Genomic DNA, 922,746 nt, shown 5'->3' with positions numbered 1-922,746 from the left:
ATATCAGGCTACAGTAAAGCTCCACGGGGTCTTTCCGTCCTGTCGCGGGTAACCTGCATCTTCACAGGTACTATAATTTCACCGAGTCTCTCGTTGAGACAGTGCCCAGATCGTTACGCCTTTCGTGCGGGTCGGAACTTACCCGACAAGGAATTTCGCTACCTTAGGACCGTTATAGTTACGGCCGCCGTTTACTGGGGCTTCAATTCGCAGCTTCGCTTGCGCTAACCACTCCTCTTAACCTTCCAGCACCGGGCAGGCGTCAGCCCCTATACGTCACCTTACGGTTTTGCAGAGACCTGTGTTTTTGCTAAACAGTCGCCTGGGCCTATTCACTGCGGCTCTCATGCGCTTGCACGCTCAAGAGCACCCCTTCTCCCGAAGTTACGGGGTCATTTTGCCGAGTTCCTTAACGAGAGTTCTCTCGCACACCTTAGGATTCTCTCCTCGACTACCTGTGTCGGTTTGCGGTACGGGCACCTCTCACCTCGATAGAGGCTTTTCTTGGCAGTGTGAAATCAGGAACTTCGTCCATACGGACTCGCCATCACAGCTCAACGTTACAGTGTGCGGATTTGCCTACACACACGCCTTACTGCTTGGACGCGCACAACCAACGGCGCGCTTACCCTATCCTACTGCGTCCCCCCATTTCTCAAACGGTGAGGAGGTGGTACAGGAATATCAACCTGTTGTCCATCGCCTACGCCTATCGGCCTCGGCTTAGGTCCCGACTAACCCTGAGCGGACGAGCCTTCCTCAGGAAACCTTAGTCATACGGTGGACGGGATTCTCACCCGTCTTTCGCTACTCATACCGGCATTCTCACTTCTAAGCGCTCCACCAGTCCTTCCGGTCTGACTTCAACGCACTTAGAACGCTCTCCTACCACTGACATCGTAGATGTCAATCCACAGCTTCGGTGAATCGTTTAGCCCCGATACATTTTCGGCGCAGCGTCACTCGACCAGTGAGCTATTACGCACTCTTTAAATGATGGCTGCTTCTAAGCCAACATCCTGGTTGTCTGTGCAACGCCACATCCTTTTCCACTTAACGATTACTTTGGGACCTTAGCTGGTGGTCTGGGCTGTTTCCCTTTTGACTACGGATCTTATCACTCGCAGTCTGACTCCCGTGTATAAATATCTGGCATTCGGAGTTTGTCTGAATTCGGTAAACCGGGATGGCCCCCTAGTCCAAACAGTGCTCTACCTCCAGTATTCTCATCACGAGGCTAGCCCTAAAGCTATTTCGGAGAGAACCAGCTATCTCCAAGTTCGATTGGAATTTCTCCGCTACCCACACCTCATCCCCGCACTTTTCAACGTGCGTGGGTTCGGGCCTCCAGTAAGTGTTACCTCACCTTCACCCTGGACATGGGTAGATCACCTGGTTTCGGGTCTACGACCACGTACTATTTCGCCCTATTCAGACTCGCTTTCGCTGCGGCTCCGCCTTCTAAAGCTTAACCTCGCACGTAATCGTAACTCGCCGGTTCATTCTACAAAAGGCACGCTATCACCCATTAACGGGCTCTAACTACTTGTAGGCACACGGTTTCAGGATCTCTTTCACTCCCCTTCCGGGGTGCTTTTCACCTTTCCCTCACGGTACTGGTTCACTATCGGTCACTAGGTAGTATTTAGCCTTGGGAGATGGTCCTCCCGGATTCCGACGGAATTTCACGTGTTCCGCCGTACTCAGGATCCACTCAGGAGAGAACGAACTTTCGACTACAGGGCTTTTACCTGCTCTGGCGGACCTTTCCAAGTCGCTTCATCTAACTCGCTCTTTTGTAACTCCGTATTGAGTGTCCTACAACCCCAAGAGGCAAGCCTCTTGGTTTGGGCTCTTCCCGTTTCGCTCGCCGCTACTCAGGGAATCGATTTTTCTTTCTCTTCCTCCAGGTACTTAGATGTTTCAGTTCCCTGGGTCTGCCTTCAAGACGCTATGTATTCACGTCAAGATACTACGCGATTAAACGTAGTGGGTTCCCCCATTCGGAAATCTCCGGATCAAAGCTCACTTACAGCTCCCCGAAGCATATCGGTGTTAGTGCCGTCCTTCTTCGGCTCCTAGTGCCAAGGCATTCGCCGTGCGCCCTTAATAACTTAACCAAGTTATTAAGCCTATAAAAAACTTAAAAAATAAATGTGTTTGTTACAATTTCAATGTCGTTTTATCCAGTTTTCAAAGAACAAAAAAATGGTGGAGCCTAGCGGGATCGAACCGCTGACCTCCTGCGTGCAAGGCAGGCGCTCTCCCAGCTGAGCTAAGGCCCCAAGAGGTATATATGGTGGGCCTAAATGGACTCGAACCATCGACCTCACGCTTATCAGGCGTGCGCTCTAACCAGCTGAGCTATAGGCCCTCTTGGAAGTTTTATTAAATTTCATAAACCTTCAAAACTGAACGCAAAACGTAATCTTACAAACCCAAGGTTTGTATTCCGAAAATATCCTTAGAAAGGAGGTGATCCAGCCGCACCTTCCGATACGGCTACCTTGTTACGACTTCACCCCAATCATCTATCCCACCTTCGGCGGCTGGCTCCAAAAGGTTACCTCACCGACTTCGGGTGTTACAAACTCTCGTGGTGTGACGGGCGGTGTGTACAAGGCCCGGGAACGTATTCACCGCGGCATGCTGATCCGCGATTACTAGCGATTCCGGCTTCATGTAGGCGAGTTGCAGCCTACAATCCGAACTGAGAACGACTTTATCGGATTAGCTCCCTCTCGCGAGTTGGCAACCGTTTGTATCGTCCATTGTAGCACGTGTGTAGCCCAGGTCATAAGGGGCATGATGATTTGACGTCATCCCCACCTTCCTCCGGTTTGTCACCGGCAGTCACCTTAGAGTGCCCAACTAAATGATGGCAACTAAGATCAAGGGTTGCGCTCGTTGCGGGACTTAACCCAACATCTCACGACACGAGCTGACGACAACCATGCACCACCTGTCACCGTTGCCCCCGAAGGGGAAACTATATCTCTACAGTGGTCAACGGGATGTCAAGACCTGGTAAGGTTCTTCGCGTTGCTTCGAATTAAACCACATGCTCCACCGCTTGTGCGGGCCCCCGTCAATTCCTTTGAGTTTCAGTCTTGCGACCGTACTCCCCAGGCGGAGTGCTTAATGCGTTAGCTGCAGCACTAAGGGGCGGAAACCCCCTAACACTTAGCACTCATCGTTTACGGCGTGGACTACCAGGGTATCTAATCCTGTTTGCTCCCCACGCTTTCGCGCCTCAGCGTCAGTTACAGACCAGAAAGTCGCCTTCGCCACTGGTGTTCCTCCAAATCTCTACGCATTTCACCGCTACACTTGGAATTCCACTTTCCTCTTCTGCACTCAAGTCCCCCAGTTTCCAATGACCCTCCACGGTTGAGCCGTGGGCTTTCACATCAGACTTAAAGGACCGCCTGCGCGCGCTTTACGCCCAATAATTCCGGACAACGCTTGCCACCTACGTATTACCGCGGCTGCTGGCACGTAGTTAGCCGTGGCTTTCTAATAAGGTACCGTCAAGGTACAGCCAGTTACTACTGTACTTGTTCTTCCCTTACAACAGAGTTTTACGATCCGAAAACCTTCTTCACTCACGCGGCGTTGCTCCATCAGGCTTTCGCCCATTGTGGAAGATTCCCTACTGCTGCCTCCCGTAGGAGTCTGGGCCGTGTCTCAGTCCCAGTGTGGCCGATCACCCTCTCAGGTCGGCTACGCATCGTCGCCTTGGTGAGCCGTTACCTCACCAACTAGCTAATGCGCCGCGGGCCCATCCTATAGCGACAGCCGAAACCGTCTTTCAGTCTCTTGCCATGAAGCAAAAGAGATTATTCGGTATTAGCCCCGGTTTCCCGGAGTTATCCCAAACTATAGGGTAGGTTGCCCACGTGTTACTCACCCGTCCGCCGCTAACGTCAAAGGAGCAAGCTCCTTTTCTGTTCGCTCGACTTGCATGTATTAGGCACGCCGCCAGCGTTCGTCCTGAGCCAGGATCAAACTCTCCATAAAAGAAATTTGATTAGCTCAAATTGTTTTGCTGGCATCATGTTTGATGTCCAAAATTGTGTTTCGTTCGCTAGTAAAACTAGCTACTTAAAACTTTATTGATTACGTTTTGCTTGTTCAGTTTTCAAGGTTCATGTTCTTTATTTCGTCGTCACCTCTTGGCGACTCATTTATAATATCAAGATTCAAAAACAAAGTCAACACTTTCTCCAAAAATATTTTAATACAATATATATAAATGTTTCAAAACACAATTATGGTTAAAATCCTCACTATTTAATTGATTAATATTGCGAAGTATTTCTTAAGGAAACTACTAATATCTCACCTATTTATACTAGCACTTGCGTAGAGTAAAACTCTTACCTGATAAAAAAAGGCAAACCACATAATATAGTTTGCCCCTTTATCTATAAATTAGTTATGATACGTGAAATATAGAAGCTACGATTTTTTCCTAAATCAAAAATTTCCCCTGAATGAATTAATTTAATAAATGGTCGTGTTGGGGCAAATTTATTTACATACATTACTTCCCCACGTTCTAAATTAGAAAGTTCTACAATTGTACCTATTGGAAGATCTGCAACAATATCAATTAATGCACGTACTACTTTAATATCAAATTTACCAAACTCAGATTCATTGATCATTTCTATCACTTTAAATGAAGATTGTTTTGTTCTATACACTCGTTCACATGTCATAGCATGAAAAACGTCTGCAACAGCAATGATTTGTGCAAATATAGAAATATTTGCGATCTTTTCGTTCTTCGGATATCCACTACCATTTAAACGTTCATGATGTTGGAAAATTGCTTCTTTCATCGTTTCTTTTAAAATGGTCAAATCTTTCACCATATTATGGCTATAAATGGGATGTTTATAAATCTCATCATATTCTTGCTCTGTTAATGGTGTCTTCTTATCCCTGATACGGGGATGTACTTTAGCCATACCACAATCAGCTAATAAACCACCGATGGCTACTTGAATAGTTGTCCCTCTATCATAACCAAGTTTTTGAGCAATAACTGAGGCAATTAAACCAGTTGCTACACAATGATGATACAGGTAGTCTTTTGGATTTGAGTACTCATTTAAATCAAAAATAATAGTACGATCTTCTAGTACCATCTCTACTAGAGGTAAAATAATTGTTCTGGCCTTTGCAATATCTACCTTGGCTCCCGCTTCCCAGTTTTTAAATTCTTTTTTAAACTGTTCAACAGAATGATTATAGATTTTTCTAAAAGTCGGAATTTCTTCTATTGTAACTTCGACATCGCTCTCATTCTTTTCTACACGAGTATCATTTTCACTTTTGTAAACGGGGACGGTGAAAATATTAAATGCATGAAAAACTTGTAAGTGTACATAAGAAATCATTGTATCTTTGAAAATAATCGGATACTGTGTATTAGCAAATATATCTTCAGAAATTACCTTGCCAACACCTAGCTCTGAAATTGGAACATGTATAGTTTCCACGGAATGAACACCTCTCCACTATTTTCTTGCTTCAAAATAAGGTATTTTCATTTTATCATGGAATTCAAAATAATTACTTATATTTCATTATTTACGTAAAAAAACCGATGACGACATTCAATAATGTCATCATCGGATTATATTATTCTTCGACTTCCTCTTCGTCTTCTAAAGACTCTTCTGCTTTTTCCACTTTAGCGACAGTTGCAACCAATTCGTCATCTCCTAGTCGAATTAAACGTACACCTTGCGTACTGCGCCCAATTAATGAAATATCATTCACATCCATACGGATAAGCATACCATTAATAGTTATAAGCATTAAATCCTCAGAACCATCGACGGTTTTTACAGCCACCATTGGACCATTCTTATCTGTAATCTGGATAGTTTTCAGTCCTACTCCACCACGACTTTGTAAACGATAGTCCTCTTCAGAAGTACGTTTACCGTAACCTTTTTCAGTTACTACTAAAATTTCTTGCCCCGGCTCAACAATCTCCATACCAACTACTTCGTCACCATCACGTAGCTTAATGCCTCGTACACCACCAGCTGTACGGCCCATAGATCGAATGTCGTCTTCTTGGAAACGAACGAGCATGCCATCGCGTGTACCAATAATGACTTGTTTCTCTCCATCTGTAAGACGTACAGAAATAAGATCGTCGTCTTCTCTCAAGCTGATTGCGATTAAACCATTTGTTCGGATGTTAGCAAATTGCGATACAGGAGTACGTTTTGTAATACCTGTTTTTGTGGTAAAGATAAAGTAAGCATCGTCATCAAACGACGCAACACGAATCATAGCTGTTACTTTTTCGCCTTTTTCTATATTGAGCAAGTTTACGATAGGTAACCCTTTAGCAGTACGACCGAACTCAGGAATTTCATATCCTTTTGCTCTAAATACTTTACCTTTAGACGTGAAGAATAAAATTGTATCGTGGGTAGAAGTATTCATTAGATGCTCTACAAAGTCGTCTTCATTTGTACCCATTCCTTGTACACCACGACCACCACGCTTTTGACTACGATATGTATTCGCAGCTAAACGCTTGATATAGCCATTATGTGTCAAAGTAACAACTGAGTTTTCAACAGGAATTAAATCCTCATCCTCAATCATTTCAATTCCACCTGATGTAATCTCAGTACGGCGTGTATCATTAAAACGTTCTTTCAACTCTAAGATTTCAGTACGAATAATATCTACAATTTTCTCTTCATCTGCTAAGATTTCCTTTAATTCAGCTATAAGAACTTGAAGCTCTTGATATTCTGCCTCAATTTTTTCACGTTCTAAGCCACTTAACCGAACGAGGCGCATATCTAAAATAGCTTGAGCCTGACGCTCAGATAAGCTAAAACGTTCCATTAATTGAGGTTTTGCTTCTTCACCACTACGTGAACCACGTATAATAGCGATTATTTCATCAATATGATCGAGTGCGATTCGTAAGCCCTCTAAAATGTGAGCGCGGTCTTCAGCTTTTCGAAGATCAAACTCTGTACGACGACGAATAATTACTTTTTGGTGTTCTAAATAATGGTATAGCATTTCTTTTAAGCCTAATACTTTAGGCTGACCATTTACTAAAGATAGCATATTGATACCGAAGCTAGATTGCATAGCTGTTTGTTTATATAAATTATTTAGTACAACATTAGCATTTGCATCTTTACGAACTTCAATCACTACACGCATACCACGACGGTCTGACTCATCACGTAAATTTGTGATTCCATCTATTTTTTTATCACGTACAAGCTCTGCAATTTTTTCAATGAGCTTAGCCTTATTCACTTGGTAAGGTAATTCATGAATAAGAATAGTTTCCTTACCATTTGCCTTTTGCTCAATTTCCACTTTCGCACGGATGATAATGGAACCTCGACCAGTTTCATAGGCTCTACGAATACCACTACGTCCCAAAATTAATCCACCAGTAGGAAAATCAGGGCCAGGAATGATTTCCATTAGCTCTTCAGTGGTAATGGCTGGATTTTCAGAAAGTGCTATAACAGCATCAATTGTTTCACCCAATTGATGTGGTGGAATATTTGTTGCCATACCTACAGCAATCCCTGCAGCACCGTTGACTAAAAGATTTGGATAGCGACTTGGTAACACTATTGGTTCTTTTTCTGATCCATCATAGTTATCTGTATAGTCAATTGTATCTTTATTAATATCACGGAGCATTTCCATTGCTATTTTAGACATACGTGATTCTGTATATCGCATGGCTGCTGCGCCATCACCATCAACAGAGCCGAAGTTTCCGTGACCATCAACAAGCATGTAGCGATAGCTAAAATCTTGTGCCATACGTACCATTGCATCATAGATGGAAGAGTCACCATGTGGATGGTACTTACCCATTACATCCCCAACGATACGTGCTGACTTTTTGTAGGCTTTATCTGCTGTATTACCTAATTCCTGCATCCCATATAAAATACGACGATGAACTGGTTTTAATCCATCACGTACATCAGGTAATGCACGTGATACAATTACACTCATTGCATAATCAAGAAAGGATGTTTCAATTTCTTCTGTTATATTAATTCCTTTAACACCGGAGCGTTCTTGTTCTGACAAAGTGTAGACCTCCTCTCAAGAAAAATTAGATATCTAAATTAGCGTATACGGCATTTTCCTCGATAAATTGACGACGAGGTTCAACTTCATCGCCCATTAAACGTTCAAATGCTTGGTTTGCTTTAATTGCATCATCTAATTCTACTTGTAATAATGTACGGTACTCAGGATCCATTGTTGTTTCCCAAAGCTGCTCAGCGTTCATTTCACCAAGACCTTTATAACGCTGCACATTTGGTTTTGGCATTTTTGGTAGCCGTTCTAAAATTTCTTTTAATGTCTCTTCATCATAGCAGTACTCAATATGTTTACCTTGTTTCACTTGATAAAGTGGTGGCTGTGCAATATAAATATAGCCTGCTTCTATAAGTGGTCGAAGGAAACGGAAGAAGAATGTTAAAAGTAATGTACGAATATGTGCCCCATCGACATCGGCATCTGTCATGATAATGATTTTATGATAACGAGCTTTCTCTAAATTAAACTCCTCACCAATACCAGTGCCGAATGCTGTTATCATTGCACGGATTTCCGCATTCGATAAAATTTTATCTAGTCGAGCTTTCTCAACGTTAAGGATTTTACCTCGTAAAGGTAAAATTGCTTGAAAGTGTCGATCACGTCCAGATTTAGCCGAACCACCGGCAGAATCACCCTCAACAATATAAATTTCACAATCAGCTGGGTTAGTAGAAGAACAATCAGCTAATTTACCCGGTAAGCTAGATACTTCGAGAGCATTTTTACGACGAGTAAACTCACGTGCTTTTTTCGCAGCTACACGAGCACGTGCTGCCATTAATCCTTTTTCCACAATTTTTCGTGCAACCGTTGGATTTTCTAACATAAAACGCTCAAAGCCATCTGAGAACAAAGAATTGGTAATTTGACTTACTTCTGAATTCCCTAACTTTGTTTTTGTTTGTCCTTCAAATTGAGGATCTGGATGTTTAACAGAAACTATAGCTGTTAACCCTTCTCGTACATCCTCACCTGTAAGATTAGCGTCAGATTCTTTTAGTAATCCACTTTTTCGTGCATAGTCATTAATAACGCGTGTAAGGGCTGTTTTAAACCCTGATTCATGTGTACCGCCCTCATACGTATTAATGTTATTAGCAAATGAAAAAATATTAGAAGAGAATCCAGCATTATATTGCATAGCAATTTCTACTGTGATGCCATCCTTCTCTCCAAGAACATCAATTGGATCATGGATTGGGTCTTTAGATTGATTTAAATGCTCAACATAAGAACGAATACCACCTTCATAGTGGTATGTTGTTGAGCGCATCTCTTCTTCACGTTCATCAGCAATCGTAATCTTAATACCACGATTTAAATAAGCCAATTCTCTAATACGATGAGCTAAAATATCATATTCATAAACAGTTGTTTCTTTAAATATTTCTGGGTCAGCTTTAAAACGCGTTGTTGTACCATTATGATCTGTATCACCGATAACTGTTAATTCTTGAACTGTTTTTCCACGTTCAAATTTTATTTCATGGATATGACCTTCACGGTGTACTTGGACAATTGTTTCAATAGAAAGTGCATTTACTACTGATGCTCCAACTCCATGAAGACCACCAGAAACTTTATAGCCTCCACCGCCAAATTTACCACCAGCATGTAAAACAGTCATAATAACTTCAACAGCCGGCTTACCCATTTTTTCTTGAATACTAACTGGAATACCTCGGCCGTTATCCTCTACACGAATCCAGTTTTCTTTTTCAATTGTTACTTTTATATCTGTACAAAATCCTGCAAGTGCTTCATCGATACTATTATCAACAATTTCCCATACTAAATGGTGAAGCCCTTTAGAGCTAGTTGAACCGATATACATCCCTGGTCTTTTACGTACTGCTTCTAAACCTTCTAATACCTGTATCTGATCGGCCTCATAAGCTTGGTTTTGTAAACCTTCGTTCTCTATAGCCACGGCTTTCATCTACTCCTTCATAACATCATTGTGTGTAAATGAATGAACAGTCAACCGAGCTGACTATTACCATTCTTTTTGTAATCTAAAAAACTACCCTGGCTAACTTCTTTCAATCGCACCTTGTTTCACGTGGAACAGTTGAGCCTGTTCCATCGTTTCATGATGAATTCCTTCCACACTTGTGGTTGTTACAAAGGTTTGGACTTCACCCTGAATGGTATTTAATAAATGCGATTGGCGATAATCATCGAGTTCCGATAAAACATCATCTAAAAGTAGTATGGGTGTTTCTTTTGTTTCTTGTTTAATTAATTCAATTTCAGCAAGCTTTAAAGATAATGCAGTAGTTCGCTGTTGCCCTTGTGAACCATAAGTTTGGACATCATAGCCATTGACTAAAAACTGTAAATCATCTCGGTGTGGACCAACTAGTGTCACGCCTCTATCAAATTCACGTTCTCTCGCTTCAATTAATTTTTGATGTAAAGTATTTTCAATTTCACTAGTAGAGTGCTCTTTTTCAATACCAGCTACCGTACGATATTTTATAACAAGTGTTTCCTTACCTTGCGATATACCTGCGTGTATGGGTTCCGCCCACTCCTGCAATAAATCCATAAATTGAAATCTTTTACGAATAATTTGGGTAGCAGCGTGAATATATTGTTCATTGTAGACCTCATACATCACATCATTGGACATGGACTTGCCTTGGTTCATTTTTAAAAAATGGTTACGTTGTTTTAAAACTTTTTGAAAGGTTAATAAATCATGTAAATAGACAGGCGAAATTTGCCCAATCTCCATATCAATAAAACGCCGACGTATTTGCGGACTTCCCTTTACAACGTTCAAATCCTCTGGCGCAAACATAACGACATTCATTTGACCAATATAATGACTAAGGCGACTTTGCTCTATATGATTTATCTTGCCCTTTTTACCTTTCTTTGTAATCGTAAGTTCGATCGGTAAAATACCATGCCTTTTTTTAACGGCCCCTTCTATTTTACCATAGTCTGAATCCCAACGTATCAATTCTTTATCGTTCGTTGTTCGATGGGACTTAGCCATTGCTAAAACATAGATGGACTCCATAACATTTGTTTTTCCTTGTGCATTTTCACCAATGAAAACATTAATTTTTGGAGAGAAGTTTAAAGCTAAGGCATCATAGTTACGGTAATTTGTAAGTTTTATTTGCTCAATATACATAATTTATTGTCCAGTTGGTCCTATAATTTGAAAACGACCACATCCAGGAATATTTACAATATCTCCGTTACGTAATTTTCGACCTCGACGATCGTCTACTTCTCCATTTACATATACAGCATGTTCTTGTAAAAACCACTTGGCCATTCCACCTGAACTAATGGCATCAGTAATTTTTAAAAGTTGCCCTAACGTGATGAACTCCTCATCAATTTTAATGTCCTGCATAGTGTGTTCCCCTCCGAATACAGACTGTCTATCTCTCTATCATACCTAAAATTACGCCATAAGTAAAAAAAGATAGTCACTATGAGCGACTATCTTAACAGATCTTATATTCTTTAGTAAGTTCGTACAGGTAAAATTAATTGTAAAATAGCATCATCATGAACGGAACGTAAAATAAACGGTCTCATTGCCCCGGTAAATTGAATAACTACGTCTTGTCCATCTATTGCTTTTAATGCTTCCATCATATATTTTGCACTGAATGAAATTTTCAAACCTTCCCCTTCTAATGCTTCCACAGGAATTTCTTCTTGTACTTTACCGATTTCAGGAGAGTTAGAAGAAACTTCAACTGCTTGGTTATCTAAAATTTCAAAACGGACAACATTATTACGATCGCCTCGTGCAACAAGTGATGCACGGTCAATAGCTTGTAATAAAGATTTACCATTAATTGTTACATTCGTTTGATATTCTTCAGGAATTAAACGAGTTGTGTCAGGATAATTTCCTTCCAGTAAGCGAGAGAAGAATAATACATCACCAGTTTTAAATAATACTTGCTGACTTGTAATAACGATTTGGACAAGATTTGTAGAATCTTCAAGAACTTTATTTAATTCATTCAAACTTTTCCCTGGAATTACTACACTATGTTCAACTTCTGGTAAATTTTCGAGTTGCACTTTACGTCTTGCTAAACGATGGCTATCTGTTGCAACACAGATTAATGTTTCATTTTTGATCTGCCAGTTTACACCTGTCAACACGGGTCTACTTTCTGAAGTGGCAACAGCGAATACTGTTTCACGGATAATTGTTTTTAAGAGATCAGCAGGAATAGTAAATTTTTGATCTTCTGTAAGCTCTGGTAACAAAGGATACTCTGCTGCATCTGAGCCAATTAAATGGAATTCCGATTTCCCTGAACGAATATGCGTTTGGAAACCAGGTGTTACTTGTATTTCAACATCGTTTGTTGGTAATTTACGTACGATTTCATTAAACATACGTGCTTGTACAACAATTGAACCTGTTTCTGTAATGTGAATAATTTGTTGTCCATCTTCTTCTACTGGAATAAATGTTTGAATAGTTATATCAGCATCACTACCAGTTAAGCGGATACCTTCCTCTGTTACATCAATTTTAATCCCAGTTAAAATTGGAATAGTTGTTTTTGAACTTACTGCTTTCATGACATCATTTAAACCTTCTAATAAACGGTCACGTAAAATATCAAATTTCATTCGTTTTCCCTCACATATTTATATTATTTATTTATATAAAATAAAAAGATATAGTAATAGGCCCTGTGGATTTGTGGATAAGTGTATTTATATGAATAAAATCAGTCTATCCACATGTAGATAGACTGTGTATAAGTTTGTGTTTAAATAGTTAGTTTGTCCACAGCAATTACTTGCCTAGCATACTACGAATTTGTTTAACATCTTGTTGAAGTTGCACGTCATTTTTCAACATAGAAGATATTTTTTCGTGCGCATGTATGACAGTCGTATGGTCGCGGCCGCCAAATTCTTCGCCAATTTTTGGCAGCGAAAAATCTGTCAACTCGCGTGATAAGTACATAGCGATTTGACGTGGAAAAGCAATTAATTTAGTACGTTTTTTGGCAGCGAAATCTTCCAAACGTATACTAAAATGTTCCCCTACTGCATTTTGAATGTCTAATATTGTCACTGTTCGCGGTTTTGAATTAGGAATGATATCCTTCAAGGCCTCGGCAGCTAATGTCGCAGTAATATCTTTGTTTACAAGTGATGAGTAGGCAACGACGCGAATAAGCGCACCTTCAAGCTCCCTAATATTGGAGTCGATCTGGTTCGCAATATAAAGCATTACTTCATTTGGTACCTCTAAACCGTCTGCTTTTGCTTTTTTACGCAAAATAGCGATACGAGTTTCCAAATCGGGCGGTGCAATATCAGTTATTAACCCCCATTCGAAACGTGAACGGAGCCGATCTTCTAAAGTTGGAATCTCCTTAGGAGGCCGGTCACTTGAAATAACAATTTGTTTGGATTCTTCATGTAAAGTATTAAACGTGTGGAAAAATTCTTCTTGAGTTGATTCTTTTCCAGCAAGGAATTGAATATCATCAATTAGCAGTACATCCACGTTGCGGTACTTATTGCGAAAATCAAGTGCTTTGTTATCACGAATTGAGTTAATAAATTCATTTGTAAATTTCTCGGATGATAAATACACTACTTTTGCATTTGGATTATGCTCTAGTACATAATGACCAATAGCGTGCATTAAGTGGGTTTTACCTAGCCCTACTCCCCCATAAATAAAGAATGGATTGTATGCCTTAGCAGGTGCTTCAGCTACAGCTAACGAAGCTGCATGTGCAAAGCGGTTACCAGAGCCAATAACAAACGTATCAAAAGTATATTTCGGGTTTAACATACCTGGTGAAATATCATGATGTTCATTATTTTTTGCTTGGATAATCGGCGCTGGCAAATCAAAATCGTCCGAATCCTGGTTTTTTTGAACAACAAATTTAATAAGCAAGTCTTCGCCTGTTAGCTCCGTTAATATACCTGTAATCAAATGAATATAATGATTTTCAAGCCAGTCTCGAGCAAACGAATTTGGCGCAGCAATTGTCACAGTGGACCCACTACCATTGTAAGATAGTAACTTCGTAGACTTTAGCCACGTTTCGAAGCTTGGTTTAGAAATTTTTTGTTCAACTTGAGCCAGGACATTGTTCCATAGTTCTTCTAAATGTTCCAAGCTGCTAATCTCCTTTACAGTGTTCAATACAAAAAAAAATCGCATTTATAGAATTGTAAATACGTTCATTTTATAACTCGTCCACATAATCACAAGTTGTGGATAAAAGTTAACCAAAGGCTGTGATGAAAATTATCCACAGCATATTAACAGTTGTGGATAATTAAAATGTTCGTTTTAGTTTTCAACAAAGTGAAGCACAGTAATCGTATCAGAAAAACAAAGCTATTTCAATAGTTTGTGAAACTTATCCACATAGCTTGCAGTTATGCACTTTATAGTTGTCCACAAGCACTGCTTATGTGAGAAACCTGTAGATAATTGTTGTGGATAAAAAATAATGCAAAAAATACTATACACAACTCTGTGTAAAAAAAACAAGTACTCTGTGGATAAATATTTTTATGTTTATGGAGAAAAAATATTTCTAAGTAGGGAGCCGAACACTAGAAAATTAAGAATAGAATAAATAGATAGTTCGACCGATTAAAAGAAATTTGTGAAATTCATTGACAAAATAACTAGATACTTTATATAATATTCGAGTCTGTATGTTGAAAAATTCAACTCATATCAGGAGGTGTCTATATAAATGAAACGTACTTACCAACCAAAAAAACGTAAGCACAGCAAAGTACACGGTTTCCGCGCACGTATGAGCACGAAAAACGGTCGCAAAGTTCTTGCTGCTCGTCGTCGTAAAGGAAGAAAAGTTTTATCAGCATAAAATAAGTCCACTGAGCCACATCAGTGGTCTTTTTTTTCTTTATTTTTGGTAAACCTAGAAATGAGGATCAAAAGATATTATCTAATAGCAGGTGAAAGAAATGAAAAAACGCCAACGAGTGAAGAAGAATGATGATTTTCAAAAGGTGTTTAAAAAAGGTAAATCTTTCGCTAATCGTCAGTTTGTTGTTTATTTTTTAGTAAAAGAGGGACAAACGGAATTTCGTGTAGGTTTATCAGTTAGTAAGAAGCTTGGGAATGCGGTAACACGCAACCAAGTAAAACGCTATATTCGACAAAGTATTCATGAGTTAAAAGATGATCTAAAGCCGAATATGGATTATGTTATTATCGCCAGACATCCGGCGGCCACTATGGATTTTCATGAAGTGAAACAAAGTTTGCAGCATGTACTACGAATCGCAAAGGTAATGAAAAAAGTGTAATGTATGCAACCAAGTGGTGAAATTACGCCTGTACTGTTAGCAATAGAATAGATAATATGTGATTTTTCATAAAATTATATGTAAGAGAATTATACGCACGGGGGTATTCCTGGCGAGAGTTTTCGCTTAAAAATATGTAAAATTCACAACTTATCTTAGGAATAAGCGTGTGTAGTTAGAATATTTAGTAGAGTGAATGTTATAGGCATGATAAAATAACTGATAACTTTATCTTCATCGAGGACTCTCAAAAGTGGACTGAAATAAAGATAAGGCTACTGTCATTTAACCGATTATGTGAGAGGAAACTGTCGGTACAAAAAGAAGCATATAGAATAAGAAAAAGTGAATAGGAATTGTAGGGGGAAGAAGGTTGAAAAAACAACATTGGGTAATTTTGTCACTAGTATCAGTAGCCTTACTACTTTCTGGTTGTACAGAATTCAATGAACCAATTTCCAAAGATAGCACAGGCTTCTGGAATGAATTCATTGTTTGGCCGTTGGTATCAGCAATAAAATACTTTGCTGATCTGCTAGGTACGTATGCATGGGGGATCATTGCCGTAACGATTATTATTCGTTTAGCAATTTTGCCATTGATGATCAAACAAACAAAGAGTTCTAAAAAGATGCAAGAAATTCAACCAAAATTGAAGGAACTGCAAAAGAAGTATGCTTCTAAGGATGCTCAGACACAACAACAATATCAGCAAGAAATGATGAAGTTAATGAGTGAATCTGGAGTAAATCCACTTGCAGGATGCTTACCAGTAATCATTCAAATGCCAATCTTAATTGGTTTCTATCATGCAATTAGCCGTATGAATGCAACATCAACATTTGATCTAGGGAATTTCTTTATCTTCCCGCTAGCAGATCCTGCACCTGCATTAGCTATTACAGCTGGCTTAATGCAATTTATCGTGTTACGTACAGGACCAGCAATGGATAATCCTCAAATGAAAATTATGATGTATATTATGCCATTCATGATTATTGGTTTTGGTATGGCCTTACCAGCTGCATTATCATTATACTGGGTAATCGGAAACATTATTTCGATTTTCCAAAACTTGTACATTTATAAACCCTGGAATAAAGATAAAACACAACCTGCTCAAAATGGAGGGGCTAAAAAGTGAAACAACTTACGCAAATAGGCGCAACAACACAAGAAGCGATCTCATTGGCGTTACAGAAACTTGGCAAAACCCGTGAACAAGTAGATGTTGAAGTTTTACAAGAAGGTAAAAAAGGATTTTTAGGTTTTGGTGCACGTTCTGCAGAGGTACGTGTAACAGTAAAAGAAGTTCAGGTTCCGACAATTGAAAGCGACAATGCTCAATTGCAGGTAGTAACAGTAGTAGATGATGTTGAAACACTAAGTTCACAAGTTTCTGAACAACCAAGTGAAATGGAAGAAGTTCAACAAGTCGTTAAAGAACAAGATGAGGATGGAGACTCAGCAAATCCAATTGAAGAGGCAAAGGCTTATTTAAGTAGTATCGCTGAACAATTGGCTATTCATGATCTTGAAATTGCTACGACACGCGAAGGGAAATATGTATTATTTCAACTCAAAAGTGAGAAAGCTGCCCTGCTTATAGGGAAACGAGGTCAAACATTAAATTCCTTACAGCAATTAACGCAACTCGTATTAAATAAAAGCGCAAAGCAGTTCTTAATGGTGAAACTGGATGTAGAAAATTATCGCGAGCGTCGACAAGTAGCTTTAGAATTACTTGCGGATCGAATGGCGGATAAAGCATTACGCTTAAATCAACGTGTGGCATTTGAACCAATGCCGTCTTACGAACGAAAGATAATTCATAATCAATTAGCAAATCGTCTAGATCTTGAAACGTATTCAGAAGGTACCGAGCCTAATCGTTATTTAGTAATAGAACCAGTAAAAAATAATTAAACTGTTTCACATAATCATACAGACAATATATTTTGAAAGGTCATTTTATCTTTTAGATAAAATGACCTTTTTTAATGAAACATAGCAAATTTTGTCGAAAATAGGATTAGCGAAAAATTGATTTTATCCACATTTGGAAATGATCCTTACTTTAGATTTTGTTGAAAATATGTTAGTCTAAGGTGTTAGTAAGTATTGGTCGGTTTTGATTATCCACATGTGGATAACGTTGAGGAGGTCATTAAATGGAGTTCGATACAATTGCTGCGATATCCACACCGATGGGTGAAGGTGCCATAGCCATCGTTCGTTTAAGTGGAGACGAGGCTGTGACGATTGCAGATAAAATATTCAAATCACCCGGGGGAAAAAGTTTAACAACCAAAGATTCGCACACTATTCATTATGGACATTTAGTCGATCCTAAAACTAATGAGGTAGTAGAGGAAGTAATGCTATCGCTGATGCGTGGGCCAAAAACATTCACACGTGAGGATGTAGTTGAAATAAACTGTCATGGTGGATTAGTTTCAGTCAAACGCGTGTTGCAACTTGCTTTAACAAATGGAGCAAGGCTAGCTGAGCCAGGTGAATTCACAAAACGTGCCTTTTTAAATGGACGTATTGATTTATCACAGGCTGAAGCAGTAATGGATTTGATAAGAGCTAAAACAGATCGTGCGATGAATGTGGCTCTGGGTCAAATGGATGGAAAATTATCGAGACTTATTGGTGATTTGCGCCAAGCTTTACTAGAGACATTAGCCCAAGTAGAGGTTAATATAGATTATCCAGAGTATGATGATGTAGAAGAAATGACTGTACCTGTATTAGTAGAGAAATGTACATGGGTAAAAAATGAAATTATAAAACTTTTGCAAACATCTTCTCAAGGAAAAATTTTACGTGAGGGATTATCAACAGTTATTTTAGGTCGTCCGAATGTTGGGAAATCTTCACTATTAAATAGCTTAGTACAAGAAAATAAGGCCATAGTGACAGATATTGCAGGGACTACTCGTGATATTATAGAGGAGTACGTCAATGTCCGAGGTGTTCCACTTCGTTTAGTGGATACAGCGGGTATTCGGGAAACAGAAGATATTGTTGAACGAATTGGAGTAGAACGCTCACGGGAAGCTCTTCGTGGAGCTGATTTAATTCTGTTTGTATTAAACTATGCAGATGAATTAACTGCTGAGGATGAGCGTCTATTCGAAACAATTGAAGCGATGGATTACATTGTCATTGTCAATAAAACAGATTTACCGCAAAAAATTGATTTGGCTCATGTCAAGGAATTAGCTGGTGAGCATCGCATTGTAACAACTTCTCTGCTACAAGAGGAAGGTATTACAGAGCTAGAAGAAGCCATTGCTGCATTATTCTTTGAGGGACAAATCGAAGCGGGCGATTTAACATATGTTTCAAATGCAAGACATATTGCCCTTCTGCACCAAGCGCAAGCAACGGTAGAAGATGCAATAGCAGCTGCACAGGATGGTGTACCAGTCGATATGGTACAAATTGATGTAACAAGAACATGGGAAATACTTGGCGAAATCATTGGTGATACTGTTCAAGAAAGCCTCATCAATCAACTATTTTCTCAGTTCTGTTTAGGAAAATAATTTTTAGAAAGAAAGGAAGGTACGAGCATGCCAACAAAATATGAGGCAGGCACGTTTGATGTGATTGTGATTGGTGCTGGTCATGCAGGTTCAGAAGCTGCACATGCTGCGGCTAAAATGGGCGCTAACACATTAATGCTAACAATCAATTTAGATATGATTGCATTTATGCCATGTAATCCATCTATTGGTGGTCCTGCCAAAGGAATTGTCGTACGTGAGATTGACGCTTTAGGAGGCGTCATGGGGAAAGTGATAGATAAAACGCATATTCAAATGCGAATGTTGAATACAGGGAAAGGCCCAGCTGTACGTGCATTGCGCGCACAAGCGGACAAAGTTTTGTATCAACAGGAAATGAAACGAGTATTAGAGGAAACACCAAACTTAACAATCCATCAAGGGATGGTTGAAGAGTTAATTATTGAAGATGGGGAAGTAAAAGGGGTCATTACACAAATTGGTGCCGTTTATCGTGCTAAAACAGTCGTCGTGACAACAGGTACTTTCCTACGTGGTGAAATCATAATCGGTGATATTAAATATTCAAGTGGTCCTAATAACCAGCAACCGTCAATTCGCTTAGCTGATAATTTAAAAGAGCTAGGTTTTGACCTAGTTCGATTTAAAACAGGTACACCACCACGTGTGAATAATCGTACAATAAACTATGACAAAACAGAGATTCAACCAGGAGATGATGTTCCACGTGCATTTAGTTTTGAAACGACTGAATTCATCATGGATCAGCTACCTTGCTGGTTAACATACACAAGCCCTGAAACACATGAAATTATTGAAGCAAATTTACATCTTTCACCGATGTACTCAGGGATGATTAAAGGGACAGGTCCACGTTATTGTCCATCTATTGAAGATAAAGTTGTACGTTTTAATGATAAGCCAAGACATCAAATCTTCTTAGAGCCAGAAGGCCGCAATACACGTGAGGTTTATGTTCAAGGTTTGTCAACAAGCCTACCAGAGCATGTTCAAACACGTTTACTAAAATCTATACCTGGCTTAGAGAATGCGGAAATGATGCGTGCTGGTTATGCTATTGAATACGATTCAATTGTGCCAACACAATTATGGCCAACTTTAGAAACGAAACGTATTAAAGGCTTATATACAGCAGGTCAAATTAACGGTACATCTGGCTATGAAGAAGCTGCCGCGCAAGGCTTAATGGCGGGCATGAATGCAGCTGCTAGTGTATTAGGTAAAGACGAATTAATTTTAAGCCGTTCTGATGCTTATATTGGCGTTTTGATCGATGACCTAGTGACTAAAGGAACAAATGAGCCATATCGTTTATTAACATCTCGTGCAGAGTATCGTTTACTATTACGTCACGATAATGCAGATCTACGATTAGTAGAGTTAGCTTATAACATGGGGATGATTCCACAAGAAAGATATGCTAGTTTCAATGAGAAAAAAGAGCTGATTGAAAATGAAATTGCACGTCTTCGTGAAGTCATTATTAAGCCAAATGAAGCCACACAATCTGTTATTCGTTCTGTTGGTGGTAGTGAATTAAAAGACGGTATACGTGGTGCAGATTTATTAAAACGCCCTGAAATGCATTATGAGTTAATTTCTTCTTTAATTCCGGCAGAAATTGAATTGGCGGATGAAGTAAAAGAACAAATTGAAATTCAGCTTAAATATGAAGGCTATATCGAAAAAGCATTGCAACAGGTAGAGAAACTACACAAAATGGAAAACAAAAAAATTCCTGAGAATATTGATTACGATGCTATTTCAGGTTTAGCAACAGAAGCGCGTCAAAAATTAAAACAAGTTACACCACTGTCTATTGCGCAAGCCTCTCGTATTTCTGGTGTTAATCCAGCTGATATTTCAATTCTGCTTGTTTATATTGAACAAGGTAAAATTGCGAAAGTAAGCAGCTGATCATCAACAACAGTAAAGTAAATAAGAGGCGGGCATACCATTGTGCCCGCTTCCTATTTTTAAGGCTATACTATTAGTTGGAGTTGTATAGCTAGATCAACAAAGGAGACTTTACATGAACGAACAACAATTTATTGAGGCTCTGAAAGAGAAAGGGATCGAACTTTCTGATATACAGATTGCTCAATTTAAAAAGTATTTTGAATTACTTGTTGAGTGGAATGAAAAGATGAATTTAACTGCCATTACAGATTTAGAAGGCGTGTATTTAAAGCATTTCTTCGATTCGATTAGTCCTTCATTTTACTTTGATTTTTCAAAAGTCATAACTGTTTGTGATGTTGGGGCAGGAGCTGGTTTCCCAAGTATCCCAATAAAAATCTGTTTCCCACATTTACAAGTTACAATTGTCGACTCCTTAAATAAAAGAATTACCTTTTTAAATCATTTAAGTGATGAGTTACAATTAGAGAATATGCATTTTGTACATGCTCGAGCGGAAGAGTTTGGTCAAAATTTAAAATACCGCGAACAATTTGATGTGGTAACAGCACGTGCTGTAGCTCGTTTATCAGTTCTAGCAGAGTTATGTGTACCTTTAGCGAAACAAGAGGGATATTTTGTTGCTTTAAAAGCCGCAGCTGGGGCAGAAGAATTAAAGGATGCTAAAAAAGCTTTAACAACATTAGGTGTTAAACTGAGAGAGGAATTTTCTTTCAAGCTACCTGTTGAAGAAAGTGAACGCATTTTATATATATTTGATAAAATAAAAGGAACACCGAAAAAATATCCGCGTAAGCCAGGTGTACCAAATAAAACACCGATTCAATAATTAGTGTTTCATGTGAAACTTCTCAAAGTGGAAAATATTTTTTCTATTTTGAGCATACATACTAGTTATGGATGGTTCACGCAAAAGACATCTATGAACTATATACATTTAAAGAAATATAATAAATAATAATAGAATGACACAGAGCAAGATAGTTACTTAAAGGTGGTGCCACTTGGATGAAAAGTCCTTTTTCACGTTTTTTTGGAGGCGGAAGTAAAACAGAGCCTATTGTGAAAAATAAAGTAGAACAAGCAGAGGCGGTTCATGCAGCGGAAGAAGTCATAAAGTTGCCTATTGATCAAATTGTACCTAACCGTTTTCAGCCACGTACTATTTTTGATGATGAAAAAATTGAAGAATTATCAAGAACCATTCATACACATGGTGTGATTCAGCCAATTGTTGTACGTAAAACATCAGACAATCAATATGAAATTATCGCTGGTGAGCGTCGTTATCGAGCGATGAAAAAGCTACAATGGACAGAGGTCCCTGCTATTGTACGTAATTTAACTGATAAGGAAACAGCATCTATTGCGTTAATAGAGAACTTGCAGCGTGAGGAGTTAACTGCAATTGAAGAAGCGGTAGCCTATCAAAAATTATTAGAGCTTCATGAGCTAACACAGGAAGCTCTTGCCCAAAGACTTGGAAAAGGACAATCCACTGTAGCCAACAAATTACGTTTATTAAGGCTGCCAGATGAAGTACAGCAAGCTATTTTGAAGCGAAAAATATCTGAACGACATGCACGTGCATTAATTGCTATTAAAGATCAACCATTGCAACTAGAAATTTTACAGCTAGCAATTGAAAATGATTGGAATGTGCGACAGTTAGAGGAGCAAATCCAGGCTATATTACATCCTGTAGCTGATGAGCAGGAAGAATCAATTCCAAAGAAAGCTAAACCAAAACGTAAAGCTATAAGTAAAGATGTACGTATTGCTTTGAATACCATCAAACAGTCATTAACGATGGTAACAAAAAGTGGGATTACAGTGAAAACTGAAGAAGAAGATACAGAAGAATACTATCAAATTACAGTGAAGATTCCTAAAAAGAAAAAAGTGTAATAAATTATTTTAGAAAAATAATCTGTGATCAAATTTATCACTGTACAAGGGAGATATCTCAGAAGGTTAATAGAGATATCTCCTTTTTTGTATATATTCTTAATATTTTATACAACTCTCTTCAAATTTTTTGATAGAATGAAAGTTAGATAGCGGATTAAATAGTGATTTTACAAATGATTTGTCAAAGTAAACTTTGATAGATGAAAGCAGGTGCTTTTAAATGGGTAGAATTATAGCAATCGCCAATCAAAAGGGTGGCGTAGGTAAAACAACAACTTCGGTCAATTTGAGCGCTTGCCTAGCATACTTAGGTAAGAAAGTGCTTTTAATTGATACTGATCCGCAGGGGAATACAACAAGTGGACTTGGTATTAATAAAGGAGAAATACAGGGTTGCATTTATGATGTGCTCATTGATGATGAAGATGTTCAAAATGTCATTCAAAAAACAAATGTAGAAAATTTATCTATCGTGCCAGCAACAATCTCACTTGCAGGTGCAGAAATTGAATTGGTTTCAACTATTTCCAGAGAAGTACGTTTAAAACATGCATTACAAAATGTGAAAGAGGATTTCGATTATATAATTATTGACTGTCCACCATCTTTAGGGCTTTTAACAATCAATGCGTTAACAGCTTCAGATGCGCTCATTATTCCTGTACAATGTGAATATTATGCATTGGAAGGGTTAAGTCAATTACTATCAACAGTTCGCCTCGTTCAAAAGCATTTAAATCAACAGCTTTACATCGATGGCGTTTTATTAACAATGCTAGATGCACGCACAAACTTAGGTTTGCAAGTTATTGATGAAGTGAAAAAGTATTTCCAAGATAAAGTATATAAAACAATAATTCCTCGTAATGTGCGATTAAGTGAGGCACCAAGTCATGGTCAACCAATCATCACTTATGATGCAAAATCTAGAGGTGCAGAAGTTTATTTAGAGATGGCGAGGGAAGTGATTAAAAATGGCTAAAGGTCTAGGAAAGGGTATTGGGGCATTATTTCCAGGAGAGTCTCTAGAACACAGTGGTCAAGTGGAAGAAATCCAATTAGATTTAATTGTTGCGAACCCATTTCAGCCTCGTAAAATTTTCGATGAAGAAAGTTTACAAGAATTAGCTGATTCTATTAAAGAACATGGAATTTTGCAGCCAATTGCCGTGCGTAAAAAAGCACGCAAGTTTGAAATTGTTGCGGGGGAGCGTCGTTACAGAGCTTGCCTATTAGCTGGCCTCGAGGTGATTCCTGTCATTATAAAAGAGCTATCTGATGCACAAATGATGGAGCTAGCTATTTTAGAAAACCTCCAACGTGAGGATTTAACTGTAATTGAAGAAGCAGAAGCCTACCAGAGTTTAATGGAAAACTTACATTTAACACAGGAAGAGTTATCGAAACGATTAGGAAAAAGTAGACCACATATTGCCAATCATGTTCGGCTACTGGCATTACCAGAAGATGTACGTAAATTGATGAATGATGGAACTTTATCGATGGGGCAGGGACGGGCATTACTGGGCTTGAAAAATAAAAGAAGAATATCAGAAGTGGCTAATAAGGTAATATCTCTGGGATTGAATGTACGTCAAGTTGAATTATTAGTGCAAAACTTAAATGAAGAAGTTTCACGTGAAACAATCCCACCTAAGAAAAAAGATATCTTTGTAACTGCAAAGGAGTCACAATTACGAGATTACTTTGGAACAAATGTTCAAATAAAGAAAACAAATAATAAAGGGAAAATAGAAATTGAATTTTATTCTGAAGATGATTTAGAACGTATATTGGAAATATTAAACATACAAGAAGAATAAAATAATATTTCTATAACTTAATCAGAGCGCCAAGCAATAGGCGCTCTCTATTTTTTAGAGAGAAAGAAGGCTTAAGTGTGGTATTACTAGGGGCATTGATAAATGCTGTGTTAATTATAGCAGGAGCATTAGTAGGGCGGATTTTTAAAAATATCCCTGAATCTATGAAATCTACGGTCCTTTCTATCATTGGTTTAGCCGTCACATTATTAGGGATAAAAATGGGCTTTGAAAGTGATAATTTTATTATATTGGTAGTAAGTTTAGTGGTAGGTACAGTAATAGGTGAGTGGTTAGATTTAGATAAACAAATGAATCGTCTTGGTAAATGGGTAGAGAGTTTATTTCGTACAAAACGGGATGACCAAAATCAAATTAGCATAGCAGAGGGCTTTGTAACTGCCTCACTAATTTTTGTTGTAGGATCAATGGCTGTTATAGGTGCTCTTGATAGTGGTCTTCGTAATGATCATAATGTACTCATTACAAAAGGATTAATAGATGGATTTACATCCATTATTCTAGCATCGACATTAGGTATAGGTGTACTGCTATCCGCTGTACCTGTCTTTGTTTATCAAGGATTAATAGCTCTTTTTGCAGGTGTTATAAGTTCCTTTATCCCTGATGCTGCACTGCAAATGTTCATTACAGAAATGACGGCTGTTGGCGGGGTTATGATTATGGCAATAGGGTTAAACATTGCAGGCTTAGCTAAGATCAAAGCTGCTAACTTGCTGCCAGGTATCGTCATTGTTGGTATTATGGTGGCTTTCTTCTACATTTTTTAGTGAATAACGATGAGCAGCCAGTAATAATGCTCTAGAAAGCTTTTCAGCCATTGCATAAGAGATATGAAGTCTTGTATTTTGTAAAACAAGCATTTCCATAAAGCCTCCAATATTGACGATTCCTTTCACGGAAATGTCTCCAATTGGGGGTAATTCTTTTTTTACAGCTTTTCCAGGGAAGATGGGTCCACTTTGAACTGAAATATGACCAACATTTTGCTCACTACCGAGACAGGCATCAATCGCAATAATGAATGGTTTTGTAGTATGATTGTGTAGCTGTTGCATTGTAGAATTTAGGTTTAGAGCATGTAAAGGATCTTCTAAGGAACCTACAATTTCATAAGGAAAGCTAACAGATTTTTTTAAAAAGCTACCAGTTAATGGTCCAAGTGTATCACCCGTACATCGATCACTGCCAATACAACAAAAAATTAGTCTTTCATGATGAAACGGTATATGTTCTAAAAATAATGTACTTAATTGCCAAACAGCATTTTTACTTTCATGATGAAGGGAATAAGGTAGTAACAAATTTGGTATAGTATTCATAAAAAAACTCACTTTCTTTTTATTTTTAGAAGTGCTCAATTTTTATGCAGTATACGCAAATTTTTAGCAAGTTATTCAAGAGGTGGTAATGATGGAAAAGAATAAAAAGTTAATGGAGAAATACTGGGACAAGCTCACATCTCAGGATCTTTGGGAACAAGTGATTGATGCATCTATAGAAATTTTGCTCATTCTATTAGTATCGTGGATAGCTGTAAGATTAGGTAAAAAATTTATTAAAAAAGTGTTTTTAATCCGTATGCGTTCACCATTGAGCCACTCAGAACGACGCCAACGAACAATTTCAAGATTATTACAAAGTGTGATTTCCTATGTCGTTTATTTCTCTGCAATCATTGGTATACTTTCTTCCTTAAATATAAAGGTAGCAGGTTTATTAGCGGGTGCAGGAATTGTTGGTTTAGCAATAGGTTTTGGTGCTCAAAGCTTAGTAAAGGATGTTATTACTGGATTCTTTATTATTTTTGAAGACCAGTTTGGTGTAGGCGATTATATAAAAATAAATGCAGCAGAAGGTACGGTTGTAGAAATTGGCTTACGTACAACAAAAATTAATGGTGCTACTGGTGAACAGTTCATCATTCCTAATGGTGCCATAGGCGAAGTCATCAATTATTCTGTAAACAACTCCAAAATTTTTATAGATTTACAAATGGCCACGGATGCTGATTTTGAGAAAGCAGAAGGGATTATTAATAAGTATTTAGAGACATTGCCTAAGATGCATAAAGAATTAATTGCAGCTCCAGTATTTCTAGGTGTGCAAAATGTTAAAGGGACAGAAGTAACCATTCGTATAGTTGCTGAAACATTACCGCAGCAACAATATGGAGTAGCACGTACCATACGCCGCGATATTACGAAACTCTTTGAAGAAAATAATATACCAATGGTCTATCCAAAAATGATGTTCTATGGCAAAGATGAGGGGAGAAGTGTGTAAGATGGAGGCAAAAAAATTTGGTTTAAATGATATTGTTGAAATGAAAAAACAACATCCATGCGGTACCAACAAATGGAGGATCATTCGTATGGGGGCGGATGTACGTATCAAATGCGAAGGATGTCAGCATAGTGTCATGATTCCACGTCGTGAATTTGAGAAAAAAATGAAAAAGGTTTTATTTTCTGCGGAAGAATCGTAACATCAGGCATATTAGACTTTTTCTGGGTGAATCAATATAATAGATAAGGTTATATGAGAGAAAATTTGAACTGAGTATAGAAAGGTTGTGTCCATCCATGGCATTAACAGCTGGAATCGTTGGTTTACCTAACGTGGGAAAATCAACATTATTTAACGCAATAACAAAAGCGGGCGCATTGGCTGCAAACTATCCATTCGCAACGATCGATCCAAACGTTGGTATAGTTGAAGTACCTGATGCACGTTTAGATAAATTAACAGAATTAGTGGTACCGAAAAAAACTGTGCCAACTGCATTTGAATTTACAGATATCGCTGGAATTGTTAAAGGTGCTTCCAAGGGTGAAGGATTAGGAAATAAGTTCCTAGCTCATATTCGTGAAGTAGACGCAATTTGTCAGGTAGTACGTTGTTTTGTAGACGAAAACATTACTCACGTTTCTGGTGCAGTAGATCCAATTGACGATATTGAAGTGATTAATCTAGAGCTTGCACTAGCTGACTTAGAATCTGTGGATAAACGTTTACAACGAGTTAGCAAAATGGCGAAACAAAAAGATAAAGAGGCTATGATAGAAGAGCCAGTGCTTCTAAAAATTAAAGAGCAACTAGAAAACGGTAAACCAGCTAGAGCAGCTGAGCTATCAGATGATGAATTAAAGGTAATTAAAGGTCTTCATCTGCTAACAATAAAACCAATGCTTTATGTAGCAAACGTTTCAGAAGATGAAGTAGCAGATGCAGACAACAACGAGTATGTGAAAAAAGTACGTGAATATGCATCCGCTGAAGGTGCACAGGTCATTACTATTTGTGCAAAAATCGAAGAAGAAATTTCTGAGTTAGATGATGAAGAAAAAGCTATGTTCTTAGAAGAATTAGGAATTAAAGAATCTGGTTTAGATCAACTAATTCGTACTTCTTATGACTTATTAGGACTAGCTACTTACTTCACTGCAGGTGTACAAGAGGTACGTGCCTGGACGTTCCGTAAAGGAATGAAGGCACCTCAATGTGCAGGTATTATTCATACTGACTTTGAGCGCGGCTTTATTCGTGCAGAAACAGTGGCATATGATGATCTTCTTGAGGCAGGTTCGCAAGCAGCGGCTAAGGAAGCTGGTAAAGTACGTCTTGAAGGTAAAGAATATGAAGTACAAGATGGCGATATTATGTTATTCCGCTTTAATGTATAAAAAACTTACAAGGGCAATCTAAAATGGTTGCCCTTTTTCGATTGGGTAGTTATCAGAATTTTTAATGTATGGAGGCGACTTATGAATGAATCCTGTGCAAATTAAGGAACGTGGTTTAGAGTTTGAGCAACTGGGGATGCTACCACAAGATGTCTTAGATTATATTTATGAACAACGATTATTCAAATTGTTCACTCCAAAAGAATTAGGTGGTATGGATTTAAATTTAGTTGAAGGTGTAAAGATATTTCAACAGATGTCTGCACTTGATGGCAATTTTGGATGGCTCATTACTATTGGTACAGGTGGAAACGCATTTATTCCAACATTCAGTAAAGAAATTTGTGAAAAAATCTATTCTCCTAAAGAAGCAGTTATAGCAGGTAGTGGATATCCAACAGGGATAGCTGTAAAAACAATTGGAGGCTATTATGTAACAGGGCAATGGAAGTATTGTAGTGGTTCTAATTATGCATCAACATTTACGATGAATTGTTTAATTGAAGAAGATGGTATCAAAACCGAAAAAATTATTAGCTGCTCAGTAAATCCACATGATGTAGAAATTTTGAATGATTGGTCTGCAATGGGTTTAAAGGCAACAGCTAGTCATACAATCCGTGTAAACAATGTTTGGGTACCACAGGAAGCTACTTTTCAATTAGGGGTCATCAGAAATGATTATGGCAATTCAGTACATAGCTTTCCATTTACCACTTTTGCAGAGGCTTCCTTTTTAGGCGTTTGTCTTGGGATGACAGAGAATTTTTTAGAAGAAGCTTTTGCTTTAATGAAGCAACGAAATCATGATGGAAGCAGAACTGAACGAATTGGAGCCTTCCAATTTTTATGGATGCAGCAGCATAAACGTTTCAAGCAATGCGAGGAACAGTTTTATGCAACATTATCTGTCTTTTGGCAACAGCATCAAAAAGGTGAACAATTAACGGAAGAGGAATTATCACAATTTACTCAATTGGCTAAGGATATTGCTGCTGCTTGCTTAGAGATAGCGAATAATTTAATACGCAGTCTCGGTATGGATGCTATTACAGAAACATCTATGATTAACCGTATTTGGAGAAATTTATATACAGCAGCCCAGCATGGATTTTTAACTCCTTAAAGTATAAATAGAATCTGTAGTTGTTCATTTCTAATCTACAGATTCTATTTAATTATGTAGTCTTATTTTAATGATGATCCTTTTCCCGCAATAGATAAACATACAGCTTTGGTAATTTAGGATCATCCTGTACGATAGCATTACGTGGATATTTGCGTAGCTCTTTATACATGGCAAAATCGCCTACAGCTCCAGCTATTAACACCGCCCCTATCAATATTAAAACAGTACTGTTAAGATAAAACCCAACAATGGTTGGAAGTACTCCAGTCGTCCAGAATGGCAGTAATAAAGCTTTTTTCATAGCATGGTTGGGGAGAGGTTGCTCAGTAGTTGCATAGGCAATACCTTGCTCTAAATTTATGCCATATTTTAAAGCTTTAAAGGGAACTCTGCCAAAAATCATAAAGCCAATTAAATGACAAGCCTCGTGTAGGATAATAAAAATTATATACAGCACAACAAATAGTGCTGTGCCACCAATCATCTTCCAAAAAGAAAAATGGAAATCTTTAAAGCAAATATATTGAATGGCAATAAATAATATGACAAGACCACTTGTAATCACAAAATTGTCGATCATTAACTTCTTTAAATCTAATTCGATAACGATAGGCTCCTTATCGTTGGTTAACATGAAGGCACTCCTTTCATAGATAATGAAATATACTGCCATTATATAACGAATTATTAGTTTGTGACTTGAAAGACATGTACCTATATGTTACAATTCATTGATGTGAGTAATAATTAATTACTTGCTCCTTGCTCCCTTAATTAGGAGAGCCTAAGTCCATAAGGAGGTGTAAACAGATGAGAAAATACGAATTAATGTACATCGTACGTCCGAACATTGAAGACGAAGCGAAGAAAGCTTTAGTTGAACGTTTCAACGAAATGTTAACTTCTAACGGTGCAGAAGTCATCGAATCAAAAGAGTGGGGCAAACGCCGCTTAGCTTATGAAATTCAAGACTTCCGCGAAGGTTACTACCAAATCGTAAAAGTAAACGCTACTTCAGATGCAATCAACGAGTATACACGTCTTGCTAACATCAGCGAAGACATCATTCGCCACATTGCAGTTCGCGAAGAAGCTTAATAATTAATTTTTTACAAAACGCTGAAAAGGAGGTTGTATTCTGATGATTAACCGTGTCGTATTAGTTGGAAGACTAACAAAAGATCCTGAGCTACGTTATACACCGAATGGAGTTGCGTCTACAAGATTTACAGTAGCTGTAAACCGTGCATTCTCAAATCAACAAGGTGAACGCGAAGCTGATTTCATTAGCTGTGTTGCTTGGCGTAAACAGGCTGAAAACCTAGCGAACTTCATGCGAAAAGGAAGTTTAATTGGGGTAGAAGGTCGTATCCAGACAGGCAGTTATGAAGGACAAGATGGTAAGCGAGTATACACAACAGATGTCGTGGCGGATAGCGTACAGTTTTTAGAACCCCGTAATGGTAGCGGTGCTCCTGCTCCTCAATATGGTGGACAAACTTACGGTAATAACCAACCGTCATATGGCGGTGGTCAACCACAACAACAGTTTAGTGGCGCTATGCCAGGGCAGGGTTCCTATGGCGGCGATTCGTATCAGCAAAATCAACCACCTATGAATCAGCCGAATTATACACGTGTAGATGAGGATCCATTTGCGAATAGCAAAGGGCCAATAGAAGTATCTGAGGATGATCTTCCATTTTAAAGGTCTAACTAGTGTCTAATCTTAAAATACCACTCTAATCCTTGATAAATAAGGACTTATAACAAGTTATAGGTGTCTAATCTATAGGTTGTTAAAGAGGGAAATATGAAGATTTTTGACCGGTAGATAAATGTCTAATCTTAAAATGCTCCAGTAAGGCCGTATAAATAAGGACTTATAACAAGTTATAGGTGTCTAATCTATAGGTTGTTAAAAAGGAGAAAAATTAAGATTTCGGTAAGTTAATTCAGAAAAATCTAATTTGATTATTATTGAATAAGGAGGGAAATATTAATGGCACCACGTCGCGGAGGCCGCAAACGCCGTAAAGTTTGCTACTTCACTGCTAACAACATTACGCATATTGACTACAAAGATGTAGATTTATTAAAAAAATTCATCTCTGAACGAGGTAAAATTTTACCACGTCGCGTAACTGGCACTAGCGCTAAGTACCAACGTAAATTAACTTCAGCTATTAAAGTATCTCGTATTATGGGATTACTTCCATTCGTTGCTGAAGATAAATAAAATTTATTTATTAATAAAAGCACAACAAGGTTTTCAAAACCTTAGTTGTGCTTTTTTTAATTATGCTGTTTTCTCAAAGATTGTTGCTATAAAGGAAAATTAGGGTTATTCCACAATCGCGCCCGTTTGTTGAAGATCATTTTTCAACTATTGTGCCTTTTCCGTGTGTTTCCAAACTTTCGTTAGGTAACACTTCATAAAAGTCTTTTATTCCGCAATCTGGCCCTTTATAGAGAAAGGCGCATTCCTTATTAAAGAAATGCGCCCGTTTGCGGAGGATTGTTACAATACCCTATAAAAGTAAAAACTATTATTGTTTAAATATATTTATTCACATATTGGTGACTAAGGATCTTAAACTAAACAGATTAATAATAAATTAACCTCCGAAATCTTGGTGGCTTATTTATATCAACTCAATTTTGCACTAATTTTTTCTCATGGATATTCAAATTTAAATCTGCTACATTTTTTATGAATTGTTGATCATGTGAGACAAAAAGAATCGTGCCTTCATATCCATCAATAAAAGTTTCTAATGCTTCAATGGCATAGATATCTAAGAAATTAGTTGGTTCATCTAACAATAAAATATTATATTCTCCTAAGAATAGCAGACAAAGTTGGAGTCGAATAGCCTCTCCACCACTTAGCGACTTTACAGATTTTTGTAAATCTGTACCAACAAACTGCATGGAATGCAAAACACTTCTCAAAAATGTTTCATTGTATTCAGAACGATTTTTCACAAATTGCAATACGGTTTCATCACTTGTAAATTGATAGCTCATTTGACGGAAGTAACCGATTTTTGCTTTTGGTGAAATGGTTAAACCCGTACCACCATTTGCAATATGATGAAGTAATGTACTTTTACCAACACCGTTTGCACCTGTAATGGCTATTTTTTTACCCAAGGGCAGTTGAAAGCTTACTTCATCCAATAACACTTTATTCTTAATTTGAAGAGTTAGTTGGTCTGCCATAATTGGAAACTTATTATGCAACTCCAATGCTTTCGACTGTCGGAATATGATGTGTTCTTCCTTTTGTACAGCTTCGACTTCATGAAGTTTTTTCATTCGCTGTTCAATTGCTTTGGCTGCGCGGTGTACTGCTTTTTGACTCGTACCTTTTGATTTTGTTTCAATCATTCTATTCGCCTTTGCTTTTGCTTCTTTGTTTGACATACTAGCTGCTTGTGCGATTTTTTCAGCTTTTTTCATTTTCTCTTGTGCCGCTTTTTCGAGCCGGGCCTTTTCTTTCAAGAACTGCTCATGAGCTTGCTGCTGTTGTTCACGTTCTAATTGCTTTTGAGCCACGTATTCACTGTAATTTCCTGAATAAACACGTACCTTGCCTTCATCAACTTCCCAAATAGTTGTAACTAGTTCGTCTAAAACAGCACGATCATGACTTATTAAGACAAGCGCTCCATAATAATAACGCAATTCATCAAGTAAAAATGAAATTCCCTCTTGATCCAAGTGTGTGGTCGGTTCGTCGATTAGTAATGCTTCGTAATAATTTGTAAATAATTGGGCCAATTTCAACCTTGTTTGCTCCCCGCCACTTAACTGATCCGAATCTTTTGGTACAGCTAATTTCCCCAGCAATGCTGGATCCGCCTCACTGGCAGATGGAGCTTCAAGTTGCTCAAAATAACCGCAATCGACAAACCGATGTACTTTTCCTTTTGTCGGCTGAATATCACCTGATAATAGTTTTAATAATGTACTTTTCCCTACACCATTTTTCCCGACAATACCGATGCGGTCAAATTGATGTACAGCTAACCGTTCAATATTTAATACGTCTTTATCTAAATATGTCACTTCGACACGTTCTAATTCTAATAAAATTTGTTCCATATTTGCTACCTCCCGAAATAGTTATATTTCGTATCGATAGCTAGGATCGATACGAGCTTCTACATCAAGCTCGTATCAACAAAATAATAAGAATTGCATATATTCCCCTCCTATTTTGTTTTCATTGCCACAACAGCATTCATCATGATTAAGATACCAGTTATTGAAAATAGTGCGGCTACACTTGTTAACTCAATTAATATTCCAGCTAGCGCATAACCAATAGGTGTTGCTAGTAAGGTTAGACTTGTTACAAAACTAAAAACTCTTCCAAGTAAATGTGGTTCGACTTCAGTTTGAATAAACGCATAGAACGGTGCAGACATCAATGGTCCAGACAAACCGACTAACCCAGCCAATACAACAAAAATAAAGAAAAGGGATGGTGAAAGTAAACCCGAAATGAATAATGCAACACCCATAAACATTATCCCTGTGACAAGAATTTTCACTTTATTAAAACGATCACCTATTACACCTAGTAGTGAACCTCCTGCTATTAACCCAATAGCAAAGAAAACCTCTACTATTCCTGCTTCTACGACCCCTTTTTCAAAATGATTACGCGTCATAAGTGGGAAGTAAGTGCCTAAAGGAATGTAAAGCAGAGCTCCAATCGTCGTGACAAATGTTAGTTTCAATAGAACTGGATGCTTAACAATTGCATCATATCCTTCTCTCATTTCCGTCATGAAGCTGCTAGAACCCTTTTCTTCTGTTCTTGGTACTTTTGGAATGTGAATAAATAGTAAAATACCACTAGCAATAATAGCCCCGAAAACGTCTAATAATAACACCCATTCAAGTGAGCTAACTGCCAGTAACGACATTCCAACTGCTGGTCCAGCAAGATATGAAATGGAACTAACCGTCTGCCCCCATCCTGCAACCTTTGTAAGATGTTCCTCCGGTGCAAGCAGTGGGATTGAAGCTTGCATAGCTGGCATATGCAAGGCAGTCGCAAGTGAACGAACGACTAAAACGATTAAGACAAATACGATACTTGGTTCACTAAAATACATGGATGTAAAAAGAAATAAACTTCCAAGAGCAACTGTCATATCTGCCACAATCATCATCATTTTTCGTGAATAACGATCAGTAATTGTTCCTGCAAATGGGCCTACCAATGCTTGTGGCAAAATCCCAGCCAAACCAGCTAGCGTTAACACCAGTGGCGAGCCACCTGTTGTATCAGTTAACCACCAAATAATACTAAATTGAACAGCAGCACTACTCAGTAATGAAAAGAACTGTCCTGTATATATTGCCCAAAATTTTCGTTTCCAATTATTATTTTCCATTTTATCGATACCTCCTAGAATTTGCGTATCGATTTTTATCGATACGAGATAAATAAACAAAACCTCGTATCAATAGAAAAGTATCATGCACATATAAAATTCCTCCTCTATGTTATAGAAATTAAAAAAATCACAGACAAACTGCCTGTGATTTTAGAGTAATGGGGATTAAGAATCTAGCCTTCTAGAGTAGGAAATATAAGGTAGCTTACCACCCAATAAATATACTTACGAAGTCGGAAATTAGACAAAATTAAAGAAAGGCTAAAGTCCCTGCCTTTCTTCAGATTACATAAATCTATTAAAATGAAGATTATAAAAAAGGACAGACTTATCCCGTTTACTCTGTAAATCCAAACAGAGTCTTTGACCATATTCAATTACTGGTTCAAAGTTAGGGACCATAGTCTAGGTATCATTTTTTAATAATCCTCCTTACATTTATTAAAGTACGCTATTTAGTATAAAGAGACTTTTAGAAAAAGTCAAAGGGAAATTACACTTCTTCAGTTGGCGCCGTTTTAAGTACTTTTCCTCATAATCTTCTGTACACCAACGCAATGTTATTCCAGAAAATGGCCCTATAATGAAAACGAGTGCCGATCCTTATTACAGTATTGCGCCCGATTGTTGAAGATAGCTTTTGAACAAAATGTACATTATAGCCTATTTCTTGAACTTTTAAGAATAAAAGATATAGGTTGTTTACTAAAAGATTGTTGCTATTCAACTAACGGCGCAGAATAGTTGAAGAAGAAAAATTTACTATGTATAACAATTCAAAGAATTTAACAATGGATTCATTTTCTAAAGAAGAATCCATTTTGAAAAACGATTATTCAAAATGGATTCTTTGACTCTTTTATATATTTCTTTTTGAGCGTTTATACATATTTACAGTAACCAGCCAGCTAATGACGATGATTCCCGCAAAAAGAAATAGCATATTACTGTACAAATGAGTGGATGGATCAGCGTTTATAAGTAGTAATTTCCGATCTAGCAAATTTATCGATAATAATCCACCTACAATTGCAATACCCATTCCTTCTGATAAAAAGCTTGTGAAATTAAGCAAACTCATTCCAGCACCAGCTTCCTTTTGTTCCAAACTACTTGAAACAATGGTGGATATAACTGTTTTCGTAAAAGAAAGTCCCCCAAAAACAAAAATTAATATAATTGTCATGAGCCATGGTGTTGTCTCTATAAAAAGAGCAGCTACTAAAAAGCTGATAGAAAGAAATGCAACTCCAATTGTTAACACAAATAAAGAACCTTTCTTATCAACAAGAAATCCACCAATATAACCGAAAATAATAACACTCATTGCCCCAGGAAAAATAATCCCACTTCCAATTGCGACAGTACTTAATTGATACACATCTTTCATCATATAAGGGACCATAGAAATAAATCCTGCTACAGTTCCAAATATAAGTCCGCCACAAATGATTCCAATCATAAATGAGATATTTCTTCCTAGCGCAGGATTAACAAAAGGATTAGATACTTTCCTAATATGTTTAACAAATATAAGGAAAAATATAATGCTAACGATTAGAAAGGAAATTCTATAAGATGTCGTAAACATCATAAAAAATACAATACCTACGGACATGAATATTATTCCTACAGTATCAAAAGAGCCTTTTATTACATCTTCCTGTTTCAATAATTTTGCAAGGAATGGAACAGTGATAATCGTCACAATTGGCAAAAGCAATAAATAAGACCAATGGATATATTCGGCAATCAATCCACCAATAGATGGTCCTACACCTTCTCCCATTGCTACAATGGACCCAATAAGGCCAAATGCTTTACCCCTATTTTCTTTTGGAATATAGCGCGCGACAACAACCATCACAAGTGCTGGAAATGCAGCTGCACCCGCCCCCTGAATAAACCGAGCCAAAATAAGTACGGGAAAGAAAGAATGTCCAACAAACCCGATAACTGATCCGATGCAGTTCACTATAATCCCAAATAGGAGTAGCTTTTTGATGCCTAGCTGATCCGATAGCTTTCCATATACAGCTGTTCCTATGGAAAAAGTTAACATAAACGATGTGTTTACCCAATTAATACTTGCTGGTTCCTTATCAAAATAACTGGCGATATCAGGTAATGAAACATTCAAAACCATTTCATTTAAAACGCTGAAAAAAGAAAGAACACAGAGCCATAATAATATTTGATTATGGCGTAGATTTGACTGTGAATGAGATATATTCACATTTTACCCTCCAATTAATGAGGGTCAACGTAGTTTATAGGGTTATTGATACGTTCTCCCTCTTAAAATATACCCAACTATATTTATTGCACTTCATAAAAAAAACGCCTCCTAAATTATTATTCGTATATTTTAGCATATGTAGCATAGGATACAAAACTATTCTACGTTCTGTGAGAAGCTGTGATTATAGCTTCTTTTTTATGATTGTAATGGAGCAACATTTCTGTTATGAAAAGAGATTTAGATACATCTTTTTTTATTGCAAGCCATTAAGTTTGTGAAGAAGAGACAGCGATCGCCGTCTCTTCTTACTACTTAAATGATTCAAAATGAGCTGTAACCCATTTGTTTTCGTTTTCTAAAATAAACTGTTCAGCAAGAATCAGTCTTTGGACAAGTTCTTGTTTAGGTAGTTTCCTATACTTTCTATGAAGAATATCAAGGTTACGGTCGGGTTTTAGTTTCCTGAAATCGATGTCCACATCTAAGTTGTTTAGCGGTTTATTTACTTTGCTATTTTCTTACTGTTTAAAGGTTTTACTATATTGTTTGAAATATTCATACAATTCACCATTTGACCGTATTGTATTTTGGTGAATCCCTTTACCTTCGGTATCGACTTCTGGTTTTATAGTACCTTTCTGTTCAGCATCACTAACCGGGATCACTTTATTAAGTTTTAATAAATCAGATTCAAGAACTCTCCAACCTTCTTTATCACTATTTCTATAAGCGTTAGGGAATTTGCCTGACTGTATCCAACGTTTAATAGTTTCTTCGTGTTTATCTAATAAGTCAGCCAAGTTACCAAATCGTCGTTTGGGGATATTTCTTTGCTTACCATTGTGAATCCGTATAAATCTGGCTAGACCCCTTATTCAACAATCTGGCCCTTTTGTTGAATAACACTATTTACTTAAAAAAACTTTGTTTATCAAAGGTGTATTTTCACCAAAGAATAAGGTTTGTTTAATTCAAGATAAATATTGTTATGCATAATTCTGTAAAATAGTGTATATTTTAGATAGTCTGACGGAATATATGTTCTCATTTATTTAGCTTTGAGAGAGATATTACTTTAAGGTTGAGAATACCTACCTATTTTTTAAAACGGCAAGGGGTGAATTGATTGTATATTAGAAAAACTTCTAGTGTCCCCGTATTAGTTGATACTGATATGAGGATTGTTCCAGAGGTTTTAGATTTTACGAGATATTTGGAGAGGAAAGGGTTTTCTCCAAACACTATTAATACTTATTTAGAAAAGTTATGTGTGTTCTATAAATGGATGGAAAAAGAAGGGTTGAAATCTTTTGAAGTTGAACCAAGACATATGCCTCGTTTTATAGATTATATTGATAATGCTTATGCAGAAAGATATCAAGATAAAACAAAAGTATCACCTTCTACACTTAACGGTTATTTAGCAGCATTAGGGACCTTTTATAAATACTTCAGTATGATGGGGTTCGTTGAACCTGCTACATATAAGATTGAAGATAAAAGAAAAGTAAAGCATTTGAGTTATTTGAGACATATTAATAAGAAATGGGATGCTAATGCTTTTTCTTACTTTAGTCGTAAAAAAAGTAAAGGTGTAGATAAAAAGAGACTTTTTCCTGAAGAAGCTGAATTGTTTTATAAAGCTATTGGGGAAATATCATCTAAGGATGAATCTTTAAAGGTACGAAATGAATTGATATATAAATTACTGTATGAAACAGGTATGAGGATTGGGGAACTGTTACATCTAAGGATTTCTGATTATGATCTTCCAGAACCATTTCAAAAAGTAGGTAGCATCTATTTAGTTGATAGAGGAAATCTTGATGATGAAGATAGACAGTTGAAAACAGGAGAAAGAACAATTCCTATTTCAACAGAACTGTTACAGGAAATCGATGATTATGTGATGTACCATAGACCACAAGTTGGTAATTGTGATTATCTATTTGTAAATCATATAAGAAATATTGGATTACCTCCTAGTAGAGGCACTATCGAAGAAATATTTCGAAAAGCTAACGAGGTTAGTGAGTTGAAACGAAAATATGTTACACCTCACTCTTTACGGCATACTCACGCTTCTAATATGACAGATATGGGTATAGATATAGCCGTTGTGCAAGCTCGATTAGGACATAGTGGCATTAGTACAACATTAAAGTATACGCACGTTTCTATAGAAACACTCTCCTTGTCGTATGAAAATTATTTAACGAACAAGAAAGGACGTGTTTTCTAATGGGAACTACCACTTTAGTAGATGTTAAATCTGATGTTTGGTTAATTTACGAAGAAAGGAAATCATATCCTTATTCGTTTGCATTTGATTACTTACCTAATGAATGGTTTAAGAAGAATATTAAGCAAATTACATTAGAACAACTTCAAATGGAGAAACTAGCACTTAGTACACTCCATAGATATAACGAAACGATAAAGACGTTTTTCATCTTTATTGAAGAATCAAATTATACATTGAATACATTCGCAGATGTCTCACCTAAGATAGCAGAAGAATACTTACACTATCTTTTAGTGAATATAGAAGCTAAAGCTACAAGGGCTTTGAAGTTAGCGTCCTTAAAGTATCACCTAAATCACGGTAGAATGTTAGGTTGGTCTGATTTCCCTATCAATAACCTTTTTGATGGGATGGAATACCAAGTACTTCAGACCGAAGATACGCTAAAATCGATGGTAATTGATGATAGAGTTATGAAACAAATTGATATTGCTTTAGACAGAATGCATTCTGAAGAAATGTCTTACAGTGACATTCTTATATGGGGCCTTGTAACAATAATTAAAGGTACTGGTATGCGAATTCACGAAGCTCTAGCAATTCAAGAACAACACATAGCAAAAGATTTAATGGGTAAACCGATCTTAGAAGTTCTTAGCGAAAAGACTCTAACAGACCGTTATATACCGATCAGTCACGATATTGTAAAAGCAATACGTTTCGTTTCAAAAAACACTGAGTGGGTACGTAAAAAGCTTGATACCGAATTCATATTTGTTAGACCGACCCGTGGAGAAAGAAAGTTTGAATTTCTTCAACAAAAGACGGCAAGGTATCTTTTAAAAAAATTCAGTATTAAATTCGATTTAAAGATTCCTACAGGGGAACCATTCAATCTGAATTTTCACGAATTCCGCCACACAATAGGAACTGATTTATTAAATAATGGTATGAGTATGAGAGAAGTTATGGAGTTTCTAGGTCATAATTCTAGTCATTCAACTAGGCTATATGCGAAAGTTCAAAATGAACGATTTAGTAAAACCTATAGGAAACTTGGATTCATTGGTGTTATTGAAGAGAGTGTTGATGACATCGTTGATGAAGAGAAGCAAAAGACTAATGAAGAGAAACGTCTAATGGCTCAATTGCCAGACGGTGTTTGTGCTAGACCAATAAAAGAGCAGGTTATTAATTGTAAAAAACCAAATGCCTGTCTATTCTGTCCTAAGTTTATTACGACTCCAGAATTCTTAGAAGTGCATAAGAATCACTTGGAAAGGATAAAAGCAGATAAACAAAGGTATATGGAAGAAAACTTAATCGGTACAGATTATCTCCTGTTTGAAACTGAAAAAGCACTTACTGAAATAGTTACACAACTTGAAGTTATTCAGAATGCAAAAGGAGGTAATAATTAATGGCACAAGAGTTATTTAAATACATTGACTATACCCCCTCTCATTTTGAGGATTCAAATGATGAATTTAGAGTCGGAAATTCAATGTTTAAAGATGACCTTTGGGATTTTAAACATTTGATTCCAGGCAGTGCAACTTGGCCGGAAAATAAATGTTGGTTAAAGTATGAGAGATTCAAATCCACATCCATTAAGAATACGATTAAATGGTTTATGGTAACGGAACTAATAGCAAATGGGTTCACTACTGTAAAAAGAAAACTAGCAGCTCTTCATACTTTTGATAAATTTATTCAACAAAATGAAGGTATTACTTCATTCGAGGATATTTCCAAGTATCGATTAGAAGAATTTTTTAACTTTGTTTTATCTGACACGAAAGATAATGGTGAACCGACAAGTGCAGTTAGTAAAAAGAAAGCTGCACAAGTTGTAAAAGAAATACTTGAACGTGGAGCTGTTAGAGGATGGGAAGTACCAACTAATACAAATCACGTTGAGCTTCTATACAATTCGATGATTATTGAAAATAATAATATTAAAAGTGGTACTAAATTTGGTAAATCAAATAAAGTTCTACCTGAAAAAGATATTGTTAGTCATCTAATCACAACAGCTTTAGAAGTGTTGGAAAATGGTCAAGATAGTGAGATTCTAACGGCAGCAAGTATTATCATTGCTAGTCAGATTGGCTGTAGAATTGAAGAAGTGCTTTCTATTCAAAAAGGTTGTTTATCGCTAATTAACGGAGAAATGTTTATCACCTTTGTAAGTACAAAGATTAACAATGAACCTACCGAAGTTAATAAACCTGCAAATGAAGAAGTATGTATTGCGATTCAGAAGCTAGAAGAATACGCTAAACCTTTGCGAGAAGAATCAGGATTGCCGTTTCTATTCCTTGTTAGAAATAGACGTATATCTGGCTACCCTGTTACTGTAGCAAGTAAAGGAAACTGGACTAAGAACCGACTAACTCCTTTTATTGAGAAATATGATCTTCGTGATGAAAACGGTGAACTATTAAAGTTAACCAGTCACTATTTTAGACATATCTGTGCAACATACGCTTATCAAGGTGGTTTAAAAACCCACGATGTAGCTGAACTTTTGGGGCATAAGTCAATAATGATGACTGAGACTTATAACCATACGGAAGATAAACAACAAGTTGTAAAAGATATTCTATCGGGTGATACACCTATAGCAACTACCAATAAAATCGTCTTAAAACAGCTAGAGGGAGACGAGAATCCGTTCAAAGGGAAAACCATTGAACAGATTGAAAAACTTCGTAGAGCCTTAAAAATTGAACTTCTACCTCACGGTATCTGTACTCATCACCCAATGCGTGGTGAACCCTGTGAACAAGACGGAGCTTGTCTTGGCTGTAGTAATTTCTTAGCATCATCTAAACACCTACCTGTGTACGAGAAACGCCTTGAGAGAGTTAACGAGGAACTTGAAGTAGCAGGAAATGCCAACAGCATATGGACATCTAAGTTATATTACCAACAAGGTAAACTGGAATATTATATACAGGAGTTAAGTAAGAAGATGGCTAATAAGGAATTTCAGAAAGCTATGTCGGAAGTGGTAGTGAGTAAAGATGATGAATAATAAGGATTTAGCAGAAATCAATCGTGAGAAGACCACTGTAAAGGTCGTAGAAGCCATTCAAAAGCTCAAAAGGAAGAAAATGAAGATTACCATTAGCTCGGTAGCAAATGAGGCTAATGTGACTCGTCAGACGCTTTATAATCGTCCAGATTTAAAATTAAAAATTGACGAAGCGAATTCCCTAATGAATGACAAGAAAAGAACTAAAGAAGTCGATAATAAGAATAGTGTCCAAGAAAAGCGTATAAAACGATTACAAGAAGAACTCAAACAATCAAACGAAGAGAAATTAAAACTCCTTGATCAAAATGTTTTTCTAACTGAAGAGATAATAAATCTTCAAAGAAGGATAGCTGATTTAGAAGAAAAGGTATATAAGGATAGTGTAATTAAATTAGTGCAACGCTAGATATAAAACTATTTTTGTACACTTTGTTATTTTAGATAAATAGTGTTATTCAGCAATCGGTTCATATTGTGGAATAAACTTTCATAGGAATTGGATATTAAATTCTTCGAATGTTCTGGAAGTTTAAGTGTGAAATGATTCTGATTCTTATTTTGTATAGAATAATGTGATGTTAAACTATCGGGCGCGATTACTGAAGAAAATTTACTTTTTTCTTCAGTAATGTTTTAGTGGAGTAGTACATCTAAATTTGACACTTTTTTTGTAAAACCATACTAAGAGCATAACAACAAAGAGATTTGACAATCTAACCTATCATAATTACCGTTCTAATGCTTCTATATGATAAAAAAAGATAAGGAGGAGACACACTATGGCACCACGTCGCGGAGGCCGCAAACGCCGTAAAGTTTGCTACTTCACTTCAAACAATATTACGCACATCGACTACAAAGATGTAGATTTATTAAAAAAATTCATCTCTGAGCGCGGTAAAATTTTACCACGTCGCGTAACTGGCACTAGCGCTAAGTACCAACGTAAATTAACTTCAGCTATCAAAGTATCTCGTATCATGGGATTACTTCCATTCGTAGCAGAAGATAAATAAAATTTATTTATTAATAAAAGCACAACAAGGTTTTCATAACCTTTGTGGTGCTTTTTTTTATTTATACTGTTTCTCAAATATTGTTGCTATAAAGGAAAGTTAGGATTATTCAACAATCGTGCACGATTGTTGAAGATCGTTATTGAACTAAAGCACCAGGTTAGTTCAATAAGAAAAAAAGAGCTGCATACGCAACTCAATGATTTTTATCTAATCATTAACATATATTTACCCCCTAGAATATATGTCAATTCATGCATAGATTTGTTATTTATTGTTTTCAAGATAGTTTCCTTTTTCCCTTAAACAGGCGTGTTTTTATTTCCTTATAACTCAGAAAATTCAGAATTATCGTTGACGAAAAAACCGTTATCATATATATTATAGTTGTGCAAATTACAAATTAAGGGGGAAGTGGAAATTATGTTTAAATTAAGTAAATTGGCAGCAATGATGCTTGTTGTACTTATGTTTTTTGCATCTACTAGTTCAACTAATGCCGCAGAAGTTGTTCAAAGCGAGAAATTTGAAACTAATATTGTTGGGGAAGTAAATCTATCTTTAGCAGGAGATGATTATCCAGATGACTCAATCTCTCCTTTCGGTTTCTATCTTTATAAGGACGTGGATATCCCTTCTCCTCAAACTTATTCAACTCACAGCAATGTACCAGCAACCTATTATTATGAAGCATTCAGTGGATCATATTGGTATAAGGGTTGGATAAATCTTTACAAAACAGAAAAACTTACAAATGGCACTTGGAGAGGATATTACAGGGGAACAGTTTCTGCTTGGGTTGAATAAATTATCAAATGTAAAATTATTTCAAGCTCACCTATTTGGTGGGCTTGTTTTATTTAAGAGAACGATAGATATAGCAAAGTATCAACGATAGGTACCTAAAATGACATTCTAATTACACAATATAATAAGATTAGATTCGGATAGAAGACTATTGGAAAATATTTTTCCAATTTTTTTGCATCGATTAGTTTTTAGGTAAGATTATTTTCTAAAATTATTTTATTTAAAATGTCACCAAATGGTAACTTCATGTGTGTTATAAGTGAAAGGAGTTGATGGATGTTGCAACAATTAGTTTGGTCGAACGAACTAGATATAGAACGAATTGTTGATAAATATGGAAATATGCTTTTTAGAATGTGTCTTGTTATTCTATGCAATGAGAATGATGCAGAGGATGTCGTACAAGACACTTTTATTACCTATCTAACTAAATCTCCACCATTTAACGATTCAGAACATGAGAAAGCATGGTTGATTACTATTGCTACAAATCGCTGCAAGAATATGAGAAGGTACAATATTATTCGTAAACATATGGATATCAATGATTTACAACTATATTGTAAGGATGATGAAAACTATGGTTTAATTGAACATCTTATGAGATTGCCAAATAAACATAAGATTGTCTTGTTACTTTATTATGTAGAGGGCTATAAAGTAGATGAAATAACAAAAATACTTGGCATTACTACTTCAGCAGTTAAAAAGCGATTACAACGTGGAAGAGAGCTTATTCGAGAAAAATATCGAAAGGAGAATGAATGATGAACTTTGATAAGATTAAAGAAGCTGTTAATACTATTGAAATGCCAAAAACTATGAAAAATCGTGTGAAAAAGAATTGCAATATTATAGAAAAGAAAAATTTTAAAAGGCGGATTTCTGTAGCTTGTGCATTTGGATTCCTATTGTTAATTATGATAGGTATTCCGTTTTTCAATAATAATGGAAACTTTCAAGTCGCAAATTTTACAATCACAGCTTATGCATTGAGTGATGATGGGAATCAGCCAAATACCAAACTTTCATCAGATAAAGCTACTTTTAAATTATCAACTGAAGCTAGAGGTAGTACAACTGATATAACTGGAGATGTAGGTAATTTAATCTTTACAAAGCTTATGCTAAATATAAGTGGAGAACATATCGACTCAGTCACTTATACCATTAGCAAAGGCAAGTTTATAGAGGATGTTACACTTACAGCTAAAGAATATGCAGACAAAGACTGGTTATTATCAGAAAAGATATTTATGATTGGAAGTTCGCCTGGTTCAGATATATACAACGGTACAAAGGAAATTGGAAATACCTATACAGTTGAGTATAATGAACAGGATAAATATCAATATTCAATTGCAATTCCTCATGATGGCAATTTGGTAATAGATGACGACATAATAATCAAAGTCATTGTAAAATATACAGATGGAAGCTCTGAACAACAAGATATTGCTGTAACTCAAGAATCAAATTCTTTAAAATCAAATTCTATTTCATTAAAGCTTAATTAAAATAATCGAGATGTAATACTACTGTACAAAGAACTAAGTTAACTGGAGAAAAGAAGAACTAGTAGAAAAATCTACAGGATAGATTAGAAACCAAACATTGACGAGGATACTTATTACTCTTGGTAGTATTGTTGGGTACGGAATTTATGTTGAATTTAGTTAAATTAGTTAGTATCATGGGATTACTTCCATTCGTAGCAGAAGATAAATAAGATTGATGACGTTAAGGTAACTGACCTTACATCAATTTTGAATACCAGCATATTACGATATTCGTATCGAGTATGCTGGTTTTTTGTTATGGTTAAAAAGAAAATTATCAGCTACTTAGGTAAAAGTTCGAATTAAAATTGAAAAAATAATGACAATGTACATAGTGATCTAAGTGATTTTTGTTCAATACTATGAAAAAATGGTACAATAAAGGGTAGTAAGTTTGACTGAAAAAAAGGAAGGTTTTCAATGCCGAATAATCAAACAAAAGCGCTTGTACAAGGCTCAATGATGGTTGCACTTTTTACAATCTTAATGCTAATTTCTGCATATGTACCATTCATCTTTATAGTAGCTTTATTATTCGCTCCACTACCGATTGCTTGGTATAGCGCAAATTACAAGCGTTCCACATCAATACTCGTAGCAATAGTAGGCTGTATCCTAACCACTATAACTAGCGGAATATCCATGCTGCCATTTGCCTTTATTTTAGGGTTAATAGGTGTCGTTATGGGTAACGCCATTTATTTGAAGAAGAGTAAGCTTTATTTATTTATGTCCACGGGGATTGCTAATCTCCTCTCGATGGCAATCGTTTATATTGCCTATGTAAAGCTTTCAGGAATTGACTTCATAAGCATGAGTTTAGAGATGGCACGTAAAAATTATGAGCAATCTAATGAATTTGCGAAGAATGTAACAGGTCAAGTAGCCATAAATCCAGAACAGCTTGAGGCAATGTTTAAAACAATTGAACTGACTATGCCTGCAACAATAACAATTTCAGCATTTTTTGCTGCATTTATTATTATTACAGTCAATTTACCAGCTCTAAAACGACTAGGGGTAGATGTTCCAAAATTTGCTCCGTTCCAAAATATGCGATTACCACGCTCTATTTTATGGTATTACATGATTGTGTTATGCATTAATTTATTCATGCGTCCTGAGGCTGGTTCTACGTTAGATATCATTGTATTAAATGTTTCTTATATTTTATGGTTGTTACTTATTCTACAGGGAATATCTTTTATCCATTATTTTATCTCTAGAAAAGGGATGCCAAACGGAGTTAAATGGGTAGCTACTTTGTTAGCCATTCCACTATCATCCTTTATGATCTTACTCGGTATTGTTGATTTAGGTTTTGACGTACGTTCACTTGTAAAGGGGAAGACTAAAGAATAAGGGGCTGATTGTAATGGGGACTTTTAGAAAACGACCAATTCGCTATCCGCTTTTTGTTCTTTCCATATTTGGAACTGTGACGTTCGTGCTTCTATGTATTTGGAATATCGGGATAGGTATCGGTTATGGTGTAGGTTTTGTTTTACTGATGGCCTACACATGGAAGGTAGAGAAGATAGCTTTTGAGGAAACAGAAAAGCACATTGAATCTATCTCCTTCCGTATGAAAAAAGTAGGGGAAGAGGCACTACTTGAAATGCCAATTGGGATACTGCTGGTTAATGAGCAGTACGAAATCGAATGGTCTAATCCATATATGCAAGGCATTTTAAATATGGAATCATTAGTTGGAGAAGGTATTGTAAATATATCTGATGACATCTATGTATTAATGAAGACCGAGGAGACTAATGAGGCGACGATTACACTACGTGATCGGAAATATCGTGTTTATTATAAAAAAGAGGAACGACTACTGTATTTCTTTGATATAACTGAACAGATTGCCATTGAAAAGCAATACTATGCAGACCGTACAGTAATCGCTATATTGTTTGTCGATAATTACGATGAAATCACGCAAGCCATGGACGATCAACCACGTAGTTTAACCAACACAATGGTTACTTCAATTGTCAATGAATGGGCTGCAGAGCATGGTGTATTTGTCAAAAGAATATCATCAGATCGTTTCTTAGCAGTATTAAATGAATCCATTTTAACGGAGCTAGAAAAGAAAAAATTTGCTATATTAGATACCATTCGAGAAAAAACAGCTCAAAAGAATTTATCATTAACATTAAGTATTGGTGTAGGAGCTGGATCATCCTCATTAGTGGAGCTTGGTGAGTTGGCACAATCCAGTCTTGATCTTGTATTAGGACGGGGTGGAGACCAAGTGGCGATAAAGCAACCTACTGGAAAACTTAAATTCTATGGTGGAAAAACAAATCCAGTCGAAAAACGTACACGTGTTAGAGCGCGCGTTATTTCACATGCATTACGCGATTTAATTCAAGACAGTGATCAAGTGTTTGTTATGGGACATAAAAATCCTGACATGGACTCCATTGGTGCTTCTGTAGGTGTAAGGAAAATGGCACAAATGAATGATGTAAAGGGTTATGTCATTATCAATTTTGATGAATTAAATGGTAGCGTTACACGGTTAATGAATGAAATAGAGAGTAAATCAGATTTCTATGAAAATTTCCTTACACCAGAGGAAGCCGCTGGTAAAATGACTGAGAAATCGTTGCTCGTTATTGTTGATACACACAAGCCGAATTTAGTAATTGATGCACACCTATTGAAATTAGCTGAAAAGGTGGTTGTAATCGACCATCATCGTCGAAGTGAGGACTTTATCGAGAATCCTACACTCGTTTATATGGAGCCATATGCGTCGTCCACAGCTGAGCTAGTGACAGAGTTACTAGAATATCAGCCGAAGCGTGCAAAAATTAATATGCTAGAAGCTACTGCATTACTAGCGGGTATTATCGTTGATACCAAAAGCTTTACACTTCGAACAGGAGCACGTACATTTGAAGCAGCTTCTTATTTACGAACAAATGGAGCAGATACAGTATTAGTCCAACGTCTCTTGAAGGAGGACGTGGACACATATATAGAGCGCTCCAAGATTGTGCAAACAGTTAAGTTCGTAAAACCAGGAGTAGCTGTTGCTGTAGGTGAGGAATCAAAAGTGTATGACTCTGTCTTAATTGCGCAAACTGCCGATATTTTACTAACGATGAAGGATGTTAGTGCATCCTTTGTCATTGCACATCGGGCAGATGGCAAAATTGGTATAAGTGCACGATCACTTGGCGAGGTCAATGTACAGCTAATTATGGAGAGGCTTGGCGGCGGTGGACATTTAACGAATGCTGCCTGCCAAATAGATGCTAAATCCATCGATGGTGTGAAAAAACATTTAGAAGAGGCCATAAATGAGGTCTTTGAAGGGAGTTCTGACTAATGAAAGTAGTATTTTTAAAAGACGTTAAAGGAAAAGGGAAAAAAGGTGAAATTAAAAACGTAGCTGATGGCTATGCACAAAATTTCTTAATCAAGAATGGCTATGCAGCGGAAGCAAATGCGCAAGCTTTAAGCCAAATAGAGGGGCAAAAGAAATTAGAGGCAAAAAATGCTGCTGCTGAATTAGCTGAAGCACAAGCACTAAAGGAAAAAGTAGAAGCACTAACAGTTGAGCTAAAAGCAAAATCAGGTGATGGTGGCCGCTTATTTGGCTCAGTATCTACAAAGCAAATTGCTGATGCATTACAAAAAGTGCACGGCATTAAAATTGACAAACGTAAAATGACTTTACCTGATGGGATTCGTTCACTTGGTTTTACAAATGTTCCTGTAAAACTACATCATGAAGTATCAGCAACGTTAAAAGTACATGTAACGGAAGAATAAGGAGCGACAATCCATGAGTGAACCGATGATGGACCGCGTTCCACCGCATAACCGGGAGGCGGAGCAATCGGTTATCGGTGCTATCTTCCTTGAGCCACAGGCATTAATAACAGCATCAGAAATTTTATTGGCAGATGATTTTTATTTAAATGCCCATAAGAAAATTTTCGAAACGATGTTGCGCTTAAGTGATCAAGGAAAAGCGATAGATGTTGTAACAGTTACAGAAGAATTATCAGCTAAAAAAGAGATTGAGGACGTTGGCGGGCTTTCTTATTTACTAGAGCTCGCCAATGCTGTCCCTACAGCTGCCAATGTCGCTCATTATGCCAAAATCGTTGAGGAAAAGGCCCTCTTACGTCGATTGATTCGAGTGGCTACGAAAATTGTCGAGGACGGCTATACACGTGAAGACGAAGTAGAGGCATTATTAGGCGAGGCAGAGAAGAAAATGATGGAGGTTGCCAATCGAAAGAATGCAGGTGACTTTAAGCATGTTAAAGATGTGCTAGTGGAAACTTTCGATAATATTGAGCAACTTCAATCACAAAAGGGAGAAGTAACGGGTATCCCGACTGGCTTCCGTGATTTAGATAACATTACTGCTGGCTTTCAACGCAACGATTTAATCATTGTTGCTGCTCGTCCATCTGTAGGGAAAACCGCCTTTGCATTGAATGTTGCGCAAAGTGTTGCTGTACAAGCTCGTGAAAATGTTGCAATCTTTTCTTTAGAGATGGGTGCAGAGCAACTGGTCATGCGTATGCTTTGTGCAGAAGGAAATATAGATGCACAAGTTTTACGTACAGGTGCTTTAACTACAGAAGATTGGGGTAAACTAACTATGGCAATGGGTAGTTTATCGAATTCAGGGATTTTTATTGATGATACTCCAGGTGTACGTATCAATGAAATCCGTGCGAAATGTCGTCGTTTAGCTCAGGAGAATGGACTAGGAATGATCTTAATTGATTATTTACAGTTGATTCAGGGGAGCGGCAAGCCAGGAGAAAACCGTCAGCAAGAGGTATCAGAGATTTCCCGTTCCTTAAAGGGATTAGCCCGTGAATTAAAGGTACCTGTTATTGCGTTATCACAGTTATCTCGTGGTGTTGAGCAACGACAAGATAAACGGCCAATGATGAGTGACTTACGTGAATCGGGAAGTATTGAGCAAGATGCTGATATTGTTGCGTTTTTATACCGTGATGATTATTACGATAAAGAATCTGAGAATAAAAATATGATCGAAATTATCATTGCGAAACAACGTAATGGTCCAACAGGAACCGTTACATTGGCCTTTAAAAAAGAATTCAATAAATTCATTAATGTGGATTGGTCACAAATGCCACCTCCACCGCCACGTGATTAGTCAAGTTACTCGTCATTCAGATAAGTTGCCTATTAGGAATGAAATATTACCCTTAGAATAATTTAATCTGAATGTTCGATAATATTCATACCATTCTGTTATTAAACACGAACGTTGAATCAGATTTTTTGATTTTATGTTCGTGTTTTTTCACTATTTTTTATTGACGAGTTGTTTCTATCATTGTTACAATAATTGAGGCTTGAAAATTGAGATACAAAGGTATCTAACGGAGGTGCTGATTATGACATCAGTAGTAGTTGTAGGAACACAGTGGGGAGACGAAGGAAAAGGTAAAATTACAGATTTCCTTTCGCACAAAGCCGATGCCATCGCTCGTTTTGCCGGTGGAGATAATGCAGGACATACCATTAAAATTGATGGTGAAACTTATAAATTACATTTAATTCCATCAGGGATCTTCTATAAAGATAAAACTTCAGTAATTGGTAATGGATTAGTTGTGAATCCAAAATCATTAGTAACAGAGCTTAAAGGTTTACAAGAGCGTGGTATTAATACAGATAATCTACGTATTTCTAATCGTGCGCATGTGATTTTGCCTTATCATATTAAACAAGATATTGCGGATGAAGAAAGTCGTGGAGACAATAAAATCGGCACAACTTGTAAAGGTATTGGACCTTGTTATCAAGATAAAGTAGCACGTATTGGGATTCGTATGGCTGACTTACTTGATAAGGAAATCTTTGAGGAAAAACTACGTCATAATTTAGCCATTAAAAATAAGTTATTTGAGAAATTCTATGAAGTTGAAGGCGTAACATTCGAAGAAATTTTTGAGGAATACTATGGTTATGGACAAGAAATTGCTAAGTATGTTACGGACACGTCTAAAATTTTGAACGATGTCCTTGATGAGGGCGGTAAAGTGCTATTCGAAGGTGCACAAGGAATTTTACTTGATGTCGATCAAGGTACGTATCCATATGTAACATCTTCAAATCCTGTAGCTGGAGGAGTAGCGATTGGTGCAGGTGTTGGGCCATCACGCGTAACAAGTGTTATTGGTGTATCTAAGGCCTATACATCTCGAGTAGGAGATGGACCATTCCCAACAGAATTGTTTGATGAAGTAGGTCAACAAATTCGTGAGGTTGGTCGCGAATACGGTACAACAACAGGTCGTCCACGTCGTGTAGGCTGGTTCGACACAGTCGTTGTTCGTCACTCACGCCGTGTAAGTGGCATTACTCATCTTGCTCTTAACTCTATCGATGTTTTATCGGGCTTAGAAACAGTAAAAATTTGTACAGCCTATAACTATAAAGGTGAAACAATCACAGAGTATCCAGCAAATCTTCATATTATTGAACAATGTGAGCCAATTTATGAGGAGCTTCCAGGCTGGTCTGAGGATGTAACAAGCTGCAGAACTTTAGAAGAGCTACCTGAAAATGCACGCCGCTATGTGGAGCGTATCAGCGAACTAACAGGCATTCAAATTGCTACTTTCTCTGTTGGACCTGCACGTGAGCAAACAAACGTGTTAGTGGACGTTTGGGAAGCATAATGAAATAAAATGAAAAGGGCGTGCCAAATGCGGCATGCCCTTTTTTAGTGAATATCTTTCTTCTTAAAGCGACCACCTTTTACCTCGGCGATATTGCCGATGGCTAGAAAAGCATTGTCATCTATTTCAGCGACGATTGTTTTCAATTTAGATTCTTCTAAACGAGTTATAACGGTAAATATGACTTTCTTGTCATTCCCCGTATAAGCTCCCTCTCCGTGAAGGAAAGTAACACCACGACCAAGTCGATCCATAATCGTTTGTCCAATTTCATCAATTTCATCACTTATGATATAAACAGATTTTGATTCTTCCAATCCTTGAATAACAATATCAATCATTTTATAGGCAATATAGTATGCAATGATGGAGTACATGGCTTGCTCCCAATTAAAAATAAATCCTGCCACCGTAAAAATAATGATATTGAAGAACATGATGATTTCTCCAACTGAAAAAGGTGTCTTGCTATTTGCTAAAATAGCTAGTATTTCAGTTCCATCCAATGAACCTCCATAACGAATGACAATACCGACACCAACTCCTAAAATCATTCCTCCAAAGACTGTTGCCAATAATGTGTCTTCCGTAAATTGATGGATATTATGTAAGGCAAGTGTTGAAAAAGAGAGTACGGTAATACCTAGACCTGTGGACAATGCAAAGGTTTTACCAATTTGTTTATAGCCTAAAAAAATAAAAGGTAAGTTTAAAATGAAGATGAAAATACCAAGGGGTAATTTTAATAAGTGAGATGTGATAATGGAAACACCTACGATGCCACCATCCATAATGTGGTTGGGTACTAAAAACAGTTCCAAGCCCAATGCCATTATAATCGCGCCTAGCGAAACCATAATAATTCTTGCAAAAACTTTTCGCATGCTATTTTTCTGAGATCTCAACACTTTTGTTGTGATATCAGCGGTTTGTGAATCACTCAATTTAATCGCTCCAATCAAATAGTGTACCTTCTATATATATTTTATCGGAATATTAAAAAAGTAAAAAGTATTAAGTCAAAATTCCCTTGAAAAAAATTTTAGAATAGTATAACGATGATAGTTAAATTAATTTTGAGAACCAATATATGAATAAAATTACAGTATTTATAAACTATATAAAATATATTCTATGTAACAATAAGTAGATAAATAATACATTTACATTACAAAAGAGTTAAATCGTTCAAACGTCATTTTCTTTATGGTACATTATAGGGGTGCAAAAAATCCTTGTGGGTAAATCATCCTACAGTAGGGTAAAGTTGGAAGGGGCTTTATTGATGAATTCGTTTTGGAAGAGAAAAGAAGAAAACAATAGATTCACCTACAATTTTTCTTCTTTTAAAAAGGCTTCAATCGTTGTAGTTTTAATGACAAGCCTAACGATTAACATGGGATTTGCTAAGGAATATAACAAAGAAAACTTAAATAAAATTTACCACGTCTATGTGGGGAATGAATATATTGGTGCAGTATCTGATGAGAAAGCAATTCAAGAAATAATTGCATCAAAAGAAAAAGTGGCAAGTCAGCAATTCAAAGGTTTATCCATTGATGCTAGCTCAGCTGTTAAAATAATCCCAGAACAAGTATTTACAAACGAAACAAAAGATGCAGAAACATTATCAAAACTTAAGCAATCTTTAGTGGCCAAATCAGATGCCTTTACATTATTAGTAAATCACAAACCAGTAGTATCACTAAAGAATACAGAAGCTTATGAGAAAACTGTTCAAATGTTAAAGCTACAATATGTTTCCCAGCAAGAATTAGATAACTTATCAAAACGCCAAGCTAGCAATAATCTACCAGAATTAAAAGATGGTGAGTCTAGACTTCTAAATGTTTCTTTTAAACAAGGCGTTTCAGGGTTATCACAAAAAGTGACACCCACTGATATATTATCACCTGAGCAAGCCGTGAAGTTTTTAATGACAGGTTATCTTGAGCAAGAAACATACAAAATTGAATCAGGAGATGTGTTAGGGTCAGTTGCTAAAAAACATAATTTAACAACAAGTGAACTACTAGCTCTCAATCCGGATATCACAGTAGATACAGTTTTACAAATTGGACAAGAATTAAATGTTACTGTGGCAAAGCCATTTGTGACACTTGAAGTAAAAAAGGAAAAGAAAGTTGCGGAAGTCATTCCGTTTAAAAAAGTAATTGAAGAAGATCCTACAATGTATAAAGGTGAAAAGGTCATCAAGCAAGAAGGTGTTAATGGAAAAAAAGAAACAACTTATGCATTAACATCTGAAAATGGTACACAGACATCAAAAGTTGCCTTAGAGGAAAAAATACTTCAACAACCAGTAGATGAAATTGAAGTAGTTGGTACAAAGGTTATTTCTTCACGTGGAACTGGAGAATTTGCATGGCCAGCAGTCGGGGGCTATATTTCAAGTGGTATGGGTGAACGTTGGGGAGCCTTCCATCGTGGTATTGATATCGCTCGACCAAGTAACTATAATATTTTGGCTGCTGATAATGGTGTAGTGGTTGCTGCTGGCACTTCTGGCACCTATGGTAATCGTATTGTTATTAATCATAATAATGGTTTTACAACACTTTATGGACATTTATCTTCAATTAATGTTGAAGTCGGACAAGTAGTGGAAAAAGGTTCTGTGATTGGTATTATGGGTTCCACTGGAAATTCGACAGGTACACATTTGCACTTTGAAGTTGAAAAGAACGGTTCATTAGAAAATCCGTTATCTTATGTAGGCCGATAAAACATGTTGAATAGAAGGCAGTCCGAATAATGGACTGTCTTTTTCTATTATTTCCCGAGAAATAATTGTTGAATTACATCGCTTTTTGTCACAGTATTAGAGGGATTGAATATCGATTAATGCATAGAATCCGAAAGCATGATAGAGTTAAGAGTAGTGAATTTACAAATACACATTGTTTAAGAATAGATAAGAAGCGAAAGGGAGAGTATGTATGAATAAAACAATTTTAGTTGTTGATGATGAGAAACCAATCGCAGATATTTTGCAATTTAATTTAATAAAAGAAGGCTATAAAGTTATTTGTGCTTATGATGGTGATGAGGCATTAAAGAAAGTAGAGGAAGAGCAACCAGATTTAATGCTTTTAGATATTATGCTGCCAAAGCGTGATGGCATGGAAGTTTGTAGAGAAGTACGTAAAAAATATGATTTTCCGATTATTATGCTAACAGCTAAAGGCTCTGAAATTGATAAAGTATTAGGATTAGAGATGGGTGCAGATGATTATGTCACAAAGCCATTTAGTACAAGAGAGCTGATTGCACGTGTAAAGGCCAATATGCGCCGTTTACAAGTAGTCGCTCCAGCTACAGAAGAGGCTGAGGAAGAGTCGAATGAGATTGTCGTAGGTTCGCTTGTTATTCAACCAGATGCCTATTTAGTAATGAAGCGTGATGAAGCAATTGAATTGACACATCGAGAATTTGAGTTACTTCATTATTTAGGGAAACATATTGGACAAGTAATGACACGGGAGCACCTCCTACAAACAGTATGGGGCTATGATTACTTTGGTGATGTACGAACTGTTGATGTAACAATTCGCCGTTTACGTGAAAAAATTGAGGATAATCCTAGTCATCCCGCTTGGATTGTCACGCGACGTGGTGTAGGTTATTATTTACGAAATCCTGAACAGGAGTAATAGGAATGCAGAAAGTGAGCTTCTTTAAATCCATTCATGTAAAACTAGTGCTGATTTATATTTTATTAATATTGCTTGCTTTACAAATTATCGGTATCTATTTCGCTCGTGAGTTAGAAAGAAATTTGAAGAGCAACTTCCAAGATTCCATTTTTCAGCGAGTTGACTTGATGCAATATAGTCTTCGTGAGGAAATTTTAAAGGAACGCGATGAAAGCATGCCTAAACTAGAGGAGAGCCTAAAGTCAATTGTTATGGAGTTTTCTACTGGTTTAAGGGATGTTTCAAATGGTGATATTTTAGAAATTCGTGTCATTGACAATAGACAAAGAATACTTGCAACATCTGAGCTTGAAAACCAGAATTTAATAGGTCAGCGCTCTAATACTGACCTTGTACGTCGAGCGATATCTGCCGAAACACTGTTTGATATTATTAAGCTGGACAATAAGACGAGAAATCGTGTGTGGGTTTTAGCGAATCCCATTCGTGCGGGTGCAGGACCAGACGATGAAATCATTGGTGTACTCTATATTGAAGCCAATATTGAATCAGTTTTTGAACAAATGAATGATATTAATCAAATTTTCCTTGGTGGTACCGCAATGTCCTTGGTCATTACCATCTTCTTAGGTATTCTTGTGGCAAGAACAATTACACAGCCAATTGCTGATATGCGAAAGCAGGCTCAGGCAATGGCGAAGGGGAACTATTCTCGAAAGGTACGTGTATATGGTACAGATGAAATCGGCCAGCTAGCCATCACCTTTAATCATCTAACCAACCGTTTGCAGGAAGCCCAATCGACCACAGAAGCTGAACGTCGAAAGCTAGATTCAGTTCTGAGTAATATGACAGATGGTGTAATTGCAACAGATCGTAAGGGACGTATTATTCTCATCAATGACCCTGCATTGGAATTACTGCATATTTCAAGAGATATTACATTAGGGCGTCCTATCGCCTCGGTATTGGGAATTGATCAGGAATATAGTTTTGAAGACTTAATTCATATGAATGATGCCGTGAATTTAAACTTTAGTACAGCAGATGCCCCCTATATACTTCGTGCTAATTTCTCTGTTATTCAAAAAGAAACAGGCTTTATTAATGGTCTGATTACTGTTTTGCACGATATAACAGAGCAAGAAAAGATTGAAATGGATCGTCGGGAATTCGTATCAAATGTATCACATGAGTTAAGAACGCCATTAACAACAATGCGCAGTTATTTAGAGGCACTTGCAGATGGTGCATGGAAAGATGAAAATATTGCTCCTACGTTTTTAAATGTGACACAAACCGAAACAGAGCGTATGATTCGTTTAGTAAATGATTTATTGCAGTTATCAAGAATGGATAGTTCAGATTATGAGTTAAATAAAGATATTGTCTTATTTAATTCATTCTTTAACCGCATTATTGACCGATTTGAAATGTCTAAGTCTGACAAGGTACAATTTGAACGATTATTCCCTGAAACATCCTTTTATGTAGAAATTGATACGGATAAAATCACACAAGTTATTGATAATATCATTTCCAATGCTATTAAATATTCTCCAGATGGCGGCAATATTCGCTTTGGGTTTACGGGACAGGATGACATGTTGAAAGTCATGATTTCAGATGATGGCATGGGTATTCCTAAAGAAAATGTTGGCCGTATTTTTGATCGTTTCTATCGTGTGGATCGTGCACGCGCTCGTTCTATGGGAGGAACAGGCTTGGGACTAGCTATTGCGCGGGAAATGATTGAAGCACACGGCGGTAAGATTTGGGCTGAAAGTGAAGAAGGACATGGTACAACAATTTTCTTCACATTACCATATGATGCAGATGAATTTGGTGAGGCAGGTGAGTGGGAATGAAATATATAGAGCCAGTTAAATCTGTTGTATTATTTCTACTTGTTATGCTGAGTGTGATTTTAACTTTTTTAATTTGGACCTATACACCTGATTATAAATATATTGAAAAAACAGAGGGAGAGGAAATTTTAATTAAGCCGCAAAAGGATATGGAGGATATTATTCGACCATACAAGGCTATTTTCCGTTCTGAAGAAGAGTTTACAGGCACAGTTTCTAATGCAGCTATGAAAGATATGATGAAAGTATTTAAAGGCTGGAATGTTTTAGATTTGGTGCCTGTAAACAATAATCTTTCTGCAAACTATGTGAATCAAATTATTGGCGCAGATCATCGAATGACAATTTTTTTTACGGGAGAGATTCCATTTTCAGCTTTTAACACAACCTTTCAGTTCACAGATAAGGAATTACCAGAAACAACGTTCAATCGTATGATTATAGATTGGAGTAATTACAATAGCAAAGAATTAATGTTGTATTACATTAGTGGCAATAACCAATCATTATTCCGCTCACATGTCAGTGTGCCAAACATGAATCAATTTATACAGGAAGTCATAGAGCCTGCAAAAAAATATGAGGTTTTTAAAGAAGTAGAGAGAGAAGGCTATACATCTCTTTATTTGGCGAACAGTAATATTGAATCTGTAAAATATACATATTTTATTGAGGATATTACGCCAGAATTATTTAAAAATGTGCTATTCCCAGATCCAAATATTGTGCAGCGGAATGTGGAAAGTGCATCCTCTGAAAAATATACAGATGGTATGTCGTTAATGACCTTAGAAACAAATCTTAAATCATTAAACTATGTTTATCCTGCTGCAGAAAGTAGTATTAGAGTCGAGCCATCCAAGCTTTTAAAGGATAGCTTTGAATTTATTAATGAGCATGGAGGATTTACGACAGATTTCCGCTATACTTCATCCAATACCAATAAAAATCAAATAGATTATCAAATGTATTTGCAAGGTTTCCCTGTCTATAGCAATCATGTTATTACACGAATGACAACGATTTGGGGAGATAGTCGAATTTTCCATTACAAGCGTCCATACTTCTCATTGGATATGGATATATCATTGGAGAAAGAAATCAAAGAATTAGCATCAGGTGCGGAGATCGCAGAGAGATTAAAAAGCGCTAACAGTATTCCTCTGTCTGATATCGATGAAATCGTCTTGGGCTATTATTTAACACAAAATCAAGAACAGAATATATTTATATTTGAACCTTGTTGGTTTGTTATTCGGAATGGTACATGGACTAAACTGACTCCTGAAGTATTAGGAGGTGTTAAAAATGGATTGGAATAGAACAAAATCTATTTTTATATTCGTTTTTTTAATACTGAACATCTTCTTGTATTCACTTTATGTCAATCGCTATAATGAAGCAAAAGATATTGAGGTACCGGGTGAAAGAACAATAGAAGCCCGTTTAAAGGATGATAATATTACCTATGGCACATTACCAAATAATATTGAATCTGCTTCGTATATGACAGCTCAAGTGCATAAATTCACACCAGACGAATTTAGTAATAGTAACCAGCAAGTTAAATTGAAGGATGATAATAATACAAAGGCTCGTGTTATTTTTATGAGGCCTGTTAAATTACGTAATGTAAGTGATGACGCAAGCTTTACAGATTTTGTCCTGGCAAACATCATTGAAGGTGAATCTTATGCTTTGTGGAAAGTAGACCGCGAAGAACGAGTCGCAATTTTTTTCCAAAAGACAAACAATCGAATGTTCTATTATAGTGGTTCATTAAAAATAAAATGGAATGCTAATAACGAAGTAACAATGTATGAGCAAACAATGATTGATAACATTGAAGAAATGGAACAGCAGGAAACCGTTATTCCACCACTTCAAATTATTCAAACTTTGTATGCGAAAGGACCGCTCAAGCCAGATTCTCGCATTACACAAATGAAACTAGGTTACTCAACGCTTGTTAAATTGACACGTACTCAGGTACTGGTGCCAACATGGGAAGTTCAGGTGAAATTATCTGATGGGACAAAAGAGGAGTACTTTGTGAATGCAGTAGAAGGTAAAGTCATCGAAATCCAGGAGGACAAGCAAGAGAGCGAAGAAGAAGACTGGGGAGTTGAATAATGCGATTTAGTGTTTTAGCAAGTGGCAGTACAGGGAATTCGATTTATGTAGAGAATGACGATCATGCTTTTATCGTTGATGCGGGTCTTAGTGGGAAAAAGATGGAGCAGTTATTTACAAAAATCGACCGTAATATGAAGCAACTCAGTGGTATCTTTGTTACACATGAGCATAGTGATCATATTAAAGGAATTGGTGTACTGGCACGGAAATATAATGTACCAATTTACGCAAACGCCAAAACGTGGCAGGCAATGGATGGGCTTATTGGGGACATTCCTGTAGAGCAACGTTTTGAATTTGAAATGGATACAGTGAAGCATTTTGGTTCTTTAGCTGTTGAATCCTTTGCTGTTTCACACGATGCAGCAGATCCGATGTTCTATACTTTTCATGAAAATGATCGCAAGCTTGTCATTATTACTGATACAGGCTATGTCAGTGATCGTATGAAAGGAATTATTCGAGGCGCTGATTCATTTGTCTTTGAAAGTAATCATGATGTCAATATGCTTCAAATGGGACGTTATCCTTGGTCTATTAAACGTCGCATTTTAAGTGATGTAGGACATGTATCTAATGAGGATGCAGCAATTGCAATGAGTGAGGTTGTATTTGATAAGACGACGAATATTTATCTTTCACATTTGAGTAAGGATAATAATATGAAAGAGCTAGCACGTATGAGTGTCGCACAAACCTTACAATCTTGTGGCATCCTTGTTGGTGAGCATGTTCATCTATTTGATACGGATGCAGAAGAACCGACGAAATTGGTTACGGTTTAATCAGAGGCTATTTAGACAAAATTTGAAGCTGTTCAACGCATAAAAAATGCATTGAACGGCTATTTTTTATGCCTATTTTATTTGTTTTTCATCTGATTTTAATGTTTGAATCGTAAGATTAGGGTAACAACTAATTAGATAGCACTCAAAGGAAAGGATGAGGATCATGAGCTATTTCCAAGATGATGATAAAAACAGTGATTTCCTAAAAAATGATGAGGTACCGAAATCACCTCTTCAAGAAAGACTAGAGCGTGAGGAGCAAGAAATGCAGACTAAGCGCATGAAAAAGAAAGGTGGCGGAGGTAAAGGCGGCTATTTCTTTAGTGGTTTGGTCGGTGTCATTATAGGTGCTTTACTTGTGTGGCTTATGCTACCAGGACTTGTAAGCCAAATGCCTGGAACAACAACAAGTAATACAGGAAAAAATAGCACAACAATTAATCAGGTAGCTACAGAAGTAACGACAGATGTGACAACTGCAGTTGATAAAGCCTCACAAGCAGTTGTTGGTATCACAAATATTCAAGAAGTAACAAGCGGAGGTTTTTGGAGCCCACCATCAACGACAACAAAAGAAGCAGGAAGCGGTTCAGGTGTTGTTTATAAAATTGAAGGTGATAAAGCCTTTATCATCACAAATAACCACGTTATTGAAGGGGCAAAGCAGTTAGAGGTCACAATGCCAGACGGAACAAAAGAACCGGCTCAATTAGTGGGTCACGATGTTTGGACGGACCTTGCAGTTATTTCTATTAACTCTAAAAATGTTAAAACCGTTGCGACATTCGGGAATTCAGATGTATTAAAACAAGGTGAAACAGTGATTGCCATTGGTAACCCACTTGGTTTAGACTTCTATGGTTCTGTGACAACTGGTGTTGTTTCTGGTAAAGACCGTTCTGTACCAGTAGACTTAAATGGTGATGGCACAGAAGATTGGCAACAAGAAGTATTGCAAACAGATGCTGCGATTAACCCAGGAAATAGTGGTGGAGCACTTGTGAACTTAGCTGGAGAATTAGTAGGAATTAACTCCATGAAAATTGCTGAATCCTCAGTTGAAGGTTTAGGGTTCTCTATTCCAATTAATTCAGCTATTCCAATTATCGAGGAACTAGAGAAAAATGGAGAAATGAAACGTCCAACAATGGGAGTTTCACTTGCAGATTTAACAGATGTGCCATCATTCTATCAACAACAAACATTAAAATTACCTGCAGAGGTGACAACAGGCGTTGTTGTAACAGATGTCATGAATAACTCACCAGCCTCAAAAGCAGGGGTTCAACAATACGATGTTATTGTAGAGATGGATGGTCAAAAAATTGAAACAACTATTGATTTACGCAAACATTTATATAATGACAAAAAAATTGGTGATAAGCTAACATTAAAAGTGTACCGTCAAGGTAAATTAGTCGAGCTATCACTAACATTAACAAATGGTAATACATTGTAAAGAAGATGAAAAGCGATGGAGATCTAATCAATCTCCATCGCTTTTTTTATGAGGATGGAGAAAATACTTTTATGAAATATTGTGGATAACTAGAAAATTGTGAATACTAATTCCGCACAGTAAATCGGGAGTAAAAGGCACTTCTTCCATACATGCTATTACTTTGTTACAATAGATTGTGGATAACATAGACTGATTTGTGAATAAGTTTGTGGAAATTTCGGAAAATAAGGAGACATCAAAAAATGGAAAAGTACAGCTGTGAAAGCCATATAGATCACGCTTTAGACATGTTTGTAGCAGAGCAAAAAGTGTTCCCAATTATGGATAAAATCGAAGAGGATAAAAAGTTATCCACAAAGTGTAGCTACTGTGAACAGGCAGCAGAATATATTGTATCAAGTAAATAACTTTACACAATATATAGAGAGTGCTTGTGGATATGTTGATAACTTTTGTGGATAATTTGTTTGTAAATGAATTGTAAAGGTGGATAACGTGTGAATATAACGATTGTATCAGTCGGCAAACTAAAAGAAAAGTACTTAAAAATGGGGATCGATGAGTACGTAAAACGTCTTGGCGGCTATGCAAAAATGGATTTGGTTGAAGTGCCAGACGAAAAGGCACCTGAACAGCTAAGTGAAGCTGAAATGGATATCGTCAAGAAAAAAGAGGGCGAACGCATCCTAACGAAAATCAGTCCGGATGCCTATGTAATTGTCCTAGCCATCAACGGCAAAATGAAAACCTCCGAACAAATGGCAGCCGATATTGAATCCCTCATGACCTACGGCAAAAGCAAAATTGCCTTCGTCATCGGCGGCTCCCTCGGTCTACACGAAGATGTCCTAAAACGAGCCGACGAACAGCAATCTTTTGGTAAGATGACACTTCCCCACCAGCTCATGAAGCTCGTGCTAGTCGAGCAGATTTATCGTAGTTTTAGGATTATGAAGGGTGAACCGTACCATAAGTAAGGGTGGTTTTGGAATTTTTAGGATAAAAGGACTAACTATATCATATTAGTCAACTTAGTTATGTATATGAAAAATATATTTATAATGGTACTATATGTATAAAATTGAAATTTATAAGGGGATTGATTATGGAGTATTTAAGTAACTTTCAATCAAGAGAAGATTTGGTAAATTTGTATAAAGACAATGCATTATTATTATATGCATTAGAATTGAGATTGCAAATTCAAGACATTCAAGCAGTTGCAACAGATGCTTTAACAGATGGGAACGATGATAAAAAGTGTGATTTAGTATATATATCTGAAGAAGATGGAATTGCAATTATTGCACAAGGATACATGGCTCAAAAATCCCGATACTCTGCGCCAGCTAATAAAGCGAGTGATTTAAATACTGCTATAACTTGGCTTTTAAATGAAAATATAGATAAATTACCTTTAGATATAAAAGCAGCCGCAATACAATTGAGAGAAGCTTTATCAGAAGGAAAAATACATACATTGCAAGTATGGTTTGTGCATAATTGTCCAGAATCAGAAAATGTACGTAATGAAATGAATGCAGTAAAGTTATCTTTAATTCAGGCAATAAAAGAATACGTTAAAGAGGAAAGTTCCATTAACATACTATCTTTTGAAGTAGGTAATGAAACTTTAAATAATTGGTATAAAGCATCATCTGTCCCGATTTTAGTTACAGACGAGTTTGATATTCCGATAAAAAATGGCGGATATGCTATTGAAGGGGAAAATTGGAAAAGTTATATGACCTCAATTCCTTTAATTTTCTTATATGACAATTACCAAAAATATAAAGATGATTTATTTTCATCAAATATCAGAGGGTATTTAGGGAGCCTTAATAAGAAAAATAATATTAATAATGGAATCAAAAAAACAGTAGAAAATACACCAGATAATTTTCTGATTTATAACAATGGCTTAACTATCGTTGTAAACGAATTTGTAGGAATTAACGATCAATTAATAAGAATTAAAGGTTTATCTATCGTTAATGGTGCTCAAACAACTGGGGCGGTTGGGTCTGTAATAACTAGACCTAGTAAAGATGCCTTAGTAACTGTAAGATTTATAAAATGTGACGATCAAAATATTTTAAGAAATATTATTGAATTTAATAATAAACAGAATGTTGTAGAATCTTCGGATTTTAGAAGTACAGATGAAGTTCAAGGCAATCTTAGAAAACAATTTGGTCTTATTCCTAATGTTATTTATTTAGGTGGCCGGAGAGGTGGTAGTGAAGATAAGATTAAAAGATATAGTAATTTAATTTCACATGATATAGTTGCTCAATGTTTAACAGCATATCATCAAGATCCAGGTACGGCATATAATAGAAAAAAAGAGATTTGGGAAAGTAACTCACTTTATTCAAATATTTTTAGCGAAAAAACATCAGCTAGACATATCCTTTATGTTTATTCTTTATATCAGGCTATTGAAAGTAAAAAAAATTCTTTAAAAGCTCTGCATAAAGAAGGTGCATTAGATGTTACAAGTAAAGCTATATACGAATTTTTAATTGTAAGAGGCTCTGTATGGGTACTTATTGCAGCTGTGGCTAATTGTATAGATAGTTTACTGGGTGTAACTGTAAGAGATTCATTTGACTTAAAGTTTAAAGAGGATATCAGTTTAGAAGAATCGGTTGTGTTGTGGGAACAGCAATTGAATATTATGTTACCTTTTGTAACTTCATTAATACCAGCTGTACAAAATGGTGTGAAAGCTAAGGAAATTATCAATCAATCAATTAAAGATTTTACTGAAAAGACAGCCTCTATAATAAGTGTTATGAAGATAAACCCTGGGACATCAAGTACATTAACTGAATTTGCTAGTAAAATAGATTATTAAATTGCATATTCCTACATCGCGGAAAATTATAAATAATATGAAATTATAAGCTTGGAATTCATTTTGAATTCCAAGCTTTATGTTTTCTAAACATGCAAGAGCCCTGTAGGAAATAGGCATAATACACATCCTCTTGCAGAAGAAAGGATTGACAACCTTATCAATAATTATAAAGGAGAGTTATTTTTTATAGATTCAACTTTATTAAAAGAAATCTCTGAAAGAATTAATGATTGGAAAAATTTTTTGAATGAAGATATAGGATTTATTTTTGAATCTTATGAAAAATATGGTTCCATTTATTTAGGTCCATGGCATAAAAAAATGCTGAGGGATAGAATTGATTACTAGTTTATTTTGTACGGTTTTAAAATCATGTCCCGTTTCATTTGCTATTTTCCGTAAGGAATAACCCTTCTCCTCATACAAAAATTTGATATGAAGAACTTGTATCATTGTAAGTATCCTTTCCATTCCTCCTAATCAACTTTTTTGCCAATTAGAAGGTTAGTAGATTTGAAGGGTACGGACAATGATATTTTTGTACGTTTTAAAGGACCTGTAACTGCTAGAATATCCACTTACAATCTGCTCCTTTTTTATTTTTCCCTTTCCACGTAATCAACTATATATAAATTGACCTGTAGTCATAATTAATAATCATAAAATAAATATTCTAAAATTTAATCAATAATATAATAAGATAAATATTGACCGCGAGTATAAAAAGTATTATAAATAGTTTAGAAGTTATTTCCAAAAAGGGGAAATGTGAGTTGTCTAATACACGTGTACATTTTATGGATTTTTTAAAAGTGTTTCTTTCTTGCACTGTAATTGTCCACCATGCAGGTCAACCTTATGGCGGGGCAAATGGTTTTTGGTATGTACGAGATTTGGGTGTCGATTCTGATTTGGGCGTTTTTTTTGGGATAAACTCTGCCTTTAATATGAGTCTTTATTTTTTTCTTTCTGCTTATTTTATACCTCTTGCGTATAAACACAAAGGGAGTATAGGTTTTTTGAAAGATCGGTTGAAAAGAATTGGTATACCTTTATTATTTGGATTTATAGTAATAATTCCTTTAATAATGTACTTTTATTATAATGAATTTCGTGGTTACCCTCACCTATCGTTATATGAATACTATAAAAATATTTATCTAGGATTTGGAGAAAAGCCATTGAATTGGGCAGGACCATCTTGGCCAGACCTAAATTTTGGCCATCTTTGGTTTATTGAACATCTTCTTATTTATTCACTGATATATCTAGTATTAATGAATCTTTTTAAAAAAATTAATTTACCAAAAATTTCAATTTACCCAACACATAAACATATTTTTAAATTTGTTATTATCATATCGTTAATCACTTTTTTAGTTCGAATAAGTTATTCGATTGATGAATGGATTGGTGTTCTAGGTTTTATCCAAATGGAGTATGCACACTTTCCTCAATATTTAGCATTTGTAGTTTTGGGAATAACAGCTGCTAATAATAACTGGATTTATCATATCCCTAAAAGTGTTGGTAATTTATGGTTATTTATAGGGGTTTTATTAATTGCTTTAAATGTAATTGGGTTTGTACCACATTCAAGGGGTGGATGGGATAGTAGTTCACTTATTTATGCAGTCTATGAGACCTTTTTATGTACAGGACTTTCAATTGGTTTAATTGAATTATTTCAACGTAAATTAAATAGAAAATCAAAATGGATTGAGGCTTTATCTAAAAATTCCTTTTGTGTTTATATTATTCATATTCCGGTTTTAATTGGAATTCAATATATTTTAATTAGTGTATCTGTTTCAGGCTATATAAAATTTGTATTAGCATCACTATTGGGGATCGTATTTAGCCATTTAATATCGTATTTTATTATTCGAAAATTACCGGTTATTAGTCTACTATTCTCTGGGACAAATCATAGACGTTCTCAAGGTTTAGTGAATAAATTTAATAAGAAGAGTATATATTAGTTCTCTGCTTGTCTCCAATTCTCTCTTTGACAACATCCCTGCGAGTTTTTATAACACAGGCTATTCTCGCAGGATTACTTTGGAAATCAACAGGATCTTTATGATGATATTCCTTTAAAGAAAACATCAAAACTCATCATAAGTTGTGTAATAAGATCATCCTCGCCACCACCAAGACACCAGTGGGTTAATACACCAATAAACATTTGAATAGTTAAGTCTGCCAGTGTTTCAGGGGATAATTTTTGTGTAAATTCCCCTTTTTCTTGTCCATACTTAAAAATTGGAATCAATAAAGCACGAAGATTATTCATATTATCTATGTGATTATTTAAATTATCAGCACTTGAGAGAGTTGCCATTAAAGTTGCTCTTCTTAATGACCTTGTATAGTTTAAATTATGTACGATATTAATTAACGAAGAGAGTAGTTTAGGTACTACTGGACTTGTGATATTCATTAATTTTTCAGCTTCCGAATAGATTGAAAATCTTTCAAAATCTTCTATGACTGCTTCTTTTGTCGGAAAATAATTAAAAAAAGTACCCTTAGAAACTCCAGCTAATTTCACAATATCTTCAACCCTTGTCGACTCATATCCGTTTTCCGAAAATAATTTGAAAGCAGCGTTTGTTATAGCTAATTTAGTTTGTCGTTTCTTTTCTTCCCTTCCCAACTTTATTCACTCCATTTCTTGCAATAACGTTATTATTAATTCTACTATAAATAACTGTTTAAAAAGTATTATTATGAATAACAGACAGCTATTATTGATATGCTCCCAATTAGGTAGACAGATAAAGAAATTCATCTTATCATTACATTTAAATTTATCGAATTATCCATAGGCGAAAATTCTGTAAAACGAAATTTGATGTGAAGCTTCATTTACGCCTTGCCTATATGGCAAAAAGGTATTGTTATCCGGATTAAGCCGTACTGACAAATGCCATCGAAAATGACCACCATCATTTAGGAGTATTCATTGATGACAAAGAATGCATGTACATCTTTGGCCGTGGCTACTTAGATTACGAACGGTTTAATCGAATGACAGAGGAAGGGTATTTTGCTGTTACTCGTTTGCGTTACCCGAAAATCCATCTGTTTTATCCGATCAACTGGTCGTAATTGAGACGACACAAAATCGGTCTGAAAATGTACCTTTCTTAATTAAAGTCCTCGATTCAAAAGGGAATGAACGTATTTACAAATCAGTAGTTAATTAAAAGCTGCTTTATGGAAATCTCTACGTAAAATTCAAGGAGAGAGCGTTTTATAAAGAATTAATCATCGTTGTTGCACAAGCCACAGGATATAGTAAAAAGTGGTTTGTTACTACCTTTGTTTTTAACTACTTACGCATATATTTTAACGTAATTTTCCATTTTTTATTTCCGGCTTGGAGTGTAAAAACGACCACACTGAAATGCGAAATTTGTAGAAAAAGTATCGGGCACTATTAAAAGTGCCTGATACTTTTTTGTTTTATCGGGAGTGGATGGGGTATTAACTATCTTAAGCAAGTTATATAGCAAGAGGTATTGTAGGAATAAACGAAAGAGAAAGGAGTTATAGCCAACATGTGGTTGAGTAAAAAGTTACTATTGATCTTTAGCACAATCGTAGTCTGCCTTTTATCTGGTTGTGTAGAGAAGCAGAAGCTTGAAGACGGATCTGAACTGATCAATAAAAATCAATTTGTTTTTGCTACTTCTGGTGAATTTAAGCCATTTAGTTATATAAATGACGATCTTACAATGTCGGGCTTTGATATTGAGGTTGGTGAAGCGATTGCAAAGGAAATGGGCCTAGAGCCGGTTCAAAAACGAATCAAGTTCAAAGGGATTGTGGAAGGGGTGAAAACAGGAAGAGCGGATGCAGCCGTTGCAAGTCACACGATTAACCCGCAGCGGAGTAAACATGTTTCTTTCTCTACCCCCTATTATTATTCAGGACCGAAAATTTTCACCAGACCGGATAGTAAAATTAGGACTGTTGAAGATTTAAGAGGAAAGGAAGTAGCTGTTGCAAAAGGATCAACATATGCCGATACAGCTTCCAAGTATACAGACAACATAAAAACATATGACAGCGATATTACAGCATTAAAGGCATTAAGCAGTGGACGTCATGATGCAGTAATCACAGATTTTGTTACAGGAAAAACTGCTGAAAAGGAAGGTTTTAAGATTAAAGGACAACAATTAATTAATCGCAGTGAACAAGCGATTGTGTTGCCTCAGGATAATCCAAAACTATTGAAGCGAGTAAATGAATCTTTGGAACAACTTCGGGAAAATGGAACATTGACTCAAATCAGTATCAAATATTTTGGTGAGGACATTACCAAAAAATCCGAATAAACCAATGCTATAAAAGAAAGGAAGTAGTACTTTGCCAAGTTTTTCGCATTTTTTTCAAATACTAATCGAAACAAAAGGTGTATTCTTTAAAGCTATGCTTTTAACATTAGAGCTGACGGTGGTTTCTATCTTACTGGGAATCATCATCGGACTAGTCTTTGCCTTATTAAAAATTTCTAATATAAAAATTTTAGAACTTATTTCAGATATATATGTCTATTTGGTTCGAGGAACACCACTGATTGTTCAAATATTTATCCTCTATTTCGGAATTAGCGGGATTTTCCTTCTTCCTGATTTTTGGGCTGCTTCCCTTGCTCTAGCGCTACATAATGGAGCTTATATTTCTGAAATCCTTCGAGGAGCAATTCAGTCAGTCGATAATGGCCAATTTGAAGCAGGACGCTCTTTGGGGATGACAAAGACACTGACATTAAGAAGGATTATTCTCCCACAGGCATTCCGTAGAGCGTTGCCGCCTTTAGGCAATCAATTTATCATAAGTTTAAAAGACTCTTCGTTAGCCGCATTTATCTCCATGAATGAACTGTTTAATGTGGCGACAACACTTGGGTCGAATAATTTCGATGAAATGACCTACTTACTCATTGTAGCAGTCTACTATTTATTGCTGGTAGCATTGATGACATTTGTAGTGAACCGAACTGAACTAAAATTAGCAGTAAGCGACAGATAGGAGCTGAAAAGAGTGGATACCAAGGAAATGATTAAAATAAGTCAATTGAATAAATCGTTTGGAGACTTACATGTATTGAAAAATATCGACATGACAGTCTATGAGAGCGATGTTGTTTGTCTAATAGGATCGAGCGGGTCAGGGAAAAGCACCCTTCTTCGCTGCTTGAACTTTTTAGAAAGAAAAGATAACGGCAATATTATAATTGAGGGAAATGAAGTCAATCCAAGGACAGATGACCTTAACAAGATTAGAGAAAAGGTTGGGATGGTGTTTCAAAATTTCAACTTATTCCCACATAAAACGGTTTTAGAAAATATTATTGAAGCACCTGTTATGGTAAAGGGTGTAGACAAAGAAAAAGCTATCATCAAAGCAAAACAATTACTGAAAAAAGTAGGTTTGGAGGATAAGTCGGATGTCTATCCTAGTAAACTATCAGGGGGGCAAAAGCAACGGGTGGCGATTGCTAGAGCACTTGCGATGGAACCAGACATTATGCTTTTTGATGAGCCAACATCGGCACTCGATCCTGAGCTTGTGGGAGAGGTTTTAACAACCATGAAAGATTTGGCTGAAGAAGGAATGACAATGGTTGTTGTAACCCATGAAATGGGATTCGCAAAAGAGGTAGCTGATTGGATTGTGTATATGCATGATGGGAAAATTATTGAACGCGGCACACCTGAACAATTTTTCAATCATCCGAAAGAGGATAGAACACGAGAATTTTTAACTGCAACAATGCTTAAATAAAACTAAAAGGTTCTGAACGGTAGGGTTAGAATCTCTTATGGTTTTGCATTAAATATTGGATGCCTAGATAAAGCTTGTACAGCCAACCTTATTATAAGTAAGTGAAAATAGCAAAAAGAGAAATTGCAAAGCGCAATTTCTCTTTTTACTGGAACCGTACTTATTTTAATTATAACTCAACCTCGGTAACTTCATTATTACCATTACCATTGCCGTTGCCGTTGCCCGGCTTTTCAACCGACACGTCAAATGTTAATGTGTGGTCACCATACGTTGCTGTAATTGTGGTAGTACCTTGACCTTTACCTTTTACAGCCCCTGCTTTTACAGTAGCTATTTTATCATTTGCTACTTCGTAGGTTGCAAGCGTAGTAACATCTTTTTCTGTTGTTCTACCCTCAAAAGTAGTTACCTCAGTAATCTTAACTATAACCTCTTTACCTATTCTAGTTTCAACCTGAGCTTGGTCAATTTCTAGTGTTACGATTGGTGTTTCTACAACAGGTGCTTTAACTGTAACACTTACCGTAACCTCATGATCACCATATGAAATAGTAATCGTAGTCGTGCCCTCACCTATAGCAGTTACTAATCCATTTGCTATTGTTGCAACATTTTCATCTCCCACAACATAAGTAGCTTTTGAAGTTACATCTTCCTCTGTTGCTTCACCTTCTGAAGGAGTAGATGTCTCTGTTACCGTAAGTTGTGCAGATTCCCCAGCTGTTAGGTCTAGCTCAGTTGGATTGACAGAAAGTGTCACTTTTGGTTCAACTACATCTTTTTCAAATATTAGTGCTTCACCAACATTCCCTGCAGCGTCTTCAATTTTTACTGATACAGCATTAGTTTCTGTTGTTACTGGGAATGTGAAGCTACCGTCTTGATTTAATTCAAAAGGAACAGGCGCTTGTATTTCGCCATTCACAGTCGTAATATAGGAAGCTTTTAATTTATCATTTAAATTGTAGTTTAAACCATATAAATATAACTCTTCATTGTAGTCGATATACTTATCTGTTACCTTTCCTGTAGCGACACCTTCAGCTACTGAACCAGTAATTTCTGGTTTAGTCGTTTTCACGATAATTGGTCCAACATAATCGGAAACTACCCCTGATGCCGCAAGACCAGTAAAGTCAATAGTATAAAGACCATCTGGAATTGTTGTGGCAGGTTCTGTTCCCCATGGTTTGTATTGCCCAGCAATATTCAGCGTATAAGAGCCTTTTCCTAGCGCAGTACCTGCATGTAGATAACCGATGTAGCCATCACCATATTCTCCACCTTGAGGATTCATAATATCCCATAGCTCGATATAGTTAGTTGTTACATCGCCAGTTAATGTAAATGAAAGTACAGCTGAATCTTTCACGCCATCTCCATTAAAGGAGAGGTCTGTTTCTGTAATCTTTAAATCTTTAATTTCAGTTACTGCCTCGCTTCCAAAGTCAGCTGCGAATGGCAATGAAATTTCTGTAGCACCACCGCTGATGTGAATATACCCCAGTATTTCCGAGCCGTTTGGAGCTGTAGCTTGTGAAGCAGTTAATGTAAGATTTAACACTTGCTCACCAACTAGATTAAATGTTGGCTGGTCGACTGTAACAGTTGCATCACCAAATGATTTTGTCACATCAATTGATACATTATAATTACCGCCGTGCCCCTTTATATCTTTTACTAAAACTTGTTTCGTTACGGAAATATCCTGGTCTTTAAGTGATTGTGGACCAAAAGTAACTGTCCCTTTTAAGTTTTCTGAAACAGCTCCTGTTCCATCTAAAATTGCACTATCCAATGCATAAGCAAGAATTTCTGGATGTGCTGCAGCATAAGCATTTACACGACCTGCACCTTGAGAGAACACATCGTATTTTGTTTTATCTAAAACCTTTGCTGTATTAGAAAGCGCCACTTTTATGTCGAACGCATTCCAATCAGGATTTGCTTGTTTAAGTAATGCAACAATACCTGTAATATGCGGTGTTGCCATAGAGGTTCCTGTTTTACGATCATATGCCTCTGCGTAATCAGCATCAGGGAAATCCTTTTTATACATTGGAATCGTTGACATAATGTTTGTTCCAGGTGCACTTACATCTGGTTTAATATCAAAGTTTGGCGTAGATGGTCCACGGGAGCTTGAATCGTTTACTTCATCCCCCAGTGTCTTTGTGGAAGTAAATTGACTAAAGCTAACTTTTCCAATTCCACCGGCTAATGCAGCACGAATTGCATTACCATCCGTTTGGGACATATCAAATGTTGGTAGAAAAGCAAAGGAATCACCCAGGAATGTACCTGAAATATTAGGTGCATTTGTTCCACCAGCAAAGTTATGAATAATTGTGGCGACTGCTCCATTTGCCTTTGCGTTCGCAATTTTATCAACAAATGCGATGCTGCCACGAGAGATCAATGCCACTTTACCTTTTACATCGATTCCCTCATAGTCTTTTACTTCTCCGTTTCCAGGAATAGCAACTAGGTCAAATTCTCCTTGAAGCTGTGTTGCTAAATCCCTTCCAAAAGTTGTGCCCATTAATGGGAGCTGTTTTGTTAAGTTGTAGTCACCAACTGTAACATTCACTTCACCGTTATACATTGTTTCAGGATTTGTTGTGTTACCAACAGCAATTCCTAAACGAGCGGTTGCAGGCGTGCCCATTGTTCCTCGATTTGGGCCCGAGTTCCCTGTTGCAATTACTCCGATTGTTCCAGCCATCATTGCATTATTAATAGCAAATGAACCTGCGTCCGTTTCAGAGTTAGCCCCCCCACCAAGAGAAAGGTTGATTATGTCCATTTTTTCTGTTACAGCCGTTTCAATTGCTTTAACAATACCAGATGTAGCCCCACTTCCATATGCACCAAGAACACGGTAAGCATAAAGGTCTACTTTTGGAGCAATTCCTTTAATGCCGAAATTGTTAGCTCCAATTGCTGCAATGGTTCCAGCAACATGGGTACCGTGAGAAGTATAGAACGAGCTTCCCTTTTCATTAAATTCAGGTGTTCCAGCAGGACGCTCAGAAGGCAATGTTTCCGATGCATCGTCATCTGCCCGAGGCTTTGTGTAAGTTGATGAATTTGGAATAAAGTTTTTCCCACCTTTATAAATTCCAGCGAACTCGGGGTGATCTGCATCAATACCAGTATCTAATACTGCTACCTTTATACCTTGTCCTTCAATTCCTTCATTCCAAAGCTGTTCGATGCCGAGGAAAGAAATACTTGTATTCATTTGAGCCTCTAATTGATCTTCCTTAATCAGTTCTGATGATTTCATTGTCTTATCTTCTGATGCGTAAACAATTGCATCAGGTTCAATTAATGTTATTCCTTCTATTGAAAGCAGCTTTGGGAGATCATTTGCTTTCACAGTTGCTGCAAAACCGTTTAAAACAGTATCAAATGTGTAGCCTTGAGTCATTTGAACATTTTTAGTAGCTAATTCTTTTTTAACCTGTGCTTGTTGAGATTTTACATTTGACCGAACTTCATTTGCTCGCGCATTAGAGAACTTTTGGCCTTTCACTTGGCTCATTCCTTGCTCTAGTGCCACAGGCTTTTCAGATAAATGTACGATGACTGCAACTTCTTGATTGCCTGATACATTTTGTAAGCTTTCGTGAAGAGTTGGACCATCTTTAGACAAGCTTAGCTGTTCAGCGATAGCCGCCTTTAATTGAAGTATACTTTCACTTTGGCTATCCTGCTTGAATGGTTTCGAATCTTCAGCATTAGCACTCGATAATGGAACCAATAGAAAAAGCACCATAACGAAAGCTATCATACTACTTAAAAACTTCGTAAACTTAAACTTTTTCAAATCTCATTTCTCCCTCCACTCATAATTATCACACTTTTCAGTTTAGTGTGATATTTCCAATTTATCACAGGTGAGATAATTCGAATATCGGAATATTAAAAAATCTCAAAATATTGATAATTAGTATTACTTTGTAAAAAATGAATTAATTCTATTTTCCTAGTAATTTAATAAAAAAGTAGAACTTTCAAATGAGTATTGACTTACAGTAATTCATGCTTTTTATCATTTAAGAGTTTTATAAAAAATCCAATTTGACGTTCTGTATTATTTTTTGTACGATATGGAAGAAAAGAATGCCCGGACTAGAACGGGAGAGGTTCATAGCTGATACCCTCTATAAAAAACTATGGAAACATGACAATATGCCATGTCCATATCGGACGTGGCTTTTTTTTATCTGTTTACTTATGTTTTAAATAGAATGATTGGTGATGCCTCTCTTGAAAAGTGTTGGGAAACATTTTACAAGGAGGTTTTTTTATGTCTGGCAGAAGTCATGAAGAAGGATTAAAGGATTTGACCCTATTAGGTAATCAAGGTACAAAGTATTCCTATGATTATGCACCTGAGGTATTAGAGGCAGTGGATAATCTTCATGCTAATCGAGATTATTTTGTTAAGTTTAATTGCCCAGAGTTTACTAGTTTATGTCCGCTTACAAATCAGCCGGATTTTGCAACGATGTACATTTCATATATCCCAGATAAAAAAATTGTTGAAAGTAAATCTCTAAAGTTGTATTTATTCAGTTTTAGAAATCACGGCGATTTTCATGAAGATTGCGTGAATATCATTATGAACGATTTAATTGCACTACTTGATCCAAGATATATAGAGGTTTGGGGGAAATTTACTCCACGTGGGGGTATCTCGATTGATCCATGGTGTAACTATGGGAAGCCGGGAACGAAATACGAAGAAATCGCCAATTATCGTTTAATGAACCACGATCTTAACCCAGAAAAAATTGATAATCGATAAATGAAGCAAGAAAGAGGTTTTTAGCTACCCTCTTAAAAAAACTAAGAAGAAAGCAGCACTTTTTCTTAGAGTGCTGTTTTTTCGATATAAGGGAGTCTTTATAGATGAAAAAGAAAAAAGCAATTGTAGTATTTAGTGGAGGTCAGGACAGCACAACTTGTTTGTTCTGGGCAAAAGAACGCTTTGAAGAGATTGAGGCAGTAACTTTCGATTATGGTCAAAGGCATCGTCTTGAAATTGACTGTGCGAAGGTGATAACAGAGAAGCTTGGTATCAAGCATCACATACTTGATATGTCTCTCCTGAATCAACTTGCTCCGAATGCATTGACACGACAAGAAATAAAGGTGAAGGACGGAGAAAATGGTGAGCTCCCATCGACTTTTGTGCCTGGTCGCAATCTCCTTTTTCTTTCATTTGCGGGCGTTTTAGCGAGCCAAGTAGGGGCAAAGCATATTGTAACAGGTGTTTGTGAAACTGATTTTAGTGGATATCCGGATTGCCGAGATGTCTTTATTAAATCCTTAAATGTAACGTTAAATTTATCGATGGATGATTCCTTTGTGATTGATACACCCTTGATGTGGCTGAATAAGGCACAAACATGGGAATTAGCTGATCAGCTTGGGGCACTTGAGTTTGTACGACAAAGAACGTTGACTTGCTATAACGGTGTCATAGCAGATGGCTGTGGTGAATGCCCAGCATGTAAATTGCGAAATAAAGGGCTTGATGAGTATTTAAGTTATAGGAAGGAGTCTTAAGGCATGTCAGATTTTAAAATCGTTGAGAGACTCCAGAAAATTGATGTGGATATTCAAAGAAATCAATTGAACTACCATGCAAAGCGTGTTCTCATAAGCAAAGAATTTACCTTCGATGCTGCTCATCATCTACATCATTATGAAGGGAAATGTAAAAATCTGCACGGTCATACCTATCGGGTAGTATTAGGGCTGAGTGGCTACACAGATGAACGTGGTTTGATAATTGATTTTGGCGATATAAAAGAAATATGGAAACAAAAAATAGAGATTCATTTGGATCACCGCTATTTAAATGAAACGCTTCCACCCATGAATACGACGGCAGAGAACATTGTTGTTTGGATATACGAAAAGTTGACTGAGGCCTTGCTTGATGAAGGATATAACGGTGTGCGTGTAGAGTTTATCAGGCTTTACGAAACTCCAACAAGCTATGCAGAAGCTAGACGGGAGTGGCTGGAAGTTGAGTAAAGTACCTGTTATCGAAATTTTTGGGCCAACGATTCAAGGAGAGGGTATGGTCGTTGGACAGAAGACAATGTTTGTAAGAACTGCGGGCTGCGATTATTCCTGTTCTTGGTGTGATTCATCGTTTACGTGGGATGGCAGTGGAAAGCATTTTATTGTCCAAATGACGGCGGAAGAGATTTGGGCTGAGCTGAAGCGGCTTGGAGGTAATGGTTTTTCCTTTGTCACAATTTCAGGCGGCAATCCTGCACTCAATCCGAATTTAGCAGAGCTTATTGCCATTTTAAAAGAAAATGACATAAAAATCGGGGTAGAAACACAGGGGAGTAGGTGGCAAAAGTGGATGTATGAGATTGATGAACTGACAATTTCACCAAAGCCACCTAGTTCTGGAATGACCACAGACTACTCGGTGCTCTCTTATATCTTCGAAAAACTTGAAGATCGAAACAGCAATCACCATGTATCTCTCAAAATAGTCGTTTTTAATCAAGAGGATTACGATTATGCTAAGCAAATTCACCATCTATATCCAATGATTCCTTTTTATCTTCAAGTCGGTAATGATAATCTCACGACAATTGATAATTCACAATTAATGATGCATTTATTGGATAAATATCGTGCGCTGATTGATAGAGTAATGAAGGATGAGGATTTAAGAGATGTTAAAGTACTGCCACAGTTACATGCCCTTGTGTGGGGAAATAAAAGAGGTGTATAGTGTGCCATTACAAAAATTAAATTTACTTGAGGAGTAATAGTTTGAGAATATTATTTTATTTATTATCTATTGTTATTGCTAATGTGGTAACGGCAGCATTTGCACCATTACATTTTGGTATGTTTATTGTCCCAATGGGAACGCTTTTAATTGGGGCAACCTTTATTTTTCGGGATCTAGTACAAAATAAATATGGTAGAAAAAAGACGTATTTATTTATTATTACAGCGTTAATTTTATCAGCTGAGGTGTCATTCCTACTAGGTGATACACTTTTAATTGTGGTAGCCTCAGCACTATCATTTGTTGTCGCTGAAACGGCTGATACTGAAATTTATACTCGATTAAAATTACCAATGGCTTGGCGTGTGTTCTACAGTGGTATTGTTGGAGGATTTTTAGATTCTGCAATTTTCGTAGTAATCGGCTTAAGTCCACTTGGTGCCAATATATTGCCATGGGAAGCGGTACCTGCCGCCATTTTGGGGCAAATTATTGTGAAGACAATTATACAAATGGTTGGTGCAATTATTTTAAATAAAGTTGGACCAATGAAAGATAAATATATTATTTCAGAATAAATCTTTGAAATACTCTTCCTTATTATGAAGATACGGATCACAAGAAAGCTTTTTAAAAACAGGCCCATTCGCATAAAGAAAATGGGTCTGTTTGTTTTATAGTCTTTCTAAGGTACACCTTGCATTTTTTATGCTATTTTCTTTTGTTTAAGGTCTAAATGATAACTAAAGAAAGTTAGTAGACTTGCACCGACGGCAACTATACCACCGACCCATGTGACATTCATCAAATTTCCTTGATGATATACAATGCCGCCTAATGCAGACCCAAAAGCGATGCCAACGTTACTTGCCACTGGCATAAGAGAAGCTGCAAGTCCTTTAGCATCTGGTTTGTAAATTTCGGCCAAATCTATTAAGTAAAGCTGAGTAGATGTTGTCAAGAGGATGGCCATTAGTGACATTAGTCCGATGTTCGCTAATCCTAAAATAAAATGATTTGTCGTCCAAAATAAGCTTGTCAATACAATAGCTTGGGCGAGAAAAACAAACCGAAGTCGGCCGATGGCATTGTGAGTGGCAATTTTACTGGCAAGAATGTTGCTGAAAATCGAAAGAAAGCCGTAGCCAAATAAGATTAAACTTATAGATTTATTTGGTGCACCCATCCCCTTTAAAATAGGAACAAGGTACGTAAAGACTGTATAGGTTGCACCAAACCCGAGAGCAGGAATGAAAAAGGCAATTAAAATTCGAGGCTGAATCATTAAAGAAAATTGATCCCGTATTGAGCTTCGTACTTGGCTGAGTCGAGTAGGTAAGACAAAAAAAGATGCCGCAAACGCCAACCCTCCGAGAAGAGTGGTTAACATAAAAGTGCCATTCCAGCCGTACCATTCAGCGATTACAATTCCAATGGGTACTCCCACTACATTTGCCAGTGTAAAACCACCGAAAACAAATGATATAGCAAGGCTGCGTTTATTAATCGGCATGGTTTCGCTTGCAACAATCATGGCTAGAGAGATCAATACACCTGTTACAATTGCGGTCATAACCCGAAGTATAAGGAGCATAATATAGCTCGTTGAAATTACACACAGAGCATTTAAGGCAATGAAGGAACCTATCAAAAACAACATCCATTTACGCCTTGGAAAATGGCTTGTTGCTGACATGACGAGTGGTGTAGCGATGGCAAATGTGATGGCGAACGAAGAAACGAGTGTTCCTGCTTTTGCATTTGTCATATGAAGGCTTGAAGAAATATCAGTTAAAATCCCGACAATAACAAATTCGCTTGTCCCCAGAACAAATGTTAATAATGCAAGTGTTAAGATAAGTAACCAATGTCGCTTGGATAACTGTGTATGATCCATAAATACCTCTTTCTTTGATGAATGTAACTGTGTTAATTAATAAACACACAATTTAAACATCATATCATAAAATGTTTTTATGAGAAATTAGATTAGTTTTACTATATGCCGGTGTTTGTTTCCGACTATTTTCCTCTAAAGAAGGATTTTGTAAATATTACTCGAATTTTTTATTGGAAGAGTAACTTTAAAATTTTATCTATTTTGTATGTATAAATAATAAGGGGAAAAGGGGGATTCACATGATTCAATTCCTTCAGATGGGAGCAAATACAGTTATAAGTTCCCAAAAAGGTAGTGTTACTATTAGCTACGAAATGTCTAATTCGATTGATATTTCGTTAACTGCATTCCTTTTAACGGATGCAAATAAGGTACAAGGAGATAGCGGCATTATATTTTATAATCAACCAACTAGCTTATCTGGTGCAGCTACCCTGATACCATCTGAGAATGTAGGGAATATAAAAATACATAAAATGAATTTTGACATGAGTAAAATCCCTGAAGGTATTACTAAAATAGCAATAACACTTACAGAAGATAATAGCCGAGGTTTTTCAAATGTGAAAAATTTAAAGGCAGAAATCCGTACTGATAATAATGTTATCAATTTAGCACCAGCTAATTTTGCAAATGAAAATGGAATTGTAGTATTAGAATTATATCTAAGAAATAGTCAGACAAAGGTGAGATCTATATGGCGCGGATTTGATTCTGGGTTAGAGGGGTTATGTAAAAATTATGGTGTTGAGGTTGAACCTGAAGAGCAAAACAATCTTTCTGAATCAACAACTATAAAAAAACAAATGCTGATAGAACCTGATCAATCACGAAATGTTCCAGAAAATACAAATAGACAAAGCATGTTGTCATCGATAAATCTTGAAAAGGTAAAGGGGAATGTCAGTCTCACCAAAGGTCAAAAGCCAGTTATCATTGATAAAACGCCTGAAATTACTGCTACGGTATCATGGAAAACTGGTACTGACTACGATATATATGCTTTAGTCTATACAAAGGATGGTCAGCAGATCGATGTAGCTATGTTTGGGGCGAAAAATACACCCCCACTTAGGAGTTTTCACCAAGGGGTAGTCGAACACATGGGGGATGTTGGGAGAGATGCTGGTTCAACAAAAACTGAAGTAATCAAATTGAGATTAAATAATAATGTTTTAGCTGTTGTTCCTGTGGTTTATTCCGCCCAATCAAATGGCACAGGTTCATTCTACAGATATAAGGTGTCCATGAGTATAGATAATCATAATGGAACCTCCGTTACTATTTTTGCTAAAAATGCTAATAATAATGACAGAATTTATTCCTGTGTGCCTGGAATACTTCATAATACTCCAGATGGTGTGATTATCAACCCATTAGAGCTTTATAGTGAACCGAATTCAGAACGTAGACCTAAGCTGAAGATGGGCTCTTCTAATATGGTAGAAGTTCTAATGGATAAAGGCCCAATAAATGATTACAAGTAAAAGCAAATAAAACGGAGATTGGCGATAGCCAGTCTCCTCTTTTTTGTCACAACTTAATAAAGGTTACTCCTTTTGTTCGTGGGCAATATACGCAGCTAGTAATTCACGGACTTCATCCGTAGAATTTGCATTCAGTAATTGAACTCTTAATTGACTGGCCCCTTTGAAGCCACGTATATATATTTTAAAGAAACGTTGTAATGCTTTAAATGAACGTGTTTCGAATTCCTTGGAATAATGGTCATGAAGATTAAGGTGTAGGTATAGTAAATTAAGGTATTCTTTGGCGCTATGCTCTTTAGGTTCTTTTTCAAAGGCAAATGGGTTTGAAAACACACCGCGACCAATCATTACACCATCGATACCGTATTGCTCAACTAGTTTTAGACCTGTTAAACGATCAGGAATATCACCGTTGATCGTCAGTAATGTGTGGGGAGCAACTTCATCACGTAGTTTTTTGATATCTCCAATTAATTCCCAATGTGCAGCGACCTTGCTCATCTCTTCCCGTGTACGGAGATGAATAGAAAGATTGGCGATATCCTGTTTTAAAATATGTGTAAGCCACTCACGCCATTCTGTTACATCCGTAAAGCCAAGTCTTGTTTTGACACTAACGGGTAAGCCTCCTGCTTTGGCTGCTTGAATAATATCTGCGGCTAGTTCAGGATGAAGAATTAATCCAGCTCCTTTACCTCTTTCTGCTACATTATCAACTGGGCAACCCATATTAATATCAATTCCCTTAAAGCCTAATTCCTTCATACCAATACTCATTTTACGAAAATGTTCAGGGTTGTCCCCCCAAATATGTGCAACAATAGGCTGTTCATCTTCTGTGAAAGCTAAGCGGTTTCGTACATTATCTAATCCATCTGGATGACAATAGCTCGTCGTATTGGTGAATTCTGTAAAATATACATCGGGTCTCCCAGCTTCCTGAATGACATGACGAAATACAACATCTGTCACATCCTCCATTGGAGCTAAAATGAAGAATGGCCGTGGTAAATCTAGCCAGAAATTTTTTTGATTCATTGCTAAAAATCCTCTCTTTCCAAAATACTACCTTGCAAAAAGATATCATATTTACTTTATTTCTACATAGTTAACTGGCTTAGCTTAAGGAGAGAAATGCATCCTTGTAATTAGACTTAGGTTTTTTTAGATTAGAAAGTAATCAAAAATATCCAACAAAATACTGTATTATCCATAATGATATAATATGTAATATAATGTAGAAATTTAGGGGGAGGGTTGAAATGGCAAAATATGAGTATAAAACAATTGGTATGAATGATATACCTACAATGGCTGAATTACTCGTTAATAGACAGAGCCTTGAAGGTGAAGTATATCCATTTCTAAACAACAGCTGTCTTAATGCTGAACATATAACAAATACGCTTAAAAACTTATTTGCTCATAATAATATTAAGGGGATTGGAGCATTTATTAAAGATGATCTAGTAGGATATTTAATCGGCGTCATCAAGAATGACTCTCTAAGAGGCAGACATGTATGGGTACCATATGAGGGATTGGCAATCAGAAAGGATCAATGCGCTGAGCTTATAAGAAAATTATACGCAGAGGTTTCAGTGGTATGGCTAGAGCAAGGTTGTTTTATGCATTACACGATAATCCCTCTTGGAAATGAGGCTTACTATGATGCCTACCAGCGATTAAGCTTTTCTATACAGCAAGTACATGGGGTTATGAACATTAGGGATTATAAACCATTTGAAAATAGATGTAATGCAGAGATTAGGGTTGCAAATAAAATGGATAGTGAGATGTTGGGGAAAATGTCTAGGATCATTCAATCGTATCAAAATTCCACACCTACATTTGAGCCTGTATTCCCTGAGGTTGTCATGAGCATAAAAGACTCATATAAAAGTATAGTAGAGGAGAATAATGATACATGTTTCGTTGCAGTAGTGGATGGGCAGGAATTAGGATTTCAAAAATATTATCCTATCCATTCAGATTTGATGACACCTGAGCATGCAATAGAGTTAACGATTGCAGGTACTTACTCTTCTCAAATGGGAAGAGGTGTGGGAAAAAAGCTGATGAATGAAGGCTGTAGAAGGATGAAAGAGGCGGGCTATGAGAATATCATTACAGATTGGCGAATTACTAATCTTGCTGCATCAACTTTTTGGCCTAAGTGCGGTTTTAAGCCAGTAGCCTATAGAATGGTTAGGTGCATTAACAGTGATATAGCCTGGGCAAACTTTCATAACCCAAGTATAGGATTATTGTAAATCTAGTTAAGTATTTATCGGCTAGATAGTTAAAATTTAGTTTTAGATTGCTTGTCTATATTTCGTAAATATTGACATTTATTTTTTAGACAACTAAGCTTAATGGAAAAATAGTGCTGGGGGGCTGCCAGTGGAATTTATTAAATTAAATTGTCCAAATTGTAATGGAAAAATTGAATATAAAGAAGAGCAAACATTCAAATGTCCTTTTTGTGACACGGAAATCATGTTGAAAGAGAATAAAATTTATTATGTAGATCAAACAATTAATAATTATTATGGAACAGCTTCTCCTAATACAACATCCCGTCCAAAAACAAATTTAAAGCTGCTCTTTATGATACCAATTGTCATGATATGTCTATTCCTTGGGTATTTTCTTTTAAGTAGTAATCAAACAGAGGATGGAAACCGTGAAGAACTATCCGTTCGAACAATGCCTGAAAGTGAAGTTCTTCTATTCTTTTTAAAAGATATTTTTGATAAAGGTGGGACGATGCCAACAAAAGAAGAGATTGCAAGTATTCGATATTTGGCTGCCTACTATTCTGACGATCAATGGCATTTTGATTATAGTCTAGAGGATCCTTTTACAAATAAGGAAGCTAAAATTTCTACTTATATCATTATGGATAAATTATTAAATACGCAAGAAATTGAACAAAAGGACTTTGAGGCCTTTACTGGCTTAACGGTTTTAAAGCTCATGAATGATTATGAAATATCACAAAGTGAGAAAGTAAGTTTCCAACATCTTGAAAACTTAAAAAGTTATACTGGTAGCTTTAATGAATCATTTAGTAAAATTGCGGGATATTTTAGTGAAAAATCAAATGTTAAAGAGCTTTCTATCCAAATAAGAAGTAATGATGAACTGGCTTTATTATTACAGTTCCCTAATCTTCAATCGCTTGAACTATCTTATGTGACTGAAGAGGTAACAGATTTCCAGATTCTAAACAAATTATCGCTGAAATCACTGTCCTTAAAATCGATCAATGATTTAAAGTGGCTGTCTACACTAACTAATCTAGAGTCGTTATCAATAGACATTAGTGAAGCTACAGATTTTAGCCCACTATACTCACTGACTCAATTACAAGAATTAAAACTTACCTCAGTAAGAAATTTAAAAACGCTTGATTTTATACAAAACATGCCTAAACTACAATCTTTAGATCTTGAAAACATGAATATAATCAATTTAGATAGACTTAGAAATATGTCATCTTTAACAAAGCTACGTTTAGCTTCTCCTGGTCAAGTGGAATTGTTGGATATGGTAAACAGTCTAACGTCATTGACGGAGTTATCCTTAACTGGTTATCATGGTGATATTTCATCGATTGTAGCGCCCCATTTGAAAAAAGCAGAGCTGAAGAGTTCATTTTTACCAAAGCTAGAAGCACCCGCTTTAAGAGATTTGACGGTTTCTATAAGTGGATCGGATTCGCAATTGAATGGTTCAGAACTACTGAAATACCCACAGCTAGAACAGCTTACAGTCATGGAGTATGGAACTCTTACAGGTATTCGTTCATTAAATGACCTACCTCATTTGCAAACAATCAATTTAAATGAGACTCTCTTTTATGAAACCAATGAATTATTCAATTTACAGCATGTAAAAATGTTAAACTGTCATGAATGTAATTTTCAGGTGAATAGTAAGCCATTTACAAACAACGTGCTGGAGCATTTAATTTTAAATGATGTCTCCATTCAAATTGGTAATGGGGAATGGGTGCAAGAAGTAGATAAGATCATGCCTTATTTTGCTGGCTTTACAAATTTACGTTCATTCACTTTACAAGATAGTTCACTACAATCGTTAAATTTCTTGGGAAATTGGCAACAAATAGAGGTGCTTCATTTAGAAAATAATGCCATTTCAAATGTAGAACCTTTAGTAAATTTGCCTAACTTAAAAAAACTATATATTTTAGGGAATCAGGTACAAAATCAATCTGTACTAGACAAGGGAATTATGATTTATTGAAATAATGTGAATTAATAGCAAACTACGAAATTAATATAGTAGAAATAAAAAGAGACAATGACAGGAATATTCTGTCATTGTCTCTCTTGGATTTGTCCTACAGTTTGGATAGTTTTATAATGAATTGATGCTTAACAAGAGGAGTTGAAAAGGATATGTTCGTACGTAATAAAGGTTTGTTTTTTATGCTATCTCTGCTAGCCATTATTGTTGTTTTGACAGGCTGTGGTACAGCTAAGGATAGTGAGAAAACTGAAGGAAAAACAGCTAAAGAAACACAAGAAACAATGGATTACGCGTCAAAAGTGAAGGAAAATCCAATTGTGACGATTACGATGAGCAATGATGAAAAAATTGTTATTGAATTGGAGCCTACTGTAGCACCAAATACAGTAGCTAACTTTATTGCTTTAGTAAAAGATGGATTCTATGATGGTCTTATTTTCCATCGAGTTATTCCTGATTTTATGATTCAGGGTGGAGATCCGAAAGGAAATGGTACTGGAGGGCCTGATTATTCGATTGATGGTGAGTTTACCTCAAATGGATTTGAAAATAATATGAAGCATGAACGTGGTGTTATTTCAATGGCTCGTTCGAATGATCCAAACTCAGCAGGCTCACAATTTTTCATTATGGTAAAGGAGGCCTCACATCTTGATGGGGAATATGCTGCTTTTGGCAAGGTGATTGCAGGTATGGAAACAGTTGATGCCATTGTTGGAGCAGAGCGAGATGCTACAGATAAACCACTCGAAGATCAGCAGATGAAAAAGGTAGAGGTGGATACAAAGGGCTTTGATTATCCAGCACCAAAGGTAAACAAGTAGCTTGCGTCCCAATGCTATTGGTTAAAATCTAAAAGTTAATATAAACATTAAAAAGGCTAAATCAATTGAGATTTGGCCTTTTATATTTGTTAAAAAATTGAAATTATAAATATTTTTGATTAATATGAGAAGAAATTTAAGATTGAACGATGTTATATATAAAGGATCCTTTATGTTTGTGGAAGAAAGGGTGTTTGCATGAGGGTAACAGATGAGAATTTTATAAAGCATCTTAAGAAAAAACGGGAAGAAGCACTTCAATATGTCATTGATGAATATATGGGGATTGTCAAAGCGATTATTTATAATGCTCTAAAATCCTATAATGATCCTCAAATAATAGAGGAATGTATTAGTGATACATTTTTAGGGGCTTATGAAAATGCTAAACAATTTAGAGGCGATAAAGAGGATTTTAGAAGATGGATTTGCACGATAGCAAAGTTTAAAGCCATTTCGAAACAAAGAAGATTGTCTAAAACGCCATATTTTTATGAGCTAAATGAAACAGGTGAAGCCGCAATATCGGCTGAAGAGGAATACTTAATCAAGACAACGACAGAGGAAGTGCTCATCATGATGACGCAATTAGAGCAGTTAGACCGTGATATTTTTACAATGAAATACTTTTTAAATATGAAAAACGAAGAAATTGCTATTCATTGTGGTTTAACAAAAGCTGCTATTGATAATCGATTATATCGTGGGAGAAAAAGATTACAGCAAATTCGTTTGGGGGGAAGTATGACATGAAAAAGCTATATAAACAATTTAATGATTTAAATCTTGATATAAATATAGAGCCGATGGAAGTGAGCACGCTTGAAAAAGAGAGAGTGAAAAGAAATGTCATGATGGTCAAAAAGAAAAGGCATTTCATTAAAAATTTTATTGTTGCAGCTACTTTTTTTATTGCATCCAGTATGACACTTGGTTATACATTTCCTACATTTGCTGCAAATTTACCGTTTATCGGAAGTCTATTCGAATTGTTTATTGATGATGAAAGGTATGTATTTAACAATTATGATCAGTTTTCTACAAGTGTCGGAGTGAGCCAAGAAAGTAATGAAGTTGAAGTCACTGTTAATGATGCTGTATATGATGGCGAAAATATTACTATTGCTTACACTATTAAAAGTGAAAAGGATTTAGGAGAAAGGCCAGTTTTATATGGTGACAATGGTGAATTAACTGCTGAGGAATTTGGTAATAGGTATCGATATGACGGCTATTCAACAAATTATTTGGTTCAAAAGATAAACAGCAATGAGTATGCAGTATTGTATATTTTTGAACTCATTAGAGGCTCTAAGCCCGAGGAAGTTCACATTAATTTTCAAGGAAATCAAATTGTTGATTTAAATAATGTAAATAATTCAGTAGCAGGAGACTGGTCATTTGAATTTACTTTAGAGAAGCTTGAAAGTGAAACAATAAAGGTGGAAAAAGATAGTATGAAAACAGGAGGGAAAGGTATAAAAATTGAAGCTTTTAAAATAACGAAAACACCTATCGCTACAACATTTTATCTTTCCGAAGAAGTCTTGGTGGAGAAAGAAAATGAAGCTTGGCGAGGAGTTCCCATTGACTATATTGTGACAGATGATTTAGGGAATGATTATAATGTCATGCATTTTAGAGGAACTGGTCATAGTACAGATTTCAAAGGGCGTGAAAATTTCCCTCGTATTGTTGTAAACAAATTTGATGAACAAGCTACCTCGATTATGATCACGCCTGTAGTAGGTGTATACAAAATTAAGGATAGAACAGGAGCTTTAGAACCGATAAAAGAGCCATATAAATTAAAGCCTATTGCTGTTCCAATAAAGTAAAAAATTAAAAGAGTATGTAGGAAGAACAACCTTACATACTCTTTTTACTTATCATCTTTCTTTGGGATCGAAATAAGCCATAAAAAATCATCTTCTATTAACATTTGAATGTCTTGTCCCTCACGAATTAGCTGCTCAGCTTTATGCTGCTTGGCGCTTATACCCCTACGTTTATTACCAAGAACAACGAAATCAGTATGTTGTGTAACACCTCCCTGTAAATACCCTCCATATGCTTTTACTTGTTTGGCGGCTTCGGATCGTGTCATGGTAGAAAGGGCGCCTGTGAATACAATTTGTTTGTTATAAAAGGGGTGGGTTAGATTTTCAACTGGATCAGAAAAGAAAATAATTTCTGAGTTATCCTTATTGATCATTTTCGTTACTCCTTAAAAAAATTAATCGATAAATAAATCCACAAAATTTTATATGTATGCTACATTAAAAATAAAAATATAAAGAGGTACATAGACATGAATTCGCAATTGACTGCTTTCATTACTCTTAGCTGTACTTCAGGTGTACTAAATTTGTATTTATGTTTATACGTATTTCTAAAACGCTACAATTATACAAAAATTGCTCAATTGTTTATTAGTTATACAGCACTAATCGCAGTATATTGTTTTGCCTCTGCTTTTGGTTTAATCGCTACAACATTGAGCACCATAAAGGTTTGGACAGCCATCCAATATGTAGGTATGGCTTTTTCAACGCCTCTCGGATTATTGTTTATCATGCAATACCTGGGCTTTCATCTCACAAGGAAAAAGATAATAGCTCTCCTTGCCATTCCTTTTATTAGCTTAATCATGGTTGCTACAAATGATATACACCATTTTCATTATAGAGTATTTGAAATAGATCCTGTATTAGGGGCACCTTATGTGCATCAGGAAATTGGCATATGGTATATCATTCATGGCATATTTACTTTTGTCTGTATGTTCGTATCTTTTTTATTAGTATTAATCCATTGGAAAGAGACTACTAAGGCCTATCGGCAACAATTAATTGCCTTAATGTGTGGTCAACTTATTCCTATGATAACAGCATTCATCTATTTATTGGGCTTAACACCTCAAGGGGTTGATCCTGTTCCGATGGTATTATGGGCTTCGTCATTTTTGTATTTATGGTCTATTAATTCCTCACGGTTATTTAGGGTGATGCCTGTTGCCAAGGATGCAATATTTCATAGTATCAATGATGGCGTTATTGTGTTAGATGAATCTGCCCGATTAATAGAGTTTAACCAAGCCTGCAACAAGGTATTTCCTCAGCTAACTAGATCCATGATTGGTAGGGATATTGGGAAAACATGGATTGAAGTAACTGGACAATCGATGCCATTTACATTAGAGGTAGCGGTGAATACGCAGGACATCGAGATTGTGCTTTCTGATCATACTTATCAAGTGCGTGTTACAGAGCTGCAACATGTTAATCATGGTAAGGGGTTACTACTTATTTTCACTGATATAACAGAGTTAAAGGAGCTACAAAGACAGTTAGAGCAACTGGCCTTTTATGATGAACTTACACAAATTTATAATCGTCGAGCTTTTTTTCAACAATGTAATCAGGCTTACAGTAAGGCAAGAGAATCATCAACGACTTTTACTATCATTTTAATGGACATCGATCATTTTAAAAACGTCAATGATACGTATGGGCATGCTATCGGTGATCAATTACTAGTTCATGTCGTAAAGGCTTGTCAGAGTGTGTTAAAAAAAGGAGAACTGTTTGCACGGTATGGCGGTGAGGAATTTGTTCTTGCGCTCAAGGACTATACATTATTAGAGGGGCAAGCATTAGCTAATATGCTCTGTAATAGCGTAGAATCCCAGCCACTTATGACTGCTGAGGGAGCAATTCGTGCTACCATTAGCTGTGGTGTAGCTGAAGGTACAAAGGGACAAGAGACACTGTATCAGCTTTTAAACAATGCGGACAAAGCACTGTATGCGGCAAAACAAGCAGGACGTAATCGAGTACATGTTTTTCTAGAATAAAAAAGCTAAAATATACAATCATTGAGGCAATGATGTATATTTTAGCTTTGTACTTACCAATTTGTATGGAAAACACCTTGTGCATCAACTCGTTCATACGTATGCGCACCGAAATAATCACGTTGAGCCTGTAACATATTAGCATTAGATGAACCTGTTCGATAACTATCGTAATATGTGAGAGAAGCACTTAAGCAAGGGAACGCGTTTCCTGCTTGGATGCTTTCACAAACTATTTTTCTTAATCCATTTTGATAGTCCATCGTCTTTTCTGCAAAGTATGGATCAATTAATAAATTATCTAGTGAAGGTTGATTTTGATAGGCTTCACTAATAACATTTAAAAATTCTGCTCTAATAATACAACCACTACGGAAAATTAATGCAATATCTTTTAATGGTAAATTCCATTCATAAAGCTCAGATGTCATTTTATATTGTGTAAATCCTTGCGCATAAGCACATATTTTCCCCATATAGAGGGCTTGGCGAACGTATTCAATCCAGACATCTTTCTCTAGATTTTGCTGATTGTAATTTGGTCCAGATAGTATTGCCTCTGCTCGAATTCGTTCTTCTTTTAATGATGAAATATAACGAGCGAATAAGGCCTCCGTAATAATTGATGTAGGAATACCATTATCTATGGATTGCAGGCTTGTCCATTTCCCAGTACCTTTTTGACCAGCTTTATCTAGAATCATATCAATTAGTGGTAATCCTGTTACCTCATCTTTTTTCCTTAAGATTTCAGCTGTTATTTCAATTAAATAGCTTTTCAATTCGCCCTGATTCCATGTTTCAAAAATAGTAGCAATTTCCTCAACGGATAATCCTATATTTTTTCTTAAAAACGTATAGGCTTCTGCAATGAGTTGCATATCTGCATACTCGATTCCATTGTGTACCATTTTAACGAAGTGACCTGCGCCCTTAGGACCAATATACGTACAGCATGGTGTATCATTTACCTGCGCTGCAATCTTTGTCAGTATAGGTGCTACTTTGTTATAGACCTCTTGATCACCACCAGGCATGATAGATGGGCCTGTCAATGCTCCAACTTCACCACCAGAAATACCAATCCCTAAATACCCGATTCCTAAAGCTTTAAGTTCATCGTATCTTCGCTCTGTATCTTTATAATGAGAATTGCCGCCATCCATAATGACATCGCCCTTTTCAAGGAAAGGCACTATTGACTGAATAACTGAATCTATGGCATTACCAGCTGTCACCATCAAAAAGATCTTTCTTGGTTTTTCTAAAGCTTGTACAAACTCTTCTATTTCATAGTAGGGAGAAAGCGCTTGTCCTTCGACTTTTTGTAGAAGTTTGTCGGTTAAATCCCGTGTGTAATTATAAACGGCTACTTGCTCGCCCTTATTAGCCATGTTTAAAGCAATATTACTGCCCATAACACCTAATCCAATAACGCCAATTGTGTTTAACATTGTACTTGCTCCTTTTTAAACATTTTTTAAACAAATAAACTAAGTAATAAAATAAATCCTAAGCCAGCCACAGATACAATTGTTTCTAGCAAGGTCCATGTAGCAAATGTTTCCTTCATGCTTAATCCAAAATACTCCTTAAACATCCAGAAACCAGCATCATTGACATGTGAAGCAATTAAGCTTCCTGCACCTGTTGCCAGTACGACTAAAGCAAGATTCACATCACTTTGACCTAACATTGGGATGACTAGCCCAGCTGTTGTTAAAGCAGCAACTGTAGCTGACCCTAATGAAATACGTAAAATAGCGGCAATAATCCATGCTAGTAAAATTGGCGATAAGGTAGTTCCATTGAAGAGTTCAGCTACATAATCACCAACACCACCATCAATTAATACTTGTTTGAAGGCGCCACCGCCCCCAATAATTAAGAGCATCATACCAATATGTGAGATTGCTGTCGTACATGATTCCATTACTTGCTTAATAGGAATTTTCCTTGCAATACCCATTGTATAGACAGCAACTAATAAGGAAATTAACATGGATGTACCTGCTTCACCGATGAAGCGGATACCTGCTAAGAAGCCATTATCCTCAAAGCCAATTGTTTTTTGCAACAGTGTAATAATAGTAGCAATGGACATCAAAATAACGGGTAATAGTGCAGTGAAAACACTTATTCCAAAACTCGGTGTGTCCTCTAGTTCAAATGTTTTTTGTTCACCTAGAGAGGCGATATTTCCAGTTTTGTTGAATGATTCAGGCACTAACCTTTTCGCTAATTTTGTAAATAAAGGCCCTGCTAAAATAACAGTCGGAATGGCAATGATAAAGCCGTAAAGCAATACCTCACCAATATTTGCCCCAAATTCACCAGCGATAACGGTTGGCCCTGGGTGTGGTGGCAAAAATCCATGTGTGACAGATAAGGCTGCGGTCATTGGAATTCCCAAATATAAAATAGAAACCTTTAATTGTCTTGAAATAGCGAAGACAATTGGGATTAATAGCACAAGACCTACTTCAAAGAACAGTGCGATACCGATAATAAAGGATGCTGCTACAACTGCCCATTGAATGTTCTTTTCTCCAAACTTATTCACAAGGGTCATGGCAATACGCTGTGCACCCCCAGAATCGGCAATTAATTTTCCTAGCATCGCACCAAGACCAAATATTAATGCCAAGTGGCCTAATGTTCCACCTAACCCTGCTTCAATCGTTTTTACGATGCCATCTAAAGGCATCCCAAGAGCTAATGCCACACCGAATGAAACAATGATTAATGAAATAAACGTATTTAATTTAAAGCCCATTATTAAAATTAACAGCGCGATAATACCAATACCTACAATAACTAATGGCATGTATTCTCCTCCTTTTTAGTTGGGCTTAATTAAGCTCCTTTGATACTGAGCAATTGACGAATAGTCGTCTGCTAATACTCTAGATAAACGAATGAAAATTGGGAGTAGCTGTCTATATTCTTTGGCCGCCTCTTCAATTGGCGTATGTTTATAAGTGTCTCCAACCATGTCAGCGACAACGTCAAAGGAATCGATTTGTCCAATAGCATATAAGCCTAAAATACAAGCGCCGAGACAGGAGCTTTCATAGCTTTCAGGAACTACCACTTCGGATTCAAAAATATCCGCCATCATTTGTCTCCAAATCTCAGAGCGTGAAAAACCACCTGTTGCTTGAATACGAGTGACGGGGCTTTCCATACATTCCAGTAATGCTAAATAGACAGTATATAAATTGTAGATAACCCCTTCGAGGGCAGCTCGTATCATATGCTCCTTTTTATGAGACATGGTTAAACCAAAAAATGAACCACGGACATCTGGATTCCATAAAGGCGCACGTTCACCTGATAGATAGGGATGGAATAGCAGTCCATCAGCGCCAGGTCTAACACGTTCAGCAATTTTCGTTAACACTTCATATGGATCAATACCTAATCTTTTAGCTGTTTCAATCTCTGAAGAGGCAAACTCATCGCGAATCCAGCGTAATACCATACCACCATTGTTTACGGGTCCACCAATAACCCAATGATTCTCTGTTAAGGCATAGCAAAAAATTCTACCCTTTACATCTGTTTTGGGCTTATCAATTATGGTACGGATAGCACCACTTGTCCCAATAGTGACAGCAATTTCGCCTTCTCGAATGGCGTTCACACCTAGATTAGAGAGCACGCCATCACTTGCGCCAATGACAAAAGGTGTTTGTGGGTCAATACCAATTTGTTTAGCTAAAAAGTCATTGCAATTCAAAAATAGTTGAGTTGTTGGTACAAGTGTTGATAATTGTGCTTTCGTAATACCTGCAACAGTTAAAGCTTCTTCGTCCCAATCTAAGGTATGGAGATTCATCATACCCATACACGAAGCTAATGAATAATCGACGACATATTGATCAAAAAACTTTTTAAAAATGTATTCTTTAATACCGATATATTTCTTTGTTTTGCGCGCGATTTCAGGATGTTCATGCACAAGCCAAGTAATTTTGCTTAGTGGTGACATTGGATGAATAGGTGTACCTGTTCTTTTATAAATTTCATGACCATTCCAATCAGCTTTAATTTTATGTGCCCATGCTTCACTACGATTATCTGCCCAAGTGATGACAGGTGTTAACGGTTGATCATTTTCGTCCATAGCGATCACACTATGCATAGCACTACTAAAGGAAACAAATAGTAATGGTTTATCAGAATGAACTTTCATAATGTTGGTAATGGCTTGTAGTACAGCTTGAAAGATTTCTTCTGGATTTTGTTCTGCTGTCGAAATATCCGGTGTATATAATGGATACCCAATATTTTCTTGTTGAATAACCTTCCCATGTTCACTAAATAATACGGCCTTAGTGCTAGTAGTCCCTATATCAACACCTAACATATAGTTAGTCATTTTGTGGCTCAACCCCTTTAGATAGCATCTGCTGTGACCGCCATAAATCTTCTACTTTACCTTGAACATCATCAAAATTTTCATGTAAGGACTTAATCATAAGCTCTCGATCTTTGGCTCTAATAGCATCAATATAGAGTTCATGATTTTTCACAATACGAGTAAAATCCTCATATTTCTCTTTAAAGCGCATGCGCATAGACAGCAAAATCAAGCCTTCCATTACTGGCTTTAAATTATTCCAAATCATGGTGATATAGGAATGTCCGATGGAGCGAATAATTGTCTCATGGAACATAACATCCTGATAAGAAAATTCGTCTGCATCGTTATACTTAATGGCAACCTTCATCATTTCTAATGTTTTGCTAAGTTCTAGTGCTAAGTTAGTTGTATCCATTTTTATGAGACGTTCAAACACAAAAGTTTCAATCAGCAATCGAACATCATAAATTTCTTCAATCTCTTTTTCCGATAAACCAATGACAACAGCACCCATTTTTTCCAATCGAATGATATTTTCAGAAGCTAATATTCTTAAGGCTTCACGAATGGGTGAACGACTTACTTCAAAATCAGCTGCTAGTTTGTTTTCTGAAAGAATGGTACCGCTTTCAATTAAACCTGAAATAATACGCATTCTAAGTTCATATGCTACACGATCGCCTGTTGAAGCCTTAGAAAGCCACTTTTGTGGATATAGATAATCATTATATTCGCTCATACTATCACCTTTTTTATTTTGAGTATACTTGTATACAAGTATTATAGTCAGAAAGAAAATAAGATTGCAAGCGACTTACTAGCAATCAAAAATTGAAAAGCCTCAACTCTATACTTAGCTAAAAAAATAATTAATGCACATTCTTTTTTACTGCTTGGACAAACTTTAGAATGAAAAGTTCATAAAACATATACAAGGTTTTAAAGCTTTTCAAATAATCGATGAAGGATGGTTATGTCAAATATGAATACAAATCGTAACAAATCAAATGGTACGAAAAGTGCAAATAAAACAAATCAACAGCGTCAGACACTTCATCGTGAGGAGTTTGGTGCTGAATTTGAGCTTGAATCAGCTTCAGCACAAATCAACAACTTTGCTGAAACCCAAGGAAAAACAGGTATCAAGCAACCAGTCAGTGAGAGGACTGCATGGCACTAATTTATATTTGACAACTATTCATGACATTGAGGGAGGACTAAGGCATGTGCCTTAGTTCTTTTATTATAACCTGGGAAATATTGTGTTTATTTTCTTCCATACATATTATCAGAGCATTTTATAATACTACATCTAGAGCAAAGAAAACATTGAGAAGGGAAGATATATACATTGGCTAAGCACTCCGATACAAGTTGGAAGCAGGATCATCCTAGCACATTGTTTAGTAACTCTGTGCAAAAGGCGGATCGTCTATTAAAGCATGCAAAGTCACATCCAGAGGAAATAGCAATAGAACATGCATTTAATCAGATTAAGCATGCTGAAAATGCACGTTTCAATGCAGAACAATATGGTGAACATTTGGATACTGTTCAGCAAAATAAAGAATATCTAGAGCAGATTAAACAACAATTACATGAAATGAAAAATGATACTGAATAAATAATAACAGTCAACAACGGCTTAAATTCACGTAGTGAGGTTTAAGCCGTTGTTCAAATATGATTAAATTAACACCAAACAATGATTTCATAGGGAGTGGTTTGAGCAGGAATACTCCTAGTGGTAGGGCCATAAACAACAATGAGGTTTCGATTGGCAGGACTATTGGTAAAAGGCTGCCCATTTTTAAGTGAAATAATCGTAGTAGGAGAAAGGTTTAATTGTAATTGTCCATCACTACTCAGTAATTGTTGATTAAAGAAATCTACCTTTACATTATGATAATTGCTTTCTTTAACAATAATCAAAGCACGATATTGAGGCGGGTAAATCATCGGTACAGGTGCATCCCCATCATAATAACCTGTTACCCATTCACCAGTTGTGACAATTTCACGATTAACAAAATAGGTGGAGGGAGAAATAATAAAATTGACAACTCCACCAGCACCATCTTCTAAGGTCATTATTTTATAACAACCGTTCTTATCTCCGTTTTGCCCAACAGGAAAATCACTGATTTGAGTGATAACACCTCGAAAAGATTTAAAATTAACCATACCCATTCCCTTCTTACATATTTCTCGTTTTTAGCGTATCATTTTAATTTATGTAGCATTATAAAATTAGGTGACAGACAATGAATAGAATGCTATTTGATAGCAATCAACTTATACTAAACATGCTTACTATTATGTCAGAGGAGTGGCATCTATTGAATTGGATTTCTAAAAATAAGAAAATCTTTCTATTGTTAATTTTCGTTGTTATTGTTGTCGCTGGTATACTGGATATTAAATATGAGGGATTTTTCTTTCAGCTATTACCTACATCAATACAAACATTTTTAACTAATTTATTTTGAAATGTGGAGAACCGTACCTAAAAGAGTGCGGTTTTTTCATTAGCAGAATTTTTGTCACAACATGCAACCAATTGTTTGGATTATCTACTTTATAAGTAAGAGTACATAAAAGGAGAAAATGCAAATGGACGATGAAAAAATAGTTGCTTTATATATACAACGCTCACAGCAGGCTATTTTGGAAACAAGGAAAAAATATGGAGCATACTGTAGAGTAATAGCAAGAAGAATCTTGGCAAATTTGAGGGATGTTGAAGAATGTGAGAATGATGCCTACCTAGCTGCATGGAATACAATCCCTCCACAGATACCAAGAAAACTATCTATTTTTTTAGGGAGAATCATACGTAATATTGCACTTGATAAGCATAGCTATAATACAGCCAAAAAGAGAAATAATGAGTTTGAGGTCATTCTCACAGAGCTGGAAGAATGTCTAGCTTCTTCTCATACGGTAGAAACATCCTATGAAGCGGGAGAGCTTGCTCAATACATTAGCCAATTTTTATATACCTTAGATGAACAATCTAGAAATATATTTATTCAGCGATATTGGTATTCCTATTCTATAAAAGATATTTCCTTACACTTTCAAATGAGTAGTAGTAAAGTTAAGTCCAACTTATTTAGGACACGTAAGAAACTAAGATTTTATTTGGAAGGCGAGGGGTTATATATATGAAAAAAGAGGAGTTATATCGTGAAATTGGATTTATAGAGGAAGAGTTAATTGAAGCAGCCAACTATGGAGTAAAGAAGAAAAGTTTTTCTAAAAAATGGCTTGCTGTGGTAATAAGTATGATGATCGTAAGCTCAGTTTTTACTGCCACAATAGCAGCAGCTTACTATAAACATCAAAATAATGAGCTTTATATTCGTTATTTATCAGCAGAGGATATGGAACTAATGCCAGCTACAAAATATGATGCAGATAAATTTCTAAAAGCTCTAGATAGTGACAAAGAGGAGTATATCTATATTGCAATAAATAGACTAGTAGAGAGCTATAATGATGAAAAGTTGAGGAATAAGGCGTTAAAGGCTATTCAACCATTTATAAAAAGTGATAACAAAAAAATTGCGAATGCGGCTATTTTTGCTGTCGATATTTTATCAGGAAGCTTTAAAAGTCAGCAGGTATATAAATTAGCAGATGGGAGCGTCTTCTTTACTTTATTCAATAATTATTCAGATTACGGAAGCCAAAATGTTCTTTGGCGTATAAAAGATGATGTGCTAGAGGCATATTCTAGCTTCTCCAGTCCATCAATGTATATTAAAGAAATAATCCCTTCACCTGATCAGAAATTAATTGCTATTGTCACGAACTCTAATAAAAGTGAATTTGTTGAAGTCATCAATGTGGAAGAGCGAATGGTAAGCCCAGAGTTAGTAGAATCTTCAAGAGTTAAATATGGTGCTGAGCAAGGGTTAGATACGTGGATACGAACAGATCATGAAAACTATAGCTATGTGGATCATCTTAGATGGAAGGGAGATGCTAGAATAGAATTTGAAGCTAGTCTCTCCTATGAGGATACGGCGATTATTAAAAACGTGGTAGTCACTTATGAAGTTAGCCAAAAGAAATTAACTGTTAAAGAAATTAAATAAGAAGCAGATAAAAACAGAAAACGTATTAAAGGTTTTCTGTTTTTTCAATAGTATTGTAGAAATAAATCAATTAAAAAGGGAGTGAATGATCAATGGCAAAATGGAAAATAGCCTTAGAAACGTTCCTGAAAGAATGGCAAGATAAAGAGGAAGTTATAGGAGCGCTCGTATGTGGGAGCTATATTACTGGAAATCCCTCTAAGCGCTCTGATATCGATGTTCATATTATTTTGGCGGATAATGTGGGGTGGAGGGAAAGAGGGAATCGTGTTATTGATGGTTTTTTAATTGAATACTTTGCGAATCCACCAAGTCAAATTCGTGGGTATTTCCAAGATGATTTTAAAAAAAGAAGAACCATGTCGATGGTCCAATTTAAAACAGGGAGAATTTTATTTGATTATACTGGAATAATAAATGATTTAAAATTTGAAGCAGAAGAATGGCTCAAAGAAAAATATAAAACAATGAATAAAACGGTCTTAGAAATAAAAAAATATGAACTATGGGATGCACTAGATAATTTAAAGGATTGTTATGAGCAAGATAAAATGAACTTTTCCTTTACCTACCATAACTCATTAGCCAATTTATTTTTGTTGTACTGTCAGTATTTAAATCTAGAAACGATACCCTTTTATCAAATCTATGCCTATCTTGAAGATCCAATTTACCTGCAAAAATATAGTAAGTCAGCATTTCCAGATGAGGACTTTAGAGAAATTTTTATGAGAGCAATGCATGAGGACAATGTTGAAAAGATGATGGCGTTATATGAAGCAGTAGTGGAGTATGTGTTCAGACAAATGGGCGGTTTTCATATAGATGGCTGGCATATAAAAAGCCCAATCGAAAGTTAATCTTTGGGTAAAGGAAAGTTAGTTCAGATACAAGACGAACTCCATATTTATATGTTATTATACAGATATAATAATAAAAAGAACCTATTTTTTATGAAAATGTCAACCATTTTTAGGCCGATTATTCCAATAAGCTTAAATAATTCAATTTTCATCTAGAACAAAAAGTGATTTTTTTGCTTGAATTATGATCGGAAAGTCTCGAAAAAAGCTGATAACTCTCATATAAATAGTTGATATTTTATTCTTGAACTAATTGTGATAAACTGCAATAAGGTAATAATTGATACAGAAATGGTGTGCTCCGAGGTTGCTCCATGGCTACAGTACTTCTAAAGTGGGAGTGCTTACATCCTTTCTGCAAATCTTAACATATAAGGAAGGTAAAAATGAGTAACAGACAAATTAAATCAGATGTTATCTTAATTGGTGCCGGAATCATGAGTGCAACTTTGGGAACATTACTCAAAGAATTAGCACCAGATTGGAAAATTACAGTGTTTGAAAAGCTTGAAAAAGCAGGCGAGGAAAGTTCTCACGAATTAAACAATGCGGGAACTGGACATGCTGCATTATGTGAGCTGAACTACACATCAGAGAAAAAAGACGGATCAATCGATATCAAAAAAGCGATTAATGTTAATGAACAGTTCCATGTTTCAAGACAGTTTTGGTCGTATCTTGTAAACAATAAGCTGATCAATAATCCACAAGACTTCATTATGCCTTTACCACATATGAGTTTAGTACAAGGGAAAGAAAATGTTGAGTTTCTAAAGAAACGTCATGAAACGATGACAAAAAATCCTTTATTTGAAGGAATGGAATTTTCTAATGACCCTGAAACACTAAAAAAATGGATTCCACTTATTATGGAAAATCGTCCTGCTGGTGAAGACATTGCTGCAACAAAAATTGACACTGGTACAGATGTTAACTTTGGTGCTTTAACACGTATGTTAATTGATCATTTAAAAGCAAAAGATGTAGATGTTAACTATAATCATAGTGTTGAAAGTTTAAAACAAGCTAGTGATGGTACATGGGAAGTACGTGTGCACGATTTAGACGGCTGTAAAATGGAATATCATTCAGCAAAATTTGTCTTCCTTGGAGCTGGTGGAGGAAGCCTAGAATTACTACAAAAATCAGGTATTCCTGAAGGGAAACATATTGGTGGATTCCCAATTAGCGGTTTATTCTTAGCATGTAATAATCCAGAAATAGCTGAACAACATCATGCAAAAGTATACGGAAAAGCAAAAGTTGGTGCTCCACCAATGTCGGTTCCGCATCTTGACACACGTTATATTGATAACAAGAAATCATTACTATTTGGACCATTCGCAGGTTTCTCTCCTAAGTTCTTAAAAACAGGTTCAAATATGGATTTATTTGCTTCTGTAAAACCGCATAATATCACAACTTTATTAGCTGCGGGCGTGAAAGAGATGGGCTTAACAAAGTATTTAATCCAACAGCTTATGCTTTCAAAAGAACAACGTATGGAAGAGTTACGTGATTTCATTCCAAATGCAAAAAGTGATGATTGGGATATTATCGTAGCTGGACAACGTGTACAAGTAATTAAAGATACAGAAGCTGGCGGTAAAGGAACACTTCAATTCGGTACAGAAGTTGTAAGTGCTTCTGATGGCTCGATTGCAGCTTTACTAGGAGCTTCACCAGGTGCATCTACAGCTGTACATGTTATGCTTGAGGTTCTTAATAAATGTTTCCCTCAACATATCAAGGAGTGGGAACCAAAAATTAAAGAAATGATTCCATCTTATGGTCTATCATTAGCAGAAAACCCTGAGCTTCTAAAAGAAATAAATGCAACAACAGATAAAGCACTTGGCTTAAAATAAAAGTAAGTCATGGTAAGCGTTTAAGAAATAGCTCTCAATCTATTCTGATTGAGAGCTATTTTTAATTTGAATAAATTCTTTCCTGGGAAATTATAAATCGTGTCCTGTGTTTTATGACACTATAGCTCTATGTCCCATTGTGATATAGATGGTAGTTTTCTATACTTTGTATATACATTAAGAAGGGAGCCAATCTATAGATGATTAAGCTACAAGATATTGGAACATTTCCAGAACTACCGGACCTTGCAATGTATATCTATACTGGTAATATTACGGCTTTGCAAGTTGCGAGGGATAAAGGCTGGAATATTGAAGAAGAGATATGTTTAAGTCAGCATATATCATTAAGCCCATTGGATTTAGCATTGATTGCACAAAGATTGGATGTAGTAAAATTATTAGTTGAATATGGGGTTAATTTAAATGTGGAAAAAAATCCTTCTTTTTTAAGGGCTGTTCGATATTGTAAAGAAAATATAGTACGTTACCTTGTTGAACAAGGAGCCAAATTAGATGGCTATAATCAAGTTGGATCTGGAGCCTATTCTCAGGCCTACTATGGCAATAAAAGAAATATCCCTCTTATTCATGAACTTGGACTTGATATAAAGCAGCATGGAGGTCCAGTATTGCGTCAGGCTGTGTCGAATTTTGATAAAAAAACAGTCACTTATTTACTTGATCAAGGAGTAGATATTAATTATCAAAAGCCTGATATGGTCTATCCCTATAAAGCAACACCATAAACAGTTGCAACACGAATGGGAAATATAGCTATGGTGAACTATTTGATTAAACGAGGTGCAAACGTCACTTTAGCGGAGAAAGATGGTGAGAGAGCTTATACAATTGCTGTACGTATGAAAAATATGGAACTAGCAAATTACTTAAAGGCTCTTGAACCAATAGAACTCCACACTATTGAAAACAAAAAAGAGACATTGAAAAAATACAAGTTACCAGATGAATTGATGAATTTTTTGTCAGGAGATCGACTGCATCTTGAGCTTGCACCAAATGATTTTGACATTCACTATATCGATTTTTTCAAACTAACTGATACAATTGAGATGATACTAGGTCATAGAAAGCTCCTCCTTCTTTCCGCAAATATCGACAATTACTCTGATTTGCAAATAGTCTGGAACCCAAAAGGAGAAGGCCAAATAGGGTGCTATGATGTGGAGCATGAGGAGTATGCTAATTTATGTAGTTTTAAAGAATTTATTGGTAGACCTGAAATATACCTTATCCGTTTTCTTGAAGGAGAGCTTTAGCAATGCTTAAAACTGCTGATAAAATTGTGAATCAACTTATTTAAAGTTGTTGAGAGTAAGCATATTCTATCTAAAAAATATGCTTACTTTTTTATTGCTTTATATTCGAAGATTTGACAAACAAAAAACAATAGAACGTTTAATATATGTGGCACAAAAGAACAATAGAAGAGCTACTAACAGGGCGAAGGGGATGCTGAACATAACAGGAAGGTCTACGCCATACCAAATGCCCATTTTAATTTGATCGACTCCGAATGTTCTTAAAAAACCAGCGATTATGGATAAGCCAGCGCTTAAAAGTAATCCAACGTAAAGTACAGATAATACCACTAAAGCTAATGAGCAAAAAAAAGTCTTTAGCATTTTTAGAAGTATCATTCTTTTTCCCTCCGTATAATGTGATGCACCTTTGAACTGGAAGCTATTGAATAATCATCCGTATAGTAAAGTGTCCCGATTACACTATTTTCCCCCACTTGGACGACTTCCCCTTCCACAAATTCTGCATTTGTATTAGATAATTGTAAATGCTTTCCACTAACTGTGTGACAACGTAATATTTTCTTAAATAACGGAAGAAGGGTAATCCTATCCTTTTCTATTATCACATTTTCAGCCCTTAACCTGTTAATTTCGCTTTCTCCCGATAACTTTAAATGAAAGTGATTTGCGATTATTTCCACAGCCTTGACTATTCCAATAGCATCAAATTGCTCGCTCTGTAATTTCTCTTCAACCATTAGCTTTCCAGAACTATTGATTTTTTGGATGAAACCATTACGTATTTTAATATTCCCGGCATTTGTAAGTTCTCCGATTTGGCAATAATTCTTTAGCTTACACGAGCCAGAGCTATTAAATATCTGCGCTGTAACTGGATAATAGAAGGAGCTATGACCATGAGTGGACACTTTTATTAAGTGTGCTTCTTGATGTAAAGATACAACTCCTCGAATGTTTAATTGTTCATAATCAGCATTCAAATGTTTAATTGTGCCGTTCGTTTGTGTAAGGGTACGGAGTTTTTGAAACATAAAATCACCTCATTATAATTTAATTAATATATATTTTAATTATTAAAATATATATTAATTAAATTATATGCTACTTCCATTTGTCAAGAACAAAAGCATTGCTTAAATTAAACAATAAAAAAAGGATTTCAATTTGTTGAAATCCTAAAAAATTTTATTCATTAATAGGTTTACTTCGCGTAAGATGTTGGCCATGTCTATGAGTTTATCCTGAGAAAACTTTAAAAAGATTTCTTGAACCTTCATGTCACCAATATTGGTTAAAGCCATTTTGACTACACGTCGATCATTATTTTCCCTAATTCTTTGTATGAGTTCGAGTTTTTCTAGTTTATCGCACATGGAAGTTACAGCTCCAGGTGTTACACTAAAGAATTCAGCAATTTCTGTTGCCTTCATCCCATTATTTATTTTTAGCTGTAGGAGCAATATTAATTGGTTTTGTGATAACGCTTCTCCTTCAGATAAAAGATCTACAAACATCTTCGACTTCTGCTGTATTTCCAGCATTTCTTTCATAATAATTTCTACATTGTTTAGATTTTCTGGCATATAATCACGTCCATTAAAATATTTAATAATTAAATTATATAGCAATTAAATAAATGGTACCAAGTGTAGAATTATTTTAAGAAATATTTATTTTTTAAAAGTCGTACGCATCCATTCGAAAAATCTCTCTTTTTCTTCGAACTGGGGGTAGTGAGCAGATTGTTCATATGCTATGAATTCTTTTTTCTTCGCGATAATTTGGTCGAAGTATTTTTTAGCGCTATTCGATGATGTTTGATAATCATAATCTCCCATTACAAAATAGAAAGGAAGAGTCAGTGAATTAACTTTCGCAGGAAGTGGGGACTGTAAGACTTCGTTTACTAAAACTTCTTGGGATAGGGATATCCCCTTGCTATAGCGAATAATATCTAACAAATTATATTCGGTACTAAAAAGCATCCCTAACATATTTCCATCAGGGTTAGTAATGAGTCTTGTAGCTCCACCGTATTTGCTCACTAAATGACGAGGCGTAAATGTTTTACCACTACTAATTTCCTCCATTAACCTTTGTAAATGTGCAACATCCTCTGTGTTACTCTTAAGTTGAGCCTGTTTGATCGTAAAGTGTAAACTGTCCATCTCACTTTCAATGGTATTACTCATTTGACCAATCCCTACATAGGCCTCATATTTTTCAGGAGCTTTAGCAGCTGCTTGTGTGGCAATATATGTACCGTAGGAATGACCAATTAAGATGATTTTTTCTTTATCTAGATCATTAGCAATATAGTCAGTCAGTGCTAGTAAATCCTCCACAAGCAAATCAGATGAAAGATTGGAGTAGTCCTCAAAAAAATGATAAGACTTCCCACTAGCCCTTTGATCATAATTCACCACTGTAAATTCGGTTTCCAATAAATCTTGATATTTTTTAGCGTAGGGTATTTCAGAGCAACCTGGTCCGCCATGGACAAAGAGGATTACAGGATTATTTTTGTTATGGCCCCGTATCATGATTTCATGGTCACTGCCGTTAATTTCTACCTGTTTTAGCGTACTGATGCTGTTCATGTCTTTTATAGATGATGTCCATGTTGGAAATACAAGTGCTAATAATAGTAAGGAAGTCATAATCAAGACAAGATATTTAATGAACTTTTTAATCCTTTTCATACAATACCTTCTTTACATGCGTTTCATAAAGCTAGCATGATACATTTTTCTTTTATACACATAAAAATACATACTCAGAGGCCACCAAAGGGTAACAAAAATAGGGTAAATCGCCCATATAACGCTTGGTGAAGAAACAACATTTACTGTAATGAAAAAGATACTTATTAGTATCGTAGCTGTAACGGAGAATGCTACAAAGGTTTTTCGTTGCGCATGATATAAAGCTAGAGGCCACCATATCACTAAAAAAGCAGGATAAATTGCCCAAGGGTAGTGAGGAGATACAATCATATTCAATATAGTGTAATAGATGATGGTAGAAGCACATCCAATTAGAGCTGTTTTTAACGTTTTTGCCTTTTCATCTAAGTACATGAGGATTGGCCACCAGATAATTGGATAAATCGCATAGACAAACCATAAATGATCTGGTGCGTAAATATAATTTTCAACTATTAAAAATGTAATAATTAAGGCACTACAAACAATTGAGTATTGTTTATACAATTTTTTAGCCATAAAGAATAACGTAATGGGCCAAAGTAGTAGCAATAAGCATGGATATACAAACCACATTGTTTGAGGAGATGTCGTATAATTAACAAACCCTAAAAAAATCATTGTCATCAAGCTCCCCACTATAGAAAAGTTTATAAAGTTTCTCATGTTTATTCACCCCATTTCTTACGAGACCACACGAAGTACATCGATAAAGGCCACCAAAGAATGGCGAAAATCGGATAGATTGCCCAAATAATATGTGGTGTGTAATAAAGATTAATAAAAATAAAAAATGCAATAATTAAGCCACTACCCCAAATTGAGAACTCTAAGTTTAATTTGGCCATGTTTTTCTTTGCTGGCTCTTTAACACCTAACTCTTGCTTTAAGTCTTCGATATCTCCAAATTCTACAATGGCTTTATTAATGGCATCCTCTTGTTCTTTACCCTGGTCTATCAAGTAAAATACTTTTTCTTCAAGATTTTCAATGATTTCTTGTTTAACCATTTCCGTTTCGTTATTTCGAGGAATGTCTTTAAAAAGCTCATCAATATGGTTTTTTATTCTTTTCATTCTAAGCCCTCCATAAATAAATCGATTATTTCCTTTACTTCCGACCATTCTTTCACTAGCTCATTTAAATAGGCCTTACCTAATGATGTAATACGGTAATACTTTCGTTTGCCTCCATGCGAGACATCTCCATAATAGGCTTCAATAATTTCCTTTTTTTCGAGACGTTGAAAAACTGCATACAAAGTTGCTTCCTTGATTTGAAACCGATTGTTTGTACGGAGACTTATTTCCTGAGAAATTTCGTAGCCATAACGGTCTTTTTCTGAAATTAACCGTAAAATAATCGAATCCAAATGTCCTCGGATAATATCACTGCGAACCATAAGTCACCTACTTTTTTATTGCTCTATCTGTCAGAGTAATAGTAGCAAACATTACTCTGTCTGTCAAAGTAATTTATTCCCCTTTTTTTACAATGATGATGAGACCTTCCTATAAAAAAACTCCATTCGCTAAAAAGCCCTTAAGGACAATTTCTTAGCGAATGGAGTTCGTCTACTCTTTTTACATATACAATGCAGCAAGAAAAATCCCTAAAGACTCCTCGTAAATGTCATCGAACTGACTGATTGGTAAAGGATTTGTACCACTTCCTAATTCAACAGTGAAGCCTGGTCTACGCCAATCTTGAATAAACCAATCCTTATAACCAGCATAGCTTCCAGCAGATTGAACGGGCTCATAGCCACTTACTCTACTAAATTCATTTACAAGCACCTCTGATTCGGGGGGCTCTAGATTTTCAAAGCCCCAATATATAACACGTCCCTGTGTATGAAATGCTAATACTCTTGAAAAATCACGCTGCTTGGTTAAATCAGCCATTGCAATGGCTTCAGGTTCAGATAGTGGTCTTTCACCACCATAATCTCTTGGCCCTGGTGTTGTTGGATTACGGGCACTTTCAAGCTCCCATTTGGCAGGGAATTGGTCATTCAAATCAATTCCATGAATATTTGCTTTCCAGCCAGAAAAATCAGCGTTATCATTATTCCATGCAATTAGTTGATTTCTTAATGCTTCATCATTTGGAGGGCCTTGTATTACTAAATCTACGCCATCAGGATTTACCATAGGAACGATAGAAAGGAATGTTTGCTGATAAAGAGAAGATGGAGAAATTCCACGAATACTACTATGATTGGTGAGGGCGAGCAAATAGTCATTCAAAAATGTTAGAATAATAGGTGTAGTAATCCATTCGTTTGCATGGAAGGAGCCATTATAGTGTACACGTTTTGCACCATGGCCAATTGACAGCTCAGGTAGCTCTTTCCCTAAAACGGAGCTGCCAATGTTTGAGCTTTGAAGAAAAGGATATGCGTCAAGGAGCTTTCTGAGATCGTTCATCATATGGGTATACGTGTAATTTTGCTTACCATTAACTAAACGCCATGTGATACGTTGGGGTATGCGAATCATTTGACCGATTTGTAAGCGATTTGGATTGAGATCAGGATTAACAAGCAATAGGGCGACTAGGGGAAGATTTCGGCTTTGGGCAATCTGCCAAAAAGAATCTCCTTGTTTAATTTGATAGTTGTTGGTCACAAAACCAGGAATACGAACCCGTTGTCCAACTCTTAAAAATTGAGGATTTATGTCTTCATTGGAATCTAAAATGAGTTGAAGAGGAATTTTAAATACCTCACTGAAATGCCAAAGTGAATCTCCTGGCCTTACGATAATATCCACATGTTTTCTCTCCTTAATTAGAAATGGTTCAATATAAAATGTATATGAAAAATGCATAGACTTATTAATACAAAATCAGCAAAATTTCTTTATTAAGAATCTAAAAGAGGATAAAATGAGTTATTTTTAGATGTATACTAGTAATCATAATAAAGTAAAAGAAAGGTAAGGGTAGGAAAACCAAATGTTAAATAGATTAAAAATGGGTATACGCTCAAAGATTACATTAGGTTATATCGTAATCATTCTTTGCTTACTTGCCACGGTTGTCATATTAAATAATCAAATTACATCTTTGCAGAAGGAAAGAAATTTTATTATTAAGTACGATTCCAATGTTCTAACTTTAACGAATGAAATTGAAAAATATATATTGGATATGGAATCAAGTCAACGTGCTTTCATCATTACGGGTAGGCAAAGTTATCTGGAACCCTATGATAATGCAGCTGAAAATTGGAAAATAGATTTTAATGAACTCTATCAACAAATGAAAGATAAACCAGCTCAACAGGACAAACTTAAAGAGATAGAGGAAACAATTGAACATTGGATTGCAACGTCAGGCGAACCAACTATTCAATATAAAAAGGATAATAATGTAGAAGCATTAAATGATTTTTTTAAAGTGGATAATGGTCGTCAGGATATGGAAAAAATGCGCAAATTATTCGATTCATTCCGTGCCACTGAAAATGCTTATACTCAGAAGAAGGCAAGTCAGTTAGACAAGCAAAATAGTAAATTAACTAGTGCTTTATTTGGGATCTTAATTTTAGTTTCTACAATAGCTATTGTCATCGCTAGTGGCATCTCCCGTTCAATTGTAAAAACGATAACGGAAGTAACACAAACCATTCAAGAAATAGCAGCTACAAAAGGTGATTTCACTAGAAGAATCCATGTGAATACAAATGATGAAGTGAATGAACTTGCTAATGCAACGAATACACTTTTAGAGTCAGTCGAAAAGAGAGAATGGCTACAAAGCAATGTAGCTGAAATCGTGACAAATTATCAAGGTATTTCAGCAATTACAAAATTAGCGGAGACCTTCCTATCAGAAGTAGCACAGAAAACCCAAGCATCTCTTGGAGCATTTTATGTTCGGGAAGTAACAGAGAACCAAGTACAGTTTGTGAAAAAGGCTGCTTTTGCTGACACGGATGATTGTGTTGGTATGGAGAGTTTCAAAATAGGACAAGGGTTAATCGGTCAATGTGCATTAGAAAAGAGAGTACTATTCTATGATAATATTCCGAGAGACTATCGTTTAATCAAAACTGGATTAGGTGAAATTAGACCACAAAATATTTTATTGATTCCTGTCATTTTTGAAAATGAAGTTATAGCGGTTGTTGAAATAGCAACAATGGCTAAATTCAGTAAGTTACAGCAAGAATTAGTGAGACAGGTTACTGAAACCTTTGGACTAACAGTTAATAGTGTTTTAGGGCGTATGGAAATTGTACGTCTATTGAATGAATCTAGAGCAATGACCGAGGAATTGCAGGTTCAATCAGAAGAGCTTCAGACTCAATCTGAGGAATTGCAAATGCAGACGGAAGAGCTGACAATGATTAATGAACAGCTTGAAGAACGCACGAAAGAGGCAGAATCTAAATCAAGAGAACTGGAGAAGGCGAAGAAGGAATTAGAAGAAAGTGCAGAGCAGCTTATCCTTAACTCTAATTACAAATCCGAATTTTTAGCCAATATGTCACATGAATTAAGAACACCTTTAAACAGCATATTAATATTATCGGAAATGCTAGCAGAAAATAGCCAACACAACCTAACAGACGAGGAAGCAGAGTTTGCTAAAGTTATTCATTCTTCAGGGGAGGACTTGCTTGCTCTAATCAATGACATATTAGATTTATCTAAAGTTGAGGCAGGGAAGCTTGATATTATTTTTAATGAGGTGAATATGAGCGAAGTACCTGTGCAAATAGAACACACCTTTGCACCAGTTGCGAGGAAGAAAAACGTAGCATTCCATATATCTAAGGCTGATCATGTAGTGGATGTATTCTATACAGATGAAAAGAGATTCCAGCAAATCTTAAAGAATTTATTATCGAATGCCTTTAAATTTACTGAGCAGGGATCTGTCACATTAGACATTAAACAGCTTACACCGCAACAACTAACCAATAATATGCAGGAGATAAGCAAGGATTGGTTAGAAATTACTGTTTCAGATACAGGAATAGGTATTCCAAAAGACAAACATCAGCTGATTTTTGAATCATTCCAGCAAGCAGATGGAGCTACGGTCCGAAAATATGGTGGAACGGGTCTGGGTCTTTCTATTTGTAAGGAGTTTGCTAAGTTACTTGGTGGCTGGATTACATTGCAAAGTGCTGAAGGACAAGGGAGTAGCTTTACGTTAACGCTTCCGAGCCTGCCAAATGGAATTGAAGAGGAGCATTGCCAAAAGCTTGCCATGAACGAAGTGGCTGTTACGATGGTGGAAGAGGAGCAAATAATAGAACAACCACAAGCAATGGAGGTAGCCCTTCAACAAGAGGTAGAGGTGTTTCAAGGGAAAAATATTTTAATAGTTGATGATGATAACCGTAATATTTATGCGCTAAAAACGGCTTTAGAAAAAAGAGGCATGCACATTCTAGTTGCTAAAGATGGGCTAGAATGTTTAGAGATCTTGCGAGCTAATCCAGATATCGATCTTGTACTGATGGATATAATGATGCCTAATATGGATGGCTATGAAGCGATGACTATTATTCGTCAGCAAATGAAACGTATTGATTTGCCAATCATTGCATTGACTGCTAAGGCGATGAAAAATGACCGTGATAAATCATTACAGGCAGGTGCATCTGATTATATTAGTAAGCCATTAAATTTGGATCAATTAATATCAGTTTTAAGAGTATGGTTAGTTTCTAAGGGGAGTTAATGAACATGGAACAATTTCAGCCTTTGGAGCAAAATATACAATTAAATAAGCATACAAATTTAGAAATTGATTTGTTACTAGAGGCTATTTATCGTTTATCGGGTTTTGATTTTCGGCAATATAATCGTTCATCCATTTCACGCAGAATCTACAATAGGATGGGGATAAATAACATCCCAACGATTTCACGTGTACAAGAAAAGGTCATTCATGATAAAGAATTTTTAGAGCAGATATTAAATGATTTTTCGATAAATGTAACGGAGATGTTCCGTAACCCTAGCTTTTTTAAAGCCTTTCGTGAAACGGTCATCCCTGTTTTACGAGAATATCCAGAAATCCGTATTTGGCATGCAGGGTGTGCAACAGGTGAAGAAGTATATTCGATGGCTATCTTGCTTCAGGAAGAGGGGCTAATAGAGAGATCTGTTATTTATGCAACAGATATGAACGAGCAAGTATTAGAAAAAGCTAAGAAGGGAGCCTTTCCAATTCATAAAATGCAGGCATATACAAAAAACTATATGCTTGCTGGAGGAGCCCATGCTTTTTCAGAATACTATCAAACAGATTATCAATATGCTTACTTTCATCCAACATTATTGAAAAATATTATTTTTGCTCAACATAATTTAGTAACAGATCATTCATTTAATGAATTTCATGTCGTTCTGTGCAGAAATGTTCTTATTTATTTTTCACCTAAGCTGCAGAGCCAGGTACACCAATTATTTTATGAAAGTCTAAGTGACAAAGGTTTTTTATGCTTAGGGGATAAAGAAACATTGCGATTTGAAGAGGTTATTTCCAAGTATAAGGATATTTCTGGAAGCGAAAGAATTTATCAAAAAATGTTTTAGTGAGTAAGAGGCTATCTTTAACGGATAGCCTCTGCTTTTTTATATAGTTTTAGAGCTAGCTTGAATCATTAAAACACACATGTCATCAGGCTGATTCTCTTGTTTATCCTTAGGCAAAAGGTTATCGATTAGGCATTGCGAATAATCCCATTTGGAGGATGTTAGCGTTTGCAAATGCTTTTCTGATTCTAATTCACAGGGTCCCATTGCCTCTAATACACCGTCTGTAAATAACACGATTTGAATGTCATGCTCATATTGAATATATTGCTTTTTCACTTTTATTTCATCGAAGAAACCGACTGCACAGCTACCCTGATCTAATGGAATACATGTTTTTTCATCGATTAGTGCATATCCAGGAGGATGGCCAGCATTTATGTACTCGACTGTTTTTTGCTCTGTATCAATGATTAAATAAATCGCTGTAAAATAATAAAGATTATTCTCTTTCCCATCTTGTAATAGCGTCATATACCGATTCAGTTCTTGGATGACAAGTTCAGGTTCCACCAATTGTTTAACCGCCTCTCTTAGAACAGAGGAGATGAACATACAAACCAACGCTGCAGATATACCATGACCCATCATATCCAATAATATTATGGCATAACGATGATCGTCTATTTTGTACCAATAATACATATCTCCTGCCAAATTAGAGGATGGCAAATATGAAACTTCAATACGGATGTCATTCTCATTTAACGGTGGGCTAAGAAGACTTCTTTGTACATGGGTTGCTAAATCTAGCTCATATTGTATTTTCTTTTCATGCTGTGTGTGCCAGTCTAATTCTGCCTTTAAACGTAAGGCAACACGCATTCTGGCCAGCAGCTCTGTTTTATTAATTGGTTTAGTAATATAATCTACACCACCAATGTCTAGGGCTTCTGCCAGTTTGTTTTTATCCTCGAGTGCTGTAACGAAAATGATTTGAATATCTTTCAATCTCTCATTTTGCTTAATGCGTTTGCAGGCCTCAATACCATCTACTTCCGGCATCATAATATCTAACAAAATTAAATCTACTGAATTTCCTGTCGGATTGGGTGCATCTAATTGTAAATAATCAAATAGCTCATAAGCAGATGAAAGAGAAACACAGTTATCATAACCTGCATTTTTTAGTATTTTCTCAATGACAAATAAATTGACTTGATTGTCATCTACTAGAAGAATGGTCATAGTACTTTCCCCTTACTCTGATTGAATTGTGCAGATTATTTTTCACATATATAAAATACTTTCAACTTTATCATTATACAAAACATCAGAGAATAAAGGTATTTTGGCGATTTTAATGTAAGGTTTACTAGGTATATGAAGTAGAAGGGCGTTATATTTTCGCTTTTTTAAATCCTTGGTAGATATCAAATGCATTTGCTAAAACAGCAATAATCATACTGACAAGTAGGATTTTATCAATAGTGAAGGCAACTTTAGCTGAGGTTGTGTCTGTAATAGCCGCAATATAAGGGATAGAGGCGCTGTGAATAAAATCTTGGTGTATAACTATTAAAATAAACACAATCGTTCCAACACTTTGAAGTAGTGCATTAGTGAAGGCGATAGGCATTGTCCACTGTCCTGCACGCCATTTTAATAAGGTTAAAGTGAGACTTAGGATAATACATAGTAAGACCATGGGAACAAACGATTGTAAAATATTTTGATTAAAGATAGGCATTACAAATTTTAAGCTGCCGTTGTCATTTGTTGTATAAATACCTAAAAGACGATAGGCATTCCAGTAAACAAAAGAAAAAATAAGTATCCCTAAAAGGCTAAAAATCGTATCACTTATAGGAATAATTTTATCTTTGGGAATTCTTTTAATTTGTACTAAATCATCAGGTGACCATGGCTTGGTATCTCTCAGAAAAGGGATCGAAAGCTTTTCAGCCCCAGAACGGTCCTTAATAATAAAAATAACCGTAACCCAAAACAAAACGTGAAATAACACAGCAATAATTGCAGCAATAATCCCGACAAATGCTGTAATAATGGTTGTGAGAAGTGCTTCTTCTCCAGAATAGAGAACAATTTTCTCTATTATTTGAACAATGATTGTAATAAGAATTGCCCAAGGAATAATTAGCTTGATGGTTCTTGTATATTGTTCAAAATTCTTTGGACCAATTAAAAAGTGGGGAGTATCCCGATAGCTTGCTGCAACTTCTACTGGGCTTCCAAGCTTCCTGAGTACTCCCTTCACTTCGGATTCAGAATATTGCTCTGGCAGCATATCCTCAATAGTAGCCTTTAGTTCAACCTTGATTTTCTCACGTTTATTTTTATGTAGCCTTTTAGTCACTTCGTGAATATATGAATCAATTAAAGTCATACATTTTCCTCCTTTAATCATTTTCAGTACTCATTAATTGGTCGTGGTAATATATGTTATTATGGGGTATAAAAATTAATATGAAAAATTCGTGAACAACATGCAACAATTTGAAAATGGAGGGGAAATAATGAGGGTTGTAGAGAAATTATTAAAAGAGCAAGATTTTGTAGCCTTTGTAAATATCGTTGTGGGGGCGTATCCAGGAAGATTGAATGGAACACAAACAACAAAAGAACAGCTGAAAAATCTCTTTATGCAAAATCAAAGCAATGATGAATCTCTTCATTATTATGGACTTTGGGAAAATGACAAACTCATTGGTGGTATGCGACTACATGACTTTCAAATGAATCTGTTCTCTAAAATGCTACCAATTGGTGGGGTAGGACTTGTTGCAGTTGATTTATTACATAAAAAAGAGAAGGCTGCAAAAGAATTAATCCAACATTTCTTTAACATCTTTTTAGAAAAAAATATTCATTTTGTGGCCTTGTATCCGTTTAGACCAGATTTTTATAAAAAAATGGGTTTTGGCTATGGACCGAAAATCTATCAATACTTGGTAGAGCCTTCAAGCTTCCCGAAAGGACCAACCAAAAAGCACCTTAAATATTTGACAGTTGAAGATCAACAACAGCTAGTAGATTGCTACAACAGGGTAGTAGCAAAAAAACATGGGATGTTTCTTAAAACACAATCGGAACTATCTTTTATTTTTAATAATCCAGATAACTATGTGATTGCAATGGAACAGGAAGGTACAGTTCAGGGCTATATTGCCTTTTCTTTTAATAAGCAAAGCGATAGTAATTTTATGCTCAATAATTTGGTGATTAAAGAGTGGATCTATGAAACTCCTGAGGCTTTGCTAGAGCTTAGTACATTTTTAAACAGTCAAGCGGACCAAGTAACCCGAATCGAATGGAATACACAAGAAGAAAATGTCCATTTCTTTTTAGAGGATGTAAGAAATGGTACAAATCATTTAATTCCAAGTGTCTACCACGCAAGTGCCGTTTTAGGAGTTGGTCTAATGTACCGTATCATTAATGTGAAGGGCTTTTTTGATGAGCTAATAACACGCAATTTTAACGGTGTTACTTTGACATTTAAATTGAATGTTATGGATTTGTTACTGGCAAAAAACAATCAGCAACTTATTGTTGAGGCTGTTAACGGTACAATTAAAATGATAGAAAGTGATAGCTATGATGTTGAAGTAACGATAGATGTAGCTGAGCTTTCATCACTAGTAATGGGCGTAGTAACGGTCCAAGAGCTATTTATGCTTAGTCGAATACAGATTAGCGATAATCAGTATTTACAGGCTTTACAGCAATTCTTCTATGTGTTTGAAAAGCCCACATGTATATCGGCATTTTAGAATGGGCGTGAGGGCTTTTAATCTTTTTTGATGAGAATGGAAGAACGTGTTGGCCTTTCAAGTGGCGTTATATTAATAATAAAGTAGCTTATGATTAGTATGAGGATAATTAATGAATAAATTAACGTATTTAGAGGATGATCATGCTCCACAATAATTAATCGAATCATTGCTGTGATACCTATATAGATAAAATATCGAAGTGGAAAATGGTAATCCTCCTTAAAATATTTAATTATCATTGTGATGAATTCGAAATATAAAAAGAAAATAAGTATATTGGCAAGGAATAGCTTATAATCACCATCTTCCTTAGCAAAGAGTAATATTTTAAGAAATTCAATTAGCTCCTTAAATAACAAAAAACAGAGAATCAGTGCTAATAGTACAAGGCAAACATTGAGAAATAGCTGTAGAGATTTTGGCACAGCTTTAATGAGCTGTAAATAAGTCGTATTTTTTTGATTCATCCAATTCCTCCAATCGCGTTTTGTAAATACATCATCATATGGTCGAGTAGCTGTGTATTATGATATAAATATAACAATTTGTCGTAAATCTTTTCTTTGGTTTTTGTAAAGATTTGGTATATTTTTATGAAAGAAAGTTTTCAAAATAATTTAGTGGTATGCTAAAATAGATGTGCATGAATATAAAATATAAAAGGGGTTTTTAAAATGGCAAAAGCTGCAAAAACTGATGCGAAAATTACACCAGAACGTTTAGAAGAAGCGTTAAATGTTCGTGATCGACTTATTATCGAGCTACTGGTACAAGTACTTGATGAAAAGCTAGTAATTGAGCGTCCTGTATTACGTGAACGTCTAGGAAACCTTGTAGATCTTGCTGATCACGATGCAGAGCTTAAGGAAACAATCCACGCAGTAATTAACAAACTATAATGTAAAGAGGAATGCTACGGATATGCGTAGCATTCTTTTTTTATAGTATTTTATCATGTAAAGCGTTCTACCAAGTCGTACATACGCTCTGCCTCTGTATGAAGCTCCATAGAGGAGTGCATGATAGATGTCACTGCTGACTTTTGTTCGTCAATAGAAGCGTTAATTTGTTCGGTAGCTGCGGCAGATTGTGTAGCGACACTTGCTATTTCATTGATGGCGTTCATCACGACTATTCGATTTTCCGCCATGTCATTCATTCCTTTGTCTAAAGAAACAAGGTGCTTTGTAATGTCATGAATGGAGTCTGCTAGGAAAGTAAAGGCTCCCTTTACTTCCGTAATCGACATTGCCTGATTTTGTGACAGTTGGAGCGTGTGTATCATTTTTGAATCTGAATTAGCGGTATCGACCTCAATACGCTGTAATAGGTTTCTAACCCGATTAGTGGCTTCATTCGTATCCTCAGATAAATGACGGACTTCCTCAGCTACGACAGCAAATCCTTTGCCATGTTCACCTGCACGGGCTGCTTCAATACTTGCATTTAGTGCTAATAGATTTGTTTGTTCAGAAATGGATGTAATTGTTTGTACGACTTGATGAATTTCTTTCATTTGGCTCGTCAAACTTGAGAAAGTTGTTCTTAATTCCTCAATCACTTGCGTAAACTCACTTGAATTTTGAAGTAATACATCTACTTTTTGTCTACCGTTTTCTTGAGATTGATTAATGATATTCATATTTTCTGTAATCTCACTATATTTATCTGTAGCATTTGAGATAAGTGAGGATAGTGTTTCTACTTTACTAATGGCCATTTCTGCTTCCTCAGCTTGTACTACAGCTCCCTTAGATATATCATTGATGGCTTGATGAATTTCATCAGCAGAAGCAGTCGTCTCCTCAGTAATTGCACTCAGCATTTCTGAAGAAACGCGCATTTTGGACGCACTATCCTTTGTATTGTTGACCATTTCGTGTAAGCTATGTTTCATATTATTCACGTTACTAGCTAGTATACCTAGTTCATCTTCTGTAGTAACAGGTATGTCATCACCAGTTAGCTTGCCTTTAGCAATATCAGATGTAATGACCATAATTTTTCGTATATAGGTTGTCATTCGTCCAGAGAAGAACCAGAAGAGTGATACACCAATAATCGTTGCAAGGATGGTCATGCCTAGTGTGTAGTATAAAACATTATTCGTACCTGCATTAAAGTCCATTTCGTATGTACCAGCTGCTATAATCCAGCCCCAATGCTTGTCCTTTTCTACATAAGTAATCTTAGGCGCAACTATATCAGGATTTGAGGGAAGGGCCCAATCATAACGTACATATCCTCCTCCAGCATTTGCTGCTTCAATCATTTCTCGTACAAAATAGCGCCCATCCTCTGTTTGTAAATCTGAAATATTTTGTCCTTCTAGAGATGGATGAGTTTCAACCATACCACTATCTTGGAAAGCGTAGAAATAAAAATTATCTCCATATTTAACCGGATTATCAATGGATCTTTTGTTATCTTCAATTTTATTACCAACGATCTGTGTTCTAGCACTTTCCTGAGCTTCTTCTAACGTTAATTTCCCATTTTGAACTTGAGTATCTAACTGGGCAATTAGTTCAAGTATGCCAAGTGTGCCATTTTTAAGACTATCTCGACCTACCTGATCGAGTTCTCCTTTCACCACCATATAATTGACTGTTCCAACTAGTCCTGTTGATAGTAGAATAACTATAATAGCAAGACTAACAAGTTTATTACGTACTGATTTCATAAGATACAACCCCCGTTCCTTCATTCCTTCAATATAGTTCTATTATAATATATAATTTTTTAATAAAATAGAAAATTCTGAAAATAAGTACCGTATTTTAAGTGAAATATGTCCCAAAAAAATCCCCCCAACCAAGAGAAAAAACGGCTCTTAATTGGGGGGATGTTGAAGCTTAATATAGCGATTTACATCAATTAGTACACTTTGTCTCCATTAAAAATAGAGTTCTTCACGATTACATAATCAACATTGCGAATAGCCTCTAGCTTTGTGCCACCAGCATATGAAATAGATGACTGTAAATCTTGTTGCATCTCGATTAATGTATCTTTAATGCTACCTTTATGTTCAACGTACATTTTCTTACCTTCGACGTTTTTACGTTCGCCTTTTTGGAATTCAGAAGCAGAACCGAAGTATTCCTTCACTGTTCTACCTTCGATTTCGATTGTTTCACCAGGTGACTCTTCATGACCAGCGAATAATGAACCGATCATTACCATTGAAGCACCAAAACGTACAGATTTAGCGATATCTCCATGTGTACGAATGCCACCATCAGCAATAATTGGTTTTGTAGCAGCCTTTGCGCACCAACGTAGTGCAGCTAGTTGCCAGCCGCCAGTACCAAAACCTGTTTTGATTTTAGTAATACATACTTTACCTGGTCCAATCCCAACTTTTGTTGCATCTGCACCAGCATTTTCAAGCTCACGCACCGCTTCAGGTGTCCCTACATTACCTGCAATGACAAAGCTTTTTGGTAAATGCTTTTTAATATGTTGAATCATACGAATAACAGCGTTTGAATGACCATGTGCAATATCAATTGTAATAAAATCAGGTACCAAATTAGCAGCTGCTAATTCTTCGATAAATGTATATTCCTCTTCTTTTACACCAACGCTAATAGAAGCAATTAAGCCATTTCCTTGCATTTCTAGAATAAAGTTTCGACGAGTTTCTGGTTGGAAACGGTGCATGATATAAAAGTAACCGTTTTCAGCAAGTTTCTTAGCAAGATTTTCATCGATAATTGTTTGCATATTTGCAGGTACTACTGGAAGTTTAAAAGTGTGACCACCTAAAGTAACAGAAGTATCACATTCTGAACGACTTTCTACAATACATTTTGCGGGAATTAGTTGAATATCCTCATAGTCAAATACGTTATCCATTATATACACTCCTAAAATACGAATATTTTTTAAGATTTAATTTAAATTGTTCGCCATTTGGTAATTTACATGATTTTTGAGTAAATGTCAAAGCTTTTGTGAAAATAAATAAAAAATTTAAAAAGAAAGGAGCAAACTTACTTTGAAGATGAAATATTCTAGTTATAATTTGTGTTAAGTTTTGTAATCCATGTACAATAGAATTGTTTCAATAAATGACAAAGGAGTGTTGAAAATGGCAGTAGAGGTTTATTTGAATTTTAATGGAAATTGTCGAGAGGCAGTTGCGTTTTACGAAGACGTTTTTAATACGGACAAGGCTGAAATTATGACGTTTGGAGAGACACCACAAAATCCAGACTATCCATTACCAGAAGAAGCAAAAGATCTTGTCATGCATACACGACTTATTGTATTCGGTAGCAGAATTATGTTCTCAGATACATTTCCAGGCATGCCATTTTCCACAGGGAATAATGTCACATTAGCTGTTGTCTCTGATGACGAAGAGCAAATGCGTCAAGCATTTGATAAGCTTAAAGAAGGTGGTAACGTGAGAATGGGGCTTCAAGAAACATTTTGGAGCAAATGTTACGGCTCACTTACAGACAAATTTGGCGTTGAATGGCAATTTAGCCATGAGGTAAATGAATAATTAAATAACAAGATAAAAGCACGATGATAGGGCTAAACCAAGTATCATCGTGCTTTCTTATTTAGTAATTAAAACGATCTACATAGCCTTGTAATTCATCAGCCATATCAAGCAATGTTTTAGCAGAAGAGGCGATTTCCTGCATGGAAGATAATGTTTGTTCCGTTGAAGCGGCAACCTCTTCAGATGCAGCTGCGTTTAGTTTTGCATGATCTGACAGTTCAATAGCTGTTGCGGATACCTCCTCTACAACGGCAGACATTTCTTGTGCTGAAGCTGATATATCCTCCATTTTAGGTGCAATTTCTCGAAGACTTCCAACGATACTTGTAAATTTCTTTTTCGTATCCTCGGATAGCTGTAAACCTTCTTGAACGTCTGCAGAAGCTTTCGTCATCGTTTGTACAGATTTAGCTGTATCTTGTTGTATGCCTGTAATCAGGGTAGAAATTTGCTCTGCTGATTGATGAGATTGCTCCGCTAATTTACGTACTTCATCTGCTACAACTGCAAAGCCTTTACCGTGTTCACCTGCTCGTGCTGCTTCAATAGCGGCATTAAGAGCAAGAAGGTTTGTTTGGTCTGAAATAGCGCTAATAATTTCTATAATGGAGCCAATTTCTTTTGTACGATCAAATAGGGATTTAATCATCGTATCGGATTGTGCCACAGAATCATGAATGGATACCATTTGATTAACAGTGTGCTCAACAGATTGACTACCTTCTTCCGCTAATTGGATGGCCTGGCTGGATAGGTCTGAAACTTGTAGGGCACTATCTGCTACCTCTACAACACCCTTTGCAATTTCCTCAATAGAAACAGCATTTTGATCGATTCCTGTTGTTTGTTTTTCCGTACTAATCGCTACCTGTTGCATAGCCTCTGTCACTTGCTCAGATGCGGCGATATTTTGCTCAGCATTTGCTGAAAGACCTTGTGCCGAGGTTTGAACGTGTTGTGAGCTTTGATCAACATTGCGGATCAGTCTTTTTAAGCTAACTTTCATTGAGACAAATGCCTCAGCAAGCTGTCCTATTTCATCTTTCGTATGAATATCAATATACTCTGTCAAATCACCTTCACTAATTTTCAGAGCACTTTGCTGTAGTTGTTTAATCGGATTAACAATAGATTTAATCATTGAGAGCATAAAGATAATACCAACAATAATAGAAATACCAATAATGAGTAATGTAATAGTAAAGGTTGAGGTAGCCGCGTTAGTAGCCTCTGCAATGAACATTGTACCGATTATCTTCCAACCTGTGATTTCATTTGTTTCAAAGCGTAAATGACGGTCACCTTCAGTAATTGTACCTTCCTGTTTTTCGTAAACTTTTGAAACATATTCTTCTGTTGCCTCTGTGCCACTTTCCTTATCCTTTTGAGCAATATATAACTTATTATTATCTAACAGAGAGGCAAAGCCCGTTTCTCCAATACGTGTTTGATCTGTCAGTGCACTTAGAAGAGAGATATTTAAATCTAAGGCAATTACGCCAGAATCATCAGGAAGAGCTTGCATAACTGTCACAACGATGTTATTTGTTGATTTTGAGATGTATGGAGAAGTGATGGATACATGCCCTTTATTATCAATGGCTTCTATATACCAAGGACGTTTCCGAGGATCATAATCACTTGCATAGTCATGGACAGGTTCATCAATGATTCGCCCATCAGCAGTCCCTATATATACTAGTTCTACTTCAGGGTGTGTATTTACATATTCCTGAAAAAGACCTTTTAATTCAGCTTTTTTATCATCTTGTAAATAAGATTGATTTATTTTCTTGGCAAAATATTCGATATCATGAACTCTAGGAGCAATTGTATTGGTAATATTACTATTAAGCATACGCACACTTTCCTTGGCGCTTGCTTGCTGCTCTTCTAGTATTTGATTTTTGGTACTTTTAAAGGAGGTATACCCGATTAAAAGTGCGGGAATGAGAAGTATGACTAAAAATGCAAAGATGAGTTTCTTTCTTAAACTAATTCGTTTCATATAGTATTCCTCCTTAAACGACATTATTGAAGTGTAATACAATTAACTACGTGATTGGTTTTATTACACTAGTAGTCTCCTAAGTCGTTCAAATGTTTAATCTGATTCTAAGAGGAAAATGAATAATAATCAACACAATTTTCTGAAAAATCTGGAAAATAAAGTTATGTAACGCTATTATTTGTAGAAAAATATCTTATTTTGTAATTTCCTATCTTTTTGGAATAGAAAAAATCTGAGTTCAATACTTTCTTGAACTCAGATCTAGCAGTTAAATAATTAATATTTAAAACGATTGACATAACCCTGCAATTCATCCGCCATATCAAGTAGGGTTTTGGCAGACGAAGCCATATCTTGCATAGAAGATAAAGTTTGTTCCGTGGAAGCGGCAACTTCTTCCGTAGCAGCAGCATTTAATTTTGCGTGATCGGAAAGTTCAATAGCGGTCGCTGACACTTCTTCTACAACGGCAGACATTTCTTGAGCAGATGCTGAAATATCCTCCATTTTCGGCGCAATGTTCCGAAGACTTTCAATAATGCTCTCGAATTTTCTACTTGTTTCTTCTGTCAATTGTAAGCCTTCTTGAACATCTGTCGACGCTTTGACCATTGTCTCTACAGATTTTGCCGTATCCTGCTGAATAGTAGTAATGAGCGCAGAAATTTGCTCTGCTGACTGATGTGATTGTTCTGCTAATTTGCGTACTTCATCCGCCACTACTGCGAAGCCTTTGCCATGTTCTCCTGCTCTAGCTGCTTCTATAGCAGCATTTAGTGCTAGTAAATTTGTTTGATCTGAAATAGCACTAATCATTTCTAAAATGGAGCCGATCTCTTTCGTGCGGTCATAGAGTGCTTTAATCATTGTATCTGATTGTGTTACAGAATTATGGATAGAATTCATTTGATGTACAGTTTGTTTGACAGATTGTCCACCTTCTTCTGCCAATTGGATAGCATGGCTAGAGAGGTCAGAAACCTGCATGGAACTGTCTGCCACTTCAACAACGCCTTTAGCAATCTCTTCAACTGAAATGGCATTCTGATCAATACCTGTTGTTTGTTTTTCTGTACTAATTGCCATTTGTTGTATAGCATCAGCAACTTGCTCTGAGGCAGCGATGTTTTGTTCTGCATTAGCAGATAAATTTTGAGCGGCTGTTTGGACATGTTGTGAGCTTTGATCAACATTACGAATTAATTTTTTTAAGCTTACCTTCATAGAGATAAAGGCTTCGCCAAGCTGACCAATTTCATCTTTAGAATGGATTTCAATAAACTCCGTTAAATTACCGTCACTAATTTTTAATGCGCTTTGCTTCAATTGATTAATTGGGTTAACAATAGACTTTATCATGAAGAGCATGAAAATAACGCCAACGAGAATGGAAATAATAATGATAATTAAATTAATGTTCAATGTGGATGCCGCAGCTTTTGCAGCTTCCGCAGTAAACATTGTGCCAATTACCTTCCAACCTGTTAACTCATTCGTAACAAATTGTAAGTGACGGTCTTTTTCAATGATAGTACCGCTTTCCTGCTCATAAATTTTTGTAATGTAGCTTTCCGTTGCCTCTGTACCACTTTCTTTATCTGGCTGAGCAATGTAAATTTTATTGTTATCTAAAAGAGAAGCGAAGCCCGTTTCTCCAATACGTATATTATTCGTAATGTCACTTAATGTAGAAATATTTAGATCTAATCCTAATACGCCAGAACCATCTGGTAATGCCTGAGTAATTGTAATGACAATGTCACCTGTAGATTGTGTAACATATGGTGCAGTAATTGAGGTCTTCCCATTATTAGCTAAAGCCTGCTTATACCAAGGCCTTGTCCGAGGGTCGAAGCCATCAGGATACTCTTGAACAGGCTGATCATATAGTTTGCCTTCAGCAGTCCCAATATATATCAAATCTACTTCAGGGTGCATGTTGACATATTCACTTAATAATGACTTCAGTTCTAAAATGTTATCATCTAGAAAGTAGGTTTCACTAAATTTTTGTGAAAAATATTGTACATCTTTCAATTTGGGTTCAATCATGTTTGTAATATTGGAATTTAGAATGCGTACACTTTCAGTCGCACTTGCGCGTTGTTCCTCTGAAATTTGTTGTTCAGCACTTTGGTAAGATACTATTCCAATCAATAGTGTTGGGATGAGAAGCATGGCTAAAAACGAAAAAATAAGCTTTTTTCTTAAACTTAGTTGTTTCAATTGTATTATCCTCACATAATGTTTTATTCTATACTTTTCCCTTAAAGGTAAATAATACTCATTCTATCAGAAATAAAAGAAAAGTTAAGTACTTTGAATTAATTATTTCCTAGTAATATATATCATTATCAATTGTTCGAAATTTCCCTAAATTGATGGCGTTAGAAGCTATATAAAGCCACTTTTTGATGTATACTAATGCTCAAAAGAGGAGGGAATGAAGTCATGATTCATCAAATTGGACAAGTAATGTTATATGTCAATGATCAAGATGCAATTGTAAAGTTTTGGACAGAAAAAGTGGGGTTTGTTGTCATTTCTGAACAGGAAGAGGCAGGCATGCGCTGGATTGAAATTGCACCAACTAAGGAAGCTCAAACATCCTTTGTGCTTCACAACAAAGAAATTATTGCTAAAATGCAACCTGATCTAAATTTAGGAACACCTTCTATTATGTTTTACGCTGATAAAATTGAAGAGATGTACCAAGATTTTCAGGCAAAGGGCGTTAAAGTAGGAGATCTAGTCATGATGCCAATGGGTAGGGTTTTTAACTTTGCTGACCCTGAAAATAATTACTTTGCCTTGGTTGAAAAGAAAAAGTAAAAAACGGAATCTGCTTGTTTTTTGTTAGAGTTAAGTAAAAATGAGCAGATTCCTGTTTTAGCTATATTTAATAGCTAGATTTGTCGTCTATGATAAATCCTCACCAAAAATACCAACCGTTTGTCGATCTATTATAAATTCATGACCGTTCCATTTTAAAATATTTTCTACATAGCCTAATCCATCAGCATGATATCTACCTGCAATTTCTTGATATCCTAAAATTTCATATGTTCCATCTCGGTCGTAGTCAACAGGATATAGTCCTCCAAAAGGATCTACCCAGCCTTCAATCGGTTGCTTCAAGGTGCCATCTGTATTATAAATTTCAGCTAAGTAGTCGGGTCCTTTATACTGTAAATCAATTGTGTATTTAATAGCAGGATTAAAACTCTGAACAACAGCCTTATAATGATCTACATAATTGACCTTATATTTAAGTTTATTATTAAAAGACTCTGCATCAAAGATGGAACGAACTTGATTGTTGATGGAGGAAAAAATCTCACCATTAACAATTCCACCGCTACCTCCTGTATCAGACACAACCAGAATATCCTCAATATGATTACCAGTAAAATCGCCCAAAAAAATAGTCGGATTATAGCCCATATTTTGTTTCAATGGAATTTGTTCTATTTGTCGTGTTTGACCATAAAAAATAAACAGTGTTAGATTTCTCCAGAAAGGACTATCAGGCTGTTTAGTGCCCATTAAAAAAATGGTTTCAAAAAAACCATCCCCGTTAATATCTCCAAACTTAGTTTGAATAACTTGTGGAGCCGAATGGGTTATGATTCCACCGTTTAGTGGCGAATTTAAATTATTGGTCATATATGCACCTCTTTCATTAGTCTTAGCATATGTTGTAAGAAAAGCTTGGTGCATAAATCAAAGGTAAAAGTTGAAACTTTGTAATACATATTAAACTTACAAAAAAACTTGAATTTCACCCATTGACATTTTCTAATGCGAAAAGTATTATAAGTGTCAACGAATCAGAAAATTCAGTACCAAATAGTATCTCACTACATTCATGTAGCAAGAGATTTTTTTTCATTATCAATTCTTAGTAAATTTATACGATTTATATATATTGGGAAGAAGGAGATTCATTTGAAGAATTTATTTGTAAAAACAGAGCGACAACGATATTGGCTAGATCAGCTAGCTGCTATAGCTGAGCCAATCAAGGCGGAGGCTGTTGAGGTAGATGAGCAATCTCGTTTTCCGTTCGAAGCTCATCGATTACTTTTACAAATTGGCTATCCTCAACTTACTTTACCGAAACAATATGGCGGAGAAGGGTTATCTGTCTATGATATGGTGCTTGTACAAGAGACACTAGCAAGCTATGACGAAAATGCCTCTCTTTCCCTTGGATGGACATTAGGTGTTGTTGGTGAAATTTATGAAACTAAACTATGGTCTGATGATCTATTAATAGCTTTTTCTGAAGAAATAAAGAGAGGGGCCATGATTAATAGAGCTGTTAGTGAGGCGGCAACAGGTAGCCCAACGCGAGGAGGGCGGCCAGGGACAAATGCCATTTCTACTAAAGGTGGCTGGCTAATAAATGGGCGCAAAATTTTTACGACTGCATCTCCGGTGCTCGATTATTTCCTTACCTCCGCTTGGATTGAAGAAAAGCAGCAAGTTGGTTTCTTCCTCATTCATAAGGATGCAGCAGGTCTATCCATTGAGGAGAATTGGGAGATGTCTGCAATGCGAGGAACAAGCAGCCACGACCTTGTGCTAAAAGATGTGCTTGTTGCGACAGAGCATTTAGTAGAGTTACCAAGTCATCCGAGTGGTGGCAAAATAAATGGCTGGATACTCCATATCCCAGCAACTTACTTAGGCATTGCACAAGCAGCTCGTGATTATGCTATTCATTTTGCTAATCACCATCAACCGAATAGCCTGAATGCGCCAATTAGTACGTTGCCAAATGTTCAACAGCTTCTAGGGGATATTGAATTAAAGCTCCATCAAGCACGCTTTGTCTTATATGGAGTGGCTGAGGCTTACGATGATCCTGCTAGACGTGGACTAATTACAAATGAAATGGCTGTTGCTAAACATACAGTAACAAACATGGCAATAGATATAGTCGATAAAGCGATGCGTGTAGTGGGGGCGAAAAGCTTGCAACTATCCAATCCATTACAACGTTATTACCGCAATGTTCGTGCAGGGCTTCATAATCCACCGATGGATGATATGACGATTATTAAATTAGCGACTGCCGCTATTGAACAGCAGAAATTATATGAAAATCAATCATTAAATCACGTGAAAAATAAGGAGAAATGACATATGAAGAAGAATAAGATTTTTCAATTTGCTGCAATTGGTTTGGCATCTATAGCATTATTAGCAGGTTGTAATTCAGGAGAATCTGCAGATAAAGACTCAGGTGATGGTGAAAAGGTACGTACAGTAAAAGTAGCATACGATCAAGCCTCAAAGCCTATTAGTTACATCGACGATAATGGAAACCCAACTGGTTATGATGTAGAAGTAATGAAATTAGTAGATGAATTGTTACCTGACTATCAATTTGAGTATGTAGGTACAACAAGTGATGATTTATTAATTGGGGTGGAGCAAGGGAAATATCAAGTAGGGGTTAAAAACGCATTCTTTACTCAGGAACGTACAGAGAAATTTATTTTCCCGAAGGAATTCTTAGGTTTAAGTAGCGCAGGTTTAGTTTTGCGTAAAGAGGATGAAGGCGTGAAAACATTAGCAGATTTTGCGAAAAAGGGCTATTCTTTAGCACCAATTGCTGCAAATAATGCTCAATATACAATTATCGATGAATATAATACGGCAAATCCAGATAATAAAGTAAAACTTGAGGCCGGTGACGCCTTTACTGTCGATGTAGTGCAGTGGGTTAATGAAGGTCGTGTTGATGGTGGTGTCATGATTGAAGGCCCATTTAAACAACAAGTACTTGCAGAAGATGGACCATATTATAACCTAAAAGATGACGTTGTCTATAACGAATTTGCTGTTATAAAAACATGGCCACTGTTCAATAAAAAAGAGCAAGAATTTGCTGACGCTTATGATAAAGCAATAGCCCAGGTTAAAGAACAAAAGAAAACAAATGAATTAAGTACAAAATTCTATGGCCGTGATTTATTTGAAGTACTGGAAAACGTAAATCGTTAGTTTAAAACGGAACGAATAGTAAGGCTGTTGAGTCAGTAATGCTCAGCAGTCTTTATTCATAAAAACAAAAGTTGGTGAGGAAATGGATAAATATTTTGACGCAACCTACATTTGGAACGCAATCCCAGTGTTATTGCCATTTTTAAAAATTACGTTCTTAGTTGCAGGGTCCTCCATTATCTTAGGTACCCTATTCGGCTTATTGCTGGCGGCTGCTAAGCTATCTTCAGTCAAGTGGCTAACTAAATTCGCCAATCTGTATACAACGATAATGCGTTGTACACCCTCCATTGTTTTGTTATTTCTTGTCTATTATGGCGTCCCAGCATTAGCAGAAAATGTTGGTCTTAATCTCCATTCAATTGAAACGGCCATATTTGTTGTCGTAACATTCACCTTACAATTCGCGGCAATAATGTCTGAGGTGATACGGTCTGCCTACTTAGCCATTCCAAAAGGGCAGTTTGAAGCAGCCGTTAGTGTCGGGCTAACACCATTCCAAGCCTACCGTCGAATTATTTTTCCGCAGGCATTAGTCGTCGCTTTACCGAACTTTGGCAATGGCATGATTGCTTTATTACAGGAAGGTGCACTCGCTTATACAATTGGTCTAATTGATATTGTAGGTAAGGCAAATCTAATTATTGCAAGTAACATCAATGCTCATGCCTTAGAAATTTATATTGCATTGGCTATTATCTATTGGGTGTTATCTATTATTATAGAGAAAATATTTACTATATTAGAAAAGTTATTTGGTAAGGGTAAGAAGACTCTAGAAACAACTTAAGGAGGCGTGAAGGTGAATTATCAATTTTTACTTGAAACATTTTTCGTAGCTTTGTCTGGTGTTCCTATAGCGCTCCTAGTCACAGTCGTTGCTTTGGTAATAGCTTTGCCACTGGGGTTTTTGTTAGCACTAACTAGGATTAATAAAATTCCAGTTATCCATCACCTAGCGAAGATTTATGTTTCTTTTGTTCGAGGAACGCCGATTATTATACAAATTTTTATTATCTATAGTAGTATACCTTTAATGTTAAAAATTATTTTTGAAAAATATCATATTGCGTATGATATTTATAAAATCAATCCAATTTGGTATGCGTTTATTGTATTTGCATTCAGCTCAACAGCCATTTTGATTGAGGTCTTTCGATCGGCGTTAAGTACCATTGAAAAGGGGCAACTAGAGGCTGCACACTCAGTAGGTTTGTCAACATTCCAAGCATATACTCGCATCATCATTCCACAGGCATTAGTAGTGGCATTGCCGAATATTTGCACAGCTACAGTTAATCTTATTAAAGCTACATCGCTAGGCTACGCAATGTCGCTTCCTGAAATTACGCTGAAGGCAAAAGTAGCGGCAAACGTTGGCTACAATTATGTAGAGGCCTATTTGGATATCTTTATTGTGTACTTAATTTTATGTAGTACGGTTGAATACTTGTTTAAGCGTTATGAGAAATATTTAAGCAAATACAAAATGGCAAATGTCTGAGGGGTGAATTAGCATGTTAGAAATTAAAAATATTCATAAATCATTTGGTGGCAATGAAATCTTAAAGGGTGTTGATTTAGCCATTGATAAAGGGGACGTTGTGGTTATTTTAGGTCCCAGTGGTTCAGGAAAAACAACATTATTACGTTGTATTAATTTTTTAGAGAAGGCTGATCAAGGCCATGCGACATTTGGAGATATTCAGGTTGATTTTCAACATGTAAAGAAAAAAGACGTGCATGCAATTCGCCAGCGTGTCGCATTTGTCTTTCAAAACTATAATCTATTCACTAATAAAACAGCATTAGAAAATGTAACGGAAGGGTTAATCATTGGACGTAAAATTCCTAAAGCACACGCTGTAGAAATTGGTAAAAAGGCACTTGATAAAGTAGGTTTATCAGACAAATATGATGCCTATCCTAGTCAGTTGTCAGGAGGTCAACAGCAACGTGTTGGTATTGCACGAGCAGTAGCTTTGAATCCTGATATTATTTTATTTGATGAACCAACGTCCGCACTTGACCCTGAATTGGTAGGTGAGGTTCTACAGGTTATGAAAAATATTGCAGCGGAGGGTACAACAATGCTGGTAGTAACACACGAAATGGGCTTTGCCAAAGATGTTGCCAATCGCGTAATTTTCATGGATGGAGGAGTGGTTGTAGAGGAAGGTAGCCCTCATGATATTTTCGTCAGCCCAAAAGAGGAGCGAACGAAGAAATTTTTAAAACGTGTCATTCCAGAAGACTATACGTTTTATATATAAAACAGCAATAGAACAGGAGAATCTGTTATTTACAGATTCTCCTGTTACCTATTATTGAAGGAAATACGTTAATTTATTGATGGAATAAATGTGAAGCTCATGCATAGCTCTCGTACACGCCGTATAGAAATAGTACCGTTCGCTTTCTCTTGAGTAATTAGCAGCAGATGCATTATAGATGATGACCGCATCAAATTCGATGCCTTTCGCCATATAAGCTGGAAGTATTAAAATACCCTTTTTAAACTGCTTTGTATGATGATTGATCAATTGAATATCTACTCGATTGTTTAATTGCTTGTAAACCGCTGAGCACTCGGCTGCAGTTTTACAGATGACAGCAATTGTTTCGAATTCAATAGATAAATGGTCGATGTTTTGAATAATCTGATCTATTAATTCCAATTCATTTGGCACAATAGTAATCGATGGTTCGGGGCCGGTTCGATTAAAAGCTTCTACTTTACTACCGTCATTTAAAATTTTGGAAGTGAGTTGTATGATTTGCTTTGTCGAACGATAGCTTTTTGTTAATATCATTTTTTCTGCCTGCTCACCATATAATTGAGTGTCCAGTAGAGAAGGGTTATTAAAGGTATGTGGATGAATCGTTTGATGGCCATCACCTAAAATGGTCATACGTGCTTTTGGGAATAACTGCTGTAATACAGTAAGTTGGAATGGCGAATAATCCTGTGCTTCATCAATTAATACATGACGGATCATCCTATTGGTCTGTTGTCCTTCAATTTTGTCCTGTAAGTATAAAAATGGTGCAGCATCCTCATAGGCAATCAAACGCTTTGCTAAATTAGGGAGTGTTTGTAGACAAATGTCCTCCCAATTGTCTGGCTTAAGGTGTTGTAAAACCTTGTTAATAGAATTATTCAAATCAAAGAGCTGTCGATATGTACCCAACATATGGACAAACTTTAACTGGTGAACGGAGTTACGTAATGGTTTAAAGTGTTTTTTGACAATTTGTCTTGCTAATTTATAGCGTTCTTGATCAAAATCATCAAATGAATTTTCAGTATAACGCCCCTCATATAAAAGTTCACTATATGATTTGGAGTAGTCTTCTTTATCTAATAGCTCAGTAGCTTCTTCTACCCACTCCTTTGTACGCTCAGCCTTTTCCAATTTCGTTAGCCGTTGCAATAACCATTCTTTTACTAATTGTAGACGATCTGGTATCGACATAGTAGAAGGGAAAGAATAGAAGTATTCGGAAATCTCCTGTGCAGTAATAATACGTTCACCGCGAAAAACGATATTTTTAAATAACAAGCCTTTATCAGATAAATAACGAACATACTGATCCAGCAAATGTTTAAAAGTGAGGCTCGCTTTAAATGAAATGATGCTTAATTTTGTTTGATACTGAGCATCATCTTTTTCTGTTAACAGATCTTCAAGTTGCTCATAAGGATATTCCAATTGAAACTGTTTACCTAATCGCTTTTCAGCATATTCTATAAACGTTAACTGCTGCATATTATCTTCACCTAAATCAGGTAAGACTGAATGAACATATTGATTAAAAAGTTGATTAGGTGTAATTAGCAATATTTGATCGGCTGTCATTTCATCACGATAACGGTAAAGAAGATAAGCTACCCGCTGTAAGGCTACAGCTGTTTTGCCACTACCTGCAACGCCTTCAACAATAAGATAGCGTGAATTTACATGGCGAATAATTTTATTTTGCTCTGCTTGGATTGTCGCAACAATACTACGAATATGCTCATTTGCATTTTGGGCAAGGATATCGAGCAATAGGTCATCACCAATTGTAAGGCCTGTATTAAACATGGATTGTAGTTGCCCATTTTTAATGATAAATTGCCGTTTTAACAGCATTTCTCCATGAATTTCTTCACCTAATGTTACGTAGGATGCATCACCAGGTGTGTAATCATAATACATACTCGATATAGGCGCTCGCCAATCAAAAATGACGATATTTTCATCCTGTTTATCTAATAATGTGGCTACACCGATATAAATTTTTAAAGGGTCTTGTTGCCCATCTTGTAAAAAGTCAATACGAGCAAAATAGGGTGACTGTTGTAAACGTTCATATACCTTTACATTACGAATTGCACGTTCCTGTGCAAGCTCTGAGTCAGATAAAAGCTCAGCCTGCTGCTTAATTGCAAAAAAGGTTTCGTCTACATCCTCAGCGGTATCTAGATTGACTCTCACATCGTTCCAAAAGGATTTCTTTAAGACAACAGCATTTTCTTTAAAGCCTTTTTCTTTATGCTCTAACTCTTTTATTTTATGAACAATAATGTTTAAAGAATCCTCAAGGTGATGCTTTTCTTCCAGCCATTCTTTTTGATTTTCCAACGTTTACTCACATTCCTCTCCATAGTTATTTGCTTCCTTTGACAGTAACCCTCACCTCAATAGATGATGAGAAGAAGGTAATTGTGATGCTTTTTTAATTGTTTGTCCAACCACCAATTAGAATATAGTGAAAGTATCCAAATGCAGGTGATATGGGGGATTGAAGCAGGAAATTTATCATACATCTACTTCGGAAAGAAGTATAGTCTAGAAATTATTGTAAATTTATGATACAATAAATGTGTAAGGTAATAAGATATTGATATACAGAGACTGCTCTACAAAAAGGTGGAGCCGTCTTTTTTATATGTAATATTGCTTCATATTATGACTGATTATAATAAATTGTTATTAAAAATAAGTGAATGAAATGCTATAGAGATACTAAAGAATGTGGCATGTCATACGATATAGAAACTTGAAGGGAGGTGAAAAGAATGAAGGTAATCTTTACAGTGGGGTTGCCGGGTAGTGGAAAAAGTACATTTGTGAAACAGTTAGCTAAAAATGAAAATGCAATTGTCCTATCAAGCGACGCTATACGCCAGGAGTTATTTGGAGATTCAACGAAGCAAAAATCACGTATAGTCTTTCGTACATTATATGAACGTCTTAATGATTTAGTGGCAAAAGGATTTTCTGTCATTGTGGATGCAACCAATATTGAACGAGAGCGCAGGATGTTTGCACTTCGTAAAATACCAAGTACAGTGCTAAAGGTATGTTATTACTTTGATACACCTTATTCAATCTGTGTAGCCAGAAACCAGCAAAGGAAAAGGCATGTACCATTAATCGTGATGGAAAAAATGAGAAAGCATTTAGAATTCCCAACACTAGGAGAAGGATTTAATGAATTGCATATTGTCCATGAATCAAGTCCCTATGATCTTTCTCGACAACAGTTTATTTCACTCATACAAGGCCACCCCACCTATGAAGAGCTTTTTCAAACACTTCAAGCAGTCCCACTTTTCAAAGAAATTTATCAATTCGATCAAGAAAATCCATTCCATCAATTTTTGCTATGTCAGCATACGTATTTTGTGTACGCGTATATCAATGAGTACTACTTAGAAAGCGATAAACTAGCTCTACAAATAGCTGCATTGTTTCATGATGTCGGTAAACCATTTTGTAAAAAATATAAACCTTTGCAACAGCGTTATGGTTATTATGGACATGAAAATGTATCTGCTCAACTGGTTTGCCATTTTCTATTAGAGTTGGGCTTTGAAAAGGAACTTGTATTAAAGGTTGTTCATTTAGTGCAATATCATATGTTAATCCAGTATGGGGGAGATAGAGGGGGAAGCCAAATTTATCATTTATTAGACGGTGATTTATTAACAAGGCTTTATTTTTTCCGTGAGGCAGATCAATTTGCCAAATAGACATTAGGAAAGGGAGGTGAAAATATGACGAAATTCATGAAATACCCAAGAAGTTTTCATTTACCGTGGAGCAGAGGCTACACCGATGATGATAAAGTTGCTAGAAATGTGAATCATTTTATTGGAAAAGAGGTTGTTGTCACTGAAAAGTTAGATGGAGAAGGGACAACACTTTACAGAGACTATATGCATGCTAGAAGTATTCATTCAGCCAACCATCCTACAAGACATTGGGTAAAAACATTTCACGCGAATTTTGCGTATCGGATTCCAAAGGACTGGCGCTTATGTGGTGAAAATGTTTATGCCAAGCATTCTATTTATTATCAAGGATTAACAAGCTATTTCTACTTGTTTAGTATTTGGAACGAAGAAAATATTTGTTTGAGCTGGGATGAAACCGTTGCCTTTGCTGCAGAGTTAGGTATAGAAACAGTGCCTGTTTTATACCGAGGAATTTTTGACGAAGAACAGATAAAACGTACATTCACTGGAAAATCATTCTTTGAAGGGGAACAAGAGGGGTATGTCATTAGAAATACTAGCTCATTCCATTACGAAGATTTCCGCTATAATTTAGGAAAGTTTGTGAGACCGAAACATGTTCAAACAAGTGAGCATTGGCTAAGAGAAGAAATTATTCCAAATAAATTAAAATCCTAACCAATTAAGAAAAGAAGGGACTGAGCACAATGTAATACTATAGCAAGCATTCAACAATCATCTATTACGAGGTAGGTGCATGGAGTGCATATCCCTTTCCAATGGGACTACGGGTTCGATTCCTGTTATCCTCGCCATAAAAAAATGAACTCTCTTCTTGAGGACGAGAGTTCATTTTTGTTTGTTTATTTAGTGTAATTATCGAAGTAGCCTTGAATGTAAATCATTGGTGTTCCTTTGTCACCCGAACCAGATGTAAGGTCAGATAAGGAACCGATAAGGTCTGTTAATCGACGAGGCGTTGTTCCTTGTGCAGCCATTTGACCTGTTAAATCTTCATCTTTATTTTGAATGTATTCAGAAATAGCAGCCTTTAGTTCTTCACCTCGAAGGTCTGCAAAATCATTGTCCGCTAAATATTTCAATTTAACCTCGTTCGGTGTTCCATGTAATCCAGCGGTAAATGCCGGGGATACAACAGGATCTGCAAGCTCCCAAATTTTACCCACAGGATCTTTGAATGCGCCGTCACCATAAATCATAACTTCTACTGTTTTTCCTGTAGCTTCTTTAATTTTTGCTTGGATTCCATCAACAATTGGTTGGCAAGTATGTGGGAATAATTTAACACTATCCTCTGTTGCTTTGTTCGAGCCAAGTAGACCGTACTCAGCATTGAAACCAGAGCCATTAATTGATTCAGCTAAAATATTATCAAGGCTGTAAACCTTTTCAGCACCGTTCGCTGTTAGAATACGTTTTGTGCGGAAGCGTGAATGAATATCACACGTTAAGATACTCTTTGTGTAATTTAAAATTGTTTTTGGATTATTTGAGAAGATGACCTCACACGTAGCCCCTTCTGCTTCAATTAACTCTTTATAGTATTCAATATAATCTACACCAGTAAATGTGTGTTTTTTATAGCCAAAATGCTCGCGGAATTCAACCTCATTGAGTGTATCCGTCCATGGGTTAATGCCTTTTACATCGAGCTCATCAATATCTACAAGGTGATTACCCACTTCATCAGATGGGTAGCTTAGCATTAATACTACCTTTTTTACACCTTTAGCAATGCCTCGTAAACAATTGGCGAAGCGGTTTCGACTTAATATGGGGAAAATAACCCCTACCGTATCATCACCAAACTTAGCCGCTACATCTATGGCAATATCATCAATCGTAGCATAGTTTCCTTGTGCACGTGCCACGACAGATTCAGTTACTGTCACAATATCACGATCCTCGATTGCATATCCTTCAATATGTGCTGCATTTAACACTGTATCTACAACAATTTGTTCAATATTATCGCCTTCATTAATAATAGGACCACGAAGACCTCTTACAACTGTACCGATTACACGTTCCAATTTAATCTCTCCTCATTCTATCTAGCGTAAAGTGATATAAAATCCATATGATTTTACTATAAGGCTCGTTAATGATATAAGTAAAATTAATAGTTCATATAATAGCTATAAGAGGTGCTTATATGATAGGGAAATTAGATTTATATCGTGTTTTTAGTGTTGTAGCAAAAAATAATAGCTTTTCTAGTGCAGCAAAAGATTTATATATGACACAGCCAGCTGTTAGTCAGGCAATGATGCAATTAGAAAATGAGCTTGGCACACGTCTTTTTAATCGAACACCTAAAGGTGTGACATTAACAACAGAAGGCAGCCTACTTTTTGAATATACTAATTCTGCCTTAGGACTTTTAGATGCTGGTGAAGAAAAGTTACTTGAATTCAAAAATTTAACAACAGGGCAATTAAAAATAGGGGTAGGAGATACGATCTCACGTTTCTTTTTAATGCCTTATTTAGAAGCATTCCATACAATGTATCCGAATATTAAATTGCAAATGCTAAATGGAACAACCTCTGAAATTTGTAATTTTATTAAATCAGGTGAAGTAGATATAGGATTTTGTAATTTTCCAATAGAAGATTCAACATTACAGTTAACGGTATGTACAGATATTCAGGATATTTTTGTCTGTGGGGAAAAATATAAAACACTTTCATCTAAAAGTTTAAGCTATGAGGATCTTTTAAAATTTCCACTTATCTTTCTAGAGAAAAAATCGAATTCAAGGAAGTATGTGGAAGATTATCTTTTTACAAGAGGCGTTCACATAGAGCCAGAGTTTGAGCTAGGCTCACATGATTTGGTACTCGAGTTTGCGCGTAGTAACCTTGGCATTGCATGTGTAACAAAGGAATTTTCGAAGGACTATCTTCAACGAGGTCTTCTTTATGAATTAACTTTAATGGAAAGTATTCCTACGAGAAGCATTGGTATGTGTTATTTGCAGTCAGTACCTCTTTCTAGAGCTGCAATGAAATTTGTTGAAATCATCGAAAATAAACATTTTAATACGAGAAGAACCATAAAAAGAGCTTAGCGACGAGATAAGGCCGCTATGCTTTTTTTATTAAGATATCAATCAGTATGTCGACATTGCGTTTATTTTTCATGGTTGGTGAGCAAAGATAAGAAAATGTTCGCATAAAATGCTGTCCTTCAAGGGGCAGAATAGTCATATCCCCATTTTTTAATTCACGTTCTATCACACAGGCAGACAATAAGGAAAGACCAAGTCCCTGCATAACGCTCTCCTTCACGCCCTGATTACTGCTAATAGTCAAAAGCGATTGAATCTGTAAACCATTTGCTCTGAATAAATGATCCAGATAATAACGTGTTCCAGAGCCTTCTTCACGCGCAACCCAGCTTTGTTGCTGGAGTTTATCAGCAGTCAGAGATTGTTGCTTTGTAAGAGGATGATTACTGTCGCTAACAATAAATAACTCATCTTGCATAAATGGCTTAATGACTAGTTCATTATCATGAGCCTGTCCTTCAATTAGACCAATATCGACTTGCAGTAATTTTGTATATTGAATGATTTCTTTTGTATTGCCAATAATAATTTGAAGTTCAAGTTGTGGGAATTGTTGCTGTAAGCTTGCAATGATTGGAGGTAATATATATTCGCCAATTGTAAAGCTTGCCCCAATGACTAGCGTACCTTGTACTTCTTGGTGATAGGCAGCGATATCTTCTTTTGCAGCTTCAGCTATCGCCATGATTTGCTTTGCTCGTTTATAAAGAATTTCACCAGTTGGTGTAATTTGCACCGATTTTGGGGAGCGAATAAATAAGGTTGTTTGTAATTCTTGCTCTAGATTCTTAATGTGTAAGCTAACACTTGGTTGTGAAATATGAAGTATTTCAGAGGTCTTTGTAAAATTATTGATCTCAACCAGTGTGATAAATGTTTTTAAAGCATCCAATTGCATATCTTCACCTCTATTATTAGAAATATTAATAATAATGATTATATATATGTATTTTACTAATAGTGCACTCTTTATTAAAGTAATAATCAACAAGGGAGAAAGAAGTGAACATCATGGTTAATAGACAACATAAATTAAAATCCACCCTTAATCCAAATTTCTTGAAGGGGATATTATTAACGCTTCTTATTGCTTTAGTAGCGAAATATATTGCCACATTTCCTTTCCTATCAATATTGGGACAGTTGGTTATTGCCATTATATTAGGGATGACCTGGCGAGCAGCATTTAAAGTACAAGATTCTTGGCAAGTAGGTATTTCATTTTCAAGCAAGAAGCTATTACGCTTTGGTATTATTTTATTGGGTATGCGCTTAAATTTGGCAGATATTTATCATGCGGGAGCTAACGTTTTTTTTATTGCAGTCATTAATTTGCTATTTGCATTAATTGTTGTGTACGGCCTAACAAAAATATTTAAAGTCGAACAAAAGCTAGGGATATTAACAGCTTGCGGGACTGCCATTTGCGGAGCTGCTGCAGTAGTGGCAATTGCACCTCAAATTAAAGCAAATGAAAAGGAAACGGCGGTAGGGGCAGCGATTGTTGCGTTATTGGGGACTATATTTACACTTATTTATACGGTACTCTATTCCATCATCGATTTAACACCTACTGCGTATGGTATTTTCGCAGGGGGGACATTACATGAAATTGCTCATGTAATTGCAGCTGCATCAGCTGGTGGAAATGAAGCAATTGATATAGCCGTCATTGTGAAATTAACACGTGTGGCCCTGCTCGTACCTGTAGCGATTGTTATTGGTATTTTCTATCGAAGAATGGACAAAGGTGAAGAGAAAAAAGCATTTTCTTTATCCATCATACCGTGGTTTATTTTAGGATTTTTAGCGATGAGTGCTATCAACTCCTTAGGGATTATACCAGCGAATGTATCGCAAGTATTAGTAGATACTGCTTATATCTTAATTGCTATGGCAATGGCAGGTCTAGGTCTAAATGTTGAGATGAAAACGTTTAAGGAGCTAGGTGTAAAGGCATTTATTGCAGGTTTAATTGGCTCAGTCTGTCTATCCGTGCTGGGCTATATACTAGTCATTCTTTTATATTGATTTAATCAGTGTTTGTTATACCAAGAAAAAAGACCCTGCATGATCGTTCAACATGCAGGGCTTTTTAGATAGAATCAGAAGATAATGTATAAGTAATTTAATCGTCGTTTACTAATTTAAAGCTTCAATAGAAGAAGCTAATTCCGCCACCACTATTTTGCTGCCGATAATTGGACTGTCAGCCTTTTCTCCCTCAGAACCCGAATTTGGGCGTTGATGGGCTGCAGCAAATGCATCGCTATTACGCCATGCTTGGAAATGCTCCTTAGATTCCCAATACATATTAACACTCATTTCGTCATAAGTAGGATCATCAGTTGAAATTAATACCTCTACTTTATGAAAGCCTTCAAACTGTTGCAGAGGACCTGGCTTTGTAAAATTTGGTGCCATTCTCGCAGCAAAACCGGGTTTTACTTGAATACGATTAGTTACAATAATCATGCTTTTACCCCCCTTAATTTCATTTACTAGGTTTTTGAATGAATTATCAGTGATTATCATTCGCACTCAATGATAAGTGGCTGAGGAAGACATTGTCAATAGATGTCCTTTATATAATCTGTGCTAGTAGTTAATGGGTAATGGATAGGCTGACATTTAACTGACATAATCCAGTGCTATAATGAACATAAGAGTGAACTAGTAGCGAGGTGATTGACTTTGGCAAACATTCTAGTAATAGAGGATGAATATCCAATAAGCCAGGTTTTAAAGGTGTATTTACAAAAAGTGGGTTATAGTGTGACACAATGTTTCAATGGTGGTCAAGCCTTGGTCATGTTTCGTGAAACACAGCCAGATCTAGTGTTGCTAGATATTATGTTGCCAGAAAAAAATGGTTGGTCCATTTTAAAAGAAATAAGAGAACGAAGTACTTGCCCAGTTATCATGTTAACAGCATTAGGTGAGGTTAATTACCGTCTAAAGGGGTTTGATCATGGGGCAGATGATTATATTGCCAAGCCTTTTATCGCAGATGAAGTTGTTGCAAGAGTGAGGGCTGTTTTAAGACGTGCTGTAGGTAGTCCTGAGTCAGCTACTAGTAAGCAGTATGGATCTCTAGTGATTGATTGTAAAGCGCATAAAGTGTGTTTGCATGGAGAAGAGATTGTATTAACGCCAAGAGATTTATCAGTGCTCATGTTTTTAGCTGATCACCCTAATCAAACATTTACCCGTGATCAGCTTATAGATCAAGTTTGGGGATGGGAGTATGAGGGTAGTGATCGTGCAGTAGATTTAGCTATAAAGAGGCTTAGGAAGGCTTTAAAAGAATGGGATGAGGCGGAAGGAGAAATAAAGACACTACGTGGATTGGGGTATCAGCTAAGTGTTCAAAAAAAATAAGCGAATATCCTTACTTCAATATTGGACGAGCCGATATTTACTGACACTCTTTATAGGCTTAGCTATTGTATCTTTGATCTCAGCAGCGTGGATTCGTCATACAACATTTGAAAACCGATTAGAATTAATGGAGTTTTTAGCAGACGAGACGGTCTATCGTTTAACGGATACACCAAATCCTAATAATGGACCTATAAATGGTATTCCAGGTTTCATAGGGGATCGTCAGCGTTTTAATATGAAAGAGATCGATCCGATTTTGTATGTTGTAGATACAGAGGGAAATATACTGACAAGCAACCGTCCAGTACCGCCTGATAGTGCCAAAAATGTAGCTGGCTTGTTGGATGGAAAAGAAGGTACTAAGGAAATAAAGGATGGACTTGAGCCTGAATATGTAGTGAAAAGAAAGATAGAAAATAATCATGAGTTATTGGGTTGGGCCCTGGTGATGGAGAAGAAGGAGAATTTAACAAGAGTTAATCAAGCATATGGACAGCTTGCCATATTAATTGGAGCATTAGCATTATTAGGGTGGATCGCTATTTACTTTCTGTCAAAGCGCTTGGCCCATCCCATTAAACAAGTAGCAGAGGCTGCCAAGCATGTACAAGAAGGCAATTATGCAATTGATTTGCCTCAAGATAGTAAGGAAGAGGAGGTCTATGAGCTTGTTTCCTCCTTTAAAAATATGGCAAATAAATTAGAACAGCTGGAGAAAACTCGAACGGAATTACTAGCAGGTGTCACCCATGAATTGAAAACACCTGTCACCTCTATAAGTGGTTTATTACAGGCTGTAAGAGATGGTGTTGTAACGGGACAGGATGCTATGGAATTCATTGAAATGGCTATGGTCGAAACGACAAAAATGAAAACAATGGTTGGTGACTTACTTGCCTTTAACCATTTTGCTGTCGATGCTATCCCTGTGCAGATAGAGTCAGTTGATGTTAATCAGCTACTACGAGAGGCGGTGGCACAGTGGGAAGTAATACAGGAAGATGAACATGTAAAAGTTCATTTACATTTGTTGGAACACCCTGCATTGGTACAGGTAGATATTGTTCGTATCCAACAAATCATTACAAACCTATTAACCAATGCTAAACAGGCGATGGACAAAGGAACAATAACCTTGACGGTGATAGATCAAGCGGAGACTCTGTCAGTGTTGGTGAAGGACACAGGACAAGGAATCCCTCTAGAGGATCAGGCATTTATTTTTGAGCGCTTTTATAGAGGAGAAAATAAAAAATATACTGTTCGCGGCTTGGGTTTAGGATTACCACTTAGTAAAATGATGGCCCAATCCGTGGGGGGCGATTTGCGATTAATTGAAAGCAATCCCTCTGGAACACATTTTGAATTAGTATTGCAAAAGGCTACTGCGCTATAAGAGCGCAGCAGCCTTTTTATGTTGGTTTAATCCGTCTCCCAGAAAACTGCTTTGTATTGTAAAAGAGAGTTGAAGAATTTGTAAAGCTGACATCTGCCTGACATAAAAGCCCTTTATAGTAAACGATGTAGACGGGAAATGAACATAGGGACGAGCATCATTGAAGGTTTGTCAGTCTGACACTAATACAAGTAGGGAGAGTGATGAGATGCCAATAATTACTTCATTTAATCCAAATGGTCGACAAGAAATAAAACAAGCGATCTCCTATCCAGATTATGCATTATTAAAAGCCAAGCTTCAGCATGTTATGCAGCGAGATCAACATGCTGGCTTAGACGGTAAATATTTGATTCGTAGTACGTACTTCGATAATTTTGCCAATAAAGTGTTAAATGAGAAAAAAGAGGGCTTTATTAATCGAGATAAATATCGAGTACGCATATACGGCAAATCGAGTGATGTTATTAATCTTGAGCGGAAGAGTAAACGTAACAATGTAACCTTTAAAACAAAATGTTCAATATCTCAAGCTGAGTATGAAAAACTACGTATTGGCGAGATAGCCTGGATGGAGAATGATGATCGAGCGCTAATTCGAGATTTATATCTCGAGATGAATTACAACCATTTGCGACCTACTACGGTAGTGGATTACGAACGAGAAGCCTATGTCTATCCGTTTGGCAATGTGCGTGTGACATTTGATAGTAAGGTGCAATCGAGTCTACGCAACACTGATATGTTTAATCAAAACTTGCCTATGGTCGATGTACTGGAGCCGAATCTTGTAATTTTAGAGGTAAAGTACGATGAGTATCTACCAGACATCATCAAGTATTTACTACAGTCAGTAGATACTCGTGCTGAGGCCTATTCAAAATATCAACTTAGTCGTATGTACGGCTAATAATAAAGGAGAATGAACAATGGATACAATTAAATTTAGTGATATTTTTAAATCCAACTTTTTAGAAAAAACAACCTCATTTTCATTAATCGATTCAATTATTGGTTTAGTAGTCGCGTTTTTTATTGGGCTTTTCATTTATGCTGTTTATAAGAAGACCTTTAATGGAGTCATTTACTCCCATTCATTCAATATCTCACTACTTATAATGACAATGGCAACAGCACTAGTGATTATGGGAATCAGTTCAAATGTTCTGCTGTCACTTGGTATGGTTGGTGCTTTATCTATTGTACGTTTCCGTACACCTATTAAGGATCCAATGGATTTAGTCTATATTTTCTGGGCAATTGTTTCAGGTATTTTATGTGGTGCTGGCTTTATTCCATTAGTCATTATTGGTGCTGTTTTAATCGGACTTGTATTGCTCATATTCGTTAATAAAATAACGGTAGAAAATCCGTATTTACTGATTGTAAAGTTTGAAGAAGAGTTGGCTAATGCTGAAATTGAGCGAATTATTGCTGCGCAAACAAAAAAATTCGCTCTCAAATCGAAATCCATTATGCAACAGAATGAAATCGAAACAACTTATGAAATTCGTGTAAAACAAAATGATGCAAAACTGATGGATGAACTAACAAAGGTAGCTGGTGTAAAATCAGCCATTATGCTGAGCTATGATGGGAATTTCACAGCGTAATGACCTCAATAATAAATAGAACTACGTTGAGAGGTGACGGCTATGATTAAAACCCGAATTGTCTATCTGTGCATGGCAATTTTACTCCTTCACTTTGTCGTGATATATGCTGTACTTCCGAATGTAGGCATTGAAACGAAAAAATCTGAGTTCTCATATGAGAATATAGTGTTTAATAGCAATAAAGTAACCACTGTAGATATCGAGATAGCTGAGGAAGATTGGGCAGATCTGCTGGAAAATGCTTCTGCTGAAGAATTAAAACAAGCAGATATTACAGTAAATGGAAAGAAAATTGAGAATGTTGCTATTCGTACTAAGGGCAATCTATCATTACGATCGGTTGTCAATAGTGACTCAGATCGCTATAGCTTAAAAATTGATTTTGATTATTATGATGATACACAAAGCTTATATGGCTTAAAAAAATTAAATTTAAACAATAATTATAGTGACTCTACATTAATGAGAGAGTATATCTCTTATGAATTGATGGAGCAAATGGGTTTACCAACACCGGCACACTCCTATATGTATGTGACAGTGAATGGTGAGGAGCGGGGTTTGTTTTTAGGGGTAGAAGCTGTGGATGAGACATTCCTGGCTAATTATTACGGCTCTAATGATGGCTTTTTATTTAAGCCAGATGGGATAGGCAGCGATTTAAAATATATTAGCGACGATATCGAAGACTATACAGGCATTGGATTAAAAACTAATGAAGGTAATATTGAACAATCAAAGTTTGTTGAAATGCTAGATGCTATTAATAATGGCGGAAACATAGAAAAGTATATCGATGTCGATGAAATGTTACGTTATTTTGCTGTCAACACAGCACTTGTGAATTTAGATAGTTATCAAGGGAATATGAAACATAACTATTATTTATATGAACAGAACGGTGTATTTTCTATTATTCCTTGGGATTACAACATGTCCTTTGGTGGCTTTGGGGCTGGAGGTGGTAGAATAGCAGGAGGAAACAGCGGAAATCAAGCTGACGCTACTACTAATAAGGAAAAACCAGTGGCACAAAACAATGGACAACCCGATCAAACTGTTGATGGGGATAAGCAACAACGAGATGGCGGCTTTGACATGGGAATGGGCATGTCAGGCAATTTATTAAATGATAGTGCTATTAATTTTAGTGTAACAACCCCTGTTTCCGGCACAACATTAGAGGAGCGGCCACTCCTAAATGCATTGCTTGCTAATGAAGAATACCGTGCCAAATATGAAGAGTATCTAGAAGAGCTAGCGTCGACTTATTTAACAGAAGATTATGTGCAAACTATTACTAAAAAGTTAGCTGTGCTATTAACTACTTATGTGGAGGCAGATCCAACCAAGTTCTCTACTACGGAGCAATTTTTAGAAGCAGTTGAAGGTGAAAATAGCTTGCCGGAATTTGCCAAAAGGCGCTCGGAATCTATATTAAAGCAACTGTCTGGGGAGCTTGTAGTGGAAGCATCTACGTATTCTCAGGGCAATATGGGTATGCCAATGCCAAGTGAAAATGGTGAAATGAATTCGATGCCAGATGAATTTGATCCAAGTCAGCTACCAGAGGACTTTGACCCATCAAAGAGTCCACCTTTTAATAGAGAGGGCGGAGGTCCGAGAGATGGACAAAATGGAGAACAAATGCAACCTCCTGATGGAAATGGAGCCCCAATGGGAATGCCTGGTGCGAATAGTGAAGCTGCAAATCACGGGCCTGTTATTGATAAAAATACAGTGTTTACAGCCATTACATGTCTAGTGCTGCTCCTTCTTGCACTTCTCTTTGTTGTTAAATTTAAACGTAGAGGTCGTTAGAAAATAACCATATCCAATATCTTTGGGTATGGTTTTTGCTTTTTATCTGTTAAAATAAAGCATTCTTTTCTGAGGAGTCCTTTCATATGAATGAACAGCAATTTGATAAACATTTGCATATAAACACGGTGGGAGAGCAATATGGCTTTCCTAAGCTTGCACACTATCATCGTTATGAGCCAACACCCTACAGTGGATTGGAGCAATTATTCGCTACGTATCAGATGCCTGACAATCCAGTATTTATTGATATGGGGTGCGGGAAAGGACGAGTTCCTATTTTTGTGCACCATAAGTTTCATATACCAACCATTGGGATAGAGATGGATGCGGGTTTTTATACGGAGGCTGAAGAAAATAAACGTAATTATCTTCAAAAAATGAAAGCACATGCCCCTATTAAGTTTATTCATATAATAGCCGAATCATATGAAATAAAGTCACGTGATAATGTGTTTTTCTTTTTTAATCCCTTTTCCATCCATATTTTTCGCACAGTCATTCATAATATTTGGAAATCCTATGAGCAGCGCATGCGGGATATTCATATAATTTTATATTATCCGCCTTACGATTATTTACAATTTTTACATCATGGAACACCATTTGAGTTGCTTCATGAAGTTCATTTAGAAAATGAAACAAATATTAATGAGCGCATTTGTGTGTTTGAATTAAAAAAAGCTTAGAGTATGGGGAAGCCCACTCTAAGCTTTTCCCATTTGCAGTACAGGTATCAGCAATTAGTTACTCGTAGACCCTATGATTATTTTCAGGGAAATAATTGTAATAGATGAAGGGGGTCTTTCAATCAACTAGAATTTATTTTGAAAAAACAATTTCATCTGATAGTTTTGTACTAGTATATAGTTTGAATTAAAAGATAATTCACAAATAACTAATTATACTGAAAAATCACTCTAGACTAAATATAAAGAATGTTTTACAATGAAAAAGGCTTATATGAATAATATTTTCTTTTGTTTTTAGATAGTTATAAATAATTATTTTGGCTATTGAGTAAATGAATTTAATTGTTTATAATTATCAGAAATATCTAATATTTGAGAAATTTTCAGGGGGAATTTAATTATGAGAGAGAGCAAAAAGCTTAAGAAGTTCGGTTCACTTTTAGTAGCATCTTCATTACTTGCTGGTGTTCTTGCTGGTTGCGGTAACGGAGACGATTCAAGTTCTGGCGGAGGCTCATCATCAGGCGGAGGCTCATCTGATGGCGATACAATTAAAATTGGTGCCAACTTAGAGCTTTCAGGGAATGTAGCATCTTATGGTTCCTCTATTGGGCTAGGTGCAGAACTGGCTGTAAAAGAAATTAATGATGCTGGCGGTATTGATGGTAAGAAAATTGAACTGATTAAAGTAGATAATAAATCAGAGAACTCTGAAGCAACTTCAGCTGCTATTAAACTAGCAACGCAGGATAAAGTAGTAGCAATGCTAGCACCTGCGACTTCAGGTAATACAGTAGCTACTGTTCAAATTGCAAATGATAATAAAATTCCTATTGTTACGGGTTCTGGTACAGCACCGAATATCACGGTAAATGAGGATGGCAGTGTTAATGATTATGCTTTCCGTACATGCTTTATTGACCCATTCCAGGGGATTGTAGCAGCTAATTTTGCTTCAGGTGAGCTAGATGCGAAAAATGTAGCTATTTTTGCAGATAATGCATCAGATTACGCAAAAGGTTTAGCAAAATCCTTTAAAGAAACGATTACGAAGAGTGGCGGAAAAGTTGTAAAAGAAGAAGCTTATGTAGCGAAGGATACAGACTTCCGTACACAATTAACAAATATTAAAGCAGCAAATCCAGACTTTATCTTTATCCCTGGATACTATGAAGAAGTAGGTTTGATTGTTAAACAAGCACGTGAAATGGGCATTGATGTACCTCTAATGGGTGCTGATGGTTGGGATTCTCCAACTTTAATCGAATTAGCTGGCGCGGATGCATTGAATAACACATACATCACAAACCACTACTCTGCTGAAGACCCAGATCAAAAAATTCAAGATTTCGTAAAGGCCTTTAAAGCGGCAAATGGTGACAAAGCGCCTGACGCATTCAACGCACTTGGTTATGACACAATTTACTACATTGCTGATGCAATTAAACGTGCAGGCTCTACAGATGGGGAAGCAATTAAAAATGAATTAGCTGCAACAAAAGATCTTTCTTTAGTAACAGGTACTTTCTCAGTTGACGAAAACCATAACCCAATTAAAACAGCAACAGTTCTTGAATTTAAAGACGGTAAACAAGTGTTCAACTCTAAAGTTAATCCTTAATGTTTTGTAAGCAAGGGGGAGGCGGGTAAACACGCCTTCCTTTTTTGTGTGTTAGATAACTAGAATCGTAGAGCAAAACATAACTTTTAGTATCGATCTATGTACTTATTTTTCAATTTTCAGAAAATTTAAAGGAGTGAATGCGCATGGAATGGATACAGCAACTTGTGAACGGTATTTCACTTGGAAGTATCTACGCGTTAATAGCGTTAGGGTATACGATGGTATACGGTATTATCAAGCTGATTAACTTTGCTCATGGTGATGTCTTCATGATTGGGTCATTTATTGGCTTTTACGCTATTGCTAAATGGGAGCTTGGTTTCTTCCCAGCATTATTATTGGCGATGTTAGTTTGTGCAATTTTTGGTGTATTAATTGAACGTATTGCCTATAAACGTTTACGAAATGCTACACGTATCGCAGCTTTAATTACAGCGATAGGTGTATCGCTATTAATTGAATATACAACAATTTTCTTCAGAGGTGCTCAACCGGCAGCATATCCTGAAGTTTTCAAAAATAAATCACTAGATATTTTTGGCGTTCAAATCAGCAGTACTTCCATCTTAATTTTATCAGTCGCAGTTGTACTGATGATTCTTTTACAATTCATCGTACATAAAACAAAAATCGGTAAAGCGATGCGTGCTGTTTCCCACGATGCAGATGCAGCTCGCTTAATGGGTATTAACGTTGACAATACAATCTCTGCAACGTTTGCGATTGGTTCAGCTTTAGCTGGTGCAGCAGGTGTTATCTTTGGGGTTTATTATACAAAAATTGACCCGTTAATGGGTGTTATTCCTGGGGTTAAAGCATTTATCGCAGCTGTTCTTGGTGGTATTGGTATCATCCCAGGCGCTATGGTTGGTGGTATGTTACTAGGTGTTGTAGAGTCCTTAGTAAGTGCACTTGGCTTCTCGTTATGGCGTGATGCTGCGGCATTCGTTATTTTAATTTTAATCTTAATCTTCAGACCATCGGGTATCTTTGGTAAAAACGCCCGTGAGAAAGTGTAGGTGAGCGGTTTTATGAAAAAGTCTAAAGTTTTCTGGGGCTATGCCGTAATAGCGCTAGTCATCTATGCAGTTGTACAATTGTTGATTACAACAGAAGTAATTGATTTGTACTATAAAAATATGTTGATCACAATGTGTATTAACATCATGTTGGCTGTCAGCTTGCATATTGTTATTGGTGTTACTGGACAGTTTTCAATTGGGCATGCTGGGTTCCTCGCAGTGGGAGCATATGTATCAGCTATTATTACAACAAAGCTAATGTTACCATTCCCATTGGCCATCCTATTAGGAGCTACAGCAGCAGCAGTTGCTGGTTTAATCGTAGGGATTCCAACGCTTCGTTTAAAAGGGGATTACTTAGCGATTGCTACACTAGGATTTGCAGAGATTATTCGTATTATCTTTTTAAATACGGATTATGTTGGTGGCGCAGCAGGGATGCAGGTTAAATATTTATCGAACTGGACATACGCATTCTTTGGCGTAGTGTTAACGATTCTAGTTATCTCAAACTTTACAAATTCTCGTCATGGGCGTGCGTGTATTTCCATTCGAGAAGATGAAATAGCAGCAGATGCGATGGGTATTAACACAACTTACTATAAAGTTGTTGCATTTGCGATTGGGTCTTTCTTCGCAGGTCTAGCAGGAGCCATTTTTGCACATAACTTTTACATTATTCAACCGACAACATTCGGTTTCTTAAAATCATTTGATATTTTAATTTACGTTGTACTTGGTGGTTTAGGAAGTCTTTCTGGTTCAGTGATTGCTGCGATTTTCCTAACAGTCGTGTCTACTTATCTAGCAAACTTCCCAGAAACACGTATGATTATCTACAGTTTAGTATTAATTATCGTGATGCTTTATCGTCCAACAGGCTTAATGGGAACGAAAGAGATAACACAATTATTTAAGTTTGGTAAAAAGGGAGGTACGAAATAATGACTGGAAACCTTCTTATCAATGTTGAAAATATGGGTATTCAATTTGGTGGTTTAAAGGCAGTACAGGGCGTTAATATGTACCTTAACCAAGGCGAGTTGGTAGGACTTATTGGGCCAAACGGAGCTGGGAAAACAACTAGCTTTAATATGTTAACAGGGGTATATACACCTACGGAAGGTACAATTACTTTTAATGGTCTGAAACTGAATGGACTTGCACCCTATCAGGTTACACAGAAAGGGATCAGCCGTACGTTCCAAAATATTCGATTATTTAAAGAGCTATCTGTTCTTGACAATGTAAAGGTAGCCAATCATTCACTTGCAAAGCATTCTATGTGGGCTTCTATATTTCGTTTACCTACACATTTCAAAGGTGAGGCCGAAATGGAGCAACAGTCAATTGAGTTCTTAAAAATCTTTGGCTTAGATGTTTATAAAGATGAGCTAGCTAAGAATTTGCCATACGGGATGCAACGTCGTTTAGAGATTGCTCGTGCGTTAGCGGCAAATCCCAAACTACTCTTATTGGATGAACCAGCAGCAGGGATGAACCCACAAGAAACTCACGATTTAATGGAGCTAATTGCATTTATTCGTAAAGAGTTCGGCTTAACAATATTGCTGATTGAGCATGATATGAGCTTAGTTATGGGTATTTGTGAGCGTATTTACGTACTTGATCACGGACAATTAATCGCTGACGGGACACCAGAAGAAATTCGCAACAATCCAAAGGTAATAGAAGCGTACCTTGGAGAGGAGGTTATCGGCTAATGCTAAAAGTACAAAATATCGATGTTTATTATGGCAACATCCAAGCATTAAAGGGCCTCTCTTTAGAAGTAAACGAGGGTGAAATTGTAACGTTAATCGGTGCAAACGGTGCTGGAAAAAGCACGCTCTTAAAGACATTGTCAGGTTTATTAAAGCCAAAAGGTGGCATTATTGAATACGAAGGCTTTTCGATAGCTGGGAAAGCAGCACAAACTATTGTTAAATCAGGGATTTCACACGTTCCAGAAGGACGCCGTGTTTTTGCTAATATGTCAGTTGAGGAAAACTTAGAGCTTGGTGCGTATCTGCGTAATGATAAAGCAGGTATTAAGAAAGATATGGATCATGTTTTCGAGTTATTTCCACGATTATTAGAGCGCCGAAAACAGCAGTCAGGTACATTGTCTGGTGGGGAACAGCAGATGCTGGCGATGGGGCGTGCCTTAATGGCAAAACCAAAACTGTTATTAATGGATGAGCCTTCGATGGGTCTTGCACCGTTGATGGTGAAAAATATCTTCAATATTATTGAGCAGGTTAATAAAGAAGGAACAACCGTATTACTTGTAGAGCAAAATGCTAATATGGCATTATCTGTCGCTAACCGTGCATATGTACTTGAAACAGGGCGTATTGTTTTATCTGGTTCAGCAAAAGAGCTACAAGAGAGCGAGCAAGTAAAGGCAGCTTATTTAGGCGGATTATAAAAATGTAGGACATCTCATGTTGAGATGTCCTTTTTGGCTTGCGTGATGAAGGAAAATCAGAGGTAGCATTTCCACTTTACTTTTTGGTAAGGTTGAAAAAAGGAGTGATGCTTTTTGAAGTATTCAGCACAATATTTTATTGAACATTTAAAGTTAGCCGAACATCCTGAAGGGGGCTATTACATTTCATCGTTTCGTGCATCGGACGATATAGCAGTGAGAGATGTACAGAGACCGATTTATACTAGTATATATTTCCTTCTGCGCTCACAGGATATTTCACATTTACATCGCCTACAATCGGACGAGCTATGGTATTATCACGCAGGAAGCCCACTAACAGTTCATATGATTTTCCCAGATGGGACATATGAAGCGAAGAAGCTTGGCTTGAATATAGAAGCAGGGGAAGTCCCTCAGCTTGCAGTACCAAAGCATACAATTTTCGGCTCGTCGGTGGAGGAGTCGGATACATTTAGTTTAGTCGGATGTATGGTGGCGCCAGGCTTTGACTTTGAGGATTTTGAATTGTTTACACAGGAAGAGCTTTTAGCAGATTATCCTCAGCACAAGGAAGTTATTCATAAAATGGCCTACAAAACAATTGAATAGAAAAACGGCCGTCTCAATTATTTTGAGACGGCATGATTCGTTCACCACAGTATTTCTTCAGGATAATTAAGTTGAATTTGAATATCATGTAATGCTTGTTTCGTTTCAATAGCTGCTTCCATCAGGTGGGATTTTAATGCTACATATTCATGGTCCTCTACCATTAATCGCACAGCAAATGCAGCTAAATGCGCCTGACGTTCCTCTTTACTTAATTCAATATATTCTAGATTTAGAACATCCACGTACTGTGTTGCGAAACGGAAAGTTAAGGGATTTTTAGCATGTAACATTCTTAAAAACACAACATAATCTTCGTCACTTACCTCCTGTTCTAAACATTCAGCAATAGCCGCTTGAAATTTGCGTATAATAGCTATCTCATGATTCCATATAGAAGCATTGTTTAATTTTTGGTGTAGGTCAATAAAATCATTTAATGCGATTGCACTAAAGATAATTTCTGGCCAAAGAATCTCTGTTGAAAAATAGACATTCTTATTTGGAAAGATGAGTTCATGTTGTGTTAGAACACTCTTATTAAGTCCATTACTAACAAACTCTAGGTGATGCTCACCAAGCATAGCATGTCTTAGTTTATAGCAAACGCTTAAAATACGTAGTCGAGGACCCTGATAATCATAGTATTTATTTTCATCACCAGTTACTTTATAAATAGCATTAATTAGTTCATCTAAATCCCAATAATCCGCACTAATTCGTACCCCTGTTAGTTGGTCTGTGCTTTGAATGGATATCATAGTCCTCGCCCCTCCCTTTGGATGTGTCTATTTTGGTGTGTAATTGAGTAGTTTGAATAGTTCTGCTCGTTCCTTCTCCGTTAAATCACGCCATTGCCCTACCTTTAAATTACCAAGCTTAATATTCATAATACGAATGCGTTGTAGACGCTTAACGGAATACCCTAGTGCTGAGCACATTCGACGAATTTGGCGGTTTAAGCCTTGCTCTAAAATGATTTTAAAGACTTTATCTGAAATCTTTTCCACATGGCATGGTAAGGTTGTTGTATCTAAAATATCGACACCTGCGCCCATTTTTTGGATAAATTGCGCAGTTATAGGCTTATCAACTTGAACAATATATTCTTTTTCATGATGATTTTCAGCACGTAGAATTTTATTGACAATATCGCCATCATTCGTTAACAACAATAGGCCCTCTGATTCCTTATCAAGACGTCCGATATGAAAAATACGTAGGGGATGATTGACAAAATCAACGACATTGCCTTTTATATGACGCTCTGTCGTACTTGTAATCCCGACAGGTTTATTCAGAGCAATGTAAACAAGCTGTTGTTCTTTCTTTACCTCTTTACCATCTACGCAAACAATGTCTCCTGCTTCAACTTGACTACCAACTGTTGCTAGTTCTCCGTTAATCGTTACCTTTCCTTCTGCTATCCATTTATCAGCGCCACGACGAGATATGATGCCTGTTTCACTTAAATATTTATTAATACGCATATTGTTCTCCTATATTTTATATTATTTTTAAGTATACCTTAACGTCGCACATACAGTGAATGCTAGAAGCTTTTCTAGCAAAAATAAATTAGTTGGAAAAGTTTTTGAAAAAGTTGAAATTATTTTATGTTTCTGACAATATATTAGGTGAGAGGGTTTCTATGAAAATATTGTTATTCCGATATAAAATAACGTTTTTTGTAGATAGTTCTCATTAAATTGTGTAAAGGGGAGAAGTAAAATGGTTTATGCATTTCCAAACACTGAAGGATCGGTAGTTCAATTCAAAGAGAAATATGATAATTATATCGGTGGCGAATGGACACCCCCAGTGAAGGGTCAGTACTTTGATAACGTTACTCCTGTTACTGGACAAGTTTTTACACAAATAGCACGTTCCACAGCTGAGGATATTGAACATGCATTAGATGCGGCACATGCTGCTAAGGATGCATGGGGCAAAACATCACCAACCGAACGCGCAAACATTTTACTTAAAATTGCGGACCGTATCGAGCAAAATTTAGAAAAGCTAGCCGTTGCTGAAACATGGGATAACGGTAAAGCGGTACGCGAAACATTAAATGCAGACATCCCTCTTGCAATTGATCATTTTCGTTATTTTGCTGGGGTATTACGTGCTCAAGAGGGCTCAGTAAGCCAAATTGATAACGATACAGTTGCTTATCATTTCCACGAGCCAATTGGCGTAGTCGGCCAAATCATACCTTGGAACTTCCCGTTATTAATGGCTGTATGGAAGCTTGCGCCAGCACTTGCAGCTGGAAACTGTGTCGTATTAAAACCTGCAGAACAAACACCAGCATCGATTATGGTGCTTTTAGAATTAATAGAAGATTTACTACCACCAGGTGTCATTAATGTTGTGAATGGATTTGGCTTAGAAGCAGGGAAACCGCTTGCATCAAATCCACGCATTGGTAAGATTGCCTTTACAGGTGAGACAACAACAGGGCGTTTAATTATGCAATATGCTTCTCAAAACCTTATTCCAGTAACATTAGAACTGGGTGGTAAGTCGCCAAACATATTCTTTGAAGATATTATGGATAAAGATGATGCCTTTTTAGATAAAGCTGTTGAGGGCTTTGTGCTATTCGCTCTAAATCAAGGGGAAGTATGTACTTGTCCTTCACGTGCACTAATTCAAGAATCTATTTACGATAAATTTATGGAGCGCGTATTACAGCGAGTAGAAGCCATTAAAGTTGGCAACCCACTTGATCCAAACACAATGATGGGTGCACAGGCATCTAGTGAGCAAATGGAAAAAATTCTTTCTTATTTAGATATTGGTAAGCAAGAAGGTGCAGAATGTCTAATTGGAGGAGACAAAAATAATGTAGGTGAAGGCTTCGAAAATGGCTACTACATTAAACCAACTGTTTTCAAAGGGCATAATAAAATGCGTATATTCCAAGAAGAAATTTTCGGACCAGTAGTTGCTGTCACGACATTTAAAACGAAAGAGGAAGCATTGGAAATTGCTAATGATACATTATATGGTTTAGGATCAGGTGTTTGGACGAGAGATATTAATACGGCATATCGCTTCGGTCGTGAAATTCAAGCTGGTCGTGTTTGGACAAACTGTTACCATGCATATCCTGCACATGCTGCATTCGGTGGCTACAAAATGTCTGGTGTTGGTCGTGAAAATCATAAAATGATGTTAGCGCATTACCAACAAACGAAAAACTTATTAGTTAGCTATAGCGAAAACAAACTTGGTTTCTTCTAATTCGTAGGGAGGTGCATGAGCGTGGTTGAACGTGTATTAGCTACGGAAGAAGCGCTAGCACTAATCGATCTATTAAAAGAGAAACATGGACCTGTTATGTTTCATCAATCAGGTGGATGCTGTGATGGCTCCTCACCAATGTGTTATCCAGAAGGGGATTTGCTAATAGGAGATCAGGATGTGTGCCTTGGTGAAGTGGGTGGTGCTCCTTTCTATATGCATAAAAATCAATATGATTACTGGAAGCATACACAAATCATATTGGATGTGGTGGATGGCAGAGGCGGCATGTTTTCACTCGAGGGCGTAGAAGGAAAACGTTTCCTAACAAGGTCGAGAGCCTTCACATCTGAAGAAGTGCAAGAGCTAGGGTTAATTTAACAAGTTATCTGTACAGCGGCAAAGTTTTTCTGCCGCTGTTTTTTTATCTGGAAGTAGAAAAGTTATTGTATGGAAAGGGAGGCTTTAGAACACATGACTCTTTTCTTATATTGAGTATTGATTTTGGGCGTTCAAGTGTTTCGATATTAATTTTTATGGAAAAGAGTATGTAAAGCGATATTATTGGATGAATTCCTTAGAAAAAGGAATAGATTTAATCGATCCTTTAAGGTCATGGTAAATAATAGTTTCTTTGTGGTTTTTGCTAACATCGGCCATACCTCCTTTATAGGTTGTTAATATTTTCTATTAAATCAAATAAAGTAAGTAACATACATTAAATTATGTTTACTTTTTATGTTAATTGTTACAAAGAGGGTGAATCTTTCTTACATTATGTTACGTAAAACGGGTAAAGGAGTGTGAAAAATATGGATTATGTGATGATTGAAAATGAATTTGTTAATACAGTAGAGGACGTATCAAAGGCTGCAGGCTGGACGGTGGACCGTAAAATTGTATTAGCTATTGCTAGTACATTTGTAGCGTCAGGAAAAACTTTTGATGCAACGAAGTATAAAAATGTTTTACAAGAGATGAAGAAGCAATCTTCTTGGCTGTCTCCTTTACGAACAACAGTTGGATATAGTATTGCTGCCAACCTCATGGAGCAAGGTGATGCAGAAAAGGCAGTAAAGAATTTACTTACAAATGTGAGCATCTTAAAGCAGGCGAAATTCAGAAGCGGCAATTTTAGCTATATCGGAGCACAATTTTTGACGGAGGATGAACAGGATAAAAAGACACATGCACAGGCGGCTAGAGCCTTATTTGATGCCATACGTAAACATCATCCATTTTTAACCTCATATGAGGATATTCCTTATGCCATATTATTAAGCAGTCCATCTGATGATGTTGAATTACGCGCGGATACCATGAATCGATACTATAAAGAACTAAGAACTTATAATTTTAATGCTGGCAATGAGCTCCAATGGCTTTCACAGGTATTAACATTTTTATCATCCAAATTTGATGGTCAGCTAGTACCAGATGTTGTGACACTTCGTGATGGGCTCAAAAAGCAAAACGTTAAAGTCAAGGCTATGCATTATCCTTTACTTGGCTTTTTAGCCATACTTAATCTGAATAAAGCACAACTTCAAGGGTTGATTGATTTATACCATGAATTAAAAGACATGAAGTTATTAAAATGGCATCGTGAATTTGTGCTCTTTATGGCTGTACAAATTGCTATTTATGATATGGCAAAGGTACAAAAGTCTTTGTCCATGACCATTATGTCTTCTATTGAGCTATTAATCCAAGCACAGCAAGCAGCAATGATCGCAGCGGTTAGTGCAGCTGCCATTGCATCTAGCTCAAGTTCTTCGTGATAGAATAAAGAAGAACATGATTATTTGGAGGTGCATTTGAAGGATGAAGGAAACAAAACTTTGGATTAATGGTCAGTGGATTGATGCAGAGGAAAGCTATGAGCTAGCTTCTCCATATAGCGGTGAGGTTATTGCTCATGTAGCTAAAGCATCTATTCAAGATGTAGAGAAAGCTATCGAAGGTGCGCAGCAGGCATTCCAATCGTTTAAAAAGACAACAGCCTACGAACGTGCCGAAATATTATATAAAGTCGTTGATATAATGCGACAAAGAAAAGAAGAACTAGCAGAGATTTTAGCCTTAGAGGCTGGAAAACCTATTGTTGCAGGTTTAGCTGAAATTGACCGTACAATCGCAACCTATCAATTTGCGGCTGAGGGAGCTAAACAGTCAAAAGGTGAGACTGTTCCAATGGATGCAGCCCCTGGAGCAGGAGATCGAATAGGCTGGACAAAAAGAGAACCTTTAGGTGTAATATCAGCCATTACGCCTTTTAATTTTCCATTCAATTTAGTGGCACATAAGTTAGGTCCAGCATTTGCAGTAGGCAATACAGTTGTATTAAAGCCAGCAACACAAACGCCACTAAGTGCTATCGTTATGGCTGAGATTTTCCGAGAGGCCGGATTACCGGATGGGGCATTACAAATTGTGACAGGAAGTGGAGGCGAGCTAAGTGATACACTTGTCACACATCCATACGTCAAAAAAGTAACCTTTACAGGAAGTGGTAAAGTTGGCTTGAAAATTAAAGAAAAAGTAGGCTTACGTAAAGTAACTTTAGAGCTAGGTTCTAATGCAGCAGTAATTGTCGAACCATCTACGCCAATAAATAAAATTATTGGTCGTTGTGTAAGCGGTGCTTTTAACTTTGCTGGACAAGTATGCATTTCGTTACAACGTATATATGTGCATTCTTCCATTATTGATGAATTTACTAAAGCATTTGTTGCAGAAACAGAAAGGCTTATAGTAGGAGATCCATTAGAGAAGACTACAGATGTTAGTGCCATGATAAACCCAAATGAGGTGGAACGCATCAGGGAATGGATTGAGGAGGCACAAGAGCAGGGGGCTACGATTGCAACTGGAGGCGTATTTACTGAACGTACTTTAACGCCAACAGTTATGACGAATGTGTCAGCTGATATGAAAATTGTTTGTCAGGAAACCTTCGCACCAATCGTCTCAATTGTTTCATATGAAACATTAGACGACGCAATTCGACTTGTAAATGAGTCGGACCTTGGCCTAAATGCAGGTATTTACACGAATATATTGTCAGATGCTTTATATGCAGCAGATGAATTACAGGCTGGTGCTGTCATTATAAATGATATTCCGACATTCCGAGTAGATAACATGCCATATGGTGGAGTAAAGATGAGTGGTTATGGACGTGAAGGAATTAAGTGGGCTATAGAAGAAATGACTGATATGAAATTTATTTCGATGAAAAAATCGTTCTAAATTTGCATCAGCTCTTTTTCTGCGATACGATGACGAAAGAACAACATGAGAAGGGAAGTTGCAAGAATTATGCCAAACAACGCTGTACCCATGAGCCAATCACGTACGGTTCAATCGCGTCTCGTATTACCCCCAGACACAAATAATCACAATTCTATTTTCGGTGGAAGAGTGTTAGCTTATATTGATGAAATCGCTGCTATTACAGCAATGAAACATGCTAAAGGCCTTGTAGTGACAGCTTCTATTGACTCGGTTGATTTTTTATCCGCTGCACATGTAGGAGATATTCTTGAAATTGAGAGTATTGTTTCGTCTACAGGACGTTCTTCAATGGAGGTTTATGTTCGCGTTGTTTCTCGCAATATTGAGACTGGCGAGGAAAAATTAACGACAGAATCATTTGTCACGATGGTTGCAGTAAATGAGGAAGGGAAACCCGTACCAGTTCCCTCAATCTATCCTGAAACAGATGAAGAGAAGCGTTTATTTGAAACTGGGCCAGCAAGACGAGAGCACCGTAAACAAAAACGTGCATTGCCGCATTAAGGAAAAAGGGAACTCTAAATGAGTTCCCTTTTTATTTTACATATTTAGTTCATTGACAACATTAATGAGCGAGTCGGAAGAAGAAGAGACTAGCGTAGCGCCCTGCGATAATTCAGTGATTAAATTAGAAATGGCTGAAATATCTCTAGATGTATTTACGTATTGCTGCTGAATGCCAGAAACTGCATCAGCAATATCATTAAATGACTTGGATAAGCTTTCTTGTGTATTGACACTATGTTGAATTTTTTGATCAACATTAATAACTGAATTAGCCATAGTCGTAATATTACTTTCTGTGTCCTTAATAAGATGAGAAACATTTTGGACGGCATTTTTTGTTTCCTCAGCAAGTTTACGAACTTCCTCAGCCACCACTGCAAAACCTTTCCCATGTTCTCCAGCTCGAGCAGCTTCAATAGAAGCATTTAATGCTAATAAATTGGTTTGATCAGCAATGCCTGTAACTAGCCCAACGATTTCAGAAATTTTTTGAGAAGAGGTACGTAGTTGGTTCATCGTTACTTCAAGACCATTGACACTTTGCAAAATAACTTGGATTAAATCATTTTGTTCTTTCAATTGCTGTTGGCCTCGTCTTGATTTTTCTTGTGTATCTGCTACGAAACTCAATCCTTGCTTGGTTGCTACAGCAATATCATCTGTTTGTGAGGAAATCACTAATAGTGATGCGGCTGTTTCTTCACTAATGGCATTAAGCTCCTCTGCAGTACTTTGGATCGTCGTTACAAGGGAATTTTTTGTTGCATCTGCTGCTGAGCGAATACGTTCTTCCTCTTTTTCATATGCCTCAATCACGAGTTGTTGCTCAAAATTAATGATTTTACAAAAAGCGTTTATAGCACGAATAGCATCTGTTTTGGAAATATCTACCTCGTTCACAAAGTTTGCAAAAGTAGTAGTGAGTGACTGGAATGAGGCAATATACCACTTTGATTGCAAGCCAATTCGAACGTGAGTCTCAGCAATGGCTTTTCGTTCAGCAATATATGCATCATTAATATGACTTTCAAAAATGTCACTTAAATGTTTATGTAACGTGATTTTTAAACGATCAATATGTGATGTTTTATTAATAATATCAAGTAAATCTTGGCTCAAACTAATGGCTGCATAAAATTTCTCCACCATTTCAGGAATTAAGTCTTTAGCTAAAGGCTGTAGTTGCTTAATGATAGCTAAATCCTCAAGAGTTAAATTTAAAAGTTGTAATTGTTTTTGAAGGTTGGGGTGGTTCAATACATCTAATTGTACACTGCTCTTAAAATTTTCAGGTGTTAATGTAATTGAGTAGCTAGCACTACTATTTTTTGAAAACCAACTCATTATTATTTGCTCCATTCTTAATATCCATAATAAATTGTAAGTAAATAAGCACTTTTGAAATTTGTTAGGTTTGTAAATTTAATAAATAAATGGTATTAAATCTATTTTACTATTATTTGCTGAATATTTGGTTAAAAAATTGGTTATTTCTTTATTTTTTTTACTTTATTGTTAGTCCAAATGGTGAAGCAATGTAAATTTGAATTTAAAATAGGAAACCTGTAAAATACGAACTGTTTAGCAATATAAAAATCGTACGAAAATAAAAATGGAAGGAGGGGTGGTATGGAGAAAAAACGTTTTAAATTTGTTATTCCTGTTATGGTGATTGTTGCCATTGGCTCTGTTTATATGCTACGAAACTATCATGCTGAGGTACCAGATATTGAGCAATTATTAATTACAATATGTGCAGCTTTGGGATCAGGGGTATTAGCGTACTTTTTATTTCCACAGCAAGGTGATAATAAGATTGATGACAGAGGACCATATTAATAGATTAAAAAACTGCTCGTTTTTATTAAAACGAGCAGTCTTTTTATGGTTTAAACAGTTTAAACCAGCCTTTATGTTTAAAGACGGCCAACATAAAGATAACGATAATTATCATAATCCCGAGTACAATAAAATAGCTGTATTGCCCATGTAGCTCAGGCATGTTATCGAAATTCATCCCATACACACCAGCAATGAAGGTAAGTGGTATAAAGATAGTTGATACAATTGTTAAAGTCATCATAATGCCGTTCATTCGGCTAGAACTCATAGCCATATAACTATCTCGCATATCTGCTGTAAGCTCTCGATTAGATTCAACCATCTCTGTTAGCTTAAGTAGATGGTCGTAGATATCTCCAAAATAAGCTCTCTCCGATTTTTTTAGTGAGAAACGGTAAGAATTAAGAATGCGATATAAAAGATCACGCATTGGTAAAATAGTACGTCTTAAGTCAAGCAAGTCACTACGGAACTCGAAGACAATTTTCATGGCATTTACATTACTTTGGTATGTAAGTTCACCTTCTAAAGCATTTAGATGATCTTCAATTTTGTAAACGAGTGGAAAATAACTATCAACAATTTTATCAATGGTTTGATACGTTAGGTATACAGTACCTCGCTCCCAATTCTTCGGTTGGTTTTCCAGCATTTTTTGCACCTTCTCTATCTCAGGGACAGGATTTTTATGGAAGGTTATGATGAATTTATTGGAGGCAAAAATATTAACCTCCTCCGCAGCTAACGTCTCTTCGTTTACTCGATGAATGACAAAGAAATGAAAATCATCATAGAAATCGAGCTTAGGACGCTGCAACCTCATTAAGCAATCTTCAATAGCAAGAGGGTGAAAGTGGAAAAATGTATCCAACAATAATTCTTCCTCTGTTGTAGGACAATTAAAATCAACCCAATACCATTCAAATTCTTGCTGATGAATCTCTTCTAATGGAAAATCCTTTAACAATTGTTGCTGCTTTGTAATGCCAATGGTGCTTATCACGGTTTTCACCTCAAATTATTTACTACAAAATAGTTAGCGATCCTCTTTAAAGCATACCCAACCACCGAACAAAGTAGTGGCAAAAAATCTAGAAGGTTTAGTAAAGCCCGCACTTTGTAAAAGTGTTAAAATTTCCTCTTCACTCATAAAAGAAAGGGAACGAATGGATTTTTCCATCTCTGCTACTTCGGATAAAGAAAGTCTAGTATGCTGTAGCCAATAAGAACGCCATAAATCAAATTGTAGTTCTGTTTCTAAAGATCCTAGCTGACCATATTTTGAAACAAGGACAAACGGTGCTCCAGGTTTCAAATGTCTTGCTATTGCTTTTATTGTTTCTAGCTTTTCTTTATAATCGTGAATAAAATGCAAGACGAGAACACAACTTGCTGCATCATACTGAGTAGAGGACAGCGAAGCATCTAGTATTGTAGCCTGATGGAATGACATATTATTTGGTAGAGTGAGCAAACGCTCTTTAGCTATAGTAAGCATGGATTCTGATGGATCAATGCCAGTAAATGACCAGTGAGGTCTTCCTTCTGCAAGCTGTATAATTTCATTGCCACTCCCTGCTCCCACGACTAACATGTTAGCATTTTCTGATAGCCTAGAATGATAAAAAGTTTGTATTAAACGTAGCATGGTATCATAACTAGGCAATGTACGGCGAATACCCTTTTCATATTCATTTGCTAATGTGTTGTTAAATTCCAACGCTCCTCACAGCCTTTCAAAAAAATTTTAAAAAATCCTTCTTAATGTGAAACTATTGCGGGTATAGTTTCGTAAATAGTAGTACATAAAACATAGAATAAAGTTCAAAGAAAGGGTTGATATATATGGAGTCTAAATGGTCTAAAGTAATCATACACGCAAGTGCATTTTTTGCGCCATGGTTAGTGCCCATTATTTTCTTTTTAATTAGTTCGGATGAGGAAATAAAGGCAATTTCTATTCAAGCACTGCTATTCCAAATTGTCATGGGTGTTTTAATTGCTATCTCTGTTGTTTTAAGCTTTGTCCTTATTGGCTTACCATTTTTAATCATTTTCGGCATTATGCTATTTGTGGTACCGATTATCGGTATCGTAAAAGCATTGTCTGATGAACCTTGGCGTTATCCAATTGTTGGTCGCTGGGTATAATTTTCATAGACGCAAGTATATGCTAGTTGCATATGCTTGCGTTTTTTCTATGACGAATAAGGGTACATTAGGTGTATGAGGAAATTATTAAACCGTAAACAAATGATCGAAAAGTGCCTTTTTCGGTTATTAAAAAGCCATTTTCAAGACTTTCCACTTTTCTATGGGCGAAATCATTGCAATTTTTTTCAAGCGTTTTGTATAATATACTCAAAGAAAGTCAAAGATAGTCAAAGTCAGTGAAGCAAGCGAGGTGTATTCCTAAAATGCGTAATATATCAGACATCATAGAGGGTTACTTAAAGCAAGTACTTGAATTAGGTGGGGAAGGGCATATTGAAATTAAACGTAGTGAAATTGCTGATAAATTTCAATGTGTACCATCACAAATAAATTATGTTATTAATACAAGATTTACTGCCGAGCGGGGTTACCTTGTTGAGAGCAAACGTGGTGGTGGTGGATACATTCGAATTTTACGTGTCCGCGCGAATTCACAGATTGATTTGATCGACGATGTTCTCAGGCAAATTGAAGGTGGGGCATCACAAACGATGGCAGAAGATTTGGTTTACCGACTCATTGATGAGCAGGTAATTTCCAAGCGAGAAGCGAAATTAATGTTAGCAGCAATTGATCGCTCCACGATCGACTTGCATCTCCCATTAAGAGATGTCATTCGATCAAAAATATTGCGAGCAATGCTGACAACAATAAAATATGAACAACAAAAATAGTGAGGTGATGGAAATGATATGCGAACATTGTAAACAACGTAATGCGACAGTTACAGTAACACAAGTTCAAAGTGGGCAAAAAGTAGAGCATCATTATTGTGACGTCTGCGCCTCACAATTCCATCCATTTCATGCAGAGTTTAAACAAGAGCCAGTATCTATTCAACAGTTATTGTCTAACTGGTTTGGCTCTCCTACATGGCAAAAGGTGGGGGAAAAACAACAGGTACAACCACAGCAGCAAACATGCCCACAATGTGGATTTTCGTATAAGCAATTTTTAAAAGAAGGAAAATTCGGGTGCCCAAGCTGTTATGACACATTTGGAGATCATTTGCCAAAGCTTTTTAATCGTATTCAGGCAGGTCCACAACACATTGGTAAAATGCCTGGTGCTCGCAGTAATGTGTATGTTATTAAAAAGCAAATAGAGGATATCCGCAAGCGTATGAAATCCGCCGTAGATGAAGAACAGTTTGAAGAAGCGGCGAAGCTACGTGATGAAGTCAAAGAGCTAGAGAAGCATCTACAATTTGAAGGTGGTGATGTGACATGATGATTGAATCATTTTTAGAGCGTGCGACACCAACATGGATGCATATCAAAGATGATTACTCAGATATCGTCATTAGTACACGGATCCGCCTTGCACGAAATTTAGATGGCTATCGTTTTCCATTAGCATTTTCAGAAAATGAGGCACTGCAAGTGGAACAGGCCGTTACACATGCAATCAGCGATAGCCCAACGCTTCAAAATGATTATGCTTATTTTGCTATAAAGGATTTAACCCCTTTACAGCGTCAAATTCTTGTAGAAAAGCATTTGATTAGCCCGCAACTGGCTAAAAAAGAGCAAGTGGGCTCTATACTACTCTCTGAAGATGAATCCGTTAGCATTATGGTGAATGAAGAGGATCATTTACGCATTCAATGTATGACAGCAAGTTTTCAACTTCAAAGTGCCTATGAACAAGCAAATAAGATTGATCGTATCCTAGAGAAAGTATTACCATATGCTTTTCGAGATACTTTTGGTTATTTAACAAGCTGTCCAACGAATATTGGTACGGGGCTACGAGCATCCGTCATGATGCATTTACCCGCTCTTACATTAACTGGGCAAATGAATCAAATTATAAATGCCATGACACGCTTAGGAATGACTGTAAGAGGCATATATGGTGAAGGAAGCGAAAATCTAGGGAATGTTTATCAAGTCTCTAACCAAATTACACTTGGGAAGACAGAGGAAGATATATTAGCAGATATACAAAGTGTCGCTGAAAAGATTATTCAAAAAGAGCGACATGCAAGAGGTAAATTAATGGAAAAGGCAGAGCTTGCGCTAGAAGATCGCGTCTATCGAGCTTTAGGCACACTTACACATGCAAGGATTTTAACAAGTGAGGAAGCTGCTACTTGCCTATCTAATGTTCGTTTAGGAGTAGATTTACAATTGATTGATGGTATACAAGCAACGACCTTAAATGAATGTGTTGTTAGTATGCAACCAGGTTTTTTACAGCACTATGCAGGTGAGGCATTACCACCTGCTGAACGGGATCGTGTACGAGCGGAGATGCTTCGTGAGACATTATCCCAAGAACATGCGAATAAGCCTATAAATGGGGAAAAAGGAGAGGATTTATATGATGTTTAATCGTTTTACACAACGCGCGCAAAAAGTATTACAGCTTGCTCAGGAAGAGGCTATTCGTTGGAAGCACGAATCTATCGGTACAGAGCATATTCTATTAGGGCTTATACGTGAAGGCGGCGGTATTGCTGCGAAAGCGTTAGAAGCCATTGATATTAGTCCTCAAACGATTGAAGCTGGCATTGAAGAATTAGTTGGTAAGGGCAAAGAAGATGTCGGTCCAATCGTTCATTATACGCCAAGAGCTAAAAAAGTAATTGAATTATCTGTTGATGAGTCACGTAAATTGGGTCACTCCTATATCGGTACAGAGCATTTATTATTGGCGCTTATACGTGAGGGTGAGGGCGTGGCAGCTCGCGTTTTAAACAATGCGGGAGTCGGCTTAAATAAAGCTCGCCAGCAAGTATTATTGCTATTAGGTAATAATGATAATGCACAATCTGGCCAACAAGCAGCTCAAGCTGCCAATACACCAACATTAGATAGCCTAGCACGTGATTTAACACAAATTGCACGTGAAGGTACATTAGACCCTGTCATTGGCCGAAGCAAGGAAATTACACGAGTTATTGAGGTTTTATCGCGTCGTACGAAAAATAACCCTGTATTGATTGGTGAGCCAGGTGTTGGTAAAACAGCGATTGCTGAAGGATTGGCACAGCAAATTATTAATAATGAAGTTCCAGAAATCCTTCGTGACAAACGTGTAATGACCTTAGATATGGGGACAGTTGTTGCAGGTACAAAATATCGTGGAGAATTTGAAGATCGTTTGAAAAAAGTGATGGATGAAATTCGCCAAGCAGGCAACATCATTTTATTTATTGACGAATTGCATACATTAATTGGCGCGGGTGGTGCTGAAGGTGCGATTGATGCATCAAATATCTTAAAACCATCTTTAGCACGTGGTGAACTTCAATGTATTGGTGCCACAACACTTGATGAGTACCGCAAGTACATTGAAAAGGATGCAGCCTTAGAGCGTCGTTTCCAACCAATCCAAGTGGATGAGCCGACAGTGGAAGAGGCTATTCTAATTATTCAAGGCTTACGCGATCGTTATGAAGCGCATCACCGTGTGAAAATTACAGATGAAGCGATTGAAGCAGCGGCCAAAATGAGTGATAGATATATTTCTGACCGATTCTTACCAGATAAAGCGATTGACTTAATCGATGAAGCGGGTTCTAAAGTACGCTTACGCTCATTCGCAGTGCCACCAAACTTAAAGGCGCTTGAGGATAAGCTTGAAAATGTTCGTTCTGAAAAAAATGCAGCCGTATCAGGTCAAGAATTTGAAAAGGCAGCAGCACTAAGAGATACAGAGCAAAAGCTGAAGGATGAAATTGAAGCTACCCGAAAAAATTGGAAAGAAGAGCAAGGTAAAGCCGAATCTAAAGTAACTGTGGATGATGTAGCAGCAGTTGTCTCAATGTGGACAGGAATTCCAGTAGCTAAAATTGCTTCTGAAGAATCTTCCAAGTTATTACAGCTTGAAGAAGAGTTACACAAACGTGTAGTAGGGCAAGGAGAAGCGGTAGAAGCAATTTCTCGTGCAATACGTCGTGCAAGAGCAGGCCTAAAGGATCCAAAACGACCAATTGGTTCATTTATCTTCTTAGGACCTACAGGCGTTGGTAAAACAGAGCTTGCAAGAGCACTTGCTGAAGTAATGTTTGGCGATGAGGATGCGATGATTCGTGTTGATATGTCCGAGTATATGGAGAAACATTCGACTTCTCGTCTAGTAGGTTCACCTCCAGGCTATGTAGGCTTCGATGATGGTGGCCAACTGACAGAGAAAGTTCGTCGTAAGCCATATTCAGTCGTTTTATTAGATGAAATTGAAAAGGCACACCCTGATGTATTCAATATTCTATTACAAGTGCTTGAAGATGGTCGTTTAACAGACTCTAAGGGACGTGTAGTAGACTTCCGCAATACAGTGGTCATTATGACTTCAAACGTTGGTGCGGATGCATTAAAATACCAAAAGAGCCTTGGTTTCAATGTAGGCGGTGCAGAGTCTAAGCATAAAGACATGAAGGGTACGATGTTAGAAGAATTGAAAAAAGCATTCCGTCCAGAATTCTTAAACCGTATCGATGAAATGATTGTCTTCCACGCATTAGAAAAAGAGCACTTAAAAGAAATCATTGCGATGATGGGCAATGCTTTAACAAAACGCTTGAAAGAGCAAGATATTTCGTTAGAGTTGACTGATGCAGCACTTGAAAAAATTGCTGAAGAAGGCTATGACCCTCAATATGGTGCTCGTCCACTACGTCGTGCATTACAAAAACAAGTAGAGGATCGATTATCGGAAGAATTACTAAAGGGTAATGTAGAAAAGGGTAATCAGGTTATCATTGATTACGTAAACGATGAGTTTGTTGTAAAGAAAAAAGAGGGAGTATCCATCTCTAAATAATTTCAAGGAAAGACAGTGAGGCTTTAAGTGCCAAGCTGTCTTTTTTTCTGTACAATTAAGGATAAGAACAAATATTCGAGGTGAAAGCAATTTGGCAAAGAAAAAAACGAAATTTGTATGTTCAGGCTGTGGCTATGAGTCTGCTAAATGGATGGGAAGATGCCCTGGGTGTGGTGAATGGAATAAAATGGTGGAAGAAGTAGAGATGGTTGCAAAAGGTCCACGAGGAGCATTTCAACATTCTGCTACAGTCACACAAAAGGCAATCCCGATTATCCAAGTGGAAGCTACTGAAGAATCGCGTGTAGCAACAGAAATGGGCGAACTCAATCGTGTATTAGGCGGGGGCATTGTACCTGGTTCTCTAGTATTAATTGGGGGCGATCCTGGAATAGGGAAATCAACATTACTATTACAGGTTTCCGCATTACTCTCGAATAAAGGGCATCGCGTACTTTATATTTCTGGAGAGGAATCTATTCGTCAAACGAAATTACGAGCAGAGCGTTTAGGAGTGATTTCTCAAGAGCTTTACATATACTCCGAAACAAACCTAGAGTTTTTAAACCAAACCATTGATAAAGTACAGCCTAAATTTGTTATTGTCGATTCCATACAAACGGTCTTTCATCCAGAAGTAACAAGCGCCCCTGGTAGTGTCTCACAGGTTCGTGAATGTACAGCTGAGCTGATGCGAATCGCTAAAACCAAAGGCATTGCTATTTTTCTAGTAGGGCATGTAACAAAAGAGGGGCAAATTGCTGGGCCACGTATTTTAGAGCATATGGTGGATACTGTATTGTACTTTGAAGGGGAAAGACATCATAATCATCGTATTTTACGAAGCCAAAAAAACCGCTTCGGATCTACAAATGAAATTGCTATATTTGAAATGCTTCAAGGAGGGTTAAAGGAAGTTCTAAACCCTTCGGAGTTATTTTTACAGGAGCGTTCACAAGGTGCGGCGGGGTCAACTATTGTAGCATCAATGGAGGGGACAAGGCCAATCCTTGTAGAAATTCAATCCTTAGTTACACCTACAAGCTTTAACTATCCTAAACGTATGGCCACAGGTGTCGATCAAAACCGAGTACAATTGCTAATGGCTGTACTAGAAAAGCGTATGGGTCTCATGCTACAAGCTCAGGATGCATATATTAAAGTTGCTGGTGGTGTCAAGCTGGATGAGCCAGCAATAGATTTAGCAGTGTTGACAAGCATTGTATCTAGTTTTAAGGATCAGGCAGTGCGTGCAACGGATTGTTTTATTGGTGAGGTCGGACTAACAGGTGAGGTCCGTCGGGTATCACGTATAGAACAGCGGGTCATTGAAGCGGCGAAGCTTGGATTTAAAAGAGCCTTCATTCCTTCTTCCAATATTGGTGGTTGGGAATTTCCGCAGGGAATTGAAATTGTTGGTGTAGAAACGATAAAAGATGCACTAAATGCATGCTTTAGAGAGTTATAAAGGAAAATGTGCATGTTGGATATTAATCTGACATGCATTTTCCTTCAATTTTTGATGCGAATATCGGAAACTCAAATAAAAGAATAATCGTCCTAAATAATAGCTGATGAATGAATAAAGGATTGTCATCTATTACGAACAAAAATAGAAATTTGTAAAATTTTGTCTAACTAACTTATCCTTGTTACACAACATCAAAAATAATGAGAATTTGACTGAGCTCATGAAAGATTTTCTGCCATAAACTATGTATAATCTTAACTAACAATTAGGAGGTGACAGCTTGTGAAAAAATTTGTTCAAATTGCGTTTTTACTGATTGGAGGAGCATTGGGCCTTGTTTTCTTACCGCCATTATACGAATTGCTTCATTTATCATCTAATCCTTGGCTAGATAATCCTTATGTATCAGTAGCTCTAGGCGCACTTTTACTGTTTACACTATCTTTTGCATTTTCCGATTACTTTGTAAGGCTCATTAGCTGGATGGAAGAAGTTCTGTTTAAGGTTCCTATCGGAGATTTATTATTTGGTACGTTTGGTTTAATAATTGGGTTGATTGTCGCTTACTTTTTAGGCTTTGCCATTGATAGTGTACAATTCCCTGTTATCACAGAAGTACTCCCTATCATCCTGTCATTTGTATTAGGGTATTTAGGGTTCCGACTAGGTTTTAGAAAAAGAGATGAGCTCATACAGCTTTTTACATTACGTAGTACCAATACGAAGAAAAAAGCTGCTGAAGGTGCTGAAGCTCAGGAGGTTCGTGGAAGCTACAAACTGCTAGATACAAGTGTAATTATCGATGGTCGTATTGCTGATATTTCTGAAACAGGCTTCATTGAAGGTATATTAGTTGTACCTCAATTTGTGCTCACAGAGCTTCAGCATATAGCTGATTCTTCTGATACCTTAAAGCGCACAAGAGGTCGGCGTGGTTTAGATATTTTAAAAAAATTACAAGATGAGCGTAAGACAAAAGTTGAAATTACGGATGAGGATTTTGAAGATGTACAAGAGGTAGATTTAAAGCTTGTCCGTCTTGCAAAAAAAATGGGCAACGATACATGCATCGTTACGAATGATTTTAACCTGAATAAAGTCTGTGAGCTCCATCATGTAAAAGTCTTAAATATCAATGATTTAGCGAATGCAGTGAAACCTGTAGTCATACCAGGTGAAGATATGCAGGTTGTGGTTATAAAGGATGGTAAAGAGCATAACCAAGGAGTTGCCTATTTAGATGATGGTACGATGATTGTGGTTGAAGGTGGTCGTAGTTATATCGGACAGGCAATTACAGTTACAGTTACTAGTGTGCTGCAAACATCGGCAGGTCGTATGATATTTGCTAAGCCGAAGGACGATTAGGATGTGGGAAAATGCAATATGAAGTGGTTCTACCTGCTGCTGGAAGTGGTAAGCGTATGGGAGCAGGGCAAAATAAATTATTTTTAAAGCTTTTAGAGAAACCTATTCTGGTACACACACTAGAAGTGTTTCAACAAGATCCCGCTTGCACAGGTATTTGGCTCGCTGTAAAACCAGAAGAACGTGGATTTGTTCAAAAAATGCTAGAGGACTATAGGATTACCAAAGTGAAGGGTTTACCTGATGGGGGTGCTGAGCGACAGCATTCGGTCCATTCGTGCATGAAAGAGATGCAACAGGTAGATATTGTGCTTGTCCATGACGCAGCACGCCCGTTTATTACGCATGATATCATTGCAAAGCTTGTACAGAACGCGCATAATCACGGTGCAGCAATAGCAGGGGTTCGTGCGAAAGATACGATGAAAAAAGTATCACAGAATGGCATTATAGAGGAAACAGTTGATCGAGAAAGCCTTTGGATGGTGCAAACTCCACAAGCATTTCGTTTTGAATTAATTATGGAAGCGGAGGACGTAGCTGAAAAGGTAGGTTTTCTTGGGACAGATGAGTCAATGCTAATGGAGCGTCTCGGACATCAGGTACACATCGTAGAAAGTAGTTATGAAAATGTAAAAATGACAACACAAGAAGACTTAGTATTTGGTGAGGCAATCTTGCGTAAGCGTGGATCATACAATCATTAAGAAATATTATTTATAGAGGCTATTCATTCGTAGTTTTTTGAGGATGGATAGTCTTTTTTATTTGTTTTGGTTGGGGAAAATTGTATGGTCAGAATGCCTTATTGCTTAGTAATCTGTTCATCTATATATGTATGATAATAATGACATTTTGCTAGTCGAATTAGATGCGAAGGCGTAGGAAGAGAATAAAAAGTTGGAATAGCTCAAATAAAGTGGTTTTATCCATTTGTGATCGTTTTACGTGTAAAATGAAATAGTGGATATATGATTAATAAGGTAATAGAATAGATGAAAAGATGTGAGGGGTGTTTATTGTGTCATTAAATGATTGGTTAAATCAAAAGGTTCCAGAAATTACAGGTTCATTAACTAGTATAAATAAACAGTACATCGACGTTGACAACTCAATAGGCTTTGATGGACGGGATCGGGTTATAAAAATAATTGATAATTTCCATGAGGTGCTGTTCCCTGGTATTTATATGACAAGACCTATTGATGAAACAAGGGTGAATGTAGTTTGCAGTAATAAGCTACGTGAAACAGCATTAGATTTGCGGGATATTATCGAAAAAGTATTATTTTATAATATGGAGGACAGTGATCCTGCCAATTGCGAGAAGTATTGCCGTGAACAAGCAGACAAAATTGTTATGAATTTGATTAATCGATTTCCTGCCATTCGCCAAGTGTTACAAACAGATATTCAAGCGGCATATAATGGTGACCCTGCAGCTCTTTCCACAGAGGAGATTTTGCTAAGTTATCCATCTATTGTGGCTGTTTATATTCACCGCATCGCACATGAGTTATACGAAATGGGCGTACAAATTGTGCCTCGTATTATGTCAGAATATGCACACCGATTAACAGGTATCGATATTCATCCAGGGGCTACCATAGGAGAATCTTTCTTTATTGACCATGGAACAGGTGTCGTTATCGGTGAAACTTGTACTATCGGTAAGAATGTAAAAATTTATCAAGGTGTAACATTAGGTGCACTAAGCTTCCCGTTGGATGAAAATGGTAATCCGATTAAGGGCATTAAGCGTCATCCGAATATTGCTGACAATGTTGTCATTTATGCTGGTGCTACTATTTTAGGGGGCGAGACGACGATTGGGCATGATTCCGTCTTAGGGAGTAATATTTGGCTAACACACTCCGTTCCCCCTTATTCACGTGTCTATAATTCACAGCCATCTCCGAATATTAGCAACAGTCAAATGAAAAATATAGAGTATCATATTTAAAGAATATGGGGCAGTCTAGAGAGTGTAGCTTTCTAAACTGCCCATTACTGCTATAGGAGGATAATTATTAAAGCGCTTTTCAAACAACCTAGGGCAAATTTTGATATGATAATGATAAATATTAATTAAAGGAAGATGAATATGTTTCGAATTGGACAAGGTTTTGACGTACATGCATTTGAAGAAGGTCGTCCATTAATTATTGGGGGCATTACCATTCCGCATGAAAAAGGACTCGTAGGACATTCAGATGCGGATGTTCTTTTACACACTGTCACAGATGCAGCTTTAGGAGCAATTGGAGAAGGGGATATTGGCCGTCATTTTCCAGATACAGACCCTGCATTTAAGGACGCGGATTCAGCAAAATTATTAGAGTATATTTGGAAGATTGTTGAGGACAAGGGTTATTCTCTAGGTAATGTCGATTGTACCATTATGGCACAACGTCCTAAAATGGCACCCTATATTGGGCAGATGCAACAACGTATCGCTGAATTATTACACGCAGAGCCTTCACAGGTAAATGTTAAAGCAACTACAACTGAACGATTAGGTTTTACAGGTCGCGAGGAAGGTATTGCGGCAATGGCAACGATTCTATTGATCAAGAAATAAATGTGGATGAACCCCGCTTTTATTTCCTGTAACAGAGTGGTAAAATGAACAAAGTCAATTTTTGATCGAAAATTTAGGAGGCTTTTAATTATGACGAAAGAAGTTCGCGTTCGTTACGCGCCATCTCCAACAGGTTATTTACATATCGGTGGAGCGCGTACAGCATTATTCAATTATTTATATGCAAAACATCATAACGGTAAATTCATTGTACGTATTGAAGATACGGATATTGAACGTAATGTAGAGGGCGGAGAAGCATCTCAGCTAGATAACCTAAAATGGTTAGGTATTGAATATGATGAGTCCATTGATATTGGTGGACCTTATGCGCCTTATCGTCAAATGGAACGTCTTGATATCTATAAAGAACACGCTGAAAAACTATTAGAGCAAGGTGTAGCCTACAAGTGTTTCTGTTCTTCTGAAAAGCTTGAAGCATCTCGTGAAGAACAAAAAGCAAGAGGTGTAGCTGCTCCTACTTATGATGGTACATGTCGCCACTTATCAGCAGATGAAGTTGCTGCTAAAGAAGCGGCAGGTGAGCCATACACAATCCGTATGCGTGTACCTGAAAATGTAACATACGAATTTGAAGATCTAGTTCGTGGACAAGTTACATTTGAGTCTAAAGATATTGGTGATTGGGTACTTGTAAAAGCTAATGGTATTCCAACATATAACTATGCAGTTGTTTTAGATGATCACTTTATGGAAATCTCTCACGTTTTCCGCGGTGAGGAGCATTTATCGAATACACCTAAGCAAATGATGATCTTTGATGCATTTGGTTGGGAATATCCACGCTTTGGTCATATGACATTAATTATTAACGAAAACCGTAAAAAACTATCAAAGCGTGATGAATCGATTATTCAATTTGTTACGCAATATAAAGATTTAGGTTATCTTCCTGAAGCGATGTTTAACTTCTTTGCGCTACTTGGTTGGTCTCCAGAGGGAGAAGAAGAGATTTTCTCAAAAGAAGAATTTATTAAAATTTTTGATGAAAAACGTCTTTCAAAATCACCATCTATGTTCGATAAACAAAAGCTAACATGGATGAATAATCAATATATTAAAAAGTTGTCTTTGGAAGAAGTTGTAGCATTATCTTTACCACACCTACAAAAAGCAGGCTTATTACCTGAAGAATTGACTGCAGAGCAACATGCTTGGGCGACGGATTTAATCGCGCTTTATCATGACCAAATGAGCTTTGGTGCAGAAATTGTCGAATTATCTAGCCTATTCTTTAACGACCATATTGAATATGATGAAGAAGCAAAAGAGGTTTTAGCAGGAGAGCAAGTACCTGAAGTAATGGCAGCATTTAAAGCGCAATTGGAAGAGCTAGAAGAATTTACACCAGATGCGGTAAAAGCTGCAATTAAAGCTGTACAAAAGACAACTGGTCATAAAGGTAAAAATCTGTTCATGCCAATCCGTGTTGTGACAACTGGTGAAACACATGGACCAGAGTTGCCGAACGCCATTTGTTTAATTGGTAAAGAGAAATCAATTGACCGTGTGGAGAAATTTGCACAATAAAGATAAATTTATTGACAATTCATTCTTTCGTTGTAAAATGTATTTACATTGAAAAAGCGTTGATAAGGAGAAGTAAGTGGCGCATGCTCTTAAGAGAGGACCATCATCGGCTGAAAGTGGTCTGAGCCTAGGCAAAACTGAAATGCACCTTTGAGCATAAAGCTGAACGAGAGTAGGCTTTATCGAATCATCCCCGTTAATGGATGTCCAAAGTGGAAGGCTTTTTGTCTTCAATCAGAGTGGAACCACGCAAATCGAGCGTCTCTGTCATTCCTTTTAGGAGTGATAGAGGCGCTTTTTTTATTCAACAGAAAAGGAGAGTGAAATACAATGGGTATTCAAATTTTTAACTCATTAACACGACAAAAGGAAACCTTTGTACCGTTGGAAGAGGGCAAGGTAAAAATGTATGTCTGCGGTCCTACGGTTTATAACTATATCCATATTGGGAATTCACGTCCTGTAATTGTTTATGATACAGTACGTCGTTATTTTCAGTATAAAGGCTATGATGTAAAGTTTGTTTCCAATTTTACGGATGTAGACGATAAAATTATTAAAGCTGCAAATGAGCTTGGTGAAGAAGTACATGAATTAACAGAGCGTTTTATTGCAGCCTATTTTGAAGATGTTACAGCACTGGGATGCAAAAAGGCAGATGTTCATCCACGTGTGACAGAGCATATGGACGATATCATTCAATTTATTCAAGTGCTAATTGAAAAGGGCTACGCTTATGAGTCTGCTGGAGATGTGTATTACCGTACTCGTAAATTTGATGGCTACGGTAAATTATCACACCAATCAGTTGACGATTTAAAAATCGGTGCTCGTATTGAAGCAGGCGAGAAAAAAGATGATGCGTTAGATTTTGCTTTATGGAAAGCTGCTAAGCCAGGTGAGATATTCTGGGAAAGCCCATGGGGAGATGGCCGTCCAGGGTGGCATATTGAGTGTTCTGTAATGGCTCGTGAACATTTAGGAGATACTATTGATATTCATGCTGGTGGGCAGGATTTAACTTTCCCTCACCACGAAAATGAAATTGCTCAATCAGAGGCACACAATGATAAAACATTTGCGCGTTATTGGATGCATAACGGGTATATTAATATAGATAATGAAAAGATGTCCAAATCTCTTGGGAATTTTATTCTTGTGAATGATATCCGTAAACAAATTGACCCGCAGATATTGCGTTTCTTCATGCTATCTGTCCATTATCGTCATCCAATTAACTTTGCGAAGGATCTAGTAGAAGCTGCTGCGTCAGGTTTAGAGCGCATTCGTACAGCATACAACAATGTGAAGCACCGCCTTACGACTACCGTAAGCTTAGGAGATCATTCAGAAGAATGGCTGAACAAAATTACGGAACAAAAAGCGCATTTTGAAGAGGCAATGGACGATGATTTTAATACAGCCAACGCTATTTCTGTATTATTTGAAGTAGCTCGTATTGCTAATATTTATTTAAATGAAGCCAATACTTGCAAGAAAGTATTAGAAACCTTTATTGAAACCTTTGAAGTACTAGGTGACGTCTTAGGTATTGAATTTGCAAAAGAAGAAGAACTATTAGACGAAGAAATTGAAGCATTATTACAAGAGCGCGTCGAGGCACGTAAAAATCGTGATTTTGCTCGTTCTGATGAGATCCGTGACCATTTGCAAGCCCAAGGTATCATTTTAGAAGATACACGACAAGGAACTAGATGGAAACGAGGGTAATTAAGTTGGATAAACTTCGCAATGAAGATGTTAAACAATTAAAAGCGCTGGCGTTAGCCTATATGGGTGATGCCGTATTGGAACAAAAGGTCCGAGAATATTTGCTACGCTCTGGTCGTGTTAAACCAAACACACTACATCGAGAGGCAACTCGCTACGTTTCAGCAAAAGCGCAATCTATGATCGTTCATCGCATGATAGATGAAAATTATTTAACAGAGGAGGAATTGGCTGTGTTCCGCCGTGGACGCAATGCCAAATCCGGCTCTGTACCAAAAAATACGGATGTCCAAACCTATCGTAATAGCTCAGGCTTTGAGGCGGTGCTTGGTAGTTTATATTTATTGAATGAACTAGAACGCGTCTACGAAATCATTGCATATGCTATTCAAATAATCGAGGAATCAAAAGGAGTGTCTAAATAATGGCAGAACAGAATGGTGAAATTATTGCCGGTAAAAACCCAGTGTTAGAAGCACTTCGTTCAGGCCGCGATATGAATAAAGTATGGATTGCAGAAGGAGTAAAGAAATCTGGCGTCAATGAACTGCTAGATTTAGCCCGTGAACGTGGTGTTATAGTTCAATTTGTCCCAAAAAAGAAAGTTGATCAATTATCAAGTGCTAATCATCAAGGAATCGTTGCTTCTGTTGCCGCTTATAAGTATGCTGAACTTGAGGATTTATTTGCAGCAGCGGCTAATAAACAGGAAGATCCTTTTTTCTTAATCTTAGATGAGTTAGAGGATCCTCATAATCTAGGGTCTATTATGAGAACGGCTGATGCTATAGGGGCACATGGTATTATTATTCCTAAGCGCCGTTCAGTGAGTTTAACAGCAGTAGTGGCAAAGGCATCTACAGGAGCGATTGAACACGTTCCAGTTGTACGTGTAAACAACCTTGCTCAAACAATAGATGAATTAAAAGAACGCGGTATATGGATTGCAGGGACAGATGCAAAGGGATCAGCAGATTATCGAAAAATGGATGCAACATTACCATTAGCCATCATTATCGGTAGTGAGGGCAAAGGGATGGGGCGTTTATTAAAAGAGAAATGCGATTTTTTATATCACTTACCGATGGTTGGGCATGTCACATCACTGAACGCATCAGTAGCAGCGGCTTTATTAATGTACGAAGTGTATCGTAAACGTCAAGAAGCGATTGAATAACAATGAAAAACATTTTGCTTGTTGATGGCTATAATATGATTGGATCTTGGAAAGAGCTGCGGCCATTGCGTGATACGAATTTTGAGGATGCGCGTAGAAGGTTGATAGAACTCATGGCTGAATATAAAGCAGCGATGGGTTGGCGCGTAATTATTGTTTTTGACGCACATCTTGTACCAGGAGTAGAGCAATCTTATATAGAAAATGATGTAGAAGTCATTTATACACGAAAAAATGAAACAGCAGATGAACGTATTGAAAAAATGACGCATGAATTAAAGGCTAGAAATGTACAAATTCATGTAGCAACTTCTGATATGGCAGAGCAAAGTGTTATATTTGGGAATGGTGCCTTAAGGAAATCGGCTAGAGAGCTAGAAATTGATACAAGTATTATCCAACATAAAATTACTCACGATGTGAAGCGGAAGCAAGAAAGTAAGCCGCCTTCTCGTATAGAATTAAAGCCAGATGTTGCGCTCGCGTTTGAAAAATGGCGACGAGGGTTGAAATGATTGATTGACGCATATTTTCCAATTCCGTTATACTGTTTCTAATTATCTGTTGTGGCTGAGGTGATACCATGTTTAAAAATAGCATTGTACAAGTGACACAAGATTTTGAACGATTCAATGATGAAGAGCTTATTGAAATGGTGCATCAAGGTAATACAGATGCGTTGGATTATTTGATTACGAAATACCGTTTGTTAGTAAGAGCGAAGGCAAGATCCTATTTTTTAATCGGAGCAGATAAGGAAGATATTGTACAAGAGGGCATGATAGGCTTATATAAAGCGATTCGTGATTTTAAAGGTGATAAGCTTGCATCATTCAGGGCTTTTGCAGAGTTATGCATTACAAGGCAGATTATCACAGCTATTAAAACAGCAACTAGGCAAAAGCATATACCTCTAAATTCCTATATTTCTTTGGACAAGCCTATATTCGACGAAGAGTCAGACCGAACGCTTATGGATGTACTAACGGGTGCTATTATGGATGATCCAGAAGAATTGATGATTCATAGAGAAGAGTTTGGATATTTAGAAGAAAAGATGAGTGAGATTTTAAGTGAATTAGAGCTACAAGTTTTAGCCTTATATCTAGACGGTCAGTCTTATCATGAAATTTCCGCCAAATTAAATCGTCATGTGAAATCTATCGATAATGCATTGCAGCGGGTAAAACGTAAATTAGAACGTCATTTAGTCCTTGAGGAAATGTCTTAGCCCATATAGGCTTTATTGACATTGACAAATATAGGTGTTAGTCTTAAAAAGACAAAGTGCCGAAAAAGGTGATTATATGGCAAAAAAAGTCGTGCTAAATTGTGAGAAATGTGGTTCGAGAAATTACACGTTCCCAGCTAAAGAAGGTTCAACTGTACGTCTCGAATTAAAGAAATTTTGCTCGCATTGCAATGAACATACAATGCATAAACAAACGCTATAAAATGATATGTAAATAGACAGATTTGATTGATTCGGAGGTTAAGCTAGAATGGGCAAGATCAAAAGCTTTTTCAGCGATGTAATGTCAGAAATGCGCAAAACAAGCTGGCCGAAAAGTAAAGAACTGACGAAATATACAGTCGTTGTAATTTCAACTGTTGTCATTATGGCTTTATTTTTTGTGTTAGTTGACTTAGGTATTTCATCATTATTCCGCTGGTACTTAGATTTATAATTTAGTAAATAGCATATTTTTGAAATAGCCCGTCCATTGCAATAACGGGTTTTTTCGTTTGTTTTATCTTCATTCAGCAGAAAACTCCATCTAATTGGATCGATGAGATGGGTGAAGTGAAGCGCAAAGCAGTAAAATCTCCTCATTATGATAAATACTACTAGGAGAGTATGATAGTAGCGATAGATGACTATGCTAGTTTCGGTATATATCATCGAGCTTTCGCAAGTAATTAGCGAAAGCTATATTTTTCTAATGAGATGTTTGTGAAAAGAGTAAAAATGCATTGAGCGTATCGCGATTCATTTTCACTTTTATTTGTAAGGGAGGGACGGACGAGGAGTCCTAGTAGTTATGGAGAAAAATTGGTATGTTGTTCATACGTATTCAGGGTATGAAAACCGTGTAAAAGCAAACCTAGAGAAACGTGTAGAAACAATGGGAATGCAAGATAAAATCTTCCGTGTGATTGTTCCTGAGCACGAAGAAACAGAAATGAAAGATGGAAAAAAACGTACAATGATGCGTAAAGTTTTCCCTGGTTATGTGTTAGTAGAGTTAATCATGACAGATGATTCTTGGTATGTAGTTCGAAATACGCCTGGTGTTACGGGCTTTATCGGTTCATCTGGTGGAGGAGCAAAACCAACACCGTTATTACCTGAAGAAGCCGATCGTTTACTGCAGCAAATGGGTATGACCGATAAAGTTGTAGAAGTGGACATTACTGTTGGTGAAGCAGTAGAAGTATTAGAAGGGCCGTTTGCTCATTTCCAAGGGCGTGTTGAAGAAATTGACACAGAAAAAGGTAAAATTAAAGTGACGGTTGATATGTTTGGTCGCGAAACAATTATGGAGCTAGATTTCGAACAAGTTCAAAAATTATAGTTCTAACAATAGAACACTACATGCTAATTGGTAGATGTTTCGCAGATTTTGTTAATTACTACTTGCTTAAAAAAAGTAAAAGTGGTATCATTTCATAGGTCAGACTGTCATACTTTTGTTTGACGTCTGTAATGATAATTTTAATGTTATCGGCACTTAGCTGACAGACAGATATTGAGTGGGAGGGGCAACCCAATTACCACATCACGGACTTAAGGAGGTGTGTCTCGTGGCTAAAAAAGTTATTAAAGTTGTAAAACTTCAAATCCCTGCTGGTAAAGCTAACCCAGCTCCACCGGTTGGTCCTGCATTAGGTCAAGCGGGTGTGAACATCATGGGATTCTGTAAAGAATTTAATGCGCGTACTGCTGATCAAGCTGGTCTTATTATCCCAGTTGAAATTTCAGTATTCGAGGATCGTTCTTTCACTTTCATTACAAAAACTCCACCTGCAGCAGTTCTACTTAAAGTAGCAGCTGGTATCCAATCTGGATCTGGTGAACCAAACCGTAAAAAAGTGGCAACGGTTAAACGTGATAAAGTTCGCGAAATCGCTGAAACTAAAATGCCAGACCTTAACGCTGCTTCAGTAGAAGCTGCTATGTTAATGGTTGAAGGTACTGCACGAAGCATGGGTATTGTTATCGAAGACTAATCCCATTTACTTGATGTTTTGTTTTTTGGAAGGTTGCGAAGTTTCTTTGTGAACACGCAACCTTTATTCGTGGGAGGTAAAATCCGCTATAACCACAATCAAGGAGGAAATATATAATGGCTAAAAAAGGTAAAAAACTGCAAGATGCAGCAAAATTAATTGATCGTAACGCACTATACACTGCACAAGAAGCAATCGAACTTGCTCAAAAAACTAGCACAGTAAACTTCGACGCTACTGTAGAAGTTGCTTTCCGCTTAGGTATTGATACTCGTAAGAACGACCAACAAATCCGTGGCGCAGTAGTGCTACCAAACGGTACTGGTAAAACTCAACGCGTATTAGTATTTGCAAAAGGTGAAAAGCTTAAAGAAGCTGAAGCAGCTGGTGCTGACTATGTAGGCGATGCAGAATATATCCAAAAAATCCAACAAGGTTGGTTTGACTTCGATGTAATCGTAGCAACTCCTGACATGATGGGTGAAGTTGGTAAACTTGGTCGTGTATTAGGACCTAAAGGTTTAATGCCAAACCCTAAAACTGGTACAGTTACTTTTGATGTAACAAAAGCTATCGAAGAAATCAAAGCTGGTAAAGTAGAATACCGTGCTGATAAAGCTGGTATTATCCACGCTCCTATCGGTAAAGTTTCTTTCTCAGCAGAAAAATTAGTAGAAAACTTCTTAGCTGTTTTTGATGTAGTACAAAAAGCAAAACCTGCTGCAGCTAAAGGTACTTACATGAAATCTGTAAATGTTACAACTACAATGGGTCCAGCGGTTAAAATTGACGCTTCTAACGTAGTAGTAAAATAATTTATATATATGTATTGACGATAGTGGCTATACGTGATACTATAGTTGCTGTTGTGAATTATCCATTTGTACCGTAGACAGTAGGAGTGACTTGTCACTTAATGTTCCTACCGAGGACATCGGAATTCAGATTCTTATTTAAAGATGATGACTTTCAGCCTCTGTGTCTATTTGACTCGGAGGCTTTTCTTTTGTCGGTATAAATGACCCATTCTAATAGGAGGTGTCATCATGAGCAAAGCAATCGAAAACAAACAAGTACAAGTTCAAGAGATTACTGAAAAATTCCAAGGCGCTGCTTCTGTAGTAGTTGTGGATTACCGTGGTCTTAATGTTGCACAAGTAACAGAGCTTCGTAAACAACTTCGTGAAGCTGGCGTTGAGTTCAAAGTTTACAAAAACACTTTAACTCGTCGTGCTGCTGAAGCTGCTGGCCTTGAAGGAATCAACGACGTATTAGTTGGTCCTAACGCAATTGCGTTCTCAAATGAAGATGTTGTAGCGCCTGCTAAAATCATCAACGAGTTCGCGAAGAAAAACGAAGCTTTAGAAATTAAAGCTGGTATTATTGAAGGTACTATCTCTTCTGTTGAAGATGTTAAAGCACTTGCAGAACTTCCATCACGCGAAGGTCTACTTTCTATGCTTTTATCTGTACTTCAAGCTCCAGTGCGTAACTTCGCACTTGCAACAAAAGCTGTTGCAGAACAAAAAGAAGAACAAGGCGCGTAATTTAGTACGCACTAATACTTCTGCGGCCTGATCGCAAAAAATAAAACATTATCCAATTAGGAGGAAATTATAATGAATAAAGAGCAAATCTTAGAAGCTATCAAAGCTATGACAGTTCTTGAATTAAACGATTTAGTAAAAGCTATCGAAGAAGAATTCGGTGTAACAGCTGCTGCTCCAGTAGCAGTAGTTGCTGGTGGTGCTGCTGCAGCTGAAGAAAAAACAGAATTTGACGTAGTATTAGCATCTGCTGGTGCAGAAAAAATCAAAGTAATCAAAGTGGTTCGTGAAATCACTGGTTTAGGTCTTAAAGAAGCTAAAGAAGTAGTAGATAACGCTCCTAAAGCTCTTAAAGAAGGCGTTTCTAAAGATGAAGCTGAAGAAATCAAAGCTAAACTTGAAGAAGTTGGCGCATCTGTAGAAGTTAAGTAATCTCGCGTTACTTTTTAACAAAAGGAAAGCTCGTCATTTTGGCGAGCTTTTTTCTTCATTCTGAGGAGGCGTGAAAATGTCAGATCACTATTATACAAGTAAGCCTCAAACTGAAAGTAAACCACGTCACTGGACATTCAAGTTACTAGGGCATACGTTTTCATTTGAAACGGATGCAGGTGTATTTAGTAAAAGCGAAGTAGATTTTGGATCCCGTGTTTTAATAGACGCTTTTCAAATGCCTGATATTGATGGTGCGATTTTTGATGTAGGTTGTGGATACGGGCCGATAGGGTTATCGATTGCCAAAACTAATCCAGACCGTACCGTTTTTATGATGGATATAAATGAACGTGCAGTTGCGCTTTCGCAAAAAAATGCGCAAGTGAACGGTGTTCAAAATGTGCGAATATTTGTGAGTGACGGCCTATCGATGGTTGATAACGATGTAGATGCGGCAGCAATCTTAACGAATCCACCAATTCGTGCGGGGAAGGAAACGATTTTCCGCTTTTACGATGGAGCTTACGATCGGCTAGTGTCTTCGGGTGAACTCTGGGTAGTCATTCAGAAGAAACAAGGAGCGCCATCGACAGTAAGTTACTTAGAAGAAAAGTTTTCAGAAGTCGATGTAGTAGAAAAGAAAAAAGGGTACTGGATAGTACGCGCAAAAAAATAAATGAAATATGTATAATTTATTGACTTGACAAATCGGCTATGATAATATGATACAATGCAAAAATATTATTTTGAGGTCGTATGCCCTTTTTGTATAGAATTGTTTTAATATGGGTATACTTGCCAAGATAAGTTTAGTTAACCGAAAATGAGATCTTTTTGAAGACTCGTTTTCTTTTTGTCTTTCGAAATCATACACTATTTGTATGATTTTGCAAAGACCTAATATCGCTTTATTGAGGGGTGAATGAGTTGACAGGTCAACTAGTTCAGTACGGACAACACCGCCAGCGTAGAAGCTTTGCGCGTATTAAAGAGGTGCTTGAGCTTCCAAATCTGATTGAGATTCAAACGGCGTCTTACGAGTGGTTCCTTGAAGAAGGTTTACGTGAAATGTTCCGTGACATTTCGCCGATCGAGGACTTTACAGGTAATCTTTCATTAGAATTCATCGATTATTCATTAGGTGAGCCTAAATATGATGTTGATGAGTGTAAAGAGCGAGATGTTACTTACGCAGCTCCATTACGTGTGAAAGTACGTCTTTACAACAAAGAAACAGACGAAGTGAAAGAACAAGATGTCTTCATGGGTGACTTCCCGTTAATGACAGAAACAGGTACGTTCATTATCAACGGTGCTGAACGTGTTATCGTTTCACAATTAGTTCGTTCACCAAGTGTGTATTTCCATGATAAAACTGATAAAAACGGTAAAAAAGGCTTTGGAGCTACAGTTATTCCAAACCGCGGTGCTTGGTTAGAGTATGAAACTGATGCGAAAGACGTAGTTTATGTGCGAATTGATCGTACTCGTAAGCTACCAGTAACAGTGTTACTACGTGCATTAGGTTTCGGTTCAGATCAAGAAATTATCGATATTATCGGTGATAACGAGTATCTACGTAATACGTTAGAAAAAGATAACTCTGAAAGTACAGAAAAAGCGCTTTTAGAAATCTATGAACGTTTACGTCCAGGTGAGCCACCAACAGTAGAAAGTGCGAAGAGTTTATTATACTCTCGTTTCTTCGATGCTAAACGTTATGATTTAGCGAATGTTGGTCGCTACAAAATGAATAAAAAGCTTCACATTAAAAATCGTTTATTCAATCAAACGATTGCTGAAACGCTTGTAGATCCAGAAACAGGCGAAATTTTAGTAGAAAAAGGTACAGTACTAGATCGTCGTACTTTAGATAAAATTCTACCTTACCTAGAAGATTCATCAAAAGGTATTGGTTACCGCACTTTATCACAAGTCGGTGGAGTGCTTGAAGATGATGTAACCATCCAGTCTATTAAGATTTATGCTCCAAAAGATGAAGCGCAAAAAGAAATTAATATCATTGGTAATGCGTACATTGATGAAGAAGTGAAGAATATTACACCTGCTGATGTTTTATCTTCAGTAAGCTATTTCTTTAACTTACTTTACCAAGTAGGTGCAACAGATGATATTGACCATTTGGGTAACCGTCGCCTACGTTCTGTTGGTGAGTTACTACAAAACCAATTCCGTATCGGTTTGTCTCGTATGGAACGTGTAGTACGTGAGCGTATGTCAATTAATGACACAGCTGCGATCGTACCACAACAATTAATCAATATCCGTCCAGTGATTGCGTCCATTAAAGAGTTCTTCGGAAGCTCTCAATTATCACAATTCATGGACCAAACAAACCCATTAGCAGAGTTAACGCATAAACGTCGTCTATCTGCATTAGGACCTGGTGGTTTAACGCGTGAGCGCGCTGGCTTCGAAGTACGTGACGTTCACTACTCTCACTATGGTCGTATGTGTCCAATTGAGACACCAGAGGGTCCAAACATTGGGTTAATCAACTCATTATCTTCATTTGCAAAAGTAAATAAATTTGGCTTCATTGAAACACCTTATCGTCGTATTGACCACGAAACAGGTCGAGTAACGGAGCAAATTGATTATTTAACAGCTGATGAAGAAGATAACTACTATGTAGCACAAGCAAATTCACCGTTAAATCCCGATGGTACTTTTGTAAATGATGAAGTAGTAGGTCGTTTCCGTGGTGATAACACGGTATTCAGTAAAGCGCAAATGGACTACATGGATGTATCACCTAAACAAGTTGTCTCTGCAGCGACTGCATGTATACCGTTCTTAGAAAACGATGACTCGAACCGTGCACTTATGGGTGCCAACATGCAACGTCAAGCAGTTCCACTTCTTAACCCAGAAGCACCATTCGTTGGTACTGGTATGGAGCATGTTGATGCGCGTGATTCTGGTGCAGCTGTAGTAGCGAAGTATGATGGTATTGTTGAGCACGTTGAAGCTCGCTCTATCCATGTTCGCCGCATTGAAGTTGTAGACGGCAAAGAGGTTAAAGGCGATTTAACAAAATATAAATTACAAAAGTTCATTCGTTCTAACCAAGGTACTTCTTATAACCAACGTCCACTTGTAAAAGTAGGCGAACGTGTGAAGCCTCGAGATATTTTAGCAGATGGTCCATCAATGGAAAAAGGTGAACTAGCTCTTGGACGTAACGTACTTGTTGCCTTCATGACTTGGAACGGCTTTAACTATGAGGATGCTGTTATTATGAGTGAGCGCCTTGTAAAAGACGATGTCTATACATCTGTTCATATTGAAGAATATGAATCAGAGTCTCGTGATACAAAGCTTGGGCCTGAAGAAATCACTCGTGATATTCCAAACGTCGGAGAAGATGCACTTCGTAACCTAGACGAACGTGGTATTATCCGTATTGGTGCGGAAGTACGTGACGGTGATATTCTTGTTGGGAAAGTAACGCCTAAAGGGGTTACAGAATTAACTGCTGAAGAGCGTTTATTACATGCAATCTTCGGTGAAAAAGCTCGTGAGGTTCGTGATACTTCATTACGTGTACCACACGGTGCTGGCGGTATCATTCTTGATGTTAAAGTATTTAACCGTGAAGATGGCGATGAATTACCACCAGGTGTTAACCAATTAGTTCGTGCTTATATTGTTCAAAAACGTAAAATTCGTGTTGGGGACAAAATGGCCGGACGTCATGGTAACAAAGGGGTTATCTCTCGTATCTTACCAGAAGAAGATATGCCATTCATGCCAGATGGCACGCCTGTTGATATCATGTTAAATCCACTTGGTGTACCTTCCCGTATGAATATCGGACAAGTTTTAGAGTTACACTTAGGTATGGCTTCTCGTTATCTAGGCGTTCACATGGCTACACCAGTATTTGATGGTGCTAATGAAGAAGACGTTTGGGAAACAATGGAAGAAGCTGGGATGAACCGTGACGGTAAAACAATCCTGTATGATGGACGTTCTGGTGAACCATTCGATAACCGTGTATCAGTAGGTATCATGTATATGATCAAACTTGCTCACATGGTTGATGATAAACTTCATGCACGTTCAACTGGTCCTTACTCACTTGTTACGCAACAACCACTTGGTGGTAAAGCGCAATTTGGTGGACAACGTTTTGGTGAGATGGAGGTATGGGCACTTGAAGCTTATGGTGCTGCGTATACACTTCAAGAAATCTTAACGGTTAAATCTGATGACGTTGTTGGTCGTGTGAAAACATATGAAGCCATCGTTAAAGGTGAAAGTGTACCAGAGCCAGGTGTTCCTGAGTCATTCAAAGTATTGATTAAAGAACTTCAATCTCTTGGTATGGATGTTAAGATGTTAACAGTTAATGATGAAGAAGTAGAGCTTCGCGATTTAGACGAAGAAGATGATCTTCAGCCAGCTGATGCACTTAACATTGCACCACAGCCAGATACAGAAGAAGAGCCAGTAGAGTCTTTTGAATAATGGAAAACCAAATTCACAAATGTGAATATGGTCAAACTTATTTTTCAAATTAGCCGGGCAGGATTTAACGCCCTGCCTGGCTTTTTCTTTTAATAAATCATTCTATTTCTAATCCTTTGCCAAAGAGGCAATCTTTGCAAACGATTATCGAGCTGCGTAAAAGAGTCTTTATAAAGACCTATACTAGAGGGAGGTAGGCTCCTTGATAGACGTTAATGAATTTGAATATATGAAAATTGGTTTAGCATCACCTGACAAGATTCGTTCTTGGTCATATGGAGAGGTTAAAAAACCTGAAACAATTAACTACCGTACACTAAAACCAGAAAAAGATGGTTTATTCTGTGAGCGTATTTTTGGTCCAACTAAGGACTGGGAGTGTCACTGTGGGAAATATAAACGTGTACGCTATAAAGGCGTAGTTTGTGATCGTTGTGGCGTTGAAGTAACACGTGCTAAAGTTCGTCGTGAACGTATGGGGCATATCGAATTAGCAGCACCAGTTTCTCATATCTGGTACTTCAAAGGTATTCCTAGCCGTATGGGTCTAATTTTAGATATGTCACCTCGTGCTCTTGAAGAAGTTATCTATTTCGCTTCATACGTTGTGATCGATGCAGGTGCTACTAATTTAGAAAGTAAACAATTACTTTCTGAAAAAGAGTATCGTGCATACCGTGAAAAATTCGGTAATACATTCGAAGCATCAATGGGTGCAGAAGCAATCAAAAAATTATTAGGTAAAATCGACCTAGAAGATGAAACACAATCTTTAAAAGAGGAGTTAAAATCTGCTCAAGGTCAAAGACGTACTCGTGCCATTAAACGTCTAGAAGTTGTTGAATCTTTCCGTAACTCAGGAAACTCACCTGAATGGATGATTCTGGATGTACTACCTGTTATTCCACCAGAGCTTCGTCCAATGGTGCAATTAGATGGTGGTCGTTTCGCGACTTCAGATTTAAACGATTTATACCGTCGTGTAATTAATCGTAATAACCGTTTAAAACGTTTATTAGATTTAGGTGCTCCAAGCATCATCGTACAAAATGAAAAACGTATGTTACAAGAAGCTGTTGATGCATTAATCGATAATGGTCGTCGTGGACGTCCTGTAACAGGTCCTGGTAACCGTCCATTAAAATCACTTTCACATATGTTGAAAGGTAAACAAGGTCGTTTCCGTCAAAATCTACTTGGTAAACGTGTTGACTACTCTGGTCGTTCTGTTATCGTAGTAGGTCCAAACTTAAAAATGTACCAATGTGGTTTACCAAAAGAAATGGCTATTGAATTATTCAAGCCATTCGTTATGAAAGAATTAGTAGAGCGTGGTCTTGCTCATAACATTAAATCTGCTAAACGTAAAATCGAACGTTTAAATAACGACGTATGGGACGTTTTAGAAGATGTTATCCGTGAGCATCCAGTATTACTAAACCGTGCACCAACGCTTCACCGTCTTGGAATTCAAGCATTTGAACCAACACTAGTTGAAGGTCGTGCTATTCGTCTTCACCCATTAGTATGTACAGCCTATAATGCTGACTTCGATGGTGACCAAATGGCGGTTCACGTACCATTATCAGCTGAAGCTCAAGCTGAAGCTCGTCTTCTAATGCTTGCTGCACAAAACATCCTGAATCCAAAAGACGGTAAACCAGTTGTAACACCTTCTCAAGATATGGTATTAGGAAACTACTACTTAACACTTGAACGTGAAGGCGCACGCGGTGAAGGTACTGTTTTCTATGGTCCAAATGAAGTTTTAATTGCCTATGATACAGGTCATGTACACTTGCATACACGTATCGCAATAAAAGCAAGTTCATTAAATAATCCAACATTCACTGAAGAACAAAATAATATGTTCTTATTAACAACTGTTGGTAAAGTAATCTTTAATGAAATCTTGCCGGAATCATTCCCTTATATTAATGAGCCAACTGATTTCAACTTAGAGCAAGTAACACCAGAAAAATACTTTGCTAAGTTAACAATTGATGAAGAAACACTTAAAGAGCTTGAATCAGATAATGCTTATAATAATTTAGATGAAAAAGGGAAAATTGATGCACAACGTACAGCTGTATTGCGTAAATACTTTGCATCAGTACCTGTTGTAAATCCATTCCGTAAGAAATTCTTAGGAAATATCATTGCTGAAGTATTTAAACGTTTCCACATTACGGAAACATCTAAAATGCTTGACCGTATGAAAAACCTAGGTTTCAAATATTCAACACGTGCAGGTATTACTGTAGGTGTATCTGACATCGTGGTATTACCTGATAAAGGTGAAATTTTAGCAGAAGCTCAAGAGAAAGTAGATAAAGTTCAAGCGCAATTCCGTCGTGGTTTCATTACTGAGGATGAGCGTTACGATCGCGTAATTTCAAGCTGGAGTGCTGCAAAAGATGAAATTCAAGCGAAGCTGATGAAGTCACTTGAGAAAACAAACCCAATTTTCATGATGTCTGATTCAGGTGCCCGTGGTAATGCATCTAACTTTACTCAGCTAGCTGGTATGCGTGGTCTGATGGCCAACCCAGCTGGTCGTATTATCGAACTTCCAATCAAATCTTCATTCCGTGAAGGTTTAACAGTATTAGAATACTTCATCTCAACTCACGGTGCTCGTAAAGGTCTTGCCGATACAGCCCTAAAAACTGCCGATTCAGGTTACTTAACACGTCGTCTTGTTGACGTTGCACAAGATGTTATCGTTCGTGAAGATGACTGTGGTACTGACCGTGGTTTAACGATTGGTGCATTAATGGAAGGCACAGAGTTAATTGAAGCTCTAGATGAACGTATTGTTGGTCGTCATACGAAGAAAACAATCTTCCACCCTGAAACTGGTGAAGTAATTCTTGCAAAAGACGGTTTAATCGACCAAGATATCGCTCGTGCAATTATCGAGGCGGGTATTGAAGAAGTGACAATCCGTTCAGCATTTACATGTAATACAAAACACGGCGTTTGTAAAAAATGTTACGGCATGAACTTGGCGACAGGTGAGAAGGTTGAAGTTGGGGAAGCAGTTGGTATTATTGCTGCTCAATCAATCGGTGAACCAGGTACACAGTTAACAATGCGTACATTCCATACAGGTGGGGTTGCCGGAGATGATATTACACAAGGTCTTCCACGTATCCAAGAGATCTTTGAAGCACGTAATCCAAAAGGTCAATCTGTTATTTCAGAAATCGCTGGTACGGTTTCAGATATCACAGAAATTCGTGAAGGCTTAAAAGAAATTACAATTCAAGGTGACGTAGAAACTCGTAAGTATCAAGCACCTTATAACGCACGTTTGAAAGTTATCGAAGGTGATAATGTAGAACGTGGTCAAGTTTTAACAGAAGGTTCTATCGATCCAAAACAATTGCTAAAAGTCAAAGACGTTTCAACTGTTCAAGAATATTTATTAAAAGAAGTTCAAAAAGTATACCGTATGCAAGGGGTAGAAATTGGGGATAAACACATTGAGGTAATGGTTCGCCAAATGCTTCGAAAAGTGCGTGTAATTGAAGCTGGAGATACAGAATTACTACCTGGCTCATTATTAGATATCCACCAATTCTCAGAGGCAAACGTAGACGCTGTTATGAATGGCAAAAACCCTGCAACTTGTCGTCCTGTTATCCTGGGTATTACAAAAGCTTCTCTTGAAACAGAATCATTCTTATCTGCAGCATCGTTCCAAGAAACAACACGTGTGTTAACAGATGCAGCAATTAAGGGTAAACGTGACGAGCTTCTTGGATTAAAAGAGAACGTAATTATCGGTAAACTTGTTCCTGCAGGTACTGGTATGCAACGTTATCGTCAAATCCGCATCGAAAAAGATGAGCTTGACACAGAAGTCGTTTCTGCTGAATAAACATTAAAATTAGGCCGAAGAGATGCATATTTTCATCATCTCTTCGGACTTTTTCAAGATATTAGTTGACAGTGTAAATGAGTAATGATAATATATTGAAGGTTGATAGTTAACTGTCTGTACTTCGGAGGATATGTAAATGTCTTATGATAAAGTAAGGGCTAGTCAAACAATCATAGGTACAAAGCAAGCAGTAAAAGCAATGCGAGCTGGTTCAGTGAAAGAACTATTTGTGGCACTTGATGCAGACAATTGGGTAACCGATTCGGCCATATCTTTCGCGAGAGAAATCGGTATACCAGTTATTCTTGTTGAGTCCAAAAAGGAACTGGGCAAAGCCTGTGGAATCCATGTTGGAGCTGCGGTAGTTGCGATTACTGTAGAGTAGTTTTTGTGTAAAATGCACAAAGACTTTGTTTTTACCCAAAAAATGAACCACCTGGATGTGTGGTATTAAAAAAGAAGGAATGAAGGGAGGAAAAATCGATGCCTACAATTAACCAATTGGTACGTAAGCCTCGTAAATCTAAAATCACGAAATCAAATTCACCAGCGTTAAACAAAGGATATAACTCATTTAAAAAATCTTTAACTGATGTTAAATCTCCACAAAAACGTGGTGTTTGTACTCGTGTAGGTACAATGACGCCTAAAAAACCAAACTCAGCGTTACGTAAATACGCTCGTGTACGTTTAACTAACCAAATCGAGGTTACAGCGTACATTCCTGGTGAAGGCCACAACTTACAAGAGCACAGTGTTGTTCTTATCCGTGGCGGTCGTGTAAAAGACTTACCGGGTGTTCGTTACCATATCGTTCGTGGTGCTCTTGATACTGCTGGTGTAAACGGTCGTATGCAATCACGTTCTTTATACGGTACAAAACGCCCTAAAGAAAAAAAATAATTTAAATCAAACAATATATTTACTCAATGAAAGGAGGAAAACACATGCCTCGTAAAGGTCCTGTTTCCAAACGTGACGTGTTACCAGATCCAATTTATAATTCAAAACTAGTAACTCGTTTAATCAATAAAATGATGATTGATGGTAAAAGAGGTACTTCTCAAAAGATTTTATACGGTGCGTTCGAACTAGTTAAAGAACGTTCTGGTCAAGATCCAATCGAAGTATTCGAAGCTGCTCTAAATAACGTAATGCCAGTTCTTGAAGTACGTGCTCGCCGTGTTGGTGGTTCTAACTACCAAGTACCAGTTGAAGTACGCCCAGAACGTCGTACAACTTTAGGTCTTCGTTACCTAGTTAACTATTCTCGTCTTCGTGGTGAAAAAACTATGGAAGAGCGTTTAGCTAACGAAATCCTTGATGCTTCTAACAACACTGGTGCATCAGTTAAGAAACGTGAAGATATGCACAAAATGGCAGAAGCGAACAAAGCATTCGCTCACTACCGTTGGTAATCTAAACATAGCATAAGCCCAATATGGAAGGAGAAATACCTAATGAAACGCGAATTCTCACTAGAGAATACTCGTAATATTGGGATCATGGCTCACATTGATGCTGGTAAAACAACAACAACTGAGCGTATCCTTTATTACACAGGTAAGATTCACAAAATCGGTGAAACTCATGAAGGCGCTTCTCAAATGGACTGGATGGAGCAAGAGCAAGAACGTGGTATCACAATCACTTCTGCTGCGACAACAGCTCAATGGAAAGGCAACCGCGTAAACATCATCGATACTCCTGGACACGTAGACTTCACTGTAGAAGTAGAACGTTCATTACGTGTACTTGACGGCGCAGTAACTGTACTTGATGCTCAATCTGGTGTTGAACCTCAAACAGAAACTGTATGGCGTCAAGCTACAACTTACGGTGTACCACGTATCGTATTCATTAACAAAATGGATAAAATGGGTGCAGATTTCCTATATTCTGTAGGTACTTTACATGAGCGTTTACAAGCAAATGCTCATCCAATCCAATTACCAATTGGTGCGGAAGATGAGTTCAAAGCAATTATTGACCTAGTTGAAATGGATGTAACTTACTACGATAACGAAGAAGGTACAGCATTACGTGAAGGTCAACCAATTCCTGAAGAATTCCAAGCGCAAGCTGAAGAATACCGTGAGAAGTTAATCGAAGCAATCGCTGAAGTTAACGAAGAAATCATGGAAAAATACTTTGCTGGTGAAGAAATTACAAAAGAAGAGCTTAAAGCGGCTATCCGTAAAGCGACAATCGCTGTAGAATTCTACCCAGTAATCTGTGGTACAGCATTCAAACACAAAGGTGTTCGTAAAATGCTTGACGCAGTTATCGACTACTTACCATCACCAGTTGATGTACCAGCTATTAAAGGTACAACTCCAGATGGTGATGAAACTGAACGTCCATCATCAGACGAAGCGCCATTCTCAGCTTTAGCATTTAAAGTTATGACTGACCCATTCGTAGGTAAATTAACGTTCTTCCGTGTGTACTCTGGTGTTCTTGAATCAGGTTCATACGTACAAAACTCTTCAAAAGGTAAACGTGAACGTGTAGGTCGTATCCTACAAATGCACGCTAACAGCCGTGAAGAGATTTCAAAAGTATTTGCTGGTGATATCGCAGCTGCTGTAGGTCTTAAAGATACAACAACTGGTGACACTCTTTGTGAAGAGAAAAACCTTGTTATCCTTGAGTCTATGGAGTTCCCAGAACCAGTTATCTCTCTTTCTGTAGAACCAAAATCAAAAGCTGACCAAGATAAAATGGGTCAAGCTTTACAAAAACTACAAGAAGAAGATCCAACATTCCGTGCACATACAGACCAAGAAACTGGTCAAACAATTATCTCAGGTATGGGTGAGCTTCACCTTGATATCTTAGTTGATCGTATGCGCCGTGAATTTAAAGTAGAAGCTAACGTAGGTGCTCCAATGGTATCTTACCGTGAAACATTCCGTGGCTCTGCTCAAGTTCAAGGTAAATTCACTCGTCAATCTGGTGGTCGTGGTCAATACGGTGACGTATGGATCGAATTCTCTCCAAATGAAGAGGGTAAAGGCTTTGAATTTGAAAATGCTATCGTTGGTGGTGTAGTACCACGTGAATATATTCCAGCTGTAGAAGCAGGTCTTCGTGACTCGCTTGACCGCGGTGTAATCGCTGGTTACCCATTAATCGACATCAAAGCGAAATTATTCGATGGTTCATACCATGATGTTGACTCAAACGAAATGGCATTTAAAATTGCTGCATCTATGGCACTTAAAGCTGCTGCATCAAAATGTAGTCCAGTTCTTTTAGAGCCTATGATGAAAGTTGAAGTTGTAATTCCTGAAGAATATCTTGGTGATATCATGGGTAACATCACTTCTCGCCGTGGTCGCGTAGAAGGTATGGAAGCTCGCGGTAACGCTCAAGTTGTTCGTGCGATGGTTCCACTTTCAGAAATGTTTGGATATGCAACAACTTTACGTTCTGCAACGCAAGGTCGTGGTGTATTCTCAATGGTATTCGATCATTATGAAGAAGTACCAAAATCAATCTCTGAAGATATCATCAAAAAAAATAAAGGTGAATAATTGAAATTTCATCTTGCATAAAGTATAACTAATTTGTAAGCTATGATTGCAGGATAGGGGATGGGCCCGTTCTCTATCAGCATTCATTCTATAAATTTTAAATCTAAAACATACAATTTTGAGGAGGCAATCTCTAATGGCTAAAGAAAAATTTGACCGTTCTAAAACGCATGCTAACATTGGTACAATCGGACACGTTGACCATGGTAAAACTACTTTAACTGCTGCAATCGCTACAGTTCTTTCTAAAAAAATGGGTGGTACAGCTAAATCTTACGCTGATATCGATAACGCTCCAGAAGAAAAAGAACGTGGTATCACAATCAATACTTCTCACGTAGAGTACGAAACTGAAACTCGTCACTATGCACACGTTGACTGCCCAGGACATGCTGACTATGTTAAAAACATGATCACTGGTGCTGCTCAAATGGACGGCGGTATCTTAGTAGTATCTGCTGCTGACGGCCCAATGCCACAAACACGTGAACACATCCTTTTATCTCGTCAAGTAGGTGTTCCATACTTAGTAGTATTCATGAACAAATGTGATATGGTTGATGACGAAGAATTATTAGAATTAGTAGAAATGGAAATCCGTGACCTACTATCTGAGTATGACTTCCCAGGTGACGATATTCCTGTAATCAAAGGTTCTGCTCTTAAAGCTCTTGAAGGTGAACCAGAATGGGAAGAAAAAATCGTTGAATTAATGGACGCTGTAGATTCTTACATCCCAACTCCAGAACGTCAAACTGACAAACCATTCATGATGCCTGTAGAGGACGTATTCTCTATTACTGGTCGTGGTACAGTTGCAACTGGCCGTGTTGAACGTGGTCAAGTTAAAGTTGGTGACGTAGTTGAAATCATCGGTATCGCTGAAGAAGCTAAATCTACTACTGTAACTGGTGTAGAAATGTTCCGTAAATTATTAGACTATGCTGAAGCTGGTGATAACATCGGTGCTTTACTACGTGGTGTTGCTCGTGAAGAAATCCAACGTGGTCAAGTATTAGCTAAACCAGGTTCAATTACTCCACACACTAACTTCAAAGCTGAAGTTTACGTTTTATCAAAAGAAGAGGGTGGCCGTCATACTCCATTCTTCTCTAACTACCGTCCTCAGTTCTACTTCCGTACAACTGATGTAACAGGTATCTGTAACTTACCAGAAGGCGTTGAAATGGTAATGCCTGGTGATAACATTGAAATGACAGTTGAACTTATCGCTCCAATCGCTCTTGAAGAAGGTACTAAATTCTCTATCCGTGAGGGTGGCCGTACTGTAGGCGCTGGCGTAGTTGCTTCTATCCAAAAATAATTTTAGCTTTCGCTAATTTCAAACCAATCTGTAGGGACGCCTACAGATTGGTTTTTTGTGTTAAAATAAAGAAAAATTAGAGTTTTAATTAGTGTATGTGTACATAACCACAAGCATGTCCTCTAGCGTAAATAATTAAAGGGAAAGGGGAACTGATTATGGACATGAAAATTTTGCTGATTGAAGATGATCCTTCTATCTTTGGCATGATTCAAGAACGTTTTGAACAGTGGTCGCTAAACGTGGTTGGACCTAAAAATTTTCAAAAGGTGATGGATGACTTTATAGAGGAGAAGCCACATCTCGTGCTAATTGATATTCAATTGCCTGCCTATGACGGCTTTCATTGGTGTCGTGAAATTCGTCATTTATCCAAAGTACCAATTCTTTTTCTTTCTTCTCGAGATCACCCCATGGATATGGTAATGGCCATGCAAATGGGGGCTGATGATTTTATTCAAAAGCCTTTTCATATGGAAGTTTTACTCGCAAAAGCACAGGCTATTTTACGTAGAACCTATGATTATGTTGAAGAAAAAATGGATGTTACACGTTTTAACGATGCCATAATTGATTATGCCAGAAGTGAAATTATGTATAATGGTGCCATTGCTTGCTTAACAAAAAATGAACTTTTCATTTTAAGAATATTAGTAGAACAGGCTAATCATATCGTTTCCAGAGACGAGTTAATGAGAAAACTATGGGATGACGAACGTTTCGTAAACGATAATACTTTGTCTGTAAACGTTAATCGGTTACGTACAAAGCTAGAGGATATTGGTTTACATGAGGTAATACTAACAAAAAAGGGACTTGGTTATATGGCAGTAAGCTGAGGGACGTGAGGAAAGTTGCTATTATTATTTATGAGAGAACGCTTTGCTTGGATTGGATTTTTTATTTTTACTTTGATAATTCTAAATGTGCTATTTTCTTTAGATGTTGGTTTAAATGGAATTTCTATTTGGTATGTAAACGTTAGTTTACTTGTAAGTTTTATACTCTTTTTTTGGTGTCGCTATGTCATCGAAGTTGGGAAATTAAAAGATTTCCTGGGAAATATGGATAGCCGCCTTGATGATGCACATAGAAATAGCTTAGCTTTGTCTCCTTTTCAAGAAGTATACTTTCGAAAAATGGAGGATGCCTTCTTTGAAAAGAATTTAGAGTTAAATCAAGCCAAAGTGCAGATACAGGAACATTCTGATGAGCTATTAGCTTGGGTCCATGAAGTAAAAGCACCTTTAACTGCTATTAATTTAATGTTTGAACATATTGAGGATTTACAGCTACGTCGAAAATTAGAGAATGAATGGCTAAGACTACATCTTTTGGTTGATCAACAACTGCATCAAACAAGATTATACGCTATTGAAAAAGATAATTATTTAAATGAGATTGAACTGAAGCCCATTGTTTATAAAGAAATCAGAGCTATGCAAGCATGGTGTCTTGAAAAAGGCATTGGCTTTGAAATTGGTGAACTGACAGAGACGGTTATGACAGATGGCAAGTGGCTAGCTTTTATTATTCGACAAATTCTTTCGAATGCCATCAAGTATAGCCCAGTAAATTCTGAGATAACAATCTTTACAGAACATGATTCTACAGGAGCTACATTACTACATATTAAAGATATAGGTAGGGGTATACCTTTAGACGATTTACCTAGGATTTTTCAAAAATCTTATACAGGAACAGCGGGAAGGGAATCCTCTCAATCTACAGGTATGGGTCTCTATTTAGCATCTAATGTAGCCCAAAAAATTGGTATTCGTATTAATGTTCAATCTAAAGTTGGTGAAGGCTCGCTATTTACACTACGCTTCCCCTTACAAAATGAATATGCGAAACTAACAGGTAGATGACGAAAATGTCACCTACCTTTTTATATTGTCATGTAAAACGCACGAATGATTAGGTATGACAGGGTACACTTGAACTATAGAAAGGGGCGTTATGAAGTGACAGTTTTAATAGGACGTAAAATAAAGAAAGTGTATGGGAAAAAATCAACGGCTCAAGAAGTATTAAAGGGTATTGATGTAGAGGTGAATAAAGGTGAGTTTGTAGGTATTATGGGACCTTCTGGCTCTGGTAAAACAACGCTTTTAAATGTCTTATGCTCAATTGACTTTGCGACAGAAGGTGTAATTGAGATAAACGGTCATAGTTTACGTGGTATGAAAGAAAAGGCTTTAGCAAACTTCCGACGAGAGCAGCTGGGATTTATATTTCAGGACTATAATTTATTAGATACCTTAACAGTAAAAGAAAATATTCTTCTACCGTTAGCCATCAGTAAGTTACCAAAAGCAGTTGCTGAAAGTCGAGTGAAGGAACTCACTTCTTTGCTGGGAATCTCGGAAATTTTAAATAAATACCCCAACGAAATATCTGGTGGACAAAAACAGCGTACCTCTGCTGCACGTGCACTTATTACCAATCCGTCATTGGTATTTGCAGACGAGCCCACTGGTGCACTAGATTCTAAATCAGCTACAGCCCTACTTCAAAATCTACAAAATATAAATGAAACAAAAGAGGCGACAATTATGATGGTTACACACGATGCTGTAGCTGCAAGTTTCTGTACACGTGTGTTATTTCTAAAGGATGGCCTTATCTATAGTGAACTTTATAAGGGCGATAAAACAAGGCAGGCCTTTTTCAAAGAAATCATGCATACACAAAGTGTGCTAGGCGGTGACGGGTATGAGTCTTAGTAAGTTAGTACTTCGAAGCATGAAGAAAAATATGAAACACTACTATCTATATTTCTTTGCACTTATTTTTAGTGTTACATTATACTTTTCCTTTGTCACCCTGCAAAATAATACGGAAGTGTGGGCTGCTGTTCAAATGAGTGGAACAGCTACTGCAGGATTTAAGGCAGCAACTTATATTCTTTATTTTATCGTTTTGTTCTTCGTTCTGTATGCAAACCATTTATTTATGAAGCGTCGTAGTAAGGAAATAGGTTTGTATCAACTGATTGGCATGACTAAGGGGCTAATCGTGCGTTTATTAGCGATTGAAAACATTCTGTTATTTGTTGGAGCCGTTATTATAGGTATGTTGGCAGGCTTCTTTAGCTCTCGTGTGTTTGCAATGATTTTGCTTCGTGTACTTGAAAAAGAAGCTCTCGTAACCATGACTTTTAGTACACAAGCTTTACTGCAGTCGATGATTGTGTTTACGATCTTATTGATCATCGTTCTTATACAGATGGCTTGGATGATTCATCATGTTTCATTGTTATCATTATTTAGTGCAGCAAAACAAGCAGATGAGCGTGTGAGGCGCTTTAGTGCATTACAGATGGTTATTGGCTTTTTGGGTCTTATACTGATTGCTTATGGCTACTATGCATCGACAAAGCTGTTCGATATTGAATCTGCTGGTAATTTATTTATTAATATGATTATTATTTTAGCTACTACAATCGGTGGAACATTCCTTGTTTTTCGTTTCTCTGTAGCATTTATTATGAATACTATTCGCCTAAAGAAAAAAGGGCATTTATCCATAAAGGATGTATTAGCATTAACGCCCATAATGCATCGTATGAAGAGCAATGCAAAGTCATTAACGCTAATCACCGTGTTAACAGGCGTTTCTCTAGGCGTGACGACGCTTTCCTATATCGCCTACTACTCCTCGGAAGCATCTGCATATAGCCAAGTACCTGGTGATTTCATATTGCTTGAAGAGCAAGGGGAGAGATTTTTAGAGAAGTTAGAGGAAAATAATATTGCTTATGATAAAATTGACTACCGTCTTCAGGGAGTAACCGCTGCTGTAGGTCAATTGATGTCTAAAAAACAGCAGGATAACCCTTTATATACAATGGAAGGCACAATTTATACCATACCGCTTTCAGATTATCAGCAGAGTGTTCCAGAAGCTAAGCTATCCGGGAATGAGGTTATCCTAACAAACTATGGTGGTTATATGGCTGAAATGTTCCCGTTAGAGAAAGATCATGATTTAGTAGTATCTGCAGGAGAACTTGAAGAAACTTTTCATGTCGTTGATATCCACGATAAAAGTGTGATAAGTGGTATTGTAACGGCTGGGGGTGGTGGACCTATCTTTGTTGTGACAGATGATATGTTTAAAAGTTTAACTACACAGGCAGCTCTTTATCCTTGGCATCATCAATCAACAATCACTTTAAAATCGAACGAAGATATTGCAACAGCAGAAAAATTATATATTCAATCGAATGCAGGCATTATTAAGGCTGTAGATGATAAAGGGGAGACAAAGCAATATACGCAATCATCCTATGAAGGAAAACGTAAAGACAACATTGAATCATTGGGTCTTACCATATTTACAACAGCATTTTTAGGGTTAGCGTTCTTAATGACCACAGGTAGTATTCTATACTTTAAACAAATGTCTGAGGCAGAGGAAGAACGTGATTCCTATACAATCCTACGAAAGATTGGTTTTGCTGAAAAAGATATCATGAATGGTATTTATATGAAACAGGCCTTTAATTTCGGTGTTCCATTAGTTATTGGGTTATTGCATAGCTACTTTGCTGTTAAGTCAGGATGGTTTCTATTTGGGACAGAGTTAACAGCTCCCTTGTGGATTGCAATGTGCTGTTATATAGCCCTATATACGATTTTTGCCATTCTATCGGTAGGCTATTATAAAAAGGTTGTACGTCAATCGTTGTAATATTAAATAATAAGAAACTCGGAAACAGTGTGGTGGTTATCATCACACTGTTTTTTAGTGCAAAAAAATAGAAATTACAAAAAACCTTGACTTTCAATTATCAGAATAATAAAGTTTAACATGTTAGTAATTTAGTGTATGAAAGTAGAGTGTAACAATGAATGCAGTAATTGCGGCTGTAGCCGTTATGTTAATATTAAGCTTGCTTCGCATCAATGTAGTTCTCTCGCTAGTTCTAGGAGCATTTGTAGGTGGTCTAACTAGTGGGATGGGCATTGAGTCAACTGTCCAATCATTTACGGAAGGATTAGGGGCAGGAGCAACCATTGCATTAAGTTATGGCTTACTTGGTGGTTTTGCAATCGCCATTGCCAAAACAGGAATACCCGAATTAATGATAGCGGGGATGTTAAAAATATTAAAGGGTGAAAGTAATAGAAAAGGACTGGTGAAGGTCTTAATTTTCTTCCTTATTTTTGTGATGTCTATTTTATCTCAAAATGTCATTCCTATTCATATTGCCTTCATTCCATTATTAATTCCTCCTATTTTAAAGATTTTAAATATGCTAGAAGTCGATAGACGTATAATTGCAACATTGATTGCAGTAGGCTTAATTGGTACTTATAGTTTTGTACCTGCTGGCTTTGGAGCAATCTTTCAAGATATCGTTGCTACACAAGTGTCAGAGGCAGGAATGGCTGTATCTTCACGTGATGTCCCTGCAGCAATGGGGATTCCCGTGTTAGGAATGCTAATCGGATTGATAATCGCATTTGTTGTATACCGAAAGCCAAGACATTATAAGCATAGTGAAGTGGAGACGGAATCTTTAAATGTAAACGTCAGCAAATTTATTATGTTTTCTACAGCGCTGGCACTAGTAACATCACTATGCGCTCAAGTGTTAACAGATTCAATGATTGTAGGCTCGTTTGCAGGTATTATGATTATGTATTTTACAGGTGCCCTTAAATGGCGAGAAGCCGATGATATTCTTTCTGAAGGAATGAAGATGATGGCCTTTATTGGCTTTGTTATGATTGCGGCAAATGGTTTCGCGGCGGTAATCAATGCAACAGGTGATGTGGACAGCTTAATTACAAATTCACTCACCGTATTAGAAGGAAATAGAAGTCTTGCTGTCTTCATCATGTTAGTTATAGGATTAGTTGTGACGATGGGGATTGGTTCGTCCTTCGCAACAGTGCCTATAATCGCTACACTATTTGTTCCGCTAGCACAAGGTTTTGATATGAGCCCTTTAGCGATATTATGCTTAATCGGTACAGCTGGTGCTTTAGGAGACGCAGGTTCTCCAGCATCCGATTCTACATTAGGACCAACAGCAGGCCTTAATGCTGACGGCCAGCATCATCATATTTGGGATACCTGTGTTCCTACGTTCCTTTTCATTAACATACCACTAATCCTGTTTGGTTGGATTGCCTGTGTGTTCTTTCTATAATTAAGGAGGTAGTTTCTATTTAAGTAGAAACTACTTTTCTTTTTAGAGTTATTTGAAATGTGCGAAAATGTTGATATGACAACCTTAAGTGTTGCAATATGTATAGAAATTTTATATACTAATAAACGGCTTAATAAAGCGAAGAAATAGTAGTACTAAGAATATCTGCAACATTTAAAAGAATTTAGCGAAAAGACTTGCTTATTCTTTTTTTATTGTATATAATGTTGAATGTTGGTCTTTGACTGCGATGAAGCGAGAGGTTGCCGACACACCCGGCCGCTTTGCCATGGCGGTGTGTGGGAAAATTTTCGTGGAGAATGTCTAGAAAATAGGCGAGAAGGAGGGAAAATAATGGCAAAACAAAAGATTCGTATTCGTTTAAAAGCGTATGATCACCGTATTTTAGATCAATCTGCTGAGAAAATTGTGGAAACTGCAAAACGTTCAGGTGCAAGTGTATCAGGTCCGATTCCACTTCCAACTGAGAAGTCTGTGTACACAATTCTTCGTGCTGTTCACAAGTACAAAGATTCTCGTGAACAATTCGAAATGCGTACGCATAAACGTCTGATCGATATCGTTAACCCAACACCACAAACTGTTGACGCGTTAATGAAACTTGATTTACCATCTGGCGTTGATATCGAAATCAAACTTTAATGGTAAAAACAATATAACTTTTAAAACTTACAGGAGGTGTGACAAATGGCTAAAGGAATCTTAGGTAGAAAAATTGGTATGACACAAGTTTTCGCTGAAAACGGCGATTTAATCCCGGTAACAGTTATCGAAGCTACTCCAAACGTAGTTCTTCAAAAGAAAACTGTTGAAACAGACGGCTACGAAGCAATTCAAGTTGGTTTCGAAGACAAGCGCGTTAAGCTTTCTAACAAACCAGAACAAGGTCACGTAGCAAAAGCGAACACTGCTCCTAAGCGCTTCATTCGTGAATTCCGCAACGTGAACGTGGAAGAATACGAAGTTGGTCAAGAAGTCAAAGTAGAAATTTTCGCAGAAGGCGATGTAATCGATGTAACAGGAGTTACTAAAGGTAAAGGTTTCCAAGGTGTTATCAAACGCCACGGACAATCTCGTGGTCCTATGGCCCACGGTTCTCGTTACCACCGTCGTCCTGGTTCAATGGGTCCAGTTGCTCCGAACCGCGTATTCAAACAAAAGAAATTACCTGGTCAAATGGGTGGCAATGTAGTTACAATCCAAAACTTAGAAATCGTGAAAGTTGACACAGATCGTAACTTACTACTTGTTAAAGGTAATGTTCCTGGTTCTAAAAAAGCTCTAGTTACAGTAAAAACTGCAATTAAAGCTAAGTAATCACTTAAGGAAAGGAGGAAACAGGAATGACAAAAGTATCTGTACTTAGTCAAACAGGTGCTTCAGTTGGTGAAATCGAATTAAACGATGCGATCTTCGGAATCGAGCCAAATGAAGCAGTATTATTCGACGCAGTAGTTGCTCAACGTGCTTCTCTTCGTCAAGGTAATCACAAGGTTAAAAACCGTTCTGAGGTTGCTGGTGGTGGTCGTAAACCATGGCGTCAAAAAGGAACTGGTCGTGCTCGTCAAGGTTCTATCCGTTCTCCACAATGGCGCGGCGGTGGTATCGTATTCGGTCCTACTCCACGTAGCTATTCTTATAAATTACCTAAAAAAGTTCGTCGTTTAGCTCTTAAATCTGCTTTATCAGCTAAAGTAGTAGAACAAAACTTCTTAGTTCTTGATGCTCTAACTCTAGCAGCACCAAAAACAAAAGAATTCACAAAAATCCTTAAAGATCTTTCTTTAGAGAAAAAATCTTTATTCGTAACTGCTGACCTAGATGAAAACGTAGCATTATCTGCTCGTAACATCCCAGGTGTAACAGTTTTAACTGCAAACGGAATCAACGTTCTTGATCTATTAGGTCATGATAAAGTTGTATTCACTAAGTCTGCAGTAGAAAAAGTTGAGGAGGTGCTTGGATAATGGAAGCACGTGATATTTTAAAACGTCCGGTCATTACTGAGCGTTCTTCAGAACTTATGGCAGAGAAAAAGTATACTTTCGAAGTAGACACTCGCGCTAACAAAACTCAAGTAAAAGACGCTGTAGAAGAAATCTTTGGCGTAAAAGTTGAGAAAGTAAACGTTCTTAACTACAAAGGTAAATTCAAACGCGTAGGCCGTTACGGTGGTTACACTAACAAACGTCGTAAAGCGATCGTTAAATTAACTGCTGATAGCAAAGAAATTGAATTATTCGAAATGTAATCCTAACGGATTTATGATTTGAACACTCAAGAAGGAGGGAAAACACAATGGCGATTAAAAAGTATAAACCTACCTCTAATGGTCGTCGTAACATGACGTCATTAGACTTTGCGGAAATTACAACTAACAAGCCTGAGAAATCATTGCTTGAACCAACTAAACGCAAAGCTGGTCGTAACAACCAAGGTAAAATCACTGTTCGTCATCATGGTGGTGGTCATAAGAAGCAATACCGTGTTATCGATTTCAAACGTGTTAAAGATGGCATTCCGGCAAAAGTTGCTACTATTGAATATGATCCAAACCGTTCTGCGAATATCGCATTAATCAACTACGCTGATGGAGCAAAAGCTTACATCTTAGCACCAAAAGGTCTAGAGGTTGGTCAAACAATCGTTTCTGGCCCAGATGCTGATATTAAAGTAGGTAACACATTACCATTAGCAAACATTCCAATGGGTACTACAATCCATAACATCGAGTTAAAACCTGGTAAAGGCGGACAATTAGTACGTTCAGCTGGTACTTCTGCGCAAGTACTTGGTCGTGAAGATAAGTACGTTATCGTTCGTTTACAATCTGGTGAAGTACGTTTAGTTTTAGCTACTTGCCGCGCTACAATCGGTCAAGTTGGTAACGAACAACACGAACTTGTACACATCGGTAAAGCAGGTCGTAGCCGTTGGTTAGGTAAACGCCCAGAAGTTCGTGGTTCTGTAATGAACCCTAACGATCACCCACACGGTGGTGGTGAAGGACGTTCTCCAATCGGACGTAAATCACCAATGACTCCTTGGGGTAAACCAGCACTTGGTTACAAAACTCGCAAGAAGAAAAACAAATCGGATAAATTTATCATCCGTAGTCGTAAAAAATAAAGTGGTTAAACTACGGTTCTATGTGAGAGCCGTGGTGGAATCACGGAGGGAGGTTCCTACATGGGTCGCAGCTTGAAAAAAGGACCTTTTGTCGATGACCACTTAATGAAAAAAGTGGAAGCGCAAGAGGCTTCTGAGAAAAAACAAGTTATCAAAACTTGGTCACGCCGTTCTACAATCTTCCCGAACTTCATCGGTTTAACGATTGCTGTATATGATGGACGTAAACATGTTCCTGTATACGTAACAGAAGATATGGTAGGCCATAAACTTGGTGAGTTCGCACCGACACGTACTTATAAAGGTCACGGTGCAGACGACAAGAAAACAAGACGCTAATTTTGAGAGGAGGTAAATCCTAATGACACAAGCTAAAGCTATCGCTCGTACAGTACGCATTGCTCCTCGCAAAGTACGTCTAGTTGTAGACTTAATCCGAGGTAAGCAAGTTGGTGAAGCAGTTGCAATTTTACGTCATACTCCAAAAGCGGCGTCTCCAGTCGTTGAGAAAGTATTAAAATCTGCAGTTGCTAACGCTGAGCACAACTACGATCTTGACATCAACTCTTTAGTAGTTTCTGAAGTATTCGTTGACGAAGGTCCAACTTTAAAACGTTTCCGTCCACGTGCACAAGGACGTGCAAGCGCAATTAACAAACGCACAAGCCACATTACTCTAGTGGTATCTGAGAAGAAGGAGGGTTAATCCGTGGGTCAAAAAGTACATCCAATAGGACTACGCGTTGGTATTATTCGTGACTGGGAGTCAAAATGGTACGCTGAAAAAGACTATGCAACTCTACTTCACGAAGACATCAAAGTGCGTAAATATATTGAAACGGCTCTTAAAGACGCTTCAGTTTCTAAAGTAGAAATCGAACGTGCTGCAAACCGTGTAAACATTACAATTCACACTGCGAAACCAGGTATGGTAATCGGTAAAGGTGGTACTGAAGTTGAAAACCTTCGTAAATACCTTAGCGAGTTAACTGGTAAACGTGTACACATCAACATCATTGAAATCAAACGTGCAGATCTTGACGCTCGTCTAGTAGCTGAAAACATCGCTCGTCAATTAGAAAATCGTGTATCATTCCGTCGTGCGCAAAAGCAAGCGATCCAACGCACAATCCGCGCTGGTGCAAAAGGAATTAAAACACAAGTATCTGGTCGTTTAGGTGGCGCTGATATCGCGCGTGCTGAACACTATAGTGAAGGAACTGTTCCACTTCATACTCTACGTGCTGACATCGATTATGCACACGCAGAAGCTGATACTACTTACGGTAAATTAGGCGTTAAAGTATGGATCTACCGTGGTGAAGTTCTTCCTACGAAGAAATCTGTGGAAGGAGGCAAATAATATGTTATTGCCTAAACGCGTTAAATACCGTCGTGAACACCGCGGCAACATGCGTGGCGAAGCGAAAGGCGGAAAAGAAGTAACTTTCGGCGAATGGGGCTTACAAGCTCAAACTGCTAGCTGGATTACTAACCGTCAAATCGAATCTGCTCGTATCGCGATGACTCGTTACATGAAACGTGGCGGTAAAGTTTGGATTAAAATCTTCCCACATAAACCTTACACTAAAAAACCTCTAGAAGTCCGCATGGGTTCTGGTAAAGGTTCTCCTGAAGGTTGGGTAGCAGTAGTTAAACCAGGAAAAGTAATGTTCGAAATTGCTGGCGTATCTGAAGAAGTTGCACGTGAAGCACTTCGTTTAGCATCACACAAACTTCCTGTTAAATGTAAGATCGTAAAACGTCAAGAAACTGGTGGTGAATCTAATGAAAGCTAATGAAATCCGTGACCTTGCTACTTCTGAAATAGAATTAAAAGTGAAATCACTGAAAGAAGAGCTTTTCAACCTTCGCTTCCAATTGGCGACTGGTCAATTAGAAAACACAGCTCGTATTCGTGAAGTGCGTAAAGCAATCGCGCGTATGAAAACTGTTATTCGTGAAAGAGAAATCAGTGCAAATAACTGATAAAGGAGGTTTTCAAGTATGACTGAGCGCAATCAACGCAAAGTTTACACGGGCCGCGTTGTTTCAGATAAAATGGACAAAACTGTTACTGTTTTAGTTGAAACTTACAAAAAGCACAAGCTTTATGGTAAGCGTGTAAAATACTCTAAAAAGTTTAAAGCTCATGATGAGTTAAACACAGCGAAAATCGGTGATATCGTACGTATCATGGAAACTCGCCCGCTATCAGCTACTAAACGTTTCCGTCTAGTAGAAGTTGTAGAAAAAGCGGTTATTATTTAATAACTATTTCGGAACAACCAATTTCCGAAGGGAGGTAACCTAAGTGATCCAACAAGAAAGTCGTATGAAAGTTGCTGACAACTCAGGTGCACGTGAAGTTCTTACAATTAAAGTGCTTGGTGGCTCTGGCCGTAAAACTGCTAACATCGGTGATATCGTTGTTTGTACAGTTAAGAAAGCAACACCAGGTGGCGTTGTCAAGAAGGGTGACGTTGTTAAAGCTGTTATCGTTCGTACTAAATCAGGCGTTCGTCGTAAAGACGGCACGTACATCAAATTTGATGAAAATGCTTGTGTAATTATTCGTGATGATAAATCACCACGCGGAACTCGTATTTTCGGACCTGTTGCACGTGAACTACGTGACAGCAACTTCATGAAAATCGTTTCTCTAGCTCCAGAAGTTCTTTAATTTCATGACAGTGCCAATCAAGGAGGTGCGACAGCATGCATGTAAAAAAAGGTGACAAGGTTAAGGTAATCACTGGTAAGGATAAAGGCAAAGAAGGCGTAATCCTTGCTGCTTTCCCAAAACAAGATCGCGTTCTTGTTGAAGGTGTGAATATCGTGAAAAAACACGTTAAACCTAACCAATTGAATCCACAAGGTGGTATTGTTAGCCAAGAGGCTGCAATTCACGTTTCGAACGTAATGCTAATCGATCCTAAATCTGGCGAGCCGACTCGTGTAGGTTATAAAATCGAAAACGGTAAAAAAGTTCGTGTAGCAAAAAAATCAGGTGCAGTAATCGACTAATTAGTATAAATAGAAGGGAGGTACACACATGAGCCGCCTAAAAGAAAAATATTTAAATGAAGTTTCTCCAGCTCTTATGAGCAAATTTGGATATAAATCAGTTATGCAACTACCGAAAGTTGAGAAAATCGTTATCAACATGGGTGTTGGTGATGCAGTTCAAAACTCTAAAGCGTTAGATGCAGCTGTTGAAGAATTAACAATTATCACTGGTCAAAAACCAGTAGTAACTAAAGCTAAAAAATCGATCGCAGGTTTCCGTCTTCGTGAAGGTATGCCTATCGGTGCTAAAGTTACATTACGCGGTGAGCGTATGTATGAATTCTTGGACAAATTAATTTCTATCTCACTACCTCGTGTACGTGACTTCCGTGGTGTTTCTAAAAAAGCATTCGATGGTCGCGGTAACTACACTCTAGGTGTTAAAGAACAATTAATTTTCCCAGAAATCGATTACGATAAAGTTTCAAAAGTACGCGGTATGGACATCGTGATCGTAACGACAGCGAACTCTGACGAAGAAGCTCGCGAGTTATTGACACAATTCGGTATGCCGTTCCAAAAGTAATCAAACAAGGAGGGCGAAAACGTGGCTAAAAAATCTATGATCGTTAAACAACAACGTAAGCAAAAGTTTAAAGTGCAAGAGTATACACGTTGTGAACGCTGTGGTCGTCCACATTCAGTATATCGCAAATTCAAACTTTGCCGTATTTGTTTCCGAGAACTTGCATATAAGGGACAAATTCCTGGCGTGAAAAAAGCCAGCTGGTAATCCCCTAATTTGGGAAGGAGGTAAATGTAATGACAATGACTGATCCGATTGCAGATATGCTTACTCGCATTCGTAATGCGAACATGGTTCGTCACGAGAAGTTAGAAGTACCAGCTTCCAACGTGAAAAAAGAAATCGCTGAAATTTTAAAGCGTGAAGGTTTCGTACGTGACGTAGAATACGTGGAAGACAACAAACAAGGTATCATCCGTATTTTCTTAAAATATGGAAAAGATAACGAGCGCGTTATCACTGGCTTAAAACGTATTTCTAAACCTGGTTTACGTGTATATGCTAAAACAAATGAAGTACCTAAAGTATTGAACGGTCTTGGTATCGCTTTAGTGTCAACTTCACAAGGTTTATTAACAGATAAAGAAGCTCGCGCTAAACAAGTTGGCGGAGAAATTCTAGCATACGTTTGGTAATTAGCAATAAATGAATGGAGGTGCAACTAAATGTCTCGTGTAGGTAAAAAAATTATCGAGGTACCTGCTAACGTAACTGTTACTGTTGATGCAAACAACACTGTTACTGTTAAAGGTCCTAAAGGCGAACTTGTTCGTTCTTTCCACCAAGATATGAAAATTGAGCAAGAGGGTAACGTAATCACTGTAGTACGTCCTTCTGATTCAAAAGAACACCGCACAAACCACGGTACTACTCGTGCGCTTCTTGCGAACATGGTTACTGGTGTTTCTGCAGGTTTCGAAAAAGCTTTAGAACTTATCGGTGTTGGTTACCGTGCGCAATTACAAGGTACTAAACTTGTACTTAACGTAGGTTACTCTCATCCAGTAGAGTTCACACCTGAAGATGGTCTACAAATTGAAGTTCCTTCAAACACTAAAATCATCGTTAAAGGTATTAGCAAAGAACGCGTTGGTGCTCTTGCATCTAACATCCGTGACGTTCGTCCACCAGAGCCTTATAAAGGTAAAGGTATTCGTTATGAAGGCGAATATGTTCGTCGTAAAGAAGGTAAAACAGGTAAATAATGCAGCTTAAGCATTAGAAAGGAGTGACCCTTGTGATTACGAAACAAGATAAAAATCAGGTTCGTAAAAAACGTCATGCTCGCGTACGTTCTAAAATTTCGGGTACTGCTCAGCGTCCACGCTTAAACGTATTCCGTTCTAACAAGAACATTTACGCGCAACTTATCGATGACGTAGCAGGCGTAACAATTGTTAGCGCATCTTCTCAAGAAAATGGTTTCGAAGGTGCTGGTAGCAATGTTGACGCAGCAACTAAAGTCGGTGAAACAATCGCAAAACGCGCTGCGGAAAAAAATATTACTGCTGTAGTATTTGACCGTGGTGGTTACTTATATCATGGACGTGTTAAAGCTTTAGCTGAAGCTGCACGTGAGAACGGTTTAGAATTTTAATAAGAAGGAGGGACACATTTCATGAGTCGTATTGACGCAAACAAACTTGGAGAACTTGAAGAACGCGTAGTTACTATTAACCGCGTTGCTAAAGTTGTTAAAGGTGGACGTCGCTTCCGCTTCACAGCATTAGTTGTAGTTGGCGATAGAAACGGTCATGTAGGTTTCGGAACTGGTAAAGCTCAAGAGGTGCCAGATGCTATCCGCAAAGCTGTTGAAGATGCGAAGAAAAACTTAATCGAAGTGCCACGCGTAGGTGGAACAACTCCACACTTAGTGCAAGGTCGCTTTGGTGCAGGAGAAATCCTAATCAAACCTGCTGCTCCTGGTACAGGGGTTATCGCTGGTGGTCCAGTACGTGCTGTACTAGAACTTGCTGGTATTACTGATATTCTTTCAAAATCACTTGGATCTAACACACCAATTAACATGGTGCGTGCAACAATTCAAGGTTTAACTGAATTAAAACGCGTAGAGGACGTAGCTAAATTACGTGGTAAATCAGTGGAAGAACTATTAGGATAAGGGGGGAAAGATAATGGCTAACAAATTAGAAATCACCCTTACTAAATCTGTGATTGGTACTAAACCTGCACAACGCAAAACTGTTGAAGCTTTAGGTTTACGTAAATTACACCAAACTGTAGAGAAAGCTGATAACGCAGCTACTCGCGGTATGCTTGATAAAGTAGCTCACTTAGTTACTGTAAAAGAAATTTAATTTCCAATTATTGAACAAGGAGGTGCCACCCACTATGAAACTGCATGAGTTAAAACCAGCAGAAGGTTCTCGTAAGCAACGCAACCGCGTTGGTCGTGGTATCGGTTCTGGTAACGGTAAAACAGCAGGTAAAGGTCATAAAGGTCAAAACGCTCGTTCTGGTGGCGGTGTACGCCCAGGCTTTGAAGGCGGTCAGAACCCATTATTCCGTCGTTTACCAAAACGTGGCTTTACGAACATTAACCGTAAAGAATACGCGATCGTTAACCTTGATGCTTTAAACCGTTTCGAAGACGGTGCAGAGGTAACTGCTGCATTATTACTTGAAACTGGTCTAGTGAGCAATGAAAAAGCTGGAATTAAAGTTCTAGGCAACGGAACTCTTAATAAAAAGCTTACTGTCAAAGCTCATAAATTCTCAGCTTCAGCGAAAGAAGCAATCGAGAATGCCGGCGGAACTACTGAGGTGATTTAATGTTTCAGACAATCTCTAACTTTATGCGTGTTCGAGATATAAGAAATAAAATCATTTTCACACTTTTAATGTTAATCGTTTTTCGTATTGGAACTTTCATTCCAGTACCTAACGTTGACGCTAATGTATTAAAGGCAACTGATGAGTTTAACCTCGTTGGTTTCCTGAATACTTTTGGCGGTGGTGCTTTAAAGAACTTCTCCATCTTTGCGATGGGGATTATGCCTTACATCACAGCCTCAATTATTGTTCAGTTATTGCAAATGGACGTAGTACCGAAGTTTGCTGAGTGGGCAAAGCAAGGTGAAGTCGGAAGACGTAAACTTGCGCAATTTACACGCTACTTTACTATTATTCTTGCTTTTATTCAATCATTCGCGATGTCATTTGGTTTTAATAGAATGTATGGCGGGTCATTGATTAAGGAAGAAGGGGTTTTAACATATGTTATAATCTCTATTGTATTAACAGCGGGTACAGCATTCCTAGTATGGCTTGCTGATCAAATTACTGCGCATGGCGTTGGTAATGGTATTTCTGTTGTAATCTTCGCAGGTATCGTTGCGGCATTACCTACAGGTATCAACCAAATCTATGCACAACAAATCGAGGGTGCTGGTGATAAGCTATTTATCAACCTAATTATCCTTGGTCTACTTGTTTTAATCTTGCTTGCGGTTGTTATTGGAGTTATCTACGTGCAACAAGCACTACGTAAAATTCCAATTCAATATGCAAAACGAGTTACTGGGCGAAATCAACAAACTGGTGGTCAACAAACTCATTTACCATTAAAAGTAAATGCGGCAGGGGTTATTCCTGTAATCTTTGCTTCAGCGTTTCTGATGACACCTCGTACGTTAGTTCCGTTCTTCGGTGAAAATAATGTTACAACATTCATTAATAACACGTTTGATCATACAAAACCTGTTGGAATGATTATTTATGTGGCATTAATCATCGCATTCACATATTTCTATGCATTCGTACAAGTGAATCCAGAAAATGTGGCAGATAACTTGAAAAAGCAAGGTGCTTATATTCCAGGTATTCGTCCTGGTGAAAACACTCAAACGTATTTAACAAGCGTGTTATATCGTCTGACATTTGTCGGCGCGATTTTCTTAACTGTTATTTCAGTAATGCCGGTTATATTCATAAACTTTATGAATCTACCTGCCTCAGTGCAGATCGGTGGTACTAGTATTATTATCGTAGTCGGCGTAGCGCTCGAAACGATGAAGCAGCTAGAATCTCAACTTGTTAAACGTCACTACAAAGGCTTTATGAAATAATGTTGGTTTTTAGGGAACGTTCCATCGTTTCCTTTAATCAGCAAACCTTTTGTGGGAGGAATATTTCCTAATGAATATCGTTTTAATGGGTCTGCCAGGTGCTGGTAAAGGTACTCAGGCAGATAAAATTGTTGAGAAGTACGCAATTCCTCATATTTCTACAGGCGATATGTTCCGTGCTGCAATTAAAGAAGGTACTGAACTAGGCTTACAAGCTAAGTCGTTTATGGATCAAGGTGCACTTGTACCTGATGAAGTAACTATTGGTATTGTTCGTGAGCGACTGGCTAAACCTGATTGTGAAAAAGGATTCTTATTAGATGGTTTCCCACGTACTGTTCCTCAAGCTGAAGCCTTAGATAGCATTCTTGCTGATCTAGGTAAAGCTATTGAGCATACATTAAACATTCAAGTTGAAAAGGATGAGTTAATTGCTCGTCTTTCAGGTAGACGTATTTGTAAAACTTGTGGTACATCCTATCATTTAATTTTCAATCCTCCTGCTGAGGAAGGAAAATGTGATAAAGATGGTGGCGAGCTTTATACACGTGCAGATGATAATCCTGAAACGGTTGCTAACCGTCTGGAAGTAAATATGAAACAAGCACAACCTTTACTTGATTTCTATCAAGCTAAAGGCGTGTTAACTAATATAGATGGACAGCAAGATATTAACAAAGTGTTTGCTGATCTTGATGCTCTATTACAGAGCAGCCGCAGCTGATACCCGGCTCCGGGCGCAGAGTACTGCTTCCGCGGGAGGCATGCGGGAGCAACAACGAAACATAATTTTTTTGAGAGTTGCAAAAGCATATTGTGCCCGGTATATATTTCTTCTCAAAAGTGCAACATATCTTTTGGAGGAGTATAATGGGTTTCGTGGAAGCATCTGTGTAACGGGTATGAATATCTCATCCAAGACATTCCGGTATTCGTGTAAACATGGGAGATTCAGTGCCCTTACTGGTTCTGTATATTCCGTGGATTGTGTGAAGCGAAACCAGACGAGCGTCTTTCAAACATCTCTCATACAATCCAAACATATGTTGAAACGAGGTTGCTTCTAAAGTTGCAGCAGATATCCGTTTGATGTAACGATGAGAACTTTAATTTGCATATAGAGAGGAGACAGAGTAGATGGCGAAAGATGATGTAATTGAAGTCGAAGGGACAGTTGTTGAGACTTTGCCAAACGCGATGTTTAAGGTAGAATTAGAAAATGGACATGTGATTCTAGCACACGTATCTGGTAAGATTCGTATGCACTTTATCCGTATTCTACCTGGAGATAAGGTTACTATTGAGTTATCTCCTTATGATTTAACTCGCGGTCGTATCACATACCGTTTTAAATAATCTTTTGCGCTCCGGACTACTAAGGAGGTTAGGTTAGATGAAAGTGAGACCATCTGTGAAACCGATCTGCGAAAAATGTAAAGTAATTCGCCGACGCGGTAAAGTAATGGTAATCTGTGAAAATCCTAAACATAAACAAAAACAAGGTTAATTCTAAAGGAGGTGCACAACGTACATGGCACGTATTGCTGGTGTTGATATTCCTCGCGACAAACGCGTGGTAATTTCATTAACGTACATTTTCGGTATTGGTAAAACTACAGCTCAGAAAGTACTAGCTGATGCAGGTATTTCAGAAGATACTCGCGTACGCGACTTAACTGAAGATGAGTTAAACAAAATCCGTGAACAATTAGATTCTTACAAACTTGAAGGTGACTTACGTCGCGAAACTTCATTAAATATTAAACGTCTGATGGAAATCGGTTCATTCCGTGGTATCCGTCACCGTCGTGGCTTACCTGTTCGTGGTCAAAATACGAAGAACAATGCGCGTACGCGTAAAGGTCCTCGTAAAACAGTTGCGAACAAGAAAAAATAATTGGTAAAGGAGGTTCCTTCTTAACATGGCTCGTAAACAACAAACTCGTAAACGTCGTGTGAAAAAGAATATCGAATCTGGTATCGCACACATTCGTTCTACATTTAACAATACAATCGTAACGATTACAGATATGCAAGGTAACGCTGTATCTTGGTCAAGTGCTGGTGCTCTTGGTTTCCGTGGTTCACGTAAATCTACACCATTCGCTGCTCAAATGGCTGCAGAAACTGCTGCTAAAACATCCCTTGAACATGGTCTGAAAACGTTGGAAGTAACTGTTAAAGGTCCTGGTGCTGGTCGTGAAGCTGCAATTCGTGCACTTCAAGCTGCTGGTTTAGAAGTAACTGCTATTAAAGACGTTACTCCAGTTCCTCATAATGGTTGCCGTCCGCCAAAACGTCGTCGCGTGTAATGGGTGCGTCTCATATTGTATGAGAACATCATTTTTTGTACAGACTGTCTTGTGCAGATAATAAACGATACGTCATTGACGATCGAATCTATGATGGAAAGAACCTATACATTCGATGTTTTGAAGGAGGGTAAATAAAATGATCGAAATTGAAAAACCAAAGATTGAAACGGTGGAGATCAGCGAAGATTCCAAATATGGAAAGTTTGTTGTAGAACCGCTTGAACGCGGATATGGAAACACTTTGGGTAATTCTTTACGTCGTATCCTTCTGTCTTCATTACCAGGAGCTGCTGTCACTTCAATTCAAATTGATGGTGTTCTTCACGAATTCTCAACTGTAGAAGGTGTAGTAGAAGATGTAGCTTCAATCATTTTGAACGTGAAAAAACTAGCTCTTAAAATCTACTCTGACGAAGAAAAAGTTATTGAGATTGATGTTAAAGGCGATGGTACAGTTACGGCTGCTGACATTACACATGACAGTGACGTAGAAATTTTAAACCCAGATCTATATATTGCAACAATCGCTAAAAACGGTCATTTACGTATGCGTATGTATGCACAACGCGGCCGTGGTTACACTCCTGCTGATCAAAACAAACGTGAGGATCTTCCTATCGGCGTGATCCCGATCGACTCTATTTACACTCCAGTATCACGCGTCAATTTCCAAGTGGAAAATACTCGTGTTGGTCAGTCTTCTGACTACGACAAACTTTCTCTTGATGTGTGGACAGATGGCAGCATCGGTCCGAAAGAGGCGATTTCGCTCGGAGCAAAAATTTTAACCGAGCATCTTAACATCTTCGTTGGCATGACAGATGAGGCACAAACTGCTGAAATCATGGTCGAAAAAGAAGAAGATCAAAAAGAAAAAGTTTTAGAGATGACTATCGAAGAACTTGATCTTTCTGTTCGTTCTTATAACTGTTTAAAACGCGCTGGTATTAATACAGTACTAGAACTTGCGAATAAATCAGAAGACGATATGATGAAAGTTCGTAACCTTGGACGTAAGTCATTAGAAGAAGTAAAAGCGAAGTTAGAAGAGCTTGGTTTAGGATTACGCAAAGAAGACTAAGCGATTTAAACACAACTAACAAGATCAGATTTTTTTCTATAAAGGAGGGAAACATCCATGGGTTACAGAAAACTTGGTCGTACAAGTTCTCAACGTAAAGCGATGTTACGTGACTTAGCTACTGATTTAATCATCAACGAGCGTATCGAAACTACTGAGGCTCGCGCTAAAGAAGTACGTAAAGCTGTTGAAAAAATGATTACTTTAGGTAAACGCGGAGATTTACATGCACGCCGTCAAGCAGCTGCATTCATCCGTCGTGAACTAGTAACAACGACTGATGCAGAAGGTAACGAATCAACATCATTTGCACTTCAAAAGTTATTTGATGATGTTGCGCCACGTTATGCTGAGCGTCAAGGTGGTTACACTCGTATTCTTAAAGTAGGTCAACGTCGTGGCGACGGTGCACCTGTTGTTGTGATTGAACTAGTTTAATCATAAGAGAAAACTTGTGGTGAAGAGGGTGGGAATCACCACCCTCTTTCTTTATAAATGATTTATACGACAAATAATTAAGCTGAGCGTTATGATGAGCGGACACTTATTAGTGTGGCGTCTCGTTTAGCTCTCCGCACCTCATTCAGGAGAAGTAAGGGCTTGAGCACCCATATTTCTTGTAAATGTAACGACTAGCGCATTTCTATTGAATGAGGTGCGCGCTTTTTTATTAGATTAGATGGCGCCAATTTGTGGTGCTTTTTTTAATATATGGGTGTTATTTTGTTATTTATTAAACTAATATCAATTTGAGTTGTTATTGTAGTATTTTTCTTTTACCGACATACGGATTGTAGTAGAATTCATACATAAAAAAGTGTAAGTTAATTAGTAGAGCTGAGCGTAGGAGAGGAGTTCTAGATATGTCTGAAATTTTATCTTTAAATAATGTAACTTTTTCATATACACCAGAAAATCCAAATAGTCGTAATGCTGTTGAAAATGTTAGCTTTGCGGTGGAAGAAGGTGAGTGGATTGCTATTGTAGGACATAATGGTTCTGGTAAGTCCACCATTGCCAAGCTGATGAATGGTTTATTGTTTCCTCAACAGGGAGATGTAGGAATATTGCGCGAACCCTTGAATGAAGAAAATCTTTGGGAATCTCGCTCCTTAATGGGAATGGTTTTTCAAAACCCTGACAATCAATTCGTTGGAGCAACGGTACAGGATGATGTAGCATTTGCTTTGGAAAACAACGGTATCCCTTTTGAAGAAATGGTAAAACGTGTACATGCGGCACTCGAACAGGTAAAAATGAGTGAGTTTTTAGACCATGAGCCACATCATTTATCTGGTGGACAAAAACAGCGTGTAGCCATTGCTGGGGCACTTGCATTAAAGCCGAAGCTTTTAATTTTAGATGAGGCTACATCCATGTTAGATCCTCAGGGTCGTGCAGAGGTTTTACAAACGGTTCAAACATTACGTGCAGAAACAGGATTAACAGTATTATCTATTACTCATGATTTAGAAGAGGCAATGTTAGCTGATCGTGTTCTTTTTATGAATGATGGTAAGAAATTTGCAGAAGGTACACCTGCTGAAATCTTTGCACTTGGGGACAAGCTAGTTGAATTTGGACTAGATTTGCCATTTGCCTTGAAGTTATCGAAGCTATTGCAAAAGGAAGGTGTTCCATTAATGGGGCAACATATGACAGAAGAAGAGTTGGTGAATGATTTATGGACATCAAACTTCAACAAGTAAGCTATGCCTATGCACAAGGAACACCCTTTGAAAAACGGGCATTATTCGATGTGAATTTTAACATTCCATCTCATACTTATCAAGCGATAATTGGCCATACCGGTTCTGGAAAATCTACGATTCTGCAGCATTTTAACGCGCTTCTAAGACCTACTTCAGGAGAAGTACATATAGGAGATCGTCAAATTGTAGCTGGGAAAAAGGCAAAGGACTTAAAAGCTGTAAGACAAAAGGTTGGCATTGTCTTTCAATTTCCAGAGCATCAATTATTTGAAGAAACCGTGTTGAAGGACATTATGTTTGGCCCAATGAACTTTGGTATATCAGAGGAGGAGGCTGAAGCTCGTGCAAGAGAACTTGTCAGCTTAGTTGGTTTGCCAGATAATGTTTTGGATAAATCACCGTTTGATTTATCAGGTGGTCAAATGCGTCGAGTAGCGATTGCAGGTGTTTTGGCGATGGACCCTGAGGTTATTGTCTTAGATGAACCAACAGCAGGTCTTGATCCACGAGGTCAAAAGGAAATTATGGATATGTTTTATCAGCTCCATCAAGAACGTCATCTTACAACCATTCTAGTAACCCATAGTATGGAGGATGCCGCTCGATATGCAGATAATATTGTGATCATGCATGAAGGAAAGAATGTTTTAAGTGGATCACCACGAGTTATTTTTAAAGATGTTGAAACATTAAAGAAATTCCGTTTAGAGCCACCACGTATTGTCCGCTTTCAGCAAAAGATTGAGGACATGATGGGGCATTCCTTGTCTAAGGTTTGCTTAACAGAGGAAGAGCTTGCTGCTGAAATTGCTCAAGCACTTAGAGAGGAGCGTGCAGAGTCATGATGGAAAAAATGATATTTGGGCGCTTCTTACCTGGTAATTCACCCGTACACAAACTTGATCCACGATCAAAGCTGATCTTTGTGTTCGCCTTTATTATTATTGTGTTTTTAGCCAATAATACCGTGACATATGCTATGTTACTCGCATTCACGCTACTGATTGTATTAGTATCGCGTATTCGTCTATACTTTTTAATAAATGGACTCAAACCAGTACTCTTTTTAATGGCCTTCACATTCCTGCTCCATATTTTTATGACAAAGGAAGGCGTCCCTGTGTTTGAATCTAAATTCATTACCATTTATGACGAAGGGATTAGGCGGGGAATATTTATCTCAATTCGTTTTCTAGTATTAGTATTTATGACGTCAATCTTAACGTTAACTACATCACCAATTTCCATTACGGACGGTATCGAGGTTCTACTGAATCCCTTAAAAGCAATAAAAGTACCCGTTCATGAATTGGCTTTAATGATGTCCATCTCATTACGTTTTATTCCAACCTTAATGGATGAGACGGATAAAATTATGAAGGCACAAATGGCAAGAGGCTCTGATTTATCATCTGGACCAATTAAGGACCGTATAAAGGCTGTAGTGCCATTGCTTGTGCCTCTCTTTGTCAGTGCATTTAAACGGGCTGAAGATTTAGCAACAGCGATGGAAGTAAGAGGCTATCGCGGTGGTGAAGGACGCACTAGATACCGTAGGTTAAAATGGGATATGGGGGACACATTTGCGATTGTGTTATTAGTAGCAATAGGCGTATTGCTATTCTTCTATAGAAGTTAAAGGAGTAGGCTATATGCGACGATTAAAAGTAATTATAAGCTATGATGGCACACTTTTTTCGGGCTATCAGGTACAACCAGGGGAACGCACAGTGCAGGCTGAGCTTGAACGTGTTCTAGCCATTATGCATAAGGGAGAACATGTTAAGGTAACTGCAAGTGGTCGTACAGATGCTAAAGTACATGCGACAGGGCAAACATTGCATTTCGACACACCACTTGCGATTCCAGCAGAAAAGTATCGAAAGGCTTTGAATGTGCAACTGCCAAGAGATATTCGTGTATTATTGGTAGAGGAAGTGGCACATGACTTTCATGCGCGTTACGACGTGGTTGGCAAAAGATATCGCTATATTTGGTCTTGTGAGCCTATCCAAAGTCCATTCCGCAGATATTATACAGTGGAGACAAATGGGGTCAAACCTAACGTAGAGGCGATGCAAGAGGCAGCTAAGGCTATTACTGGTACACATGACTTTTCTTGTTTTTGTGCGGCGAATACAAGCGTGAAAGATAAAGTACGCACAGTAACATTGTTGCAATTTGAATGGCATGGTGAAGAGCTACATATGGTGATTGAAGGGAATGGCTTCTTATATAATATGGTACGTATTATTGCAGGTACTCTTTGGGAGGTTGGGATAGGTCGACGTATGGTTGACAATGTGTCCCAGGTAGTTGCTTCAGGTAATCGTGATAAGGCGGGTAAAACCGCACCACCACAAGGGCTATACTTAGAAAAAGTGTTCTATTAGTGGCGTTCTACAATTCTGAACAACTTCACCAGGTGTTTAATGAAATTGCTTGACTTTAAAAGTCATTCATTATATGATAACAGATGGTATTTTCATTACCACCACAAATAAGCCCCGAAACTTATAGTGTAGTCTAATGAAAAATAACGGTAATCGAATCGATTAGGAGGATATATACATGCGTACAACATTCATGGCTAAAGGTCACGAAGTAGACCGTAAATGGTTAGTAGTTGATGCAGAAGGCCAAACTCTTGGACGTTTAGCTTCTGAAGTAGCTGCAATCTTACGTGGTAAACATAAACCAACATTCACACCAAACGTTGACACAGGTGATCACGTAATCATCATCAACGCTGACAAAATCCATTTAACTGGTAACAAATTAGAGGGTAAACTATACCGTCACCACACTCAATTTGCGGGTGGTTTAAAAACACGTACTGCTGGTGAAATGCTAGATAAGTACCCAACAAGAATGATCGAATTAGCAGTTAAAGGAATGCTTCCTAAAAACTCTTTAGGTCGCAAAATGTTCACTAAACTTAATGTTTACACTGGAACAGAGCATCCACATGCTGCACAAAAACCAGAAGCATACGAGCTTCGCGGATAATATAAATTAAGAGGAGGATATTACTTTGGCACAAGTTCAATACATCGGCACTGGTCGCCGTAAAAGCTCTGTAGCTCGCGTACGTTTAGTACCAGGTACAGGTAAAATTGTTATCAACAAACGTGAAATCGAAGAATACGTACCATTCGCTGCATTACGCGAAGTAATTAAACAACCATTAGTAGCTACTGAAACTACAGGAAGCTATGATATCCACGTAAACGTTAACGGTGGTGGATACACTGGTCAAGCTGGTGCTGTTCGTCACGGTATCGCTCGTGCTCTACTTCAAGTAGACCCAGATTTCCGTGCTGCATTAAAATCAGCTGGATTACTTACTCGTGATTCACGCATGAAAGAACGTAAAAAACCAGGTCTACGCGGCGCTCGTCGTGCACCTCAATTCTCAAAACGTTAATCAATATCTTATTGTATCAACGTTTACAAAGGTTTATTGGTTCAAGTTGGTTCAAATCGGCTTGAACTTCATAAAGAACTTAACAGATTTAAAGCATCGGCATCTTGCTGGTGCTTTTTTTCTGGCATTAATTCCAGATAATAATTTTGCGTTGTTTGAATATTGATATGACCTAGCCTTTTGGAAACATAAGCAATATCAATATCTTTGGCAAATAGAAATGATGCATGGGTATCCCTTAGACCGTGAAAAGTCGTTTTTTTAATGTTTAATTTCGTTAATAACTCTGCCAATTGTTCGGATTGTTTAAAGCCGCCGAAGCCAAAAATATAGCCATTCTCTTTAACAGGGATTTTACGAATCAGCTCATACACATCTTTGTTTATAGAAACATCACGTTTTGCATTTTGCGTTTTCAACGAAGTATCGTCAGAAGTAGGACTGATTGAATGCCTAACTTCTATTCCGTATTCAAACAGGCTTTCTGGTCTTATTGCTAGTAGTTCTCCACGTCGCATACCTGTTTCTAATGCAAGTAATACAAGTACGTTAAACTCATCTTCTGGATGATTTAAAACGTAATTGCGGAGCTTTTTAAAATCAGTGATTGATAATGCTCTGTTTCGCTTAGGTGGGTTTTCTCCACGAGTTTTTACTAATCGTGCGAAATCATTAGCAATATAACCTCGAGCATAGGCATCACGTAAAGCAGTTTTGATTTTTAATAATACTTCATGTGTTGTTTTGCGAGAATGTGTTTTTGCATATTCATCAATTTTCTTCTGGACAACAATATCATTTAAATCTTTTAATTGAATGTCCTGAAATAAGTTCCGAATAACTGCTAAAGTTCGAACGTAATTTTGAAATGTAGTTTCTTTCACGTCATTTACTTTCACAAGATAAATCCAATTATCGAAAAAGTCCGCAAACGTTGTTGTTCTGTGGGCGAGTTCTTTACCTTCTCCTTTTGCTAACTCCATTTCTAAAGTCCAAAGTTCTGCTTCCTTTTTTGTTGGAAAGGTCTTAGAAAGTTTTTTATGTTTTCCTTGTTTGTATAAAGAAACTTGCGCCCTATATGATTTTCCTCTTTTAATAATACTAGCCATGCTATCAATTCCCTTCATAAAAATAGTTGATAGATGCTAGCTGAATACAACTGTATTGTATTCTGAAACTAGCATGGTATCAACTGGAATGAATTTAGATTGAGTTATTTTCAATAAATTGTATTAAAGATTTCATGGTATACCGTTCATGTCTACCTATCATAAAGCGCTGAAGATCTTTATGAGAACGGACGTACTTATCAAATGACTTAGGGTCTATTCCTAAGAAGTTTGATGCTTGTTCTCGTGTAAGTAAGAAGGGAGCAGTTATACATTCCTTGTATTCCATAAAGTGATTCACCTTTCTTTTCTGCTTTATTAATGAAATACTTATAATAAGGCAGTTTATGAATTATTGTCCTGTGAGTTGTCATCATTATTAGACTACTTATCTTCTACTCCAGTAAAAGGTATTTTCACTATCTTATCTATACCGAATTTTTCCGTTAGTATGTTAGCAGGAGCAGTCCAATTCAGGAATTCTTCTGTCGTAAATTCCTTATGTACGCCCTGTTTTTCTATCAATAAGACCTTTTTAATACGGCGTAGAAATGCTTGCCAAACCGCCATATTTTCTGATTGTACCGTTTCGTATTGCTTTCTTAATGGTAAATTACTAATGATATAAACTTTTGTAAAGGTTGCCTGTTTGTTACTGTAGCGAGAAGGTAACTCAAGTGGATACCCGTCAAGGTAATTAAGGATATCCTGTAATTTTATAGAACTCGAAAATTCCTCGAATACAATCACGTCTTGCTGACGATAAGAGTCGAACGGATGTTTGTAGTCGGTGACTCTAAAAACGTCTGAATATCCATATTTTTCCATTACATAACGTGATTTCCCTGTACCTGTTGGACCGCAAATATAGGTTACTTCTAGTTCTCGCCAATCATTTTTGTATTTTTCTTCCAAAATGGATTTTCGAGTTCTATCAATATGTTGCAAAAGCAATATATTGTCGGGGTTCTGCTCGATAATTTCTGCATTAGTAAAACCATCTTGAATTAGCTCATACAATTCAGCGAGGTCAGTTCGGTTTCCTGCTCTTTCAATTGGGATTTCCCCCCATTCCCAATGGGTTTCCTTTAGGTTAGTTTCAGCCTTATTCGTATCAGCCCATTTCCCTTGCTTAAAGACATAATCACGGTTGTTCTCTGCTGTTCCCCGCGATTTGTCTATATGAGCTGTAGGGAAATGCTTCTTGATTTTACTGAATCGAACCACTTGAGAGAAAGCTAAGAAAATATGCTTATGATGTTGACTGGCAACTTCGTCACTCATACAGGCATACACTAAGTTCTTGAAATTATTAGCTAATATTTCTTGGATTGACTCATGTGTAATATCATGCTCAGTAGGGTTATTAATCGTAAGTAAGTATTTCCTAGATTTGGAGTCTTTCTTTGGTGTTGGTTCTTTTTCCACAAGTACTTCTTTTGTTTCATTTGAATCGTTCATTTTGATTCTCCTTTCTCTGTTGGTGGACTTACTAATTATCTGTAGATTATCAAAAGTTTTGTTGCATTTTGGGACATTTATCTATTAAATTAAATATCTTTTCAATTTGCCTCAGAAATGAAAATGCCTCATTTGGTGTGACAAGCGTTGAAGCCTGATGGTTACAGTGTTTATATGGCTGCCTCAGAGGTTAGCTAGGTAATACTAAGCTAGCTAACTGCCATCGCAAGCGATGGAGGGGTAGGCGTCTTGCTCCGCTTACGCTCGCAACGCCTACCCTCATCTTGTATGACTTACTAGCCATCCCTTTATTAACGATTCAATGCCTGCTTGATATAGTGCTCCAACTTTCCTCGATTTTTGACCTGAGGCACTTTAATGCTATAGAGTGCCACCCCATCAGTGAGGTAGCCACTACCTTGCCCATGCGTTTCTGTCATCTCGTCCTTGAAATCGTTAAACATCATGGCCTTCCCTTCTTTGGATAAATTACCCAATCCGATAACGGTTCCTAGAGAATCTCTAACACCACTGTTAAAATAGGATGAATCTGGTCTTTGTGTAGAAATAAGTAAATGACAATTCATGCTTCTGCCCATAAAAACAAGGTTGGCTATCATCATTTTCATGCTCTCTGTTACTTTTTTATCAAAGTATCCTAACATAGAACCTAATTCTTCAATTACTAGTAATTTGAAATTTCTATCAGTTTCTTGCCCTTGTTGTCGCAGTAAAAATTCCTGATAAAACTGTTCCAAACCTTCTTTTACGTTGGCAAATTCATAGAGGTTTGGGCAACTTCTTGCAAAGTGATAGTCGTCCGCTTTAAAATCGAGGAGCGTTACAGAAGCATTCGGAATTTTAAGTGCAACACGTCCTATTACCAATTTATTCAAGAACGTTTTTCCGCTCCCCGATGCACCAACAGTCAAAATATGCGGGGTTTTTCCCCAATCTATTTGATGGTAGTGGATAAACCCTCGATAAAAAAGTATTTTATCCATTACCACATTTATTTGTGTCATAATCAAAAGTCCTCATCAAAAGGTTGTTGCTTATTTGGACTTGACGGACGCCCTACCTTTTTCCGTTTCACATAGTCATAGCCAGCTTCATTTATCACATGCACTAATTGTATATGGATAAATTCACCTAAATCAGTAATATTATCGACAAATAGACAAGGTTCATCTTTGTAATACAATTGCCTATTTTCAGCTATTTCCTTTTCTTTTAATCTAGCATTTATTAACGATTGCAACATTTTTTCGCTAAATGCTAATTTATTTCCTTCAATCGGCTCAGGAGATTTTTTTAACAATCGGAAATAGAATCTATCAATTTCATTTTGCGTATCACAGTATGGTGGACATTGAATATCTTCTTGCGCTTGTGGCTGCTTTACGTCCACCCATGTGTTCATCTCTCTTAGAGAATTGAAGATGAATTTTGTGACATTTCTATAGATGACATCATTTCTGTGTCTTTGTTCCGCTATTCTTTTTTGTTTTCTCTCTGCCAATTCAGATTTGATGAGATACGCTACAAACAGAGCTCCTCCGATGGAGATAAAATATTGTGTAACTAATACGCCTAATATACTAACGATTATCAAAGGCGTTACTACTTTGAATAACCAATTTTCCAAAAAGAATGCGAATAACATACTTTTCGCTAGTTCGATTTTACTTTTATCGCCCTTTGCTGATATAATCTGCTCTTTGTAGCTATGAATCGCTGTTGTTGTTCTTTGTGGTAATTTCACTAGGAAATCAATAATCACTTCTAATATTTTTATCAATTTCATGCTACTTCCTCCTAAATATCCCACCATTCAGTTTGTTTGCTGACTGAATAGTGGAATATTATTTACTTAAGCCTTGGCGATTGTTACCTTGCTAGCTTTACAAGTTATTTCATAGCTCCTTGTACGGTCTGACATGTAGAACTTAGACTCAAATCCTTGGCACATTATATACACAGGCTCTTTTGCTTCGGAAAGCTGTTCCATTGTTAGCAGTGGTGGCTGATTCTCAACCTTAATCTGGATTTTATTAAATCCATTTTCTTCTAATAACACTTCGTATGTGAAGCCAATTTGTGCTTTAGTATTAAAATCTACTAATGGTCTGATACCAATAAGTCTGGCTCTGTCAGATTTAGCGACACCTTCAAAGGTTAAAGTCACGTTGTTTGGTTTAATAGACATATTTCTTCTACCTGCTTTCTTCAACTTGATTGTATTGATGTCCCCCCTTATTAATGGGGGGCAAGGACAATAGGCATTATAATTCCTCCTTGCTGTATGGGATTGGCTTGATCATAAAATAATTTTTGTTGCATTTTGGTGAAATAGGTCTAGGCTAATTACGGAAATAACTTTTTAACGGTATAAAAATAGAGGTATTTCCGCTGTAACCTACCTTTGTTCTAATTTTTCTGTCTGATTCATTACAGATAAGGTAATACCTTAAAATCATTCTGCAAAGACTGTTGTCAAGTACAGATATATATTTCTCAGTTCGGTCATTATCCAATTCTTTGATTTCTCGTTGTTTCCCACGTTTTGATTTCTGTTGCTTGACAAGTTTCTCTAGTATTTGTTTAGCAACCTTAACTTCTTCTAAGTCATAAAGATTTTCCAAAGGATGCTCTCTCAACCAACCATTTTTCTCACCTCTAAGACTATCATCCTTAAAAACCCCTGTTGAATTAGGGTTGAGATAGGCTTCTTCCAAAAGTTCTCTTACAACTACATCATCAATAGATTTGATATACTTTTCTAGAAGTGCCTTTTCTTTTTGCACCTTTTTTAAAGATTCTGTTAGACCCTTTTCTTTCAAATACTTTATCTCTATGTGTAGATACAACAACTGCTCCAAACGATTTTTCCATTTACTATTTTGAGCTATAGCCATTTATAATACCCCCAAATGTGATTTGGGTTATAAAGGAACTCAGGAAAAATATGTTGAAATATGTGGGGGTGGTATTGGAAAGTACGTAAATGTGTTGGAAAGTGTGTTGAGAAAATACGAATATGCTTAGAAATGATTTTTAAAATGTTGATTTAGTGTGGGATTTTAGTGGAATTAAGTACAGATGGGGGCGATAAGTATGAAATGTCTGTATTGTGGTTGCGTGGCTCATAAACATGGAAAAACACAACTAGGATTGCAGAGATATAAATGCTCGAATTTTCTGAATTGTGGTAAAACGTTTAGTGGAGATAGGAAAGTTTTTATTATTAATTGTCCAAGATGCAAAAAAGAAATAGAGGGATTTAAGTTTGGGAAAGTGTGGTATGTCGATGCAAATGGAATCAGTAAACAAAGATATCGATGTGCCCAGTGTCGTGTAGTGACAATTAATTATGTAAGGACGGAAGAAAGAGGACAAAGAGGATAATGTCTGGAATCTCCTCCATGTCTCATTAATAATATGGAAACATTTATAAGCTTTTTTGATATAATTCTGTAGTTGTCTATTTAAAAATAAAAAGAAGCTAACAGCCTATATCATAGTAGGGGGTTAGCTTCTTTAATGAACTTGAATGCGTAGCGTCAATATCCCTTGTTGACAAATATTCAGGAACACCTATTTAACAGCCTTTATAATATTGAACCAACCGAAGTAGTCAGTCGGGTTGAGAAAACTCTTAATTTGCAACACAACTCAAAATTAATTTCTTTGTATGGCTCACTTTTACTTTGAAATCTCTTCAAAAAAATTCACACTTATTCTTTGGTTAACCTAAAAATACTGGGAGTAACCAATATAAGTGTGATTTTTTATTATATTTTCTATTGGTACCTATTTATAAATTTTTAATTTTATATTCTAATATCTTCACATCACCCTAAATATGTGCAAAAATATAGTTGTATTGGTATAGTTAATTAATTTATAGAATAGGAGAAAATTAGTATGTCAAAGAAGTTTTTGAAGGCGTTTGCTATAGCGACAGCGTTTGCGGCAGGGGTATCATCCATTAATTACATCGCACCCACGCCAGTGGCAGAAGCACAACAGTCGGTAGCCAACTACACATATTCGGCACAGGTAACACAGTACCTCAAGGAACTAAACGCTATTCGTAAGGCATCAGGCGCACCTGAACTAACAATAGACGCACGTTTATCCGAATCAGCTCAGAACCATGCGGTGTATCTAAACACACATGGACACAGCTTAGGCGAGGGGCATACTCAAGATAAGAACAAGTCAGGTTTCACAGGGGTAACAGCGGAAGACCGATTTATTGCAGTTGGTGGGAATATGACAAACTATACAAGTTTATCTGAGGCAGTAGCTACTTCAGGTGCGGGATTAAAAACTGCGTTCGAGGGGTTACTGGAGTCCACTGGACACCGTAGTATCTTATTAGCAGGCACTAAAAATGTAGTAGGTGTTGGTATTAGTGGAAATAGTATGGTCTTTGTTCTTTCACGTGATACCAATACGGATGAGGTTGATTTTGGTACAGTTAAGTATCCTTATAATGGACAAACAAATGTCGATACTGCATATGACTTAGCAAATGTTTCTTCAAGCCCATTAAAGAAATATGGTGTAACAAAGGCAGGTTATATTGTATCTTTTGCACCTTATGACTCTAAGTATGGTTCAACGTATAATATTGAATTGTATGATAGTAAAAACGTAAGAGTACAAACGCTTAACCCATCAAATAAGGCAGATGGTCATGACATGTTTTTCTATATCATTCCTAAAGCAGAGTTGAAAAAGGGAGAGAAGTACACAGCTAAAGCAACATGGGTAAATAATGATGGAAAACAATTATCAGAGACATGGTCGTTCACAACTGCGGGAAAGTCAACAACTGACCCATCGAACCCCACGAATCCTTCTAAACCGCCAGTAGGAAGCATTGACGTATCAAAATTTGCTGACTACAGAGCAGACCAATATTGGGCGGAGGATTTTCAATGGGCAGTTAACAGGGGTATCATTAACGGGTATCAAAACGTATACAACCCGACAACAAAGAAATACGAAAATCTATTAAAACCATACACAAACTTAACAGAGAACCAAATGCTATCAGTGTTGCTACGCTACTTCAAACCTGATGAACTGGCTTCAACGAAACCAAAGACATCATGGGTAGCGGATGTAAACTATCAACTAGCATCAAAGTACGGTCTACCAGTGAATGGTGCAAACACGGCATCCAAGCAAGCTTTAGCAAACAAGGACATCACACGTGGTAATTTTGCCCGCATTTTAGCATCCATGCACCACGGCAGAACGGTATCACAAAAAGAAGCTATCCAGTTCTTACGTGACTACGGCTTAACAACAGCGAAAACGGACAAAGATTTCATGCCAACGTCATCCTTAACACGAGCACACGCAGTGGCATTTTTCCACCGTTATGAGCAAACATTCAATAACTAAGGAATAGCGAAAACCATAGGACATGCTCAACGTAATAGCCTAAACATCTCCGCTCTTGAACTTAAAATATAGACTAGTCACTTATTAAGACTTTCTAGCTGATAAATAGTGTTTAGGCGTTACCCTCTTATTCCTATTAAATCTAATAATGTTCAAGATAAGAACTATTATTTAAACCATCTGGAACAATTTTTAATGATATGTACATATTCTAAGTAATGCAGTTTTGTATTCAACTAACAACTATCATATTGGTTCAAATTGGTTCAAATAATATAATTTCTAATACTCTGGTATACATTTTTATCCATTTTAGATTTCACGAAACGTTGATTTAAATGGATTATGATGTATTCAATACACTTAGAACATATCTGTATATTTCTCAAAACGTTAATATTTTTATATCAACGATTTCAAGCTCTTCTCAGGTTTACCTGAGAGGAGCTTTTTTTTACGTTGATAACAAAAACAATACCCCTTGATTAAAAATCAATGTAATTTTGAAAAAGGGAAAGAGATTTGAAGCAAGAATGGATTAAAATTATTAAGAATTTCACCATTACTTTGTAGATACATGCGAGAAGCCTATGAGACATTCGCGAGGATCACTTAATGTCAAACATCATTCAAATCAGTGATAGTAATCCATACTAGACGATGCATTTACAATATAGTTTGTTCAGAATTTGTTTAACAGCCCTATGATAGGATGCGTAAGAGGACTGATATGAGAAATACAGGTGATAGTCATATTGCATAATGGATTTCATTCTGACAAATTGATAGTTTGACGTTACATATAATTGTGTTCAAGTAGGGGAGGGGTGAAAGTGAAAAAAATTATTAGCATTACTTTGACTATTATCATGCTATTTATTATCGTATATTTTATTGGCAATGGAGAGTATTTTGTTAGTAGTAGTCAGCCGATTGCGCAGAATGGGATCGTTACGATTGAAGAAAAAGAACTACAAGAAAAGACTATTTTAAAACTAGATGGAGAATGGTCTTTCTATCCAAATATCTTACTATCATCAAGTGATTCATTCAACGCGTATGAGAGTGAGAAAATACCAATTGAGGTACCAGCTACTTGGAATAGCTTTGTAGAACCAAATGAGGAAGGACTTACTGTAGGAACGTATAATGTTCAGATAAATGTCCCAGTTGAAGGGGAATATGGATTATACATTCGTTCAATTCGTCAATCTAACCGTGTTTTCATAAATGGAGAAGATGTAGGTAGTATGGGGAATCCGAGTGAAACCTTAAAGGACTTTAAGTTCGAAAATGATGATAAATATACGGTGTTTGCACACAGTGAGAATCTAATGCTTGATATAGTAATACATGTTGGAAATTATAATTATCCAAAAGCCGGTATTACTTTTCCTATTGAGTTTGGAACAAAGGATGCTATTCAAAGAGACTTTAGCATGAAAATTTTAGCAGAATCGTTTGTATGTATTGGTTATATTGTATTCGGTGCGATTTATATTATATCGTATAGTCAAAATCGGAAGCGTAAAGAAGAATTGTTTTTGGGGTTATTCACTATATTATTTGGACTGTACATGTCGTTTACTAATGAAAAAATATTTTTTCTTATTTTTACACATTTAACTATAAATGAGCAAGTACGTTTACAATTAGGGATTTTACCACTTGTTGATGTTTGTTTAGCATTATTTCTCTTTTATTTGTATCCGGAGTTTATGAGGAAAAAAGCGATTTATATTATTAGTATTTTGTTAGGTTTACTTTTTTTTATCTATGGGGTTTACAACCCGATTACAAAAAATAGTATGAATATACCAATAGAAAATCTAGTTCTATCACAAATAATCTTTGCAGTAATTTTTATTCCAGTTGGGCTTTATAATGTGTTTGTGCTATTACGTGTGCTTATGAAAGGTGTAGATGGCTCACGTTATATTCTAATTCTTTTAGTATCTCTTACTTGTTATACTTTTTTAATGGTAATGTATTACATTTTTGATATACCTATGGTTTATAGTGAACAATTATTGTTTATTTTTACACTATATAGTTTTGCATCTCTGCTTAGCTTCCGAGCAAATACATCTTTTAAGGAAGTTCAAGCGTTATCGGAAGAGCTCTTGATGCATAATCAAATGAAGGATGAGTTTTTATTGAAAACGTCTCATGAATTACGTACGCCTTTAAATGGTATTTTAAATATATCCAAATCATTAATGGAAGGTTTACAAGGACCTTTAAAGCGTGAGCAACAAGAAAATGTCATTTTAATACATAATGTCGCGCAACGTTTAGGTTATTTAGTAGAGGATTTATTGATCTCTTCGAATCATATGACCAGAGAAGTTCGTGTTACCCCTCGTGTTGTGCCGATAAGCGTAATTGATGAAGTAATTGAGGAAATTCGTAGTTTACTGTCGAGTGATACATCCATAAGGTTAATCAGTGCAGTAGATTCTAATTTACCTCATATGTATACAGATGAATTACGATTGAAACAAGTGCTTTATAATTTACTCTATAATGCTCTGCAACATACAAAGCATGGACAAATTACAGTCTTAGCTAGTGTACGTAATGATTATATGGAAATACAAGTAAGCGATACTGGAATTGGTATACCATCACAAGACTTAGATCGAATTTTTAATTCCTTTTATCAAGTAAAGAAAGATAAAAAAAGTGGGGGACTTGGGTTAGGATTGAGTATCTCAAAAAATATAGTAGAACAGTTAAATGGAGAAATTCATGTAACAAGTACATTAGGTGTTGGAACAATTTTTACTTTTACGGTGCCGCTTGCCACACTCGAAAAACTAGATATTGAAGCACAACAACAGATGGGCAATCGAGCAGATAATATACTACAGCTAGATTTACCATTATTGCATAAAGGTAATGACAAAACCATACTCATTGTTGATGATGATCATGTAAATATAAAAGTACTAGTGGACGCATTAATTCAAAAAGGCTATACCGTTATTGGGGTAGATAATGGGTTTGATGCGATGGAATATGTAAAGAAACATAAAGTAGATTGCATGTTAGTCGACTTAATGATGAATGGTATGTCAGGCTATGAATTATGCAAACAAGTACGAAAGCAATACGATATGTTGGAATTACCGATTATTGTATTAACAGCCATTATGCAGCATTCAGATTTAGTGTTATCTTTACAAGTCGGGGCAAATGATTATCTGCAAAAACCGATTGCGATGGATGAATTACTAGTGCGTATTCAATCATTACTAGCAGTTCGACAATCTTCCATTGATGCGATTGAGGATGAAATGAATTATTTATATGCGCAAGTAACTCCTCATTTTGTCTACAATACACTTAATACTATTATCGGCTTAAGCTATACAAATATAGAAAATACACGAGAGGCTTTATACAGTATAGCAACCTATTTCCGTGCCAAGCTGAATGTCCATTATCGTAACAGCATGGTTTCAATAGAAGATGAAATAGATCTTGTAAAAGCATATCTCTATATTGAAAAAATGCGCTTTGGTGATCGTCTTACAGTTGCGTATGATATAGATGAGTCCATTCAATCTTTGATTCCAGCATTATCAATTCAGCCTATAGTTGAAAATGCAGTTTTTCACGGGATTTCGAAGAAAAAAGAAGGTGGTACTATTGAGGTGAGTGTGCAACGAGAAGGTCAATTTATACGTATTAAAATTGATGATAATGGGGTCGGTATCTCAGAAGAAAAGTTGCAACGATTAGTAAATGAAGAAAACTCACGTATTGGATTTACGAATCCTTTGAAAAAATTTAAGCTTATGAGAAATGCCCGTTTTCGTATATATAGTGAAGAAGGTAAAGGAACTACTGTTATTATTCTATTACCAGAAGAGAATTCGTAACCTTTACAAATGGCGTACCGTTTAAAGATGATTTGGTCTTTACGGAGTCAGAGGCAGACAAAACATCTATCCTAAGGCTCTTTCTACTTTCGAGGAAAGGGTCTTTTTGTCATTCCATCATAAAAAGCAATCTTTGAAGTAACCTCAAAGATTGCTTAACGTTATTTCTTATGAAACTGTAGGTGAAATGGATGCAGCTGGTCAGCTAATACCGAAGTGAGGCCACCTAGAATCGTATCTTGAAGGTTACATCTCTCTAGATGATTTCTTGAATCATGAATAAACCTCCTATAGTGTTAACTGTTATTTCGTTCGCGTGCAGCTTCTTTTAAAATTTGCTCAATCTCATAAAAGCCTAGCTTTTTTGCATGCTGCAATGGTGTGACACCATCTCGATCTCCAATAGTTATATCAGCACCATGATCCACCAATAATTGCACAATTTCTTGATGTTTCTCCCCGCCATTGCCTAATATGACTGCCTCCAATAGAGCTGTCCAATGCAAATTATTAATGTGATTGACATGAATGTCTGAGTGATTAAGTAGCTCTCGGACCACCTCAACATGTCCCCGTTCGGATGCAGGGATGATGGCAATTCCACCAAAGCGATTAGTTAGCTTTGTATCTGCCCCTGAAGATATGGCAAGTTTAACGATTTCTAAATAGCCTGATGCCCCTGCATGTAAAAGTACGTTCTCAAGGTTATTATCTCTAATATTAATATCAGCACCATGTTGAATGAGCACCCTCACAGTATCCACCTGGTTATTATAAGTGGCAGCTAAGACAGGGGTTCTTCCATACTGATCCGTTGTATTAATATTGATGCCATTTTGCAGAAGTGCTAATACTTTATCAGTATCGCCGTTCGCTGCTGAAAGTATTAATTGATCAATCATTTTTCCACCTTCTTTTCTTTGGTTAAAACAGCCAAAAGACTAGTGGTATATCACTGTAGCCTACTTTTCCGTTTATAAAAATATGGTAACATGTAGCGAATTATACGAGTAATATTAAAAAGATATGCTAGGTTTAGCTTTTTCCTATAATAAATAATGTTGAGGTACGCGTTTGTGAGAAATGTCGATCACCCATAAATTAAGTTTATGTAGAAAAAATAAATAGCTTTTTTTACATAAACCTCACTATTAGTGTGCAGGTTTAATATATATTAAAAATATTTTCGTATAGGTTTATGTTTTTTTAAGAAATTATTTAGGGGGAGTTTAACATTCCACTTTAATATAGTTTTTAGAAGGTACAACAAACCTTTCATTTTTAAAAAATGGTCATGATGGGTTTGATGTAACTCAAAATATAAACGAACTGATGGAGGTAAGTAGGTATGAAAAAATTATTAATAGTATCTGTTGCAGCTATTGCATTACTGGCAGCATGTCAAGATAAGGAGCCTGCTAAAGGCAATACGACGAATAGTGAGGAAGTTAAAACAGAAAGTGCCGCAACAGTAAATACTGCCAAAGAGCAATTAACAAAGGGACAAGAAATGGCTAATATTCTAAGTGGTGCAAATTGGCAAGGAACAAAAGTTTATGATCGAGATAACAATGATTTAACTGCGGAGAACGCAAACTTCATTGGCTTAGCAAAATATGATGCTCAGACAGGTCATTATGAGTTCTTTGACGCTGCTACCGGTAATAGTCGTGATGATAAAGGGACATTCTTTATCACAAACGATGGGAAACAAAGAATATTAATTTCAGAATCAAAAAACTACCAAGCTGTTGTCGAGATCACTGAGTTAAACGATAGTATCTTTACTTATAAGAGAATGGGTAAAGATGCTGCGGGCAATGATGTAGAAATATTCGTGGAACATATTCCATATAAAGAAAAAGAACTGGCATTTACTGATTCCGATAAAACGTTAGATGCTTCAACAGGTGAAATAGTTACAGACGTTGACGGAGATAAAATTCTAGCTGATACACTATGGCATGGAACAGTTGTGTTAGATGAAGCGGGTAATGATGTAACAGAATTTAATTCAAATTTCATCAGCATTGCAAAGTATGATGCAAATACAAATAAATATGAGTTCTTTAATCCTGAAACAGGTGAAAGTCGTGGAGACTATGGTTACTTTGATGTCATTCATGATAATAAAATAAGAGCGCATGTTTCTGTCGGTGATAATAAGTATGGTGTAGCTCTTGAAATTACAGAAATCAACGATAAGAAATTCACATATAAACGAACAGGTAAAGACAAAGATGGCAATGATCTAACTGTATTTGTAGAGCATGAGCCATATACAGGTGAATTTAATCCTAATTTTACAATCCAATAAAATCCCTTAATTATAGAAGAAATTAAAACTCTCAAGTTTGTGACTTGGGAGTTTTTTTTACTTTCTGGCATAGTTCATCCACTAATTTCGTACACTAAATGTAAAAGGGTGGTGGATATGGGTGAAGCGCTGGCTTGCACTAGGAGTAATTATGCTTATGAGTATAGTGGTCGTGGCATATGAAACAAATGCTTCGGACCGTAACTTCTTCTTACCGGACCCACTTGGTGGCATAAAGATTGTCATTGATGCAGGGCATGGTGGTGAGGATGGAGGAGCTTCAAAGGGCGAAGTGATTGAAAAGGATATTACACTTGCAATTGCTCAGCATGTAGAGAAGCAATTAAAGAAAAAAGGCGCAACGGTTATAATGACACGAACAAAAAATGGGGATGTAATCGATGAGCATGCGCCATCAGAAAAATATGGAACAATGAGAGAACGGAAAAAACAAGATATCTTCCTAAGAAAGGATATCGTGGAAAAAGAAAAGCCTGATGTATTTATAACTATTCATGCAAATGCCATACCTGAAACAAAATGGCGTGGCGCACAGGTATTTTACCATAAGGAAGGACATGCTGATGGAGAGATTCTTGCCAAGAGTATTCAACAATCCATTCGCACCAATTTAAAAAATACAGATCGTGAAGCATTGTCTATTAAGCAAATCTATTTATTGAAGAAAGCGGAAGTACCTGCAGCTTTAGTGGAGACTGGTTTTATTAGTAATGATGAGGAACGAGCATTATTAGTGGACAAAAACTATCAAGAAAAAATGGCAGATGCCATAGTTGAAGGTATAGAAGACTATTTATTAGCCAAAATTGAGTAGAGCAACATCTACAACGTAAATCAAATCATTATGATATACTAATATTGAGACAATATAAGGGGAGTGTTCGTCGTGATTACTGAACAACAAGTACGAGAAATACTGGGACAACTACAAGATCCATTTTTACATAAATCGCTTGCAGAAACAGATGGTATTACGAACGTAGCAATAAAAGAAGAAAAAAATCATGTCAGTGTAAAAATTGCCATTGCCAAACTGAATACACCAGAACAATTACAACTACAAATGAAAGTTGTTGAGGTGTTGAAAGAAGCGGGTGTAAACACTGTTGGTATTCGTTTTGAAGAACTATCTACAGAGAAATTACAAAGCTTCCGTGGCACAGCAACAGAGTCGGAAGCACAAGATATTTTATCTCCATTAAGCACAGTACAAGTAATTTCAATTGCTTCTGGTAAAGGTGGAGTTGGTAAATCGACAGTATCAGTTAACTTAGCTGTAGCTTTAGCTCGTCTAGGAAAGAAAGTCGGCTTAATTGACGCAGATATTTATGGATTTAGTGTACCTGATATGATGGGTGTGACGGATATGCCTAAGGTAGTCGATAATCGTATTTTCCCAGTAGATCGCTTTGGGGTAAAAATGATTTCAATGGGCTTCTTTGTAGAAAATAATGCACCGATCGTATGGCGTGGACCAATGCTAGGTAAAGTATTAGATCAATTCTTCCGTGATGTTGAGTGGGGTGAATTAGATTATCTATTATTAGATTTACCTCCTGGCACAGGTGACGTTGCATTAGATATCCATCAAATGTTACCATCATCAAAAGAAATTGTGGTAACAACACCACACCCAACAGCAGCATTTGTTGCAGCTCGTGCAGGGGCAATGGCGCTTCAAACAGACCATGAAATTTTAGGAGTTATCGAAAACATGGCTTGGTTTGAATCTAAATCAGGTGACCGAGAATTTGTCTTTGGGCAAGGTGGAGGACCAAAGCTAGCTGACGAACTACGTACAGAGTTGCTTGGACAAATCCCGCTTGGGCAACCAGATTGGACAGATGAAGATTTTGCTCCTTCTGTATACGCTGAAAAACATACAACAGGACAAATTTATTTAGACATTGCGACGAAAATCATCGATAAATTAAATAAATAATAAAAAACGGATTTCCACCAATTTTAGGGGGAAATCCGTTTTTACATTACCAAGGTTACTCGGTACTTTTTTGTCCCTTATCCGATCCGCCACCACTATCGCCACTCGCTTCTTTCTTATCGCCACTTCCTGATGAACCGGTTTCGCCACTTTTCTTAATAAGTTCCTGCCATTTCGATTGCATTAAAGGGCTTTCGATCGTTTCCTTTACAACTTCCTCCATTTGCTTGCGCATATTGGATGATTTAAGGATAGTCTCCAACTGCTTTTGCATATCGGGTTGCCCGAAAAATGCCTCCATATCCTTTTGGAAAGTCGGATCTTTTATTAAGTTCTTCATAATATCCTGTTGCTGTTTTTGCATACTTTTCGCAACAGTTTCTTTAAACTTTGGATCTTCAAAGGTTTTTTTCCAAAAGTCTTCTGCTTCCTTGGAAAGTAAAGTTTCCTCGGTAGCCTTTTTCACTTCATCATGCTCTAAAATCAAGAGCTCACGGAAACTCGGCTCCTCTAAAAGCTGTCGCAATGCCTTTTTACCATCCTCTGTTTGTAAAGAGTCAATCATGATTTTTTTTATTTCATCATAGGACATGGTAGAGGTTTTATCTTGTGAACAGGCAGAAAGAAAAAGCATTAGAATCAATAATAAGGTGAATTTTCGCATCGACAATCAGTCCTTTCTCTAGATAGACTCTTTCAATTATTGTTCACATTTCTCAGGACTTTATGTATTCGTTAGGATGAGAAATAGCTTTTTTAACAAGGCATTGATAAAATAAGGACAGATATATTGAGAAATTGGGGGACTTTTAGTTGTGACGATACGAAATTGGGCAAAGTTTTTCTTCTTTGCAATGCTCGTTGGTGGTGCAGTCAACGGAGTTTTTAGTTTATTTATTCGCTGGGAATTCTTCCAACCATACATAGCAAACGGTCAATGGGGTGAGTTTTTCGCTGGACTTTTATGGATGGTTTTCTTAGGGTTTACAATGAGTGTTATAGCGCAAGCTGGCTTTTTTGCTTATTTAACACTTCATCAGGTAGGTGTTAATATTTTTAGAACACTGACATTATGGAATTGGGTACAGCTATTATTAATTGCCATAACGATTTTCGATATAATTTTCTTCCGCTTTATTCCTGGTGTGAAAGATGGGCAAAGCTGGTTGTTCTATGTAGGACTATTAATTGTCCTCATTTTCGGGGCCATAGCAACAGCTGTTCAAAAAGTAAAATTAACAGGGAAAAAACATGTAATGATTTCGGCACTATTCTTTATGATTGTCATCACAACGTTGGAGTGGACAATTGCATTGATGGGTCGCGATGAAAATATTAATGAGTATGTTGCGCTCTTATTATTCCCATTATTGGCGGTTAATGCGTATCAATTATTAGTATTACCTAAATATAATGCAAAATCCGATGAAGATCGTCAAAAATTAGAAGCACGACGCAAAGCTCGTCGTGAACAGGCTAAAAACGCATAAGGAAAAAATTGCCTCGCTGTAGTGGAGGCAATTTTTTTATGGCGCTTTTTTAGTTTGAACTTTATAACCAAATATATTTTCTTCAATCGACATAAACTTATGTTGTTGTATGAGAGTGTTAAGCTCTTTAAAGGATATTTGATTATTTTGATGGAGCGGGAAAAAGACAAAATCACCTTTTTGTAATTTCGGAGTTTTCTCACCTTGCCAAATAAGCGAAGGAGATAGTAAATTCATTTGTTGTTGGAATAAGGTTTTCTGTAAATCCTGTGAATATTGATGATTTCGGGTAGCAAACCATAAAGGTTTTTCTTGTAAATATTTTCCGTAAGTATCAATATCCTTTTGGATGAGCGCAATGTCAACGGGTTCTTCTATTGAATCATCTGGCCCAAGTAATCCTGTAGGCAATTTTCGTTGTTGGATAATTTTTAAATGATCGGGTGACCGTTTTATCCAATCAGCATCTAAAAGTAGAAGTGGATAAGGCTCCTGCACAGTTTGGAGCCATTCTAATAGAGAGTCATCAGAGAAAGAAATCTCTACAATAAGAGATGTGCCATAATGTCCTTTCGTGACCACTACTGGTGCATTCCCAATATTAAATACAGAAATCATCGTTGAGTTTATAGGCTTTAAAAAGGCAAAGAGCATTACAATTAAAAGCAGTGAAATCAACGTTTTACGGACCATAATGATAACCTCGTTTCTAAAATTTAAAATAAAAAATGAATCTCTTTAAAAAAACTTATGTTTTAGTGTTGACTTTCATGAATAATCGATGTTATTATGTATAAGTCGCCAAGAGGTGACAACGAAATAAAAAAACATGAACCTTGAAAACTGAACAAGCAAAACGTAATCAATAAAGTTTTAAGTAACTAGCTTCGGTTAGTGAACGAAACGCAATTTTGGACATCAAACATGATGCCAGCAAAACAATTTGAGCTAATCAAATTTCTTTTATGGAGAGTTTGATCCTGGCTCAGGACGAACGCTGGCGGCGTGCCTAATACATGCAAGTCGAGCGAACAGAAAAGGAGCTTGCTCCTTTGACGTTAGCGGCGGACGGGTGAGTAACACGTGGGCAACCTACCCTATAGTTTGGGATAACTCCGGGAAACCGGGGCTAATACCGAATAATCTCTCTTGCTTCATGGCGAGAGACTGAAAGACGGTTTCGGCTGTCGCTATAGGATGGGCCCGCGGCGCATTAGCTAGTTGGTGAGGTAACGGCTCACCAAGGCGACGATGCGTAGCCGACCTGAGAGGGTGATCGGCCACACTGGGACTGAGACACGGCCCAGACTCCTACGGGAGGCAGCAGTAGGGAATCTTCCACAATGGGCGAAAGCCTGATGGAGCAACGCCGCGTGAGTGAAGAAGGTTTTCGGATCGTAAAACTCTGTTGTAAGGGAAGAACAAGTACAGTAGTAACTGGCTGTACCTTGACGGTACCTTATTAGAAAGCCACGGCTAACTACGTGCCAGCAGCCGCGGTAATACGTAGGTGGCAAGCGTTGTCCGGAATTATTGGGCGTAAAGCGCGCGCAGGCGGTCCTTTAAGTCTGATGTGAAAGCCCACGGCTCAACCGTGGAGGGTCATTGGAAACTGGGGGACTTGAGTGCAGAAGAGGAAAGTGGAATTCCAAGTGTAGCGGTGAAATGCGTAGAGATTTGGAGGAACACCAGTGGCGAAGGCGACTTTCTGGTCTGTAACTGACGCTGAGGCGCGAAAGCGTGGGGAGCAAACAGGATTAGATACCCTGGTAGTCCACGCCGTAAACGATGAGTGCTAAGTGTTAGGGGGTTTCCGCCCCTTAGTGCTGCAGCTAACGCATTAAGCACTCCGCCTGGGGAGTACGGTCGCAAGACTGAAACTCAAAGGAATTGACGGGGGCCCGCACAAGCGGTGGAGCATGTGGTTTAATTCGAAGCAACGCGAAGAACCTTACCAGGTCTTGACATCCCGTTGACCACTGTAGAGATATAGTTTCCCCTTCGGGGGCAACGGTGACAGGTGGTGCATGGTTGTCGTCAGCTCGTGTCGTGAGATGTTGGGTTAAGTCCCGCAACGAGCGCAACCCTTGATCTTAGTTGCCATCATTTAGTTGGGCACTCTAAGGTGACTGCCGGTGACAAACCGGAGGAAGGTGGGGATGACGTCAAATCATCATGCCCCTTATGACCTGGGCTACACACGTGCTACAATGGACGATACAAACGGTTGCCAACTCGCGAGAGGGAGCTAATCCGATAAAGTCGTTCTCAGTTCGGATTGTAGGCTGCAACTCGCCTACATGAAGCCGGAATCGCTAGTAATCGCGGATCAGCATGCCGCGGTGAATACGTTCCCGGGCCTTGTACACACCGCCCGTCACACCACGAGAGTTTGTAACACCCGAAGTCGGTGAGGTAACCTTTTGGAGCCAGCCGCCGAAGGTGGGATAGATGATTGGGGTGAAGTCGTAACAAGGTAGCCGTATCGGAAGGTGCGGCTGGATCACCTCCTTTCTAAGGATTATTTCGGAATACAAACCTTGGGTTTGTACGATTACGTTTTGCGTTCAGTTTTGAAGGTTCATTCTATCTGAATGAAACACTTCAAAACTTGTTCTTTGAAAACTGGATAAAACGACATTGAAATTGTAACAAACACATTTATTTTTTAAGTTTTTTATAGGCTTAATAACTTGGTTAAGTTATTAAGGGCGCACGGCGAATGCCTTGGCACTAGGAGCCGAAGAAGGACGGCACTAACACCGATATGCTTCGGGGAGCTGTAAGTGAGCTTTGATCCGGAGATTTCCGAATGGGGGAACCCACTACGTTTAATCGCGTAGTATCTTGACGTGAATACATAGCGTCTTGAAGGCAGACCCAGGGAACTGAAACATCTAAGTACCTGGAGGAAGAGAAAGAAAAATCGATTCCCTGAGTAGCGGCGAGCGAAACGGGAAGAGCCCAAACCAAGAGGCTTGCCTCTTGGGGTTGTAGGACACTCAATACGGAGTTACAAAAGAGCGAGTTAGATGAAGCGACTTGGAAAGGTCCGCCAGAGCAGGTAAAAGCCCTGTAGTCGAAAGTTCGTTCTCTCCTGAGTGGATCCTGAGTACGGCGGAACACGTGAAATTCCGTCGGAATCCGGGAGGACCATCTCCCAAGGCTAAATACTACCTAGTGACCGATAGTGAACCAGTACCGTGAGGGAAAGGTGAAAAGCACCCCGGAAGGGGAGTGAAAGAGATCCTGAAACCGTGTGCCTACAAGTAGTTAGAGCCCGTTAATGGGTGATAGCGTGCCTTTTGTAGAATGAACCGGCGAGTTACGATTACGTGCAAGGTTAAGCTTTAGAAGGCGGAGCCGCAGCGAAAGCGAGTCTGAATAGGGCGAAATAGTACGTGGTCGTAGACCCGAAACCAGGTGATCTACCCATGTCCAGGGTGAAGGTGAGGTAACACTTACTGGAGGCCCGAACCCACGCACGTTGAAAAGTGCGGGGATGAGGTGTGGGTAGCGGAGAAATTCCAATCGAACTTGGAGATAGCTGGTTCTCTCCGAAATAGCTTTAGGGCTAGCCTCGTGATGAGAATACTGGAGGTAGAGCACTGTTTGGACTAGGGGGCCATCCCGGTTTACCGAATTCAGACAAACTCCGAATGCCAGATATTTATACACGGGAGTCAGACTGCGAGTGATAAGATCCGTAGTCAAAAGGGAAACAGCCCAGACCACCAGCTAAGGTCCCAAAGTAATCGTTAAGTGGAAAAGGATGTGGCGTTGCACAGACAACCAGGATGTTGGCTTAGAAGCAGCCATCATTTAAAGAGTGCGTAATAGCTCACTGGTCGAGTGACGCTGCGCCGAAAATGTATCGGGGCTAAACGATTCACCGAAGCTGTGGATTGACATCTACGATGTCAGTGGTAGGAGAGCGTTCTAAGTGCGTTGAAGTCAGACCGGAAGGACTGGTGGAGCGCTTAGAAGTGAGAATGCCGGTATGAGTAGCGAAAGACGGGTGAGAATCCCGTCCACCGTATGACTAAGGTTTCCTGAGGAAGGCTCGTCCGCTCAGGGTTAGTCGGGACCTAAGCCGAGGCCGATAGGCGTAGGCGATGGACAACAGGTTGATATTCCTGTACCACCTCCTCACCGTTTGAGAAATGGGGGGACGCAGTAGGATAGGGTAAGCGCGCCGTTGGTTGTGCGCGTCCAAGCAGTAAGGCGTGTGTGTAGGCAAATCCGCACACTGTAACGTTGAGCTGTGATGGCGAGTCCGTATGGACGAAGTTCCTGATTTCACACTGCCAAGAAAAGCCTCTATCGAGGTGAGAGGTGCCCGTACCGCAAACCGACACAGGTAGTCGAGGAGAGAATCCTAAGGTGTGCGAGAGAACTCTCGTTAAGGAACTCGGCAAAATGACCCCGTAACTTCGGGAGAAGGGGTGCTCTTGAGCGTGCAAGCGCATGAGAGCCGCAGTGAATAGGCCCAGGCGACTGTTTAGCAAAAACACAGGTCTCTGCAAAACCGTAAGGTGACGTATAGGGGCTGACGCCTGCCCGGTGCTGGAAGGTTAAGAGGAGTGGTTAGCGCAAGCGAAGCTGCGAATTGAAGCCCCAGTAAACGGCGGCCGTAACTATAACGGTCCTAAGGTAGCGAAATTCCTTGTCGGGTAAGTTCCGACCCGCACGAAAGGCGTAACGATCTGGGCACTGTCTCAACGAGAGACTCGGTGAAATTATAGTACCTGTGAAGATGCAGGTTACCCGCGACAGGACGGAAAGACCCCGTGGAGCTTTACTGTAGCCTGATATTGAATTTTGGTACAACTTGTACAGGATAGGTAGGAGCCAGAGATCTCGGAGCGCCAGCTTCGAAGGAGGCGTCGGTGGGATACTACCCTGGTTGTATTGAAATTCTAACCCATGCCCCTTAGCGGGGCAGGAGACAGTGTCAGGCGGACAGTTTGACTGGGGCGGTCGCCTCCTAAAAGGTAACGGAGGCGCCCAAAGGTTCCCTCAGAATGGTTGGAAATCATTCGTAGAGTGTAAAGGCACAAGGGAGCTTGACTGCGAGACCTACAAGTCGAGCAGGGTCGAAAGACGGGCTTAGTGATCCGGTGGTTCCGCATGGAAGGGCCATCGCTCAACGGATAAAAGCTACCCCGGGGATAACAGGCTTATCTCCCCCAAGAGTCCACATCGACGGGGAGGTTTGGCACCTCGATGTCGGCTCATCGCATCCTGGGGCTGTAGTCGGTCCCAAGGGTTGGGCTGTTCGCCCATTAAAGCGGTACGCGAGCTGGGTTCAGAACGTCGTGAGACAGTTCGGTCCCTATCCGTCGTGGGCGTAGGAAATTTGAGAGGAGCTGTCCTTAGTACGAGAGGACCGGGATGGACACACCGCTGGTGTACCAGTTGTCTTGCCAAAGGCATCGCTGGGTAGCTATGTGTGGCCGGGATAAGTGCTGAAAGCATCTAAGCATGAAGCCCCCTCAAGATGAGATTTCCCATTACGCAAGTAAGTAAGATCCCTCAAAGACGATGAGGTAGATAGGTTCGAGGTGGAAGTGTGGTGACACATGGAGCTGACGAATACTAATCGATCGAGGACTTAACCAAAAAAGTTTGAAACATTCAATGCACCGTTTATCCAGTTTTGAAAGAACAACTCTTTCAATAAAAAAGAGAGCTTCAAGACACAAGTAGTACAAGGAAGCAAACAAGTAATTGAAGGAGCGTACTTTTGTACGTGACTGATTGAACGAGAGCAGCTGACGCAGTAATACGCCGTGTATTGGAGGTCGAATAAGTCTAGTGATGATGGCAAAGAGGTCACACCCGTTCCCATACCGAACACGGAAGTTAAGCTCTTTAGCGCCGATGGTAGTTGGGGGCTTCCCCCTGTGAGAGTAGGACGTCGCTAGGCGCAAAAAGTCGCTGCTGATACACTCAGTAGTGGCTTTTTTTATTTGAGCCGACTATTTTTTATTCATAAATACATAAAAGAAGGTATCCTCAATGGATGCCTTCTTTTTTTGATACTTAACTTAGTGTGTATGCACTGTAGTAGCTCGAAGTTCGATACGGCGAATTTTCCCTGATGTCGTTTTTGGTAACTCATCAATAAAGACGATACTACGAGGGTATTTATAAGGGGCTGTTAACGCTTTAACATGCTCCTGTAGCTCCTTTGTTAACTCCTCTTCATTGCATTCTTTGAAACCTTCTCTTAAGATAACAAATGCCTTTACAATATGCCCCCTAATTTCATCTGGCGCAGCTACAACTGCACATTCTTGTACAGCTTCATGTTTGTTTAATGCATCTTCAACTTCAAATGGTCCGATCGTATAACCAGATGAAATAATAATGTCATCCCCACGACCTTCAAACCAGAAGTAACCGTCTTCATCACATTTTGCTTGATCACCTGTAATATACCAATCCCCACGAAATGCAGCTTGTGTGCGCTCTGGTTCTTTATAATATTCTTTAAATAAAGCTGGTGAAGATTTGTGAACAGCAATATCACCAACTTCGCCAACTGGTGCTTCATTCCCTTCATTGTCGATAATACGTACAATATTACCTGGAGTTGGAACACCCATAGAACCAGGACGTAATTCTGTGTTTTCGAGTGTACCAATTAATAATGTGTTTTCTGTTTGTCCATAGCCGTCACGTACTTTTAGTCCAAAATGATTCATAAATGTTTCGATAACTGGACGATTTAAAGGTTCACCTGCAGAAACGGCACTTCGTAGAGATGATAGATTGTAGTCTTGTAAATTATCGATTTTCGCCATAATCCGGTATTCTGTCGGTGTACAACATAGAACATTAACTTTTTCATCCTGCATTAATTGAAGATAGGTTTTTGCATCGAATCCACCATGATAGACAAAAGCAGTAGCGCCGAGCATGATTGTTGATAAAAAAGGACTCCATATCCACTTTTGCCAACCAGGAGCAGCTGTTGCCCACACGAGGTCCCCTTCACGTACACAAAGCCATTTTGAAGCTGCAGTTCTAATATGTGCATATCCCCAGCCATGTGAATGAACAACGCCTTTAGGTTTACCAGTTGTACCAGATGTATAAGAAAGGAATGCCATGTCATCACGTGTAGTAGCTACAGTTGTAAATGTAGCTGGCTGCTTGCTTGCTAATTCATCTAAAGAAGTCCAATCTCCTTTCGCAGCACCGATCACTAGTTTATTTTTCAATGCGTATACAGAAGAAATTATTTGATCAACTTCACTAGTAAAAGCCTCATAAGCAATAACTGCACTAGCAGAAGAATGTTCCATCCGATATTCTAAATCGCTTGCACGTAGCATCTCTGAACATGAAATAGGTACGATACCAGCCTTTAAGCAACCTAGAAAAACGAAATAGGCTTCAGGAAGTCGAGGAATAATAACTAATACACGATCACCTTTTTGAAGCCCCTTCTCCGTAAAAGCGTTTGCGTACTGATTCATTTTTTGGTTAAGCTCGACATAAGAAACTGTACGTCTCTCTTGTTGTGTATTTAACCAACGTATTGCTTGTCGATCACTATCTTGCGAAAATTTTTCTAATTCCTCTGTGATGTTATAAAATTCAGGTGCAATTAAATCATTTGATACCATATTGAACATCCTCCCCCAGACAATTTGATAGAAAATTCATAAAACTATTTTTATTTTAACAATTACAATAATATACAGCAAGAATATTTAGTACGTTAAATAGAAATATTAGAATTAATAGAGAACTATTATGCTTTCAGACGAATATAGGAGCAGTCTTCGACAAAAAATATAAAAATTTTAACAAAATGTGTTGCATTATTTATAATGCTTGCTATAATAATAAATGTACTTAAGAGGTTGTCTAAAACCAAAGTGAATAGCATTGTTCCGAAGTAGCTCAGTTGGTAGTAGCACCTGACTGTTAATCAGGTTGTCGCAGGTTCGAGTCCTGCCTTCGGAGCCATTTTTTTGTCCTTTTTTCATAGGCTATAATACATAAAATAATTTGTGAAAAAGCATTGCAATTATTAATTAAAAATGTTATTATAATTCTTGTCTTGTTTAAGACGTAATATTGGCCCCTTGGTCAAGTGGTTAAGACACCGCCCTTTCACGGCGGTAACACGGGTTCGAATCCCGTAGGGGTCACCATTTAAAACTTAGGCTTTATAAAGAAAATAAACTGTGATATAACACCTGTTTATATGGAGGATTAGCTCAGCTGGGAGAGCATCTGCCTTACAAGCAGAGGGTCGGCGGTTCGAGCCCGTCATCCTCCACCATTCTTATTGTGTTATTTCGGAGGGGTAGCGAAGTGGCTAAACGCGGCGGACTGTAAATCCGCTCCTTAGGGTTCGGCGGTTCGAATCCGTCCCCCTCCACCAGTTTTATAAATGATTGGGGTATAGCCAAGCGGTAAGGCAACGGATTTTGATTCCGTCATGCCTAGGTTCGAATCCTAGTACCCCAGCCATTTTTTCTTTTATGAGCCATTAGCTCAGTTGGTAGAGCATCTGACTTTTAATCAGAGGGTCGAAGGTTCGAGTCCTTCATGGCTCACTTTTTTAGAATGAAAATTATTTAAAAGTGTTATATTAACTACAGATAACTAATCTCTTGCTGAAAACAGTAGGAGATTTTTTTATGTTATTTAAATATGAATAAATATGCAAGTTTTTGTCGAGTTGAGCCAAGTGGTATGTAGGCTTTACAATAATCTTATAACTTTTAGGGGGTATAAAAACATGAATAAACTTAATATTTCTATTATTGGAGTACCAACAGATTACGGACAAACACGCCGTGGTGTAGATATGGGACCAAGTGCTATTCGATATGCAGGTATTGTTGAACGTTTAGAGGCTATCGGACACGATGTTCAGGATCAAGGGGATATTCGTGTCAGTCAAAAGCTTGCTGACGGAGCTGTGGATGAAAAATTACTAAATTTAGAGGAAGTTGTAGAAGTTAGTACTGCATTAGCAAATAGTGTACATGAAGTAGTGGAACAAAAAAAATTCCCACTTGTATTCGGTGGAGACCATAGCATTGCTATTGGAACATTAGCTGGATTAGGTGAGCATTACAAAAATCTTGGTGTTATCTGGTATGACGCACATGCAGATTTAAATACACCTGAAACAACACCTTCAGGCAATATACATGGGATGCCGTTAGCAGTTAGTATTGGGCTAGGACATGAACGTTTAGTGCAAATTCGCAACTATGCTCCAAAAATTAAGCCTGAAAACGTGATTATTATTGGAGCTCGTTCAGTAGACCCGGGAGAGCGTGAATTGATTCGTCAACAAGGAATTAAGGTATATACAATGCATGAAATTGACCGACTTGGCATGACACGTGTAATGGAAGATGCACTTGCTTATTTAAAGGAACGAAATGTTGATGGCTTACATTTATCACTTGATTTAGACGGATTAGATCCACTTTATACGCCAGGTGTGGGTACACCAGTTCCAGGCGGAATTACGTACCGAGAAAGCCATTTAGCAATGGAAATGTTACAAGAATCAGGCATGGTAACTTCAGCAGAGTTTGTAGAGGTAAATCCTATATTAGATGAAAAGAATACAACAGCAAATGTGGCTGTTGCATTAATGGGATCTTTATTTGGCGAAACACTAGTTTAAAGAAAATTTGACAAAAAATTGCCTGTTGCCACATTGCATAAAAATCTTTTGCTATAATTGAATTAAAACGAAACTTTTCTTATCGGTGCTTCGTATAGTATAAGACAGTTGTAAAGGTGGAGAAGTCAACACAATGGATGCGTTAGTAAATAAGAGAATAAAACAAGTGCTTAAAGGCGATCAAAACGCATTTGCCGATATTGTGAGTCTCTATCAGCACAAACTGTACCAAGTATGCTATCGAATGTTAGGCAACAAACAAGAGTCTGAAGACATTGCTCAAGAGGCTTTTGTGCGAGCTTATATGAACTTGCATACATTTGATCAGAAAAGAAAGTTTTCGACGTGGCTTTATCGCATAGCGACAAACCTCTGCATTGACCGTATTCGAAAAAAGAAACCGGATTATTATTTAGATGCAGAAGTAGCTGGTACAGAAGGGCTTGATATGTACTCGCAAATCGCAGCAGACGACCAGCTACCAGAGGAGCAGTTAGAACAAATGGAGCTGCAAGATCGCATTCAATATGAAATTGGACGATTGCCGGATAAATACCGTTCGGTTATAGTATTGAAATATATAGAAGAGTTATCGTTACAAGAGATTAGCGAGATTTTAGATATGCCGCTTGGAACGGTGAAAACGAGGATTCACCGCGGACGTGAGGCATTACGTAAGCAATTAAACAATCTGTAGGAGGGGGAGCGTCATGAATACTTGTCCAGAGCATATTATAGACTATATGCATGATTATTTAGACGGTGACATTAGTCGTGAGCATGAGCAAGAGTTGAAACAACACTTGCATACATGTAATGATTGTAAACAGTTGATGCAAGAATTGAGTGAAACAATCGCCTTTGTGAAGAGTGCTTCCCATATTACAGCGCCTCCGGGTTTTGAAGCAGCAGTTATGGCTCGTTTACCAAAACCAAAAAGTCGAGTAGGTATACAAAAATGGATTCGCCGGCATCCTTTCTTTGTGGCAGCAGCAGTATTTTGCCTATTCATGAGTGCTACATTATTGGGTAGCTTCATGGATGACCAGCATTTCTCAGTAACCAAACAACCTAATTTAGTTGTGGATGGTCAAACAGTGATTGTCCCTGAAGGAGAAGTGGTAAAAGGCGATATTGTTGTAAAAAATGGCGATTTGATTGTTGAAGGTGAAGTTGATGGCAACGTCACAGTAATCAACGGGCAATATATGGCATCTTCAGCGGTAGTTTCAGGGAGAATCGAAGAAATTGACGAAGTATTTGAATGGTTATGGTATACAATTAAAAATTCTGTTAAGACAGCCATGACATTTGAGGAAAAAGAAGAAACTAAATAACACTCTATACGTCCTAAAAAATAGTGCACGTGAGAGGCTGAAAGGTCTACTCTTCTGAGTAGACTTTTTATTTGAAAAAAGTTACATTTGATAAGAATGTGATATACTTGAATGTGTATGGATTCGTAATGAAAAGTGGGGGATGCCACGTGCAAATTATCGAACATTTCACGGATTTAACGCCTGTGAATATTGTTATTAACTTCATTGATGTACTGCTCGTTTGGTACGTTGTTTATAAAGTCTTAACCCTCATTAAAGGTACGAAGGCTGTCCAATTACTTAAGGGAATATTCGTCATTATTATTGCACGAATTGCAACAGACCTTTTAGGGTTACAAACACTTGGCTGGATGCTACAACAAGTTATTGAGTTTGGTTTCCTAGCGATTATTATTATTTTCCAACCTGAAATCAGACGCGGTTTAGAACAAATTGGACGAGGAAAGCTATTCCAACGCTCATCTAGTCAAGAGGAAGAAGAACAAACAAGACTTATTGAGGCAATGAAGAAGTCTGTAAGTTATATGGCTAAACGTCGAATAGGTGCGTTAATTTCTATTGAAAAAGAAACAGGCCTTAATGAATATATTGAAACGGGTATAGGGCTAAATGCTGAAATTTCATCAGAATTACTGATTAATATCTTTATACCAAATACCCCGCTACATGATGGGGCTGTTATTATGCAAAAAGATAAAGTGACGGCAGCGGCTTGTTATTTACCTTTATCTGAAAGCCCATTTATTTCAAAAGAGTTAGGGACACGCCACCGCGCTGCTCTTGGCTTAAGCGAAGTTACAGATGCTATTACAATTGTCGTTTCAGAAGAAACAGGCGCAATTAGCATAACTTTAAATGGTAATCTCCATCGAAATCTTTCTCTAGAGGAGTTCGAAACATTATTACGAAAAATGTGGTTCGGATCAGTTCAAGAATCAAATGCATCCTCTAAGTTGACTTGGAGGGGGAAAAAGAATGGATAAAATGATGGATAGCCCTTGGGTACTTAGAATCATCGCGCTATTTTTAGCATTTTTGCTTTTTTTCTCAGTGCGTACCGAGTTGTCACCTTTAAATAAGGCTACCTCAAATGAACAAACGGATGTTATTCGTGATGTTCCAGTGGATGTTTATTACGATAATGAGAATCTTATTGTGACAGGTTTACCAGAAACTGTGGATGTAACGATAGAAGGTCCGATGGCATTGGTTTTAAAAGCAAAGGGAGCTAAGGATTTTTCTATATTTGCGGATTTGAGCAATTTATTGCTGGGAGAGCATGATGTAAAACTGCAATACGAAAATATTTCAGATAAGTTAAAGGTGACATTAGACCCTGCAACTGTTCATGTAAATATTGAGGAAAAGGTCACGCAGGAGTTCCGAGTGGACCCTGAAATGAACAAACGTTTAATCGAAGAAGGTTTTATCTTAAAAGAAATGACGGCCAACCCGCCAACTGTTTATGTAACAGGTGCAAAAAGTGCTATTGAAAGCATTAGTTATGTAAAAGCAACTGTTACAGGAGAGCAGGGCTTGAAGCAATCATTCACACAGGAAGCAGCTGTAAAAGTATTAGATAGAGATTTAAATAAGTTAGATGTGACTATTGAACCTGAAATTGTGAAAGTTCAAGTAGATATAGCGGAGTATAGTCGAGAGATCCCAGTTGTCCTTAAGGAAACAGGGCAAGCTGCCGAAGACATTACCATTAACTCATTAACATTTACACCAAAAATGATCAAAGTGTATGGTAGAAAATCAATTATTGACAGTTTAACATCCATTCCAATAACAGTTGACCTGTCAAAAATTACTGAGTCCAAAACTTATGAATTTGATGTAAAATTACCAGATGGTGTGACAAAAATATCTGACAAGAAAATAAAAGTGAAGGCAGATATTACAAAGGTTGAACAAGAAGAACAGCAGAAAACACCAGCTTCTACAGAGGAATCACCACCTCCAACTGAAGAACCTGATGTGACAGATGAGAGTACTACAACTGATAAAAATACGTCAACTGAGGAATCGGAAGATATTGATTCTTAAACAATATGTGACTATAATTTTATTTTGATTCTAAATCAAAAATCCAATCAGGTTTGTAATTCAGGTTCCATCAAACAAACTGGCAGAGTGGAATATTAATAATTACCAATGAATGAACAAAAGCAGACTTTTCCAAAAGTAAGCGGACAAGTGTCTAATGTTTGATAGAAACTCACTAGGCACTGTCTTGCATTGAAGGAGAGAATAAGTAGAATGGGTAAATATTTTGGAACAGATGGCGTCCGTGGCGTCGCGAATAGTGAATTAACACCAGAATTTGCATTTAAACTTGGTCGTATAGGTGGCTATGTTTTAACAAAAGATGCAACTGACCGTCCAAAGGTTTTAATTGGTCGTGACACACGTATTTCAGGTGAGATGCTTGAAGGTGCACTTGTGGCTGGTCTTTTATCAATTGGGGTAGAGGTAATGCGTCTTGGTATTATTTCAACACCAGGTGTGGCATACCTTACTCGAATTATGAGCGCAGATGCAGGCGTCATGATTTCAGCTTCACATAACCCAGTTGCAGATAACGGTATTAAATTCTTCGGTCCTGATGGCTTTAAGCTAACAGATGCACAGGAAGCGGAAATTGAAGAGTTAATTGATGCGCAAGAGGATACATTACCACGTCCTATAGGAGCAGATTTAGGATCTGTAAGTGACTATTTCGAAGGTGGTCAAAAATATATTCAATACTTAAAGCAAACAGTGGATGAAGAATTTGATGGTATCCATGTAGCGCTTGATTGTGCACATGGTGCAACTTCATCTTTAGCTACACATTTATTTGCCGATTTAGAAGCTGACATTTCTACAATGGGTGCTTCTCCAACTGGCTTAAATATCAATGATGGTGTAGGCTCAACACATCCAGAAGGACTAGCTAAATTTGTTACTGAAAAAGGTGCAGATGTTGGTTTAGCTTTTGATGGTGATGGAGACCGTTTAATTGCTGTAGATGAAAACGGAAAAATTGTTGACGGTGACCAAATTATGTTTATCATTGGTAAGCATTTAAATGCGGTAGGGCGTTTGAAGAAGCAAACAATTGTTTCAACAGTAATGAGCAATATGGGCTTCTATAAAGCTGTGGCTGACAATGGTATGCAAAGTGTACAAACAGCTGTAGGTGATCGTTATGTTGTGGAAGAAATGCGTGCGAATGAATACAATTTAGGTGGCGAGCAATCAGGGCATATCGTCTTTCTAGATTTTAATACAACAGGTGATGGCTTACTGACAGGAATTCAGCTTGTCAACATTATGAAGGCGACGGGTAAAAAGCTTTCAGAACTAGCAGCTGAAATGAAAATCTATCCTCAGCGTCTTGTCAATGTGCGTGTAACAGATAAGCATGCTGTGACCGATAATGCAAAAGTAGCTACAGTAATTGCAGAGGTAGAAGCTGAAATGGCTGGAAATGGTCGTGTTTTAGTACGTCCATCAGGTACAGAGCCATTAGTACGTGTCATGGTGGAAGCAGCAACAGAAACGGATTGCGAGCGTTTTGTCGAGCGTATTGCAGATGTTGTACGTGTAGAAATGGGCCTAACAGAATAAGAAATAGAGTGTAAACCCGATTTCCGTAAACAGGAAATCGGGTTTACTTATTTGAAAGGAATGTTTTAAATAAGCGAGATGGGGAACAGTAATTAGGAGTCACAATAACAAGGAGTGTTTAATTGATATGGCTAAAATTGCTACAGTTATAACAGATATGTTTGAGGACATTGAGTTTACAAGCCCTAAAGAAGCTTTGGAAGCAGCTGGGCATCAGCTAGTAACAATTGATACCGAAGCGGGCAAGGAAGTTAAGGGGAAGCATGGAGAGACAGTGAAAATTGATAAAGGCATTGATGATGTAAAAGCTACAGATTACGATGCATTATTTATTCCTGGTGGTTTTTCTCCTGATATATTACGTGCGGATGATCGTATAGTAGCATTTGCAAAGTCCTTTATGGATGAAATGAAGCCTACCTTTGCCATTTGTCATGGACCACAACTTCTCATTACTGCAAAGACATTAAATGGTCGTGACGCCACAGGCTATAAATCCATTCAAGTGGATTTAGAAAATGCAGGGGCAATCTTCCATGATGAAGAAGTATTTGTCTGTCAAAAACAGCTTGTAACAAGTAGAACGCCAGATGATCTTCCTGCATTTAATAGAGAAATTGTTAAATTATTAGACAGTAAATAAAGGATAGGCACAAGCATTTTAGATGCTTGTGCCTATTTTGTATTACAATGCTTATCAAAGTGCTTATGTATCGCTTTGTCTACATATTTGTCACGAAAATGCTTTAAGACTAGGTGTTTTTTATAACGAAAATTTGACGGATAGCATATGATTGAGTATGATGGAGAAGTTGAAGATGAGGTCCGACCTTATTCTTTAACGAGCGCCTAAGGAGGGAAGAAAGCGCAAAATCGGAAAACAATTATAGCGCCTGAGCTGAAGAAATCGGACGAAAAGATCTTCAGCAGACGAGGTGGAGGTTTATCGAAAATTCGGCGGATGCCTCCCAATCGACATACCCGATTGTCATTTTCCATTTTGAAAGCATTTGAGTGATTGAATGTACAGAAAATGGAGAAGGTATTGTAAAAGCAATAGATAAATAGATGAAGCTTCACATATCGAAGATCTCTATTCAGTTGGCTGAGTAGCGTGAGTAGCTTGTGTGTATTGGAGTGCTTTATTTTTATAAAAATAAAGCATCGCTTGTACATTCAAAAAAATTCGATAGGATGAGGCCTAGTTTGTCATTGCATTAAATTGACATTATCGGAGGACGAGAATTATGTGTGGAATTGTAGGATATATCGGTGAATCAGATGCAAAGGAAATTTTATTAAAAGGCTTAGAAAAGCTAGAGTACCGTGGTTATGATTCAGCAGGTATTGCAGTACGTAACGAGGAAGGCGTAACGGTTTTCAAAGAAAAAGGGCGTATTGCAGATTTACGAGAAGCGGTAGATGAAGATGTTGCTGCGAAAATTGGTATTGGTCATACTCGATGGGCAACACATGGTGTGCCAAATCGTTTAAATGCTCACCCACATCAAAGTGCATCAGGACGCTTTACACTTGTGCATAATGGGGTTATCGAAAACTATCACTTATTGCAAAAAACATATTTAAAAGGCATTCCAATGAAATCTGATACAGATACAGAGGTTATTGTGCAATTAGTAGAGTTATTTGTGAAAGATGGTCTAAGCACTGCAGACGCTTTCCGTAAAACATTATCTCTATTACATGGCTCCTATGCACTGGCACTATTAGATGCAGAGGCAGCAGATACAATCTTTGTAGCAAAAAATAAGTCACCACTTCTAGTTGGAATTGGTGAAGGCTTCAATGTTGTTGCGTCAGATGCAATGGCGATGCTACAGGTAACAGATCAATACGTAGAGCTTCACGATAAAGAGGTAGTTATCGTACACAAAGCAAGTGTGGAAATTACAAAATTAGATGGTACTGTAGTAGAGCGTGCACCCTATACGGCTGAGCTTGATATGAGTGATATTGAAAAAGGCACATATCCACACTATATGTTAAAAGAAATGGATGAGCAGCCTACAGTTATTCGTAAAATCATTCAAGCATATGAAGGTGACAATGGTGATTTAACGATTGATGCGGAGATTTTAGAAGCATTACGAGCAGCAGATCGTTTATATATTATTGCAGCAGGCACAAGCTATCATGCGGGTCTCATTGGTAAACAATATTTCGAAAAAATGGCTGGTATCCCAGTAGAAGTGCATATCTCTAGTGAATTTGGCTATAACATGCCATTACTTTCAGAACGACCATTATTTATCTTCATTACACAATCAGGTGAAACAGCAGATAGCCGTCAAGTTCTTGTAAAAATTAAAGAGCTGGGCTATCCAACATTAACGATTACAAATGTACCTGGCTCTACGTTATCACGTGAAGCTGACCATACATTGTTATTACATGCAGGTCCAGAAATTGCTGTAGCTTCTACAAAGGCTTATGTGGCACAAGTAGCAGTACTTGCATTAGCAGCCTATGTGACAGCAAAGGCAAATGGCAAAGGCTTAGAATTTGATTTAAAACAAGAGCTTGCGATTGCCGCTAATGGCATCCAAACAATTATTGATTCAAAAGATGTGCTAGAAGACATTGCAGAAGATTACTTGAAAATTGCACGCAACGCATTCTTCATTGGCCGTAATATGGACTTCTATGTCAGCCTTGAAGGTGCCTTAAAACTAAAAGAAATTTCGTACATCCAAGCAGAAGGCTTTGCTGGTGGAGAACTGAAGCACGGAACAATTGCCTTAATCGAAGAAGGTACACCTGTGTTTGCGCTTGTCACACAAGCATCAGTAGGATTAAACATCCGTGGTAATGTCAAAGAAGTAGCGGCTCGTGGTGCATATCCATGTATTATCGCGATGGCTGGCATTGATGAAGATGGCGACCGTTTAGTCATTCCACATGTTCATGAATTACTAACACCGCTTGTATCAGTAGTACCTTTACAATTAATTAGCTACTATGCTGCACTTCACCGACGCTGTGATGTAGATAAACCACGTAACTTAGCTAAATCGGTAACTGTTGAGTAAGAACAAAAATTAGATTTAATTGTGAGTTATAACTAATACTGTCATAATATATAATTGTGTTTGTCATAAATAATATATTATGTTGTGACATCTAAATTAAGCCTTGATACAGTGGAAATATTGCTGTATCAGGGTTTTTGCTTTTTCTAAAAATGTATTTATATCTATAGATTGATTAACATATATAATTGAATACTGCAGTAGGCATTATAATTAATATTGTCAGTTGTAGATTTGAAATAAAGTTGTAATGTTTATAAAAAAGATTTGATATTTAAGTTATATCCGGTATGTCTGACTTGTGTATGCAAAATTGACAATCATTTTAAAAGTGGTCTTAGGCAATTAAAAAATTCATGAGTACCTATACTAATTTTTATAGATAGCTGGGAGGCGAAAATGAAAAAAGGGAAGTTACCAAGAGGAGCATGCTGGTTTAGATGTTGAATTAATTGGTATAAAACCATTTAACAGAAGATTCCTTTATTCATTCGGAACAAGGATTCCATTATACCAATCCACAATTCCAGAAACTTGTGAAGAAAATGGGATTAGGGCAATCCATGTCAAGCGCAGGAAACTGTTTGGACAATGCGCCACAAGAATCATTTTTGAGCATTTTAAAGACGAAATAAATATCCATAAATGTTAAACATTAGAAGTAGCAAGAAATTAAGCGTTATATTTGAGAGCAATGGCATTTGAAAAAGCTGCCACCTGCAAAGTACAGACAGTAGCTTCAACAAGTTGCCTAGCTTTTTTAAAAATGTCCTTTACAATGGGGATAGTTTAGATTTCATTCACTTATCCCCATACTGTCAAACTGGTATGTGTATCATTTTCATTAGTGATATATTTAATATTAGTGTAATGAAAATTTGTTGCACGTTCGAAAAGTTTATGAATAGTTGACTCATCTTTTGAAAAAATTGATACATAGCATGAGTCTATAATTAGAAGTGCAAGTTCACAAGTGCTTTTTAAAAAATCTTCATAACTTTTAATTTCCACTACCTCTTCCATATTTGGAAAAGCTTTTAGGTCAGTAAATACTAAATAATATTCATCAGTTGATATATATTCTAAGAATGATTGACCATTTAAAATAACACTGGGGGGAAATAATTCTGAACCTAGTGTTCCTTTTTCTTTTTTGTAAGACTCTCCAGGACCTACTGACCAATACCAAGAAGGATTAATTATATTTGATAAAATATCAGATAAAAACTTGCCATATTCATTTTTAATCTCGAAGGTTATACCTCGCATTTTAACACCCTTTCTAAAATTGTTTAGTAGCTATAATAAATTTTAGTATAAAATTCCATAAATTACAAAAATTAATGTAGTATACGTCAGCGACCAAGGAAGGGTATCTCCAATATAAATCGAATCCTTTAATTTGTGTTAAGTGTCCGAGTCTTTCACAATTTGATATTCCATTCAAGGTAGGGTATAGAAGTAGAGGATTAGAGACCGAAATCCAAGAAATGCTGTTAAACTAACATTTCTTGGTTTTTTTACTTTTAATATTGTTAATACAATTACAGGTCTTCAGCAATAGGAAGCTATTGTTGAGCAACATTGCTGGTAAATAATCAAACTTTTTTATAAAATCTCATACTTATCTAAAAAGAGTAACTCCATTTTGATCAAACTTTTTTCAAAATGGAGTTTTTGAAGTTGATATTAGATAAGGGTTGAGGGATATTTTTTAATCAATCTTTATTCCAAACCAACATATGTTGGTGATTTTAAATAAAGTCATACCGTTTGTAACAAAATTACACCATTTTACCCCTTTGGATACTATTAATCTAAAGGGGTGTTTTTATCCATAACGAAACACCCCTTGAAACCGAATAGGAGAGCAACATTTCAAATAATGTTCCTTGATATAATTCTCTATGTAATCTAACTATGTTTGAACAAGGAGATGGAAGCATGGGTAAGTTAGCAGGCAAAATCGCTTTAGTTACAGGATCAAGTCGAGGAATTGGCCGCAGTATTGCATTGCGTCTGGCACAAGAGGGAGCCTTTGTCGTCGTTCATTATGGGAAAAGACGTAATGAGGCAGAAGCAGTTGTTCACCAGATCGAACAAAGCGGAGGAAATGCTTTGGCGATTGGTGCTGACCTTAGTACTTTAGATGGTATTCAAGATTTATTTACTACCTTGGATGCTACTATTCGGGAATATACGGGCGGTGGCGGATTCGATATTCTTGTCAACAATGCTGGAATTGGTCAAATTATCAGTTTAGAAGAGACGACGGAAGAATCATTCGATGAGGTAATGAAGATAAATATTAAAGCACCACTTTTTGTTACTCAGCAAGCTTTACCACGTTTAAAAGATGGGGGACGTATTATTAATATTTCATCTTTTGTAACACGTGTAGCTTCACCAAGTGTTTTCACGTACAGTATGTCCAAAGGTGCAATCGACACATTTACGCGTATTCTAGCCAAACAATTAGGGAGCCGGAATATTACGGTAAACGCCATCCAGCCTGGAATTATTAATACAGAGATGAATGCTGAGACTTTGAAAAACCTTGATGGACAAAAATATGCAGCTGGTCTTTCAATTTTCAACAGATGGGGAGAGCCCGAAGATGTGGCAGATATTGTCGCCTTTCTTGCTTCCTCAGACAGTCGTTGGGTAACTGGTCAATTGCTAGATGCAAGTGGAGGATCTCATTTATAGAACATTAATTATCAAGCTTTGTATGGCATGGTCTTCCCCAATCAGGCACTATTGTTGTATAGGCTGTTCTGTTCTAATTGAATTCACGGAGCGGTGGATTATTAAGTTAATTAAGAACAAAGTAAAAGCGGCTCTCCACAGATATGATGTGGGAGGCCGCCTTTTTGTTATAAGCACAGTCACCATTTATTATTGGTTACATCTGATTCACTTAATTGTATAGAAACAAATTAAGAGATCTATTTAGCTTACGAAGCATTACGCAATGATTTCAGAATTACACTCAAAATGAAAACTAGTATAACTGCTCCAATAAGGGCAGGGAAGATATAGAAATCCGAAATTTTAGGACCCCAACTTCCAAGAAGCATACCACCAATCCATGCACCGATAATACCTGCAATAATATTACCAATAATTCCTCCTGGGATATCTTTACCTAAAATTATACCTGCAAGCCAACCGATAAGCCCGCCAATTATTAAAAACCAAATGAAACTCATACTATCCATCTCCTAATTTTGTATTTTAAATATTTCGTTATAGTGTTTTATAACCTTTATTGAACTCTTTCAAACTATAAGGAGGAAAAAAATAAAAATTAGGAGAAGTTTCAAAGGAGATAGCGGACATTGTCACGATACATACGCTTCATATATTGACCTTTTGTATTTACATAGCAAATAGAAAGGCAAAAACCTTTTCGTTAATGCCTTTTATTTCACTTAGCTTAAATGGATCTTTTATAAGCATTCATTGTCGAAGTGTATTGAAATATTTTGGGGTTCACTAGTCCCTCACGTAAATCCATCATCACTAATTGCCCCATTCTACTCAGTAAAGGAATCAACCAACTACCACTTGGGGCACCTTGGAGCACTTTAATTTGGTCGGGTGATAACTTTGAAATTTTACTAGCATTAATTGGTTCTTTTGCAGTTTCTATTGTTTCTTGAAAAGCTTTCAAATCAGTTTTATACATATTTACGCCAGTTTGTTCCGTAAAACCTTTATATCCGTAAGCTCCTTGAAGGATAGTTAACCTTATACTCATATCTTCCATAGAAACCATCTTTTAATACACCTCTCTCTTCATAGTATTCAAGCATCTTCATATATCTGCTCTTTTATATTATCTGTAACACACTTTTATCATCGGGTGAAAAACGAAATTTATTAACATTATTTAACAATTATTAGTTTATTTAATTAAAAGTTAAGGCTGTAACTACACATAATTAATCGGCTAAAACTTTCCTGTTAGATAAACAAAGTATCTGATTATCTAATGGGGGTTTTTATATTTTTAAGGCTTTTGAATTATAGTATAATCAAGAAATTAAGTGGATTGAAACTAGGCCTTCCTCTGTTATTTTGATAAGTTTTTATGATATTTTTAATTAAAACAATCATGCCAGTCAAATTACCATGAGTTCGCCTATACTACTTAATGAACGATAGCTATTAATTACGGCACTAAAGGTATTTAACCTTTCGATTAAGCACTTGGGAAGTTATTCTGGAATTAAAAATAAATTACTCAAATAGGAGAAAGGTGGTTTGAAATATGAAAATCCGTAAGATTGATCATGTGGGGATAATCGTCAATGATCTTCCTTCAGCTAAAGCATTTTTTCTTGACTTTGGCCTTGAGGTGATAGGGGAAGGAAAAGTGGAGGGTGAATGGGTGAAGAGGATGGAGCAGGTAATAGGGCTTCAAGATATTAAAGAGGACGCTGCAAAATTGCGAACGTCAGCTAGTGACGCAAATCTAGAAATAGTAATGTTGCGAACACCAGACGGTGAGGCGAATATTGAACTTGTAAAATTTAACGCGCCATCAAGTGAAATAGGCATCCAGCATCCTCTAGCAAATACTATGGGTATCCAGCATATTGCCTTCAATGTTGAAGATATTGAAGCCCTCGTTAACAAATTGGTAAAGACGGGCGCAGAACGTATTAGTGACATTTATAGGTACGAAAACGCCTATAAATTATGCTACGTTCGTGGGCCAGAAGGAATTATTTTAGAGCTCGCTGAAGAAATCAAATAGTATAGCTAATCAACAAGTTTGTTGATATGAAAAGAAACCACTAAAATGGTTTCTTTTTTGTTTCTATAGGGAGCTAATTTTTACGCTTAAATTTCACCATTTTCCCTCTTGAGGCTCTAACTTGATCATATAGTCGAAAACGAATGAATAATTCTTCACTAAACCTGAAGATAAAAAACCAAAAGGCTATCATAATCCTGAGTATTGACATTTATCCAAATAAATTATTGCGTTTTTTTCATTGTTTCGCCCTTTCATAAAATCTATAATAACTCTGTAAATGATAATCATTTTCAATTAAAGATAAATTAGAAAGGGGCAACAAATATGAAGAAATATATAGGAAAGCGAATTATACTATGGGGGAGTTTCCTCCTGTTGCTATTGATATTAGCGGCATGTAGTTCTAATAGCAACACATCTGAGGCGCAGGAAAAGGAAAACGAGAAAAATACTCAATCTGATGTGCAAGCAGAGGAAAGTGAGACAGCTGTTCAATATACAACGATTACAGGTGAACAGGTTGAAATACCTGCAGATCCAAAACGAGTCGTTTATATTGGTCAGACAGTTGGTGATTTCTTGGCGATGGATATTGCGATTGTTGGTAATAATCTTCCTAAAGATTCTCCTAGTTACTATGAAGGCAAACTTGAAGGGATCGTTGATATTGGTAATCCTGCTGACTTAGAGACGATTTTGACTTTAAAACCTGATCTAATTATTAATGGCTATTACAAGGCGGATCCAAATCTTAATGAAGAATTATCAAAAATTGCTACTACGATTCCCTTTAACCCTGCTCTTCCTTATACAGAACGAGTAAAAGAGATGGGGAATATCCTAGGCAAGCAGGAAGAAGTAGCTCAATTGCTTGCTAAGTTTGAAACAAAGTCTAACGAAATGTTTGACAAGTTTCTATTAACAGAAGGGGAGACTGCAACAGTTTTCTATCAGCTAGGTAAGACGCTTTATGTCATGGGTGATCGTAGCCTAGGTGCTATTATTTATGGAAAAAATGGCTTTGCTGTTCCACCAGCAGTACAGAAGAATATTATTGATGTAGAAGGGGTATCTTTCCTAGAGGTTTCCGAAGAGGTGCTTCCTGAGTTTGCTGGTGATCATTTGTTTGTCATTGTACAAGAGGATAGTGAAAGTGAAGCACAAGCTGATCGGTTGCTACAAAGCCCTATATGGGGAACTTTGCCTGCGGTCAAAGAGGGAAAAATTTATGTTGTTCCTAATGAATGGAATACAGATAATTTATTAGCTTTGGAGCAATTGTTCCAAAAGCTACCAGCGTGGATGCGCAAACAGTAAAAAATGTATCCGCCCAATCAATTTTTAAACCGCTAGTATTCTAAATAGCTCATACTCGAACAATCGTTAATAGTGGGTCATTATATGTTACAATAACGATAATGAGAATCATTTTCAATGTTTGGAGAGTTGCTTATGAATCTGTCATCCTTATATATTAGACTACAACACTATGATCGATTTCAAGTTGACCGACTAATGTCAGCTAATAGCCATAATGAGGGAATAAATAATCATGAAACAAATTTATGTACATTATTGATAGCACTCAGTCCTGACATACGACTATATGTAGACAAAATGGCAATCGATCTACGACAAGGAAGCTGCACGCTCATTTTACCTGTACAAAGCTACACGGTAGAGTCAAGAAACAAAGAGGCACAGCTTGCTCGCTTTACCTTTGAAACCTTTGAGGTAGAAGGAATGACCTTGAACCGAATTGCTCATCCACCCTTGCTTTATGGTTATCCCTATCATCTGTTATTTTCTCAAGTCAAGCAGGTATTAGGAAATGAAGCATGGATAAATAATCGATTTTGTTCCTCTCTATCCACATTAGAAATGGCCATGTTGCAAGGTAGACTTCAGCAAATTCTAGCTATGATGGTTCAGTTAGATGAACAAGCTAACCTGTTACAGAACGAAGAAAAGACAAAATTGGTTCAACAAACTGTACAGTACATAGAACAGCATTATGATGAGGACTTGACAGTTGAACAATTAGCTAACATGGCTGGAATGGTAAGATGGCAATATAGTCAAAAGTTTAAAGTATTGACCGGTAAAAAGCCGACTGATTATTTGACTTATGTACGTATAAACCAGGCAAAAAAACTTCTTAGTAATTCCACTGAGCCATTGAGAAAAATAGCTCGACAAATTGGGTTTAAGGATGAATATTATTTTAGTCGATGCTTTCATAAATTAACTGGAAACACCCCACGTGAATATGCAAACATTCACCTTTATACTCCAGAAAGAACAGTTATCGATTCATTTGGTAGAAAGATTCATGTTCCTAAAGATGCAACACGTATTGTGACTGATGGCAAATTTACACTTGGGGAATTACTTGTTCTAGGCATACCCCCTATAGGAGCGGCCATCTCAATCATGAAAGATAACGTGGTTTATCACAATAAATTAAGGAACATTCATAGTATTGGGCATTGGGTCGATCCGGATAAAATAGCTCAGCTGCAGCCAGAGTTATTATTGCTTAGCTATTTTCATCCTGAACATGATTTGCAGAAACTAGATGCGATTGCGCCTACTATTATACTGAGTAGCAAGCTTAGTCTATTTGAGCGGTTACGATATATTGCTAAACTATTTGAACGGAGTAAAGCGGCAGAGAAGTGGATTACTACATATGAGAACAAAGTAAGATTGTTACGTAGGCAATTAGCAGATGTTTATGTTGCTGGGGAGACGGCGACTGTTTATCTCAAGTTAGATACTAAATATTATGTTATGTGTCAGACTGGATTGGCTGCCAGCTTGTATGAATCTCTTGGCTTTCGTCCTACTCCTAAGGTAATGCTGCTAATCGAGCAAGGGCAAGCATGGATAGAAATTCAGCAGCATCAAATAAATCACTATGCTGGAGAGCGTAATTTTATCTTGTCTTCCCCCCAAGAATTACTAACGATTACTCACTGTCCACAAATCGCCACGTTAATCGAGCTAGCTCCAGGTAAGACTCATTTCATAGATTTTACATGGAATCATTGTGATCCCATTACACGTGAACGGTTGTTAGAGGTACTACCGTCTATTTTTAAGAAGAAAATTATTCGATAATCAAAAATTAAAACTCGATACATTAGCTGGATCGAGTTTTTGCCATTAATCGTATAATTGCTCAAAAAATAATCCTGATATAAATCTTTAAAGCCTGTATGAAATTTCTGGTATAATTACATATATCTATGTTTATTTTAAGGAGTGATTTTATGAAAAAGCTATTTATAATAACTAGTTACTTAGGGTTTTTTATAGTAGGAGGTTTGACTTTTACCTACTTTTCAACATCGGAAGCAGCAAGTGACCTGAAAAAGATTAGCGTGTCTCAGGATCCAATTAATTACTATGTAGATAAGGTTGAGAAAGTACCGCCAGAAGGTCAAGCTGGATTTAATTATCAAGGCACAATATATGTCCCAATGCGATTTATTGCTGAATCTTTAGGTGAAGAAGTAACATGGGATGGGAAAACAAAATCCGTTTATATTGGTGATGTTCCAAAATTCATCGCTTTAAAAGATGTAAAACCTATTGGAAGTGATGAAGACCACTTCTTCCACAATCCAAGCTCTGTCATTATTAGTACAGGTGAAAAATTTGAGCGATCCTATCAGCTTGGTGGTTATCATGGAGGAGGCGCAGTTCAAGACCATGCAGTGGAATACTTAGCCAATGGAAATTACAAGGGATTCGAAACCTATTTGGCACCAATTAAAAAATTAGCAGCTAATTCCTTTGGAGCAGGTTTCTTGAAAATTTACGCAGATGGTAAATTAGTTTTTGATAGTGGAGCAATCAAAGATAAGGTAAAGGTTCATGTTAATTTAGATGGAGTTTCAAAGGTGAAGTTTGAACTGGAAGGCAGTGGTTTAGGTATATTAGATCCTAAATTTATTCAATAAACCTTCTGCCTATTAAACAAAAAAGACGATGACATACTAATTTGTCATCGTCTCATTAAATTTAACCTCTTCATAACTATTTCAAAATAGAGAAATGTCAATACATATTTGTAAATATTTGCACTTTTACTTATAAAATAGTTGGATAGTATATGGTATAATTTCATACGATACTGATACATAAAATAGGAAAAGGGAGAGAAAAGAATTTGATGAAAAAGATGATGAAACGAACGAGTGCAGCGTTGCTTGGTGCCTCATTAATGCTGACGACAGTTGTCCCTGTGATTCATGCTGAAGAGCAAACAACACCCCTAGTACCGTCGATAAGCGAATGGGCAATAGAAACATTAAATGAGGGCGAAAAATACGGGATCTACTCAACTGATTGGTACTTCGATGGTTTTCTTCAGGAAATTCCAGTGGACAAAGTAAATGAACTACTAGCTTTAACAGAAAAGAAGATTGCCTCTCTAGGCTTAGCTGAAAATAAACAATACAAACCAGTAAGTGTGAAAAACGATAATACACGTGGTGATATTGTCAATCGCTTGTATAATATTGTAGCACGGTATGATTTACCTGTTGGTACAGATGCTGTTCAATTTATGAAAGAGCAAAATATATTACAAGGCTCTCCAAATGGACTGCAGCTAGAGAAAAAGGCAACGACTCAACAGGCTGTTTTACTAGCTGTTCGTTTCATTCAGAGTACATATGCACTTGCAGAGCAAGGATCTAAAGGGGTAGCCTGGGTAGTAGAGGACGAGGATACGCTTATCTACTTATTAGGTTCTATTCATTTAGGAACACCAGACTTATATCCATTCGATAAGAAATTAGTAACGGCGTTCGATGAATCGGATGCACTGCTATTAGAGGCGAATATCTTGGATACGGAAGCACTTGAATACTATTCAGAAAAAGCAATGTATACAGACGGCTCAACATTGAAAGATGCTGTAGCACCAGAAACATATGCGAAGCTTGAACAAGTGGCAAAGCTTTATGGTCTTCCAATGGACCAGCTAACAGTTCAAAAGCCGTGGATGCTTTCTAGCACATTATCGATGCTAGCTATGGACGATTCCTTTGGTATGACACCACAAGAGATGGCAATGCACGGTATCGATATATACTTTTTATTAAATGCACAGTTGCAGCAAAAGCCAGTGATTGAATTAGAAGGTACAAGAGCACAGGTTGATATGTTTGAAGGATTATCACCAGAGGCACAGGAGCAGTCATTAGTCGCTGTACTGGATAGTATCATTCATCCATCGGAAGAAAATCAATCTGAAGTACTTCAAGAGTGGTTTACAAGCTGGAAGCAAGGAAATGTTGAAGAGTTTGCAAAAAGCTTCCAAGCAATGGAAGGTACATCGTCTGAATTTAATGAAATGCTATTTGGTCTACGTGATGAACAAATGGCCAAGAAAATCATGAATGTACTGGAAGAAAAAGAAGGTAAGTACTTTGTTGTTGTTGGTTCAGGTCACTTTCTAATCGATAAAAATATTCGCTATCATTTAGAGAAAAGCGGCTACAAGGTAAAGCCATTTTATCAATAAAGAAAAAGTAAAAAGGCAACCCAAAGCTATGAACTTAGCTAAGGGTTGCTATTTTTAGTTGCACCGATATTCATCGATAGATATGATTATCTAAGGGAATACTTTTATGTCAAAAAAGACCAATCATTCATTTTGGTGATAGAAAGGGGACTTATGAGCATTGCTAGGAAGTATTGGCTCATTCTATTTGGCTTTGGTTTCTCGTATTTAGGAAATTGGGTGAATCTAGTTGCCCTCAATTTATTAGTTTGGCATTTAACAGAGTCGCCTACTGCTATGGCGAGTATATTTATTGTAGGACCGATTGCTCGAATTTTAACAAGCTTTTTTGCAGGCTCCATTATTGATCGATCGAATAAACAAAAATTAATGATCTATAGTGATATTATTCGTGGCATATTGATTTTATTGTTACCTTTTACGTCCTCTATTTGGCTCATCTATTGCGTATTATTTTTATCTAATATAGCAAGTAGCTTTTTTGGACCAAGTAGTACCTATTATATTTCAAAATATATTCCAGACGAAGATAAACAATCCTTTAATGCAATATTAGGAATGTTTAGCTCAGGCTCATTTTTAATTGGGCCAGCATTGGCTGGGTTTATCATTGCCATTTCCAATGTATACGTAGCGTTTTGGTTTAATGCATTGACGTTCTTTATCTGCGCGCTCTCTATTTTTAAGCTTCCTGCAGTAGAAGATCATCAGGCCATGCACCGAAAACCTATTACTTGGAGGATGCTAAAAGAGGATTATGGTATTGTCTACGCTTATATTAAAAAAGAGCAAGTCTTTGCCAAAGTATTTCTTTATTTTCAAGGTGCATTGATGATTGCCTTTGCATTAGACTCACAGGAAGCAACATTTATTAAACAAAACCTACAAGCTTCAGATAGTCTATACGGTGTCATCGTTAGTATCGCTGGGATTGGGGCAATAATTGGTGGAGCAATGGCTGCTCGCTATGCAAAAAGGTTTTCAACAAGACAATATATTGTTTATGGTCTGCTTTTGACCACAATTTGCTATACATTGTTTTACTCTTCACCGAATGTGATAATGGCGATTGTTAGCTTTATAGCATTAGGAATATGTATGTCATTTTGTAATGCAGGCTACAGCACCTTTTATCAAATAAGTGTACCCACATCAATTATGGGCCGTTTTGGTAGTGTTTCCACAATGGTCATTAATGTGCTACAGATTGTCTTTACGTTAGCCTTAGGATTGCTAGCGGAATGGCTCTCCCTACAAATGGTCTGCATCGCCTTTGGAATCGTAGCAATTTTCATCTCTCTAGTTTTATATGTATTTATGCATTCAAAATCTGCCTATGAAGGTTTGAAGGAAGAGATTGTCTAAAAGTCCTGTCAGGCTATTAAATGGCGAAACTTAATTGCTTCTAATGAAGGTAGAATTATTGGACAAATAGCGATTAAAGGATGTTATTTTAGTAAAAGTTAGCACTCATATAATGATAAAATCATTCCAAAATAACCTTATGTTACAATTTGAGGAGGTTAACATGGCTAATTTAAGACATCGAAAACCAGATGATCGATCTAATAATGTTGAACGCATTCGTGATATTGTTAAAAATACTGAAGAGAAAGTGCAGGAAGCAGAAATGAGTATGGAATTTGCAGATCCTCTAGAAAGTAACAGGCTAAAGGAAAAAAATAAGCGACGTAAACAGTCAATTGAAGCTTTAAAAGAGGAAATGAAAGATGAAATGACAGCACGAAAAAAAGGTGAAATTTAAAATTAGTTTCTAGAAGAATCAAATGTGATTCATGATATTGCCTACACTTACCATTCCCCAGTTGGCAAAAACAGATGGATTAGATGTTCCATAATGGACTTCTATATTGCCATCTGTTTTTATTTTGCACATGTTAACTGGATTTTTTTACATAAACACTAAATTAAAAAAGTACGTATATGAATTTCTTAAAAAAATGAACCTTTTCTAGTAATCATTTGTTTATAACGTAGAACCATCAGAAAGGAGTGCCTTGGATTGACAGAACGTGAATTATTCGATTCATACAACAAAGATGTTTACCGTACCTGTTATTACATGCTACGGAATGCCCAAGATGCGGAAGATCTCTGCCATGATGTATTTGTCACCGTCTTTCGTCAGGATTGGAGAAGTGTAGAGCATACACGTGCTTGGATTTTACGAATTGCGATGAATCAATGTTTAAATTTGCTTAAAAGAAAGCAAGCTCAGTTAAAAAAAGTGAGTCAGGTACAGTTGCTGCAGGAGCAAACTACGGCATCAGTTAAATCTGTAGATACCATTGTATTGGAGAAGGCAGCTGAGGAGGAATGGGAGGCCCTACTCAGACAGCTACCAGAAAAGTTAATGGCTGTTGTCACCCTACGCTACATTGGTGAGCTATCATTAGTGGAAATTGCGGAAACCTTAAAGATTCCAGTGGGAACAGTGAAATCGAGACTCCATAAGGCATTGAAAATCATGCGCAAAAAACTAGAACAAAATCAAAATTTATGGTTGAAGGGAGAGAATCAATTTGGAACGCATTGAAAAGAAAATGAAAAAAGAGATGAACGCAGACCATAACATAAAGTATCCTGACTTTGAACAAATGTGGAACAGTATCCAGCAGGATGAACTAAAAATGGTAGATGAACCGATCGAAGTTCTACCTCGAAAAAGAAAGAGATTTGTTTTGGTTGCAGGATTAGCCGTCGCTCTAATGGCTACACCTGTCTACGCAGCACTGAATTATGATTGGTCAACTATTCTTTCTTATAGAGCTGGTATTCAGTCTGCATTAGATCAAGGCTTAGGGCAGACGATTGAACAATCTGTTACGAAGGATGGGTTTACGCTAACTGTACATACGGCGTTTATCGATGATAACAGAACCTTTCTTTTGTATAGTCTGAAACCTGATGCCTCTTGGGATGGAGAGGATATAGGCTTTGAACATACCAGGCTGAAAGATTCAAAGGGTAACTTTATTGAAGGGAATTATACACATTCTTGGAATGAGGAGCTTGGTACCTTTCAGGGTTATTTTGAAACGGATTGGGTTGCTGAAGGACAGATGACAGATGTGGAGCTTATGATGGAGAATATTCAATTCATCAGCGATAAGAAATATTCTATCGACTATAATCCAAATGACTTAACTACGCAAGTGTTCCCTATTCAAAAGGATGGAGTTGACACGGTGTCTATTCAATCTTTTGCACAAGATGAGGGTAAAATATTGCTTAAAACGGCAGTTACACTTACAGATTTAAAAGTCCGAAATACAGGGATATTCATTGAGGCGATTAATAATACGAATCATTCAATTGAAACAGGGAAAAGATCTTTCATGGGAAAACAGGGAGCAAAAGGAGAATATTTTAGTCAGCAACTATTCGAGTCTGAAGCCTTACAAGAAGAGGGAACTAAATTCGAAATTTCTTATAATCGCATACTAGAAACAAAAGAAAGCGCTTGGAATATGCAACTAAATCTCTCTAAAAAACAACTGGAAAATACGTCATTTAAGAAAGTACTAGATATTCCAATTGACAATGTGCCTGGTGGAACTAAAATTCATGAAATGACGGTTACACCGACCCAAGTTCGATTGATTCTTACTCAAGAAAAATACGAAACTTTCCCTTATATGGATTATCAACTGGATGTAGGTGGAACTTTATTGACTGGGTATATTTCGGGTGAGGATGGAAATCCTAATGAAACAGAGCTACGCTTTGAAATAAATGGACTAAATGCAGCTTCTTTGGAAAATCAGTCTTTAACTTTCGTTGCTAAGAACCGTGTTGAAGGTTTATACGGAGACGACAATTCAATTCAATTAACAAACATATCAGCAAAGCCTCAAAGTGTAACATCTAATATAGCAGGGTACCCAATTTCATGGACTTATTATATAAAGGACAATAACCTTTATGTCGAATCATTAAGCCCGGATCCAGGATTTGCTGGAGTCAATCAAACCTATTATTTAGAGGGTAAAGAAAAAATCTATGGGACACCTGAATTTATGGGCATTCTTGAAAATAATAAAAGAATGGATGTTTATGAGAATTTTGACAAGAAGGAGCTAGAAATTCTAATTTATAAATATTTAACTAACAAGGCAAATGATGAGCTACGTATACCCCTTACATTTGGAAAATAACTAAATTAGTAATCCCATCTATTTGACTTTTACTATTCAAATAGATGGGATTTTTGCTATAAAGATTAAAGAGCTTTACATAAAAAGAAATGTATCATATAGTTTAGTTAACTTAAATAAATTAATTATTACAGGAGAAGATACATGACCTCTAACGAAAAAACACAAAAATCTTTTGCTTATAAGCTTGGATTAGGTATTATTATCTTTTCACTTTCTTTATGGTTAATCCCAATTATTACACCTTTCACACCGATACCTACAAAAGTAAAGGCAGGAATTATACCAGGAAGTATTATTTTGGCTGAAATCTTATTTTGGCTTGGTGCTTTACTTGTTGGAAAAGAAGTAGCCAACAAATTTAAAAGCTATCTAAATCCTAAAAAATGGCGAGAAAAAGGTGACACTCAAAAAAATGAAGAATAACCAGGTAGCGGAGCAAATAAATCAAACTATTGAAGATATTTGGATCATGCTTGAGAAAATGGAAAGAGCTTATACTAATTTCTCCTTAAATAATCAGCAATATGTTCTTTTAACATTAGTGATGCGTCATCCGTCCTGCTCACCTTCAGAACTAGCAGATAAAATGGCTATTACAAAAAGTGCAGTGAGTCAGCAATTAACCAAGCTTGAACAGGATGGCTTTATAGTGAAAAGGCAGCAAGAGGAGGATAAGCGTGCCTTTTCTGTTGAATTGGGTGAGAAGGGTCTATTATATAGACAGAAAGTTGATGCCTTTAATCAACAGATTACAGAAAAGTACCAGGCTAACTTAACAACTGAAGAGTTAGCTGAAATGTTAGCTACTCTAGAAAAAATGAAAAAAATACTGTATGAATTTTAGAAAAAGTTTGACATTTTATCGGGTGTGTCTTATAGTAACCCTTAATATAAAAGGGGGAATAAACATGGTCATTACTCTTGTCCAATCATTCACAATAAAACATCATCATCATCACTAGTCTTGCTATCTTTATTAAATTATTAATATTGAATAGGAAGACTATTTCTCATGTAATCGTATAAATAAAGCTGATTTGAGCTTTATCGTTATACGGTTTTTTTATTGCTCTAAAAATGAGGAGGAAATGATGATGAAAAAAATGGACTACCAAAATGTTCGAGGAACACAAGATTACTTACCAGAGCAGGAGGCTACTCGTCGTGTGATACGACGTACGTTAGAAGATACATTTATAGCCTATGGCTGCAAGCCGTTAGAAACACCTATTCTTAACTATACAGAGCTGATGGCTTCTAAATATGGTGGTGGTGCTGAGATTTTACAGGAGATGTATACATTAACAGATCGAGGTGAGCGTGATTTAGCGTTACGCTACGATTTAACAATTCCATTTGCAAAAGTTGTAGCGATGAATCCAGCGATTGCTATGCCATTTAAACGATATGAGATTGGCAAAGTGTTTCGAGATGGCCCGATTAAGGCTGGTCGTTTTCGCGAATTTACACAATGTGATGTTGATATTGTTGGAATAGAATCACAGGCTGCTGAGGCGGAGCTAATGATGATGGCGATAGATGCCTTTGATCAGCTTAAATTGAAAATTAATCTCCAATTTAATAATCGCAAGCTTTTAGTCGGTCTGCTGCAATTATTTGAGGTTGAACAGGATCAAATGAATCGCGTCATTTTAACGTTAGATAAGATTGAAAAAATAGACGAGAAAACGATGCTCATAGAATTGAAGGCATTGGGGTTATCAGATAATAGTATTCATAAAATAAAACACTTTTTAGATAGACGTCCTCAAATAAGTATGGCGTATTTTGAAGGATTCGCGACCGAGAATGTCTTTTTACAACAAGGTTTACAGGAATTAATGGAACTAACTTCTTATTTAGAGGCACTTGGAATAAGTGAGCAATGTATTTTCAATCCATTTTTAGCAAGAGGACTTGAAATTTACACAGGAACAATTTATGAAATTTTTTTAGCAGATGGAACAATCCGCTCAAGTATTGGTAGTGGGGGACGCTATGACAATGCGATTGGTGGCCTTTTAGAGACAAATCAAACCTATGCTACTGTTGGTATTTCATTTGGTTTAGATGTCATCTATACAGCATTAGAGCTATCGGGAAAAATAGAGCAAAACGCTCCTAGCGTGGATATTTATATAATTCCTCTGGGAACAGAAAAAGAGGCACTAAAGCTAGCAACTGCATTACGGCGAGAAAAATATAAAATAGAAGTTGAGCTAAGTGGGAAAAAAGTGAAAAAGGCGATGGAAAAAGCCAATCGTGAAAACACGCCAAAGGTTATTGTATTAGGGGATAACGAGGTCAATCAAAATATGTATAAAATAAAAGATATGAAAAGCGGTGAGGAAGAAATCGTTGCGTTTATCTTTTCAACACCATAGCATGGAAAAAACGGCTGATCCCACTCTATTATAGGATTTGAGCCGTTTTTTTGGTTATTTTTCCGATTTAAAAACCAGTTTCCATATCAAAATGTTGATGAAGAAAAGCACAATGAAATATATAGTAGCACCGTATGTTATCTGAGCTATCAAATAGTGAAGCCCTACAAGTAAGCCTAAAGGAATCAATAATAAAAGAATCTTCCAGCCTTGTGCATCGTTAACTTCATCATAGGGCTTGGTAAAGGGTAATTTGTTTGTCATCATGACGAAACAAAGGATGGTATATAACCAGCTTGTTATCAAAACAACTAGTAAATCAGGGATAATTCGAATACCATAAATATAGCTAAAGACTATACTTAGTACTAAAAATAACGGAGTATACAATTTAATTAAAAATGCCTTTAAGCTACCTTTTTGTAAATCTGTATAATCTTTAAGCGGGAGCGTTTTATAAATCCATGCGGTCTTATATTTAGCAGAGTGACCAAGCATAAGGACAGCGGATGGTATAATCATCATACTAAAATAGATATTTAAATAGCTTATACTACTAGCATAATCGACTTCTTCCCCTCGGCTAAAAGTAAACATAAAAATAAAGGGAATAATAAATGAAAAACCTAAAGATGGGTAGACCTTTAGCTTAAACTCTCGCTCTTGCTTCATCATCAGAGTTGCGAAGCGATAGAAAGCTCGTTCCTCGTGTGTTCTACACACAATGGTTAATAAAAACGACTTTAGTCGATTATTCTTTTCCTTTTTAGATTTACTTGTACTTAGCAGTTTTTGGAGATTACGTTCAAAGGTTGGTATGAGTTTAATATAGATCCAAATTGAAATAATAGGTACAATCACTGCTAAGATGGTATAAATGACTGTCAATAAGGATGTGTCACCATGCAGTATGAGTTCATAAGGCGCAGCAAACCACATCGGTATTAAGAAGAGGTTCCACCAATGAAACGACACTACCATATCTAAATTGACGAATTCAAAGGATCGAATAAGAACTTGATAGCCAATCATCAGCATTAGAGATAAAGCAATTTGTACATAATTAATCATATCCTTCAGCTTTTCACCATCGAAGAAGCGTAAAATGGCAATATATAAAATGGCTGTGATGGCAACTATAAATAAATTCATTAATAGAATTTCAAGACCTGTTAAAATAAAAAATACAATCCCTTGAGTAAAAAGGCTGACTATTAGAGGGATGGCTGTGAGGGCCAATGTTAAATAAGATAAATAAATAAAAATATGCATAAATTTTGCTGCATTAATTGTTTTAGCCGAAATAGGCTTAGTTGAAAGTATGCTTTTATCTCGTATATCTAAAAGCACAGAAGAAAAGTCAGAAATCAATGAAGTCATAATCAAAAAGATGATCATTGCAAAGGCAATACTCATCTGAAATAGAAAATTTTGACCAAATCCCATAAGCGGGATAAGTATAAGCCCGAATAACATATAAATCCATAGAGACTTAATGTAGCCGTACTTTTGATTGTCTTTCTTTTTGTTTTGATTAAATAGGGTAGGTACTTTCCGTTCATCCATCGTTAATTTTATATGGAGGATTTTTCTCATCATGCCATAATCAATGCCCATTTTTATAAAAAGCCATCGGAATTTATCAAGCAATCGTAGCGTTTTGAAATCTGTCATAATTGTCCCCCACGAACGACGGACACAAATTTTTCTCCGATTTCCTGATGTTCATGAAATCCTGTTAACTGGTTAAAAATCCTTTCTAATGTTCCTTCGGTATTATCTGCTTGTAATTGGGCAAATGTTCCATCCGCTGCGATTTTTCCATCATACAGCAGAATGATACGGCTACTGATTTTTTCAACGACATCCATAATGTGGGATGAGTAAAATATAGTCTTTCCGTTCGCAGCTAGTTGCGTTAAGATTTCTTTAAAAATCATGACACTGTTTGCGTCTAGGCCATTGATCGGTTCATCTAAAAATAGCAGGTCTGGATTATGTATTAGGCTTGCAATAATTAGTAGTTTTTGACGCATGCCTTTAGAATAAGAGGAAATTCTAGAATGGTACGCTTCACCAACTCCAAACAGTTCCATTAGTGATTTGGATTTGTCAGCCGCCTCCTCTAGCTCTAATCCATATAGCTGGCCGATGAAGGTTAAATACTCATAGCCTGTTAAGTTATCATAAACATCAGCGATTTCAGGAACGTAACCAATTCGCCGTTTATAATCAATTTGATCTTGCCTTATGCTTTTCCCAAAGAGCTTAATTTCGCCACCATAATCACCTTCTAGCCCTAGAATAAGTTTTACAGTTGTACTTTTACCCGCGCCATTGGGGCCAATATAACCAATGATTTCACCTCTAGCTGCATGAAGGTCAATTCCTTTCAGGATTTCCTTGTTTCCATAACTCTTCGTTAAATTCGTAATTGTTAAAATCTCTTCCATTCTATAGCCCCTTTCAGTTATTTAGAAAAATTAACCATAATTACACTATATCATATTAAAAGAGAGGATATTCTTTTTCCTGAAATGAAACCAGTTCATTCCTAGCCTTGTCTAACGTTATAAGAGGGGAGGGATCGTCATGACACCTAATGAGAAAGAAAAATTGCTTTATGAAGTAATGAATCAGCATGGAGATTATTTAAAGCGATTAATTTATACATATGTAAAAGAACCACAAAAAACAGAGGATCTTGTACAAGAGGTTTTTATTAAATTTTATAAAAGCATCGATGTCTTTGAAGGCCGTTCATCCGCTAAAACCTATTTATATCGAATAGCCGTAAATGAATGCAAAAATTATTTGAAAAGCTGGCATTATAAAAAAGTTGAAGTGACGGAGAAAATGAAAAACTGGCTAAAACGAGACTCCCTAGAACTGGATATTTTACAACAAGAGCAGAATCAGTCTATAGGGCAATTAGTCAATTCTTTACCCACTAAATATCGTGAAGTGATTTGGCTGCATTATTATGTTGAATTATCAATAGCAGAAATAGCTGAAGTGTTAAAATGCTCACCTAACACCGTAAAAACAAGGTTAGCCAGAGGACGAAAATTAGCAAAAATAACGATAGAGGAGGGTGATTTAGAATATGAATATTAAAAATGAACTTGAGAAATCTATACCTACATCTATTAAGCTATCCGAGAATGATAAAGCGAGTATTCAGGCTAAATTACACCAATCTCACAAACCTAAATATCAATGGAAGCCTTTAATGGTTTCAATATTTGCGGTTCTCCTAATTGGAATCAGTCTCATACCTACTATTCAAAATGTGGAGCAAAATATATCGCCAACGGATTCTCCCCTAGCTATTCCTGATGAGCAAGAGGATACAGTTGGAGAACCACTTCCACCGCTTACAGAAGAAATGAAAAAGCAGTACTATAAGCAATATGTAAAAATTATAGAAGAAGCGATGGAATTGAAATCAGGTTTAAACATTGCTGTTGGACCAATTGAAGACTTCGAAGATGAATATTGGATTTCACCTGAAGAATTTGAAAAGAACATTCAATCTTGGGTGAGACAACACTTAGCCACAGAAAGAGAGAGAATTAATAATTACCTGATTACACCAGAACCTGTAATTACGAGTGAAGACGGTAGTACAACTAAAAAGACCTATATGTACTTCCCTGATATTTTAAGAACTGTGGAGGTAACAGGGGATTTTGAAACACAATATAATGCATCTCGCAAACGCCAAATGTTTTCTTCTGTTGAAAATGTTTCTACAAAACTAATAAAAACGCAATCAGGAACGTGGAAGCAAACCTCCTATAAAACAGCTTTAATTGACGACGGACGAACATTTAGTATTCAAATAGAAGGGATTTTTGAATTAAATAACGCTCAATTTGAGAAGAGATTTACCATTGAATTTTACTGTGATGAAAACGGAAAAATCTATTAATATTACTTTAAAATTGAACAAGCTTCATTTTCCCTCTAATTTTTATTCTTTGCTGTCACAAAATGGTGATGAATTTAGTTATACAGATAGAGAGGAGGAAGCTTGTGACTATACCAACTAAATCCAATAAGAATATGGGCGCAGATATAAAAGCTATAGTAGAGAAAGTTCAAGCAGGGGATATCCAAGCTTATTTGCTCAAGCGGTCAATGAATATGAAACTTTGAAGGAACAGCTTACCTATCATTTCAAGGTGATCGCCTAACATATACCCTGAAAAAAGAGCCTTTCATTTAAAAGATGATTACTCAAGATAAAAATGAAGGCTATGAAAAATATTAAAAAAGCCATTCTCAACAATATAGAGAATGGCTTTCTTCTATAATATAGTAGTCTATCTAGCAAGTTCCACAACAGCATCATAAAAAATATTAGTTGCTACAACAATATCCTCATCTGAACTGTATTCTAAGGGATTGTGACTAATACCATCCTTTGAACGGACGAATAGCATCCCAATCGGTGCAATTTCAGCTATATTCATTGCATCATGCCCAGCACCACTTATGAGAGAATAAGGTCGTATACCTTGCTTTTCAATACTTGTAGTGAGTTGCTGTTGTAGCATGGCATCCGTTTTTGCTGGTTTAATACGCTGCAATACTTTTGAAGTCAATGTAACATGTCTTCGTTCAGCAATTTGTTGAAGTCGTTGCATAATTTCTTGTTCTAATGCACTTACTTTATTTTCGTCAATATCACGAACATCAATCGAGAACGTGACTTTACCTGGTATAACGTTTGTTCCATTTGGAGAGACCGTTAGCTTACCAACCGTTGCAACGGAATCTGTTGTATTGTTTAATAGTTGCTCAATAGCTAAAATCATTTCGCTTGCCGCAGTTAGAGCATCCTGACGAATAGGCATAGGTGTTGCACCAGCATGTTCACTAACCCCTGTTACGGTTACCTCTAGCCATAAAGGGGCAGCGATACCTGTGACTACACCGACTGGTAGGTCTTCATTTTCTAATACTTTTCCTTGCTCGATATGCATTTCTAAATAAGCTTTTATGTCATTGCGATGCACTTGTGTTAAAGGATAAGGTGATAAATGGAAATCCCTCATGGCTTTTTCAATAGCAATGCCAGCTTCATCTGTATGCTGTAATTGCTCCTCTGTTAAAAGACCAGCCATTGCACTACTGCCAAGGAGCCCAAAGCCAAATCTCGTGCCTTCCTCATCTTTAAAAGCGACAACTTGAATTTTTTTAGAGGGTAGCAACTGTTGCTCATGCATAGTATGTACCACTTCAATAGCTGCTAGCACCCCTAATGCTCCATCATATTTACCACCCTCTGGTACTGTATCGATGTGAGAGCCTAGCATAATGGTTTCATTTCCTTCACCATATGTACCAATAAGGTTTCCAACTGCATCGATTGTGACATTCATACCTGCTTGTTCCATATAAGCTGTGACTAACTCAATTGCCAGCTTTTCTTCTGGTGTGAACGAGAAGCGGTTAATGCCACCTGTCTTTTCATTGCGACCAATTTGACTTAAGTCTTGAAGATGCTGTACGAGCCTAACTCCGTTAATCATGACATCACTCTTTCATTTGGAATTGGAAGTGGCACTGTCCTTCACGTAAAACAAATTGATCATGTACCACCTCTAGGCTTTTATTGTACCCTTTAGCAATAGAAGGGTCGATGACTTTACAATACAGAATGCCATATTTACCCATATTATCATCTGCCCATTGTTGACCTAATGGGCAATGAGTAAACGTTTGTTCAACCTCATTTTCTTTATAAACGGTTTCGATTTCAAACAAATCACTACGACCCATATCATAGTTAGTTAAATAATGCTCCACGGAATTTTCTAGGCCGTTTGTGCGAGCACGTTGAGCAATACCTTGGCCCCGCTTATGGCCAAAACGTTCTACTGCCCGCATAATCACTTGTTCACCAGCTTCTCCATATTCGTCTACCACTGGCTTGGCAATCTGTGCAAACATTTTAGAAAATCGAGCAAACGGTGTTAAATCAGCAAATTTCTCTTCACCTACAACGATTTGAGGTAAGTATTCAAAGAAAGTATGATTTTCACCTTCTGCTGTTGCTTTTTTCGCCATGGCTTCAGCATCCTTTAAACCAAACGCCTCTAAACCTTTTTGTACTAATCTCCGACCATGCTCTCCATACTGCTCTGTAATGGAGAGATGTAATTCTGTAAACATTTTTGCGGTAATTATGTCCATAGATAAAGCCTTCATCATTAATTTTTCCTCTGCCATTTTATGAGCCCCCTCATTACAAATCATATTGATTTACTTGGATTTTATTTTTATTATAGAGGTGGCTAGTAATTTAAATCAAATGAATATTTACACAATCCAATATGAAAAAAAATCATAAAAGGAGCAGAATAGCATGGCTACATTAGCACAATATATTGCTTTCCATACACTTATCGATACAGGGAATTTTACAGAAACAGGCTTAAAGCTCAATCTCACACAGTCTTCAATCAGTCATACGATTAGTAATTTAGAGGCAGAACTAGGGCTTTCTCTAATTATTCGAAACCGCAATCATATTGTTTTAACGAGTGAGGGGAGAATTGTTTACGAACATATCTCAAAAATATTGCAGCAACAACAGCAGCTTGAAACCTCTGTAGCAAATTTAAAAAATCTCATTGGGGGGACGTTATCGGTTGGTATTCTACCAAGTGTTTCCTTGGTGTTATTACCAAAGGTTTTAGCGTATTTCGAACAACATCATCCAGACCTACAAATACGTTTGATGGAGGGAGATTATGATCAAATCGAAGAATGGCTTCATAATGGCGTTGTCGATATCGGTTTTTTAGTGCAACCAAATTCTAAATATCTTGTATTCGATGCGATTTTTAATGATGAGCTTGTTTGCATTATGGCACAGGAGCATCCATTGGCGAAGGAAGAGATGCTCTCTCTAGAGCAATTGCAGGATGAACGCTGGATTATGCCTAAACGTACGATTGATCGAGATGTATCAAAGATTTTAGCTAAACATAAAATCCATCCCAATGTAGTCTATGAACTATCAGTAGACCAAGTCATTTTGACAATGGTCAATGAAAATTTAGGCATTTCTGTTGTGCCCAACTCCCTTTTACTACATGCACCAAGTAACCTGATTAGAAAAAAATTTTATCAAGCTTATATTAGACAGGTTGGAATTGCACATAAACACAGTATTCATCTTTCTCCAGGAGCTTTGAAGTTTGTAGAAATATCGAAATACTTTGCCTCCTTTTTACAAAATTAGTTATTGACAATTAAAAAAACCCGAACTATTATCTGATAAAACCAATTGGGATTGTTTTGATTAATCAGATGGAGGACTTTGGGTATATGCATACAATTGTTTATGTTGAAATATTTGTCTATTTACTCGCTATGCTAGGAGTAGGGATTTACTTCAGTAAAAAAGATTTATCACATAATGATTACTTTCTAGGGGGAAATAAACTACCGGGCTGGGCGTTAGCCTTTTCAGAGCGTGCAACGGGTGAATCCGCCTATATGTTTTTAGGGGCAATTGGCTTTATTTATGTGGCTGGGTTGTCTGGCATTTGGATTTTATCTGGCATGCTTTTAGGCGTTGTTGTGTCATGGCTATTTTTATCAAAGCGCTTTATGACAGAGCAACAAAAATATAAGGTGAATAGCCTAACAGATTATATTGCTGTTAAATTTCCAAAGCACGCAGATATAATTCGTTGGTTAGCTTCTGCAGTATTGGTGTTATTCTTTGTTTGCTATTTAGCAGCTCAATTTTCCGGGATGGGTAAAACGATTTATTCATTTTCAGGACTCAACATCACATGGGGAACAATTATTATTGGAGCAATAATAATTGCCTATTCATGTATGGGAGGATTTATGTCCGTAGTTTGGACAGATACAATCCAAAGTTTTTTAATGCTGATCTCGTTCGTCATTGTACCAATTGCAGCTTATATGGAAATTCAACATCAAGGTTTAAGCATTTCAACAGAGCTTGCACAAATGGGCAATGGTGCGGATAGTTGGGTTGGAGGCTTAAATGGACTTGCCTTAGGGGCGATGTTATTTACAAATCTATCATGGTTCTTTGGCTGGCTTGGGGGGCAACCTCAATTGAGCTCTCGCTTTATGGCTATTACGACTGAAAAAGAGCGAATTACTGGCCGTAATATGGCGATTATTTGGACATTAATTGTCTATGTGGGTGCCTTTTTATCTGCCATTTTCGCGTCCACTTTGTATAAGCAAGGTTCTATTGAAGATCCTGAAATGATATTGCCGCATATGGTATTTGAAATTTTACCACCTTGGGTTGCAGGAATTATTGTGGCTGGTATTTTAGCAGCTATTATGTCAACGGCTTCGTCTCAATTGTTAGTCATCACAACATCGATAAGTGAGGACATCATTCATAAAACTTTACGTTGGAATATTTCTAGCAAAAAATTGGTTCACCTTTCACGTCTAGTGGCTGTTATTAGTGGGATTGTGGGTATTATCATTTCACTCAAATCAGGTTCTGTGATTTATAGCTTAGTATCCTTTGCATGGGCAGGGATTGGCAATACATTTTCGGTTGTGATCCTTTTAATCTTTTTCTGGAAACGTGTTTCAGGCATTGGGGTCATTGCTACAATTATTGTCGGTTTTATTAGTGCGATTGTATGGTCCCTGTCACCTATGGAGGCCGTTGTGTCAGCCAAGGCAGCGACATTCTTTATTTGCTTAATTGTTGGAGTTGTGCTGTCTTTAGTATGTCCTGATAAAAAGGAAAACGATCTGAATGATATTTTAAAATAATAATAAAACTCCTCTTTTGCTGATATATTTCTCAAAAGGGGAGTTTTCTTTTTATGCTTATGACCATATTGAAATATGATAGAAAGAAGAGCAACCACTCTAACAGGAAATTACATAATGTGTGGACCTTTTTGGTTAACAGGGTTTATGCAAAAATGAAGCAAGGGGGTTAGGAAGTGTTTAGTGATTTTAAGCTTATGGATGAACGACCAGTTTATGTACAATTGAAGGATTATGTTCAAGACATGATTGTCAAGGGGCATCTGTTGGAACATCAAAAACTTCCATCTACCCGTGAACTTAGTAAGTTATTAGCAATCAGTAGAAACACGGTGCTGAACGCATATGCCGAATTAGAGCTAGATGGCATCATCTATGCATTGAAAGGAAAAGGGCATTTTATCGGAAAGGTTACTACAATGAAAACTTCTTCTGTTGAAATAGATTGGAAACAAAGGCTGAGTGAAACAACTTTATTAGCTGATGAAATTGATTTAATACGACAAGATATACACTGGAAAAAAGGTATGATTTCATTTACTAGTATAGCTCCAGAAGAAAAGCTTTTTGATGTGGAAAATTTCAAAAGGGCATTTCTCACAAGGATGTCCATTGAAGGAGATATTGTCTTGAACTATGGCTATGCCAAGGGGTATAAGCCCTTAATTGACCATCTTCTTAGCTATATGGAGATGAAAGGTGTGGACATTTCGAATAAGGATATATTAATTACAAATGGTTTTACAGAAGGTCTAGATATTTTATTGTCCTCTTTAGCTAAAAAATCAGGGCGTGTACTATGTGAAAATCCTACACATCATGCAGCATTGAAGCTTTTCCGTTTGCATGGGTTAGACATACATGGCATCGATATGCAAGATGACGGGATTGACATGGAACAGGTGGAAGAAACGTTAGCAGATCAGGATTTTGATTTTGCCTATCTTATCCCGTCCTATCATAATCCAACAGGAATTGTCACTTCCTCCGAAAAAAGGAGTGCTATTTTTCAGCTTTTCTCCAAATATCAAATACCCATTGTAGAAGATGGTTTTAATGAGGAGTTAAGGTATTCAAGCTCGCATTTGGCACCACTAATCGCTTTTAGTGGTACAGGTAATAACATTGTCTATATTGGTAGCTTTTCTAAAATTCTTTTCCCTGGCTTACGTGTTGGCTGGATTTTAGCAGATAAGGAGTTAATTGATAGCTTGGAAAGTATGAAAAGAGCTCGAACAATTCATACATCAACCCTGGATCAGGCAGTGTTATATCAATATTTACAGGATGGTTACTTTGAAAAATATTTAAAGAAAGCAAGATTTGTTTACAAGAAAAAATATGAGCTTGCCCGTCAAGCCTGTATGCAATATCTTCCCTTTAGCAGGATAACAGGGGATGGGGGACTTCACCTTTTTATAGAACTAAAAGAGGATGTAGATGCACGTTTGTTGCTTGAGAAGTGCTATGACAAGGGCGTGGTATTTTATCCAGGCGATGTATTTTATACAAATGGGAGAGGTAGTAATACATTTCGTTTAGGTTTTTCTAGGTTAGCAGATGACGATATTATTCGAGGTATTCAAATCATTGGTGATACATTGAAAAACGTTATGAGGAGTTGAAAAAATGAAGGTTGGCGTAATTATGGGTGGTACTTCCTCTGAAAAGCAGGTTTCCATCATGACAGGTAAGGAAATGGTCGCTCAATTAGATAAGCAAAAATACGAAGTTGTGGCCATCACATTAGATGACAACAAAGAGGTAATTGACAAGGTGGGTGATATTGATGTGGCTTTGTTAGCACTTCACGGTAAGTTTGGGGAAGATGGTACGATTCAGGGGGTACTAGAAACGTTAGGTATTCCTTATACAGGAAGCGGTCTTCTAGCAAGTAGTTTGTGCATGGATAAAAATATGGCTAAAAAAATCCTTCGCTATGAAGGTGTCGCAACTCCAGATTGGGTGCATCTCATAAAGGGAGAGGAGTTGCCCCTACAGGATATAGAGCTTATGGGTTATCCACTTGTAGTTAAGCCAAATGCTGGTGGTTCTAGTGTGGGTGTTCAAATTGTCCATGATCGGAGTGACTTATTGGCTGCGATTACAGAGGTATTTAAGTGGGATAACGAAATCATTATTGAGCAGTATTTGATTGGTGACGAAATTACATGTCCAATACTCAATGAACAGCTATTGCCAGTCCTGTCAATCAAACATACAGCAGTATTTTTTGACTATCAGGCAAAATATGATGATGCTTCTACAGTAGAGGAACCTGTGGAACTACCACTTGCAATTCATGACCGAGTGGCAAAGGCTGCGATGATTAGTTACAAGGCTTTAAGATGCAGTGTCTATGCAAGAGTAGATATGTTAATTAAGGATGGCGTTCCTTATGTGTTAGAGGTTAATACATTGCCTGGCATGACGCAAAATAGCCTCCTACCAAAAAGTGCCCTTGCTGCGGGGATCAGCTATTCAGCACTATTAGACAGCATTATCGAAAGCTCTTTACAGATGGATAGAAATAGGTAAATAGAAAAACAAAACCGCCGATAGAATTTTTGTGAAAGGTGAAAATGGATATCCGTTGCAAGCTACTTCTAATGAGTCATTAGATCGTTACTTAGGATGAAAGATAAGAAAAAGACACCTTTGCACATATGGTTGATTGGAATGGAGCCAGCGTCACTCCTACGGGATTAAGCGACTCATCGGACGTCCCTTGGAAAGAACGCTGGCGGAACGGAAATCCCCCCTCGCTTTGCCAAAAGATCTTTTTTCTGCTAGTGACATGAATATTTTTTCAACAACATAAAACACCTTTTGTTGTTACCTACAAAAGGTGTTTTGACTGTTTTATGATTTTGCTAATTCAATAAAGCCTTCTCCGAAAACGTCCCTTACATCATGAATGGCAATAAAGGCGTCCTTGTCTACTTCTTTGACAATTTTTTTAAGCTTTACAACTTCTTGTTTACTAATAACAATATACAGGATTTCCTTTTGTTCCTTTGTATAATAACCATGACCTGATAGAACAGTTACCCCACGATTCATATAAGCAGTTACCTGTCCAGCAATGTCTTCAGGTTTTTTAGAGATAATGGTAACTGCCTTTTTAGGGTTAACCCCTTCAATAACAAACTCCATTACCTTTGTACCAACATACAGCATAACAATTGTTAGCATTAATGCCTCCGCACCAATGATAAAATAAGATGAAAATGCAACAATTAAATCGAAGAATAAAAGTCCATAGCTAATACTCCATCCAAGATATTTGTTAGTGATTCTCGCTAAAATTGTAGAACCTGCTGTTGTACCACCAACTCTGATAATCAAGCCAATACCGACTCCTGCAAATACGCCACCAAAAATTGTATTGACGATAATCTCATCTGAAGAAATAGACCACGTTTCTGTTAAATGTAAAAATAAAGAGTGGAATGAGACCGCAATGATTGTATAAATTGTTGTTTGTCTATTTAAAAATTTATAACCAACGATAAGTAAAGCTGCATTCATAGCAAAGCTGACAATACTTGGCGACCATCCGAACAGATAATAAGCAATAATGGTTAAGCCTGTTACGCCACCTTCACCTAAATCATTTGGAATAACAAATAAGTTAACTGCTAGGGCAAAAAGCAGTGATCCCAGCATAATCATTAAAATATCGATAACGTATTTCTTCATTCACATAACACCACCAAATCAAATTTTATTTTTTCTTAAATTCCATACTATATCAGGTTTTCACCAAATGATATACTTTTTGGAATGTTCATTTGTGATATATCGACAGTAATAAGTGTGTCTTTAGAGAGAACTTTGGAAACTTGACATATTATAGCCAGAATTTATAATAGTTGTAACACCGCTAGGAGGGTTATTAAAAAATGACACATGCTATGAGACTACGTTTCCCAATATTGAACCAATAACTGAATAGGGCCAAACTCTATTTTGTGACACCAGAGTAAATGGGATAGTCTGTCCTTTTTTAATCATCTTCATAATCATGAGAAAAAGAGACGCTTGTCTTACAATAAATCTCTTTTACTTTACCTCACAGGCAAATTGTCTGTGTTTTTTTATTGAATGTAGGGAGGAAAGTGAAATGTATAGTCTATTATTCTTTTGATACGAGCTTTGATTAAAAGCTCGTATCGATACCACCGCTATCGATACGGAATGATCAATTTCGGGAGGTAGCAATATGGAAAAGGTTTGCTTTGAGTTAGAAAATGTAGTCGTTACTTATTTAGATAAAGAACTTTTAAATATTGAAAAATTAGCTGTGCATCAATTTGATCGGATAGGTATCGTTGGCAAAAATGGTGCAGGTAAAAGTACGTTGATGAAGTTACTTGCTGGCAAGCTACAACCTGTAAGTGGGAAATTGAAAAGTCATGTGCATTTCGGATATTTTGAACAGATGGAGGCACCAACGTTAATAGAGGCAGATCCACAGTTATTAGGGAAATTAGCAGTACCTACTTATTCTGAAGGGTTAAGTGGTGGAGAGCAAACAAGATTAAAGCTAGCTCAATTATTTACTTCTTATGAGGAAGCTTTGCTTATTGATGAGCCGACAACACATTTGGATCAACTCGGAATCTCCTTTTTATTAGATGAATTACGTTATTATTATGGGGCACTCGTGCTCATCAGCCATGATCGTGCTGTACTAGATGAGCTGGTTACAACGATATGGGAGGTAGATGGTGGTAAGGTAACGATTTACTCAGGCAATTACAGCGATTATGTCATGCAAAAGCAATTAGAGCAAGATCAACAAAATCAGGCTCATGACCAATATTTGAAAGAAAAGAACCGACTTGAAAAAGCTGTAGATGAAAAAATGAAAAAAGCTGAAAAAATTGCTCAGGCAGGCAATATGTCTAAAAGAGAGGCTAACGCTAAACCTAATCGTATGTTTATGACAAAGTCCAAAGGCACAAGTCAAAAAGCCGTACAGCGTGCAGCAAAAGCTATCGAACATCGGATAGGGAAGCTTCAAAAAGTAGAAGCGGTGCAGGAAGAAAGAAAAATTGTTTTTCGGCAATCAAAAGCGTTGGCATTGCATAATAAGTATCCCATTATGGCAGATCGATTCACTTTATATGCTCAAGATAAGGTGCTATTACACGAGGTCAGTTTCCAAATCCCGTTAAGTAAAAAAATTGCGCTTACGGGTAACAATGGTAGTGGTAAAAGTACATTACTAAAACATATAGCCAATAATGGTGAGGGAATAACTATTTCTCCAAAGGCTAAAATAGGTTATTTTCATCAGATGGGCTACCAGTTTGCTGATGAGGAAACAGTGCTACAATTTTTAAAGAATCGCTCTGAATATGATGAAAGTTTATTACGAAGCGTACTTCATTCCATGCAGTTTGCTGGCACTGATCTACAAAAGAAAATTACCACACTTAGTGGTGGTGAGGCCATACGTCTTCAGCTTTGTCAGCTGTTTTTAGGAAATTATAATATTCTGCTGTTGGATGAACCAACTAATTTCTTAGATATTCAAGCCCTTGAAGCCCTTGAACAATTTATAGCTGCTTATGAGGGAACAATAATCTTTGTCACACATGATAAAAATTTTATCGACAATGTAGCAGATATTCAGTTTACTGTTCATAATAAAAAGATATTTTAAGTGGAAAAGGTGTGATTCTCTTAGGAGAATCGCACCTTTTTTAGTGAATTTTTATTAGGAAGGAAGGTTAATGGAAAATTTCGGCGAAGGGTAGATAGATAATATGAAAAAGGATGATGAACGATGATAAATACGGATGTGACGACGAAACTAAAAATCAATCAACCAGCCCATAAAGTATTTGAAGCCATTATTTCCCCTACTGAAATCGGGCATTATTGGTTTTCTAGCAGTTCTGAAAGATGGGGAGAAGGTAAAAGAATTACGCTTAAATATGAGGAATATCGTGCAGAGGGTGTGATCACCGTGCTTGAAATGGAGGTGAATAGAAAAATTGTGTTTGTTTGGGGAGAAGAGCATGGTGAAGTGACGATGGTTACCATCACTTTTGAAGAATCACAAAGTGAAACAATTATTACTGTTGTAGAATCAGGGTTAAATGCACATGACCCAGAAATTGTGACAAAAATGATGGGCCAAAAAGAGGGGTGGGTCTATACATTAACATGCCTCAAAGGATATTTAGAAAATGGGGTTAGCAATTTAAGAGCTTCTCTAATTCATTAAAGAGAAGGTATGTCAACGATCGATATCATCGAGCAATTGGCAGCAAGAACTTACATTACGGCTAGCAGCAATGGAGTTAGCCATGAAAAAGCTTGATGAAGAAGGACTATTCGAGGTGAATCAAGCAAGGGATTCTGTATGCATACTTGTAGAAGTGATGCCACCAGAAGAAATTAACAGAAATAGCATTACGTTTAAATAACCAGTCGTCTACAGCATTACAGCAATGGTTGTTAGAAGCAGCTGAGTGATGGAGGAATGATTATGAAAAAGTTATATTGGATGATTGGCGGTGTTCTGGTTTGTATAGGTTTTGTATGTAGCATTATTTTTTGGAAGTTTCAAAAAGAAATCAAGAAGAACGATCCTGAATATATCGTGCAATTTATCAAGGAACATAAAGAGGATAAAAATATTTCCGTAGCCATTCAATATAATCAACAACATTGGGTGGAGCTAAACACCAAGGAACAGCTACCGTTAGCAAGTACGGTTAAAATAATCGTAGCCATCGCCTATGCGCAACAAGCAGCTGATGGCCGTATTAATCCTAAAGAGCAAGTAAATCTAAAGGAGTTAGAGGCATTTTACATTCCTAAAACAGATGGTGGCGCACATAAAGCATGGTTGGCGCAGTTAAACCTTCAGGGTGCAGATAGTGTACCTTTAAGTGAAGTAGCAAATGGCATGATTGCCTATAGCTCCAATGCAAATACGGAATATTTAATGCATGTATTAGACTTTCAAATAATTAATGATGTGCTTACACAGTTAAATGTAGAGCATCATGAACCTTTGTATCCAATTGTAAGTGCACTTTATATTCCCATTCACTTGATGGAGGAAAAAAATTTAACGAAAAAAGCAACGTTAACTGCATTGCGAAAAATGGATATGGTTGAATATCGTGAACGTGCATTGGCTATTCATGCAAATTGGATAGAACATCCTTTAACAATTGAGGAGAAAACAAAAGCTCAAAAAATGCTCAATATGGATTTTCAAAAGATATGGTCTGATCGTTTAATAAGGGCCACAACAAATGATTACATCTCTATTTTAGAAAAATTAAATGGTAAAAATTTCTTAAGTCCAGAAGTACATAAATATTTAGATCCCGTGTTGGAGCAATTGATGCAGAATCCTAGAAATCAAGCATGGTTAAAACATGCTGGTCAAAAGGGAGGATCGACTGCATTTGTGTTAACATTAGCAGCCTACGCGGAAGATAAAGATGGAAATCAAACAGAGATAGCCTTTTTCGCTAACAACTTAAATACAATGGAGCAGATTAAGCTCTCCAATAGTATGAATAGTTTTCAATTGAAATTTCTTACAGATGATAAATTTCGTAAATATTTGAAAGAGAAATTTTCCGAGTTGTGAGTTGCCCATAGATAAGGCAACTCATACTATTGGCTACGCTCATCAATCAGTTTTTCAAGAAATTCTGAGAATGAAGAGGCATATTCATAGATCATGTCATTCATTAAGTCATAGCACATAACTGGAAATTCGCCGTGTTCATCTTTAGACGATCGATCAAAGAAGTACAATTCGTCAGAGTCTGGAACAAATAAATCCAATCTATTCGGATACTGTTTACACCAATCCTCATCAGCCAAGTTAAGGCGATGTATATAGAGAATATCATGATCATTGATGTCTCTGTAAGCTGGTTGACCGATTGAGAGAATAGTTCCATCATTCAGCTGTCCATTGCCATAATTTTTTAACCACCAGCAATAGGATGGTGGTAAATCGAATCCTAACTCTGCTTCACTTCTACAATCCATTCATGTTTAACAACGTGTCCAGAAAACCATTTAATCGCAGGATTACCTGCAAGTTTTTTTGTTAATCTAGTATTCATGGTACCTACCTCCAGTCTATATATAAATATTACTCAATTAAGTCACACTACATGTGAGTACCTTCTTTCATTCAATTGCATACTATAGCGTTATCATGCATGAGAGGATTGAGATAAATGTACCACCCTTATTACGGTAATTATCAATCGTATCATTACGGTTATCAACCTGTTTATTGGGCCTATCCAAATCAGGCAGAACGAGCGCCAAGAAGTAATGTCCAGAATGATTTTGGACCAACACCATTTGTTATCGACATTGAAGAGGCTACAAAGCGCAATAATAATTATCGTACCGCATTGTGGACAGGGTCAAACTTACAAGTAACGGTGATGAGTCTTAATGTCGGAGAAGATATTGGTTTAGAAGTACACCCACATGTGGACCAATTCATTTGTATTGAGGAGGGGCATGGATTAACTCAAATGGGGCCAACTAGAGATTATTTAAACTATCAGAGACATGTCGCAGAAGATACGGCTATTATGGTACCAGCAGGAACCTGGCATAATATTACGAATACAGGGGATAAACCCCTGAAGCTTTACACGATTTATGCGCCGCCAAATCATCCATTTGGGACTGTACATGTAACAAAGGCTGATGCGCTTGCTGGAGAAGCGGGTTATGGACAGCATGACTAGGGATCATAAAAGCGTGTTTTCATACAAAACATGCTTTTTTCTTCAAATATGATAGAATGTGTTTTAATTGCAGATAATAAAGATCCTGAATGAAGGGTGATGAATGATGAAGTATTCAAAAGCAACAAATTATGCTTTACATACAATGGTGTTTTTAACACGCAATCCTAAAGGGAAATCAATGAGTGTAGAGTCTTTAGCAGAAATACAAAAATTATCTCCAACCTATCTATCGAAAATATTAACAAAGCTAGTGAAAGCAGGTTTAATTGAGTCGAATCCAGGTGTTAACGGTGGTTACCGCATTTCTAAGCGCCCCCAAGAAATATCGTTTTTAGATGTGATATATGCAATTGAAGGACAAACCTCATTATTTAGTTGTTCCTCTGAACACAACGATTCCTTCCATCATCAAGGCTGTCTCATTGAACAAGTGATGGTGGATGCTGAAAATAATATGAAAGAAGAGCTTAATAAGAAATTTATTATAGATATAGCTCATAAAATGGAATTAAAAGGATAGCATCCTGAATAGGAGCTAGGGTTTCGCCCCTAGCTCCTTATTATTTTAATTGCATGAGTGCGCCAAAATATTGCTGTGCTGTCGTGAAGCAAATAAATGCTAGTAGCTCACTAATCTCCGCTTCTGTTAAATATTCTTTTAATACAGCCGTGACATTGGGGGCGGTGTGCCCCTTAGCAGCTAAGAATGCTTCCGCAAAACCTGTGCATACTGCCGTTTTCTCATCATAGTTCTGGGGATCAGGCTTGCCTTTTGCCTGACAATACTGACAGCCATTTTTTTGAGCTAAAGTTTTTCGAACCTCTTCTTTTAATGAAGCGGATAGATGCCCGTCTTTTTCGAGTACCTCCCCCAACTGCTGCCAGTGCAGCTGAATTCCCTTGTTGTAGCCTAATAATTGTTGAAAGGGTGTTAAGCCCTTGTCATATAATTGAATAAGTGTCATCAATCATTCCTCCTTCTATTAATTAGTGTAAAATGTTCATAACGAAGTTAACATATCAATTCGAAGGGAAATATGATTGTTTTCCTTCAAAAAGAAGGGGTATTTACAAAATGGATTTCATTAACGAAATGATACTTAAAGAATTAAAAGAAGATAGTCGAATTTCTATGAGCGAACTAGGGAGAAGGGTTCACTTATCTGCACCAGCAGTTCGCGAAAGAATACGGCAATTAGAGGAACAGAAGGTCATTAAGAGGTATACATTGGCTATTAATAAAAAAGCATTGGGTTATCCAATTGACGCTATTGTTGAAGCGACAATCAAAAATAACCGCTATGCAGACTTTAAAGAACATCTGAAAGTTTATACAAATATAGACTTCTGTTATCGCATTTCAGGTGAATCATGTTTTTTATTAAAGGGGCATTTTCAATCTTTTCCTGATGTAGAGCAGTTTATTGATGCATTACAACCATATGCGCATACAAAAACTAACTTTATTTTTTCAGATATATGTGAGGACGTATAGAAGATATGTATGGAAATCAAATTATTTGAAGAAGAAATTAATGATTTAGTTCATTTATTAACGCAAAATAAATGGTTGTATCACACCAATCCATACATAAAAGAAGAGGCTGTTCGCACCGCATATGCAGAGGGATACTATCAGAACAATCGTGAAACACATTGGATACTTGAAGATGGAGAAAAAGTTGGCATTATCTTTATTCATGATATAGACGATACGATCCCCCTTTTTGATCTCCGTTTAGATGCAAATTATCGAGGCAAAGGATATGGTGTCAAAGCACTTCATTGGCTACAAGAATATCTGTTTGCCGAAAGAAAGAAAATTCGTATTGAAGGCTACACAAGAGTTGATAATATAGGAATGCGAAAATGCTTTAGTAAAGCTGGCTTTGTGAAGGAAGGGTATTGAAGAAATGCTTGGGAAAATGGCGATGGTACCGTGACAGATAGTATTGTCTATGGTGCCATTAAAGATGATTGGGTAGTAGGGAAGTCGAGACCAATAAAAATAGATGAAGTCCCATTTTAAAGTATTTGAGAGGAGTTATAGCATGGAAAAAGACGTATTAAATGCCTTAAGAAAATCATGGTCCATTCAATCAAGTTCTAAATGGAGTGTGGACAACCCTGCAAAAGGACAATGTGGCGTCACTTCATTAGTTGTGCAGGATATTCTTGGCGGAGAAATTAGGAAGACATTTCTTGAGGAAGGCTGGCACTTTTATAATATTATTAATGGAGAAAGAAAGGATTTCTCCGAGGAACAATTTCCATACCTAATCGACTACCAAGATATTGATTCAAATAGGGTAGAGGCTTTTCAAGATACTAATGATAGTCAATATCGTTATCTAAAAACACAAGTTTATCAGCTTTTAGGGAAGGCAGAGAATTAATTATCTCTGCCTTTTTAATTTTCAAAACAAAGTTGTTGACGTGTATAAAAATATCGTGTTATTATTATCTCGAATTCAAGATAAATAAATTCAAGATAAATGAATTCGAACCTTTAGCTTCGTCAGGAGGTATAATTATGGGGTTTTTTAATAAATTTTTTAATACAAAAAAAGAGGAGGAACAAACAATGGCAGAATTAAATATTGGTATTATTATTGGATCAACTCGTGAGGGGCGTGTAAGCCCTCAAGTAGCACAGTGGGTAAAGGAAATTGCAGATCAACGTGGAGATGCCAATTATACAGTGATTGATATTGCTGATTATAAATTACCATTATTAGGTGAGCCAGGACAGGATGCTTCAGGAGCACAAGGTTGGTCAGAAATTATTGCTAAACAAGATGGTTTTGTATTCATCGTACAAGAATACAATCACTCTATTACAGGGGCATTAAAAAATGCACTAGACTACTTACGTGTTGAATGGAATAACAAAGCAGCTGGAATCGTATCTTATGGTTCTGTTGGCGGTGCTCGTGCAGCAGAACATTTACGTGGGATTATGGGTGAGCTTTTAATCGCAGATGTGCGTGTTCATCCAGCACTATCATTATTCACAGATTTTGAAAATGGCACAGAATTTAAACCAAAAGAAGTACAAATAGATTCAGTAAACCAAATGTTAGATCAATTGATCCCATGGTCTAAAGCGTTGTATACAATTCGCTAAGCTTTTACAGATTGAGGTAGGTATAAATAGAGCATAGTATAGGTGAGAAATATAGTCATGAAAGGGCTTGTTAACATGAAAAAACATACAGCAGGTATACACCATATCACAGCGATCGTAGGACATCCGCAAGAGAATATTGATTTTTATGCGGGAGTATTAGGCTTACGTTTAGTAAAACAAACAGTAAACTTTGATGATCCGGGCACATATCATTTATATTTCGGTGACAAAGGTGGGAAACCAGGAACAATCATTACCTTCTTCCCTTGGGCTAATACTTATCATGGACGTATTGGTGATGGTCAGGTTGGCGTTACAACGTATGTTGTACCAGAAGGAGCACTGCCATTTTGGGTTAATCGCTTAGCGAAATACTCGATTCCTTTCCAAAAAGCTGAACGTTTTGGTGAGCAAGTCATTCAATTTGATGATCCACATGGTTTGCATATTGAAATCGTGGCACGTGCGGAAGGCGGGCTCAACGAATGGTCATTTGGTGAAGTAACACCTGAGGTTGCTATCAAAGGATTTGGTGGAGCTACATTATTCTCAAGTCACCCTGAAGAAACTGCAAAAGTTTTAACAGAAGTAATGGGTCTTGAAATGGTTGGGACAGAAGATGACTATACGCGTTTTACTTCTAGTGCAGAGATCGGCAATACAGTGGATTTAAAAACAGTTGCAGGTCAACGTGGCCAAATGGGTGTAGGAACAGTGCATCATATTGCGTGGAGAGCTCAAGATAATACAGATCATTTAGAATGGCAAGAGTATGTGATGAATCATGGACAACATGTAACAGAAGTAAAAGATCGTAATTATTTTAATGCGATTTATTTCCGTGAACCTGGTGAAATTTTATTTGAAATCGCTACAGATCCTCCTGGATTTGCTCATGACGAGACACCAGAGACTATGGGTAGCCAATTAATGTTACCACCTCAGTATGAGCAGCATCGTGAACAATTGGAAAGAACATTAATTCCTATTAATGTACGTGAACTGGATTAAAGGGAGGAAGTCGCTTTATTTCGATTAATCCTAAAAGTAATTCAGAGTGAGAAACTTGTAGAGCAGATAAATGAAACAGCTGCTCCTTGCCTGTTACAGATAGCGAACTTGTACGAATAGAATTTAATCAAGCGAAAATGTTGAGTTAATAACATTTTCGCTTTTTTTATTATCAATACCATCTAAATAATACAAATTTACTTCGCTTTTACACACAAAAGACTTTAAAGAAGCGGATGTGCTTCTTGTTCCATTTCTGCCTCCCATTTAGCCACTTCTTCACGTACACGAGGAGCAACCTCTTTACCTAGTAGTTCGATAGCTTGCATTACTTGATCATGTGGCATGGTACTTAAAGGCACGTACAGCATAAATCGTGTAATTCCTACGTGCTTGCATAGGTGAATAATTTTTTTAGCAACAGTATCTGGATCACCGACATAAAGTGCTCCTTCAAAGCTTCGTGCAGCATCATAACTAGAACGGTCATAATAGGGCCAGCCTCTTTCCTTGCCTAATTTATTCATACCAGCCATTGTTGATGGGAAAAATGTGTCCGCTGCCCATTCACTACTGGGTCCAACAAAACCTATTGAATGAGTACCTACCTGAAGTTTTGATAAATCATGACCTGCATGAAGTGCTGCCTTTTTATATAACTGAACAATCGGGGCAAATTGCATTGGGCTGCCGCCGATAATTGCTAACATTAGAGGTAAACCTAAAAGCCCAGCGCGAACTGCAGATTGTTGATTTCCTCCACTAGCTACCCAGATTGGGAGATTCTTTTGAACTGGTCTAGGATACACACCTAAATGATTGATTGCTGGTCGATGTCTCCCTTCCCAAATTACTTTCTCAGACTGCCGAATGCTAAGTAGTAAGTCTAAATGTTCCTCAAAAAGTTCATCATAATCATGTAAATCGTAGCCAAATAAGCGGAAGGATTCGATAAAGGAACCACGACCTGCCATGATCTCTGCACGTCCATTTGATAGTCCATCCAATGTGGCAAAATCCTGAAAGACACGCACAGGATCTGCCGAAGAAAGGACAGTTACAGCACTTGTGAGTCGAATGTTTTTTGTTTGAGAAGCAGCAGCAGATAGCACCATTGCTGGCGAAGATGCAGCATAGTCTGCTCGATGATGCTCACCAATGCCAAAGACATCCAATCCTACTTGATCTGCAAGAATAATTTCTTCTACTACTTCACGTAAACGCTGTGCATGACTAATTACTTCACCACTGTGAACATCTGGTTTTGTTTCTACGAAAGAAGTAATTCCTATTTCCATTTGTTATCTCTCCAAGTCTAATTTTATTTAGTAAATCGTTTGGTTATTGCCCAAAAAAGAAGAGCAACCGTACTAATAGAGGCTCCGAGTAAGCAAACCCCTCCCCAACGAAAATGTGCATACATCTGAGTTGAAGCGATTGAACCGCTAGCACTACCAATAGAATAGAACACCATATAGCCTGCGGTCAGTCGACTTCGTGCTTCTATACGTAATGGGAGAATCATCGTCTGGTTCGTGACATGTACTGCCTGTACTGCCAAGTCAAGTAACACAATGCCAATAATTAATGCCAAGAATGACTTATCTAAATAATTAATAAATATCCAGGAGATAAGTAAAAGCGTTAAAGCAATACCTGTCGTTCTTTGTCCATAGCCTTGGTCAGCAAGTTTGCCCGCTTGTGCAGCAGCTAATGCCCCTGCCACACCTACAAGACCAAAAGCGCCAATTACAGTGTGTGATAGAGCCAATGGTGGTGAACTAAGTGGTAGAACAAGGGGCGTCCACAAAATACTAAAATCAGCGAAAATTAGCATGGCTAGAATAGAGCGGATACGTAATGTTCGCTCTTGAATAAACAGCGTGAACACGGATTGAATTAGCTGAGAATAGGTGAGTGATTTTACTTCACGCCCGCCCCCTGGTAAAACTTTTATAAACATACCAACCATTAGAAGCATGAAAGCGGCGGAGGCTAGATAGACAGAACGCCACCCTGCAAGATCTGTTACTAACCCAGCAAAGGTACGAGCAAGTAGTATGCCAATGACAATGCCACTTGTAACAATGCCTACGACACGACCACGTTCTGTAGAGGAAGCCATAGTTGCAGCGAACGCAACAAGGGTTTGAGTCACGACTGCAAGTAGACCAACTAAGGCCATACCCGCAAATAGCACTACAACATAGGAGGCAGTACCGACTAGAAGCAAAGCAACAGAGGACAATAGCATTTGTCCAATAATCAAGCGGCGTTGGTTTAGTAAATCTCCAAGTGGAACTAGAAGAAGTAAGCCTAGCCCATAGAAAATTTGTGTGACAGTAATAATCAAACCAATAATTGATTGATCAATAGCAAAATCATTCGATAATTCATCTAGCAGCGGCTGAGCAAAATAAATATTGGCGACAGACATTCCGCAGGCTGTAGCGAATAATAATGTTACAGCTCGGGATATAGAAGATGATTGATTTATATGAATTGCATCATCATTTGCATTGTTCACACTGTAACCTCCCTTTCTAATTGAGTTGTAATTATAACATACCGTTCGGTACAAAATAATTATTGGTAAATATATCTTAACTACATTGGATTTGTCAATATTTATTTGGTATATATTTTCTTTTTAATTCGGTTGATGAAATGAAATTGACAATAAAAAAAGCCAGATATAAAATAATTACATACTGTTTAGTATCGTAAAAGTTTAATGATTAACTTACTATTTCTTCCTAATGGGGTGTATCTATAATGGCAAGAACTCGGGAATTTGATGAGGCAAAAGTGTTAGAGGCAGCAATGCAATTATTTTGGGAGAAGGGATATGAAGCGACTTCTTTAAGTGATCTTACTGCTAGAATGGGGATTCAGCGTCCTAGTATTTATTCAACGTTTGGGGATAAAAAGGAGCTATTTGAAGCGGCACTTCGTAGATATACGACATCTCGCGCATCCGAAATACGGACTAAACTTCAAAGCAATGCCTCTGTAAAACAGGCGTTTTCTATATTTTTTGAAGATGTGATTACTGCTGAATATACAAAAGATCTTAGTAATGGCTGTTTTTGTATCAATACAATGGTTGAATTAGCTCCACATGATGAGAAGTTTGAGATTTTGACGAGAGAGCATCAACTCTATCTATCAGTAATTTTTCAGGAGACAATTGAACGGGGAATTCAATCGGGAGAATTAGAGGCGAACACGGATGCAAAGTCTTTAGCGCAAGCATTAATTGTTGCGTTAATAGGGTTAACAGTTATGCTGAAATCGCAGCCACAACGCTCGTTTGTTGATAACGCCATTGCAACGACGCTGACATTACTTAAATAATAAGGCAATACCCCTTTAGCAGTGCTAAAGGGGTATTGAAAAAATAAGAAAAAAATGCACAAATTTAGTTTATAAAACATAGGATGAATTTATAATTCCTTACAAGCCCATGCGTCAATCTCAACCTTTAAATCTGGCGTAGCGAGTGCAACGACATACATTAATGTTGTGCATGGAAGATGTTTCCCCAAGAAGTCACTGATAATTTCCTTTCGTTGAATAGCATCCATATCCCCCACTAAATAAAAGACGAGCTTTGTAATATCTTGAACCTCCATATCGGCACTATCTAGATTTCTTTTAATATTTTCAAGTGCTATCTTCAATTGAGCTATCGCATCTTCAGGTATAGATCCATCAGTTAACATGCCGATTTGTCCAGATAATGTTAACCATCTCTGAGGTCCTGTCACCTCAATTTGATGTACATAAGGAGCAACGGGTGGATGAATGTTCTGAGGGTTTCTCGCTATTTTCATAGAATCAGTCCTTGTCTCTGTTTAATTTATATCTCTAAACAAAATAGCATAAAGTAATAGTTGATAAAAGTTCTATACAAATACCATTATAAAAGAACATACAAATTGGATATGCAGGTTTAAAGGGTTATAATAGATTTATAGAATTTTGGCTAATACGCTGGTAAAGCTTTCACAAAGGATAAGAGTATCGACTTTTTAATTTGACAAGACATACAATTCACTTCAACCCCGCCTTAGGTTTTATACAGACACTTCTAAAAGAAACATACATTTCGTCTTATTTTGAAGGTAGATGGCTATACTCATTAAATGAGAGGGAAATTTTTACATAAGAATGATGCGTATTGTTATAAATCAATTTTATAGTGTAGCCCTAGGTAGCAGAGGCAGCGAGGCCGTTTTGTAGAAGGAGTGAATAAATGAATAATTTCTTTCGGAGTAATGGATTTAAGCGTTTTATTATTCTAGTTGGGATTGCTCTTGCATTATATTTAATGCGTAGTATGATCAATCTAATTTTACTTACGTTTATTATTACTTATTTGATGAACCAGCTTACTACGAAGACAACGAAAAGCATAAGAAAATATGCGCCGATGAATGAAAAAGCTGTGACGGTAACATTATACCTTTTACTTGTTGCGGGTATTGTAGCTGTTATTTACAAATATTTACCGATTGTGACCCAGCAGATCACACAGCTTTTCGACCTCATTGCAAGTTTTAATCTCGATCCAGATGATAATGAGATTGCGAGATACTTAGCACCGACTTTTGAGAAGATAGAGCTCGGGAAATATTTAGAGCAAGGTGTGGATTTAACTCTTAAAAATATTACGAATATTGGTAAAATCATTATGCAAATATTGATTTCTCTAATTTTGAGTTTATTCATCTTGTTAGAAAAGAATCGTATTATTGAGTTTACAGCTAAGTTTAAGGATAGTAAAATTGGGCCGCTTTACGATGAGCTTCATTATTTCTCAAGAATATTCATCCGCTCATTTGGTAAAGTAATTGAAGCACAATTTATTATTGCTGCTGTTAACTGTGTGTTATCCGTCATTGCCCTTTCTATTATGGGCTTCCCACATTTGATTGCCCTTGGGATTATGCTCTTTATTTTAGGCTTAGTTCCAGTCGCAGGCGTTATCATCTCATTAATACCATTAAGTATTATCGCATATAGCATCGGTGGCTTGATGTACATCGTCTATATTTTAGTTATTGTCATGGTTTTACATGCCATTGAAGCTTACTTCTTAAATCCAAAGCTTATGTCTGCCAAAACAGATTTACCGATTTTCTATACGTTTATGGTCATTCTCTTTTCTGAGCATTTCCTGGGTGTATGGGGACTAATCATAGGTATTCCACTATTTATGTTCCTGCTTGATATTCTAGGTGTAAACTCCTCGGAAGACCCTGCGAAGAAATCGGTGAAGGTACACACTGAAAAACAAATGGAATAGTTCCAAACAAAGGAATCATCTATATACATGATGATTCCTTATTTAATGCACAAGAGGTGTTTATATTGATAAAAGGTCAACAGGTCTATTTAAGAGAAATACGTGAAGATGATAGTGATAGTATTATAAGATGTTTTCAAAATGAAGAAATCATGTATATGACAGGAACACGGAGCATTTTAACAAAGGAACAAATCAAAGAGGCGATCAAACGCTTTAAAGCAGATTCTTCTCGCTATGATTTTGCTATTTGTTTAGTTGATAATGATCAGGTAATGGGCGATTTGGCGATTATGGAAGTTGATTTAGATAATAAAAAGGCAGTGTTCCGTATAGCTTTACATAATATAGAGAATTGTGGCAGAGGTATGGGTTCAGAAGCAGTTAGGCTTGCTCAAAGATTTACATTTGAGGAGCTAAATCTGAATCGCTTAGAATTACAGGTATATTCACACAATAGTAGAGCAATTAAATCCTATGAAAAGGTCGGCTTTAAAAAAGAAGGTGTTTTGAGACAGGCCTTGTTTATGAATAATACATTTTCTGATGAAATCATTATGAGTTTGTTGCGTGATGAGTATATGAAAATTAAAAAGTAGAAATTTAACCAGCACAGATTTTTGTGTTGGTTTTTTTTCTGAATACAAGTATAATTGGTAAAAATTTCTTTGTCTGTATGAAGGGAAAAAATAGTGTTGAAAGTTAAAATGCATTCTAAATCTGATGCAGCAAAACTAATTAAGAGACCCAAAATCGTCTTTGTTGTTGTAAAACAATTATTTTTTGCAGGCATAAAGGAGAGATGGTAAATGAAAATACAATATCCTACTTTAAAAACGCCTCTTACGGTTGGCGTGACAGCACCCTCTAGTGGAGTCGAACAGCATCTTCATCTATTACTAACAGAAGCTGAAAAACAATTAATACAAAGAGGCATGAAAGTTATTATTGGAAATACTACCTGGACGCAGCTTAAAGGTAGAAGTACAACAAAAGAAAAGCGAGTATCTGAACTTATGGACTATTTATTAGATGAGCGTATAGATGTCGTCATGCCACCGTGGGGAGGCAGTTTTTTAATGGAGTTATTACCTCTAATCGATTGGGACGAATTAAAAAAAGCGGGACCCAAATGGATATTAGGGTATTCAGATATTAGTACTTTATCTTTTGTATACACAACCATGACGGGGTACGCATCCGCACATGGTGTGAATTTTACTGAATTATCTGCACCTCAATGGGATGAACTTTCTTCTAAATGGATAGACGTAATTACATGTAAGTCTGGTCATTCAATAACTCAAAGCTCTTCTCACTATTTTCAATCGAGCTGGCAGCAAGTCTATAAAAATCCTGCTACAGGATTTTATTTTGACAGTGAAACAGAGTGGAAAGTTCTAAACCAAGAGCGTAGTAATCGTATGACAGGTAGGTTGATAGGTGGCTGTTTAAATACATTGCAAATTCTTATAGGTACGCCCTTCGATTACGTTCAATCCTTTATTAATGAATATTGCTCTGAGGAAGGAACAATATGGTATTTAGAAAGTGTTGGTATGGATGCAGCAAAAATCTACCGAGCTTTGTGGCAATTAAAGTATAATGGTTGGTTTAATAAATGTAATGGTGTTCTAATCGGGCGAGCAGGACTATATGAAAATCTAGGGGACTTTACATTGATGGATGCATTACGAGATATTTTTGACGAGATGGAAATACCAGTTTTCTATGAAGTAGATATTGGACATGTGCCCCCTCAATTAATTCTAGTGAATGGAGCGGTTGGGGAAGTAATCGTAGAAGAAGGAAGAGGTACGCTAAAAATGCAATTTTCTTAGGCAAACATATTAAAAGGGGACCTTGATGAGGTCCCCTCTTATTTAAGCATGGTCAGGAGATGAAAGGGTTCTTGGATTTTTCCTAATGAACAAGTAAATAAGAAAGGTTGTAATTCCTTCTGCTACTGGGAAGGTCCACCAAATAGCCTGCGAGCCAAGTACCTTGGGTAGTATGATGAGAGTAGGGATAAATAAAATAATACTACGTAGTAACATAATTGTCGTGGCAATACGGATTTTTTCAATGGATTGAAAGAATTCTGCGAACACCATGTTGATCCCTAAAAATACATAGCCAATGGCGAAATGCACAAAGCCCTGTGCTGCCATACTACGAATTTCAAATGAGCTATCTCCGAATAACGCCATTAATTGAGAAGGGAAAAGAAGAGCTATAAGAGCTGTGGTTAATCCTAAAATAAATGCGGTAGCTAAACCGATTTTTAATAAAGCTGTTAATCTTTCTAATAATCTTGCCCCGTGGTGATAGCTAACTAACGGTTGTAGAGCCATACCGACGCCAAGGAAAATAGTCAGCAAGACAGTATGGATGTAATTGACCATTGCATAGGCAGTAACGCCATTCGCACCTAAATAATGTAAAAATGTAACGTTATACAAAATAACGATAACTGCAACGGAAGCTTCAACGATAAAGCTAGGTAAACCTATAGCAAAAATTTTTTTAAAATCTGATAGATTTAAAAATGAAGTGACAAATTTTAACTCAGATTGAGGACGGAAAAAATGAAGACATAGCACGGATGTTCCTATAATTGTAGCTATTGCTGTCGCTAAGGCACAGCCAGTCACACCATAGTCTAGTACGAAGATGAAAACATAATTTAAGACTATATTCAAAACCGACGTTGTAATTAAGCCCAACATAGCTAACTTTGGATTGCCATCATTTCGAATAAAAATACTTAAAAGATTTTCAATTGTGTAAAACACCCCAAAGAGCAAAATTACATGTAAATACTCCTGTACAAAAGGATACGTATCATCGCTTGCCCCAAATATATAAGAAATATCCTTTAGATTTAACGCGAGGAATCCAATTATCGTGATGACAACCACTAGCATTGTAGAGAACGACAGTGTAAATAGTTGATGAGCACGTTGCTTATTGCTCTCCCCAAGAGAAATGGAGAAAAGAGTAGCTCCTCCCATGCCAATCCATAGAGAAATAGAAAGCAAAATAGAGAAAATAGGAACAGCTATATTAACTCCAGCTAAAGCTGTAGGTCCCACGCCATGACTAACGAAAATGCCATCTACCAATATATTGACGGACATTAAAAGCATCCCGATCATTGCAGGGAATAAGTATGATAAAAATAATGGTTTCAGTGGCTTTGTTTCAATTGGATTAATGGTTGTCATAACCATGCACCTCCAAAACCATTACTTTTTCGCCTTTATCATCTAGCTCACCATTAAATATAAAACCGAATTGTCTATACAGCTGGATAGCTACAGCGTTATTGTCATAAACACTTAAATATATCTGAAGACAGTTGAACTTTACTGTTAAATATTGAATAAGTTGCTGTAAAAAATGTTTCCCCAAACCTTGTCCTTGGTATTGTTCTGCAATTAGATAGCGATCAAGCCATACTCGTTGACTGTAATCATCATGAGGGAATAAGCCGTACATAGCGAAGCCTATAGCGGTGTTATCTTTATACAGACCTAAAGGCGTAAAGCGTCGATCCATTTCCGCCTCTGCTAAGCATTGGTCTGTAGATTCAATAAAATGTTGCTGATTGTCAGCGATGCGTAATGCTAAAATTTCTTTCTTGTTAAAAGCTGTAATGTCACGAATCTCCGTGAACATAATGTCAAAACCTTTCTATTTTTATTTTGAATAGGTACAATCTAAAGTATATAGTAACTATATAGTCAAGGGAGGGAACTCAAAAAATGCTTAATAAAAATGTAAAGTATTTTACAACTGGTGAATTTGCTAAATTATGTAAGGTGAATAAACAGACACTTATTTATTATGATCAAATTGGTTTATTATCTCCCATCATGAAGGATAGTAAGGATTATAGATATTATTCACTTGCTCAATATGATTTTTTCGGTGTTATTGAATTATTAAAGGCAGTGGGGATGTCCTTAAAGGATATTCAGCATTATATGGCAGAGAAATCACCTGAAAATTTTTTAGAATTGATGCACCAACAAAAAGAGCATGTTGCGAAGAAACGTAGAGAACTAGAAATGATTGAGAATATTATTGACGTCAAAATCAAAATGACAGAGGAAGCACTGCATCTAAACTTTAAGGACATCACGATTGAGTATTTTCCTGAAGATACATTATATTTGAGTAAAAATATTGAGAATTCTACAGAAGAGCAGTTTGTGAAGGCTGTATCTGACTTTATTGAGGAATTGGATCGCTCTCAATTAGATACGGGGTATCCCATTGGAGGGATAACAAGAAGAGAGCAAGTGTTAGCTGGAAATTACGACAACTATAGTTATCTGTATATTGAGCAACCAAATCCAAGAGAAGGGCATCCTTATTTTAAGGCGATAGAGGGTGAATTTGTGATTGGTTATCATGTAGGCCCCTCCTCAAAGCTTGGTGAGACATACACACGGCTATTTAATGTCATGCATGAAAAGGGTTATGAGCTAGGTCAGTATGTATACGAGGAATACATTTATGATGCCGTAATGAAAAATCGAGAAGAAGAGTATGTAACCAAAATTATGATGGAAGTAAAGAAAGTAAAATAATTCATTAAGACGTAATAGAAAGGAATGAATTTAGCTGAGTCATTTATCATATACGAAGGTTTAGATGGCAGTAAAATAATAGCATTTTGTCATTCTGTTTAAAGTTAGCCTAATCAGTAAATGATTTCCTGACGATAAATAAGAAGTATGACATCACATGAGCCTTATATGGAGGTTAGAGACAATGTGGATTGAGCGTTGGAATCATTTAGTAGAGCGATTGAAGCAGCAGGGAGCTTGTGTACATCCGATTGAAATGCGGCCAGTCGCTACCGAGCAAGAGTTACAGCAGGTTGAGGAAAGACTTGGAGTACAAATCCCTAATGGGTTTCGTCAACTGTTGCAAAATTGCTCAAAGCAAGTAAGTATTTATTGGTCATTACCAGATGAGGCGATACTTCCCATTGAACTGTTAGATACGCCTTCTGGTGAGTTTGGCTGGAGCCTAAAAGCTTTAGACTTTCCTTACTTTGGAGAGAATGATGAATCGTATGAACAGCAATATTTACAATTTTTTACGGCAGGTAATGGAGATGCTCTTCTGCTTAAGCTTGACGATGAAACAGTTTGGTATTGGAGCCATGAAGAAGATGAGCTTGATTTGCTTGCTGCTAGCTTTCATTCGTACGTTGATAATATGACGGCTTTAGGCTGTATTGGAGTAGACTGCGGACAACATCGTCAATTTTGTAGTGAAAATGGATTGGATATTGAATTGGCTAGTTCACAAGTATGGCTAACTTGGCTAGAACAATATTTAAGCTCTAATTTACAGCAGGCTCAATCCAGCTTAGAATCTTTACTTCATTATGTTTCCATGCATGGTGTGAAAAAAACAAGCGTACAGGAGGCATTTTTGCATTTTGATGGAGTACAGGTGTATCAGGCACTTCGACATAAGTTAGAGCGAGCTCAATCTCAATTAGAACAAAAGGCGTGGAGTGAAATTTTAGTCAAGATATGTCCGAGTGAGGCGGGAAATTGGGCGAGAGAACTTTGGCAAGGACAGAGTGACGTACCGGACTGGCTGCGTGATTATGTAACAGCACATTGTTTGCCAGTTGATGAAGGACAATCTTTCATCTTAATGGATATCGAAAAAGATAGAATTGATGCCTATACTGCCCTATATCGTCTACGCCAATTTCATCATCCGAATATTATAGACTGGATGAGATCCTATGTCACGTTTCCTATTGATGGGTGGGATACACTTTTGGCTGAGTCACAGCCAAGTGCAGAGACGTTATACGAGTGGTTAAATGGCAACGAAGTAGAGAGGCTAACATCCATCCGAGCTATTTGTCAGATGATGCAGCGGGGAATCACACCAACAACTATGATAGACGAAGAAAAATGGCGCCCTTTGCTGGCGTATTGGGTTGAACATGAGGTGCTACGGAAAAACAAACAGCTGTTTAACCAAGCGCTTAGTTGTTTGGAAAATTGGTTATTAAAATGCTATATGCGACTAAGGGGAGAGTAGATTGAACCATTTTACGATATTTGCTTCCAAAAATGATACAGATGATATTCAGGATAAACTATCCGATGTATTGGCAAAAAGCTTCATTATTGAAAAAGATGATAACGAATATTTATTAAAATCAAGAGGTTTATTTAATAAATATAGATGCTCTATAAATATTTTAACTGAAGATACGCACCCTGATTATTTTGTAAAAAATATACCTGGGATGATGGGCTTTTACGATAAAATTCCATTTAAAGATGAACAGCTAAAAGAACGCATAATGATTCAAATATCAGTGCTCAATACTGTCGTTGCAATCGAAATGAACAAAGAGATGACAGAAGACCATATGCAGCAATTTATAAAATTACTAGCAAGCATAGGGGGGATTGGTTTCCTAGCAGATGGTACTTTGCTGGATCAGAACGGTATGGTTATTGTTTATCCTAATGGAGAATCAGGTCCATCTGATTTTCAACCACATGCTTGCACAAGAAAGATACATGCACAAGAGGTCACATCAGCACAGGGAGAGGCACGAAAAAATAGAACGATAGCTTTTTTAACAGATAAGGACATACCTTATGCGTCATCGCTTCCTCAGCTACCACCAGTAGAAAATCTTCAATTTAAAAGCCAAGAGGATATTGCAAGAAGAGCGGTTGCCCTGTTGATTGTTATTCAATTCGCTTGTGATGTAGCACAGAAGGGTGATATTGAGGAGTCTAGAGAGTTCTTTACCAATATGCTACGCACATATGAGGTGCATGAATTTTTAACGGAGCATGAAAAATGCTTTCTTGAGGCTCAGCATCCTGGCGCTCAAGAAGCAGTCAATATATCATGGCAATATGAAGCCTATTGGACACTTATTTGGGCATTGGGGCTTGTGGAAGAGCTAAATTTCCCTGACGATGTATGTGATTGTGAATATGCAATTCAAGTAGTTTCTCGTTGCGAGACATTTGAGCAATTTTATGATCAAACTGTACCGCGCAGTAAGGAAGAAATAGTAGATGAGGCGGATAAAATTTACAGATTACATTGGGCTTGTGTAGATAGTCGCATCAATGGACAAGAAGCTCCTTTAACATTAAATGAAAGTGTTGTGATGGAAAGACGTAGAGGCTTATTTTGGATGATTGGATATCAAGGCGAAGAATGGGATACTATATCGATGGATACTTAAAACAATAGCAAACTAGGAAATCTAGTTTGCTATTGTTTAATAAGAGAGATTATTTGATATAAGTTGGTTTATTCACCTGGTCTATTAAAAGTAGACCATCGTATTGGTCGCGCGGAACAAGACTTTCCTGTATCATTCCCCAACTATAGGATAAGCGTGGTTCAAACATCCATGAGTTGCCTCGTTCATTTTGACGATTGCGTAAATCGATGAATGTGTAAGGTTTATTTGTCGAAGACAGAATATCTTCAATAGATCCTTTGACAGGAGGTAAGACAGGCATAGGTTCTCCCATATTATTTGCGGTCTCTCCACTAGTCATGTATAGACCTATTACATAGCTATATTTCTTATAGATATCAGGTAAACGTTCCCCCATTAATTTAACTGGGTAAGGAGACCCCATTACATCCGATTGTGCTTTACGAATATGATCGTTATGAGCCCATACAATAAACTTTTCTGTTGGGTACACCTCTTCAGCTAACCAAAGTAAGTTCTCCATCATCGCTTGATCTCGCCATTCCATAGTTTGCAAAAATGATTCTATATTATTTTGTTCAATGTCGATATTGGACTGAATTGTTAACTCTATATATTCGTCTGCTAGTCGAATGCGATCTGCTAGAGTGCGATCCATTAGTTTTACAATATGAGGCTCTTTTGGATAAGCTGCCTGTAGCTCTTTTTCTTTGATTTGTATTTGTGATTTTACCTGTTTATACACATCAATTATAGTAGCTTTTACTTTTTGATAGCCCTTCAAATCTTTTCCCGAGCTCCATTCAGCAAGTTCCTTCTCAGCTTCATTGAATTGCTGAGCCAACTTGGGGTTATGCAGCCAATCTCCGTTCGTAAATGCCCCTTGCTGTTGAATATCGAAGCCAGTAAGTACAAGAGGTTGCTCTGTTGCTTGAGTCAATTTTGCATAGTCAAACAGAGGCTAAGTTTCTTTTGTCCACCAAACGCCGAAAATGGCATCCTTCATTGTTTGTAGAGCTGCTTGTTTATCAATTTGTCCTTGAGCGTTCATTACATTGCCCATACCACTTTCAAAGGCAAGGACATTATAGCCCATATCTTGATGTAAAAATTGTATTAAACGTGTTTTTGCTAGATTGAATTGTGCCACTCCATGAGAGCTTTCCCCTAAAAAGACAATACGTTTATCATGTAATAAAGGTTTTAGCATCTCTAAATCCTCAAATTTGTTAGCGGGAATTTTTAGTCCATTAAACGTTTCAGGCTGGATGGATGACAGGCTATATGCATGGTCATTCGCCCATTTTTTCCAATCAAGTAATGTTTCATTAGAAGTCCTAGCTTGTTTGACGGCAGAAACGTTTTCAATAATCTCCTCATTTACAGGGGCAACAGCAGAGACATTTACTACTCCACTTACTGTTATTAAACTTGCCAGTGCAAAACTTAATAAAACCTTATGCTTCCTAGCTTTCCTCATTAATTATCAGCCCTTCACTTTATATTGATACTTAATTATAGGAAGGGGAGTTTAAAGTTTAGGAAGAATTTGTTTAAAATTAGTTTAAATTTAGTATGTAAAAAAGAAAAACACCTCCAAGTGATGGAGATGTAGGAATGCTATTTATAGTGATACGTACTTGCTCTTGCATGGTTACGTTGAATTTGGTTAAACCATGCACGATCCTTTTCTTCTTGTTTTAATGTACCAACAATGGAGGAAGAGCAGCTCACGCAAATTTTAGCTTGCGTAATCTGCCCACATCGTTCGCATGGTGCCCCTAAATTAGGGAAAATGGAGTTCTTTAATTTTCCTGCTTTTACCCATTTGTGAAGCAACTCAGATGATACGCCTGTTAAAGCGACAACTTCATCGTTTGTTAGGTAGCGATTATTTTTTCTTAATAAAAAATGATGTAGCTCTGAAAATATATCCTCTTCTCTCACATCAATTTTCCTTTGAAATAGCAACATAGTTAATCATCTCCTCGTCCCACTAATTAATGATTTCATTAATTGTTACAGGTTGTTCGTCATATTTATAATTTTCCCAACGATTGCGTGCAAGCTTGCGATATTTTGTCGAAACATTTCGATCAGCAATTAAGCGTGAAAATCCTTTTTTAGCTTCAGGAATATCACCAAGTCGAAGGCTCAATTCAGCATGTAAAAACTGAATTCTCTCTCCACCTTCTTGATTAGAGGCAAAGGATTTACTATAAAAGTCTCTAGCTGCAAAAAGATAGCGCTTTTCGGATTCTTCGTCCTTTTTTAATCGATAGAGCCAAGCAATTTTTAAAGCGAAATTCGCCATTAAAAGAGATTCTTCCATTGACGCACGGGATACTAAATAGGCGAGCTTAAAACTGATAATGGCATCATCAATTGTACGTTCCTGACAAATATCCATAGGTTTCTGGAGCTCTTTAATGTATAGTTCATCAATGAGTAGCATGAAAGGTCCATATGTCCGTGTCATAGATTTATGGTAGGCATAGCCACAATGTGGACATACGGCAACTTCATATAGCAAAGGGTTTAGGCCATCGTAAACAGGCATGAAATCCGTTTGTTCTTCGATAATTTTATATCGATTAGGGCGAACTTTATATGTTGTAAACTGCTTTTTGCAAAATTTACAATCCACACTACTTTCATAGTAGTAAATGTTAAATGCCATAAGAATCAACTCCTTTGCGTACTCTAAAATTTTATTTCTTTTGTTCTATTTATACATAAGATTTTATCGTTCAATGTATTTAAGTTATTATCTTTTATTTTAACAATTTTGTGTTCTTTGGTATACTCCTTTAGAATTATTAAAATAAAAATATTCAAGGAATTTTTAGTTAAATATTATTATAAATACGCTTGTAATAGTTTTTATCGGTGGTGTAAATGGAAGTTGTATAGTTTGCTTACAGTTTGTCAAAATACTTTCACATATTTCATGGGAGAAAAATTATAAATTTAATTTAATTGGTTCTAAATAACTATAATGGAGGTGCTCAAAATGAAGTGTAATATCGTGTTTTTTGATGTAGACGGCACATTGATTAATTATGAGGATGGCTGTGTGGAAGAAAGTACAAAACAAGCTATTCAGCTATTGCAAGAAAAGGGAATCCATCTTGTAGCGGCTACTGGAAGACCCTTATCTATGTGCTATGAGTTAAAAGCGCTGGGGATTGAAACCTTTATTACAGCAAATGGAGCCTATGTGAAACATAAGGAACTTGTCATACATAAAACTCCGATTGCCAAAGAAATTGTCCACAATGTACAGGCTTTTGCACAGGAACAGCAGCATAGCCTAACATTTTTTACAGAGCAGCTATCCATGAATAGCATACAAAGTCCAGTAGCTTTAAGAGCGATGCAAGAAACTTTATCTTTACGAGCTTTTCCACTTATAAATGAAAAAATTGTAGATGAAGAGGTTTTCCTCATGTGTTTATATGCGGATGAGCTGGCAGAAAAAAGATATACTAGCCAATTTTCGAATATATTTTTACAGCGTTGGCATCCTTATATAGTGAATGTCTTACAGCAGGATGTTTCGAAGTCTATAGCTATTAAAGCGGTGCTTGATCATTTTAATATTGACCCTAAGAATGCGATTGCCTTTGGGGATGGGGATAATGATATTGATATGTTGGAGTATGTAGGAGTAGGAATTGCTATGGGAAATGGTAGTAAAGCTCTAAAAAGAGCTGCCAATTTTGTTACAAAGAAATCTACGGATGGCGGTATCAATTTTGCTTTACGTCAGCTTCAAGTCATTTAGAGCGCTGAGGTTACACTATATATAGCAGGTAGATTTTAATAAATTTTAGGTGGGATGATTTATGGCACATCACGTGCAGTCTCTAATTGAACATTACGGATACTTTGGGATTATCGTGATTCTAATTGGAGGTATTGTTGGGGTGCCACTTCCTGATGAGGTGTTTCTAACTTATGTAGGCTATAGTGTTTACCGAGAAAGTCTTGAACACATTCCTGCTTTGGTCAGTGCAATGATTGGTGCGGTTGGAGGCATTACCTTAAGCTACTATATTGGTTATCGTTTTGGCTTACCGTTATTGCAGAAATATGGCCCTAGAATTCATATTACAGAGCAAAAAATTGACTTTACGAAAAAGATGTTTACAAAAATAGGACCTACCCTATTATTAATTGGCTATTTTATTCCAGGGGTACGCCATTTGACAGCATATATTGCGGCTATTAATAATTATCCTTATAGAAAGTTTGCGCTTTTTGCCTATATAGGGGCATTTATCTGGACGTTCACATTTATATCATTAGGAAAGATGCTTGGAGAGAAATGGCTATTTGTTGGATACTATTTAACTCATTATAGTATCTATCTTATCCTTTTATTTATTGTAGGGATGCTCATTGCTTACTTTTTATTCAAAAAAAGAAATGGACAAACATAAAAGTCGGTATACGCTATACCGACTTTTATGTTATGGCAAAATAGCAAATGAGCGCACAGGGAAGCCAGATGCTTTTTCTGGCTTAGGTACGATATTGAAGATGATAGCGCCTTTCGCAGGTAGCTTGTCTAAATTAGTCATTAGCTCAATTTGATAGGTGTCTTGGTCAAGCACAAAATATTCGCCCTCTAGCTTGCCATTTTTACGAAAATCAGCAGCAGAGTCCGTATCGAATGTTTCATGACCAATTGCGCTTACCTTACGTTTTGTTAGTAAAAACTGTAAAGCTTCTAAACTCCAGCCAGGGATATGGTTATGTCCATCTGCATCCTTATTACTGAAAGCCTCTTTATCTGGCCAGCGCTTACTCCAATCTGTACGTAATGCAACAAATGTTCCTGCTTCAATTTCTCCATGCTTGTCCTCAAAATTAAGAATATCTTCTACACTTAATGTAAAATCATGGTTGCTCGCAGCCTCTTGTGATTTATCAATAACAACAAGGGGGAGAACAAGCTCTTTTAGTTCTAATTCTTCTAAGTAGCGAGTATCTCGCACAAAATGAATGGGTGGGTCGATATGTGTGCCATATTGACCAGGGAACGTGAATTGTTGAGCGAAGAAACCATCCTTATGAGAAAATAATGTTTCAAATTTAGCGTCCTCAAACATAAAAAAATGTGGTGAATTAGGGCCGAAAGTATGTGTTAAGTCAACCCACTGTTTCGATTTTAATAATTCCAATGCTTGCAAAAGTTCATTAGACATCGATTTCCCTGCTTTCTGTAAAAAATAGTGGTAAATAAAAAAGGAGTCCCCTAATAGAAGAGGACTCCTGCTTGAAACAACGGTAGTTCTTCTTCTCATCTTCAAGGCTGATCATTTTGCCAATTGGAATTAGCACCATACTGTTAGCTGGTTGCTGAGACTTCATCGGGCCAATCCCTCCGTCTCTCTTGATAAGAAAAGTAATATAAGAATTTTCAGAAATAACAATACAAACACTTTAGCATAGTTTTTTATAGTTTACAAGTTCACTAGGAATTTTCACCAATTCAAATTTAAGGTGACGCCACAACAATCATTATCAATAAGACGTATTCTAAAACTGTCTGGTGTATAGTTTGTTTCAAATTTCACCGTAATGCCTGTTGATGTGATTAATTTTTCAACCTCTGTTTTATTTGAAAGTTGAGCAGCATTCATTAAATCATGTGCGAATTGTTGGGAGCTATCTATTTTATCCGTAAGTAATTGGGCTTGCTGCATCATCGCCTTTATCCGTGATGCTGGAGCTTTTAATTTGTGTGTATCGACAGGTGGAAAAGGATTATTGGTCGGCATTGCTAGGTGTTGCGAAAAGGGTCTAATGGCAAAATGATTAGCGATAGGCGATGTTGGATAATGATAGGGATGCACAAAATACGGATAAGGATTGTAATACAAGGTCATTCCTCCTATCCTATAACTGATACCTTATCTTATGTAGCCAAACGGCTTTCGGTGTTATTAGCAGTGCAATGTTTGTCCTAAACATTTAAAAAGGAAGCTAAAGTAAGCTTCCTTTTAGCCAAGTACATTCAAGACATCATCAATTTTTTTACTATGTGATAAAATGCCATAATTCATCCATGTTAAAAAGTCTACTTCATAGATACAGTTGCTTTTAACGGCAGCTAGGTTTTTCCAAGTAGGAGTTTTTAAAATAGCACGTTCCTCATTTTCATAAATGGAATGTTGTTTATCAAAGGTAATAAATAAATGATCAGCATCTAATTGCAACAATTGAGCAAATGTCAGTTGAACTTTACGTTGATTGTGCGGAATACTCAATACTAGTGAATGTGGCATTAAACCTAAATCACGATATAAAATGGGGCCCGTATAGCCACATTCAGGGCCCGCGTATAGAGTAATGCCAATGGCTGAAATACGGAGAAATGCCACACTTTGCCCATAAACAGATTTGCTAAGAATTCCTTTTGCTTGTTGTACTTTATCTTCATATTGTAGGATTACGTCTTGCATCAAAGAGGTTTTTCCTGTTAGATCTGCAATTTTAAATAAAGTAGATTGCCAATTCTCTCCGGGGTGTGAGAGGTGGCAGACGGGGGCTACCTCATCTAAATGATGAAAGGATTCCCAACGCTCTATACCAGAATCTAGCATAATTAAAGTTGGCTTATAGTAAAGGAGTCGATCTATTTCTCTATTTTGTACATCGATATCTGGCACTTCCTGTAGACCTAAATAGTCTTGTTTTCCCCATTTTGAATGACTGAATTGAGCAATTGGCGTAATCCCAAGGGCAACAAAGAAATCTTCTAAGAATGGTGCAAATACACGTAGATGGCTGCCTTGATTTCTTCGATATTGTCCTGGAGAGATGCCGACATGTTCTTTAAAACGACGATTGAAATAATACTCATTATTAAATCCGACAGATTGGCTAATTTCAAATACTCGATCATTTGTTGTCATTAATAGTTGCTTAGCTTTTTCAATACGAATGTTAGTTAAATAGTGAAGAGGAATTTGTCCCGTAATATCTTTAAAAATACGCGTATAATTCCATCTTGGTACGTCAGCGAGCTGTGCTAGCTGCTCAACCGTCCACTCCTTTTCATAATGTTTATGTAAATGGTTAATGGATTGTTCAACAGATTGGCGATCATTTTTTTGCATTTGCTTGGGTATGGTTTGATGTAAGAGCAATAACATCAGTTCTTGAAAGTGCACATGCTGTTCAAAAATCGTGTGTTCATCCTCCGCTAACCGGTTCTGATAGATGACTTCTAGCAGTCTATGACATTGTGAAAAGGGGAGAAGATGTCGTTCGCTGATACTTGTAAAATGGCTATGTGAATTCTGACTATTGCTGAGATTGACAATGTTGAATTGTAATTGATAAAAACAAAGGTGCTCACTTTGAATGTGGATACTAACCGTGTTATTTGGCGGTATCAATATGCACTTTTCTTCACTAAAATGAATGGTGTCATGATCTATTTCTAGCTTTCCGCTACCATTCATTACGATGAAAAGTGTATAGAAATCACTACTAATCAATAACTTTTTTGATGATTGAATTGCATAAGAGATATTTTGTAACGTATAAACATGTGTTAAGTTACCCATTGATAATTCACCCCTTTTTGTTGAATTGGCATAACAACACAAAGAAAGCCCTCATTAAGAGCGTTCTTCATGTTGTTGAAAAAGATCATATGACTAGTAGAAAAAGCCCGTTTAGCAAGGCAAGGGGTTGATTTCCGCTCCTCCAGCGTCCTTTCCAGGGGGCGTCCGATGAGCCGCTTCACTCACTTACGTTCGCTCCAGGGTCTCATCTGTGACGCTAAATCCCCTTGGAGTGACGCTGGCTCCACTCCAATCAACTATGCTGCTAACGTGTCTTTTCTTCTTTCGTACTAGCAGTAGGGAACAAAAAAGTCTATTAAAGAGAGGATAGGCACTTATTTCAATGTGAAGAAGTGATGAGTGACAAAACCTATCCATTTTCTCCTTCACAAAAGTGCTATTGATTAAACACTAAACCAAAGAAAGCCCTCGTTAAGAGCTTTCTTTTGAAAATTATTTGACGAACCATTTCTCTAGATCATCATACTTTAGCAAATTGGCTGTGATTGCGCCAGATTGCCAATATGTGCGATCAGCAATATAGACATGCCCGTTTTTTACAGCAGGGAGTGTTTTCCATAGTGTACTATCTAACCACTTAATGGCTTCTTGGTTTTCTTTAGACTCCCATGTACCGTTTGAAGGGAAAAGGATGATATGATCCGCATCTAATTCCGTGATAGCCTCTTCCGATAAGCCCTCTTGGGACTCTGCCATATTACGGGCTAATGGATGTGGTGTTAAGCCTGTCTCTGTGTAAATATAGCCAGAGTAGCGATTTTTAATGCCAAATAACGCTAATGTATTATCTGCTACATTTAGTCGTACAACAGCAACTGTTTCGTCTCCAATTGATTCATCTAGTTTTGCTTTTAAATCGGAAACACGTTGCTCATATCGATCAACCATTTCTTTTGCTTTATCTGGAATATTTAAAACATCAGCTATTGTTTTTGCAATTTCACGTGGATCTTGTAGAATATCTTCTTTCAAGCGGTAAGTCGGCGCTACCTTTGAGTATTCCTCATACTTTGCCTTGTCTGCGGCACCATCTACAATGATTAAATCAGGCTTGGCTTGTAATAATGTTTCCATGCTACCAGTAATGTCGAACTCAGGAACATCTAATCCTAAATAGTCCTGTTTTCCCCAAGATGGGTGATACCATTGCACAACGGGATTTACATCCAAAGCAGTTAAATAGTCTTCCAAATAGATAGCAGCTACACGCTGTGGATTTGTAGGAATTTCTACTTTTCCAAACTCGTCTTCTACAATTCTTGTATCTTTAGATGATTGTTCTTCTGTAGCTGTATCCTCTTTTACTTCATTTGAGCCACAGGCACTTAATACGAATATTAGTGCAAAGAAAACTACAAATGAAAAATATCGACCTCTACGCATTTTATTCACTCCTATAGATTTACTAAAACAGTAAGGGTATTCCCTTAAATCAGAATGATAATCATTCTCGTTTGGTTCAAGTAAATTATAGGATACAACATATCAACAAACAATACACATTCTCTACTACTTTTTTATACAAAATGAAATTCAGAGAGTTATTGTTTTTTGTTATCGAAAAGTAACCATAAAAGTGTAACAATTGCTGCTAGCATAACCATCAGGAATCCGTATAGGGGCGTATGCGCCAACGATTGGTGGCGAATAATAAAACCCCCGATATATGAGCCTAAAAATATGCCTATGTTGAAAGCGGAAATATTCAATGCTGAGGCCATTGAAATTGCTGATGGAATATATTTTTCAGATAGTAGAACAGCATATAGCTGCAATCCTGGGACATTCATAAACATAAACAATCCCATTGTCAGCACTATCATTAATCCCATAATAGGTGATTCAAGAGTAAAACCAATGCCAAGTAATGCCAATGCAAGTCCAACAAAAATAATAAAGATGGAACGTAGTGGATTATGATTAGCAAAATGACCACCTAGAGTATTACCGATAGCTACACAGATACCATAGACAACTAGAATAATGACGACTGTCTGTGGGGAATACCCCATATATTGCTCTAAAATAGGTGAAACATATGTGTAGACAACAAAAGCACCGCCGTATCCAATTGCGGTAATGAATAGTATTAAGATCATTCGAATATTGCCTAATACTTTGCCAATATCACGAATAGAGATGGGATTGCCTTTCGATAATTGGCTAGGTACTAACAATGCATTACTAAATAAACCGACAATTCCAATGACGACAATAAAAATGAATGACATACGCCAATCTGTTACTTGTCCAATAAATGTACCGAGTGGGACACCTGTTACAGTAGCTAATGTTAAGCCAGTAAACATAAAGGCGATAGCACTTGCTCGTTTATTTGGTTCCACTACATCGGCTGCTATAACAGAAGCGATGGACATAAATACACCATGTGCTAATGCTGAAATAATACGTCCGATTAATAGTAAAGCGAAATTAGGAGCTAAAGCGACTGCTAGGTTACCCATTATAAAAATGGACATGACAAGCAATAATACGGTTTTTCGATTAAGGCGGGATGTTAGGGCTGTTAATAATGGAGCCCCAACAGTTACCCCTAGTGCGTATATAGAAACGGTTAAGCCAGCTGTGCTAAGAGAAATACCAAAGTCATCTGTAATTAATGGTAAAAGTCCGACACTGATAAATTCAGTGGACCCTATACCAAATGCACTGATAGCAAGTGCTAGTAAGGTGAGTGTAGCATTTGGCTTTTTTGATTTTGACATTTTACTACTATCTCCTTTGATTTTTTTATTTTGTGTAGTAATATTCATACATACCAAAAAGGTATGTATAGTACTTTTAGTTACTTTTGTATATTACAGGAGGTTTACGATGCAAAAAGTTTACAATATTGGTGTCGAAGCTACACTAGAAGTTATTGGGGGTAAATGGAAACCAGTTATTCTTTGTCATTTAAACCACCATGGTAAAATTCGAACAAACGAATTTCGACGATTGATTCCAGGTATTTCACAAAAAATGCTCATAAACCAATTAAGGGAACTGGAGCAGGCTGGGTTAATCAATCGAAAGGTCTTCAATCAAGTACCACCAAAAGTTGAATATTCATTAACACCTTATGGACAAGGAATGGAACCAATTCTGAACATGCTTTGTACGTGGGGTGAAAAACATGTTGAATTATTACAGGATAAAGGTGAAGATGTTCTGTTAAAACAACGTGATGATGATATCGCCATGCAGCAAACATCATAGTGAGGGGAGAAAGAGACTGTCATATACAAGACAGTCTCTTTCCTCTTTTTTTATAGAGCAAAGTCAAATTCATCTGGATTTGGTCCAACACGTTGTTCACGATTCATCTCATTGATTAATGCCATTTCTTCGTCTGTTAAAGTAAAGTCAAAAATATCAGCGTTTTGCATCATACGCTCTCTACGTACTGATTTTGGAATTGTAATTACTCCATTTTGTACATCCCAGCGTAAAATAACCTGAGCATTTGATTTTCCGTATTTTGTTGCGATTTTTGAAATTGTTTCATCTTCAAGAAGTCCACCTTGCATTAAAGGTGCCCATGCTTCAAGTTGAATTTCATGCTTGTTACAGAATGAACGAAGCTCAGCTTGTTGTAAACGTGGGTGGAATTCCACCTGATTCACAACGGGTTTAACATGAGCAAATGACAGTAAATTTTCTAAGTGAGCAACAGTGAAGTTACATACACCGATTGCTTTGATCCTGCCTTGTTCATATAGATCTTCCAGTGCTTTCCACGATTCAGCATATTTATCTTTACCAGGCCAATGAATTAGATAAAGATCTAAATAATCTAAACCTAATTTTTTTAGGCTCTCTTCATATGCTGCAATTGTTTCATCATAGCTTAAACCATCGTTCCATACTTTAGATGTGATAAATAAATCTTCACGACGTAAGCCAGTAGATGCTAGAGCTTGTTTAATACCTTCCCCTACACCTGCTTCATTGCCGTAAATAGCAGCAGTATCGATGCTGCGATAGCCAACCTCGATAGCATTTTTAACCATTTCTGCTGTAGCGTCATTTTCTACTTGAAAAACACCTAAACCCATACCAGACATTTGTTGGCCATTATTTAAAGTGATTGTATCTTGTAAATGAGTAATCATTTTTAGTCCTCCATGTTTTGTGATTATTTGATTGCTTACTCATTATGCTGCTAATAAACTCTCAAAAAAAGTACGTACTTTTTTGTGTCATAGAAACGTAGAGGTAACTTTTGTGAGCTGGCAATGATTAGAGAAATAAAATTAGTAAAAAATATTGCTTGGCCTACAAAAAGTCTTTGGATACAATTAAACAAATATTTTTCTTGCGGTAATAAAAGGAAATGTACGTTCGGTAGAGAATTAAAGTAGTAATACTTTAAAAAGGGGATTTTGAAGATGAATCGTTTAAATTTAATTACATTAGGTGTTAAAGATATGGTGGAATCTCTAAATTTTTATCGAGAGGGACTGGGTTTTGAAGTGGTGGTATACGGAGAGGAGACGAATCCCGATGTCATGTTCTTTAATAATGGAGGAACAAAAATATCATTATTTCCAATTGAACGTTTAGTCAAAGATATCAATGAAACCAATCCACCAGAAATTAGCCAAGGCTTTGGTGGAATCACTCTTGCCTATAATGGTAAATCAAAAGAAGAAGTGGATCGAGTCTTTGCATTAGCAAAAAAGGCGGGTGCAAAAATTATTAAGGAGCCCGAAACTGTATTTTGGGGTGGCTATAGTGGCTATTTTCAAGATCCAAATGGCTACTATTGGGAAGTTGCCTATGGCGACATGTGGCAGTTTGATGAGAATGATATGCTGATTATTCAATAATTGTTCAAAAAGAGAGCAAACTAACGCTTCTAGTTTGTTCTCTTTTTTATTAATCGTTAACAATAATGCTCCCTCATTAAATCCACAAAGTTTTGAGCGGCTTTAGATAAATAATGATTCTTCAGCCATACTAGTCCTACTGAGGTGGATAATTCTGCTGATGGAATTTCGTATGCATGAAGTGGTAAATCTCCATATTGCTTTAAAATAGTTTCAGGTACGATAGAGGAGCTAAAGCCAGAAGCGATTAAGTTCATTAACAGTGCCGTATCTGAGCATTCTTCAACAATGTGGGACTGCAACTGGAAGCGAGAAAATGCTTCTAATATCGAATAATGTACGCCTAAGCCTTCAGTGCTTGGTAAAAGGATTGGCCAATTTTGTATGTCCGCTAAAGATACATCGTGTTCTAAGAGGTCGAATTTTTTGGATTGTATAAAGTAAAATGGTTCAGTGTACATATGAAGAGCAGAGAAATCATCTAATTCTAAAGGTAAGCGAATGATGGCAAGTTCTACAACATGTTCCCTTACTAATTTACATAGATAAGCCCAATGTCAATCAACCATGAAGGCCTAATCCAATATCCTTAACCTTTGCTTCTGCCTCTTTCATTGTGCAACCTGCAACGCATATTTATATATGTCTTTCCGGCTTCAGTTACTTCAAAATATTTTTGCTCCTTTCTACTAACTTTGAACCGAGTTCTTCCTCTATCGTTTTTAAATGCTGACTTAATGGTGGTTGAGAAATATGTAACCTTTCAGCCGCAGCAGAAATCTTTTTTACTTCCACAATTGCTATAAAATAGCGTAGTTGTCTTATATCCAAACATCAATACCCCTCTACTACAGGTAAAACCTAAGAAAATTATATTTCTCTCATGTTTTTAATATAGTTAGGGCCATGTTAGCATATTTATCAAAGAAAAAAGAAGTGAAGTTTCTTTTTTCTAGCACCTAAATGTGAAGCGAGCAACGTAGAAGATAAAATAATTCCATTTTTATTAGGAGTATATGATTCTTGCCATGCTTTGGGGCTTGCCTTGCAATACCGATTCCTACACCTTTCTAAATGAATTTGAAGCAGGTCATAAAGTAGCAGCGTATACTATAAAAGAGCCACTTTTATTAGTTGCTTTTTTCAATAAATCAACGTTTTTGATTTTCCTAAGAAAATAAATAACAGTTCCCCTATAATAACCATGTATGGAAATTATAAATTTTTTATTTCAAGTTAAATGTATCAAGGAGGATGAACATTGATTCGTATATTGTACATAGAAGATGAAAAAGAAATCGGACAATGGGTAAGCAAGGAATTAACTGAACGAGGTTATGATGTGACGTGGCTGGAATCAGGGGAGGGGCTTGAGCAACATATTAACTCAAAAGATATTGCTATATTGGATGTGATGCTACCTGGATTGGACGGTTTCTCCATAGGTAAAAGAATTAAACGGGAAAATAAAGACCTGCCAATTCTAATGTTATCAGCACGAACAGCTGTTGAAGATAAAATTGAAGGGCTACATTTTGCTGATGATTACTTAACAAAGCCATTTCACCCTGATGAGCTCGTAGCAAGACTGGAAGTATTATTAAGAAGATATCAAAAAAGTGATGATGTACTGACATTGCAGCACCTTAAAATTTATACGAAAGATATGCAAATAATCAATACGATTGATGAAGAAGAAATTCTTTTGACAGGGAAACAATTTTATTTATTACAGTATTTTATACGTCATTTAAATCAAATTTTAACGAAGGAACAACTCTATGAAGGCGTTTGGGGTGAGAGCTATATAGAAGGTGATAAAACACTCATGGTGCATATTCGTTACTTAAGAGAAAAAATAGAAATCAATCCTGCAAAGCCTGCGATTATTGAAACAATCCGAGGCATTGGCTATAGGGTGAAACAATGAAATTTTTTCGATCATTATTAGCAAAATATATGCTCATTATTATATTAGCCATATCAATTGTGCAAATCTCCTATCTTGGTGTTGCTATTTTTGTATTAGGCATTACAAAGACAGGGACAGGAGAATTTTCAAGTGGAGTACTTGTAGAAAGTGATATTGAGGAGCAATGGCATGCACAGGCTAAAAATATGACCAATGCAACAGATGATTTGATGAAGCAGTTATTTCAAAAGTGGCAAGAGCAATTTCCTAAGGCTTCTATGTTTTGGGTAAGTGAAGAGGGGAACTTACTGACTACATGGAATGTGAAGGATCAGTTACCAGCAAAGTGGACACCAGCCTACACAACTCAATTTATAAAAGAACGTTATGGAGATGATCCATTTACTGTTATTGCCTTCTTAGGTGATGATATATCAAATGGCTTTATTGTATTAGAGATTCCAAGGGTAGCATTTAATCCTCCACTTATAAAAGTCTATGATAACTATGGTAACTTTTTATTTTTTGGTGTAATTGCGGTTATATTATTTTTCATTGTAGTTTCGCTTTTATTTTTCAAGGGAATTCGAAAAAGACTATTATATCTGCAAGAGGCTATGGAAATACGTGATGTAGATGGTTTACCTATTGAAATTCAGGTGAAAAAACGAGATGAGATTGGGCAATTGGAGCATAGTTTTAACAGAATGGTTTGTGAACTGCGAGACAGTAAACAGCGTCAACAGAAGGAAGAACAGCTAAGACGTGAATTGATTGCTAATCTATCACATGATTTACGGACACCTTTAACGAAAGTAAGAGCCCAATCCTATACAATTAGCAAAGAAGTATTATCTGAGGAAGGGAAGCAGGCATTAATGGCTATGGATACATCCATAGTGAATATTGATGCTTTAATTGAAAATTTGATGTCCTACACATTGCTTATGGCAAGTAAATATAAATTTGAACCGAAAGACATCAATGTTATCCGATTTGTAAGGGAACATCTAACGACATGGTATCCAGTTTTCGAGCGAGCAGGTTTCACAATCGATATTGAGCTACAGCCATTTGAGCCTGTTGAATGGCGTGTTGATCCATTGTGGTTAGGGAGAGTATTAGATAATATTTTCCAAAATGTACTGCGCCACGCGAATAGTGGTAAATATATAAGTGTGAAAACGGAATCGACGGAGTGTTATACAGCATTTATTATTGAGGATCATGGTCAAGGGATGAAAAATGAGTCGAATGAAAAGGGTGCTGGAATCGGCTTATCAATTGTTGATGTCATGATAAAGGGCATGCATCTAGAATGGGATATCCATTCTGATCACTCTGGTACACAAATTATCATAAAAAAACCTGCGAAGCTTGAGAAATAAATGCTTCGTAGGTTTTTTTATGATAGAAATGATTTTTTAAACAAAATTTAAACTTAGCCCATACCTTTTTTTAAACTTCCCTTTTTAAGATAGTTAAAGAGGTGAGGACATTGGAATATATCGTACAAACACAAAACTTATCAAAAAGCTTTGGGAAAGAGCAAGCTGTCTCAAATTTGAACTTGCAAATACGCAAAGGTGAAATATATGGATTTTTAGGTCCGAATGGGGCAGGTAAAACGACTACAATTCGAATGCTTCTAGGTTTAATGAAGCCCTCTTCTGGAACAATTAAAGTCTTTGAAAAAAATATTACGAAGGAACGTATCCAAATTTTAGCTAAGGTTGGTTCATTGGTGGAAAACCCTTCTTATTACCCACATTTAACGGCATATGAGAATCTAGAGGCACTAAGAAAAATACTAGGTGTACCGAAAAATCGAATCGATGAAGTTTTGGAAATTGTCCGTTTGAGGGAAGCTGCCCATAAAAAGGTCAAAGGTTTCTCTTTAGGAATGAAGCAACGTCTTGGTATTGCTGCTTCTTTACTACATAGTCCTGAATTACTCATTTTAGATGAACCAACGAATGGCCTCGATCCTTCAGGCATTATAGAGATTCGTAATTTAATTAAAAGATTACCAGAGGAATATGGCATGACCATTATAATCTCCAGCCATTTATTATCAGAGATTGATCAAATGGCAACACAAGTTGGGATTGTTTCGAAAGGGAAATTAATTTTCCAAGATTCTATTGAGGCTATGCGTCGATTTGCCCAACCAAAGGTTACTTTTAAAGTAAACAATGGTGAAAAAGGATGGCGTTTCTTATTAGCAAATGGTATTAAGGCGGATTATCAAGATGGTGTGATTTTCTTAGAAGAGTGCTCGGATGAAAAGGTTGCTCATATTGTCCAAGTTCTTGTTCAGGAGGGCATATCTGTATTCCGAGTCGAGGAAGAGAAACGTTCATTGGAGGATATATTCCTGGAAATGACGATGGGAGAGCAGGGTATATGATGGGAAAGCTATTAACTGCTGATTTCTTAAAAATCAAACGTAAAGGATTATGGCTTCTAACACTTATCGGCCCTTTAGGAGTGATTGCTCTGCAAATGGTCAATTATGGAGTAAGAAAGGATTATCTCTTACAGCAAAGTGAGGATGATTGGGGCTATTTCTTACTAAATGTGCATTCATTTACACCGCTTGCCATAGTCTTGGGTATTGCCATTCTTACGTCATTCATAGCAAGCATTGAAAATGAGACCAATGCTTGGAAGCAGCTCATTGCATTACCTATTTCCAAATTAACCGTGTATTTGTCAAAATTTACGCTGTTAGCTATCTTACTATTTTTCGCCTCAACGTTATTAATGTTTTTTACCCTGAGCTACGGGCTGTTTTTAGAATTAGGTGACACAGTACCTTACATGGAGCTAGCCAAATATAGTTATTTCCCTGCTTTTGCAGCATTACCTATCTTGGCTCTTCAATTGTGGATAGCGAGTGTAAGTCATAACCAAGGGATTCCGATAACTGTAGGCATTTTTGGGGTGATTTTTACCTATTCTTCCTATGTTCTCCCAGATTGGATGATATGGAAATGGCCATCATTGATGAACCAATGGAATGAGCCGATGATCAATGTCTTATTAGGCTTAGGAATTGGTATCTTACACTATATTATCGGCATGATTGATTTTGCAAGAAGGGACGTGAAATAATGATTGCTTTACTTCAAGCTGAATGGTTTAAGTTACGTAAATCAAAAATGGTACCCATTATTTTAGCAGGACCCATGATTGGACTTTTTATAGGCCTATCCGCTAATTTAGAGGACAACATACAAGGGATTGAAATTAATGAGTGGTATATATCATTATTTTCGATGAATTTAACATATGCTCTATTATTTTTACCTCTTATTTCTGGTGTTTTTACCAGTCTTATTTGTAGGTATGAACATCAGTCTGGTGGATGGAAGCAGCTTTTAGCATTACCTGTAACAAGAGGGAAAGTATTTGTAGCTAAATACATATTGATTATGCTGCTTGTTTTAGCAATGCAGATATTGTATTTAGGCTCGGTCTTTGCTGTTGGGATGGTAAAAGGCTATACAGATTCTTTCCCTATGGAGATTGTTTGGAAAAGCATAGTGGGAGGTTGGGTAGCGACATTGCCATTAGTAGCCTTGCAATTGTGGATGTCCATTATGTTTAAAAGCTTTGCTGCTCCATTTGCTGTTAATGTCATATTTACTTTACCATCAATTTTAGCAGTGAATTCTGAAAGAATTGGTCCGTATTATCCTTGGGCACAACCCTTTTCGATGATGTATATAGGTGGCAATACAGACGATGTATTCTTTGTACCGTGGGAGCAATTGTTAACCGTAGTAGGTGGGGGATTTATCCTATTTTTCCTCGGAGGATATTACTATTTCCAGCGAAAATCCATTTAACCTAAAAGGAGAATGAGAATGATGAAACGTAGCTTACGTTTTTTAACTGCATCGATGCTATTAGTAGCTCTAGTAGGATGTGGACAGAGAGAGGCTGTAAAAGATGCCGCACAATATACGAATGAAATTAAAGATATCAACATTCCTGATGATGTAAAAATTATTGGTTTTGGGGAAGCAACACATGGCAATATCGAATTTCAAACATTAAAAAGAGATGTATTTAAAGCGATGATAAAAAATGAAAATGTCCATGTTTTTGTCTTAGAAGGAGATTTTGGTGGAGCCCAGCAGATAAATCAATTTATCGAAAACGGTGTCGGGACGGCGGAGGAAGCTATAAAAGCGTTAGACTATGGCATCTACAAAACAGAACAAATGGTAGAGTTTGTGCAGTGGATGCATGACTATAATCAGACAGTTGATGATCAAGAGAAAATTTATTTTTATGGCAATGATATGCAGCGCTATGATTACAGTAAAAAGGGGTTACTTGATTATTACGCCAAGGTACATGCTGACAATGCAAAAAGATTCACGACTAAGCTAGAGCATGTTTCCAACAAAACGATGAGAGAATTATCGGATAGTCAGCTAATTGAGCTAGATAAAACGATTGATACAATCATCAACGATTTACAATCGAACAAAGCGATGTATGAGAAAAAATCTTCAAAGGATGAATTCTCCTTTGCTGTTCAATATGCGCAAATTATGAAGCAACGTACGCAATTATTTTTAAATGAAGATAATTATATGAATTTACGGGACGAATATTTAGCTGAAAATTTACAATGGATTGTTGAATATGAAGCAACGCAAGGTCATGATAAAGTATTAATGTCTGCTCATAATGGTCATATTGAGAAAACTTCTGCTACGATGGCAGGCTATCAATCGATGGGGCATTATTTAAGTGAGCAATATAAAGATCAATATTTTGCGATTGGCACAGACTTTGTGAAAAATACATTCCAGGCACAAAATGGGTCTGGTGAACGAAAGGAATATACGATTGAGCATCACAATGCTTTAGTGGATGCCTTTAGTGACATTGACAATAACATCTTTTATGTGGATTTTGAAGCTGCCAAACAATCGAAGGAGCTTGCGAATATTCTTTCAAAAAAGCAAAGAATGGGCAATATCGGCGATGATTTTCGTCCATGGTATAAGCTGACACAAATGCTGTACACCATTAAAATGACACCTGAGGAAGCCTATGATGGTCTCATCGTTGTGCAAGAAGCAACACCAACAAAAATAATTGATTAAGCTAAATTTAGCAACCTCCATCAAAAAATCTGTTTCCTTCTCCATTATGATAAAGATGAGGTGAGTAACATGGAGTATAGTCAAGCGACACAAAGAACTATTGCCTATATCGAGGAGCAATTGATGGAAGAAATTTCTTTTGAATGTCTTCCTAATACTGCTGGCTATTCGAAGTACCATCTAAGCCGAATTTTTAAGCAAGAAACGGGAATTACGATTGGTGAATATATTCGTATACGTCGGCTAGCTATGGCAGCGAGTTATTTGATGTACTCTAATGTATCGATATTAACGATTGCTGTTACACTTCAGTTTCAATCACAAGAGGCTTTTACAAGAGCCTTTAAAGAAGTTTATGCTTTACCACCAGGGAAGTATCGAAAAGTAATGCAATCATTAAATATGATGGAGGAGGAACATTACATGGAAACAGTTGAACAGGTTAAAGGTTGGGTGTTAAGTGGTGCTAATCCAGAATTGTATAAATTTCATACAGATGACAAGGTATTTCATTCAGGGAAGCGTTCAGGAGTATTGTATTCCACAACTGCCTCAGCAAATCATGGTCAATTTGCTACAATGATGCAGGGTTTTCAGGCAGCTGACTATAAAGGGAAACGCTTGAAAATGTCATGCTACTTAAAGACGGCAGATGCTACAAAGTGTGGTGCATGGATGCGTATTGACAATGGTACAGGTGATACGATTCAATTTGATAATATGGATCAACGCCCTGTGACAGGTTCTACTGAATGGAATCATTATTCTATTGTCTTAGACGTACCTGAAGAAGGTAATTCCATTTATTTTGGTGTGTTACTAATTGGTTCGGGTAAAGTCTGGGCAGATGGCTTCCGTTTTGAAGAAGTTGACAACAAGGTACCCTCAACAAATATGCTTACGCAGGAACATTTATCAAATCATCCTACTAATCTAGACTTCAGTATGGAGTGAATCAGACAGCACTGACAAAAGTGCAAGATGACTTTTTTGAATAACGTATTGATTACCTCTAATTTGTTAAAGATAACAAGGAGGAGGTGTGAGACGATGGCACAAGAAATTCTTTGTGAAGTCAATAACTGCACATTTTGGGATTCTGGTAACAAATGCACAGCTGAAAAAATTTATGTTGTCAGCCAAAAGGGACAACATGCTTCCAACAGCGAGGAAACAGACTGTAAAACATTCGAACCTGAAACGCATTAATGCCAAAAGGGTAGCCATGTATATGGTTACCCTTTTTCCCTGTCTTTATTAATAAATATCTACCTTTTCTTTGTTAAATAAAAGAGCATGGGCATTTTTTACTTTTTCTTCTACATAATCCAGTGAGTATTTACCAACAGAATCTGTTAAATCCCCAATTGCCCGCGACAAGTTATCAATAATCGGAATTAATTTGTGCATTTCTGTGCGATGCTTTTCTTTGTGCATCTCATCCATAATTTCATATGCAAGACGTTGAATCTTCCTTAGTCGCAATTTCTCAGATTGCATTGAATCCTCCTTATTGAACCAATTTATGATGTCTAATTATATGAGCTACAATAAGGTTTCATGAATAATGTTCTTTAGAAATAATTGCTCGTGTTATGAAGGGCTAGCGCAATTTCCCTTATGCCAACATCAATCTTGGATTCGTCTATATTCGATACATTTAGTTTGATAATACGTTCCCGATAAAATGCATCTAAATAATTGCGTTTAATAGGATCTAACAAAATATTTTGTTGTGCCAAATGATCAATAATCTTAGAAGTATTCACCTGTCTCGGTAGAATGATATGGCTATGCATACAGATTTCCTTAGAGGATTGATAGTCTGCCAGATGAGTTGCTATAGATTGTTGAAGTTGATTTGCTCGGCTTGCATAAGCTTCACTGACTTTCTTCTGATAACGTTCAAACATACCACTTTTCAAGTAGAGCTCTAATGCAGCTTGGGAGATCATGGAGCTATCAATATCAGTGGTATTTTTATACTGTTGAAAGGTATTAATCAAAACATTTGGTAATACGGCAAGTCCGATACGTAAGCCAGGAAACATAATTTTAGAAAAGCTTTTTAAATAAATAACCCGATCCTGTGTATCCTCCGTAAATAGGGGATCTATTTTTGTATTTTGCTCAAAATCCGCTAAATAATCATCTTCAACTATATACACATTATATTTATAGGCAAGTTTTCGGATTGCATCCTTTTCTTTTTTACTATAGGAAGTACCTAGAGGATTGTGCAGACGTGGCATCGTATAAAAGAACTTTATGTCGTGTTTACTAAAAATGTTTTCTAGTTCATCTAAATCAATGCCATCCGTTGTTCTTTTGATGCCCATTGCCGGAAGTTCATAGGTTTTTAAATAATCCATATACAAATGATAGCTAGGTTGTTCCACTAAGATGGTTGAGCGACCATTTGGAAAGGGCATTATACTTAGCAAGGATAGAGATTGTTGGACACCTGAAGTAATGAAAATATTTTCTTCCTTTGTAAACAGTTGATAGCCTGCTAATAGTTTTTTTGCTTCCGCTATTAATGACGGTAGGCCTTTTGGTGTCCCATATCTAAATAAATCTGCTTGGTATGTGTCGGTGGCTTTATTAATACAATGCTGAAAATCTTGATAAGGGAATGCATGCCAATTGGGCGAAGATGTAGCAAAATCTATGTAATTTTTCATTTTTGGTTGGATGGGCAGTTGATGATCAACAACATAGTAGCCGCTTTTAGGCAATGAATAGATAAGATGCTGATCCTCCAGTTTTTTTAAAGATGCTAAAATCGTACTCTTACTACAGGAAAATTGCTGTGATAACTGGCGAATAGAGGGGAGCTTTGCCCCTGCTTGAAATGAACCTGTTTGAATCTGAGTCAGGAGCTGAGAATAAATCCATTCGTATTTAAGCATACATAACCTCCAGCACATCTGTATCGGTACAGATGTGTTTTTTTTATATCGTCAATAAGTTCTCTATTTAATACGATAACTATACCGGCCGGAATGTTTTAAAGAAGGAGTACTATCCTATGTCAGGAAAAAGAAATGCCTATATAGCAGCAATAATTTATGCATTTGTCATTGGTCTCTCATTTATGTTTGTGAAAGTTACGTTGACTGTAGCAAGTCCTATTGATATACTTGCACATCGTTTTACTTTTGCATTCATAGGTATTGTTATAATAATGGTATTTACAAAAAATAAGCTAATAATGAACATGCAGGACCTACTAAAAATATTACCGTTAGCCATCTTGTATCCAATTGCTTTTTTTACATTTCAAGTGCTTGGACTTGCTAAAATTTCCTCATCAGAGGCGGGAATTATTCAAGCGACAATCCCTATTTTTACATTAGCACTGGCAGGTTTATTGTTAAAGGAAAAAGCTACACGGGGTCAGCTTGTATCTGTAAGTTTGTCCGTACTTGGTGTCATTTATCTGTTAATGATGAATGGAACAAATGCTACTACAGGAAATATTATAGGAAGGGGATTTATATTACTATCAGCGATTGCGACATCGCTTTATAATATTTTTGCTAGAGGGCTTACCAAGAAATATTCTTTACTAGCATTAACATATGTCATGACATTGTGTGGATTTGTTATTTTTAATGGAATGGCTCTCGGAAGTCATATGATGAATGGAACACTCAATGAATTTTTTAAGCCATTAACACATGCTCATTTTGTCTTCGCTATTTTATATTTAGGTATACTATCTTCACTCGGTACATCCTATTTATCCAATTATGCTTTATCTAAATTGGAAGCATCTAAAATGAGTGTCTTTAGCAATTTTGCAACACTTATTACTATTTTGGCAGGGGTCTTATTTTTACAGGAAGATTTCCATCTAAATCATCTTATTGGTGGTATCATGATTATTATTGGTGTGATAGGGACGAATTATTTTGGGCGGAAAAATGTCGAATAAGTGAGATAATGAATAGGAACTATTTAGTAAAGAGAGTATAATAATTGTTAATAAATTACCTTCAAAACTAGGAGGTTTTTATGGGGGAAATTTATGTCATTAGACATTGTCTAGCACAAGGGCAATCACTAGATGCACCCTTAACACAGAAGGGAATAGAGCAAGCAGATAGTTTAGCTGAGTTTTTCAAAGATCTAAAAATTGATCGAATTGTATCTAGCCCTTTCTTACGAGCAATCCAATCCATTGAACCATTAAGTAGTAGAAAAAGTATGACGATTGAAATTGATGAACGTCTTTCGGAGCGTCTTTTAAGTACTGGAGATTTTCCAGATTGGTACGAAAAATTACAGGCGACTTTTGTTGATATGGATTTAAAATATGATGGTGGAGAATCCAGTAATGAAGCGATGCATAGAATTGTAGACCTTGTAAAAGATGCATTTGAACAGGATGTTGATAATACATTAATCGTGAGTCATGGCAATATCATCTCTTTACTACTGAAGTATTATGATAAGGATGTTGATTTTCACTGTTGGAAAAATTTAAGCAACCCAGATGTTTTTCTACTAAGCCCTAAGCATAATGAAGTAATGATAGAGCGAATATGGGGTGCACAGTATAGTGAAGGCTAATATTAAATGGTATGGTAGGAATTGTTTCTTGCCATACCTTTTATAGTGAAGGAGAGTAAGATGGAGACGATATTAAAGGAAATTTTAAAATGGGTTAAACAAGCTGATAAAAAAATCATAATCGGCATTTCTGGTCATGGAGCTGCTGGAAAAACGACATTTGCCAAAAAACTTATACATGCTTTACATCAAGATCAAGTGAATTATTTGAATACTGATCCGTATATTGTGAATTCGGATATTCGCAAGCAAACAATACTTGATTATACATATCAAAATGAGCATCATCGTTTTAAAATGACGGCTTGTCATCCCGCAGCTCATCATCTGCCATCATTGGAGCGAGATGTTCAGATGATAAGAGCAGGACTCGATTTAATGACAATCGATACACATTATATGAAAAGTACATTAATTTCTTCGAAAAAACAGATCACGATAGTAGAAGGAATGTGTGTAGCATTTATAGATCCGGAGTTACTGGATTTAAAGATTTATTTTTATACGGATGGGGCTACAGAGCTTAAGAGAAGATCAGATCGTGATGTGCTTGAAAGAGGGACAGATATAAATTATTTAAAACAATCACATGATGAGCGACGTATTCAATATGAATTATTTATGCATCCACATTGCCAACATTTTGATATGGTTATTAAAACTCAGGATGATGAAATCCATATTGAAAAAAATCCACTTGTAAAATAAATGAGGGCCTTCTGCACGTTGACTAGCGGAAGGCTCTAACTTTAGTATTGAAATTTTACACGAACAGTAGCATCAATAGCAATTTGTCCCTGTTCTATAGGCGTAATTCCCGAGGATACAGCCATAGAGCGATAAAGGATAGGTGTGTTAGCCTGCTCTTCCACAATCTCTACAGGGAGTGGTTGCAAAGGCAGGTGCATAGTTTCTGCTATTGTTTTCGCCTTCAATTGAGCATTCTGTAGCGCTAAGCTTAATGCTTGCTGATAGTAAGCATCGGTATGGTCTATTTTGAACTGAATATTGGTTATTCGATTTGCCCCATTTTCTACAGCCGTATCAATTATTAAGCCCAAATCATTGGTATCTGAAACGTTGACGGAAATGGCGTTGACTACTTCGTAGCCATTAAAAGTTTGTTTGCCATCTTTGAAATTATATAGTGGTGTGATTGTATAACTAGCAGTTTGAATTTGTTCTCTTGGAATACCAAGTGCGATAAGAGATTGTATAACTTCATTCATGATTGCCGCATTTTCCTGTTGAGGACCTTGTACATGGTTGCCCTTTGTTTGGACTTCAATTTGTAATTGTACAGAGCTAGGTGTAGCCATTACCTGTCCATAGCCGATTACAATCATAGTACGTGATGGATGATGTGTTTGTTGACTGACCTGTGCATAGTACATCTAATACCACCTTTCATAGGTTATATAATCATGCTATGCAAAAATATTTATGATTTATTTATTCTTTTTAAAAATTTGTCATGTAGCTTTGTGAATAGAAGTAAAGCTAAAATAGCTCCCAGCAAGGCTAAAAACATGTCCCATTGTGCATCCCATTTATCTCCCTGCATGCCTAAAAAATCCTTTGCTCCTTTACTTCCCTTCGAGATTCTTGTACTTAACCATTCAATGATTTCATAAAAAGCAGCAATTGCGAGCAGAATACTGATCGTAATACCTGTAAGCCAAGCTCCTTTTGCAAGTGGTGTTTTCCTGATTAGTATTTCCCTTATTACGATGGCTAATAAACCTTTTAAAAAATGGCCAAAGCGATCATAATTATTACGTTGTAAATGAAATTCATCTTTTACCCAATTAAAAAGAGGGACTTCCGAATAGGTATAATGCCCACCTATAAATGTCAGGATCGACAAGAGAGCGATAATAAAATAAGAAAATGTGGTGAAGCGGAATTTACGATAAATGCAAACAACGACTGTTATTGCCACAATTCCCGGACTAACTTCAGCTAGCCAATCTAAATAGGAGGAAGGCTTTATAAAAGACCAGATGAAAACAATTAAAACAATAATAAGTAAGGTGACGTGTATTTTAACATGTTGCCTACTATTCATATTAACAACTCCCTTTGTCCCACAGTATGGGAAATAGGGAAATTGCTTATTCAAATTTGTTGCAAACAAAAAAGAAAAGCGTCTAGTTGACGCTTTTTTAGCCAATTAGATCATTTTTAAAAGTGCCTCTACGCCAGTCATTCCTTCTGTAATACCAAGCTGTTCTGCTTCATATGTTACAGATTCTAATGGAGCTGTTAATAGCTCGTCAATTGTTTTCACGCCTACTGCACGACCAGCAATAATTTTCCGATCAACTAGGCGACTATTTAATAGACCGACATCTAAAGCACCACACATAATGTAGCCTGTATCATTAGAAATGGTTAGTAATGTTGTTTTAGGTAATTGCACAACTACTGCAGTGAAGAAATGCCCTTTAATCATAATAGGTTCAATTGTCACCATTGAAATCACTCCTTTTCTCTATATACATATGGTGAAGGCTAGCAAGGTGTTCGACATTTTCTTGAAAAAAATCATGGCAACTAACTAAACATGTTGCTAGATGTATAAGGATGAAAGGAATTGGAGGAATAGGGGAAGTATAGGAGGTGCTTTATTTATAACAAAAAGGAATCTACTCAAATGAATAGGTTCCTTTATCTTTTATTATCTTGTATAAGAAAGCAAAGCTGTTTGTTTAAATTTATGTAATGCATTTGTTGCCTCACGTTTAGAACTATACTCAAACATGCGATAAGTGTTTTCTTCAAATACTGTAATAATCCACATATATGTCATCCCCTTTGTTGTGTTGCATAACATTTATATATTTATAATAACTGTTATATATCAGATTTAATTTCATTTTACATCAATAAATAAAAAAATAAAGTACTATTCAAAGATTTTCACATATTGTTCAAAATTAAAAATAACGTTTAAAATTTTCCTGAAGTAATTAAAAGGAGAAAACAGACAATCCTTCACAAGTATATTTCATGGCAATTCGTAAATAGTAAGTTGACGGAGTTCTGTGATTTCGGACTTGGGAGGTGATGCTATGACACGTATTTACGTATTCATTTTTATTGTTTTCTTTTTAATCATCTCGGGATTTTTAGTGCAGGAAGGCTACGCAGATAAAGGTCGTCCTTATTATGAGGAGACAGGGGAAGTTGTTTGGGATATCAAAACAGAGGATAAAATTGTTGCACTCACCTTTGATGATGGTCCACATCCTAAATACACAGCAGCTGTGCTAGATTTATTAGCAAAATATGATGCAAAAGCCACGTTTTTTATTATTGGAAAAAATGCAGAAAAATATCCAGAGCTTGTTTTACGTTCTTATACAGAAGGCCATGAATTAGCAAATCATACGTATACACATCCATTTAAAGTTTCCATCAAAAAATTGCAAGAGGAGCTTCAACAGACAAATGACACGATTTATAGTATTACTGGTTTTTCCCCAGTTTTATTCCGTCCCGTTGGTGGAAATTACACGGATGCTATGATTAATGCTGCTGTTAAGGACGGCTATAAGGTAGTAATGTGGTCCTGGCATCAGGATACGCAAGATTGGAAAGAGCCTGGTGTAAGGAAAATTGTGCAAAAGGTAATGAAGGGAACAAGGCCTGGAGATGTTATTTTATTTCATGATGGTGGCGGGAACCGTAAACAAACAATTCAAGCACTAGAAGAAATACTACCTGCATTAAAAAAGCAAGGTTACACATTTGTTACAATACCCGAGCTGATTGAAAGCAAACAGCAACAAGAGCAAGTTCAATAATGAAAAATGAGCCATCTCAACAATGTTTGAAATGGCTTCTTTTTCACTTAAATAAAAGGTTGGAATTAGAAGAAAATAATTGGAGCTAGTGCAATACCTAAAATTGTTCCTAGAGCAATTCCATAACCAAAACCTTCTCCTCCATACCCTCCAAATCCCCAAAACCCTAAACCATAACCACTATATCTTCTATCAGGTAGAATCCATACCTGTCTTCTATCTACCCTTGTGATTTCTCCAACATGTACTTTACCAGATGAATCCGAGATTCGAACACGTTTACCATGATATTTACAGCAAAGACTATAAGTATCAGCTGGATTCACACATATCCCTCCTTTCAATGTCATTACAAGCTAATATATGCGATTTGATGCATTTATCACTAGCCGATTGTCTATTCAAGACATATGCTGTGAAGAGGTGATAATATGGCAGTTGTGTCAACGGATAAGTGGTTAAATGAATTTGTAAGTGCTAGAAAATCAACTAGAAGGGATGAGCGAACAAGCTTACAATGCTCGATTCTTTGCGATCGATTAGTCAAACTATTTCGAGATGGGCTTCCAGAAGAAATTCACTATACATTACAGCAACAGGGTCTATTTTTACCTCATGAGGAAGTCGATGTTGAAAAATTAAAAAGGCAAGAAGTGTGGGCCAGTGTACAGCAGGAGTTCCTATACTTACAGAGAAAATGGAATGGCCCATCAATACCAATTTATATTTTCCCAATTACTCAGCAGCAAACGATAACCAATAAAAATGGTGTCGCTTATCCTCATTCGCTTTTTTTATTTGTGGGTGATTTAGAAAAGCAGGAGCTTCAAGCATTATTTGCTCATGAATATAACCATGTTTGTCGTATACACATATTAAAAAAAACTTTAGATGATATGACTTTATTGGATTCTCTCATTTTAGAAGGCTTAGCAGAAGATGCGGTGAAAGATTTATATGGGGAAAGGTGGATTGCTCCTTGGTTACAATCCTACTCAGATAAAGAACTTTTAGCTTTATGGGAGCATCATTTTTTACCGAATTTACAACTCCAAGGAATCGAACAACATCATCCATTTCTATACGGGGGGCCCCTTCCACCTTGGATAGGCTACTGTATAGGCTACAAAATTGTCCAGTCGTATAAAATGAACCATTCACGCCAACATCCCTTGTTCATTTCAAGCCAAGATTTACTTGCTGGTTCGAATTTTCCGCTACAATAGAGAAAAGGAGTGATTGTTGTGTCCAATGAATTAAAAAATATATTATTACCAATTGTAGATTCAGCAACAAGGGTGCTCATTGTTGGATCCATGCCAGGAAAACAATCGTTAGAGAAACAGCAATACTATGGCAATCCACGCAATCACTTTTGGCCTATTATGGGTGAGTTATTAGAGATAGCGATTCCAAATGATTATACAGAGAGAATAGCCTTATTAAAAAACAATGCAATCGGTCTTTGGGACACGATTGCAACTTGTGAACGCGAAGGAAGTTTAGATGCAGCGATACGTAATGAAAAGCCCAATGATTTTCAAACCCTTTTTGAACAATACCCTAATATCCAATTAGTGCTTTTTAATGGAGCGAAAGCATTTGAGGTTTTTAAAAAGCATATTGGCTTAGAGCTTCTAGATGGACGAGCCTATAAAAAGATGCCATCAACAAGTCCAATACCAGGGAAAAATATTAAAACGTTCACTGAAAAGCTAGAGGACTGGCGGATTATCCAACTCTATTTAGCCTAAACATCAGGACGAGATTACCGTGATGAAGTAGCTACTTTGGGGTGAATAGTATTCCTTGTGCTTTTAAACCATTGATAAAAGAGAATATACACAAGAAGGATTTCAATAGCATCCCCACCGTAGTACATGATCTTAGCACCTAGTTCTGCCTCAGTGGATGGTACATGATGAGGCGGATTTGCAAAAATAAATTTTGCCAATATGGCATGAGCAGCCAATGCTACTACTAATGTAAGGGATCGAAAAACATAAGAGTATGAATGTGGAGTAGGATCAATATAAATAAAGGCGATGGTGAACAAATAACCCGCTAGAAAAATGTGAAGATGAATGAATACATACAGTAGTATATATTCGTGCATCATGTTGAAGAGTGAGGTTGTATAGAGTAACCATAAACCGCCTACATTTAAAATAGATGCAATAATTGGATGGCGAATAAAAAGAACATACGGTTTTTTTAATATCCGAGAAAGTATACGTGCGTTGTTCACTGGTAAGGTTCTTAACAATAGAGTCATGGGTGCTGCTAATGCCATAAGTAATGGTGCCAGCATGCCAAGCAATAAATGTCCTATCATATGTGCGTCAAAATGAATATGACTAAGAGCAGCCAATGGGCCGATTAATGTAATCAGAGCACAGACATTTCCAATAATCCAACAGATAGTACGGAAATGAGGCCATTGTTTTTTATGTTGATTCGAAATAATAACAGCGAGGATATAGCCTATAAGAACTAAAACAAATGGCAAAGCCAGTAGAAGCTGAACCATAATAGGAAAATTTTGAGCATGAACTTCGTGAGAATGCAAGATGGGCCACCTCCTATCGTCCTTTTTGATTTGTTTGGAGCAGTAAGACAATACCGATAATTATTAATAGCGCCGCCAGTATGTTCCAAACGATATCATAGGGTAGTATTTCAACATTGTAACGAATTTGGTGAAGTTTCATGAATTTATGTTGTATAATTCCATCGTAAAGCTGAAATGAGCCTGCTCCAAGAAAAATACCGCCTAGCCATCTTTTTAGCCAAAACCCATGTTTTCTATGTAGGTCAGCCAATAAAAAAGCAGATCCAATCGTAGCAAAAAAGCTGAATGCATGAAATAAACCATCTGAAACTAGCCCAATAGCAGCTGTAGACTTATCATAGAAATGATGCCAGTGTAATAATTGATGAAAAATCACCTCATCTATAAATGCCACCACCCCAAGCCCAAATAAAATCCCAGTCCACATGTTACGCTGCTTATATTGAAAGCGATTTTCATGCTTATGTTTTTGTTCTTCATACATATTCGTCATATCCAATCCTATCACCTCAAGCTAATTTTCTTTTAGTCTACCCCTGAGATGAGCTCTTAAACAAATATCCCTCAAAACAGTTGTTTGTCAGAGGGAAGTAAGGATGATTGCCAGCTATTATAGTAAGAGCCAGCAGGACTATAAAAGAATTTGAAGTGATGCTTCTCAGCTAAAGCACGGCTTTTTGATTCTTCTTCAAAACCAATTGTCATCACTTGTGTACCAAATTTATTGCGTATGTGGATAAGCTGTTGCATCATATCGAGTGACCATTCATCTTTTCCTACCACAGGATACGAAAAATCCTCCCACATAATAAAGTCAACATATGGCGCTGTATAATCAGCAAGTGTTTGAAATCCCCAATTTTGAGCAACAGATAAATCGGGATGACGTTTTTTAATTTGTTGGATAAAAGACAAGATGGCTTCATTTTGCCACTTTTGTTCATCTTCAGGTAAATAGGAATTGATATTACCAACCGTATCTAAAAACACACCGTCTAAGCCTTTCTCAACAATTTGCTGCTGTATTTCTGCTAGCAAAATGTCTTGATAGTGCGTAGAAGTCAAATCCATTAAAAAAGAATCCCATTTGGCAAAATACATTCTTTCCCCCTGTTTGTCTCGATAAAAATCTTCTTCCTTCAATTGATGATAGAGTGCTGTATTCCATTTGTCTGCTTCCATCGCATTAATATAGCCGTACACTAAAGTTCCGCTTTTTTGAGCATTGATGATATACTTTTGCTGCATTTCAATAGGTTCTACAATCACTAAATCTAACTTCGTCATGCTCTTGCCAATGGCATCGTTGCCTTTATCTAAGTAGTATGTGTAATCTTTCACATCAGCAAGCTTTGCTTGGATACTTGTGGAAGAAGATACTGGATTTTTAGCAAGCAGCATCCACATACTACCTGCGATTAGAGGGGCTAATAAGAGTATCAATAATTTTTTCATAAGTACTCCTTTTTTAAGGATTTTCCATCCATTATACAATAATAGGAATTGGGTTACCTGTGGTAAATGGGCAATGGCTCAAAGGTGAATCGCCCTTTTACATATATTGAATAATGTAAAAGGAGGGTTTGTGTGTATAATAATCCATTTAGAGAAGATAATTTTAGAAGACCTGGTGGTTGGGGAGATTATAATGATTTTGAAACAACGTCATTTGGGCCAACTCATTTCGGCCCCCCTCCAGCAGGACAAATGCCCATGAGCACACCACCAGGTTTTTCACCACCAATTCCTGCTTGGCGAGAAGGGTCTAGTGGTATACGTTCCTGTTTGTTTAGAAATACGTATATTTGGATGAATAGTGGTAGAAGTTTTTGGTTTTTCCCAACAGCTGTAGGAAGGGAAATCATTGCTGGCTTTAGATGGAGTCGAAGATATGGCTGGTATTTCCGTACGATTTCTAGAAATCAAATTCGCTCCTATGAATGTTTTAGATAGACTTATCTCAAGGTATAGAGTTTTATTTTTAAAAAAATGATGTTACAATGAACGATAACGATGAATGAAGGGAAGATGGGTGGCTAATGAATAACTAATCTTAATTTTTGTATAGGAAATTTTATATTTCACGGACAACAAAAATAGGATTAGTCTGCCCATTTTTCATAATAATTGCTTTATATCCGCAAACAACTGCTGATATTTAGCTACTCCAAAGATTGTTTTCATAATAATTTTGGAGCTTATTTGTGTATAATATTGTAGCGACTAATCCTTCCAAATGAATTGGAGGGATTTTTTTGTCCCTCCAACTGGAGAGGATGGATAGTATGAAGGAACTTTTAAAATTACAGGATGTACGTTATGAAATAAAGGATATATTGTTATTTGAGCATGTGACAGGCACAGTAAAACAAGGCGAAGTCATCGGCATTATAGGGCGAAATGGTGCTGGGAAATCGACATTATTACAATTGATTCAAGGTACATTATCACCAACTATGGGAGCAATTCAGAGAGCACAGGCTTTAAAAATTACATTTGTTGAACAGGAGCTAGCTCATTTTGACAAATTAGAAGTATCCGCAAGAGAAGCTGATCTGCTGGCTAAGTGGCAGGTACCTAATGTGTCATTTACAGCGTTAAGTGGGGGTGAAAAGCTGAAAATGCGTCTTGCAGAAGGTTTTTCCCAGAATGCTCAAATTTTATTACTTGATGAACCAACGAATCATTTAGATGAACAAAGTACCGAATTCCTCATCAGACAAGTCCAAAACTATAAGGGGACAATCATCGTTGTATCACATGATCGCTATTTTTTAGATAAGGTTGCCACAAAAATCTGGTCTATTGAGGAAAAAAGCCTGATTGAACATGATGGTAATTATACAAGCTATATGGCAGATAGAGAACATCGACGATTAACCCAGCAACGTTCCTACGAGAAGCAGCAAAAAAACATTGAACGAATTGAGGCTCAAATGTCGGAACTGACGTCTTGGTCACAAAAGGGCCACACTCAGTCAACAAAACTGGAAGGCTTTAAGGAGTACCACCGTGTGAAAGCAAAGCGCTTAGATTCGCAGGTGAAATCTAAGAAAAAGCGATTAGAAGCTGAACTTGCGAAGACAAGAGTGGAAGCAGTGGAGCCAGAAGCCGAGATTCGTTTTTCTTTAGGCACGAATCAACGAGTTGGCAAGCGCTTACTGGAAATCAAGCATTTAACTTTAAAATTTGGTGAACGCATGTTATTTAACGATGTGAATATTACAGCTCAATTTGGAGATAAGATAGCTATTACAGGAAAGAATGGAAGTGGGAAAACAAGCTTTTTAAAAGTACTTTTAGGCAAGCTAGAAGCTGAGGGTGAAGTATGGCTATCACCAGCTGCAAACATTGGTTATCTGACACAGGAAGTATTTGATTTACCACTTGATCAGACACCAGAGCAATATTTTTATCGAGAGACATTTGAAGAGCGCGCTAAAGTGCGCAACTTGATGAAGAATTTAGGATTTACACTGACACATTGGACATCGCCCATAGGCAAAATGAGTATGGGAGAACGCGTAAAGTGTAAGCTGATGGCTTATATTTTAGAAGATAAAAATGTTCTTATTTTAGATGAGCCGACAAATCATCTTGATCTACCTTCTCGTGAGCAGTTAGAGCATACTCTTACCCAATATAATGGGACTTTGCTTGTCGTTTCACATGATCGATACTTTCTAGAAAAAGTCACGAACAGTGTTTGGGAGCTTCACGGTCAGCACATCAAGAAAAAGTGGACAGAAGTCACACCGAATAAAGTGGATGATACAGTGGCTCTCCGTTTAAAGCTTGAAACGGAAAGGCAAGAGATTTTAGGCAAACTGAGCTTTCTAACAGATAAAGATAAGGACTACGCAATGCTTGACCAGAAGTTTAATGAGCTAACGAAGCGCATCAATAAACTTCGATAGCTGAAGCGTTTAAGTTAACCTTTTCCAGGGAAAAATATGTAGAGAGTGCATTTCTTAAATGGGGGTTAACATGGTGAAAAAGGTAGTATTTCTCTTTTTATTGTTAAGCATTTGTAGCTTAAGTGCTTGTGCAGAACGAAATAAGAATGAACAACAACATGAGATTGAAACAAGTACATCTGTAGCACAGTCAAATAATGATCAAGTTGATGCGGTTCAAGCAACTGAAGCTCTTCAACAAATAAAGGAACAGATTCATTTTGATGTTCCAATAAAAATGCCAACAACGTTACCTATTGCAGAGGGTGCATTTTTATCAGCTACAGTAAGGACAAAGGGCGACCAGGTTGAAGTTATTTTTTATGAAAGCAAAGAGAATATGCCCATTAATGATATTCGATTAAAGAAATCAGCGACTGTTATTGGAAGATTGCTGGTCAAGAAATATAAAAGTGTGGAAGGTGCAAGCACACAGATAGCATTTGATAATTTCAATCAAAATGGCGGGCAAGAGGTTGATCTTGGTTACAATATAAAAGGTTATCAAGATGCAGGTGCTGGTTCATTATGGACTGGTTGGAATGAAGGGCGATGGGCAATTGCCACTCACACACGAACTGATAATCCTGATGCAGGTGTCAAACTTGCTAAGCAGGCAGTAGCGTATTTAGAAAACCACCTGCTACCTATTCCAAGGCAATATGGCATGGCTCAGCTAGATGTTTATCAATCAGGTAATTTAATTGTTTGGCAGGATGAAAAGCTTGTTTACACACTCGATTCAATCAAAGAGCCTTTAAAAGCACTAGCAATTGCTACAGCTTTTTATCAATAATAGAAATCCTAGAGTAAAGATGCTCTAGGATTTTTTGTATTATTTTACTTTATACTATTCAGCATTTTTTGGTATTCGCTGAATTTTTGCTGCCATTCATCCATTGGGAAATATTGATGTTCAACGCCATTTAGTAGATCTGTTAACATATCAAGACAAATATGCCATCCCGCTAAATCCTTCGGTGTATGCTCTGTCAGATTTTTAAGTGTCTCTACTAATACCAATAAAGAACCCTTTTCAGTAGAAAATAATTCAAATCTCACCGTATCTGTACCCCAACCAAATCCCAATACTTCTTTCTCAACATAATCTGTGATGGTTATTTCCTCAAAATTACCTGTTCCATCATTCATATTAAAATGTATTTTCCCGTTCTTACGTAGCTCAATGATTTCTAAATTACTCATCCATTTTTGTAGGTTTTCATTGTTAGTCATAGCGGACCAAACGGCATCTATTGGATATAGTAATTTTCGTTTGAACGTAGCAATATGGTAATTTGATTGTTTTTCAATAGTAGCTAGCACAGACATCCTCCTAATGATAAATTGCTTGAAAAAGTCTAGTGATGCCTAGTTCAATTTCATGCTTTTGTAAATGACCATAGCCAATAATCAATCTGTTATTATATTTTCCCTTTTTAATTGTGTGATCCTCTACGGGGTAAACCTTTACACCGAATTGTTCTATTTTCACTAATAAGTTTTGTGTAAAATCAATCTTCTCAAATTCTGCAACTAAGTGCATACCTGTAGAATAGCCGAATATCTTTATGTTATGTGAAAAAGTGGATTGTAAACATTGAATCAGAAAATCACGTTGGCTTTTATAGAACTTCTTCATTTTTGTGATATGTCTTTCCATATAGCCCTCCTGTATAAAGCGAGAAAGGATAAGTTGGTCTAAGGAAGGTGTATGTAAGTCCGTAAACCATTTTAATTGACGGCATTTTTCAGTAAGCTGTGTTGGAAGGATAATGTATCCTATTCTTAATGCGGGAGAGAGAATTTTACTAAAAGAACCGATGTAGAGAACAAGCTCTGGATCTAGTCCCTGTAAAGAACTAACAGGAGGCCCTTCGTAGCGAAACTCACTATCATAATCATCTTCAATTAAAAAGCAACGATTCTTTCTAGCATACTCAATTAATTGAATTCTACGTTGAATAGGTAAGATACTTCCTAATGGAAATTGATGAGAGGGGGTTAGAAAGACAAGTTTAGGATCCATATTATCTGGTAATAGGCTTGTTTCCATCCCAAATTCATCTACTGGTATCGGATAAATGGTAGCACCAGAAGCTTTAAAGATAGTTTGAATATCATTCGTTATAGGATCTTCCATAATAGCAAGATCATTAGGTGACAGCAATAATCTCGACACAAGCATCATTGCCTGTGTCGCACCATATGTAATAATAATTTGCTCTGGATGACATTCAACGCCCCTTGTTCTTAATAAGTAGTGGGCAAGAGTATGCCTTAATTCTATGCGCCCCTCTGGAACCCCGTATCCTAATATGGAGGATTCACTATCGTGCCAAAGTTGGTGACTTATCTTCGCCCAAGTTTTACGAGGAAACAAGTCGAGTGCTGGAATACCTGAGCGTAAGTTGATAACTTCTTTCCCTACTATTGAATCTCCTGCTTTATTTGTAATAAACGGTTTGGTCTGTTGTGGTAACAACGCCCCTTCTGCAACAAATGTACCAGCTCCTCTTCGTGCAATTAAAAATCCTTCGGCTAGTAACTGATCATAAGCTTCTAATATGACATTTCTTGATACTTTTAATTCTACTGAAAGCTCTCGTGTGGATACTAACTTTTCTCCTGCCTGAAGGTGTCCACTTAAAATTTTTTCCCGTATTTGCTGATAGATTTGACGATTTAAAGGAATATCTAATGCTCGATCAATAGGTATCCATAACATTTTACATACCTCCGATTTGAAAGTGGTACCTTTAAAATCACTTTAAAGTGGTTCTACAGTTACCAATTTTATCATGATAAAGTACTTACCAATACCGAAGAGGGGGAATAAATATGAAGAAAACAGAAGAATTAGTGATTCAAGCCTTGAAAGTCGCAGCACGAGACGAGCGCTTGAAAAATGCGGTGCAACAATCAACAGAGCTCTACCCATTATTATGGAAAGCAGCAAAAAGGTATGTAACAGGGGAAAAGAGAGAAGATGCCATTACTGCTGCACGTAATTATCTTAATGACAATTATAATATCTCCATTGAATATATTGGGGAAAATACAACCAATTTAAGGGATTGTCAAAGAGCAAAGGATGAGCTTTTACAAGTAATTGAGGACATGGGGGTTTTATCTTTGAAGCAAACAGTATCTTTCGATTTATCTCATATAGGTCTTTCTATTAATGCTGAGATTGCTTATAAGCACCTTGAAGAGCTTACACAAAAAGCTCAGCGGTATGGAATAACTTTGATGATAAGTATGGAAGAATCCTCAAAGACTAGTGATATTATTACTCTTTACAAAAAAATAGCAACGAAGTATACAAATGTTGGAATTACATTGCAAGTTCATCTTTATCGTACAAAGGTAGATTTACAAGAACTTATGCAATATCTAGGGAAAATAAGACTTGTTAAAGGGGCTTTTCAAGAGTCTATCGATATAGCCATGATCAGATCAGAAGAACTGAATAAGCGCTATCTTGAGTATGTTGAACAGTTAGTAAATGCGAATCATCCGATATCAATCGCTACACATGATGAAATGCTTATTCAAGAGCTAGAGCGACGTCAATATCTTGATAACTCAAATGTTGAAGTTGAGATGCTTTATGGTGTACGTCCTTCATTACTCAATGAATTAAGACGGAAAGATTATCGTTGTAGAGTATATTTAACGTATGGAAATGAGTGGTACTTATATCTTTGTCACCGAATTGCTGAACACCCTGAAAACCTCTATTTAGCAGTAACCGATATTATTAATGAATCCATTGAACGCGTAGTATAGAAGAATGAGTAGATGGATCTGGAGTAGCGGGAAAGTTATTGTGGCAATGGGTATCGTTGGTAGTTCAGTTGTTGCGGGCAAGTTGGTTGTTCAAAGCTTTCCAATTTTCTTAGCGAATGAACTAAGATTTCTTGTGGCTGCAATTATTTTAATTCCTTTGTGGATAAAGATAGAGGGATTTTCAACATTAAACAGAAAAGAATTAGTAGCGGTTTTTTTACAAGCGTTATTAGGGGTGTTTTTATTTAATATATTAATGCTCCATGGTCTTTCAAAAACGACTGCTATGGAAGCTGGTATTATTACTGGTACTCTGCCAGTCTGCACTGCAATCCTATCCTATTTTATTTTGAAGGAGAAATTAACGAGGAATATGGGGATTAGCATACTTCTTGCCGTAGTGGGAGCTATCTTTATGAACATTGCTAACTATTCTGCTACTAACCATTATTCAACTTCATTATTAGGGAATCTATTTATTTTAGGGGCAGTATTTTGCGAATCTTTATTTATCATCATAGGTAAGTTAATTTCTTATCGTATGAGTGCTCTTACAGTCTCATCTATGGTTAGCTTATTTGGAGTCATATTATTTTTCCCATTTGCTGTAGCTGAAAGCAGATATTTTGAATTTAAAGAAATTTCAGCTGCAGAGTGGGGATTAGTATTATATTTCGGCATTGTTGTAACCGTCATAGCGTTTCTTTTGATGCAACAGGGTCTTGCAGTAATTTCAGCATCGTGGACAGGTGTACTTACTAGCTTATTGCCAATTAGTAGTATGATTTTATCTTCTATTCTATTGGATGAAAAAATAACTAATCTTCAGGTCTGTGGTTTTTTCTTAATTATAGCTGCCATCTATTTACTGTCAAAGCAGAAAGGGATAAGGAACTAGTGATTTATAAGAAGTTAATTATAGGATAATATTGTTAAAAAGGGAGGGGTGAAGATGACACAACAACAAGCATTGGAACAATATATCCAAGCAACAAATACCCATGATTTTAATCAAGTAAAGGCTATTTTGCATCCACAAGCAATTTATTGGTTCTCTGATAAAACTTGCACAACAACAGAGGAGATTGAGGCTTATTTCAAGCATGCATGGAATGTCATTAAAGAAGAGGTTTATTCAGCTACTGATGTAAAATGGTTAACCGTTGATGAAAAGACGGCTACCTGTCTCTATACATATCACTATGAAGGCTATCATAACGAAAAGTTTGTATCAGGTAGCGGTAGAGCGACTAATATTTTTACATTAGTTAACGATCAATGGAAGATAATTCATGAGCATTTGAGTAGTGGTCATTAAATTATTTTCAATGTAACTTGAACAAGCAACAATATAATAATCACTGTTAGTAGTGTTTTGGCTATTTTTAATGGAATGTAGGGGAGCACTAGGAGACCTAATTGGGAGCCTATAATGGAGCCTAGTGCCATAGCAATTGCATAGTGCCATTGAATAAAGCCAGTGTGATAAAACACAATAAATGCACCTGTACAGCTCCCGAAGAGGAGTACTCGAGTGAGCTGTACAGCCTTTATATAAGTATGATGTGAACGTAGATAGTGTAAGATGCTAAATGTCGAAGAGCCAGGGCCGAAACCACCATCATACATGGCGATGATAAATGGTTGCCAAAAATGAGGTGCTTGATGTTCTAGCGAATCAGGAACTTCCGTCCACGCCTTATTTTTTAAAGTTACGACTAAAGCCAAAAGGAGTAGTACACAGGCCATATAGTTCATAGTTTGCTCAGACAGCGAAACAGCTAAAAGTGAGCCGCAAATCCCCCCAACAATAGCAAGGGCTATATATTTAATGATAGATGTGAGATGTAGCTCCTTCTGATAGAGTAGATAAAAAATACTGGATAAAGACGAAATGCCTGTCGAAAATTTGTTTGTGGCAATACTTGTTTGAATCGGGATACCGACAAGCATCATGGCAGGAAGTGTAATGAGTCCACCACCTCCCGCAAGTGTACCGATAAAAGCAGCTACCATTCCGATACATACGAGTGTTAAAGAAATGTTTGCATAGAAAAGTCCAATTAAGCTAAGTAGTACAAATAACAACAGCAGGATCATTTTATTCATAATCTTCTCCCTTTCTTTTATTAGCTTTAGGGTAAATGGTGTTGATGTATAAATCTAATATATAATTTTTGATGATTTATAGATTTAATTTATATTAATGGGGGCTGGCTGAATGAGATTGCTTCAAACGGAGGAAGAGCTGAAGAACTTAATCGCATCTGATGACTGGATGATGAGCATTTTATCCACAGTAGAAACTTTGCAATTACCAGATTGGTGGGTATGCGCAGGAATTATTCGCTCAAAGGTATGGGATTACCTTCACGATAAGGAGGAAAGAACACCAATTGCTGATATTGATGTGATATATTTTGATAAAGAAAATTTAGCAGAAGAAGTAGAGAAGCAGTATGAGCAAGAACTGAGAAAGGTATCTCCAAACGAGCCTTGGTCCGTGAAAAATCAAGCCCGAATGCATGTCCTAAATGGTAGTAAACCATATCAGTCTGCTGTTGATGGAATCTCTCATTTCCCAGAAATCCCAACGGCAATTGGAGTAAAATTATCAGATGGGTTTCTAGACATTGCAGCACCGTACGGTATTCTTCTTTTAGGAGCAGGCATTGTAGAGCCAACACCGTTTTACCTAGAAAATAAGGATGCCTATGCGATTTATCGTCAAAGAATTCAGCAAAAGCAATGGCATTTGAGTTGGCCAGAATTGAAAATTCATCTTCAATAAAAAAGAAAGAGGGGGACCAATTGCAACAAGATAAAACCTATGTCATTAAACACTATAAAAAATCTTTAGATTGGATAGATAATTTGCGAGGGTTATCTGAGGCGCAATGGCGTATGCCTATTGAACCTGGGAAATGGTCGGTTGCAGAGGTAATTGGGCATCTTCCTCCATGGGACAAGTTTGTGCTAAATCACCGAATCCCTTTTCTGTTTACAGATGAGCGTCTGCCGAAAGGACCAGATGTAGCACATTTGAATACGATGGCAGCTAAGAAAAGCCGTGAACAAACAATGGAGGAAACATTGAATGATTTTATGTCCACAAGGCGTCAATTATTGCAGGATATTCAGCAATGGACAGACGAGCAATGGCAACAGTCATTTAAAATTGGGCAGTCAGAAATGACTATAATCGACTATTTTGTAGGATTAATCAATCATGATTTACATCATTTTCCACAGATTCAGAATGTTATACATGTATAGGAGTTAGCATATGGATATCAAATATTTAATTGATTACTTTGCACATGCTTCTGTAAAATTTACAGATGTTTTTACTAAAAAAATGGACCCAGGTGAAGTAGATGCTGGTAGAACAACAGCTCCAGATAAGTGTGGTTTAGTAGTACCACTTGCAGGGAGTGCGATCTTTAGCTTTAATGGAACCCCCTATATGATGGAGCCTGGAATGATTGTCCATGCAGGCCCCCAGATGCCGATAGAAGTGAGAGCGACTGGTCATAAAGGTTGGGAGTATGCAGTTGTTCATTATCGCCTACCAACAGAAGAAATAAATCTATATCCACTAGCAGAGCAACATTTTCTAATTAATACAGGTTTTAACACACAAATTATTAGCCATGTTAAGCAATTAGTGGAGAGCTATTCCTTTCCTGGTAATATGGCTGTATTCAAGTCTAAGACATTATTTATGAATTTGTTGGAAGATATCCTTGTGGCGGCAAAAATGCAGGTTTTAGATAGTGCCAGCGAATTAATAGAGCAGGCATTACAGTATATACATGAAAATTATGCAGAGCAAATCTCAGTATCAAATATCTCGATGGAATTGAGCATTGAGCGTCGTCGTTTTGCTTATTTATTTGAGCAGCATACAGGTATGAACCCAAGCACTTATATTACGGAATATCGTATACGGCGTGCAAAAGACTTGCTAGAATATGAGGTCATTCCAGTAGCTGAAGTAGCAGAATGTGTCGGATATGTCGATTGCTTTTACTTTAGTAGAGTGTTTAAAAAGTGCACAAATTTATCTCCTTCCGCCTATAGAAAGATGAAAATGGAGGAATCCAATTATATGTAAAAAAACTGCTTCTTCCAAAAAAAGAAGCAGTTTTTTAATAGCAAAATCGGCAAAAATCCATGTCATTCTCGAAATCGTCCATTCACAATCTTTTTTCACTTTGTTAGGATAGTATCCGTAAATGATAATGAGTATCAATTATGTATTGACTTATATATGAAAATGATTATCATTATCAATATGAGCTCGTTAGGGGAGAATATCTATGAATAAATATTTTAAAATGTGTGCACCTGCACTATTAGCATTATCACTGGCTGCATGTGGAACAGATAAAGCAGAGGAATCAACATCAACAGCTAATACAGCAGAGACAAGTGCAACAGAATCACAGACAGAGCAAGCTAAATCAACACAGACCGTAACGTACTTAGGTGAGCAATATGAGCTACCAGCCGAAGTAAAAAACATTGTCGCTGCCAGTCTTGAATCGATGGAAGATGCGGCGATGCTTGGTATTAAGCCAGTAGGTGTCCTAGAAGTAGGTGGAAAAGTTCCTGCCTATCTAGCAACAGATTTTGAAGGAGCTACACTTGTAGGGAATAAAATGGAGCCAAATGCAGAAGCCATTCTTAATCTGGATCCTGATGTAATTGTGGGTACTTCGAAATTCCCTGAAGAAACGGCTGAAAAGCTCAACAAAATTCAAACATTGATTCCATACTCACATATTTCAACAAATTGGAAAGAAAATTTAACTTTGCTTGCACAATTAGCTGGGAAGGAAGAGGACGCAAAGAAAATCATCTCTGACTATGAAGCAAAAGTTGCTGATGCCCAAGTAAAATCCAAGGAGCAATTAGCAGATAAGCAAGTATTAATTATCCGTATACGTGGTGGAGTGATGTACATCTATCCAGCAGGCGTTTATTTAAACCCTGTTCTATATGAAGATTTAGGAGCACCTGTACCAGAAGTTGTTACAACAGCTAAGGCGCAAGCGGAACTATCACTTGAAACATTAGCACAAGTAAATCCAGATGTGATTTTCCTACAATTCGAGGATTCAGAGAATAAGGATACGCCAAAAGCTTTAGAGGAGCTACAAAAGAATCCAATTTTCACTAGCTTAAAGGCAGCACAAAATAATCAAGTTTTCGTCAACACAATTGAGCCATTAGCACAAGGTGGTACTGCTTGGTCTAAGGTGAAATTCTTAGATGCTGCAGCTGAAAAATTATTTAAATAGTATAAACAGGCTGGTAGTAGATTTGGTGATATCACCGGGCTATTACCAGCCTTTTGTAAGATGTGGCATTTTTCATTGCAGGCAGTTGTTAAGGGTATACACTTAAGTAATCGATATTGTGTACCGCAAAATGGATAAAGAAAAAGGTGTGAAAGTTGAAAAAAACAAACATAGTGTCGTTTTCAATATTAGCGATATCTCCTTTCCTTATTGCCCTTGTGGCACTTATTTCTGTTATGTATGGGACAAAAGATATTAGTGCCATTACAGTATGGCAGTCGATGACAGCATTTGATCCATCGGATGTTGATCATCAAATTATACGAACAGGCCGTATTCCAAGAGTTGCTGCGGTGTTACTAGTTGGAGCATTTTTAGCAGTTGCCGGTGCAGTCATGCAGGGGATTACACGAAACTATTTAGCCTCGCCTTCATTAATGGGTGTCAATGATGGCTCTGCATTTGTCATTACATTAGCCATTGTTTTTTTTCCAGGGCTACCAAACTATCAAATGATTTTTTTATCGATGCTTGGTTCTGCATTGGGTGCAGGTATTGTCTTTGGTTTTGGCTCGTTAATCCGCAATGGCTTATCTCCAGTAAGGCTAGCCATAATTGGAACTGTCATTGGCACATTTTTAAGTAGTATTGCTACTGCTATTGCGATGTATTTCCAAGTATCACAAACAGTAAGTGCTTGGTATAACACAAAGGTACATATGGTAGATATGGATATGCTGATCCTTTCTATTCCATTTGGTTTAACTGGGTTGATCTTGGCTTTATTCTCTGCAAAAGCAATTACCATTACTTCATTAGGTGAAGATATTGCCATGGGGCTAGGACAGAAAACAAAAGCAGTACGTATTATAAGCATGCTAGCTGTCGTATGTTTGACAGGGACAGCCGTTGCCCTTGTAGGGAAAATCGCCTTTGTAGGGTTAGTCATACCACATATTACACGCTTCCTTGTTGGTGTTGATTATCGCTATATTATTCCTTGTGCAGCCGTCATTGGAGCCTTTTTCTTAGCGCTTTGTGATGTCCTGAGCCGCGTTGTCAATTATCCATTTGAAACGCCAATTGGTGTCTTAACCGCATTGGTCGGTGTACCATTCTTCTTATATTTAGTTCGTAAGCACGGAGGTGAAAAACGTGCGTAAAAAAACCTCAAGTGTATTCTTTTTAACCATGCTGATGCTTGTTTTAATGTTTTTAGTTGCGAGCTATTTACATATTACAAATGGTGTTTTTGATATGTCTGTAATGGATGTCATCAAAACATTGTTGCGGATCGAGTCAAATTCAAAGTTTGATCTTGTTATATTTGAATTCCGTTTACCTCGGATTGTCATTGCTGGACTTGTCGGTATTGGCTTAGGTATGGCTGGAGTTGTATTACAGGGGATTACACGCAATGGACTAGCAGATCCAGGAATATTAGGGATTAATGCTGGAGCTGGTGCAGCAGTCGTTCTATTCATGTACTTCTTTCAATTAAAGCTAGTGAGTGCAGATATGAACAGCTGGATGTCAATTTTAATGATGCCACTATTCGGTTTTATCGGTGGAACAATTGCAGCTATCTTGATTTTTTCATTTGCTTTAAAAAATGGTCATCTGGATATGCAGCGATTAATCTTAACTGGTATAGCTATCAATAGTGGATTTGGAGCTTTGTCCTTGTACCTATCCTTAAAAATGAGTGCACAAGATTTTGAATCAGCGGCTATTTGGATGGAGGGTTCTATTTATAATGCGAATTGGATCTTTGCGCTTACGATGCTACCTTGGCTTTTGATTTTAGGAATATATGTGCATAGAAAATCTTATTTACTCGATTATTTTCAGCTTGAAGAGGATAGCATCACAAGTTTAGGAATAGCTGTTGAAAAGGAGAAAATGAAGCTGTTATTAGCCAGTGTAGGTCTTGTCAGTGCTTGTGTGTCTGTATCAGGGAGTATTGGATTCATAGGTTTAATGGCCCCACACATTGCCAAGCAGCTTGTTGCTATTCAACACCGTTATGTTATGCCAGTGAGTGCTTTAATTGGAGCAGGTCTGTTAATCCTAGCTGATTTTATTGGTAAAACCGTTTTTGCACCATCGGAACTGGCTGTTGGTATTGTCGTTTCAATTATTGGGATTCCATATTTCTTGTATTTACTGGTGAAATCTAAGGCATAGGAGGAAATGGCGTGCAAACTGCATTTAGAATGGAAAACCTGGCTTCAGGTTATGAGCAGGTACGTGTCTTTGAAGGGTTAAATTTAACGATAGAAGAGGGCAAAGTGACTACAATCATCGGTCCGAATGGTTGTGGTAAATCTACACTCCTAAAAACGATAGGACGTATTTTAAAAAAACAACAAGGTACGGTATATTTGCAGGAGCAAAATATGCAAAATTTATCGACCAAAGATATTGCCAAGAAACTAGCAATATTATCTCAAACACCGATAGCTCCTGGTCAATTGAAAGTGGAGGAGTTAATTGCGTATGGTCGCTACCCACATCGCAACAATGTTAATCGTTTAACGAATAAGGATGAGGAAATGATTGAATGGGCTTTAACGGTTACTAATACGATGGAATATCGAAATAGGGAGCTTGCCCAGCTTTCAGGAGGTCAGCGTCAGCGTGTTTGGCTGGCTATGGCCTTAGCACAAGAAACAAATATCTTGCTATTGGATGAACCTACTACTTATTTAGACATGGCTCATCAGCTAGAGGTATTGGACATTGTTAAAAGTTTAAATGAGCAGCACAGCTGTACAATAGTGATGGTTCTACATGATATTAACCATGCTGCCAGATATTCAGATCATCTTATTGCAATGCGTAACGGTATTATCATGCAAACTGGCACGCCACAGGAAATTTTAAGTGCTGAGGTGATGCGTAAAGTATTTAATATTGATGCACGCATTATGGAAGATCCTGTAACAAATACACCTGTATGTTATGGCTACGAAATTTTGAAGGAGGATATCTAATGAATATAAATAAAGTAGACTACGTTACACAACAAATGACTTCAAAATTGACAAATTATTCGTACACGATTAACATCTATGTGCCAGAGGAGGAAGCACCACAAGATGGCTTCCCAGTTTTGTATGTACTCGATGGCTCATCCTATTTTAACCTTGTAAAGGAAGCGGTGCGTCTACAAAGTCGTAATGCACCAAAAACAGGTATCCTTCCTGCTATTGTTATTGGAATTGGTCATGGCGACGATATGCGTGAAAGAAGATTTTATGATTTTACAGCACCTGCGGAGTCGTATATTTATCCAGCAAGATTTAAAGGAAAAAGTCATGAAAAGCTTGGAGGAGCAGTGGATTTTAGTCGCTTTATAGAAGAAGAGCTAAAGCCAACGATTGAGGCACAGTATCCAGTAAATCGAGCACAGCAAGCTTTATTTGGTCATTCCCTAGGAGGTTACTTTACACTGTGGCAACTATTTCACCACCAATCAAGCTTCCAGCGCTATCTAGCTATTAGCCCATCCATTTGGTGGAATGAGCATGAATTAGTGCACTGTGCTTCAGTATTTCTGAACGAGCATCAAGATATGAACGAAACTTTGTTTTTGAGCGCAGGTGAACTTGAAACCTTTATGGTGGATGATGCGCGCCAAATGGCGACCGTATTAGAAAAAATAATGAATGTTGAATTTTATGAGGCTTTAAACGAAAATCATGCTTCGATCGTACCAACTGTTATGAGTAGAGCCATACGTTTTACGCATAAATCACATTAATAGTAGACCGCATTGTCTTTTGACAGTGCGGTTTCTTTTTATTTATTAATAAAATTACCGAATGGTACGCATAATAAAGGAAATTTGGTCATCTGTCTGGGATAAATGGAGGCGCTGTATGCAAAATAAAATTTTAAAAAACCCAGTATTTCTTATTTCTAGTGGAGTAATTTTTCTTTTGGTCATTATTGGAGCAACGATACCAGAAAAATTTAAGAACGTAGCAAACAGCGTATTTCATATGACTACGGATTATTTCGGCTGGTTTTATTTATTGACAGTCTTTATTATCGTTATTTTTTTATTCGGCTTGGCAATAAGTAAATATGGCACCATTCGCTTAGGGGCAGAAGATAGTCGACCTGAATTTAGCTTTCTAACATGGATTTCCATGCTTTTTTCCGCAGGACTTGGCGTAGGCTTGGTCTTTTGGGGAGTAGCTGAGCCAATGAGTCATTACTTTTCACCACCTTTTAGCTCTACGGAACCTTTAACAACAGATGCTGCAAGACTTGCCATGGGATATTCCTTCTTTCATTGGGGTATAAGCCAATGGTCAGTGTATGCTATTATGGGACTGGTCATGGCCTATGTACAATTTAATAAAAAACGAAATTTATTAATCTCTACAGCTTTAGAGCCAGTCACTGGTTCAAATCGTATAGTCAAAAGTACGATTGATATTCTGGCAGTTATTGCTACAGTTATGGGTGTAGCCACGTCTATTGGCCTCGGAGTTCTACAAACAAATGGGGGATTGAAATTTGTCTTTGGCTTGCCAAATACATTTTTTATACAAATATCTATTATTGCCATTATGTTTGTAGGCTATATGTTTTCTTCTACGACAGGTCTTCAAAAAGGGATTCGTATTTTAAGTAATGTTAATATGGGCCTTGCGATTGTTCTGTTGCTTTTTGTATTTATAACAGGCCCTACAGTTTTCATTCTAGAAACTTTTACATTAGCAATAGGGGATTATATTTCAAATTTTATTCAGTATAGCCTTCGAATGCAGCCATATGTGGGGGGAACTTGGGTAAAAGATTGGACTATTTTTTATTGGGCTTGGGCTATTGCTTGGTCTCCGTTTGTGGGATCATTTATAGCTCGTGTATCTAAAGGTAGAACGATTCGAGAATTTATTATAGGGGTTTTAATTATCCCACCCCTTATTGCCTGTTTTTGGATTGCAGTCTTTGGTGGTACTGCCATGTGGTTTGATTTACATGAAAATGCACATATAGCTGAAGCGGTTAGTAATGATGTTACAATTGCACTTTTTCAAATGCTTGAACATTTGCCATTATCACTGTTAGCCCCAGTTATAGGCATAATGTTAATCTTTACTTTCTTAATCACTTCTGCTGATTCAGCTACATTTATTATGGCTAGTATGACGTCCAGAGGTTCTTTAAATCCCACAATTTTATCAAAGTTAGTATGGGGTGTCTTAATGGCAGCTATTTCAGGCGTTTTATTGTATACAGGGGGTCTTGAAGCATTACAAACGGCCTCGTTAATCGCAGCATTACCTTTTACAGTGGTTTTACTTTTATTAATGATTGCGTATATTAAGATGATGAAGGAAGAGATTATTCCTCTTCAGAAAAAGGATATTCAACGTTTGAAAATAGCGAGAAAGCATATTGAAAAGGAAGCAAAAATAAAAGACAAACATACTAAGTAGTAGGCCGTATTAGAAATAATACGGTTTCTTTTTGTTTTAATATACATTATTATGAATAAAAAAACTATTAGGGGTGCTTTATGATGGAAATTGTGTTAGCAGAGTGCAAGGATGCCCCAGTAATACATCAGTTGATGCTACAGGCGTTTCAAGAATATGAAAAAGCTACTCCACCATCCAGTGCACTAAGTGAAACGGTGTATTCTATTGAGCAGGCAATGGAGCAAAGTGAACAAGCGTTTATTGGCTATATCAATAAACAGCCAGTTGCCATGGTAAGGTTTAAACTCAGTACAAAGGGGATTTATTTTTTTAGACTTTCAGTTCTCCCAGAAAGACAAGGACAAGGTTTAGCTAAGGCACTAATTTCTTGGCTTGAACAATATGCACTATCGAAGGGGATAACAATTAGTCAGTGCAAAGTACGTATGAGTGTTCCGCGTAATATTGAGTTATATCGTTCATTAGGTTATGTTGTAACGAAAGAGGAAATGGTGAAGAATTGTAATGGTAACTCTCTAGTAATAGCAACAATGGAAAAGAAACTTTCCAATTAGGAGGAATTTAATTGAGAAAAAAGCTTGGCTGCTTGCATGCTCATTATTCCAATATAGAATACATAGAGCACGCTTTTCAAAGCGCTGAAGACATAGAGATACTCCATTTTGTAGACCCTGGCGTGATACAGCACGTGTCTAAAGGTAGTGATGGTTTAGCGCGTAAAGTTAAGGAGCAAATTGAATGGATCATTAGCTGTGATGTGGATGCCATTTTAATAACGTGTACAAATTATATTGCTTTATTAGAAGGAGAAACTTTTTCTAATCCCCTGATCCCTATTATAAAGATTGATGAGCCCTATTTTGAAAGTATATGTAGTAAGCAACAGCCTCAAATAATTCTTTTCTCAAATCCAGCGACTGTTGAAGGAACGATGGCAAGACTTCACCAATATGCTAAGCAACGAGGAATATCAGTAGATGTAGAGGCAAAAATTATTGACCATACATTTGAGCTTATTATACAGGGGAAAAAGGAAGCCTATGATGAGACTATTTTAAGAACTTTACATACTTTATCAGCTGAGCAAAAATTTCTATCTGTAGCCCAGCTATCGATGGTGGATGCAGCACAACGATTTGAAGATCACACGGCGATTACAATTCTCCATCCATTAAAGTCATTAGTTGATATTGTAAAGAGTACGATAAAATGATGGTTTCGCAATTTACAGAATTATCTGTAAAAATATGGTTATAACAAACGTTTCATAAGAAAGGGGGATGTTATGAAACGAGTTGTATTTTTATGTATATTGCTATTATTTTTAGTGGGTTGTACAGATAAAGCAAATGTTACAATGCCAGAGGATCTACCTGATTTTGTACAAGAAAATGATTTTGCATTAGTTGATTGGGAGCATAAGGCAGAGAAATTTGGTGAAAGAGGCATTATTGGTAATGCTGATAAATCGGGTGTCATTGGCGCAGATATGCCAAGTTTAAGCATACAAAAATGGATGTGGCATCTATGGGGAATAGATGAAGTACGAGATACAGAATTAACGGTTATTGGATACCATAGAGACTCTAAAGTCATACAACCGATTTTAGTGGATGGTTGGAGCATAGGACTTGGAGGACCTGTTAATGGAGCAGATGCACATACACCTTCTCATGTGAAAATTCCTCATTCTGGTGAATGGGCTATTCTACTGTATACAAATGAAAAATACTTTGATACGTTGATATACGATATCCAGGAATAATAGTAAACCCTTATTTTGTAAGTATTTAAACTTATAAAATAAGGGTTTTTGATTGTTTGAATATGTATTGGGAAAGGAGGTGTATGTTGTGCGTATGTAAGCTTACATTGTGTATTGCTTTCATATTCTCTGAAATGCACAAGATGCTAAAGTCGCCATTCAGAAAGTATATATAAATACGAAAAGCTATTGAACATAGATAATTACAGTGCATGGTTGTAGCAAGAAAAATATTAAATTGGTAATATAAAAAGTAAAATGGAGGTCAGCAATATGAAAGATTTGCGTTATCCTATTGGACAATTCCAATTTCCCAAAGAAATGAATTCACAGCAAGTACTAGAGTGGATTAATGAAATCCGTTTGTTACCAAAACAACTTGCAGAGGCGTTAAGTGGTGCAAGCGAGCAAGACTTAGCAAAATCTTACCGTGAAAATGGCTGGACCGTGACACAGCTAGTCCATCATATTGCTGATAGTCATATGAATAGCTATATCCGTTTTAAGCTAGCGTTAACAGAGGATGTACCAACCATTAAGCCCTACAATGAGGCAGAATGGGCACAGCTACCAGATTCTGAAATGCCAGTAGCAATTTCTTTTAATTTGATTGAAAGCTTACATGAACGTTGGGTTTATTTACTGTCAAGTTTATCGGATGAACAATTACAAAGAGCCTTTAATCATCCTGATTCAGGCCTGACGACTCTTGAGCATGCAATTGGCCTTTATGCATGGCATGGCAAGCATCATTTGGCACATATTCAGAATGCTTTGGTTAAATAAATATTGATGTTTTATGAAAAAACAAGTGATTTCTGCTAATGAGGAAATCACTTGTTTTCATTTTTTATTTAAGTTTATTTTATACGATAGTAATACCAGCACTTGCGTTACCAGCAAGTGTAGCAGCAACTCCTGTAGTAGTCATAGAGAATACCATTAGTAAACGATCACCAGTACTTACAGGTACTGAAACGTTTGCATTACCACTTGCAATCGTACCTACTGCTAATGCTATTAGTGGTAAAGGTGGTAATAAATCAACAAATGCTGCAGTAGGGCTGAATACATTGCTTCCTTGAACTGCGCGGTAAATCTGTGCTCTGACAGTCGCTGTTCCAGTTAGAGTTAAAGCAGCAGTTGCTGAGATTGTAGCAGAAATAGATGTAATAGTACCTGGACGTGGAACCGTAAAAGCTTCTGTAGCAGCAGAAGTTGTTAAATCAATATTAACGCCAGCAAGAGTAATCCCTGGAACCGCTGTACCAAAACCTACAAGACTTACAGTTGCAATTAAACCAGTAGCAGCAGCTACTAAGGCAACAGGAGTAATTCCTGATGAGAATGGGATAATGGAACCAGTAGCGGCTGGTGGAGTAATACATGCAGCGTCAATTGCAACAAAAGGTCCCAGTGCAGTACACTCCCCGTTACCATGACCGTTACCTGAACAGCCACACATTGAGTTATTCAAACACATTTTTACACCCCCTTTCTTCATTATTCTATTCATTTCAGATCAGGGGTTAAGGGCAATTATCTATTTCACCTATAAATTCAATGATTTCTTAATGACAGCTTTTATTTGACACATAAAGACATCCACTATGTATGTTTTGACATAGTGGATGTTTAAGATAATGTTAACTCCATCTTTTAAAGAAATCGAAAAATGAGTTTTTTCCCTTTTTATGTTCTTCCTCAATCGGCTTGTTTACAGGTTCAAGTTGCATGATCTCTTCATCAAAGGACGGATGAACCTCATAGGTTGCATCAGCATGATACACTTCAACATATTCTTCTGTTTCCAATGAAGGAGAGTGATCTATATCTGCAGGTTCTGCTACTGTTTCTGCAATGATTTGGTTGAGAGGCTCACTAGCTATTGCTTCAATGTCTTGATTAACAGGCTCGCTAGGTTGCTCCAAGTTAACTCGTTCTATCGAGTCATTCGTTACAATGGGATTTTCAAGATTGTTATGTTCATTCTCAATTTTCCCAACCTCCATAGGATTATTTAATGTTTCAGTTTTAGTGCTATCGGATTCATTAACTATAGAAGATTGTAAAGTATCATTCTCAATGTTTTCTTCGCTTGAAGCAGGCTGTACCGCAGATGGATCATAAACACTTACTGGAACTTCCTTTGCATCCATGGCATTTTTAAAATGGAAGGTGGATTCAACTGTCGTGTTTCTGTATAAACCATTGTATATTTGGCTAGGGTGCGTATTGATCGATTGGAAATATTGCTGATTAAAATGCCGTTCTTCAGGTTTAGTTTCCGGTAGAACATTCTGAGGAGAGGGACCCCCGATATTTACATTTGGTTGGTGGTTTTTGGCTTTACCTGCCACACTTTGTAGTAGTCTATAAGAAGGTTGTGCTGATGTAATTGTAGTTTGATCTGCTGTCTGTGTCATTCTAGGTTGTCTAGGTAAAAGATTAGAATAAGCTTGAGCAGGCATGTCAATGGAGGAAGGTACGGTTTTTGTATCATTTCCTTTAACTGGCAATAATCTATTTAAAATTGTTAAAATCTCCTGGTTCATTCCTTCAATGGTTTGATTCAAAGACTCAAGCTGTGTTGAAAGAACCTTAATTTGATCGTCGTATCCTTTTATATATGAATTTTGTTTAGTATCCAATGTCTCGGTAATCCCTTCTAGATGGGCCATCTGTGTTTTTAGTCCATCAAACTCTTGCTTCATATAAAGGAAATCTTCAATTGACTCCCCCATTTTTAACGAGGTTAACGATTCTCTATAAGATTCAATTTTTTGTTTTAAATTTTCAATGTCTTGAGTGGTATACAATTTTGACTCTTCCATTGTAGTTCACCCCTTTCAGTCCATTATTAGTTTATTAAAAATATTGACTTTCTGTTACAAATATAACGGTTCTTTCAACATTTTGATTCGTATCGTTAATGAGGGAAGTGTATGAAAACGAATCTTGATTGATTTTAATAAATATCCAATGTAACTATTTGTTAGCCCATGCACTTATAGCTGAAAAACATATGCTACAAACGAAAGATAAAAATTTTATGGAGGTGTCAAAAGGATGCAAGAGCATATGCCATCCCAGGCGCAGGAACTAATCTGTATAAATGTTGATAAGGTATACGACTGGATTGTAAAAGAAATGTCGTTTGATATTTCACCTACTGGACCAATTACATTCCCAGGTGTTACAGCAACTACTGACTTAACAGGTGCTATTGTTACTTGTCGAGTAATTCCAGCAACTACAAATCCAATTGTGATTCTGAACCGTGAGAATCGCCAATTCTCTATTGATGGATCAACTGTTTGTCTGCAACATCTAAATGTTCAAAAGAACTTCATTCTAACAATTGTCGTTACTTTACCTAATGGTACTGTTTTTACAAGCAATAATATTCCAGTTTCTCGCTGTGAGCAAGTGACATTATGTGCACCTAAGGGAACAGACGTTGAAATTTTATACACAGATTTAGATTGCTTCGTTTGTACAACTGGAACACTTAGTGTTGGAACAGGTGCTGCAGCAGGTACAATTACATTCTCTGCGTTGACAATTACTGTTGCTGTTTGTCAAAGTATTCAATCTACATTCCCAGTTACTGTGGAATTTTTAGCAACTTTCTGCGAACCAAGAGCAGACTTACCATTCTCATGTCCAACTGCGGTTCGTCCACAACAATGCCCAGTTATTTTCCCAACTGTTGGTTAATTGTGATAACAAAAAGAAGAAAGTCATACTATGAAGAGAGGGTAATCCTCTCTTTTTTTAATGGAAATAACAAGGAGGTTTAAAGTGGCAGATCGTATTGAAGACAAGATACAGGCACTAAAAGAACAAACAAATGCCTATGTTCATGATATTAAAAGGTTGGTTGAGGAATTAACAATTCCCAATAGGATTAACCTCATTAGTTATTTTACAACTGCATTTAATATTTCTTATGATCCTGAGCAAGAGAGTTTATGTTTAGGCTCCTATCATATTCGTAATATTGGTAGTGCAGCCGTCACGAACCCATCTCTGTGTATAACAATACCCAAGGAGTCACCTTTTTACTTTTCAGGGAGATATGTTCATGAAAATTTCACTCCGAATTTTAAAACACAGGGGCAGAGTCAGTGGGAGCGTTTTAATGACAAATCAAGCAAAGAGGAGTATTGGCTGAGACCAGTTGGTAAATCAACAATCGAACCGAATGAAACCATTTCATTTACCAATTTTCAAATAAAATGGTCCCATAATTTATCATATTCAGGCACGATTATGGCTTTTACATATTGCGATCAGCTCACAGAAGGTGTTGTTGTTTTAAATCCAATTAATCTAAATGGAATGGGCCAATCACAGGAGGAAGACAATGGGTGACAACGAAAAACAAGAGTTTGGTAGTGTAATTCAACAATTAGTGAAGGAACAGCTAAGTCGTCGTAATGAACAAGACAATAGCTTTGCCTTTCTTGAAAAAAGTACATTACAGCTATTAATTGCCTATCTTGTTTCAGGCGAAAATAGTCATGTTGACCAATTAGAGAATTCAAAGTCAGAAGAAAAATGGATAAAGCAGCTGGATGATTTACTAGAGGAAAGTAGAGAGCAGCTTGAAGAGGTGGTCGATTTACTAAAAAGATATTCAGGCTAGGGGGTGTGATGATGGACAATGATATTGTGAAAAACAATGATCCAATACAGCTCCAACAAATGATTATTTTTTTAAGGGCCGAGTTAGCCAAGTACAAAAATGAAGTAAAAAGACTTAGAGATAGTGATTATTATGCTTTGGTTCTTCGACTTGAACGAGAAAATGTTCAATTAATAAGGCATAAAAAAGATCTTTCGATGGAGCTCCTAAAGTTGAAAAGAGACTTTGATAAAGAATTGCAAGCTTACGATGAAGAAATTCAGAAGAGAGAAGCACAAAGAAAAAAGCAAATTGCATCCATTGAGGCATTATTAAAGGAATTGGCAGAATTGCGGGTTGAAAATAAGTCATTGATGGACAAAATTCAAGCATCAAAGGAGGCTTCGATCGATCCAAATGAAAGGTCTATTGTGGAAGGCATAGATAAAAAGTTAAGTGACTATACAACCTTAGCAAGTAAACAAATGGAGAATATTATAGAGACACTAGAAAAACACCATAGAGAGAAAGTAGAATCGGACAGCCTTCATCGACATTTACTAAGTGAGTTAGAGATGAAAAATCTAGATATTGAGAGATTATCCAATGAAATAGTTGCATTAAAAAAACAATCTAAGGATAGTAGCACACCAATGAAACAAGGAGTTAATATTGATGAACAAATAGATTTTAGATTACGCATGCTGGATGAATTAGATGAGAAATTGAATGAACTAGCGTTAGAAATCAATAGTGCGCAGCTTTAGCTATAAAATTTCATTATGACTGTTTCAAAAGTATGCCTTTGAAACAGTCATTTTTTGATTCGAATAAGAAGCTTTTAAGGAGGTTCAACCGCTCACAATGAAGAGGAAGGCGCTCCAAAGCAGGTGAGACTAGCTCCAGAGGTCCCTTTTTGACCCTCATTCCAATATTACTTTGTTTCTCTATGCAGGGTTACACGTTTCAGGCGAGGGGAGTACTTTTTAAGCTCCAATCTTTCGGGATTATTGCGTTTATTTTTAGTAGTAATATAGTTTTTATCACCTGTTTCAGTACAGGCTAGTGTTACTTGTACACGCATTGAAGGACCTCCTTTTAAATAGTAATTATTACGATTTAAACAATATATTTCTCGCAGGATATTGTCAAGTTTAATTTCACTAGTAATAAAAAGTTTTGCATTTTCTCAAATAATATGATTTAATTACAAATTGTAAATAGTAATGATTACGATTTAAGGAGTTGTAAGAATGACAAGGAAAATTCCTGTTACAGTATTGAGTGGATATTTAGGTTCTGGTAAGACAACAATGATGAATCATGTATTGCAAAACGAAAAGGATTTACGTGTCGCTGTTATTGTGAATGATATGAGTGAAATTAATATTGATGCGGAGCTTATCGCAAATGGTAGTGGTATATCACGTACAGAGGAAAAATTTGTAGAGCTATCGAATGGTTGTATTTGCTGTACATTACGAGAGGATTTATTGCAGGAGGTGGAACGTCTTTCGAAGCTAGGCAATATTGATTACATTTTGATTGAATCGACAGGGATTAGTGAGCCGATTCCCGTTGCACAAACGTTTAGTTATTTAGACGAGGAGCTTGGCATTGATTTAACGAAGTTTTGTCGATTAGATACAATGGTTACAGTCGTAGATGCCCATCGTTTTTGGCATGATTTTCAGTCTGGGGAAAGCTTATTGGAGCGGAAGGAAGCTGTTGGTGAATTAGATGAGCGTGATGTTGCAGACCTTCTTATTGATCAAATTGAATTTTGTGATGTCCTTATTTTAAATAAGTGCGATTTAGTATCTGCAGAGGAGCTTGAGCGGTTAGAACGTATTTTACGTGCATTACAGCCTGAGGCAAAACTTATACGTACAACAAATGGTGTTATCGATCCAGTTGAAATTTTAAATACGGGGCGCTTTGACTTTGAACGTGTCTCTGAATCGGCTGGTTGGTTAAAGGAGTTGGAGCTTGGTCATGAAAACCATACACCAGAGACTGAGGAGTACGGGATCTCTTCCTTTACCTATAAACGCAAAAGACCGTTTCATCCGATGCGCTTTGTTGAGTGGTGTGATCACATGCCAGATTCAATAGTACGAGCGAAGGGTATTATTTGGAGTGCAAGACATCAGGAAGTTGCACTATTATTATCACAAGCGGGGTCATCTGCAAAAATTGAACCAGTCTCTTATTGGGTAGCAGCTCTTTCTCAAGCCCAGCAGCAGGATGTATTCCAGCAAAGCCCTGAAGTATTGGAAGACTGGGATGAAGAGTTCGGAGATCGAATGACACAACTTGTTATTATTGGCATTGATCTAGATCGAGAAGACATCACTAAACAGTTGGACAACTGTTTGTTAACAAATGAAGAGTTTCAGAACCCTTGGGAGCGTCTGCAAGATCCATTTAACTGGGAATGGCAATAAAGAAGAAAAGAAGATTTCGGTTAAGACTCCGAAATCTTCTTTTGAAATACACGATTATAATTAGTAGCATCTCGTAATGCTTTTTCTTCTATAGGTATTCGAACAGAAAGCATTGTAATATTGAGTAATGTAAAACAAAATGCTGTAAAGTAAGCCTGAAACATGAGTGGTAGCAAAAGGATTTCTAAACAAACGACCGCATAATTGGGGTGGCGCATATATTCATATGGCCCTTTACGAACAACTTGTGCGTCAGGTAAAATGAGGATTTTTGTATTCCAAAAAGTGCCTAAAGAGCGAATACACCAGATCCGTAAAGCCTGCACTGCTAAAAATAATATAAAAAATAACGGAAATAAGGGCGAGATACCATTGTTGTTTGTGACGATTTCCACTATTAAAAACAGAAAAAAGCTAATATGCATGGCTACCATATAGGGGTAATGTGAAGCACCTACTTCATAGGCTCCTTGTGAAAGCATCCATTTCTCATTGCGCTTGGCAATGACAACCTCTGTCAATCTTTGTAGAACGACAAGGATAAAAATAAAATAGAAGATCATGTTACTCCCTCCAGTTTAATAATACAGCTTCTGCACAAAAACCAGGGCCAAGAGCTACGAGCAAACCTGTATCCTCCACTTGTCCTTCATTTAACATAAACTGCTCTAATACGTATAACACTGTCGGTGATGACATATTACCATGTCGTCTCAATATTTCCCGAGAAATGTCGGTTTTTTGGGGAGATAGATAAAGTGTATCTTCATAAGCTTTTAATACCTTTTTTCCTCCAGGATGCGCAATAAAATGAGTCAATTGTTCGCTATACAGTTCTTGATCCATTAAAAATTGCTCGATGAAAGGTCCGAGCCAATTGGTAATAATAGAAGGAATGCTTTTTTGGAAAATGACATGAAGCCCGTTGTTTTTCACATCCCAACCCATTACATTTTCCGAATCTGGCATCCATTTAGAACCTGTAGCTAGAATATTAGGGGTTGGCCTTTTTGTTGCGATAGCTACTTCATCCCCACAAACAAGTATACATGCTGCACCATCGGCAAAAAGGGAAGCACCAATTAAATTACTTTTAGAAAAATCATTTGGCTGAAAAGTGAGGCTACATAACTCGACACAAACGACAAGCACCTTTGCATGTGGATGGGCTTTACAAAAATCATAGGCTCTGCTTACACCAGCGGCTCCTCCTGCACAACCAAGACCCCATAGAGGAATGCGCTTAAGTCGATCTGAAAAGGGAAGCTTGTTCATAACACGTGCGTCAATGCTAGGTGTTGAAATTCCTGTACTGCTAACAAAAATGATGGCATCGATGTCCTCAGTTGGAATAGATGAGGATAAAAAAGCTGTATTAGCTAAACATGCTTGAATGACACTTACACTGTATTGTGTAGCCAACTCAATATATAAATTATTACGTTCTTCAAAGGAGTGATTCGTACGATGCCATTCAGCTGGCACACAAAAATGGCGTGTGTCGATGCCACCATTATCAAAAACCTTTAAGTAGCGCTCTAGTTTTGGAATTTTTGCATAAAAAAGCTCTTTCGTTAGTTCCTCTGCGTTATCTTGCTGTAATGTGTAAGGTGGTTGATATGTGCTAATTGAAATGATTTTAGGCAATCCAACATCTCCTCGCATTTAATGGTTTTGTTCATTGTATGCGTGGATGATTGGAATAAATGCTAACGTAATTTTGATATTAATTATATAGTATCCACTAAGTGTTGAAATGTCTGAATTTTAAGTAAATGGTGGAAGAATTGTGGAAACCTCAAATTAAAGTATGTGGTTTTTGTGCGGAGTAGCTTCGGTGCCGAATTAGAGTAAGGATGTTATATTTTGTTATATAGTCATTAAAAGAAATTATCTATACATATGATTTCCTTGCAGTTAAATAAATTAAAATTTAGTAGATTTTAGTAAGTATAAGAGGAAGAAGGAGAGGGTTGTTAATTGAAGATTAATCCAAACTTTAGTATTGAATCTTGTGAAGCAAATAAAATTTTTTTAAGTGATCGAGAAGCGTGTAAAGGTTACTATATTCATTTAAATAATAATACCGTAGAAAGTTTAACAGAAAATCGTATAGAATCTCTAGCAGCACTTGGCTTATACGACAATGAAGCTATTTATAAGAAGCCTCATTTTATTAATAGAATAATTAAGTTTTCAAATCCTATAAGTGAAAGAACACTATTTACTATTAGTATATTGTTAATGTTGTTTGGAATACTCGGTGCTACTTTATCAATTTGGAATTCTTGGCCAATGATGGAGATAAACGGAATAGCAAACTTTAATGTAGATGGCTTTGTTTTTATAAAATCAATGCTTATATTTTTAATGGGTATTATTTCAGTTCATGAAATGGCCCATGTATTAAGCGCTAGGTTACAAAATATTGAAGTTTTTACAATCTCATTTAAGCTTAAGTATTATTTTATCCCTATATTTTATGTCAAAATAGTTCCTACAGGGAATAATTTAAAAAGAGCAAATATTGCTTTTGCTGGGAATGTCGCTGATTCTTTTTTAATAATTATTTATAGCAGTATGTTTATTGTAACAGGCGATCTCATATGGAGTATAGTTCTTACACTCCAAATCATTATGGGTGTATTTAATTACAATATCCTATTTCCGACAGATTTTTATATTGGATTTTTCTCATTGATTAAAAAACCCGATTTTCGTGTCCAGTCAATTAATTTTACTAATCATTTTTTTACAAGACGCTCAGCTTTCCATAAAAAGATTCATCTCTATTATTTAATTTATGGAATTTTGTTTTATGGAATGTTTATTCTATTTTTAGTGACAACAGGATTAAATATTACATATTGGATTATACGAGGTGTTAATGGATGAAGGATACAATTTGTATGAAAAGAAAGACTTTGTTTAAAACAGAACGCTTAGATGATTTAAAAGATGAACCATTGAAGATGTATTCGAATTGGAATAATTATAAAGAAAATCTTGAAAAGATTAAAAAACAATTGTTAAAGATGTTGAATGAAAAAACAGAAATACTTTACATAAATAAGAATTTGAAAGAGATGAAATCGTATTTAAATATAAAAAAAACTCTAAAAAAAGAACGCATTATTCGTGAAGCGATTTTAGATGAAATAGATGATAAACAAATTAAAGAGCATTCAAGAATATATAATGAAACATTTGAGTTGATTAAGTCGATTGAAGAGCAAGTCGAAGATGCATTTTTAAGAAAAGTAAATCGTTACAAATCATTTTTAACTCATTCTGAATTTCAACAAGCCCTGTCAATTACAGCTTCTGAAGCATATGAACAACTTTTTAATCCAGAAATTACAAAAGACTCAGTAAACAGAGCTCGATATCGTTTTATTCAGCGTGCCACTGTAAAAACTAGCCCACTTAGCTATTTAGGAAAAACTATATATTTAAGTGATGAAACTAAAATTACTGAACAAATTAAATTAAATAATGTAGTAAAATCTTTAATTTTAATGGCTTCTCTTCATAATAAAAGTTTAGATCATTTATTACAAATTAAAGTATGCCCTAAATTCAAAAAATGTAATGGAATGGATGCTGTCTATTTTGAAAAGAACTATTTATTAAAAGGTGTAGATTGGATACTTAAACAAGATGATATATTACACCAAAAAGAAGTCGTGGATTTTTTATCAAAAATACAGCATTGTGAAACCCCAGCAGAAGTTAAGAGGGAAGTTAGTAAATGTGAAGAAATAACGTATGAAATGTTAATAAACAATGGCCTGGTTATACCTAATTTTAATTTTTATTTTAGTTGTAACAAAAATTTTGATGATCTTTTAAGAAGAATTTTTCTTGATAAAGAACATCAATTATTCTACCCAAAGTCAATTAGTGACATAAAGAATAATTCAGTTAAAAAACTATTAACTGGTTACTTAGAGAAATTTAATAATCTATATTTAGGTGAAACCTATGAAGAAAAATTAAATAACGTCCCCTTATTTTACCATGACTATGTAGCTTTTGATCATTTTAATACACCTGAAATTCAAGGTGAATTTATTCGAGATATATTTAAGAAGTGTATCGTTGTTAATCATTATACTTACAGGCTGCATCAAACAATAATTATGAACAAAAACATATATGAAGGGCAATCGGTTTTATCTGTACTTGTTGATGTGCATGAAAAATTGAAATTTCAGAAAAATGAAACGCCCTTACCTAAAATTAGATTCAAACCCTCTATAAAAAAAAGTGCATTCCTTTACTTACAAAGTGAGAAAGATGGATCCCTGGTTTTAAATAACGTTAATATTGGAAGTGGTACAGTATATCATCGTTATGGTGATTTATTTAATGAAAATATTAAAAATAAATTAAAAACATACTATGAGAATCTATTTACGTCTCCATATCCTATTTATGAATTAGTAATTGATGAAGAAATCTCAAATCATATTGATGTAGGTAAATCAATTTTCCCAAAATTAGTATGGCCAAAAGACCTTTTAAAAGTAAAAATGCATATCTCAAACGATGATATTACATTTTCGCTAGGTGGTAAACCTATTCAATTAATATATGTTGGGACAGTTCCCTTCCATTTATTCTCAGGTATAAAAGGGGATTTTTTGAATTTAATTCATCCTTGGACGGTGGATATTAATAGGCTAAACAACTTGGATACAAGAAAAGTCTCTCAACTGAATTGGCAAACTATTAGTGATTCAGATGATTTATCTGATACTCAATTTTACTACACAATCACCGACTATTTTAAAACTAATAATTTACCATTCGAATTTTTTGTAAAGAAAAAAATGATTAATTTTACTTCTAGAAAACCCATATGGATTTCATTATATTCAGTCGAGTCTATAAAAGTTCTAAAGCATTTACTGTTGAATGAACGCTATATTGAAATAGAAGAAGTAAAGCCTAGGCTCAATGGAGATTATGTAGAGGAATTTTGTATATTAACAACGGAGGGGGAATGTTAATGTGGAGAAGTTACCATATTTACACAAGTAACCGTGAAATGTTCTTACAAATTTTAGATAACCTACAAAATGAATATTATAATAGTAAGTTTTTCTTTGTCCAATATGTAGACCCAATAGGTTTTCATTTTCGATTACGTGTCCAAAGTGTTGAGCAACAAAATATAGAGCTAAAAATCAACGAATATTTTGGGAATATCCGTATTCTAAAAAAGGTTTATGATCCTGAATACACGTTATTTATGGATTCACTACCAATCTATGAGGAATACTCAGTTGAGTTAACTAAATTTCTAGTTAGTTATCGGGATATTCCGCCACATTCCTATATAGAAGATATTATAAAAATGCTCTTAGTACATTTCAGATGTAATAACATTAATTTTATTCAATTTTATATGTCTTATTGGCAAGGATATGCTCGTTTTCAAAATAAAACTCAGCAAGAAAATTTACGACAACAGTTAAGTAGAAGTCTTGAGAGCCCCCCATTTACTAATGTAATTTCAATTTTATACCCATTAGAGGAACAGCATTTAAACAAAGAAATTTGTTTTAAATTTTTACATATGACTTTGAATAAATTTGGATTCAGTATTATGGATGAGCTTGTCATTCTATCTAATTATTTAGAGCAACACACAATTAGTCCACAGAAATAGGAGAGGAGTATTATTATGAATCACAACTTTGATAAGTTCATTATTTCTAAACGTAATGTAGTGCCCCCTCGTGGTGTACAAAAAACGAATATTGGCATTGCATATATTGCTGATATAAACCATTATCGAACTGTAAATGCAGGAAAGAAAGTGCATGACTCGGTAGCAAATCTTTCCGGTGCAGGGACAGGAGATACTCCTGAACAAGCTATGTTTTTAGCAACAATGGAAGCATACGAACGTTTAGCAAACAGTATTCCTACAAAGCGAACAATAGTAGCAACTGAAGGAGATTTAAAAAACTTAGCTGTACCACTTACTGATTTTCCTCAGATAAGTGAAAGAGAAACAAACAGCCATTTAAAACCATCAAATAGTAATCAAAAACTTAGATGGTGTGAATCGCTTAATATTACAGAAGATAAGATTTGTTACATTCCTCAAATATATATTAATTTATTTACACAGTTTGATTATGAAGGGGAAAATATTTCGCATTCAATATCTACTGGTTGTGCTATTCACCAAAATTATATTGATGCCGTAATTAATGGGATTTATGAAGTAATAGAAAGGGATGGGATAGCACTTACTTGGCTATTAAAGCGTCCATTAAAAGAAGTAAGTGAAGAAAGTTACCTAGAGGATTTAAATATATTTACTCATCCTTTTTTAGGAAAAACAACACTATATGAAGCATCAACCGTTGATGGTATACATACGTTTTGTCTTCGAGCTGAAACAAATCACTCTCAAGAGTTAAAAAATGTACTTATGTTTTCGACAAATGCATGCCCGAAAAAAGCCATACACAAAATAAAAAAAGAACTTATTTCTGTAATGTTTAGCCTTGTAAGTAGAATTCCAAAGCAAAAAGAACTTCTAAGTCGTCCATATGATTTATTTTACTCAGTAGATGAGGGAGCATTATTTATGGCGCATGAAACGATGGCCAATAAGTTCTCGTTTTTAGAAGGAAATGGGATAGTCCCATTCCCAACTGAAAAACCAATTTTTAATTCTAATCTAGAAGAACTTCATTATTTAATTGATTGTTTAAAAGAACAGGGACATAAGGTTTATGTGACAGATTTAACATCACGTGAATGCAGAGAACAGGGTTTATGTGCAGTGAAAGTGACAATACCATCATTACAACCTATTTCATTTGTTCATTCAGCACGATATTTAAAAAGTCAACGTTTAGAGTCATTTGCCACTCAAATGTTTGGATATTATGATGAAGAACTTATTAATGAGGAACCTTTACCATTTTCATAAGGAGAAAAGGAGGAAATTCTATGAATTATATTGTTACAGGTATAGGGAAAAGTCAGGATGCTATTTATAAAGAGCTATTAAATAGAAAGTTTGCAGTAAAGAAAATTGACTACTCAGAAGTTACGGATAATAGTGAAGACCTTTTTTTTGTCATCTATGATGGTCCAAAACTTAATATTTGTAAGGAGTTTTTAAATAGTCACGCTATAAATGCCATTCCGATTTTTGTAGATATTGATAGGATTATGATACCTGGTTTATTTAAGAATGGGGAAGAGTTTAAAAGAATATGCATAGATTGTGCATTATCTAGAATGCAAGAGTATTATTTTCCAGCAAAAATGCATGAGCTAATAATATCTCTAGAAGACGAATTCTCAGACTTGTATTTTTTACCAGAGGAAATATCGATATTCTGTAACTATCTTATTACTTATATTAACTCCAATTTAAATAATCAAATTGCAAACTTCTCATTTGATTACTATAAAATGATATTCAAAGAAATATCAGGTTATACAAATTGCCCTAACTGTGATAATTATGATGTCAATATTGAAGAGATGAGAACATCTTTAGAGGGAGGAAAAAGATATGTCTCAACTAATAAGTGATCCCATGGTTCATTTCCCAAAGGAACCACAATTATTACCGAATATTAATATTATTATAGAGGAAGCTGTAACCGTTATTGGAAGTGTGGATGGTCCATTTCGATTAAATGGAACTAGAGCAAAGGAAATTGTCAGCGATTTACTTCCTTTATTAAAGGAAGGAATATCTTTAGAAGCATTGTATATAAAAGCTCGTTATTCAAAAGAAGAAGTTGATCAGTTGCTGGAAATTTTATTTATAAAGGGTTGCTTAATGCAGAAGGAAGACCATCAATTATTAGATAGAACAGATAAATTCTATTTAAGATATATATCAAAATTCAAAAATTTTAGTAGTCTAAAAGCTTTTAAGACCCACCTAGATAATTGCTGTATTTATATTCTTGGAAAGGATGCCTTATTAGTAGAAGCTTTAAAAGAAAATTTCGAATCATTTAATATTATGACTCTTACTGCTAATGACTTTAACCCTGTGTCACTTTCAAATAAGCGATCTTTATGTATTTATACTGATGATTTTAATGAAACTTCTATTAAAAACATTTTAGGATATATGGATGTATTATATGTAAATTATAAAGGACAACAATTTGGTCCGTTATTTTCTCAAAAAGGGATTATGCCGGATGAATATATCGGAATTTTAGAATCTTTAAAGATTAATCCAAGTGTTGAAGAAATGGATGAGAAAGAATTTTTAAATTGTGTAACATTAAATACTGTACGCGAAATCGGAAAAATTAATAATACATCACTAGTTGAAGGGTTTTATAAAAAAGAGTTTATTAACTTCAAATATTATGCACTAAGAAATAAATTGTATGAACACGACGTCCCTAGTATTGTATCATTTGAAAAATTTATACAATTTCCTGCGAGTAAATTTGTTAATGCTTCTTCACATTTAACTCATTATAAATCTAAAAATTTGAAACTAACTGTATATAATCAAGCGTCTTTTTTGTGGAAAAAATTAGATGATGTAGAGATCCCTTCTCAAATCGATTTACTGATGCGAAAAACAGTTGGTTACAAAGATTTAGAAATCAAATATAAACGTTATACTCCAACAGGAGGTAATATTAATTCGAATTTGTTGTTTTATGTAAATATTAATGAAAAGGCATTCATGGGTAAGGGTATTTACTTCTATAACAATACCGATAATACCTATTATCAAATAATGAATGATGAACTTTTAGATGTTACAAACTTCGTAAAACTTTTGGATAGAAATTGTACTACCAATCAGAATGTTCAAGGATATTTGCTCTTAGGGAATGATACAGACATTATTGCGGAAAAGTATAACGATTTTAGCTTTAAGATTGCAAATTTAAATAATGGTATTTTATTGTCTAACCTAATGTCCTTATCAAAAATTGCCGACGTTCAATTAAAAGTTCACACTCGTTTTGATGAAAAAGCAATACTCCATCTTTTAGGAATTGAACGTTCAAATGAAATAATTAATTTTGTTGTGGAGGTGGTTTAAATGTACGGTAAATATGTTGCTCAAAGTAAAAACAATTTTAGTAAATCCATCTTATCGTCAACAATTAGTAATGATGAGTGGCCATTTCCCTTTGAGAAAGAAAATTTTCTCGAGACGCTTTCAAAAAGAAAATCTTATCGCTTTTTTAATGTTAACGATCGTCAGTTAACTAAAATTCAGTTAAATATGTTGGCCAATCACGTAATGGACTGTTTGAATCATTTTCAGTTACAGGATTTAGTTCATGTTTGTTTTATAGATCAATCGAAATTATTCGCATTAGATCGAGGTGTCTATTTTAAAAATTTAGAAGATTGGGAACAAAAATGTTTGTTAACAGCTTCATCAGTAGAAGAATCGTTGTTTTTACAGAAAGAAATGCATCGAGCAAGTGGAATCTTTTACTTTGAATGGAATGTAGAGTATATTAACAGTTTTAATCGTTTAATAGATTATCGTTATATGTTATCAATTAGTGGTTTACTGGGTCATCAGTTAAGTTTAAAGGCTTCAGAGATGGAATTAAAAGGTACTATATTCGCTGGATTAACATTAATAGAATATCTACAAGAAATTCAACAAAGCAGACAAATAAAACAATTGCCACTTTTTGCTTTTGCTATTCAGTAGATAAATTTCTTCATGGGAGGGCTAAATATAAATGAATTTAATCCTAGAAAACATTAGTAAGAGTTTTAATAATCGAACTGTACTGAAAAGTGTGAATTTAAATTTTCCATCTAAGGGATGCCATTTATTACTGGGGGAAAATGGGGCAGGAAAAACTACATTAACAAAGATTATTGAAGGTGAATTATCTATAGATTCTGGTCAAGTTTATTTAAAGACTGACAAAAAAAATATAGTTGATTGCGCCATTCAATATCAAAATTTTGAAGCATTTCAATATCTGAAAATTAGTGAGGTTATAGAGCTCTTTAAAAAAACAATAAAGCAATACGATTTTAATCAAGATCTCTTTAATTTATTGGACCTTAAAAAATTCGAGAAAACTCTAATCAAAAATGCTTCTGGTGGTATGAAAAAAGCAGTCTCCATCTTCATCACTTTTCTACTTAATAAACCTATTATTATTTTGGATGAGCCATTTGCAGATTTAGACCTGAAGAAGAAAAAAGATCTTCGTTCTTTTTTGACTTATTATGCAAGAGAAAAGGAAAAAATTTTAATAATTATTAGCCATGAAGTAAATGAATATGAAGAATTATTTGATACTGTTTCGATACTAGATGATGGTGTTATAAAGGAATCTGATCACTTGGAGAAATTATTAAATAAATATAAAACAACCGATAATTTTGGTATCGAGGACTTATTCTATGCGGTGACTGGAAAAAGGCTGGTGTTAAATAAATGACTTTGATGATTACTAAAATTTACTTAAAGGAAACACTTCGGAATTTTGGAGCACTTATCGGTACTCTATTACCTGCAATAATGTTTTTTGTTATATCTATATTTATAAAAAATGCAGCTTCAGTCGGTACAGAGACACTTGACTTAATGATTCGTGGTCAATTTCTTACTACCTGTATATTATTCACTATTTTCTCTGTGGCATTTTCTGGGGGTACTGTTTATTTAACCGATAAGAGATCTGAGCGAGTTTTTGAATGGTTAGATAAGACAAATATTAAGTTTTATGAGTATTTCATAGGTTTAGGTTTAGGTATTTTAATTATATTAAATATATTTTTAACAATTATTTTATTAGCGTTCAGCACAATTACAACACTTGAATTGGTAGACATAGGTAAAATTTTGTTGATCTCTAACTTTACATTCATTGCATTATATCCAATTAATTATGTGTTGTCATCGTTATTCCCTAATGGCAAAACCGCAACAAGTATGTTAGTACCATTGATGTTAATATTACTATTTTCGGTTACCATGACAGATTTATTTGTATCACTAAGTGGTAATGACCCACAAAATTATTATAAGTTTTTAATTTGGAACCCAATGCTATTTTTAAATGATACATTGCATTATATTTTAGGACTAGCTGAATCTCCATGGCTGGAATTGACAAATTATTTACTCATTCTTTTAGCCTTATTTATTTTATTATTTATAATTTCAAAAAAGACTTTTCGATATCTGAAGTAAAGAGTTTTATTCACTGAAAGGAGGTGATACTGATGGAAGAGAGAAACAATCTTTTATCAATAGAATCAAAGATTTACATCGAAGAGCAAGAAGAACTAAATGAAATAGCAGCTTCATTTGGTACATTAAGTACTGTTTCGAGTGGTTCTTGTCCAGGTTCTTCATTAAATACTACTTCATCTGTGTCTACAGCTGGATAAACTTGTATCTGTGAATTAGATGAATAGTATTTTGATGAATCAAAAAGTTAGAGTAGAGCATAGGAGCCTGAAATGAAGAGCAGGAGTAATGATTTAATAAGAACTGGACCAAGGAATTTACAAGAACAAGCCTAAACTTGTCTATCTTTTTCTAATCTTTCAAATTCAGTAATCTCTTTATTTTGGATGAAAAAGATGAAAGATTAAATATGAAATGTTGGGAGAGTATTTAAATGGAAGAATTCGCTGAAAATAAAGTAGAAGAAATGAGCCTTTATATTGAAGAACAAGAGCAGCAGTTAAATGAAGTTGCTGGTACATGGGGTTGTGCATCAAGTTTTTCTTGTCCAGCTGCAACTGCAGCAACTGCTTCTTCAGCTGGATGAAATTTGAGCTTGAATTTTCTGGAAAATATTAAACGGAGGTATTTAAATGGAAAAACACGAAAAAAATAAAGCAGACGAAATGGGCTTATATATTGAAGAGCAAGAGCAGCAGTTAAATGAAGTTGCTGGTACATGGGGGTCCGCAACAACATTTGCTTCAGCATCTACAATTGGTAGTAGTGCATCAACTGCAAGCTCTGGAGCAACTGCTTCATCATTCGGTTGATAGAGAGGATGGATATTATGAATGACAATCAAAATTTTAATAGAAACCTAAAAGATACTTTATATATCGAAGAGCAAATGGACGTGTCAGAGTTTGCTGGGTTTACAACAACTAGTAGTCTAGCAACAGGTGGATCTTTTGCTTCTGTCGGAAGTTGTGCAAGTTCTGTTTCTACAGGATCATGTATCTCCAGCGCAGGTGACTAAATCTAACATTATATAATTCATTAGAATAACTTCATACATAATACTCATTAAATATGTAATGTATTTAATGAGTATTATATCATCTTTCCGTTCATTATACTCTCTAAAGCATTGTCTATACCACTCTTATCGATATTTATTTACATAGTTTAAAGCGAAAAATGGAAAATATATGGTTGTGATTGATGTTATACAAATGTAAAATTATACAAAATATTGTTTTTTATACTAATCCTATTGTAGTGTTTGAAAGGTGGTGAGAATAATGACGTATAACAAAAAAAAATCAAATGTACTAGAATTGCAAAAAATGGATGTCAATAATAAAAAATTGAATGGCGTAATGGGTTATTCAACAACAAGTAATTTCCTTTGTATCGGTACACCAAGCATGATGAGTCAATTTACTTGTAGCAAATAAATCGGATTTGTAACGAATAAAGAGTGGAGGTAATAATTATGGATATGCGTTATGTACAGTATATTAATCTTAAAGAAAAATATTATGAGCCTCCACTTGAAAAGGCGACAGAGTCAGCTCTGAAAATTTCTAATGTACCCTTCAATTGGGTTATAAATTCTGACAAACATTGGACATATTATTCTAAGCCAGACTCTGATTTGCCTATTCAGGGTTGGAAGATACATATAAGTTCTATACCAAAAGAAGCTAAAGAAATATTGAGAGTCGTTTCGGATTTTTTGTTTGAGAATTCTGTTCCGTTTAAACATGTATCTAATGTGTGGGAATTAGTATTAAAGAATTCTAAATATGGTGACAGAGCCTCGTCAGGTAAATTTATTACGATCTATCCGAATAACGAAAGTCAGTTTACTTTCCTTTTAGAGAAATTACATTATCTATTGAAAGACTTTTCAAACGGACCATACATACTGAACGATAAAAGATGGTTAGATGGGAATGTTTATTTTAGATATGGGGCATTCAAGGAGATGTATTTAATTAACGGTGCATCAAAAATTCCAGCCATTCAAAATTTTTCTGGTGAGTTAATACCCGATTCTAGAGCGCCATATTATACGGTTCCTGATTTTATAGAAGAGCCACTAATTGTTAAAAAAATGTCAGAAACGCATGGGGAAATACAAACTGCTGTATCAGAGCTTGATAATTATATTATTGAATCTGCTTTGCACTTCAGTAATGGTGGTGGGGTTTATGTGGCAAATCACATTCCTTCAAACACTAAAGTAGTATTGAAAGAGGGGCGACCAAATGCAGGTTTAGATGGTCAAGGAAGAGATGCGGTCGAGCGTTTAAATCATGAGGGTAGTATATTAAAAAAACTCCTAGGATTAGAATCCGTGGTTTCATTCCATAAAACATTCCAAGAGTGGGAACATGTATTTTTAGAAGAAGAGTATATTAGTGGGACATCCTTAGATACTTGGATAGCAACGAATTATCCATTCTCTGCACAGCAAAACTCAAGTGAATACTGTGACAATGCATGTTTTATACTAAAACAATTAAAAGATGCTCTGCAATCTATCCATGCTAGAGACGTTGGTATGGGCGATCTACAGCCAGCCAATGTAATGGTAACAGCTTCTAATGATATTAAACTAATTGATTTTGAAGCAGCGAGTCATTTAAACGATAGTATTCCTTCAGGTTTAATGCGACTTGGTTTTGTAGGTGCTCCAAATCTTTCGCGGGAACAGACAGATTGGTTTGCCTTACTTCGTATAGCAAGATATCTGTTTCTACCGATAGGGCCTGTTCAAGATATAGCGGTAGACATCATAAAAAAACATGATCAATGGATTTTTGATCAATTCGGTAGTAAGGCAATGAGATGGATTGAAGAAATTGAAAGTGAATGTAATAAAAGGTGCGTTATACCACAAAAAAGTTTCCTCTCAGCGCCATCTAAATATTTTAATAGATCAGATATACCCAAAATTCTCTCATCAATCAGAGCTGGTATTATTAATGATTTGAGGTGTGATGTCAAACTATTATCGGGAGATATCCGTCAGTATGAAAGTTTAGGTGGTATCTTTAATATACTAACAGGTGGCTTTGGTGTAATCATGGCATTAATGCGCACAGGCGATGTACCAGAAAAGGCAAAATCTTGGGCAATAAAATATTGTTCGCAAGAAGTTATTAATCAGCTTGATATGGGGCTTTTTTCAGGAAAAGCTGGAATAGCAGGAGTACTTTATGATTTAGGGATGATTGAAAGATCCAAAGCAATCTATGATTCAATAGAAATAGAATCAAATAATGAGGATATTTCAATAAGAACGGGATTAGCTGGAATAGGCTTAGCATTTATATCTGCATCCTATATATCTGATTTTAAGTACATGCTTGATCGTGCTATTAAAATAGGCCTTCAGTTACATTCCCTTCTTGAAAAAGATATAGTGGTAACTTCTAACGATGCTGATGCCATTCCACTAGGGCTAGTAGATGGATGGTCCGGTGTTTCTCTATTTTATAGTGCTTTATATAAAGCTACTGAAGAAAAAGTATGGTTAGAACTTTCTCTGCAAGCTTTAGAAAAAGATATAAGTATATGTACTATGGATAATTCAGGAACGTACCAAGTTATCGATAAAGAAAACACAAGGTTTATACCGTATCTTGCAGGAGGCAGCGCGGGCATAGGTCTTAGCATGATAGAGTTGAGACATTTGCTAAAGGACAAGAGATGGGAAACTGAATTAAAAGGCATAGGGGAAGTGGCTAGTTCCAAATGCTTTTACGGTTCAGGTCTTTTTCGTGGCTTAGGCGGAATAATTCTAACTGCCAACGCAGTTGATATCGAGCTTCAAACGGGAGGACAATTCTTAGATAAAGCAATAAATACCTTAAATTTATATGTACTTAGTGATAATGATAAATATTTTATGCCAGGGGACTATTGCTATAAACTTTCGGGTGACATTTTTTCTGGAGCAGCGGGGATGTTATTGGCACTTTCAGGAATTGAAGAAGATAGATTTTCTTGGCTACCATTACCTAATTTGAAAGAAACTTTTTCTTCTTATCAAAATTCAACTAATGGAATAGCTGTTCTTTAAAATCATTCATTTGCTATAAAAATATTACAATCAATTAGCTAGAATGAGGCAAATTCAAATGAATAAAAATAGTGAACGGAAAAATTCGAAAACTTTAAGTGGTAAAGTTTTTTTAAAGCTTATTAAAGAAGCAAATCCACCAAAATGGATAATCTTTTTTGCTATCGTTTTAGGAATAATCGAAACTGTTGTTGGGTTACTAGTTCCACTTTTTACGATGAAATTAGTAGATCAATTGGCTAGCTCAGCGTTTAATTTTTCTTTTATGCTTTTATTTGGGATTATTTTAATTATGCAAACAGTATCCTCAGGATTATCCTTCTATTTTATGACTTATATAGGAGAATCCATTGTTGCCTCTATTCGAAATCGATTGTGGAGACATGTGCTACGACTCCCCATTTCCTTTTTTGATGACCGTCAGTCTGGGGAAATATTGAGTAGAATTACGCAGGACACAAATATTGTAAAAGCATTGATTACTCAGCATTTAATCACATTTGTCACAGGGATCATTACGATTATTGGGTCAATTATTTTCCTATTGCTCATTGATTGGAAAATGACTGTTATTATGCTGATTTCTATTCCTTTGTCAATTTTATTTATCCTACCCTTGGGACAAAAAATGTACAAGATTGCAAATGCTACGCAGGATGAAATGGCGAATTTTTCTGCTAACCTTGGTCGAGTGTTAGCAAATATTCGTCTTGTAAAAGCGTATCATGCTGAGAAAACCGAAGGCAAGTATGGTGAGAAGAACGTTCACAACCTTTTTAAATTTGGCTTAAAAGAAGCAAGAGTTCAAGCCTTCGTTTCCCCATTCATGACATTTGTAATGATGCTTGTTCTTGTTATATTAATTGGTTATGGTGGCGTACAAGTAGCCTCTGGTGCACTAACTGCTGGTGCGCTAGTAGCGATTATAATTTATATGTTTCAAATTACGGTGCCCTTTACTCAAATGGCCTCCTTCTTTACATCTCTACAAAAGGCACTTGGGGCGGTTGAAAGAATTCGAGATATTCTTTTTGTTCAGCATGAGGGCGAGGGCGAGCACACAAAGATAGAAGTGCAGAGTGCAGAACAAAATATATCATTTTACAATGTTTCTTTTGCCTATCAAGAAGATATGATTATTAAAAATCTCTCATTAACAATTCCTACTGGAAAAATGACGGCATTTGTTGGTCCTAGTGGTAGTGGGAAAACGACATTATTTTCTTTGCTAGAACGTTTTTACAAGCCCATCTCAGGTGAAATATTACTAGGCCAAACTAGTATTTATGACATTTCACTGCAGTCATGGCGCAGTCAGCTTGGTTATGTCTCACAAGAAAGTCCCTTAATGTCAGGGACTATTAAAGCAAATATTTTATATGGTGTTGAACACGGAGTGTCAGAGACAGCTATTCAACATGCTATACAACAAGCCAATGCATGGGAGTTTATTGATAGACTACCTGATGGTGTTAATACGCAGGTTGGAGAAGGTGGTATGAAGCTTTCGGGAGGGCAACGACAGCGGATTGCCATTGCAAGAGCTTTAATTCGAAATCCAAAAATTTTATTGCTGGATGAGGCTACTTCCAATCTAGATAGTGATTCCGAATTACTTGTTCAAAAAGCATTACAAAAATTAATGGCGGATCGAACAACACTCGTTATAGCGCATAGACTTTCTACAATACTTGATGCCCATCAAATTGTTGTGTTAGAACGTGGAGAAATTACAGGTATCGGTACACATAAAGACTTGATGCAAACACACATGTTCTACGAAAAGCTAGTGCGTCAACAACTGAAAAACGAGGATTGAATTTCCCCATATATTTTTACTGGGAAGTTCATTATGAATGGGAAATACAATTTTAATATAAAACAACTTGAATTTTGATATTTAAAAAAATCTCCCCAAATTGTTAGAAGATTTTCTAACAATCTGAGGATATTCAAATAGCTTTCTATGTTTAAATGTTCTCAACCTCATGTCTTATATTATATTACTTTTAGAACATTAGGGCAGACCACTTTTTAAAATATCTAAACGGATTACCTCTGTTACAGCTTCTGTGCGAGAGTTTACGCCTAATTTTTTATAAATTTTAGTTAAGTTGTATTCAATGGCTCGTATACTTAAAAATAATTCATCGGCAATTTCTTGATTACTATACCCTTTAATCAAGCTTCTCAGGATGGATATTTCTTTTTGAGTGAGTAGTGTACTTAAATTATTGCTTGAGGGAATTGGTTCTTTTAGTTCTTTTAATAAGGGTAAAGGCAATAAGACATACCCTTTTAATGTAGCACGTATAGTCATAATTAAATCTTCATAAGGAACAGTTTTACTAACTATTCCACAAATGTTCAAATTCATAAGCGAGCTAAATTGTGAATAGTAATCGAAGCCAGTATATAGAATAACTTTAGCTTTAGGTCGTATTGCTAAAAGTTTTTTTGTTAGATCTATACCAGAGCACTCAGGCATTTGTATATCAAATAAGTAAATATCATAGTCGCTAATTTCAAATTCTTTATATATTTCTTCTAGCTCGTGAAGATAAGTAACCTTAAAATCTTGTTCATTTTCTAATATGGCTTTAGTACCTAGACCTACCATTTGATGATCATCTACCAAAAGAATATGAATCAATTTTTTCACCTCGGTATTGTTATATGGATTTCCGTACCAATACCAATTTCAGTAATGAAGTTGATATTTCCGTTAAAGCTATAAACTCTTTCTTTTATACCATTTAGTCCTGTATGTGAGTTATTGACTGTTACTGAGTCCGGCTTAAATCCATTACCGTTATCTCGATAGTCAAGATATATGTTCTTTTCATCATCCCATAAACTTAATGATATTTTAGTTGCATTAGCATGTTTATGTGCATTGTTTAGAAGTTCTTGAATAACCCGATAAATGCAAATTTCCAAATTATAGTCGTCGTGTTCGATGATAGGGGGAAAATCATATGTAATGTCAAAGCTCGCCTTTTTTTGCATATTTGCACACAATTCTCTTAAAGCTACAGTTAATCCCCCTTTTGTTATTGAGATTGGACGAAGCTCATTGCAAGTAGTGCGTATTTGATTAATTACATCTTGCATCCCGTTCTTTATTTGATGTAATTGACTTAGTGTATCTCTTGGAAGGTAGGGCGTTGTAGTGATTAAGTTTTCAAGTGAACGATACCAAATAATTTGATCCTGTAAGGCTGAATCATGAAGATCAGCTGCTAAACGTCTTCTTTCTTGCTCGGATAATTGAAACAGAAAACGTGATAAAGTGGAAGATGATTGTGACTGTTGAACCTCTGTTTGTTCAATGGTATGTATTAGATTTTCAACAGCAAAAACGTTTTCATAAACGAGTCTTATATATTTAACAATATTAATAAACCAAACTTTTTCATGAAGGTTAAAAACTGTTTGATTTTTTTTATAGCCAATCCATATGTATGTATGGGTTGTTTCGATTGTATAAATCCTCATACCAATTAAACCTTGGTAATCAAGTAAATCTATCTTTTTATTTTTATGATTACGTATTTTATCTTTGAATTTTTCAGAAAGGTGAATAGCTTGCTCGTTTTTTGGAATTTCCTCTAAATGGAAATTATCTGTAAGATAGTCAAACTTTATAAAAGCAATAATGCTTGGCCCTAATGATTCTTGAAGCTGGTTGATAAACAAATTTTTTAAATCTTTTTCTTTCATGCTTGATGATAATTTTCCAATAAAAAACTCAAGCTGCTGAGACAAACTATCATCCCGCATCCAAAGGCGATGTCGAAGGACAAAGTCTACTTTCTCTTTGATAAAAAGTAAAATAATAATCATACTTACAATTACAAAAATTAAAAAGAAAAAATATAAAATCTGAGAATTAGGATTTAAGCTGCCAAAAATAATAATTGTAGCAATGCTTATAGCAGGTAAAAGAGAAAGTAAAAAGTAATAAGGAATTCTACTTAATATGAAGTTTAAATCTATTACTTGTTTAGAGACAGATAAATAGAAATATCCAATAGGGATAATAAACAAAAAAATTTCAACGGTATCATCATCTAGGTAGGGTAAATTTAGCATATATGGTAATGCATGCAGCAATATGAATGGTGTGAATGCGAGGACATTAATCCATACTAACCATTTTAGGATTGTCTTCCCTTCATGACATATGTTTTTTATGTAGTAATAACATAATAAAAGAATCACAAAAAAAACATTTGAGCAAAAGTAAAATAAAACTATATTTGCACTAATTGCTGAAAAATGACCTTTATATAATAAATTTAATATACTGATTGATATGATAATGATGGAAAAAACTTTATTAAAGTTAAACCACATCGATGATTGTTGTTGAATAATTCTTCTTTCATGAAGAAGAGCAAAAATAAATAAAACTAAATACATTGATCCTAGTGGTAGAAAAGTAATAATGATGATATTAGCGATAATATCATCCCTTCCAGACTCGGTCGAAGCAAATAAACTCAAAGCAGCTGATAACAAGAATCCAATGAAATATCGATTCACTGCATTTGGAGATTTAACCATTAGCATGGATAAAACTAATGCTAGTATAGAAAATAAACTTGGAATAATTAGTTCTTTAATAGTACTTCTTGTCTCAAACTTTGGGATAGCAACTGTTTGTGTAATTTCGCCGTCTGTAATTTCTACTTTGCTTCCTCTGTTTATAGAGACATCAGTAATTGGCTGTCCGTCAATCTTTTTGATAATATTTCCGGGTGAAGCGGTTGTATAACGTACCCATCCATCATTTTGGTTAATATTGGTTATTATATATTCACCAGTTGAATTATTAGATATATTTATGCCCATATATGGCGTTAGCATTAATGATAATAAATAAAAATGTATAATGATAAATATACTACTTAAAATTAAAACAAATTTTTTGAAAACCATAATTTCACTTCCCATAATTATAATGTTTTAAGAACAAATAATATAGTTGAAAGGATGTAATCTAAATGTTAATGGATGTAATTCATTTATTATTAAATAATTCGAGTAACATTGATCAAAAAGAATTGATATATATGTCATCTGCAGATGAAATTAAAGTAATTACTGATGCTCTGAAATCGCTTGAAAGCGTAAATACTTCTATTCTACCGGCTTCAAGTTCGTGGGCTTCAAAATAATGACTAAACTTTAATGTTAAGTAGTAAATTTTTGTGTTTATTTGAGATATCTAAAGAAGATATACAATCCTTAAACTTCTTAAGGTATATTTGCTCAACAACATGACAATATGTTATTGCACCACCATTCATAATACAAAGTAGTAATTCTTGAAGTTCACTATCAAGCAATTCCTCAAAAGATTTATTATTGTTATAATATTCCTTTATTGATGAAAATTTTGGATCTTGTATATGTAGATAATATAAAATAGGAAGTGTCTTCTTTTTATCTTTGATATCATTTTTATGTATCGAATAAGATAAATCATTTACATCATTTCTTATTTGTGCAATAACTCCGAGATAATAGGAGTATTCTTTTATTTTTTCAAATGTTGATGGACATACATTTCCGGCACCAAGTAAATTTGCTAACAAGATGAGAGATCCTGATTTCAATGCAGTCATGTCAAAATACTCTTGTTCAGTAATAGTGTCATTAATTAAATCAGTGTGCTGCCCATTAATTGCATCAAGCATTAATGGGTAAATAAAGATGTTAAAGAATTTTTTTACATCACTGGAACAATTGATATAATGTATTCTTTGGAGAGCTATAAATAAATACCCTAGTAGAATATTTAAATTATAACTAAGGGGTTTATTACTCCAAGGATTACATGGGGCATCATTATCCTGAATATCATCCAAAATATCGGCAGATAAAAGTATAAGTTCTACAATAGTTTGGATTTCTGTTAATTCGCTTTTATTATGTACGTTTCTAAAAATATTGTAGTGTATTTCAGTTAATTTTGAGAAACTTAAAGGTTGTTTAAATTTAAATTGTATATACTTAATTGCAGTATCTTGTAATTGCTGGTTGAAAAAATACTCAATAATCCAATTATATGCACAATCCATAATTTCTTGTTGGGAAGTAGTGTTCATTTTTTCTCCTTTCTTTTAAAATGTCTGTAAGTAATGGAATGTATTTTTTACAAAATTAGTAATTATGTAAGTATATTACAGTATAGCATGGTTTTTTATAAATAGTTAAGATGTTTTAAATATTAGATAGGTCTTTACAAATCCTCTTTAATAATTTTTTTACGATAACACATTTGTAATAGTTTCTTTTTATTTAGTAATTCCTTTTTAGATTATTGAAAAAAGGATTTCCTTTTTTAAGTTTCATCATTAATTGAAAATGATAGGAGTGGAGGATTGACGACTCCTTTGGAATCACCCTGAAGTGAGATAATTAGAGGAAAGAGTTCTAAAATCTAAAAGCATATATTCCAGTATTGAGTGATGCCTTTGCGACGAATTCCTATTGCAGAAGGAAACTAATCGGTCGCTCTCAGAAAAGTGACTGTCGGAGTGGTAATAATCCTAATGACGTTATGGTGATGGATTCTTTGAAAAGAAATCTTGTAATTGACAATTTCTGAAAATTTTGCTATATTGATAACAACTAAATGGAAAGTAGGTGATGTGACATGATGAATAGATCTGTAATTAACGAACTGCAATTCGGTTTGTTCAATTTCACACGCCTAAAATATACAAAGTGACGCCGTTTCATAACTCGGGGTATTTGTGTATCTTTTAAACGTGCCTGTGAAACCTTGTAACTGCCGAATTGCAGCTACAAGGTTTTTTTATCGTAGTTCCAAAAGGTGAAATTGCGATAGGGCCTCTTGCGGATGACAACTATTTTCGCTGAGGCATCATACGTTTAGGAGGAAAATAAATTGAATTTAACAACATTAGGTTTTACAACATATTTTGAAGAGCAAATGCTAGAAATGAAAAAACAGGCTAAATTAAAAAATTGTGTGCCTGCAAGGGTTACTTTAGAGCATAAGCATTCTTATCGGGTGTTAGCTGAAGAGGGAGAATGGCTTGCGACAATTGCTGGTCATTATGCGTATACGTCTTTAGCGAGGGAGGACTATCCAGCAGTTGGTGATTGGGTGCTAGTGGAGAAAATGCCTGGTGAGGAACGAGCAATTATTCATCAGCTATTCCAACGAAAATCTGTATTTTCACGTAAAGTTGCAGGAACGGAAATTCAAGAACAGATTGTCGCATCAAATGTCGATATTGTGTTACTTGTTATGAGCTTGAACGCAGATTTTAATATTCGACGTTTGGAGAGATATTTAGTGGCTGCTTGGGATTCAGGTGCAAAGCCCATTATTGTCCTGACAAAAGCTGATTTATGCGAGGATGTTTCGAGCTTAGTACAAGAAGTGGAGTCTGTAGCCTTTGGTGTGGATATCTTCGTAACGAGTGCTCTTTCAGGCGAAGGTCTAAAGGAAATTCAAGCGCTATTCACAGAGGGGGTGACGGGAGCATTATTGGGGTCTTCTGGAGCAGGGAAATCCACATTAACAAATGCTTTATGTGGTGAGATACTGATGAAAGTAGCGGGTATACGTGAGGATGATGCCAAGGGACGACATACAACAACCCATCGAGAGCTAGTAGCATTGCCTGCTGGCGGCTGTCTAATTGATACGCCAGGGATGCGTGAGCTTCAATTGTGGGATCAAGGGGATAGTTTAGCTTCTAGCTTTCAAGATATTGAGGAACTAGCAACGGCTTGTCGTTATCGTGATTGTACACATCAAAAAGAGCCTTATTGTGCTGTCCAGCAAGCTATAGTAGATGGGGACTTGGACCAATATCGTCTACAAAGCTATTTTAAGCTGCAAAGAGAATTGGCTTATATGGAGCGCAAAACAAATACGCAAGCAAAACTTGAGGAGCAGCGTAAGTGGAAGCAAATAGCCAAGGGAATGAAAAAGGGGAAGAAATAATCAATAGGAGCATAGCCATGACAATTCGAAACATCAATCATTTATTGTTTTCAGTTTCTAATTTAGAGGAATCCATCACTTTTTATGAAAGAGTATTTGATGCCAAGTTGCTAATAAAGGGGAACAGCACAGCCTATTTTGATGTAAATGGGCTGTGGCTAGCTCTTAATGTAGAAAAGGATATACCCCGTAATGACATCCATCATTCCTATACACACATTGCCTTCACAATCGCTGAGGATGACTTTGATAAGATGTATGACAGATTGGTGCAGCTAAAGGTCAATATTTTAGCGGGTCGGCAAAGAGATGAAAAGGATAAAAAATCGATTTACTTTACAGATCCTGATGGTCATAAATTTGAATTTCATACAGGAACTTTGCAGGATCGTTTGGATTATTATAAGCAAGAAAAGCAGCATATGGCGTTTTTTGATAACTAATTAAGGAGAGATTTTATGAATAAAGCGTTTATTTTTGATATGGACGGAACATTATTTCAAACCAATCTTATTTTAGAGCCTGCGCTCGATGCAACATTTGATGTGCTGCGGACAAACGGCTTGTGGCAGGGAGAAACACCTATAGAAAAATATAGAGAAATAATGGGGGTTCCTTTACCAGTTGTGTGGGAAACATTATGTCCTATGCATGCGGTAGAGATACGAGAAGAGAGCAATGTATTATTCCATGTAAAGCTGATTGAGCAAATACGTGGACATAAAGGTGCTTTGTATCCAAACGCTGAACAAACCCTTGCAACATTGTCAGAGAATTATCCGTTATACATAGCGAGTAATGGACAGGTTGACTATTTACAAGCAATCGTCGAAACCTATCAGTTGGAGCGTTTTATAAAGGGAATCTATAGCATTCAAGCCATTGCAAGTGGGCATAAATCAGACCTGGTCAAAAGAGTTGTAGATGAAAATAAAATTGATTACGGGGCAGTGGTAGGAGATCGGTCTTCGGATATCCAAGCTGCACAGGACAATCAATTACTATCAATAGGTGTACGCTTTGACTTTGCACAAGACAAGGAGTTAGAAAAAGCAGATATAGTAATTGATGATTTAACTGAGTTGCTAAAGGTTACATTAGATTAACTCAAGAAAATGAATCAAAAAAAGGACGCTTTTACAACAATCATTGCATTTCTTCACAAGAAGGCGTAAAATAATGCCAATCCTATAGAAAAAGCATTGAAAAGGAAAAGTAAATTGGATTAGCATTTTGTAGAGAGCCTCTGTTGGTGGAAATGAGGTAAATGAACCCTGTTGAAAATGACCTTTGAGCTTCGTACCGAAAGCTTTTTAGCCAGTAGATTACGACGAGATGGGCACTCGTTACAACAGCAGCAGTATCTCTTTTTTGTGTGAAGACGTACTGAGAGAGGCAAATAGTGTGAGCTATTTGTAAATATAGGTGGTAACACGGGTATACTCGTCCTAATCAGATTTGATTAGGACGATTTTTTTTTACTATTTTTTCTGTGAGGGGAGCATTTAGAATGACGATTGTTATTGGAGGCGCTTGGCCGTATGCAAATGGCTCTTTGCATTTAGGGCATGTTGCCGCATTATTACCAGGTGATATTTTGGCTAGATATTACCGACAAAAAGGCGAGCAGGTTTTATATGTATCAGGCAGTGATTGTAATGGTACACCCATTTCTATACGTGCCGCACAAGAGAATACAACGACAGAGGCTATAGCTAATCACTATCATGATGAGTTTACTAGATGCTTTCATGATTTAGGATTTACCTATGATTTGTACACAAGAACGGATGCGGAGCACCACCATGAATCCGTTAAGGCCCTTTTCTTACAGCTATTGGCCAACAATTTTTTATACAAAAAGAAAATTGAACAGGCTTACTGTGAGACGGATAAACAATTCCTACCAGATCGATTTGTCGAGGGACTTTGTCCAAATTGTGGAGCGAAAGCAAGGGGAGATCAATGTGATAACTGCTCAGAAATTTTAGACCCACTAGATTTAATTGATAAGCGCTGCAAAATTTGTGGGAACGAACCTGTTATTCGGGAAACTGAGCACTTTTATTTTACCTTTAGTCAATTTCAAGGAAGGTTGGAGTCTTATTTAGCACAAGCGAAAGTCGAGAAACGTTGGCGTGACAATGCTTTAGGGTTAACGGAGCGATACTTGGCAGAGGGAGTTCCCGACCGAGCAGTAACAAGAGATTTACCGAATGGCATAGATGTTCCAGTGCCAGGTTTTGAAGGGAAAAAAATATATGTATGGATAGAAGCTGTAGCAGGGTACTTAACAGCAACCTTGGAATGGGCAAAAGAGCATCAAATAGCCATTGAAGATCTATGGAATGAAGAGACCATTTCATACTATGTACATGGGAAGGATAATATTCCATTCCATACAGTTATATGGCCAGCCATTTTAATGGGAATTGGATCTAAGGCATTACCTACCCATATTGTATCCAATGAGTATTTAACATTAGAAAAGCGCAAATTATCTACTAGTCAGAATTGGGCTGTATGGGTTCCTTATATTTTAAGTCGTTATGATGCGGACTCTATTCGTTACTTCTTAACGATGAATGCGCCAGAAAATCGTGATACTGATTTTTCATGGCGGGAATTTATTTATAGCCATAATGGTGAACTACTCGGAGCCTATGGTAATTTTGTAAACCGTACTTTGAAGTTTATTGAGAAATCATTTGCTTGTCAGGTGCCACAAGCGGAGGTGGACAGCGACATTCGAAAACAAACTGTACAATTGTTTAATGAAGCGGGCGTTCTTATTGAAGGTGGTCATTTCAAACAGGCATTAGAGTCCATTTTTGAGTATATTCGCGGAGCTAATCGTTATTTTGATGAACAACAGCCATGGCTACAGGTAAAAGAAAACGTAGAGGCAGGTAATCGTACATTAGCAACTTGCGTCTATATCATTGGGAATTTAGGACAGCTGCTGCATCCTTTCTTACCGTTTTCAGCAAAGAAAGTAAGAAATATGTTAGGTATAAATGAAATGATGTGGCATGAGCAAGTAGATCTGCCTAAAGTCATTCAAGAGGTGACACCATTATTTGAACGTCTGGATATCGAACGAATCGATGAGGAATATCAAAAACTAGTTAGGGATAGTCACTAGGATTGAAAAAGCAGTATGGCGGAAGAGCCATACTGCTTTGCTAGTTTCATTTAATTCATAACAGGTGTTAATTTTGTCACTACAATGCTATTGATCGCATTAATATAGGCTAATGCACTTGCCTTAAGAATATCAGTATCTGCTGCTTTTGCAATATACTTTTCGCCTTCATGCTCAATCGTAATTTTTACTTTACCTAAAGCCTCTTTGCCTCGTGAAACACTATTGATATTATATTCCACTAGTTTTACATCCATATTTGTAATTTCTGCAATGGCTGAATAGAGGGCATCAATTGGGCCAGAGCCTACTGCACTAGCTTTAAATACTTCACCGCCTTTACGAACCTTAACACTTGCAGAAGGGAAGCTTGTATTGCTGACGACTTGTAGATCATCAAAATCAAAGAATTGCTCACTATAATGTGTAGCATTTTTATTATTGGCATCATGTTTTTCATAATAGCTTTCAACAATAACATATAAGTCGTGATCATATACTTCTTTCTTTGCATCGGCTAGCTTTAAGAACCCTTCAAAAATACCTTCAAATTCCTCTGTTGAAAGATTAGTAAACCCTAATTTTTCAAGAGCATTTTTCACTGCATGGCGACCAGAGCGAGCTGTTAGTACTAGCTCCATATCATCAAGACCTACATCCTCAGGATGGACGATTTCATAAGCATCACGCGATTTTAACAAACCATCTTGGTGAATACCAGAAGAATGGGCAAATGCATTATCTCCTGTAATGGCTTTATTGACCTGTACATCTAAGCCCATAAAGCTAGAAACAAGACGTGAAGTATTCATAATTTCTTTTGTATTAATACGTGTTTCTGCATTGTAGACGGAGCCACGAGTTTTAAGTGCCATGACAACTTCTTCTAATGCAGCATTACCTGCACGTTCACCGATACCATTGATTGTACATTCTACCTTATCTGCACCATTTTTAATTGCGGCTAGCGTATTAGCCGTTGCCATTCCAAGATCGTTGTGACAATGAACACTTAAAAGAACGCTATCATCTAAGTTTTTCATACGGTCGTTTAATTTAAAAATCATTTCGCCAAATTCCTCTGGCTCTGCAAAGCCTACCGTATCAGGAACGTTAATCATCGTTGCGCCAGCTCTCATAACAGCTTCAATTGTTTTCCAAAGATATTCAAAGTCTGAACGAGAGGCATCCTCTGTGGAATACTGAACTTGCGGCAATAATGTTTTAGCGTATTTCACAGCATCCACGCCAATTTGTAAAATTTGATCTTTTGACTTGCTGAATTTTTTCTCTACATGAATATCAGATGTGCCAAGTACCATGTGAATCATCGGGTTTTGAGCATATTTCACAGCGTTATAGACAGCATCAATGTCAGCCTTTACAGCACGTGCTAATGCTGTAATCATAATGTCGTTTGTATTGCCAACCTTTTCAGCTACAGCTTTGACGGCATCAAAATCACCTTGAGAGGAAGCGGGGAATCCAGCCTCTATAATATCGACACCCAATTTTTTCAGCTGCTGTGCGATCTCTACTTTTTCGTAAAGATTTAGCTTTGCTCCAGGCACCTGTTCGCCATCACGTAAAGTTGTATCAAACACCCAAATTTTTCTTCCCATTTTCAAACACTCCTTTTTAGTGATTAGTATCTAAAATCTACACTTAGGCCAATAAGTCATTAAAAAATAAAAAAACCCGTCTCTATGTAAAAAATAGAGACGAGTTTATGCTCGCGGTACCACTCTAATTGACCTTCTCTATATAGAAAAAGTCCCCTTATCGACAGCTATCACTGTCTATCCTGTTAACGGGGGAAACCGACATCCCTTACTGAAAAGTTCAGGGAGTAGCTCATGGACGAGTTCAAAATGTGTGCCTACCGATTTACACCAACCATCGGCTCTCTACAAGTACACAACCACTTTTACTATTTCCAATCTTGGCCTGCAATGTGTTGTTGAAAGCAATATTACTTGGATATTAACTTCCTGTCAATAATATTCTAAAAATTTATTTAATTCTGTCTTAAGTATTAACTACCTTATTAAATATTTGATATTTAGTGAAATGTTGATGGAGGCACTAAAAAATATATATTTCCCGTGAGTAAATGGTTAGGGGAGTTAACATATGATAGGTTGGAAAATCATGATATTTTTTTGTATGAAGAAACTGCTCGTTTTCTATAAACCTAAAGAAAACGAGCAGTCTTTTATTCTAGCTTAAAACGAGAGACTTGCGTATGAAGTTCTTCTGCCATATTTGAAAGTGTTGCTGCTGAAGCTGCTACTTCTTCGATAGTAGCTAATTGTTCCTCGGAAGCAGATGCAACATTTTGTAAATTAGATGAGGACATTTGGGCAATAGTTGCAATTTCATCAAAGGAAGCATAAATTTGCTCTGCACTAGAGGACATCTCCTCTGAAACAGTCGTTGCTTCTTGGATTTGCATGGATACTTGCTCAATCAGCTCAACAATCTTAGAGAAACCTTCTTCTGCTACCTTTACTACTTGCATACCAATTTGAACCTCTTGAGTTCCAGTATCCATCACCGTTACAGCACGGTTTGTATCCTGCTGTATTTCAGAAATCAAGGTAGCGATTTGCTCAGCGGATTTTTTTGATTGCTCTGCTAACTTTTTCACTTCATCTGCAACGACTGCAAAGCCGCGTCCATGATCGCCTGCACGGGCTGCTTCAATTGCAGCATTAAGTGCTAATAAATTTGTTTGTTCTGCAATATCAGTAATAATACCAATAATATTGCCAATTTCAATGGAATGCCCGTCTAGGTTTTTAACAACACTTGCTGACTCTAAAACAGCCGTGTTGATTGTTGTCATCTGAGAGATAACACGATGTAAAGAATCATTTCCTTTCTTAGCCTCTGAATTTGTCTCGATTGCCAGTTCAGAAACAGCAGCAGTAGTAGAAGCTAATTGTTGTATACCCTTTGTCATGTTTTTCATTGCTTCTGAGCTTTCAGTTGCGTTTTTCCCTTGAGCCTCTGAGCCACTAGCAACCTCTTGAATAGAAGAAGTGATTTGTTCTGTAGCCTGTATAGTTTGCTCTGCACTAGCTGTTAACTCAGCAGCAGAGCCACTTACTTGTACAGTATTTTGGCGTACATTTGTAATTAAATCCTTTAAATTTGTAGCCATTTGATTAAACGCAAGCGCTAAATCACCCACTTCATCACGATTTTTTATACGAATTTGTTCAGCTGTTAAGTCACCCTCAGCTATTTTTTTCGCAGCCTTAGCCATACCGTTAATTGGACGAGACATTAGACTACCAACCACCATAGCAATTATCAGACTTATGACAACAGCAAAGACTCCAAGAAGCATCATTTGGAGCTTGATGTCTTGAATTTGATTGGATGTAGCAGCCATTTTACCTTCTACATATTCATTTTGATAATTAGAAAGGTTTTCAACACGTTCATCGAATTGTTTAATAATTAAGCGTCCTTGAGTACTATCCAATTTTTCGTACTTCTCTGTTTCTCCAGCAGCTTTTAACTCAAACATACGATCTGCAAATTGTTGAACATTTTGCTCACTTTTATTAATAGCTTCAAGCATCTTAATTGATTTCTCTGAATCTAAAGTAGCCATTAATTCTTCTGATTTTTGTTTAAATTCCTCGCGTGAGGCTTGATTACTTTGAAAGTTTTGTTTGTCTCCAAGTAGTAAGTAGCCTCGCATGCTGACAATTTCCTGTTTTGCAATCACCCGTAATTCCTGAATACTTATAGATTTAGTAGTTTGTTCCTCCAGTAATGTACGATAGGTCTCATTTACAGAATCAAGCTGTTTTATATTTAAGCCGATTGTTGTAACGAGTACCAAAATAACTATAAAAAAACCGAGTAATAATTTCTTGTAGATAGTAAATCGCATAGTTGAAATATCCTTTCTCAGTAATTAGTAGAAATGTTACAAAATAATGAAATATGTATATATATCATTTATATCAGATTATATGAATTTTACAAAGTATTATGAGTATTTCTACAGTAATTAGTAGTTTGAAAATGGGTATTAATTATATATGAAGTAATAAAAAAAGTAGATTTTATCGCTATAATGCTACTAATAATAGGGATAATTAATGGTTCAGATTGAATATTAAGTCAATTTTCATAAATTTTGAAACTTTACTAGTAGTCATAACGTAGATGTAGTAAAGGAAAAAAACAGGGGTGGAGAAAATGTATAGGCCAATTTTAAAGTTACCTAAAACAAGATCAGAAAAGATATGGGACTATATTGGTGGTAGTATATTTATTTTATCCATCTTTTATATTATATTGGCATGGGGTAAGTTGCCTGATGAAATACCTGGTCACTTCAATGGGATGGGTGAGGTTGATCGCTGGGGCGCAAAAATAGAATTATTCATTCTTCCATTCATCGGTTTATTTTTATGGATGCTAATGGGCCTGCTAGAAAAAGTACCTCATATGCATAATTATCCGTCACGTTTAAATGAAAGTAATGTAAAAGCATTTTATTTGAATAGCAGAAAAATACTAAATGAAGTGAAAAATATCTGTCTCATTTTATTTGCTTTTATATCGATGCAGATGGTTCGTATTGGTCTTGGTGAGGTAAATTCATTAGGCTGGTGGTTCCTACCCATTGTATTGATAGGTGTATTGATCCCAATCATTAAAGGGTTTATAACAAGCTACAAAATAAAATAGTGAGACTCAAACGCTTAGGATACTCTTAAGCGTTTTATTTTTGTGAAAAAATTTTTATAGTTTGTCACAAACTTCTATTAATTTCAGTTATATAGATTGGAAAGGGGGGGCAACTTTGACTACACGAGATCCATCAAAAGAGCGAGCTGATATAGATATTGAATCAATTGTGGAGCAAGTTCAATCAGGTGACACGCGTGCCTATGCAGAAATCATTTGTTGTTTTCAAAAGCAAATTTATATTTATTGTTACTATATGCTAGGAACTAAAGAGGAGGCGGAGGATGCTTCACAAGATATTTTTATTAAGGGATTAGAAAATATTCATAAATTTTCTTATACGGTCTCCTTATCAGCTTGGCTTTATAAAATTGCTCATCATCATTGTATTGATGTCATAAAAGCGAAAAATAAGGGCTATAAATTTTGGCTAAATATGAAGCAAGAACAGGTGAAGCAGACACAGACACCAATGCCTGAATATGATGAAATGATACATAGGCTACTGGAAAACTTATGTGTAGATGAAAAAAGGATTTTATTACTTCGTTCTATTGAAGAGTATAGCTTTGAAGAAATTGCTGCCATTATGGATTTGAAAGCAGCTACAGTAAGAAAAAAGTATGAACGATTACGGAAAAAAATAATAAAGGAAAATAAGTTAGGAGGTGGATTTTATGAGCATTCATTTAAAGCAGAAGGATAAAGAAATGACACAAATAGAGCAGCTAATTCGTGAAACACCTGTAGAAGTTGATTTGGTTGATCGTGTAATCAGTAAATATGAACGTAACGAGCAGCCACAAATAGTAAAGTACCAGAAGAAATGGCACTATAAAGTTGCTTTTGCAACAGCTATGCTAGCTTGCCTACTAGTTATTACACCATTTATTTCACCAACAATGGCTGCAACGTTTAAACAAGTGCCTGTACTATCCTCAATTTTCCGTCTCGCTGGTGATTTGGGGTTGCAGATGGCTGATGAAAAAGGACTTTCTACAAAACCACAGGCAAGTATGACACAGGAGGGGTTTACATTAAGTGTATCGGAAGTAGCATATGACGGTACACGTGTTTCAATTGCTATTGAACGCCCCTATAAAGAAGATGAGAAAGAAGCTTTAATGGATTGTATCAGTAATTATAATTTGTTTATAAATGATGAGCCTATTAATTCTTTTGCTCCGAGTGAGTCCAATTCTATTAGTCCTTTTATGTACTCTGGTAAAGATAATGCTTCTGCCATTATTGAATTTTCCGATCTGAGAAATCAGGGAGGGCAGCCTTTCCCAGAGCAATTTGATTTAACCATTCAAGCTTTTGTCAGAGGTATAGAAGACCCCATTGAAATTGATATTCCTGTGAAAAATAAAGTGAAAGACTATGTAGCTTTAGCACCAAATATAAGTCGACAATATGACAATATTCATCTGACTCTTGAAAAGGTCAAGCTAACACCAGTTACAACAAGTATCACAACACGAATGGTTTTAACTGATAATTCAACGTTCACTGGTAATTTAACACTACTAACAATGGGGATAGATATTATTGATGAGTATGGTCGTGAAATTGAAGTAATTGGAGGAAACGGTTGGAACGCTACCAATGGAAACATTCATCTTGATGATCTTCGATACACTCCTTTTGAATCTGTTCCAAAAACAATAACCTTAAAACCCTATATCCATCTTTTCAAGGAAAACGAAAAAGGTATGTTTCAATTGGATAAAAACGGTTATCCAAAAATTCGATATATACCTGAATTAGAGATCACTATACCAGTTCAACCATAAAAATAATTGAGAAAGTGTAGTAAAAGCTCACTTTCTCAATTTTTATTTTTCTATATTTATATAAAGTAGATGGATATTCAGTTATACTAGCAAAACAAGGCTTTTGAATAATCTATAGTATATGGAGTATATATAAAGAATAAGTTTTCAATCCTAAGAAATAAAGGGGAATAGAAGATGGCAGTAACGTTAGTAAGGCATGATGTGAAGTATGCTGAGGCTATGCATGCGTTGTCTTCTATGCCACAGGTTCGAGATGCCCTAGGCTTACCTGCTGGCAAGGTAGAAGACACAATTCATTTTATTAAGCGTGAACGTATAGATGAAGAAGAAGGTAAGACCGTCCCTCGTGTGATTTTAGATGAGGAGGGGCAAGTCATTGGTGTGACATCATTAATGTTTATCGATCGTCATAAAAAGAGCTGTCATATCGGCTCTTGGCTTGGCTATCAATTTTGGGGGAAGGGCTATAATCTTGAAGCAAAAACGGCTATTTTAGATATTGCGTTTTTTGAACTGGGATTATCACGTGTATTTGCAGGAGCCCGAAAGGTTAATATCCGTTCGCAGAAAGCACAAGAAAAGCTACCTTTTGTTCGATTAGGAGTGGAAAAGGATTATCCTGAGGAGCATTCGTGGTTAGAAGTGAAGGAAAAGCAACCATGTGTGTTAAATGTTTTTGAACGAGAAGATTATGTCCGTTATCGAACATCCCTAGAAAAGGTAGAAGGGAACCGAGAAGCTTTTTTACCTCAGCTTTTATTAGCGGATGAAAGTGAAGTGGCGGTTCGAAAATATTTAGATAAGGGTACATTATATAAAATTAATTGTGGAGAACTGCTAGTGGGAGTGGCATTAGTTATTCCTCAATCTGACACTACAATTGAATTGAAGAATATTGCTATTGAAACCAAGTACCAAGGGAAGGGAATAGGCAAAGAGATATTACGACAACTTACTGAAAAATGCCGTAAGGAAGGCTATCAGGTAGTGTTGGTTGGAACGGCGAACTCAAGTATTGATAATATCGCTTTTTATCAAAAAGCAGGCTTTCGCATGGAGGCTATTGAAAAGGATTTCTTCAGTCATTACCCAGAACCAATTTATGAAAATGGTATTCGTGCATTGGATATGATTTTCTTTACAAAACAATTATAAGCAACTTCATAAAAAAATACCCGTTCAACAAATGTTGAGCGGGTATTTTTATTTACCGAGCAGTAGCGCCATTAATTTTTCCTTAGAATGAAGGAAATCGTCCAAGGTGTATTGATCTAACACGTTCAAATAGGCTTGCAAAGCTTCATACAATACACCTTTTAGTTGACATTCTGGAGCTATTTTACATAGGTTATTCTCTTTATCGAAACATTCTACAAGATGAAAATCCTCTTCTGTATGACGAACAATTTCACCGATGGTAATGGTTTTTGGATCGATAGCAAGGCGAATACCACCGCCGCGTCCACGAATTGTTTCAATGTAACCTAATAATCCAAGCTGGTGTGTCACCTTCATTAAATGGTTTTTCGATATATTATAAGCATCTGAGATCTCTTGAATAGTTGATAATTGACCATCTTCCTTTGCGCCTAAATAAATAAGCGTGCGCAGAGAGTAGTCCGTGTATAAAGTTAAGCGCATCCGAACACCCTACTTTCTATAATTCATAATAATTATAGCATTTTTACATTGAAGTATAATATCTTCAACCTATTTTTAAAGATGTATTTAGAATACATCAAATATGTCTATTTTGTTAAAGATGTATTTTATATATTGCTTTAAGAGAATGAAAGCGTTATATTGTAATCACGAAAGGATGGTAAGCGATATGTTAAAACAAGAAACAATTCAAATTATTAAAGCAACAGTACCTGTATTAGAAGTTCATGGTGTTGAAATCACAAAGACGTTTTACAAAAATATGTTTCAAGCTCATCCAGAATTACTAAATATTTTTAATCACACGAACCAAGAACAAGGCCGTCAGCAAACAGCATTAGCTAATACTGTTTACGCTGCAGCAGTTCATATTGAAAATTTAGAAGCAATTTTACCAGCAGTAATGCTTATTGCACATAAACACCGTAGTTTAGGAATTTTACCTGAACATTACCCAATCGTGGGTGAAAATTTATTAAAAGCGATTAAAGAAGTACTTGGTGATGCAGCAACTGATGACATTATTGGTGCATGGGCCGAGGCATATGGCGTTATCGCAGATATTTTCATTCAAGTAGAAGAAGAGTTATACCAAAAAACTGAGAACAATGGTGGATGGCGTCTATTTAAACCATTAAAAGTGGCGAAAAAAGTTGTGGAAAGTGACTTAGTAACTTCTATTTATTTTGTAAATGAAGATGGATCACCACTACCAACTTATGAACCAGGTCAATACATCTCTATTCGAGTGAAAGTGCCGGGAGAAGAGTATTTAATGAACCGTCAATATACACTATCACAAGCGAGTGCAGAAGATGGCTATCGTATTTCGGTGAAACGTGAAAGTGACCATACGCCAAATGGTAAAGTATCAAATTATATTCATGATCACTTACAAGTTGGTGATTTAGTAGATGTAAGTGCTCCAGCTGGATTATTTGTATTAGAAGAAACGGCTGCACCAATTACATTTGTAAGTGGCGGTATTGGTGTAACACCTTTAAACAGTATGCTGCAATCTTTAAATGATAATGCAGAGAATGAAGTGAACTTTATCCAATGTGCTCGTAATGAGAAGGTTGTAGCGTTCAGCGATGATATTCAAGGGAAAGTAAACGTATTACCGAATGCATCCTATACAGCTTTATACTCTGATGAAGACAAGCTTATTACAAAAGAATTGCTGGCTGAAAAAGTAGCTGATAATGCAGATGTATATGTATGTGGCCCTGTAGGCTTTATGGAAGCGGTTATTAAAAATTTACAGGAAATTGGCGTGAAAGATGAAAAAATTCACTATGAATTCTTTGGACCGGCCATGCAATTAGCTAAATAAAAAATAAACTCCCTGCTATGAGTAATAACTCGTAGTAGGGTTTTTTTGTTGAATAATAAGGAAGCAGATAGATGAGTTTTAAGCAATATAGAGAACATTATGCCTTGCAATTGCAGCATCTTAAAAAAGATTGAAGCTTTATATTGACAATATACCTATAGGGGTATAATATAAAACTCGTAAGGAAGTTCAATCTATCGTTTGAAAGGGGGCATAACAGAATGGCGTATGGCTCAAACACTGCAAATCGTGTGAAACGTATGGAAGGTCAAATGCGCGGTATTTTACGCATGATGGAAGAAGATCAAAGTTGTAAAGATGTGATTACACAGCTATCTGCCGTGCGTTCTGCTGTTGACCGGACGATCGGTGTCATTGTAAGTGAAAATTTATTAGATTGTGTATCGACTGCTGAAGGCAATGCTGAAAAAATGAATGCTGCTATCCAAGAGGCGATGGATTTGGTCGTGAAAAGTCGATAACTTAATATACCCGTAATCGTATAAAAAGGAGGACTGATCATATGGAAATATGGATTATTATTGTGCTTGTGGCAGCCTTTTTCGTTTGGCGAATGAAGCCTGTGAAGGGCGTTCAATCAATTTCTACAGCCCAATTAAAAGATATGCTGAATGATAAGGATAAGATATTTATCGATGTACGCACGCCTGCTGAGTATAAAGGTCGGCATATTTCGCAATTTAAAAATGTTCCGCTTGGATCGAACTTTGAAAACCTACCGAAGGATAAAGAGATCGTAGTTATATGTCAGAGTGGCATGCGAAGTAGTCAGGCTTGTAAGCAACTGAAAAAGCAAGGCTTTGATCGTGTTTCTAATGTTCGTGGTGGAATGAGTGCATACTAGGAGGAGAAAAAGGTGAAAGAAATTACAGCCAAAGAAGTTCAGCAAATTATGGAGCAAGGTGGGGAACTGAATCTTATTGATGTGCGAGAGGTAGATGAAGTAGAGGCTGGTCGCATTCCGGGCGTTATTCATATCCCACTAGGTTTATTAGAGTTTCGACTACCTGAATTAAATAAGGGAGAGTCGTATATTATGGTTTGTCGATCAGGTGGACGTAGTGCTCGGGCTACTCAAATATTAGAAAGTAATGGCTTTAATGTAACTAATATGATTGGTGGTATGTTAGCTTGGGAGGGAAAAGTACAGTTATAGATTAAATCTATATTTTTTTGAATAAAAAAATACCCTTATAGGTATATGGAGGTTATGGAAAGTATGAAGGCGGATTTTCAGCTAGATGCCAAGGGCCTTTCTTGCCCGATGCCGATTGTGAAAACAAAAAAAGCGATGGCTGATTTAGTAGATGGTCAAGTTTTAGAAGTAGCTGCGACAGATAAAGGATCAAAAGCTGATATTGCGGCATGGGCTGAAACTGTAGGTCATCAGTATATTGGTACTATAGAAGATGATGGTGTACTGAAACATTATATTCGTAAATGTACAAACGACCAAATAGAAGAAATGACGTTTGATCAAACAATTGATTTAGAGCAAATCACAAGTCGTAAAGGATTAATTCTAGATGTACGTGAGGAAGCGGAATTCGCTTTTGGGCATATTGCGGGAGCAAAATCGATACCAATGGGCGAACTGGAGACACGACTTTCTGAGCTTGATAAAGAGCAGGAGATCTATGTTATTTGTCGTACTGGAAAACGCAGTGACATGGCTGCGCAAAAGCTGGCTTCACGTGGTTTTACGAAAGTATTTAACGTCTTACCAGGAATGACATCGTGGTCAGGCGATTTAACAAAAAATATTTAAATTGGAGGAATTTTATTATGTCGAACAAAGTAGCAATCATTGCAAGTAACGGTGGTTTATTTGATGCGTATAAGGTATTTAATATCGCAACAGCTGCGGCAGCTTCTGAGAAAGAGGTAGCTATCTTCTTTACATTTGAAGGTTTGAATCTAATTCATAAGCAAGGTATGCATGTATTACCAATGCCCGCTGGAGCAGAACACTATGCTGAAGGGTTTACAAAAGCAAATGTGCCAGCTATTCCTCAACTAGTGGAAATGGCACAAGAATTAGGTGTGAAATTTATTGCTTGCCAGATGACGATGGATGTTATGGGTTTAACTACTGAAGATTTCATCGAGGGTATTGAAGTGGGTGGAGCTGTAACGTTCCTAGAATTCGCGAAAGACGCAGCACCGTCACTTACATTCTAGTGACCTACCTATAAAAGCGGAGAGGGCACCCCTCTCCGCTATAAAAAACGTAAAAATAATACCAATGGGGGTAATTGAGATGTCAATTCAAAAATGGAGCGCGTCACAAGTAGCTAAAAAGGTTATTCACAATGAAGAGTTGTTTATTTTAGATGTTCGTAATGCGGATGCATTCGAAGATTGGAAAATTGATGGCCATCGTTTTGAGTATTTAAATATACCGTATTTTGAACTGTTAGATGGTATTGATAATATTTTACCGAATATCCCAACTGATAAAGAAGTATTAGTCGTTTGTGCAAAAGAAGGATCGTCTTTAATGGTCGCTGAAATGTTAGCTGAGGCAGGTATTGAGGTTGCCTATTTAGCAGGAGGTATGAAATCCTGGAGTGAATATTTAGAGCCGATTAAAGTAGGTGATTTAACAGGCGGTGGTGAGCTTTATCAGTTTGTTCGCTTAGGAAAGGGGTGTCTGTCTTATATGGTCCTTTCTGAAGGTGAAGCAGCTATTATTGATGCTGTACGTTTTACAGATGTGTTTATAAACTTTGCAGAACTTAAAAATGTCCAAATTAAACATGTTTTTGATACACACTTACATGCTGATCACATTTCAGGTGGGCGCCATATCGCAGAGATGACAGGTGCAACCTATTATTTGCCACCTAAGGACGCTGAGGAAGTTGTGTTCCACTATACACCATTAGTTGATGGAACGACTGTTCAAATCGGTGCATCAAAAATAGATGTAGGAGCTATTTATTCTCCTGGTCATACAATAGGTTCTACTTCATTTGTTGTTGACAGCAAATATTTATTAACAGGAGATATTTTATTTATCGACTCAATCGGACGTCCTGATTTAGCTGGCCTTGCTGATGACTGGGTTGGAGATTTACGAGACACGCTTTACAAGCGTTATCGAGAATTGTCTGATGAACTTATTGTCTTACCAGCACATTTTATGATTATTGATGAGCTGAATGAAGATGGAACGGTTGCAAGACGACTAGGGGATTTATTTGTACAAAACCATGGATTAAATATTCAAGATGAAGCAGAATTTAGACGTGTGGTAACAGATGAATTACCTCCACAACCCAATGCTTATCAGGAAATTCGTCAGGTGAATATGGGGAAAATAACACCTGAGTTAGATCAGCAAACAGAAATGGAAATTGGACCAAATCGCTGTGCAGTACGATAAAACATGCTAAAGTGCAATGAGTATGCATGTATGCTTATTATATGTAAAGTTCGTGAATTGAAGGCGCTCATCCTTCATGAAGATATAAAACAAGAAGAACCGGCAAAATCGCTTACAACCTTTGCCGAGTCGAAGGAGAATATGATGAAATCAAGTTTAAAACTAGATGCAAAAGGCCTTTCTTGTCCAATGCCTATTGTGAAGACAAAAAAAGCAATAGATACCCTAAAGTCTGGGGAAGTTTTAGAAGTTCAGGTGACAGATAAAGGAGCTTTAGCGGATATTCCTGCTTGGGCAAAAGCTGGAGGTCATATCATTTTAGATCAAGCTGAAGAGGCTGGCGTCATTACATTTTTCATTCAGAAAGCATAGGGCTGATTGAGGGTTGTCTATTACAGTAGAACAACCCTCCTTTCACTTTGTTGAATACAGCCAGAAAGAAGGAAAAATAAATGGATATTGCATGGATCTTAACCATTTTACTTATTGGTTTTCTCGGTTCATTTGTATCAGGGATGTTAGGTATTGGCGGTGCCATCATTAATTTCCCAATGCTATTATATATACCGCCATTACTAGGATTTGCGGCCTTTTCAGCACATGAGGTGTCAGGGATTAGTGCGATTCAGGTACTTTTTGCTGCTCTTTCTGGTGTTTGGGTCTATCGCAAAGGTGGGTATTTAAATAAATCACTCATTATCTATATGGGGAGCGCCATATTAATGGGAAGCTTTGTAGGTAGCTTCGGTTCGAAATTTTTATCAGAGTCAGGTATTAACATTGTCTATGGAATTCTTGCATTAATTGCTGCTGTGATGATGTTCATACCGAAAAAGCAAATTGATGATAAACCAATGCAGGCTGTTACATTTAATAAACCATTGGCGGTCCTATTAGCTTTCGTTGTTGGTATAGGTTCCGGGATTGTGGGGGCAGCTGGTGGATTTTTACTAGTACCTATCATGCTTGTGGTCTTAGGAATTCCTACTCGTATGACTATTGCGTCAAGCCTTGCTATTACGTTTATCTCCTCAATAGGAGGTACCATTGGTAAATTAATGACTGGACAAGTGGAATATTACCCGGCGCTCATCTTGATTGTATCAAGTCTAATAGCTGCTCCTCTAGGTGCGAGAATAGGGGGCAAGTTAAATACAAAATTCCTACAAATTATTTTAGCGATTCTTATATTAGCAACAGCTATTAAAATTTGGGTGGATATATTATAAAGGGGGTATGGTAATGAAAATAGAAGTCTTCTCTGATTTTACATGTCCATTTTGTTATATTGGCAAGCGAGAACTTGAACGGGCAATTGACATTGCAGGCTATACAGGACGAGTAGAAATAGAATATAAAGCATTTCAAATAGGCCCAGATAATCCGAAAGTGAATGCACCATCTTTTTATGAGGCGCTGGCTAAAAAATATGATGTCACGCTAGAAGAAGTGAAAGATATGGTTGAAGGTATAGCTTTGAGAGCAACGGAAGTTGGTTTGCATTATGATTTTGCTAAGATGAAAACAGCGCATACAGAAAAGGCTCATCGTTTAGCGAAATGGACGCAGCAATTTGGCAAAGCGACAGCTTATACGGAAGCACTAATGGCTGGTTATTTTAAAGATGGTGAAGATTTAAATAAAGATGAATTTTTATTAAAAGTTATTGCGCAATTAGATTTGGATAGAAGAGTAGCGGAGAGAATCTTAGCTTCAACTGATTTTAGTGAAGAGCTAGACAAGGATCGCTATGAAGCACAGCAACTTGGCGTGCAAAGTGTACCGTTCTTTGTATTTGAAAACCGTTATGGTATTAAAGGGGCTGAGCCGAATGAAGTGTTTGTGCGGACTTTGCATCAAGCTGCGGAAATAGCTGGTATTCAGCCAACAGTAACGATAAATGGTAATGGAGAATCAGCATGTGCTGATGGACAGTGTAAACTATAAGACTAAAAGGTGTCGAGTGCGAATTTGTACTCGATGCTTTTTTGTTTCGAAGTATATGGATACTGCAAGAGGTATTAAGTCTTGTTTTCTGTGTTATAGAACAAAATTAAATGTATAAATTAACCATTTTTATCATCTTAATGGTTCTATTTTGTGGTAGTGTGAGAAAAATCACATCCAATAAATTGTTATGTTGCTAAAATATAAGTGAGAATACAAAGGGGGGTATTATAGATGAAACCTATAGTAGCAGGAGTAGCAGGAACAGTACTGTTAGCAGGCGCCATTTTTGTTGGGACGTTTGTCAGTGACAAAATTACAGTTGATTCGAATGTAAGTGAGAAAGAAGCGACAGTGCAAACACAATTACCAACAACAGCAGCTGCTCAGTCAGTGGTCTATGCTCCGCCAAGTATTGAAGAAGTACCAGATGGTCCAATGAAAGAAGCAATATTAAATGGCTATGAACTTGTTAATAACACGCATGTTGCGGCAGATGAATATGTGGGCAACCAATTATCTTGCACAAGCTGTCATGCTGGTGCAGGCTATGACGAGCAAGCCTCATCATTAGTAGGTGTAATGGCAAATTATCCACAGTATATTGGACGCTCAGGTGGTGTGGTTACAATAGAAGAGCGCATTAATGGCTGTATGGTTCGTAGTATGAATGGTAAAAAATTCGAAATGAATAGTGATGAACTAGAGGCTATGGTGGCGTATTTCGCTTATATTTCTGAAGGTGTTCCGATTGGAGCAAAACGTGAATGGGCGGGCACTAGTGATATGAAGAATGTGCCGATTCCAAATGTTGCAGATGGTGAGGAGCTTTATGCACAGTCCTGTATAGCCTGTCATGCAGCTGATGGCGCAGGAACTGGTGCTAATACTGGTCCGGCTTTATGGGGAGATGATTCATTTAATGATGGCGCAGGCATGGCACGTATGTCTAAAATGGCTGGTTATATTCAAAATAATATGCCGATAGGTGCAGCGGGGACCTTAACAGATCAAGAAGCTGCAGATTTAGCTGCCTTTATTTTATCGCAGGATCGTCCAGAGTGGGCAAACCATGAAAAAGACTGGCCAAAAGGCGGGCGTCCAAATGACATCATGGATAAGGAAAAACGTGAACAAGTTAAAAATGGTACGATTGACTGGGAAAAAGTTTTGTCTACAAACTAACGAAGAAAAGGGATGCTAATAATCGGCATCCCTTTTAAGTTATTTAAAATTATAAGCAGTTACTATTTTATCTCTGTTCGTTGTGATATCTGTAAAATATTCATATAAGCTAATCCCAAGGAATGACCCACTTACATTAAAGACGTTAGAAAAACCGCTATTTTGAAGGGTCATAACAGCATTATAGCTACGCTGACCGGATCGGCAATGCACATACACTGCTTGATCCTTAGGAATTTCATCCATTCTTTCTCGAAGTTCACTTAGAGGAATATTGTGTGCATGAAGGAGATGACCAGATTCAAATTCATTCTTCTCGCGTACGTCTAAGAAGTAGGCTTGATTTTCAATGAGTGTTCTCACTTCATCAACTTTTACTTGCTTGAAGTGTCCATGTAATTGATTTTGAGCTACAAGAGCTGCCAAATTAACAATATCACGGGCAGTGCTAAACATTGGAGAATAGGATAGCTCCAGCTCCTTTAAATCTTCTAAAGTACCGCCCATTGTGATGAGGGTTGCTATTACATCAATTCGTTTATCTGCATTGCCTTTACCTATAGCTTGGGCTCCAAGGATTTTACCCGTTGGTGTTTCATAAACGAGCTTAAAGTGAAGCGGATTACTATTTGGCATTAAGCCTACTTTATCAGGAGCTATCAGATAAACACTTTTCGCCTGAAAGCCATTTGCTAGAGCTGTTTTTTCGTTCAAACCTGTTGTCGCACATGCGAGTTCAAAAATTTGTACACTTGAAGATCCAATAACCCCTTTATTGTGATGAGGGATGTTATACATATGATTAGCTGCAGCACGAGCTTGTCGCTGAGCGGGGCCGGCTAAAGCAAGTCGTGTCTTTTTATGGGTAAGTTGATGGAATACTTCAATCGCATCTCCCACAGCGTATATAGAAGGATCGGATGTCACATAATTAGCATCAACTTGAATGCCTCCGAGTTCACCGATAGTTAGCCCGGCTTCTTTGGCTAAGTGGATTTCAGGACGAACGCCAATCGCTAATACGACTGCTTGTGCTTTCAATTGTTTGCCTGAGTTCAACGTCACACTATTTGGTGTAACCTTTGCAAGACCGTCATTGACAATAACTTGAACCCCTTTATCAGTCATTTCCTTGTGTAAGATTTGAGCCATATCATAATCAAAAGGGGCCATAATTTGTTGGCCAAATTCAACTAGAGAGACATTATAGCCTGCTAGCTTCAAATTTTCTGCTACCTCTACACCAATGAAGCCTCCGCCGACCACGGCAATATCCTGTACATTCTCTGCTTGTAGATACCGATTTAAACGGTCAATATCAGCTACGTTTCTAATGGTAAAGACGTGCTTAGAATGAATGCCCTCTAAGTCAGGGACGATAGGACTTGCTCCTGGGGATAAAATTAACGTATCGTAACTTTCCTCATAATCTCTATTCGTTTTTAAATCCTTAATGGTGATGGTTTTTTGCTCTCTGTTAATACGTACAACTTCTTGTTGAACACGAGCCTCTATATTGTATTTTGTTTGAAAGCCTTGAGGCGTCATTAAAATTAATTTGTTGCTATCTTCAACAATCCCGCTTAAATGGAAGGGTAGAGAGCAATTAGAGAATGAAACATTTGGCCCCTTTTCAAACATAATAATTTCTGCCTTTTCATCGAGACGACGAATACGTGCCGCCGTGGATGCACCACCTGCAACGCCACCTACTACTAAAAATTTTTTTCTCAATTGATAAACACTCCTTTTCTTAGTAAATACTTATTAGGGTATTTAAAAGCATTTAAATGAAGGTTTTTCTTCTGAAAATAGGTGAATAATATAGTTTAAATACTACAAATAAATAATATACCCTTATAGGTATTTTATCAAGGTATAGAACTAATATATTTTTTGTTGTGTTGCTCGTTCAAGAAAGTTGGTGCACAAATTTGCTATACTAACGGTAGTAGGAAATGGAAATGGCTTAGGGGGTGACACTGTTGATCTTTTTGAAATTTTTAACCCAAATCCTCATAGTATCGGGTTTGATTTATATTGTAAGTGGACGATTAATTGGCTCGAATATTAATTTTGTGCGAAGAGTGCTGTCAGTCGTTATTAGTGTGACATTAACCTCTTTTGTATACTGGTATTCTTATCTGCGCCATACAGATTTTTTATCAGAAACGATGATGCAAACAGTAACTGAGGTAAGCACACTGATTTGGATCGGTAGTATGCTACTCATTTCGATGTTGCTTTATTTGGTATTTGAGCTTTTTGACCCTAGCGGCATTACGAATGGAGATCGCCGTCACGGCCAAAAATCTTTACTATTGCGATTGCGTAGCTATTGGCGACAGCAGAAACGCCTGCGTCAGGTATTAAAAATTGCTGTTACAAATGGTGTCGTACAAACGATTAAATATGCGAGGCAACGAGAAAATGAAAAAGAGCTTGCAATTGCTTTGCGTGCAACTTTAGAACAATGTGGTGGGATTTTCATTAAATTTGGCCAAGTGCTTTCCACACGAAAAGAGCTTTTTACACCTATTTTTATTGATGAATTAGAAAGGCTTCAGCACCGAGTAAGGCCTTTATCAGAGGAGCAAGTGAAACAAATTTTAGAGAGGTCTCTTCCGCAATCAATGGACGAAATATTTAGCCAATTTCAAATGGAGCCCATTGCAGCAGCCTCTATTGGCCAAGTGCATAAAGCAAGGCTTAAGGATTATGAAGAGGTGGTAGTCAAGCTATTGCGTCCAGAAGTAAAAGGTATTATGCGCGATGACCTTGAAATTTTAGAGGAATTTGCTAATTGGCTATCCACAAAATCAACCTGGGCAGAATCATTGGGCTTTAGAGAGTTGGCTGGGGGATTTGCAGATGGACTACGTGAGGAGATTCATTTAGATATTGAAGTACGTAATACGCTACAGGTGAAGAATGCACTGGCGAAAAGCGATTACAAGGTTCGAATTCCTAAAATATTTACGCCTTACAGTAATGAAAATGTTATTGTGATGGAGTATATTCGTGGACAAAGTGTGGCAGATGGGGCATCTGAATTTAATCGTTTGTCTATTGATCGTAGGCAGTTTGCAAGAACCGTCCTCTATTCATTTTTTGAGCAGATGCTATTCTCTGGTATTTTTCATGCAGACCCACATCCAGGAAATATCCATATAGATGAATCAGATGGCACACCAGTCTTGCTTGACTTTGGCGCAGTAGGACGTCTAGGTGCAACACAGCAAGAAGGCTTAAAGTTATTTTTGATGGGCATTCAACTAAATGATTCAAGCGTTTTATATGATGGCTTAACATTATTAGTGGAAAATGCTGATCATGCAGAACGTGCGAGAATGGAACAGGCAATCGACCAAATATTACTGAAAATTTCCTATGTTGACCGTATACCTACTGAAGAATTAATTCACGCCCTGTTTACAGTGGTAAGAGATTTTGGACTTGCATTTTATCCAGCGGTGGGATTGGCTCTCCGTTCCTTAGTAACGTTAGATGGCACATTACGGGTAATAGATTCACGTTTTGATATCTTTACAGAGGCAAAGGATTTTTCTGCTACATATATGCGTGCCTCTTTCCTTAAACCTTTTAAAGAACCGATGGCAACTAAGGAGCGGCTGCAAGAAGAATTATCTATGCTTATACCGACTTTGCGTAAAATGCCTAGAAGAGTCGATCAGCTCATTCAGCGAGTTGAAAGCGGAAAAATCATTTTACATCATGATGTCTTTTCGGATGAGCATAATGCACGTTTTATTACACATTTGTTTTCTCAATTTGTTTTGCTGCTGGTGGGTATAACTTTTGGTATTATATCTGTCGCTCTTTTAGCAATATCACAATTTATCCATGATTCTTATGCGGTCTATTTGAACACAGCAGCATATTTAGGTTTATTTTTATGTGCCATTTTGTTAGTGAGATTATCTATACAAGCATTAAGGTCGATGAAGCAATAGGTAGGGAATTTTTTCCCTACCTTTTTTCTTTGATACCCTCAAATATTACAAAAACATTACAAAAGATCTACTGGGTCTAATGTCGAATTAGCTAATAGTTTCCCTGTGTAGAAGAAAAATGTGTTTTGTAGAATAATGTAGTTTATAGGCGAATGTTACAGAAATATTTCGAGTTTTACTAATGTATTAAATAGACATGAAATAGTATAAAAGTTATGTAGAAAATGCTAAACTTTAAAAGGCTAAAATAAATATAAGAACATTTAATTAAAATAGAAATCGTTCAAGTGATTACATGGAATATCGAGAGCGAAATTGATAGATGAAGGGAAATGAAGGTAACGTGGCTAAGCGTAACAAATGGCGTAAGTCGATGGTGCTAGCATTAGCACTAGCTGGCGGCTTATTATTTAATACAATTCAACCAACAGAAGTACATGCCGAAGAAACATCTCAACAAATGATTGAGAAAAAGGCAGAAATAGATGCACAAATTAAAAAATTACAAGAAGAACTAACGAAACTACAACAAGAGATCGACGCAAAAGTAAAGGTATTTAAACAAGTACAAGCTGATATTAAAGAAGTGGATGCTAGTATTGTTGAAACACAAAAACGCATCGAGCAACGTTCAAAAATTTTAAGTGAACGTATGGCTGCATACCAAGCGCAAGACAACACTGTAGGTGTTTATTTAAACGTAGTGCTTGAGGCAAAAAGCTTTGCAGATTTAATGGATCGTGTCGTAGCGGTAAAAACATTAATGGATGCTGACCAAGAATTAGTGGATCAACAGGAAGCAGATAAAGCAAGCTTAGAGCAACAAAAAGCTACATTAGATGAAAAACAAAAGGAACTTCAAAAACAATTCCAAGAGCTTCAGCAAAAAGAAAGCGAAATGGAAGTGAAGAAAGCTGAGAACGAAGCGAAATCACTTGCATTAAAAGCTGAAATTGCAACGAAACAAGAAGAAGAACGTTTAGAAGCAGAGCGTAAAGCAGCTGAAGAAGAGGCAGCTCGTTTACGTGCACTTCAAGCAGCTACACCAGTTATACAAGCAACTCAAAATAATGGTGGAGGCGAACCACAAAAGATTATTGTTGGGTCAGGAGCTGGCACTGTTTCTTCAGGAGATGCCATTTCAACAGCTAAACAATTCCTAGGACGTCCTTATGTTTGGGGTGGTAGCAACCCATCAACAGGTTTTGACTGTTCGGGTCTTGTACAATGGTCATATAAGCAAGCGGGTGTTTCTTTACCTCGTACAGCATCACAACAATATTTAGCAACACAACGCATTTCAGCAGGTGAAGCACGTGTTGGGGACTTAGTGTTCTTCAGCTATGGTTCAGGGGTTGCACACGTAGGTATTTATTTAGGTAATAACACAATGATCGACGCTCAAAACAATGGTGTCGTAATTGAGTCACTTGATTGGTGGAATCAATACTTAGTAGGCTTTGGACGTATTCAATAGGCCTCACTATTATATAGACGGTTGATATAAGAAAAAGGTCATCTTTGTAGAGAAAAATATACAAAGATTGACCTTTTTATTTTGCATTTCTTTCAAAAGAAACAAGACGACTACTTCTATTCTTGAAAAGAGATTTCCCTGCATACTAGATTGATATTAAATTTTAAAATTTACTTTGATGACACCTGTCTCTTTCAACGCAATAAAGAAAATAATAACGAATGGACCAACAAGTAAACCGATAATACCAAATAACTGTAGACCTATGAACATGGAAATTAATGTTGGTAAAGTGGACAAACCGATATGGTCTCCCATTAACTTAGGCTCGACTACTCGACGAATAATAAGTAAAATAGCAGCTAAGATGAATAATTTTACAGCTATAGAGGTGTTTCCCATCAATAGGTGGTAAAGCCCCCATGGCGCTAGAATAATGATAGAGCCTAGGAATGGTACAATATCTATTAACCAGATAATAACCGTCATTGTTACTGCGTATTTCGGTTGGATTAATAGCAGTCCAATGAGTGTGACGCCTCCAATAATAAAGCTTACAAATAAGTGAGCCTTCATATAGCCAAATGTAGCATCTTTTAAGCGATTTAAAATAATTTTTATCTTCTTTGCTGTATTGGGTTTTAAATATTTATAAGTGATTTGCTTTAACTTAGGCAAATCAAGCATAAATAGGAATAGCGCAATCATATAAACGAGAAGACTGATAAATAGGCTGGGTATCTCTGAAAAGAAGGCAGAAACTTTGCTATAATTAAAGAAGCTTAAAAAGGATTCTTCAACTTTCTTTATGAAATCCATTGTGGTTTTTTGAAGCGAAGCACTTACTTCAGGTGGAAAGTCTTCTGTGTATTTAGAAATATTTTCTTGCATATGAAGCCACATATCTGATAGCTTGGAAATATAATAGGGAGCTTGCTTAGATAGTAAAATTATTTGTGTCATTATTTGTGTAATGGATAGATAACAAATAATAGATATAACAATAACACTCACTATGTAAATAAAAGCAACTGCTATTTTCCGTGACATTTTCCATTTTCGTTTAAAGAACATGACAATGGGTTCTAAGAAAAATGCACTGATCCCAGCAAGTATTAAAGGCATGGACAATGGGATAACAAAATAGGCAGCTAGAAGTAGGGATATTATCACAATCAACCGAAAAATCAATTTCCTAGCATTAAATTTATTCATAAACTCACCTTCTTTGCGAAAAAAATTAAGTTAAGTGTACCATAAATCAAATTTTATTACGTTCTGAAACAATAAAGGTAGGGATGAATTATGGAAAAAGAGATTTTGCAACTTTTTAGTAATCTAACAGAGCATGATCGCGATATTCAATATGAATCTTACGAGGAATTAATGAAAATTATGCAGGAACCCGTAGATTGGACATATGCAGTTTGGGAACAGCTAATAAAAGCACTTACATACAATAATGGTTATTCTCGTGCACGTGCTGCACAAATTTTATGCGCTTTAGCTGCAAAAAGTGATCCAGAAGAAAGGGTCTTGGAGGATTTTTTAAAGATTTGGGCTGTGACTTACGATGAACAATCTGCTACAGCAAGGCATGCATTACAGGCCATTTGGAAAATTGGACAGGCGGGTCAAGTACAAAGAGATTTGGTTGTATCGTATCTAGCTAAAAGATTTCAAACATGTATAGATGAAAAACAGCCATCTCTTATTCGTCAGGATATTATTATGTCATTTAAAAAGCTATATGATCAAACAAATGACTCGAAATTATTAGATATTGCCCATCGTTTAATTAATGAAGAACAAGATGCTAAATATAAAAAGAAGTATAAGTCAGCCATCCGTTCAAAGTAGCGAGGTGGTGTTTTTTTGTGCAAATTCTTTGATGAACGGTAGAATAGTCAACTATAATGAATGAAAAAAGGGGATTATAGCATGAGCATTTATAATTATCTAGTTCGGAAGCCTAATGGCGAAATTTTATCAATGGAAACATATCGTGGAAAAACAATGTTAATTGTTAACACGGCAAACCAATGCCGATTTACATATCAATTTGAAGACTTACAGAAAATGTATGATAAATATGGAAAAGAGAATTTTGTAGTTCTTGGCTTCCCTTGTGATCAATTTGGCCATCAAAATCCTGAGGATGGAGAGGAAACTAAGCATCTATGCAAGGTAAACTATGGGGTCACATTCCCGATTTTTGAGCTTGTACAGGTAAATGGAGAGGCTACACATCCACTCTTTAATTATTTAAAGCATGAAGTGAATTACCGAGAGTTTGGGAAGGCAAGTATGCAGGAGAAAATGTTGGCAGAAGCAATTGTTCAACTTGCCCCAAGCTTTTTAGATGGTCGTAACATTCGCTGGAACTTTACAAAATTTCTAGTAGATGCTAATGGTAAGACCGTCGCACGCTTTGAACCAACAGATTCACAGCTCGATATTGAACAAGCAATTGAAACACTACTATAGTAAATTTCTTAATAATGTAAAAATTTGTTGGAATTTTCTCTTCTAGTGTTACTATATTTTAAAATTGAGTACAGCTATTTTTTTTGAATCATATATGATAAACTGCTTTACAAATGAAATATTCTTGCAGGATAAAGGTGCTAGTAAGCATAATCGGGAATCCGGTGAAAAACCGGAGCTGTTTCCGCAACTGTAAGTACAGCCATTATAAAGATTTACCACTGTCTCAAAGAAGATGGGAAGGTCCTTTATAACACATTCGTTTTATGTGACGAACTGTACAAGCCAGGAGACCGACCTTTATTTGAACGTATAAAAACTTCTCGGAAGCTAGGAGGATATACGGCAAATACATAGGCTTTGTCTAGTTTGATGGCTCAATCTTGTATTTTTGTCGTTCCTTTGCAAAAGGAGCGACTTTTTTTATGCCTTTCAAGTAAGAATTTTTCATTATAGAAAATAGGGGGGAAGCAAGTGAAAAAAGATGCCCGTTATTCTTGTTATCCATTTATGCGTGAGAAAGCTTCAACGGTTGATTTTGAAATTCGAACAGATAGCCTTACAACACATCTAGGAGTTGCATTAGCTGCGGTAAAAAAAGAGGATGTTCAAGTTGTTGCTGAGGATTTATTACTTATGTTACCTATGGCGTATCATGTGAATGGCTCAGTTCGTGGGAAATTAGCGGTAACTGAAGAGGATTTATCTTGGTTAAGTGAGCGTTATGATTTTTACGTTCGCCATGTGAAGGAAGAGATTCAAAGTTTTGTTTTACCTCAAGGAACAGAGGCCGCTGCAGCCTTACATCTTTGTCGCAGTGAGGCAAAAAAATCATATCGAACTTTACACAAAGTATCAGAAGAACGAGAGGTTCCTGCTATTCTTTTCGATTACCTTGGTTTATTAGCTAATGTATGTTTTGTCATGGCTGTTTTTATGAATCAGCAAGCTGGAATTTCTGAAATACCGTTTATTAGTAAATCCTACCCAATGAAAAAGAAAAAGGAGAATAACAATGAAGAAAGTATTTAATTTCCAATGGCTATCAGTGCTCTTACTTGCACTGGTATTAGCAGGCTGTGGCACTGCTGAAGATACAAAAAATAAAGATGCCTCGCAGGGTACACAACACGTAGAGAAAACAAGCTATAAAGTGACAGATGACCGTGGAGTGGAAATAGCGTTTAATGAAGTACCAAAAACAGTTGTATCTTTACAACCAAGTAATACTGAAATTTTGTTTGCTTTAGGTGTTGGCGATAAAATTGTAGGAGCAACTGAGTACGATACTTACCCAGAGGAAGCACAAAAAATTGAACGTGTCTCTGATACTACGAACTTTAACAGTGAAAGAATTATAGCGTTAAAGCCAGATGTTGTTATTGCTTATACAATCGGTGATAAGGATGCACTAAAGCCGCTTGAGGACGCAGGAATTAAAGTGTTTGTTATTCAATCTGCGACTACTTTCGATGATGTTTATGGAGATATCGAACAAATAGCTGCTGTGATGGATGTTGCTGATAAAGGAAATAAATTAAATGAAGAGATTAAAGCGAAAATTGCTGAAGTACAAACGAAGGTGAAGGACGTAAAAACGCCGAAAAATGTTTATTTAGAGGTTAGCCCTAAGCCAGACATATATACAGCAGGCTCTAGCACTTTCCAGCAAGAAATATTAGATGCAGCTAATGTTAATAATGTTTTTTCTGACTTGAATAGCTGGGCAAAAGTGAATGAGGAAGATGTTATTGCTAAAAATCCAGATATTATTTTAACAACAGTAAACTATACAGAAGATCCAATAGGAGAAATTCTTGGACGAGATGGTTGGAATACTGTGACAGCTATTCAAAACAAAGCGGTATTGTCCATCGATACAGATATCTCTAATCGACCTGGTCCGCGTATTGGTGAAGCTGTAGAATTAGTAGCGAAGGCTGTGTACCCAGAGTTATTTAAATAAGAAATGTTTCCATGCTAGCTGTCAGCCATTCAGCTAGCATTTTTTATGTGGTTTAAATTATTACCTAGCGTGAAAATTGGAATTAATGTAGTTTGTTCTTTAAAATAAAAGTAAGTATGCTTAATAATCTTAGGAGGTGTAGTGAGTGGAGCAATTAGAGACAAAGGTAATTCCATTTGAAGCAGTCCATAATTTCCGAGACATGGGTGGATATAAGACAAAAGATGGGCGTAGGGTAAAGAACGGTTTATTTTACCGCTCAGCTGCTCTTGGAAAAATGACACTGGCGGATAAAGAGCTATTTGAAACGTTAGGGATTAAAACCATTTTTGATTATCGCGATAACAATGAGGCGTATCATAATCCTAACCCAGTGTTCTCATATGCTCAATATATACAAATCCCAGCGAAGGGTAATCATGCTTTTGAAATGCCTACCAATGCTGGTGGTAGAGATTTCTATAAAGTGGTAAGCCCTGAGATGTTTCGAGATTTTTATGCACAAATGCCTTTTAACAATCTTTCATTTAAAGAGTTAATGCAAACGATTCAAAACCCTGATAATCTAGGTCTTGTACATCATTGCGCAGTTGGTAAGGACCGAACGGGTATTGGAGGAGCACTTATTTTGCTAGCTTTAGATGTACCTGAGGAGACCATCATGGAGGACTATTTAGATACTAATATACATTTACGTCCAATGGTAGAAAGAATGGCTCAGGCTATTCAGCATCAGTATAATGAGCAAGAACTACAGCAATTTTATGCATTAATGTCCGCCCGTGAAGACTATTTACAAGCAGCATTGGATGCGATGGATCGTCGCTATGGTTCTAAGACTGGGTTTTTAGAGCAGGAATTTGGCCTAACAATTGAAAAACGAGAGCAATTACAATCCTATTGCTTAATTTAAAAAATGGCCCTTTCACACGATGTGGGAGGGATTTATTATGTGGAAGCGCTGTATTCCTACAAATCTCTTTACAGTCTGAATATTTGTGATAAGATACAATAGATTTTTAAGAAAATATAGGAGAAGTGAAAGTATTGGCAGACACAATTAAAGAGACAAATAAGTTAAGTCTATTCCATTTAACATGGCCGATCTTCTTAGAAGTTTTTCTATTCATGTTGATGGGACTAGCCGATACTTTTATGCTCAGTGCTTTATCAGATAATGCTGTATCAGGAGTAGGTGCAGCCAATCAATATATCCATATTGCCATCTTGATTCTGGAAGTAGTGGGCAATGGTGCATCTATTGTTGTTTCCCAATATTTAGGCTCCAGACGCTTTTTTGAAGCGGCCAAGATCTCGGCGTTAGCGGTCACGATGAATTTGGTCGTTGGGCTTTTAATGAGTATTTTATTTTTCTTCTTTGCGAGACATTTAATGACAATGATGAACTTGCAGGGAGAAGTCCTCCACTATGCACAAAGTTACTTAGCCATCATTGGGAGTTTTATTTTCCTACAGGCTATTATTAATGCACTCGCAGCAATTATTCGTGTACATGGTTGGACAAAACAAACTATGTACGTTTCGCTTGGCATGAACGTCTTACATGTTGTGCTAAACTACGGTCTGATTTTTGGGAATTTAGGTTTCCCAGAGCTTGGTGTGAAAGGAGCGGCTATTTCCTCTGTCATTAGTCGCGGATTAGCCGTCCTAGTATTTTTCTGGTTGCTGTATCAGGTAATGGAAGTGCGTGTAAAGTTACAATATTATTTTGAGTATTCAAAGGAATATGTGAGGAAAATACTAAACATTGGTTTACCATCTGCGTTTGAACAGGTGCTTTATCAATTTTGCCAAATCATCTTTTTATATTATGCGACTTACTTAGGAGCAGAAACACTAGCAGCACGACAATATGCTATGAATATTTCGATGTTTACGTATTTATTTGCGATTGCCATTGGTACAGGAACAGCCATTATTATTGGTCGTCATGTAGGTGCAGGAGAAAAAGATGAGGCGTATCATCAGCTATGGAAAAGTGTCCGTGCAGCATTTGTTTTTACGATTATTATGGTTGCAGTCGTTACGCTATTCCGTAAGCCCCTTATGCAGGTTTTTACTGATAATCCAGAAGTCATTAAGATTGGGGCATCCGTGTTAGCATTAAGTATTTTACTAGAGACTGGTCGCACGATGAATATCGTTGTTATTAACTCTTTACGCGCTTCTGGGGATGCTAGATTCCCAGTGAAAATTGGTTTTCTATCAATGGTTTGCATGAGCCTGCCGCTTGGCTATTTATTTGTCTTTGTATTGGATTGGGGCTTGGTCGGAATTTGGCTAGCCATTTCAGCAGATGAATGGGTGCGGGCAATTATCGTATACTTTAGATGGAAAAGTCGTAAATGGGAGCGCTATGCTCTTGTATCACCAAACGACAAGAAGGAGGCATAGAAATGGGCGCATTATCGAAACGTGCTATCGGGGCGGCATTAATGGATCAATATATCACCCTTTTTGCTTGTCCAATCTGTCAGCGATCCATGCATGTCTATGAGCAGGGGAGATTGGTTTGTGCTTCTAACCATTCCTTTGATATTGCGAAACAAGGCTATGTCAATATGCTGACACATAGCGCCGCTTCTAAATATAGTAAGAGCCTTTTTGAATCCCGCAAGGCTGTTATTGATAGTGGGATTTATGATGCTGTAGAAGCTCGAATCGTTGAGCTTATAAGCTCTGCAAAAACAGTGCTTGATACTGGTTGTGGAGAGGGCTCACATTTAGCTCGCATTATGAATGATAGGGAGCATGGTATTGGCGTTGGAATTGACATAGCGAAGGAGGGCATTTTGGCTGCAGCACGTCATTATCCTCAACAAATTTGGTGTGTAGGGGATTTAGCTAAAAGTCCATTTGCTCAAGCGAGTTTCGATGCCATTTTAAATATATTATCGCCAGCAAATTATGAGGAGTTTAAACGACTTCTTACACCGAATGGCTGTCTTGTGAAGGTTGTACCGCAAAGTGGTTATTTGCGGGAACTGCGTGCTCAATTATATGCAGATTCAAACAAGGAAACTTACTCTAATGAACAAATTGTAGCTCGTTTTCAAGATAGTTTTCGTGAGGTAAACGTAGAACGCGTAACTTATACTTTACCGCTTTCAGAAGAGCTAGTACCCGCGCTATTAGAGATGACACCAATGGGGTGGCATAAAGCAGAACAAACAGCCGTTGAACTAAATCAAATCACGATTGATGTGGATCTATTAGTAGGGAAGGTTTAAGTTGGTCACCTGCAATTGCAGTATACTGGTCTTTTCGATTACAATGGGAATAACTATTGAATAAGGTAGGAATGTAACAGTGTATAAACTAGCAGCAAATGTTGTCAAAGTAATATTAAAATTAATGGGTTCAAAGGCTCGTGTATACGGAGAAGAAAACTTGCCGAAAGAGGGTGGGTTTATTATAGCTTGTACACATACCGGCTATGTTGATATTTTAAACCTTGGTGTAGCCATGTACCCTCGTGAAATTCACTTTATGGCGAAGAAGCAATTATTTGAAATGAAAGGGCTTGGCTGGCTTGTTAAGCATTTAAATGCTTTTCCGGTAGACCGTGATAATCCTGGACCAAGCGTGATTAAAATTCCTTCGCAGTTATTGAAGGAAGGTAAAATTGTAGGGATTTTCCCCTCTGGGACACGTAGTGCAGAAGGAACAGATTTAAAACAAGGGGCTATTACCATTGCACAGTTGGCAAAGGCGCAAATTGTTCCAGCTGCTTATGTTGGTGCACGTAATGTGGGCGATGTAATGAAGCGAGGTAAAGGCTATTTAATTTATGGTGAGCCATTTTATGTAACAGGCAAGGGTAAAGAAGGTCGTGAGCAGTTTACTCAACACCTTGAGCATGAATTAGTTGCTTTAACAGAAGAACTACAAAAACGTATTCCCGTAAAATAAAAGCAAATGGCACTCAGAATCAAATTGATTTTGAGTGCTTTGTTGTAGGAGGAAAATAAAATGATTCGAGTACTTTTCGTATGTTTAGGTAATATCTGTCGCTCACCCATGGCTGAGGCGGTCATGCGCGACTTGGTGAAGAAAGAGCATTTAGAAGATAAGATTGAAGTGGATTCCGCTGCTACCAGCTCATGGCATATTGGTGAACCTCCACATAGAGGTACACAGGATAAGCTTAGGGAATATGGTATTTCTACAATAGATATGCAAGGTCGACAATTACAAAAGTCAGATTTTGAAGAGTTTGCTTATATTATTGGAATGGATGAAAGCAATATTCGTAATATCCGTACAATACTAGGCCATCCAAACTCGCCAAAGATTTTTCGTTTTTTAGATTTAACAGCGCATCGCAAGGATGTCCCGGATCCTTATTATACAGGTGATTTTCAGGAAACCTATGAATTGGTGCAAGAAGGTTGTCAGGCATTACTAGCAAAAATTAAACAAGAGCTGTTGTAAGATGGCGCTAAAATCGTAAATTTTAACAGCCATTTTTTTTAGAAAAATGCTACCTTAAACATTGGTATATCTAGCTTTGTAAGCATCATTGTGTTATTATTTGCAGAGTAAAGATACGATAAGTATTTAATTACCATTTACAGATATGCAACTGCGTATCTATTATTTTTATAAATTTATCTTTTGAAAGAGAGTGGAAACAATGGGTCGTAAGTGGAACAATATTAAAGAAAAGAAAGCGTCTAAAGATCAAAGCACAAGCCGTATTAATGCAAAATTTGGGCGAGAAATTTATGTGGCAGCTAAATCAGGCGAACCAGATCCAGAGTCAAACCGTGCACTTAAAGTAGTGCTTGAACGCGCAAAAACATACAGTGTTCCAAAACATATTATAGAAAAAGCCATTGATAAAGCAAAAGGTGGCGGTGATGAAAGCTTTGATGAATTACGTTATGAAGGCTTTGGACCAGCCGGCACAATGATTATCGTGGATGCTTTAACAAACAATGTAAATCGTACAGCATCTGATGTACGTGCAGCATTTGGCAAAAATAACGGCAATATGGGTGTCAGTGGATCTGTAGCTTATATGTTCGATTCAACAGCAGTTATTGGTTTAGAAGGTAAAACGGCTGATGAAGTACTAGAGATTTTAATGGAAGCTGATATTGATGCTCGCGATATTTTAGAAGAGGAAGAAGCGGTAATTATTTATGCAGAGCCAGACCAATTCTTTGCAACACAAGAAGCATTAAAGGCTGCGGGCGTAGAAGAATTTACAGTAGCAGAGCTTTCTATGTTGCCTCAAACAGAAGTGACTTTAACTGGCGACGATGTAGCGAAGTTTGAAAAACTAATTGATGCATTAGAAGATTTAGAAGATGTACAAAATGTTTTCCACAACGCAGATTTAGGCGAATAAACCATTAACAAAATGAGTAAACCAGTAGCATTTAAGCTACTGGTTTTTAATTAGGGAGGAAAAGATGCAGACTGCTTTAGCCATTATTTTATTTTTAGTCACATTATTTTTTGTCATAGTACAACCTCGAAAACTATCAATTGGCTGGTCAGCCTGTATAGGAGCAGCTATTGCACTATTAATAGGTGTAGTAACCTGGCATGACGTGTTAGAGGTAACGGGGATTGTTTGGAATGCAACACTATCATTTATTGGTATTATTTTAATTTCCCTCATCTTAGATGAAATTGGCTTTTTCGAATGGGCGGCTCTACATATGGCACGACTTGCAAAGGGAAGTGGAATTCGCTTATTTGTTTATATTAGTTGCCTTGGAGCTGTTGTATCGGCTTTGTTTGCGAATGATGGTGGTGCTTTAATACTAACGCCGATCGTTTTAGCGATGGTGAGAAAACTGAACTTGAGTGAAAAAATGATCTTTCCATTTATTATTGCAAGTGGATTTATAGCAGACACAACCTCCTTACCTTTCATTATTAGCAATTTAACGAATATCGTATCAGCTGACTTTTTCGATATAGGCTTTATAGATTATGCAGTTCATATGTTTGTACCAAATTTCTTTTCGTTAGTGGCAAGTATAGTAGTACTTTACCTTGTTTTTCGTCGTTCCATTCCACAACATTATTCTCTTGAGGCAGTTGAGCAACCAAGTCAGGCAATCCGAGATCCCAAATTATTCTCGATCGCTTGGTATGTGATTGGGATTCTATTAGTGGGCTTCGTAGCTGGTGAGGTTTTACACATCCCTGTATCTTTTATTTTATGTGGGGTCGCTGCAATATTCTTATGGCTAGCACAGCGTAGCTCTGTGGTAGATACAAAAAGAGTTGTAAAGGGAGCGCCATGGAATATTGTGTTCTTCTCAATTGGCATGTATGTGGTTGTCTATGGGTTAAAAAATGTAGGAATGACAGGAGTGTTAGCAAATTTATTTGAACTAGCTATACAACAGGGCTTCGTAGTTGCAACGATGACGATGGGGTTTGTCGCTGCCATTTTGTCTGCTGTCATGAACAATTTACCTACTGTTATGATAGATGCTTTGGCAATTTCAGAAACAAGTGCATCGGGCATGATGAAAGAGGGGCTGATTTATGCAAATATAATTGGTACGAATTTAGGTCCAAAAATGACTCCGATTGGCTCACTGGCAACATTGCTATGGCTTCATATATTAGCCCAGAAAGGCATTAAAATTAGCTGGGGACAATATTTTAAAATCGGTGTTATTCTTACCATTCCGACACTGTTCGCCACTTTAATGGCATTAATTATTTGGATATGCTTAATATCATAGATTTATTGTCGAAATAGTTGAAAAAATAGTACAATAGGAACTACTAAGATATTAGTATATCAGTATATTAAAGGAGGAAAGTATGCGAGCGACAGGCAAATTAAGCAATAAAATAGTGTTAATGTCATTGGTAATGTTAGTGGCTTTGTTATCTTTTTTCGTTATAACAACAATCTACACAGCAAAATCATCTGTTAATAAAACCATGGGAACACAGGCAGTTGCAGTTGCTGAGAATATTGCAAAACATCTAAATGCTGCTGAATATGAGCAACTCTCAAAAGAACCAAAAGAATCTAAGTTATATTGGCGACTTCGAGAAGAGCTCAACGAATTACGTGAAATAAATGGTGTTCTCTATGCCTATACTTTTGCAGTACCACAGGAAGATAAAAAGGTACGTTTTTTAGTGGACGGTATGCCAGCAGATGATCAAGAAAATGCTGGAGCTATAGGAGATGAATCCTCCACCACATACTACAAGGATATTGAAAAGGTAAAGAATAATGGAAGTTATTATTCCGCTATTTTACATAGTGATTTTGGAGATTATTTATCTGGTACTGTTCCATTAAAGGATGAGGCAGGGAATATTGTTGCCTTTGTTGGAGTCGATATAGAAGCAACAGAGGTAAGCAATGTTGCGAATGCCGTATTAACGGCTATTTTACCTACATTAATTATTGTCATATTAGCTTTAACTGGTATTGTTATGTTCATCCTATATCGTTATATTAATGGGGCATTAAAACCCCTTGCACATTTAGGTGTTGCAGCACAAAGTTTTGCTCAAGGAAATATTGCTAAGGCAACGATAGAGGTGGAGAAAATTCAGTTAAAAGGAGCAAATGAAATTACAATATTTGCACAATCCTTCAGAGAATCACTACAAAAATTAAAAGAAACTTTCCATACGATTCAACAACGCACATTTGCTTTACAAAATGTTGTTCAAAAAATTGATGAGACTTCTCAACATGTGGAAGAATCAAACGCTCAAATTGCAGATCGAATTATCGAAATTGCTGCTGGTAGTGAGCAACAGCAGCAAAATAATCAAGAGGTTGTATTAACTATGAATGAGATGTCAATTGGTATTCAACGACTGGCTGATACAACTTCAGAAATTGCAGAGTCATCATCAGCAATGACAGGACTTGTGGAAACAAGTGTTAGTCATTCTCAAGAAGTTGTATCTCAAATTCAAAACGTAGAATCTTCTGTTTTACGTACGGCTAATCATGTCGAGGAGATGGGTGATAAGTTCCGCTCAATTGAAGAGATGGTAACCATCATTACGAGTATTGCGGATCAAACCAACTTACTGGCTTTAAACGCTGCAATCGAAGCAGCAAGAGCTGGAGAAGCTGGTAAAGGATTTGCGGTCGTGGCAGATGAAGTTCGTAAACTTGCAGAGATGTCTAAAGCATCTGCTGACGAAATACACATGCATTTAGAAAGCTTTAAGAAGATTACCGATCGAGCATTACAGGAGATGGCTAGTAGTACCATAGATGTACAGACAGGCAATAAATCAGTGCAACACATAGGTGAAAATCTAGAGAAAATATTGCAATCTGTCCTTGAGGTGAATAATAAAATTCAAGATGACTCTGCTGTAATTGAGGAAATGTCAGCAGGCTCTGAGGAAGTATTAGCTACTACCGAACAGATGAATGCCATTGCGAAGCATAGTGTCCTAGGAACAAAGGAAGTAGCAACTGCCTCAGATTTACAAGTAACCATGGTTTCTGAATTAAATGAAGTTGTAACAATATTAGATCAAACATCAAAAGAGGTTATAGAAACGATTAATACATTTAAATTATGATTAGCTTAGAACTATTTCTCTATAAGCTTATGTCTTGTGGAGAAATAGTTCTTTTAATTTTTGGCATTTAAAATTTAACTGGAGGTTAGCATAAAGGCATGAAAACAAACCATATTAAGGGAAATTAGAAAATAATTTGTGCTTTACCCATTGTGAAAACTTTCAAACCATAACATAATAGAAAGTAATATATTGTTGAACGAAGAAAATAGGGGGGCTAAAGTATGAAGTTTTTACGTTCAATACAGGGGAAATTGATTATTATTTCATTGTCACTACTAATTATTCCAAGTTTAATAATTGGTATAGTTAGTTATGGTAAGGCTAAGAATGGGATGGAGGATATAGGAGAGCAGGTACTTTACAATAGTGTTGAATCTGCTTTGCAATTAATCGAGCTCGCAAACGAGAGTGTTGAAAAGGGTGACATTCCCTTAGAGGTTGCACAGGAACGGGTACGAGAAGCATTTCTTGGTCCGAAAGATAGCGAAGGAAAACGGCCTATTAATTATCCTGGTGATTTAGGGGAATATGGCTATATCTATGTGTTGGATGATAAGGGAACATTAACAACACATCCAACACGAGAAGGAGATAATCTTTGGAATGACCAAGATAGCAGTGGCAATTACTTTATTCGAGAAGTAACTGAAAAGGCACTTGATGGTGGTGGTTTTACACAATATGAATTTGAACTACCCGGTCAGGATGTCTTAGCAGATAAAATTATTTATTCTGAGAAAGATCCATATTGGGGATGGATTATTGCATCAGGTACATATATGCAGGATTTTAATGCAGAGGCGAATTCTTTATTGCTAGTAATTGGTTTGACATTAGTAGGTGCCGTCATTATAGGGACGATCGTTGTCATTCTAGTATCAAGACATCTGGCATTACCAGTTCAAAAGTTATCTAAACGTGTGCGTGAAGTAGCAAAAGGGAATTTAACGGTTGAAATTGAGCATTTACAGCGCTCGGATGAAATAGGACAGTTGAATGATGGCTTTAATGAAATGGTACATCAACTTAAAACACTTATTTCAGATGTGGAGGAAGCGATTGTAGAAATACAATCAACTTCAGCAAACTTAACCGCAGTAGCCGAAGAGACAAATGCCTATGGTGATGAAATCGTCAAAGCAATCAATGAAGTATCCAAGGGTGCAGTCAAGCAAGCCTCTGATGCAGAGGATACAAACCGAACGGCTATCGAGTTTGCGCAGCAAATTGAAGGGTTGCATGATAAAAATGAATCAATGTTAGATGCCTCACAGCATATGAAAAAATCAAATGAAGAAGGCCTAGTTAATCTAGAAAGCTTAAAGGATAAGTCGCGGGAATCTTCAAATCTTGTTCAGAATATTCAGTCTGTATTTGGTAGCTTAATTGTCAAGGTACGTGAAATTGAAGGCATCGTGGGGACGATTACAGAGATTTCAGATCAAACGAATTTACTTGCACTTAACGCCTCTATTGAAGCAGCAAGAGCGGGTGAACATGGTAAAGGATTCGCTGTTGTCGCGGAAGAGGTACGTAAACTTGCTGATCAAACCTCTGTAGCAACTGAGCTAGTACGCACGACGCTAAAAGGCATTGAAAGTGAAACAAACTTAGTCAATGATGAAATGCAGAAAACCCATATCATTGTAAGTCAACAAAATGATTCTGTCATGGTAACAGAATCATCCTTTAAAGAAATTAAATTAGCTGTTGAAAAAATCATAGCCATTATAGGCGATACGACAGATAGTGTAGAATATTTAAATAGCTCTAAGAATACGATTATGCATTCGATTGAAAGCATTGCGATGATTAGTGAAAAGAATGCAGCTGCGTCTGAAGAGGTAACAGCCTCTGTAGATGAGCAACAACGCGCAATACAACTCGTTAGCGAATCTTCCAATGATTTAACCGATGAAATAACTGCCTTACAGGAGTCTATTAAACGATTTATATTGAGATAATATCTTTCAGGGTGCTTGGTTAACAAGCATCCTTTTCTTTTTATCATCGTTAATAAAAGGAAAAGGAGGGATGATTTGTGAGAAGATGGTTGATGACAGTTGGTGTTATTTTAATCGGTAGTGGAATCGTTCTTTATATTTGGCTGGGAAAAGAAATTGATCAGGGTATGGAACCGAATGCCAATGGTTCAGCGGATTATATGATTATATTGGGAGCAAAAGTAAGGCCAGGTGGTGTACCCTCGCTTTCATTAAAAAGTAGATTAGAGGTGGCTGTTCCATACTTAACAAAATACCCACATGTTAAGGTCATTGTGTCAGGTGGACAAGGGCCTGATGAAGATCGTACAGAGGCATCTGTAATGCAAGACTATTTGGAACAGCATGGCATCGATGCCACGAGAATTATCATAGAAGACCAGTCTACATCTACTTATGAAAATTTAGTTTTCTCTAAAGAATTATTACCAAAAGAGACAAAGAAAATTACCATCGTTTCAAATGACTTTCATTTGAAGCGTGCAAAATATCTTGCTGAATCGTTAGATTTTGAAGTAGATGTCCTATCAGCAAGAACACCAAAATCAGTAGAAGCAAAATTAAGAATAAGAGAAAGAGCTGCGTTATTAAAAACATATATTGTGGGCTATTAAAACAACAACGCCATTAAATTTAGGAATTGCTTCTTTCTCAAAAAAATCATGACAACAGAAAAGAGATAATTGTTTCTTAATAGATTCTATTTGGCATATAATAGAAATATTACGGGGTATAGGACAGAAAGAGGGGACTTTAATGACAACGTTTAAAGAATATCAATACAGCCGTCCAAATGTGGCATCGATGAAAGAGCAGCAATTAGCACTCATTAAACAATTTAAACAAGCACAATCGATGGACGAGCAAAGTAATATCATTGAAAAGCACAATGCAATTAGTAATGACTTTGCGACTATGGCTAATTTAGTATATATTCGTGCTTCAATCGATACGAACGATGAATTTTATCAAGCAGAACGTGATTATTTCGATGAAGTAGGTCCTGAGTTAGAAGAAGTAACGACGGAATACTATAAAGCTTTAATTGATTCACCATTTCGTGAGCAATTAGAAGAAAAATGGGGTCAGCAATTATTTGATCTAGCAACTTATCAAATTAAAGGCTTCTCACCAGAAGTTATTGATTTGATGCAAAAAGAAAACAGACTTGTTTCTGAGTACAATAAGCTTGTTGCATCTGCACAAATTGACTTTAATGGGGAAACATTAACGCTCGCTCAACTTGGTCCATTTGCAGAGTCAACGGATCGAGAAACACGTAAGGCAGCAACGGATGCTCGTTTTGGCTTCTTTGCACAGCATGAAGATGAATTCGATCGTTTATATGATGAACTTGTCAAGGTACGCCATGAAATTGCAATTAAACTTGGCTATAACAACTATGTTGAACTAGGCTATATTCGTATGAATCGGATTGATTACAATGCTGATATGGTTAAAAAATTCCGTGATCAGGTACGTGATTTAATTGTGCCTGTTGCAACGAAGCTTTACGAGCGTCAGGCCAAGCGAATTGGCATTGAAGATTTTAAATTTTATGATGAAGCACTTAACTTCTTATCAGGTAATGCTACACCAAAAGGGAATCCTGAGTGGATTGTAGCAAACGGTAAAAAAATGTATGAGGAGCTTTCACCTGAAACAGGAGAATTCTTTAATTTCATGATTGACCATGACTTAATGGATCTTGTAGCGAAGAAAGGGAAAGAAAGTGGCGGTTATTGTACGTTTATTGAAAACTATCATTCCCCTTTCATTTTCTCAAATTTTAATGGTACTTCAGGTGACATCGATGTATTAACACATGAAGCTGGACATGCTTTCCAGGTTTATTCAAGTCGTAACATTGGCATTCCTGAGTATTTATGGCCTACCTACGAATCTTGTGAGATTCACTCGATGAGTATGGAATTCTTTACATGGCCTTGGATGGAGCTGTTCTTTGAAGGTGATACAGAGAAATATAAATTTACACATTTAAGTAGTGGTCTTTTATTCTTACCATATGGTGTGGCAGTAGATGAGTTCCAGCATGTTATTTATGAAAATCCAACAATGACTCCTGCTGAACGTAAAGCTGCATGGAAAAAAATTGAGGAAACGTATTTACCACACCGTGACTATGATCATAACAGTTACCTAGAGGCTGGGGGCATTTGGCAACGTCAGGCTCACATCTATGCAAGTCCGTTCTACTACATTGATTACACGTTAGCACAAATTTGTGCCTTCCAATTCTGGAAACGTTCACGTGAAGAATTTGAAGCTGCTTGGAAAGATTATATTCATCTTTGTGGTTTAGGTGGCTCTATGTCCTTTACAAAGCTTGTAAAAGAGGCAGGTTTAATCTCGCCATTTGAGGATGGCTGTGTTGAATCGGTTATAGGAGAAATTGAGACATTCTTAAATTCCATAGATGATTCTTCTCTATAATGGATGACTTAAATTCGTTTCACTTCCACGATAACTATTATTGTGGAAGTGAGCGAATTTTTTAGTTTGTCAGAAGAGTTCTGTAAAAAAATACTAGGATACTTGCGAAATGGTTAATATATCAGTAGTATTTTCAGTAACTGCTATTAAAGGAAGTGAAAGAAAGTGACAAGGAAAGTTTGGTTTCAAGTAGGAGTAGGGATACTACTTACACTATTAATCATTAAATATTTTATAGAAATTCATTGGATTTTTTCACCGCTTGTCATCATATTAAAAGCCATTTTTGTGCCTTTACTACTTGGTGGTGTTCTCTATTATGTGACGGAACCAATTCAGAGATTTTTAGAAAAACGTAGATTTCCTCGATGGGGAAGTATATTGACGATTGTGTTCGGACTAATAGCAATGATAGGTATTTTTGGGTGGATTATTGGTAACCCGATTGCCGAGCAGGTCAATAAATTAGTGAAGAATGCCCCTATGATTAGTACGAGTATTAGTACGAGCATCCAGCAACTAACAGAATATGTAACGCAAAATAAGGATAACTTCCCACAGGAATTAAATGATGTTATTAAAAAAATGGCGAATTCCGTACAGGATATCGCAGTAGTAACGAGTAAGGGATTTGTGTCCTTTTTACAATCGATTGTTTCTGTGTCGTTACTAGCTATTTTAATTCCATTCTTCTTTATTTTTATGCTGAAGGATCATGAGAAGTTTGCTCCATCCATCTATAAATATTTCAGTGGTGAACGTCAGCAATGGGTAAAGAAAACATTAAGTGAGATTGACGATGTATTACGTACCTATATTCAGGGCCAACTGCAAATTAGTTTTTTATTAGCACTAATAATGTATGTAGGCTATTTAATTATCGGATTAGACTATTCGTTATTACTAGTGATTTTTGCATTCTTTATGAATATGATTCCATTTATCGGGCCTTGGATTGCCTTTGCGCCAGCCCTGATTGTGGCAGTTATTCAAGATCCAATTTTAGTGGTGTGGGTTTCGGTTGTGACGCTTGTTGCTCAGCAAATAGACAGCAACTTTATTACACCTAATGTCATGGGGAAATCACTTGATATCCATCCCCTTACCGTTATTACAATTATTTTAGCGGCAGGTAATATAGCAGGTTTTATTGGTATTATTATCGCTGTACCATTTTATGCAGTCTTAAAGGTTATCGTATCCAATATTTATGATCAACGTAATGCGATTAAGAAAAAAGCGACGAAGTCAGTATAGGAGTCGAAACAATGGAACAAGAAATTGTAAAGGTATTTAATGAACAGCATGAGCAAATTGGGACAGCTACGAGAGCGGAAGTGCATGAAAAAGGGCTTTGGCATGAGACTTTTCATTGCTGGCTTGTAAATGAAGATTATATTTATTTTCAAGTACGTAGTTCGCAGAAAAAGGATTATCCAGGGTTACTCGATATTACAGCAGCAGGGCATCTTTTAGCGATTGAGACAGTAGAGTCAGGCATTCGAGAAGTAAAAGAAGAATTAGGACTCAACATTGATGTCCATGAGGTTGTCAAAATGGGCATGACCTCTTGTAGTATCGTTTCTGAAAATATGATCGACAATGAATTTTGTCATGTCTACATATATCCTTTCAAGCATGATTGGGATTCCTTTGCTTTGCAGTATGAAGAAGTATCGGGTGTAGTTAGAGCGAGGCTAAATGAGGCGGAGGCTTTCTTCTTGGGAGAAACGACGACACTTAATATTGAAGGGTATGAATATTTCCCTGATGGTCAACGTGTGAGAATTGTCAGACCAGTAGGTACTGCACAATTTGTTCCGTATCGGGAATTGTATGTTGCACAGGTGATAAAATTCACTCGTGAAAAAATGTTTAATCAAACCTCATAAATTTAAATAGGATAAGCTATAATATTAGCTTGTCCTATTTTCTTGCGCAAAAATGATTTAGAAACGACACGATATAATAAGAAAAAATGAGTTATACTGTTAGATAGATTGTAAAGAAAAGGAGCATTTTTTATATGCTAACATTTGAACAAAAACAAGTGATTATTGAATCGTTTTCTGAGCTAACAAAAAAAGAAGTTTCTTTAAAGCGCCTAAATTATCATTATATGGACAGTCTTTATGAAAAAACGATTGTAGTTGAGAAATTACATCCAAATGGCAATGGCTTTGTCTTTGTGGGAGATTTATTACGCTATGAGAATGAGGCTAATGATAAAGGATTAGTAAATATCCGCGATTACGATGAACAACAACTTCGTGAAATTATTGAAGACGCAATCCAATATTTATCTGAAGAAGTAGAAGAGCAGGAGCCAATTGTAGAGATTTGGCATAGTAGAGATGGTAGTCAGTTACAGCTAGCTTTTGAGCAACGTTCTTGGAACGTGTATCATGGAGACAATCTGGAAGAGGCATTTGGTACGTATGAGGCAGCAAAGGAATATTTACTAGAAGAAGGCTTTCGTACAAAGAAATAAGAAATACGGGGGATCATGTTAGATGAACGGAAAAAAATTAGTGGGAATTGTTATTGTTGTTGTGATTGCTGCATGTTTATTTTCAGTTTATACCATTACTAATTTTTATAAAAACCACGAAGAACAGCCAAATCGTGAAAATCGTGAAATTAATAAGTCAAAGAGCTTGAATTTAATTTTGCCACAAGCTACAATTATCTCGAATTCAAGATAATTGAGAGGTGACTGTCAGTGCAACATATTTATTATAAAGGTACAGACGAAACGAAGCCGACATTATTATTGCTACATGGTACAGGTGGTAATGAGGAAAGTCTTATTGGGCTGGCAAAGGAAATAGATGAAACAGCCAATATTTTAAGTGTTCGCGGAAATGTACTCGAGCATGGAATGCCACGTTTTTTCCGTCGATTAGCCGAAGGTGTCTTTGATATTGAGGATTTAATTTTTCGTACAAAGGAGCTTCATGAATTTTTACAGACGTCAGCACATCAATATGGCTTTGATCGCCAACGAATTGTAGCAATAGGATATTCGAATGGTGCTAATATTGCAGCAAGCTTATTATTCCACTACGATGATGCGTTAGCTGGAGCTATTTTGCATCATCCAATGGTACCAAGGCGTGGTATTGAATTACCGCAACTTTCTCCAACACCTGTGTTTATCGGTGCGGGTACGAATGATCCGATGTGTACAGCACAGGAATCTGAGGATTTAGAAACCCTTTTAAGTGCTGCAGGTGCAACAGTAACGACGAAATGGTTTAATTTTGGTCATCAACTAACAATGCCTGAAGTACAAGCAGCAAAAGAATGGTATAACAGCATCTACGCTTAATTGAAAAATCCACCTCCGTTTATAAGGGAGGTGGATTTTCATTATGTTATTTACTTTTCTTTGAGAAAGGAAGCCACCAGTTCCAATCACCAAATAGCTTCATGAGACTAGGCACAAGCATAAGACGAATAATCGTTGCATCAATAGCGACAGCAATAGCGATACCCACACCAATTTGCTTCACAGGCATGACATCTGTGAAGGCAAATGCACCTGTAATAACAATCATGATAAGCGCTGCCGATGTAATTATTCGGCTAGTGGATGTTAAGCCATCAATTGTTGCACGCGTATTATCGGAGCCCTTTAAATATTCCTCTTGGATACGAGAAATTAAAAAGACTTCGTAGTCCATACTTAAGCCAAAAACAAGACAAAAAACAATAACTGGAATGATTAGTACAATGGAGCTTGCTTCAATACCAAAATGACCATATTGGAAAATATAAACGAGTATACCGAATGCAGATGAAAGCCCAATAATGTTCATGATTATTGCCTTTAACGGAATTAAGATAGAACGGAATGCCAACATTAAAATAAAGAATGTGGAAACGATAATAATCGCTATAGCTAAAACAATTTTATTAGCAATTTCATCAAAAATTTCTTGGTTGAATTTAGCTGGTCCACCAAGTGCAAAATCCACGCCCAGGTCTTTGTCCATCCATGTTCGGGCAAATTTTTGAGCTGTAGAGGAAGAACCTGCTGCATCAATTGTAATGGGGACAAATAGCTGTGTATCCTTCGAGAATGAATTAATAACAGGTTTTAATTGTTCTGCAACCTGTGGAATAGCTAAAGAAGCAGAAAGCTCCTCTGGTGTTTGAATGTTAGCAGCTGTATAAATAGTCGAAACATTAGTCACTAACGGGTCCTTTAATAGCTTTTCTTGAATAGTATAAATTAGCTCTCTACCCTCAGTATCCTCCCAGCCACCTTTTCGTTCAGCTAACAAATATAATGTAGAGGATTCACCTAGTCCAAACGTTTCATCTAATTTATCGTATGCAGCACGTGCATCATATTTCGTAGGTAAGGAGTCCACCTGTGGAATGGTTAATTGGATATCCTTTAAAGGGATCATGCCAATGCCTAGTAATAATAATGCTGAAATCACTATAGCTACTGGATGTTTCATGACAAAACCTGCAAAGCCACGCCAACGATTTGCCCCACCTGGTTTAACGCGTATTAAGCGCCATTTATTAAGTCTATCTCCTAATAGCATCATAGTGGCAGGAAGTAATGTTAAGCCAGAAAGAACGGCTAACAGGACGACTATAGTGCCTCCTAGGGCGATATTATGAAAAATTTCTACATCAATGACAATCATCGCACCTAAGCCAATCATGACACAGACTGCGGAGAAAATGATAGAACGACCTGCTGTCTGAATAGCAGTTTGAATGGCTTGAGTAATAGAAGTATGTGTGCGTTCTTCTCGGTAACGATTAATAAATAGCAACGCAAAATCAATACTTAAAGCCAGCCCAAGCATTGGAACAATATTTAAGACGAAAATAGATAGATTTACATTAGCACTGAGCAGTGTCATCATACCAAAGGCGGTAATCACTGTCACAACACCAATGATGATTGGCAAAATAGAAGCAACAACTGTACCAAATGCTAATAAGAGAACCACAATGGCAATTGGCAATCCAATGGCCTCAGCTGATGCCAAATCCTTTTGACTAGCAGTATTTATGTCGGCAGAAATAACAGGCCCTCCAGTGATACTAATACCGTCTTTTTCAATCAATGAACGGAATTCCTCAACAATGTCAGGAAGGTTTTCTACATCGTTCTTTATGTGAACCATAGCATAGGCAATGCCATCTTTCCGTAAAGAGGAGTCTTCTAAAGGTGATTGAATAGAATGAATCTCTTTTATGTTATCTAATTTTTTTAAAGTGTCTTTAATTTGCTGATCTTCAGCTGGATCAAAGACAACCAAAATCGTATTAGATGGTAAATCAAATTTTTCTGCTAGCTCGTTGGTAACATAGTTATGATCTGCTTCGACAAAGAAACCATCACCTTGAAGTTTGCCTGGAAGCTGTAAAGCAAAGTACGCCATTGCTAGAAAAATAATAAGCCATATGACTACGATTGCTTTCGCATGTGCTGTAATAAAAGCTGAAAAAGTTTTCATAGTTGTTTATACATCCCCCTTTTCAATTAGTGTAAAGGATGTGTCACATTTTGTCGTGTGACAAAGTAAAGACTCCCATCCACTTTTTGGACAGGAGTCTTACTATTAAAAGAATAATGATAATATGAAATAAATAACAGATGCCATGACAGCTGAAATTGGCATTGTAATCACCCATGTAGTAACAATCTTTCGAGCCATCCCCCAGTTTACACCACGCACACGCTGTGCTGAACCGACACCCATAATGGATGAAGAAATGACATGTGTTGTTGATACAGGTAAGTGGATTAGCGTAGCGCCAAAAATAACAGTAGCCGATGCTAAATCTGCCGCAACACCATTAACAGGGCGGATTTTCATAATCTTACCGCCAACCGTTTTAATGATTTTATAACCACCAATTGAGGTACCTAGCCCCATTGCTGTAGCTGCAGCAGCACGCACCCAGAAAGGTATTTCATCTCCAGTGTGCAAGCCACCAGCGATTAACGCCATCGTCATAATCCCCATCGCTTTTTGCGCATCATTTGTACCATGGGTGAATGATTGGATGGCAGCAGTAAAAATTTGCATTGTACGGAAACCTTTATTTGTCCGATATAAATTTAAATTTTTAAACCAGAGTTTAAAAAGAGTCATCATAATAAAGCCTGCACAAATAGCAAGTAAAGGTGAAAACACTAAAGCCATGATGATTTTAGTAAAGCCGCCATAGTTTAACACATTAAAACCAGCGGATGCGATTGCAGCACCGGCAATAGACCCAATCAATGTGTGTGAAGAACTTGACGGAATACCGAAATACCATGTCAATAAATTCCAAATTATAGCTGAAATTAATGCAGCTAAAATAACGACTGAGCCAGTTGTGTCTCCTTCAAAAGCATTTAATGCAAAAGGATCTACAATATCTTTTGTTAGAGCTTTTGCAACCCCTACAAAGGTGATAGCACCAATAAAGTTCATAGTTGCCGCCATGATGATTGCCGTGCGAGGTGGCAAAGCTCTAGTAGAAACCGAAGTTGCAATAGCATTTGCTGTATCATGGAAGCCATTGATAAAGTCAAATGTTAGGGCAAAGATGACGACCAGTACGGTTAATATAATGATTGTGTTCATTGTAAAGTGCCCATCTCCTAATTATGCGTTACGCATGATAATTGTTTCCATAGTATTTGCTACGTTTTGACAATGATCAGCGATATCTTCAAGTTGTTCATAAATATCCTTAAATTTAATGAGGCGGATTGGATCCTTTTCATTTAAAAATAACTTCTTAATAGAAGTACGTTGTACCTCATCACATTCACGTTCATAGTCTTTAATAAGAATTGCGTGTGGACGCATGCCAATTAGATTCTTTTTCTTTAACTCTTCTGTCGCTTTGACTATTTCATCAGCACTTTTTGAAATAAACCCTAAGAAAATGCGCATAGATTCATCAATCTCAGTGAGCGAAAACATTTCAAAGTGTGCAATACAGTGTTCTGTTCCATCTAAAACATCATCCATACGAATGGCGAGCTCTAAAATATCCTCACGTTCAATAGGTGTCATAAATGATTTGTTTAACATGACAATCAGTTCATGAATAAGCTTATCACCAGCAGTTTCATAATTTTTCATTGTAATGCTAATCTCTTTTAGGTCAGCTACACTGTTAATACGAAAATCATTTGCGTAATGTACAGCCTCTCTCATATTTTCAGCAATTTTATGCAATGCAATAAAGAAAGGGTCTTGTTTTTTTGAGTTAAGCATGTGAATCGAATCCTCCTGGATATAAATAAATTAATCGACCTCTAAACTTTACTATCATAACAAAATCTTTAATTTATCTACATAAAAATTTACTATTCGACATGAAAATTTACATTGCTGTAATATATTATTTGTTCACAAAATGTGAGGTAATCTAGCTGTATTTATTTTTATGAGTACAGAAAAACCCTGTTATAAATGGATATTCTTCTATAACGGTGACTTATTAGTACAGATTAAGACGCGAAAGAGGATAGAAGATAATAAAAATAACGTATTGGAATTGTAAAGGTATTGTAAATTCATTTGATAACCAGAAGAGTACCTTCTTATTCTTAAGAATATCTTCATTTTTATCCTCCCTCTTTATTAAGAATTGTTTTCTACAATGGAAAATGAATAGGAAAGGAGCGTTTATTAACTAATGATTCAGGTTGAAAACTTACAACATACATTTTTAATTGGAAAACGAGGGAAGGAAAAGCAAGTACCAGTATTGAAAGGTGTGAACTTCGAGGTCAATAAAGGAGAAATTGTTGCTATTGTAGGTAAAAGTGGCTCAGGAAAATCGACCTTATTACAAGTTCTAGCTGGTTTTATGAAAGCTGAACAGGGCTCTATTAAAGTAAATGGAAAGGAAACAGCCCATCTAACTGAAACAGAAAGTGCTGCCTTCCGTTTACGTCAATTCGGTTTTATTTTTCAAAACTTCCAATTGATGCCTGGTTTAACTGCTTTTGAAAATATCGAATTACCTTTAAAGCTACAGGGTTTGCGTAAGGCTATGCGCAAAGAAAAAGTGAAGAAATTAATGGACAAGGTTGGTTTGACAGAAGTAGCAGACCATTATCCCAATGAATTGTCAGGTGGACAGCAACAGCGTGTCAGCATTGCACGAGCACTTATTACGAATCCTCCTATATTACTTGCTGATGAGCCAACAGGGAGTCTCGATTCAGAAACCGAGCAGGATATCTTATTGCTTATTCAAAGTTTAAATCGTGAATTAGGGCTAACTTTTGTCATTATCACGCACGATGAAGAAGTAGCTACTATCGCACATAGACGCTTCCGCATGTACGATGGAGAACTTGTAAAGGAGGAAGCTTAACATGTTATTTAAGGATCAATTAGATTTTGTAACACAGCATATCAAGAAAAATAAGCTGCGTGTGTTTATGACGATACTAGCTGCAACGATGGGCTGTGCCTTTTTAATCGTGCTAGCATCTGTTGGTTTTGGTTTACAGGAATCTTTACGCAATGAAATTCTTTCAAACGAAACAGTTACAAAAATTCAAGTATATGGTGATAAGCAATTAACTGAAGACCAAGTACAAGAAATTAAAAAAATGGAACATGTAGAAACAGTGCTTGAAACAATTAGTGTCAATGCTACCGCACAATCATTTTTTGAAGACCGTGATGCAACTTCTAATTTAATATTGTCAGATATGCAGGACTTTGAACAGGTAAATGGAAAGCTTGCAAAAGGGCGTTACCCAACAAAATCTAATGAAATTGTTGTAGGCTATCATTTTGCTCAAACATTATTGAATGACACAGAACGTGATGTCATTGCGGAAAAAAGTAAAAAGGCTGAAGCAGAGGGTACGTATTATGATGGTAGTGAAGAGGGCTATAAAGAATCATTGATTGGAAAGAACATTGATCTGTCCTTAGTTCCTCACACGGGTAAAAATGATGAAACGCAAAAAATGAGCTATACAATTGTTGGTGTAATGGAGAAACCTTCTTATGATTGGATGGTTGATAACGCTATTCATATGGATAAAGAGCAAAAGAAAGTATGGGTTAAAAATTTATCAACAGATAGTAACATGGCAGAGGATGAGCTGTTTTACTCTGAATTTAATATTTATGCGGATACTTTAGAAAACGTAAAGCCGATTTTAGAGAAGTTAAAAGATAAGGGCTATAGCGTATATTCAGTAACAGAGCAACTATATCAAATGAATGTATTTTTCCTTGTATTAAAAATTGGCTTAATCTTTGTTGGCACAATTGCTGTGTTGATTGCTTCCATTGGTATTTTTAATACAATGACAATGGCTGTCACAGAGCGAACACGTGAAATTGGTGTGCTAAAGGCAATTGGGGCAAGTCCGAAGCTTATTCAACGATTATTTTTAATGGAAAGCACATTTATCGGTATTTTTGGTACGCTAATTGCGGTTGTCATCTCGTATGCTATTAGCTTTGCAGCTAATGCAGCATTACCATTAATTCTTAAGGCGGCAACAGGGGAGGAAGCGTTTGCAACAAATGATATAACATTTTCTCTTATTCCATGGCAACTAGTCATTATTGCAGCGGCCATTAGTGTTGGCGTAGCGATGGTTTCAGGTTATCGCCCAGCACGTAAAGCAACTAAAATCGACGTTATTCAAGCTTTACGACAAGAGTTATAATAAAAAAGGCGGTCCAATCAACATTGGATCGCCTTTTATTTGGACAGAAGTACATCTGTACGTTATAAATACTCTTTTAACTCATTCGCTAAAAATGGTGTTGCATTCAATAATTTTAAGAAGGCATCATAGCTGGCACGTTGCTCTTCATTTGGTTTTTGACCTGTTTGATAGGCTCGAATTAAAATGTTTTTCGGTGTATTCTCCATATCGATAAACTCTAAAAGCTGTGCCTCATAGCCAACAAGCGATAAAATTTCAGCTCGAATAGCATCTGTAGCAAGTGCCGCAAATCGCTCTCGAACAAGTCCATGTTGCAACATAATATCGAGATCAGGTGTATTTAGTTGACGATTTAACTCATGCTGACAGCAAGGCACACTTAGAATGACACTTGCCCCCCATTTCACAGCACGAGCCAAGGCCATATCTGTTGCTACATCGCATGCATGGAGTGTCACCACCATATCTACAGCACTTTCATCATTATAATCATTGATATCTCCTACAAGAAATTCTAGCTGATCATAGCCTAGATCCTGTGCTATTCTTGAGCATTCTTCAATAACCTCTTTTTTTAAATCTAAACCAGTAACACGAATGTCTAAGCCCTTTTCGATTTTTAAATAATGATACAAAGCAAAGGTTAAGTAGGATTTACCTGAACCAAAATCTAAAATCCTCACCTGTCGATCCTGAGGTAAATATGTTAAGGCATCATCAATAAATTCAATGAAGCGGTTAATCTGTTTAAATTTATCATACTTTTGTTTCTTAACCTTTCCTTCTTCTGTTTGCACCCCCAGTCGTATTAAAAATGGATAGGGTTGATCATCAGATAGTAAATAATTTTTTTTACGATTATGGCTTAAATGGACTTGTTTAGGTGAAGCCGTTTTATCTGATTTCCAAAGGACTTTGTTCTTTTTTGATAATTGCACTTGTACCGTTTCATCTACGAAATCAATATGAGCTTGACGATACTCCTCAAAAAATGTGTCAAGCTTGGAAGAAAAATGAGCCAATAGAATATTTTCATGTTTTAAAATACGTTCATATTGGTACTCAATTTGTATATGGTACTGATTCTTTAACATTAATGGTTTTAATTTTATACGTTTTATTTCATTTGATTTCATACGTGGTTGACTGATTGTAGCTGTGACAAGCTTTTGTTGCAAAATTTGCTCAGTGAGTAGAGCTTTCATTTCTTCAAAGGTCATACATTTTCGCCTACTTTACTGTGTAATAGATGGCACTAGTTTAACACATTTTATAATAGACAATGGCATCTTTGGTATTCGGAATTAATTTAATAAAAATTCCGAGTATTTATAGGTGGAATTATATATTCGTGGTATCTTAAATACAGTAATTCTTTTTGAATTGGTGATACTAAGGATTAATAAGGAGGAGAAAATATGTCGGATAACATGTATCAATTATTAGCGATTATTATTTATATGATCGCCATGCTAGCAATTGGCTGGTATGCATTTGTTAAAACATCGAATTTAACAGATTATATGCTTGGCGGTCGTTCCTTAGGTCCTGCGGTTACTGCGCTAAGTGCGGGTGCTGCGGATATGTCTGGCTGGCTCCTAATGGGCTTACCAGGTGCGATATTTTTATCAGGTCTTGTGGAGGCTTGGATTGCAATTGGATTAACAATAGGAGCTTACCTAAACTGGCTACTTGTGGCACCGCGTTTACGGGTATATACACAGGTTACAAATGATTCCATTACTATTCCAAGTTATTTGGATAATCGATTACGTGATCATACAAAGCTTATTAGGATTGCTTCAGGTATCATCATCCTCATATTCTTTACATTTTATGTATCGTCAGGAATGGTAGCAGGGGGCAAGTTTTTCGATAGTTCTTTTGGTTATGAATACCATACAGGCTTATTAATTGTGTCAGCTGTAGTTGTAGCATACACTCTTTTTGGCGGATTTTTAGCGGTAAGTTATACAGACTTCTTACAAGGTCTTATTATGTTTTTAGCACTTATTATGGTACCAATATTTGGCTTGTTTGTAACAGGTGGCATAGGGGAAACTATTTCGTCTATAAAATCTGTTGATCCAGATCTTCTAAATTTATTACCAGCCACTGCGACAGCAGCAGGGATCATTTCTTCAGTTGCTTGGGGACTAGGCTATTTTGGACAGCCTCATATTATCGTCCGCTTTATGGCGATTAGTTCCGTTAAAGAAACGAAGCAAGCACGACGCATTGGTATTGGCTGGATGATGTTAAGTTTATTTGGAGCTATTGGAACTGCCTTGGTGGGTGTAGCTTATTATCAGCAAAATGCGGGTGAGCTAAAAGACGCTGAAACTGTATTTATTGTACTTGGACAGATTTTATTCCATCCATTTATAGCAGGTATTATGCTGGCGGCAATTTTAGCAGCTGTTATGAGTACAATTTCTTCTCAATTAATTGTAACTTCTTCGGCGCTTGTAGAGGATATTTATAAAGCATTATTTAATAAAACAGCAGACGATAAGCATTACGTTTTTGTTGGGCGTATGGCTGTATTAGTTGTTGCAATTATTGCAGCAATCCTAGCGTGGAATCCAGATAGTTCTATCTTAAGCTTAGTTGGCTTTGCTTGGGCAGGATTTGGTGCAGCCTTCGGACCTGTTATTTTACTTTCTTTATATTGGAGAAAGCTAACGAACTACGGAGCACTTAGCGGAATGGTAACAGGGGCTGCAACTGCGTTTATTTGGGGTAAAGTAGATGCTTTATCAAGTGCGTTGTACGAAATTGTTCCTGGCTTCATTGTTTGTTTAATTGTTGCGGTTGTTGTCAGTATGCTGACATATAAACCAAATAAAGAAATTGAAGAAGAGTTCACACGCTCAGAAGCCCTACTAAAAGAAGAAAGAAAATAGTTGTGATGCGCCTCTCCATGAGGCGCATTTTTAAAAAAGTTAACGATGATCTTCAAATACGAAAAAGGGTCTATTATGGTAAGATGAAGAAAATTTGTCGTAGCGACACCAAGCTTTGGTGGGAGGTTTCTAATGGATAGAATTAAGGAAGTTGATGTATTAATTGAAAAGGCCATACTAGTTGGCGTAAATTTACGAAATGATAAGCACTTTGATTATTCTATGGAAGAGTTACAAAATTTAGCTGAGGCCTTGCATGTAGAAGTAGTGGGGACTGTCACGCAAAATTTGGAACGTGTGACACCTTCCCATTATGTGGGTACAGGTAAAATAGAAGAAATCAAAAATTTTTATGAAGAAGCACAAGCAAACCTCGTTATTTTTAATGATGAACTGTCTCCTTCGCAAATCCGTAATTTAGAGCGTGATTTAGCAACGAAGGTCATAGATCGAACAATGCTTATTTTAGATATTTTTGGAAGGCGCGCAAAAACACGTGAAGCCCAAATGCAGGTGGAATTAGCACAGCTTCAATATATGCTACCTCGTTTAGTGGGTTTGCATGCCTCTTTAAGCCGTCAGGGTGGAGGTACTGGGGGAGGCTTTAAAAACCGTGGTGCGGGTGAGACAAAGCTGGAATTGGATCGACGAAAAATTGAAGATCAAATTGCTAAAATTAAAAAGGATTTAGAGCACGTTAAGGAACAGAGAGAAACGCAGCGTAAACAGCGTCGTAAAAATGCTCTTCCGGTTGTATCGATTGTTGGCTATACAAATGCTGGGAAATCAACGATTATGAATCAACTTCTTACACAAATAGGACAAGAAGAGCATAAGCAAGTCTTTGAGAAGGATATGCTTTTTGCTACCCTTGAAACTTCTGTTCGTCAGATTGAACTACCTGATAAGAAGACTTTTTTACTGACAGACACTGTAGGCTTTGTTAGTAAATTACCTCACCATTTAGTGAAGGCATTTCGCTCCACTTTGGAAGAGGCCAGAGATGCGGATCTTTTACTCCATGTGGTGGATGTTTCTAATACTGAGCACGGATTTATGATGGATGTGACGAATGAAACACTAAAAGCAGTTGGTGTTGAGGACATTCCTACAATCTATGTGTACAATAAAGCAGATATAGCGGATGTTCCATATCCTGTGGTAAGTGGAGATAATATTTGGATTTCAGCAAAGCAGGGGGATGGATTAGAAGAATTAGTACAGCTAATTCGTCAACACATCTTCTCGCACTATGTAACGTGTGACATGTTAATACCTTATGATCATGGGAACGTTGTTTCTTATTTAAATGAGAATGCCTCTGTTTTTAATACAGCCTATGAAGAGGGTGGGACATTATTGTCTCTTGAAGTAAAAGCAGCAGATTACGCAAAGTATCAGCACTATGTTATTAATTAAAAAATGTACTTCCCAAAGCATGCCAAAAGATTTTTGGCATGCTTTTTGTGATTAGAGGGAATAGTAGAATCTAGAACAAAGGTAAAACTGTACTCGGGAAATTGTATTAATTTTCAAGTAAAGTAAGGAATCTGAATTTTAGATATTTTAGAATAATTCATTATAGATTTAAAAATCTTTTAGGCATAAAGTGTGAGAAAACTTAGATATATCAAAGGATTTAATAATTTATCTAATAATCAATCAGAATTTATAGAAAAATGACAAATTTTCAACATTTTTTAAAACTCTTGCTAAAGTTTTTAAAACGCTTTAGTATGATGAAATAAAGTTTTTTTATCCTTATATTAGGGTAGTTGTGTTTTTGTAGAATAATTTTTTATTGGGAGAGGGTATTGTATGTCTAGTAAAGATGAAGTTGTAAAATCTGTCCCTCAAAATGGCTTTGTTGGACACCCTAAAGGGCTCTTTACTTTGTTTTTCACAGAATTTTGGGAACGTTTCTCGTACTATGGTATGCGAGCAATTCTCATCTTCTTTATGTATTACGAATTACATGACGGGGGCTTAGGTCTAGACCGCGGAACAGCGAACTCTATTATGGCCATCTACGGCTCACTTGTTTATATGTCTGGTATTATAGGTGGCTGGATTGCCGACCGAGTTTTAGGAACACGAAAAACCATTTTTTATGGTGGCGTGTTAATTATGATTGGTCACTTACTGCTAGCATTGCCTGGTGGTGTAAGTATGTTATTTGCTTCCATGGCATTTATCGTTATGGGTACTGGTTTATTAAAACCAAACGTTTCAAGTATTGTTGGGGACATTTATGCTGAAACAGATAGCCGCCGTGATGCAGGGTTTTCTATTTTCTATATGGGTATTAATATGGGAGCATTTATTGCACCTTTTATTGTCGGAACAATTGGACAAAAATATAGCTTCCACCTTGGCTTTGGTTTAGCGGGTCTAGGTATGTTTATTGGTTTAATTGTTTATAAATTAACAGAGAAAAAATATTTAGGCTTAGCAGGCTTACAAGTAAACAACCCATTAAAGCCTGAAGAACGTAAAAAAGTCTTTACACAATTCGGAGTTGCAGCTTTACTTATTATCATCTTGGGTGCTATCGGTATTAAAACTGGTACTTTAACAATGAATGTATTTAGTTTAATCATCACAGCTCTAGGTGTATTAATTCCAACTGCATTCTTTATTTATATGTATCGCAGTAAAAAAACAACGAAGGATGAAAAGTCTCGTCTACTTGCTTATATTCCTTTATTTTTATCAGCTGTAATGTTCTGGGCTATTCAAGAACAAGGAGCAACCATTTTAGCGACTTATGCAGATGAGCGTACACAGCTAAGTTTTGGCGGTATTCAGCTTCAATCTTCTTGGTTCCAGTCATTGAACCCATTATTTGTTATTACGATGGCACCATTATTTGCGATGCTATGGCTTAAATGGGGAGACAAGCAGCCGACAACACCACGTAAGTTCTCATATGCATTGTTCTTTGCGGGTCTGTCATTCTTAGTGATGATGGTTCCAGCACATCTGTCTGGTGGAGATACATTAGTGAGTCCTTTATGGTTAGTATTGTCATTCTTCTTAGTGGTTGTTGGTGAGTTATTATTATCACCAGTTGGTCTATCAGCCACAACGAAATTGGCACCACAGGCATTCGCAGCGCAAACGATGTCTTTATGGTTTTTAACAAGTGCAGCAGCACAAGCAATTAATGCGCAATTAGTTAAGGTCTATGAAGTTGTAAGCGAATTCACATACTTTGGTTTCTTAGGTACCTTATCTATTGTAGTCGGTATTATTATATTGGTGCTTTCACCAATTATTTCCAAGGCGATGAAGGGTATTAATTAATTAAAGATGCAAGTACAGTTATTAAAAAAGCTGTACTTGCATCTTTTTTTGCTATCTAAATAAAAGTCTATCTATGAAGCTGAGAGCGAAATATATTATCGTAAGTAGTTATTTTGTTGAATGTGGGTATAAGTTTCTATGTAGAAAATTATCATTTTCGTTATAATAATTTTAATAATAAGAAAATTTAAGGGGTTGGAATCTATGAAGGAAGAGTTAGATTATTTGAGGCCAAGATTAATGGAGATTTTTACGTATTTACATGCAAATCCAGAAATCAGCTGGCATGAAGTAGAAACCACCAATTATATCGTGGAGCTATTAAAGCAGGAAGGCTTTTCCCCTATACGATTTAAAAATTCGACAGGATTATATGTTGATGTAGGCACCGGTAACCCCAAAGTAGGACTAAGAACAGATATAGATGCCTTATGGCAAGAAGTAGATGGTCATTTCCGAGCGAATCATTCATGTGGACATGACGGTCATATGACGATGGCCATTGGTACACTTTTACTTTTAAAAGAACTACAGCAAACTATTAATGGTACAATCCGCGTTATTTTCCAACCTGCTGAAGAGAAAGGAACTGGAGCGTTATCTGTATTAGAAGAAGGTGTTATTGATGACTTAGATTATTTATTTGGTGTCCATGTAAGACCTGTTCATGAGCTAGAGGACGGCACTTATTGTGCAGCCTTATATCATGGTGCCTCTCGTTTACTTGAAGGCGAAATTATCGGAGAGGATGCTCATGCTGCAAGGCCGCACCTTGGTATTAATGCCATTGAAGTAGGTGCAACAATCATCGAAGATTTGCGAACCATTCATACAGATCCTATGGTTCCTGTATCTGTTAAGATGACGAAATTCCATGCTGGGGGAGATTCGGGCAATATTATCCCAGGTAATGCCTCATTTACAATTGATATTCGTGCACAGCAAAACAAGGTGATGGACGATTTAGCACAAGGCGTAAAGCGTGTGATCGATTCATCTAAATTGTTGCATAAGGTACAAATTGAATTACGTACGGTGGCCAATATCGTAGCTGCTGAAGTTGATACAAGTGCTCAATATTTGATGGAGCAGGCAATTATACAGGCCGCTGGATTATCAAATTTAAGAAAGCCTGTTCATACACCTGGAGGAGAGGATTTTCACCATTATGCTGTACAACGGCCGCATTTAAAAACAACCATGCTGGGCTTGGGTTGTGGATTAACACCAGGATTGCATCATCCGAAAATGAAATTTAAACAAGCAAGACTTGTCACGGGAGTGGAGATACTTACAAGAGCAGTTTTATTAGCTTTGGAGTCAGGGCATAAAAAGGAGGCGTCAGCGTAATGTTAGAGCAAGTGCGAATTCACAAAGTAACGACACCAGAAGAAATTGCAGAGATCCAAAAATTAAATGGTGAAATATGGGGAAGCCAAGCAATCCCCTCCCATCAATTACTAGCTGCTGTACAAAATGGGGGAATCGTATTAGGAGCATATTTAGATGAAAAGCTAATTGGCTTTAACTATTGCTTCGTTGGTTATCAGAGTAGAGAAATGTACTTACATTCGCACATGATTGGTGTAGAAAAAGCATATCGTGAACAAGGTGTGGGTGAATTATTGAAGCATGCCCAACAAGAATATGCAAAAGAGCATGGTTTTCAACTTGTCCGCTGGTTAATTGAACCATTAGAGGCGCGTTTAGCGAATCTAGCATTTCTAAAATTGAACGCTACTAGTTATCAATATGAAAATGATTATTATGGTCCGCTTCGAGATGACTTTAATGAAGGACTACCTTCAGATAGATTGGTCGTTGAATGGTGGATCGAGCGTGATCAAATGGCAGATAGCCTTGATGAATTAGAAGAAGTAGCACAGGAAATTGTACCTTGGACATTAACAGTTGACGGATTACCTGTTCTAGATATAGAAAATACATTTCAGTTAAAACAATCCTTTTATAAAGATGCCTATCTTTTACCGATCCCTCAATCTCTACAGAAAATGAAAGTGGAAAGTCCAAAACTTGCAGAGGACTGGCGTTATAAAATTCGTACTATCTTAACAACATTATTTAACCAAGATTATGCCATCGTACGCATGAAGAAACATCCACAATATGTTCATAGCTATCTGTTAGTCAGACGCTCCTTATTAGCTTTATAATAATGATAGGGAGTGAACAATGTGAGATTAGAAAAGATTACATTAAGGCATTTAAAAATGCCTATGAAAGCACCATTTACTACAAGTTTTGGCACAGTTGATGAAAAGGAAATGTTACTAATAGAAGCAAAAGATGAATCAGGGACCACGGGGTGGGGAGAAACTGTTGCTTTTGTAGCACCATGGTATACAGAAGAAACATTAAAGACAACATGGCATATGCTACAAGATTTTTTGATACCCATCTTGTTACATAAAGAGATTGGGCATCCAGATGAGGTAACCTCATTATTTGCACCTATTCGGCGAAACTGCATGGCGAAAGCTTCAATTGAGGGTGCTGTATGGGATATCTATGCTCAGCAAACAAAGCAATCACTTGCACAGGCGTTAGGTGGTCAAAAACAACGTATTGAAGTAGGAGTCAGTGTGGGTATTCAACCCTCTATCGCTCAGTTAATAGCATTAATAAAAGGTCATATTGAAAACGGCTACAAAAGGGTGAAGATTAAGATAAAGCCTGGAGAGGATGTAGAGGTAGTACAGGCAATTCGTGCGGAACTGCCAAATTTACCCTTGATGGTAGATGCAAACTCTGCTTATACATTAGAGGATATAGGAATACTACAGCAGCTTGATGACTTTAATTTATTAATGATTGAACAACCATTAGCTACTGATGATATTGTCGATCATGCAGCATTACAGAAAAAGTTAAAAACGCCTATTTGCTTAGATGAAAGCATCTCATCATATGAGGATGCCAGACGAGCAATTGAACTTGGAAGCTGTGGTGTCATCAACATCAAGATTGGACGAGTAGGTGGTTTAACGGAAGCGAAACGAATCCATGACTTATGTAAAGCAAACCATATTCCAGTTTGGTGTGGTGGTATGTTAGAGGCAGGGATTGGACGAGCACATAATGTTGCCTTAACATCTCTTAGTCAATTTATTTTACCTGGCGATACAGCAGGTTCTAGTCATTATTGGTACGAGGATATCATTGATCCTGAAGTAAAAGTCAAAGATGGCTATATTGAGGTACCCCAGTCGGTAGGTATTGGTTTTAAGCCTAATATGGCTGTGATTGATAAATTAACAATTAGCAAAGAAATCTATCAATAACGCAGTACTTAGTCGATCATTTAGTATATGGAAAACGAGGAGAGAACTGATTGAAAAAAAGCTTGCAAATCGGTGGTGCCTATGTGGGGATTATCGTTGGAGCAGGATTTGCATCAGGGCAGGAAATTGTCCTTTATTTTACAAGCTATGGCTTTAAAGGAATATATGGAGCATTGTTAGCTATGGTTGGTTTCTCAATTGTTGGAATGTGTGTTGCTCAAGTGAGCTCTAGGCTTCGTACATCGTCTCATAAGGATTTGATTTATCAAATTTCAGGGAATACTATGGGCTTTGTCTTGGATTTAGTTCTATCACTCTTTTTATTTGGTGTAGCTGTCATCATGTTTGCTGGGGCTGGTGCAACATTTCAGCAAATGTTTGGACTGCCTATTTGGTTAGGGAGTATTTGTATGATCTTACTTACAGTAGCCACAGTCATGATGGATGTGAAGAGTATCATCAATATTATAGCACTTGCCACACCGTATCTACTAACAGTTGTGTCCATCATCGCTATCTATGCTATTGCCACGATGGATTTTACCTTTGCAGAGCAAGCAGTTATTGCTCAACAGGCTCAAATAAGTAAGAAAAGTTGGTGGGTAACGGCTTTATTGTACATGTCGTTCAATGTAGGGGTTAGCTTCTCTTTATTGACTGTTATGTGTGGATCCATACGCAATCATAAGGTAGCTGGAATGGGTGGTATAATTGGTGGGATTTTGTTAGGTGCTTTAATCTTGCTTGTGAATTTCTCCCTTTTAGCAAAGATGAATATCATTGTTGGACTAGACATTCCAATGCTAGCGTTAGCGAATGAAATTCATCCGATTGTTGGAGTATTAATGACTATTTCTCTTTTGGGAATGATTTATAATACGGCAGTAGGGATGCTATATTCCTTTATGGTAAGGTTTTTCGAGCCAAGCGGAGCAAGCTTTAGGGTTGCAGTCATATTTATAGGTGGTCTCGGTTTTCTAGCAAGCCTTGTAGGATTCACAACGCTAGTAGCTAAATTATACGCGGTTATGGGCTATGTAGGGTTAGTATTAATCATATTCATTATCTCTGCATGGTTAAGAGGCACAAAAAATATTATCTAATATAAAAAAGGTAATTGAGGAATAGATTTCATTCTCAATTACCTTTTTATTTGGATAAAAATATTGTAGAAATAGTGAATTATTTCTGTTGATTGATTTATGGTAATGCTGATATTTCGTTAATTTGGCATATTTTTTCGTTAATCATTAATAAAACGAGAATAATTCTCATTTGCTGGTTGACTGAGAATAAAATCATGCTTATAATGGAAATCGTGAGTAATGATAATCATTTTCACTAATAAGTGAGTTACACACAAAAATGAAATCTACCGGGGATTACTATGAAAATAAGATATCTTTTAACAGCAACTGTTGTGCTGTCTATTGTGTCGCTCTTTATAGGAGTAGTAGATATTAAGCCTAGCGACCTATTAGACTTCCAATCAGAAGAAGCTAGACTATTTTTAATTAGTCGTGTACCTAGACTTGTTGCAATCTTGCTGGCAGGTGCAGGTATGAGTATTGCTGGTTTAATTATGCAAAGCTTAAGTAGGAATAAATTCGTTTCACCAACAACAGCTGGTACATTAGATGCCACACGGTTAGGTGTATTGATTTCCATGATGTTCTTTACGAACGTTACGTATTTCCAAAAAATTTCCTTCGCTTTCATATTTGCTTTAGCCGGCACATTACTATTTATGCAAATATTAAACCGAATTAAGTTTAAAGATGCGATTTTTATACCGCTTATTGGCTTAATGTTTGGGAATATTTTGTCCTCTGTTACAACATTCTTTGCCTATAAGGCGAATATTATCCAAAACATTTCTGCATGGTTACAAGGAGATTTCTCATTAATCATGAAAGGCCGTTACGAACTGTTATACGTAAGTGTACCAATACTCATTTTAGCTTACATTTACGCAAATCGTTTTACAGTAGCTGGGATGGGAGAGGATTTTGCAAAAAATCTTGGTCTATCCTATAAATTTGTAGTCAATTTAGGCTTGGTGTTGGTAGCTCTTATCTCCACGACAGTGGTGTTAACAGTCGGTATCATTCCATTCCTTGGTTTGATTATTCCGAACATTATTTCCCTGTTTAAAGGTGATAATTTGGCAAAAACCTTGCCGCACACAGCATTACTTGGTATGTCATTCTTATTATTCTGTGATATTTTAGGACGAGTACTGATATTCCCTTATGAAATACCAATAAGTATGACTGTTGGTGTAATTGGAAGTGCCATCTTCCTATTCATGTTGTTTAGGGGGAGAGCATATGCGTAATCGTACAAAAATGTTCATTTTACTAGGTCTCGCTGTTATAGCAGTTGTCCTATATTTATTTTGGGAACTCAATGGTAATTATCACTATGCTTTTCCACGCCGTGTCATAAAGGTTGTGGCAATGGCATTAACGGGTATAGCAATTGCCTATTCAACAGTAGTTTTCCAAACAATTACACATAATCGTATTTTAACACCAAGTGTCATGGGTTTAGATGCTTTGTATATGTTAATTCAAACATGCATCTACTTCTTCTTTGGCTCTACATCCATATTAGTTATTAATATCTACTATAATTTTACGCTTGCAATAGGGGCGATGATTTTATTCGCTTTAATTTTCTACCGAGTATTGTTTAAAGAAGGAAAGCGACCGATTTATTTTTTACTGCTTGTTGGAATGATTGTTGGTACGTTTTTAGGAAGTATCACTACGTTCTTCCAAGTATTAATAGATCCGAATGAGTTTTTAGGCTTACAAAGTAAAATGTTTGCAAGTTTCAATAATGTTAATTCAGATTTAGTTTGGCTAGCAGGCGTTATCATTTTAATAACGTTTATCTACGGTGCTCGTCATATGAATCAATTAGACGTCATGTCTCTAGGACGAGACACAGCTATAAATTTAGGTGTACCTTACGATAAGCTTGTACAACGCATGTTAATTTTAGCTTCAATTTTGATTGCTGTTTCGACAGCGCTTGTTGGTCCGATCACGTTCTTAGGTTTAATCGTTGCAAATTTATCATATCAGTATTTTAGAACATACAAGCATTCCATCTTAATTACTGGCTCCTGTGTAATGAGTGTTGTAGCTTTAGTCGGTGGACAGTGGATGGTTGAGCGTTTATTTAGTTTCACTACTACACTTAGTGTCATTATTAACTTTGTGGGTGGGGTATACTTCATCTACTTATTATTAAGAGAAAGTAGGTCAGCAGGATGATACAAGTCAAAGAAATTACAAAGTTTTTTGGTAAAAAACCTGTCGTTCAAGATGTAAGTGTTGATATTGTTTCAGGAAAAATCACATCGTTTATTGGACCGAATGGTGCAGGGAAGTCCACGCTACTTTCTATGGTGAGTCGTTTACTGAATGCAGATACTGGCGAAGTACTACTCGATAAGGCAGATGTACGTAGCTGGAAATCGGATGATTTTGCTAAACGTGTATCGATTTTAAAGCAATCAAACTTTATGAATGTTCGTCTTACGATTCGTGAGCTTGTATCTTTTGGCCGTTTCCCTTACTCAAAAGGACACTTAAAACCTGATGACGAAGAAAAAGTGAACGAAGCTATTCGCTATATGAATTTAGAAGATATGCAACATAATTATTTAGATGAGCTTTCAGGTGGTCAGCGTCAGCGAGCATTTATCGCAATGGTTATTGCCCAAGATACTGAATATATCTTACTGGACGAACCATTAAATAATTTAGATATGAAGCATTCTGTCCAGATTATGAAGATTTTACGTAAGTTGGTTGATGAGTTAGGCAAAACAGTGGTTATCGTTTTACACGATATTAATTTTGCTTCTGTTTACTCTGACCATATTGTTGCATTAAAAGATGGCCGTGTTGTTAAAAATGGTCCTACAAATGACATTATTAACTCACATGCATTGAAGGAAATTTATGATATGGATATTCCTGTTCAAGAGCAGGATGGCTGTCGAATTTGTGTTTATTTTAATTCGTAAAAATAGTTTCAGATGGATAAACCGTCTAACTATCAAATATATTAATTAAAGGAGAAATTTCACAATGAAAAAATGGAAGTTACTTACAGTACTAATGGCAATGATGTTATTAGTATTAGCTGCTTGCGGTTCGAAAGATGAAGCAAAAGAAGATGATAAAGGTACTTCAACTGACAAACCAGCTGAAGAAAAAAATGGAGAATCATCGGTATATCCACTAACAATTCCAGGTAGCACAGTTGAAGGTCGTGACGGTAGTACAACATTTGAAGAGGTAACACTTGATAAAATGCCAGAAAAAGTTGTCGTTTTTGATAATGGTTTCCTAGATACATTAGATGCTTTAGGCGTTAATCCTACAGCAGTGGTACAAGACTCCTTACCAGCATATTTAAGCAAGTTTAAAGATAGCACTTATGTAAACGCAGGTACATTGTTCGAGCCTGATTATGAAAAATTATCTGAAATTAACCCAGATATTATTTTCATCTCTGGTCGTGCTTCAGCAGCTTATGCTGAATTATCTAAAATTGCTCCTACAGTATACATTGGTGTAGATAATACTAACTTCTTAGAGTCATTCAAAACTAATACAGAATTAGCTGGCAAAATCTTTGGTAAAGAAAAAGAAGCTGCAGATGCAATTGCTGCATATGAAGCAAAAGTAGAAGAAGTAAAAGCTAAAGCTACTGCAACAGAAGAAAAAGCGTTAATCGTTTTAGGTAGTGAAGGTTCATTATCAGTATTCGGTCCTGGTTCACGTTTCGGTGTGATTCATGATGTATATGGTGTAAAAGCTGTAGCTGAAGCTAGTGGTTTCAAAATCGAATCACATGGTGATAATGCAAGCTTTGAATTCGTACGTGAGAAAAACCCAGATATCTTATTCGTCATTGACCGTGACGCTGTTGTAAATGAAAACGGTGAATCAGGTACAAAAGCTGCAATTGAAAACGAAATCGTAAGTGCAACAAACGCTGTGAAAAACGGTAAAGTATTCTACCTAGATCCAGAAATTTGGTACCTTTCAGGTGGCGGTTTACAGTCAGAAACACAAAAAGCTGAAGATGTATTAAAGGCGTTTAACTAATATGTTTGTACAAATTAAACGTATCGTTGTGACGGAAGGGCATTCGGATAAAGTGGTGGAACGTTTTGGTGCTAATCCAAACGGACCATCATTACTTGAACAACAACCTGGTTTCATTGATAAACAGGTACTTGTTAAGAAAGTTCGCCGTGGTGATGAGGAAGTGCTAGTGATGGTTCGTTGGGAATCAGAAGAAGCATGGAAGAATTGGGAGAAGAGCCCTGAGCATATTGCTGGTCATAAGGCAAGCGCAGGTAAGCCAAAGCCTGATCATATCATTGAAAGCGGACAAGAAGTTTATTATGTAAAAGGTTAATCATCTAAAGGTGTCTCAAGGGATTGAGACACCTTTTTATTACACAAAAAGCAGGTCACAATCATTGTGACCTGCTTAGCTGATAGATGAGTTAATGTTTAATAGTTGGTTTTCGCCATTTACTAAATGTCGAATCCATATTAAAGGATATTGTGTTCTCATTAATGGATAAGCCTGAGATACTTGTATTACAAAGTTCATCCAAACTATCTGAATGATTGGTATTATTAGATGCATTGGCCGCCATTGCTAGCCCTCTTGCATTAATAATTGTGTCATGTGGCGTTACATATACTATAGGGGAATCTATATTTAAACCAAAAGTGAAAGGATTGACTAATGACATAGTAGAAATACTTTCGTTTGATATTCTAATAATGCCATATTGCTCAATATAATAATCTCGTTTTTGTTGAAATGTATCCTCAAATCCAGGTATATCACTAATATACTTTGAATAGGGTGAAATATTTTTATATGCAGCCAGTGTATCTTGATAGGCTTTTACTTCAGATTGAATTATGATTTGTTCAATTCGTCGTTGATCATTACTAGGCTGTTTAATTGTAATTTCTTCAGCTGAGACAGAGATATTACATGAAAAAGTAGCCGTAAGTATGAAAACAGTTTCATTCATTTTAAGTCACTCCCAGTACAAAAAGATTTCATGTTCATCAATCTATCCTGACTTTATAAATATATTTTATTGCTAATCTAAGCGTAACATCTGTTAGAGCGCCATTTCAATGGTAAGTTTACGCCACTTTAATGGCGGTACTTGGTTCTCTACCGCCATTTTTTTAGTAATAATTAGCAAAAATCTGGCGTGGTATGCATGAATAACGCCATTTTTTGGCGGTCTTTCTCTTTATAAAGGAATTAATGGTATTTAATGTATTATATAATTGTGTCACTAGTATTATTTCCCACTAATCTATATAATATCTAGTAATACACTAGATAGGGGAGAGGACTATTGAAGGATTTAGATGTACACATCAATGAATCATTAGACATCCTTATAGAAAATGAGCTACTACTTGGAACTGAGCTAAAATTAATGCTAAAAAGCTTTAAAGAAGAAAAAACAACAGTAGGTTTTTCCTTTGGTAAAATGTGTTTTTGGCATTATGAAGCATTTTCAAGTAGTATAAATCAAGATATCTACAAGGTAGCTGCTGCAATTGAACTTCTAATATTGTCTTTTGATATTATTGATGATCTGCAGGATAAAGATTCAGACTATAGTTGGAACAAAACACCTGAATTATCATTAAACGTTGCTTTAGCTATGCTGATCATGGCGTCTAAAACAATAGAAGAAACCTCTTTTGAACATAAAAGAGCAGCTATCAAGATAGTTAATGAATACGCATTAAAAAGTATAAATGGACAGCAATTAGACTTACTAAATAGTTGTCGCGATGAAGATTCCTATGTAAAAATGATTACCTTGAAATCCGGATCATTAACAGCAATGGGTTGCTTGGTTGGCGAAGTACTTGCAAAAGGAGTAATATCTCAAGAAGTAGAGGAATATGGGAAATACATAGGGATCATCCAACAAATTAAAAATGATATTCAAAGCTTAAAGGTGTGGGGGCCGAAAAATGATCTACTAAATAAAAGGTATTCTCTGCCTATTATTTATCTTTTATCACAGAAAAATGATGTTTCAAAATCTGTTTCTAGCTATTATAATGATGATATAGTTACAGATTTGGATAATAATGCAACAGAAGACGCGTTGACAAATGGTGGGGCGATACGTTATGCCATTACCATAAAAAACGTCTATAAATTTAAAGCATTGAATTTCCTTGAAAATGTAGCTATAAATCAGGTAGGTAGAGAATACCTACAAAAACTATTGAAATGAGGAGAGATAAAAATGATTAATGTAATCCAATATTTAGAGCAAAATCCAAGCCTAGTTGCACTATTAAAAGAACAAAAAGCCTCATTAGTTGGAGTTTCATCTGTAGAGCAAACAGCAATTTTAGAAGCGTTTAACGGTGAAATGAATACAGAAAGTGATATTTGGAACTAAGAAAGTTGCGAAGTAAGTTGTTTTGGCCCGCTATAATTCTCTATTTAATTATTGGTTTTTATTTAAATTATGTGAATTATAGCGAGCCTTATATTCAGATTGGGGTAGAAGAAGAGAATGACAAATGGGTCATTTCTCAACTTTATTATAAAGACTGGGCAGAGGGTCAAAATATTTCTGTTGGTGATGCAATTTTAACTGTAGATCATGAACCCATCAATGAATTAAATCAACTAAGATATAAATCTAAAATTTTATCTGCTAATGAAATAACAATACTGAAGCCCGATGGAGATCTAATCAATATACATATTAAGCATTTGGATATCCCTCAACAATTCATTTATGTATTAATCATTCCAGCTTGTTATTATTTATTAACATTATTTGTTGCATTTTATTTACATTTCAAACAAAGGAATACAAAATTAGCGGACTTACTAATTCTGTTTATGTTAACGGTTTCTTTGGCTTATGTAAGTAGTGGTGTCTCTGGTAGGATGGATACGATTGGCATTATCGTAAATCGAAGTAGTATGCTGTTATGTTTAGTTATACTATTACATTTTTTGAGAAATTATTATTCATTTGTGAAGACAAATTGGGTGTTTACAAATAATATCAAGCTCTTTTATATACTTCCTTTCATAGCTTTTGTATTAGGATGTATGGGTACTATTTATCCTGCTTCAAATGATATTCTTTCCAATGTTATATTGGCTATTTTCTTTATTCTCCTAGTGATCATCCTTAGTATTTTATTAATAAGCTATTTTAAGTACAGCTCACCTCAGTTGAAAATTTTATTAAATAGTATATTAATACCGTTTCTACCATTTCTTTTTTTATATGCACTCCCTAAAATTTTTTTTCATACGTATATACTTTCATCTGAGATAAGCTCCTTATTTTTATTGCTTATACCCTTTAGCTTTATTTTTACGCAATTAGCAGAGAGATTATTTGATATTGAGTATCATATTACAAGATTACGTTATTATGTTATATTCTCTTTAATCTTTACTGTATGGTTTACAGTGGGACTATATTTTATTGCAGGGCGTTATTTAACCATGACTATCATGTCAGGGGTATCTTTCTTTACATTTTCTTCATTAGTCATACTTTTTTACGTAAAAGAGAAGGTCGATTATCGTAAGCGAAAAATATTATTTTCCACAAAGGGTGACTATATTCATCAGCTATATACAGCCGTAGATAAAATTGGGAAAACAATTAAAATTGACGAACTTTTAGAAAAGTTTGCTTATGAGGTTTCCATGCATCTGGAGTTAGAGGATGTTTTTGTCTTAACATATAACTATGACAAAAATGAATTTATACCAATAGCTGGTGAAAGTATTACGATAGATCCTGACATAATGGAAGAAATCCGATTAGGTGAAATACGCAAAATTGACAAAGTTTATATAGCATTCCTCCATCAGGATGCACATTTTAAAAGAGCGTTAGTGCTAGGGCATAATAATACGATCCATTTAAAAGATGAGGAGCTTTTATGGCTTGAACTGCTCTTATTATATGTAAACAATTTTATTGAGAATACCAAGATGGTGGAAGAGCTGCTAGAGGAACTGAAGCATATGAAGCAAGCTGATGACGGTCAGTTACCGTGGCTGAATAAACTATTATGGCTAAGATTTGAAGAAGAAAAATACCAGTTAGCTCAAGAGTTACATGACACTAATTTACAGGAGCAACTTCATATAGCCCGCGAGGTGGATGTCCTAGTAAATGCAAAAAATACAACGGATATTCAAGATAAGCTTGCAAAAATTCATAAACAAATGGTTGCATCCTTACATGAATTACGTACTTATTGTGAAAACCTAAAACCGCCGTTACTAGATACATTAGGTTTAAATGCTGCATTAGAAAAATTGATTCGAAAAGTTCAAGAAAGAGCTAACTTCGTGCTTATTTACACCATTGATCGTCTTTATTTAGAGGATGAGCGTATGAATTTAATGATTTATCGTTTATTCCAAGAGCTACTTAATAATGCGTTAAAGCATTCCTATGCAGCATCAGTTGAAATTCATTTAAAAGAAATGAACGATGGTTTCGAAATCATTTATAAAGATGATGGTGTAGGCTGTAATGTAGAGGACATTATAGTAGCAGAATCTATGGGCATTCAAGGCATGCAGGAGCGCGTAAAAGCGTTTAACGGACAATTTACTATTGACTCGAATATCAATGAAGGGATGTTTATTAGAATCATGGTGAAAGAAGGGAGTGAAACACTTGATTACGATGCTCATAGTGGATGATCACCCTATAGTGTTAGAGGGAACTAAAAATTTATTTCAAGAGAATGAAGATATTATCATCGATACGGAAAGTGATGCAACTTGTGTTATTCAAAGGATAAAGAATAAACCGTACGATATCTATCTAATAGATATCAATATGCCATTAGAAAATGGAATTAACCTAGCCCGTAATATCAAGGCTATTCAGTCAAATGCTTCAGTTATTCTTTACACAGGTGATGATATTACGGATTATTATCCACTCATTTTAGAAAGAAAAATAGAAGGCATTTTAGCTAAAACAGCTTCGAAAGAGCAAATATTAAGAACAGTAAGGGCAATTGCAAACGGTGAAATTGTTTTACCTAAAAATTTCTTAGATTTTCTGGATGATAAATTTAAACTGCAAGGTGCTAAAGATATTCACTTAAATGAAAAGGAAAAGAAAATTTTAAGACTCATTGCAGAGGGGCACACAAATAAAGCTATCGCTATTGAATTAAATATTCCTCAACGTACAACGGAGAGATATTTAACTCAACTCTTTTCTTTGTTAAATGTAGATTCACGAACAGAAGCTGTAAATCTTGCTGAGAGAATGAATTTACTCTAAACTACTTCTATGTTATACTGTTGGTATATTTTTCAATTAATAGGTAGCATTATGGGAATTAAATATCCTATATATTACCTTGGTAAAATAAAACCATATCCCTATACTAAAATGCCTATAAAATATGATAGACACCGCCAAAAAAGTGGCGGTGTTTTTTTATAACCGCCAAATCACGCCAAAAATTTGTCTGAATCACGCCAGAAAATTGGCGTAAACCCGAAGTTGAAATAACGGTATAACTACTGGTACGCTTAAATTAACAGTGGTTAAGTAGATTTGCTTTAGTGAGTAATATATAAATCATTTTATTAAATAAGCAGCCTGACTATCTATGAATAAAGTAGCGTTAGTAGATTGTAGAATGTTACTAGCTAGTCAATATACTTCACCATAAAACTTTATAAAGGTAGGCGTGTATTGTGAAAGTAGAACTTGAAAATTTGTTTTCCATAGATGAAACTAGTCAAGATCAAGTTATTAACGTTTATAATCGTCATGGTATTGCTATTGGTGCGCCTGAATTGAGAAAAAGAAACTTAAAAACAAAATTTAATCCTATTTTTACATTAAATGAAGATGTAACATACGAGCAGGTAACAGCTTTATATGAGTCGTTAGAGCGTGAATTTGGAATCGTTTCAATCGGAGAACGATTTTATTTTGAATTTTCAGATATAGAGTATGAAAGAGCACCATTATTTACTTTAAATTCAACAGGTAATTCACCAGAAATGTTCTTAGAAGATAAAGGGACACTATTTTCTTTGAGTACACATTGTAAGTGTTGTGGGCTCATGGATAAAGAACAGCTATCACCAATCGTCATCGATACTACGCAGATGAAAGATCGTCATTTAGTGCATGTAAATGGTTATTGGGTAGCTTCTGAGGAACTAGTATCATTAATGAAAAGAGAAAAACTAGAAGGCTATGAGCTTTTAGAGGTGATCCATCAAGGCCCTGAAGAAGGCAAACAGCCAGCTTATCAAATTATTCCTATACAAATGCTCCCTGAGTGTAGTAAGGACAGAGTCAAATTATACTTTGCAACTGAGCAACCTCCGTGCAGTTGTGGTTTAAATGGTGTCATTAATGGTCCTGATATTTATCATCATGAAGATTTGGAAAACTTAAAAGGTGATGTTTTCTACTCAGCTGAGTGTAGTCATGACGGAAGATATCTATATAGAAAGACATTGTTTAGTAAAAGATTTAGAGAAACTATTATAAAATATGGTATTTCACGTGAGGTTAGAGGAGAAAAGGATGCAAACTTTGGTCCAAAAGATTGGCTTTTTGATCCAGTGCTAATTAAGTAGACAAATTTGGACTAGTAAAAGAATAAGGGAGTGTTTAGGATGTTTAGAAGAATACTACCTATAGTAGCCATTTTATTCATTGTTGCATTGGCTGTTTCCAATTACTTTAACAAACCAGATGAAGAATCTATCTCTATTTATCAAGAGGTCAATGGTGTAAATCTTTCTTAAAATGTAGGCCTATATTTCATTCAGAAAAGATTTATTTGTGTTATGATGTGAAGGATATAGCATGAATGTTTTTTGAGGTGAAAAAATGAAAAAATGGGCATATCCATTAGCAGTTATAACGTTATTTGTTTTTATAGTATTAAGGGCCACTTATCAAAGTCAGCTGATGAATACATTTGATGCAAAGATGGCAGAACTTTTTTTGGGTAATCGTTTTATTGAGATCTTTCATTATATAGGTGAGCCTAAATTTGTTGTTGCTGTTGCAGTAGTTTTAATGGTGTATTTAGCTTGGAAGGTAAAAAATTATCGAGGTATGCTATTTGTTGTCCTAACTTTTGCAGCAGGCAATGTTCTGAACCAATTACTGAAAAAATGGGAGCAGCGTCCACGACCTGAAATTGAGGATCAACTGACATCCTTTAGTTTTCCATCTGGACATTCGATGACTGGTATACTTTATTTATTTACACTTGCTTATATTTTAGCGGAGAATAGTAGTAAAGGACGTAAAATCCTTCTGTGGCTTGGGGCAACAATTTTAATGGTGCTTATTGGTTTATCACGTATTGCAGGAGCTCGACATTTTGCTACAGATGTACTTGCTGGTTGGAGCATCGGCTATACTTGGTTTATCATCTGTGTCATTTGGTACGAACGGCGTAAACGTTTATTTCAATCTAATCATAAATAAAAAGACAGGCAGTATCTATTTCTTATGATAGATACTGCTTTTTACATTTTACCGAGACATTGTAAAGAATGATATTTGCCTTATAAAAAAGAATTGCGTATAGGAAACTTCTACGTTAAGATGAGTACAATAAGAAAAAGAGCAAAGGAAGAAGGGCATGGACGGAAATGTTTTACTGGCATTAGGATTAACCCTGTTTGCTGGACTTGCAACAGGTGTAGGTAGTTTAATAGCATTTTTTACTTCAAGAACAAATACAAAATTTTTATCATTAGCATTGGGTTTTTCAGCAGGGGTAATGATTTATGTATCCCTTGTAGAAATATTTGTGAAAGCTAAAGATGCTTTAACCAATGCATTAGGTACAACCAATGGCTATTGGATGACAATCCTTGGATTTTTCGGTGGGATGTTGTTTATAGCCTTAATTGATAAATTCATTCCGAAGGCAACTAATCCTCATGAAGTAAAGCTAGTAGAGGATGTTAATGCCATCAAACCTCAAGTTAATGAAGAACATTTGATGAAGATGGGCGTTTTTACAGCTCTGGCGATTGGCATTCATAATTTTCCTGAGGGGATCGCTACATTTATGTCAGCTATTAATGATCCGAATGTAGGGATTGCTATTGCCATTGCAGTTGCTATTCATAATATTCCAGAAGGCATTGCTGTATCTGTTCCTATTTTCTTTGCAACAGGTAATCGAAGGAAAGCCTTTAAATTATCCTTTTTATCAGGATTGGCAGAGCCTGTAGGTGCATTAGTAGCTTTTTTGCTCCTTATGCCCTTTTTAACAGATGTCATGTTTGGAATCGTTTTCGCTGGGGTTGCAGGGATAATGGTCTTTATTTCACTAGATGAATTGCTACCGGCTGCACAAAGATATGATGAAACACATTTATCGATGTATGGTCTAGTAGGGGGGATGGCGGTCATGGCCATTAGCTTAGTATTATTAGCATAAATCAGTAGGAAAAGGGAGACATCTTTGTAAAAGTGGCTCCTTTTTCTTTTTTCTATTAGCGTGTAACAATAGCTTTTTTGGACTCCACTAGCTCTTGTACTATTTTTAGACAATCATGAAATGTGGTAAAAGGTCTATATGGAACATGAAGCTCTTCACAGCGTTGGATAAGATGATCTCTAGCTAAAACAATATCTGCTAGTTTAGCTGCCTCAAAATCCGATAGAGAATCACCAATTACAATTTTATAATGATCCTCCTTAGCAACCTTCCGCATCACGCTTGGTTTACAGCAACCGCATCCTTGTGTGCTGTATTTAGCGCATTCCTCATCGCAGCTATTTGGGTAGATCAACGCTATTTGTTTACCAGAAAAATCCGCTTTATTACAGTAAATGCCTGAAAAGGGACCAAATTTTTCAACTAAAGGCTCGATGAAAAAATCAACTCCGCCACTTACAATATAAAATGGAATATCGTTGTTTTGAGCATAGCGGACAAAATCACCAAATCCCTCACGTATGACTGCCGACTCCATTAGATATTGAATGACTTCACCTTTTTGATGAGTAGAAAGTAGATGAAACATTGCTGATAGCCCATCTTTAAATGAAATGGTTTGTTCCATCATCGCTTGAGCGATTTTCTCAGATTCTTCTGGTACAAATTCAGTCATAAGTGAAAAGATGTTATCTGTTTCTGTTATTGTGCCATCGAAATCACAGAATATAATGGGTTTCAAGATAATTCCTCCTTAGAAAAGCGCGTATAAAAGTCTAATTCTATACTTCTATAATATTAGTTTTATCCTAACTTGCTTTCAAGAAAAAACGCCTACTATTAAAGTAGACGTTTCACACATTCATTGACTTGTACACCATGTTCATCAGCATTTGTTAAAATAATTTGATGCTCTGGGAATTGCTTTTTCATTAATTCAACGAAGTCAGAGGCAATAGCAGAAGGAATAATAGAAATCATTGTTGGTCCAGCACCACTTAGAGCAGTACCATATGCACCGTTCGATTTTGCAGCCATACGAATTTCATCATAACCAGGAATTAGCTTTGCACGAAACGGTTCATGGAATAAATCTGCCTCCATATAACGTCCAGCACGTTCAAAATCTCGTACCATTAAAGAAGCGGCTAACATATTCGCATTTGCTGAGGCATGAACAGCATAGGAACGGTTAAATTGCTCTGGTAAAACAGAACGGGATTCGCTCGTTTTTAATTCAACATCTGGTACATATACCACAAAGGAGGCATCGATATCATTGATGTGGAATGTATCGACTACGCCATTGTCATCCATCGAAGAAATCGTTAATCCTCCTAAAACTGAAGCAGTTGCGTTATCTGGATGTCCTTCAATTTGTGAAGAGAGATTGAGTTTATCTTGAATTGTTAATTCCAGCTCGCAGACTTGGTTAGCAAGCTCAATACCTGCAACAATAACTGCTGCACTGCTACCAAGTCCACGTGCTAACGGAAGTTCACTAGCCATCTCCACACGACAGGCAGGTAGCTGTTGACCATATAGATCTGCAGTTTTTTTAGCAATGACGTATAGCAAGTGTTCTTCAAGCTCAAACTCTTTAGGACCATTATCATCAAGATGAATAATTTCCCATTGTTCTTGCAATGTAACAGAAAGCTGTAAGTAAAGAGACAAGCCAAGTCCTATTGAATCAAAGCCTGGACCTAAGTTGGCTGTGCTTCCAGGAACTGAGATTTGCCACATTTTACTCATAGTACACCCTCAATATATGCACGAATTTCTTCTTCATCGTTTTTAAGGGATACGACCTCTACAGTGGATACATTCATGGCTGTATCAGGATCTTTTAGGCCATTCCCTGTAAAGATTGTTACAACTTTGGCGCCTTGAGGGATTTTTCCATTTGCAACAGATTTCATAACACCTGCTAAAGAAGCTGCAGAGCCAGGCTCAACAAAAATGCCTTCTGTACTTGCAATTAATTTGTAGGCTGCTACAATTTCTTCATCTGTAACAGAATCAATGATACCGCCAGATTCATCTCGAGCAGCTTCTGCCAATGTCCAGCTCGCAGGATTGCCAATACGAATGGCAGTTGCCACTGTCTCAGGATTAGCAATTGGCTCACCTTTAACGATTGCTGCAGCACCTTCAGCTTCAAAGCCATACATTTTTGGTAGACCACAATTTTTTGCAGCGTGATATTCTTTAAACCCTTTCCAATATGCAGTAATATTACCTGCGTTCCCAACTGGAATACACAAATAATCAGGGGCTGAACCTAAGGCATCTACGATTTCAAACGAAGCCGTTTTTTGACCTTCGATACGGTATGGGTTTACAGAGTTAACAAGTGCAACTGGTGTCGTTTCACTTACTTGGCGAACGATATTGAGTGCATCATCAAAGTTTCCGTCAATTTCAATGATCTTTGCCCCGTACATTGTTGCCTGTGCTAGCTTTCCAAGAGCAACTTTACCTTTTGGAATAACAACGATTGATTGGATGCCTGCACGAGTTGCATAGGCAGCCGCAGCAGCGGAAGTGTTTCCTGTAGAAGCGCAAATAACGCATTGACTTCCATCCTCGATAGCTTTTGCAACAGCAAATACCATTCCTCGGTCTTTAAATGAGCCAGTAGGATTTGCACCCTCAATTTTTCCGTAAAGCTCAATGCCTAGTTTCTTAGATAAATTCACTAAATGTATAAGAGGCGTATTGCCTTCGTTTAAAGTTAAAGCAGGTGTATTTTCAGTTACGGGTAAAAATTGTTTATATTCTTCAATAAGGCCTTTCCACATAACGTAACGATCTCCTTTTGTTCTTATAGAAAGAACAGTTGTTTTTGTATAAAAGACATTTTAACGCAAATAGCACTATTATTTCAATACCATTTCACTAATTGTCGAAACAATTCGGTAATTTGAATAGTACTTGTCACTTTCTTGAAACAACTGTATAGTAATCTTATAATGTAAAGTCATGTGTAAAGACAGGTGGTTAGAATGACAATAAATACAGCAGTAACAAAGAAACCTCAGCAATCCATTTCCAGAAATAAGTTATTGGGTGTAGCGGGGGTTGGGTGGCTCTTCGATGCAATGGACGTTGGTATACTATCCTTTGTCATTGCAGCATTGGCCGCTGAGTGGGGACTATCACCAAGTCAATCGGGTTGGATTGGTAGTATAAATTCTATCGGGATGGCTGTAGGAGCTCTCTTTTTCGGTGTCTTTGCTGATAAAGTAGGTCGCAAGCAAATATTTATGTGGACACTTGTCCTTTTTTCTATTGCAAGTGGTTTGTCCGCTTTTACAACAACATTAACTGCATTTTTAATTTTACGCTTTTTAGTAGGGATGGGGCTAGGAGGAGAATTGCCTGTAGCTTCAACACTTGTATCTGAAAGTGTGGCTGCCAAAGAAAGAGGTCGTGTGGTTGTATTACTTGAAAGCTTTTGGGCAGCAGGTTGGTTAATAGCGGCACTTATTTCGTATTTTATTATTCCCACATGGGGCTGGCGAGTAGCCCTTATACTAACAGCACTTCCAGCGTTTTATGCTATTTATCTTCGTTGGCATTTGCCTGATTCACCTCAATTTACGGTGAAGGAAGAAGCGAAAAAACGGAGCATTGGTCAAAATATGAAAGAGGTTTGGTCAAAAAAGTATGCTCGTTCTACATTTATGCTGTGGCTATTATGGTTTACGGTTGTATTTTCGTATTATGGCATGTTTTTATGGTTGCCAAGTGTGATGGTAGGGAAGGGCTTTGACATGATCACAAGCTTTAAATATGTTTTGATCATGACTTTAGCTCAATTACCAGGTTACTTTACAGCTGCTTGGTTTATAGAAAAGTTCGGGCGTAAATTTGTCCTTGTTTCCTATCTAATTGGTACTGCAGCGAGTGCTTATATTTTTGGAAATGCAGATACTTTAGCCGTATTGCTAACTTCAGGGATGTTTTTATCTTTCTTTAACTTGGGGGCTTGGGGAGCATTATATGCTTATACACCCGAACAATATCCATCGGTTATTCGTGGAACAGGTGCTGGTATGGCAGCAGCGGTTGGACGAATTGGTGGTATTTTTGGGCCGTTGCTCGTTGGGTTTTTATTAACGGCAGGCTATGATATAGGTTTTATCTTTGCCATTTTCTGTGGGGCAATTATTATCGGTGTTGTAGGGGTCATCTTCCTTGGTAAGGAAACGAAGCAGCTTGAATTAGAATAATATGAAACAGAATGTCCTGGATCAGAGAATTGATCTAGGACATTTTTGTCTAATTTCGCTTAAAAAATACATAAAAATGAGCATTTATTAATTTTTATTCGATTTTACTGATTTATTTGTTAAAATGACAAATCAATATAAAATGGTTAAAGAGTAAATTAAATTGTTTTATTAGCAGGTTAATGCGATGAAGATTTTTCAGAAAAGTCATTGTATTCAAATTGTAATCGTGATACTGTATTTTTAATCGAATTTTGAGTCAGTAGGAAACAATCTCCCGTTCGTGATAAGGTCATTGAAAGAAAGGTTGTTAGGAATGAGTATTCATGAGGATATAAAGAAAAGGTTTGTAAGGCTGTCAAAGGGCCAGCGTAAAGTAGCGCAATTTGTAATGGATAATCCCACAACAGTGATTGCTAATGGAGCTGCAGAGGTTGGCAGATTGGCTAATGTAAGTGAATCAACTGTGATTCGATTTTGTTATGCTATGGATTTGTCAGGGTATGTAGAACTGCAAGAGGAAGTTAGAGGCTTTATTATGTCTCAAGATGTAGGTGCAAATCTACAGCCTACATATACTAAGAAGCTGACTAATACTAGCTTTGGTAAGGTGATGCAACGAGATAGCCAAAATATTCAAGAAACAATTCATTTGATCAACGATCAGCAGATCCAAAACTGCTCAAAATGGATGCATGAAGCAGATAATATCTATATTCTAGGTACTCGTTACAATGCATCTGTTGCAAATTGGTTATCTAATACATTGAAAACACTTCGTGCTAATATTAAGCAGCTTCGTTTAGACTCAGATGATTTAGTGAATCAAATAAACAGTATGGGCGAACATACGACTTTAATTGTACTATCTTTTGATAAACAGATTGCGGATATTAAAACGATTGTTGAAATTGCAAAGGTAAAGAAAGTAAAAATTATTGCCATTACAGGTTCTGCATTTTCGCCTATTCGAGAATATGCCAGTGCATTATTTACCCTCGGCACTAAAAATCATTCTTCTCTAGACATTGCCCCAGTCTTGATTTCATTTTTGCATGCGTTGATAGAGGAAATGATAAACCAGGATAAAGACCACTATGAAAAATATCAGCAATTGTATGAGCAAGTAGAAAGTAATGTATTATTCTTAGATGCTGTTAGAGAAAAGCAGGTTTTTTAATGTAAATACGCATAGATAGTTTGTTGAAACACACTATCTATGCGTATTTTTTTGAAATTTTCTATATAAAAAGATGTCCAAATAGTATTTAGACATCTAGGAAAAGTGAATTATAGAATTTTACTTAAGCTATATTCATTAATAAAAGTATCATTTAATTTAATGGCATTTTTTCGAATGCCCTCCTGATGAAATCCTAGCTTTGTAAAGAGGTGTAAAGCTACATTGTTATGCTCCATAACAGATAACTCTAAACGGGAAATATCATGTTGTTTAGACCAACTTTCAACAGCTTTCATCAGTGCGGAGCCGATACCTTTTTGTTGATGCTCTGCTTTCACAGCTAAACGAATAGAGGCAACATGTCTAGCTTTTGATTGTTTATATCCATGAATAACCGCATAACCTGCAAAAATTCCGTTGAGTACACAAAGTAGTATAGTACGGTTTTTTAATTGCTTCCAATAGGTTAAATTTTTACGAAGTTGTTGGACAGTGAGATCTAGCTCGTTTTGAACATTATACATGAAGTCAGTTTCTTGAAAAATCTCCTCTTGTAAATGAATAAATGATCTAGCATCAGATGCTTCAATCCCTCGTATTATGTATGCAGATGAATTCTCCTCACTATTAGAAGTGTTGTTTTCGGTAGACTTCATTTGCGTACGTGAGAAAGATACACTAGAACCTAGTTTAACATCAGTGACATAATAGCCTGCATTTGTCCATGATAAATAATGTGAGAGAGGGGGCTTAGTTTTTTTCCACCAGCTTTTATTTAAGTAGGCAGCGTTCGGTAATGCTTGTCCCATAATGTTTTCTAATTCACTAAAGGATAAAGTAATTTCTTGTTGTAAAGCTACATCAAAATAGTTAGCTAAAGGAATGTACTTTTTTTCTATCTTCTTCGTCATCGTAATCCCCATTTCCTGAATATCCAAAAATATAGACTACCTGATGATAGCATAAAATTATGATGACTTAAATATGAAAACCCAACTAAATATCTATATAAACTAATTATTTTATAAAAAAGAGGCATTTTTACTATTGAATGTTAAAAATAGGTTGGTAAAAATAGAGAATTTTATAGAAGTAATTAGACCTATTAAAAGTATACATAGCAACTGAAGCTAGTTATAATATAGATATTTTATTTGAAAAGTATGGATTTAGAGCGCTGCCATTATATTTGCATATTAAATTTGAATAATACAGTAGGGCGCCATGAGCACTGTTTGTTATACCGAGAGTGAGGGTCAGTGGCAAATAAGCTGAGGCGAAATTGTTCCAAAGTTTCACTTTATCACTTGTCAGGCTATAAGGTATGATAAAATAAAATATAAATGTAAGTGCTATTTTAGGAGGAATTAATTCAATGAGTAAAGTATTAGTTTTTGGACATAAAAACCCAGATACAGACACAATCACGTCTGCAATTGTATATGCCTATTTAAAACAGCAAATTGGTGAAGAAGCTGAGGCGGTCCGTCTTGGAGATGTTAATAATGAGACCCAATTTGCACTAGATAAATTTGGCTTTGAAGCGCCTCGTTTAATTTCTTCTGTTGCTGGTGAAGTGGACAAGGTAATCCTTGTTGACCACAATGAATTCCAGCAATCAGCTGACGGCATTGAGGAAGTACAAATTACAGAGGTTATCGACCATCACCGTATTGCAAACTTCCAAACAGCCGATCCATTATACTATCGTGCCGAGCCAGTAGGTTGTACAGCTACAATTTTAAACAAAATATTTAAGGAAAACGAAGTAGCGATACCAGCCAATATTGCCGGTTTAATGTTATCTGCAATTGTTTCAGATACATTATTATTCAAATCACCGACTTGCACAGAGCAAGATGTAAAAGCTGGTGAAGAGCTAGCAAAAATTGCTGGTGTGGAAATTGCAGAGTATGGTTTGGCAATGCTAAAAGCAGGTGCTGATTTATCTGATAAATCTTTAGAAGATTTATTATCATTAGATGCAAAAGAGTTTCAATTTGGTGAGTACAAATCTGTTGTAGCTCAAGTTAATGCAGTTGATGTTAATGATGTGCTTAATCGTCAAGAGGAGTTAGAAATACTACTTAATAAAAATGTTGCAGAAAATGGCTTAGATCTATTCTTCTTCGTTGTGACTGACATTTTGAATAATGATTCTACAGCTGTTGCAATTGGGCAAGTAGCAGAAGCGGCAGCAAAAGGATTCGGTGCTGAACTTGTCAACAATCGTGTTGTATTACCAGGTGTTGTTTCTCGTAAGAAACAAATTGTACCAGTATTAACAGAAGCACTAAAATAAAGATAGGAAAGAGGTTGTCTATTAAGACAACCTCTTTTTTAATCGAGTTTTAATGGTTGTACTGCAGGGCCTTCAAGTACCTCACCCTTAGCGTTAAAACGGGAACCATGGCAAGGACAATCCCATGTTTCATCAGCTTCATTCCATTTCGTTTTGCAGCCTAAATGAGTACAGGTTGGAGCAGTGGCATTCCTCATATACCCAGCTATATATTCCTTGGCAACAAAGCCTCCTACTTTCAGCATTTGCATGAATTGGGCACCGAATTTAGTACGTGATGGTGAATAAAGAGCGATAGCACCCTCTTCGATCTTTGAGCCTGTTAAAAGAGACGATAAGATATCACCAGCGACAAAGGAATTGGAGATTCCCCATTTTCGATAGCCAGTGGCAATTAGTACGTTAGGTAAGGAGTTTGTAATTCTTCCAACATAAGGGACAATATCAGGTGTTTCTATATCCTGGGCTGACCATCGATAGAGTGGCTGTTGTTCAAAATGCTCCTTCATTTCATTAGAAATGGCCTCATAATATGGCTCAGTATGAACGGTCTCGCCAGCAATGTGATTCGCCCCTCCTAATACTAAATAATTTTCCTGATTAATCGTGGCAGTACGTATCGAACGAGAAGGAAAATCTACTGATAAATATTGACCTTGCATAGTCTCAGAGGTTTTGCTTGCAACCATATAGGAGCGACTATTGGATAATTTAAAAAGTTTAAGTCCTTTAAATGCTTCGATGGGATAATGTGAACATAAAATAAGTTTATTATATTGAACCGACATATTTTTTTCGGTATATAAGTTATTTTGTGGTATGTTTAACTGCTGAACACGAGTATTTGCATAAAGTTTGGCGCCCATCTTCTGTGCCTCTTTCGTAAGGAAATTACTTACTTCAACAGGATTTATTTGTGCTTGTTGTGTCATACATAAAGCCTTTGTAATAGGGAATGGGAGCTCTGTGTCAGAGGTAAGGTTAGACTGAATGTTTAAAACCTTATAGGCATTCCATTCTTTTAATAATTGTGCATAGCCTTCTTTTGTTTGACAGTATAACAGTGAATCCACTGAACGAACGCTGTCTAGTGGAAGTATTTGTCTAGCTTTATCAATGGCTTGTTGATTCAGTTGATAATAAAGCTGTGCCTCTTCTAAAGATAATTTTTCTAAAAGATTTGCATATACAATACTATGCTGGGCTGTTAATTTTCCTGTTGAATGCCCTGTCGTACCGTGACCAAAATGGGTATTTGCTTCAAGAAGAACTACATCCACACCTGCTTTTGCTAAAGTATAGGCAGTATATAAACCAGTTAAGCCACCACCGATTATACATACATCGCATGTTGTTGAGGAAGTAAGGGAAGATAAAGAGACTGACTCAGTTGTAGCAAGCCAAAGAGATTGTGTCATATAGAAACCTCACATCGTTTTTGTGTTCAGTATGTAGAAGAACTTGAAAATTTATGCAGTGAGGCATTAAAATTGCCTTGTGATTTCAACTATCGCTACAATGTAGCAAAAGGAGTGAGTAAGAAATGAAAATTGAAATTTGGTCTGACTATGTATGCCCATTTTGTTATATTGGTAAAAAACAATTAGAGAAAGCGATTGAGGATACTGGCTATTCTGGGCAGGTGGAGCTTGTCTATAAAAGCTATCAACTAGATCCAACTACTCCAATAGATTCGCATAGTACTGTCTATGAATCATTGGCAAAGAAATATGGAATGTCCTTAGAGAAGGCAAAGGAAATGACAATGGGTGTAACGGAACGTGCGAAAGAGGTAGGGCTAAACTATGATTTTAGCAATTTGATGGAAGAGAATACGCTAAAAGCACATCGGCTTGTAAAATGGGCTGAAAAACAGGGAGATGTTACAGCTCTAGTGGAGTTACTTTTACACAGTCATTTTATTGAAGGAAAGCGTATCGGTCAAGATGATGTTTTATTAGAGATAGCTGAGAAAGTAGGGCTAGAGCGTGAAGAAGTTACTAAGGTTCTTGCCGATGATGTTTATAAAAATGAAGTAGAAGCGGATATTCAGGAAGGTCTCCAGCTTGGTGTGCGAGGGGTACCGTTCTTTGTTCTAAACCGTAAGTATGGTATTTCAGGTGCACAACCGCAGGAGGTATTTGAGGATACATTGCGTAAAGTTGCTGAAGAAGAGGGTTTACGACCATCGCTAAAGATGGCTGGCACAGGTGATGCGGGTATTTGTACAGACGATAACTGTAAATTTTAGCTTACTAGAGAGAGGAGTAAGGCTTTCAACTCCTCTTGTTAGAATGGATGAAAGATAGAATATTTCAGTCAAAAGTCTGAGGCAAGTAGCATTGACATTTTAGATGAAGTTTTTTAAGATAAACACATATCTTGAATTCGAGATATTAGATTTTGAAATTTAAGGGAGATTTTATATAATGAACGTTTTAGTAGTAAAAGCTAACAACCGTCCAGACGGTATTTCAACAAAAATGTATGATACTTTCATGGAAAATGTGCAGGGTGCCAACGTAACAACTTTTGACGTATTTGCAGAAGATATGCCTTATTTTGGACAAGACCTTTTCAATGCTTTTGGTAAAGTACAAAATGGTGGAGAGTTAACAGACATTGAATCACGCCTATTAGCTGCAAAACAAAAAGCAATGGATGCATTAACTGCCGCTGATTTAGTTGTATTTGCATTCCCGCTGTGGAATTTAACAATTCCAGCACCTTTACAAACATTTATTGACTATGTATACCAAGCAGGATTCACATTCAAATATGGTGAAAATGGTCAATTAATTAGCTTAATGACTGACAAAAAAGCGATTATTTTAAATGCTCGTGGTGGCTACTATTCATCACCAGAAGCTCAACCAATGGAAATGTCAGTAAACTACATTAAAAACGTAGTAGGTGGCGTATTCGGGATGGAAGTTATTGAAGAAGTGATTATTGAAGGTCACAATGCTTCACCAGATAAAGCACAAGAAATTATTGCGAATGGCCTAGAAGAAGTGAAAAAGGTAGCTCAATCACTACAAACTGTGAATGCATAAAAATTATTTTTTAATAAAAGTCCTCTCCATTTTGAGAGGACTTTTTTTATTTTGTCAACAGATGTATGGTGTGGTATGGAGGTAGGACATATTGACAGTAACTAATTATTTTGAATTTACATTTACTAACATCCTATTTAATAGAAAAATGAAGAATGGTAGAAATCTATGATTTTGAGGGGAAGTAATTAACCATTCTTTTAAATATACATATAATTAGGACTATATATTCAGTAAAAATTAGAATGGTTTTAATATAATAGTATTTGTAGGAAAATACTAGATTATTAAGGAGGTTGTTGTATGTATAAGAAATTAATAACTAATTTCTTGACGACGTTACTAGTCCTTTTCGCGTTTATACCATTTGGAATTTCTGCTGATGCTGCTTCCAATGATGTAACACGCGCAGAATATGTAAAAGAATTAGTAGAAAATTTAGATGTAGAGATAGGTGACGGCTCTTCGCTTGCCTTTAAGGATGTCTCTAAGGATTTAGCACCTTATGTAGAAAAAGCTGTTCAATTAAAACTTATTAAAGGTAAAACAGCAACGACATTTGGTCCAGATGACAAATTAACACGTCAACAAGCATTTGTTATCTCTGCTCGCGGACTAGTTAGTGAAAACGCTTCCCTCACAATTTTAGAACAATTCAAGGATGCAGATCAAATTGCAGCGGCATATAAACAAGATTTAGCGAATGCTGTTGCTGCAAACATTTTACAAGCATTTGAGGATAATACTATTCGTCCTCGTGACTATGTGACAAAGGAACAGATGGAGAGTATTGTGGAGCGCTTTGTAGCAGAATATAAAGCACCTTCAACTGACGTATCAGTTGATCTTCAGATTTTAGGGACAACAGATATTCATACCAATTTAGCTAATTACAATTACTATTTAGATGCTCCATCAGCAGAGCTTGGTTTGGCTAATACAGCCACACTAATTGAGCAAGCAAGAGCAAAAAATCCAAACACATTACTATTTGATAATGGCGATTTAATTCAAGGCACACCACTTGGCTCATATAAAGCATTAGAAAGTGTTTTAAAGCCAGGTGAAGTTCATCCAGCAATTGCTGCACTTAATGCATTGAAATACGATGGTGGAACTTTAGGAAATCATGAATTTAACTATGGTCTAGACTTTTTAGATGAAGTGTTAAACGATGCAAAGTATCCAGTCGTAAATGCTAATACCTATGATGCAAAAACAAAAGAACGCATGTTTACACCTTATGTCATTCTTGATAAAGAAGTGGTAGATAGTTCAGGTAAAAAGCATACACTTAAAGTTGGTGTAACAGGGATTGTTCCAACGAAAATTGTTGAATGGGATGCCATTCATTTAGCAGGTAAAGTTGAAATGCAAGAGCCAGTAGAAGCTGTGAAAGAAGTAGTACCAGAAATGCAAAAGGCTGGAGCAGACGTGATTGTCATTCTGTCACATTCAGGTATCGGTGAAGATACTTATGTGAAGGGTGCTGAAAATGTTGGTTACCAATTAGCAGAAATTGATGGTATTGATGCTTTAATTACAGGACACTCTCATTTAACATTCCCTGGTGACTATAAGGAATTGAAAGATGTTGACCAAGAAAAGGGTACAATTCACGGTGTTCCTACTGTTATGGCAGGTAGCTATGGTAGTCATCTTGGTGTAATTGATTTAAAACTAGAACAACAAGGATCTGAGTGGGTAGTGGTAGATGGTAAAGGTTCATTGCAATCGATCAAACAAGAAGGTTTACAACCATCCACAACGGTTTTAGAAGCTATTAAAGAGGCACATGATGGCACATTAACGTATATCCGTCAGCCTGTTGGAGAAACAACTGCACCAATCCATAGTTATTTTTCAATGGTGCAAGATGATCCATCCATTCAAATCGTAACACAAGCTCAAAAATGGTTTATCGAACAAGAGCTAAAGGGTACGGCTGATGAAAAGACACCAATTCTTTCGGCTGGGGCACCTTTCAAAGCAGGATCTCGTAATAATCCATTAGATTATACAAATATTCCTGTAGGACCACTTGCTATTAAAAATATGGCTGACATTTATCATTATGACAATACTGTTGCTACGATTAAAGTGACAGGCGCACAAGCAATCGAGTGGTTAGAGATGGCTGCTGGTATTTTTGCAACAATTGATCCGACTAAAACAGAAGAGCAAAATATTATCGATGCAGAAGCTCGTTCATATAACTTTGATGTGTTAGATGGCTTAACATATCAAATTGATGTTACATCGCCGGCAAAATATGACCGACGCGGTAATCTTACTGATGAAAAGGCAAATCGAATTAAGAATGTACAATATAATGGTAAACCAATCGATTTGAAACAAGAGTTCATCATCATTACAAACAATTATCGTGTTGGTGGATCATATGGGGCGACATTTAAAAATGCTGACGGCTCTAACATAACAAACTATGCTTATGAAAATCGACAAGCTGTTGTAGATTATATTATGGCGAATAAAACAATTAACCCAGCTGCGGATAATAACTGGTCATTTGTATCGTTCCCAGCCAATACAAAGGTTATCTACCTATCTGCAAAAGATGCACAAAAGTTCATTCCAGCAGGTAGTGGTATTGAATATTTAGAAGATACAGAAGCTGGATTTGCTAAATATTTAATTAAATAAAAGAATAGGAAAAGGAGAGTAACGATAATCGCTACTCTCCTTTTTTATGTCTGTTGAATGAATGATACCGTGTACCTTGATAGGTTAAAATGCCAAGATCACCTTCTACAAGCTGACCATAATCGTAGCCATTCATCTTTAGTTCATGCCGTTCACCGTTTTGCTCTTCAAACGTAACGTAATAGGACGTAGATGCCCCAGTATTGTTAGATCCCCCACGTATATTCGTACGCTTTGTCACAACCTTAGCGGGTACTGTTAAAATTGGTGAACGGTTGTTTTTAGACCAAGTGATAATACCGTTTACAATCATAAAGGCTATGCTCCCAAAAACAATAAAGAAGATGATGGTAATAAAAGCGGAGCCAAATAAAAAACCATTATCAAACCAAAACATAAATTCCTCCCTTTCTTTAAGGTAGAAACAATACTTAAAGAGGATTTAATTCAAGATCTACTATCACGTCTATTTCATCGCTAATCAATACACCGCCTGTTTCTAAAAAGGTATTGTAGACTAGATTAAAATCACGACGATCAATTTGGGCTTTAGCTTGGAAGCCAAAAACTTCTTGTGCCCATGGATTCACACCTTTTCCTGTATATACTGTTGTAAATACGATAGGTCTTGTTATGCTTTTGATGGTTAAATCACCATGAATAGCAAAATTTTTATCATCAAGTTTATCAATATATGTAGAGGTAAATACTATTTTGGGATAGACGTCTGCATCAAAAAAGTCAGGAGACACAAGGTGGACATCGCGATCATGATTCTTGGTGGAGACACTAGCCACTGTAATCGTGATAGAAATGTTTGCATCCTGCATTTGTTCGATATTGGATGCAACTATTTCACCGCTGTACGATTCAAACGTACCATGAATCCGAGAAATCATCATATGTCTTACGGAAAACCCGATTGTTGAATGACTGAAATCGATAGTATATTTTTTCATTTGAAAACCTCCTAAAACAGCATTCTACAACGAATGATAAAGTAAACAAATCGCATATTCAATGAGTTTTTTATAAATGTGGAAGTATTTCCCTCTATAAAAGTGTAATCTGTGAACATGAAACAAAACATATTTAAAATGGAATAGGCATATTATTGGAAATATGTGCGTTTTATTAGGATAGCGTTTAGTCTAAGAAATTTTATGTACCCTTGTTAGATATGACAAACCTTGAAATTATAAGTTACTATTTGTAATTAAATATATAAAAGTTAATAGATTATTTTACGTAAATAAGTTACTTCAAATTTACATTTAGAGCATTAATCGTTACAATAGGTACATAGAGGTGAAAAATTATGAATGAGACAACTTTGTGTCCTCGTTTAGCTAAAGCAATGGATTTAATTGGAAAACGATGGACGGGGTTAATATTATATCAATTACTAGATGGACCACAGCGCTTTAATGAAATCGAATCTGCACTACCTGTCAGTGGACGTTTATTATCAGAACGTTTAAAGGAGCTTGAAAAAGAGGGACTTGTTGAACGTAAAGTATATTCAGAAGTACCGGTACGCGTTGAGTATTCATTAACAGATAAAGGTCAGGCACTTGAAGGTGCTATTCGTAATATCGAAACATGGGCAAGTAGTTGGCTCTAAGGTGAATAGATTATTTTACTAGATAATACAATGAAATAGTGTGCTAAAAACGACACTTGGAATGACTGTCAATTTTCTTTATAATATTCATCATCTCTGCACAGGTCTTACCTGTCTTTTAACTATGAGATAAAAATACCCTTCATTTTACTTGTCAAATTGGGGTTGTAAATCCATACTGGTGTAGAGTAAGAAGGACGTTAGAAAGGAATTAGCTCTCATGACAAAAGAACAATGGGCGATGGATTTAGCAAAAAGCATTAATCCTGCCAATATTAAGTTAAATGAATCATTACAGCAATACACAATGACAAAATTAGGTGGCAAAGCAGATGTTTTTGTTCTTCCTGAAACAGAAGAAGAGGCAGCATCCGTTATTCGCTATGCATATATAAATAATATTCCTTTATTAATGTTAGGTAACGGATCTAATATGGTTGTTCGAGATGGCGGTCATAGAGGCATCGTTGTAACATTTTCACGCTTAGATGAGATTCGTATTACTGGTGAGCATGTGTATGCACAAAGTGGAGCACTGATCAAAGATGTATCGAAGCTATCAGCGCAAGCATCCTTAACAGGTTTTGAATTTGCATGTGGTATTCCTGGTTCAATTGGTGGAGCAATGGCTATGAACGCAGGTGCATATGGCGGGGAGATTAAAGATATTATTGTTTCATCGAAGGTGTTAACAAAAGAAGGGGACATTTTAATATTAGGTAAAGAAGAACTTGAGCTAGGATACCGACAAAGCATTATTGCCAAAAAGGGTTATTATGTGCTGTCCTCTGAATTTCAATTAGCAGTAGGTGTACAGGAGGAAATTGATGCGAAGATTGCTGATTTAACCTTCCAACGTGAATCAAAACAGCCTTTAGAATATCCATCTGCTGGAAGTGTATTTAAACGCCCTCCTGGACATTTTGCTGGAAAACTTATTCAGGATAGTGGCCTACAAGGTAAAGGTGTTGGTGATGCTGAAGTCTCTACCAAGCATGCAGGATTTATTGTCAACAAAGGAAATGCTACTGCTTCAGACTATATTGAGACAATCCAAATGGTTCAACGTGTAGTGAAAGAAAAATTTGGCGTTGAATTAGAGACGGAAGTTAAAATTGTTGGTGACGATCTATAATAGGATGCCCTTCGCATAAGCCGAAGGGCGTTTTTTTAGGAGTGTGGATAAAATGAAATTTATATCATGGAATGTTAATGGGATACGAGCATGTCTCGGTAAAGGCTTTTTAGAGTTCTTTCATCAAATAGATGCTGATTTCTTTTGTATCCAAGAAACAAAATGTCAAGCTGGACAAGTAGAGCTCTCTATCGAAGGTTATGAACAGTATTGGAATTACGCGCAGAAAAAAGGGTATTCTGGAACAGCAATCTTCACGAAGCACACGCCATTGTCTGTTAAGTATGGAGTGGGCGCCGAAGATTCTCAGGATGAAGGTAGAATTATAACTTTAGAATATAAGAATTTCTATTTAGTAAATGTTTATACACCAAATGCACAACGTGATTTAGCGAGATTACCACTACGTTTACAATGGGAGGATCGTTTGGCTAGCTATTTACAAGAACTAAATAGTCAGAAGCCAGTGGTTTATTGTGGTGATCTAAATGTTGCACACACGGAAATTGATTTAAAAAATGCAAAATCTAATATTGGAAATTCGGGCTTTACATATGAAGAGAGAGCAAAATTTTCAGCGTTATTGGAAAGTGGTTTTGTAGATTCTTTTAGATACAAGCATCCGGAGGAAACTGACCACTACACATGGTGGTCCTATATGAATAAAGTGCGTGAACGTAATATTGGTTGGCGTATCGATTATTTTGTTGTATCAAATCAATTGAAGGAACAAATTGAAAGCGCAACAATTCACCCACACATTATGGGCAGTGATCATTGTCCAATTGAATTGCAATTACAATGCTAGTACTTAAATCGTATTTTCTAAATGGAAATACGATTTTTTGTATTTGTAAATTAATAAGGTGACTTTTAAAAATGTGAGGTGTGATAATTTCAGGGGAGATAGCTCGAAAGTGAGGAGTAGACGTTCCAACCATGTGGGAATCCGCTTCCACCACAATAGGACGGCTTCATGAGAGAGGATACATCATATCTTTATGAATGCGAATTTTTAACATTACTCAGTAGCCTCTATAATCTCTATTGTTTATACTATTCTAATAGCGAATAAATATAAAATTTTGTATTTAGAGACAATTTTATATACATAAAGTAATAAATTTCGCTAAAAAATTTACGTTTCAAAGCGGGTTTGGGAAGGTAGTACGGGAATATAGTGCAAAGAGGGGGTTATTCAGTGGGGAAGAGAAAGTTTAATTGGAAAAAGTGGCTCATTGTCATAGCTGGGATAATAGCTGCTTTGGCTCTTGTGGCTTTTATTGGATTTACATGGTTTATGAATAAATCTAAGCCGGTGATTGATGGTGAGTTAGCTGTTACTATTCTGGATCAGGATGTGACAGTCACGAGAGATGAAAAAGGGGTTCCACATATTTTTGCCAAAACAGATGCTGATTTATATCGTGCGCAAGGTTATGTCCAAGCGCAAGATAGACTATTTCAAATGGACTTAGCACGAAGGCAGGCAAGTGGTCGATTATCTGAAATTATTGGAGAAGCAACGATTAATACCGACAAACATTTCCGTACATTTAGCTTGAGAAATGCTGCAGAGACATCATTAGCTGCCTATGATGACGAAAGCAAACAAGTACTTGAATGGTATGCTGAAGGAGTAAATGCTTTTATTGCACAGGCAAAGGAAAGCAATACACTAAGCTATGAATTTGCCTTGTTAGGCTATGAACCAGAGGAGTGGACAGTTGTTGATTCCTTAACAATTGGTAAATATATGGCCTATGATTTGGGTGGAAACTGGAATACATTAGCTTTTCGTCATTGGGCATTACAGAATTTTGATGAAGAAAAGGCAAAAGAATTATTTATTAAATATCCAGAAAATGCTTCGGCGATTATCGAGGCCAATATCCAAAATCCTGTAGCAGTAGCTGGGCAATTCAGTGCGGAAATGCTACCAAACGAATTTAATGGAAGTAATAATTGGGTAGTTTCAGGTGATAAAACGAAATCAGGAACGCCTATTTTAGCAGATGACCCACATTTAGGGTTAAGCACTCCTTCTATTTGGTATCAAATGCATCTGCAATCACCACAGCAAAATGTTAGTGGCGTTATCTTTGCAGGGATTCCAGGTATTATATTAGGCCATAATGATGAAATTGCTTGGGGAGTAACCAATGTGGGTCCAGATGTACAGGATTTATATATTGAAATACCAAATCCAGATGATCCAACACAATTCAGATACGATGGAAAGTGGGAACAAGCAGAGGTACGCGACGAATCAATTAAGGTAAAAGATGGAGAAACGGTAGATTTTGAAGTCGTTGTTACACGTCACGGCCCTATAATGACAGATTTAGCTTTTAAAGATACAGAGCCAACCGCACAATTTTCGATGCAGTGGACAGCACTACAACCGACAGCTGAACTAAGAGCAGTGCTTGGTTTTAATAAGGCAAAAACTTGGGGTGATTTCGAAAAAGCTTTAGAAGACTTTAAAGCGCCAGCACAAAATTTTGTATTTGCATCAAAGGACGGTACGATTGCTTATAAAGCTAATGGTCAAATACCTATTCGTAAGCAAGGTGAAGGCCAATTACCAGTTCCAGGTGATTCGAGTGATTATGGCTGGGAGGGCTTTATACCATGGGGTGAATTACCAACTCTAGTAAATCCAAAAGAAGGTTTTATTGCAACCGCAAATAACCAAGTAATAGGAGAGGACTACCCTTATCACATCACTGATTTCTGGGCGCAACCTTATCGTTTCGAAAGAATTAAAGAAGTGTTAGAGGCAAATGATGCGATTACAGTAGACGATATGATGGCTTTGCAAATGGATCAGCACAATCTCTATGCAAGAGAATTTCTGCCTGATTTATTAACATCGATAAAAGAAAAAGATCAGGATGGGAAGTACGCTGAGATTATGGCCATGCTAGAGAAGTGGGATATGGTGGATGCAAAGGAATCAGGTGCACCACTTGTGTTCCATACATTAATGATTAAGTTACAGGAAGTTTTGTTTAAAGATCAAATGCCTGAAGATATGTATGGCATCATGTATGGGAAGTTTAATATTACAGACCAGCTCTTACGTACAGCCTATTCAGGAGAGAAAAGTATTTGGGTTGAGGAGCAGGGTGGCATTGATGAAACCGTATACAAGGCATTTGAGCTAACGGTTGCACAATTAGAAAATCAATTCGGGAAAAATTCCTCGAAATGGCAATGGGGTGATTACCATCAGCTTACTTTTGACCATACACTAGGAAGTGCATCGCCTATTCTTGCAGCCTATTTTAATGCTAAAAAGGTTCCTATTGGTGGTTCGAAAGTTACCGTACAAGCAGCAGATAATGATTTAGCTGGTAATGTAGATCACGGTGCATCTTGGCGTTTTGTGGTGGATGTAGGTGATTTAAGCTCAGCCTATCATATTGTTGGCCCTGGTCAAAGTGGTCATGTGAAATCTGATTGGTATCAAGATCAGGTATTGGATTGGGCAAATGGTGATTACCATCAAACATTTATCAAACAGGAAGAGATAAAAGGGAAAACATTACAATTAATAGCGAAGTAATAAAAGGGTTAGCGTACAGAAGGTGCGCTAACTTTTTTTATTTAAGGATATACATCCTAACATTCAAATATTGGTTTGAATATGATGGAATAATATGTTACATTGAATACAATCAAACGAATATTTGAATGAGGTGAGAAAAATGCCAAAAGAAATATGTGAGGTGACGCTTGTACATGAAGAAGCAGTCACAAAGGTGAAACAACAAATGCCTGATTTATCAGGTGTAGCAAAATTTTTAAAAGCATTATCTGATGAAACTAGACTTAAAATTGCCTATGCTTTAACGGTGGAAGATGAACTATGTGTTTGTGATGTTGCGACTATTATTGGTTCTTCAGTTGCTACAGCATCCCATCATTTACGATATTTGAAAGATAATAATTTAGCGAGATCACACCGTAAAGGCAAGCAAATGTATTACTCTTTAGCGGATGAGCATGTATATCAAATTGTAACAATTGCCTACGAACATGCGAAAGAGGGGATTGCGAATGGCAGCGACGCCAATTAAACAAGAATACAGATTACAAAATTTATCCTGCGCTAGTTGTGCAGCAAAGTTTGAGAAAAATGTAAAGGCTATTCCAGAAGTACAGGATGCACAAGTGAATTTTGGTGCTTCTAAAATTACAGTAATCGGTGCTATTAGTGTAGACCAAATTGAAGAAGCAGGTGCCTTTGATGGCATTAAGGTTACACAGTCGGCAGCAAAAGCACTTGAAAATACTACACCTTTTTATCGTAAAAAGGAAAATGTTCTAGCAGGAATTTCATTGCTTTTTGTCATTCTAGGTTATCTATTTGTGGGTATGAATGGGGAATCGAACCCGCTACCGATTGCCATGTTTATTATAGCTATCCTTGTGGGGGGAGTGGGTATTTTTAAAATAGGCTTCCGCAATTTAGTTCGCTTTGAATTTGATATGAAGACGCTTATGACAATCGCCATCATCGGAGCTGCTATTATCGGTGAATGGGAGGAAGCGGCAGTGGTCGTATTCTTATTTGCTGTGAGTGAGGCACTTGAAGCGTATTCAATGGATAAAGCACGTCAATCTATTCGTCAATTAATGGATATTGCTCCACCAACAGCGATTATCAAAAGAGCCCACGGTGAACACTACCATGAGGTTGAGTTACCTACGGAGGATATAGAAATAGGAGATATTTTGATTGTAAAGCCTGGGCAAAAGATTGCGATGGATGGCATAGTCATTAGTGGATTGTCTGCAGTCAATCAGGCAGCTATTACAGGTGAGTCGATTCCCGTAAATAAAACAGTAAATGATGAAGTATTTGCTGGGACTTTAAATGAAGAGGGTGCACTTGAAGTACGTGTGACAAAGCGTGTAGAAGATACTACTATCGCTAAAATAATTCATCTAGTGGAAGAAGCACAGGCAGAAAAGGCACCTTCTCAGCAATTTGTAGATCGCTTTGCAAAGTATTATACACCAGCGATTATGATTATTGCTTTTCTAGTAGCTGTAATTCCACCTTTATTAATAGGTGATTGGCAGCATTGGATTTACCAAGGTCTAGCTGTTTTAGTGGTAGGATGTCCTTGTGCACTGGTCGTCTCTACTCCCGTTGCCATTGTTACAGCCATTGGTAATGCAGCAAGGCAAGGTGTACTGATCAAAGGTGGTGTTCATTTAGAGCAGCTAGGACATATTGAAGCTGTTGCCTTTGACAAAACAGGAACATTAACAAAAGGGCAGCCAGCAGTAACAGATATCGTAACGACTGAAAATTGGTCAGAGGACTATGTGTTACAACTAGTGGCAGCGGTAGAAAAACAGTCACAGCACCCTTTAGCTAAAGCAATTTTAAATAGATTACACGATAAAAAATTATCTGAGCTCATACCAACAGATTTCCAATCAGTAACAGGAAAAGGTGCCTATGCTACCGTTGATAATCAGATTATTTATGTAGGTAGCATGAAATGGGCTACTTCATTAACCTCTGTAGATCAAAATATAGAAAATCAGGTTAAGAATTTGCAAGAACAGGGTAAAACAGTAGTAGCAGCTGTTTCGAATAATCAACTTATTGGCCTGATTGCAATTGCTGATCAATTACGTCATGAAAGCAAGGACGTATTGAACAAATTAAATGCCTTAAAAGTAAAGCATATGGTGATGCTAACAGGCGATGCAGAGCCTACAGCGCAAGCCATTGCTACTTCATTAAAGATGACAGATGTGCGCGCTGGTTTGTTACCAGAAGAAAAATTAAAGGCGATTAAGGATTTACGTGCACAATTTGGTGCTGTAGCAATGGTTGGAGATGGTGTAAACGATGCACCAGCATTGGCCACTGCAAACGTAGGAATAGCCATGGGTGGAGCAGGAACGGATGCAGCTCTTGAGACAGCAGATATTGCCTTAATGGGTGATGATTTGACAAAGCTTCCTTACACTATTGGCTTGAGCAGAAAAACATTACGTATCATTAAAGAAAATATTATATTTGCCCTAGTTTTAAAATTAATTGCATTGCTACTTGTCATACCAGGATGGTTAACATTATGGATAGCAATTTTTGCCGATATGGGTGCAACACTATTAGTTGTGTTTAATTCATTAAGACTAATTAGAGCAAAAAAGTAGTAAGTAAGGTGTAGAACGATCTGAAAAGATAGGAAATTAATCTTGCTTTGACACAAGGGATTTTATGCGAATAGATGCTACTTGTGATTCTTGAAAAAGACTTTTTTTAAGGCTATTATAGTTTCAGGAGTAATGTAACAATTAAATATAAATGAGGCGAAAGTTTGAATATGTCAGATCCTATTTTAGTAAATGTTACAGAAGAAATTGTGCGTGGTTTAGTAAGCTTTTTACTACGAGGACCAGAATATCAAACATTTTGTAAATGCGAAATCTGTGAATTAGACACGGTGGCACTTACACTAAATGCATTGCCAAGTAAGTATGTTACATCTATGGAAGCTAGAGATGAGGCATTTAAAGAAATGAATACTCCTGGAAACATTGAGCGCATTAATAAAGAGATTATTCATGCGTTACATGTGGTAAATAAGTATCCTCGACACAAAGTAGAGCCTACTTCTTAATAGAAGAGGCTCTATTTAAGTTGTAAAGGAAGTGTTTTTCTAGGCTATGTATTTTCAGTTAACTTTTAAGCCAAGCTTGTAGTAAACTAGAGAGTAAGAAAAGGAAAGAGAGGGAAAAGGATATGCCAACACCTAGTATGGAGGACCATATCGAACAAATATATTTATTAATTGCCAACAAGGGATATGCGCGAGTGTCTGACATTGCTGAAGCATTATCTGTTCTTCCTTCTTCTGTTACAAAAATGGTTCAAAAATTAGATAAAGATGGTTATTTAGTTTATGAAAAGTACCGTGGACTGACATTGACGCCTAAAGGGGATAAGCTCGGAAAGCGTCTTGTGCAGCGTCATGAATTGCTCGAGCAGTTTTTACGAATGATTGGTGTGGATGAAGAACGTATTTATGATGATGTGGAGGGAATTGAACATCATTTAAGTTGGAATTCAATCGATCGTATTGCAGATCTTGTGCAAGTAATGGAAGAAAATCCAGACATCGTGAAAAAATTAGAGGCATCTAAGACACAGCACAATCTTTAAATGATGGTGTGAAGGAAAGGGAGACAATATGAACGCATTAAAATCAGGTGAAGTCGTTACATTAACGGTATTAGAGCAACAAGCATCAAAATGGATTTTAACAAATGGAGTTGAAGAACTACCTTTAAATGCTTCAGAGGTAACTGAGCCACTAACAGTAGGTGACCGCCTTGAAGTATTTTTATTTGCAGACCGTCGTGGAGATTTGGCTGCAACAACGTCTATTCCAGCTTTTACACAAGGTGAATACGGCTGGGCACGTGTCTTGAAAGTAGTGGAACGTGAAGGTGCTTTTGTGGATATTGGTACATCTCGTGAAGTATTAGTAAGAGCAGAGGATTTACCTGCATTAAAAGAGGTTTGGCCAGAACCAGGTGATCATTTATTTATGACACTACGTACAGATCGTAACGGTGATTTATTTGGTCGTTTAGCCACAGAGGAAAAAATTTCGGAGCTATATGAAGGTGCATTTGAAGATATGCACAATAAGAATATCCAAGCACGCCCATATCGTTTGTTACCGATTGGAACATTTTTGCTAGGTGTAGAAGTTCCTTACCGTATTTTTGTGCACGAGTCTGAGCGAAATAATGAGCCTCGATTAGGACAAGATGTAGTTGTTCGTATTATCGATGTAAAAGACGATGGTTCCATGAATGGCTCTCTTTTACCAAGAAAACATGAGCGTCTTTCAAATGATGCACAACAAATATTAAACTATATACAGGATGTGGGTGGTAAAATGCCATTTGGTGATAAATCGTCTCCTGAAGAGATTCAAGAAATGTTTAATATGAGTAAAGGGGCATTTAAACGTGCCTTAGGAACATTAATGAAAGCTGGTAAAGTGAAACAACAGGACGGTTGGACTGAAGAAATTTAAAGGATGGTTAGTTTGACTAGCTAGCAAAACATTTACAGCAGGAAAAGTGACGAGAGACATCCTTGAAACCTTCTCGTCTTTTTTTCGTACTAATTATTGTATAGTGGCATACATTATACTTGCTAATTATGAAGTTTTAGCGAAAGGGGTCACACGATTTGAAAAAAACATGGATTAAAATACTAACTGCTACAATGTTAGTATTTGGAGTGATGGCACCAGCAACAGGATTTGCATCTGACAATACGCCTCCAAAAGCAATTGATGAAAAATTAGGTGTACCAATCGTCGTGTATGGGGCAAATTTATCTGAGGCTGAAAAAGAATCTGTGAAAAAATCATTAAAAGTAAGCGAAGAACCTGAAATTGAAGAAATTACTGTGTCTGGTGAGGATCTAGTAAAATACATTAAAGATAGTAATTCAAGCTCACGTATGTACTCTTCTGCAAAGATTACACGCAGAGATGCAGGAGAGGGTCTAGTAATACAAATTGTCACACCATCGAATATAACGCAGGTAACTTCAGAGATGTACGCAAATGCGATGTTAACAGCAGGAATTCAGGATGCATCCGTACAAGTAGCTGCACCAAAAGCCGTTACAGGGCATTCAGCATTAGTAGGTATTTACAAGGCATATGAGGTCACTACAGGGGAAACGCTGGATATTGATCGTACAGATGTAGCAAACGAAGAATTATCTGTAGCAACATCCATTGCAGAATCTGCAGGGGTAGACGATGCAAAGGTTGCGGAATTACTGACAGAAATTAAAAAGCAAATTGCAGAGTTAAAGCCAGCAACACGTGAAGATGTGGAGAAAATTGTAGAAGAGCAATTAAGTAAGCTTGAAATTAATTTAAGTGAAAAGGACCGTCAATTGCTAGTAGATTTAATGGATAAAATAAGCAAGCTGGACATTGATTTTAGTAAATGGTCTGATCAATTAAATGATATCAGTAATACGATCCAAGAAAAATTCGGTTCACTTATGGAAGATAAAGGTTTCTGGGAAAGCGTAAAAAGCTTTTTTGCTAATTTAAAAGATACTATTTCTTCATGGTTTAACTAAACTTATAGTGATAGAAAGAAAATCTGTTATACCTTCTCACTTTGCTAGAGAAGGTGTACAGATTTTTTTAATTAAACAAATGAAAAATTTTGAAGTGAGATGTTTTCGACATAAGAAAGCTAACTGATTTCGCTGATTAGATAAAAGAAGCGTACACAAATTTTGTGAAAATATAAAAAGCTTATGGTACTATGAATAAAAGGAGTGGTGAGAAATGGAATTCCAATTACAACAATTAGCAGAAAATAAATTTGCATTTTTGAATGAGCAAGCAGGGGAAAAACTAGCAGAAATTACTTGGCAGCAAAATGGCTCAGTAATGGTAATGGATCACACATATGTATCAGATAAGCTCCGTGGTCAAGGTGTGGCCAAACAATTACTCGATCAAGCAGCATCGTATGCACGCGAAAATGGTTATAAAATGAAGGCCGTTTGTTCTTATGTTGTGGCTGCATTTGAAAAATCAGATGCATACAATGACGTGAAACAATAAAAATAAGGCAATCTGCTTTTAATTAAGCGGATTGCCTTTTAATTGCTAGAGCAAATCATGTAAATAGCTCCTTATAATAGAATGACACTACTATAAATTAGTACTGTTAAGAAGCCAGCTCCGCCGATTAATGAAGCCATATCTATCCAATCATATGCTAAATCGAATTCTTTCATCATAACCACTCTCCTATTTTAGTATTAATTCATTAATTCCCTTTACTTGCCTTTTATAATCATAAATAGTTACAAAATTTTGACGAATGCTAAAAATAGGGGTACGATAACTGGACTTTAATAGGAAATCGAGTGAGATTGTCTGCATTAAAAACTAGACGAACTACAATGGATTGACGGATTTATTACTAGATAAAAGGGCAAGTATTTATCCATACATTAATATATATGCTAGATGGTATAAAAAAATAATGTTTATTCTTTTAAGAATAGGGAAAAACTATACTACAGAGCTAGTTTCTATATTTTTAGGAGGTTATAAACTATGGCAAAACGAAAAGGAACAGGTGTTGTCGTTGCGGGATTAGCAGGACTAGCAGCATCTTATTTCAGTAAAAAAGAGAATCGTGATAAAGCACTAACAATGTTTAATAGTATGAAAGCAAAATTAGAGTCGTATCTTACTACAGGTCCTGATATGCATGACAATATTGCAGAACGTGTAGCTACAGAGGTAGCAACAGAGGCTGGTACTTCACCAACTAAAATTGCCTCGAATGAAATGGTAGCTGAAGGTGGAGGACATACTGGTGTCCATTTCTATAATGAAGAAATTCAAGAAAAGGAAAAGTAAACAAAAAACCTTCTCATCTAAGCATGAGAAGGTCTTTTGTTTGGGATTAGGATGGCGCCTGCAAAGAGCAATAACAAGAAGCCAGTAAATGCAAAGCCACTGACAGTACCAAGTGATAGCCAACCTAATAAAGAAGAGCCTATAACTACACCTAGAGAGAAAAACGCATAGAAATAGCCGTATGCTTTTCCTCGTACTTCAGCAGTTGTAGAGTCAATTAGAAGCGAATTTACTGAAGGGAATAGGAAACCGAATCCGATTCCATAGCAAGCCATTGCTATATAGAGTAAAGAGCTAGAATTTGCTTGGCTAATTAATAGCTGGCTTATTCCCATTAAACCTATACCAAAAGACAATGTTTTGAGTGGATTAACCTTATCAAAAATACGATTAGTTGGTAATAGGAAAACAAGGACTGCAATAATTCCAAATGTACTCATTAAAGTGCCGCTTAAACGAGAGTCGAAGCCTAAGGAATGTACTTTAAGGGGGAGTAGATACGCAATAACCCCTTGGGAAAACATTAAGAAAAACGCTCCTAAAAAGGCTTTTAATGTTCCTGTGTTATTAAAAAAGACACTGATCGGAATGTAATTACTCTGTTTAGCCTTCTCTTTTTTTACTTGATTTGCTTTCAATATAAAGAACGCAAAGATACCTAGCAGAAGCATAAAGCTTGCTGTGATATTGAAAACAAAGGGTACACTTGTCCGGCTAGCTAAAATGCCACTAAATGCAGGGCCTAGAATGGCTGCAATACCTACAAAGGCGCCAGAAATAGCACTGCCCTTTCCTCTTTTATCCTGCTCTGTAGCGTTCGCTAGATATGTAAAGGCAGCGGGAACAATGAAGCCTGCAACAAGGCCATGGATAAAACGTACAATTAATAGAGCAATAGGCTCTTCTACTAGATTATAAAATGTTAATGATAGACCTGTTGTTAGAAGACCTATTATGAGTATGACGAAAGGTCCTTTGCGATCCGTTAAGAAGCCAGAAATGATATTACCGAATGTATTAGAAAGCGAATACATGCCCACTGCAAGACCAGTGAGGAATGCCGATGCACCTAAAGACTCAGCATAAGTACTCATAACAGGAAGCTGAGTAAAAAGGTCGAAAAACGAAAAGAAAATAATAGCATAGATAAATTTCTTCATGGTTCCTCCGATGAAATAGAACATTATAGTCAATGATTGATATAGTCCTATTATAGCATTTTCCAATCGATAATACTTCTCACTTGTTTTTTGCGTTCACGTAAAAAAACGTCTAATAAGTATTAACTTATTAGACGTACGAGAATTTAATAATTAAGCTTTTGCAACTTCTTTTTTCATTGTTTTGTTTTTAGCAAGATTTACATGCCAAGAAAGTGCTTCCTCTAAAAGATGAGGAGTTTGGTGGTTACCAGTTGCTTCAACTGCACGGTTATAGTAATCCCATAATTGTTCTTTGTAGTCTGGGTGTGCACAGTTTTCAATAATTAAAGGTACACGTTCTTTTGGTGCAAGACCACGTAAGTCAGCAATACCTTGTTCCGTAACGATAACATCAACGTCATGTTCAGTATGGTCAACGTGAGATACCATTGGCACGATAGAAGAAATTGCTCCACCTTTTGCGTATGATTTTGTAACAAAAATACCAAGGCGTGCGTTACGTGCGAAGTCACCTGAACCACCGATACCGTTCATCATACGAGTACCAGAAACATGCGTCGAATTAACGTTACCATAGATATCTAACTCAAGAGCTGTGTTGATTGAGATTAGACCCAAACGACGGATAAGCTCAGGGTGGTTAGAAATTTCTTGTGGACGTAAGCAAATTTTATCAGCATACTTTTCTAAATTACCATAAACTTTTTGCTGTAATTCTTCAGTAAGTGTGATTGAAGTTGCAGCAGCGAATTTAACTTTACCAGCATCGATTAAGTTAAATACAGCATCTTGAAGTACTTCAGATGCAACAATTAAATCTTCAAATTCTGAATCTGCAAAGCCATCAAGGACAGCGTTTGCTACAGAACCTACACCAGATTGCAATGGCATTAATTGGTTTGTTAAACGACCCGCTTTAATTTCATCACGGAAGAAGTCTAATAAAATGTTTGCCATCGTTTGTGTTTCTTCATCTGGAGGTACGATTAATGAAGGAGCGTCTGGCTCTTCAGAAATAACAATTGCTTTAATTTTAGCTGGATCTACTTTGATACCAATATCACCAAGGCGTTGCATAGCATCTGTCATTGGAATAGCTTCACGTTTACCTTGTTCTCCAGGTACATAAATATCATGGATACCGATTAAAGCTTCTGGATGAGAAATATTTAATTCGATAATAATATTTTCTGCATATTCTGCAAAGATAGGTGAGTTACCTACAGAGTTTGTTGGAATGATTAATCCATCTTCAGTAATAGCAACCGCTTCAAGAATTAAATACTTGATCGGTCCAATAATTCCTTGGCGCACTAGCTCAGCATTATGAGAAAGATGAGCATCTACATATAAGATATCCCCAGAATTAATTAAATTACGGATACCCGCATCACCCTGGAATGGTCCACGTTTACGAATTGCACCAGCTTCTGCTAAGTACTTGTCTACTTCTGGTCCTAATGATGCACCTGTATATACATCAATTTTGAATTCTTCATTTTTTGCGCGCTCAACTAATGCCATTGGAACAACTTTTGCATCCCCAGCACGAGTAAAACCACTCATCCCAACTACATCACCATTAGAAATAAGTGCTGCTGCTTCTTCAGCAGTTACAATTTTACTCTCAAGTTCTTTTAAACCTAGGCGTTTTTGAACATTTGCATCCATAAAAAAATCCTCCCCTAAATAATTTTGATGGAAACCGATTACAAAACTAGAAAAAACATTTAAGAATTTTCTGTTTATTCAGTTGTAGTATGACTCCAACCATTTGAATAATACTATCACCAAATTGTCACAAAAACTTTAGAATTAGCATTAAATTGAGTAAAAAAAGGAAAATCGAGCATTAAGATGATTTTTCGACAGAGAAAACGTTTTATTGTAGAGCTGTTTAAATTTAGTTGTTTTCTACATTAAAAACAGTGCAAAAATAGTTAAATGGGGAGGATTTGTTCACAAAAAAGAACAGCGAACAATTATAAAAATTGCTCGCTGTTCATACAAATTAGAAACCTAAAGAACGACGGAAATAGCTTGCATAGCGTTGGCTTACCGGAATACGTGTACCATCTTTCATAATTAATAAAAACGTTGAGTGTGAATCTGGTTGAATTTCATCGATGTAGTCAATGTTAACGATATAAGAGCGGTGACAACGAATAAATGAGTCAGGTGCTAAAAATAGCTCTAGATCACTTAAGTTTAAACGGTGATAACCTTCACGAGTCATTGTTTTAACAAATGTTTTACGGAGTTGTGTTTCTAAATAAATAACTTGATCATGTTTGATTGGGTACCAGCAATCATCAATTTTGATTGTAATGTAGTTTGTTAAGAATGCTGATGGTTTTTGCGGGAAGATAGCAGTAATAGCTCCTTTTGTTTCGCCTTCCTCCATTAAAGGAATACTCATGCCATAATATGCGACACCGAAGACATCAGGTTCGATATAAGAGCTGATTTTTTGACCATAGCTTAATGCTTTGTGTGCGGCTGAACCTTCTTTGATAGGGTCACCAGGTTTAATTTTTAAATCAACTTTCTTGCTTGGTTGATAATACAAATATTCATTTGTATCAGAGATAGCGATGGACGTATTTTCAGGGAAGAATTCCTTAATAATCTCCATGATCTCTTCTATTTGTTTTGGATCCACTTTAAACACCTCGTCTAAACTTTTAAAAATAGTATTATCATCTATTTTACTACATATTCATATAAATTATATAGAGAAGATTTAGGAATAAAATAGAAAAATGTCGAATGATCCATTAGAATGATGTTAGTTGTTTTGTATAATTTGTAAATAAATTTATAAAATGACTAATTTATTTTGATATGTATATGGTAAAATTTAATTGTTAGGAATAAGTTTACGAGGTTTCTACTATGCATATGTGATAAATTAGAACTAGAGTAGCAATTAAAATGTGGTTGAAAGGAAATCGCAGAATATGGTAAAATTCACTGTATAGTCTATTTTTTTTATATTTGGTGTTTTAGTAGGGTTATTTTTGATTTATTTGTTAATAAAATTTGTGAAATAGGACTCAGTTCTTATATTGAATAAGTAAATACTATTTTCTTATTTTTAATTCGTCGGGATTGGTGTCAAATATTGTCATGCAATTCGTGCACTCTGAGGAAAGATGGGGAAGATTATGCAACTACATCAACATTCTATGTCAGAAACGATATCCAAAAGATACTTCCAAGAAATCGATAATATTAATCAATATATCGGTGTCGAAGAATTTTTTAATATTGAGTCGAAATTAATTTTTGAAATTTACCATTTAGAATCTGCAAAAGCGAAAAAATCTTTGCATGAGTTAATTGATATTCTCTCAATTCGTTTTGGCAAACAGGTCATTAAAATCGTTCGAAGTTATTTTTCTGTTTTGTCATCAATTGTTGCTCGTAAATTGCTGGACAATCAAGTACCTTCGAAAAAAGCATTTGCTTTCAATATTGCGTGTAACGATATGATAGAAAATCAGATGAAAGACGCAGAGTTTTTACAATTTGCTGATGATTTAATTGATTTCTTTGTTTACTTTATTGCAGATCGCAAACAACCGACTTTCCGACATCAAACTGTTAACAAAGTGATAATGTATATAAATGACGAGCTTGAAAATGATTTAACTGTTGAAAGTATAGCGAATAACTTTCATATAAGCACTAGTCACTTATCACGTATTTTTAGAGAACATGTGGGCATTACATTGGTTGAGTATTTAAATGTAAGACGTGTAGAAGAATCACAATACTACTTACGACATACAAACAAAAGTATTACTTCTATCTCAGATCAATTCCATTTCTGTAATCAAAGTTATTTTACACGTATTTTCAAAAAATATACGGGAGTTACGCCAAAACATTTTAGAGACGAGCTTCATCACGAATTTTATCGTTTTGAAATGGCAGAGACTGAATTACAAAATGTTTAGATTTTGAGCATAGGGAATGAGAAGGTGCGAACATATTAGCGTTGCTAAAGCTCGCATCTTTTTTGATGAATCATCTGAGGAAAAGGCTGAAGGAATGAGTAGCACTTGCTATTTGATAAAGAGAGACCCTATAAGGTATACTTCACAGTAGTTGATAAATAATAGTAGGTGGAAAAATGAAAAATTTGAAGCTATTTTCAATGCTTGGTATTGCTGTTTTTGTTCTTAGTGGCTGTCAAGCTGTGCAAAACAAAGAAGGTTTTTTCTATAGTATCTTTGTAAAACCTATGGAATTTTTATTGGAGTTTTTCGGGAATGATATCTTTTCAGGGAGCTATGGTTTAGCAATCATTGCGATTACTGTTCTAATTCGTTTAGTGTTAATGCCGATTATGTTAAAGAACTATCGTCAACAGCAATTAATGAAAACGAAGATGGATGCTTTTAAACCTGAAATGGAAGCCGTTCAGAAAAAAATGAAGGAAGCTAAGACAAAAGAGGAGCAAACGCAATATCAACAAGAAATGATGGCTCTATATCAAAAGCATGGCATTAATCCACTTAATATGGGTTGTTTACCGATGTTAATTCAAATGCCGATTATTATGGGTCTGTATTTCTCGATCTTGTATTCTGCCGATGTGAAATCCCATGAGTTTTTATGGTTTAGCTTAGGTTCACCTGATATCGTGATGACTATAGTTGCAGGGATTGTTTACCTAATCCAGGCTCGTGTATCTTTGTGGACGGTACCTGAGCAACAAAAAGCGCAGATGAAAATGTTTATTTATATTTCACCAATTATGATTGTCTTTATCTCCATGTCTTCTATGGCAGCACTGCCTTTGTATTGGTCTGTCAGTGGTGCATTGTTGATTATTCAAACATATATTGGACGTAAATATTATTCGGAACATCCTGAGAAAGCAAAAAAATAAATTGATTGATGTCGAGGCGCCTTTGTTGCCTCGATTTTTTTAGGAGGACAGCAAGATGAACAAAAAATGGCTATCATCTATTCTTGTTGCAGTTTTTAGTATTGCAGCACTTGTATTTATTATTATGGGGAAGTTTAATTTTGCGGTACTTGCAATGACGGTCATGTTTGCCCTATCAAATGGGTTTAGAGCAAAAAGCTTTAAAGAGCAAGGTTATATAAAAGAAGCAAAATGGATGCAGTATATGGCAATTTTTTTTGCAATTGCATCTATAGTAGTATTTGTCATCGTTCTAACAGATTAATTGAATATTTACGTAGTAAATTTACACCTGAAAATGTGAACAGTGCTAAAATAAGATTATAACTAGTAATACAAAAAAATAGGTATTTTCAAGGTGAAATGCTTTAAAACATCCTTTTAGATACCTGATATTTTAAAAGGGGTATAAAGAGTGAAAAACAATCGTCTTCCGCTTATCGTTGGTGCTTTCATATCTATCGCGTTAATCGTAGCAATTTTTGTAGTCTATAACTATAAAAATAATCAAGTAAATAGTGCATCTGATGAGCAGCCAAAAACAACAGAAACAAACAAAACGACTGAACAAGATTCTACTGCAATAGAGGAACCAGACAATACTGAAACACCTGCAAAGCCAGAGCAACAACCAGACGAAAATGGGTATCTTCCAAATCAAACATTACCTACGGAACCAACTTATATCAATGGTATTCTGTTAGCTAATAAAATTTATCCGCTTCCATCTACCTTTGCACCTGAAGAAAATCCAGAAGCACGAGAAGCGTTAAATCAAATGTTAGCCGCTGCCAAGCAACAAGGATTTGATTTAGTTGCATTTAGTGGCTACCGATCTTTTGAATATCAGACAACACTTTATGATAATTATGTTAAACGTGATGGACAGGCAGCAGCAGATCGATATAGTGCTCGTCCTGGCTACTCAGAACATCAAACAGGCTTAGCGTTTGATATAGGAGAGCGTGGAAAAGAAGATGTGTGGCTGACAGAAGAGTTTGGGGAAACTCCAGCAGGGCAATGGCTATTTGCACATGCGCAGGAGTATGGCTTTATTTTGCGTTTCCCTCAAAACAAAGAAGAAATAACAGGTTATATGTATGAGTCCTGGCACTATCGTTATGTGGGCAAAGAGGTTGCAAAAGAGATAACAAAGAAAAACATTACGTTGGAAGAATATTTAGGCGTAAAATAATAATAGGAAGAGAAGCCATTCTGTGAACAGGCTCTCTTCCTTTTTATTTTTATAAAATGGGTGTTAATAGTCGGGAAATAGATTCTTTAAATTTAATCAGTGTTGAACGGTTTTTATACATTTCCCATGTTAATTCCGTACAATCAAAAATATCCTTCTCAAACAGTTCTGCCAATTGGTGCGATATATTTGCATCATATATGAAGGCATTGACTTCAAAATTCAGACTAAAACTTCGTACATCAATATTTGCTGTTCCGACAGAGGAAGCCTCGTCATCAATAATAATAGCTTTAGCATGAATAAAGCCCTTTTCATAGATATAGACTTTGGCTCCAGCACGTAATAATTGACCGACATAAGAATAAGTAGCCCAATATACAAACATGTGATCAGGCTTGTTAGGAATCATAATACGTACATCAATGCCCGACAAGGTGGCAATTTTAATGGCGTCTAAAAAACTAACATCTGGGATGAAATATGGTGTTTGAATATAAATATATTTTTGAGCCATATTAATAAGCTTTAAGTAACCGATCTTTATTTGCTCCCAGTCTGAGTCTGGTCCACTTGAAACAATCTGTAAACCCACATCACCTTTTTTCGGGATGGCAGGGAAGTAACGATCCGAGTACCCCATTTTTTGTTGAGCACTAGCTTGGTTCCAGTCGAGTAAAAAGCGTGTTTGCAAAGGATGTACGGCACTACCCTCAATACGTAAGTGTGTATCTCGCCAATAACCAAACTTTTTTTGTAAACCTAAATACTCATCACCGACGTTAAAACCACCAATATAGCCAATTCGACCATCAATGACAACGATTTTTCGGTGATTTCTAAAATTTAAACGAGGGTTAAGAAGTGGCAAAATGGATGGGAAGAAAACTTCTACTTCACCACCAGCATGCAGTAACTCTTTGAAATGGCGTCTTTTAACATTACGTGATCCCATTTCATCATAGAGAAGACGTACCTTAACACCTTGCTTTGCCTTTTTTATCAATGCGTTGACGATACGTGTACCTAAGTCATCAAGTCTGAAAATATAATACTGGATGTGAATGTGATCTTTAGCTGCTTCAATGTCTTTAAGAAGCTGCTCGAACTTATTGGCACCATCATCAAAAATATCCAGATGGTTGTCCTGTGTTAATACTGCATTGTTTGTTCTGAGGTGCATATAAATCATCTCTTGATAATTTTCTGCATTAGCAATACGAAACTCAAACGTTTCATCACGAATCGCTTCCATCTGATAGGTAATCAGATTATCAATCCCGATATCCTTGCGTCCTTCCCAACGGAATAGATGCTTTCTTCGTAATTGTCTTCCAAGTAATAAGTACAGAATAAATCCAGCTAATGGCAGGAAAAATAAAACGAGAATCCATGCCCATGTAGAGGTAGCATCTTTACGTTCTAAGAAAATGATGGTCATGGCTAATAAAATATTAAAAAACAAAGTTAAAGGAACTAAATATTCTATATCTGTAAAAATGCTCATTCCTACACCTGCCTTTGTATTATTAATAACATACCTAGTATAGCCTACTTCAAATGCGGAAAGAAGATATGAAATGGCTAGATAGCATGGAAAAGGATTATCCCTTTGATAGATAGGGATAATCCGCATGGTTTAATTAGTAATTCTCTAATAGAATAGGATGTTTCTCCGATTACTGACTCAACGTTTGGTATCCATAAAATGCAACCTACTATATTTTATGGATGGCGCAATGATTTACGCGATGCCTTATATATGTAGATTAGACTTATAGAAAGAATGGCTATTGCAGCGGAAATATAATAACCAAGACTTGCTTGTACGGTAAATAACCATGTGAAAAATAGTGGTCCAAGAATACGTCCTAAGTTATCCATTGAATAGGACAGTCCAGCGGCAGTCCCATATTGTCCTCCAGATTCTTTAGAGGAGAGTGATACAACACATGTTCTTGCAAGTGCATTACCTGCTGTAAAGACACAAAGGGCAAGCCCGGCGATAAAAAGATTAGCTGTCAATGTAAATAAAAGCATGCCGATAGCAGTTACAATTTGTGCGCCAATTAACCATGTCGTTTCACTGCCATTTTTTATGCGTCGAACGACCCCTCCTTGAATAGCTGCATCGACAAAGCCACTAAACATGAACAAGTAACCAATTTGTAACGGTGTAATGTGAATTTTTTCGATTTGAAATAGCTGAAATGTAGCCTCAACGCCTGCTAACATAAAAGTTACTAAAAAAGAAAACATAAACAGATAGCGCACACGGTATTGTAGCATGGTTGCAGCACCTTTTGGCACTATAGCACGTTTATTTGAATCTTTTCGTTTTTTAGGTTCTTTTAGGACGAAACTTGCATAAATAAATAATAGTGCAATTAATGCTGCTGATGCAGTAAACGGTAGCTGCAAGCTATAATGGCCTAGCATTCCCCCGATTGCTGGACCAAAAATAAACCCAAGACCAATGGACATGCCCATAAAGCCCATATACTTATTGCGATCCTCTTCACTAGACATATCGGCGATAAATCCTGTTACTGCTGTATATAATGCACCAGAAAATAAACCACCAATAATACGTGAAACATACAGTATAGCTAGGTTATCTATAAATAGTGAAAAAATAACAAAACTAAGGCTAAAGCCAATTAGACCAGTAAGGATTAGTTGTTTTCGCCCTACCTTATCGGATAGCATACCCCAAAACGGTGCTGTGAAAAAACTTGCAAGTGAATAGACGGTCAATAAACCACCTACGTGGAGATCATGCCAATTTTGCTGCACAATTACCTCTGGTAAGACGGGGATAATAATGCCGAACCCTAGATAAACGAGGAATTGAACAGACATCAATAGTAAAATAGCCTTTTTCATACAGTTCCCTGCTTTCATACGATATTTCAATATGTATATTCTACCCTTCTTGTTCTTGCGATTACAACAATAGGGGATGCTAAGCTTGAATAAAGTGGAACAATTTAGTAAAGAAAAAATGAAGCAATTTGAGATTTTTTAAATCTATGTTCTGATTTTTGAATAAAATGTAGCCATTTTGGGTAATTTAAATATGTTTGATGGAAAAGTTTGATGATGTGAAAAATTTACAATGTAACAAAATTGAAAAATTTTAAAGGTAAGTTAAATGGTATGATAAATTTGTCAGACATCATACTCGTAGAAAAATGAAACTTTTTCGTAAATAAAACGTTATATAAAATCGAGGAAAGATTGAGGTGGAATGTATGACAAAAGAAGTAGATTTGAAAAAGATTGTTTCGAATTTATCTAAGTTGGGTGTAACAGCCACTGTAACAAAGTCTCGACTAGAACTTTTAAAAGTGCTAACACCACCAACGCAAACTCCGCAAGTTCAAGCTTAACTCGTTTCCAATAGAAAAAGGGAGGTCTCATTACGCGAGACTTCCCTTTTTCTATAGTTATTCATCTTCATCATGTGTGGTAAACATATATGTTCGATAATGGAATCGCATACTAAAGACTAGCCCAATCGCTAAAGCATTCCCCATAAGCGAACTTCCTCCATAGCTAATGAACGGAAGTGGAATACCTGTGATAGGTAATAATTGAATAGTCATACCAATATTTTCGAAAACGTGGAAGGTAATCATGGCAATAATCCCAGCACATACATAGGTCGAGAAGGGATCTTTCAATAAAAGGGTTGTCTTTGTTAAATGATAAATTAATAAGAAGAATATGCAAATAACAATACTAGCCCCAATAAAGCCCCATTCCTCACCGATAACTGTAAAAATGAAATCGGTATGGTTTTCAGCTACATATACTTCACGATTTCTAAATCCCTTACCAAAAATTTCACCTGATCCAATGGCATTTAAAGAGGTAATTAAATGATAGCCATCGCTGGATGAATAGGAATAGGGGTCTAGCCAAGAATAAATACGAGCAAATTGATAAGTCTTAAAACCAAATGTTTTTTCTAGAAAGTCCTGCATATAGAGTGCCATCCACAGTAGTGTACCGCCTGCTACCATGCCACCTAAAAATGTTGGTAAAATGATTTTCCAAGAAATACCTGCTACAATGATGAGTGCGGCAGTAATAGCAAAGAATACAAGTGCTGAGCCTAGATCAGGCTGCTTTAAAATAATAGCTAATGGTACGATTAGGGTGATAGCGATTTTACCTAGTAGCAAAAAGTCTGTTTTAATTGATCGTAATGAATAAATTTCATGGTGCTTACTAATTAATCGAGCTAGTGCTAAAATGTAAAAAGTTTTCATAAACTCAGAAGGCTGAATATTTCCAATCGGCGTATGATACCAGCTTTTAGCACCATTAACGGGTGCACCGATTTGACCTTCTCCTTCTGGCATAAAAATAAGCAGTACCAGTAAGGCAATCCCTGCTCCATACATATACCATGACATTTTTTTATATTGATCTGGCTCAAAAAACATGACTATACCAATAATTACTGCACCGATCACATACCATTGCATTTGTTTTGGTACGTAGTTAATGCCATATTGTCCTGAGGTTTGGGCAGATGCAATAGCTAACAAACTAATGACTAGAAAAGTGAAGAGTATAAATGCAAGTGTCCAGTCAAAACGATTTGCGAAATTTCGTTTATTTTCCATAAAAGCCACCTAAAATTAAAATAGTATCTCAATATGAGTAAATATGATGCGATTCTCCCTATTTCGTTTATAATTGGTCAAAGAAGAAAGCAAAATAATAACCAGCAGTGGTGTAAGAATAGCTCATATCTATTGATAAGCTTGCAATTTGCTTTGAATATTGTCAATGGAATTTTAAGCAAATACTTGAACTCATTGAGTAATCTAAACTTTATATGCAAATGCATGTTTAACATTCCTAATTATAACGCATAAATTACTTTTATGCCTGCGTATATAGTAGTGACGACAATTAACATAAAATGTTTCAAAAAAATCATGTTTAGTCTTATAATGTAGTGAAGAATGGGGTGATGGTTGTGGCTAAAAAATTAAAGTCATCTGATGATTTTATGTATCATATTTATGTTCATATGAATGATGTCGATAAATTTGTTATATTTAGCGGGTTAAAATTCTCGCAATTTGTGGCTGCACTTGAACCACTACATCACTTGCTGTTATTAAAACATTCCTATGAAGACGGTTCTTTTAATATGCATACACAATTTGAATATGTATTAGAAGAAGATGTTCCTCGTTTTGTTAAAAAATCTGCTGAATCTAAAGAATTATGTTGGATTGATTTTATGGACGAGAAGAGGCTAGATCATTTAACACCGATGGAACAAGGAGAATTGCTTTACATAAGTCACAAGAAAGAACCGATTACGTCAGCGTTTTTTAATAAATTACAAAATAGATTTGTCTATTATTCTTCAGACTTAGAGAAAATGACGAAAATTTATTTTCGTCATTTAAGTGATTCGGATTTATTGGTTGCCAATGTTTTTAATAGTTTAATTCGTGAAAAGGAACGCAACACTGGATTTTGGCGTCGAAAAGTAAAAGCGAGTATACCCGCTATATCACCAGATTTTTTACGTTCTTACCGATCCTTTGCGAAAGATGGAGCATTACTATCTCTGTATCGAATTGAGAAACCGAAAGTAGCGTATGGAATAGAAGTTCGCAATCTGTCTGAATATTCTTTTCCTGACGAAGTTTGGGATGACTTAAGTACGATTCTAAAAACAGAACACGATGAATTAATCTATATTATTTAATTAAAAAGGTGACGCAATCAAAGAACAATGACTTCTATAAACTGAAGATATAGGATGTTGGTAGATATTATTCTTATTGCATTGTTCCTGTATAATTCTATAGCAGGAACTAATGATGCCAGGGCATAATCGATGAAATATACGTAAAATCTCACCGTTAAAAATACGGTGAGATTTTTATGTCATTTGTCAAGACGTTTCATGATAAACTAATAGTACTCAAGAAGTATGTGGAGGGCACAAAAATGAAAAAAAGAATCGGTTTATTATACGGCGGAAAGTCAGCGGAGCACGAAGTGTCATTATCGACAGCACGTGCAGTCACTGGAGCTTTGAATTTCGAGGAGTATGAAGTATATCCGATTTTCATTACATCTGATGGGGAATGGCGTCGTGGAGAGCGTTTAGAAAAACCCGTAAGTGCAATAGAAGAACTACAATTTGGTGATAATACTACAATTTTAGAAAATAATATCACTGATTTTTTGATTGATAAAAGTGGCAATGAGGTAAAGTTTGATGTCATTTTCCCATTGTTACATGGTACGAATGGTGAGGATGGAACAGTGCAAGGTTTACTTGAAGTTCTAAACTTACCGTATGTAGGAAATGGAGTATTAGCATCCTCTGCTGGAATGGATAAAGTGGTAATGAAGCAATTATTTGAAATTGCTGGATTACCTCAAGTGCCCTATACGTATTTTATTCGTAGTGAGTGGAAGAATGAGCAACAGGCAATCATTGAACGCTGTGAAAATAACTTGAATTGGCCAATGTTTGTAAAGCCTGCAAACTTAGGATCAAGTGTTGGGATTAGCAAGGCAACAGATCGCGGGCAATTAGTAAAAGCAATTGAGGTTGCTTTGCAATATGATCGTAAAATCGTTGTTGAACAGGGAATTGTCGCTCGTGAGGTTGAACTGGCAGTGTTAGGAAATGACTATCCTGAAGTATCAGTGCCAGGAGAAATTAAACCCGTTACTGATTTTTATGATTATGATTCTAAATATAAGGACGGTTCTACAGCACTTATTATTCCAGCTGAGCTTCCAGTAGAAACTGTGGCAAGCTTAAAAGAACTGGCAAAGCGTGCATTTAAGGCTATAGATGGTAGCGGCTTAGTTCGTGCGGACTTTTTTGTAACGGCTGAAAATAACGTTTACATTAATGAAGTAAACACAATGCCAGGTTTCACGCCTGTAAGTATGTATCCATTATTATGGCAGCATACAGGTGTGAGTTATCCAGAGCTGATCGACCGTTTAATTACCCTAGCAATTGAGCGCTATGAAGAAAAACAACAGCTTCACTATAAAAAAGACTGAGTGGGATTATCGTGAAAAAAACTTTAAAACAATTAGCTGCATGGTTAAATGAGGATATGGCGGCTTTTGGTGACACTGTTGTGTCAGGAATTTCTATTGATACAAGAACAATTCAACAAGGAGACCTATTTGTTCCGTTTCGTGGTGAGCATACAAATGGGCACAAGTTTGTAATGCAGGCATTTGAGAAAGGTGCCGGAGCTTCTCTTTGGCAAAAGGATGAGCCGAACCCACCAGAAGGTTACCCTTTGTTGTTTGTGGATGATCCAGAATTAGCTTTGCAAGAAATGGCTAGAGCATATCGTAATGAACATAAAGCAAAATTTATAGGCATTACAGGTTCAAATGGTAAGACATCAACAAAGGATATATTAGCGGGAACACTAGCGCCATTCTTTAAAGTACAAAAAACGATCGGGAACTTTAATAATCAATTGGGCCTGCCCATTACTATCTTACAGCTTGATGAAGATACAGATGTGGCTGTCCTTGAGATGGGCATGAGTGGATTTGGTGAAATTGAGTTTTTAACGAAGCTCGCTCGTCCACATATGACGGTTATTACCAACATTGGTGAGGCCCATATGCAGGATTTGGGGTCTCGTGCTGGTATTGCAAAAGCAAAGTTTGAAATTATTCAAGGAATGCAAAATGATGGTCTATTATTCTATGATGGTGATGAACCTTTGCTCCAAGAATTAGTGGCAAAGGAACAGCACTTACAGTCAGTACCGTTCGGGTTAGAACCCAATAATCTTTTATACGCAGACAATATTCATGCTAACGCTGATGGCAGCCACTTCACTACACACGGTATGATAGCGGGTGATTTCTTTATTTCCGTGCTTGGCAAGCATCAAGTGAAAAATACACTTGTGGCAATGTTAATTTCTCATAAGCTTGGTTTAAGCAATGAACAAATACGTACATCCTTAGAGCATGTCGTATTAACAGATATGAGGATGCAACAGGTACTAGGAACGAATGGCGCTCTATTTATCAATGATGCCTATAATGCAGCACCAACCTCCGTAAAAGCTGCCATTCAATTTATGGCTACATCAACTATTCGACCTGAAAAATGGCTTGTGTTAGGAGATATGCTAGAGCTTGGACCAAATGAACAAGTCTTCCATGAGAGCCTAGCTGAGCATATTAATGAGGATGAAATTGATTATGTCTGTTTGTTTGGTCCTCGAATGCTATATCTTTACAAAATATTAGAAGAGCGCTTTGAGGCGGAACGTTTATTGTATACTGAAGATGATTATACGGCTATTATTGAAAAGCTAAAACAAGCGAATGAATTATCTATTGTTTTACTTAAAGGCTCACGTGGTATGAGATTAGAGACGATCTTAAAGAAATTTATGTCATAGTAGCAATGAATCGGTGAGAGAAACGCTCACCGATTTATTTGTGTAGGTTTATCTTTGTTAAATGAGGTGAGAACGTTGTCAGTAGGTGTACTATGTATTCATGGATTTTCAGGTGGTCCATACGAGGTGAAGCCATTCACAAGTTATTTAGGTTCACATACAGATTGGATAATTGAAGAGCCAACATTGTCTGGGCATGGTGAAGAATTACATATGAGTGGTTTTAAGGCGAAACACTGGTTGATGGATGCCGAATTAGCTTTCCGATCGTTGGCAAAAAAAGTTGACGAGGTAATCGTTGTTGGCTTTTCAATGGGAGGAATTATAGCGCTATATTTAGCTAAACGCTATAAAGTGAAAAAGCTTGTATTACTAAGTGCTGCTGCAAAGTATGTGAGCCCTAAACAGCTAGTCAAAGATTTTAAAATGATAGCTACTGAAGCCTATCACCATAATTTGACTAATAACGAACTCTATCTACGATACCGTCATAAGTTTAACAATGTGCCGCTTGCCTCAACAGTAGAATTTATGAAGCTGGTAAGAATGGTGGAGCCGTATTATCGACATATTCAAACTCCTGTATATATTGTGCAGGGGAAGTTGGATGGGATAGTGCCTTATCATACAGCTCAATTTCTTTTTGATGAATTAGCCTCTACAGACAAATTCTTGTATTTTTCTGATAATGGCAAGCATCATATATGTTTTGAGGAAGATTGCTCTGAATGGTTTCCACAGGTTTTAATGTTTTTGAAAGACAAATAAAGTAGTCAGATTATTACGACTCATGCGTTATCGTTGCATAGGATTTAAAGCCATGTTAGACTAGTATAAGCAATGGATACATTTTGTGCGAAGACTCTTCATATTTGGTTGAAGAGTACTTTTTTTTGAACACAACGGTTTTATTCTAAAGTGAAAAATTACGACAGAATCGAACCGCTCGGTAAAGACCGGGCTTTCCTTTTCATATAAGAGAGCTCTATATGGACTATCATGTAGAGAAAATTTTTAAGTAACGGAAACGTTCCACTACACAGGCTCGAATTTGCCGACAACTTCATCTGAAAATGTAACCATTTGTCAACTTAAAAGGAAAAAAAGGAGATTGAGAAGTTTGACAAATTTTTCAGAATTAAATATTAGCGAATCTACATTACGCTCTGTAAAGCGTATGGGATTTGAAGAAGCAACACCAATCCAAGAAGGTACTATTCGTTTTGCAATTGAAGGCCGCGATGTATTAGGTCAAGCACAGACAGGTACTGGTAAAACTGCCGCTTTCGGGATTCCACTAATTGAAAAAATCGATCCAAAAAACCCTAATATTCAAGCATTAGTCATTGCTCCAACTCGTGAGTTAGCGATTCAAGTTTCAGAAGAGCTTTATAAAATTGGCTATGACAAACGCGTAAAATTATTATCAGTATACGGTGGTCAAGAAATTGGCCGTCAAATACGTGCACTGAAAAATAGACCTCAAATCATTGTTGGTACGCCAGGTCGTATTATTGATCATATAAATCGTCGTACGTTAAAATTAGAAGATGTTCAAACATTAGTATTGGATGAAGCAGATGAAATGTTAAACATGGGCTTTATCGATGATATTAATTCAATCTTAGAAAACGTACCTTCTGAGCGCCAAACATTACTTTTCTCAGCAACAATGCCACCAGCAATCCGTAAAATTGCAGAAACATTTATGCGTGATCCAGAGATTGTAAAAATTAAAGCAAAAGAATTAACTGTTGATAACATTGATCAATATTTTGTTAAGTCTGCTGAGCGTGAAAAATTCGATGTCTTATCTCGTTTATTAAATGTACACCAACCGGAGCTAGCTATTATATTTGGTCGTACAAAACGTCGTGTAGATGAGCTTGCACAGGCCCTATCTATTCGTGGCTATTTAGCTGAAGGTATTCATGGTGATTTAAGCCAAGCGAAGCGTATCTCAGTATTACGTCAGTTTAAAGAAAATAAAATCGATATCCTTGTTGCGACTGATGTAGCCGCTCGTGGACTTGATATTTCGGGTGTAACACATGTTTATAACTTTGATATTCCTCAAGATCCTGAATCATATGTTCACCGTATTGGCCGTACAGGTCGTGCCGGTAAATCAGGTCTTGCAGTAACATTTGTAACACCACGTGAAATGGGTTACTTACGTATTGTAGAAGAAACTACGAAAAAACGTATGACACCTCTTCGCCCACCAACAACGGATGAAGCATTAGAAGGTCAACAACGTTTAGCTGTGGAAACATTGGAAGGTCTTATTGCTAATAACAATTTAGGTGATTACCGCACATTTGCAGCAGAATTACTAGAGAATCATGATGCAGTCGATGTTGTTGCAGCTGCTCTACGTTCATTAACAAGAGAGCCAGACGATACACCAGTAACAATCACAGAAGAACGTCCATTACCAATGCGTCGTGAACGTTCTAGCAATAATCGCGGTGGCGGTGATCGTGGCCGCGGAAACCGTAGCTTTGGTGGAGGACGTCGTGACAATGCTCGCAGTGGAGAGCGTCGCAGTAGCAGTAGCCGTCGAGAGGGTGGACGCCGTGAAGGCGGACGTCGTGAAGGTGGACAAGGTCGTTCTCGTTCTCCAAGACGTCACGAAGGATAATTTTAGACGAATTACACTTAATTTTTATAGTAAACCTTACAGTCATGATGGCTGTAAGGTTTTTTTTCGGCTATAGTTGAAACAAAAAGGTGAGTGAATTCGTATACACCTAATGAAGAAAGAGGGGGAACGACAATGAGAGCACAACCGATTCATCAAATTTCTCGTAAAGGGCTAACAGTGTGGCGTTTATATGGAGTCATACAAACATTGGTGCTGTTAGTTGTAGCAGGACTTGTAAGCTATGGTACTTATTATTTTGAATGGCCTTCATTTATTTACTTCATAGCGTGTGCAATTGTATTACTAAGTGCGATATTATCTATTTTTATTTTCCCGAAAATAAGATGGGAAAGATGGCGCTATGAAGTTCGAGAGCATGAAATCGAAGTACAACATGGTTTATTTGTTATGAAACGCACATTAATTCCAATGGTACGTGTGCAACATGTTGATACAACACAAGGGCCGATATTAAAAAAATACGACCTAGGTAATATCTCTATTTCTACAGCTGCAACTGTACATACGATTCCTGCACTTGTTATGGATGAAGCAGACGAACTGCGTGCGCGTATTTCTGATTTAGCAAGGGTGGCTGAAGATGATGTCTAAGGAAATTAATCGTTTACACCCAGTGTCTGCAATTATAACAAGTGTAAAAGCATTGAAAAGTATGATATTACCAATTGCGATTATTATCATAAGTAACGGCTTTAATTTTTCTTTGAATTTTCGTAGTGATCATTTTTTTGAAACCATTTTACTGTTCGGTGTATGGGGAGTTGCAGCACTTCTTGCGTTCGTGGGAGGAATCATAAAATGGCGGACATTTGTTTACTGGTTTGAAGATGGGGAATTGCGTGTGACATATGGATTATTTGTTAAAAAGAAACGTTATATCCCTTTTGAACGTATTCAAAGTTTAAATTACAATGAAGGTGTTTTTCATCGCATTTTTGGTTTAGTGAAAGTTCAGGTGGAGACTGCTGGTAGTAAAGGAGGAAAACCTGAGGTTGAACTGACAGCCATTCGCAAAGCAGCGGCAGATATTATTGAATTAGAAATGCGTCATGTTAAAAACGAAGCGGTTCAACAACAGGATCAAGTGCAGGTAGTAGAGGAAGCGATACCAACTCCGATGATGTACCATATGTCCATGCGAGATTTACTGGTATTAGCAACAACATCTGGTGGAATTGGTGTTGTGTTATCAGGTCTTGCAGCAGTTGCTTCACAATTTTCCGATATTATTCCTTATGAAACTGTATTTCATGAGTTAGCTGATTTTGTGAAAATCGGCGCATTTTTAGTGGCATTGACGGTGATGGTTGTTTTAATCGTTGCTTGGATTGTATCTGTGGTCATCACACTGATAAATTATTATGATTATACTGTCCGCATTGAGGAAGAAAAGTTGATTATCACAAAAGGTCTGTTAGAAAAGAAGCGTATTACTTTGCCGTTGAATCGAATTCAGGCAATTCGTATTGTGGAAAATCCATTACGTCAGTTAACAGGCTTTACTACAGTGGTTGTTGAAAGTGCTGGTGGTAACGGTGAAAATGGAAATGATAAAAAAATTACGCTATTTCCACTTATTAAGAAGCCAGATTGTATGCAAACATTAGAACAGCTTTTTCCAGATATGAATTGGCAGCCTACATTTACTCGCTCACCAAAAAGGGCAAGACCATTTTTTTATCGCATTGATTTTTTCTGGCTAGTTCCGGTTATCGGTGCATCTATCTATTTCTTTTATCCATACGGGCTATTGTCGTTGCTGTTAATTCCATTAACAATTTTACTTGGTATTTGGCAGCATAGAACAGCAGGCTATCAAATAGATGGCAAGCAACTGGCTATGCAGTATCGGGTGTTTAGTCGAATTACGTTAATCATGGAGAAGAAGCGAATACAATCTATTGAAAGTACACAATCATACTTTCAAAAAAGAAAGAATGTTATGTCTGTAAAAGCAACCGTCATGTCAGGAGCAACTGGTACAACAGGGAGTGTTTCCAGCTTAGAGCAACAAGATGCCGAGACGATCTTAACATGGTATGAACATTAATGAACTAAAAAGCTAATCCTTTCAATTTTATGGAAGGATTAGCTTTTTTAACTATAATTAAATAGAGATGCTGTTTATAATATAATAAACAGAACAAAAGGGGTGGAGACATTGTTTAAATATGACATTAATGAAAGCGCTTATTTAAAGCTTTTGGATTTAAGTGATGTAGAAGAGTTATTCGCTTTAACTGATCGTTCAAGGGATACATTACGTGAATGGTTGCCCTTTGTAGATGATGTCAAAACAGTAAAGGATACTGAGCAATTCGTAAAAAATGCTATGCAACAATATGCTGATCACAATGGCATACAAGCAGGGATATACTATGATGGAAAGCTTGCGGGTGTTATTGGTTATCACCAAATCAACTGGCAACATAAATGGACAAGTATTGGCTACTGGCTAGGGAATGAATTTGTAGGAAAGGGGCTCGTTACGAATTCCATGAAAGCATTGATTGATTTTGCCTTTAATTATTTAAAGTTAAATCGTATAGAAGTGCGTGTTGCAGTAGGTAATATTCGTAGTCGTACAATCCCAAAGGTATTGGGCTTTCATGAAGAAGGGCGTTTAAGGGATGCTGAGTGGCTATATGATCACTACGTAGATCAGGTTGTTTATGGTTTAACAGCAACTGAATGGAAAAAAATAAAGATGTCAAATGAAGCTACAGTGGTTTTATAATGGATGTCATTGTAAGGAAAGAGGAGCTGCTCTATAGGTGAGCAGCTCCTCTTTTTAATGTTATGGTCTACCAGCCATCTTTTGTTTTCGCCAACTTAAAATTCTTTTTGGATGTAAATAGACAAGTCCAAGGATAAATCCGGTTACTAAACCGCCTAAATGTGCAAAGACATTCACATTTGGTTGGAGAAAAGTCATAATGACACTGATGACGATGATTGGTAAAATGAGCTTACGAAGCATTGGCATTGTACGTCGAGTATAGTAAACTAATGCCCCAAATGCCCCAAAAATTCCAAAAATAGCCCCACTTGCACCAAGACTCGCATAACTACTATCATAGAATATATAGGTTGCCATGTTGCCTACAATACCTGATACTAAATAAATTGTAATGAAACGTGCTTTCCCTGCGATTTTTTCTAGCTCTGGTCCAAAGAGATATAAGGAAAACATATTAAAAAACACATGCATAAAACCTGCATGTAAAAACATGGCAGAGAAAACACGCCACCATTCACCACTTTGAATCAGGAAATTTGCTTGGATTCCGTAATTCCACAAAAGTGTTCCTATGCTGGGTATGAGAGACAGTACATAAAGAGTAAGATTTATTGCTATTAAAGTTGAAACAACAGGGTAATACTTTGTATATTGCTTAAAATTTTCCGTTCTACTAAACATGGCTCCACCTCAATTTACAATTATTATACATGCCTTGTTGGAAATAGGTAAAGGAGAAGGTTCACATGATTAAGGGAATTGGCCTCGATATTGTAGAGATTGATCGTATTGCAAAGGCTATGAAACGAACAGATAAATTTAAAGACCGCATTTTAACGATAAATGAAAAAAAAATATTTGATGGTTATTCAGAAACTCGTAAAATAGAATTTTTAGCTGGGCGATTTGCTGCAAAAGAAGCATTTTCGAAAGCTTTGGGAACAGGGCTTGGGGAACAATGTAAGCTTCATGATATGGAAGTATTAAAAGGAGCGGCAGGCAATCCTGTTTTATATTTTAAGGATGAACTTGTCAATGGATTTGTTAGTATTACGCATTCTAAGCAATACGCAGCTGCTCAAGTAATCTTATTAGAATAGTACTTAACTTGTCTAAAAGGATTGCATGTAAATTTAAATATATTGCCCTTTCTTCAAATGACATAACTGACAAATACGGTTCATATATTGTCGTAGTGGATTTGAAAGAAGAAAGGGTGAAAGCGTGGGCAACCGTATAGTTAAATGGCTCGTCTTACTTTGTACGATATTACTTCTGTCGGCATGTGGTGCAGCCTCACAGGAAAAAGTGTTGAAGAAAGTGAATGGTAAATGGGCAGAGACGAATGGTTATGAATTAAATGCATCGATGGAAATTAAATCGGGTGGGGAACCAAGAAATTATGATGTAACAGTATGGCACACAAAACCTGATTTCTATCGAGTAGAAGTAGTTGAAAGTGGGAAAGATGTTTCTCAAATGATTGTACGTAATGCTGATGGTGTTTTTGTCGTAACACCGACATTAAACAAAATGTATAAATTCCAAAGTGATTGGCCAAAGAAAAATAGTCAGGCGTACTTAATTGGAGCGCTAGCAGAAGATTTAGCAGAAGATAAAAATCTTGTCATGAAAGAAGAAGAAAAAGCATATATATTTGAAGCGGCTACTAGAAATAGCTATAAGAACAGTATGCCACATCAGGTTATAACAGTAGATAAGAAAACTTTATTGCCAACCTCAGTAGTTATTATGAATGATGTGAAAGAAGAGCAAATCAAAATCACATTTAAGAAAATTAAGCTAGGTGTACAACATGCTGCAAAAGAGTATGCAGTTGAGCAATTCACTGATAAAGATAACACGAAAGGTGAACAAGCTACACCTGCCGAAAAAGAAGGGCAAGAAGATAATGAGGATAAGGAAGCTGTTGGAGCAGAAGTTGAATATCAAGAATTCCAAACACATTATCCTGTTGTAAATTGGGCACAATTAGCGAATGAAAAAGTTGTGCAGGAAAGTGGAATGGAACGAGTAATCTTAACATACGAAGGTGAGAAGGCATTTACTGTTATGCAGCAACCAGTAATGAAGGAAAATTCAATGTTACCTGTATCGTCACCTGGTGATCCAGTTGATTTAGGTTATACAATTGGTGCTATTACAGATACATCAATTAGTTGGGAAAAAGATGGTGTTGAATTCTTTGTAGCATCAAGTAAATTAACGCGAGAAGAAATGATTGAAGTTGCTACATCTATGACGATAAGTAGTATGAAGTAACTTTTCTGGCTACAGCCTTCTGGAATGCGGAGGCTGTAGCTTATTGATAATTAAAATGAACCTTATAAAGTATAGGCTCATGCGAAAGCTAAAACTTTGTGTGTACAAGCTAAATTGACATACTTTGCAACATGTATGTCCTACATAATGTTTTAATTAAAAATAAAGAGGGTATTCTTATGAAGACACAGCAGTTTTTTCGTCCAACCAAAGCAATAATAGACTTACAAGCAATTCAACAAAATGTAAAAAACTTAAAAGAATTTTTACGACCTAATGTTCAAATTATCGCTGTAGTAAAAGCAAATGCGTATGGTCATGGAGATGTAGCCGTTGCGCGGGCAGCTCTTGAAGCTGGTGCCACAGTACTTGCAGTGGCAACGCCCGATGAGGCATTACATATTCGAGCACATTTTGAAGAACCAGACATATTAATATTAGGTGCATCTCCAGTTTCATTTGCTCCTTATGCAGCGCAACAACGTATTATACTTACGGCATTTGCCGATGATTGGATGCAGCAAGCTGCTTCTCTTTTAGTGGATGAAGCGCTTCCTTTACGACTTCATATAAAAATAGATAGCGGAATGGGTAGAATAGGTATTCGCTCAGAGCAGGAATTATTAGAGCTCTATCAAACAATACAGTCTACAGATAACATGGAGCTGGATGGAATATTTACACACTTTGCGACAGCTGATGAAGAGGATACGCTACATTTTGATCAACAGGTACAATTTTTTGAGAAATGTTTAGCTGTAATACCTAATAAGCCGCGACTTGTTCATGCATCTAATACAGCAGCCTCATTAGTAAAAGATCCGCATTTACAATATGATGCTGTTAGATTTGGTATTTCAATGTATGGATTATCACCTTCTGCATATGTGAAAAGTATTTTACCTTTTCCTTTGTTACCAGCGTTCTCGCTTGAAAGTGAACTTGTTCATGTAAAGCAAATAAAATCAGGTGATCCAGTTGGCTATGGAGCTACATATGTTGCCCCTACAGATATGTGGATAGGAACAATTCCAATAGGCTATGCAGATGGTGTGATTCGCAAGTTAGGTGGGCAAGAGGTTTTAATTGACGGAAAAAGAATGCCGATTGTTGGACGAATTTGTATGGACCAATGTATGGTTGCCCTACCAAAAGCATATGATATAGGTGAGAAGGTAACACTCATTGGTCGGCAAGGGAATACTGGCGTATCGATCGATGAATGGGCAACAAAGCTCGAAACAATTAATTATGAAATACCATGCATTATAACAACAAGAGTTCCTAGAATATATCTTTAGTTATTTTCATTAGAATTAGTCAAATCTCAATGTAATGTCATGAGCAATGTTCCAAGTTGAATTTGGTAAATAAATTAGCACTGGAGAACTTATTTCTTTTCCAAAACATAGTAATGAGTCATATTTGGAAACACATTGCAATAATAATTATTCAGCATATACCTTCGACAACCAACATATTTTTACAATTTGTACTTCAAATTGTCAGATATTTTGTCATTTCATGTCTTTTCAACAATATCTTTCAATGATAGAATGAGAAGTAATGAAAAGTGTATGGTTCCGTTGGAGGTGCTTGCTGTGTACGAGAAAAAGTTAAGAGAAGCTACAATTGCTGTTCAAGACAGACTATTTCTACAAACAAAGGAAGTAATTGAAGGTGAATCTTTTGTGCGTATTTTGGCGCGCAAAAATTTAATGCAGGAGCAACCAAATCAAATACGGGAAGCTATGATTAAAGGATATGTTGAAATGTCTCATATTAATTTAATGATTGCGAGCGAATGCTTGCATGCAGAGTATGAAGCACAACATATGGTGGAGCGTCTCGTTAGCGGGGGATGACACTTTGAATGTAAAACGTGGTGACGTTTTTTTTGCAGACTTATCACCGGTAATAGGTTCTGAACAAGGAGGCACTAGGCCGGTGCTGATTATTCAAAATGATATTGGCAATCGATTTAGTCCGACTGTCATCATCGCAGCTATCACTGCACAGATTCAAAAGGCAAAGTTACCGACACACGTTGAAATCAATGCTGAAAAGTATGGTTTTGAACGTGATTCGGTTATTTTGCTAGAACAAGTGCGAACAATTGATAAGTCAAGATTGACGGATCGTATTACGCAACTTGATCATGCTGTGATGGAAAAAGTTGATGGTGCGTTGATGATTAGTTTAGGTCTAGTTAAATTTTGATATACATATGTGTATAGAAGCATCGAGATTATGAAATCTCGATGCTTTTTTGTCTTATATGCTGAAATGTATTTACTATAATTTGGATTACTATAGATCTTGTTCAGCAAACGATTTTGCTACGAAAGATGAAGTGCCTGAAATAATTAAGCCAAGGTGTAATTGATAAATGTTACAAAAAGCTTTAAGATATACACAAGATTTTTAATAAAAATAGATTTTTGAAAAAATTCTTAAAAGGTATATGAAAATCTACATAGAATATTCCATTTATAGAGGCGATTAATTCAACTTAAATTATGGCAAGCAGGTTGAATAAAAGTGTTAGAGTATAACTCCAAAAGAAATGGAGGGACAGCAGTGACATATAGGTCTTCGGTTGAAATTATTACAGAGTGGGATATTGTTGCAGCTAGACAACTGGGGCGCAATGAAGCAAAAGCACTTGGATTTGGCACTGTTGATCAAGCCCGCATCACCACGGCAATTAGTGAATTAGCACGAAATATATATTTATATGCAAGTAAAGGCGTCATAGAAATTGAAAGGGTTGAGGCGGATACTGAAAAGAAAATAGTTGTTGTTGCAATAGATCAAGGGCCTGGTATTAAAGATGTTCGTAAAGTAATGGAGGATGGTTATTCCACCTCGGGGGGGCTAGGTGCTGGTTTGCCAGGTGTTAAACGATTGATGGATAGTTTAGATATTCAATCTGTCATTGGAGAGGGAACAACAATAAGAGCGGAAAAATGGTTGCGTTAGGACGTGAAGAAAACTGAAACAATTAGAAGCTCAGTATAAAAAAATATTAGCAGATTATATGGTCAACCAAACAGAAAGAAATTTATATATCGCTCAGAACTTCACACGTCAGTTAATTCAAAAAAATATCTCTCCCGAGGATGTTATTAGCATTCATAAAAATGCTGTAGAACAAATATTTCCGAATCAAATGAACGACTCACAGCCTGCTTATGATTTTTTGATTGAAGTAATGGTGCATTATGGAATGGCACATAGAGAGCATCAAAGTTTACTTCAAAAGCAAGCTGAATATGAAATGGAAATGAAAATAGCGACAAACATCCAAAAAACATTATTGAAAACTTATGTGCCGAATATGCAAAATATTGATATAGGTATGATTTCAGTACCTATTCGAAAAATGAACGGCGATTATGTACATTTTTTTCATGATGGAGAAGAATATTTGAGTGTGGCTGTGACAGATGTTGTCGGTAAAGGAGTTCCTGCTGCTTTATGTATGTCGATGGTGAAATATGGACTTGAAACATTGGTATATGCATATAAAGATCCCTCATATGTTTTAGAAGTTATTAATAGGGTAATAGAAAAAGGTGTGGATGACAGTATGTTTGTTTCGATGTTTTATGGTTGCTTAGATGTAGAGCAAAACATTTTTTCTTATGCTTCGGCAGGCCATGAACCAGCTTTACATTATAGTGCAAAGAACGATCAGTTCTTTACCTTAGAGGCTAAAGGTTTACTACTGGGTGTATTGTCTGAAACAAACTATACGTTTCATGAAATTGTTTTAGAAGAAAATGATTTGATTATTATGATGACCGACGGTGTGACAGAATTTAGAGTGAAAGAGGAATTAAATTCGCGAGAGGTAATCACAACTTTAATAAAGGAAAATAGACATTTATCTGCCCAGCAATTGTGTCAGCTCCTTTATAAGGAAATAGAGAGAGTGCAAAATTTTAAACTATTTGATGATTTTACTGTAGTTATTTTAAAAAAATAGGTTTAAGTTTTAATTGAACAGGGTACAGAAAATAGTCTAACAAATATGGTGGAGGTGTGCTGTATGGACGTAACGATACATTTTAAAGAAATTGATCATAAATTATTTGGCTTTGTTGAGGGTGAGATTGATACGTTTACTGCTTCAGGATTACGAGAGGAATTAGAAGCTGTAAAGATTACAGAGGGTTTAGAAATTGAACTTGATTTATCAAAGGTAAATTACATGGATAGTACAGGGCTTGGGATTTTTGTTGCCTTTTATAAGAGAGCATTACGTGAAAATGGTAAAGTAAAGCTCGTTGGTTTATCGAATAGGTTACAAAGATTATTTGAAATTACTGGTCTTAGTGATTTGATGGATATCGAAACTGATAAAAAGGTGGAATTAAGATAATGAAGGAATTTGACTATATTGAAATTAGAGTTCCTGCTAAACCGCAATTTGTCAGTGTCATTCGATTAACTGTCTCGGGCTTAGCGAGTAGGATTGGTTTTAATTATGATGATATTGAAGATTTAAAAATTGCAGCAAGTGAGGCTGTGACAAATGTTGTTCACCATGCTTATAAAGACGAAGAAGAGGGTGAAATTGTCATCGGGTGTGCGCTGTATGACAATAAAATGGAAATGATGATTGCAGATTACGGCAATAGTTTTAATTTTGAAGAGATTAAATCTAAGATTGGGCCGTATCATCCTGAAGAAAGTATTGCAGGGCTAAGAGAAGGTGGTTTGGGGCTTTATTTAATGGAAACTTTGATGGATGAGGTGATGATCAATAACGATGGTGGCGTAACTGTCTTCATGACAAAGTATGTCACTAGGGAGCAGGTGGAGAAAAATGTCGAAAGAATCACTACATAAATCTTCATCTAAAGAAGATGTACTTAAGTGGATTGAATTGTACCAGTCAACAGAGGATGATGAAGCACAAACCAATTTAGTGATTCATTATCGATATCTAGTTGAATCTATAGCTCGTAAATATTCGAATGGTAAATCTTATTATGATGATATTGTTCAAGTAGGGATGCTGGGATTGTTAGGTGCAATAAGACGTTTTGATCCGAATGTTGGTCGTAGTTTTGAAGCTTTTGCGGTGCCAACAATTGTTGGGGAAATCAAACGTTTTTTACGTGATAAAACATGGGATGTGCATGTGCCTAGACGTATAAAGGAACTTGGGCCGAGGATTAAATCAACGGTGGAGGCGCTGACAAGTGAGTTGCAGCGTTCTCCATCCATTAAAGATATTGCTGAACGATTAGAAGTAGCAGAAGAAGAGGTACTCGAAGCTATGGAAATGAGCCGTAGTTATCAAGCTCTTTCTATGGACCATTCGATAGAGTCAGACTCAGACGGTAGTACAGTCACGTTATTCGATATTTTAGGCAGGGAAGACGATGGCTATGAAATGACAAATAAACGAATGATTGTTCAAGATGCGCTGGTCGTTTTGAATGAGAGGGAAAAACAAATTATTCAGCTTACATATCTAGAGCAACTTAGTCAAAAAGAAGCTGGAGAACGATTAGGGATTTCTCAAATGCATGTATCGAGGATACAAAGGAAAGCAATAAAGAAATTACAAGAGGCTATTCTAGCAAGTGGCGGTGTTTCGCTCTAATCTTTCGTGGGTGTTTAATGAAAAATACCTTTAAAGTGAATGGAAATAGTCTACTCATATTCGTCTGAGTAGACTATTTTTTTGCATTTTTAGTAAAGTGTAATGGTAAAATGAAAAGAAAAAGGTAGTGATGATGTGGAGCAAAAGCAAATGTTACAGCTCATTGCAAAGGATGTAACAGTCAAACCAGGGCAAGTAGAGGCTGTAATTAACTTATTAGAAGAGGGAAATACGGTACCATTTATTGCGCGCTATCGAAAAGAGGTTACAGGATCACTCGATGAGGTGCAAATTAAAGCTGTAGAAGATCGTTATCACTACATACAGCAACTTGAACAACGAAAAGAAGAAGTTATACGATTAATCCAAGAGCAAGAAAAGCTTACACCAGAATTAGAGCAGGCTATTCTTTCTGCAACAATCTTACAACGTGTTGAGGATTTATATAGACCTTATAAGCAAAAACGACGTACAAAGGCGACGATTGCAAAAGAGAAAGGTTTAGAGCCTCTTGCAGATCTCTTATTAGCATTTAGTGATGATGCATTAGAGCAATTAGCAACTGACTTTGTGGACAATGAACAAGTTGCCAATACGGAAGAAGCCCTAATAGGAGCTCGAGATATATTAGCAGAACGCTTTGCGGACGATGCCTCTATTCGTGAAAAAATCCGAGCTTATTCATGGAAAGATGGAATTCTTGTGACGTCTGTGAAAAATACAGAAATCGACAAGAAAAATGTTTTTGAAATGTATTACGCATATGAAGAGCCTGTTAGTCGCATTGTACCACACCGTATTTTAGCGATAAACCGAGGAGAGAAAGAAGAAATCTTAAAGGTTTCTATTCATGTGCCGGTGGACCGAGTATTAATGATTATGTGGAAAGAATGGATACCTGCAACTGGTTCGTCTCCTGCTATTGCAGAAGTTAAACTAGCAATCGAGGATTCGTACAAGCGTTTAATTCAGCCTTCAATTGAAAGGGAATTACGAAACGAGCTTACAGAAAAAGCTGAGGCACAGGCTATTCATATTTTTTCCGAAAATTTACGTAACCTATTGCTACAGCCACCTATGAAAGGTAAATATGTTTTAGGGGTTGATCCAGCTTACCGTACAGGTTGCAAGCTAGCAGTTGTAGATGAAACTGGGAAAATGCTTGAGGTTACAGCTATTTACCCACATCCACCGAAACCAGATGTAGCAAAATCCAAAGCTATTGTAAAAGGAATTTTGGCAAAGTATCCAATAAGTATAATTGCCATTGGTAATGGTACAGCATCTCGAGAGACAGAACAATTTATCGCGGATGTATTAAACGAGCTTACTACTGACATAGCCTATGTGATTGTCAATGAAGCGGGGGCATCTGTTTATTCAGCGTCTGAAATTGCACGTACAGAATTTCCTGATTTACAGGTTGAACAACGTAGTGCTGTCTCCATTGCACGTCGCTTACAGGATCCTTTATCAGAGTTAGTGAAAATTGAACCAAAAGCTGTGGGTGTAGGTCAGTATCAGCATGATGTTTCTCAAAAAAAATTAAATGAATCACTATCTTTTATAGTAGAAACTGCTGTTAACCAAGTTGGTGTTGATGTAAATACGGCTTCATCATCACTCTTACAATACGTTTCTGGTCTATCAAAAACTGTTGCGGAGAATATCGTAAAGACGCGAGAGGAAAATGGTCAATTTACTACACGTGCGCAATTAAAGAAGATTCCAAGGTTAGGCGCCAAAACGTATGAACAAGCTATTGGTTTCCTACGTGTCCCAGAAGCAAAAAATCCGTTTGATGCTACAGGTATTCACCCTGAGAGCTATGCTCTTGCTGAGCAAATATTAGCAGAGGCTCAAATAGATAAAAAAGAGTTAGGGACACAGAAGGCAGAGGAAGCTATTGCAGCACTAAATATCCAAAAGTTAAGTGATGTGCTGGGAGTAGGAGTCGTGACAATTCAAGATATCGTGGATACTTTAATGAAACCTAGTCGTGACCCACGTGATGCATTCCCACAACCATTGCTTAAGACTGATGTATTAAAAATGGAAGATTTAAAAGTAGGTATGGAATTGCAGGGAACGGTAAGAAATGTAGTAGATTTCGGCGCATTTGTTGACATTGGCGTGAAGCAAGATGGACTTGTGCATATTTCTAAACTCCAAAATAAACGTATTAAGCATCCATTAGAAGTTGTGGCGCTTGGGGATATTGTAACTGTCTGGGTTGAACAAATAGATGTAACGAAAGGACGTATCTCTTTAACGATGCTTCCACCTAAAAATCAAGTATTAGTTTGAGTACTAAATTTTTGCCACACTGTCTATACTACGCAGTGTGGTATTCTTGTTGTTAGAGGTGATTACTATGGACAATCAAGAATTACAAGAGCTTGTTCGTCGCTTATCTTTAGAAAACTTTCAGAGGCCATTTCTGCATCAAGCCTACTTTAATGCGAGATTACGTTCAACGGGAGGACGATATCTTTTACAATCCCATAATATTGAGATTAATCCTAAAGCCTATGAGTTATATGGTTTGGAGGAAATTCAAGGTATTGTTTTACACGAATTATGCCATTATCACCTACATATTGAAGGTAAAGGGTATCAGCATCGAGATAAAGATTTTAGAGAATTATTAAGGAAAGTAGATGCCCCCCGATTTTGTGCAGTTTTACATGTCTCTAAAGCTACAGTTAAAAAACAGCGACGACGCTATACATATACTTGTGTCAATTGCCACCAATTATATATACGGAAAATAAAAATGAATGTTGAAAAGTATTGTTGCAGTAAGTGTTTGGGGAAATTAAAATTAGTGGAGTAAAAAAAGTTTGAAAAATAGTTGACGTTTTGTTGAGTTGTCCCTATAATAGTAAAAGTCGACAAGATAACGGCGACAACATAACATGAATTATTCCGAAGTAGCTCAGTTGGTAGTAGCACCTGACTGTTAATCAGGTTGTCGCAGGTTCGAGTCCTGCCTTCGGAGCCATGGCCCCTTGGTCAAGTGGTTAAGACACCGCCCTTTCACGGCGGTAACACGGGTTCGAATCCCGTAGGGGTCATTTTTCATAATTTAATGTAAATAATATTTTGGTCCCGTGGTGTAGCGGTTAACATGCCTGCCTGTCACGCAGGAGATCGCCGGTTCGATCCCGGTCGGGACCGCCACTTATTGGGGTATAGCCAAGCGGTAAGGCAACGGATTTTGATTCCGTCATGCCTAGGTTCGAATCCTAGTACCCCAGCCATTCATTTCTTAATTCGAGCCATTAGCTCAGTTGGTAGAGCATCTGACTTTTAATCAGAGGGTCGAAGGTTCGAGTCCTTCATGGCTCATCTCTTTAAGAAAAAGAGTTGACTTTTCGAATTATCATAGTATAATAAAAAAGTTACTAATCGAATGCGGTCGTGGCGGAACGGCAGACGCGCTAGGTTGAGGGCCTAGTGGGGGCAACCCCGTGGAGGTTCAAGTCCTCTCGGCCGCACCAAGTCAATTAATTTCATATGCGCCCGTAGCTCAATTGGATAGAGCGTCTGACTACGGATCAGAAGGTTGTGGGTTCGACTCCTGCCGGGCGCGCCATTTTTAAGAAAATATATGCGGGTGTAGTTTAATGGTAAAACCTCAGCCTTCCAAGCTGATGTCGTGAGTTCGATTCTCATCACCCGCTCCAAAAAAAGTATTGACAACCTCTTGGTTGTATGATAAATTTAAATAGTTGTCCAAAAGGGCAACGACATGAACCTTGAAAACTGAACAAGCAAAACGTAATCAATAAAGTTTTAAGTAGCTAGTTTAGCTAGTGAACGAAACACAATTTTGGACATCAAACATGATGCCAGCAAAACAATTTGAGCTAATCAAATTTCTTTTATGGAGAGTTTGATCCTGGCTCAGGACGAACGCTGGCGGCGTGCCTAATACATGCAAGTCGAGCGAACAGAAAAGGAGCTTGCTCCTTTGACGTTAGCGGCGGACGGGTGAGTAACACGTGGGCAACCTACCCTATAGTTTGGGATAACTCCGGGAAACCGGGGCTAATACCGAATAACCTCTTTTACTTCATGGTGAAAGACTGAAAGACGGTTTCGGCTGTCGCTATAGGATGGGCCCGCGGCGCATTAGCTAGTTGGTGAGGTAACGGCTCACCAAGGCGACGATGCGTAGCCGACCTGAGAGGGTGATCGGCCACACTGGGACTGAGACACGGCCCAGACTCCTACGGGAGGCAGCAGTAGGGAATCTTCCACAATGGGCGAAAGCCTGATGGAGCAACGCCGCGTGAGTGAAGAAGGTTTTCGGATCGTAAAACTCTGTTGTAAGGGAAGAACAAGTACAGTAGTAACTGGCTGTACCTTGACGGTACCTTATTAGAAAGCCACGGCTAACTACGTGCCAGCAGCCGCGGTAATACGTAGGTGGCAAGCGTTGTCCGGAATTATTGGGCGTAAAGCGCGCGCAGGCGGTCCTTTAAGTCTGATGTGAAAGCCCACGGCTCAACCGTGGAGGGTCATTGGAAACTGGGGGACTTGAGTGCAGAAGAGGAAAGTGGAATTCCAAGTGTAGCGGTGAAATGCGTAGAGATTTGGAGGAACACCAGTGGCGAAGGCGACTTTCTGGTCTGTAACTGACGCTGAGGCGCGAAAGCGTGGGGAGCAAACAGGATTAGATACCCTGGTAGTCCACGCCGTAAACGATGAGTGCTAAGTGTTAGGGGGTTTCCGCCCCTTAGTGCTGCAGCTAACGCATTAAGCACTCCGCCTGGGGAGTACGGTCGCAAGACTGAAACTCAAAGGAATTGACGGGGGCCCGCACAAGCGGTGGAGCATGTGGTTTAATTCGAAGCAACGCGAAGAACCTTACCAGGTCTTGACATCCCGTTGACCACTGTAGAGATATAGTTTCCCCTTCGGGGGCAACGGTGACAGGTGGTGCATGGTTGTCGTCAGCTCGTGTCGTGAGATGTTGGGTTAAGTCCCGCAACGAGCGCAACCCTTGATCTTAGTTGCCATCATTTAGTTGGGCACTCTAAGGTGACTGCCGGTGACAAACCGGAGGAAGGTGGGGATGACGTCAAATCATCATGCCCCTTATGACCTGGGCTACACACGTGCTACAATGGACGATACAAACGGTTGCCAACTCGCGAGAGGGAGCTAATCCGATAAAGTCGTTCTCAGTTCGGATTGTAGGCTGCAACTCGCCTACATGAAGCCGGAATCGCTAGTAATCGCGGATCAGCATGCCGCGGTGAATACGTTCCCGGGCCTTGTACACACCGCCCGTCACACCACGAGAGTTTGTAACACCCGAAGTCGGTGAGGTAACCTTTTGGAGCCAGCCGCCGAAGGTGGGATAGATGATTGGGGTGAAGTCGTAACAAGGTAGCCGTATCGGAAGGTGCGGCTGGATCACCTCCTTTCTAAGGATTATTTCGGAATACAAACCTTGGGTTTGTACGATTACGTTTTGCGTTCAGTTTTGAAGGTTCATTCTATCTGAATGAAACACTTCAAAACTTGTTCTTTGAAAACTGGATAAAACGACATTGAAATTGTAACAAACACATTTATTTTTTAAGTTTTTTATAGGCTTAATAACTTGGTTAAGTTATTAAGGGCGCACGGCGAATGCCTTGGCACTAGGAGCCGAAGAAGGACGGCACTAACACCGATATGCTTCGGGGAGCTGTAAGTGAGCTTTGATCCGGAGATTTCCGAATGGGGGAACCCACTACGTTTAATCGCGTAGTATCTTGACGTGAATACATAGCGTCTTGAAGGCAGACCCAGGGAACTGAAACATCTAAGTACCTGGAGGAAGAGAAAGAAAAATCGATTCCCTGAGTAGCGGCGAGCGAAACGGGAAGAGCCCAAACCAAGAGGCTTGCCTCTTGGGGTTGTAGGACACTCAATACGGAGTTACAAAAGAGCGAGTTAGATGAAGCGACTTGGAAAGGTCCGCCAGAGCAGGTAAAAGCCCTGTAGTCGAAAGTTCGTTCTCTCCTGAGTGGATCCTGAGTACGGCGGAACACGTGAAATTCCGTCGGAATCCGGGAGGACCATCTCCCAAGGCTAAATACTACCTAGTGACCGATAGTGAACCAGTACCGTGAGGGAAAGGTGAAAAGCACCCCGGAAGGGGAGTGAAAGAGATCCTGAAACCGTGTGCCTACAAGTAGTTAGAGCCCGTTAATGGGTGATAGCGTGCCTTTTGTAGAATGAACCGGCGAGTTACGATTACGTGCAAGGTTAAGCTTTAGAAGGCGGAGCCGCAGCGAAAGCGAGTCTGAATAGGGCGAAATAGTACGTGGTCGTAGACCCGAAACCAGGTGATCTACCCATGTCCAGGGTGAAGGTGAGGTAACACTTACTGGAGGCCCGAACCCACGCACGTTGAAAAGTGCGGGGATGAGGTGTGGGTAGCGGAGAAATTCCAATCGAACTTGGAGATAGCTGGTTCTCTCCGAAATAGCTTTAGGGCTAGCCTCGTGATGAGAATACTGGAGGTAGAGCACTGTTTGGACTAGGGGGCCATCCCGGTTTACCGAATTCAGACAAACTCCGAATGCCAGATATTTATACACGGGAGTCAGACTGCGAGTGATAAGATCCGTAGTCAAAAGGGAAACAGCCCAGACCACCAGCTAAGGTCCCAAAGTAATCGTTAAGTGGAAAAGGATGTGGCGTTGCACAGACAACCAGGATGTTGGCTTAGAAGCAGCCATCATTTAAAGAGTGCGTAATAGCTCACTGGTCGAGTGACGCTGCGCCGAAAATGTATCGGGGCTAAACGATTCACCGAAGCTGTGGATTGACATCTACGATGTCAGTGGTAGGAGAGCGTTCTAAGTGCGTTGAAGTCAGACCGGAAGGACTGGTGGAGCGCTTAGAAGTGAGAATGCCGGTATGAGTAGCGAAAGACGGGTGAGAATCCCGTCCACCGTATGACTAAGGTTTCCTGAGGAAGGCTCGTCCGCTCAGGGTTAGTCGGGACCTAAGCCGAGGCCGATAGGCGTAGGCGATGGACAACAGGTTGATATTCCTGTACCACCTCCTCACCGTTTGAGAAATGGGGGGACGCAGTAGGATAGGGTAAGCGCGCCGTTGGTTGTGCGCGTCCAAGCAGTAAGGCGTGTGTGTAGGCAAATCCGCACACTGTAACGTTGAGCTGTGATGGCGAGTCCGTATGGACGAAGTTCCTGATTTCACACTGCCAAGAAAAGCCTCTATCGAGGTGAGAGGTGCCCGTACCGCAAACCGACACAGGTAGTCGAGGAGAGAATCCTAAGGTGTGCGAGAGAACTCTCGTTAAGGAACTCGGCAAAATGACCCCGTAACTTCGGGAGAAGGGGTGCTCTTGAGCGTGCAAGCGCATGAGAGCCGCAGTGAATAGGCCCAGGCGACTGTTTAGCAAAAACACAGGTCTCTGCAAAACCGTAAGGTGACGTATAGGGGCTGACGCCTGCCCGGTGCTGGAAGGTTAAGAGGAGTGGTTAGCGCAAGCGAAGCTGCGAATTGAAGCCCCAGTAAACGGCGGCCGTAACTATAACGGTCCTAAGGTAGCGAAATTCCTTGTCGGGTAAGTTCCGACCCGCACGAAAGGCGTAACGATCTGGGCACTGTCTCAACGAGAGACTCGGTGAAATTATAGTACCTGTGAAGATGCAGGTTACCCGCGACAGGACGGAAAGACCCCGTGGAGCTTTACTGTAGCCTGATATTGAATTTTGGTACAACTTGTACAGGATAGGTAGGAGCCAGAGATCTCGGAGCGCCAGCTTCGAAGGAGGCGTCGGTGGGATACTACCCTGGTTGTATTGAAATTCTAACCCATGCCCCTTAGCGGGGCAGGAGACAGTGTCAGGCGGACAGTTTGACTGGGGCGGTCGCCTCCTAAAAGGTAACGGAGGCGCCCAAAGGTTCCCTCAGAATGGTTGGAAATCATTCGTAGAGTGTAAAGGCACAAGGGAGCTTGACTGCGAGACCTACAAGTCGAGCAGGGTCGAAAGACGGGCTTAGTGATCCGGTGGTTCCGCATGGAAGGGCCATCGCTCAACGGATAAAAGCTACCCCGGGGATAACAGGCTTATCTCCCCCAAGAGTCCACATCGACGGGGAGGTTTGGCACCTCGATGTCGGCTCATCGCATCCTGGGGCTGTAGTCGGTCCCAAGGGTTGGGCTGTTCGCCCATTAAAGCGGTACGCGAGCTGGGTTCAGAACGTCGTGAGACAGTTCGGTCCCTATCCGTCGTGGGCGTAGGAAATTTGAGAGGAGCTGTCCTTAGTACGAGAGGACCGGGATGGACACACCGCTGGTGTACCAGTTGTCTTGCCAAAGGCATCGCTGGGTAGCTATGTGTGGACGGGATAAGTGCTGAAAGCATCTAAGCATGAAGCCCCCCTCAAGATGAGATTTCCCATTACGCAAGTAAGTAAGATCCCTCAAAGACGATGAGGTAGATAGGTTCGAGGTGAAAGTGTGGTGACACATGGAGCTGACGAATACTAATCGATCGAGGACTTAACCAAAAAAAGTTTGAAACATTCAATGCACCGTTTATCCAGTTTTGAAAGAACAAATCTTTCAATAAAAAAGAGAGCTTCAAGACACAAGTAGTACAAGGAAGCAAACGAGTGATTGAAGGAGCGTACTTTTGTACGTGACTGATTGAACGAGAGCAGCTGACGCAGTAATACGCCGTGTATTGGAGGTCGAATAAGTCTAGTGATGATGGCAAAGAGGTCACACCCGTTCCCATACCGAACACGGAAGTTAAGCTCTTTAGCGCCGATGGTAGTTGGGGGCTTCCCCCTGTGAGAGTAGGACGTCGCTAGGCAACAAAAACAGTCAGCTGAGTGCTGACTGTTTTTTATTTCATACTTATTTCTTCTTTTTAAATCTATCACTGTATGCAATCCAAAAATCGGCGTTTTCAATGCCAACCTCACGTGGATCGAAAATAGGATCCAGGCCTGCCTTCTTTTGACGATCATAATCACGCAAAACTTTAATAGCAGGTTTTGATAATAAAACGATTACAATAAAGTTTAAATAGCTCATACTTCCGAATCCAATATCCCCCAATCCCCACATAAGGCTCACAGATTGAATGCTTCCGATGTAAACGACTATTAAAAAAACTATTTTTAAAACGAATTTTAATATTGGATATTGTAATTTCTTATCTAGATATACAATTGTCGTTTCTGCTATATAATAGTATGCCATTAAAGTTGTAAAGGCAAAAAGGAAAATGGCAATGGCTACAAAACTACTTCCAAGATTATGAAATACAGTAGATACAGCGGCTTGCGTATAAGCAGTACCTGCAACAAGGCCTGGAACGTTCTCTACAAGCGGTGTTGTAGCGCCAGGAGGTGTTACATTATACATACCTGTTATTAAAATCATTAAAGCCGTTGCTGTGCAAACGATTATCGTATCAATATAAATCGAGAAACCTTGGACTAAACCTTGTTTAGCTGGGTGTGTTACTTCAGCGGCAGCTGAACTGAATGTTGCTTCACCTGCACCAGCCACATTTGAAAATACTGAACGTCTTACACCCCAGGCAATAGCCGCTCCAACGATACCTCCGAATATTTCATTTGTACCAAATGCGCTTGTAACGATTAATTTAAGCATTCCAGGAATTTCACTTAAATTAGCTCCTAAAATAATGATTGTTAATAGAACATAAGCAAGCGCCATAATTGGGACAACTTTATCTGCTACTCGTGCAATCCGCTTAATGCCACCAAAAATGATTAATGCTAAAAGTACAACAATAATTATACCTGTTACAAATGGTGGAAAATGAAATGCTGTATCAAATGAAGCAGCTATTGTGTTTGCTTGAATCCCTGGCACTAAAATTCCATACGAAATACAAATTACGATTGCTACAAAGATGGCAAATCCTTTTAATTTTAACCCTTTTTCAATATAATAGGGAGATCCACCACGATATTGATTATCCGCCTTTTCTTTGTATACTTGTGCTAAAGTTGATTCGATGAATGCACTTGCTCCACCGAGGAAGGCCATAACTCCCATCCAAAATACTGCACCGGGTCCCCCAGCAGCAATAGCAGTTGCCACCCCAGCAATATTACCAACCCCGACACGTCCAGACAACGCCATACAGAAAGCTTGAAAAGAAGAGATGCCTTCGTTCGTTTCCCCTCGTTGACGCAATAACCGTATCATCTCAGGAATATAACGAAATTGAACAGCTTTTGTAATAACAGTGAAATATAAGCCTACACCTAATGCTAAGTAAACGAGTGCATTTCCCCAAATGTAATCAACTAAAGTATTTACGATTGCTTCCATTTATTCTCCCCCTTAAAGAATCATTTCACAGCCCACATCCTTGTTTCTTCCTCTATCGTTCTATAGAAACCCTCCTTTCAACTTTTATTTCTACTAATGGATAATGCATTTTTTATGCCAATAATTGAGCTTCATGTTTTTTCGACAACGAAACGAATGGGTTAAGGCTATAAAAAAATAAAAAATCTTTCTCTTAAAAAGCTAGAGAAAGATTTTTTATAGGAACAATTGATTTAAAAACTGTATACACTTTTTTACTTTTGTCTAAAAAAATGGACATAATTAACTTAGCGTATGTGACAAAGTTTGTGACCATATTTCCTTCATTTTTTGACGACCTACTAAAACTTCCGGATGGAATTGGATATGGGCATTAGCCCTTGTTGTTTCTACATCTTCAATTGCTTGTTGAATGTCTAGTTGCGTAACGCTAGCACCTAACTTGGATGCAATAGTGAGGGCAGCAACTTTTCCTTGTGCGAATGCTACTTTTGCGCCTTCAATTCCTGTAATATTGCCCGCAACATGTAAGCCTGTTAAGTTCGTCTCCATTTGTTCATTATGTAGAGGGACGAATCCGCCTAATTGTTCAATATAATGGAAGGGGCAACCTGCTAAAGAGGCCAATTCTGCTAACGGATATAATCCTCCTGCGATACAAACAAAATCTACATCAATGCGTTTCTCACTGCCTGGAACAATAGAACCATCTATATTGACTGTTGCAAGAACAACACCTTCAACTTGGTCTTTACCCACAATTTCAATAACAGCTTTTCGCAACATAATTGGAATCCCCCACATTCTAACCCCATCTTTAGGATAGAATGTAATCCCAAGTTTCTTTAGGAATTCATTTTTCATAAACTTACTACCAATTTTTATAAGTGGAGAAGGGGCCATATGAGAAACATGCAATAAAGAATTCATTACCTCTAATGGATTACTACTATTAATTGTTAATAAATTGGCTGCAGGTAATGTGATAGCTGCCACTTGCACGTCAGCGATTTGCAACTCCATAGCAATTGCAGAAGAAAGCACATTAACACCAATAATAACGCCGCGCTTGCCGGGCTTTACCCGATGCACATTTGTCATGACTTGCGCAGCCCCTACAGACATCACACCAGGCAACGTCCATCCTGGAATAGGGAACGGTGATTCAGCGGCACCTGTAGCTAAGAGCAACTGCTTTGTATGGAAAACACCTTTATTCGTATGGAGTACCCAATCTTGATCTATTTTTTCTAAATCTGAAACTGACGTTTGTAAAGAAAACTCGACATTCAATTCTTTAGCACGAGCTAATAATCGTTCGGATTCTACTATGCCATTCCACCATTTATTTGGGCTTTCTTCGTAAAGTTGTCCAAGTAAACGTCCGCCTGCATAAAGGTACTCATCTATAACAACAACGCCAATATTTTTTTCAGCCAAAGTAATAGCTGCAGAAAGACCAGCAGGACCAGCACCGATAATAATTACTTTATTTCCCATGATGTTTCCTCCAATCACGTACCGTCGTTGGAAGTACTTTGCCACTCTTTACAACCATACCTTCAGTGACTGGCGTAATACATGCACGTTCTCCATCTAAGCCGTTGATATTTACACGGCATTCAAAGCAATGACCAATATTACAATAAATACCACGTGGATGACCGGTTTCCTCATGCACGCGTAATGTGCGGATATCTTGGGAAAGTAATGCAGCTGCTAATGATTCGCCTTTATATGCTTCGTATAATTGATCATCAAAAGTAAAAGATACTTTTTCCTTGTGTGGCAGATCTCCCAAAATAGGATGACTCATAATACGTTCTGTCATGATTTAACCTCCCCTAAATCCGCAAAACGCACCGGACGAATGGGCGCTTGGTATTTTAATGATATGTCATTATTGCTTCTTGGCTGATAGATATGTGCGATTTGGTCTACCATTGTACGACAAGTACGACCACCACAGTAGCCCATTCCCGCACGCGTACGTAATTTTAGTTCTCGTGCAGAACAATTATATTCAGATGCTGTTTTGACTAGTTCATCGAAGCTAACTTCTTCACAACGACATACCATCATAGTTTTATTTTGCATAGCCTACACCCCTAATACGCAATTTTTATTTACATATATAGTTACTGCAAAAACTATGCCAGATAATTTCTTTTATTATTTTAATCAGCATCCAACGAATGTATAAAGTATCAAACAATACGTGTATAAAAAATGGACAGTTTAAAAAAATTAGACATCTATATTTAGCCTTTTTAATCGGTTGTATAAAGTGGCGCGTGTAATGCCTAATTTTTTTGCACACATCTTTTTATTGCCATTCACAGAAGTCAGTTGTTGCAAAATAATTTCTCGCTCATAATGTTCAAGCTGTTCACTTAATTGGGTGCCATTGCTATGTGGTAAGTCTTTTGGTACCTCTAGTAGTTCTGCTTTAGGAACAGCCGCCAAAATATCGGCTGGTAAATCTTCTACATGAATGGCTCCCTCATTTGAAAAAACAACGAGCCGTTCTATAACATTACTAAGTTCACGTACATTTCCTGGCCACTGATAGTGTAATAGAATATTGACAATCTCAGGAGGAATTCCTTGAATAGGGCGGTTGTATTTAATCGATTTTTCATATAAAAAATAGTTACTAATTTCTAAAATATCTGATGCACGCTCTCGTAATGGGGGAACAGTGAAATTTACAACATTTAAACGATAATATAAATCTTCTCTAAATTTTCCTTCTGCTACTAATTGTTTTAAGTCCCTATTCGTAGCAGCAACTAAATTAAAATCAACATCCATTTCTTTTGTGCCACCGACAGCATAAAATGTTTTTTCTTGTAGCAATCGCAAAATTTTCACTTGCATGTCTAAAGGCATTTCCCCAATTTCATCTAGAAACAAGGTGCCGCCACGTGCTAACTCAACTTTCCCCTTTTTTCCTTTTTGATGGGCACCAGAAAAGGCCCCTTTTTCATAACCGAAAATCTCACTTTCAAATAAGCCACTTGGAATGGCCCCACAGTTGATTGCTACAAAGGGCGCTTCAGGTTTTTCTCGAATGGCATGGACGGCTCGAGCGAAAAGCTCTTTGCCGACCCCGCTTTCACCATATATTAAAATATTGGCTTCTGTTTCAGCGACTTTTTTTACTTTTTCAAGCACATTTTTAAGCTGTGGGCTATTGCCACGGATTAATGTAAAAGGATCATACGCTAAGCCATTCGTATTCATCTGTTTCTCTAAATTCAGTAATTTTTCCGATGTAATATGGAGCTCCTCGTTTAATTTTTTTACATGCGTAATATCTGTCTCTGCCACCACTGCGCCAATCGTTTTATCATTTAACATAACAGGATTTGAATTAATCATCACGACAAGATCTTCACGAGGAAAATGTTGTTGCTGATAAACGGATTTCCCATGCTGTAATGTATGTAATATTTCAAGTTGGTCTTCTTTAAAGAAATTCGTGATAGGTTGTCCAATAATATGATTGCCAGATACAGAAAAAATACTTTCGGCACCTTTTGTCCAATAAATGACGTTTTGATTACCATCAATGACAGTACATGATTCATTAATGGTTTCTAAAATAGTGTTTAAGTAAGCGTTAGTACACTCTAATTCATAGGCAAGATCATGCATTAAGGATTCTTTCCATAAATAACCTATATATTTTTTTTCTTCGTCACGCACAAGTAAATACTCATATTCCTCTAAATAATCAAGCGCTGTTTTGAGCGGACAATCCATACGAACAATTTGACAGGCGATATAGTTAATATCACTTTTTCGTTTGCCTCTTTTAACGGCATAAGGTTTGTCATTTTCAATAACAAAATACTGTATTTTATCATTATTCATTTTAGTAATGACTTCTTCTATAGGGATAAAAGCGAAATTTCGTTTTAGCATTTTATTCATAATTAAATGGTATGGATGCAATGTAAGTCCCCCTTCGTAACCGTGTGTCAAATTTTTTAGAATATTAAAATTTATTTTGACATATAGTGGCTTCTTAATCAAACAAATTTCAGATGTTTAGATTGGCATAGTTTTTGCACAATGTTAAGTGCTAGTTAAAAAAGGGGGGAGAACCTTGGGGACATCTCATCATGATATCGTTATTATTGGCGGAGGCATTATTGGAGCGGCAATTGCTTATTATTGTGCAAAGGCGGGACTTGAAATAACGGTACTCGAAAAAAATGAATTAGCGAGTGGTACATCTTCTCGTTGTGATGGCAATATTTTAGCCATTGATAAGGACCCGGGCTTTGATAGCCAAATGTCATTAGTAAGCCAACAATTAGTACATGACTTAGATAAAGACTTGGAAATTAAATTTGAATACCGTAACCCAGGAAGTATTCTTGTTTGTGAAAGTGAAGTAGAAATGGAAGCTGCACAGCAATGGGTGACACGGCAAAAACAAGCGGGTCTAGATTTTAAAATGTTAGACCGCGCAGATTTAAGAAATGAATCAAAGTTTTTTGCAGACGATTTATATGGTGGGCTTGAGTGTAAAACCGACTCAACAGTGAATCCGTATATGCTGACGTTTTCCATGTTCCATTCAGCAGAAAAATTAGGCGCAAACATAAGAAAACATACCGAAGTCAGAATGATTAAGAAGCAGTCAGATGGCACATTTTTAATCGATACAAATGTGGAGACGATGACGGCTAACAAAGTAATTAATGCTTGTGGTATTTGGGCTCCAAGCATTGGCCAGATGTTAGGCATCGATATTCCAATACAGCCGCGTAAAGGACACCTTATTGTGGCGTCTCGTCAAGAGCCAGTAGGTCTTCGCAAAGTGATGGAATTTGGCTATTTAATTTCTAAATTTGGTGGAGAGCGGATGGTGGATGCGGATATTGAAAAATACGGTGTGGCATTAGTTTTTGAACCAACCGAAGCACAAAATTTTTTAATCGGGAGTAGTCGTCAATTTGTTGGGTTTGATACAAAAGTCAATCATGATGTTGTCAAAATGATTGCAAGGCGTGCTATGCGCTTTTATCCGAAAATCGCCGATATGTCGATTATTCGTACATATTGTGGGTTAAGACCATGGACGGAGGATCATTTACCAATTATTTGTGAAGTAGAGCAAGTACCTGGCTTCTATATAGCGGCAGGTCATGAAGGGGACGGTATAAGCTTAGCTGCCGTTACAGGAAAACTCGTGCAAGAATTGCTGCAACATAAAAATACGTGTATTCCGACGGAGCCAGTTAATATGAATCGATTTCAGAAGGGAGTACTTCACACATGAAATTCCAAAAGCTATTTACCACAATTGATACCCATACAGGGGGCAATCCAACAAGGTCACTTATTAGTGGTATGCCGAAACTAAAAGGGGAAACGATGTCAGACAAAATGTTATATATGCAAAAACATTACGACTGGATACGCAAGTTTTTGATGAACGAACCCCGCGGCCATAGTGTTATGTCAGGTGCGATTATTACTGACCCTTGCCATCCAGATGCCGATCTTGGTGTTATTTATATCGAAACGGGTGGCTACTTACCAATGTGTGGACACGATACGATTGGTGTATGTACAGCACTTGTCGAAGCAAAATTAATAGACATTCAAACACCGTATACAAATATTACATTAGACACGCCAGCAGGTTTAATCGATGTACAAATTAAAGTAGAAGAAGGAATTGCGAAAGAAGTGACATTTAAAAATGTACCTTCATTTCTATTAAAAAAAGTGGATATTGAGGATCCAGAGCTAGGGACAGTTGAATGTGAAATAGCCTATGGGGGCAATTTTTATGGTATTGTCGATGCTCGTAAAATAGGTCTTGATTTATCAGTAGAAAATGCGACAGCAATCATTAATACAGGTATTCGTCTCCGAAATGCTGTCAATGCCAAAGAAAAGATTGTCCATCCTGAGTTTTCATTTATTGAGGGACTCACACATATGGAGTTTTATACGGATGCTACCAATGAATTAGCACATTTAAAAAATACAGTCGTTGTACCACCAGGTGGGATAGACCGGTCACCATGTGGTACAGGAACGTCAGCTAAAATTGCTACGCTTTATACGAAAAATGAGCTGGCAGTCAATGAACCATTTGTTTATGAAAGTATCGTAGGAACATTATTTACAGCACGTGTACTAGAGGAAGTAACAGTAGGTGATGGGGTGGCCGTTATCCCTGAAGTAACAGGGTCTGCATGGGTAATGGGCATGCATAAATTCTTTTACAATGAGCAAGATCCATTAAAAGAAGGCTATTTAATGATTCCACCGATGGATCACTAAAGGAGGATATAGATGAACTATAACAAATCTTTTCAAACAATTGATACACAAGTAGTGGGGGAAGCCTTTCGTATAGTGGTGCAATCACCTATTGCCATTTATCAAGAACAAATAGCAGAAGCGGCTACTGCATTAAATACACAATTTGAAAATACGAAAAACCTTTTATTAAATGAGCCACGAGGACATCGTGGTATGCATGGCTGCGTAATATTGCCATCTGCCGTTGCTTCATTTCGGTTATTATTTTTTCAACATGCGGCATCGACAGATTATAAGTATGAGGCACTTGTAGCAACGACAACGGCATTACTAGAATGCGGCACAATTGAATTATCAGACGACAACATCTATTCGATTGAAACGGTAAAAGGTATCCACCAAGTATATGTAAAACTTTCGGAATCAAAAGACGAAGTACTGTCAGTTCATTTGACAGTGAAGCCAGCAAGGATAGCCGGTGAGCGAGTTGTAGTGGACGATGAACGACACTATATTGTGATGGAAAAACCGCATCATATAAAGGCACTCGTGCTAGATGAATTAGCTTATATTAGCACTTGGGGAATAACTGAAAGTGCCAAATATCATGATGCTGATGGTGTAATTGTGTATGAAAAATTAGACAGTATGGTACGTTCAGTAACATTTGAACGAGATGGCTATATTTTACGTTCGCCAAGTGTTGATAGTACATTAGCTTTAACTGCTATATTAGGCGATCAAGCAGTTCAAATAAATAATAGTATTTTCGGCAGCAGTATCGAGTTGACACGAAAACATGAAGTTGGCTACGAAATTGCATTAAAAGGATATATCACAGGAATCCATCAATTTGTAGTAGATAGCGAAGATCCATTACAACAAGGATTCATCATTGTGTAATAACTAAAACTGAGGAGGAAAGAATGATGAAAAAATTAGAAGGTGTATTTCCAGTATTAGTAACGCCGATGTTAAATCAAACAGACATTGATTGGGATGGTTTCCGTCAAAATATTGAACATTTTATTGAAGCAGGTGTAACAGGCATTGCAATTAACGGTAGTACAGGGGAATTTGTAAGTTTGTCAAAAGAAGAACGTATGAAAGCGGTAGAAGTAGCAGTCGATCAAATTAAAGGTCGTATTACGTTAATCGTAGGGACAGCTGCAGAGACTACAGCGGATGCTGTTGCCTATACACAACAAGCTGAACAGGCTGGAGCAGACGCTGCATTACTTATTAACTCCTATTATGCACATCCGAAAGACGAGGAAATATATTTACACTTTAAAACAGTAGCAGAATCGGTTAGCTTTCCAATTATGATTTATAACAATCCGTTCACATCAGGTGTGGATATTGGTTTGGACACGATATTAAAAGTAGGCAGAGAAGTACCAAACATCACACATATCAAAGAATCGAGTGGTAGTATCGGCAAAGCACGTGATATTGTACGCCAAGGACAAGACGATATTAAAGTATTTTGTGGATCAGAAGATTTAGCAATTGAATCATTCCTTGTCGGTGCGGTCGGTTGGATTTCTGTATCAGGGAACATCGTGCCTGAACTTGTAACTGAACTATACAACAATGTACAAGAGGGTAATCTAGAAAAGGCGTGGTCCATTTACGATCGACTTTTACCATTATGTGCGTTTTTAGAAGGCTCAGGTAAATATGTACAAATTGCTAAACGTGCAATGGAACTAAAAGGTTGGGCAGGTGGACCATGCCGTTTACCACGTTTGCCACTGACGGCAGAAGAAGATGCGCAATTAAAAGCTATTTTGGCTGACTTAGATGTGTTGGTTACTGAACTTCATTAACAAAAGGGGTGTCAAATATGGAGGCTTTATTAACGCTGAAACCAAAAGTACTAGAATTTTTACAATCACCGATTGGGTTATACATTAACGGTGAATACGTGGCATCTCAATCAGGTAAAAGCTTTGACGTTTTAAATCCAGCGAATGAAGAAGTCATTGCAACTGTAAGTGAGGCACAAGCTGAAGATATCAACGTCGCAGTGTTAGCAGCACAAAAAGCATTTGACGGTGAGTGGTCTTTCATGGAGGCAGCTGAACGTTCACGTATTATTTATAAATTTGCGGATTTAATAGAGGAACACCGTGAGGAATTAGCACAGTTAGAATCATTAGATAATGGGAAGCCTTACGAAACAGCATTAGCTGATGATGTAGATGGTACTGTGCAACATTTCCGTTATTATGCAGGTTGGGCAACAAAAATAACAGGGCAAAATGTACAAGTATCTAAAAATTATTTAAACTATACGGTTCATGAGCCGGTAGGTGTTGTTGGACAAATTATTCCGTGGAATTTCCCGCTTGCCATGGCTGCATGGAAATTAGGCGCTGCATTAGCAGTTGGTTGTACCGTTGTGATTAAACCAGCAGCGGAAACACCGTTGTCATTATTATATGTAGGGAAATTAATGAAACAAGCCGGTTTGCCTGATGGTGTTGTGAACATTGTTCCTGGAACAGGAGAGGCAGGAGAGGCCATTGTCACACATAAAGGTGTCGCAAAGGTTGCATTTACTGGCTCAACAAAAACAGGTATTCATGTTATGAAAAAAGCAGCAGATGATGTGAAAAGTGTGACGTTAGAACTCGGTGGTAAATCGCCAGCAATTGTGTTGGCAGATGCAGATATTGAAACTGCAATCGAAGGTACATTTGCAGGAACAATGTATAATCATGGTCAAAACTGTAGCGCTTGTACTCGTGTATTTGTGCACAGTAGTTTGTACAATCAATTCGTGGAAAAGCTTGCTGAGAATGCACAAGAAGTAAAACTAGGACCTGGATTAGATCCACAGACAGAAATGGGTCCACTCGTTTCGCAAAAACAATTGAATACAGTACTTGGTTTTATCGAAAAAGGAAAAGCAGAAGGTGCACGGCTTGTAGCAGGTGGTGGGCGTGCATTTAACAAAGGTTACTTTGTGCAACCTACTGTATTTGCAGATGTACAAGATCATATGACAATTGCCCGAGAAGAAATTTTTGGGCCAGTCATGTCCATCTTTTCGTTTGAAACAATAGAAGAAGTCATTGCACGTGCAAATGATAGTAAGTATGGATTAGCTGCAAGTATCTGGACGGAAAATGTGAAAAAAGCTCACTATATCTCTAGTAAACTACAAGCAGGAACCGTATGGATCAATGATTTTGGTTTAGAATGGGAAACAATGCCGTTTGGTGGCTATAAGCAATCAGGTATAGGTCGCGAAATGGGTGGCGAATACGGCCTGTCCAACTATACAGAAATAAAAAGCGTCTTTGTTAATATGAAACAAAATTGAATGTGTAACCCCCCTTAAAATAGACAGGAAAGGAGCTATCGACAATGCGATAGCTCCTTTCAAATGCTTAACTAAATTGAATTTCCTTGCGTCGTGAAGATGATGGGATATTCATCTCCTCACGATATTTTGTAATCGTACGACGTGAAATTTCGATACCATGACTCATTTTGAAATAGTTAGCAATTTTTTGATCTGACAACGGTTTATTTTTATTTTCGTTCTTAATATAGTCAGTCAGCAGTGATTTCACCTTTACTTGGGACACGCTGTCACCTGTAGTTGTTTGTAATTTTGAAGTAAATAAATCCCGAAGCTCATACGTACCATATGGTGTTTGAACATATTTATTTGTTGTAACACGACTAACGGTTGATTCATGTACACCAATTTGCTCAGCAACTTCACGCAATGTGAGAGGCTGTAAAGCAGCAAAGCCATGTGTAAAAAAGGCTTTTTGCTTGTCAATAAGAGCCGTCATAATTTTGATAATGGTAAGGCGCCGTTGTTCAATACTGTTAACGAGCCATTGATAATCTGATAAATGCTTTTTAAAATAACCCTTGTCAGAAGAATTGCTCGTAATATATGGAACGTAGTCAGGGTGAAGTTTAAGTTTAGGCAAATAAAAGTCATTTAAAGAAAATGTAATAACATTATCCTTAACTTGTACAATAATGTCCGGCGTATTGTGTTGAATGGCTTCTTGATGGAACAGTGAACTTAGTTTAGGCTGTAAAGTTAGAATAAATTGATAAATGGCTTGCATATCGCAAAGCGAGATATGTAACTCATTCGCGATTTGTTGCCATTTTTTATTTGCAAATGCTTCTAAATGATTGGCAATCACTTCATCAGTATGTTTTGGACTATCATGACGATAAATTGTTTGTAACAGTAAACACTCTTGTAAACTGCGTGCCCCAACACCAAGAGGTCCAATTGTTTGTAATAAGTGAATACCTTTATGAATTTCATGCTCCTTATAAATAGGCACAATAGGTGGTTCATAGTAACCGTTGTCATCTAAATGATAAATAATATGTTTAAGTAATTTTATATCTGTGTCTTTAGAGAATGTTAACTTCACTTGTTCAAATAACTCATCGCGAATATTTTGTTCATATGTAGATAAAGTATCTACCATGTTTGTTTGACCAGTTATAGTTTTTGAAGTAGGCATACGTTCTGGGACTGTTGGCTCAGTCAATGCTATTAATGGATTCATCAATTCTTGTTCACGGATAAACTGCTCTAGTTCTTGAGTAGAATACTGTAGCAATTCAATGGCTTGGCGAAGTTGCACGGTCATCACTAAATTCAAATCTTGTGTTTGTTTCATTGATAGATGCATAATAAAACCTCGATTCTCTATTTAATTACCAGAAAACGATAGAAAATGATGTTCATAATTAAAATAGCGTGTCGGTAGTATTTCTTATCAGCCGGTGACTAGAAACTTTGACATATCTAATGTAATGTACATGTAATTACTTAAAAATTGCTGTTAGCAAAAGATGCGACGAATGTGTCTAAAATCTAAACATGCCGACACTAAGTGTATAAAATATAGAAATATTCTTCTCACAGTATGAAGCGCTTATAAAATAATAAGCTCCTTTGGTGAGTGCGTAATGATTTCAATGCCATCTTTTGTGATAATGACATCATCTTCTATTCGGACACCACCTAAATCGGCTATATAAATACCAGGTTCCACTGTAAGTACCATATTCTCTTCTAGCAGATCTTCGCAAACAGTAGACATAAAAATATTTTCGTGAATATCTAAGCCAATCCCATGCCCAGAACCGTGTCCATAATGTTCCCCATAACCTTTGCTTGTAATAAAGTCGCGGCTATAACTATCTGCTTCTTTCCCTGTTATACCAGCTTTCATATGCATGAGCGCATGCTGCAATGAGTTGTATACGATTTGATAGATTTCTTTTAATTTTTCTGGTGGCTCACCTACAGCGATTGTTCGCGTCATATCTGAACGATAACCTTGATAATAAGCACCAAAGTCGAGTGTTAGCATATCGCCTTGTTCTACGATTTTGTCAGTTGCAACACCATGTGGTAGGGCGGAGCGCTTACCAGAAGCGATAATCATATCGAATGCAGCCCCAGTAGCACCATTTTTACGCATATGCGCTTCTAATTCATTGGCAATGTCAATCTCTGAAACACCAGGTTTAATAAATGTTAAAATATGTTGGAACGCTTCGTCTGAAATCCACGCTGCTTTTTTTATTAGTTCTATTTCCTTAGGTGTTTTAATCATTCGCAAATCTTCCACAATATTTGATAGCGGTTTTAATGTAGCTGTTAGTTTACTAGCCATTAATTGATACGTATAGTAACTCACATGCTGTTGTTCAAATCCAACTGTTTGGATAGATTCGGCATCGAAAATCTCTTGAATCGTTTCATATAAATGTGCGCGTTCTATTTGACGTACCTCAAAAGCACGGCTTTGTTTCGTTGCCTGTTCGGTATAACGAAAATCCACAAGTAACATTGACTTTGTTGGTGTAATCACTACTGTACCAGCACTCCCTGTAAATCCAGTTAAATAACGACGGTTTTGATCGTTTGTGATGATAAGCGCCTCTGTTTGTTGTTTTTGTAATGCTCCTCGTACTTTTTGTAGTTGTGACATGCTGTAATTCCCCCTTTCTAGAATATATTGCAAATTCTATGCCAGTTTTATAAGTCTAGAAAAGTATCGGCATGATTATTGCATATTAGTTAATCAGTACGGTATCCATCGTGCAATAAAATCAAAGGGGTTTTGAGTATGGCTAAAAAGACGAAATGGCTCGTTGTATTGTTAGGTCTTATGCTCGTTGTATTAGTGGGCTGCTATGGTAAAGAAGACAATTCAGCCGGTAGCTCAACTGGGGGAAATAGCACGGACAAAGAAGCTACTGATGGGGGAGAGTCTGCTGTTACACAAGAACTTCATTTAGTTGCAGGCGGAGATTTAACGACGATGAGTTCTTTAGGAAGTGTAGATGCACTCGCTGTAACGGCGATGAATTCAGTATTTGAGGGGTTATATCGCATTGGACCAGAGAATACGCCTGTGCCAGGTATGGCAGCGTCATATGAAGTATCAGAAGATGGTACGGTGTATACGTTCAAGTTACGTGAAGACGCACTGTGGAGCAATGGCACTCCGGTTACGGCGCATGACTTTGTCTACGCTTGGAAAAGAGCAATTAATCCTGAAACACAAGCAATTTATTCTTATTTAATGCTCGATATTAAAAATGCTGCAAATGTGCAAACAGAAGGAGATCCACTGTTTGGTAAGGTAGATAAAATCGGCATAAAAGCGCTAAATGATTTTACGCTTGAAGTGCAACTAAATGCACCAATTCCATATTTTTTAAGCTTAACAACTTACGCGCCATTTTTCCCGTTAAATGAAGAATTTACAGAGGCGCAAGGTGATCAATACGCGTTAGAAGCAGCAAACATGATTTATAATGGTCCATTTATTATGGAGTCTTGGCAGCACGGACAAGGATGGACTTTTGCAAAAAATGAAAACTATTGGGACAAAGATGTTGTTAAGCTAACGAAAATAACGCAAAAAATTGTAAAAGATACTGCTACAGCAGTTAACTTATATGAGGCAGGGGAAATTGATACGACTGAGTTATCAAGTGAGTATGTAGCGCAATACAAAGATAGCCCAGAATATTCAACATTTTTAAAACCAAATACGTATTTTATTCGTATGAATCATGAAAACAAGTTTTTAGGGAATAAAAACATTCGTAAAGCGATTGATATGGCTTGGGATAAACAAGGATTTGCGGATGTCATTTTACAGGACGGTTCTATTCCTGCTTACTACTTAGTCCCTCAAGGGTTATCAACGGATGAGAATGGCGTTGATTTCCGCGAAGCGAATGGTGATATGAATAAAACAGATATTGAAGCGGCGAAAAAAGCGTGGGCTACTGGTTTACAAGAACTAGGAGTTGATAAAGTAACTCTAGAATTTTTAACATATGACCGAGCAGAATCAAAAAAAGCAGCTGAATTTATTAAAAACCAATTAGAAACCAATCTTGCTGGCTTAGAGCTAACGATTAATATGCAGCCGAATAAACAAAAACTAGCATTAGAAGGCGCAGTTGACTACGATTTAGACTATGGTGGCTGGGGTCCGGACTTTCAAGATCCGATGACATATATTGATTTATTTGAATCAACTGCTTACTATAACCAATCCCATTATAAAAATGCAGAAGTGGACGCGTTAATTAAGCAAGCAAAAACGACTGCTGATATTAAGGAGCGTTGGCAATTAATGCAACAAGCTGAAAAGCTGATGATGGAAGATGTGGCATTTGCTCCAACATTCCAAAAAGGTGTAAGTCGTTTAAAGAAGCCTTATGTGAAAAATTTATATGAACATCCATTCTCAGCGGATATTAGCTACAAATGGGTTGAAATCGATAAGTAAAAAAACGAATTAGGGATAAAAGGGAAAGTGGCTGGGACATAAGCTTAAAATCTTAAATAGCGGTACATTGGTATTGATAAATTTTCACTAAGGAACATGCATAAAATATGAACTGATCTTTCTTTTGCAATGAATAATAAATTAGAAGAAAAAACTAGTTGTTGGTAGCGGAGGCGGTGACTCCTGCGGGAACGCACACAGCGTAAGACGCAACAAACCTGCGCGTAAGCGAGGGTTGCGGCTTACGTGTGTGCCTGCGGAAAGCACCGCCGAAGCGGACAACAACGGCGCAGCAAAAAAAGTGTTAGATTGATGGCAGTCAATCTAACACTTTTTCTATCACATGAATGTCCATTATGGAGATTTCTACACAGCATCCTAAAGCGCAATTAATGAATATGACGAGGTAAGCCCCACCACGAAAGTAGTGGTAGGACTTGTTGTAGTGAAGATCTATCCTTTATCTCTACAGTCTCATGCTTTTCCGTATAATGGGAAATCATTTTGGTTTTTCAATACAACACAACAGATAAAATCGTTGTGATAAGACAACCGAGCGTTCCAGCTAGTAGAAGAGGATAAGTAAAGGAATATGTAGGTGCTTGGATAAATTCCAGATTACCATCTAATTCATAAGCGTACGCTCCATTTTTTGAAACGCGAGCAAAAAAACGTTTAAAGCTATAACCAATGCCATTGAAAAAACCACCTTGCACAACAAATAACGAGCCTCCAACAATTGTACAAGCAAGCGATAACATAAACGTGTAGTTAATCATTGTTAGTAGTGCGACAGTGTGGCTTGATAATAACGAATAACACAAGGAACATAAAAAAATGCAAACAGTCACCAGCATCACCTTAGATAACTTCATTGCAATATACCTTTAGCATTTGTTTGGTGATATTGCATTAATTCATCCTCCGTAAGCATGACAAAATGACCTGGACGGACTTCTATAAACTTTTCATTTGCTCGATCATTGGCGTTGTATTTGGTTTCATCAAAAATAATCCTTTGTCGTTCACGCTCTAGTTTAGGATCAGGCAGAGGAATAGCCGATAATAATGATTTTGTATAAGGATGGATAGGGTGGTCATAAAGTTCCTGACTTTCCGCTAACTCAACAATTTTACCTCGATGCATGACCCCGATACGATTGCTTATATATTTTACCATCGACAAATCGTGTGCAATAAATAAATACGTTAACCCTCGTTCCTTCTGGAGCTTTTTTAGCAAATTAACGATTTGCGCTTGAATCGACACGTCCAATGCAGAAATTGGTTCATCGGCAATAATTAATTTCGGCTCTACAGCAAGCGCACGTGCAATACCAATGCGCTGACGTTGTCCACCACTTAGTTCATGTGGATAACGATTCGCATATTCCTTGGTTAAGCCTACAATGTCTAAAAGCTCATAAATGTTTGTTTTCCATTCACTTTTCGGTACGCCATGAATTGCAAGACCTTCCGCAATAATGTCTGCTATTTTCATCCGTGGATTCAGAGAAGAATAAGGGTCTTGGAAAATCATTTGTACTTTGCGATGAAAGGCAAGCTTCTCTTGTTTTGTCTGTGCATCATAAATGGATTGCCCATCAATTTGGATGGTGCCATCTGTTATCGTATTGAGTCCGATAATAGAGCGTCCCGTAGTAGATTTGCCGCAGCCGGATTCGCCAACTAAACCGAAAATTTCCCCTTTATAAATATCAAAAGTAATACCATCTATCGCTTTGTTAATTGTATTTTTCCCTAATTTAAAATATTGCTTCACTTCCTTTAAGGATAAAAACGGATGGTTTGTATCAAATAGAGGTGTCTCCTCACGTTCTTTTTGCTTTTCCTGCGCTAGCTGTTGATGAACAGGTATCATTGTAGGTGCCTGCTTGTGCAATAGCCAAGTTGCAGCATAATGCGTATCGCTTACTTTAAACATAGGTGGTTCTTCTAGAAAGTCAATTTTAAGTGCCTGCTTATTGCGAGCCGCAAAGGCATCTCCCACAGGTGGTTGCAATAGGTTAGGCGGTGTCCCTGGAATGGCATATAATGATTCCGCATCGATATCTGGATTCGGCATCGCAGCGAGTAGCCCTTGTGTATAAGGATGTTGACAGTGGTAAAAAATTTCATCGGCTAAGCCAATTTCTATAATTTTACCTGCATACATCACGGCAACACGGTCAGCCATTTTTGCGACAACCCCTAAATCATGGGTAATAAATATTATCGAGAGATTCATCTTTTTTTGGATGTTTTTAAGCAATTCTAATATTTGGGCTTGAATCGAAACATCCAATGCTGTAGTCGGTTCATCTGCAATAATAATGCGCGGCTCACAAGCAAGTGCCATTGCAATGACAATTCGTTGACGCATGCCACCTGAAAATTGATGTGGGTATTGCTTATAGCGTTTATCTGCTTCTTTAATGCCAACGAGTTGTAATAATTCAATGACCCGCTCTATTATTTGCTTGCCACGTAAAGACGTATGTTTTTTAATGCTTTCTGCAATTTGACTGCCAATCGTCATCGTAGGGTTTAATGCAGTCATAGGATCTTGGAAAATCATTGAGATTTCAGCCCCGCGAAGCCCACGCATTTGCTGTTCACTGTAATCTAAAATGTTTTTGTTATGATATAAGATTTGGCCATTTTTAATCATTGTTGTTTCACGAGGATTTAAGCGTAATAGGCTTTTCGAAGTAACGGACTTCCCTGACCCTGATTCGCCAACGATTGCTAATGTTTCGCCTTCATATAAGTCAAACGAAACATTGCGTACAGCCTGTACTTCGCCACTATACGTGTTGAAGGAAACGCTAAGATTTTTGACTTCTAAAATGGTTTTCATTGTGAACACCTCCTTATTTACGTACTTTTGGATCGAATGCATCGCGCAGTCCATCTCCAAGTAAATTGAAGCTAATCATAATTAAGCTAATAATAATAGAAGAAACAATCATGCCATGTGGGTAAATGCGCAATAGTTTATATGAGTCATTCACAATTGTTCCTAAGGAAGCGGTAGGTGGTTGTAGCCCTAATCCGATAAAACTAAGTAAGGCTTCTGTGAATATCGCGCCAGGTATAGTAAAAGTAGTAGCGACAATAATTGGGCCAAGTGTATTAGGAATTAAATGCTTCCAAATTAATCGTTGGTTACTCGCTCCGAGTGTTCGGGAGGCCAGTACATATTCATATGATTTGAGCTTTAATATTTGTGCGCGAACGATACGGGCCATGCTAATCCAGCCAACGATAACCATTGCGAGAGTAATAGAAATGATGCCGGGCTTCAAAATCAGAATAAGAAGAATATTGACTATTAACCCTGGAATACCAACTAATACTTCAATAATACGTTGCATGACATTATCAGTACGTCCCCCATAAAAGGCTGAGATAGCACCATAAGCAACACCGATAATTAAATCAATCGTGGCTGCGAGAAAGGCGATATAAAGTGAAATACGCGTGCCTTGCCAAATTCGTGTCCATAAATCTCGTCCTAATTCATCTGTACCGAACCAAAAATATTCGGTTATACCCTTTTTTTCGTATTGGTCCACGCCACGCCCATCGACACCATTCAAACCTAAGAAAGGCAAATATTCCAGAACGGGAACTTTTGGTGGTAAATTGGTGCGCGCAATGTTTTGTTCATCGTAGCCATGGCTATTCATAAATGGGCCGAAAACAGCTAATAAAATAACGAAAATAATAATACATAAGCCGACAATAGCTGCTTTATTTTTACGTAAACCACGCCATGCATCTTGCCAAAATGATTGCTCAGGTCGATGCACAATATCTGAGACCTTATCTGCTTGAGAGGCAGGTTCAAATAAATCGGCTGGATAATGCTTTGTGCCTTCAGTGATTTTGGTTGTCATAAATTATTCGCCTCCCGCTACACGAATACGAGGATCAATGAACCCGTATAAAATATCAATAATTAAAATGACACTGACAAATAAAAAAGCGTAAAAAATCGTTGTGCCCATAATTAGTTGATAATCATTTGTAATAATCGAATTAACAAATTGCTCCCCTAAACCAGGGATACTGAAAATTTTCTCAATAACAAGTGAACCAGTAATCGTATTCACAGTTAACGGTCCGATAATTGTAATGATTGGAATGAGCGCATTGCGAATCCCGTGTTTTGTAATAATATAAGCATTCGATAATCCTTTTGATTGAGCGGTTAAAATATATTCTTGGTTGAGTACCTCTAACATTTCAATGCGAGTAAAGCGGGCAATAGTTGCCACAACGCCAACTGCTAAAGCGATGGTTGGTAAAATCGAGTATTCAAAACCATTCCAAAAAGCAATTGGCAGCCAGCCGAGTTTAACACCAACCCAATATTGTAAAAAGCCTGCAAATACAAATGAAGGAATAGAAATACCGAGTACTGCTAAGACGGTTGCACCGTAATCAATCATGGTGTTATGTTTTAATGCTGCTACGATACCTAACAGTAAGCCGATAATAGTACCGACAAAAACGGCTTGGAATCCGAGAATAGCCGATGCGCCAATGCGTTCTTGAATAATTTTCGTAACCGGGCGATTATCAAAAACAAAAGAAACACCTAAATCCCCTTGAACAAGATTCGACAGGTAAATCCCAAACTGTACAGGTACTGGTTTATCTAGACCGTATTTTTTGTACAGTAATTCTTTTTGCGCTTCAGGTAACCGTTCATCGTTGAATGGAGAACCAGGTAGAGCTTTCATAAGTAAAAATGAAAGCAAGATGATGATAAATAACGTAATCATCATGAAGCCGATTCGGGTGAAAATGTAGCGAATCATGGAAATGACCTCCTACTAATTTAGTTTGTTGAATCTATTATTTTATTTGCAAGATTAGTGCCAAAAAAAGAGTAAACTCGAAAAATTCGAATTTACTTCCTTTGTGCTAGGCAGGTTATAAAATTTGTAATTCGCGTGGAAAAGTAGTCAACACTTCTGCTTTGCCAAGTTCATTGATGTAAACATTGTCCTCGATACGAACGCCTCCGTAATGGGGTATATAAATACCTGGTTCAATTGTAAATACCATACCAGTTGTAATTAAATCATTGTTTCCTGCATGGACAGAAGGTTCTTCATGAACTTCAATGCCAAGTCCGTGACCAACGCGGTTGTTGAAATAGTCGCCATAGCCCTTCTTTTCAATAACTGCTCTTGCAGCCAAATCTACTTGCTTTAATGGAATGTTAGCTTTTGCTGCTTTAATACCAGCTAGTGTCGAAGCTAGTACGGTCTCATATATTTCTCGTTGTTTTTCTGTCGCTTCGCCAATGACAAATGTTCTTGTAATATCAGAGCAGTAGCCATCTTTAATCACACCCATGTCAATCAGCACAAAATCTCCATGCTCGATTTTTCGCATACTAGGTTGACCATGCGGCAAGGCAGCATTTCCACCAGACAAAATAATCGAGGCAAAGGACTGGCCATCCGCTCCAAATTTACGCATTAAATATTCTAGCTCGGCAACAAGGTCTAATTCGGTCATGCCAATATGAATTTTTTTGATGCCCTCTGTCATCACCTGTTCAATAATATCAATGGCCACTTTCAGTTGATTGAGTTCATCTCGCGTTTTATGCAAGCGTTGCCTATTGACTAGTTGTTGAATATCTTTGACTTGTACATCTAAGGTACTTGTAAGCTCCAAATAGCGTGAAAGATTAAGTGCCTTTGCTTCCACACCAGCTGTTTGACCAAGGTTTCCTATGGTGCTTTTGACAACCTCAAATGGCATTTGCTCATCACTTATTGGTACAATGTGTTGAATATCAGTAACTTGTACTGCTGCTTCTAAATCTAAGGCAGGAACATATAATATTTCTTCATTTGTTTTGCTATTGAAAATAAGTGCCATAAAGCGCTCATGAGGATTAGATAAAAAACCAGTGTAATAAAAAATATTAGCTGGCGATGTAATGAAAGCTATATCCTCCTCAAGCTTTGATTTGAAAATTGCTCTACGAGTTTCGAAAATAGTAGACATATATTACCTCCTGATATATATTTTGTAGGTAATAATAGCATATAAACAAAAAAATAAAATATTATTGTAGAATTGTTCAAATTCTATTAAAAAAGTATTGCATTGTAGTATTTCTTATGATACATTTATAAATGTCTTAAAGAGGTCCCGTGGTGTAGCGGTTAACATGCCTGCCTGTCACGCAGGAGATCGCCGGTTCGATCCCGGTCGGGACCGCCATTTAAATTAATATTCCAGTCCTTATGATTTTATATCATAAGGACTTTTTTGTATGTGATTGGCGTATGGATCCAATTCATCTCTCAGGAGCTTATCAGTAAAATTAATTAGAAATTACATGACAAATGAATAACGTCGAAAGGATCATCACTGCCTAGTAGAAACACAGAGGCTAAAAGCATAACATTCTGTGAAGTATTTGAGACCAACTTCCCTTTATTATTCAATAAACAACATCTATTTCCCTAAAACATATCAATGCTGTCTAAAAAATGGCTTAAATCGCTTTGAAATGATCGATAGTATTGCCTTAAACATAACGAATTTCATATATTTAACATTATCTAAAAATAGTAAAAATTACCGATAAATGATAGCGTTTCTATAAGGTAAAATTAGAGGTGTTTCTGATATAACGATTAGGGGTAAAAATGTAGAAGTAATCGGATTGGCTACGGAGGTGTTTAGATGAGCAAAGATTATTTTTTTAAAAGTATTTATTTACCTTTGCTTATTGGTTCCATGATAATGATGGTAGGCTGTGGAGATCCTATTATGGAGATTGAAGAATCAAATGCGTATCACTGGCAAAAAAATATGAGCGAAGTAGAATTTGAGAAATTAAAAAATGATATGTCATATATTGAGGTAGTAGAAGCAGCAGGCGGCGCAGGTAAAAAAATCAAAAATAATGAATATCGTTGGAATGATGAAATTTTGATGACACAGGCCTATATAGTGAAATTTAAGGATGATAAACTAATTGGCAAAGAAATCATAGCAGTGAAAGGTCATTCAAACAGATAAATAATTGTCACGTCTTTGTAAAAGAAGGCGTGTTTTTTTATTTAAATGAGCTACCTTAAATTAGGCTTTTTAACGAAGATCATCTAAGTAGGATATAATGATATGGGATGCTTTGAACATTTTCGCTAGTTTAGGTAAACTAGAGATAATGTAGTGATGAGAGGAAAAATGAGAATGTATGAAATAATCATGAATTCAGTTGATGATACAGAGCGGTTTGCCCTGGCACTTGCCAATTTACTAAAAGCTCAAGATACGATTACATTAGAAGGAGATTTGGGTGCAGGCAAGACAACGTTTACGAAGGCCTTAGCAAAAGGGCTTGGTGTGAAAAGAACGGTCAACAGTCCAACATTTACAATCATTAAACAGTATGAAGGACGTTTACCCTTCAATCATTTAGATGTTTATCGTTTGGCTGAAAGTGACGAGGACCTTGGTTGGGATGAATTATTTTATGGAGATGCCGTATCAGTGGTAGAGTGGGCGCATTTAATTGAACAGGATTTGCCACAGAATCGATTAGCGATAGAGATTTATCGAATCGGAGACAATGAACGACGATTCGTGTTAATACCTAGTGGGGAACGTTATGAGGCACTATGTGAGGAGCTAATGAAATGATTTGGTTAGGAATAGAAACAGCGAATACACCACTTTCCGTTGCTGTGGTGATGGATGGAAAAGTGGTAGCTGAGCTGGTACAAAATATAAAATTAACACATTCAGCAGGCGCAATGCCCGCTATTGAAGAGGTATTAGCAAGAGCAGGTTTGAAGGCAGGTGACTTGGATGTCATTGCAGTGTCTGAAGGGCCAGGATCGTATACAGGGGTCCGTATAGGTGTAACATTAGCGAAAACCCTAGCATGGATATTACAGATACCCTTAGTCGGTGTCTCTAGCTTAAAAGCATTAGCTGCAAATGCTGCCCTTTATAATGGATTAATTTGTCCAATTTTTGATGCAAGAAGAGACAATGTTTATACAGCAGTTTATCAAGGAGTGACACTAGAGGCTCTTGTGGAGGATCATCATACACATATCACTGATTTGTTAGAGCGTTTAAGGGCATTAGATGCACCTATTTTATTTGTAGGAACAGATGTGGGCATATTTTGGGATAACATTGTAGAGAAGCTTGGCGATAACGCTTTTCGTGCACCTTTTAGTCTTGACTTGCCACGTGCAACGGAAGTTATTCGTTTAGGAACTAAAGTGGAATTACCAAGTGTTGAAGCTACTCATCACTTTGTCCCACAATATAAACGAATTGCAGAGGCTGAAGCAAATTGGCTGAAAGAACAGAAGGAGAAAGAACATGAGTAGTGATGTAACTTATCGTAAAATGGTTTCTGATGATGTACCAGCAGTTTATGAAATTGAAGTCGCTTCATTTCCTGTACCTTGGACGTTGGATTCCTTTTACTATGAAGTGCATGAAAATCAGTATGCCCATTATGTGCTGGCTGTTGATGCAAGTGGAAGTATTATTGGTTTTTGCGGGATGTGGATGGTTATAGATGCAGCCCAAATTACGAATGTAGCTGTTATTGAGGCAGCGCGTGGACGAGGTATAGGCGAGGGATTAATGCGTGAGGCGCTGCAAATAGCTCGTTTACATGGAATGGAGGTTATGACATTGGAGGTACGAGTAACGAACACGGTTGCACAAAATCTTTATCGTAAGCTTCAATTCCAAGATGGTGGTATACGGAAAGGCTATTATACTGATAACGGGGAGGATGCCCTTGTCATGTGGGTGAATTTATAATGAATAATGGATTGATATTAGCAATAGAATCAAGCTGTGATGAAACAGCTGCAGCGATTATTCGAAATGGTCATGAAATCGTGTCGAATGTTGTTGCTTCTCAAATAGAGAGTCATAAGCGATTTGGTGGCGTTGTCCCTGAAATTGCATCACGCCATCACGTTGAACAAATTACGATGGTAATTGAAGAAGCATTAGCCCAAGCAAAATTAAAGCCGACAGATTTAGATGCGATTGCTGTTACAGAGGGTCCGGGTCTTGTAGGTGCATTGTTGATTGGCATTAATGCGGCGAAGGCTTTTGCCTTTGCAAACAACTTACCAATTGTAGGTGTACATCATATTGCAGGGCATATTTATGCCAATGCGCTTGTTCAGCCAATGGAGTTCCCTTTATTAGCACTAGTCGTTTCAGGCGGTCATACAGAGCTTGTCTATATGAAGGAACATGGCTCTTTTGAGGTCATTGGTGAAACACGAGATGATGCAGCTGGTGAGGCTTATGATAAAGTGGCGCGTGTTTTAAATTTACCTTATCCTGGTGGGCCACATATTGATCGTCTTGCTCATGAGGAAGGAGAGGCTGTTCCTTTTCCAAGAGTATGGTTGGAAGAGGATTCGTATGATTTCAGCTTTAGCGGTTTAAAATCAGCTGTCATCAATTATAAACATAATATGGACCAACGAGGTGAAGCTATTTCACCAACAGCTGTTGCCAAGGGCTTTCAAGAAAGTGTTGTTGAAGTACTGACTGCTAAAACATTACGTGCTGCTCGCGAATATCAGGTGAAGCAGGTTATTGCAGCTGGAGGTGTAGCAGCAAATAAAGGTTTGCGAATTTCTTTGGAGACTGTATTTGAAGAGGAAGGTATCCCGTTTTTTGTACCCCCGCTTAAATTGTGTACTGATAATGCGGCAATGATTGGCGCAGCAGCTATGCCGATGTTTGAGGCTGGTATTCGAGGAAACTTAATGATGAATGGACGTCCAGGAATGGAGTTAAAATCCTGGGTATAGTATAGGAAAGAGGTATCTATATTTTTAGATATCTCTTTTTTTAATTGTCGAATCATTGTTGATAAAAAAGAACCGTGCTAAGAGAATAGTCAATAGAAGCATCGCAATTGACAAATTTTTCAGAAAATTATCCACAGGTAAAGGAGGGAATTAAATGGCGAACACGCGTACTTATGCACAAATTGTTGATAACTTGTGTATAACTTGTGATTATTCAATATATAGTAGCTGGTTTTATACGATAGAATGTGGATAAAATAAATTTCTATTGTGGACAATGTGGAAAACTCTGTTGATGTGTTGGTATTACTAGATTTATAGTGTGAATAAAACTGTGGGCATTTTTTGTCGAAAAATAGCACTTGACCAATATATATGAAAAATGAAGACAAGTAAAGAAAAAGCCATGTGACCTTTCACATGGCTTACATCCTTTACATACTAATATTTTCAAGTTCTTCATTTAACTCAAGCCATTCTAATTCTAATAGCTCATGCTGCTCTTTAGCAGTTGCTAATTCTGCTTGAAGCATTGAAATTTTTTCATGGTCGGTGAAAATGGCAGAGTCACAAAGAGCCTCTTCTAGTCTTGCAACAATAGCAGATGTTTCTTGCATCTTGCTTTCTAAATCTTCGATCGTACGTCTAATTTGACGTTCACGTTTTTTTGCTTCTTTATCAATTTTTGATGTAGTCGTTTTATCAGGCAGGTCTTGCTGTACTTGTGGTTGGGAGGCAGCTTTCATTTGTGCTAGCTCCAATAGTTCCTGCTTTTTCTCAACGTAATAATCGTAGTCACCTAAATATTCAAATGAACCCGTTCCAGATAACTCCACCACTTTCGTTGCGATACGATTAATGAAGTAGCGGTCATGTGAGACAAATAGAAGCGTACCAGGATAATCAATCAAGGCATTTTCTAATACCTCTTTGCTATCTAAGTCTAAATGATTGGTAGGCTCATCCAGAATTAGGAAATTAGCCTTTTGCATCATTAGCTTTGCGAGTGCAAGGCGTGCTTTTTCACCGCCCGATAAAGAGGATACAGCTTTATCCACATCTTCACCACTAAAAAGAAAACGCCCTAATACAGTACGAATATCTTTTTCGTTCATGAGTGGCCATTCATCCCATAATTCTTTCAGGACACTCTTATTGCTCGATAGCTTTGCTTGCTCTTGATCATAGTAGCCGATTTGTACATTCGTACCATAACGAATACTACCTGCAAGAGGGGATAAATCTTTTACAATTGTTTTTAATAGTGTCGATTTACCAACTCCGTTTGGTCCAACAAGGGCAATGCGATCCTCACGAAAAGTGCGAAGGTTTATCCCCCTAGAAATGGTACGATCGTTATAACCAATCGTTAATTCATCAACAGATAACACGTCATTTCCACTTTGACGTTCAATCGTGAAACCGAAACTAGCGGATTTCTCATCACCATCCGGCGATTCCATCCACTCTGTACGTTCAAGCATTTTACGTCGACTTTGTGCCATTTTTGTTGTAGAAGCACGTGCAATATTTTTTTGGATAAAATCCTCTAGCTTAGCCTTTTCATCTTGCTGACGTTCATAGAGTTTGACATCACGCTCATAATTTTTAGCTTTTTCATCTAAATATGCACTATAATTACCAGGGTATTTGGTAACGCGATGTCGGGATACTTCGTAGACAATAGAAACGACTTGGTCTAAGAAGTAGCGGTCATGGGAAACAATTAAAATAGCGCCTTCATAGCCCTTTAAATAGGATTCCAACCAAGATAGTGTTTCGATATCTAAATGGTTCGTTGGCTCATCGAGAATTAAAAGATCTGGTTTACTAAGTAAGAGCTTAGCAAGTGCTAAACGTGTGCGCTGTCCACCAGATAAGGAACTGATGGGTTTGTCATAGTCTTCAGAATAAAATTGCATACCATGAAGGACTGAGCGTATGTCTGATTCATATTGATAGCCACCTGCATCTTTAAACGTATGCTGTAATTGATCATATTCCGACATAACCTTCGCATACATAGTAGGGTTTTCATAGACAGTAGGATCAGCCATTTGTTGTTCAAGTGAGCGTAGCAGCTGTTCTTGGGCTAAAAGAGATTCAAATATAGTCATCATTTCATTCCAAATTGTTAGCGTAGAGTTTAATCCTGCATGTTGCTCTAAATAGCCTATTTGAATATCCTTTGGGATAATGATATCACCTGAATCATAAGACATTTGACCAGCAATTATTTTTAATAAAGTAGATTTACCTGCACCGTTTCGTCCTACTAAGGCAACACGGTCACGGTGTTGAACTTCTAATTTAACACCACTTAAAATTTCATCTGCAAGAAAGGATTTAGTTAGTTGATTGACCTGTAAAACAATCATTCTTGACACCTCAATTCTACCTTAGTGTAATGGATGAACGATTTGCATGCAATGTCCGTGCTTTACTTATTCCTAGCAGTCATGTAAGATTGAAACGATTTCTTTTTAGTTAGCTGCGTATAAGGCGCCATTAACTAAAGAGAAATACAGCAGGGGATTGCAAAAATATTGTATATTGTTAAGGATGAATATATTAAAATTAGTAGTTAAAGACAGTAAAATTGATGGAGGTACATCATAAGGAGGAAAAAGTTTGAAACAAGAATTAAAAATTCCACAAGCCACTACAAAAAGACTTCCTCTTTACTATCGATTTATTCAAAACTTTGCACAAGAAGGTATGGAACGTATTTCGTCGAAGGAATTGAGTGAAGCGATGAAAATAGATTCTGCAACTATTCGCCGTGATTTTTCTTATTTTGGTGCACTTGGGAAAAAAGGTTATGGCTACGATGTGCAGCATCTATTACAATTTTTTAGCCAGACGCTTGATCAACATGAAACGACAAAAGTAGCGTTAATTGGTGTGGGGAATTTAGGCAGTGCATTATTAAAATATAATTTTCAAAAAAACCATAATACACATATTGTGGTAGCATTCGATTCAAAAGCACCGAAGGATGGCAAAATGATCAGTAACATTCCGGTTTTTCATCCAGATTTATTGGAAGAAAAATATGCAGAATACGGTGCAGAGCTTGCTATTTTAACCGTTTCACCACGCTCCGCTCAAAAAATGGCGGATCGCTTAGCTGCCATGAATGCAAAGGGAATTTTAAACTTTACGCCAGAGCGATTAACAGTACCTGATAGAATGCAGCTTTTAACCATCGATTTATCGGTAGAGTTGCAAGCGCTTATTTATTTAATTCGTAATCAGGAAGAGTGATTCTTTACATAGCGTGTTTAAGCTGTTGTGGTGAATAGCAAGACGTAAAACTTTCACATAATATTAGTTAGCCAAATTATCGAAAGTGAGTTAAAATGTAAAATATATAAGAGGAGGTGGCTGTAATGGGTATCGGTCCTATGAGCCTTATCATTATTGGAATTGTAGCAATTTTAATATTTGGCCCTAAAAAGTTACCAGAGTTAGGGAAAGCTATGGGTTCTACACTGCGTGAATTTAAAAATGCTACTAAAGGGTTAGCAGATGATGATGATAATGATAAAAAGAAAGTCATCGAAGTAAAAAACGATGATAAGTAACTGAAGGATGTCTTTCTAATATGAATGCAAACAACCAAACTGTCATTGAGCATATAGAAGAATTAAGGAAACGACTTTACTTTGCAGTCGTTTTCTTTGTTATTGCGGTGGCTGGAGCGTTTTTTTTGGCGGAGCCGCTTATTCATTTTTTACAAAGCAGTGAAACCGCACAGAGTTTCTCTTTAAACGCGTTCAGAATAACAGACTCTATAAAAATTTATTTTCAAATGATTTTTTATATAGCCTTATTGTTCACGTCTCCTATTATTCTATATCAGCTATGGGCCTTTATTTCACCAGGACTATATGAAAAGGAACGTCGGGTAACATTAAGCTATATACCCTTTACATTTATCTTATTTGTAGCTGGAATTGTTTTTTCATACTTTATTTTATTTCCATATGTATTGAACTTTATGATTGATTTATCTGACCGTCTAGGTGTACAACTAACAATTGGAATTAATGAGTATTTCTCGTTTTTATTTCAAATCACCTTACCTTTTGGATTTGTTTTCCAATTACCAATTGTACTCCTATTCTTTGCACGTTTGGGTATTCTAAATCCACAAGTTATGACAAAGAACAGAAAATATGCTTATTTCGGACTTTTTGTCATTGCGGCTATGATTACACCACCAGATTTAATGAGTCATTTAATCGTAACAGTACCAATGTTTTTACTCTATGAGTTTAGTGTTTGGGTAGCGAAAATAGGCTATCGCAAATATTTAAAATCTGAAGAGATCCGTTTAAAAGAAGAGCAGGAAGCAGAACAAAAGCGTCAGATTGAAGAGGCACTTGAGCAGCAACGACGACAAATAGAAGAATTGAATCAACAGTAATAAATAAAGCTCGGTGCCCTAAATGGGACACCGAGCTTTTGTGTTATTTTTGCAGCTTACAATCGCTTTACAAAAATTTATTGCATTTTTTCGAGTTCTTGAAGAAACTTTTGCAATGGTTCCGCATAGAATTGTACAAGTGTCACAAATCCATTAAGCATGACGTGTGCAATAATAGACGTCCAAATGCGTTTTGTTTTGTGATATAAAAAGGCGAAGATTAAACCACAAATGGTATAAAGTAAGATATGAGAGAAGTCGAAGTGGATAATCGCAAAGAAAATGGCACTTACAATTGCTGCCACCCAGAAATTTGTTTTTTGGACAAGCGAGCCAAAGATTACTCTACGGAAGACGAATTCTTCTAAAATTGGCCCGAATACAACAATTGCTAATATGGCAATGGGAGCACCTTTAGCTATTGCGACAATATCAGCAGTATTTTGTGAGCCTCCTTCAATACCGAAAACAGCCATCTCAATAGCTGCACCAATCATTTGTCCAAAGAACACTAGAAAGAAGCCGATGATTCCCCACACAATTGTTAGAGGTATCGTTTCTTTTTTTCCTTGATAAATGTTCCAAAATGCTTTATCTCGAGATGTAAGGATTAAGCTTAAAATGAGCGCTACCGCAAAACTTAGGGCAATATACCAACCTTGAGTAATAGGAGCCGCTTGTTCAGAAGCTAAACCAGTTACCTTCATGATGAGCTTATGGAACGGTAAGAGCAACCATCTGCTAGAGATTTGCATCAAGATATAAATCAGCAAAACATACAGGGCTGTTTTTTTATGTTTCGTTACTTTTTGAGAATTAGTCACAATCAAAATCCTTTCCATTCATATGCTTCCTTTCTATTGTAGAGGAATATGGAAAGAAAACAAAATTTTTTGAAGTTCTGACTTGCAAAAAAAAGAGTGATTGATTATCATAATAATTGTGTTAGCACTCATTGATATAGAGTGCTAATAAATATCAACAATTATTTAATTATTAGGAGGTTGTTTCACTTGTTAAGACCACTAGGAGATCGTATTGTAATTGAACTAATCGAGGTAGAAGAAAAATCTGCATTCGGTATTGTACTACCTGACTCTGCAAAAGAAAAACCACAAGAAGGTAAAGTAGTAGCAGTTGGGACAGGTCGTGTATTAGAGAACGGGCAACGTGTAGAGCTTGACGTTAAAGTTGACGACCGCATTATTTTCTCTAAATACGCTGGCACAGAAGTTAAATTTGAAGGTAATGAATACCTAATTTTACGCGAAAGCGATATTCTTGCAATTATTGAATAAGAACATTAAAGGCACCTTACGTAAGGTGGATGCTTATTGTTTGCATAACAAATGTGACAATAAGGTGAAATTGTTATAAATATATTGAAGAAGCTTAACGAATATTCCATTTCAGGAGGGTAAATTCTCATGGCAAAAGATATTAAATTCTCAGAAGACGCTCGTTCATTAATGTTACAAGGTGTAGATAAATTAGCAAATGCAGTAAAAGTAACATTAGGACCAAAAGGACGTAATGTTGTTTTAGAAAAAAAATTCGGTTCACCACTTATTACAAATGATGGTGTGACAATTGCTAAAGAAATCGAACTAGAAAACCCATACGAAAACATGGGAGCAAAATTAGTAGCAGAAGTTGCTTCTAAGACAAACGAAATCGCTGGTGATGGTACAACTACAGCAACAGTATTAGCCCAAGCAATTATTCGTGAAGGCTTGAAAAACGTTACAGCTGGCGCAAATCCTGTAGGTATCCGTAAAGGTATCGATAAAGCAGTTGCTGCAGCACTTACTGAATTACATGCTATTTCTCGCCCTGTAAGCAATAAGGAAGAAATTGCACAAGTTGCTGCCATTTCTGCTGCAGATGATGAAGTTGGACAACTAATCGCTGAAGCAATGGAACGCGTTGGTAACGATGGAGTTATTACAATTGAAGAATCAAAAGGCTTCACAACAGAGCTAGATGTAGTTGAGGGTATGCAGTTTGATCGTGGTTATGCTTCTCACTACATGGTAACGGACACAGATAAAATGGAAGCGGTTCTTGATAACCCGTACATTTTAATTACTGATAAAAAAATTACAAACATTCAAGAAGTATTGCCATTATTAGAGCAAGTGGTACAACAAGGTCGTCCACTTTTAATGATTGCTGAAGATGTAGAAGGTGAAGCTCTTGCAACACTTGTTGTGAACAAACTTCGTGGTACATTCAATGCTGTAGCAGTAAAAGCACCAGGTTTCGGTGATCGACGTAAAGCAATGCTTGAAGATATTGCTATCCTGACAGGTGGACAAGTGATTACAGAAGAATTAGGCTTAGATCTAAAATCAGCTGATATTTCTGCACTTGGTCGTGCAGCAAAAGTTGTTGTAACTAAAGACAACACAACAATCGTTGAAGGTGTAGGTGGAGCAGACGCAATTGAATCACGCATTGGTCAAATCCGTGCACAACTTGCAGAAACTACATCAGAGTTCGATAAAGAAAAATTACAAGAACGTCTTGCAAAATTAGCAGGTGGTGTAGCAGTTATCAAAGTTGGCGCTGCAACAGAAACAGAGCTAAAAGAGCGTAAACTTCGTATTGAGGATGCTTTAAACTCGACTCGTGCGGCTGTTGAAGAAGGTATCGTATCAGGTGGTGGTACTGCTCTTCTAAACGTCTATGCAGCAGTAGAAAAAGCGGCTGAAGCAGTAGAAGGCGACGTATCCACAGGTGTGAAAATCGTTCTACGTGCTTTAGAAGAACCAGTTCGTCAAATTGCTAATAATGCAGGTCTTGAAGGCTCAATTATCGTAGATCGTCTAAAACGTGAAGAAGTTGGCATTGGTTTCAATGCAGCAACTGGCGAATGGGTAAACATGATGGAAGCAGGCGTAGTAGACCCAGCAAAAGTAACTCGCTCAGCTTTACAAAATGCAGCATCAGTTGCAGCTCTATTCTTAACAACAGAAGCGGTTGTAGCAGATATCCCTGAAGCAGCACCAGCAATGCCAGATATGAGCGGCATGGGCGGTATGCCAGGAATGATGTAAGATTTAGCTTAGCCTATAAGCACAATTTAGCAAGTAAATATAACCACTTTCCATAATTTTATGGAAAGTGGTTTTTTATTTGGATTTCTTATTAGAACAAAGTTTAATTGAAAATCCCTAAATTTTCTCTTTTGAAACAATAATCTTGGTGAATCAAAACCCGCCATTAGTGGAATGTTCATCTACTAAATGTATGCATAATCTATAATTAAAAATTTTCCTGTTGTTTTTCAGTGGATTATCACTTACAATACAAAATGAAAATGATAATCGTTATCATTAACAAAAGTTTAATAGATAGAGGTGAAATTTTGGATAGACAGGAAGCTAACAGAATAGGAATGGGCAATATTTATTATGTTATTATCTTGCTTTTAATAGTCTCTATTTTAATATCTGCCGTTTTTTCTGTATCAATAGGACAAGTCAGCATACCTTTTAAGCAATCGATGGATATTTTGCTACATACTATATCCAATGGAAAACTTGGAACACTTGATAGTGTGGAAAGTGAATCCTATTTGAATATTATTCTACAGGTTAGAATGCCGCGTGTGGTTTTTGCCTTATTAATTGGTGTCGGACTTGCTATGTGTGGGGCTGTCATGCAGGCGGTTGTCCAAAACCCGCTTGCTGATCCATACATACTTGGTATTTCTTCAGGAGCGTCATTAGGTGCAACCTTTGCTATTCTAGTTGGTTTTGGGAGTAGTGCATTGTTAGCACAATTTGGAGTAGCCTTTGGTGCATTTGTAGGGGCGATGATTACCTCTATGGCAGTGCTTATCTTATCCAGCATTGGAGGTAAAGCAACCTCTGTAAAATTGGTTTTATCAGGGGTTGTTATCGGTGCATTATGTAGCTCGTTTTCAAGCCTTATCATCTTTTTCGCCAATAATGCGGAGGGTATCAAAACTGTTACGTTCTGGTCTATGGGAAGTTTAGCATCTGCCAGCTGGGACAAAACACCAATTTTAACAATCGTGATTGTACTAGGAGCTGCATTATTCCTTTTCCAACATCGTGTGCTAAATACAATGCTACTTGGGGATGAATCAGCTATCACCTTAGGGATCAACTTAAGTGCGTATCGTAAATTGTATATGATTCTTACCTCGCTTATTACAGGAACGATGGTCGCTTATGCAGGTATGATCGGCTTTGTTGGTTTAATTATTCCACATATCACGAGGGGTATTTTTGGGGCAGATCACAAACGATTAATGTTAGGAACATTGCTCTTAGGAGGCCTTTTCATGATTTGGGCGGATATTCTGTCTAGAACATTAATCCAAAATGTAGAATTACCGATTGGTATTATTACTTCTGTCATAGGATCACCATTATTTATCTATATGATTGTAAAAAAAGGTTACAACTTCGGAGGGTAGAACAATGGAATTAGTAGCAAAGGAAATAGAAGTAAAAATCGGCAAAAAGGAAATTGTAAAAAACATATCCATTCATGTGAATAAGCAACAATTTGTGGGCTTAATCGGACCAAACGGATGCGGAAAATCAACTTTACTGAAAAGCATTTATAAAAGCCTAGTACCTCAAAAAGGGATGGTCTTCTTAGATGATTTAGATGTTTTAAAAAGCCCCGAAAAAAAGATTTCTCAGCACTTAGGTGTAGTTGGACAATTCAATGAAATGCACTTTGATTTAACCGTTCAACAAATGGTGATGTTAGGAAGAACACCTCATAAAAAAATGCTAGAGTCAGATAACCAAAAGGATTTTGACATCGTAGAAGAGGCACTGACAAGAACAAACTTACAATCTTATAGAGAGCGCAGTTTTCTTTCACTATCTGGGGGCGAAAAGCAACGGGTTATTTTAGCAAGAACGATCGCCCAGCAGCCTAAATTTATGATTTTGGATGAACCAACAAATCATTTAGATATTCGTTATCAAATTGAAATACTATCCTGTGTAAGAAGTTTAAACATCGGTGTTTTAGCAGCTCTTCATGATCTAGAAATGGCAGCACATTACTGTGATTATCTTTATGCAGTAAAAGATGGTGAAATCTATGCACATGGTACACCCCAAGAAGTTTTAACACCAGAAACAATCGAAGCTTTATATCATATAAAATGTCAAACATTTACTAATCCAGTGACGAATGGATTAGGCTTTGCATATGGACTGTAGGAGGAAAAACATGAAGAAAAAATTATTATTAGGAATTGGTTTAGCGGCTTTGTTAACATTAACAGCCTGCGGTAACACATCAAAAGATACATCTAAGGAAACACAAACAAAAGAGCATTATCCACTGACAATTGAGAACTTTACAAAGGCTGAAGGTGGATCAACATGGGAAAAGAAAGATCAAGTATTTGATAAAGCACCTGAAAGAATTATGGCAAATACACGCCCAGCTGCAGAATTATTATTACATCTAGGATTAGGCGATAAAATCGTTGGTGTTGGTGCAAACTTTGGCGCAGTTGATAAATCTGTTGAAGAAGAGTATGCTAAGCTAAATATTTTAAGTGATGAATATGTTGGGAAAGAGGTTACATTAGGTACTGATCCTGATTTAGTATTTGGTCGTGGTGGCTTATTTGATAATGCTGAATGGGGAGTAGGGACAGTAGACTCTCTTAATGAAATGGGTGTAAAAACATATGTTTTAGAGTCATCCGTAACAGGCGGCACGTATGATTCTATTTATAAAGATATAAAAAATATTGGTGAAATTTTTAATGTTCAAGACAAAGCAGATAGCTTTATTAAAGAATTAAAAGGTCGACAACAAGATATTTCCTCAAAATTAGAAAGTATAAAAGAAGAAAAAACATTTGCCTATCTGCATACAAATGATCCAAAAGAGCTTTTTGTTTATCCAGCACACGATGAAACATTCTTTAATGATGCATTCAAAATGGTAAAATTAGATAATATTTTCAAAGATGAAACAGGCGATGTAAGTGTTGAAACATTAATTGCAGCAGATCCAGATGTATTAATTCTACCAAACTGGGATGGTTCTGATTTGACAAAAATACGTGAAGAAATTTATGCGAACCCTAAACTTTCAAGCATGAAGGCTATTAAAAATAAACAAATGTATATTGTAGATTACAATTACATGTTTGGCTATGGCTATAACACGATTGATGGAATGGAAGCATTAGCAAAAGAAATGTATCCAGACTTATTTAAATAAAACAAAAAGCGCTGTCCTAGCGGGTCGAATAAATGACACGTTAGGGCAGCGTTTTCTTATTACGGATGATAATTATTGTTATGACTGTAGAAGCTGCTCTTTATTTAATATTGTGGTTATTAACTTAGAATTTTCATTGTTCCAGCAGACGCATACAGGATGTTGCGGATCGAGATAGAATAATTGAGTAAAAAGGTCTTTCCTTGTTTTTTTTATGTTGGTGGTATCAAGCAAATATGGCGATAGGTTTGGCAATAAGCCTGTTTTAAAAAGAGCCTCTTTTAAAGTCCAAAACTCATAAAAAACATGTAAAGGCTGATGAGAGACCAATTGACGCTCTGTCTCAGATAGCGCATATACCATCACATCTTCACTCACTGGCTTTATTTCTTCAACATCAATGCCCACTCGTCCGATAGTGGTGACTGCTAACACGATCCAATTCCCAGAATGAGAGAGATTAAAATCTCCCTGCCAATGAGGGTGTCCTGCAATATATGGGCGCCCAAATTCATTTTGAGCTAGATATAACAGAACTTCATCTATATAGGGAAGAAGTGCCCATCTAATAAGAATGCTACCTAGCAACGCTCTTTGCTGATCCTGCCAGTGCTTGTATTGCTGAACTTTTCTTTGCACCTCACAAGGGAGTACTTTAAGGAAAGCATCCCGTTCTGACGGTGCTAACTGTACTCCTAGAGGAAGTGCAAATAACTGTATAGTTTGTTTTATCATCTTATATTGACTTGTTTTGGTTCTGGAAAGTAGCCTGTATCAATGCCATATTGAATCATTCTGTGAATAAAGGCTTTATTTGGTGCCGCACATTCAATCTTGGTATGAGCTAAAAATTCTATCGTTTTTTTGCAATTGAAGATAAATGGGGAGTCACTTGCTCCATCACCTTCAAGCTGCGCAATGGCTAACGATAAATACTCCTGTACACCTTTTGAATGATCACCATTTAATAGCCAATCTGTATACTCTTGTGTTGAAACAATTGTTAAGTCATAACCAACTTCCTTAAGCATATCGATTAATTCTAAATAAGTAAGCGATACAGGGTTACATAAATGGAAGACATGGCCGTTGGTTGCTGGCTGGCTGGCCAAAGAAACCAGTGCCTGACTAGCATAATTGATTGGTGTGAAGTCAACATGCCATTGTGCAGTAGGTGTTTTACCTAAATAAAGCATTGATTTAATCATACGGTAAAAGGCATTGTCATCGATATTACGTTGGAATTTACCTGTTTCAGAATGACAGCTTAAATTTCCTACACGATAAATGGAGACAGGGATTGCATCCTGTACAGCGTTTCGAACAAGGTTTTCTGCTTCTAGCTTACTTTGAGTATAAACATTATCAAGCTTTACATTGTAATTGAAGTTACCTTTTGCTTCATTTGGTCCCCATTGCATGGCGGCTAGCTCCTCTGGAATGCCAATTGTCGATACATAATGGAAATGCACACCTGGTTTCTGTTTGGCTATTTCAAGCAAGTAGCGAGTTCCATTCACATTGACATTATTAAAATGATCAGCTGCACCGAAATGACGTACGTCTGCACCACAATGAATGATGGCATTAATTTCTTTCATAATGATTTGTTCATCTTTATCAGATAAATGAAGACGTTGCTTGCCTAAGTCACCTTGGATAACAGTAATACGATCCTTCATCTGCTGAGCAATGGTATTGCCAAAGTAAAATTGCATACTCTCTCTTAGTTTGTCTTCAATCGTAGTTTGGGTACTTGGTCGAATAAGGCAATATATGTGCGCAGTTGTTGTTGCTAATAGCTCATATAATACATGACTACCTAAATAACCTGTAGCTCCTGTTAGTAATACCGATGTCATTGGCAAGGGCTTCACGTTTTGGGAGACTTGTAGAGGACTAGGCTCCATTAAGTCCTTGAATATAATGTTTTTGGCGGGTTCTTTTTGATCTTCAATCGCTTCTGGTTGATAATTGCGAATATAATGATCCAGTTCAGCAATCGTTTGATATTGGAAGAAATCCTGAATCTTTAAGAATGGTATATGTTTTTTCACTTGTACAAGAATCTCGAGCACTTTGAGCGAATGCCCACCAATATGAAAGAAGTTATCGTGAATGCCAATTGGCTCAATACCAAGTACAAATTCCCAAGCAGTAGCAAGCATACGCTGTGTATCATTTTCTGGTGCAATATATGTAGTGCTGCGTGATAAAGTTAGTTCCAATGAAGCTAAGTGTTTTCGATCAATTTTTCCTGTAGGGGATAACGGCATTTCTTGCAATTCGATAAATTGCTCTGGCACCATATAATCTGGTAAAAGATTTGCTAAGTAATCCCTTAAAAGACTCTCCTCAAGCTGCATTCCACTTGCCACCGTATAGTAGGCAAATAAATGATTATTTCCATCAGCCATCTTCTTCGCAATGATCACAGCTTCCTGAATGCTCGTATGATTGCTCAATACTGTTTCGATTTCGCCAAGTTCAATACGGAAGCCTCTTACTTTAATTTGAGAGTCTTTACGTCCAACAAATTCAATGACACCTGTTGGCAATAGTCGAACTAAATCACCTGTTCGATACATTTTTTGATCTGGCTTTAAGAGATGAGGTACAAATACTTCAGCCGTTTTTTCAGGCTGATGTAAATAACCTGCTGCTAAACCAGCACCAGCAATACATAATTCTCCGATTTCATTAACGGGACATAGCTGATCGTCCGTATTAATAACATACATTTCATAATTGGCGATTGGGCTACCAATGGGGATACTAGATTGCATGTCTGTTATCTGACTTTTCACCTTAAAATAGGAGGACAAGACTGTACACTCAGTTGGTCCATACACGTTAATAATTTCGGTAGAAAGTCCAAATTTGTCTTGCCATTTTTGAACAATGGCAGGCAATAGGGCTTCACCACCTACAGATAAATAATTTAATGTCGAAAGCTTTTTTCTATAGCTTACTGGTAAATGTGTAGCTAGCTGTGTAAAGAAAGCATTTGGAACAGTAGCGGTTGTTACTTGCTCACGGTCGATCATATCAGCAAATGCCTCAATGGATACACGCTCTATACTTGTAAGCATATGAAGTCTTGCCCCTGAAAATAAAGCAGTAAAAGTTTCTGTTATAGAAGGATCAAAGCTAAAAGAAATAAACTGGGAATAAACATCTTCTTTAGTTGAATGGTAGATTCGTTGATTATCTGTTATTAAATTAATGACAGCTTCATGCTTAAGCATGACGCCTTTTGGCTTACCTGTTGAACCAGATGTATAAATAATATAGGCTAAATCGGAGGGAAGAAGTTCACATTGGATATTTTCCTGTGAATACCCTTGCTCCATTTGGTTGATTGTGAACACTGTGCGTGTTTGGGAATCATTATGTATAAAATCATTCAGTAGAGCTGTATGTTCGTTTTTCGTTATGATAAATGGAGCACCTGTATCGTTTAATAGGTACTGACAACGTTCTTTTGGATAGCTCGGATCAATGGGAACATAAACTCCACCAGCTTTCAGGATACCTAACAAACTAATGACGGTTTCTTTACTACGTTCCATAACTATCGCTACATAGTTTCCTTTTTGCAGACCGTTGGCAACTAACATATGAGCAACTTGGTTGGATTGTTCATTTAGCTGACGGTAGGTAAGTCTTCCACCTTCATAGGATAATGCAATTCGTTCCGCAAATTTTTGTGCTGCCTGATAAAATACGTCAGGTATTGTGGTGTTTTGATTATAGTCAGCTATTGTACGGTTTAACGTTTGATATGCGAGTAAGTCTTCTCCGTTTAATAATTGTGTACGATTGGATGGTAGCGTTTGTTGGTCAAAAGAATACGTATTATTCTGTGATGGGTGTACATCAAATTCTTGTTTATTATTCAATTATGACAACTCCTATTTTAGAAAAGGGCCGACACCTATGAAGGAGTGATTAGCGTCATTAGGTCCACAGTAGTGAATCGATCTGTGAGAAACTAACGGACATAACTCTCCTTTATAAGGGCAGCCCTTTCATTTTTTATTTCACTACAAAGGTATTAACAACATTCATTAATTCATCAGATAGCTCGGATAATACTTGAGCTTCTTCAGAAACTCGTTGTACTGTATTCAATTGAGAGGCAGAAGTTGCTGCTACTGCTCTTGTATTGTCCTTTGAATTGACTGAAAAATCTTCCATATCTTTTACAGCAGATGTTACTTCTTCCATACCAGCTGCCATTTCTTCAATTGTTGCAGAAAGCTCTTGAATTTGCCCTGTCACATGGTGAATGGAAGTTAAAATCTGGCTAAATGATTTTTCCGAATCATTGATCATGACAATACCATGATCTACTTCTTCTACAGCGTGAACCATGATATTTACAGATTCGTTTGTATCATGCTGGATATGAGAAATAAGTGTAGAAATTTCTCTTGCAGATGCCTCAGATTGCTCTGCAAGTTTACGTACCTCATCAGCTACCACTGCAAAGCCACTACCAGCCTCCCCAGCACGTGCAGCTTCGATAGCCGCATTCAATGCAAGTAAATTGGTTTGTGAAGCAATCCCTGTAATGATTCCTACGATTTCTTCGATTTTATTGGAATGTTCGCCAAGTAATTTAACAGAAGCTGCAGATTGATTAACTGCTTTGCTAATAGCATTCATTTGTGCAACAGATTTATTTGTCGATTCATTTCCTCTTTCAGCTTCCTCTGATGCTAAAATCGAGGATTCTGAAATTTGATTGGATGTCATGGCAATACGTTGAATACCAATATTCATTTCTTCAATGGTAATTGTACTTTCTTTTGCCTTTTGTACTTGAAGATCAGCGCCACTTGCAATCTCCTGCATAGAAGATGCTACATTATTATATGAATCGGAAGCTTCTTGCATATTTACAGATAAAACATTGGCTGTGTTTGAAACACGCTCAGAAACATTTGTTGTACTCTTAATAACTTTTTTTAAGTTATCAATCATTGAATTAAAATTTTGTGTGAGCATTCCTACTTCGTCTGTTGAAGTAACTGGTAATGGTTCAAGCTCTAAATTACCTTCTGCGACTTTTTTAGATTGTAAGGAAAGTTGTTGAATTGGTGTTAATTTTTTTCTTAAAAGAGTGTAAACAGCAATGGATGAACCAATTAAGAAAATAACTGTTACTAATAACGTCCATAGGGCTTCAGACATCGCTTTTCCTGTTACCATTGATACGTCATAGTCAATGGCATAAGCAGCCAGCATGTCCCCATTCTCATCCAAGATTGGTGTAAGGCCTGTTTTATAGCTACCATATTCATCGCTATAAATATCTGTTGCTGTTGCTTTTTTTGTATCAAAAACTTCTTTAATTCTTGCTAGGAAATCCGGAGATAAACCCATTGCAATCATATCTTGGTTATACTCTGCCCCTAGTTCAAGTATACTAGATGATAGAACAGGTGCATTAATATTTTCACCGTTAACTGTAATTAAAAATAGATTGGTAATGCTATCAGAATTATCATTGATTGCATCCATTTCACTAGTTAATCGTAGAGCATCGGGGTTACTATTTGTAGGATTCTCTAATATCGATTTTAGTGTAGTAATATCAATGGTTTTGGCTAGGATCATGCCTTTGTCAGAAAGAGATTGATTCATGTCTGTTAAATTACTATTTCTTACTATATAATAAGAAAGACCTAAAGTAACTAATCCGAATAATAATAAAATACTCACTACTATTGCAGTTAATTTCTTACTAATAGACATTTGCTGCTTCTTGCGTGTTTTCATGCTTTTCCTCCTAATATGATATAGCAAATATTTCAAGCTAAGGACTATAAATGGATAATTTAGTCAATGTACTACACATTGAAGATGGTGATGTTATTCGTAGAAGTCCAGATGCGTGTAAACTATTTATAGATGCAAAATAATCTATTTATCCCCTATCATTTAACTACTATACTGCCAAAAAAATTGATTCACAACCCAGAAAACTTACTATTTCAAGGCATGATTTCTATAAATAAACGATAATATATAGTTTTTTAGTCTATATAATTTTTAGGTTAGGTTAAATTTTTACAAAAAGCGACATAATTCCTGGTATAAAAAAGAAGTATGCTCAAATCTTACTTATTTTCGGTTGATTAAAAAATTGGCTGAAATATCAATTTCCAATTCCTTGTTAGGGCTTTTTACTTATTTTGTCATGTCTTTTGTGTAAAGGAATTTGATGATTTTTGTTATGGGAGTAAAATGAAAAAAGGTTATTTCTTTATTCTTAAATAAAGAAATAACCTTTTCTAGTTGTTGCTACGGTCGTGGATTTCCAAATATACCCGGTAGAATATTAGGGAGTCCTGGTATTAATGGTGGTGGGAAACCAGGATATTGCCCTCCAGGACGTGGCGGATAAGGTTGAGGTGGATAAGGCTGTGGTGGATATGGACGTGGCGGATAAGGTTGAGGCGGATAAGGCTGTGGTGGGTATGGACGCGGTGGATAAGGTTGAGGCGGATATGGCGGATAAGGTGGTGGGTATGGCGGCGGATAGGAACTACCAGGAGGTGTTCCTGTACCTGCAGCAGTGATTTGACTAACATCCACAGTCACTATTTGACCATTATCTAACTGAATTTCAGCAGTTCTTCCTCCAGTTCCGAATGTTCGAATTAATGTACCTGAATAAGTACCAGTAGGGAGTGTTACCCATATTTTCATACCTGGGCGAAATTGACTGTTAAAATCATCAGGGGCTAATCTAGGATAAACCAATGAAACACACCTTTCTTCATTTTTTCTAACATATGCCTATTGCGATTTTTGTCATAGGCTATAGGCTATGGATGCTTAAGTTCGAATTTGTTATAAAATAAAACGAATTTCATTATAATAAGAGAAAAAGCTAAAAGGATGTTTAGCATATGGCAATTATTAAGATAAAAAAAATAAACTTACAAAATTTACGAAATGTACGACAGGGTGAAATTGTACTCGCAGTAAATTTTGAGACATTTCTACAAGCGAATGTTGTTGGCCTATATGGACAAAATGGTTCTGGGAAGACAACCATTGTAGATGCATTTAGTTTATTGAAAACACTTCTATCAGGATGGCTTGCTGAAGTGAAGTTGCCCTCTCAAAAGAAAAGACTTATATTGGCAGGAGAGCAAACAGCTAGCTTGGATGTAGAATTTCTAGTTCAAAATCAATTCGGTACATTTTTTGTGAATTACTATGTTGAACTACAGGAGGATCAGCATCGACTATATACTACGTTGGAGCGCCTTACCTATCGAGAAAACACGAAAGGGAAGCGATCAAAGATTTTAGTGGCTGTGACGGAGAGGGATGTACAAATCCGTCAATCGAAACTGGATGATTTGAGTGAACAAGCACGAATTCAATTACTGGTTATTCAACAGTTAGCAAGAAAACAATATATGTCATTTCTATTCCATAAGGATATAAAGGCATTATTACATGAACGACTTTCTGAGCTAGAAATGCAGTTGCTACAAAATATTGCTGTTGATTTTAGTCGAGACTTACATGTTGTTAATACTCAAAATATTGCCCCACTATTTGAAGAACGGATGATGCCATTCAGTATTCATTTAGAGAAAACAAGAGGTCTTATTCCTTATGATTTAAATGGACCAGCTTTATTACCAGAGGATGGATTCTATGCTTTATGTGAGGTTATTGAACAAAGTAATCAAGTGCTCTCAGCCATTATTCCTGGTCTGACGATTAAAATTAATATCATTACAAAGCAAATGATGGACAGTGGCGAACAAGGAATCCGTTTCGAATTTTTGTCTCAGCGTGGGGAGCAGGAATTACCGCTACGAACAGAGTCAGAGGGAATTTTAAAGATCATTTCTATTCTTAGTGTATTGATTGCTGTATATAATAATCCGAATGCATGCGTTGTTATTGATGAATTAGATTCAGGTGTATTTGAATATTTGTTAGGTGAGTTGTTAACAGTGATAGATGAGGATGGAAAAGGGCAACTTATTTTTACTTCCCATAATCTACGTGTGTTAGAGGTGCTAGCTATTAAAAATTTATGGTTTACGACAACAAATGAACATCACCGTTATATGCAGCTAAAAGGTATGAAAGAAGTGAATAACGCTAGAGATGTCTATTTACGTGCTATCCAGCTTGGCGGGCAAGAGGAAGAGATATATAAGGAAACTAAAACATTTAAAATAAAGCGGGCTTTTCGTAAAGCGGGTGTTCAACATGACTAAAAAAGTACTTTTAATTATTGTGGAAGGGCAGACGGAGCAAATTATTTTAGAGGATTATTTAGATGCTCATTTTGCGAACTCCACAATACGCTTTGATGTACAACGAGAAGATATCTTAACAAAGTGGGATGCGCACAAACGCATACCGAATATTAAAAACAGTGTTGTACGAGTGATTCAAAGCTATCTTGAAAAATATAAATTTTTACCCAATGATTTAACAGCGGTTGTTCATATTACAGATGCAGATGGATGCTTTATCGCACCAGAGTGCGTCAAGGTAGATGAGCGTATCGAGCAAAACTTATTTTATACAGAGGATGCTATTTTAGTGAAGTCGGATAAACGCAAAGAACAAATAGAACAACGCAATGATATGAAGGCTAAGAATGCTAGAATTTTGATTGCCAACGACCACTTTAGCATTAACCGTATGAAAGTACCTTATCAATTATTTTATTTTTCTACGAATTTAGAGCATGTCTTATGGAATGAGCGCAATGAAATCCCTACAGAAAAAATACAAAAAGCAGATGAATTTATGGACAATCTGACATGCACGATTGAGGAATATTTAAGCACCTATCTCCCAGTCAGTTCAGAGTTGTCATATAGGGAAAAAATAAAGAAAAGTTGGTCATTTTTAATGGAAGGCTGTCATTCATTGCATCGTGGCACGAATGTACCGCTATTATTTGAAATGATTAAAACAGATGTACAGTAAAAACAGGTGACGAATGGAGTCACCTGTTTTTATCTAGAGTACGTTAGTGCATTTGCTCATAGCTTCGAATATGAGTTAATATAGCTGGATCTTTAATTTTTGTATCTTCACATAGTAATAAGAGCTTGGACATGATCTCAGCCGTCCGTGGATCATCATCCACCATCGGTAAGAAAATTCGTCCACGATGCTGAGATGGGACAGCAATAATTGGGATCATGGAACCGCCTATTTGATGCACCACACCACTTCCTAAATGTAAGGAGTAACTTGCTAGCTTACCTTCTACGAGGGCATGTTGCTTTTTCACTTCCACATTGTTTAGCTTCAATAATTTAGCCAATTCTTCTACGATAATACTGCGCATTTCAACAGTAGAATGACTTGCCTCAGGGTCTACACCACCGACATGAGCTACGCTGACAACGAGATCAATATCTCGCATAACCTCAGAGAATATCGCAGCTGGAATATCATCTAAAACGATATCTTTGCCTGTTAGTCGATCATAGAAGTAAACACCTTCGATTGCAGGTGCTTCAATTTCTGCTGGCGTAAACCAATCTGCCTGTGCATACAAGGATGCCACAATATTTTCCTTATAATATACTTTACGTGGTCCTGTTTCATAGCTGATTTGCCAGCCACGTGTTTTCAACAGGGCTACTGTTTGTGAAGGATTTACTTGATGCCCTGCATAGCGCAATGATTGTTTCTGTGCTTTTTCATCAGCATTAATGAGATATAACTCACGGAACACTTGCTTAAATGGCTGTTTAATTTTGTGCTCGAACATATAGGATTGCCATTGTCTCCATTGACCACTTTCTAGAAGGTGGTAAGGATGAGCAATTTTTATAGAGGACGTAGGAGCAAGGTCCACAATGTCAGCCGATAGAAGCTGTAAACCTTCTGGTGTAAGCATTCCGACGTCATTATCGCTAATAAATAGTAGTTTTTGTAAAAGCGGAGCTAGAATCGGATGGGCTAATAAATGAATAAGCTCCTCGACCGAAAATACTGTTTCTAATTCCATTGCTTGCTCAAGCGCTGGGTGGGCTCGTTTATATTGCTCTTGTAAGTCTTTTCGGGCTTCCTGCAAGGTTACAATATCAGCATGCTTTTTTAAGGCAGCAGGAACGTTCTTTAGACGTTTACCATCCTTTTCAACAATAATAGCTACAGAGGCATTATCTTCTATTTGTAGATGGGCTGTAATTTGCTCGATTTGTTGTGCTTTAAATAAATGCTTCATATCGTTAAAGGAAGATAATTCCATACGCCATGTGAAGCGAGTGGCTTCTCCATCGCCTGCATTGCGCGCTAAATTTTCTAGAGCGATACTTGCTGCTCGAGCCTCACTTGCGCGGCGTTGAGCACCAAATTGCTTACTTTCCTTTAAAAACTGTTGAATAAATTGGTAGCGTGTTAAGGCATCTTTATCATCTGATTTTTTTAGTGGGATAAGGCCTAATGCACGTAGTTTATCTTTATTACGCTTGTCTTGGATTTCTTGCATTAATGGTTTAGGACTAAGCTTACCAATGGCAGTATCTGCATAAAGCTGTGCCCTACGATGATTAGCTCCTTCTGAAGCATATTTTGCTGCATCATAGACAATTTTGAAATTTTTTGCACCGAGTGTTTGGTAAGCACTTTGGAACCAAGCTAAATCGAATGCCCCATCACGGAAATCCTCAGCAGTGATGCTAGAGAAAAGGGCAATTTGATCCTTGGCATAGTCGGACAAGGAATCTGTTGTGTGAGCAATAAAATACCAAGCTGATTCTTTTAGTCCATCCCAACCAATTACTTCACTGACAAGGTCTATCCAATGCTGGTTATACATCATTGCTTCAATTAAACGCTCTTTAGAAATGTCTGTTTTCTGCCATGCTTCTTTTAATTGCTGCGCTGTTTCTTCTTTTTTGGGGTAACAGTTGGTTAGCAATCGGGAGAATACATCCTTTTTCGTTTCTGCCTGCCAAATATAGCCTCGCGCAAGCTTTTCTCCGTCAAGTGCCTGTAGAATCTGTAAGAAATAATCAATACCCTCAAAATAAGAAATGCTACTAGCAAGCTTTGTTACAGCAGTAGGCGTATCACCACGTTTTAGTTCTATGGCTAAAATACGATCAATCGCTTGTTCACGAATAGTAAAGAAATCTGTTAAATCTTCAAACGACTGTTGATAGCGTTCTAGTAACTTAGTTGGCTCATTAAATATTTCTGGAGCGAGCGTGTTGGTAAATATGGCTTCAAATAAGTGATCTTGCGTAAATAAACCAACTTTCATGGCGTCTAAATATTGGAATAAAGACAAATTGTAGACGTTTGGGCTATAGCTAGCATTTTTCATACGCTTTGTTAGCTCTTCATTGATAGCTAGCATTTTGACATATTCACCATAGGTTGAGTAATCAGACCAGCATCGATCAACAAATGACTCAACGACATCTAAATCGATAATAGTAGAAGTGGAACGATAGTAATAATAGCTCTTCTCTCGAACGTCAAGTTGCCACTGATCCACAGGAATTTGTTCGAGTAGCTGTAGCATAATGCCTATTGCCTGTTCAAAGCGATTAAATTCGGGTGCATGCTTTTGTAGTAACGAAAGAGCTTCCTGATGTAGTATTTTGTCACCTGAGATTTTGTCGATATCTTGGGTTAATACTGTGAATATCTGTTGAATTGTATCGTCATATTTCAAGAAATTCAATTGAGTAACACGTTCTTTTAATTCTTTGTATTGGAAGAACGGTTTAATTAGTGTATGAGCTGCTTCGGAAAGATCATGAGCAGAAGGGTATTCTGATAGACTATGATAAAAATTAAAATAGGCTAAGTCCTCATTACTAAATAATGTTGACTTCATCCATTGAATAATTTCTTCAGGGATAGGATAAGCATCAAGACTAGCATGTCGTTGATTATCTGATTTAGTTGCCATTACACTATATTCTTGCCCTAATGTAGTGGTAATGGGTGTGTCATTCCAATGATATGTTTCATACTCTAGTTCAGCATGTTTATCTAAAACCCGAATAAGCTGTTCAAGCTTAGATAATAACTTATCAATATCGTATTGAAAGAATTTTTCAAAAGGTGTAGGTGTCTGTACATAAAGTGGAGCAAGCTGTTGCCAAGGCTCTACACCATTCATTTGAATGGCTCCATCAGAAATACAGCCATATTGAATAGGGGGATGTGGCGTATACAAGCCAAAGCCATTACTCTCGTTATACTCAGGGACATCCCTTGTAATTAATTGCTCTAACAAAACTTGCTCGTTTTTAGTTACTTTTGGTAATAAGGAGCATAAAGATGTAATTTGCTCGCTTGCTAAGTTGTGTTGCTTAGAGGCTTCTAATAGTAATTCAAGCCCTCCAAGTCTCTTTAACTGCTTACTATCTTTTAACAGCCTTTCAGCACTTTGTAACAGATTATTCTGTGGCTGAACTTTTAAGAGTGAAATAGCCTCTTTTCGAAGTGCACCTGATTTATTTGCTAAAAGATCTTCAATCTTTGCTATTTCCTCTTCTGTTGGTGTTAAAGCACGTATTTTTTTTAACGCGAGAGAACGATTGATGGAACTACGATCTCGTAAAGAATTAAATAAAAATTCGCGTTGACCTTGTGTGGTGACAGGTTCTAGACAATAAATATTCAGTAGGCCGATTCTGCTAGATGGTGAGTAAGATTCTGCATGCTCAATAATTCGTTGGAATAATGCCTCATCTTGTACATGATGGGCTAAAATAATTTGTGTTGAAATTAAATCTTCTAATGACAAATGGACATGGACGAAGGATAGCGGTTTACCTGTAATGTTAAGTCCATCTTTCGTAATTTCATTTTTTGCCCACTCAAGCTGTTCAAATAAAAGGTATTCAATCCCTTGTAACTGTGTGTTTTCTTGCATGAAGGTTTGAAGGATTTGCGCCCATTCATTGTCTCTTGCATACTCACTATTAATATGGTGATTAGCATAAAGAAAATTGCCCCATGCAAAGGCAAACAACTCGATATCTTTTGTTGATAAGATTAAATCCTTTACAAATGGCGCTGTGAAGGAAATTTTCGATAAGTTTTTCAAAAAGGCAAGCGTTGTAAGTTGGATATGTTTGTCACGTTTTAAGAGAATTGTTACAAGGTCATTTAATTTCGTATAGTCCTTTGTAGCAGTTGCCCATAATGCAACATAGATATCAATTGTACGTTCACTCGTTAACAGTTGCTCAATAAAGCTGTCTTCTTCGATTGCTTGGATGGCTAATGCAAGAACTTCCTCGGTTATTTTTTGATTTTCGAAGCTATTATAGCCAAGTCCCATCCAAGTATCGACTGCTCGAATTACAGAGGAGAAGCGTGTTAGGCGTTGTTCCTGAATAAGCTTCATCATGTAGAGTTGTGCATCAAGATTGCCATGGTCAATATTTTCTACTATTGCCTGTCGTAAACCTTCTTGTCGTGCAGCTGCTAATAAGAGTTTGCCAAGTGCATCATGCATCCGATGATTATTTGATTTAAAAATACCTCGAATGAATGGATGACCGAAAAAGCTACTTTGATGTTCATCAAATAAAATACCCTCTACTGCTTCTTCAATTGACGGGTTCTCTAATGATAGTTCTTCAGCGAGCAACTGCTCAAAGACGTTAAAACCCATTACTTTTATATTTTCATTTTTTAAGACATAAGAGCTATAGTTTGGGTAGGTTCCATGCTCATATTGACGATGATTTGTTAACAACTCCTGCAAACTAATTTCCGCAAATGTCAGCATCTCTTCTATTAACTGTAAACATTGAAACAGATGGTCTTGCACTGGTTGAGATGAACGAAAAGATCGACGTAAAACACCTCTTTGGAACATTGTAGCATCAAAGCGTAATGCTAGTTTCTTGATCTTAAGTGCCCGTTCTTGTGAAGAAAACAGGGTAAGCACTTCAAATAATGGTCCACTAAATAACTCTTCAAGTGATGAATATTGCTGAACGTCTATAAGCGTTTTAATGTCATAATCTCTATTGTCCATGTATTTTAACAATGCAGCTGCTAAAGGCTGTATGACTATAGGTGCAGAATCAACTATACTTTGAAAATGTGTTTTTTGTTCATGTGAAAGTGTCATATAAATCCCTCCTTACCAAATTCGTCCTGCAAGCATAGTAAGTTTAATAAATGTAAAGACATCGTCCTCCTGTATGTTTAATGGTGTAGAAAGAGAATTTAAAGATTCTTCATTATGAAGGACTAAAAACAGCTCGTCCTGAAAGGCTTGAAGCATTGTGGAAATAGCTTGATTAACTGACTGTACAGTATCCTTTTTCTTTTCTCCAAAATGTACTTTGCCATATTGAGCTGCGTCTTCTAGTTGCTGATCCGTTAAATAAAGATGAAGTGGTGTATCTACCATTTTCTCATTAAATTGTTGAACCTGCTGTGTAACAAGCTGAACAAGTAAGTCTTGTAACGTTATGACGGGCTCTTCAATTGAAAATGGAATTTTTTCAAGTTTACGAGACTTCTTACCGATTACTTTTTGCTGGTAAAGTAAACGCAATCTAACACCTCCTTACAATAATTTCATTATACAAGAGTGAGAACAGGGAAAAGAATAAGGCATATGACGCTAGTTGCGTAAAAAAATTTGGGAAAAGCGTAACAAAAAGTAGCCTGCTACACTTGATTGGTAGGGTAGAAAGTGGGTGACACTTTGCCTCAGATTATATGAAAAATAGAACATTTGTACGATTAATATTATCTAGATAAGTATCATTTTGCGCTTATTTATACTAATAACGGAGTAAAAAGCAGAATATATTACTCAGGTAACTTTATAGACATACATACGTAAAAGTAAATTCTTTCATGAAAGAGACTCGCTTTGGATTAGATTGGATTTATATGATTTTCTTTGTATTAAATAGCTGACATAATACAGTCCAATATTCATCCGCTATAAATAGTGGTCTATTTTTGTGTAGTTGTTGAAAGACATCTTTTCATCTCTGATTTCATAAGCTTTATAGGTATGATTTTATCAAGCTAAAAGGAGGCAAAATCATTCAAATACACGTTGTACGGGCTGGTGAGTCTTTATGGGGAATTGCACAGGCGTATGGGGCTACGGTTCAGAGCATTATAGATGCCAATCAAATTCCAGAGCCAAATCGTTTAGTTGTGGGGCAAGCTCTTGTAATCCCGATTGTCGGAAGCTTTTATTATGTACAGCCAGGTGATAGCTTATGGTCAATTGGCCAACGTTTCGGTATTAATTATGTAACACTTGCACAAGTAAATGGCATTAATCCCAATCAACCATTAGCAGTTGGAACGAGATTATACATCCCACAACCACCAAAAACAAGGGCAGAAACCTTAGCCTATTTAGAGCCGAGAGGAACATCAGTTAGTGAGGCACTCTTGAATCAAGCGAGGGAAGCGGGTCCTAATTTAACATATTTAGCTTTATTTAGCTATGAAGCTAGGCGTGATGGTACTTTACAGAGGCCACCAAGCCAAGGTGTAACACAAATTGCCAATGATACGGGAGCATCAATGGCAATGGTTATTTCTAATTTGGAGAATTTTAGTTTTAGTGGTGAATTAGCGAGAGATATTTTTCAAAGCATAGCTGTTCAAGATTTACTATTTGATAATATTCTTGCAGAAGCAAAGCAACTAGGGGATGTTAAGGATATCCACTTTGACTTCGAAAATTTGCCAGCAGATCAACGACAAGCCTATAACAATTTTTTAAGAAGAGCTGTTGAAAAATTCCATGCTCAAGGATATACAGTGTCTACGGCATTAGCGCCAAAAACAAGTGATAGTGAGCAAGGACCATGGACAGCTGCACATGATTATAAGGCACATGGGGAAATCGTGGACTTTGTTTTACTCATGACCTATGAATGGGGATATTCAGCTGGCCCACCAATGGCCGTTTCACCTCTCCCAGAGGTAGAGGCAGTTGTAAAATATGCGATTAGTGAAATACCTGCAGGCAAAATTATGTTGGGGCAAAATTTATATGGCTACGATTGGACGTTACCTTTTGTCCAGGGGGGACCCTTTGCAGAAGCACTTAGTCCACAGCGAGCCATTGAAATTGCTAAACGTTATAATGCAGCAATTCAGTATGATTGGAGAGCCCAAGCACCGTTTTTTGAATACTATGATGAGCAAGGTAGAGCGCATATGGTATGGTTTGAAGATGCTAGATCTATTCAAGCTAAATTCAATCTCATTAAACAATATAACCTTCGTGGTATTGGTTATTGGAAATTAGGACTACCATTCCCTCAGAATTGGGTATTAATTGGTGCTAATTTTGATGTAGTAAAGAAATAAGATAAGGAAGTATAAGGGACAGATTACCCAATGTATTTTCTTCAAAGAGGAAATTATCTGTAAATTCCATATCTAATTATGGATAAATATATTATAATAATGGTAAATAGTATTTTAGGAGGGATATTTTGGGTAAATTTAAAAAGTTAGGTATTATTTTAACAACTACTGCATTTTCTGTTGGTATTCTAGCACCCGTTTCACAAGCTTCTGCAAATGTGAAAGAACCTTCAGAGCGTATTGCAATACAGTTGGCTGCCTCAGAGACAAAAGTGACAAAAGGTATGCTAATTAACAAATTACGTGCACTATTCCCTGAAGAGTTCAAATTTGTAGCTGACAATGAGTTTAATTCTGGAGGCGGTCATTTCTTTAGAGATGATACAACGGTCCGTTATGATTTAAACTTCCATAAAACTGTAAATGGTAAAGATGTATATGGTGGTTTTACATTTAAAGGTGAAGATTTGGAGTTAGAAAATTTCTATTATCAGCCAGCTAATATCGCTGAAGCAGTATATCCCGCAAAATATTCAGAGACTGAAGCAAAAAAAATTGCAGATGACTTCCTAAGAAAATTTGCGAAAATAGAGAACTATAAACTCCGTGAAGATGGCTTCGGTTATTACAATGACATTAATCGTCCATTATCACAACCAATTACCTACTCATTTGTTTATTCACCAACATATAATGGAGTGCTTATTGGCGATCAAAGTATCACTATTGATGTTCTTGCTAATGGTCAAATAACAGGAATGTATCGTAATACAGAATCTTTAAGTAAAGCAACCTTTGATAGCTCAAGCCAGAAAAAAAATGAGGAAGAAATTGTAGCACAAGTACGGGATAACTTAGCAGTTGAACTTCGTTATTACGTTGACTATTTTAGCGATCAACGTAATGTGAAGCTTGTCTATATGCCAGCAACAGGATTTAATGGTGTACATGCTTTAACAGGTCAATGGCAAACAACGAATGGCTTCTCTACACAAGTTCCAAAGACGAAAAGCGTTGAGAAAATATCCTCACAGCAATTACCACCAAGAAAAAGCGGTATGACAGTAGCAGAGGTTGAGGAATTCGCTAAAAATTTATTAAAAGTTGATGAAGACAAGGCAAAGCTCACGATTGATATGGTTGACGAAAGAGAAAATGACAATGGTGAAACGGTTTATACAGTAAATTACATGTATATGTACAATAATGGCGGGTCTGGTACCTCTTTCGAAATTAATAAGGCAACAGGCGATATCGTGCAGTATCACGATATTATGAGAGATTTTATCAACACTGACAAAACAACTACCCTCTCTAAGGATGCGGCATTAGCAAAGGCGATTGAATACTTAAAGCAATGGGCTCCATCCTATTTACATGAGTATTCGATGCCAATTGATGATCCTGTATATGATGATTATAGTAAAGATTATTACTTCTCCTTCCCACGCATCGTAAACGGGATTGCAGTTGTTGGAGATGAAATAAACGTAGGTATTGGATCTGATGGGTCATTACGTTCATTGAATGTTAATAAGCAAAAGATTAATAACTGGCCTTCTCTTAGTCAGGTAATCTCTGCTGATAAAGCAAAAGAAGCATATAGTAAGGCCCTTACATTACAACTACAATATATAAAACAAGATACTGAAGGTAAACAACATTATGATCTAGTCTATGCTCCAACTTACAACGGTAGCTTAGTTAATCAGATTGATGCAATTACTGGTGAATGGTTGTATGAGGTAGATGACTCAAAAGAAAAACCATCTATTTCACACCCAACAGCAGCCAATGAATTAAACTATCTTTTACATCAAAATGTATTAGAGGTAAAAGATATAGCAAACTTTAATGCTGATGCTGCTGTGACAAAGGGAGAAGCATTAAAGATTCTACTAAAATCTTTAACATATGGCCATTTTGGTAGTGGCGATGGTGAAAAGCAAACCTTCAGCAATATCGATAAAAACCATCCATTATATGGAGTGGTTGAACAAGCTGTAAGAATGGGAATTTTACAACCAGCAAACCAATTCGCTTTGGATGAAGCATTAAATCGTCAAGAGCTAGCGGTATGGGCTGTTAAAGCAATGCAATTGGAGAATGTTGCAAAGTATAAGGATATTTACAAATTAAACTTTGCGGATTCAGCATCTATTGATCCAGCGTATACAGGCTATATAGCAATAGCAAATGGGATGGGTCTGATTGATACACAGCAAAATAACTTTAATGCTAGCAAGAGTGTGTCATATGCCGATTTGGCTGTGTCAACAGTTCGTTTAGCAAAAGCTATTCAAGAAAATAAAGTGGATCGTAACTTCTATTATTAAGTCGCATTCCATGAAAAGGGTATCTCCTTAATTGTAGGAGATGCCCTTTTTAGGTTAGTTTGTAGAAGAATGGGGAAATAATAAGTAAAGAAAGGAGTGAATAAATTGAAATTGAAATTTATTTTAGTGATTTCTTTAATGACTGTTATTCTTTACGGCTGTAATAAGGATGAGGTAAATGATGTGCCTGCAAACGCTCCAGCAGATCAGAATGCTACTCAACAGACTGGTGAGACGCCCACTGACCAAGTGACATTTAATTTTATAGAGTTTTCATTAGATGTTGATTACTCTGCAACGGAGTCTTATGAGGTAGAATATGAAGATAAAAAAACAGGAATAGAAGCAAAATTAGAGGATGATCGAAAAAATGAAAAACTGCAGGGCGATGAAGCTTATACTAAATTAGAGCCGTTATTTAAGCAGTTGAATTTTGATTCTACTACACCTAATGACGAAGTGATTGATCAAGTAATCAAAGTATTCAATATTGAAGATAACTATCAATCCATTGAAGTGGATGTCGAATTTGTAGACGGCAATGAAAAGGAATTTAAACGGATTAAATAATAAAAATATGCCAGCTAGCTGATTTAATCAGTTAGCTGGCTTTTCATTCATTTACATTCTCGTACCCAATGTCGATGTTTAGCAAGGGCATGAACAAAAGACTTTGGATCGTTTGCAACCCCATGTTTATTGGCTATATGCTGTGAAAATAAAACATTTTCCGTATAACCTATTGTTTTACAGTGCTGATAGGCTTGTTCAATAAACTGTTCTGCTTTAGCTTGTTCATAGGAATTTTGAAAGGCTCCTGTAACATAAACCCCATCATAAAGAACTGAGGAGGTAGTAGCAAATGTTTCGTGAATTTCATAGCCGCTTACTATGCCTTGTTTATTACTTACTAGTTCAACTACGATATCTTCACTTAAAAATGTAGCAATAAGTTCATTTAATTTTTCACTACTATTTTCTGTAACAATTACAGCTACTTTATTAGATTTGACACTTTCCTTTGCATTGATTACTTGGCTAACAGCAGGAGAAATTTGTTGAATATGTGGTACTTCCACTTCTACAGGTGGAACTATACCAATTCGTTCAGCGATAGATGAAGCAAGTGAGTAACTGACATTAGCATACATGTCTACAACTTGTTTTCGAATCGCTTTATTTTTTACTTTGCCAAGTTCAAAGCTAAAGGCATCGATAATATGCTTTTTCTCAATATCAGTCATACTAAGCCAGAATAATCTTGCCTGAGAAAAATGGTCTTTAAAGCTCTCACTACGTGCACGTACTTTATGCCCTTCAACTTTTTCTTCATAATGCTTATATCCACCATCTGCTTCAGAAACAGGATGTGGTGTATTATTGGCTAAGGAATTTTTATGGTAGCTAACTTGTCCCACATTAATGGTTTGTCGGCCATAGCCATCTCGTTGGTTATTATGAAATGGACAGATTGGTTTATTAATAGGAAGCTCATGGAAATTAGGACCTCCCAGTCGTATTAACTGTGTATCGGTGTAGGAGAATAAACGACCTTGTAATAAAGGATCATTTGAAAAATCAATGCCAGGTACAACATGACCGACATGGAATGCGGCTTGTTCTGTTTCTGCAAAAAAATTATCCACATTTTTATTCAAGGTCATTTTCCCAAGGATGCGTACTGGAATTTCTTCTTCAGGCCATATTTTCGTGGCATCAAGAATATCGAAGCTAAATTTGAATTCATCTTCAACGGGAATAAGTTGCACACCAAGCTCCCACTCTGGGAAATACCCACGTTCAATCGATTCCCATAAATCTCTGCGATGAAAATCGGGGTCTTTTCCAGCTATGATTTGTGCTTCATCCCATACTAATGATTTTACCCCAAGTACAGGTTTCCAATGAAATTTAACAAAGTGGGCTTTTCCTTCGGCATTGATAAAGCGATAAGTATTAACACCAAAGCCCTCCATCATTCGATAGCTTCGTGGAATCGATCTATCTGACATATGCCACATAACCATATGAGCAGACTCCTGATTATTTGCAATGAAATCCCAAAATGTATCATGGGCACTTTGTGCTTGTGGAATTTCGTTATTTGGTTCGGGCTTTACAGCGTGTACAAAATCGGGGAATTTAATAGCATCTTGAATAAAAAATACTGGTATGTTATTTCCAACTAAATCATAATTGCCCTCTTGTGTATAAAACTTAGTAGCAAAACCGCGTGCATCACGAACAGTATCTGCAGAGCCTTTAGATCCAGCAACGGTAGAGAAGCGGACAAAAACAGGGGTTTTAGTTCCTTTTCCATTTAAAAATTGTGCCTTTGTAATATCACTTGCGCATTCATATGTTTCAAAAATTCCATGAGCGGCTGAGCCACGTGCGTGTACTACTCGTTCAGGAATTCGTTCATGGTCAAAGTGAGTCATTTTTTCACGGAAATGAAAATCCTCTAGTAAAGTGGGTCCTAGCTCACCTGCTTTTAGTGAATGCTCATCTTCCGATATTTTTAATCCTTGATTGGTTGTGAGAGGTTGATCTTTATCACTTACTCGGAATGCTTCTAGCTGTTGTTGTTTTTGATTGACATCTTTTTTCATTTAGAATCCTCCTTTATAAGTTACAACTACCTTCTACCCCAACGAAAAGATGGCAAACATGAAGAAACAAATTGTTTGCTGTTCAAAAATGTATATGTTATTATTATCTCGAATTAAAGATAATTAAATTCGAAGTAAAAAGAGGGAGTCGTATGAAGCAAAACAATCGTAACTTAAAAGCATTTACGGTCTTGTTCCGAGCATATCAAACGATTCAAGATGCAACTAAAAGAGATTTACTTCAATTCGATTTAAATCAAACTGAATTTTCGGTTCTTGAATTTTTATATCATCATGGAGAACAACCAGTTCAAATGATTGGTAAAAAAATATTAATTGCAAGCAGTAGTATTACCTATGTGATAGATAAGCTCGAGCAAAAGGGCTATGTGTACCGTAAGGCATGTCCAAGAGATCGCCGTGTTACGTATGTATTACTAACGCTTGAGGGGCAGGTTTTGATGGAGGAAATATTCCCTAAGCATGAACAGAAAATAAATGAGATATTTGAAGTATTGGAAGCTCAGGAGCTGGACAACATGATTTTATCACTTAAAAAAGTTGGCAAGAACGCCAATAACCAATAAAAAATTTTAAATATATATCTCGATATCGAGATATATAGGAGGAGCATACTATGAATCATTTAAAAGGTGTACACCATGTAACGGCTATCACAAGTAGTGCTGAAGAAAATTATAAATTCTTTACCTATGTTTTAGGAATGCGCTTAATAAAGAAAACAGTGAATCAGGATGATATTCAAACATACCATTTATTCTTTGCAGATGATAAGGGTAGTGCAGGTACAGATATGACGTTCTTCGATTTCCCTAATATCCCAAAAGGTGTACATGGTACAAATGAAATTTCAAAGACTTCTTTCCGTGTACCAACGGATGCTGCTTTAGATTATTGGATAAAGCGCTTTGACCGTTTAAATGTGAAGCATACAGGTATGAAAGAACAGTTTGGTAAGAGAACACTATCTTTCGTAGATTTTGATGATCAGCACTATCAGTTAATTTCCGATGAGCACAATACAGGTGTGGCAGCAGGTACGCCTTGGCAAAATGGCCCCATCCCACTTGAGTATGCCATTACAGGTTTAGGACCAGTTTTTGTCCGTGTCGCTAATTTTAAATACTTTAAGGATGTGTTAGAAAATGTATTGCTCTTTACAGAGATTGCAGAAGAAGGAGACTTCCATTTATTTGAAGTAGATGAGGGAGGAAATGGCGCCCAGATTATTGTCGAGCACAACACAGTGTTACCTGTAGCTCGTCAAGGTTTTGGTACTGTTCACCATGCTGCCTTTCGTGTAGAGGATCGTGCGGTATTAGATGAATGGACTGCACGTTTGGAAAGTTTTGGTTTCCACACTTCTGGCTATGTAAATCGTCATTTCTTTGAATCATTGTATGCACGAGTAGCTCCGCAGATTTTATTTGAATTGGCTACAGATGGTCCAGGATTTATGGGCGATGAGCCATATGAAACATTAGGAGAAAAACTGTCATTACCACCGTTTTTAGAACCAAAACGTGAACAGATTGAAAGTCTTGTTCGTCCGATTGACACTGTAAGAAGTTCCATTATGTTCGATAAAGAATATGAGTAACACAATTTCATCCAGCTGGGAAAGATAAGCCCCACTGGATGTATACATAACTGTATTGGGGGATAAAAAAATGGAATTTTCCAAGCTGATTGATAAGCGTCGCTCTGCTAATAATTTTATCAAGGACGTTAAGATGACTGAAGAAGATATACGTCCTATTTTGGAGGATGTTAAGCTTGCCCCTTCAGCATTTAACTTACAGCATGCTAATTATATTGTTGTGCTGGATGAGGATATGAAAGAAAAGGTGAGAGAGGCAGCATATGGTCAATATAAAGTGCATTCAGCTTCAGGTGTAATTCTTGTACTAGGTGACAAGGAAGCATATAAAAATACTGCTGAGCTAAGTCAAGGCATGGTGGATTTAGGTATAATTACAGCGGGCGAACTAGAGGATATTGTAGCAGAGAATACAAGATTTTATGAGGATGGCGGTGAAGGATTCATGAAAGATGAAGCCATTCGTAATGCTTCTTTGTCTGCTATGTTATTCATGCTAGCTGCGAAAAATCGTGGTTGGGACACTTGTCCAATGATTGGCTTTGATAATCAGAAAATGCGTGAGCTATTCAATGTGCCAGAAACACATGAAATAGCCTTAATGATTACTATTGGGAAAGAAAAAGAGAGCAGTCGTCGATTACGTGGATATCGTAAGCCAGTTGAAGAATTTGCCATTTATTATTGAAATGGTATAAAATACAATAGCTATACAAATACTATGAATAATGGACATTTAGGAGGAAACATCATGAAAGTAGTAGCAATCGTAGGTAGTATCCGTAAAGAATCTTATAATATGCAATTAGCTCAATTTATTCAAAAACGTTATACAGAAAAGTTAGACCTTGAAGTATTAAGCTTAAAGGACCTACCAATGTATAATCAAGATATTGAAAATGAGGCTCCACAAGCAGTTCTTGATTTTAAAGCAAAAGTAAAAGCTGCAGATGCTGTACTTTGGGTTACACCAGAATATAATGGTACAGTTCCAGGGGTTATGGTAAATGCTATTGATTGGCTATCTCGTGTAGATAAAGTAATGATTGGCAAGCCATCCATCATTATGGGTGCATCAATGGGGAACTTAGGTACTGTAAAAGCACAATTACATTTACGTGATATTTTATTCTCTCCAGGCATTAACTCACCATTACTTAGCGGCAATGACGTTTATATTGGTGCTGTTCACACTAAATTTGATGAAGAAGGCAATTTAACTGATGAAGGTACAGTGAAATTCCTTGACGTAGTCATTGATAATTTCTTAAGCTGGGCAAAAAAATACGTTTAATTAAAATCTAACCCATAAGTATACAATATACTTATGGGCATTTTTTGTTTGGAAAGATGCTACTTCTGCATGAAATCTTCACACTTTCAGGATATACTTTTAAGAAATTCTAAAATGGTGGTTACGGATGAGAAAATTATCATTAAAGCTTGGCATTATCTTTTTCATCACATTGTTTTGTATTGAAACCTTTATGATGTTTTTTTTGCATGTTTCCCTGACGAATTCTAGAGTGGAAGAGGAACTAGAGCGTTTACAAGCGAGAGGAAATTCACATCGTACTATATTAGAACAGAACTTCAATAATGAAACACTAGCACATGTCGTTCTTATGGAATCAGAAGCAAGTACAGATGTCGTGGTGACTGACCATTTCGGAACAATCCTTGCATCCTCACAACCACATCAAGAAATGAGTGATCTGATTCGTGAGATAGAGGGGGAAATACCTTATGAAGGAAGGGTTTTACAAGACAATTGGCAAGAAGTTAAAGCTATTGCGACCATAAGCCCTATTCAAAATCAGCAAGGAACGATTGGCTATGTATTTATGTTTCAAAATACCGATTCCATCCATGCATTAATGAAACGGCTCAATAAGCATTTTCTCATCGTGGGTATTGTATCTGGTCTTGTCAGTATTGCAGTCATTGTTGTTCTATCTCGCAAGTTGGCTAAACCACTTATTCAAATGAAAGAGGCTACATTGAAAATGAGTAAGGGTGATTTTACAGTCGCTCTTTCAACGAATGGAAAAGACGAGCTTGGGGATTTATCAAATGCTATCCAGCTTTTATCCAATGATTTAAATCATCTAAGGCAAGAGCGTAAGGAGTTTTTATCGAGTATTGCACATGAGCTTCGTACACCGCTAACTTTTATTAAAGGCTATACAGACATTCTTGCTAAACGGGATTTAACAGGGCAAGATCGTCAAAAGTATTTAGCTATTATAATAGAAGAAACAAATAGACTTTCTAGATTAATTAAAGATTTATTTGATTTAGCGAAAATGGATGAAAACTCATTTGTAATTGAAAAACATTGCTTACATTTAGAGCCGTTTTTCACAAGCATTGAAGAAAAATTAAGTCCCGCTTTTCAAGATAAAAGTATCTATTTGGTTGTCCGTTGTGATAATGGCTTAACACTATGTGCCGATGAAGCAAGACTTGAGCAAATCCTGATTAATCTATTAAATAATGCATTAATCTATTGTGCGCCAGGAGATATGACTACAGTCACTGTAAAAAAAGACAGTGGAATTTTAAGCATCACCGTTGAAGACACAGGGAAAGGAATTCCAAAGAAGGATTTACCATATATTTTTGATCGGTTTTATCGAGTGGAAAAATCACGTAGTCGTGCTTTAGGTGGATCTGGACTTGGGCTTGCTATTGTCAAGGAGCTTGTACAAGCACATGGGGGAGAAATAAAGGTTAGAAGTGAAATCAATAAAGGGACTACTTTTGAATTATCATTTAAAGGAGTAGAAACGAATGAAAACGATTTTATGCATTGATGATGAACCAAGAATGTTAGATTTATTAACCCTTTATTTGGAACCGCTATTTCTTTGTAGAGCAATGACTTCTATACAAGAGGCATTGGATTTTTTAGAAGAAGAACATGTGGATTTAGTTCTTTTGGATATTATGATGCCAGAGATGGATGGGTGGCAGGTTTGCCAGGAAATTAGGAAGTTTTGGGATGTTCCTATCATTATGCTTACTGCAAAAGGAGAACACGCTGATATTGTAAAAGGTTTAAACCTTGGTGCTGATGACTACATTTTAAAGCCTTTTGATGAGGAAGAGTTGTTAGCACGCATACATGCTGTATTAAGAAGAACGATATCTGTAGAAAAAGTGATTAACTTTGAAGGGCTTTGTCTAGATCGAGAGTCCTTTGAAGTATATTTTCAACATAAGGCAATTCCATTAACACCAAAGGAATTTGCCATGCTCGCCCTATTTTTAGATTATCAAAATAGAGCATTTTCTAGAGAACACCTTATACATGCCGTTTGGGGATATGATGTAACGATTGAAGATCGTACCATTGATTCACATGTACGTAATTTACGAGAAAAATTAAGAAAAAGTGGTTTTCCTGCGGATGATTACTTGCAAACCGTTTGGGGCATCGGCTATAAATGGCATAAGTCTGCAAATAGAAAGCGAATGGAACATAAAAGCTAGAAATAACCTCTACCAGAATTGAAGGTAGAGGTTATTTCTATTATTTTGGACTAAGCTCTTCTTCTGTTACCCATTTATGATTTGTTACAGCTTCACCACTTGTAGTGGAAGTATAATCGACCATGTATACAGTTGTTTGCACAGCCTCGTCAATAAGGACAGTCGCATTTTCCATACCTTCCATATGTGTTGCGTCCGTTTTTACTTCTGTTCCAGGAGCCAGTGGTGCTTCTTGTGGGTCAATTAATTCTTCATGAATCACCCACTTATGCTTTTCTATTCGCTTTCCACCAGATGTAGGCTCATAGGAAATAACATAGGCAGTTGTATTATAGGCACCTACTATTGTTGCTTCTGCCCCTTTCATACCTTCCATATGTCCATCTGTAATAATGGCTGTGCTCCCTACAGGAAATTTCGGGTATTCAGCTTTTTTTAATGTTACTGGTACATCGCCAGAACTTGAATGGTTCATTGTAGAATGATCCATTTTTTCAGAAGTTTCATTAGAAGTGGACGCTGGTTCTGTTTGATCCTCTGTACAAGCCGATAAACTAATTAGAGCGACTACTGATAATAGTCCGACTGACCATCTTTTATTGAATTTCATATGATATCCTCCTCACTATGTGCTCCTAATGTAGCAAATAAATGTGCAGAAACGATGGATATGACCCTATGAAAAACATTTCTTTAGTCTGGCACAATTAGGTGGGGAGATATGCTATTGAATGGGCATGATCTTCAATGTTTTTTGTAATCTATGGGCGAAGATACCAGCAAAAATAGCTAAAATAATATCTTTTGGTAGTGGAGGAATCATCCAAAGCCAAGCGAGCTTATATGAAAAATTCTCTGGCGCACTTGCCCAAAGCTTATAGGCAAAAAACATCCAATTTGTTCCTATCAAATAATTTATAGCCGTTGCTACCAAAGCAGCTACGATAAAACTTTTCTTTGTCCCGCTTCGTTCCACGATCAACCCTGCAACAAATGCCGCTAATATAAATGTAATAATAAACCCAAAGGTAGGGCTTAAAATTTGGCCAATTCCACCACCGAAACGAGCAAAGACAGGAGCTCCCGCCAATCCTACGCACATATAAATTGTACAGGCGAGCGCACCTTTTCTACTACCAAGAATAAGCCCTGCTAAAGTTGCAAAGAAGGTTTGAAGCGTAATGGGTACACCACCAACTACCATAAAGGGTGCAAAGGAAGTGATATTAGCACCTACCATCATTAGCGTTGAAAACAATCCAATGTAGGTAATGTCAATAGTTCTTAACTTATGGTGACTATGTTGTGTAACAGTTGCCATGAATTTCACCTCGTTTTATAAGTTATTACTGCTAGTGTAAAAAACGAATGCTATTGTGTCAACCTTATTATTATTAATAGTTAACTCAAATATTGGGTTAAATAGAAGTAGACTATCTATCTATAAAAATGTATGATAGAACCGTCACAATTTTATAACTTCAAATACTATTGGTGTGACATTTTTGAATGTCACTTAAAAGGGAAGTCGGTGGAAGTCCGACGCTGTCCCGCAACTGTAACGAGGAATCCTATAATATGATTTGCCACTGTTTAAGAATGGGAAGGCAATTATAGGATAGTGAATCGAAGCCAGGAGACCTGCCATTTAGTAATACCTGTAATGCCCACGAGGATGCAAGCAATTACGGACAATAGCTGGATATTTTTCTGACTTTGTTTAATCTAGGGTATTTCTATGCGCATTTTCGCATGGGATACCTTTTTTTATTGCTTCATTCATCAATATTCAGTAGGAGTTTAAAACAGATGAATAAAAAATTTATGTTATTTTCCTTCGTACTTTTCATGGTATTAATTGTTTCAATGACCTTTGCTGTAATGGTTGGCTCAGTTTCAGTTACACCGTTATATGTATGGAAAGTTATTCTTTCTAAAATTCCTTTTATACAAACTTCGATCGAGCAAGATTGGAGTCGCTCTCAGGAAATCATCATCTGGCAAATAAGAGCACCTCGTGTTTTGCTAGCTGCTATAGTAGGAGCGGGGTTAGCCATTGCAGGGGCAGCCATTCAGGCACTTGTACGTAATTCTATTGCAGACCCGTATATTCTAGGGATTTCTTCAGGGGCAGCTGTAGGAGCTACTTCTGTGATTATTTTAGGAGCGTTTTCATTTTTAGGTATTTACGCTCTTTCAGTATCCGCATTCCTTGGTTCATTACTTGCCATTACACTTGTTTTTTTCTTATCACGTGTTGGGGGACGTGTCTCTATTTTCCGCTTGCTATTGGCAGGCATGGCTGTGTCCTTTATCTTAACGGCTATCTCTAACTTTATTTTAATGATGTCAAAGCAAGAAGGGGCCTTAAAGGCTGTTATGTTTTGGATGCTAGGTAGTTTAGCTGGAGCCAAGTGGAATAGTATTGTGATTCCAGCCTTCGTATTCTTGGTTGTATTTGGGCTACTATGGCTACACTATCGCAATTTAAATTTATTATTACTAGGAGAAGAGGCGGCAGTGACATTAGGCGTTAATCTTCAGAAATTCCGTATTCAGTTAATACTATTAGTATCTCTATTAACTGGTGTGCTTGTCGCAGTTAGTGGTTCTATAGGATTTGTGGGATTGATTATTCCCCATATTGTGCGTTTAATTGTGGGCTCAAACTATAAATACGTCATACCTATTAGTGCTTTAATAGGTGGAATATTCTTAGTGTGGGCAGATGCCTTTGCTCGAATCATTATTGCTCCTCAGGAAATGCCAATTGGTATTATTACAGCTTTTTGTGGGGGACCATTTTTCATTTGGCTTCTCCGTCGTAACAACTATTCTTTCGGTGAAGGAGATTAACGTCCATGACATTAGAAGCGAAACAAGTATCATTCTCCATTTACGATCAGCGTATACTACATGATGTAAGCATTCAAATAAAAGAAAAGCAATTTGTTGGATTAATTGGTCCTAATGGGAGCGGAAAATCAACATTGTTAAAAAATATGTATCGTCTCCTAAAACCTGAAAGCGGAACGGTAGTATTAAATGAGCATGATATATTAAAGCAATCAAGTAAATCAATTGCGAAAAATTTGGCTGTTGTAAGCCAAGAGACACCCGTATTATTTGATTTCACTGTGCATGATTTAGTCAGTATGGGAAGAACACCACATAAAAAGCTGTTAGAGCTTGATCAAGAGAAAGATTTTCAAATTGTTAAAGAGGCTCTTAGGCAAACGGGCATATCACATTTAGAGAAACGAAGCTTTAGTTCGCTTTCTGGTGGCGAGAAAAAGCGTGTCATGGTTGCAAGGGCACTCGCTCAACAAGCACAGGTATTAATATTGGATGAGCCGACGAATCATTTAGATATTCATCATCAACTTCAACTTATGGATTTAATTCAGACCTTGCATTTAACCGTAGTAGCAGCTTTACATGATTTGAATATCGCTGCTATGTATTGCGATCAAATTTACGTTTTACAGCAAGGGCGAATAGTTTGCCATGGTACACCAGAGGAAGTACTTACCCCAACAGTGCTACAAGATGTATTCGGTGTTTTTGCGGATATTCAAATACATCCACTGACAGGGAAGCCGTATCTTACATATGTTCCTGAACAGTTCACGAAGAGGTTTAGCCAAATATAGAAAGCGAGATCTTCTATTAGATACATAAAACATCCTTTAAGGAGTGACTGTATGCAAATAGCCTTTACGAAAATGCATGGTATTGGCAACAGCGATATCTATCTTGATCTTTTCCAACATGATTACAAGGAAGATATCTTTTGTGAATTGGCTCAAAAAATGGCCAATGTCCATACTGGTATTGGCTCGGATGGATTGATTATTATCCAACCATGCCGTATTAAATAAAATGAATACAGGACGCTTCCGATTTAAGAGTGGCGTCCTGTATTGCAGAGCCATTAAGATACTGCTTTTAAGCCTGCTACACCTATGATAATTGCTATGATACTGATAATACGTGATAGATTTTTAGATTCACCAAAGAAAATGATATTTACGAGTACAGCTCCAACAGTACCAATTCCTACCCAAACAACATAGGCAATACTTAACTGCAAATAGTTGAAGGATGCATATAAAAGGGCAAAGGACACACCAAAACCACCAATATATAAAATTAAGTTTCGTAATGTTTTCTGCTGACTATAGAAGCGTAAGCCAATCACACCTATAATTTCAGACAAAGCAGCTAAGATAATAAGTACCCAACCCATTATACATTCTCTCCTTTCGTTTGCACCTGCACTTTAGAGGAATTATCCGCTAATTTTAGACCAATCACACCTAATATTAAAATAATCATGAACAGTCCTTTAATGGCATTAAATTCTCCTTCGAAAATGAAAATATCCATTAATGTAGTACCGATTGCACCTGCTCCGGCGAAAATAGCGTAGACTGTACCAGTAGGTAAGCTCTCGCAAGCCTTCGATAAGAAATGAAAATCTATAGCAATGATTGTCACAATAATTATCCAATGCCACCATGAGCTTGCTACGTTAAAGCCAAATACCCAAAGCAATTCAAATAAACTTGTTAAAACGACGTACATCCATTCTTTTTTCATAAGTAAAATCCTTTCTATTAGGTAATGCAATGACTGACGTTCAGTCATTTTTGAAGTAAAAAAGAACGTCACTTTTATGGGTGACGTAGGCCAAGTGCGTGAGATAGGAAGTTTATAAGCTCAAGCTTGAGCAATTTCATTGTTTCATCCTTGCTATCGTCAAATAAATAAATTTGTTCAGCAGCAGATTCAATTAGACCAATCATCAGTTTAGCAGAACGTGTTGGGTCAATTGAATCACGTATCATTCCCTGTTGCTTGCCAGATAATAAGAAATGGCTCATCCATTCATAATAGGGTGCATATATATTTTCCCATTCTTTTAAATGCTCAGTTTGCGCAATACCTGCATAAATAAGTGCAACGATATCTCCATAATCTTTCGTGATTAAGAAAACCATTTCCACAACCTCTTCAAGTTGCTGTTCAAAGGGCTTATGACTTGAAATACCTTCATCTAAGGTAGCAATAATTCTTTCTACCATATTTTTTGCAATAGCTGGCATCACAGAAAGGCGTGATGGGAAATAAAGATAAAATGTTCCTTGAGCGATCCCAGCAGCTTTAACGATATCTGAAACCTTTGTTTTTTCTATTCCTTTTTCTCGAAAAACCTCAATGGCAGCTTGAATAATTTTTTCTTCTTTTGACATGAAATCCCTCACTTTTGCCATACTTAATTATTATGTTATAGAATAAGAAAAATAATGTCAATAAAAATGACTGATAATCAGTCATTTTTTTATCCGTGTTCGTTTGTAATTCCACAATTATGCGAAGAAGTATATTTTCTATATTTCGGGGAATTGTATAATTGAAAGGATTGATGGCCATGACAGAAATTAAGTTTGCACAATTAGACCCGCAGCAACTAGAAAAAATCAATGAGCTTGAAGAAAAGATTGGTGTAACATTAGTTGCCTATGATGCTTCCTCCAAACCATCACACGGTTCTGGCGCTTTTGAGTCAAATAATAGCACTACTACAAATCATCCATCATAATGAAGAGAAATGCCTTGCAGTAATGTAAGGTATTTTCGTTTTATAGATGTACTAAAAGGAGTGTTTGAATTGAATGAATTCTATGCTGATTTACATATTCATATTGGACGTACTTCTAGTGGAAGGGCAGTGAAAATTACTGGCAGTAAAACGTTAACATTAGCACGAATTTTAGAGACGTCTAGTGCAAGAAAGGGATTAGACATCATTGGGGTCATTGACTGTCACTCACCAGAAGTAATCGAAGAAATGGTGAGGATGATTGAACACGGAGAACTGCAAGAACTAAAAGAAGGTGGTCTACGTTTTCAAGAAACAACTTTGATTCCAGGATCGGAAATTGAAATTTATGATCAACATTGTCAGGGTCCTATTCATGTGCTTGCTTACTTTCCTACACTAGAGCTCATGAAGCAGTTCTCAGAATGGATGTCACAACATATGAAGAATATCCATTTAAGTTCACAACGTATTTATTGTGATGGCAAGACCTTGCAGCAAAAGGTGCATGAATTGGGAGGTATTTTTATTCCTGCACATGTATTTACACCATTTAAAAGCTTGTTTGGCAAAGGGGTTCGTCGAAGTTTAACTGAAGTCTTTGATCCGCAGCTTATTGATGGCATTGAATTAGGTTTAAGTTCTGATACAAATATGGTACGTCATATTAAAGAATTACAAGCATATACATTCGTTAGCAATTCCGATGCACATTCGCTTGGAAAATTAGCGCGAGAATATCAAAAGTTACGATTAGCAGAAGCGAATTTTACAGAATTAAAAATGGCTCTGCATGAGCAACAGGGACGAGCGGTAATAGCCAATTATGGCCTGAATCCTTTGCTTGGCAAATATCATCAAACAGTTTGTGCAAAATGTAGTCAACAGCTAAGTAAAGAAGCTACCATTTGTACAGAATGTGGGAGTACTCAAATTATAAAGGGAGTAGCTACCCGTATACAGGAGCTATCAGAAGACTTTCCCAATAAACGAAATAGACCACCTTACATTCATCAGATACCACTTGATTTCATTCCAGGTATTGGTCCTAAAATGATGGAACGTTTAATCGGAGCATTTGGTACAGAAATGAATATTTTGCATCGTGTAACAATCGACCAGCTTGAACAAATTGTGCCACATAAACTAGCCCAATTAATCGATTTAGCGAGAACAGGCCAATTAGCCATTAAAGTTGGTGGTGGTGGGATTTATGGAAAGATACAGGTTGATTAGATAAAAAATGAAATGTTTTAAAAAGATTGTTGTAATTTAACCTATTTTTATCGCTCCTCTAGTAAAATAGTGAAAACAACGACTATTTTATAAGTAGAGGAGAGAGTAAATGAGATTATCAAAGAAATTTCGTTTTTTAGCTTCAAGTATATTGGCTTTGCAATTAGCTTTACCTGTAGCAGCTAGTGCAGAAGAAGGACAGGGTGACCGTATAGCACCAAGTTGGATTGTACAAACCGATTATGTGGCACTTGGTGATTCATTAGCACATGGGATGAATGAAGTAGGTGTAATTGGATTAGGCTATACCGATTTTATTGCACAGGCATTACAGCAAGACGGCTTCCTTACTTCCTTTAATAAGGGCTTTGCTATGTCAGGCTACACAACTAAAAATGTTTTAGCTGATCTACAAAATGATGTTGCAAAAACAGTGACTGGTTTTGGCTATACAGAGGAACAGGCAAAGTTACGAGCTTCTATTAAGGAAGCTGAAATCATCACATTAACAGCTGGGGCAAATGATCTATTGCCAATATTAAAAGAATCTCAAACAACGGGAATTGACACTGTGGCTATCATAAAAGCTACTAAAGAAGCTGTATCGAACATTGCTACTATTCTTTCTGAAATCAAAAAAATTAATCCACAAGCTGAAGTATATGTAATGGGCTATTATAATTCCTTCCCATACTATAGTGCGAACTTACAAAAACAATTTAATCTGTTATTAGCTACTTTGAATTCAACAATCAAAACAACTACTGAAAAAGCGGGCGCTATTTTTGTTCCTACATATGATGTTGTTGCAAAGGATGTTGCCAACTATCTACCAAACCCTGAAAATATTCATTTAAGTGAAGCTGGTTATTTAGCGATAGCAAATGAAGCATTTTTACCCATTATTAAAACAAGCTCTTTATGGGATGTCACGCAGGCTATCGGAGTAGAGGTAAAAGATCGTACAACTGTTAAGGTTAGCTGGCAAGAAGCGACAGATAATGTAGGCGTAGCAAATTACCTTGTCTATGTGAATGGAAAATTAACTTCAACTTTAAATGCTGACACTACTACAATTACGCTCAAAGATTTAATAGAAAATACAACCTACAATGTATCTATCAAAGCCATTGATGGTGCTGGTAATGAAAGTGTTCAAAATCCTACAGTAACTTTCACTACGAAAGGAACCGTTAGCTTTACAGATACACAGAATCACTGGGCAAAAGAGTATATTCAAAAAGCCGCAAATACAGGTATAATGAATGGCTATACAGATGGGACATTTAGACCTGAGAGTAGTGTAACACGTGCCCAAGCTGCAGCCATTCTTGTAAGAAGTCTTGGCTTAACTACTGAAGAAAAAGCACCATTTACTGATATCGCAAATTATGATGCAGCAACACAGGCAGAAATTGCGGCAGCATATGTACATGGTCTTATTAAAGGAACAGATGGGAAATTTAAGCCTGGACACCCTGTGACACGTGCTCAATTAGCTTTAATGATTCATCGCGCCTATGAACAGCAATCTAATCAGCCGTATATTGCAAAAGGCAATGTGCCATTTGTGGATGTTGCTTCTTATAATGCAGAAACCAAACGTGCAATCACAATGCTGTATGAATTAGGAATCGTGACCGGGGATGGAGGGAATTTTTCACCTGAGGTTGTCACAACAAGAGGTCAAGCAGCTAAAATATTTACCAATCTTAGTCAGCTACTCATTCAATAATAATTAGAAGGTAGGGGGATTGTCTCCTCTACCTTTTGAGGTTTTCGTAAAAAACGAAGTATAGTCTAACTATGCTGCTGTATGTCCATTGATAAAGGAGAATGGGATGCTGTCATTTATATTATCTGCTAAAAGATTAGTAAAAGGTTTGTGGAGGTCCTTTAAACGTCCACAGTTCCTATCATTATTTACTACACTATTTTTAATCATTCTCTCAGGAACTCTATTCTACAAGGGGACAGAAGGGTGGTACTGGTTGGATGCCATGTATTTTGCTGTAGTGAGCTTAATTCCAACTGGAGTCGAAACAGGACTATATCCAACAACGGCTTATTCTAAAGTTTTTACAATGATTTATTTAATTGTTGGTACAGGAGTAATGTTTATCATGTTATTAATGCTGGGACGCTCTATCGTAGATTTTTCTCTTAATGAAGAAGAAAAAGAAGAGGTTAAAAAACGTTTGAAAAAGTAAAATAGCAGTACAATGAATTCCTTTGGACGATTCATTGTACTGCTATTTTTTTATGATAGTTTGGCAATAATGCCTTCTTCGTCATCTAAAACAAGTTCAATCCCTGTTGAGAATGGATCACCGTGTAGAACATCCTTGATCCAAACACGTAAGGCACCAATCATGGCTGCTGTATTAAGCACCTCGATTTGACCGTTGACTTCGACCTCCGCACCAAAGCCTGCATCATCCTCGTAAGTCAATTCAACAAGAACATCCTCGGGTCGAATGTTTTGATAGTAGGCTTGAGATAAACAAATAGCATTAATAATATCTTGTTCGTTGATTATTTGTGCCATTGTGCTTCCTCTTTGCGCTTTTTATCTTTAAACATATTCACTATCTTCACAACAAGCATCACAATAACAACAATTGCTGCGACATTAATAAGTAAACCTAAAATATTCCCCAGTATACCCATACCACTAAATAGACTACCGAATAATAATCCAGCAAGTCCACCAAGCATTAATCCTTTCATCAGACCACCTGAGAAAAAGCCACCTTTTTTAGTAGTATCTGCTTTATTAGTAGATGTTGAGTTGTTTTTATTTGTTGTTGCATTGTTTTGATCTTTGGTAGTATCCGATTTTTGGATATTCGAGCTATTATTATTGTTAGAGAAGCCCTTTTTACCCGATTTATAGGATTTAGCTTCTGCCGTTGGCGTATCAGAAATAAATAATGTTGCACCAACAGTTGAAAATATCAGTGTCGCTGCAAAAAGAGCGGCAAGAATTTTTTTCATTACATACATTCCTCCAATATAATTTTTAATCTAATCATAAACTAGTTCTTATATAGTAATATTACATGAACTATATTAAAAAATAAAACAAACGCTTTCAAAAATTAAGCTATATCAAAAAATGTGGACAAATAGTGGCAGATGTAATGATTGTAGAAATTATACAATAGGAAGGAGTGAAAAAATGCTACTAACTTTATCAATCTTACTTACCATTTTTATTATTTTGTACCTAACAGAAAAAAGGCGATTTCTTAACGCGGTAGCACTTGGCCTGATAGGTATGTATATTGTCAGAGCGTTCATTATTCATTATCCTTTATTGCTACCGAATGATCAGGGGATTATTTCCGAAATGGGGATATTCATTATATTAGGAAGCTTTCCAAGTATTATGTTTATTTTATCGATAGCCATGTTTTTCAATAGTAAAGTATTATTGGAAAAGGAAGGACGCAAATTTCGTAACTTAATGTTAGCCATATTGGGGCTAAGTTTTGTTATTATGATGTTATGGTATGTATTCGTCATTTTTATTGAAATTGAAAATGTATTTTGGCATATTCTTTTCTTCTATGCGTTTTTGATTTTTGGCTATACAATGTTCTTATATACTAGTGTCCTTGCTTATTCAATATTGTATCTTCTTACACCAATACGTTATGAACCAAATTACATCATTGCATTAGGTTCAGGGTTAATTGGCGATACAGTACCTCCGCTTTTAGCAAGTCGTTTAGATGAAGCAGTAAAGCAATATAAAAAGTATGAGATGAAGCCTTATATTATTGTCTCTGGTGGTCAAGGAAATGATGAAAAGGTATCAGAAGCATATGCAATGAAACAATACCTATTAGAAGTACATCATATTCCGACTGACAAGATAGTAATGGAGGATCGTTCAGCCAATACAGAACAAAATATGATCTTTTCAAAGCAAATAATGGACCACCATTCTCATGGAGAGAACTATCGCTCCATTTTTGTTACGAATAATTTCCATGTGTTTCGCGCAAGTATTTATGCTAGGAAAGCAGCATTAGACGCCGAGGGAATTGGCTCAAAAACTGCTTTTTACTATGTTCCTAATGCATTCACACGAGAATTTATAGGCTTATTAGCCATGTATAAATGGACCCATGTCACAGTATTTTTAATTATTACGCTTTTCATAGGCTTACTATTGAGAGCATATGTGTAACCAAACTTCAACTGTCTTCCATATAATAGTGGTAAGGCAGTTTTTTACATAGTGTGCAAGGGAGGAAAATAATGTACGAGCAAATTTTAGCCAAGCGAAATAAAGAACGAATAATTTCCCTACAAAATCTTACACAAACTCAAGATCAGTGGTTTGCTCAAAATATAAAATTACTTACATTCGCAGAAGTTAACCTAACAGCCTTGCAGAAAATACTGTATCAAGTAGTACGAGGATTATTAAAAGAACAGCAACAACGTCATTTGCAGATTGTCCATACAGTGCAATCTCAATCGATTCAGGAGAATGTATTAACGCTGTTGGCAGAATATGATGATGTCTTGCGCGATGCCATTCCACAGCCTATCTATATACTCATTTGGCAAATTTCTTCGCTAGAAAAGTTAAAAAACAGTATAGAAGTAGTAGATGATGTGCTTGATATTGTAGAGTGGTATTTTCGCCATCAAGATGAACAAGTTGCTGTTCTAGATGAAGAGGACTTAGATCATGAGCTCATTATTGATTTGTATAAGGAAGCGGTTGAAGAGCAGGATGGTGATGCCCAATATCAACTGGGCGAATACTATAATTCTAGAGAGGGTAAACATTTTCAACCTGAAAAATCATTGAAATGGTTTGAGCTAGCTGCTGTCCAAGGAAATGCAGATGCTCAATATATGCTTGGGAATTTTTGCTTCGGGGGCATAGGTATGGAGGAAAATTATTCCCTTGCCTTTTCATACTATGAAAAAGCAGCTTTACAGGGACATGCGGATGCTGCCAATAATTTAGCAGATATGTACTTTAATGGCGAAGGTGTATCAACGGATTATACATTAGCAAAAAAGTGGTTTGATTATGCTGCACAAAAGAATGTGGCAGAGGCAATGTTTACGTTAGGGATTATTTATGAGCAGGGGTTAGGCGTTGAGGTAGATGTGAAAGAGGCTTTTAACGCCTATAAAAAATCAGCTGAGGCAGGGTATGTGGAAGCACAATATCGACTTGGTGGAATTTATTTAGAGGGACGCTTAGGCCAAGTGAAAGATGTCAATCGTGGTCTGTTTTGGTATGAAAGAGCTGCAGAGCAATATCATGTAGATGCCTTTTATGATTTAGGTTATATATGGAGTAATGGTCTGGCTGGAATTCGCAATCTCGAAAAAGGTATACATTGGTTTAAGCAGGCCGCACTTCAAGGAGATGTAGAAGCCAAGCTACAGTTAGGGCATATTTTTAATAAAGATACAGGGTTAGAAAGAAATCTAAAAGAAGCTATTAAATGGTATGGACTCGCGGCAGATGCAGGATCCGAAGAAGCGGCTAAAATATTACAGGAACTTAAAGGATTGTAAATTTAGTGTTAAAAAAACATAGGTTTTTAGAATGATTTATATTGCTATAGTTTATGGGTATTTAAGTCTAAATTAGACAGCTATTTAAGAGTATTTAGATAGATGATGATTGAGGGTAAAAAATATTAGTATAGTGAAATTTGAAGATGATCAATAAAAAAGTAGAATAAATATAAAACAAGTAAGCATAATAAACAAAAAAATAGTTAAAAAAGCTACCCAATAATATTGTGGTAGCTTTTTCAATGTTTATTACGCTTTATTTAACAACAAGGACTTTTTATACATTTTGTGTAAAAAAATGGTACTCATAAGATTGACAGTCATTTATAAAATGATTAATGTAAATGAGTGATTTTGAAAAGAAGCATACGTAAATAATTTACTGATAGTCATGTAGTGACTATATCTGTTTGCTGAAAGCATATAATCTTAGGATAAATTGAGTAAAGGGGTACCCGACATACTTTGGGAGGAAGTCTGTCATACGGAATTGCGCTATTGAATGTAACCATTAAATCTGACTAATCTGATTTTATCGGTATTTTTTCGTGTATCCATCAATATGTTAAAAGGGATTTGATGTTTCTCAGCCTGATGAAAGTAAACGGAATGAAAGAGGGAAGATGTGTGATTTTTCAAAAACAGAGAAAGACGAAGGTATTGGATTTACAGCAATACACAGTGAAAATGGATTTGTCCTCTCGTCAATCGATGGCGAAGCAAATTGAAATGCTGAACTTAACGAAGAACGACTTACAATATTTAAAAGCTTTCCAGCCAATAGTTATGGATAATGTAGATCACATCGTAAACCGTTTTTACAACATGATTGGAACAGAGCATCATTTGGTAGATATTATCAGTCATCATAGTTCTGTAGAAAAGCTTAAAGTAACATTACGGCAACATATTATTGAAATGTTTAACGGAACCATTGATGAGATGTATTACCAAAGGCGTGTAAAAATTGCAAAGGTGCATGTCCACATTGGGCTTAGAACACAGTGGTATATCTGTGCATTCCAAGATTTATCGATATCATTTATTGATTTAGTCGAAAAAAATATAGAATTTCCACAAGATCAATTTAATACGATCAGAGCTATATCGAAAATTTGTAATTTTGAGCAACAACTCGTTTTAGAAGCTTTTGAAAACACTGTGGAACAACTGAAAGAAAAAATGGTTCATGAAAAAGAAGCGATTGAACGACAGATTGTAGATTCTTCGGAAGCACTTGCAGCTATCTCACAGGAAACCAATAATTCATTTTCCTGCTTAAGTAAGCAATCTGACGAAATTAAACATTTGGCAAAAAAATCACTCGATGTGTCTACACTGGCTGAAAACCAAGCACTTGAGGGTCGCGAGCGTTTAAAAAATCAATCACAAAATATGCTAAATATTAGTCATTCTCTTCATGATATAGAAGAAAATATAGAACAATTATCAGGTATGTCTAAGGAAATGGAAACAATCATGAGTGTTGTGACCAATATTGCGAATCAAACAAATCTATTGGCTTTAAATGCAGCAATTGAAGCAGCACGTGCTGGGGAAGCGGGAAAGGGCTTTAGTGTAGTGGCCGATGAAGTACGGAAATTATCAATTCAGACAAAAGAATCTGTTACAGCGGTGGCTTTGTTATTGAAAAAGACAGGTGAACGAACAGAGAAACTAGAGTATTCTTTGACAAATATTCAAGATGAAGTTGCAGCAGGTGAAGAAAATATGTTACAAACTGAAGGCCAATTTACGAGTATATTGGGAGCCATGACAGAGGCAAAAGATCAAAATGAGTGTATGGCAACAAAAATACAAGCAATTGTAGGCATATTAAGTGAATTAGGCACTTCATTTACTGAGGTAACAAATTCAGCAGAAAAATTAGCGAGCTTTGCGCAAAATTTAAAAGGATAGACTATTAACAACATCCTATTTTTTATGTTTTTAGACGTAATAAACACTATAGTACCTATTAAAATGTTTGTTGTGAAGCCATCGTTATAGAGGATCAATCTTATAGAGATTCAGAAAGTAAGAGCTATTTCACTGAAGAAATAGCTCTATTTTTGCTAAATTTGTAAAGGGTTTAACGTAATTTTCAATGAAAAAAAGATTATACTGTAGAAAGAACGAATAATAGGGGCGGTTATGATGAAAACAGTTGTTGTTTTAGGCGGCGGTATTACAGGACTATGTACAATGCATTATTTGCAACGTCAAGTAAAGGAACATAATTTAGATGTTCGTCTAGTGCTTATAGAAAAAAATACATATTTAGGAGGCAAATTATATTCAGCACATGAAAAAGGTTTCATCATGGAAACGGGTGCTGATTCTATTGTAGCCCGTCATCAAGGCGTTATGGAACTCGTGCGGGAGCTTGATTTTGAGGCGGAACTAGTTTACAACGAAACAGGTATTTCTTATATTTATACGAATAATGAGTTACATGCTATTCCGGCAGATTCAACTTTCGGAATACCGATGAGTTTAGCATCCTTAGAGGAAAGTACACTTATTTCCGAGCAAGGAAAAAAAGAAGCGTTGAAGGATTTAACATTGCCAAACAATAGCTTCACAAAGGAAAGTTCAATCGGTGAATTTTTAACTTACTATTTAGGAGAGGAACTGGTGAAAAATCAAATTGCACCAGTCCTTGCAGGTGTTTATTCGGGAGATTTACATCAGCTTTCTATTGGCTCTACTTTACCGTATTTGATTGATTATAAGAATGATTATGGAAGTATTATTAAAGGCTTTGATGCGAATCGTGAGCAATTTGTTAAAGCAGCGAACAAAAAATTTATATCGTTTAAAAAAGGTTTATCTTCTTTAATTGATCGACTTGAACAAACCTTATCCGATGTAGAAATTATCAAGGGTGTTACTACGTTAAATGTTCAAAAACAAGATAAGAACTACACTATTACCTTAGCTAATGGTGAAATTATTGAGTCAGATTATGTCGTTTTAGCATTACCGAACGATACTGTCCAAAATCTGCTACAGGATGAATCTTTAAACCGCTATTTTGATCGATTTACGACAGCGTCAGCGATTACTATCTATTTAGGTTTTGATGTGCCAGATGCTAAATTGCCAGCAGATGGAACAGGCTATATTGTTTCCCATAATTCAGACGTTACTTGTAATGCAGCAACTTGGACTAGTCGTAAATGGAAGCATACATCGAAAGAAAATAAATTACTTGTGCGACTCTTTTATAAGAGCATCAATCCAGCCTATGAGCAACTACGTGCCATGACGGATGAAGAATTGGCAGCAGTTGCTTTAGAAGATGTGAGAAAGAGCCTAGGAATAGAGGAGCAACCAACCGTTGTGAATGTAACAAAATGGATTGATCAAATGCCTAAATATGATCTAGCACATCGTGAGGCATTACAAGGATTACTACAAGAATTACATGAGAAATATCCTAATTTATCGATTGCAGGGTGCTCATATTTTGGCGTAGGTATCGGTGCTTGCATTCAAAATGGGAAAAAAATTGGCGAAGAGCTTGCAAAGGAACTTGCCAATTTCTAAGATTTTAAGTGGAAAAAAACTTTGTTATGTGAAATAGTCTTGACTCATTCGTCAGTAAACGATATGATTCTTTTAATTATTTAAAAAATTCATACTTAATTCTTATCAAGAGAAGCAGAGGGACTGGCCCATTGAAGCTTCAGCAACCAACTTTATTGTCAGGTGCTAAATCCAGAAGACCGTTGAGTCGAAGATGAGAAGGAACAACAATGATGAATCGTTAAAGCCTTCTTTTTTATGAAAGAAGGCTTTTTATTATATAGAGACATAGGAAGAGAGGCTAATTTTATGGGATTGCTTGAAAGGTTAAAAACGCATGTATTGACGGCAGACGGTGCAATAGGCACAGTGCTATATGGCTATGGATTGGAGTATTGCCATGAGGAAATGAATGTTCAGAGACCCGAGTTAATTGAAAAGATTCATAGAGAATATATTGCAGCTGGTGCTGACATCATTCAAACGAATACGTACGGTGCAAATGCCATTAAATTAGCTCGCTATGGATTAGAATCACGTGTCCAACAATTTAATGAAGCTGCTATCACCATCGCAAAACGAGCAGCGGCTGATGGCGGTCAATTTGTTTTAGGAACAATTGGTGGTATTCGGGGAATTCGTAAAAGTGATGCAACCTTGGATGAAATATTAGCGACTATTGAAGAACAAGCAAGAGTCTTACTTGCAGGGAATCCAGATGGCCTTTTACTTGAAACTTATTATGATTTTGAAGAATTAACAGCAACCTTAAAGATGCTACGAGAAAAAACAAAATTGCCGATTATTGCACAAGTTTCTATGCATGAGCCTGGTGTTTTACAAAATGGGATGTCTTTAAATAATGCTCTACATGAGCTTGAATTCCTAGGTGCTGATATTGTTGGTGTCAATTGTCGACTAGGTCCACACCATACAATTCTGGCATTTGAGGGTGTAGAACTTCCTCATAAGGCATTTATGTCGGCCTATCCAAATGCTTCACTTCTGGACTTAGAGGATGGGCGTGTCGTTTATGAGTCAGAAGCTGATTATTTTGGTCGAGCGGCTGTTGAATTGCGTGATCAAGGTGTACGCTTAATAGGGGGCTGCTGTGGTACAACACCCAAACATATTGCAGCAGCAAAGAAGTATTTAGAAGAGTTATCACCGGTTCAGGAGAAGCATGCGAAGCCTAAAAAGATTGAGATTGTTCGGGAAGCGGAGCCAACAAAGTATGAGCCTCTTCATGAAAAAGTTAAACGTGAACGCTCTGTCATAGTAGAGTTGGATACACCTAGACATTTAGAGATCGATGGGTTCCTTGAAGGAGCAAAGCAATTATATGATGCAGGTGCAGATGTAGTTATGATGGCAGACAATTCACTGGCCTCTCCACGTATTAGTAATATTGCAATGGGCGCATTGTTGAAGAGCACACATAATGTACGCCCACTAACTCATATTACATGTCGCGACCGTAATTTAATTGGTCTACAATCCCATTTAATGGGGTTAAATGCTTTAGGTATTCATGATGTGTTGGCCGTTACGGGTGATCCAACGAAAGTAGGAGATTTCCCAGGTGCGACAAGTGTTTATGATGTATCTTCCATGGAGCTAATCCAATTAATTAAGCAATTAAATGAAGGGGTCTCGTTCTCAGGTAAGCCACTTCGTAAAAAAGCAAATTTTTCAGTTGCTGCTGCATTTAATCCAAACGTCCGTGTGTTAGATCGTGCTGTGACACGCTTGGAGAAGAAAATTGAGCATGGGGCAGACTATTTCATTTCTCAACCAGTATATACGAAAGAGAAGATTGTAGAGATTTATGAGGCAACAAAGCATTTACAAGCTCCAATTTACATCGGTATTATGCCTGTTACGAGTTATAAAAGCGCTGAATTTTTACATCATGAAGTGCCAGGTATCAAATTATCTGAAGATGCCTTAACAAGAATGAAAGCATGTGGAGAAGATAAAGAAAAGGCAACATTGGAAGGGATTGCTATTGCCAAAGAATTAGTAGAAGTGGCTACGCAATATTTCAATGGGATTTACCTTATTACACCATTTTTACGTTACGATGTGACACTAGAGTTGATGAAATATATAGAGCAATTGGATGAACAGAAAAAAGGAGTAAGTATACATGGCTAAGCACTCGATTGAAGAGCAACTAGAGAAACGCATTTTAATTCTTGATGGCGCAATGGGAACAATGCTACAAAATGAAAATTTATCAGCAGAGGATTTTGGTGGCGAGGAACTTGATGGCTGTAATGAAAATCTTGTGCTTACTAGACCAGATGTCATTGAAAAAATTCACCATAAATACTTAGAGGCAGGCGCAGATATTATTTGTACAAATACATTTGGTGGGACGCCTCTTGTGTTAAATGAATATGATCTTGGCACAAAAGCAGAAGAAATTAATAAGCGTGCAGTGGAAATTGCTCGCCAAGCAGTGGATCGTTATTCCACATCGGATTGGCCACGTTTTGTTGCAGGGGCTATGGGGCCAACAACAAAAACGTTATCAGTAACTGGTGGTATTACATTTGATGAGCTAGAGGAAAATTTTTATGTACAGGCAAAGGCATTAATTGAGGCAGGAGCCGACGTTTTGTTATTAGAAACAAGTCAGGATATGCTCAATGTCAAAGCAGGCACACTTGGCGTAAAGCGCGCTTTTGCATCAACGGGAAAAGAGCTACCCGTCATGATTTCAGGAACAATAGAACCGATGGGTACAACGCTTGCAGGGCAAACAATCGATGCCTTTTATATTTCGATCGAGCATATTAAACCATTATCAGTTGGCCTAAACTGTGCGACAGGACCTGAGTTTATGACGGATCACATTCGTTCATTAGCAGAGCTTTCAACAGGCTATATTAGCTGTTATCCAAATGCTGGCTTGCCAGATGAAGAAGGGTGTTATCATGAATCACCGGAATCGCTATCGCAAAAATTAAAAGGTTTTGCAGAAAAAGGTTGGCTTAATATTGTAGGTGGATGTTGTGGGACGACACCGGCTCATATTGCAGCCATTCGTGAGGTCTTAAAAGATGAAAAACCTCGCCAATTACCAGAAAAAACACATGGTCATGCAGTATCAGGAATTGAACCGTTATTGTATGACGATTCTATGCGTCCGTTATTTATTGGGGAGAGAACAAATGTAATTGGCTCTCGTAAATTTAAGAATTTAATCATCGATGGGAAATTTGAGGAGGCCGCAGAGATTGCACGTGCTCAAGTCAAAAATGGTGCACATGTTATTGATATTTGTTTAGCCAACCCTGATCGCGATGAATTAGCCGATATCCGTGGTTTTATGCAGGAGGTTGTAAAAAAGGTTAAGGTGCCTCTTGTGATTGACTCAACTGATGAAAAAGTAATTGAGGAAGCATTAAAGTTTTCACAAGGGAAAGCCATCATTAACTCTATTAATCTAGAGGATGGTGAAGAACGATTTGATGCAGTATTACCACTCGTGAAAAAATATGGTGCATCGTTAGTTGTCGGAACGATAGATGAAAAGGGAATGGCGGTTGACCGTCATCGAAAGCTCGAAATTGCCGAGCGCTCCTATCAACTTTTAACGGAGAAATGGGGGATTGCACCAGAGGATATCATTTTCGACCCATTAATGTTCCCTGTAGGAACTGGGGATGAGCAGTATATTGGTTCAGCGTTAGAAACGATTGAAGGCATTCGTCTCATCAAAGAAAAATTGCCGCAGACATTGACGGTACTTGGCGTAAGTAATATCTCATTTGGCTTACCACCAGTTGGTCGTGAAGTACTGAATGCTGTTTATCTCTATCATTGTACACAGGCGGGCTTAGATTATGCCATTGTTAATACAGAGAAATTGGAGCGTTATGCATCCATCCCTGAAGAGGAAATCAAACTCGCAAATGACCTGCTCTTTAATACAAATGATGAAACATTAGCAGTGTTTACAGATTTTTATCGAGATAAAAAGAAGGAGAAAACGGAAGCTGATATTCCGAAAACGGTTGAAGGTCGTTTAGCTTACTATATATTAGAAGGTACCAAAGAAGGGCTAATTGAGGATTTAGACGCTGCAAGGGAAATCTTCGAGGCGCCACTTGATATAATTAATGGTCCTTTAATGGAGGGCATGGCTGAGGTAGGTCGATTATTTAATGATAATCAACTCATTGTAGCAGAGGTCTTACAATCAGCAGGTGTGATGAAGGCCGCAGTTGCTCATTTAGAGCAATTCATGGAGAAGGATGAAGAGAGTGCTGGAAAAGGGAAAATGGTACTTGCTACGGTAAAAGGCGATGTTCACGATATTGGGAAAAACCTGGTTGATATTATATTAAGTAATAATGGCTATAAGGTAGTCGATTTGGGCATTAAAGTAACCCCTGCCCAATTGATTGATGCGATTCGTAAGGAAAAACCTGATTTTATTGGGCTGTCAGGTTTACTCGTGAAATCAGCGCAGCAGATGGTCATTACTGCTCAGGATTTTAAAGAGGCAGGAATTGATGTACCTATTTTAGTTGGTGGGGCTGCACTTTCACGTCGTTTTACTGAAACAAAAATTGCAGATGAATATGGTGGTCCTGTTATTTATTCAAAGGATGCTATGCAAGGCTTAGAGCAAGCGAATCTATTAATGGGTGAAGGGACACGTGAAAATTTCTTAGCAGAAATTGAAGAATCCCGTCAAAAACGTTTAGAGGCCGATGAAAAACGAGCTGCTCGTCCGGCAAAAGAGGTAACAATAAAGCCTGCACGAACAGTTAAAGGAGCGCCAGTATTTTTACCAGCTGATTTACGACGTCATGTGAAAAAAGACTATTCTGTATCTCATTTATATCCTTATGTTAATATGCGTACATTACTGGGACACCATTTAGGTTTAAAAGGGCAAGTTCAGCAATTGCTTGATGCGGGTGATTCAAGAGCAACAGAGCTCAAGGATTTAGTAGATGATTATTTAAAAAGTGATCTATTAAAGCCATCTGGTTTGTATCAATTTTTCCCTGCTCAAGCAGATGGTGATGATGTCGTTGTGTATGACCCTGCTGATAGTAAGACAGAAATTGAGCGTTTTACCTTCCCTCGTCAGCAGGTTGAACCATTTTTATGTCTTGCAGATTTCTTAAAAACGGTAGAGAGCAGTGAAATGGACTATATTGCACTCATGGTTGTAACAGCAGGTCAAGGAGTTATGGCTAAAGCCCGCCAGTTAAAAGAGGATGGGAAATTCCTTGAAAGTCATGCCTTGCAATCCACTGCTTTAGAATTAGCAGAGGGCTTTGCTGAACGTATGCATCAGGAAATTCGTGATCAATGGGGCTTCCCTGATGCAACAGATTTCACTATGAGAGATCGTTTTGCTGCAAAATATCAAGGTCAACGGTTTTCATTCGGATATCCTGCATGTCCTAACTTGGAGGATCAAGAGAAACTATTCGGCCTATTAAAACCTGAGGATATTGGTGTCCATATTACAGAAGGCTTTATGATGGAGCCAGAAGCATCTGTATCTGCCATCGTTTTTGCTCATCCTGATGCTCGCTACTTCAATGTTTAAGGCATAAAATAAGAGGAGATAGATAGTCTATTCAAGGACTGTCTATCTCTGTTTCTTTATAGAAGAAAACAATTTGGTTAAGGGAAGTGAGCAGAATGATACGATTCATGGAAGAAAAAGATATTCCTGAGGTTTTGGCTATCTATAATGATATTATTTTAACAAGCAAGGCTGTCTATCGATACGAAATACAAACTTTTGATGAAAAAGTACAGTGGTTTAAGGAACAACAAGCATTAGATAATCCTTTACTTGTATTTGAGGATAATGGGCTTGTTGCTGGCTTTGCTACCTATAGTCAATTCCGTCCTTATCCAGGTTATAAATATACAATGGAGCACTCTGTCTATGTGCATAAAGAGCATTATCAAAAAGGGATTGCGACAAAGCTCATGAACAAGCTGATAGCGATGGCTGAAGAAAATGGTGTCAAAACGCTTGTTGCTGGTATTGATGGAGAAAACATTGGTAGTATTAAAGCACATGAAAATTAGGCTTTGAATATGCAGGAACCATTAAAAATGCAGGCTATAAATTTGAACAATGGCTAGACCTTGTGTTCTATCAACTTCATTTGACTGGACCGAAATCATAAAAGGATATGACAAATGTCATATCCTTTTTGTGATGTTTGCGTCTGTTACTGACTTGTGTTCTTGTTTTATGATGAGATCATAAGAAAAAAAGAAACGAGGGAGTAAAAGATGGCAACTATTAAAGAAAAAACAAAAAAGTTACGCCAAGATGTAGCGCCATTTGCCAAATCAGATACGCGTAAAAGTGTTTTTCAGATTATAAATACAATTGTACCGTTAATTGCATTATGGGTGGCTGGTTACTTGTTAGTGGATGTATCACCTTGGCTAACAGTTGGCTTAAGTGCCATTTCAGCAGGTTTTGTCGTACGAACTTTTATTATTTTTCATGATTGTACACACGGGTCATTTTTCAAAAGTAAAAAGGCAAACGACTGGGTTGGATTTTTTACTGGGGTGCTAACATCATTCCCTTATGAAAAATGGAAACGTGAGCATACAATTCACCATGCAACAAGCTCAAACTTAGACAAGCGTGGTATCGGTGATATTGATATGATGACAGTTGAAGAATATATGCAAGCCTCAAAAGGGCAACGTCTATGGTACCGCTTCTATCGTAATCCATTTGTGATGTTTGGATTAGGCCCACTTTATATGGTTCTTGTCTTAAATCGTTTTAATCGTAAGGATGCGAAGAAGAAGGAACGTCTCAATACAATTTTAACGAATATTACCATTGTGGGAATTTGTGCCGCTTTAATTTTCTTCATGGGCTGGCAAGCGTTTTTATTAGTGCAAGGCGTTACTTTATTTATTGCAGGTTCTTTAGGAATTTGGTTATTTTACATCCAGCATACGTATGAAGATTCTTATTTTGAACACGATTCAGAGTGGGATTATGTGAAAGCTGCAGTTGAAGGAAGCTCGTATTATAAATTGCCAAAACTTTTACAATGGGTAACAGGGAATATTGGTTTCCATCATGTTCATCACTTAGCTCCTCGTGTACCTAATTATAATCTTGAAAAGGCACACAATGAGACACCGCCATTACACATGGCAACAACGATTACTTTACGTACGAGTTTAGAATCACTACGTTACAAGTTATATGATGAAGATCAAGGTAAATTTGTAACGTTTAAAGAAGTAAATGAAATTATAAAACGTAAAGAAAGAGGCAGTATTGCCGCTTAGTTGATAACAGCCATCTCTGCAAGAGAGATGGCTGTTTTATGTAAAGAGAGGACTATGGGTCAAAGCATCTACAGGCATAAATTTAATTTTCTTGTTATAATAAGGGAAAAGTAGGAAAGAGCGTGAGATTATGTTGAGGAAATGGCATAGTATTATTCCGAATAGTCCGATGCTCAGTGTATATTTGTGGATAATTTTTTGTTTCCTACCGTTTTTCTTCATTTTTAGGAAATCATCTTATATCGAAATATCGATAGGTATTACATTTTTAATGCTCTATTTTATCTTCTATCGATTTGCCATGAATTCGAAAAGCGGTTTAGTTTATATGTGGATTAGCTTTGAAATGGTCATAAATATTATTATGACCATCTTGTATGGCTATGTCTATTTGTCCATTTTCACAGCATTTTTTATTGGCAATATCCGAAGACCCGTCGGCTTTTATATTATGTATGGTCTACATATTGGATTTACAGTTATTTCAGCAGGTGCTGGATTCTTTGTAGAGCTCAACCTATTTTTATCACAGTTGCCTTTCGTTGTATTAACTATTTTAGCTGTTGTCCTTTTACCGCTAACGCTTTATTCCAAAAATAAACGTGAAAATTTAGAGGGACAGTTAGAAACAGCCAATGAACGTATTGCTGAATTAATTGTTTTTGAAGAACGACAAAGAATAGCTCGAGATTTGCATGATACATTAGGACAAAAATTGTCCATGATAGGTTTGAAGAGTGATCTAGCTTCTAGGTTGATTGAACGAGATCCCCAGCAAGCCTTGATTGAGATTAAGGATATACGCCAGACGGCTAGTATTGCCTTAAAAGAGGTTCGGGAATTAGTTTCAGATATGCGTACAGCAAAATTTGAAGATGAGATCATGCGTATTTCACAAATACTAAAGGCAGCTGAAATGGAGTTTGTCTTTGAGGGTGATAAAAACGTATTGCAAGTTCCACCACTTGTAGAGAATGTTTTATCTATGTGCTTAAAAGAGGCGGTTAATAATGTTGTCAAACATAGTGGAGCAACAAAATGTGAAATTGCTTTCCATCAAAATTTTAAAGAAGTTTATTTGGTAGTGCGAGATAACGGACAGGGTATTACGAAAAAACAAGCCTGGAGAACTGGTAATGGATTGAAAGGAATGCGGGAACGTTTAGAGTTTATTAATGGGTCCTTTAAAATTGAAAGTGTTGAGGGCACCACATTAACGGTAACTATCCCAGTAGCTATTACGCATCAGAATGTCAAAGACAATCTGAAGAACATATAGAAAAGAGGATTGTGACATGATACGAATTGTGATTGCTGAAGATCAGGGGATGCTATTAGGCGCGCTTCGCTCTTTACTTAGTATGGAGGAGGATATGGAGGTTGTTGGCTTAGCAAAAAATGGTGAAGAAGCATTGATGCTTGTGGAAGAGCATCAGCCTGATATTTGTGTTATGGATATTGAAATGCCGGTGAAAACGGGACTAGACGCAGCAGAAGAAATGCATAGCACTGGCTCAGGTTGTAAAGTCATTATTTTAACTACATTTGCTAGACCTGGTTATTTCGAACGTGCTAGAAAAGCGAGTGTCAGAGGCTATTTATTAAAGGATAGCCCTATAGAGGAGTTAGTGAGCGCAATCCGTACAATAATGGATGGTAAACGCATTTATGCGCCAGAGCTCGTTGATTTTGTCTATGAAGACGATAGTGAAAATCCTTTAACGGAGCGAGAGAGTCAAGTTCTGACACTTGTAGCAGAGGGCAAGACGACAAAGGAAATTGCTGCTGAGCTGTTTTTGTCTGCTGGCACAGTTCGTAACTATATTTCGACGATTTTAGAAAAACTAAACGTTGGTAATCGAATTGAGGCCATTGCACGCTTTAAAGAAAAAGGATGGAATAAATAAAATGAGAACCTTATCGCATCATAAGCGAAAAGGTTCTCATTTTTTTACTTATTGCGTTTAGTTAAACGACCAAGAACGAATGCACCTGCTGCTACTGCAAGAACAGTATTCGTTTTTTTCGTAAATACTTGTTTTGTGACAAGATTAAGGTTTTGAGGACGCTCAGCTAAACGGCGCATGAAATACCCGTACCAATCTTCGCCGAATGGAACGTATACACAGAAGTTATAGCCCTCTTTTGCAAGCTCTTTTTGCATATCTGTACGGAAACCATACAGCATTTGGAATTCAAATTTATCAAGCGGAATATTATGATCAGCTACAAAGCGTTTTACGTGCGCAATGATATTGTGATCATGAGTTGCGATTGATGTAAATTTACCGTTTAGTAGGTGATATTCAATCAACTCAATAAAGTTTAAATCAATATCTAATTTGTCTTGATAGGCTACTTCAACTGGCTCTTTATAAGCACCTTTTACGATACGTAAACGGTAGTCCTTAAATTTTTCAATATCATCTTTTGCACGGTAAAAGTATGATTGGATGACAGTACCAACATTATTAAATGTTTTCGATAATTCTTCCACCATATCGAAGGAAGTTTGTAGGCGTCCATAGTCTTCCATATCAAAGTTAACAAAGATATCATATGAAGCGGCTTTTTCTACAATCTCATACAGATTGTCATAACAAAAATCAACATCAATATCTAAGCCTAATTGAGATGGCTTTAATGAAATATGTGCAGCTACACCGTTTTCGTGAATAGCTTCGATCACAGTAAGGATTTTTTCTTTAGCAGCAGTCGCTTCTTCTTTACTTGAAACAAATTCACCTAGGTTATCTACTGTACAAGAAATATTATGTGCATTTAGTTCTTTGATACTTGCAATTGTTTCTTCGATATTTGTACCAGCTACTACACTTTGTGCTCCTAATTTTAGGCCATATTTCTTTGCAGCACTATTTAATAGTTGGTTCTCAGATAAGTGGATGAAAAAATCGCGTAATAACATGGTCATTCTCCTAACTGCATTTTCTTTTTAGTATAACATAAATTATTTAAACTATATTACATTCAGCCTAACAATTATTTCATATCAAGTATTTGCATACGTTCATTAAATAGTGCAGGATAACTTAAAAAGCCAATCATAACGCTGGATAATGTTGCAGTTGTTAAGAGAGCAAAGATAATTAAAAGTTGAAATTGGACTGCCTGAAGAGGGTCGGCTCCCCCAATAATTTGACCACTCATCATACCTGGTAGCTGTACTAGTCCGATTGTTTTTTGACTCTCAATCGTAGGAATCATACTAGCTTTTATGGCATTAATTAATTGGCGATGAATAGCCTGTTTTGGTGTGCCACCCAGGGATAGTATTAGTTCCATTTGATCCTTATGGTTAGTAATTTCAGCTGTAAAACGATTTAAGAACAAAATGGATAGCACCATGGAATTACCAATTAGCATCCCGCTAATGGGAATGATATACTGAGCAGTTGCTGGAACAATATGAAAGCCTAGCAAAACACCTTGTGTAATTATTTCTACCATGACAAGAGTCAGTGCTATCTTCCAGGTGATTCCTTTAATACCTACTCCTTTTTTTCGTGCGTTTAACGTGGCCACGACAATCATTAGTGCTACCATCAGGAAAATATAGCTATAACTATTTGCATCAAACACAAATTTTAATATATAGCCGACAGCAAGCAATTGAATGATGGAGCGTAATGTTGCAATAAGTGTATCTTTTTCAAGGTCTAACTTTAATATTTTGGATAGGAATAAAGGAATACAAACAAAAATTAATGTCAGTGATAAGGATGTAAACGTCATTTGTTTACCCCCTGTACAAACTCGGCAACACGTGGATTTGTTGGTGCATTGAGTAATGAACTTTTACCAGTTTCAACGAGCTCCCCATTCATCATAACCCATGTATAGTGACCAATCGTTAGCGCTTGTTGCAAATTATGGGTAATCCAAATCATGGTGACATTGTATTTTTTGTTAATGGTGACAATCAATTTTTCAATATCCTGTACGGATTGACGATCCAAAGCAGATGTTATTTCGTCTAATAATAAAATAGAGGATTGATTGATAAGTGTTCGAGCGATAGATACCTTTTGACGTTGTCCGCCAGATAGATCATTTGTAGATTGATGCAGGAAGCTTTCGTTTAACCCAACGTCCTCTAAATATTGAATAGCCTCCTGCTGCAAAAGTTTTTGTCCTTGCAGTGTACGGGGAAGAGCAAGATTCTCTAACACTGTACCTGCTATCATAGGAGCTGCCTGTAAAGCAATACCAACATGCCTTCTTAAAGCTGTTGGATCATATGTAGAAATAGGTTGATTATCAACGAGTATATGCCCATTTGATGGTGAGAGAAGGCCATTACATAATTTAAGTAAAGTTGTTTTACCAGCGCCAGAGGGACCAACGAGAGTGGTGATTTGCCCTTTTGGAAATGATCCAGTAATTGACTTTAATATCATTTTGTCATTTACTGAAAATTGAACTTGTTGAAAGTGAATGGCAGGTTCATATAACATATTCATCTATTGAAACTCCTTTACTTTAGTTAGTAAAATAACTGTAGCATGAAATGACTGGAAGATGGTGTTGAAAAAAGAAAGAAGGGGATTTGGGAATGGAAATATTGTATTTCGATACATTAACCTATGCACAGGGTGATATGTATGTTGTGGCTTCAGACAAAGGACTTGTTTATATAGGTACACCAAATGCATCATTCGAAGAAGTAAAGGAGTGGGCTGAAAAACCATTTAAAGGATATTGCTTTGAAGAGAATTCAGAAAAGTTGCTCCCATATAAAGAGCAGTTAACAGCCTATTTTAAGAAGGAACTTATTGAATTTAATCTTCCAATCCATGTGAAAGGGACAGCATTTCAATTAGCGGTGTGGGATGCATTAAAAGAATTACCCTATGGTACAACAACAACTTATGGAAATATTGCTCAACGCATTGGTAATCCCAAAGCGGTTCGAGCGGTAGGGACTGCTATTGGAGCAAACCCAATCCTGGCGATTATTCCATGTCATCGGGTCATTGGCAAAAATGGTCAATTAACAGGCTTTAGAAGCGGCTTAGCTATGAAACAATTTTTACTTGAGTTAGAGAAGGAATCGATCGATTGAAGTGGAAAATGTTAATCTCTTGTTAAATGATGGAAAGAGCGCTTTTTCTATAGACTTGATCACATCAAACAAAGTAACCTACTTCATCTGTAAATGAACGGTTTCCAATGTAGGAGTGCACCAAAAGAAATCTGCCCCATTATCCAGAGATAAAGGAGCAGATCACTAGCTATACATGTTGTTCTTCTTGAACATTGTTCTGTGTTTTACCGAAATGTGTTAAACGATGAGCGAAGGTTTCGCCTCGTACTGCGGAGCTTTTGAAAATATCTTGGTATTCGTACGCAGGCGTTCCGTGTTCCATTACATCTAATCCAGCAATTTCTTCTTCAGCCGTTACTCGTAATGGGACAAATGCTTTGATGATCAATAAACCTGCTGCTACAGATACACTAACCCAAGCAATAGTTGCAATAACGCCAATTGCTTGAATACCTAATAGACCAAAACCCCCACCATAAAATAAGCCATGCCCACCAATATCAAGTAGGCCAACTGCCAGTGTTCCCCAAATACCACAAATACCATGAACAGCAATTGCTCCAACAGGATCATCAACTTTTAGCTTCCACTCTAGGAAGCGTACACCTTCCACAAGCAAAGGTGCAGCAATTAAACCAATGATAAGCGAGCCAAAAATGCTGACATTCGCTGCACCAGCAGTAATCCCTACAAGCCCAGCTAATGCACCATTTAATGTAAGAGAGCCATCGATATGTCCGTATCGAAATTTTGTATAGAAAGCAGTGGCAACGACACCAGCTGCAGCTGCAAAAAACGTATTAGCAATAACACTAGGAACTAGCTCTGGATCAGCAGCTAATGTAGAAGCACCATTGAAGCCGAACCAGCCAAACCAAAGTAAAAATACGCCTAATGCACCTAATGGAATACTGTGTCCTGTAATAACATTTACTCGACCATTTTCATATTTGCCTAGTCGAGGTCCAACCATAACTGCTGCGACAAATGCTGCAACAGCCCCTGTTAAGTGAACAACTGTCGAGCCAGCAAAATCAACAAAACCTAAATCTGTTAACCAACCTTGCCCACTCCAAACCCAGTGGCCTACTACAGGATAAACAACTAAAGACATAAGTATAATAACTCCAACATAAGCGAAAATATTAGTACGTTCTGCAACAGCCCCCGATAAAATAGTTGCTCCAGTTGCAGCAAACATTGTTTGGAAGATAAAGAAAGAAAGATCATCTACTCCTTTTAAAGCAAAGCCACTTGTGCCGAAAATGCCACCTACTGAGTCTCCGAACATAATGGCATAGCCACATAAAAAATAGACGATCCCACCAAGAGAAATAGTGAGAAAATTCTTCATGATGATATTGACTGCATTTTTTGAGCGGGTAAATCCAGCCTCAACCATAGCAAAACCTGCATGCATAAAGAATACTAAAATAGTGCCAAGCATCACCCAAATTAAATTAACAGATAATAGTACTTCATCCATCTATATCGCCCCCTTTATTCTACTGCAATCGACCCGACTTCTTTTGTTCGGATACGAATTGCTTGTTCTACTGGATAAATGAAAATCTTCCCGTCCCCAACTTTACCAGTTGCTGCTTCACGCAATAAAATCTCTACAATGGCATCAACTTTGCCATCGTCTACAATCATTTCTAATTTTAATTTAGGTAAAAATTCAATTTCATACGTATTGCCGCGGAAGAGTCCTGTTCGACCTAGCTGACGACCACAACCAGCGATTTCTGAAACGCTTAACCCTGCAATTCCTTCCTGTGCAAGACCGTCCCGAACTGCTCCAAAAACTTCAGGACGAATGATTGCTTCAATTTTTTTCATGTGTACCAGCTCCTTGCGTGAATTTAATTTACATGTTAAAACGGTATTAAAAACAGTGCAATTGTTTTTTTAGATTCTATGTGAGGTTATTTTACATTAAGTATTTCTAGTCCCGAAGTATTTTAGAAAAAAGGTTTTTATAAAGGGAATGAAAGCGGTATTAAAATTTGTGTCTAAAATGTGTACAGTTCTAAATTTTCTGACTATTAATGTTAGAAAACCTAACATCTATAAGAGGGAATGTAATACGCAAGAATTTGGGTATATAGTGTATACTAGGACTAATTATCAAAGCGGAAGAAGGGGTTTTTTTTGAGATCAAACTATGCAGATGATAGCTTAGCGCTACACACAGACTTATATCAAATCAATATGGCAGAATCCTACTGGGCGGATGGCATACATAATAAAAAAGCAGTTTTTGAATTGTATTTTAGAAAATTACCTTTTGGTAATGGCTATGCCATATTTGCTGGGTTAGAGCGAATGCTTGATTATCTACGTGATTTTCATTTTAGTGAATCGGATATTGCGTATTTACGTGATGAAGTAGGTTATAAAGAGGACTTTATCCAGTATTTAAAGAACATCCGATTTACAGGAGATATGTATTCCATGGTAGAAGGGGAACTAGTTTTCGCTAATGAACCAATTGTCCGAATCGAAGCTCCATTAGTAGAGGCGCAGCTAATTGAAACAGCATTACTTAATATTGTTAACTATCAAACATTAATTGCTACAAAGGCTAGCCGTATCAAACAAATTATTAAAAATGAAGTGGCGATGGAATTTGGTACAAGGCGTGCACAAGAAATGGATGCTGCTATTTGGGGAACACGTGCAGCGTTTATCGGTGGTTTTGCTTCCACAAGTAATGTTCGAGCAGGTAAGCTTTTTAAAATTCCTGTCTCTGGTACACATGCCCATGCATTAGTACAAGCTTATAAAAATGATTATGATGCATTCCATGCTTATGCTAAACGTCATCGCGATTGTGTGTTTTTGGTAGATACTTATAATACATTGAAATCAGGGGTGCCAACTGCTATTAAAGTAGCTAAAGAGCTAGGAGACAAAATTAACTTCATTGGCATACGTTTAGATAGCGGCGATATTGCTTTCTTGTCGAAAGAAGCTCGCCGTATGTTGGATGCTGCAGGCTTCCATGATGCCAAAATCATTGTCTCAAACGATTTAGATGAATACACCATCTTAAATTTAAAAGCTCAAGGAGCAAAAGTGGATGTTTGGGGAATCGGTACAAAGCTTATTACAGCTTACGACCAGCCTGCGTTAGGTGCAGTATATAAAATGGTGGCAATCGAGAATAGCGAAGGGCAACTTGAAGATACGATAAAAATCTCAGCTAATGCGGAAAAGGTATCAACGCCAGGCTTGAAAAATGTCTATCGTATTATTGATAAAAAGAACGGAAAGGCAGAAGGAGACTACATCACAATGCACGATGAAAATCCTCAAGCTGAGGAACGTATCAAAATGTTCCATCCGATTCATACGTTTGTCTCAAAGTTTGTTACAAATTTTGATGCCAAGAATTTACATCAGCATGTTATTAAAAATGGAGAGATCAACTATCAAAACCCTACATTAGGGGAAATGCGTGATTACGCGGCGGAGAATTTAGAACTGTTATGGGATGAATATAAGCGTGCCATGAATCCTGAAGAATATCCAGTCGATCTCAGTCAAAAATGCTGGGATAATAAGATGCGTAATATTGAAGAAGTGCATGCGATGGTTAAACGAATGTGAAAAGGAGTGACAGGTGCAATGACTTTACAGCAACAAATTATTGAGGAATTAAGCGTATTGCCTAACATTGATGTACAGGGGGAAATACGTAAATCCATTGATTTTTTAAAGGAATATGCAAAACGCCATAGTTTTGTAAAAGGGTTTGTTCTTGGTATTTCTGGTGGTCAAGATTCAACATTAACAGGTAAACTAGCGCAATTGGCGATTGATGAATTAAATGCAGAAGAGGGAGAAATGAAGTATTCGTTTTTCGCTGTACGATTACCATATGGCGTACAAGCTGATGAACAAGATTGCCAAGATGCCATTGATTATATAAAGCCAACGAAGGTTTATACAGTAAATATAAAAGACGCAGTGGATGCTAGTGTGAGAGCTCTAACAAATGCAGGTGTTGAGCTGAATGACTTTGTGAAAGGGAATGAAAAGGCTCGTGAGCGTATGAAGGTCCAATATTCCATTGCTGCAATGAATGGAGCGGTTGTATTAGGAACAGATCATGCTGCGGAAGCTATTACAGGCTTCTATACAAAGTTTGGTGATGGTGGAGCAGACTTGATGCCAATCTTTCGTTTAAATAAACGACAAGGAAAGCAATTGCTAGCAGAACTTCAATGCCCTGAGCATCTATATAAAAAGGTGCCTACAGCAGATTTAGAAGAAGATCGTCCCTCCTTGCCAGACGAAGTGGCGCTAGGTGTGTCGTATGATCAAATAGATGATTATTTAGAGGGGAAAGAAATTCCAGAAGAACCTCGCCGAAGATTAGAAGGGTATTATTTGCGTTCCCAACATAAGCGTCATATGCCAATAACAATATTTGATGATTTTTGGAAGTAAGATGAGTGAAAAGGGTTATAAAGAAAGTGTTTCTACTTTTAAAAATAGCTCTTTTCACTCTTTTTTTATGCATTAAGGTTCTATGTTGTTAATTGTCAGCATATAATGTCGATATAATTACCTATAAGGATAGTAAAATGTAGAGGAGGGTAACTTTTTATGAGGACTTCTAGAGTGAGTGCAACGACAAGTAGTGTTTTTCGGCAGGAACAACAATATTTACATGCTGGTGATCTCAGCCATAACTTTGGGCAAAATCCACAAAAGCAATTTCGAAATAGATTACAAAAAAATAAAGAGAAGACGTACAATTCAACAACTATTTCTGTAAATTCACAACAGCAGCAACCGATTACACCTATCCATGTAGATAATGCTAGTGATTTGGAGATTCGCCGTGAATTAAATGAAACGGCACTAAAGCTCAGTCGTTTAAACAAACAAAAGAAGCGACTCAATAGTTATCGTTCTTCCATATAAGCTAAACTCTCCACATCAGTGTGGGGAGTTTTTTTATTATTGAGGAGAAGTAAGTAAAAGCACTAAATTCAAAATATTTGAAGTGAAGATGTTCATGGAATGTTCAAGGTAATTTTTCCATTTCTTCACAGCGATTTTTAACTAATTTCACAACTAATCTGTAATGTAGGATATGGCAACAAAAAACTAAACTTGGAGGATAAAGTTGTGAAAAAATTATGGTTACCTGCACTAATATTATTATTTGTACTTGCAGCTTGTGGTAGCGAAAAAAAACAGGTAGAAGAAAAGGAAATTGAGCAAGAAACTACGAAAAATGAATCAGAAACCGTGCAAGTTGCTTCACTAGTAGATACACGGTTACAAGAGCCAGAAGAAGATACAATTTGTGAAATGTGTAATATGAAAGTTTATATGAAAGACCATGAGATGGGTGTATTTTCAGCACAGGCAATAAAAGAAGATGGAACAATTACTTTTTATGACGATATTGGCTGTTTATTAAATGCGGAGGTTGCTAATGAAGAAAAAAACGAAAAGTTTGTACGTGATTTTGTAACGAAAGATTGGGCAAAGATTGAAGATGTAACAATTATAAAAACGGAACTGAAATCTCCGATGAACTGGGGCTATATTTATTTCGTGGACAAGGCTGAAGCAGATAAATATATGCAAGAAAATTCGAAAGCTTATGAGGAGGAACTACAAAAAATTAAAGATGATGCATTGGAGAGACGTAAGAAAATGATGCAAAAAAAGGCTGAGGATGAAAAAGATGCATCCGGCTCTATGCATTCGAATGAGATGAATCAAGAAGGGCACAGTCATTAAATCATAGACTAGGGGAAATCCTCTAGTCTTTTCTTGCTGAATGAGGAGGTGGAAAGTGATGAAGCAGATCATGTTGTTCTTTTTGTTTTTTCTATTTACCAGTCAAACGGCGTATGCGGAATTTGATATCCAATTTGCTATCGATCAAGCAAAAGCTGGAGATAGTATTCATATTCCTGCTGGTCGTTACCAAGGGAATTTCATTGTGAAGAAACCGATCAAACTGTACGGACAAAAAGGGACTGAGCTTTATGCCCAAAATGATGAACCTGCATTAAAAATTGAACATGCAACGAATGTTTCCATAGAAAATATAAGAATAACAGCAAAAAATAAAGGAATTGTTGCAAATGAGGCGGAGAATTTAGAGCTGAGAGCTATTGAACTAAAAGATGCCCGAGTTGGTATACATCTTCAACATTCAAGGCATATACGAATTTTAGAAAATAAGATCATTGGAAATGAATCGCATTTTGCTGAAAAAGGAAATGGAATTGCGGTTTTTAAAAGTGAAGATGTTGTGATCGATCAAAATACGATCGAACAAGTCCAGGATGGTATATATGTTGAAGAAGTGACGCGAATAGATGTACAGCGAAACAAGGTAACAAATAGCCGTTATGGAACACATTTTATGTATTCAAGTGGTGTGAAGGTGTTGTTCAATACGTATTCACACAATGTTACAGGTCTTATGGTGATGATGACTTCTAATTTAGAAATAAGTAGTAATACAATCAGTACTCATAATGGCTTTAATAGTTATGGACTTATGATGTATGACACACAGGAGGCAATGATAAGAGAAAATCGCTTTCTACATAATCGTGTAGGGGTAGCGTTGCAAAAGAGTTCAGTGATTCAAATACAAGAAAATCGCTTTCAGATGAATCAAACTGCATTAGAAGGTACAAAAGTCGATGAGCGTTCAACCATTATGGATAATCAATTTACAGGTAATATATTAACAGCACGGTCAGACAATCAGGGATTACGTTTAATTCATAATTTTTATGATGATTATACAGGGCTAGATGTTACAAGTGATGGTTTTGGAGATGTTCCATATGTGGCTGTGTCGAGTTTTGGACAATGGATGGTGAGACAGCCAGTTTATCAATTTTTTGTGGCATCACCAAGCGTTGTTATCCTGACGTCACTAGATCAACAGATTAATAAAACAGAACGAAATCTACTGGTAGATAATGAACCAAAATTACTTAGCAATATGAAAGAGATAGAGTTCTCAATAAATATCCTACAATTAGTGATTGGTTTTATCATGTTTATGGGAAGTTTATGGCTTTGGAAAAGGAGGATACGAGTATGACTAGATGGATAATGATACTAATTATATGTGGCGTTATTTTAGTAGGCTGTGGTGAAAAAACATACCATCCGCATGAAATTAATAGTGAAACAGATGTTTGTAAAGTTTGTAATATGAGCATTGTTCATAATGAATACGCAGGGCAAATTGTTTTGAAAAATGGAGACTATGAGGTTTTTGATGATATTGGATGCTTAATGGATTACCTTGAGCTAAATGGCGATGGTGAAGTTGGAGCAGCCTATATTAAAAATAAAGCAACGAATGAATGGATTGACGTTTATAAAGCGATTTATGTGTACAACAAAAATTATTGGACACCGATGAACTATGGTGTTATTGCATTTGCTACAAAAGATGAAGCCAAAGAATGGATGAATGATGAAGGAGAAGGTCAACTATTTGCCTATCATGATTTGCTGACATTGAATTGGGGGATTCATGAGTGATGTTTGTAAAAATAGAGCTGAAGCAGATTTTAAGAAGTCGATGGATGCAACTAGTAGCCTTTCTATTTACGTTTGTTTTCTTTGCCATTGTTGTCATTCAACAAATGGCTTTACCAGATATTGAAGGCTTTACACGTCAAACTGCATCATTTTTAAGTGTGTTATTATTTCTGCTGCCACTATTTATCCTTACCATTGGCAGTATGAGTATAGCTGGTGATATAGAATCAGGTTGGTTATCGTTATTAAAAACATACCCTCTGAAGCGGATGCAATATATTACAGGCAAATATGTAGCTACAGCACTTGCGTTTTTATTAGTAATAGCAGTGGCATTTGGTTTTGTATTAACCGTAGGTGGGTTACTAGGTGGGGTACGGTTACCAATTGTTTTAGTTATTCTTACGCTATTATGTATTGCTATCTTTGTGTCTTTAGGAATCTTGCTAGGGGTATTTGCAAAAACAAGATTATTTGCACTTGCATTATCACTTGTAGTGTGGTCCTTTCTTTTATTGCTCATTTCTTATGCTTTAATGGCTATAGGTGCAGTTGTTTCAGGGCATCTTTTACAAAAGCTCATCATCATAACGATACATATTAATCCAGTAGAATGGCTGCGCTTCGGCTATTTTATATTTAGTAATCAAGCTAGTGTGCTTGGTCCAGCCTTTTATGATGTAACGAGGTTTTACCTATCACCGCTCGGTCAGGTAGTATATGGAATAATAACAATGCTCTGGATTGTATTACCGTTAATGCTTGCTACGAAGCTGTTAAAGGAGGGGGAGCGGCGATGATTCTTTTAGAGGGAAAAAATGTAGCCAAGGTTTATGAAAATGATAGAGGATTAAAAGAAGCCTCCTTTTTACTGCAAGCTGGTCGAATTCTTGCATTGGTTGGAGGAAATGGGGCTGGAAAGAGTACTTTGATTCGTTTGTTAACGGGGCAAGAGAAACAGCAATCTGGTGAAATAATATGGCATCAACCACAAACAATCCGTTTTATGCCTGATGATGTAAACTTTCCAACTATGCTAACTGCAGCTGAAATATTAGAGCTGTTGGCATCTTTAAAACAAGTAGATAAATATGAGCAAGAGAATGTATTGAAGCGTGTTTCCTTGTGGGATGTTCGGAAGCAAAGAGCTAAACACTTTTCTAAAGGAATGCTCCAGCGACTAAACCTAGCCCAAAGCTTACTTGGTAGCGGGTCATTGCTAATTTTAGATGAGCCCACGAATGGTCTAGATCCCTTTTGGATAGCACAGTTGAAAAACATGATGTTGGAGGAGAAGGGAAAAGGCAATACGATTATCTTCTCTACTCATCTGCTGTCATTTGCTGAAGAAATAGCAGATGATGTATTATTTTTACATGAAGGTGAAATTATCATTTCTGGGGCGATAACTGAAATTTTCTTACAAGAAAATTCTACATCCTTAGAAGAAATATGGTTAAAAAGATTGAATTTGTAACATTCTAATGGATAATGACGTTATATAATAAGGATTAGGCTTGTTTGAATGTTGTCAAACAAGCCTTTTTTATGAATGTTCGTAGGAAGTAGAAGTTTCAGATAATTGTTTTACAGGACAGATTTCGCTATGCTTAGATTAAGTTTGCTTGCAATTCACACAATTGCTTGATGGAATGGGAGGCTTTTCGATTAATGAATGCTCAAATACAGAACGTTTTAGAAAATATAGAAAAAGTAATGATTGGTAAAAGAGAAGTTGCTGAGCTCAGTATTGTCGCATTATTAGCAAGGGGACATGTTTTGTTGGAGGATGTACCTGGAGTAGGAAAGACAATGATGGTGCGAGCACTTGCAAAATCTTTTGATGCACAATTTAAGCGTATTCAATTTACGCCAGATCTATTGCCATCAGATGTAGTTGGTATTTCTATTTATAATCCCAAGACAATGGAGTTTGAATTTCGTCCAGGGCCAATCATGGGGGATGTGGTATTAGCCGATGAAATTAACCGAACGTCTCCGAAAACTCAATCAGCCTTGTTAGAGGGGATGGAAGAGGCTTCTGTTACAATTGATGGGAAAACGCTGATGATCAATCAGCCATTTTTTGTTATGGCTACACAAAATCCCATTGAACATGAAGGTACCTATCCTTTACCCGAAGCACAACTAGATCGATTTCTCTTAAAGATAAAAATGGGTTATCCATCTAGGGGGCAGGAAGTTGAAATTTTACGAAGAGCTGAGAATGGTAAAGCCATTGAAAAAATCGAAGCAGTATTAACAGTAGCTCAATTAGTCGAATTACAGGAGCTTGTTCAGGGTGTGTATGTAGAAGATTCTGTTAAAAATTATATGGTGGAGCTTGCTACTCTAACAAGGGAAAATAATTATGTCTTTTTAGGTGTGAGTCCACGTGCCACAATAGCGCTAATGAAAGCTTCACAGGCTTACGCATTTTTGAAAGGACGAAGCTATGTTACCCCTGATGATGTTCAATATTTAGTGCCATTTGTTTTTAGCCATCGTTTAGTTTTAAAACCAGATGCACGCTATGATAACGTGACAGCAGACGAAATTATCCAGCGTATCATTGCTAAAACACCAGTTCCGACAAAGAGGTTTGCAGAACAATGAGGCAATGGAAAGCTTTTGTAGAAAAAAGTAAACATTTCCTATTAATCGCTTTCTTGATGATCGTAACATTTTGTTATGCAATGTTCCAAGGTGGATTTGTTAGCTGGTTTGTATTTTTTACGGTTAGTCCGTTTTTAGTATATGCATTCATGTTCTTTGTCGTTAGAGAAGATATTTTACTAATCGAACGCAAAATTGACCCGATTCATATAGAACGAGGTCAATCAGCGAAGGTGCTTATTACGATAGAACGTAAAACATGTTTTCCATTTGCCTATATCGTAATGGAGGAACTTGTGGATAGTGAGGGATTAGTGCAAGCTAAAATCCAAAATGCGAATGCCATAAAGTTCGTTGGATTTAAAAAAAACTTTAGCTGGCAATATGAATTGGAAAATATGCCACGCGGTGAACATCGCTACCTAGGTGTTACAATTGTTTTCTACGATTTTTTTGGCTGGGCTAAAAAGGTTGTCGTAGCAGAAAAGGACCAAACTATTTTAGTTTACCCAAGAGTACAAGAGATGAAATATGCTGCGCTTCAAACAAAATTTGATGTTGGCCCGATGATGTCACCATACTCTATAGTGAAGGACACATCCATGGCTGTTGGATTAAGAGAGTACGTTCCAGGAGATCGTTTTTCTTGGATTCATTGGAAATCATTTGCCCGTACACAAAAGTTGCAGTCTAAGGAATTTGAGGATCGACAATCATCAGAACTAATGTTAGTGCTAGACGCTACGAAATCCTCCATGTTTGAAGAAAAAGTGGAATTAGTAGCTTCAATGCTACAGATGATCGTTAAGGAACGAGGAGATTTGTCATTTATTTCTGCTGGAGAAATAACGAAAGTATTCCCTGCTATACAGGGGGACAAGCATTTAGATCAGGTTATGTATCATTTAGCTGCGATAAAACCTATGGAGAATGTCAAGTTTCGATTTCATGATCAACAAGCCTTTAAGCAAGTTGCAACACTGCTTTACGTGACAAGTGATGTTTCAGATGAATTACTACATACTCTTGCAAATATAGTGAAAAGCTGTATTTGTTTTGTAGTGGCAAAGCAGCCGCCAGTGCAATCTGAGCTTGCGATGCGGTATAAACATATTCAAGTTATTTATGTAAATCCAGCAGATTTCTATCATTTATTCACGGAGGTGATGAGACCGTGAAGCAATCATTAGGCGAATTTTTAGAATTAGCCCTAGCTTATGTTATTGTATTTTTCATTTTGCGTGAATGGCTTATTCCCATTATGCAATTAACGAATACAGGTGGGATGCATCTTTTCTTAGTGTTTATCGGTATGTCTTTAGCGCTAAGTCTTTTCCGCGTACATCCATTGCTATCAGGATTAGTGAAGCTTGGTTATATTACCTGGTTTATCGTTTTTATCTATAGCCCTAGTCCTGTATTATCTGGTGATACATTGCCTTTTTTATTGGCTGAATGGAAAGGAAACATGGCCACGATTCTAACAGGTGACTTTGGACAGGTTTCAGATGTTTTCAGAACAGTATTATTCCTTGTGTTGATTTGGATGCTAGTTTATTTAATTCACCATTGGGTTTCGGTGCGAAAAAATATATTCTACTTCTTTGCCATGACCGTATTCTTTATTGCTACTTTGGATACATTTAGTGACTATGATGGTAAAGCGGCAATTGTAAAAGTTGTTGTTTTAGGATTAATCATGACAGGTGTTCTTTTTGTCAAGCGTCTATGGCTTCAAGTGGAAACTACAAGTACGGCAATGGAGAAATGGAAAATTGTTATTCCCATGCTAGTATCTGTATTGCTCATTAGTTCTGTAGCATTCTTTTTACCAAAGACTGGACCAACATGGGCAGATCCTGTGCCGTTTATCCAAGGGGTTACTGGACAAGATGGAAATGGAAATGGTCAAAAATCAGTTGGTTATAGCCAAGATGATAGTCAGTTAGGTGGTCCGTTCCAAGGAGATAATACTTTAATTTTCACTGCCTCTTCTCGTGATCGCCATTACTGGCGCATTGAAACGAAAGATACGTATACGTCAAAAGGTTGGATTGTTTCAGAGGGGAACTTTGGGAAAAATGTTTATGAGTCAAATACACCCATTCTGACTTCCTTACAAGTCGGGCCACCCGAAAATGAACGTCAGATTCAATTAGATATTGCTGTTCCAATGCCATTTTTAATTCAAACATATGGTATGCTCTCTGTTTCGGCTCAAGATGCCACTCTATTTATTCAGGATGAGCAGACTGAAAGAATGAATATAGAACAAGAGGTAGGGGAATCGAAATCATTATCAAACTATTCATTGTCTTATAGTGAACCTGTTTATAGTATGGAGCAGCTCCAATTGTCATATCCAGCAACACTTGAAACAATGGATTCTTCCTTTGATCGATTTTTGCAGTTACCAAACCAACTTCCTCAACGTGTAAGGGACTTAGCTTCTGAAATAACGCAAAAGAAAGATACGGTTTATGAACAAATTAAGGCTGTAGAAAGTTATTTTAGAACAAATGGTTTTAAGTACGATAAAACGCAAGCCGCCATTCCTGCTGAAAATCAAGATTATGTCGATCAATTTTTGTTCGATACAAAAGTAGGGTATTGTGATAATTTCTCCACGTCAATGGTGGTACTTTTACGTTCAGTAGGGATCCCAGCTCGTTGGGTAAAAGGTTTTGCACCAGGAACTGCAGGCCCCATGTCAGATGGATTACGCGAATATCGCATCACGAATGACAATGCGCACTCATGGGTAGAAGCTTTTATACCTGGAACGGGATGGATGGAGTTTGAACCTACAATCGGTTTTTCCGGCAACGTCAACATTGATTATGATATCCCGTTAGATACGTCTGACGAGGAAGAAGTAGTGCAGCCAGAACAAAAACCTGAGGAGCCACAACCACAAGAACAGGTAACCGAGAAGGAACAACCGAACTCAACATTTAGCTTTGATGCATTGTGGTTATGGATGAAAAAGTTTGCTTATGTTTGGGTGATAATTGCTGTATTATTAATAATCACGGGTATTTCTTTATTCTTACAGCGTAAAACGTGGATTCCAAAGATGCATGTTCGAGCATACCGTAAAAAAGTAGCAGATTGGTCAAATTTCGATTCTTCTTACCATGTTTTACTGAAGCAATTATCTCGTATTGGCTTGCGCAGAAAAGATGGAGAAACATTAAGTGCGTTCGCAGAGCGTGTAGATGCAGCATTAGAAACGGATGAAATGCAAAAGCTGACGGTAGTCTACGAGCAACATATTTATGGGAAAGACAAAGAAGATGTTGATTTTGTGAAGCTGAAAGAAAGTTGGGAATATTTAATCAATCGCACTATCAGTTGATTTTAACGTAGACAAAGAGTAAAATGAAAAAAATTAAATGCAAGGATTGCTTTCATATAAGTTCGATAATAGGGTTCGGATGTTTCTACGAAATCACCTTAAATGATTTCTCTATGAAGGCGGATGTTTTCGTTAGGTGAAAAGTATAGTAAGTCACTTTACTTTGCTACGCATTCGCCTTTATCAATATTCTAGAGCTTATGAACGCGTAGAAAGTTTTTTTACTTTCTTCGCGTTTTTCTTTGAACACATGAAAATATCCTTTAAAAATAATAGAAGAGGTGGAAATTTTGACAGCTAGCCCTTTATTAAGAGAGCAAGAAAAAATCGTTGTACTAGACTTCGGTAGCCAATTTAACCAATTAATTACACGTCGTATTCGTGAATTTGGTGTTTTCAGTGAATTACATCCACATACGGTAACTGCAGAAGAAATTAAAGATATGAACGCAACAGGTATTATTTTCTCAGGTGGTCCAAACTCTGTTTATGATGAAAATGCCTTTCATGTGGATCCAGCTATTTTCGAATTAGGTTTACCGATTTTAGGTATTTGCTATGGTATGCAATTAATGGCACATACAAACGGTGGTAAAGTTGAAGGTGCTGAAACACGCGAGTATGGTAAAGCCGAAATTCAAGTAACAACACCAAACAAATTATTTGGTGAGTTACCTACAGAACAAATCGTTTGGATGAGCCATGGTGACCATGTAACAGAAGTTCCAGCTGGATTTGAAGTCATCGCAACTAGCGCATCTTGTCCGATTGCTGCAATGGCAAACGTTGAACGTAAACTATATGCTGTACAATTCCATCCAGAAGTACGTCACTCTGTATATGGTAATGATCTATTACGTCAATTCGTATTCGACATCTGTGAAGCGAAAGGCGATTGGTCAATGGCAAACTTCATTGAGCTTGAAATTGCAAAAATTCGTGAAATCGTTGGCGATAAAAAAGTATTATGTGCGCTTTCTGGTGGTGTAGACTCATCAGTTGTAGCGGTGTTAATCCATAAAGCAATCGGCGATCAATTAACTTGTATGTTCGTAGACCACAACTTAAACCGTAAAGGTGAAGTTGAACAAGTAATGAAAACATTTACAGAAGACTTTGACATGAATCTTATTAAAATTGATGCACGTAAACGATTCATGGACAAACTTGCTGGCGTTTCTGATCCAGAGAAAAAACGTAAAATTATCGGTAATGAATTCATTTATGTATTTGATGAAGAGGCATCTAAACTTGAAGGTATGGATTTCTTAGCACAAGGAACTCTTTACACAGATATTATTGAATCTGGTACTTCAACTGCACAAACAATCAAATCACACCATAACGTTGGTGGTCTTCCTGAAGATATGCAATTCCAACTAATCGAGCCACTGAAAACTTTATTTAAAGATGAAGTACGTGCGCTAGGTTTAGAGCTTGGACTTGACGAAAAAATCGTTTGGCGTCAACCATTCCCAGGTCCTGGATTAGGTATCCGTGTGCTTGGTGAAGTAACAGAAGAAAAATTAGAAATCGTTCGCGAATCTGATTTCATTCTACGTGAAGAAATCGCCAAAGCTGGCCTTGATCGTGATATTTGGCAGTACTTTACGGTATTACCTGATATCCGTTCAGTTGGTGTAATGGGCGATGCTCGTACGTATGACTATGCAATCGGTATCCGTGCCGTTACATCTATCGATGGTATGACTTCTGACTGGGCGCGTATTCCTTGGGATGTACTAGAGAAAATCTCTGTCCGCCTTGTAAACGAAGTAAAACACGTGAACCGCGTGCTGTATGATATTACATCTAAGCCACCAGCAACGATTGAGTGGGAATAATAGCAAAAGCCCTAAAAGCCCTGAGAGGTTTTTAGGGCTTTTTTTGATGTAATTCCCTCTGAATTTATTGCTAAATGAAGTATCTCAACTTCAAAAATTGCTGGTAAAGTGTTGTATGTAGTAAACTAAATGAATGCACAAGAAATTATACTATTCAGATTAGGGGGGATTTAAATGGAGAAAAATAAACCAATGATTCATACATTAACGGTTGGGATGCCAAAAGAATTGATTGATAGTAAAGGGCGTTCAATGATTACAGGGATTGAAAAGCAACGAGTGCAAGAAGTTTATTTGTCCTCTCAAGGCTTTGAAGGGGATGATGTAGCTGATAAGAAACATCATGGTGGCCCTGATCGAGCAGTTTGTTTATATCCTGCGGAGCATTACATACAATGGGAACAGGAACTTGGAAAAACGTTACCCATTGCGGCATTTGGCGAAAATTTAACCGTAACAAATATGTTAGAAGCAGGTGTTTGTATTGGTGATATTTATAAAATTGGAGATGCTGTCATTCAAATTACACAGGGACGTATTCCATGTAGTACGATTGATAGATATACGGAGGCAAACACATTACTCAAACGTTTAATTGAAACGGGCTATACAGGTTTCCTTGCGCGTGTTCTTGAAGAAGGGACAATCTGTGCAGATTCAACAATTGAGCTTGTAGAAAAGCATCCTGCACGTATCTCTGTTCTGTATTGCAATGAAGTGTACTTCAAAAACAATGATGCAATCGCTATGAAACAAATACAAGCAGTAGATGCATTAGCAGACGATTGGAAAGAAAAATTAGAAAAAAGAATTCAAGTCTTGCAAAGTAAAGTGATGAGTTAAAACATAAGTTCAAAAGGAGGATCCTCTAGAATTTCTAGAGGATTTTTTCTTTAAACTGATTGGTGGAATGTTCAGCACAAAGCCTCTTTAGTAATGTATTTAATAGAACCTGAACATTAAATAAGAATTTTACACGAACTTTCGTATTTCTTTTTAGAAAAATGTTCGGAAATAGGGTTGAAATCTAAAAAACGAAATGATATATTACGAATGTAAATTAAATACGTCGTCGTATAATGTCGGGGATAAGGCCCGTGAGTTTCTACCAAGTTACCGTAAATAACTTGACTACGATTTAGGTTTATACATAAACGTATAAACACTAATTTGTTTCACACACTAATTGTGATGAAATATATCGTAGACATGCGACTAGTAGAGTAGTCAGCGTGTCTTTTTTGTTTTCGATATTGAAGACGACCATATGGAGGATTTTTTGATAATGAAAAAATATTTCATGTTCGATGAATTAGGAACTAATTATCGCCGCGAAATAATAGGCGGTATTACAACCTTCCTTGCAATGGCATATATTCTAGCTGTTAACCCAGGTATTCTAGAAAATGCAGGGATGGATAAAGGTGCTGTTTTCGTAGCTACAGCATTAGCAGCAGCAGTCGGTTCTTTGATTATGGGGATTTTCGCTAAGTTCCCGATTTCACTTGCTCCTGGGATGGGGTTAAATGCATTCTTTGCATTTACTGTAGTCGGAGCATACGGTATTCCGTGGCAAACTGGTTTAACAGGTGTGTTCTTCTCAGGGATTATCTTTATTATTTTATCTTTAACTGGTATCCGCGAAACTGTTATTAATGCTATTCCAGTACAACTTAAATATGCAGTTTCTGCAGGTATTGGTTTATTTATCACTTTTGTTGGTTTACAAGGAGCAGGGATCATTGTTGATAGCCCAGCTACTTTAGTCACTTTAGGAAGTTTCACAGGCGCTACATTATTAGCGGTATTCGGAATTATTCTTTCGGTTATTCTTATTATTAAATTGCGCAGTATCGGTATTTTCTTAGGAATGGTGATTACTGCAGTTATTGGGATGATCACAGGTATCATTGATCCTCCAACAGCCGTTGTATCAGCTATTCCAAGTGTAGATTCTACATTCATGGTAGCACTAGAACCACTTGGTGACTTCGGTACATTATTTAACGTGAAGTTTTTAGTAGTAGTGTTAACATTCTTGTTTGTTGATTTCTTTGACACAGCAGGTACTTTAATGGCTGTAGCGACACAAGCAGGTTTAGTAAAAGATAATAAATTACCGCGTGCAGGACGTGCCTTAATGGCAGATGCACTAGCAACAACTATCGGTTCTTTATTTGGTACGTCAACAACAACAGCGTACGTAGAGTCAACTTCTGGAGTTGCTGCAGGCGCTCGTTCAGGATTTTCAGCAGTTGTAACAGCAGTACTGTTCTTAGTTGCATTATTCTTCTCACCATTACTAGCGGTAGTAACACCAGCAGTTACTGCTCCAGCTTTAGTCATCGTAGGGGTACTAATGGTATCGTCCTTACGTTTAATTGATTGGGACAAATTCGAAATAGCAGTACCTGCATTCTTTACAGTGTTAATGATGCCACTTGGTTATTCAATTGCTACTGGTATTGCAATTGGTTTTGTATTCTACCCAATTACAATGTTATTAGCAGGTCGTAAAAAAGAAATTCATCCAATGATGTATGGTCTTTTCTTTGTTTTCCTTGCATACTTCATTTGGGTACGTTAGTTAAACAGACACCTTTAATTGTTAGTAAGTTGCTAACAATTAGAGGTGTTTTTTATTGAGTTGATCCAAAATAAAAGAAGTTATTATTTTTTACATTTATATAGAAGAAACTCAGTTTTAAATAATGCGAATAGTTTTACTTTAATGAAACACTTGCAAACTTAAATTTGTGATGATATATTTAAACACGTTGTTACGAAATAAACGAACAACTTAAAAAATAGTAACATAAACAGTTGACAGCGAGTTAACATTATGTTAAATTATAAAAAGTTACTTAGTGTAACTAGTAAATGAACCTTGAAAACTGAACAAGCAAAACGTAATCAATAAAGTTTTAAGTAGCTAGTTTTACTAGTGAACGAAACACAATTTTGGACATCAAACATGATGCCAGCAAAACAATTTGAGCTAATCAAATTTCTTTTATGGAGAGTTTGATCCTGGCTCAGGACGAACGCTGGCGGCGTGCCTAATACATGCAAGTCGAGCGAACAGAAAAGGAGCTTGCTCCTTTGACGTTAGCGGCGGACGGGTGAGTAACACGTGGGCAACCTACCCTATAGTTTGGGATAACTCCGGGAAACCGGGGCTAATACCGAATAATCTCTCTTGCTTCATGGCGAGAGACTGAAAGACGGTTTCGGCTGTCGCTATAGGATGGGCCCGCGGCGCATTAGCTAGTTGGTGAGGTAACGGCTCACCAAGGCGACGATGCGTAGCCGACCTGAGAGGGTGATCGGCCACACTGGGACTGAGACACGGCCCAGACTCCTACGGGAGGCAGCAGTAGGGAATCTTCCACAATGGGCGAAAGCCTGATGGAGCAACGCCGCGTGAGTGAAGAAGGTTTTCGGATCGTAAAACTCTGTTGTAAGGGAAGAACAAGTACAGTAGTAACTGGCTGTACCTTGACGGTACCTTATTAGAAAGCCACGGCTAACTACGTGCCAGCAGCCGCGGTAATACGTAGGTGGCAAGCGTTGTCCGGAATTATTGGGCGTAAAGCGCGCGCAGGCGGTCCTTTAAGTCTGATGTGAAAGCCCACGGCTCAACCGTGGAGGGTCATTGGAAACTGGGGGACTTGAGTGCAGAAGAGGAAAGTGGAATTCCAAGTGTAGCGGTGAAATGCGTAGAGATTTGGAGGAACACCAGTGGCGAAGGCGACTTTCTGGTCTGTAACTGACGCTGAGGCGCGAAAGCGTGGGGAGCAAACAGGATTAGATACCCTGGTAGTCCACGCCGTAAACGATGAGTGCTAAGTGTTAGGGGTTTCCGCCCCTTAGTGCTGCAGCTAACGCATTAAGCACTCCGCCTGGGGAGTACGGTCGCAAGACTGAAACTCAAAGGAATTGACGGGGGCCCGCACAAGCGGTGGAGCATGTGGTTTAATTCGAAGCAACGCGAAGAACCTTACCAGGTCTTGACATCCCGTTGACCACTGTAGAGATATAGTTTCCCCTTCGGGGGCAACGGTGACAGGTGGTGCATGGTTGTCGTCAGCTCGTGTCGTGAGATGTTGGGTTAAGTCCCGCAACGAGCGCAACCCTTGATCTTAGTTGCCATCATTTAGTTGGGCACTCTAAGGTGACTGCCGGTGACAAACCGGAGGAAGGTGGGGATGACGTCAAATCATCATGCCCCTTATGACCTGGGCTACACACGTGCTACAATGGACGATACAAACGGTTGCCAACTCGCGAGAGGGAGCTAATCCGATAAAGTCGTTCTCAGTTCGGATTGTAGGCTGCAACTCGCCTACATGAAGCCGGAATCGCTAGTAATCGCGGATCAGCATGCCGCGGTGAATACGTTCCCGGGCCTTGTACACACCGCCCGTCACACCACGAGAGTTTGTAACACCCGAAGTCGGTGAGGTAACCTTTTGGAGCCAGCCGCCGAAGGTGGGATAGATGATTGGGGTGAAGTCGTAACAAGGTAGCCGTATCGGAAGGTGCGGCTGGATCACCTCCTTTCTAAGGATTATTTCGGAATACAAACCTTGGGTTTGTACGATTACGTTTTGCGTTCAGTTTTGAAGGTTCATTCTATCTGAATGAAACACTTCAAAACTTGTTCTTTGAAAACTGGATAAAACGACATTGAAATTGTAACAAACACATTTATTTTTTAAGTTTTTTTATAGGCTTAATAACTTGGTTAAGTTATTAAGGGCGCACGGCGAATGCCTTGGCACTAGGAGCCGAAGAAGGACGGCACTAACACCGATATGCTTCGGGGAGCTGTAAGTGAGCTTTGATCCGGAGATTTCCGAATGGGGGAACCCACTACGTTTAATCGCGTAGTATCTTGACGTGAATACATAGCGTCTTGAAGGCAGACCCAGGGAACTGAAACATCTAAGTACCTGGAGGAAGAGAAAGAAAAATCGATTCCCTGAGTAGCGGCGAGCGAAACGGGAAGAGCCCAAACCAAGAGGCTTGCCTCTTGGGGTTGTAGGACACTCAATACGGAGTTACAAAAGAGCGAGTTAGATGAAGCGACTTGGAAAGGTCCGCCAGAGCAGGTAAAAGCCCTGTAGTCGAAAGTTCGTTCTCTCCTGAGTGGATCCTGAGTACGGCGGAACACGTGAAATTCCGTCGGAATCCGGGAGGACCATCTCCCAAGGCTAAATACTACCTAGTGACCGATAGTGAACCAGTACCGTGAGGGAAAGGTGAAAAGCACCCCGGAAGGGGAGTGAAAGAGATCCTGAAACCGTGTGCCTACAAGTAGTTAGAGCCCGTTAATGGGTGATAGCGTGCCTTTTGTAGAATGAACCGGCGAGTTACGATTACGTGCAAGGTTAAGCTTTAGAAGGCGGAGCCGCAGCGAAAGCGAGTCTGAATAGGGCGAAGTAGTACGTGGTCGTAGACCCGAAACCAGGTGATCTACCCATGTCCAGGGTGAAGGTGAGGTAACACTTACTGGAGGCCCGAACCCACGCACGTTGAAAAGTGCGGGGATGAGGTGTGGGTAGCGGAGAAATTCCAATCGAACTTGGAGATAGCTGGTTCTCTCCGAAATAGCTTTAGGGCTAGCCTCGTGATGAGAATACTGGAGGTAGAGCACTGTTTGGACTAGGGGGCCATCCCGGTTTACCGAATTCAGACAAACTCCGAATGCCAGATATTTATACACGGGAGTCAGACTGCGAGTGATAAGATCCGTAGTCAAAAGGGAAACAGCCCAGACCACCAGCTAAGGTCCCAAAGTAATCGTTAAGTGGAAAAGGATGTGGCGTTGCACAGACAACCAGGATGTTGGCTTAGAAGCAGCCATCATTTAAAGAGTGCGTAATAGCTCACTGGTCGAGTGACGCTGCGCCGAAAATGTATCGGGGCTAAACGATTCACCGAAGCTGTGGATTGACATCTACGATGTCAGTGGTAGGAGAGCGTTCTAAGTGCGTTGAAGTCAGACCGGAAGGACTGGTGGAGCGCTTAGAAGTGAGAATGCCGGTATGAGTAGCGAAAGACGGGTGAGAATCCCGTCCACCGTATGACTAAGGTTTCCTGAGGAAGGCTCGTCCGCTCAGGGTTAGTCGGGACCTAAGCCGAGGCCGATAGGCGTAGGCGATGGACAACAGGTTGATATTCCTGTACCACCTCCTCACCGTTTGAGAAATGGGGGGACGCAGTAGGATAGGGTAAGCGCGCCGTTGGTTGTGCGCGTCCAAGCAGTAAGGCGTGTGTGTAGGCAAATCCGCACACTGTAACGTTGAGCTGTGATGGCGAGTCCGTATGGACGAAGTTCCTGATTTCACACTGCCAAGAAAAGCCTCTATCGAGGTGAGAGGTGCCCGTACCGCAAACCGACACAGGTAGTCGAGGAGAGAATCCTAAGGTGTGCGAGAGAACTCTCGTTAAGGAACTCGGCAAAATGACCCCGTAACTTCGGGAGAAGGGGTGCTCTTGAGCGTGCAAGCGCATGAGAGCCGCAGTGAATAGGCCCAGGCGACTGTTTAGCAAAAACACAGGTCTCTGCAAAACCGTAAGGTGACGTATAGGGGCTGACGCCTGCCCGGTGCTGGAAGGTTAAGAGGAGTGGTTAGCGCAAGCGAAGCTGCGAATTGAAGCCCCAGTAAACGGCGGCCGTAACTATAACGGTCCTAAGGTAGCGAAATTCCTTGTCGGGTAAGTTCCGACCCGCACGAAAGGCGTAACGATCTGGGCACTGTCTCAACGAGAGACTCGGTGAAATTATAGTACCTGTGAAGATGCAGGTTACCCGCGACAGGACGGAAAGACCCCGTGGAGCTTTACTGTAGCCTGATATTGAATTTTGGTACAACTTGTACAGGATAGGTAGGAGCCAGAGATCTCGGAGCGCCAGCTTCGAAGGAGGCGTCGGTGGGATACTACCCTGGTTGTATTGAAATTCTAACCCATGCCCCTTAGCGGGGCAGGAGACAGTGTCAGGCGGACAGTTTGACTGGGGCGGTCGCCTCCTAAAAGGTAACGGAGGCGCCCAAAGGTTCCCTCAGAATGGTTGGAAATCATTCGTAGAGTGTAAAGGCACAAGGGAGCTTGACTGCGAGACCTACAAGTCGAGCAGGGTCGAAAGACGGGCTTAGTGATCCGGTGGTTCCGCATGGAAGGGCCATCGCTCAACGGATAAAAGCTACCCCGGGGATAACAGGCTTATCTCCCCCAAGAGTCCACATCGACGGGGAGGTTTGGCACCTCGATGTCGGCTCATCGCATCCTGGGGCTGTAGTCGGTCCCAAGGGTTGGGCTGTTCGCCCATTAAAGCGGTACGCGAGCTGGGTTCAGAACGTCGTGAGACAGTTCGGTCCCTATCCGTCGTGGGCGTAGGAAATTTGAGAGGAGCTGTCCTTAGTACGAGAGGACCGGGATGGACACACCGCTGGTGTACCAGTTGTCTTGCCAAAGGCATCGCTGGGTAGCTATGTGTGGACGGGATAAGTGCTGAAAGCATCTAAGCATGAAGCCCCCTCAAGATGAGATTTCCCATTACGCAAGTAAGTAAGATCCCTCAAAGACGATGAGGTAGATAGGTTCGAGGTGGAAGTGTGGTGACACATGGAGCTGACGAATACTAATCGATCGAGGACTTAACCAAAAAAAGTTTAAAACATTCAATGCACCGTTTATCCAGTTTTGAAAGAACAAATCTTTCAATAAAAAAGAGAGCTTCAAGACACAAGTAGTACAAGGAAGCAAACGAGTGATTGAAGGAGCGTACGTTTGTACGTGACTGATTGAACGAGAGCAGCTGACGCAGTAATACGCCGTGTATTGGAGGTCGAATAAGTCTAGTGATGATGGCAAAGAGGTCACACCCGTTCCCATACCGAACACGGAAGTTAAGCTCTTTAGCGCCGATGGTAGTTGGGGGCTTCCCCCTGTGAGAGTAGGACGTCGCTAGGCAATTATAAAGTCATGGATCTATTCCATGGCTTTTTTTTATTTTGTCAACTATTCATAAAATGCTATAATATATTTAATATTTTCAAGTGGATTTAAAGGGAAATTCTTTCACCTAGATACATTCTGGATTTAATAATGGAGGAATCAAAATGAGGCAGAACATTTTTTCTGCGATTTCGATCTCAAGTCTACTACTTATATTCTTTATGTTTGGCTATGATTCAACCAAATGGTATGGAAACCTTTTTACATTTCTCTATCGTGTAAATATGTTTATGCCGTTTATTTTAGGTGGTTTAGGCATCACCAGTGCCCTATTTGGCATCAAAGGATATCGTATGGTTCTTGTTGTCCTTCATTTGTTCCTACTGCTATTATTTTTTTGTATCTATTTAAAGGCATTTTATGTTCCATGAGCATTCATCAAAACTGCGGAGAGGAATCTGCAGTTTTTTCTAATTATTTAAGTTCTTACATACTTCTATAAGCAACAAAAGGTATAATAAATTACAAATTGATTGTGAATGAATATGTACAATGGAAAGGAAGAACAAGTTGGGAAAAAAGCAAATTTGGTATGAGGTACAGGAAAACGAGTCAATCGAGGATTGTTTGGCAAGAATGCGGAAAGATGGCTTTATGGTCATAGGACGAAAAGAAGAGCCACTTTTTCATATCGTAGATGGTGAGCCAGCTTATCTGCGCCAAAAAATTCAGTTTAAAGGTATACCTGCTCAAGATATCGAATGATTTTGACTAAAAACCGAACAATTTTTTTAACCTAATAAAAAATGTTCGCATTTTTGGATTGACGATAAGACAATCCCTTGTTAAAATGTGAGAAGGAAAAACAAATAGATCCCACATATATGCTAGAGGATTGGCTCTAGTGTCTCTACCCGGCACCGTAAATGCTGGACTATGCGGGAAAGCACTTTTGGCGTATGGTGAGAAGGTCTTTGTACAGCTATGTACTATGTACATGGAGACGACCTTGTCCGAATAATCCTCAAGTAAACTGCTTTCACGTGTACCGGTAGAGAGTAGTTTATTTGGGGATTTTCTTTGTAAATAAGAATTGCAGTAGCTATTCAAATAGAGGCTAGCACAATAAATAATTGATCATTTTTCTATCGTTTAAAAGGAGCGACAATTTATGAATCCGAAAATCGGTGTCATTATGGGTAGTTCAAGTGACTGGGAAACAATGAAACATGCATGTGATATTTTAGATGAATTACAAGTACCGTACGAAAAGAAAGTTGTATCTGCACATCGTACACCTGATTTAATGTTTGAATATGCAGAGGCAGCTCGCGAGCGAGGAATACAAGTAATTATTGCTGGAGCAGGCGGTGCCGCACATTTACCAGGAATGGTAGCAGCTAAAACAACACTACCTGTCATCGGTGTACCTGTTCAATCACGTGCACTTAATGGACTTGATTCACTATTATCCATCGTTCAAATGCCTGGTGGCGTGCCTGTAGCAACTGTAGCGATTGGCAAAGCAGGAGCGACGAATGCAGGTTTACTTGCAGCTCAAATTTTGTCAATAACAGATGCCGAGCTTGCTAATAAATTAGATGCTAGACGTGAAGAAACAAAGCAGCAAGTTTTAGAAAGTACAGGTGACTTAGTGTGACGAAGATTATTTATCCTGGACAAACGATAGGCATTATCGGCGGAGGACAACTTGGTCGAATGATGGCACTTGCTGCAAAGGAGTCTGGTTTTAAAGTGGCTGTTCTTGAACCAGCAATGGACTCACCTTGTGGGCAGGTAGCAGATATTCGCATTGTAGCTCCATATGATGATGAAGCTGCTTTAGAAGAACTTGCAGAAGTAAGTGATATTATCACATATGAATTTGAAAATATTGATTATGAAGGCTTAAAGCGTTTATCACAAATGGCTTATGTTCCTCAAGGAGCAGAGTTGGTACGTATTACACAAAACCGTATAACAGAGAAAGAAGCTATTGTGAAAGCTGGTTGCCCAGTAGCACCATATATTGTTGCAAAAACTTATGAAGAATTAGTAGCCAATATTGATTCGATTGGTTATCCTTGTATAGTCAAAACAGCAAGAGGTGGTTATGATGGCAAGGGACAGCAGCTTTTAAAATCAACTGAAGATTTGCCTTTAGCGAAAGAATTATTCACGCATTCGCAATGTATTGCAGAAGGATTTGTTCCTTTCGTAAAGGAAGTATCGGTCATTGTTCAAAGAAATGGTCATGGTGAATCGTATTGCCAGCCAGTTGGAGAGAACATTCATGTTCATCATATTCTTCACGAGACAATAGTACCTGCTCGCATAACTGAAAGCACAGCTCAAGCTGCAGAACGAGAAGCTTTGAAAATTGCAGATTATTTACATTTAGTAGGAACGCTAGCGGTAGAAATGTTTGTATTAGAAGATGGTAGTATTGTTATCAATGAATTAGCACCAAGACCTCATAATTCTGGTCACTATTCAATTGAAGCATGTAATGTTTCACAATTCCATCAGCATATTCGTGCTGTTTGTGGATGGCCGTTACGTAAGCCACAACTATGGGCACCGTCCATTATGGTCAATGTATTAGGGCAGCATGTCGTGCCACTCAGTAACTCAATTGCTAAATATCCTGAATGGTCCATACATCTTTATGGGAAAGCTGAAGCTAAGGTCAACCGTAAAATGGGCCATGTGACGATTATGACAAAAGACTTAGAAGCTACACTACAACAAATCGAGAGTTCTGGCATTTGGTCAGAATAGAAGGAGATACGCGATGATTGAACGTTACACAAGACCCGAAATGGGCGCAATTTGGACAGAACAAAATAAATACCAAGCTTGGCTAGAGGTTGAAATTTTAGCTTGTGAAGCATGGGCAGAGTTAGGGGATATCCCAAAAGAGGATGTTGCTAAAATTCGCGAAAATGCTTCATTTGATGTGAATCGTATATTAGAAATTGAACAAGAAACTCGTCATGACGTTGTAGCCTTTACTCGTGCTGTTTCTGAAACACTTGGAGAGGAACGCAAATGGGTACATTATGGTTTAACTTCTACTGACGTAGTAGATACAGCACTTTCTTATTTAATCAAACAAGCAAATGATATTTTACGAAAAGATATCGTAAATTTCATTGATATTATTGCTGCTAAGGCAAAAGAACATAAACATACAGTTATGATGGGACGCACACATGGTGTTCATGCTGAACCAACAACTTTCGGTTTGAAACTTGGTTTATGGTATGAAGAAATGAAGCGTAACCTTGAACGTTTTGAAGCAGCTGCCAAAGTAATTGAAACAGGAAAAATGTCCGGTGCTGTTGGAACATATGCCAATATTGATCCTCGTGTTGAGCAATATGTTTGCGATAAATTAGGTCTTGCAGCATCACCGATTTCAACACAAACTTTACAGCGTGACCGCCATGCTCAGTATTTAGGTGCATTAGCTTTAATTGCTACTTCAATTGAAAAATTCGCAACAGAAATTCGTGGACTACAGAAATCTGAAACACGTGAAGTGGAAGAAGCTTTTGCAAAAGGTCAAAAAGGATCATCTGCAATGCCACATAAACGCAATCCAATCGGTTCTGAAAACATGGTTGGTATGTCTCGTTTAATGCGAGGTTATATGGTGACTGCTTATGAAAATGTAGCTTTATGGCATGAGCGTGATATTTCACATTCATCTGCAGAGCGTGTTATTTTACCGGATGCAACAATTACTCTGAACTATATGCTAAATCGCTTCGGTAATATTGTGAAAAACTTAACAGTATTCCCTGAGAACATGAAACGTAATATGGATCGTACATTTGGTCTTATTTATTCTCAACGCATCTTACTAGCATTGATTGATAAAGGACTAGTACGTGAAGAAGCTTATGATACAGTACAACCTTTAGCAATGCAGGCTTGGGACGAGCAAGTTCAGTTCCGTACATTAGTCGATGCAAGTGAAAAAATCACATCTTATTTAACAAAAGAAGAGTTGGATGATTGTTTTGATTACAACTACCACTTACAGCATGTTGATATGATTTTTGAACGACTAGGACTTAACTAATATTTATTTAGCCATCTACTAATAAATGTTAGAGCCACCAGTAAAAAGTTTCAGAGTTGAATCGTAGAGATACGGTTCAATTCTGAACATTATTACAAGCGTATCTCATAATATCAGGGGGAAAACGAAATGACTAAAGGTCAACTTTTGTATGAAGGTAAAGCAAAAAAATTGTTCACAACAGAGGAGCCAAATGTGCTACTTGTTGAGTACAAGGATAGTGCAACAGCATTCAATGGTGAAAAGAAAGAGGAAATTGAAGGTAAGGGCATTTTAAATAATCGCATTACTTCATTAATTTTCGAAAAATTACAAGCTAACGGAATTGCGTCACATTTCGTAAAACAATTATCCGATACACAACAACTTGTAAAAAAAGTAGAAATTATTCCGATTGAGGTAGTTGTTCGTAATATTGCTGCTGGAAGTTTAGCAAAGCGTCTGGGTCTTGAAGAGGGGACATCTTTAAAACGGCCAATCGTTGAATTTTATTATAAAGATGATAATTTAGGCGACCCACTTATTACAACAGAACATATTGATGTTCTTGAACTTGCCACACCAACTGAAGTAACAGCTATTTATGATGGTGCATTAGCCGTTAACAAAGTGCTACAGCCGATCTTTGCAGATGTCAATGTGACATTGATTGATTTTAAATTAGAGTTTGGCCGTGATATGGATGGTCATGTATTATTGGCAGATGAAATTTCACCAGATACATGCCGACTTTGGGATGCAACAACGAAGCAAAAGTTAGACAAAGATGTTTTTCGTCGTGACCTTGGTAATTTAACTGAAGTTTATACTATTATACTTTCTAGACTCGGAGGCAAATAACAATGAAAAAAGTAAAAATCTATGTAACATTACGTGAGAGTATTCTTGATCCTCAAGGCTCTGCAGTACAAGGTTCTTTAGCTAAGATGGGCTACGGTGAAGTAGAAGATTTACGTATCGGTAAATATCTTGAACTATCAATTAAAGATACAGAACGTGACATTGATACTCTAGTAAAAGAAATGTGTGAAAAGGTTTTAACGAACGTTGTAATTGAAGACTACCGTTACGAAGTCGAGGAGGCTATTTAATCATGAAATTCGCAGTACTCGTATTCCCTGGGTCAAACTGTGACATCGATATGTATCATGCGATTAAAGACGAGCTAGGTGAAGAAGTAGAATATGTATGGCATACAGCAACAGATCTAAGTGGTTTTGATGGTGTATTAGTACCTGGAGGATTCTCCTATGGGGATTATCTTCGTTGTGGTGCAATGGCTAATCAATCTAACATTATGACAGAAGTTAAGAAGGCAGCAGATGCTGGTAAACCTGTATTAGGTGTATGTAATGGCTTCCAAATCCTAACGGAAGCAGGTTTATTGCCAGGAGCTTTATTGCGCAATAAAAACTTAAAATTTATGTGCCGTACAGTGCAGCTTAAAGTTGAAAACAACAATACATTATTCACAAATCAATATGAGCAAGGTCAAATCATCAATATTCCAATCGCACATGGTGAAGGTAACTACTACTGTGACGAGGAAACTTTACAATCACTAAAAGATAATAATCAAATCGTATTCACATACTCAGGTGACAATCCAAACGGTTCTTTAGAAGATATCGCAGGGATTATAAACGAGCGCGGCAATGTATTAGGGATGATGCCACACCCAGAGCGAGCTGTTGATGCACTGGTGGGCGGCGCAGACGGTCTAGCAGTATTTAAATCAATCGTGAAGCAGTGGAGGGAAAATCATGTCAACAACTAAGTTTGAGCCAACAGCACAGCAGATTAAAGATGAGAAGCTATACGCTGGAATGGGGATGTCAGACGAAGAATTTGCAATGGTAGAAGGTATTTTAGGACGTCTACCTAACTGGACAGAGACAGGTCTTTTCTCAGTAATGTGGTCTGAACACTGCTCGTACAAAAATTCAAAGCCAGTACTACGTAAATTCCCTACTAAAGGGCCACAGGTACTACAAGGACCAGGTGAAGGTGCAGGTATTGTTGATATTGGTGACGAACAAGCAGTAGTGTTTAAAATGGAATCACATAACCATCCATCTGCAATAGAACCTTATCAAGGGGCTGCAACGGGTGTGGGTGGTATTATCCGTGACGTTTTCTCAATGGGTGCACGTCCAATCGCTATGTTAAACTCATTACGCTTTGGTGAATTAAAGTCAGCACGTGGTAAATATCTATTTGAAGAAGTAGTAGCGGGAATCGCAGGATATGGTAACTGTATCGGAATCCCAACAGTAGGTGGCGAAATTCAATTTGATCCTTGTTATGAAGGTAATCCTCTTGTGAATGCTATGTGTGTCGGTTTAATTGATCATAAGGATATTCAACGAGGCATTGCAGCTGGTGTAGGTAATACAGTGATGTATGTTGGAGCGAAAACAGGCCGTGATGGTATTCATGGTGCAACATTCGCCTCTGAGGAATTAACTGAGGAATCAGAAAACCAACGTCCAGCAGTACAAGTTGGAGATCCATTTATGGAGAAGCTTTTACTTGAAGCTTGTTTAGAGGTTGTAAAATCGGATGCTCTAGTTGGTATTCAAGATATGGGTGCAGCTGGTCTTACGTCTTCTTCAGCAGAAATGGCTTCTAAGGCTGGTTCTGGTGTAGAAATGAACTTAGACTTAGTGCCTCAGCGTGAAACAGGAATGTCAGCGTATGAAATGATGTTGTCTGAGTCTCAAGAACGTATGCTTTTAGTGGTGAAAAAAGGTCGCGAAGATGAAATTAAAGCGATTTTCGATAAATACGATTTAGATGCAGTAGCGATTGGTCGCGTTACAGATGATAAAATGCTTCGTCTGCTACACAAAGGACAAGTAGTGGCAGAGGTACCTGCAGACGCATTAGCAGAAGATGCACCTGTTTATCATAAACCATCTGCAGAACCTGCATACTATGCTCAGTTCCAAGCAATCGAAAATACTGAACCTGCTGTGACAGATTACAAAGAAACACTTAATGCTTTATTAAAAGCACCGACAATTGCTTCTAAAGAATGGGTATACGATCAATATGATTATCAGGTACGTACATCAACAGTTGTTAAACCAGGCTCTGACGCTGCCGTTATTCGAGTACGTGGCACAAATAAAGGGTTGGCAATGACAACAGACTGTAACTCACGTTATATCTATTTAGATCCAGAAGTGGGTGGTGCTATCGCAGTAGCCGAAGCAGCTCGTAATATCGTGGCAACTGGTGGTACGCCACTTGCGATTACAGATTGCTTAAACTTCGGTAATCCAGAGAAACCAGAAATCTTCTGGCAAATTGAAAAATCTGCGGATGGTATTTCGGCAGCTTGTACGGCATTAAATGCTCCAGTAATCGGAGGTAACGTTTCTCTTTATAATGAACGTTCAGGTGAAGCGGTGTATCCAACACCGACAATTGGTATGGTTGGTCTTATTGAAGACTTAGCACATGTAACGACACAGGATGTAAAGGCAGCAGGAGATCTTGTCTTTGTCATTGGTGAGACGAAAACAGAATTTGGCGGTTCAGAGCTTCAAAAACTTTTAAATAATGGTGTTATTTCAGGGAAAGCGCCAGCTATTGATTTAGAGGTTGAAGCGACACGTCAGCAAGCTTTATTAAAGGCGATTAAAGCAGGCCTTGTTCAATCTGCGCATGATGTAGCAGAGGGTGGTCTAGCTGTGGCGATTGCTGAAACAACATTTGGCGCTAACGGTCTTGGTGTGGATGTAACATTAACAGGCTCTGCAACAACTGCGCTATTCAGTGAGAGTCAATCTCGTTTTGTTGTCACAGTTAAAGAAGAAAATGCTGCAGCATTTGTAGAAATCATGAAAGATGCTCAAAGAATTGGTGTCGTAACAAACGATGCACTTGTGAAAATCAACGGGGACAAAGGTGTGCTTGTAGAAGGTACAGTGGAGGAATTCCGTTCTAATTGGAAAGGAGCAATCCCATGCTTGCTGAACTCAGAGGCTTAAACGAAGAATGTGGGGTGTTTGGTATTTGGGGTAACCCAAATCCAGCACACCTTAGCTATTACGGGCTTCATGCTCTTCAACACCGTGGACAAGAAGGCGCTGGAATTGTCGTTTCAGACGGACAGCATCTTCGCGCGGTGAAAGGCGAAGGACTAGTTAATGATGTTTTCAACGAAGATAAATTAAAAGCAGTGAACGGCAAAGCAGCTATTGCGCATGTTCGTTATACGACTGCTGGTGGTGGCGGTATCGAAAATGTACAGCCATTATTATTCCACTCCTCAACTGGTAGCCTTTCTATTGCCCATAACGGTAACTTAGTCAATGCGACACATTTAAAGCAATATTTAGAGCGACAAGGTAGCATTTTCCACTCTAGCTCTGATACAGAAGTGTTGGCGCATCTTATTAAGAAAAGTTCGCATTCACCATTCCGTGCGAAGGTGAAAAATGCCCTATCTCTTTTAAAGGGTGCCTATTCTTTCTTAATTATGACAAAGGATGAAATGCTTGTTGCACGTGATCCACATGGTTTACGTCCACTATCTCTTGGAAAGCTAGGAGATGGCTGGGTGGTTGCTTCTGAAACTTGTGCATTCGATTTAATTGGTGCAGAATTTGTTCGTTCGGTAGAACCAGGTGAATTAATCATTATTAATGATGAGGGCGTAAAATCAGATCGTTTTGCTGATATGGATAAACGTTCGATGTGTGCGATGGAATATGTTTATTTAGCACGTCCTGATTCGGATATTGATGGTATTAACGTTCATATGGCAAGAAAACGTATGGGTAAACAGCTTGCTCGTGAGTGTGCGCATATTGAGGCAGATGTTGTAACAGGTGTTCCTGATTCAAGTATTTCCGCAGCGATTGGTTTTGCAGAAGAAAGTGGAATTCCTTATGAATTAGGTCTTATTAAAAATCGTTATGTTGGTCGTACGTTTATTCAGCCGACACAAGAGTTACGTGAACGTGGTGTGAAAATGAAACTTTCACCTGTAGTTCAAGTCGTAAAAGGAAAAAAAGTAGTAATGGTAGATGATTCTATCGTTCGTGGTACAACATCTCGTCGCATTGTCAAAATGCTTAAAGATGCTGGCGCAGCGGAAGTTCATGTTGTGATTTCATCACCACCGATGACAAACCCTTGTTATTATGGCATTGATACATCAACGCATGAAGAACTGATTGCTTCTAGTCATAATGTAGATGAAATTCGTGAAGCAATTGGAGCAGATTCTCTAACATTCCTTTCTGTTGAGGGGATGGTAGAAACAATTGCACGACCATACGAAGATGAAAACCGAGGACTTTGCCTTGCATGCTTTACAGGCAAATATCCAACAGAGATTTTCCCAGATACGATTTTGCCACATGAAAAAGAATTATTACGTTAAGAACAACATCGCAACAAATTAGTGTCTTACAGTCATTTCTATCTAGGAAACTTAGGCGACTTGGATGATAAGGAGGAACTCTGCGTGTCAAAGGCATATGAACAAGCAGGTGTAAATATTGAAGCGGGCTATGAAGCCGTAAAACGAATGAAGTCTCATGTTGAACGTACGAACCGTCTAGGTGTAATGGGGACATTTGGTGGTTTTGGTGGCATGTTTGACTTGTCAGAACTGAATCTTAAAGAACCTGTTCTTATTTCAGGGACAGATGGTGTTGGAACAAAGCTAAAGCTAGCCTTCATGGTAGACAAACACGATACAATCGGAGTGGACTGTGTAGCAATGTGTGTAAATGATATTGTTGCCCAAGGAGCAGAACCACTGTACTTTTTAGATTACGTAGCTCTTGGAAAAGCAGAGCCAGCAAAAATCGAACAAATTGTCAAAGGTGTTGCAGATGGCTGTGTGCAATCAGGTGCGGCCCTAATAGGTGGCGAAACTGCGGAAATGCCTGGACTTTATGAAGAAGATGAATATGATCTAGCTGGCTTTGCGGTAGGCGCTTGTGAAAAGTCTGCTATCGTAACAGGTGAAGAAATTGTAGAAGGCGATGTACTTATTGGGATTGCATCAAGTGGTGTACATTCAAACGGTTATTCTTTAGTGCGTAAAATTGTCTTTGCAGATCATCAATATGCTGTGGATGCTATTGTAGAAGGCTATGAAGATCTAGGCCCAATCGGTGAGGCGCTTCTAGTGCCAACAAAGCTATATGCTAAACCTGTGCTAGCAGCTTTAAAGGCAGCAGATATACATGGCTGTGCACATGTTACAGGTGGCGGTTTCTATGAAAATCTACCACGCATGATGCCAGAGGGACTAGCAACGGAAATCGACTTAGGTTCTTGGCCTGTATTACGTATCTTTGAATTCCTAAAAGATAAAGGTCAGCTAGAAGATAAAGATTTATATAATGTGTTTAACATGGGTATTGGCTTTGTAATAGCTGTGCCAGAAACTGAAGCTGATAAAGTAATCGCTGCAGTTGAAGCAAATGGTGAAAAGGCTTATACAATCGGACGTGTTATTAAAGGTGACGGAGTAGTATTTAATGGCTCACATGATGGGAGTTTAGTGTAATGACTGCACCAACAAAAATAGCCGTGTTCGCGTCAGGTAGCGGTAGCAATTTTCAAGCCATTCAAGAGGCCATTGAACGTGGTGAACTCCATGCAAAGGTCGCACTTGTGGTCACAGATAAGCCTGGAGCATTTGTAGTAACGCGTGCTGAAAACTTTGGGATTCCAGTGTTAGCATTGAATCCAAAAGAGTTTGTCTCGAAGACAGCTTATGAGACAGCTATTATCGAAGCTTTGCATGAGTGCGATGTGAAATGGATTGTGCTTGCTGGGTATATGCGATTAATCAGTGACGTATTATTAGCAGCCTTTCCACAGCGAATAGTTAATATTCACCCGTCCCTATTGCCTGCCTTTCCTGGAAAGGACGCTATTGGACAAGCCATTAATCATGGTGTGAAAATAACAGGTGTAACTGTGCATTTTGTTGATGAAGGAATGGATACTGGACCAATTATCGCTCAGGCAGCGGTACCTGTCATTGAAGGAAATCGCGAGGCAACAGAAGCTGAAATTCATAAACAAGAGCATTTATTATATACAAAGGCATTAAAGCAATTATTACAGTAACTGAAGAGGGAGTTAGGTCGAGAATCCTACTCAACAAGTAAGACCTAACTCTATTAATCTATTGAAGCAAGTCAGTTCGTGGACAGCACGATAAAAATTAGGAGGATATTGTTGTGACAAAACGTGCATTAATCAGTGTTTCCAATAAAGATGGTATTTTAGAATTTGCAAAGGAATTAGTAGCATTAGGTTATGAAATTTTATCAACTGGCGGTACAAAAAAAATGTTACAGGATAATGCGGTAGCTGTAACAGCAGTAGATGAAGTAACGAAGTTTCCTGAAATTTTAGATGGTCGTGTGAAAACTTTAAATCCAATGATTCACGGTGGTCTATTAGGAAAGTTTGATGATGTCTCTCATCAAGCACAGATGAATGAGCATGGAATTGAACCAATTGAAATTGTTTGTGTTAATCTCTATCCGTTTGTTGAAACAATTTCAAAGCCTAATGTAACTTGGGATGATGCAATTGAAAACATTGATATCGGTGGTCCAACAATGTTACGTTCTGCTGCAAAAAACCATCAATATGTAACAGTAATCGTGGACAGCAATGACTATGCAACAGTATTAGAGGAACTTAAAGCGGACGGTGCTACAACAATTGAAACACGTCGTAAACTAGCTGCGAAAGTTTTCCGTCACACAGCCGCTTATGATTCTTATATTTCAAACTATCTGACTGAAGAAGAGTTCCCAGAGAGCTTAACGATGACATATGAATTAAAGCAAAATTTACGCTATGGCGAAAACCCTCACCAAAAAGCGGCCTTCTACCAAAAGCGTCTTGGCTCTGACTTTTCATTAGCTTATGCTACACAATTACATGGTAAAGAGTTATCTTACAATAATATTCAAGATGGTAATGCAGCATTGCAAATTGTAAAAGAATTTGAAATGCCAGCTGCTGTAGCCGTGAAACATATGAATCCATGTGGTGTTGGCACAGGTGTCACGTTAGAGGCAGCATTCGATAAAGCATATGAGGCAGATCCAACATCTATTTTTGGCGGTATTATCGCATTAAATATGGAAGTGGACGCAGCAACTGCTGAGAAGCTAAGTCATATTTTCCTAGAAATTATTATTGCACCTGCTTTCTCACAAGAAGCATTAGATATTTTAACGAAAAAGAAAAATATTCGCTTACTAACAATTCCTTTCGAGCAAGCGAAACAAGATTCATTCAATGTAGTATCAGTTGAGGGTGGGCTTCTTGTACAGGAGCCAGATCGTTATGGCTTTGGCAATGCGGATATTAAAGTGGTGACAGATCGCGAACCAACAGAGCAAGAATGGGAAGCATTGCAACTTGGTTGGTCTGTTGTCAAACATGTGAAATCCAATGCGATTGTTGTAACAGATTCTCAAATGACTCTTGGGGTTGGCGCAGGGCAAATGAATCGTGTAGGTGCAGCTAAAATTGCCTTTGAACAAGCTGGAGAAAAAGCGAAAGGTGCTGCATTAGCATCAGATGCATTTTTCCCAATGAGCGATACTGTGGAGGCGGCAGCAGCTGCAGGAATTACAGCAATTATTCAACCAGGTGGTTCCATTAAAGATCAAGATTCCATTGATAAAGCAAATGAATACGGCATTGCGATGGTATTCACAGGTGTACGTCATTTTAAACATTAATTGTTGAATTATATAGAAATGAAAACAGACCGAGATGTTGGTTCATCTCGGTCTTACTTACAAAGAGGAGGATTCTCTAAAATGAATGTATTAGTAATCGGAAGCGGTGGTCGTGAGCATGCAATCGCTAAACAATTCAGCATTTCTCCATCAGTGAACAACGTGTTCGTAGCGCCAGGAAATGATGGGATGCGGGGCGAAGTAGAAGTTGTTGCTATTGATACAATGGATTTCGCAGGTCTCGCTCAATTTGCCAAGGAAAATGATATTGCATTAACATTTGTTGGCCCAGAACAGCCGCTTGCTGAAGGCATTGTCGATTTCTTTACAGCTAGAGGTTTACGTATATTCGGTCCTACAAAAGTTGCTGCTCAAATAGAAAGCAGTAAATCCTATGCGAAGGAAATTATGAATAAATATAATATTCCTACAGCAGCACATGAAACATTTACTGAAGCAGAAAAAGCAATAGCCTATATTAAAGAACAAGGGGCGCCTATTGTCATTAAGGCTGATGGTTTAGCGGCTGGTAAGGGCGTTGTCGTGGCAATGACAGAGGAAGAAGCAATTGAAGCAGTACAGGATATGATTGGAAACCAACGTTTTGGTGAATCCTCTTCACGTGTTGTCGTTGAGGAATTTTTAGACGGTGAAGAATTCTCCTTTATGTCTTTTGTACACAAAGGACAAATTTATCCGATGGTTATTGCACAAGATCATAAACGAGCTTATGACGGTGATAAAGGACCAAATACAGGAGGTATGGGTGCTTATTCACCAGTACCACAAATTCCACAAGAGGTAGTAGATAGTGCTTTTCAAACTATTGTAGAACCAACTGTTAAAGGGATGGAGGCAGATGGTGCTTCCTTTACAGGTATTTTATACGCAGGGTTAATTTTAACGAAGAAAGGCCCTCAGGTCATAGAGTTTAATGCTCGTTTTGGTGATCCAGAAACGCAAGTTGTATTGCCACGTATGGTTTCAGATTTTGGTGCATTTATGATGGCGTTAATGGATGAACAGCCTTTTGATTTACAATGGTCAGAAGAAGCAATGCTTGGTGTAGTCATTGCAGCAGAGGGTTACCCAGGAGACGTTGAAAAAGGTAAGGTATTACCAAATTTAGAGACACTTTCGACATCACATGCAGTTTTCCATGCAGGTACAAAATTAGTAGACGGTCAATTCGTTGGTAATGGTGGACGTGTACTGTTAGTTGGTGCAAAAGCAGCTACTTTACAAGAAGCACAGGAAAAGGTTTATGAAGGTATTGCAACGGAAACATGGGATCACTTTTTCTTCCGTAAAGATATTGGCTGGCGTACATTTAAGTAATTATTATTTTCACTAAATATTTTTTATCGTCTTTTGAAACCTCTTGTTGTTTCAAAACGTAAGAGGTAAGAGCCGTCTCAATAATAGATTGGGACGGCTCCTTTGACTAAGAAGGATTCTGAGCTTTATTCGTTGAAGAATCACTACTCTTTGAGGAATTTTGAGTTGAAGTGCTGGTGTCAGATTGTTTTGAAGCAGTAGCTTGTGAACCTGAAGAATTACCAGCTATAGCAGAGGAAAAATCCTTCATGAGCTTATCGATTTGTTCAGTAGACATAGAATTTTGCCCGCTGAACATACTTTGCATAGAGGTGTTCATGGCATTCTGCATATTGGAGCTTAAAACTGCTTTCGTTGGACAATATTTAAAAAGTCCTTCGGCCATTTTCATGGCACCTAATGCAATCATTAATCGACCTTTTGTACAATTAGGATTTCTAGAAACTTTAGCGATACCAAATGCGGTCAAACTCGTCCCCATGGCAAAACGACAAAATGCATTCTTTTCGCTTAAATTTGCTTGCTGCATCATCATACTTCCTCCTTTAGTCATTGTGGAAAAAATAAGCGAGGTGCACTTTGCTTTATGAAAGTGCTGTGTTACGATTGAAACAAGATGATTGCATAAAGCATAATTTTTTTGAAAATATGCGATTATGCAGTAGTAGTATGTGATTTCAAGTTGGATTTACACAATGAAAAATTACGTAATTTAGGAAGGAGCGAATAGCATGGATCCAGTATGGAAAATAACAAAAATACGTCAACAATTAGCAGTAATCGATGGGAAAAAGGCACCAGATATCGTGCTGAAGAATGCACGTTATTTGCATAGTATGTTAAAGCAATTCATAGTAGGAAACATTTGGATTTTGGGAGATCGCATTGTCTATGCTGGTGACAGAATGCCTCCTTTATTAGAAGGAACAGAAGTGGTGGATTGTACAGGAAAAACAATCGTACCTGGCTATATTGAGCCACATGTACACCCATTCCAGCTTTATCATCCACAGTCATTTGCAGATTTTTGTGGTCAGCTTGGGACAACAACTTTTATTTCGGATAATTTAAGCTTTGTTTTAAATTTAGAAAATAAGAAAGCGTTTTCAATTTTAGAGAGTTTGAAAAAGCTACCGTTTTCTTTTTATTGGTGGACTCGCTTTGACTCACAAACTGAATTGGAGCAAGAGGAAGAGGTTTTCTCTAATACTTCTATATTAGAGTGGTTAGAGCGAAGTGATGTCTTACTTGGTGGAGAGTTGACAGGCTGGCCTAAGCTGTTGCATGGTGACGATCAAATGCTTTATCGTATGCAAATGGCTAAGGGACTGGGAAAAAAAATTGAAGGACATTTCCCTGGAGCTTCAGAAAGAACATTGGCACGCATGAAACTGCTTGGTGCTGATGGTGATCATGAGGCAATGACAGTAGAAGAGGTAGAGCGTCGTATTATGCAGGGCTATGCTGTAACTTTACGTCATTCTTCCATTCGACCAGATTTACCACATCTACTAAAAGGAATAGTAGAAAAAGAACTTCCAATCTTTGATCATTTAATGATGACAACAGACGGTTCAACACCTTCATTCCATGAGGATGGTGTGATGGATAAATGCATTCAAGTAGCTTTAGATGCAGGGGTATCTCCTATTGATGCTTACCAAATGGCTTCCTATAATGTAGCACGTTATTACAACATGTCTAATTTACATGGTTTTATCGCAACAGGGCGTTTTGCTTCACTCAATATTTTACAAGATGAATATCATCCTGTTCCAGAAAGTGTCTTATCAAAGGGTGTCTGGTTGAAGCGTGATGGGGATCGGGTGCATAGAATGGCGACAATTGATTATTCAGCCATCCCAACGTTAGATTTAGATTTCTCATTAGATTCACAGGATTTCCAGTTTTCTATGCCGTTTGGGATTCAATTAGTTAATGATGTGATTACAAAGCCTTATAATTCTTTAATTGCTAAAGAAGGGCAATTGGGAAATCATGATGAGTGCTATTTAATGCTCATTAATCGAAAAGGCAACTGGCATGTAAATACAATGATTAAAGGATTTGCAACAGATGTCCAAGGCTTTGCATCCTCTTATTCCAACACGGGTGACATATTGTTAATTGGAAAAAATAAAGACGATATGATGAAAGCATTCGAAGAAATGAAAGCAATGAATGGGGGTATTGTTCTCGTTGAAAAAGGAGAAGTTATAGCAGATATTCCATTAACAATTGGTGGACTTTTGTATGATGGAGATTTATTCACTTTAACAGACAAAGAAAAGGCATTAAAACAAGCTTTAGCAGATAGAGGCTATCAATTAGGAGATGCCATTTATACATTATTATTTTTACAATCTACTCATTTACCATATATTCGTATAACACCACAAGGAATTTTCGATGTGATGAAGAATAAGTTATTATTACCTGCTGTTATGCGCTAATTCATAAAAGTGTTTCAGTTGTTTAAACAATTACAAATATGTGTAATTGTTCAAAGGAGAGATATGCTTGTGTTCAAATCGAAAAAATTATGGATTGCTTTTGCATTTAGTGCTTTGGTAATCGGGGGATGTTCAAAGGATACACCAAAAGTCAAAGAGGATGAAGAACCAATTGTAGAGGAAGAAGCAGTAGTGGAGGAGCCTGTGCAACAATCAGCTTTTGTTGCACCACTTACTGGGGAGGCTGTACAAGAAGAAATTACACAGCGACCAATTATCGTAACCATTAATAATCATCCAGCGGCACGTCCACAATCAGGCTTAGCTGCGGCGGATATCATTTATGAAATGCTTGCAGAAGGTAATGTGACACGCTTTTTAGCAGTATACCAAAGTGAACTGCCAGAAAATATTGGGCCGGTTCGTAGTGCACGCTCTTATTTTATCGATATGGCCAAGGGATTTGATGCCTTTTATGTAGCACATGGCTATAGTCCAGAGGCGAAAACAATGCTTGATCATCGTATCGTCGACAATATCAACGGTATGGCTTATGATGGTATTCTGTTTAAACGTTCTAACGACCGCGTTGCGCCACACAATTCCTATATTACATCAGACAACATTCTAAAAGGTGCTGAAATGGTAGGCGCTTCAATGAATTACAGTGAAAAAGTACTTCAGGCTTTTTATGAACCTGATGAACGTGGTAAAATAGGTATTGAAACAAGTCAAGTTGACATTTATTACGGAAATAATGAAGATTTCCATAACGCGTATGTGTATGATCATCAAACTAATCACTATGAACGACAATCGGCTAGCGTGGACACAAAAGATATGTTAACAGGCGAAACAGTGTCATTGGCAAATGTTCTATTTTTCGAAATGGATCACCAAACAATCGATGATATTGGTCGCCAAGCAATTGATTTAACGTCTGGTGGAAATGCGTATGTATTTCAAAATGGCTATTTGAGGGAAGTCAAATGGGCTAATGTTAATGGAATACCAATGGCTGTAGAGCAAACAGGGGATCCTGTAAAGCTTGTACCAGGAAAGTCGTGGGTTCATTTCGTACCAGCTTCGCCAGGGTTACAAGCAATGGTGAAAACGCAGCCTTAAAGGGAGGAAAATTGCATGCAAATCGAAAAAATTCGGGGGCATCAAACAGATCAATTATTTAAAGCAGTGTTAGAGTTGAAGGACATCGAGGAATGCTATAAGTTTTTTGATGATTTATGTACGATTAGTGAAATACAATCGTTGGCACAACGCTTTGAGGTTGCACATTTATTACGATTAAAGAAAACCTACGAATCCATTAAAAAGGAAACAGGGGCAAGTACTGCAACTATTTCGCGCGTGCGTCGCTGCTTCGATTATGGGAATGATACATATGATGAAATGTTAGGTCGTTTGTATCCTGATGAAAAACCATTCCAAGCACCAAAAGAATAGTCAGAAAAAAGGCTGAGTAGAAGTTCTACTCGGTCTTTTTCATTTTTTTGTCGTGAATCATAAGCTATACTTGTAAACGAATAGATAGAAAATGATAGGTGGTAAACATAGATGGATTATTTGGAATGGAGACATGTGTTCAAGCTAGATCCAGCGAAGGACATTTCCGATGAAGCATTAGAAAAAATTTGCGAGTCTGGGACAGATGTTATTTTAGTTGGGGGAACTGATAATGTAACGTTGGATGGGGTATTAGATTTACTTGTTCGAGTGCGTCGTTTTGAGGTGCCGATAGCGCTTGAAATTTCTACGATCGATGCGGTAACACCAGGTTACGACTATTATTTCATCCCAACGGTATTAAATAGTGATGATCCAAAATGGATTAAAAATTTACATCATGAGGCTATTAAAGAATACGGCGATATTATGGTATGGGATGAATTAGTAGCGGAAGGATATTGTATTTTAAATCCTGATTGTAAAGTAGCCCATGTAACGGGTGCGAAAACAGATTTAACGATTGATGATGTGGTAGCTTATGCACGCATGGCAGAGAATTTCTTTAAACTACCTGTTTTTTATTTAGAGTACAGTGGAATGTATGGCAATCTAGAGGTAGTCAGTGCTGTGAAAAACGAACTGAAGCATACCAAACTCTTTTACGGTGGTGGCATAAAATCTGCAAAGCAAGCAGAGGAAATGGCACGCGTTGCTGATACGGTAGTAGTTGGAAATATTATCTACGAAGATTTAAAAGCTGCACTTGCGACTGTTAAGGCTGTTAAAAATACGTTATAATTTTAGAACAAATGTTTGTAAGGCGGTGCGAAATGGAACAGTTAACAAAAAATTTACTAGCAGGCATGAATCCTGAACAAGAAAGAGCAGTTAAAACAACTGAAGGACCATTACTCATTATGGCAGGTGCTGGGTCAGGAAAAACGCGAGTTTTAACACATCGAATTGCTTACCTAGTTATCGAAAAGGAAGTATATCCTTCTAAAATTTTAGCGATTACATTTACAAATAAAGCAGCACGAGAAATGCGTGATCGTATTGATGGCATTCTTGGCAATGGTACTGGCGATAGTATGTGGGTATCGACTTTCCACTCCATGTGTGTAAGGATTTTACGTCGTAATATCGATCAACTAGGCATTTCTCGTAATTTCTCTATTTTAGATTCTACGGATCAGCTTTCAGTCATCAAAAATGTGATGAAGGAAGAAAATATTGACCCAAAACGTTTTGAGCCACGAGCAATTTTAAATGCTATTAGTGCGGCAAAAAACGAGTGTATAGCAGCGGATGATTACGCTGGACAAATGAATGATAAAAACCCTTATGAACAAACAGTTGCACGTGTCTATAAAGGCTATGAGAAAAGATTACGCCGCAACCAATCCCTTGATTTTGATGATTTAATAATGACGACGATTACGTTGTTTAAACGTGTACCTGAAGTGCTTGAATATTATCAAAATAAATTTCAATATATTCATGTCGATGAATATCAAGATACCAATAAATCTCAGTATTTACTTGTACAGTTACTAGCAAAGAAATTTAAAAATATCTGTGTTGTAGGTGATTCCGATCAGTCTATTTATCGTTGGCGTGGTGCAGATATTGGGAATATCCTATCCTTCGAAAAGGATTATCCTACTGCAAAGGTGATTATGCTAGAGCAAAATTATCGTTCAACTAAACGCATCCTACAAGCAGCCAATGACGTCATTCAAAATAATACAACACGTTACCCAAAAGAATTACGCACAGAAAATTCAGAAGGTGAAAAGATTGCACTATATAAAGCTTATAACGAGCAGGAGGAAGCGCAATTTGTTGTACAAACGATTCAACAGTTAATTGAAAAAGAAAATCGTTCCTTTGATGACTTTGCTATTTTATATCGTACAAACGCTCAATCTCGTGTAATGGAGGAAGTACTTGTTAAGTCCAATATGGCCTATCAAATAGTAGGCGGAACAAAGTTCTATGATCGAAAAGAGATAAAGGACTTACTAGCATATCTACGACTTATTGCTAATAATGATGATGATTTATCACTAGCACGTATTATTAATGAGCCAAAGCGCAGTATTGGTGCAACTTCCTTTGAAAAAATGGCACGTTATGCAATAGATCAGGATCGTTCGATTTTTGACGCGATGAATGATCTTGTTTTCATGGGACTATCAGGGAAAGCAGCAAATTCGGCTGAGCAATTTTATGCCATGATTAAAGGCTTTACACAAATGCAGGAATATCTGTCTGTCACTGAAATTGTGGAGCAAGTTATTGATAAATCGGGTTATCGAGCAATGTTACAAAACGAAAAAACAATTGAAGCAGAAAGCCGTTTAGAAAATATTGAAGAGTTTTTATCTGTCACAAAGGCTTTTGAAGAGCGCAGTGATGATAAAAGCTTAATTGCCTTTTTAACAGATTTAGCCCTTATAGCTGATATTGATGCACTCGACAAAGAGGATGCATCCAAAGGCAATATTATTTTAATGACGATGCATGCAGCTAAAGGCTTAGAGTTCCCAGTTGTCTTTATAATCGGTATGGAGGAAAACATCTTCCCACATTCCCGCTCACTAGACGATCAAGATGAAATGGAAGAGGAACGCCGCCTTATGTACGTAGGTGTGACCCGTGCTGAGGAACGTCTATATTTAACCTGTGCCCAAAGCCGTACGATTTTTGGTCGTTCAAGCTTTAATAATGCCTCCCGATTTTTAGGTGAAATTTCTCAAGATATTACAGAGTCAATTTCTAAGGCAGGGACAACATCAACAGTACCATTTGCTACTAACAATCGTTCAACCGGTGGCCATCAAAAACGTACACTTGGTGCTATTCAGCAAACACAACCTGCCACAGCACGTTTACAAGCAACGGGCGGAGATCAATTTGGATGGAAGGCTGGAGATAAGGCGATTCATAAAAAATGGGGAACAGGTATGGTTGTTAGTGTAAAAGGTGAAGGTGATAGTACAGAGCTCGATATCGCATTCCCACAACCAATTGGTATAAAGCGATTACTTGCTCAATTTGCACCTATTGAAAAAGCGTAAGCGGAGGAACGTAAATGAACGAAATAGAACAGCGTATAGCGGAGTTAAATAAATTATTGCATGAATATGGTTATGCCTATTATGTGTTAGATAAACCTGTCGTAGCAGATAGTGTCTATGACCAGCTATTACAGGAACTGATTGTATTAGAAGAAGCAAACCCATCCCTTATTTACCCCGATTCTCCTACGCAGCGTGTTGGTGGAGCAGTGGTAGAGGGCTTTAAAAAAGTGACGCATGATTACCCGATGCTTAGTCTTTCAAATGCTTTTAATGAAGCGGATTTACGAGAATTCGATCGTAAAGTACGTCAGGCTATCGGAGATCAATTTTCTTATGTATGTGAGCTGAAAATAGATGGTTTGGCTATTTCATTAAAATATGAAAATGGCATGTTTGTACAAGGGGCTACAAGAGGAGATGGTGTGGTAGGAGAAGATATTACCGCCAATTTAAAGACAATCCGTGCGATTCCCCTTCGTTTAAAGGAACCCATTACGATTGAAGTACGTGGTGAGGCATATATGCCGAAAAAATCTTTTGAAAACTTAAATGCCCAACGTGCTGACAATGGTGAGGAGTTGTTTGCTAATCCTCGTAATGCTGCTGCTGGCTCATTACGTCAATTAGACCCTAAAATTGCGGCCAGTCGCCAATTATCAACGTTTATCTATGCCATTGGTGGAGACGGTGAAGTATATGGTATCGACGGTCATGCAGAAATGCTTGATTATTTAGAAGGCCTAGGCTTCCCTTCAAATAAAGAACGCCAACGATGCTCTACGATTGAAGAGGTAATGGCCTTTATAGAACATTGGACAGAAAACCGTCCAAAATTAGCTTACGAGATTGACGGAATTGTTATTAAAGTTGACCGTTATGCTCAGCAAGATGAACTAGGTTATACAGCAAAGAGTCCACGCTGGGCAATTGCCTACAAATTTCCGGCAGAGGAAGTTGTTACAACGTTACTTGATATTGATTTAACAGTAGGTCGTACAGGTGTTGTTACGCCTACAGCGATTTTAACCCCCGTACAAGTAGCGGGAACGACGGTTCAACGTGCTTCTTTACACAATGAAGATTTAATTCGAGATAAGGATATTCGTCTTGGAGATACAGTTATTATTCGAAAAGCTGGTGACATTATTCCCCAAGTTGTAGGTGTGCTTATAGAACAACGTCCTGAGGATTCAGTCCCTTTTGTCATGCCAAAAAATTGCCCTGTTTGTGATAGTGAATTGATTCGTATTGAAGGCGAAGTTGCCTTGCGCTGTGTAAATCCTGCCTGCTTTGCGCAAATCGCAGAAAGCATAAAATATTTTGTTTCTCGAAACGCGATGAATATTGACGGTCTTGGGGATAAAGTAGTGGAGCAATTATTGCGTGCAGATTTAATACATGATGTTTCTGACCTGTATCATTTAACGGTGGAGCAACTTGTGGAATTGGAACGTATGGGCGAAAAATCAGCAACTAATTTAGTAAATGCTATTCAAGCATCGAAGGAAAATTCGATGGAGCGTTTGTTAATTGGACTAGGAATTCGTCATGTTGGTGAAAAAGCAGCCAAAATCGTATCAGAGGAATTTGGTTCAATGGAAGCCGTGATGGCTGCAACAGAGGAGCAGCTTGTGGCAATTTATGAAATTGGAGATAAAATGGCTTCATCGTTAGTGGAGTATTTCTCAAATGAAGATGCACGAGCAGTCATTAAACGTCTTGCTGAAGCAGGCGTGAATATGACATACAAAGGTAAAAAAGTAGAAGTGGCGATAGGTGATAGTCCTTTTGCAGGTAAAACAATTGTCTTAACTGGTAAACTTGAGCAATTGACACGCAACGAAGCAAAAGCGAAAATAGAAGAGTTAGGTGGTACAGTCACGGGTAGTGTCAGCAAAAAAACAGATCTAGTGATCGCAGGTGCGGATGCAGGCTCTAAACTAACAAAGGCTGAGCAAATGGGTATCGAAGTTTGGACTGAAGATACCTTAATTGAACAACTTAACCTCATCTAATAAGTGCATGATATCCTCTCTTTTTATGAATAGGAAGCGATATCTGGTGCACAATCGTTACATCAAGGCGTCGAGTAGTTTCGTCGACCTAAAATTGACTATTAGTAAAGGAGCACTAAATAATGAAGTCTTTTCGACTCATTCCAGCAATCGTAGCTGCTGCAATGCTAGTCGGCTGTGTGCCTTCTGACAAGAAGGAGACAGAGCTTACACAGGAAACGCAACAGAAAGAAAAAGCTGAAACAACAATTATTCCAAGCATACAAATTGATGAATCTTATTATAAGACGCTTATCCCTTATAAAGAGAGTGCAAGTAGAGGTCTAGTGGTTTCTAACATTTATACGAAATATGATATGAAGGAAGTTGAATCAGGTTTAATGCGTTTATCTCAAAATGAGTTCGACACAGAAAACTACTACTTCCAAGAAGGTCAATATTTAGCTGAAAGTACAGTAAGCTCTTGGCTTGCTCGTAGTTCACAAACAGAGGATGGATTAAATCCACCGACAACAGACACAATGACACCTGAGGAGCGAGCAACAAAGGCTCCAGTTTATTTATCCCATATTGTAGAGCAAAACTACTTAACAAAAACGAAGGATAATAAAGTGAAACTAGGTGGGATTTCAATCGGTCTTGCCTTAAATTCTATCTATTATTATCAAAAAGAACAGTATGGGGAATATTACGAGGAACCAATTTCAGAGTCTACTCTTATTGAGCAAGGCAAAAAAATGGCTGCTGAAATCGTTTCTCGTTTACGTTCACGTGAAGAGTTAAAGGATGTACCGATTGTGGTCGGTTTGTTTAAGCAGCAAGCCCGTAATCAAATTATTCCAGGGACATACTTTAGCTATGGTGTAGCAAAAGCTGGGCAGAACAGCATCGCTGATTGGGAAGGTATAGATGAAAATTACGTCTTATTCCCAACAGATGATTCACAAGATGTATACCGAGATGTCAATAATAACTTCAAGAACTTCAAACAAGATGTTGATAAATATTTTTCTAACTATACAAGTGTGATCGGTACTGGTTTCTATCGTAATAAACAAATACAAAATCTTTCGATTGAAATCCCAATCCAATTTTTCGGCAAAGCAGAGATAATAGGATTTACACAATATTTAACAGGGATTTTAATCAATCAATTTGATAATATTCATGTGGAAGTGAGTGTTACTTCAGTGAATGGTCCTGAGGCATTAATCATCAAAAAGGCCAATGACAAGGACCCTTACGTGCATATCTATGATTAATATAGTCAGCCTTTGAGCTGACTATATTTTTTATGGTAATGGATTGAAATAGAGGAACACAACAGGATGATAGAGACAACACTTTGTTATAGTAGTGAAAGTTTCTATATTTTTAGTGAAAGTTGTGATTTTTAAAATGAAAAATGTTATGATTATTGGCATGGTTAACTTTATTCAACCCTATTGTTATCAATAAAAACAATGAATTGAACAAGTATTCGGAGGTGTGAAAAATGGCTAAATTAACAAAAGAAGAAGTAAAGCACGTGGCAAATTTAGCACGTCTTGCAATTACAGAAGAAGAAGCAGAGAAATTTGCTGAACAGCTTGGCAAAATTACAGACTTTGCGGAGCAGTTAAATGAACTGGATACAACAAATGTTGAACCAACAACGCACGTTTTACCATTAGTGAACGTAATGCGTGAAGATGTAGCAGTAAAAGGTTTAGACCGAGAAGTAATGATGTTAAACGTAAAAGAACAAGAAGATGGTCAAGTAAAAGTACCAGCTATCATGTAATACTAAAACATAGGAGGATTCCTCATGACGCTATTTGAACGTTCAGCTAAGGAGTTACAAGCAGAAATTAAAGCGGGTAACCTATCAATCGCTGATTTAACGAAAGAAGCATACGAGCGTATTGCAAAGCTTGATGGCGATGTACAAGCATTCCTTGCTTCAAACGAAGAAAAAGCAACTGCTCAAGCTGCTGAAATGGATAAAGTACCATTTGAAAAGCGTGGACCATTATTCGGTCTACCGATCGGTGTGAAAGACAACATCGTAACAGAAGGCTTAGAAACAACATGTGCCTCTAAAATTCTAGAAGGCTTTATGCCAATCTATGATGCAACTGTTGTCAACAAGCTACGTGAAGCTGGCATGATTACAGTTGGTAAATTAAACATGGATGAATTTGCAATGGGTTCTTCAAACGAAAACTCATACTATAAAACAACAAAAAATCCATGGAACTTAAACCACGTACCAGGAGGTTCTTCAGGTGCATCTGCAGCAGCTGTAGCAGCTGGTGAAGTACCATTCTCTCTTGGATCAGATACAGGTGGTTCAATCCGTCAACCTGCAGCTTACTGTGGTGTTGTAGGGATGAAACCTACATATGGTCGTGTATCTCGTTTTGGTCTCGTTGCATTCGCATCTTCTCTAGATCAAATTGGACCAATTACACGCAATGTTGAAGATAATGCGCTATTACTAGAAGCTATCGCTGGATTAGATCCAAATGATTCGACTTCTGCGAATGTTGAGGTGCCAAATTACGCTTCAGCTCTTACTGGTGATGTTAAGGGCTTACGTATTGCTGTGCCAAAAGAATTCCTTGGTGAAGGCGTTGGTGAAGCAGCTCGTCAATCAGTGCTTGCAGCATTAGAGGTATTAAAAGGCTTAGGCGCTACTGTAGAAGAGGTATCGCTTCCTCACTCGAAATATGCACTAGCTGCGTACTATATCCTTTCTTCTTCTGAAGCGTCTTCTAACCTATCTCGTTTCGATGGTATCCGCTATGGTTTCCGTGCAGAAAACGTGACAAATTTAATGGACCTTTATAAAGAAACACGTGCTCAAGGCTTTGGTGATGAAGTAAAACGACGTATCATGTTAGGTACTTACTCACTAAGTGCAGGTACGTATGATGCGTACTACAAAAAAGCACAACAAGCACGTACACTGATCAAAGCAGACTACGATAAAGTATTTGAAGACTTTGATGTTATCATTGGACCAACAGCTCCAACACCAGCATTCAAGATTGGTGAAAATGTTGATGATCCAATGACAATGTATGCAAACGATATTTTAACAATCCCGATGAACTTAGCAGGTGTACCAGCAATTTCAATTCCTTGTGGCTTTGAAAACGGTCTACCACTAGGTTTACAAATAATTGGTAAATATTTCGATGAAGCAACTATTTACCGTGTGGCTCATGCTTTTGAACAAGCTACTGAGTTCCATAAAGAAGTTCCTCAAATGTGGGAGGGAAAATAACATGAACTTTGAAACAGTCATTGGTTTAGAAGTACACGTTGAGTTGAAGACAAACTCAAAAATCTTCTCACCAGCACCAGCTCACTTTGGTGCTGAACCAAATACAAATACAACAGTAATCGATTTAGGCTATCCTGGGGTCCTACCAGTCCTGAACAAAAATGTAGTAGATTTCGCTATGCGTGCAGCACTGGCACTCAATATGGAAATCGAGCAAGAAACAAAGTTTGACCGTAAAAACTACTTCTATCCAGATAATCCGAAAGCTTATCAAATTTCACAATTCGATAAACCAATCGGTAAAAACGGCTGGATCGATATTGAAGTAGACGGCTATACAAAACGTATCGGTATCACGCGTCTTCATATGGAAGAAGACGCTGGTAAACTTTCACATGCTGGTGACCATTCACTAGTTGACTTTAACCGTCAAGGAACACCGCTTGTTGAAATCGTTTCTGAGCCAGATATTCGTACACCAAACGAAGCATATGCATATCTTGAAAAATTAAAATCGATTATTCAATATACTGACGTATCTGATTGTAAGATGGAAGAAGGCTCACTACGTTGTGATGCCAATATTTCTCTTCGCCCTTATGGTCAAGAAGAATTTGGTACAAAAACAGAGCTTAAAAACCTGAACTCCTTCAACTATGTTCGTCGTGGTTTAGAGCATGAAGAATTACGTCAAGCAGATGTATTATTATCTGGTGGCGTGATTGAGCAAGAAACACGTCGTTTTGATGAAAAAACAGGTAAAACAATTTTAATGCGTGTTAAAGAGGGAACAGATGACTACCGTTACTTCCCAGAGCCAGACTTAGTTCGTCTTTCAATTGATGATGCATGGTTAGAGCGTGTGAAATCTGAAATTCCAGAGCTTCCAGATGCTCGTAAAAAACGCTATGTTGAAGAACTAGGCTTAACACCTTATGATGCTGGAGTTCTTGTTATCTCTAAAGAGATCTCAGACTTCTTTGAGGCAATGGTAGCAAAGGGGGCAGATGCTAAGCTTTCTGCTAACTGGTTAATGGGTGATGTTTCTGCTTATTTAAACGCAGAGCAAAAAGATCTAAAAGATACTGCATTAACACCAGAAAACCTTGCTGAAATGGTGAAATTAATCACGGACGGTACAATTTCTTCTAAGATCGGTAAAAAAGTATTTGCTGAATTAGTAGAAAATGGCGGCTCTGCGCAGGATATTGTGAAAGCAAAAGGCTTAGTGCAAATTTCTGATGAAGGTGCATTACTAGCAATCGTAACAGAAGTTTTAGATAACAATGCTCAATCTATCGAGGACTTCAAAAATGGTAAAGACCGTGCGATTGGCTTCTTAGTTGGTCAAATTATGAAGGCAACAAAAGGTCAAGCTAACCCACCAATGGTTAATAAATTATTACAACAAGAAATTGCCAAACGATAATACTCGTTGTAACATAATAGCCGAGAGAGCTTCATTGCTCCCTCGGCTATTAATTTTCAAAAATGTAACAAATTTGCATTTTACGAAACTTAATAGTTGTTTAAAAAGAGTATTCATAGCAAAATATAGAATAGACAATAATAAGGGGGACGAGCCAATGAAAACAGAACAACAGTATTTTAATGAAGCTATATCAATACAACAATATATGGAGAACATGACGACGTTAAAAGAAGAAAGCTTTCGTATTTATGATGGCTTTGAAGTACCAACAAACGATGGTTTTATCGGGTTATTAAAAGAAAAACAACCTAAAATTTTAACAATTACAGAGGATTGGTGCGGAGACGCAATGTTAAATAATCCAATTATTCGTCGTATTGCTGAAGCAGCAGGATTAGATATGCGTACCGTTTTCCGTGATGCTGATACAGAGCTAATTGATCGTTATTTAACAAACGGTGGCCGTGCAATTCCGATTTATCTATTGTTAGATGATGCAGGAGATGTGATTGGAAAATGGGGACCACGTGCACCAGAATTACAAGAGTTCGTCGTAACGAAACGAGCAAGCTTACCAGATAAAGAAGATCCAACCTTTGAAGAGGCACAAAAGACTCTTTATGCAGAAATTCGTGAGGAAAATATCTCCAATCAAACATATTGGACATATGTTTATGAGGACTTTAAGAAGCAAGTAACAGAAGCATTACAAAAATAACAAGAGTATTGCAACATTTCAACCTATAAATCGTTGAATGAAGTAGAATCTTATGAAGCAGGAAGGTATGTTATGAAACGAGCAAGAATCATTTATAATCCTACATCTGGACGCGAAGTGTTTAAGAAACATCTACCAGAGGTGTTGGAAAAACTAGAGGTAGCAGGCTATGAGACATCCTGTCACGCAACAACATGTGAAGGTGATGCAACGCTTGCAGCAAAAAATGCGGTAGAACGCGGTTTTGATATCATCATCGCAGTTGGTGGAGATGGCACATTAAATGAAGTTGTTTCAGGTGTAAGTCCATTTGAAAACCGTCCGAAAGTTGGTCTAATTCCAATGGGCACTACAAATGATTTTGCCCGTGCCGTGCATATCCCTCGAAATATTGAAGAGGCAGTAGACATTATTATTCAAGGTGACACATTACCAGTGGATGTTGGTCTCTTAAATGGGGAACGCTATTTCATCAATATTGCTGCTGGCGGACGTATTACAGAGCTAACTTACGAAGTACCAAGCAAAATGAAAACAATGCTTGGTCAGTTAGCCTATTATGTAAAGGCAGTTGAGATGATTCCATCCATCAAAGCCTCACATATGCGCATTGAATATGATGGCGAAGTATTTGATGGCGACGCTATGATGTTCCTATGTGGGTTAACGAATTCAGTAGGCGGCTTTGAAAAACTAGCTCCTGATGCAAGCATTAATGATGGTTACTTTACTTTAATAGTGCTAAAGAAGGTAAGTCTTCCTGAATTTATTCAACTAGCTGCTATGGCATTAAGAGGCGAACATTTAAATGATGATCGTGTCATCTACAAAAAAGCTAGCGTTGTCAAAGTTACTACAGAAAATGAGGTCCACCTTAATCTCGATGGCGAATATGGCGGAGACGCTCCCGCTACATTTGAAAACCTAAAGCGTCACATCGAAATCTTTGTTCCACTCGCAGATATTCGAGAGGAAGACCGTATTTAATGAACCCGAAAAGCTCATCCGATTTTATTGAGGATGAGCTTTATTTTGTATTTCTATATGATTGGTTGCTTGAAGTTAGGTGACGTCACTCGAAAAGATGTCTAGTTAGAACACTTCAAAAGGTGAGGACTCCTCTAGAGAAGGCGATTGAAGTGCTCATAAAGGTGAGAAAGCCGCTCCAAATGAAGTGAAAAGTGATCAAAAAGATGAGGAAGCCGCTCCAAATGAAGTGAAAAGTGATCAAAAAGATGAGGAAGCCGCTCCAAAGGAAGTAAAAAGCGCTCTAAAAGGTAAGGATACCACTCCAAATCCTCTTAACGAAAATTCCATCACTAGAATAAAACTGGCTAAATTCCATAAAATAAGCTTTAGAAGTAAGATTGTGAATGAAATTAGAAAAATGTTTGGCAAATGTGCGTATATTACTTGAACAAAATTTGAAACCTTAATAATAGACTGAAATTTCGGTCCGTTATTAAGGTTTTTTTCGTTGGAATAGTGGAAAATGGGGGTATGGATAAGGGAAAGGAAGTGTTGCCTTTGTATAAGTCACAAGAAAAGAAGCTTATATGGCTAAGCTTTGGTGTTGCAATCATTATGCTACTTTCTATTCTTGGAAGAATATTTGGAAGTTAAGGGGGCAATGAGATGATTAATGAATCAGCGGTCTATTGGAGCCGAGCATTAACGGAGTTAACATTATCGTTCCATATTATTTATGCAACAATTGGTGTGGGTGTCCCGTTAATGATTATGATTGCTCAATGGACTGGGTATAAAAAGAATGATGAACATTATATCTTAATGGCAAGACGTTGGGCCCGTGGTTTTGTCATTACTGTAGCAGTCGGTGTGGTAACTGGAACCGCAATCGGCTTACAACTATCATTATTGTGGCCTAATTTTATGCAACTCGCTGGTCAAACAATTGCGTTACCACTTTTTATGGAAACGTTTGCATTTTTCTTTGAGGCGATATTCTTGGGCATCTATTTATATACTTGGGATCGCTTTGATAGTCAGAAAAAGCATATGCTTCTGTTAATCCCTGTTGCTGTCGGAGCATCGATGTCGGCAGTCTTTATCACAATCGTTAACGCTTTTATGAACGCACCAAGAGGATTTGATATCGTAGATGGAGAACTTGTTAATATTCAACCTTTTCTTGCAATGTTTAACCCTGCCATGCCAACAAAGGTTGCACATGTACTTGTGACAGCGTACATGACATCGGCATTTGTGCTAGCAGCTATTGCAGGATTTAGGATGTTAAAAGGTTCGAAGCATGTATACCATAAAAAATCACTACTTTTATTAATGAAAATTGGCTTGATTTTCTCCATTGCAGCCGCTGTGATTGGAGATTTTTCAGGAAAATACTTAGCCGAATATCAACCCGAAAAACTAGCCGCAGCAGAATGGCATTTTGAAACAGAAGGTAAGGCGTCTCTTGTATTATTTGGCGTCTTAGATGGAGAAGAAGTTAAATATGCTATTAAAATTCCGTATGCTTTAAGCATTCTTGCACATTTTAATCCTAATGCAGAGGTAATCGGCTTAGATCAATTTGAGGAAGAGGATCTACCGCCACTCTATATTCACTATCTCTTTGATATCATGGTTTCTATTGGTATGTTTATGATGCTAGTTTCATTACTTTATGTTGTAGGGAAAGCACGGGGCTGGCAGTTTATTCATTCACGATGGTATAGATGGATTATCGTAGCGGGAGGACCACTATCAATTATCGCGATTGAAGCAGGTTGGTGGCTTGCCGAAGTTGGACGTCAACCATGGATACTTTATGGACTAATGCGTACACCTGAAGGAGCTACGACGAGCGACCATGTGGATTTAATGTTGCTTTTATTCGCAGGAGTCTATGCAGTATTAGCAGTGGGAAGTATTGTCGTATTGGTAAGAATGTTTAAAAATAACCCAATCGAACGCGAGATTGAAGATCGCCACTCTGAAAAAGGCGGTGACATCCTATGACGTTAGAGATTTTAGGTATTTCAGTATTATGGATATTCCTATTTGGCTATGTCATAGTCGCATCAATCGATTTTGGTGCTGGCTTCTTTAATGCATATAGCCTACTTATTGGAAAGAATCATATTTTAACAAATATTATTAAACGTTATTTATCGCCTGTTTGGGAAGTTACCAATGTCTTTTTAGTATTCTTCTTTGTAGGAATCGTAGGATTTTTCCCGCAAACCGCTTTTTATTACGGAACGATTTTACTTGTGCCCGTTAGTATTTCGCTTGTACTGTTGGCAATTCGAGGCTCCTACTATGCCTTTGAATCGTATGGTACACGAGGCCATATCGGATATACACTGACATATGGTGTAGCAGGTTTATTAATTCCCGCTTCTTTATCCGTTGTCTTTGCCATTGCTGGTGGAGGCTATGTTGATGTAATTGATGGGCAGCCTGTGCTGAACTACTGGACTTTATATACAAGTCCATTTGCTTGGAGCATTGTGGTACTAAGTATCGCTGCTGTATTGTATATTTCAGCCGTATTTTTAACATGGTATGCGCATAAAGCAAATGATAGCGAAGCAACGAAACTGATGAGAAAATATGCTCTTGTGTGGGCAGCACCGCTAATGATTAGTGCGCTAGGAATTATGTATGAAATGAAATCCATCAACCCAGAAAGCTACAGTCATATGGTAAATTTATGGTGGATGTTTGCGATTTCAGCTGTCTTATTTATTGTCACAGTCGTACTTATTGCCATGCGTAAAAAGTACGGACTTGCAGTTGGGCTCCTGATTGCTCAATTTGCCGTAGCCTTCTTTGCCTATGGAATAGCTCAATATCCATACCTACTGTATCCGTATTTAACCATTTACGATAGCTTTACAAGCACACAAATGGCGATCGCTTTAGTTATCGCATTTATTTTAGGACTGTGTCTTCTTCTTCCTTCACTTTATTTATTGATGAAACTATTCTTATTCAATAAAAAATATGTGACAGGAAAAGAAGACAATCACGCATAGGAGGAAAGCACAAATGCAAAGTTTTTTAATTTTTTATGCACCTTTTATTGTCGTCATTCTTGGGATCTTGTGTGCATTTTGGTGGGCACCAAGGGATTATCATATTACGAAAGAGCAGGAAAAGAGTCGCGAATAGCGACTCTTTTTTCAAGTTAATTAGCAGAGACGCGCAACAGCCAAGTCTTGTTCTTTTTTCATTCGCCAACACATGCTACAATAAGGAGATTGAAATGGAGGATGTACGAATGTCAGCACCCGTGAAAAAAAATGAACGACTTTCAGTTTATATAGAAGATCTAACGCATGATGGCAATGGTGTCGCAAAGGTTGAAGGTTATCCACTATTCATACAAGGCGCACTGCCAAACGAAACGGCCGAAATCCATGTGTTAAAAACATTAAAAAACTATGGCTTTGCAAAGGTAATAGATATTATCAGGCCATCTCCAGACCGTGTTGAAGCTCCATGTGATTACTTCAAGCAGTGTGGCGGCTGCCAATTACAGCATTTATCCTATGAGGGGCAGCTAAAATGGAAAGAAAATATGGTGCGCAATGTGATGCAGCGGATTGGTAAAATTAATGCACCTGTTCACCCAGTAAAAGGTATGAAAGAACCTTGGCACTATCGTAATAAAGCCCAAATTCCTTTCTCTGAAAATGAAGCAGGACAAGCGATTGCAGGCTTTTATAAAACAAAAACGCATAGCATTGTAGATATGGATCGCTGTTTAATTCAAACAGGAGAAGCAGATGCAATTCTTGCAGGCTTGAAAAAGGAATTAGCAACGTTAGGTATTCGCTCTTACAATGAGCATACACATGAGGGCATGTTGCGTCATGTCGTTATACGTAAAGCACGAGCAACAGGCGAGGTCATGGTTGTCCTTGTAACGAAAAAGAAAAAGTTCCCACAAAAAGAGGCAGCTATTACAGTAATCAAAAAGCTAGTGCCAAACGTTACATCGATTATGCAAAATGTGAATAGTGAGAAAACCAATGTTATTTTTGGTGATGACACAATCAACCTTTGGGGTAAAGACATTATTATTGATACTATTGGTGATGTACGTTTTGAAATCTCGGCTCGTTCCTTCTACCAAGTCAACCCAGAGCAAACAGAGGTCCTCTACAAGCAAGCACTAGATTATGCTGACTTGCAGGGAGATGAACGTGTCATTGATGCGTATTGTGGAATTGGTACGATTTCTTTATTCCTTGCTCAAAAAGCAAAGGCCGTCATGGGCGTGGAAATTGTCCCACAAGCGATTGAAGATGCCAAACGCAACGCACTACTTAATGGCTTTACAAATACTTATTTTGAAGCAGGCCCAGCAGAGGAAGTTATCCCAAGATGGTATAAAGAAGGCAAGGAAGCAGACGTACTAGTAGTTGATCCACCGCGCAAAGGTTGCGATGAAGCACTGCTAACTACTATTCTAGAGCAACGACCAAAACGAGTGGTCTACGTATCCTGTAATCCAGCCACACTAGCGCGCGATCTTCGCATTTTAGAGGATGGCGGCTATCACACACAGGAAATTCAGCCAGTAGATATGTTCCCGCATTCGACGCATTGTGAAGCAGTAGCATGGTTGAAGTTAAACGACTAACACATTACTAAACTCACCTACACAATAAAAAATTATCGTTTTAGGACGGATTTCAGTTGAAATAATTTTTTGTTTATCAATAAAAACTCGGATTCGATCAAATACGAATCCGAGTTTTTTTTCGATGTAATTTCATCCATCTGAAATCTTCACTAATTGAGTCAATTCACATTGACAAAAACCATTCAAAACATCTCATCACTTATAAACTATATAAAATTGTATATCTCTAGTTTTAATTGTTTTTTTCTCCAATATGACTTAAAAGAGACTCTGTCAATTCTCGTCTTATTTGCGTGATATGGTTTTCCATGAGTTGCTTAGCTTGGTTCGCATCTCCAGAAGCGATGGCTAAGTAAATTCTTTTATGTTCATCGATGGTCTCTTGCGTTCGTTCCGAATCTTCCAAGCGTTGTCTACGGGTAGCTCGGATTGTATCTTGCATATGCTCACTAAGGGTTTGAAATAATTGTAAAAATATTGAGTTATGTGAAGCAAGTACAATATTAAGATGGAAACTTAGGTCTGCTTGAATTCCTAATTCTACATCATTTTTACCTTGATCCATCATGTCTAATGCTTTGCTAATTCGTTCTAAGTCTACAGAAGTAGCTCGTCGTGAAGCTAAAAAGGCACACTCTACTTCAAGTGCTTGGCGAAGTTCCAACATTTCATAAATTAATTTTTTTTCAGTATTTATTATTGTAGAGGAAAGCTCTTCGCTTAAAGTATGGGATTCAGCAGTTTTAATAAAGCTACCACTGCCTTGTTTAATTTCAATAAATCCCTTTATTTCAAGTTTTCGAAGTGCCTCTCTCACCGATGTTCGACTGACATTAAAACGACTCGCTAATTCTCTTTCTGTCGGGAGTTTATCCCCAGGCTGTAATTCACCATTTAAAAAATATTCCTTTATTTGATCAACAATAACTTGATATGCTTTTTTCTTTGGTTGAGGCATTACCTATCTCACCACCTTAAATACATAGTACTATAAACGCTTTAATCATACAGAAATACAGCATGTTTATCAATTTAAGAAAAAAATTAATAGTTGATATTTTCTGAATATTTAGTACAATGTAAAAAGGTTGGACCAATTAAAAGAATATAGAAAATTGGTATGACATATAAATTTATCAATTAAACACTCAAAATACTATGAGAGTAAAAGGGGAAGGAAAAAATGATTACTACAAATGAAGAATTAGTGATGGCTCTACGAAGTGTTCTTCCAGAAATTGAAGTGACAATCAATCAAACGATTTTAGAACAGCATAGCAGTGATGAATCCTATCATAGCGCCAGTCTTCCTGATATTGTGGTGTTTCCGACAAAGACAGAAGAAGTGAGTAAAATAATTAACATAGCAAATCAATACAAAGTACCGATAGTGCCATTTGGAAGAGGAACAAGCTTAGAAGGACATGTCATCCCTTATAATCATGGGATAACGATTGATTTTTCACTTATGAACAGAATAGTAGAAGTTAGAGAGAAGGACTTTCTTGTGAAAGTTCAACCAGGGGTAACGCGTTCTCAGTTAAATAAAGAATTGAAGAAATATGGATTATTTTTCACTGTAGACCCAGGAGCAGATGCAACAATTGGAGGAATGGCGGCAACAAATGCTAGTGGGACAACATCTGTTAAATATGGAACTATGCGCGATCAAGTTCGAGATTTAGAAGTTGTTCTCTCAGATGGAACAGTGATTCATACAGGAAATTTAGCAGAAAAATCTTCATCAGGCTATCATTTAAATGGGCTTTTCGTTGGGTCTGAGGGAACACTTGGTTGTTTTACTGAATTGACGTTAAGAGTCTATGGTATTCCTGAATGTGTAATGGCTGCTAGAGCGTCCTTCAAAACAGTGAATGATGCTGTGGAAGGAGTGGTGAGTATTCTACAAGCGGCAATTCCCATTGCAAGAGTCGAACTTGTAGATGAACCCTCAATGAAGCAAGTGAACTTGTATAGTCAAACAGCTTATGAGGAACAACCAACCTTATTTTTAGAGTTTGAGGGGAATGAGGCTGGCTTAAGGCAAGATGTAGAATTTATGAAAGAGATTGTAGCGGCTCATAATTGTGAAAATATTGAATTTGAGATGGATAATGCAGCCCGAAATCAGCTATGGGAAGCTCGCCATAATTTAGCTTACGCCTATGTCCATGGACACCCAGGAAAAAAACTAATGGTAACCGATGTTTGCTTACCGATATCCGAATTAGCAGGTGCTATAGAACATGCAAGAGAAGCACTTGATATGTTAGCGCTTACAGGTGGGGTTGTTGGACATGTTGGTGATGGCAATTTCCATGTACTATTAATGATTGATATGAATGATCCAAAAGAAATAAAGAAAGCTGATGAATTGAATGAATTGATTGTGATGTATGCACTTGAACGAGGAGGAACTTGTACAGGAGAACATGGTGTGGGCATTGGTAAGCAGAAATATCAAGAGAAAGAACACGGTAAAGCACTTCTAGTGATGGAAAAGATTAAACAAGCACTTGACCCTGACACACTTTTCAATCCGAATAAAATATTGAAAATAAAAATATAGGGAGTGGAATTATGAAAATTTTAGAAGCGATTAGTACGATAGCTGGAAAATATTTCGCCATCTGGGTTATTTGTATTGCTGTTATTGCTTTTATAGCTTCGGAGCCCTTTTTAATATTTGGAGGGTATATCACGATTTTGCTAGGCATTGTTATGTTTGGCATGGGTCTAACGTTAAAAGCAGTTGATTTTAAATTGGTTATAACGAATCCAGTACCAGTCATTATTGGTGTATGTGCTCAATATGTTATCATGCCACTTGCCGCTTTTTTAATTGCTTATATAATGAACTTGCCAGCAGAATTAGCTGCAGGGCTAGTCCTTCTTGGATCTGTACCTGGTGGAACTGCTTCAAACGTCATGGTGTATTTAGCTAAAGGAAATGTACCTTTGTCCATCACAATGACATCCTTTTCGACATTATTAGCTCCAATTGCCACACCACTCATCCTATTATTACTTGCAGGTAAATGGATGCCAGTTGATCCAATAGCAATGTTTACTTCAATTATTCAAGTAATTATTTTCCCTATTATCCTAGGGATTGTTATAAGAAGAGTTGTTCCTCAAATCGTAGAAAAAAGTATTAATGTGATTCCTCTTATTTCAGTAGTTGCTATTATGATTATTGTATCCGCTGTTGTTGCTGGTAATGTTGATACCATCGCTTCGGCAGGCTCCATTATTTTTGCAGCTGTAGTGCTTCATAATGCATTCGGATTGTTATTTGGTTATATAACAGCTCGTCTATTAGGCCTCGATGAAAGTAATCGAAGAGCTATTTCAATAGAAGTTGGAATGCAGAACTCTGGTCTAGGTGTAGCGCTAGCCACTGCCCACTTCGGTCCCTTAGCGGCCTTACCTAGTGTACTTGGGGCTGTTTGGCATAATATTTCTGGTCCAATTCTCGCTACCTATTGGTCAAAAAAACCAGAGATACTAAAGGTACAACATACTAAACAGATACAAGAAGATAACGGCAGAACTCAAATATAGGAGAGTAAATATTCGATGTCTACGGCTTGTATTGCAGTCATATTATCTATTTTGTTTAAATCCACCTCACAAATTGATCCATTCGAAAAAATATAGAAATGAAAATTAGGTATAATAAAAGTAGATGAGATAGAAACAAGCTATCCATCTGCTTTTTTATTTTTTAAAATATCATTTAGGACGGATTTTCGTTAAAATAAACATTGTTGATTTTTACATTAATTCTTGATAAAGAATACTTCTACCTCTATTAGGTAATGAGGCAAATGTATCAATATGTCCATAGTGAGAGGAATTGGAAATAACATGAACGATAATTTTTGGCGTGATTTACCACGGCCATTTTTTGTATTGGCACCGATGGAAGATGTGACAGATGTTGTATTTCGTCACGTTGTAAGTGAAGCAGGTCGACCAGATGTGTTTTTTACTGAGTTTACAAATTCGGATAGCTACTGTCATCCAGAGGGAAAGAAAAGTGTGCGTGGCCGTTTGCTCTTTACAGAAGATGAGCAGCCAATGGTGGCACATATTTGGGGAGATAATCCCGAGTATTTCCGTGAAATGAGTATTGGCATGGCAGAGCTAGGATTTAAAGGTATTGATATTAACATGGGCTGCCCTGTACCAAATGTAGCATCAAGAGGGAAGGGGAGTGGCCTAATTCTCCGACCAGATGTTGCGGCAGAATTGATTCAAGCAGCAAAAGCGGGCGGACTGCCTGTTAGCGTGAAAACGCGACTTGGCTACAAGGATGTAAATGAGTGGGAAGAGTGGCTAACGCATATTTTAAAGCAGGATATAGCGAACCTTTCGATTCATCTACGAACAAGAAAGGAAATGAGCCTAGTAAATGCGCATTGGGAGCTCATTCCAGAAATCAAAAAGTTACGTGATCGTATTGCACCTAATACGCTACTCACGATCAATGGAGATATTCCTGACCGTCAAACGGGACTGCAGCTAGCTGAACAATACGGTATTGATGGCGTGATGATTGGACGAGGTATTTTTAAAAATCCTTTTGCTTTTGAAAAAGAGCCAAAAGAGCATAGCAGTAAAGAATATCTTAATCTTTTAAGACTGCAGCTCGATCTTCAAGATCAATACTCGGAAGAACTACCACGTTCCATCACAGGGCTTCATCGCTTCTTCAAAATTTATGTCAAAGGATTCAGAGGAGCTGGTGAATTAAGAAGTCAATTGATGAACACAAAATCAACGGATGAAGTGCGTGTATTGCTAGACAACTTTGAATCAAACAATATTGAATGACAATGAAATGATGAAACCACCAATAAAGTCAAGTAAATAACAGTAGAAGTAGGAGCAAAGATTTTGGGATGAGATTTCTCTTTCTTTGCTCCTTTCAATTTATCGCTATTGATGTTTTGGCTTCAAATGCTAGTGGAAGGCCTCTTGTTTTTATGCTCTGTTTTTTATTTAGACAAGTCCTACTTTTAGTCCTATTAATTTAGAAAGGTGAATTTCTGAAATAAGGAAAGCGTCTTTCTTCATAAAAGGCCCATTTAATAGAGGAAGAATATTAAAGAAATTAACTAATTCTTATAATGATCTTGTGCTTAAATGATAGAAGAAGTTAAAGAAGGATGAGGTATATTCTTTTGAATATGCCTATTGTTATTTTTGTGAAAATAACAATATTGCCCCTGAATCATTTGTAGATTGGTAATAGAAAATAACATATTTTTGTAACGTAATTAAATTCTAAGAGTTATATAAGTGAAAGGGGTGAAAATAGGTGGACTTTGAGGAAATCTATCAGGAATACTTTAAAGAAGTTTATTTATATATCCTATCATTAAGTCACGATGAGCGCATAGCCGAGGAAATAACACAAGAAGCATTTTTTAAGGCATTAAAAGCAATAAAAAAATTTGATGGTTCTAAGGATATTCGAGCATGGCTTTTTACAATTGCGAAAAATACATATTTCTCACACTACAAAAGAAAGAAACGACAAGTAGATTCAGGTGCAGTAGAAGAATCAAGTACGGAAGTGCAAATTATAAAGCATTTGATGAATGAAGAAGATGCCTTCATGGTTCATCAGTTTCTTCACTCGATGAATGAGCCATATAAGGAGGTCTTTTCCTTACGTACTTTTGGAGAATTACCTTTTGAAAAGATAGGACGTCTTTTTGGAAAAAGTGCAGGGTGGGCAAGGGTTACCTTTTACAGAGCGAGAAAACAAATTATCGAGTATATGGAGGCGATGAATTATGAAAGAGATTAAATGCACAATTATTCAAGATGTTTTACCTCTGTATGTTGATGAGGTAGTTAGTGAAGATACAAAAGAAATGGTAGACGAACATTTACAGCATTGTGAAAAATGTCAAAAAGAATATGAAGCTATGAAACAGGAACTTTATATCCCGGCAGAAAATAAGGCTTTTCAATTTAAAGAGATCAGTAAAAAATGGCGTAAGAAAAAAGTGATCATTTCCATTACTTCGGTTTTCATAACGGCACTTATTTTATTGGGGACCTATTTGTCTGTTTTCTATTTTGAAACGGTTATTCCTTATTCGGAAGATTTGATCAAAATCGAAAGACAAAATGATCATCAGTTGGTTTCCCGATATTATGGCAAAAGCCGTGCAGGTGTTCACGGAACGTTTCCTATGGGAATTGAAATTGATGGAGAGAAAAAGATTGTGAGTTTTATTTATTATACAAAAACAGTGGCTGATTCGCCTTCGAGAAACCTGATTGATGATGAAAAGAGGCTTGGACAAGAAGATACCTTTGTTCTACCTGAAAGTGGAAACAATGATGCGGTATATTATGTGGAATTTGATTCAGAAGAGATGGTTCCAGGAGGAAAGGATTCTTGGGATTCAGCTTTAGAACATGCTGTATTAATTTGGGAGAAATAAACTGATTGAAATCATATTTAGTTATTCGATTATCGGGCGATTTTCTATAATAAGGATAAGTGTCATTCTTTATGAATAGAGCCATATTGTTGAAGAAGACTCTTTAATGAAGAAGAAGAAAATTTCCTCGAGCAGATCATTGACAATAGTTGAAAGGCTATCTTGAATACAGAGACGAAGGTGTAAAATGAAACAAACCCGGGATTTGATTCCCGGGTTTGTTTTTACTTATTGGCAACTATGACCAATTTACCTGTATCCAGTTCCTTTTCGAATTGAGCAGCTTCCGATTCACTTAATCCGACAGAAGCTAACTTGTTGCGGAGTTCATCTCCACGGGAATTCACCAGGTTCTTCATCGAAGTCAGGAACCCTTGCTCGCTAATACCAGCTTCTTCAGTCCCAAGTGCTTCGTTAATATCATCTTCACGTTCTTCATAGTGCGCAAAGATGTAAATGTTATCTCGAAGATACCCTTGCGCTTCTAATTTCTCCACTTCTTTTTTCGCCTGTACTACGTTTTCTACTGTCAATTTGACTGTCATTAATGATCCCTCCTATATATGTTCACATTCAATCTATTCCACTAAATTAAATGAATAAAACATCTTTTTTGTTTTTAATTATGTTAGAGTGGCATGAACAACTAATGGAATACTAATGAACAACTCGAAAACAATGGAAGTTGTTATTCTAAATCTTTATTCTAAAGCTACGTCCAATTCTTTATAGAGTAGGACTTTTTTGTTTGCATCAATAGAGGATTTAGAGAAACATCAGAGAATTGTATAGTGAGTACCATTATATGTAATGACGAGCTTATAGGAGTTGTATGAAGATGATTGTGACAACTAGACCGTTAAAAATTAAATATAATAAATCAGTAAATACTTTTCAGGAGTTTATGCAAATTCATCACAACAATCATTCCCTTACGAAGGAAGTTGTTTTTCTACGCTATATCGGTATACCTGATTCGGTAGATTTTTATAAAGATGAGATTTTACAAATGGAGGAGTATTTCTCCAAGCAAAGCGTATTTTATTTACGACTGCATAAGCTTGAGGTCATTCGTAATAAGGAAGATGTAGATAGATTGTCAGAAAGTTGGAGAATGTGGCAGACTGCTGCTGAAAACCCGCAATTACTGTATAAGCTATCTTTGTGCAGTAAATTAGCGAGTGATCAACTTGAATGGACAAAAAAGCTAAGCTTTAAACAGATGATTCAACTATTTAAAGAAAATCAGCCTTATCCTAATGAAACTTTGTTAAAAAATTTTGCAGTTAAATTTTTGTATTGGATGGATTATTATTTACCACAAATTTTTTCTGAGGAAAATCCAATGTCCCCAAAAATTGTTTTTATAGGTGACATTACGCAGCATGAATTACTATTTTTATATTTCTTATCGTCACTGGGGTGCGATATTTGTTACATGAATCCTAAAGGAGATATTGCCAATTTGTACCCTATAATAGAAGCGTCATCTACCTTACATATGTGTCGTCATTTCTATGAAAAGGAAATAACATTGCCTATTAAAAGTACTTCAAGACAATTGAACATCCCTGTTCAAAAAACGAATGTAACAGAAGAGTGGAGCTATGAGCAATTAGCCTCCTTAGCCACATCTGTTGTGATGATTAAGACCTTCGGGGAGGATGATAAGGTTTTATGCTATGGCTCTGGTGTTATTCTCCACCAAGATGGATATATTTTAACAAACTTGCATGTTGTGGGTGGTGGAAAATATTATTCTGTGCTCTATGAAAATGATACCAACGAGTATATAACCCATCAATTTGTGAAATATCATGATATGCATGATTTGGCTATTTTGAAGGTAGACAGAAGAAGCCACCCTTTACCTGTTAAAATGGATGGACAATTAGTTCGAGGGCAAAAAATTGTGGCGATTGGCAGTCCTTTAGGATTGTTTAACTCGGTTTCTGATGGGATTGTTTCTGGTTTTCGTGATATACGGCAAATGTCTATGATTCAATTTACAGCTGCTATATCAAATGGCAGTTCGGGTGGGGCCTTATTGGATATGTATGGTCAATTGGTTGGTCTGATTACTGCAGGCTTCGATGATGGTCAAAACCTTAATTTGGCTGTACCTGCCAATCTAATTTATCAGTTTGCTCAAAACTTTATAGAAATACCGAGTTGAATTTCCACTATTCCACCATTGCTTTTTATTTGGTAATCTTATAGAATGTAGAACGGTATAAATGAACGATATATAAATCCTTTAATACGGTCCAGAGAGGCTGAAAAGGGCTATGTGATATTTTTAAGCTAATATCTTTGCTTTGTCATGCCCTTTTGTCCTCTGTGACGGAAGGGCTTTTATTATTGTTCCATACTCCTCTTTTAAAGGGAGTCCTGTGAGGCTTCAAAAGAGAATGGACAAGACAGCTATAATCCATTCACTAAAAGAGATCGACAACTAGAAAATTGGAGGCTAAAAAGAATGGATTATCGTAAAAAAACCGTGGTCGCTTCAGTGGCAGGGCTAACGCTAGAAGGAATGGACATTATGTTTATTTCCTTTGCTATGACAATGATTATTGCAGAATTTAATATTGATCTTGCAACAGGTGGATTGATTTCATCCATCACGAATATTGGGATGCTACTGGGTGGTATTGTTTTTGGTGTGTTAGCAGATAAATATGGTCGAGTAAAAGTGTTTACGTATACGATTATTCTGTTTGCCATAGGAACGGCCTTAACAGGAGTAGCAACAAGTATTGAACAAGTTTATGTTTATAGATTTATTGCTGGTTTAGGTGCTGGCGGAGAATATGGTATTGGGATGGCGCTTGTGGCGGAGGCTTGGCCAAAGAATAAACAAGGCAGAGCATCCTCTTATGTCAGTGTAGGTGCACAATATGGGGTAATTTTAGCTGCTTTATTAAGTGCTATTATTTTACCAACTTTAGGGTGGCGTGCATTATTCTTTGTAGGATTACTACCAGTTATTTTCGCCTTTATCGTACGTAAAAATATTGATGAATCACCAGAATGGTTAGCTGCGCAGAAACAACAAAATAATAAGAAAGAGAACGGGAAATTAGCACAATTATTTGCTTCACCTCGTATCACCATGACAACACTTTCCCTAATTCTAATGGCTACTGTTCAAATTGCAGGCTATAATGGTCTGATGATTTGGCTACCTTCGATGTTACAGAAATCGCAAGGTTTATCGGTTTCAAGTTCAGCATTGTGGACAATTAGTACCGCAGTTGGCATGATCATTGGAATGCTGACATTTGGTAGATTTATGGATCGTTTTGGAGCAAAGCGAACTTTCGGTATCTTCTTAGTAGCCTCTGCAGGTGCTGTATTCCTTTACTCGTTTGCAACAGGTGCAGTAGCGATATTAGTAGGCGGTGCGGTTGTAGGATTCTTTTCTAATGGAATGTTTGCAGGGTATGGTGCATTAATTAGTAGCTTTTATCCAGTACAAATTCGCAGTACAGCAACAAACACCATTTTTAATTTTGGACGAGCTATAGGTGGATTCTCACCAATCTTTGTCGGCTTTATTTTACAAAGCTACGATATGACTGTCGTTATGATTTACTTAGCAGCGCTGTATTGTATTTCCTTTATCGTCATGCTAACGCTTAAGAGCTCAGGTAAGGGATTGCAAACAGCATAATTTTATCGAGCACGAAAGAACGAATTCCACTTCTGCAAATGGGATTCGTTCTTTTCTTATTAGTATTTAATTATAATAAACCTTTTGAACGTTTTTCAGCGATTTCAACAAGGCGCTTTGTAATCTCTCCTCCAACGGAACCATTTGCGCGAGAAGATGCTTCTGGCCCAAGCTGAACGCCAAACTCTTGTGCAATTTCATATTTCATTTGATTGACTGCCTCATGTACACCAGGTACTAGAAGTTTATTTGAACTGCGGTTATTGTTAGCCATTGTTCTCACCTCCTTGACCTTAGAATGGTTGCGATTAAATTTTTCATACATTTAAAAAGTAGGAAATGCACACGCTATTTGCTAACAACAACAACTTGTGGAAAGCTAGCAATAATCAGCAAACTCTCTGTTATAATTAAGCCTGGCTCTTTACTATATAAGGTTAATTAAAGGAGGAACATATAATGACGAATAATGATATCTTAATTCGTTTACGCTATGCGTTCGATATAAAAAATGTAGATATGGTAGAAATTTTCAAACTTGGTGGCATGGATTATACAAAGGAAGAAGTATTAAATATGCTAATTAAGATTAATGATGAGGAAGAAGCGCCAGAAGAATACATCAAATGTAATAATAAAATGTTAGAGGCATTTTTAAATGGATTAATTACTTTTAAACGCGGGCCTCAGAAACCAAGGGAAGGACAGGCTGTTGGACCGTTACCTGTGTCAGGTAAAGAAAGCCCAAATAATATGCTACTAAAGAAAGTAAAAATTGCTTTAGCTTTAACAACTGAGGAGATGCTTGAAATTTTATATGACGGAGGCATTAAAGTAACAAAAGGTGAATTAGGTGCTATTTTAAGAAATCCAAGTCATCGTAATTATAAAGAGTGTGGCGATTCATTCGTACGAAATTTTTTAAGGGGCTTAACATATAAATATAGAGCATAATGCACAATCATAAAGTGCCATTTTTTTCTTTGAAACTCGTTGACAATTTGTGACGAAATTGTGTACAATAAATTTATCACAAAATGTTCACAAAAAAGATGAAAATTGTTCACAGACAAAGGGGTGCTTGTATGATTTATATTGACATCTTATTAGTAGCTATTGCATGTATTACAATGCCTTTTATTGTTGCAGTTATGTTAGATATTTTTTATGCGGAACGGAAAAAAGTGCGCTTTTCATTACGTCGTACTTCCGTATGGTATATCGCTATGTTTGCATTATCCTTTATACCATCCGTATTACTTGTCACACAAAACTTATAATTTATTCAAACACTTAGGGGTAAGTGAAATGAAAGTTGACAGCTACAACGCTAATTGAGGTTGTAGCTGTTTTTAGTTTGTTCAATAGATGAATAAAATTTCTATAATTAATAATGAAGGAACAGCTAGTATAAAATATGTTGTTTTAACTAGAGAGCATTGACTACTTTTACCTACTGTGTTAATTTTGGTAGGGAAATATAGGTAAATTTACTGAAAAGTAGAGACGCAAAGCTACAGGTCTAAGGCAATAAATGCTATGACGGCTGGGTTGCAAAAGAGTGCTAGTTGTATCATTCTCATTCTAGTTTTTGTTCTTTTATGCCTATTTCTTTTGAAATAGGCATTTTTTTGCAAGTAAAGTTCAAAGGAGGAAAAGGGGAAATGACGTTGTTAAAAAACACATCATTAAAAAATAAGCTTTTACTAACAGTCTCTATCGTTGTATTACTGCTTATCGCCATTATTACGACGCAAAGTATTAGTGAATTGAATAATCGGATGAATGTAGATTTGGAGCAAGAATTAAAAAGTGTTGGTTTATTAACAGCTATGAACTTAGACAGTGATGAAGTAAAAGATTTGCTGTCCGAAAAAGGGGAAACAAACGCAAAGTTTACTAAGATCCAAAAGCAACTTGATATGATTCAGGACCAGCAAGGTATTATGAGCTGGAGTTATATTTGGGATGTCAAGGATGAGGGTGGCGTCAATCCAATTGGCTATACCTCTAATCTAAATGAAGTATATGAAGCTGGTGAAATTTTTACTGATTTAGCGGATGAACATGTAGAAACAGCAAAATTAGCTATTGAAAATAATAGTACAGAGGTAACTGCTATTTTCGAGGATCCTTTTGGTTCTTGGAGAACGGTTTTTAGTCCTATTAAAGATGATAATGGCCAACTGATTGCCCTATTAGGGATTGATTACTCTGCTGATTATATCAATACGATTATTAAAACAAGTGTGATTAAGCAAATTGTCATTGCCATTATCGGCATTTTAATTTTATTAGTTTTAGTTTACATAATTATAGATCGACTATTAAAGCCACTGAAAAAAGTAGTGAACGTTGCCAATCAAGTGGCAAATGGTGAATTAATAGAGGTTGATTTAGAGACATCGAAGGATGAAATTGGTAAATTATCTGAATCCATTCGTACAATGGTGGCTAATTTGCAACATATTATTTTAAACATACGCAATACATCCAATCACGTTTCTTCAGCAGCCAATCAATTAACGGTGCATGCTGGTGAAACTTATAACAGCTCAACAAATATTGCACTAGACATGAATCAAATTACTCAAAATGCTGAGGCCTCGATGACCATGACAGAGGAAACAGCCGCTGCTATGGAAGAAACTGCAACAGGTATTCAGCAAATTGCTGATTCTGCAAATGTAGCTGCGGAATCCTCTATTTCAGCATCACAGGCTTCTGAACGAGGCAATGAAGTTGTCCAACAAGTTATTGCTCAAATGGAGTTAATTAATGATTCTGTTGAACAAATAGGGACAACCATTAATGGACTACATGTTAATACGAAAAAAATAAGTGAAATTGTTAGCTTAATTACTGCTATTGCCGATCAAACAAATCTATTAGCATTAAATGCTGCCATCGAAGCGGCACGAGCAGGTGAACATGGTAAAGGCTTTGCCGTTGTTGCGGATGAGGTGAGACGCTTAGCTGAACAATCCTCTCAATCAGCAACAGAAATTTACAATTTAATTAGTTCTATTCAATCTGATTCAAACGCTTCTATCACGGTTATGGAAAAAGGCAAAGAGGATGTTAAGGTAGGGATGGCATTTACTAATGAAGTAGGCGAAATCTTTAAAGAAATTCTTACTTCATCAGAAGAAGTAGCTAGCCAAATACGTGAAATTTCCGCTGCTTCACAACAAATTTCTGCATCCTCAGAAGAAGTGGCGGCATCTGTAAATAATATTAAACAATCTGCAGAGCAGTCAGCAGAGTTTTCTTCAAATGTCTCGAAATCTACACAAGAGCAATTATCTACCATGCAGGAAGTAAAGGATGCCTCTTCATCACTGGGCAAAACAGCAGAAGAGTTGCAAGGTCTTGTGGCAAAATTCAAATTGGAGAATGATCATAATGGACATTAATTTTACAGGGAAAAATGTTTTAATTACAGGCTCTAGTAAAGGAATCGGTAAAGCCATTGCATTAGGCTTTGCACAACATGGAGCCAATATTTTAATTAATTATATTGGGGATGAGCAAGAGGCAGAAGCTGTACGTGCAGAAGCAGAAAAGTTTGGTGGGAAAGCTTTAATATTCCATGCTGATGTTTCTAATTCACAAGAAGTACAGGCGATGCATCAATTTATGGACGAGCATCTCGGGGAACTTGATATTCTTGTAAATAACGCTGGATTTGCACAGGGTTCCAGCATTACAGAATTAACGGATGAGCAGTGGGATCGTATGATTAAAGTTCATTTATATGGCTGTTTCTATAATTGCCGTGAAGCAGCTAAAAGAATGAAGGAACGTAATACAGGAAAAATCATCAATATTTCATCTGATATTGGTAGCTTGGGTTGTGAAGAATTCACGCATTATTCAGCTGCGAAGGGTGCTATCAATGCTTTTACAAAGGCTTTAGCAAGAGAATTAGCACCTTCTATACTTGTCAATGCAGTTGCTCCTAGTGGAACATTTACGGACATTCTACAAGAGTTTGGCGATAACTATGTGGAGGAAGAATCCGCAAAATATCCATTAAAACGTTTAGCTCAACCAGAAGAGATTGCGAAAAGTGTATTATTTTTAGCCTCTAATCATGCTGACTTCTATACAGGTCAAATATTAACGCCAAATGGTGGGGTCGTAATGAACGGATAATGGAAAACGAGGAGTAAATAATGTTAAATATTTTTATCTTTTGCTTATACTTATTATTTATCTATTATATTGGCTATAAAGGCTATAAGCGTGTCAACACAGCCGAGGATTTAATTGTTGCTGGCTGGAGCATGCCTTTATCCGTTGTAACGGGTAGTTTAGTCGCTGCATTATTAGCAGCTCCCTTCTTTTTTGCAGCGGTAGGCTCTGGCTATACAAGTGGTGGCTTTGAAGGTTCGGCAACAATGGGTGGTCTAGGGACTTGTATGATTCTTGGAGCACTCATTTGGACAAAGCCATTACGACGTCTAAAGGGCTGGACATTAGCAGATTACTACGGTTTACGCTATGGCAGTAAAAAGCTAGGAGCCTATACAGGGGTTGTTATGGCAATTGCTTTTGGTGTTTTTAATGCAGCGGCGTTAACAGTTGGTGGAACTTATATTATTCAGCAATTGTTGCAAATTGATTTTATACCTGCGGCGCTTCTATTTGTATCACTAACGGCTATTTATTCAGTTATTGGTGGTTTATGGGCAGTTGCCTATACTGAAATCGTACAAGGTGCGCTTGCAGTGGCAGGTATTTTGGGTATTACCATTTTTATTTTGTTTTACTATCCAGACGTTACATTTAATCCTGAGTGGTGGAATATCAGTACATTATTTGAGAAGGCAGGAGCAGAATTCTGGACTTTGTATCTTGTACTAGCACTTGGAGATATCCCTGCAGTTGACCTTGGGCAGCGGGTAGCTGCTGCGAAAAGTCCGCGAGTGGCACAACGAAGTATGATTATTGCTGGTATTATTGTCATTGCAATTAGCTGGATTCCAGGGATGCTAGGGGAAGCCTTTAAGTCTATTTATCCTGAGAGCACAAACCCGGAAACATTGATGCTTACCTTTGCACAAGGTTATTTTCCGCCTTTATTAGCAGCTATTTTCTTAACAGCCATGGCAGCCATGGGGATGTCTACAGTAGCTGCATGTTATGTAGCGACTTCAGGAATTGTGACAAAGAATATTTATTTAGATTTTATTAATCGTAATCCTGATCCTAAGAAGCTATTAAGATTTTCACGATCTATTATTCTAGCCAGTGCTTTATTAGGTTTAGTGCTAGCTGTAAGCTTCCAAAAAGTAATTGATTTAGCTTATTTAGCTTGGGATATTATATTCGTAACAATATTCTGGCCAATCGTTTTAGGACCATTTTGGAAACGTGTCAGTACACCAGCAGTTTGGGCAAGTATTTCCGTTGGCTTAGTTTATTACATTGTGACATCACTAACATTCGTACCTAGTCTGACAATCCAATCAGAAGGCTTCATAGGTCTATTAAATGAATTATGGCAGGCTCCTGTATTTTCGGGTGTTGTTATAACTGGTATCACAATTGTCGTGGTGAGCTTACTCGTTCCGCCATCTGAGCATGTTCTTGAGATGCACAAAATAGAAAAAGATAAAACATTAGACGACGTAAGTAGTAAAGAAGAGCTAATTGGTCGTTAAAAGCAAAAGCACGGATTCATTGTAAAGTTCAATGAATTCGTGTTTTTTATTAGAATGAAAAGATAGAATCAAGAATACTATTGCTAGTACATCATCTGAATTTTTCTAGTGATTATCTTGATAAAGGCGGGAATTGAATGAAAAATATTTTCTTCATTTTATTAGGGATTGTCTATCTTTATCTAGCAAATGCCATTGAATTAGTCATTATTAAGCAACTATTTTTTTTAATTGGGCTGGCTTTAGTCGGTCTAGGGTGTATCCGTTATTTAAAAGAGCGTTATATTGCCATACAAACTTTGACAGCCATGACGGAAGCTAGTGAGGAGGAGATAAAGGCTATTCCTCATACACATTGTACAGTTTCCAATGATGCTTTAAATGCTTTATTGTTAAATGAACAGACAAACACGCTTATTTTCGCACGAAGAGAAGCTTTAGACGAAGAACTAAAAATAATAGAGGTTCCATTTAACAGAATATATGAGGTTGCCATCATGGAAGATGAAGTATTTACGGTTAGAACAAAGAATCATCTAATGAGTGGTTCCTTACTTGCTGAAGCAGAGGAAGTAGAAGAAGATACAATCTCACAGCTATCGTTAAAGCTAGTAGTAGATCATTTATCAGAGCCTATTCAAGAATATATGTTCATGGATAATAGTGAAGATCCCATATCAAAAGAGGAAGATGACTATAAAGAAGCCATGGAGCTTTGTGAGAAATGGTTTCAAAAGATAAGTGTTATTATTAAACGTCATGAATTGGAACGCGTGCCCATAAGTCATTGGCAATAAGAGAAAAGGCTATCTCAAAATAGAAAAATTTTGAGATAGCCTTTGTTGTTTAGATGATTAAATTTTAAATTGCTGTAGCTGCGTATTTAACTCCTCGGCCATTCCAGCAAGCTGATTTGCACTTCTAGCGATTTCATCCATTGTAGCGGCGGTTTCCTCAACAGTTGCTGTTGTTTGCTCAACGCCAGCAGCGGATTCCTGTGAAATGGAGGCCATATCATCAATAGAAGCATTAATGGTTTCCGAATTTTGAGCAAGCTGATTTAAATTCGTTGAAATGGTTGAAATATTATCAATCATATCTCCAACAGCATCAGAAATTTTTTCAAATGTTTCATTTGTTTCATCTAGCTGTGTTGTTCCTCTTTTTACTTCCTCATAGCCAGTCTGAAGGGCAGATGTTACATTGCCAGTCTCACCTTGAATACGATGAACAATTGTTGCAATATCTGTGACAGAGAATTGTACTTGCTCAGCAAGCTTTCGGACTTCATCTGCCACAACAGCAAAGCCCTTGCCATGCTCACCTGCTCGTGCTGCTTCGATTGCTGCATTTAATGCAAGTAAATTTGTTTGGTTTGAAATATCATCGATAACTGACACAAGCTTGGATATTTCAGCAGACTGTTCATTTAAATTTTCCACCTTTTCCACAGAGTCTAATACAATTTCATTTATTATAGCCATTTGTTTGGTAGATTGAACCATTAAACTTTTCCCTGAAACCGTTAATTTTTGAACATGGCTAGAATGTTCGCTTAATTCAATGCCCTCTTGTGTAGTTTCATGAATGCTACGCTTAAATGTTGTCATTGTTTCTGCCAAATCACCTGTGGTAGATGCTTGTGTTTCTGTACCCGATGCAAGCTCTTGCATCGTTACTGTAATTTGCTCAGTACCTGCTTGTACCTCATTCGATGATTGAGCAAGTTCTTCACTACTAGCTGCTACTGTTTCAGAAACCGTGTAGATAGAATGGATCGTTTGTTTTAATTTTTCGTTCATGTCATTGGCAGCTACCATTAACGTTCCAATTTCATCTCGTGTTTTTACAGGTAGAGGCTCTAGTTGCAAATTTCCATCTGCTAATTCTTTCATTCGGTCAGCTACGACTGTAACAGGTTTAGAAATCGTACTGGCTGTGATAATGGCAATTAGAATACCAGCTATCGTTAGAATCAAGCTAAAGGCGATACCAATTGTTCGATTCTCCGAGCTGGTTGATACAACATCGTTACCAACATCTGTAATGGCTTTAGCACGTTCATCTGCCAGTTTTTCGTAACCATCTCGCACTTTCGTTACGAGTTCATGTGTATCCATTAAATTTTCTAAAGCTAATTCTTTATTGCCCTTTTGATAGATATCAAATACCTCTGTATTAACAAGGGTACTCCAATCACGGGCGATTGCTACAAGTTGATCGCGTTCATCTGATTTTTCATATTTGTCTAGAATAGCGTTATTTTCCTCAGCCATTTTGCGATACTCATCAAATGATTCTTTGTATTTTTCGTCACCTGTCAACACATAATTTAACGCTGCAGATAGGCGGACACTCATAGAGAGTGCTAAATTTTTACTTGCATTTAAAACAACTAAATCTTCTTTTACTAAATCTTTTGCCTGTTTTTCCATATTTGTATTGGAATTGTAAGTGTAGGTTGTAAAGCTAACTACTAAAACTAACAAAAGAATAAATGCACTTAAAATTCGAGTTTTAAGTGTTTTAAACTTGATAATGCCTTTCATTTTCCCATCCCTTTACTATCTCTCATTGAGAAATTTTTTCAACACAAGTATTATTTTATAACTAATTATGCGTATTAATAAGCCTTTCGATAGAAATATTTAAAAATAGTTTTTTAGTACAATGATATAATTATTTTCCTTTTATTGATGGTTAAATATATATAGATGTCTAACAACTAATTTATATATTTGTGTATAATTTCCTATGTAGAAAGAAAATACACCTGAAGCAAATTGCTTCAAGTGCCATAAGTAAAGGATTCTCTATTCTTTTTGTTTTTTCGCCGTGCGCTCCCACTGTAGAAGGGAAGGATAAGGGTCAAAAGCCCATTCGGTTCTTCCATTAAATTTATAAATACCATAATGAAGATGTGGAGGGAATTTACCAGATGTACCTTCTTTTCCATAGCCAGAGCTTCCAACATAGCCAAGAACAGTACCAGGTTTTACAATTGTACCTACTTCAATTTCCTTATGATAGCTACCGAGGTGGGCATAATAGTGGTAGGAATTATGATTGTCGCGAATACCAATACGCCAGCCACCAAATTGATTCCATCCTTTTACCTCAACAACTCCAAAAGAGGTAGATAATACAGGTGTTCCATAGCTGGCAAAAATATCAGTTCCCTCATGAATACGGCGTCCACCCCAACCGCGATTGGCGCCCCAAGTGCCCCGGTAACTGTAATCAGAGCGGATATTTAGCGGGAAGGTATGTGCATCAAGTTCAATGGTTTTAAAATGTCTGTACAATGTGGAGATGGTAAATATTTGATTGACTGCTTCTTCGCTTCCGTAATATTCCCATAAAGCTAATTTAAAATCCTCATCAGTCGTTCCAAATTTCCCTAAATAACTAGCCATCGAAAAGATGACATCCTCATCATCCTTTGGACTAGCGATTCCATCATGATTACCGTCAAGGCCCATTCCTCCGAAATAGCTAATTGTCTCAGGAGAAGTGTCTTCCTTTACAGGATTTAATGCACCTGACCAGTATTCATCAGAAAATTGGATAGCCAAATAGCCTTCTCGTTTAGGGATGTCTTTACGAACTGATTGTAGGTTTCTCTCATACTGATCGATAGCAGCTAAAAAATGCCATGGAATGAGTAATTCATCGAATTGTACATAATAGGACATACGCTGCTGTAAAATTTCTTCTTCTGTAAGATCCTCCTTTGCAAAAGAGGCAGAAGGGTACAGCATAATCCCTAAAAATAAAAATGTGAAAAGAAATATAAAATGGCGATGCAATGATGGACCTCCTTTCTAACGTTAGAATAACCGAAATTTTTATCTTCATTCAGTAAGGTTCTATGTATGAAAACAGTTGATATATCGGCAATTTTTTTGCCCCCAAAAATAGAAATAATAAGAAGAAACTTCATCAAAGAAAAAGTAATGGTATCATCATGCCATTAACTTCATACTATGTTATAAATCAAGCCCTGAATGGAGGGAAGGCTATTAACATTTTAGATAAAGTGAAAAACTATCGCGAAGAAGAAAACAGGCTGAAGTGGGAAGGGACATTTGCAGATTATTTAAACATCATTAGGGAAAGACCTGAAGTTGCTCAAACAGCCCATTCACGCGTCTACAATATGATAAAAAGTTCTGGTGTAGAGGAACGCGATGGGCAAAAAATGTACAAATTTTTCGGACAAGAAATTTTTGGGCTTGAAACAGCAATTGAAAGACTGGTGGAGGAATATTTCCATCCAGCAGCACGCAGGTTAGATGTTAGAAAACGTATTTTATTATTAATGGGACCAGTTAGTGGTGGTAAATCAACTATCGTTACCTTACTAAAACGCGGATTAGAGCAATATTCGCGAACAGATGAAGGTGCAGTTTACGCAATTAAGGGATGTCCAATGCATGAAGATCCGCTCCATTTAATTCCACATCATTTGCGTAATGAGTTCTTTGAGGAATATGGGATTAGAATTGAAGGAAGTTTATCGCCTTTAAATACAATGCGTCTTGAAAAGGAATACGATGGACGCATTGAAAATGTAATGATTGAACGTATTACTTTTTCAGAAGATAAACGTGTGGGTATAGGGACATTTACACCATCAGACCCTAAATCACAGGATATTGCAGATTTAACAGGAAGTATTGATTTTTCTACAATTGGTGAATTTGGTTCAGAGTCGGATCCTCGTGCTTACCGCTTTGATGGGGAGCTGAATAAGGCCAATAGAGGAATGATGGAATTCCAGGAGATGCTAAAACTAGATGAAAAATTCTTATGGAATTTATTATCATTAACGCAGGAAGGAAATTTCAAAGCAGGAAGATTTGCTTTAATTAGTGCAGATGAGTTAATCGTTGCTCATACAAATGAAACAGAGTATCGTTCATTTATTTCGAACAAAAAGAATGAGGCATTACATTCTCGAATTATCGTTATGCCAATTCCCTACAACCTCAAAGTTAGTCAGGAAGAGCATATTTATGAAAAGATGATAAAAGAGAGCGATATGTCCCATGTCCATATTGCACCGCATGCTTTAAAGGCCGCAGCAATCTTTTCGGTTCTCACTCGTTTGGAAGTTCCGAAAAAACAAGGTGTGGATCTAATTAAAAAAATGCGCTTGTACGACGGAGAAAATGTGGAGGGATTTAATTCCGTTGACTTAGAGGAGCTGAAGAAAGAGTTCCCGAATGAAGGCATGAACGGTATTGATCCACGCTATATTATTAACCGTATTTCTTCTGCTATTATCCGCAAAGAGATACCATCAATAAATGCATTAGACGTTTTACGAGCATTGAAGGATGGGTTAGATCAGCATGCATCTATTTCTCAAGAGGATCGGGAAAAATACATGAATTACATTGCGGTTGCTCGTAGAGAATATGATGAAATTGCTAAAAACGAAGTACAAAAGGCTTTTGTGTATTCCTATGAGGAATCGGCAAAAACATTAATGAACAACTACCTCGATAATGTAGAGGCATTTTGTAATAAAAATAAAATTTATGATCCACTTACTGGGGAAGAAATGAACCCAGATGAAAAATTAATGCGCTCGATTGAGGAGCAAATTGGCATTTCAGAAAATGCTAAAAAGGCATTCCGTGAAGAAATTCTCATTCGAATTTCTGCCTATGCACGAAAAGGTAAACGTTTTGATTATAATTCTCATGAAAGATTGCGAGAAGCCATTCAGAAGAAATTATTTGCAGATTTGAAAGATATCGTGAAAATTACTACTTCTTCTAAAATGCCAGATGAATCGCAACTGAAGAAGATTAATGAGGTTGTGGCAAGACTTGTTGATGAACATGGCTATAATACAACATCAGCAAATGAGTTGCTACAGTATGTAGGAAGTTTGCTAAATCGATAACGATAACTTGATGTTCATTGTTCCAAGTCAGATAGGAGTGTCCCAATTTTAGGGCACTCCTTTTATTATCAGGAGGAGAGATTTATGATTTGACGGAATAAACAAAAAGCCCCAGAGGATGTCCGAGACTTTGAAGAGAAACTTTCGAGCATGGACAATAAAAGCTGGACGCATTGAGGTGTGATTAATAGATATACAATTGATTTTATGAAAAAAGTTCAAAAATTTGGCTCACAAGCATAGTATAGAAAAAGCGAATTTGATAGATGGGTGAGGATAAAAATGACTGAACACGAAAATAAACGCTTTGTCATTTCTCAGGAAAATTGGTCCCTCCATCGTAAAGGGCACCAGGACCAACAACGCCATATGGAAAAAGTGAAAGATGCGATTAAAAATAATTTACCTGATTTAGTTAGCGAAGAAAGTATTGTGATGTCCAATGGTCGCGAGGTTATTAAGATACCAATTCGGTCACTTGATGAATATAAAATACGATATAACTATGATAACTCTAAGCATGTAGGGCAGGGACAAGGGGATAGTAGTGTTGGAGATGTAGTGGCGCGCGATGGCAGTAAGGCCAATCAGGCTCCCGGTAAAGGAAAAGAAGCGGGTGACAAGCCTGGCCAAGATTATTATGAAGCAGAAGTCAGTATGGAGGAAATTCAAAATGTTTTATTTCATGAACTAGAATTACCAAATTTACAGCAGAAAGAAAAGGCAGATATTAAAACAGAAAAAATAGAGTTTAATGATATTCGAAAAAAAGGTCTCATGGGTAATGTCGATAAAAAGCGTACCATTTTAAATGCATTAAAGCGCAATGCGATGCATGGGAAAGCAGAAATAACGCCAATCCACAATGACGATTTACGTTTTAAAACATGGGATGAAGTGGAGAAACCAGAATCCAAAGCAGTAGTGCTCGCCATGATGGATACAAGTGGCTCAATGGGAGCATTTGAAAAATATTGTGCGAGAAGCTTCTTCTTTTGGATGACGAAGTTTTTACGGTCAAAATATGAAACAGTAGAAATTGAATTTATTGCCCATCATACTGAGGCAAAGGTTGTCACAGAAGAGGAGTTTTTTACAAAGGGCGAAAGTGGTGGCACTATTTGTTCTTCAGCTTATAAAAAGGCATTGGAATTAATTCAGGATAAATATCATCCGTCTCGCTACAATATTTATCCTGTCCATTTTTCAGACGGTGAAAATATATCGATGGACAATGAAAAGTGCCTGAAGCTAGTAGGGGAGTTAATGGACGTATCCAGCATGTTTGGCTATGGTGAGGTCAATCAGCATAACCGATTCTCTACGCTTATGTATACGTATAAAAAAATTGATGATCCTAAATTCAGATACCATATTTTGAGAAAAAAAGGCGATGTCTATGACGCCTTAAAGAGCTTTTTCAAGAAAAGTGAAGAGTAACATGGAAGTATCCTCAGCACCACGTTCAAAGGAGGGGGCGTAAAATGAACACAAAAGAGCTTCATCGAGCAATAGATGAAATTACCGAAATTGCCTCAAGCTTTGGCTTAGATTTTTATCCAATGCGTTATGAAATTTGTCCAGCCGATATTATTTATACATTTGGCGCCTACGGTATGCCCACGCGCTTTTCCCATTGGAGCTTTGGAAAACAATTTCATAAAATGAAGCTTCAATATGATTTAGGACTTAGTCAGATTTATGAGCTTGTCATTAATTCAAATCCTTGCTATGCATTTTTACTCGATACTAATACTTTAACCCAAAATAAATTGATTATTGCCCATGTTCTAGCACACTGCGATTTCTTCAAAAATAATATACGTTTTTCTAATACAAGAAGAGATATGGTAGAAAGTATGACCGCAACTGCTGAGCGAATAGCTGGCTATGAGAGAGCGTATGGCAAAGATGAGGTGGAGAAGTTTTTAGATGCTGTTTTAGCTATTCAAGAACATATTGATCCATCCATTTTAAGACCGAAGCTATCCTGGAGTGAGGAGGATGAGCTTGAGGAGGAAAAACCACCAACAAAATCACCGTATGATGATTTATGGAGTATAGAAGAAAAAGAAAAAGTTTATAAACCCATCCGACGCAGATTAAAGCAATTTCCTCCTCAGCCAGAAAAGGACCTGTTGTTATTCTTAGAGGAGCATAGCCGTGAATTGGAAGACTGGCAACGAGATATATTAACAATGATGCGAGAGGAAATGCTTTATTTTTGGCCTCAATTAGAAACTAAAATAATGAATGAGGGGTGGGCCTCTTTCTGGCATCAACGAATCATGCGGGAGCTAAAGTTAACTACTGCTGAAACTATCGAATATGCCAAATTAAATGCGGGGGTTGTGCAGCCCTCCAAAACATCGATTAATCCATATTATCTTGGGATTAAAATTTTCGAGGATATTGAAAATCGCTATAATAACCCTACTGAGGAAATGAAACGGTTAGGTGTTTTGCCAAATACGGGACGTGAAAAGATTTTTGAGGTAAGAGAAGTAGAATCAGATATTTCCTTTATTCGAAACTATTTAACAAAGAATTTAGCGAAGCGTGAAGATTTGTACTTATTCCAAAAGAAAGGGAATGAATATCGTATAACGGATAAGGATCACGAGATGGTTCGCGATCAACTTGTATCCATGCGTGTAAACGGTGGCTTCCCATACATTGTAGTAAAAAATGGTGATTATTTGAGGAATGGCGAGCTATATTTAGTTCATGGCTATGAAGGGATGGAGTTAGATCCACACTATTTAGAAAATGTATTGCCTTATATTTACCAGCTGTGGGGACGTCCTGTTCATTTAGAAACCTATGTGGATAAAAAGCCGATGCTTTATTCATATGACGGCACAAAAAACTATAAACGCAATGTATAATAAAAAAAACTTCTATCTGTTGAAGGTACCATCAAGCAGATAGAAGTTTTTTCATCGTGTTGAAAAACAAAACCATCAATAGTATTTTTGTGAAAGTTCAACAATCGGTTGCAGGCTAATTGCTTTCCAGTGGCAGAGCACAGAGCCTCTTCGTGTCAAATGGCCTTTTTTGCTACTGACATGATCTTTTTGAAACCAATCTACTCATCTTCTTCAGTTAATACATCAGTTTCTTCATTACTTTCACTATGGTTAGAGGATGAATGAATATCACTTTCAATGACAAGACTATCCCGTACTTTAATGCCTTGTTGCCCACCAGCCTCGTCATTATCATTACCAGCAATACCACTTCTTCCATTACCGTCAGCAAATTGCGAATTGACGTTGCGTGTATGACTACCGTTACTAGCATTTTGTCCACCTTGGTTGGCATTTGTGCCTACATCATGATTGATTTGGCCTCCGCCTTCTGCACGTTGCTCAAAGTGAAAATCAGTATTTCCTATATTGAATGTAAAATTTATTGTTATATGATTTTTCCCTTGCTTGTTAGAGGATTCCTGCTCAGGTTCGTCAGGTCCATAAAATTTTTTAGAATTAAAACCAGACATCGTTTCTCCTCCCTTCCTTTCCTATTACTATTAAGATATTAGCGCTTCTTGAACCCACCTGTACGTGTAGCCATGTTACCTAGAGAAAAGGTAGGAGAGTCCAGAGGGAAGCTCAACGATTTTTGCTATCTATCCAATAAATTTGTTAAAATGAATGAGATTTGATTATTTAGTGAATGGGAACGGAGAAGTAACATTGAGAACATTTAAAAAGGTTTATATAGAAATTACGAGTGTTTGTAATTTAGCATGCAGTTTTTGTCCACCTACAGCGCGTGCAAAGGGGCTTATAAAAGTCGAACAATTTAATAAAATATTAGATGAAATTCGTCCACATACAAAATATATTTATTTGCATGTGAAAGGAGAGCCATTACTACATCCAAGAATTGATCAGCTATTAGATGCTGCCCATGCAAAAGGATTCAAAGTCAATATTACAACGAATGGTACGCTAATCAAAAAAAATCGCGAGAAAATATTAGGAAAGCCAGCGTTACGTCAAATTAATTTCTCGTTGCATAGCTTTGATGGGCATGAAGGCTCCGAAAATCGTGAAAAATATTTAGGGGATATTTTGGATTTTGTGCGAGATTCTAGGGAATTCAATACGATTATTTCCTATCGTTTATGGAATCTACAACAGGATCATGTTTCGGATGTTGCAGCTCGTCGCAACCGCGAGACTTTAGAAATATTAGAAAATGAGTATCATCTTGATTATCGTATAGAAGAAAAAGTAGAACCTGGGAAAGGGGTAAAAATTGCCCCTCATGTGTATTTAAATCAGGATCATGAGTTTAGATGGCCAAGTCTTCTAGAGCCAGAGGATGAAGGCAAGGGTTTTTGTCATGCACTGCGTAGTCAAGCGGCTATATTGGTGGATGGTACCGTTGTACCTTGCTGTTTGGATGGGGAAGGTGTCATTAATTTAGGAAATGTACATGAAAAATCCTTCTCCGACATTGTAGAAGGGGAGCGTGCCAACAAGATTGTTGAAGGCTTCTCAAGAAGAGAAGCTGTGGAAGAATTATGTAGAAAATGCGGCTATCGTCAAAAATTTGGTATGTAGCTACTAAAAGTTACTTTGAAATAAAAAAGCAGCTCCAATGGTCATTGACCGTTAGAGCTGTTTTTCTTTGATTGAGAATCAATCGTATCTAAAAAATCCTTCGTTATACGAACTACATATTTTACCTCGTCTAAATTTCGTTCTCTTAATAATGAGCGATGAATGTCTAGCATGAGGTTTTTCTCCTCAATATCAGTAACGCCAGATAATTTTTGAAAATTAAATAGCTCCTCAGGGGTAATGTCTAATGCCTTCATGATTGTTTCCAAAGTACTTAAGGTAATATTAGATTGTCCATGCTCAATATTGGAAACTCTTCCTTTACTGAAACCTAACTTCCCTGTTCTTTCAGCCACTTCTTCTTGGCTAAGTCCTTTAGATAATCGAATAATCCGAAGTTGTTCACCTACTAGCTTTAAAAAATCTGACATATGATTCACCTCTATGTTAAAAGCTAGTGAAAAACAATGAAAATGACTATACTATTATAGTGGTATAATAGAGAAAAAGTTACATTAAAATGGTACAATCTTTAGAGTAATACTTTTATCCAGACAAATGACCTAAATAAATAACTAGGTATGCGTTAATGAAGATTGTATTCAGGGTATTAATTGGGACAGAGGATTGGAGGGTTCATACATGGTGAAGCAGTTTTTTTTAGAAGAAATAGCAAAAGTCCAAATTGGTCATTTAATTGCGAACGATCAATGGTTTAAAAGGGAAGGTACTCCTTTTATCACCAAAGCAACACTATTGAAATTATTGGTAGATGATGATGCTAGTAAAGTGCCAAAGGTTGATCACACGGTTGATTCATTAAATTTGTCACTAGTGCCTGCAAAAAGCATTCTACTCAATAAATTAAATTTAAAGGAAACCATTATTTATCAATGTAAAAAAGCTGTGTGCATCGGTCATGATATCATTGCCATTATTCCAAATGAATCCATTGTTGTTAGTGACTATTTATTTCACTTTTTTAAATGGTATCAAATAAATAAAGAGAAACGTCATATCTTTCGTTTAATAATTGAATTACCTCCTCTTGATATACAGCATAGAGCAGCTCAACTATTAAACGCTATTCAGCATTTATTAATGAATAAAGATTCTTTAGTCACAGCGGTAGAAAAACTTCCACAGTATTTCGATAATGTGTCAAAACAAGTAAATCAGCATGCAAAAAACTTACATCATAGCTTTGACCAGCTCCAATATCTATATGCTGATATGTTACATAAGGTTTATAATGGAGATTTCCTAAATGATTCCTTTCAAAGGTTGAGCAATTAACATAAGTCGGTGCAAATGGATTGGGCAATCCTTGCACCGACTTGTTAAATTTCAATAATAATTGGTAAAATCATGGGCTTACGTTTTGTTTGGGTAAATAAATATTGTCCAACAGCTCTTTTAATTTCTCGGCGAAGAACATGTATTTGCTGTCTGCTCTCTTCTTGAAGCTCATTGACGATTTCTTTGGTAAGCACATTGACTTTAGTTAACAGTGCCTCGAAATCTTTAGCATAAACAAAACCACGTGAAATGGTATCGGGTTCCGAAATAAAAGCACCATCAGCTTTATTGAGTGTCAATACAATAACAAGCATTCCATCTTCTGAAAGTTGCTTGCGATCACGCAGGACAATTCCTTCGACCTCACCAATGCCAATCCCATCTACATAGGTATCCCCAGCAGGAATTTTCCGTGTTTGCCTTGCCTTTGAATTTTCAATATCAACAACATCCCCATTTTTCATAATAAATGTATGTCCCTTTTGAACGCCAATAGATTCTGCTAATAAACGATGTTGATGTAACATACGATACTCACCATGAATAGGTATGAAAAATTTAGGCTTCATAAACGTCAGCATAAGTTTCAAGTCCTCTTGATGACCATGTCCTGATACATGCATACCTGTATGACTGGAAGAACCATAAATAACTTTAGCACCAAGCTGAAACAAATTGTCCACAATACGAGAAACACCCTTTTCATTACCGGGGATTGGTGAAGCGGCAAGAATGACTGTATCGTCTGGTAAAACTTTAATTTCACGATGATTACCATTTGCTATTCTTGCAAGTGCAGCTAGAGGCTCGCCTTGGCTACCTGTGCAGAGGACCACCACCTCTTCTGGAGGGAGGTATTTGACCTCCCGTGCATCAATTAACAGATCTTCTGGTACAAATAAATAACCTCGTTCAATTGCGACATCAACGACATTGACCATGCTACGCCCTACTAAAGCTAGCTTCCTATTGGTGGCAATTGCTGCATGTACGATTTGTTGAATACGATTAACATTTGAAGCAAAGGTAGAGATAATTACTTTTCGTTCAGCATGTAAAAAGGCTTCCTCAATATGATGCCCTACAAGTTGCTCTGAAGGTGTCAAACCAGGTCTTTCCGCATTTGTACTTTCCGAGATAAGAACTAGCACGCCATTTGAACCGATTTCAGCCATTTTATGAATATCAGCAAATTGGTTGTTAACAGGCGTTAGGTCAAATTTAAAGTCTCCAGTATGGACAACGTTTCCTTCGGGAGTGGCTAAAACAATTCCTAAACAATCGGGTATACTATGATTGGTTCTAAAGAAACTAACATCGAATTGTCCTAAATGTAGAGCTGAGTCTGCATGAATTTCAATTAAATCCGTTCCTCGTAAAAGTTTATGTTCCTTAAGCTTTAATTCAATAAGTCCGAGTGTGAATCGGGTAGCATACACAGGGACATTTAATTTTTTTAGTAAGTAAGGAATACCACCAATATGATCTTCATGTCCATGCGTGACAATTAATGCCTTAATTTTCTCCTTATTATCAAGTAAATACGTAATATCTGGAATGATTAAATCAATTCCGAGCAGGGTTTCATCAGGAAATTTTGCTCCGCAATCAATAATAATTATGTCATCTGCATATTGTACTACATACATATTTTTACCAATTTCATTTATCCCACCAAGGGCGAATATGGATAATAGCTGTTTACTTGTTGACAACGTATTCCCTCCTATAGTCTTAAATAAAGCCATCTAAATGCTTTTGCCATAAGTAGTATAGCTTTTAGCATTTCATCCTATACGAAATTTGCAATACGACTAATTGTAAAATGTAAAGAATAGAATGGAGAGATAACAAGAATATTTCTCTAAAATCAAATTAAAAGGAGGTAAAGCTTTGTCTAGTTTTGTGCAACATGCTATTTTTGAGCATAGATTTTGGCTAGAAATCATGCAAAATCACGCTCAATTTATTCATGACGCCCTCTATCCCTCAGAAAAGGATGATATTCAAAGAGCCTATACGTATATTTATCAATTCTCGGAGCTACTTGCATATGTACCTTCGCTCGATGATTCAAATGCTGTATCTTTTTCAGTGTCCGTGGACGACAAGGTTGAGCAATTTAAGCAGTTCAAGCTGTATCTACTCAGACATCAACTATTGGGGGATATTGGAATTCATTTAACGCCTACGTTTGTCAACCATATGGTCAATGAATTAGAAGAATACCAAAATGTGCTGAATTACTTGAAAAAAGGAGAAGCACCACCGATTTTTCATGAGCTTCATCATCATTTAGTTTGGCTTTTAGATGCCTCTGGACACGCAGGCATTATTAATGATGATTTAGATGGTGTTGAGAAGCGTTTGAAGCAAAAGAGTCATGAGTTTGCTCAACACTTTGAACAATTTTACTTAAAGGCCGTAGAATTAACAGGCTATTTACGTACGAATATGGATTCCTTTCCTGCTTTAAAACGCTTTAATAAAGATGTTGAGCTTGAAATGACATTATTTAAAACATTCTTAAGAGAATTAGAAGAAATGGAGCTAAGTGCAGAGGTGCTAGGTACATTTACAGCTCCGATGGCGGATCATATGTGGCGTGAAGAGCAATACTATTTAACAAAGCTTGCACAGGCTAGAGAACAAGATAATTAAAACAAAAGGCTATCTAAGCTGACTAGATAGCCTTTTTGATTAGGGATGAATCACTACCTCTGTACCTATTGGCACAATACTGGCTAGCTCTTCAACATCTCGATTTTGCATGCGGATACACCCATGTGAAACAGCATGCCCAATAGAGCTAGGATCATTTGTGCCATGAATTCCGTAGTGTTCTTTAGAAAGACTCATCCACATCGTACCAAAAGGACCGCCAGGGTTTGGCGCTTTATTGATGATAATAAAACTACCTACTGGTGTTTCGTGAAGCATGCGACCAACTGCAATTGGGTATTGTTTTTGAAGGATATTGTTTTTATATAAACGGAGCCAGCGATTATTGGTGGATATCTCGATATGGTAAGGAATTGCTTCGGGGTCGGGCAAGCCTGGGATGATAATTTGTTGACCATTGAAAAGATGGTCAGGCTGAATTCCTAGATTAGCAGCGAGAATAGATGACAAAGGTGTACGGTAATCTTGAGAAATTTGAACAAGGGTTTCACCAGCTTTGACTGTATGAATCAATTTTTAGTCCCTCCATTGCAAAGGTTTATTGCTTTACTATATGCTTCAGAATGTTTTATGTAATTTTAGGAATGCAAGGTTTTTCAGTTTCTGGACAGAATAAGCGGTGACATTGCAGGATTAAGGGGCATAAAGATGAAGGAATTTAAAATTACGTATTTCTTTGATGAGGTACATTATGTTCGAAGGTTCATTTTTATTGAATCACAACAAGAGGCAGAAAAATTAGTGAAAAATGAACGTGATCAATATATCTCCTTTACGGATAGTAGGGGGATATACCATGAATTGCACACAAAACATGTACGAGTTATTCAAATAGCTGAGTATCATCGAATTGATAAAAGTGCGATTGAGAAAGACACATAATCTGTTCAGCATTACACACATTATAGGAAAAGGAGTGTGACAGAATGGATATGGAAAAAATACCACATGAAAAGAAAATGTTCATGAATTTAAATAGTAAGGACAAGCCTGACATGGTTGAATCAGATACGATTAGTCTTTTCGATTTGCATGAGGATATGCAAACTGTAGATGCCATTCCAATAGAGGAACTCAATAAGCGAGTCAAAAGAGAAGGCGACGAATTAATTGAAATGCAGCCAGATGAATTATAGGAGGTAAAAAATCAATGAATCATGAAAAAGACGTCCAATTTACAGCTGCAGGAACAAATATTAATGAAGTGAAGCAAAAAAATGCACAGGCAGGATTATCCTATAATGAAGTAAAGGCGTTGTTAGCTAAAAGTGGTGGACATGGTACGTCTATTTATAGCGACACAGACATTGATGAAGTCAAACAAGACATACACAAACATCAACAATAAACGTTTTGGAGGAGCAAGGTATTGAGCGCTCTTCCCTTTTTATTTTACAATGGTGAAAAATAAAGGAGTTGTAAATCATGTCAACTGGAGAAATGAGATGTCCATTATGCGGAGGCGAAAACCATTGTGGCGTGGCAAAAGGCAAAAAAGAGTGCTGGTGTATGACAGTTAGCATTCCAGAAACCCTGTTAACTACAGTGCAAAGAGAGCCAAATCTATGCATTTGTTCAACATGCATAGATACATATAAGAAAGAACAAGTATAGTTTTTTGCGATGATAAAGGTTGGTAAAAATTGAGCAATTGGTACAATTGTCTATCGCACAACAACCTAGCAGGCATACATTACTCTGAAAGGAGTGTGTCTAATGGCTAAACCAATTGAACTCAGTAATGTGACAAAGGCATATTTAGAGGAATATCAGCGAATCCTCAAAAAAATGATGCAGGGTATGACCTATGTTACCATTACTTGTAGTATCTCAGAAAATTTTATTAAGCAAATCATCCCTCATCAAGTTGCAGCAATCCAAATGTCTGAAAATGTTTTACGTTATACAACGAATATACCTGTGCAAAATCTCGCCTTAGAAATCATTCGCACACATACAGAAATGGTTGAGAGTCTTGAAGCGATACAAAATCGTTGTTGTGTCGTACAAAACTCAGAGTATGAATTATACGAGTATATGTGTGCTTACAAAGAAATTACAGAAGCTATGTTCAATGCAATGTGTGCTCCACCAGTCTCTAATAGCATTAATATCAATTATCTTCGGGAAATGATCGTCCATCATCAGGGTGGTATACGACTGGCACAAAATGTGCTTAGATTCTGCATTTGTCAAGAGTTAATTCCAATCCTACGTTGCATGATTCAAACGCTGTGTGAGCAACTAGAAGCCATGGAAAAGCTACTGGATAGCTTACAAAATTGCGATTGCGAGTGCTAGCACTAACGAGAAGTTTATATGGGAAGAAGGCGCTAAATCAATCAGGATTTTAGCGCTTTTTCTGCATAAAGACAGTGTTTAACTAAGAAAATAAGAAATTGTCAATAAAGTGGACGGAAAAATAATAAAGTGTAAAGAATTAAATGAGAATCTATTTTTGCCACTCTATTGTTGGTAAAATATATATGTTTTATTAGTTGAAGGTAATGAAGAGAAATCTATAATTGTCTTTAAAATATTGGTAATTTTATTTTACTTGAATACAACTAGGAGTGGGAGCTATGTTCAAAAGGAAGAAGATTAATCAAAGTTATGATTATTTTTCGGCTACGAAAAATTCAGACATCGAAACAAATGAACGCTTTAAAGAAAAATTGGATTTCCTTGCTTTATCTAGAATTAGAAGAGAATCTGTTGGGTTTTTACGTAAAATTTATGAGAATAATCGCCAGCATATACTCGATAATTTTTATGCTCGTCTACTGGAAATCCCAGAGTTTAATCAGGTCATCAATACACATTCGACAGTAGAGCGCTTAAAAGGATTGTTTGATACACATTTCATTAGCTTATTTGACGATGAATTAGATTTAGATTATGTCTTTAAGCGTCGTAAAATTGCATATGTTCATGCAAGAATTGGTGTACTACCGAATTGGATGATTTCTGCCTATACACTGATTAATCAATTAATCATTCCACTTATTGTCAAAGAACTATCTCGTGATGAAGAAAAAATGCTGGATGTTTTATTGTCTTACGATAGCTTAGTAACAATTGATCAACAAATAATTTTAGAGACCTATATTGAAATTCAAGCAGGATCTGTAGTAAATGGATTAGGTGAAATAATTACTTATAATACACAGTTAGATACCATTAAGGAACTGATTGAATTTCAGGAGATTCAGCAACAGGAGATTGTTGCAGCAGATCAATTAATGCATGAGTTAGACGAAAGTATTGAAGAAATTGCCACATCAGTTGGTGATATTTCAGAGCAAACAAAGCATGCCTTTAAAAAATTAAATCAGGATTTGGAATCATTACAACAAGTATCATCTATTTTACAGACGACCGATGAAGGCCATAAATCAATGCAGGAAGACATTAGGCGTTTAGTTGAACGTGTAAATAGTGTAGCGAAATTAATGGAATTAATTAAAAAAATTGCAGATCAAACAAATTTGTTGGCTTTAAATGCATCAATAGAGGCCGCTCGTGCGGGAGAAGCAGGAAAAGGCTTTGCGGTTGTTGCAGAGGAAGTTCGGAAACTTGCTGATGATACAAGTACATCTGTCAAATCTATACATACAGATATACAGGAGCTACTTCATATTACCCATAATATTAGTTCATTGACGACTCAATTTTCCCAAGATTTACATCAAGGTGTTACAGATACCTTATATATATCAAAGACGCTAGCTGAGCTAAATAAAAACTTACAGCAGCAGGGGGCGCGCTTTGAGGAAATAGCTACAACGACAAAGGTTCAGGCACAATCTGCTACTACTATTTCTGAACGTAACCATACAATTACAGAGAGCATGCAAAAAAGTAAGGTAATCGTGTTTGATATGGGCTCTGCCATTTATAAGTTAAGTAAAATGATTGATGGATACCGATCCACAACAATTTCTAAAAACTTTATTATTAGCCAAGAGGATATTATTGAATTAGCTATTACCGATCATCTATTGTGGAGATGGAAAATCTACAATTTGCTACTCGGCTTTGAAACGATGACGGAGCAGGATGTAGGGTCTCCAAAAGAATCACGCCTTGGCGAATGGTATTACGGCACAGGAAAGAAACTGTTAGGTGATGAGCGTGTCTATGCAGAGTTAGAACAACCATTTATCCACGTCCATGATATAGCAAAAAAAGCAGTGCGTGAATACAATGTAGGCAATAAAACGGGCGCTGAAAAATACCTGAAAGAAATTACGGATGAATCGTATGTTGTAATTGAAAAATTAAAAGAGTTAAAGGAAATTTTATTGAGCGAGAAAAAGCAATATATTCATTAAAAAATGGAAAGCAAGCTAGTCTACATACTAGCTTGCTCTTTTATAGATTAATAGGTGGAACACACATAAATGTCACTGTACGTTTTTGGCTATCATAAAGACACCATTCACGGTGATTGATAACAGAGCCTACATTCACACCATATTGTTTGTCTTGTAACGCAATTGGTTGCCCGTACCGAATACGAATCGGCAGCTTTTTTTGTTGATGATAAAGGCCTGATTCGTGACTATGCCCAAAGAAAAATAATGGTTTTTGAAAGGGTGGGAAAGTCGGTTGCCAGCTTACATTCCACTTAAATTGATGTCCGTGCATAAGCGTGGCTCCATCAATCTCTATTGTCTCAGGTAAAGCTCTAAAACGTTCAATGCCAGTGACCTGAGTAATACGTTCTTCTTGATTGCCTCGAATAGAGGGGAAGGTTAGTAGTCTTTCAAACTCACTTTCTACTATGGCCGCCTTTTGCAAAGGTAAGCCAGATATGTTTTGTGCCTTTTTCTTACTTACAGTGCATTCATATAAATCCCCTAATCCAATGATTTTTGCTTCCTCTGCTGTTTGTTGAATGTGAGCTAGAACAGCTTTAGTGTCTTCTATATTAGAATGTAAATCTCCTAAAAGTGCATAAAGCATTTAAACCCGGCCTTTCCTAATAATAATCGTACAAGTATCATACACCCAATAGAAATTGCTAGAAAAGTAAAATGTCTAAGAATATTTTGTTACTTCAGCTACATATTTTGAATGTGTGGAAAAATTGCCAAGAAATACATTGCTTGATAAAATATAATCATAATTTTCTGAATTTTAAGAAGTTTAATAGTTTCCCATTCTTGTTTATTCAGTAATAATAAAATGAATGTATGGAGGGCTTATAATGACGAAGTTTATGACAGATATTCTTGAAGACTATGCAGGGCAGCAACCAAATGCAATTGCAACATTGTATGATGGAAAGGCATTAAGTTATCATGATTTTTATCAACGTGTAGAAAGATTTGCGGCTTACTTGCAGGAACAAGATTTTGAAAAAGATGATGTGATTGCCCTATATACGCTCAATTCAGATTTATTTTTAATCGCTTATTTAGGTGTCCAATTAGCTGGATTTATTGTGATGCCTATTAACACTAAATTAGCTGCTCCTGAGGTCGATTTTATTTTTAATCATTCACAAGCAAGGGGCTTAATTTTTGATGAAAGATTAACAGAGGTATTAGAGGACGTTTCCTATTCATTCCAACATACCATCGGATTTCAAGAAATGAAAAACATAATTGAGCATGATAATCATGCTAGAAAAATTATGCAATTAGAGGCTGACGATACGGCAGTGGTCATGTATACGTCAGGAACAACAGGTAAACCCAAAGGCGTCATGCTAACGCATCAGAATATCGTGGCTACAGCAGATATTTGGTCGTCTTCTATGAATATGTCGAGCAAGGACAAAATGTTTATTTGTACGCCTTTGTTCCATTGTGCAGGTCTTCATGTATTTGCTATGCCTATGTTTTATCAAGGAGGAACGGTGGTCATTGAAGAAGCATTTTCACCAACTAAAACGTTAGCTCAAATTGTAGCTACTAAAACGACAATTTTCTTTGGTGTTCCATCTATGTATACGATCATATTAAATACTCCAGGCTTCAAGGAACATAGCTTTAAGCATTTACGTTTATTATGTTACGGGGCTGCCCCAATGCCTTATGAGCTTGTAAAGCAAGTGAAAGAAGCATTTCCAAATGTAAAGGTTCAAAATCTTTATGGTCAAACTGAAAATTCACCTGCAGCTACCTCTCTATTAGATACAGATGCATTGACGAAAATTGGCTCAGTGGGAAAACCATTAGCACAGACAGAGGTTTGTGTAGTTAATAGTGAAGGAAAGACCGTTCCAGCTGGAGAGGTGGGCGAAATTTGCGTAAGAGGTCCACAAGTAATGAAGGGCTATTTGCGCAATCCAGAGGAAACAGCAAGAGCGATTAGGGATGGCTGGCTGTACTCAGGCGATTTAGGACGCTTTGATAAGGAAGGCTATTTATATATTGTAGATCGAAAAAAAGATATGATTATTCGCGGTGGAGAAAATATTTACCCAATCGAAATAGAAGAAGTTCTATATCAAATGCCAGAAATTTTAGAAGCAGCAGTGGTTGGATTGCCACATGAAGTATATGGAGAAGTACCAAAAGCATTTGTGGTGTTAAAGGAGGGGAAGTCTCTTGATGAAAATTCGATACTATCCTATTGTCAAACACGACTTGCCAAATATAAAGTACCTTATGAAATTAGATTTTTAATAGAATTACCACGTAATGCCTCTGGGAAGGTACTAAAACATACGTTACGACCGAAAGTAACAACGATTTAAGACAGTTCAATTAACCTTTGGCATAATTGCTATCCAGATTTTTGGAGTTTACTCGCAAAAGAGTCTTGTGAAACTCGCTATTAGTACAAAATATAGTTATTAAATCAAGATAAAATAGGAACGGCTATGAAAGTATCGTATAATAGAGTCTACGACAAATGGAATAATGAGTATGGCGAAGGGGGCTGCTCTTCGCCTTAGAATAGGAGCGGAATTTGTCTTGTGGACGGGGTATAAACGCCTTTTACTTATTGGCATTTTGATTATTATGTTACTTTCAGGCTGTCAGCCATTTTCTCAGCAAGATGCTGAACAAAAAAATCAATTAACGGTTTTAACAGTAGAATTTAATAGCGGGGCACCTATTCCAAATCTCTTCCTTACGGTTACAGATGTACAAACAGGTGATGTAGTGGAAGAAGCGATTGGTTCAGAAGAGGGAGAAGCTATCTTTTCGAAGCTAAAGGCAGGGAGAGAATATGCAATTGCGGCAACGACACTTGAAAATAGTACGACAAATAATGGGTATACAACAATCGAGAATTTCACTTACGATACAACTAAGCCCTATTATCGATTGCAAACACACTTTTTAAGAGACGATCAGGAGTTAGATGTCCCTGTTGTCATGCAAAATCCTGAGCTGCCACATGGCTGTGAAATTACTTCACTTACAGCCGTATTAAATTATTTTGGAATGAATGTGTCAAAACTCGAAATGACTGACAAGTATTTACCAAAGCAAGAAATACGAACTGTAGGCAATCAACGTTTTGGACCAAATCCCAATGAAGCTTTTGCAGGTAACCCTCGTGATAAAGCTCGAGGCATGTATGTTTTTGCTGCTCCAATTGTCAAAGCGGCTGAGGCAGTTATTACAGATAAACAAGCTGACCTACATGTCAAAAATATGAGTAACGCCTCACAGGATGATATTTTACAGCTTGTGCGTGAAGGTATTCCTGTCGTGACATGGGTAACACTAGATCTATCGAAGCCTAAACGAAAAGCAGAAAGAGGCTGGATTTATACAGGGGAAACGACTCCACAGGATGCTTTTATGAACTTACATGCAGTCGTCTTAACGGGACATTTAGGTGATAAGGTAGTCGTAATGGATCCTTTAAAAGGGTATGTGACTTACAATGTCGATCAATTTTTCAAAAGTTATCAGGAATTAGGCAAACAAGCTGTAGCTGTTCATAAATAAGCTATAAATCATTAGTATGTTACACTAATAAAAAAGTAAAAGTGAGTTGAGTAGAATGGCCATTGAGCACGTTTTTTTACCTGTTTTACTTGGAGATGAAATGAATGCTTATGGCATGGCCAGAGCATTTTACGAAGCCTATGGTGTGAAGCCACTTGCACTAAACCATACGAATATGGAAAAAATTCAACAAAGTGATTTATGGACTTTTCGTGAGATACCGCGACTTCATATCGAAGAAAGGTTTGTGACCGCTTTAAAAGCTATTGCGGAGGAGTTCCAAGACAAAAAATTACTGTTATTAGCCTGTGATGAATTTTATGTCAAAAAAATCGTTGAACATAAAGAGGAGTTAGCAGAGAATTTTCTAGTTCCTTATGTAGACGCCCCACTTGCGCATCAACTTTTAACTCGTGAAAGTATGTATGAACTATGCGCACAATTTGGTTTTCAATACCCTGCCACACATGTATGCACGGTGAATGATTATGAAGACTACGACATGCCATTTGATTATCCAATTGTCATTAAGCCGATGAATATGACAAAATATGCTACATGCATTTTTCCTGGTAAGAAAAAAGTATATATTGCATATGATAAGGATGAAAAGGACAGTATATTACGTGCTATCTATAAAGAATCAGCATATCGTGATGATTTGATGATTCAACAATATATTCCTGGAGAAGATGCTAACATGCGGGTTGTTAATGCATATATAGGACAAGATGGGAAGGCAAAACTTCTTGCCGTAGGAAACCCTATTTTAGAAGAGCATTCTCCAAAAGGGATAGGACGTTATGTAGCGATTATGACAACCTATCATCAGGAATTAATGGATAATGTTAAGTCCTTTCTCGAAGCGATACAATTCCATGGCTTTGCCACATTTGATATGAAATATGATGATCGTGATGGTCAATATAAATTGTTGAGTATTGAATTACATAATGAACTTTCCAATTATTATGTGACGGCCAGTGGCTTTAATTTAATGCAGTATGTAGCGGACGATTATGTTCGAGGAAGTAAACAACAACTAACATATTTGAAGAACAAGCATCTTTGGACAATCGTACCGAATGGTGTGCTGTTCAAATATGTTCAAAATGAACAACTAGTAATGGAGGCGAAAAGTTTAATTCGACAAGGGATGGCTACAGATTCTATTTTTAACTATAAGGATATGAATGCAAAACGTTGGTTGAATGTCACGCTTGATAATTTAAGCTTCTATCGCAGCTATAAGAAATATTTTAATAACAAAGGTCTGTCTAACACATGAAAAAACAAACTTTAGGTATTATTGGTGGCGTTGGTCCACTTGCAACAATGTTTATAGGAGAAATGATTGTAAGGCGTACAAAGGCACAAAAAGATCAGGACCATTTACATACCATTATTGATAATGATACAAATATTCCTGACCGTACGGCTTATATTTTAGATAATACAAAGGAGAATCCGGTACCAGTCATTATTGAGGATGCAAAAAAACTAGCTTCGGTAGGAGCACACATAATTGCGATCCCTTGTAATACGGCGCATACGTTTTATCAAGAAATTGAAGAGGGTTCTCCTATACCTGTCTTGCATATGATTCGCGAAACAGCGAAGCGTGCTGCTGATTTAGGAGCAAAGCGAGTAGGTATTTTAGCAACAACAGGCACGTTAACATCACGGATGTATCAGGAAGCACTTGAGCAGTTTGGTATTACACCAGTTGTTCCAGATAATGAAATGAGATCCTATGTGATGTCAATCATTTATGATTATGTCAAGGCTGGGAAGGATGTTACGCTAGAAGACTGGCAACCGATAGAAGAGGCGATGCTAGCATTAAATTGTGATCGAATTGTATTAGGTTGTACAGAGCTTTCTATTGTTAATAGAGATTTGAAGCTAAGTGACATTTATATTGATTCATTAATCGTTTTAGCGGAATGTGCCATTTTAGCTTGTGGTTATGAATTAATCGATTAGTTGAATTGAAAAGAATCTGCTTGCTTTTCACGGGTAAGCTACAATTCTTGAAAGAGTTGTGGACAGGCTTACTTTTCCGTGTTGAGTGAAGCAGATTTTTTATGAAAGGAAGCAATGTTTTCTTGAAACGATTAGATAATTGCTTACGTACATATAAAGTAGGAACCTACGGAGTGTGTTAAACTAGTGTCAAGTAGATAGAAGGTGGGAAATAACATGTCAGTCATTAATTTATTAAAAGAAGAACTACAAGCAAAATGGAACTTTGAAACACCCATGAAAATTCAAGATGAAATGATACCAGCTATGCTTGAAGGCAAAGATATTGTCGCGGAATCACCTACAGGATCAGGTAAAACGTTAGCATATGTCTTACCATTATTAAATAAAGTGAATGGGGCAAAAAAGCAAACGCAAGGACTGATCGTAGCTCCCTCGCAAGAGCTTGCTATGCAAATCGTAGAAGTTATACGTGAGTGGACGGCTGGAACAGACATTACTGTTCAACAGCTGATTGGTGGTGCCAATTCTGCTCGTCAAATTGAAAAGTTGAAGAAAAAGCCAACGATTGTTGTTGGCACACCTGGTCGTTTAAACGAATTAGCACGAGCAGGAAAATTAAAACTCAAAGAAGTCGAAACAGTTATTTTAGATGAATGTGATCAATTACTAAGTCGTGAATACCGTGTTGTTATCAAATCCTTTATCGAAGGTTCTGCCTATGGCCGACAAGTTGTTGTTGTGTCGGCTACGATTACAGAGGAAATTGAATTAGTGGCGAGTCGTATGATGTTTGAGCCACTGCGTTTTAAAATTAAGCCTGAGGACATGTTAAAGGTTGGTAAAGTTGTCCATTCTTTTGTGAAGGTAGAAGAACGTGATAAAACGGATTTCCTCCGCCGACTTTCCCATACAGAGGGTTTAAGAGCGTTGGCTTTTGTTAATAATATCGATCAATTATTAATGAAGGAAACAAAACTACAATACCGTTCAGCACCGATTGTCACGCTCCACTCTGATATGAAGAAAGAAGAACGGAAAAAAGCGTTAGATGCATTCCGTAAAGGAGACGCACGTATTTTAATTGCAACAGATATTGCAGCTCGTGGTTTAGATATTGCTGGTTTAACACATGTTATTCATGTTGATGTCCCACGAACAATTGAACAGTATTTGCATCGTTCTGGTCGTACTGGGCGTGCTGGAGCAGATGGTGAAGTATTAACCTTATTATCTTATCGTGATGAAAAAACCTATAAAAAATGGACAAGGGAAATTCCAGGCAAGCCTGTGCAAAAAATATGGCATGATGGCGAGCTGATTGAGGGTAATTCTAAAACAATTGGACAGAAGCGAGGGAAATAGTATGACATTTGAAGAGAAATTACAGGCATATGCAGAGCTTGCAGTAAAAGTTGGTGTGAACATCCAACCAGGTCAGTACTTATTAGTCAATACATCTGTGGATGCTTTAGATTTTGCCCGTTTAGTTGTAAAAGAGGCTTATAAGGCTGGAGCAGGCCGTGTTCATGTAAATTTTTCCGATGATGAATTGGATCGTGCTTATTTTGAGCATGCTTCCGATGAGGAATTTAATCGCTTCCCTGAATGGGTTGTGAAAATGCGTGATGAACTGATTGAACGTAAAGGAGCTCTTTTATGGATTGATGCAGCAGATCCTGATAAGCTAACAGGAATTCCAGCAGACAGACTAGCAACACATCAAAAAGTATCAGGGGCAGCATTGAAAAACTATCGCAATGCAGTCATGAAGGATTTAATTGCTTGGTCCATTGTAGCAGTTCCTTCAGCTAAATGGGCAGCAAAGGTTTTCCCTCAATTAACAGAGGAGCAGCAAGTACCTGCATTATGGGAAGCTATCTTTAAAACGGTTCATATTGGAGAAGGCAATGCAGTTGATAATTGGCGTCAGCATGTAGCTAATTTAGAATCTCGTGCACAGCTTTTAAATAATAAAAAGTATGCAAAGCTTCACTATACAGCACCTGGTACAGATTTAACAATCGCTTTAGCACCACAACATAAATGGCTAACTGGTGGTAGTAAAACACCAGAAGATAATGTCTTTGTGGCCAATATGCCAACAGAAGAAGTTTATACACTGCCAATGAAACAAGGTGTAAACGGTTATGTTAGTAATACGAAGCCATTAGTCTATCAGGGCAATATCATCGATGGCTTTAAATTAACATTTGAAGAGGGCAAAATTATTCAGGCAGAGGCTGAAGTAGGACATGATTTATTGCAAGAGCTTATTCAAGTGGATGAAGGCTCGAGCTACTTAGGTGAAGTAGCACTTGTCCCACACGAGTCACCAATTTCAGCTTCGGAGATTTTATATTTCAATACGCTGTTTGATGAAAATGCTTCAAACCATTTAGCTATTGGTGAGGCATATCCGACTTGCTTAGAGGGTGGTAGAGACCTAGAAAACGGTCAACTTGAAGCATTGGGTGCCAATATTTCTGTGACACACGAAGACTTCATGATTGGCAGTGGTGAAATGGACATCGATGGTATTTTACCAGATGGTACGGTTGAGCCAATTTTCCGCAAGGGTAGCTGGGCTTTTTAATTTTTAGTCAATAAGAAAAGAGGGAAGCAGATGAAACGATTATGTAGCTTGCTAGGTATGACAGTATTATTCATGACAATTTGGGTTTCATCTGCTTTTGCTCAAAAAGAAACCTATGTGGCTATTGGCGATTCCTTAGCAGCAGGTCAAACACCCTACAAAGAAATTGATGTAGGGTATAGTGATTTGATTGCCATGAAATTAAGTTCCATTGGTCAATTATCATTTTATACAAAAGAACTTGCTTTTCCTGGCTTTACTACGGCAGATGTATTAGAACGAATACGATCTGAGGAAGCGCAAAATTTATTAGCAAATGCGACACTTATTACAATTTCGGCAGGGGCTAATGATTTATTACGTCTTGTCCAGGTAAACCCAAATGCAGGGACCTTAGCTTTTTCACAGCTTCAGGCAGATTACGCTTTAAATTTGGCTAGAAAAAATATGATATCGATTTTGGATGAATTAGAAGAACGTGCGCCTAAAGCAAAAATCTATGTCATAGGGTATTATTTTGCGTATCCAACAGTTCATCCGACGCAAAAAGAAGGAACAAACACCCAGTTAGTTAGATTAAATACGATTTTACAACAACAAGCAGAGCAAGCTGGCGCAGCTTATATAAATGTCTATGATGCCTTTGGATTGAATGCAACCAACTACTTACCAAATAGTGCCGATGTTCATCCAAATATTGAAGGCTATCGACAAATGGCTAACTCATTTTTACAGATTTATAGTGGGAGAGATGCTTTAAACATCTCTTCAGCAGAATTGCCAGAGCCAAATCCCAAATCATTTGAGGAAATCCTAAAGCAACAATCATCAGCGAAGCCTCGGAAGCAAAATGTGGCACAACATCAATCTCCTCGTATGACTTACGTAATTCAGGGATTCCCAGGATATAAGGCATTTATCAAATACATCTAAATAATCGATATCTAAGGCATCTTACCTATTAAGATGCTTTTTTCTATGAAAACCAATTTTGGCTAGAACTACTAAACCTTTAGTGTGCACTAGATGGGGAATAGTCATGCTAAAATATAGAGAAGACTAGGAGGTACTAGAATGAAAATATTTCATACAGCAGATTGGCATTTAGGAAAGCTTGTTCAAGGTGTCTATATGACAGAAGATCAACATTATATTCTTCAACAATTTATACAAGCGATAGATGAGGAAAAACCAGATGTAATTATCATCGCAGGTGATTTATATGACCGTTCGATGCCTCCTATTGAGGCAGTTAATTTACTAAATGATGTATTAGCGAAAATAGTATTAGAAAAGAAGATTCCTGTTCTAGCAGTGGCGGGAAATCATGATAGTGCAGGTCGTTTAAATTTTGGTAGTCGTTTAATGCGTGATAGTGGTTTATATATTAAGGGCCAATTTACAAAAAATCATGCACCTATTGCTTTGAATGATCAACATGGAGAAGTACATTTTCATTTAGTGCCCTATACGGAGCCAGCTGCTATTCGCAACATCTTTGAAGATGAGTCAATCCGTTCTCATCATGACGCCATGCGAAAAATTATTGAGCATATCACAGAAGACATGGACACAAGTAAGCGTCATGTTTTTGTTGGACATGCTTTTGTGACGAAGTATGGTGAGGAGGAAGCAAATACTAGTGATTCCGAGCGACCACTTTCCATTGGAGGCTCAGATTGTGTGAATGCAGCTTTATTCAAACCTTTTCACTATACGGCTCTTGGGCACTTACATAAGGCACATTTTGTTTTAAACGAAACTATACGTTATGCCGGCTCTATCTTAAAATACTCGTTATCTGAGCATTTACATGAGAAAGGTTTTTTAATCATCGAATTAGACGAGCAAGGTAACACCACAGTAAGTAAAAGAAAGCTTGTGCCAAGAAGAGATCTACGAGTAGTAGAAGGTCAATTAGAGGAGTTATTAACGCTCACACCAAGTGAGGATTATGTATTTGTTAGATTGACGGATAAACTATCTGTGACTTCACCAATGGAACGTATTCGTAGTGTATTTCCGCACGCTATGCATGTGGAGCGGAAGGTACTAAGACAAGATATGCCACGTGAACTACAAGTAGTAGAAGCTGAAAAACTAGAGGATATTGATTTATTCCGTTCATTCTTCACTGATATTATTGGCATTCAGCCTGATGAAGATACGGAACGCCTATTCACAGAGATGTTACAGGAGTTATTAGATGAGGAGCGAGAGACTGTAAAATGAAGCCATTAAAGTTAACAATTACTGCGTTTGGTCCATATAAAGACACGGAAGTAATTGATTTTCAAGAGCTAGGGGAGCATCGATTGTTTGCCATTTCTGGAAAAACTGGTGCAGGTAAAACAACCATTTTCGATGCTATTTGCTATGCTCTTTACGGATCAGGTAGTGGGGAGGATCGACAGGATACAGCTTTACTAAGAAGCGGTTTTGCACATGATGAAGTTTATACAGCTGTAGAACTCGTCTTTGAAATGCATGGAAAAGTCTATCAAATAGTACGACAGCCAGGTCATATTAAAGAAAAAAATAAAACGGTTACTGGAAAGAAAGTAGAGTTAGCAGAAGTAAAAGAGGGAAAGCTGGATTATAGCATTGTAGAGAAACAGCAAACGCTTGAAGTCGATAAGAAATTGCAGGAAATTATAGGTCTCACAAAAGATCAATTTAGCCAAATTGTCATGTTACCTCAAGGTGAATTTAGAAAACTATTAACCTCTGATTCAACAAATAAAGAAGTAATTTTACGGAAAATCTTTAAAACAGATCGTTTCGGTGTCATGGCAAAAAAGCTTGATGCCAAGCGTAAAGAAGCAGAAAGGGATCTTGAACGTGCCAAACAATTAAAAGAACATTTACTTGGTCAAATTGTGGGCGCCTTACCACAGCGTTCTTCCGCTTTATTCACATTGATTGCTGATAATACGGAAAATTTACATCAACTAACAGAGGCACTTGATGAGGAGCTTAGCTACTATAAGAAATGTGGAGAAAATGAACAGTCATACTATGAAGAAGCATATAGCCTTCATCAAAAAGAGCAGGAATATTATCGCTTAGCAAAAACGCTAAATGAGCAATTTGATGAACAAGCTACTCGACAGCAACGGCTGCAAATGCTTTTACAACAGCAGGATTTATACCAAGCAAAGGAGAAGGAGATTGCTTTAGCAGAACAAGCAGAGCGACTTGTGCTACTCGAACAACAATGCAAGGATTTACGTGCTGAACTGAATGTAAAAGAACTAGCTTTTCAACAAGCAAAGGTTAAGCAACAGCAGTCACAAGAAAAGTTGCAAGACGCACAAGAAAAATATGAGATAGAGCAGGCTAAAGAATCTGAACGACAGCAAGTCTTACAGCAGGAAATGCAGATGCTAGCGCTATTGCCGAAATTTGAAGCCTATGAAAACAATATACAGCAGCTGCAAATAGCGGAGCAATATGCTGAAAATGCAAAACGAGCAGTAAATGATAACCTCAAACTTTTGGAAAATGAACAAGAGCAATTCCAGCATTTTTCTCAATCGTTAGAAGGCTATGAAAAACAGGTTGAACCCTATGAAAGCTATTTAGAGCAATTACCGAAACTACGGGAACAAGTTGCTTTAATCAAGCAAGCGGAGAAATATAAATATGCCGTAGAGTTAGCTAAGCAGGATGTAGTTGCTTCAGACAGTCTCTATCAAGATAGTAAAGAGGCTCTTCAACTTTTGCAGCAACGGTGGCTGACGAGTCAAGTTAGTATTTTAGCAGAACAGCTGAAGGAAGGAGAAGCCTGTCCTGTTTGTGGTAGTATGACACATCAGAAAGCGCACAATGAACAACTGGAAGTTATTGAGCTTGCTCAAGTGGAAGCATTAAGAGCGAAGGCATCATCAGACGAGCGTAAGTATTTAGAGAAAGAGGCATTTTTAGCATCAGCGCAGCAACTTCTTCAAGATACATGGCAACAACTTGAGGCACAGCATATTAAACAAGAAGACCAATCACAGATCACCGCTACTTTACATGAAGTGGAACAAGAGATTGCTGCATTAAAAATTATTCAACATCAATTAGCTGATGTGCGATTGAAAATAAAGCATCAGCATGAGCGAATAGAACAGCTACGAAATAAACATATGAAGCTAGAGCAATATTTAGCAGAGCAGATAAAAGAATGGACAAAATTACAAGCGGTTGTAGACGAACAACTTAAGCAGATGCCCCCTAATTTACCAACTTTACAGCAATTAAAGCAACAACTGAATGAAGTTAGAAAACAGAAAGAAGAGCTTCAAAAAAGTTGGCAAGTGAGTCAGGAAAATTTGCATGCAGCAAAGGAAACAGCTAGCAATGCAACACTAACTGTAGAAATTGCCAAACAGTCCTTTGAGGAATTACAGCTTAAAATGAATGAAAAGCTTCAGCAATTTACAGCAAATATGCAAGAATTAGGTTTCGAAAGCTATGAGGCTTATGCTACTGCTAAACGGAGTGCCATACAATTAGATGCACTTCGAAAAGCATGCAGTGACTATGCTTTACAAGTACACACGTTGCAAATCCAGATTACCGAAGGGGCTACCTATCTTCAAGGGAAAGAGAAGCAAGATTTAGAGGCGCTTGAAGCAAGAGTAGAACAGCATCGAATTTCCTATGAGGAAGCATTTAAACGTTTGCAACAGATGAATGGCTTTATACAAGCATGCCAAGGCTTTAGTGAAAGGGTGGAAGAAATAGCGAAAGAGCTTCATTTACTTGAACAAGAAGCAGGGCGAGTAAAGGAGCTCTATGGATTATTAAATGGACAAAACTCGAAAAAGCTATCCTTTGAGCGGTATATACAAATTAACTACTTAGATCAAATTACAGAAGCTGCCAATATACGTCTGTATCATTTATCAAACGGTCAATTCGAGCTTAGACGTTCAGATAGATTAGAAAAGCATGCGAAGCAAAGTGGCCTTGGTCTTGATGTTTATGATGCTTATACGGATCAATTACGAGATGTCAAAACTTTATCAGGTGGCGAAAAATTTAATGCTTCATTGAGCCTTGCATTGGGGATGGCAGATGTGATTCAAAGCTTCCAAGGTAATATTCATATTGAAACGATGTTTATTGATGAGGGCTTTGGCTCACTCGATGAGGAATCACTAAATAAAGCAATTGATACATTAATTGATTTACAGGATTCTGGTCGTATGATTGGCGTTATTTCTCATGTGCCTGAATTGAAATCTGCGATGCCAGCAGTTTTACACGTGGAAAAAACATTGAATGGCCATAGTCAAACCCATTTTGAAGTGAAATAAAACGAAGGCGTATAGGAATACGCCTTCGTTTTATTTTTTTCGAGTGGTGGTATTAGGTGTTGTGCCCTTTTTTGCAGCCATTACTTTTTTTACGATAGGAATAACAATAGGTGCTAACTTGACGGCAGTTTTTACAACGTTTGATACTTTCATCCCAAAACAGCTCCTTTTACAATTACTACTACCTGTTTCACTTAAAAATAAAACATTAACGGATAACACGAACAGCCTGAATTATATTCCAAATCACAATACCTAGTGAGACGAGAGCATAGATGGCGAATGAAGCAAACCAAATAATCATCACCGTCTTGTTATTGGAGGTTGGATCTAAACTAAATGTAGAAAAAACAAAGACAATAAAGAATAGAATGCCAAAAACAAAAGGTATTAAATGAGAGACAAGTGCACGAATCGAATGGCTTTTTACATCACTGTCTTTTGTCACAAAATATACAATTAATGGAACGATAAAAGGGGCGAAGAAAATACTAAGATAACTAAAGGCAGCTAAAATTTTTTGATTCTCCATAGTTGTACCTCCTTTTTAAATATTTACGCATGAAAAACAGCAAAGTTTCAAAAAAATGATGTATGGAAGGTTGTAATCCTTCAATCCTTTGCGTACAATGAGATTGTTCAAATAAATTCAGATGTAACGACCACAAGGGGAGCTGATGATGTCAGCTGAGACTGGGCACGTAATGCCTTGACTCTTCGAACCTGTAAGTTAACGCTTGCGTAGGGATGTGGATAGAAACCGACACTTGTACGATGTGAGGCTCTGTCCTGACATCGTTTTTTCGTCCTTAAAGGAAAAAAGGTGTCAGAAAGAGACATATCAGCGCTTTTCTATTCCTGCTCTTGTATCCTACATCGGAACAAAGGAGAGAATATGTATGGACAAAAAAAGACTATTAATGCTAGTGGAGATTGCGATTTTTGCAGCGATTGGTCTCGTACTGGATCAGGTTTCCTTTAAAGTATGGGCACAAGGCGGCTCAGTTAGTCTTGTTATGGTACCAATTATGTTAATAGCATTTCGCTGGGGCTTAGTAGCTGGGCTAACAACTGGATTACTCGTAGGTGTAATGCAAACCATGTTTGGTGCTACGATTGTGCACTGGCTACAAGGATTCTTGGATTATGGAGTTGCTTTTACAGTTGTAGGATTAGCGGCGGTTGTTCGTGGACCAGTGTTAGACGCTGCTAAACATATGAACAAAACAAAAATGGCACTTTATATAATCATAGGTACCGTTTTCGCAGGCTTCTTACGATACACAGCACATACAATTGCTGGTGCTGTATTTTTTGCCGAATATGCCGGTGACCAAAATGCATGGATCTATTCCATCATCTACAATGGTACATATATGCTACCAGCAACCATTTTAACGGCAATCGTTGGTGTTCTTTTATTCACAGCCGCTCCACAATTAATGCAAAGAAAAGCTTAATGCAAGTCCCTTCACATGAGTGGAGGGGCTTTTTTATCGTGAATAGCTCTTTTAGCACTTTGCAAAGTAGGAAAGCATACAATATTTAAAGCGTTTATCGTTATACGCATAAAAAGTTATGTTATATTAAAGAATAGATATTAGATGAAAGGGACGTTATACATGATTGTAAAAACGCAAGAAGAGATTGAAGCTTTTAAAAAAATAGGACGCATTTGTGCTGAAATTCGCGAAGCGATGAAAGCTGCAACAAAGCCAGGAGTTACAACACTTGAGCTTGATGAAATTGCTGGTCGCATGTTTGCAGAGGCTGGCGCTATTTCAGGACCAAAGGGAGAATATGATTTTCCAGGGTATACATGTATTAGTGTCAATGAAGAAGTAGCACATGGTATTCCAGGAAAGCGTGTTATTCAAGAAGGAGATATCGTAAATATTGATGTTTCTGGTTCTTTAAATGGCTATTTTGCTGACACAGGTATTTCATTTGTTGTGGGTGATGGCTATGAGGACAAAGAAAAGCTTTGCCGTGTTGCTAAAAGTGCCTTTGATCGAGCAATGACAAAAGTAAAGGCTGGATCTAAATTAAATCAAATTGGTAAAGCTGTTGAACGCGAGGCAAATGCTAATGGGTTAACTGTTATTATGAATTTAACAGGTCATGGCTTAGGTCAATCTTTACATGATGAACCAAACCATATTTTAAATTATTACGATGCATGGGATTCTACTATTATGAAAGAAGGTATGGTCCTTGCGGTTGAGCCATTTATCTCAGCAAATGCAGAGCATATCGTAGAAGCAGGTGATGGCTGGACATTCGTGACACCTGATAAATCACTTGTAGCTCAAATCGAACATTCAGTCATTGTAACAAAAGATAAACCAATTATCTTAACGTCATTAGACGAAGAATAGGATGCAATGAAAAAATCCTGCTAACCAAATTATTTTTGGTAGGCAGGATTTTTTTTAATAAATAAAATGCCAACAAAGAGAACACCGCATAAAAATAAAGCGGCTGTAGTGACAAGTAGCTCATCAAAACCATTATGTATGGCGATTCCAATATAAGCCCAAATAAAAACACTTGGATACATAACATCAAAGTGATGGAAACGGATATGTAGCGCAATGGCTCCTCCTAAAGTAAGTAAAATCACTGCCCAAAGAGGCGTACTAAGACCAAAGCCGTTCCAACCATAAGCCGTTAACGTAAAGCTTGTATTTGTGATAAAAATAAATGTCATCCATGCTAAATAAATAGAGAAAGGAATACGACCAAACAAGGATTTGTTCTGAAGAGGGTACGTATTATACAACATAAACAAATACAAGACTAAGAGTAATGTAATGCCAAGAGAAACAATAAATAACTCATGGTGCCAGACATATATCATTAATGCTTGTAATATATTTATGCAACTAAAAAGCGCAGACTGTTTCAAAGTTGTCTTTTTCATGTTCATAACTAACCAATAACCGAGTAAAAAATAAATGACAATCCAAATTACATGACTTACACTAACTGGTGCAAATACTACAGAAAAACGATTAGCGATTTCTAGCGAAGATTGACCGTTGATGTTCACGAAAAAGGATGAAAAGGTTAGGATGATTGAGACAAGATAAGAGATTGTCATCATGATAAACCGAGGCATGTTTTCCTCTCCCTTCGTGTTAGATTGTATAGGGAAAAGACAAATAAGTATAGTACTGTCACTTTTTTTATTATAACGGAAATTTCCAACAATGTATCGTGTTGTTTTACTATTAATACCTACAATTTACCATGTCTGATAGGCATCCATATATTTCTTTAGTACAATAAGAATAGCCAAATAAAAGGAGTGAAGTTTCATGACACAAAATTTGAAGAATCTAGATCTAACTGTTGAACTAGACAAAAAGATGTATAAAAAGAAATTAAAAGTACTCCAATATGAAATGTTGAATGCACAACAATTTTTATTAAAAAACAAGATTGGCTTGATCTTGGTATTCGAAGGAATGGATGCGGCTGGTAAAGGTGGCGCTATTAAACGATTAATCGAACGTGTCGATCCCCGCGGTTATGTTGTACATCCTATTTCTGCCCCTCAAGCTCATGAATTACGCTACAATTATTTACAACGATTTTGGAGAAAATTGCCTCAACATGGGCAAATCGCTATTTTTGATCGCTCGTGGTATGGTCGCGTATTAGTAGAACGCATCGAAGGATTCGCAACAAAGGATGAATGGTCTCGTGCTTATGAAGAAATTAATAATTTCGAGAAGATTTTAACTGCAGGAGATTACATAATTATTAAGTTCTGGCTTCATGTTTCAGATGAGGAGCAATTAAAACGCTTTAAAGAACGTGAACAAAACCCTTACAAATCTTGGAAGTTAACAGCCGAGGATTGGCGCAATCGAGATAAAACACCTCAGTATATTGATGCAGCAAATGCGATGTTTGAAAAGACAGATAAAAAAGATGCACCATGGATCTTAGTCGCTGGAGATGACAAAAAGTATGCACGTGTTCAGGTGCTACAGGAAACTATTGCACACATTGAACGAGAGGCTCAAAGACGTGGTCTTCATTTAACAAATGTATTAGACAATACACAACTAGAAGATGCTGATTCCTCCAGCTTAGAAATAGTAAACGAGAAAAAGAAAGAACAAAAAACTAAATAATTAAATTGTGCTGCTATGACAATAAGACATAAGCTGTTTTGGTTGTAGCAGCCTGTTTTTTTACATACAATGAAATATAAATAGAGTTTATAGCCAATGTAACAAAGAGAAATGTATTGATTTTTATTGGAAGGCTAGTGTGGAGAAATGTTGCTTAAAATTTGGAATCTATTAAGAAAAAAGGGTGGGAATGTGGTAACAATAAAGGGGGAAAAATGCTACATCCGCACATTCCAAGAAAAAGATGCACGAAGTTTAACGGGCCTCGTAAGCCGTAATAAATACTTTTGGTCTATTTATGAGCCACTTCAAAGACCTGAATACTATACAGTCGATGCTCAATACAAAAAAATTCAAGAAAGCCTCTATTTAATGGAGTCAAAGCGTGAATTTACTTTTGGTATTTTTGAGCATGGTACAAATAATCTAATAGGGCATATTGCACTTTATGCTGTCAAACGCTTACCATACTCGAGTGCATTTGTTGGCTATGCGATGGATGAGATTTATGTTGGAAAGGGCATTGTCACAGAAGCTGTGAATATGGTGGTCCGATTTGCATTTGAACAAATTGGTCTGCATCGTGTAGAGGCCTATGTATCGACACAAAATACTGCCTCCATGCGTGTATTAGAGAAGGCTGGATTCCAGCAGGAGGGTCTGCTAAGAAAGCTACTGTATATCAATGGTCATTGGATAGATCACTATATGTATGCACGTTTAGAGGATGAATAGAATAATAAGTGCCTATCTTCCACATAGTGAGGATAGGCACTTGTTCTTTTATTAATGTATCAAGAAATAATTTTATTGTTTATTTCCATCTTCAATTAAATCTAGATGACCTGTATTTGGATCAATTATTAAACCATGGACAGGTACGTCTTTTACCATTAATGGGTGATTACGAATTGTATCGACACTTTTCTTAACACTTGTTGCTACATCACCGAAACCTCGTAAAAATTCCTTTAAATCAAAACCAGAATATTCCAACATTTTAATTGTTTCTGGATCTATGCCTCGTTGTACCATTTCGCTAAGCATGGCATCAGGATCAACCGCACTCATACCACAGTCATAATGACCAACAACATACACTTCATCAGCTTGTAGGCCATAGACAGCGACTAATAAACTACGCATAACTGCACCGAAAGGATGGCTCACTAACGCACCAGCACTTTTCACTATTTTTACATCGCCATTACGCAAATTCATCGCTTTTGGTAAAAGCTCTACAAGACGAGTATCCATACAAGATAAAACAACAATACGTTTATCAGGATATTTCGTAGTGATGAATGGCTCATATTTTTTTTCTTGTACAAACTCTTTGTTAAATTCTAGAATATCTTGTAACATTGTCATGAATATTGCTCCCTTCCTTACAAAAAATATTGTAGAGCAAAATTTTCAATATGCAAACAATAAAGACTTTATTCAGATAATTTTTACAATAAAGGAGCAGTTTCTTACGCTTTAGTAGATGAAATAACTTGTAAGCTATAAAAAAACAGCTACTTATAATAGTAGCTGTTTTTTACACATTAAAATTTTTCGTTTGGCTTTGGATCTACAGTTACTGAAGACTTGCTATCTAAACCAACTTGTAGGTAGTGGATGAAGAATCCCGTTGAAATTAATAAAACTGCTGAAAAGCCAAGAACAGTTGTAATGAACATTATTAGAGCTCCTCTCTACTTAAATGATCTACTAAAATTCCCTAAAACAATTATACAATAGGTTACTAGGAAAATCTAAGGATAATTTATGACAACCTTAACATACTTAGCCTAGAATACTATTAGTAGGAATGGATTATTTAGAAAGCCCAATTTCCATCACGGAATATTGGGTCTATTTGATCATCATGTGTTATTCCATCTATATTCATTTTGGTAGAGCCAATCATAAAGTCTACATGTGTCAAGCTTTGATTGAGACCATGCGCACTTAGTTCCTCAGAAGTCATTTCTTTGCCGCCCTCAATGCAAAAAGCATAGGCACTACCAATGGCAAAATGATTGGATGCATTTTCATCAAACAATGTATTGTAAAATAATAGGTCAGATTGTGAAATAGGTGATTGATGTGGTACTAATGCTATTTCACCAAGGTAATGAGCACCTTCATCTGTTTCAATAAGAGAAGCTAAAATTTCTTGGCCTTGCTCCGCCTTGACGTCAATGATTCGACCATCTTTAAATGTTAATGTGAAATTATCTATAATATTGCCGCCATAGCTTAAAGGCTTAGTGCTTGATACATAACCATTAACACCTGTTTTTAGCGGTGCTGTAAAAATTTCTTCCGTTGGCATATTGGCCATAAATGTTTGACCTTGTGTACTTATGCTACTACCCCCTGTCCACACATGGTGTGGAGGCAGCTCAATTGTTAAATCTGTGCCTGGCGCAGTATAGTGTAGTGACTTAAATTGCTTTGCATTTAAATAATCAGCTTTGCTATGTAATTCCTGATCATGGGCATGCCAAGCTTCAACAGGATTTTCAAGGTCTATACGTGTGGCTGCAAAGATAGCTTCCCATAATGCATCCATTTGCTGTTCTTCTGGAAGGTGAGGAAAGACCTTTGCTGCCCAAGCTTTAGATGGAGCAGCAATGACAGACCAGCTAAACTTATCTGCTTGTAACCATTGATAATAGTTGGCAAGTGCTTGGCCAGATGCTTTTTGGAATGCCATGATTCTATCACGCTCAATACCTTTTAATAGATCTGGATTTTGTGAGCTAATGCTTAAGAAAGCTGCACCATGTTCAGCTAACCATTCACGTTCCTGCACTTTCCAAGGTGGGAAGAAATCAAATGAGTCTTTTGGTGCCCCTTCATAGCGAGCGCGTACAAGTTCATCATCGGATATATCGACAAAAACTTGTTTTGCACCATTTTTATAGGCGATTTTAGTAATTATTTGTGCGAGTTTTAGGTTATCAGTCGAACAGCTTATATAAAGATACTGATCTTTTTGGATATTTACTCCTACTTTCACCGCTAACTCGGCATATTTTAGTAATTTTGTGTCAAACGATAATAACAAAATCATATCCCCTTTCAATTTAAGACAGTTAAGTGTAATATTCTTAATTCAATATAATCAAAAATGGTCGAAATGTGAATAAAAAGCATTAATTACATCGAAAAATATATGAAATACATTTATACTAGGAATATATATATTTAAAATATGGAAAAAAAGACGAAATAACATTAGATAGTAGATTTGGAGGTTCTAGAATGGATAAGTCGTCGATTATAGGGTTAATACTTGCTTTAGTAGCACTATTAACAGGGATGGTAATGAAGGGTGTAAGTTTATCAGCATTTTATAACCCTGCAGCTATCCTAATTATCATTTTTGGTACTATTTCCGCAGTAACAATTGCCTTTCCTATGCAGGAGTTAAAGCGTGTGCCGAAGCTATTTAAAATTCTTTTTAAAGAAACAAAATTAGCAAATGATATAGAGATTATTAAAATGTTTTCACAATGGGCTGACTTAGCTCGTCGTGAAGGGCTATTAGCACTTGAAAGTAAGGCCTCAGAGATTGAAGATCCATTTTTAAAAAATGGCCTTACATTAGCAATTGATGGTCAAAATGCTGACTACATACGTGATGTCCTAACAGAAGAAGTAGAAGCAATGGAAGAACGTCATACTAGTGGAGCAGCTATTTTTACACAAGCAGGTACATATGCACCTACTTTAGGGGTTCTTGGTGCAGTAGTTGGGTTAATCGCCGCATTGGCTGATATGAATGATATCGAAAAGCTAGGACATGCTATTTCAGCTGCATTCATGGCTACATTACTCGGTATCTTTACAGGGTATGTTTTATGGCATCCATTTGCGAACAAGCTAAAACGTAAATCTGCTTTAGAGGTAAAACAAAAGAGAATGATGATTGAGGGTATCCTTTCAGTATTAGAAGGGGAGGCTCCACGTGTAATTGAACAGAAACTATCATCATACTTAACGATGGAAGAACGTCGTCAAATTTCTGGTGAAAGCGGGGCGGGTGGCCTTGGCAAAGAAAGCTAAGAAAAAAAAGCATGATGAACATATTGATGAATCTTGGTTAGTGCCATACGCAGATATTTTAACTTTGCTGCTAGCCGTATTCATTATTTTGTTTGCCTCAAGTTCAGTCGATCAAGAAAAGCTAGAAAGAATGTCGGCAGTTTTTAATCAAGTCTTTGATGGTGGAACTAGTTTTCTAGAGCAACCTGCTCCAGTGCCTACTCCGAATGCAGATAGCGACCAAACGCCACAGCAAAACTCTGCCTATTTAAAGGATCAACAGGAGTTAGCTGAAATAAAAGATAGTGTCGATAATTTTATTGCAGTCAATGAAATGGAAGATCAGTTTGCCACAGAAATGACGGATGAAGGGTTGCTTGTAACAATCCGTGATAGTATTTTATTCGATCCAGGGCAGGCAACAGTTAAACCTGAGTACGTCCCTATTGCCAAAGAGCTATCAACTATGCTGGAATCTGATCCAGCTCGAAATATTGTCATCACAGGTCATACAGATAATGTGCCAGCAGGTCCGAATTTTACATCGAATTTTCAGTTATCTGTAATGCGTGCAACTAAATTTTTAGAACTGCTTATTGAAAGTAATGACAAATTAGATCCTACGCGCTTTAGTGCAAAAGGAAACGGTGAGTATCGTGCAATTGCACCAAATGACACAGCCGAAGGACGCGCAAAGAATCGTCGTGTAGAAGTATTAATTCAACCATTAGTTACTGAGGATGGTTCAGAAACTTAGAGTACACAGTAATAAAAAGCTATTAGCAACAGACAAATGTCTTAGGCTAATAGCTTTTCGTTTTACCTATTTTCGTAAAGATCCTAATTCAGCAACAATCGCTTGCATTTCGCTTGGACTAAAAGTTTCTCTTTTCATAACCATTTCATATAGATACACTAAATCTTCATAATTTGCTTCATCGAAGTTTTCTGATTTCATTGCATCGACATTCACCATACGAAGCTTGTCCTTCATTTGATCAACCATATACATAACGTTTTCTTTAGATGGAACTGATAAATCCATTTTTTACCCTACCTTTCGTAATCCTCGCACATATCATTTCATTGAATAAAAAAAATGTCAACTCCGTATTTGGGCATTGCTTTAAAAATAGACTGTTATTGGGTAGAATAAGTGCAGAAGACTGTTTATTTATGAAATAATAGGGAATATGCAACTATACAAGCAGGGGGTTTTAATATGGGTCAAAGTAAATTATTAGCATCTATTGTAGCAGGAGCAGCAGTAGGAGCAGCATTAAGTATGTTAGATCGCGCTACACGAGAAAAAACAATTGCCTCAACTAAAAAGATGAAGGAAGCCGTCTCATATTATGCAGCAAATCGAGAAGAATTGCAGGTGTTGGTAGAGGAAAAGGTACTCGCGGCAAAGGTGCTTTGTGAAAGTGTGTCAGATAATGTCAACACTATTGCTGAAAAGGTGGATGAATTTAAGGATTTACCTTCCACGATACAGGGAATGATTGAAGATACGAAATCAGCCTTTACTTTACCTCATAAGGAGTAAAGGTCGTTTTAGGAGGAATTGTATGGAAAAGAATAAAGCAACATTGCATAACGCTTTTGGGTTTGTAAAATCGTTTGTCTCTCCAGAGGAGGGAGCGATTGATATTATGACATCCAAAGGCTTTATCCAAGATTTAATAGGTCGGCTCAAGCGTGTTGAAATATCTGCGCTTGCTGCACAATTGGCTTATTTCTTTTTACTATCGTTCTTCCCCTTACTTATTTTCTTGGTGACACTATTACCATATCTTAACTTAGAAACCACTCAGGTCTATTCATTTTTAGTGAATATCTTACCTGATGAAGTGTATAAGCTTATTGAAAATACACTGAATGAAATTTTAACTAATCGCAACAGTAGTTTACTGTCCATTGGGGTTTTAGGTACTATTTGGTCTGCATCTAAAGGCATTAATGCATTACTTCGTGCTTTAAATAAAGCCTATGATACAGAAGGGAGAGCAGGCATATTAGATAGGGGTTTATCACTTGTTTTTACAATCGCTCTCGTTATTGTTATTGCCGTTGCGCTCTTATTACCGGTCTTTGGTCAGCAAATTGGGCATTTCCTATTCTCGATCGTCGGAATAGAGGAGCAATTTGAATCTGTTTGGCATAGATTAAGATGGTCAATCCCGCCATTATTGATTTTCATCGTATTAATGGGCATTTACTGGTTTGTGCCAAATACAAGTCCTCGTTTGAAAATAATGGGCGTATGGCCAGGAGCGTTATTTGCCACGCTTGCTTGGTTAGCAGTCACATATGGTTTCTCTTTTTATATTAATAATTTTGCAAATTATTCTGCTACATACGGTAGTATTGGTGGCGTCATTATTTTAATGCTCTGGTTATATTTTACGGGAATCATTTTAATCTTTGGTGGCGTATTAAATGCTACAATGCAGAAAAGAGCACTTCAAAAGGAAATTCGTCGATAATGAAATGATCATTCATTAACAAGAGCCTCGCTAAACTCCTAAAGAGTAGCGAGGCTCATTTTACTTGATTTTACCTGATTAAATGCATCAAATATTCAATAAAAGCCTCAGCGCATGTCGCAGGAAGAGTAGCTTCAAGCAAGCTGACGCAATTATGCTGAGGTTTAATTGATGTTAAACATTTTTATTGAGCATACGTAAACCATTTAGAATAACTAGAATTGTACTACCTTCATGACCGATTACGCCTAAAGGCAAGTCGACAACTTGTAAAAAGTTAGAGGCGATTAATAAGACAATAACCCCGATAGAAAAGAAAATATTTTGTTTCACAATACGTTGCATTTTGCGTGATAAACGAACAGCATAGGCGATTTTTGATAAGTCATTTTTCATTAGCACGACATCCGCTGTTTCAAGCGCCACGTCTGTGCCTTCACCCATCGCTATGCCAGTAGTTGCTGTAGCCAATGCAGGGGCATCATTAATACCGTCGCCGACCATGCCAACAAATTGATGCTGTGTAAGTAGGCGTTTCATTTCAGTTACCTTCGTTTCTGGCAAACATTCTGCGACGAATTCAGTAACGCCAGCCTCCTTCGCGATAACTTTGGCTGTTTTTTCGTTGTCGCCTGTAAGCATCACCACTTGAATACCAAGCTCTTTTAATAATGTAACAGCTTTCTTAGCTTCGGAGCGTACAGTATCTTTTAATGCTGTTAATGCAACAATACCGTGTTGATCACGAATGAAAATAACTGTTTTTCCCTCTGCTGCAAGTTTAGTTACAGCATTATTTGCAAAATTGTTAGCAAGTTGCACATCAACAAATTCTGGTTTGCCTACTTGATACTCCTTGTTTTGAATCGTTCCTTTAATACCCCAGCCAGGAATATCTTCAATAGTTGCTTGTGGTAGTATGTCGATTCCTTCAACCTTAGCATAGGAGGTAATCGCTTGGGCAAGGGGATGATTGGATTGAGATTCAATTCCTGCAAGAATTGCTAAAGCCGTATCACGTTCTACTCCATCACGGACAATAAAATCTGTAACAACTGGTTTTCCTTGCGTTAAAGTACCTGTTTTATCGACAGCCAATGCACGTAACACACTAAGATGCTCTAAATGTAAACCACCTTTAAATAGCACACCATTTTTTGCACCATTTGATATAGTAGCGAGTGTTGCAGGCATAATGGAAGCAACGAGTGCACAAGGTGAAGCAACCACTAATAACACCATTGCTCGGTAAAAGGTTGTTGTCCAGTCCCAGCCGAGTAAGAAGTGAGGAAGAACCATCATAATGGCAACACCAAGTAAAACAAATTTTACATAAGTCCCTTCAAACTTTTCGATGAATTGTTGAGAGGGGGATTTTTCACTTTGGGCACTTTGAACGAGCTGTATAATTTTTTGGAAAAGGGTCTCTGAATTCGCCTTTGTCATTTCCATAGTAATAGCACCATTTAAGTTGACTGTGCCTGCAAAAACTTCGTCCCCTTCGCTTTTTGAGATTGGCAGTGGCTCTCCGCTAATAGCTGACTCATCAATAGAAGATTGGCCTTTAAAAATAATGCCGTCTGCTGGAATTCGTTCACCCGGTTTAATCAATAAATGATCCCCGATTTGTAATGTGGAAACTGATACTTTCAAAGGCTCAAATCCGCCACGCACTAACCAGGCTTCTTCGGGCTGTAAATTCATAAGGGCAGATATTTCGCGATGACTTTTATTCATCGCATACGTTTCAAGTGCACCACTTACTGCAAAAATAAATATTAGAATGGCTCCCTCTGTCCAATAGCCAATTGCAGCTGAGCCAATTGCAGCTAATACCATCAACAGCTCAACATTTAGCTTTCGCTCTACTATGGTCTCTTCAATGCCTTCTTTTGCTTTCGCGAAACCACCTACACAAAAGGCAATTAAATATAGTAGAACAGAAGCCGTTGTTTGTCCATTTGTGTCTAAACGCCATGCTAGTAAGATGAAAATTCCAGCCATTAATGCGGCAATTAGTTCTGCATGTTCTTTTATTTTCTCAATTACTCTTATATTTTCTCGATTAGAGTATTCCATCTCTATCCCTCCTGATAATGAAAATCAATATCAAAACCTTTATAAAATAGCATTGTTTTGAGCTGTTTAATTGAAAATGGATTTCAATTACCATCTCTTTTATTTAGAATTATTATAACAAAGGAATTTATGAAAATAAAGTAGGAAGTTTGATGGAGATTTTTAAACAATTTGCAAAAGGATTGAAAAAAGCACAGTCTATTCACTAGGAATATTCTGTGCCTTACAAAATTGTGCAATAAAACGAGTTACTACTGCTATCTATTATTTAATTAGAAGACTCTTTCTGCATGCAAAGCAAGTTTTTCTAATGATGATTTATCCACATCTGCATGTAGTGAGTTACCATGTGAATCCATTGTCACAACTGCTGTAAATTTTTCAACATTTAAGTGCCACATAGCTTCAGGAATACCGAATTCCATTAAATCAACACCATCAACGCCTTTAATACAGTCCGCATAGTATTGTGCTGCTCCACCGATTGCATTCAAGTAAACGCCACCATGCTCATTAAGCGCTTTTAATGTTTTTGGTCCCATCCCACCTTTACCAATAACAGCACGGATACCGAATTTTTTCATGATATCGCCTTGATAAGGCTCCTCACGAATTGAAGTAGTTGGACCAGCTGCTTTCACTGTCCAATTGCCATCTTCATCCTTAGCCATTACAGGTCCACAGTGATAAATAACTTGTCCATTTAAATCAACTGGTGCATCGTGGCTCATTAAATGGTGGTGGATGGCGTCACGGCCAGTATACATACGACCAGTAATAGAAACGACATCACCAACTTTTAATGAACGAATTTGTTCTTCAGTAATTGGCGCAGTAAGTTCTACTACATCTGTAGTTGTATCTTCTGTTGTAGCAGCTACTTCATTCTCTTTGAAGGTAATTTTTTCACCTTCTTGATAGTGCCAATTCAAAATTTCGCCAGTTTGAGGATCGATGTCCACAGCCATACGACGGTAAGCCCAACAATTATATGCTACTGATACATAGAAAGAGGCAGGAATACGGTGCATTACGCCAATTTTACAGCCTAATAATGTTGCTTCACCACCGAAGCCCATTGTACCGATACCAAATGTGTTAGCCGTTTTAACCACATACTCTTCTAATTTAGCAAGATCTGCATTTGGATTTGTATCTTCAACATGGCGGAATAATTGCTCTTTTGCTAAATCATAGCCAGAAGAACGGTCTCCACCAATACCTACACCAATGAAACCAGCAGAACAGCCTTGACCTTGTGCTTGGTATACAGAGTGTAAAATACATTTACGAATACCATCTAAGTCACGCCCTGCACGACCAAGACCTTCTAATTCACATGGTAGACTGTATTGAATGTTTTTATTTTCACAGCCGCCACCTTTGAGAATTAACTTAATTGTAATGTAATCTTTTTCCCATTGTTCAAATTTCATTACTGGCAAACCATCACCAAGATTATTACCACTGTTTGCACCAGATAGTGAATCCACCGCATTAGGACGTAATTTTGCATCTGCAGTTGTATCATTGATTGCTTTTTTGATTGCAGCTTTAATTTCTAATTGATTTACGCCAACAGGAGTATAAATTTTGAAAGTTGGTAGCCCTGTATCCTGACAAATTGGTGACACGTTATCTTCTGCCATAATAATATTATTTGCGATTGTGTCTAAGCTCATTGCTGCACGAGTACCAGCATTTTCAGCTTCTTTTGCTTTTTTAATAGCACGACGTACATCCTTAGGTAAATTCGTAGATGTTTCAGTAATTAAATCGTAAAGACTCTTCTCCAAATTTTGTAGATTCATTGGTATTGCCCCCCATAGAAAAATTGATTATTTCCACGTTACATTATACTCTTTTCAACTAATGAAAAAAAGAGTCCTTATCTGAGACTGCTAAATTAAAGCATATTTTAATAATATAGAAGGAGAGTATTGATTTTGTAGAACATTTGTTCTAAAATAGAATAAATCCAATATTAGGAGGAACTTGCATGGCTGCTAAAACTTTACTTGAATTACCAGAAGCATTCGAGCAATATAGACCATTAATAGAAGGGACAATGAAGCCTGTTGTAATGGTTAATACGGAGATAAGTAAAACAACTTTATTTCAAAGTAAGTTTGCAGGAGATCCTTATTTCCCATTGGGTATGGAATATCCAAAAAATATGAAGGGACAACCGTTGAAGTTATTAGCTCAAATTAACTTTGCAGAGGTTCCTATGCATTTACCCAATTTCCCAGAAGAGGGAATATTGCAGTTTTATATTGATGGTTATGACGATGTTTTAGGAATGGATTTTGATAATGGACAAAATCAAGAAGGCTTTCGTGTAATATTTCATGAACAAGTTATGCAAGATGAAGCACAGCTTATTCAAGATTTTTCTTTTATCGAAATAGATGATGAGGAATTATATTTTCCTGTCGAGCGTGAAATGGCATTATCCTTTACTACAGGCGTTGAGCCGATGTCGATTGATGATTTTAGAAGCAATGACAAGTATGCTAGCATCTTAACAGCTTTGGAGGATGACGAAGCATTAGAAGACAGCTTCTATGATGCTATGACGGGTGATGGTCATAAAATTGGAGGGTATCCATTCTTTACGCAAGAGGATCCTCGAGCATATGGAGATTATAAAGATTCAATCATTATGCTGTTACAGATTGATAGTGTTGGCGACAATATTCTTTGGGGCGATTGTGGCGTTGGCAATTTCTTTATCACAGAGGAAGAGTTAATGAATAAAGATTTTAGCAGGGTTCTTTATAATTGGGATTGCCATTAAAAAACAAGCGAGCACACGATGCTCGCTTGTTTTTTATTCATTATTGTTCACGAGCTTGAAATTGCTCCATTTTGTCCTCTAATTCATCCATCATTTGGATTAAGCGATCAATATCTTCTAACTCAGCTGTTTCAGGATCAAGGGCATCTAATACTTCTAGAAACATCTCAAGACGCTCTTTTAAATAGGTTACTTGTTGCTCTTTATCAGTGATTGGCTTTGACATTCGTACACCTCATTTCATCCCTTTCATCGTAGCCGATTTGAGCTTAAATTTCAATGTTTAGGGAAACACCTAGGACTAAGAGATTAATTTTAAAAAAACAATAGACAGAATATTTACAATATTGAGGATGTATGTTAAAGTTGTTTTAAGATAAAGTAAAGGAGCTGATTGAAAAAAGTCATCTGTAACACTAACTCGAAAAGGAGGGAGTTTAAACAAGTAATCGGTAATATTCAAAAGCCGAAAATCGTGTTTATACAATTAAATGAGGATAAGTATTAGTTAAGCCTTAGCGTAGAATCACATGTGGTGAGCGCTAAGGCTTTTTGGTATGCTGTTCTTTGGAAGAATGACTAGATTGTGGAGGGAAAAATGACGTACTTCTCAGATTACAGCAAAAAAAGATTTACCATTTTAGTAATAATTGTATCCATATCAGGCTTTTCACAAGGGATGCTATTACCGCTTATTTCGATAATATTTGAACGTGATGGGGTATCCTCTGCATTGAATGGCTTGAATGCAACAGGCTTATACATAGGAACATTACTGATTTCACCATTTATCGAGCAGCCCTTACGCAGGTGGGGCTATAAACCGATTATTTTAATTGGTGGAGCACTAGTTTTTGCGTCTTTACTTGCATTTCCTCTATGGAAAAGTGTGACCTTCTGGTTTGTCCTTCGTTTATTAATTGGTGTAGGCGATCATGCCTTACATTATGCGACACAAACATGGATTACTAGTACAGCAGATCATAAAAGCTTAGGGAAGGGAATGGCCATCTATGGCTTATCATTTAGCATAGGTTTTGCTGTTGGACCACTTATGGTGAAGCTCATTGAAATTGCTGAAGCGCTACCGTTTATCGTATCTTCAATCATGTGCCTATTTGCATGGTCCTTTGTATTTCTCTTACAAAATGAAAAGCCTGAGCGTTTAACAGGTGACTTAAATGCCAGAGGATGGCAACGGTATAAACTGGCTATTTTATTTGGGTGGATTGCCTTTTTAGGCCCCTTTGTCTATGGTTTTCTGGAATCTTCACTAAATGCCTTGTTTCCTGTCTATGCATTACGCAAGGGCTTTGAAGTCGGCATGATTCCTATCATTTTATCTGTGTTTACATTTGGTGGTATTTTAACGCAAGTGCCGCTTGGTGCACTAGGAGATAAAGTAGGGAGAAGGAATATTTTGATGATTGGGTCATTTGGTGGCGCAATTATTTTCGCTATTGCAAGCTTTTTAGAGCATTCACAATTCGCTGTGGCTGTCGCATTTTTCTTAACGGGTACGCTGGTTGGCTCGATGTTTTCTTTAGGGATTACATTTATGGCTGATTTGACACCAAAGGAGCTACTGCCTACGGGGAATTTACTTTGCGGAATTGCTTTAAGTATTGGTAGCTTAACAGGGCCATTTTTAGGTGGGGTTTATTTAGAATATGTAAAAAATTATAGCTTCCTTTTACTTGTGGCAATGCTTTTGTTAGCCGTTGCAATCGTTTTACTTATATTTGGACGCCACAAGCATCAACACCCAATGATGGCTAAATAAAAAGAGCGGGGCTCATCTCCCGCTCAAAAAACAAAAAAACGCCCAGCAAATCCGTGCTGTTATGGCGTTTTTTGCGTAACAAGGATGTTCCGTCCAAGTTACATAGGTTTGGCACCTAGAAAATTATTATACAGACATGTTCTAATGAAAGCAATAAAAATTAAAATGGATATTTTTGGACATTATCTATCTTTCTATTTATAATAAAAGAACACTGGCTTAAAAAGGAGGTTTTTGTCATGACAGAAATGAAAAAACTATCTATCCACCGTGCTTTAACAGAATTAAAAATGCTGACTCTACGAATTGAAGCAGCAACAAATGAGGTTAGCGCAGTCGTAGCTAATCGAAAAAGCAATCGTAAAATTAATGGTGTAGACATTCCTGAATATGAAAAACAAATGCAAGCATCCTATGATAAAGTGGTAGGTTTAATTTCCTATCGAAATAAAATAAAGGCGCTAGTTGTGCAGTCCAATGCAAACACAAAGGTGATGGTAGGCAAAGAGGAAATGACTGTAGCGGAGGCAATTGAACGGAAACAATCTATTCAATACGAAAAAAATTTGCTAGAAGTTATACAACATCAGCATCGTTCAGCTATCAATTCGGTTGCCAAAGAAAATGATGCATTACCTGCAAAGCTGGAAACCTATTTAGTTAACATATTGGGCAATAAAGATAAACAATCACCAGAGGAAGTCAAATTACATACCGAAACATTTATGAAAAGAAATGAGTTTGAAATCATTGATCCCCTAAATGTTAAACAACAAATTGAGAAATTGAGCAATCGGATTGAAGAATTTGAATCAGAGGTTGACGCTGTCTTATCAGAGTCGAATGCCACAACCTTTATTGAAGTACAAGTTTAACAAGATTTGCATGTCCTAGCGAAAATGGAAAACGAAAAGTCGCTCGCGCTTCAAGGCATGTGTGCGAGTTAAAACGTAAAACATGCCTTACTCCAATGGTAACTTTCAACTAAACTGATTTGAAAGCTCAAAGGTAAAAGGTGAAAGTACAAAGCTTACGTTTGAAAGTTCTTTGGATAAAAGCTGAAAATTTAACATTTAATAATCATGTAAATCCTGGGTTATTGGTTAAGGTATCGACTTTTCTGGACCATCCATCATCCACCAGGCAGCTTGTGCTGTGCATTAGAAAAAGGACGTTTCTATAAGAAACGTCCTTTTTCATACTGATGTGTTTTTACAACATAGGTTTTAAGCTTTGATTAATAATATATTGTAAAATCACAGTTGGTAACGATTATTTTAATGTTTAATTTGACGATTATCAATCGATTCCTTGTTATCCCAAACGAATGTGGTAACAGAGAGACAGTCTTTCATAATATTTTTATAATTCTAAGATGCTATTAAAGTGACTGGAGAATTTGCATCACCTTACTAGGTTCTATACGTTTTTTATAGTCTGCCTCCACGCTAGCTAAACGGATGATTCCTTCTTTATCAATTACATAAGTAGCGGGTACGGGAAGTTCCCAAGAATGATCGCCATTAAATGTTTCGAGTGAAATATCGAGCGATCTGTAGATAGGATAGACATACTCAGGTAATTTAAATTTAAGCTTATATTTTTCAGCTGTTTTATTTTGCAAGTCACTTAAAACATGAAAATTTAATTCGTTCTTGTCTTGCACAGATGCAGAATAGTTTGAGGTTTGCGGGCTAACCGCAATCAATTGGCCTCCAATTGCCTTAATGTCCTCATTCATTCGCTGGTATGCTTTTAACTCAAGGTTACAAAATGGACACCATATACCGCGGTAAAATATAAGAACAACTGGACCTTTCAAAATTTCTTCAGACAATGTTATCTTTTGACCTGTAGAATTCACTAAAGTGAAGTCAGGCGCTTTGACGCCAGCTATTAAACCCCTACCCGAATCAGATATTCGTAAATCATGTATCGTTTTTTCGAATATATCTAGCACTTCCTTTGACAGCATCTCTTCCATATGTGTAGCTGCTATATCTAATTCTCGTTGCAATTTTTGAAATGGTGTGTTTTCCATTATCTCATCTCCATATCGTATATATTTTGTATATAGTTATACGATACATTTTTTTCTTGGAGGAAGATGTAATATTGTTTACAACTCATTTTAAAAATGTCTATGTTACTTGATACTATCCTGCATTTTTTCAGCCTATGAAATGTTTCTCTCCAAAAGCTTTTTTCGATGGATATAGATTGTTTTAAATCCTGTCTTAATGACTTCTTCTTTAACAAGCTCTTGTAAGACCCCAGTTACAGCTTCTCTGGTTGCACCAACTAAATTGGCGATTTCTTGATGTGAGAGAGGCAAATCTATTTTGTAATATTCATTATCGCCAGTAAGTCCAAACTGATCCGAGAGCTTAATAAGTGCATATAAAACTTTGTCATGTAGTTTCCCAAGAGCTAGATTTTGCGTTAATTGACTCATATCGATAATTCGATTACTTAGTACTTTTAATAATGTCATCATAAATTGAGGCCGCTGAATTAAAAAACCTTCAAATCTTTCCCTATTCATCAAACAAATGTGGCTTTCCACTATCGTTTCAATATAATTATCTCGAGTACCAAATGAAATGATATCCATTTCCCCAAATACATTACCTTCGTTAAGTATATCCGAAGTAAATTGCTTACCTTGAGCATTTACTTTATACAGGCGCAACTTCCCCTTTTTAACAAAGTAAAGTCCCTCCGAAAAAGTTTCCGGTGTTTGAATAAAAGTGTTTTTCGGAAAGGTTGTTATTAAAGTTAATTGTTCCATTTCTATTAAATCTTCCATCGAGAGCGAATTAAGCAGATTAAATTGTGATAAGTATTGAATGTTATCCATTTTTCCTCCTTAAAATTGCATGGGCCCAACAAGACTATAACATAATGTAAACACATTGAAATCAATCGTGAATCGGTGACATCACTCAATATTTTTTATTTTGTTCTTCAGATGTTTAGCTATTTTTTTTTAGACAATAAAACTTTAGAAAAGACTATCAAAAAAGAAAAAAGCGCAGTCTACAATATGCAGACTGCGCCTAATCAAGGTCACCAAAATTTACAAAGTAAATATCATTTTCGATGTTCAGTTTTAAGAACCATAGAGCAAACGCATTCCACCTGAATAGACTGTTTTTGCAACATAGGAATGCACAGTTTAAAATGCCCAATCTATGATAATATTATCGTTAGAAACGATTATTTTATTGATTAGTTTGGCGACTATCAATCGTTTCTGATCCGTCTCCTCGTTATCCCAATCAAATGTGGCTAACTGGGAGACCGTTTTTTTTATTTCTTTAAAATTCTTGGGCGTATTTTCGTTTTCTAATTCAGTTATATGCTGAGTTACTTTTTCTTTTTCCTCATTTAAAGTCTCGATTTTTTTACTCATTATTTCTATAGGAACTTTGTTTAAACTGTATAAATCAATTAACTTAGAAATTTGATTATCAATATTTTGAACTTCCCTTTTAAGTCTCTTTATTTTAATGGAAACATCACTTTTATCTCCAAGGCGATAATTTTCAACAAAGCTTATGTTGATTTTTTTAATTTCATCAATTATATGCTGTTCAAGTATATCTTTTTGCTCGTGTGACTTTTTGCAATTTTCATCTCTAATCATATGAATGCGTGTTTTTTGTCTAGAGTAGCAAGAGTAATATCGTACATTTTCACCGTTTTTGAGTTTTCCACCTGTTCTACCAAACAGACGAGCGCCACAGTGACCACAATATAAAAGTCCAGTAAGTAAGTATTTCTTTCGAGAAGGGTCAGAGGTGCTAGCACGTTTCTTCATTAAATTTTGGGCTTGTTCATATTGCTCAAGCGTAATAATGGGTTTGTGTTCACCTTCGTAGAAGTCGTTCTTGTGCTTGATTTTACCTGCATAAATAGGATTAGTTAGAATGTTACGGACGGTGGTTTCTGTGTTGGTGACACCAGGGTACTTTTTAAGCACAAGATGAAAAATTTTATTAGTTCCATTTCCTCGAAGGTACTCTTCATATATCGTTTTTACGCATTCAGCTTCGTATTCATTTATAACAAGTTTACCGTCTATATAATCATAACCTTTAACGGTTTTTGATTTACCGCCACCGCCATGCCATTTACCTTCTTTTGCACGTTCCTCTTTACCCATCATAGTACGTTCCCTTATTTGCTCACGCTCTAATTGAGCGAACACTGATAAAATACCAATCATAGCTCGTCCGAAAGGTGTTGATGTATCAAAAGATTCGTTCATGCTGACAAAATCAACGGAATTTTTTAAAAATACATCTTCTATTAAATACAATGTGTCTTTTTGAGATCTGCTTAATCTGTCGAGTTTATATACCAACACAAGGTCGGCAGCGCCTAACTCAACTTGTTTAATCATTTCTTGTAGAGCGGGGCGATTCATATTTGATCCTGAATAAGCTGGATCAATATAAGTTTTAACAACGGTATAATTTTTAGCTTTAGCGTATGCAAGTAAGCGTTCTTCTTGAGCACCTACTGAATAACCTTCTTTGGCTTGTTCTATAGTAGAAACTCTGATGTAAAGAAATACTCTGATTGATGCTTTATCATCCACGAAAATCCTCCTAGATAATAGAAAAGAGCGAGACGTATGAGCCTGCTCTTTTTTGTAATTAATTTTTAGCGCTAAATATTAATTATAAATCTTGTGTGAAACGTATTGCTTTACCAATGATTCGAGCTGGATTATCTGGGCTAATTACGTAAGGCTCGTGTTTAGGGTTATCAGGCATTAAAAAAACGGTTTCACCTTGCCTTTTTACCCTTTTAAGAGTTGCCTCTGTATCACCATTAACCAGTACAGCAGCGATTTCTCCATTTTCAACCTCTGGCTGTTCCCTTATTAAAACGTAAGAACCATTAGGAATGGTTGGCTCCATGCTATCCCCTTTAGCTTGTAAGTATATGAGTTTTCCACTAGGTAAATTGTCAGGCGATTCATATCTATAGCCCAGTAAATTTTCTTCTGCTGTGATTGGATCACCGCAAGCTATTTTGCCTAAAATAGGGATTTTTATGGTTGCAGGAGATATTTCTATCAAATTAGTTGGCCGATCTAAGGTGTTAACTTTTCTTTTGTCGTCCATAAGATCTCGCATAGTAATATTAAAATAGTCAGCTATTTTTTGTATTTTATCTATTCGAGGATATTTTTCACCTCGGGACCAATAAGATACTGAAGTTTCACTAACTCCTAAATGTTCTGCAAGAACCTTTTGGCTAACGTCACGACTGTTTAATAGTGCTTGTAAGTTATCTGCAAAAATTTCTCTTTGGGTTCGCAATATAGCACCTCCTTTCTATTAATATTATAAACTTTTAGTTATATTAGGTAAATACTTTTCTAACATTTTGTGAAAAAAATTAACTTTAAGTGTTGACTATTAACTTTAAGTTTATTATATTTGTGTTAATAGAATTGTGAGAGGAGTGAAAGTCAATGAAAAGATTTTCTTTAGCTGCACTTAGAGTCAATCGTAATATGACGCAACAAGATGTAGCAGATCGTCTTGGAGTATCTCGTCAAACAGTGGCACAATGGGAAAATAACTGTAATGCTAAGGAATTGGTTATTTATGCTTTAGCGAAGTTATACGATGTTGAATTAGACGAAATTCAAATTACTGCATAAATTTTTTTGACTGATAGTTAACTTTAAGTTAATTATCGGTCAGTACATAATCTAAGCGCTGTGGTACCGAGCCGATGACGGTATATGTATTCGAATTTATAGCTTATATGACGGTAGCAACGTTAAGAAATTTCTGGAAGGGGTGATGAAGGATGGATAGTGCTAAAAAAATTATTAATAGAGATAAAAACGGTAACGTCATCAAGGATTTATCCAAGGTGACGTTACCACAGGAACTAGAAATTAGTATTTTTAAAATTCTAAATCCTGATCTTCAAATTGAAGAAGTTAAATTTGTTTCCTAGTTTTTTGATAGAAAATTGGAGGTTAAAAATTATGAAACTACAACCAGCGAGTGAAATGGCAAAAATAGCAGAAAAGAATTACGAAAAATTTAAACAAAACATTTTGGAAAGCGAAGGGTTTGAATCCTTGATAAACAGTATTGAAGAAACTGCTAATGAAGGGTGTAAAACACTTATATACAATGTTGATCCTTTATGTGATCCACGTACTAAGGGTTTTCTTAAATCGCTATTAATTGAAGCGGGTTATGGAGTAATCTCCTTAGATCAACACGCTATGCAAATTACATGGTGAAAAAATTAAAGCAATGGAGGAAAGAGAATGTTGGAACAACTACAACACGCATACGAAAAATCATTACAAAACCTAGTATTTGTGGATTTTTTGAATAAAAAGGTAATTTCAACTGGTGGTCTTAGAGGGCTAGAAATCGAACTTGCAAAAGAAAAAGCTTGCCGTAAGGACTTGATAGCAGCGATTAATTACCACTTTAAAAATGGGGATTTTGATTTAGCAATAGAGTTGATTGATGCTCTGTCAGAAAGAGCCATTTACATCAAGCAATTAGAAGCTCAGGTTAAAGCGCACCGAAGAAACAAATTATCCGAGATTGCTAGTCGGTTCGAGAAGATTTCAGTGGTGAGTCGCAATGCAAACCCAAGTTGAAGACATAAAAAAACTGCTTAATCGCTCCAACGATTAAACAGCCATGTAAATCTTGAAAATTTGATCTCAATTACTAACTACTGGACATAGTTAGAAACCTTACAACCTTTGCCGTACTTATGAGAGGTACGGCTTTATTTGACTATTGCCAAACATGTTAATGCTAGTATAGCAACCCTCATGGTAATTAGTCAATTAGCGTCCTTGTAATAGATATTAGGTTTACGACGATGCCTTAAACATGACAAGGATAATAGATTATTAACAACATGGGGAGAGAGATTCGCATGAAGAGAAAACACAACATTAAGCATGTATTAGCAGCATATGAGGAATCGTTTGCGATAGAGAAAAAGGATAGTAGAGAAGAACATATTGAGAGTTTACGTGCCAATTCTTTAGCTGGGTATCGTGTGAAAACGATTAAGAGTGGAGAAATATTGGAAATTGAAGCTTACCCTTTTTGGGAAGTACCACAGGGTTTACGTAAAAAGAAAAGTGAGAGTAGCCAAGCACAAAAAAATCTGAATGATAAAAACACTAAGAAACATGTTACACGACTTATTAACACAAATTTCAGAAGTTATGTGGATATTTGGCTTACGTACACTTACCCACAAGGGAAAATGCCAGTAGATTTTGAACAAGCCAAAAAGGATATGACAAATCTTATCAGACGGATGAAAAATTGGCTTAAAAAGCAGGAGCAGTATAAAGATTTTAAATTGAAGTATATCTATGTGACAGAGCATACAAGAGACGGCAACAAGGTAAGGGCTCACCATCACATGGTTACAAATTTTCCTGATCGTGATGTTGCTGAAAAGTTGTGGAATTGTGGGGGACGTACTCAGTCAAGACGACTGCAAAGTGATGATTTTGGCTTTGAGGGAATGGCTCGTTATATCACAAAAGAGAAAGGTAGCAAAACGATGAAACGTTATACACCTTCTCGCAATCTAAAGCAACCAACTGTTACAGTGGCAGATAAAAAGCTGACTCGTAGACGTGCGGAAAAGATCGCTAAGGATGAAGTATCAGCACATGAAATTTTTGAAAAGTGGCACAAAGATTATCAATTCAAAGACATGCAAGTGAAGTTTTCCGATTTCGTTTCGGGGGCTTACTTGTACGTACGAATGAAGCGGATAGATAGCATAACTAAAGAAAGAAGGAAATTAGATGATGAAGACGATCAGCATAATTAATTTAAAGGGCGGAGTAGCAAAGACTATCTCTGCTATCAATATTGCTCACGCATTAGTAAAAGTGCATGGAAAAAAGGTACTGCTCATTGATAACGATAAGCAAGGGAATACTTCCAAGTTTTTTAATTTGCATAATTACGAGGATAAGAGTTTAGCAGACTTATTAACTGAGAGGGATTGCAATATCCACAGTGTTATTAAGAGTACATCATACGAAGGTTTAGACATCATTCCAGCTAATATGAATCTGCTACAAGCCAATAAAGAAATATTATTAGACGTTGCACGACCACAGCAAACACGACTTCGTAAAGCTTTGTCTCAGTTAAATGATGAATATGATTACTGCATTATCGACAATGCGCCTGACATCAATATGACAGTCATTAATGCACTTGTTGCTACAGACGATGTGTTAGTGCCTATCAAAGTGGACAAGTTTGCTTTCGATGGATTGGAGCAGCTATTGGATCAAATAGCTAATGTCCAAGAGTTTAACGAAAACATTGTATTTAAGGGCTGCTTCATTACTATGTATCAGCGAAATGGTGTAAATGTGCAAGGGAACGAATATTTGTCTTCATCCACAGATTATCCACTTTTCCACACTGTTGTTAGGAAAACAGTGAAAGTAGATGAAACAACATTTGTTGGAAGACCACTGCTAGATTACAAGAAATCAACTGCTGGACAGGACTATGAAAAATTGGTCAAAGAATACCTAGAAATGTGCTAGTTTCGGACACAAAAAACGGAGGGACGAACACATGAAATTTAATCTAAGCCAGCTAATGAGTGATAAGTCTAAGGAAGCGGTAGAGAAGGATGGACTAGCATTCAAAGTAGATTTCATCCCTATCGAAAAGTTAATTCCATCAGAAATGAATAAATACACTGTCCGTGATGTGGTGGAATTAAAAGCTAGCATTGAATTAATGGGCCTTCAACAAAACTTATTGGTTCGGGAGCGTAAGAACGATTTTGAAGTCATAAGTGGTCATCGAAGATTAAAAGCCATGCAAGAACTTTATGCAGAAGGTAATGAACAGTTTAATCGAATACCATGCAAGATTATGAAATCAATGGACGACATTCAAGCTGAACTACAACTCATTTTAGCAAATTCCACAGCAAGGGAATTAACTGATGCTGAAAAGACATATCAAGCTGCACGACTACAGGAGCTACTAAGCGATCTTAGAAAAAGTGGTATTCAATTCACTGGCCGTAAGCGTGACATTGTTGCTGAACTTATGAAAGTATCTCCATCACAGGTTGCACGTATGGACAGCATCAACAAAAAATTATCGCCAGAGCTAAAAGAAGAATTTAGCAAAGAAAATATTAATATCACGACTGCTTATGAATTATCAAGACTTCCAGAGGAACAGCAACAAGAAGCAGCACAGGAGTACAAAGAGGGAAAGTTGCTTACACCTTCCGTTGCAAAAGAAAAGAGACAGGAAGTCATAGAGTCTGAGCAAAAAGAAAAGCCAATGACACATGAATTAGACAGCTACATTGAACAGTTTGAAGACATTGTTAAAGGCTTGAAGACATTCATGTGTGGTTTTGACAATAGAAGCTTCCGAGTGGGCGACATTTTAAAAATAAATGAATTTGATCGTGATGAAATTCTGTACACAGGGAGATTTTGTGAAGTGAAGGTTATTTACTTACAAAAAGGTGGAGAAAACGGTCTTCCAGAAGATTTTGTCATTATGAGTATTAAGAAAATCAGATAGGGGTGACTTATTTGATGCAAATGCATGAAGAAATATCAATGTATATCTGTAACGAACCACTAGTTATTAACATATGCGATAACACCTCTATTACTGGAAAAGAAGCGGTAGTAAAAGGTGGCTCGAAGTGGCGTAGAGATGATAAGCAAAAGCGCGGTCTTAGTACCGTGCACTTGCTTAACTTGTCGGGCAGAGTGGATGAAGAAATTTTATGGCTTGAACTGGACGAACAAATTTTAGAAAAACATTTTCTGAAGATCTGCTAAACCAATATTGAAATTGCTTTTTAACATGCGAGGAGATGAAACGATATGAAAACACATTATTCAAGAAGTCACGCTAATAGAGGTGCAAAGCTAGAAATGCTGGTAGAAATGACAAATAACCAATATCGCAACGCTTGGTTAGCAGATATTAGAAAAGTGCCTACACCAGTAAAAATCCTAAAAACAGATGGAAATAAGGTATCAGGCCATCTTGATACAGCAACATGGGTTGACTATAACGGAATTTATGAAGGACATTCAATTATTTTTGATGCAAAGGAAACTAAGCTTAAACGATTCCCATTGAAAAACATCTCACCGCATCAATACCAGACGCTGAAATCATGGCATAGACACGGAGCTGTAGCATTTTTGTTAGTGGCATTTTGGTTAGAAGGTAAAAATGAGCCTGAAATTTATGTGTTGCGTTTCGAGCAATTGGCAGAAGCGTATGAAAATCAGGAAACTGGACGAGGTTCAAAGTCCATTTCGCTAGACTTCTTTAGAGAAAATTGCAAACGTGTGAAATCAGGAAATGGGTACGTAGTCGATTATTTAGCTGCACTCAACATAGAAGCAAAAGTTAAGAAAGGATGATTACTATGGGAAAAGCAAAAATAGGTGACGTCATTGAATGGGAAGAGCAAAAAACTAACGTAACTCGCATGGGTATTGTGCGCAAGGTGTTAAGTAATTCAGTCATTGTTGATATTGATGGCACGTATGACGCCACTGTAGTTTCACATAAGCGCTACAAAATAAAAAGTGAAGCGTAAGGAGTGTTAGGTGATGGTGGTTTCTCAACTGAGCATCTTCGATTGTGACATAAATATCCAGAGCAATGATTCTGTTTTTCGGCAACTCTTAAATTTGCAAGATGGACAATCATTTCAACTACAAGATTTGGAGATTATTCGCGATTCAAAATTTTTCGTTGTCAAAAAAACAACAGAATTTGAAGAATTGTTTCATGACATACATTTTTGCTACAGATTTATAAATAGCAATCTATCGAAAAACCAAGAAGCGGATAGGAAATAAAGGAGGGGCAGCATGTTAGAGAACATCAAAAAGAAAATGGTCAAGACTCGTAAAGAACATGAATGCTTTGCTTGTTTAGGGGTAATCAAAAAAAGCGAAAATGCCGTCTACGTAACAGCAAAACAAGATGAAAAACACACTCGATTCCATTTGCATCAAGATTGTAATATAGCGATTAATAAAAATCAGTTGGTTATTTCTCACGGCTGCATTAAAAATATGCCAGTGACAGAGGGCTTGCAATCAATGAGTGAAAAGGTTTGCTGGACTTGTGGTCATTATGCTTTTGGTTGCTTTGTAACAGGCGAATACAACAATACAGTTCAAGTAGATGGCTCATGTGATAAATGGTGTCCAGAAGGAACGCAGGGTACTGTCACAGACTATGGTTATGATGATGGAAAGAATGAAGAGTGGTTAAAAGATGATATGTCTAATCTTTAATCTATCAATTTTGTTCGGGAGAAAGGGGAAAGGTTATGAAAATTGAGGTTGATGGTCAATTTAAAAAGTTTTGGTTAGCTTATCCGCAACAATGGGTGCCGTTTTATGGACATGAAATAAAAATTGGAAAATACAGCTTTTGTGCTGGTGGAACTGAGCGAGGAATTGTCGTTTCTGAAACTTCAACAGGAAGTAGAGTAATAACACTGCCGCACAATTTTCTCACTCATATTATGGCTGCTACTAGGGAAGGTACACTAGATTACTATGAAACTTTTGTTGCTCCAATGCTAGTGAATGCAATTAAAAGAAATGACTTAGATAAGATGTTAGTAGAAATGAAAGAAAAAATCGCTACTTTCGGAATTGGTGAAATGCCACCAATCGAAATTGCAGATGACAGCATTATTAGAGAGCCGATTAGTGATGTTCTTAATTGAAAGAAAATGTGTAGAAGGGATGAAGAAGTATGGCTGAAAAATTTGAGTCATTAGGATTTACAGCAACTGTAACTAATCAAAAATTGAAAGTTGAAATTCCAATATCTAATTTGGTTAAGGGCTTTGAAGCAAGCCCTAACAATTTTGATGAAGTAAAGGTGAAACGCGGTCATAGACAAGCTTTTGCTAAATACTTGGCCCAACATTTGGTGGATGGCAGCAATCCTGATACTGGAGAAAGTCCAATGATGGAAGTTATTGAACAAGTATTTGAAGAAATATTCGAAGGTGCAGAAGATTTTGTTAAGTATCCAGAAGAGGATGATGAATAATCGAAAGATATTGCACAGGAAGGTGATTAGATTGAAAAGATTGGGTTTAAAAGACACCTGTATAGGCTGCGGTGCGAAAGCTACTGATCCTGAATGTGATTGCGATTGGGCTACTTGTTCTAGTTGTGGTTATTGGGATTGTTGGGTTAGAGAAGATGGTACGTATCATTGTAATCATTGTGATTTTGAATCTGATCATAGAAGAAGAATGTGTGAATCGTTTTAGAAATCTATTGCGAAATAAGGTGAATCTAATATGGCAAGATACCTTGTTTATCAAAGTTATATGAAACCTTCGAAAATAAGAGGTGAATTACCTGATGTCATAAATGAATATATCGCTAATGATTCTGACATCAGTTGGCATTATACATTCACAAAGAATATTGAAAATGCCTATTTCTTTAATGATTTCGAGATTGATTTAGCTAAAGAAATTGCAGAACTTTGGAACATGAAATTAAAGCAGTTAGAGGTGTAATTGAAAGATATTGTGCAGTAAAAGAAACTAATTTTTGAGTAAATGAGGTGAGTTTATCAATGAAAGAATCAGACTTATTTGAACCATTAAAACAGTTTTTATCTAATGAAATGAATTGTGAAAAAGTGTTTGCTGAGGTAGTAGATTTAGATGTAGTCGGCAAGCATGGAAATGTGTACATTGGCATTGAAATGAAAACGACACTTAATTTTAAAGTAATTGAACAAGCAGAAAGACGTAAACATTTAGTCGATTATATGTTCATTTTAGTTCCAAAGCCGAAACACTATCACGCTCAATTAATCCTAGATTGGTTGAAGCACTTAGAAATAGGTTTAATTTATTTCGATGAAAAAGCGTACCGCAACAAAGTATCTATTTATTTTTGGGGCAAGCGTCAGCGAAGTGCTAAACGGTTTAAAATTGCTGATTATATCGATGAAGAACTAGACGTTTTAAATGTTGGTGGTGTTAAAGGTGGCGAATCAATTACACCATATAAAAACACTATAGACAAAATAAAACATGCATTATACATGAATAAAGACGGTTTAACGATTGAAGAAGTACTTTTAAAGGTGCAAACGCATTATGCAGCACCAAAGCCGTCAGTGGTAGCAACCTTACAAGCAAAGTGGAATCAAAAGTGGTGTGAGGTTTTCGTAAAGGATAACGAACGTTATTTCAAAATGAAAGAAGATTATCGTGAGGAATATTGGAATGAATATATTGGATTATCGCGAGAGATACGAGCCTTGCGTAAGGCATAAATACTTCAAATTATTAAACAATCACAACAGAAAGATATTGTGCAATACAGGGAGGGGTTATAAAAGTGAAAGAAAATCAATTAACATTTGGGGCAGTTGCCATTATCGAGTTTATCAGTGGTCAATTTGATGATGAGGTAACTCACCTCGTAGATATACATTCAGGTTATGAACTTTTTGAAAAACTACAACTTTTTTATGAAGAAAAATACGAAGAATTGTTTGGTTTCCCTGTTTTTGATGTGAGAATTAATGGCATTGAATATCATACAGAACAAAAAGGGGTTGAATTTTCATTAAAAATTGGAACGGATGACGCTGCTAAAGGGGTAATCACGTTCCATAAGCAAACATTGCAAGATGAAAACGCTAAAAAAATAGCGATGATTCGAGAACTAATTGATTACGATCCAGAAGCAGAATATAGCTTATTGCGAGAAACATTCGGAAAATAATTACTGCACAATATGAGGATTTGATAAAGAAATAAGGTAGGTGTTGTACATGTACGAATGGTTGAAAGATTATCAAAGGTTAGAAGATGAAATTACCTATCTTGACCATAATTTAATTCGTTCTAAAAATGAATTGAAGCGGTGGGTACATGGAGATTTAGCAAAATATAAATTAACGCCAGAATCTCATGGAGCAAAATTAGAGGAATTAATTGAAGTAATTGAATATGAACTCGCACACAAAATGAATGACTTATACAATATGCAGAAGATCATGAAAGCATTCAAAGGACTTGAAAGTAATATCATTTATAAAAAGTATGTTGAAGGAAAAACTCTTGAAAGAATTGCAGTTGAAATTGGCTATAGTGCTAGTTATATAAAAAAACGCCACGCAGAAGTAATGAGGGCTGTGAAGGTGGTAAAAGAATACAGTTCACTTTAAAGGTGTCATAAAAGAACACTCTCCTAAAGTGCTGAAATTATTGGAAATCCGTTATATTATGGTAATGTAAAGTAACAAGGTTTGCTTTGCGATGTAGTCTTCCTATCGACATGAAAAGTCCTGTTTAACAGGCAACAACTTAATAGACGTTTGCTGGGCGTCAACACTACAAAGTCACATCTTACAAGGTGTGACTTTTTTAATTGAACAAAACACAAACGTGTGTTCCTGTTTTGTGCTATACTAAATCCATTAAAGTAAGCATGATGGAGGGATAGCGGATGATAGTAAATCAGATGGACAAATATGAATTAACCAATTTTATGAAAGAAGTAAAAGAATACATTACTAAACAAGGTGTATACTTTTCTCATTTAACCAAAGATGATTTTGAAGAAATACTAAATCCACCAACTGATAAAGATGGTTATGTACAGAAGTATTATTTGTCAGAGAGTACAAAAGTTCTTGTTGAAATGGTATCAGAATTAATTAGAAGAAAGTCACGCTCATCATGAGTTGTGGCTTTTTATTATGCTGTAAAAGGAGAGGATGAAAAATGTTTGAGCAGATAGAACAAAGTATTTCAAGATTGACAGCAGTCTTTTCTGCAGAACAGTTAGCAGGATTACTTATCGGTACGTTGGCAAGTGTTGCTGAATATAAAGGTGATGACAAAGAAAGATTCGTGAATGAATGGATTGAATCAACTATTAATGAACTGTCAAAACGATTAGATGAGGATGAGTAATGTTAGATCATACAGATGAAGCCAAACGTTTCTATAACTCAACAGCTTGGCGAAAGTGTCGCAAGTCTTACTACCAAAGTAAGCACGGTTTGTGTGAACGATGTCAGTCACCAGGTAAGATTGTCCATCATAAAACTTATATCGGTTCGCACAATATCAATGATCCAACTGTGACGTTGAATCATAGCAATCTAGAACTGCTTTGTCACGATTGTCACAACAGAGAACACTTTGAAAAGTATTCTCCAGTGGGGGAAGGACTAGGATTTGATGAAAATGGAAATTTAATAGAATTACCCAATGATAGATAGCCCCCCTATCAACAATTGAGAACGGGGCGAGAATACACCGGCTGCATAGGTTCAAAGAATACACAGGTCATTTCCACGTGAGGGGGGTACTAAAATCTCATGGCAAAAATATCTAAAAAACGGCAAGATGAACTGATTAGTAGTGAAATAGAGAGATTAGAAGGGATTATCGCTGTTTTATCAGAAGAAAAGCAAAAGGTTGCTCATGAATTAATTAAGCGTATAGCTTTCATGACAATTACGTTGGAGATATTAGAGGATAGTATTAAAACAAAAGGGCCGACCTACCTTTTTAAGAATGGAACCCAACAAATGATTGTGGAGAATCCAGCGCAAAAATCCTACAACAATATGATCAATCGGTACACCACTGCTTACGATAAATTAATCAATTTATTACCGAAAGAGGATAATGGTATTCAAGGTGAAAAGGATGATGGATTTGAGGAATTTGTAAATGAAAGACCAGAATGACAAGAAAAAAATACGGTATCCTCTTTCATATAATCCGATCATTGAATATTACGAGAAAATACAAAATGGTGAAATAACAGTAAGTGCAAAGGTAAAACGTATCTATAGACATCTTATTGAGGATGTAATCTATAATCCTAAAAGTGAGTGGGAATATAGCCCAGGACATGCAAATCATGCACTAGAGTTTATAGAGAACTACTGTAAACATTCTAAAGGGAAATGGGCAGGCTCACCAGTAATTTTAGAGCTGTGGCAAAAGGCATTTGTTACAGCAACTTTTGGGTTTATTCATAAGACAGAAAGAACTAGAAAACATCGTGAAATCCTATTGGTAGTTGCTCGTAAAAACGGGAAGTCAACACTCTCATCTGCTATATGTTTGTATTTGCAAATTGCAGATAAAGAGGGTGGAGCAGAGATTTATGCAGTAGCAACAAAAGAGTCACAAGCAAAAATCGTATGGTCTGAATCTAAACGAATGGTAAAAAAATCTCCAGCATTATTAAAACGGATTAAACCTTTAGTAAAAGAGTTGGTTGCTGATTTTAATGATTCTACATTCAAACCAGTTGGTTCCGATTCGGATACATTGGATGGTTTGAACGTCCATGGGGCTTCTTTGGATGAAATTCATGCATGGAAAGATAAAAATCTTTACGACGTCATTGTAGATGGTACAACTTCGCGAGAACAACCGTTAATATTGATGATCACAACTGCTGGAACAATTCGTGAAGCGGTTTATGATATGAAATATGAAGAAGCAGAAATGCTATTAAACGGTTTGGATGATGAAGATGGCTATAAAGATGAAAGATTTCTTCCAATCATTTATGAACTTGATAATCGTAAAGAGTGGACGGATGAAGCTAACTGGAAAAAAGCAAACCCAGGGCTAGGGACGATAAAAAAAGTTGACCAATTACAAACAAAAGTAAATAAAGCTAAAGCCAATCCGATGCTTGTTAAAAATTTACTAACGAAAGATTTTAATATTCGCGAGACAGGTATTGAAGCTTGGCTTACTTTTGATGAAGCTAACAATACGGAAACATTCGATTTAGAAAAATTGAAACCTAGATATGCTATTGGAGGTGCAGATTTATCTGAAACAGTCGACTTAACAGCTGCTTGTATAATGTTTAAAGTGCCTAACGATAACACTATTTATGTTAAACATATGTATTGGTTGCCTGAAGACTTATTAGAACAACGTTCAAATGAAGATAAAATTCCGTACAATTTATGGCATGAACGTGGTTTATTAAGGACAACTCCAGGTAATACAGTTCATCATAAGTATGTTACAGAGTGGTTCGTAGAAATGATGCAAGAATATGATGTGTACATTCCTTGGAATGGCTATGATAGATGGTCTGCAAAGTATTGGGTTGAAGAAATGCAAAATTATTTTGGTAAAGAGTCTATGATACCTATCGCACAAGGGAAACAAACGTTATCTAGTCCAATGAAATTGTTAAAAGCGGAGTTAGCAAAGAATCGTATTAATTATGGTAATAATCCGATTACAAAATGGTGTCTCACTAATACTTCAATTAGTATTGATGAGAAGAACAATACAATTCAACCAGTGAAAGGTACAAATCAGCGGAGGCGTATTGATGGATTAGCAGCTATGTTAAATGCTTTTGTTGTCTTTAATGATAAACAAAGCGAATACGATAATATGATTTAAAAGGCGGTGAACAATTAAATGGGTGTTTTTAACATCTTTAATAGGAAAAATCAAGCGGTCACGAGGTCCTCATATAAAATGATTGAGGATAGAGCAGACGGCTTTTTTGCATGGAACGGAAATGTCTATAAATCAGACATTGTAAGGGCTGCTATACGACCTAAAGTTCGTGCAATTGGAAAAACGCTAGCTAAGCATGTGCGAAAGGATGCTAATGGTTTAAAAGTTAATCCAGAGCCATACATGCGATTTTTATTAGAAGAACCCAATCCTCATATGACAATGCAACAATTACTTGAACGTACGATTACGCAGCTTGAGCTGAATAATAATGCGTTTATTTTTATTGAACGAGATGAATTTGATTATCCAATAGGTCTATATCCAATTTCAACAACATCAGCAGAGGTCCTGACAGACAAAGCTGGCCTCTTATATTATCGCTTCACAATTAAAAATGGGAAAACCGTCACATTCAAACATAATGATGTTATTCATTTAGGAAAGGATTACAACGACAATGATTTGTTTGGTGATAGTAACGCTGATGCACTTGCACCTTTGATGGAAATTGTTAATACAACTGATCAAGGTATCGTTAAGGCAATAAAAAATTCCAATGTGATTAGATGGTTATTGAAATTTACTTCAACATTACGGCCAGAGGATATTAAGGCTGAAACGAAACGGTTTGTAAATGATTTTTTATCTACAGAAAGCGAATCAGTAGGAGCTGCAGCTACTGATGGAAAAATGGATGCGAAACAAGTAGAGCCAAAAGATTTTGTGCCTAACGAAAAACAGATGGCTACAACAACTACGAGAATACTTTCCTTTTTTAACACCAATGAGAAAATTGTTAAATCGGAATATACGGAGGATGAATGGATTGCTTACTATGAATTAGCCATTGAGCCAGACATTTACCAACTATCCACTCTTTTTACGCGTAAGTTATTCTCCCGCAAGGAACGTGCTTTTGGTAACAAAATTATATTCGAAGCAAGTAATCTATCATTCGCTAGTATGAGTACAAAAATGAATTTAGTCCAATTTGTGGATCGTGGCATAATGTCACCGAACGAGGTACGTGAGATTTTAAATTATGCACCTCAACCTGATGGAGATACATTCATAAGGCGATTGGATACAGCACCAACAACAGAGGGAGGTGAGAACAAATGACAAAAATTAATGTAAAAGGAACGATTATCAGTGATCGTATGCAACGTATTTACGATTGGATTGGCATAGAAGCTACAAGTCCTTCAAAGATACATGCAAGTTTGCCATCAAATAATGCACCTATTGAGGTGGTAATCAATAGTGGAGGCGGTGATGTGTTTGCAGGAAGTGAAATTTTCACAACCCTAAAAGAGTATGCTGGCGAAGTTACGGTAAAGATAGTTGGCTTAGCTGCATCAGCTGCATCTGTAATTGCGATGGCTGGCGATAAAGTATTAATATCACCAACAGCTCAAATCATGATTCATAATGTCTCGACTTCTGTTGGAGGGGATTACCGTACATTTGAACATACTGCAGAAGTACTGAAATCTGCTAATCAATCTATTGCTAATGCATATAAAACTAAAACTAAAAAAACTGATGAAGAATTAAAGAATTTAATGGATTCAGAAACGTGGTTCAATGCAAAAAGTGCAATAGAACACGGTTTTGCAGATGAGGTGATGTTTGAAGAAAAGAATGAACAAGCATTAGTGGCAGATTTATTTGGTGGTATTCAACTAAATGATGAAGCTATTACGAAGATTACAAAGTTAATAGAAGCTGATATTAAACCATCAACATCGACTCATTCTGGAGAGGCTGAATTATTAGCAAGACTAAAGATTTTAGAACTTGGAGGGAATTATAATGGATAAAATTAAAGAAATGTTAAAAAAACGTAGTGAGTTATTAAATAAGGCAAAACAATTAGTGGCTGAAGGAAAAATTGAAGATTTTAATGCTGTTGAGAAAGAAATCGAGACATTAGATGCTCAAATTGAAGCGGCAAAATTAGCAAATGCTAACCTAAAAGCATTGGAAGATAAGCAAGTGATTGCAGATCTAGAGAACTACTCAAAAACACCAGAGAGTCCAAAGGTTATAGCGAAAAAAGAAGAGCAGATTGTTTTAACAGATAAACAAACATATGAAAATGCTTGGGCAAAGCATATGATGGGGCAAAGCTTAACGAATGATGAACAAGTTGTATTTGAAAATGTAAATAAAGAGTTTAGTAATGCTTATACGCATGATACAGGCAATACAGCAATTCTGATACCAGAAACTGTTGTTGGAGGTATTTGGAGTCGTGCTGAAGAGATGTATCCGTTATTTGGTGATGCAAAAAAATACAATGTACAAGGGAAAATGGTAATTAAAAAGCACTCGTCCATTGATGCTGGGGATGCTGCTTGGTATACAGAATCAACACCAACGGCTGATGAACAAAATACATTTGGTGAATTAGTATTAGATGGTCATGAATTATCTAAAGCAATTACAATTACGTGGAAATTACGTGCGATGGCGATTCCTGAATTTATCTCCTACATCAAAAATGAACTTGCACAGCGTATTGGTGTTGCATTAGGATACGCTGCAGCTCGTGGAAATGGAAATACTGAACCACAAGGGGTTGAGACGGCGTTATTAGCTGAAGTCGATACACCACAAGTTGTAGCGTATTCTCCAGACGCATCAACACCAATACCATTGAGCTATGCGATCATGACAAAGGCAGTTTCAAAACTACATTCATCTTATCTAAATGGTGCATCTATTTATGCAAACAATGCAACAATCTGGAATGAACTAGCTAATTTGATGGATGATAACGGTCGACCATTATTTATTCCAGATGTAACATCAGGTGGCGTTGGTCGTATGTTTGGATTAGTCGTTAAACCAGATGCATCTATCACGGATGGTAGTATCATTATTGGAAATGCTCAAAGCGGTTACGTAGTAAATACAAATGAACCAATGTCTATTGCTACAGAAGAACATGTAAAAGCACGTACAGTTGATTACGCAGCTTATACAATTGTTGATGGAGGTGTACTTGATACAAAAGCATTTGCCTTAATTCGAAAAGCTCCGGCTGCATAACAAGGAGGGGTTAGTGTGAAACACAATGTTGCAAAAGAATTTATTGATAAAGAATCAGGGGTTTTTTATGCACCTGGCTCTTTTTTTATTTCAACTGATTACGATAGAGTGTCGGAATTAAATGATGCAGGATTCGTTGAACAAAACAACGAAGTGGAATCACTTAAAGCTTCAAAGCGGACACCACGAAAGAAAGCTAGTGATAAAGATGCTGAACAAGATTAAACAATCATTAAGGATCACACACAATGCATTAGACAATGAAATACAAGATTTGATAGACGCTGCTCGTGCGGATTTACGCATTAGTGGCGTTTTGAAATTAGATGAAACAGATCCTTTGATCATTCGTGCTGTCACTGTCTATTCAAAAGCTAATTTCGGACTAGATAATGCTGACAGTGAGAAATATCAGCAAAGCTATGATTCTTTAAAAACACACTTAGCATTGAGTGGTGAGTACAATGGCAGCAATGTTTAAGGATGTTGCTTTTTTAATTTCAGGTACTGAAGATCTTGATGAAGACGGATTCCCAACTGATTCAAAACCAAATGAGCGAATGGTCTTTGTAAATAAGTTGTCTGTACGATCAAGTGAATTTTATCAAGCGTCTGCCCAAGGATATAAACCAGAAGTTCAGTTATCTTTGCGAATCAGCGAATATGCTGACGAAGTGAAGCTTAAATTTAATGACAAATTATATGAAGTTATTCGTACTTATGAAAAAGGCGAGAACATCGAATTAACTTGTCAACGTTGGGGAGGTGTCCGCTGATGGGAATGGAATTGCATGGCATGAGTGAACTGCTAAATCAAGTGAGAGGGCTTGGCATGAGGGTTGAAAGAAGTGTGGAGAAAAAGGCACTTGAAGCAGGTGGCGAAATACTAGTAAGGGCTGCAAAAGCTGAAGCAAACCGTGTGCGTGATGATGGCACATTGCACGATAACATTAAGGAAACTGAAGTGAAAAACGGTAAGTTGACTGTACACACAGGACAAGCTTATCACGCTCATTTAGTTGAGTTTGGCCGTTCAGCTGGACAAGGTACTTATAAGGATAAGAATGGCGTAAGACGTCCAGTAAAATGGGGTGACACGAGTCCAAATCCTGTTATGGCAAGAGCATTCGAGAAATCGAAGCCAGAGATTATCTTAGAAATGGGAAAAGTCATTAAAAGGGAGATGGGCCTATGAGTCAATTTAACAAAATTAAAAATGCGTTAAGTCCTCTCAACATTCCTACAAGACGATTAACTTTATCAAAAAAAGATACAGAACAAAATTATGATCAGTACATCATTGTTACGGAATACAATCAACAGGGAGCTTTATACGCTGATGATGAAGAAGTAGCTACTGCTCATAGTATTCAAATTAGCTTATTCACACGATTAAACTATATTGAAACAGCCAAACAAATAAAAGGTTTATTGGCGCCATTAGGATTTTCCAGAACAAATGAATACGAATTTTTTGAAGATGAAACGGATTACTATCACAAAGTAATCCGTTTTTCTTATACAGAAGAACGGGAGAGTGAAATATAAATGAAAATGTTAGTACCTCTAAACATTCAATTTTTCGCAGGAACACAAATCGGTTTAAAAAGATTTCATGCTGCAATTTTAACCAAAGAAGAAGAGAATGGCACAACAACATACGGCACTATTAAGCGTATCTCACAGGCGATAACAGCAAACATTACGCCTAACTTCTCTATCACAACTTTGTACGCAGATGATCAAGCGGTTGAGGTTGATGAAGCATTAGGTGACATTGATATTGAAATCGGTGTGAAAGACTTAAGTACTGAAGATTATGCTTTTTTACTTGGTAAAACTATTAATGAAGATGGAGTTATCGAAGATTCGGTGAATGATGTGGCTCGGTACATTGCAATAGGTTTTGAGATTCCCTTATCGGGTGGTGGTCGTCGACTTTACTGGTATTACAAAGGTAAGTTTCAACCGCCAGCTGCATCACATCAAACGAAACAAGGTTCAGTAGCTTACCAAACGCCAACAATTACAGGTAAATTTATGGCCCGTGAAGATGGCAAATGGCGAGCACGTCTTGATTCAACACACTCAACAGCGAAGCCAGAAGTTTTACAAAATTGGTTCAATGCGGTGTATGTACCGTCAAAATTATTGTCAGCGCCAACTAATGTAGCAGGTACACCTGATGCAACTAGCGTGTCATTAACTTGGGATACAGTGACAGGGGCTACTGGATATGTTGTATACCGTGACGGCGTTTCAATTGGCACGCCAACAACTAATTCATATAACGACACTGGTCTAACTGCAGAAACAGAGTATGAATATCAGGTAGCAGCAAAGAAAGATACAGCGGAAGGAACTAAATCAACAGCTATCACAGTGACAACAACAGCATAAAAAATGAAGGTCTTCCACAATTATCTGTGGAGACCTTATTTATTTTTAGGAGGAAGAATAATGAAAATTAATTTAATGATTGATGAGAAAGAAAAAACATTTAAAGCAGATTTTGTACCGGGTTTAGTTTTTCGAAAGTTTTTAGAGTTAAAAACAAAATACGATTTAGCGGATATGGAAAAAGAAGCGGTCGAGGAAACAGTAGGTTTAATTGTTTCAGCTTACAATAATCAATTCACAGTGGATGAATTTTGGGAAGGAATAGATGGCCGAGAAATCATGCCAACCATCGCTGACTTCTTGAGTGAATTAACAACTGGTAAGGCGCCAGAGGGAAAGTAAGTACACCGCAAGAAGAATATGAAAGTTTGAAAACAATTTATCGCTCGTTACTTAAAAGTGGATGGAAACTCCATGAAATAGATGCGTGCGATATTAAATTCTTATTTGAGTTAAGTGAAGATCCGAATATACCGTCCACAGCTGTATATGCAGATGATGTTCCGTGGTTATAAAGTGAGGTGAGATAAATGTCAGAAGAAATTGGCGTATTGAGAATCGATCTAACATTAGATCAAGCAGATTTCACTCGATCTGTTCAACAGATTGATACAAAACTTAGAGCGTTAAATTCAGAGTTTAGAGCAAGTGCTGCAGGTAACAGGGATTACGAGCGAACTTTAGAAGGTTTGCGGGCTAAAAACGAAATGCTTGGAAATACTCTTCAATTGCAACGGACGAAAGTGGATCAATTACGTGCTGAATATGAACGAGTAGCTGAAGCTAAAGGACGAAATTCAGTAGAAGCGGAAAAGCTTGCTACTAAATATAACAATGCCGTGGCTGCTATGCGTCGAACAGAGCAACAAATTGGGCAAGTAGCAAGAGCGATGCAACAACAAGAGAGTCAATGGCAAAATGCAACAACAAATGCTGAACGTTATGCTGAAACGCTAGAAAAAACTAGTCATAAAATTCGAAGCTTTGGTGATAATGCGCAATCCTTAGGGAATAAGTTATCTGTTGGATTGACTGTTCCAATAGCGGCGTTTGGTGTAGCAGCAGGCGCCGCCGCAAAACAATTTGATGATGCCAGTGCAAAGATACAGATGTCATTAGGTGCTACGGCTCAAGAGGCGAAAAACCTTGAAGCAAATGCCAAAAACTTGTGGAAAGATGGTTTTGGAGAATCACTTGAAGAAGTAACAGATGCATTAATTAAAGTTAAGCAAAATATGAAGGGTATTGCGGATGGTAAAGAGTTAGAAAAAGTAACGCGTGATGCAATGTTGCTTGCTCAAACATTTGAATCAGATGTTAATGAAGTTACACGAGCAGGAAACAACCTTATGGTGAACTTTGGTATTGATAGTAAAGAGGCATTTGATTTATTAGCCTATGGTGCTCAAAAGGGTTTAAACTTTTCTGGAGAGCTTTTTGACAATGTTGCGGAATATTCAGGTCTTTTTTCAGCACTTGGATTCGAAGCAGATGAATATTTTCAAGTTTTAATGAATGGTTCTGAAAAAGGTGTATATAACCTTGACTACCTAAATGATGCAGTAAAAGAATTTGGTATTCGTATTAAGGATGGCAGTGCCTCCACGACTGATGCAATAGCCCAATTGTTTGCGCCTGAAGGAATAGATCAATTTATAAATTCACTTGAAAAGGCTGGAACCGAAACAGAGGAATATAGAAAATTAGCTGAAAAAGTAGGTAATGGTACTGCAAAAGAAATGGTTAAAAACCTTCAAAAAGGCGGGAAATCATTTGAAGATACAGCTATTGCTATTAAAGCAACAATGGGTGAGTCTAATGCGTTTTTTGATGGATTAAGTGACGGCTCATTAAAAGGTTCAGAAGCAATGCAAAAGGTGATTGGGAAAATTCAAGCATTGGATGATCCTACTGAAAGAGCAACTTTAGGTGTTGCATTGTTCGGGACGAAATGGGAAGATCTCGAAGAAGCTGCCATGTATAGCTTAACAACTGTTGGTAATGAAATGGATAAAGCAACAGGAACAATGGACAAAATGGCTGAAGTTCAGGATAAAACTTTCGGCCAAAGATGGAATGAAATTATGCGTACAGCGCAAACCGCACTTTTACCATTTGGAGAAACAATATTAGACCTGGCAGAAGATTGGTTGCCGAAAGTTTCAACGGGGGTAGAAAAAGTAACAGGTTGGTTTGATGACTTATCACCATCTGCAAAAAATATAGCAGTAGCTCTAGGGGGAATAACGGTAGCAGCTGGACCACTTATAACAGGTTTTGGCTTTATTGCAAGTGGTATTGGTTCCATTATGTCAGTGGGTGCGCCGTTAATAGGGATGCTCACAGGTGCTGGAGCTGCTGCAGGTGCTGCTGCAACAGGGACAGGTTTACTTGGTGGCGCATTAACTGTATTGACTGGTCCTGTTGGTATTGCGATAGGAGCCATTACAGCACTTGGAGTAGCGTATGCTTTGACACGAGAAAAAGCCGATGAGCAGTTAAAGAAAGAGCAAGAATTGGCAGAGAATAATTTAAAGATGGCAGAAAGTCACACGAAAGTTTTAGAAGAAAAAACTGCTGATATTGATAAGACGAGTGAATTGATTGAAAAAACCAATAAACAAGCAGAAAATGTAGCCAATTTAACAACTCGATTTGAAACTTTGTGGGAAAAGTCGAAGCTTTCTCGTGAAGAATTTGCGATTTTCTTGGATTTGCAATCAGAGTTAGAGAATACAACATCACCTAAAAGGGTGGAAGAACTGGAACAACGGATGGCTGGTTTGCGTGAAAAATCTGGACTGTCAAACGAGGAATTTGCCAAGTTATTGTCAAGTAATGAAACGTTAATGGAAATATTCCCACAAGCTGGTGAAGCTGTAGGAGAGTATGGAAATAGAATTGCTGATACAACAGGTAAATTGCAAGAAATGACACAAGCAGAACTCAATCGTATGGAACTTGAAGTTTATAACAGGATGATTTCGGACTTAGAAGCGGTTAATTCAGAAATAGACAATTATGAAACATTGTTAGGTGAGATCGTAGCTCTAGAAGATTCTGTTTATGCAAAAAAAGCGGAACAAAGAAGCATACAAAAAGAAATTGCAGATAATGAAGCTATTATTATACAAAATAATGAAAAGTTAGCAGAATTAACAGAGCGTCAAAAAGACGCTGGTTTCATCGAGTGGAACCAATTAGATGCTCAAAAAAATGAGCTGAAACTACAGAATTTTGAACTTGAAAATAAAAACGAAAAAACTAATAAAAACTTAGAAGTGCTCAATGAAACACTCAAAACAGAAAATAAAACATTGGAGGAAAAGAAAAAGCAGTCTGAAGTAATTGGGGAACAAGTTGAAAAAAATAGAAATAATTTAGATAGCTATACTAAAATCCTCGAAAAAAACTTAGGTATCAACATTGAAAAAGGTAAAGAATTAAAATCATTAGATGATGCAATTGCAAAAAACCAAAATTTGATTAGTCAATTGCAAGATAAGATAAAGCGAGAAGGAGATAGTAACGGCGAGAAGCAAAAAGGTATTCAAAAACTGCAGGAAGAAAACCAAAAAATCGCTGAAGCAAAAACGAAAATAGATGGTGTTATAAAAAGTGTTGAAACGCAAAACGGAAAATTTGATGAAGGTCAACAAAAGTTGGCTAAAGTCAACGGTCAATTCGATGCTGCAAAACAAAAAACTGATCAAAATATTACAAGAACAGATGTGTGGAACGGAAAATTAGACAAAAGCCATACGAAAAAGGTAGACATCAAACAAAGTAAAGATCCTGACAAAGAAAATGAAAAATGGTCGAAAAAGATTAGCAAAGCAATTAATGTTGTGGTTGAGGGAGCTAAAGATATTTTTGGTTGGGCTGAAGGTACAAATTACCACCCTGGTGGTTTGGCATTCATGGGAGAAAAAGGTTATGAACTTTTCAAAGTAAATGGCATGTATGGAATTGCTAATTTCGGACTGTATGATCTCCCCAAAGGAGCTAAAGTGTGGACGCATGAAGAGACGAAACAAATACTATCAAATGGATTGGATGTCAGTTGGAATGCAAAAGGCGGTATTTTTGACAAGCCTACTATTTTCTCTACAGCTAATGCTGGCTTACAAGGCGTAGGTGAAGCAGGAGCGGAAGCGATTGCACCGATTGACACTTTGTTGGGGTATGTTCGTACTGCTGTAGCTGAAACAATGGCATTAAATCAAATAACAATGCCATCTACAATTGTTGTTCAAGCAGTAATGAATGATCGTATAGTAGGCGAAACGACTGCACCATTTGTATCCCAAAAACAACACAACGCGGCATCAATAGCAGGTCTCATGAAGGGAGTTCATATGCGATGATAATTGAAAAAATGGATGGTACCAGATTAGATTTAGCTGATTTTGATTGCCGATTATTAAAGCCTTTCATACCATCTGTATCACCTAGATATTCAATATCTTCTATAGATGGACGAGCACCGATTGTTACAGATGTGAATTTCGAACAACGTGAAATAAGGGCAGAAATACTTATTAAATCTCGTGACATAAATGATTATTACTTGTTGCGAGATGAGTTGAATGTCTTGTTTGTCTCAAAAGAACCGTTTTATATTATTCACAAAAAGCAAGGATATAAGCGTTGGAAGGTTCGATTAGCCTCATCCTTTGAAATAAAACCAAGCCCTAGACTTAATACATTTACGATATCCTTTCTTTGCGAGAATATTTATGCAGAATCTGTTGCAACATCTTTAGATTTACAAGAAAAACGCACATGGGATATAGGTCTTTGGGGATTTGGTTCAGGTATTAATGTCGATGAGGTATACAATTATTCATTTAATACTAACGAATTTATCGTTAAAAACATTGGGAATGCAATAGTAGACCCTAGGGAAAGTATGTTGGAAGTCAGTATAAAAGGTGCATTTGCTTCTTCATTTACACTAATAAATCATTCGACAGGAGAGGTTTATCAATTCAATGGACCGTTGTTAGGTACTGATGAATTAAAAATAAGTGGTGTTCGTACTTTTAAAAATGGAGTTAGTGCTTTTAAACAAACTAATAAGAAGTTGATTTCCCTTATACCAGGGGATAATTCCTTTTCTATCACAAACGGTACTATACATAGTATCGTTTTTAATTTTAGATTTTTGTACATGTAAAGGAAGTGAAAATATGATTGATCTTAATGTAACAGGAGATAATTGGAATCGCAATCAGAGAAATGGGATTAATGAAAACTGGCAAAGGATTAAAAATGGATTAAGCAATTTGCAGGGACAAATCAAAATTTTAGCTGGTGGAGAAGAGGTTGACGAATTATTAAAGCGATTAAATGATGCTGTAGAAAGTGCAACCGTAGCTGTACAAGAATCAATCGACGCTAATAACACAGCTACACAGGATGCAATTACTGCAAATAACCAAGCTTTACAAATCGCACTCAACACAATCGGCGCTGCTTTAACAGATGTAGGTAATGCAATACAGGCTGCTGAAACTGCTACAAATGATGCTATGGAGGCTAAAGATGCAGCATTACAAGCGGCTGGAGATGCACAAACAACCATCTCCCAAATGCAAGTAATTATTTCGAATTTTAGACCTCGCGGCGAATGGAACGCTACTACTGATTATTTCAAAAACAATCTTGCAGGGCTGAACGGTAAAACGTACATCGCATTACAAAACAATACCAATAAACCTGTAACTGATACATCATTTTGGATGTTATTTGCTGATAGGGGTGCTAAAGGGGAGAGAGGAGAAAAAGGTGAACCAGGTACAGGAATTAAAGTGTTAGGTCATTTTAATGATGTGTCGGAATTACCGTCAAATCCTACTTTAGGTGATGCATACACAATTGGTGCTGATAGAGATTTATACGTATACAACGGTAATGATTGGCAAAACTTAGGTAGTATTAAAGGTGTCGAAGGGAAATCGGCTTATGAGGTGGCAGTTGAAAATGGGTTTGTTGGAACAGAAATTGAATGGCTTGAAACACTGATAGGCCCTCCTGGACCAGATGGCCCGCCAGGACCGCCAGCAGATTTAACAGAAATCAATCAAAAGGTTGATGGGCTTCAAAATGAAGTTACTGAACATTTGGGACAAATGGCTACCACCGAAGTAGCAGGACATGTCATGTTAGTTAATGACCTTATAACAGGTGGAGCAGATAAGGCAGCTTCTGCAGATACTGTTAAAGCCCTTAAAACAAATCAAGACATGATTGAACAAACATTGGGTAGTAAATTTCATGTTGCTATAGACTATTTCAGTGGTGATTTAGATGTTTTAAAGAAAGATGGTTTCTATAAAGGATACAATTTCACCAATGGAGCAGAGATATCCATTAGTGTTATTTTAGTAAAGTCTTATTCGCCAGATTGGATTGTACAAATACAATACACAGTAGGTACTAGACCATTAATGTACATTCGTGCGTTTCATAGTGGGACTACATGGACTGCATGGAATCGAATTATGGATAAGATTGACTACGACCAACTTTTTACATCTGTCAGTAATGGTAAGGCAACAGTCAATCAGGCGGTTACTGACATGGGAGTTTACACTGCGCCTGACGCACCATTTGCGACGACTGCTGCAAACATTAAAGTTATACCTAAAGGAAAAACAGTACAAGAGAGCACTATGAACGTTCCATCTTTTTCAGGAACTGGTCAGGTTCAGGTGGACGTTACATTTGCAGGTGGGACAGTACGAAACGCTATGGTTCAATGTGGCGGTGTATTATTCATACACGGACTGTATTATGGAAACGCTCAAGTGTCAAGTGGGCTGTACGTCTCTAATATAGAGTTTATAGGCTCTACTGTACGTTTCACTTTCCGTTTGGGAAGTGGACTTGGAAATTGGGTAGGTGGTTCTATAAGGTATACGATAACTTCTTAAATTGGAGGGAAATGCATGTTCAATCGAATATTTTACGATAGAAGTACAGGTAAAATACTGTACCAGCATTTTATGGAAGAGCCTGAAGTAATAACAGATTTCGCTATTTTAGAGATACACGAGGGTGAAATTAACTATAATACTCATTTCATTGATTCTATCAATAGTGAAGGGGTTCCAGTAGTAAAAGCAAAAGAATTAACTCCAACGGAAATGGAGAATGAAAAACTGAAAGAAGATATTCTCTTATTACAAACAGATGCACAAGTAGGAGGGATTTTATAATGATTAATCAAATTGTTGTGCGAATTGCAGCAGAACGAATTATGTCGGGTGGTCTCAATCCAAAAACAGGACAAGTATATGTTCTAGATGATATTACGAATGAGGATTACCGTGTTGCTGTTGAGGACTACATTTTAGCAAATACAGAAGGCATTTAAGTGTATCTAATGACTACTGTATATTAATGTCGAATTAAAGAAGGAATCCTTTCCTTTTCGTCGAAAAATATTGTAGTACGGAAAGACGAAAGGAGTTTTTATGAATTCTGAAGAGTGGGTAACGGATTTAAAAGATCTTGTTGTACAAGGTGCTAGTTTAATGGGAGAATATACCCCTTTAATAAGCAAACTTGTAACGGGAGTTAGATTAAATAGGTTTGAAAATAGACTAAAGAAAAACGAAAAAAAACTAAATGAAATATTTTATTATCTATCTAAAAATGATGTTGAATTTTTTGTAGATAAAGTAGGAGTTCCTGTTTTTGAAAAGATTATGCAGGATCAAGAAGATGATAAGGCAGAGTTCTTATTATTGGGATTTGAGAATTGTGTAAAGAATAACATTAAGAATGAAGATATAATCGTCTACTATTTTGATTTAATATCCGAAATGAGGGTTTTAGAATTAAAACGTTTTGTAACACTTTCAAGAAGAACCGAAGAAGGACCTATAATTCCGATTGTAGGATCTGATCAAGAAATACTTATAAATTCTGCAGACAATAAATTAAAAAGAGCTGGACTTATTTGTGCTAAAACTAGTTGGAGTTCTGAAAATGGTGAGTATATTAATCCTGGGACAATTACAATTAGTCAAAGTGGAAATAAATTATTAGATTTCTTAGGTTTTTGATAATATTTGTTCCATATTGTTCAGTAGTGTGTATAAGTGTGTATTGATAAATATTTAGTAATGTTTGACAATGTAGTTAGAAACTTTTGGAAGGGACTGACCACATTGGCTGCAATGTCACGACACAACATCACACTTGAACCAGAAGTATATGAGGAATTTTGTAAGTATGCTGCTAAAAAAGGGATTAAAGTTTCTACTTGGATTAATCAGCAAATGAAAAATTTTATCGAAGAAGAACAAATGATTGAAGAAATGCGAAAGAAAAGAGGGATTTAGTTGGCTCAGAAACCTGTACCTGCAAAAGAGAAGAAGTTAAGCAACCTGTTTGAAAAACACGGATTGGATATTTCAGAGGAACAATTTATTGAAATTTTCAAAGAAGAATATTCAAAAGATTGGTCCCGCATTCAAGAAACATACGCTAAACAAGAAGAAAAAAGAAAGCCTGGGCAAGCTGCACCTATGCCTGAGCCGACTAAATATCTTCAAAATATGTATAAGGTATTTATTAAAAAGCATTCATAAATCGGATGCTTTTTTTCTGTGGGTTTACTGTACATTTATAAATACTAATATACAAAAATGCCTACAAATACTGATATATCTACATTTATAGATATGTAGATACTGAGTTCCATATTGTTCAGTAAGCGCTACTCACATCGAGTAGCGTATTTTTATTAAATTTGAATACCAGGAAGGAGCTTTATAATGGACGAAATAGTATTAAATGAATTAAAAGAAGTAAAAGAACTGCTCCAGGTTGTTATGAGTAGCCAAGAGCAGAATGAAAATCGCATTATTCAAATGTTATCAAATATAGAGGGACGCCTATATTCTATTGAGGAGAGTACAACCTGGATAAAAAATGGCGGTAATTATCTTGGTGATGCAAAAGGACCTGCGGGTGTACCAGGATTATAAAAACAACTCTGAAATTTCGAGTATGGATCCTACGTTTTCTTTTTTTGCAAGCTGTGACCATTTAGTGAAAAAGGTATTTAAATCTTTAATATTAAGCTCTCGAATTAGGTAAATATCTTCCCACAAAGAAGGAGTTTTTTTAAATATTGGTAATAGTTTAGTAGCTATGTAGTTATTGTTATCTCTTAAATATGGATCGGCGTTCATTTCTTTGTAGAGAGCAGAACTTTGAATGCTTAATTGTTTTAGATCGATATTCGAACGACTAATTAATAATTCAGAAATGTATTCTGTTATTGAACTAGAGTAAAATAATTTTACAGCGTTTGTTGAATTGCTCCATAAAGATGCTGTTTTTGATAAAAAATAAATAGAGGCAAGCTCACAAATTGATTCTTCAAACCATGAGTTATTATCTATTGGTGTTTTTTTCTTAATAAAGTGATGGCACAGCTCATGACTTAGTTGATACGCATTCTGTGCCCAATAAGTATTTCCAGCTGTTGATAGGTAAATTTCCATATTGTTATCTAAACAAATAGGATTTCCGAGTTGTTTGATGTCAGTGATCAGCAAAACCGTATCTGGATTTTCATCAAAAGCTTCTAACATAAGGTCACAAACATCTCTAATTATTATCAAGGGATCATTAGAATGTGATGAATCACTTTCATAATTTTGATAGTGCCAATTGTCATAAATTTTTATCATCATAACCAATCACTTTCCTACTAGTATTTTAGCAACTAATCGCTAATACCAACATTATATCAAGGAAGTAGATATGTAGATACTGAGTTCCATATTGTTCAGTAAGCGCTACTCGCATTGAGTAGCGTATTTTTATTGAATTTTTATTAGAAAGAAGGTGAGAATATGTCAAAAATTGAAATGGCAGAGGACAAAATTATTAGCACAGTTGAGGGGAATGGACACAAATCGGAGGTTACTATCACGGCTTCAGCTATTACATTTGAAGTGTCAGGAGCAACGAAAATTACTTTAGTTGGTGATCAGTCATGTTAAGTGTTTCAAGTGATTCACGGATGGAGCCATTAATCAACATAGGAACAGATTTTAAAATGGAGCAATCAACAGATGGTAGTTTTACGTTGTCGTTGACAAGTTTTCCAAATGCAAATAATCCTGGTTATGAACTGTTGAAATCAGAAGCAATAATTAATGTGGGCGACATAGATTTTAGAGTTAAACAATTTAGTAACACAAACGATAGCAAAACAGTAACAGCAATTAACACTTTTTTTGATCATGCGAAAACAAGGCAACAGGCCATCTTCAGCGGCAGTCACACGCTTATAAATCATGCCAATTTTGCATTACAAGGTACAGGTTGGACTTGTACAGTAGAAAGTGACATAGCCAGTGTCACAAATTACATTGATAAGTTTGGCGATGATAATGTCGTATCGTTGGTTACAAAAATCTGCAAGTATCATCAATGTGAGTATATGATTTTACCTAATCGAGTCCTGCATTTTGCTAAATTAATTGGTGGTGACTATGACTATCAATTTCGGTATAAGCATAATGTTAGTTCTGTTGTCTTAAAAGAAGATACTTCAAATCTGTTTACTGTAATCAAGGGCTATGGTGCTGACGGATTAGAGGTTATTTATCGTTCGCCAAATGCAGACATATTTGGCGAATGGGAAGCGGAGCCAATACATGATAATCGATTTACCAATGCTCAATCGTTAAAAGATTATATTGCGAGTAAAATCCAAGATGTTCCTGAATTAGCGATAGAATCGGCAATACCTGAGCTTACTAGTCGAGAAATAGGAGAGCGAGTATGGCTTATCTATGAACCATTAGGTATAGAAATGCTGACACGTATCCTAAAACAAAATAAGGTGTTTCGAAACGGTAAACTTATCACAGCTAGCGTAGTGTTTGGTAATTCACTGATAAAGTCAACGGAAGATTTATTTGTGAAACAACAAATAGATTTAGAAGAGACTAAAGAAGAACTAGAAGAAGAGATTGAGGAAACGCAGAAAGAGTTCCAAAGCAAAATTGATCAAACCGATGATCGCATCACGCTAGAAGTTGACCAATTGGAAAAGTCTGTAGCTGCTATTGAAATAAAAGCAGATAACATTAATTTAAGTGTAAATAATCGTATTACAAATGAAATGGCTTCTATAAATATTAGAGCTGACCAAATTCAACAGACGGTTTCTGCACAAGGTTCATCTCTTAGTAGTATGGATAGCCGTCTTAGTAGTGCAGAAACCAGTATTACGCAGAATGCCTATAGTATTTCTTTAAAAGTAGATGCTACAGATTTTACTGGAGCAAATATGGTTAGTAAAATCAATTTAGATCCATGGGCTGCAACAATAGAAGCTTCTAAAATTAACTTAAATGGTGCTGTAATCGCTAGTGGTTCTATTACAGGTTATTCCACTCTTAATATTGCTACAGATGCAACAGTAGGTAACAATTTGTATCTCGGACAGGGTAATGGTGATAAGTCGTTAGTATTCAATAACTCTAACAGAATAAACAGTTCAGGATATGCTATGGAGATATCTGCACAAGCTCTAGCCCTTTCCTCTACTGATATCACTATAGGAAACTATGGTGGAATTACAGACTTTAATGGAACAGTGGATTTTTCGTACGCTACTGTTCGGGGTGTTGCTTTAGCACATTCGCCAGGTATAGGAATTTCTGTGTCTGGGGGTTATTTATATGTAAAGGAAAATGGTTTAACAGTAGGTTCAGTTAAATTAACGTAATAGAGTAGGGGGAATTTTTAAAATGGCAGAACAAGCAAAGTTCGTAATAATCAAACATGATGGTAAACAAATTGGCGTTTTAGAGGATTTAGATCTTAAAAAGTTGCAAACTACGTTATCAGGACAAACTAATGTTGTTGTTCGCATTGGAAATCTTATTCTTGCAAAAGGTATGATCCATGCAATTGTACGAGCGGAAAGTACAATTGAAACAGGTAATAATATTCATATGATTGTGGCACGTTGTAATGTTTACGTGAATGCGACTGATGTTAGTACAACGCTGGATAAGATCGAAACAGAAACAAATAGTAAAGAATTCGTACTGATTGATGATTCGGTGTTATTCTTCAGATTAGCTTTAGAAGTAGCACAGCCACTATAGAGATCACATATTAGATAGTAAGTGAAGAAACGCAAGCTAAAAGCTTAGCGTTATTTTTTATACTTAAAATTAGGAGCGTGAAGCTTAATGGGAGGAATTAATTTGGATTATTTAGAAGTAGCACATTTATATTTGTTCGGTGGAGTGAAGTTTTTACATTTATTGCTGTTATTGATGGGGCTAGATATTGTTACAGGTGTTTTCAAAGCAATAAAGAATGGGAACCTGTGGAGTCGTAAAAGTTTGTTTGGCTATGCACGTAAATTATTAATATTAATTGTAATTATCACAGCTAATATTGTTGATCAGGTATTGTCCTTAAGTGGCACGCTCACTTTTGCGACAGTACTTTTTTATATTGCAAACGAAGCACTATCAATCGTTGAAAACATGGCCCAATTAGGGGTATTAGTACCACAGCAATTAGCTGAAAAATTAAAGGTTATTGACAATCAACCAGATGAAAGGTTCGCACATGAAGTACTTAATGAGATGACTGGAAAAAATGTAGATAGTGAATTGAAATCAAAGGAAGGTGAAAAGAAATGACAACAGCTAAAAAAATAGAATTTCATGTAGGTCATTATGGTGATGGAACTGGAGCGAGGGGCATTATTGATGAAGTACAATATGCTCGTAAATTTATCAAACGTATTTATGACATCTGTATCGCTAATGGTGTACCAGCAACGTATTATGAAGATAAAGTTTCGAAAAATCAAACTCAAAATATCAATAATTTAATTGCTCACCATAATCAAGATCGTAATGGATTTATTGTATCTGGTCACTTAAATTCAAGTGGATATATAACAGAGCGAGGTATTGGAGCCGAGGTGCTTTATTTCGATCAAGATACTGTAGCAAAAGAAGTAGTAGATGCTATTTGCAATGCCAGTGGATTAAAAAATAGAGGGGCAAAAAAACGTACAGATTTAGGTGTGCTTGTGCGAACTTATGAACCTAGCATTTTAATAGAGTTTGGTTTTGTTAATAGTCGAACGGACATTGCATTTTTGGACAAACACTTTGAAGCGATTTGCCAAGCTGTAGCTAAAGTATTAGCAGCCCATATTGGATACACGATAAAGAAGGAGGTAGGTAGCGTGGAGAAAACTGTAGAAGCTAAAGTGATGCTAAATGATGCTAAGTCTATACCTGCAATCATTCAAGACGGAAGAACGTATGTACAAGTCCGTGAGTTAGCCGAGTTGTTAGGGTTGAAGCTCGTTTATAACAACGAAAGCAAAACAACAAAATTGTATGAGGTAGAATAATTCTAAAAATAATGCCCAGGTACTCAAATGTGAGTCTGGGCATTTCGATTATTGTTGCGTGATCATAGCATTAGAGAAAACTAAATATTGCCCATCCACTACGTTCACTTGATATCTACCATTAAAATTATTATTAGTGACAATTTCAGAGTTACCTACAGGGCCTGTCGCTACTTCGCCATAGGCATCACCATATGATTCAAGAACATATGAACCAGCAGGAATATCTACACCTACTTTATAATATCCAGCATCTGTGTAGTCTGTTTTATCATTTAACATTTCAAAAATCTGTTTAGCACTACTTACATTTAATTTATCGAAAGCAGATATATTAATTAATAGACCTCCATTTGAGATATTCCCAACACCATGTACAAATACATATCCAAAACTATCAAAGTTTTCGTTATCTACAATGTCTCCATTTTGATTTTCTTCCGAATAGTATTGTCCTTCGTTGAAACGAACGAAAGCGTAATCACCTTTTGGAATATCACCTTGAATGTAATCTCCTGAATCAAATGCTAATTTTTCATCAAATAAACTTATGAGGGCATCTGACAATTGTTGTTTAGGTGTGGGCTCAACTTCTTCTGCTTGAGTTTTATTTTCCTCTTCTTCAACATTTTCTTTGTTTGTAGAAGCTTCTATAACCTTTTCCTCTTTTGGGTTTGATTCTCCCTCGCCACATGCAGCAAGTAATAGTGCTGATAATATTCCGACATAAAATAATCTTTTCATTTTTGAAATCCTCCCTTTATATTTCCATTTTAGGAAACCATGAGTTAAATGTACATATGAAAAACAAATATGAATCAACTTATACTAAATCTTTGTACCATCTTTATATATAAAATTTGCTTCAAATTTAACTCCCATTGCTTCAGCGATTTCAATTAATTCCTTTTCGCTAAAATTATCTCTCTTCATTTTCTTCCAAAGGTTAGGCTGTGATGTCCCTAGCATTTCAGCTAATTCAGTTAAGTTTTTATTTTCCTTCGCTAAGAGCATACGAATTTTTTCTGCCATACTCATATTGTGATCACCTCAATTTATTATTTGTTTAATTGTAGTATATATTAATTAATCCCTAAATGGAATTAATAATAACCAAAAAGTTATAAAATTAGTTGAAGAAATAACTAATTAGGTTTATATTATAACTAATAAGTTTTAATTATAAACATTAGGAGGTTAATTTATGTCTAAACTACACTTATTAAATGAAATAACAACCGTTGTTAAAATGGCCTCTGGAAATTATGACGAAACAAAACTTGCTTTATATTTAGATGATTTGCTCTCGACCTATACAATTGAGACAAAAGATGAAATTGACGTAAATGAGAGTAATGAAGATTTGCTGAAGATGTATATAAATGCTATCAAACTAGAAAATTACTCAATAACTACAATTACAAATTATCAATACGAATTGAAACGATTTATCAACTTTATACAGAAAAATTTACTTCGTGCTTCTACTGCTGATATTCGCCAGTATCTTGCTGCACAAGCTCATTTAAAAAGTGGGACTATTGCAACTAAATTAACGATTATTAGTTCGTTCTTCAATTGGTTAGTACAAGAAGAAATGCTTCTTAAGAATCCAACAGCTAAAATAAAGACTCCAAAAACGCCTAAGAGGCTTCGAGATGGATTGTCTATCGAAGAACTTGAAACTGTTAGGGAACATTGTGAAACGCTTCGTCAGCGAGCTTTAATTGAAGTGTTTTATAGCACAGCTTGCCGATTAAATGAACTAAGATCGCTTAATGTAGAGGATATAAATTGGCAGGATATGAGCGTAGTTGTATTTGGTAAAGGGAGTAAGGAGAGAAAAGTCTTTCTTAGCTTCAAGGCACTTTATCATTTGAAGAGATATTTAAAATCACGTGCAGATGATTGTGAAGCATTGTTTGTTACTGAACGTAGGCCATTCAGAAGATTAACCAATAGAGGAATACAATTTCAAATTGATAAAATAGAGCAAGCTGCACAAGTGAGCAAGCCTTTAACACCTCACGTTATGCGCCACACATTTGCGACGCTTGCTATGGACGCTGGTATTGAACTTGCAGATTTGCAGCATCTTTTAGGGCATGAAAACCCAGCCACTACACTAAGATATGCACCAGTAAGTGAAGAACGTAAGCGTGATGCATTTAAAAAATACCATGTTCAATAAAAGAAATAACAGATAACGTATTATCGTTATCTGTTATTTAATATCAAATATGTCATTCATATCGGTGATTTCTAAGTATTGAATCACTTTAGCTACTTGTTCACGATTAAATATTTTCCTTTAGTTGTTAACCATTTCACTAATTACATTTTCCCTTAAACCTGTTTTTTCTTTCTGTTGGGCAATAGTGAAAAGGCGTGGAGCACGATAATGAATGCAGGATTAGGTTATGTATTAATTCAGATGTTCCCATTATTCCTAGATATTCTAAAAACAATTGGTGAGGCAGTTTAAAAAAGATGCAGCCTGTAAAATACAGACTACATCCCTTATAAGTCGCCAAACTATTTTTGATACTCAGGTTTTAAAACCATGTTGCAAATGCACTCAACCTGCGCAGTCTGTGCGAACATATCAACGGGTTGAATATATTCAACATCATAAAGCTTCGTTAACTGTTGTAAGTCCTTTGCCAAAGTGGATGGGTTACAGGAGGTATAAACAAAACGTTTAGGTTTTAGTTTAAGGACTGTTCGAATAAATTCTGGTGCTAGTCCTGTACGTGGTGGATCTACCGTAATCACATCAGGAGTAAATCCTTCCTTGCGCCATTTCGCTAGGACACTTTCCGCTGTACCGACTGCATATTTCGTATGTTTGAAGCCATGGTTTCGAGCATTTTTACGAGCATCCTGAATACTTTCAGGAATGACATCCATTCCACGAACTTCCTTCGCTTTATCTGCTAACCATAATCCAATTGTGCCAACGCCACAGTATGCATCAACCACTGTTTCTTTTCCCGTTAAAGCAGCAGCCTTTTTAATTTCATTATATAGATGAACTGTTTGTGTTGGATTTAGTTGGAAGAAGGCGCGGGCAGATAAATCAAAAGCCAATTCGCCAAGCTCTTCATGAATGGTTTCTTTGCCATCAAGTACAACAGTTTCATCACCGAAGATTAAGGATGTTTTTTCACGGTTAATATTTTGTGCAATGGATACAATACTCGGATCAATTTTTTTAATACGTGTAATCAATTCAGCTAAATGAGGGATTTCTTTCCTTGTTGTGACAAGGACGACTTGTGTTTCCCCAGTACGAATACCTGTACGTACAACAATCGTACGCACTAAACCATCTAGCGTACGACCATCGTAAATAGTGATATTTAGCTTTTGCAAAATTTTTCGAGTAGCAACTGTGATTTTAGAAGTACTTGGGTGCTGAACAAGGCAATCATTAATGTTTAACAGTTTATTACTTCCTTCAGCAAATAAACCTGCGTAAACACGCTTGCCTTCTTTACGTACTTGGAATTGGCTTTTATTACGATAATGCCAAGGATCATCCATACCAAGGGTTTTTCGCACTTCAATTGTTTCGAGTAAAGGTTTGGCATAGCGCTCTAATGCTTGTATAACAATGTCTCGTTTTTCTATTAGCTGTTTTTCATAGGTCATATGCTGAAGCTGGCAGCCGCCGCACTCATTGTACACTGGGCAAGGTGCTTCCTGACGATGTTTTGAAGCTTTACGAATGGCTAAAATTTCTGCTTCAGCAAAATTACGTTGTGTTTTTGTTACTTGAGCTGTGATCTCTTCACCAGGAATGGCTCCTTTTACAAATATCACATTACGTTTATAAAAACCTACACCTTCACCATTAATGCCTAGCCTTTTTATTGTCAGTGGGAATTTTTGTCCCACGGTCATTGTTGTTTGCTGCGTCAAACGTTCCACGTCCCTGCTCTATATTGTCATCTCCCCATTATAGCGAAGGAGCAGGCGATTGCAAAGCAACAGGAAAATCTTCATATTCTAATACTAAATCGTCAAGCGATAAGAAAGTATAACCTTGCTTTTTAGCTTCTGCAATAAACATTGGTAATGCTTCGGCATTATCCTGTGCTACTGTATGCATTAAAATAACAGCACCAGGATGCAGTTGTTCCATAAGTGCATTATAAGCATAATCTGCACCACGACGCTCATCCTTCATCCAATCCTTAAAGGCCACAGACCAGAAAATATGGCGATAACCTTCTGCATTGCCCACCTCTAGCACTTTTGCATTAAAAATTCCTTCAGGTGGACGAGCATATGTTGTACGATCGATGCCTGTCAATTCACGTAACTTGCCATCGAACTTTTGCCATTCTGCACGCATGCCATCTGGCGAAAGTCGAGCCATATTAGGGTGACCATAGGAGTGATTCCCGATAGTATGACCATCCTTCACCATGCGTTTCACTAAATCGCTAGCACTATCTAAGTAATGGCCTGTTAAAAAGAAAGTAGCAGGTACATTTTCTTTTTTCAATGTATCCAAAATACTTTCAGTAAAGCCGTTTTCATAGCCATTATCAAATGTTAAATAGGCAATTTTTTTATCTGCCTTCCCTTTATAAATCGCACCATATTTGTCGAGTAACTGATCGAGCTGTGCTCCTGCCTCTGCCTGCTCACCGTTTTTAGCGCGTTTAAAGCCCCAATGGTGTTCATCAGAACCAGCAGCAAAAAATGGATTAAAGCTAATTCCTGCGGCAATAATAAAAGTAGCAATTACCGCACCAACAATATGTTGTTTCCACATAAAAAACGCATCCTTTCTTTTTCATTAGAATGCGTAATTATTAAAAAATTATCCAACTTAATTTTTTCTAATTTTGAGCCTTTAACAAATTTTCAAGTGCTTGCTTTAGATAAGGGTATTTAAATATAAAATGTTGTTGTTCTAATAGGGTTGGTAGCACTTGTTGTCCTTCTAAAACAAGTGTGCTTTGTTCGCCGAGAGCTAAACGCATCGCAAAGCTAGGAACAGGCAGCCAATGACGTCTGCCCATGACTTCTGCAATCGTTTGACCAAATTCCTTCATTCTCATCGGATGCGGTGCTGTTATATTAAATGGTCCATGAATATTTTCATTTGTAATAGCGAAATAAATAGCACGTGCTACATCCTCAATATGTACCCATGAAAGCCATTGCTCTCCAGAGCCAATCGTGCCACCTATATGCATTTGATAAGGCAATAGCATTGGTGGAAGTGCGCCACTATTTCTACCTAAAATGACACCAAAACGTGCAAGAGCCACACGAATACCTAATGCTTCTGCTCGTTTCGCATGTCGCTCCCAATCGTGGACTGTAGTGCCTAAAAAATCAGTTGCGTAATCCGTAAAATCTTCATCATAGATGGCTTGTGTGGAAGTTGGGTATATACCAACCGCACTAGCATTGACAAGGACTTTTGGTTTTATCGTGAGCATGTCCATTATTCGTACAATCTCTGATGTGGCATTCATTCTGCTCCAATAGATAGCTTTCTTTTGTTTTTTTGTCCAACGACCATTATTTAATGAAACACCTGCTAAATTCACAAAGGCATCTACACCTTCAAAGATTGTCAAAGCTTGCTCATGCTGATGTAGCCATTGAACATAGTGAACGCCATTTTCGAGCCTTGACTCATGACGCGTTAGGACAAAAATGTCATGTCCGTTGTCCTGCAAAAGCTGTATAAGGGCTTTTCCAACAAAGCCAGTACCACCTGCAATCACTATTTTCATAACATGCACCTCTTTTCTCGAATAAAACGCTTCCTAATAAGTTTATCATGTAACCAAAAAAGTAAACATCTTTAGGCATTTATTGCAGAGCAGGAAGTTTACCCGTGGAAGGGAAAAGAATGCCCGTGACATAGGAAAATTAACCGTGCTATTTGTCAGTTCCCCCATAAAGAAATGCTATAATGATAATAGTGAGGTGTTTACTATGCGTATGATTACAAAAATTGCACGTCAAAAAAACAATCCTGAACGCTATAATATCTATTTAAATGAAGAATATGCTTTTCCGGTTGATGAAGCCATTCTCATTCAATTTGGTTTAACAAAGGGAAAGGTGCTCGATGAATTCGAAATTCAAGAGATTGCCTATGAAGATGAGATACGTAAGGCATTTAATAAGGGATTAAACTTCCTTTCATATCAAATGCGAAGTGAGCATGAGGTTAAGAAAAAACTGCTCAACTTAGAATTTGGAGAAGCTGTAGTGTTAGAGGCAATCCAAAAGTTAAAATCCTATGGCTTTATTAATGATGAAAACTATTCAAAGGCTCTGCTTGATACAAAGAAAGCTACTATGAAAAAAGGACCAAGAGCCATTAGACAAGACATGATCAAAAAAGGCATTGAGAAAAACTTGCAGGATGAGGTGCTTGCTACATATAGTTTTGAGGAACAAGTAAAACTGGCGAAGCAACTGGCAGAGAAAATTGTTCGAGCGGAGAGCAAGAAGACCCCAACACAAATTAAGACCAAAATTCAGGATTACTTATTAAGAAAAGGGTATGCTTTCTCGATTGTAGAAGAGGTGCTTAGCCAAGTTGAGATAGGGCAGGATGATGACAACTGGCAGCAGCTACTTGATGCTCAAGGCGAAAAAGTTTGGAAAAAGTACGTATCGAAGTATACTGGTTATGAGCTAAAAATGAAGGTTAAACAGGCGCTCTATCAAAAGGGTTTTCCTATAGAAGTAATAGATCGTTTTATAGAAGAGAAGGAGAATGAAGAATGAGTGAAAAAAATTATGCAGCTATGTCTGAACATGAATTGCGAGAGGAAATTGCCTTTCTAAAAGAGAAAGCTCGAAAGGCAGAACAGCTAGGAATCATCAATGAGTTTGCTGTTTATGAACGCAAAGCTTTAATGGCTGCGGCTTATTTAGTGGATCTTGATACGATCGTTCCAGGAGAAATGTATCGTATTGATGGTTCAGATAATGAATTTTTCCAAGTAGATTATTTGAAGGGACGCTTTGCTTGGGGTCATCGTTTAGGCGGAGACAAATACCAAGAGGCACTACCAGTATCTATCCTTTCCCCAGTAAAGGTGGGCAAATAAAATGGATGAAAAAATTGAGAAATTAACAGCAGAGTTACTTGCAAAGAATCCTCAGATGTCTGTTGGACGGGCACAGGTTTGGGTGGAGTTGTTATGGAGTGACTTTGAATCAACTGCCGCGAAAGCAGGATATGATTATCGTGGGGCAGAGTATACAGAAAATCTTGTTCGTCAATTAATTGCTAGCTATGGTGATAAACTACATGCCTTTGCAGGGCGCAATCCGAAGTATATACATTTACTAGATGCTAGTGATGATATGGTACAATAATAAAACCCTGACCAATATTGGTCAGGGTTTACTGCTTAATTACTTGCACCAATTTGTAATTTTTTCTGAAGCTTATCTTCTGTAAAGATCCAGCCTGTGTAAGACGTCATAATGTCATTAGCATCATTTAAATGTGCTACAGCAACGAAAGGATAACGATTGTCACTACGGTAACGCAAATCGATTAACCTTACTTCTATTAGGCCGTTTTCAAGCTCGGAAATCTCCCATCGATACATAGGAGAGAAAGACACAAATGCAGCTAAGTTAGGATCTTTCATTGCAGCATCTACAAGCGCAGTTTTAGGCAAAGGCTTAATTTCAAATTTATCATAAATATTAACAGTCCTTCCATAAGCACGGCCAACATAATAATGAGTTTTGGATTTGGCTGCGATTCGCCAGTGGAAGAAGCGCATAGTAGGTGCTACAATGACATATTCTTCATCTTGAATAGTATGATGCACCGCGTTTTTTACCGCTTTTTGCACAGCGAATCGTAAAATATAGTAAATCACGATAACCACGTACATGATACTGAATGTCCATACTGGATTTGTGCCAAATGCCCATAACACAATACCGACACAATGTAAGGAAAAAATAATGGGATCGAAGGTATTAATGACACCTAACGCAACCCATTTTCGAGAGAAAGGTCGAATTGCTTGTGTTCCATACGCGTTAAAAATATCGACAAAAACATGAAGTGCGACAGCTAAAAATGTCCAAAGCCATAAATGTAACACATTCACATCTTGCAAAATCAGTGATAAAACAAATGTAATTAAAATAGGCCAAATAGCTACAGCTGGTAGTGAGTGTGTAATTCCTCGGTGATGTCGGATATAGATGGCGTTATTACGTAGTTTTAACACAGTGTCGACATCTGGAGCTTGTGAGCCAATAATTGTACCTGCCATTACTGCTGTAAAAGTCATTGAATGATTGGCAACTACAGGGTCAGCTAATGCAAGACCGCCAAGGGCAATACCCATAACGAAATGTGTACCTGAATCCAAAAATATCCACTCCTAGTATGCATTAAAATCGAGTACAATGTGCATACAACTTTATTTCAAACATAATAAAAGGTATATTGAAATATTCTAACATTCGTGCGAAAGCGACGATTGTTGTCGATCTTCCGCGAATATTCTTTTCTTCATTGTATACCCTTTTCATCATAAATTAAATCGTAAAAACAACGGAGGTCACTGTGAATTACCCATATGTAACAGAATTTCGACAATCATTAGTTGACTGGTTTAACACAGAGAAGCGTGATTTACCGTGGAGACACACAACAGACCCTTATAAAATTTGGGTATCTGAAGTGATGCTACAACAGACACGTGTCGACACAGTTATTCCTTATTACAATCGCTTTATGGAAAGCTTTCCAACATTAGATTTGCTTGCGGAAGCACCTCAAGAATACTTATTAAAGCATTGGGAAGGTCTTGGCTATTATTCTCGTGCTCGCAATTTACAAGCAGGTGCTCGTGAGGTGTTAGAAAATTACGGAGGTATAGTACCTGACAATCGCCATGAAATATCTAAATTAAAAGGTGTTGGTCCCTATACTGCAGGTGCTATTTTAAGTATTGCCTATAATAAGCCTGAACATGCAGTTGACGGTAATGTTATGCGTGTTCTAAGTAGAGTGCTTGATATACATGAAGATATAGCTCTTCCCAAAACGAAGAAAATTTTTGAAAGTGCGGTTGAGGAACTAATTGATCCTGATCATGCTTCATCGTTTAACCAGGGCTTAATGGAGCTGGGTGCACTTATTTGTACACCTACCTCTCCAAAATGTTTATTATGCCCAGTAAGAGAGTATTGCACAGCTTTTAATGAGGGAGAACCAGAAAAATTACCTGTCAAATCAAAAAAGACAAAAATGAAGCATCTCACATATGATGTGCTCGTATATGAAAATGACAAAGGACAATTTTTAATGCAACAACGTCCTGAGGAAGGCTTGCTCGCTAATCTATGGCAATTTCCGATGATTGATACAAGCCAATCTTCAGCAGAAAATTTTACAAAGGAATATACAGTAAATGTCCAGGCCAAATATGAACTGCTTACATTTAAACATGTTTTTTCACATTTAACTTGGCATTTAAATAGCTATTATATAAAATGCGAATCGACTGAGCTAGGTGATTGGCTAAACTATGAGCAAATAGAACTTTTACCGATGCCTGTGCCTATGCTAAAAATTTGGGATGAAGTAAAAAAGCAAACGGCAGGAAAATAAATCCTTCTTAAAAATCACTGATTCATGAGCATAAAAGTCACCACCTCCGTACACAATAACTAGCGTGGAGGTGAATGAATGATGAAAAAACAAAACAACCAAAATTTCCAACCGAATAAAAACATGCAACGTCAAAGTGAAGAGTTTGGTTATGAAACGGACGTAAATGAAGTGCAAAAGCAAAATGCGAAAGCAGAGCAAAAGAAAGCTCCAGCTTCTGGCCGTTTCTCAAAAACTAACCAAGATTTAGGTGAGTAACACTTTGTAACTGCATAATTGCATTTACCTCTAAGGGGCTGTCTTAAATCCGAAAAGATGAAAAAGACAGCCCCTTTCAAATTGTTTAGGTAAGTAAATGGTCAGCATAAAAGGAAATCCTCTATAGCATTAACTAAAAAACCCCATCAAAGCTGACATTATATTAAAATTCGCTTATAATTGACTAAATTTTATACAAATTCAAAATAGCGTAGTGAAATTTGTGGTTTTCTAACTACACCTTTCGCGTACACATTGCTATAATATACTAGAGACTGCTAGATTTAGGTAGCATAGACGAAAAGGTGGGCTAACAAAATGGCATTACCGGTAGAAGGAGAAACGATACAAATACATAGTTATAAGCACAATGGCCGTATCCACCGTGTTTGGCAAGAAACGATGGTTTTAAAAGGAACGAAAAATATCGTAATCGGTGCGAATGAACGGACACTTGTAACAGAATCCGATGGTCGTACATGGCTAACGAGAGAGCCCTCTATTTGCTACTTCCATGCGGAACACTGGTTTAACATCATCTGTATGCTACGTGAAGACGGTGTGTATTATTATTGCAATCTAAGCTCACCATTTGTTTTCGATAATAATGCCATTAAATATATCGACTATGATTTAGATATTAAAGTTTTTCCTGACATGTCTTATACACTTTTAGACGAGGATGAATATGAGCTCCATCGGAAGGAAATGTCTTATCCTGATGTCATAGATAAGATTTTAAAGCGCAATGTCGATAAATTAATAAGCTGGATTCAACAAAAAAGAGGACCATTTGCACCCGATTTCATCGATGTCTGGACAAATCGTTACAAGTTCCAGCTTGATATGCAGTCAGATGATCAATCATGACACCTATTAGTTTAACTAATAGGTGTTTTTTATTGGAGGGGAGCAGAGTGTTGGTAAGGCAAAGGTAAAATAGTTCGCTATAAAGTCATCATAACTGTATTTTAGTCAAAATATTGCTATAATACTTAGGGCATTCATCTTCGAATGTCTGTTTCTTTTTGTAAGGATGTGATGATAAATTGGGAAGCATTAAGCGATATATGCGCTTTGTTAAACCATATACATGGGAAATTATTTTAACGATTATCATTGGTATAGTAAAATTTGCTATTCCACTATTTATTCCACTGCTCATTAAGATTGTGCTAGACGATATTATTGCAGCAGATGACTTAACAGATGTAGAAAAAACAAAAGAACTATTTTATTGGCTAGGTGGCACTATTATTGTGTTCTTTATTATCCGTCCACCTATTGAGTATTATCGACAATATTTTGCACAACACGTAAGCAACAAGGTGCTATTTGATATTCGTAAGGAAATTTATGCACATTTACAGCGTTTAAGCTTAAGGTACTATGCCAATACACGAGCAGGGGATGTTATTTCAAGGGTAATTAATGATGTTGAACAAACAAAGACCTTTGTCATGACGGGGTTAATGAATGTTTGGTTAGATCTGGCGACGATTGTAATTGCGATTGCCATTATGCTAACCATGGATGTGAAGCTAACACTAGTAGCGTTAATCGCATTTCCATTTTATGCTTTCAGTGTGAAGTACTTTTTTGGCAAATTGAGAGATTTAACACGGAAACGTTCTCAAGCTCTTGCAGGTGTACAAAGCTATTTACATGAACGTGTAGCTGGTATGAGCATTATTAAAAGCTTTACTTTAGAAAAGCATGAACAAAAATTGTTCGATTCAGCAAACGGTGAGTTTTTAGAAAAAGCGCTTGATCAAACAAAGTGGAATGCAAAATCATTTGCTGTCGTCAATACCATTACAGATGTAGCGCCATTACTAGTTATAGCCTACGCGGGCTATCAAGTAATAAATGGGTCACTTTCAGTTGGAACAATGGTTGCTTTTATTGCTTATATTGAACGTCTGTATGGCCCACTTCGTCGACTTGTTAGCTCTTCCACAACTTTAACACAGTCAATTGCTTCAATGGATCGAATGTTCGATTTAATAGATGAGCCTTATGAAGTGAAGGATAAGGACTATGCTCTTGAACTCCCACGTGCAAATGGGCAGGTTCGCTTTCAAAATGTATCCTTCCAATATGAAGAAACTGGCTCACCTATTATAGATGCTATCGATTTAACGATAAATCCTGGAGAGACTGTTGCCTTTGTAGGGATGAGTGGTGGTGGTAAGTCAACGATTATCAGTTTAATTCCTCGCTTTTATGATACAACAAGCGGGCAAGTGACCATTGATGGAAAAGATGTACGGGATGTCACTTTACATTCCTTACGATCTCAAATTGGTATTGTCCTGCAAGATAATATACTTTTTAGTGACTCTGTCAAAGAGAATATTTTAATGGGGAAACCAGATGCAACAGATGCACAGGTTATCGAAGCAGCGAAAGCGGCAAATGCCCATGACTTTATTATGAGTCTGCCTAATGGCTATGACACAAAGGTTGGAGAAAGAGGAGTAAAGCTCTCTGGCGGACAAAAACAACGAGTTGCCATTGCGCGTGTGTTTTTAAAAAATCCACCAATTCTAATCCTTGATGAGGCTACTTCTGCATTAGATTTGGAAAGTGAAGCACTGATTCAAGAATCGTTAGACAAGCTTGCTCATGAACGAACAACTATTATTATTGCGCACCGTCTTTCTACAATTACCCATGCTGACAAGATTTTCGTCATCGATCATGGTCAATTAATCGAAAGTGGAACACATGAACAGTTAATGGACAGTCAAGGGACATATTATAATTTATTCCAAGTGCAGCATTTAGATTAAAATTTTCCGTAAATTACACGGTTTAAGAACTTTTTTCAAAAAAGTCTTTCATTTATTCGAAAATGGAAGGCTATTTTTTTTTGAAAAATGTTAAAAATTATCTCTTTATAAGATTTTATTATTATCGAAGGCGATTATTGTAGAAATTCTATGTAATTTGCAGAATATTAATGATTGAAAGAGTAAGGATTTTTAGTTAGAATTATCTGAAAATAAGGAATTTAACGAAAGTTATAGTATTCTATTAATATTATTATACATTTAAGTAAAATATAGGTAGAGTGGGGCGTTACACATGAGGAAAAAACTACTAGAAATAAAAGGTTTGAAAACAACCTTTTTCACAGATAATGGGCAAATTCCTGCTGTAGACGATATCGATTTTTCTGTCCATGAAGGAGAAATTTTAGGGATTGTAGGAGAATCGGGAAGTGGTAAAAGTGTTACGTCGCTGTCCATCATGGGATTAATTCCATCACCACCAGGTAAAATAACGGGTGGAGCAATTTTGCTAGATGGCAAAAATATTGCTAAATGTACGGATAAACAAATGCAAAAAATACGTGGAAAAGACATTGCAATGATTTTCCAAGAGCCCATGACTTCGCTAAACCCTCTGTTCACGATTGGTGATCAGTTAAAGGAGGCTATATTAATCCATAATCCAAAATGGACAAAAAAGGAAGCGTTTGCAAGAGCGGTCGAAATCATGAAATTGGTAGGTCTACCACGTGCTGAGGAATTGCTAAAGGACTACCCACATCAGCTGTCTGGCGGTATGCGTCAACGTGTGATGATTGCTATGGCACTTGTCTGTGATCCTCAAGTATTGATTGCGGATGAGCCTACAACTGCATTGGATGTTACGATACAAGCCCAAATTTTACAGCTTATGAAAGACTTAAATAAACGATTGAATACAGCTGTGTTGTTAATTACACATGATCTGGGGGTTGTCGCGGAAACTTGTGAGCGAGTGATTGTTATGTATGCAGGACAAATAGTGGAAGAGGCGCCGATTCATGAAATTTTTACTAATCCTAAACATCCCTATACACAAGGGCTCATTCAATCAGTACCTGACATGCGTTATAAAAAGGAAAATTTATACTCCATTCCTGGAAGTGTACCGAAACCAGGAAGTATTCAGGTAGGCTGTCGTTTTGCGGCACGCTGTGAATATGCAATGGAACGTTGTTTACAGGAAACACCACCTTTATTTGAAGCAGCAGAGAATCATAAATCGAGATGTTTTTTACTAGAGAAGCAGGAGGTGGAGCAACGTGTCGAAAGCGTTATTAAAGGTTGAGGGGTTAAAAAAGTATTTTCCGATTCGAAAAGGAGTCCTTCATTCACATGCCGGGGATGTAAAGGCCGTAGATGATGTTTCCTTTGAAGTGTTTGAAGGAGAAACATTAGGAATTGTTGGCGAATCAGGCTGTGGCAAATCCACAACGGGTCGCTTATTAATGCGTTTACTGGAGCCAACTGGAGGTAAGATAGAATTCGCAGGTAAAATGATTTCAGAATTATCCAATAACGAAATGAGGAAGGCACGTAGAGATATTCAAATGATTTTTCAGGATCCCTATGCCTCACTAAATCCTCGCCATAACATCGGCAAAATTTTAGAGGAGCCTCTTATTGTTCATGGGATAGGTAATGCCAAAGAGCGAAAACAGAAAGTGTTGGAGCTACTTGAGATTGTTGGATTGAATGAATATCATATCAAGCGCTATCCGCATCAATTTAGTGGAGGGCAAAGGCAACGTATCGGCATTGCTAGAGCCTTGATGACTAATCCACGCTTAATTATTGCGGACGAGCCAGTATCTGCACTTGATGTATCCATCCAGGCACAGGTTTTGAATTTATTGCAAAAGCTGCAAAAGGATTTGAGGCTAACTTATATTTTTATTTCCCATGATTTAGGGGTTGTGCGTCATATTAGTAATCGAGTTGGCGTTATGTATTTAGGTAAATTAGTTGAGCTGACAGCGAGTGAGGACTTATATGCTGAACCGCTTCATCCATATACACAGGCACTTTTATCTTCGGTCCCTGTTCCAGATCCTACGTTTGAACGGGAGCAGATCATCATTTCAGGAGATATTCCAAGTGCATCAAACCCGCCAAGCGGTTGTACGTTCCATACGAGATGTCCGTTTAAAAAGGATCAGTGCTCACAGGTAATACCTAAAATGCAAGAAGTGAAACCAGGTCATTATGTTGCTTGCCATCTTTACGAGGCACTCCAACATTAAATGATATAAAAACTCATAGGGGGAAATTCGATGAAGAAAAAGAAGTTTTGGACTTTAGGTGTAATGCTACTCCTTATTCTCTCGACAATCTTAGCAGCATGTGGCGGCTCAGATACCAAGGATACGGGTAGTAAAGATACTTCAACTGGTGGCGATACAGCTAGCAGTGGAGAACCAAAAATTTTAGTGTATGGTCGGGGTGGAGATTCTGTAGCACTTGACCCTGCTGTTGTTACAGACGGTGAATCCTTCACAGTGACAGCTAATATTTATGAAACACTTGTAAACTTTGGAGAACGAGATGTAACAATTCAACCAGGCTTAGCCAAATCATGGGAGGCATCAGAGGATGGTTTAACGTATACTTTCCAGCTACAAGAAGGTGTGAAATTCCATGATGGCACAGATTTCAATGCTGAGGCTGTTGTTAAGAATATTGAACGTTGGAAAACAGGTGCAGATAAACACCCTTACTTTAGTTCACAATTTGTCGTTGGTGACAAGCAAGTAATTGAATCAGTAACTGCAGAGGGAGACTACACAGTTGTCTTTAAGTTAAGTCAACCTCAAGCACCATTTTTAAAAAATTTAGCAATGTCTCCTTTTGCAATTGCTTCTCCAACAGCATTTGAAGCAGATGAAGAAGGTTTATCTGCAAATCCTGTAGGAACAGGTCCATTCAAGTTTGTTAGCTGGGTACGTAATGACTCAATCACAATTGAGAAAAACCCAGATTACTATATTGATGGGTATCCTAAATTAGATAAAGTAATTTATCGTTCTATTCCAGAAAACTCAGCACGTTTAAATGATTTATTAGCAGGCAATATTGATGTAGCTGATGGCTTAAGTCCTTCTGATAAAGGAACAATTGAAGGCGATGCAAATTTACAGTTAATAGAACGTCCATCTATGAACGTTGGCTACCTTGGTTTAACTGTTACACGTCCACCTTTTGATAATGTAAAAGTACGTCAAGCAGTCAACTATGCAATTGATAAACAAGCATTAGTGGATGCGTTTTATGAAGGGCTAGCTGAACCAGCGAAAAACCCAATGCCACCAGTAATTTCTGGTTATAACGATGAAGTGACAGGCTATACGTATGATCCTGAAAAAGCGAAAGCATTACTTGCTGAAGCAGGCTATGATGGCAAGGAAATTGAGCTATGGGCAATGCCAGTACCACGTCCATACATGCCAGATGGACAAAAAGTGGCTGAAGCGATTCAAAAGAACTTAGAAGACGTAGGTATTAAATCTAAAATTGTGTCATTTGAATGGGCTACGTATTTAGAAAAAGCTCAAAATGGTGAAGCGGATGCATTCCTACTTGGCTGGACAGGCGATAATGGGGATGCGGATAACTTCCTATACACGTTATTAGACGCCGATAATATTGGTTCTAATAACTATACGTTCTATGATAATCCAGAATTACACAAGATATTAACAGCTGCTCAAACTGAGATCGATGAAGACAAGCGTAATGAACTTTATAAGCAAGCTCAAGTAATTATTTCTGAGGATGCTCCATGGGTTCCACTTGCTCACTCTATTCCAATTTTAGCTGCTAACAAGAAAGTTACAAATTACATTGCGCATCCTACTGGCTCTGACCGTTTAGATGCAGTAGATATTCAATAGTAAATTTCATCATTTTTAATTGAACAAAGGAATGTGAAGAATCTGCTTGCTTTTCTGCGGGTAAGCCGTGGAAATCTCGCAGATTCTTTTCAAGTAAAGATCATGATTATTTCCTGTATGAAAGAATTCAACTAAACATTCAAAACCGTTTAGTGAAGGCTCAACCTTTCAACAGTATATAAAGACTTCACAGTAGATTATGAAAATCATAGAGAGGTGATGAAAATGCTTCACTACATGGGGAGACGTTTACTTCAACTAATCCCAGTTTTGCTTGGAATGACTTTTATCGTCTTTATGTTGATACGGGCAATCCCTGGAAATCCAGCACAGGTTATTTTAGGACAACAGGCAACAAAAGAGGCGGTCGAGGCGTTAAACGCAAGTTTAGGATTAGATAAGCCGTGGTATACACAATATTTTAGTTACTTAGCAGGTATTTTTCAGGGGGATTTAGGGGTTTCCCTACGTACGAAACTACCTGTATCAGAAGAAATTTTCCCATACTTAGCAGCAACGGCCGAACTTGCACTATTTGCGATGATCATTGCGATCGTTATTGGTGTGAATGCTGGCATTATTTCTGCATGGTTCCAAAATTCTTGGTTTGATTATACAGCGATGATTATAGCGTTAATCGGTGTATCTGTACCTGTGTTCTGGCTTGGATTGATGGAGCAGTGGACATTTAGTAGTAAGCTTGGTTGGTTACCTACATCTGGTCGAGAAGATGTACGAAATCCAATTACCGCCATAACCCATTTTTATTTACTAGATACGCTCATTCAAGGACGCTTTGATCAATTCATCGAAGTCATAAAGCGATTAATATTACCAGGAGTAGCACTTGCCACGATTCCAATGGCTATCATTGCCAGAATCACAAGGTCCTCCATGCTGGAAGTTATGCGTTCAGATTACGTAAGGACTGCAAGAGCAAAAGGACAAAAAATGTTTATCGTTGTTTATAAGCATGCATTAAAGAATGCGGTTATTCCTGTGTTAACGGTAATTGGTCTACAAACAGGATTACTGTTAGGTGGGGCCATTTTAACAGAAACGATTTTTAGTTGGCCAGGAATTGGTCGTTATATTTATGATGCGATTGGCTTCAGGGATTATCCTGTTATTCAATCAGGTATTCTCATCGTTGCATTTATTTTCATCATGATTAACTTAATCGTGGATTTACTGTATACAGTAGTCGACCCACGGATTAAATACAAATAGAAGGGAGTTGCAATGATGACTGGAGCAATCGATATAAAAAAAGAAGTAGCACCAGTTCGAGAAAAGGCAGTAGGTCCATGGCTCGAAGGCTGGCGTAGTTTTAAAAAGAGCAAAGTATCCCTTGTTGGAGCAGGAATTGTTATATTTTTTATCTTACTAGCTGTCATTGGTCCGTTCATTGCACCACAAGGCATCAATGAACAAGATTTAACGAAACGTTTACTGGCACCATCCGCTGATCATTGGTTTGGAACGGATGATTTTGGGCGGGATATTTTTTCGAGGATCATTCACGGTGCAAGGATTTCACTATGGGTAGGCTTTTTCTCTGTTATTTTGTCCGTGATAATTGGTAGTTTACTTGGCATCATTGCAGGTTATTATGGAAAATGGGTCGATACGATAATTTCTCGTATTTTTGATATTATGCTAGCTTTCCCTAGTATGCTACTAGCGATTGCAGTAGTATCAGTGCTGGGTCCATCTTTACAAAATGCATTAATCGCCATTGCTATTATTAACGTACCGAATTTTGGGCGCTTAATCCGCTCTAAAGTTTTAAGTGTCAAGGAAGAGGAGTATATAGTAGCGGCAAAAGCAATTGGTATGCGTGATGCACGAATACTATTTTCGCATATTTTGCCGAATTCCATAACGCCAATAATTGTACAGGGGACATTAGCAATTGCGACAGCTATTATTGAAGCGGCAGCATTAGGCTTCCTTGGGCTAGGGGCTCAAGCTCCAGCACCAGAATGGGGAAAAATGCTAGCGGATGCACGGAAGTTTTTATTAAATGCTCCGTGGACGATGATTTTCCCTGGTTTAGCTATTATGTTAACCGTATTAGGCTTTAATCTAATGGGGGATGGACTACGAGATGCATTAGATCCAAAAATGAAAAGTTAGTAAATAGAAACATAGCCTTCTACAAGTTAGAAGGTTTTTTAGCTGCTTGGACCAATGGATATAAAAGGAACATTTTTACTACAAAAACGTTCTATGTTATAGAAAAAGGCGTGAGGGGCTTTCTAAAATAAGTGAAAACACCTTTTCGGAGCCATTAATTGAATTTTTTGTCACGTTATTTTAGACTTAATTTTAAGTAGAAATCTTATAGCTTAGTAGATTATTGCTTACCATAAAATCTTTCGACTGAAATACATATTTTAGGAGGGTGTTAGAATTGGGGATTAATTTACAAAAAGGACAAAGAGTGGATTTAACAAAGGGTAACGCAGGATTAAATAAAATTAAAGTTGGTTTAGGGTGGGACCCTGTAGGCCAAGAGAAAAGTGGCGGCTTTTTAGGTGGTTTATTTTCTAGCAGAAATAGTGGCAGTGGCAGAAGTATCGACTGTGATGCTTCGGTATTAATGTTACAAGATGATAAGGTTGTAGCGGGTGACGATGTTGTTTATTTCGGGAAATTAACAAGTAGCTGCGGTTCTGTTCGACATTCAGGTGATAATTTAACAGGTGACGGCGATGGTGATGATGAGGTAATTACAATTGAACTATCGTCCGTACCTTCGCAATATAACAAGCTTGTGTTTGTTGTAAACATCTATGATGCGGCAGGTCGCAATCAACACTTCGGTATGATTCATAATGCATATATTCGTGTGTATGATGATAGGACAGGAAGCGAACTAATTCGCTATAATTTAACTGATAATTATTCAAATTTAACGACGTTAGTATGTGGAGAAATTTACCGACATAATAACGAATGGAAATTTGCTGCGGTTGGTACGGGAACAAATGACATAAAGCTTGGCGACGTTGTTCGAAGATATCAATAAATAATTGACTAAATAGGAGGAATAAAAATTATGGGCATTTCATTACAAAAAGGTCAAAAGGTAGATTTAACTAAAACAAATCCAGGGTTAACGAATGTTGTTGTAGGTTTAGGTTGGGATACAAATAAATATGATGGTGGTCATGATTTTGACTTAGACTCCTCTGTATTTTTACTTGCTGATACAGGTAAAGTTTCAGATCAAAATGATTTTATTTTTTATAACAACACTAAAGGTGGCAATGGTTCAGTAGAGCATTCAGGCGATAATTTAACAGGTGTAGGCGAAGGTGACGATGAAGTGGTGAAAGTGGCATTAACTCAAGTACCTGCTCATGTTCAGCGATTAGCCTTCACTGTAACAATTCATGATGCAGAGTCTCGCAGTCAAAACTTCGGTATGGTGTCTAATGCCTATATTCGTATTATGAATGCTGCTTCCAACGAAGAAATTATTCGCTATGATTTAGGCGAGGATTTCAGTATCGAAACAGCTATTGTTGTAGGGGAATTATATCGTCATAACGGAGAATGGAAATTTAATGCGATTGGTGCAGGCTATCAAGGTGGCTTAGCTGCTTTATGTAATGATTATGGCTTAAGTGTAAACTAAAATTTCATCTTTGGACAGAAAGGGAGATTTTTGAATGGCTATACAATTAAGTAAAGGGCAACGTATTGATTTAACAAAGCAAGATCCAGGCTTAAATAGCATTGGCATTGGTTTAGGCTGGGATGTAAAGCAATTTGATGGTGGACAAGACTTTGACCTGGATGCATCTGTATTTTTACTAGATGCTTCAGGTAAATGTCGTAATGAACAGGACTTTATTTTCTATAATAATCTATCGAGCCCAGACCAGTCAGTTGTCCATACAGGAGATAATCGTACAGGTGCAGGGGATGGGGATGATGAAAAAATTCTTGTCAACTTAAAGCAAGTATCACCTCAAATTGAAAAAATTGTAGTGACGGTTACTATTTACGATGCCGAGGGACGTCATCAAAACTTCGGGCAAGTCTTAAATGCCTATGTACGATTGACGAACGAAGAGTCGGGATCAGAGGTATTGCGTTACGATCTAGGCGAAGATTTCAGCATTGAAACGGCTGTAGTATTTTGTGAGCTGTACCGACATAATGGTGAGTGGAAATTTGCTGCAGTAGGTTCAGGTTACCAGGGTGGACTAGCTGCTTTAATCAATGCATATGGCCTACAGTAACTATGGGACATAGGTGCATGGTGGAGGATCTGATGTAGATGTATTAAATGAGATAGTAAATACATATGCACAGTTTTTAAACTAGCAGATGTAACAGGGGCTTATCGTAATGCACCGAAAATGTGTGTTAGTATTTGGGGGCTACCATCCTTCGCATGAAATTTTTGTTATTATTTTAATAGCTGCATTCTTATTGATATTTGTTGTTTACAAGTTGAAAAAGAAAACAGCAGTGTAAACAAGGCACTGTATTAGTCTGTATGGAACAGGCTGATACAGTGCTTTTTTCACAAAAGGCATAGTTACTGGGGAGAGGATTAGATGCAACACTTTGCAACAGAAGCAGAAACGATTTTTTATAAGAAGCCACAGCCGTTTACAAAATGGGAAACGTCGGAAATTTTGTCATATGCCCTAGGTGCGACTTTGTATATGCCAGCTTCCATGCCTACGATTGTGAGCTTAATCCGATCACAAAAATATAAGGAACTCACATCACTTGTCATTGATTTGGAGGATGCAGTTGGAGATGCAGAGTTAGTAGATTGTGAAGCTAAGTTGATAGAGGATATTAGTGAACTATATGCACTCTATCAGCAAAAACAGCTATTACTTCAGGAGCTCCCATTACTTTTTATTCGAGTACGTCATGTTGAGCAGTTTCAAAAGCTAACAACTGTTTTAGGGAAAAAGCAAGAAATATTAACTGGCTATGTCTTTCCAAAGTTTACAGCCGAAGAGGGTGCCCGTTATTTTGAGTTGCTTGAACAAACCATTTTAGAAAATGATTTAATTTTATATGGTATGCCGATTTTAGAAAGTCGTGAGGTACTATATAAGGAATCTCGCATGGAAGCATTATTAGACATTAAAGCAGTTCTACATCAATACAAAGCCCGTGTATTAAATGTACGAATTGGAGCTACCGATTTTTGTGGTATTTACGGAATTCGCCGCCGTATGGATTCTACCATTTATGATATTAGTGTCATTCGAGATTGTGTTGCAGATATTGTCAATATCTTAGGGCGTGAGGAAGATGGTTTTATTATTTCTGGGCCTGTGTGGGAGTATTTTAATAATCAGCGTGTATTAAAGCCCGCACTTAGAGTGACACCATTTAGTGAGAAAGGTGCGCTTGATACAAGGAAAGCGTTATTAGACGATTGTTTAGATGGATTAATGAAAGAAGTTTTAATGGATAAACAAAATGGCATAGTGGGAAAAACAATTATTCATCCGAGCCATATCCGTGTTGTGCATGCCCTCTATGCGATTTCGTATGAGGAATACTTAGATGCGCTAAGTATTATAGAAAATAATGATGGACAAAAAGGTGTTATGAAAAGTCACTATGCTAATAAAATGAATGAAATTAAGCCACATATGAGATGGGCACAACGGATTTTAAAACAGGCTCATGTCTATGGTGTTTATCATGAATCTGTCGATTTTGCCTCACTTTTATTACAGTCTGAAATAGGTGGTAGTGTATATGCAACAACAAATGAGTAAATTAAGCATTTTACCGAATTATTCAATTGATATTGAAATTACCAACAATCCGCATAATTTTGCGCTAACCGACTTGTTTAGAATGGCGGCTCGAATTAATAAGAAGAGACAATTTTTGTTTGTAAGCACGGTACTAGGCAAACATTTGGCTGTCCGTCCGCAAATCCCTTTACTGACAGGAACTCTTTTAGCTATGCTGTATCATCAGCATCTTACTGGGCAAAAGGCAATGGCTTCGTCTGTCGTTAAAGCTTTAAAGGACGGAGCTAATTTGGATGAAGTACAAAAATCCATAGAGGGAAACCTAGAATTAACGGATGAAACATTGTTTATTGGCTTTGCTGAGACGGCAACAGCACTTGGTCACGCAGTATTTAATGCCTTTCACTCGAATGCTATGTATATCCACACAACACGTGAAGTGTTGCCAGATTTTGAGCCATTTGTTACGTTTGAGGAAGAACATTCACATGCGACAAGCCATAGAATTTATACGGAGGAACCAGAATTTTTACTGCAAGCTAAGCGCATTGTGTTAATTGATGATGAAATTACTACTGGAAATACGGTCATTAATATTATTGAGACATTAAGACAGAAATTTCCTTTAGTGAGACAATATGCGTTACTATCTATTTTAGATTGGCGTTCCCAACAGCAGCAAACAATCTTTCAACAATTAGAAGTACAATGGGATATCTCTATACAATTCATCTCCATTATGTGTGGGAATTTTAGCTGTTCAGGCACGCCAAGCTTAACCAGTACACAACCAAACTTACTAACACAAGTTGCACGAGATATGGACATTTGTCCAATTCAAGTATCTGTTGATCGCAAATTCTATCGATCTGTTGCGGAGAATGGATTAATAAATAAGCACCCCTATTTACTAGCAACAGGGAGATTTATGCTCACGTCAAAACAGCATGTTGACCAAAAGCAAACGATTCAAGCTATTGCTATGCAATTACAAGAACTAAGAACAAATGGGCCAGCGCTTGTTATTGGCACGGGTGAATTCATGTATGTTCCTATGCAAATTGCCTCTTATTTAGGAAATGATGTTTACTTTCAGTCGACTACTCGTAGTCCAATCTATTGTACGGATGATTTAGGATATACGATTAACGAAAAAATAGCCTTCGAAAGTCCAGAAAATAACGGGGTGACTAATTTTTTATATAATCTTCAAAGCCAGTCTTACACGGAACTTTTTTTCATAGTGGAACGTATAGCAAGTGAAGAGGTAGTTGCTCGTGTGGTAAAGGCATTGCAAGAAGCCACTAACGCCAAAGTATACGTAATTAGTATGCATGAATTGGAGGTAGAACGATGATATCGACTTTGCAGCCAGATAAAATGGGGAGTTATGCATCGGAGGACGTTATTTTTTTATTGCGTGATATTGGAAGTGCATTCCTTGAAATGGATAATGAGAAACGTGAACAGCTCATTCAATCGGGCATACATTATTCTGAAATGCTGCCAGTGGAGAAGCAACCATCTGATACCTATATGAATCTTTTTTATAAAGCGCTAGATGCTCATGAAGAAAGAATAGCAATCGCCGTTGGAGTAGTGGCAGAGCAAATCATTGAAAATAGAGGGTTAGAAAATTTAATTCTTGTGAGTTTAGCTCGTGCAGGTACACCCATCGGTATTTTAATCAAACGGTATATAGCTATGCATTATCATGTGAATGTTCCACATTACTCCATTTCTATACTGCGAGGTCGTGGGTTTGATGAAACGGCAATTCGTTATATTTTGACACAGCATCCTCTAGGAAGTATTCAATTTATTGATGGTTGGACAGGAAAAGGGGCAATTACCAATGAATTAATTCAATCCTGCCAAAAATTTAATTTACAATATCAAAAACAGTTAAGTGCTGATTTAGCTGTTTTGGCTGATCCAGGGCATTGTGCCGCTATTTATGGAACTCGTGAGGATTTTTTAATACCATCTGCTTGTTTAAATTCGACTGTATCTGGATTAGTGAGTAGAACGGTATTAAATTTGCAGTTTATGGATGCAAACGATTTTCATGGTGCAAAATACTACAAAGAATTAGAGGCCGTAGATGTCTCCAAGCTGTACATAGAACGTATCGTCACATGTTTTGAACAAGTACAGAATAAAATTGTGCAACAAATTCAAGAGCAAGAAATCTCTCCAATTACTTGGGAGGGTATGAAGTCCGTGCAAACAATTCAACGAGATTTTGGTATTGATAATATTCATTTCATTAAACCAGGTGTTGGCGAAACGACAAGAGTTTTGCTGCGAAGGATACCTTGGAAGATTTTAATTAATCCACAGTACATGCATGAATTGAAACATATTTTATTATTAGCACAGGAAAAAAATGTAATGGTTGAAGAGTATTCGAATATGTCCTATGCATGTTGTGGTTTGATCAAAGAATTATAGAGGAGAATATGATGATATTATTTACATCTGATTTAGATAGAACCCTTATTTATTCTAAACGCATGATGGAGATGTTTCCGCCAGCTACAGAGACAATTGTCGTTGAACACAAGGTCGAAACAGCAATGAGTATGATGACACAGGCAACAGCACCTCTATTGCAACAGGTACACCAACAAACTTTATTTGTACCTGTTACGACAAGAGCTTTACATCAATATAAAAGAATCCATTTTATTTATGATTTATGCCCTGCTTTTGCAATTACAAGCAATGGGGGTACAATAGTAGAAAAGGGTCAGCCATATGAAAAGTGGACACAAACATTATCTAGACGTATTGAAGATTCCTCGATCCCTCGTATGGATATGCTAAAGCTTTTTCAGACGATTAAATCTGATACATGGCTACAACGATCTCTGTATATAGATGAGCTTTTTTATGTACATCATGTAGATATTGATGCTTTACCATCCGATGAATTACAAGCGATGATTCAAGAGTTTGATATGCATGGTTGGCATGTTCTGCTACAAGGGAAAAAATTGTATTTTATGCCTAAGGTGCTGACAAAGGAAGCGGCTATAGAATATATAAAAGAGTTCTGTACATACGATGTGCATATAGCAGCAGGTGATTCTATTATGGATTATGGCATGCTTGCAATGGCTGATTTAGCTTTTACACCAAATCATGGAGATTTAAAGGATAAACAGCCAAAGTTTTTACAAAATACAACTTACTCGCCTCACAATGGTGAAGCATTTACAAAGAATTTATTGGAAACAGTTTTACAGATGGCATCACAACAAACGATCGTATAGATGTTCAAATATTTTTGTTGTCATTAGGTGAGACATCCTATGACAAATGAATGCTTTAGCATAGGCTGAGGATGATTTTTAGGAGGTGCGTTTGTATGCAAACAATCACAATTAAATCAGTGTTGGAGCGTCATCCTGATGATTGGCTACAGGCGTTTCAAGATTCACCAAAGGATCGTGCATTTTATGAAACAACAGAGCAGCAAGTGAGCTTTAGTAGAATTGCTGTTCGTGTATTGGGCATACCAATCGAAGAAGATGATTATTTCAATTCATTATTTACATTGTCACAGAACACTAACATCCATATTTTAAGTGAAGAATTAAATAAACATATTGAACCAAAAGACTTTCAGGCTATACAAACAATCCTTTCGCAGCATCAACAAACTCCGCAAGGACTATCTATAAATCGTTTAGTGGCAATGATGTATGGTTATCAATTAATTCCTAAGCATGATGACAGTGTAATGAATCGCCATTTACAGTTAGCAACCATTAAAGTAGTAGAGCTCTTTCAAAAACAGCAATCGTTAGGTTTGCTAGCAAATGACTTTCGCCGGTTTTTAATTGATATGGTGAAATGGTTAAAAAACCATTGGATTCTATGGACAAAATCCATGAAACCAACAGATGATTTTCCTAAAGTAGTTTGGTATGGGGAAGCAACTCTAAGTCAGCGCTATTTCTTATTGTTATTAATGGAGCTCGGTTGTGATGTGTTAATTTTTCATCCAGCTAAAATAGATGAATTTGCTGAGATTGATCCTAATGATACTTTCTCTATCACATATGCATATGCCAATCAAACAACTTTACAGCCATTTCCTGATAAGTTGCGTGACCGGCAGGCAACGGTTGGATATCGATCTAGTCAGCATTTTGAGCAATTAATGCATGATCAGCAATCAGGTGTCTATAAGCCTTGGCAGTTTAAAGATTTTATGCCACGCTCCTTAACATTACGGATGACATATGATGATATATTTATTTATGCAAAAGAGAAAGCTTTGGTTCGACCACAGTTTGAAGTAGTTGGGGATGAGATTGTCATTCCAGTCATATTTGCCAAAATTAGTGGGGTTTCGAGCAGACGGGAAGAATACTGGTATTATATGCATCAGTTATTAGCAAGTCCGCAAACGGTTTTTGTCCAGAAATTCCCCTATGCACCAACGAGTAAAGCCAATTTTCACTTTCACTATAAGCATTGCCTAGTAAATGGAGAACTGTCAGTAGAGCGTATTATGCAAAGTGATTGGTGGCAATACGGTGAGTTAACATTGGAGCTACAGCGTGCGATTGCACACACGATAAAAACTTCCTGTGAGCAGCCTATGTTGAAACAGCAGCCAAATGAGACCTTATATGATTTACAGTTATTTTTATTTAAACAGATGACGATGATTCCACAGGAGATCCTTCGTTTACTACAAAGCTTTGATTATTCACAAGAGGTACCGAAGGTGGTATTATATCAAGCACCTCAACAACCAGCTTTATCACGTGAGGATATGGCATTATTAGGGTTTTTAAATCGATTTGGTGTGGATATTGTGTTTTATAATCCGACAGGTCAACTAGATTTAGAAAAACATTTACAAGAAGATAGTTACGATGTGCATCGTTTAGAGCATATGCTGTTTGACTTGTACTATGAACAACCAAAGCCACAGAAAACTGCACCCGACAAAATCATAAAAAAACTCTTTAATCGTTTTTTTTGATGATAGAAAGGAGGCGGCATGAATGTCAAATAACTCGTTGACGCTGAAGCAGCTGACACTGGAAACAGCAGAAGCCTTCAAAGAACAGTTACGGGATCATGCAGAGGTACGGCAAATTGCCAATCAAATCAATATAAAAAATCAGATAGAGCTATTAGCTTTGGGAAAAGAGCCGTCTACAAAATTAGCTACATTTGCAGATCAAATTTTAGCCATCATCACTCAGTCAACATCTTTCGAATCAAATGAATTATTTAAGCAGCTTGAAGCCCTTATGCAGACATTCGACAAACAAGATTTTACAGAACAAAAGGGCTTTTTTAAAAAGCTATTTGCACGTAAGTCCAAAAATGATGGCGATTTATTTACGAAATACAATGGACTGGGGAGAGATATTGAGAAAATCCATTATCAATTTGTACTGATGGAAGAGGAATTAGCAAAGGATAATCAAGTACTTGCACGCTTATATCAAGAAGACCTCATGTACTATCTTGAGCTAGAAAAGTATATCGTAGCAACTGACATGAAACTTCATGAAGTCCAAACAACATTGATTCCGATGTATGAAAAACAGAGTGAAGCAGGTAATCAGCTGGCGAAAATGGAGCTAAATCGTTTGCAAGCTATTGCAGAGATGCTCCAGCAAAAAATAGATGATTTAGAAAAATCACGTATGGTGGCTATTATCACAGCCCCTCAAATCGATATGCTACGTAATGGTAACCGTGAATTGATTGAACAAATTAATGGGGCTTTTGTTAAAACCATTCCTGTTTTTAAAATGGGTTTGATGAATGCAGTTAATGAAAGACGTCAACAATTACAAAGTCAATCAGCCTCTGCCTTTGAAGATCGTATGAAGCAATTTGGGGGAGCTAGTAAGGAAGCGGTGCAATTAAGTACTGCCATGGCTCAACAATCCAGCACTACCCAGACTCTTGAAGAAATGTGGGATACTATTATATCAGGCATTGCCAATTATCAGCAATTACGTGATGAACAAATGGTCAAACGCCAACAAGCAGAGCAACAATTGCTAACATTGCGTTCTTAGCTTCTTTCCTCTAAGTAGATGACTACTTGGAGGTTTTTTGTATAAAAAAAGCGACAGACTTATCTTCATTCAATGGGTGATCAAAAGCCCCCTGAATCAAGATAATCTGTCGCCAAAATGTTAGCTATATGAATTCCTCTTCAAATTCTACATTGATTTCATGTCCATGATAGCTTTGGTAAGAAACAATAAGTGTATCAAGATGTTCTAAGTTTTCCTCATAATCTAAAATACGCGATAAAATATAGAGTAGGTGATAGCTAGAAAACTCCGTATCGCCTTCTTCACGAGCGAAGTTGATTTGCTTGATGAAAATTTCCATCAGCTCATTACGTTGGACATAGTCAATGCTTTTACTCCACTCCGAATGCTCAGGCTTTAGCTTTCCTGTATATTTTAAGAGCAATTGCTCATGGTACGTTAACAAGGAATCAAGTCTCTCCTGAATCATTAAATGAAATTGTGTAGGGAGCTGAGCTAATTCATTTTCGTGATTATGCAAACGCTGTAGCAATTCCAAGCTTTTCTTGGAAGTTAAAATCATTTGACGATAGACTACTAGTTTGCGTGCTTTCACATATTTTTTATTTTTAAAATAATTACGCTCTTCCTTATATAAATCATATAGCGTATCCACTCGTAGCATACGGCTTTTAAACTTACTTAATGCTGTTTTTGTGGATGTGTGCTCAGAAGCTTGACGTACAGCCAGTCGTGTCCAACGAATAATATCATCTTGTAAAATATAAATTTTGCGAAATAGTTTTACCTCGTATTTAGGTGGTAAGAACACAAGGTTTACGACAAACGCTGCTAATACCCCGACTAATATCGTAACAAAGCGTATTAAACCAAACGTTAAAAAGTCATCCCCTTGAAATTCCATAATAGCTACGACTGATACCAACGCTAGCGAAAGTGATTTTTCCAGTTTAAATTTCAACATGAGACCAATAGCTATTATGACAGCTATACCAATGGCAACGACATGGTGGCCAAAAAGTAAGCCGAAAATGACAGCAATTGTCGCACCTATAATATTCGCTTGTACTTGCTCCACAATGGTTTGGTAAGAACGATAAATAGAAGGCTGAATAGCAAAAATAGCTGCAATTCCAGCAAAAACAGGTGAAGGTAATTTTAACAACTCTGCAATAAATAATGCAAATACGATAGCTACACCAGTTTTAAATACACGGGCACCTAATTTCATAAAGATGTCCTTTCTGTCTAATATTTTTTAGCTTCTTTACATTATAGAAGGAAGTGCTCATAAAATACATAGATTTGCATGGATGAATAAGAAAAAGGCGACTTCTACCTGCAAGTCGCCTTTTTCTTGTCAAGATTACAATTGAGAAAACGCAATATCTACTGCTTCAATTGTTTCCTGAATATCCGCTTCTGTATGCTCAGTTGTTAAGAACCATGCTTCATATTTAGAAGGAGCTAGATTAATACCTTGCGCAAGCATGAGTTTAAAGAAGCGTCCAAATATTTCACCATCAGAGCTTTCAGCTTGCTCATAGTTTTCTACTTTCACATCTGTAAAGTAAATAGTAAGCGCTCCTTTAAGACGATTTAACGTGATGGTTACGCCATGTTTTTTAGCAGCAGCTAAAATACCTTCTTCTAAAATTGAGCCTAATCTATCCATTTCCTCGTATATACCTGGTGTTTGTAGCACTTCTAGGCAAGCGATGCCAGCTTGCATAGATGCAGGATTTCCAGCCATCGTACCCGCTTGGTATGCTGGGCCGAGTGGTGCAACAGTATCCATAATCTCTTTACGTCCGCCATAAGCACCGATTGGTAAACCACCACCAATAACTTTACCAAGTGCAGTTAGATCAGGTGTTAGGCCAAGTAAGTTTTGAGCGCCACCATAGTGGAAGCGGAAGGCCGTGATGACTTCATCATAAATCGTTAGGGCCCCTTTTTCCTTTGCTGTAGCATGTACTAATTCAAGGAAGCCGGGCTTCGGTTCAACAATACCGAAGTTTCCTACTATTGGCTCGATTAAGATAGCTGCAATCTCCTCGCCCCATTTATTCATGGCTTCTGTAAAGGCTTCTGGGTTATTAAAAGGTACAGTAATAACTTCTTCAGCTGTTGAAGTTGTTACGCCTGCTGAGTCCGGTGTTCCTAATGTTGCTGGACCTGATCCTGCAGCCACTAATACTAAATCGAAATGCCCGTGGTAGCAACCAGCAAATTTCATGATTTTTGTACGTCCTGTATAGGCACGTGCCACACGAATCGTTGTCATAACAGCTTCTGTACCAGAGTTGTTAAAACGTACTTTATCCATCGACGGAATGGCTTCCTTTAACATTTTTGCGAAAGTAACTTCATATTCAGTCGGCGTCCCAAACAATGTACCATTTTCCGCTGCGTGCGTTATAGCCTTTGCAATATGAGGATGACCATGACCAGTAACGATTGGACCATATGCTGCTAGATAGTCGATATAACGATTGCCATCTACATCCCAAAAATATGCGCCTTTTCCTCGCGCCATGGCTACAGGAGAACCGCCACCTACTGCTTTATATGAACGAGATGGGCTGTTTACACCACCAACAATATGCTGTAATGCCTCTGCATGTATTGCTTCAGATTTTGCATGATTCATAGAATTGCCTCCTAACTTTTTATACGTAATCTATTGTAGACCTATCGGTGTAAGAAATCCAAAGAAATTAAGGGATATGACTTGATTTGTTACTTAGAGTAAAATAGGACCTACAGAGGAGGAGATTGTATGACATTACTAGAAGGACAAAAGGCGCCGGATTTTTCTCTCTTGAACGAAAAGGGCGAGATGGTGCATTTAGCTGATTTTAAAGGAACAAATGTTATTTTATACTTTTACCCAAAGGATATGACACCAGGCTGCACGACGGAGGCTTGTGATTTTCGCGATAAGTTTGAGGACTTCAGTCATTTAAACGCTGTTGTTCTGGGTGTTAGCCCAGATAACGCAAGCAAGCATACAAAATTTATTGATAAGCATGGTTTGCCATTTTCACTATTAGTGGATGAGGACCATGCTATTGCTGAAGCATATGGTGTATGGGTTTTAAAGAAAATGTATGGACGTGAATATATGGGCATAGAGCGTTCAACGTTTTTAATTGATGCTGAGGGTATGCTTGTAAAAGCTTGGCGCAAAGTTCGAGTGAAAAATCATATTGAAGAAGTATATGCTTATTTAGCAGAACAGGAGGCAAAATAATGAGAATCTATTTTACATTTGAACCTAGACCAGATTTACGAGAACCATTAGTAGCAGAATTTCCACAGCTTGAATTTATCTTTGAAAAGAGTTTATCAAATGAAGAGCTTCAACAAGCGGATGTATTAGTTACATATGGTGAAGATTTAACAGAAGAGAGTATTCAATCTGCGACAAAGCTAAAATGGATTTTTGTTGCATCGGCAGGTGTAGAAAAAATGCCAGCTCAGGCTATTATTGAACGAGGGATTCTAGTTTCAAATGTTCGTGGCATTCATAAAACGCCTATGGCTGAATCCATGCTTGCTCATATTTTAGCCATTAAACGAGCTTTGCCTTGGATGTATGAGCAGCAAAAGAAAAGTGAATGGTCGAAAAAAACACAACAAACGGAATTACGTGATAGTACAGCACTTATTTTGGGGCCAGGTGCCATTGGGTCAGAAGTTGGACGTTTATTGCAAGCTTTTGGTGTTACGACGATTGGCTGTAACCGCTCCGGTAAAGAAGCGGCCTATATGAATACGGTGATTAGTTTTACACAATTGAAAGAAGCCCTACCTCATGCAGATATCGTTATTTCTGTATTACCAAAAACAACAGAAACGACCCATTTATTGAAAGAAGAGCATTTTGTTGTGATGAAAAACAATGCGATCTTCATGAATTTTGGTCGAGGTAATTTAGTTGATGAAAAGGTACTCATTCAAGCGATTGAAACAAAGCAAATTGGACATGCAGTTTTAGATGTATTTGAAGAGGAGCCTCTGACATCTGACAATCCATTATGGACATTACCAAATGTCATAGTATCACCTCATGTATCCAGTCATTCTTCTCGTTATGTTGAGCGTAGCTTAGAAATTTTCAAGCCAAGCCTAACAAAATGGCTAAAGGGTGGCACGGATTTAGAAAATGTTATGGATTTATCAAGAGGCTATTAAGGAAAATACCATTGATTTATTGAGGATAAGCAATGTGTGATTGTTGACGAAGTAGTACGAATTGGATACACTATTTATAACAATTATAAATTAATAATACTTATGGAAGAGGTGCATGACGATGTCTGCAACGCATTTACAAGATGCACTGGACACGTTGAAAACAACTGGTGTACGTATTACTCCTCAGCGTCATGCTATTTTGGAATATCTAATTCAATCAATGGCACATCCTACTGCCGATGAAATTTATAAAGCTCTTGAGGGTAAGTTCCCTAATATGAGTGTAGCGACTGTTTATAACAACCTGCGTGTATTTCGTGAAGTAGGTCTTGTGAAAGAGCTAACTTACGGGGATGCTTCAAGTCGCTTTGATTTCGTGACAAACGATCATTACCATATGATTTGTGAATGCTGTGGTAAGATCGTCGATTTCCATTATCCTGGACTCGACGAAATAGAGCATTTTGCATCACAGGTAACAGGCTTTGATGTGCATTCGCATCGCTTAGAGATATACGGCACTTGTCCATCATGTAAAGTTGCTACTGCAAAAGTACAATAAAAATCCTAGCTCTTAAAAAGGGCTAGGATTTTTTTGTTTTATTATTATAGGATTGATCAAACTCTTTACCTTCTAGAGCAGGATCAAGCGTTAATGGCTCATTGCAGTACATGCACATATCTACTCGGCCTAAAACCTTTGTATGTTTATGGCAATTAGGACACTCTACTTGAATAGCTCTTGTTGACAGTAGTCCGATCCACGCATATACAACTGTGCTACCGATAATACAAAGAACACCTAGTGACATGAAAATTAAAACTAATATCGGGCTGTTTTTAAAGAAAATGCCTCCGTACATGACAATAAAACCAAAAAAGATTAGTGCTAATGCGAATGAACGAATTTTATTAATTTTACTTTTATAAGGTTTCATATTTCATCTTGCCTCCCAATCTAAAATCTACTATAACATATAAGGGCAAAGTATTTTAGCTTTGAACTGAATGAAAGAAGGAATACTTTTAGAGTATGTCGAATTTTTAACGGAACAAAAGAACCTATATGAATAAAGGAGGGCTGAACATGGAGCAAGTACTGCGTCCAATATATCAAGAACGTGCGAGTCAGTCGAATACATTAGGCGTAATTTTAGTGGAAAAGCGTGAAGAACAAAGTAACGTTACAGATACATTTGATACGGTTTTACTCATTATCGTAAAAGAAGCAGAGCAACCAGTCTTTTCAAAACATTACTTATATGAAGGAAATAAAATCGCTCTACATACTGTTACGGAGAAATTAATTCGAAAATGGTTACTAATCGGTTCAAATAGAAAGGTTGTTGATTGGATATTCTTCGGTAGAGTATTATTTGATCGGAATGAATTTCTGCATAAACTAAAAATAGAATTGCAGGAATTTCCGTATAGTGGTCGTAAAATTAAAACAGGTATTCAATTTTCAAAGTTAATTCGTCGCTATTTGGAAGGGAAAGAATACTTCGATAAAGGAAGTTACTTGGATGCTTATAATCACGTTGTGGACTCCTGCATCATCTAGGTCGTTTATCTATTATCGATAGTGGCCTGTATCCTGAAGTAACTGTTTGGGCACAGGTAAAAAAAATTGAGCCAGCCATCTATAAGCTGTATGAAGAGCTAGTGACAAGTAATGAGCCAATAGAAAAGCGCTTAGAATTGTTGTTTTTAGCAAGTGAGTTTTTAATTCATTCTCGTACACGAGATGGAGCACAACATATATTAGAAGTCATGCAAACAAAAGAAATGTGGACCATTCAGGAATTACACGATCATCATGAGCTTGTGAACTACTCAGTGGATTTAGAAGTGTTTGTGGAGTACTTAGTGGATAAAGGCTATATTCAAATTGAACCAATTGCAGCGAAAAATGATAGGATATTTCACCGTCATTACAAGGTAAATAAAGATGCTCTAGAAATGGGGCAATGACTGTAGTATGCTTGTAATCGAGGTATCTAAAAATACCTCGATATTTTTTTAGAAAAGTAGTTGACGAATAATATCTTAGTATTGTATTATATTAATTGTCGCTAAGACATAAACGAATAACTCAGAAAAACACAAAAAACTTTTTAAAAAAGTTGTTGACATGTTTTGAATGAGATGTTAATATAAAGAAGTCGCTGAAAAACGACTTAAATAATGAACCTTGAAAACTGAACAAGCAAAACGTAATCAATAAAGTTTTAAGTAGCTAGTTTAACTAGTGAACGAAACATAATTTTGGACATCAAACATGATGCCAGCAAAACAATTTGAGCTAATCAAATTTCTTTTATGGAGAGTTTGATCCTGGCTCAGGACGAACGCTGGCGGCGTGCCTAATACATGCAAGTCGAGCGAACAGAAAAGGAGCTTGCTCCTTTGACGTTAGCGGCGGACGGGTGAGTAACACGTGGGCAACCTACCCTATAGTTTGGGATAACTCCGGGAAACCGGGGCTAATACCGAATAACCTCTTTTACTTCATGGTGAAAGACTGAAAGACGGTTTCGGCTGTCGCTATAGGATGGGCCCGCGGCGCATTAGCTAGTTGGTGAGGTAACGGCTCACCAAGGCGACGATGCGTAGCCGACCTGAGAGGGTGATCGGCCACACTGGGACTGAGACACGGCCCAGACTCCTACGGGAGGCAGCAGTAGGGAATCTTCCACAATGGGCGAAAGCCTGATGGAGCAACGCCGCGTGAGTGAAGAAGGTTTTCGGATCGTAAAACTCTGTTGTAAGGGAAGAACAAGTACAGTAGTAACTGGCTGTACCTTGACGGTACCTTATTAGAAAGCCACGGCTAACTACGTGCCAGCAGCCGCGGTAATACGTAGGTGGCAAGCGTTGTCCGGAATTATTGGGCGTAAAGCGCGCGCAGGCGGTCCTTTAAGTCTGATGTGAAAGCCCACGGCTCAACCGTGGAGGGTCATTGGAAACTGGGGGACTTGAGTGCAGAAGAGGAAAGTGGAATTCCAAGTGTAGCGGTGAAATGCGTAGAGATTTGGAGGAACACCAGTGGCGAAGGCGACTTTCTGGTCTGTAACTGACGCTGAGGCGCGAAAGCGTGGGGAGCAAACAGGATTAGATACCCTGGTAGTCCACGCCGTAAACGATGAGTGCTAAGTGTTAGGGGGTTTCCGCCCCTTAGTGCTGCAGCTAACGCATTAAGCACTCCGCCTGGGGAGTACGGTCGCAAGACTGAAACTCAAAGGAATTGACGGGGGCCCGCACAAGCGGTGGAGCATGTGGTTTAATTCGAAGCAACGCGAAGAACCTTACCAGGTCTTGACATCCCGTTGACCACTGTAGAGATATAGTTTCCCCTTCGGGGGCAACGGTGACAGGTGGTGCATGGTTGTCGTCAGCTCGTGTCGTGAGATGTTGGGTTAAGTCCCGCAACGAGCGCAACCCTTGATCTTAGTTGCCATCATTTAGTTGGGCACTCTAAGGTGACTGCCGGTGACAAACCGGAGGAAGGTGGGGATGACGTCAAATCATCATGCCCCTTATGACCTGGGCTACACACGTGCTACAATGGACGATACAAACGGTTGCCAACTCGCGAGAGGGAGCTAATCCGATAAAGTCGTTCTCAGTTCGGATTGTAGGCTGCAACTCGCCTACATGAAGCCGGAATCGCTAGTAATCGCGGATCAGCATGCCGCGGTGAATACGTTCCCGGGCCTTGTACACACCGCCCGTCACACCACGAGAGTTTGTAACACCCGAAGTCGGTGAGGTAACCTTTTGGAGCCAGCCGCCGAAGGTGGGATAGATGATTGGGGTGAAGTCGTAACAAGGTAGCCGTATCGGAAGGTGCGGCTGGATCACCTCCTTTCTAAGGATTATTTCGGAATACAAACCTTGGGTTTGTAAGATTACGTTTTGCGTTCAGTTTTGAAGGTTCATTCTATCTGAATGAAACACTTCAAAACTTGTTCTTTGAAAACTGGATAAAACGACATTGAAATTGTAACAAACACATTTATTTTTTAAGTTTTTTATAGGCTTAATAACTTGGTTAAGTTATTAAGGGCGCACGGCGAATGCCTTGGCACTAGGAGCCGAAGAAGGACGGCACTAACACCGATATGCTTCGGGGAGCTGTAAGTGAGCTTTGATCCGGAGATTTCCGAATGGGGGAACCCACTACGTTTAATCGCGTAGTATCTTGACGTGAATACATAGCGTCTTGAAGGCAGACCCAGGGAACTGAAACATCTAAGTACCTGGAGGAAGAGAAAGAAAAATCGATTCCCTGAGTAGCGGCGAGCGAAACGGGAAGAGCCCAAACCAAGAGGCTTGCCTCTTGGGGTTGTAGGACACTCAATACGGAGTTACAAAAGAGCGAGTTAGATGAAGCGACTTGGAAAGGTCCGCCAGAGCAGGTAAAAGCCCTGTAGTCGAAAGTTCGTTCTCTCCTGAGTGGATCCTGAGTACGGCGGAACACGTGAAATTCCGTCGGAATCCGGGAGGACCATCTCCCAAGGCTAAATACTACCTAGTGACCGATAGTGAACCAGTACCGTGAGGGAAAGGTGAAAAGCACCCCGGAAGGGGAGTGAAAGAGATCCTGAAACCGTGTGCCTACAAGTAGTTAGAGCCCGTTAATGGGTGATAGCGTGCCTTTTGTAGAATGAACCGGCGAGTTACGATTACGTGCGAGGTTAAGCTTTAGAAGGCGGAGCCGCAGCGAAAGCGAGTCTGAATAGGGCGAAATAGTACGTGGTCGTAGACCCGAAACCAGGTGATCTACCCATGTCCAGGGTGAAGGTGAGGTAACACTTACTGGAGGCCCGAACCCACGCACGTTGAAAAGTGCGGGGATGAGGTGTGGGTAGCGGAGAAATTCCAATCGAACTTGGAGATAGCTGGTTCTCTCCGAAATAGCTTTAGGGCTAGCCTCGTGATGAGAATACTGGAGGTAGAGCACTGTTTGGACTAGGGGGCCATCCCGGTTTACCGAATTCAGACAAACTCCGAATGCCAGATATTTATACACGGGAGTCAGACTGCGAGTGATAAGATCCGTAGTCAAAAGGGAAACAGCCCAGACCACCAGCTAAGGTCCCAAAGTAATCGTTAAGTGGAAAAGGATGTGGCGTTGCACAGACAACCAGGATGTTGGCTTAGAAGCAGCCATCATTTAAAGAGTGCGTAATAGCTCACTGGTCGAGTGACGCTGCGCCGAAAATGTATCGGGGCTAAACGATTCACCGAAGCTGTGGATTGACATCTACGATGTCAGTGGTAGGAGAGCGTTCTAAGTGCGTTGAAGTCAGACCGGAAGGACTGGTGGAGCGCTTAGAAGTGAGAATGCCGGTATGAGTAGCGAAAGACGGGTGAGAATCCCGTCCACCGTATGACTAAGGTTTCCTGAGGAAGGCTCGTCCGCTCAGGGTTAGTCGGGACCTAAGCCGAGGCCGATAGGCGTAGGCGATGGACAACAGGTTGATATTCCTGTACCACCTCCTCACCGTTTGAGAAATGGGGGGACGCAGTAGGATAGGGTAAGCGCGCCGTTGGTTGTGCGCGTCCAAGCAGTAAGGCGTGTGTGTAGGCAAATCCGCACACTGTAACGTTGAGCTGTGATGGCGAGTCCGTATGGACGAAGTTCCTGATTTCACACTGCCAAGAAAAGCCTCTATCGAGGTGAGAGGTGCCCGTACCGCAAACCGACACAGGTAGTCGAGGAGAGAATCCTAAGGTGTGCGAGAGAACTCTCGTTAAGGAACTCGGCAAAATGACCCCGTAACTTCGGGAGAAGGGGTGCTCTTGAGCGTGCAAGCGCATGAGAGCCGCAGTGAATAGGCCCAGGCGACTGTTTAGCAAAAACACAGGTCTCTGCAAAACCGTAAGGTGACGTATAGGGGCTGACGCCTGCCCGGTGCTGGAAGGTTAAGAGGAGTGGTTAGCGCAAGCGAAGCTGCGAATTGAAGCCCCAGTAAACGGCGGCCGTAACTATAACGGTCCTAAGGTAGCGAAATTCCTTGTCGGGTAAGTTCCGACCCGCACGAAAGGCGTAACGATCTGGGCACTGTCTCAACGAGAGACTCGGTGAAATTATAGTACCTGTGAAGATGCAGGTTACCCGCGACAGGACGGAAAGACCCCGTGGAGCTTTACTGTAGCCTGATATTGAATTTTGGTACAACTTGTACAGGATAGGTAGGAGCCAGAGATCTCGGAGCGCCAGCTTCGAAGGAGGCGTCGGTGGGATACTACCCTGGTTGTATTGAAATTCTAACCCATGCCCCTTAGCGGGGCAGGAGACAGTGTCAGGCGGACAGTTTGACTGGGGCGGTCGCCTCCTAAAAGGTAACGGAGGCGCCCAAAGGTTCCCTCAGAATGGTTGGAAATCATTCGTAGAGTGTAAAGGCACAAGGGAGCTTGACTGCGAGACCTACAAGTCGAGCAGGGTCGAAAGACGGGCTTAGTGATCCGGTGGTTCCGCATGGAAGGGCCATCGCTCAACGGATAAAAGCTACCCCGGGGATAACAGGCTTATCTCCCCCAAGAGTCCACATCGACGGGGAGGTTTGGCACCTCGATGTCGGCTCATCGCATCCTGGGGCTGTAGTCGGTCCCAAGGGTTGGGCTGTTCGCCCATTAAAGCGGTACGCGAGCTGGGTTCAGAACGTCGTGAGACAGTTCGGTCCCTATCCGTCGTGGGCGTAGGAAATTTGAGAGGAGCTGTCCTTAGTACGAGAGGACCGGGATGGACACACCGCTGGTGTACCAGTTGTCTTGCCAAAGGCATCGCTGGGTAGCTATGTGTGGACGGGATAAGTGCTGAAAGCATCTAAGCATGAAGCCCCCTCAAGATGAGATTTCCCATTACGCAAGTAAGTAAGATCCCTCAAAGACGATGAGGTAGATAGGTTCGAGGTGGAAGTGTGGTGACACATGGAGCTGACGAATACTAATCGATCGAGGACTTAACCAAAACGTTTGAAACATTCAATGCACCGTTTATCCAGTTTTGAAAGAATAAAATATTAGAATATACTTGTAATTTTTATAAGATATGTTATAATAAGTATTGTCTTTCAAATAGTCTAGTGATGATGGCAAAGAGGTCACACCCGTTCCCATACCGAACACGGAAGTTAAGCTCTTTAGCGCCGATGGTAGTTGGGGGCTTCCCCCTGTGAGAGTAGGACGTCGCTAGGCTATATACCAAAATTATTCCGAAGTAGCTCAGTTGGTAGTAGCACCTGACTGTTAATCAGGTTGTCGCAGGTTCGAGTCCTGCCTTCGGAGCCATTCTTGGAGAGTTGTCCGAGTGGCCGAAGGAGCACGATTGGAAATCGTGTAGGCGGTTAACACTGTCTCAAGGGTTCAAATCCCTTACTCTCCGCCAGCACTTTGATTTGTTCCAAACGATGGCCCCTTGGTCAAGTGGTTAAGACACCGCCCTTTCACGGCGGTAACACGGGTTCGAATCCCGTAGGGGTCACCATTATTTCAATACCCAGATGGAGGATTAGCTCAGCTGGGAGAGCATCTGCCTTACAAGCAGAGGGTCGGCGGTTCGAGCCCGTCATCCTCCACCATTATTTTAACAACACTATAGTATTATCGCGGGGTGGAGCAGTGGTAGCTCGTCGGGCTCATAACCCGAAGGTCGTTGGTTCAAATCCAGCCCCCGCAACCAAATGGTCCCGTGGTGTAGCGGTTAACATGCCTGCCTGTCACGCAGGAGATCGCCGGTTCGATCCCGGTCGGGACCGCCATTTTTTAATATGGGTCAGTAGCTCAGTTGGTAGAGCATTAGATTGAAGCTCTAAGTGTCGGCGGTTCGATTCCGTCCTGACCCATCTTGTTTTTTTGCCGGTTTAGCTCAGCAGGTAGAGCAACTGACTTGTAATCAGTAGGTCGTGGGTTCGATTCCTATAGCCGGCACCAGATTTTCCCGGAGGGGTAGCGAAGTGGCTAAACGCGGCGGACTGTAAATCCGCTCCTTAGGGTTCGGCGGTTCGAATCCGTCCCCCTCCACCAGTTTTATTATTTTAGGGGCATAGTTCAACGGTAGAATAGAGGTCTCCAAAACCTTTGGTGTGGGTTCGATTCCTACTGCCCCTGCCAATTAATTTTATGGCGATTGTGGCGAAGTGGTTAACGCACCGGATTGTGGTTCCGGCATTCGTGGGTTCGATTCCCATCAGTCGCCCCATCTAATATAAAATTAATAAACATCATAATACAATGGCGATTGTGGCGAAGTGGTTAACGCACCGGATTGTGGTTCCGGCATTCGTGGGTTCGATTCCCATCAGTCGCCCCATTGTTGGGGTATAGCCAAGCGGTAAGGCAACGGATTTTGATTCCGTCATGCCTAGGTTCGAATCCTAGTACCCCAGCCATTTTTGCGGAAGTAGTTCAGTGGTAGAACACCACCTTGCCAAGGTGGGGGTCGCGAGTTCGAACCTCGTCTTCCGCTCCATGTATGACTGGCGGCATAGCCAAGTGGTAAGGCACGGGTCTGCAACACCCTTATCACCGGTTCAAATCCGGTTGCCGCCTCCATATTTTAACTGTTAATCGGTTTATCCGATTTTTTTTATCTCCATTATGCCGGTGTGGCGGAATTGGCAGACGCGCACGACTCAAAATCGTGTTCCTTTGGAGTGTCGGTTCGACCCCGACCACCGGTATCCATTACAACGAAGAATCCTTGATATATCAAGGATTCTTTTTTTGTTGTAAAAAATTATAAAAAGTATATAAGCATAGATAAAAGAAAGGTGGACTTAATGGGTCTTATTGTTGCGTTTACGTCAGTTATATTTTGTGCTGTATTAGCAATCTAAAGCTATTTAAAGGATATCTTGCGTATACAAACTATATCCATATTAATATGGTAACTTTTTAACATGGGTAGTACTCATCAGCTCTGATATTTCTTTGCTTATCCATACGTTGTTACGCAAGTCTCTGTCAAACAACTATAAATCTTCTGCAGTAGAAATGATATCTCCAGCTGCAAACGCTGCAGAATGATGGATGACAGATCCTACTTTGCCCTCAATTTGTTAAATGTTGATCGATTTTTCAGCCATACTTCCAGATAGATTACTATGATTATTACGTCCTAAATAATAGTAAAACTACTATAGACACTATGACAATAACAAGGGTAGAACTAAAGAAATTCTTAAAAATTTTTTCATGTATATACCTCTCGAATTATGTAATCTGTTAAACAAACCTTACTATAAGTTTTATAAAATATATAATTGTTATAAAAAATACCAATTCATTTATAGTAGGAGAAATTTTGTTAGCAAAAAAGATTTTAGCAAGTAAAGATAAATAAGATTCAAAAAAGAAGCCACTCTATGGGATAAAAATGCCTTTATAGAGCGGCTTTTTATAGGATCTCTACATTTTAACGATTAGTTCATGCTCTGTTCATTTAACAATTCTAAGCTAGGAGTAATTAAAGAAATGGAGGGGTTAGTGATGAATCTTGCCTGGAAAGAAATGAAGAAGAATAAAGTACGGTTTTTAATCTTGGGCTCCATTATCTTCCTAGTTAGTTTTTTAACGTTTATTATTTCGGGTTTAGCAAATGGTCTGTCACAGGATAATGCAGCTTTAATTAAGGATTTACCGAAGGGACAATTTTATATGGCTGAGGATGCAGATGGCACGTTTAATCTTTCAAGAATCGATAGCCACCTGCAGCAGAAAGTCATAAGTAAAGAAAAAGAGGCAGTAGCTTTTTCGATCCAGATGGGCTTTTTAAATGATCAGGATGATAAACAACAAAGTGTAGCCTTTGTGACATCAACGGAATCTTCACTTTTTAGCAATGTGCATCAAGACGAGGTGCTTTTGGATAGCTCACTACAAGATAAAGGAATACAAGTTGGAGATATATTAACGAATAATCAATACAGTGGAAAGTTCATTGTAAAAGGTTTTGTAGAGCAAAAAAAATATAGCCATGCTCCCGTTGCTTATATTAGTGAAGAGGCCTACCAGGAGATGTATCGAGTAGCTGATAAACAGTTGATTTTTGTACCAAATAGTGAGCCAAATGATATTAAGGGATTGCAAGCATATAGCAATAAAGAGTTTCTCAAAACTATCCCCAGTTATAATGCGGAACAATTATCTTTAAATATGATTATATGGTTCTTAGTTGTGATTAGTGGGATGTTGTTTGCTATTTTCTTCTACATGATGAATGTACAAAAAATTGGCTTGTATGGCATTTTAAAAGCGATCGGATTAAAAACAAGTAAGCTATTTAAAATGATCTGGACACAGATGGCTATTATTACAATCTTTTCACTTGTGGTATCTGTCAGTCTTAGCCAGCTATTTAATATAGTTGCTCCTAAAGGGATGCCATTTACTTTAACAATAGGCACTACAACACAGTTATCCGTTGTATTCCTCCTCATAGGCTTTATTGGTGCGACCTTGTCAGGAATGCAAATTAAAAAAATTGAACCTTTACAAGCAATACAGCAGGGGGAGGCTTAATCATGACGTTATTTACAATTGATGAAGTACGAAAAACGTTTAAGAATGGTGAAGTGGAGGAAGAGATCTTAAAGGGCATCAATTTTTCTTTAAAAGAAGGAGAGATTACAGCATTGGTAGGTGCTTCGGGCTCTGGGAAAAGTACATTATTAACGATTGCTGCTGGACTACAACCAGCAACAGATGGGCAAGTGCTATTTGAAGAGCAGAATCTTACGACGATGAAAACTGAACAGGTACGAAAATTACGTGCAAGTAAATTCGGCTTTGTTTTTCAATTTGCTCATCTTGTTCCATTTTTGACAGTAGAGGAACAATTGCTATTAATGCTAGATGTGGCTGAATCTCCATTAAAAAAGAATGAACAGAAATATGAAGTCAATCGGCTATTGAAGTTAGTCGGAATGGAACATCGTAAAACTGCCTACCCTTCCTCCTTGTCAGGGGGAGAGAAGCAGCGTGTAGCAATTGCACGTGCTATTATTCATCAACCGAAAGTATTATTTGCTGATGAACCAACGGCTAGTTTAGATTCCCAGCGCTCCAAGGAAATCATGTTGCTACTAAAAGAATTAACTAAAACATTAAATATTACAACATTAATGGTGACGCACGATGAGGAAATGCTTACTTACACAGACCGTATTATTAGAATAAGCGACGGTGTCGTGTTAACAAATACTATGTACTAATAAGAATGACCACAATCATATAATTTATGGTTGTGGTATTTTTGTTTGAAGAGTAAGAAATGGTTTGGAGGGGTAAAGGATCGAGGAAGGAGGGAAAACATGAAAAAACTATTGAAACTAGTGTGTTTGATCCTAATTACGGTTGCCATATTACCTAAGGAAGCACAAGCGGCAAGCTTTATAGATTTAGCAGATGAAACATTATCAACAGAAATTAATTATTTAGTGGATCAGGAAATTGTAAAAGGCTATTCAAATAACCTGTTCAAACCAAATGAAAATGTAACGAAGGCACAGGTAGCTGTTATATTAACTCGTGCTTTAGCGTTAAATAAAATCAATATAGAGAATCCAAACTATCAGGATGTAACGACCGCACATAAGTATTATAAAGAAATCGCAGCGGTACAAAATGCGGGTATATTTGATGATGTCCATACATTTCATCCAAATGCAACAATGACAAGAGGTCAAATGGCTATTGTGCTACAAAGGGCTTTCCAGCTTAAGGGTTCTGGGAATGCTTATTTTACAGACGTAACAGAACAAACACCAGGATATAAAGAAATTTTAACCCTAGCTCATAATCATTTAGTAAGGGGCTATGATGACGGTACATTTAAACCAGATGAACCTGTTACACGTGCTCACTTTTCAGCGTTTTTAGCACGTGCTATGACGTTATCTAAACCAGATTTGCTAAAAGATCGTGCTTTTATTTACACGTATGCCTATTATTCTTTAAATGATCATCAACGTTATACATTAGACTATCAATTCGATCACCATGACGGTAAAAATGATGTATGGGTAGTCGAAAATCTAAGTTCAGAACAAGCCTTTCCTAATGAACTGATATATGGCGATGATCGTATATATGGTCAAGCCATTGCCCGTGATGGTAACACTCATTATGATTTATATTTGGAGCTACCACTTAGGATAGGTGTTATTTTACATGAGGATGATACTGGCGTTACGTCAGGTAAACGAGTAACGGTTAAAACGACCAATGGTATTGTTCAAGCTGGAGAGGTACAATATTCAGGTGTGGTCATACTAGAAGAAAAATCCATAATTAATGGTACAGTGAAAACCTATTATTTTGTGGATGGAATAGGTTTAGTGAAAGAGTTACACAATGATATTGTCGTGCTTGAACTGCTTAATCGCACCATGAAAAAATAGGAAGCAAGCCTACATTTCATAGTAGGCTTGCTTTATTTTTAATCTTGTAATGTAATATTGAAAAATCGCTGAAGGGCTTGTAACCATTCTTTTTCATTTTGTGTTGTATAGGTTGTTAAAGAAGAACCCTCATAGATTCTAAATTCGTTGTTCATCATGGTATGACGACCACCAATGGTTCGAATCATAGCAATTTTATTTTTTTGCTTGGAAAGTCGTGGTGCAAATTTTGCATCATTGGCATCATCGTGAAAACTATAAAGCAAACGCCAACTATGTTTAGTTTGTTCCAACAGCATCCAACCATTCGCTTCATCATAATCTATTTTATATAACTCTTTACCTTCACGGTGTTGATAGCCAGCAATCAGTGGGACTGGTTTACAGGGTGCTAATGCACCGACGCCTACATCTGAGATATAGTATTGTCCACTCACATTCACTAGCAATAATTGATGCATGGGAATTTCCTGTGGAGGGGTATTTTCCGCTACGTTGCGCCAAAACTGGGCATAACGATTGGTGACAGAAAAGCCAAGCTCTCGTAAGAGCCAACTGAATAAGATATTTAATTCAAAACAATTGCCACCACGTTTATCAATAATTATTTTTTGAAATAAATCAGGAATAGCGAAGGAGATACCACGGTTCAAGGCAACATCTAAATTTTCATAGGGAATGGTTAATAGATGTTTAGTTTGTAGTTGTCCAAGTAGCTGAATAGATGGCTCTAACGTTCCTTGAAATTGAATATACTGTAAATAGTGCCGAATCTGTTCATTCATAAAATCGCCTCACTTCCTTATTAATAACATAACCGAAATAGTCATAGATTACACGCATAAACTGAAGCAGTAAATGATAGAAAAATAGCTAAATAACTAGTAAGATTAATATGTTAGCTACTATAAAGTGAAATATTTTACATATTAGTTAATAATATTAATGGTAAGGTAGGTATCGTATAGAGAATGAAATGGATAGAAGTGAATACATATGAGGAAATGAGCGAAGTGGCAGCTACTATTTTCTCAAAACAAATACAAGAGAAACCTGACAGTGTTTTAGGTTTAGCAACTGGTGGATCACCTGTAGGCATGTATAAAGAATTAGTGGCACGACATCAAGCTGGCCATTTATCTTTTAAGGAAATACAAACTTTTAACTTGGATGAGTATGTAGGCATTGAGCAATCAAGTCCAGCAAGCTACTTTACATTTATGCATGAGAATTTATTTAATTTTGTGGATATACAGCCGAAAAATGTCCATTTGCCAAATGGACAGGCAGCCAATTTAGCTGAAGAATGTGCTGCATATGATAAGCGCATTGAAGAAGCAGGAGGCATTGATTTACAGCTTCTAGGTATCGGTGTAAATGGACATATTGCTTTTAATGAACCAGGCACATCGTTTGATGCCAAGACGAATATTGTGGAGTTAACAGAGTCAACAAGAACAGAAAATGCTATTTATTTTGATGATCCGTCTGAAGTACCAACACATGCCATTACAATGGGCATTCACTCCATAATGAAGGCAAAGGAAATCGTTCTCATTGCCTTTGGTGAAAAAAAGCTCGCGGCGATTGAAAAATTGAAAAGTGGTCATATTACAGAAGAATTCCCAGCAAGCCAATTATTAAACCATCCTAATGTTACAATAATTTATGGTGGTACGAATTAGCAAAAATAAGCAAAGACTTCTTAGGATTGAAGTCTTTGCTTGTTTATTTTTCCTGATAAAATAACCCCTGCTACAACGGCTAGTCCACCTATAAGCTGAAAAGAATGTAAATTTTCACTTAGAAAAAGAACAGCAAAAATGGAGGCGAAAACAGGAATGAAATTTAAATAAATACTTGCTTTGTTCGCTCCCAGCTGTATAACCCCACTGTTCCAGCAGAGAAAAGCAATGATAGAGGCAAAAATACCAACATATAAAATAGCAGCAATGGTTGGCCATTCCCAATGAATTGCTGTTGTACTAGACATTGTTTCATAGAGAGAAAAAGGGAATAACACAATAGCCCCAAGTCCAATCGTCACTAGAAAGGTAGACTGCCCTGGTAAGCGAGTTGCATATTGTTTAATGAGCAATGAATATATGCTCCAACAAAATACTGCTGCGATTACAATTAAATCCCCTTTGTTGAAAGTAAAATCGACAATCCTTTTAAAAGAGCCACCCATTATAATAAAGACAACTCCACTCAGTGATAAAACGGTCCCTATTAACTGAAATTTTGATAGTTTTTCCTTCAAAAAAATAAAGGAAAGTATGTAAATCATTATGGGCGTAGAAGAGTTCATTAAAGATGCATTAATAGACGTAGTGTAATGTAATCCAATGTAAACAAGTGTGTTAAATGCTGTAACCCCTGTTAATGAAAGAATGATGACAATAAACCAATGTCTTTTCAGTATCCGCCATTCACGTTTTAATTGGTGATATGCAATGGGAAAAAAGATAATAAATGCGACGCACCAGCGTAAAAAGGCAAGTGTTAGGGGAGGGATATCTTCACTAACGGCACGTCCAATAACAAAATTACCACCCCATAAAAGAGTTGCGAGTACTAATAATAGATATGGTGGAATTTTCAAGATGCTGTAACCCCTTTATTAATTTAATAGTAAAGTTAATTATAGGCAGTCAGTATAGCAATAATCAATGCCTCTGTAGTTTTGCTATGCTAAAATAAGGAAAACAAGAGGAGGAATAACTGTGAAAAGTACCGTACCATGTTTACAAGAGGGAGATTTAGTCGGTGTTGTTGCACTTTCAAGTCTTGTAGAGCCTGAAAAACTAGGAGAAGCAGTAGCTTTTTTGGACGAATTGGGTCTTCGCTATATTGTAGGTGATACGATTCATGCAAAACATGAATATTTGGCAGGAAGTGATGAAATAAGACTAGCTGATTTTCATGAGATGGTAAAAAACCCAGAAGTGAAAGCAATCTTTTGTGTAAAGGGAGGCTATGGCTCTGCCAGAATTGCTGATAAAATTGATTATGCTTTAATAGAAGAAAATCCTAAAATTTTCTGGGGCTTTTCTGATGTTACATATTTACATTGTGCGATTAATGAGTATGCCAATATGGTGACATTTCATGGGCCAATGCTTATGTCCGCTAATAAGATGGATGATTTATCAAAGAAAATGTTTTTACAGCTATTTTCCCCTATGGAAATTCAGTATACAGAGGCAATTTCTCCGTTAACAACGATTGCGGGGGGCGTCGCACGTGGTGAAATGATTGGAGGAAATCTTTATCGTCTTGTCAGCACACTAGGCACCAAATTTGAAGTGAGGACTGAAGGTAGGATTTTATTAATAGAGGATGTAAATGAAACCATTCCAGTTATTGACTCAATGCTTCAACATTTAAAACAAGCAAGGAAGTTTGAGCAATTAGCAGGAGTCGTCATTGGTTTATTTACACAAACAGGATCTGATGAAGAAGCACTTCATTCGTTAATGAAGGAGTATTTTGCAGGTTTAGGAATACCAGTCGTGGCAGGGTTTAAGTTCGGACATGAAACAACGAATATAGCGATCCCACTAGGAACAGAGGCAATTTTAGATGCACAGGAAAAGGTGTTAAAAATATTACCAGGTGTGCATGTATGATAGGAAGAGGAAATATGGATATTGAAAAATACTGTAAGAAGCTGCGGTTGCACTAGCAGAAAAAAGATATCCCTCTGGATGGGGTGGAGATGCAGCATTATCTACTGCGGATGGACAAATTTTAATAAGTGTCGCACCCGAGGTTATGAATGCAGCTACTGAATTATGTATGGAAACAGGTTCTATTTTAGAGGCACATAAATTGAATATCAAAGTTACTCATTCGATTTGTGTTGCTAGGGAAGATGAAACATCTAAATTTGTATTGCTGACACTCTGTGGAGTCTGTCAGGAAAGACTTTTCTATTGGGGAGAAAATGTAAAAGCAGCGATTACGAATGTAGATGAAGAATTAGTATTTAAATCATTAAAGGAAATTCAACCTTAACATTGGTATAAGACATATAAACAATAAAGTAAAGACATTACAAAAAATGTAATGTCTTTTTTAGCTTTGTTAATAAGGCTCAGCATCGTGTCCTTTATTCATAGCATCTTGAGGTGCTTGATCACCATTGATATTGCCAAGTGGTTTTGAGGCAGAGGAATCTTTTTTAGCGTTGTGCAAACCTTCCTTGAGTAAGCGACCATATTCTTCGTCGGCTTCTTGTGCCAAAGCAATCATGGCATTTTGAATATCTTCATGACAGACCGATAGATCACGTATTAAATTTTCAAGAAGTTCATCGCGTTCCCACTGTTCAAAGTTACGATAAGTTTCACCAGCCTGTTTCGTATTACTTTGACGATCAATCGATTCACGAACAAGATTTCCTTCAATGTAAGGTGTATATTCTTTACCAGCTTGTGCTGCTTCCTTTAACCCATTCAGCATGGATGGCTCATAATTAATATGTGGATTTTGTCCAGGTGCCAAATCACGCTTATACATCATTTGCCCACCATGTTGATTGGTCGCTACACGTTTTTTTGGTGCATTAATTGGAAGCTGTAAGTAGTTGGCTCCTACACGATGGCGTTGTGTATCAGAATAAGAGAAAGTACGACCTTGCAACATTTTATCATCAGAGAAGTCTAAGCCATCAACAAGTACCCCTGTTCCGAAAGCAGCCTGTTCCACCTCAGCAAAATAATCTTCAGGGTTTTTGTTTAAAACCATTTTTCCAACTGGATACCACGGAAATTGATCGTTTGGCCAAAGCTTTGTATCATCCAATGGATCAAAATCAAGCTCAGGATGTGAACCTTCCTCCATAATTTGAACATGTAGCTCCCATTCCGGGAAGTCTCCACGTTCGATAGCATCATATAAATCTTGTGTAGCATGATTGAAATTTTTCTGTTGGATTTCTTCTGCTTCTTTTTGTGTTAAATTTTTAATACCTTGTAGCGGTTCCCAATGATATTTGACAAGGACTGCCTTCCCATCATTATTCACCCACTTGTACGTATTAACCCCAGAGCCCTGCATCATACGATAATTTGCTGGAATCCCCCAAGGAGAGTAAACGAATGTTACCATATGGAAGGTTTCTGGTGAGCTAGCACAAAAATCAAAAAAACGTTCAACGTTTTGAATATTAGTAATGGGATCAGGCTTAAAAGCATGAATCATATCTGGAAATTTGAGCGCGTCACGAATAAAGAAGATTTTTAGATTATTGCCCACTAAATCCCAATTGCCATCCTCTGTATAAAACTTTACTGCAAAACCGCGGGGATCACGCAATGTTTCTGGGGAGTGACCACCATGTATAACAGTTGAAAAACGCACAAAGACAGGTGTTTTTTTCCCTTTATCCTGAAAGACTTTTGCACGTGTATACTTAGCAATAGGTTCATTGCCAACAACACCATAGGTCTCAAAATACCCATGTGCTCCAGCTCCACGAGCATGCACAACCCGTTCTGGAACTCGCTCTCTGTCAAAATGACTCATCTTCTCTAGGAAATCATAATTTTCCAATGTTGCAGGACCTCGATTACCGACTGTTCGCAAATTTTGATTGTTGGTAATTGGATGTCCCTGTCTGTTGGTCAATGTCATATCTTGCTCATGTGTTGCATCATTTTGCTGTGTCATAGTATGACCCCTTTCCTATAGATACTTCCATTTTGTCCTTGAAAGGGGTCAACTAGTCATCCAAATTATCCCTTTGAACTACTAAAAAAGCTCTCCATACATAAATGTAGGAGAGCCTTGGATGGCGTTTTCAAATGGAATCAAGTTGTTTTGAGTATGGCCATTGCTTATAGTTGGTCATTAGTCATCGGTCATACAGTAACAGGTAACTTGTTATTGGTTTTTAACTAATTAGCTGAAAAGCTAGATTTGAAAACAGCACATCCAACTCGGGTTGGAGTCTCACCGTCCCGAGTCTAGAAATAACGGGAATCGTCAAAGTTAATTTGAATACTGTAATTTTTTGAATTGATAAGATTAGATAGTTTATGTGCATCTTTTTCAAGCTTTGTAGCTCGTTCTCGATATTCATCTGGCTCATACAAAGCGATTTCATATAACATTGTATTTTCGCCATAACCAAATCTTACACTCTCTTTTTCTCGCATACTGAAATCTTTACACAAATCAGCCTCGGCACGAAGTTGTGTTGCTAGTTCGATGGCTTCTACTAGTGCTAGCTTTTGCCCTTTAAAGTCTACTGTGTTTTGGATGTTTGCTTCGTAAACTAGGCGGTCTAATGTACGAGTATCTAGACGAACTTGGGCTAAGTCAGCTTCAATAAGGGGGAGTGCTCGATTACTTGTTTTAGGAGCTTGCCCCTTTTCAACTGTTACAAAGGCACTGCGATGTAGTTCGTTTACTAGCTCTTGAGTTTTCTTTCCTAAAATACTTTTTAGTTTAACAGCTTCTGCAAGATTAATCACGAAAACACGTCCTTTTTATAGTGTTATAGATGGTACATCATTTGATATAATTGCGATTTGATACTGTCCACCATGAATTTGATTGAACATTTTCCCAGCTGACGCTAGCAGTTCGTTCGCTGCGTCATTTGTTAAGGAAGGGCGGAAATAAAAAATATGTAAAGCATCAGTTGTTTCCTCTGTGACAGCCGTGCGTTTAGAATCAACAAAAGGTGAGCCAAATGCTCCTACCTCATCACGACTGTACAGAATATTTTCTAATGTGTTAAAGCGCCCATTCAAACCTTCATAACCAATCTCGTCATGACCAAGATCAATTGCTACAAACCCTTTGATTTGAGCAACATCATATAGACCAATTGGCATTTCATATTGGAGTGAAAAGAAATTATTTAAATCAACACCTGAATGAATTGGCGTTAAATAGTTTTGCTTACTAATTCGACGCATAAGGCTTTCTGCTGAGTGACGATAACGGTTTGGATCAGCACCAAGCTTTTTCCAAACTTGCCTCCATTCTGCAATACCCTCACGCTGTGCTACAGGAAGTTCCTGCATTTCAAGAAAGAGATTTTCCTGATACAATTGCATACGCCCTTTAATCATTTGAGGGGATTCCGCTACAACAATTTTGGTATAATGAATAATGCCGAATTTTAGCTCGGGATGTTGTGTTAATAGAGTTGGGTTAATGGAAATTTCCAATGAACATCACCTACTTTATCTATTTCTAATATTGTACCATGTAAGGAGTTGGAAATAAAATGAACATACACGACCTACAACGTGATTTTGTGGCATATGCGATGTCCATTGGTGTTGATAAAATAGGTTTTACAACAGCAGCTCCCTTTACAGAATTAAAAAACAGATTGCGTCGCCAGCAGGAGCTTGGCTATCAGTCTGGATTTGAAGAAAGTGATATTCAAAAACGTACAGAACCCCTTCGATTATTAGATGAAGCAGAGAGTATTGTAGCAATAGCTGTCGCTTACCCTTCACGTATGCAAAATGCACCAATTGGTAAAAGGGGTGCGCGACGTGGAATTTTCTGCCGTGCTTCATGGGGTGTCGATTATCATACAGCATTACGTGAGCGTTTAAAGCTATTATCCGCTTGGCTTGAGGAACATGTCAAAGGTGTACGTATTGAATCAATGGTTGATACAGGAGCCCTTGTAGATCGGGCTGTAGCTGAGCGTGCAGGCATTGGGTGGAGCGGGAAAAATTGCTCGATTATAACGCCTGAATTTGGTTCCTATGTGTATTTAGGAGAGCTCATTACAAATATTCCATTTGCACCAGATAAGCCAATAGAGGATGAATGCGGAGATTGTCGACTGTGCTTGGATGTTTGTCCAACGGGAGCCTTAATTCAAGGTGGACAATTGGATGCACAGCGCTGTATTGCTTTTCTGACTCAAACGAAGGGAACATTACCAGATGAGTTTCGTAGTCATATCGGTAATCGACTCTATGGCTGTGATACATGCCAGACAGTATGTCCTAAAAATAAAGGGAAAATTAACTGGATACATGAAGAATTTATACCAGATCCAGAGCTAGCCAAACCATTATTGACACCGCTTTTAACGATTTCCAATCGAGAATTTAAGGCGAAGTATGGTCACGTCTCCGGCTCATGGCGTGGAAAAAAACCTATCCAACGTAATGCCATCTTGGCACTTGCTCATTTTAAAGAGGAAGCCGCCATACCAGATTTGATTGCTCTACTTCATAAAGATGACCGTCCTGTCATTCGAGGCACAGCCGCATGGGCTTTGGGTAAGATTGGCGGGGATACAGCTCAAACTGCCTTACATGAAGCAGAAGCTACCGAGCAGGATGAAGAAGTGCTAAGTGAAATTTATAAAGGGTTGCAGTTTTTTAAGTAAGATTGGATCTTGGGACAATTGGTTAACTACAGTTCAATGTAGGAATGAAATCAATTGATTGGAGTCCCTACGATTGGGAGAAGAGTCGCTCCAAAAGAAGAGGAATCCGCTCAAACCGAGAGAAGAACTGCTCTAAAAGAAGAGAGAGCCGCTCAAACTGGGGGAAGAGCCGCTCCAAAATAAGGGAAGCCTGCTCAAACCGTGAGAGAAGCCGCTCTAAAAGAAGATGAAGCCGCTCAATCTGAGAGAAGAGTCGCTCCAATAGAAGAGAAATCCGCTCTAAAAGAAGAGAGAGCCGCTCACCCCGAGAGAAGAGCCGCTCTAAAAGAAGAGGGATCCGCTCAACATGAGAGAAGAGCCGCTTCTAAAAAAAGAAGCCTGCTCACCCCGGGAGAACAACCGATCCAAAAAAGTCAGACTTCGTTAAACTCTAAAAAGAGCTAACTTAAAGAAATATTTAATAAGGAAGTGTGTCGTTATGCCATTGCATATCGTTTTATATCAACCAGAAATACCAGCCAATACGGGGAATATTGCACGTACCTGTGCGGGTACTAATACATCGCTCCATTTAATTCGTCCGCTAGGTTTTTCTACGGATGATAAAATGCTGAAACGAGCGGGCTTAGATTATTGGCATAGTGTAAATATTGTCTATCATGATTCACTTGAGGATTTTATAGAGTACTCTAAAAACGGAGATGTTTATTTAATCGAAACATACAGTGATGAGCCGTTTACGAAAAATGATTTTAGTAATCAAGACCGAGATATTTATTTTATGTTCGGAAAAGAAACTACAGGTTTGCCGAAGGACTTTGCTTATGAACGCCGAGATATGTGCTTACGTATTCCACAAAGTGATCATGTGCGATCACTTAATTTGTCCAATACGGCTGCGATTGTTATCTATGAGGCATTACGTCAACAAGGATATCCAGGTTTACATTAAAAAGCAGTTCTCCGCTTGTGAGAACTGCTTTTTTCATTCTATAACTTTAATATTATAACATTTCCCGCAGGATCCTCTGTTTGGAACCCTCCGACGATTTCTGTAACAGGTGCACCTATACCACGAAGATTATCTATCATAGTTGCCGCTTGTTCTTCGTTATCTAAACGTAATGAGAACGTTTTTAAGCCAACTTGATTTTCTCCAAGCTTTGGTGCATTCTCTGAGTGCCAAGTATTTAAACCGATATGATGATGGTAACGGCCTGTAGAAATAAATAATGCTTGGGACCCATAGCGTGTGACAATATCATAACCTAATCCCTTTGTATAAAATTGCTCAGCTTCAGCCAAGTTGGAGACCGATAAATGAATATGACCCATTACTGTGCCAGCAGGCAGACCAAGCCAGTTTCCATCGCCCTCTTCTAAAATAGAACGAATATTGAGTGGTTCTGTCACCATATGCACCTGATTGTTATGCCATGCCCATTCACTTTCAGGACGATCTGAATAAATCTCGATTCCATTATGATCAGGATCATTTAAATAGAGTGCTTCACTTACAGCATGATCAGAAGCCCCAAGATAAACACTTTTTTCGCGAAAATGAGAAATGACATTAGCTAAGTCACGTCGACTGGGTAATAATAGGGCGAAGTGATAAAGTCCTGTCGTCATGCTAAGCTTATCTTCCACGGTTTTAGGCTGAACTATAGTTAATAGAGCTGTTTCACCATCGGCAGTTAACGTAGCTTTATGTGAATCTTGTTGTAACACTTTAAAGCCAATAATTTCTTGATAAAAGGTTAAAGAGCGGTGTAAATCACTCACTTTTATTTCAACATTCGTTACATATGTGTTAGGTTTTTCATGAAAATGCATATAGAATACCTCCAAATAGTTATCTTTCTTCATTAAGTTACTTTATGTAAGTTAGTTTATTTTAAAAATAAAGGAAAGTCAAGTATTTCTATTGTTCCACAAAAAAAGAAAATCACTAAGCTTTTCTAAAAGCTTAGTGATTTTCTTGAACTATTATTTGTCAGCTTTGTAGTCGCCTTCGTATCCAGCAGTGAAAATAGCTGTTAAGAAAGCAACTGTTACACCAATGATTAATAATAATTTCATGGAAGTAACCCTCCTCATGTTATAAAGAAATCTCTTTTTAGTATAGCCTATCTACTTTAAAAATGAAACGACATAGCAGAATAAAATATGTCAGAAATGGTTCAAACAGCTTGATATCGGGAAAACTAAAAGTGAGGTGATCAGTATGGAAAAAAAGGTGCCAAATATTGAAAACGGGACAATGGTGAGAGATATGAAAGAATTAAAAGATTTGGGCAAGCAGATGGAGCATTTACGTGATGGTCTAGAGCTTGCGGAGGATGAGCGAATCGCTGATCCAATTCAATTGGAAGATGTTGAACAGAAGAAAAAGTAGTTTATAAACCAGCCGCTTTATTTTTCTTAAATCCAATTTTTTGTATAATGGAACTAGGATAAGAAAGGGGTTGTGCTTTTTGAATTTACAATCAACGAAAACATTATCAAATGGTGTAGAAATGCCTCGTTTTGGCTTAGGTGTTTACAAAATGACAGAACGTGAGGAAACATTACAGGCTATTGATAAAGCACTTCAATACGGTTATCGAGCTATTGACACAGCATCCTTATATGGGAATGAGGTAGAGGTAGGAGAAGCTATTCGTCATTCAGGCATTCGTCGTGAAGATATTTTTATTACAACAAAAGTATGGAATAATGACCAAGGATATGATGCAACATTACGTGCTTTTGAGGTTTCGCTAAAGAATTTAAATATGGATTACCTAGATTTATATTTAACACATTGGGCTGTCCCTGAAACATTTGAAGAAACATATCGAGCTATTGAGCGCCTTTACGATGAAAAATTAATTCGCGCAACAGGTGTATCGAATCATCATGAGCATCATTTAGAAAGAATATTGGCTAAGGCAAATACTGCACCAATGGTTAATCAAGTGGAGGTACACCCATATTTACAACAGAAGCCATTAAGCGCATTTTGTAGTGAGCATCAAATTGCTGTTACTGCATGGTCTCCACTAGGACGTGGTGGTGTACTTGCTGATCCTACCATTATTGAGATTGGGAAAGAAATCGATAAAACCCCTGCTCAGGTGGTACTGCGTTGGCATTTACAAAATGATACACTCGTTATTCCCAAATCCGTAACACTGAGCCGAATTGAGGAAAACGCACAGATTTTTGATTTTGAATTAACCCAAGATCAAATGGAGAAAATGGCAACATTAAATCGTAACCAACGATTTGGACAAGATCCTGATCATTTTAAATTTGATTTTTAAAAAAGAGTAAATCCCGCACTCCAATAGAGGCGGGATTTTTCTTATTGCTCGTCCTTGACAATAATACGTTGATTTAAAAAAGGATGGTCAAATTCTAATTGAATGGCATGCAGTTCGTAGTCATCATTTGCTGTTTCTCGTGCACCATACATTGTATCTCCAATAATTGGATGGCCGATATAGGCTAAATGCACACGAATCTGATGTGTTCGCCCAGTCTCAAGTATGAGATGAACGACACAGGAATTTTTGTAACGTGCCACCACTTCATAGTGTGTTACAGCATGCTGTCCAGTTTTGGACACAACACGTCTTGTGGCATGGTGTCGGTCTTTGCCAATTGGTTCAGCAATCGTTCCCGAAGACGTTCGTAAATTACCTTGCACCTCTGCTGCATACGTACGAATAATGGTTTTTTCTTCAATCATTCGATCGAAAATGGACTTTGCTAAAGGGTGCTTTGCTACTAGTAATAGGCCCTGTGTCCCTTTATCAAGACGATGAACATGTTCAGCATAAATTCCACCTTGTTCTTTGATATGTGCCATAACATGGTTCATACATGTATGTGTATCACGAGCATCATTAGGATGTGTTGCCATACCTTTTGGCTTCGATACGATTAAACAATGGTCATCCTCATAGACTACATCAATAGCACATACAGGTGTTGGTTTGTAGCTAGAAGTTGGAACAGGAAACGTAAATTTGATTATTGTTCCAGTTTGTAAAGGTGTATTCCATTGAATCAGCTCATCATTTGCCAATGTGATGGCTTTGGCCATACGCAATTCATGAACGAGTTTTTTACCAAGTCGCCACTGATTACGTAGCAATTCTTCCACACTTAAGTTATCTTCAGCAATTTCATAATGAAACATAGATCTTCCTCCGTAGAAAAAACCGTATTCCAAAGGTAGAACACGGTCTTCCGATTATTTTGCAGCTTTAGAAGCTTTTATTAAATAAAAGCTTGCCCCTGCGATTAAAATAAATGCAGTTAATGCTAAAAACGGAATAGTAATAAAGCCTAACCAATTAATATATTGTCCTGTACAAGAAACTGCGCCACAGGAGGGAGCATTTTCAGCTAAAAAGCTAAGCTTTTGAATTCCGTAATGATAAAGTGAAATACAGCCGCCAATCACAGAAAATACAGCTGTTGTGACAGCAATACGCGCATTTTTTTGTATAAATGCTACTGTCGTCATAATAACAATTGGGTACATAAAAATACGTTGAATCCAACATAATTTACAAGGTTCATAATGACGAATCTCAGAAAAATATAATGAACCTAACGTTGCTATAGCAGAAACAATCCAAATAAATAATAAGCCATTTTCTTCTTTTTTAGACATATTCAATCTTCCCTTCATAAACCATGTCCTTGTTCGATTATAGTGGTTCTAGTTTTATATGTAAATCAACTTACACAAAATAAGGTATATGATGAATTTCAGTCTAAAGTATGAACGGTGGAAGCAGACGCTTTCAATAGCTTAATGGTATCATTAACAATAGTAATGCTAAAGAAGAGGTGTGTTTTCGTGAGGGAGAATGAGCATTCCAATATCAGTATTTTAAAAGAAATTGCTGAACTATTAAATGAAGAAACTGAAATTGTCACAATGCTAAAAGGTGCGCTCATCAAGTTTTTAAATGGCACCAATTTTGAAACAGGTTGGATTTTTTTTATTGATGCAAAGGGGCGTTCAGAACTTGTTGTCCATGAAAATCTACCAGAGGCATTGGAATATAACAATTGCCATTATTTAAAAAAGGGCGGTTGTTGGTGTGTATCGCGTTATCGTAATGAAGAGCTAAAAAAAGCCTCTAATATTATCGAGTGTCAGCGTATTGAAAGTGCCATAGCCGCAAATGTTGGGGATCATGAAGGCATCACGCATCATGCGACAGTACCCCTTCAATCTGGACAAGAACGTTTTGGCGTATTAAATGTCGCATCTAAGGATACAGTGCGCTTTTCAGAGGAGGAGCTTGCTTTATTAGAATCAGTTGCCTTTCAGATGGGTTCAGCTATTAAGCGAATTTTACTGACAAAGCAGGAGCAGGAAATGGCACTTGTGAAGGAACGTAATCGCCTAGCCCGTGATTTACACGATTCAGTCAATCAACTACTCTTCTCGGTTACGTTAACAGCTAGGGCTGGCATTGAAATGACGGATGATTACGAAGTGAAAGAAACATTTAAAGAAATTCAGCATTTAACACAAGACGCACTTACAGAGATGCGTGCGTTAATTTGGCAATTGCGACCTAAAGGATTAGAAAATGGTTTACTTGAGGCCATGAAAGTATACGCTGAAATGCTTGGCTTAAAACTACATGTTACAGTTTCAGGCGTATTGCAATTTCCCTCACGTATTGAAGAAACATTATTTCGCGTAGCCCAAGAGGCGTTAAATAATGTACGTCGCCATGCAGGTGTATTAGAGGCAGCATTGTATATTACTGTTACATCAACAGATATTTTGTTGGTTATTCGTGATGAGGGGCGAGGCTTTGTCATTGACAATAATACAAAGTTGCTTTCGATGGGCTTACAATCTATCAAGGATCGTGCAAAATCAGTGGGTGGAACTGCCGACTGGGTAAGTGAAATTGGCAAAGGTACGGAGCTGCTAATCCGCTTGCCATATTAAGGGGGAGAGGACATGATACGTGTATTAATTGCAGACGATCATCACGTAGTACGTAGAGGACTACTGTTTTTTTTAAAGACACAAAAGGATATTGAGGTTGTTGGAGAGGCAAAAAACGGGCACGAAGCTGTTGCATTGGCAGAAAGCATTCAACCAGATATTATCTTAATGGATTTAGTCATGCCTGAAATGGATGGCATTCAGGCGACTAAACGCATCAAAGCGAAGTTTCCACAAATAGAAATTTTAATGCTTACTAGCTTTTCTGATCGGGATCATGTGGTTCCAGCAATGGAGGCAGGAGCGGCAGGCTATCAGTTAAAAGATATTGAGCCAGATGAATTGGTTTTATCCATTCGTCGTATTATGCGTGGTGAAAACACTCTACATCCTGAAGCAACGACAACGCTTGAAATGGATCGTCAGGAGTCTCAGAATGCACCCCATTTATTAAATCCGCTGACACCTCGTGAGCAGGATGTGCTAGCAGAGCTTACAAAAGGAAAGAGTAATCGGGAAATTGCATCCTCACTCTTTGTCACAGAAAAAACAGTGAAAACCCATATTTCGAATATTTTTACAAAACTTCAAGTACAAGACCGTACACAGGCAGCGCTGTATGCTGTTAAGCACGGGCTAACTGAAGGTAGTGGGATGTAAATAAACGGCGAGCTTCTACTCACATAGAAGCACTCGCCGTTTTTTACATTATTTATGTTGAACAAATAATTTTTTAGATATCTCTAATAATGTAGAACTTGGCGTTAGTGCTAAATCTTCCTCTAGTTTTTGTGTATATGTTTGAAAAATTTTGAGTGCCTGTTCATGAAGCCCTGCCTGTATTAACGTATATAAATAGTGCTCAAGTTTTTGTTCATTATAGGGATCATACTCTATTAATGCATGTAAAAATTCCATAGCTCTTTCAGTATCTGAAAAGACCGTTGTTTGAAACCCTTTTTCTAATAGCTCTATGTATGATTTCATTAATTTATCTTTATAGGCAGTTGACCATTCATAATCATCAAAAACAAATAAGCCATTCTTATAAATAGAAAGACATTGATTGATCAAAGAAATAGAGGGAAATTCAAGTCTTGAAAAATCTTCATGAAGTTTTTGAAAATCGTATAAATCACATACGATATTTGGCTTTTCAAAGATATAGTATTTATTTGAAAAGACAATACAGTTTTCGTAGCCAATTGTATTTAGCGTTTTCCTTAAATAAGATAGAGCTGTATGAAGATTTGATTTGGCCCGTACATAATCTAAATCTGGCCATAGAATTTCAATTAAATAATCTCGATGAATCGGAATATTTGGATGCAAAATAAAATAAGCAAACAATTCTTTTGTCTTTTCTGTTTTAAATGCCACTAAACTATTGTTACTATAGACGGCAAATTGATCGAAGCATTGTACATTTAATACAGTTTGTGTAGCTTGTTGAAGCATTTGCTGAATTGAAAATTCATGCTCAATACGGGCTACAGTTTTTTCTAAACGTGCATGACTGATAGGCTTTAATACATAGTCGAGACTGCCAATTTCATAGGCTTGTAATGCAAATTCATGATAGGAGGTAATGAAAATTACACTGACTTGTGGACGTTCCGTTTTGATAATATCAGCAACTTCAAGTCCTGATAATTCTTGAAGTTTTACTTCTAAAAAGATAGCCTCAAATTCCATAGTTGGTAGTTCATTCAGAAATACTTCTACGCTTGTAAAGGTTTGAATCACCTGAATTTGTTGAAAGGCATGTAGTTTATTTTGAAAATAATGTAAAGCTAACGGTTCATTGTCTATTAAAACGGCTCGAATCACATCAAACTCTCCTTTATACAATTAAATTAAAAACATTAAACTCTAGTTCATTTTGGGTGAAAAGGCTTCCTATATATAGTGAAGGGCAAGAAAAGTGAAAATCACTCAATATTAAAAATTTGATGCCAGAAAAAAGCAATTTATGTTGTAGTTCTTTCACGGGTGAGAGTCAATGAATCCCGATGTGTTTGTCATATCGCGTCAAATCCATTCAAAGAAAATTTCGCCGTTCATTATATAGAAGATAAAAGTTTTTTATGTTGTGTTAAGAGAATTGAAATAATTGCTTAGGCGTTAAAATCAAACTATTCTTATACAAAAATGAAACAACATAGTATTGTTAATGAAAGTTGTATATGGGCATAAGCCTTCTTTTTTCTTTTATTGTTAAAATAGTATAATTGTTGTAACAATAATTAGGCGTTATTATAGTACATTTGTCTTAAAAAATACTCAAAAAGTACTTAAAAAATACTTAAAAAGATAGGTTATTAATTAAAATAGCAGTATATATAGGAATAATGGGATGGCAAGAAAGGAGATTTTACCATGAAATTAGAGAGACTTCTAACCATGACGATGATATTAATCAACCGTAAAAAGGTTAAGGCACAGGAATTAGCAGAGTTATTTAATGTTTCGATTCGTACCATTTATCGAGATATTGAAACATTGAGCTGTGCTGGTGTACCTGTTATTAGTCAGCAAGGCGTAAACGGTGGCATTAGTTTAATCGATGGTTATCGCGTTGATAAGCAAGTTTTGACGAAGGATGAGCTCACGTCGCTTTCTATTGCGATTAAAAGTGCTTTGACTACCTATGAAGATTCCCACGCTGAAGCAGTGCTCGAGAAAATAACGAGTATTGCTGATGATCATGTAAAACAATCAATGGACCATCTATTTGTTGATCTTAGTCCATGGGGACCAAATGCTCTCTTTAAAGAGCATATTACGATGCTTAAGACAGCTATAGAGAATAATCGTTGTATAAGCTTTCATTATTCTACTACTTATGGTGAGCAGACAAGCCGAATAGTCGAACCACATACAATTGTTCAAAAAGGGAAGATGTGGTATTTGTATGGCTATTGTACATTAAGAAAGGACTTTCGTTTATTTAAGCTTGCGAGAATGAAACATTTGTTTCAAGCTGATTCTACCTTCGAGCGTAAGGAAGTGAATTTAAGTGAACTCCCTTGGGGTAAAGAATGGCATCGACCGCAAAACGTAGTCGATTTGGTCATTTCTTTTGATAAAGACATTACAACATTGGTGGAGGAATCCTTTGGTGCAGAACATATAGACCATGAACAATCTATGATTCATATATCTATACCCGAAGATGAATGGCTTTATGGATTCTTGTTAAGCTTTGGGCACCGCATTAAAATTATGGCACCACTTTATATAAGAGATATCATTCAAAAACGAGCTTTAGAAATTGTTCAATTATATAAAAATCTAGATAATTGATGACAGACAGTTGTCAGGTTTCCTTTGCTATAGTAAGTACAAATAAAGCGAAAGGTGGAATGACGATGCAAAGATATTGTCAAAGCTGTGGTATGCCTTTAGTAGAAGAGGCATTATTGGGTACTGAAAAAGAAGGGGAAAAAAGTCAGGATTATTGTACATATTGTTACGAGGGAGGCGAGTTTAAACAACCCCAGTTAACAGTAGACGAAATGATTGAAATTTGTGTACCGCATCTTATGCAAGATGGTATGCCAGAAAATGAGGCACGTAATATGCTGACTTCCTTTTTGCCAAATTTAAAACGATGGAGAAAAAGTGAGTGGCGGGAACCAAAAATAGTTGAATTAAACGCATTTAAAATCGTAGGTATTTCAACTCAAACAAGTAATGCCAATGAAATAACAGAGCAAGCTAAAATTCCGCAATTATGGGATCACTTTTATCAGCAAAATATTACGGACCAAATAGCCGAGCAAAAAAATGGTCATGTCTATGGTTTGTATTCAGACTATGAGACGGATGTGAATGGTAATTATACTCTTACACTCGGAGTAGAAGTAAATAATGATGACATTCAAACCGATTTAGTAGTAAAAATGATTCCAGCAGCTAAGTATCTAGTTTTTACATCTGATAAAGGCGTAATGCCTGAAGTTGTCATTCAAACTTGGCAAGAGATTTGGGCATGGTTTGCAAATTCTAAAGTTGAACGAACATATACAGGCGACTTTGAACTGTATGATGAACGATGCGCTAATCCACATGATTCACAAGTGGATATTTATATAGCTATTAAATAAAAAAAGTCCCATACCCAATCAATTGGTAGGAGACTTATCTTTGTTTTGTGGAGGAATGATATGTGGCTCAATATGCACAAGAACTTGACAAAAGCGATTTTCACGCATAATGGTATGTTCGATTTCTTCGGTTATGCGATGACTTTCAAAGACATTTAAATAAGGATCTACTGTGACAGTTACGTCGATGAAGTACATATTGCCATGGGCACGTCCTTTAAAGTCTAAAAGTTCCATTACCCCGTCCACGTTACGGATTAAGACCGATAACGTTTCAACTTCATCAATATCAAATGCATCTGTAAGACTTTGAACAGCTTCCCAAAAAATTTCTACTGCTGTTTTAATAATTAAAAAGGCAACAATGAGAGCTGTCAGTGAATCAATGATTGGAAAGCCGAAAATGGCTCCAAAAATACCAATGGCTGCCCCGATGCTGACAAGTGCATCAGAACGATTGTCAAAGGCAGCTGCTTTAACAGCGGCGCTTTTAATTTTTTTAGATAGTGCCAAATTATAGCGGTAAACCACATACATGACAACTGCACTACCCATTGCTACATAGGCAGTTAACAGTGAGGGTGTCGTACCAGTGGGCTCCCATAAGCTTTTTAAGGAACTAACTAATACTTGGAGACCCACAACAAGCATAATGAACGATGCGACTAAAGAGGCAACAGTCTCAGCTCGTAAATGCCCGTATTGATGGTTGGAATCAGGTGGTCTTTGGGCAATGCGTAAACCAATCAGTACTGCGATGGAAGCAATGATATCAGTTGTGTTATTTAAACCATCTGCTTTTAAGGCCTCAGATGTACCAATGTAGCCTATTGTAAGCTTAGCAGAGCTTAGGATTAGATATGTACCAATGGATAGCCATGCACCTTTTTCCCCTTGACGTAAATTTGTATAGAGCTCCATTTTGTTTCCTCCTCGCAAAACTTTCGGACATTAGAAAACGACCCCCTTTTAAAAAGGGAGTCGTTTTCATCTATTTATTACGGTCGTTGCTCCCACCTATATAAGGTGTGAAGAAAAGACCATATTTATAGCCTGGATTATACAAGCGTGCTTCTAATAGTACCACGACAAGTATGGCAATTCAAATCAATTTTAGTCAATGACCGCGTCATATTCATTTGATAAATCACTGTTAGGTAATTTCAGAACTTCTAAGTATAAAATATGGTGACCATCTAATTCTTTTGCGATAAATTCAAAACCTTGCTCTTGAATACTGTCACCTTCGACCGCATCAAAACGCTTCGTCATGAACCAACCACCGATAGTATCAATATCATCATCTTCTATGTCAGTACCAAGCATATCATTTACATTTTCAAGAAGCATCTTAGCATCTAAAATAAAATGATTTTCTGCAATTTCTTGTACTTCCGGGATTTCGTCTTCATCAAATTCATCTTGAATATCGCCGACAATTTCCTCAATAATATCTTCAATCGTCACTAAACCAGATGTTCCGCCATATTCATCCATTAAAATGGCCATATGAATACGTTCACGTTGAATTTTTAGTAATAGATCGTTAATTTGCGTTGTTTCCATCACTCGAATAATAGGCTGCATATAATCAATGACAGGCTTATCACCATTTTTAGGATCTTTAATGTAAGCGGTTAATAAATGCTTCATGTTAACTAAGCCAATAATATGATCTTTATCTCCATCCAGAATTGGATAACGAGTATATTGCTCAACACCCATTAAATCAAACACTTCTTTAATTGTTAGCTCTTTTTCTATGCCGACAATTTCAGTTCGAGGAACCATAATTTCTTTTGCAAGACGATCAGAGAACTCGAAAATACTGTTAACATATTCATATTCTGAGTTATTAATTTCTCCACCTTTTAAACTATCCGATAAAATCATACGCAGCTCTTCCTCTGTATGAGCCACTTCTGATTCTGACATCATCTTTAAGCCAAAAAGACCTGTTAAACCACGGGCAGAGCCATTTAATAGCTTAATGATGGGATACGTAATATTGTGGAAGATAATTAATGGGCCAGAAAAGTTTAATGTGACAAATTCTGCTTTTTGGATGGCTAATGTTTTTGGCGCCAATTCCCCAATAACAACATGCATAAACGTAACGATTGAGAATGCAAGTATGAATGAAAGGATAGATGTAATACTACCATTCAAATTTAGAAATTCAAACACTGGGTGCAAAATGATTTCAAATGTAGGTTCACCTAACCAACCTAAACCAAGTGCAGTGATGGTAATACCTAGCTGGCATGCAGATAAGTACTCATCTAAATCTGAAACAACACGTTTTGCATTTTTCGCTTTTTTATGCCCTTCCGCGAGCAATTGATCAATGCGGGTAGATCTCACTTTTACGATTGCAAATTCAGTTGCAACGAAAAATCCAGTCATTATAATTAGTAGGGCGAATGCCGCCAACCTAATGGTTATCTCCAATATGTCTCCGTCCAAATAATTCCTTTGTTCCCGCCCGAATGAGGGAAGTAAACAAAGTGTACACCTCCTATGATTTAAAAAATTGTTGGATGTTTCAATCATAAATTATTTAAAAGAAAAACACAAATATTGACAACAACTTTTTCACTTGTTTTTCATGGATCTTTTGAAAAAATGTAACTAGATTCAAATACCAAAAGATTGTAATTACCATGGCTATATGCTAACTTTAGAAAGATCAAAGATAGTTTGTTTAGGGAAAGAAGCATTTTGCATCTCATATAATACGACACGTCAAAAATCTCAAGAGTGCTTTAGCTTGCGGATTTTTTTAAATGAATTATTTTTTATAGTAAAGGGGGAGTCTCAATCATCATTTGAGACTCCCCCTTTCTAAATTGTTTGCCCTATTTATTCTTGCTGGAAGCGTAATTTTAAACACGCTTTTTCAACATCATGAACCGTTTCCTTTAAAGGTATTTCACCTGTCAACGGTGCGATAGATACAGGTGCTTTTTCCGTTATGCCTTGTTGTGTTAAAACATAGTTCTTATTATTATACGTTAAATAGAACGTTTTAATCGATTTCTTGCCGAAAGAGCTAGTAGAAGAATCAAAAAAGCCCTTTAGTTGACTGCAATACTCATTGTAAAAGTCGCTTTTATAGCCAGAAAGTTCCTCGAACTTCTTACTATTAACAGCACCCGCCTCATCCGCTAATTCGAATATTTTGGCGGAAAATTCTGAAAAAAATTCTTTTACTTTTACACGAATTAATGCTTTTGAATTATAGCTATTTAAGTCATCCGAAAGTGTGACTTTACTCATTGAAATGGCCCCCTGCATAAAAAACATTTACTATTAAGCTGATATCATAAATGTATAAGAAAAATATACAAATTTCAACAGGATTCAACATAATTAGCTTAAATGATGTGTTATTAATAGTAAATATAGGTATTTTTATACGGGATCACAACGAAAAATTGACTATCCAACTTAATCATATACATGAAACAGCATAAGCTCATGTATCATTTTTTTAACAACCTCCTCGTCTGATGGAATGGCTCCTATCCACTCAATCGTACCGTCCTTTAAATACTCCGCTTGGTATCGTTCTCGTTGATAAAAAAATGAAATAGCCCACCCAGGTAGTTGCGTGTTTTCAAATAGTGGTTTAAAACTGAAATGTTGAATCATAATCAAACCTCACTTCTCATAGTATGTAGTCATATTATTCAAGTATAACGGTATTTTTGCAACTATTCACTTTTCATAGAAGTAAGTAGGATGAAATTGAAATTCTAAAGGGGTATTTCTTTCGTTGAAAATCATTGCTCTGCTATAATGAATGCAGAAGGCGACAAAATACGCCAATCTTGAATACAATTGAAATGAGAGGATACTAATGGATAATTTTATAGTGGCATTACTTTTTATGGCTATCATTGGGGCTGCAATTGGGGGCGTTACAAATCACTTAGCCATTAAAATGCTTTTTCGTCCATATAAAGCGATATATATTAAAAATTGGCGTGTACCGTTTACACCAGGCCTTATACCCAAACGCCGTGATGAATTAGCGAAACAGCTGGGCCTTACTGTAGTAAATTATTTACTAACGCCTGAAACATTTAGAAAAAAGTTTTTCTCTAAGGATATTCAAGACAAAGTAGAACACTTTGTGCAAACAAAAGTTGAAGAAACAATCTTTACAAACGACAAAACAATTCAGGATTGGCTAAACTTAGCTGGGTTTTCGCATTTACCTACTACCATTGAACAGAAGGTTGAAGCAATTGTTGAGGGACAATTTTCGTCGGTAAAGAATACACTATCAACAAAATCAATTCGTACGCTGCTATCAGACGATATCCAAAATACAATTGATGCTAAAATTCCAGTAGCAGTTCAGCATATTTTAGAAAAAGGCGAGGATTATTTTTTATCACCAGAAGGTGAAATGACGATTAAGGCAATGATTGATGACTTTTTATCATCAAAAGGGTCTCTAGGCGGCATGATCAATATGTTCTTAGGTGATTCCTCTTCATTAGTTGGGAAAGTTCAACGTGAACTTGTGAAGTTTTTACAAGCACCAGGAACAACAACATTACTAACAAAAATATTTTCACAGGAATGGGAAAAACTCAAAGATCGACCAGCTATGGACTTTTTGCAAGATGTTAAATTTGACCCCATTTTATCGAAATTACAAGTGTACGTGAAAGAACAATTAGCAATCTCTGAACGTTTAAATCAACCGATTTCTTATTATTGGCCAGAAGGAAATGACTGGGCGAAGTATACCGTGATTCCACAAGTTATAGAAAAGGCTTTTGTGAAGGCAGAGGAAAAACTTGAGGATGTACTAAAACGTTTAAACTTACAAGAGGTTGTGCGAGAGCAGGTTGACTCATTCCCAGTAGAGAAGTTAGAGGAGCTTGTATTAGGTATTTCAAAACGTGAGTTTAAAATGATTACTGTATTAGGTGCAGTGCTTGGTGGATTGATTGGGATTGTGCAAGGCTTGATTGTTTACTTTATTTAAAAGGAGATTGTATGAATGATTAATATTTATAATGACATTAATGCGCTAGAAGCAACTTTCCGTAAGATTCCAGAATTTGAAGCGTTAAAAGCTGCTGTTGAAGTTGTTAAAAATGATGAAGAGGCATTAAATGTCTTTAAAAACTTCCGTAAAATCCAAATCGAATTACAGAAAAAGCAATTAGCTGGTGAGGATATTTTGGAAGATGAGCTTGTCTATGCACAAAAAGCGGCACAGCTAGCACAGCAAAATGAAAAAATTTCAACGATGCTTGAGTCAGAAATGAAGGTAAGTAAAGTAATCGAAGAAGTAAATCGCATTTTAATAAAACCTATCCAAGGTTTATATGAAGGAATTCAATAAAAGGTGATAATCGCAATTTAAAAAGGAATAATTTTTCTAGGAATTGCACATATAACAAGTAAGAGGAAAACGTGTATCCGCTATTGGTCGGTACACGTTTTTGCTTTATGGACCAGTTAAAGAGTATTGGAGGTTATGAATATGCATGTCATCATTGAATGGACCTATAAAACACCAAAAGGAGCAACAACAGTTTTACGTTCAGCTGAAATGCCTGCAGCTCAAGCACTTTTACTTGCAGAGGATATGGAAAGAACGGGAAGGGTAAAATCCCTACATTATATTGATCGGCAAGATACAAATTGGTCACTTAAAGAGCTAAAAGCATATTTAAAGGAAATTGATACAGAGCCTCATAATATTACGGTCTATTTTGATGGAGGTTTTGATCGTGGGACAAGACAAGCAGGACTAGGCTGCGTTATTTATTATGAACAAAATGGTAAACCTTTACGATTGAGAAGAAATGCCTTTTCATCTGAATTGAAATCAAATAACGAGGCAGAGTATGCAGCGCTTTATTTAGCCTTAGTAGAGCTTGAACTTTTAAATGTCCACCATTTGCCTGTGCGTATTATAGGAGATTCACAAGTGGTCATCAATCAGCTGAATGGGGAATGGCCAGCATTGGAAAAAGAACTTGCAAGCTGGGCAGATAAAATTGATGCTAAGCTTGAGCAACTTCACATTCAAGCTGAATACCAGCTTGTTTCACGTAAGGATAATTCGGAAGCGGACCGCCTTGCTACTCAAGCTTTAAATGGCATCGATATTACTGGTTTGAGTGAGATTGTTAAAGACTAGGAATAAGAGGTGGCAGTATCTACTGCCACCTCTCAGACTGTAGACAAAGTCGATTTTTTCGACTTTGTCTATTATTTTTAAATTAGACGGCTATAAGCACAATTCTTTTTAGATTTTCTAAACCCTTTATTTTCAAGGATTCAGAAAAACATTTGAACATAGAAAACAAAAATCAAATGCCGACATATGATAACTTTTTATTACGAATTTAGTTTGTCGACACTCTGAGAGGTGGCAGTATCTACTGCCACCTCTTTCTCATAAAATCCTCTGTTTGCACTGAAACTTTTCCCATTTTAAAACTACTACTACTATGAATCCAAACAATAAGGAGAGATTTTATGAACATGAAAAAAATAGCACCTGCAGCTATGTCTGCATTATTATTTGGAAGTGCCCTTGTACCGGTAGCTTCAGCAAATGAGCAGCAATCTACAGAAGCAGAGGTACCACAAATACAAATTGATCCCGTACACATTTTTAATGATACTCGTGGTACTGTGGAAGATGTTCGTGTTGGGGAAAATATTACATATTACACAGTAAAAGAAGGCGAGCAAACAAATGTATTAGAAATTACTAAAGATACGCTCGTGTTCGACAATACTGGGAAGAAAGTGGAGCTTCAAAAGGGAGATAGAGTATTAGCTTATACATTTGCTAACAAACCGCAAAAATATATTTATCCACCACAATTCGATCCAGAGGTTGTCATCGTTGAAACAGAAGAGGTTGGTTTTGTAGAAGTGGATTATTTCTTGGAAGATTTAACTAATACGTATGATATTTTAAAATTAAATATTGCGAAAGAAACAGTGCTACTCAATGAAAAAGGTGTAAAGGTAGACGCTAAAGATTTAGCAGAGAAGCATCTAGTTGTTTTCTATACAGCCTCTACTAAAAGTATTCCAGCTCAAACAACACCATCTAAAGTAATTGTACTGGACGATGATTCCTCCACTACTAAGAATCCAATACTTGAAGAAATTGATAATATTATTGCATCCGATTCTTACGAAGTAGCTGGTACAAAAATGGTGCCATTACGTGTGATCGCTGAAAAGCTTGGCTTCAAAGTGGATTCTACAGGCAAGGGGGCAATCCTTTCAAAAGGGAATATGTCTTACACAATTACTCGCGGTGAAAAGACATTTGGCTATAATAAGGCATTACGTACACTAACAGTCGCACCGACCTTAAAAGAAACAAAGACATATGTACCTGTTGAATTTGTGGATGAATATTTAAAATGATTAAGAAAATAGTATGCCAACAATGCTTGGCATACTATTTTTATTTGTGGTTACTCAGCCATTGCTAGAGTGTAATGGTTCTTTGAGGAAATAAAGGCTGGATATTTTTTCGCAAATTGTTGGAGACATTGTTTAAAGGGTTTTGTACTCATAAAGTTTTTAGCTAATACCATTTCATCTGAATACAATAAAAATTGCTGAAAATGGTGTTGAATAAATACCCTTGTCTTTTCATAATGCTTGTTAATTGAAATAGCGCCATAGATTTCTTGTTGGTCAATAATAAAAATAAAATCACAAAGTACTTTATGTGTGCCGTATTTAAGTTTTACCGTGACATATAATGTTTTTTCATCACAGCGCTCTAAATCAAAATGGTGGAATGCTACTTCTACTTGAGGAATAAAGCTCGAAACAGGTTTATAATTGTCATTTTTTAAAATAAACATTCTCGACACCACCTTTTCTGAAAATTATAATGACAAAAAAATAGTTTGTCTATATTTAAACTGAATATTCTGTTATTTTATAGATTCTAATTGTTATTTTGCTTATAGTCATAGAAATTTGTTAAACTTAAATTTGCAATATATAAAAGAAGAGAGCGAAACGAAATGAAAATTATTCATATAGATCAAAAATATCCTGAAGATTGGATTCGCGTATTAAATCATATTGCGAATTTATTTTTTGAGGATTCCAAGCTGAAAGTTGAACCAATGGGAGCAGACATGTCTGCTTCATTTGACTATCAGACTGGAGATGATTTTTCCGTTTCTACAAAAGCAAATTTGATTGTAGATGGTAAGCAATACACGAATGAGTATCGTATTCAATATGAATCCCCAGCAACAGATCGTGAGCTAAATATTCGTATAAAACGTGCATTGTCACATGTATTTTTAGATGTTCTTGAACAGCATACTGGGGTGCATCAACAATGGGGGATTTTAACGGGTGTACGCCCGACAAAGCTGTATCATAAATTTAGAAAAGAAGGTAAGAGTGAGCAAGAAATTGCTGATCTATTAATTCGAGATTTCCGCTTATCAAAGGAGAAAGTTGGACTATTAAAGGAAATTGTGGACCGACAACTAGTGACCATTCCTGATCTTGATGCGATTGGACAAGAAATCAGTGTTTATATTGGTATTCCATTCTGCCCTACCAAATGTGCATATTGCACTTTCCCAGCCTATGCGATTGGTAGCAATCGTAAGCAGGGACGTGTTACGACTTTTTTAGATGGCTTGCATATTGAATTGCGTGAAATGGGCAAATGGCTGAAGGACAATAATATGAAAATCACCTCCATTTATTGGGGTGGTGGTACACCGACTTCAATTGAGGCCGATGAAATGGATGCCTTATATCAAACGATGTATGAATCATTTCCTAACCCTGAAACAATTCGAGAGGTGACAGTTGAAGCAGGAAGACCTGATACCATCACACCAGAAAAATTAGAAGTACTAAAAAAATGGGGTATTGATCGTATTAGTGTAAATCCACAATCTTATACTGATGAAACATTAAAAGCAATTGGTCGTCATCACACAGTCCAGGAAACCATTGATAAGTTTTGGCTTGCAAGAGAATCAGGTATGAACAATATCAATATGGATCTTATCATTGGGCTACCCAATGAAGGGATTGAGGAATTCCAACATTCATTAGAGGAATCGGCAAAGATGCAGCCAGAGTCTTTAACTGTTCATACGCTATCCTTTAAACGTGCGTCAGAGATGACACGTAATAAGGATAAATACAAAGTAGCCGACCGTGATACGGTAGCTGAAATGATGGAAATGGCACAAATTTGGACAAAAGAAAATGATTATGTTCCATACTATTTATATCGTCAGAAAAATATTTTAGGTAATTTAGAAAATGTCGGCTATAGTAAAGCGGGAGAAGAAAGTATTTATAATATCGTGATTATGGAAGAAGTGCAGACAATCTTAGGAATTGGCTGTGGGGCATCCTCAAAATTTGTTCATCCCGAAACAGGGAGAATTACACAATTCCATAATCCGAAAGATCCTGCTGCCTATATCATGACCTTTGAAGAGGCTATTGGGAAGAAAATTGAATTTTTAAATGAATTATATAAGGCTTAATGATAAAGGCAATCTGCTATGTTCAGATTGCCTTCATTGTTTGTAGTGTTCGCAATGTACAGGCCATTTTTAGCAGAACAGCATCCTCAAAGTATTGCGGATCATAGCCTGTTAATTCCCTTATTTTATTTAAACGATAAGTAAGTGTATGTCGATGAATATTCAATTGCTGAGCACAATGCTTTAGCTGTAAATTACAGTCAAAAAACGATTGTAATGTTTCCAATTGTTTAGTGTCTAAATTTTTTAGTATACGACAGTGAAATGCTTGTACCTCCTCTGATTCACGAGGTTTAAAAAGGGAAAATAACTCGACATCTTCAAAAAAAGTCAATTCATTATGGATGGCAGCAAATTTTAGAGCTGTTCTGGCACCTTGGTAGCTATAGGGAAGCTGAGATAAATGCTGTACCACAGGCCCTACACCAATTTGAAGGGAGGGAAGTTTCTGCTTCTGCTTACGCAGTGCTTTTATAATAGGACGGCAATTTTTCTCCCCATAATTTGTTAGTAGGATATAGTATTCCTGTAATTGGCTATGACCAGCAAGAATAGGCTGTTTGTAAAATAGATCCTCAAAAAAGAAGGGTATTGTATTTTCTGCGTAGGATGCTTCATTTAAGCTCACTAAAATCACCTGAAAAGGGCCCAATAGAGCAAATGGTAATTTCTGAATCCGTTCATTTAAGGCACCGTCTAGCTTACTTCCATGAACGAGTGCTTCAAATATGTAATCGTTATTCTTTCGTTGCCATTCACTTTTAGATTCAACAATCGCTTGATGGGCCATAATCTCTGTTGTGAGTTGAACGAGATTAGCAATTTCAAGCATATCCTCTGAATCTCCTGTAATACCTATAATACCTACAACCTCATCTTGATACATAATCGGCATATTGATGCCTGGTTTTGTGTTTGGATAAAGTGCTATATTTTCCTCATTTATAATTAAAGTCTCTTTTGTCTGTGCTACATATAATGCACCTTCATGAATATTTTCCACCCTCATTTTATCTCCGGAAGCTAAAATGACTCCACTTGGACTGATAACATTAATATTGTGACGCAAGCGCAACATCGTTTGATGGACGATGTCTTCTGCTAACTTTTTTGTCAACATGTTTATACACCTCGCATAAAAAACAGCCTGTTATATGACAGATAAATTGTACACCTATTATAATGTTTTCTGAATTTATTGTCATTATAATAATTGTAAGCGCTTAACTTAGGGATATGAAAATTTACGTAAATGTCAATGGAGGACATAAGTGGAGGTATAACATGAAAGTTATAATTAGTCCAGATTCCTACAAGGGTACTCTGTCAGCAGTCGAAGTAGCAAAGGCAATGCAAAAAGGAATCTTAGATGTGGATCATTCAATTGAAACAATTATACTACCAGTGGCAGATGGTGGTGAAGGTACACTGCAATCACTTATTACCTCTACAGATGGTCGATATTGCTCAGCAACTGTGCTTGATCCATTGGGAAGAGCTATCCAGGCTCAATATGGTGTACTGGGCGATCAAGTAACCTGTGTAATAGAGATGGCTCAAGCATCTGGTATTATGCTGTTACAAGAAAATGAGAAAAATCCTGAACTAGCTACATCTTATGGCACAGGACAATTAATTAAAGCCGCACTTGATCAAGGTTTTAGAAAATTTATTATTGGCATTGGTGGAAGTGCTACAAATGATGCGGGTACTGGTATGTTACAAGCATTAGGTGTGCGATTATTAACAGCGGAAGGGTTGGAACTTGAGGCTGGTGTTTCTAACCTTATGGAATTAGATGTCATAGATATGAGTCTACTAGATACTAGATTAGCAGAAGCAACATTTACGATTGCCTGTGATGTGGATAATCCGCTTATTGGTGAACGAGGAGCCACTGCCATCTTTGGTCCACAAAAGGGTGTTCAAAAACACCAGGTCGCTGAATTTGATCGTTGTTTAAAGCATTTTGCAGATATTGTTGAAGCTCAATTTACTATACGATTACATGATTATAAAGGTGCGGGAGCCGCTGGGGGAATGGGGGGCGCATTAATCGCTTTTTTAAAAGGAACCTTCCATGCAGGAATTGATCTTGTGCTGGACGCTGTACAGCTTCAGGCTCATTTAGCAGAAGCGCAGTTAGTGATAACGGGTGAAGGAAAATCGGATCTCCAAACATTACATGGTAAGGCACCATTAGGTGTAGCAAGGGCTGCAAAGCAAGCGAATGTAGAGGCGATGCTGCTGTCTGGAGGAATTGATACAAAGGCAAATGCAGCATTACAAGCGTATTTTACAGTTGTTGAGTCATTGGTAGATGAGGAGATTGGTGTGCAGCAGGCAATGCAAGAACCTGCTCACTTTATTCGGTTAAAAACAAGAAGAATAATAGAGCGTTACTTACAAAAGGGGGATGACTAGATGTTGTTCATTATTATATTAATAGGGGTATTATTTGTTGTCTTAGGGACGGCTAAGTTAAAGCTTCATCCGTTTTTAGCTTTACTAATCAGCGCTTTCTTCGTTGGAATTGCTTCAGGTATGCCATTATTGACAGTAGTGGAAAGCATTAATACTGGATTTGGAGGCTTAATGACAAGTATTGGTTTAGTTATTATTGCTGGTACTATTATAGGCTTAATATTAGAAAAATCAGGTGCTGCTTATCGAATGGCAGAAGTAGTGTTAAGAATTGTAGGACCTAAACGTCCGCAATTAGCGATGTCTTTAATTGGCTATATCGTATCCATACCAGTATTCTGTGATTCAGGCTTTATTATTTTATCTAGCTTGCAAAAATCATTGGCAAAGCGAGCGAATGTCACGATTGCATCTATGGCAGTAGCTTTAGCAACTGGGTTATTTGCGACGCATGTATTAGTACCACCAACTCCAGGGCCTATTGCAGCGGCAGGAAATATTGGCGCAGCAGATTATATAGGAACAGTCATTGTCATTGGTTTACTAGTTGCAATACCAGCGACATTCGTAGGCTATCTATGGTCAGTAAAAGTGGCGACAAAAATTCGCGTTCCTGAAGATCAAGTAGAGGCATTAGATTATGAGGAAGTCATTAAATCCTTTGGTAAAATGCCCTCAACATTTAAAGCATTTTTACCAATCGTTCTGCCGATTGTGTTAATTGGTTTGGGTTCTATAGCAGCATTAGTTGGTGATACGGAATCGACTGTCAATACCATCTTTAAATTCTTAGGTTCTCCAACAGTGGCACTATTTTTAGGTGTAGCAGCAGCCTTTTTATTATTACCTGAAATCAATGAAACGACATTAACAGGTTGGATTGGCGAAAGTCTAAAAGAAGCAGCACCAATTTTACTTATAACAGGGGCAGGTGGTTCGTTCGGAACTGTTATAAAAAATGCTGGTGTTGGAGAAATGCTTCAGGAGATGGATTTAGGTATGTTTGCCTCAGGTACATTATTCCTTCTTGTGCCGTTTATAGTAGCAGCCGCGTTGAAAACAGCTCAAGGTTCTTCCACAACAGCTCTTGTGATTACCTCAACTTTAGTAGCCCCAATGCTTGTGACGTTGGGAATTGATGGAGCGGTACCATTAGCATTAGTGGTGATGGCAATAGGTGCAGGAGCAATGACAGTTAGCCATGTGAATGATAGCTTCTTTTGGGTGATTACGCAGTATAGTGGTATGGAAGTAACACAAGCCTATAAAGCCCAAACGGTGGCCACATTACTCCAAGGGCTTGTGACCATTATTATTACGATGATTTTATGGTGGATATTTGTTTAAAGTAAAAGGAGAGCAGCCCATGGCTAGCTCTCTTTTTGTATAATAGGAAAATAGAAAGGAAGTTAGTAGATGAAAAAAATAATGGTATTACTCCTTTGTATTTTTTTATTAGCTGGCTGTACCGAGGCAGTCAAGACAGAGAAAATTCCTGTAACAGCTGGTCATGAAATGCATGTTCATTTTATTGATGTAGGGCAGGGTGATTCTATACTGATTGAATCACCAAGTGGTAAAACGATGCTTATAGATGGGGGAGTGAAGGGCGCAGGGCAACAGATTGTCTCTTATTTAAAAGAACTTGGGATAAATAAGCTTGATATTGTAGTAGCAACACACCCAGATGCTGATCATATTGGAGGACTTATTCCTGTATTAGATAACATGACGACTGAGCAATTTTATGATTCGGGAAAAGTACATACATCGCAAACCTTTGAGGAGATGCTGACACAAATCGATGAAAAAAATATTCCTTATCATGTGCCGAAAATCGGTGATGATATCGAATTTGATAAGGATGTAAATGTGAAAGTTTTAAATGCCAATGATCAGGCTACAGATAATAACGATGCCTCCATTGTCTTAAAAATGACTTATGGGAATGTCTCTTTTTTATTGACAGGAGATGCCGGAGTGGCATTAGAAAAGGAAATGTTGCAGTATGATGTGAAAGCAACAGTGTTAAAAGCAGGACATCATGGCTCTAACACAAGTAGCTCAGATGAGTTCGTTCAGGCTGTAAAACCAGAGGTCGCGATATTAAGTTATGGAGAGGATAATAAGTATGGACATCCACATGCAGAAGTAATGGATCGTTTGCAGGCTATTGGTAGTAAAATCTATGCCACCGCGGATTTAGGAACGATTACGGTGTCAACAGATGGGGTAAACTATACGGTGAACAGTAAGGAAACTTCTAGTGTAGGAACTGGTAATATACGATCTAAAGGTGAAGAACCGACAACAGCTATTGAAATCGTTAGCAAGGATCTAGTTACTGAAACTGTAGGAATTAAAAATAGTGGACAACACGCAGTATCTTTAAAAGATTGGCAGCTTATTTCAATTGAAGGGCATCAAGTTTATAATTTCCCTAATCTTTCTTTACAGCCAGGGAAAACGATTTATATTACTAGTGGAACCAATGCGCGGGAAGGGCAAAATTATTTGAAATGGACAACTAAACAAATTTGGTTAAATGATGGAGATGCTGCGCAATTACGCAATGAGAAAGGGGAACTTGTAAGTGAGCTTGAGTAAATACACATTGGATCGTATTGAAGATGGCTATGCGGTTTTTTTAAAGTTTCCAGCAGAAGAGGAACAACTCATTATTTCACAGTCAGCCATGAACAAGCCTGTGCAAGTAGGTGATCGTGTTCAGATAGAAGAAAAAGATGGTATTTACCATATAGAAATTTTACAAGAAGAAACACTACAAAAAAGAGCAGACCTATATAGTTTAATGAATCGTTTACGAAATAAAAATAATTAATAGATGACAAGCTGTGATAAAGTGACACACAGCTTGTTTTTAGATAGAGGAATTGTACGTAATTAGTTATCCTAAATATTTTGAAAATATGCTAAAATAGTAGTATTAATCAGGAGCTAGGAGCGGACAAAAATGTCGATAAATACAATTATTTTTGATTTAGATGATACACTACTATGGGATAAAAAATCAGTCAAAACTGCATTTGAAAAAACATGTGACTATGCAGCAACAGTACATAATGTGAATCCTGCTGAGCTAGAGGAAGCTGTTCGCCGAGAGGCACGTGCTTTATATGAGAGTTATGAAACATATGATTATACGGTATTAATTGGTATCAATCCATTTGAAGGTCTATGGGGAACGTTTGACGACTCGACGGATTCCTTCCAAAAAATGAAAGAAATTGTGCCTAGCTATCGTGCAGCGGCTTGGACAAAAGGGTTAGCTGCTCTAGGTATTGAAGATACAGCGTTTGGAGAGGAACTGGGAGAGCGCTTTGTAGCCGAGCGTAAAGTAGCGCCATTTTTATACGAAGATACTTTTGCAGTGTTAGACGAATTAAAAGGAAAATATCAGCTTGTATTGCTTACAAATGGCGCACCAAGTTTGCAAAATTTAAAGCTAGAAATCACACCAGAAATTGCCCCATATTTTGATCATATTATTATTTCAGGTGACTTTGGTAAAGGTAAGCCGGACGCATCTATTTTTGAGTATGTGATGGAAAAAGCAGGTATTACAGCGGACGAGGCAATTATGGTTGGCGACAATCTTAATACTGATATTTTGGGTTCATCTCGTGTGGGAATGCGCAATGTATGGATTAATCGTGAAAGCAATATCGCCAACGGGGCTGTGACACCTACCTATGAGGTGGACTCTTTGACAGCGTTGTTGGAGCTTGTAAATAAGCTATAGTATAAAAAATGTACTGATCCTTCATGGAGACAGTACATTTTTTTATTAAAAATAGATATTCAGTCCAAGGTATAAACATGTAAAAGCTACCGCTATACAAAGCTGAACAAGAGCGCTAGCAATTAAGTAACCCTGAGGTTCGCCAGCCTTTTTACGATAATAGATTTGCATAAAGGAGTATAGTGAAAAAAGGCCATAAATAATTGTTGCATGAATAGTATGCTGTACAAGATAGATACCAAATGAAATACCTCCAAACAATACGAGCATGATGGCATTGGCAATGGCATGCTCAACTGTCGCAGCGAAAAAGCGACGTTCTGTATAAGGCATTCTTTTTTTAGCAATCCATAGGATGAAATGCATAAGTAGGATGAAAATGTTCCCTAAAATCAGTTTCGTCGACCGCTTCTCATCATAAAAATAGCGTAAAGAGTCAATTGATTCTTCAATCAGAAAGGCTTGCTGGGTTTCAACATTGAAGAAAATCTTGTTATTGAGTACCTTCCATTTCTCTTGTGTATGGTCATTGTAGAGAATCAAAATATCATAGCTAGTACCACTTTTCCATTGACTAGCGGATATTGTTATAGGAGAAGCGTTGTCCCAATTTTGTTGTAGCTGTGTAATAGCCTTTGAATGAGCATAGCATTGCTGAGGAACATAAAGGCAAGAATCTTTTGCTATAAAGGTTTCCTTGTTCAGATTCTCCTTTAAGTAGACTCGTTGGATGGCTTTGGAGGAATCCATTGTCGTAGGAGAATCACTAGGACGTTGAACAAAAGATAAAACTAAAAAAGAAAGAACTACTATAAAAAGCAATGTTACAGAAGGGATTTTCCATTTATTTTTTGATAGTTGTTTATTAATTACTGAAGGCTCTGTCATATTGCGTAATATTACTTTTTCCTGCTGATCAGATAACGTTAAATCATCTAAGTGTTGCCATGTCTTCTTATCATTCTTCATCCATCTCACCTCCTAGCTGTTTTTTTAATGCGACGAGTGCTCGTTTTAATGTGTTTTTTACTTTCCCCTCATTCCAGCCAAGAATATTGGAGGTTTCCTCGATGGATAGTCCCTCTATTTTGCGCAGAATAATCACATCACGATAGGTAATTTTTAGTTTTCTAATTGCAAGATACAGTATTTTGGCATCTTCTCGTTGCATCAGCCATTGATGAGGAGAAGGTGATACTTGTTCTTCATGTTGTTGTAAAAAAGGAACAAACTGAATGATCCTTTTTCGACGATAATGATCATAGGCAAGGTTACGCGCAGTGCACCGTAACCAAGCAAGATCAGCCCCTTCTTTTATTGTTTGATGATGTTTCAAATAACGGACAAAGGTTTCCTGTGTATAATCCTCCGCTAATTTTTCGTCATTTAGTAAGTAATATAAGTATTTAAAAATGGTGTGATTATGTAAGTAAAATATTTCTTCTATGTTCAAGCTGTGCACCTCCTTTTCTTTAAAGACGAAGAACCCACAGAAAAGTATCATTTTCCCAAAATAAAAAGCAGAGAGTAGAGACCCCCTGCTTCTTGCTGTTATTAATTATAGGTTAATGGCTTTTACCTCATCAATGTTTTCAAGCTGTGCCACAAAAACTAAATCTTCTTCTGTTACAACATTATCAACCGTTAACATCATAACCGCTGTACCACCAACCTGTGCACGACCTACCTGCATTGTTGCGATATTAATTTCTTTTTCTGCAAGCTTTGTTGCTACACGACCAATTGCACCTGGTTTGTCAGTATTTTTAATGTAAAGAAGGTGGCCTTGTGGAATGACGTCTACAACATAGTCCTCTACTTTTACAATGCGTGCACCTAAACCGTTTAATAGTGTACCCGCTACAGTATGTGTTTCGTTAGCAGTAGTAATTTCAATAGTAATTAAGCTTGTAAAGCCTTTTGCTGTTGTTGTTTTGTGCTCATTAATTTTCATACCAATACGTTCAGATAAGTAACGAGCATTCACATCATTGACATGATTACCGTGATTTTTAGACAGTAAACCTTTTAACGCATTTGAAGTTAATGGACGAACATCATAGTTTGCTACTTCACCTGCATAAGATAGGTTGATTTCTTTGACTGGCTCAGTTGTCACTTGTGATAGGAATGAACCAAGTTTTTCAGCTAATTCAAAGAAAGGCTCAACTTGTGCAAGAAGCTCTTTAGGTATTGATGGCATGTTTACTGGATTTGTTACAGTACCTGTTTTGTAAAATTTAATGATGTCATTTGATACGTCAACCGCTACAGATTCTTGTGCCTCGATTGTAGAAGCTCCTAAGTGAGGCGTTGCGATAACTTGTGGTAAAGTCAGTAGCTTATGATCTGTTGCTGGTTCAGAAACAAATACGTCAAGAGCAGCCCCAGCCACTTTTCCTGCTACGATTGCATCGTATAAATCGTCTTCATTGATGATACCGCCACGTGCACAGTTAATAATACGTACGCCATCTTTCATCATCGCAAATTTATCTTTATTAATAAGGTTGCGAGTTTCAGGTAGAAGTGGTGTATGAACTGTAATGAAATCAGCAGCTACACAAATTTCTTCAACTGTTGCTTTTGTTACACCTAATTCTTTAGCACGTTCATCTGTTAGGAATGGGTCGTATGCCATAACATTCATACGTTGACCTTTTGCACGATAAGCTACTTCAACACCGATTCGACCAAAACCTACAACACCTAAAGTTTTATTTTTTAGCTCCACGCCAACATAAGATTTGCGATCCCATTTGCCATTTTTTAATGTATTAAAAGCTTGTGGAATATGACGGGCAAGTGAAGTCATCATCGCAATTGTATGTTCAGCAGCTGAGTTTGTATTACCATCTGGTGCGTTTACCACGATAATGCCATGTTCTGTAGCAGCAGCAAGGTCAATATTATCGACACCAACACCCGCACGACCAATTAATTTTAAGCTTTTAGCTGCTTCAATTACTTCACGTGTTACCGTTGTTTGAGAACGAACAAGTAATACATCTACATCTGCAATTTTAGCGATTAATTCTTCTGGTGCTAGTCCTGTGTCTACAATAATGTTTAAATCTAAATCTTGTTCCTGACGTAATGGGAAAATACCATCCTCACTTAGTGGATCAGCGATAAATACGTTAATAGTTCTTGTTTTTGTTGCAGTAGTCATTATAATTAGCTCCTTTTTTATCATAATTGGTTATGGCTTTATCTACGACAGTCTGAAATTTGTAAAATTCGAACATCTTACAGCATACAAACAATCTCCTTTCTAAATCGAAAACAATATAAAAAGCCTTCCACGCCTTACAAACACAATTAGTGTGTTGTAAGGGGCGAAAGGCTGTATAAACTTTGGTTCGCGGTACCACCCTTAATCACTGCTGGAAAATTTATTCTGGCAGTCTTAGCTATATGCGTAACGTGCATGAGACGGATAAGCTTACTTTTAAGTTGTTCAGCCTATCTATTCAGGAGTGGAACTATTATCGTAGAAATCACTGATTTGCACCAACCATCAGCTCTCTTTGGATTTTCTTGCGACTAGTGTGTCTCCGTCGTTATATTTTTTGTGATTAAATTTGTTAACATCATAATCCCTATTGTTCACCTTTGTCAACGATATTTCTTAAAAACTTTAAAAATACTGACTTCAAAAGTCTGAAAAATAACTAAAAACGAACATTATTTATATTATTTTTATTTATTGTTCGTCTTTTTGGAAAGTACAATGAAAGCGCTAACGATATTTGCAAAGTCCGACAGTATCAAGTTTCTGTGTAGGTTTAGCATGGAAAATTATATGGGAATTAAATGGAATAAAATAGATGCTTTATGCTAATTATCCATGGATTTGTTCTAAGAAAGCGAACGTTTTTGTTTGTCACAATTTAGACAAAAATATAAAAAGTAGAAGGTAAACAGACCGTGAGAGAAGAATGTTAGTTAAGGATGATTGATTTGGGGGTGTAAGAATGAAGTACGATGTTGCAATAGTCGGTGCTGGTCTTGCAGGATTAGTCGCAGCTTGTGAATTAATCGATGCAAAGAAAAAAGTTCTTTTAGTAGATCAAGAGCCTGAAAATTCAATCGGAGGACAGGCATATTGGTCTTTTGGTGGAATATTTTTAGTAAATTCTCCAGAGCAACGAAGGCTTGGAATTAAAGATAGTAAGGAGCTTGCATGGCAGGATTGGCAAGGAACTGCAGGCTTTGATCGTTTAGAAGACGAGGATTCTTGGGCATATAAATGGGCAAGAGCATATGTCGATTTTGCTGCAGGTGAAAAATACGACTGGTTAAAGTCAAAAGGTATAAAGTTTTTCCCAGTTGTTGGATGGGCAGAGCGGGGAGGCTCGTTGGCAGGAGGGCATGGCAATTCAGTACCTAGATTTCACATTGTCTGGGGAACAGGCCCTGGCATTGTAAAGCCATTTGTAGATAAAGTAAAACAGGCTATGAAAGAAGGCTTCATAGACTTCAAGCCAAGACATCGTGTGGATGAATTTGTGCAGCAAGAAGGTGAGATTACAGGAATTAGCGGAACGGTGCTAGCTGAAACCTTTATTAATCGAGGTGAAAAAAGTTCGAGATTAGGAATCGGTGAATTTTCCTACGAAGCGAAAGCTGTGATTGTAGCAAGTGGTGGTATTGGGGCAAATTTTGATTTAGTGAGAAAAAATTGGCCTACTCGATTAGGGACACCTCCAAAAAATATGGTATGTGGTGTACCAGCTTACGTTGACGGAAGAATGCTAGAGATCACGGAACATGCTGGGGGACGCATTGTAAACCGTGATCGCATGTGGCATTACACAGAGGGTTTAAGAAATTGGGATCCGATATGGCCCAACCATGGAATTCGGATATTGCCTGGTCCCTCCTCCCTGTGGTTTGACGCAGAGGGGAATCGTTTTCATGCACCCAACTTTCCAGGGTTTGATACACTCAGTACGTTAGAGGCGATTCAAAAAACAGGTTATGACTATTCCTGGTTTATTTTAACGGAGAAAATTATTGAGAAAGAATTTGCTTTATCTGGCTCAGAGCAAAACCCAGATTTAACAAACAAAAGCATTGGTGACGTTTTAAAACGCATTTTACCTGGCCCACCTGCTCCTATCCAAGCTTTTAAAAATTACGGAGAGGATTTTGTGATTGCACATGATCTAAAGGAACTTGTAGATGGAATGAATAAACTTGCTGGGAATGAGCTACTTGATTTCATGAAGATTAAAGAGCAAATCTTGGCCAGAGATCGGGAAATGGACAATAAGTTTACGAAGGATTTGCAAGTAAACGCTATTCATGGAGCAAGAAATTATATTGGCGATAAATGGGTGCGTGTTGCCAAGCCACATAAAATTTTAGATACCAAAAATTGGCCTTTAATTGCTGTTCGCTTAAACATTCTAACAAGGAAAACTTTAGGTGGCTTGCAAACAAATTTAAATGGCGCTGTTTTGGGCATGGACGGTCAGCCAATTCCTGGGTTATATGCAGCTGGTGAAGTAAGTGGTTTCGGTGGCGGTGGTGTCCATGGCTACCGTGCTTTAGAAGGGACATTTGTTGGTGGCTGTTTATTTAGTGGACGTCAGGTAGGACGTTATTTAGGACAAGGATAAAGTGCATAATGAAGAGCATCGTCTTGATGAACGATGCTCTTTTTAAATGGATTGATAATGCTGAAGTAGATCACTATGCTGAAGTTTTGAGCGGAAATCTCACAGTGATGCTTACCTTGATTAAATTATGAAAGGGATTAACAATTTGATTTTTGAACCTCTGCAATCTTAGCAATTTGTTCTTCAACTTGTTCCTTTGTCCAACCGTTTTCCTCCACGAAAAAGTTGCGTTCTGCGCGGCGACAATCATCTGAACAGCTTCGCATGTAAAATGCCTCATGTTTTTCTTCACAAAGCATTAGCTTATGACACGCTGGGTTTGCACAGTTTGTGTATCGTTCAGAAGGCTCCCCAGTGAAATAATCCTTCCCAACAATGACATGTTCCACCTGATTAATCGGTACACTTCGACGGCGGTCAAAAACAAACATTTGACCATCCCATAATTGACCTTTTACTTCAGGATCTTTCGCATATGTAGCAATACCGCCGTGTAATTGACCTACGCTCTGACCATAGCCCTCGCGTTTTAGCCAACCAGAGAATTTTTCGCAGCGGATACCACCTGTACAATAAGTTAAGATTTTTTTATCGGCAAACTCTTCTTTATGTGCCTCCATCCAAGCAGGTAGGTCACGGAAGTTTTCGATATCTGGTCGAACAGCACCTCGGAAATGACCCAGATCATATTCATAGTCATTACGGGCATCGATGATTACTGTGTTGTCATCTTGCATCTGTTCCATAAATTCTTTAGGTGTTAAATAATCACCTGTGATTTCTAACGGATTGATATCCTGTTCTAAACCTAGGTGAACAATTTCTCTACGAGGACGTACATGCATTTTTCTAAAGGTATGCCCTTCAACCTCATCAATTTTCCACATAATATCACTAAAACGAGCATCTGCCTTCATATGGTTCATGTAAGCATCTGTTTGCTCAATGGTACCTGATACAGTTCCATTAATACCTTCGTAACCTACTAAAATACGACCAAGAAGCCCTATCTCTTTACACAATGCTAAATGTTCTTCTGCGAACGCTTCAGGATCTTCAATCGTAATATATTTATAATAAAGTAATACACGATAGTCTTTTTGTGTCAAAATACGTTACCACCTTTATCTCAATATTCGTCCTTTAATATAGCATAACAAGGAGCATTTTTGCTTAGAGAGAAGGAGTTTTCTAAAAAAACACGAATTATATAGTGAATGACTATTCATATTTGGGGGTTATAGAGATGGAATTTTCAACAATTACTTTAGAAAAATTAGAACGTCGCGCAACGTTAACGTTGAATCGTCCGCAGGCGATGAATGCTATGGATGATGTCATGATGCGTGAACTAGCAGAATGCTTTGAAGCTCTACAACAGGAAAAAGATATTCAGGTGCTTGTTATTCGCGGAGAAGGAAAGGTCTTTTCTGCGGGTGGTGATATAAAAGCAATGCTAGATGAAAGCAAACCACTGAATATTGATGAGGCAATGGTTTATCTGACACGTATCGTGAAGGCATATTATCAGCTACCAATGATTGTGATTGCAGCGGTTCATGGTGCATCAGCAGGTTTAGGATTTAGTCTAACCCTAGGGGCAGATATTATTGTAGCCTGTGAAAATAGTAAACTTGCTATGAATTTTATTGGAATTGGACTGATTCCAGATGGTGGCGGTCATTTCTTCATGAAGGAGCGTGTAGGTACTGTTAGAGCGAAACAAATGATATGGGAGGGTAAGGTATTAACAGCAAAAGAAGCATTAGATGCAGGGTTAATTGATTATATTGCACCAGAGGGCACTGTATTTGCAATGGCAGATCAGCTGGTGGGGAAAATGCTTGCATCCCCGATTTCTTCCATGATTACAACGAAAAAAATTCTACATGCACAAAATATGCCACAGCTAGAAAATATCTTAGCATTAGAGGCTGAGGGCCAGTCTGCAATGCGTAAAACAACAGATCATGTCGAGGGCATTCATGCATTTGTAGAGAAAAGAACGCCTGTCTTTGTAGGCAAATAAAAATAATAAAAGGCGCGTAGCAAACCATTGACTACGTGCCTTTTATTAGCCACTAAACATGGAATAAAATTAATTTACCAGAAGCGTTTACAAGACGATGAGTTTTATCGGCAACACCTTTTTCCTCAACTTGTTGTTGTCCATTTAGTTTAGCAGCCTCATCATTTTCAAAAGTCCAAGTTTCATCAAACAATGTTTCTCCTGTTTTTTCAAAAGCTGTAAAACGATAATTCTCCATACAGACCCCACCCTTTTACTTGAATATATTTCTATTATACATAGAAGATTTATAAACTTCACGGTAAAACTAGTGAATTTTTTGATAAATTACGAAAATTGTGGAAAAAGTAAGGCAATGTTGTTTTTTTCCGTAATAGCATTTTTCATCAAACATGAATTATGATAAAATAGAACAAATATTCGGTTTTGATTAATCAACATATTATTACTTTTTATTACTTTGGTTTGCACTAAAGAGAGAATTATCTACTATTTGAGGTGATTGGATGTCAGCAATTCGTTTTTTCCATATGGCAGATTTACATTTAGATAGTCCATTTAAGGGCTTATTTGGTCTACCCGAACCCATTTTAAAGAAAATACGGTCAAGCACTTTTGAAGCGTTTGATAAAATTATCCTTAAAGCGATTCAGGAAAAACCTGATTTTTTACTAATTGTTGGAGATATTTATGATGGTGAAAATCGTAGCTTGCAAGCACAACGAAGATTTCAAGATGCAATGGAGAAGCTTTTTCAACACAATATCCCTGTCATTGTAAGCTACGGAAACCATGATCATTTAAATGGCACATGGACACGTTTTGCTTTACCAAGTAATGTCTATGAATTACCAGCTGAAACGAGTGTAGTTCAATTAAAAATACGGGGTCAACAAGTGAATATATATGGTTTTAGTTATCCTGAACGTCATTTAAAGGAATCCGTTATTGAAAGCTATCCAACTGCACATGATCAGCATGCCATTCATATTGGTATGCTTCATGGCAGTGAGGCAGGCAATACGACACATGATGTGTATGCCCCTTTTACAAAGCAACAGTTACTTGAAAAGAACTATCATTATTGGGCGCTTGGCCATATTCATAAACGACAGCTTTTACATCAAAACCCTCCAATTGTTTATCCAGGCAATATTCAAAGTCGACATCGTAAAGAACAAGGAATGAAAGGCTTTTATGATGTGACGTTATCCAAAACATCGACTAAGCTTGATTTTATCTCTACCTCTGCTGTCGTTTATAGCACCATAGAGGTGGATTGTACGAATGTGGTACACGCCAATGAATTATTGAAGAGATGTGCAGAAGCGATTACAGCCAATAGGAAGAAGTATGGCGCGGCGGTAGTAGAGCTTCATTTGCAACATATTGACGAACAAACGGAAGCTTTATTTGAGCATGCAACAGTAGATGCATGGTTAGAGACTATTCGAGAGGCTGAGGAAGGTATGGAACCAATGTGTTGGGTACAAAAAATGGTGTTGCAAAAGGCAGCGAGATTTTATGAGCATACAGCAACAACTCAATCCGTTGTGAGCTTAATGGAGCAATGGGACAGTAATGAATGGAAGGATATTCTAAAAGATTTGTACCAATATGCTGGTGGTGCGAGGCTAATAGAGCCACTTAGTGAAAAGGATATTGAGAACTTAACCCATCGTGCACAGACTTTATTAGCAGAAGAAATTCAAAGGGCGTGATTACATGCTGACAATACAAAAAATCCAAATATATGGCTTTGGTAAGCATGAAAATATCTCCATTTCGTTAAATGATGGTGTCACTATTTTTTATGGATTAAATGAAGCAGGAAAAACGACGATACAGCAGTTTATACTACAAATGCTTTTTGGTTTCCCAACAAGGCAGCAGATACAGCGCAAATATGAGCCGAAAATTTCAACGAAATATGGAGGTCAGCTGACACTTTTACACCCTATTTATGGTCAATGTACAGTTGAACGTGTAAAAGGAAAGGCTGCTGGTGATGTTACTGTCTACCTAGAGGATGGAACAACGGGGCATGAGGAGTTGTTAGTAAAGCTTTTATATGGTTATTCTAGGGCATCCTTTGAAGCCATTTTTTCTTTTTCACTGCATGAACTACAAGGTATTGAAAAAATGTCTGAAGAGGAGCTAACCCATTTGCTACTTGCCTCAGGTACAACAGGTATTCAGTATTTATCCACCCTTGAAAAGAAAATGGATAAAGAGGCTAGTGAGCTGTTTAAAAAAACAGGTAAAGTGCCATTGATTAATCAAAAGATTGAACAACTAAAGCAGCTTGAGCGGACAATTAAACTGGAGCAGGGGAAGATTCAAACCTTTGAGGATAAATTACAGCAATTACAATTACTTGAGCAAAAGCTAGAACAGCTATTTGGTAAGCAGAAACGGCAACAGCAACAATGGCAGCAATTAACTATTCAAAAGCAAGCACTCCCTCTTCTCAAGCAGCAACAGACGTTGCAACAGACAATGACCAATTTTCAACATGTTCAGTTTCCATCAGAGGGTATCAGACGGTATGAGCAAGCAAAGGATCGTCTGTTACATGAAAGTCAACAATTGATGCAATTAAAGGAGCAGCATCAAACATTACAGGAGAAAATACTTGCAACAGTTGATGAGCAAAAGGTCAATGAAATGGCTTACCTTATGCAAAAAGAGGCAACGTGGCATCAGCTAATGGTGAAAGAGCAAAATTTACAGGATGATCTATTTTTGCTCGAACAAGAAATTGAAGCACAGTTTCGTTTACTAGGTGTAACAGAGAAAGAAGCACAAGAAAATCTTTTGAACGAAACAGTATCACTCCAACAGGAGCAACAATTTCAGCTTCAATTAAGTAAATTAGAGGAGGCGGAGGAAGAGCTAAAATTTCATCTACGTTCACTCGAGCAAGTACACCTAGAATTAGATGCCATAGCCAAACAGAAGCAACAGCTAATGCATGAGTCATTAACAAGTGAGGAAGAACATATTTTAGCACAATGGCCTCAACAAAAGCGGAGGCTTGAGCAATTACGTGTTGCCAAATCGCAACGAAGTAAGCAGAAGAAGCCTCATGACTTTATCTGGCTTGTACTACTGATTGGCTTCATGTCGTTTGCTTATGGTGTATTTGAAAAAAACATAATTGTAATCCTAATTGGAGCGGTTTTATCATTGCTATCCTTTTTGTTTATTCGATATGTTAAGCAAGCAGATGAACCTACTAATAAAGAGCACAGCATCCTCCTACGGGAGTTAGAGCAAGAGGAATTAACAGTACAAGCAGTTCTTATTAAAAAGCAAAGATATGAAGATCGCTTGTTACACATCAATGAACAGCAGAAAGAAAAGGAGCAGAAATATACTTCTCTTGAATATAAAATTCAACTAACGGAGGTGGAGAGTGAAGAAGCCACTCAAACACTCCAACATTTTTTAAAGCGTTATCGCTTACAAGGAACGATAGCCAGATCGCTAATGCCCGAATTATTTATGCGTATTCGTGGTGTACAAGAATTAGCAGCTAAAAGAAACAGTACCTCAAGTCTGTTGCAAGAAACGCAGGTAGAAAAAAACAGCATTTATGAGCAGCTTCAGCGGGTTTTAGATGGAGCCTATGATGAACATGAAATTTATATGCATTTACGAACAGCCTACCTTGAAGCACAACAGCAACAGCAGCAAGCTCAGCATGCAAAAGATCAGCTAGCCAGCGTCCAAATAAAAATAGAAGGTGGACAATCAAGAATGGATCGTTATACTGCTGAAATGTCCGAGCTATTCAAAGAAGCAAAGATCCAAAATGAACAGGCCTATTATGAAATGCATGAGCAATTTGAACAGAGAAAAAAAATTGAGGCAGAATTGCAAACCGTTCAGGCTCAATTATCTTCACTCGCTCTTCAACAGAAGGAAAATCTGATTGAGGACGCTGTTAACGAGCGCATATTTGCTTTAGAACAAGAGCAGCAATCATTGCAACTAGAAATTGATCAATGTCTGGAACAACGTGCTGCTTTGCTAATGGAAAAAGAGCAGCTATTAAATGATGAAAAGTATGGTCAATTACTTCAACAGTTTGAGCAGGAGAAAACAGAATTGCAGCAGTTAATTGAGCAGTGGGCAACTAAAAAAGCGGTGGCAACAGCTATTCACGAAACCTTATTCCGTCTTCGTGAAGAAAAATTACCTCATGTTCTTGAAGAGGTAAATGCTATATTCCGTTTACTAACAGGAGGGAACTATGACAAACTTTCGATTCATGAGGATGGTTATTTTGTAGCACAGGATGCTGCAGGAATACGTTATCAAATGGTGGAGTTGTCACAGGCTACCAAAGAGCAAGCTTATATTGCATTGCGAATGGCTCTAGCAAAAACCCTAGTGAGCGCTGCTCCATTTCCAATGATTATGGACGATCCTTTTGTCCATTTTGATCGAAACCGCACAAACAAAATGGTACAATTAATGAAAGAAGTAGGATATGAGCGTCAAATTTTATATTTTACTTGTCATGACACAATGCTCAATTATTGGCAGAAAGAGCAGATTGTCGATATAGGAGCATTAGCAAACGAAAGGGGAGTGGCGTCAACATGAAAGGGATTACGACGCTCCAAGTTGGAGAAGTAGTTGATCAATTTTTATTAATAAAACAAGCGACAAAAGGGGTTACAACCGTTGGAAAGCCATTTATGTCGCTAATATTACAAGATAAGAGTGGGGATATAGAGGCAAAGCTATGGGACACGAATGAGGATCATGAAAAGACGTACCATGCGGAAGCCATTGTACGTGTTGGCGGAGAGATTCATGACTATAGAGGAAAGAATCAATTGCGTATTAAATCTATCCGTGTTGCTAAGCCAGAGGAAGGAATTGCTATTCATGATTTAGTGCCTTCCTCTGCAACACCAAAAGAACAACTATACGAAGAATTAACGCAATTTTTCTTTGACATTAAAAACCCTAACATCTCAAGAATTACAAGAGCAGCAATTAAAAAACATCAAGAGGCTATTTTAGTTTTTCCAGCCGCGACTAAAAATCATCATGACTATGCGTCAGGTTTATTAGATCATATGGTCTCCATGCTCAAACTAGGTAAAGCCATTGCTGATCTATATCCAACATTAAATCGTGACTTATTATATGCTGGAATTATCTTACACGATGTAGGAAAGGTTGTAGAGTTATCAGGCCCAGTTGCCACAATGTATACAGTGGAGGGTAATTTATTAGGCCATATTACAATTATGGTAAATGAAATTGCTAAGATTGCTAGTGAGCTTGAAATTGAAGGTGAGGAAGTCATGCTGTTGCAGCATATGGTATTGTCACACCATGGGAAAGAAGAGTGGGGTAGCCCGAAAAAACCTATGATTCAGGAAGCAGAAATTTTGCATTATATCGATAACATTGATGCAAAGATGAATATGTTAACAAGGGCATTAGGTAAAACGACACCTGGCGAATTTACAGAGAGACTCTTCCCTCTTGATAATCGTTCATTCTATAAGCCTACTATATAAAAAGCAGTATCAATCAGCTCATAAACTGACATTGCTGTATAGCTATTCGTTATTAATTTCTGTGAGTCTAAGTATTCATATATTTACTAATAGTGCCTAACTATTGTACCAATGTGAATATTTAATTTAGAATAGAGAGAGAAATTATAGGAATGGGGAAAAGTAATGGATACAGAGGGACTTTTTTCACGGAAAATTAAGTTTTGGAAAAGTTTAATTTTCAAAATGATACTAGCTATCGGCATAAGCTTATTTATTAGCTCCCATATTTCAGAATTTGTTAGTCGTCAATTCGAGAAGGTAGTGCATTTGAATGGAAGTGCTGGGGTTGCCATTAATACATTTATTTCGTTATTTATTGGCACAGTAATTATTTCGTTATGTACAAGGTATATTGTCTTAAGGCGTGTCAAGCGTGTGTTAAATGCTATGACCCAGGCTGCTGATGGCGATTTAACTGTTCGCATTGATGATCGATTAAAAGATGAAATTGGTCAATTATCGACTGAATTTAATCATATGCTAGAGCAAATTGGGACGGTCATTGAAAAGACGAATAAGGCATCGACAGATGTATCAACCTTTACAAAGGAATTTACAACGATTACCGAGCAAAGCAGTCAAACAGTTGAAACTATTTCTAGTGCCATTGGGGAAATTGCCTCCAGTGCAGAAGGACAATTAAGGCAAATGGATTTATTATCTGAATCAGCACATTTAATTACTAAAGATATGGATCATGCATCTTCTGCTGTACAGGAAGTGGCCTCAATAGCAATTGAAACGAACCAAAAGGCTGATTTAGGATTACAACTAATTGAGCAAACGATTGAAAAAATGAATACCATTAATGAATCTGTTCATCAGTCAACCGCAGTTGTAAATGCTTTAGGCGAAAAATCGAAGGAAATCAGTACGATTGTAGCGCTGATTACAAGTATTACAGATCAAACAAACTTGCTTGCATTGAATGCATCTATTGAAGCAGCTCGTGCAGGGGAGGCTGGAAAAGGCTTTGCAGTAGTGGCAGATGAAGTAAGAAAGCTAGCAGAGGAATCTGGAAAGGCTGCAGATAATATTCGAACATTGGTGGATGATATCTTAAGCCAAACCTCCAGTGCTGTTTATGCTATTAATAGTGGGACACAGTTTGTGGAGGAAGGCCGTGAATCTGTTGAACAGACAGGCGATACCTTTAAAAATATAGTCTTATATTTGCAACAGATAAGTCATCGTACAACGGAAGTAAAGGATATTGTCTTACGTGTCAATGAGAAAGCAAGTCAAACAGATGATGCTGTAAAAGAAGTCGTTGGCATAGCGAATGGCACATCTTCGGGCATACAGCATATTGCTTTATCTATCGAGCAACAAAGTGCTTCTAATGAGGAAATAGCAAGTGCTGCAAATGTTCTTCAAACAATGTCAAATGACCTGCAAACTGAAATTAGCCAATTTAAAGTAAAATAGAGAAAAAAGAGAAGCATCTGATGTATCAGGTGCTTCTCTTTTTGTTATATACTAGACTCTAATTATTTAGATTCCTTGTCAGTATCTTCTGCTTTATCTTCGGAATCCTCTTTTGGCGCATTTTCTTCAGCTTTTTTAGCTGCTTCTTCAGCTGCTTTTGCTTGTTCTTCACTTGTTGTTGTAAAGAATTTAAGTGGTTCTTTTAAATCTTTATCAGATGTTTTCACATCGGCTTCTTTAGCCATTTTTGCAACGATATCTTTAAGAATCGTCTGAGCTTCACCAGTTTGGTTCAGTTTATTTAACATAGTTGAACGAATGTTTTCTTCTTCGTCTTTAAATGAACCAACACCTTTTACATCACGCTTGTCCGTAATTTCAATTACATGGTAACCAAAGCTAGATTTTACTGGTTCACTTAATGTTTTTAATTCAAGAGCATAAGCGGCATCGTTAAATTCATCTACCATTGAACCTACAGAGAACCATCCAAGTTCTCCACCTTTTTGAGCAGAGCCAGTATCTGTTGAGTACTCTTTTGCAACGTCCTCAAACTTAGCGCCACCCTTAATTTTTTCAATTACTTCTTTAGCTGTTTTTTCATCTGCTACTAAAATGTGACGACCATTTAATTCTGTTTTCATTTGCTCGTAGTATTTTTTCACATCTTCTTCTTTAATTGCTTGATCTTTCAAAGCTTTCTCTTGAAGAAGTTGAACACGTAAAGAATCTTTAAAGCCCTGTTCTGTTAAACCACTTTCAGCAAGCGCTTGTGTAAAGCCATCACCAAATTGTGATGCAGTTGTATCATACGCTTCTTTGATTTCCTTATCTGTTACTTCATATTTGTCAGCTAAAACTTTTTCAGTCACCATTTGCTGCATTACATATGAGCCTGTTAAAGCTTTTGCCTTTTCATTAAAATCAGCTACTGAAATATCGCCCACTTTAGAAGTAACGATTGCTTTGCTGTCTCCGCCGCTACAAGCACCAAGCGCTAATACAGACGCAGCTAAAGTTAAAGATAAAACTGTCTTTTTCATAGTGGATATTCTCTCCTAACATGGTTTCGTCCATTTTTTACTATAACATAAACGTTTTAAAAACAAAATGGTTCCCCCTTGAGTATTGCCTATATTTCAAATTTTGAAGCGCATAGGATATAGAAAAGAAAGGGGGTGAAGTTATGGGCAACGGAGGATACGGTGGCGGTGGCTACGGCTCAGGCTTTGCTTTATTAGTTGTGTTATTTATTTTATTAATTATCGTTGGTGCAGCGTTCCTATACTAATTAATAAAACAGTGAAAAGCTAAGAGCATTAACTCTTAGCTTTTCTTAACAATGTTAGACATTCGCGCCGCATGCCTTAGGTTCTAAACAATTACTTGGTTAGTAAAAGTTGTTGCATGGGGGCTCGACTTATCTTTGAGCGTGCGGACGGGCGCGGATGGTGCACATGTTTTTGAAGGGGGCTTTTCAAAAAAGCCCGAAAAAATTTAGATTCCATTACGCCTCGGCGTAATGGATTTTTCTGTTAAACTGCATATAAAATTTCAATGTAGAATGAGACAAGTAGGATAGTAATAAGTATATTTATAGTTCGGAATATTTTTGGTTGGTTTTCTTCGGGAATTTCACGTCGCATGCATAGAGCATATGTCATGCGGTTAATTTGAAATAAATAGAATACCGAGAATAGAACTACAATCATTAATAGCAAGTCTATTCCTCCCCTCTTTCAATAGTAATAGCATAACAAAGAACGTCAATAAAAAACAAGTACAAGCAATTTAGTGAACGGTCGGTGGAACTAAAATTTCATAGCCTTTAGGTGTTTCTTCTATTTGTGAATTTTTAGGTGAATTCAAGAGATACTTTACGTAAAGGATATCAATTAGGCATAGACTACAGTGATAGGCTAACAGCAATGTCCCATAATGGGTATAGGCTGGTAAGAGCCATGTTCCAACTATAATACTAGTATTTAGAACGATAAAAGGCGTAAGTAATGCTAAAATGTATCGATTTTTAGATAATGGCTCTCGAATTCGCATGTGTAAAACAGGAATTATATAAAACTGACTACGTACACGTAATTTTAAATGTTGGCGTAAATCAATTAGGGCCACAAAGTGCAAAAATTTGTGAATGGGATAAAGTGTTAGCACAGCTATCATAAAGAGCCAGAATAGTCGATCTGTATAACGCTCTTCATTAAATAAATTAAACGTTACATACGAAACAGAAAAGACCAATAAAAAGGTAATGACTCCCATTATAATAATACGCGTAGTGCCGTAATGATGTTCTAAATTTAAAATTTTCCAGCAATGCATGGTTTTTATCAACTCCGAAATAGGAAGTGTCCTATTTAATGTAAATTGAATTATGTTAGAATGCAAGAAAAAGGAGGTACTTCAGAAATATTTCTGAAATACCTCCTTTCACATGACTCATTCCTGAATGAACAGTAGTATAACATTTTTGTTCAACTTATAAATAAGTGCAGGAAAAATTATGTGCAGTTTGAAGCTTCGTCTTATCCTTTTACAGGTGTGCGTTCTTCTAGTGTGTCAAAGGAATCACGGAAATGTTGGAAAGAGCGTTCGAAAATATCGATGAAATCTTCACCATAGATATTACGAATAACAGCCATTACATCTAAAAAATCAGGAAAACGGCCATATAAATCTTTTAATGCTAGTGATCCTTCCAGGACGGAATGATACGTATTATGGTAGTTTTTATTCATCTCTATAATGAGCTCTGTGCCAGCTTCTGTAAGCTCAACATACGTATTACGTTTATCGTCATCACGCTTGGAAAACTTAAGAAAGCCACGCTCTTCTAATTTTTTGGAGAAATTAAATGCTGTAGAAACATGCATCACGCCAAATTTCGCAACATCAGAAATGGAAGCGCCTTTTAAATGATATGAAATCCATAAAATATGGTGTTCATTAATATTTAAATCATAAGGTTTAATCCATTGTTGCCAATCCTTTTCAACCGCTTTCCACAGCGCTTTTGATAACTGTGCGATTCTTTGACTATAAAGCATCGCTTCTTTTTGTGTATATAATTCCTCTGACAAAGCCATCACCTACTGCTTTCTTTCACATTTTTAAAAATATTATAGCAGTAAAGGAAAAAAGTTTAAAGTTAGAAAAATTAAAAAATTGAAAAGTGGCTAAAAAATAATATTATAGCAATAGTTTTTGATAAAAATACAGATTATTTAACTATTGATAAGGACTTTAGTCGCTAACTTTTTCTTGAGTTTTTTTCTTATTTTCTGTAATTTGTGCAATGTTTTTCTCGATTTCGCTTATCGAATTCTGTAAAGCATCTAATTCTTGTTGTAAATTATTTTTCGTTGGTTCGATTTCTTCAGTAAAAGTCGTAATTGTTTGCTTTAAATCATTTATTATTTGTGGGATATTATTTTTTACTTCATTTGTTAATGTATTAACAGATTGTTTAACAGTTCCTACTTGTTGTTTTACATCAAGGAGCATACCCTTTGTTTGGTCAACATTTTGTTTAACAGAAGCACGTAGCTGTTGCCCAGATTGTGGCGTTGAGAAAAGCACAGCGATTGTCCCACCAATAATTCCTGTTGTTAGTCCAAGTAAAAATGGTTTTGCTTTCATATTAGATACCTCATTTCTAGTCATGTTTATTTACTATTAAACCATGAAATGCACCAATACAAAAAGAAAAAAGAAACTAAACGAGTGATTTGACCGCCACAGTTTAGTTTCTTTTGATTATTTAAAGTGTTTATTTATGAAATTTGAGAAATAGCTGTATTGAATTTAGAGCGCTTCACTAATTTTGAAACAATTGGATAAATAACGGCAAACGCAACAACGTTAAATACGACAGCTGGAAGGACAACGCCAATAAATAGCATCGCAAACGTCGCGCCAACATTTGCATTAAACACAAAAAGCGCTACTGCTAAGAAGACAGTTCCTGAAAGAATTGTTCCCAAGCTAACTAAGACAGCAGATACGGCAAAATGATCTGCTAGTTTTTTGAGAATGATTAAAGCAGCTAAAAATACAAAACCAGTAACAGCTTTATCAATAATATTTGGAACTAGACCTGCTGGGAATGTTGTAAATAAACCTGAAAGCACCCCTGTTGAAAGAGAAAGTAGGAACGTTTCTTTCACTGTTGGGAATAATAGAATACCAATAAACATCATGGTTAACATAAAATCAGGCTTCATCCCATTCACCATTCCTGGTGTAACCACATAAAGTGCAGCACCGACACCTACTAACAGTGCCATTAATACTAAATTCTTTGTATTCATTTGTATCTCTCCTCGACTATGCTAATCTATTTGTCTCCTAACGTGTCCTCTTGACCGCTAGCGAAACTTATTTGTGATTGTACGCTAAATTTTAAAAATTTGCAATACAGCATTCTGAACATCCAGATGTTAATATATTACAAATGGCTTATAGATTGGCTTTAATACTTTCTGCTACTTCTGCCAACTGCTCTGGTGAGTACGTTTGTGTTTGCCAAATTAAGCCTAGCCCTTCTTTTTCATCGTAACGCGGAATAAAATGTAAGTGGTAGTGGAAAACAGTTTGTCCAGCAGCAGCACCGTTGTTATTAATGGTATTCAAACCAATAGGCTGAAATGCTGCTTTAATAGCATTTGCAATTTTGGGAGCTACAGCATATAGATTACGAGCCACTTCCTCTGGCATTTCAAATAGATCTTGGCAGTGATGCTTTGGAATTAAAAGTGTATGGCCCTTTGCCACAGGTGAAATGTCTGTGAATGCATAGACATGATCGTCTTCGTAAATTTTTGTACTTGGAATGGATCCATCAATAATTTTGCAAAATAGGCAATCGCTCATAAGAATTTCCCCCTTAACGTATATGTAAGTACATTCTATCATACTCAAACCTGTATCATTTGCTAATTTTTGATAAAATATAATACAAGAAGAGGAGTGAGAATATGTCAGTATTAGAGGTACAGAACGTGACAGGTGGTTATACAAGAAAACCTGTTATAAAAGATCTATCTTTTACGATTGGAAAAGGTGAACTAGTTGGCTTAATCGGCTTAAATGGAGCTGGTAAAAGTACAACAATTAAACATATTATAGGAACAATGTTGCCAAAGGAAGGGGACATTCGTCTAAATGGTGTAACATTAAAGGAAGATACAGACAAGTATCGTACAGCTTTTTCTTATATTCCTGAAACCCCTGTATTATATGATGAGTTAACATTAAGAGAGCATTTAGAATTAACAGCAATGGCTTACGGTATTGACAAAGCAACACTCGATGCTCGTTCTGAGGTACTGTTAAAAGAGTTTCGAATGGAAAAAAGATTAAATTGGTTCCCTTCACATTTTTCAAAGGGTATGCGTCAAAAAGTTATGATTATGTGTGCCTTTTTAGTGAATCCAAGTCTATATATTATTGATGAACCATTTGTGGGATTGGATCCACTAGGTATTCAATCGTTATTAGACCAAATGGATGAAAAGAAAAAAGAAGGCGCTTCTATATTAATGTCTACACATATTCTATCGACTGCTGAAAAGCATTGTGATCGCATTATCTTATTGCATGAAGGAAGAGTTCGAGCACAAGGAACAATGGCTGATTTACGTCAATCATTTGCTATGCCGTATGCGACATTAGATGACCTTTATATTGCTATGACAAAGGAGCGGGACCATGAAGAACTTGCGTGATGTATGGTCCTCTCGCTTCATGCATTATATAGGAGAAGTACAAAAATATATGCAATTTATTTTTACAGGGCATATTGCCATCGTACTTGTATTTCTAATAGGAGCAGGGGGCTATCAATATAGCGAATGGCTGAAAGTTGTTCAAACAGACTTTCCAGCAGAAATCCTGATAGCTGTTATCATAGGGATTTTATTGGCCTTTAGCCGTCCGACTACATTGTTGAGAGAGCCAGATCAAGTATACTTATTACCTTTAGAATCAAAAATGTCTTTGTACTTCAGCAAGGCGTTGGCTTGGACGTTTTGGTCTCAAGTGTGGATAGTAGCGATCGTCTATATTGTTAGTATCCCATTATTAAAGGCAGTAACAGAATTAACAACGATCGACATATGGACTATATTTTTACTTGTCATTGTATTGAAATATATAAGTGTTCAAGGAGAATTTAACTATCGTTATAGTGAACGAGGCCATATGGTTTGGGTGGACAGGCTTATCCGGGCTATCGTGTTTGCGGCTGTAATCTATTTGGGACTCCATGCTCAGTTTATATTAGCAGTAGTCGCTACAGTTATTAGCGTTATTTATATTATCGTCTTTAGAAAAAAATCAATCGGTGAGCCTGTGCCTTATGAGCATTTTGTCAAGCTTGAACAGAATCGCATGATGAGCTTTTACCGTTTTGCAAATTATTTTACAGACGTACCTCATTTACACGGAAGCATCCGTCGTCGCAGCTGGATGGACTGGCTCTATAAATTTGTACCATACGGTAAGGGCAATGCTCAAAAGTACCTGGTATTTCGTACCTTTATTCGGACAGATGACCATTTCTATTTATGGGTACGCCTTACTGCTATTTCAGCAATCATTGCGGCTTTTGTAGATATTCCTGTCGTTACATGGATTGTAGCGGGTGCACTCAGCTTTGCGACAACTATTCAGTTAAAACAAGCTCTGTTATCCAGTGGCGAATTTCGAATGGATATGCTCTATCCGTTACCAGATCATGCTCGTCAACTAGCTGTGAAGCAAATTGTGCGTTTAGCCATGATTACACAAGCTATTGTTGTGGGCTTATGTGCTATGACACAACCAATGTTTTATATTGCTTTCATTATTGTTTTGGTGATTAGTGAATTAACGTCGAAGGTTTCAAAGTAGAATACTAAAAAGCTCATTTACCAATAATATTGTTGGATAAATGAGCTTTTAATTATCTAAACTTATTGTGAATTTTCTTCTTTCGGTAGAGCACTATAGGTTGTTACATAAGAAGCTGCTGAGAAGATGTTTTGCTGGCGTATCCCAGTTGAATCATCTCTTCTAGCATGGGCAGTTTCATAGGCTTTAGAACTCTTCCATGCCTCAAATGAATGGGGTCCATGCCATTGAGTCATGACAATGTAAGTATCACTCTTGATAGGCCTTAATAAACGGAAGGCAACAAAGCCAGGCTCGTTTTCAATAGCGCGTGAACGTTCTAAAAAGCGATGCTCGAAAACGGGTCTTCCTTCATCCGTTACAGGAATATTATTGAAAACAAAGAAACCATGTTCCTCTAAATCATTTACTGAATCTAGCACTTCAAATTTACGAGGTGTCGCAAATACTGTTTTTCCTTCTGTTTCATGTATCAGTACAGAGTTACCTTCTCCATGAATTAAAATCATATGTTCATTAGGATACTTATTTTTTACCTGTTCCAAAAAATCGCCAGTACCAGAAGTTAAATAAATATACATGAATTTATCCTCCTTATGAATCTTACTAATATAGCGTGATTATACCCTTTCTGGCGTAAGTCTAACGCTCCGTTCAAAAAGAATATGCCGAGAAAGAACAATTTTATGACATTTCACTAGGAAAACTATACAATAACAGAGGAAGCGTTTACTATTGGAAACGGATATCAATAATAAAGGAATAAACATGGGATTTTTTATAGTAAGAATTTAACGAGGGGAAGGAATTATTCATGACAACTTTTAATGATACACTTCTACGTGCTGCACGTGGAGAAAGGACCGCACATACACCAGTTTGGTATATGCGTCAGGCAGGACGTTCTCAGCCAGAATACCGTGCCATTAAAGAAAAGTATTCCTTAGAGGAAATTACACACCAACCTGAGCTATGTGCGTATGTCACTCGTCTACCTGTTGAGAATTACAATGTAGATGCTGCTATTTTATATAAAGATATTGTCACACCTCTCCCTGGAATTGGGATAGATGTGAAAATCAAGGCAGGTGTTGGTCCTGTTATTTCTAACCCTATTCGTTCAGTAGCGGATGTAGAAAAATTAGGTGAATTCAATGCTAAAGAGCATACACCATTTGTATTAGAGACAATCAAGTTACTTGCAGAAGAGCAATTAAATGTACCTCTAATCGGTTTTGCTGGAGCCCCATTCACACTTGCAAGCTACATGATTGAAGGTGGTCCTTCAAGAAACTATAATAAAACAAAATCATTTATGGTATCAGAACCTCAAGCTTGGTTTGCTTTAATGGATAAACTCGCTGACATGATTATTGCAGATGTAACGGCTCAAATTAAAGCTGGTGCAAAAGCTATCCAAGTGTTCGACTCATGGGTTGGAGCCTTAAATGTAGAGGATTACCGTGTATTTATTAAACCGATTATGACTCGTATTTTTGCAGAGTTGCAAAAAGAAAATGTACCATTAATTCAATTTGGAGTGGGTGCTAGCCATTTAGCAAAAGAATGGAATGATTTACCGATTGATGTTGTGGGCTTAGATTGGCGTTTACCGATTAAAGACGCACGTGCCAATGGTATTACCAAGCCTGTACAAGGAAACTTAGATCCATCTCTATTACTTGCAGATTGGTCAGTTATTGAAAAACGAACGAAAGATATTATTGATCAAGGACTAGAAATGCCAGGTCATATCTTTAATCTTGGTCATGGTGTTTTCCCAGAGGTTGACCCAGATGTCTTAAAACGTCTTACAACGCTTATTCATGAATATAGTGCTCAACAAATTCAAGCTCGTTCTTAATGGAAGTCAATCAAGCGTGAATAATATGTCCTTTTCTATATAGGAAATTTTAATTCCAATGTAGAAAAGGAGCTGTCCAACAATTAAGATTGGGCAGCTTCTTTTTATCACATAATGTATGAAAAACATAAAACAATTTTAGAGGTGAAAAGGGTAATGAAAGAAGTTAAAGGCTTACTAGTAATGGCATATGGAACACCTTATAAAGAAGAAGATATTGAACCTTACTATACGCATATTCGTCATGGACGTAAACCTTCTGCAGAGCATTTAGAAGATTTACGTAGCCGCTATGAAGCAATCGGTGGTTTATCCCCATTAGCTGCGGCAACACAAGCGCAAGCTGAAGCATTATGTACGCGTTTGAACGAAGTACAGGATGCTGTAGAATATAAATTGTTTATTGGTTTAAAACATATTCATCCATTTATAGAAGATGCAGTAGAGCAAATGGTGGCGGAGGGCATAAAAGAAGCGGTTTCTATTGTTTTAGCCCCTCACTTCTCTACTTTCTCAATTAAGTCTTATAATGGTCGTGCTGAAGAGGCCGCAGGAGGTCGCTTAAAGATTACTTCTGTGGAATCTTGGTATGACGAGCCAAAATTCATAGAGTATTGGAAACAACAAGTGAATGAGACATTTAATGCAATGACAGAAGAAGAACGGGAGACAGCTTGTCTAATTGTATCAGCACATTCATTGCCTGAAAAAATTAAAAACTTAGGTGATCCATATGAAGATCAACTAATTGAAACAGCTCGTCTTATTCAAACTGCGACAGGTTTAAAAAATGTAGAGGTTGGCTGGCAATCAGCAGGCCAAACACCAGAGCCTTGGATTGGTCCAGATGTTCAAGACTTAACACGTGAGCTATTCGAAGAAAAAGGCTTCCGTTCATTTGTTTATACACCAGTAGGTTTCGTAACAGAGCATTTAGAAGTGTTGTATGACAATGATTTTGAATGTAAAGTTGTTTGTGATGAACTTGGTGCAAAATACTATCGTCCAGCGATGCCAAATACACATCCTTTATTTATTGATGCGATGGTAGGGGCGATTCATAAAAAATTAAGCTAAGCGAAAAGAAAGTGATGATGTTGGTGACTCAGAAAAGACGAAAGGTAGTTGTCGTAGGCGGTGGCATTACAGGCCTTACAGCTGCGTTCTATATGCAAAAAGAAGCAAGCGCAAAAGAATTGCCATTAGATATCGTACTTGTCGAGTCGTCATTACGTCTTGGCGGAAAAATTCAAACTCTAAGAAAAGATGGCTTTATTATTGAGCGTGGGCCAGAATCTTTTTTTGATCGTGAAAACTATGTCCATGCTTTAGCAAAGGATCTCGGGATCGAACAGAAACTATTAACAAGTAATGCGGGTCCAAACTATGTAGCTGTTGGTAGTCAGTTATATACAATACCTAGTCATCTCCTATCTGGAGAGACACCACATATCTCTTCATTCATAACTTCAGGCTTGTTCTCACTTAGTGGTAAAGTTCGTGCGGTGGGGGACTTTTTTATTCCCCGTTCTACACAGAATGACGATCAACCGTTAGGCGCTTTTTTTAGAAGAAGATTTGGTGCGGAGATTGTGGAAAATCTAGTAGAGCCCCTACTAGCGGGTACATTTGCAGGGGATATTGAGCAGTTAAGTATGAGTTCAACCTTCCCGCAGCTTTATAGTTTAGAACAACAATATCGTAGTTTGCTGATTGGTATGAAGAAGTCAGGCACGAATTTCTTAAGCAATCATCACATAGCTGAAAATAAAGGTATCTTTCAAACCTTTAGCAATGGCCTTGAAACACTCATTGAAAGTATTGAAGAATCCTTACTTCCGGGGACAGTGATGAAGGGTGTCAAAGTAGAGGAAATAGAGCATGGCAAGGATGGTTCAGTTCAGGTGATACTCAACAATTTTTCGCATATCAAAGCAGATGCTGTTATTATTGCCACCCCCTTTAATATGGCTGAAAAAATGTTTAGTAAGTTAAGTCTATTACATGAATTGGGCACAATGAAGGCTGCGACTATTGCAACCGTTACAATGGCTTTTAAAAAGGAACAACTCGGTGATTTAGACGCACTTTCTTTTTATGTCTCTCGAAATAGTGATTTTTCAATTACTTCCTGCACTTGGATGAATCGAAAATGGCCAGGTACTTCACCAGAGGATTATGTATTATTACGTAGTTATATTGGTCGAGTGGGCGATGAAGCGATTGTAGCGTTATCGGATACGGAGATCGAAAAAACCGTGCTACAGGATTTAGAGAAAACGATTGGTATCGATGGTGTACCTATCACAACTGTTGTAACACGTTGGAAAAATGCGATGCCACAATATACAGTTGGCCACGAGGCGAAAGTCCTTCGTATCAAGCAAGAATTACAAGAGCATTTTCCAACTGTAAAGCTTGCAGGAAGCTCGTTTGAAGGAATATCGATTCCAGAATGCGTACAGCAAGGTAAAAAGGTCGCCAATGAAGTATTAATGGAAATGTTCAAGTAATGCAAATCAGATAGTACAAACATTTATTATCAATGTTTGTACTATTTTTTATATTGTTACATGAAAAAGAAATAGCAAACTACAAAATAGTGGTTTGCTATTTCTACTAAAAACTGTATTGCTTAATAATGTCCTAACTCTAAGAAATTCGATGACATGACCAAACAATACCACCAGAGTTAGCGCCGCCTAGTGTAAGAGAAATAGTCAATCCATTGGCCTCATAGAACAAATCGATTGTATCTCCAGCATTTAAATTCACTTCTCCTGCTAAAGTAATTGTGCCATTTCCCAGAACTGCGCGTAAAGTTAATACAAGTGCCACATTGACATTTAGTACAGGGAACAAGCCACTAATTAAATTAGTAGTAGCATTTTGTCTAATTGCAAATGAAGGGTTTATTCCTGCTCCTAAAGTAACGCTAATAGCCGCAGCAGTGGAGTAGTTAATGGTTGCTTCAAAGGAATACCTACCTGTAGTTGGTACAGTGAAAATACCAGTTGTTGGATTGAAAGCAGGTGTTGTAAAGTATGGTGAAGTAACACTCCAGTTAGTGATTGGAGTAGATCCACTAACAGCCAACGTGTTTTTAAAGGCAGAGAATCCTTCAGTAAACGCAGGCCCCGTAGCGCCAGTAGCCCCAGTAACGCCGGTTACCCCAGTAGAGCCAGTAACGCCGGTAGCCCCAGTAGCCCCAGTAACGCCGGTTACCCCAGTAGAGCCAGTAACGCCGGTAGCCCCAGTAGAGCCAGTAACGCCGGTTACCCCAGTAGAGCCAGTAACGCCGGTAGCCCCAGTAGAGCCAGTAGCGCCGGTTACCCCAGTAGAGCCAGTAACGCCGGTAGCCCCAGTAGAGCCAGTAGCGCCGGTTACCCCAGTAGAGCCAGTAACGCCGGTAGCCCCAGCAACGCCAGTAGCGCCAGTAGCCCCGGTTACACCCGTAGAGCCGATAGCGCCAGTAGCGCCGGTCTCACCCGTAGAGCCAGTAACGCCGGTAGCCCCAGCAACGCCAGTAGCGCCAGTAGCCCCGGTTACACCCGTAGAGCCGATAGCGCCAGTAGCCCCGGTTACACCCGTAGAGCCAGTAGCGCCAGTAGCGCCAGTAGCGCCAGTAACGCCGGTAGCGCCGGTAGCGCCGGTAGCGCCGGTCTCACCCGTAGAACCAGTAGCGCCAGTAACGCCAGTAGCGCCAGTAGCGCCAGTAGCGCCAGTAGCGCCAGTAGCGCCAGTAGAGCCAGTAGAGCCAGTAGCGCCAGTAACGCCGGTAGCGCCAGTAGCGCCAGTAGCCCCAGCAACACCAGCAACACCAGTAGCGCCGGTCTCACCCGTAGAACCAGTAGCGCCAGTAACGCCGGTAGCGCCGGTAGCGCCAGTAGCGCCCGTAGGTCCAATTGCGCCAGTAGAACCAGCAACACCGGTAGCCCCAGTTACTCCAGTAGCGCCCGTAGGTCCAATTGCGCCAGTAGAACCAGCAACGCCAGTAGCCCCAGTTACTCCAGTAGCCCCAGTAACACCAGTAGCGCCAGTAGCGCCAGTAGCGCCAGTCACACCAGTAGCGCCAGTAACACCAGTAGCGCCAGTAGAACCAGCAACACCGGTAGCCCCAGTTACTCCAGTAGCCCCAGTAACACCAGTAGCGCCAGTAGGCCCAGTCTCACCCGTAGAACCAGTAACGCCGATAGCCCCCGTAGAGCCAGTAGGTCCGATTGCGCCAGTCACGCCAGTAGCCCCAGCAACGCCGGTAGCGCCAGTAACACCAGTAGCGCCCGTAGAACCAGCAACACCGGTAGCCCCAGTTACTCCAGTAGCGCCCGTAGGTCCAATTGCGCCAGTAGAACCAGCAACGCCAGTAGCCCCAGTTACTCCAGTAGCGCCAGTAACACCAGTAGCGCCAGTAGTGCCAGTAACACCAGTAGCGCCAGTAACACCAGTAGCGCCAGTAGAACCAGCAACACCGGTAGCCCCAGTAACACCAGTAGCCCCAGTAACACCAGTAGCGCCAGTAACACCAGTAGCGCCAGTAACACCAGTAGCGCCAGTAGAACCAGCAACACCGGTAGCCCCAGTTACTCCAGTAGCCCCAGTTACTCCAGTAGCGCCAGTAGGCCCAGTCTCACCCGTAGAACCAGTAACGCCGATAGCCCCCGTAGAGCCAGTAGGTCCGATTGCGCCAGTCACGCCAGTAGCCCCAGCAACGCCGGTAGCGCCAGTAGCGCCAGTAGCGCCAGTAGCGCCAGTAGCGCCAGTAGCGCCAGTAGCGCCCGTAGAACCAGTAGCGCCGGTAACGCCAGTAGCGCCAGTCACACCTGTACTACCAGTAGGTCCAGTTATCCCCCCAGTCGGTCCTGTAGGTTTCACTGGCCAAATTGGACAACTTGGAATTGGACCAGTTTTACAACAACAAGGAAATGAATGACACTTACTGCAAACTCTATCAATAAAATTTCCAAAATGCATAATCTCACCTCCTCTCTCAAATATCGTATTCTGATAAATGATAAGGGAGGTAGACACATAACTATTATTTACTTGTAAATAGAGAGTTATTTATAGATTCGTTGCAACTGTATTTAAGATAAATGGATGTTTATCCTGCGAATAGAAGATGAATCTTTTTAGATGGTAATTGATATTTTTTAAGAGTCATTTTGATTGATTGTTAAAATACGCTTGAAATATTCTTTATTGTGTAGAATTTTGGGGTCATTCGGAATAAACGAGCCTGCTAATTCATTATGGGCATGGGCTAGTTCATATTGTTGTAAGCGATCGTAAAGAACACAGAGCTGCAAGTGGGGTAGCCATGTAGAAAAGCTTTTGTTTTGAAAGGGGGCATTTGGCTTCTGTTTAATAACCAGAGCTTGCTCATACCAAAATATAGCTTCGTAATTTCTGGATTGTTCCATAAAGTGATAACCTAGGCGACAGCAGGCTTCTGGGCGGGGGATATCGTATTCAAAGCTTCGTATTATAGCACTGAAATTGTTTTCTATATCGTTTAAATGAGAATAGCAATCTGCTAATTTTAAGCAGGCACGAATATTATCTTCAATCCATCCTAATTTGGACGTTAAAAATAATTCATAATAATAAATAGCTTCCTCAAACAGGCCATGATCTACTAATTCATTAGCAAAATAAAATGTATCACGTGGTGATAGTGTTTCTCCCGTTTCAATCAGTTGTCTATAAATGGTAATATTGCGAGAGTGATCATGGGTTAACGGTAAATGGCTAACAGCAACATCACTATCAAACAACATACCACTCACTTCTAAATATTCATGAACTGCACCAATCCATTGAAATTGCTTTTCTCTTCTGACAAGGCGATATCTTCTTATTAATGCATCTGCGTTTCCCTCATGATCGAAACTTAAATGATAATTCATAGAAACAGCATCAATGTCGGAAGTAAGAGATGCTTTGAGTGCCTTGAATTTTTGGCGGTCTTCCTCTAAAAAAACATCGTCAGCATCAAGCCAGAGGATATATTCTTTTGTTGCTTGTTGAAAGGAAAAGTTTCGTGCTGCTGCAAAGTGATGTATCCATGTAAAATCAAAAATTCGGTCTGTATATTGTGCAACCACTTGCTTTGTACTATCTGTTGATCCCGTATCAACAATATTAATTTCATCTACTATATCTTTGACAGACTCAAGACATCGACCAATAACATCTTCTTCATTTTTTACAATCATACATAAGCTAATGGATATCATACTCTATTCCTCCTTACCATTATCTTTGTAATATATGTAAGGACGGAATTATTGGTTGGATGATTGAACTGTTAGAAGAATTGCGAGTCGGATATGTGAAATGTATTTTCATGGTTTGTCATAAATTTACCTTCCAAGTTTCACCCGAATTTCACAATTGTGAAGTATAGTAAAGGGGCAGAGGTGATAAAGTTGAAAAAATGGGCATTCTTCATTTTTTCGTTACTACAAATTATATGGTTAGCGGGTTGCGCTGAAAAGTCATATGAACCCATTGAAAGGGAACGAAGTTTTATAGCTTCATTAAACATACAAGAGCCATCATTAGATTTTATTGATGAGGATGGGAATATGCTTGCGACATGGTTATTTGATAAGGCTTATTCAGGGGCCATACTATTAGGAGATGACCAAGTTTTATTATATGGACACCAATTAAATAACATCGATGTCTATACAATATCCACCGGAGAAAAGCTCTATTCAAAAAAAGTAGAGATTGGTACGACCAATGTATACTACGATGACAACATCAAGCAATTTTTTATCACGAATAGTAAAACCAATACAGTGACAAGCTTTGATCAAGAAGGCAATCAGCTAGCTTCACAACAACTTGGCAATTATCCAATGTCAATGACATCGTATAGGGATAAACTATATGTGATTAATTTTAAAGATACAAAGTTATCTGTGTTAAATATGAAGGATTTAACGATTGAGCAAGAGTGGCCTATTCAAAAATCTGCTCATGGAATAGCTGTTCTAGAAGAAACACATGAGCTATGGGTAGGCGGTCATGGGGAAGGAAGTAAGCCAAATAGTTCTGTTAAAAAATATGATTTGACTACAGGTCAACTGCATGGCGAGATTGACATGCCTTTGATGCCAGTAGGATTAAAAAAGACCAAAGATGCCGTTCTTGTGGTAAGTCATGGTCACAACGAGTTATATGTGGCTGACTTTGATGGCCATATCAAGTGGCAGCAAGAGGTTGGGGCAAATCCCTTTGTAGTGGATCAATTTAAAGATTATATTGTTGTCGCTGGCTATGATGATCACACATTGTATTTTATAAAAGATGGCCAGAAGGAAAAAACAGTTGATGTAGGGAAAGGTGCTTTTCAGCTGTTAGTAAGGGAGGAATAATGATGACAACTGTATTAATAGTTGATGATGAGCAGGATATGCGTAATTTAATTGAAATGATGCTCAATAACTCTGATATAGAGACATTTACTGCCGCTAGTGGAACTGAGGCTTACGACGTAATAGTGCGTGAAAATATAGATTTAGTATTACTTGATGTAATGATGCCACATGAGGATGGTTTTGTTGTTTGTCAAAGTATTAGGGCTATGTCCAATGTGCCGATTATTTTTTTAACTGCACGTGATGCGAATGAGGATAAAGTGAAAGGTCTTACACTTGGCGGAGATGATTATATTGTTAAGCCATTTACACATGATGAACTCGTAGCCAGAATTTATGCTGTATTAAGACGAAGTGGTGCAAATATTACAGAACTACAGCAAAAGTACGTAATTTTTGGCTCTATTAAAATAGATGAAATAGCACGAAAAGTATCCGTTGATGGAAAGAGTATTCCACTTACTTTAAAGGAATTTGAACTCTTACACTTATTTATGAAAAATCCAGGAAACGCCTATTCGAGAGAGCAATTATTAGAACGCATTTGGGATATTGATTATGTTGGTGGAACACGCACGGTAGATACACATATTAAAACTTTACGAATAAAGCTTGGAAAGGATGCGGCTTCGCATATTCAAACCGTTTGGGGTGTGGGCTACCGCTTTGATCCTGGCGAATGAAAAAAATTGCCACGCGCATTTGGTTGTTAATTTTTGCTTTTTTAATTATTACTGTCGTCTTTATGTATGTTCTCACAAATTTTTTATATCAACGTTTATATGTACAGGATACAGAAGATACAATGGTCGAAGTTGGTTTGAAGCTACAAACAATGTATGACAATGGCAAGGTAACGGATGAATTTATTGCAGATATTGAAGAATTTAATGATTATTCCAATTTGAATATATTTGCGGTAAGGAATCCTCGTGAATTAAGCGCCTGTGTTCCATTTGATATCGATTATGAGACATTGATTGGTCCTGAGGAAAGACAAAAGTTATTAGCAGGAAAATATGTGCAAAAAATTGGGTACGAGCCTCGTTTTGATCGACAACTTATTTCGGTGGTTGTACCACTTGTTGATCAAAATCGATTAGAAGGTATTATTTATATTTATTTCCCATTGGCCAAAATTACTGAGTTGGCAAATAGTGGCGTTATTTTATTGTTTATTAGTGCCTTCATATTTTTAGTAGTTGTTAGCTATTTAATTTATAAAGGTATTCGACATATTATGCGACCATTAAACGATTTACAGCTTGCAGTAGAGCAGATGTCCTATGGGAATTATGAGACTCGTGTACCTGTCAATTCACGAGATGAAATCGGTAAATTATCTAGTACCTTTAATAAGATGGCAGAGGCAATTCAGCAAGAGGATGAAGCACAAAAAACATTCTTGGCAACAGTCTCGCATGAATTACGAACACCGATTAGCTATGTAAAGGGCTATAGCGAAGCCATGCAAAATGGTATCATCACAGAAGGTCAAAAAGAAGAAACCATTCAGCTAATCGTCCGTGAGGCCAATCGCATGGAACGCTTAACAAACGAATTACTTCAACTGGCAAGAACAGAAAATGAACAAACTGACATTGATTTATATCCAATTCCGTTAGGTGAAACATTACGAGAGGTTCAAAAAATCTTAACGCATCAAGCAAATAAAAAGAACATAACTTTATATTTAGATGTAGATGATGCTCTAATTATTGAAGCAGATGAGGTAAAATTAAAACAAATTTTTATAAACATTATTGAAAATGCGATTAATTACTCGCATGAAAATTCTAAGGTGGAAATTGTTGCTGCTGAAAAGGCTGGTAGTGCACAAATTACCATTAGGGATTATGGAATTGGTATTCCTGCGGAGGATTTAACCCATGTCACTGAACGATTTTATCGTGTTAACAAAGCTCGAAGTCGTGCGGACGGTGGTAGCGGACTAGGCTTATCGATTGTTGAACAGTTATTAAAACAGTTACAGGGAACGTTGGAAATTGAAAGTGTTGTTGAAAAAGGCACATCCGTGAAGATACGGTTGCCATTAATGGAGGATTAAAAGATGAAAAAGTGGTTATTTGCGCTAATAGCAGTCCCTACATTATTAGTAGGATGTGGAGAAAAAAAAGAGGCATTGCCAGAACCAGAAGTACCACAGATCCCAGAAGTTGAAATTTTAACACCAAAAGAAGTAGCACTCAATGAAACGATTGAGCTTGCAGCACATGTTGAACAAGGTGGAAAAAATGTCGATGATGCTGTAGTAGAATTTGAAGTTTGGGAATCAGGAAAACGTGATGAAGGACAAATGATTGATGGGAAATTAGAGCAAGACGGTGTTTATAAAGCAACGACTACTTTTGATCATGATGGTGTGTATTATATGTATGCACATACAACAGCTAACGGTGTTCATAATATGCCAAAGCAACAAATTATTGCTGGAAGCCCTGATATGACAAAGGTTGTCCCAGAAGATGAAAAAGCCAATAACAGCATGGATAATAACATGATGGATCATAATAATGACTCTTCAAATGATATGGATCATGAGGAAGAGAAAAAAGATGAAAAAAATCATCATTAAAGGCTTGCAATTTTTTTGAAATAGGAATATGATAATGACCAGATGACCGAAATGGTTTTCTGGTCATTTTTATTAAAGTGTACGAGAGATGTACATAACCTAACTAGAAAGGATGTTACTAATGGATCGTAGGCAGGAAATTCTTGAAGCAGCTGCAAAATCTTTTACATTGTTTGGCTACAAGGCAACAACAATGGAGCAAGTGGCGAAAATTGCCAATGTCGGTAAAGGTACGATTTATACATTCTTTGCAAATAAAGAAATTTTATTTCAAGAGATCGCAATGTCACTTGTACGAGAGATGAAAGCGGAAGCAGATGCAGTGTTGGATGCATCGGCAAGCTTTATGGATAATGCGCATAATGCTTTAATGAAAATGCTACAGTTCCGAGAAAAACATCTTTTATTTGCAAAGCTAATCGAGGAAGAAAAAGAATTACGAACACCAGCAGTTAAACAGGTGCTACTACGTATCGAGACTGAAATCTTATCGTATGTCGCAGAATTAATACAACGACGTATTAACAAAGGTGAAATTAGAGAGTGTGATGCGGAGCTAGTTAGTTACTTATTGCTGAAGGCATATCTTGCTTTTGTTGTCGATTGGCATGAGTTACACGGTGATGTAATCCCTGAAGAAAAGATACTTAATCTTTTTAAGGAAACAATCTTTCGAGGTTTGATTCTCACTTGATTCGACAAAATACAGCTGTATAAGTATTGAATTGAATCAAGTGCTCTTTTTGCAATATTATTGAGGTTGCTTATTTTTTTGAATGAAAATGACCAAATGACGTTTTCGGTCAAATAGTTTAGGAGTGAGGAAATTATATGATTAAAGCTGAGTGGCTGAAGATCTTTAAAACAAGAAAAATGCTTGTTTCAATCATTGCTGTATTATTTATTCCAGTAATGTATGCGGGTATGTTTTTATGGGCGTTTTGGGATCCTTATGCAGGGCTTCCTAATCTTCCAGTAGCTGTTGTTAATGAGGATACTGGTGCTGAGATGGATGGCGTTAAATTAGACTTGGGGGATACCTTGGTCGATAAATTGATAGATAGCGAGCAATTTAACTTTATAGAAGTTTCAAAAGATGAAGCTGAAAAAGGCTTAAATAGTCGTGACTATTATATGATTTTAGAAATTCCAACAAATTTCTCTGAACATGCAACAACACTATTAGATGACAAACCATCTAAATTAGTAATGAACTACATTCCAAACGAGGGATTGAACTTCCTTGGTGCTCAAATAGGTGAGACAGCAATGGATCGTGTACGCGCTGAAGTAAATTCTCAAGTATCAGCGACTTATGCTGAAAAATTATTTGATTCAATTGCAACACTTGGTGATGGCTTTACAGAAGCAGCAGATGGCTCAAATAAGCTAGATGAGGGTGCACAAAAAGTAGCGGATGGTGCAAAAGATTTAAAAGGATATTTGGAGCAACTAGCATCGAGCACAGTTGAACTATCAAATGGTACTGATAAATTAACAAAAGGTGCGGGAGATGCCGCAAAAGGCGCGAATGACTTATCTAGTGGTTTAGTCAAACTACAAGATGGTACTGTTCAATTACAACAAGGTGCACAGCAAGCTGCAAATGGAGCAACGAGCCTTGAACAGGGGATATCACAATATACACAAGGTGTTGCAAAAGTTGGTGCTGGTTTAAACACTTTAAACGACAAACAACAGCAAATTAGTGCAGGTGCAGCATCTATTGCTGAGAACGCTGGTGCATTGAATGGTGCAGCAACCCAATTAACAGCGGGATCTGCAAAAGTAGAGGCAGGCATTACAGCCCTATCAAATCAATTACAAACGATGATGGCTTCAATGCCTGAAGAACAAGCAGCAGCATTAAAACAAACATTAGCGGAACTACAGGCAGGTAGTGCTAGTGTGCATAACGGTTTAACATCTTTATCAGCTGGTACAGAAAAATTACAAGCTGGTGCCAATCAAGTAAGCTCTGGTGCAACTCAAATTGCAGCAGGTCAAGCAGAAGTGCTAGCTGGTGCGAATGCATTAACAGCTAAAAGTAATGCTTTATTGGAGGGTGCAAAAGGTCTACAAGCAGGTAATGCTACATTAGCTGCAAAATTAGGTGAACTACATGCAGGTGTGAATACAGCTGTAACAGGTTCAAAAACATTAGCATCTGGATTAAATGAATTAGCGAATGGTACAACAACATTAAATCAAGGTACTTCGACACTTGCTTCAAAATCTGGTGAGCTAGCACAAGGATCTGCAACACTTGCAGATGGTTCTACAGAGCTTGCAGATGGTACAGCTACTTTATCTGGTAAATTAGGTGAGGCTAGTGAAAAAGCAAATGAAGTCAAAGCAAATCAAGACACGTATGATATGGTAGGTAGTCCAGTTGAAGTTGAAAAAGAGTCTGTAAACCATGTTCCTAACTATGGTACAGGTTTTGCACCGTACTTTATTTCTCTAGGTTTATTCGTAGGTGCATTATTAATTTCAATTGTGTTCCCACTTGTTGAGCCTGCTATTCGTCCTAAAAACGGGGCATCTTGGTTTACAAGTAAAGTGACTGTACTAGCAGTCGTAGGTTTAGTGCAAACATTACTAACAGTAGTTATTGTCAAATGGGGTCTAGGACTCGAAGTGAATAACATGGGCTACTTTATTTTAACAGCCTTATTAACAAGCTATGTATTTTTAGCCTTAATTCAAATGCTTGTTTCGATCTTTGGTGACCCTGGTCGTTTCATGGCAATAGTTGTACTAATTTTACAATTAACAACAAGTGCAGGTACATTCCCATTAGAATTAATACCTTCACCATTACAAGTATTTAACAAGCTATTACCGATGACATATACAGTTCAAGCATTTAAATCCAGTATTTCTACTGGTGATACATCATTCTTAATGCAAAACTATGGTGTTCTAGCTGGTTTCTTAGTAGCATTCTTAGCAATCACATTTGGTTACTTCATGCTACTGCACAATAAACGTTACTCTAAAGTAGCTGAAGAAAACTAATCATGAAGCACTCACCCAATGTAGGTGAGTGCTTTGTTGTTCATAGGGGTTATGTAATAATTCTTCCGCCTCAAAAGACATAAATAAAAACAAAGCGATCTATAGAAATTTTATGAAAAAAGAGTTTGAATTTGCATTGAAGGCTATTTACTTTTCAGTGGGCGAGTAGCGAGCTGCTCCCTCTGGACGCTGGCAGAACAGAAATCCCCTTTCCTTGTCAAACGGTCTTTCTCTGCTAGTGATTGTCTTTTTTCAACAATAAAAAACAACAGCTGATATGAGCGTATCAGCTGTTGTTTTTTGTAAGTGTAAGAGATTTAATTAAGGGTTCATCAAAATATGATGAAGGGTGTCATGATTGCTACGTGTGGGGCACGTATATGACTATATCAGAATAGGCAAATGCTTATAGGTGGTTACATTTTTCACAAGTGTTGCTGTAGCATTCGCTTTGTTCTTCCATTTTTTCACCGCACTCAGTACATTGCTTAGCAGGTAAATTCTTGAAAAATTCAACTACGTTTTCTAACATTGTGGACTCCTCCTTTAAGTTCATCTGTACTATTACTGTTTTGATATTTTCTAGTGTATTATAACAGATGCTTTTCGTCAACACAAAATGCCTAATTTACGGTAAAATAAATATGGATATTTTGTGAAGGAGGAAACGTGAACTATGATTTTCGTTGATAATAAAGGGATCCATGATCCACGTATTAATCTTGCTATTGAGGAGTATTTGTTAAAAACAATGGACGTTGAGAAAGAGCCAGTGCTCCTTTTCTACATTAATCAACCGTCTATCATCATCGGTAAAAACCAAAATACGATTGAAGAAATCAATACAGACTATGTAGAGGACAATGGCATTATTGTTGTGCGCCGTCTTTCAGGTGGTGGTGCTGTTTATCATGATTTAGGCAATCTTAACTTCAGCTTTATTACCAATGATGATGGCGATAGCTTTATGAACTATAAAAAATTCACACAACCAGTTGTTGACGCTCTAGCAAAAATGGGTGTGAATGCAGAGCTCTCAGGACGCAATGATATACTAGCAGAGGGACGTAAAGTTTCAGGAAATGCTCAGTTCTCTACAAAAGGACGTATGTTCAGCCATGGTACATTGATGTTTGATACAGAAATTGATGCGGTTGTCTCTGCTTTAAAGGTCAAAAAAGATAAAATCGAATCAAAAGGTATTAAATCGATTCGCTCACGAGTAGCAAACATTTCAGAGTTTTTAAAAGAGCAAATGACAGTTGAGGAATTCCGTCTTGAAATTTTGAAATCCATTTTTGGCGGGGAAGAAAACATTCGTTATTATGAGCTAACTGAAGATGATTGGGCGAATATCCACAAGCTATCAGAGGAACGCTATCAAACATGGGAGTGGAATTTTGGAAAATCACCACGCTTTAATATTCAAAAAACACATCGATTCCCAACAGGAGGCATTGATATTCGTCTAGAAGTAAATCATGGTGTGATGGAAGAAGTGCATATTTTTGGAGATTTCTTTGGTGTCGGTGATATGGCTGATATAGAACAGCGCTTAGTTGGGATAAACTATGACAGAGCGGCTATTGCTAAGGCATTAGCAGACATTGATATCCCTACATATTTTGGTGGAATTTCAACTGAGGACTTTTTACAATTAATTTATTAAGGAAAATACGGTTTCATGTAATGTTTTAGCCTAAAGGTTCGCTGACAATTATGTCGTCGAACCTTTTTTTGATACAATATAGAAAGAAAGGAGTGTTGATATGGAAAAGCATCGAATATTCATAGTTGAAGATGATGTTAAGATTGCATCATTACTAGCGGAAACGCTTAGAAAATATCAATACGAAGTTGCAACAATTCAAGAATTTGATCATCTTATAGAAGAATTTACAGCATTTAATCCACATATGGTGCTGCTTGATATAAATTTACCCGCTTACGATGGCTATTATTGGTGTCGCCAGCTACGTCAGCATACAACATGTCCGATAATTTTCATTTCTGCACGCTCAGGAGAAATGGACCAAATCTTTGCACTTGAAAATGGGGGCGACGATTTTATTACAAAGCCTTTTAACTACGAAATTGTGTTGGCTAAAATCCGTAGTCATCTACGCCGTACATATGGTGAATATGCAGCAAGGCAAGAAGAACGGACAATCAAGCAAGGACAGCTTGTACTTCATTTAGAAAGAATGGAGCTACATAAAAATGATTTAGAAATTCCACTTCAGAAAAAAGAATGTATCATCTTAGAGCTACTGATGGGCAATGCACCGAAAGTCGTTTCACGTGAGCAATTGTTAGAGGAGCTTTGGGACGATCAAGCATTTGTCGATGAAAACACTTTGAATGTGAATATGACCAGAGTTCGAAAAAAGTTAGCGGATTATCATATATCGTCAACAATCGAAACGGTACGTGGTGCAGGCTATCGATTCATATTAAGTGCAGGTGAGCTATAGTGGGCTGGAAGCTTTTTTTACGTGATTATGCATCATTTATCGTGTTCCAGCTCTTATTAGTTGGGTTCATCATGGTTATCTATGCATTAGACGGTTTCCGAAATATTGATACGGCTATTTATTCCTTTTGTATTAGCCTTGTGCTATTAGCATCCTTTTTACTTGTCCGCTATTTAATGCGGCAACGCTACTTGCTGAAGATAACTCAGCTTCCAACCGCAATGGAGGATGTGCTACAAAAAAACGCAAAAACGCCAGAAGCTATGCAAACCGAGAAGTATATGCATGAATTGTATCGACTTTATCAACATGAGTTGCATGCTTTATATGCAAGTCAAAAAAGGCATGATCAATTTATGAACCAGTGGGTCCATCAAATGAAAACACCTATTTCAGTGATTGAATTATTATTACAGGATGACCGACCTCTTGATAAAAAGAATGTTCAGGAGGAAATCGATCGCTTGCGTAGAGGATTGGACATGGTACTTGTTAATGCACGCCTAGAAAATTTTGAGGATGATATGCAAGTAGAGCGAGTTGCGCTAAAAGGTATTGTAACTGCAACTGTTAATGAAAATAAACGTTTATTTATTACGAAAAGAGTTTTCCCGGAAATTCATATTGAGGACGATCTCATTGTTGCCAGTGATTCAAAATGGCTTCGTTTCATTCTTGGACAATTTATCACCAATGCAGTGAAATACACGTTTGAAGCCAATAAAAAAATTGTTATTTCTGCCATTGAAAAGGATGACTATGTACAACTTGCCATTTGTGATGAGGGTATTGGGATTCCAGCTTCCGATCTTTCTCGTGTTACAAAAGCCTTTTTTACTGGCGAAAATGGGCGAAAAACAGGTGAATCAACTGGAATGGGCCTTTATTTAGCCAAAGAAATCTGTGAAAAGCTAGGGCATGAGCTGGCTATTACATCAGAGGTAGGAAAAGGGACGATTGTGACAGTAACATTTACAAATTAGGGGGCACTAGGATGGTAGAGGTACGTATAGAAGATTGGAAACTAACGATTGATAAGGAGAAAACAAATGCGCTTTATATGACACATCTGCAAGCGGGAGATCCATTAGCCTATCAAAATTTTATCCTGGCAAATGAAAAGTTAGATGAAGAACTACTGCATTTTTCAAAGAGCCTTGGGTTAAACTTACAGCAACCAACAGTATTGAATGCTTTTCCTGTAGACGGTCAACAGATTATGTATAGTGGGTATTATACTGTATGTGGGGAAATCGTAGAGGGAGAAACGGATGCTTGGGATGTGATTATTGGGGAGCATTGCTTTAGTTTAGTAGAGGAAGAGTCAATAATGGCTTTAACAGAGCCTCATTTTCACATTGGTTTTGAGGTCGTTTTACAGTGGCTTTTACCTCAATCCTTAGAATTAATGAAGAAATAAGGTGAATGAAGTATGCCTATTTTACAAATTAAAGATGTGACAAAAGTGTACGAAGGTAAAGTAACGCATCGTGCATTAAATCAATTGAGCTTTGACGTGGAAGAAGGCGAGTTTTTAGCTGTTATGGGGCCCTCAGGAAGCGGTAAAACGACATTACTGAATATTATTTCGACCATCGATGAACCAACTAGTGGAGAAATCATTTTAGATGGAATGAATCCACATAAATTGAATGCAACAGAGCTTGCCTATTTTAGAAGAAGACAGCTTGGCTTTGTGTTTCAGGATTTCAATCTTTTGCATATGCTGACGGTCGAGGAAAATATCGTGTTGCCCTTAACATTAGATCAACAGCCGCTAGAGGTAATGGAGGAGCGTCTGGCAAGTATTGTAGAAAAGCTAGATTTAACTTCCTTCCTTCATAAACGTCCAAATGAAATATCTGGAGGACAGGCACAAAGAACGGCAATTGGTCGTGCGCTTATTCATAATCCTAGTCTCATTTTAGCGGACGAGCCAACAGGTAATTTAGATTCAAATTCTTCACGTGATGTGCTTGAACTATTAACAAAAGTGAATCAGGATAAACAAACGACAATCGTAATGGTCACGCATGATCCAATTGCAGCAAGTTATTGTGATCGAGTGTTATTCATTAAAGATGGTGAATTTTTTAATGAAATTTATCGAGATGACCGCCGTCAGATGTTTTTCCAACGTATTTTAAATGTTTTGAGCTTACTAGGAGGAGGGCAAGTAGGTGACCTTTCGACAATTCGCTTACCGTAATGTCGTGCGGAACAGCCGGATATATGGCGCCTTTTTCATGGCAAGCTTTTTTTCTGTGGCTGTATTTTTTATCTATTCCATGCTGATGTTTCACCCTGATATTGAACGTGGGATATTAGGGGAGATGTCTCTCATTGGGATGGTGGGGGCTGAAATTGTTCTCGTCCTGTTTACATTATTCTTTTTATATTATTCCATGAGTGCCTTTTTAGAAGCCAGATCACATGAATTTGCTATTTTATTGCACTTGGGAATGGAAAAACGTCAGATGAATAGACTTGTCTTTTTAGAGACAATGATTATTGGAACAGGCTCCATTATTGTAGGGATTGTCTTTGGCTTCTCCTTTTCAAAATTCTTTTTTATGATTGTGCGGGAAATTTTACATTTAGAAGATTTACCACTCTATATTTCATGGGAGCCATTTTTATTAACGATTGGTGTTTTCACAAGTGCATTTTTCGTTATTTCTTTTATTAGTGTGTATTTTACACGAGAGAGAAAATTACGAGATCTTATAAAAGGCAGTGATTATTTAAATAGCTTAACAACGTATTCCAAAATACGAGCTTTCTATGGTATTGCTTTAATTGTAACAACGTATATTCTCGCGTTTGTTGTCGGACATACATCACTAATCGGGCTAACGCTATTAATACCATTTTCCGCAACATTTGGCACCTATTATTTTTTCAGTGATTCTGTGCCTTGTTTTTTAGATTTAGCACGTGGGAAACGCAAATATCATTGGCAACGCTACCGTCTACTATCGCTAGCAGAACAAACGCATATAATGATGGATAACGTGAAAATGTTTTTCGTTGTGACGATGGTATCGACGCTTGCATTTTTATCTGTTGGTGTTTTAGCAACGATGTCCTCCTATACAACGCAATATGATCGATTAAATCCACTCGGGCTGGTTTATAAAGGGGATGTCGATAATCCATATGAACGGGAACATATCAATTCTTTAAGGCTGCAATTAGAAGAGAAAGGTTTATCTTATCAGCTATCCCGTTTTATTGTTGTGAAGCAAACCTCCTCTTTCACTCTAAATGAAGTGGAGGTTTTTCGAGAGTCCGATATGAATGTTCTGCTTTCTTCCTACAGTTATCCATTATTAAATCTGGAAGCAGGAGAGGCAGTATTCATTCCTTATTCGGAGGATTCCCTAAAAAAGTTAAAAGATCGAGTTGTGCATACTGTTTTAGAAGAAAACAATATACCGCTCACTATTGATAGTGTCTATCCAAAAATAGTGTTTCCAGGCTCGATTGTCAGTGTCAATTCGATTGTCATTAGTGATGAAGACTTTGCGAAGCTTATTCATCCGATTTCTGATCAAGACATTATTCAACCAAGCTATCATCTATTTACATTTGTTATTCCTCAATGGATGGAAACGAAGGATATCGGTAAGGATATCGATCATCTAGAATCCAATTTATATTTTATTAAAAAGGATAAGTTTAGCCCTTTTTACTTTGAAAATGCAGGATTAAATTATTCTTATATACTAGCTACCTACTCATTATTTACATTAGTGGGTGTCTTGGTAGCCACTGTATTTTTACTTGCGGCTGGAAGCTTTATCTATTTTAAATTGCATACATCCCTCGAACGTGAAAAGCGTAAATTTGATGTATTAAAACGTATGGGTTTAACAGATACGGAGTTAAAAAAGCTGGTTAATCGGCATTTGTTTCCTCAATTCTTCTTACCTTGGGGTGTTGCGATGATGCATAGTGCCTTTGCTTTTCTAATGGTTCAGGGTATTTTAAGGGACATTGCGAATATATCGATTGTAAAAGAAGTATTCTTTGCTTTTGGCTTTTTTGTATTAATACAAGTGGTTTATTTTTATTTAATTCGATGGCGCTATATCTCCCATATTCGCTCATGAAGTAATGGTTTAAAAGAGAAAAAAATGAATTATTTAACGTAATTTATGACATGAGATAAAAAGACTCATTGTTTTTTAGATATATTTCTTATATAATATTACTGAATAACGATTCATTTTATACGATAAGGGGATGGTGTAATTGAATTTAGTTTCACGTGTTCGTCAACAGGCAACAGAACAACCTGAAAAAGTGGCGTATCATTTTATGGGGAAAGATACGACTTACGGGGAATTTGAGCATACAGTTGGCCGCTTTGCAAAGGGATTACAAGATTTAGGCGTTGAAAAAGGGGATCATGTGGCGTTTTTACTCGGCAACACGCCACACTACTTAATTGCCCTCTATGCAACAATGCGCTTAGGGGCAACAGCAATACCTGTTAATCCAATCTATACACCGGATGAAATTTCTTACATTTTGCATAATGGAGATGTAAAAGCAGTCATTGCTCTGGATATGTTGCTACCATTGGTTGAAAAAGGTGTACAAGCATTTCCACAAGTAAAAACATTTATAGTTTGTGAAACCACGCCAGATATAGCGGAAAAAGTGGCAGCTTTATCACCACAAGCACAAGAAAAAACACATTTATTTACACATGTAATCGCCAAAACCACTGAATCTTTACAACCTGTTGAAGTTGCAGAGGATGACAATGCTATTATTTTATATACTTCAGGAACTACAGGTAGTCCAAAGGGAGCCATGCTGACACATGGCAATGTTTACTCAAATGCACGCGATGTGGCGCATTATTTAGGCATTAATGCAGAGGACCGTGTTATTGCGACACTACCTGTCTTCCATGTATTTGCCTTAACGGTAGTGGTGAATGCGCCTTTATTAAGTGGGGCAACAGTTTTACTTACACCACGCTTTAGCCCTAGCGAAATTTTCGCTTTAGCTCGAGAGCAAAAAGCAACGGTATTTGCTGGTGTTCCTACTATGTATAATTTCTTGTACCAATTACCTGAAGGCAATCCTGAAGATTTCTCGACAATTCGTTTAGCTATTTCAGGTGGTGCCTCCTTGCCTGTTGCGCTATTACATAATTTCGAACAGAAATTTAATGTGCGAGTGTCAGAGGGCTATGGCTTATCTGAAGCTTCACCCGTTACATGTTTTAACCCATTAGATCGTGATCGTAAAGCTGGCTCTATTGGAACATCCATTAGCAATGTCGAGAATAGAGTGGTCGATGTTAATGGTCAGGAAGTACCTGTGGGCGAAGTTGGAGAGCTAATTGTACGTGGTCCAAACGTGATGAAGGGATACTATAAAATGCCTGAAGAAACGGCGATGGCGATTCGTGACGGCTGGCTCTATACAGGAGATTTGGCAAAGGTAGATGAAGAAGGGTATTTTTACATTGTCGATCGTAAAAAGGATATGATTATTGTAGGGGGCTTTAATGTTTATCCTCGTGAGGTGGAGGAAGTGCTGTTTGCCCATAATAATATTGTAGAGGCAGCGGTGGTAGGCTTCCCAGACCCTAACTTAGGGGAAGCGGTACATGCCTATGTTGTGTTGAAAGAAGTAGCTGCTACTACAACAGATGATCTACTATCCTATTGTGCTAAACATATGGTGAAGTATAAGGTTCCGAAAGTAATTGAAATACTGGATGAACTACCAAAAAACACAACAGGAAAAATATTAAGACGCTCATTAAAAGAAAAAGTTTAAACGAGAAAAGCTACTATTGAAAAATGGTAGCTCTTTTTTTGTACATTATTCGTATAATAGTAAAATCAGTTGAGAGTAGATGTCTGTAAGTGATAAAATCAAACTTGTGAAATCTTCTACATACTTTTCAAGAGCTTGTCATATAGTGAGGAAGTAATGTAAAAAGACGTACAAAACTGGAACCCTTTGAGGTGAAGCCACGTCAAAACTTTTAGGTAAAAATACTATTGAAAGAGAGCATACAAAAACATGTTAGAACTCATTAAGGAGTTAATAAGTTTTATTGTGCATATCGATGTGCATTTAGAAGAAATTATTCGTGATTTTGGCAATTGGAGCTATCTTATTTTATTTGCGATAGTTTTTGTAGAAACAGGGGTTGTTATTTTCCCATTCTTACCTGGTGATTCCTTGTTATTTGCAAGTGGAACATTAGCTGCGGCAATGGGCGCATTCGATATGTGGATTTTAATCCCTGTATTTTTAGCAGCAGCTATTTTGGGCGATACGATGAACTATCATATTGGTCATAAGGTAGGGACATCTATTCCGCCAAAGAGCCTCCTCGGTAGAGTTGTTAAAAAAGAGCGTATGGAAGCAGCTGAAAAATTCTTTAATACACATGGTGGGAAAACGATCGTAATCGCACGTTTCATGCCATTTATTCGTACATTTATCCCGTTTGTGGCGGGTGCAAGTAAAATGAAATATAGTTATTTCTTATTTTATAATATTTTTGGTGCAATTTTATGGGTATTCAGTTGTACATTATTAGGTTACTTCTTTGGGAATATTCCAATTATTAAAGATAACTTCTCAGTTGTCCTAATTTTGATTATCATTATATCCGTTGTGCCAGCAGTGATCGGTGCAATAAAATCCAAAGTAGGTAAATAATATGGACAGTCCTTAAGTGATTCATCATCACGGGGACTGTCCTTTCTTTTTTATTGGCTGAAAAAGCCAAGTTGGCATGTTAAGTTTAGCTTGAAGTATAAGCATCAGGTCGTAAAAAATGTTATACTATAAATTACTAGAAAATGGAGAAATGGGGGGCAATGGAATGGAAGTATTCATTGGCAGACAGCCTATATTTAATCTTCATGAGCAAGTCGTTGCATATGAATTGTTATACCGTAGCAAAAACGTAAATGCCTTTCCGATGGTCGATTCAGATGCAGCAACGATTGATGTACTTGTGAACTCATTTCTTTCAATTGGTTTTGAAGAGGTAACGAAAGGGAAACCTGGATTTGTTAATTTTACTGAAAACTTATTGATGAGCTCTATACATGAATTTTTAAATCCCTCACAGGTAGTGATTGAGATATTAGAGGATGTTCCACTTACCTCTCAATTAGTGGAGCGTGTAATTGAGCTAAAAAAACAAGGGTTTCAAATTGCCTTGGATGATTTTATGATGGATGATCAAGTGAAAGTTTATGATGAATTATTTGAACAAATTGATTATATAAAGGTGGATTTTTTAGCTTCTTCCATCGTAAAAAGAATGGAAATCGAAAATAAAGTTAAGGAGAAATTTCCACATATTCAGTTGCTCGCTGAAAAGGTAGAGACGCGTCATCAATTTGAAGTCGCTAAGTCCTCAGGCTATGTGTTATTTCAAGGTTATTTTTTTGAACAACCGCAAATAATACGAGCAACAGACATTCCAGCAAATGCGATTCAATATATTCACATTATCTCCCTACTAAAAGAGGAAGAACCAAATATTCATTTGCTAGCAGAAAATATTGAACGAGATATTTCATTGACATACAAATTATTGCAAATGATTAATAACTCATCTAAACGTTCTAAATCTAAAGTGCGCTCCATCAAGCAGGCGATTGTGTTATTGGGCGTATCGAATTTACGAAAATGGATTTATTTATTGGCCATGCGTGAAATTGATATTGATGCTGATTCCGATCTTTTTAAAGAAGTGATGTGTACGTCTTTATTCCGAGCTAAGGTTTGTGAAAAACTAGCTAAGCTTGCTTATAAAAAGAATTTCTCAGAATATTTTTTAGTCGGCATGTTTTCTCTAATTGACACATTACTTCAAAGACCGATGAATGTTATTTTACAGCAACTACCATTCTCGGAAGATATTACGAATACCATTTTAGGCTTTGAAACGGAAATGACTCCTTATTTGGAGTTTAGTATTGCGTTAAGTAAACTTGATTGGCCGCGATTAGAAGAGCTAGCTGTACAGTTGAATATACAGTTAGTTGACATTGATCTTTTATATTATGAAGCCATCGAATGGGCAGAAAAATCATTTTAAACCAATCAACAAAAGCTATCTTATTGATTCATGTAAGATAGCTTCTTTTATATTTCCTCACCATAGTATCCCTTCATCATGATGAAGTTCTCAATGCTAAAAGTATTTGCTATAATCATCTCGTCTTAAAAAAATTCTGATAGTTGAAGTGGGCGTGGGGAAATGAAACATGATGTGAGAGATAGCATTGTGGAGTATGTGTATGTCATTGTAGGAGCGGCAATAATTGCTATTGGTTTTAATGTCTTTTTATTACCAAATCAAGTCGCTTCAGGTGGGGTAAGTGGAATAAGTACGATTTTGCATGGTTTATTTGGTTGGAATCCGGGAATTGTTCAATATGCATTTAACATTCCGCTTTTTATTGCTGGTGTTTTATTACTGGGCAAAAAATTTGGAATAAAATCCTTTATTGGGACAATCACATTACCTTTTATCGTCTTATTGACAAATAGCTGGGAGCCCTGGACTGATAATCCTTTATTGGGTGCTCTTTTTGGTGGAATTATTGTTGGTCTAGGAATAGGACTGGTCTTTAAGGGGAATGCTTCAACTGGTGGCACTGATTTACTGGCGCAAATCATTACGAAGTTTACAGGATTGTCGCTTGGAACAAGTGTGCTGTTAATAGATGGCGTTATCGCAATTAGTGCAGCAATTGTTTTTGACTTAGAAAAAGGTTTGTATGCTCTGATTGGACTTTATGTTACCACAAAAACGATTGATATTATTCAGCTAGGTTTTAGTCAGTCTAAAATGGTCTATATCATTACATTGAAACAAGATGAGGTAAGGGAAGCCATTTATGCTGAAATTAATCGTGGTGTAACGAAGTTACCAGCAATTGGAGGATATACAGGAGAAGCACGACCAGTTCTAATGGTTGTTGTTTATCAAACAGAATTCACAAAGCTGAAACAACTCATTAAAAGCGTTGACCCATCAGCGTTTGTTATCGTTTCTGATGCATATGAGGTATTAGGAGAAGGTTTCAAACGTGCATAATTTTGGTATAATGGCGGCGTAAGGTATTTATTACGAGGAGGGGTACTAATGAAAAAAGCAATGTTAACATTAGTGTTCGGATCAGCAATCTTCTTAGCTGCATGTGGCGGCGGAGATAAAACTGCATCTAATAATGGTAATGAAAGTGCTACAGAGCCAGATGGCGAAGCAATAGCGATGAAATCTTGTGTTACTTGTCATGGTGGCGAGCTACAAGGTGCAAATGGTCCAGCATTAAATGATGTAGGTTCACGTTTGTCTGAATCAGAAATTTTAGATATTATAAATAATGGTAAAAACGGCATGCCTGCAGGACTAGTAAAAGGTGCAGATGCTGAAGCTGTTGCTAAATGGTTAGCAACGCAAAAATAATTGCTTTTTAAAAACTAGCGGGCTGGAGAGCCGCTAGTTTTTTTTAGTGCAAGTAAACGCTGTATTGAGAGTAAATACATTTCTTTTACACATAGACATGCTAAAATAAGATGAACCTTATCCATTGATTGGAGGCTTTTTCATTGGTCGTAGTATTAACAAGAGATGTTATGGAGAAATTTAAATTAGAGTTATTAGCTGGTGAAGAAGGAATAGGCAGGACAATTGTGACAAGTGATATCTCAAGACCAGGGCTTGAAATGGCAGGATACTTTACTCATTATCCAGCAAATCGAGTACAATTGCTTGGCAAGACTGAACTTTCCTTTTTTGAAATGCTCCCAGCAGATGTTAAGCTTGAGCGTATGCGTTTACTTTGTTCACAGGATACACCTGCTATTATTATTTCTAGAGATTTAGAAGTACCAGAGGAGCTTATTCAGGCCTCAAACGAAAAGCATGTACCTGTGTTTAAAACACATATGACAACAACCAAATTTTCGAGTAGATTGACGAACTACTTAGAGGGGCGCTTAGCTCCAATGACAGCAGCACACGGAGTACTTGTCGATGTGTATGGCATTGGAGTGCTTATAATCGGTAAAAGCGGCGTAGGTAAAAGTGAAACAGCACTTGAGCTTGTAAAAAAGGGTCATCGTTTAGTTGCTGATGATTGTGTTGAAATTCGTCAAGAATCAGAAAACCTATTAATCGGAAGCCCTCCACCTTTGTTAGAGCACTTATTGGAAATACGAGGCATTGGCATTATTGACATTATGACACTCTTTGGTGCAAGTGCAGTACGCCCCTATAAACGTATTACCCTCATCATTGAGCTCGAAATATGGGATCCACAAAAAGTTTATGATCGATTGGGCTTAGAAGAAGAAAAAATGAAAATAATTGACACGGAACTAACAAAACTAACAATTCCAGTAAGACCTGGACGCAATGTCTCCGTTATTATTGAAGTGGCAGCGATGAACTATCGTTTAAAGAAAATGGGCGTCAATGCGGCAGAGGAATTTTCAAGGCGTTTAGATGAAGTAATTTCATCAAATGATGTGTTAGACGATTAAAAAGCGAACAACATTGTTCATGACATATTGAGAGGAGTAGAAGATGGATTTATTACTATTGCAAATTGACCCGATTGCCTTTCATTTAGGACCAATTCCAGTTCGTTGGTATGGATTGCTGATTGTGTCGGGAATCATTTTAGCCTATGTTGTAGGGCAAAGAGAGGCAGTTAAGAGAGGTTTGCCTGAAGACTTTCTTGCAGATTTATTATTATGGGCAGTTCCTATATCTATTATCTGTGCACGTATTTACTATGTGTCAATGCGATGGGATTACTATAGCGAAAATCCAGGCAAAATCATAGAGATATGGAATGGTGGTATTGCCATCCATGGTGCACTCATCGGGGCATTTGTCACAGCTTACATATATACTCGTATAAAAAATGTAAGCTTTTTACGAGTAGCAGATATTGCAGCACCTAGTATTTTAATCGGGCAAATTATTGGTCGATGGGGCAACTTTATGAACCAAGAGGCTTATGGTGGCGAGGTATCGAAAGCATTTTTAGAAAACCTAATGCTCCCAGACTGGATTATTAATCAAATGTATATTGAAGAATTAGGTTCATATGTTCATCCCACTTTTTTATATGAATCGATTTGGAACCTAGTTGGGCTTATTATTTTATTAGCTTTGCGTAAAGTGAACTTACATCGAGGAGAAATATTCTTTAGCTATTTAATTTGGTATTCAATTGGTCGTTTCTATATCGAAGGAATGCGCACAGATAGCCTTTACTTAGTGGGAGATTTACGTTCAGCACAGGTTGTATCCATTATTGGTATTGTAGTTGGTCTAGGTGCAATTATTTATCGTAGAATAAAGGTAAAACCAGCCGTAAAATACTTGGATAATAAATAAGGGGTTGTAAAAGATGGCTGTTAAGGCACTACTATTTGATTTTGATGGGACTTTACTAAATACAAATGATTTAATCATTCAAACATTTATGCATGTATTAAATGAGCGATTTCCCGGGCAATATTCGCCAAAAGATTGCCTGAAATTCATTGGTCCATCATTGAAACAGACATTTAATGACATTGCACCAGGTGAAGAAGACGATTTGATAGAGAGGTATCGCGCTTGGAATATTGCACACCATGATGACCTAGTCAGCCAATATCCTGATGTTGTGTCGACTCTAGAGCAGTTAAAAGCTCAAGGTATAAAATTGGCTATTGTTTCGACGAAACGTAATGAGACAATCGATCGTGGACTTGCTATTCTTGGTGCAACGCATCTATTTGATGTGCGTATTGGTACAGATGATGTGAACAATGTGAAGCCTGATCCAGAGCCAGTATTGCTTGCGTTGGAACGATTAGGGATAGAAAAAAACTATGCGATTATGATTGGTGATAATTCGCACGATATTGAAGCTGGACATCGTGCTGGTGTTAGAGCAGCAGGTGTTGCTTGGGCAATTAAGGGAGAGGCTTACTTACAGCAGTATCAACCAGAATATATGTTGCAGCATATGTCAGATTTATTTGATATTGTGAAAGAGGGGTAAGGTAGATGGCGCGTAAAACAGAACGTTATCGTGTCGAAGGAGCCAATTCACTTTGGAATATATATGACACGGTGTCCTTTTGGAAGGTGATGAAGTGTTTCATTGTCATTCAAATCGGACGCTTCACACCATTTTTACGTGTGAAAAACTGGCTATATCGTACTTTTTTAAACATGACTATTGGTAAGCAAACGTCATTAGCCTTAATGGTCATGCCAGATACCATGTTTCCTGAACGTATTTTCATTGGAGACAATACGGTGATTGGTTTTAATACAACCATTTTAGCGCATGAATATTTAATAGAGGAATATCGCTTAGGTGATGTTCATATCGGAAATGAAGTAATGATAGGGGCAAATACAACCATTTTACCAGGTGTAACAATCGGTGATGGTGCCATTGTTTCAGCAGCCACTCTTGTCCATAAGGATGTGCCAGCAGGCTGTTTAGCAGGGGGTAATCCAATGCGAATAATTTATACTGCTGCACAAATGACAGAGCGCAAACGTAATGAGGCTGTAGAGTGGTGTCCACCAAAGAAATAAAAAAACTCCCGTAGTATAGAGATATACTTCGTGAGTTTTTTGCATATAAAGCTACTCCAAAAACACTAGTTTTGGAGTAGCTTTTACTGTTTAAGCAAGAACTGCGTCATAATCTGATTTGAATTCACATGTGTCATGATCACCTAGGCAAGTTGTTTCAACAAAAGTTGATTTAATTGCAGTCCCATCAATGTCTTCAGTTGTGTGAAGTGTTACCTTGTCACCAGGATAAAACTAGCCTTTACAAATACTAACGATCATTTGCTCACTAAGTTGTACGAATGGACATGCCATAATAAATCCCTCCAATGTGTAATGTATATGGTTCTTTTTGTTATTAATGCTATTCTATATTAGTTTTTTTGGAGTGTGAAAAGAAAAATAGAATGAGAGTAATAATCAATAAAAAAATTGATATAAAAGCATTCTTGATGATAATGAGATTGAGATTCATTTTAAGTGGTTGGTTAAAAATGATTATATAAATATAATTATTGGTATTGAGAATACTCTAGTGAAAACTCTTTATTTTTAACAATGATTTGTTAAGAGAGAATCATTATCAATTTTTAGCGAATACTTTAAGTTATTAAAAATTGATTTGTCACAATTTAGACATACTCTCGTTCTTACTAAAGTATTTTGTCAAATTTTAAGTAAAATGAGTCATGCTTTTTTTGCAAATCTTTTCAATTCAATGTGTATAATTAACAGAATAATAAGTTTTTAAAGATTTCGATAATTAATGAGGATATCGTTGACTGTATTATTGAAATAAGTTAAAATTCTTTCATAATCTAATTCTCTAATACTCTAGTGAATTAAAGTAAAATGTGAGGAAGTGTCCATATGTCGTCGATAAAAATGTTTGAAAAACCACTTGGAATGCGCGATACATTCCCGCAAATCTATGAGAAAGTTGAAGCAGTTAGACATGCTGGCAGAGACTTTTTATATAAAAGGGGTTATGAGTTTATTAAAACGCCTGCGGTGGAGTATTTCGATACAGTGGGAAAGGCTTCAGCGATTGCTGATGCTCATTTATTTAAGCTAGTGGATAGCCAAGGAAATACATTAGTGCTGCGACCAGACATGACTACACCAATTGCTCGAGTAGCTACATCGAAACTATTAAAGGAAATGATCCCACTACGTCTTGCTTATTTTGCAAGCGTTTTTCGGGCCCAGGAAGCAGAGGGAGGCAGGCCTGCTGAGTTTGATCAAATGGGAATTGAGTTAATAGGTGATCAATCAGTTTTTGCCGATGCAGAAGTTATTGTAACGGCAATGGAGCTATTAAAGCATTTTAAATTGGAAGAGTTTAAAATCACAATTGGACATGCTGGTATATTAAATTGCATTTTACAAGATTACACAGAGAGTATCGAACAGCAAATAACGCTTAGAACATTGCTTGTCCAACGAAATTACGTAGGGTTTGAAGAAGCCGTAGCGTCATTTGATCTACCAAAAGCTAAATCCGATGCCCTCTTACAATTTATTGAAGAAGCCATGAATGTCAGAGATATACGAGATATTGAAAAATATGTCCGTAAAAATGATGCATTAGAATATATGCAACAACTAGCTCAACTACTTGAAATGGCTGACTTAGCTGATTATGTAGCTTTTGATTTCACACTTTCGAGTCATATGAGTTATTACACAGGTATGCTATTTGAAGTATTTGCTGTAGGAAGTGGCTTTCTATTAGGAAATGGTGGTCGTTATGATGGCTTGTTAGAAGTTTTTGGTTCCAAGGTTGGTGCTACAGGATTTAGTATTCGTGTGGATCGTTTATTAGAAACATTAAATGGGCAGTCAGTGAAACGACAGGAAGCAACAGTTGTTCTTTTTGAAGAAGAACAATTTGAGGCAGCTTTACTAAAGGTTAAAAATTTACGAGCATCAGGAAAATTAGCTACTTTGCAGTTACGTAGTAGTCTAGTCGATGAGGCGGCCTTTTTAGCATACTTTACAGAAGTGGTGGTAGTTGGACAGGAGGAAGTTGGCGGTGAATGAATTAACGATTGCAATGCCCAAAGGAAGAATCTTTGAAGAGGCATATCAAATGTTGTTAGAGGCAGGTTTTAATTTACCAGAAGAAGTAGAAATGTCACGTAAATTAATGATTGAAATACCAGAGGAAAAAATTCGCTTTATTTTATCAAAGCCAATGGATGTTCCTGTCTATGTTGAACATGGTGTTGCTGATATTGGTATTGCTGGTAAGGATGTTTTGTTAGAGCAACAGCGAGAGGTGCACGAATTACTTGATTTGAAAATTAGTAATTGCTATATCGCTTCTGCAGGCCTACCAAACACCTCCATGAATGAGATTGCGCCTAGAATTGCTACGAAATATCCGAATATTGCCATGAAGTACTACAAAGGCATTGGAGAGCAAGTAGAAATCATCGAGCTCAACGGTTCTATTGAATTAGCACCAATGATTGGCTTAGCTGATCGAATTGTCGATATTGTTTCTACAGGTCGGACATTAAAAGAGAACGGCTTAGTAGAATATGAATTTATTACTGCTGTCTCTTCTCGATTAATTGCAAACCCTGTAAGTTATCGTATGAAAGGTGAGCGTATTATTGATCTCGTGAAGCGATTAAAGAAATGTGTGAATGAGCAAAAAAGTAATCATTTGTAGCTACATATGAAGGACTAAAGGGGATTCATCCTATGAAAATAACAAAGCTTGAAAAAGGCATTTCCTTAAAAAGACCACTTGAAGGAGGAAATGAGGAACAAATAAAAGTTGTACGACAAGTGCTTTCGGATGTTAAGGCACAGGGAGATGCGGCGTTACGCACATATACTGAGCGATGGGATGGCTATGTCCCTAAAAGTTTACGTGTCTCTGAAGCAGAAATACAAGAAGCAGTAAGTGAACTCAATCCTCAACTATATAAGGACTTAGCGGAAGCAGCAGAAAATATTCGTTTTTATCATGAACAACAGATGCGTTCAGGGTATCGCCTAGAACTGGGAGATGGTTCTTGGCTAGGCCAACGGGTAACTGCTTTAGATGCAGTAGGACTATATGTTCCAGGGGGGACAGCAGCCTACCCTTCATCGGTATTGATGAATGTGATACCAGCGCAGGTTGCAGGGGTGAAACGTATTGTTATTACTTCACCAGCAGGGCCGAATGGGAAACTACCAGCAGGTGTACTGGTGGCGGCTCACCTTTTAGGGATTGATGAGATTTATAAAGTTGGTGGGGCACAAGCAATAGCTGCACTTGCCTATGGCACGGAAACAATTTCCCCAGTTGATAAAATAACAGGCCCAGGAAATATTTATGTGGCACTTGCCAAACGTGAGGTATTTGGAGAAGTGGCCATTGATATGATTGCAGGACCGAGTGAAATTGCTGTGCTGGCTGATGACACAGCCTATCCTGATGAAATTGCTGCAGACCTTTTATCACAAGCAGAGCATGATCCACTAGCTTGCGCCATTCTTGTCACAACCTCCGAGCAATTAGCCAAAAAAGTAGCTGAGGAAGTAGAGAAGCAGCTGCTGAACTTGCCGCGTCAAGAAGTAGCTCGTGCTTCCATAGAGAAATTTGGGGTAATTTATGTAGCTGAAACGTTGGCAGATGCAGTGGAAGCCATTAATTCATTAGCACCGGAGCATTTGGAAATTGTGACGGCAAATGCAGAGGCGCTAGCTGAGCAAATTAGACATGCTGGTGGTATTTTTATAGGTCGGTATAGTTCTGAGCCAGTTGGTGATTATTTTGCAGGGACCAATCATGTACTACCAACCAATAGTACGGCTCGTTTTGCAAGTGGCTTAAATGTTGATGATTTTGTGAAAAAATCAAGTATTGTTTACTATAGTGAAAAAACCTGGAGAGACAATGCACCAAAAATTGCACGTTTAGCGCGTATGGAAGGCTTAGAGGGCCATGCTCGTGCAGTGGAATCACGTGGATGGGAGAAGGAATAGGACGATGACAGAAAAGAAACGATATGCAAAGATAGAGCGTACAACGAATGAAACGCAAATTTCAGTAGCAATTGATTTAGATGGTGAAGGCAAGGCAGATATCCAAACAGGCGTTGGATTTATGGACCATATGCTTGATTTATTTATTAAGCACGGACTATTTAATGGCACAATACATGCAAATGGCGATACTTATATTGATGATCACCATACAACAGAAGACCTTGGTATTGTATTAGGACAGGCTGTTCGAGAAGCACTTGGTGATAAGAAAGGCATAAAACGCTATGGTAACGCCTTTGTACCGATGGATGATGCACTAGCTCAGGTAGTTGTCGATTGCTCGAATCGACCTCATCTAGAGTATCGTGTGCCAGCATTAAAAGAAAAAGTAGGAACGTTCGATACAGAATTAGTTCATGAATTTTTATGGAAGTTTGCCCTTGAGGCAAGGATGAATGTTCATGTAATTGTTCCTTATGGACAGAATACACATCACATTATTGAGGCAATTTTCAAAGCATTAGCACGTGCGATTGATGCCGCAGTGGAAATTGACCCGCGTGTTAAAGGCGTACCATCGACTAAGGGGCTGTTGACGTGAAAATAGGTGTCATTGATTATGGAATGGGTAATTTATTTAGTGTGGAGCAGGCTTTAAAAAGGCTAGGCTGTGAAGTTATTATAACGGCTGATGAGAAGGCGTTAGATGCAACTGACGCACTTTTATTACCTGGGGTGGGTGCATTCCCTGATGCCAGAAAACGTTTAGCTGAAACAAACTTAGATCAATATTTACAGAAGGCACAAAGAGAAAACCGTCCTCTTTTAGGAATTTGTCTAGGTATGCAATTATTATTCGAGCAAAGTGATGAGGTAACCCCAACAAAGGGGCTAGGGTTTTTCAAGGGGTGTATTAAACGCTTTAGCGGCATCCAAGACAGCCAAGCATACAGAGTACCACATATGGGTTGGAATGAACTGATTGTAACAAATCGTCCTGCATGGTTACACAATGAAGTATCAGCGAAGCATGTCTATTTTGTTCACTCCTTTTATGCAACAGATATAGGAGAATCAGAGCTTGTTGCCTATGCTGATTACTATGGCATTAAAGTACCTGGTATTGTGATGAATGGTTCTGTGACTGGCATGCAATTTCATCCTGAAAAATCAGGGGAATTAGGTGTTTATTTATTAGAGCAATGGTTGAAAGGTGTGAAGGCATGCTAACAAAACGTATTATCCCATGTCTTGATGTGAAAGAAGGTCGTGTTGTAAAAGGTATACAATTTGTTTCTATTCGAGATGCAGGAGATCCAGTGGAGCTTGCGAAGTTCTATGATGAACAAGGAGCAGATGAGCTTGTATTTTTAGATATTTCTGCTTCACATGAAGGTCGAGAAACGATGGTAGATGTCGTTCGTCAAACAGCGGCTACGCTTGCCATACCCTTTACTGTTGGCGGAGGCATTCGTACGTTGGAGGATATGAAGCGTATTTTACGAGCAGGTGCTGATAAAGTTTCAGTGAATACATCCGCGTTGGAAAGACCTGCCCTTATTCAGGAAGGCTCTGATTACTTTGGCGCACAATGCATTGTTGTAGCAATCGATGCTCGCTATAGTGAGGAAGATAGCACATGGATGGTTTATACACATGGTGGACGCAACAAAACCTCTTGGTCAGCCATTGAGTGGGCCAAAGAGGCTGTACGCTTAGGAGCTGGTGAAATTTTATTAACAAGTATGAATCAAGATGGAGAAAAATCAGGCTTTGATTTAGCCTTAACCAAAGCAGTGCGTGAAGCTGTGACAGTCCCTGTGATAGCTAGTGGTGGGGCGGGACATGCCGAACATTTTTACGAAGTATTAGCACATGAGGTGGATGCAGATGCTGCACTAGCAGCCTCCATCTTCCATTATAAAGAAACAAGTGTAACGCAAGTAAAGGAATACTTACGTGAAAAAGGAGTGGCAGTAAGATGATAGAGAACATTCAATTTGATGAGAGAGGTCTTGTTACAGCTGTAGTACAAGATGCCAATACAAAAGAGGTATTAACAGTAGCTTATATGAATAAGGAGTCATTAGCTAAAACAATTGAATCAGGGGAAACTTGGTTTTATTCTCGTTCCCGTCAAGAGCTTTGGCATAAGGGAGCAACAAGTAGCCATACACAACAAGTGATTTCAATCAAAGCGGATTGTGATCAAGATGCGTTAATAGTAGAGGTTCTACCAACAGGTTCAGCATGTCATAATGGGACAATTTCTTGCTTCACTGAGGTTATTCAGCAAAAAGAGAAGGTAGGCTCTGTGGACATCATTTCTAAACTTGCCCGTGTCATCGAAAAGCGAGAGCAGGAAATGCCAGAAGGAGCGTACACTACATATTTATTTGATAAGGGCATTGATAAAATCTGTAAAAAGGTTGGGGAAGAAGCAACAGAGGTGGTCATTGGAGCCAAAAACCGAGATGCTGAGGAAGTAAAATGGGAGGCAGCTGATTTAATATATCACCTACTCGTATTATTACAAGAACAAAAAGTAAGCATTTATGATGTTCTACATGTGTTGGAAAAACGTCACGAGGAGAAATAACAGCATATTATTGATTGTGTGGTATAATAGGAGTTACTGTGTAAAGGAACGTAGAATACGTTCCTTATTTCTTGTTTCGGAGGAAATATATTGGAAAAGAAACGTCAAAATGAGACTCAATCGAATATAGTGTCGTTCATTCCAACAGGCGACTATTATTATAAGAAATCAATACAAGCAATGAACAGTGGACAAATGAATAAAGCCTATAAATATTTACAGCGTGCGGTAGATTTAAGTCCCGACGATCCAATGATTATCTTGCAGTTAGCCATAGTAGAGTTAGAAGGTCAACGTTTTGAGGAAGCGTATGATCTACTTCGACGCGCCTATCAAATTGATCCAGATAATCCAGAAATCATATTTTACATGGCAGAAGTATCAGGGTGTGTGGGCATCATGCATGATGCTAAACGCTTTGCAGAAGAATATTTAAAGCTAGAACCTGAGGGTGCTTATGCGGATGAAGCAGCAGAAATATTAGAGTTTGTCGCTTTTGAGCAAGATGATTTTGAAGAGCTTGAAGGCTCTGGTGAGGATTTATATCGTCAGGAGCAAGCTCGTCGTTGTATGGAAAAGGGAGATTTTCCTGAAGCTATTACTATTTTAGAAGATTTAATTGAAGATCGACCAGCATTTTGGTCAGCCTATAATAATCTAGCACTCGCTTATTTTTATGTTGGAGAAGAAGAGCAAGCAAAGGCTCTCTTGCATACAGTGCTACGTGAAAATAAGGGCAATCTACATGCATTATGCAATTTAACGGTGATTGCGTATTATGAAAAAAACGAAGAGGATTTACAAGAACTGTTAAATGTTCTTATTAAAATTCAACCCTATACTTGGGAGCATCGTTATAAACTTGGTGCTACCTTAGCCTTAATCGGCCAATATGAATTAGCCTATAAATGGTTGCGCAGTATGCAAAAGAGAGGCTATGTAGGAGATGCAGGATTTTACTTTTGGCTGTCACATGCTGCTTATTTCTCAGGACATGAGGAGATTTCGAAAAGTGCATGGGATCAGCTACTAGAGTTAGACCCAGACAAAGAGGGCTTCGAACCTTGGCGCCAACAAGAAAATGAATATGGACTTGATGCATTGGAGCATGATCGTGATTTTATTGTTGAAAAATTAGAGAGTACTTATACAAGTGAGCGCATTTTTGGTTTATTTTTACTGAAAGGTACAGCGCATAAGCAAGAAATTATCGCCCATCCGAAATGGATTAATATTGAACAATTTGGCTCTTTTGAAAAATTGTTTTTGGCTTATGCACTTGGACATGAATTTGATAAGAAAAATAAAGTAGAAGCAAGCTTTTTACGATCAGTACAGGTTTCAGAAATTTTATTAGAACAGTATGGAAAGCTATCATCATTAATTGTACCGATGTTTCAAATGTGGTTTGTGCTATGTGAACAAGCGTTAATAGAAAATTATCGTTTTACAAATCCAACAGCAATTGCAGGAGCAAATGATTATTTATTCAGATCTTCGCAAATGCTTAAAGTGACAAAAAAGGAAATTGCACAGCAATATGGAGTATCTGTATCTACTTTATCGAAGTATATTGACGAAATCTTAACGTATTTGCCAAACAGTCATGATTAATGTGAGCAACATAGTTGAATAACTTTATACTTTCACATACGATGAACATACTAACGCTATCACCAATTTTTCCTTAATGTCATTGATCTTCTTCTATAGATGACGTTGCGTGAATTGGTTGAATGAAGATAAAAAGTATTCTGTTTAGGGGGAAGTATTTATGTCGGAAGAAAAAATTTATGATGTAGTAATTATTGGTGCAGGTCCTGCTGGGATGACTGCCGCTGTCTATACATCTCGTGCAAATTTGTCGACTTTAATGATTGAACGTGGCATTCCTGGTGGACAAATGGCAAACACAGAAGAAGTAGAAAACTACCCAGGTTTTGAGACAATCTTAGGACCAGAGCTTTCTACAAAAATGTTTGAGCATGCGAAAAAATTTGGTGCTGAATATGCCTATGGTGATGTCACAGAAATCATCGATGGAGAAGAATATAAAACAATTAAATCAGGTGCAAAAGAATATAAAACACGTGCCATTATTATTACCACTGGTGCAGAGTATAAAAAAATGGGTGTGCCTGGTGAAAAAGAACTTGGTGGCCGTGGTGTCAGCTATTGTGCAGTATGTGATGGTGCATTCTTTAAACAAAAAAATCTAGTTGTCGTAGGTGGCGGAGATTCAGCTGTTGAAGAGGGTGTTTATTTAACTCGCTTTGCTGATAAAGTGACAATTGTCCACCGTCGCGATAAATTACGTGCACAAAAAATTCTACAAGATCGTGCCTTTGCCAATGAAAAAATTGATTTCATTTGGAATGCAACTGTAAAAGAAATCAATGAAGCGAATGGTAAAGTTGGCAGTGTAACACTACAATCAACTATTGATGGTACAGAATCTGAATTTGCTACAGATGGTGTCTTCGTCTATATAGGTATGCTACCTTTAACTAAACCATTTGAGTCATTAGGTATTTTAAATGAGGCTGGCTATGTTTTGACAAATGAAACGATGGAAACAAAAATCCCAGGTATCTTTGCAGCTGGAGATGTTCGTGAAAAATCACTTCGTCAAATTGTAACAGCAACTGGTGACGGTAGTATTGCCGCACAAGCTGTTCAACATTATGTAGAAGAGCTATTAGAGAAAATTAATGCCTAATATGGCTATTTTAAGGAAAAAAATACAATTTTAATGTGGTTTTAATATTGCTGTAACTTGAATGACATATAAAAGGTGTATGATTAAAAATGTAATTAGCAATCCCCCTTTTATTTTGTTTAGTAGGTTGTTTCCGCCTCCAATAGGTGGGAGCAACCTACTTTTTTTGTGTAAAAAATCAAATAATAATATCACGAAATACGTAAATTTTGCGCAAGATGAAGTGGTTATCTTTAAATAGAACTAAATTGTTAATTGTCTGCGTACAAGAGTTGTAAATGAGGACAAAACTTACAAGGTCTTGTTATAATGAAGAGTAGAATGCAAAAGTGATTAGAGGTGTGCCTATGCAAAGAATTGCAAATTTAATTGCCGTAAAAGACGGTAAAGTATTATTACTTCAGAAACCAAGACGAGGCTGGTATGTAGCTCCAGGAGGGAAAATGGAGAGTGGCGAGTCAATCTTTGAGGCTGCTATTCGAGAGTTTCAAGAAGAGACAAACGTCATACCTTTACATGTTCATTTAAAGGGTGTTTATACGATGATCATTAAAGAAAACAATGACGTAGTGGATGAATGGATGCTCTATACATTTGTTGCCAAGGATATAGATGGAGTACCATTTGAAGAAACAAGAGAAGGCAAACTTGCATGGCACCCAGTAGAGGATTTAGCACACTTGCCAATGGCTGAAGGAGATCGAACTAATTTACAATTTGCTGTTTCGCAATCTGGCATTCAGTATGGCACGTTTGACTATACAACGAGTTTTGAACTACTTCATCAGAAAATACAAATTTCAAAAGAACAATAAAGGAGTTGCATGACAGTGGTGGTTGAAGGCCAACAAAGTACACATGAATTGGTTATTATTACAGGAATGTCTGGGGCTGGGAAAACAGTAGCTATTCAAAGCTTTGAGGATTTAGGGTATTACTGTATTGATAATTTACCACCTGCGTTACTTACAACTTTTTTAACCTTATTAAGAGATTCTGGTAAAAACAGTACCCGAATTGCAGCAGTAATGGATATGCGCGGAGGCGACTTTTTTGATGCTCTAATTGGCGCATTAGACCATATACTAAAAGAAGGCGATATTGTTGCTCGTATTTTATTTTTAGATGCAGATGATGCCACATTAGTCAGACGTTATAAAGAAACAAGACGTGCACATCCATTAGCAGTGAATGGTTTACCTCTAGATGGAATTAAACAGGAACGAGTACTTTTATCTGAAGTAAAGGGTCGTGCCAATTTTGTTTATAACACATCTAACATGAAACCAAAGCAATTACGTGAAAAAATCGTCAAAGAATTTGCAAGTGAGGCAGATACTATTTTTACCGTTAACATTATGTCCTTTGGCTTTAAACATGGTATGCCGATTGATGCGGACTTAGTGTTTGATGTTCGTTTTCTTAAAAACCCGTATTATGTGGAGGAGCTACGTCCAAAAACGGGTCTTCAAACAGAGGTATCTTCTTATGTGTTAGCGTTGGAAGATACGCAAATCCTTATACAAAAACTGACGGATTTATTAGACTTTATGATTCCTCTCTATCGACAAGAAGGTAAATCACAGCTTGTTATTGCTTTTGGTTGTACTGGGGGCCAGCATCGCTCAGTGACATTAGCAGAATTTTTTGGTGCATATTTTGCGGGCAAGGAAAATACGGTTATTACGCATCGTGATATTAATCGTAGAAAGGAATGAGTGAATGGGGAAAAAGCAAACAAAGCTTGTGGTAATTGGTGGTGGCACAGGGCTCTCCACGTTACTTCGCGGGCTGAAGCATCACCCATTTGATATTACTGCTATTGTAACAGTAGCAGATGATGGTGGATCTTCAGGTCGTTTACGTGATGATTACGATATCCCACCGCCTGGTGATGTACGCAATGTGATTGCAGCATTATCAGATATTGAGCCCCTTGTAGAGCAAATGTTTCAATACCGTTTTTCGGCATCTGAAGACTTACGAGGTCACTCCTTAGGGAATTTAATGCTTACAGCCCTTACTGATATTACCGGTGATTTCAATCATGCTATCAGTGAGATGGGAAAGGTTTTAAAAGTTCATGGTCGAGTTATTCCAGCAGCTAATAAAAAAATCACCCTACATGCTGTGCTTGAGGACGGTTCAATTATCGAGGGAGAATCAAAAATTCCGACAGCGACAAAACGCATTAATCGCGTTTTTTTAGTACCTGAAAATGTGCAACCGTTGCCAGAAGCTATTCGTGCAATACTTCGTGCAGACTATATTTTAATAGGACCAGGAAGCTTATATACAAGTATTATTCCGAATTTGCTTGTTAAGGAAATAGGTGAAGCAGTTGTTAAGGCTAAAGGAAGAAAAATATATGTTTGTAATTTAATGACACAAAAGGGTGAAACCATTTCCTATACAGCAGGCGATCATGTAACAGCCATACATAAGCATGTTGGCCATGATTTTATCGATTCCATTTTAGTAAATGATGAAGAACTCCCTAACCCTGTAAAAGAACTGTATAAAGAAGAAAGAGCGGAACCAGTAACATTTGACGTAGCAAAGCTTGAAAGTATGGGTTTAGAAGTTATCAAACGAGACATTGCTACAATTCGACCAGATGGAACGGTTCGACATAATGCTACAAATGTTGCAGAATGGCTGGTAGATTATGCTGATATTTACCATCAAAAAGTAAGAGGACCAATAATAGAAACATAATGGCTTTATTGTATATGGTAAGATGAACATATACATAGAAATCATGATTGAAAGGGGGGCGTGATATGTCTTTTGCTTCTGAAACAAAAAAAGAATTGACACAAATAGAAGCGGACAATCATTGTATGAAAGCAGAAGTTTCTGCCCTAATTCGTATGAATGGTTCATTATCCTTTGCAAATAAACAACTAAGCTTAGACGTGCAAACCGAAAACGCTGCAATTGCCAGAAGACTATATACGATTATGAAAAAATTGTATCCGTACAATGTTGAATTACTTGTTCGTAAGAAAATGCGATTGAAAAAAAATAATGTGTATATATGCCGTGTAAGAGAAGGAGCGCGTGAGCTATTAATTGATTTAGAAATCATCTCAGACGACTTTCAATTTAACCATACTATCTCAAGAAAGCTCATTCAAAAGAGTGGCCAAAAAAGAGCTTATTTAAGAGGAGCCTTTTTAGCAGGAGGTTCCGTCAATAATCCAGAAACATCGGCTTATCATTTAGAGGTTTATTCTTTATATAAAGAACATGGTGAGGCATTAATGGATTTGATGAATGAATTTGAACTCAATGCCAAAACAATTGAACGTAAAAAAGGCTTTGTAACTTACTTAAAAGAAGCAGAAAAAATTTCAGATTTCCTTAATATTGTTGGAGCGCATCAGGCTATGATGAAATTTGAAGATGTTCGGATTTTGCGAGATATGCGTAATAGTGTCAACCGTATTGTGAACTGTGAAACTGCCAATTTAAATAAAACCATTGGAGCAGCATTACGGCAGGTTGAGAATATTCGATTTATTGAAAATTCAATTGGTCTTGATCAACTACCAGAGAAGCTTCGTGAAATAGCACGTCTCCGTGTTGAATACCAAGATGTGACATTAAAAGAGCTTGGTGAAATGGTATCTAGTGGAACAGTTAGTAAATCAGGTGTTAACCATCGATTGAGAAA

The 922,746-nt window shown here is 37.3% G+C and carries 890 protein-coding genes, 33 tRNA genes, 14 rRNA genes, 11 pseudogenes, 10 riboswitches and 5 other annotated features (2 of these 963 cut by a window edge); of the genes and pseudogenes, 715 read left to right on the top strand and 233 right to left on the bottom strand.

Translation table 11 applies throughout. The annotated features are described in order from the left end of the window. The 11 genes from NP781_RS22700 to dnaA form a co-directional block, all read right to left on the bottom strand. Window positions 1-2,120, bottom strand: a 23S ribosomal RNA gene (locus NP781_RS22700) (it extends 807 nt beyond the left edge of the window). A gap of 89 nt (window positions 2,121-2,209) precedes the next feature. Further along, a tRNA-Ala gene (locus NP781_RS22695) sits at window positions 2,210-2,285 on the bottom strand. A 12-nt stretch (window positions 2,286-2,297) separates the two neighbouring features. After that, window positions 2,298-2,374 (bottom strand) — tRNA-Ile (locus tag NP781_RS22690). A gap of 94 nt (window positions 2,375-2,468) precedes the next feature. Next, a 16S ribosomal RNA gene (locus NP781_RS22685) occupies window positions 2,469-4,020 on the bottom strand. A 407-nt stretch (window positions 4,021-4,427) separates the two neighbouring features. Next, window positions 4,428-5,510 carry an HD-GYP domain-containing protein gene (locus NP781_RS22680; protein WP_257520884.1) on the bottom strand — a complete coding sequence of 361 codons (1,083 nt, stop codon included), beginning with the start codon at window positions 5,508-5,510 and terminating at the stop codon, window positions 4,428-4,430. 142 nt (window positions 5,511-5,652) lie between these two features. Next, window positions 5,653-8,118, bottom strand: a complete 2,466-nt coding sequence (gene gyrA / locus NP781_RS22675) for a DNA gyrase subunit A (protein ID WP_257520883.1) — start codon at window positions 8,116-8,118, stop codon at window positions 5,653-5,655. Window positions 8,119-8,143: 25 nt separating this feature from the next. Beyond that, window positions 8,144-10,078 carry a DNA topoisomerase (ATP-hydrolyzing) subunit B gene (gene gyrB / locus NP781_RS22670; RefSeq protein WP_257520882.1) on the bottom strand — a complete coding sequence of 645 codons (1,935 nt, stop codon included), beginning with the start codon at window positions 10,076-10,078 and terminating at the stop codon, window positions 8,144-8,146. A gap of 93 nt (window positions 10,079-10,171) precedes the next feature. Next, the gene (gene recF / locus NP781_RS22665) at window positions 10,172-11,287 is read right to left on the bottom strand and encodes a DNA replication/repair protein RecF (RefSeq protein WP_004233301.1); all 1,116 of its coding nucleotides are present in this window, start codon (window positions 11,285-11,287) and stop codon (window positions 10,172-10,174) included. 3 nt (window positions 11,288-11,290) lie between these two features. Next, complete coding sequence (gene yaaA, locus NP781_RS22660; protein ID WP_004233303.1) at window positions 11,291-11,515, bottom strand: S4 domain-containing protein YaaA; 225 nt, start codon at window positions 11,513-11,515, stop codon at window positions 11,291-11,293. Between the two features lie 113 nt (window positions 11,516-11,628). Further along, entirely contained in the window at window positions 11,629-12,765 is a 1,137-nt protein-coding gene (dnaN, locus tag NP781_RS22655; RefSeq protein ID WP_004233305.1) for a DNA polymerase III subunit beta, read from the bottom strand. Between the two features lie 169 nt (window positions 12,766-12,934). Beyond that, window positions 12,935-14,329, bottom strand: coding sequence for a chromosomal replication initiator protein DnaA (dnaA, locus tag NP781_RS22650; RefSeq protein ID WP_369700628.1), 1,395 nt, complete (start codon window positions 14,327-14,329; stop codon window positions 12,935-12,937). 547 nt (window positions 14,330-14,876) lie between these two features. Between dnaA and rpmH the strand changes: the two genes are divergently transcribed. The 11 genes from rpmH (at window position 14,877) to NP781_RS22595 (ending at window position 25,461) form a co-directional block, all read left to right on the top strand. Further along, window positions 14,877-15,011: a 50S ribosomal protein L34 gene (rpmH, locus tag NP781_RS22645; protein WP_004233310.1), complete on the top strand. Its 135-nt coding sequence runs from the start codon at window positions 14,877-14,879 to the stop codon at window positions 15,009-15,011. A gap of 100 nt (window positions 15,012-15,111) precedes the next feature. Next, window positions 15,112-15,456 carry a ribonuclease P protein component gene (gene rnpA / locus NP781_RS22640; protein ID WP_004233316.1) on the top strand — a complete coding sequence of 115 codons (345 nt, stop codon included), beginning with the start codon at window positions 15,112-15,114 and terminating at the stop codon, window positions 15,454-15,456. A 373-nt stretch (window positions 15,457-15,829) separates the two neighbouring features. Continuing rightward, window positions 15,830-16,600 (top strand): membrane protein insertase YidC, encoded by a 771-nt coding sequence (gene yidC / locus NP781_RS22635; RefSeq protein WP_025115704.1) that lies wholly within the window; start codon window positions 15,830-15,832, stop codon window positions 16,598-16,600. Continuing rightward, entirely contained in the window at window positions 16,597-17,382 is a 786-nt protein-coding gene (jag, locus tag NP781_RS22630) for an RNA-binding cell elongation regulator Jag/EloR (protein ID WP_257520881.1), read from the top strand. Before yidC (NP781_RS22635) ends, jag begins: the two co-directional genes overlap by 4 nt. Window positions 17,383-17,627: 245 nt before the next feature. Next, on the top strand, window positions 17,628-19,013 hold the full coding sequence (gene mnmE, locus NP781_RS22625; protein WP_221682473.1) for a tRNA uridine-5-carboxymethylaminomethyl(34) synthesis GTPase MnmE: 1,386 nt from the start codon (window positions 17,628-17,630) through the stop codon (window positions 19,011-19,013). A 27-nt stretch (window positions 19,014-19,040) separates the two neighbouring features. Beyond that, window positions 19,041-20,933, top strand: coding sequence for a tRNA uridine-5-carboxymethylaminomethyl(34) synthesis enzyme MnmG (mnmG, locus tag NP781_RS22620; RefSeq protein ID WP_257520880.1), 1,893 nt, complete (start codon window positions 19,041-19,043; stop codon window positions 20,931-20,933). A gap of 115 nt (window positions 20,934-21,048) precedes the next feature. After that, entirely contained in the window at window positions 21,049-21,765 is a 717-nt protein-coding gene (gene rsmG / locus NP781_RS22615; protein WP_004233322.1) for a 16S rRNA (guanine(527)-N(7))-methyltransferase RsmG, read from the top strand. A 179-nt stretch (window positions 21,766-21,944) separates the two neighbouring features. Beyond that, window positions 21,945-22,844 (top strand): nucleoid occlusion protein, encoded by a 900-nt coding sequence (gene noc / locus NP781_RS22610; RefSeq protein ID WP_257520879.1) that lies wholly within the window; start codon window positions 21,945-21,947, stop codon window positions 22,842-22,844. Between the two features lie 223 nt (window positions 22,845-23,067). After that, window positions 23,068-23,829: a ParA family protein gene (locus tag NP781_RS22605; protein ID WP_004233325.1), complete on the top strand. Its 762-nt coding sequence runs from the start codon at window positions 23,068-23,070 to the stop codon at window positions 23,827-23,829. Further along, window positions 23,822-24,670: a ParB/RepB/Spo0J family partition protein gene (locus NP781_RS22600; protein WP_221682471.1), complete on the top strand. Its 849-nt coding sequence runs from the start codon at window positions 23,822-23,824 to the stop codon at window positions 24,668-24,670. Before NP781_RS22605 ends, NP781_RS22600 begins: the two co-directional genes overlap by 8 nt. 77 nt (window positions 24,671-24,747) lie before the next feature. After that, window positions 24,748-25,461: a DUF554 domain-containing protein gene (locus NP781_RS22595; RefSeq protein ID WP_004233330.1), complete on the top strand. Its 714-nt coding sequence runs from the start codon at window positions 24,748-24,750 to the stop codon at window positions 25,459-25,461. On the opposite strand, the gene yyaC is transcribed toward NP781_RS22595, so the two are convergent. Next, window positions 25,381-26,013 (bottom strand): spore protease YyaC, encoded by a 633-nt coding sequence (gene yyaC, locus NP781_RS22590; RefSeq protein WP_004233333.1) that lies wholly within the window; start codon window positions 26,011-26,013, stop codon window positions 25,381-25,383. The two genes, NP781_RS22595 and yyaC, sit on opposite strands and share 81 nt — an antisense overlap. 91 nt (window positions 26,014-26,104) lie before the next feature. Here yyaC and NP781_RS22585 point away from each other — a divergent pair, with 91 nt between their 5' ends. The 4 genes from NP781_RS22585 (at window position 26,105) to NP781_RS22570 (ending at window position 29,503) form a co-directional block, all read left to right on the top strand. Beyond that, window positions 26,105-26,977, top strand: coding sequence for a mechanosensitive ion channel family protein (locus NP781_RS22585; protein ID WP_257520878.1), 873 nt, complete (start codon window positions 26,105-26,107; stop codon window positions 26,975-26,977). Window position 26,978: 1 nt separating this feature from the next. Next, window positions 26,979-27,179: a DUF951 domain-containing protein gene (locus tag NP781_RS22580; RefSeq protein WP_257520877.1), complete on the top strand. Its 201-nt coding sequence runs from the start codon at window positions 26,979-26,981 to the stop codon at window positions 27,177-27,179. A 97-nt stretch (window positions 27,180-27,276) separates the two neighbouring features. Continuing rightward, window positions 27,277-28,377 (top strand): redox-regulated ATPase YchF, encoded by a 1,101-nt coding sequence (gene ychF / locus NP781_RS22575; protein ID WP_016994923.1) that lies wholly within the window; start codon window positions 27,277-27,279, stop codon window positions 28,375-28,377. A gap of 85 nt (window positions 28,378-28,462) precedes the next feature. Next, complete coding sequence (locus NP781_RS22570; protein WP_257520876.1) at window positions 28,463-29,503, top strand: acyl-CoA dehydrogenase family protein; 1,041 nt, start codon at window positions 28,463-28,465, stop codon at window positions 29,501-29,503. Window positions 29,504-29,570: 67 nt separating this feature from the next. Here the strand turns inward: NP781_RS22570 and NP781_RS22565 are convergent, their stop codons facing one another. After that, window positions 29,571-30,140 (bottom strand): DUF3267 domain-containing protein, encoded by a 570-nt coding sequence (locus NP781_RS22565; RefSeq protein ID WP_257520875.1) that lies wholly within the window; start codon window positions 30,138-30,140, stop codon window positions 29,571-29,573. 176 nt (window positions 30,141-30,316) lie between these two features. Here NP781_RS22565 and rpsF point away from each other — a divergent pair, with 176 nt between their 5' ends. The 3 genes from rpsF (at window position 30,317) to rpsR (NP781_RS22550) (ending at window position 31,745) form a co-directional block, all read left to right on the top strand. Next, window positions 30,317-30,604 carry a 30S ribosomal protein S6 gene (gene rpsF, locus NP781_RS22560; protein WP_016992320.1) on the top strand — a complete coding sequence of 96 codons (288 nt, stop codon included), beginning with the start codon at window positions 30,317-30,319 and terminating at the stop codon, window positions 30,602-30,604. Window positions 30,605-30,647: 43 nt separating this feature from the next. Beyond that, on the top strand, window positions 30,648-31,214 hold the full coding sequence (gene ssb, locus NP781_RS22555; protein ID WP_054548816.1) for a single-stranded DNA-binding protein: 567 nt from the start codon (window positions 30,648-30,650) through the stop codon (window positions 31,212-31,214). A gap of 294 nt (window positions 31,215-31,508) precedes the next feature. Continuing rightward, complete coding sequence (rpsR, locus tag NP781_RS22550) at window positions 31,509-31,745, top strand: 30S ribosomal protein S18 (RefSeq protein WP_012296211.1); 237 nt, start codon at window positions 31,509-31,511, stop codon at window positions 31,743-31,745. 416 nt (window positions 31,746-32,161) lie between these two features. Here rpsR (NP781_RS22550) and NP781_RS22545 read toward each other — a convergent pair whose 3' ends face one another. From NP781_RS22545 to NP781_RS22530, 5 genes are all read right to left on the bottom strand, one after another. Next, window positions 32,162-33,616, bottom strand: coding sequence for an Msr family ABC-F type ribosomal protection protein (locus NP781_RS22545; RefSeq protein ID WP_257520874.1), 1,455 nt, complete (start codon window positions 33,614-33,616; stop codon window positions 32,162-32,164). A gap of 110 nt (window positions 33,617-33,726) precedes the next feature. Next, window positions 33,727-34,920, bottom strand: a complete 1,194-nt coding sequence (locus tag NP781_RS22540) for an MFS transporter (protein ID WP_257520873.1) — start codon at window positions 34,918-34,920, stop codon at window positions 33,727-33,729. Between the two features lie 862 nt (window positions 34,921-35,782). Further along, on the bottom strand, window positions 35,783-37,159 hold the full coding sequence (gene tet / locus NP781_RS22535) for a Tet(L)/Tet(K)/Tet(45) family tetracycline efflux MFS transporter (RefSeq protein ID WP_257520872.1): 1,377 nt from the start codon (window positions 37,157-37,159) through the stop codon (window positions 35,783-35,785). Between the two features lie 34 nt (window positions 37,160-37,193). Next, a complete protein-coding gene (locus tag NP781_RS25705) occupies window positions 37,194-37,256 on the bottom strand; it encodes a tetracycline resistance efflux system leader peptide (protein ID WP_373880559.1) in 63 nt (20 codons plus the stop codon). A 427-nt stretch (window positions 37,257-37,683) separates the two neighbouring features. Then, window positions 37,684-37,965: a helix-turn-helix domain-containing protein gene (locus NP781_RS22530; RefSeq protein WP_257520871.1), complete on the bottom strand. Its 282-nt coding sequence runs from the start codon at window positions 37,963-37,965 to the stop codon at window positions 37,684-37,686. A 326-nt stretch (window positions 37,966-38,291) separates the two neighbouring features. Between NP781_RS22530 and NP781_RS22525 the strand changes: the two genes are divergently transcribed. From NP781_RS22525 to NP781_RS22465, 13 genes are all read left to right on the top strand, one after another. After that, complete coding sequence (locus tag NP781_RS22525) at window positions 38,292-39,407, top strand: tyrosine-type recombinase/integrase (RefSeq protein WP_257520870.1); 1,116 nt, start codon at window positions 38,292-38,294, stop codon at window positions 39,405-39,407. Then, window positions 39,407-40,831: a tyrosine-type recombinase/integrase gene (locus NP781_RS22520; protein ID WP_257520869.1), complete on the top strand. Its 1,425-nt coding sequence runs from the start codon at window positions 39,407-39,409 to the stop codon at window positions 40,829-40,831. Before NP781_RS22525 ends, NP781_RS22520 begins: the two co-directional genes overlap by 1 nt. Continuing rightward, window positions 40,831-42,450, top strand: coding sequence for a site-specific integrase (locus NP781_RS22515; RefSeq protein WP_257520868.1), 1,620 nt, complete (start codon window positions 40,831-40,833; stop codon window positions 42,448-42,450). Before NP781_RS22520 ends, NP781_RS22515 begins: the two co-directional genes overlap by 1 nt. Further along, complete coding sequence (locus NP781_RS22510; protein ID WP_257520867.1) at window positions 42,440-42,859, top strand: DUF6262 family protein; 420 nt, start codon at window positions 42,440-42,442, stop codon at window positions 42,857-42,859. Before NP781_RS22515 ends, NP781_RS22510 begins: the two co-directional genes overlap by 11 nt. A gap of 373 nt (window positions 42,860-43,232) precedes the next feature. Then, window positions 43,233-43,469: a 30S ribosomal protein S18 gene (gene rpsR, locus NP781_RS22505; RefSeq protein WP_004233359.1), complete on the top strand. Its 237-nt coding sequence runs from the start codon at window positions 43,233-43,235 to the stop codon at window positions 43,467-43,469. A gap of 423 nt (window positions 43,470-43,892) precedes the next feature. Further along, the gene (locus NP781_RS22500; protein WP_221682467.1) at window positions 43,893-44,276 is read left to right on the top strand and encodes a hypothetical protein; all 384 of its coding nucleotides are present in this window, start codon (window positions 43,893-43,895) and stop codon (window positions 44,274-44,276) included. A 279-nt stretch (window positions 44,277-44,555) separates the two neighbouring features. Continuing rightward, a complete protein-coding gene (locus NP781_RS22495) occupies window positions 44,556-45,047 on the top strand; it encodes an RNA polymerase sigma factor (RefSeq protein WP_004233363.1) in 492 nt (163 codons plus the stop codon). Continuing rightward, complete coding sequence (locus NP781_RS22490) at window positions 45,047-45,796, top strand: hypothetical protein (protein ID WP_221682466.1); 750 nt, start codon at window positions 45,047-45,049, stop codon at window positions 45,794-45,796. The genes NP781_RS22495 and NP781_RS22490 overlap by 1 nt, the downstream gene beginning before the upstream one ends. Window positions 45,797-46,258: 462 nt before the next feature. After that, complete coding sequence (locus NP781_RS22485) at window positions 46,259-47,200, top strand: YybS family protein (protein ID WP_221682465.1); 942 nt, start codon at window positions 46,259-46,261, stop codon at window positions 47,198-47,200. Between the two features lie 13 nt (window positions 47,201-47,213). Beyond that, on the top strand, window positions 47,214-49,184 hold the full coding sequence (locus NP781_RS22480; RefSeq protein WP_004233367.1) for a DHH family phosphoesterase: 1,971 nt from the start codon (window positions 47,214-47,216) through the stop codon (window positions 49,182-49,184). Beyond that, complete coding sequence (gene rplI, locus NP781_RS22475) at window positions 49,184-49,630, top strand: 50S ribosomal protein L9 (protein WP_004233368.1); 447 nt, start codon at window positions 49,184-49,186, stop codon at window positions 49,628-49,630. The genes NP781_RS22480 and rplI overlap by 1 nt, the downstream gene beginning before the upstream one ends. A 13-nt stretch (window positions 49,631-49,643) precedes the next feature. After that, a complete protein-coding gene (dnaB, locus tag NP781_RS22470) occupies window positions 49,644-51,005 on the top strand; it encodes a replicative DNA helicase (RefSeq protein ID WP_004233370.1) in 1,362 nt (453 codons plus the stop codon). A gap of 244 nt (window positions 51,006-51,249) precedes the next feature. Beyond that, window positions 51,250-52,539, top strand: a complete 1,290-nt coding sequence (locus tag NP781_RS22465) for an adenylosuccinate synthase (protein WP_004233375.1) — start codon at window positions 51,250-51,252, stop codon at window positions 52,537-52,539. 44 nt (window positions 52,540-52,583) lie between these two features. On the opposite strand, the gene NP781_RS22460 is transcribed toward NP781_RS22465, so the two are convergent. Further along, the gene (locus NP781_RS22460) at window positions 52,584-53,501 is read right to left on the bottom strand and encodes a YitT family protein (protein ID WP_373880528.1); all 918 of its coding nucleotides are present in this window, start codon (window positions 53,499-53,501) and stop codon (window positions 52,584-52,586) included. Between the two features lie 323 nt (window positions 53,502-53,824). Here NP781_RS22460 and NP781_RS22455 point away from each other — a divergent pair, with 323 nt between their 5' ends. The 11 genes from NP781_RS22455 (at window position 53,825) to NP781_RS22405 (ending at window position 67,315) form a co-directional block, all read left to right on the top strand. Further along, on the top strand, window positions 53,825-55,285 hold the full coding sequence (locus NP781_RS22455; protein ID WP_221682463.1) for a peptidoglycan DD-metalloendopeptidase family protein: 1,461 nt from the start codon (window positions 53,825-53,827) through the stop codon (window positions 55,283-55,285). 214 nt (window positions 55,286-55,499) lie between these two features. Next, entirely contained in the window at window positions 55,500-56,213 is a 714-nt protein-coding gene (yycF, locus tag NP781_RS22450) for a response regulator YycF (RefSeq protein ID WP_221682462.1), read from the top strand. Between the two features lie 5 nt (window positions 56,214-56,218). After that, window positions 56,219-58,084 (top strand): cell wall metabolism sensor histidine kinase WalK, encoded by a 1,866-nt coding sequence (gene walK / locus NP781_RS22445; protein WP_221682461.1) that lies wholly within the window; start codon window positions 56,219-56,221, stop codon window positions 58,082-58,084. Beyond that, window positions 58,081-59,406 carry a YycH family regulatory protein gene (locus NP781_RS22440; protein ID WP_257520866.1) on the top strand — a complete coding sequence of 442 codons (1,326 nt, stop codon included), beginning with the start codon at window positions 58,081-58,083 and terminating at the stop codon, window positions 59,404-59,406. The genes walK and NP781_RS22440 overlap by 4 nt, the downstream gene beginning before the upstream one ends. Then, on the top strand, window positions 59,393-60,217 hold the full coding sequence (locus NP781_RS22435; protein ID WP_257520865.1) for a two-component system regulatory protein YycI: 825 nt from the start codon (window positions 59,393-59,395) through the stop codon (window positions 60,215-60,217). The genes NP781_RS22440 and NP781_RS22435 overlap by 14 nt, the downstream gene beginning before the upstream one ends. Next, a complete protein-coding gene (locus NP781_RS22430; protein WP_048395252.1) occupies window positions 60,217-61,005 on the top strand; it encodes an MBL fold metallo-hydrolase in 789 nt (262 codons plus the stop codon). The genes NP781_RS22435 and NP781_RS22430 overlap by 1 nt, the downstream gene beginning before the upstream one ends. 166 nt (window positions 61,006-61,171) lie before the next feature. Beyond that, on the top strand, window positions 61,172-62,467 hold the full coding sequence (locus NP781_RS22425) for a S1C family serine protease (protein ID WP_221682458.1): 1,296 nt from the start codon (window positions 61,172-61,174) through the stop codon (window positions 62,465-62,467). Between the two features lie 245 nt (window positions 62,468-62,712). Next, complete coding sequence (locus NP781_RS22420; RefSeq protein WP_004233391.1) at window positions 62,713-62,877, top strand: CxxH/CxxC protein; 165 nt, start codon at window positions 62,713-62,715, stop codon at window positions 62,875-62,877. 90 nt (window positions 62,878-62,967) lie between these two features. Further along, a complete protein-coding gene (gene rlmH, locus NP781_RS22415; protein ID WP_221682457.1) occupies window positions 62,968-63,447 on the top strand; it encodes a 23S rRNA (pseudouridine(1915)-N(3))-methyltransferase RlmH in 480 nt (159 codons plus the stop codon). A 128-nt stretch (window positions 63,448-63,575) separates the two neighbouring features. Next, on the top strand, window positions 63,576-65,330 hold the full coding sequence (locus NP781_RS22410) for an AIPR family protein (RefSeq protein ID WP_066038353.1): 1,755 nt from the start codon (window positions 63,576-63,578) through the stop codon (window positions 65,328-65,330). A 776-nt stretch (window positions 65,331-66,106) separates the two neighbouring features. Continuing rightward, entirely contained in the window at window positions 66,107-67,315 is a 1,209-nt protein-coding gene (locus tag NP781_RS22405; RefSeq protein ID WP_257520864.1) for an acyltransferase family protein, read from the top strand. Window positions 67,316-67,413: 98 nt separating this feature from the next. On the opposite strand, the gene NP781_RS22400 is transcribed toward NP781_RS22405, so the two are convergent. Next, a complete protein-coding gene (locus NP781_RS22400; protein ID WP_257520863.1) occupies window positions 67,414-67,992 on the bottom strand; it encodes a TetR/AcrR family transcriptional regulator in 579 nt (192 codons plus the stop codon). 176 nt (window positions 67,993-68,168) lie between these two features. On the opposite strand from NP781_RS22400, the pseudogene NP781_RS22395 reads away from it, so the two are divergent. The 4 genes and pseudogenes from NP781_RS22395 to NP781_RS22380 form a co-directional block, all read left to right on the top strand. After that, window positions 68,169-68,518, top strand: a pseudogene (locus tag NP781_RS22395) (IS4 family transposase); the annotation flags it as partial. A gap of 381 nt (window positions 68,519-68,899) precedes the next feature. After that, window positions 68,900-69,682: a transporter substrate-binding domain-containing protein gene (locus NP781_RS22390; protein ID WP_257520862.1), complete on the top strand. Its 783-nt coding sequence runs from the start codon at window positions 68,900-68,902 to the stop codon at window positions 69,680-69,682. A 31-nt stretch (window positions 69,683-69,713) separates the two neighbouring features. Beyond that, the gene (locus NP781_RS22385; protein WP_036077909.1) at window positions 69,714-70,379 is read left to right on the top strand and encodes an amino acid ABC transporter permease; all 666 of its coding nucleotides are present in this window, start codon (window positions 69,714-69,716) and stop codon (window positions 70,377-70,379) included. 12 nt (window positions 70,380-70,391) lie between these two features. Next, window positions 70,392-71,135, top strand: coding sequence for an amino acid ABC transporter ATP-binding protein (locus NP781_RS22380; RefSeq protein WP_306828771.1), 744 nt, complete (start codon window positions 70,392-70,394; stop codon window positions 71,133-71,135). 169 nt (window positions 71,136-71,304) lie between these two features. Here the strand turns inward: NP781_RS22380 and NP781_RS22375 are convergent, their stop codons facing one another. Further along, on the bottom strand, window positions 71,305-74,970 hold the full coding sequence (locus NP781_RS22375; RefSeq protein ID WP_257520861.1) for a S8 family serine peptidase: 3,666 nt from the start codon (window positions 74,968-74,970) through the stop codon (window positions 71,305-71,307). Window positions 74,971-75,280: 310 nt separating this feature from the next. Further along, window positions 75,281-75,327: riboswitch (PreQ1 riboswitch) on the top strand. 126 nt (window positions 75,328-75,453) lie between these two features. On the opposite strand from NP781_RS22375, the gene queF reads away from it, so the two are divergent. The 5 genes from queF (at window position 75,454) to NP781_RS22350 (ending at window position 78,494) form a co-directional block, all read left to right on the top strand. Beyond that, window positions 75,454-75,954 carry a preQ(1) synthase gene (gene queF / locus NP781_RS22370; RefSeq protein ID WP_004233404.1) on the top strand — a complete coding sequence of 167 codons (501 nt, stop codon included), beginning with the start codon at window positions 75,454-75,456 and terminating at the stop codon, window positions 75,952-75,954. Window positions 75,955-76,058: 104 nt separating this feature from the next. After that, on the top strand, window positions 76,059-76,718 hold the full coding sequence (gene queC / locus NP781_RS22365) for a 7-cyano-7-deazaguanine synthase QueC (RefSeq protein ID WP_257520860.1): 660 nt from the start codon (window positions 76,059-76,061) through the stop codon (window positions 76,716-76,718). A 3-nt stretch (window positions 76,719-76,721) separates the two neighbouring features. After that, window positions 76,722-77,192 carry a 6-carboxytetrahydropterin synthase QueD gene (gene queD / locus NP781_RS22360; protein ID WP_221682452.1) on the top strand — a complete coding sequence of 157 codons (471 nt, stop codon included), beginning with the start codon at window positions 76,722-76,724 and terminating at the stop codon, window positions 77,190-77,192. After that, window positions 77,185-77,913: a 7-carboxy-7-deazaguanine synthase QueE gene (queE, locus tag NP781_RS22355; RefSeq protein WP_221682451.1), complete on the top strand. Its 729-nt coding sequence runs from the start codon at window positions 77,185-77,187 to the stop codon at window positions 77,911-77,913. The genes queD and queE overlap by 8 nt, the downstream gene beginning before the upstream one ends. A gap of 41 nt (window positions 77,914-77,954) precedes the next feature. Continuing rightward, on the top strand, window positions 77,955-78,494 hold the full coding sequence (locus tag NP781_RS22350; protein ID WP_257520859.1) for a VUT family protein: 540 nt from the start codon (window positions 77,955-77,957) through the stop codon (window positions 78,492-78,494). A gap of 128 nt (window positions 78,495-78,622) precedes the next feature. Here the strand turns inward: NP781_RS22350 and NP781_RS22345 are convergent, their stop codons facing one another. Further along, a complete protein-coding gene (locus NP781_RS22345) occupies window positions 78,623-79,813 on the bottom strand; it encodes an MFS transporter (protein ID WP_257520858.1) in 1,191 nt (396 codons plus the stop codon). A gap of 242 nt (window positions 79,814-80,055) precedes the next feature. Between NP781_RS22345 and NP781_RS22340 the strand changes: the two genes are divergently transcribed. Further along, complete coding sequence (locus NP781_RS22340) at window positions 80,056-81,303, top strand: TerD family protein (RefSeq protein ID WP_257520857.1); 1,248 nt, start codon at window positions 80,056-80,058, stop codon at window positions 81,301-81,303. A gap of 63 nt (window positions 81,304-81,366) precedes the next feature. On the opposite strand, the gene NP781_RS22335 is transcribed toward NP781_RS22340, so the two are convergent. Then, entirely contained in the window at window positions 81,367-82,344 is a 978-nt protein-coding gene (locus tag NP781_RS22335; protein WP_257520856.1) for a tRNA dihydrouridine synthase, read from the bottom strand. Between the two features lie 224 nt (window positions 82,345-82,568). Here NP781_RS22335 and NP781_RS22330 point away from each other — a divergent pair, with 224 nt between their 5' ends. The 5 genes from NP781_RS22330 to NP781_RS22310 all read left to right on the top strand — a co-directional run bounded on the left by NP781_RS22330 (window position 82,569) and on the right by NP781_RS22310 (window position 88,246). Then, complete coding sequence (locus NP781_RS22330; RefSeq protein ID WP_257520855.1) at window positions 82,569-83,579, top strand: GNAT family N-acetyltransferase; 1,011 nt, start codon at window positions 82,569-82,571, stop codon at window positions 83,577-83,579. A 130-nt stretch (window positions 83,580-83,709) separates the two neighbouring features. Continuing rightward, window positions 83,710-85,578: a leucine-rich repeat domain-containing protein gene (locus tag NP781_RS22325; RefSeq protein WP_257520854.1), complete on the top strand. Its 1,869-nt coding sequence runs from the start codon at window positions 83,710-83,712 to the stop codon at window positions 85,576-85,578. Between the two features lie 155 nt (window positions 85,579-85,733). Continuing rightward, entirely contained in the window at window positions 85,734-86,408 is a 675-nt protein-coding gene (locus NP781_RS22320) for a peptidylprolyl isomerase (protein ID WP_257520853.1), read from the top strand. Window positions 86,409-86,606: 198 nt separating this feature from the next. Beyond that, the gene (locus tag NP781_RS22315; RefSeq protein WP_221682443.1) at window positions 86,607-87,161 is read left to right on the top strand and encodes a sigma-70 family RNA polymerase sigma factor; all 555 of its coding nucleotides are present in this window, start codon (window positions 86,607-86,609) and stop codon (window positions 87,159-87,161) included. Then, on the top strand, window positions 87,158-88,246 hold the full coding sequence (locus tag NP781_RS22310; protein WP_257520852.1) for a DUF4179 domain-containing protein: 1,089 nt from the start codon (window positions 87,158-87,160) through the stop codon (window positions 88,244-88,246). Before NP781_RS22315 ends, NP781_RS22310 begins: the two co-directional genes overlap by 4 nt. A 44-nt stretch (window positions 88,247-88,290) precedes the next feature. Here NP781_RS22310 and NP781_RS22305 read toward each other — a convergent pair whose 3' ends face one another. Beyond that, window positions 88,291-88,623, bottom strand: a complete 333-nt coding sequence (locus tag NP781_RS22305; protein WP_257520851.1) for a BRCT domain-containing protein — start codon at window positions 88,621-88,623, stop codon at window positions 88,291-88,293. Window positions 88,624-88,719: 96 nt separating this feature from the next. Between NP781_RS22305 and NP781_RS22300 the strand changes: the two genes are divergently transcribed. Next, on the top strand, window positions 88,720-90,264 hold the full coding sequence (locus NP781_RS22300) for a histidine kinase N-terminal 7TM domain-containing diguanylate cyclase (protein WP_257520850.1): 1,545 nt from the start codon (window positions 88,720-88,722) through the stop codon (window positions 90,262-90,264). A gap of 53 nt (window positions 90,265-90,317) precedes the next feature. On the opposite strand, the gene gnd is transcribed toward NP781_RS22300, so the two are convergent. From gnd to NP781_RS22280, 4 genes are read right to left on the bottom strand one after another with little or no spacing between them, the layout of a single operon-like run. Further along, on the bottom strand, window positions 90,318-91,718 hold the full coding sequence (gene gnd / locus NP781_RS22295) for a decarboxylating NADP(+)-dependent phosphogluconate dehydrogenase (RefSeq protein WP_257520849.1): 1,401 nt from the start codon (window positions 91,716-91,718) through the stop codon (window positions 90,318-90,320). A 26-nt stretch (window positions 91,719-91,744) separates the two neighbouring features. Then, entirely contained in the window at window positions 91,745-93,091 is a 1,347-nt protein-coding gene (locus NP781_RS22290; protein WP_257520848.1) for a GntP family permease, read from the bottom strand. A gap of 15 nt (window positions 93,092-93,106) precedes the next feature. Next, entirely contained in the window at window positions 93,107-94,648 is a 1,542-nt protein-coding gene (gene gntK, locus NP781_RS22285) for a gluconokinase (protein WP_257520847.1), read from the bottom strand. Beyond that, window positions 94,641-95,372, bottom strand: a complete 732-nt coding sequence (locus NP781_RS22280; RefSeq protein WP_036077885.1) for a GntR family transcriptional regulator — start codon at window positions 95,370-95,372, stop codon at window positions 94,641-94,643. Before NP781_RS22280 ends, gntK begins: the two co-directional genes overlap by 8 nt. A 234-nt stretch (window positions 95,373-95,606) precedes the next feature. Here NP781_RS22280 and NP781_RS22275 point away from each other — a divergent pair, with 234 nt between their 5' ends. Both NP781_RS22275 and NP781_RS22270 read left to right on the top strand, forming a co-directional pair. Continuing rightward, window positions 95,607-95,813: a hypothetical protein gene (locus tag NP781_RS22275; RefSeq protein ID WP_221682436.1), complete on the top strand. Its 207-nt coding sequence runs from the start codon at window positions 95,607-95,609 to the stop codon at window positions 95,811-95,813. A gap of 171 nt (window positions 95,814-95,984) precedes the next feature. Further along, window positions 95,985-96,257, top strand: coding sequence for a hypothetical protein (locus NP781_RS22270; RefSeq protein ID WP_004233441.1), 273 nt, complete (start codon window positions 95,985-95,987; stop codon window positions 96,255-96,257). A gap of 68 nt (window positions 96,258-96,325) precedes the next feature. Here NP781_RS22270 and NP781_RS22265 read toward each other — a convergent pair whose 3' ends face one another. Then, a complete protein-coding gene (locus NP781_RS22265; RefSeq protein ID WP_257520846.1) occupies window positions 96,326-96,817 on the bottom strand; it encodes a hypothetical protein in 492 nt (163 codons plus the stop codon). Window positions 96,818-96,897: 80 nt separating this feature from the next. Here NP781_RS22265 and NP781_RS22260 point away from each other — a divergent pair, with 80 nt between their 5' ends. The 6 genes and pseudogenes from NP781_RS22260 to NP781_RS22235 all read left to right on the top strand — a co-directional run bounded on the left by NP781_RS22260 (window position 96,898) and on the right by NP781_RS22235 (window position 102,747). Beyond that, on the top strand, window positions 96,898-97,122 hold the full coding sequence (locus NP781_RS22260) for a hypothetical protein (protein WP_257520845.1): 225 nt from the start codon (window positions 96,898-96,900) through the stop codon (window positions 97,120-97,122). Between the two features lie 124 nt (window positions 97,123-97,246). Further along, a complete protein-coding gene (locus tag NP781_RS22255) occupies window positions 97,247-97,804 on the top strand; it encodes an RNA polymerase sigma factor (RefSeq protein WP_221682433.1) in 558 nt (185 codons plus the stop codon). After that, a complete protein-coding gene (locus NP781_RS22250; protein ID WP_257520844.1) occupies window positions 97,801-98,736 on the top strand; it encodes a hypothetical protein in 936 nt (311 codons plus the stop codon). Before NP781_RS22255 ends, NP781_RS22250 begins: the two co-directional genes overlap by 4 nt. A 92-nt stretch (window positions 98,737-98,828) precedes the next feature. Then, entirely contained in the window at window positions 98,829-99,596 is a 768-nt protein-coding gene (locus tag NP781_RS22245) for a nucleotidyltransferase domain-containing protein (protein ID WP_221682431.1), read from the top strand. A 389-nt stretch (window positions 99,597-99,985) separates the two neighbouring features. Continuing rightward, a complete protein-coding gene (locus NP781_RS22240) occupies window positions 99,986-101,467 on the top strand; it encodes a malate:quinone oxidoreductase (protein WP_221682430.1) in 1,482 nt (493 codons plus the stop codon). 200 nt (window positions 101,468-101,667) lie between these two features. Then, window positions 101,668-102,747 (top strand): annotated as a pseudogene (locus tag NP781_RS22235) (ankyrin repeat domain-containing protein). A 377-nt stretch (window positions 102,748-103,124) separates the two neighbouring features. Here the strand turns inward: NP781_RS22235 and NP781_RS22230 are convergent. The 7 genes from NP781_RS22230 to NP781_RS22200 form a co-directional block, all read right to left on the bottom strand. Continuing rightward, window positions 103,125-103,784 carry a hypothetical protein gene (locus NP781_RS22230; protein WP_257520843.1) on the bottom strand — a complete coding sequence of 220 codons (660 nt, stop codon included), beginning with the start codon at window positions 103,782-103,784 and terminating at the stop codon, window positions 103,125-103,127. 144 nt (window positions 103,785-103,928) lie between these two features. Further along, window positions 103,929-104,336 carry a MarR family transcriptional regulator gene (locus NP781_RS22225; RefSeq protein WP_004233459.1) on the bottom strand — a complete coding sequence of 136 codons (408 nt, stop codon included), beginning with the start codon at window positions 104,334-104,336 and terminating at the stop codon, window positions 103,929-103,931. 87 nt (window positions 104,337-104,423) lie between these two features. After that, on the bottom strand, window positions 104,424-105,455 hold the full coding sequence (locus tag NP781_RS22220) for an alpha/beta fold hydrolase (protein ID WP_221682426.1): 1,032 nt from the start codon (window positions 105,453-105,455) through the stop codon (window positions 104,424-104,426). Between the two features lie 12 nt (window positions 105,456-105,467). Next, on the bottom strand, window positions 105,468-106,085 hold the full coding sequence (locus NP781_RS22215; RefSeq protein WP_255601670.1) for a hypothetical protein: 618 nt from the start codon (window positions 106,083-106,085) through the stop codon (window positions 105,468-105,470). 41 nt (window positions 106,086-106,126) lie between these two features. Beyond that, window positions 106,127-106,534, bottom strand: a complete 408-nt coding sequence (locus NP781_RS22210; RefSeq protein ID WP_004233467.1) for a permease prefix domain 1-containing protein — start codon at window positions 106,532-106,534, stop codon at window positions 106,127-106,129. Then, complete coding sequence (locus NP781_RS22205; protein ID WP_004233468.1) at window positions 106,531-106,860, bottom strand: PadR family transcriptional regulator; 330 nt, start codon at window positions 106,858-106,860, stop codon at window positions 106,531-106,533. The genes NP781_RS22210 and NP781_RS22205 overlap by 4 nt, the downstream gene beginning before the upstream one ends. A 181-nt stretch (window positions 106,861-107,041) precedes the next feature. Beyond that, window positions 107,042-108,232: a M14 family metallopeptidase gene (locus NP781_RS22200; RefSeq protein ID WP_221682424.1), complete on the bottom strand. Its 1,191-nt coding sequence runs from the start codon at window positions 108,230-108,232 to the stop codon at window positions 107,042-107,044. Window positions 108,233-108,416: 184 nt separating this feature from the next. On the opposite strand from NP781_RS22200, the gene NP781_RS22195 reads away from it, so the two are divergent. After that, window positions 108,417-111,158, top strand: coding sequence for an ATP-binding protein (locus NP781_RS22195; RefSeq protein WP_257520842.1), 2,742 nt, complete (start codon window positions 108,417-108,419; stop codon window positions 111,156-111,158). Between the two features lie 5 nt (window positions 111,159-111,163). Further along, window positions 111,164-112,018, top strand: a complete 855-nt coding sequence (locus tag NP781_RS22190) for a CheR family methyltransferase (RefSeq protein ID WP_221682422.1) — start codon at window positions 111,164-111,166, stop codon at window positions 112,016-112,018. A 39-nt stretch (window positions 112,019-112,057) separates the two neighbouring features. Here the strand turns inward: NP781_RS22190 and NP781_RS22185 are convergent, their stop codons facing one another. Continuing rightward, the gene (locus NP781_RS22185) at window positions 112,058-113,206 is read right to left on the bottom strand and encodes a SpoIIE family protein phosphatase (protein ID WP_221682421.1); all 1,149 of its coding nucleotides are present in this window, start codon (window positions 113,204-113,206) and stop codon (window positions 112,058-112,060) included. A gap of 151 nt (window positions 113,207-113,357) precedes the next feature. Further along, window positions 113,358-114,365 (bottom strand): hypothetical protein, encoded by a 1,008-nt coding sequence (locus NP781_RS22180; RefSeq protein WP_257520841.1) that lies wholly within the window; start codon window positions 114,363-114,365, stop codon window positions 113,358-113,360. Window positions 114,366-114,495: 130 nt separating this feature from the next. On the opposite strand from NP781_RS22180, the gene eis reads away from it, so the two are divergent. Then, a complete protein-coding gene (gene eis / locus NP781_RS22175) occupies window positions 114,496-115,752 on the top strand; it encodes a GNAT family N-acetyltransferase (RefSeq protein WP_257520840.1) in 1,257 nt (418 codons plus the stop codon). Between the two features lie 17 nt (window positions 115,753-115,769). Here the strand turns inward: eis and psiE are convergent, their stop codons facing one another. Further along, complete coding sequence (gene psiE, locus NP781_RS22170; protein ID WP_004233484.1) at window positions 115,770-116,222, bottom strand: phosphate-starvation-inducible protein PsiE; 453 nt, start codon at window positions 116,220-116,222, stop codon at window positions 115,770-115,772. Window positions 116,223-116,429: 207 nt separating this feature from the next. Here psiE and NP781_RS22165 point away from each other — a divergent pair, with 207 nt between their 5' ends. After that, window positions 116,430-116,654, top strand: coding sequence for a hypothetical protein (locus NP781_RS22165; protein ID WP_004233486.1), 225 nt, complete (start codon window positions 116,430-116,432; stop codon window positions 116,652-116,654). Window positions 116,655-116,707: 53 nt separating this feature from the next. Here NP781_RS22165 and NP781_RS22160 read toward each other — a convergent pair whose 3' ends face one another. Both NP781_RS22160 and guaC read right to left on the bottom strand, forming a co-directional pair. Further along, the gene (locus tag NP781_RS22160) at window positions 116,708-118,438 is read right to left on the bottom strand and encodes a methyl-accepting chemotaxis protein (RefSeq protein ID WP_221682418.1); all 1,731 of its coding nucleotides are present in this window, start codon (window positions 118,436-118,438) and stop codon (window positions 116,708-116,710) included. A 194-nt stretch (window positions 118,439-118,632) separates the two neighbouring features. After that, complete coding sequence (gene guaC, locus NP781_RS22155) at window positions 118,633-119,616, bottom strand: GMP reductase (RefSeq protein WP_004233490.1); 984 nt, start codon at window positions 119,614-119,616, stop codon at window positions 118,633-118,635. Between the two features lie 235 nt (window positions 119,617-119,851). Between guaC and NP781_RS22150 the strand changes: the two genes are divergently transcribed. Continuing rightward, a complete protein-coding gene (locus NP781_RS22150; RefSeq protein WP_221682417.1) occupies window positions 119,852-120,271 on the top strand; it encodes a VOC family protein in 420 nt (139 codons plus the stop codon). Window positions 120,272-120,332: 61 nt separating this feature from the next. Here NP781_RS22150 and NP781_RS22145 read toward each other — a convergent pair whose 3' ends face one another. Continuing rightward, window positions 120,333-122,282 (bottom strand): methyl-accepting chemotaxis protein, encoded by a 1,950-nt coding sequence (locus NP781_RS22145; RefSeq protein WP_221682416.1) that lies wholly within the window; start codon window positions 122,280-122,282, stop codon window positions 120,333-120,335. A 279-nt stretch (window positions 122,283-122,561) separates the two neighbouring features. Further along, a complete protein-coding gene (locus tag NP781_RS22140; protein WP_257520839.1) occupies window positions 122,562-124,511 on the bottom strand; it encodes a methyl-accepting chemotaxis protein in 1,950 nt (649 codons plus the stop codon). A gap of 225 nt (window positions 124,512-124,736) precedes the next feature. Between NP781_RS22140 and NP781_RS22135 the strand changes: the two genes are divergently transcribed. Further along, window positions 124,737-125,117, top strand: coding sequence for a VOC family protein (locus NP781_RS22135; protein ID WP_048395473.1), 381 nt, complete (start codon window positions 124,737-124,739; stop codon window positions 125,115-125,117). 87 nt (window positions 125,118-125,204) lie between these two features. Here the strand turns inward: NP781_RS22135 and NP781_RS22130 are convergent, their stop codons facing one another. Beyond that, window positions 125,205-125,951, bottom strand: coding sequence for a YybI family spore inner coat protein (locus tag NP781_RS22130; RefSeq protein ID WP_257520838.1), 747 nt, complete (start codon window positions 125,949-125,951; stop codon window positions 125,205-125,207). Between the two features lie 282 nt (window positions 125,952-126,233). On the opposite strand from NP781_RS22130, the gene NP781_RS22125 reads away from it, so the two are divergent. The 5 genes from NP781_RS22125 to NP781_RS22105 all read left to right on the top strand — a co-directional run bounded on the left by NP781_RS22125 (window position 126,234) and on the right by NP781_RS22105 (window position 130,573). After that, on the top strand, window positions 126,234-127,433 hold the full coding sequence (locus NP781_RS22125; protein ID WP_257520837.1) for an acyl-CoA dehydrogenase family protein: 1,200 nt from the start codon (window positions 126,234-126,236) through the stop codon (window positions 127,431-127,433). A 3-nt stretch (window positions 127,434-127,436) separates the two neighbouring features. Next, window positions 127,437-128,300 carry a transporter substrate-binding domain-containing protein gene (locus tag NP781_RS22120; RefSeq protein WP_048395478.1) on the top strand — a complete coding sequence of 288 codons (864 nt, stop codon included), beginning with the start codon at window positions 127,437-127,439 and terminating at the stop codon, window positions 128,298-128,300. 82 nt (window positions 128,301-128,382) lie between these two features. Then, the gene (locus NP781_RS22115; protein WP_257520836.1) at window positions 128,383-129,090 is read left to right on the top strand and encodes an amino acid ABC transporter permease; all 708 of its coding nucleotides are present in this window, start codon (window positions 128,383-128,385) and stop codon (window positions 129,088-129,090) included. Window positions 129,091-129,102: 12 nt separating this feature from the next. Continuing rightward, window positions 129,103-129,804: an amino acid ABC transporter permease gene (locus tag NP781_RS22110; protein ID WP_004233514.1), complete on the top strand. Its 702-nt coding sequence runs from the start codon at window positions 129,103-129,105 to the stop codon at window positions 129,802-129,804. A 13-nt stretch (window positions 129,805-129,817) separates the two neighbouring features. Next, window positions 129,818-130,573: an amino acid ABC transporter ATP-binding protein gene (locus NP781_RS22105; RefSeq protein ID WP_036077823.1), complete on the top strand. Its 756-nt coding sequence runs from the start codon at window positions 129,818-129,820 to the stop codon at window positions 130,571-130,573. A gap of 51 nt (window positions 130,574-130,624) precedes the next feature. On the opposite strand, the gene helD is transcribed toward NP781_RS22105, so the two are convergent. After that, complete coding sequence (gene helD, locus NP781_RS22100) at window positions 130,625-132,928, bottom strand: RNA polymerase recycling motor HelD (protein WP_257520835.1); 2,304 nt, start codon at window positions 132,926-132,928, stop codon at window positions 130,625-130,627. Window positions 132,929-133,365: 437 nt separating this feature from the next. Here helD and NP781_RS22095 point away from each other — a divergent pair, with 437 nt between their 5' ends. Together NP781_RS22095 and NP781_RS22090 are read left to right on the top strand one after the other, a co-directional pair. Further along, window positions 133,366-134,322, top strand: a complete 957-nt coding sequence (locus NP781_RS22095) for an AAA family ATPase (RefSeq protein ID WP_257520834.1) — start codon at window positions 133,366-133,368, stop codon at window positions 134,320-134,322. Window positions 134,323-134,346: 24 nt separating this feature from the next. After that, window positions 134,347-134,985, top strand: coding sequence for an RNA ligase family protein (locus NP781_RS22090; RefSeq protein WP_221682407.1), 639 nt, complete (start codon window positions 134,347-134,349; stop codon window positions 134,983-134,985). A gap of 185 nt (window positions 134,986-135,170) precedes the next feature. On the opposite strand, the gene NP781_RS22085 is transcribed toward NP781_RS22090, so the two are convergent. Continuing rightward, a complete protein-coding gene (locus NP781_RS22085) occupies window positions 135,171-136,361 on the bottom strand; it encodes a coenzyme F420-0:L-glutamate ligase (protein WP_004233524.1) in 1,191 nt (396 codons plus the stop codon). Between the two features lie 122 nt (window positions 136,362-136,483). Here NP781_RS22085 and NP781_RS22080 point away from each other — a divergent pair, with 122 nt between their 5' ends. Continuing rightward, window positions 136,484-137,401 (top strand): LysR family transcriptional regulator, encoded by a 918-nt coding sequence (locus tag NP781_RS22080; protein ID WP_221682406.1) that lies wholly within the window; start codon window positions 136,484-136,486, stop codon window positions 137,399-137,401. A gap of 16 nt (window positions 137,402-137,417) precedes the next feature. Here NP781_RS22080 and NP781_RS22075 read toward each other — a convergent pair whose 3' ends face one another. Then, window positions 137,418-138,299 carry a LysR family transcriptional regulator gene (locus NP781_RS22075; protein ID WP_221682405.1) on the bottom strand — a complete coding sequence of 294 codons (882 nt, stop codon included), beginning with the start codon at window positions 138,297-138,299 and terminating at the stop codon, window positions 137,418-137,420. Between the two features lie 113 nt (window positions 138,300-138,412). Between NP781_RS22075 and NP781_RS22070 the strand changes: the two genes are divergently transcribed. Continuing rightward, window positions 138,413-139,432, top strand: coding sequence for a YeiH family protein (locus tag NP781_RS22070; RefSeq protein WP_257520833.1), 1,020 nt, complete (start codon window positions 138,413-138,415; stop codon window positions 139,430-139,432). A 111-nt stretch (window positions 139,433-139,543) separates the two neighbouring features. On the opposite strand, the gene NP781_RS22065 is transcribed toward NP781_RS22070, so the two are convergent. After that, complete coding sequence (locus NP781_RS22065; protein WP_048395499.1) at window positions 139,544-139,876, bottom strand: heme oxygenase; 333 nt, start codon at window positions 139,874-139,876, stop codon at window positions 139,544-139,546. Between the two features lie 219 nt (window positions 139,877-140,095). On the opposite strand from NP781_RS22065, the gene NP781_RS22060 reads away from it, so the two are divergent. From NP781_RS22060 to NP781_RS22005, 12 genes are all read left to right on the top strand, one after another. Continuing rightward, the gene (locus NP781_RS22060; protein WP_257520832.1) at window positions 140,096-140,782 is read left to right on the top strand and encodes a response regulator transcription factor; all 687 of its coding nucleotides are present in this window, start codon (window positions 140,096-140,098) and stop codon (window positions 140,780-140,782) included. Continuing rightward, window positions 140,766-142,181 carry a sensor histidine kinase gene (locus NP781_RS22055; protein WP_257520831.1) on the top strand — a complete coding sequence of 472 codons (1,416 nt, stop codon included), beginning with the start codon at window positions 140,766-140,768 and terminating at the stop codon, window positions 142,179-142,181. Before NP781_RS22060 ends, NP781_RS22055 begins: the two co-directional genes overlap by 17 nt. Window positions 142,182-142,389: 208 nt before the next feature. After that, entirely contained in the window at window positions 142,390-143,091 is a 702-nt protein-coding gene (locus NP781_RS22050) for a polyphosphate polymerase domain-containing protein (RefSeq protein WP_257520830.1), read from the top strand. A gap of 19 nt (window positions 143,092-143,110) precedes the next feature. Then, entirely contained in the window at window positions 143,111-143,794 is a 684-nt protein-coding gene (locus tag NP781_RS22045; RefSeq protein WP_131521792.1) for a DUF4956 domain-containing protein, read from the top strand. A 42-nt stretch (window positions 143,795-143,836) separates the two neighbouring features. Next, window positions 143,837-145,618, top strand: a complete 1,782-nt coding sequence (locus NP781_RS22040) for a CotH kinase family protein (RefSeq protein WP_257520829.1) — start codon at window positions 143,837-143,839, stop codon at window positions 145,616-145,618. A gap of 86 nt (window positions 145,619-145,704) precedes the next feature. Beyond that, entirely contained in the window at window positions 145,705-146,307 is a 603-nt protein-coding gene (locus tag NP781_RS22035) for a class I SAM-dependent methyltransferase (protein WP_257520828.1), read from the top strand. A 403-nt stretch (window positions 146,308-146,710) separates the two neighbouring features. Then, window positions 146,711-147,931: an ABC transporter substrate-binding protein gene (locus tag NP781_RS22030; protein WP_257520827.1), complete on the top strand. Its 1,221-nt coding sequence runs from the start codon at window positions 146,711-146,713 to the stop codon at window positions 147,929-147,931. 146 nt (window positions 147,932-148,077) lie between these two features. Further along, window positions 148,078-148,953 (top strand): branched-chain amino acid ABC transporter permease, encoded by an 876-nt coding sequence (locus tag NP781_RS22025; protein ID WP_016992164.1) that lies wholly within the window; start codon window positions 148,078-148,080, stop codon window positions 148,951-148,953. Window positions 148,954-148,965: 12 nt separating this feature from the next. Beyond that, window positions 148,966-149,901, top strand: coding sequence for a branched-chain amino acid ABC transporter permease (locus NP781_RS22020; protein ID WP_004233545.1), 936 nt, complete (start codon window positions 148,966-148,968; stop codon window positions 149,899-149,901). Continuing rightward, the gene (locus NP781_RS22015; protein ID WP_048395513.1) at window positions 149,901-150,680 is read left to right on the top strand and encodes an ABC transporter ATP-binding protein; all 780 of its coding nucleotides are present in this window, start codon (window positions 149,901-149,903) and stop codon (window positions 150,678-150,680) included. Before NP781_RS22020 ends, NP781_RS22015 begins: the two co-directional genes overlap by 1 nt. After that, window positions 150,680-151,387: an ABC transporter ATP-binding protein gene (locus NP781_RS22010; protein WP_004233555.1), complete on the top strand. Its 708-nt coding sequence runs from the start codon at window positions 150,680-150,682 to the stop codon at window positions 151,385-151,387. Before NP781_RS22015 ends, NP781_RS22010 begins: the two co-directional genes overlap by 1 nt. A 114-nt stretch (window positions 151,388-151,501) precedes the next feature. Beyond that, window positions 151,502-151,999 carry a cupin domain-containing protein gene (locus NP781_RS22005; RefSeq protein ID WP_202342475.1) on the top strand — a complete coding sequence of 166 codons (498 nt, stop codon included), beginning with the start codon at window positions 151,502-151,504 and terminating at the stop codon, window positions 151,997-151,999. A gap of 41 nt (window positions 152,000-152,040) precedes the next feature. Here the strand turns inward: NP781_RS22005 and NP781_RS22000 are convergent, their stop codons facing one another. Together NP781_RS22000 and rluF are read right to left on the bottom strand one after the other, a co-directional pair. Next, entirely contained in the window at window positions 152,041-152,760 is a 720-nt protein-coding gene (locus NP781_RS22000; protein ID WP_221682398.1) for a DUF6904 family protein, read from the bottom strand. Between the two features lie 27 nt (window positions 152,761-152,787). Beyond that, window positions 152,788-153,489: a 23S rRNA pseudouridine(2604) synthase RluF gene (rluF, locus tag NP781_RS21995; protein ID WP_221682397.1), complete on the bottom strand. Its 702-nt coding sequence runs from the start codon at window positions 153,487-153,489 to the stop codon at window positions 152,788-152,790. 241 nt (window positions 153,490-153,730) lie between these two features. Between rluF and adh the strand changes: the two genes are divergently transcribed. The 5 genes from adh to NP781_RS21970 all read left to right on the top strand — a co-directional run bounded on the left by adh (window position 153,731) and on the right by NP781_RS21970 (window position 159,052). Continuing rightward, on the top strand, window positions 153,731-155,251 hold the full coding sequence (gene adh, locus NP781_RS21990; protein ID WP_004233561.1) for an aldehyde dehydrogenase: 1,521 nt from the start codon (window positions 153,731-153,733) through the stop codon (window positions 155,249-155,251). Between the two features lie 21 nt (window positions 155,252-155,272). Beyond that, the gene (locus NP781_RS21985; RefSeq protein WP_221682396.1) at window positions 155,273-155,632 is read left to right on the top strand and encodes a DUF779 domain-containing protein; all 360 of its coding nucleotides are present in this window, start codon (window positions 155,273-155,275) and stop codon (window positions 155,630-155,632) included. A gap of 431 nt (window positions 155,633-156,063) precedes the next feature. Then, window positions 156,064-157,032, top strand: a complete 969-nt coding sequence (locus NP781_RS21980) for a DUF4003 family protein (protein WP_257520826.1) — start codon at window positions 156,064-156,066, stop codon at window positions 157,030-157,032. 43 nt (window positions 157,033-157,075) lie between these two features. Continuing rightward, window positions 157,076-158,503: an aldehyde dehydrogenase family protein gene (locus tag NP781_RS21975; protein ID WP_221682394.1), complete on the top strand. Its 1,428-nt coding sequence runs from the start codon at window positions 157,076-157,078 to the stop codon at window positions 158,501-158,503. Between the two features lie 69 nt (window positions 158,504-158,572). Next, window positions 158,573-159,052: an acyl-CoA thioesterase gene (locus tag NP781_RS21970; protein WP_004233566.1), complete on the top strand. Its 480-nt coding sequence runs from the start codon at window positions 158,573-158,575 to the stop codon at window positions 159,050-159,052. Between the two features lie 36 nt (window positions 159,053-159,088). On the opposite strand, the gene NP781_RS25700 is transcribed toward NP781_RS21970, so the two are convergent. Both NP781_RS25700 and NP781_RS25695 read right to left on the bottom strand, forming a co-directional pair. Beyond that, a complete protein-coding gene (locus NP781_RS25700) occupies window positions 159,089-159,733 on the bottom strand; it encodes a methyl-accepting chemotaxis protein (protein ID WP_225341061.1) in 645 nt (214 codons plus the stop codon). Between the two features lie 168 nt (window positions 159,734-159,901). Beyond that, window positions 159,902-160,399: pseudogene (locus tag NP781_RS25695) on the bottom strand (protoglobin family protein); the annotation flags it as partial. A gap of 285 nt (window positions 160,400-160,684) precedes the next feature. On the opposite strand from NP781_RS25695, the gene NP781_RS21955 reads away from it, so the two are divergent. Next, window positions 160,685-160,894 carry a hypothetical protein gene (locus tag NP781_RS21955; protein ID WP_066038316.1) on the top strand — a complete coding sequence of 70 codons (210 nt, stop codon included), beginning with the start codon at window positions 160,685-160,687 and terminating at the stop codon, window positions 160,892-160,894. Window positions 160,895-160,937: 43 nt separating this feature from the next. Here NP781_RS21955 and corA read toward each other — a convergent pair whose 3' ends face one another. Both corA and NP781_RS21945 read right to left on the bottom strand, forming a co-directional pair. After that, complete coding sequence (gene corA, locus NP781_RS21950; protein WP_257520825.1) at window positions 160,938-161,900, bottom strand: magnesium/cobalt transporter CorA; 963 nt, start codon at window positions 161,898-161,900, stop codon at window positions 160,938-160,940. A gap of 33 nt (window positions 161,901-161,933) precedes the next feature. Further along, window positions 161,934-162,617 carry a class I SAM-dependent methyltransferase gene (locus tag NP781_RS21945; RefSeq protein WP_257520824.1) on the bottom strand — a complete coding sequence of 228 codons (684 nt, stop codon included), beginning with the start codon at window positions 162,615-162,617 and terminating at the stop codon, window positions 161,934-161,936. A gap of 125 nt (window positions 162,618-162,742) precedes the next feature. Here NP781_RS21945 and NP781_RS21940 point away from each other — a divergent pair, with 125 nt between their 5' ends. From NP781_RS21940 to rpsI, 72 genes and pseudogenes are all read left to right on the top strand, one after another. After that, window positions 162,743-163,048: a DUF4870 domain-containing protein gene (locus NP781_RS21940; RefSeq protein WP_004233571.1), complete on the top strand. Its 306-nt coding sequence runs from the start codon at window positions 162,743-162,745 to the stop codon at window positions 163,046-163,048. Window positions 163,049-163,314: 266 nt separating this feature from the next. Further along, window positions 163,315-163,785 (top strand): CtsR family transcriptional regulator, encoded by a 471-nt coding sequence (locus NP781_RS21935; RefSeq protein ID WP_004233573.1) that lies wholly within the window; start codon window positions 163,315-163,317, stop codon window positions 163,783-163,785. Between the two features lie 13 nt (window positions 163,786-163,798). Next, complete coding sequence (locus NP781_RS21930) at window positions 163,799-164,341, top strand: UvrB/UvrC motif-containing protein (protein ID WP_004233574.1); 543 nt, start codon at window positions 163,799-163,801, stop codon at window positions 164,339-164,341. Beyond that, a complete protein-coding gene (locus NP781_RS21925; protein WP_131521806.1) occupies window positions 164,338-165,447 on the top strand; it encodes a protein-arginine kinase McsB in 1,110 nt (369 codons plus the stop codon). Before NP781_RS21930 ends, NP781_RS21925 begins: the two co-directional genes overlap by 4 nt. Then, window positions 165,437-167,881 carry an ATP-dependent Clp protease ATP-binding subunit gene (locus NP781_RS21920; RefSeq protein WP_257520823.1) on the top strand — a complete coding sequence of 815 codons (2,445 nt, stop codon included), beginning with the start codon at window positions 165,437-165,439 and terminating at the stop codon, window positions 167,879-167,881. The genes NP781_RS21925 and NP781_RS21920 overlap by 11 nt, the downstream gene beginning before the upstream one ends. Window positions 167,882-167,972: 91 nt before the next feature. Further along, window positions 167,973-169,349 (top strand): DNA repair protein RadA, encoded by a 1,377-nt coding sequence (gene radA, locus NP781_RS21915; protein ID WP_257520822.1) that lies wholly within the window; start codon window positions 167,973-167,975, stop codon window positions 169,347-169,349. A gap of 285 nt (window positions 169,350-169,634) precedes the next feature. After that, a complete protein-coding gene (locus NP781_RS21910) occupies window positions 169,635-170,720 on the top strand; it encodes a PIN/TRAM domain-containing protein (RefSeq protein ID WP_257520821.1) in 1,086 nt (361 codons plus the stop codon). An 11-nt stretch (window positions 170,721-170,731) separates the two neighbouring features. Beyond that, window positions 170,732-171,427 carry a 2-C-methyl-D-erythritol 4-phosphate cytidylyltransferase gene (ispD, locus tag NP781_RS21905; RefSeq protein WP_257520820.1) on the top strand — a complete coding sequence of 232 codons (696 nt, stop codon included), beginning with the start codon at window positions 170,732-170,734 and terminating at the stop codon, window positions 171,425-171,427. 314 nt (window positions 171,428-171,741) lie between these two features. Continuing rightward, a complete protein-coding gene (epsC, locus tag NP781_RS21900; RefSeq protein ID WP_004233580.1) occupies window positions 171,742-172,683 on the top strand; it encodes a serine O-acetyltransferase EpsC in 942 nt (313 codons plus the stop codon). 141 nt (window positions 172,684-172,824) lie between these two features. Then, window positions 172,825-173,301, top strand: coding sequence for a 2-C-methyl-D-erythritol 2,4-cyclodiphosphate synthase (gene ispF / locus NP781_RS21895; RefSeq protein ID WP_004233581.1), 477 nt, complete (start codon window positions 172,825-172,827; stop codon window positions 173,299-173,301). A gap of 90 nt (window positions 173,302-173,391) precedes the next feature. Beyond that, window positions 173,392-174,852 (top strand): glutamate--tRNA ligase, encoded by a 1,461-nt coding sequence (gene gltX / locus NP781_RS21890; protein WP_221682387.1) that lies wholly within the window; start codon window positions 173,392-173,394, stop codon window positions 174,850-174,852. Between the two features lie 50 nt (window positions 174,853-174,902). After that, window positions 174,903-175,121: a binding site (T-box leader), on the top strand. A gap of 61 nt (window positions 175,122-175,182) precedes the next feature. Beyond that, a complete protein-coding gene (cysS, locus tag NP781_RS21885) occupies window positions 175,183-176,583 on the top strand; it encodes a cysteine--tRNA ligase (protein WP_257520819.1) in 1,401 nt (466 codons plus the stop codon). Further along, window positions 176,568-177,008 carry a Mini-ribonuclease 3 gene (locus NP781_RS21880; RefSeq protein ID WP_009373982.1) on the top strand — a complete coding sequence of 147 codons (441 nt, stop codon included), beginning with the start codon at window positions 176,568-176,570 and terminating at the stop codon, window positions 177,006-177,008. The genes cysS and NP781_RS21880 overlap by 16 nt, the downstream gene beginning before the upstream one ends. Next, the gene (gene rlmB / locus NP781_RS21875) at window positions 177,008-177,760 is read left to right on the top strand and encodes a 23S rRNA (guanosine(2251)-2'-O)-methyltransferase RlmB (RefSeq protein ID WP_004233585.1); all 753 of its coding nucleotides are present in this window, start codon (window positions 177,008-177,010) and stop codon (window positions 177,758-177,760) included. Before NP781_RS21880 ends, rlmB begins: the two co-directional genes overlap by 1 nt. 2 nt (window positions 177,761-177,762) lie before the next feature. Beyond that, entirely contained in the window at window positions 177,763-178,275 is a 513-nt protein-coding gene (locus NP781_RS21870) for an NYN domain-containing protein (protein WP_054548958.1), read from the top strand. A gap of 68 nt (window positions 178,276-178,343) precedes the next feature. Then, on the top strand, window positions 178,344-178,991 hold the full coding sequence (gene sigH, locus NP781_RS21865; protein ID WP_004233587.1) for an RNA polymerase sporulation sigma factor SigH: 648 nt from the start codon (window positions 178,344-178,346) through the stop codon (window positions 178,989-178,991). A 76-nt stretch (window positions 178,992-179,067) separates the two neighbouring features. Continuing rightward, complete coding sequence (gene rpmG, locus NP781_RS21860; RefSeq protein WP_004233588.1) at window positions 179,068-179,214, top strand: 50S ribosomal protein L33; 147 nt, start codon at window positions 179,068-179,070, stop codon at window positions 179,212-179,214. Between the two features lie 48 nt (window positions 179,215-179,262). Next, window positions 179,263-179,448 (top strand): preprotein translocase subunit SecE, encoded by a 186-nt coding sequence (gene secE / locus NP781_RS21855; RefSeq protein ID WP_004233589.1) that lies wholly within the window; start codon window positions 179,263-179,265, stop codon window positions 179,446-179,448. A gap of 354 nt (window positions 179,449-179,802) precedes the next feature. Then, on the top strand, window positions 179,803-180,336 hold the full coding sequence (gene nusG / locus NP781_RS21850) for a transcription termination/antitermination protein NusG (RefSeq protein ID WP_004233590.1): 534 nt from the start codon (window positions 179,803-179,805) through the stop codon (window positions 180,334-180,336). Window positions 180,337-180,565: 229 nt separating this feature from the next. Beyond that, a complete protein-coding gene (rplK, locus tag NP781_RS21845; protein ID WP_004233593.1) occupies window positions 180,566-180,991 on the top strand; it encodes a 50S ribosomal protein L11 in 426 nt (141 codons plus the stop codon). Window positions 180,992-181,107: 116 nt separating this feature from the next. Further along, the gene (gene rplA, locus NP781_RS21840; protein WP_004233594.1) at window positions 181,108-181,806 is read left to right on the top strand and encodes a 50S ribosomal protein L1; all 699 of its coding nucleotides are present in this window, start codon (window positions 181,108-181,110) and stop codon (window positions 181,804-181,806) included. A 53-nt stretch (window positions 181,807-181,859) separates the two neighbouring features. Further along, window positions 181,860-182,005, top strand: a sequence feature (ribosomal protein L10 leader region). A 32-nt stretch (window positions 182,006-182,037) separates the two neighbouring features. Then, window positions 182,038-182,538, top strand: a complete 501-nt coding sequence (gene rplJ / locus NP781_RS21835; protein ID WP_004233596.1) for a 50S ribosomal protein L10 — start codon at window positions 182,038-182,040, stop codon at window positions 182,536-182,538. A 72-nt stretch (window positions 182,539-182,610) separates the two neighbouring features. Further along, entirely contained in the window at window positions 182,611-182,970 is a 360-nt protein-coding gene (gene rplL / locus NP781_RS21830) for a 50S ribosomal protein L7/L12 (RefSeq protein WP_004233598.1), read from the top strand. 76 nt (window positions 182,971-183,046) lie between these two features. Further along, window positions 183,047-183,649, top strand: a complete 603-nt coding sequence (locus tag NP781_RS21825) for a class I SAM-dependent methyltransferase (protein WP_004233600.1) — start codon at window positions 183,047-183,049, stop codon at window positions 183,647-183,649. A gap of 242 nt (window positions 183,650-183,891) precedes the next feature. Continuing rightward, window positions 183,892-187,467 carry a DNA-directed RNA polymerase subunit beta gene (rpoB, locus tag NP781_RS21820; RefSeq protein ID WP_221682385.1) on the top strand — a complete coding sequence of 1,192 codons (3,576 nt, stop codon included), beginning with the start codon at window positions 183,892-183,894 and terminating at the stop codon, window positions 187,465-187,467. Window positions 187,468-187,669: 202 nt separating this feature from the next. Then, on the top strand, window positions 187,670-191,353 hold the full coding sequence (gene rpoC / locus NP781_RS21815; protein ID WP_221682384.1) for a DNA-directed RNA polymerase subunit beta': 3,684 nt from the start codon (window positions 187,670-187,672) through the stop codon (window positions 191,351-191,353). Window positions 191,354-191,492: 139 nt separating this feature from the next. Then, window positions 191,493-191,741, top strand: a complete 249-nt coding sequence (locus NP781_RS21810) for a ribosomal L7Ae/L30e/S12e/Gadd45 family protein (RefSeq protein ID WP_004233607.1) — start codon at window positions 191,493-191,495, stop codon at window positions 191,739-191,741. A 98-nt stretch (window positions 191,742-191,839) separates the two neighbouring features. After that, a complete protein-coding gene (gene rpsL, locus NP781_RS21805) occupies window positions 191,840-192,259 on the top strand; it encodes a 30S ribosomal protein S12 (RefSeq protein ID WP_004233609.1) in 420 nt (139 codons plus the stop codon). A gap of 44 nt (window positions 192,260-192,303) precedes the next feature. Then, on the top strand, window positions 192,304-192,774 hold the full coding sequence (rpsG, locus tag NP781_RS21800) for a 30S ribosomal protein S7 (RefSeq protein WP_004233610.1): 471 nt from the start codon (window positions 192,304-192,306) through the stop codon (window positions 192,772-192,774). 42 nt (window positions 192,775-192,816) lie between these two features. Next, on the top strand, window positions 192,817-194,895 hold the full coding sequence (fusA, locus tag NP781_RS21795) for an elongation factor G (protein WP_048395562.1): 2,079 nt from the start codon (window positions 192,817-192,819) through the stop codon (window positions 194,893-194,895). A gap of 136 nt (window positions 194,896-195,031) precedes the next feature. Beyond that, the gene (gene tuf / locus NP781_RS21790; protein WP_004233614.1) at window positions 195,032-196,219 is read left to right on the top strand and encodes an elongation factor Tu; all 1,188 of its coding nucleotides are present in this window, start codon (window positions 195,032-195,034) and stop codon (window positions 196,217-196,219) included. A 164-nt stretch (window positions 196,220-196,383) separates the two neighbouring features. Further along, a complete protein-coding gene (locus NP781_RS21785) occupies window positions 196,384-197,058 on the top strand; it encodes a response regulator transcription factor (RefSeq protein ID WP_257522565.1) in 675 nt (224 codons plus the stop codon). Between the two features lie 15 nt (window positions 197,059-197,073). Further along, the gene (locus tag NP781_RS21780; protein WP_257520818.1) at window positions 197,074-198,090 is read left to right on the top strand and encodes a sensor histidine kinase; all 1,017 of its coding nucleotides are present in this window, start codon (window positions 197,074-197,076) and stop codon (window positions 198,088-198,090) included. 96 nt (window positions 198,091-198,186) lie between these two features. Then, window positions 198,187-198,948: an ABC transporter ATP-binding protein gene (locus NP781_RS21775; protein WP_004233621.1), complete on the top strand. Its 762-nt coding sequence runs from the start codon at window positions 198,187-198,189 to the stop codon at window positions 198,946-198,948. Continuing rightward, window positions 198,938-200,917 (top strand): FtsX-like permease family protein, encoded by a 1,980-nt coding sequence (locus NP781_RS21770; protein ID WP_257520817.1) that lies wholly within the window; start codon window positions 198,938-198,940, stop codon window positions 200,915-200,917. Before NP781_RS21775 ends, NP781_RS21770 begins: the two co-directional genes overlap by 11 nt. A 157-nt stretch (window positions 200,918-201,074) precedes the next feature. After that, window positions 201,075-202,385 (top strand): Na+/H+ antiporter family protein, encoded by a 1,311-nt coding sequence (locus NP781_RS21765; RefSeq protein WP_257520816.1) that lies wholly within the window; start codon window positions 201,075-201,077, stop codon window positions 202,383-202,385. Window positions 202,386-202,739: 354 nt separating this feature from the next. Next, a complete protein-coding gene (gene rpsJ, locus NP781_RS21760; protein WP_004233624.1) occupies window positions 202,740-203,048 on the top strand; it encodes a 30S ribosomal protein S10 in 309 nt (102 codons plus the stop codon). 45 nt (window positions 203,049-203,093) lie between these two features. Next, complete coding sequence (rplC, locus tag NP781_RS21755) at window positions 203,094-203,723, top strand: 50S ribosomal protein L3 (RefSeq protein WP_004233625.1); 630 nt, start codon at window positions 203,094-203,096, stop codon at window positions 203,721-203,723. A 26-nt stretch (window positions 203,724-203,749) separates the two neighbouring features. Continuing rightward, window positions 203,750-204,373: a 50S ribosomal protein L4 gene (gene rplD / locus NP781_RS21750; RefSeq protein WP_004233626.1), complete on the top strand. Its 624-nt coding sequence runs from the start codon at window positions 203,750-203,752 to the stop codon at window positions 204,371-204,373. Then, window positions 204,373-204,657, top strand: coding sequence for a 50S ribosomal protein L23 (rplW, locus tag NP781_RS21745; RefSeq protein WP_004233628.1), 285 nt, complete (start codon window positions 204,373-204,375; stop codon window positions 204,655-204,657). Before rplD ends, rplW begins: the two co-directional genes overlap by 1 nt. 47 nt (window positions 204,658-204,704) lie before the next feature. After that, a complete protein-coding gene (gene rplB / locus NP781_RS21740; RefSeq protein WP_009373990.1) occupies window positions 204,705-205,535 on the top strand; it encodes a 50S ribosomal protein L2 in 831 nt (276 codons plus the stop codon). Window positions 205,536-205,595: 60 nt separating this feature from the next. Further along, the gene (rpsS, locus tag NP781_RS21735) at window positions 205,596-205,874 is read left to right on the top strand and encodes a 30S ribosomal protein S19 (RefSeq protein WP_004233637.1); all 279 of its coding nucleotides are present in this window, start codon (window positions 205,596-205,598) and stop codon (window positions 205,872-205,874) included. A gap of 22 nt (window positions 205,875-205,896) precedes the next feature. Continuing rightward, window positions 205,897-206,241: a 50S ribosomal protein L22 gene (gene rplV / locus NP781_RS21730; protein ID WP_004233639.1), complete on the top strand. Its 345-nt coding sequence runs from the start codon at window positions 205,897-205,899 to the stop codon at window positions 206,239-206,241. A 3-nt stretch (window positions 206,242-206,244) separates the two neighbouring features. After that, window positions 206,245-206,898: a 30S ribosomal protein S3 gene (gene rpsC / locus NP781_RS21725; RefSeq protein ID WP_025116438.1), complete on the top strand. Its 654-nt coding sequence runs from the start codon at window positions 206,245-206,247 to the stop codon at window positions 206,896-206,898. Window position 206,899: 1 nt separating this feature from the next. Further along, window positions 206,900-207,334 carry a 50S ribosomal protein L16 gene (gene rplP / locus NP781_RS21720; RefSeq protein ID WP_004233644.1) on the top strand — a complete coding sequence of 145 codons (435 nt, stop codon included), beginning with the start codon at window positions 206,900-206,902 and terminating at the stop codon, window positions 207,332-207,334. After that, a complete protein-coding gene (gene rpmC, locus NP781_RS21715; RefSeq protein ID WP_004233646.1) occupies window positions 207,324-207,524 on the top strand; it encodes a 50S ribosomal protein L29 in 201 nt (66 codons plus the stop codon). The genes rplP and rpmC overlap by 11 nt, the downstream gene beginning before the upstream one ends. 18 nt (window positions 207,525-207,542) lie before the next feature. After that, window positions 207,543-207,806 carry a 30S ribosomal protein S17 gene (gene rpsQ, locus NP781_RS21710; protein WP_004233648.1) on the top strand — a complete coding sequence of 88 codons (264 nt, stop codon included), beginning with the start codon at window positions 207,543-207,545 and terminating at the stop codon, window positions 207,804-207,806. Window positions 207,807-207,849: 43 nt separating this feature from the next. Beyond that, entirely contained in the window at window positions 207,850-208,218 is a 369-nt protein-coding gene (gene rplN / locus NP781_RS21705) for a 50S ribosomal protein L14 (protein WP_004233650.1), read from the top strand. A gap of 35 nt (window positions 208,219-208,253) precedes the next feature. Beyond that, complete coding sequence (gene rplX, locus NP781_RS21700) at window positions 208,254-208,562, top strand: 50S ribosomal protein L24 (protein WP_004233652.1); 309 nt, start codon at window positions 208,254-208,256, stop codon at window positions 208,560-208,562. A gap of 28 nt (window positions 208,563-208,590) precedes the next feature. Beyond that, entirely contained in the window at window positions 208,591-209,130 is a 540-nt protein-coding gene (gene rplE / locus NP781_RS21695) for a 50S ribosomal protein L5 (protein ID WP_004233654.1), read from the top strand. Between the two features lie 21 nt (window positions 209,131-209,151). Continuing rightward, entirely contained in the window at window positions 209,152-209,337 is a 186-nt protein-coding gene (locus tag NP781_RS21690) for a type Z 30S ribosomal protein S14 (protein ID WP_004233656.1), read from the top strand. 29 nt (window positions 209,338-209,366) lie between these two features. Then, window positions 209,367-209,765: a 30S ribosomal protein S8 gene (rpsH, locus tag NP781_RS21685; protein ID WP_004233658.1), complete on the top strand. Its 399-nt coding sequence runs from the start codon at window positions 209,367-209,369 to the stop codon at window positions 209,763-209,765. Between the two features lie 30 nt (window positions 209,766-209,795). Beyond that, the gene (gene rplF / locus NP781_RS21680) at window positions 209,796-210,335 is read left to right on the top strand and encodes a 50S ribosomal protein L6 (RefSeq protein ID WP_221682380.1); all 540 of its coding nucleotides are present in this window, start codon (window positions 209,796-209,798) and stop codon (window positions 210,333-210,335) included. 32 nt (window positions 210,336-210,367) lie between these two features. Beyond that, a complete protein-coding gene (gene rplR, locus NP781_RS21675; RefSeq protein WP_004233662.1) occupies window positions 210,368-210,727 on the top strand; it encodes a 50S ribosomal protein L18 in 360 nt (119 codons plus the stop codon). Window positions 210,728-210,748: 21 nt separating this feature from the next. Then, window positions 210,749-211,252 (top strand): 30S ribosomal protein S5, encoded by a 504-nt coding sequence (rpsE, locus tag NP781_RS21670; RefSeq protein ID WP_004233664.1) that lies wholly within the window; start codon window positions 210,749-210,751, stop codon window positions 211,250-211,252. Between the two features lie 13 nt (window positions 211,253-211,265). After that, window positions 211,266-211,448, top strand: a complete 183-nt coding sequence (gene rpmD / locus NP781_RS21665; RefSeq protein WP_004233668.1) for a 50S ribosomal protein L30 — start codon at window positions 211,266-211,268, stop codon at window positions 211,446-211,448. 34 nt (window positions 211,449-211,482) lie between these two features. Next, window positions 211,483-211,923: a 50S ribosomal protein L15 gene (rplO, locus tag NP781_RS21660; protein ID WP_004233670.1), complete on the top strand. Its 441-nt coding sequence runs from the start codon at window positions 211,483-211,485 to the stop codon at window positions 211,921-211,923. After that, complete coding sequence (gene secY / locus NP781_RS21655) at window positions 211,923-213,218, top strand: preprotein translocase subunit SecY (RefSeq protein ID WP_004233672.1); 1,296 nt, start codon at window positions 211,923-211,925, stop codon at window positions 213,216-213,218. Before rplO ends, secY begins: the two co-directional genes overlap by 1 nt. A 70-nt stretch (window positions 213,219-213,288) precedes the next feature. Next, a complete protein-coding gene (locus tag NP781_RS21650) occupies window positions 213,289-213,942 on the top strand; it encodes an adenylate kinase (protein ID WP_004233689.1) in 654 nt (217 codons plus the stop codon). Window positions 213,943-214,191: 249 nt separating this feature from the next. Beyond that, window positions 214,192-214,269: pseudogene (locus NP781_RS21645) on the top strand (type I methionyl aminopeptidase); the annotation flags it as partial. An 86-nt stretch (window positions 214,270-214,355) separates the two neighbouring features. Beyond that, on the top strand, window positions 214,356-214,574 hold the full coding sequence (infA, locus tag NP781_RS21640) for a translation initiation factor IF-1 (protein ID WP_004233690.1): 219 nt from the start codon (window positions 214,356-214,358) through the stop codon (window positions 214,572-214,574). 37 nt (window positions 214,575-214,611) lie between these two features. After that, on the top strand, window positions 214,612-214,725 hold the full coding sequence (gene rpmJ / locus NP781_RS21635; RefSeq protein WP_000868344.1) for a 50S ribosomal protein L36: 114 nt from the start codon (window positions 214,612-214,614) through the stop codon (window positions 214,723-214,725). 24 nt (window positions 214,726-214,749) lie between these two features. After that, a complete protein-coding gene (gene rpsM, locus NP781_RS21630; protein ID WP_004233729.1) occupies window positions 214,750-215,115 on the top strand; it encodes a 30S ribosomal protein S13 in 366 nt (121 codons plus the stop codon). 25 nt (window positions 215,116-215,140) lie between these two features. Then, a complete protein-coding gene (rpsK, locus tag NP781_RS21625; RefSeq protein WP_004233731.1) occupies window positions 215,141-215,530 on the top strand; it encodes a 30S ribosomal protein S11 in 390 nt (129 codons plus the stop codon). Between the two features lie 139 nt (window positions 215,531-215,669). Further along, the gene (locus NP781_RS21620; protein ID WP_004233733.1) at window positions 215,670-216,614 is read left to right on the top strand and encodes a DNA-directed RNA polymerase subunit alpha; all 945 of its coding nucleotides are present in this window, start codon (window positions 215,670-215,672) and stop codon (window positions 216,612-216,614) included. 57 nt (window positions 216,615-216,671) lie between these two features. Then, the gene (gene rplQ / locus NP781_RS21615; protein WP_004233734.1) at window positions 216,672-217,052 is read left to right on the top strand and encodes a 50S ribosomal protein L17; all 381 of its coding nucleotides are present in this window, start codon (window positions 216,672-216,674) and stop codon (window positions 217,050-217,052) included. Window positions 217,053-217,477: 425 nt separating this feature from the next. Beyond that, window positions 217,478-218,323 carry an energy-coupling factor ABC transporter ATP-binding protein gene (locus NP781_RS21610; RefSeq protein WP_257520815.1) on the top strand — a complete coding sequence of 282 codons (846 nt, stop codon included), beginning with the start codon at window positions 217,478-217,480 and terminating at the stop codon, window positions 218,321-218,323. Then, the gene (locus NP781_RS21605; protein WP_257520814.1) at window positions 218,299-219,171 is read left to right on the top strand and encodes an energy-coupling factor ABC transporter ATP-binding protein; all 873 of its coding nucleotides are present in this window, start codon (window positions 218,299-218,301) and stop codon (window positions 219,169-219,171) included. Before NP781_RS21610 ends, NP781_RS21605 begins: the two co-directional genes overlap by 25 nt. Next, complete coding sequence (locus NP781_RS21600) at window positions 219,168-219,965, top strand: energy-coupling factor transporter transmembrane component T family protein (protein ID WP_221682376.1); 798 nt, start codon at window positions 219,168-219,170, stop codon at window positions 219,963-219,965. The genes NP781_RS21605 and NP781_RS21600 overlap by 4 nt, the downstream gene beginning before the upstream one ends. Before the next feature lie 13 nt (window positions 219,966-219,978). Then, window positions 219,979-220,719 carry a tRNA pseudouridine(38-40) synthase TruA gene (gene truA, locus NP781_RS21595; RefSeq protein ID WP_221682375.1) on the top strand — a complete coding sequence of 247 codons (741 nt, stop codon included), beginning with the start codon at window positions 219,979-219,981 and terminating at the stop codon, window positions 220,717-220,719. Window positions 220,720-220,897: 178 nt separating this feature from the next. Next, window positions 220,898-221,335: a 50S ribosomal protein L13 gene (rplM, locus tag NP781_RS21590; RefSeq protein WP_004233742.1), complete on the top strand. Its 438-nt coding sequence runs from the start codon at window positions 220,898-220,900 to the stop codon at window positions 221,333-221,335. A 25-nt stretch (window positions 221,336-221,360) separates the two neighbouring features. Beyond that, entirely contained in the window at window positions 221,361-221,753 is a 393-nt protein-coding gene (gene rpsI, locus NP781_RS21585) for a 30S ribosomal protein S9 (protein WP_004233744.1), read from the top strand. Between the two features lie 68 nt (window positions 221,754-221,821). Here rpsI and NP781_RS21580 read toward each other — a convergent pair whose 3' ends face one another. From NP781_RS21580 to NP781_RS21555, 6 genes are all read right to left on the bottom strand, one after another. Beyond that, window positions 221,822-222,862 carry a tyrosine-type recombinase/integrase gene (locus NP781_RS21580; protein WP_257520813.1) on the bottom strand — a complete coding sequence of 347 codons (1,041 nt, stop codon included), beginning with the start codon at window positions 222,860-222,862 and terminating at the stop codon, window positions 221,822-221,824. A gap of 384 nt (window positions 222,863-223,246) precedes the next feature. Beyond that, the gene (locus NP781_RS21575) at window positions 223,247-224,323 is read right to left on the bottom strand and encodes a hypothetical protein (RefSeq protein WP_257520812.1); all 1,077 of its coding nucleotides are present in this window, start codon (window positions 224,321-224,323) and stop codon (window positions 223,247-223,249) included. Between the two features lie 311 nt (window positions 224,324-224,634). Next, a complete protein-coding gene (locus NP781_RS21570) occupies window positions 224,635-225,348 on the bottom strand; it encodes a P-loop NTPase family protein (RefSeq protein WP_257520811.1) in 714 nt (237 codons plus the stop codon). Between the two features lie 2 nt (window positions 225,349-225,350). Beyond that, a complete protein-coding gene (locus NP781_RS21565) occupies window positions 225,351-226,130 on the bottom strand; it encodes a hypothetical protein (RefSeq protein WP_257520810.1) in 780 nt (259 codons plus the stop codon). A 66-nt stretch (window positions 226,131-226,196) separates the two neighbouring features. Continuing rightward, entirely contained in the window at window positions 226,197-226,532 is a 336-nt protein-coding gene (locus NP781_RS21560; protein ID WP_257520809.1) for a hypothetical protein, read from the bottom strand. Window positions 226,533-226,686: 154 nt separating this feature from the next. Continuing rightward, the gene (locus NP781_RS21555) at window positions 226,687-227,241 is read right to left on the bottom strand and encodes a hypothetical protein (RefSeq protein ID WP_257520808.1); all 555 of its coding nucleotides are present in this window, start codon (window positions 227,239-227,241) and stop codon (window positions 226,687-226,689) included. A gap of 1,009 nt (window positions 227,242-228,250) precedes the next feature. Here NP781_RS21555 and NP781_RS21550 point away from each other — a divergent pair. Then, complete coding sequence (locus NP781_RS21550; RefSeq protein ID WP_257520807.1) at window positions 228,251-229,744, top strand: CAP domain-containing protein; 1,494 nt, start codon at window positions 228,251-228,253, stop codon at window positions 229,742-229,744. A gap of 833 nt (window positions 229,745-230,577) precedes the next feature. After that, window positions 230,578-233,631, top strand: coding sequence for a hybrid sensor histidine kinase/response regulator (locus tag NP781_RS21545; RefSeq protein ID WP_257520806.1), 3,054 nt, complete (start codon window positions 230,578-230,580; stop codon window positions 233,629-233,631). 296 nt (window positions 233,632-233,927) lie between these two features. Here the strand turns inward: NP781_RS21545 and NP781_RS21540 are convergent, their stop codons facing one another. Beyond that, on the bottom strand, window positions 233,928-234,533 hold the full coding sequence (locus NP781_RS21540) for an ankyrin repeat domain-containing protein (protein WP_221682374.1): 606 nt from the start codon (window positions 234,531-234,533) through the stop codon (window positions 233,928-233,930). Between the two features lie 533 nt (window positions 234,534-235,066). Between NP781_RS21540 and NP781_RS21535 the strand changes: the two are divergent. The 3 genes and pseudogenes from NP781_RS21535 to NP781_RS21525 form a co-directional block, all read left to right on the top strand. Next, a pseudogene (locus NP781_RS21535) lies at window positions 235,067-235,948 on the top strand (DUF4822 domain-containing protein); the annotation flags it as partial. A 121-nt stretch (window positions 235,949-236,069) separates the two neighbouring features. Then, window positions 236,070-236,783, top strand: a complete 714-nt coding sequence (locus tag NP781_RS21530) for an N-acetylmuramoyl-L-alanine amidase (RefSeq protein ID WP_004233756.1) — start codon at window positions 236,070-236,072, stop codon at window positions 236,781-236,783. A gap of 72 nt (window positions 236,784-236,855) precedes the next feature. Continuing rightward, window positions 236,856-237,911, top strand: coding sequence for a P-loop NTPase (locus NP781_RS21525; protein ID WP_004233758.1), 1,056 nt, complete (start codon window positions 236,856-236,858; stop codon window positions 237,909-237,911). 55 nt (window positions 237,912-237,966) lie between these two features. On the opposite strand, the gene gerD is transcribed toward NP781_RS21525, so the two are convergent. After that, window positions 237,967-238,575 carry a spore germination lipoprotein GerD gene (gene gerD, locus NP781_RS21520; RefSeq protein ID WP_004233763.1) on the bottom strand — a complete coding sequence of 203 codons (609 nt, stop codon included), beginning with the start codon at window positions 238,573-238,575 and terminating at the stop codon, window positions 237,967-237,969. Between the two features lie 151 nt (window positions 238,576-238,726). On the opposite strand from gerD, the gene NP781_RS21515 reads away from it, so the two are divergent. Continuing rightward, window positions 238,727-239,401 carry a KinB-signaling pathway activation protein gene (locus NP781_RS21515; protein WP_009374014.1) on the top strand — a complete coding sequence of 225 codons (675 nt, stop codon included), beginning with the start codon at window positions 238,727-238,729 and terminating at the stop codon, window positions 239,399-239,401. Window positions 239,402-239,437: 36 nt separating this feature from the next. Here the strand turns inward: NP781_RS21515 and NP781_RS21510 are convergent, their stop codons facing one another. Then, window positions 239,438-240,094, bottom strand: coding sequence for a hypothetical protein (locus NP781_RS21510; protein WP_257520804.1), 657 nt, complete (start codon window positions 240,092-240,094; stop codon window positions 239,438-239,440). Window positions 240,095-240,363: 269 nt separating this feature from the next. Here NP781_RS21510 and NP781_RS21505 point away from each other — a divergent pair. The 3 genes from NP781_RS21505 (at window position 240,364) to rrf (NP781_RS21495) (ending at window position 245,330) form a co-directional block, all read left to right on the top strand. Beyond that, window positions 240,364-241,915: ribosomal RNA gene (locus NP781_RS21505) — 16S ribosomal RNA — on the top strand. 181 nt (window positions 241,916-242,096) lie between these two features. After that, window positions 242,097-245,023 (top strand): 23S ribosomal RNA (locus NP781_RS21500). Between the two features lie 191 nt (window positions 245,024-245,214). Next, window positions 245,215-245,330, top strand: a 5S ribosomal RNA gene (gene rrf / locus NP781_RS21495). Window positions 245,331-245,451: 121 nt separating this feature from the next. On the opposite strand, the gene mbcS is transcribed toward rrf (NP781_RS21495), so the two are convergent. Beyond that, window positions 245,452-247,038: an acyl-CoA synthetase MbcS gene (mbcS, locus tag NP781_RS21490; RefSeq protein WP_257520803.1), complete on the bottom strand. Its 1,587-nt coding sequence runs from the start codon at window positions 247,036-247,038 to the stop codon at window positions 245,452-245,454. A 269-nt stretch (window positions 247,039-247,307) separates the two neighbouring features. On the opposite strand from mbcS, the gene NP781_RS21485 reads away from it, so the two are divergent. The 15 genes and pseudogenes from NP781_RS21485 to NP781_RS21415 all read left to right on the top strand — a co-directional run. Next, window positions 247,308-247,384 (top strand) — tRNA-Asn (locus tag NP781_RS21485). 113 nt (window positions 247,385-247,497) lie between these two features. Next, window positions 247,498-247,572 (top strand) — tRNA-Glu (locus NP781_RS21480). Between the two features lie 55 nt (window positions 247,573-247,627). Beyond that, window positions 247,628-247,703 (top strand) — tRNA-Val (locus tag NP781_RS21475). An 18-nt stretch (window positions 247,704-247,721) separates the two neighbouring features. Beyond that, window positions 247,722-247,805: transfer RNA gene (locus NP781_RS21470), tRNA-Tyr, on the top strand. A gap of 14 nt (window positions 247,806-247,819) precedes the next feature. Beyond that, window positions 247,820-247,894, top strand: a tRNA-Gln gene (locus tag NP781_RS21465). 13 nt (window positions 247,895-247,907) lie between these two features. Continuing rightward, a tRNA-Lys gene (locus NP781_RS21460) sits at window positions 247,908-247,980 on the top strand. A gap of 185 nt (window positions 247,981-248,165) precedes the next feature. After that, on the top strand, window positions 248,166-249,071 hold the full coding sequence (gene rocF / locus NP781_RS21455; RefSeq protein WP_131521039.1) for an arginase: 906 nt from the start codon (window positions 248,166-248,168) through the stop codon (window positions 249,069-249,071). A gap of 133 nt (window positions 249,072-249,204) precedes the next feature. Beyond that, window positions 249,205-249,768 carry an RNA polymerase sigma factor SigW gene (sigW, locus tag NP781_RS21450; protein ID WP_004225410.1) on the top strand — a complete coding sequence of 188 codons (564 nt, stop codon included), beginning with the start codon at window positions 249,205-249,207 and terminating at the stop codon, window positions 249,766-249,768. A 13-nt stretch (window positions 249,769-249,781) separates the two neighbouring features. Beyond that, on the top strand, window positions 249,782-250,408 hold the full coding sequence (locus tag NP781_RS21445) for an anti-sigma factor family protein (RefSeq protein WP_004225400.1): 627 nt from the start codon (window positions 249,782-249,784) through the stop codon (window positions 250,406-250,408). A 149-nt stretch (window positions 250,409-250,557) separates the two neighbouring features. Then, window positions 250,558-251,394, top strand: coding sequence for a diadenylate cyclase CdaA (gene cdaA / locus NP781_RS21440; RefSeq protein WP_009370548.1), 837 nt, complete (start codon window positions 250,558-250,560; stop codon window positions 251,392-251,394). Continuing rightward, window positions 251,387-252,463, top strand: coding sequence for a CdaR family protein (locus NP781_RS21435; RefSeq protein WP_257520802.1), 1,077 nt, complete (start codon window positions 251,387-251,389; stop codon window positions 252,461-252,463). The genes cdaA and NP781_RS21435 overlap by 8 nt, the downstream gene beginning before the upstream one ends. A 213-nt stretch (window positions 252,464-252,676) precedes the next feature. Then, window positions 252,677-254,029: a phosphoglucosamine mutase gene (gene glmM / locus NP781_RS21430; RefSeq protein WP_257520801.1), complete on the top strand. Its 1,353-nt coding sequence runs from the start codon at window positions 252,677-252,679 to the stop codon at window positions 254,027-254,029. 127 nt (window positions 254,030-254,156) lie between these two features. Beyond that, window positions 254,157-254,672: a type 1 glutamine amidotransferase domain-containing protein gene (locus tag NP781_RS21425; RefSeq protein ID WP_004225393.1), complete on the top strand. Its 516-nt coding sequence runs from the start codon at window positions 254,157-254,159 to the stop codon at window positions 254,670-254,672. Between the two features lie 604 nt (window positions 254,673-255,276). Further along, entirely contained in the window at window positions 255,277-257,079 is a 1,803-nt protein-coding gene (gene glmS, locus NP781_RS21420; protein WP_054549731.1) for a glutamine--fructose-6-phosphate transaminase (isomerizing), read from the top strand. 473 nt (window positions 257,080-257,552) lie between these two features. After that, window positions 257,553-257,728, top strand: a pseudogene (locus tag NP781_RS21415) (IS3 family transposase); the annotation flags it as partial. A gap of 155 nt (window positions 257,729-257,883) precedes the next feature. Here the strand turns inward: NP781_RS21415 and NP781_RS21410 are convergent. Continuing rightward, a complete protein-coding gene (locus NP781_RS21410; RefSeq protein ID WP_257520800.1) occupies window positions 257,884-258,348 on the bottom strand; it encodes a DUF2691 family protein in 465 nt (154 codons plus the stop codon). Between the two features lie 675 nt (window positions 258,349-259,023). Here NP781_RS21410 and NP781_RS21405 point away from each other — a divergent pair. After that, window positions 259,024-259,788, top strand: coding sequence for an SDR family oxidoreductase (locus NP781_RS21405; RefSeq protein WP_004225310.1), 765 nt, complete (start codon window positions 259,024-259,026; stop codon window positions 259,786-259,788). Window positions 259,789-260,036: 248 nt separating this feature from the next. Here NP781_RS21405 and NP781_RS21400 read toward each other — a convergent pair whose 3' ends face one another. Beyond that, window positions 260,037-260,291: a GlsB/YeaQ/YmgE family stress response membrane protein gene (locus NP781_RS21400; RefSeq protein WP_004225307.1), complete on the bottom strand. Its 255-nt coding sequence runs from the start codon at window positions 260,289-260,291 to the stop codon at window positions 260,037-260,039. Between the two features lie 227 nt (window positions 260,292-260,518). Continuing rightward, entirely contained in the window at window positions 260,519-260,860 is a 342-nt protein-coding gene (locus tag NP781_RS21395) for a hypothetical protein (protein WP_257520799.1), read from the bottom strand. Window positions 260,861-261,355: 495 nt separating this feature from the next. On the opposite strand from NP781_RS21395, the gene NP781_RS21390 reads away from it, so the two are divergent. The 12 genes from NP781_RS21390 (at window position 261,356) to NP781_RS21335 (ending at window position 273,951) form a co-directional block, all read left to right on the top strand. Further along, window positions 261,356-261,844, top strand: coding sequence for a VOC family protein (locus NP781_RS21390; protein ID WP_221681788.1), 489 nt, complete (start codon window positions 261,356-261,358; stop codon window positions 261,842-261,844). Window positions 261,845-262,171: 327 nt separating this feature from the next. Beyond that, window positions 262,172-263,164, top strand: coding sequence for an ABC transporter substrate-binding protein (locus NP781_RS21385; protein ID WP_257520798.1), 993 nt, complete (start codon window positions 262,172-262,174; stop codon window positions 263,162-263,164). A gap of 135 nt (window positions 263,165-263,299) precedes the next feature. Beyond that, window positions 263,300-264,970, top strand: a complete 1,671-nt coding sequence (locus NP781_RS21380) for a helix-turn-helix domain-containing protein (RefSeq protein WP_257520797.1) — start codon at window positions 263,300-263,302, stop codon at window positions 264,968-264,970. 152 nt (window positions 264,971-265,122) lie between these two features. Further along, the gene (locus NP781_RS21375; protein WP_257520796.1) at window positions 265,123-265,815 is read left to right on the top strand and encodes a stalk domain-containing protein; all 693 of its coding nucleotides are present in this window, start codon (window positions 265,123-265,125) and stop codon (window positions 265,813-265,815) included. Window positions 265,816-266,027: 212 nt separating this feature from the next. Beyond that, a complete protein-coding gene (locus NP781_RS21370) occupies window positions 266,028-267,386 on the top strand; it encodes a TraB/GumN family protein (RefSeq protein WP_257522564.1) in 1,359 nt (452 codons plus the stop codon). A gap of 153 nt (window positions 267,387-267,539) precedes the next feature. Then, on the top strand, window positions 267,540-268,751 hold the full coding sequence (locus NP781_RS21365) for an MFS transporter (protein WP_257520795.1): 1,212 nt from the start codon (window positions 267,540-267,542) through the stop codon (window positions 268,749-268,751). A 163-nt stretch (window positions 268,752-268,914) separates the two neighbouring features. Then, on the top strand, window positions 268,915-269,151 hold the full coding sequence (tlp, locus tag NP781_RS21360) for a small acid-soluble spore protein Tlp (protein ID WP_004225290.1): 237 nt from the start codon (window positions 268,915-268,917) through the stop codon (window positions 269,149-269,151). Window positions 269,152-269,409: 258 nt separating this feature from the next. Then, window positions 269,410-269,943: an RNA polymerase sigma factor gene (locus NP781_RS21355; protein WP_004225288.1), complete on the top strand. Its 534-nt coding sequence runs from the start codon at window positions 269,410-269,412 to the stop codon at window positions 269,941-269,943. After that, window positions 269,930-271,564 carry a DUF4179 domain-containing protein gene (locus NP781_RS21350; protein WP_257520794.1) on the top strand — a complete coding sequence of 545 codons (1,635 nt, stop codon included), beginning with the start codon at window positions 269,930-269,932 and terminating at the stop codon, window positions 271,562-271,564. The genes NP781_RS21355 and NP781_RS21350 overlap by 14 nt, the downstream gene beginning before the upstream one ends. A 144-nt stretch (window positions 271,565-271,708) precedes the next feature. Then, a complete protein-coding gene (locus tag NP781_RS21345) occupies window positions 271,709-271,990 on the top strand; it encodes a transporter suffix domain-containing protein (protein ID WP_103118974.1) in 282 nt (93 codons plus the stop codon). After that, on the top strand, window positions 271,980-272,411 hold the full coding sequence (locus NP781_RS21340; protein WP_257520793.1) for a MarR family winged helix-turn-helix transcriptional regulator: 432 nt from the start codon (window positions 271,980-271,982) through the stop codon (window positions 272,409-272,411). The genes NP781_RS21345 and NP781_RS21340 overlap by 11 nt, the downstream gene beginning before the upstream one ends. A 250-nt stretch (window positions 272,412-272,661) precedes the next feature. Then, window positions 272,662-273,951 (top strand): histidine--tRNA ligase, encoded by a 1,290-nt coding sequence (locus NP781_RS21335; RefSeq protein ID WP_257520792.1) that lies wholly within the window; start codon window positions 272,662-272,664, stop codon window positions 273,949-273,951. A gap of 54 nt (window positions 273,952-274,005) precedes the next feature. On the opposite strand, the gene NP781_RS21330 is transcribed toward NP781_RS21335, so the two are convergent. Beyond that, on the bottom strand, window positions 274,006-275,625 hold the full coding sequence (locus tag NP781_RS21330) for a hypothetical protein (protein WP_257520791.1): 1,620 nt from the start codon (window positions 275,623-275,625) through the stop codon (window positions 274,006-274,008). Continuing rightward, complete coding sequence (locus NP781_RS21325; RefSeq protein ID WP_221681760.1) at window positions 275,622-276,404, bottom strand: ABC transporter ATP-binding protein; 783 nt, start codon at window positions 276,402-276,404, stop codon at window positions 275,622-275,624. The genes NP781_RS21330 and NP781_RS21325 overlap by 4 nt, the downstream gene beginning before the upstream one ends. Window positions 276,405-276,543: 139 nt before the next feature. On the opposite strand from NP781_RS21325, the gene NP781_RS21320 reads away from it, so the two are divergent. The 3 genes from NP781_RS21320 to NP781_RS21310 all read left to right on the top strand — a co-directional run bounded on the left by NP781_RS21320 (window position 276,544) and on the right by NP781_RS21310 (window position 278,112). Then, window positions 276,544-277,068, top strand: coding sequence for a sigma-70 family RNA polymerase sigma factor (locus NP781_RS21320; RefSeq protein ID WP_004225272.1), 525 nt, complete (start codon window positions 276,544-276,546; stop codon window positions 277,066-277,068). After that, window positions 277,058-277,885 carry a hypothetical protein gene (locus NP781_RS21315; RefSeq protein ID WP_257520790.1) on the top strand — a complete coding sequence of 276 codons (828 nt, stop codon included), beginning with the start codon at window positions 277,058-277,060 and terminating at the stop codon, window positions 277,883-277,885. The genes NP781_RS21320 and NP781_RS21315 overlap by 11 nt, the downstream gene beginning before the upstream one ends. Window positions 277,886-277,989: 104 nt before the next feature. Further along, the gene (locus NP781_RS21310; protein ID WP_255538329.1) at window positions 277,990-278,112 is read left to right on the top strand and encodes a hypothetical protein; all 123 of its coding nucleotides are present in this window, start codon (window positions 277,990-277,992) and stop codon (window positions 278,110-278,112) included. A 167-nt stretch (window positions 278,113-278,279) separates the two neighbouring features. Here the strand turns inward: NP781_RS21310 and NP781_RS21305 are convergent, their stop codons facing one another. Further along, window positions 278,280-279,491: a Zn-dependent hydrolase gene (locus NP781_RS21305; protein WP_257520789.1), complete on the bottom strand. Its 1,212-nt coding sequence runs from the start codon at window positions 279,489-279,491 to the stop codon at window positions 278,280-278,282. 4 nt (window positions 279,492-279,495) lie between these two features. Beyond that, a complete protein-coding gene (locus tag NP781_RS21300) occupies window positions 279,496-280,191 on the bottom strand; it encodes an L-2-amino-thiazoline-4-carboxylic acid hydrolase (RefSeq protein WP_257520788.1) in 696 nt (231 codons plus the stop codon). Between the two features lie 136 nt (window positions 280,192-280,327). Between NP781_RS21300 and NP781_RS21295 the strand changes: the two genes are divergently transcribed. From NP781_RS21295 to NP781_RS21280, 4 genes are all read left to right on the top strand, one after another. Continuing rightward, entirely contained in the window at window positions 280,328-281,209 is an 882-nt protein-coding gene (locus NP781_RS21295) for a LysR family transcriptional regulator (protein WP_221681753.1), read from the top strand. Window positions 281,210-281,295: 86 nt separating this feature from the next. Continuing rightward, window positions 281,296-282,750, top strand: coding sequence for a sodium/proline symporter (locus NP781_RS21290; protein WP_221681747.1), 1,455 nt, complete (start codon window positions 281,296-281,298; stop codon window positions 282,748-282,750). Between the two features lie 176 nt (window positions 282,751-282,926). Then, window positions 282,927-284,375 carry a MocR-like pyridoxine biosynthesis transcription factor PdxR gene (locus tag NP781_RS21285; RefSeq protein ID WP_257520787.1) on the top strand — a complete coding sequence of 483 codons (1,449 nt, stop codon included), beginning with the start codon at window positions 282,927-282,929 and terminating at the stop codon, window positions 284,373-284,375. 4 nt (window positions 284,376-284,379) lie between these two features. Continuing rightward, window positions 284,380-285,288: a D-alanine--D-alanine ligase gene (locus NP781_RS21280; RefSeq protein ID WP_221681745.1), complete on the top strand. Its 909-nt coding sequence runs from the start codon at window positions 284,380-284,382 to the stop codon at window positions 285,286-285,288. Window positions 285,289-285,612: 324 nt separating this feature from the next. Here the strand turns inward: NP781_RS21280 and NP781_RS21275 are convergent, their stop codons facing one another. Beyond that, the gene (locus NP781_RS21275) at window positions 285,613-286,452 is read right to left on the bottom strand and encodes a YitT family protein (protein WP_004231561.1); all 840 of its coding nucleotides are present in this window, start codon (window positions 286,450-286,452) and stop codon (window positions 285,613-285,615) included. A gap of 203 nt (window positions 286,453-286,655) precedes the next feature. Between NP781_RS21275 and NP781_RS25690 the strand changes: the two genes are divergently transcribed. The 5 genes from NP781_RS25690 to NP781_RS21255 all read left to right on the top strand — a co-directional run bounded on the left by NP781_RS25690 (window position 286,656) and on the right by NP781_RS21255 (window position 290,377). Continuing rightward, window positions 286,656-286,700 carry an erythromycin resistance leader peptide gene (locus NP781_RS25690; RefSeq protein ID WP_115364072.1) on the top strand — a complete coding sequence of 15 codons (45 nt, stop codon included), beginning with the start codon at window positions 286,656-286,658 and terminating at the stop codon, window positions 286,698-286,700. 275 nt (window positions 286,701-286,975) lie between these two features. After that, the gene (locus tag NP781_RS21270) at window positions 286,976-288,424 is read left to right on the top strand and encodes an Msr family ABC-F type ribosomal protection protein (RefSeq protein ID WP_257520786.1); all 1,449 of its coding nucleotides are present in this window, start codon (window positions 286,976-286,978) and stop codon (window positions 288,422-288,424) included. Window positions 288,425-288,547: 123 nt separating this feature from the next. Further along, window positions 288,548-288,991: an SRPBCC family protein gene (locus NP781_RS21265; protein ID WP_009370567.1), complete on the top strand. Its 444-nt coding sequence runs from the start codon at window positions 288,548-288,550 to the stop codon at window positions 288,989-288,991. A gap of 82 nt (window positions 288,992-289,073) precedes the next feature. Further along, entirely contained in the window at window positions 289,074-289,193 is a 120-nt protein-coding gene (locus NP781_RS21260; protein WP_257520785.1) for a DUF4303 domain-containing protein, read from the top strand. Between the two features lie 62 nt (window positions 289,194-289,255). Beyond that, window positions 289,256-290,377: a serine hydrolase gene (locus NP781_RS21255; RefSeq protein WP_009370569.1), complete on the top strand. Its 1,122-nt coding sequence runs from the start codon at window positions 289,256-289,258 to the stop codon at window positions 290,375-290,377. Between the two features lie 26 nt (window positions 290,378-290,403). On the opposite strand, the gene NP781_RS21250 is transcribed toward NP781_RS21255, so the two are convergent. Then, window positions 290,404-290,787 (bottom strand): SMI1/KNR4 family protein, encoded by a 384-nt coding sequence (locus NP781_RS21250; RefSeq protein ID WP_257520784.1) that lies wholly within the window; start codon window positions 290,785-290,787, stop codon window positions 290,404-290,406. Then, complete coding sequence (locus tag NP781_RS21245) at window positions 290,760-290,864, bottom strand: hypothetical protein (protein WP_004231567.1); 105 nt, start codon at window positions 290,862-290,864, stop codon at window positions 290,760-290,762. The genes NP781_RS21250 and NP781_RS21245 overlap by 28 nt, the downstream gene beginning before the upstream one ends. Window positions 290,865-290,981: 117 nt before the next feature. On the opposite strand from NP781_RS21245, the gene NP781_RS21240 reads away from it, so the two are divergent. Together NP781_RS21240 and NP781_RS21235 are read left to right on the top strand one after the other, a co-directional pair. After that, the gene (locus NP781_RS21240) at window positions 290,982-291,509 is read left to right on the top strand and encodes a cupin domain-containing protein (protein WP_004231568.1); all 528 of its coding nucleotides are present in this window, start codon (window positions 290,982-290,984) and stop codon (window positions 291,507-291,509) included. Window positions 291,510-291,612: 103 nt separating this feature from the next. Beyond that, window positions 291,613-292,032, top strand: a complete 420-nt coding sequence (locus tag NP781_RS21235; RefSeq protein WP_004231570.1) for an Rrf2 family transcriptional regulator — start codon at window positions 291,613-291,615, stop codon at window positions 292,030-292,032. 40 nt (window positions 292,033-292,072) lie between these two features. Here NP781_RS21235 and NP781_RS21230 read toward each other — a convergent pair whose 3' ends face one another. After that, window positions 292,073-292,477, bottom strand: coding sequence for a carboxymuconolactone decarboxylase family protein (locus tag NP781_RS21230; RefSeq protein ID WP_257520783.1), 405 nt, complete (start codon window positions 292,475-292,477; stop codon window positions 292,073-292,075). A 110-nt stretch (window positions 292,478-292,587) separates the two neighbouring features. Here NP781_RS21230 and NP781_RS21225 point away from each other — a divergent pair, with 110 nt between their 5' ends. The 5 genes from NP781_RS21225 (at window position 292,588) to NP781_RS21205 (ending at window position 295,653) form a co-directional block, all read left to right on the top strand. Continuing rightward, complete coding sequence (locus NP781_RS21225; RefSeq protein ID WP_257520782.1) at window positions 292,588-293,007, top strand: Lrp/AsnC family transcriptional regulator; 420 nt, start codon at window positions 292,588-292,590, stop codon at window positions 293,005-293,007. Between the two features lie 9 nt (window positions 293,008-293,016). After that, entirely contained in the window at window positions 293,017-293,421 is a 405-nt protein-coding gene (locus tag NP781_RS21220) for a GNAT family N-acetyltransferase (RefSeq protein WP_257520781.1), read from the top strand. 142 nt (window positions 293,422-293,563) lie between these two features. Beyond that, window positions 293,564-293,908, top strand: a complete 345-nt coding sequence (locus tag NP781_RS21215) for a YunG family protein (RefSeq protein ID WP_257520780.1) — start codon at window positions 293,564-293,566, stop codon at window positions 293,906-293,908. Window positions 293,909-294,045: 137 nt separating this feature from the next. After that, on the top strand, window positions 294,046-294,639 hold the full coding sequence (locus NP781_RS21210) for an NADPH-dependent FMN reductase (RefSeq protein ID WP_257520779.1): 594 nt from the start codon (window positions 294,046-294,048) through the stop codon (window positions 294,637-294,639). A 75-nt stretch (window positions 294,640-294,714) separates the two neighbouring features. Further along, window positions 294,715-295,653: a ring-cleaving dioxygenase gene (locus tag NP781_RS21205; protein ID WP_257520778.1), complete on the top strand. Its 939-nt coding sequence runs from the start codon at window positions 294,715-294,717 to the stop codon at window positions 295,651-295,653. Window positions 295,654-295,877: 224 nt separating this feature from the next. Here the strand turns inward: NP781_RS21205 and NP781_RS21200 are convergent, their stop codons facing one another. Together NP781_RS21200 and NP781_RS21195 are read right to left on the bottom strand one after the other, a co-directional pair. Continuing rightward, window positions 295,878-296,951 (bottom strand): LLM class flavin-dependent oxidoreductase, encoded by a 1,074-nt coding sequence (locus tag NP781_RS21200; RefSeq protein WP_257520777.1) that lies wholly within the window; start codon window positions 296,949-296,951, stop codon window positions 295,878-295,880. A 23-nt stretch (window positions 296,952-296,974) separates the two neighbouring features. Further along, window positions 296,975-298,180: an MFS transporter gene (locus tag NP781_RS21195; RefSeq protein ID WP_257520776.1), complete on the bottom strand. Its 1,206-nt coding sequence runs from the start codon at window positions 298,178-298,180 to the stop codon at window positions 296,975-296,977. Window positions 298,181-298,428: 248 nt separating this feature from the next. Between NP781_RS21195 and NP781_RS21190 the strand changes: the two genes are divergently transcribed. After that, window positions 298,429-299,010 carry a TetR/AcrR family transcriptional regulator gene (locus NP781_RS21190; protein ID WP_221681725.1) on the top strand — a complete coding sequence of 194 codons (582 nt, stop codon included), beginning with the start codon at window positions 298,429-298,431 and terminating at the stop codon, window positions 299,008-299,010. An 89-nt stretch (window positions 299,011-299,099) separates the two neighbouring features. On the opposite strand, the gene NP781_RS21185 is transcribed toward NP781_RS21190, so the two are convergent. Beyond that, window positions 299,100-299,489, bottom strand: coding sequence for a RidA family protein (locus NP781_RS21185; RefSeq protein WP_221681723.1), 390 nt, complete (start codon window positions 299,487-299,489; stop codon window positions 299,100-299,102). 422 nt (window positions 299,490-299,911) lie between these two features. Between NP781_RS21185 and NP781_RS21180 the strand changes: the two genes are divergently transcribed. The 3 genes from NP781_RS21180 to NP781_RS21170 all read left to right on the top strand — a co-directional run bounded on the left by NP781_RS21180 (window position 299,912) and on the right by NP781_RS21170 (window position 302,805). Then, a complete protein-coding gene (locus tag NP781_RS21180) occupies window positions 299,912-300,964 on the top strand; it encodes an AI-2E family transporter (protein ID WP_009370575.1) in 1,053 nt (350 codons plus the stop codon). A gap of 65 nt (window positions 300,965-301,029) precedes the next feature. Further along, a complete protein-coding gene (locus NP781_RS21175) occupies window positions 301,030-301,563 on the top strand; it encodes a GNAT family N-acetyltransferase (protein ID WP_221681721.1) in 534 nt (177 codons plus the stop codon). 210 nt (window positions 301,564-301,773) lie between these two features. Then, on the top strand, window positions 301,774-302,805 hold the full coding sequence (locus NP781_RS21170; RefSeq protein WP_257520775.1) for a S66 family peptidase: 1,032 nt from the start codon (window positions 301,774-301,776) through the stop codon (window positions 302,803-302,805). Between the two features lie 42 nt (window positions 302,806-302,847). Here NP781_RS21170 and NP781_RS21165 read toward each other — a convergent pair whose 3' ends face one another. Continuing rightward, window positions 302,848-304,191, bottom strand: a complete 1,344-nt coding sequence (locus NP781_RS21165; protein WP_257520774.1) for an MATE family efflux transporter — start codon at window positions 304,189-304,191, stop codon at window positions 302,848-302,850. Further along, on the bottom strand, window positions 304,178-304,645 hold the full coding sequence (locus tag NP781_RS21160) for a GNAT family N-acetyltransferase (protein WP_257520773.1): 468 nt from the start codon (window positions 304,643-304,645) through the stop codon (window positions 304,178-304,180). Before NP781_RS21160 ends, NP781_RS21165 begins: the two co-directional genes overlap by 14 nt. Before the next feature lie 86 nt (window positions 304,646-304,731). On the opposite strand from NP781_RS21160, the gene NP781_RS21155 reads away from it, so the two are divergent. The 3 genes from NP781_RS21155 to NP781_RS21145 all read left to right on the top strand — a co-directional run bounded on the left by NP781_RS21155 (window position 304,732) and on the right by NP781_RS21145 (window position 308,225). Further along, window positions 304,732-305,562 carry a MerR family transcriptional regulator gene (locus NP781_RS21155; RefSeq protein ID WP_257520772.1) on the top strand — a complete coding sequence of 277 codons (831 nt, stop codon included), beginning with the start codon at window positions 304,732-304,734 and terminating at the stop codon, window positions 305,560-305,562. A gap of 184 nt (window positions 305,563-305,746) precedes the next feature. Further along, on the top strand, window positions 305,747-307,048 hold the full coding sequence (locus tag NP781_RS21150; RefSeq protein WP_257520771.1) for an SMI1/KNR4 family protein: 1,302 nt from the start codon (window positions 305,747-305,749) through the stop codon (window positions 307,046-307,048). Between the two features lies 1 nt (window position 307,049). Continuing rightward, entirely contained in the window at window positions 307,050-308,225 is a 1,176-nt protein-coding gene (locus NP781_RS21145; RefSeq protein WP_257520770.1) for a DUF4272 domain-containing protein, read from the top strand. Between the two features lie 49 nt (window positions 308,226-308,274). Here the strand turns inward: NP781_RS21145 and NP781_RS25570 are convergent. The 3 genes and pseudogenes from NP781_RS25570 to NP781_RS21125 all read right to left on the bottom strand — a co-directional run bounded on the left by NP781_RS25570 (window position 308,275) and on the right by NP781_RS21125 (window position 310,887). Next, window positions 308,275-309,687 (bottom strand): annotated as a pseudogene (locus NP781_RS25570) (erythromycin esterase family protein). 140 nt (window positions 309,688-309,827) lie between these two features. Beyond that, on the bottom strand, window positions 309,828-310,181 hold the full coding sequence (locus NP781_RS21130) for a hypothetical protein (protein WP_221681706.1): 354 nt from the start codon (window positions 310,179-310,181) through the stop codon (window positions 309,828-309,830). A 22-nt stretch (window positions 310,182-310,203) separates the two neighbouring features. After that, on the bottom strand, window positions 310,204-310,887 hold the full coding sequence (locus NP781_RS21125; protein ID WP_221681705.1) for a DUF2225 domain-containing protein: 684 nt from the start codon (window positions 310,885-310,887) through the stop codon (window positions 310,204-310,206). A gap of 333 nt (window positions 310,888-311,220) precedes the next feature. Here NP781_RS21125 and NP781_RS21120 point away from each other — a divergent pair, with 333 nt between their 5' ends. Both NP781_RS21120 and NP781_RS21115 read left to right on the top strand, forming a co-directional pair. Beyond that, window positions 311,221-311,994 (top strand): Cof-type HAD-IIB family hydrolase, encoded by a 774-nt coding sequence (locus NP781_RS21120; RefSeq protein WP_221681704.1) that lies wholly within the window; start codon window positions 311,221-311,223, stop codon window positions 311,992-311,994. Window positions 311,995-312,055: 61 nt separating this feature from the next. Further along, window positions 312,056-312,652 (top strand): DedA family protein, encoded by a 597-nt coding sequence (locus tag NP781_RS21115; protein WP_257520767.1) that lies wholly within the window; start codon window positions 312,056-312,058, stop codon window positions 312,650-312,652. Window positions 312,653-312,682: 30 nt separating this feature from the next. Here the strand turns inward: NP781_RS21115 and NP781_RS21110 are convergent, their stop codons facing one another. The 5 genes from NP781_RS21110 to NP781_RS21090 form a co-directional block, all read right to left on the bottom strand. After that, a complete protein-coding gene (locus NP781_RS21110; protein ID WP_257520766.1) occupies window positions 312,683-313,420 on the bottom strand; it encodes a cyclase family protein in 738 nt (245 codons plus the stop codon). A 92-nt stretch (window positions 313,421-313,512) separates the two neighbouring features. Then, window positions 313,513-313,618, bottom strand: a riboswitch (SAM riboswitch). 81 nt (window positions 313,619-313,699) lie between these two features. Beyond that, the gene (locus tag NP781_RS21105) at window positions 313,700-314,104 is read right to left on the bottom strand and encodes a YuzC family spore coat inner layer protein (protein WP_257520765.1); all 405 of its coding nucleotides are present in this window, start codon (window positions 314,102-314,104) and stop codon (window positions 313,700-313,702) included. A gap of 114 nt (window positions 314,105-314,218) precedes the next feature. After that, a complete protein-coding gene (locus NP781_RS21100; protein ID WP_257520764.1) occupies window positions 314,219-315,790 on the bottom strand; it encodes a helix-turn-helix domain-containing protein in 1,572 nt (523 codons plus the stop codon). 453 nt (window positions 315,791-316,243) lie between these two features. Then, window positions 316,244-317,194: an ABC transporter substrate-binding protein gene (locus NP781_RS21095; protein WP_257520763.1), complete on the bottom strand. Its 951-nt coding sequence runs from the start codon at window positions 317,192-317,194 to the stop codon at window positions 316,244-316,246. Between the two features lie 158 nt (window positions 317,195-317,352). Beyond that, window positions 317,353-318,537, bottom strand: a complete 1,185-nt coding sequence (locus NP781_RS21090) for an MFS transporter (protein WP_257520762.1) — start codon at window positions 318,535-318,537, stop codon at window positions 317,353-317,355. 109 nt (window positions 318,538-318,646) lie between these two features. On the opposite strand from NP781_RS21090, the gene NP781_RS21085 reads away from it, so the two are divergent. After that, window positions 318,647-319,030, top strand: coding sequence for a winged helix-turn-helix transcriptional regulator (locus NP781_RS21085; protein WP_257520761.1), 384 nt, complete (start codon window positions 318,647-318,649; stop codon window positions 319,028-319,030). A 50-nt stretch (window positions 319,031-319,080) separates the two neighbouring features. Here the strand turns inward: NP781_RS21085 and NP781_RS21080 are convergent, their stop codons facing one another. Continuing rightward, window positions 319,081-319,926 carry an aldo/keto reductase gene (locus NP781_RS21080; protein WP_221681695.1) on the bottom strand — a complete coding sequence of 282 codons (846 nt, stop codon included), beginning with the start codon at window positions 319,924-319,926 and terminating at the stop codon, window positions 319,081-319,083. 276 nt (window positions 319,927-320,202) lie between these two features. Between NP781_RS21080 and NP781_RS21075 the strand changes: the two genes are divergently transcribed. Beyond that, a complete protein-coding gene (locus NP781_RS21075; protein ID WP_221681691.1) occupies window positions 320,203-320,643 on the top strand; it encodes a VOC family protein in 441 nt (146 codons plus the stop codon). Between the two features lie 56 nt (window positions 320,644-320,699). On the opposite strand, the pseudogene NP781_RS21070 reads toward NP781_RS21075, so the two are convergent. Beyond that, window positions 320,700-321,474: pseudogene (locus tag NP781_RS21070) on the bottom strand (LysR family transcriptional regulator). A 430-nt stretch (window positions 321,475-321,904) separates the two neighbouring features. On the opposite strand from NP781_RS21070, the gene NP781_RS21065 reads away from it, so the two are divergent. From NP781_RS21065 to NP781_RS21030, 8 genes are all read left to right on the top strand, one after another. After that, on the top strand, window positions 321,905-322,573 hold the full coding sequence (locus tag NP781_RS21065; RefSeq protein ID WP_221681689.1) for a response regulator transcription factor: 669 nt from the start codon (window positions 321,905-321,907) through the stop codon (window positions 322,571-322,573). Continuing rightward, window positions 322,570-323,943 (top strand): sensor histidine kinase, encoded by a 1,374-nt coding sequence (locus NP781_RS21060; protein WP_257520760.1) that lies wholly within the window; start codon window positions 322,570-322,572, stop codon window positions 323,941-323,943. The genes NP781_RS21065 and NP781_RS21060 overlap by 4 nt, the downstream gene beginning before the upstream one ends. A gap of 110 nt (window positions 323,944-324,053) precedes the next feature. Beyond that, complete coding sequence (locus tag NP781_RS21055; protein WP_257520759.1) at window positions 324,054-324,965, top strand: ABC transporter ATP-binding protein; 912 nt, start codon at window positions 324,054-324,056, stop codon at window positions 324,963-324,965. After that, complete coding sequence (locus tag NP781_RS21050; protein WP_257520758.1) at window positions 324,962-325,672, top strand: ABC transporter permease; 711 nt, start codon at window positions 324,962-324,964, stop codon at window positions 325,670-325,672. The genes NP781_RS21055 and NP781_RS21050 overlap by 4 nt, the downstream gene beginning before the upstream one ends. Then, the gene (locus tag NP781_RS21045) at window positions 325,672-326,409 is read left to right on the top strand and encodes an ABC transporter permease (protein ID WP_257520757.1); all 738 of its coding nucleotides are present in this window, start codon (window positions 325,672-325,674) and stop codon (window positions 326,407-326,409) included. Before NP781_RS21050 ends, NP781_RS21045 begins: the two co-directional genes overlap by 1 nt. An 18-nt stretch (window positions 326,410-326,427) precedes the next feature. After that, a complete protein-coding gene (locus NP781_RS21040; protein WP_221681679.1) occupies window positions 326,428-327,684 on the top strand; it encodes an erythromycin esterase family protein in 1,257 nt (418 codons plus the stop codon). Between the two features lie 69 nt (window positions 327,685-327,753). Beyond that, on the top strand, window positions 327,754-328,638 hold the full coding sequence (locus NP781_RS21035) for a helix-turn-helix transcriptional regulator (protein WP_048394047.1): 885 nt from the start codon (window positions 327,754-327,756) through the stop codon (window positions 328,636-328,638). Between the two features lie 96 nt (window positions 328,639-328,734). Further along, window positions 328,735-328,893, top strand: coding sequence for a DUF1540 domain-containing protein (locus NP781_RS21030; protein WP_004231699.1), 159 nt, complete (start codon window positions 328,735-328,737; stop codon window positions 328,891-328,893). A gap of 48 nt (window positions 328,894-328,941) precedes the next feature. On the opposite strand, the gene NP781_RS21025 is transcribed toward NP781_RS21030, so the two are convergent. Both NP781_RS21025 and NP781_RS21020 read right to left on the bottom strand, forming a co-directional pair. After that, entirely contained in the window at window positions 328,942-329,184 is a 243-nt protein-coding gene (locus NP781_RS21025; RefSeq protein WP_004231701.1) for a hypothetical protein, read from the bottom strand. A 74-nt stretch (window positions 329,185-329,258) separates the two neighbouring features. After that, on the bottom strand, window positions 329,259-330,596 hold the full coding sequence (locus NP781_RS21020) for an aminotransferase-like domain-containing protein (protein WP_257520756.1): 1,338 nt from the start codon (window positions 330,594-330,596) through the stop codon (window positions 329,259-329,261). A 119-nt stretch (window positions 330,597-330,715) separates the two neighbouring features. Here NP781_RS21020 and NP781_RS21015 point away from each other — a divergent pair, with 119 nt between their 5' ends. The 3 genes from NP781_RS21015 to NP781_RS21005 all read left to right on the top strand — a co-directional run bounded on the left by NP781_RS21015 (window position 330,716) and on the right by NP781_RS21005 (window position 332,970). Then, complete coding sequence (locus NP781_RS21015) at window positions 330,716-331,624, top strand: DMT family transporter (RefSeq protein ID WP_257520755.1); 909 nt, start codon at window positions 330,716-330,718, stop codon at window positions 331,622-331,624. 80 nt (window positions 331,625-331,704) lie between these two features. After that, window positions 331,705-332,262, top strand: a complete 558-nt coding sequence (locus NP781_RS21010; protein WP_257520754.1) for a histidine phosphatase family protein — start codon at window positions 331,705-331,707, stop codon at window positions 332,260-332,262. Between the two features lie 60 nt (window positions 332,263-332,322). Further along, window positions 332,323-332,970 carry a uridine kinase family protein gene (locus tag NP781_RS21005; RefSeq protein ID WP_257520753.1) on the top strand — a complete coding sequence of 216 codons (648 nt, stop codon included), beginning with the start codon at window positions 332,323-332,325 and terminating at the stop codon, window positions 332,968-332,970. Between the two features lie 41 nt (window positions 332,971-333,011). Here NP781_RS21005 and NP781_RS21000 read toward each other — a convergent pair whose 3' ends face one another. The 4 genes from NP781_RS21000 to NP781_RS20985 all read right to left on the bottom strand — a co-directional run bounded on the left by NP781_RS21000 (window position 333,012) and on the right by NP781_RS20985 (window position 335,065). Continuing rightward, the gene (locus NP781_RS21000; protein WP_257520752.1) at window positions 333,012-333,656 is read right to left on the bottom strand and encodes an SIMPL domain-containing protein; all 645 of its coding nucleotides are present in this window, start codon (window positions 333,654-333,656) and stop codon (window positions 333,012-333,014) included. 47 nt (window positions 333,657-333,703) lie between these two features. After that, on the bottom strand, window positions 333,704-334,330 hold the full coding sequence (locus NP781_RS20995) for a DUF2238 domain-containing protein (protein ID WP_257520751.1): 627 nt from the start codon (window positions 334,328-334,330) through the stop codon (window positions 333,704-333,706). Between the two features lie 105 nt (window positions 334,331-334,435). Next, a complete protein-coding gene (locus tag NP781_RS20990; protein WP_004231716.1) occupies window positions 334,436-334,738 on the bottom strand; it encodes a YunC family protein in 303 nt (100 codons plus the stop codon). Between the two features lie 204 nt (window positions 334,739-334,942). Then, window positions 334,943-335,065 carry a hypothetical protein gene (locus NP781_RS20985; RefSeq protein WP_255501615.1) on the bottom strand — a complete coding sequence of 41 codons (123 nt, stop codon included), beginning with the start codon at window positions 335,063-335,065 and terminating at the stop codon, window positions 334,943-334,945. A gap of 271 nt (window positions 335,066-335,336) precedes the next feature. Here NP781_RS20985 and NP781_RS20980 point away from each other — a divergent pair, with 271 nt between their 5' ends. After that, window positions 335,337-336,071 (top strand): polysaccharide deacetylase family protein, encoded by a 735-nt coding sequence (locus NP781_RS20980; protein ID WP_257520750.1) that lies wholly within the window; start codon window positions 335,337-335,339, stop codon window positions 336,069-336,071. 65 nt (window positions 336,072-336,136) lie between these two features. Here NP781_RS20980 and NP781_RS20975 read toward each other — a convergent pair whose 3' ends face one another. Beyond that, window positions 336,137-336,397: a hypothetical protein gene (locus NP781_RS20975; RefSeq protein ID WP_257520749.1), complete on the bottom strand. Its 261-nt coding sequence runs from the start codon at window positions 336,395-336,397 to the stop codon at window positions 336,137-336,139. Between the two features lie 105 nt (window positions 336,398-336,502). On the opposite strand from NP781_RS20975, the gene NP781_RS20970 reads away from it, so the two are divergent. Next, window positions 336,503-337,297: a DUF2268 domain-containing putative Zn-dependent protease gene (locus tag NP781_RS20970; RefSeq protein ID WP_221681653.1), complete on the top strand. Its 795-nt coding sequence runs from the start codon at window positions 336,503-336,505 to the stop codon at window positions 337,295-337,297. 18 nt (window positions 337,298-337,315) lie between these two features. Beyond that, on the top strand, window positions 337,316-337,825 hold the full coding sequence (locus NP781_RS20965) for a DNA-deoxyinosine glycosylase (protein WP_257520748.1): 510 nt from the start codon (window positions 337,316-337,318) through the stop codon (window positions 337,823-337,825). Between the two features lie 14 nt (window positions 337,826-337,839). On the opposite strand, the gene NP781_RS20960 is transcribed toward NP781_RS20965, so the two are convergent. The 3 genes from NP781_RS20960 to NP781_RS20950 form a co-directional block, all read right to left on the bottom strand. Beyond that, a complete protein-coding gene (locus tag NP781_RS20960) occupies window positions 337,840-338,640 on the bottom strand; it encodes a cytochrome c oxidase assembly protein (protein WP_257520747.1) in 801 nt (266 codons plus the stop codon). A 13-nt stretch (window positions 338,641-338,653) separates the two neighbouring features. Continuing rightward, on the bottom strand, window positions 338,654-339,136 hold the full coding sequence (locus NP781_RS20955; protein ID WP_221681643.1) for a DUF2243 domain-containing protein: 483 nt from the start codon (window positions 339,134-339,136) through the stop codon (window positions 338,654-338,656). Between the two features lie 71 nt (window positions 339,137-339,207). Then, the gene (locus NP781_RS20950) at window positions 339,208-340,098 is read right to left on the bottom strand and encodes an endo alpha-1,4 polygalactosaminidase (protein WP_257520746.1); all 891 of its coding nucleotides are present in this window, start codon (window positions 340,096-340,098) and stop codon (window positions 339,208-339,210) included. 132 nt (window positions 340,099-340,230) lie between these two features. Here NP781_RS20950 and NP781_RS20945 point away from each other — a divergent pair, with 132 nt between their 5' ends. From NP781_RS20945 to NP781_RS20935, 3 genes are all read left to right on the top strand, one after another. Continuing rightward, window positions 340,231-340,596 (top strand): hypothetical protein, encoded by a 366-nt coding sequence (locus NP781_RS20945; RefSeq protein WP_221681639.1) that lies wholly within the window; start codon window positions 340,231-340,233, stop codon window positions 340,594-340,596. 332 nt (window positions 340,597-340,928) lie between these two features. Further along, window positions 340,929-342,560 carry a ribosomal protection-like ABC-F family protein gene (gene abc-f, locus NP781_RS20940; RefSeq protein WP_257520745.1) on the top strand — a complete coding sequence of 544 codons (1,632 nt, stop codon included), beginning with the start codon at window positions 340,929-340,931 and terminating at the stop codon, window positions 342,558-342,560. Window positions 342,561-342,630: 70 nt separating this feature from the next. Then, complete coding sequence (locus tag NP781_RS20935) at window positions 342,631-343,395, top strand: hypothetical protein (RefSeq protein ID WP_257520744.1); 765 nt, start codon at window positions 342,631-342,633, stop codon at window positions 343,393-343,395. A gap of 44 nt (window positions 343,396-343,439) precedes the next feature. Here the strand turns inward: NP781_RS20935 and NP781_RS20930 are convergent, their stop codons facing one another. Together NP781_RS20930 and NP781_RS20925 are read right to left on the bottom strand one after the other, a co-directional pair. Further along, window positions 343,440-343,931: an SRPBCC family protein gene (locus NP781_RS20930; RefSeq protein WP_257520743.1), complete on the bottom strand. Its 492-nt coding sequence runs from the start codon at window positions 343,929-343,931 to the stop codon at window positions 343,440-343,442. 4 nt (window positions 343,932-343,935) lie between these two features. After that, on the bottom strand, window positions 343,936-345,327 hold the full coding sequence (locus NP781_RS20925) for a MocR-like pyridoxine biosynthesis transcription factor PdxR (protein WP_257520742.1): 1,392 nt from the start codon (window positions 345,325-345,327) through the stop codon (window positions 343,936-343,938). A 113-nt stretch (window positions 345,328-345,440) separates the two neighbouring features. On the opposite strand from NP781_RS20925, the gene NP781_RS20920 reads away from it, so the two are divergent. Genes NP781_RS20920 through NP781_RS20910 form a run of 3 tightly spaced genes read left to right on the top strand, consistent with a single transcriptional unit; the run spans window position 345,441 to window position 347,709 of the window. Then, complete coding sequence (locus tag NP781_RS20920) at window positions 345,441-346,391, top strand: proline dehydrogenase family protein (RefSeq protein WP_257520741.1); 951 nt, start codon at window positions 345,441-345,443, stop codon at window positions 346,389-346,391. A gap of 4 nt (window positions 346,392-346,395) precedes the next feature. Further along, window positions 346,396-347,289: a DMT family transporter gene (locus tag NP781_RS20915; protein ID WP_257520740.1), complete on the top strand. Its 894-nt coding sequence runs from the start codon at window positions 346,396-346,398 to the stop codon at window positions 347,287-347,289. A gap of 54 nt (window positions 347,290-347,343) precedes the next feature. Beyond that, window positions 347,344-347,709 carry a YybH family protein gene (locus tag NP781_RS20910; RefSeq protein WP_257520739.1) on the top strand — a complete coding sequence of 122 codons (366 nt, stop codon included), beginning with the start codon at window positions 347,344-347,346 and terminating at the stop codon, window positions 347,707-347,709. Here the strand turns inward: NP781_RS20910 and NP781_RS20905 are convergent. Next, window positions 347,706-348,500 (bottom strand): sulfite exporter TauE/SafE family protein, encoded by a 795-nt coding sequence (locus NP781_RS20905; RefSeq protein WP_221681627.1) that lies wholly within the window; start codon window positions 348,498-348,500, stop codon window positions 347,706-347,708. The genes NP781_RS20910 and NP781_RS20905 overlap by 4 nt on opposite strands. Before the next feature lie 112 nt (window positions 348,501-348,612). On the opposite strand from NP781_RS20905, the gene NP781_RS20900 reads away from it, so the two are divergent. The 13 genes from NP781_RS20900 to NP781_RS20840 all read left to right on the top strand — a co-directional run bounded on the left by NP781_RS20900 (window position 348,613) and on the right by NP781_RS20840 (window position 359,707). Beyond that, entirely contained in the window at window positions 348,613-349,182 is a 570-nt protein-coding gene (locus tag NP781_RS20900) for a nucleotidyltransferase family protein (protein ID WP_257520738.1), read from the top strand. Window positions 349,183-349,202: 20 nt separating this feature from the next. Continuing rightward, window positions 349,203-349,667: a DinB family protein gene (locus NP781_RS20895; protein ID WP_257520737.1), complete on the top strand. Its 465-nt coding sequence runs from the start codon at window positions 349,203-349,205 to the stop codon at window positions 349,665-349,667. A gap of 10 nt (window positions 349,668-349,677) precedes the next feature. Beyond that, a complete protein-coding gene (locus NP781_RS20890; RefSeq protein WP_257520736.1) occupies window positions 349,678-350,508 on the top strand; it encodes a helix-turn-helix domain-containing protein in 831 nt (276 codons plus the stop codon). 205 nt (window positions 350,509-350,713) lie between these two features. After that, window positions 350,714-351,697, top strand: a complete 984-nt coding sequence (locus tag NP781_RS20885; RefSeq protein WP_257520735.1) for an ABC transporter substrate-binding protein — start codon at window positions 350,714-350,716, stop codon at window positions 351,695-351,697. Between the two features lie 155 nt (window positions 351,698-351,852). After that, window positions 351,853-352,860, top strand: coding sequence for a FecCD family ABC transporter permease (locus NP781_RS20880; RefSeq protein ID WP_257520734.1), 1,008 nt, complete (start codon window positions 351,853-351,855; stop codon window positions 352,858-352,860). A 28-nt stretch (window positions 352,861-352,888) separates the two neighbouring features. Beyond that, a complete protein-coding gene (locus NP781_RS20875; protein ID WP_257522563.1) occupies window positions 352,889-353,884 on the top strand; it encodes a FecCD family ABC transporter permease in 996 nt (331 codons plus the stop codon). A gap of 29 nt (window positions 353,885-353,913) precedes the next feature. After that, a complete protein-coding gene (locus NP781_RS20870; protein WP_257522562.1) occupies window positions 353,914-354,693 on the top strand; it encodes an ABC transporter ATP-binding protein in 780 nt (259 codons plus the stop codon). Beyond that, complete coding sequence (locus NP781_RS20865) at window positions 354,693-355,463, top strand: alpha/beta hydrolase (protein ID WP_257520733.1); 771 nt, start codon at window positions 354,693-354,695, stop codon at window positions 355,461-355,463. Before NP781_RS20870 ends, NP781_RS20865 begins: the two co-directional genes overlap by 1 nt. A gap of 118 nt (window positions 355,464-355,581) precedes the next feature. Then, complete coding sequence (locus NP781_RS20860) at window positions 355,582-357,153, top strand: BCCT family transporter (RefSeq protein WP_221681607.1); 1,572 nt, start codon at window positions 355,582-355,584, stop codon at window positions 357,151-357,153. Window positions 357,154-357,233: 80 nt separating this feature from the next. Then, window positions 357,234-357,710, top strand: a complete 477-nt coding sequence (locus tag NP781_RS20855) for a GNAT family N-acetyltransferase (protein ID WP_373880527.1) — start codon at window positions 357,234-357,236, stop codon at window positions 357,708-357,710. A gap of 11 nt (window positions 357,711-357,721) precedes the next feature. Then, window positions 357,722-358,369, top strand: a complete 648-nt coding sequence (locus NP781_RS20850) for a hypothetical protein (protein WP_257520732.1) — start codon at window positions 357,722-357,724, stop codon at window positions 358,367-358,369. Between the two features lie 72 nt (window positions 358,370-358,441). Beyond that, window positions 358,442-358,921, top strand: a complete 480-nt coding sequence (locus NP781_RS20845; protein WP_257520731.1) for a DUF4871 domain-containing protein — start codon at window positions 358,442-358,444, stop codon at window positions 358,919-358,921. Between the two features lie 273 nt (window positions 358,922-359,194). Next, on the top strand, window positions 359,195-359,707 hold the full coding sequence (locus NP781_RS20840; protein ID WP_257520730.1) for a YfiT family bacillithiol transferase: 513 nt from the start codon (window positions 359,195-359,197) through the stop codon (window positions 359,705-359,707). 79 nt (window positions 359,708-359,786) lie between these two features. Here NP781_RS20840 and NP781_RS20835 read toward each other — a convergent pair whose 3' ends face one another. Together NP781_RS20835 and NP781_RS20830 are read right to left on the bottom strand one after the other, a co-directional pair. Next, window positions 359,787-360,404 carry an exosporium glycoprotein BclB-related protein gene (locus NP781_RS20835; protein ID WP_257520729.1) on the bottom strand — a complete coding sequence of 206 codons (618 nt, stop codon included), beginning with the start codon at window positions 360,402-360,404 and terminating at the stop codon, window positions 359,787-359,789. Window positions 360,405-360,567: 163 nt separating this feature from the next. Continuing rightward, on the bottom strand, window positions 360,568-361,755 hold the full coding sequence (locus tag NP781_RS20830) for a hypothetical protein (RefSeq protein ID WP_257520728.1): 1,188 nt from the start codon (window positions 361,753-361,755) through the stop codon (window positions 360,568-360,570). 235 nt (window positions 361,756-361,990) lie between these two features. Between NP781_RS20830 and NP781_RS20825 the strand changes: the two genes are divergently transcribed. The 4 genes from NP781_RS20825 (at window position 361,991) to NP781_RS20810 (ending at window position 364,318) form a co-directional block, all read left to right on the top strand. Further along, window positions 361,991-362,641: a BMQ_0737 family morphogenetic spore coat protein gene (locus NP781_RS20825; protein WP_004231775.1), complete on the top strand. Its 651-nt coding sequence runs from the start codon at window positions 361,991-361,993 to the stop codon at window positions 362,639-362,641. Between the two features lie 84 nt (window positions 362,642-362,725). After that, on the top strand, window positions 362,726-363,298 hold the full coding sequence (locus NP781_RS20820) for a hypothetical protein (protein ID WP_257520727.1): 573 nt from the start codon (window positions 362,726-362,728) through the stop codon (window positions 363,296-363,298). Beyond that, a complete protein-coding gene (locus NP781_RS20815; RefSeq protein WP_257520726.1) occupies window positions 363,291-363,572 on the top strand; it encodes a hypothetical protein in 282 nt (93 codons plus the stop codon). Before NP781_RS20820 ends, NP781_RS20815 begins: the two co-directional genes overlap by 8 nt. A gap of 11 nt (window positions 363,573-363,583) precedes the next feature. Beyond that, complete coding sequence (locus NP781_RS20810; RefSeq protein ID WP_257520725.1) at window positions 363,584-364,318, top strand: hypothetical protein; 735 nt, start codon at window positions 363,584-363,586, stop codon at window positions 364,316-364,318. A 167-nt stretch (window positions 364,319-364,485) separates the two neighbouring features. On the opposite strand, the gene rpmG (NP781_RS20805) is transcribed toward NP781_RS20810, so the two are convergent. After that, complete coding sequence (rpmG, locus tag NP781_RS20805; protein WP_004231780.1) at window positions 364,486-364,635, bottom strand: 50S ribosomal protein L33; 150 nt, start codon at window positions 364,633-364,635, stop codon at window positions 364,486-364,488. A gap of 169 nt (window positions 364,636-364,804) precedes the next feature. Between rpmG (NP781_RS20805) and NP781_RS20800 the strand changes: the two genes are divergently transcribed. Next, window positions 364,805-365,998 (top strand): GTP-binding protein, encoded by a 1,194-nt coding sequence (locus NP781_RS20800; RefSeq protein WP_257520724.1) that lies wholly within the window; start codon window positions 364,805-364,807, stop codon window positions 365,996-365,998. Between the two features lie 20 nt (window positions 365,999-366,018). On the opposite strand, the gene NP781_RS20795 is transcribed toward NP781_RS20800, so the two are convergent. Further along, complete coding sequence (locus NP781_RS20795; RefSeq protein WP_036079526.1) at window positions 366,019-366,561, bottom strand: isoprenylcysteine carboxyl methyltransferase family protein; 543 nt, start codon at window positions 366,559-366,561, stop codon at window positions 366,019-366,021. 1 nt (window position 366,562) lies between these two features. Further along, on the bottom strand, window positions 366,563-367,645 hold the full coding sequence (locus NP781_RS20790) for a type III polyketide synthase (RefSeq protein WP_257520723.1): 1,083 nt from the start codon (window positions 367,643-367,645) through the stop codon (window positions 366,563-366,565). Window positions 367,646-367,978: 333 nt separating this feature from the next. Between NP781_RS20790 and NP781_RS20785 the strand changes: the two genes are divergently transcribed. From NP781_RS20785 to NP781_RS20710, 16 genes are all read left to right on the top strand, one after another. Further along, window positions 367,979-368,893: a zinc metalloprotease gene (locus NP781_RS20785; RefSeq protein ID WP_257520722.1), complete on the top strand. Its 915-nt coding sequence runs from the start codon at window positions 367,979-367,981 to the stop codon at window positions 368,891-368,893. After that, window positions 368,890-371,013 carry a hypothetical protein gene (locus NP781_RS20780; protein ID WP_257520721.1) on the top strand — a complete coding sequence of 708 codons (2,124 nt, stop codon included), beginning with the start codon at window positions 368,890-368,892 and terminating at the stop codon, window positions 371,011-371,013. Before NP781_RS20785 ends, NP781_RS20780 begins: the two co-directional genes overlap by 4 nt. Continuing rightward, window positions 371,013-371,675 (top strand): lantibiotic dehydratase C-terminal domain-containing protein, encoded by a 663-nt coding sequence (locus tag NP781_RS20775; protein ID WP_257520720.1) that lies wholly within the window; start codon window positions 371,013-371,015, stop codon window positions 371,673-371,675. The genes NP781_RS20780 and NP781_RS20775 overlap by 1 nt, the downstream gene beginning before the upstream one ends. A gap of 15 nt (window positions 371,676-371,690) precedes the next feature. Continuing rightward, window positions 371,691-372,956 carry a YcaO-like family protein gene (locus NP781_RS20770; RefSeq protein ID WP_221681582.1) on the top strand — a complete coding sequence of 422 codons (1,266 nt, stop codon included), beginning with the start codon at window positions 371,691-371,693 and terminating at the stop codon, window positions 372,954-372,956. Between the two features lie 20 nt (window positions 372,957-372,976). Continuing rightward, window positions 372,977-373,570, top strand: coding sequence for a hypothetical protein (locus NP781_RS20765; protein ID WP_004231796.1), 594 nt, complete (start codon window positions 372,977-372,979; stop codon window positions 373,568-373,570). Beyond that, window positions 373,551-375,065: a nitroreductase family protein gene (locus tag NP781_RS20760; protein ID WP_221681579.1), complete on the top strand. Its 1,515-nt coding sequence runs from the start codon at window positions 373,551-373,553 to the stop codon at window positions 375,063-375,065. Before NP781_RS20765 ends, NP781_RS20760 begins: the two co-directional genes overlap by 20 nt. After that, a complete protein-coding gene (locus NP781_RS20755) occupies window positions 375,066-375,695 on the top strand; it encodes a hypothetical protein (RefSeq protein ID WP_257520719.1) in 630 nt (209 codons plus the stop codon). It begins immediately after the preceding gene. A gap of 31 nt (window positions 375,696-375,726) precedes the next feature. Continuing rightward, window positions 375,727-376,443: an ATP-binding cassette domain-containing protein gene (locus NP781_RS20750; RefSeq protein ID WP_004231802.1), complete on the top strand. Its 717-nt coding sequence runs from the start codon at window positions 375,727-375,729 to the stop codon at window positions 376,441-376,443. Then, complete coding sequence (locus NP781_RS20745; RefSeq protein WP_221681577.1) at window positions 376,440-377,198, top strand: ABC transporter permease; 759 nt, start codon at window positions 376,440-376,442, stop codon at window positions 377,196-377,198. Before NP781_RS20750 ends, NP781_RS20745 begins: the two co-directional genes overlap by 4 nt. 32 nt (window positions 377,199-377,230) lie before the next feature. Beyond that, a complete protein-coding gene (locus tag NP781_RS20740) occupies window positions 377,231-377,398 on the top strand; it encodes a thiocillin family RiPP (protein WP_004231805.1) in 168 nt (55 codons plus the stop codon). 233 nt (window positions 377,399-377,631) lie between these two features. After that, window positions 377,632-377,784: a thiocillin family RiPP gene (locus tag NP781_RS20735; RefSeq protein ID WP_004231807.1), complete on the top strand. Its 153-nt coding sequence runs from the start codon at window positions 377,632-377,634 to the stop codon at window positions 377,782-377,784. Between the two features lie 46 nt (window positions 377,785-377,830). Next, window positions 377,831-378,010 carry a thiocillin family RiPP gene (locus tag NP781_RS20730; protein WP_004231810.1) on the top strand — a complete coding sequence of 60 codons (180 nt, stop codon included), beginning with the start codon at window positions 377,831-377,833 and terminating at the stop codon, window positions 378,008-378,010. Between the two features lie 17 nt (window positions 378,011-378,027). Then, window positions 378,028-378,216: a thiocillin family RiPP gene (locus NP781_RS20725; protein WP_004231811.1), complete on the top strand. Its 189-nt coding sequence runs from the start codon at window positions 378,028-378,030 to the stop codon at window positions 378,214-378,216. 265 nt (window positions 378,217-378,481) lie between these two features. Further along, on the top strand, window positions 378,482-378,637 hold the full coding sequence (locus tag NP781_RS20720; protein ID WP_004231812.1) for a class III lanthipeptide: 156 nt from the start codon (window positions 378,482-378,484) through the stop codon (window positions 378,635-378,637). A gap of 38 nt (window positions 378,638-378,675) precedes the next feature. Next, entirely contained in the window at window positions 378,676-381,273 is a 2,598-nt protein-coding gene (gene lanKC / locus NP781_RS20715) for a class III lanthionine synthetase LanKC (protein ID WP_257520718.1), read from the top strand. A 58-nt stretch (window positions 381,274-381,331) separates the two neighbouring features. Beyond that, window positions 381,332-383,092, top strand: coding sequence for an ABC transporter ATP-binding protein (locus NP781_RS20710; RefSeq protein ID WP_257520717.1), 1,761 nt, complete (start codon window positions 381,332-381,334; stop codon window positions 383,090-383,092). 198 nt (window positions 383,093-383,290) lie between these two features. On the opposite strand, the gene NP781_RS20705 is transcribed toward NP781_RS20710, so the two are convergent. Beyond that, the gene (locus NP781_RS20705) at window positions 383,291-383,926 is read right to left on the bottom strand and encodes a response regulator transcription factor (protein ID WP_004231818.1); all 636 of its coding nucleotides are present in this window, start codon (window positions 383,924-383,926) and stop codon (window positions 383,291-383,293) included. 5 nt (window positions 383,927-383,931) lie between these two features. Then, window positions 383,932-386,217, bottom strand: a complete 2,286-nt coding sequence (locus NP781_RS20700; protein WP_004231819.1) for a sensor histidine kinase — start codon at window positions 386,215-386,217, stop codon at window positions 383,932-383,934. A gap of 65 nt (window positions 386,218-386,282) precedes the next feature. Between NP781_RS20700 and NP781_RS20695 the strand changes: the two genes are divergently transcribed. Then, on the top strand, window positions 386,283-386,456 hold the full coding sequence (locus NP781_RS20695; RefSeq protein WP_257520716.1) for a hypothetical protein: 174 nt from the start codon (window positions 386,283-386,285) through the stop codon (window positions 386,454-386,456). 3 nt (window positions 386,457-386,459) lie between these two features. Here the strand turns inward: NP781_RS20695 and NP781_RS20690 are convergent, their stop codons facing one another. Further along, window positions 386,460-387,389 (bottom strand): polyprenyl synthetase family protein, encoded by a 930-nt coding sequence (locus NP781_RS20690; RefSeq protein ID WP_257520715.1) that lies wholly within the window; start codon window positions 387,387-387,389, stop codon window positions 386,460-386,462. A gap of 806 nt (window positions 387,390-388,195) precedes the next feature. Between NP781_RS20690 and rsgA the strand changes: the two genes are divergently transcribed. The 4 genes from rsgA (at window position 388,196) to metG (ending at window position 392,411) form a co-directional block, all read left to right on the top strand. After that, on the top strand, window positions 388,196-389,266 hold the full coding sequence (rsgA, locus tag NP781_RS20685; protein ID WP_257520714.1) for a ribosome small subunit-dependent GTPase A: 1,071 nt from the start codon (window positions 388,196-388,198) through the stop codon (window positions 389,264-389,266). A gap of 17 nt (window positions 389,267-389,283) precedes the next feature. Then, on the top strand, window positions 389,284-389,709 hold the full coding sequence (gene fosM / locus NP781_RS20680; protein ID WP_257520713.1) for a FosM family fosfomycin resistance protein: 426 nt from the start codon (window positions 389,284-389,286) through the stop codon (window positions 389,707-389,709). A gap of 15 nt (window positions 389,710-389,724) precedes the next feature. Further along, complete coding sequence (locus NP781_RS20675) at window positions 389,725-390,372, top strand: HAD hydrolase-like protein (RefSeq protein WP_257520712.1); 648 nt, start codon at window positions 389,725-389,727, stop codon at window positions 390,370-390,372. Window positions 390,373-390,459: 87 nt separating this feature from the next. Beyond that, window positions 390,460-390,720 (top strand) — a binding site (T-box leader). A gap of 56 nt (window positions 390,721-390,776) precedes the next feature. After that, on the top strand, window positions 390,777-392,411 hold the full coding sequence (gene metG, locus NP781_RS20670) for a methionine--tRNA ligase (RefSeq protein WP_257520711.1): 1,635 nt from the start codon (window positions 390,777-390,779) through the stop codon (window positions 392,409-392,411). Window positions 392,412-392,461: 50 nt separating this feature from the next. On the opposite strand, the gene NP781_RS20665 is transcribed toward metG, so the two are convergent. Next, entirely contained in the window at window positions 392,462-394,033 is a 1,572-nt protein-coding gene (locus NP781_RS20665; RefSeq protein WP_004231834.1) for a 2-isopropylmalate synthase, read from the bottom strand. Between the two features lie 92 nt (window positions 394,034-394,125). Further along, window positions 394,126-394,364: a binding site (T-box leader), on the bottom strand. A 262-nt stretch (window positions 394,365-394,626) separates the two neighbouring features. Then, window positions 394,627-396,321, bottom strand: a complete 1,695-nt coding sequence (locus NP781_RS20660; RefSeq protein ID WP_257520710.1) for a methyl-accepting chemotaxis protein — start codon at window positions 396,319-396,321, stop codon at window positions 394,627-394,629. Window positions 396,322-396,632: 311 nt separating this feature from the next. On the opposite strand from NP781_RS20660, the gene NP781_RS20655 reads away from it, so the two are divergent. From NP781_RS20655 to NP781_RS20640, 4 genes are all read left to right on the top strand, one after another. After that, window positions 396,633-397,127, top strand: a complete 495-nt coding sequence (locus tag NP781_RS20655; RefSeq protein ID WP_257520709.1) for a DUF1648 domain-containing protein — start codon at window positions 396,633-396,635, stop codon at window positions 397,125-397,127. A gap of 115 nt (window positions 397,128-397,242) precedes the next feature. Next, a complete protein-coding gene (locus NP781_RS20650; RefSeq protein WP_257520708.1) occupies window positions 397,243-397,833 on the top strand; it encodes an RNA polymerase sigma factor in 591 nt (196 codons plus the stop codon). Then, window positions 397,805-398,923 (top strand): DUF4179 domain-containing protein, encoded by a 1,119-nt coding sequence (locus NP781_RS20645; protein ID WP_257520707.1) that lies wholly within the window; start codon window positions 397,805-397,807, stop codon window positions 398,921-398,923. The genes NP781_RS20650 and NP781_RS20645 overlap by 29 nt, the downstream gene beginning before the upstream one ends. Before the next feature lie 177 nt (window positions 398,924-399,100). Further along, window positions 399,101-400,081 carry a GNAT family N-acetyltransferase gene (locus NP781_RS20640; RefSeq protein ID WP_257520706.1) on the top strand — a complete coding sequence of 327 codons (981 nt, stop codon included), beginning with the start codon at window positions 399,101-399,103 and terminating at the stop codon, window positions 400,079-400,081. A 48-nt stretch (window positions 400,082-400,129) separates the two neighbouring features. Here the strand turns inward: NP781_RS20640 and NP781_RS20635 are convergent, their stop codons facing one another. Then, window positions 400,130-400,567 carry an Rrf2 family transcriptional regulator gene (locus NP781_RS20635; protein WP_004231845.1) on the bottom strand — a complete coding sequence of 146 codons (438 nt, stop codon included), beginning with the start codon at window positions 400,565-400,567 and terminating at the stop codon, window positions 400,130-400,132. Between the two features lie 190 nt (window positions 400,568-400,757). On the opposite strand from NP781_RS20635, the gene hmpA reads away from it, so the two are divergent. From hmpA to NP781_RS20580, 11 genes are all read left to right on the top strand, one after another. Then, complete coding sequence (gene hmpA / locus NP781_RS20630; RefSeq protein WP_221681533.1) at window positions 400,758-401,924, top strand: NO-inducible flavohemoprotein; 1,167 nt, start codon at window positions 400,758-400,760, stop codon at window positions 401,922-401,924. Window positions 401,925-402,145: 221 nt separating this feature from the next. Then, window positions 402,146-402,406, top strand: a complete 261-nt coding sequence (locus tag NP781_RS20625; protein WP_004231849.1) for a metal-sensitive transcriptional regulator — start codon at window positions 402,146-402,148, stop codon at window positions 402,404-402,406. A gap of 41 nt (window positions 402,407-402,447) precedes the next feature. Continuing rightward, window positions 402,448-402,789, top strand: a complete 342-nt coding sequence (locus NP781_RS20620) for a rhodanese-like domain-containing protein (protein WP_257520705.1) — start codon at window positions 402,448-402,450, stop codon at window positions 402,787-402,789. Window positions 402,790-402,801: 12 nt separating this feature from the next. Continuing rightward, window positions 402,802-403,101 carry a rhodanese-like domain-containing protein gene (locus NP781_RS20615; protein WP_257520704.1) on the top strand — a complete coding sequence of 100 codons (300 nt, stop codon included), beginning with the start codon at window positions 402,802-402,804 and terminating at the stop codon, window positions 403,099-403,101. A 63-nt stretch (window positions 403,102-403,164) separates the two neighbouring features. After that, window positions 403,165-403,713 carry a sulfurtransferase TusA family protein gene (locus NP781_RS20610; RefSeq protein WP_257520703.1) on the top strand — a complete coding sequence of 183 codons (549 nt, stop codon included), beginning with the start codon at window positions 403,165-403,167 and terminating at the stop codon, window positions 403,711-403,713. A gap of 17 nt (window positions 403,714-403,730) precedes the next feature. Next, the gene (locus NP781_RS20605) at window positions 403,731-404,126 is read left to right on the top strand and encodes a DsrE/DsrF/DrsH-like family protein (RefSeq protein ID WP_004231858.1); all 396 of its coding nucleotides are present in this window, start codon (window positions 403,731-403,733) and stop codon (window positions 404,124-404,126) included. A 79-nt stretch (window positions 404,127-404,205) separates the two neighbouring features. Then, window positions 404,206-405,333: an MBL fold metallo-hydrolase gene (locus tag NP781_RS20600; protein ID WP_221681526.1), complete on the top strand. Its 1,128-nt coding sequence runs from the start codon at window positions 404,206-404,208 to the stop codon at window positions 405,331-405,333. A 144-nt stretch (window positions 405,334-405,477) separates the two neighbouring features. Further along, a complete protein-coding gene (locus NP781_RS20595) occupies window positions 405,478-405,705 on the top strand; it encodes a sulfurtransferase TusA family protein (RefSeq protein WP_370635382.1) in 228 nt (75 codons plus the stop codon). A gap of 80 nt (window positions 405,706-405,785) precedes the next feature. Further along, entirely contained in the window at window positions 405,786-406,562 is a 777-nt protein-coding gene (locus tag NP781_RS20590; protein WP_004231867.1) for a sulfite exporter TauE/SafE family protein, read from the top strand. A gap of 13 nt (window positions 406,563-406,575) precedes the next feature. After that, the gene (locus NP781_RS20585) at window positions 406,576-407,280 is read left to right on the top strand and encodes a DsbA family oxidoreductase (RefSeq protein WP_221681524.1); all 705 of its coding nucleotides are present in this window, start codon (window positions 406,576-406,578) and stop codon (window positions 407,278-407,280) included. Between the two features lie 234 nt (window positions 407,281-407,514). Then, on the top strand, window positions 407,515-408,465 hold the full coding sequence (locus NP781_RS20580; RefSeq protein ID WP_221681523.1) for a c-type cytochrome: 951 nt from the start codon (window positions 407,515-407,517) through the stop codon (window positions 408,463-408,465). A 39-nt stretch (window positions 408,466-408,504) separates the two neighbouring features. Here NP781_RS20580 and NP781_RS20575 read toward each other — a convergent pair whose 3' ends face one another. After that, window positions 408,505-410,199: an FAD-dependent oxidoreductase gene (locus NP781_RS20575; RefSeq protein ID WP_257520702.1), complete on the bottom strand. Its 1,695-nt coding sequence runs from the start codon at window positions 410,197-410,199 to the stop codon at window positions 408,505-408,507. Between the two features lie 251 nt (window positions 410,200-410,450). Between NP781_RS20575 and NP781_RS20570 the strand changes: the two genes are divergently transcribed. After that, window positions 410,451-412,439, top strand: a complete 1,989-nt coding sequence (locus tag NP781_RS20570; protein ID WP_221681517.1) for an ABC1 kinase family protein — start codon at window positions 410,451-410,453, stop codon at window positions 412,437-412,439. Between the two features lie 322 nt (window positions 412,440-412,761). Continuing rightward, window positions 412,762-413,916, top strand: coding sequence for a C40 family peptidase (locus NP781_RS20565; protein ID WP_004231877.1), 1,155 nt, complete (start codon window positions 412,762-412,764; stop codon window positions 413,914-413,916). A gap of 156 nt (window positions 413,917-414,072) precedes the next feature. Here the strand turns inward: NP781_RS20565 and ytvI are convergent, their stop codons facing one another. After that, window positions 414,073-415,131 carry a sporulation integral membrane protein YtvI gene (gene ytvI / locus NP781_RS20560; protein WP_257520701.1) on the bottom strand — a complete coding sequence of 353 codons (1,059 nt, stop codon included), beginning with the start codon at window positions 415,129-415,131 and terminating at the stop codon, window positions 414,073-414,075. 90 nt (window positions 415,132-415,221) lie between these two features. On the opposite strand from ytvI, the gene NP781_RS20555 reads away from it, so the two are divergent. The 20 genes from NP781_RS20555 (at window position 415,222) to NP781_RS20460 (ending at window position 434,728) form a co-directional block, all read left to right on the top strand. After that, window positions 415,222-415,776, top strand: coding sequence for a hypothetical protein (locus NP781_RS20555; RefSeq protein ID WP_202342270.1), 555 nt, complete (start codon window positions 415,222-415,224; stop codon window positions 415,774-415,776). A gap of 81 nt (window positions 415,777-415,857) precedes the next feature. Continuing rightward, on the top strand, window positions 415,858-416,403 hold the full coding sequence (locus tag NP781_RS20550; protein WP_009370639.1) for a glutathione peroxidase: 546 nt from the start codon (window positions 415,858-415,860) through the stop codon (window positions 416,401-416,403). A gap of 118 nt (window positions 416,404-416,521) precedes the next feature. Further along, window positions 416,522-416,720, top strand: a riboswitch (cobalamin riboswitch). Window positions 416,721-416,877: 157 nt separating this feature from the next. Continuing rightward, complete coding sequence (locus NP781_RS20545) at window positions 416,878-417,435, top strand: hypothetical protein (protein ID WP_257520700.1); 558 nt, start codon at window positions 416,878-416,880, stop codon at window positions 417,433-417,435. Next, entirely contained in the window at window positions 417,419-418,369 is a 951-nt protein-coding gene (locus tag NP781_RS20540; protein ID WP_257520699.1) for an ABC transporter substrate-binding protein, read from the top strand. The genes NP781_RS20545 and NP781_RS20540 overlap by 17 nt, the downstream gene beginning before the upstream one ends. A 145-nt stretch (window positions 418,370-418,514) precedes the next feature. After that, window positions 418,515-419,282, top strand: a complete 768-nt coding sequence (locus NP781_RS20535; RefSeq protein ID WP_257520698.1) for a tyrosine-protein phosphatase — start codon at window positions 418,515-418,517, stop codon at window positions 419,280-419,282. 134 nt (window positions 419,283-419,416) lie between these two features. Beyond that, window positions 419,417-420,784 carry an MATE family efflux transporter gene (locus NP781_RS20530; protein WP_221681512.1) on the top strand — a complete coding sequence of 456 codons (1,368 nt, stop codon included), beginning with the start codon at window positions 419,417-419,419 and terminating at the stop codon, window positions 420,782-420,784. Between the two features lie 2 nt (window positions 420,785-420,786). Then, complete coding sequence (locus NP781_RS20525; RefSeq protein WP_257520697.1) at window positions 420,787-421,620, top strand: putative RNA methyltransferase; 834 nt, start codon at window positions 420,787-420,789, stop codon at window positions 421,618-421,620. Between the two features lie 79 nt (window positions 421,621-421,699). After that, window positions 421,700-422,302 (top strand): lysophospholipid acyltransferase family protein, encoded by a 603-nt coding sequence (locus NP781_RS20520; RefSeq protein ID WP_048394163.1) that lies wholly within the window; start codon window positions 421,700-421,702, stop codon window positions 422,300-422,302. A gap of 60 nt (window positions 422,303-422,362) precedes the next feature. Beyond that, window positions 422,363-422,824, top strand: coding sequence for a low molecular weight protein-tyrosine-phosphatase (locus NP781_RS20515; RefSeq protein ID WP_221681510.1), 462 nt, complete (start codon window positions 422,363-422,365; stop codon window positions 422,822-422,824). Between the two features lie 202 nt (window positions 422,825-423,026). After that, on the top strand, window positions 423,027-423,746 hold the full coding sequence (locus NP781_RS20510; RefSeq protein WP_004231899.1) for a YebC/PmpR family DNA-binding transcriptional regulator: 720 nt from the start codon (window positions 423,027-423,029) through the stop codon (window positions 423,744-423,746). Window positions 423,747-423,810: 64 nt separating this feature from the next. Further along, window positions 423,811-425,106 (top strand): arsenic transporter, encoded by a 1,296-nt coding sequence (locus NP781_RS20505; RefSeq protein ID WP_257520696.1) that lies wholly within the window; start codon window positions 423,811-423,813, stop codon window positions 425,104-425,106. An 82-nt stretch (window positions 425,107-425,188) separates the two neighbouring features. Then, entirely contained in the window at window positions 425,189-426,937 is a 1,749-nt protein-coding gene (locus tag NP781_RS20500; RefSeq protein ID WP_257520695.1) for a methyl-accepting chemotaxis protein, read from the top strand. A gap of 224 nt (window positions 426,938-427,161) precedes the next feature. Continuing rightward, complete coding sequence (locus NP781_RS20495; protein ID WP_257520694.1) at window positions 427,162-428,904, top strand: methyl-accepting chemotaxis protein; 1,743 nt, start codon at window positions 427,162-427,164, stop codon at window positions 428,902-428,904. Between the two features lie 92 nt (window positions 428,905-428,996). Beyond that, entirely contained in the window at window positions 428,997-429,557 is a 561-nt protein-coding gene (locus NP781_RS20490) for a YdcF family protein (protein WP_221681818.1), read from the top strand. 142 nt (window positions 429,558-429,699) lie between these two features. After that, complete coding sequence (locus NP781_RS20485) at window positions 429,700-431,397, top strand: M3 family oligoendopeptidase (protein ID WP_257520692.1); 1,698 nt, start codon at window positions 429,700-429,702, stop codon at window positions 431,395-431,397. Window positions 431,398-431,562: 165 nt separating this feature from the next. Further along, window positions 431,563-432,654, top strand: coding sequence for an AI-2E family transporter (locus tag NP781_RS20480; protein WP_004231912.1), 1,092 nt, complete (start codon window positions 431,563-431,565; stop codon window positions 432,652-432,654). Window positions 432,655-432,665: 11 nt separating this feature from the next. After that, on the top strand, window positions 432,666-433,289 hold the full coding sequence (locus tag NP781_RS20475) for an NUDIX hydrolase (protein ID WP_257520691.1): 624 nt from the start codon (window positions 432,666-432,668) through the stop codon (window positions 433,287-433,289). Between the two features lie 134 nt (window positions 433,290-433,423). Then, complete coding sequence (locus NP781_RS20470; RefSeq protein WP_221681506.1) at window positions 433,424-433,888, top strand: hypothetical protein; 465 nt, start codon at window positions 433,424-433,426, stop codon at window positions 433,886-433,888. Between the two features lie 22 nt (window positions 433,889-433,910). Beyond that, window positions 433,911-434,102 (top strand): hypothetical protein, encoded by a 192-nt coding sequence (locus tag NP781_RS20465; protein ID WP_004231917.1) that lies wholly within the window; start codon window positions 433,911-433,913, stop codon window positions 434,100-434,102. A 17-nt stretch (window positions 434,103-434,119) separates the two neighbouring features. Further along, the gene (locus NP781_RS20460) at window positions 434,120-434,728 is read left to right on the top strand and encodes an alpha/beta hydrolase (protein ID WP_221681505.1); all 609 of its coding nucleotides are present in this window, start codon (window positions 434,120-434,122) and stop codon (window positions 434,726-434,728) included. Between the two features lie 46 nt (window positions 434,729-434,774). On the opposite strand, the gene NP781_RS20455 is transcribed toward NP781_RS20460, so the two are convergent. The 3 genes from NP781_RS20455 to NP781_RS20445 form a co-directional block, all read right to left on the bottom strand. Then, complete coding sequence (locus NP781_RS20455) at window positions 434,775-436,886, bottom strand: MMPL family transporter (protein WP_257520690.1); 2,112 nt, start codon at window positions 436,884-436,886, stop codon at window positions 434,775-434,777. A 105-nt stretch (window positions 436,887-436,991) separates the two neighbouring features. Further along, window positions 436,992-438,008, bottom strand: a complete 1,017-nt coding sequence (locus NP781_RS20450; protein ID WP_004231925.1) for an inorganic phosphate transporter — start codon at window positions 438,006-438,008, stop codon at window positions 436,992-436,994. A 21-nt stretch (window positions 438,009-438,029) separates the two neighbouring features. After that, a complete protein-coding gene (locus tag NP781_RS20445) occupies window positions 438,030-438,650 on the bottom strand; it encodes a DUF47 domain-containing protein (RefSeq protein WP_004231927.1) in 621 nt (206 codons plus the stop codon). Between the two features lie 424 nt (window positions 438,651-439,074). Here NP781_RS20445 and NP781_RS20440 point away from each other — a divergent pair, with 424 nt between their 5' ends. Then, complete coding sequence (locus tag NP781_RS20440) at window positions 439,075-439,761, top strand: ABC transporter ATP-binding protein (protein WP_004231931.1); 687 nt, start codon at window positions 439,075-439,077, stop codon at window positions 439,759-439,761. Window position 439,762: 1 nt separating this feature from the next. Next, on the top strand, window positions 439,763-441,082 hold the full coding sequence (locus NP781_RS20435; RefSeq protein WP_257520689.1) for an ABC transporter permease: 1,320 nt from the start codon (window positions 439,763-439,765) through the stop codon (window positions 441,080-441,082). A 62-nt stretch (window positions 441,083-441,144) separates the two neighbouring features. Here the strand turns inward: NP781_RS20435 and NP781_RS20430 are convergent, their stop codons facing one another. Further along, a complete protein-coding gene (locus NP781_RS20430) occupies window positions 441,145-442,305 on the bottom strand; it encodes a class I SAM-dependent methyltransferase (RefSeq protein ID WP_257520688.1) in 1,161 nt (386 codons plus the stop codon). A gap of 198 nt (window positions 442,306-442,503) precedes the next feature. Here NP781_RS20430 and putP point away from each other — a divergent pair, with 198 nt between their 5' ends. From putP to NP781_RS20370, 12 genes are all read left to right on the top strand, one after another. Further along, complete coding sequence (putP, locus tag NP781_RS20425) at window positions 442,504-443,991, top strand: sodium/proline symporter PutP (protein ID WP_221681491.1); 1,488 nt, start codon at window positions 442,504-442,506, stop codon at window positions 443,989-443,991. 132 nt (window positions 443,992-444,123) lie between these two features. Then, entirely contained in the window at window positions 444,124-445,410 is a 1,287-nt protein-coding gene (hflX, locus tag NP781_RS20420) for a GTPase HflX (RefSeq protein ID WP_257520687.1), read from the top strand. 399 nt (window positions 445,411-445,809) lie between these two features. Further along, window positions 445,810-447,297, top strand: a complete 1,488-nt coding sequence (locus tag NP781_RS20415) for a peptide MFS transporter (RefSeq protein WP_004231940.1) — start codon at window positions 445,810-445,812, stop codon at window positions 447,295-447,297. 204 nt (window positions 447,298-447,501) lie between these two features. Then, window positions 447,502-448,647 (top strand): M20 peptidase aminoacylase family protein, encoded by a 1,146-nt coding sequence (locus NP781_RS20410; protein WP_221681484.1) that lies wholly within the window; start codon window positions 447,502-447,504, stop codon window positions 448,645-448,647. Next, window positions 448,647-449,471: a GNAT family N-acetyltransferase gene (locus NP781_RS20405; protein ID WP_221681483.1), complete on the top strand. Its 825-nt coding sequence runs from the start codon at window positions 448,647-448,649 to the stop codon at window positions 449,469-449,471. The genes NP781_RS20410 and NP781_RS20405 overlap by 1 nt, the downstream gene beginning before the upstream one ends. 21 nt (window positions 449,472-449,492) lie before the next feature. Beyond that, on the top strand, window positions 449,493-450,599 hold the full coding sequence (gene menC / locus NP781_RS20400; RefSeq protein WP_257520686.1) for an o-succinylbenzoate synthase: 1,107 nt from the start codon (window positions 449,493-449,495) through the stop codon (window positions 450,597-450,599). Between the two features lie 50 nt (window positions 450,600-450,649). Continuing rightward, entirely contained in the window at window positions 450,650-451,702 is a 1,053-nt protein-coding gene (locus NP781_RS20395; RefSeq protein ID WP_221681472.1) for a YkvI family membrane protein, read from the top strand. Between the two features lie 284 nt (window positions 451,703-451,986). Continuing rightward, window positions 451,987-452,937, top strand: coding sequence for an ABC transporter permease (locus tag NP781_RS20390; protein ID WP_004231947.1), 951 nt, complete (start codon window positions 451,987-451,989; stop codon window positions 452,935-452,937). Further along, window positions 452,930-453,883, top strand: a complete 954-nt coding sequence (locus NP781_RS20385; protein ID WP_257520685.1) for an iron chelate uptake ABC transporter family permease subunit — start codon at window positions 452,930-452,932, stop codon at window positions 453,881-453,883. Before NP781_RS20390 ends, NP781_RS20385 begins: the two co-directional genes overlap by 8 nt. Next, complete coding sequence (locus tag NP781_RS20380; protein WP_257520684.1) at window positions 453,880-454,641, top strand: iron ABC transporter ATP-binding protein; 762 nt, start codon at window positions 453,880-453,882, stop codon at window positions 454,639-454,641. Before NP781_RS20385 ends, NP781_RS20380 begins: the two co-directional genes overlap by 4 nt. 64 nt (window positions 454,642-454,705) lie before the next feature. Next, the gene (locus tag NP781_RS20375; RefSeq protein ID WP_221681468.1) at window positions 454,706-455,731 is read left to right on the top strand and encodes a siderophore ABC transporter substrate-binding protein; all 1,026 of its coding nucleotides are present in this window, start codon (window positions 454,706-454,708) and stop codon (window positions 455,729-455,731) included. Between the two features lies 1 nt (window position 455,732). Continuing rightward, entirely contained in the window at window positions 455,733-456,047 is a 315-nt protein-coding gene (locus NP781_RS20370; protein WP_221681464.1) for an antibiotic biosynthesis monooxygenase family protein, read from the top strand. 91 nt (window positions 456,048-456,138) lie between these two features. On the opposite strand, the gene NP781_RS20365 is transcribed toward NP781_RS20370, so the two are convergent. Beyond that, the gene (locus tag NP781_RS20365; RefSeq protein WP_257520683.1) at window positions 456,139-456,684 is read right to left on the bottom strand and encodes a hypothetical protein; all 546 of its coding nucleotides are present in this window, start codon (window positions 456,682-456,684) and stop codon (window positions 456,139-456,141) included. A 339-nt stretch (window positions 456,685-457,023) separates the two neighbouring features. Here NP781_RS20365 and NP781_RS20360 point away from each other — a divergent pair, with 339 nt between their 5' ends. From NP781_RS20360 to zupT, 8 genes are all read left to right on the top strand, one after another. Then, a complete protein-coding gene (locus tag NP781_RS20360) occupies window positions 457,024-457,926 on the top strand; it encodes a polyprenyl synthetase family protein (protein WP_221681461.1) in 903 nt (300 codons plus the stop codon). Between the two features lie 12 nt (window positions 457,927-457,938). Further along, window positions 457,939-458,097, top strand: coding sequence for a competence pheromone ComX (gene comX, locus NP781_RS20355; RefSeq protein ID WP_221681459.1), 159 nt, complete (start codon window positions 457,939-457,941; stop codon window positions 458,095-458,097). Window positions 458,098-458,102: 5 nt separating this feature from the next. Further along, window positions 458,103-460,391, top strand: coding sequence for a sensor histidine kinase (locus tag NP781_RS20350; protein ID WP_257520682.1), 2,289 nt, complete (start codon window positions 458,103-458,105; stop codon window positions 460,389-460,391). Then, window positions 460,375-460,986 (top strand): response regulator transcription factor, encoded by a 612-nt coding sequence (locus tag NP781_RS20345; RefSeq protein WP_225341057.1) that lies wholly within the window; start codon window positions 460,375-460,377, stop codon window positions 460,984-460,986. Before NP781_RS20350 ends, NP781_RS20345 begins: the two co-directional genes overlap by 17 nt. Window positions 460,987-461,408: 422 nt before the next feature. Continuing rightward, a complete protein-coding gene (locus NP781_RS20340; RefSeq protein WP_221681452.1) occupies window positions 461,409-462,308 on the top strand; it encodes a hypothetical protein in 900 nt (299 codons plus the stop codon). Window positions 462,309-462,347: 39 nt separating this feature from the next. Continuing rightward, window positions 462,348-462,479 (top strand): hypothetical protein, encoded by a 132-nt coding sequence (locus NP781_RS20335; RefSeq protein WP_255601422.1) that lies wholly within the window; start codon window positions 462,348-462,350, stop codon window positions 462,477-462,479. 85 nt (window positions 462,480-462,564) lie between these two features. Further along, window positions 462,565-463,173, top strand: a complete 609-nt coding sequence (locus NP781_RS20330; protein WP_221681449.1) for a phosphatase PAP2 family protein — start codon at window positions 462,565-462,567, stop codon at window positions 463,171-463,173. A 157-nt stretch (window positions 463,174-463,330) separates the two neighbouring features. Continuing rightward, window positions 463,331-464,140, top strand: a complete 810-nt coding sequence (zupT, locus tag NP781_RS20325; RefSeq protein WP_016992734.1) for a zinc transporter ZupT — start codon at window positions 463,331-463,333, stop codon at window positions 464,138-464,140. A 55-nt stretch (window positions 464,141-464,195) separates the two neighbouring features. On the opposite strand, the gene NP781_RS20320 is transcribed toward zupT, so the two are convergent. The 3 genes from NP781_RS20320 to thrC all read right to left on the bottom strand — a co-directional run bounded on the left by NP781_RS20320 (window position 464,196) and on the right by thrC (window position 466,944). After that, window positions 464,196-464,882: an MtnX-like HAD-IB family phosphatase gene (locus NP781_RS20320; protein ID WP_221681447.1), complete on the bottom strand. Its 687-nt coding sequence runs from the start codon at window positions 464,880-464,882 to the stop codon at window positions 464,196-464,198. A 98-nt stretch (window positions 464,883-464,980) separates the two neighbouring features. After that, a complete protein-coding gene (gene thrB, locus NP781_RS20315; RefSeq protein WP_202342256.1) occupies window positions 464,981-465,895 on the bottom strand; it encodes a homoserine kinase in 915 nt (304 codons plus the stop codon). Then, window positions 465,892-466,944, bottom strand: a complete 1,053-nt coding sequence (gene thrC, locus NP781_RS20310; protein ID WP_004231969.1) for a threonine synthase — start codon at window positions 466,942-466,944, stop codon at window positions 465,892-465,894. The genes thrB and thrC overlap by 4 nt, the downstream gene beginning before the upstream one ends. Window positions 466,945-467,148: 204 nt before the next feature. Between thrC and NP781_RS20305 the strand changes: the two genes are divergently transcribed. Together NP781_RS20305 and NP781_RS20300 are read left to right on the top strand one after the other, a co-directional pair. Then, the gene (locus tag NP781_RS20305; RefSeq protein ID WP_221681445.1) at window positions 467,149-468,378 is read left to right on the top strand and encodes an MFS transporter; all 1,230 of its coding nucleotides are present in this window, start codon (window positions 467,149-467,151) and stop codon (window positions 468,376-468,378) included. Window positions 468,379-468,694: 316 nt separating this feature from the next. After that, a complete protein-coding gene (locus tag NP781_RS20300) occupies window positions 468,695-469,558 on the top strand; it encodes a MurR/RpiR family transcriptional regulator (RefSeq protein ID WP_221681441.1) in 864 nt (287 codons plus the stop codon). A gap of 110 nt (window positions 469,559-469,668) precedes the next feature. On the opposite strand, the gene NP781_RS20295 is transcribed toward NP781_RS20300, so the two are convergent. After that, window positions 469,669-470,472 carry a GNAT family N-acetyltransferase gene (locus tag NP781_RS20295; RefSeq protein WP_257520681.1) on the bottom strand — a complete coding sequence of 268 codons (804 nt, stop codon included), beginning with the start codon at window positions 470,470-470,472 and terminating at the stop codon, window positions 469,669-469,671. 464 nt (window positions 470,473-470,936) lie between these two features. Here NP781_RS20295 and NP781_RS20290 point away from each other — a divergent pair, with 464 nt between their 5' ends. Further along, window positions 470,937-471,863 (top strand): manganese-dependent inorganic pyrophosphatase, encoded by a 927-nt coding sequence (locus NP781_RS20290; RefSeq protein ID WP_257520680.1) that lies wholly within the window; start codon window positions 470,937-470,939, stop codon window positions 471,861-471,863. 38 nt (window positions 471,864-471,901) lie between these two features. Here NP781_RS20290 and NP781_RS20285 read toward each other — a convergent pair whose 3' ends face one another. Beyond that, window positions 471,902-473,281, bottom strand: a complete 1,380-nt coding sequence (locus NP781_RS20285; protein WP_257520679.1) for an FAD-dependent oxidoreductase — start codon at window positions 473,279-473,281, stop codon at window positions 471,902-471,904. Window positions 473,282-473,406: 125 nt separating this feature from the next. Here NP781_RS20285 and NP781_RS20280 point away from each other — a divergent pair, with 125 nt between their 5' ends. The 3 genes from NP781_RS20280 to NP781_RS20270 all read left to right on the top strand — a co-directional run bounded on the left by NP781_RS20280 (window position 473,407) and on the right by NP781_RS20270 (window position 477,583). Beyond that, window positions 473,407-474,114: a DsbA family oxidoreductase gene (locus tag NP781_RS20280; RefSeq protein ID WP_257520678.1), complete on the top strand. Its 708-nt coding sequence runs from the start codon at window positions 473,407-473,409 to the stop codon at window positions 474,112-474,114. A gap of 178 nt (window positions 474,115-474,292) precedes the next feature. Next, window positions 474,293-474,919 carry an FMN-dependent NADH-azoreductase gene (locus NP781_RS20275; RefSeq protein WP_048394231.1) on the top strand — a complete coding sequence of 209 codons (627 nt, stop codon included), beginning with the start codon at window positions 474,293-474,295 and terminating at the stop codon, window positions 474,917-474,919. A 303-nt stretch (window positions 474,920-475,222) separates the two neighbouring features. Next, entirely contained in the window at window positions 475,223-477,583 is a 2,361-nt protein-coding gene (locus NP781_RS20270; RefSeq protein WP_257520677.1) for a bifunctional 2',3'-cyclic-nucleotide 2'-phosphodiesterase/3'-nucleotidase, read from the top strand. A 31-nt stretch (window positions 477,584-477,614) separates the two neighbouring features. Here the strand turns inward: NP781_RS20270 and NP781_RS20265 are convergent, their stop codons facing one another. Together NP781_RS20265 and NP781_RS20260 are read right to left on the bottom strand one after the other, a co-directional pair. Further along, window positions 477,615-477,980: a DUF2500 domain-containing protein gene (locus tag NP781_RS20265; RefSeq protein ID WP_221681431.1), complete on the bottom strand. Its 366-nt coding sequence runs from the start codon at window positions 477,978-477,980 to the stop codon at window positions 477,615-477,617. A 34-nt stretch (window positions 477,981-478,014) separates the two neighbouring features. Continuing rightward, the gene (locus NP781_RS20260; RefSeq protein ID WP_221681429.1) at window positions 478,015-478,542 is read right to left on the bottom strand and encodes a YceI family protein; all 528 of its coding nucleotides are present in this window, start codon (window positions 478,540-478,542) and stop codon (window positions 478,015-478,017) included. A gap of 359 nt (window positions 478,543-478,901) precedes the next feature. Here NP781_RS20260 and NP781_RS20255 point away from each other — a divergent pair, with 359 nt between their 5' ends. The 12 genes from NP781_RS20255 to NP781_RS20200 all read left to right on the top strand — a co-directional run bounded on the left by NP781_RS20255 (window position 478,902) and on the right by NP781_RS20200 (window position 490,805). Continuing rightward, window positions 478,902-479,207 (top strand): winged helix-turn-helix transcriptional regulator, encoded by a 306-nt coding sequence (locus NP781_RS20255; protein WP_004231981.1) that lies wholly within the window; start codon window positions 478,902-478,904, stop codon window positions 479,205-479,207. A 220-nt stretch (window positions 479,208-479,427) separates the two neighbouring features. Continuing rightward, a complete protein-coding gene (gene murB / locus NP781_RS20250) occupies window positions 479,428-480,342 on the top strand; it encodes a UDP-N-acetylmuramate dehydrogenase (protein ID WP_221681427.1) in 915 nt (304 codons plus the stop codon). Between the two features lie 52 nt (window positions 480,343-480,394). Further along, the gene (locus NP781_RS20245) at window positions 480,395-481,150 is read left to right on the top strand and encodes an exodeoxyribonuclease III (RefSeq protein ID WP_048394240.1); all 756 of its coding nucleotides are present in this window, start codon (window positions 480,395-480,397) and stop codon (window positions 481,148-481,150) included. 393 nt (window positions 481,151-481,543) lie between these two features. Further along, complete coding sequence (locus NP781_RS20240) at window positions 481,544-483,913, top strand: penicillin acylase family protein (RefSeq protein WP_257520676.1); 2,370 nt, start codon at window positions 481,544-481,546, stop codon at window positions 483,911-483,913. 142 nt (window positions 483,914-484,055) lie between these two features. Further along, complete coding sequence (locus tag NP781_RS20235) at window positions 484,056-484,427, top strand: ArsR/SmtB family transcription factor (RefSeq protein ID WP_221681424.1); 372 nt, start codon at window positions 484,056-484,058, stop codon at window positions 484,425-484,427. Then, a complete protein-coding gene (locus NP781_RS20230) occupies window positions 484,408-486,531 on the top strand; it encodes a heavy metal translocating P-type ATPase (protein ID WP_257520675.1) in 2,124 nt (707 codons plus the stop codon). Before NP781_RS20235 ends, NP781_RS20230 begins: the two co-directional genes overlap by 20 nt. Before the next feature lie 170 nt (window positions 486,532-486,701). Further along, the gene (locus NP781_RS20225; RefSeq protein ID WP_004231991.1) at window positions 486,702-486,998 is read left to right on the top strand and encodes a late competence development ComFB family protein; all 297 of its coding nucleotides are present in this window, start codon (window positions 486,702-486,704) and stop codon (window positions 486,996-486,998) included. A gap of 122 nt (window positions 486,999-487,120) precedes the next feature. Beyond that, window positions 487,121-487,540, top strand: a complete 420-nt coding sequence (gene mntR, locus NP781_RS20220) for a transcriptional regulator MntR (RefSeq protein WP_004231993.1) — start codon at window positions 487,121-487,123, stop codon at window positions 487,538-487,540. Between the two features lie 28 nt (window positions 487,541-487,568). Next, window positions 487,569-488,426 carry a CvfB family protein gene (locus NP781_RS20215; RefSeq protein WP_004231994.1) on the top strand — a complete coding sequence of 286 codons (858 nt, stop codon included), beginning with the start codon at window positions 487,569-487,571 and terminating at the stop codon, window positions 488,424-488,426. Window positions 488,427-488,584: 158 nt separating this feature from the next. Next, entirely contained in the window at window positions 488,585-489,499 is a 915-nt protein-coding gene (locus NP781_RS20210) for a DUF1002 domain-containing protein (protein WP_004231995.1), read from the top strand. Window positions 489,500-489,713: 214 nt separating this feature from the next. Then, window positions 489,714-489,995 (top strand): GNAT family N-acetyltransferase, encoded by a 282-nt coding sequence (locus NP781_RS20205; RefSeq protein WP_009370656.1) that lies wholly within the window; start codon window positions 489,714-489,716, stop codon window positions 489,993-489,995. Between the two features lie 501 nt (window positions 489,996-490,496). Then, entirely contained in the window at window positions 490,497-490,805 is a 309-nt protein-coding gene (locus NP781_RS20200) for a hypothetical protein (protein WP_004232000.1), read from the top strand. A 17-nt stretch (window positions 490,806-490,822) separates the two neighbouring features. On the opposite strand, the gene NP781_RS20195 is transcribed toward NP781_RS20200, so the two are convergent. The 3 genes from NP781_RS20195 to NP781_RS20185 form a co-directional block, all read right to left on the bottom strand. Next, window positions 490,823-491,965 carry an MFS transporter gene (locus tag NP781_RS20195; protein WP_257520674.1) on the bottom strand — a complete coding sequence of 381 codons (1,143 nt, stop codon included), beginning with the start codon at window positions 491,963-491,965 and terminating at the stop codon, window positions 490,823-490,825. Window positions 491,966-492,118: 153 nt separating this feature from the next. After that, window positions 492,119-493,639: a succinyl-CoA:acetate CoA-transferase ScpC gene (locus tag NP781_RS20190; protein ID WP_004232003.1), complete on the bottom strand. Its 1,521-nt coding sequence runs from the start codon at window positions 493,637-493,639 to the stop codon at window positions 492,119-492,121. A gap of 340 nt (window positions 493,640-493,979) precedes the next feature. After that, window positions 493,980-494,630 (bottom strand): LytTR family DNA-binding domain-containing protein, encoded by a 651-nt coding sequence (locus NP781_RS20185; RefSeq protein WP_004232004.1) that lies wholly within the window; start codon window positions 494,628-494,630, stop codon window positions 493,980-493,982. Window positions 494,631-495,135: 505 nt separating this feature from the next. On the opposite strand from NP781_RS20185, the gene NP781_RS20180 reads away from it, so the two are divergent. The 4 genes from NP781_RS20180 to NP781_RS20165 all read left to right on the top strand — a co-directional run bounded on the left by NP781_RS20180 (window position 495,136) and on the right by NP781_RS20165 (window position 498,102). Further along, a complete protein-coding gene (locus NP781_RS20180; RefSeq protein ID WP_004232009.1) occupies window positions 495,136-495,930 on the top strand; it encodes a helix-turn-helix transcriptional regulator in 795 nt (264 codons plus the stop codon). 176 nt (window positions 495,931-496,106) lie between these two features. After that, window positions 496,107-496,868: a membrane protein insertase YidC gene (gene yidC, locus NP781_RS20175; protein ID WP_004232011.1), complete on the top strand. Its 762-nt coding sequence runs from the start codon at window positions 496,107-496,109 to the stop codon at window positions 496,866-496,868. 55 nt (window positions 496,869-496,923) lie between these two features. Then, window positions 496,924-497,172: a hypothetical protein gene (locus NP781_RS20170; protein WP_221681422.1), complete on the top strand. Its 249-nt coding sequence runs from the start codon at window positions 496,924-496,926 to the stop codon at window positions 497,170-497,172. 150 nt (window positions 497,173-497,322) lie between these two features. Next, window positions 497,323-498,102: a M15 family metallopeptidase gene (locus tag NP781_RS20165; protein ID WP_257520673.1), complete on the top strand. Its 780-nt coding sequence runs from the start codon at window positions 497,323-497,325 to the stop codon at window positions 498,100-498,102. Between the two features lie 49 nt (window positions 498,103-498,151). On the opposite strand, the gene cls is transcribed toward NP781_RS20165, so the two are convergent. Then, window positions 498,152-499,609 (bottom strand): cardiolipin synthase, encoded by a 1,458-nt coding sequence (cls, locus tag NP781_RS20160; RefSeq protein WP_202342249.1) that lies wholly within the window; start codon window positions 499,607-499,609, stop codon window positions 498,152-498,154. Between the two features lie 218 nt (window positions 499,610-499,827). Beyond that, a complete protein-coding gene (locus NP781_RS20155) occupies window positions 499,828-500,988 on the bottom strand; it encodes an MFS transporter (protein WP_369354814.1) in 1,161 nt (386 codons plus the stop codon). A 368-nt stretch (window positions 500,989-501,356) separates the two neighbouring features. Here NP781_RS20155 and NP781_RS20150 point away from each other — a divergent pair, with 368 nt between their 5' ends. Next, entirely contained in the window at window positions 501,357-501,494 is a 138-nt protein-coding gene (locus tag NP781_RS20150; protein ID WP_004232019.1) for an Lmo0850 family protein, read from the top strand. Between the two features lie 57 nt (window positions 501,495-501,551). Here NP781_RS20150 and NP781_RS20145 read toward each other — a convergent pair whose 3' ends face one another. Then, the gene (locus NP781_RS20145; protein WP_257520672.1) at window positions 501,552-502,739 is read right to left on the bottom strand and encodes an FtsW/RodA/SpoVE family cell cycle protein; all 1,188 of its coding nucleotides are present in this window, start codon (window positions 502,737-502,739) and stop codon (window positions 501,552-501,554) included. Between the two features lie 353 nt (window positions 502,740-503,092). Between NP781_RS20145 and NP781_RS20140 the strand changes: the two genes are divergently transcribed. The 8 genes from NP781_RS20140 (at window position 503,093) to NP781_RS20105 (ending at window position 511,954) form a co-directional block, all read left to right on the top strand. Then, window positions 503,093-503,845, top strand: a complete 753-nt coding sequence (locus NP781_RS20140; protein WP_257520671.1) for a hypothetical protein — start codon at window positions 503,093-503,095, stop codon at window positions 503,843-503,845. Window positions 503,846-504,090: 245 nt separating this feature from the next. Further along, window positions 504,091-505,170 (top strand): D-alanine--D-alanine ligase, encoded by a 1,080-nt coding sequence (locus NP781_RS20135; protein WP_257520670.1) that lies wholly within the window; start codon window positions 504,091-504,093, stop codon window positions 505,168-505,170. Window positions 505,171-505,181: 11 nt separating this feature from the next. After that, window positions 505,182-506,549 carry a UDP-N-acetylmuramoyl-tripeptide--D-alanyl-D-alanine ligase gene (gene murF / locus NP781_RS20130; protein ID WP_257520669.1) on the top strand — a complete coding sequence of 456 codons (1,368 nt, stop codon included), beginning with the start codon at window positions 505,182-505,184 and terminating at the stop codon, window positions 506,547-506,549. Window positions 506,550-506,624: 75 nt separating this feature from the next. Next, window positions 506,625-507,317, top strand: a complete 693-nt coding sequence (locus tag NP781_RS20125; RefSeq protein ID WP_221681417.1) for an alpha/beta hydrolase — start codon at window positions 506,625-506,627, stop codon at window positions 507,315-507,317. Window positions 507,318-507,669: 352 nt separating this feature from the next. Next, window positions 507,670-509,193: a degradosome RNA helicase CshA gene (locus NP781_RS20120; RefSeq protein WP_221681416.1), complete on the top strand. Its 1,524-nt coding sequence runs from the start codon at window positions 507,670-507,672 to the stop codon at window positions 509,191-509,193. 135 nt (window positions 509,194-509,328) lie between these two features. After that, complete coding sequence (locus NP781_RS20115; protein WP_221681415.1) at window positions 509,329-509,808, top strand: PH domain-containing protein; 480 nt, start codon at window positions 509,329-509,331, stop codon at window positions 509,806-509,808. Continuing rightward, window positions 509,801-511,267, top strand: coding sequence for a PH domain-containing protein (locus NP781_RS20110; protein ID WP_257522560.1), 1,467 nt, complete (start codon window positions 509,801-509,803; stop codon window positions 511,265-511,267). Before NP781_RS20115 ends, NP781_RS20110 begins: the two co-directional genes overlap by 8 nt. 111 nt (window positions 511,268-511,378) lie before the next feature. After that, on the top strand, window positions 511,379-511,954 hold the full coding sequence (locus tag NP781_RS20105) for a GNAT family N-acetyltransferase (RefSeq protein WP_054549589.1): 576 nt from the start codon (window positions 511,379-511,381) through the stop codon (window positions 511,952-511,954). 60 nt (window positions 511,955-512,014) lie between these two features. Here the strand turns inward: NP781_RS20105 and NP781_RS20100 are convergent, their stop codons facing one another. Further along, a complete protein-coding gene (locus NP781_RS20100) occupies window positions 512,015-512,638 on the bottom strand; it encodes a rhomboid family intramembrane serine protease (RefSeq protein WP_048394279.1) in 624 nt (207 codons plus the stop codon). Window positions 512,639-512,703: 65 nt separating this feature from the next. Here NP781_RS20100 and acpS point away from each other — a divergent pair, with 65 nt between their 5' ends. From acpS to rrf (NP781_RS19985), 23 genes are all read left to right on the top strand, one after another. Continuing rightward, window positions 512,704-513,057: a holo-ACP synthase gene (gene acpS / locus NP781_RS20095; protein ID WP_004232050.1), complete on the top strand. Its 354-nt coding sequence runs from the start codon at window positions 512,704-512,706 to the stop codon at window positions 513,055-513,057. 124 nt (window positions 513,058-513,181) lie between these two features. Further along, entirely contained in the window at window positions 513,182-514,240 is a 1,059-nt protein-coding gene (locus NP781_RS20090; RefSeq protein WP_221681411.1) for a LolA family protein, read from the top strand. 179 nt (window positions 514,241-514,419) lie between these two features. Next, window positions 514,420-515,541: an alanine racemase gene (alr, locus tag NP781_RS20085; RefSeq protein WP_221681410.1), complete on the top strand. Its 1,122-nt coding sequence runs from the start codon at window positions 514,420-514,422 to the stop codon at window positions 515,539-515,541. A 300-nt stretch (window positions 515,542-515,841) separates the two neighbouring features. After that, the gene (locus tag NP781_RS20080; protein ID WP_004232053.1) at window positions 515,842-516,105 is read left to right on the top strand and encodes a hypothetical protein; all 264 of its coding nucleotides are present in this window, start codon (window positions 515,842-515,844) and stop codon (window positions 516,103-516,105) included. A 4-nt stretch (window positions 516,106-516,109) separates the two neighbouring features. Next, complete coding sequence (locus tag NP781_RS20075) at window positions 516,110-516,460, top strand: type II toxin-antitoxin system PemK/MazF family toxin (protein WP_004232054.1); 351 nt, start codon at window positions 516,110-516,112, stop codon at window positions 516,458-516,460. Between the two features lie 360 nt (window positions 516,461-516,820). Then, window positions 516,821-517,222 carry an anti-sigma regulatory factor gene (locus NP781_RS20070; protein ID WP_221681409.1) on the top strand — a complete coding sequence of 134 codons (402 nt, stop codon included), beginning with the start codon at window positions 516,821-516,823 and terminating at the stop codon, window positions 517,220-517,222. Between the two features lie 58 nt (window positions 517,223-517,280). Then, a complete protein-coding gene (locus tag NP781_RS20065; protein WP_255601420.1) occupies window positions 517,281-518,231 on the top strand; it encodes a PP2C family protein-serine/threonine phosphatase in 951 nt (316 codons plus the stop codon). A gap of 63 nt (window positions 518,232-518,294) precedes the next feature. Further along, window positions 518,295-518,627 (top strand): STAS domain-containing protein, encoded by a 333-nt coding sequence (locus tag NP781_RS20060; RefSeq protein ID WP_004232057.1) that lies wholly within the window; start codon window positions 518,295-518,297, stop codon window positions 518,625-518,627. Then, window positions 518,627-519,097: an anti-sigma B factor RsbW gene (gene rsbW / locus NP781_RS20055; protein WP_016993413.1), complete on the top strand. Its 471-nt coding sequence runs from the start codon at window positions 518,627-518,629 to the stop codon at window positions 519,095-519,097. The genes NP781_RS20060 and rsbW overlap by 1 nt, the downstream gene beginning before the upstream one ends. Continuing rightward, window positions 519,075-519,860 (top strand): RNA polymerase sigma factor SigB, encoded by a 786-nt coding sequence (gene sigB, locus NP781_RS20050; protein WP_221681407.1) that lies wholly within the window; start codon window positions 519,075-519,077, stop codon window positions 519,858-519,860. The genes rsbW and sigB overlap by 23 nt, the downstream gene beginning before the upstream one ends. 135 nt (window positions 519,861-519,995) lie before the next feature. Beyond that, window positions 519,996-522,167, top strand: a complete 2,172-nt coding sequence (locus tag NP781_RS20045) for a Tex family protein (protein ID WP_306828367.1) — start codon at window positions 519,996-519,998, stop codon at window positions 522,165-522,167. Window positions 522,168-522,234: 67 nt separating this feature from the next. Then, entirely contained in the window at window positions 522,235-522,696 is a 462-nt protein-coding gene (locus NP781_RS20040) for a SprT family protein (protein ID WP_257520667.1), read from the top strand. Window positions 522,697-522,787: 91 nt separating this feature from the next. Next, window positions 522,788-522,864: transfer RNA gene (locus tag NP781_RS20035), tRNA-Asn, on the top strand. 1 nt (window position 522,865) lies between these two features. Then, window positions 522,866-522,937, top strand: a tRNA-Glu gene (locus tag NP781_RS20030). Between the two features lie 30 nt (window positions 522,938-522,967). Continuing rightward, window positions 522,968-523,043: transfer RNA gene (locus NP781_RS20025), tRNA-Asp, on the top strand. Window positions 523,044-523,048: 5 nt separating this feature from the next. Further along, window positions 523,049-523,123, top strand: a tRNA-Gln gene (locus NP781_RS20020). A gap of 15 nt (window positions 523,124-523,138) precedes the next feature. Further along, window positions 523,139-523,211, top strand: a tRNA-Lys gene (locus tag NP781_RS20015). Window positions 523,212-523,277: 66 nt separating this feature from the next. Beyond that, window positions 523,278-523,363 (top strand) — tRNA-Leu (locus NP781_RS20010). A gap of 18 nt (window positions 523,364-523,381) precedes the next feature. Beyond that, window positions 523,382-523,458 (top strand) — tRNA-Arg (locus NP781_RS20005). A 17-nt stretch (window positions 523,459-523,475) separates the two neighbouring features. Further along, window positions 523,476-523,549, top strand: a tRNA-Gly gene (locus tag NP781_RS20000). Between the two features lie 197 nt (window positions 523,550-523,746). After that, window positions 523,747-525,298: ribosomal RNA gene (locus tag NP781_RS19995) — 16S ribosomal RNA — on the top strand. A gap of 181 nt (window positions 525,299-525,479) precedes the next feature. Next, window positions 525,480-528,407, top strand: a 23S ribosomal RNA gene (locus NP781_RS19990). Window positions 528,408-528,599: 192 nt separating this feature from the next. Beyond that, window positions 528,600-528,715 (top strand): 5S ribosomal RNA (gene rrf / locus NP781_RS19985). Window positions 528,716-528,759: 44 nt separating this feature from the next. Here rrf (NP781_RS19985) and NP781_RS19980 read toward each other — a convergent pair. The 5 genes from NP781_RS19980 to NP781_RS19960 all read right to left on the bottom strand — a co-directional run bounded on the left by NP781_RS19980 (window position 528,760) and on the right by NP781_RS19960 (window position 534,153). Further along, window positions 528,760-530,214: an alanine/glycine:cation symporter family protein gene (locus NP781_RS19980; RefSeq protein WP_216486224.1), complete on the bottom strand. Its 1,455-nt coding sequence runs from the start codon at window positions 530,212-530,214 to the stop codon at window positions 528,760-528,762. A 282-nt stretch (window positions 530,215-530,496) separates the two neighbouring features. Then, a complete protein-coding gene (locus tag NP781_RS19975) occupies window positions 530,497-531,714 on the bottom strand; it encodes an NAD(P)/FAD-dependent oxidoreductase (protein WP_221683033.1) in 1,218 nt (405 codons plus the stop codon). Continuing rightward, window positions 531,704-532,045, bottom strand: a complete 342-nt coding sequence (locus tag NP781_RS19970; protein ID WP_221683032.1) for a (2Fe-2S)-binding protein — start codon at window positions 532,043-532,045, stop codon at window positions 531,704-531,706. Before NP781_RS19970 ends, NP781_RS19975 begins: the two co-directional genes overlap by 11 nt. Further along, window positions 532,042-532,311, bottom strand: a complete 270-nt coding sequence (locus NP781_RS19965) for a (2Fe-2S)-binding protein (protein WP_004224294.1) — start codon at window positions 532,309-532,311, stop codon at window positions 532,042-532,044. The genes NP781_RS19970 and NP781_RS19965 overlap by 4 nt, the downstream gene beginning before the upstream one ends. A 150-nt stretch (window positions 532,312-532,461) precedes the next feature. Next, window positions 532,462-534,153: a sigma-54 interaction domain-containing protein gene (locus tag NP781_RS19960; RefSeq protein ID WP_373880558.1), complete on the bottom strand. Its 1,692-nt coding sequence runs from the start codon at window positions 534,151-534,153 to the stop codon at window positions 532,462-532,464. A gap of 175 nt (window positions 534,154-534,328) precedes the next feature. On the opposite strand from NP781_RS19960, the gene NP781_RS19955 reads away from it, so the two are divergent. Genes NP781_RS19955 through NP781_RS19935 form a run of 5 tightly spaced genes read left to right on the top strand, consistent with a single transcriptional unit; the run spans window position 534,329 to window position 539,842 of the window. After that, entirely contained in the window at window positions 534,329-535,510 is a 1,182-nt protein-coding gene (locus NP781_RS19955) for an NAD(P)/FAD-dependent oxidoreductase (protein ID WP_004224299.1), read from the top strand. After that, window positions 535,507-536,526, top strand: a complete 1,020-nt coding sequence (locus NP781_RS19950) for a proline racemase family protein (RefSeq protein WP_004224302.1) — start codon at window positions 535,507-535,509, stop codon at window positions 536,524-536,526. Before NP781_RS19955 ends, NP781_RS19950 begins: the two co-directional genes overlap by 4 nt. A 12-nt stretch (window positions 536,527-536,538) precedes the next feature. Beyond that, on the top strand, window positions 536,539-537,411 hold the full coding sequence (locus NP781_RS19945; RefSeq protein WP_221683031.1) for a proline racemase family protein: 873 nt from the start codon (window positions 536,539-536,541) through the stop codon (window positions 537,409-537,411). A gap of 26 nt (window positions 537,412-537,437) precedes the next feature. Next, window positions 537,438-538,340, top strand: a complete 903-nt coding sequence (dapA, locus tag NP781_RS19940; RefSeq protein WP_202342876.1) for a 4-hydroxy-tetrahydrodipicolinate synthase — start codon at window positions 537,438-537,440, stop codon at window positions 538,338-538,340. Window positions 538,341-538,357: 17 nt separating this feature from the next. Continuing rightward, the gene (locus NP781_RS19935) at window positions 538,358-539,842 is read left to right on the top strand and encodes an aldehyde dehydrogenase family protein (protein ID WP_221683030.1); all 1,485 of its coding nucleotides are present in this window, start codon (window positions 538,358-538,360) and stop codon (window positions 539,840-539,842) included. Window positions 539,843-539,909: 67 nt separating this feature from the next. Here the strand turns inward: NP781_RS19935 and rpoN are convergent, their stop codons facing one another. Then, on the bottom strand, window positions 539,910-541,196 hold the full coding sequence (gene rpoN, locus NP781_RS19930) for an RNA polymerase factor sigma-54 (protein ID WP_221683029.1): 1,287 nt from the start codon (window positions 541,194-541,196) through the stop codon (window positions 539,910-539,912). Between the two features lie 246 nt (window positions 541,197-541,442). Next, window positions 541,443-542,507, bottom strand: coding sequence for a M24 family metallopeptidase (locus NP781_RS19925; RefSeq protein ID WP_257520665.1), 1,065 nt, complete (start codon window positions 542,505-542,507; stop codon window positions 541,443-541,445). Window positions 542,508-542,645: 138 nt separating this feature from the next. Here NP781_RS19925 and NP781_RS19920 point away from each other — a divergent pair, with 138 nt between their 5' ends. Beyond that, window positions 542,646-544,328: a peptide ABC transporter substrate-binding protein gene (locus tag NP781_RS19920; protein WP_221683027.1), complete on the top strand. Its 1,683-nt coding sequence runs from the start codon at window positions 542,646-542,648 to the stop codon at window positions 544,326-544,328. A 512-nt stretch (window positions 544,329-544,840) separates the two neighbouring features. Here NP781_RS19920 and NP781_RS19915 read toward each other — a convergent pair. The 5 genes from NP781_RS19915 to NP781_RS19895 form a co-directional block, all read right to left on the bottom strand. Beyond that, window positions 544,841-545,203: a DUF3899 domain-containing protein gene (locus NP781_RS19915; RefSeq protein WP_009374130.1), complete on the bottom strand. Its 363-nt coding sequence runs from the start codon at window positions 545,201-545,203 to the stop codon at window positions 544,841-544,843. Beyond that, the gene (locus tag NP781_RS19910; protein ID WP_221683026.1) at window positions 545,200-547,188 is read right to left on the bottom strand and encodes an ABC transporter ATP-binding protein; all 1,989 of its coding nucleotides are present in this window, start codon (window positions 547,186-547,188) and stop codon (window positions 545,200-545,202) included. Before NP781_RS19910 ends, NP781_RS19915 begins: the two co-directional genes overlap by 4 nt. A gap of 13 nt (window positions 547,189-547,201) precedes the next feature. Next, a complete protein-coding gene (opp3C, locus tag NP781_RS19905; protein WP_221683025.1) occupies window positions 547,202-548,230 on the bottom strand; it encodes an oligopeptide ABC transporter permease in 1,029 nt (342 codons plus the stop codon). 3 nt (window positions 548,231-548,233) lie between these two features. Then, window positions 548,234-549,157 (bottom strand): oligopeptide ABC transporter permease, encoded by a 924-nt coding sequence (opp3b, locus tag NP781_RS19900; RefSeq protein ID WP_004224327.1) that lies wholly within the window; start codon window positions 549,155-549,157, stop codon window positions 548,234-548,236. A gap of 115 nt (window positions 549,158-549,272) precedes the next feature. Further along, window positions 549,273-550,364, bottom strand: a complete 1,092-nt coding sequence (locus tag NP781_RS19895) for an aminopeptidase P family protein (RefSeq protein WP_257520664.1) — start codon at window positions 550,362-550,364, stop codon at window positions 549,273-549,275. A gap of 143 nt (window positions 550,365-550,507) precedes the next feature. Between NP781_RS19895 and NP781_RS19890 the strand changes: the two genes are divergently transcribed. From NP781_RS19890 to tsaD, 6 genes are all read left to right on the top strand, one after another. After that, a tRNA-Asp gene (locus NP781_RS19890) sits at window positions 550,508-550,583 on the top strand. 468 nt (window positions 550,584-551,051) lie between these two features. Then, entirely contained in the window at window positions 551,052-551,390 is a 339-nt protein-coding gene (locus tag NP781_RS19885; RefSeq protein ID WP_221683024.1) for a hypothetical protein, read from the top strand. 174 nt (window positions 551,391-551,564) lie between these two features. Next, on the top strand, window positions 551,565-552,014 hold the full coding sequence (gene tsaE / locus NP781_RS19880) for a tRNA (adenosine(37)-N6)-threonylcarbamoyltransferase complex ATPase subunit type 1 TsaE (RefSeq protein WP_257520663.1): 450 nt from the start codon (window positions 551,565-551,567) through the stop codon (window positions 552,012-552,014). After that, complete coding sequence (gene tsaB / locus NP781_RS19875) at window positions 552,011-552,718, top strand: tRNA (adenosine(37)-N6)-threonylcarbamoyltransferase complex dimerization subunit type 1 TsaB (RefSeq protein WP_257520662.1); 708 nt, start codon at window positions 552,011-552,013, stop codon at window positions 552,716-552,718. Before tsaE ends, tsaB begins: the two co-directional genes overlap by 4 nt. Beyond that, entirely contained in the window at window positions 552,711-553,163 is a 453-nt protein-coding gene (rimI, locus tag NP781_RS19870) for a ribosomal protein S18-alanine N-acetyltransferase (RefSeq protein WP_202342881.1), read from the top strand. The genes tsaB and rimI overlap by 8 nt, the downstream gene beginning before the upstream one ends. Then, a complete protein-coding gene (tsaD, locus tag NP781_RS19865) occupies window positions 553,163-554,179 on the top strand; it encodes a tRNA (adenosine(37)-N6)-threonylcarbamoyltransferase complex transferase subunit TsaD (RefSeq protein ID WP_221683021.1) in 1,017 nt (338 codons plus the stop codon). Before rimI ends, tsaD begins: the two co-directional genes overlap by 1 nt. Before the next feature lie 434 nt (window positions 554,180-554,613). On the opposite strand, the gene NP781_RS19860 is transcribed toward tsaD, so the two are convergent. Then, complete coding sequence (locus NP781_RS19860) at window positions 554,614-556,557, bottom strand: ABC transporter ATP-binding protein (protein WP_221683020.1); 1,944 nt, start codon at window positions 556,555-556,557, stop codon at window positions 554,614-554,616. A 253-nt stretch (window positions 556,558-556,810) separates the two neighbouring features. On the opposite strand from NP781_RS19860, the gene NP781_RS19855 reads away from it, so the two are divergent. The 3 genes from NP781_RS19855 (at window position 556,811) to tatC (ending at window position 558,611) form a co-directional block, all read left to right on the top strand. Continuing rightward, entirely contained in the window at window positions 556,811-557,446 is a 636-nt protein-coding gene (locus NP781_RS19855; protein ID WP_004224350.1) for a redox-sensing transcriptional repressor Rex, read from the top strand. A 125-nt stretch (window positions 557,447-557,571) separates the two neighbouring features. Continuing rightward, entirely contained in the window at window positions 557,572-557,766 is a 195-nt protein-coding gene (gene tatA / locus NP781_RS19850; RefSeq protein ID WP_004224351.1) for a twin-arginine translocase TatA/TatE family subunit, read from the top strand. A gap of 20 nt (window positions 557,767-557,786) precedes the next feature. After that, window positions 557,787-558,611 (top strand): twin-arginine translocase subunit TatC, encoded by an 825-nt coding sequence (tatC, locus tag NP781_RS19845; RefSeq protein ID WP_257520661.1) that lies wholly within the window; start codon window positions 557,787-557,789, stop codon window positions 558,609-558,611. Window positions 558,612-558,688: 77 nt separating this feature from the next. Here the strand turns inward: tatC and NP781_RS19840 are convergent, their stop codons facing one another. Then, window positions 558,689-559,453 carry a CPBP family intramembrane glutamic endopeptidase gene (locus NP781_RS19840; RefSeq protein WP_221683018.1) on the bottom strand — a complete coding sequence of 255 codons (765 nt, stop codon included), beginning with the start codon at window positions 559,451-559,453 and terminating at the stop codon, window positions 558,689-558,691. A 171-nt stretch (window positions 559,454-559,624) separates the two neighbouring features. On the opposite strand from NP781_RS19840, the gene groES reads away from it, so the two are divergent. From groES to NP781_RS19815, 5 genes are all read left to right on the top strand, one after another. Then, window positions 559,625-559,909: a co-chaperone GroES gene (gene groES, locus NP781_RS19835; protein ID WP_004224358.1), complete on the top strand. Its 285-nt coding sequence runs from the start codon at window positions 559,625-559,627 to the stop codon at window positions 559,907-559,909. 129 nt (window positions 559,910-560,038) lie between these two features. Continuing rightward, window positions 560,039-561,670, top strand: coding sequence for a chaperonin GroEL (gene groL / locus NP781_RS19830; protein ID WP_004224361.1), 1,632 nt, complete (start codon window positions 560,039-560,041; stop codon window positions 561,668-561,670). 311 nt (window positions 561,671-561,981) lie between these two features. Beyond that, window positions 561,982-563,061 carry a FecCD family ABC transporter permease gene (locus tag NP781_RS19825; protein ID WP_221683017.1) on the top strand — a complete coding sequence of 360 codons (1,080 nt, stop codon included), beginning with the start codon at window positions 561,982-561,984 and terminating at the stop codon, window positions 563,059-563,061. Window positions 563,062-563,065: 4 nt separating this feature from the next. Beyond that, on the top strand, window positions 563,066-563,827 hold the full coding sequence (locus NP781_RS19820; RefSeq protein WP_257520660.1) for an ABC transporter ATP-binding protein: 762 nt from the start codon (window positions 563,066-563,068) through the stop codon (window positions 563,825-563,827). 10 nt (window positions 563,828-563,837) lie between these two features. Continuing rightward, the gene (locus tag NP781_RS19815; protein WP_257520659.1) at window positions 563,838-564,848 is read left to right on the top strand and encodes an ABC transporter substrate-binding protein; all 1,011 of its coding nucleotides are present in this window, start codon (window positions 563,838-563,840) and stop codon (window positions 564,846-564,848) included. A gap of 78 nt (window positions 564,849-564,926) precedes the next feature. Here NP781_RS19815 and NP781_RS19810 read toward each other — a convergent pair whose 3' ends face one another. From NP781_RS19810 to NP781_RS19795, 4 genes are all read right to left on the bottom strand, one after another. Beyond that, window positions 564,927-565,583, bottom strand: a complete 657-nt coding sequence (locus tag NP781_RS19810; protein WP_257520658.1) for a 4'-phosphopantetheinyl transferase family protein — start codon at window positions 565,581-565,583, stop codon at window positions 564,927-564,929. Continuing rightward, entirely contained in the window at window positions 565,580-568,750 is a 3,171-nt protein-coding gene (locus NP781_RS19805; protein WP_257520657.1) for a non-ribosomal peptide synthetase family protein, read from the bottom strand. Before NP781_RS19805 ends, NP781_RS19810 begins: the two co-directional genes overlap by 4 nt. 136 nt (window positions 568,751-568,886) lie before the next feature. Further along, entirely contained in the window at window positions 568,887-570,635 is a 1,749-nt protein-coding gene (locus tag NP781_RS19800; RefSeq protein ID WP_004224372.1) for a methyl-accepting chemotaxis protein, read from the bottom strand. A 525-nt stretch (window positions 570,636-571,160) separates the two neighbouring features. Beyond that, entirely contained in the window at window positions 571,161-571,622 is a 462-nt protein-coding gene (locus tag NP781_RS19795; RefSeq protein ID WP_009374122.1) for a hypothetical protein, read from the bottom strand. Window positions 571,623-571,771: 149 nt separating this feature from the next. Here NP781_RS19795 and NP781_RS19790 point away from each other — a divergent pair, with 149 nt between their 5' ends. After that, window positions 571,772-573,109, top strand: a complete 1,338-nt coding sequence (locus tag NP781_RS19790; protein ID WP_257520656.1) for an AAA family ATPase — start codon at window positions 571,772-571,774, stop codon at window positions 573,107-573,109. Beyond that, complete coding sequence (locus tag NP781_RS19785) at window positions 573,102-573,833, top strand: hypothetical protein (protein ID WP_257520655.1); 732 nt, start codon at window positions 573,102-573,104, stop codon at window positions 573,831-573,833. The genes NP781_RS19790 and NP781_RS19785 overlap by 8 nt, the downstream gene beginning before the upstream one ends. A 43-nt stretch (window positions 573,834-573,876) precedes the next feature. On the opposite strand, the gene NP781_RS19780 is transcribed toward NP781_RS19785, so the two are convergent. Then, window positions 573,877-578,970: a DUF4132 domain-containing protein gene (locus NP781_RS19780; RefSeq protein WP_257520654.1), complete on the bottom strand. Its 5,094-nt coding sequence runs from the start codon at window positions 578,968-578,970 to the stop codon at window positions 573,877-573,879. Window positions 578,971-578,982: 12 nt separating this feature from the next. Next, window positions 578,983-579,402, bottom strand: a complete 420-nt coding sequence (locus NP781_RS19775; RefSeq protein ID WP_257520653.1) for a hypothetical protein — start codon at window positions 579,400-579,402, stop codon at window positions 578,983-578,985. A 503-nt stretch (window positions 579,403-579,905) separates the two neighbouring features. Between NP781_RS19775 and NP781_RS19770 the strand changes: the two genes are divergently transcribed. The 3 genes from NP781_RS19770 (at window position 579,906) to NP781_RS19760 (ending at window position 584,101) form a co-directional block, all read left to right on the top strand. Then, on the top strand, window positions 579,906-581,195 hold the full coding sequence (locus NP781_RS19770; protein ID WP_257522559.1) for a glycoside hydrolase family 18 protein: 1,290 nt from the start codon (window positions 579,906-579,908) through the stop codon (window positions 581,193-581,195). Window positions 581,196-581,323: 128 nt separating this feature from the next. Further along, window positions 581,324-583,531 carry a YcdB/YcdC domain-containing protein gene (locus NP781_RS19765; protein ID WP_221683007.1) on the top strand — a complete coding sequence of 736 codons (2,208 nt, stop codon included), beginning with the start codon at window positions 581,324-581,326 and terminating at the stop codon, window positions 583,529-583,531. 105 nt (window positions 583,532-583,636) lie between these two features. Beyond that, entirely contained in the window at window positions 583,637-584,101 is a 465-nt protein-coding gene (locus tag NP781_RS19760; protein WP_221683006.1) for a YusW family protein, read from the top strand. A 47-nt stretch (window positions 584,102-584,148) separates the two neighbouring features. Here the strand turns inward: NP781_RS19760 and NP781_RS19755 are convergent, their stop codons facing one another. Then, window positions 584,149-586,143 carry a catalase gene (locus tag NP781_RS19755; protein WP_257520652.1) on the bottom strand — a complete coding sequence of 665 codons (1,995 nt, stop codon included), beginning with the start codon at window positions 586,141-586,143 and terminating at the stop codon, window positions 584,149-584,151. Between the two features lie 152 nt (window positions 586,144-586,295). Here NP781_RS19755 and NP781_RS19750 point away from each other — a divergent pair, with 152 nt between their 5' ends. From NP781_RS19750 to NP781_RS19725, 6 genes are all read left to right on the top strand, one after another. After that, window positions 586,296-586,730 carry a MarR family winged helix-turn-helix transcriptional regulator gene (locus NP781_RS19750; RefSeq protein WP_257520651.1) on the top strand — a complete coding sequence of 145 codons (435 nt, stop codon included), beginning with the start codon at window positions 586,296-586,298 and terminating at the stop codon, window positions 586,728-586,730. 50 nt (window positions 586,731-586,780) lie between these two features. Continuing rightward, entirely contained in the window at window positions 586,781-587,764 is a 984-nt protein-coding gene (locus NP781_RS19745; protein ID WP_257520650.1) for a ring-cleaving dioxygenase, read from the top strand. Window positions 587,765-587,834: 70 nt separating this feature from the next. After that, complete coding sequence (locus tag NP781_RS19740; protein WP_221683002.1) at window positions 587,835-588,452, top strand: nitroreductase family protein; 618 nt, start codon at window positions 587,835-587,837, stop codon at window positions 588,450-588,452. Window positions 588,453-588,515: 63 nt separating this feature from the next. Next, window positions 588,516-589,058 carry an NADPH-dependent FMN reductase gene (locus tag NP781_RS19735; protein WP_048394950.1) on the top strand — a complete coding sequence of 181 codons (543 nt, stop codon included), beginning with the start codon at window positions 588,516-588,518 and terminating at the stop codon, window positions 589,056-589,058. A gap of 127 nt (window positions 589,059-589,185) precedes the next feature. Continuing rightward, a complete protein-coding gene (locus NP781_RS19730) occupies window positions 589,186-590,580 on the top strand; it encodes a sensor histidine kinase (protein ID WP_257520649.1) in 1,395 nt (464 codons plus the stop codon). After that, on the top strand, window positions 590,558-591,259 hold the full coding sequence (locus NP781_RS19725; protein ID WP_221683000.1) for a response regulator transcription factor: 702 nt from the start codon (window positions 590,558-590,560) through the stop codon (window positions 591,257-591,259). Before NP781_RS19730 ends, NP781_RS19725 begins: the two co-directional genes overlap by 23 nt. A gap of 40 nt (window positions 591,260-591,299) precedes the next feature. Here NP781_RS19725 and NP781_RS19720 read toward each other — a convergent pair whose 3' ends face one another. Then, window positions 591,300-591,869, bottom strand: coding sequence for a YdhK family protein (locus NP781_RS19720; RefSeq protein WP_221682999.1), 570 nt, complete (start codon window positions 591,867-591,869; stop codon window positions 591,300-591,302). A gap of 114 nt (window positions 591,870-591,983) precedes the next feature. After that, window positions 591,984-592,580 (bottom strand): biotin transporter BioY, encoded by a 597-nt coding sequence (locus NP781_RS19715; protein WP_221682998.1) that lies wholly within the window; start codon window positions 592,578-592,580, stop codon window positions 591,984-591,986. Between the two features lie 154 nt (window positions 592,581-592,734). Next, a riboswitch (cobalamin riboswitch) is annotated at window positions 592,735-592,923 on the top strand. Between the two features lie 145 nt (window positions 592,924-593,068). Here NP781_RS19715 and NP781_RS19710 point away from each other — a divergent pair. From NP781_RS19710 to NP781_RS19700, 3 genes are read left to right on the top strand one after another with little or no spacing between them, the layout of a single operon-like run. Continuing rightward, complete coding sequence (locus NP781_RS19710) at window positions 593,069-594,115, top strand: FecCD family ABC transporter permease (protein WP_257520648.1); 1,047 nt, start codon at window positions 593,069-593,071, stop codon at window positions 594,113-594,115. 5 nt (window positions 594,116-594,120) lie between these two features. Then, entirely contained in the window at window positions 594,121-594,912 is a 792-nt protein-coding gene (locus tag NP781_RS19705) for a heme ABC transporter ATP-binding protein (RefSeq protein WP_257520647.1), read from the top strand. Window positions 594,913-594,963: 51 nt separating this feature from the next. After that, a complete protein-coding gene (locus NP781_RS19700) occupies window positions 594,964-595,140 on the top strand; it encodes a hypothetical protein (RefSeq protein WP_255601717.1) in 177 nt (58 codons plus the stop codon). Between the two features lie 53 nt (window positions 595,141-595,193). Here NP781_RS19700 and NP781_RS19695 read toward each other — a convergent pair whose 3' ends face one another. The 3 genes from NP781_RS19695 to NP781_RS19685 all read right to left on the bottom strand — a co-directional run bounded on the left by NP781_RS19695 (window position 595,194) and on the right by NP781_RS19685 (window position 596,514). Beyond that, window positions 595,194-595,508, bottom strand: coding sequence for a DMT family transporter (locus tag NP781_RS19695; RefSeq protein ID WP_221682995.1), 315 nt, complete (start codon window positions 595,506-595,508; stop codon window positions 595,194-595,196). Then, window positions 595,508-595,861 (bottom strand): DMT family transporter, encoded by a 354-nt coding sequence (locus NP781_RS19690; RefSeq protein WP_004224419.1) that lies wholly within the window; start codon window positions 595,859-595,861, stop codon window positions 595,508-595,510. The genes NP781_RS19695 and NP781_RS19690 overlap by 1 nt, the downstream gene beginning before the upstream one ends. 74 nt (window positions 595,862-595,935) lie before the next feature. After that, window positions 595,936-596,514 carry a TetR/AcrR family transcriptional regulator gene (locus NP781_RS19685; RefSeq protein ID WP_257520645.1) on the bottom strand — a complete coding sequence of 193 codons (579 nt, stop codon included), beginning with the start codon at window positions 596,512-596,514 and terminating at the stop codon, window positions 595,936-595,938. Between the two features lie 179 nt (window positions 596,515-596,693). Here NP781_RS19685 and NP781_RS19680 point away from each other — a divergent pair, with 179 nt between their 5' ends. From NP781_RS19680 to NP781_RS19665, 4 genes are all read left to right on the top strand, one after another. Continuing rightward, a complete protein-coding gene (locus NP781_RS19680) occupies window positions 596,694-596,864 on the top strand; it encodes a hypothetical protein (protein WP_257520644.1) in 171 nt (56 codons plus the stop codon). A 69-nt stretch (window positions 596,865-596,933) separates the two neighbouring features. After that, window positions 596,934-598,100, top strand: a complete 1,167-nt coding sequence (locus tag NP781_RS19675) for an endonuclease Q family protein (protein ID WP_257520643.1) — start codon at window positions 596,934-596,936, stop codon at window positions 598,098-598,100. A gap of 109 nt (window positions 598,101-598,209) precedes the next feature. Further along, window positions 598,210-599,835, top strand: coding sequence for an S-layer homology domain-containing protein (locus NP781_RS19670; RefSeq protein WP_221682990.1), 1,626 nt, complete (start codon window positions 598,210-598,212; stop codon window positions 599,833-599,835). 106 nt (window positions 599,836-599,941) lie between these two features. Continuing rightward, entirely contained in the window at window positions 599,942-600,310 is a 369-nt protein-coding gene (locus NP781_RS19665; protein WP_221682989.1) for an ion channel, read from the top strand. Window positions 600,311-600,360: 50 nt separating this feature from the next. On the opposite strand, the gene NP781_RS19660 is transcribed toward NP781_RS19665, so the two are convergent. After that, window positions 600,361-600,648, bottom strand: a complete 288-nt coding sequence (locus NP781_RS19660) for a DUF2653 family protein (protein ID WP_004224435.1) — start codon at window positions 600,646-600,648, stop codon at window positions 600,361-600,363. Then, window positions 600,636-601,097: a hypothetical protein gene (locus NP781_RS19655; RefSeq protein ID WP_221682988.1), complete on the bottom strand. Its 462-nt coding sequence runs from the start codon at window positions 601,095-601,097 to the stop codon at window positions 600,636-600,638. The genes NP781_RS19660 and NP781_RS19655 overlap by 13 nt, the downstream gene beginning before the upstream one ends. Window positions 601,098-601,281: 184 nt before the next feature. Here NP781_RS19655 and NP781_RS19650 point away from each other — a divergent pair, with 184 nt between their 5' ends. The 10 genes and pseudogenes from NP781_RS19650 (at window position 601,282) to NP781_RS19605 (ending at window position 616,414) form a co-directional block, all read left to right on the top strand. Next, on the top strand, window positions 601,282-602,298 hold the full coding sequence (locus NP781_RS19650) for a YdcF family protein (RefSeq protein ID WP_221682987.1): 1,017 nt from the start codon (window positions 601,282-601,284) through the stop codon (window positions 602,296-602,298). A 71-nt stretch (window positions 602,299-602,369) separates the two neighbouring features. After that, a complete protein-coding gene (locus tag NP781_RS19645; RefSeq protein WP_221682986.1) occupies window positions 602,370-603,656 on the top strand; it encodes an SEL1-like repeat protein in 1,287 nt (428 codons plus the stop codon). 630 nt (window positions 603,657-604,286) lie between these two features. Further along, window positions 604,287-605,579, top strand: a complete 1,293-nt coding sequence (locus tag NP781_RS19640; RefSeq protein ID WP_216486202.1) for a globin-coupled sensor protein — start codon at window positions 604,287-604,289, stop codon at window positions 605,577-605,579. 237 nt (window positions 605,580-605,816) lie between these two features. Next, the gene (locus NP781_RS19635) at window positions 605,817-607,211 is read left to right on the top strand and encodes a protoporphyrinogen oxidase (protein ID WP_257520642.1); all 1,395 of its coding nucleotides are present in this window, start codon (window positions 605,817-605,819) and stop codon (window positions 607,209-607,211) included. Between the two features lie 99 nt (window positions 607,212-607,310). Then, window positions 607,311-607,411: riboswitch (SAM riboswitch) on the top strand. Between the two features lie 88 nt (window positions 607,412-607,499). Continuing rightward, complete coding sequence (locus NP781_RS19630) at window positions 607,500-609,347, top strand: bifunctional homocysteine S-methyltransferase/methylenetetrahydrofolate reductase (protein WP_257520641.1); 1,848 nt, start codon at window positions 607,500-607,502, stop codon at window positions 609,345-609,347. After that, window positions 609,340-612,771 carry a methionine synthase gene (metH, locus tag NP781_RS19625; protein WP_257520640.1) on the top strand — a complete coding sequence of 1,144 codons (3,432 nt, stop codon included), beginning with the start codon at window positions 609,340-609,342 and terminating at the stop codon, window positions 612,769-612,771. Before NP781_RS19630 ends, metH begins: the two co-directional genes overlap by 8 nt. Before the next feature lie 95 nt (window positions 612,772-612,866). Beyond that, window positions 612,867-613,366, top strand: a pseudogene (locus NP781_RS19620) (N-acetyltransferase family protein). Between the two features lie 109 nt (window positions 613,367-613,475). After that, complete coding sequence (locus tag NP781_RS19615) at window positions 613,476-614,507, top strand: Delta(5) desaturase DesA (RefSeq protein WP_221682981.1); 1,032 nt, start codon at window positions 613,476-613,478, stop codon at window positions 614,505-614,507. Window positions 614,508-614,778: 271 nt separating this feature from the next. Then, the gene (locus NP781_RS19610) at window positions 614,779-615,786 is read left to right on the top strand and encodes a sensor histidine kinase (protein WP_257522558.1); all 1,008 of its coding nucleotides are present in this window, start codon (window positions 614,779-614,781) and stop codon (window positions 615,784-615,786) included. A gap of 16 nt (window positions 615,787-615,802) precedes the next feature. After that, on the top strand, window positions 615,803-616,414 hold the full coding sequence (locus NP781_RS19605) for a response regulator transcription factor (RefSeq protein ID WP_004224461.1): 612 nt from the start codon (window positions 615,803-615,805) through the stop codon (window positions 616,412-616,414). Between the two features lie 44 nt (window positions 616,415-616,458). Here the strand turns inward: NP781_RS19605 and NP781_RS19600 are convergent, their stop codons facing one another. The 3 genes from NP781_RS19600 to NP781_RS19590 form a co-directional block, all read right to left on the bottom strand. Next, on the bottom strand, window positions 616,459-617,433 hold the full coding sequence (locus NP781_RS19600; RefSeq protein ID WP_048394992.1) for a proline dehydrogenase family protein: 975 nt from the start codon (window positions 617,431-617,433) through the stop codon (window positions 616,459-616,461). Between the two features lie 74 nt (window positions 617,434-617,507). Further along, a complete protein-coding gene (fetB, locus tag NP781_RS19595; RefSeq protein ID WP_221682980.1) occupies window positions 617,508-618,260 on the bottom strand; it encodes an ABC transporter permease in 753 nt (250 codons plus the stop codon). Further along, window positions 618,257-618,988 (bottom strand): ABC transporter ATP-binding protein, encoded by a 732-nt coding sequence (locus NP781_RS19590; RefSeq protein ID WP_221682979.1) that lies wholly within the window; start codon window positions 618,986-618,988, stop codon window positions 618,257-618,259. Before NP781_RS19590 ends, fetB begins: the two co-directional genes overlap by 4 nt. A 92-nt stretch (window positions 618,989-619,080) precedes the next feature. Between NP781_RS19590 and NP781_RS19585 the strand changes: the two genes are divergently transcribed. Next, a complete protein-coding gene (locus NP781_RS19585; protein ID WP_257520639.1) occupies window positions 619,081-619,590 on the top strand; it encodes a methylated-DNA--[protein]-cysteine S-methyltransferase in 510 nt (169 codons plus the stop codon). Window positions 619,591-619,759: 169 nt separating this feature from the next. Here NP781_RS19585 and NP781_RS19580 read toward each other — a convergent pair whose 3' ends face one another. Further along, window positions 619,760-621,058, bottom strand: coding sequence for an ammonium transporter (locus tag NP781_RS19580; RefSeq protein WP_257520638.1), 1,299 nt, complete (start codon window positions 621,056-621,058; stop codon window positions 619,760-619,762). Window positions 621,059-621,072: 14 nt separating this feature from the next. Continuing rightward, a complete protein-coding gene (locus NP781_RS19575) occupies window positions 621,073-621,414 on the bottom strand; it encodes a P-II family nitrogen regulator (protein ID WP_016995352.1) in 342 nt (113 codons plus the stop codon). A gap of 312 nt (window positions 621,415-621,726) precedes the next feature. On the opposite strand from NP781_RS19575, the gene NP781_RS19570 reads away from it, so the two are divergent. The 31 genes from NP781_RS19570 (at window position 621,727) to purD (ending at window position 657,078) form a co-directional block, all read left to right on the top strand. Beyond that, a complete protein-coding gene (locus NP781_RS19570) occupies window positions 621,727-623,187 on the top strand; it encodes a nicotinate phosphoribosyltransferase (RefSeq protein WP_257520637.1) in 1,461 nt (486 codons plus the stop codon). Between the two features lie 18 nt (window positions 623,188-623,205). Continuing rightward, entirely contained in the window at window positions 623,206-624,030 is an 825-nt protein-coding gene (gene nadE / locus NP781_RS19565) for an NAD(+) synthase (RefSeq protein WP_257520636.1), read from the top strand. A gap of 159 nt (window positions 624,031-624,189) precedes the next feature. Continuing rightward, window positions 624,190-624,510 (top strand): NAD synthetase, encoded by a 321-nt coding sequence (locus NP781_RS19560; protein WP_257520635.1) that lies wholly within the window; start codon window positions 624,190-624,192, stop codon window positions 624,508-624,510. Between the two features lie 207 nt (window positions 624,511-624,717). Then, on the top strand, window positions 624,718-625,341 hold the full coding sequence (locus NP781_RS19555) for a hypothetical protein (RefSeq protein ID WP_257520634.1): 624 nt from the start codon (window positions 624,718-624,720) through the stop codon (window positions 625,339-625,341). A gap of 58 nt (window positions 625,342-625,399) precedes the next feature. Further along, entirely contained in the window at window positions 625,400-626,671 is a 1,272-nt protein-coding gene (locus NP781_RS19550; protein ID WP_257522557.1) for a NosD domain-containing protein, read from the top strand. Further along, window positions 626,668-627,120 (top strand): nitrous oxide reductase accessory protein NosL, encoded by a 453-nt coding sequence (locus NP781_RS19545; protein ID WP_257520633.1) that lies wholly within the window; start codon window positions 626,668-626,670, stop codon window positions 627,118-627,120. Before NP781_RS19550 ends, NP781_RS19545 begins: the two co-directional genes overlap by 4 nt. Continuing rightward, window positions 627,120-627,920 carry an ABC transporter permease gene (locus NP781_RS19540; protein WP_257522556.1) on the top strand — a complete coding sequence of 267 codons (801 nt, stop codon included), beginning with the start codon at window positions 627,120-627,122 and terminating at the stop codon, window positions 627,918-627,920. The genes NP781_RS19545 and NP781_RS19540 overlap by 1 nt, the downstream gene beginning before the upstream one ends. Further along, on the top strand, window positions 627,917-628,597 hold the full coding sequence (locus NP781_RS19535) for an ABC transporter ATP-binding protein (RefSeq protein WP_257520632.1): 681 nt from the start codon (window positions 627,917-627,919) through the stop codon (window positions 628,595-628,597). The genes NP781_RS19540 and NP781_RS19535 overlap by 4 nt, the downstream gene beginning before the upstream one ends. Window positions 628,598-628,791: 194 nt before the next feature. Further along, on the top strand, window positions 628,792-629,736 hold the full coding sequence (locus NP781_RS19530) for an AAA family ATPase (protein ID WP_257520631.1): 945 nt from the start codon (window positions 628,792-628,794) through the stop codon (window positions 629,734-629,736). Then, window positions 629,733-630,914, top strand: a complete 1,182-nt coding sequence (locus NP781_RS19525) for a DUF58 domain-containing protein (protein ID WP_257520630.1) — start codon at window positions 629,733-629,735, stop codon at window positions 630,912-630,914. Before NP781_RS19530 ends, NP781_RS19525 begins: the two co-directional genes overlap by 4 nt. Beyond that, a complete protein-coding gene (locus tag NP781_RS19520) occupies window positions 630,911-633,094 on the top strand; it encodes a transglutaminase TgpA family protein (RefSeq protein WP_257520629.1) in 2,184 nt (727 codons plus the stop codon). Before NP781_RS19525 ends, NP781_RS19520 begins: the two co-directional genes overlap by 4 nt. Window positions 633,095-633,126: 32 nt before the next feature. Beyond that, window positions 633,127-633,228, top strand: a riboswitch (purine riboswitch). A 156-nt stretch (window positions 633,229-633,384) separates the two neighbouring features. Continuing rightward, the gene (gene guaA / locus NP781_RS19515; protein WP_221682970.1) at window positions 633,385-634,938 is read left to right on the top strand and encodes a glutamine-hydrolyzing GMP synthase; all 1,554 of its coding nucleotides are present in this window, start codon (window positions 633,385-633,387) and stop codon (window positions 634,936-634,938) included. A 174-nt stretch (window positions 634,939-635,112) separates the two neighbouring features. Further along, the gene (locus NP781_RS19510) at window positions 635,113-635,781 is read left to right on the top strand and encodes an MOSC domain-containing protein (protein WP_257520628.1); all 669 of its coding nucleotides are present in this window, start codon (window positions 635,113-635,115) and stop codon (window positions 635,779-635,781) included. A gap of 209 nt (window positions 635,782-635,990) precedes the next feature. Further along, window positions 635,991-636,092, top strand: a riboswitch (purine riboswitch). A gap of 131 nt (window positions 636,093-636,223) precedes the next feature. Beyond that, window positions 636,224-637,525, top strand: a complete 1,302-nt coding sequence (locus NP781_RS19505) for an NCS2 family permease (RefSeq protein ID WP_004230532.1) — start codon at window positions 636,224-636,226, stop codon at window positions 637,523-637,525. A 425-nt stretch (window positions 637,526-637,950) separates the two neighbouring features. Further along, window positions 637,951-639,501, top strand: a 16S ribosomal RNA gene (locus NP781_RS19500). A gap of 182 nt (window positions 639,502-639,683) precedes the next feature. Then, window positions 639,684-642,610: ribosomal RNA gene (locus tag NP781_RS19495) — 23S ribosomal RNA — on the top strand. Window positions 642,611-642,802: 192 nt separating this feature from the next. After that, window positions 642,803-642,918, top strand: a 5S ribosomal RNA gene (gene rrf / locus NP781_RS19490). 149 nt (window positions 642,919-643,067) lie between these two features. Then, entirely contained in the window at window positions 643,068-643,334 is a 267-nt protein-coding gene (locus NP781_RS19485) for a hypothetical protein (protein WP_221682771.1), read from the top strand. 139 nt (window positions 643,335-643,473) lie between these two features. After that, complete coding sequence (locus NP781_RS19480; RefSeq protein WP_036076850.1) at window positions 643,474-643,668, top strand: NETI motif-containing protein; 195 nt, start codon at window positions 643,474-643,476, stop codon at window positions 643,666-643,668. 93 nt (window positions 643,669-643,761) lie between these two features. Then, window positions 643,762-643,860, top strand: a riboswitch (purine riboswitch). A 214-nt stretch (window positions 643,861-644,074) separates the two neighbouring features. Then, window positions 644,075-644,563, top strand: a complete 489-nt coding sequence (gene purE / locus NP781_RS19475; RefSeq protein WP_221682772.1) for a 5-(carboxyamino)imidazole ribonucleotide mutase — start codon at window positions 644,075-644,077, stop codon at window positions 644,561-644,563. Continuing rightward, a complete protein-coding gene (gene purK, locus NP781_RS19470) occupies window positions 644,560-645,684 on the top strand; it encodes a 5-(carboxyamino)imidazole ribonucleotide synthase (protein ID WP_004225748.1) in 1,125 nt (374 codons plus the stop codon). Before purE ends, purK begins: the two co-directional genes overlap by 4 nt. Before the next feature lie 13 nt (window positions 645,685-645,697). Then, entirely contained in the window at window positions 645,698-646,993 is a 1,296-nt protein-coding gene (gene purB / locus NP781_RS19465) for an adenylosuccinate lyase (RefSeq protein ID WP_016992384.1), read from the top strand. 129 nt (window positions 646,994-647,122) lie between these two features. Further along, a complete protein-coding gene (gene purC, locus NP781_RS19460) occupies window positions 647,123-647,833 on the top strand; it encodes a phosphoribosylaminoimidazolesuccinocarboxamide synthase (protein ID WP_257520627.1) in 711 nt (236 codons plus the stop codon). A 2-nt stretch (window positions 647,834-647,835) separates the two neighbouring features. Then, window positions 647,836-648,084 (top strand): phosphoribosylformylglycinamidine synthase subunit PurS, encoded by a 249-nt coding sequence (purS, locus tag NP781_RS19455; RefSeq protein WP_016992383.1) that lies wholly within the window; start codon window positions 647,836-647,838, stop codon window positions 648,082-648,084. A gap of 2 nt (window positions 648,085-648,086) precedes the next feature. After that, on the top strand, window positions 648,087-648,770 hold the full coding sequence (gene purQ, locus NP781_RS19450; RefSeq protein WP_048394895.1) for a phosphoribosylformylglycinamidine synthase subunit PurQ: 684 nt from the start codon (window positions 648,087-648,089) through the stop codon (window positions 648,768-648,770). Continuing rightward, complete coding sequence (gene purL / locus NP781_RS19445; protein WP_221682774.1) at window positions 648,757-650,991, top strand: phosphoribosylformylglycinamidine synthase subunit PurL; 2,235 nt, start codon at window positions 648,757-648,759, stop codon at window positions 650,989-650,991. The genes purQ and purL overlap by 14 nt, the downstream gene beginning before the upstream one ends. Then, window positions 650,967-652,391 carry an amidophosphoribosyltransferase gene (purF, locus tag NP781_RS19440; protein WP_004225733.1) on the top strand — a complete coding sequence of 475 codons (1,425 nt, stop codon included), beginning with the start codon at window positions 650,967-650,969 and terminating at the stop codon, window positions 652,389-652,391. The genes purL and purF overlap by 25 nt, the downstream gene beginning before the upstream one ends. A gap of 84 nt (window positions 652,392-652,475) precedes the next feature. Then, window positions 652,476-653,531 (top strand): phosphoribosylformylglycinamidine cyclo-ligase, encoded by a 1,056-nt coding sequence (purM, locus tag NP781_RS19435; RefSeq protein WP_257520626.1) that lies wholly within the window; start codon window positions 652,476-652,478, stop codon window positions 653,529-653,531. Further along, window positions 653,531-654,100 carry a phosphoribosylglycinamide formyltransferase gene (gene purN / locus NP781_RS19430; protein ID WP_221682776.1) on the top strand — a complete coding sequence of 190 codons (570 nt, stop codon included), beginning with the start codon at window positions 653,531-653,533 and terminating at the stop codon, window positions 654,098-654,100. Before purM ends, purN begins: the two co-directional genes overlap by 1 nt. A gap of 113 nt (window positions 654,101-654,213) precedes the next feature. After that, window positions 654,214-655,740, top strand: a complete 1,527-nt coding sequence (gene purH, locus NP781_RS19425) for a bifunctional phosphoribosylaminoimidazolecarboxamide formyltransferase/IMP cyclohydrolase (RefSeq protein ID WP_066038207.1) — start codon at window positions 654,214-654,216, stop codon at window positions 655,738-655,740. 81 nt (window positions 655,741-655,821) lie between these two features. Further along, entirely contained in the window at window positions 655,822-657,078 is a 1,257-nt protein-coding gene (gene purD / locus NP781_RS19420) for a phosphoribosylamine--glycine ligase (RefSeq protein WP_221682778.1), read from the top strand. Between the two features lie 106 nt (window positions 657,079-657,184). On the opposite strand, the gene NP781_RS19415 is transcribed toward purD, so the two are convergent. Beyond that, window positions 657,185-657,610, bottom strand: a complete 426-nt coding sequence (locus tag NP781_RS19415; protein WP_255601702.1) for a YgaP-like transmembrane domain — start codon at window positions 657,608-657,610, stop codon at window positions 657,185-657,187. Window positions 657,611-657,809: 199 nt separating this feature from the next. Here NP781_RS19415 and NP781_RS19410 point away from each other — a divergent pair, with 199 nt between their 5' ends. The 17 genes from NP781_RS19410 to rlmD (NP781_RS19330) all read left to right on the top strand — a co-directional run bounded on the left by NP781_RS19410 (window position 657,810) and on the right by rlmD (NP781_RS19330) (window position 677,134). Next, a complete protein-coding gene (locus tag NP781_RS19410; protein ID WP_221682780.1) occupies window positions 657,810-659,531 on the top strand; it encodes an adenine deaminase C-terminal domain-containing protein in 1,722 nt (573 codons plus the stop codon). Window positions 659,532-659,600: 69 nt separating this feature from the next. Continuing rightward, window positions 659,601-660,656, top strand: coding sequence for a DUF3048 domain-containing protein (locus NP781_RS19405; protein ID WP_221682781.1), 1,056 nt, complete (start codon window positions 659,601-659,603; stop codon window positions 660,654-660,656). 15 nt (window positions 660,657-660,671) lie between these two features. After that, on the top strand, window positions 660,672-660,992 hold the full coding sequence (locus NP781_RS19400; RefSeq protein ID WP_004225717.1) for a YerC/YecD family TrpR-related protein: 321 nt from the start codon (window positions 660,672-660,674) through the stop codon (window positions 660,990-660,992). 111 nt (window positions 660,993-661,103) lie between these two features. After that, complete coding sequence (locus NP781_RS19395) at window positions 661,104-661,793, top strand: heptaprenylglyceryl phosphate synthase (protein WP_221682782.1); 690 nt, start codon at window positions 661,104-661,106, stop codon at window positions 661,791-661,793. A gap of 32 nt (window positions 661,794-661,825) precedes the next feature. Continuing rightward, on the top strand, window positions 661,826-664,078 hold the full coding sequence (gene pcrA / locus NP781_RS19390; RefSeq protein WP_221682783.1) for a DNA helicase PcrA: 2,253 nt from the start codon (window positions 661,826-661,828) through the stop codon (window positions 664,076-664,078). Between the two features lie 14 nt (window positions 664,079-664,092). After that, a complete protein-coding gene (gene ligA / locus NP781_RS19385) occupies window positions 664,093-666,096 on the top strand; it encodes an NAD-dependent DNA ligase LigA (RefSeq protein ID WP_257520625.1) in 2,004 nt (667 codons plus the stop codon). A gap of 122 nt (window positions 666,097-666,218) precedes the next feature. Continuing rightward, on the top strand, window positions 666,219-667,358 hold the full coding sequence (locus NP781_RS19380; RefSeq protein ID WP_004225709.1) for a CamS family sex pheromone protein: 1,140 nt from the start codon (window positions 666,219-666,221) through the stop codon (window positions 667,356-667,358). A 233-nt stretch (window positions 667,359-667,591) separates the two neighbouring features. Further along, entirely contained in the window at window positions 667,592-667,879 is a 288-nt protein-coding gene (gene gatC, locus NP781_RS19375; protein ID WP_004225708.1) for an Asp-tRNA(Asn)/Glu-tRNA(Gln) amidotransferase subunit GatC, read from the top strand. A gap of 24 nt (window positions 667,880-667,903) precedes the next feature. Further along, window positions 667,904-669,367, top strand: coding sequence for an Asp-tRNA(Asn)/Glu-tRNA(Gln) amidotransferase subunit GatA (gatA, locus tag NP781_RS19370; RefSeq protein WP_221682784.1), 1,464 nt, complete (start codon window positions 667,904-667,906; stop codon window positions 669,365-669,367). Between the two features lies 1 nt (window position 669,368). Continuing rightward, window positions 669,369-670,796, top strand: coding sequence for an Asp-tRNA(Asn)/Glu-tRNA(Gln) amidotransferase subunit GatB (gene gatB, locus NP781_RS19365; protein WP_009374262.1), 1,428 nt, complete (start codon window positions 669,369-669,371; stop codon window positions 670,794-670,796). A 157-nt stretch (window positions 670,797-670,953) separates the two neighbouring features. Continuing rightward, the gene (locus NP781_RS19360; RefSeq protein ID WP_004225703.1) at window positions 670,954-671,517 is read left to right on the top strand and encodes a thioredoxin family protein; all 564 of its coding nucleotides are present in this window, start codon (window positions 670,954-670,956) and stop codon (window positions 671,515-671,517) included. A 72-nt stretch (window positions 671,518-671,589) separates the two neighbouring features. Continuing rightward, entirely contained in the window at window positions 671,590-672,504 is a 915-nt protein-coding gene (locus NP781_RS19355) for a diacylglycerol kinase (protein ID WP_004225701.1), read from the top strand. Window positions 672,505-672,691: 187 nt separating this feature from the next. Then, window positions 672,692-672,934, top strand: coding sequence for a hypothetical protein (locus tag NP781_RS19350; RefSeq protein WP_221682786.1), 243 nt, complete (start codon window positions 672,692-672,694; stop codon window positions 672,932-672,934). Window positions 672,935-673,152: 218 nt separating this feature from the next. Then, on the top strand, window positions 673,153-674,499 hold the full coding sequence (locus tag NP781_RS19345; protein WP_257520624.1) for a cytochrome ubiquinol oxidase subunit I: 1,347 nt from the start codon (window positions 673,153-673,155) through the stop codon (window positions 674,497-674,499). After that, window positions 674,496-675,521: a cytochrome d ubiquinol oxidase subunit II gene (locus tag NP781_RS19340; RefSeq protein WP_004225693.1), complete on the top strand. Its 1,026-nt coding sequence runs from the start codon at window positions 674,496-674,498 to the stop codon at window positions 675,519-675,521. Before NP781_RS19345 ends, NP781_RS19340 begins: the two co-directional genes overlap by 4 nt. Before the next feature lie 13 nt (window positions 675,522-675,534). Beyond that, window positions 675,535-675,657: a cytochrome bd oxidase small subunit CydS family protein gene (locus tag NP781_RS19335; protein ID WP_004225690.1), complete on the top strand. Its 123-nt coding sequence runs from the start codon at window positions 675,535-675,537 to the stop codon at window positions 675,655-675,657. A 109-nt stretch (window positions 675,658-675,766) separates the two neighbouring features. After that, window positions 675,767-677,134 carry a 23S rRNA (uracil(1939)-C(5))-methyltransferase RlmD gene (gene rlmD, locus NP781_RS19330; protein WP_257522555.1) on the top strand — a complete coding sequence of 456 codons (1,368 nt, stop codon included), beginning with the start codon at window positions 675,767-675,769 and terminating at the stop codon, window positions 677,132-677,134. Window positions 677,135-677,369: 235 nt separating this feature from the next. Here the strand turns inward: rlmD (NP781_RS19330) and NP781_RS19325 are convergent, their stop codons facing one another. Then, on the bottom strand, window positions 677,370-678,095 hold the full coding sequence (locus NP781_RS19325) for a FadR/GntR family transcriptional regulator (RefSeq protein ID WP_221682788.1): 726 nt from the start codon (window positions 678,093-678,095) through the stop codon (window positions 677,370-677,372). Between the two features lie 225 nt (window positions 678,096-678,320). Between NP781_RS19325 and NP781_RS19320 the strand changes: the two genes are divergently transcribed. The 5 genes from NP781_RS19320 (at window position 678,321) to NP781_RS19300 (ending at window position 683,604) form a co-directional block, all read left to right on the top strand. Beyond that, complete coding sequence (locus tag NP781_RS19320) at window positions 678,321-679,706, top strand: FAD-binding oxidoreductase (protein ID WP_009374261.1); 1,386 nt, start codon at window positions 678,321-678,323, stop codon at window positions 679,704-679,706. Between the two features lie 11 nt (window positions 679,707-679,717). Beyond that, window positions 679,718-680,701, top strand: a complete 984-nt coding sequence (locus NP781_RS19315) for a bile acid:sodium symporter family protein (protein WP_221682789.1) — start codon at window positions 679,718-679,720, stop codon at window positions 680,699-680,701. 306 nt (window positions 680,702-681,007) lie between these two features. Continuing rightward, entirely contained in the window at window positions 681,008-681,976 is a 969-nt protein-coding gene (locus tag NP781_RS19310) for a tRNA dihydrouridine synthase (protein WP_221682790.1), read from the top strand. A 487-nt stretch (window positions 681,977-682,463) separates the two neighbouring features. Continuing rightward, window positions 682,464-682,958, top strand: coding sequence for an RNA polymerase sigma factor (locus NP781_RS19305; RefSeq protein WP_257520623.1), 495 nt, complete (start codon window positions 682,464-682,466; stop codon window positions 682,956-682,958). Beyond that, window positions 682,945-683,604, top strand: coding sequence for a zf-HC2 domain-containing protein (locus NP781_RS19300; RefSeq protein WP_257520622.1), 660 nt, complete (start codon window positions 682,945-682,947; stop codon window positions 683,602-683,604). The genes NP781_RS19305 and NP781_RS19300 overlap by 14 nt, the downstream gene beginning before the upstream one ends. Window positions 683,605-683,828: 224 nt before the next feature. Here NP781_RS19300 and NP781_RS19295 read toward each other — a convergent pair whose 3' ends face one another. Next, window positions 683,829-684,149: a YflT domain-containing protein gene (locus NP781_RS19295; protein WP_221682791.1), complete on the bottom strand. Its 321-nt coding sequence runs from the start codon at window positions 684,147-684,149 to the stop codon at window positions 683,829-683,831. Window positions 684,150-684,442: 293 nt separating this feature from the next. On the opposite strand from NP781_RS19295, the gene NP781_RS19290 reads away from it, so the two are divergent. Then, window positions 684,443-685,780, top strand: a complete 1,338-nt coding sequence (locus tag NP781_RS19290; protein ID WP_257520621.1) for a trypsin-like peptidase domain-containing protein — start codon at window positions 684,443-684,445, stop codon at window positions 685,778-685,780. A gap of 303 nt (window positions 685,781-686,083) precedes the next feature. Beyond that, the gene (locus NP781_RS19285; RefSeq protein ID WP_221682793.1) at window positions 686,084-687,280 is read left to right on the top strand and encodes an MFS transporter; all 1,197 of its coding nucleotides are present in this window, start codon (window positions 686,084-686,086) and stop codon (window positions 687,278-687,280) included. Window positions 687,281-687,350: 70 nt separating this feature from the next. Here NP781_RS19285 and NP781_RS19280 read toward each other — a convergent pair whose 3' ends face one another. Continuing rightward, the gene (locus NP781_RS19280; RefSeq protein WP_004225662.1) at window positions 687,351-687,554 is read right to left on the bottom strand and encodes an alpha/beta-type small acid-soluble spore protein; all 204 of its coding nucleotides are present in this window, start codon (window positions 687,552-687,554) and stop codon (window positions 687,351-687,353) included. A 185-nt stretch (window positions 687,555-687,739) separates the two neighbouring features. On the opposite strand from NP781_RS19280, the gene NP781_RS19275 reads away from it, so the two are divergent. From NP781_RS19275 to NP781_RS19250, 6 genes are all read left to right on the top strand, one after another. After that, window positions 687,740-688,234 carry a YehS family protein gene (locus NP781_RS19275; RefSeq protein WP_103118849.1) on the top strand — a complete coding sequence of 165 codons (495 nt, stop codon included), beginning with the start codon at window positions 687,740-687,742 and terminating at the stop codon, window positions 688,232-688,234. A 131-nt stretch (window positions 688,235-688,365) separates the two neighbouring features. After that, window positions 688,366-688,560, top strand: coding sequence for a hypothetical protein (locus NP781_RS19270; protein WP_257520620.1), 195 nt, complete (start codon window positions 688,366-688,368; stop codon window positions 688,558-688,560). Window positions 688,561-688,753: 193 nt separating this feature from the next. After that, a riboswitch (cyclic di-GMP riboswitch) is annotated at window positions 688,754-688,839 on the top strand. Between the two features lie 105 nt (window positions 688,840-688,944). Next, window positions 688,945-690,696 (top strand): methyl-accepting chemotaxis protein, encoded by a 1,752-nt coding sequence (locus NP781_RS19265; protein ID WP_257520619.1) that lies wholly within the window; start codon window positions 688,945-688,947, stop codon window positions 690,694-690,696. After that, window positions 690,686-691,438: an SDR family NAD(P)-dependent oxidoreductase gene (locus NP781_RS19260; RefSeq protein WP_257520618.1), complete on the top strand. Its 753-nt coding sequence runs from the start codon at window positions 690,686-690,688 to the stop codon at window positions 691,436-691,438. The genes NP781_RS19265 and NP781_RS19260 overlap by 11 nt, the downstream gene beginning before the upstream one ends. A 20-nt stretch (window positions 691,439-691,458) precedes the next feature. Next, entirely contained in the window at window positions 691,459-692,949 is a 1,491-nt protein-coding gene (locus NP781_RS19255) for a sodium:solute symporter family protein (protein ID WP_221682797.1), read from the top strand. A 137-nt stretch (window positions 692,950-693,086) separates the two neighbouring features. Then, window positions 693,087-693,746: a hypothetical protein gene (locus NP781_RS19250; RefSeq protein ID WP_257520617.1), complete on the top strand. Its 660-nt coding sequence runs from the start codon at window positions 693,087-693,089 to the stop codon at window positions 693,744-693,746. A gap of 57 nt (window positions 693,747-693,803) precedes the next feature. Here NP781_RS19250 and NP781_RS19245 read toward each other — a convergent pair whose 3' ends face one another. Further along, the gene (locus NP781_RS19245) at window positions 693,804-695,498 is read right to left on the bottom strand and encodes a methyl-accepting chemotaxis protein (RefSeq protein WP_257520616.1); all 1,695 of its coding nucleotides are present in this window, start codon (window positions 695,496-695,498) and stop codon (window positions 693,804-693,806) included. A gap of 264 nt (window positions 695,499-695,762) precedes the next feature. Next, on the bottom strand, window positions 695,763-696,758 hold the full coding sequence (locus NP781_RS19240; protein WP_221682800.1) for a M23 family metallopeptidase: 996 nt from the start codon (window positions 696,756-696,758) through the stop codon (window positions 695,763-695,765). Between the two features lie 212 nt (window positions 696,759-696,970). On the opposite strand from NP781_RS19240, the gene NP781_RS19235 reads away from it, so the two are divergent. The 3 genes from NP781_RS19235 to NP781_RS19225 all read left to right on the top strand — a co-directional run bounded on the left by NP781_RS19235 (window position 696,971) and on the right by NP781_RS19225 (window position 701,754). Then, window positions 696,971-698,866 carry a PrkA family serine protein kinase gene (locus NP781_RS19235; RefSeq protein ID WP_039884612.1) on the top strand — a complete coding sequence of 632 codons (1,896 nt, stop codon included), beginning with the start codon at window positions 696,971-696,973 and terminating at the stop codon, window positions 698,864-698,866. Between the two features lie 282 nt (window positions 698,867-699,148). After that, the gene (gene yhbH / locus NP781_RS19230) at window positions 699,149-700,306 is read left to right on the top strand and encodes a sporulation protein YhbH (RefSeq protein ID WP_221682801.1); all 1,158 of its coding nucleotides are present in this window, start codon (window positions 699,149-699,151) and stop codon (window positions 700,304-700,306) included. A gap of 44 nt (window positions 700,307-700,350) precedes the next feature. Continuing rightward, window positions 700,351-701,754: a SpoVR family protein gene (locus NP781_RS19225; RefSeq protein WP_257520615.1), complete on the top strand. Its 1,404-nt coding sequence runs from the start codon at window positions 700,351-700,353 to the stop codon at window positions 701,752-701,754. Between the two features lie 200 nt (window positions 701,755-701,954). Here the strand turns inward: NP781_RS19225 and NP781_RS19220 are convergent, their stop codons facing one another. Continuing rightward, window positions 701,955-702,368 carry a hypothetical protein gene (locus tag NP781_RS19220; protein WP_257520614.1) on the bottom strand — a complete coding sequence of 138 codons (414 nt, stop codon included), beginning with the start codon at window positions 702,366-702,368 and terminating at the stop codon, window positions 701,955-701,957. Between the two features lie 196 nt (window positions 702,369-702,564). Between NP781_RS19220 and NP781_RS19215 the strand changes: the two genes are divergently transcribed. Continuing rightward, window positions 702,565-703,440 (top strand): radical SAM/SPASM domain-containing protein, encoded by an 876-nt coding sequence (locus NP781_RS19215; protein ID WP_221682804.1) that lies wholly within the window; start codon window positions 702,565-702,567, stop codon window positions 703,438-703,440. Between the two features lie 41 nt (window positions 703,441-703,481). On the opposite strand, the gene NP781_RS19210 is transcribed toward NP781_RS19215, so the two are convergent. Continuing rightward, the gene (locus NP781_RS19210; protein WP_004225641.1) at window positions 703,482-703,871 is read right to left on the bottom strand and encodes a helix-turn-helix domain-containing protein; all 390 of its coding nucleotides are present in this window, start codon (window positions 703,869-703,871) and stop codon (window positions 703,482-703,484) included. Window positions 703,872-704,082: 211 nt separating this feature from the next. On the opposite strand from NP781_RS19210, the gene NP781_RS19205 reads away from it, so the two are divergent. Continuing rightward, window positions 704,083-704,736: a restriction endonuclease subunit S domain-containing protein gene (locus NP781_RS19205; protein WP_221682805.1), complete on the top strand. Its 654-nt coding sequence runs from the start codon at window positions 704,083-704,085 to the stop codon at window positions 704,734-704,736. 44 nt (window positions 704,737-704,780) lie between these two features. Here the strand turns inward: NP781_RS19205 and NP781_RS19200 are convergent, their stop codons facing one another. Continuing rightward, window positions 704,781-706,454, bottom strand: coding sequence for a ribonuclease J (locus tag NP781_RS19200; protein WP_257520613.1), 1,674 nt, complete (start codon window positions 706,452-706,454; stop codon window positions 704,781-704,783). Window positions 706,455-706,632: 178 nt separating this feature from the next. Between NP781_RS19200 and NP781_RS19195 the strand changes: the two genes are divergently transcribed. Continuing rightward, a complete protein-coding gene (locus tag NP781_RS19195) occupies window positions 706,633-707,400 on the top strand; it encodes a DUF2935 domain-containing protein (RefSeq protein ID WP_257520612.1) in 768 nt (255 codons plus the stop codon). A gap of 39 nt (window positions 707,401-707,439) precedes the next feature. Here the strand turns inward: NP781_RS19195 and NP781_RS19190 are convergent, their stop codons facing one another. Then, on the bottom strand, window positions 707,440-707,934 hold the full coding sequence (locus NP781_RS19190; RefSeq protein WP_202342770.1) for a L,D-transpeptidase family protein: 495 nt from the start codon (window positions 707,932-707,934) through the stop codon (window positions 707,440-707,442). A gap of 135 nt (window positions 707,935-708,069) precedes the next feature. Here NP781_RS19190 and NP781_RS19185 point away from each other — a divergent pair, with 135 nt between their 5' ends. The 6 genes from NP781_RS19185 to NP781_RS19160 all read left to right on the top strand — a co-directional run bounded on the left by NP781_RS19185 (window position 708,070) and on the right by NP781_RS19160 (window position 711,755). Further along, window positions 708,070-708,303: a hypothetical protein gene (locus tag NP781_RS19185; protein ID WP_221682808.1), complete on the top strand. Its 234-nt coding sequence runs from the start codon at window positions 708,070-708,072 to the stop codon at window positions 708,301-708,303. Between the two features lie 44 nt (window positions 708,304-708,347). Continuing rightward, a complete protein-coding gene (locus tag NP781_RS19180; RefSeq protein ID WP_221682809.1) occupies window positions 708,348-708,557 on the top strand; it encodes a hypothetical protein in 210 nt (69 codons plus the stop codon). Window positions 708,558-708,571: 14 nt separating this feature from the next. Beyond that, window positions 708,572-708,769 carry a gamma-type small acid-soluble spore protein gene (locus tag NP781_RS19175; RefSeq protein ID WP_221682810.1) on the top strand — a complete coding sequence of 66 codons (198 nt, stop codon included), beginning with the start codon at window positions 708,572-708,574 and terminating at the stop codon, window positions 708,767-708,769. A gap of 77 nt (window positions 708,770-708,846) precedes the next feature. Beyond that, a complete protein-coding gene (locus NP781_RS19170) occupies window positions 708,847-709,035 on the top strand; it encodes a cysteine-rich CWC family protein (protein ID WP_221682811.1) in 189 nt (62 codons plus the stop codon). A 102-nt stretch (window positions 709,036-709,137) separates the two neighbouring features. Next, window positions 709,138-709,722 carry a DUF305 domain-containing protein gene (locus NP781_RS19165; RefSeq protein ID WP_004225628.1) on the top strand — a complete coding sequence of 195 codons (585 nt, stop codon included), beginning with the start codon at window positions 709,138-709,140 and terminating at the stop codon, window positions 709,720-709,722. 281 nt (window positions 709,723-710,003) lie between these two features. Beyond that, the gene (locus NP781_RS19160; RefSeq protein WP_257520611.1) at window positions 710,004-711,755 is read left to right on the top strand and encodes a methyl-accepting chemotaxis protein; all 1,752 of its coding nucleotides are present in this window, start codon (window positions 710,004-710,006) and stop codon (window positions 711,753-711,755) included. A gap of 40 nt (window positions 711,756-711,795) precedes the next feature. On the opposite strand, the gene NP781_RS19155 is transcribed toward NP781_RS19160, so the two are convergent. Next, a complete protein-coding gene (locus NP781_RS19155) occupies window positions 711,796-712,389 on the bottom strand; it encodes a metallophosphoesterase family protein (protein ID WP_221682813.1) in 594 nt (197 codons plus the stop codon). Between the two features lie 244 nt (window positions 712,390-712,633). Between NP781_RS19155 and NP781_RS19150 the strand changes: the two genes are divergently transcribed. The 9 genes from NP781_RS19150 (at window position 712,634) to NP781_RS19110 (ending at window position 725,231) form a co-directional block, all read left to right on the top strand. Next, window positions 712,634-714,130 (top strand): class I adenylate-forming enzyme family protein, encoded by a 1,497-nt coding sequence (locus NP781_RS19150; protein ID WP_257520610.1) that lies wholly within the window; start codon window positions 712,634-712,636, stop codon window positions 714,128-714,130. 220 nt (window positions 714,131-714,350) lie between these two features. Further along, window positions 714,351-715,340 (top strand): C39 family peptidase, encoded by a 990-nt coding sequence (locus NP781_RS19145; protein WP_257520609.1) that lies wholly within the window; start codon window positions 714,351-714,353, stop codon window positions 715,338-715,340. Between the two features lie 55 nt (window positions 715,341-715,395). Continuing rightward, complete coding sequence (locus NP781_RS19140; RefSeq protein ID WP_004225618.1) at window positions 715,396-716,628, top strand: carboxylate--amine ligase; 1,233 nt, start codon at window positions 715,396-715,398, stop codon at window positions 716,626-716,628. Beyond that, window positions 716,625-717,326 carry a cysteate racemase gene (locus NP781_RS19135; RefSeq protein WP_004225616.1) on the top strand — a complete coding sequence of 234 codons (702 nt, stop codon included), beginning with the start codon at window positions 716,625-716,627 and terminating at the stop codon, window positions 717,324-717,326. The genes NP781_RS19140 and NP781_RS19135 overlap by 4 nt, the downstream gene beginning before the upstream one ends. 216 nt (window positions 717,327-717,542) lie before the next feature. Then, window positions 717,543-718,691, top strand: coding sequence for a DEAD/DEAH box helicase (locus NP781_RS19130; RefSeq protein ID WP_004225614.1), 1,149 nt, complete (start codon window positions 717,543-717,545; stop codon window positions 718,689-718,691). Between the two features lies 1 nt (window position 718,692). Continuing rightward, entirely contained in the window at window positions 718,693-719,922 is a 1,230-nt protein-coding gene (locus tag NP781_RS19125) for an aminopeptidase (RefSeq protein WP_257520608.1), read from the top strand. A 30-nt stretch (window positions 719,923-719,952) separates the two neighbouring features. Continuing rightward, window positions 719,953-720,855 (top strand): GDSL-type esterase/lipase family protein, encoded by a 903-nt coding sequence (locus tag NP781_RS19120; protein ID WP_257520607.1) that lies wholly within the window; start codon window positions 719,953-719,955, stop codon window positions 720,853-720,855. A 141-nt stretch (window positions 720,856-720,996) separates the two neighbouring features. Next, a complete protein-coding gene (locus NP781_RS19115; RefSeq protein ID WP_257520606.1) occupies window positions 720,997-722,154 on the top strand; it encodes an exonuclease SbcCD subunit D in 1,158 nt (385 codons plus the stop codon). After that, window positions 722,151-725,231, top strand: a complete 3,081-nt coding sequence (locus NP781_RS19110) for an AAA family ATPase (protein WP_257520605.1) — start codon at window positions 722,151-722,153, stop codon at window positions 725,229-725,231. Before NP781_RS19115 ends, NP781_RS19110 begins: the two co-directional genes overlap by 4 nt. Before the next feature lie 30 nt (window positions 725,232-725,261). On the opposite strand, the gene NP781_RS19105 is transcribed toward NP781_RS19110, so the two are convergent. Both NP781_RS19105 and NP781_RS19100 read right to left on the bottom strand, forming a co-directional pair. Beyond that, entirely contained in the window at window positions 725,262-725,384 is a 123-nt protein-coding gene (locus NP781_RS19105) for a hypothetical protein (protein ID WP_255601705.1), read from the bottom strand. Between the two features lie 55 nt (window positions 725,385-725,439). Then, window positions 725,440-725,763 (bottom strand): magnetosome magnetite crystal formation protein family, encoded by a 324-nt coding sequence (locus tag NP781_RS19100; protein WP_009371560.1) that lies wholly within the window; start codon window positions 725,761-725,763, stop codon window positions 725,440-725,442. A 125-nt stretch (window positions 725,764-725,888) separates the two neighbouring features. Next, window positions 725,889-725,996, top strand: a riboswitch (TPP riboswitch). A gap of 134 nt (window positions 725,997-726,130) precedes the next feature. Here NP781_RS19100 and thiT point away from each other — a divergent pair. Both thiT and map read left to right on the top strand, forming a co-directional pair. After that, window positions 726,131-726,691, top strand: coding sequence for an energy-coupled thiamine transporter ThiT (gene thiT / locus NP781_RS19095; protein WP_009371558.1), 561 nt, complete (start codon window positions 726,131-726,133; stop codon window positions 726,689-726,691). A gap of 162 nt (window positions 726,692-726,853) precedes the next feature. Then, window positions 726,854-727,609, top strand: a complete 756-nt coding sequence (map, locus tag NP781_RS19090; protein WP_004225600.1) for a type I methionyl aminopeptidase — start codon at window positions 726,854-726,856, stop codon at window positions 727,607-727,609. A 29-nt stretch (window positions 727,610-727,638) separates the two neighbouring features. Here the strand turns inward: map and NP781_RS19085 are convergent, their stop codons facing one another. Continuing rightward, a complete protein-coding gene (locus tag NP781_RS19085; protein WP_221682821.1) occupies window positions 727,639-728,352 on the bottom strand; it encodes a TspO-related membrane protein in 714 nt (237 codons plus the stop codon). Between the two features lie 199 nt (window positions 728,353-728,551). On the opposite strand from NP781_RS19085, the gene NP781_RS19080 reads away from it, so the two are divergent. Next, entirely contained in the window at window positions 728,552-729,376 is an 825-nt protein-coding gene (locus NP781_RS19080; RefSeq protein ID WP_004225596.1) for a polyphosphate kinase 2 family protein, read from the top strand. Between the two features lie 147 nt (window positions 729,377-729,523). Further along, on the top strand, window positions 729,524-730,111 hold the full coding sequence (locus tag NP781_RS19075; RefSeq protein WP_221682822.1) for a GNAT family N-acetyltransferase: 588 nt from the start codon (window positions 729,524-729,526) through the stop codon (window positions 730,109-730,111). Window positions 730,112-730,183: 72 nt separating this feature from the next. Here NP781_RS19075 and NP781_RS19070 read toward each other — a convergent pair whose 3' ends face one another. The 3 genes from NP781_RS19070 to NP781_RS19060 all read right to left on the bottom strand — a co-directional run bounded on the left by NP781_RS19070 (window position 730,184) and on the right by NP781_RS19060 (window position 732,443). After that, complete coding sequence (locus tag NP781_RS19070) at window positions 730,184-730,747, bottom strand: beta-class carbonic anhydrase (protein WP_004225593.1); 564 nt, start codon at window positions 730,745-730,747, stop codon at window positions 730,184-730,186. 179 nt (window positions 730,748-730,926) lie between these two features. Next, on the bottom strand, window positions 730,927-731,061 hold the full coding sequence (locus tag NP781_RS19065) for a hypothetical protein (RefSeq protein ID WP_004225590.1): 135 nt from the start codon (window positions 731,059-731,061) through the stop codon (window positions 730,927-730,929). Window positions 731,062-731,201: 140 nt separating this feature from the next. After that, a complete protein-coding gene (locus NP781_RS19060) occupies window positions 731,202-732,443 on the bottom strand; it encodes an aminopeptidase (RefSeq protein ID WP_221682823.1) in 1,242 nt (413 codons plus the stop codon). Window positions 732,444-732,634: 191 nt separating this feature from the next. Between NP781_RS19060 and motA the strand changes: the two genes are divergently transcribed. Further along, a complete protein-coding gene (gene motA / locus NP781_RS19055; RefSeq protein WP_004225583.1) occupies window positions 732,635-733,438 on the top strand; it encodes a flagellar motor stator protein MotA in 804 nt (267 codons plus the stop codon). Next, window positions 733,422-734,174: a flagellar motor protein MotB gene (gene motB, locus NP781_RS19050; RefSeq protein ID WP_004225581.1), complete on the top strand. Its 753-nt coding sequence runs from the start codon at window positions 733,422-733,424 to the stop codon at window positions 734,172-734,174. The genes motA and motB overlap by 17 nt, the downstream gene beginning before the upstream one ends. A gap of 66 nt (window positions 734,175-734,240) precedes the next feature. Here motB and NP781_RS19045 read toward each other — a convergent pair whose 3' ends face one another. Next, window positions 734,241-734,462, bottom strand: a complete 222-nt coding sequence (locus tag NP781_RS19045) for a DUF1128 domain-containing protein (RefSeq protein WP_004225580.1) — start codon at window positions 734,460-734,462, stop codon at window positions 734,241-734,243. A 177-nt stretch (window positions 734,463-734,639) separates the two neighbouring features. Here NP781_RS19045 and NP781_RS19040 point away from each other — a divergent pair, with 177 nt between their 5' ends. Then, entirely contained in the window at window positions 734,640-734,966 is a 327-nt protein-coding gene (locus NP781_RS19040) for a hypothetical protein (RefSeq protein ID WP_004225578.1), read from the top strand. A 22-nt stretch (window positions 734,967-734,988) separates the two neighbouring features. Then, window positions 734,989-735,906: a YihY/virulence factor BrkB family protein gene (locus NP781_RS19035; protein ID WP_004225576.1), complete on the top strand. Its 918-nt coding sequence runs from the start codon at window positions 734,989-734,991 to the stop codon at window positions 735,904-735,906. A gap of 174 nt (window positions 735,907-736,080) precedes the next feature. On the opposite strand, the gene NP781_RS19030 is transcribed toward NP781_RS19035, so the two are convergent. Together NP781_RS19030 and NP781_RS19025 are read right to left on the bottom strand one after the other, a co-directional pair. Beyond that, a complete protein-coding gene (locus NP781_RS19030) occupies window positions 736,081-737,985 on the bottom strand; it encodes a heavy metal translocating P-type ATPase (protein WP_257520604.1) in 1,905 nt (634 codons plus the stop codon). A 272-nt stretch (window positions 737,986-738,257) separates the two neighbouring features. Beyond that, entirely contained in the window at window positions 738,258-739,796 is a 1,539-nt protein-coding gene (locus NP781_RS19025) for a fumarate hydratase (protein WP_221682826.1), read from the bottom strand. Between the two features lie 188 nt (window positions 739,797-739,984). Here NP781_RS19025 and NP781_RS19020 point away from each other — a divergent pair, with 188 nt between their 5' ends. Then, window positions 739,985-740,785: a YwqG family protein gene (locus NP781_RS19020; RefSeq protein WP_257520603.1), complete on the top strand. Its 801-nt coding sequence runs from the start codon at window positions 739,985-739,987 to the stop codon at window positions 740,783-740,785. A gap of 40 nt (window positions 740,786-740,825) precedes the next feature. Here NP781_RS19020 and NP781_RS19015 read toward each other — a convergent pair whose 3' ends face one another. Next, window positions 740,826-741,011 carry an SE1561 family protein gene (locus NP781_RS19015; protein ID WP_257520602.1) on the bottom strand — a complete coding sequence of 62 codons (186 nt, stop codon included), beginning with the start codon at window positions 741,009-741,011 and terminating at the stop codon, window positions 740,826-740,828. Window positions 741,012-741,383: 372 nt separating this feature from the next. On the opposite strand from NP781_RS19015, the gene NP781_RS19010 reads away from it, so the two are divergent. Then, on the top strand, window positions 741,384-742,568 hold the full coding sequence (locus tag NP781_RS19010) for an MFS transporter (protein ID WP_257520601.1): 1,185 nt from the start codon (window positions 741,384-741,386) through the stop codon (window positions 742,566-742,568). A gap of 239 nt (window positions 742,569-742,807) precedes the next feature. Beyond that, entirely contained in the window at window positions 742,808-743,443 is a 636-nt protein-coding gene (locus NP781_RS19005) for a hypothetical protein (protein ID WP_257520600.1), read from the top strand. Between the two features lie 506 nt (window positions 743,444-743,949). On the opposite strand, the gene NP781_RS19000 is transcribed toward NP781_RS19005, so the two are convergent. The 4 genes from NP781_RS19000 to NP781_RS18985 form a co-directional block, all read right to left on the bottom strand. Beyond that, entirely contained in the window at window positions 743,950-744,609 is a 660-nt protein-coding gene (locus NP781_RS19000) for a peroxiredoxin-like family protein (protein ID WP_257520599.1), read from the bottom strand. A gap of 135 nt (window positions 744,610-744,744) precedes the next feature. Next, entirely contained in the window at window positions 744,745-745,428 is a 684-nt protein-coding gene (locus tag NP781_RS18995) for a Crp/Fnr family transcriptional regulator (RefSeq protein WP_221682831.1), read from the bottom strand. A gap of 318 nt (window positions 745,429-745,746) precedes the next feature. Beyond that, on the bottom strand, window positions 745,747-747,174 hold the full coding sequence (locus NP781_RS18990; RefSeq protein WP_257520598.1) for a recombinase family protein: 1,428 nt from the start codon (window positions 747,172-747,174) through the stop codon (window positions 745,747-745,749). Window positions 747,175-747,256: 82 nt separating this feature from the next. After that, entirely contained in the window at window positions 747,257-747,907 is a 651-nt protein-coding gene (locus NP781_RS18985) for a LexA family protein (protein ID WP_257522554.1), read from the bottom strand. Between the two features lie 152 nt (window positions 747,908-748,059). On the opposite strand from NP781_RS18985, the gene NP781_RS18980 reads away from it, so the two are divergent. The 41 genes from NP781_RS18980 (at window position 748,060) to NP781_RS18780 (ending at window position 774,607) form a co-directional block, all read left to right on the top strand. Next, on the top strand, window positions 748,060-748,251 hold the full coding sequence (locus tag NP781_RS18980; RefSeq protein ID WP_257520597.1) for a helix-turn-helix transcriptional regulator: 192 nt from the start codon (window positions 748,060-748,062) through the stop codon (window positions 748,249-748,251). Window positions 748,252-748,403: 152 nt separating this feature from the next. Then, a complete protein-coding gene (locus NP781_RS18975; RefSeq protein WP_257520596.1) occupies window positions 748,404-748,556 on the top strand; it encodes a hypothetical protein in 153 nt (50 codons plus the stop codon). A gap of 31 nt (window positions 748,557-748,587) precedes the next feature. Beyond that, complete coding sequence (locus NP781_RS18970) at window positions 748,588-748,851, top strand: hypothetical protein (RefSeq protein WP_257520595.1); 264 nt, start codon at window positions 748,588-748,590, stop codon at window positions 748,849-748,851. A gap of 27 nt (window positions 748,852-748,878) precedes the next feature. After that, a complete protein-coding gene (locus tag NP781_RS18965) occupies window positions 748,879-749,223 on the top strand; it encodes a hypothetical protein (RefSeq protein ID WP_257520594.1) in 345 nt (114 codons plus the stop codon). Window positions 749,224-749,510: 287 nt separating this feature from the next. Further along, window positions 749,511-750,431 carry a rolling circle replication-associated protein gene (locus NP781_RS18960; protein WP_257520593.1) on the top strand — a complete coding sequence of 307 codons (921 nt, stop codon included), beginning with the start codon at window positions 749,511-749,513 and terminating at the stop codon, window positions 750,429-750,431. Next, the gene (locus tag NP781_RS18955) at window positions 750,406-751,167 is read left to right on the top strand and encodes a ParA family protein (protein WP_257520592.1); all 762 of its coding nucleotides are present in this window, start codon (window positions 750,406-750,408) and stop codon (window positions 751,165-751,167) included. Before NP781_RS18960 ends, NP781_RS18955 begins: the two co-directional genes overlap by 26 nt. A gap of 31 nt (window positions 751,168-751,198) precedes the next feature. Next, complete coding sequence (locus NP781_RS18950; protein ID WP_257520591.1) at window positions 751,199-752,176, top strand: ParB/RepB/Spo0J family partition protein; 978 nt, start codon at window positions 751,199-751,201, stop codon at window positions 752,174-752,176. A 14-nt stretch (window positions 752,177-752,190) separates the two neighbouring features. After that, entirely contained in the window at window positions 752,191-752,442 is a 252-nt protein-coding gene (locus NP781_RS18945) for a hypothetical protein (protein ID WP_257520590.1), read from the top strand. A gap of 45 nt (window positions 752,443-752,487) precedes the next feature. Continuing rightward, window positions 752,488-753,039, top strand: coding sequence for a Holliday junction resolvase RecU (locus tag NP781_RS18940; RefSeq protein WP_257520589.1), 552 nt, complete (start codon window positions 752,488-752,490; stop codon window positions 753,037-753,039). A 5-nt stretch (window positions 753,040-753,044) separates the two neighbouring features. Continuing rightward, window positions 753,045-753,218: a YkvS family protein gene (locus tag NP781_RS18935; RefSeq protein WP_257520588.1), complete on the top strand. Its 174-nt coding sequence runs from the start codon at window positions 753,045-753,047 to the stop codon at window positions 753,216-753,218. Between the two features lie 277 nt (window positions 753,219-753,495). Then, a complete protein-coding gene (locus NP781_RS18930; protein ID WP_257520587.1) occupies window positions 753,496-753,927 on the top strand; it encodes a hypothetical protein in 432 nt (143 codons plus the stop codon). Window positions 753,928-753,962: 35 nt separating this feature from the next. Then, on the top strand, window positions 753,963-754,367 hold the full coding sequence (locus NP781_RS18925) for a hypothetical protein (protein WP_257520586.1): 405 nt from the start codon (window positions 753,963-753,965) through the stop codon (window positions 754,365-754,367). A gap of 29 nt (window positions 754,368-754,396) precedes the next feature. After that, the gene (locus NP781_RS18920; protein WP_257520585.1) at window positions 754,397-754,699 is read left to right on the top strand and encodes a hypothetical protein; all 303 of its coding nucleotides are present in this window, start codon (window positions 754,397-754,399) and stop codon (window positions 754,697-754,699) included. A 256-nt stretch (window positions 754,700-754,955) separates the two neighbouring features. Continuing rightward, the gene (locus tag NP781_RS18915; protein WP_257520584.1) at window positions 754,956-755,180 is read left to right on the top strand and encodes a hypothetical protein; all 225 of its coding nucleotides are present in this window, start codon (window positions 754,956-754,958) and stop codon (window positions 755,178-755,180) included. Window positions 755,181-755,239: 59 nt separating this feature from the next. Beyond that, window positions 755,240-755,950 (top strand): hypothetical protein, encoded by a 711-nt coding sequence (locus tag NP781_RS18910; RefSeq protein WP_131521416.1) that lies wholly within the window; start codon window positions 755,240-755,242, stop codon window positions 755,948-755,950. A 65-nt stretch (window positions 755,951-756,015) separates the two neighbouring features. Continuing rightward, window positions 756,016-756,405: a hypothetical protein gene (locus tag NP781_RS18905; RefSeq protein WP_257520583.1), complete on the top strand. Its 390-nt coding sequence runs from the start codon at window positions 756,016-756,018 to the stop codon at window positions 756,403-756,405. 49 nt (window positions 756,406-756,454) lie between these two features. Beyond that, window positions 756,455-756,850, top strand: a complete 396-nt coding sequence (locus NP781_RS18900) for a hypothetical protein (protein WP_257520582.1) — start codon at window positions 756,455-756,457, stop codon at window positions 756,848-756,850. 281 nt (window positions 756,851-757,131) lie between these two features. Beyond that, complete coding sequence (locus NP781_RS18895; RefSeq protein ID WP_257520581.1) at window positions 757,132-757,368, top strand: hypothetical protein; 237 nt, start codon at window positions 757,132-757,134, stop codon at window positions 757,366-757,368. Between the two features lie 41 nt (window positions 757,369-757,409). Continuing rightward, on the top strand, window positions 757,410-757,601 hold the full coding sequence (locus NP781_RS18890; RefSeq protein ID WP_257520580.1) for a hypothetical protein: 192 nt from the start codon (window positions 757,410-757,412) through the stop codon (window positions 757,599-757,601). Further along, window positions 757,601-757,912: an HNH endonuclease gene (locus NP781_RS18885; protein WP_257520579.1), complete on the top strand. Its 312-nt coding sequence runs from the start codon at window positions 757,601-757,603 to the stop codon at window positions 757,910-757,912. Before NP781_RS18890 ends, NP781_RS18885 begins: the two co-directional genes overlap by 1 nt. A 99-nt stretch (window positions 757,913-758,011) precedes the next feature. Next, window positions 758,012-758,386: a hypothetical protein gene (locus NP781_RS18880; protein ID WP_257520578.1), complete on the top strand. Its 375-nt coding sequence runs from the start codon at window positions 758,012-758,014 to the stop codon at window positions 758,384-758,386. Beyond that, complete coding sequence (locus NP781_RS18875; protein WP_257520577.1) at window positions 758,370-760,085, top strand: terminase large subunit; 1,716 nt, start codon at window positions 758,370-758,372, stop codon at window positions 760,083-760,085. Before NP781_RS18880 ends, NP781_RS18875 begins: the two co-directional genes overlap by 17 nt. Window positions 760,086-760,163: 78 nt before the next feature. Next, window positions 760,164-761,270 carry a phage portal protein gene (locus tag NP781_RS18870; protein WP_257520576.1) on the top strand — a complete coding sequence of 369 codons (1,107 nt, stop codon included), beginning with the start codon at window positions 760,164-760,166 and terminating at the stop codon, window positions 761,268-761,270. Beyond that, window positions 761,267-761,971: a head maturation protease, ClpP-related gene (locus NP781_RS18865; RefSeq protein ID WP_257520575.1), complete on the top strand. Its 705-nt coding sequence runs from the start codon at window positions 761,267-761,269 to the stop codon at window positions 761,969-761,971. The genes NP781_RS18870 and NP781_RS18865 overlap by 4 nt, the downstream gene beginning before the upstream one ends. Beyond that, window positions 761,964-763,205, top strand: a complete 1,242-nt coding sequence (locus NP781_RS18860) for a phage major capsid protein (RefSeq protein WP_257520574.1) — start codon at window positions 761,964-761,966, stop codon at window positions 763,203-763,205. Before NP781_RS18865 ends, NP781_RS18860 begins: the two co-directional genes overlap by 8 nt. A 15-nt stretch (window positions 763,206-763,220) precedes the next feature. Further along, entirely contained in the window at window positions 763,221-763,430 is a 210-nt protein-coding gene (locus NP781_RS18855; protein WP_257520573.1) for a hypothetical protein, read from the top strand. After that, window positions 763,414-763,686: a head-tail connector protein gene (locus NP781_RS18850; RefSeq protein WP_257520572.1), complete on the top strand. Its 273-nt coding sequence runs from the start codon at window positions 763,414-763,416 to the stop codon at window positions 763,684-763,686. Before NP781_RS18855 ends, NP781_RS18850 begins: the two co-directional genes overlap by 17 nt. Then, on the top strand, window positions 763,670-763,981 hold the full coding sequence (locus NP781_RS18845; RefSeq protein ID WP_257520571.1) for a phage head-tail adapter protein: 312 nt from the start codon (window positions 763,670-763,672) through the stop codon (window positions 763,979-763,981). Before NP781_RS18850 ends, NP781_RS18845 begins: the two co-directional genes overlap by 17 nt. After that, on the top strand, window positions 763,981-764,400 hold the full coding sequence (locus NP781_RS18840) for an HK97-gp10 family putative phage morphogenesis protein (protein WP_257520570.1): 420 nt from the start codon (window positions 763,981-763,983) through the stop codon (window positions 764,398-764,400). The genes NP781_RS18845 and NP781_RS18840 overlap by 1 nt, the downstream gene beginning before the upstream one ends. Then, window positions 764,397-764,753, top strand: a complete 357-nt coding sequence (locus NP781_RS18835) for a hypothetical protein (RefSeq protein ID WP_257520569.1) — start codon at window positions 764,397-764,399, stop codon at window positions 764,751-764,753. The genes NP781_RS18840 and NP781_RS18835 overlap by 4 nt, the downstream gene beginning before the upstream one ends. Continuing rightward, on the top strand, window positions 764,754-765,605 hold the full coding sequence (locus NP781_RS18830; protein ID WP_257520568.1) for a major tail protein: 852 nt from the start codon (window positions 764,754-764,756) through the stop codon (window positions 765,603-765,605). It begins immediately after the preceding gene. A gap of 60 nt (window positions 765,606-765,665) precedes the next feature. Further along, window positions 765,666-765,947 carry a phage tail assembly chaperone G gene (gene gpG, locus NP781_RS18825; RefSeq protein ID WP_257520567.1) on the top strand — a complete coding sequence of 94 codons (282 nt, stop codon included), beginning with the start codon at window positions 765,666-765,668 and terminating at the stop codon, window positions 765,945-765,947. Between the two features lie 188 nt (window positions 765,948-766,135). Then, window positions 766,136-769,972 carry a phage tail tape measure protein gene (locus tag NP781_RS18820; RefSeq protein WP_257520566.1) on the top strand — a complete coding sequence of 1,279 codons (3,837 nt, stop codon included), beginning with the start codon at window positions 766,136-766,138 and terminating at the stop codon, window positions 769,970-769,972. Next, window positions 769,969-770,784: a phage tail family protein gene (locus NP781_RS18815; RefSeq protein ID WP_257520565.1), complete on the top strand. Its 816-nt coding sequence runs from the start codon at window positions 769,969-769,971 to the stop codon at window positions 770,782-770,784. Before NP781_RS18820 ends, NP781_RS18815 begins: the two co-directional genes overlap by 4 nt. Window positions 770,785-770,797: 13 nt before the next feature. Next, a complete protein-coding gene (locus NP781_RS18810; protein ID WP_257520564.1) occupies window positions 770,798-772,543 on the top strand; it encodes a pyocin knob domain-containing protein in 1,746 nt (581 codons plus the stop codon). Between the two features lie 15 nt (window positions 772,544-772,558). Then, window positions 772,559-772,828 carry a hypothetical protein gene (locus tag NP781_RS18805; RefSeq protein WP_257520563.1) on the top strand — a complete coding sequence of 90 codons (270 nt, stop codon included), beginning with the start codon at window positions 772,559-772,561 and terminating at the stop codon, window positions 772,826-772,828. After that, on the top strand, window positions 772,828-772,986 hold the full coding sequence (locus NP781_RS18800; RefSeq protein WP_257520562.1) for a hypothetical protein: 159 nt from the start codon (window positions 772,828-772,830) through the stop codon (window positions 772,984-772,986). The genes NP781_RS18805 and NP781_RS18800 overlap by 1 nt, the downstream gene beginning before the upstream one ends. A 100-nt stretch (window positions 772,987-773,086) precedes the next feature. Further along, entirely contained in the window at window positions 773,087-773,680 is a 594-nt protein-coding gene (locus NP781_RS18795; RefSeq protein WP_257520561.1) for a hypothetical protein, read from the top strand. A gap of 105 nt (window positions 773,681-773,785) precedes the next feature. Continuing rightward, window positions 773,786-773,959 (top strand): hypothetical protein, encoded by a 174-nt coding sequence (locus NP781_RS18790; protein WP_257522579.1) that lies wholly within the window; start codon window positions 773,786-773,788, stop codon window positions 773,957-773,959. Further along, entirely contained in the window at window positions 773,960-774,208 is a 249-nt protein-coding gene (locus NP781_RS18785) for a hypothetical protein (protein WP_257520560.1), read from the top strand. A 186-nt stretch (window positions 774,209-774,394) separates the two neighbouring features. Further along, a complete protein-coding gene (locus NP781_RS18780) occupies window positions 774,395-774,607 on the top strand; it encodes a hypothetical protein (protein WP_257520559.1) in 213 nt (70 codons plus the stop codon). Here NP781_RS18780 and NP781_RS18775 read toward each other — a convergent pair. Beyond that, a complete protein-coding gene (locus NP781_RS18775; protein WP_257520558.1) occupies window positions 774,602-775,327 on the bottom strand; it encodes a hypothetical protein in 726 nt (241 codons plus the stop codon). The two genes, NP781_RS18780 and NP781_RS18775, sit on opposite strands and share 6 nt — an antisense overlap. Window positions 775,328-775,483: 156 nt before the next feature. On the opposite strand from NP781_RS18775, the gene NP781_RS18770 reads away from it, so the two are divergent. The 5 genes from NP781_RS18770 (at window position 775,484) to NP781_RS18750 (ending at window position 779,034) form a co-directional block, all read left to right on the top strand. Next, a complete protein-coding gene (locus tag NP781_RS18770) occupies window positions 775,484-775,633 on the top strand; it encodes a hypothetical protein (RefSeq protein ID WP_257520557.1) in 150 nt (49 codons plus the stop codon). After that, complete coding sequence (locus NP781_RS18765; RefSeq protein ID WP_306828136.1) at window positions 775,627-777,372, top strand: phage tail spike protein; 1,746 nt, start codon at window positions 775,627-775,629, stop codon at window positions 777,370-777,372. Before NP781_RS18770 ends, NP781_RS18765 begins: the two co-directional genes overlap by 7 nt. A 22-nt stretch (window positions 777,373-777,394) precedes the next feature. Beyond that, on the top strand, window positions 777,395-777,757 hold the full coding sequence (locus tag NP781_RS18760) for a hypothetical protein (protein WP_257520556.1): 363 nt from the start codon (window positions 777,395-777,397) through the stop codon (window positions 777,755-777,757). 87 nt (window positions 777,758-777,844) lie between these two features. Then, the gene (locus NP781_RS18755) at window positions 777,845-778,306 is read left to right on the top strand and encodes a phage holin family protein (RefSeq protein WP_257520555.1); all 462 of its coding nucleotides are present in this window, start codon (window positions 777,845-777,847) and stop codon (window positions 778,304-778,306) included. Next, the gene (locus NP781_RS18750; RefSeq protein WP_257520554.1) at window positions 778,303-779,034 is read left to right on the top strand and encodes an N-acetylmuramoyl-L-alanine amidase; all 732 of its coding nucleotides are present in this window, start codon (window positions 778,303-778,305) and stop codon (window positions 779,032-779,034) included. The genes NP781_RS18755 and NP781_RS18750 overlap by 4 nt, the downstream gene beginning before the upstream one ends. A 48-nt stretch (window positions 779,035-779,082) precedes the next feature. Here the strand turns inward: NP781_RS18750 and NP781_RS18745 are convergent, their stop codons facing one another. Further along, the gene (locus NP781_RS18745) at window positions 779,083-779,778 is read right to left on the bottom strand and encodes a hypothetical protein (protein WP_257520553.1); all 696 of its coding nucleotides are present in this window, start codon (window positions 779,776-779,778) and stop codon (window positions 779,083-779,085) included. Window positions 779,779-779,862: 84 nt separating this feature from the next. Next, complete coding sequence (locus NP781_RS18740) at window positions 779,863-780,072, bottom strand: helix-turn-helix domain-containing protein (protein WP_257520552.1); 210 nt, start codon at window positions 780,070-780,072, stop codon at window positions 779,863-779,865. A 166-nt stretch (window positions 780,073-780,238) separates the two neighbouring features. Between NP781_RS18740 and NP781_RS18735 the strand changes: the two genes are divergently transcribed. Beyond that, the gene (locus NP781_RS18735; RefSeq protein WP_257520551.1) at window positions 780,239-781,225 is read left to right on the top strand and encodes a tyrosine-type recombinase/integrase; all 987 of its coding nucleotides are present in this window, start codon (window positions 780,239-780,241) and stop codon (window positions 781,223-781,225) included. 344 nt (window positions 781,226-781,569) lie between these two features. On the opposite strand, the gene rlmD (NP781_RS18730) is transcribed toward NP781_RS18735, so the two are convergent. From rlmD (NP781_RS18730) to NP781_RS18720, 3 genes are all read right to left on the bottom strand, one after another. Beyond that, window positions 781,570-782,958 (bottom strand): 23S rRNA (uracil(1939)-C(5))-methyltransferase RlmD, encoded by a 1,389-nt coding sequence (gene rlmD / locus NP781_RS18730; protein WP_257520550.1) that lies wholly within the window; start codon window positions 782,956-782,958, stop codon window positions 781,570-781,572. A gap of 37 nt (window positions 782,959-782,995) precedes the next feature. After that, complete coding sequence (locus NP781_RS18725) at window positions 782,996-783,820, bottom strand: polysaccharide deacetylase family protein (protein ID WP_009371550.1); 825 nt, start codon at window positions 783,818-783,820, stop codon at window positions 782,996-782,998. 67 nt (window positions 783,821-783,887) lie between these two features. Then, complete coding sequence (locus NP781_RS18720; protein WP_221682833.1) at window positions 783,888-784,796, bottom strand: TIGR01777 family oxidoreductase; 909 nt, start codon at window positions 784,794-784,796, stop codon at window positions 783,888-783,890. A 205-nt stretch (window positions 784,797-785,001) separates the two neighbouring features. Between NP781_RS18720 and recX the strand changes: the two genes are divergently transcribed. The 3 genes from recX to NP781_RS18705 are packed head-to-tail and all read left to right on the top strand — an operon-like array spanning window position 785,002 to window position 786,402. Next, on the top strand, window positions 785,002-785,805 hold the full coding sequence (gene recX, locus NP781_RS18715) for a recombination regulator RecX (protein ID WP_036219262.1): 804 nt from the start codon (window positions 785,002-785,004) through the stop codon (window positions 785,803-785,805). After that, window positions 785,802-786,131 (top strand): YfhH family protein, encoded by a 330-nt coding sequence (locus NP781_RS18710; protein ID WP_036076977.1) that lies wholly within the window; start codon window positions 785,802-785,804, stop codon window positions 786,129-786,131. Before recX ends, NP781_RS18710 begins: the two co-directional genes overlap by 4 nt. A gap of 1 nt (window position 786,132) precedes the next feature. Next, window positions 786,133-786,402, top strand: coding sequence for a YfhJ family protein (locus NP781_RS18705; RefSeq protein WP_016995383.1), 270 nt, complete (start codon window positions 786,133-786,135; stop codon window positions 786,400-786,402). 35 nt (window positions 786,403-786,437) lie between these two features. Here NP781_RS18705 and NP781_RS18700 read toward each other — a convergent pair whose 3' ends face one another. After that, window positions 786,438-787,424 carry a metal-dependent hydrolase gene (locus tag NP781_RS18700; RefSeq protein WP_257520549.1) on the bottom strand — a complete coding sequence of 329 codons (987 nt, stop codon included), beginning with the start codon at window positions 787,422-787,424 and terminating at the stop codon, window positions 786,438-786,440. Window positions 787,425-787,621: 197 nt separating this feature from the next. Between NP781_RS18700 and mutY the strand changes: the two genes are divergently transcribed. From mutY to NP781_RS18605, 19 genes are all read left to right on the top strand, one after another. Beyond that, window positions 787,622-788,671 carry an A/G-specific adenine glycosylase gene (gene mutY / locus NP781_RS18695; RefSeq protein WP_257520548.1) on the top strand — a complete coding sequence of 350 codons (1,050 nt, stop codon included), beginning with the start codon at window positions 787,622-787,624 and terminating at the stop codon, window positions 788,669-788,671. A gap of 78 nt (window positions 788,672-788,749) precedes the next feature. Beyond that, complete coding sequence (locus tag NP781_RS18690; protein ID WP_004230485.1) at window positions 788,750-788,929, top strand: gamma-type small acid-soluble spore protein; 180 nt, start codon at window positions 788,750-788,752, stop codon at window positions 788,927-788,929. Window positions 788,930-789,247: 318 nt separating this feature from the next. After that, window positions 789,248-789,799 (top strand): nucleoside tri-diphosphate phosphatase, encoded by a 552-nt coding sequence (locus NP781_RS18685; protein ID WP_004230486.1) that lies wholly within the window; start codon window positions 789,248-789,250, stop codon window positions 789,797-789,799. A gap of 179 nt (window positions 789,800-789,978) precedes the next feature. Continuing rightward, window positions 789,979-791,724, top strand: a complete 1,746-nt coding sequence (locus tag NP781_RS18680; protein ID WP_306828119.1) for an ABC transporter ATP-binding protein — start codon at window positions 789,979-789,981, stop codon at window positions 791,722-791,724. A 295-nt stretch (window positions 791,725-792,019) separates the two neighbouring features. Next, the gene (locus NP781_RS18675; RefSeq protein WP_221682837.1) at window positions 792,020-793,033 is read left to right on the top strand and encodes an ABC transporter ATP-binding protein; all 1,014 of its coding nucleotides are present in this window, start codon (window positions 792,020-792,022) and stop codon (window positions 793,031-793,033) included. Continuing rightward, a complete protein-coding gene (locus NP781_RS18670; RefSeq protein ID WP_221682838.1) occupies window positions 793,008-793,988 on the top strand; it encodes an ABC transporter ATP-binding protein in 981 nt (326 codons plus the stop codon). Before NP781_RS18675 ends, NP781_RS18670 begins: the two co-directional genes overlap by 26 nt. Before the next feature lie 30 nt (window positions 793,989-794,018). Further along, window positions 794,019-795,635 (top strand): ABC transporter substrate-binding protein, encoded by a 1,617-nt coding sequence (locus tag NP781_RS18665; RefSeq protein ID WP_257520547.1) that lies wholly within the window; start codon window positions 794,019-794,021, stop codon window positions 795,633-795,635. 225 nt (window positions 795,636-795,860) lie between these two features. Continuing rightward, entirely contained in the window at window positions 795,861-796,865 is a 1,005-nt protein-coding gene (locus NP781_RS18660; protein ID WP_004230491.1) for an ABC transporter permease, read from the top strand. 12 nt (window positions 796,866-796,877) lie between these two features. Then, window positions 796,878-797,774, top strand: coding sequence for a nickel transporter permease (gene nikC / locus NP781_RS18655; RefSeq protein ID WP_221682840.1), 897 nt, complete (start codon window positions 796,878-796,880; stop codon window positions 797,772-797,774). A gap of 277 nt (window positions 797,775-798,051) precedes the next feature. Beyond that, window positions 798,052-798,669: a TerD family protein gene (locus NP781_RS18650; RefSeq protein WP_048394762.1), complete on the top strand. Its 618-nt coding sequence runs from the start codon at window positions 798,052-798,054 to the stop codon at window positions 798,667-798,669. 30 nt (window positions 798,670-798,699) lie between these two features. Next, window positions 798,700-799,281, top strand: a complete 582-nt coding sequence (locus NP781_RS18645; protein WP_221682841.1) for a TerD family protein — start codon at window positions 798,700-798,702, stop codon at window positions 799,279-799,281. Window positions 799,282-799,315: 34 nt separating this feature from the next. After that, window positions 799,316-799,891, top strand: coding sequence for a TerD family protein (locus NP781_RS18640; protein ID WP_004230495.1), 576 nt, complete (start codon window positions 799,316-799,318; stop codon window positions 799,889-799,891). Window positions 799,892-800,000: 109 nt separating this feature from the next. After that, window positions 800,001-800,129 (top strand): hypothetical protein, encoded by a 129-nt coding sequence (locus NP781_RS18635; protein ID WP_255601706.1) that lies wholly within the window; start codon window positions 800,001-800,003, stop codon window positions 800,127-800,129. Window positions 800,130-800,212: 83 nt separating this feature from the next. Continuing rightward, window positions 800,213-801,406, top strand: a complete 1,194-nt coding sequence (locus NP781_RS18630; RefSeq protein WP_257520545.1) for an HpcH/HpaI aldolase/citrate lyase family protein — start codon at window positions 800,213-800,215, stop codon at window positions 801,404-801,406. Then, entirely contained in the window at window positions 801,387-802,745 is a 1,359-nt protein-coding gene (locus NP781_RS18625; RefSeq protein WP_257520544.1) for a phosphoribosyltransferase family protein, read from the top strand. Before NP781_RS18630 ends, NP781_RS18625 begins: the two co-directional genes overlap by 20 nt. Next, a complete protein-coding gene (locus tag NP781_RS18620) occupies window positions 802,742-803,842 on the top strand; it encodes a cysteine protease StiP family protein (protein WP_221682844.1) in 1,101 nt (366 codons plus the stop codon). The genes NP781_RS18625 and NP781_RS18620 overlap by 4 nt, the downstream gene beginning before the upstream one ends. 11 nt (window positions 803,843-803,853) lie before the next feature. Further along, window positions 803,854-804,666, top strand: a complete 813-nt coding sequence (locus NP781_RS18615) for an HAD family hydrolase (RefSeq protein WP_221682845.1) — start codon at window positions 803,854-803,856, stop codon at window positions 804,664-804,666. A gap of 95 nt (window positions 804,667-804,761) precedes the next feature. Continuing rightward, window positions 804,762-806,393: a YceG family protein gene (locus tag NP781_RS18610; RefSeq protein ID WP_221682846.1), complete on the top strand. Its 1,632-nt coding sequence runs from the start codon at window positions 804,762-804,764 to the stop codon at window positions 806,391-806,393. 22 nt (window positions 806,394-806,415) lie between these two features. Next, window positions 806,416-807,450 carry a toxic anion resistance protein gene (locus tag NP781_RS18605; protein ID WP_221682847.1) on the top strand — a complete coding sequence of 345 codons (1,035 nt, stop codon included), beginning with the start codon at window positions 806,416-806,418 and terminating at the stop codon, window positions 807,448-807,450. Window positions 807,451-807,574: 124 nt separating this feature from the next. On the opposite strand, the gene NP781_RS18600 is transcribed toward NP781_RS18605, so the two are convergent. Next, the gene (locus NP781_RS18600; protein WP_221682848.1) at window positions 807,575-808,663 is read right to left on the bottom strand and encodes an FUSC family protein; all 1,089 of its coding nucleotides are present in this window, start codon (window positions 808,661-808,663) and stop codon (window positions 807,575-807,577) included. 135 nt (window positions 808,664-808,798) lie between these two features. Continuing rightward, window positions 808,799-810,085: a glutamate-1-semialdehyde 2,1-aminomutase gene (locus NP781_RS18595; RefSeq protein ID WP_257520542.1), complete on the bottom strand. Its 1,287-nt coding sequence runs from the start codon at window positions 810,083-810,085 to the stop codon at window positions 808,799-808,801. Between the two features lie 129 nt (window positions 810,086-810,214). On the opposite strand from NP781_RS18595, the gene bcp reads away from it, so the two are divergent. From bcp to perR, 3 genes are all read left to right on the top strand, one after another. Next, on the top strand, window positions 810,215-810,688 hold the full coding sequence (bcp, locus tag NP781_RS18590; protein ID WP_221682850.1) for a thioredoxin-dependent thiol peroxidase: 474 nt from the start codon (window positions 810,215-810,217) through the stop codon (window positions 810,686-810,688). Further along, the gene (locus tag NP781_RS18585) at window positions 810,688-811,632 is read left to right on the top strand and encodes a D-2-hydroxyacid dehydrogenase (protein WP_257520541.1); all 945 of its coding nucleotides are present in this window, start codon (window positions 810,688-810,690) and stop codon (window positions 811,630-811,632) included. Before bcp ends, NP781_RS18585 begins: the two co-directional genes overlap by 1 nt. 121 nt (window positions 811,633-811,753) lie before the next feature. After that, on the top strand, window positions 811,754-812,197 hold the full coding sequence (gene perR, locus NP781_RS18580; protein WP_004230508.1) for a peroxide-responsive transcriptional repressor PerR: 444 nt from the start codon (window positions 811,754-811,756) through the stop codon (window positions 812,195-812,197). A 22-nt stretch (window positions 812,198-812,219) separates the two neighbouring features. Here perR and NP781_RS18575 read toward each other — a convergent pair whose 3' ends face one another. Then, window positions 812,220-812,573, bottom strand: a complete 354-nt coding sequence (locus NP781_RS18575) for a YgzB family protein (RefSeq protein WP_221682852.1) — start codon at window positions 812,571-812,573, stop codon at window positions 812,220-812,222. Window positions 812,574-812,722: 149 nt separating this feature from the next. Between NP781_RS18575 and NP781_RS18570 the strand changes: the two are divergent. The 23 genes and pseudogenes from NP781_RS18570 (at window position 812,723) to NP781_RS18460 (ending at window position 824,045) form a co-directional block, all read left to right on the top strand. Beyond that, a pseudogene (locus NP781_RS18570) lies at window positions 812,723-813,609 on the top strand (nucleotidyltransferase-like protein). A 345-nt stretch (window positions 813,610-813,954) separates the two neighbouring features. Further along, a 16S ribosomal RNA gene (locus tag NP781_RS18565) occupies window positions 813,955-815,506 on the top strand. A 181-nt stretch (window positions 815,507-815,687) separates the two neighbouring features. Further along, window positions 815,688-818,614: ribosomal RNA gene (locus NP781_RS18560) — 23S ribosomal RNA — on the top strand. 111 nt (window positions 818,615-818,725) lie between these two features. Then, window positions 818,726-818,841: ribosomal RNA gene (rrf, locus tag NP781_RS18555) — 5S ribosomal RNA — on the top strand. A 16-nt stretch (window positions 818,842-818,857) separates the two neighbouring features. Continuing rightward, window positions 818,858-818,934 (top strand) — tRNA-Asn (locus NP781_RS18550). A gap of 5 nt (window positions 818,935-818,939) precedes the next feature. Continuing rightward, window positions 818,940-819,031: transfer RNA gene (locus tag NP781_RS18545), tRNA-Ser, on the top strand. 24 nt (window positions 819,032-819,055) lie between these two features. Further along, a tRNA-Glu gene (locus NP781_RS18540) sits at window positions 819,056-819,130 on the top strand. An 18-nt stretch (window positions 819,131-819,148) separates the two neighbouring features. After that, a tRNA-Val gene (locus tag NP781_RS18535) sits at window positions 819,149-819,224 on the top strand. Between the two features lie 26 nt (window positions 819,225-819,250). Then, window positions 819,251-819,325: transfer RNA gene (locus tag NP781_RS18530), tRNA-Met, on the top strand. A 3-nt stretch (window positions 819,326-819,328) separates the two neighbouring features. After that, window positions 819,329-819,404: transfer RNA gene (locus NP781_RS18525), tRNA-Asp, on the top strand. Between the two features lie 11 nt (window positions 819,405-819,415). Beyond that, a tRNA-Phe gene (locus NP781_RS18520) sits at window positions 819,416-819,488 on the top strand. A gap of 12 nt (window positions 819,489-819,500) precedes the next feature. After that, window positions 819,501-819,576 (top strand) — tRNA-Thr (locus tag NP781_RS18515). A 9-nt stretch (window positions 819,577-819,585) separates the two neighbouring features. Then, window positions 819,586-819,669, top strand: a tRNA-Tyr gene (locus NP781_RS18510). 13 nt (window positions 819,670-819,682) lie between these two features. Then, window positions 819,683-819,756: transfer RNA gene (locus tag NP781_RS18505), tRNA-Trp, on the top strand. A 12-nt stretch (window positions 819,757-819,768) separates the two neighbouring features. Beyond that, window positions 819,769-819,844: transfer RNA gene (locus NP781_RS18500), tRNA-His, on the top strand. A 35-nt stretch (window positions 819,845-819,879) separates the two neighbouring features. Further along, window positions 819,880-819,955, top strand: a tRNA-His gene (locus NP781_RS18495). A gap of 4 nt (window positions 819,956-819,959) precedes the next feature. Beyond that, a tRNA-Gln gene (locus tag NP781_RS18490) sits at window positions 819,960-820,034 on the top strand. Between the two features lie 5 nt (window positions 820,035-820,039). Further along, window positions 820,040-820,114 (top strand) — tRNA-Gly (locus tag NP781_RS18485). 9 nt (window positions 820,115-820,123) lie between these two features. Then, window positions 820,124-820,197 (top strand) — tRNA-Cys (locus NP781_RS18480). 47 nt (window positions 820,198-820,244) lie between these two features. After that, window positions 820,245-820,325: transfer RNA gene (locus NP781_RS18475), tRNA-Leu, on the top strand. 808 nt (window positions 820,326-821,133) lie between these two features. Next, complete coding sequence (locus NP781_RS18470; RefSeq protein WP_221681098.1) at window positions 821,134-822,165, top strand: ABC transporter permease; 1,032 nt, start codon at window positions 821,134-821,136, stop codon at window positions 822,163-822,165. 2 nt (window positions 822,166-822,167) lie between these two features. Beyond that, on the top strand, window positions 822,168-822,857 hold the full coding sequence (locus NP781_RS18465) for an ABC transporter ATP-binding protein (protein ID WP_221681099.1): 690 nt from the start codon (window positions 822,168-822,170) through the stop codon (window positions 822,855-822,857). A gap of 99 nt (window positions 822,858-822,956) precedes the next feature. Then, window positions 822,957-824,045 carry an S-layer homology domain-containing protein gene (locus NP781_RS18460; protein ID WP_221681100.1) on the top strand — a complete coding sequence of 363 codons (1,089 nt, stop codon included), beginning with the start codon at window positions 822,957-822,959 and terminating at the stop codon, window positions 824,043-824,045. Window positions 824,046-824,083: 38 nt separating this feature from the next. On the opposite strand, the gene NP781_RS18455 is transcribed toward NP781_RS18460, so the two are convergent. After that, window positions 824,084-824,830: an arylamine N-acetyltransferase family protein gene (locus NP781_RS18455; RefSeq protein WP_221681101.1), complete on the bottom strand. Its 747-nt coding sequence runs from the start codon at window positions 824,828-824,830 to the stop codon at window positions 824,084-824,086. Between the two features lie 186 nt (window positions 824,831-825,016). On the opposite strand from NP781_RS18455, the gene nagB reads away from it, so the two are divergent. Further along, window positions 825,017-825,730: a glucosamine-6-phosphate deaminase gene (nagB, locus tag NP781_RS18450; RefSeq protein ID WP_221681102.1), complete on the top strand. Its 714-nt coding sequence runs from the start codon at window positions 825,017-825,019 to the stop codon at window positions 825,728-825,730. Between the two features lie 20 nt (window positions 825,731-825,750). Here nagB and NP781_RS18445 read toward each other — a convergent pair whose 3' ends face one another. After that, entirely contained in the window at window positions 825,751-826,650 is a 900-nt protein-coding gene (locus NP781_RS18445; protein WP_257520540.1) for a DMT family transporter, read from the bottom strand. A gap of 121 nt (window positions 826,651-826,771) precedes the next feature. Between NP781_RS18445 and NP781_RS18440 the strand changes: the two genes are divergently transcribed. Then, the gene (locus tag NP781_RS18440) at window positions 826,772-827,677 is read left to right on the top strand and encodes a S66 peptidase family protein (RefSeq protein WP_221681105.1); all 906 of its coding nucleotides are present in this window, start codon (window positions 826,772-826,774) and stop codon (window positions 827,675-827,677) included. Window positions 827,678-827,714: 37 nt separating this feature from the next. After that, a pseudogene (locus NP781_RS18435) lies at window positions 827,715-828,065 on the top strand (cytidine deaminase); the annotation flags it as partial. A 69-nt stretch (window positions 828,066-828,134) separates the two neighbouring features. Here NP781_RS18435 and NP781_RS18430 read toward each other — a convergent pair. The 3 genes from NP781_RS18430 to NP781_RS18420 form a co-directional block, all read right to left on the bottom strand. After that, on the bottom strand, window positions 828,135-829,721 hold the full coding sequence (locus tag NP781_RS18430; protein ID WP_257520539.1) for a catalase: 1,587 nt from the start codon (window positions 829,719-829,721) through the stop codon (window positions 828,135-828,137). A gap of 296 nt (window positions 829,722-830,017) precedes the next feature. Beyond that, window positions 830,018-830,527 (bottom strand): hypothetical protein, encoded by a 510-nt coding sequence (locus NP781_RS18425; RefSeq protein ID WP_004230848.1) that lies wholly within the window; start codon window positions 830,525-830,527, stop codon window positions 830,018-830,020. Window positions 830,528-830,542: 15 nt separating this feature from the next. Beyond that, window positions 830,543-831,232: a B3/B4 domain-containing protein gene (locus NP781_RS18420; protein WP_257520538.1), complete on the bottom strand. Its 690-nt coding sequence runs from the start codon at window positions 831,230-831,232 to the stop codon at window positions 830,543-830,545. 59 nt (window positions 831,233-831,291) lie between these two features. Here NP781_RS18420 and queG point away from each other — a divergent pair, with 59 nt between their 5' ends. Together queG and trmL are read left to right on the top strand one after the other, a co-directional pair. Then, on the top strand, window positions 831,292-832,422 hold the full coding sequence (gene queG / locus NP781_RS18415) for a tRNA epoxyqueuosine(34) reductase QueG (protein WP_257520536.1): 1,131 nt from the start codon (window positions 831,292-831,294) through the stop codon (window positions 832,420-832,422). 478 nt (window positions 832,423-832,900) lie between these two features. Then, window positions 832,901-833,374, top strand: a complete 474-nt coding sequence (trmL, locus tag NP781_RS18410) for a tRNA (uridine(34)/cytosine(34)/5-carboxymethylaminomethyluridine(34)-2'-O)-methyltransferase TrmL (protein WP_221681111.1) — start codon at window positions 832,901-832,903, stop codon at window positions 833,372-833,374. 38 nt (window positions 833,375-833,412) lie between these two features. On the opposite strand, the gene NP781_RS18405 is transcribed toward trmL, so the two are convergent. Then, a complete protein-coding gene (locus NP781_RS18405) occupies window positions 833,413-834,258 on the bottom strand; it encodes a VOC family protein (protein ID WP_257520535.1) in 846 nt (281 codons plus the stop codon). A 391-nt stretch (window positions 834,259-834,649) separates the two neighbouring features. Between NP781_RS18405 and NP781_RS18400 the strand changes: the two genes are divergently transcribed. Next, window positions 834,650-834,820, top strand: coding sequence for a hypothetical protein (locus tag NP781_RS18400; protein ID WP_004230831.1), 171 nt, complete (start codon window positions 834,650-834,652; stop codon window positions 834,818-834,820). A gap of 79 nt (window positions 834,821-834,899) precedes the next feature. Continuing rightward, on the top strand, window positions 834,900-835,730 hold the full coding sequence (locus NP781_RS18395; RefSeq protein WP_306828059.1) for an aldo/keto reductase: 831 nt from the start codon (window positions 834,900-834,902) through the stop codon (window positions 835,728-835,730). A gap of 41 nt (window positions 835,731-835,771) precedes the next feature. Here NP781_RS18395 and NP781_RS18390 read toward each other — a convergent pair whose 3' ends face one another. Both NP781_RS18390 and NP781_RS18385 read right to left on the bottom strand, forming a co-directional pair. After that, the gene (locus NP781_RS18390; protein WP_221681114.1) at window positions 835,772-836,611 is read right to left on the bottom strand and encodes an RluA family pseudouridine synthase; all 840 of its coding nucleotides are present in this window, start codon (window positions 836,609-836,611) and stop codon (window positions 835,772-835,774) included. Window positions 836,612-836,665: 54 nt separating this feature from the next. Beyond that, on the bottom strand, window positions 836,666-837,091 hold the full coding sequence (locus NP781_RS18385; RefSeq protein WP_221681116.1) for a disulfide formation protein C: 426 nt from the start codon (window positions 837,089-837,091) through the stop codon (window positions 836,666-836,668). Window positions 837,092-837,280: 189 nt separating this feature from the next. Here NP781_RS18385 and NP781_RS18380 point away from each other — a divergent pair, with 189 nt between their 5' ends. Beyond that, complete coding sequence (locus NP781_RS18380; protein ID WP_004230825.1) at window positions 837,281-838,396, top strand: GAF domain-containing sensor histidine kinase; 1,116 nt, start codon at window positions 837,281-837,283, stop codon at window positions 838,394-838,396. 12 nt (window positions 838,397-838,408) lie between these two features. Beyond that, on the top strand, window positions 838,409-839,056 hold the full coding sequence (locus NP781_RS18375) for a response regulator (RefSeq protein ID WP_004230823.1): 648 nt from the start codon (window positions 838,409-838,411) through the stop codon (window positions 839,054-839,056). 48 nt (window positions 839,057-839,104) lie between these two features. On the opposite strand, the gene NP781_RS18370 is transcribed toward NP781_RS18375, so the two are convergent. Next, window positions 839,105-840,226, bottom strand: coding sequence for a response regulator (locus NP781_RS18370; RefSeq protein WP_221681117.1), 1,122 nt, complete (start codon window positions 840,224-840,226; stop codon window positions 839,105-839,107). A 549-nt stretch (window positions 840,227-840,775) separates the two neighbouring features. Here NP781_RS18370 and NP781_RS18365 point away from each other — a divergent pair. Beyond that, window positions 840,776-841,702, top strand: coding sequence for a helix-turn-helix transcriptional regulator (locus NP781_RS18365; protein ID WP_221681119.1), 927 nt, complete (start codon window positions 840,776-840,778; stop codon window positions 841,700-841,702). Between the two features lie 65 nt (window positions 841,703-841,767). After that, window positions 841,768-842,505 (top strand): effector binding domain-containing protein, encoded by a 738-nt coding sequence (locus NP781_RS18360; protein ID WP_221681124.1) that lies wholly within the window; start codon window positions 841,768-841,770, stop codon window positions 842,503-842,505. 18 nt (window positions 842,506-842,523) lie between these two features. On the opposite strand, the gene NP781_RS18355 is transcribed toward NP781_RS18360, so the two are convergent. The 4 genes from NP781_RS18355 to NP781_RS18340 all read right to left on the bottom strand — a co-directional run bounded on the left by NP781_RS18355 (window position 842,524) and on the right by NP781_RS18340 (window position 846,159). Beyond that, window positions 842,524-843,426, bottom strand: a complete 903-nt coding sequence (locus NP781_RS18355; protein WP_257520534.1) for a cation diffusion facilitator family transporter — start codon at window positions 843,424-843,426, stop codon at window positions 842,524-842,526. Window positions 843,427-843,618: 192 nt separating this feature from the next. Then, entirely contained in the window at window positions 843,619-844,938 is a 1,320-nt protein-coding gene (locus NP781_RS18350) for a hemolysin family protein (RefSeq protein WP_221681392.1), read from the bottom strand. A gap of 429 nt (window positions 844,939-845,367) precedes the next feature. Beyond that, window positions 845,368-845,784, bottom strand: a complete 417-nt coding sequence (locus NP781_RS18345; RefSeq protein ID WP_257520533.1) for a hypothetical protein — start codon at window positions 845,782-845,784, stop codon at window positions 845,368-845,370. A gap of 171 nt (window positions 845,785-845,955) precedes the next feature. Further along, the gene (locus NP781_RS18340; protein WP_004230813.1) at window positions 845,956-846,159 is read right to left on the bottom strand and encodes a YheE family protein; all 204 of its coding nucleotides are present in this window, start codon (window positions 846,157-846,159) and stop codon (window positions 845,956-845,958) included. Between the two features lie 208 nt (window positions 846,160-846,367). Here NP781_RS18340 and NP781_RS18335 point away from each other — a divergent pair, with 208 nt between their 5' ends. The 4 genes from NP781_RS18335 (at window position 846,368) to NP781_RS18320 (ending at window position 849,930) form a co-directional block, all read left to right on the top strand. Then, window positions 846,368-847,510 carry a DUF445 domain-containing protein gene (locus tag NP781_RS18335; RefSeq protein WP_257520532.1) on the top strand — a complete coding sequence of 381 codons (1,143 nt, stop codon included), beginning with the start codon at window positions 846,368-846,370 and terminating at the stop codon, window positions 847,508-847,510. Between the two features lie 15 nt (window positions 847,511-847,525). After that, the gene (locus tag NP781_RS18330; RefSeq protein WP_257520531.1) at window positions 847,526-847,873 is read left to right on the top strand and encodes a YlbF family regulator; all 348 of its coding nucleotides are present in this window, start codon (window positions 847,526-847,528) and stop codon (window positions 847,871-847,873) included. A gap of 141 nt (window positions 847,874-848,014) precedes the next feature. Then, window positions 848,015-848,677 carry a ribonuclease H family protein gene (locus NP781_RS18325; RefSeq protein ID WP_221681133.1) on the top strand — a complete coding sequence of 221 codons (663 nt, stop codon included), beginning with the start codon at window positions 848,015-848,017 and terminating at the stop codon, window positions 848,675-848,677. Window positions 848,678-849,018: 341 nt separating this feature from the next. After that, on the top strand, window positions 849,019-849,930 hold the full coding sequence (locus NP781_RS18320) for a copper amine oxidase N-terminal domain-containing protein (RefSeq protein ID WP_257520530.1): 912 nt from the start codon (window positions 849,019-849,021) through the stop codon (window positions 849,928-849,930). A gap of 50 nt (window positions 849,931-849,980) precedes the next feature. On the opposite strand, the gene NP781_RS18315 is transcribed toward NP781_RS18320, so the two are convergent. Next, the gene (locus NP781_RS18315; protein ID WP_221681135.1) at window positions 849,981-850,379 is read right to left on the bottom strand and encodes a hypothetical protein; all 399 of its coding nucleotides are present in this window, start codon (window positions 850,377-850,379) and stop codon (window positions 849,981-849,983) included. A gap of 165 nt (window positions 850,380-850,544) precedes the next feature. On the opposite strand from NP781_RS18315, the gene NP781_RS18310 reads away from it, so the two are divergent. After that, on the top strand, window positions 850,545-852,050 hold the full coding sequence (locus NP781_RS18310) for a coproporphyrinogen III oxidase (RefSeq protein ID WP_221681136.1): 1,506 nt from the start codon (window positions 850,545-850,547) through the stop codon (window positions 852,048-852,050). Between the two features lie 22 nt (window positions 852,051-852,072). Here NP781_RS18310 and NP781_RS18305 read toward each other — a convergent pair whose 3' ends face one another. Continuing rightward, window positions 852,073-853,170 carry a CdaR family transcriptional regulator gene (locus NP781_RS18305; protein ID WP_221681137.1) on the bottom strand — a complete coding sequence of 366 codons (1,098 nt, stop codon included), beginning with the start codon at window positions 853,168-853,170 and terminating at the stop codon, window positions 852,073-852,075. 164 nt (window positions 853,171-853,334) lie between these two features. Here NP781_RS18305 and NP781_RS18300 point away from each other — a divergent pair, with 164 nt between their 5' ends. From NP781_RS18300 to NP781_RS18280, 5 genes are all read left to right on the top strand, one after another. Beyond that, entirely contained in the window at window positions 853,335-854,474 is a 1,140-nt protein-coding gene (locus NP781_RS18300) for a glycerate kinase (protein ID WP_221681138.1), read from the top strand. Further along, window positions 854,475-855,821 (top strand): GntP family permease, encoded by a 1,347-nt coding sequence (locus NP781_RS18295; RefSeq protein WP_221681139.1) that lies wholly within the window; start codon window positions 854,475-854,477, stop codon window positions 855,819-855,821. A gap of 69 nt (window positions 855,822-855,890) precedes the next feature. Beyond that, the gene (locus tag NP781_RS18290; protein ID WP_257520528.1) at window positions 855,891-857,081 is read left to right on the top strand and encodes an MBL fold metallo-hydrolase; all 1,191 of its coding nucleotides are present in this window, start codon (window positions 855,891-855,893) and stop codon (window positions 857,079-857,081) included. Next, complete coding sequence (locus tag NP781_RS18285; RefSeq protein WP_257520527.1) at window positions 857,068-857,316, top strand: DUF3006 domain-containing protein; 249 nt, start codon at window positions 857,068-857,070, stop codon at window positions 857,314-857,316. The genes NP781_RS18290 and NP781_RS18285 overlap by 14 nt, the downstream gene beginning before the upstream one ends. Window positions 857,317-857,448: 132 nt before the next feature. Continuing rightward, window positions 857,449-858,237 (top strand): HAD family hydrolase, encoded by a 789-nt coding sequence (locus NP781_RS18280; RefSeq protein WP_221681142.1) that lies wholly within the window; start codon window positions 857,449-857,451, stop codon window positions 858,235-858,237. A 45-nt stretch (window positions 858,238-858,282) separates the two neighbouring features. Here NP781_RS18280 and NP781_RS18275 read toward each other — a convergent pair whose 3' ends face one another. The 3 genes from NP781_RS18275 to serA form a co-directional block, all read right to left on the bottom strand. Beyond that, a complete protein-coding gene (locus NP781_RS18275) occupies window positions 858,283-859,206 on the bottom strand; it encodes a hypothetical protein (protein ID WP_257520526.1) in 924 nt (307 codons plus the stop codon). Beyond that, window positions 859,196-859,699, bottom strand: a complete 504-nt coding sequence (locus NP781_RS18270; RefSeq protein WP_225340465.1) for an RNA polymerase sigma factor — start codon at window positions 859,697-859,699, stop codon at window positions 859,196-859,198. Before NP781_RS18270 ends, NP781_RS18275 begins: the two co-directional genes overlap by 11 nt. Before the next feature lie 96 nt (window positions 859,700-859,795). After that, window positions 859,796-861,409, bottom strand: coding sequence for a phosphoglycerate dehydrogenase (gene serA / locus NP781_RS18265; RefSeq protein ID WP_009373435.1), 1,614 nt, complete (start codon window positions 861,407-861,409; stop codon window positions 859,796-859,798). A gap of 159 nt (window positions 861,410-861,568) precedes the next feature. Then, window positions 861,569-861,810 (bottom strand) — a binding site (T-box leader). A gap of 404 nt (window positions 861,811-862,214) precedes the next feature. On the opposite strand from serA, the gene NP781_RS18260 reads away from it, so the two are divergent. After that, window positions 862,215-863,864: an FAD-binding dehydrogenase gene (locus tag NP781_RS18260; protein WP_257520525.1), complete on the top strand. Its 1,650-nt coding sequence runs from the start codon at window positions 862,215-862,217 to the stop codon at window positions 863,862-863,864. An 8-nt stretch (window positions 863,865-863,872) separates the two neighbouring features. Beyond that, complete coding sequence (locus NP781_RS18255) at window positions 863,873-863,995, top strand: hypothetical protein (RefSeq protein WP_255601252.1); 123 nt, start codon at window positions 863,873-863,875, stop codon at window positions 863,993-863,995. A gap of 6 nt (window positions 863,996-864,001) precedes the next feature. Here the strand turns inward: NP781_RS18255 and NP781_RS18250 are convergent, their stop codons facing one another. Continuing rightward, window positions 864,002-864,973, bottom strand: a complete 972-nt coding sequence (locus NP781_RS18250) for an oxygen-dependent tRNA uridine(34) hydroxylase TrhO (protein WP_004230782.1) — start codon at window positions 864,971-864,973, stop codon at window positions 864,002-864,004. 137 nt (window positions 864,974-865,110) lie between these two features. Here NP781_RS18250 and NP781_RS18245 point away from each other — a divergent pair, with 137 nt between their 5' ends. Then, window positions 865,111-865,893 carry an enoyl-CoA hydratase gene (locus NP781_RS18245; RefSeq protein ID WP_004230780.1) on the top strand — a complete coding sequence of 261 codons (783 nt, stop codon included), beginning with the start codon at window positions 865,111-865,113 and terminating at the stop codon, window positions 865,891-865,893. A gap of 52 nt (window positions 865,894-865,945) precedes the next feature. Here the strand turns inward: NP781_RS18245 and NP781_RS18240 are convergent, their stop codons facing one another. Further along, window positions 865,946-866,131, bottom strand: coding sequence for a YhzD family protein (locus tag NP781_RS18240; protein WP_004230778.1), 186 nt, complete (start codon window positions 866,129-866,131; stop codon window positions 865,946-865,948). A 268-nt stretch (window positions 866,132-866,399) separates the two neighbouring features. On the opposite strand from NP781_RS18240, the gene NP781_RS18235 reads away from it, so the two are divergent. The 4 genes from NP781_RS18235 to NP781_RS18220 all read left to right on the top strand — a co-directional run bounded on the left by NP781_RS18235 (window position 866,400) and on the right by NP781_RS18220 (window position 872,909). Next, window positions 866,400-867,614, top strand: a complete 1,215-nt coding sequence (locus NP781_RS18235) for a metallophosphoesterase family protein (protein WP_221681146.1) — start codon at window positions 866,400-866,402, stop codon at window positions 867,612-867,614. Between the two features lie 4 nt (window positions 867,615-867,618). Further along, complete coding sequence (locus NP781_RS18230; RefSeq protein ID WP_257520524.1) at window positions 867,619-870,507, top strand: ATP-binding protein; 2,889 nt, start codon at window positions 867,619-867,621, stop codon at window positions 870,505-870,507. Beyond that, a complete protein-coding gene (yhaM, locus tag NP781_RS18225) occupies window positions 870,504-871,439 on the top strand; it encodes a 3'-5' exoribonuclease YhaM (RefSeq protein WP_004230771.1) in 936 nt (311 codons plus the stop codon). Before NP781_RS18230 ends, yhaM begins: the two co-directional genes overlap by 4 nt. A 165-nt stretch (window positions 871,440-871,604) precedes the next feature. Further along, on the top strand, window positions 871,605-872,909 hold the full coding sequence (locus tag NP781_RS18220) for a methyl-accepting chemotaxis protein (protein WP_221681148.1): 1,305 nt from the start codon (window positions 871,605-871,607) through the stop codon (window positions 872,907-872,909). 62 nt (window positions 872,910-872,971) lie between these two features. Here the strand turns inward: NP781_RS18220 and NP781_RS18215 are convergent, their stop codons facing one another. Further along, window positions 872,972-873,952, bottom strand: coding sequence for a peptidylprolyl isomerase (locus NP781_RS18215; protein WP_221681149.1), 981 nt, complete (start codon window positions 873,950-873,952; stop codon window positions 872,972-872,974). A gap of 143 nt (window positions 873,953-874,095) precedes the next feature. Here NP781_RS18215 and NP781_RS18210 point away from each other — a divergent pair, with 143 nt between their 5' ends. After that, entirely contained in the window at window positions 874,096-874,200 is a 105-nt protein-coding gene (locus NP781_RS18210; protein WP_004230765.1) for a YjcZ family sporulation protein, read from the top strand. Between the two features lie 500 nt (window positions 874,201-874,700). Here NP781_RS18210 and NP781_RS18200 read toward each other — a convergent pair whose 3' ends face one another. The 5 genes from NP781_RS18200 to NP781_RS18180 all read right to left on the bottom strand — a co-directional run bounded on the left by NP781_RS18200 (window position 874,701) and on the right by NP781_RS18180 (window position 877,796). Further along, entirely contained in the window at window positions 874,701-875,246 is a 546-nt protein-coding gene (locus NP781_RS18200; protein ID WP_221681150.1) for a DUF3267 domain-containing protein, read from the bottom strand. A gap of 203 nt (window positions 875,247-875,449) precedes the next feature. After that, window positions 875,450-876,010, bottom strand: a complete 561-nt coding sequence (locus NP781_RS18195; protein WP_004230760.1) for an HTH-type transcriptional regulator Hpr — start codon at window positions 876,008-876,010, stop codon at window positions 875,450-875,452. Between the two features lie 157 nt (window positions 876,011-876,167). After that, window positions 876,168-876,563, bottom strand: a complete 396-nt coding sequence (locus NP781_RS18190; RefSeq protein ID WP_221681151.1) for a YtxH domain-containing protein — start codon at window positions 876,561-876,563, stop codon at window positions 876,168-876,170. A gap of 134 nt (window positions 876,564-876,697) precedes the next feature. Further along, a complete protein-coding gene (locus tag NP781_RS18185; protein ID WP_257520523.1) occupies window positions 876,698-877,234 on the bottom strand; it encodes a tryptophan transporter in 537 nt (178 codons plus the stop codon). Window positions 877,235-877,382: 148 nt separating this feature from the next. After that, window positions 877,383-877,796 carry an HIT family protein gene (locus NP781_RS18180; protein WP_221681153.1) on the bottom strand — a complete coding sequence of 138 codons (414 nt, stop codon included), beginning with the start codon at window positions 877,794-877,796 and terminating at the stop codon, window positions 877,383-877,385. Window positions 877,797-877,900: 104 nt separating this feature from the next. On the opposite strand from NP781_RS18180, the gene NP781_RS18175 reads away from it, so the two are divergent. Next, on the top strand, window positions 877,901-878,650 hold the full coding sequence (locus tag NP781_RS18175; RefSeq protein WP_221681154.1) for an ABC transporter ATP-binding protein: 750 nt from the start codon (window positions 877,901-877,903) through the stop codon (window positions 878,648-878,650). Then, window positions 878,634-879,815: an ABC transporter permease gene (locus tag NP781_RS18170; RefSeq protein WP_221681155.1), complete on the top strand. Its 1,182-nt coding sequence runs from the start codon at window positions 878,634-878,636 to the stop codon at window positions 879,813-879,815. Before NP781_RS18175 ends, NP781_RS18170 begins: the two co-directional genes overlap by 17 nt. 62 nt (window positions 879,816-879,877) lie before the next feature. Here the strand turns inward: NP781_RS18170 and NP781_RS18165 are convergent, their stop codons facing one another. Then, complete coding sequence (locus tag NP781_RS18165; protein WP_257520522.1) at window positions 879,878-880,396, bottom strand: antibiotic biosynthesis monooxygenase family protein; 519 nt, start codon at window positions 880,394-880,396, stop codon at window positions 879,878-879,880. Between the two features lie 233 nt (window positions 880,397-880,629). On the opposite strand from NP781_RS18165, the gene hemE reads away from it, so the two are divergent. From hemE to hemY, 3 genes are all read left to right on the top strand, one after another. After that, on the top strand, window positions 880,630-881,679 hold the full coding sequence (gene hemE, locus NP781_RS18160; protein WP_048391738.1) for a uroporphyrinogen decarboxylase: 1,050 nt from the start codon (window positions 880,630-880,632) through the stop codon (window positions 881,677-881,679). A gap of 156 nt (window positions 881,680-881,835) precedes the next feature. Next, window positions 881,836-882,756, top strand: a complete 921-nt coding sequence (gene hemH, locus NP781_RS18155) for a ferrochelatase (protein ID WP_257520521.1) — start codon at window positions 881,836-881,838, stop codon at window positions 882,754-882,756. A gap of 14 nt (window positions 882,757-882,770) precedes the next feature. Next, window positions 882,771-884,192: a protoporphyrinogen oxidase gene (hemY, locus tag NP781_RS18150; protein ID WP_257520520.1), complete on the top strand. Its 1,422-nt coding sequence runs from the start codon at window positions 882,771-882,773 to the stop codon at window positions 884,190-884,192. A gap of 139 nt (window positions 884,193-884,331) precedes the next feature. Here hemY and NP781_RS18145 read toward each other — a convergent pair whose 3' ends face one another. Next, complete coding sequence (locus NP781_RS18145) at window positions 884,332-886,650, bottom strand: beta strand repeat-containing protein (protein ID WP_257520519.1); 2,319 nt, start codon at window positions 886,648-886,650, stop codon at window positions 884,332-884,334. Window positions 886,651-886,829: 179 nt separating this feature from the next. Continuing rightward, window positions 886,830-887,915: a glycosyltransferase family 2 protein gene (locus NP781_RS18140; RefSeq protein WP_257520518.1), complete on the bottom strand. Its 1,086-nt coding sequence runs from the start codon at window positions 887,913-887,915 to the stop codon at window positions 886,830-886,832. 183 nt (window positions 887,916-888,098) lie between these two features. On the opposite strand from NP781_RS18140, the gene NP781_RS18135 reads away from it, so the two are divergent. The 6 genes from NP781_RS18135 to NP781_RS18110 all read left to right on the top strand — a co-directional run bounded on the left by NP781_RS18135 (window position 888,099) and on the right by NP781_RS18110 (window position 894,684). After that, entirely contained in the window at window positions 888,099-889,064 is a 966-nt protein-coding gene (locus NP781_RS18135; RefSeq protein ID WP_257520517.1) for a YncE family protein, read from the top strand. Window positions 889,065-889,066: 2 nt separating this feature from the next. After that, a complete protein-coding gene (locus NP781_RS18130; RefSeq protein WP_004230448.1) occupies window positions 889,067-889,750 on the top strand; it encodes a response regulator transcription factor in 684 nt (227 codons plus the stop codon). Next, window positions 889,747-891,135, top strand: a complete 1,389-nt coding sequence (locus tag NP781_RS18125) for a sensor histidine kinase (RefSeq protein ID WP_257520516.1) — start codon at window positions 889,747-889,749, stop codon at window positions 891,133-891,135. Before NP781_RS18130 ends, NP781_RS18125 begins: the two co-directional genes overlap by 4 nt. Before the next feature lie 3 nt (window positions 891,136-891,138). Further along, window positions 891,139-891,663 (top strand): FixH family protein, encoded by a 525-nt coding sequence (locus NP781_RS18120; protein WP_221681161.1) that lies wholly within the window; start codon window positions 891,139-891,141, stop codon window positions 891,661-891,663. A gap of 121 nt (window positions 891,664-891,784) precedes the next feature. Next, a complete protein-coding gene (locus NP781_RS18115) occupies window positions 891,785-892,357 on the top strand; it encodes a TetR/AcrR family transcriptional regulator (protein WP_009373269.1) in 573 nt (190 codons plus the stop codon). Window positions 892,358-892,494: 137 nt separating this feature from the next. Next, window positions 892,495-894,684 (top strand): YhgE/Pip domain-containing protein, encoded by a 2,190-nt coding sequence (locus tag NP781_RS18110; RefSeq protein WP_221681162.1) that lies wholly within the window; start codon window positions 892,495-892,497, stop codon window positions 894,682-894,684. A 406-nt stretch (window positions 894,685-895,090) separates the two neighbouring features. Here the strand turns inward: NP781_RS18110 and yhfH are convergent, their stop codons facing one another. Next, window positions 895,091-895,216, bottom strand: a complete 126-nt coding sequence (yhfH, locus tag NP781_RS18105; RefSeq protein ID WP_004230455.1) for a protein YhfH — start codon at window positions 895,214-895,216, stop codon at window positions 895,091-895,093. 144 nt (window positions 895,217-895,360) lie between these two features. Between yhfH and NP781_RS18100 the strand changes: the two genes are divergently transcribed. The 28 genes from NP781_RS18100 to whiA form a co-directional block, all read left to right on the top strand. Continuing rightward, window positions 895,361-896,353: a lipoate--protein ligase gene (locus NP781_RS18100; protein WP_257520515.1), complete on the top strand. Its 993-nt coding sequence runs from the start codon at window positions 895,361-895,363 to the stop codon at window positions 896,351-896,353. A 100-nt stretch (window positions 896,354-896,453) separates the two neighbouring features. Next, the gene (locus tag NP781_RS18095; protein WP_004230457.1) at window positions 896,454-897,158 is read left to right on the top strand and encodes a response regulator transcription factor; all 705 of its coding nucleotides are present in this window, start codon (window positions 896,454-896,456) and stop codon (window positions 897,156-897,158) included. Beyond that, window positions 897,158-898,141, top strand: coding sequence for a sensor histidine kinase (locus tag NP781_RS18090; protein ID WP_131521120.1), 984 nt, complete (start codon window positions 897,158-897,160; stop codon window positions 898,139-898,141). Before NP781_RS18095 ends, NP781_RS18090 begins: the two co-directional genes overlap by 1 nt. Before the next feature lie 11 nt (window positions 898,142-898,152). Further along, complete coding sequence (locus NP781_RS18085) at window positions 898,153-898,578, top strand: hypothetical protein (RefSeq protein ID WP_257520514.1); 426 nt, start codon at window positions 898,153-898,155, stop codon at window positions 898,576-898,578. 12 nt (window positions 898,579-898,590) lie between these two features. Next, window positions 898,591-899,367, top strand: coding sequence for an ABC transporter ATP-binding protein (locus NP781_RS18080; protein ID WP_004230460.1), 777 nt, complete (start codon window positions 898,591-898,593; stop codon window positions 899,365-899,367). Further along, on the top strand, window positions 899,339-901,273 hold the full coding sequence (locus tag NP781_RS18075) for an FtsX-like permease family protein (protein WP_257520513.1): 1,935 nt from the start codon (window positions 899,339-899,341) through the stop codon (window positions 901,271-901,273). Before NP781_RS18080 ends, NP781_RS18075 begins: the two co-directional genes overlap by 29 nt. Window positions 901,274-901,415: 142 nt before the next feature. Continuing rightward, window positions 901,416-902,963, top strand: coding sequence for a fatty acid--CoA ligase family protein (locus tag NP781_RS18070; protein ID WP_257520512.1), 1,548 nt, complete (start codon window positions 901,416-901,418; stop codon window positions 902,961-902,963). Window positions 902,964-903,212: 249 nt separating this feature from the next. After that, the gene (locus NP781_RS18065; RefSeq protein WP_004227966.1) at window positions 903,213-903,860 is read left to right on the top strand and encodes a VTT domain-containing protein; all 648 of its coding nucleotides are present in this window, start codon (window positions 903,213-903,215) and stop codon (window positions 903,858-903,860) included. Between the two features lie 166 nt (window positions 903,861-904,026). Next, on the top strand, window positions 904,027-905,256 hold the full coding sequence (locus NP781_RS18060; protein ID WP_221681167.1) for an EAL and HDOD domain-containing protein: 1,230 nt from the start codon (window positions 904,027-904,029) through the stop codon (window positions 905,254-905,256). Window positions 905,257-905,418: 162 nt separating this feature from the next. Beyond that, window positions 905,419-906,261, top strand: coding sequence for a YitT family protein (locus tag NP781_RS18055; protein WP_221681168.1), 843 nt, complete (start codon window positions 905,419-905,421; stop codon window positions 906,259-906,261). A gap of 48 nt (window positions 906,262-906,309) precedes the next feature. Continuing rightward, window positions 906,310-906,633: a cytochrome c551 gene (cccB, locus tag NP781_RS18050; protein ID WP_004227972.1), complete on the top strand. Its 324-nt coding sequence runs from the start codon at window positions 906,310-906,312 to the stop codon at window positions 906,631-906,633. Between the two features lie 143 nt (window positions 906,634-906,776). Beyond that, window positions 906,777-907,712, top strand: coding sequence for an HPr(Ser) kinase/phosphatase (hprK, locus tag NP781_RS18045; RefSeq protein ID WP_004227974.1), 936 nt, complete (start codon window positions 906,777-906,779; stop codon window positions 907,710-907,712). A gap of 43 nt (window positions 907,713-907,755) precedes the next feature. Beyond that, window positions 907,756-908,577, top strand: a complete 822-nt coding sequence (gene lgt / locus NP781_RS18040; protein WP_221681169.1) for a prolipoprotein diacylglyceryl transferase — start codon at window positions 907,756-907,758, stop codon at window positions 908,575-908,577. Between the two features lie 13 nt (window positions 908,578-908,590). After that, window positions 908,591-909,232 carry a pyrophosphatase PpaX gene (gene ppaX / locus NP781_RS18035; protein ID WP_257520511.1) on the top strand — a complete coding sequence of 214 codons (642 nt, stop codon included), beginning with the start codon at window positions 908,591-908,593 and terminating at the stop codon, window positions 909,230-909,232. A 5-nt stretch (window positions 909,233-909,237) separates the two neighbouring features. Beyond that, on the top strand, window positions 909,238-909,780 hold the full coding sequence (locus tag NP781_RS18030; protein ID WP_257520510.1) for an acyltransferase: 543 nt from the start codon (window positions 909,238-909,240) through the stop codon (window positions 909,778-909,780). Window positions 909,781-910,629: 849 nt separating this feature from the next. Then, window positions 910,630-911,802 (top strand): ATP phosphoribosyltransferase regulatory subunit, encoded by a 1,173-nt coding sequence (locus tag NP781_RS18025; protein ID WP_221681171.1) that lies wholly within the window; start codon window positions 910,630-910,632, stop codon window positions 911,800-911,802. Further along, window positions 911,795-912,439: an ATP phosphoribosyltransferase gene (hisG, locus tag NP781_RS18020; RefSeq protein WP_004227990.1), complete on the top strand. Its 645-nt coding sequence runs from the start codon at window positions 911,795-911,797 to the stop codon at window positions 912,437-912,439. The genes NP781_RS18025 and hisG overlap by 8 nt, the downstream gene beginning before the upstream one ends. A gap of 32 nt (window positions 912,440-912,471) precedes the next feature. After that, on the top strand, window positions 912,472-913,746 hold the full coding sequence (gene hisD / locus NP781_RS18015; protein ID WP_221681172.1) for a histidinol dehydrogenase: 1,275 nt from the start codon (window positions 912,472-912,474) through the stop codon (window positions 913,744-913,746). 4 nt (window positions 913,747-913,750) lie between these two features. Then, window positions 913,751-914,350, top strand: coding sequence for an imidazoleglycerol-phosphate dehydratase HisB (gene hisB / locus NP781_RS18010; RefSeq protein WP_004227994.1), 600 nt, complete (start codon window positions 913,751-913,753; stop codon window positions 914,348-914,350). Next, entirely contained in the window at window positions 914,347-914,979 is a 633-nt protein-coding gene (gene hisH, locus NP781_RS18005) for an imidazole glycerol phosphate synthase subunit HisH (RefSeq protein ID WP_221681173.1), read from the top strand. Before hisB ends, hisH begins: the two co-directional genes overlap by 4 nt. Then, the gene (hisF, locus tag NP781_RS18000; protein ID WP_257520509.1) at window positions 914,973-915,734 is read left to right on the top strand and encodes an imidazole glycerol phosphate synthase subunit HisF; all 762 of its coding nucleotides are present in this window, start codon (window positions 914,973-914,975) and stop codon (window positions 915,732-915,734) included. The genes hisH and hisF overlap by 7 nt, the downstream gene beginning before the upstream one ends. Further along, entirely contained in the window at window positions 915,731-916,348 is a 618-nt protein-coding gene (hisIE, locus tag NP781_RS17995; protein WP_257520508.1) for a bifunctional phosphoribosyl-AMP cyclohydrolase/phosphoribosyl-ATP diphosphatase HisIE, read from the top strand. The genes hisF and hisIE overlap by 4 nt, the downstream gene beginning before the upstream one ends. Window positions 916,349-916,438: 90 nt before the next feature. Beyond that, window positions 916,439-917,962 (top strand): tetratricopeptide repeat protein, encoded by a 1,524-nt coding sequence (locus tag NP781_RS17990; RefSeq protein WP_257520507.1) that lies wholly within the window; start codon window positions 916,439-916,441, stop codon window positions 917,960-917,962. A 160-nt stretch (window positions 917,963-918,122) separates the two neighbouring features. After that, window positions 918,123-919,067, top strand: coding sequence for a thioredoxin-disulfide reductase (gene trxB / locus NP781_RS17985; protein WP_221681177.1), 945 nt, complete (start codon window positions 918,123-918,125; stop codon window positions 919,065-919,067). Between the two features lie 347 nt (window positions 919,068-919,414). Further along, on the top strand, window positions 919,415-919,882 hold the full coding sequence (locus tag NP781_RS17980; protein ID WP_257520506.1) for an NUDIX hydrolase: 468 nt from the start codon (window positions 919,415-919,417) through the stop codon (window positions 919,880-919,882). Between the two features lie 9 nt (window positions 919,883-919,891). Then, window positions 919,892-920,785 (top strand): RNase adapter RapZ, encoded by an 894-nt coding sequence (rapZ, locus tag NP781_RS17975; protein WP_054549566.1) that lies wholly within the window; start codon window positions 919,892-919,894, stop codon window positions 920,783-920,785. A 4-nt stretch (window positions 920,786-920,789) separates the two neighbouring features. Then, the gene (gene yvcK / locus NP781_RS17970) at window positions 920,790-921,785 is read left to right on the top strand and encodes a gluconeogenesis factor YvcK family protein (RefSeq protein ID WP_054549565.1); all 996 of its coding nucleotides are present in this window, start codon (window positions 920,790-920,792) and stop codon (window positions 921,783-921,785) included. Window positions 921,786-921,850: 65 nt separating this feature from the next. Continuing rightward, window positions 921,851-922,746, top strand: the 5' portion of a protein-coding gene (gene whiA, locus NP781_RS17965; RefSeq protein ID WP_004228019.1) for a DNA-binding protein WhiA. The gene runs 52 nt beyond the window's last position; 896 of the gene's 948 nt are visible here — the first part of the coding sequence; the start codon lies at window positions 921,851-921,853; its stop codon lies off the right edge, out of view.

Origin of the sequence: Lysinibacillus sp. FN11, assembly GCF_024628845.1 — a bacterium.
GTDB classification, from domain to species: Bacteria; Bacillota; Bacilli; order Bacillales_A; family Planococcaceae; genus Lysinibacillus; species Lysinibacillus capsici.
Note: the sequence above shows the minus strand (reverse complement) of the source record. Positions and strands in the feature narration are given on the sequence as shown.

Coding starts and splice junctions, on each gene's coding strand:
- mbcS (WP_257520803.1), bottom strand. CDS start 247,038: ATGGTATCAAATGATTTAATTGCACCTGAATTTTATAACATCACAGAG.
- comX (WP_221681459.1), top strand. CDS start 457,939: ATGATTAATGTAATCCAATATTTAGAGCAAAATCCAAGCCTAGTTGCA.
- NP781_RS22540 (WP_257520873.1), bottom strand. CDS start 34,920: ATGGAAAATAATAATTGGAAACGAAAATTTTGGGCAATATATACAGGA.
- NP781_RS18955 (WP_257520592.1), top strand. CDS start 750,406: ATGATGAAGACGATCAGCATAATTAATTTAAAGGGCGGAGTAGCAAAG.
- NP781_RS21405 (WP_004225310.1), top strand. CDS start 259,024: ATGGGTAAGTTAGCAGGCAAAATCGCTTTAGTTACAGGATCAAGTCGA.
- NP781_RS18095 (WP_004230457.1), top strand. CDS start 896,454: ATGGAAAAGCATCGAATATTCATAGTTGAAGATGATGTTAAGATTGCA.
- NP781_RS21940 (WP_004233571.1), top strand. CDS start 162,743: ATGGAGTCTAAATGGTCTAAAGTAATCATACACGCAAGTGCATTTTTT.
- eis (WP_257520840.1), top strand. CDS start 114,496: ATGAGGGTTGTAGAGAAATTATTAAAAGAGCAAGATTTTGTAGCCTTT.
- NP781_RS18055 (WP_221681168.1), top strand. CDS start 905,419: ATGAAACATGATGTGAGAGATAGCATTGTGGAGTATGTGTATGTCATT.
- NP781_RS22030 (WP_257520827.1), top strand. CDS start 146,711: ATGAGAGAGAGCAAAAAGCTTAAGAAGTTCGGTTCACTTTTAGTAGCA.
- yhfH (WP_004230455.1), bottom strand. CDS start 895,216: ATGTTAGAAAACGTAGTTGAATTTTTCAAGAATTTACCTGCTAAGCAA.
- NP781_RS18910 (WP_131521416.1), top strand. CDS start 755,240: ATGAAAGAATCAGACTTATTTGAACCATTAAAACAGTTTTTATCTAAT.
- NP781_RS20695 (WP_257520716.1), top strand. CDS start 386,283: ATGTTAATGGATGTAATTCATTTATTATTAAATAATTCGAGTAACATT.
- NP781_RS21390 (WP_221681788.1), top strand. CDS start 261,356: ATGAAAATCCGTAAGATTGATCATGTGGGGATAATCGTCAATGATCTT.
- yyaC (WP_004233333.1), bottom strand. CDS start 26,013: ATGAATACTATACCAAATTTGTTACTACCTTATTCCCTTCATCATGAA.
- NP781_RS20290 (WP_257520680.1), top strand. CDS start 470,937: ATGAGTAAAGTATTAGTTTTTGGACATAAAAACCCAGATACAGACACA.
- NP781_RS19340 (WP_004225693.1), top strand. CDS start 674,496: ATGACGTTAGAGATTTTAGGTATTTCAGTATTATGGATATTCCTATTT.
- infA (WP_004233690.1), top strand. CDS start 214,356: ATGGCGAAAGATGATGTAATTGAAGTCGAAGGGACAGTTGTTGAGACT.
- NP781_RS22065 (WP_048395499.1), bottom strand. CDS start 139,876: ATGATTATTGTAACTAATCGTATTCAAGTAAAACCCGGTTTTGCTGCG.
- thrC (WP_004231969.1), bottom strand. CDS start 466,944: ATGTGGAAAGGCCTTATTGAAGAATATAAACAATTTTTACCCGTAACT.
- NP781_RS19115 (WP_257520606.1), top strand. CDS start 720,997: ATGAAAATATTTCATACAGCAGATTGGCATTTAGGAAAGCTTGTTCAA.
- NP781_RS20675 (WP_257520712.1), top strand. CDS start 389,725: ATGAATAAAGCGTTTATTTTTGATATGGACGGAACATTATTTCAAACC.
- gpG (WP_257520567.1), top strand. CDS start 765,666: ATGAAAATTAATTTAATGATTGATGAGAAAGAAAAAACATTTAAAGCA.
- tsaB (WP_257520662.1), top strand. CDS start 552,011: ATGATTTGGTTAGGAATAGAAACAGCGAATACACCACTTTCCGTTGCT.
- NP781_RS20155 (WP_369354814.1), bottom strand. CDS start 500,988: ATGAAAAAGGCTATTTTACTATTGATGTCTGTTCAATTCCTCGTTTAT.
- secY (WP_004233672.1), top strand. CDS start 211,923: ATGTTTCAGACAATCTCTAACTTTATGCGTGTTCGAGATATAAGAAAT.
- NP781_RS19750 (WP_257520651.1), top strand. CDS start 586,296: ATGAAGCAAAACAATCGTAACTTAAAAGCATTTACGGTCTTGTTCCGA.
- rplI (WP_004233368.1), top strand. CDS start 49,184: ATGAAAGTAGTATTTTTAAAAGACGTTAAAGGAAAAGGGAAAAAAGGT.
- NP781_RS21115 (WP_257520767.1), top strand. CDS start 312,056: ATGGCACATCACGTGCAGTCTCTAATTGAACATTACGGATACTTTGGG.
- NP781_RS18575 (WP_221682852.1), bottom strand. CDS start 812,573: ATGAAACCTTATAAAAGTAAAATTAATAAAATTCGTTCATTCGCATTA.
- metG (WP_257520711.1), top strand. CDS start 390,777: ATGACGATTGTTATTGGAGGCGCTTGGCCGTATGCAAATGGCTCTTTG.
- NP781_RS18080 (WP_004230460.1), top strand. CDS start 898,591: ATGCCTATTTTACAAATTAAAGATGTGACAAAAGTGTACGAAGGTAAA.
- NP781_RS19925 (WP_257520665.1), bottom strand. CDS start 542,507: ATGTCACAACTACAAAAAGTACGAGGAGCATTACAAAAACAACAAACA.
- rpmG (WP_004233588.1), top strand. CDS start 179,068: ATGGCAAAAAAAGTCGTGCTAAATTGTGAGAAATGTGGTTCGAGAAAT.
- NP781_RS18885 (WP_257520579.1), top strand. CDS start 757,601: ATGTTAGATCATACAGATGAAGCCAAACGTTTCTATAACTCAACAGCT.
- NP781_RS19320 (WP_009374261.1), top strand. CDS start 678,321: ATGATTACTACAAATGAAGAATTAGTGATGGCTCTACGAAGTGTTCTT.
- NP781_RS21550 (WP_257520807.1), top strand. CDS start 228,251: ATGTCAAAGAAGTTTTTGAAGGCGTTTGCTATAGCGACAGCGTTTGCG.
- NP781_RS18750 (WP_257520554.1), top strand. CDS start 778,303: ATGACAACAGCTAAAAAAATAGAATTTCATGTAGGTCATTATGGTGAT.
- NP781_RS21540 (WP_221682374.1), bottom strand. CDS start 234,533: ATGATTGATCAATTAATACTTTCAGCAGCGAACGGCGATACTGATAAA.
- NP781_RS18915 (WP_257520584.1), top strand. CDS start 754,956: ATGGCAAGATACCTTGTTTATCAAAGTTATATGAAACCTTCGAAAATA.
- rnpA (WP_004233316.1), top strand. CDS start 15,112: ATGAAAAAACGCCAACGAGTGAAGAAGAATGATGATTTTCAAAAGGTG.
- NP781_RS20955 (WP_221681643.1), bottom strand. CDS start 339,136: ATGACGAATATGTATGAAGAACAAAAACATAAGCATGAAAATCGCTTT.
- NP781_RS19300 (WP_257520622.1), top strand. CDS start 682,945: ATGAAAGAGATTAAATGCACAATTATTCAAGATGTTTTACCTCTGTAT.
- NP781_RS20450 (WP_004231925.1), bottom strand. CDS start 438,008: ATGAACACAATCATTATATTAACCGTACTGGTCGTCATCTTTGCCCTA.
- NP781_RS18185 (WP_257520523.1), bottom strand. CDS start 877,234: ATGAATACAAAGAATTTAGTATTAATGGCACTGTTAGTAGGTGTCGGT.
- fosM (WP_257520713.1), top strand. CDS start 389,284: ATGACAATTCGAAACATCAATCATTTATTGTTTTCAGTTTCTAATTTA.
- NP781_RS18125 (WP_257520516.1), top strand. CDS start 889,747: ATGAAAAAAATTGCCACGCGCATTTGGTTGTTAATTTTTGCTTTTTTA.
- NP781_RS20690 (WP_257520715.1), bottom strand. CDS start 387,389: ATGAACACTACTTCCCAACAAGAAATTATGGATTGTGCATATAATTGG.
- NP781_RS20370 (WP_221681464.1), top strand. CDS start 455,733: ATGTTTGTACAAATTAAACGTATCGTTGTGACGGAAGGGCATTCGGAT.
- NP781_RS19700 (WP_255601717.1), top strand. CDS start 594,964: ATGCAAATAGCCTTTACGAAAATGCATGGTATTGGCAACAGCGATATC.
- NP781_RS22605 (WP_004233325.1), top strand. CDS start 23,068: ATGGGTAGAATTATAGCAATCGCCAATCAAAAGGGTGGCGTAGGTAAA.
- NP781_RS18375 (WP_004230823.1), top strand. CDS start 838,409: ATGATACGTGTATTAATTGCAGACGATCATCACGTAGTACGTAGAGGA.
- NP781_RS20445 (WP_004231927.1), bottom strand. CDS start 438,650: ATGCTTAACTCAAAAAAACAAGACCCTTTCTTTATTGCATTGCATAAA.
- hisD (WP_221681172.1), top strand. CDS start 912,472: ATGAAAATAACAAAGCTTGAAAAAGGCATTTCCTTAAAAAGACCACTT.
- NP781_RS19735 (WP_048394950.1), top strand. CDS start 588,516: ATGAAAGTAGTAGCAATCGTAGGTAGTATCCGTAAAGAATCTTATAAT.
- NP781_RS20255 (WP_004231981.1), top strand. CDS start 478,902: ATGAATGAGACAACTTTGTGTCCTCGTTTAGCTAAAGCAATGGATTTA.
- NP781_RS19250 (WP_257520617.1), top strand. CDS start 693,087: ATGAAAAATATTTTCTTCATTTTATTAGGGATTGTCTATCTTTATCTA.
- NP781_RS21925 (WP_131521806.1), top strand. CDS start 164,338: ATGATGATTGAATCATTTTTAGAGCGTGCGACACCAACATGGATGCAT.
- NP781_RS18060 (WP_221681167.1), top strand. CDS start 904,027: ATGGAAGTATTCATTGGCAGACAGCCTATATTTAATCTTCATGAGCAA.
- NP781_RS19550 (WP_257522557.1), top strand. CDS start 625,400: ATGAAGCAGATCATGTTGTTCTTTTTGTTTTTTCTATTTACCAGTCAA.
- NP781_RS20730 (WP_004231810.1), top strand. CDS start 377,831: ATGGAAAAACACGAAAAAAATAAAGCAGACGAAATGGGCTTATATATT.
- NP781_RS18245 (WP_004230780.1), top strand. CDS start 865,111: ATGGAATTTTCAACAATTACTTTAGAAAAATTAGAACGTCGCGCAACG.
- NP781_RS21230 (WP_257520783.1), bottom strand. CDS start 292,477: ATGACACTTATTCAATTATATGACAAGGGCTTAACACCCTTTCAACAA.
- rapZ (WP_054549566.1), top strand. CDS start 919,892: ATGACAGTGGTGGTTGAAGGCCAACAAAGTACACATGAATTGGTTATT.
- NP781_RS19660 (WP_004224435.1), bottom strand. CDS start 600,648: ATGGCACAAATAATCAACGAACAAGATATTATTAATGCTATTTGTTTA.
- purF (WP_004225733.1), top strand. CDS start 650,967: ATGCTTGCTGAACTCAGAGGCTTAAACGAAGAATGTGGGGTGTTTGGT.
- NP781_RS18330 (WP_257520531.1), top strand. CDS start 847,526: ATGATTAATATTTATAATGACATTAATGCGCTAGAAGCAACTTTCCGT.
- NP781_RS18275 (WP_257520526.1), bottom strand. CDS start 859,206: ATGAAGAATGATAAGAAGACATGGCAACACTTAGATGATTTAACGTTA.
- NP781_RS18935 (WP_257520588.1), top strand. CDS start 753,045: ATGGGAAAAGCAAAAATAGGTGACGTCATTGAATGGGAAGAGCAAAAA.
- psiE (WP_004233484.1), bottom strand. CDS start 116,222: ATGAATCAAAAAAATACGACTTATTTACAGCTCATTAAAGCTGTGCCA.
- NP781_RS18865 (WP_257520575.1), top strand. CDS start 761,267: ATGACAAAAATTAATGTAAAAGGAACGATTATCAGTGATCGTATGCAA.
- glmM (WP_257520801.1), top strand. CDS start 252,677: ATGGGTAAATATTTTGGAACAGATGGCGTCCGTGGCGTCGCGAATAGT.
- NP781_RS21610 (WP_257520815.1), top strand. CDS start 217,478: ATGTCTGAAATTTTATCTTTAAATAATGTAACTTTTTCATATACACCA.
- NP781_RS22000 (WP_221682398.1), bottom strand. CDS start 152,760: ATGATATCCATTCAAAGCACAGACCAACTAACAGGGGTACGAATTAGT.
- NP781_RS20765 (WP_004231796.1), top strand. CDS start 372,977: ATGAATTATATTGTTACAGGTATAGGGAAAAGTCAGGATGCTATTTAT.
- NP781_RS19730 (WP_257520649.1), top strand. CDS start 589,186: ATGAGAAAATTATCATTAAAGCTTGGCATTATCTTTTTCATCACATTG.
- NP781_RS18970 (WP_257520595.1), top strand. CDS start 748,588: ATGAAACTACAACCAGCGAGTGAAATGGCAAAAATAGCAGAAAAGAAT.
- NP781_RS22035 (WP_257520828.1), top strand. CDS start 145,705: ATGAATGAACAGCAATTTGATAAACATTTGCATATAAACACGGTGGGA.
- NP781_RS19280 (WP_004225662.1), bottom strand. CDS start 687,554: ATGGCTAACAATAACCGCAGTTCAAATAAACTTCTAGTACCTGGTGTA.
- NP781_RS20380 (WP_257520684.1), top strand. CDS start 453,880: ATGATACAAGTCAAAGAAATTACAAAGTTTTTTGGTAAAAAACCTGTC.
- NP781_RS18255 (WP_255601252.1), top strand. CDS start 863,873: ATGAAGAGCATCGTCTTGATGAACGATGCTCTTTTTAAATGGATTGAT.
- NP781_RS21410 (WP_257520800.1), bottom strand. CDS start 258,348: ATGCGAGGTATAACCTTCGAGATTAAAAATGAATATGGCAAGTTTTTA.
- NP781_RS21345 (WP_103118974.1), top strand. CDS start 271,709: ATGACCTCTAACGAAAAAACACAAAAATCTTTTGCTTATAAGCTTGGA.
- NP781_RS18390 (WP_221681114.1), bottom strand. CDS start 836,611: ATGTTTCATTATGAAATTGCTGAAGATAACTTAAGTGTGGAAGAATTG.
- rpsE (WP_004233664.1), top strand. CDS start 210,749: ATGAGTCGTATTGACGCAAACAAACTTGGAGAACTTGAAGAACGCGTA.
- secE (WP_004233589.1), top strand. CDS start 179,263: ATGGGCAAGATCAAAAGCTTTTTCAGCGATGTAATGTCAGAAATGCGC.
- NP781_RS20415 (WP_004231940.1), top strand. CDS start 445,810: ATGTCTAGTAAAGATGAAGTTGTAAAATCTGTCCCTCAAAATGGCTTT.
- NP781_RS22180 (WP_257520841.1), bottom strand. CDS start 114,365: ATGACTTTAATTGATTCATATATTCACGAAGTGACTAAAAGGCTACAT.
- NP781_RS22160 (WP_221682418.1), bottom strand. CDS start 118,438: ATGAAATCAGTACGTAATAAACTTGTTAGTCTTGCTATTATAGTTATT.
- NP781_RS22075 (WP_221682405.1), bottom strand. CDS start 138,299: ATGCAATTGGATGCTTTAAAAACATTTATCACACTGGTTGAGATCAAT.
- NP781_RS18130 (WP_004230448.1), top strand. CDS start 889,067: ATGACAACTGTATTAATAGTTGATGATGAGCAGGATATGCGTAATTTA.
- rplB (WP_009373990.1), top strand. CDS start 204,705: ATGGCGATTAAAAAGTATAAACCTACCTCTAATGGTCGTCGTAACATG.
- gatA (WP_221682784.1), top strand. CDS start 667,904: ATGACGCTATTTGAACGTTCAGCTAAGGAGTTACAAGCAGAAATTAAA.
- NP781_RS18705 (WP_016995383.1), top strand. CDS start 786,133: ATGGATGAAAAAATTGAGAAATTAACAGCAGAGTTACTTGCAAAGAAT.
- tatA (WP_004224351.1), top strand. CDS start 557,572: ATGGGTATCGGTCCTATGAGCCTTATCATTATTGGAATTGTAGCAATT.
- NP781_RS20725 (WP_004231811.1), top strand. CDS start 378,028: ATGAATGACAATCAAAATTTTAATAGAAACCTAAAAGATACTTTATAT.
- NP781_RS19885 (WP_221683024.1), top strand. CDS start 551,052: ATGAGCAAAGATTATTTTTTTAAAAGTATTTATTTACCTTTGCTTATT.
- NP781_RS22205 (WP_004233468.1), bottom strand. CDS start 106,860: ATGGTTCGCAGTGATATTATCCGAGGACATTTGGATTCGATTATTTTA.
- NP781_RS19060 (WP_221682823.1), bottom strand. CDS start 732,443: ATGATTTTGTTATTATCGTTTGACACAAAATTACTAAAATATGCCGAG.
- NP781_RS19540 (WP_257522556.1), top strand. CDS start 627,120: ATGTTTGTAAAAATAGAGCTGAAGCAGATTTTAAGAAGTCGATGGATG.
- NP781_RS20625 (WP_004231849.1), top strand. CDS start 402,146: ATGGCGTATGGCTCAAACACTGCAAATCGTGTGAAACGTATGGAAGGT.
- NP781_RS20600 (WP_221681526.1), top strand. CDS start 404,206: ATGTCAATTCAAAAATGGAGCGCGTCACAAGTAGCTAAAAAGGTTATT.
- NP781_RS20700 (WP_004231819.1), bottom strand. CDS start 386,217: ATGGTTTTCAAAAAATTTGTTTTAATTTTAAGTAGTATATTTATCATT.
- NP781_RS20230 (WP_257520675.1), top strand. CDS start 484,408: ATGGCAGCGACGCCAATTAAACAAGAATACAGATTACAAAATTTATCC.
- NP781_RS18610 (WP_221682846.1), top strand. CDS start 804,762: ATGCAAACAATCACAATTAAATCAGTGTTGGAGCGTCATCCTGATGAT.
- NP781_RS21020 (WP_257520756.1), bottom strand. CDS start 330,596: ATGCTTAAATACGAATGGATTTATTCTCAGCTCCTGACTCAGATTCAA.
- guaC (WP_004233490.1), bottom strand. CDS start 119,616: ATGGATAACGTATTTGACTATGAGGATATTCAACTAATTCCCGCAAAA.
- NP781_RS22340 (WP_257520857.1), top strand. CDS start 80,056: ATGATTCAATTCCTTCAGATGGGAGCAAATACAGTTATAAGTTCCCAA.
- NP781_RS18110 (WP_221681162.1), top strand. CDS start 892,495: ATGATTAAAGCTGAGTGGCTGAAGATCTTTAAAACAAGAAAAATGCTT.
- NP781_RS21580 (WP_257520813.1), bottom strand. CDS start 222,862: ATGGCTAGTATTATTAAAAGAGGAAAATCATATAGGGCGCAAGTTTCT.
- NP781_RS22420 (WP_004233391.1), top strand. CDS start 62,713: ATGGAAAAGTACAGCTGTGAAAGCCATATAGATCACGCTTTAGACATG.
- NP781_RS20855 (WP_373880527.1), top strand. CDS start 357,234: ATGATGGAAATTGTGTTAGCAGAGTGCAAGGATGCCCCAGTAATACAT.
- NP781_RS20550 (WP_009370639.1), top strand. CDS start 415,858: ATGAGCATTTATAATTATCTAGTTCGGAAGCCTAATGGCGAAATTTTA.
- NP781_RS19510 (WP_257520628.1), top strand. CDS start 635,113: ATGGAGAAAAATAAACCAATGATTCATACATTAACGGTTGGGATGCCA.
- rpmJ (WP_000868344.1), top strand. CDS start 214,612: ATGAAAGTGAGACCATCTGTGAAACCGATCTGCGAAAAATGTAAAGTA.
- NP781_RS19165 (WP_004225628.1), top strand. CDS start 709,138: ATGGCTAAACCAATTGAACTCAGTAATGTGACAAAGGCATATTTAGAG.
- NP781_RS20515 (WP_221681510.1), top strand. CDS start 422,363: ATGATTCGAGTACTTTTCGTATGTTTAGGTAATATCTGTCGCTCACCC.
- gnd (WP_257520849.1), bottom strand. CDS start 91,718: ATGTTAAACACAATTGGCGTTATTGGATTAGGTGTTATGGGCAGTAAT.
- NP781_RS19800 (WP_004224372.1), bottom strand. CDS start 570,635: ATGAAAACACGCAAGAAGCAGCAAATGTCTATTAGTAAGAAATTAACT.
- NP781_RS22390 (WP_257520862.1), top strand. CDS start 68,900: ATGTGGTTGAGTAAAAAGTTACTATTGATCTTTAGCACAATCGTAGTC.
- rplX (WP_004233652.1), top strand. CDS start 208,254: ATGCATGTAAAAAAAGGTGACAAGGTTAAGGTAATCACTGGTAAGGAT.
- NP781_RS20750 (WP_004231802.1), top strand. CDS start 375,727: ATGAATTTAATCCTAGAAAACATTAGTAAGAGTTTTAATAATCGAACT.
- NP781_RS19935 (WP_221683030.1), top strand. CDS start 538,358: ATGGAGGCTTTATTAACGCTGAAACCAAAAGTACTAGAATTTTTACAA.
- NP781_RS20580 (WP_221681523.1), top strand. CDS start 407,515: ATGAAACCTATAGTAGCAGGAGTAGCAGGAACAGTACTGTTAGCAGGC.
- NP781_RS22280 (WP_036077885.1), bottom strand. CDS start 95,372: ATGAGCGAATATAATGATTATCTATATCCACAAAAGTGGCTTTCTAAG.
- NP781_RS22070 (WP_257520833.1), top strand. CDS start 138,413: ATGGTTAATAGACAACATAAATTAAAATCCACCCTTAATCCAAATTTC.
- NP781_RS22570 (WP_257520876.1), top strand. CDS start 28,463: ATGAATCCTGTGCAAATTAAGGAACGTGGTTTAGAGTTTGAGCAACTG.
- NP781_RS20335 (WP_255601422.1), top strand. CDS start 462,348: ATGTTTAGAAGAATACTACCTATAGTAGCCATTTTATTCATTGTTGCA.
- NP781_RS19915 (WP_009374130.1), bottom strand. CDS start 545,203: ATGAAGTTATCTAAGGTGATGCTGGTGACTGTTTGCATTTTTTTATGT.
- NP781_RS21250 (WP_257520784.1), bottom strand. CDS start 290,787: ATGGATTGTAGAAGTGAAGCAGAGTTAGGATTCGATTTACCACCATCC.
- rpsM (WP_004233729.1), top strand. CDS start 214,750: ATGGCACGTATTGCTGGTGTTGATATTCCTCGCGACAAACGCGTGGTA.
- mntR (WP_004231993.1), top strand. CDS start 487,121: ATGCCAACACCTAGTATGGAGGACCATATCGAACAAATATATTTATTA.
- purB (WP_016992384.1), top strand. CDS start 645,698: ATGATTGAACGTTACACAAGACCCGAAATGGGCGCAATTTGGACAGAA.
- NP781_RS22210 (WP_004233467.1), bottom strand. CDS start 106,534: ATGAAAAGAATAAAAAACCATATTGATGAGCTTTTTAAAGACATTCCT.
- NP781_RS19605 (WP_004224461.1), top strand. CDS start 615,803: ATGATACGAATTGTGATTGCTGAAGATCAGGGGATGCTATTAGGCGCG.
- NP781_RS20190 (WP_004232003.1), bottom strand. CDS start 493,639: ATGGATGCAAATGTTCAAAAACGCCTAGGTTTAAAAGAACTTGAGAGT.
- dnaN (WP_004233305.1), bottom strand. CDS start 12,765: ATGAAATTTGATATTTTACGTGACCGTTTATTAGAAGGTTTAAATGAT.
- NP781_RS20745 (WP_221681577.1), top strand. CDS start 376,440: ATGACTTTGATGATTACTAAAATTTACTTAAAGGAAACACTTCGGAAT.
- sigB (WP_221681407.1), top strand. CDS start 519,075: ATGTCGAAAGAATCACTACATAAATCTTCATCTAAAGAAGATGTACTT.
- serA (WP_009373435.1), bottom strand. CDS start 861,409: ATGACTACTGCAACAAAAACAAGAACTATTAACGTATTTATCGCTGAT.
- NP781_RS20100 (WP_048394279.1), bottom strand. CDS start 512,638: ATGTTTAGTAGAACGGAAAATTTTAAGCAATATACAAAGTATTACCCT.
- NP781_RS19045 (WP_004225580.1), bottom strand. CDS start 734,462: ATGGATTTATCAGTTCCATCTAAAGAAAACGTTATGTATATGGTTGAT.
- NP781_RS21190 (WP_221681725.1), top strand. CDS start 298,429: ATGGCAAGAACTCGGGAATTTGATGAGGCAAAAGTGTTAGAGGCAGCA.
- NP781_RS21565 (WP_257520810.1), bottom strand. CDS start 226,130: ATGAAATTGATAAAAATATTAGAAGTGATTATTGATTTCCTAGTGAAA.
- NP781_RS20660 (WP_257520710.1), bottom strand. CDS start 396,321: ATGCGATTTACTATCTACAAGAAATTATTACTCGGTTTTTTTATAGTT.
- NP781_RS20500 (WP_257520695.1), top strand. CDS start 425,189: ATGCGAGCGACAGGCAAATTAAGCAATAAAATAGTGTTAATGTCATTG.
- NP781_RS21180 (WP_009370575.1), top strand. CDS start 299,912: ATGAATAATTTCTTTCGGAGTAATGGATTTAAGCGTTTTATTATTCTA.
- NP781_RS20365 (WP_257520683.1), bottom strand. CDS start 456,684: ATGAATGAAACTGTTTTCATACTTACGGCTACTTTTTCATGTAATATC.
- NP781_RS18745 (WP_257520553.1), bottom strand. CDS start 779,778: ATGAAAAGATTATTTTATGTCGGAATATTATCAGCACTATTACTTGCT.
- NP781_RS20435 (WP_257520689.1), top strand. CDS start 439,763: ATGTTATTTAAGGATCAATTAGATTTTGTAACACAGCATATCAAGAAA.
- hmpA (WP_221681533.1), top strand. CDS start 400,758: ATGTTAAAACAAGAAACAATTCAAATTATTAAAGCAACAGTACCTGTA.
- NP781_RS20465 (WP_004231917.1), top strand. CDS start 433,911: ATGAACGGAAAAAAATTAGTGGGAATTGTTATTGTTGTTGTGATTGCT.
- NP781_RS20655 (WP_257520709.1), top strand. CDS start 396,633: ATGTATAGGCCAATTTTAAAGTTACCTAAAACAAGATCAGAAAAGATA.
- NP781_RS19100 (WP_009371560.1), bottom strand. CDS start 725,763: ATGGAGAATCAAAAAATTTTAGCTGCCTTTAGTTATCTTAGTATTTTC.
- gntK (WP_257520847.1), bottom strand. CDS start 94,648: ATGACTAACTATATGTTAGGTGTTGATATAGGGACTACTAGCACTAAG.
- purQ (WP_048394895.1), top strand. CDS start 648,087: ATGAAATTCGCAGTACTCGTATTCCCTGGGTCAAACTGTGACATCGAT.
- NP781_RS21060 (WP_257520760.1), top strand. CDS start 322,570: ATGAAATTTTTTCGATCATTATTAGCAAAATATATGCTCATTATTATA.
- hemH (WP_257520521.1), top strand. CDS start 881,836: ATGAAAGAAGTTAAAGGCTTACTAGTAATGGCATATGGAACACCTTAT.
- NP781_RS19535 (WP_257520632.1), top strand. CDS start 627,917: ATGATTCTTTTAGAGGGAAAAAATGTAGCCAAGGTTTATGAAAATGAT.
- NP781_RS18315 (WP_221681135.1), bottom strand. CDS start 850,379: ATGTTTATTTTAAAAAATGACAATTATAAACCTGTTTCGAGCTTTATT.
- NP781_RS18635 (WP_255601706.1), top strand. CDS start 800,001: ATGCACCGAAAATGTGTGTTAGTATTTGGGGGCTACCATCCTTCGCAT.
- NP781_RS18660 (WP_004230491.1), top strand. CDS start 795,861: ATGCTTCACTACATGGGGAGACGTTTACTTCAACTAATCCCAGTTTTG.
- opp3C (WP_221683025.1), bottom strand. CDS start 548,230: ATGACAACCAAAATCACTGAAGGCACAAAGCATTATCCAGCCGATTTA.
- recF (WP_004233301.1), bottom strand. CDS start 11,287: ATGTATATTGAGCAAATAAAACTTACAAATTACCGTAACTATGATGCC.
- NP781_RS18975 (WP_257520596.1), top strand. CDS start 748,404: ATGGATAGTGCTAAAAAAATTATTAATAGAGATAAAAACGGTAACGTC.
- NP781_RS22410 (WP_066038353.1), top strand. CDS start 63,576: ATGGAGTATTTAAGTAACTTTCAATCAAGAGAAGATTTGGTAAATTTG.
- NP781_RS18300 (WP_221681138.1), top strand. CDS start 853,335: ATGAAAGTTATAATTAGTCCAGATTCCTACAAGGGTACTCTGTCAGCA.
- nadE (WP_257520636.1), top strand. CDS start 623,206: ATGACTTTACAGCAACAAATTATTGAGGAATTAAGCGTATTGCCTAAC.
- dnaA (WP_369700628.1), bottom strand. CDS start 14,329: ATGCGATTTTTTTTTGTATTGAACACTGTAAAGGAGATTAGCAGCTTG.
- NP781_RS20280 (WP_257520678.1), top strand. CDS start 473,407: ATGAAAATTGAAATTTGGTCTGACTATGTATGCCCATTTTGTTATATT.
- NP781_RS18755 (WP_257520555.1), top strand. CDS start 777,845: ATGGGAGGAATTAATTTGGATTATTTAGAAGTAGCACATTTATATTTG.
- NP781_RS21400 (WP_004225307.1), bottom strand. CDS start 260,291: ATGAGTTTCATTTGGTTTTTAATAATTGGCGGGCTTATCGGTTGGCTT.
- NP781_RS22495 (WP_004233363.1), top strand. CDS start 44,556: ATGTTGCAACAATTAGTTTGGTCGAACGAACTAGATATAGAACGAATT.
- NP781_RS19135 (WP_004225616.1), top strand. CDS start 716,625: ATGAAAAAACAAACTTTAGGTATTATTGGTGGCGTTGGTCCACTTGCA.
- hemE (WP_048391738.1), top strand. CDS start 880,630: ATGACAACTTTTAATGATACACTTCTACGTGCTGCACGTGGAGAAAGG.
- NP781_RS22090 (WP_221682407.1), top strand. CDS start 134,347: ATGACGAAATTCATGAAATACCCAAGAAGTTTTCATTTACCGTGGAGC.
- perR (WP_004230508.1), top strand. CDS start 811,754: ATGTCTGCAACGCATTTACAAGATGCACTGGACACGTTGAAAACAACT.
- NP781_RS21150 (WP_257520771.1), top strand. CDS start 305,747: ATGTGGATTGAGCGTTGGAATCATTTAGTAGAGCGATTGAAGCAGCAG.
- NP781_RS22050 (WP_257520830.1), top strand. CDS start 142,390: ATGCCAATAATTACTTCATTTAATCCAAATGGTCGACAAGAAATAAAA.
- NP781_RS21220 (WP_257520781.1), top strand. CDS start 293,017: ATGGAAATCAAATTATTTGAAGAAGAAATTAATGATTTAGTTCATTTA.
- NP781_RS18870 (WP_257520576.1), top strand. CDS start 760,164: ATGATTGAGGATAGAGCAGACGGCTTTTTTGCATGGAACGGAAATGTC.
- NP781_RS22305 (WP_257520851.1), bottom strand. CDS start 88,623: ATGATCAATAAGGATAACTCAGAAATTATTTTCTTTTCTGATCCAGTT.
- NP781_RS22600 (WP_221682471.1), top strand. CDS start 23,822: ATGGCTAAAGGTCTAGGAAAGGGTATTGGGGCATTATTTCCAGGAGAG.
- nagB (WP_221681102.1), top strand. CDS start 825,017: ATGAAATGGATAGAAGTGAATACATATGAGGAAATGAGCGAAGTGGCA.
- NP781_RS18980 (WP_257520597.1), top strand. CDS start 748,060: ATGAAAAGATTTTCTTTAGCTGCACTTAGAGTCAATCGTAATATGACG.
- rplC (WP_004233625.1), top strand. CDS start 203,094: ATGGCTAAAGGAATCTTAGGTAGAAAAATTGGTATGACACAAGTTTTC.
- NP781_RS22215 (WP_255601670.1), bottom strand. CDS start 106,085: ATGACAATGATTTTTTTAGGGTTTGTTAATTATACGACATCTCCTCAA.
- NP781_RS22105 (WP_036077823.1), top strand. CDS start 129,818: ATGTTAGAAATTAAAAATATTCATAAATCATTTGGTGGCAATGAAATC.
- NP781_RS19655 (WP_221682988.1), bottom strand. CDS start 601,097: ATGAAAAAAATTCTTGCCGCTCTTTTTGCAGCGACACTGATATTTTCA.
- NP781_RS22225 (WP_004233459.1), bottom strand. CDS start 104,336: ATGCCAGAAAATCTAAACAATGTAGAAATTATTATGAAAGAAATGCTG.
- recX (WP_036219262.1), top strand. CDS start 785,002: ATGCGTATGATTACAAAAATTGCACGTCAAAAAAACAATCCTGAACGC.
- tsaD (WP_221683021.1), top strand. CDS start 553,163: ATGAATAATGGATTGATATTAGCAATAGAATCAAGCTGTGATGAAACA.
- NP781_RS22510 (WP_257520867.1), top strand. CDS start 42,440: ATGATGAATAATAAGGATTTAGCAGAAATCAATCGTGAGAAGACCACT.
- tuf (WP_004233614.1), top strand. CDS start 195,032: ATGGCTAAAGAAAAATTTGACCGTTCTAAAACGCATGCTAACATTGGT.
- rplA (WP_004233594.1), top strand. CDS start 181,108: ATGGCTAAAAAAGGTAAAAAACTGCAAGATGCAGCAAAATTAATTGAT.
- NP781_RS21280 (WP_221681745.1), top strand. CDS start 284,380: ATGAAGGTTGGCGTAATTATGGGTGGTACTTCCTCTGAAAAGCAGGTT.
- NP781_RS19740 (WP_221683002.1), top strand. CDS start 587,835: ATGGAATTTTCCAAGCTGATTGATAAGCGTCGCTCTGCTAATAATTTT.
- queF (WP_004233404.1), top strand. CDS start 75,454: ATGTCTGGCAGAAGTCATGAAGAAGGATTAAAGGATTTGACCCTATTA.
- NP781_RS18725 (WP_009371550.1), bottom strand. CDS start 783,820: ATGTGGAAACAACATATTGTTGGTGCGGTAATTGCTACTTTTATTATT.
- NP781_RS20860 (WP_221681607.1), top strand. CDS start 355,582: ATGCAAAATAAAATTTTAAAAAACCCAGTATTTCTTATTTCTAGTGGA.
- rplP (WP_004233644.1), top strand. CDS start 206,900: ATGTTATTGCCTAAACGCGTTAAATACCGTCGTGAACACCGCGGCAAC.
- NP781_RS20810 (WP_257520725.1), top strand. CDS start 363,584: ATGGACAATGATATTGTGAAAAACAATGATCCAATACAGCTCCAACAA.
- NP781_RS19410 (WP_221682780.1), top strand. CDS start 657,810: ATGGATCCAGTATGGAAAATAACAAAAATACGTCAACAATTAGCAGTA.
- NP781_RS22045 (WP_131521792.1), top strand. CDS start 143,111: ATGGATACAATTAAATTTAGTGATATTTTTAAATCCAACTTTTTAGAA.
- sigH (WP_004233587.1), top strand. CDS start 178,344: ATGTTTAAAAATAGCATTGTACAAGTGACACAAGATTTTGAACGATTC.
- rpsK (WP_004233731.1), top strand. CDS start 215,141: ATGGCTCGTAAACAACAAACTCGTAAACGTCGTGTGAAAAAGAATATC.
- NP781_RS20275 (WP_048394231.1), top strand. CDS start 474,293: ATGAACGTTTTAGTAGTAAAAGCTAACAACCGTCCAGACGGTATTTCA.
- dnaB (WP_004233370.1), top strand. CDS start 49,644: ATGAGTGAACCGATGATGGACCGCGTTCCACCGCATAACCGGGAGGCG.
- NP781_RS21330 (WP_257520791.1), bottom strand. CDS start 275,625: ATGACAGATTTCAAAACGCTACGATTGCTTGATAAATTCCGATGGCTT.
- NP781_RS21560 (WP_257520809.1), bottom strand. CDS start 226,532: ATGTCTATTAAACCAAACAACGTGACTTTAACCTTTGAAGGTGTCGCT.
- fusA (WP_048395562.1), top strand. CDS start 192,817: ATGAAACGCGAATTCTCACTAGAGAATACTCGTAATATTGGGATCATG.
- NP781_RS20915 (WP_257520740.1), top strand. CDS start 346,396: ATGAGTAGATGGATCTGGAGTAGCGGGAAAGTTATTGTGGCAATGGGT.
- NP781_RS18190 (WP_221681151.1), bottom strand. CDS start 876,563: ATGAAAGCAAAACCATTTTTACTTGGACTAACAACAGGAATTATTGGT.
- NP781_RS19345 (WP_257520624.1), top strand. CDS start 673,153: ATGATTAATGAATCAGCGGTCTATTGGAGCCGAGCATTAACGGAGTTA.
- NP781_RS20795 (WP_036079526.1), bottom strand. CDS start 366,561: ATGATCTTCTATTTTATTTTTATCCTTGTCGTTCTACAAAGATTGACA.
- NP781_RS19975 (WP_221683033.1), bottom strand. CDS start 531,714: ATGGGAAATAAAGTAATTATTATCGGTGCTGGTCCTGCTGGTCTTTCT.
- NP781_RS21575 (WP_257520812.1), bottom strand. CDS start 224,323: ATGAACGATTCAAATGAAACAAAAGAAGTACTTGTGGAAAAAGAACCA.
- NP781_RS19685 (WP_257520645.1), bottom strand. CDS start 596,514: ATGTCAAAAGAAGAAAAAATTATTCAAGCTGCCATTGAGGTTTTTCGA.
- NP781_RS18850 (WP_257520572.1), top strand. CDS start 763,414: ATGCTGAACAAGATTAAACAATCATTAAGGATCACACACAATGCATTA.
- NP781_RS21010 (WP_257520754.1), top strand. CDS start 331,705: ATGGGGGAAATTTATGTCATTAGACATTGTCTAGCACAAGGGCAATCA.
- NP781_RS20645 (WP_257520707.1), top strand. CDS start 397,805: ATGAGCATTCATTTAAAGCAGAAGGATAAAGAAATGACACAAATAGAG.
- NP781_RS21035 (WP_048394047.1), top strand. CDS start 327,754: ATGGAGTATAGTCAAGCGACACAAAGAACTATTGCCTATATCGAGGAG.
- hisB (WP_004227994.1), top strand. CDS start 913,751: ATGACAGAAAAGAAACGATATGCAAAGATAGAGCGTACAACGAATGAA.
- NP781_RS19040 (WP_004225578.1), top strand. CDS start 734,640: ATGGGTCAAAGTAAATTATTAGCATCTATTGTAGCAGGAGCAGCAGTA.
- NP781_RS18385 (WP_221681116.1), bottom strand. CDS start 837,091: ATGTCTAAAAAAGAAGAAAATGGCTTATTATTTATTTGGATTGTTTCT.
- NP781_RS20510 (WP_004231899.1), top strand. CDS start 423,027: ATGGGTCGTAAGTGGAACAATATTAAAGAAAAGAAAGCGTCTAAAGAT.
- NP781_RS20640 (WP_257520706.1), top strand. CDS start 399,101: ATGGCAGTAACGTTAGTAAGGCATGATGTGAAGTATGCTGAGGCTATG.
- abc-f (WP_257520745.1), top strand. CDS start 340,929: ATGAAGGAACTTTTAAAATTACAGGATGTACGTTATGAAATAAAGGAT.
- NP781_RS19635 (WP_257520642.1), top strand. CDS start 605,817: ATGAAAACAGTTGTTGTTTTAGGCGGCGGTATTACAGGACTATGTACA.
- NP781_RS18920 (WP_257520585.1), top strand. CDS start 754,397: ATGGCTGAAAAATTTGAGTCATTAGGATTTACAGCAACTGTAACTAAT.
- NP781_RS19355 (WP_004225701.1), top strand. CDS start 671,590: ATGAAACGAGCAAGAATCATTTATAATCCTACATCTGGACGCGAAGTG.
- NP781_RS20595 (WP_370635382.1), top strand. CDS start 405,478: ATGAAATCAAGTTTAAAACTAGATGCAAAAGGCCTTTCTTGTCCAATG.
- NP781_RS22040 (WP_257520829.1), top strand. CDS start 143,837: ATGATTAAAACCCGAATTGTCTATCTGTGCATGGCAATTTTACTCCTT.
- NP781_RS21555 (WP_257520808.1), bottom strand. CDS start 227,241: ATGGCTATAGCTCAAAATAGTAAATGGAAAAATCGTTTGGAGCAGTTG.
- NP781_RS18640 (WP_004230495.1), top strand. CDS start 799,316: ATGGCTATACAATTAAGTAAAGGGCAACGTATTGATTTAACAAAGCAA.
- NP781_RS19615 (WP_221682981.1), top strand. CDS start 613,476: ATGGCAACTATTAAAGAAAAAACAAAAAAGTTACGCCAAGATGTAGCG.
- rplL (WP_004233598.1), top strand. CDS start 182,611: ATGAATAAAGAGCAAATCTTAGAAGCTATCAAAGCTATGACAGTTCTT.
- NP781_RS20115 (WP_221681415.1), top strand. CDS start 509,329: ATGAGAGCACAACCGATTCATCAAATTTCTCGTAAAGGGCTAACAGTG.
- NP781_RS22115 (WP_257520836.1), top strand. CDS start 128,383: ATGGATAAATATTTTGACGCAACCTACATTTGGAACGCAATCCCAGTG.
- rpsF (WP_016992320.1), top strand. CDS start 30,317: ATGAGAAAATACGAATTAATGTACATCGTACGTCCGAACATTGAAGAC.
- NP781_RS22310 (WP_257520852.1), top strand. CDS start 87,158: ATGAAAAAGCTATATAAACAATTTAATGATTTAAATCTTGATATAAAT.
- purD (WP_221682778.1), top strand. CDS start 655,822: ATGAATGTATTAGTAATCGGAAGCGGTGGTCGTGAGCATGCAATCGCT.
- NP781_RS22585 (WP_257520878.1), top strand. CDS start 26,105: ATGGAAAAGAATAAAAAGTTAATGGAGAAATACTGGGACAAGCTCACA.
- NP781_RS22520 (WP_257520869.1), top strand. CDS start 39,407: ATGGGAACTACCACTTTAGTAGATGTTAAATCTGATGTTTGGTTAATT.
- NP781_RS18820 (WP_257520566.1), top strand. CDS start 766,136: ATGTCAGAAGAAATTGGCGTATTGAGAATCGATCTAACATTAGATCAA.
- lanKC (WP_257520718.1), top strand. CDS start 378,676: ATGGATATGCGTTATGTACAGTATATTAATCTTAAAGAAAAATATTAT.
- NP781_RS20585 (WP_221681524.1), top strand. CDS start 406,576: ATGAAAATAGAAGTCTTCTCTGATTTTACATGTCCATTTTGTTATATT.
- mnmG (WP_257520880.1), top strand. CDS start 19,041: ATGCCAACAAAATATGAGGCAGGCACGTTTGATGTGATTGTGATTGGT.
- NP781_RS20620 (WP_257520705.1), top strand. CDS start 402,448: ATGGAAATATGGATTATTATTGTGCTTGTGGCAGCCTTTTTCGTTTGG.
- NP781_RS20835 (WP_257520729.1), bottom strand. CDS start 360,404: ATGTGTTTGAATAACTCAATGTGTGGCTGTTCAGGTAACGGTCATGGT.
- ytvI (WP_257520701.1), bottom strand. CDS start 415,131: ATGAATAAATTTAATGCTAGGAAATTGATTTTTCGGTTGATTGTGATA.
- NP781_RS20495 (WP_257520694.1), top strand. CDS start 427,162: ATGAAGTTTTTACGTTCAATACAGGGGAAATTGATTATTATTTCATTG.
- NP781_RS18735 (WP_257520551.1), top strand. CDS start 780,239: ATGTCTAAACTACACTTATTAAATGAAATAACAACCGTTGTTAAAATG.
- NP781_RS19180 (WP_221682809.1), top strand. CDS start 708,348: ATGGATATGGAAAAAATACCACATGAAAAGAAAATGTTCATGAATTTA.
- NP781_RS19785 (WP_257520655.1), top strand. CDS start 573,102: ATGACTAAAAAAGTACTTTTAATTATTGTGGAAGGGCAGACGGAGCAA.
- NP781_RS19705 (WP_257520647.1), top strand. CDS start 594,121: ATGACATTAGAAGCGAAACAAGTATCATTCTCCATTTACGATCAGCGT.
- rplF (WP_221682380.1), top strand. CDS start 209,796: ATGTCTCGTGTAGGTAAAAAAATTATCGAGGTACCTGCTAACGTAACT.
- NP781_RS18280 (WP_221681142.1), top strand. CDS start 857,449: ATGTCGATAAATACAATTATTTTTGATTTAGATGATACACTACTATGG.
- ssb (WP_054548816.1), top strand. CDS start 30,648: ATGATTAACCGTGTCGTATTAGTTGGAAGACTAACAAAAGATCCTGAG.
- NP781_RS20710 (WP_257520717.1), top strand. CDS start 381,332: ATGAATAAAAATAGTGAACGGAAAAATTCGAAAACTTTAAGTGGTAAA.
- tlp (WP_004225290.1), top strand. CDS start 268,915: ATGGCTAATTTAAGACATCGAAAACCAGATGATCGATCTAATAATGTT.
- NP781_RS19415 (WP_255601702.1), bottom strand. CDS start 657,610: ATGATGCAGCAAGCAAATTTAAGCGAAAAGAATGCATTTTGTCGTTTT.
- NP781_RS21370 (WP_257522564.1), top strand. CDS start 266,028: ATGAAAAAGATGATGAAACGAACGAGTGCAGCGTTGCTTGGTGCCTCA.
- NP781_RS19155 (WP_221682813.1), bottom strand. CDS start 712,389: ATGCTTTATGCACTTTTAGGAGATTTACATTCTAATATAGAAGACACT.
- NP781_RS18890 (WP_257520580.1), top strand. CDS start 757,410: ATGTTTGAGCAGATAGAACAAAGTATTTCAAGATTGACAGCAGTCTTT.
- NP781_RS22545 (WP_257520874.1), bottom strand. CDS start 33,616: ATGGAACAAATTTTATTAGAATTAGAACGTGTCGAAGTGACATATTTA.
- NP781_RS22440 (WP_257520866.1), top strand. CDS start 58,081: ATGAAATATATAGAGCCAGTTAAATCTGTTGTATTATTTCTACTTGTT.
- NP781_RS19670 (WP_221682990.1), top strand. CDS start 598,210: ATGAGATTATCAAAGAAATTTCGTTTTTTAGCTTCAAGTATATTGGCT.
- NP781_RS21030 (WP_004231699.1), top strand. CDS start 328,735: ATGGCACAAGAAATTCTTTGTGAAGTCAATAACTGCACATTTTGGGAT.
- NP781_RS18305 (WP_221681137.1), bottom strand. CDS start 853,170: ATGTTGACAAAAAAGTTAGCAGAAGACATCGTCCATCAAACGATGTTG.
- NP781_RS21050 (WP_257520758.1), top strand. CDS start 324,962: ATGATGGGAAAGCTATTAACTGCTGATTTCTTAAAAATCAAACGTAAA.
- NP781_RS20295 (WP_257520681.1), bottom strand. CDS start 470,472: ATGACGAAGAAGATAGAAAAAAAGTACATTCCTTTAGCTAACTATTTT.
- NP781_RS18260 (WP_257520525.1), top strand. CDS start 862,215: ATGAAGTACGATGTTGCAATAGTCGGTGCTGGTCTTGCAGGATTAGTC.
- queC (WP_257520860.1), top strand. CDS start 76,059: ATGAAAAAGAAAAAAGCAATTGTAGTATTTAGTGGAGGTCAGGACAGC.
- NP781_RS19485 (WP_221682771.1), top strand. CDS start 643,068: ATGAGGCAGAACATTTTTTCTGCGATTTCGATCTCAAGTCTACTACTT.
- cccB (WP_004227972.1), top strand. CDS start 906,310: ATGAAAAAAGCAATGTTAACATTAGTGTTCGGATCAGCAATCTTCTTA.
- ligA (WP_257520625.1), top strand. CDS start 664,093: ATGAACGAAATAGAACAGCGTATAGCGGAGTTAAATAAATTATTGCAT.
- NP781_RS19650 (WP_221682987.1), top strand. CDS start 601,282: ATGCTACTAACTTTATCAATCTTACTTACCATTTTTATTATTTTGTAC.
- thrB (WP_202342256.1), bottom strand. CDS start 465,895: ATGAGTAAAATGTGGCAAATCTCAGTTCCTGGAAGCACAGCCAACTTA.
- NP781_RS19715 (WP_221682998.1), bottom strand. CDS start 592,580: ATGGCAACTGTTACACAACATAGTCACCATAAGTTAAGAACTATTGAC.
- NP781_RS20900 (WP_257520738.1), top strand. CDS start 348,613: ATGAGATTGCTTCAAACGGAGGAAGAGCTGAAGAACTTAATCGCATCT.
- NP781_RS22145 (WP_221682416.1), bottom strand. CDS start 122,282: ATGAAACGAATTAGTTTAAGAAAGAAACTCATCTTTGCATTTTTAGTC.
- motA (WP_004225583.1), top strand. CDS start 732,635: ATGGATAAGTCGTCGATTATAGGGTTAATACTTGCTTTAGTAGCACTA.
- NP781_RS21980 (WP_257520826.1), top strand. CDS start 156,064: ATGGATTATGTGATGATTGAAAATGAATTTGTTAATACAGTAGAGGAC.
- NP781_RS22345 (WP_257520858.1), bottom strand. CDS start 79,813: ATGGATCATACACAGTTATCCAAGCGACATTGGTTACTTATCTTAACA.
- NP781_RS22250 (WP_257520844.1), top strand. CDS start 97,801: ATGAAAAAAGAGGAGTTATATCGTGAAATTGGATTTATAGAGGAAGAG.
- NP781_RS21260 (WP_257520785.1), top strand. CDS start 289,074: ATGAAAAAGCTTGATGAAGAAGGACTATTCGAGGTGAATCAAGCAAGG.
- NP781_RS18710 (WP_036076977.1), top strand. CDS start 785,802: ATGAGTGAAAAAAATTATGCAGCTATGTCTGAACATGAATTGCGAGAG.
- NP781_RS19530 (WP_257520631.1), top strand. CDS start 628,792: ATGAATGCTCAAATACAGAACGTTTTAGAAAATATAGAAAAAGTAATG.
- NP781_RS21445 (WP_004225400.1), top strand. CDS start 249,782: ATGAATACTTGTCCAGAGCATATTATAGACTATATGCATGATTATTTA.
- NP781_RS20755 (WP_257520719.1), top strand. CDS start 375,066: ATGTACGGTAAATATGTTGCTCAAAGTAAAAACAATTTTAGTAAATCC.
- NP781_RS20475 (WP_257520691.1), top strand. CDS start 432,666: ATGGAACAAGAAATTGTAAAGGTATTTAATGAACAGCATGAGCAAATT.
- mnmE (WP_221682473.1), top strand. CDS start 17,628: ATGGAGTTCGATACAATTGCTGCGATATCCACACCGATGGGTGAAGGT.
- NP781_RS19630 (WP_257520641.1), top strand. CDS start 607,500: ATGGGATTGCTTGAAAGGTTAAAAACGCATGTATTGACGGCAGACGGT.
- NP781_RS18065 (WP_004227966.1), top strand. CDS start 903,213: ATGTTAGAACTCATTAAGGAGTTAATAAGTTTTATTGTGCATATCGAT.
- gyrB (WP_257520882.1), bottom strand. CDS start 10,078: ATGAAAGCCGTGGCTATAGAGAACGAAGGTTTACAAAACCAAGCTTAT.
- NP781_RS21045 (WP_257520757.1), top strand. CDS start 325,672: ATGATTGCTTTACTTCAAGCTGAATGGTTTAAGTTACGTAAATCAAAA.
- NP781_RS21380 (WP_257520797.1), top strand. CDS start 263,300: ATGAATCTGTCATCCTTATATATTAGACTACAACACTATGATCGATTT.
- NP781_RS18180 (WP_221681153.1), bottom strand. CDS start 877,796: ATGAGCGATTGCCTATTTTGCAAAATTATTGATGGATCCATTCCAAGT.
- NP781_RS20110 (WP_257522560.1), top strand. CDS start 509,801: ATGTCTAAGGAAATTAATCGTTTACACCCAGTGTCTGCAATTATAACA.
- NP781_RS22080 (WP_221682406.1), top strand. CDS start 136,484: ATGATAGGGAAATTAGATTTATATCGTGTTTTTAGTGTTGTAGCAAAA.
- NP781_RS22275 (WP_221682436.1), top strand. CDS start 95,607: ATGTCAAATATGAATACAAATCGTAACAAATCAAATGGTACGAAAAGT.
- purC (WP_257520627.1), top strand. CDS start 647,123: ATGACTAAAGGTCAACTTTTGTATGAAGGTAAAGCAAAAAAATTGTTC.
- NP781_RS18200 (WP_221681150.1), bottom strand. CDS start 875,246: ATGCATTGCTGGAAAATTTTAAATTTAGAACATCATTACGGCACTACG.
- NP781_RS18805 (WP_257520563.1), top strand. CDS start 772,559: ATGTTCAATCGAATATTTTACGATAGAAGTACAGGTAAAATACTGTAC.
- NP781_RS18620 (WP_221682844.1), top strand. CDS start 802,742: ATGATATCGACTTTGCAGCCAGATAAAATGGGGAGTTATGCATCGGAG.
- NP781_RS21265 (WP_009370567.1), top strand. CDS start 288,548: ATGATAAATACGGATGTGACGACGAAACTAAAAATCAATCAACCAGCC.
- NP781_RS20345 (WP_225341057.1), top strand. CDS start 460,375: ATGCTCATAGTGGATGATCACCCTATAGTGTTAGAGGGAACTAAAAAT.
- NP781_RS19945 (WP_221683031.1), top strand. CDS start 536,539: ATGAACTATAACAAATCTTTTCAAACAATTGATACACAAGTAGTGGGG.
- ychF (WP_016994923.1), top strand. CDS start 27,277: ATGGCATTAACAGCTGGAATCGTTGGTTTACCTAACGTGGGAAAATCA.
- NP781_RS18945 (WP_257520590.1), top strand. CDS start 752,191: ATGCAAATGCATGAAGAAATATCAATGTATATCTGTAACGAACCACTA.
- NP781_RS19820 (WP_257520660.1), top strand. CDS start 563,066: ATGGAATTAGTAGCAAAGGAAATAGAAGTAAAAATCGGCAAAAAGGAA.
- purE (WP_221682772.1), top strand. CDS start 644,075: ATGAATCCGAAAATCGGTGTCATTATGGGTAGTTCAAGTGACTGGGAA.
- NP781_RS18925 (WP_257520586.1), top strand. CDS start 753,963: ATGAAAATTGAGGTTGATGGTCAATTTAAAAAGTTTTGGTTAGCTTAT.
- NP781_RS20300 (WP_221681441.1), top strand. CDS start 468,695: ATGAGTATTCATGAGGATATAAAGAAAAGGTTTGTAAGGCTGTCAAAG.
- NP781_RS20920 (WP_257520741.1), top strand. CDS start 345,441: ATGAAGAAAACAGAAGAATTAGTGATTCAAGCCTTGAAAGTCGCAGCA.
- NP781_RS20875 (WP_257522563.1), top strand. CDS start 352,889: ATGCTGATGCTTGTTTTAATGTTTTTAGTTGCGAGCTATTTACATATT.
- rpmG (WP_004231780.1), bottom strand. CDS start 364,635: ATGCGTGTACAAGTAACACTAGCCTGTACTGAAACAGGTGATAAAAAC.
- rimI (WP_202342881.1), top strand. CDS start 552,711: ATGAGTAGTGATGTAACTTATCGTAAAATGGTTTCTGATGATGTACCA.
- NP781_RS21205 (WP_257520778.1), top strand. CDS start 294,715: ATGAAAAAACATACAGCAGGTATACACCATATCACAGCGATCGTAGGA.
- rpsR (WP_012296211.1), top strand. CDS start 31,509: ATGGCACCACGTCGCGGAGGCCGCAAACGCCGTAAAGTTTGCTACTTC.
- NP781_RS22020 (WP_004233545.1), top strand. CDS start 148,966: ATGAAAAAGTCTAAAGTTTTCTGGGGCTATGCCGTAATAGCGCTAGTC.
- NP781_RS22500 (WP_221682467.1), top strand. CDS start 43,893: ATGTTTAAATTAAGTAAATTGGCAGCAATGATGCTTGTTGTACTTATG.
- NP781_RS18815 (WP_257520565.1), top strand. CDS start 769,969: ATGATAATTGAAAAAATGGATGGTACCAGATTAGATTTAGCTGATTTT.
- NP781_RS22015 (WP_048395513.1), top strand. CDS start 149,901: ATGACTGGAAACCTTCTTATCAATGTTGAAAATATGGGTATTCAATTT.
- NP781_RS22455 (WP_221682463.1), top strand. CDS start 53,825: ATGAATTCGTTTTGGAAGAGAAAAGAAGAAAACAATAGATTCACCTAC.
- rplJ (WP_004233596.1), top strand. CDS start 182,038: ATGAGCAAAGCAATCGAAAACAAACAAGTACAAGTTCAAGAGATTACT.
- sigW (WP_004225410.1), top strand. CDS start 249,205: ATGGATGCGTTAGTAAATAAGAGAATAAAACAAGTGCTTAAAGGCGAT.
- yycF (WP_221682462.1), top strand. CDS start 55,500: ATGAATAAAACAATTTTAGTTGTTGATGATGAGAAACCAATCGCAGAT.
- NP781_RS19380 (WP_004225709.1), top strand. CDS start 666,219: ATGAAGTCTTTTCGACTCATTCCAGCAATCGTAGCTGCTGCAATGCTA.
- NP781_RS21295 (WP_221681753.1), top strand. CDS start 280,328: ATGGCTACATTAGCACAATATATTGCTTTCCATACACTTATCGATACA.
- NP781_RS21210 (WP_257520779.1), top strand. CDS start 294,046: ATGGGGTTTTTTAATAAATTTTTTAATACAAAAAAAGAGGAGGAACAA.
- NP781_RS21785 (WP_257522565.1), top strand. CDS start 196,384: ATGAAAATTTTGCTGATTGAAGATGATCCTTCTATCTTTGGCATGATT.
- ispF (WP_004233581.1), top strand. CDS start 172,825: ATGTTTCGAATTGGACAAGGTTTTGACGTACATGCATTTGAAGAAGGT.
- NP781_RS19085 (WP_221682821.1), bottom strand. CDS start 728,352: ATGCCTCGGTTTATCATGATGACAATCTCTTATCTTGTCTCAATCATC.
- rplM (WP_004233742.1), top strand. CDS start 220,898: ATGCGTACAACATTCATGGCTAAAGGTCACGAAGTAGACCGTAAATGG.
- NP781_RS20215 (WP_004231994.1), top strand. CDS start 487,569: ATGAACGCATTAAAATCAGGTGAAGTCGTTACATTAACGGTATTAGAG.
- NP781_RS19780 (WP_257520654.1), bottom strand. CDS start 578,970: ATGACACTTTCACATGAACAAAAAACACATTTTCAAAGTATAGTTGAT.
- NP781_RS19970 (WP_221683032.1), bottom strand. CDS start 532,045: ATGACAGAACGTATTATGAGTCATCCTATTTTGGGAGATCTGCCACAC.
- NP781_RS21385 (WP_257520798.1), top strand. CDS start 262,172: ATGAAGAAATATATAGGAAAGCGAATTATACTATGGGGGAGTTTCCTC.
- NP781_RS20635 (WP_004231845.1), bottom strand. CDS start 400,567: ATGCGCTTAACTTTATACACGGACTACTCTCTGCGCACGCTTATTTAT.
- rpoN (WP_221683029.1), bottom strand. CDS start 541,196: ATGCATCTATCAATGAAACAAACACAAGATTTGAATTTAGTGATGACC.
- NP781_RS18290 (WP_257520528.1), top strand. CDS start 855,891: ATGAAAAAAATAATGGTATTACTCCTTTGTATTTTTTTATTAGCTGGC.
- NP781_RS19020 (WP_257520603.1), top strand. CDS start 739,985: ATGGCTGCTAAAACTTTACTTGAATTACCAGAAGCATTCGAGCAATAT.
- NP781_RS22315 (WP_221682443.1), top strand. CDS start 86,607: ATGAGGGTAACAGATGAGAATTTTATAAAGCATCTTAAGAAAAAACGG.
- NP781_RS21130 (WP_221681706.1), bottom strand. CDS start 310,181: ATGTTGCTATTTCAAAGGAAAATTGATGTGAGAGAAGAGGATATATTT.
- NP781_RS20565 (WP_004231877.1), top strand. CDS start 412,762: ATGAAGGGAAATGAAGGTAACGTGGCTAAGCGTAACAAATGGCGTAAG.
- NP781_RS19150 (WP_257520610.1), top strand. CDS start 712,634: ATGACGAAGTTTATGACAGATATTCTTGAAGACTATGCAGGGCAGCAA.
- NP781_RS18310 (WP_221681136.1), top strand. CDS start 850,545: ATGAAAATTATTCATATAGATCAAAAATATCCTGAAGATTGGATTCGC.
- NP781_RS19680 (WP_257520644.1), top strand. CDS start 596,694: ATGACAGAAATTAAGTTTGCACAATTAGACCCGCAGCAACTAGAAAAA.
- NP781_RS21970 (WP_004233566.1), top strand. CDS start 158,573: ATGCCAAACAACGCTGTACCCATGAGCCAATCACGTACGGTTCAATCG.
- NP781_RS21650 (WP_004233689.1), top strand. CDS start 213,289: ATGAATATCGTTTTAATGGGTCTGCCAGGTGCTGGTAAAGGTACTCAG.
- NP781_RS22425 (WP_221682458.1), top strand. CDS start 61,172: ATGAGCTATTTCCAAGATGATGATAAAAACAGTGATTTCCTAAAAAAT.
- NP781_RS18780 (WP_257520559.1), top strand. CDS start 774,395: ATGGACGAAATAGTATTAAATGAATTAAAAGAAGTAAAAGAACTGCTC.
- NP781_RS18675 (WP_221682837.1), top strand. CDS start 792,020: ATGAGGAAAAAACTACTAGAAATAAAAGGTTTGAAAACAACCTTTTTC.
- NP781_RS20935 (WP_257520744.1), top strand. CDS start 342,631: ATGGTGAAAAAGGTAGTATTTCTCTTTTTATTGTTAAGCATTTGTAGC.
- NP781_RS22230 (WP_257520843.1), bottom strand. CDS start 103,784: ATGTTTCAAAAACTCCGTACCCTTACACAAACGAACGGCACAATTAAA.
- NP781_RS19960 (WP_373880558.1), bottom strand. CDS start 534,153: ATGAATAAAATGCTAAAACGAAATTTCGCTTTTATCCCTATAGAAGAA.
- NP781_RS21105 (WP_257520765.1), bottom strand. CDS start 314,104: ATGACCTTGTATTACAATCCTTATCCGTATTTTGTGCATCCCTATCAT.
- NP781_RS19285 (WP_221682793.1), top strand. CDS start 686,084: ATGGATTATCGTAAAAAAACCGTGGTCGCTTCAGTGGCAGGGCTAACG.
- murB (WP_221681427.1), top strand. CDS start 479,428: ATGACAAAAGAACAATGGGCGATGGATTTAGCAAAAAGCATTAATCCT.
- NP781_RS20505 (WP_257520696.1), top strand. CDS start 423,811: ATGCAGACTGCTTTAGCCATTATTTTATTTTTAGTCACATTATTTTTT.
- NP781_RS19895 (WP_257520664.1), bottom strand. CDS start 550,364: ATGTCTACTATTTTCGAAACTCGTAGAGCAATTTTCAAATCAAAGCTT.
- NP781_RS22185 (WP_221682421.1), bottom strand. CDS start 113,206: ATGACCATTCTTCTAGTAGATGACAATCAAGTCAATTTATTTGTCATT.
- NP781_RS19725 (WP_221683000.1), top strand. CDS start 590,558: ATGAAAACGATTTTATGCATTGATGATGAACCAAGAATGTTAGATTTA.
- NP781_RS18625 (WP_257520544.1), top strand. CDS start 801,387: ATGCAACAACAAATGAGTAAATTAAGCATTTTACCGAATTATTCAATT.
- NP781_RS20890 (WP_257520736.1), top strand. CDS start 349,678: ATGGATATCAAATATTTAATTGATTACTTTGCACATGCTTCTGTAAAA.
- NP781_RS21620 (WP_004233733.1), top strand. CDS start 215,670: ATGATCGAAATTGAAAAACCAAAGATTGAAACGGTGGAGATCAGCGAA.
- opp3b (WP_004224327.1), bottom strand. CDS start 549,157: ATGATTCGCTACATTTTCACCCGAATCGGCTTCATGATGATTACGTTA.
- NP781_RS18765 (WP_306828136.1), top strand. CDS start 775,627: ATGTTAAGTGTTTCAAGTGATTCACGGATGGAGCCATTAATCAACATA.
- NP781_RS22435 (WP_257520865.1), top strand. CDS start 59,393: ATGGATTGGAATAGAACAAAATCTATTTTTATATTCGTTTTTTTAATA.
- NP781_RS18430 (WP_257520539.1), bottom strand. CDS start 829,721: ATGACACAGCAAAATGATGCAACACATGAGCAAGATATGACATTGACC.
- NP781_RS19395 (WP_221682782.1), top strand. CDS start 661,104: ATGGATTATTTGGAATGGAGACATGTGTTCAAGCTAGATCCAGCGAAG.
- NP781_RS21080 (WP_221681695.1), bottom strand. CDS start 319,926: ATGATTACTCATTTACAAGATACAATCACTTTAAATAATGGCCAACAA.
- NP781_RS21320 (WP_004225272.1), top strand. CDS start 276,544: ATGACACCTAATGAGAAAGAAAAATTGCTTTATGAAGTAATGAATCAG.
- NP781_RS21085 (WP_257520761.1), top strand. CDS start 318,647: ATGCAAAAAGTTTACAATATTGGTGTCGAAGCTACACTAGAAGTTATT.
- putP (WP_221681491.1), top strand. CDS start 442,504: ATGTCGGATAACATGTATCAATTATTAGCGATTATTATTTATATGATC.
- NP781_RS19815 (WP_257520659.1), top strand. CDS start 563,838: ATGAAGAAAAAATTATTATTAGGAATTGGTTTAGCGGCTTTGTTAACA.
- NP781_RS21425 (WP_004225393.1), top strand. CDS start 254,157: ATGGCTAAAATTGCTACAGTTATAACAGATATGTTTGAGGACATTGAG.
- NP781_RS22515 (WP_257520868.1), top strand. CDS start 40,831: ATGGCACAAGAGTTATTTAAATACATTGACTATACCCCCTCTCATTTT.
- NP781_RS19505 (WP_004230532.1), top strand. CDS start 636,224: ATGAAAAAATATTTCATGTTCGATGAATTAGGAACTAATTATCGCCGC.
- NP781_RS18165 (WP_257520522.1), bottom strand. CDS start 880,396: ATGTATATTTATTTAACTTCTGGTACTGGCGATTTTTTGGAACAGGTA.
- NP781_RS22485 (WP_221682465.1), top strand. CDS start 46,259: ATGCCGAATAATCAAACAAAAGCGCTTGTACAAGGCTCAATGATGGTT.
- groL (WP_004224361.1), top strand. CDS start 560,039: ATGGCAAAAGATATTAAATTCTCAGAAGACGCTCGTTCATTAATGTTA.
- NP781_RS18405 (WP_257520535.1), bottom strand. CDS start 834,258: ATGCATTTTCATGAAAAACCTAACACATATGTAACGAATGTTGAAATA.
- rplE (WP_004233654.1), top strand. CDS start 208,591: ATGAGCCGCCTAAAAGAAAAATATTTAAATGAAGTTTCTCCAGCTCTT.
- NP781_RS21935 (WP_004233573.1), top strand. CDS start 163,315: ATGCGTAATATATCAGACATCATAGAGGGTTACTTAAAGCAAGTACTT.
- gatC (WP_004225708.1), top strand. CDS start 667,592: ATGGCTAAATTAACAAAAGAAGAAGTAAAGCACGTGGCAAATTTAGCA.
- NP781_RS22290 (WP_257520848.1), bottom strand. CDS start 93,091: ATGCCATTAGTTATTGTAGGTATTGGTATTATCGCGCTGTTAATTTTA.
- NP781_RS20800 (WP_257520724.1), top strand. CDS start 364,805: ATGACAAGGAAAATTCCTGTTACAGTATTGAGTGGATATTTAGGTTCT.
- purS (WP_016992383.1), top strand. CDS start 647,836: ATGAAAAAAGTAAAAATCTATGTAACATTACGTGAGAGTATTCTTGAT.
- NP781_RS19225 (WP_257520615.1), top strand. CDS start 700,351: ATGAACACAAAAGAGCTTCATCGAGCAATAGATGAAATTACCGAAATT.
- NP781_RS19140 (WP_004225618.1), top strand. CDS start 715,396: ATGGCCATTGAGCACGTTTTTTTACCTGTTTTACTTGGAGATGAAATG.
- NP781_RS20140 (WP_257520671.1), top strand. CDS start 503,093: ATGGTTGTGGCTAAAAAATTAAAGTCATCTGATGATTTTATGTATCAT.
- NP781_RS20930 (WP_257520743.1), bottom strand. CDS start 343,931: ATGTCTGTGCTAGCTACTATTGAAAAACAATCAAATTACCATATTGCT.
- NP781_RS18760 (WP_257520556.1), top strand. CDS start 777,395: ATGGCAGAACAAGCAAAGTTCGTAATAATCAAACATGATGGTAAACAA.
- NP781_RS19525 (WP_257520630.1), top strand. CDS start 629,733: ATGAGGCAATGGAAAGCTTTTGTAGAAAAAAGTAAACATTTCCTATTA.
- NP781_RS20040 (WP_257520667.1), top strand. CDS start 522,235: ATGGACAATCAAGAATTACAAGAGCTTGTTCGTCGCTTATCTTTAGAA.
- NP781_RS20815 (WP_257520726.1), top strand. CDS start 363,291: ATGGGTGACAACGAAAAACAAGAGTTTGGTAGTGTAATTCAACAATTA.
- NP781_RS19025 (WP_221682826.1), bottom strand. CDS start 739,796: ATGAATCTACAAAATTTGGAGAAGAGTCTTTACGATTTAATTACTGAA.
- NP781_RS18210 (WP_004230765.1), top strand. CDS start 874,096: ATGGGCAACGGAGGATACGGTGGCGGTGGCTACGGCTCAGGCTTTGCT.
- NP781_RS19575 (WP_016995352.1), bottom strand. CDS start 621,414: ATGAAAAAAATTGAAGCAATCATTCGTCCTGAAGTTTTTGGAGCAGTT.
- NP781_RS18460 (WP_221681100.1), top strand. CDS start 822,957: ATGAAAAAACTATTGAAACTAGTGTGTTTGATCCTAATTACGGTTGCC.
- NP781_RS21000 (WP_257520752.1), bottom strand. CDS start 333,656: ATGTACTATGCACAGGTCAGTCAACAAACACATCATCCATCACGTACT.
- NP781_RS20540 (WP_257520699.1), top strand. CDS start 417,419: ATGAAGAAAGTATTTAATTTCCAATGGCTATCAGTGCTCTTACTTGCA.
- trxB (WP_221681177.1), top strand. CDS start 918,123: ATGTCGGAAGAAAAAATTTATGATGTAGTAATTATTGGTGCAGGTCCT.
- NP781_RS21315 (WP_257520790.1), top strand. CDS start 277,058: ATGAATATTAAAAATGAACTTGAGAAATCTATACCTACATCTATTAAG.
- NP781_RS21170 (WP_257520775.1), top strand. CDS start 301,774: ATGAAAATACAATATCCTACTTTAAAAACGCCTCTTACGGTTGGCGTG.
- NP781_RS19295 (WP_221682791.1), bottom strand. CDS start 684,149: ATGACAGTCAAATTGACAGTAGAAAACGTAGTACAGGCGAAAAAAGAA.
- NP781_RS20775 (WP_257520720.1), top strand. CDS start 371,013: ATGTGGAGAAGTTACCATATTTACACAAGTAACCGTGAAATGTTCTTA.
- NP781_RS19790 (WP_257520656.1), top strand. CDS start 571,772: ATGGCAATTATTAAGATAAAAAAAATAAACTTACAAAATTTACGAAAT.
- NP781_RS19000 (WP_257520599.1), bottom strand. CDS start 744,609: ATGGAAAACACACCATTTCAAAAATTGCAACGAGAATTAGATATAGCA.
- metH (WP_257520640.1), top strand. CDS start 609,340: ATGGCTAAGCACTCGATTGAAGAGCAACTAGAGAAACGCATTTTAATT.
- NP781_RS19205 (WP_221682805.1), top strand. CDS start 704,083: ATGGTGAAGCAGTTTTTTTTAGAAGAAATAGCAAAAGTCCAAATTGGT.
- NP781_RS20590 (WP_004231867.1), top strand. CDS start 405,786: ATGGATATTGCATGGATCTTAACCATTTTACTTATTGGTTTTCTCGGT.
- NP781_RS18595 (WP_257520542.1), bottom strand. CDS start 810,085: ATGAATCATGCAAAATCTGAAGCAATACATGCAGAGGCATTACAGCAT.
- rpmC (WP_004233646.1), top strand. CDS start 207,324: ATGAAAGCTAATGAAATCCGTGACCTTGCTACTTCTGAAATAGAATTA.
- NP781_RS18930 (WP_257520587.1), top strand. CDS start 753,496: ATGTTAGAGAACATCAAAAAGAAAATGGTCAAGACTCGTAAAGAACAT.
- NP781_RS18840 (WP_257520570.1), top strand. CDS start 763,981: ATGGGAATGGAATTGCATGGCATGAGTGAACTGCTAAATCAAGTGAGA.
- NP781_RS19220 (WP_257520614.1), bottom strand. CDS start 702,368: ATGTCTGGTTTTAATTCTAAAAAATTTTATGGACCTGACGAACCTGAG.
- NP781_RS22255 (WP_221682433.1), top strand. CDS start 97,247: ATGGACGATGAAAAAATAGTTGCTTTATATATACAACGCTCACAGCAG.
- NP781_RS22190 (WP_221682422.1), top strand. CDS start 111,164: ATGGAACAATTTCAGCCTTTGGAGCAAAATATACAATTAAATAAGCAT.
- rpsJ (WP_004233624.1), top strand. CDS start 202,740: ATGGCAAAACAAAAGATTCGTATTCGTTTAAAAGCGTATGATCACCGT.
- NP781_RS20245 (WP_048394240.1), top strand. CDS start 480,395: ATGAAATTTATATCATGGAATGTTAATGGGATACGAGCATGTCTCGGT.
- yaaA (WP_004233303.1), bottom strand. CDS start 11,515: ATGCAGGACATTAAAATTGATGAGGAGTTCATCACGTTAGGGCAACTT.
- NP781_RS20225 (WP_004231991.1), top strand. CDS start 486,702: ATGTCAGATCCTATTTTAGTAAATGTTACAGAAGAAATTGTGCGTGGT.
- NP781_RS19360 (WP_004225703.1), top strand. CDS start 670,954: ATGAAAACAGAACAACAGTATTTTAATGAAGCTATATCAATACAACAA.
- NP781_RS20925 (WP_257520742.1), bottom strand. CDS start 345,327: ATGTTATGGATACCTATTGATCGAGCATTAGATATTCCTTTAAATCGT.
- NP781_RS19010 (WP_257520601.1), top strand. CDS start 741,384: ATGACGTACTTCTCAGATTACAGCAAAAAAAGATTTACCATTTTAGTA.
- NP781_RS20555 (WP_202342270.1), top strand. CDS start 415,222: ATGGAAAAAGAGATTTTGCAACTTTTTAGTAATCTAACAGAGCATGAT.
- NP781_RS18600 (WP_221682848.1), bottom strand. CDS start 808,663: ATGAAATTAGGTGCCCGTGTATTTAAAACTGGTGTAGCTATCGTATTT.
- NP781_RS20285 (WP_257520679.1), bottom strand. CDS start 473,281: ATGACACAATCTCTTTGGCTTGCTACAACTGAGTCAGTCTCTTTATCT.
- NP781_RS18770 (WP_257520557.1), top strand. CDS start 775,484: ATGTCAAAAATTGAAATGGCAGAGGACAAAATTATTAGCACAGTTGAG.
- NP781_RS21110 (WP_257520766.1), bottom strand. CDS start 313,420: ATGTCTAATGAACTTTTGCAAGCATTGGAATTATTAAAATCGAAACAG.
- NP781_RS22135 (WP_048395473.1), top strand. CDS start 124,737: ATGATTCATCAAATTGGACAAGTAATGTTATATGTCAATGATCAAGAT.
- purL (WP_221682774.1), top strand. CDS start 648,757: ATGTCAACAACTAAGTTTGAGCCAACAGCACAGCAGATTAAAGATGAG.
- NP781_RS19745 (WP_257520650.1), top strand. CDS start 586,781: ATGAATCATTTAAAAGGTGTACACCATGTAACGGCTATCACAAGTAGT.
- NP781_RS19755 (WP_257520652.1), bottom strand. CDS start 586,143: ATGAAAAAAGATGTCAATCAAAAACAACAACAGCTAGAAGCATTCCGA.
- NP781_RS21375 (WP_257520796.1), top strand. CDS start 265,123: ATGAAAAAGCTATTTATAATAACTAGTTACTTAGGGTTTTTTATAGTA.
- fetB (WP_221682980.1), bottom strand. CDS start 618,260: ATGACGTTTACATCCTTATCACTGACATTAATTTTTGTTTGTATTCCT.
- NP781_RS18145 (WP_257520519.1), bottom strand. CDS start 886,650: ATGCATTTTGGAAATTTTATTGATAGAGTTTGCAGTAAGTGTCATTCA.
- NP781_RS19860 (WP_221683020.1), bottom strand. CDS start 556,557: ATGATTGTTTTACAGGTCAATCAACTAACTAAATCCTTTCTTGCAGAT.
- yhaM (WP_004230771.1), top strand. CDS start 870,504: ATGAAAGGGATTACGACGCTCCAAGTTGGAGAAGTAGTTGATCAATTT.
- hflX (WP_257520687.1), top strand. CDS start 444,124: ATGGATAGAATTAAGGAAGTTGATGTATTAATTGAAAAGGCCATACTA.
- NP781_RS19695 (WP_221682995.1), bottom strand. CDS start 595,508: ATGGGTTGGGTACTTATTATCTTAGCTGCTTTGTCTGAAATTATAGGT.
- NP781_RS21765 (WP_257520816.1), top strand. CDS start 201,075: ATGAATGCAGTAATTGCGGCTGTAGCCGTTATGTTAATATTAAGCTTG.
- NP781_RS18400 (WP_004230831.1), top strand. CDS start 834,650: ATGGAAAAAAAGGTGCCAAATATTGAAAACGGGACAATGGTGAGAGAT.
- NP781_RS19015 (WP_257520602.1), bottom strand. CDS start 741,011: ATGTCAAAGCCAATCACTGATAAAGAGCAACAAGTAACCTATTTAAAA.
- NP781_RS19310 (WP_221682790.1), top strand. CDS start 681,008: ATGAACGATAATTTTTGGCGTGATTTACCACGGCCATTTTTTGTATTG.
- NP781_RS21100 (WP_257520764.1), bottom strand. CDS start 315,790: ATGGGTAACTTAACACATGTTTATACGTTACAAAATATCTCTTATGCA.
- NP781_RS21395 (WP_257520799.1), bottom strand. CDS start 260,860: ATGGTTTCTATGGAAGATATGAGTATAAGGTTAACTATCCTTCAAGGA.
- NP781_RS22165 (WP_004233486.1), top strand. CDS start 116,430: ATGGCAAAAGCTGCAAAAACTGATGCGAAAATTACACCAGAACGTTTA.
- NP781_RS21880 (WP_009373982.1), top strand. CDS start 176,568: ATGGAAACGAGGGTAATTAAGTTGGATAAACTTCGCAATGAAGATGTT.
- NP781_RS19840 (WP_221683018.1), bottom strand. CDS start 559,453: ATGGAAAGGATTTTGATTGTGACTAATTCTCAAAAAGTAACGAAACAT.
- NP781_RS22120 (WP_048395478.1), top strand. CDS start 127,437: ATGAAGAAGAATAAGATTTTTCAATTTGCTGCAATTGGTTTGGCATCT.
- NP781_RS21955 (WP_066038316.1), top strand. CDS start 160,685: ATGGAGAAAAAACGTTTTAAATTTGTTATTCCTGTTATGGTGATTGTT.
- acpS (WP_004232050.1), top strand. CDS start 512,704: ATGATTAAGGGAATTGGCCTCGATATTGTAGAGATTGATCGTATTGCA.
- NP781_RS18995 (WP_221682831.1), bottom strand. CDS start 745,428: ATGGATAACATTCAATACTTATCACAATTTAATCTGCTTAATTCGCTC.
- NP781_RS18960 (WP_257520593.1), top strand. CDS start 749,511: ATGAAGAGAAAACACAACATTAAGCATGTATTAGCAGCATATGAGGAA.
- rlmD (WP_257522555.1), top strand. CDS start 675,767: ATGTCAGCACCCGTGAAAAAAAATGAACGACTTTCAGTTTATATAGAA.
- NP781_RS22245 (WP_221682431.1), top strand. CDS start 98,829: ATGGCAAAATGGAAAATAGCCTTAGAAACGTTCCTGAAAGAATGGCAA.
- queD (WP_221682452.1), top strand. CDS start 76,722: ATGTCAGATTTTAAAATCGTTGAGAGACTCCAGAAAATTGATGTGGAT.
- NP781_RS20430 (WP_257520688.1), bottom strand. CDS start 442,305: ATGACCTTTGAAGAAATGAAAGCTCTACTCACTGAGCAAATTTTGCAA.
- NP781_RS20195 (WP_257520674.1), bottom strand. CDS start 491,965: ATGAAGAAATTTATCTATGCTATTATTTTCTTTTCGTTTTTCGACCTT.
- alr (WP_221681410.1), top strand. CDS start 514,420: ATGAAGACACAGCAGTTTTTTCGTCCAACCAAAGCAATAATAGACTTA.
- ppaX (WP_257520511.1), top strand. CDS start 908,591: ATGGCTGTTAAGGCACTACTATTTGATTTTGATGGGACTTTACTAAAT.
- NP781_RS20840 (WP_257520730.1), top strand. CDS start 359,195: ATGAAAGATTTGCGTTATCCTATTGGACAATTCCAATTTCCCAAAGAA.
- NP781_RS20990 (WP_004231716.1), bottom strand. CDS start 334,738: ATGGTGACAATTGAACCTATTATGATTAAAGGGCATTTCTTCACTGCA.
- NP781_RS18845 (WP_257520571.1), top strand. CDS start 763,670: ATGGCAGCAATGTTTAAGGATGTTGCTTTTTTAATTTCAGGTACTGAA.
- noc (WP_257520879.1), top strand. CDS start 21,945: ATGAAAAGTCCTTTTTCACGTTTTTTTGGAGGCGGAAGTAAAACAGAG.
- NP781_RS18665 (WP_257520547.1), top strand. CDS start 794,019: ATGAAGAAAAAGAAGTTTTGGACTTTAGGTGTAATGCTACTCCTTATT.
- NP781_RS19400 (WP_004225717.1), top strand. CDS start 660,672: ATGCAAATCGAAAAAATTCGGGGGCATCAAACAGATCAATTATTTAAA.
- NP781_RS22465 (WP_004233375.1), top strand. CDS start 51,250: ATGACATCAGTAGTAGTTGTAGGAACACAGTGGGGAGACGAAGGAAAA.
- NP781_RS20235 (WP_221681424.1), top strand. CDS start 484,056: ATGCCAAAAGAAATATGTGAGGTGACGCTTGTACATGAAGAAGCAGTC.
- rlmB (WP_004233585.1), top strand. CDS start 177,008: ATGGCAGAACAGAATGGTGAAATTATTGCCGGTAAAAACCCAGTGTTA.
- NP781_RS21870 (WP_054548958.1), top strand. CDS start 177,763: ATGAAAAACATTTTGCTTGTTGATGGCTATAATATGATTGGATCTTGG.
- NP781_RS21215 (WP_257520780.1), top strand. CDS start 293,564: ATGGAAAAAGACGTATTAAATGCCTTAAGAAAATCATGGTCCATTCAA.
- rpsH (WP_004233658.1), top strand. CDS start 209,367: ATGACAATGACTGATCCGATTGCAGATATGCTTACTCGCATTCGTAAT.
- NP781_RS19710 (WP_257520648.1), top strand. CDS start 593,069: ATGAATAAAAAATTTATGTTATTTTCCTTCGTACTTTTCATGGTATTA.
- NP781_RS21025 (WP_004231701.1), bottom strand. CDS start 329,184: ATGCAATCTGAGAAATTGCGACTAAGGAAGATTCAACGTCTTGCATAT.
- NP781_RS21240 (WP_004231568.1), top strand. CDS start 290,982: ATGTACCACCCTTATTACGGTAATTATCAATCGTATCATTACGGTTAT.
- NP781_RS18320 (WP_257520530.1), top strand. CDS start 849,019: ATGAACATGAAAAAAATAGCACCTGCAGCTATGTCTGCATTATTATTT.
- NP781_RS22240 (WP_221682430.1), top strand. CDS start 99,986: ATGAGTAACAGACAAATTAAATCAGATGTTATCTTAATTGGTGCCGGA.
- purN (WP_221682776.1), top strand. CDS start 653,531: ATGACTGCACCAACAAAAATAGCCGTGTTCGCGTCAGGTAGCGGTAGC.
- NP781_RS18335 (WP_257520532.1), top strand. CDS start 846,368: ATGGATAATTTTATAGTGGCATTACTTTTTATGGCTATCATTGGGGCT.
- NP781_RS20305 (WP_221681445.1), top strand. CDS start 467,149: ATGACAATAAATACAGCAGTAACAAAGAAACCTCAGCAATCCATTTCC.
- NP781_RS20870 (WP_257522562.1), top strand. CDS start 353,914: ATGGAAAACCTGGCTTCAGGTTATGAGCAGGTACGTGTCTTTGAAGGG.
- NP781_RS20845 (WP_257520731.1), top strand. CDS start 358,442: ATGAAACGAGTTGTATTTTTATGTATATTGCTATTATTTTTAGTGGGT.
- rplD (WP_004233626.1), top strand. CDS start 203,750: ATGACAAAAGTATCTGTACTTAGTCAAACAGGTGCTTCAGTTGGTGAA.
- NP781_RS19335 (WP_004225690.1), top strand. CDS start 675,535: ATGCAAAGTTTTTTAATTTTTTATGCACCTTTTATTGTCGTCATTCTT.
- NP781_RS20740 (WP_004231805.1), top strand. CDS start 377,231: ATGGAAGAGAGAAACAATCTTTTATCAATAGAATCAAAGATTTACATC.
- NP781_RS19030 (WP_257520604.1), bottom strand. CDS start 737,985: ATGGAATACTCTAATCGAGAAAATATAAGAGTAATTGAGAAAATAAAA.
- NP781_RS21975 (WP_221682394.1), top strand. CDS start 157,076: ATGAAGGAAACAAAACTTTGGATTAATGGTCAGTGGATTGATGCAGAG.
- NP781_RS22265 (WP_257520846.1), bottom strand. CDS start 96,817: ATGGTTAATTTTAAATCTTTTCGAGGTGTTATCACTCAAATCAGTGAT.
- NP781_RS18170 (WP_221681155.1), top strand. CDS start 878,634: ATGAAGAACTTGCGTGATGTATGGTCCTCTCGCTTCATGCATTATATA.
- NP781_RS20170 (WP_221681422.1), top strand. CDS start 496,924: ATGAACAAAAAATGGCTATCATCTATTCTTGTTGCAGTTTTTAGTATT.
- NP781_RS20060 (WP_004232057.1), top strand. CDS start 518,295: ATGGACGTAACGATACATTTTAAAGAAATTGATCATAAATTATTTGGC.
- NP781_RS21275 (WP_004231561.1), bottom strand. CDS start 286,452: ATGAAGAAATACGTTATCGATATTTTAATGATTATGCTGGGATCACTG.
- dapA (WP_202342876.1), top strand. CDS start 537,438: ATGAAAAAATTAGAAGGTGTATTTCCAGTATTAGTAACGCCGATGTTA.
- NP781_RS22150 (WP_221682417.1), top strand. CDS start 119,852: ATGGCAGTAGAGGTTTATTTGAATTTTAATGGAAATTGTCGAGAGGCA.
- gltX (WP_221682387.1), top strand. CDS start 173,392: ATGACGAAAGAAGTTCGCGTTCGTTACGCGCCATCTCCAACAGGTTAT.
- NP781_RS18965 (WP_257520594.1), top strand. CDS start 748,879: ATGTTGGAACAACTACAACACGCATACGAAAAATCATTACAAAACCTA.
- NP781_RS19275 (WP_103118849.1), top strand. CDS start 687,740: ATGACGAATAATGATATCTTAATTCGTTTACGCTATGCGTTCGATATA.
- NP781_RS18235 (WP_221681146.1), top strand. CDS start 866,400: ATGTCAGCAATTCGTTTTTTCCATATGGCAGATTTACATTTAGATAGT.
- NP781_RS20665 (WP_004231834.1), bottom strand. CDS start 394,033: ATGGGAAGAAAAATTTGGGTGTTTGATACAACTTTACGTGATGGCGAA.
- NP781_RS18880 (WP_257520578.1), top strand. CDS start 758,012: ATGGCAAAAATATCTAAAAAACGGCAAGATGAACTGATTAGTAGTGAA.
- NP781_RS18875 (WP_257520577.1), top strand. CDS start 758,370: ATGAAAGACCAGAATGACAAGAAAAAAATACGGTATCCTCTTTCATAT.
- NP781_RS22260 (WP_257520845.1), top strand. CDS start 96,898: ATGAATAGAATGCTATTTGATAGCAATCAACTTATACTAAACATGCTT.
- NP781_RS19130 (WP_004225614.1), top strand. CDS start 717,543: ATGTCAGTCATTAATTTATTAAAAGAAGAACTACAAGCAAAATGGAAC.
- thiT (WP_009371558.1), top strand. CDS start 726,131: ATGGACAAAAAAAGACTATTAATGCTAGTGGAGATTGCGATTTTTGCA.
- NP781_RS22335 (WP_257520856.1), bottom strand. CDS start 82,344: ATGAATCAAAAAAATTTCTGGCTAGATTTACCACGGCCATTCTTCATT.
- rplO (WP_004233670.1), top strand. CDS start 211,483: ATGAAACTGCATGAGTTAAAACCAGCAGAAGGTTCTCGTAAGCAACGC.
- NP781_RS18195 (WP_004230760.1), bottom strand. CDS start 876,010: ATGGCTTTGTCAGAGGAATTATATACACAAAAAGAAGCGATGCTTTAT.
- NP781_RS19325 (WP_221682788.1), bottom strand. CDS start 678,095: ATGCCTCAACCAAAGAAAAAAGCATATCAAGTTATTGTTGATCAAATA.
- NP781_RS20770 (WP_221681582.1), top strand. CDS start 371,691: ATGAATCACAACTTTGATAAGTTCATTATTTCTAAACGTAATGTAGTG.
- NP781_RS19265 (WP_257520619.1), top strand. CDS start 688,945: ATGACGTTGTTAAAAAACACATCATTAAAAAATAAGCTTTTACTAACA.
- NP781_RS21335 (WP_257520792.1), top strand. CDS start 272,662: ATGAAAAAAATGGACTACCAAAATGTTCGAGGAACACAAGATTACTTA.
- NP781_RS18470 (WP_221681098.1), top strand. CDS start 821,134: ATGAATCTTGCCTGGAAAGAAATGAAGAAGAATAAAGTACGGTTTTTA.
- NP781_RS18645 (WP_221682841.1), top strand. CDS start 798,700: ATGGGCATTTCATTACAAAAAGGTCAAAAGGTAGATTTAACTAAAACA.
- NP781_RS21435 (WP_257520802.1), top strand. CDS start 251,387: ATGGATAAAATGATGGATAGCCCTTGGGTACTTAGAATCATCGCGCTA.
- gerD (WP_004233763.1), bottom strand. CDS start 238,575: ATGCGAAAATTCACCTTATTATTGATTCTAATGCTTTTTCTTTCTGCC.
- NP781_RS21365 (WP_257520795.1), top strand. CDS start 267,540: ATGAGCATTGCTAGGAAGTATTGGCTCATTCTATTTGGCTTTGGTTTC.
- NP781_RS20375 (WP_221681468.1), top strand. CDS start 454,706: ATGAAAAAATGGAAGTTACTTACAGTACTAATGGCAATGATGTTATTA.
- NP781_RS20265 (WP_221681431.1), bottom strand. CDS start 477,980: ATGTTTTGGTTTGATAATGGTTTTTTATTTGGCTCCGCTTTTATTACC.
- NP781_RS18220 (WP_221681148.1), top strand. CDS start 871,605: ATGGATACAGAGGGACTTTTTTCACGGAAAATTAAGTTTTGGAAAAGT.
- NP781_RS19545 (WP_257520633.1), top strand. CDS start 626,668: ATGACTAGATGGATAATGATACTAATTATATGTGGCGTTATTTTAGTA.
- NP781_RS22490 (WP_221682466.1), top strand. CDS start 45,047: ATGAACTTTGATAAGATTAAAGAAGCTGTTAATACTATTGAAATGCCA.
- NP781_RS18455 (WP_221681101.1), bottom strand. CDS start 824,830: ATGAATGAACAGATTCGGCACTATTTACAGTATATTCAATTTCAAGGA.
- NP781_RS17980 (WP_257520506.1), top strand. CDS start 919,415: ATGCAAAGAATTGCAAATTTAATTGCCGTAAAAGACGGTAAAGTATTA.
- NP781_RS19980 (WP_216486224.1), bottom strand. CDS start 530,214: ATGGAAGCAATCGTAAATACTTTAGTTGATTACATTTGGGGAAATGCA.
- NP781_RS18115 (WP_009373269.1), top strand. CDS start 891,785: ATGGATCGTAGGCAGGAAATTCTTGAAGCAGCTGCAAAATCTTTTACA.
- NP781_RS20470 (WP_221681506.1), top strand. CDS start 433,424: ATGCTAACATTTGAACAAAAACAAGTGATTATTGAATCGTTTTCTGAG.
- nikC (WP_221682840.1), top strand. CDS start 796,878: ATGATGACTGGAGCAATCGATATAAAAAAAGAAGTAGCACCAGTTCGA.
- NP781_RS21225 (WP_257520782.1), top strand. CDS start 292,588: ATGGATTTCATTAACGAAATGATACTTAAAGAATTAAAAGAAGATAGT.
- NP781_RS18900 (WP_257520582.1), top strand. CDS start 756,455: ATGTACGAATGGTTGAAAGATTATCAAAGGTTAGAAGATGAAATTACC.
- NP781_RS19255 (WP_221682797.1), top strand. CDS start 691,459: ATGTTAAATATTTTTATCTTTTGCTTATACTTATTATTTATCTATTAT.
- NP781_RS19315 (WP_221682789.1), top strand. CDS start 679,718: ATGAAAATTTTAGAAGCGATTAGTACGATAGCTGGAAAATATTTCGCC.
- NP781_RS18085 (WP_257520514.1), top strand. CDS start 898,153: ATGGTAGAGGTACGTATAGAAGATTGGAAACTAACGATTGATAAGGAG.
- NP781_RS20865 (WP_257520733.1), top strand. CDS start 354,693: ATGAATATAAATAAAGTAGACTACGTTACACAACAAATGACTTCAAAA.
- NP781_RS19260 (WP_257520618.1), top strand. CDS start 690,686: ATGGACATTAATTTTACAGGGAAAAATGTTTTAATTACAGGCTCTAGT.
- NP781_RS21340 (WP_257520793.1), top strand. CDS start 271,980: ATGAAGAATAACCAGGTAGCGGAGCAAATAAATCAAACTATTGAAGAT.
- NP781_RS19585 (WP_257520639.1), top strand. CDS start 619,081: ATGGAAATATTGTATTTCGATACATTAACCTATGCACAGGGTGATATG.
- NP781_RS18340 (WP_004230813.1), bottom strand. CDS start 846,159: ATGATTCAACATTTCAGTTTTAAACCACTATTTGAAAACACGCAACTA.
- NP781_RS20980 (WP_257520750.1), top strand. CDS start 335,337: ATGACACGTATTTACGTATTCATTTTTATTGTTTTCTTTTTAATCATC.
- NP781_RS20780 (WP_257520721.1), top strand. CDS start 368,890: ATGAAGGATACAATTTGTATGAAAAGAAAGACTTTGTTTAAAACAGAA.
- NP781_RS19080 (WP_004225596.1), top strand. CDS start 728,552: ATGACACAAAATTTGAAGAATCTAGATCTAACTGTTGAACTAGACAAA.
- NP781_RS22195 (WP_257520842.1), top strand. CDS start 108,417: ATGTTAAATAGATTAAAAATGGGTATACGCTCAAAGATTACATTAGGT.
- NP781_RS19170 (WP_221682811.1), top strand. CDS start 708,847: ATGTCAACTGGAGAAATGAGATGTCCATTATGCGGAGGCGAAAACCAT.
- glmS (WP_054549731.1), top strand. CDS start 255,277: ATGTGTGGAATTGTAGGATATATCGGTGAATCAGATGCAAAGGAAATT.
- NP781_RS20735 (WP_004231807.1), top strand. CDS start 377,632: ATGGAAGAATTCGCTGAAAATAAAGTAGAAGAAATGAGCCTTTATATT.
- NP781_RS19665 (WP_221682989.1), top strand. CDS start 599,942: ATGCTGTCATTTATATTATCTGCTAAAAGATTAGTAAAAGGTTTGTGG.
- NP781_RS20825 (WP_004231775.1), top strand. CDS start 361,991: ATGCAAGAGCATATGCCATCCCAGGCGCAGGAACTAATCTGTATAAAT.
- NP781_RS18835 (WP_257520569.1), top strand. CDS start 764,397: ATGAGTCAATTTAACAAAATTAAAAATGCGTTAAGTCCTCTCAACATT.
- trmL (WP_221681111.1), top strand. CDS start 832,901: ATGCCATTGCATATCGTTTTATATCAACCAGAAATACCAGCCAATACG.
- queG (WP_257520536.1), top strand. CDS start 831,292: ATGAACATACACGACCTACAACGTGATTTTGTGGCATATGCGATGTCC.
- NP781_RS18025 (WP_221681171.1), top strand. CDS start 910,630: ATGTCGTCGATAAAAATGTTTGAAAAACCACTTGGAATGCGCGATACA.
- NP781_RS21770 (WP_257520817.1), top strand. CDS start 198,938: ATGAGTCTTAGTAAGTTAGTACTTCGAAGCATGAAGAAAAATATGAAA.
- ispD (WP_257520820.1), top strand. CDS start 170,732: ATGCAATATGAAGTGGTTCTACCTGCTGCTGGAAGTGGTAAGCGTATG.
- NP781_RS20180 (WP_004232009.1), top strand. CDS start 495,136: ATGCAACTACATCAACATTCTATGTCAGAAACGATATCCAAAAGATAC.
- NP781_RS20270 (WP_257520677.1), top strand. CDS start 475,223: ATGTATAAGAAATTAATAACTAATTTCTTGACGACGTTACTAGTCCTT.
- rplV (WP_004233639.1), top strand. CDS start 205,897: ATGACACAAGCTAAAGCTATCGCTCGTACAGTACGCATTGCTCCTCGC.
- cysS (WP_257520819.1), top strand. CDS start 175,183: ATGGGTATTCAAATTTTTAACTCATTAACACGACAAAAGGAAACCTTT.
- NP781_RS21075 (WP_221681691.1), top strand. CDS start 320,203: ATGAATCGTTTAAATTTAATTACATTAGGTGTTAAAGATATGGTGGAA.
- NP781_RS21255 (WP_009370569.1), top strand. CDS start 289,256: ATGAAAAAGTTATATTGGATGATTGGCGGTGTTCTGGTTTGTATAGGT.
- NP781_RS20950 (WP_257520746.1), bottom strand. CDS start 340,098: ATGAAAAAATTATTGATACTCTTATTAGCCCCTCTAATCGCAGGTAGT.
- rluF (WP_221682397.1), bottom strand. CDS start 153,489: ATGCGTATTAATAAATATTTAAGTGAAACAGGCATCATATCTCGTCGT.
- NP781_RS19160 (WP_257520611.1), top strand. CDS start 710,004: ATGTTCAAAAGGAAGAAGATTAATCAAAGTTATGATTATTTTTCGGCT.
- walK (WP_221682461.1), top strand. CDS start 56,219: ATGCAGAAAGTGAGCTTCTTTAAATCCATTCATGTAAAACTAGTGCTG.
- NP781_RS18140 (WP_257520518.1), bottom strand. CDS start 887,915: ATGATATCCATTAGCTTATGTATGATTGTAAAAAATGAAGAAGATGTT.
- NP781_RS18230 (WP_257520524.1), top strand. CDS start 867,619: ATGCTGACAATACAAAAAATCCAAATATATGGCTTTGGTAAGCATGAA.
- rpsL (WP_004233609.1), top strand. CDS start 191,840: ATGCCTACAATTAACCAATTGGTACGTAAGCCTCGTAAATCTAAAATC.
- NP781_RS20150 (WP_004232019.1), top strand. CDS start 501,357: ATGACAAAAGAAGTAGATTTGAAAAAGATTGTTTCGAATTTATCTAAG.
- NP781_RS21605 (WP_257520814.1), top strand. CDS start 218,299: ATGGACATCAAACTTCAACAAGTAAGCTATGCCTATGCACAAGGAACA.
- NP781_RS20135 (WP_257520670.1), top strand. CDS start 504,091: ATGAAAAAAAGAATCGGTTTATTATACGGCGGAAAGTCAGCGGAGCAC.
- bcp (WP_221682850.1), top strand. CDS start 810,215: ATGACATTACTAGAAGGACAAAAGGCGCCGGATTTTTCTCTCTTGAAC.
- NP781_RS19580 (WP_257520638.1), bottom strand. CDS start 621,058: ATGGATGAAGTACTATTATCTGTTAATTTAATTTGGGTGATGCTTGGC.
- NP781_RS21510 (WP_257520804.1), bottom strand. CDS start 240,094: ATGGTCCGTAAAACGTTGATTTCACTGCTTTTAATTGTAATGCTCTTT.
- NP781_RS20455 (WP_257520690.1), bottom strand. CDS start 436,886: ATGAAAACTTTTTCAGCTTTTATTACAGCACATGCGAAAGCAATCGTA.
- NP781_RS21095 (WP_257520763.1), bottom strand. CDS start 317,194: ATGCGTAGAGGTCGATATTTTTCATTTGTAGTTTTCTTTGCACTAATA.
- NP781_RS22025 (WP_016992164.1), top strand. CDS start 148,078: ATGGAATGGATACAGCAACTTGTGAACGGTATTTCACTTGGAAGTATC.
- NP781_RS21090 (WP_257520762.1), bottom strand. CDS start 318,537: ATGTCAAAATCAAAAAAGCCAAATGCTACACTCACCTTACTAGCACTT.
- NP781_RS19065 (WP_004225590.1), bottom strand. CDS start 731,061: ATGTTCATTACAACTGTTCTTGGCTTTTCAGCAGTTTTATTAATTTCA.
- NP781_RS18120 (WP_221681161.1), top strand. CDS start 891,139: ATGAAAAAGTGGTTATTTGCGCTAATAGCAGTCCCTACATTATTAGTA.
- hisIE (WP_257520508.1), top strand. CDS start 915,731: ATGATAGAGAACATTCAATTTGATGAGAGAGGTCTTGTTACAGCTGTA.
- NP781_RS21810 (WP_004233607.1), top strand. CDS start 191,493: ATGTCTTATGATAAAGTAAGGGCTAGTCAAACAATCATAGGTACAAAG.
- NP781_RS20985 (WP_255501615.1), bottom strand. CDS start 335,065: ATGTGGATTATTACAGTATTTGAAGAAAACACTTATCGCATGTTTGAG.
- nusG (WP_004233590.1), top strand. CDS start 179,803: ATGGAGAAAAATTGGTATGTTGTTCATACGTATTCAGGGTATGAAAAC.
- NP781_RS19035 (WP_004225576.1), top strand. CDS start 734,989: ATGGAAAAGAATAAAGCAACATTGCATAACGCTTTTGGGTTTGTAAAA.
- NP781_RS18295 (WP_221681139.1), top strand. CDS start 854,475: ATGTTGTTCATTATTATATTAATAGGGGTATTATTTGTTGTCTTAGGG.
- NP781_RS19290 (WP_257520621.1), top strand. CDS start 684,443: ATGATTGTGACAACTAGACCGTTAAAAATTAAATATAATAAATCAGTA.
- NP781_RS18355 (WP_257520534.1), bottom strand. CDS start 843,426: ATGGAGCTCTATACAAATTTACGTCAAGGGGAAAAAGGTGCATGGCTA.
- NP781_RS22095 (WP_257520834.1), top strand. CDS start 133,366: ATGAAGGTAATCTTTACAGTGGGGTTGCCGGGTAGTGGAAAAAGTACA.
- NP781_RS19920 (WP_221683027.1), top strand. CDS start 542,646: ATGGCTAAAAAGACGAAATGGCTCGTTGTATTGTTAGGTCTTATGCTC.
- gatB (WP_009374262.1), top strand. CDS start 669,369: ATGAACTTTGAAACAGTCATTGGTTTAGAAGTACACGTTGAGTTGAAG.
- NP781_RS20605 (WP_004231858.1), top strand. CDS start 403,731: ATGTCGAACAAAGTAGCAATCATTGCAAGTAACGGTGGTTTATTTGAT.
- NP781_RS21040 (WP_221681679.1), top strand. CDS start 326,428: ATGATGAAACGTAGCTTACGTTTTTTAACTGCATCGATGCTATTAGTA.
- NP781_RS21125 (WP_221681705.1), bottom strand. CDS start 310,887: ATGGCATTTAACATTTACTACTATGAAAGTAGTGTGGATTGTAAATTT.
- NP781_RS22480 (WP_004233367.1), top strand. CDS start 47,214: ATGGGGACTTTTAGAAAACGACCAATTCGCTATCCGCTTTTTGTTCTT.
- rplW (WP_004233628.1), top strand. CDS start 204,373: ATGGAAGCACGTGATATTTTAAAACGTCCGGTCATTACTGAGCGTTCT.
- NP781_RS18175 (WP_221681154.1), top strand. CDS start 877,901: ATGTCAGTATTAGAGGTACAGAACGTGACAGGTGGTTATACAAGAAAA.
- rpmH (WP_004233310.1), top strand. CDS start 14,877: ATGAAACGTACTTACCAACCAAAAAAACGTAAGCACAGCAAAGTACAC.
- NP781_RS18215 (WP_221681149.1), bottom strand. CDS start 873,952: ATGAAAAAGACAGTTTTATCTTTAACTTTAGCTGCGTCTGTATTAGCG.
- NP781_RS19185 (WP_221682808.1), top strand. CDS start 708,070: ATGAAGGAATTTAAAATTACGTATTTCTTTGATGAGGTACATTATGTT.
- yvcK (WP_054549565.1), top strand. CDS start 920,790: ATGGGGAAAAAGCAAACAAAGCTTGTGGTAATTGGTGGTGGCACAGGG.
- NP781_RS20970 (WP_221681653.1), top strand. CDS start 336,503: ATGGCAGTTGTGTCAACGGATAAGTGGTTAAATGAATTTGTAAGTGCT.
- NP781_RS20830 (WP_257520728.1), bottom strand. CDS start 361,755: ATGGAAGAGTCAAAATTGTATACCACTCAAGACATTGAAAATTTAAAA.
- tsaE (WP_257520663.1), top strand. CDS start 551,565: ATGTATGAAATAATCATGAATTCAGTTGATGATACAGAGCGGTTTGCC.
- NP781_RS20910 (WP_257520739.1), top strand. CDS start 347,344: ATGACACAACAACAAGCATTGGAACAATATATCCAAGCAACAAATACC.
- NP781_RS20490 (WP_221681818.1), top strand. CDS start 428,997: ATGACAGTTGGTGTTATTTTAATCGGTAGTGGAATCGTTCTTTATATT.
- NP781_RS18830 (WP_257520568.1), top strand. CDS start 764,754: ATGAAAATGTTAGTACCTCTAAACATTCAATTTTTCGCAGGAACACAA.
- NP781_RS19690 (WP_004224419.1), bottom strand. CDS start 595,861: ATGAAAAAAGAATGGATGTACGTCGTTTTAACAAGTTTATTTGAATTG.
- NP781_RS21600 (WP_221682376.1), top strand. CDS start 219,168: ATGATGGAAAAAATGATATTTGGGCGCTTCTTACCTGGTAATTCACCC.
- NP781_RS19810 (WP_257520658.1), bottom strand. CDS start 565,583: ATGATAAAACAAACTATACAGTTATTTGCACTTCCTCTAGGAGTACAG.
- NP781_RS21120 (WP_221681704.1), top strand. CDS start 311,221: ATGAAGTGTAATATCGTGTTTTTTGATGTAGACGGCACATTGATTAAT.
- NP781_RS19175 (WP_221682810.1), top strand. CDS start 708,572: ATGAATCATGAAAAAGACGTCCAATTTACAGCTGCAGGAACAAATATT.
- NP781_RS19105 (WP_255601705.1), bottom strand. CDS start 725,384: ATGAAAGTATCAAACGTTGTAAAAACTGCCGTCAAGTTAGCACCTATT.
- NP781_RS20065 (WP_255601420.1), top strand. CDS start 517,281: ATGGTCAACCAAACAGAAAGAAATTTATATATCGCTCAGAACTTCACA.
- zupT (WP_016992734.1), top strand. CDS start 463,331: ATGGACGGAAATGTTTTACTGGCATTAGGATTAACCCTGTTTGCTGGA.
- truA (WP_221682375.1), top strand. CDS start 219,979: ATGCGACGATTAAAAGTAATTATAAGCTATGATGGCACACTTTTTTCG.
- NP781_RS19070 (WP_004225593.1), bottom strand. CDS start 730,747: ATGACAATGTTACAAGATATTCTAGAATTTAACAAAGAGTTTGTACAA.
- NP781_RS22430 (WP_048395252.1), top strand. CDS start 60,217: ATGCGATTTAGTGTTTTAGCAAGTGGCAGTACAGGGAATTCGATTTAT.
- NP781_RS19950 (WP_004224302.1), top strand. CDS start 535,507: ATGAAATTCCAAAAGCTATTTACCACAATTGATACCCATACAGGGGGC.
- NP781_RS18940 (WP_257520589.1), top strand. CDS start 752,488: ATGAAAACACATTATTCAAGAAGTCACGCTAATAGAGGTGCAAAGCTA.
- cls (WP_202342249.1), bottom strand. CDS start 499,609: ATGAGCATTTTTACAGATATAGAATATTTAGTTCCTTTAACTTTGTTT.
- NP781_RS19560 (WP_257520635.1), top strand. CDS start 624,190: ATGAGGACTTCTAGAGTGAGTGCAACGACAAGTAGTGTTTTTCGGCAG.
- NP781_RS21235 (WP_004231570.1), top strand. CDS start 291,613: ATGATGAAGTATTCAAAAGCAACAAATTATGCTTTACATACAATGGTG.
- NP781_RS20885 (WP_257520735.1), top strand. CDS start 350,714: ATGAATAAATATTTTAAAATGTGTGCACCTGCACTATTAGCATTATCA.
- NP781_RS20525 (WP_257520697.1), top strand. CDS start 420,787: ATGGGCGCATTATCGAAACGTGCTATCGGGGCGGCATTAATGGATCAA.
- NP781_RS19270 (WP_257520620.1), top strand. CDS start 688,366: ATGATTTATATTGACATCTTATTAGTAGCTATTGCATGTATTACAATG.
- NP781_RS18605 (WP_221682847.1), top strand. CDS start 806,416: ATGTCAAATAACTCGTTGACGCTGAAGCAGCTGACACTGGAAACAGCA.
- NP781_RS20760 (WP_221681579.1), top strand. CDS start 373,551: ATGTCTCAACTAATAAGTGATCCCATGGTTCATTTCCCAAAGGAACCA.
- NP781_RS21245 (WP_004231567.1), bottom strand. CDS start 290,864: ATGAATACTAGATTAACAAAAAAACTTGCAGGTAATCCTGCGATTAAA.
- NP781_RS18685 (WP_004230486.1), top strand. CDS start 789,248: ATGGCATTACCGGTAGAAGGAGAAACGATACAAATACATAGTTATAAG.
- rpsS (WP_004233637.1), top strand. CDS start 205,596: ATGGGTCGCAGCTTGAAAAAAGGACCTTTTGTCGATGACCACTTAATG.
- NP781_RS20485 (WP_257520692.1), top strand. CDS start 429,700: ATGACAACGTTTAAAGAATATCAATACAGCCGTCCAAATGTGGCATCG.
- NP781_RS21300 (WP_257520788.1), bottom strand. CDS start 280,191: ATGGCAGAGGAAAAATTAATGATGAAGGCTTTATCTATGGACATAATT.
- NP781_RS19245 (WP_257520616.1), bottom strand. CDS start 695,498: ATGAAAGGCATTATCAAGTTTAAAACACTTAAAACTCGAATTTTAAGT.
- NP781_RS19590 (WP_221682979.1), bottom strand. CDS start 618,988: ATGAATATGTTATATGAACCTGCCATTCACTTTCAACAAGTTCAATTT.
- NP781_RS22580 (WP_257520877.1), top strand. CDS start 26,979: ATGGAGGCAAAAAAATTTGGTTTAAATGATATTGTTGAAATGAAAAAA.
- NP781_RS20385 (WP_257520685.1), top strand. CDS start 452,930: ATGCGTAATCGTACAAAAATGTTCATTTTACTAGGTCTCGCTGTTATA.
- NP781_RS19075 (WP_221682822.1), top strand. CDS start 729,524: ATGTTGCTTAAAATTTGGAATCTATTAAGAAAAAAGGGTGGGAATGTG.
- NP781_RS20405 (WP_221681483.1), top strand. CDS start 448,647: ATGTTAGAGCAAGTGCGAATTCACAAAGTAACGACACCAGAAGAAATT.
- NP781_RS20905 (WP_221681627.1), bottom strand. CDS start 348,500: ATGAATAAAATGATCCTGCTGTTGTTATTTGTACTACTTAGCTTAATT.
- NP781_RS19125 (WP_257520608.1), top strand. CDS start 718,693: ATGACATTTGAAGAGAAATTACAGGCATATGCAGAGCTTGCAGTAAAA.
- NP781_RS20205 (WP_009370656.1), top strand. CDS start 489,714: ATGGAATTCCAATTACAACAATTAGCAGAAAATAAATTTGCATTTTTG.
- NP781_RS21325 (WP_221681760.1), bottom strand. CDS start 276,404: ATGGAAGAGATTTTAACAATTACGAATTTAACGAAGAGTTATGGAAAC.
- NP781_RS22565 (WP_257520875.1), bottom strand. CDS start 30,140: ATGTTAACCAACGATAAGGAGCCTATCGTTATCGAATTAGATTTAAAG.
- NP781_RS18720 (WP_221682833.1), bottom strand. CDS start 784,796: ATGAAAATAGTGATTGCAGGTGGTACTGGCTTTGTTGGAAAAGCCCTT.
- NP781_RS18360 (WP_221681124.1), top strand. CDS start 841,768: ATGCAAAGATATTGTCAAAGCTGTGGTATGCCTTTAGTAGAAGAGGCA.
- NP781_RS20260 (WP_221681429.1), bottom strand. CDS start 478,542: ATGAAAAAATATACTATCGATTTCAGTCATTCAACAATCGGGTTTTCC.
- NP781_RS19910 (WP_221683026.1), bottom strand. CDS start 547,188: ATGAAAACCATTTTAGAAGTCAAAAATCTTAGCGTTTCCTTCAACACG.
- NP781_RS18365 (WP_221681119.1), top strand. CDS start 840,776: ATGAAATTAGAGAGACTTCTAACCATGACGATGATATTAATCAACCGT.
- NP781_RS21930 (WP_004233574.1), top strand. CDS start 163,799: ATGATATGCGAACATTGTAAACAACGTAATGCGACAGTTACAGTAACA.
- NP781_RS21200 (WP_257520777.1), bottom strand. CDS start 296,951: ATGGAAATAGGAATTACTTCTTTCGTAGAAACAAAACCAGATGTTCAC.
- rsbW (WP_016993413.1), top strand. CDS start 518,627: ATGAAGGAATTTGACTATATTGAAATTAGAGTTCCTGCTAAACCGCAA.
- NP781_RS21305 (WP_257520789.1), bottom strand. CDS start 279,491: ATGATTAACGGAGTTAGGCTCGTACAGCATCTTCAAGACTTAAGTCAA.
- NP781_RS21005 (WP_257520753.1), top strand. CDS start 332,323: ATGGAGACGATATTAAAGGAAATTTTAAAATGGGTTAAACAAGCTGAT.
- hisF (WP_257520509.1), top strand. CDS start 914,973: ATGCTAACAAAACGTATTATCCCATGTCTTGATGTGAAAGAAGGTCGT.
- NP781_RS18740 (WP_257520552.1), bottom strand. CDS start 780,072: ATGAGTATGGCAGAAAAAATTCGTATGCTCTTAGCGAAGGAAAATAAA.
- NP781_RS20610 (WP_257520703.1), top strand. CDS start 403,165: ATGAAGGCGGATTTTCAGCTAGATGCCAAGGGCCTTTCTTGCCCGATG.
- NP781_RS20145 (WP_257520672.1), bottom strand. CDS start 502,739: ATGGAAAATAAACGAAATTTCGCAAATCGTTTTGACTGGACACTTGCA.
- yidC (WP_004232011.1), top strand. CDS start 496,107: ATGAAAAATTTGAAGCTATTTTCAATGCTTGGTATTGCTGTTTTTGTT.
- NP781_RS22010 (WP_004233555.1), top strand. CDS start 150,680: ATGCTAAAAGTACAAAATATCGATGTTTATTATGGCAACATCCAAGCA.
- NP781_RS18950 (WP_257520591.1), top strand. CDS start 751,199: ATGAAATTTAATCTAAGCCAGCTAATGAGTGATAAGTCTAAGGAAGCG.
- NP781_RS19610 (WP_257522558.1), top strand. CDS start 614,779: ATGCTCTATTTTATCTTCTATCGATTTGCCATGAATTCGAAAAGCGGT.
- NP781_RS21290 (WP_221681747.1), top strand. CDS start 281,296: ATGCATACAATTGTTTATGTTGAAATATTTGTCTATTTACTCGCTATG.
- NP781_RS18795 (WP_257520561.1), top strand. CDS start 773,087: ATGAATTCTGAAGAGTGGGTAACGGATTTAAAAGATCTTGTTGTACAA.
- NP781_RS22320 (WP_257520853.1), top strand. CDS start 85,734: ATGTTCGTACGTAATAAAGGTTTGTTTTTTATGCTATCTCTGCTAGCC.
- pcrA (WP_221682783.1), top strand. CDS start 661,826: ATGGAACAGTTAACAAAAAATTTACTAGCAGGCATGAATCCTGAACAA.
- NP781_RS18240 (WP_004230778.1), bottom strand. CDS start 866,131: ATGGAGAATTATCGTTTTACAGCTTTTGAAAAAACAGGAGAAACATTG.
- NP781_RS20330 (WP_221681449.1), top strand. CDS start 462,565: ATGAAAAAATGGGCATATCCATTAGCAGTTATAACGTTATTTGTTTTT.
- NP781_RS18345 (WP_257520533.1), bottom strand. CDS start 845,784: ATGAGTAAAGTCACACTTTCGGATGACTTAAATAGCTATAATTCAAAA.
- NP781_RS19600 (WP_048394992.1), bottom strand. CDS start 617,433: ATGTTATTACGCGATTTTTTCATCCACTTATCTGAGAACCAACTATTA.
- NP781_RS22330 (WP_257520855.1), top strand. CDS start 82,569: ATGGCAAAATATGAGTATAAAACAATTGGTATGAATGATATACCTACA.
- NP781_RS19120 (WP_257520607.1), top strand. CDS start 719,953: ATGAAACGATTATGTAGCTTGCTAGGTATGACAGTATTATTCATGACA.
- NP781_RS20410 (WP_221681484.1), top strand. CDS start 447,502: ATGAAGGAAGAGTTAGATTATTTGAGGCCAAGATTAATGGAGATTTTT.
- rplQ (WP_004233734.1), top strand. CDS start 216,672: ATGGGTTACAGAAAACTTGGTCGTACAAGTTCTCAACGTAAAGCGATG.
- NP781_RS20200 (WP_004232000.1), top strand. CDS start 490,497: ATGGCAAAACGAAAAGGAACAGGTGTTGTCGTTGCGGGATTAGCAGGA.
- hemY (WP_257520520.1), top strand. CDS start 882,771: ATGATGTTGGTGACTCAGAAAAGACGAAAGGTAGTTGTCGTAGGCGGT.
- NP781_RS20995 (WP_257520751.1), bottom strand. CDS start 334,330: ATGAATAGTAGGCAACATGTTAAAATACACGTCACCTTACTTATTATT.
- lgt (WP_221681169.1), top strand. CDS start 907,756: ATGGATTTATTACTATTGCAAATTGACCCGATTGCCTTTCATTTAGGA.
- NP781_RS18630 (WP_257520545.1), top strand. CDS start 800,213: ATGCAACACTTTGCAACAGAAGCAGAAACGATTTTTTATAAGAAGCCA.
- rocF (WP_131521039.1), top strand. CDS start 248,166: ATGAATAAACTTAATATTTCTATTATTGGAGTACCAACAGATTACGGA.
- NP781_RS21015 (WP_257520755.1), top strand. CDS start 330,716: ATGTCAGGAAAAAGAAATGCCTATATAGCAGCAATAATTTATGCATTT.
- NP781_RS22130 (WP_257520838.1), bottom strand. CDS start 125,951: ATGACCAATAATTTAAATTCGCCACTAAACGGTGGAATCATAACCCAT.
- NP781_RS21165 (WP_257520774.1), bottom strand. CDS start 304,191: ATGACAACCATTAATCCAATTGAAACAAAGCCACTGAAACCATTATTT.
- rsmG (WP_004233322.1), top strand. CDS start 21,049: ATGAACGAACAACAATTTATTGAGGCTCTGAAAGAGAAAGGGATCGAA.
- NP781_RS18690 (WP_004230485.1), top strand. CDS start 788,750: ATGATGAAAAAACAAAACAACCAAAATTTCCAACCGAATAAAAACATG.
- rpmD (WP_004233668.1), top strand. CDS start 211,266: ATGGCTAACAAATTAGAAATCACCCTTACTAAATCTGTGATTGGTACT.
- NP781_RS20440 (WP_004231931.1), top strand. CDS start 439,075: ATGATTCAGGTTGAAAACTTACAACATACATTTTTAATTGGAAAACGA.
- NP781_RS19210 (WP_004225641.1), bottom strand. CDS start 703,871: ATGTCAGATTTTTTAAAGCTAGTAGGTGAACAACTTCGGATTATTCGA.
- NP781_RS19110 (WP_257520605.1), top strand. CDS start 722,151: ATGAAGCCATTAAAGTTAACAATTACTGCGTTTGGTCCATATAAAGAC.
- NP781_RS22300 (WP_257520850.1), top strand. CDS start 88,720: ATGAATTCGCAATTGACTGCTTTCATTACTCTTAGCTGTACTTCAGGT.
- NP781_RS20720 (WP_004231812.1), top strand. CDS start 378,482: ATGACGTATAACAAAAAAAAATCAAATGTACTAGAATTGCAAAAAATG.
- NP781_RS19965 (WP_004224294.1), bottom strand. CDS start 532,311: ATGCAAAATAAAACTATGATGGTATGTCGTTGTGAAGAAGTTAGCTTC.
- NP781_RS18895 (WP_257520581.1), top strand. CDS start 757,132: ATGATAGTAAATCAGATGGACAAATATGAATTAACCAATTTTATGAAA.
- NP781_RS20390 (WP_004231947.1), top strand. CDS start 451,987: ATGAAAATAAGATATCTTTTAACAGCAACTGTTGTGCTGTCTATTGTG.
- NP781_RS21825 (WP_004233600.1), top strand. CDS start 183,047: ATGTCAGATCACTATTATACAAGTAAGCCTCAAACTGAAAGTAAACCA.
- NP781_RS18100 (WP_257520515.1), top strand. CDS start 895,361: ATGATTTTCGTTGATAATAAAGGGATCCATGATCCACGTATTAATCTT.
- map (WP_004225600.1), top strand. CDS start 726,854: ATGATTGTAAAAACGCAAGAAGAGATTGAAGCTTTTAAAAAAATAGGA.
- NP781_RS18860 (WP_257520574.1), top strand. CDS start 761,964: ATGGATAAAATTAAAGAAATGTTAAAAAAACGTAGTGAGTTATTAAAT.
- rpsQ (WP_004233648.1), top strand. CDS start 207,543: ATGACTGAGCGCAATCAACGCAAAGTTTACACGGGCCGCGTTGTTTCA.
- NP781_RS21160 (WP_257520773.1), bottom strand. CDS start 304,645: ATGTTCACGGAGATTCGTGACATTACAGCTTTTAACAAGAAAGAAATT.
- NP781_RS18585 (WP_257520541.1), top strand. CDS start 810,688: ATGAGAATCTATTTTACATTTGAACCTAGACCAGATTTACGAGAACCA.
- NP781_RS21920 (WP_257520823.1), top strand. CDS start 165,437: ATGATGTTTAATCGTTTTACACAACGCGCGCAAAAAGTATTACAGCTT.
- NP781_RS18030 (WP_257520510.1), top strand. CDS start 909,238: ATGGCGCGTAAAACAGAACGTTATCGTGTCGAAGGAGCCAATTCACTT.
- NP781_RS18615 (WP_221682845.1), top strand. CDS start 803,854: ATGATATTATTTACATCTGATTTAGATAGAACCCTTATTTATTCTAAA.
- NP781_RS21270 (WP_257520786.1), top strand. CDS start 286,976: ATGGAAAAGGTTTGCTTTGAGTTAGAAAATGTAGTCGTTACTTATTTA.
- rpsR (WP_004233359.1), top strand. CDS start 43,233: ATGGCACCACGTCGCGGAGGCCGCAAACGCCGTAAAGTTTGCTACTTC.
- NP781_RS19645 (WP_221682986.1), top strand. CDS start 602,370: ATGTACGAGCAAATTTTAGCCAAGCGAAATAAAGAACGAATAATTTCC.
- NP781_RS21570 (WP_257520811.1), bottom strand. CDS start 225,348: ATGACACAAATAAATGTGGTAATGGATAAAATACTTTTTTATCGAGGG.
- adh (WP_004233561.1), top strand. CDS start 153,731: ATGGTTTATGCATTTCCAAACACTGAAGGATCGGTAGTTCAATTCAAA.
- NP781_RS18810 (WP_257520564.1), top strand. CDS start 770,798: ATGATTGATCTTAATGTAACAGGAGATAATTGGAATCGCAATCAGAGA.
- NP781_RS19720 (WP_221682999.1), bottom strand. CDS start 591,869: ATGAAATTCAATAAAAGATGGTCAGTCGGACTATTATCAGTAGTCGCT.
- NP781_RS22220 (WP_221682426.1), bottom strand. CDS start 105,455: ATGAAAAGGATTAAAAAGTTCATTAAATATCTTGTCTTGATTATGACT.
- NP781_RS18325 (WP_221681133.1), top strand. CDS start 848,015: ATGCATGTCATCATTGAATGGACCTATAAAACACCAAAAGGAGCAACA.
- NP781_RS19005 (WP_257520600.1), top strand. CDS start 742,808: ATGACAGAAATGAAAAAACTATCTATCCACCGTGCTTTAACAGAATTA.
- NP781_RS21155 (WP_257520772.1), top strand. CDS start 304,732: ATGCTTAATAAAAATGTAAAGTATTTTACAACTGGTGAATTTGCTAAA.
- tatC (WP_257520661.1), top strand. CDS start 557,787: ATGAATGCAAACAACCAAACTGTCATTGAGCATATAGAAGAATTAAGG.
- rpsG (WP_004233610.1), top strand. CDS start 192,304: ATGCCTCGTAAAGGTCCTGTTTCCAAACGTGACGTGTTACCAGATCCA.
- yhbH (WP_221682801.1), top strand. CDS start 699,149: ATGACTGAACACGAAAATAAACGCTTTGTCATTTCTCAGGAAAATTGG.
- NP781_RS18465 (WP_221681099.1), top strand. CDS start 822,168: ATGACGTTATTTACAATTGATGAAGTACGAAAAACGTTTAAGAATGGT.
- NP781_RS21185 (WP_221681723.1), bottom strand. CDS start 299,489: ATGAAAATAGCGAGAAACCCTCAGAACATTCATCCACCCGTTGCTCCT.
- NP781_RS18800 (WP_257520562.1), top strand. CDS start 772,828: ATGATTAATCAAATTGTTGTGCGAATTGCAGCAGAACGAATTATGTCG.